The organism is Pseudogemmatithrix spongiicola (assembly GCF_030623445.1).
Classification (GTDB): domain Bacteria; phylum Gemmatimonadota; class Gemmatimonadetes; order Gemmatimonadales; family Gemmatimonadaceae; genus Pseudogemmatithrix; species Pseudogemmatithrix spongiicola.
The window spans coordinates 976,774-1,892,427 of the sequence record NZ_CP130613.1 but is presented as its reverse complement, the minus strand read 5'-3'; the positions used below and the strand labels follow the sequence as shown (position 1 = coordinate 1,892,427).

The window sequence follows — 915,654 nt, the reverse complement described above, 5'->3', positions numbered from 1 at the left end:
AACTGCTCCCATGCGGAGTACGTGATTGTCGGCACGCGCTGAAGCTAGCTGCCGCGCGCGCGCGTGCTATCGCTCGCACGAGCACCGCCCGCGCGGCGCGCACCTTCGGGCGCCAAATAACTGGTAAAAACAATGTAAGAAGGATACTAGTGCCCTGACGAGTTCCGTATCTCGGACTTGCGCCGCAAGTCGTTCATATTGCATAAGTTAAGCCTATGGGCGAGCTCAATACGCGCGAGCGGCAAGTACTCGAGGCCGTCATTCAGTCGTACGTCGAGACCGCCGAACCGGCCGGCTCCCGCACGATCAGCCGCCGCTTCGGACTCGGCGTGTCGCCCGCGACCATCCGCAACACCATGGCGGACCTGGAGGAGAAAGGCTTCCTCTACCACCCCCACACCTCCGCCGGCCGCATCCCCACCGACAAGGCATACCGCTTCTATGTAGACGGCCTGATGCACCAGGGCCAGCCGCTGCCCGCGCAGAGTCTGGCCGTCCCGGAGCGCGATCGCCTCGCGGAGCAGATCGGCGAACGCGGCTCGGCCATCGAGACGATTCTCCGCCGCGCGGCACAGTCGCTGGGCGTGCTCACGCAGGAGTTGGGCGTCGCCCTGGGGCCGCGCCTCGACCAGACCGTGCTCGCCAAGCTCGAGCTCGTGCGCATGAGCAGCGACCGCTTGATCCTCGTGCTCACGCTGCGGGGTGGGGCGGTGCGGACGATCTTCATCGAGATTGCCGGCGAGATCGCCGACAACGCCATCGCCGAGGTGCAGCAGGTGCTCAACGAGCGGCTCGGGGGACTCTCGCTCGCGGAGATCCGCACTTCTCTCGGTGAGCGGTTGCGTGATGCCGCGCCGACGGGAGGGGCGACGGAGTTGCTCAACATCTTCGTGCAGGAAGGGGAGCAGCTCTTTGACGTCGCGGTGCCCGCCGACGAGGACGCCGTCGTGCTCGGTCAGGCGTCAGTGCTCGCCGAGAAGCCGGAGTTCGCGTCGGGCAATCGGCTGAAGCAGCTGATCGCGCTCACGGAGACGCGGAGCGCACTCGCGGGCGTGCTGCGGCAGCGTACGGCGCAGCCAGGCGTGTCGATTTCCATTGGCGATGAGCATGGGACGTCGCTGCTCGGCGGGCTGACGCTGGTGACGGCCGAGTATCGGGCGGGGTCGCTGACTGGGGTGATTGGGGTGATTGGGCCGACGCGGATGCCGTATGAGAAAGTGATTTCGCTTGTTTCGCATACGTCGTCCTTGGTGACGGATTTGCTCGGTTGAGAGTGGGAGAGGGGAGACGGCGGTACGGGCGGGGATGGGGAGAGGGGAATGGGGGAGACGGGGGGGAGACGTGGGACGTCTCTCCCCCGTGTTTCCTATCCCGGCCCTTTCTCGCTATCCGTCAGCGATTTTGCGTCGGAATGGAGCTGCGTGCCTTCCGCGCTGGGACGTGATGAGTCGGAGTGTCATTCCTCTGATGCGGCTTAGGAGCTCGTGGCGGGCTTCGAGGACGGGGAGAGGGAGGATGTCTGACGCGGCTTGGTACCACGTGATGCACTCCCGCGCGGAGCCGAGTGCGTAGTCGAGCAATCGCACCCGGTCGGCCGTGCCGGAGCGGCTATACCCCTCCGCAATGTTGGCGCTCACCGAGCCCGCCGCCCGCACGAGCTGATCGGCGATTGCGTATCGCCTATTCCGTCGCAGCTCCTTCGCGTCCGCCACCGCCCCGTGCAACAGGAAGAGCGCCGCACGATACACGTGCAGCTTCCAGAGCAAGTCTCGGGTTATCGCCCCCGGCTGCCCCCTCTCCCATTCCTCCTGCGTCTGCACGAAAGGCAGTCCGCCCCGGTCCGATGTTTGCATGGACCGAAACTAGGCCACGTGATACGTCTGCCCCCCATCTTCCCCATTCCCGTATCACCATCTCCGCCCGTACCGCCCTCTCCCGTCTCCCCGCTAGATTGCAGGCAGCTATGTCCGATTACTACAAGACTTTAGGCGTCGCCAAGCAAGCCAGCGACGACGACATCAAGCAGGCCTACCGCAAGCTCGCCATGAAGTACCACCCCGACAGAAACGGGGGCTCCAAGGCAGCCGAGGAGCAGTTCAAGGCGATCACCGAAGCCTACGACGTCCTGCGCGACCCGCAGAAGCGCGCCGCCTACGATCGCTACGGCGAGGCCGGCTTGAAGGGCGGGATGGGCGGCGCGGCGGGCTTCCACCACGTCGACCTCTCCGAAGCGCTGAACATCTTCATGCGCGACTTCGGCCTCGGCGACATCTTCGGCGGCGGCGGTGGGGGCGGCCGGCAGCAGAGCGGCCCGCGCTCCGGCGCGGACGTAAAGGTGGATCTCCAGCTCACCATGCTCGAGGTCGCGACGGGCGTGACGAAGACGCTCAAGCTGAAGTTGCTCGACCCCTGCGAGCGCTGCACCGGCACGGGTGCGGAGGAAGGCACGAAGCCCACGCGCTGCACGACCTGCAACGGCCAGGGCGAGGTGCGCCGCGCGCAGCAGAGCTTCTTCGGGCAGTTCGTGTCGGTGGCGCCATGCCCGACCTGCCGCGGCGAAGGCGTGATGATCGCGTCGCCCTGCAAGAGCTGCCGCGGCGAAGGCCGCCAGCGCGGCGAGCACACGATCGAGCTCAAGGTGCCGGCCGGTGTGGCCTCGGGCCAGTACATGCACCTGCGCGGCGTGGGCAACGCAGGCGTGCGCAGCGGACCGCGCGGCGACGTGATCGTGGTGTTCGAGGTGCTCGAGGACGATCGTTTCGAGCGCGACGGCGAGGATCTCTACTGCGAAGTGTTGGTGACCTACCCGCAGGCCGTGCTCGGCGCCGACCTCGAGGTGCCAGGCGTGACGGGACCGCTTACGCTGCGAATCCCCGAGGGCACGCAGAGCGGGGAAGTGTTCGTGCTGCGCGGGCGCGGCTTGCCTCGCGTGAACGCGTCAGGCGCGGGTGACCTGCACGTGCGGGTGCAGGTATGGACGCCGCAGAAGCTGTCGAAGGAAGAGGCGAAGTTGATCGAGAAGTTGCATGAGGTGCAGGCGAAGCCGCCGGAGAAGCGGGAGAAGGGGTTCTGGGCGAAGATGAAGGAAGCGCTGGGGTGAGCTGAGGCTCTCCCAACTGCAGTTACGAGTAGTGAGTTGTGAGTTGAAAGTGTGGGCACACGGGACAAGGCAGATGCTTGAGAGAGGATCGCGAAGCCATTCGCCCCCCTCCCGTCTGCCCCCCGTCTCCCACATTCCCGTCTCTCCATCTCCGCCCCTACCGCCGTCTCCCTCCCCGTGCCCCCCGTGCCCCCTCTCTGGACCCGCTGCTCCATCACCCCCTCTCACGTCTCCAAACGTGAGCCCGTCGCCGCCGCCATGTTCGCCGCCGGCGCGGAAGGCCTGCACGAATCCGGAGACGCACTCGTCACCCATCTCCCCGAATCCGCCGACGCGCAAAGCTTCGTCAACGCCGTCCGCCGCGCAGACCCCGCACTCGACGCCACCCTCGAACCCCTCGACAACACCGACTGGTCCGAGAAGTGGAAGGAACGCATCACCGCGCATGCACTCGGCGCCCTGACCGTGTGCCCGCCATGGCTCGCCGAGGGCCGTGATCCCGCGACGACCATCGTGATCGAACCCGCGATGGCCTTCGGCACCGGCGAACACCCGACCACGCGCGGCGTCGTGCGGCTGATGCAGGGCGCGATCCGCGCCGGCGACAGCGTGGCCGACTTGGGCTCGGGTTCGGCGGTCCTCGCCATCGCGGCGGCAAAGCTCGGCGCCGCGCGTGTCTATGCCATCGAGATCGATCCCGATGCCACCGGCAACGCCGAAGAGAACATCGCGCGCAACGGCGTGGGCGATCGCGTCGCCGCGCTCGAAGGCGACGCCGCGGTGTTCCTGCCGCTCGTCGCACCGGTGCGCGTCATCCTTGCAAACATCATCTCGTCGGTGCTGGTTGATCTGCTGCCGCTGATGGCGATGACGCTCGCCGACGATGGCGTCATCATCCTGAGCGGCATCCTGCGGGACGAGCGCGAGCGGATGCTCGAGGCCTTGGTGGCAGGCGGTTGGCGCATCGACGCTGAGGACGCCGAAGACCAGTGGTGGAGCGTGAGGGCGGTTCGCGCGTGACCTCGCGCGCCGCGCGATTCGCGTCGAGATTCCCTTGGTGAGTCTCGCCGCCTTCTTCCTCGACGAACCCTTCCACGCGCCCTCGAGCGTCACGCTCGGCGAGGACGCGGCGCACCACATGCGCGTGCGGCGACTCGAGGTCGGCATGCGCGTACGCTTGCTCGACGGGCAGGGCACGCGCGGTGAGGGCGTGCTCACGTCCCTAGCCAAGCGGCACGCGACCGTCGCCGTGGAGCAGGCGGAGCTCGTCGAGCCGCCGACGCCGATTCACTTGCTGCTGCCCGTCGCTGATAAGGACCGGATGCTTTGGCTCGCCGAGAAGGCGACGGAACTCGGCGTCGCGAGTTGGCGGCCTGTGCTGTTCAAACGCTCGAAGCACGTGAACCCGCGCGGGGAGGGGCCGGTGTTCCACCAGAAGACGCGCGCGCGCATGGCGAATGCGCTCGAGCAGTGTGGAGGCGCGTGGCTGCCGGCGATCTATCCGGAAGCGACGGTCGAGCATGCGATCAGCGCGCGGCCAGAGGGCGTCGGAGTCCTACTCGATGCGGGCGCGCCGCCGATGCTCTCGCTCGTGAAGGCGGCGACGCCGGCGCTCACGATTGTCGTCGGACCGGAAGGCGGCTTCGACGCAGGGGAGCGCGAGGCCTTTGAGCAGGCGGGGTTCCTCGTCGCGTCGCTCGGCGGCAACATCCTGCGCTTCGAGACGGCCGCGGTGAGCGGCGTGGCCGTCGGGCGCGCATACCTGGAGGCACATCGATGAGCGCGAGCTGCTTGTTCTGCCGGATTATCGCCGGTGAGATTCCCGCGAAGATCATCGCCGAATCGCCGCAGGCGCTGGCGTTCCACGACATCGCGCCGCAGGCCCCGTTGCATGTGCTGGTGATTCCGCGAGCGCACTACGCGTCGCTCGCCGAGACGCCGGATGGGAGCGTGATGGCGGAGGTCAGCGAGCTGGCGAAGCGCGTGGCGCGGGAGTTCGGCGTGGAGCAATCGGGGTATCGCGTCGTCGTGAACACGGGCGACGACGGCGGCCAGACGGTGCATCACCTGCATCTGCATGTGCTGGCGGGTCGCCAGATGAAGTGGCCGCCCGGGTGAGAGTCGCGCTCGTCCATGAGTGGTTGCTGACGCACGGCGGCTCGGAGGAGATCACCGGGCAGCTGTGCGCGGTGTTCCCCGAGGCGGATCTGTTCACGCTGGTCGCCGATCCGGTGCCGTCGCTGCGGGCGCTGATCGGCGAGCGACGCATCGTGACCTCCGCGCTGCAGCGGATTCCCGGCGCGACGCGCGCGCATCGCAGGTTGCTGCCGTTGATGCCTTGGGCGATCGAGCGCCTCGACTTCACGGGCTACGATCTCGTGATCAGCGTGAGCCACGCGGTGGCGAAGGGCGTGCGGGTGCCGGCGGGCGTACCGCATCTCAACATCTGCTGTTCGCCCGTGCGCTACGCCTGGGACCTGCAGGAGCAGTACCTGGAGGAGTCGGGACTCTCGCGCGGGGTGAAGGGCGTGGCGGCGCGGGCGTTGCTCAAGTACATCCGCGACTGGGACCGGCGCACGGCGACGCGGCCGACGCAGATCTTGGCGATCTCGGAGTTCATTCGCGCGCGCATCCAGCGGGTGTGGGGGCGGGACAGCGGGGTGCTGTATCCGCCGGTGGAGACGGAGTTCTTTGCTGCGAGGAGCGAGGAGCGAGGAGCGAAGAGCGAGGGGATGAGAGGAAGGGGTGAGGGAACAGAGGCTGAGGGGGAGGCGGGCACTCGGCTGTATGTGACGGCGAGTCGCTTCGTGCCGTACAAGCGGATTCCGCTCATCGTGGAGGCGTTTCGGCTTCTGCCTGATCGCGAGCTTGTGGTGATCGGCGACGGGCCCGAGTGGGAGAAGGCGAAGGCCGTGGCGGGGCCGAATGTGCGGCTGCTCGGGCATCTGCCGCGGGCCGAACTGCGGGATTGGTTGCAGCGGGCGGACGGATTCGTGTTCGCTGCCGAAGAGGATTTCGGCATTGCGCCGGTGGAGGCGCTGGCGGCGGGCACGCCGGTTGTGGCGTACGGGAAGGGCGGGGCGCTGGAGACGGTCGGGCCGGGATGTGGGGTGTTCTTCGGCGAGCAGACGGCGACGGCGATTGCGGAGGGCGTGCGGGCGCTCGAGGCGGAGATCGCGGCGGGGAGTGTAACGGCGGCGCGGTGTGAGGAGTGGGCGGAGAAGTTTTCGGTGGAGCGGTTTCGGGAGGGCGTGCGTGCGGCGGTGCGAGCGACGGCGGGGGCAGGGGAGACGGCGGTACGGGCGGAGATGGAGAGAGGGCAATGAGGCAGACGGGGGGAAGACGGGGGCGGGTACGTGAGACGTCTGCCCCCCCATCTCTCCCATTCCCGTCTCCCTCCCCCCGCCCGTACCTCCCTCTCCCCTCTCCCAGCTTGCCTAAGCCCTTGCCATTCGGTAGCTTAAAAGGCTAACCCAATCAGGCGCCGGAAGCGCCACCAAGGGGGGAATCAGTTTTGTCGGAAATCGTCATCCACGAAGACGAGAACTTCGAACGCGCGCTCAAGCGCTTCAAGAAGAAGTGCGAAAAGGCCGGGATCCTCGCGGACCTGCGCAAGCATCGTCACTATGAGAAGCCGAGCGAGAAGCGCAAGCGGAAGCTCAACGCCGCGCAGCGGAAGACTCGTCGCCCCCGCGCGAACTGATGTCAGCATTGGCGGCGCGGCTGCAGGGCGAGCTGAACGTCGCCCGCAAGGCGCAGGACAAGGAACGCGTCCTGCTGCTGGGCACCGTGCTGGCTGACATCCGCAATCACGAGATCGCGATCAAGCGCCTCCCCACCGACGACGACGTCGTCGAGGTGATTCGCAAGGCGATCAAGCGGCGGCGGGAATCAGTGGAGATGTTCGAAAAGGGCGGTCGCGCCGAACAGGCGGCGACCGAGCGGCGGGAGGCGGAGGCCCTCGAGGCCTACCTCCCCGCCGCGCCCACGGACGATGAAGTGCGCGCGGCAGTCCGCGCGGCCATCGTCGGCGGTGCCAAGCAAATGGGCGCCGTGATGGGCAAAGTGATGCCCGCCTTCAAGGGCCGGCTCGACGGCAACGTCCTCAACCGCATCGTTCGCGAGGAGCTCGGGACGTCCCCGTGACGGTCCAGGCCCACGCACTCGACGTCCTCGAATTCGCGCGACTGCTCGATCACGTCGCGGGGCACGCGTCCACCAGTCCGGGCGCAGCGCGCATTAGCGGGCTGCGCCCGGTGCGCGTGGGGGGCACGCATCTCGACCGCGCCGAGGCGCTGGGCGCGCTGCACGCCGAACACGCGCGCGTGGCCGCGATGCGCGCGCTGATCGTCGGCGAGAATCCCTTCCGGCCGGAGGCGATCCCCGAACTGGGCAATGCCTTCCAGCGCCTGCGCGTGGATGGGGCGGCGTGGAATGGCGTCGAACTCCGTGGGGCGTGGACGCTGCTGCGCTCGTCGCGCCTCACGCAACAGTCGCTGCGCGACGAAGCGCGACACCCGGCGGCACGCGCACCACTCGCGGCGCTGGCCGATCGCTTGATTGCCATGCCGGCGCTCGAGGCACAGCTCGACCGCGTGCTCACCGAAGACGGCGAGCTCAAGGACGACGCCTCGCCGACGCTGCGGCGCATCCGCCGCGACTTGCGCGCCTCCGAAGGCGAGATCGTGCGCCTGCTCGAACGCCTGATGGCGAAGCTCGAGCCGCATCATCGCGTGGACGACGCGTCGGTCACGCTGCGCAACGGACGCTGGGTGATCCCGGTGCGCCGCGAAGGGCGCGTGGTGGTGGGCGGCATCGTGCACGACAGCTCGCAGTCGGGGCAAACGGTGTTCGTCGAGCCGCCGGCGGCGGTCGAGGCGGGGAATCGCATCCGCGAGCTCGAAGCGGAAGAACGCCAGGAATGCGAGCGCATCTTCCAGGAACTCACCGCGCTGCTGCGCCCCGAGCGCGAGGCGCTGGCCGATGCCTGGGATGCGCTGGTCGCGATCGATGCGCTCTATGGCCGCGCTCGCTACGCGCTGGCTGCCAAGTGCAGCGACGCCGAGCTCGCACCCGCGCGCGAGGGCTGGCGCATTCGCGACGGTCGGCACCCGCTGCTGCTGGCGCAGGGCATCAGTGTGGTGCCCTTCGAGCTGGCGATGGACCCAAGCGAGCGCACGCTGCTCGTCTCCGGTCCCAACACGGGCGGCAAGACGGTACTGCTCAAGGCGCTCGCGCTGATCGCCCTGATGATGCAGTGCGGGATTCCTGCGCCCGTGGGCGCGGAGAGCGTGATCCCAGTCTTCGACGACGTGTTCGCCGACATCGGCGACGAGCAATCGCTCGAAGCCTCGCTCTCGACGTTCAGCGCGCACCTGAAGCACCTGAAGGAGATCGTCGATCACGCGTCGGCCGATGCGCTGGTGCTCATCGACGAACTGGGGTCGGGGACCGATCCCCTCGAGGGAGCCGCACTCGGTGGCGCGATCCTCGAAGCGCTCACGCGCCGCGGCACGACGACGATCGCCACCACGCACCTGGGGCAGCTCAAGGAGCTGGCCAGCGAAGTGCCGGGCGTGGTGAATGCCTCGCTGCAGTTCGACGCCGAGCGCTTGGCCCCCACGTACCGCCTCATCAAGGGCATCCCGGGCCGCTCCTACGGCCTCGCCATCGCGCGGCGCCTCGCCATGAGCGACGAGGTGCTCGCGCGGGCCGAGGAGCGCGTGCCGCGCATGGAGCGCGATCTCACCGCGCTGCTCGCCGACGTCGAGGCGCGGGCCGAGGCGCTGTCGCGGCGTGAGCGCGAGGTCGCCGAGCAGCAGGCGGACCTGCAGCAGCGCGCGGGGCGCATCGCTGAGCGCGAGGCGACGGTAAAGCAGAAGGAGCGCGAGCTGGAGCGCGAGTCGCGCAAGGATGCGCGGCGCTACCTACTCGAAGCGCGCCAAGAAGTGGAGCGCACGATCCGCGAGCTCAAGGCGGCGGGCGCGGCGAGCATCGACGAGACGGCGCTGCAGGCTCGGCGGGCGATGGAGCAGCGCGCCGACCGCGAACGCGAGGCCCTCGATGCGCTCGACGCCGCGGAACGCGCCGCGCAGGACGCACTGCTCAAGGCGCGCGAGGCCGCAGAGGCGGCGGCGGGCATCGCGGGCGAGAAGCCGCGCGACAAGCGCGGCGTGATCATCGAACCCGGCGACGCGGTCGAGGTCGCCACGCTGGGCGGCAAGACGGGCAAGTTGATCGAGCGCCGCGGCGATGATGCCGTGGTCGTGGTGGGCGCGCTCAAGCTCACCGTGCCGTTCAGCGCCCTGCGGCGCGTGTCGCAGCGGCACCTGAAGGATGCCGCCGTGCCGATCGCCATCATCGACGTGCCCGAGGTGATGGCGAAGCCCGAAGTGGACCTGCGCGGCATGCGCGTGCACGAGGTGGACGATGCCATCGTGCAGGCCATCGACGCCGCGCACCGCGCGGACCTGCACGCGCTGCGCATCATCCACGGCAAGGGCACGGGGGCGCTACGCGAGCGCGTGAACCAACTGCTCAAGGGCGACAAGCGCGTGAAAGCCTACCGACTCGGCGCCTGGAACGAAGGCGGCGCCGGCGTCACTGTCGCGGAGCTCGCGTGATCCCCGACGAGGTAGTGGAGCAGGTGAGCGCGGCGGCGGACATCGTCGCCATCATCGGCGAGCACGTGAAGCTCAAGAAGACGGGCAGCGTGTGGCGCGGGCCCTGCCCGTTCCACCAGGGCACGAACGCGAACTTCTCGGTGATGCCGCGCGGCGGCTACACCTGCTTCGTCTGCGGCGAGAAGGGCAGCGTGTTCACCTTCGTGCAGAAGCGGCTGGGCATGAGCTTCGTCGAGGCGGTGAAGTACGTCGGTGCGAAGAGCGGCATCGAGGTGCAGGAGGTGCAGCGCAAGCGCGAAGGGCCCGATCCGCGCGAGCCGCTGTGGGAGCTGCACGGCACGGTGGCCGAGTACTTCCAGCGACAGCTCTGGGACACGCCGGCGGGCGCCGAGGCGCGGGCGTATCTCGCCTCGCGCGAGGTGAGCCGCGCGACGGCCGAGCGCTTCGGCTTAGGCTACGCGCCGCGCGACCTCAACGCGCTGCGCGAGCATCTGCGCGGACTCGGCGTGCCGGAAGAGCGCGCGATCGCTGCCGGCATCCTCGTGCATCGCGAGGAAGGCGACGAGATCCGTCCGCGCTTCCGCGACCGACTGATGTTCCCGATCCTCGAGCAGGGCGGCAAGGTCGTGGCCTTCGGGGGCCGCCTGCTCGGGCCCGGCGAGCCGAAGTATCTCAACTCCGCTGAGAGCGAGATCTTCAGCAAGGGCAAAGTGCTCTACAACCTCGGTGCCGCACGCAATGCGATCCGGCGCGAGGATCGCGTGGTGATCGTCGAGGGCTACTTCGACGCGCTGCGCCTTGTGGATGCCGGTGTGGAGCATGTGGTGGCCCCGATGGGCACGGCGCTGGGCGAAGGCCAAGCCGAGTTGCTCTCACGCTTCACGAAGCATGCCGTGCTGCTCTACGACTCGGACGGTCCGGGTCAGAAGGCGACGTTCCGGGCGTCGGACGTGCTGCTGGCGAAGGGCTTCGAGGTGCGCGTGGTGACGCTGCCCGAGGGCGAGGACCCGGACACCTTCGTGCGTGCCAAGGGCATCGCGGGCATCGCGCCGCTGATCGAGCAGGCCATGGACGTGTTCGATCGCAAGGTGCAACTGCTACAGCGGGCCGGCTGGTTCAACGACCTGCAGCACAAGCGGCGTGCGTTGGACCGCCTGCTGCCGACGATCCGGGCGGCAAGCGATCCGATTACGCGAGATCTCTACTTGGCGCGCGCCGCCGAGGCGGCAGGGATTGCGCGCGAGGTGTTGCTGCAGGAGCTGCACGCCGTGCGGCGCGGCACGCGCACGACTGGCCGTCCGGCGGAGGCGGCGCGCGCGAGTGTTGCGGGCCAGTATCCGCGAGGCGCGGGCAGTGGCGGCGAGTTCCGCGACCGTGACGCCGATGCGCCCCCGCCGGGCGACGAGGCTGCGCCGGCGGTTTTCCGCGGCCCGTATCGCTCGCCGGTGGAGCAGGGGAACGCCGAGCAGACGCTGCTGCGCGTATTGCTCACGCAACCGATCTGGCAGGACCTCATCGCCGAGGAGTTGGGTAAGCTCGAGATGGAGGAGCTCCCCGAAGGCGCGGGCGATGACGCATTCGCCGAGGACCAAGGCAGCGTGCTGCGCGATCCGGTGTACGCGGCGTTGTATGCCGCCGCGATGCACCACGGCGCCGACGCGGATCCGGAGCAGTTCACGAGTGGGCTCGACGCCCGCGAGATCTATGTGTACGAAACGCTGCGCGGCGAGGCGGACGCGGTGGTGGACGCCAAGCGCAGCATTGCCGATGCGATGCGACAACTCCGCGGGCGTTCTGTGGATGCACGCGTCGCGGAGCTGAAGTCGATACTTCCGTTGGCGGATGAAGCCGAGAAGGACGTAATCATCGCCAAGATCAACAAGCTGACCGAAGAGAAGCGAGCACTCGGTGTACCACGCTGGGGGGCGGTGAGAAGGTGAAAGGATGCTCTTGTGCGCCCCTCAGGCCCTCACCGACACGCACGTCTCCCATCTCCCCCCCCATCTCCCCCATTCCCGTCTCTCCATCTCCGCCCGTACTTTCGTCTCCCGTCTCCCAGCCCTTCGAATAATGTCTGATATCACTTCGCTCCTCGCCCTCCAGTCCGACGACCTCATCATCCACGAGATCGAGACCAAGCTCGACGCGCTCGCCCCTCGCATCGCCGAGCTCGACGCGCGCCGCAAGCGTCTCGCCGACTCCGTCGAGCGGCAGCAGGGGCTGGTCTCGGCCGAGGAGAAGAAGCAGGCCTTCCTGCGCGACAAGATCGCCGAGCATCGGCAGCTGATCGAGCGCAACCAAGCGCAGTTCGACGCGGTCACCAACATCCGGCAGGCGACGGCCGCGGCGGCGCAGATGGAGCAGGCGAAGAAGATCGTCGCCGGCGAGGAAAGCGACCTGCTGGCGCTGAACCGCCGGCTTGAGGAAATGCGTGGCGCGCTGAAGGCGGCCAAGGACGACCTCACCGCGCTCGAGGCGGAGCAGGCGACGGCGCGCGGCGAGGTCGCCGAGCAGCGGGCGGCGCTCGAGGGCGAGCTGGCGACGGCGGCGGCGAAGCGTGCCGAGACGGCGAAGGCCGTGCCGACGGCGCTGCGCACCCGCTACGATCGCCTGCGCAACAAGAAGCGCGTGCATGTGGTGGTCGCGCTGAGCGGCACGGCCTGCGGGGCCTGCGATACGTCGATTCCCATGCAGCGGCGTCACGCGATGCTGTCGTCGGGGGCGATCGAGCCCTGCGAAGTGTGCGGCGTGATGATGTACTACCAGGCCTGAGGGCCGGGTGAGTCGGGCGCGGCCAGCGGCGCGCTGGCGGGACGTGCCGCGCGCGGATGAGGCAGCCGTGGCGGCGCTCTACGCCGAGCTCCGCGCGGGCAACGAGCAGAAGCGCATCGCACAGGAACGGCTGGGGCGCGCGGCCCCGCCGCCGATTCCCGAGGCGGTGGCGCGGTTGCTGGTGCTGCGCGGCGTGCGGCGGATCGACGATGCGCGGCTGTTGCTGGCGCCCTCGCTCGCGCAGCTGACGCCGCCGGAGGCACTGACCGACCTCGCGCGCGCCGCCGAACGGCTCGTGACGGCGCTACGGCGGGGGGAGCGCATCCTCGTGCACGGCGACTACGACGTGGACGGCATCTGCTCGACCGCGCTGCTGACGAAGATGCTGCGCGCGATGGGCGGAGAGGTGGAGCCGTTCATTCCCGATCGCAAGACGGACGGCTACGACTTGGGAGCCGCGGGCGTGCGGCGGGCGGTCGAGGTGCGGGCGAAGCTGGTGCTCACCTGCGACTGCGGCACGACGGCGCTGGGGCCGGCGCGTGAGCTCGCGGCGCAGGGCATCGATCTGATCGTGACGGACCATCATCGCCCGATGCCTGAGTTGCCGACGGCGTTTGCGGTGGTGAATCCGCAGCGGGAGTCCGAGTTGGAGCTGCGCGGGGATCGGGCGTTGGCGGCGGTGGGTGTGGCGTGGAAGCTGATGGCCGCGGTGCTGGCGCTGCGTGGCGCCGATGTGTCGGAGGCCGAGCGCGCCTCGCTCGGCGAGTTGCTGGAGGCGCAGTTGGAACTCGTGGCCCTGGCGACGGTGGCGGACGTCGCGGCGCTGGTGGGGGACAATCGGATCTTCGTGGCCGAAGGCTTGAAGCGCATGGGGCGCACACCGGCGGCTGGTGCGCGCGACCTGCGGAATCGTGGCTTGCGCGCCCTCATTCGCTCGGCGGGGCTCGACGACAAGCGACTCACGGCGGGGCGACTCGGCTTCGTGGTCGCGCCGCGGTTGAACGCGGTGGGGCGCATCCGGCACGCGAGCATCGGCGTGGACCTGCTGCTGGCCGAGGATGACGGCAGGGCGATGGACCTCGCGGCGCAGTGCAATCGCGCGAACGACGAGCGGCAGGCGCTGGACCGCGGCATCCTCGAGCAAGCGCAGCGGAAGCTGGAGGATCTCGACGTCGCCGCCGCGCGAGGCATCGTGCTGCACGGTGAGGGCTGGGAGCCCGGCGTCATCGGCATCGTGGCATCGCGCATCGTGGAGATCACGCACCGCCCGACGTTCATGATCGCCGTCAACGCCGACGGCGGCGTGCGCGTGGGGAAGGGCTCGGGCCGGTCGGTGCCGGGCTTTGACCTGCATGCGGCGCTCACGGCCTGCGGCGACCTGCTGGAGAAGTACGGCGGCCACCGCGCGGCCGCAGGTCTGACGATCGCCGCGGACCGCATCGAGGAGTTCGCCGCGCGCTTCGACCAAGCGGCGGCTGCCGCGCTCACGGAGGACCAGCTACATCCGGAGCTGCGTCCGGACTTGGAGATGCGGATTGACGACGCCGACGTGACGCTGCTCGAGGCCCTGCGATTCCTCGAACCCTTCGGCATGGGCAATCCCGGCCCCGTGCTGCTCTCGCGCGGCGTGCAGCTCAAGGGCGGGGCACGCAGCGTCGGCAGCGACGGCCTGAAGCTCGAGCTAAAGAGCGACGGCGGCCCGCGCGAGGCGATCGGCTGGGGCATGGCCCACCGCGCCGCCGCCCTCGGCCGCGACGCGCGCGTCGACATGGTGTATCGCCTCGAGATGAACGAGTTCCGCAACGCCCGCACGCTGCAGGCCAACATCCTCGACCTGCGTCCGAGCGATGGCTGAACTCCGCATCATCGCCGGCCGATGGCGGGGCCGCCGCATCCAGGTGCCGGAGAGCGGCGTGCGCCCCACCGCCGACCGCGTGCGCGAGGCCTGGATGAGCATCCTCCAGCCCCACATCCCCGACGCGCTGGTGCTGGATCTCTGCGCCGGCAGCGGCGCCCTCGGCCTCGAGTGTCTCAGCCGCGGCGCGACGCACTGTGACTTCGTCGAGCAGGACCCAAAGGTGGCCAAGGTGCTCAAGGCGAACATCGCAACCCTGAAGGCCGAAGCCGTCAGCACCGTCCACCTCGCCGACGCTGTGCAGTTCACCTCCCAACTCCCAACTTCCAACTCCCAACGGGCAGTTGAAAGGCCGTACACCCTCTCCCTCGCCGACCCCCCGTACGCGACGGACACCGCACTCCGCCTCGCCTCCATCTGGCTCGAACACCCGTTCTCCGACATCTTTTGCCTTGAACACTCCGCCGCAGTGTCGCTTCCGGACGCCACGGCGGGCGCGACAACGGACCGCCGCCGCTACGGCGACACCGCGATCACCATCTACCGCCTCTCCGCCTGATGCCGAAGACCGCGCTGTACGCCGGCAGCTTTGACCCCATCACGAACGGCCACAGCGACCTCATCAAGCGGTCGCTGCAATTCGTGGACCGTCTCGTCGTCGGCGTGGCCGTCAACGTCGCCAAGCAGCCGCTGTTCACCGACGACGAGCGCGTGGCGCTGATCGCGGCCGCCGTGGACCACGACCCCCGCGTGACGGTGAAGGCCTTCAAGGGCCTCGTCGTCGATTTCGCCAAGGCGAACAACGCGACGGTGATCCTCCGCGGCCTGCGCTTCGTCGCCGACTTCGAGTACGAGTACCAGATGGCGCTCATGAACCGGCATCTCGCGCCGCAGCTCGAGACCATGTTCATGGTGCCGAGCATCGAGGTCAGCTACATCAGCTCGTCGTTGGTGCGCGAGGTCGCGCGCTTCGGCGGCGACATCGACAAGCTCGTGCATCCCGCCGTCGCGGCGGCGTTGCGCACCAAGTTCTGACGCTAAGTTACAGACGCGTCCCCAGCCCCCTTACCCCAGCACGAGCCGGACATGCCCCTGCACGTATCCCGCCAAGGTGAAGTGGTCATCGTCGAGATCGAGGGCCAGCTGATCGTGAGCAACCGCCAGGAGCTCAAGCAGCGGGTGCTCGACGAGGCCGAGACGGGCGCGCGGAAGATCCTCGTCGACTTCCACCGCACCGGCTACATCGATTCCGCCGGCCTCGGCGTGCTGGTCTCGCTGGCCAAGCGCCTGCGCGAACTCGGCGGCGACATCCGCCTCGCCAACCTCAACGACGACCTGCAGACGCTGTTCGAGCTCACGAAGCTCGACACGCTGTTCCAGATCTCCGATAGCCGGGAACGCGCGCTCGAGACGTTCTGAATGGCCGGGTCGCTGACGCTGGACCTGCGGATCCCGAGCGAGCTGCAGCAGATCGAGGGCGTCGTGGAGGAGGTGCTGCGCAGCTGCGCGACGCGCGCGGTCGACGTGCGCGCGCTGGGCAACAAGTTCAAGGTGGCGCTCACCGAGGCGCTGTCGAACGCCATCATCTGCGGCAACGGCGAGGACGCGCGCAAGGAAGTGCGCGTCCGCGTCGAGGTGCGCGATGATGTGGTGATCGTCGAGGTCGAGGACGAAGGGCAGGGCTTCGACCTCGAGGCCTGCACGGAGGATCCGACGACGCCGGAGAACCTCGAGCGCGACAGCGGACGCGGGTTGTTCCTGATGCGCGCGCTGGTGGAGCGCGTCGAGAACTTCCGCGTGGTGGGCGCGGCGCAGGGGAACGTCGTGCGCCTCACGGTGCGTCACCCCGGCCGCACGGGCCACGCCGCATGAGCGACATCGGCGTTGCCCTGCACGCGTTCTCCGAGGCCTATGGCTGCGGGGCGACGCTGTGGACGCAGGCGGCACCCGGTGCGACGGTCGAAGTCGCGGCGACCTCGGGCGGCGACGTCACGCCCCCCGAAGGCTTCGCCGACATCACCGGGCCGGAGCCCCGCCTGCGCGAGACGGCGCTCGGCGCGCAGCTCGTGGTGCGTGTGCCGGGGCGTACGCGCGCCTGGCTGGGCATCGGGCCGGTGCCCGATGACGACAGCGACGTGCGCCGCTGGCTGCGCGTGCTCGTGCCCGTGCTCGGCGAACTGCTGCAGGCGCGCTGGGAAGCCAGCCACGCCGCCGACGAGCTCATGGAACGCTACGAGGAGATCAATCTCCTCTACTCGATCAGCGAGATCCTCGGCCGCACGGTGACGCTCGATGATGCGGCGCGCACCATCCTGCTCGAGGTGTCCGATACGGTGGGCGCCGACTTCGGCGCGCTGCTCGTGCACGATGCGGCGGCGGGCCTGCTGCGGCCGGTGACGTCGCTGCGCAGCGTCACGGCGGGTCCCGCGGTGCCGATTCCGATTGACGACCCGATTGCCGTCTCGGCGCGCGTGTTCCGCACGCGGCATGCGCTGCTCGTGAACGCCGGGGTGCTGGAGTCGCCGCTGGAGGCGCCGTTCCGCTCGGGCGCGATGCTCTCCGTGCCGATCACGTGGACGACGCCTGAAGGCGGCATTCCGCTCGGCGTCGTGTGTCTGAGCGGGCGTCGCAGCGGCGACAACTTTACGGCCGGCGACGAGAAGCTGGTGTCGGCCGTGGGCTCGCAGATCGGGACGGCGATCCAGAACGCACGCCTCGTGCGCGCAAGTCTCGACCAGGAGCGGCTGCAGAGCGAGATGCGGCTCGCGCATGACCTGCAGATGAAGCTGCTGCCGTCGGGCGAGGTGGTCGCGCCGGAAGCGCTGTGCGCGGTGCGCGTCGAGCCCGCCGAGGGGGTGGGCGGCGACTTCTACAACCTGTTCCACCTCGGCAACGGGCGCATCGGCGTGTTGGTCGGCGATGTGTCGAGCCATGGGTATCGCGCCGCGTTGATCATGGCGCTGGTGATGAGCGCGAGCGCCATCCATGCGCAGACGACGGCCGATCCGGCCGAGACGGTGACGGCCATTTTCGCGACGCTCGACGAAGAGCTGCGCGAGACCGAGATGTTCCTCTCGCTGTGCTACTGCGTGGTGGACCGCGAGGCGCGCACGATCCGCTGGACGAACACCGGGCATCCGCACGCGTTCACGGTGGGCGCCGACGGCGTGCCGCAGCGGCTCGAGGCGACAGATCCGCCGCTCGGGCTGGGGCCGGAAGACCTGCACGTCGCCGAGCGCGCCTGGGATCCCGAGCATGATGTGCTCGCGCTATTCACGGACGGCATCACCGACGCGCGCAACGCGCGCGGCGAGGCGCTGGGCGAGCGCGCGGTGCTCGACGTGTTGCGGGCGCGGCGCAAGGAAGTGCCGTCGCGCGTGGTCGACGGCGTGTTCGCGCTGGTGGAAGGGCACATGGGCCGCGCAAAGCCGCACGACGACCAGGCCGTCGTCGTGTTGCGGCATTCGTGAGCGCCCTCCCGCGCCCCAAGAAGCGACTCGGCCAGCACTTCCTGACCGATCCGCGGCTACTCGGCCGCATCGCCGACGCGCTGGCGTGCACGCGCGAGGACACGGTCATCGAGATCGGTCCCGGCCGCGGCGCGCTCACGGAACACTTGCTGCAGCGCGCAGGGCGGGTGATTGCCATCGAGCTGGATCGTGAGCTGGCGCCCATCCTGCGTGAGCGCTGGAAGGATGAGCCGCGCTTCACGCTCATCGAGGGCGATGTGCTCGAGCAGGACCTCGGGGCACTGGCCGGCGGTCCCTATCTGTTGGCCGGCAACGTGCCGTACAACATCACCACGCCGATCCTGTTCCACGCGATGCAACGCCCGCGTCCGACGCGCGCCGTGTATCTCGTGCAGAAGGAAGTCGCGGATCGTGTGGTCGCCGCGCCGGACAGCGACGACTACGGCGCGCTCAGCGTGAACGTGCAGGCGCTGGCGCAGGCCGAGCGGTTGTTCCTGGTGGGGGCGAAGAGCTTCAATCCGCCGCCGAAGGTGGAGAGCGCCGTGCTGCGCATCGTGCCGCGCGCCGAGGCGTTGCTGGCGCCAGAGGAAGAGGAGCCGTTCCGCCTGCTGGTGCAGGGTGCGTTCGGGCTGCGGCGGAAGCAGATGCGGCGCGTGGTGCGGACGCTGTTCGACCTCGATGCCGCCGCGGCGGATGCGCTGCTCAGCGCGGCGGGGGTGGACCCAGCGGCGCGGCCGGAGACCCTCGGTGTGCTGGAGTTCCTGCGCGTGCTGCGGGCGCGTCGCTAACCGTGCGGCGCGTGCCGCGCGGCGTCAGACGCCGTGCGTGAGCGAGTAGGCGAGAATCTCGAGTTCGGTCGCCATGTTCACCGCGCGAATCGTGACGCCCTGCGGCGCATGCAGCGGCGCCGGCGCGAAGCTCAGGATGGCGTGCATGCCCGCGCTGACGACGCGGTCGACCATGGCCTGCGCCGCCTCGCCGGGAACGGCCAGCACAGCGATGCGTGGCTTGTGGAGCGCGATGTCGCGTTCGAGCTCGGTGTCGGACCGGACGGAGAGGGCGCCGAGGTTCATGCCGGTCTTGGCGGGATCGCGATCGTAGACGCCGACGACGTGGAAGCCGCGCGACGTGAAGCCGCGGTACTGCGCGAGGGCGGCGCCGATCTTGCCCGCGCCGATGATGATGACCGGCCACGGTTGTTCGAGGCCGAGGATCTCGCGGATGGAGTGGATGAGATCCTTGACGCCGTAACCGAGCCCGCGCTTGCCGAAGGAGCCGAAGAAGGAGAGGTCTTTGCGGACTTGGGCGGAGGTCGTGCCGCCGGAGCGCGCGAGTTCACCGCTGGACACAGTCGTCTGCCCGCGGGACTCGAACTCCTCCAGGAAGCGGAGGTAGAGCGAGAGCCGCCGGACGGTGGATTCGGCGATGTGTTTGGTAGGTGAGTGCATATCTTTGTGAAATCTTTCACAATGTAGTGCGACGGCGGCGCGAAGTTCAATAGCTGGACCGCATTCGGGATTGCGGTCTTTGGCGGAGGGCGGCGGGGAGTCGTGGACGGGTGACGCGCGGCCAGGGCGCTTCGGTCCGCGTTCGGTCGCGCTAGATTGCCCGCGTGGACCTACACACGCTCCCGTACGTCGTCGTCGACGTGGAAACCACCGGCGGACAGCCTTGGGGCGTCGATCGCGTGACCGAGGTGGCGGCGGTCTACGTCGAGGGCGACCGGGTCGAGGTCGCCTTTGAGTCGCTGATCAACCCCGGCCGCCCGATTCCGTGGCACATCACGCGGCTGACGGGCATCTCCGACGCCATGGTGCGCGAGGCGCCGCGCTTCGAGGACATCGCCGGCGAGTTTGCGGCGCACCTCGTGGGCCGCGTGTTCGTGGCGCACAACGCGAGCTTCGACTTCGGATTCTTGGACGCCGAGTTCTCGCGGGTCGCGCCGACGCCACTGGGGAGCCTCGTGACGGGTCAGCTCTGCACCGTGCGACTCGCGCGGCGGCTGCTGAGCCACCTGCCGCGGCGGAATCTCGATGTGGTGAGCGCGCACTACGGCGTGACGATCGCCGACCGCCACCGGGCGAGTGGAGACGCGCTGGCGACGGCGCAGGTGCTGCGCGGCTTGCTGCGCGATGCGTCGCATCGCGGGGTGCAGACGTGGGGCGATCTCGACGCGCTGCTCTCGCGCGGGACTGCTCGGCGGAAGCGCACGGCTTGGCCAGGTGCGTCGGACGGGGCTGAGGGCGCCTAGTTCGTCGCGCTCTAAGTCCCGTCGCGCTTTGGTCTCGTCGCGCTGGGTCGGAGGCGGGGCCTGCCCTGCGGGACCTGACCGCTTCGCGCACGGTCCCTTCGGGCAGGCCCCGCCTCCGCCCTGCACGCATTAGCTCGGTCTTTGGGTTCTCACGGGCCTCAGGCTCGTCCTCGCTCTCGGACGCGAGCGGTGCGCATGAGCGATGCACCGAGCGTTCGTGGCGTTTGGCAGCACAGCGCCGATCGTCGCTCCCCGCGTCGTCGCGACGCTAGTCAGGGCGGGGGCGCGAGTCGCCCGTAGGGACCGTGCGCGAAGAGGTCAGGTCCCGTAGGGCGACGCGCGCCCCCGACCGGCGCACGAATGCCAGCGTCACTCCAGAGCTCGCAGCTCGGCAATCCGCTCGTCAGCTTCGTCATCGCTGCGGCCCATCTGCATGAGCGCGTAGTGCGCGATGCCGTAGGCCATTTCCTGCTCGCCCATGACCACGCGTCCAACGTCCTGCGCCTTGAGGAACCGGCGTTCCTGCTCGGAGTGCGTTCTTACGATCGTTGGCAGGTCGGCACGGAGCTCTCGCGCCTTCTTGATGATGTGCCGTGCCTGGAATGGGTCGGGCGTGGTGACGATCAGCAAGCGCGCCGTCGCGCAGTGTGCCTGCTCGCGCACGAGCGCGCGCGTCGCGTCGCCGAAGATGGCGTGCACGCCCTCCTCGCGCAGGCGCTCGACCAGCGCGCGGTCCTGCTCGATCACCACGTACGGGATTTCGGCCTGGCTCAGTGCGTAGGCCACGACCGACCCGACGCGGCCGTGGCCGACCAGCACCACGTGGTCACGCAGCGGCGCCTCCGGATCGACGGGCAGTGCGCGCAACGGGTCGGCGTCGCCGATGCGCTCGAGCACGTCCCGCAGCCGCGGCCGGCGGTGGATGAAGTTCTCGAGGCGCCGCGTGCCCCCGACGATGAGCGGATTCACGGTGATCGAAATGATCGCGGCGGCGAGCATCAACTGCTCGGCATCACGCGGCAGCACGTTCAGCGAGACGGCGAGCGCGGCCAGGATGAACGAGAACTCACCGATCTGCGAGAGTCCTGCCGCCACCAACAGCGCACGGCGCAGGGGATGGCGCTGCCAGAGCAGGAATCCTGCGACGATCACGTAGCGCAGTCCGAGCACGACGCCGAGGACGACGGCGAGCTTCCCTGGCGTGTCGAAGACATGTTGGGGGTCGACCAGCATGCCCACCGAGAAGAAGAACAGCACCGCAAAGGCATCCTGCAGCGGCAGGGCATCGGACGCGGCTTGGTGGCTGAGGTCGGATTCGCTGATCACCACACCGGCGAAGAAGGCGCCCAGCGCGAAGGACACGCCGAAGACGGCCGCGGCACCGACGGCGAAGACGATGGCGACCGCGAGCACGGCAAGGGTGAACAGCTCGCGCGAGCCTTGCCGCGCCACATGCTCGAGGAGCCGCGGCACGGCGCGCCGCCCGACGACGACCATCAGCGCGATGAACAGTCCCACCTTGCCGAGCGTGATGAGCAGGGCGGCGCCGAGTTTCCCGTCGACGAAGTCCAACCCCAGCGGTGCATTGCCGATCGGCGCGGCGACGGCCGGCAACAAGACCAGCACGAGGACCATCGCGATGTCTTCGACAATCAGCCAGCCGATGGCGAGGCGTCCTTCGGTGGTGTCGACGGCGTTGCGCTCTTCGAGCGTGCGCAGCAGCACGACCGTCGAGGCCACCGACAGCGTGGTCCCGAACACGAGGCCCGCGAGTGGCGACCACCCCCACCATCACGCGAGCGGGAATCCGAGCAATCCGATGAGCCCCATGCGGAGCAGGGCGCCAGGCACGGCGCTGCGGCGCACGGCGATGAGTTGATCCACCGAGAAGTGGATGCCCACACCGAACATCAGCAGGATGACCCCGACCTCCGCGAGTTGCGGCGCGAGCGTGGGGTCGGGTTTCGGCCCGGGAGAATACGGACCCGCCAAGATGCCAGCGATGAGGTAGCCCACAAGCGGCGGGAGGCCGATGCGCTTGGCCGCGAGCCCAAGCACGAAGGCGGCGCCGAAGCCGATGGCGAGCGTGACGATGAGGGCCGTGTCGTGCGGCATCGGGGGCAAGGTACACCGCCGATCGCCAGCGGGGCGATAGTAGATTGTCCGATATGACCGCCCCGACTCCCCTATACGAACAGCGCCGCCTGGGCGACTGGACCATTCACGCGTTGCAGGCCGGCGGCCAGCAGCTCGACGGCGGCGCGATGTTCGGTGTGGTGCCCAAGCCGCTCTGGGAGAAGCGCATTCCGGCCGACGCGCGTAATCGCATCCCGCTGGGTATGCGGTGTCTCTTGGTCGAACATCCGACGGCCGGTCCCGTGCTCATCGACACGGGGCTCGGCAACAAGGAAGACCAGAAGTTCCTCGGCATCTATGGCATCGAGAATACGGTGCCGGGGCATCGGACGATGCTCGAGGCCGCGTTGGCCGCTGCGGGGTACGCGCCCGAGGACGTGCAGGTCGTAATCAACACGCACCTGCACTTCGACCACGCGGGCGGCAACACGGCGCGGGATGCGTCGGGCGCGATCGTCCCGAGCTTCCCGAATGCGCGCTACTTGGTGCACGCCGGCGAGATGCACTACGCGACGCACACGAACGAGCGGACGGCGGCGAGTTACTTCCCGCGGAACTGGGACGCGCTCGCGGCGTCAGGCCAGTTGGAGCTCGTGCAGCATGACGTGGAGCTGGTCCCGGGCATCCGGATGCGGCATACGCCGGGGCATACGCCCTGGCACCAGAGCATCGTGCTGGAGAGTGCGGGGGAGACGGCGGTGTTCCTGGGAGACGTGTGCCCGACGGCGGCGCATGTGCCGTTGCCGTGGATCATGGGATACGATGTGGAGCCGTTGGTGACGCTGGAGTCGAAGCGGGCGCTGTGGCGGGACGTCTCTCGTCTCTCGTCTCTCGTCATCTTTGAGCACGATGCGGTGGTGGCGTTCGGGAAGATTGGTGAGACGGAGAAGGGCTTCGCCCTTCTCCCGTGAAGTGGGAGAGGGGAGACGGAGGTACGGGCGGGGATGGAGAGACGGGAATGGGGGAGATGGGGGGAAGAGGGCAGAAGTTGGCCAACATGTGCCTCCTCCCCCACCTCTTCCGTATCCCGTATCCCGTCGGCCCCCCTCCGCCCGTACCGCCGTCTCCCGTCTTCCAGCTGGCTGGGGAGCCGTCATCACGCTGCGCGATTGACTTAAGTCGCGCGCGCCCATAGCTTTCCGGACAATCCAGCAAGCGCACCGACGGGCGTCGGTGCCACCCTCTGGCCTTTCCCGGTGCACGATTCACGGGAGAAGTGCTGCAGGAGTCCCGACAAGCCACCCCGCACGAGGGCTCTCGTGCGGCGTTGTGCATTTGACGCGGACTCCGAGTGCGGGGTCCGCGTTCTGTTTTTCCCCTTCGTCAGGAGCCGTCGTATCCAGGAAGCAGCCGCAGCAAAGCCGCGTGGCCCCCGTATCAACCGCCAGATCCGCATCTCGCCGGTGCGCGTGATCGGCGCCGATGGATCGCAGTTGGGGGTCCTGGAAGTGGATGTCGCGCTGAAGATGGCCGACGAGGCCGGACTCGACTTGGTCGAGGTCGCCCCGATGGCCCGCCCGCCGGTGGTCCGCATCATGGACTACGGCAAGTACAAGTTCGAGATGGCGAAGCAGGCGCGGCAGGCGAAGAAGAAGCAGCACGTGATCCAGCTGAAGGAAGTGAAGTACCGTCCCGGCATCGAGAAGCACGACTTCGACACGAAGACCAACGCGGCGCGTCGGTTCATCGAAGACGGCAACAAGGTGAAGGTGACGCTGATGTTCCGTGGCAGGCAGATCGCGCATCCCGAGTTGGGAATGGCGGTCGTTGAACGGGTCGCCCAGGCGCTCGTCGACGTCGCGAAGATCGAGACGGCGGCGAAGCTCGAAGGCAAGGCCCTCACCATGATCCTCACGCCGAAGTGAGAAAGGCGGATATATGCCGAAGATGAAGTCGCACAAGGGCGCCAAGAAGCGCTTCTCCGTCACGGGGAAGGGCAAGGTGCGCCGGCTCAAGGCCTACAAGAGCCACATCCTGACCAAGAAGACCTCGAAGCGGAAGCGCAACCTCCGTCGTCCGACGACCGTCGCGACGAACGGCGAGGCGAAGAACCTCAAGCGCCTGCTGCAGGCCTAAGGAGACGAGACCATGCCACGCGTCAAGTCCAACCCGGTGCGCCTGAAGCGCAAGAAGCAGATCCTGAAGCACGCGAAGGGCGCCTTCGGTGGCCGCTCCAAGCTCTGGAAGGCCGCGAAGGAAACCGTCGAGCGCGGGTGGGTCTATGCCTACCGGGACCGCAAGGCGAAGAAGCGCGATTTCCGCAAGCTGTGGATCGTCCGCATCAACGCGGCCGCCCGCCTGAACGGCATGTCCTACTCGACGTTCATCAGCGGCGTGCAGGCCGCGGGCATCGAAGTGGACCGCAAGATCATGGCCGACCTCGCCGTGCACGATGCGGCGGCGTTTACGCTGCTCGCCGACAAGGCGAAGGCTGCGCTGGCCGCGAAGTAATCGGCACCCCCACGGGTGACGGGAACGGGCGGGTGGCGCTGGTGCCACCCGCCCGTTTTTCCGTCTCGTCGCTCGGCTCTCCCCGTTAAGTTTTCTCCAATGACGCTCTCGGAATACCTCGACAAGCTGAGCGCCCTCGAAGCGCAGGCCCCCGCGCAGATCGCCGCCGCCGACTCGGCGGACGCGCTCACCGCGGCGCGCAACGCGCTCGTCGGCCGCCAGGCCGGTGCGCTCACCGCGCTCATGAACGCGCTCGGCGAGCTGCCCAAGGACGACCGTCGCGAAGCCGGCGCGCGCGCCAACAAGCTCAAGGTCGCGCTCGAGGAAGCGCTGGACCTGCGCCGCGCGCAGCTCGCCGCACAGGCCGCGTCCTCCGGTCCGTCGCTGGACCTCTCGATGCCCGCCCGCGAGCGGTGGCAGGGCACCGTGCACCCCGTGTCGCTGGTCATCGACGAGGTCGTCGAGATCTTCCGCGAGTTGGGCTTCACCATCGCCTTGGGCCCGGAAGCCGAGCAGAGCTGGTACAACTTCGGCTCGCTCAACTTCCCGCCCGACCATCCGGCGATGGACATGCACGACACGCTGTACCTGGCCCAGGACCAGTTGCTGCGCACCCACACCTCGCCGGTGCAGGTGCGCACGCTGCAGCAGTATGCGCCGCCCATCCGCATCCTCGCACCGGGCAACGTGTACCGGCGCGATTTCTTCGATCCCTCGCACGCGCCGATGTTCGCGCAGATCGAGGGTCTGGTCGTGGACGAGGGCGTGAGCTTCGCCGATCTCAAGGCGACGCTCTCGCACTTCGCCCGGCGCTACTTCGGCGCGCAGACGAAGACGCGCTTCCGGCCGAGCTTCTTCCCGTTCACGGAGCCGAGCGCCGAGATGGACGTGCAGTGCGGCGTCTGCGGCGGCTCCGGCTGCGGCGTCTGCAAGCACAGCGGTTGGGTGGAGATCCTCGGCTCGGGCATGGTGCACCCGGCCGTGCTCGAGAACTCCGGCCTCGACAGCGAGAAGTACACGGGCTGGGCCTTCGGCATGGGCCCGGCGCGCACCGCCATCTCGCGGCACGGCATCCCCGACATCCGCATCCTCTACGATTCCGACGTGCGCTTCCTCGACCAGTTCGGGAAGTGAGTGCCCTGACATGAACCTTTCCCACGCCTGGCTCTCCCGCTTCGTCCCGCACGGCAAGACGCCGGAGCAGGTCCGCGATCTCCTCACCGCGCATGTCGCGACGGTGGAGGGGCTCGAGGCGCTGCGCGCGGACCTGGCGTCTATTGTCGTAGCTCAAGTTATTCAGAGCGAGAAGGTCCCCGACACGAAGCTCAGCTTCAACAAGGTGGATGACGGCTCGGGCGAACTGCTCGAGGTCATCTGCGGCGCGAACAACGTGGTTGTCGGCAACAAGTATCCGTTCGCGCGCAGCGGCACGACGATTCCCACGGGCCTGAAGATCGAGAAGCGCAAGATCCGCGGCTTCACGTCCAACGGCATGCTGTGCTCGGCGGACGAGCTCAAGCTGGGCAGCGATCACGATGGCATCTACACGTTGGACACGGACGCGCCGCCGGGCACGCCGTTCCTCGACGTGCTGCCGCTCGGCGACGTGCGCATCCAGCTCGACGTGCTGCCGAACCGTCCCGACTTGCTCTCGCATCTCGGCGTGGCACGCGAGCTCTCGGCGCTCACGGGCGCGAAGCTCGCGGCGCCGACGGAGCTGGCCGACCTGCCGACGCCGGCGAACAACTTGGCGCAGGGTGAGCGCGAGGCCAGCGCGGGCGGCATCAGCGTGCGCGTCGAAGACAGTGGGGACTGCCCGCGCTACATGGCGGCGGTGATCACGGGCGTGACCGTGTGTCCTAGCCCCGACTGGCTGCGCGAGGCCATCGAGGCGGTGGGCGGGCGTTCGATCAACAACGTCGTGGACGCGACGAACTACATGCTGCACGGCTTCGGCCAGCCTATGCATGCGTTCGACAAGACCAAACTGGGCGGGGCCGGCATCGTCGTGCGCCGGGCCAAGGCGGGCGAGACGCTGGTCACGCTCGACGGCGTGACGCGCAAGCTCGATCCCGAGATGCTGGTGATCGCCGACACCGCGCGCGCGACGGCGCTGGCCGGCGTGATGGGCGGCAAGGACAGCGAGGTCACCGAGGGTACCACGGACATCGTGCTCGAGGTCGCGACCTTCAACGCGGCACGCGTGCGCGCCACGCGGCGCAAGGCGGGACTCTCGACGGACGCGAGCTACCGCTTCGAACGCGGCGTGGACGACGCGATGGTCCCGCAGGCGCTCGCGCTTGGCGCGGCGCTGCTCGCCCAGGTGAGCGGCGGGCATGTGGAGGCGTTGATCGACGTGGGGCGCGCGCCCGCGCCGCGGACGCCGGTCACGCTCAGCGTGGCGCGGGTAGCCCGCGTGTTGGGTGATGCCGTACCGCGCGAGGAGTGCGCGCGCATCCTCGGCAGTCTCGGCTTCGAAGTGGTCGTCGATGGTGACACGCTGCGCGCCACGCCGCCGAGTTGGCGGCACGATGTCGCGCGTGATGTGGATTTGATTGAGGAGATCGCGCGCCTGCGCGGCTTCGATCGCCTGCCGGACGAGCTCACGGGCCACCGGCCGGGCACGGTGCCGGACCATCCGCTGTGGACGGCGTACCGGCGCATTCGCGATGCGATGGTCGCCGCAGGGCTGCACGAGGTGCGTCCGCTGCCGTTCACGTCAGGCGCGGGGCAGGGCGACTCGACGTCACTCGTGCGCGTGCAGAATCCGTTGGCCGAGGACGAGCCGTACCTGCGGGCGTCGATCCTCGACACGCTGGCGCGGCGGGCCGAGTACAACCTCAACCGCATGCAGGGCAACGTGCGGCTGTTCGAGGTGGGCAACGTGTTCAGCGCGCGGGCGGGCGAACTGCCCCGCGAGGCGACGCACGCCGCGCTCCTCGTGATGGGCCAGCGCCGGCCGTCGCACTTCACGGAAGCCGCGCCGCCGGCCTTCGATGCCTGGGACGCAAAGGCGTTGGCTGAGGAGTTGGCGCGCGTGGCGTATCCGGGGGCGACGGTGTCGTTCGAGACCGGTGAAGACGCCGTGCTGTGGCGCCTGAAGGTCGGTGCGCTGCTCGTGGGCGAAGTGCGCCGCGTCGCGCTCGATGCGCCCGTATGGGCCAGCCCCGCGTTCGGCGTCGAGCTGTCGCTCGGTGAGCTTTCGAGTGCGTCCGTCGCGCCGCGGGGTGCCCACGCCCACGGCACGACGGCTGCGGCGAGCGGGATCGCCGCCCTGGTGCAGGGCACGCGCGCGCCGCAGCGCTTCGTGCCGCTGCCGACGCAGCCGGCGGCGGAGTTCGATCTCGCACTGCTCGTGCCGGACGCCGTCGCGGCGGGTGAGGTGGAGCGCAGCCTGCGCAGCACGGGCGGCGACTTGCTCGAGCGCGTCGTGCTGTTCGATGAGTTCCGCGGCAAGGGCGTGCCCGAGGGCACGCGCTCGCTGGCCTGGCGCTTGACGTTCCGGCATCCGGAGCGCACGCTCCGGGAGAAGGAACTCGAAGGCCGTCGCAGCCAGCTCCTCAAGGCATTGGAGACGCTCGGTGTCAGACCGCGTGCCTGATTCCCCCACGCAGCTCGCGTTCACGGAGCTCGAAGCGCTCGTCCGCAACCTGGGCGAGGAACTCTCGGCGTTCCGCAAGCGCGCGCATGCGGCGGAAGCGCGGCTGAAGAACCTGGGCGCGAGTGCGGCGGGTGACGCGACCGCAGAGGAACGCGTGGCGCAGTTGGAGGCCGAGAACGCCAAGTTGCGCTCGCGGCTCGAGGAGGCGGCGACCAAGACGAAGGCGATGCTCGACCGGGCGCGGTTCCTGCGCCAGCAACATGTGCTGGGAGGCGAGGGGTGAGCACGCATTCGACGCGGGTGAAGATCGTCGGCGAGGAATACACGATCCGCAGCGCCGTGCCGCCGGAGGTGACGCGGGCGATCGCCGCGCACGTGGATGCGGCGATCCGGAAGGTGCTGGAGAACCCGGCCATCACCGACCCCGGCAAGGCGGCGATCCTGGCGGCGATGAGCATCACCGACGAGCTGTTCAAGGAGCGCGAGAAGTCGGCCGAGGTGGCCGGGCGGATGCGGTCGCTCTCGGGGGAGCTGCGGCGCTGGCTGCCGCCGGCCAAGCGGGTGACGCTGACGGGGGAGCAGCCGATCGTCGGCTGAGGTCTGCCTACGGGCGCTCAGGCGGTACGGTGGGCGGGCAAAGCTCGAAAATTGCGGCCGTGAGGCTGGCAACCGAGAATGGCTTCTGCAGGAACCCCACGCCGTCGAGGCCGAGGATGCGCGGACTGAGTTCCTCGCTCGCGTAGCCGGAGCAGAGCAGCGCCGGCAGATCAGCGCGCATCTCGCGCATCGCGAGCAGGGTTTCCTGGCCGCCGAGCCCGGGCATCGTGAGGTCCAGCAGGACGACGCGCCAGCGCCCTGGGTCTTTGCGGAAGTGGTCGAGCGCCTCGAGGCCGTCGGCGCAGGCGACGACGGTGAAGCCGCTCCGCTCGAGGCTGCGGCGCGCCACGGTGCGCACGGACTCCTCGTCGTCCGCCAGCAGCACGACCCCCGAGCCGCGCAGGGCGGCGACGCTTCCCACCTGCGGCGTTGGGCTGTGGCGCACGGTGGATGCGAGCGCCGGGAGGTAGAGCCGCACCAGCGTCCCGCGACCCGCGCGGCTCTCGACGCGGATCCCACCCCGATGCGCGCGGACGATGCCCAGCGTCGCGGCCAAGCCGAGGCCGTGTCCGGTCTGCTTGGTCGTGAAGAAGGGATCGAAGATGCGCGCCAAGGTCTCGGGCGCCATGCCGGCGCCGCTGTCCTCGACCTCGAGGCACACATACCGGCCCTCGGCCAGCGGCGTGCCGCCGGCGACGCTCGCCCGCACGGCCGCGTCCGGCTCCTGCAGGCTCGTGCGCAGGGCGATGCTTCCGTCGGCATCTCCCAGCGCGTCGGAGGCGTTGGTGATGAGGTTCATCACGACTTGGCGAAGTTGCGTCGCATCCGCTTCCACGGCGGGAAGATCGGACGCTAAGTCCTGCTGCAACGTCGCCCGCTTACTCACCGCGGCACGCAACAAGCTCGCCATTTCGGTCACCAACGCGCTCACGTTCACCGGCTCGACGACGAAGCGACCCTTCCCGGCGTAGGCGAGCAGTTGGCGCGTGAGGTCGGCCGCCCGGCTGGCGGCGCGGCGCACTTCCGTGACGAGCTCGCGCGCCTCGGAGTGGGGGGGCAGCGTCTCCTCGGCGAGACTGGCGTTGCCCATCACGCCAACGAGCAGGTTGTTGAAGTCGTGCGCGATGCCACCGGCGAGCAAGCCAAGGCTCTCGAGTTTCTGCGACTCCTGGAGCTGCCGCTCGAGATGCTCTTCCATGGCCTCCGCCGCGCGCTGTTGCGTGACGTCCGTGCCCATCCCAATCACGCGCCCGTCCGCGAGGCGCACGTTCGCCCATGAGGTGGTGAGCGTGCGTCCGTCGCGCGTGCGGAGTTGCCAGTCGCGCCACTCGGCCGACCCGTCGTCGAAGGACGCGAGGACCTGCGCGCGGTACGCGGGGTCAGGGTACACCTCAGCCATCAGGTCCACCTGCAGCATCTCCTCGAAGGACCAGCCGAGCAGGCGCTCGCAATGCGCGTTCACATACTCGACCTTGCCGTCGGCGCCCACGATGTCGATGGCGATCGGGATGTTGGAGAGCACCGTGTCGAGCACTGCCTTCTGGGCGGCCAGCTTCTCCCGCTCCTGGAGGCGCGCGGAGATATCCGAGTGCGTGCCGACAATCCGCCGCGGACTGCCATTCGCGTCCCGGACGACGATCTTCGCACGGTCGTGCACCCAGACCCAGTGTCCGTCGCGATGCCGCATGCGCAGGTCCACGGCGACGCCGGACGTGCGGCCGGCGATGTGCTCGACCAACGCGGCGTCGGCCCGTTCGCGGTCCTCGGCGTGGATCAGTCCTTCCCATGTCGAGATGTGGCGGTCGAGCTCGTCCGGGTCGTAGCCCAAGATCTCTGCCCAGCGGGCGTTGAAGAAGAGCCGTCCCGTCGGGACGTCCCAGTCCCAGAGCCCGTCGTTGGACGCATCGAGCGCGTACGCGAGGCGCTCCTCGCTGGACCGGAGGGCTTCGAGCGCCGTGTGCAGGGCGGTGATGTCCTGCACTTCCGACATCAGGAGGGTCGGCCGGTCGCCGTCGCGCTCCAGCACGGCGACGGAGGTCTGCGCATAGATGAGCGCGCCATCCGCGCGACGATAGCGCTTCTCGACGGTGGCCCGGTTCACGTGCTTCTCCCGGAGCCGGTCGATGAAGCCCCGGTCCCGCTCGACATCGAGGGGGTGCGTGATCTCGAGAAAGGAGCGTCCGACAAACCATGCCTTGGGATGGCCGAAAAGCTGGGCGAAGGCCTCGTTGACGCGCAGATAGCGACCCTCGCCGTCGAGCACGGCGGTAGGGGTGACCGCGAGCTCGAAGCCGAGCTCGAGGACGCGCAGCGTCTCGGCCTCGGACGGCCGGGGCTGGCCGGGCAGTTCGGATGGCGGACCGGAGGGCAGGGGCACGGATTGTAAGGGACGGACTGACAGGGATGGGCGCAAGAGAGTATCGGCAGACCCCGCGCCGCGTTGCGATTTCCGCAGCGCGTCCGTAGCTTGCGATACGAGTGGGCGCGAAGCCCGTAGGTGCAAGTCCGTCCGGCAGTTAGCCCGTCCCGACCCGCGCCCTACGCCGGCGCCGGCCCGGCCGGTCCAACACCAGATGCGAGTTGTCTCCCGCGAGCCTGCGGCGCCCTCCCTCCGGACGCGGTCGCAGTGAGGACCGCCTTGCGCATACGAGACAACCGATGACCGTGCCGTTGTACGTGACGATCGCCCTTGGCGTGCTGTTCGCCGTCGGGACGCCGATCGCGTGGGTGATGGGAAAGAAGACGGGGCGTGCCGCAGAAGACGCCGCCCGACGCGCTGCCGGCGAAGCCGCCGACCAGGTCGCCAAGAAGATCATGGCCGACGCCGAGCGCGAGGCGGATGCCGCCCGCAAACAAGCCGTCCTCTCCGGCAAGGAAGAGGTCATGAAGGTCCGTGAGGCCTGGGAGTCCGAGGCCCGCACGCGCCGCAGCGAGATCGAGAAGGAAGAGAAGCGCGTCACCGAGCGCGAGCAGCAGGTGGACCGCAAGTTCGAGATGGTGGACGGCAAGGAGAAGGAAGTCGCCCGCCGGGCCTCCGAACTGGGCCGCCGCGAGAAGCAGCTCGAGGAGAAGCAGGCCGAGCTGGACCAGATGGTGGGCGAGGAGCGCCGCCGGCTGGAGCAACTGGCCGGCCTCTCGGCCGACGCTGCCAAGTCGGAGCTCATCCGCCGCCTGGAGGACGAGGCGCAGGCCGACGCGGCCAACAAGCTGCGCGAGATCCGCGAGAGCGCCAAGCGCAACGCCGACCGCGAGGCCAAGAAGATCGTGGCGCTGGCGGTGCAGCGCATCGCCGCCGAGCACACGGCGGAGATCACGGCCAGCGCCGTGGCGCTGCCCAAGGACGACATGAAGGGCCGCATCATCGGCCGCGAAGGGCGCAACATCCGCGCCTTCGAACTGGCCACGGGCGTGGACGTGATCATCGACGACACGCCGGATACGGTGGTCGTGAGCTGCTTCGACCCCGTGCGCCGCGAAGTCGCGCGGCTGGCGCTGGAGAAACTGGTGGCCGACGGCCGCATCCATCCGGGACGCATCGAGGAAGTCGTCGAGAAGTCCAAGAAGGAAGTGGACGCCGGCATCGTCGAGACGGGTGAGCAGGCGGCCTATGAAGTGGGCGTGCACGGCCTGCATCCGGAGCTGATCAAGCTCATCGGCCGCATGAAGTGGCGCACGAGCTACGGCCAGAACATCCTCGCGCACAGCAAGGAAGTGGCGTACTTGGCCGGCATGATGGCCGCCGAGCTGGGACTCGACGTCGCCATGGCCAAGCGCGGCGCGCTGTTGCACGACATCGGCAAGGTGCTCACGCACGAGCACGAGGGCACGCACGTGCAGCTCGGCGTGGAAGTGGCGACCAAGTACGGGGAGAACCCGATGGTCATCAACTGCATCGCCGCGCACCACGACGACGTCCCGCACGAGAGCGAAGTCTCGGTGCTGGTGCAGGCCGCGGACGCGATCTCGGGTTCGCGCCCTGGCGCGCGCCGCGAGGCCTTCGAGACCTACGTGAAGCGCCTCGAAGGGCTGGAAAAGATCGCCAGCAGCTACAAGGGCGTGGACCGCGTGTTCGCGATCCAGGCGGGCCGCGAGGTCCGCGTCATCGTGGATCCCGACAACGTGGATGACGCCCGCATGGATTCACTCACCGAGGAGATCGCACGCCGCGTCGAGTCCGAGTTGCAGTATCCGGGCCAGATCAAGGTCGTGGCGATCCGCGAAAAGAGGAGCACGAACATTGCCCGCTGAACGGATCGATGGCGTCGCGATTGCCGCGAAGGTCCGCGCCAAGGTGGCGCAGGACGCCGAGGCGCTGAAGGCGAAGGGTGTCACGCCGGGGCTCACCGTCGTGCTCGTCGGCGATGACCCGGCGAGTGCGTTCTACGTGGGCGCCAAGGAGAAGGCCTGCAAGGAAGCGGGCATGAACGGCGAGACGATTCGCTTGCCCGCCTCGACGCCAGAAGCCGAGTTGCTCGCGGTCATCGACAAGCTCAACGCCGATCCGGCGGTGCACGGCATCCTCGTGCAGATGCCGGTGCCCAAGCACATCGACGCGCAGAAGGTGATCCGCCGCATCGATCCGATGAAGGACGTGGATGGCTTCCATCCGGTGAACGCGGGCAAGGTGCTGATCGGCGATGCCGACGGCTTCGCGCCCTGCACGCCGGCCGGCGTGCAGGTGATGCTGCAGGAGGCGGGCGTCGAGACCTCGGGCAAGGAAGCGGTCATCCTCGGCCGCAGCACGATCGTCGGCAAGCCGATGGCCGCGCTGCTCATCCAGAGCGGGAAGGGCGCCGACTGCACGGTGACGATCTGTCATTCGCGCACGAAGAACCTCGCCGAGCATACGCGGCGCGCGGACATCCTGATTGCGGCCATCGGCAAGCCGGAGATGGTCACCGCCGACATGGTGAAGCCGGGCGCGGTGGTGATCGACGTGGGCATCAATCGCGTGGACGATGCCTCGCAGAAGAGGGGCTATCGCATCGTCGGCGACGTGAAGTTCGACGAAGTCGCCGCGAGGGCCTCGAAGATCACGCCGGTGCCGGGTGGCGTAGGGCCGATGACGATCGCGATGCTGCTTGCCAATACGGTGCGCGCGGCGCAGCTGTCCCTCGCGGGAACCCCTGAGGGCGCGCGCTGAGGTGACGCACCCCGGCGCCACCGCTGCGGAAGCCATCTCCGTGCTCGATCTCACGAGCGCGGCGAAGGACTTGCTCGAAGGTGGCATCCCCAAGCTGTGGATCCGCGGCGAGGTCTCGGGCTTCAAGAGCTATCCCAGCGGCCACTGGTATTTCACGATCAAGGACGCCGACGCCGCGGTGAGCGCCGTCGTGTGGAAGGGCGCGACCTTCAAGATTCCCGCGAAGCCGAAGGACGGCGACCAGGTCACGGCCTTCGGCCAGCTCACGGTGTATCCGCAGCGCGGCAACATGCAGTTCGCCGTGACGCAGATGGCCGCCGACGGCGAAGGCCTGTGGCAGCGACAGTTCGACGAGACGAAGAAGAAGCTGGAGCAGGACGGCTTGCTCGATCCGTCGCGCAAGCGGGCGTTGCCGCGTGTGCCGCGCACGGTGGCGGTGATCACGTCCAGCGAAGGCGCCGCCCTGCGCGACATCCAATCCGTGATTGCGCGTCGGCATCCGGGCGTCAATGTGCTGTTGATCCCGGCCCTGGTGCAGGGCGAGGGCGCTCCGGAGTCGCTGGTGGCGGCGCTGGATCGCTTGGGGCGCCTGCTCGACGCGGATGCGCCTGTGGACGGCATCCCGCTGCCCGAGGTGCTGATCATTGGCCGCGGCGGCGGCTCGCGCGAGGACCTCTGGGCCTTCAATCACGAATCCGTCGCGCGGGCGATCGCCGCTTGCGCGATCCCGACGATCTCAGCGGTCGGACACGAGACCGACACGACGATCGCCGACCTCGTGGCCGACCTGCGTGCCGCCACGCCGAGTGTGGCCGCCGAACATGCGGTGCCGCTGCTCGACGAGCTGCGCGACATCGTGCAGCAGCTCGCGGGCATGATGGCCGATGGCCTGCAGGATCGCATCGAGGTCGGCCGCCGCGAGTTGCAGCGCCGTGCCGAAGGCCTCTCGCAGCGCGCGCAGCTGGTGAGCGAGCGGCGCCGGGCCCGCACGGAGCGCATCGCGCAGCGCTTGGCGCAGTCGGCACCGCGCCTGGTCGAGCGCCGCAAGGCGCGCGTGGCGGCGCTGGCTGCAGGTCTCGAGGCGCGCAGTCCGCTGCAGGTCTTCCAGCGCGGCTTCTCGGTGGCCCGCGACGCCGAGGGCCGAACCTTGACGACGCTCGCGGCGTTTGTCCCGGGAGCGCAGTTTGAACTGTTGGTGAAGGATGGCCGGGTCCGGGCGACGACGGACGCGGTGCACGCCGATGCCCCCCATCTGCGGACGGACGCATGAGCGGTATGAACTTCGAACAATCCCTGGCGCGCCTCGAACAGATCGCGGGCGCGCTCGATCGCGATGACTTGCCACTCGAAGACGCGTTGAAGCTCTTCGAGGAAGGCATCACGCGCCTGCGCGAGGCCTCGGCGGCGCTTGCCGACGCCGAGGGCAAGGTGCGCACGCTGCTCGAGCAGGCGGACGGCGTGTTCGGGACCAAGGCATGACCCAAGCGGGCGTGACGCCGATCGACTTCGGGACGGATCGCGCGGCGGTGGCACGTGCGCTCGACGCGCTGCAGCTGCGCTACCTCGGCGACCAGAAGGGCGCCGTGTCCGATTCCATCCGCTACGCGCTGCAGGGCGAGGGCAAGCGCCTGCGCGCCGTGCTCGTGATGGCGGCGCATCGTGCGGCGGGTGGCAAGAAGGACGTGTCCGGGCTCGCGGCCGCCGTCGAAGTGGTGCACGCGTACTCGTTGGTGCACGACGACCTGCCCTGCATGGACGACGACGACATGCGGCGCGGGCGGCCGACCGTGCACAAGGTCTTCGGCGTGCCGGCGGCGACGGCGGCCGGCATGGCGATGGTGCCGTTGGCGGCGCGCGTCGCGCTCGATGCGGCGATGGACATCGGCCTCACGTCCAAGCAGGGCGGGGCGATCGTTCGCACGCTGATGCAGGCCTCAGGCGCGACGGGAATGATCGGCGGGCAGCTGCTCGACCTCGAAGGCGAAGGGCGCGAGTTGAATCTCGAGGAACTCGAGCGCATCCATCGCTGGAAGACCGGCGCCTTGATCGAAGCGGCGATGACGATCGGCGGCATTGCGGCCGGTGCGTCTCCGGCGCTGCTGCAGACCTTCGCGACTTACGGCGCGTCGGTCGGTTTGGCGTTCCAGATCGCCGACGACGTGCTCGACATCACGGCGACGACGGACCAACTCGGCAAGACGGCGGGGAAGGATCTCGCCTTCAAGAAGAGCACGTATCCCGCGCTGCTGGGTATTGCGGGAGCGAAGGCGCGCGCCGAAGCGTTGGTCCAAGAGGCCTGCAAGGGCCTGGCTGAGCACGAGGCGCTGACGCCGGAGCTGGAGTTCCTGGCGCGCTTCATCGTGGCCCGGCGTTCGTGAGCGGTATATCGTACGGCACCCCCATTTCCCAGTCCCACTCGTTGATATGAGCCTTCTCGACCGCGTGCAGGATCCCGCCGACCTCCGGCGAATGACGCCTGCCGAACTGGAGACCCTCGCGCAGGAGATTCGCGAGTTCTTGATCGCGACCTGCTCGGTGACCGGCGGCCACATCGGCGCCGGGCTCGGCGTCGTGGAGCTCACGATCGCGCTGCACACGGCCTTCAACACGCCGGACGACAAGCTCGTCTGGGACGTGGGGCACCAGGGCTATCCGCACAAGGTGCTGACGGGCCGCAAGGACCGCATGCACACGCTGCGCCAGGAGGGCGGCCTCTCGGGCTTCCTCAAGCGCACGGAGAGCGAGTACGACACCTTCGGCGCGGGCCACGCGGCGACGTCGATCTCCGCCGCGCTGGGCATGGCTGCGGCGCGCGACATCAAGGGCGGGAAGAACAAGGTCGTCGCCATCATCGGCGACGGCTCGCTGGGTTCGGGCCTCGCCTACGAAGCGTTGAACAACGCGGGGCATTCGGATCGCGACTTCATCGTCGTGCTCAACGACAACGAGATGTCGATCGCGCCGAACGTGGGCGCGATGCACAAGTACCTCACGCAGGTGCAGCGCAACCCGATCTACAACCGCCTGCGCAACAAGATCGGCGACCTGGCCGATCACGCGAAGGGGCCGTTCAAGGAAGCGGGCTCGCTGCTGCGCCGCTGGGAAGAATCCGTGAAGGCCTTCCTCACGCCGGGCGTGCTCTTCGAGGAACTCGGCTTCCGCTACTTCGGGCCCATCGACGGTCACGACATCCCGCAGCTGGTCGAGACGTTCAAGGCCGTGCGCGAGTTCAAGGGCCCGCGCCTGGTCCACGTGATCACCAAGAAGGGCAAGGGCTTCCCGGCCGGCGAGCACGGCGAAAAGTGGCATGCACTGCCGCCGGGCCACGATCCGCAGACGGGCAAGCAGCTGAAGGCCGCGACGGGCAATCCGAACTACACGGCGGTGTTCGGGAAGGCGCTGGCCGAGTTGATGGAGGAGTTCCCGAAGGCAATCGCCATCACGGCGGCCATGCCCAGCGGCACGGGCACGGGCACGGTGGCGAAGGCGCATCCGACGCGCTTCTTCGACGTCGGCATCGCCGAGGGCCACGGCGTGACCTTCGCGGCCGGCATGGCCGCCGAGGGCATCAAGCCCGTGGTGACGATCTATTCGACGTTCCTGCAGCGCGGCTACGACAACATCATCCACGACGTGGCGATCCAGTCGCTGCCGGTGATGTTCTGCATGGACCGCGCCGGCTTGGTCGGCGAGGACGGTGAGACGCACGCGGGGCTCTATGACATCGCGTACATGCTCGCCGTGCCGCACATGGTCGTGACCGCGCCCAAGGACGGCACGGAGTTCGTCGGCCTGCTGCGCAGCGGCCTCGCGCACACGGACGGGCCGTTCTGCGTCCGGTATCCGCGCGATCTGTCGCCGGACGTGCCGGCGCATGCGAAGGAGATTCCCGCGGTGCCGCACGGCACTTGGGAAGTACTGCGCAAGGGCGAGGGTCTCGCCATTCTCGCCGTCGGCACGATGGTGCAGGAGTCGCTCAAGGCCGCGGAGGCGCTGGCCGCCGAGGGATTGAGCGTGACCGTGGTGAACTGCCGCTATCTCAAGCCGCATGACGCGACCACGCTCACGGCGCTGCTCGCCACGCACCAGCAGCTGCTGGTGGTCGAGGAGGGCACGGTGGTGAACGGCTTCGGCGCGTACATGGCGGCGGTCGTGAACCAGATGGATCCGGGCGTGCGCGTCGTGGCGCACGGCGTGCCCGACCGCATCATCTACGCGGCGTCGCGCGCGAAGCAGCTGGCGCAGGTGGGCCTCGACGCCGCCGGCATCGCGGCCAAGGTGCGCGCGCTGCGCGAGTCCGAGGCCCTCGCGGGGTGACAACGCGGCTCGGCGTCGTCGGGCACGTCGGCTACGAGGGACTTGAGGAGATCCTCGGGTTCCTCGCCAGCGAAGCCACGGCGATGGGCTACAGCCTGGCGTACGAAGGGGAACTCGCGGCCATCGCGCCATCCGGCGCGACGCGGCTGGGCCATCCGAGCCAGATCGACACGCTCATCACCTTGGGCGGCGACGGCACGCTGATTCGGGCCGCGCGTTTCCTCGGTGGCGCCGACGTGCCGATCTTCGGCGTGAACCTCGGCAAGCTGGGCTTCCTCACCACCTGCCAAGGCGAAGAGTTTCCCGAGGCGTTCCGGCGCTTCGCCGCGGGCGGGCACAACGTGCAGGCGCGGATGGCGCTCGAAGCCCGCACGTGGACGCCGTCGGGCGCGCTGGGCATCCAAGTGCGCGCGCTCAACGACGTGGTGGTGCACAAGGGTGGCTACGCGCGCGTGCTACGCATGAAGTTGTCCGCCGGCGACGAACCGATCGCGAACCTCGCGGCCGACGGCGTCGTCGTGGCGACGCCGACCGGCTCCACGGCGTATTCGCTCTCGGCGGGCGGCCCGGTGGTCGTGCCGACGCTGCACTCGTTGATCGTCACGCCGGTGGCCGCGCACACGCTGGCCATCCGTCCGACGATCTTCCCGCCCGAGACGACGCTGCGCATCACGATGGATGACGAGCAGGACGAAGTGCTGCTCACCGCGGACGGGCAGGTGGGCATCGCGATCCCGCCGGGACACCTGCTGACGGTGCAGCGCAGCGCCCGGCCCGTGAAGCTGGTGCGTTTCGCAGACGTCACGTTCTTCACGCGGCTCCGGCACAAGCTCGGGTGGGGCGGGCCGCCGGCGCGCGACGGCTGAGTGCTCACCGAACTCCGGATCAAGAACCTCGCCATCATCGACGCCGTGACGCTGCCGCTCGCGTCCGGCTTCAACGTGCTCACGGGCGAGACCGGCGCCGGCAAGAGCATCATCGTCGGCGCGCTGGGCCTGCTGATCGGCGAGCGGGCCTCGAGCGATCTCGTGCGCACGGGCGCCGACAAGGCGACGGTCGAGGGCGTGTTCGACCTCCACGACCGTCCTGACCTGCTGAAGGCGCTCGACGAACGCGGCATCGAGTGCGAGGACGGCATCCTCGTCCTGAAGCGCGAGGTTGCGTCGGGTGGCGGCCGTGCGCGGGCCTGGGTGAACGGCTCGCCGGTGACGGCGAGCGTGCTGGCCGAGATCGGCCGCACGCTGGTGAACGTGCACGGGCAACATGAAGCGCAGGCGCTGCTCGAGCCGGAGGCACAGCGGCATATCCTCGATGCCTTCGGCGAAGCGGAGCGCGACGTGCAGGCGGTGGCCGAGGCCTGGCGCGAGGCGGAGGCCGCGCGGCAGGCGATTGCCTCGCTGCAATCCCGGCGCGACGACGCGGCGAAGCGCGCGGATTGGCTGTCGCACGTGGCGAAGGAGATCGGCGAGGCGCAGCTCAAGGAGGGCGAGGACGAGCGCCTCGACGAAGAGGCGCGGCGTCTCACGCACGCCGAGGAGCTCCAGCAGCTGGTGGGCGAGCTCACGGGCACCGTCGAAAGCGACGCCGAAGCGATGCGCGCGCTGGGGCACCTGCAGAAGCCGCTGGCGGCGCTGCAGAAGATCGACCCGAGCACGGCGAAGTTGCAGGAGCTCTACGACAACGCCTGGTACGCGCTGGAAGAACTCGCGCGCGAAGCGCAGGCGTACGCCGAGACGGTGGAGCACGATCCGGCGCGCCTCGCCGAGGTGGATGCGCGGCGTGACCTGCTGTTCCGGCTGATGAAGAAGTACGGCGGCAGCATCGAGGCCGTGATGCGCACGGGCAAGGACGCGCGCGCGGAACTGGACTTGCTGGACACGGCGTCGCTCGACATGCGCGGCCTCGAGCAGCGGGTGCAGGAGACCGATGCTGCGCTCCAGCGGGCGGCGGCGGCGCTCACCAAGAAGCGCAGGGCCGCGGCGACGGCGCTGGCGAAGGCCGTCGAAGCGCGGTTGCCGGACTTAGGCATGCCCGACGGCCGCGTGCTCGTGCACCTCGCGCCGCGAGAGACGATCGGTGCGTCAGGCGCGGAGGACGTGGAGTTCCGCGTGGCACTGAACGTGGGACACGAGGCGCGGGCGCTCGCGCGCGTCGCCTCGGGCGGTGAGCTGGCGCGCGTGATGCTCGCCCTCAAGACCATCCTCGCGCGGCTGGACAACGTGCCCACGCTGATCTTCGACGAAGTGGATGCAGGCATCGGCGGGCGCACCGGCCTCATGATCGGCGACGCCATGCGCGATGTGGCGGCGCACCATCAGGTGTTCGCCATCACGCACCTGCCGCAGATCGCGGCGCGCGCGCACCATCACATCGTGGTGCAGAAGGCGGCGAAGGGCGGCGTGACCACCTCAGACGTCGGCGTGGTCGTCGAAGCCGATCGTGTGGACGAAATCGCACGGATGCTCGGCGGCGACTCCGAGAGCGTGACGAGCCGCGAGCACGCGCGGGAGTTGCTGGCGACGGCGGCGGCTGGTGCTGCGACCGCGAGTGGCGCGGCGACGCGCGGCCGCGCCGGCGAGACTCAGCGTCCGAAGAGGCGCGTGTAGAAACGGAGTTGCACCCGGTCCTCCCAGCGGCGCGGCACGACACCGCGGCTGGAGCCCACCGACTGCTCGTGCGTGTAGAAGATCTCGAGGGGCAGTCTCGCGACGCCGCGGCGGCGGGAGTCGAGCGTGGAGTAGGAGAACGTCCACGCCCAGCGGTGCTCGTCGCTGTCGCTGGGCGCCTGCATGCCGCCGTCACCGTAGGGCACCGGCGTGGTGACCGCGGTGCCGTCGTCGATGCGCCACACGCGGTCGGCGCCGCGGACGCGATACCGCCATTCGCCGCCGATGCCGATGTAATCGTTGAGGACGTAGCGCGGGGCGAGGCGCAGGTCGAGCAGGCCTGCCGGCTCGATGCGAACCTGCGCGAGCTGCTCGGCGCCGATGAGATCCACGCCGGCGATCACCGGCACGCGGAGCGTCCGCTCGTGGGCGAACGCCTGCGCCCAGCCGAGCGTGACGGTCGCCCAGAGGCGCCGCGTGAGCACGACGTCCGTCATCGCGTGCAGGGCGATGGCGTCGTGCCCACTGCCCGTGCCGAGGTCGATGAAGTCCTCGGGCAAGTCGTAGTGCCCGCCCCCGACGCGATACGTGAGCGCGAGGCTCTGGCGGACGGCGATGCCGCGCGCCGCGGTATCCGCGGCCGATGGCACCCGGTCGAAGACGTTGAACGTGAGGCCGACATCGACATCGCCGAGGTTCTGCCGCGTGCTCTTGCCCGTGCCCTTCGCCTCGAGTCCGTCGGGGGCTGCATCGCGCAGGATGGCCGCGAGCTGGTCGGCCGTGATCGGCGTCTGCGCCGCGACGGGCAGGCCGGTGCTGGTCGAGACGTTGGTGACGCCCCACTGATTGAAGTTCGCGACGAGGCCGTTGCCGACCTGGGCGAGGGCGAGCTCGACGGCGTTGCCCTGCGTGGGGACGAACGGCTGGCCGGCGGCGAGGCCTGAGGCTCCGTAGATCGTGGCCAGCGCCGAGGCGAACTGGTTCGCGCGGGTGATGGTGGCCGCGACCTGCGGGCCCGCGGCGAGGATGCTGCCGCACTCCGGGTGGGCGCTGGCGTTGGCGGTGCAGGCATCACGGCGCGCCGTCAGCGCACTCGCGGCGGCGGTGTACGCGTCGACGACCGCGCGGTTCTGTGCGGCGACTCCGCTGCCGAGGGTGATGGGATTCGGCCCCATCGTGATCATGCCGTACATCGGACCCATTTGTGCCTCGGCGCGCACCCGCACGAACGGCGCTTGCACACGCAGCATCAGCCGGTCGCTGATGCCGTAGTCGAAGCCGAGCCTCGTGATGGCCAGGCGCTGGCGCAGGTCCGTCTGCGGGTGCCCCAGCGTCGCGATGGCGTCTGGCGCACCAAGGGACTGCAAGACGTCCTGCACCACCGCCATCTCGCGGAGCACCGTGCCGTCGAGCGGGGCGTCGAGGCCGGCGCCGAGCGGCTGCGACACGCCCTGGTTCCAGCGGCCGCGCAGGAGGATGTTTTCGCCCGTGATGGACGTGCGCAGGGTCCCGCGCTTGATGGTCGTCGCGTCCTGCGACGGCCCCAGCACGCGCTGCGCGAGCGCAGCCGGCTGCAGGGCAGCGGGCAGGACAGGCGCCAGGAGCAGCGCGACGAGGGCGAGCGAAAGTGAGCGCATGGCGGATCGGTCGGGTAATTTACCCCGCTGTCCCCGGAACCCGTCATGACGCTCCAATCTTCGCTCGATCCCGCGCTGGCCCCCCTGCCATCTGTGCCCTGGCAGGTCACCGGCAACCATTGGCTCTCGCTGCCGTGCATCCACCCGCACGACGGGGCCATCCACGCCGTCGGGCTCCTCCACCGGGGAGCGCGGTCTGCCGTGGAGTTCGCGGGTGCGGCGGGCTTTGTGCAGGGCGAGGGGCCGGCGCTGGCGCGGCCGGTGATCCGCGTGGACGGCGCGCCGGTGGAGCTCGCGCGCGCCGGCATCGCCTGGGAGCGCGCGCTGCATTGGCTGCCGACGTTCACGTCGATCGCGGGCGACCTCGTGGTGCGCGGAACCGTGTTCGCGCCTTTCGGCCAGGACGCGGACATCGCCGGCGCGGTGTACACGCTGGCGTTCGAGAACCGCGGCAAGCGCCCGGTGCAGCTCGAGGTCGGGCTCGAAGGCACGCTGGGCCATCGGCAGCTGCGTGTCCGCACGCCGCGGCCGGCCGAGGACGCCCATCGCATCCGCGAGGCCGCGGGCGGCGTGGTCATTCTCGACGGCGTGGCGGTGCCGGGCATCGCCGCGCTGGCCCTCGCCGCGGACGGCGACGCACGGGTGGCGCTCACCGAGGCGGCGACGCCCAGCTATGCCATCACGCGCACGCTCACGCTCGGCGCAGGCGAACGCACGGAGCAGGCGTTCTACATCGCCGCCGGCCCCGAGCGCGACGGTGCCGAAGCGACGGTGGGCGTGATGCGCCGCCGCGGCTGGCGCGCCCTGCTCACCATCACGCGTGACGCGCTGCGCCTGCTCGAGCAGAGCACGGGCATGGACTCGCTCGACGCGCTCATCAACCGCAATCTCTGCTTCGCGTATTTCTACGGTGTGGGCCGCGCGCTGGACGACGCGCAGTACTACCTCGTGCGCAGTCGCGCGCCGTGGTGTGCCTGGGGCGTGACGGTGCGCGACTGGGAAGCCTTGGCCTGGACGGTGCCCGCCGTGCAGCTGGCGGACGCGCCCTTGGCGCGCGAGTTGATCCTCCGCGCCTGCGAGCTCCACGGCTACGCGCCGGGGCGTGGCGTCCACTACCTCGACGGCACGCTCTTCGAGCCCGGCTTCACGCTCGAAGGCTGCGCGTCGTACGCCGTCGCCACCGAGCGCTATATCCGCGAGACCGGCGACGACCAGATCGTCGAGGAGCCCATCCTCGCCGACACGCTCTACGCCACCAGCGACGACCTCGCCGCGCGCCGCGACGAGCAGCATCCGCTGTACCACACCGAGGTCACGCTCGATCGCCGTCCGGCGGCGCAGCCGTTCACGCTGCACGGCAACGCGGTCGTCGCCTATGCACTGGACGCGCTCTCGCGCACCCTCGACGAAGAAGCGGCCGCCGACATCCAGAACGCGGCCGCCGTGCGCGCCGCCCTGCGGCGTCACTTCAGCGTGGGCAGCGAGGCCAAGGCCACACTCGCCGCCGCCACCGACCTCGGCGGCAAGCACGATCTCGACGATGATCCGGTTGGCTCAGCGCTTTGGCTCCCGATGTGGGAGGGCATCGAGCGCAGCGACTCGCTCTACCGGCGCACCGCCAAGCGCCTGCCGGAGACGGATCGCCTGGTGATGAAGATCGCCCGTCTGTTCGGTCCCGAGGCCGGCGAGACGCTCGAGTGGCTGCGCGTGGCGCCGCTGTACCAAGGACTCGCCGCCGAATCCGTGGACGAGCAGGGCGCGGCGCTCGGATACGGTGGGGACGCGGCCCTGAGCGGGTTGCTGGCCTACGCCGTGTGGTACACGGTGCACGCGTACGGGCTGAGACCGTAGCGGAGCGCTAGCGCGGGGCGGCGCGCAGCACGTCGGTCAGCGCCTCGAGACAGGGCGCGAGGTGCTCCGGCCGCAGGTCGCCCATGTGGCCGATGCGGATGGTCGAGTCCTTGAGCTGGCTGTAGCCGCGGCCGATTGTGAAGCCGCGGTCCTCCAAGGCCGCGACGACCTCGCGTGACTCCCGATCCGGCGGGAGCGCGAGGCAGCTCACGCTGAGGCTGCGTGCCCCGGCCGGCGCCTGGAACGTGATGGCGATGCCTTCGGCCTGCCGATCGCTGACCCAGCGCTCGACCATCGCCTGCATCTCGGCGTGGCGCGCCCAGCGAGCCTCGATGCCCTCGGCGGCGATGTCCTGGAGCTGCGCGTCCGCGGCGTAGAACAGCGGAATCGCGGGCGTCGATGGCGGTCCGCCGCGCAGTGCGGCCTCCTCGTGTTCGAGCGGGTCGAGGTAACGTCCGCGGCCCGGGACCACCGCCGCCTGCAGGATGTACGGTTCACTCGCGACCGCAAACGCGAGTCCCGGCGGCAGCGCCAGCGCCTTCTGCGACCCGGTCAGGACGAAGTCGAGCCCCCACGTGTCCGTCTCGACGGGGCTCGCACCCACGCTGGTCACGGCATCCGCGAGGCACATCACGCCGTAGCGATGCGCCAGCTCGGTGACCGCGCGCAGGTCGCAGAGCGTACCGGTGCTGGTTTCCGAGTGCACCACGGTCAGCGCCGCAAAGGGCTCCTCGACCAGGTGCCGCTCGATCAATCCCAGCGGGTGCACCTCGCCCCATGGCACCGACACGCGGCGCACGCGTCGGCCGCATTGCTGCGCGACGGTGGCGAACCGCTCCGAGAACGCGCCGTTCACGAGCGAGAGGATCGGTCCCTCCGGCGCGCCGCGGATCGCCATCTCCATCAGCGCCGTGGCGGAGGCCGAGACCGCGAACACCGGCCGCGTCGTCCGGAAAACCTGCTGCAGGTTGGCCACGACGCGCGCGTGGAGGGCCAGGAACGCCTCGCCGCGGTGTGACTGCATCGGCTGCGCCATCGCCTGAAGGATCTCCGGGCGCACGTCGGTGGGCCCGGGAAACAGGAAGCGGCCGAACGGGCGCACCGTCATCTCAGGCACGGGTGAGCGAGAACCCAGCCGCCGCAGCGACCACGGCGAGCCCGACGCTGAGGAGGACGTATGCGGTGGCCTTCGCCAGGGATGTGGACTGCGCCAGCACGACCGTCTCGAGCGAGAACGTGGAGAAGGTCGTGAAGCCCCCGAGCAGCCCGACTCCGAGGAACGCGCGCAGTGCCGGCGACGCGTCGGGGCGCAGCATCGAGGCGCCGGCGAGCAGGCCGAGCGCGAAGGAACCCGCGACGTTGATGCCGAGCGTGCCCCATGGCATCGCCGTCGAAGCGGTCGGCAGCAGCCGCCCTACGCCGAAGCGGAGCAGGGATCCGATCGCGCCGCCGCCGGCGACGCCGAGGAGAACGGACAGGGAGGGCACATCGGAAACATAAGCGGCGCGCCGGAGGCGGGGCATCGCATCACCCCCGTTCCCGCCGGCGCGTGGCGCTTACTCGATGTAGAGGCGATACGCGCCCGTCTCACCACCGCGGTACGACGTCGCCGCGATGTAGTAGCGCCCCGGCGGCAGCCGCACGGTCACCCAGGCGTCGCCGCTCTCGCCGCTGTCGTCGTCGGAGGTCACGAGCTCGTCCCACTCATCGAAGAGCATGAGGTAGGCATCGAACTCCGTCGACTCCAGGTACAGGTCCACCCACGTCGTCTCGTGGACGCGGAGCTCGTAGTAGTCGACGTAGCTCTCGGTGGCGTCGTCGGTGAGGCAGTCGTAGCCGGTGAGGGCCGCGTCGACGGTCGAGGGCTGATACACGCGCCGCGCCGCGCAGCGGTCTTCGACGATCACCGTGTCCGGGCCCGTGACGTCGACGCAGGCGGCGACGGGCAGGGCGAGGGCGAACACGAGGGCGAACGATCGGACGGCGCGCATGGGAGTCCTCCGCAGGGGACGAACCGCTGTTGCGCCGTCGTAACCCCGGCTCAGCGCAAAGGTGCCGTGGGTTCCGCGAGTTCCGCCCCGCGCGCCTGCGCCGGGGTCCCGCATGCCGGGGGTGGGGATCGAACCCACACGGAGGTTGCCCTCCAAGGGATTTTAAGTCCCTCGCGTATCGCCAATTTCGCCACCCCGGCCACGCCTCAACATGCCGAAAACACGACGGGAGCGCCTCGCTGAGGCGCTCCCGTCGGTCCTGCGTCGCTCCGATCAGAGCGGGAAACGGGACTCGAACCCGCGACCCCAACCTTGGCAAGGTTGTGCTCTACCAACTGAGCTATTCCCGCGTGCCCCCAAGTCTATCGTACCCGACGCGGAGCGACAAGCGGGGCCGGGCCTACAGATACCGAGCGACCGCCATCCCGAGGGCCGAGAGCGTCAGCAGTCCAACGGCGATGCTCGTGCTCACGTTCGCCCGCACCCGCAGCCGCGCGATGCTCGCCTCGGCCGCCTGGCGGGCCGGGCCGTCGAGCGTCGCCATCTGCGCCGCCAAGGCCCCCAACTGCACCGAGGCGGGACGCGAGACAACGAGCGCCACGATGAACCCGATGATGCTGGCTGCGCCGGCCGCCGCGTACGTGTGGCCTTGTGTGCTGTGGAAGTAGTCCGCACTGAATCTGCCGGAGACGATCCACAGCAGCCGCACGCCGGAGAGCATCGTCGCAAGCGCGGCGAGCGGGAGGATGGTGAACAGCTTGCGCCGCTGCAGTTCGGCGATGATCGGTCCGGCAGCCGGGCCGGAGCGGGTGATGGCCGGCACGGCGAACACGGAGGAGTAGATCCCGCCGCCCACCCAGAAGATTCCGCAGAGGATGTGGATGGCCCGGAGGGCAAGCATTTCGTAGGGCATCGGCAGGGCGAGAGGGGGGGCGGTCGCTCTGCAAGACGCTACGCCTTACGAGTAAGTTTCTCCAGCCATGAACACCCCTGTCGACGTCGTCGCGCTCGCCGCAGAACTCCTCGCCATTCCCTCCACCACGCGCGACGAAGGCGCCGCGGTGGATTCCGTCGCGCGCTGGCTCGTCGCGCGCGACTGGAACGTGACGGTGCAAGAGGTCACACCGGGCCGCGGCAACATCTGGGCCTCGCGGAAGGGCGGGGGCGTGACGCTCTCGACGCACCTCGACACCGTACCGCCGTACGTGCCGCCGCGGCGCGCCGAGGGCCGGCTCTACGGGCGCGGCGCCTGCGACGCCAAGGGCATCGCGGCCGCAATGATGGTCGCCGCCGATCGCCTCGTCCACGCCGGCGAAGAACGTGTGGATCTGCTGTTCGTCGTCGGCGAGGAGCGTGGTTCAGATGGCGCTCGTCTCGCCAACCAACTGCCCGCCACGTCCAAGTGGCTGATCAACGGCGAGCCCACGGAATCCGTGCTCGCCTCCGGCTGCAAGGGCGCGCAGCGCGTCATCGTGCGCACGAAGGGCCGCGAGGCCCATTCGGCGTACGCCCACCTCGGCGAGAGCGCGATCACTCCCATGCTCCAGCTGCTGCAGGAACTGCAGCAGCTCAAGCTCCCGGAAGATCCGATCCTTGGCCCCAGCACCGTGAACGTGGGCCTGATCCGCGGCGGCACCGAGGCCAACATCGTCCCTGGTACCTGCGAGGCGGAGATGATGTTCCGCCTGGTCGGCGACGTCGCCGAGATCAAGAAGGTCCTCAAGCCCTGGGCGCAGGGTCGCGCCGAGCTCGAGTACGGGTCGCACATCCCCGCGCAGCACTTCCACACGGTGCCGGGGTTCAAGACCGCGCCGATGGCGTACACCAGCGACATCCCCTTGCTCGGCAATTGGGGCACCCCGCTGCTCTTCGGCCCGGGATCCATTCACGTGGCACATACGCCCGACGAGTACATCGAGGAAACGGAGCTGCGCGCCAGCGTGGACAGCTACGTGACGCTCGTGAAGCACCTGCTGCACGGATGACGCCAGTGACTGACTCCCGCCTGCCGGTCGCGGTCCTCGGTGCCACGGGCGCCGTGGGCCAGACCTTCGTCCGCCTGCTCGCCGGCCACCCGTGGTTCCGGCTCGCCGAGGTCGCGGCCTCGGACCGCTCGGCAGGCAAGCGCTATGCGGATGCGACGAAATGGATCGAAGGCGTGATGCCCGACGAGGTGAGGGATCTCATCGTGACCACCTGCGATCCGACGCAGGTGTCCGCGACGATCGTGTTCTCGGCGATGGACGCTGACGCCGCGGCCACCGTGGAGCCCGCGTTCGCCATGGCCGGCCGCTTCGTGCTCAGCAACACCAAGACCTTCCGCATGACGGACGACGTGCCGCTCGTCATTCCGGAAGTGAACGCCAGCCATCTCGCGCTGCTCGACGCCCAGAAGGCCAAGGGCTGGAGCGGTGGCGTAGTGACGAACGCGAACTGCGCCGCCATTGCCGCGACGATGGCCCTCGCGCCGCTGCATGAGCGCTTTGGGCTGACCGAGCTCTTCATCGCGACGATGCAGGCGCTGAGTGGCGCGGGTTACCCGGGCGTGCCTTCGCTCGACATCCTCGGCAACGTCATTCCGTACATCGGCGGCGACGAGGAAGGGAAGATCGAGCGCGAGATGCAGAAGATGCTCGGCACCGTCGAGGGCGCGCGCATCGCGCAGGCGCCCTTCGTCGTCAGCGCCCACGCCAACCGCGTGCCCGTCGAACACGGCCACACCGTCGTGATGTCGGCCAAGTTCCGCCAGAAGCCGTCGGTGAGCGAGGCGATTGCCGTCATCCGCGCGTGGAAGGGCGAGATCGCCGACCTGAACTTGCCGAGCGCACCGCGCGAGCCGCTGGTGCTGGCCGAACAGCCGGACCGCCCGCAGCCGCGCCGCGACGTGAACGCCGGCAACGGCATGACCGTCACGGTCGGCCGCGTGCGCGAAGACGCGATCTTCCACCTCAAGCTGGTCGCGATGGGGCACAATACCATCCGCGGGGCGGCGGGCAGCGCGGTGCTCAACGCCGAGGCGCTGGTGGCGACGGGGCGGCTCGGCTGGACGCCGCCGGGGCGCGCATGATCGTCTGCAAGTTCGGTGGCACGTCGGTCGGCGACTCCGCGGCGATTGCGCGCACGGTGGGCATCGTGCGCAGCAAGCTCGAACGCGAGCCGGTGGTGGTCGTGTCCGCGCTGGCGGGCACGACGAACCGACTCATCGAGCTGGCCGAGCATGCCGCCAAGGGCGATCTCATCGTCGCGCTGGCCATCTGCGAGGAACTGCGCGCGCGGCATCTCGCGACGATCGAAGAACTGATCGGCGATCACGCCAGCCACGATGAGGTCGCCGCCGACACGGGCGCGATGTTCGACGAACTCGCGCACCTGGCCGAGGCGCTGTCGGTGCTCGCCCACCTCACGCCACGGTCGCACGACGCCGTCGCCTCGATGGGCGAGCGTCTCTCGGCGCCGATCGTCGCGGCGGCGATGTCGAAGGCAGGCTTGCCTGCCGTATATGTAGACGCCCGCCGCGTCATGGTCACCAGCGAGGACTTCGGCCGCGCCGAGCCGCTCACCGACGACATCGCCATCGCCTGCCGTGCGGCCCTCGCGCCACTCTTGCGCGACGGCAAGGTCCCGGTCCTCGGCGGCTACATCGGCTCCACGCGGTCCGGCGTGACCACCACACTCGGCCGCGGCGGCTCGGACTTCTCGGCCTCGCTCTTCGGCGCAGCCATGGACGCCGAGGCGATCGAGATCTGGACCGACGTCGACGGCATGCTCACGGCCGACCCGCGCGTGGTCTCCGGCGCGCGGCTCATCGGCCACATCCGCTTCGACGAGGCCGCCGAGCTGGCGAACTTCGGCGCCAAGGTGCTGCACCCCAGCACCATCGCGCCGGCGGTGAAGCAGGGCATCCCGGTGTTCGTGTTCAACTCGCGGAAGCCTGAGGGCACGGGCACGCGCATCACCTTCGACGCGCCGCGTACGCCCGTGCGCGCCATCGCCGGCAAGACGCGCACCGTCGTGGTGAAGATCCGCTCGCCGCGCATGCTGGCCACGCCTGGCGCGCTGCGGAAGATCTTCGAGGTGTTTGAGCAGAACCGCACGTCGGTGGACGTGGTCGCGACCTCCGAGGTCAGCGTGAGCGTGACGCTCGACGACGACCAGCACCTCGACGCCGTGGTGGCACAGCTCAGCGCCTTCGGTGACGTCTCGGTGGAGCGGCATCGCGGCATCGTCGCGCTCGTCGGCGCGGGCCTCGGGGAGCACACCGAAGCGATGGCCACGGCGCTGCAGGCGCTGGGCAACCTGCGCTTGCATATGGTCTCGCTCTCGGCGACGGGCATCAACCTCACGCTGATCGTCGACGGCGACCAGGTGAACGAGGCGATGCAGCGCCTGCACGCGGCATTCTTCGGAGCGGCCTAATGACCAAGCTCGCGATTCTCGGCGCCGGCAAGATGGGCAAGCTCCTCGCGCAGCTCGCGCCCGAGAGCGGGTTCACCCTGGTCGCGCAGCTCGACAAAGCCGAGACGGCCCGCGGCCTCACGGCACAATCACTGCACGGCGCGGACGTGGTCATTGAGTTCACGGAGCCGCAGGCTTCGGCCGCGCTGGTGCGGCAGTGCGCGGAGTTGGGCGTGCCGGTCGTCAGCGGCACCACGGGCTGGGACGCCGAGCGGGCGCTGGTCGAGACCTTCGTGCGCAACGGCAAGGGCGCGTTGCTCTGGGCGCCGAACTTCGCGTTGGGCGTGCACCTGTTCGCGAAGGTGGTGGAAGAAGCGGCGCGGCGCTTTGCGAGTGACCGCGCGGGGTTCGATGCGCACTTGATCGAGACGCATCACAGCAAGAAGCTCGATGCGCCGAGTGGCACGGCCCGCATGCTCGCGATGGTCGCCGAGCGCGCGCAGGGTAAGGCGATGCCCGTGACCAGCGTGCGCACCGGACATGTGCCCGGGACGCACGAGTTGGTGTTCGATGCCGCCTTCGAGCAGGTGCGGCTCGTGCACGAGGCCCGCGACCGTCGCGTCTTCGCCTCCGGCGCGCTGGCGGCCGCCAAGTGGCTGGCGGGGCGGCGCGGCGTGTTCACCCTTGATGACTTCCTTGGAGACGTGATCTGATGACCGCTCCCCTTCGCGGTGCGATCACCGCGCTCGTCACGCCGTTCAAGTCCGACGGCTCGGTGGACGAAGCGGCACTCGCCGCCCTGGTCGATTGGCAGATCGCCGAGGGCATCCACGGGCTGGTGCCGGTGGGCTCGACGGGCGAGGCGGTGACGCTCTCGTTGCCGGAGCGCGAGCGCGTGGTGCGCGTCGTCGCCGAGGCGGCGAAGGGCCGCGTGCCGGTAATCGCCGGCGCGGGGTCCAACGACACCGCGGCGGCCATCGAGGCGTCGAAGCTGCTCGGTAAGGCCGGTGCCACGCACCTGTTGCATGTGTCGCCGATGTACAACAAGCCGCCACAGCGCGGCATCGTGGCGCACTTCACGGCTGTCGCCGATGCGTCGCCGCTGCCGGTCGTGCTGTACAACGTGCCCGGGCGCACGGGCAGCAACATGACGGCCGAGACGACGCTGAAGTTGGCCGAGCACGCCAACATCTGCGCCGTGAAGGAAGCCAGCGGCAACACCGGGCAGATCGACGCCATTCTGCGCGGCCGTCCCGAGGGCTTCGGCGTGCTGAGCGGCGATGACGGCCTCACGCTGGCGGTGATGGCCGCCGGCGGCGACGGCGTGATCTCGGTGATCTCCAATGCCGTGCCCAAGCTCTGCGCGCAGCTCACGGACGCGCTCGCCAAGAGCGACCTCGCCACGGCGTCGCTCATCCACCATCGCCTCGCACCGCTCGTGGATGCGGCGTTCATCGAGAGCAATCCGATTCCCATCAAGGCGGGCCTCGCGATGATGGGCAAGGTCAAGAACGTGCTGCGCCTGCCGCTGGTCGCCATGGACGCCAAGCACGAGGCGCGCATGAGCGCTGCGCTGCGCATCGCGGGGGTGACGCTGTGACGCTCAAGCTCACGCCCGAACAGCTCGAGCAGCAGGTCGAGCGCCTGTTCCCGTTGGCAGTGGAGAAGCAGCCGCCGGAGACCGAGGCCGTCGTCGGCGCGCTGCTCGAGGCGCTCGAAGCCGGCGACGTGCGCTCGGCGACCAAGGACAAGAAGGGCAACTGGAAGGCTATCGCGTGGGTGAAGCGCGGCATCCTGCTCGGCTTCCGCGCCGGCAAGATCGTCGAGCTCTCAGGCAAGGACTCCCCGTTCCAATTCTTCGACAAGCACACGTATCCGCCGCAGCGCATGACGGTGGCCAAGGGCGTGCGGCTCGTGCCGGGCGGCTCGTCGGTGCGCCGCGGCGCCTTCGTGGCCAGCGGCGTCGTGTGCATGCCGCCGATGTACATCAACGTCGGCGCCTACGTGGGCAGCGGCACGATGGTGGACTCGCACGCGCTGGTCGGCAGCTGCGCGCAGATCGGCGAGCGCGTGCACTTGAGCGCCGCCGCGCAGATCGGCGGCGTGCTCGAGCCCGTGAACGCCTCGCCGGTGATCATCGAGGATGATGTGATCGTCGGCGGCAACTGCGGCGTGTACGAAGGCACCGTGGTGCGCGAGAAGGCCGTGCTCGCGGCGGGCGTGGTGCTCACGCGGGGCACGCCCGTGTTCGACCTCGTGAAGGAGAAGGTCTACCGCGGCACTGCGGATGCGCCGCTGGAGATTCCCGCTGGCGCGGTGGTCGTGCCGGGTGCCCGTGCGGTGAAGGGCGGCTTCGCGGCGGAGCAGGGGCTCTCGCTGCAGACGCCCGTCATCGTGAAGTACCGCGACGAGAAGACGGATCTCGCGACGGCGCTCGAATCCTGGTTGCGCTGAGCCGAATCTTAGGACGCCCGTGACCCGCATCCGCGTTCCCGGCGACAAGTCGATCTCCCATCGCGCGCTCATGCTCGCCGCGCTGGGGCGCGGGACGTCGCGCGTGCGGGGCATCCTGCAGAGCGCAGACATCGAGGCGACGGCGCGCGTGCTGCGTGCGCTCGGCGCAACGATTCCGCCGCTCGACGCATCGGAGCTAGTCATCGAAGGCGTGGGCCTGCGTGGGCTGCAGCCGCCGAGTGTGCCGTTGGATTGCGCGAACTCCGGTACCACGGCGCGCCTGGTCGCGGGCATCGTCGCGGGCGCGGGGTTCGACGCCGAGTTCGTGGGTGATGCGTCGCTGAGCCGGCGGCCGATGGGCCGCGTCGCCGCGCCGCTGCGCGCGATGGGCATCGAGGTCACGCGGCCCGAGCATGGCGGCCTGCCGATGCGCCTCCACCGCGGCAGTGTGCAGGGCGTCACGTGGCGTCCCGCCGTCGCCAGCGCGCAGGTGAAGAGCGCCGTGCTCTTGGCGGGACTCGTGGGCAACGTGCCCGTCGAGGTGCAGGAGCCCGTGCCGACGCGCGATCACACCGAGCGGATGTTGCAGGCCCGGGGCGTGGACCTGCGCGTCGAGGGCGATACCGTTTCGCTGTTGCCGGCCGCGCGCCTCGACGCCGCCGACGTCGACGTCCCCGGCGACCCGTCCTCGGCGGCGTTCATTGCCGGGCTCGCCGCACTGGGCGCCCTCCGCCGCGAGGTGCGCATCGAGAACGTCGACGTGAATCCTTGGCGCGTCGGCGGCTTCCGTGCGTTGCGGCGGATGGGGGCGCTCCTCCGCTACGAGGACGAGGCGTTGCAGGGCGGCGAACCCGTCGCGACCGTCGTCTGCGGTCCGGGTGCGCTTCAGGGCATTTCGATTGCGCCGGAGGAAGTGCCGAGCTTGATCGACGAACTACCGCTTCTGGCGGTGGTCGCGGCGCGCGCGGCGGGCGAAACGCGGGTCACCGGCGCCGCCGAGCTCCGCGTGAAGGAGAGCGACCGCATCGCCGCGGTCGTGAGCGGCCTGCGCGCGGTCGGCGTCTACGCCGAGGAACTGCCCGATGGATTCGTCGTGCGGGGCAGCGACCGCCCGCTCACGGGCCGCGTGGTCACGCATGGCGACCATCGCATCGCGATGGCCTTCGGCGTGCTCGGTGCCGTGCCCGGTAACGCCATCACTGTCGACGACCCATCGTGCTGCGCCGTGAGCTGGCCTAGCTTCTGGGACGATCTCCAACGCCTCACGCATGACTGACCGCCGCCGCCCCCTCGTCGTCGCCATCGATGGACCCGCCGCCTCGGGCAAGAGCTCGACCGCGAAGTGGGTCGCGCGCGAGCTCGGGCTCCGCCACGTGGACTCGGGCTCGCTGTACCGCGCGGCTACCGCCGCGGCCCTTCGCACGGAGCCGGAGAGCGCCCGCTGGACCGAGGCGAGCGTGCTCGCCGCCGCGGCGCCCATTCACCTCGTCCCCGGCGAGACGACCTTCCATCCGCACCTCGGCGACGAGGACCTCGAGTTCGTCATCCGCGGCAAGGACGTGACGTCACATGTGAGCCAGGTGGCGCAGATGCCTGCCGTGCGTGCCTGGGTGAACCGTCAGGTCCAGGCGACCGCCGAGGGCCACCCGATCGTCGTCGACGGGCGCGACATGGGCACGGCGGTGTTCCCGCAGGCGCGGGTGAAGGTCTTCTTGATCGCCGATCCTTGGGAGCGGGCGCGCCGCCGCCTGGTGCAGCGCCTGCAGCGCGCGCCGGAGGAAGCGGAGATCGCGGCCGAAGTCGATGCGCTGACGCAGCGCGACGCCAAGGACGAGGCGCAGACGCAGCAGGCCTCGGATGCGGTGCTGATCGACACTACCTACCTCACCCAAGAGGAGCAGGTCGAGCGGATCGTAGCGCTGGCACGGGCGGCCCTCGCGGGGCCGGATCGTCCCGCGGCCTAGTTGGTGCCGGGCGGCCACTCCGCCGACGATCGTCTCAAGTGCACGATTCCAAGGATCACGATGCTGGCATCGGTGCTCTCGAAGTACACCGCGTAGGGGAACCTGCGGACGAATGCGCGCCGGACGTTGTGCCGCACCGACCTGTGCGAGCCAGGCGACGATGCAATCCGGCCGACGGTTGCTGCCACCTCACTTAGCAACTTCTCCGCGGCGACAGCGTTTCTTTGCCGGTACCAACGAAAAGCCGCGCCCAGTTCGGACGCGGCTCTGGCTGTGAATCGAATGTCGGCGGTTGGCACTCTCGTCACCCGGGTGACTCGTCCGCCGCTTGGGCTCGTCGCAGCGCTTCATCTAGAGAGATCAGCGGCTCCGCCCCCTCACGGACGGCTCGCGCACGACGCTCCAGTTCATCACCGAAGGACACAGAGATTGGGGCGAGGGCTTCGATCTCCGCGACGCTGAGCGAGTCCCAGAGCTCGCCAATGAGCTGCAGCCGCTCCTCTGGACTGAGGGCGGTGAGTGTGGCCATGTCCACGGGGGCTTTCGACATGGGGTCAATGTTGCGGGCCGTGACCGCGGTGGCAATGCCTGCGATTGCGAGTCGCAGCGGCACGTTGCGCGACCGAGCCGTAAGGTGTTGCAGGTCATAGCTTTCGAGGTTGACGCCCTCCCCAAAACGGCATATGTTACTAGGCTTGCCCGAAATCCGGGCCAGTCACACTCACCCCATACCTCGTCCGCGGCGAGCCTAAACACCCCGCGTGTGGAGAAGTCATGACCGCAGTCGATACGCTGACCCCTGAGGAAATCGCGCGCCAGAAGCGCGACGCCCAGCGCGCGCAGCTCCGCCCCCTCGCCAACCGCCGCCCCGAGCTCTACGACGAGGATGAATTCTCGTCCGACGAGTTCGAAGCGATGATGGAGATGTACAACGGGACGCTCGCCTCGATCGAAGAAGGCGAGATCGTCAAGTCCCGTGTGCTCGAGATCCGCGAGAACCTCGTCGTGCTCGACATCGGCTTCAAGTCCGAGGGCACGATCCCGCTCGAAGAGTTCAAGGACATGCCGGAGCTCAAGGTCGGGGACGAAGTCGAAGTCCTCCTTGAGCACCTCGAGGATTCCGAGGGCTCCGTCGTCCTGTCGAAGAAGAAGGCCGACTTCATGCGCGTGTGGGAGCGGATCCGCGTCGCGTACGAGTCCGACCAGCCGGTCACCGGCACGCTCGTCAAGAAGATCAAGGGTGGCGTGGTCGTCGACCTCATGGGCGTCGACGCGTTCCTCCCGGGTTCGCAGATCGCGCTCCGTCGCGTCCCGAACATCGACGAGCTCCTCGGCCAGACCTACGAGTTCAAGATCATCAAGCTCAACAAGCGTCGCCGCAACATCGTCGTGTCTCGCCGCGTGATCCTCGAGACCGAGCGGGCCGGCAAGCGCGAGAAGTTGATGAAGGAGCTCAACAAGGATCAGGTGCGGAAGGGCGTGGTCAAGAACATCACGGACTTCGGCGCCTTCATCGACCTCGGCGGCGTGGACGGCCTGCTCCACATCACCGACATGTCGTGGGGCCGCATCTCGCATCCGAGCGAGATGGTCCAGATCGGCATGGAGCTCGAGGTCAAGGTCCTGGACATCGATTGGGAGCGCGAGCGCATCTCGCTCGGCCTCAAGCAGCTCCAGGCCTACCCGTGGAAGGATGTCGCCGAGAAGTTCCCGGTCGGCACCCGCGTCTCGGGCAAGGTCGTCAGCATCACGAACTACGGCGCCTTCATCGAGCTCGAGCCGGGCATCGAAGGCCTCGTGCACATCTCTGAGATGAGCTGGACGCGCAACGTCCGCCATCCCTCGAAGCTCGTCTCGATCGGCGAGGCCATCGAGGCGGTGGTGCTCAAGGTCGATTCAGCCGAAGAGAAGATCTCGCTCGGCATGAAGCAGACCGAGCAGGATCCGTGGATGGTGCTGCCGCTCAAGTACCCGGTCGGCACGCGCCTCAACGGCAAGGTCCGCAACCTGACCTCGTTCGGCGCCTTCGTCGAGATCGAGCCGGGCATCGACGGCCTCATCCACATCTCCGATATGTCTTGGACGAAGCGTGTCCAGCACCCGTCGGAAGTCGTGAAGAAGGGCGACGCGGTGGACGTGGTCATCCTCAACATCGACGCCGAGAACAAGCGCATCTCGCTCGGCCTCAAGCAGGCGTCCGAGGATCCGTGGCTGCGCATCGGTGAGACCTTCCCGGTCGGCACCGAGCTCCCGGGCAAGGTCGCCCGCCTGATGGACAAGGGCGTCGTCGTCGACATCGGCAACGACATCGAAGGCTTCGTGCCGCTCTCGCACCTCAACCTCACCGGCCAGCAGGTCAACAGCTCTGCTGACGTGGCGTGGGAAGGGATGGCGATGAATGTGCGGATCCTCGAGGTCGATCCGATCCACCGTCGCATCGTGCTCGGCGTGGTGGACATCCCGGCGGGCCAGGAGCGGCCGGCGGAGCCGTCCAAGGTGCATACGGAAGATGAGGATAACGTTCCGATTCCGGCGGACCTTGATGCCGTGGCAGACGAGGAGTAACCGCAGTTACGAGTTGGGAGTTGGGAGTTGAAAGAGGCGCCCCGGTCGAGCTTGGCTCGGCCGGGGCGCTTTGGCGCGGACAGAACGCTCAACCTCCGTGAGTCCTCGGGAAGGAATTCTCACGTTTGCCTTGACGGCACTAGCGCCAACACTTCACTTTCGCTGAAACTCGTCCCTCGAGGCGCACAATGTCCTGCCCCCCCCTCCGGAATAGGCTGGGTGCCTGGTTCGTACTTGGAATTGCACTTGTCGTTGCAGGGTGCTTGCCCGACAGTCCACTTACGCCAGCCGAGCACCGGGGTGAAGCACGCGCGGTTCGAAGCCAGGGCTCGCCAGCTTCTATCGCCCGGCTGACAATCGACGACGAGTACGCTCGGATTGCCGACGAGGTACCTGGCTTCGCTGGCATGTACTTCGACGGGAGCGGAGTCCCTGTCGTCCTGCTCAAGAACTCCCAGGCCGCTTCGGAGGCCCGCGGACGCATCTCGGAACTGCTCCTGCGGGGAGCGAACGGCAATGCGGCCCGAGTGGCACAGGTGGCTGGCCAGATGGCGAGCCTTCGGGTCGAGCACGCGCGCTTCGACTTCCGCGAGCTGTACGATTGGTACAAAGATATGGTGATGCCTGCAGCATTTGCCGTTTCAGGCGTCGTGATGACGGACATTGACGAGCGGCGCAACAGGATTGTCGTCGGCGTCCGCGATGGGGCGTCGCTGGGTCGGGCGAGGGCCAGTATGGCAGCGCTTGGTCTGCCGCGCGACGCGTACGACGTCGCTGAGTATGATGTCGCTGGGCTGGAGATGCCCGCGTCCACGCAGAACGCGGAAGACTGTGATCCGATGACAGCAATCATCGAGTGCCCGGAACCTCCGTCCGGCGCATCCGGAGACACCACGAGTCTTCGGGCGACACGAAGGCCGATCATCGGTGGTCTGCAGATTCAGTACAGCGAAGGCTTCTCCGCTTTTAACTGTTCGCTTGGCTACAACATCGTGCACCGCGATGCCGTGGGAACCCTGAGTGCGAATCGCTACTTCGTCACCAACAGTCATTGCGGCGCCATTGGACAAATGACGGGTATGTCGATGGGCCAGTCGACCGCCTTCGAGAACGTTTCCAACGAGCTCGCGGATCCGCCTTTCTTTAGTGCCGGTACCGACGCAATGTGTCCCCCTGGGCGCCTGTGCCGATACTCGGATGCTTCTCTCTTCCAGTATTACTCTCCTACGCTCGGGGCGCACGGACGCGTCGCATTCCCCAACCTCGGACAACTGAACGTCGGCTTGCAACGTGAAGTAGTTGCGGGCGGCGATCCGGTTGTGGGAATGGTCGTCCACCGGATCGGGCGCACGACTGGGCGTAGCGTCGGCACCGTGGACCAAGCCTGCGCCAATTTCGTGGTTTACGACGAGGGCTTCGATACCGGGCGGATGTTTCTCTGCCAATCGCGAGCCACTTACGCGTCGGCGTCAGGCGACAGCGGCGGACCGGTGGTGGAAGTGTTGTCCGACGGCACCTTGGTCGCTCGCGGCATTCACTGGCGTGGCAACGGTGGGTTCAGTCCAATGAACGCTGTACTAGCTGAGCTCCGAGCGGTAACTGGGGGCGGTTTGGGCCCCACCATTCATGACGCCACGCCCTAGGGGAATCGAGCGATGCCAGTACTTCGGCTCGATGCGGCGCGGCGTTGGCGTGCATGGTTCACTGCATTGGTTTGCGCGCTCGGTTCCGGCGTGCTCGTCGGGTGCACGGCGCTCTCCGGTCCGCCCAGCGAAGTAAGGTACGTTTTGGCGAGCATCGCCGGCGTTGACCTGCCGGCGACGTTCTTCGAGACTAGAGACATAGACGGCAACGTATGGACGCTCGAAATGGTGGAGAGTCACCTGACTCTTTTCTCCGATGACACGTTCATGCGCTCTTCGACCGCGCTCCGGAAACTGAACGGAGATGTGATTGAGCCGCTAAGCAGCACGACACGTGGCAGAATCGAACGGCGAGATGGGCTAATCGTTGTCCGCTACCCTTCCGGTGGCGGGTACGAGGATGTCGTTCATTACGACGTGCTGGACGGAGGGCGACAGCTTGCTGGTCCACATGCGACCGGTGCCGTGTACCGTTGGCTGCGAGCGGACTAGGTGCGTTACCTCAGTGATCGCTGTTCTTACGCATTGCGCCAAGGGGCTCCGGTCGTGATGGCGATGGTCGAGCTCACGCTCGAGTTTTGGCTCGGTCGGGGCGTTTCGCGTTCTCTCGGGACGTGACGCCTTGCGGAGGTGGTGAGGTAAACTTCTGTATGCCCTTCGATATCTCGTCTCGAAGTGGCGCCCCTAGGCGCGCCCTCCGGCTCGCAGGCGCGCTGATCGCGCCCCTCGTGGCTACTGGCTGCGGATTGATCACAGAGCCCGAGGTTGCAGGCCTGACGGTGGAACTGTCGGCGGAGTCAGTGGCACCGGGCGGCGGCATTGAGGTGACACTGCGCAACGGTTCCGATCGCAGTTGGTATTACAACGGCGTCTGCAACAGTGACCTGCAGCGGCGTGATGGGGACGATTGGGCGCCGGCGTACGAGTACTTTCCCGTCACCGGCGGACTGGCTCTCGTGGAGCCGTCGTCGGACCCGGACAGGCTGACATGGGCCCCGTTGGAGGTCCCGCCGGGCGGATCGAGAACCTTCGCGACCACAGTGCCGGAGAATCTGGTCGATGGTGAGTACAGGGTGCTTGCACCATTCTCCAGTCGCGCGGACGGCAGCGGCACGAGAGTGCGGCGGCCCTCACCGGTGTTTCAGGTCCGTAGCGCCTCGCTGGCCGCACGCGGAGAGTAGTTTCGCGGGTGTCCATGATGGGACTGCGTCGGCTCCTGCCAGAGCTTCGTGGCGCCCGCTGCACCAGCGTCGGCGCGTTGCTGGTTCTCTCCTCGCTGGGCTGCCAAGGCGGAACAGAGGCGGGCGGGTCGATTCAGGCAGTGTTGGTCGACTCGCTCATGCTTGAGGAGACCGACGCCGTATTCGTGGGTCGAACCGCCGGACTCACCGTCGATGATCGCCGACGAATCCTCGTCGCGGACGCGGTAGCGAACACGCTGCTCGAGTTCGACTCGGCCGGGCGTTTCGTCCGACGCTATGGCGCCGCGGGTCGAGGTCCGGGCGAGTTCCGCGGCATCGGTGACGCGATGCTATCTCGCTCGGACGGGGTACTCACGCTGACGGACGTCTCGCTGCGTCGGATCACCACGTTCGACCGAAACGACGGCCGATTGCTGGGGACGCGCGCCTTCGTTGGCAAGCTGGGCAGTCTCGCTGCTGCCGACGGAAGGCTGTGGTACGGAATCTTCGATCCGGCCAACGCGCGAGCCATCGCCGTGGAGCACGCCGCGGGGCTGGTCGCGACGGACACGACGCCCGTCCAGGCGAACTTGGTCGCCATTCCCGAGGCGTATCTCACGGTCGAGCCGTTGAACGGGATATTCGGCTTCGCGAGTGTGGTCGCGTGGGCAGACACCGCCTTCGTTGGCTTCGCCGCGTCGCCTTTCCTCTTGCTAGTGACGGCCGACGGCGTCATCGTGGACACGGTGCCATTGCCCGCACGAGCGAGGCGTGGCGTACCCGCGAATCTCGCGGCCATCCTGAGCGACGTCAGTCTCCCACCGACTGCGATGTACCGTGCAGCGTCCGGCCTGATGCGCTTGCATCGTCGATCCGACGGTTCCGTCGTCACGATCCATCACGACACCGAGATTGCCGGCCGACTGCTCTCGGCGCGAGTGTTCGCCGGCGTGATCTCCCCTGACCGGTCACGCGCGTGCATGGATGCCGAGATCCCGGTCTCCTCTGACGTCATCCCTTGGACGGCGATGCAGGACGACTTGCTGTTTGTGCTCGACCACGTCGTGGACGACGATGCCCTGAGGCCACGACTCATGCTGCGAGCGTACCGGCTGGATACAAGCGAGTGCTCGTGGACATCACTTCAGGGCGACGTCCCGCTGACGGGGAGCGAGAAGCCATGAGCAATGCGAGCCGGATTCCGCTGTGCGTACTTGCCTGCGTAGTGGTCGGATCGGCGCCGCTGTCGGCGCAGGATCGGCTGCCTCCGGACAGTAGCGCGATTCGGCTGGCACACTGCGTCGCCGGAAGCCTGCCCGTTGTGCAGCAAGCGGTGGACTCCGCGCGCCCTCCGCTGCTCGTCGTCGGAGAACGGCGCCTCGGGCCGGTCCGGCGGTTCCCGGCGTGCCCCGACTCTCGGGCGCTCGACGGCTCGGTTGAGATCCGGTTCATCCGTCCGTTCGCCGCTCGCGAACTCTATCGCGAGGAAGGTCGCTTTGGCGTCGTCATCCTCGACGGCTGGCCCACGCTACGTGTGAAGCCGTGATGCTCGTCGGCTCCGCCGCTGGGGACGCGGTGGGGCGGGGAGTCGACGGTCCGCGCGGATGGGCACGGAACATGAAGGGCGAGTAACTTTCGCGCATGTCCATGCGCGAAAAACTCGACCTCCTCTCGCAGCGCCGCGCCGAGTCCGAACTCGGGGGTGGCGCCGAGCGCCTGAAGGCCCAGCACGACAAGGGCAAACTGTCTGCCCGCGAGCGCCTCGAGGTGCTCCTCGACGAAGGCAGCTTCGTCGAGCTCGACCGCTTCGTGACGCATCGCTCCAGTGATTTCGGCCTGGATAAGTCCAAGCCCTATGGCGACGGCGTCGTCACCGGCTACGGCAAGATCCACGGCCGCCTCGTGTACGTGTTCTCGCAGGACTTCACCGTCTTCGGCGGCTCGCTCTCCGAGGCCCACGCGGGGAAGATCTGCAAGGTCATGGACCTCGCCGTGCAGAACGGTGCGCCAGTGATCGGGCTCAACGACTCGGGCGGCGCGCGCATCCAGGAGGGCGTGGTCTCGCTCGGCGGCTACGCCGACATTTTCCTGCGCAACACGATGGCCTCGGGCGTGGTGCCGCAGATCTCGGCCATCCTTGGGCCCTGCGCCGGCGGGGCGGTCTACTCGCCCGCCATCACAGATTTCGTGTACATGGTACGCGGCACGAGCTACATGTTCGTGACCGGCCCAAACGTGGTGAAGACCGTCACGCACGAAGACGTGACGATGGAGCAGCTCGGCGGCGCCGACACGCACGGCGGCACCAGCGGCGTCTCGCACTTCACGGCGGGCACCGAACTCGAGTGCCTCGAAGGCATCCGCACGCTGATGCGCTTCATCCCCAGCAACAACGTCGATGCCGCGCCCAAGGGCGTCGCGGTCGACCCCCGGGACCGTCGCGACGAGGCGCTGTTGGACGTCGTGCCGGACAATGCCAATAAGCCTTACGACATCCACGACGTCATCCGTCGTGTGGTGGATGACGGCGAGATCCTCGAGGTGCAGAAGGACTTCGCGGGCAATATCGTCTGCGCCTTCGCCCATTTGGGCGGCCACTCGGTGGGCATCGTGGCCAACCAGCCGGCCGTGCTGGCCGGCGTGCTCGACATCAACGCCTCCATGAAAGCGGCGCGCTTCATCCGCTTCTGCGACGCCTTCAACATCCCGATCGTGACCTTCGAAGACGTGCCGGGCTTCCTGCCGGGCGTCACGCAGGAGCATGGCGGCATCATCAAGCACGGCGCCAAGCTGCTCTACGCCTACTGCGAAGCCACGGTGCCCAAGCTCACCGTGATCACGCGCAAGGCCTACGGCGGCGCCTACGACGTGATGAGCTCCAAGCACATCCGCAGCGATGTGAACCTCGCTTGGCCCACGGCCGAGATCGCCGTGATGGGCCCCAAGGGTGCGGTGGAGATCCTGTTCAAGAAGGAGATCGCCGAGGCCAAGGACCCGCAGGCGGCGATGGACGCACGCGTAGCGGAGTACACGGACAAGTTCGCGAATCCATATGTGGCCGCCGCGCGCGGCTACGTGGACGACATCATCGACCCGCGCGATACGCGTCCGCGGCTGATTGACGCCTTGGACATGCTGCAGGGCAAGCGGCAGTCCATGCCGCGAAAGAAGCACGGGAACATCCCCCTATGACGGGCGAGACGCGCAACGCCCCGGCAGAGGGCGCAACCTCGGTGATGCCATGGACGTCCGCGTGGCGCTACGCCGTCAGTCGCGTCGCCGCGCCGCGCTCCTGGCGCTACTGGGCGGGCTCATTGGTGGGTATCACGCTGATCGAGCTCGTCGCCACCGATTGGTCGCTCCCGCGGGCGATCCTGAGCGCCGTGGTATTCGTACTCGTGATGGAGGTGCTGGAGTTCGTGCGCCGGTTCCTCTCCGGCGCGCCTGTGGGCGAGGCAGGGAAGGAGCCGTGGTGAAGGAACTGCGCAAGGTCCTCATTGCCAACCGCGGCGAGATCGCGGTCCGCATCATCCGCGCCTGCCGCGAACTGGGCATCCAGAGCGTCGCGGTGTATTCGGACGCGGACGCCGGTGCCCCGCATGTGCGCGCCGCCGACGAGGCGGTGCACATCGGCCCGGCGCCGGCCAGCCAGAGCTATCTCCGCGGCGATCACCTGATCGAGGTGGCCAAGCAGGTCGGCGCCGATGCCATCCACCCCGGTTACGGATTCCTCTCCGAGCGTGAGTGGTTCGCCAAGGCCGTCGAAGACGCGGGGCTGATCTGGATCGGCCCGCCGGCGTCGGCCATCGCCGCGATGGGTTCCAAGACGGCCGCGCGTACGCTGGCCATCAAGGCTGGCACGCCGGTGGTGCCGGGCACCACCGAGGCCTTGAAGGACGCCGCCGAGGCGAAGAAGCTCGCCCAGGAGTTCGGCCTGCCGGTGCTGCTCAAGGCCGCGGCCGGTGGCGGCGGCAAGGGCATGCGCGTCGTGCGCGATCTCAGCGAGATCGAAGGCGCGCTCGGCTCCGCCCAGCGCGAAGCTAAGAACGCCTTCGGCGACGACGCCGTGTACATCGAGAAGTACATCGAAGGCCCGCGGCACGTCGAGATTCAGGTGCTTGCGGACCAACACGGCAACTGCATCTCGCTGGGGGAGCGTGAGTGCAGCATCCAACGTCGGCACCAGAAGATGATCGAGGAAGCGCCGTCGGTGGCGGTCTCACCGGAGCTGCGCGCGAAGATGGGCGCGGCCGCCGTCGCCGCCGCGAAGGCTGCGGGCTACGTGAACGCCGGCACCTGCGAGTTCCTGCTCGACAAGCACGGGAACTTCTACTTCCTCGAGATGAACACCCGCATCCAGGTCGAGCATCCCGTCACGGAACTCGTGATGGGCATCGACCTCGTGCAATGGCAGCTGCGCATTGCGCGCGGCGAGACGCTGCCGTTCCTTGAGACGCCCAAGCCCAACGGCTGGGCCATCGAGTGCCGCATCACGTCGGAGGATCCGGCCAACGGATTCCTGCCGAGCACGGGGCGCATCACGCACCTGCAGCTGCCGGCGGGGCCGGGGGTGCGCTGGGACGGCGGCATCACCACGGGCTCCGTCGTCGGGCTCAACTACGACCCGATGCTCGCCAAGCTCATCGTGCACGCGCCGACGCGCGAGCTGGCGATCGCGCGCATGGAACGCGCGCTGCGCGAGCTGGTGATCCACGGCGTGGAGACCTCGCGCGAGTTCCATCTCCGCATGATGGCCGATGAGGACTACCGTACGAGCAACGTGACGATCCAGTGGCTGGAGGCGAAGCTGCCCGAGCTCCTCGCGCGCAAGCCTTCGGCGGACACGCTGCGCGTGGCGGTGATCGCCGGCGCGCTGTTCGCGCAGAAGGACCGTGCGGGCCGGCCGGGAACGGGTGTCGCGGGCTCGGCGCAGACGCCATCCGGGGCCGCGCCGTCGGATCCGTCGCGCGCGAGCTGGGCTGAGCAGGCCCGCCGCGAGGCGCTGCGCGGCGCGTGACGCTCACCACGCTGGACATCGCGAGCATCTCGGCGGGCGGCGACGGCGTCGCCCGTCACGACGGGCTCGTGGTGTTCACGCCGCGCACGGCGCCGGGCGACCGCGTGGTCGCCGAGGTCAGCGTGCAGGGGCGCGTCGGCCGCGGCCGGCTCGTGCGGGTCGAGCGCGAAGGCAGCGTGCGGATTCCCGCGCGCTGCGCGCACTACGAGGCCCCGGATCGCTGCGGGGGCTGTCAGTGGCAGCACGTGGACATCGCGGCGCAGCGCGATGCGAAGCGCGCGATGCTGCGCGATGCGTTCCAGCGGATCGGCAAGCGCGAGATCCCGCTCCCCGCGATGCACGCCGGCGAGCCGTGGCGGTACCGCCGCTCGTTGACGCTGGCCATGCGCAAGCGCGCGAGCGGCGAGTGGTACGCCGGACTCCGCGCCTTCGACGATCCCGAGGACGTGTTCGAGCTCGAGGACTGCCTCATCACCGCTGAGCCGGTGCTTGCCGGCTGGCGCGAAGTCATGGCTGCGGCGGTGCACTTGCCCGACGAACCGCGACTGCGTGGGACCGTGCGTGTGATCCAGGACCGGCCGCACTTCGTGCTCGAAGGCGGCAAGGAGTGGTCGGAACTCTCGGCGTTCCTCGACGCGGTGCCGACGCTCGCCGCCGTGTGGTGGCAGGCGGAGGGGAAGCGTCGTCGCCTGGTGGCGGACCGTCGCCCGGCGAACGAACCCGGCGCGAGCTTCGCACAGGTGAATCCGGAGATGGCCGAGGCGTTGCATGCGGTGGTCGTGCAGCGCGTGATGGCGCATGCGCCGCAGCGCGTGATCGACGCGTTCAGCGGCGCGGGGGATACCGCCGCGGCCATCGCGGCGCAGGGCGTGCGGGTGGTGGCCATCGAGGCTGACGAAGACGCAACAGCCTACGCGGCGACGCGCCTCGCGACGCGCCTCGCGAACGGCTCGCGCGCGATCGCCGCGCGCGTTGAAGACGTGCTCCCCGCGCACCTTCCCGCCGATGTGGTGATCCTCAATCCGCCCCGCAGCGGCGTCGATGCCAAGGTGACCGCCGCGCTGCTCAAGTCTCCGCCGAAGGCCATCATCTACGTCAGTTGCGACCCCGCCACCTTGGCGCGCGATGTCTCGCGCCTCCCCGGCTGGGCTGTGCAACACATCGAGTGCTACGACCTCTTCCCGCAGACCGCGCACGTCGAGACGCTGTGCGAACTGCGCCCGGAGTCCCCATGAAGTACATCGTCGAAATCGCCGGTGACCGTCACGAGCTGGACTTGATCGACGGGCAGGCGAGCTACGCCGGTCAGAGCGCCGCCGCGGCCCTGCTCGAAGTGCCCGGTTCGCCCGTGCACGTCGTCAACATCGGTGGCAAGCAGTACCAGGCCGTCGTGAAGCGTGAGGGACCCAAGGGCCGCTACGTCCTGTGGATCGACGGCTGGCGCTTTGAGCTGGACGCGCTGGACGAACGGGCCCGGGCCATTCGCGACCTGAGCGCGGCGGCTGCCGGGGCGCAGGGGCCGGCCCCGGTGGTGGCGCCGATGCCGGGGCTGATCGTCCGGGTGCACGTCCAGCCGGGGGACCGGGTCGAGGCCGGCCAGCCGGTGGTCGTCATGGAAGCCATGAAGATGGAGAACGAGCTTCGGGCGCAGGTGGCGGGGACGGTCAAGGCGGTGCACGCCCAGGCGGGCAAGGCGGTGGAGAAGGGGACCGTCCTAGTGGAGTTGGAGGGCTAAGCCTCAAAACTGCAGTTGCGAGTTGGGAGTTATGAGTTGGAAGGGAACTGCAGCTACTGACAACTCCCGACTTCCAACTCCCAACTGCAGTTCGGAGCCGGTCTGTCCCGCTAGGCGGCCCCCGTTGACCTAAGTCCCTCTCCCGCCCATATTTGGAGTCTGTCCCAAAAACCCTTCAATGGGTGCCGAGACCCGGGTTGCATCCCGCACCGGTGAGGCGCAGTACCTCTCTAGTTGGTTTTCACAATGCGTAGCACGTTCACGGCCACCCCCGCCGACATCGAACCCAAGTGGTTCATCGTCGACGCCGAGGGAATGGTCCTCGGTCGCCTCGCGACCGAAATCGCGCGGATCATCCGCGGTAAGCACAAGCCGATCTTCACGCCCCACATGGACACGGGCGACAACGTCATCGTCATCAACGCCTCGAAGGTGAAGGTGACGGGCCGCAAGGCGGAGCAGAAGAACTACTTCCGCCACACCGGCTACATGGGCCATGAGCTCTACACGAAGTTCTCGACGATGCTCGCGAAGCACCCGGAGCGCGTGATCGAGAAGGCCGTGTTCGGCATGCTCCCCAAGACGGCGCTCGGCCGTCAGAAGCTGCGCCTCAAGCTGCGCGTGTACGCGGATGCCCAGCACCCGCACGCCGCCCAGAAGCCCGAGTCGCTCACCTTCCCGAAGGCCGAGGCCAAGTAACCCATGTCGACGACCAACACCACGCACACCATTGGCCGCCGTAAGGAAGCCGTCTGCCGCGTGTACCTCACGCCCGGCACCGGCAAGTGGGACCTCAACGGCCGCACGCTCGGCGATTACTTCCCGCGCCCGGCGCTCGTGACGGCGATCCAGCAGCCGTTCACGGCCACCGACACGCTCGGGGCTTACGATGTGAAGGCGAACCTCACCGGCGGCGGCCAGACCGGCCAGGCCGGCGCGCTCCGCCTCGGCATCTCGCGCGCGCTCGTCAAGATCGACGAAGCGCACCGCGGCAAGCTCCGCAGCCTCGGCCTCCTGACCCGCGATGCCCGCGCGGTCGAACGTAAGAAGCCGGGCCGTCCGAAGGCGCGTAAGAAGTTCCAGTTCTCCAAGCGCTAAGCTCACCAAAGTTGGAAGTTGTGAGTTGGGAGTTGGCAGAAACCCCCTCTCAACTCACAACTCCCAACTCGTAACTGCAGTTGTAGGTCGTAGGAAGCGGTCCCATCTCTCAGCCAAGCCGAGCCAACCCTGGGTGCCGCGCCAACGTGGCGAGGTCAGCGGAAGGCAACGACGCAAGGCAACGTCTCCAAAACCACCGAGTACAGCACAATGTCTAGCCCGAGCATCAACGATCTCCTCCAGGCCGGCGTCCACTTCGGCCACCAGACCCGCCGTTGGAACCCCAAGATGCGCCGCTTCATCTTCGCGGAGCGCAATGGGATCCACATCATCGACCTCCAGAAGACGGTCTCCCAGATCGAGAAGGCCAAGGAACTGGCCCGTTCGGTCGTGATGCGCGGTGAGCAGGTCCTCTTCGTCTGCACCAAGCAGCAGCTCGCGGCGATCGTCTCGGCGGAAGCCGAGCGCTCGGGCTCGATGCACGTCACCGAGCGCTGGCTCGGCGGCCTGCTCACGAACTTCGCCACCGTCAAGAAGCAGCTCCGCAAGCTCAAGGAGCTCGAGGCGGGTTCGGTCGAGGGCGGCGCCTTCGAGAACTACACGAAGAAGGAACAGCTGATGATGACCCGCCAGCGCGACAAGCTGGCGAAGAATCTCTCCGGCATCAAGACCCTCGGTCGCCTGCCGGGCCTGCTCTTCGTCATCGATGCCAAGAAGGAGCGCATCGCCGTCGAGGAAGCGAACAAGCTGGGCATCCCGATCGTCGCCATCTGCGACACGAACGCCGATCCGGACCTCATCACGGCGCCGATCCCGGGCAACGACGACGCGATCCGCTCGGTCGAGCTGATCACGAAGGCCCTGGGCGATGCGATCGCCGAGGCCCGTCGCGAAGCCCCGGTGCGCAACGAGGTCGAGGAGTCGGGCGAAGCCACGACGTACTCGTCGGAGCGCGGCACCGAGCGCGAAGGCCGTGACCGCGGTGGCCGCGGCGGCGATCGCGGTGGCCGCGGTGGCGAGGACAAGGGCGGCCGTCCGCGCCGTCGTCGCGCCAAGCCGGAAGCCATCGCCGCGCGCCTGAAGGGCGGCGCCGAGGGTGGCGAGGCCGGGGAACCCGCCGCGGAGTAAGCGGCCGTTCCGCGGCTCGGATTGGTCCGACCCCGCGTCCAGACGTATCTTTCGGTCGCCGCCGGTCGAGTAGCAGCTCGCTCCCGGCGGCGACGTCACACCTGAGTATCCCTACCTGAGAATTCCGATGTCTGCCACGCAGATCAGTGCCAAGGATGTTGCCGAGCTCCGTGCCCGCACGGGCGCCGGCATGATGGATTGCAAGAAGGCCCTCGAGGAGGCCAACGGCGACATGAACCTCGCCGTCGACATCCTCCGCAAGAAGGGCATCGCCAAGGCCGACAAGCGCGCCGACCGTGCCGCGTCCGAGGGCCAGATTGTGATCTGGACCAACGCCGACGCCACCGTCGCCGCGATGATCGAGCTCAACTGCGAGACGGACTTCGTGGGTCGCAACGACGAGTTCGTCGCGCTCTCCAAGAAGCTCGCCGAGCACCTCGGCCAGGACGCCGCGGTGGACGGCCTCGTCGCCGTCGGCGCCGAGGGTGCGTACCTCTCCACGCCGTGGGCTTTCGACAAGGCGCAGACGGTGGGCGACATCGTGAAGGCGGCCTCGGCCAAGACGGGTGAGAAGGTCGAGCTGCGTCGCATCGCGCGCTTCGCGACCAGCGGCGTCGCCGGCTCGTACCTGCATTTCAACGGCAAGGCCGGTGTGCTCGTCGAGATCGCGGGCGGCAAGGGTGAGCAGGCCAACGAGCTCGGCAAGCATGTCGCCGAGCACGTGGCGGCGGGCGTGCCCGTCGTGGCGATCGCGGTCGACAAGGATGGCGTCAGCCAGGAGTTCCTCGCCAAGGAGCGCGAGATCTTCGTGGCGCAGGCCGTCGAGAGCGGCAAGCCGGAAGCCATCGCGCAGAAGATGGTCGAGGGCCGCATCCAGAAGCTGCTGGGCGAAGTCACGCTGCTCGGCCAGCCCTGGGTCCGCGACGACAAGCAGACGGTCGGCGACCTCGTGGCGGCGACGGCGAAGGCGGCCGGCCAACCGCTCGCCGTGAAGCGCTTCGTGCGCTTCAAGATGGGCGAGAGCTAAGCCACCCCGACCCACACTCCCGCATGGCGCTCAAGTACCCCAGAGTCCTGCTCAAGCTCTCCGGCGAAGCCCTCGCCGGAGACAAGGGCTTCGGTTTCGACTTCGATACCATTCGGGAGTTCGCCCGGCAGGTGAAGGCCATCAGCGAGATGGGCGCGCAGATCGGCATGGTGATCGGCGGCGGCAACATCGTCCGCGGGTCGCAGATCTCCAAGATGGGCATGGACCGTGTGTCCGCGGACTACATGGGCATGCTCGGCACCGTGATCAACGCCCTCGCCTTCCAGGATGTCCTGGAGCGCGAGGGCCTTGATACGCGCGTGATGACGGCGATCCGCATGGAAGAGATCGCCGAGCCCTACATCCGGCGCCGCGCCATCCGCCACCTCGAGAAGGGCCGCGCGGTGATCTTCGCGGCGGGTACGGGCAACCCGTACTTCTCGACGGACACCGCGGCCGTGCTGCGCGGCATCCAGATGAAGGCGGACGTGATCATCAAGGCGACCAGCGTGGACGGCGTGTACAACGCCGACCCCAAGAAGGACTCGTCGGCGCAGAAGTTCGATGCGATTTCATTCTCGGACGTCGTGAGCAAGGAGCTGAAGGTGATGGACCACACGGCCATCACGCTCTGCAAGGAGAACGCGCTCCCGCTCATCGTCCTCAACATCCACACCAAGGGTATCGTCGCCGCTGCATTGCGGGGCGAGCCCGTGGGGACCCTCGTCTCATGATCCAGAACATCCTGAAGGACTGCAAAGTCGCGATGGACAAGGGCGTCGAGGCCGCCAAGCGCGAGTTCTCGTCCGTGCGCTCGGGCAAGGCGAACCCGTCGATGCTCGACACCGTGAAGGTCGAGATGTACGGCCAGTGGATGGCCATGAACCAGGTGGCGAACGTCTCGGCGCCGGAGCCCCGCCTGCTACTCGTGACGCCCTTCGACAAGGGCCAGGTGAAGGCCGTCGAGAAGGCGATCCGCGAGAGCAATCTCGGGCTGGATCCGTCGGTGCAGGGCCATATCATCCGCGTGCCGCTGCCGGCGATGAATGAACAGCGCCGCAAGGAGCTCGCGAAGCTGCTGCACCAGTACGCCGAGGACGGCCGCATCGCGGTGCGACACGCGCGCACGGCGGCCCGCGATGCCCTCAAGAAGCTCACGGGCGTCTCGGAAGACGACGTGAAGCACGCCGAGAAGGACCTGCAGAAGCTCCACGACGACGAGATCGCGAAGATCGAAGCGGCGCTCAAGGCGAAGGAAGCCGAGATTATGGAGGTCTGAGCCCTCGGGCTCCGATTTCCGGTCTATGACCGCTCCCGAGCTGCTCGCGAAGATCCGCCTCAACGGCGTGGTGCCGCGGCATGTGGCCATCATCATGGATGGCAACGGCCGCTGGGCGCGGGAGCGCATGCTGCCGCGGCCGATCGGCCACCGCAACGGCATGAAGGCGGTGCGCGAGGTCGTCGAGGGCGCGCTCGAAGTCGGCCTCGAGGCGCTCTCGCTCTTTGCGTTCAGCCAGGAGAACTGGCAGCGCCCCGAGGGCGAAGTGAACGCCCTGATGTCGCTGCTCGAGGAATACATTCAGAAGGAAGCCGACGAGCTGCACCGCCAGGGCGTGAAGGTGCAGATGCTCGGTGACCTCTCGCGGCTGGCCTCGGCCGCCAAGGCGGCGGTGGACCGCGTCGTGGCGCAGACGGCGGGCAACACCAAGCTCACGCTGAACCTGTTCATCTCATACGGGTCGCGCGCCGAGCTGACGCGCGCGGCGCGGTTGATCGCCGAGGACGTGGCGGCAGGGCGCTTGGCGCCCGAGGACGTGGACGAGGCGGCGCTCAGCGCACGCCTGTACACGCAGGGCTGCCCGGACCCCGACCTGCTGATCAGGACGTCGGGCGAGCGGCGCATCAGCAACTTCCTGCTCTGGCAGGTGGCCTACGCGGAGCTGTTCATCTCGCCCGTGCTGTGGCCGGATTGGTCGCGTGCCAACCTGTACGAGGCCATCGTCGACTTCCAACAGCGCGACCGCCGGTTCGGAAAGGTCGCCGTCTGAGGCCCGCGTGAGCGAGCTCGCGAAACGCATCGCATTTGCCGTCGCCGCCATTCCGGTGGTCGCTGGCGCCGTCTACATCGGGGACGCGCCGTTGGCCGTCCTGCTCTCGATCGCGAGTGCCTTGGGCGCCTGGGAGTATGCGCGCCTCGCGGAAGCGGCGGGGGCGCGGCCGATGGGCAAGTGGACGATTGTCCTCGCGGCGCTGATTCCGCTCGCGTTGCACGCCCTGCGGCTCGGGTACGCCGTGCCCGGCATCGCATGGATCGCCATGCTCATTCCGCTGTTGCTTTCGATCGCCCTGTGGACGCGCGGGAGCGCCGGGAAGCCGATCGAATCCGTGGCCACGACGCTCTTCGGCGTGTGGTACACCGGCGGCATGCTCGCCTTCGTGTACGCGCTGCGCTACCACCGCTTCGCAATCACCGCAGTGGCGGGGTCGCTGCTGGTGGCGCTGCCGGTCGTGCTGACCTGGCTGAACGACAGTGGCGCGTTCTTCTTCGGCAAGAAACTCGGCAAGACGAAGCTCATGCCGACGGTGAGTCCCGGGAAGACGTGGGCGGGTGCGTGGGGCGCGCTCGGCACGACGATCGTCAGCACGTACCTGATTTCGCAGTTCGTGCTCAAGCCGTACGCCGGGCTCGGGCTCACCCTCGTGGGCGTGGTGATCTTCGGGGCGGTCATGAGCCTGGCCGCACAGGTGGGCGACCTCGTGGAGAGCATGCTGAAGCGCGAGGCAGGGCTGAAGGACAGCTCGAACCTGATCCCCGGCCACGGCGGCGTCCTCGACCGCACGGACTCGTTGCTGTTCACGGTGCCGATCGCCTACGTGATGCTTGAGCAGTTGCTCGTGGTGGCGCGATGATCGGCATCGCGCTGCTCGGAGCCACGGGCAGCATCGGGGAGACGGCGCAGCGCGTGGTGGCGCGCCATCCCGAGCGCTTCCGCTTCGCCGCACTGACCGCGAACGGCAATCGGGACGGCCTCGCTGAGGCCGTGGCCCGCTGGGCGCCCGCGTACGTGGGGCTCGTGGACGCCAAGGGCGCGGCGCTGCCGCAGGGTTGGGGCAGCGGCGCGCAGTGCTTGGTGGACGCCGCGCAGCATCCGGATGTGCACGTCGTCTTGAACGCCGTGGTCGGCGCCGCGGGGCTCGACGCCACGCTAGCCGCGTTGACCGCCGGCAAGCGCGTGGCGCTGGCCAACAAGGAGACCTTGGTGATTGGCGGTGCGCTGGTGCAGCGCGCGGCCCGCGCCCACGGCGGCAGCGTGATCCCGGTCGACTCCGAGCACTCGGCGCTGCTGCAGTGCCTCGCGGGACGTGTCGGGGGCAGCGGAGAGGGCTTGCTGCCCGTGCAGGGCGTGAAGCGCTTCATCATCACGGCCAGCGGCGGCCCATTCCGGACCTGGGACGCTGAGCGTGTGCAGAACGCGAGCATCGCCGAGGCGCTGAATCACCCGACGTGGGCGATGGGCAGGAAGATCACCATCGACTCGGCGTCGTTGGCCAACAAGGCGCTCGAGGTGATCGAGGCGCATGTGTTGTTCGGCGTGCCGTACGAGAAGATCGAAGTGGTGGTGCACCCGCAGAGCATCATTCACTCGATGGTCGAGTTCGAGGACGGGAGCGTCCTGGCGCAGATGGGGGTTCCTTCGATGGAGCTGCCGGTGCTGTATGCATTGACGTATCCCGAACGGCTCGAGGACGATGGGGTACCACGCTTCGACCCCGTGAAGCATCCGGCGCTGACCTTCGAGCCGGTGCGGCACGACGTGTTTCCCACGCTGTCGCTCGGCATTGCCGCGGGCAAGCAGGGCGGGGCGGCACCGGCCGTGTTCAACGCCGCGAACGAAGCGGCGGTCGCGCGGGTGCTGGATGGTTCGTTGATGTTCGCGCGGATTCCCGTCGCGATCGAACGCGCGTTGGCGCAGCTGGCCGGCGCGCGCGGAGATGATCGAGATTCCTTGCTCGCCGCGGATGCCGCGGCGCGGCGCATCGTGCAGGAGTTGGCGTAATGCTGAGTTGGCTCGCACCGTTGCTGGTCCTCGGGCTCGTGATCTTCGTGCACGAGCTCGGGCACTTCCTCGCCGCCAAGTGGGCCGGCGTGTATGCGCCGCGTTTCTCGCTGGGCTGGGGCAGCCCCATCTGGAGCTTCCGCCGCGGCGAGACGGAGTACGCGATCAGCGCGCTGCCGATCGGCGGCTACGTCCGCATGGCCTCGCAGGAAGACGAGCATGCCTCGACGCTCGAGGGCGGACCCGAGCTGCGCGGCGACGGGGCGCCCGTGGAGCGGAGCAAGCATTGGGATGAGCACTCGATGATCCCGCACGGGCCGAAGCCGATCCCGCCCGATCGCTGGTTCGAGTCGAAGCCGCTCTACAAGAAGCTCGTGATCCTCGTCGCCGGCGTGGTCATGAACGTGATTCTCGCGGTGGTCGTGAGCACGGGCGTGTTCATGTACTACGGCAGCGGCTATCTGCCGGCGGTGGTGGACAGCGTGGTGGCCGAGCGTCCGGCGGCGCGGGCGGGCATGCAGCGCGGCGACAGCATCGCGGCGATCGATGGCGTGACCATCAAGCGTTGGGATGAGGTGCTGACGCGCGTCAGCGCCGCGCCCGAGCAACCGTTGACGTTCACGGTGGTGCGTGGCGGCGAGACGCTGAGCCTGACCATCACCCCTGAGGCGCAGGAGATTCCCTCGGATTCCACGGGTGAACTGCGGCGCGTCGGCCGTATCGGCGTTGGCCCGCGCGGGACGGCGCAGCGCGAGCCCATGGCGGCTGGCGCGGCCGTGGTCGCGGGCGTCAATGCGACCGTGGACATGGGCGCCAGCGTGCTCGGTGTGCTCGGCGGCTTGTTCAAGGGCAATGTGTCGGTGAGCCAGCTCGGCGGTCCCGTGGAGATCGCGCGGGCCAGCGTGACGGCCGCTCAGTCGGGGCTCGAGAACATGTGGGCGTTGGTGGCGTTCCTGAGCATCAACCTCGCCATCCTGAACATGCTGCCGATCCCGCTGCTCGATGGCGGCCAGATCGTCCTGAACTTGGTGGAAGGCGCCATCCGCAAGCCGCTGCCGACGGTCGTGAAGGAGTGGTACGCGCGCATCGGCCTCGCGGCGATCCTGCTGCTGTTCGTGACCGTGACGTTCAACGACCTGAAGCGCTTGGTCACCGGCTGGTTCGGCGCCGGCGACTGACCCGAGCCTAGCGCGCGCGGAGTGCACGCGGCGCTCGCGCACGTTCGCGAACCAGGAAGTACAGCAGCGCGGCGACGACGAGCGCGGGCGGCACGGCGAGAAGGCCGCGCTCGCGTAGCACGTCGGGGAAGACCTGCGGCTGCCCCAGGAAGAGCGAGAGCGTGGCCAGCAGCATGGCGGTGCACATGCGCCAGAGGTGCCGTGTGGTGCGGGCGCGGCCCTGGACCCCGCCGCGCCGGATGAGCCGAACGTCTCCGGCCACGCTGAGCGCGAGGATGCTTCCGAAGGCGGAGAAGAACGGCACCGCTCCCGCCTCGGCCGGGATTCCAGCCGCACGAGCGGCGAACGAGAAGAGCAGGATGGCCGCGCCGGCACCAGCCGCCGCCATGAGCCATTCGGCCCGACCCACGCTGCCGGGGCGGCGCTCCACCGTGACCCACGCCGTGATCGTGAGGTAGAGCGCGAGCGAGCCGCCGGCGATGTTCACTCGGTCGAGCTCCGGCACCATCGAGAGGATGGTGCCCGTGCTCGCCATGAGCGTCATCGAGACGAAGAACACGTGGCCGACGCGGGCGTGCGTGCGCGAGCCCTTGCGGAGCATCATGGCCAGCGCGCCGGAGAGGAGGCCCAGCGTGCCCATGGCGATGTGCGTGTTGCGCCCGAGGGCGTGCAGCCAGTTCACGGGAGCGCCGCCGAGGTGGGGCTGCGGCGCGGCGGCCGCACGAACTCGCGCCACACGTAGCCCCAGGGGATCGCGAGCAGCACCACCGGCAAGGCGAGGAAGGCCTGCGCCATGTCGCCGGTCGGCGTGCCCCAGAGCTCACCCTCGCGCCAGAGTGGGAAGGCGACCGCGGCGAGCCAAAGCGTCTTGTAGCTGACCATGAAGAGCATCAACGGCAGCATGCGCAGCGGATGCCACAGCCCGAGGATGCCCAGCGTGGGATACGCCGCCCACACGCAGACGGCCACGGCGCGCACGGGATCCCACGGGCCCGTGTGGGTCAGGATGCCGCGCCACGCGTCCGTCGCGACGAACGCGGCCATGAGGAAGTAGAAGAGGCGGAGCGTCGCCACCTGGATGGGGCGCACGCCGTCCCAGCGCGCGTGGTCGGGGCGCAGGAAGCGGAGCAGGGGCGTGCGGAGGTCAGGCATCGTCATCCTCGCGGTCAGGGACGGTGGCGTCGTAGGCGAGCAGGTCGCCGGGTTGGCACTGGAGGGCGTCGCAGACGGCGGCGAGCGTGGAGAAGCGGACGGCGCGCGCGCGGCCCGACTTGAGCACCGAGAGGTTGGCGAGCGTGATGCCGACGCGCTGCGAGAGTTCGGTGAGCGTCATGCCGCGGTCAGCGAGGAGTTCGTCCAGCCGGACGATGATGGCCATGGGTCAGACCACGCCGTCGAGTTCGCGGCGCAAGCGCGCCCCCTCGCGGAACACCTGCGCGAGCACGAAGACCAGCAGGATCGTGAGCCAGGGCGTGACCGAGAAGTTCCAGTCCACGTCGAGGGGTTGCTGGGCGGTGGAGCCGAGCGAGGTCACGAGGCCCACGGCGAGGTGCAGCAGCTCGAGCCCGATGAGCTGGCGGCCGAGCGTCTCGAGCCGGTCGGCGTTTGCGGCCACGAAGGCGTCGCCGTCACCGATCGTGCTAACGATGGCCCGCAGGGTCTTGAGCAGCCGATGCACGAGGTAGGCCCCGGCGAGCCCGATGAGCACCAGTACGCGCATGGCGGGGAGGATGCGGCTGCGGTCGACGTCCTCGCGGACGCCGATGGCCGTCATCGTGGCGTCCGGGGCGATGAGGAGCGCGAGCCCCATGCCCAGGACGAAGAGGGCATAGACCCCGTTGCCGAGGGTCAGGAGGCCGAGGGCCCGCCAGGCGAGGCGGACGGCGTTGGAGGGGGCGGGGGCGAAGAGCTTCATGGTGGCGAGGTTGGTTATCGATAAACGGTATATCGTTTATCGATATGACGCAACCGGTCGCCGCGAAGTTTCGGCAGCGGGACCAGAGGCCGGAGGACCGCGCCCCTTTACATGCCCGGACAGCCGGCCTAAGTTTCTGTGCTACCACAGATTAGGCACTCACAGCACTGCGCAGCGCAGGCAAGGATTTCTGATGGCGTTTGTCAAGACGGCGGTGATTGAGAAGAACCGCCAGCACGAGACCGACACGGGCTCGACTCAGGTGCAGGTTGCGGTTCTCACTGAGCGTATCAACTACCTCACCGAGCACTTCCGCACCCACCACAAGGACCACCACGGTCGCCGTGGTCTCCTGAAGATGGTCGGACAGCGCAAGCGCCTGCTCAAGTATCTGCAGCGCTCTGACATTGCGGCGTACCGCAAGATCATCGCCGATCTCGGCCTGCGCTACTAAGCGCATCACTCACACGAGCGCGCGACCGCACTGACGCGGATCGCGCGCTTCGTGTGTCATCGCCCATCCCGGGCACGCGGACACCAAAAAGACTATGATGCATCGTATTGAGCGGACCTTCGCTGGCCGCCCCCTCATCATCGAGACCGGGCGCATGGCCAAGCAGGCCGCCGGCTCGGCCCTCGTCACCTATGGCGAGACCGTCCTCCTCGCGGCCGTCACGGTCAGCGACAAGAAGAGCCCCCTCCCGTTCTTCCCCCTGACGGTCGAGTACAAGGAAAAGATGTACGCCTCGGGCAAGATCCCGGGCGGCTTCATCAAGCGCGAAGGTCGTCCGCGCGATGAAGAGATCCTCTCCTGCCGTATCATCGACCGCTCCATCCGGCCGCTGTTCCCGGAAGGCTTCCAGAACGAAGTGCAGGTCGTGATCTACGTCCTCTCCGCCGACCAAGAGAACGACCACGACGTGCTCGGCCTCATCGCCACGAGCTACGCGCTGGCCTCCAGCAAGATTCCGTGGGCGGGCCCGATCGCCGGCGTCCGCGTCGGCCGCATCGAAGGCAAGTGGGTGCTCAACCCGACGTTCCAGGCGCTCGAGTTCTCGGACATCGACATGGTCGTCGCCGGCACGGATGACTCGATCATGATGGTCGAGGGCGGCGCGCTCGAAGTCTCGGAAGCCGACATCGTCGACGCGCTCAAGGTGGCCCAGAAGGGCCTCGCCGAGCTCGTCGGCATGCAGGAAGAGCTGCTCAAGAAGGCTGGCAAGGTCGAGAAGATGGAGTGGAAGGGGACGGAGATCCCCGACGACGTGCGCAAGACGGTGACGAAGGCCGCCGAGAAGCGCATCGAAGCCGCCATCAACCAGAAGGACAAGGCGACGCGCATCCAGGCCGTCGAGAAGGTGAAGGAAGAGGTCAAGGCCGAGATGGCCGAGGTCCTCGCGCCGGAGCATCACGGCCTCGTCGGCATGATCGTCGGCGACATCGAGTACAACGCGCTGCGCGACCAGGTGCTGAGCACCGGCCTGCGCGTCGACGGCCGCAAGCCGAACGTCGTGCGCGACATCTCGATCGACACGTCGGTGCTGCCGCGCGCCCACGGCTCCGCGCTATTCACGCGCGGCCAGACGCAGGCGCTCGTGGTCGCGACCCTCGGTACGGCGAATGACGTCCAGCGCATGGACAACATCGACGAGCCGAAGGAGTCGACGAAGTCCTTCATGCTGCACTACAACTTCCCGCCGTTCTCGACGGGCGAAGCCAAGCCGATGCGCGGCACGGGCCGTCGCGAGATCGGCCACGGTGCGCTCGCCGAGCGTGCGATCCAGGGCGTGCTGCCGCCGTTCGAGGAATTCCCGTACACGATCCGCATCGTGTCGGAGATCCTCGAGTCGAACGGCTCGTCCTCGATGGCGTCGATCTGCGGCGGTTCGCTGGCCTGCTTCGACGCGGGCATCCCGCTCAAGGCGCCGGTGGCCGGCGTCGCGATGGGCCTGATCAAGGAAGGCAAGAAGTACGCGATCCTCACGGACATCCTGGGCACCGAAGACCACCTCGGCGACATGGACTTCAAGGTCGCGGGCACCGAGACCGGCATCACGTCCATCCAGATGGACATCAAGATCCAGGGGCTCGACCTCAAGATCATGACCGAGGCGCTGGCGCAGGCCAAGGAAGGCCGCCTGCACATCCTCGGCGAGATGAACAAGGCGCTGCCGACCGTGCGTCCGGAGCTGTCGCCGTGGGCGCCGCGCATCGTGACGATGACGATCAACCCGGAGAAGATCGGCGATCTCATCGGCCCGAAGGGCAAGACGATCCGCGGCATCCAGGACGAGACGGGTGCGGAAGTCACCGTGGACGACTCGGGCCTGGTCACCATCGCCGCCGTCGGCGGCGAGGCGATGGAGCGCGCGAAGCAGATGGTGCAGGCGATCACCGCCGAGCCGGTGGTGGGCGAGACCTACCAGGGCACGGTGAAGTCGGTGACGGCGTTCGGCGCCTTCATCGAGATCATGCCGGGCACCGAGGCCCTGCTGCACGTCTCCGAGATGCGCCACCACCGCGTGGAGAAGCCGGAAGACATCGTGAAGAAGGGCGAGACCGTGACGGTCAAGCTCATCGACCGCGACGAGCGCGGCCGTCTGCGCCTCTCGATGAAGGCGCTGCTGCCGAAGCCGGAGGGCGCCGACTCGGCGGCCGAGGGCGAAGGCGCGTCGTCGGAAGGTGGCGAGGGCGGCGAGCGCCGCGAGCGTCGTGACCGTGGCGATCGCCCGCGTGGCGACCGCGGCGGGCGCGGAGGCCGCGGCCGCGAGTGAGCCAGCCGTCCGTGGTGACCGCCCCTCAGACGGGCGTCCAGCGGACCGTCCTGCCGAATGGACTGACCGTACTCTCGGAGCATATGCCGGGAGTGCGGTCGGTTGCTTTGGGGGCCTGGGTCCGGGCGGCTTCGCTGCATGAGACGCGCGAGCAGATGGGCATCTCGCACTTCCTCGAGCACATGGTGTTCAAGGGCAGCGAGCGGCGCAGCGCGCGCGAGATCGCGCTGTCGCTGGAGTCGTTGGGCGGATCGCTCGACGCCTACACCGCGCGGGAGCACACGAGCTACCAGGCGCGCGTGCTCGACGAGCACCTCCCGCAGGCGGCAGACGTGCTCTTCGACCTGATGTTCCGGCCGGCCCTGCGCGAGCAGGACCTGGAGTTGGAGCGCGGCGTGATCCTAGAGGAGATCGCGATGGTCGAGGATACGCCCGACGACATCGTCTTCGAAGTGCACAACACGGCGCTGTTCGGGGACCATCCGCACGGATTCCAGATCCTGGGGACCCCGGAGACGGTGGAGTCGTTCACCGTGGCCGACCTGCGCGCGCTGCACACGCGGGCGTATCGCCCGGAGAACGTGGTGGTGGCGGCGGCGGGCAACGTCACGCACGAGCAGTTGCTGTCGATACTCTCGGCGGCGGGCTGGGCCGATCTGAAGGGGCAGGGACCGCTGGCGCTGTTTGACGTGCCGGATGTGGCGCCCGTGGCGCCGTCGGAGCAGCGGGTCGAGCGTGACATCCAGCAGATGCACTTGGTGATGGGCAACGTGACGGTGCCGCACCGCGACGCGCGGCGGCACGCGTTGCTCCTGGTGAACTCGCTGTTCGGCGGCGGGATGAGCTCGCGGCTGTTCCAGAAGGTGCGCGAGGAACTCGGGTTGGCGTATAGCGTGCACAGCTTCCAGAGCTTCCACGCCACGGCGGGCAGCCAAGGGATTTATCTTGGATGTGCGCCGGAGCGGGCTGAAGAGGCGATCTCAGCGGTACGCAGCGAGCTTGCGTTGTTGCAGGTGGCGGGACTCACCGCGGACGAGCTGGCGATGGGCAAGCAGCAGCTGAAGGGGCAGATCACGCTGTCGATGGAAAGCGTGCCGGCGCGGATGTACCGGGCGGCGGCGGTGGAGCTGTTTGACGAGCCCTATCGGCCGCTGGATGAAGTGCTGGCGCGCGTGGATGCGATCACGATGCGGGAGGTCGCTGACGTCTGCGCTTCCTTCTACGGCGTGGATCAGCAGACGATCGTACGGCTAGGACCGACCTGACAACTGCAGTTACGAGTTGGGAGTTGGGAGTTGAGAGTGAACTGCCAAACTCCGCCGGGTGCTGTTGCTGTGTGCAGTGACTTACAACTCACTACTCATAACTTTCAACTGCCTTATTTATGAAGATCGGCGTTCCGAAAGAGATCAAGACCAACGAGAACCGCATCGCCCTCGTCCCGGCCGGCGCCGAGGCATTGGTGGCGGCGGGGCATACGGTGTACATCGAGCAGGGCGCGGGGTTGGGCTCGGGCTTCGATGACGCGCAGTACACGGCGGTGGGCGCGAAGATCCTGCCGACCGCGGACGAGGTGTGGGCGTCGGCCGAGATGATCATCAAGGTCAAGGAGCCGATCAAGGTCGAGTGGCCGCGGATGCGGAAGGGCCAGACGATCTTCACGTACTTCCACTTCGCCGCGGACGAGGAGCTGACGAAGGCGCACCTCGAGTCCGGCGCGACCTGCATCGCGTACGAGACGGTGGAGCTGGCGTCGCGCGAGCTGCCGCTGCTGACGCCGATGTCGGAAGTGGCGGGCCGCATGGCGGTGCAGGAAGGCGCCAAGTACCTCGAGAAGCTCTACGGCGGCCGCGGCGTGCTGCTGGGTGGCGTGCCGGGCGTGGCGCCGGCCAAGGTCGTGATCCTCGGCGGCGGCGTGGTGGGCGTGAACGCGGCCAAGATGGCGGCGGGCATGGGCGCGAAGGTGATCATCCTCGACACCTCGCTGCCGCGCCTGCGCTACCTGAACGACGTGATGCCGGCGAACGTGCAGACGGTGTTCTCGAACCGCGCGAACATCCTCGAGGCGATCGCGACGGCGGACCTCGTGGTGGGCGGCGTGCTGCTGCCGGGCGCGAAGGCCCCGAAGTTGATCCGTCGCGAGGATCTCAAGAAGATGCAGCCGGGCGCGGTGATCGTGGACGTGGCGATCGACCAGGGTGGCTGCGTCGAGACGATCAAGGCGACGACGCACGAGAACCCGGTGTACACGGTGGACGGCATCATCCACTACGGCGTGGCGAACATGCCGGGCGGCGTGCCGCGCACCTCGACGCTCGCGTTGACCAACGCGACGCTGCCGTATGCGCTCAAGCTCGCGAACAAGGGCTGGAAGCAGGCGTTGGCGGAAGATCCGGCGCTGCTCAAGGGGCTGAACGTGGTCGACGGCAAGGTGACCTACCAGGGCGTCGCGGAGGCGTTCGGGATGGAGTATCACGAGGCCTCGAAGTTTATCAAGTAACGGCAGCTGCAAGCTCTAGGCTGTAAGCTGGAAGCGCGGGGGCCTGGCGATGCTGGGTCCCCGCCTTGCCGTTGCACCGGCGCCTGCGGTGGGGTAGGGTCAAGGGTGGATTCCTTGGAGCGTGGGATGCGGAAGACGGTGCCGGGGGCGGTGGTCGTGCTGCTCGCGCTGCCGCTGCTGCTGCCGGCGGCGGCGGACGCGCAGAAGGTGTTGCGCGGGGTGGTGCGCGACTCGTTGGGGTTGGGGATTGCCGGCGTGCAGGTGAGCCTGGGGAGCGGCGGGCTGCGGGCGGAGACGGGCGCGGACGGGCGCTTTGCGTTTCCGCAGGCTCGCAGCGCCGATGAGGAGGTGCAGTTTCGCCGGCTCGGTTACCGCCCCGAGCGCCGGCTCTGGTCGCCGTCAGATGCGGCGCCGGAGCTGATGGTCGAGCTCTCTGCGCTGCCGCAGCGGCTCGCGCCGGTGATCGTCTCGGGTCGCGAGAACCTGCGCGGCAACGCCCTGGGCTTCTACCGCCGCATGGATCAGGGCCAGGGGCGCTTCGTGACGGCGGAGCAGATCGAGCGCCGCAGCATCTTCACGATGCGCGACCTCTTCCGGACGGTCCCGGGCATGCGCACCGAGACGATGCGCGGCCGGACCTACGTCCGCCTGCGCGGCTCGAGCGTGCCGCCCATGGTCTTCCTCGACGGCGTGCGCATGGCGGCCGGTGAGATCGATATCGAACTGCTGGACCCGCAGACGTTCCTGGGGGTGGAGGTCTACTCCGGCGACGCGACCATGCCCCCGGAGTTCAACCAAGTGGGCCTGAGCGGCCAGCGGGGCGGCGCCATCGTGATTTGGACCCGGGAGGGCCAGATCCGTCCGCGGCTGGAGCGACGCGGACGCAATGAACGCTCCGCGGCGTCGACCGTGAGCGCCATGGTCGAGCGCGAAGAGGTCTTCACGGAAGACCAGGTGGACACGCCGGCCCGCCCGGACCCGTCGCTGCCGATCGAGCCGATGTACCCGGACTCGCTCTTCTCCGCCGGGGTGACCGGCTTTGCGCTGGCGGAGTTCGTCGTGATGGCGGACGGCCAGGTGCAGTCGTCGACCCTGGATATCGTGACAGCCACGCATCCGCTGTTCGGGGATGCGGTGCGGCGGGCGCTGGTGACGGCGCGCTTCTTCCCGGCGACCCGGCAGGGACGTCGGGTCGCCCAGGTGGTGCAGCTGCCCATCCGGTTCACGCTCCCCGAGCGGAACAACGGGGCTCCCTAAGGGCGCGCGCCTTGTAGGGGGCGGGACCGGGGACTAACTTCCGTTCTCATAAGGAGTTGTCCTGTCCCCCTGCTTCGCCGGGAGCATTTCCCGGACGTGCGAGAGCCTGCCTTGCCTCTGAAGTGGCCGTTCTTCCAAAACGGTGGTTTCCTCCCGGCCAACGCAATCGCGGTGGACCTTGGAACGGCGAACACGTTGATCTACGTGAAGGGCGAAGGCATCGTGCTCAACGAGCCGAGCGTCGTCGCCATCGATCGCGAAACAAAGAAGATCAAGGGCGTCGGTCTCGAAGCGAAGCGCATGCTCGGGCGTACGCCGGATGGCGTGATCGCGGTGCGCCCGATGAAAGACGGCGTGATCGCCGACTTCGACGTGACCGAGAAGATGCTGCGCTTCTTCCTCGAGCTGATCATCAAGAACCACGTGTTCAAGGTGAAGCCGCGCGTGATCGTGTGCGTGCCGAGCGGCATCACCGAAGTGGAGAAGCGCGCAGTGCGCGACTCCGCGCTCGGCGCGGGTGCGAAGGAAGTGTTCATGGTCGCGGAGCCGATGGCGGCGGCGATCGGCGTGGGCCTGCCGGTGGAGACGCCGACGGGCAACATGGTGATCGACATCGGTGGCGGCACGACGGAGATCGCCGTCATCGCGCTCTCGGGCATCGTGAGCGATACGTCGATCCGCACGGGCGGCGACGAGCTCGACGCGAGCATCGTGCAGTTCATGCGCAAGAGCTACAACCTGTTGATCGGCGAGCCGACGGCGGAGCAGATCAAGATCCAGATCGGCAGCGCGGCGCCGCTCGGCGAGGAGCGCGAGATGGAAGTGAAGGGCCGCGACCTCGTCTCCGGCATCCCGAAGACGGTGCGCGTGCACTCGCAGGAGATCCGCGAGGCGGTGCAGGAACCGATCCAGCAGATCGTGAACGCCGTGCGCCGCGCGCTGGAGATCACGCCGCCCGAGCTGGCGAGTGACATCGTGGACCGCGGCATCGTGATGACGGGCGGCGGCGCGCTGATCCGCGGGCTCGATGTGCTCCTGACGCAGGAGACGGGCCTGCCGATCCACGTGGATGAGGATCCGCTGACCTGCGTGGTGCGCGGCACGGGCCGCATCCTCGATGACGAGGCGAAGTACTGGTCGGTGCTGAGCACCTGAGGCGCGGGCATCGGTGTCTCGCGCCTCCCGGGGAGATTCGCGTGCCGATACCGTCCTCGCCATCGCCTGCGCGCTGGTTGCGCTGCTGCTGCTCATCCTGCCGCCGACACCGCGCGATCGCGTGGCCGCGGCGATCCGCGGAAACCTGATCGGGCCCCTCGCCATGCTGCAGACGCGCGCGCTGCAGACGGGGCGGGCGTTGGCGGTGCAGGACTCGCTGCAACTCGTGCACGACAGCGTCGCGATTCGTGCGCAGCGGCTGGCCGCCGTGGAGGCGGAGAACACCCGGCTGCGCGAGCTGCTCGGGCTCGGTCGCGCGCTGCAGTGGGGCTTCGTGCCCGCCGAGGCGTTGGTGGACCGCGGCGCCGGCGACGAACACACGCTGCTGCTCTCGGCCGGCGCGACGCAGGGCGTGCAGCGCCTTAGCGCGGTCGTGAACGCCGAGGGCTTGGTGGGCTTGGTGCAGGCGGTCGACGCGCGCACAAGCGTCGCGATCGCCTGGCCGCATCCGGATTTTCGCGTCAGCGCGACGACGGCGGATGGGGCGGCCGTCGGCATCGTGTCGGCGCACGAGGGCGAAGGGGCGGATCGCTGGCTTCTCGAGCTGAACGGGGTGCCGTACCGCTCGTCAATCGCCCTCGGCACGCCCGTGGTCAGCTCCGGGCTCGGCGGGGTGTTCCCGCGCGGTGTGTTGATCGGAACGGTGGTGCGGGCTTTGCGCGGCGAATCGACGGGCTGGTCACGCAGCTACCTCGTGCGGCCCGCCGTACGGCCGAGTGAACTGCATAGCGTGATGGTGCTGCTGCCGGAACGTTCGGCAGAGGGCGTCGAGAGTGTGTGGCGTGCCCGCGTGGAGGCCTTGGAGCGCCGCGTGCGTGCGGCCGGGGACTCGCTGGCCGCTCGCGCGGCCGCGGATTCGTCGCGGCTCGCCGCGGACTCGGCGACGCGGCCCGATAGCGCGAGGACGCGGCCGTGAACCTGACCCAACGCCTCGTGCTCACGGTGATGCTTGCGCTGCTCGTGACACTGCACTTCACGCTGCGGCCGCTGCTCGACTGGCGGGCCGGCGTGGACTTCCTCGTGATCGGCGTGCTGCTCGTGGCGGTGCGGGTGCGTCCGGGGGTGGCGGCACTCACGGGCCTGCTCGTCGGGACGGCAATCGACTCCATGACGCCGGAAGCGCTGGGCGCGGGAGCGCTCGCGATGACGCTCGTGGGCTTCCTGGCATCGCGCCTGAAGGCGGCGTTCTTCACGGATGAGCTTGGGCTCAATGCCGTGTTCGTGTTCCTCGGGAAGGTCGCGTATGACTGGGTGTCGCTGCTCGCCGAGGGACGGCTCTCGGGGATGACGCTGGTATGGCAGCTGGTCGCGTGGACGCCGCTGTCGGCGCTGGCGACGGCGGCGGTCGGGCTCCTCGTGCTCGGCGCCGTGCGGCCCGTCATGGCGGAGCGGCGGTTCGGATGAGTTTCCATCCGAACGCCGTGCAGGGACGGGCGCGCGTCGCGTCGGCGCTGCTGTTCCTGGTGTTCCTCTTTCTCGCCGGCTCGTTCTTCCGCACGCAGGTGCTGCAGGGCGCGCGCTACGTGTTGCAGGCGGAGACGAACCGCCTGCGCGAGGTGCCGTTGCCCGCGCCGCGCGGGATAATCCTCGACCGCACGGGCAAGATCATCGCCGAGGACCTGCCGGGCTATTCGATTTCGCTGTTGGTGCGCAACGAGGATTCGCTGCGCGTGATGATGCGGCGCATCGGCGAGATCGTGTCCGTGTCGCCGGAGCAGGTCGGGGCGGCGGTGCGTCGGTTCCGTCGCGAACCCACGCGCCCGACGGTGTTGTTCCCCGACGCGTCGTTCGCGCTGGTGAGCGTGCTGGAAGAGCGCCGCGTCGAGTTCCCGGGGCTCATCATCCAGAGCGCGCCGCGCCGTCATTATCCCGACGGGCCGGCCGTCTCCGCCCTCGTGGGCTACACGGGCGAAATCAGCGAGAGCGAGCTCGAGGACACGCGGTTCGCCGACTACAAGCCCGGGCAGCAGGTGGGCAAGGACGGCCTCGAGCGGCAGTACGAGGACCGCCTGCGCGGGCGCGAGGGCGCGCGGTTCATCGAAGTGGATGCGCGCGGTCGCGTGGTGCGCGAGCAGGCGCGCCCGGATCTCGAGCCGGAACGCCCGGCGGCGCTGTACACCAACATCGATCTCGACCTGCAGCGCTTCGTGCACGAGCTCTTCGCGGATTCGCTGATTGGCGGGGTGGTCGCGATGGAGCCGCATTCCGGGGAGGTGCTGGCGCTGCACTCCGCGCCGACCTTCGATCCCAATCGCTTCATCGGCGGCATCCCGCGCGACTACTGGGACGAGCTGCAGAACGACGCGCGCCGTCCGCTCTACAACAAGGCGATCAAGGGCGCGTATCCGCCGGGTTCGATCTGGAAGCTGCACACGGCGATCATCGCGATGGAGGCGGGGCAGGTACGCATCGACGAGCGCATGCAGGTGCCGTGCCGGGGCGGCTATCAGTACGGGAATCGTTTCTTCCGCTGTTGGAAGCGCGATGGCCACGGCGACGTGACCTTGGCCGAGGCCCTCGAGCAATCCTGCGACACGTACTTCTATCAGTTGGGCCTGCGCATCGGCCTCCAGAACCTCGTGGCGGGCGGCCTGCGGCTCGGCGCGCGCGAGCGCTCGGGCATCGACTTGCCGGCGGAGACGCGCTCGGTGTTCCCGACGGATCCGGCACGGGAGTATTACGATCGGCTCTTCGGGCCGCGCGGCTGGAGCACGGCGGTCACGTTGAACCTGTCGATCGGCCAGGGTGAGAACTCGCAGACGGTCGTGAACATGGCGCGGTTCTACACGGCGCTGGCAACGGACGGCGAGGCGGCGCGGCCGGAGGTGGTGCGCGGGCAGGCCGAGCGGGCCAAGCTGTTCAACATCACGCCGCAGCAGCTCGAGCAGCTGCAGGACGCGATGGCCGGCGTGATCTCACGCGGCACCGCGGCCGCGTCGCAGTTGCAGGGCATCGCCATCGCCGGCAAGACGGGGACGGCGCAGAACGCCCAGGACCAGGTGCGAGACCACAGTTGGTTCGTCGGCTACGCGCCGGCGGATGATCCGAAGATCGTCGTGGCGTTGCTCCTGGAGTTCGGCGGCAGCGGGTCGCGCGCGGCGCGCATGGCCTCGCGGGTGTTCGAGTTCTACCTGAAGCAGCGCACCACCTTCGCGAGCACCACGGAGGGGCCGTGAGGGCGCGCACCGTGCCGACGGAATGGCCGCTGGTCGCGCTCGCGCTCGCGCTGACCGGATTCGGCACGCTGATGGTCTACTCGGCGGGCCAGACCGATGTCCCGAGCTTCGTCGAAGGGTTGTGGCGCACGCAGCTCGTGTGGGCGATGCTGGGGATCTCGGTCGCGTATGTCACCACGCGGACGTCCGTGCGCTTCCTCGAGTGGGCGTCGTTGCCGGTGTATCTCGGCGCCACGGCGCTGCTCGTGCTGCTGATCTTCATCGGCCAAGGTGCTGGCACGGCGGCGAGCACCAAGAGCTGGTTGGCCATTGGTGGCGTCCGGCTCGGACAGCCATCGGAGTTAGCGAAGGTCGCGGTGGTCCTGATGATGGCGCGCGTACTCAGCGCGCAGCGCGAGGCGGCGAAGGGTCTCTTCGATCTCTGGCGTCCGGCGCTCGTCGCCTTCGTGCCCTGGCTGCTGGTAATGGCGCAGCCCGACCTGGGCACGGGCCTCGTGTTCATCGGCATCTTCTTCGCGATGCTCTTCTGGAGCGGCGTGCAGTGGCCGTTGCTCGTGATGGCAGCGAGCCCAGGCATCTCGCTTGTGCTGGCGTTCGGGCCCGGCGTGTGGGGGGCGTGGTTCCTGTTGTTCCTCGCGTTGCTGGCGTGGAAGCGCCCGACGTGGCTCGAGAGTTCGGCGCTGGTGTTGGCCAACGTGGCGATGGGCGTCGTCGCGCCGATCCTGTGGGACAAACTCAATCCGTACCAGCAGCGTCGCCTGCTGGTGTTCCTCGACCCGTCGAGCGACCCACGCAATTCGGGTTATCACCTGATCCAGTCGCAGGTGGCAATCGGCTCGGGCGGATTCCTCGGCAAAGGGCTCACGGACGGCTCGCAGAAGCGGCTTGCATTCCTGCCGGAGCAGGAGACGGACTTCATCTTCTCGGTGGTCGGCGAAGAGCTGGGGTTCGTCGGCGTGGCGCTGGCGCTCGGGTTGTTCTGCGTGCTGCTGTTGCGCACGACGCGCATCGCCGCGCGATCGGGCAGTCCCTTCGCCTCGCTGGCGGCCTTCGGGCTGACGGCGGTCTTCTTCACGCACATCCTCGTGAATGTCGGGATGACGATCGGCCTCATGCCCATCACGGGTATCCCGCTACCGTTCTTCTCGTACGGCGGCTCGTTCATGCTCTCGTGCTGGCTGGCGATCGGTATCCTGGCACTGGTCTCGGCCGAGGGCCGAGGGAAGGCCGACGGGCTGGTGATATAGGTCACGGGGCCCCAGTTTTCAGCCATGGCCTGGTTCCGTAAGGACAAGAAGCCCCGCCCGCCGCGTCCGCAGCGCCTGGAGATTCCGCCAGACGCCTGGGACAAGTGCGAGGCCTGTGGGCATACCGATATCCGCGAGAAGTTCTCCCGCAACCACAACGTCTGCCCGAGCTGCGACCACCACCGGCGCATCCGGGCCTACGAGTATGCGTCGCTGCTGCTCGACGAAGGCTCGCTCGACGAGAAGGACGTCGAGCTCAAGAGCGTGGACCCGCTGGAGTTCCCCGAGTACAAGGGACGCCTGAAGAAGGCGTTGGAGAAGGCGGGTGAGCACGATGCCATCCTGACGCTGGGCGGGGCGATGGATGGCATGCCCGTGCATCTCGGCGTGATGGACTTCGCGTTCATGGGCGGCTCGATGGGCTCGGTCGTCGGCGAAAAGATCGCGCGGCTTGGGCAGCGCTCGCTGGAGAAGAAGTGGCCGCTGATCCTCGTCTCGGCGTCGGGCGGCGCGCGCATGCAGGAAGGCGTGCTCTCGCTGATGCAGATGGCGAAGAGCTCGGCGATGCTGGCGCAGTTGGCGGAGCGGCGCATCCCGTATGTGTCGATCCTCACCAACCCGACCACGGGCGGCGTGAGCGCAAGCTACGCGATGCTCGGCGATGCGATCATCGCGGAGCCCGGCGCGGTGATTGGCTTTGCCGGTCCGCGCGTCATCAAGCAGACGCTGGGCCAAGACCTGCCTGAGGGCTTCCAGACGGCAGAGTTCCTCCTGCAGAAGGGCATGGTGGACCGCGTGGTGCATCGGCACCAGCTCAAGCGCGTCGTGGGTTCGCTGCTGCGGCACATGAGCGGCAAACCTGCGGCGCTAGGGTGGTCGTCCACCTGAGCGACGCCGCGTATCGGGCAGCGCTCGACGCGCTGTTCGCCCGCACGACCGGACAATGGAAGCTCGGCCTGGAACGGGTGACGGGCTTCCTCGCCGAGCTCGGGGACCCGCATCGCGCCCTGCGCGTGCTGCACGTGGCCGGCACCAACGGCAAGGGCAGCGTATGCGCGATGCTCGAGGCCGCGCTGCGCGCGCGCGGGCTGCGGGTGGGGAAGTACACCTCGCCGCACTTGGTGGACTTCCGCGAGCGCTTCATCGTGGATGGGCGTCCGGTCGATGACGCGGCGATCGCTGCCTGGCTCGAGCGCTGGACGCCGGCCGTCGAGCGACGCGGCGCCACGTTCTTCGAGGCGACCACGGCGATGGGCTTCCAGCTCTTCGTGGACGCCGGTGTGGACGTGGCGGTGGTGGAGACAGGGCTCGGTGGCCGACTGGACGCGACCAATGTGGTGCAGCCGATGGTCGCGGGCGTGTCGGGCATCGGGATCGACCACACCGAGTGGCTGGGCACGACGCGCGAGGCGATTGCACCCGAGAAGGCGGGCATCTTCAAGGCCGGGCGCCCCGCCGTGATTGGGGAGCCTGACGCAGGCATCCGGGAGATCCTGGCGTCTGAGGGCCGTCGACACGGCGCATCGCCAATCCGCGTCGTGGCGGACGAGGGGCAGGCGACAGACATCCAGGTGACGGCGCAGGGGACCGCCTTCGACTGGATCCGGCCCTCCGGCACGTTACGGGTCTCGACTGCGCTGGCCGGCAGGCACCAGGCGCAGAACGCGATGACGGCCCTGACGATGCTCGACACCCTGCCGCCGGACCTGTGGCGCCCCGTCGAGGACGCCCTGCCGGCGCTCCAGGCCGTACGCCTGCCCGGACGGTTCTCGCGTCACGGCGCGTGGATCTTTGATGTCGCGCACAATCCCGATGGCTCGGCCGTGACGGCCCTGACGCTGCGGGGCATGGCCGTCGAGGGCCCGGTAGTCGCGCTGGTCAGCGTCCTTGGGGACAAGGACTGGCGGGGCATGCTCTCGGCGCTGGCCGAGGCCGTGGACCACTTTGTGTTGACCGACGCGCCGACGGCGCCGGCGAGCCGCGCCTGGAATAGCGGGGAGGTCCTCGCGTACTGCGCGAGTCGCGGCTGGCGTGCCGAGCTGGAGCGGGATTTCGACCGGGCGTTGGCCGTGGCACCGACGCGCGGCGCGACCGTCCTCGTGACGGGCAGTTTTCACACCGTCGGCGACGCGATGGCGCGGTTGCAGGTGTCTCCGCTGACCGCGTAAATTGCGGGATGGCAAGCAGTTCGACAGCACTTCCCGGGTTTCGCGACTTTTACCCCGAAGAACTGGCCCGCCGAGCGCACATCTTCCGTGCCTGGCGGGCCGTCGCGTCCAAGTACGCCTTCGTGGAATACGATGGCCCACCGCTCGAGCCCCTCGACCTCTACACGAAGAAGTCGGGGGAGGAAATCGTCGGGCAGCTGTACAATTTCACGGACAAGGGTGGCCGCGAGGTCTCGCTGCGGCCGGAAATGACGCCGACGTTCGCGCGCATGGTAGGGGCCAAGGCCAATGCGCTGCGCAAGCCGTTGCGGTGGTTCTCTATCCCGCAGCTGTTCCGCTACGAGCGCGCGCAGCGTGGGCGGCTCCGCGAGCATTTCCAGTTGAACGTGGACATCGTGGGCGAGGCCAGCGAGGTCGCGGACGCGGAGTTGCTCTGCGTGGCGGTGGACATCATGCGGGAGCTGGGGCTGACGCATGAGGACGTGCGGGCACGGGTGAGTGACCGGCGACTGCTGGCGGGCGTGCTCGAGGCGATGGGCGTGACGGCCGAGCAGCGGCCCGCGGTGTTCGCGGTCTTCGACAAGATCGCGCGGCAGCCGCGCGAGGTCAGCGCGCAGAAGCTCGCCGATGCCGGGGTCTCCGGCGCGACGATTGAGCGGGTGTTGGCCTTGGCGAGCGGCACTACGTTCGATTCGGTGCAGCGGGAGTTCGGTGAGGCGCCAGCGGCGCGCGAAGCGATCGCGCGCTTTGCGAAGTACCTGGCGCACTGCGAGGCGCTGGGCATCGGCGCGTGGGTGACGCTCGATCTCTCGATCGTGCGCGGCCTCGCGTACTACACGGGCGTCGTCTTCGAACTCTTCGACGCGAAAGGCGAGCTACGCGCCATCTGCGGCGGCGGCCGCTACGACGACCTGCTCAAGGCCATCGGCGGCACGGACCTGCCGGCGCTGGGCTTCGGCATGGGCGACGTGGTGCTCGGCGAGCTGCTGACGGAGCGCAATCTCTGGCCGGAGCCGCAGCAGGATGCGGTGGATTTCACGATCGTCGCGGGGAACGGGGCGATCGATACGCCGTACGCGAGCGTGCTCCGCCTGGCGCGCGCGCTGCGCGATGCCGGGTTCTCCGTGGCCCACGGCATGAACGAAGAGCGCTACAAGTCGCAGGCGACGCGCAATCAGGTGGATGGCGCGCGCAAGGCGGGGTCGAGCGCGGTCGTGTATTTCCGCGAGGACGGGGCCGTGGAGGCGATGAGCCTGCTCGGCAAGCTGACGGGGGCCGCGACGCACGCGGTCGATGCCGGTGCGGCGCTTTCGGGCGCCGCGCAGGCGATGCAGGCGCTGCGGCACTGGTTGCAGACGCAGCGCGCGCGCTGACCAAGACGATGGCTGACGACAAGAAGCTGACCACCCGCGCGGAGAACTTCTCCGACTGGTACAACGAACTGGTGCTGCGCGCCGAGCTGGCGGACTACTCGCCGGTGAAGGGCTCGATGGTGATCCGGCCGAACGGCTATGGCATCTGGGAGCGCATGCAGCGTGCCCTCGATGACATGTTCAAGGCGACGGGCCACGAGAACGCGTACTTCCCGCTGTTCATCCCGCAGAGCTTCCTGAGCAAGGAGGCGCAGCACGTCGAGGGCTTTGCGCCCGAGACGGCCGTGGTGACGCACGGCGGCGGCAAGGAGCTCGAGGAGCCGCTGGTCGTCCGGCCGACGTCGGAGACGATCATCTACCACATGTTCGCGAAGTGGACGCAGAGCTATCGCGACCTGCCCATCCTGATCAACCAGTGGGCGAACGTGGTGCGCTGGGAGATGCGCACGCGGTTGTTCCTGCGCACGCTGGAGTTCCTCTGGCAGGAAGGCCACACCGCGCACGCCACGCACGACGAGGCGGAGGAGGAGGCGCGCAAGATGCTCGGCGTGTACCGCTCCTTCATGGAGGGGTGGATCGCCATGCCCGTCGTGACGGGCCAGAAGACCGAGAGCGAGAAGTTCGCCGGCGCGCTGCGCACCTACTCCTGCGAAGCGATGATGCAGGATAATAAGGCGCTGCAGGCCGGCACCTCGCACAACCTCGGCCAGAACTTCGCCAAGGCCTTCGAGCTGCAGTTCCAGGACCAGAACGGCGACATGGCCTTCGCGTGGAACACCAGCTGGGGCGTGAGCACGCGCATGATCGGCGGCTTGGTGATGACGCACTCGGACGACAACGGCCTCGTGACGCCGCCCAAGCTGGCGCCGATCGAGGTCGTGATCGTGCCCGTGTACAAGAGCGACGAGGAACGTGCCCGGGTGGTCGAGGCGTCGCATCGCGTGAAGCAGGAGCTCACGGAGTGGACCGGCCGCGGCGCGACCGACCGCCTGCGCGTGCGCGTGGACGACCGTGACGGCATCAAGCCGGGCGCCAAGTACTACGAGTGGGAGATGCGCGGCGTCCCGCTGCGCCTGGAGATCGGGCCCAAGGACCTGGAGAAGCAGAGCGTGTTCTCGGCGCGTCGCGACACGCGCGCGAAGGCGGCCTTGCCGATGGCGGGCCTGCCGGAGACGGTGGCGAAGCTCCTCGAGCAGATCCAGGCCGACTTGCTCGCGGCGGCGAAGGCGCGCCGCGAGGCGAACTCGTACCGCAGCGTGAAGAGCTACGACGAGTTCAAGCAGATCATCGAGGGCCCGGGTGGCTTCATCTACGCCGGCTGGAACGGCGACCCGGCCATCGAGGCCAAGGTGAAGGAGGAGACGAAGGCGACGATCCGCTGCATTCCCGACGCGGAGTTCCGCACGCCGGGTGGGCAGGCGCGTTGCCTGATCACCGGTGAGCCGGCCAAGCACGAGGTCGTGTGGGCCAAGGCGTACTGATGGCGCAGGGTTTTGGCCGCCGCGACGGTGAGCTGTACGCGGCTGACGTGCCGCTGCGGCTGCTCGCCGAGGCGGTGGGCACGCCGGCGTACGTCTATTGCGCGGAGACAATGCGCGAGCGTGTGCGGCGTCTCGACGACGCGCTGGCGGGCATTCCGCACCGCGTGCACTACGCCGCCAAGGCCAACTCCAGCGGCGGCGTGCTGCGCACGCTCCGCGACGCGGGCGTCGGCGTGGACGTGGTGAGTGGCGGTGAGCTCTTCAAGGCGATTCGCGCGGGATTCCGGCCGCAGACGGACATCGTCTTCGGCGGCGTGGGCAAGACGCTGCGCGAGATCGGCGAGGCGATCGCCGTCGGCGTGAAGCTGCTCAACGTCGAGAGCGAAGCCGAGCTGCATCTCGCCTCGGAGATGGCGGTGGAGCTCAAGACGACCGCCGCCGTCGGCATCCGCGTGAACCCGGATGTCGAGGTCGAGACCGCGCACGAGTACATCGCGACGGGCGACAAGGAGCACAAGTTCGGCGTCCCGCTGGACGACGCGGAACGCGTGGCGCGCGTGGCGATGGCGCTGCCGGGCCTCGCGCTGCAGGGGCTGCACATGCACGTCGGCTCGCAGCTGTACTCCTACGCCGCGTATCGCGAGGGGGCGGAGAAGCTCGTGGCGCTCGCCAAGACGCTGCGAGCGGCGGGAGCGCCGATCCGGTACCTCGACCTCGGGGGCGGACTGCCCGTGCCCTACGCACCGAACGAGGGGGAGCCCGACCTCGCCGCCTATGGAGCCGTGATGCGCGAGGCGGTCGCGGCGCTGGGGGACGTGGAGTTGCTCGTCGAGCACGGCCGGTACCTCGTGGCGGCCTCGGCGGTGCTCGTCACCGAGGTGCTGTACCGCAAGCACAACGGCGGCGTGGATTTCGTGGTGTGTGATGCGGGCATGACGGAGCTGATCCGTCCATCGCACTACGACGCGTATCACCACGTGGAGCCGGTCGGCGCGGTGACGGGGCAGGTGACCGCGGACGTGGTGGGACCGGTGTGCGAGAGCGGGGACTTCCTCGCGGTGGCGCGGACGCTGCCGGATGTGCAGCCCGGCGACCTGCTCGCCATCCACACCGTGGGCGCGTATGGTTCGGCCATGGCCTCGCGCTACAACGCGCGGGGCTTCGCGGCCGAGGTACTGGTCGATGGGAATCGCTGGGCCGTCGTGACGCAGCCAGAGGACTACACGGACCTCGTGCGGCAGGACGTGGAATCCCCCCAATGGCAGGAGACCTGATGCGAATCGGCTTGATGGCGGACACGCACGACCGCGTGCCGGCGATCGATGCGCTGCTGCGCGAGATGCTGGCCCGGGATGTGCACTTCGTGCTGCATGCCGGCGATTTCTGTTCGCCGTTCTCCCTGAAGCCGTTCCAGGACCACGGCGTGGCGCTGGCCGGCGTGTTCGGCCGCAACGACGGCGATCCCGAGGGGCTGCGGGCGATGGCGGCGCAGGCGATGGGGCAGGAACTCTTCGAGTCGCCGCACGCGATGACGCTGTCGGACCAGAAGATCCTTGTGGTCCACGACATCGGGGACGTAGTGGAGCGCTCGGTGCTGGCGCATGCGCTCGTGGTGCACGGCCACACGCACCTGCAAGAGATGAAGACGCGCAACAACACCTTGATCGTGAACCCCGGCGAGGCCTGCGGCTGGCTGTACGGTTCGCCGTCGGCGGCGATCCTCGACCTCGCCTCGAAGCACGTCGAGTTCATCAAGCTGGATGGCCCGGAGTGGAAGACCTGAGATGCATGACGGTTCGCGGATCCTGATTCTCGACTGCGGCTCGCAGTTCACGCAGCTCATCGCCCGGCGCGTGCGCGAGGCGCGCGTGTACTCGGAGATCCACCCGCCGACGCGCTCGCTGGCGTGGATCAAGGAGTGGAAGCCGACAGCGATCATCCTCTCGGGCGGCCCGAGCTCCGTGACGGACGAGGGGGCGCCGAGCTTCGACCCGGCCATTCTCGATGTCGCCCCGGTGCTTGGGGTGTGCTACGGCATGCAGTGGATCGCCCACGTGAGCGGTGGCGAAGTGAAGGGCGGGGGACACCGCGAGTACGGTCGGGCCGAGATCCAGGTGAAGGAGAACCGCGGGCTATTCGCCGGTTTCGACGCGGGCGAACGCAGCATCGTATGGATGAGCCACGGCGACCACGTGGAAGTGGTGCCGAAGGGCTACGTGCTCACGGCCTCGAGCGACGGCAACCCGGTCGTGGCGTTCCGCCACGAGTCGAAACCGATCCACGCAGTGCAGTTCCACGCCGAGGTGGCGCATTCGGTGCGCGGTGCGGACATCATCCAAAACTTCCTGTTCGACATCGCCGGCGCGAAGCCCGATTGGACGCCCGGCCATTTCATCGAGCAGGAAGTCGCGAAGATCCGCGAGCTGGTCGGTGATGCGCAAGTGATCTGCGGGCTGTCGGGCGGCGTGGATTCGTCTGTGGCGGCTGCGTTGGTGCACAAGGCCATCGGCGACCAGCTCACCTGCATCTTCGTGGACACGGGATTGCTGCGCCTGCACGAGCGCGAGCAGGTGGAGCGCACGATGGGCCAGCACTTAGGCATCAAGCTGGTGACGGTGCGTGCGGAGGATCGCTTTCTGACGGCGCTCAAGGGCCTCGACGAGCCCGAAGCGAAGCGGAAGGCGATCGGCCATACGTTCATCGACGTGTTCGAGGACGCCTCGGCCAAGGAAGGCAAGGATGCGAAGTTCCTTGTGCAAGGCACGCTGTATCCCGACGTGATTGAGAGCGTGAGCGCCAAGGGCGGCCCGAGCGCGACGATCAAGACGCACCACAACGTGGGCGGCCTCAAGCCGGACATGAAGTTCCAGCTCATCGAACCGCTGCGCGAGCTGTTCAAGGACGAGGTGCGCAACGTGGGCCGCGAGTTGGGGCTGCCCGAGGAGATGGTCGGGCGGCATCCGTTCCCGGGCCCCGGCCTGGCCATCCGCGTGCTCGGCGCGGTGGATCCGGTGAACGTGGAGACGCTGCGGCGTGCCGACGCGATCTACCTCGAGGAGATCCGCGCGGCGGGGCTGTACAACGAGATCTGGCAGGCCTTCGCCGTGTTCCTTCCGGTGCGCAGCGTCGGGGTGATGGGCGATGGCCGCACCTACGAACACGTGATTGCGCTGCGCGCGGTGACGAGCACGGACGGCATGACGGCGGATTGGTACGCCTTCCCGCATGAGGTGCTGGCGCGGATCTCGAACCGCGTCATCCGCGAGGTGAAGGGCATCAACCGCGTGGTGTACGACATCTCGTCCAAGCCGCCGGCCACTATCGAGTGGGAGTAGGCGGCGAGAACCCCGTTCACCACGAAGGCACGAAGGGCGCCGCGACACCCTTATGGCCCCGCGACCCGGACGAAGCGACGCTTCTTGGGTTTGCGGGGCCGCGATTCTTCGCGGAACCCTTCGTGCCTTCGTGGTGATTGCCCTTAGCTTCCAAGCCTATGAAACTGGCCGCCCTGCGCCCCACGAAGTCGGAGCTGGTCGAGATGGCCAAGCTGGCCCTCCCGATCGTGCTCGTGAACGTCGGTATGCAGGGGCAGGGCCTCGTGGACGCGATCATGCTCGGGCGCGTATCGTCGGTGGACCTCGCGGCGGGCGGGCTCGGCAACTTCTACTTCTTCGGCGTCGCCATCATCGGGATCGGCATCCTGATGGCGCTGGACCCCGTGATCGCCCAAGGCGTCGGGGCCAAGGACGAGGCGCAGATCGCGCGCGGCGTGCAGCGCGGCGTGCTCATGACGGTCATCGTCGCGGTCGCCGTGTCACTGCTATTCCTGCTGGCGCGGCCGGTGCTGTCGCTGCTGCGGCAGCCGCCGGAAGTGGTGCCGCTCGCAGCCGCCTATGTGCTGTGGAGCATCCCGGGCATGCTGCCGTTCTTTGCGTTCAACATGCTGCGGCAGACGCTCCAGGCATTCCATCGCGTGGGCCCGGTGGTGTGGGGCGTGGTCGTCGGCAACGTCGTGAACGCCTTCCTCAACTGGGTGCTGATCTACGGCAACCTTGGCTTCGAAGCGCGGGGCGTGGTGGGGTCGTCGATCGCGACGAGCATCTCGCGCTGGGTGATGGCACTCGTGGTCTTGGTGGGCGCGTGGCCGACCTTGCGTCCCTATCTGACGCGCTGGTACCCCGAGAGCACGCTGCCGGCGCCGCTGCTGCGCATGTTCCGGTTGGGCCTTCCCGTCGGGCTGCAGTTCCTCGCCGAGGCGGGCGCGTTCGGGTTGACCACGGTGATGACCGGCTGGATGGGCACGACGGTGCTGGCGGGGCACGAGATCGCGCTGAGCCTGGCCTCGATGACGTTCATGGTGCCCATGGGCGTTGCCGCGGCAGCGGCGGTGATGGTCGGGCATGCGATCGGCCGCGGGGACGTTGCCGCGTCGCGCCGCGACGCCGTGGCTGCGCTGGTCGTGGGCGTGGGCTTCATGGCCCTCTGCGCGATCGCCTTCGCCCTCGTGCCGGAGTCGCTCGCCGGTCTCTACTCGCGCGACGCTGCCACGTTCGCGCTGGCGGCGACGCTCATCCCGGTGGCCGCGGTGTTCCAGGTGTTCGACGGCACGCAGGTGATCAGTGCGAGTATCCTGCGCGGCGCGGGTGATACGCGGGTGCCGGCCATCCTGCACGGACTGAGCTTCTGGGCCGTCGGCATTCCGCTCGGCGCGCTCATCGCCTTCCGCTTCGACCAAGGCGCGATCGGCCTGTGGTGGGGACTCACCGCGGGCCTCGCGGCGGCCGCGGTGCTGCAGCTACGGCGCGTGCGCGTGAAGCTGGGCCGTGAGGTCGAACGCCTCGTGCTGGAGCACTAACGGCGCTTTCCGCCGCCCAAGAGGCTGCCGAGCACGCCGCGCACGATGCTGCGCGAGATGGCCGTTCCCGTTGAACGCGCCGCGCTCTTGGCCATGATGTCGACCAAGCCATCACGCTTGCCGCCGCGGGGACCAACCGTGCCGAAGAGCAGACCGCCCAGCGCTCCCGCGACTCCCGCTGCGCCAGCGCCCGAGCCGCCCGCGGTCTTGGCGCTACCCGGGGATTGGGCTGCCGCACCGGCATCTCGGCCGCCCGGAGCAGGCTGCGCGGTCTCGGCGCGGGCCTTGAGCATCTCGAAAGCCGACTCGCGGTCCAAGTGCTTCTCGTACACGCCGGCGACGACGCTCTGTGCCACGATTGCCGCGCGTTCCTCGGCCGTGAGCGGACCGATGCGACTGCCCGGCGCAAACATCCACGCGCGTTCGGTAATGCCGGGCGTGCCCTTGCCGTCGAGCAATGAGACGAGCGCCTCGCCGACCGAGAGCTCGAGAATCGCCTGCTCGATGTCGAGGGCGGGGTTCGGACGCATCGTCTCGGCGGTCGCCCGCACGGCCTTCTGGTCGCGCGGCGTGAAGGCGCGCAGCGCGTGCTGGATGCGGTTGCCGAGCTGCCCGAGCACCTTCTCGGGGATGTCCATCGGGTTCTGCGTGACGAAGTACACGCCGACGCCCTTCGAGCGGATGAGGCGCACGACCAATTCGACCTTCTCGACCAGCGCCGTGGGGGCATCGGCGAAGAGCAGGTGGGCTTCGTCGAAGAAGAACACGAGCTTCGGCTTCTCGAGGTCGCCGACTTCGGGGAGGTTCTCGAAGAGTTCGCTGAGCAGCCACAGCAGGGAGCAGGCGTAGAGCCGTGGGTTCTGCATCAACGTGTCGGCGGCGAGGATGTTCACGACGCCCTTGCCGTCGACCGTCTGCATGAGGTCGTCGATGTTGAGCATCGGCTCGCCGAAGAAGGCCTCGGCGCCTTGCTGCTCGAGCTGCAGCAATCCGCGCTGGATCGCGCCGATGCTCGCGGCCGACACGTTGCCGTACTGCGTCTTGATCTGCGCCGCGTTGTCGCCGATGAACTGCAGCATGGACCGCAGGTCCTTGAGGTCGAGCAACAGCAGACCGTTGTCATCGGCGACCTGGAAGGCGATGGTGAGCACGCCTTCCTGCGTGTCGTTGAGATTCAGCAGGCGCGCGAGCAGCAGCGGGCCCATGTCAGAGATCGTCGCGCGCACGGGGTGACCGCTCTTGCCGAAGACGTCCCAGAAGGTGACGGGGCAGGGGCCGAAGGTCGGCGCGGGCAGCCCGAGCTTGTCGAGGCGCTCCTGGAGCTTGGCCGACAGTGCGCCGGACTGCGCGATGCCGCCGAGGTCGCCCTTCACATCCGCGAGGAAGACAGGGACGCCGATGCGCGAGAACTGCTCGGCGAGGACTTGCAGCGAGATGGTCTTGCCCGTGCCCGTGGCGCCGGTGATGCAGCCGTGGCGATTGGCGAGGGCGGGGAGGAGGGCGAGCTCGTCAGTCGCGTTCTTCGCGATGATCAGCGGGGTGGGCATTCTCTATTCTCGCATCGCGGCGGCGAAACCGGAACTGCTCTCACCACGAAGGCACGAAGGGGTTCGCGACAATCGATCGGGCCCGCGACTCCAAGAAAGCATGCTTCCTGGGGTCGCGGGCCCGAACGCTCGTTACGGAGCCCTTCGTGCCTTCGTGGTGAACCGCGGTTACACGCCCTTGGCGGCGAGCAGCTCCATGAACTGCTTGGGATCGCTGAGCGACATCAGCTTCTCCGGCACGTCGCCCTCCTTGGAGAACTGGGCGATCTTGCCGAGCACCGGGAGGTACTGGTTGGAGACCTCGAGCGGCGGCGCGACGATCAGGAAGAAGAAGTGCACCGGCTTGTCGTCGAGGGCCTTGAAGTCCACGCCGGCCTTCTTGCGGCCGAAGGCCACGCGGAGCTTGCTCACGACCATCGAGCGGCAGTGGGGGATCGCGATGCCGCGGCCCATCCCGGTGGACCCGAGATTCTCGCGGCGCTTGAGCATCTTGAAGAGCGTCGCCTCGTCCTTTTCCGGGAGGCGGAGGAGCCCGATGAGCTCCTTGAGAATGTCGTCCTTCGTGGTGCCGGCCAGTTCGAGCTGGATGGCGTCTTCAGAGAAGAATTCCCGGAGTTCCATCCTCCGAAGCTAACCACGGCATGGAGGGCCGTCAAACGGTTATATTGCAAGCGTTTGGCCCCATTCCTAGCTTACTCGTGATGCGCTTCCCGTACCCCACCGGCCCGTCGGCCGTCCCCGTGTTCCTCGCGCCCATGGCAGGCGTGTCGGAGTCGCCTTTCCGGCGTCTCTGCCGCGCCTGGGGCGCCGACGTGGTGGTCACGGAGTTCCTCTCGGCGGAGGGCATCCGTCGGGAGAACGAGGCGACGCTCAACAAGCTGCGCTTCACGCCGGATGAACATCCGATCGGCGTGCAGATCTTCGGCGCCGAGCCCGATGCGATGCGCGAAGCGGCCGCGGCGGTGACCGATGTGTTCCAGCCGGACTACATCGACATCAACTTCGGCTGCCCGGTGAAGAAGGTCGTGAAGCGCAACGGCGGCTCCGGTTGCCTGCGCGACCTCGACCTCGTGCAGAGCGTCATCCGCGCCGTCATCAGCGGCACGCACCTGCCGGTGACCTGCAAGATCCGCAGCGGGTGGAGCGAGGAGATGCGCGATCCGGTGAAGATCGCCCTCAAGTGCCAGGAGGCCGGCGTACGGGCCATCGCCCTGCATCCGCGCACGCGCACGCAGATGTACACGGGCCACGCGCGTTGGGAAGAGATCGCCATGGTGAAGGAAGCCGTGGAGATCCCGGTCATCGGCAATGGCGACATCAAGACGGCGGAGGACGCGCTGCGGATGCACCGCGAGACGGGCTGCGACGCCGTGATGATCGCGCGTGGTTCGTTCGGCCAGCCGTGGATCTTCAAGCAGGCGCGTGCATTGCTCGACGGGCTGCCCATGCCGGCGACCCCCGCCGTCGAGGAGCGCTTCGCCATCGCGCTCGACCATGCCCGCATGGTGCAGGCCTACGAGGCTGATCCGATCGGCGCGGCCATCGAGTTCCGCAAGCACCTTGGCTGGTACGTGAAGGGGCTGCCGAACTCGGCGGACCTCCGCAAGAAGTTGCACGCGGTGAATGACTTCGCCGAAGTCGAGGGGATCTTCGCCGAGTATCTCGCGAGCCCGTGGATGCGCGAGGCGGAGGCGGCGTGAGGCGCGATCGCGTGCAGGCGTTGTTGGAGGACGTGGCGACAGGGCGGCTTCCGGTGGACGCCGCCCTCGCGCAACTGGATGACGCGCCGGTGGACGAGCTCGGATTCGCGACGGTCGATACGCACCGCGCGCTGCGCCAAGGGTTTCCCGAGGTCGTGTTCGGGCAGGGGAAGCTGCCGGAGCAGACGGTGGCGATCGGCGAGCGCCTGGCGGCACACGGGGACGGCTTCCTGGTGACGCGTGCAGACGCGGCGACGCAGGCCGCACTGCTGGCGCGTTGGCCGACGATCGAGTTGAACGCCGTGGCGCGCACGGCATGGTTGCCGGGCGCACAGGCGGTGACGCGCGTTGGCAAGCCGGCAGCCGTGGTCACGGCGGGTACCAGCGACCTGCCCGTCGCCGAAGAGGCCGCGGAGACACTGCGTGCGTTCGGTCACGGGGTGCTTCGCGTGACGGATGTGGGCGTCGCGGGCATCCATCGCATCCTCGCGAAGCGCGAGACGCTCCACGGCGCGGGCGTGGTGATCGTGGTCGCTGGGATGGACGGCGCGTTGCCGTCGGTGGTCGGCGGGCTAGTGCGGGTGCCGGTGATCGCGGTGCCGACCAGCGTCGGCTACGGTGCGGCGTTTGCGGGCCTCGCGCCGCTGTTGACGATGCTCAACTCCTGCGCCGCCGGTGTGACGGTCTGCAACATCGACAACGGCTTCGGGGCCGCGGTCGCGGCCTCGCGCATCCTCGCGGACTGACCCATGGCGTGGATCCTCATCCTCGCGGTGGCGGTGGTGGGGGCATGGCTGTGGCTGCAGCGTCGGCCGCGGTTGCCGCGCATCGTGAGCCCCGAGTACGGGGCGCTGGCCGCCGGCGGTGCGCGGCCAATGGCCCGCAGCAGCGGCGAGCGGAGTGCGGAGGCGCAGACGCTGCTCGAGGCGTTCCGCTCCGACGAGATGCAGATCCCGGAGGACGTGGACCGCGACGATCGGGCGATGCTGGTGCGCATCCTCCAGTTGCTCGCGGAATACACGGAAGCGCGCGAGGCAGTGCTTTGGGAGCCGCACGAGACGCCGGACGGACGGCTCGTCGCCGCGGCGTGGTCGCTGGGCTCGGAGCCGCCGGCGCTCACCGAGCAGGAGCGGTTGTTCGTCGAGCTGGCGACGAGCGAACAACGGCTCGCGTACAACCCGTCGGGCCCGTACGTGCGCATGATGGCGTTGGGGCTGCCCGTGCACCTCAGCCATGGCGCGGTGTCGGTGCATTTTGCCGACGCGCCGACGCTGGGCACGGCGGAGATCGAGCAGCGCCTGCGCCGCATGGCCGTCGAGGTGTCGGCGCGCTATGAGCTGCTGCGGGCGCGGGCGAACCTGTCGGTGCGGACCAAGCGCCTGCGCCGCATGATCCGCACGGCCATCACCTTGCAGGGCACGCGCGACCCCAACGGCCAAGAGGAGATCGTCGTGCGCGATGCCTGTCTGGTGACCGGTGCCCACTGGGGCGCGCTGGTGCGCGGGACGCGGGATGACAGCACGCTGGCGCTCGTCCGGCACAGTGACGGCACGCCTGTGTCGCTCACGTCTGGGCTGACGGCGCAACAGGGATCGCTGGTCGGCGACGTGTTCCATGCGGGCAGACCGCGGCTGATCGCGGACACGCGGCCGCTGCTCGAGGGCGACGAGATGCTGTTCGATGCGACGCCCCTGCCCAGCGGGACGCGTTCGCTGATCGTCGTGCCCATCCGCCGCTCCGAGGAGGACCCGTGCATCGGTGTGCTCGTACTCGGGCGCACCTCGCGCGCGCCGTTCAACGCCGCGGACAGCGGAGCGGCGCAGGATCTCTCGACCATCGCGGCCGGTGCGCTCGAGACGGCATGGGCATGGCAGGACGCCACGCTCAGCGCGAAGACCGACCAGCTCACGGGCCTGCCGAACCGACGCGCGTTCGAAGAGGAGTTCGAGCGCATGATTGCCGAGACGGACCGCTACGGCAACACTTCGGCGCTGGTCATCGTCGACGTTGACTTCTTCAAGAAGGTGAACGACAACTACGGCCACGACGCGGGCGACCAGGTGCTGAAGGCCGTGGGCGCGACGCTGCTGGCGATGAAGCGCACGACGGACAAGGTCGCGCGCCTCGGCGGCGAAGAGTTGGCGATCCTGCTGCCGCAGACCGACCGCCAAGGTGCCTTGGAGGCGGCGGAGCGTTGCCGGAAGGCCATCGAAGCGCTTGCCGTACGGACGGGCGTCGGCACCATCCGCGTCACCGCGAGCTTCGGCGTGGCGATGTACGCGCAGCGCTCGCAGGGAGCGGGGTCGCTGTTCGACCGGGCGGACCAGGCGCTGTACGCGGCCAAGCACGGCGGCCGCAACCGGGTCGAGGTCGCGCCGGACTGAGCGCGGCATCACACCGGGTGGGGACAAATCACGGCCTTCCGGTGTATATTCCCTGAGCAATTCGGGGGCGACTGGTTTCGATTGTGTAGGTGGCTCCGTGGTTGCGCGCCGAGGTCCTCGGGCTCCTCGTAAAACACTCGGGAAAATCACAACTGCGAACAACAACTTCGCTCTCGCTGCGTAAGACCTAGTCTTACCGTAGCAGTGCCTGAGAGGTAGCCCTGCCCGGGGCGACGCTCAGGTATCGCAAATCCGGGCTGGCTGTCTGGCGCGCCCTCCGCCAGATGGCGAGATCAAGAAGGGCTCATCCGGACGACGGCGGCCACTCGGCCAGCGTACGGAAACATCAATCGAGTGGCTACGCGCGTAGACGCTGTGGAAGATCTTATGCAAGACGAGGGTTCGAATCCCTCCGCCTCCACTGAAGTCGAGTGATGGGAACATGACGGGGCGCGCATCGCGAGATGCGCGCCCCGTCGTGCATCTCCCGAGGCGTCCGGCCGCTCAGGCGTCCATGGTGCCGATGGCGTCGGCGACTGCCTTCGCGGAGCGCCCGACGCCCACCAAGGTCGCGCTGGCGAATCCCGTCCAGTCGCCGTAGCCGAGCGGGAAGAGCCCCGGATGCGCCGCGGCGCGCGGGCCGTCCATCGACAGCCGACCCTTGGCATCGGGTGTGACCAACGGGGCGAGATGTCCGAGCGCCGGGCGAAAGCCCGTGGCGAAGATCACGGCGTCGACGTCGCGCGTGCGGCCGTCGGACCACTGCACGCCGGTGGGCGTGAACCCATCGAAGAGCGGTACCGAGACGAGGAGGCCGCGCGCGCGGATCGCACGGACGCTCTCGACCATCACGATGTCGCCAAGCGAACGCGGCGCGGGCGGCGTGCGCCCTTCCTTCATGGCCTTGTATCGCGCAGTGGCCTGCTCGAAGAGCACTTGGCCGTCCACGTCGTCGGGGAGGAACACCGGTGGCGACTGCGTCACCCAGGTCACCTCGGCGTGGTCCACGAGGTCGGCGTAGATCTGGGCGCCGGAGTTTCCCGCGCCGACAACGAGCACGCGACGGCCGGCAAAGGCTGCTGGTCCGGCGTAGTGTGCCGAGTGCAAGATCTGGCCGCCGAAGCGGTCTTGTCCGGCGAAGGTGGGCATGTGGGCTGCGGTCCAGGTCCCGGTGGCCGACACGACGGCGGCAGCCGAGATCTCGCGTCCCGTGGTGGTGACGAGGCGCAACCGCGCGCCATCCGCCCAGGTTTCGTTGACGCGCACGGGCCGTTCGATGGGCAGGTCGAAGCGACGCTCGTACTCGGCGAGGTAGGCGAGCGCCTCGTCGCGCGTCGGATAGGTCTCGGCGGTGGTGGGCATCAGCCAGCCGGGCAACGAACTCCAGCGCGCTGGCGAGAAGAGCTTGAGCGATGGCCACGTGTGCCGCCAGGCGCCGCCGGGGCCGGGCTCCGCATCGAGCATCAGCAGGCGCTTCGTTCCGCGGCGCAGGTAGTAGCCGGCGGCGAGCGCCGCCTGGCCGCCTCCCACGACGATGACGTCTACATGATCCATGCGGACGCGAGCAGGCAGACGGTGAACACGGCGAGCGTCGGGCGGTGCAGCATCCGCTGCAGCGCGAAGCCGAGCGCAAGGGCTGCGAGGTCCCAGCGCGACACGAGCGCGGCAGGGAGTACGGGATCGATCAATGCCGCCGCGAGCAGCCCCACCACGGCGGCATTGATGCCCGAGACGGCACGCGCAGCCGTCGGGTGCGCCACGATGCGGCTCCACGTGGGCAAGGCCGCGCCGATGAGTAGGAAGCCCGGCGCGAAGATCGCCAACACCGCGACCGCTGCGGAGATCCACGGAGCCGCGCCCGTGGGGACCGCGGCACCGAGGAACGCCGCGAACGAGAACATCGGGCCCGGCACCAGCTGGGCGGCGCCGTAGCCGGAGAGAAAGTACTCCTGGCTCAACCAGCCGCTCGCGACCGTCCCTTCCTCGAGCAGCGGCAAGACGACATGACCGCCGCCGAAGACGAGGGCGCCAGCGCGCCACATGGTCGCGGCGAGGGCCGTGAGCGAGGCTGAGGACGGAGGCCACAGCACTGCGGCGAGCGTCCCGAGGGCGAAGACCGCGAGGAGGCGCAGGCCCCGCGAAGGCGATGCTGCGATCGGCAGCGCGGCGGTGCTCGGTGGCGGCGTCGAGCGCAGGGCGACCGCGCCGACCACTCCCGCGAGCGCGATAGCGACGAGTTGTACCCATGCGGCGCCCAGCCATGTCACCAGAACCGCCGTCACCACGGCGATTGCGATGCGGGGCGCATCGGGGGTGAGGCTCCGCGCCATGCGCGTCACGCCGTCGAGGACGACCACGGCGGCCACGAGCTTGAGGGCGTGCAGGACCACGGCGACTGCGGCGGCGCCGGAGGGCACGGGCAGCGTCGCGAGCGCGAAGAGCAGGAGGGCCGACGGCAGCGTGAAGGCCGTGAAGGCCGCAATCGCACCGGCGGTCCCGCCGCGGAGGAGGCCGATACCGAATCCCAACTGGCTTGAGGCTGGGCCGGGGAGGAACTGCGAGACGGCCAGCAGCTGCGCGAACTCCGGGTCGCTCAGCCAGCGCCGGCGCTCGACGAACTCGCGGCGAAAGTACTCGAGATGGGCGATCGGGCCGCCGAAGGAGGTGAGCCCCAGTCGGAGGAAGGCGCGGAAGATCTCGCCGGTGTGCGGCGGCATCCCGCAACGTGACGGGGGGATTCCGCCCGGTCAAGCACGAGGCGCATATTAAGCCTATGACCCCTTCCAAGCACACGTGGCGCTTCTTCCGCGCCGGCGGCTCCGACCAGGTCGCGCTCGAGACGGCGGACGACCTGCGTCACCTTCGCCAGTTGGACCCGACGCTTTGGGTGGCGCTGGCCTGTCCGGTGAAGGGCCTGGAGTTCGACGAGCGCACGCTGGCGATGATGGACACGGACAATGACGGCCGCATTCGCATCCCCGAAGTGCTCGCCGCCGTGGAGTGGGCCTGCGCGCAGCTCACGGATCCCGCCGTGCTGTTCCGGGGCGGCGACCTGGCACTGACGTCGATTTCCGACGCGACGGACGAGGGCAAGCGCCTGCGGGCCTCGGCGCAAGAGATCCTGCGCAGCCTCGGAAAGGACGAGGCGACGCACATCAGCGTCGCGGACACGATGGAGAAGGCGAAGGTGTTCGCGCAGAGCCGCTACAACGGCGACGGTGTCGTGTCGCTGGAGATCATCACGGATGCCGACGCGAAGGCGGTGGCGGAGTCGGTGATCGCTACGATGGGTGCGGCGACCGACCGCTCCGGCCGCGCGGGCGTCTCGCAAGCGACTTTGGATGCCTTCGTGGCCGAGTGCGAGGCCTACGTCGCATGGTATGACCGCTCAGCCGTCGAGGCGGCGTCGCTGCTGCCACTCGGCGAGGCCACGGTGCCGGCCTTCGCGGCGTTGCAGGCGGTGCGGGCGAAGATCGATGACTACTTCGCGCGCTGCCGCGTGGCGGCGTTCGACGCGCGGGCCACCGGCGCGCTGAATCTCGACGAGGCCGCATACACCGCCGTGGCCGCGAAGTCGCTCACCGCATCGGCTGCGGACGTCGCGTCATTCCCGCTGGCGAAGGTCGAGGCGGGCCGCGCGCTGCCGCTGGGTGCCGGGCTCAACCCGGCGTGGAGTGCGGCGATGGCGGCCTTCGTGGCGCAGGTCGTGCAGCCGGTGATCGGTGCGCGCGAGACGCTGAGCGAGGCGGAGTGGGCGACCCTCACGTCACGCTTCGCCGCGTATGCCGCCTGGGAGGCGGACAAGCACGGGGGAAAGGTCGAGTCACTGGGCATCGCGCGGGTGCGCGAGATTCTCGCCTCGAACGCGCGCGCCACGCTCAATGCGATGATCGCCGAGGATGCGGCCGTCGCGCCGGCGATGAATGCCATCGACAACGTGGAGCGGCTCGCGCGCTACCACCGCGACCTGCTGGGCCTGCTCAACAACTTCGTCGCGTTCCGCGACTTCTATGGGCGCGAGCGGCCCGCCGTGTTCCAGGTCGGAACGCTCTACCTCGACGGTCGGCGGGCGGACCTCTGCGTGCGCGTGGATGATGCGGGCAAGCACGCGGCGCTGGCGGGGTTGGCCAAGTGCTACCTCGCGTACTGCGACTGCACGCGGCCGAGCGGCGAGAAGCTCACCATCGCGGCGGCGTTCACGGGTGGCGACTCCGACAATCTGATGGTCGGACGCAACGGCGTGTTCTATGACCGCAAGGGTCGCGACTGGGACGCGACGATCACCAAGATCGTGGAGAACCCGATCAGCATCCAGCAGGCCTTCTGGGCGCCGTACAAAAAGCTGGTGCGCTTGATCGAGGAGCAGGTGGCGAAGCGTGCGGCGGCAGGGCAGGCCGCGTCGGATGCGAAGGTCGCGGCGGCGGCGACCACCACGGCGACGCTGGATCAGCAGAAGGCGCCCGCGGAGCCGCCGAAGAAGATCGATGTGGGGACCGTGGCCGCGCTCGGTGTCGCCGTCGGCGCGATCGGGGCGTTCGTCACGACCTTGATCGGGTACCTCACGGGCGTGTTCAAGCTTCCGTTCTGGCAGGTGTGCCTCGTATTCGCGGGCATTATGCTGGCCATCTCGCTGCCGTCGATGGCGATTGCGTGGCTCAAGCTGCGCCAGCGGAACCTCGGCCCGATTCTCGACGCCAACGGCTGGGCGGTGAACGGCCGGGTGAAGATGAACGTGCCGTTCGGCGCGAAGCTCACGCGCGTGGGCCACGTGCCGCTCGACGCGCAGAGCTCGTTCGCCGTGAAGTACCCGGAGCCGCCGACGGCGCTGCCGAAGCTCATCGCGACGCTGGTGGGCATTGCGTTCGTGCTGAGCCTGCTGAACCACTATGGGATCATCCACCGCCTCAGCGGTGGAGCGGTGGGGAAGCCGACGGCCGTCCGGGCGACGACTTCGCTCTAGGCGCGCCGGGCGATCAGCTCGATCTCGACGCGGGCGTTGAGCGGGAGGCCGGCGACGGCCACCGTGGTGCGGGCGGGGAACGGCGCGCTGAACCGCGTCTGGTAGGCGGCGTTCATCGCCGCGAAGTCGGCCATGTCCACCAAGTACACGTTGCACTTGATGGCATGGTCCAGCGTGAGGCCCGCCGCGACGAGCACGGCTGCGAGATTGTCGAACACGCGATGCGTTTGCGCGGTGACGTCGCCGTCGATGAGCTTGCCGGTGGCGGGGTCGATCGGCGTCTGGCCGGAGCAGAACAGCTCCTGGCCGCTCCAGATGGCCTGCGAGTAGGGACCGATGGCCTTGGGAGCGTCGGCGGCAGAGACGGGCTGGCGGTTGGTCATGGGATGAATCTATTTCCCTCCATGCCGACTCGCCTGATTCTCCTCTCGCTGCTCTGCGTGCTGCCTGTGGTGCCCGTGGCCGCGCAGGCCCCCCGTACGCGGTCCATGGACGACCTCAACTGGATGGAGTTCGCCGAGCTGGTGCCGGCGCGGCACCGTACGGTGATCCTCACGGTCGGCACGCTGGAGCCGCACGGCGTGGTGAACAACGGCGCCGACAACACCGCCCCCGTGGCCATCGCGAAGGCGATCGCCGGTGCTGCCGGCATCGACGCGCTGCTCGCGCCGCACATTCCGTATGGGGTGACGGGGTCGATGGCGCCGTATCCGGGCGCACTGCACATCCCGGAGGAGGCCTTCCGCGCCTACGTGCGCGCCGTGCTGGACGGGCTCGCCAAGAACAAGTTCCGTGACATCATCATCGTCAATGGCCACGGCGGCGGCCAGACGGCCATCCTGCAGGAGGTCGCGCGGGATGTGGCGCTGGAGCGCGGCGTGAATACCCTTGTCGTGAACTGGTGGTCGCTCACGACCGACCTCTCCGTGAGCATCCTCGGCAACCAGGGCGGGCACGCGGGTCTCAACGAGACGGCGTTCATCCAGGCGACGGACCCGTCGCTGCTGCGGCGCGAACGCTACACGGGACCCGACATGGCGACGGCGAATCCCGCCCCTGGTGCGTGGGCGGCGGTGCCGTTTCCCTCGAGCATCACGCTCTACCAGCCGGGGGAAGGCTGGCCCACCGATTTCGACGCCGCCAAGGCACAGCGTTACCAGCGCGCCGTGATCGGGCGCGTGGAAGAGCTGGTGCGGACGACGATCGCGAACTGGAAGCGCGCGGGGTTCTAGCGGCGGGCGGCGCGCTCTTGCCGCCACATCACGAGCGCGAAGACGAGCAGCGAGACGAACAGCGACGGCGCGAGCATCACGAAGGCAATCTGGACCACGGCGTCGAACAGCGGTGACCACGCGTCCTGGCCATGGCTGCCGATGCGGAACTGGCGGCCCATCGCGATCCCGCGCACGAGGGTGAGCGGCAGCCACGTGAGCGCGAAGGCGAGGGCCGCGAGGCGAATGCCGGTCCGCACGCGCCGCCGCTACGTCGCCTGCGCGGCGGCCAACCGTGCGATCGGCACCCGGAACGGCGAGCACGACACGTAGTCGAGCCCGGTCTGATGGCAGAACGCCACCGACTTCGGGTCGCCGCCGTGTTCGCCGCAGATGCCGACCTTGAGCGCGGGGCGTGACCCGCGGCCATCGGCCGTGGCCATCGAGATCAGGCGTCCCACGCCATCCACGTCGAGCACCTGGAACGGATCTTCCGGGTAGATGCCGCGCTCCACGTACAGGGGCAGGAAGCGGCCGGCATCGTCGCGCGAGAGGCCCAGCGTCGTTTGCGTGAGGTCATTGGTGCCGAAGGAGAAGAACTCGGCTTCCTTGGCGATCGCCGCCGCCGTCAGCGCGGCGCGCGGGAGCTCGATCATCGTGCCCACGAGGTATTCCACGCGCGTGCCCGTCTCGGTGCGCACGATCTCCGCCATGCGGTCCACGATCCTGCGCTGGTGGCGGAACTCCTCGACGGTGCTCACCAAGGGGATCATGATCTCCGGCTTCACGACGATGCCGCGCTGCTGGCAGGCCGTGGCCGCCTCGAAGATCGCCCGGGCCTGCATCTCCGTGATCTCGGGGTACGTCACGCCGAGGCGGCAGCCGCGGTGCCCGAGCATGGGGTTCGATTCCCGGAGCGTCTCGACGAGGCGCATCAGTTCGCGACGCGTGACACCGATGCGGCGCGCGAGCAGCTTGGCCTCCTCACCGCCGTGCGGCAGGAACTCATGCAGCGGCGGGTCGAGGAGGCGGATGGTCACGGGGAAGCCGTCCATGGCCGCGAAAATGCCCTCGAAGTCTCCGCGCTGCATCGGGAGCAGCTTGCCCAGCGCGCGACGCCGGCCGCCCTCATCGTGCGCGACGATCATCTCGCGCATGGAGTGAATGCGGTCGCCGTCGAAGAACATGTGTTCGGTGCGGCAGAGGCCGATGCCCTCGGCGCCGAAGGCGCGCGCGACCTGCGCATCGTGCGGGGTGTCGGCGTTGGCACGCACGCTGAGGCGGCGCTGCCCGTCGGCCCAGGCGAGCAGTTCGGCGAAGCCTTGGTACACGGGGGCATCCGCGGCCTTCCGAGTGCCGGCGTTCACCTGCATGACTTCGCTCGGCACGGTCGGCAGGTCGCCGAGGAAGACGTCGCCGGTGGCGCCGTCGAGCGTGATCCAGTCGCCTTCCACGACCTCCGTCTCGCCGACGGTGAAGCGGCGGTTGCCGGCGTTCACGCGAATCGCGTCGCAGCCGACGATCGCGCACTTGCCCATGCCGCGCGCCACGACGGCCGCGTGGGAGGTCATGCCGCCGCGGGCGGTGAGGATCGCGCGTGCCGCCACCATGCCGTGGAAGTCCTCAGGCGTGGTCTCGTCGCACACCAGGATGACGCTCTCGCCGCGCGCCCCGCGGGCCTCGGCGACGTCGGCGTCGAACACGACCATGCCGCTGGCCGCGCCCGGGCTGGCGGGCAGGCCCTTGGCGATGGCCTGCGGCTTCGACCGACGGTCGATGATCGGGTGCAAGAGCTGGTCGAGCTGCTTCGCCGGGACGCGCTGCAGCGCTTCGGGCTGGGTGATGAGGCCCTCGTGCACGAGCTCGCGGGCAATGCGCACGGCCGCCGCGGCCGTGCGCTTGCCCGTGCGCGTCTGGAGCAGATAGAGCTTGCCGCGTTCCACCGTGAACTCGAGGTCCTGCATGTCGCGGAAGTGCCGCTCGAGCAGGGCCTGCGTGCGCAGCAGGTCCTCATAGGCCTGCGGCAGGTGCTGGGCCATGCGCTCGATCGGCTCCGGCGTGCGGATGCCGGCGACGACGTCCTCGCCCTGCGCGTTGACGAGGAACTCACCGTAGAAGCGCTTCTCGCCCGTGCTCGGGTCTCGGGTGAACGCGACGCCGGTGCCGGAGTCGTCGCCGAGGTTGCCGAACACCATCGCGACGATGTTGACGGCCGTGCCCGGCGTCTCGGCGATGTGGTTCACGCGACGGTAGTCCACCGCCTTCTTGAGCGTCCACGAACGCCAGACCGCCTCGATGGCACCCCAGAGCTGCTCGCGCGGGTCGTGCGGGAACGGCTTGCCGGTAACGGTCTTGATCAGCGCCTGGTATTCCTGCACGAGCACCATGAGCGACTCGGCCGGTAGCTCGGCGTCGGTCTTGGCGCCCGTGGTCAGGCGCTTGGCGGCGAGCAGGTGCTCGAAATCCGCGAACGGCACGCCCAGCACGACGTCGCCGTACATCTGCAGCAAGCGGCGATACGAGTCGTAGGCGAAGCGCGGGCTGCCGCTCTGGGCGGCGAGTCCCTTCACGGTGTCGTCGTTAAGCCCGAGGTTCAGGATGGTCTCCATCATGCCCGGCATCGAGACGCGTGCGCCGGAGCGCACGGAGACCAGCAACGGGTTCGTCACGTCTCCGAAGCGACGTCCCGCAGCCTCCTCGAGGCGTGCAATGGCGTTCTCGACGTCGGCATGCAGCCCATTGGGCACCTTGCCGCTCGCGAGATAGAGGTCGCAGAGATTGCAGGCGATGGTGAACCCCGGCGGCACGGGCACGCCGAGGTTCGTCATTTCCATCAGGTTCGCGCCCTTGCCGCCGAGGAGGTCGCGATCCTCGCGACCTGCCTCGGCCTTTCCGTTGCCGAAGAAGAAGACGGCCTTGTCCACTGCACGCACTCCCGCCCGAGGGGGCGGTGGTGCCGTTACGCGCGCTTGAGCCTGACGGGCCCGACGCTTGGCGGCTGGGTGGGGTATTGTCCCGAGAAGCATGCGTGGCAGAAGCCTTCGGGCCCACCTGGAACCGCGCCGAGCATCCCGTCCAGCGAGAGATACCCGAGCGAATCCACCCCGATCAACCGCGCGATGTCCTCGACGCTATGCTTGGCCGCGATCAGCTGATCGCGGTCCGGTGTGTCGATGCCATACCAGCAGGGTCCCGTGATCGGGGGGGATGAGACCCGCATATGGACTTCCTTCGCCCCGGCGGCGCGGATGAGCGCCACCAGGCCCTTCGTGGTCGTGCCGCGGACGATCGAGTCGTCCACCATCACGACCTTCTTCCCGTCCAGGATCTCGCGGACGGGATTGTACTTCACCTTCACCTTCGCATCGCGGCCCGACTGCGTGGGCTGGATGAACGTGCGGCCTACATAGTGATTGCGGATCAGCGCCAGCTCAAGCGGCAAGCCGCTGATTTCCGAGAAGCCTAGGGCAGCCGAGTTCGATGAGTCGGGGACGGCGAAGACGAGGTCCGCCCCGGGTGCCGGATGCTCCTGTGCCAACCGACGCCCCAGCGCACGACGGGCGCGGTCGACACTCCCGCCGAACACGCTCGAGTCGGGCCGCGCGAAATACACGTACTCGAACACGCAACGGTGCAGTTTGGTTGCCGCGCCGCGTTCGAGCGAGCGCAGCGAGCCGTCGGGACCGATCGCGATGATCTCGCCGGGCTTCACCTCGCGCTCGACGGTCGCGCCGACGATGTCCAGCGCGCAGGTCTCGGAGGCGAACACGTAGGCGCCGTTCAGGCGGCCGAGCACCAAGGGGCGCCAGCCGAGCGGATCGCGCGCCGCGACCAGCGTGTCGCCAATCACCACGAGCAGCGAGTAGGCGCCTTCGATGCCCACCAACGCCTCGGCGAGCTTCTCCTCGGGCTTTTCCGCCTTGGCCTTGGCCAGGCGATGCACGATGACTTCCGAATCCGCCGACGACGAGAAGATCGAACCGTCGTCTTCCAGTTGGCCACGGATGTCGAGGGCGTTCGTAAGGTTGCCGTTGTGCGCGAGGGCGATGTGGCCGCCCTTGAAGTGCACGAGGGCCGGCTGCGCGTTCTCGATGGTCGACGAGCCGGCGGTTGAGTAGCGCGTGTGGCCGAGCGCGACGGGGCCGGCGAGCGTCCGCATGCGCTCGGCGGAGAACTGGTCGGAGACGAGCCCCATCGCACGGATGGCCTTCACGTCGCCGTCCTTGACGGCGACGATGCCCGCCGACTCCTGCCCGCGGTGCTGCAGCGAGTAGAGGCCGAGGTGCGTGAGGGCTGCCGCCTCAGGGTGTCCGCTGATGCCGAAGATGCCGCACATCTCAGTGCCCTTCCACGGTGGCGGGATCGGCCGTGACGGCCTCGGCGGCCGCACGCGCCATCGCCTTGGGCAGGGCTTCGTGATAGGCCTCGAGCATGCGGGCCGTCGAGAGCGTGACCGGCTTGGCCGCGCCACGGATCTGCAGCCCGGCGTCGGCGACGGCGACCTTGCCGATGACGCGCGCCGGCACGCCGTGGCGCTTGGCGATGGCGAGGACCGCGGCGCTGTCGGCGGTCGACACGACCACGCGGCCCTGGGCCTCGCCGAACAGCAGCGCGCGCAGGGGCAGGGCGGTCCACGCCGAGAGGTCGACCATGGCACCCATGGGGCGCGCGCGATCGGCCACGCAGCACTCGGCCAAGGCGACGGCGAGACCGCCCTCGGAGCAGTCGTGCGCGCTGCGCACCTTGCCGGCGCGAATCGACTCCAGCAGCGCGTCGATGAGCTTCTTCTCGCCTTCGAGATTCACCTGCGGCGGCGCACCGGCCACGACGCCATGGATCCACGCGAGATACTCGGAACCGCCGATCTCGTCCGTGTTCTCACCGAGAAGGACGATGTCGTCGCCGGCATGCTGGAAGCGCATCGCGGTAGCGTGCGCGGCGTCGTCGAGCACGCCCACCATGCCGATGGTCGGCGTGGGATACACCGCGCCCTGCGGATTCTCGTTGTACAGCGAGACATTGCCGCCCGTGACGGGCGTCTCCAGCGCGCGGCAGGCATCGCCCATGCCGTAGACGGCTTCACGGAACTGGAAGAAGATCTCCGGCTTCCTGGGATTGCCGAAGTTGAGGCAGTTGGTGATGGCGCGCGGCGTCGCGCCCACGCAGGCGACGTTGCGCGCCGTTTCGGCGACGGCGATGCGGCCGCCGACGCGCGGGTCGAGGAACACGTAGCGCCCGTTGCAGTCCGTCTTCACGGCCAGGGCCTTCTTGCTGCCGCGGATGCGAATGACGGCGGCGTCGCCGTGGCCGGGACCCATCACCGTGCTCGTGCGCACGGTGGAGTCGTACTGCCGATGGATCCAGTGCTTGCTTGCGATGGTCGGCGCCTGCAGCAGGCGCTCCAGCGTCCAAGCCGGATCGCTCTCGTTCGGCAGCTCGGCGATCGCGTGCACGTCGCGCGTGCGGCGGGCGATGGCCTGCTCGCTCTCCTTCGCCTCCGGATGGTACTGCGGGCAGTCCGTGACGAGGCGCGTGCCCGGGAACTCGGCGACCACGCGGTCGCCCTCCGTCACGCGGTACACCGGCTCGGCGATGACCTCGCCGATGACTTCGGCCGCGAGATCCCACTTGGTGAGGATCTTCTTCACTTCGTCCTCGTGGCCCTTCTTGGCCACCACGAGCATGCGCTCCTGCGATTCGGAGAGCAGCGTCTCGTAGGGCGTCATGCCCTCTTCGCGCACCGGCACCTTGGTGGTGTCGATGGTCACGCCCACGTCGCCGCGCTCGGCCATCTCGGCGGAGGATGACGTGAGGCCCGCGGCGCCCATGTCCTGGATGGCGACGATGTGGCCCGAGCGGATGAGCTCCAGCGACGCCTCGAGCAGCAGCTTCTCGGTGAACGGATCGCCGACCTGCACGCGCGGCCGCTTCGCCTCGTTCTCCTCGGAGAGGTCTTCGGAGGCGAAGCTGGCGCCGTGAATGCCGTCGCGGCCGGTGCGGGCGCCGACGGCGATGATCGGATTGCCGATGCCCTGCGCCTTGGCCGTGATGAGATCTTCTTCCTTCATCAGGCCGACGCACATCGCGTTGACCAGCGGGTTGCCTTCGTAGGCCGCGTCGAACATCACGTCGCCGGCCACGGTGGGGATGCCGACGCAGTTGCCGTAGTCGCCGATGCCCTTCACGACGCCGGCGACGAGATAGCGAACGCGGGGCGTCTCGAGGGAGCCGAAGCGCAGCGAGTTGAGCATCGCGATCGGCCGTGCGCCCATCGTGAAGACGTCGCGCAGGATGCCGCCCACGCCCGTCGCCGCGCCCTGGTAGGGCTCGACCGCCGACGGGTGGTTGTGCGATTCGATCTTGAAGGCGACGGCGAGGCCGTCGCCGATGGAGATCACGCCGGCGTTCTCGCCCGGGCCCTGCAGCACCCAGGGCGCCTGCGTAGGCAGGGTCTTGAGCACGGGCCGGGAATGCTTGTACGAGCAGTGCTCGCTCCAGAGCGCGGAGATGACGCCGAGCTCCGTGAGCGTGGGCGTGCGCTCAAGCATCGCGACGAGCTTCTCGTACTCGAACGGCGTGAGCCCGTGCTCGGCGACGAGCGCAGGCGTGATGACCGGATCGCCGGGGCGGGGAGTGGCGCTCACGAGCCGGGAAGTCCCTTGAGGAGGTCACGCAGGAAGCCAGCCATCGCGGATTCCTTCACCTTGCCGATGAGCTCGAGCTCGCCGGCGTCGAGCCAGAGGCCCTTGCAGTCGGGGCAGATGTCGACCTTCACCTGCTTGAGTTCCGTCTCCTTCAGGTCCGCGCCGCACTTGGGGCACTTCATGAAGTGCTTGCGGCGCTCGGCGGCCTGGCGCTCGGCGTCGAGCTTGGCGCGCTGGGCCTTGATGAGCTCCTGGTCCTGGAGGAGGAAGTACTCGTCTTCGTTGCGGCTGGGATTGAAATCAGACATTTGTGCGTTCGACTCAGGTGCAGATGTGAGATGTAAGATGTGAGACGTGAGCGAACTGCTATGCGTTGACGGCGGCGAGGAGGCTTTCGAAGAGCACGAGGCCGTCCGTAGAGCCGAGCAAGGGTTCGAGGGCGCGTTCGGGGTGGGGCATCATGCCGACCACCGTGCCCGTGGCGTTGGTGACGCCAGCGATGTTGTTCGTGGCGCCGTTGGGATTGGCATCCGCCGTGGCCTCGCCCTTGGCGTTCACGTAGCGGAAGACGATCTTGCCGTCGCCCTCCAGGCGCTTGATGGTCTCGGCGTCGGCGGTGTATCGGCCATCGCCGTGCGCGATGGGCATGGTGAGCAACTGGCCCTTGGTGGCCTTGCCGGTGAACACGGTGTCGGTGTTCTCGACGCGCAGCGTGACCGGCATGGAGCGGAACTGCAGGTTCTCGTTGCGCATCAGCGCACCGGGCAGGAGGCCGGCCTCGCAGGCGATCTGGAAGCCGTTGCAGATGCCGATGACGGGCCCGCCCTTCTTCGCGTGCGCGACGACTTCCTGCATGATGGGCGAAAAGCGCGCGATGGCACCGGCGCGCAGGTAATCGCCGTAGGAGAATCCGCCCGGGAGGATGATCACATCGGCGCCCTGCAGGTCGTGATCCTTGTGCCAGAGCATCACGGCCTTCTCATGCAGGCGCTCGACGATGGCGAGGAGCGCATCCTCGTCACAGTTCGAACCGGGGAAGGAGACGACGCCGACCTTCATGCGGGCTGCACCGCGGCGATCTCGTAGTCTTCGGTGACCGGATTGGCCAGCAGGCGGGTGCACATCTCCTTCACGGCGGCCTCGGCGGCATTGGCATCGGCCGCGGAGGTCTCGATCACGAGGTGGCGGCCGACATGGACGTCGGCGACGTTGGCGTAGCCCAAGGTATGGAGCGCACCGGCGACGGCCTTGCCCTGAGGGTCGAGCAGGCCCTTGCGGGGCACGATGTGGACGGCAACGCGGTACTTCGTCACGACGGGGATTCCTCGGCAAGGGAGTCGCCATCCGCGTCGAGCTCATCCGGCTCATCGAACGGCGACGGGAGTTCAAGCACGCCGCGCAGCACCGCCAGCACCAAGCCGGTGAGCACGTACAGCACGCCGAAGGGGAAGAAGAATTCCTTCGGCAGGAAGAACAGCGCGAAGATGCTGGACACGAAGACCACGATGGCCGCGGCGCCGTGCACCGTGCGGAACGTGAACTTGGGCCAGCCCGGGAAGGGCACGTTGGAGATCATCAGGAGCGCGAGCCCGACCATCAGGAAGCGCAGGATGGTCTCCCAGGGCCAGCCGCTGATGAAGGTCTCATTGTAGAGCGGTGTCTGGCTGAACCAATAGTAGGTCGCGAGCGTCCCGCCGGCGGCCGGCGACGGCAAGCCCTTGAAGTACGACTTTGCCTTGCCCGCGGACTCGACGTTGAAACGCGCGAGGCGCATCACCGCGCAGGCGCAGAAGAGCCAGACCAGGATCCAATCCCACCCACTGTGCTTCAGCACGGCGAAGTACATCATCAGCGCCGGTGCGAGGCCGAACGAGATGGCGTCGACGAGCGAGTCCAGCTCCTCGCCGAAGGGGCTGCCCGTGTTGGTCGCGCGGGCGATGCGGCCGTCGAGCATGTCGCAGAAGCCGCCGAACACGATGTACCAGCCGGCCTGCACGTGGTTGCCGCGCGAGGCGGCGACGATCGCGAAGATGCCGAAGAACAGGTTCGCCAGCGTGAAGCCGTTGGGCAGCATCACGAGTGACGGGCGGGGAAAGCGACGGCGTCGGGCCATGGCGCTCAGGGGAGGCGGGTGAGGTCCAGCGGAGCGCCGGTGAGTCGTTCGAACGCCTCGAGATACCGGCGGCTCGTCGCGGCGACGACGTCATCGGGGAGTGTCGGCGGCGGTGCGTCGCCGTCCCAGCGGCCGGCCGCCTTTTCGGCTGCCAGCCAGTCGCGCAACGGCTGCTTGTCGAAGCTCGGGGGCGCGCTGCCTTCCGCCCACTGGTCAGCCGGCCAGAAGCGGGAGCTGTCGGGCGTCATCACTTCGTCGATGAGCAGGATGCGTCCGTCCGCATCGCGTCCGAACTCGAACTTGGTGTCGGCGATGATGATGCCGCGCGTGGCGGCGAGGTCGCGGCCCCGCGAGTACACCAGCCGCGCGCGGCCCTCGAGTTCGACGGCGACGTCCGCGCCCAGCACCGTCGCCATCTGTGCGACGGTGATGTTCTCGTCGTGCCCCGACTCGGCTTTGGTGGCCGGCGAGAAGATCGGTGCATCGAAGCGCGAGCTCTCCTGCAGGCCACTCGGCAGGCGCTCGCCGGCGAGCGTGCCCGTTTCGCGGTACTCCTTGTACGCCGAACCCGCGAGATACCCACGCACGACACACTCGACCGGGAAGACCTCCGTCCGCACGCAGAGCATCGCCCGGCCCGCGAGTTCGTCACGGTGCAGGCTGATGCCCGGCGCGCGCACCACGATCTCGTCCACGTCGCAGGTGACCATGTGGTTCGCGACCTCGCCGGCGAACTGGCGCAGCCACCACGCCGTGAGCTGCGTGAGCACGGCGCCCTTGTAGGGCACCAGCTCGTGCATCACGATGTCGAAGGCGCTGACGCGGTCGCTGGCCACGAGCAGCACGTGCTCCTCCCCGACGGCGTAGACGTCGCGCACCTTGCCGCGGCGGATGAGCGGCAGGGGCAGCGTGGTCTGGCCGACGAGCAACGACGTCATACGCGGACCTCTTCCTTGGGCGGCGCGGCCTCGCCGGCCGCCACGAGGATCGGGTCGACGACCTCGGCGAGGAACTCGTCCACCTGCTGCGGCGCACGGCCCACGAAGCGCATCGGGTCCGTCACGGCGGCGAGGTCTTCGCTCGGCACCGGGAATGCCGGGTCCTTGGCGAGTCGTTCCAGCATGTCGTTCGGCTTGCCCTCGTCCTTCATCGCGCGGGCCGCGGCGATGCTGTGCACGCGGATCACCTCGTGCACGGCTTGGCGGTCGCCGCCGGCATTCACGGCGCGCACGATCAGCGCCTCCGTGGCCATGAACGGCAGCTCCTCGTTGATGCGGGCGCGGATGCGCGCCGGATGCACCTCGAGACCCGTCACGATGTTCTCGAGCAGGATCACGATCGCGTCCGTCGCCAGGAAGGCCTCGGGGATCGTGATGCGGCGGATGGCCGAGTCGTCGAGCGTGCGCTCGAAGTACTGTACGCTGTGCGTCTCGTTGGCCGTGCCGGCGATGCTGAGCACGAAGCGCGCGAGCGAGTTGATGCGCTCGGAACGCATCGGGTTCCGCTTGTACGCCATGGCCGAGGAGCCGATCTGCTCCTTGCCGAAGGGCTCCTCGATCTCGCCGAAACTCTGCAGCATGCGCAGGTCGCTGGCGAACTTGGCCGCGCTGGCGGCGATGCCCGCGAGCACGTCGAGCACCTGCTGGTCCAGCTTACGCGAGTAGGTCTGGCCGCTGACGGGGATCGAGCCCGGGAATCCCATGGCCTGGCAGACGCGACGGTCCAGCTCGCGCACCTTCGCGTGGTCGCCGCCGAAGAGCTCGAGGAAGCTGGCCTGCGTTCCCGTCGTGCCCTTCACGCCGCGCATCGGGATGTTGGCGAGGCGATGATCCAGGTCGGCGAGGTCGAGCACGAGGTCCTGCAGCCACAGCGTCGCGCGCTTGCCGACCGTCGTCAGCTGCGCCGGCTGCAGGTGCGTGTACCCGAGGGCCGGTTCGGCCTTCCATTGCTTGGCGAACGCCGAGAGCGCGCGGATGACCGAGACGAGACGCGCGCGCAGCAGCTCGAGCCCGCGCCGCATCTGGATGAGATCGCCGTTGTCGGTGACGAAGCAGCTGGTCGCGCCGAGGTGGATGACGCCCTTCGCCGCCGGGGCGACGTCGCCGAAGGCGTGGATGTGCGCCATCACGTCGTGCCGGAAGCGCTTCTCGTACTCCGCGACCTTGTCGAAGTCGATGTCGTCGAGGTGCGCGCGCATCTGCGTCAGCGCGTCGGCGGGGATCGCGACACCGAGGTCGCGCTCGGACTCGGCGAGGGCCAGCCACAGGCGGCGCCACAGGCCATGGCGCGTCTGCAGGCTCCACAACTCGAGCATCGCCGGCGAGGCGTAGCGGTCGGCGAGCGGGGAGCGGTACGAGGCGTGACTCATCGGATGCGGAAATCAGTGTGGTAGATGGCGCCGCCGCGCTCGAAGAACATGCGGATCGGCCCGCGGCCGATGTAGTACTCGAGCACGCGCGCCGTCTCCTGCGCGTCGGCCACCGGCGTCCGGTTGATCTGGATGATGAGGTCCCCCGTGCGGATGCCGAGGTCCTGCGACACGCGGTCGCTGACCTTGGCGACGAGGGCCCCGCGTTCGGAGCGCAGGCTGCGGTCGGCGCGGATGGCCGGCGTCAGCGAGATGAGTTCGAGCTCACGGAGCACGGCGACGCGCTCGGCGCCGACGTCCGGGAGGTCGCGGACGCGCACCACGATGCGTTGCTCGCGGGCGCCGCGGCGTACCATCAAGTCCACCGTCTCGCCGACGCGGAGTTCGAGGAGCTCCGCCTCCCAGTCGTAGGGATTGCGGATCTGCCGGTCACGCGAGCGGACGATCACGTCGCCGACTCGCAGGTTCGCGTCCTCGGCGGGCGAGCCAGGCACGACGGTCTCGATGGTCGCGCCGCTGTTCAGCGAGCCGCGGGCGGCGGTGGCCCCCGACTGCTGCACCTTCACGCCGATCCACGGGCGCCGCACCGCGCCGTGCGCCAACAGGTCTTCGGCCACGCGACGCGCGCGGTCGATGGGGATGGCGAAGCCCAGCCCGATGCTGCCACCGGTGGGCGTATAGATCGAGCTGTTGACGCCGACGACTTCGCCGCTCGCGTTGATCAGCGGACCGCCGGAGTTGCCGGGGTTGATCGACGCGTCCGTCTGGATCATGTCGACGTAGACGCCCGGACCATCGCCGCGCCCGGTGAGGTTGCGGCCGACGCCGCTCACGACGCCCGCCGTGACGCTGGGCTCGGAGTTGCCGAGCAGGAATCCGTACGGATTGCCGATCGCGACGACCCATTCGCCGATGAGCATGCCGCGCGAGGTGCCGAGTGGCGCGGTCGGGAGGTCGCTGGCTTCGATCTTGAGCACCGCGAGGTCGTTCAGTTCATCTTCGCCGACGACGCGCGCCGGATAGATCGTGCCGTCGCGCATGGCGACGCGCACGCTGCTGGCCCCGGAGACAACGTGTGCGTTGGTCACGATGACGCCGTCGTTGCGCACGATGAAGCCAGAGCCCAGGCCCGGCACCACCTGGCTGCCGGAGCGCACGCCGAAGAACGCATCGAACGGCGTCACGGCCGTGCGCTCGACGCGCTCGGTCTGCACGGTCACGACCGCGGGCGCGACCCGCGCCACCGCTTCGGTGATGGCGGTGCGCCGCGAGGTGTTGATGGCGTCGGGGCGCGGATCGGGGGCAGGCAGCAGTTGCTGCGCGGCGGGCGGCGAGCCCTGTGCGTCGGAGATGCTCGGCGACGCGCCTTCGCAGGCGACGGCGAGGCTGAGCAGCCCGAGGACTGAGACGAGGCGCATGAGGCGGATCACTTGCTGCGGCGCGGGCGCGCGCGACGGCTGACGTCCACCAAGAAGCGGTCGATGCCGCGGTCGGTGAGCGGGTGCTGGAGGAAGGAGCGCAGCGCGTCCGGATGCACGACGGCGGCATCCGCGCCGGCCGTGGCCAACTCGGCGAAGCGTGCGGCATTCGGCGGACCGGCGACGACGACGTCGCACTCGACCGCCGCGCGCGCGAACGCGTCGTGCAGGGCGCGGATGGTGAGGTCGGCGCGATCCCCGACGGCTTCGAGCGCGTCCACCGGCACGACGACCATCGAGGCGCCTGCCTTCGCGGCGAGCAGTCCTTGGGCGACGGAGTGCACCAGCGTGGCGGCCACGCGCACGCCGTCGGCAGAGAGGCGACGCATCGCCGGCAGCGCGTCCTCGACGAAGGGAATCGCGACGATGACGTGCTCGTTCAGCCGGCGCAGGTCCTTGCCGCCGCGCACGATCTCGTCAGTCTCCAGCGAGCCCACGCTCGCGAAGACGGGGCGCGTGGAGTCGTCGGCCAGTTCCTTCAGGATTTCGCGCGGGTCGGCCTGCGGGAGTTCGGCGGCCAGGACGGCAGGGGTCGCGACGATGCCGTCGAGCAGCCCGGCCGCTTCGGCCCAGGCAATCTCCTTCGGGTTCACGGTCGCGAGGTAGAGGCGCATCTACACGGTCGGCGGTTCGAGGTAGAGGTCCGGCGGGTAGTCGACCTGCTCGAGGCAGAGCCCCGCGGGAGGAGCGGGCGGAGCGACCTCGTCGTTCGCCGCGGCGGTCAGCAGGGCCGGGAAGTCTTCCTTCGGCCGCGCACCGCTCGCCACGGCGAGCATCGTCCCCACGAGGAACCGCACCATGTGGTGCAGGAAGCGGTTCGCGGCGACGTCGAACACGAGCTGCCGGACGTCGTCGTGCGTCACCGCACGCCAGCGTGCCAGCCGGACCTCGCACACGTGATCGTCGGTCTCGGGTGCCGTCCCGCGCACCGCGAAGCCGTAGAACGCGTGCCGACCCATCAGCCGCTCCGCACACCAGGCGAGCAACTCACGGTCGAGGTCCCGATCCCACGGGAGCTCCCAGCGCCGCCGAAACGGCGACGCGGCCCCCGCATCGAGTCCCACCGTGTAGCTGTACCGCCGTCCCGTCGCGCTGAAGCGGGCATGGAACTGGGGTTGCATCTCGAAAGCCGCCGCGACCCACACGTCGCCGCCGAGCTTGTCGTTGAGCACCCGTCGCATCTTCTCCGCCGTCCAGTGCGCCGGGACCGTGATCCCCGCCGCCTGGCCCCGCGCGTGCACCCCCGCATCCGTCCGGCCCGCACCCGTCACCCGCACCGGCGCCGCACAGAGCCCGCCCAGCACCCGCTCCAGCTCGCCTTGCACCGTCCGCTGCCCCGGCTGCACCTGCCAACCCGCGAAGGCCGAGCCATCGTAGTGCAGGACCAGCTGCAGGGTGCGCTCCGCCATCGGGTGAAAGCTAATCCGTCCCAGCAGGTTCCTTCAAGGAACGCGCATGCGCCCGCGCTCGCGATTGACACCTGTCGCGCCTGCGGTGATGCTTCGCAACCCGCCCCATGCTCGCCCGCACTCTCCCCGCCCTCGCCTACGCCCTCGGCGCCGCCGCCAACGCGGACGAGGCCTTCGTGCGCCTGTCCGACGCGTTGACCGAGAGTGACCGCGACACCGTGCTCGCCCTGCTGCACGTGGATCCGCGTACGGGGCTCATCCGCGAGCGCGCCCGTGCCGTGAACGGACGCATCGAGCGCGAGGGCATGGAGACGTCGGTCGAGCAGCTGCCGGTGGACATTCATCGGGTGGTGGCCGAGGGCGGGAGCTTCGCCGAAGTGGGCGAGGACCAAGCCGCGTACGCACGCCTGCTGCGGCTGCCCGAGCCCGAACCGGGCGGCCTGCTCCTGCTGCGCGGCATCCGGCACGAGCGGCAGTTGGTGGCGATCCTCGCGGCGGTCGAGCCGAAGCGCGTGTTCGGCACCCGCGTCACCGAGCGGCTCGGGCCCTTGGCGGCGCTGTTCGAGCTCGCGGTGGCGCGCTTCGTCGAGCAGGACTCGCGGGCCGAAGCGGTGCGGACGCTCGAGGCCGTGACGCAGCGCGTGCACCAGGATTACCTCGCGCGCCTGGCCGAGCTGGAGGCGCGCATCCAGCGGCAGACCAGCGAGTTCGAGGCGGAAAGCGCCTCGACGCGGCTCGCGCGGGAGCGGGACGACGCCAAGCGCACCGAGGAGGCGCGCCGCAGCGCCCGCCAGCTCACGGTCCTCGAGCAGCAGCTCACGGCGAGCATCGGGCAACTGGAGCAGGCGCATGTGGAACTGCACCGGCGCTCGGAGGCGCTGCGCCAGCGCACGCGCACGCTCTATCTGCTCGACCGCGTGCTCTCGCTGTCCGCGTCCACGGCGGCCGCGCGGCCGCTGGTCGACGGCCTGCTCACGCTGCTCGGCGACGACATGCAGGCGTTGCGCTGCTCGATCTTCCTGCGCGATCCCGCGGGCGACACGCTGTACCTCGCCGCCGCGCGCGGCTTGGCACCTCATGTGCAGGTCGGTCACCGCGTGGCGATCGGGCAGGGCATCGTCGGGCGCGTGGCGGCCTCGCGCGAGCCGATGCTCGTCGTCGACGTGCAGGAAGCGGCCACCCATCCGCTGCTGAAGGACGAATACTTGACCACTGGCTCGTTCATCTCGTTCCCGCTCGTGCGGCACGACACGCTGATCGGCGTCGTCAACCTCACCAACCGCGCGCAACGCGGCTTGTTCGTCGAGGAGGACGTCGAACGCGTGCGGCTGCTCGGGCTCGTGATCTCGCTCGTGGCCACGGAGGCGCGCCTGCCGGACCGGCTGCTCGGGAGCGCGGCGTGAGCTCGCCGGTCATCCAGGGTGTGCTGAAGCGCCTCGTCGCGGGCGAGACGCTCTCGGGCGACGAGGCGGCGCAGGCCTTCGACGCCGTGATGCGCGGCGAGGGCACGTCGGCGCAGATGGCCGCGTTGCTGATGGGCCTGCGCGTGCGCGGGGAGCGCGCCAGCGAAGTCGCGGGCGCCGCGCGTGCGCTCCGCACGGCGATGACGCGACTCGACGTCCCACGGCCGGACGAGTTGGTGGACACCTGCGGCACGGGCGGCGGGGGCGTGACGACGTTCAACATCTCCACCGCGGCGGCGGTCCTCGCGGCGGGCGCGGGTGTGCGCGTCGCGAAGCACGGCAACCGCTCGTTCACGTCGAAGTCCGGCAGCGCCGACGTGCTCGAGGCGCTGGGGGTGCCGATCGACCTGCCGGTGGCGCGCATGGGGGAGGTGCTCGACGAGGCCGGCATCGTGTTCATGTTCGCGCCGACCATGCACCCGGCCATGCGCCACGTGGGGCCCGTGCGCCGCGAGATGGGCATCCAGACGGTGATGAACCTGATTGGGCCACTGGCGAACCCGGCGATGGCCGGGCGTCAGGTGATCGGCGTCGCCGACCCGACGCGGCTCGAGCTCATCGCTGGCGCACTCGCGGAACTCGGCACGGTCCACTCGCTGGTCGTGCACGGCGCGCCGGGCATGGATGAGATCTCGCCGCTGGGCTCGACGACGGTCATCGAACTGCAGGGCGGGTCGGTGCGCCGCTACGAGTTCCATCTCGAGGAGGTCGGGCTGGCACCCTGCGTGCCGGCTGACCTCGGGGGCGGCGAGCCGGCGCAGAACGCCGAGATCGTCGAGCGCGTCCTGCTCGGCAAGGGCCGGCCGGGTGCAGAATCGGCGGTGGTGCTGAATGCGGGCGCGGCGCTCTACGTCGCCGGAAAGGCGAAGGACCTCGCGGCCGGTGTGACGTTGGCGCGCGAGGCCCTTGCGGCTGGAGCAGGGTGGGATGCGTTGGGCCGGTTGCGCCGCGCCTGCGTGACGAAGTAGCGGCGCGCGCGGACCGCGCTCAGTACCGCCGCATCACGCCGACGACCACGCCCTTCACCTGGACGTCCTCGGCGCGGGCATAGATCGGCTCCATCGTGGCGTTGGCGGGCTGGAGGCGGATGCGGCCGTCGCGCTCACGATAGAAGCGCTTCACGGTCGCGCCGTTGTCTTCCAGCATGGCGATGACCATCTCGCCGTTGTCGGCCGACGGGCGATCGTGCACCACGACGTAATCGCCGTCGCTGATCTGTTCCTCGATCATCGAGTTGCCCCGCACGCGGAGCACATAGTGCTCCCCGGCGCGGCGCACGAAGGCATCGGGGACGGCGATGGTCTCGGACGACTCGAAGGCTTCGAGCGGCAGGCCGGCGGCGACGGAGCCGCGGATCGGCAGCTCGATGGCCTTGGGGAACACCTCGCTCGGCAGGATCTCGATGGCCCGGGACTCGTTGAACGACTTCCGGATGTAGCCTTTGCGATCGAGGTTGGACAAGTGCTCGTGCACCGTCGCCAGCGAGTTATAGTTGAAAGCCTCGGCGATCTCCTCGAAGCTCGGCGCGTAGCCGTGCTCCGACGAATAGCTCTGGAGGTAGTCGAGGATCTTGCGCTGGACCTTGGTGAGCGGCATCGCGATCGCCCCTGCGTGGGTGGATGTGAGGTCGTGGGCCGGGGGCCCGACGTGGGTAGACGCCCGAACACGACCCGAAGTAACGGTATCCGAACATTGCCCGAAGCACAAGCCAGACGTTGGACCCCGCCCACCGGTCCGCTGGGGGAGCTCACCGAGCGCTCCCGGATGCGGGCGCGCGAGAGCGCGCTCGGACGGGCGGAGCTTGAGGCAATTGTCCGCGAGGCGGGGCCGGTCCCCGACTTCGCGGCGGCGCTCCGGCGTCCACAGGTGGCGGTCATCGCGGAGCTCAAGCGCAGCTCGCCGTCCAAGGGCACTCTGGATGCCTCACTCGATGCCGCCGACCGGACGCGCCGGTACGTCGCCGGCGGTGCCGCCGCGCTGTCGATTCTCACCGAACCGTCGCGCTTCGGGGGCAGTCTCGCCGACCTTCGCGATGCGCGCGCGGCCGTGCCCGTGCCGCTATTGCGCAAGGACTTCATCACGCACGAGGTCCAACTGCTCGAGGCGCGTGCCTACGGGGCCTCCGCGGTGCTGCTCATTGCGCGTGCCCTTGATCCCTCCGAGTTGGCGGAGCTAGGTGCGGCGGCCACGGCGCTCGGATTGACCCCGCTCGTCGAGATTCGCGACGAGGCGGAGCTCACCCGGGCGGTGGGCATCCCGCAGGCGGTGATTGGCGTCAACAACCGGGATCTCGAGACGCTGGTGATCGAGCCGGAGGTCGGCGCGCGGATGATTCCGCTGGTCCCCGCCGATCGCGTGGCGGTCTACGAGAGCGGCATCACGGATGCCGCCGGCGTCGCGCGCGCTGCGGCACTCGGCGCGGACGCGGTGCTCGTCGGGTCGTCCCTTTCGGTGGCCGCGGATGTCGAAGGAACGCTGCGCGCCCTGGCCGCGGTGACGCGGACCGGTCGTGGCTGAGGTCAAGTTCTGCGGGCTCACGCGCTCGGTGGATGCTGCGGAGGCGGTGCGATTGGGCGCGGCGTTCGCCGGCGTCATCTTCGCCGGCGGTCCGCGATTGCTCGATCCCACCCGGGCCAGCGAGGTGCTGTCGCCCACCGTCGGCAGCGGTACGCGGCGGGTCGGTGTGTTCGGTGCGCAGGGCGTCGACGAGGTGCTGGCGATTGCGCGCGCCGCAGCACTGGAAGTCGTGCAATTGTCCTATGGCGAATCGCGAGAGCACCGGGTAGGATTGCGGGCGGCGTTCGATGGGCGGGTCTGGGCGGTGAAGCATGTTTCGGACGTGCGCGACGTCGAAGCCGCGGCCGATTGGTACGGCGACGGCATCGACGCGATCGTGCTGGACGCGGCGGTGCCGGGGCAGTTGGGAGGGACGGGCGTCGCGCTCGATTGGACCGCCGTGGCGCCTGCGGTGGCGCGTCTGCGGCGGCGGGGGCGCGTGGTGTTGGCAGGAGGGCTCCGGCCGGAGAATGTCGCGACCGCGCTGCGAACGGTTCCCGCTGATATAGTAGATGTATCGTCGGGCGTCGAATCCGCGCCCGGGATCAAGGACCCTGAACGGATGCGCGCGTTCGCGGAGACGGTACGCGCGCACGAGGTGCAATGACGCAGGTCGCGACGGATCGGTTTGGAGCTTTCGGTGGGCGCTACGTCCCAGAGACCCTGGTGCCTGCGCTCGACCAACTCGAGGTCGCGCTCGCCGAGGCCTTGGCGGACCCCGCCTTCACCGGCGAGCTCACGCACATGCTCGAGACCTATGTCGGGCGTCCGTCCGCGCTCACCGAGGCCCCGAACCTCAGCGCACGCGTCGGCGTGCCGGTGTGGCTCAAGCGCGAAGACCTGAATCACACGGGCGCGCACAAGATCAACAACGCGCTGGCCCAAGCCTTGCTCTCCAAGCGCATGGGCAAGAGGCGCATCATCGCCGAGACGGGTGCGGGCCAGCATGGCGTCGCGACCGCCACGGTGTGCGCGCGCCTCGGCCTGCAGTGCGTGGTCTACATGGGCGAGGAGGACATGCGGCGGCAGCAGCTGAATGTCTTCCGCATGCGGCTCATGGGCGCGACGGTCGTGCCGGTGACGGCGGGTACGCGCACGCTCAAGGACGCCACGAGCGAGGCGATCCGGGACTGGGTCGCAACCTGCGAGCACTCGCACTACATCATCGGGTCTGTGGTCGGGCCCGCACCGTATCCGCGCATGGTGCGCGACTTCCAGGCGATCATCGGCCGCGAGGCGCGGGCGCAGATGCTGCAGCGGGCCGGCCGGCTGCCCAGCCACGTGGTGGCCTGTGTGGGAGGCGGGTCAAACGCGATGGGGATCTTCCATGCCTTCGTGGATGACGCTGCCGTGCGGCTGGTGGGCGTGGAAGCGGCGGGCGAAGGTCTCGACACCGGGCGGCACTCGGCGTCGCTGTCGCACGGCGTGCCCGGCGTGTTGCACGGCACGCTGAGCTACTTGCTGCAGGACGAAGACGGCCAGGTGCATCCGGCGCACTCCATCTCCGCCGGCCTCGATTATCCCGGCGTGGGACCCGAGCACTCGTACCTGCGCGACAGCGGTCGTGCCCAGTACGTGGCGGTGACCGACGGGGCGGCGCTCTGCGGGTTCGAGTTGCTGAGCCGCCTCGAGGGCATCATCCCCGCGCTCGAGACGTCGCACGCGGTGGCGTGGATCGCGGAGCAGGCGGGCCGCTTCGCCGCCGACGACTGCATCCTGCTCTGCGTCAGCGGACGCGGCGACAAGGACGTGTCCCAAGTGGCCGAGGTCTTGGCAGGCGGGGTGCGGCACGCGTGACCGACCCGGCCGCGACCGAAACCGTCGAAGCCCCGCCGTGTCCGCCGGCGGTCGTCGAGGACGCGCTGCGCGTCTTCGACAAGGCCATCAAGGCCTACCAGCTCTACCTGCCGAACAACGCCCAGCACCAGAAGGCGATGGCGGCTGCCAAGGCCGCGCTCGCGCCGCTGTGGCAGCACATGGGCAGCCTCGTGCTGCAGGTGACCGATACCGAGCTCAAGTGGTACGGGGTCGTGGTCAACTCGCATCCCGAGAAGGGCGGCGATTCGCTGCCGTGGCTGCTGTTCAAGGACGGCCTGCGCGAGATGATCTGGTTCCCGGGCTTCGAGGACGAGGAGATGGAGCGGTTCCTCGCCATCATCCCGAAGGTCCGCCACGCGCAGCCGCATGAAGACGACCTGCTCACGCTGCTCTGGGAGCAGGACTTCCAGTGCCTGAAGTACCGCTACGTCGAGATCAACGATCCCGCGGCGCCGCTGGACCCCGACGCGAACGCGGGCCGCTGGCCGGCGCCTGCGGGCGCAGCCTTCGAGCCGCCGACGCAGGCGATTGAAGAGGCGAAGCAGGCGATTGACGAGGGGCAGGAAGAGACGACGGAGGAGCAGGGCAAGGCGGGCGACGGCGCCAAGCCCCCGCGCCCGCCCGGCATCGTGTCGATGGACGACTTCGATGCGACGCTGTACTTCCTGGACCCGAATGAGATCGAGTACTTGCGGCAGGAGACGGAGCGCGAGTACGCCCTCGACCTCCGGAAGCTCGTGCTGCAGGCGCTGCTCGACATCTTCGAGCTGCAAGTCGACGCCCTCGTGCGCGAGGAAATCGTCGGCGACCTCGAGGCCTTGGTCATCCACATGCTGGCCGCCGGGCAGTTCAGCAACGTGGCGTATCTCCTCAAGGAGATCGAGGGCACGATGCAGCGTGCCCGCGAGGTGCGCCCGCAGGAGCGCGAGCGCCTCGGCAAGCTGTCGGATCGGCTCTCGCACCCGGACGCCCTGAGCCAGATGATCCAGGCGCTCGAGGAGTCGACGCGCCTACCGGCGAAGGACGACCTGATCCAGCTCTTCGCGCAGCTGAAGCCGACGGCGCTCGGCACGATCCTCGACTTCATCGACCGCAGCCAGAACACCGAGCTCAAGCCGCTGCTCGAGGCCAGCGCCGAGCGGCTCGCGCAGTCGAACACCAGCGAACTGGTCCGGCTGGTGAAGGATGCGAAGACCTCGGTGGCCCGCGAGGCGATCCGCCGCGCGGGGTCCATGCGCACGGCGGCCGCGGTGCCGTCGCTCGGGGAGGTGCTGGCCAGCGGTGCGGAGCGGCCGGTGCGCGCGGCCTGCGTCACCGCCCTCATGGATATCGGCACGCCGGGCGCGCTGAGCGCCCTCGAGGCGGCGTTGCTCGATCCGGAGCGCGACATCCGGCTCACGGTGATCCGTGCGCTGACCGCGCGGACGCACCGGCCGGCCCTGCAGAAAGTGCAGGCAATCATCACCGGCGGCGGGACGAAGGACATGGACCGCACCGAGCGCATCGCGCTCTTCGAGTACTACGGCAGCATCTGCGGCGATGCGGGCATCGCCACACTCGACCCGATCCTCACGGTGAAGGGTGGGCTCTTCGCCAAGAAGGAAGACCCTGAGTTGCGCGCCTGTGCCGCCGTGGCCCTCGGCCGCATCAACAGCGACGCCTCGCGTGCCGTGCTGCAGAAGTCGGCCAACGACAAGGACGTGATCGTCCGCAACGCCGTGACACGCGCCCTGCGCGGTCCCGCGGCGGGGAGCGCCACATGACGGGCACGCCGCCGGACGGCCGCCTCAGCGGCGTCGCGCGCAACACCCAGGCGCTCGGGGCCGTCGGCCTCGGCGAGGGCACGGTGCGCCGCATCGGCCGCACCTGGGTGACGGCGTTCTACGTCGCCCTGCGCAACCTCAAGATGTATCCCCTCGAGAATGCCGTCGTGCAGAAGGGCCTCGAGGACCTCACGAAGCTGTCCGCCGAGCTCATCGACGGCGACGGGGAGTGCGAGTTCCGGCTCGCGGGCGAGTTCCTGTTCCTGAACGCGACCCGCATGAAGCTCGACCTCGACAACTACACGAGCTTCTCGTTCCTCCTCAACCGCTGCCGCGATGCCGGCGTCGGCCAGATCCGCTTCGTGGACCGGCCGACGGTGCGCGACTGGACGGTGCTGCTCTCGTTCCTCATCAACCCGCAGGGCAAGACGGCGGGCGAACGCTTCGAGCTGCTCAACACGCGGCTCAACGAGACGAACGTCGGCGTGTTCGACCTCGCGCCGCCGCCGGAGAGCGACGACAACCCCGAGGACGAGGGCGAGGCCAAGGAACGCGCCAAGCGCACCTACCAGCAGTCGGTGACGACGACGAAGGAAGTCCTGAACTCCGTGCGCATGGGGCAGAGCCCCAACGTCAAGAAGATCAAGCGCGTGGTGCAGGGCATCGTCGACCAGATCCTCACGGACGAGACGTCGTTGGTCGGCCTCACGACCATCCGCGATTACGACGACTACACGTTCACGCACTGCGTCAACGTGTCGATCTTCTCGATCGCGCTGGGCCGGCGCCTCGGCCTGACCCGCCTCCAGCTCTACGACCTCGGCTTCACGGCGCTGTTCCACGACATCGGCAAGTCGCGAGTGCCGATCGACATCATCCAGAAGCCCGATGCGCTCGCGGAAGAGGAGTGGCGCCTCGTCATGGCGCACCCGTGGCTGGGCGTGCTCGCGCTCTTCCAGCTGCGCGAGCAGTCGGAGTTCCCGTATCGCTCGATGATGGTGGCCTACCAGCACCACATGAAGCGCGACCTCACGGGCTATCCGCGCTCGCTGCGCATCGCCGAGATGACGTTCTACAGCAAGATCGTCGCCGTGGCCGACGCCTTCGACGCCGCGACGTCGCGGCGCGTGTACACCACGGTGCCGCTCTCGCCCGCGCAGGTGCTGCAGGAAATGCGCGACAATCCGCGCCGCGGCATGGATCCGGTGGTCGTGAAGGCCTTCGTCGCGCTGCTGGGCATCTATCCGGTCGGCACGCTGGTGGTGCTCGACTCCTTCGAGCTGGCAATCGTGCATGCCGTCAATCCGATCCCCGAAATGCTCTCCCGGCCCATCGTGCGCATCATCAGCGACGACCTCGGCAACATCGAGCACCCGGGGCGCCTCTTCGACCTCGCCGAGAAGGACGAGGCGGGGACCTTCAAGAAGTCCATCATCAAGACTGCCGACCCCGAGCGCTACGGCATCAAGGTCGGCGACTACTTCGTCTGAGATCGTGCTCACTGACCGAATGCGTGCGCTGCGCGCCGAAGGGCGCCGTGCGCTCGTCTGCTATGTCACTGCGGGACACCCGACGCCGGCCGATTCCGTGCGCCTCATCCGTGAGCTGCCGGCCGCCGGCTGCGACGTGCTCGAGGTGGGGATTCCATTCTCCGATCCGCTGGCCGACGGCCCGATCATCCAGGGCAGTTCGCAGCGGGCGCTGGCACAGGGCGTCACGCTCGAACGTGCCCTGGCGATCATCGCCGAAGCGCGGCCTGCGGCACCGGTGGTGCTGTTCTCGTATCTCAATCCGCTCATGAAGGCGGGGCCCGGCGTGCTGCAGCGCGCGCATGATGCGGGCGTGAGCGGAGTGCTGGTGACCGACTTGCCGGTCGCGGCAGATCCCGAGCGTGAGGCGTGGCTCGGCGGCGGTCCACTCGAGTTCGTGCGGTTGGTCGCGCCGACCACGCCGCGCGAGCGCATGGCCGAGATCGCCAAGCACGGCAGCGGCTTCGTGTACTTGATCAGCCGCCTCGGTGTCACCGGCGTGCATCAGGGCGTGGCCGCGGATCTCGGTGAGACCATCGCCCGCCTGCGGTCCGTCTGCGACCTGCCGATCTGCGTCGGCTTCGGCATCTCGACGCCGGAGCAGGCCCGCAGCGTGGCGACGCTCGCCGACGGCGTGGTGGTGGGCTCGGCGCTCGTGCAGACGCTCGAGCAACAGGGCGTCGACGCCGCGCTCGCGCTCGTGCGCGACATCCGCGCCGCCCTGGACGCGCGATGACGAACGCGATCGTCGTCTACCGGACGACGACGCCGCCGCTCGGCACCGCGGCCGTGCTCGCCGCGTGCCTGCTCGATCCGCGCTGGTGGGAGCATCCGCTGCTCACGCTGGGCCTCATCGTCGCGGCGACGCTGGCGCGCCGCTTCCACCTGCCCGTCACCAAGTTCACGTTCGTCGGCGTCCTTGGAATGGTCGCGGTGGGCGGCACCTTGCTCGCGGGGCCCGCGGCGGCCGCGCTCGCGGTCGCCGTCGGCGTGATGCTGGCCGATGGGGTCCTGCTCGGTCGCGGCGCCCTGCCGGCCTGGATCAACGCCTCGCGCGAAGCCTTGGCGCTGCTCGCCGCCTTCGGATGGTACGCCTGGGCTCGCGGACCGATGGCCACCGGCGGCGAGGGACTGCTCGGCGAGGCGCCTGCCATCGTCGTTTTCGTCGTCGTCCACTTCGCGCTGGCGCGTACGCTGCAGTACCTGTCATTGATCGTGCGCGACAAGCTCTCGCCCGAGGAGCGGTCGCTGATCTTGCGCTACGAGGTGATCGGACTCGGCGCGAGCACGTTCGTGCTGACGGCGATGTTGGCGGCGATCCACACGCTGGAGCCGGCGGGCGTCGCGCTGGTCGCGGTGATGCTCGGCTTCGCCGGGCTGCTGCTCAAGCGCATCCTCGAGGAGAGCATTGCGGCGGAGGAGCTCAACACCGTGCTGGCGATGGAGGCGGCGGTCGCCGCCGACGCCACGGTCGGCTCGGCCATCGCGCGACTCGAGCGCATGGCGTATCGCCTGCTGGAGTGGAAGGAACTGCGCGTGCTCCGCTGGGACGGACGCGAGGCGACGGTGATCTATCGCACGGGGGACGGCTTCCTGGCCGTGCCGGAGGCGGCACCCCGAGACGGCGAGCGCCTGCGCAGCGAGGCGCTCGCGTCGCGCGAGGTGCTGCTGCTCGCCGACGCCAACCGGGATGCGCGTGTGGAGCGCTCGCGTGCGGATGCGGCGTCGCGCGCCGTCGCGCCGCTCACCTTCGGCGATCGGCTCATCGGGTTGCTGGAGCTGGATACGCCCAAGCGCGGCGCCTACGGGGCCAAGGAGGGCGTCCTCCTCAAGCGGGTGGCGCAGCAGCTGGCGACGACGCTGCACCTGATGGACCTGCGGGCGCCGTTGGTCGCGACGGTGGAGCGCCTGACCCAGGAGGTGGCGACGCTCACGGAATCGGCGCGCGCGCTGCGCGGCGGTGGCGATGGCGTCGTGCGCGCGGTCGCGGAGATCGAGCGGGGCCTGCAGGAAGAGACGGAACAGCTCACCCAAGGTTTGGGGAGCATGCGGGCGCTGGCCGAGCGCACGCGTGCCGTGGCGACGGATGCCGGCGCCGCCCACGACGGCACGCGGCAGGCCTCGTCGGTGGCGGCGGAGAACCGCGCGGCGGTGGAAGGCGCGCTGCAGCAGTTGCTCGACGCCAAGGGCTTCACGGCCGAGAGCGCCGCGCGCGTGACGACGCTTGGCGCAACGATGCGCGAGGTCACGGGATTCATCACCGTGATTCGCGAGCTGGCTGTGCAGACGAACCTCCTCGCGCTCAACGCGGCGATCGAGGCGGCGCGCGCGGGGCACGAGGGGCGGGGATTTGCCGTCGTCGCCGAAGAGGTGCGCGCCCTCGCCGACGAGAGCGGGCGGGCGGCCGACGATGCACAGCGGGCCCTCAAGGGGTTCGAGGACCAGATGCAGCAGACCGCGCAGCTGATGGCGCGCGGCGAGTCGCTGGTGGGGGACGCCGAGGCGCGGAGCGCCGGCTCGCGCGAGGCACTCGGACGCATCGTCGAGGGCACGGCAGCCGCGGCATTGAACGCGGCGCGTATCGCCGGGAGTGCCGAGGAGCAGCGCCGCGACGTGGAGCGGATGCGCGAACGCTTGACGCGTCTCGAAGCCATCGTCGCGCGCAATCGCGAGGGTTTGGCCAGCGTCAGCGCCTCGGTGGCGGGGCAGGCGGATGCGCTGCGGAGCCTCGAACGGGCCACCACCGAGTTGCGTGACGTCGTCGGCGCCCTCGGCGTCTTGACCCAGCGCGTCACGAGGACCGGATGAGCGACCCTGTACTGCCCGCGTGGGCCGAAGTCGGCGAGAAGCGCCGCGCGCACATCGCGCGTGTGACGGCGCTGCTCGACCGCTGGGCTGCGCAGCTGCGCCTCACCGCAGACGAGGCCCAGGCGTGGCACGATGCCGGGCGTTGGCACGATGCGCTGCGCGACGCCGCCCCCGAGACGCTGCGGGCGCTGGCCGACGGGCCGGATCGTCCGGTGGAGACGCTGCACGGTCCCGCCGCGGCCGCGCGGCTCGAACGCGACGGCGAGGCGCGCCGCGACGTGCTTGACGCGATTCGCTGGCACACCGTCGGCTACGCCGGCTGGTCGCGCGTGGGGCGGGCGCTCTACATGGCGGACTTCCTCGAGCCGGGGCGGCAGTTCGCCCGCGCGGATCGCGCCTTCCTCGCGGACCACTTGGCGCATGACTTCGACGGCGTGTTCCGCCAGGTCGTGCGCATGCGGATCGAGTGGACGGTGCGGGAGGGGAAGGCGTTGTTCCCTGAGACGGTGGCGCTATGGAATCTCGTCCGGTAAGGCGCATCCGCGGACGCTGGATCCTGCTGGCGCTCGGCGTGGTCGCGGCGGCCGCGCTGCTGTGGCGCTATGCGCGGCCGAATGGCGAAGCGGGCCCGGCGCGCCCGCAGGCGTCGCGCGTCGCGCGTGTGGTCCCCGACAGCCTGCGCATCCGCACCGAAGTGCTCAACGGCACGGACGTCCGCGGCCTGGCGCGACGCGGCACCTTCGCGCTGCGGGACCTCGGCTTCGACGTGGTCGGTTCGGGCAACAGCAGCGAGAAGGTGGACTCGAGCGTCGTCTACGTGCACAGCGGCCGCATGGACTGGGGCGAGCTCGCGGCACGGGCGCTGGGTGGGGCGCGCGTCGTCGCGCGCCCCGACAGTTCACGCTACCTCGACCTCACGGTCGTGCTCGGACGCGCCTGGCGGCCGCCGGCGGAGACGTTCCACCCGTAGCTGCCCGCAGGCCGCGGCGATGTCCATGCCGCGGCTCTTCCGGATCGCCACCTCGACGCCGCGGTCGCGGATGCGGCGCGCGAACTTCGCGATCTCATTCGGCGGCGTGGGCGTGAACCCCATCGAACCGCCGGGATGCAGCGGAATCAGGTTCACGAAGGCGCCGCAGTCGCGCGCCAGCTTGGCCAGCTGGTCGGCATGTTCGGGCTTGTCGTTCACGCCGCCGAGCATCACGTACTCGAAGGTGACGCGCCGGTCGAACTCCGCCGCCGCCCTGATGACGTCGGCCAGCGGATACTTGATGTTCACGGGCATGAGCTCGCCGCGCAGCTCGTCGCTCGGCGCGTGGATCGAGATCGCGAGGCGGAACTGCTCCTTGCGTTGCCCGAGCGCGATGATGCCGGGCAGCACGCCGACCGTCGAGACGGTGATGTGCCGCGCGCCGATGCCGAAGCCCTTCGGGTCGTTCAGCACGGTGAGCACGTGCTCCACCGCCTTCCAGTTCATGAGCGGCTCCCCCATGCCCATGAACACGATGTTGGTCGCACGGACGGGCGGATCGAGCAGCGCGAGTTCGCGCACCTGCCCGGCGATCTCGCTCACCGTCAGGTTCCGGGCGAAGCCCATCACACCCGTGGCGCAGAACGCACACTTGAGGGCACAGCCGACCTGCGACGAGATGCAGAACGTCATGCGATCGCCGTCGGGAATGGCGACCGTCTCGATGCTCTGGCCGTCGGCGAGCTTGAACAGGAACTTGCACGTGCCGTCCACGGACTTCTGCTCCGTCAGGAGCTCGAGGCGGGGCAGGGTGAAGTGCTGCGCCAACAAGTCCCGGAAGGCCTTGGGCAGGTCCGTCATCTGCTCGAAGCTGGCGACGGGCTTCTGCCACAGGTGCGGGACCACCTGGCTGCCGCGGAACGGCTTCTCGCCGTGGGCCACGGCGAAGTCGCGCAGGGTGCGTTCGGCGTCTGCGGGGGCCAAGTCGAGCAAATTCAGCATGTTGCAGAGTACCGGATTCTGGTACAGGAAGCAATGTGCTGTGACTTCCACCAAGTGGCTGTGGGAGTTAGATTTACGTCTTCAATGCCTGATGCGAGTCCCCCTGCCGCGGTACCCCGTGCCGCGGCCCGCTGGACCCCTCCCGTCCTCTGGTTGGCGATCGTCCTCGTCGGAACCTCTTGGCCCAAGCTCGTGCTGGGGCCGGACGGCCTCGGCCTCGACAAAGTCGCCCACTTCAGCGCCTACGCCATCCTCGCGGCGCTCTCGCTGCGCGCGACGCTGACCCCTCGCCGGCTGACAACGCTTGTCGCCGTGCTCGCGGGCGTCTCGTTGCTCGGTGCCGTGGACGAATGGCATCAAAGCTTCATCCCGGGTCGATCCATGAGCTTCGCCGACTGGGTCGCCGACACCGCCGGCGCCGGCCTCGGGGTTCTCGCCGTCCGCTTCGTCCCTTTCCTCACGCCTCGCCGCCGCCCGCTTCCGTGACCGCTGTCGATCCGCTCGCTACTACGCTTCGCTCGCACCTTGGCGGAGCCCTGCGCCTCGCGCACAACGGCCAGCGTGTCACGCTGGGTGGTTGGGTGCACAAGTCCCGCGACCTCGGGGGGCAGCTGTTCATCGACCTCCGTGACCGCGAGGGGCTGGTGCAGCTCGCGTTCAATCCGCATTGGACTGCCGCCGATGTCATCGCCAAGGCCGTGGGCATCGGACTCGAGTGCGCCGTGCTCGTCGACGGTGTGGTCGCCCCGCGCCCGGACGGCCTGAAGAACCCGGAGATGGCCACCGGCGAGATCGAGGTGCGCGTGAGCGACATCCGCGTGGTCGGGCCGGCGACGACGCCGGCGATTCCGGTCGCGCTCGACAAGGAAGCCAAGCGTCCGTCGGAAGACCTGCGCCTGCGGCATCGCGTGCTCGACCTGCGCCGTCCGGAGCTGCAGCGCAACCTCGTGCTGCGGCATCGCCTCATGCAGGTGACGCGCAACTTCCTGAGCGCGCAGGGCTATCTCGAGCTCGAGACGCCGATCCTTACGAAGCCGACGCCGGAAGGCGCGCGCGACTTCCTCGTGCCGAGCCGCATGCACGCGGGCGAGTTCTTCGCGCTGCCGCAGTCACCGCAGATCTACAAGCAGCTGTTCATGTGCGCCGGCTTCGACCGCTACTTCCAGATCGCGCGCTGCTTCCGCGACGAGGACCTTCGCGCGGACCGCCAGCTGGAGTTCACGCAGATCGACATCGAGGCCTCGTTCATCACCCGCGAGGACATCATCGCGATGGCCGAAGGCCTCATGCAGGCGCTGTGGGCCGAGGCGGGCATCGCGGTGCAGACGCCGTTCCCGCGCATGAGCTACGCGGAGGCGATGGAGCGCTACGGCTGCGATCGGCCGGACCTGCGCTACGGCCTGGAGATCCGCGACCTGACCGCGGCGTTCCGCGGCAGCGAGTCGGGCATCATCCAGTCGGCGATCGCGGCAGGTGGCCGCGTGCGCGGCATCGTGGTGCCCGGCGCGGCAACCTGGAGCCGCAAGCAGGTGGACGAACTTGAAGCCATCGCCAAGGGCGCCGGCGCGGGCGGGTTGGTGCGCCTCAAGCTGGCCGAGGGCAAGCTCGAAGGACCGCTGGCCAAGTTCCTGCCGGCCGAAGCCACAAGCTCGCTCGGGCTCGCCGAGGGCGACCTGTTGCTCGCCGTGGCGGGCGCGGATCGCATCTCGAGCCCGGCGCTGGATCGCGTGCGTCAGGAGTGCGCCGCGCGACTCAACCTCGCCGATCCGAACCGTCGCGAGTTCCTCTGGGTGCTCGACTTCCCGATGTTCGACAAGGATCCGGAGACCGGTGCGTTGGCGGCCGTGCACCATCCGTTCACCTCGCCGAACACGGACGACATGGCGTCGCGGCCGGACGCGCCCGAGACCTGGCGCGCGTTCGCGTACGACTGCGTGCTCAACGGCACCGAGCTCGGCGGCGGCTCGATCCGCACGTCGGACCCCGCCGTACAGGCCCGCATGTTCCAGCTGCTGGGCATCGGCGAGCCCGCCGAGCAGGAGCGCCGTTTCGGCTTCCTGCTCGAAGGCCTGCGCGCCGGCGCCCCCCCGCATGGCGGCATCGCCTTCGGCTTCGACCGCATCGCGATGATCCTCTCGAACGCCGAGTCCCTGCGCGATGTCATCGCGTTCCCGAAGACGACGGCGGCGCGTGCGCTGTTCGAGGGCGCTCCCTCGCAGGTGCCGGCGCAGGATCTCGACGAACTGCACATCTGCGTCCAGGAGTGAGGATGACCGACAGTACGATGGGTGGGGAGAGCATCACCACCAAGCTGCCGACCGAAGGCGCCGACCTGCTCACGCTCGCGGGCGTGGCCGACGGCAACCTCTCGGAACTGCAGCGGTTGTTTCCCGTGCGCGCGACGCTGCGCGGCGAGCAACTGACGCTGACGGGAACTCCGGACGCCGTCGAGAAGGCCGCGCAGGTGGCGCAGCGCATGATCGACCACGCGAAGCAGCGGCAGCCGCTGGACCCGGACGACGTGCTGCGTTTCTCGATGGAAGGCCCGGCCCGCGACAGCTCCACGCCGGGGAAGATCGTGCTGCCAGGCGTGCGCAAGATCATCCAGCCCAAGACGAACGGGCAGGCCGAGTACATGCAGAAGATGCTCGACAACGAGATTGTCGTCGGCATCGGACCGGCGGGAACCGGCAAGACCTACCTCGCGGTCGCCGCGGCGGTGGACGCCCTGGCCCGCAAGCGGGTGCGCCGCATCGTGCTCGCGCGACCGGCGGTCGAGGCGGGTGAGTCGCTCGGCTTCCTGCCGGGCGACATGCAGGCCAAGGTGGACCCGTACCTGCGCCCGCTCTACGACGCGCTCGACGACCTCATGCCACCGGAGCGGGTGGTGCGCGCGCTCGAGACCCGCGTCATCGAGATCGCGCCGCTGGCCTACATGCGCGGCCGCACCTTGGCCGATGCCTTCGTGATCCTCGACGAAGCGCAGAACGCCACCAACGCGCAGATGAAGATGTTCCTCACGCGCCTCGGCCTGAACTCGCGTGCGGTGATCACCGGCGACAAGACGCAGATCGACCTGCCGAAGCGCGAGGAGAGCGGCCTGCTGCAGGTGGAGCGCATCCTGCAGAACATCGAGGGCATCGCCTTCCACTACTTCACCGAGACGGACGTGGTGCGCCACCGCCTCGTGCGCGAGATCGTGAAGGCCTACGCGCAGGACGCGGGCACGTGAGCCTGCGCCGTCCGAAGGCCGCCACCGCGTTGCGTGTCGTCGTGAACCGCGAGGGGCTGCGCGTGCCCGTCGCATCGGCACGCCTGGGCGATGCCGTGGAACGCGTGCTGCGCGCCGAGAAGGTGCGGAACGCCTTGGTCAGCGTGACCCTCATGACGCCACGGCAGATGGCGGCCCTCAACCGCGAGCACCTCGGCCACAGCGGTCCCACGGACATCATCACGTTCGGGTTCCGCGATCCCGCGGGCGCCGTGATCGGCGACGTGTATATCTGCCCGGCCGTGGCGCAGGAGAACGCCAAGGCCTTCGGCGTGCCGCTGCGCGAGGAACTCCTGCGCCTTGCGGTGCACGGGGCGCTGCATGTGCTCGGCTACGAGCACCCCGAGGGTGAGGCGCGCACGCGCTCGCCCATGTGGAAGCGTCAGGAGCGTCTCCTCCGGCAGGTGCTCGCCGCGTGACGCTGCTGGCGGGATTCATCGCCCTCGCGGCGGCGACGCTCGCGGCGCTCTGTGCCTTCGCGGACGGGGCGCTGCTCGGGTTGGATGCCGACGAGCCTCCGAGTGATGCGCGCACCCGCGCCCTGCTTGACCGGCGCGAGCGTGCGCATCGGGCCTTGGCCTTCGGGCGCATCGTCGCGCAACTCGTGAGCGGCGCGGCGACGACGGTCGCGTTGCTGGCCACGGGCTGGTTTCCGGCCGCGTGGGCGACGCCGGGGATCGTCGTAGCGGGCGTGGCGCTGCTCGCGATCACCGAGGTCGGCGCGCGCGCCGCGGGTGATGCCGCCGGCTCGCGCGGGCTCGCCCGCGTCGGCGCCGTGGTGGAAGCCGTGGAATGGATCGGGGCGCCGGTGGTGACCTTCGGACGCTGGGCAGACGACGCACTGATGGCGCTGCTGCCGCCGCCGACGCCGGACGATGAGGACCACGACGATGCCGTGGAGCGGTTCCGCGAAGTGGTGGCCGCCGAGGCGGATGTGTCGCCGCAGGAGGAAGTGCTGATCCACGGCGTCTTCTCGCTCGGCGACACCAAGGTCTCGTCGATCATGGTGCCGCGCGTCGACATCGTCGGGCTCGAGAAGGATACGCCGTGGAGCGAAGTCGTCGACCGCGTGCGCAGCGCGCGCCACGCGCGCCTCGTGGTCTACGACGGGACGCTCGACGAAGTGGTCGGCATCCTGTACGCCAAGGACCTGCTGCCGGCGCTCCTCGCCGATGAAGAGCCCGCGGCGGGCTGGCAGTCGCTCGTGAAGCCGGCGCCGTTCGTGCCGGAGTCGAAGACCGTGGAAGCCCAGCTGCGCGAGTTCCGCAGCACGCATCGGCACCTGGCGATCGTCGCGGATGAGTTCGGGGGCACGGCGGGCCTCGTGACGCTCGAAGACGTGCTGGAGCTCATCATCGGCGACATCCAGGACGAAGGCGACGCCGAGCTGCCCGAGGTGGAGCGCGGTGAGAACGGCCGGCTGTGGGTGGCGGCGGAAGTGTCGTTGGAGCGTCTGTCGGAGCTCACGGACCGCGACTGGACGCGCGGCGATGTCGCAACCGTCGGTGGCCTGCTGATGGAGGTGCTCGGGCGCGTGCCCAAGCCCGGCGAGGCGATTGTCCTGGACGGCTACAAGCTGGTCGCCGAGCGTGTGGTGCGGCGGCGTGTGCATCGCGTGTATCTCGAGCCGGAGCCGGTCACGGCGCCGCCGGAGGGCGCATGAGCTCGCTGTGGCCGCTGATCCTGTTGGTTGGCGTGGTGGGGGTGCTCACCACGGCGGCGACGGCGCTGCGCACCGTGAGTCGCATCTGGCTGCGCCACTGGGCCGAGCAGCGCCTCGCGGGCGCCGGAACCGCTGCGCTGTACCTCGAGCGTCCGCAGCGGTTGCTCATCGCGGCGGGCGCGGGCATCGCCGGCACCGTGTACACGCTGGGCGCGGTGCTGGGCTTGCAGCAGGGCGATCGCGGGTTCTCGCTCGCGCAGACGCTCGTCGTCGCCGCGGCGATGCTCTTGGTGTTCGGGCAGCTGGTGCCCCGAGCGATTGCCCGCCGCTGGCCGGCGGAGTCGCTGCCCGTGGTGCTGCCGCTGCTGCGGGTGGTGGAAGGGCTCACGCAGCCGCTGGCGCGCGTCGCCATGCGGCTGGTATCCCGCTGGGCGGGCCCCAGTGCGGCCGCGCCGGAAACGCCCGGTGACGTGCTCGAGGACTTGCTGCGCGAGGGCGAGCTCGAGGGCGTGGGCGCCGCCGAGGAGCGCGAGATCATCAGCGGCGTGGTCGAGTTCGGCGATACCCGCGTGTCGGCCGTCATGACGGCGCGCGCGGACATCGTCGCCGTGGAGCGGACGGCCCGCGCCGATCATGTGGCGCAGCTCGTGGCGCAGTCCAAGTACTCGCGGCTCCCCATCTACGACGGCACCATCGACCACGTGGTCGGCATGGTGACGAGCTGGGACGTCATCGCGCGGCCCGAGGCGCCGTTGCGCGCCCCGCGGCCGGTGGCCGTCGCGACGCCCGACGAACCCTGCCACGCGCTGATGACGCGCATGCTGCGCGACAGACGGCACCTGGCCATCGTGCGTGGGGCCGCCGGCGAGACGCTGGGCCTGGTGACGCTCGAAGACCTCGTCGAGGAGTTCGTCGGCGAGATCCAGGATGAACACGACGATCCGGTGACCGACGCGTGAACGAGACGCTGCTGGCAGACCTGTTCAACGGCCGCAAGGTGGCGATGGCCCGTGCGGTCAGCATCATCGAGGACCGGCGCCGCGGCTGGGAGGCTCTGCTCGCCGCCTGCCACCCGCGGGTGGGGACGGCGCGGCGCGTGGGTATCACGGGGCCGCCGGGAGCGGGGAAGTCCACGCTCACGACCTTGCTCGCCGAGGCCTACCTGGCGCAGGGACTGCGCGTGGGCGTGGTGGCGGTGGATCCGACGTCGCCGTTCACCGGCGGTGCGCTGCTTGGCGACCGCGTGCGCATGGAGCGCGTCGCGCTGCACGAGAACGTCTTCATCCGGTCGATGGCGACGCGCGGGTCGCTCGGCGGCCTCGCATCGGCCACGCGTGAGGTCTGCGACGTGCTCGATGCCGCCGGGGTGGATCGCATCCTCGTCGAAACCGTTGGCGTGGGCCAGAGCGAACTCGATATCGCGCGGCTGGCGGATACCAGCGCGGTGGTGCTCGTCCCCGAGAGCGGCGATTCCATCCAGACGCTCAAGGCGGGCGTGATGGAGATTGCCGATCTGTTCGTCGTCAACAAGGCCGACCGCCCTGGGGCAGATCGCCTGCGCAACGACATCGAGTTGATGCTCGGCCTCCGCACGGGTGCGACGATGCGTGACGTGCCGGCACACCACGGCGTGGACTTGAAGCGCCTGAACCCGGCAAAGGTCGCGCGCGAGGCCGCCAAGGCGAACGACGAGCAATCCTGGACGCCGCCGGTGCTGCGGACGATCGGCGCCACGGGAGAAGGCGTCCCCGAGTTCATGGACGCCCTCGAACGGCACTTTGCGTATCTTGAAGCCAGTGGGACGCTCCAGCGCCGGCGCCGCGCGCGGTTGCGCGAGCGCGTGGTGGAAGCGGTGGAACAGCGGTTGCGCGCGCGGCTGTGGCGCGACGCCGCGGTGAACGAGTGGCTGGACGGCCGGATTCCCGCGCTGGAGCGCGGGGAGACGACGCCGCTCGCCGAGGCGGAGGCGCTGATCAAGCGGGCCGTCGCGGCAGGAACCCTGACCGGGACTGACTGATGACCTCGATTTCCGATCTCGACCCGACGCTGGCCCAGATGCAGGCCGAGCTCGATACGCTCCGCAAGGAACTCGCGCAGTGGCGCGCCCGCTACGACAAGGGTGAGGTGCGCGACATCGCGTACACCAACTCCGAGAAGGAAGTCGCGCCGCTCTATACGGCGATGGATCTCGAGGGCTCGGGCGGCACGGCCTTCGAGGTGCCGGGCGTGTATCCGTTCACGCGCGGCATCCATCCCACGGGCTACCGCGGCAAGCTCTGGACCATGCGCCAGTTCGCCGGCTTCGGCTCGGCCCGCGAGACCAACGAGCGCTACAAGTTCCTGCTCAAGAACGGCACGACGGGCCTCTCGGTGGCCTTCGACTTCCCGACGCTGATGGGCTACGACTCCGATCACCCGCGCTCGGAAGGCGAGGTGGGCAAGTGTGGTGTCGCCATCAGCTCGCTGGCCGACATGGAGCAGCTCTTCGAGGGCATCCCGCTGGACCAGGTGTCCACGTCGATGACGATCAACGGGCCGGCGATCATCCTGTGGTGCTTCTACATCGCGGCGGCCGAGAAGCAGGGCGTGAAGCCCGAGCAACTCCGGGGGACGATCCAGAATGACATCCTCAAGGAGTACATGGCGCAGCACGCCTGGTGCTTCCCGATCGAGCCCGCGCTGCGGTTGATCGTCGACATGTTCGAGTACGGCTCCGAGCACGTGCCGCAGTGGAACACCATTTCCATCTCGGGCTACCACATCCGCGAGGCGGGGAGCACGGCGGCGCAGGAACTGGCCTTCACGCTGGCCGACGGCTTCACGTACGTGGAGCGGGGCATCGCCCGCGGGCTGGACGTGGACGACTTCGCGCCGCGCCTCTCGTTCTTCTGGGACATCCACAACGACTTCTTCGAGGAGATCGCCAAGCTGCGCGCGGCGCGCCGCATCTGGGCGCGGCACATGAAGGAGAAGTACGGCGCCAAGAATCCGCGCTCGTGGATCATGCGCTTCCACTCGCAGACCGCCGGCGTGACGCTCACGGCGCAGCAGCCGATGAACAACATCGTGCGCGTGGCCTACCAGGCCATGGCCGCGGTGCTCGGCGGCACGCAGTCGCTGCACACCAACTCCATGGACGAGACGCTGGCGCTGCCCACCGAGCACGCCGTGGAGGTCGCGCTGCGTACCCAGCAGGTGCTGGCCTACGAGACGGGCGTGCCGAACGTGATCGATCCGCTGGGCGGCTCGTACTACGTGGAGAAGCTCACCGACGACATGGAGCGGGAGGCGGAGGCGCTGTTCGCGCAGATCGAGGAGCAGGGCGGGGTGGTGCCGGGCCTCGAGACGGGGTGGTTCCAGCGCAAGATCGCCGAGAGCGCGGCGCGGCAGCAGTGGGAGATCGAGCAGCACCGCCGCGTGATCGTCGGCGTGAACGCGTTCGAGAACGACGAGTCGGCGCTGACGATTCCCCTGCTCAAGATCGACGAGCAGGCGGCGCGCGACCAGGCCGACGCGCTGGCCCGGCTGCGCCAGACGCGCGACAACGCCGCCTGCGAGGCGAAGCTTGCGCGGCTGCGCGAGGCGGCCCGCGGGACGGAGAACGTGGTGCCGTTCATCCTCGACTGCGCGCGCAGCTACTGCACGCTGTATGAGATCCGCGCGGCCCTGGAAGACGTGTTCGGCGCGTACCGCGAGCCCGTATTCTTCTGATGGCCCGCGGCGCACGTGGCAGCGCTGGGACGACGCCACCGGGGGACTGGTGGCGTTCGTATTTCGACGCGGGCTATCTCGACGAGTACTCACCGGTCTTCGACCTCATCGAGGAGCGCCGTCAGGTCGCGCGCCTCACCGAGTTGCTCGCGCTGCCGCACGGGGCGCGCGTGCTCGACCTCGCCTGCGGGCAGGGCCGCCACGCGCATCTGTTGGCCGAGGCGGGCTTCAACGTGGACGGCCTCGACTACTCGCGTGACATGCTCAAGGCCGCCAAGGCACGCGGCACAGGCAAGACGCTGCGCTACACGCGCGGCGATATGCGCCGCTTGCCGCTGCGCTGGACCCGTCGATTCGACGGCGTGGTGAATCTCTTCACGAGCTTCGGGTTCTTTGACGATCCGGCGGACGACGCCAGGGTGCTCAAGCAGGTGGCGCGGATGCTCAAGCGAGGCGGCGTCTTCATCTGGCAGGGCGGCAATCGCGATGCGCTGACCGACCGCTTCCTGCGCGGCGACGCGTGGACCACGGCCGAGGGTACGGCGGTGCGGCAGGATCGCCACTTCGACCCGCGCAGTGGCTTCCTGACCATCGAGTCCACGTGGACTCGGCGTCGGAAGGTGGAGCGGCGGACGCACCGCATCCGGCTCTACACGGCGACGCACCTCGAGGCGCTGCTGCAAGATGCCGGGCTCACGGTGACCGGCGTGTACGACGGATTCCGCGAGGGCCCGCTGACGCGCGGCTCACACGAGATGCTCCTCGTCGCCCGGCGCGGACCGCCGCGGTGAAGCCGCGCGACGGCACGCTCGTCCGGGTCGCGCTGACCGGACTCGTTGGCGTGGTCGCGCTCGCGGCCGTGTTCACCGCGATGCTCTACCGCAGTTCCGTCGGCGCCGACGAACGCGCCGTGGCGGCGCTGGCCGAAGCCCTGGGCGGGCGCGCCGAGTCCATGATCCTCGATGCACGCACGCTGCTGCAGGGCTTCGAGCAGCTGCCGCATCGCCGCTGCGGTCCGGCGCACCTCGCCGCGCTGCAGGACGCGGCCATCGGGCGGCCGCACATCCGCGCGATCGGCTACTGGCGGGCCGCCGATCGCCTGTGCGGCGTCGGCTTCCTCGCCGGCGAGGGCCTTCGGCCGCCGAGGGCGGATCGCATTTATGATTCCGGCGTGATTGCCTGGTGGCCGAAGCCGGCCACGCGCGTGGGTGGCGTGCAGCTGTTCCTGATGCGTTTCGGCGACCACGACGTGGCGCTCGACCCGCATGCGCTGCTCGATGTCGGACCGCTCGAGGGTCGCCAGGCGGGCCTCTGGGTGGAAGGCCTGCGCCTGACGGCACGTCCCGACACGGCCGTGCTGCCGGATCCCGCCTCGCTCCCGGTCGGCCTGACGATGGATCGCGAGGGGGCGCGTGTGATTGCGCGCTTCTCGCGCCCGGGCGAGATGCCGATCGACATCGTCGCGGTGGAGCCGCTGGGCCAGTTCTGGAGCCGTTACCGCGGCGCCGTCCTCGGTGGCTCGGCGCTAGGCGTCGGACTGCTCGGACTGTGGCTCTACGTGCTGCTGCGCTATACGCGGCACCGCCTCAGCCGCACGACGCAGCTCCGCGAGGCCATCGCCAAAGATCGCATCGCCGCGGTCTACCAACCCATCGTCGACCTGGAAACGGGTCGGTGCATCGGGGCGGAAGTCCTCGCGCGCTGGACCACCGAGCGTGACGAGCGCGTGCCGCCGGATGTGTTTGTCGCGCTGGCCGAGAAGGAGGGACTGATCACCGATCTCACGCTCGCCGTGCTGCACAAGGCGTTGCGGGAGCTTGGGCCCTGGCTCGCGACGCGGCCCGAGCTGGCGCTGGCCGTGAACCTCGGGTCGCAGGACCTGCACGATCCGCGGTTCATCGATGCCTTGCCGAGGGCGCTGGAGGCCGCCGGCCTGCCGCCGACGGCAATCAAGCTCGAGATCACCGAGCGCGCGTTGGTGGATACGGAGCTCGCCCGCGCGCGGATCGCGGAGTTCCGCGCGCGCGGCCACGCCGTGGCGGTCGATGACTTCGGGACGGGCTATTCCAGCCTCGCGTACCTGGCGAGCTTCTCGTTGGATCAGCTCAAGATTGACAAGGCCTTCGTCGAGGCCATCGGCACGGGGGCAGCCACCAGCCACGTCGTAGTGCATGTTATTGAAATGGCCCGCTCGTTGAAGCTCCGGATGGTCGCCGAAGGCGTCGAGGAGGAGGCGCAGGCCTCGTGGTTGCGCCATCAGGGGGTGGAGTTCGTGCAAGGGTTCCTCTACAGTCGCCCTGTCGACGCGCGCGAGTTCCAGGCTTTCGTCGAGGGAACCTCCGCATAATGCGGATCGCGCTGCTTCCGCTCACGCTCGCGGCACTCATCGCGTCCGGCTGCGGCCGCCTCGGCCTGGCGAAGTCGCCGTCGCCCGCCCCTACGTCCGCTGCAGCGGCATCCGCGGGATCGACGCGCGGCGCGTCGCGGCCCGCCGGTCTCGTCGAAGCGTCGCAGATGGACTCCGCCGTCGCAGCGCGCCGCCTCGGCCTCGTCTCGGCGGGCCAGCGCGTGTCGACCGCCGAGGTGGGGTACTACATCGACGTGCAGGAGGCCAAGTTCCGGCAGCTGCGCATCCCCGACCTGCAGATCGAACGTGCGCGGGAAGCGATCACGATGCGCCTCGGTGCGACGGCGTCATTCGCGGTCGGCAGCGCACGGCTCGCCCCGGAGGCGCGGGCGCATCTCGCGACCATCGCCGGCGTGCTGCGCGACTATCAAGCGAGCGTCGTGACGGTCATCGGGCATACGGATGACTCAGGCGCGGCTGCCGTGAACCAGTCGCTCTCGGAGCAGCGTGCGCTGGCGGTCGTGGAGGCGCTGCGTGGCGGCGGCGTGGCGTCCGGACGCTTGCTCGCCGTCGGCATGGGCGCGCGACGGCCGATTGCCAGCAATGCGACGCCGGCGGGACGCGATGCCAACCGGCGTGTGGAGCTGCGGATCGTCGTCGTCCAGTGACGGACGGGGCCGCGCCGGGCCCGCCGGACGTCAGAAGACTACGGTTGCCGCGATCTCGCTGCAGGTCCGCAAGCGTGGATTGAACGTGATGGCGGACAGCGCGCGATTGGTGGTGAGAAACGCCCCCGCGAGGCCGCTGGGACTGGCGTCCTCGAATCGCGCGGAGTCGAGTTGGTGTACGAGCAGCGCGACGTATGCGCTCTCGGCCGCCGTCCGCGGCAGGGACTGCATGGCAGCTGCCTGCGCGGCAGTCACGGCGTCACCTGGGCCGAAGAGCAAGCGTCCCGCTGTCGCACAGGGACTCAGGCTGAGCAGGGCGAGTGCCTCGAGGCGGTACGCTCGCGTGATGGTGGGGTCCGCGACGGCGCGGATGAGGCCCGCGCGGATGGCGTCGACCGCCGCAGGCTCTTCCGCGCCGGTCGCCACGGACATCGCGCGGGAGGGCCGTCGGGCGCTCGAGTCACGCGCCTGTAGACTGTCCAGCGCAGCGATCACCGCGCCGCTGCGGGGCTGGGGCAGTGTCTCGTGCAGGCCGCGGCGCATTGAGACGGCGTTCATCGCCGTGCGGTGGCCCAGCAAGCCTTCGATGGTGTTGAGGCCTTCGCGGTGGAAGAGCATGCCGACCGCATACAGCCGGCCAATCACGGCGTCGGCGCTGTCGCGCTGGCCCGCGGCGGCGTAGAGCGCGGCGCGCATCGCGACGCCGTCGGACAGGGCGCTGACGCGCGAGATCCGCGGAATCGGCATCTCGAATTGCGCCACCTCCATGCGCAGCGGCTGCGTGAAGCTCGCGGCCGCGAGGTCCGCCGCCGCGGCATGGGCGACTCGGTCGAACACGAACCAGAGCGAGTCATCGGCGACGTTTGCCGCGTAGGCACGCTCCTCCGGCGTCAGGCGCCGCTGGACGGAACGGAAGATACGGCTGCGGTCGAATGCGGCCGTGGGCTTATCGCTCGCGCGGGCGTCCCGGAACAATGTCGGGTCCATGCTCGCCGATTCCCAGAGCATGGGCAGCGGAGCGAGCTCGCGCACGTACGGGCGCTGCTCACCGACGGCGTTGAACGGGAACAGCCGGCGCAGCAGGAGGCCGGCATCCGCCAGCTCTACGGTTGCGTCCGTCGCCGGGAGCCACGCGGCCATCGGCACGCGGCCGTCGGCGTCGAGCAGCGTGCGGTGACGCGCGTCGGGGTTCGGCGATGCCTGCAGGAACCGTCGGTGCATCCGCACGGTCGGGATGGGCGCGACGACGGCGGTGAGCACGGCCGCGACGGCCAGGGCGAGCAGCAGGCGCTTGGCGAGAGTCGGCATGTCGGTCGTACGTGAGGGAACGATCAGTCGTCGGAGGTCGGAGGGCCACCGCTGCGGGCGATCTGGTCCGCCTTGATGTTGCCGGCGTTGAATCGCCGCGCGGCGCCGAGGATCTTGTCGATGGTGCTATCGAAGTCCGGATGCTTGTCCTTCACGAAGCGCAGGTGGTTGATGCGGGCCACCACGAAGGCTTTCAGGTACGGGCTCTCGAGACCCTTCGCCTTGAGCGCCGCGACCGCCTCGTTCACGAATCCGTTGAGCTCGAGCAGCTTCGCGGCGCGCCGCCGCCGTTCCTCGAGTGCGGCCGGGAGCTTGGCCCCGAGGAACTGGTCGCAGCGCCTGAGGATCGGGTGGTACGCGCCGCCGGAGAAGCGCCCGTTCTCCATGTAGCAGAGCCCCAGCGTGATGAGCGGAGCCTCCTCGAAGACATCAGCGTACGACTTCTCCGCGGCGTCGTCCGTGGCGGCCAAAGCATCGGCGAGGCGCGCCACTTCGAGGGCGCGCTCGCGGAGGTTGTGGGCCTTCTCCGTGTTCAGCGCGAGGATGCGGTGCGCCAGCTCGGGCTCGGGCACGACCAACGCCGTGATGGCTTTCGCGCCGAGCTGCCGCATGGCGCCGAGCCGATGATTGCCGTTCGGCGTCCAGTAGCCCCCGTCGGGAGCCGGCACCGCGACGATCGGATCGAGAAAGCGGTCGAGCTTGTCGACCGCATCGGCCAGCTTGGCGACATGTGTGTCCGAGAGGTCTCGTTGGTACGGTGTGGGGGCGACCGCGTCAATCGGTAGCGCCGCCAGCAGCTGCCAGCGGCCACCCAGCGGGTCCCGATAGGTGGCCAACACGTCGCCACCATCATCGGCGATGCGCTCGGCGAGCGCGCTCACGGCGGTTGGTGCCGCCGTCGGGGCGAGTCGTCGGGCGTCGAGGCCCCGCGTCTTGGCGGCGGCGGCCTTCTTGGACTTCTTCGCGGCGCGTTTCTTCTTTGCGGTGGCCATTCGCAGAGATTGCCACGCGCCGGCGCGCTTGGCTAGGGCCGGGGCGGCCGACCGGGCCTAGGCCGCGCTACGTGCCTCGAGGGCTTCGCGGACCTTCGCCGACAGCTCGGCGAGCGTGAACGGCTTGCTCAGCAGCGTCGCGTCGCCGTCGGCGCGTCCGTGCCGCGCGACCAGATCCGCGCTGTAGCCCGACATGAACAGCACCCGAATGTCCGGTCGCTCAGCGCGGACCAGCCGCGCGAGGTCCGGTCCGCTCATGACCGGCATCATCACATCGGTGAGCAGGAGGTCAATCGTCGCCGGATGCGAGGTGAGGAGCTCCAAGGCGGCCGTGGGTCCTTCCGCGGCGAGCACCCGATAGCCCTGCGTCTCCAGGGCCCGGCGCGTGAGCTGCAGCACCGCCGCCTCATCTTCGACGATCAGGACGGTCGTACCCGTCGCCGAGGCGGGCACCCGTGCCGACGCGGTCGGAGCGACGGCGGTCGCCGCGCTTGCCGAGACGGCCGCCGATTCGAGTTCATGACGCGGAAAGTACAGGTCGAACCGTGTGCCGACGCCCGGCATGCTCTCCACGACGATGCTCCCGTGGTGCTGGCGGACGATGCCGTAGACGGTGGACAGGCCGAGTCCCGTACCACGCCCCTGCGGCTTGGTCGTGAAGAAGGGCTCGAAGATGCGGTCGAGCAGTTCGGGCGGCACGCCGCGCCCGCTGTCCGCGCAGGAGAGGAGCACGTACGGGCCCGGGCGGCCGTCCGGCAGGCGACGCGCGGCTGCCTCGTCGAGCTCGACGAGCCGCGTGCTGATCGTCAGGCTGCCCACATCGTCGATCGCGTCGCGCGCGTTGGCGCACAGGTTCGTGAGGATCTGGTCGAGTTGCGCCGGGTCCATCAAGACATGGCAGGACTCGGTCGCGGGGACCCAATCCAGCGTGACGTTCTCCCCGAGCAACGGCCGCAGCATGCGCAGCGTGTCGTGCACCGCCGTGTTGAGGTCGAGGGCGCGGGGCGCGATCGGCTGGCGTCGTGCGTAGGTGAGCAGCTGCCGCGTGAGGCTGGCCGAGTGCTGCGCGGCCCGGTGGATGGCCTGCAACTCGTCGCGCATCGCGTGATCCGCCGGTAGGTCCGCCAGCAGCATCTCGCTGTGTCCGAGGATCACCGCGAGCGTGTTGTTGAAGTCGTGCGCGATGCCGCCGGCGAGTCGGCCCACGGCCTCGAGCTTCTGCGACTCTCGCACCTGTTCCTCGAGCCGCTTGCGCGCGGAGATGTCGCGGGCCGCCGCGTAGGTGGCCGGACGTCCGTCGTGCAGGATACGCGTGGCCTGCACCTCGACTTCGAAGATGCGGCCATCGAGCGCCACGAAGCGCATCTCGACCATCGGGGCGGGGACGCCGGACGTGAGCACGGCCTTGCGACGCGCCAACGCGAGCGCATGGTCGTCGGGATGGATGTGCGCGAGGATCTCCGAGCCAATGAGCTGGGTGGCATCCTCCGCCGCGAACAGCCGGATGGCCGCTGGGTTGACGTAGACGATGCGGCCGTCGGCCACGACATACGCAGCCTCGGGGGAGAACTCCACGAGGTCGCGATACATCTGCGGGTCGTCGGGGTGCAGCGGAGGGGTTGGGCGCGGATCGGCCACGTCGGGGGGCTTGGGGGAAGAACGCAAGATAGGTCATTTGAGTATCGGAGGAATCCCCGGCTACGTGCCGGCTAAACAATCCGGGGCGCCCCCGCGTAAGAGCGACATCCCTGCGGTACTCCGACCCGATCCTTCCCGGAATGCGACTTTCCCTTGCTGGCGTCGCGCTGCTGCTCCCGATCATGGCAGCGGCGCAACCCTCCGATCCCAACAGCGCGCAGGCGCGCGCCGTACGCAGCGACGAGCCGATGCTCATCGACGGCCGCGACACCGAACGCGTCTGGGCCACCGCCCCGGAGACAGACGAGTTCTATCAGTTCACGCCCACGGAGGCGGGGCCGGCGCGATTCCGAACGAGTATCCGTGTCGCCTACGACGACCGCGTGCTCTACGTCTTCGTGAAGGCCTACGATCCGCGACCGGACTCGCTCGTCGCGCTACTCAGCCGCCGCGACATCCGTACACCGTCGGAGTGGATCAAGGTCGTCATCGACGGGTTCCGGGACCGTCGCAGCGCCCTGCAGTTCATGGTGAACCCCGCCGGGGTGAAGCGCGACGCCACCGTCTATGGTGACGTCCAGGAGGACATCGCCTGGGACGGCGTGTGGGACGCCGCGACGAGCATCGACGCGGACGGCTGGAACGCCGAGTTCGCGATTCCGTTCAGCCAACTGCGGTTTACGCCGAAGGATGAGCACGTGTTCGGCTTCGGCGTCTGGCGCGACGTCGCCCGCTATGGCGAGCGCGATGCGTGGCCGGTCTATCGCCCCTCGCGGCAGACCTTTGCCTCGCAGCTGGGCGACCTCGTGGGTATCCGTGACATCGGCCGCAACCGGCGGCTCGAAGTGATGCCCTACGCGGTCAGCAAGAACGTCACCGAGCCCACGCCCAGCGGCTGGCGGAATCCGCAGCAGCAGACCGCGGGCCTCGACCTGAAGGCGGGGCTCACGAACAACATCACGCTCGACGCGACGATCAATCCCGACTTCGGCCAAGTCGAGATGGATCCCGCGGTGCTGAATCTCAGTGCGTTCGAGATCCGCTTCGACGAGCGTCGGCCGTTCTTCCAAGAGGGCGTGAACCTCTTCCGCTGCCAGGGGCCCTGCGAAGGCATCTTCTACACGCGACGCGTGGGCCGCACGCCGCAATTGCGCGCGGCGCCCTCCGATCCGCGCTTCAGTCGCATCCAGGCCGCCGCGAAGATCACCGGCCGTCTCGAGGGCGGTGCGCAGTTCGGCGTGGTCGCCGTCTCCTCGGCCCGCGAGACCGGCAGCCTCGGCCAGACCATCGAGCCCCAGACCACCACGCTGGTGGGACGCTTGGTGCAGGACTTCCGGGGCGGTCGATCGCAGTTCGGCACCATGGTCACCGCACTGGTCCGCGACCTCGACGCCGCGACGGAACCGCTCCTCCGCCGCGAGGCGTACACGCTGCTCTTGCAGGGCTACCATCGCTTTGCCGATCGCTGGGAAGTCAGCGGCTACACCGGACGCTCCACGGCCCGTGGCAGCGCCGATGCCATCGCGCGCACGCAATTGACCAGCGTGCATTACTTCCAGCGGCCGGACCACGAGATGGACTACGACCCCACGCGGCGGTCGATGGACGGCGGGGTGAGTTCGCTCAGCCTGCGTCGGTACGCCGGCCGCGTGCGCTGGGAAACGACCACGCGGTACGCGGCGCCGGGGACCGAGCTGAATGACCTCGGGTTCGTGACGCTGGTCAACGACGTGATGCTGCGGAATCAGATGGTCCTGGCGGCGCTGCGCCCGGGACTCTGGCATCGTCGCGTCATGGCCGTCGCCTCGGCGGAGCAGCATTGGACCACCGGCGGACTGCCGACCGGCTCGCAGGCTCAGCTGCACGGATTCGCCGAGTTCACGAACTTCTGGACCAGCACGATCACGTACACGGCGTCGAATCTCGGCGCCACTCACTGCGTGTCCTGCGCGCGCGGCGGACCGGCCCTGCGGCAGTCGGCGCAACACCGCGTCGCGGTCACGTTTGACGGCGACGCCCGCCGGGCGCTGCAACCCTCGGCGTCCGTGGCCTTCGCGCGCGCGGATGAGGGACGCAGCTGGTCACGTGCGGCAGAAGTCGGCGTCGTCGCGCGCGCCGGCTCGCGCACGTCGTTCGAGCTCGGGGCGGGGTACGAAGGGCGCGTCCTCGATGCGCAGTGGGTGCAGACTTCGGCAGCGCGTTCAGCGATACCACGCACTACACCTTTGCGCGCCTCGACCAGGACCTCGTGCAGTTGACGGCGCGTGCGAATGTGACGCTGAGCCCGACGCTCTCGCTGCAGCTCTACGCCCAGCCGTTCATCGCGGTGGGCGACTTTACGGATTGGCGTGAGATCGCCGATCCGTACGCCCGCGCGTACGATGCGCGCTATGCGCCCTACGGCGGCGGGGCGGACCCGGGCGGGTTCAACAGCAAGCAGTTCAACTCCAATGTCGTGTTCCGCTGGGAGTATCGCCCCGGTTCGGTGCTCTTCGTGGTGTGGCAGCAAGGTCGGGCCGACGCGCGGAATCCGGGGACCTTCGACATGGGCCGTGACGTGCGCTCGCTTTTCGGCACGCACCCCGACAACACGGTGCTCCTCAAGCTGAGCTACTGGTTCAATCCGTAGGCGCGGAGCAGGGAAAGACCAACGGGGGGCTGGCGCGAGTGCCAGCCCCCCGTTGTGCCTGCGGTGAACCGCCCCTTACGGGGTGAAGTTCGGGTTGTTGTCGGTCTCCGCCAGCGGCAGCGGATAGCAGGTCTGGTTGCCGACCGGCGAGAAGCCCGGCTTGAAGTACGTCGAGCCCGGGACCGGCACGTCCGTCACGGCCGCCGGCACGCGGCGCCAGTCGCCGAAGCGCTGGCCTTCGAGGTAGAAGTCGAGGTGCTTCTGGCGCATGAACTCCCGCAGCACCGACGCGTTGTCGACCGCGCCGGCATACGGCGTGAGCCCCGCCGCCGCGCGGCGGGTGTTGATCAGCGCGAGCTGCGCAGCGTTGCCGTTGATCTCGGCGGCGATGTAGTCCGCCTCGAGCTTGGACGCCACGCGGATCGGGCTGGTGTAGGCCGGGTACTTACGCTGGATGACGAAGGGGCCCGAGTTCGGGTCCTGCGCCGCCAACGAGTGCTGGCCGGGGAGCTGGTACGGCACGCGCGGGTCATTCACCTGGAACGCCGGCGCCACCGTGATCGAACCGCGGTCGAACGTGAACTGCCACATGCGGTTCGAGAGGCGCGTCCGGTTGCCCGGATCGTCGAGGTGCGTGAACGAGAACGTGAAGCCCGCCGGCACCGACGTGGCATCGGCGAGAGCGTCGGCGTTCAGGCCGCGCTGGAGACGGGCACGGGCCCGGCCCACGCGCGAGATGTTCGCCAGCTGGACCGCCGCCGCGCTGCCGTTGGCGGTGCCCTTCGTGATCGCGACGCCGAAGTTGGCGATCGCCGAATCCAACATCGTGTTGGTGTCGAGCGACGGACCACCGCGCGTCGTGCCCTCACAGAACTGCTCGGCCATCAGCAGGAAGCCGTAGCCCAGCCAGGTGTGGGCCCGGACATAGTTGATGTTCGTGTCCGGGTTCGGCAGCGCGAGCTCGGCGACGAGCGCGTTCCCCGAAATCGACTGCGACAGCGGGAACCACACGTCGGCGTTGAGCGAGCCGTTCGCCGCGACGACTTCGCGGCGGCCGAACTCGTTACGTGTGGGGAACGTCTCCGCCACCAGCGTTTCGCCCTGGAACCAGCTGCCGTACATGATCAGCCAGCCGAGGGCCGACTGGTACGACTGCTGGGCGGAGTTGGCCAACGTGGTCGCGTCCTGCACCGGGTCGATTTCGTCCCGGTTGATGACGTTCGGGTTGCTGACCGTAAGGAAGTCAGCGCACGCCACGGCCGTCGAGAGAAGCAGGGCTCCTCCGAAGGCCGTCGCGGCTCGGGACAACTTGGGAATCAGTCGCATTCGTCCCTCAGAAGGTGATGTTGAGCCGCAGCACGGTCGTGCGCGGATTCGGAAGAGTCAGGAAGTCGGTGCGGTTGAACTGCGCGCCGGCGGCCGAGATTACTTCAGGATCGGGGCCCGTGAAATCCTTGTCCTTCCAGAGTGCGACGTTCTGTACCGCGAATCCGAGCGACGCGGTCGCAACGCCGGGCATGCGCGTCGCGTACTTGGCCGGGATGTCCCACGTTACACCGAGCTCACGAAAGCGGACGAAGTCACCTGGTTGCAGGTAATAATCCCGTACTTCGTTCACCGTGGTGCTGGCCCCGTTCTCCTGACGGAACGCCGGCTGGCCCGGCGTCGGATTGCCGTAGCGCTTCAGGCGCTCGCGACGCGACAGGACCGTGGTGTCCAGACGCGCGTTGCTGCGCACCAGCTGCGTCTCGCGGAAGAAGTCGGTGTTGTTGTACACAAGGTAGTCTTGCTTGGTGTCGAACTGTGCCGAGATGCGCAGCTGACGGAAGAGCGTGAACGTCGAGGTCAGCGTGCCCTCGAAGCCCGGGAACTGCGAGCCGACCACCTCGAAGGTGTCGGCGACGGTCACGACGCCGGTCGCCTCGTCGATGTTGCGGATGCGCTTCGACACGAACGCACCGAGCGGGTAGCCTTCGGTGAAGCGGTTGAGCGTGTTGAAGGCGGGAACATCGCCGAGGTCCACGAGCTCGTTGTAGAGCGTGTTGAAACCACCGCGGACGTCCCAGGTGAAGGTCGGGCTGTCATACAGCGTGGCGTTGACCGCGACTTCAATGCCGCGGTTGACGACCTCGCCGATGTTGACCTGCGGGTCCTGCGTGAAGCCGAGCGACGGCGGCAGCGGCCGCGACAGGATCAGGTCGTTCGTCGTCTTGTTGAAGTACGTGAACTCGAGGCCGAGGCGTTCGTTGAAGAAGCCGGCGTCGAAGCCGATTTCGAGTTCCTTGCCCGTTTCGGGCTTGAGGTTCGGGTTACCCGGGTTGGCCGGGACCGCGCCGGCCTCGCTCGACGTGCCGATGATGCTCGGCGCCGCGGCGAGGGTCGTCAGGGCCGCACCCGCACCCGGGGCACGACCGGTGGTGCCGTACGCCGCGCGGAGGCGCAGCGAGCTGGCGATGTTGCTCATCGGCTGGAAGAAGTCTTCTTCCGAGATGACCCACGAACCGCGGATCGTCGGGAGCACGGCCGGATCCACGTCCGAGCCGAACACCGAGAACTCATCGACGCGCGTCGCGAGCGTGAGGAAGCGACGGTTCAGGTGGCCGAGCTGGACTTGGCCGATCCAGCCGCGCTGACGCACATCCGTGAGCGAGCCAACGCCCGACGTTTGCGAGGCGGACGAGATCACGTTGTTGGAGTTCGTCACGAAGCCCGTGCCGGTAGACCCGAGGAAGTTCGTTCGGGTCGAGATCAGCTGCAGGCCCGCCGTCGTGTTCAGCTCCCAGTCGCCGCCGCCGAAGGTGTTGCGGGCGTTGGCGTTGTAGTCAACGGTGTAGCGCTCGCTGTTCGTGCGGTTCTGCGTGTTCGAGCCGGTGTTGAGCAGGCCGGCATAGGCCTGCCGCCCGTTGCGCGGGAAGTAGTTCGTGTACTCGTCGACGACAAGGTCGCCGCCCAGCGTCAGCTTGTGCGTGAACCAGGGCATCGGGACGAAGGTCACCGTCGCGCCGGCCGTCGTGCCGCGCGTGACGAGCCGCGTCTCGATGGCCGCGATTTCCTCAGGCCCGCGGTTGAAGCCGAACCAGCCGTCGTTGCCCGAGCCGTCATCCGTACGGGACAGCGGGGTGCCGAGGAAGGCGCCACCGAGGTACCCATAGATGTTGTTGTCATTCTGCGGGGCGTCGAGCTCCGACTGCTGGATGCCGATCGACGCGTTGACCGTCACCTTGCTGTTCGGCACGAAGTTGAAGTTCGTGCGGATGCCCTGGCGGCCGAAGGCGTTGTTCGGCAGCGTGCCCTGCTGGCGGTCGTTGTTCACGGCGAAGTAGTAGCCGTAACCCTGGCCACCGCCGTTGATCGAGTACGACATGTTGGTCAGCGAACCCACGCGGAACACGTCCTCGCGCACCAGCGGGTTATCCGACACCAGCGTGTTCAGCGCCTGGCCGCGGCACAGCGGGTTGAGGCTGGACGCCACGGTGTCGACGGCGCGGCAGCGGGCGTAGTTGTCGGGCGGCGTCCAGTTCTGGTCCACCGAGCCCGACTCCAGCGAGAGGCGCTGCTGGAAGCGCGGCGTGCCGGAGCGGCCGGCCTTGGTGATGATCTGGATCACGCCGGCCGAGGCGTCGGCGCCGTACAGCGTCGCGGCGGCCGGGCCCTTCACGACTTCGATGCTCTCGATGTCGTCCGGATTGATGTTGTTGAGACGGTCGGCCGACTGGCCGCCGACGCCGAGGCCGGGCTGGCCTTCGACGATACGCACGCCGTCAATGAAGATCAGCGGCTGGTTCGACAGGTTGATCGACGCCGCGCCGCGGATGTTGATGCGGCGCGAAGTGCCCGCCGTGCCGGAGGCCGAGTTCACGGACACCGACGGTACGCGCGACTGCAGCAGCTGGCTGAAGGACTGCGCCGGCGACTGCGCCGCGAGCTCCTCGGCGTTCACCGTCGCGACCGCCGCACCCTGCGCGCGACGCTCGGTGTTGCCGACCGCGCCCGTCACGACCACTTCGGAGAGCTGGACGCGCGTCTGCGCCATCGCGAGGTTCAGCGTGGCCGGCTGCGCGGACGACACCGTGACGGTGTCGGAGACCGACGAATACCCGATCTTGTAGACCGTGACCTGCGCGCGCCCGATGGGCGCCGTGTTGATGCGGTACTCACCGTTCGCGTTGGTGAACACCGCGATCGCCGTGCCGACGACGATGACACGTGCATCGCCGACAGGGTCCTGGGTACCGCGCACCGTGACGCGACCCGTGATGACGCCCGTGGCTTGCTGCGCCGCGAGCGAGGGACCGACGAGCAACGTCGCCAACATGGCAACGCCCCGAACGGCCCGGAAGAGACTACCAGGCATGTGATGCCCTCCGCAGATGGTGGGATGGCCGAAGGTCGGCCCCTGCAGTCCAGCAGTTCCTGCTGCGGGTATCGTATCCCGCGCAGTCACTCACAACAACCCCACCTGTGACCGTCCCGTCACATCCCCGTGACCGCTGGGCCCGCGCAGCCCACCCGTTCGGATGGGACTCGGTCCAGCCTTCGCGGTCAAACGGGACGGTGCGTCGCGTTGAATCGCGCTCTGGCGCGGGGTACTATTCCCCCATGTCCCGCCCTATCCGCGTACTCGTCGCCAAGCCCGGTCTCGATGGTCATGACCGCGGCGCCAAGGTCGTCGCCGCCGCGCTGCGCGACGCCGGCATGGAAGTCATCTATACCGGCCTGCACCAGACGCCGGAGATGATCGCGTCGGCCGCCATCCAGGAAGACGTCGACGTGGTCGGTCTCAGCATCCTCTCCGGTGCCCACATGACGCTGTTCCCCCGGGTGCAGCAGCTCCTGCGCGAGCAGGGGCGAGACGACGTCCTCCTCACGGGTGGCGGGATCATTCCCAAGGAAGACATGGCGGCGCTGGAAACGCAGGGCGTCGGCAAGTTGTTCGGTCCCGGGACGTCGACGGCGGACCTCGTCGAGTACATCAAGACCTGGTTCGCCGAACGACAGTCGCAGGAAGCGTGACCGCCGCCCGACCGGCCGCCCGCGGCGCGGCCTCCTCCCATAGCCGGCTGCGTGAGCTGGCCGATGCCTGCCGCGACCTCGAATCCACGCTGCGCCTCGGCGGCGGCCCCGACCGCATCGCGAAGCAGCACGCGCAGGGCAAGCTGACGGCACGCGAACGCGTCGCGGCGCTCAAGGACCTCGGCTCGGCGTTCCTCGAGTTCGGCCTGCTCGTCGCGCATGATCGCTACGACGGCGAGGCGCCGGCCGCTGGCGTCGTCACCGGCATCATCCAGGTGCACGGCCGCGAGTGCGTGGTCGTCGCCAATGATGCGACCGTCAAGGCCGGCTCGTGGTGGCCGGAGACGATCCCCAAGGTGCTGCGCGCGCAGGAATGCGCCATGCGCTGCCGCATCCCGATCATCTACCTCGTCGACTCGGCGGGCGTGAACTTGCCCTACCAGGGCGGCGTCTTTCCGGGGCAGTACGGGGCGGCGCGCATCTTCTATTACAACTCGTTGATGCGGCGCTACCTCCGCATCCCGCAGATCGCGGCCGTCATGGGCCAGTGCGTGGCGGGTGGCGCGTACCTGCCCGCGCTCAGCGATGTCATCCTCATGGTGAAGGGCAGCTCCTTCATGGGCCTCGGCGGCCCGAATCTCGTGAAGGGCGCCACGGGCCAGAGCGTGGACGGCGAGACGCTCGGCGGCGCCACGATGCACACGACGGTGAGTGGCGTCGCGCACTATGCCGCCGAGAACGACGAAGAGTGCCTGCGCATGGTGCGCGACCAAGTGGCGCGCCTCGCGCCGCCGCCGCGCGTGGCTCCGCACGACCCCACCGCGCAGCCGGCGGTCGAGTCCACTGCGCTCTATGAGATCCTGCCGAGCGACCACCGCATGTCCTATGACGTGCACGAGCTGCTCAAGGCGCTGCTCGACGACGGGACGCTCGACGAGTTCCAGCCGCAGCTCGCCCGCGAGATGCTCTGCGGCGACGCGCGCATCGAAGGCATTCCGGTCGGCGTCATCGCCAACGCCCGCGGCCTCATCAAGGGGCGGGAGGGCGAGAAGCCGCGCTTCGGCGGCATCATCTACGCCGAGAGCGCCGAGAAGGTCGCGTTCTTCATCGACCGCTGCGATCGCCAGGGGATCCCCCTGCTGTTCATCCAGGACGTCTCCGGGTTCATGGTCGGTAAGGAAGCCGAGCACGAGGGGATCATCCGCGCAGGCGCGCGCTGGGTCGAGGCGATGGCCACGGCGACCGTGCCGAAGGTGGTGCTCACGGTGAACCACGCGAGCGGCGCCGGCTACTACGCGATGGCGGGGCAGGGCTTCGACCCCGACTTCATCCTGAGCTGGCCCACCGGTCGCATGGCGGTGATGGAAGGCGAGTCGGCCGTTGCCGCGGTGCATGGCCCGGCGCTGGAGGCCGCCAAGAAGTCCGGCACGGATCCGTCTCCCGCGGTGCAGGCGGCGATCGCCGAGATGCGCGAGGACTACGAGCATCAGTTGGATGCCCGGTACGCCGGGGCGCGCGGGTATATCGACGCGATCGTCTACCCCGAGGAAACCCGCGCGACGCTCGCCATGGCGTTGCGTGCCGCCTGGCAGAACCCCGGACCGCATCTCGGGCCCTTCGTGATTCCGCCCTTTGTCGGCGCGGCTCGGTGAGCGCGTTCGTCGTCTACGGTGCGACTGGCTATACGGGGCGATTGATCGTCGAGGAGGCGGTCCGGTTGGGACTGCGCCCAGTGCTGTCCGGGCGGAACCCAGAGGCGGTGCGAAGCTTGGCCGCGCCCTTCGGCCTGGAGGCTCGACCGGCCTCGCTCGACGACCCGCGTGCGCTCGATGCGGCACTGGCCGGAGCGCATGCCGTCCTGCATTGCGCGGGGCCGTTCCATCGGATGGCGCAGCCGATGCTCGAAGCCTGCCTGCGCAACCGCGTCCACTACCTCGACATCACGGGCGAGATTGCGGTCTTCGAGCGCATGGCCGCCAGCGATGTGGCCGCCAAGGCGGCGGGCATCACGCTGCTCCCGGGCGTGGGCTTCGACGTGGTGCCCAGCGACTGCCTTGCCGCGCATCTGCACGCGCGCATGCCGGACGCGATTGCGCTCGAACTGGCGTTCACCGGCGGGACGGGCCTCTCACGCGGCACCGCCACGACCATGGTGGAAGGCATCGCGCAGGGCGGGGCGATCCGCCGCGACTGCCACATCGTGCGCGTGCCGAGCGCCTATGCGACGCGCGACATCGATTTCGGCGATCGCCGCCGCCATTGCGTGACCATCCCCTGGGGCGACGTCTCCACCGCGTTCCATTCGACGCGCATCCCCGACATCCGCGTCTATACGGCGGTGCCCCCGCAGACCGTGCGCCTGATGCGGCTCACGCGGCCGATTCTCCCGCTGCTGGGCACGGCCCCGGTGCAGCGCTTCCTGAAGGCGCGGATCGCGGCACGCACGCCGGGGCCGAGCGCCGAGCGCCGGGCGGGTGCGCGCAGCCGACTCTGGGGCGAGGTTCGTGACGCCGAGGGGCGGGTCATGCAGTCGCGTCTCGTGGCCCCCGATGGGTACTCGCTTACGGCCATGACGGCGGTCGCCGCGGCGCAGCGCGTGGCGGCTGGCGGCGTGCCGGTGGGCTTCCAAACGCCTTCGTCCGCGTTTGGTAAGGACTTCATTCTCTCGTTCCCTGACACGCAGCGCGAGGATATCGTCTAGATGCCGGTGCACACGGCCAAGGTCGTCCTCGCCCTCGCCGGCGTCGTGGTGTTCCTGAGCGGAACCCGCTTCGGGCTTCCGTGGTTGAGATGGGCAGGCATCGCGCTCGTCGCGATCGCTTGGTTGCTGCGGTTCTATCGGCCCTCGGGCCCGCGTCGGTCCGTCACTACCCCCTCGGAGGTCTCCCAATGATCGCTCGTCTCGCACTCACCGCACTGCTCGTCGGCAGCGCGTCCACGCTCGCCGCCCAGGGCAACGACCCGGATCGGCAGGTCTCGCAGGGCCGCGCGCAGGCGCCGGCCGGCTGGAACCTGCGTTTCGACCGGGCCAACGCCGATCGCAACGCCATTCGCTTCGAGACCATGGGCGCCGGCATGCATGTGACGGGCGGCCCGGCCGCCGTGTACTGGAACGCGACGAACACGGTGCAGGGCGCCTACACCGTCGAGGCATCCTTCACGCAGGTGAAGGCGCCGCAGCACGCCGAGGCCTACGGCCTCATCTGGGGCGGCCGGAACCTGAACGAGGCGAACCAGGACTACCTGTACTTCGTGATCCGGAAGGACGGGAAGTATCTCGTGAAGCACCGCGCCGGCGCCGAGACCCATAACATCGTCGAGTGGACCGAACATCCGGCCATCGTGAAGGAAGGCGCCGACGGCAAGCAGGCCAACACGCTGCGGGTGGAAGTCACGGCGACGGCGTCGCGTCTGTTCGCCAACGGCCAGCTCATCCGCGAGCTGCCGCGCCAGGGGATGGCCGCAAACACGGACGGCATCGCCGGCCTTCGCGTGAATCACAACCTCGATCTGCACATCGAAGGCTTCGCCGTCCGGCGCTAAGCGCGGCGGCAACGCAAAACGGCGGCGCGCCTCGGAGTCGAGGCGCGCCGCCGTTTCGTTGTGCCAATCGCGTCGGGTCAGCCGCGGAGGCGATATCCGTGCTTGATGTCCGAGGCGCCGGCCCGCGTCCCGAGGCCAACGGCGATGCCGAAGGCGATGGCGGTGCCGCCCGACACCAGCGGCAGCAGCCAGGCGACCGGCCAGGCGACGAGCGCGGCCCCGACGCCCGCGACCACGGCGGCGCCGCTCGAGAGGGCACCATCGACGTATCGCAGCCGATCGCGCACGAAGCGCCGGGCCGTCCCGTAGCCGAACCAGACCGCCCCGAGCGAAATGACCACCGAGAGTATTCCGAGCATTGTCGCCTCCTTGTTTCCCTATACGCCGGGGGCCGCCCAGCGGTTTCGCGCCCTCGAGCGCGGCCCTTGTTCCATCGACGCGACGAGTCAAGATTCCCCGCATGCTGCGTGGCGACAAGCGGGTCGAAGTGTTGGAGGCCGAGCTCACCCGGGTGCGGCGTGCCTTTGAGGCGGCGCTCGACGCCGTGCCCGAGGCGAAGCGGCAGCTCGCGCCGCCCGGCCGCTGGTCCGCCGCGCAAATCGTGTGGCATCTCGCCAAGGTCGAGCGCTCCGTCGCGCGGCTGATCGAGCGCAAGAACGCCGAGATCGGTCCCATGGCGACGGTCCCGCCCGGCCCATCGTCGCACGCCGTGCTCAAGGTGCTGGACCACGTTCCGTTCCTCGACCGCTCGCGGCGCCTCGAGGCGCCCGAGGGCATCCGTCCGCCGGAGCAGGTGGACCTTGTCGCCGAGCGCGGGCGCTTGGCCGACGGCCGCGTGCAGCTCCTCGCGGCGGCCTACGAGTCCGGGCCACGGCTCTCGCTGATCCAGCACCCGCACGTGTACTTCGGGGACTTCAATGGCTGGCAGTGGCTGCTGATGGTCGCGCGGCACGAGGAGCGTCACCTCCTCCAGCTGCAGGAAACGGTCGCCGCCCTCGGCTGACCGGCGCCAGGGGCGGTTAGATTCCCCTGGTGGCCAAGACTCCCGTTCCCGAACTGCTGGCACCTGCCGGTTCGCTCGACGCCGTGCGCGCCGCCGTGGCGAACGGTGCGAATGCGGTGTACTGCGGCGCGTCGAAGTTCAACGCGCGCGATGACGGGGCACAGCTCACGCTGGACGAGCTGGAGCAGGCCTGCCTGATCGCCCACGAGCGCGGGGCGCGCATCTACCTCACGCTCAACATCCTCATCAAGCCGCGGGAGATGGCCGAGGCGCTCGAGTACCTTGGCGAGTGCATCGACCGCGGCATCGATGCCGCGATCGTGCAGGACATCGGCTTGATCCGGATGATCCAGGCGGTGTACCCCGGCTTCGAAATCCACGGCAGCACGCAACTGACCGTGCATGACGCCAGCGGCGCGAAGGTGATGCAGGGCCTGGGCATCGAGCGGATCGTGCTCGCCCGCGAGAACTCGCTGGCCGATATCCGCGAGATCCGTGCGGCCGTGCCGGGGCTGGGACTCGAAACCTTCGTGCACGGCGCGCTCTGCATCAGTTACAGCGGGCAGTGCTACATGTCAGGGATGATCTCCGAGCGCAGCGCAAACCGCGGGTCCTGCGCGCAGAGCTGCCGCAAGGACTACGTGTTGCGGGACGCCGCGAGCGGGACGGAGCTCGACCGAGGCTACCTGATCTCGGCGAAGGACCTCGGTGCGTGGGAGCACCTGTCGGAGATCGCCGCGGCCGGTGTCGGCTGCCTCAAGATCGAGGGTCGCAAGAAGAAGCCCGAGTTCGTCGCGACGGTGACGAAGGGTTATCGGGAGTTCCTGCAGCGCGTCGAGCGCGGGAGCTTCGTGGAGCCGACATTCGAGGAAGTGCAGCCGCTGGTGCAGATCTTCTCCCGCGGGTTCACGGGCGGCATGTATGGTGGCCGTGAGGGGCGCGAGTACATCACGCGTACGCAGCCGGACAATCGTGGGCTCGAGCTCGGCACGGTCGTCGCGATGGACGGCGACGAGGTGATCGTCGACGTCCGCGCGCCGATCGCCGAGCGCGACGGGCTGGGCTTCGAGCCGCCAGCCGGCGGCCATCTTGAGAGCCTCGGCTTCTCGGCGGGTCCGGTACGCACCCTCTCGCAGCGCGATGGCGTGTGGCGGCAGGCGATCGGCGCGCGGCGCAGCGTGCCGGTGGGCTGGACGGTCGTGCGCAACGCGCAGGTGGCGCTGCTGGAGACGGCGCGGGCGTCGTACGCCGGGGTGGGGCAGGGCAAGCGGCGGCGCGTCGGGCTCGACGTGCGCTGTTTCGGATCCGCCGGCGGCCCACTCAAGGCCATCTTCTCCGCCGCGGGGCATGCCGTCGAGCTCCGCAGCGAGCTGCCCCTTGCCCCGGCGCAGAAGCGCGCGCTCGACGTCGCGCAGCTGCGTGAGCAGTTCGGCCGCCTCGGCGAGTCACCGTTCGTCCTGAACCAGCTCGACGCGGCGGGTGTCGCTTCCGGGCTCTTTCTGCCCGTCTCGGAGCTCAACCGGCTGCGGCAGGACGCGACCGAGCAGTTGATGCAGCAGCTGGGCTGGGACCACGACGCCGAGCTCGGGGCGCGCCGCGAGCGCATCGCGCAGTCGATCGCGCAGGTGCACGATGACTTGCCGTTGGCGCGCATGGCCGGCCACGCAGAACTGGTCGCCGAAGTGTGGCGCATCGAGGATGCGGACGCCGCGCTGGCCGCGGGGGCGGATGAGATCGTGTTCGATCCCTTCCTGCGCCATCCGTTCCCGCCGGTGTCGCAGGTGGCGGCGCTCGTCGCTCGCGTGGCCGAGGCCGGCAAGCGCTTCCGGCTGCGACTGCCGACGATCGTGCGGCCGGAAGAACGCAAGAAGCTCGACAAATGGCTGGCGCTCGGCACGCCGCTGCTCTCCGGGCACCTCGGCTTGCTCGCCGAGCTCGCCGCCGCCGGTCGCGACGTCCACGCGGATTACGCCGCGAACGTGTTCAATGTCGCGACCGCGCGCGAGCTGTTTGCGTTGGGGGCCAGCGGCATCACGCCGTCCGTGGAGCTGACGGTCGAGGAGATCGCCGACGTGACGGCTCCTTGGCAGGGCGCGGGCTTCGAGGTCTTCCTGCACGGAAGGCCGGAAGGCATGACGCTGGAGCACTGCGTCCTCAGTGCGGCCTTCGACCGCACCCCGACGCACTGCCGCGACCTCTGCACCAAGCGCCACACGGATACGCGGCTGACCGACCCGGCCGGGTACGAGTTCCCGGTCGCCACCGATTACGCCTGCCGCAACCGTCTGCTGCACTCACGTCCCGTCGAGGGCAGCGAATACCTGCCGTCGCTGTGGCAGTCGGGCATCCGGCGCTATCGGCTGGTGTTCAACGTCCCGGGCGACCGGGTGGCGGAGCGCGTCGCGGCATATCGTGAGGCCGTCGATGCCGTGGCGCGCGGCGCGGCGCCGTCGCGTCGGCCGCGCGAGGTCCTCGGCGATGCGATCACCCGCGGACATTTCGCCCGCGCGGTCTAGCGGCCGTCGATCAGCTCCCGCACGGAGAGCGCGAGGTCGTCGAGCGTGAACGGCTTTGAGAGCAAGCGGGCCCCCGCCGGCATGCCATGCTGCCAACGCAGCGCCTCCTGGCTGAAGCCCGAGATGAAGAGCACCGGCACATCGGGGCGACGCTCGCGGATGCGGGCGCAGGCCACGTCGCCGTGGATGCCCGGCATCACGATGTCGCTCACGACGATCGAGATGGGGCCGGTCCTGGCCTCCGCGAGCGCGACGCCCTCCTCTCCATCCGCGGCCGCGAGCACTTCGTAGCCGAGGCGGCGGAGCAGCTTGGCCGTCACTTCGCGCACCGGCGTCTCGTCTTCCATCAGGAGCACGACATCGCCCGCCGCGGCCTGCGGCAGCGCCGGCTTCGCCACGGGGGCCGCGGTCTCGTGCGGCGCGATCACGCGCGGGAAGAACATCGTGAACGTCGTACCACGCCCTGGTGTCGAGTCCACGCGGACCTGTCCCCCCATCTGCGTGACCGCGCCGTACACGGTCGCGAGTCCGAGTCCGGTGCCGCCGCGGTCCGCCTTTGTGGTGAAGAAGGGTTCAAAGATGCGGCCGACCAGTTCCGGCGGGATGCCGCCCCCGGTGTCCTCGACTTCGAGCTGGACCCAGTCGCCAGGCGCGAGATTCAGTGATTCCCGCCCGCCCGCTCCGACGGTGAGGTTCTGGCCGGCGACGCGGAACGTCCCACCCTGCGGCATCGCATCGCGGGAGTTCACGGCGAGGTTCACGAGGATCTGTTCGAAGGCCGTGGCGTCCGCGCGGATAGACCACAGGGTCCGCGGCACGTCGAGATCCACGAGGATTCCCTCCCCGAGCAGGCGTCGCAGCAGACGCTCGAGGTCGGCGAGTTGCGTCGGAATATGGAGGATGCGCGGCTCGATGCGCTGCTGCCGCGCGAACGCCAGCAGGCGCCGCGTCAGTTCGGCGCCACGCTGCACCGAGTGCTCGATCTCGACCAGATGCTCGCCGATGCCGGCCTGTTCGGCGGTCTTCAGCTTGAGCAGCGTGACGTTGCCGGCGACGGCGGTCAGGAGATTGTTGAAGTCGTGCGCCACGCCCCCCGCGAGTCGGCCAATCGCCTCGAGGCGCCTCGCGCCGGTGAGCTCGTCCTCAAGCCGCTGGCGTTCACGCACGTCGCGCAGCGCCACGATCAGGCGCTCGCTGCCATCGCGCTCGGTATACGGGCGCGACACGCCCTCCAGCGGAATGAAGTCACCCTGGGCGGTCCGGGCGCGGAGCGGCACGACCGTCGGGACGGTCTCGTCGCGCTCGAGGGAGCGCCGCAGGGCATCGGCGACCGTCGGCACGTCGTCGGGGTCGATGAATTCGAACCCCGACTGGCCGATCATCCGCAGATGGTCGTAGCCGAGGACCCGGTCGACGGATGGGCTCGCGTACTCGATCAGCGCGTCGGGCGTGACCTGGAAGATCATGTCGCTCGCATTCTCGATCAGCGAGCGGAACCACTCTTCCCGGCGTGCCATCTCGTGCCGAAGGCGTTCTTCCTCGGTCGAGTCGTGGGCGACCACCAAGGCCCCGATGACGCTACCGCCCTCCCGCACCGGCGTGAAGCGTACCGAGAATGCCCGGAGCTCGGCCTGCGAGGCGAAGCGGAAGCGCTTGAGGCGTACGACGGCCTCGCCGGCCAACACGCGCGGCAAGGCGTCGGTCCAGAACGCCCGCGTCGGCTCGTCCATCAGGGCCTCCAGCGACATCCCCGGCGAGAGCACCATCCCGGTGGCCTGCGAGACGAGTTCGACGAAGCGGCGATTCGCGGACGCCAGGGTCCCGTCGCGATTCACGATGAACACCGGGTCGCTGCTCGTCGCGAGGGCCGCGGCGAGCGTCGCCTCGGACTCGTTGGCCGTGCGTTCGGCCGCACTGCGCGCATCGGCCGCCTCCACCGCGCGTGCCTGCTCGACCTCCAGCAGCGTGATGAGCATGCCGGCCCCGACCCCCACGAGGAGCGGCAAGCCGCCGAACGTGAGGAATTGCGCGAGCACCGGGCTCGGCCCGAGGAAGTGCGTAGCCGGTTCGCCCACGCGCAATGCGGCATAGGCAAAGAGCGTCACCAGCAGTGCGAGGCGGCCCAGTGCCGAGGTGCCGGGCGGGCGTCGCAGCATGAGCAGGCCCGCCGCCGTGTACGCGATGCCCCACGCGAGCGCGAGCAGGCCGATGCGGATGAGGTACAGTTGCATCGCCGCATCGGAGCGCCGCTCGACAGGCACCAGCACCAGCAGTCCGGCGGCTGCGATTAGCAGCGCGACCGCGCGGAGCGGCCATGCCGAAGCAGGGCGCTCGGGGGTGCAGAGCTGCTCCATGCCGGCGAGCAGCGCGCGGATGTGCACGAAGGCCGCGAGCATGGAGCCGAGCGAGAACGCGCTGCGGAGCGGCGCGAGGCCCGGGACATTGACCGCCAGCAGCGCGAGACCGGCAAAGAGCCCGTAGGCCCCCAACGCCAGCCAGGAGCTGCGCCACGCGCGAACGTAGCTTCGTTCGTACGTGGCCCCCAGCGCCTGGAAGGTCCAGGCGAAGCCGAGCGCCAGGAGGACCAGAATGCCAGACGCGGAGACGAACAGCGGGATGCGCACGCGAAAAAGATACTGCCTGCGCAACGCGGCGATGCCGGGCGTCCGGGCCTGGCGCTATCCTTCGTCGTGCATTCCCAGACGACCTCCGGCGGCCTCGCGGCCGCCCGCCAGCTGCTTCGCGAGCGCTTCGCGTATCCCGACTTCCGTCCGGGCCAGACCGAGGCGGTCGAGAGTGTGCTCGCCGGGCGCGACACCCTGGTCATCCTGCCGACGGGCGGCGGCAAGTCGCTGTGCTATCAGGTCCCGGCGCTGGTGCTGGACGGCCTCACCGTCGTCATCTCGCCGCTGATCTCGCTGATGAAGGACCAGGTCGACGCGCTGGTCGCGCGCGGCATTCCTGCCACCTTCATCAACAGTACGCTGACCCAAGCGGAGGTCAGCAGCCGGATGGCCGCCGTCCAGCGCGGCGAGGTCAAGCTCCTCTACCTCGCGCCCGAACGCTTCGACGTCGGTCGCATGGCGGATCGTCTCCGCGAGATCGGCGTGACGCTGCTCGCCATCGACGAGGCGCACTGCATCAGCGAATGGGGCCACGACTTCCGGCCGTCCTACCTGCGCGTGAAGGACGTGCGGAAGCGCCTCGGCAATCCGCCCACGGTCGCCCTGACCGCCACGGCAACGCCCGAGGTGCGCGAAGACATCGCGCGGCAGCTCGAGCTCCGCGACCCGACGGTGGTCATCACCGGGTTCGACCGCACGAACTTGAGCTACCACGTGATCCCCGCCAAGAACGACGCCGCCAAGGACGAGACGCTCGTCGAACTGCTGCGCGAGCACCTGAGTATGCACGGGGAGGGCGTGGCCATCGTCTACGCGAGCACCCGCAAGACGGTCGAGCGGATCGCGCAGCTCCTCACCAAGGCCAAGCTGCCGGCCCTGGGCTACCATGCCGGCCTCGACGATGAGCATCGCGCGGACGTGCAGGACGCGTTCATGAGCGAGCGCGTGCGCGTCATCGTGGCCACCAACGCGTTCGGCATGGGCATCGACAAGCCGAATGTGCGCCTCGTGGTGCACTACGCGATGCCGGGGACGCTTGAGGCCTACTACCAGGAAGCCGGCCGCGCCGGCCGCGACCGCGCGCCGGCGACGGCCGTGCTCCTGCACGCGTTTCCCGATCGGTTCACGCATGAGTTCTTCATCAAGGGCGCGCTGCCCGAGCGCGAGACGGTGAGCGCGGTCTATGACGCGCTCGTGAAGCTCGCGGACCGCGCGGGCCTGGTCGAAGCCGGCGCCCCGCAGCTCGCGGCGACGGCGCGCGGGAAGGTCAGCGACCGCGAGGCGGAGTCGGCGATGCGCATCCTGCAGCGGGGCGGCGCGCTGGCCGTGGCTGACGCGTCGCGCACGATGGCGCAGGTGCGCCTGCTCGCCGCGCCCGAGCGCATCAAGGCGGAACTCAGCGAGGACGCGCACGGTCTCGAGCTCGCCTTGCTGCGTGCACTCTGGAAGCGCGCCGGCGCCGCACTCCACACTGGCATTGTCGCCAACCTCGATGCGATGCCCCCAGGCATCGGCGGTGCCATGGGCGCGGTGCCGCTGCTCGACGCCCTGCAGGCCCGGCAGATGCTCGTCTGGAAGCGACTCGGCGAGGGCCTCACGCTCACCGATCCCAAGCGACCGCTCAAGGACTGGCCCGTCGACTGGGCCGGTCTCGACCGTCGGCGGCAGGGCGAGCTGCGCAAGCTGGAGGCCGTGCAGCAGTACGCGTACACCAAGTACTGCCGCCGCGGCTTCGTGCTGCGCTACTTCGGCGATCCGGCGGCGAAGCCGCGCTGTGACAACTGCGACGTCTGCCTCGGCATCAAGCACGAGCAGCGCGTCGCGGCCGCGCCTTCCGCGCGAAGCCGCAGCGCGCGGGGCAGCAAGGCGGCAGGCAGCGCGAAGCTCGGTGCCAGCGCGGGACGCGGCGGCGCCACGGACGCGCCGCTCAGTCGCGACGACATGGCGCGCTTCGACGCGCTCAAGGCGATGCGCAGCCGCTTGGCCAAGGCGGAAGAAGTCCCCGCCTACGTGATCTTTCCGGATCGCGCGCTCCGCGGCATCGCCGTCGCGAATCCGGAATCACTGGCGCAGCTCGAGCGCGTCAGTGGAGTGGGGCCCGCGCGACTGGATCGGTACGGGCGGGAGGTGCTGGAGTGCCTTCGGGATCAGCGCACTCTTTGAGTGGAAGAGGGGAGACGGGTGTAGGGGCGGGGGCGGAGATACGGGAATGGGGGAGACGGGGGGGCGACGTCTCACGAACGTTGCACGTCTTCCCCTCGTCTCCCAGCTCCCGTCTCCCGTCGACCCAACCCCCGCCCGTACCTCCTTCTCCCGTCTCCCAGCCAGCCCTCAGTTACCGTGCCGCTGGCACTGGTCAATGACCTCGCGCTTGAACTCCCGCGGATCATCCAGCACCCGCCAGAACTCATCGAGATACCGCTTCGCCTCCTCGAGGCGCCGCGCGTCTTGCCCGGGCTCCGGCGTGGTCCAGATGCTGTCGATGGCTGCGCGGCGTGACTTGAAATGCGCGATCGTCGGCGCCCATTGCTCGGCCGTGCGGCAGGGGCCGCGATGCAAGCGCTGGCGCACCGTCCGGATGCCGAGCGTGGCGTTGGGGAACGCATAGCGCGGGTTCACCAAGCCGGTCCAGTCGAAGTCGTAGGCGACGGGCCGATACGCGCCCGAGCTGTCGCGGAACATCACGATGTTGTGCAGCCCCGACACGGACCAGTCGGTGTTGCCGATGGCGTACTCCCAGAGCGCGATGCGGTCGATGTGCGGGCCGTCGAAGACTTCCCAGAGCGCGCCTTTCTGCTCGAACACCTCGAGCGCATGCTCGTCACCCACCTCTTCGTCGGTCTCCATGAAGAACGCCGAGACGCTGATGGGGCGCACGCGGTTCAGTGAGTCGACGTACGTGATGTTCGCGAGCCGCACCCGGTGGTGGATGGAGTCGATCACGGCGTACGAGCGGTACGCCTTGTATTCCGTGAAGATGTACTGCTGGTAATCGGTGCTCGCCGGGCGGCAGGGCGTGACGATCTTGAGCCGCGGATTGCCCTGCAGCAGGCTGCCGTCGCGTGCCTCGCGCCCGGCGCGCAGGAAGAGCGGCGGGAAGGTGCAGTTGCTGGACTGCCGGCGGAAATGGCCGCGGGCGCGCACCTCGACGGGCAGTGTCACCGCGTTGCCCGCGCTGTCGGCGTACTTCAACTCGGCGCCGAACCAGCGGAGCCGCGTCGAGTCGCGCTCGCGCGTGAGGTCGCGCAGGTTGGTCGTGATCGTCACCGCCACCGGGACCTGGTCGCGAAACAACGGCTGCGCGGCGATCGGAGCGGCCGTCGCGGACGCGACGGTCAGGACGAAGAGGGCACGCAGGATCATCGCAACTCCACGCCGCGGAGCGGCGAGTCGGGGAGGCGGCCGAGGTCGTCAGACACGACGCCCGGGGTCACGGTCGGCGCCAGCGAGACGCCGTACTCGACGACGCGCACCTCGTTCTCGCGCACGCTGCCGAGGAACTTCCACTGGGAGAACAACGAGGGGAAAAGCGGCTCGCAGAGGGCGCGCGTGCGCTCGACGTCCGCCGTGCGGAGGCGCAGGAGACGCTCGTAGCGCGGTGCCTGCTCCGGGACCGAGTCCTCCTCGGCGAGGTCGGGATCGTTGCGCTTGCGGCGCCGCCAGGCCCGGTCGGCGAGCGCCTCGAGCTGCTCGGGCGACATCGCCTTCAGCACTTCGTCGTCCATCTTCGCCAGGAACGTGCCCGTGCGGTTCGCGACACTGAGCGCGCGTTCGAGCTTCTTCTCGGCGGCCTTGCCCTCCAGCGCCTGCGGACGGCCGAAGTCGGACCACCACAGGATGAGCATCAAGAGGTTGAAGCCCACCGAAATCACCCACGCCACGGACGGCGCGACGGCGGCGGCCATGCCGATGCCGATGACGACGAAGATGCCGGCCGCATCCTTGGAGTCGTCCAGCGAGGTGCGGAAGCGCACGGCGGCGACGATGCCGCCCAGCGAGAACGCCAGGGCGAGGGAGTGCTTGACGAGGACGACGATGCCGGCCGCGACGACGGGCAGGATGAGGTACGTCTGCACGACGGACTGCTGAAAGCCCTTCTTGCGGCGCGTGAGCGTGTAGATCCACGCGACGGGCAGTGACGCGGCGAAGCCGGTGAACATCGCGATGCTCGCGGCGAGTGCCGTCGGCGTCGTGGGTTCGGCGTTCCCCGTGAGGGCAGGGGCGCCGCCGACGAGATTGCCGAGCGTTTCGCTGCCCAGGGCTCCCCATGAGGGCGGCGCGTAGTTGCGGAGCGCCCAGGTGATGGCGCCGCAGAGTGCGTACCACAGGGTCGTGCGGACGTACAGGTTGCGCCAGATCAGGGACTGCGAGAAGTCAGACATGCGTGGGATGCGGGGGAGTTGTCGCGGCGACGAAAGTGTGACGCCGCGCGTCGGTTTGCAACTGCACCAGAGGCGTCGCACGGGCTAGTTTTCCCCTGTCTTCCTTCTGGAGCCCCCTCCGATGCGTCGTGCCTCCTCCGCTGCGGTGACGCTCGCCGCCCTTCTGGTTGCGCTGCCCGCGTGCGCCCAGCGCGCCCCGCAGACGCCGCCGAGCGTCAACGCGCCGATCGCAGCACCGACGCCGCAGGGCCCGCGGCCGCGTCTGGTGGTGTTTCTCACGGTCGACCAACTCCGACCGGACTACCTGACGCGGTGGGACAGCCAGTTCACGGGCGGTTTCCGGCGCCTGCTGGATGAAGGCCGCTTCTTCGTCAACGGCGTGCACGACCATGCGATTACGGAGACGGCGCCCGGCCACGCGTCGACGATGTCCGGTCGCTTTCCCTACTCAACGGGCATCGCCAGCAACTCCGCCGGCGTGAACACGCCGACGGCGCCACTGCTGGAGAGCGACGGCGTGGGGGCATCGCCGTTCCGGTTCAAGGGCACCACGCTCACGGACTGGCTGCGCGCCGCCCGACCGGATGCGCGCATCCTGTCCGTCTCGCGCAAGGACCGTGGCGCCATCCTGCCGATCGGCGCCGGCAAGTATCCGGTGTTCTGGTACGCGCAGCGCTCGGGCAAGTTCACCACGAGCAGCTACTACGGCGACAGCCTGCCGGCATGGGTGCGGGCGTTCAACGCGGAAGATCACGCGGGCACGCGCTACGCCGGGCGGGTGTGGGATCTCCTGCTGCCGGTCGAGAACTACCCGGAACCGGACTCCGTCCAGGCGGAGAGCGCGGGGCAGGAGCCGGCGTTCCCGCATGCCTTGCCGACCGACGTGGAACTCGCGCGCAACGCCATCATCGGGTATCCGTGGATGGACCAGATGACGCTCGACTTCGCGTGGCGGGCGCTGCGCGAGATGGAGCTTGGCGCGAGTGCGGATCGTACGGACCTGCTCGCCGTGTCGCTCTCGACGCTGGACGCCGTCGGCCATCGCTGGGGCCCGGATTCGCGCGAGGTGCACGACCACATGCTGCGCATCGACCGCATGCTCGGCACCTTCCTCGATTCGCTGGTTGCGGTCCGCGGCCGCGACAACGTGGTCATCGCCCTGACCGCGGACCACGGCGTCGCGCCGATTCCCGAGGTGCGTTCCACGTGGGGCGACAACTCGCGGGCCTCGCGGCTCACCTCGCGGGAGCTGGAGCCGGTGATCGCGGGCGTCGCGCCGGTCATTCGACGCCTTGAGCTCGACCCGACGGCCTTCAACCTCGATTGGGGCGTCCTCGAGGTGGACCGCAGCAAGGTGCAGGGCAAGGACGCCGCGGTGCGCACCGTCGCCCGTGAGTTCGCGCGCCTCGCACGGCGCGTGCGCGGGATCCAGCGTGTCGACGTGATCGACGACATCGTGCGTGCCGACACCGTGCGCGACAACTATGCGCGGCGCTGGCTCCACATGTTCCGCCCGGGCGGCGAGGCCATCGCCGCGATCACCATGGAGCCGTACTGGCTCTACGGCGGCTCGATCGCGACGCACGGCTCGCCGCACGACTACGACGCCAAGGTGCCTGTGTTGTTCTGGGGCGCCGCGTTCGCGCCGGGCCGGGATTCCTCGGCGGCGCGCGTCGTCGACATGGCCCCGACACTCGCGCGCCTGCTCGGCGTGCCGCCGCTCGAAAAGCTGGACGGCATCGTACTCGATGCGGCGTTCAGGCGCTGACCCCCTAACTTCACGGCATGCACGATTCCCTGTACTTTCTTGAACACCATCTCGCCACGCGCGAGATGGTGCGCGCCTTCGCCCTCGAAGAGGTCGCGCCCGTCGCGCGGCACTTCGACGACACTCAGGAATTCCCCTGGGAGAACGTCAAGAAGATGGCCGACCTCGGGATGTTGGGCATCCCGTGGAGTGCAGACCTCGGCGGCGCCGGTCTGGACACCATCTCGTTCATGATCGCGATCGAGGAACTGGCGCGCATCTGCGCGTCCCACTCGATCACGATCTCGGCGCACACCACGCTGGGCACCTCACCCATCGTCAACTTCGGCAACGCGGCGCAGATCGAGCGCTATGTCCCGCGCTTGGCGAGCGGCAAGGTCCTCGGCGGTTTCGGGCTCACGGAGCCGAACGCCGGCTCGGATGCCGGCGGCACGCAGACGCGCGCGGTCAAGAAGGGCGCCGCGTACGTGCTGAACGGCACCAAGCGCTTCATTACGCACGGCGGCGTCGGCGAGATCTTCGTCGTCACCGCCGTCACGGATCCCGCCAAGGGTACGAAGGGCATCTCGAGCTTCATCCTCACCAAGGAAACCTGCGACCTCGCGGGTGCGGCCAAGGTCGGCATGGGGCATGACCCCGAGCTCACGCCGATGCCGGGCTTCCGCGCCGGCAAGAAGGAAGACAAGCTCGGCTGGCGCGCGTCGGACACGCGCGAGCTGATCTTCGAGGATGTCGAGGTGCCCGCGGAGAACCTGCTCGGAGAGGAAGGGCGGGGCTTCATCAACTTCATGAAGACGCTCGACGCCGGTCGCATCGGCATCGCCGCGCTGTCGCTAGGCGTCGCGCAGGGCGCCTTTGACGAGGCGCTCAAGTACACGGGCGAGCGTCGGCAGTTCGGCAAGCGCATCGCCGAATTCCAGGGCGTGCACTTCCAGCTCTCGGACATGGCCACGGAGCTCGAGGCGGCGCGCCACCTCGTCTACCACGCGGCCTGGCTCAGCCAGAACGGGCAGCCCTATTCCAAGGAAGCCGCGATGGCCAAGCTGTTCTGCTCGGAGCTGGCCATGCGGAACACGATCAAGGCCATCCAGCTCCATGGCGGCTACGGGTACACCAAGGACTACCCCGTGGAGCGCTTCATGCGCGACGCCAAGATCGGTGAGATCGGGGAGGGGACGTCGGAGGTGCAGCGCATGGTCATCGCGCGGCACTTGATCGCCGGCTTAGGCCGGGAGTAGCCAGGGCCTGCACAGTTGCGCCGATGGGCGCCATCCCCCACCATTACAGGTACTTACGGGCCCCTTGTCGGGGCCCTCGCTGTATCCGGGCGAGTCCGCCCACCCCCTCGCAACTGCACGCCATGAACCTGGGTCGTACGTCGTCCCGACTTTTCCCGGCCGCGCCGGCCGCCCTCCGTGGGCGGTCGGCGATGACGCGCTGGGCGGGCACGCCGTGGTCGATCCTGTGCGCTGCGGGGATGTCCCCACTCCTTGGTACGTATGAAGCGCGAGATCCTGATTTCCGCGACGCAGCGCGAGATTCGCGTCGCAATCCTCGAGGACGAACAGCTCGTTGAACTGCAGGTCGACCGTCCGGAGAACAAGCGGATGGTCGGTGACATCTATCTCGGCAAGGTCGAAGCGGTCCAGCCCGGACTGCAGGCGGCGTTTGTCGGCATCGGCACCGAGAAAAGCGCCTTCCTCCACAACTCCGACCTCGCGTACGACGAGGACGGCGATGACGACGAGGATGACGATGACGCGGATGATGACGAGGCGGACTCGGCCGATGCCGACGCCGCCGAATCCGCCGCGGACGCCGGTGAGGGCAAGGACGCGAAGGACGGTGAGAAGCCCAAGGGCGGCCGCGGACGCGGCCGTGGGGGCCGCCGTCGGCGCAAGGAACCGCCCCAGATCCAGGACGTCCTGAAGCGCGGCCAGTCGCTCATCGTCCAGGTCAGCAAGGAGCCCATCTCCACGAAGGGCCCGCGCGTCACCGCGCAGGTCTCGCTGGCTGGCCGCTTCCTCGTGTACATGCCGTTCGCGGCCCGACGCGTGGGCGTCAGCCGCAAGATCGGCGAGCGCGCGCAGCGCCAGAAGCTCCGCGAGCTCGTGGAAGGCGTGCTGCCCAAGGACGCCGGCGGCGTCATCGTGCGCACGGTCTCCGAGGGCGTCACGCAGGAGACCTTCAAGCGTGAGCTGGATACGCTGATCGGCCAGTGGAACCGCATCGTCAAGAAGCAGAAGTTCGTGGGCAACCCGCCCAAGCTCCTGCATCGCGAGACCTCGCTCACGCGCGGCATCATCCGCGACCTCTTCTCGACGAAGGTCGACCGCCTGACGGTGGACTCCAAGCAGGTCTACAACGAGATCATCGAGTACCTGCAGGGCATCGCGCCGGAACTCATCGAGCGCGTGGCCCTGTATGAGGACAAGATCCCGCTGTTCGACAAGGAGCAGATCGAGGGCGAGATCCGCGACCTCTTCAAGCGGCGCTGCGACCTGCCGAGCGGTGGGTACCTGATCATCGAGCCCACCGAAGCGCTGGTCTCGATCGACGTGAACTCCGGCCGGTTCACCGGCAAGAAGGATCCGGAGAAGACGGTCACGAAGACCAACATGGAAGCGGCCCGCGAGATCGCGCGGCAGCTGCGCCTGCGTGACGTCGGCGGCATCATCGTCTGCGACTTCATCGACATGGAGTCGAAGTCGAACCGCGACCGAGTGCTCCAAGAGCTGCGCACGCACCTTGGCCGTGACCGGGCGCGCACGAAGGCCTACGCGGTGAGCGACCTTGGCCTGATCGAGATGACCCGCCAGCGCGTGCGGCAGAGCCACTTCCACGCCATGACGGAAGCCTGCCCGGTCTGCAACGGCACGGGGCGTGTGTTCACCGCGGAGACGATCGTCCGCCGGATGGAGCGAGCGGTACGTCGCCTCGCGTCCGAGGGCCGCCGCGAGGCCATCGTGGTGAAGCTGTACCCGGATACCGCGATCTACGTGCTCGAGAACGAGAAGGACTTGGTCGCGCGCCTGGCGAAGCAGGTCGGCTTCGGCGTGGAGATGCGGGACGATCCGCTGCTCAAGCCGGACGAGTTCAAGCTCGTGGTCAAAGGCGCCGGGCGGGATATTACGTCGCAGTACGCGGTTGCGTAATCGTCTCCCGACGTGGGAGACGAGAGAGGGCGGTACGGGCGGGGGTGGGCCGAGGGGAGACGGGAGAGGGAAGACGGGGGAGAGACGGGGCCGGGTACGTGAGACGTCTGCCCCCCATCTCCCCCATTCCCGTATCTCACCCCCCGCCCGTACCGCCGTCTAACCTCTCCCACCATAAGGACTTGACCGCGACCGCTCGAGCGGATATTGTTCTAGGCTCGCTCAATTCCATCTAGCAGAGTTCCCAATGTCGTACGCAATCTTCCGCTCCGGCGGCAAGCAGTTCCGCGCCGAAAAGGGCAGCACGCTGCGTCTTCCCACCCTCCCGGGTGAGGCGGGCGCGACCGTCGAGTTCAACGAAGTGCTCCTTGGCTCTGACGGCTCGGCCGTCAAGGTCGGCGTGCCGACGCTCAAGGGCGCCACGGTCACCGCGGAGATCGTCAAGCACGGTCTCGGCGACAAGATCATCGTGTTCAAGTTCAAGCGTCGCAAGAACTACGCGCGCAAGCAGGGCCATCGTCAGGGCTTCACCGAAGTTCGCATCCGCGACATCACCCTCGGCTGACCCGGGGAGAGAGGATACCATGGCACATAAGAAGGGCGTAGGCTCCTCCCGCAACGGCCGCGATTCGAATCCGCAGTACCGCGGCGTGAAGAAGTTCGGCGGCGAGAAGGTCATTGCCGGCAACATCATCGTCCGCCAGTGCGGCACGAAGTGGCACCCGGGCAACAACGTCGGCCTCGGCACGGACTACACGATCTACGCCCTCATCGACGGCGTGGTGAAGTTCGAGCACAAGTCCAAGACCCGCTTCAAGGTCTCGGTCTACCCGGCCGCGTAAGCGATTCCGGTACGAAATCGAAAGCCCCGGCTCACAGAGCCGGGGCTTTCTTGTTTGCACCACGAAGACACGAAGGCACGAAGGATGCTGCACCCGCGCGGCTGAACGCGTCAGGCCGAAGGCTCCGGTGCCTTGGGGGCGTTGCGATGCAGCACCTTCGCCAAGTCCTCCTCGAGCTGTTTCGCTTCGGCCTCGTACTTGGCCAACGTGCCGTGCAGATGCTCTTGCGTTTCGGCCGCGAGCTCGGTGTTGTCCCGCTTGGCCCGGTGTACGGCGTAGCCGAGTGCCTGCGCGGCCTTGTCGGCCTGCTGCCGCACACGGAAGAGTTCGATGCGGATCTTGCCCTCATCGAGGGCGCCTTTCGCGGCCGTGCCGGCCTTGTCCAGCTCTGCTTGAACCTTCTCCCAGATACTCATGATGGTATCCTCCTGCGGTCCCGTACGCCGGAGACGCCGCGCGGGTTTCCTCGCGCGTTAGGCGCCGAAGACCTGCCGGGCGAGCGCGACGTCGTCCGTGCAGATGGCATGTACGCCGAGCGCGGCGAAGCGTTCCATGACGGCGGCGTCGTTCACCGTCCACGCGACGATGCGGCAGCCGGCGGCGATCGCCGCGGCCACGAGATCGGCATCGACGAAAGGCCACTGCCGCCAGAGATCACGACCGCCGACAGCCTGCAGGGCGTGCAGCGCGTCGAGCGGATAGTTCACCTCGAGCACACCGCGAGGGATCGCAGGAGCGAGCCGTCGCGCTTCGGCGACCTGGCGATGGTCGAAGGCGTGCACGGCGGACCGGAGCTCAGGGCGAGCGCCCAGTGCAGCGACCGAGCCGGCCGCGCAGCCGGGACCTTTGAGCTCGGCGTAGGCGGTCAATCCGCGCGCGAGGTGCAGGTCCAGCACGGCGTCTAGCGTCGGCACGTCGGGCCCGGGGACGATACCGGGGCCCAGCGGGTCGTGGTGGACCCGCAGGATGCCGTCGGGATGCAGGTGCACGTCGAATTCACAGCCTTCGGCCCCGAGGTCGGCGGCGCGGGCAAAGGCCGCCAAAGTATTCTCGGGGCGCTCGCGGGAGGCGCCGCGGTGGGCGATGATCTCGGGACGTGGCACGGCAGTAGTTTAACGTCCGTGGACCAGCGCCGTCTGACCTTTCGAGGATGCCTGTGACCGCCCCCAGCCAGCCGGCGACCGACGCGGAGTTGATCGCCCGATGGCAGTCGGGGGACCAGCGGGCCGCCTCGGCGCTCGTCGAGCGCCATGCGCCGTCCGTCGCGCGGTTCGCGGCGAGCCTGGGCGTGCGCGAGGAGATCGATGAGCTGGTGCAGGACACGTTCGTGCGGGCGTTCCAAAGCCTCGAGTCCTTTCGGGCCGACAGCCAGCTTCGAACGTGGCTGTTTACCATCTGCAAGCGCCTGCTGCTGGACCGGAAGCGCGCGGAGCGACGACGACGCGACGTCGCCGAGATCGATGAACGGGACGCGGCGACGGAGTACGATGCGCTGGACGTGATGGTCGGCGACGAGCTGGCCGAGCGCCTGCGCGATGCGATGGGCGGCCTGACGGACCTGCAGCGCGAGGTCTTCAGCTTGCGGGTGAACGAGGGGATGGCCTACGCAGAGATCGCGTCGGCGGTCGGGAGCACGGAAGGCGCGTGCCGAGTGCACTATCACAACGCCTTGAAGGCGATCAAGGAGCGGTTGCGCGATGCGTGAATGCCACGAGACGACGGAGCGGGATGCCCTGCCGCTGCTGCTGCGCGGGCGGTTGTCGCCCAGCGATGCCGCGCGTGTGCGGGCGCATGTCGCGTCCTGCCCCGCCTGCGCCGAGGATCTGGCCGTGCTGGAGCGCGCCGCGAAGCTGTTCGACATGGCCACGCCGCGTGTTGACGTGTCGGCGATCGTCGCGAAGTTGCCGGCGCCGTCGCAGCGGCCGGCCCTGCGCGTGGAGCGGGGCCTGGCGCGTCGTCCGCTGGTGCCGCGCTATGCCTTGGCGGCGGCGGCGTCGCTCACGCTGGTCGCGACGCTCTCGTTCGCCGCTCTGAAGGGGCGCGTGTTCGACGGGACGACACCCGCCACGGTTTCGCCGGACACCGCGATGCCGGTGTCGGATGTCGCGTCGGCGGCGCCGGCTCCCGTCGCGCTGGTGACGGGCGCCGAACTCGGCGAGCTCGGAAGCTCGGAACTCGAAGCGCTGTTGGCCGAGCTCGACCAGTTCGAAGCCACCATTGCGGCCGAACCCGTGTCCATGCAGCGCGCCGTCGTCGACGCGCCGGAGGGCCTATGAGAATGCTGCGGCAGGTCATGCGGGCCGGCGTGCTCCTCGCGATCACGGTGACCATGGCGGGCGCGCAGGGTGAGCCGCGTCCCGACGCTCGTCGTGATTCGCTGGAGGCACGCGTGCGCGCCCGCATGACGACCATGCTGCGCGAGCAGATCGGGCTGAACGATGACCAGATCCGCCGGCTGCAACAGACGAATCGCCGGTTCGAACGCCAGCGTCGCGAGCTGTTCAACGAGGAGCGTCGGGTGCGAGGTGAGTTGCGGGCCGCGCTGGAGTCGCGCGACTCCGTGCAGGATGCCCGCGTCGCGCCGCTGCTGGACCGCACGATCCAACTGCAGCGGCAGCGGCTCGACCTCTTGGAGGCGGAGCAGAAGGAACTCGCAACCTTCCTGACGCCGACGCAGCGCGCCCGCTTGTACGGGTTGGAGGAGCAGATGCGCCGCCGGATGCAGGAGATGCGCGACTCGCGTCCGGGCGACGGTCCGCGGCGCGGCGTCCCGGGTGCGCCGGGTGTACGCCCGGGCGGACCTCCGGGCGCCGGGCCGCGACGTCCGCCGCCGCTCTGACATCACGCCGCCATCCGATTACTTTTCCCAACGCGCCCGGATGGCGGAACTGGCAGACGCAGGGGACTCAAAATCCCCCGATCGCAAGGTCTTGTGGGTTCGATTCCCACTCCGGGCATAGAGGCGGGCGTCAGGGATTCCCTGGCGCCCGCCCTTGTCGTTCTCGGACCCCGACCGCGGCACGCGGCTGACTTATCGATACATCTGAGAGCGGTACGTTCGTGCACGTGAGGTCGTTCGTTCACGCCGGAGCTCTCGTGCCAGACGCAGCCCGCCAGCAGGTATCTGAGCTCCAGCACCTCACCGAGGCGCTTCAGCGCGAACGGGAACGCCTCGTCACCGCGCAGGCCGTGGCGAAGGTCGGAAGCTGGGAAACCGATCTTCAAACGCTCTCGGTGCTGTGGTCCGACGAGACGTATCGCATCTTCGGCGTGGATCCCGGGACGTACGTGCCCACGCACGTGTCGTTCCTGTCGTTCGTGCATCCCGACGACCGCGCCAGGGTAGACGAGGCCTTCCGCGCGTCGTTCGCGACCCGGGATGTGTGCACGGTCGAGCATCGCGTCGTCGCCGGCGACGGGTCCACCAAGATCGTCGAGGAGCGCTGGCAGACGTTCGTCGATGGGCTCGGCCATCCCATACGCGCCGCTGGTACCTGCCAAGACCTCACGGAGCGGCGGCGCCTTGAGGCGCAGCACCTGCGTACGCAGCGCCTGGAGAGTCTCGGAACGCTGGCTGGGGGCATCGCCCACGATCTCAACAACGTGCTCACGCCGATTCTCGCGACGGTCGATCTCCTCCGTGAGGAAGACGATCCCGCCGAGCGCGAACATTTGCTGACGACAGTCGAGGAGAGTGCGCGCCGCGGCGCAGAGATGGTGCGTCAGGTCCTGGCGTTCGCGCGCGGCAGCGGCGGCGAGCATGTGCCGGTCGATCTGCGTCGGGTCGTCGACGACGCCAGGCGGGTCCTCGTCGAGACCCTCCCGAAGGACATCAGCGTCCGCATCGAGGAGCCGGCTGCGGTGAGTCGGGTCCTCGGAGACGCCACGATGCTGTACCAGGTGTTGATGAACCTCTGCGTGAACGCGCGGGATGCCATGGCGCACGGCGGGCAGCTGTCGATCGCGCTCGCGGACGAGACGCTCGATGAGGTGTACGCGGGCATGCACCCGCAGGCCCGTCCCGGTCGCTATGTGCGCGTGACCGTCGCGGATACAGGCACGGGCATCCCGCCCGCGGTGCAAGAACGCATGTTCGAGCCGTTCTTCACGACGAAGGAACTGGGCCAGGGCACGGGGTTAGGGCTCTCGACCGTGCATGCGATCGTCCGCGGCATGGGCGGCTTCGTGAACGTGTACAGCGAGATCGGACGCGGCGCCCGCTTCGTCGTGTACCTGCCTGCCATCACGGGCCCCGTCGACGCGCTCGACGCGACGGGCCGTGCGGCGCCGCTGCCGCGCGGGCGCGGCGAGTTGGTGCTGGTCGTGGACGACGAGCCCCTGATTCGCGAGGTCGTCACGCCCACGCTGGAGCGCAATGGCTACACGGTGCGGAGCGCGGCGAACGGCGCCGAGGGTGTGGCCGCGTTCGTCGAGGCGAGGCGGGACCTGCGGCTGGTCCTGACGGACATGGCGATGCCCGTCCTCGACGGGCCCTCGATGATCCGCGCCATCCGCGCGATGGACGCCCAGGTGCCGATCATCGGAACCAGCGGCCTGACGGGCTCGATGGTCGCGGCGTCTCGGACGACCTGCGTATCGACGGGTGGGTGCCGAAGCCGTATCTCGCCGAGGTGCTGCTTCGCACGATCCGCGACGCCATCGACGCTGCCGAATCGCCGGCGCCGCGCGGCGGCTCGGCTTAGCGGTCGCTCGCCTTGGGCGGGTCGAAGATGAGGTCCGCCGCCAGCCACACCGTCCGCGTGAACGGATAGAGGAGCAGCGGCGCAGCGACCATCGCCACGACCAGCACGACCTCGAGGCGGTCCCAGGGCACATCGGGCCACACGACCAGCACCCAGATGCCCAGCCCCGCGGCGAAGAGCAGCTCGGCGACAATCAGGTTCACGAGGTACGCCCCGACGAAGTGATCCCGGTTGCCGCGGTCGGTCTTGAGGGCGCAGCGCGGGCAGCGCGGCTGCAGCCACAGCCATCGACGGAAGAGGCCGCCGCTGCCGCACTCCGGGCACCGCAGCGCAAAGGCGCGCAGCAGGCGCGTCGTGGACGAGGGGAGGGCGGTGGGCGTGCTCACCCTTGCAAACTACATTGTTCGGGACGTCCGTGTGTGGGACGTTCGTTCACCTCCGCCCGCCGTCCGATGCCTGGTCGTCATCATCTGTTCGTTCCCGGGCCGTCCAACGTGCCCGACCGCGTCCTGCGCGCCATGCACCGCGCGCAGGAAGATCACCGCTCGAGCGCGTTTCCGGCCCTGACCGAGGGTTTGCTGCGCGACATCCGACCGGTGTTCGGCAGCACGGTGGCGCGTCCGTTCCTCTTCTCGGCGACCGGGACGGGCATGTGGGAGGTCGCCATCACGAACACGCTGTCGCCGGGCGATCACGTGCTCGCCGTGCGGCTCGGGCAGTTCTCGCATCTGTTCATCGACACGGCGGAGAAGCTGGGGCTCAAGGTCGAAGTGATGGACCTCGAATGGGGCGAGTCCTTCGACCCGCAGGCCATCGGGGATCGCTTGGCGGAAGACCGCGCGCACGCGATCAAGGCGCTGTTGGTCGTGCACAACGAGACGGCGACCGGCGTCACGACGGACATCGCGGGGCTGCGTGAGGCGATGGACGCGGCGAAGCATCCGGCGTTGCTCTTCGTGGACGGCGTCAGCTCGATCGGCTCGCTGGAGTTCCGGCAGGATGCCTGGGGTGTCGACGTCGCGATCACGGGGTCGCAGAAGGGCTTCATGATGCCCGCCGGGTTGGGCATGGTGTCGCTCTCGCCGACGGCGATGGAGCGCATCGAGACGGCGGGATTCAAGCGGCATTACTTCGACCTGCGGCCGCAGGTGCTGCATAACGACCAGGGCTACTTCCCGTACACGCCGCCGCTCGCGCACTTGTTCGGCCTGCGTGAGGCGCTGGACATGATGCAGGAGGAAGGGCTGGCGAACATCCACGCGCGCCACGCGCGCCTGGGCGAAGGCGTGCGGCGGGCCGTGGCCGCCTGGGAACTGCGCATCTGCGCCCGCGATCCGGAGCGCCGGTCGAACACGGTGACGGCGATCGTCGTGCCCGACGGCAAGGACGCGCGGCATGTGATCGACCACGCGTATCGTCGCTGGGACATGGCGCTGGGCTCGGGCCTCGGCCGCCTGAACGGCAAGGTATTCCGCATCGGCCATCTCGGGGATCTCAACGAAGGCATGCTGCTCGGGGCGCTCGGGCTCACGGAGCTGGCCCTCCACGATGCGGGCATCGCCGTACCGCTCGGGGCGGGCGTTGCTGCGGCCCAGCGCTGGTATCGCGAGTCGGAGTGAGCGCACGTCCGGTGGTGTGGGTGACGCGCCGCCTGCCGGCGGCCGTCGAGCAGGCGCTGCACGAGCACTTCGAGATCCGTCAGCGCGAGGACGACGCGCCGCTCGACGCGGACGCGCTCGCGCAGGCGTTTCGCGAGGCCGACGCCGTCCTGTGCACCGTGACCGACCGCATCTCGCCGGCGTGCCTGACGCAGCCGCAACGGCGGGCGCGGATCGTCGCGAACTTCGGCGTCGGCGTGAATCACATCGACGTGGCCTCGGCGCGCGCCGCGGGCGTGACGGTCACGAACACGCCGGACGTGCTCACCGACGACACGGCTGACCTCGCCATCCTGCTCATGTTGGCGACGCTGCGGCGTGCGGGTGAGGGCGAGCGTGAGTTGCGCGCGGGCCGCTGGGCCGGGTGGCGGCCGACGCACCTGCTCGGGACGCGACTCACGGGCAAGACGCTGGGCATCGTAGGTTTGGGGCGCATCGGCATGGCGGTCGCGCAGCGGGCGAGCGCGGGCTTTGGCATGCGCGTCCTGGCCTGGTCGCGTTCCGCGCCGCGCGGTCCCGAGCCGGGGGTGGAGCGCGTGGCGACGCTAGATGCGCTGCTGGCGCAGGTCGATGTGCTGAGCCTGCATTGTCCCGCCACCCCGGACACCAAGCACCTGATCGCAGCGCCGCAACTGGCGCTCATGGGCCGGCACGCCGTGCTGGTCAACACGGCACGCGGCGACGTCGTCGATGAAGCGGCGCTGGTCGCCGCGCTGGAGGCCGGACAGATCGCCGGCGCGGGGCTCGACGTGTTCGAACGGGAGCCCGTCGTGCATCCGGGTCTGCTGAGGCGCGACGACGTCGTCCTCCTGCCGCACCTTGGCTCGGCAACGCGTGAGACCCGCGAGGCGATGGGGATGCGGGCCCTGGCCAACCTTACGGCGTTCTTCCGCGGCGAGGCGGTGCGCGATCGCGTCGTGTCGTAGCACCGCTGGCTTGCTCGCCGTGTCGGCGGGCCCCTAGCTTTCCGCTTCCACCCCCTCCGTGAATCCAGCCAATGGCGACCTACAAGTACGCGCGCGTCCCCGCGAAGGGTGAGCGCATCGAGGCTTCGGGCGGCGACTTCCGCGTGCCCGACCAGCCGATCATCCCGTTCATCGAGGGCGACGGTACCGGCCCGGACATCTGGCGCGCGTCCGTGCGCGTGTTCGACGCTGCCGTCGAGCGCGCCTACGGCGGCAAGCGCAAGATCCACTGGATGGAGATCCTCGCCGGCGAGAAGGCGTTCAACGCGACCGGCGAGTGGATGCCGGCCGAGTCGCTCGAGGCCGTGCGCGAGTTCAAGGTGGCCATCAAGGGGCCGCTGACGACGCCCGTGGGCGGCGGCATTCGCTCGCTGAACGTCGCGCTGCGCCAGGAGCTCGACCTGTACGCCTGCGTGCGGCCCGTGCGCTACTTCCAGGGCGTCGGTGCGCCGGTGAAGGAGCCGCAGAAGGTCGACATGGTCATCTTCCGCGAGAACATCGAGGACGTGTACAGCGGCATCGAGTTCCGGGCCGGTACGGCCGAGGCCGAGAAGCTGCGGCAGTTCATCGAGAAGGAGTTCGGCAAGAAGATCCGTCCGGAGAGCGCGATCGGCATCAAGCCGATGTCGGCGTTCGGCTCCAAGCGTCTCATCGAGATGGCCATCAAGTACGCGCTCAAGACGCACCGGCCGTCGGTGACGATGATGCACAAGGGCAACATCATGAAGTTCACCGAGGGCGGCTTCCGCGACTGGGGCTATGAGCTCGCGAAGGAGAAGTTCGGGGAGCACGTGGTGGCCGAGGCGGACCTGGCGGCAGCGGGCGGCAAGGCCCGTGCCGACGCCGTGGTCCTCAAGGACCGCATCGCCGACTCGATGTTCCAGCAGATCCTGCTGCGTCCGGATGAGTACAGCGTGGTCGCGACGCCGAACCTCAACGGCGACTACATCTCCGACGCGCTCGCGGCGGAAGTCGGCGGCCTCGGCATTGCGCCGGGCGGCAATCTCGGCGACGAGGCGGCCGTCTTCGAAGCCACGCACGGCACGGCGCCCAAGTACGCGGGTCTCGACAAGATCAACCCGGGCAGCGTGATCCTCTCGGGCGTCATGATGCTCGAGCACATGGGCTGGAACGAGGCCGCGAAGCTCATCGTCACGGGCCTCGAGAAGGCGATTGCCGCGAAGACCGTCACCTACGATCTCGCGCGGCAGATGCAGGGGGCCACCGAGGTGAGCACCTCCGGCTTCGGTGACGCGATCATCAAGGGGATGGCCTGATGTCCCTGACGTTCACGACGACCAAGGGCGACGCCGCGCGGGCGGCGGTGCCGCTGCTCGCCGTCCTGCTGCCGGCCGAGCCCAAGTTGCCGCGTGCGCTCTCGGCGCTCGACAAGGCCACGAAGGGCGCGCTGTCGCTGGCCATCCGTCGCGGTGACTTCAGCGGCGGCAAGGACGAGACCCTGCTCGTCGTGAACCCGGGTGCGGGGCCGCAGCGCGTGCTCTTGGTCGGCTGCGGCGCCAACGACACGCGCGCACTTACGCGGGCGGCCACCATGGCGGGCCGCAAGGCGAATGCGCTGAACGTCGGCACGATGGCGCTGTGGGCGGACGACCTGCAGGGTGAGCGTGTCGAAGGCGTCGTGGTCGGCCTCTCGCTCGGCAGCTGGGAGTTCCGGGAGTTGATGGCGACGCCGAAGACGGGCAAGCCGCGCAAGCCGCTCGCCACGGCGCGCATCTACGTCGAGAACGTCGCCGCGACCAAGGCGTCGTTGGCCGCAGGCATCGCGGTGGCCGAGGGCCAGCGCTTGGCCCGCCGGCTCGCGATGTTGCCGGGCAACATCTGCACGCCGAGTTACCTCGCGGAGTCGGCGCAGGACATCGCCAAGCGGCACGGCATGAAGCTCACCGTGCTCGGCCGCAAGGACATGGAGAAGCTCGGCATGGGGTCGTTCCTCGCGGTCGCGCAGGGGACGACGCAGGATCCCAAGCTGATCGTCCTCGAGTACAACGGCGGCAAGCGCGGCGCGGCCCCGGTCGCGTTGGTGGGCAAGGGCCTCTGCTTCGACACCGGTGGCGTGAGCATCAAGCCGGCGGCGGGCATGGAGACGATGAAGTTCGATATGTCCGGCGCGGCGGGTGTGCTCGGCGCGATGGAGGCGATTGGCCACCTCAAGCCGAACGTCAACGTCGTCGGCCTCGTCGGCTCGACGACGAACGTCGTGGACGGCGATGCGATCCGTCCCGGTGACGTCGTGCGCGCCAGCGACGGCACGACGATCGAGATCCAGAACACGGACGCCGAGGGGCGTCTCGTGCTCGCCGACGTGCTGCACTACGCGAAGCGCTTCAAGCCCCAGGCGGTGGTGGACGCGGCGACGCTCACGGGCGCCGTGGTCATCGCCCTGGGCAACGTGACGATCGGCGTGATGGGCAACGACCAGTCCACGGTCGACGAGGTGCTGGCCGCCAGCGGGCGCGGTGGCGAGCTGGCCTGGCAACTTCCGCTGTTCGAGGAGTACAAGGAGCAGTTGAAGTCCGACGTGGCGGACCTCCGCAACATCGGTGGGCGCGGTGCGGGGACGATCACCGCGGGCCTGTTCCTGCAGCACTTCGCCGGAGAGATGAAGTGGGTGCACCTCGACGTGGCCGGCACGGCCTACTCGGAGACGGATCTCGTCGTGATGCCCAAGGGTCCCACGGGCGTGCCGGTGCGCACCTTCGTCGAGTTCGTACGGGGACGCGCGCGCTGATTCGCACCCTGTGGTTCGGCGCCCTCCTCATGGGGGCGCCGTTGGTGTCGTGCCTTGGCGCGCAGGACACGGTTCCGCTGCGCAATGACAGCACCGCTGCGCGCAGGGATAGCACACCGCCGCGCGATACCCTCAAGACGGCATTTGCCGCCGCGGAGCGTCCTCGCGGCGCGGAGCTGCGCGGGCGGCAGTACGTCTGGTCGCGCGAGACGATCTTCGTCACCGGCGCGCAGAACCTCGCGGAACTCATCGCGGAAGTCCCCGGCGCGAGCATTGTGCGCTCGGGCTACCTGATGGCGCCCATCGTCACGAGCTGGCAGGGTCAGCCGGGCCGGGTCCGCGTGTTCCTGGACGGCGTGGAGCTCGACGCGCTCGACGCGCGCATGGGCGAGCAGCTCGACCTCGCGGCGATTCCGCTCTACGGCCTCGAAGAAGTCGCCGTCGAGCGCGCGGCCACGGAGTTGCGCGTGCATCTGCGAACCTGGCGCGCCGAGCGCACGACGCCGGAGACGCGCGTGGACGTCGGCACGGGCGCCGAGAACTTCACCCTGTATCGCGGCTACTACGCGCGGCGGTTGCACAATGGCGGCGGATTCCAGATTGCGGCCCAGCAGTTCAGCGTGATCAACGGCCTCACGCGCGGCGATGGCGACTCGTTCGGCGGCGTGGCGCGGCTGGGCTGGGCGGCCGGCGACTGGAGCGTGGACGCGGTGGGCATGTCCTCCGGGCGGAAGCGGGCGGCGACGCGTCGCTACGTGCGTGGGAGCGCGCCCGTGGACGTGGCGATCCCGCGCTTCGAAGGCAGCGAGCGCCTTGGCTACCTGCGCGTCGGATTCCGGCAACCGGAGGCCGAGGGATTTTGGGCGCAGGCCATCGCCGCGACGCAGGCGTACATGGAGGACGATTCGCTCGCCTCGAGCGGGACGACGCCGGATCCGGATACCCTGCGCTCGCAGTCGCAGTACGTGCTGACGGGCGGATGGACACAGGGTGCGCTGCGGCTGAGCGCTGCGGCGCGCTACCGCGTGCGCGGGGGTGAGGCGCGGCTCGCGCCCAGCATTCGCGCGTCGTACGAGCGTGAACGGCTGGCACTCGCGGCGTTTGCGGAAGTCGATGGCCCGGATTCGACACGGCGCGTGGACGTGAGCGCGCGGTTGCTGCCGCTGCGGTGGCTGTCATTGGGACTCGCGGCCGGGCAGCAGACGCCCGCAAACGCCGCAGTCCAGGGGCCAGACCGGAGCACGGCCCGCGCAGAACTCGGGCTCGAGCTCCCGCGCCATTGGCTGCGAGTCGGGGCGGTGCAGCAGTCCGAGGCGCGCGTTGCTGGTTTGGCGATCTACGACACGCTGTTCACTGCGGCGCGGATTCCGGAATCACGCGGGTTCAGCCTCGCGTTCGGCGGCCAAGTGTGGGGGCCGTTCAGTCTCGACGTGTACGGCGTCGATTGGGGGGATGAACAGTTCTACCGCCCGCGCCATCAGGTGCGCTCCGCGCTGCAGGTGGAGACCGGCCTGCGCCGCTGGCTCAAGCGCGACACGTTCTGGCTGCGGGGGAGCTTCGTGCATGACTATCGCAGCGATCTCCTCGCGCCGGGGGCCGGCGGCACTGTGCTCAAGGCCAAGGGCACCGGCGTGCAGGCGATCCTCATCGACATCCGGCTCGGCCAGGCGCACATCTTCTTCCACAACCGGAACTTCACGGGCGAGGTCTACGAGACTGTGCCCGGCTACCTCATGCCGCGCCTCATCCAGCAGTACGGTGTGCGCTGGGAGTTCTGGAACTAGGTCGCTTGTCCAAGTGACTGCGGCTGCGTAACTTACGGGCTCTATGCTGCGATCAATGACTGGGTTTGGAACGGCCGAAGGACCGGTCGGCGGCACGCGCCTGAGTGTGGAGCTCCGCTCGGTGAACCATCGGTTCTTCAATCCCAGCCTGAAGCTGCCGAGCGCGCTGTCGCGGTTTGAAGGCGACGTACGCGAGCACCTGCGCCAGCGGATCGCCCGTGGACATGTCACGGTCTCGGCACGCGTGGTGCGTGAGCAAGAGGCCGCGACACTGGTGGACGAGGCGAAGTTCGCCGCCGCAGCGTCGGCCCTGAAGGCCCTGCAACAGCGGCACGGATTGGATGGCGCCGTGGATGTCGCGACGGTGTTGCGCATGCCGGACGTGCTGCAACTGACGCGCGACGACGCGGGCCTCGATGCCGCGACCGTCGAGGAACTACTGCCCGTCGTCGACGCGGCGGTCGTCGCCCTGCAGGCCATGCGGGCGGCGGAAGGTGCGCGCCTGGCGCAGGTGATCGCCGAGCGCCTGGCGCTGGTGGAGCAGGCGGTCGCGCGGATCGCGGCACGGGCGCCGGAGCGCGTGCTCGCCCAACGCGAGCGACTGCGCGAGAACGTCGAGAAGCTGGCGGGCGGCATCGCCGTCGATCCACAGCGACTGGCGCAGGAGATTGCCATTCTCGCCGACCGCCTCGATGTCGGCGAAGAGCTGGATCGCTTCGCGAGTCATATCGCCGCGTTCCGCGAGGCACTCGCGAGCAAGACGGGCGAAGGCGTCGGCAAGCGCCTCGGGTTCCTGCTGCAGGAGATGCTGCGCGAGGCGAACACGACCGGCAGCAAGGCCAACGACGCGCCGATGCTCCAGGACGTGGTGGCGATCAAGGAAGAGCTTGAGCGCATCCGCGAGCAGGTGGAGAACGTCGAGTGACGCGGCAGCCGTTTCCGCTCGTGCTCTCCGCGCCCTCGGGTGCGGGCAAGACGACCATCGCCCGGATGCTGCTGAAGCGGCGCAGCGACGTGGGCTACTCGGTGTCCTGCACGACCCGCGCCCCGCGGCCCGGCGAGGTGGATGGCGTCGACTACCACTTCTTGACGCCCGAGCAGTTCGACGCCGCCGTGGAGCGCGGGGAGTTCGCCGAGTGGGCGGAAGTGCACGGGCGGAAGTACGGTACGCTCGTGCGCGAGGTGAAGGCGGTGATGGACCGCGGCCAGCACGTGATGCTCGACATCGACGTGCAGGGCGCGCGGCAGGTGGTGCAGCGCTTCCTCGATGCGGTGACGGTCTTCGTCGTGCCGCCCTCCGCCGAGGCCCTGGTGGCGCGGCTGGCGGGCCGGAACACCGAAAGCACGGAGATGCTGGCGCTGCGGCTCCGGAACGCGATACAGGAACTCGAGGAGGCGGAGCGCTACCAGCATGTGGTCGTGAACGACAACCTCGAGGACGCCGTCGCGCGCGTGAGCGCGCTCATCGACGAGGAGACCCTCAAGCGCGAGCGGTTGCCGGCCCTCGGCAAGGACGTGGACCGGGTGGTGACGCGGATCCAGCAGGAGTTGATGGCCCGGATCTAGGGCCGGCCGAGGGACCAGGCGGGCCGGCGCAGCAGGGGGTCCGCCCGGTTTCGGAACGCCCGGCCGCTGGTTATCTTTCGAGGTCTAGGCAGCAGCCAATTTTCAGGAGCAGTCCGATGCAAGTCTTTACGCCGAAGGACATTACCGAGCACGCGACGAACAAGTACCTCGCGGTGCTCGTGGCGGCCAAGTATGCGCGTGTGTTGAACGAGTTCCCGCGCGACCGCTCGAAGAACGAGAAGAAGCTCTCCACCCGCGCGCTCGAGGACCTGAAGGACGGGGACATCGAGTACCGCGTGGTGCCGCGCCGTCGCGCCAAGGGCGCGTAACCCGCGCGGCGTCGGCCTCGGGCCTGCGCGCCGTGCGCCCGTTTGACGGTCGCCGCATCCTCCTCGGAGTCACCGGGGGGATCGCCAGTTACAAGTCCGCCTGGCTCGCCCGCCTGCTCACGCAGGCCGGCGCCCAGGTGGATGTCGTTTTGACCCGGTCCGCGCGCGAGTTCATCGGCAGCGTGACCTTTGAGGCGCTCACCGGGCGCCCGGTGCACACCGTCCTCATCGGCGACGGGCACGCCCTCGACCACATCCGGCTCGCCCGGGAGGCGGAGCTGATCGTCATTGCCCCGGCGACGGCTGATTTCCTCGCGCGTGCGGCGCATGGCCATGCCGATGAGCTGCTCTCGGCCACCCTGTTGGCCGCGGAGTGCCCCGTGCTGCTCGTGCCGGCGATGAATGACAAGATGTGGGCCAACGCCACGGTGCGGGCCAATTGCGCGGCGCTGGCGGCGCAGGGTAAGCACATCCTCGACCCGGGCGTGGGGCCGTTGGCGTCGCCCGATGAAGGCGCGGGGCAGGGGCGCATGCAGGAACCCGAGACCATCGTCGCGCACTCTGCGCGGTTGCTCGAGCCCCGCGGCAAGCTGGCCGGCAAGCGCATCGTCGTGACTGCGGGCCCGACACGCGAGCCGCTGGACCCGGTGCGTTACCTGACCAATCACTCCACGGGCAAGCAGGGCATCGCCTTGGCCGAGGCGGCGTGGCGTCGCGGCGCCGCGGTGGTGCTCGTGCACGGGCCGCTGAGCGCGCCTGCGCCGGTGGGCGCAGTGCTGAAGCCGGTCGAGACGACGCAGGACATGGCCGAGGCGGTTGCCAGCGAGGTCGGCGATGCCGACGTGCTCATCATGGCCGCCGCGCCTGCCGATTTCCGCCCGGCGCAGGTCGCGTCTGCAAAGATGAAGAAGACGGGCACGGCGCCGACGCTCGCGCTCGAGGAGACGCCGGACATTCTCAAGTCCACGGCCGGGCACCGCAAAGCGGGCATGATTGCCGTCGGCTTCGCCCTCGAGACGGACGACGTGGCCGAGAACGCGCAGAAGAAGCTCGCGGCCAAGCAGCTGACCATGATCGTTGCGAACAGCGCCCGCGAGGCGGGCGCCGGCTTTGGGCACGATACCAATCGCGTGACGATCTTCGCCGCGAATGGGACGGCGGAGGAGTTTCCCTTGCTCAGCAAGCGCGAGACCGCCGATGCGATCCTGGATCGCATCGAGGCCATGCTGTGAGCGAGTCGCTCGAGCGGCTGCGCCAGTATCTCGAGCAGCGCCGCGAACTCGGCGAGACTGAGTTCGTGCTCGATTCGCTGTCGATCGAGGATGCGCTCAAGGCCCTTGGCGGCAGCGCCGCACTCGCCGGCGGCACGCCGCGGAGCGCCGCGGCGGCGCCAGGGCGTGAGGCGCAGCGCATGCCCCCGCGCGGCGACTCGGATCTGCATCGCGCGGCCGAAGCGGCCGCGGCGTCGGGCGACTGGCGCGAGGCGTTGCGAGCCGTGAACGCCGAGGAAGGCGGCGCTTCTGCGAAGCCGGTTTCGAAGCCCGCGCCGAAGGCAGAGACGCGCGCTGCCGAGCCGTTGGATACCGCCTCGGCCGTTGCTCCTGCCGGCACCACGGCGCCGACGGCCGGCGCACCGGGCAGCGATGCCGATCGCTCGCCGAGCGCGTCAGGGGCGCCGTTGCAGGTGGGGGCGGGCGCCGCGCCGAGCGGGCTCGCCCATCTCGAGTCGCTCGAGGCGGTGGCCGGCGCAATCGCCGGATGCTCGCTCTGCGCGCTCTCGAGTACCGCGCTCAATCACGTGCCGGGCGAAGGCAACCCGCAGGCGCGGTTCGTGGTGGTCGGCGAAGCGCCCGGGCAGACTGAAGATGAACTCGGCCGGCCGTTCGTCGGCAAGAGTGGCGAGTTGCTGACGAAGATCCTCGAGGCGATTGGCTTCAAGCGCGAGGACGTTTTCATCTGCAACGTCCTCAAGCATCGGCCGCCCGGGAATCGCAACCCGAGCAGCGACGAGATCCACGCCTGTCGTCCGTTCTTGCTGCGGCAGCTTGAGCTGCTGGAGCCCAAGGTCATCCTCTGCGTGGGCACCTTCGCCGCGCAAACCCTGCTAGCCACCGACGCGCCAATCGGTAAGTTGAGGGGCGTCGTGCACCGGTATCACGGGATCCCGCTCGTGGCCACGTATCATCCCGCCGCGCTGCTGCGGAACCCCAACTGGAAGCGCCCCGCCTGGGAAGATGTCCAGCTCGCCCGTCGAATTTTCGATCGCCCGTAAGGGCCCGCCTGATGCGTTCGCGGACCGCCGCCCTCCTTGGTCGGAGGACGCGGAGCGTGCCGTGCTTGCCGCCATGCTGCTCTCCGGCGACGCGATCGTCACCGCGTTGGAGCTCGTCACGGAAGACATGTTCTACCGTGAGGGGCATCGCCGGCTCTTCCGGTCGATGCAGGCGATCCACAACGGCGGCGCGGTGGTCGATCCGCTCACGCTCTCGAACGAGCTCGAGCAGCGCGGCGACCTGCAGGCGGCGGGCGGCAAGGAGTACATCGGCGGGTTGCTCGATGAGATCCCGACCGCGGCGAACGTTGAGCATCACTGTCGCATCGTCCGCGACAAGGCGCTGCGGCGGCGGCTGATCGAGACGGCCACCTCGCTGGTGCGCGAGGGCCACGAGTCGCCGGCGGAGATTGCCGAGCTGCTCGACCTGGCCGAGCACAAGATTCTCGAGCTGAACGACCAGCGCGGCAGCGAAGGCTTCATCCGCATCAAGAGCCTGCTCTGGAGCGCGATGGAGCGCATCGAGGTGCTGCGCACCGCTGGCGGCAGCATCACCGGCGTACCGTCCGGCTTCGTCGACCTGGACAAGATGACGCTGGGCTTCCAGCCCTCGGACCTCGTGATCGTCGCGGCGCGTCCGTCGATGGGCAAGACGGCCTTCGTGCTCAACGTCGCGCAATACGCGGCCATCGAAGGCAATGTTCCGACGGCGATCTTCTCGCTGGAAATGAGTACTCAATCCCTCCTCTTGCGTATGCTCGCCTCGGAGGGATACGTGGATGCCCAACGCTTGCGCAGCGGTCAGTTGACCGCGCAGGACGCGTCGAACCTCGCCAAGGCCGCGGCCTTGCTGGGCCAGGCGCCGATCTGGATCGACGACACGCCGGGCCTCTCGGTGCTGGAGGTGCGCTCGCGCGCACGCCGCCTCAAGAGCCAGGCCGACATCAAGCTGATCATCGTCGACTACCTGCAGCTGCTCAGCGGTCCGCCGAATTCGGAGAGCCGTCAGCAGGAAGTCTCGGCGATCTCCCGCTCCCTCAAGGCGCTGGCCAAGGAACTCGAGGTGCCGGTCCTGGCGCTCTCGCAGCTCTCGCGTGCCTCGGAGCAGCGCGGCGGCGAGAATCGCCGGCCGCAGCTTTCCGACCTGCGCGACTCCGGCGCCATCGAGCAAGACGCCGACGTGGTGCTGTTCATCTACCGCCCCGAGATGAACGAGCGGCCCTACGACGACCAAGGCAATCCGCGCATGGTGTCGGGCACGACGGACATCCCGCTCGACGGCTACGCGGAAGTGATCGTCGGCAAGCAGCGTAACGGGCCGACGGGCCACATCCGCTTGCATTACCGGAAGTCGCACACGCGCTTCGAGAACTGGACCAGCCGCCAGCACGAGGGGTGATGCGAGGTCTCGCGCGTCCGCGACGCCGGAGCCGGCCATGGCGATGAAGGCCAAGTCCGTCTATCGCTGCACGGAGTGCGGCGCCGAGTCATTGCGTTGGCAGGGCAAGTGCGACACCTGCGGCGAGTGGAACACGCTCGTCGAGGAGCTCGTGGCGCCCAAGGTGAGCGCGAGCAAGGCCGCCGGCGCCCAGCGGCGCCTCGGGGGTGCGAACGCCTTCGGCGAGGGCGGTCAGGTGCTCGAGACCCCGCGCCTGCGCGACGTGCTGGGCGCGGAGGAGCACCGGTGGACCACGGGAATCGCCGAGTTTGACTTCGTGCTCGGTGGCGGCGTCGTGCCAGGCTCGATGGTCCTCGTCGGCGGCGAGCCGGGCATCGGCAAGAGCACGATCCTGCTGCAGGTTGCGGCGCGGCTCGAGGGCGAGGGACATAGCTGCCTCTACGTGAGCGGCGAGGAATCGCCGCTGCAGGTGAAGCTGCGCGCCGATCGGCTGGGTTCGACCGCCGGCAGCGTCGCGCTGCTCGGCGAGACAAACCTCGAGACAATTCTCGCCACCGCCGCGCAGGCGCAGCCCAAGGTGATGGTGGTCGACTCGATCCAGACGGTGTTCACGGGCGATCTGGAAGGCGCGCCCGGCAACGTGGGGCAGGTGCGCGAGTGCGCGGCGCGGCTGATGCGTTTCGCGAAGGAGAGCGGGACCGCAGTGTTCGTCGTCGGGCACGTGACGAAGGGCGGCGGCATCGCCGGGCCGAAGACGCTCGAGCACATCGTGGACACGGTGCTCTACTTCGAGGGCGAGGGCTCGGCGGATCACCGCGTGCTGCGCGCCACGAAGAACCGCTTCGGCTCGGTGGACGAGATTGGCGTGTTCCGCATGACGGTGCAGGGGCTCGAGGCGGTCGAGAATCCCAGCGCGCTCTTCCTCGGTGAGCGCAGCGAATCGCCGGCCAGTGGCTCGGCGGTGACCTGCCTCATGGAGGGCTCGCGGCCGATGCTGCTGGAGGTGCAGGGCCTCGCGGCAAAGGCGGGCTTCGGCACGCCGCAGCGGGTGAGTACGGGCTACGACGCGCGTCGGCTCGCCCTATTGCTCGCCGTGCTCGACAAGCGCGCGGGACTCTCGTTCGCGCAGCTCGACGTCTTCCTGAACGTGGTCGGCGGCGTGCGCGTGCAGGAGCCCGCCGGCGATCTCGCAGTGGCCGCAGCGCTGGCGTCGAGCTTCTACGACAAGCCGCTGCCCGGTGACGCGATCTTCCTTGGCGAGGTCGGGCTGGGCGGCGAGATCCGCGGCATCTCGCAGGCGGAGCGTCGCTTGCTCGAAGCAGAGAAGATGGGCATGCGCCGGGCATTCGTGAGCCAGCGCTCGGTGCCGAAGCGGCTGCCCAAGCAGCTCAAGGTCGAGGGCGTGCCGGATCTGGTGGCCTTGTTCCGGGCGCTGTTCCGATGAGCCGTGTCGGCGTCGTGATCGTCGCGGGCGGCAGTGGGAGCCGCGTCGGCGGCGCGGAACTCAAGCAACTGCGCTGGGTGGCCGGCAAGCCGATGCTGCTGCACTCGCTGCAGGCGTTCCAGTCGATTCCCGAAGTCGCGATGGTCGTCTGCGTGCTGCCCAAGCAGTACGCGGGCGATCCGCCACCGTGGATCTTCCAGAGCGATCCGGAGCGCATGCTCATTTCGGTGGGCGGCAAGACGCGCGCCGAGTCGGTGTCCAATGGACTCGAGGACCTGCCCGCCGAGTGCACGACGGTGTTGATCCACGACGCGGCACGCCCGCTGGTGAGCGTGCCGATGATCCGCCGCGTCATGGACGAGGCGAAGAAAGGGCACGGGGCGATCGCAGCGCTGCCGGTCGTGGACACGCTGAAGCGCGTGGATGCCGACGGCCGGATCGTCGAGACCGTGAGCCGTGAGATGCTCTGGCGCGCGCAGACGCCGCAGGGATTCCCGCGCGACGTGATCGTGCAGGCGCACGCGGAGGCGAAGCGCGCCGGCTGGCACGCCGAGGCCACCGACGATGCCGCGCTCTGCGAGCGCCTCGGCATCGCGGTGCACGTGGTGCGGGGTAGCGAACGTGCGCTCAAGGTCACCGAAGCGGCGGACTTCGCGCGCGCCGAGCTGATGGCCGGGTGGAACGAGGGCGACGATGCCTGAACCGCGCGGGCTGCCGTTCTGGTCTCAAGAGGAGATCGGGGCGGCGCTCGGTCCGGCGCTCGCCCATCTGCGCGAGGGGCGCGTGCTCGCGTACCCGACGGAGACGCTGTACGGCTTCGGCACGACGATCGACAACGAGGCCATCGAGCGCCTCGTGACGCTCAAGCGACGACCGGCGGCGAAGCCGTTCCTGCTGCTGGTATCGGACACCCCGATGCTCGCGCGGCTGGGGCTGCACCTCACGCAGCCCGCGGCGATGCTCGCGGCTCGGCATTGGCCGGGGCCGCTCACGCTGGTGCTTCCGGGCGGCGAGCGTCGCATCCCAGACCGCCTGCGCGGACCTGAAGGTGGCGTCGCCGTGCGATGGACGCCGCATCCCGGACTGCAGCGGCTCATCGCAGCGCTCGGCGACCCGATCACGAGCACCAGCGCGAATCGGCCGGGGGAACCCGCCGCCACCGCGGCGCGCGAGGTTCTCCGCGACTTCGCAGGCCCGATCGCTGCGGGGCAGGTGCTCCTGCTCGATGCCGGCCAGTTGCCAACCGACACGCCGTCCACCGTCGTGGACTGCACCGGGCGCCGGCCGCGCGTGATCCGTCCTGGCGCGATTCCCGCCGACGTGCTCCGCGCGAGTTGCCCCGACCTCGTGGGCGACCGTTAACTTCCGCGTATGCAGCTGCTCTTCGTGTGCACGGGCAACACCTGTCGTTCGCCGATGGCCGAGGCCATCGCACGGGCGGCGGTGACGGCGCGCGGCTTGACGGATTTGCAGGTCGGCAGCGCGGGCACGAGCGCCTGGGACGGCGCGCCCGCGTCTGACGGTGCGCTGCTCGTCTCGCTTGAGCACGGGCTCGCCCTCGAAGGTCATCGCGCGCGTGCGCTGTCGCGCGAGATCGTCGCCGCCGCCGACCTCGTGCTGACGATGGGCCCGCATCACGCCGAGCGCGCCGTCGCCCTCGGTGGTGCGGGAAAGACGCACTTGCTTGCGCACTTCGCCTCGCATGGCGGCGATGCGACGCCGATCGCCGATCCGTTTGGCGGGGATCTCGACGCGTATCGCGCGACGTTCGCCGAGCTCGACCGCGCGATCGGCAAGATCCTCGACCGCGTCGCGGCGGAACGCGGCAGCACCGGCCGCTGAACCGGTGTCCCAGCCACGGCGGCTGGTGCTGCTCGGCCATCCCGTGGCGCACTCGCTCTCGCCGCGCTTTCAGCAGGCGGCGCTCGATCACCTCGGGATTCCGTTGCGCTACGAGGCGCTCGACGTCGCGCCGGATACCCTGCGTGCAACGCTCGAGCGGCTTGGCGAAGAGGGCGCGGCGGGCAACATCACCGTGCCGCACAAGCAGGCGGCCATGGCGTGCTGCGACGTGCTCACGCCGCTCGCCGAACGCGTGGCCGCCGTTAATACCTTTTGGTCCGACGCCGACGGCCGGCTCCACGGGGACAACACCGATGTGGGCGGATTCGAGGCGGCACTCTCGTCGCTGCTCGAGCGCGACCTCACGGGCCTGCGCGTGCTCCTGCTTGGTGCCGGTGGTGCCGCGCTGGCCGTGCGCGAGGCCGTTCGGGGTTGGGAGGGCGCTGCACTGCGCGTGCACGCCCGTCGGCCGGAGCAGGCGCGGTCGTTCATCGCGCCGCTCGGCGCGCGGGCGCAGGCCGTCACCGACGCGGAGCTGTTGAATCGCGAGGTGTTGGACGCGGTGGACGTCGTGGTGAATGCGACGCCGCTCGGCCTACACCCGGACGACGCGTTCCCGTTTCCGCCCGAGGCGTTGCATCCGCACACGGCCGTGCTCGATCTCGTCTACGGGCGCGCAGTGCCCACACGGTGGGTATCGGCCTGCCGCGCACGCGGACTCGCGGCGGATGATGGACTGCGCATGTTGGTGGAGCAGGGCGCCCTCGCCTTCGAGCGGTGGTTCGGCCTACCCGCGCCGCGGCAAGTGATGCTGGACGCAATACGCCGCTGATACGTCGGCAGGCTGGAAGGCACATCCTCCCAGCATGTTGCGAGCGATGGCCACAGCAGCCCTGCAGCTGCTGCTCCCACGGCACTGTGCGAGGTGTGAGGCCGCCTTAGCCGAGCACGAACGCGGTGTGGTGTGCGGCGCCTGTTGGGCGCGGCTCCCGCTGCTGCCACAGCCGCAATGCCTGCGTTGCGGCCATCCCCGTGCGCCGCGTGGCGCCTGCAATGGCTGCGCCCTCCTGCCGCCGTTCGTGCGCTGCGCCCGGTCGCTCTGCTGGGTTCCGCATCCCGTCAGCTCCGGCCTGCTGGCCGCGCTCAAGTATGACGGCTGGCCCACCGTCGCCGAGGAGATGGGCGCGCGGATTGCACGCCTGCCGTGGCCGCCTGACGTGTTGCGGGAGCGCGCGGCGCTGCTTCCAGTGCCGCTGGCGGCGGCCAAGCAGCGCGCGCGAGGCTACAACCAGGCGCAGCGGCTCGCCGAGGCCGTGGGACGCCGCTGGGGGCTGCCCGTCTGGACCGACGTGCTGCAGCGCCGGCGAGCGACGCCGTCGCAAACCTCGTTGACTCGCGGGGAGCGCTTGGCGAACGTTCACGGCGCGTTCTCGTGCGCGGATTTCGCGGCGGCCCAGGTCACTGGCCGGCACCTGATCCTCGTCGATGACGTGTTGACCACCGGGGCGACGCTCAATGCCTGCGCCGAGGCGCTGTTCGAGGCGGGGGCCCGCACCCTGAGTTACCTGACGTTTGGCCGGGCCCGCACCGCTGCGGACCGCCCTTGATCCTTCACAGTCTGCCCACAGGAACCGGGCCATGTCTGCAAAGCTTCGCGTTGGCATCAACGGATTCGGCCGCATCGGCCGCCAGGTCGTCCGCGCCGCCAAGGAGCGCGGTGCCAACCTCGATATCGTCGCCATCAACGACCTCACGGACACGAAGACGCTGGCGCACCTCTTCACGTACGACTCGGTGCACGGCCGCTTCGAGGGCACCGTGTCGCACGACGACGAGTCCATCACGATCAACGGCGACAAGATCAAGGTCCTGAAGGAGAAGGATCCGGCGCTGCTGCCGTGGAAGGACCTCAAGGTCGACGTGGTGCTCGAGAGCACGGGGCGCTTCACGAAGGCCGACGACGCCAAGAAGCACATCGCCGGCGGCGCGAAGAAAGTGATCATCTCCGCGCCCGCCACCGGCGAGGACATCACGCTCGTGCTCGGCGTGAACGGCGACAAGTACGATGCCGCCAAGCACACGATCATCTCGAACGCCAGCTGCACCACGAACTGCGTCGCGCCGATGGTGAAGGTGGTGCGCGATACCTTCGGCATGAAGCACGCGTCGATGGTGACGATCCACAGCTACACCAACGACCAGAACATCCTCGACCTGCCGCACAAGGACCTGCGCCGTGCGCGTGCCGCGGCGCTCTCGATGATCCCGACCTCGACGGGCGCCGCGAAGGCGACCTCGCTGGTGATCCCGGAAGTGAAGGGCAAGATCGACGGCACGTCGATCCGCGTCCCGACGCCGGACGTGTCCATCACGGAGCTCACGGTGGAGGTCGAGAAGGGCACGACGATCGCCGAGGTGAACGCGGCGTTCAAGGCGGCCGCCGAGGGCGCGCTCAAGGGGATTGTCGGCTACTCCGAGGAAGAGCTCGTCAGCGTGGACTACATCGGCAACCCGCACTCCGTGGTGCTCGATGCCAAGTGCACGAACGTCATCGACGGGACGCTGGTGAAGGTCTCCGGCTGGTACGACAACGAGTGGGGCTATTCGTCGCGCTGCGTCGATCTGCTCGAGATGGTCGGCAAGTCGCTCTAAGGCGCGTCCCATGCACACCAAGACGATCAAGGACCTTGGGGCCGCGGAGCTCGCCGGCCGCAGGGCCCTCGTGCGCGTGGACTTCAACGTCCCGCTCAGCGACGACGGCAAGGTCGCGGACGACACGCGCATCCGTGCGGCCGTGCCGACCATCCAAACGCTGCTCAAGGCCGGCGCCCGCGTGGTGCTGTGCTCGCATCTGGGCCGCCCCAAGGGCAAGCCGGAGGCGAAGTACTCGCTCGCGCCGGTCGCGCCGCGGCTCGCGGAGTTGCTGGGCAAGCCGGTGACCTTCGTGCCGCACGTGGTGGGCGCCGAGGCCGAGGCGGCGACGAAGGCGCTCATGGATGGCGAGGTCTGCCTGCTGGAGAACACGCGCTTCGAGGCCGGCGAGGAGAAGAACGACGCGGCGCTGAGCGCCGCGTTCGCCAAGCTGGGTGACCTCTACGTGAACGACGCCTTCGGCGCGGCACATCGCGCGCACGCGAGCACTGAGGGCGTGGCGAAGTTGCTCAAGCCAGCCGTCGCGGGCCTGCTCATGCAGAAGGAGCTCGACTACCTCGGCGGGGCGCTCGAGAAGCCGAAGCGTCCGTTCATCGCGATCCTCGGCGGCAGCAAGATCTCGGGCAAGATCGACGTCATCGAGGCGTTGCTGCCCAAGGTGGACGGCATCCTCATCGGCGGCGCCATGGCCTGCACGTTCTACAAGGCCATGGGCTTCGAGACGGGCAAGTCGTTGGTCGAGCCGGACCGCGTGGACATGGCGAAGGACCTCATGGAGCGCGCGGCGTTTCGCCTGACGATTCCGCACGACGCGACGGTGGCGCCGGCGATCGCCGAGGGCGCGAAGGCGCATGCCGTGAAGCGCGACGAGATCCCGACCGACGAGGCGATGCTCGATATCGGCCCCGACTCGGCGGCCAGCTATGCCCGCGCCATTGCATCGGCGAAGACCATCATCTGGAACGGGCCCATGGGCGTGTTCGAGACGGCGCCGTTCGACAAGGGCACGAATGCGATCGCGCAGGCGATGGTCGAGGCTACGAAGAAGGGCGCGACGACAATCGTCGGCGGTGGCGACTCTGCCGCGGCCGTCGAAGCGGCCGGGCTCGCGACGGCGATGTCGCACGTCTCGACCGGCGGTGGGGCCTCGCTCGAGTTCCTCGAAGGCAAGGTGCTGCCGGGCGTTGCGGCGTTGGACGCAAAGTAGGATCGACTTCGCCACGGAGGCACAGAGGCACGGAGCCGTGCGCGACGCGTCGACGGCCTCTGTGCGTGAAGCCTTCAGGGCCGTTGTTCCGTTGTGTTGAAGTGGCAGGAACTCTCCGCGAGGCACGCACGGCTCTGTGCCTCCGTGCCCCTGTGGCAATGCAGTCCACGCAAATCCAATTGACATGAAGTCGCTCGTATTCGCCGCGAACTGGAAGATGAACCAAGCCCCCGCCGACGCGGAGGCGTTCATGCGCACGTTCACGGCGCAGTACGCCAAGCAGCAGGACCGGCGCGTGCTGTTCTTCCCGCCCGCGGTGTCGCTGCATGTGTGCATGGCCGCCGTGCGCACGCGCTCGGACCTCGAGTGCGGCGTGCAGAACATCCATTGGGAAGACAAGGGCGCCTTCACCGGCGAGACGTCGGCGTCGCTGGCCCGCGGGGCGGGGGCGCGGCACGCGCTGATCGGCCACTCGGAGCGCCGCCATGTGTTTGGCGAAACCGATGCCGAAACCAACAAGAAGGTCGCGGCCGCGGTGCGGGCAGGCATCACGCCCATGCTCTGCGTCGGCGAGAAGCTCGAGGAGCGCGAGGCGGGCAAGACGCTGGACGTCTGCCTGCGGCAGTTGCGTGCCGGCTTCGAGGGCATCGATGCAGCGCACGTGGCCTCCGCGATGGTCGCCTACGAACCCGTGTGGGCCATCGGCACCGGCAAGACGGCTACCCCGGCCGATGCCGCCGAGGTGCACGCGGCGCTCAGGGCCGAGCTCGTGAGGATGGTGGGCGAGCGGGGCGGGGCGGTGCCGATTCTCTACGGCGGCAGCGTGAACCGCAGCAACGTCGAGGCCCTGATTGCCGTCGAGGACGTGGATGGCGTGCTGGTCGGTGGAGCCAGCCTCGACGCGGAGCAGTGGTTGGCCATCGTCCGCAGTTGACCCAATGGGCTAACTCCGGTATTCTTCAAGGCTTACCTCATCTGTAGCCCCCAGGACTGCTGTGTATACGTTCCTCCTCGTCATCCTCATCATCGACGCGCTGATCCTCGGTACCGCCGTGCTGCTCCAGGCCGGCAAGGGCGGGGGCCTCGCGGCGAGCTTCGGCGGTGCCTCGTCGTCGTCCGATTCTCTCCTCGGCACGCGTCAGGCGGGCAACCTCCTGACCAAGACCAGCTGGTGGGCCGGCGGCATCTTCATCGGCCTCGCGTTCGTCCTGCAGATCATGTCGGCGCGCACGCGCGTGCCGACCTCGATTCTCGATCGGGCGATGACGCCCGCTGCGCAGACGGCGCCGTCCGCGTCGCCCGCTGCTGAGCCCTCGGCCCAGTCTGCCGTGCCGCTCGAGGCCGCGCCGACGACGCCGACCACGCCGCCGCCCCAGCCGTGACCGACATCCAGCATGACGAACCAGGGTTCCTCCTCCTCGAGGACGGGACCCTTTTTCTTGGCCGTCTCCACGCGCCGCTGAAGGCCGCCGCCACGGCGGAGGTTGTCTTCACGACCTCGATGAGTGGCTACCAGGAGACGTTCACCGACCCGTCGTACCGCGGCCAGATCGTCGTCATGACGGCGCCGATGATCGGCAACTACGGCGTCAACTCCGAAGACCCCGAGTCGGCGCAGCCGCACGTGGCTGGCGTGGTGGTGCGGGAGCTCTCGCGCACGCACTCGAACTGGCGTGCCGAGCAGGGGCTGGGTGAGTGGTTGATCGCCGCGGATGTGCCGGTGCTGTCGGAAGTTGATACGCGTCGCCTCACGCGGCACCTGCGTACGGTGGGCGTGCTGCGCGGGCTGATCGGAGCGGGCGTCGAACCGACGGCCGCGCACAAGGCGGAGCTGGCGGCCTGTCCGTCGATGAGCGGCCTCGACCTGGCCTCGCGCGTGTCGACGAAGGAGCCGTACCTCTGGGGCGACGCGAAGGCGCCGCACCACATCGTCGCCTACGACTACGGCATCAAGCGCAACATCCTGCGGATGTTCGAGGATCGCGGCTGCCGGATTACGGTCGTCCCCAGCACGACGCCCGCCGCCGAGGTGCTTGCCAAGAAGCCCGACGGCGTGTTCCTCTCGAACGGCCCCGGCGACCCGGAGGCCGTGACCTACGCGCCGGCCAACATCAAGCAGATCGTCGAGGCCGGTGTGCCGGTGTTCGGCATCTGCTTGGGGCATCAGCTGTTGGGCATCACCTTTGGCGGGCGCACGACCAAGCTGCCGTATGGCCACCGCGGCGGGAATCACCCCGTGAAGGACCTCGCGACGGGCGACGTGCTGATCACGTCCCAGAACCATGGGTTTGCGGTGCAGGGCAGCGCCGAGGGCATCCCGGGCGCCCCCGAGTTGGCGGTCACCCATCTGAACCTGAACGACGGGACCGTGGAAGGCCTGCGGCATCGTAATCGGGCCGTGTTTGGGGTGCAGTACCACCCCGAAGCCGCCCCCGGTCCGCACGATGCGGTCCCGCATTTTGACGAGTTCATTGCAGCCCTTGGCGGGGCCCAATAGGCCCCGCCGGAACGCGCGCAACCGCTTGACACACAACAGCTAACGTCCTAACCTTTGGGCACTTACGGCTATCGGGCCGTCAACCCCTCCTCGATATGTCGATGACCAAAGCGGACCTTGTGGAGCGTGTCACGGAGGCGATGTCCCAGACCTCCGGGCCGATGATTTCGAAGAAGGACTGCGCCCGCGTGGTGGACGCCTTCCTCGACGCCATCAAGGACGCCTTGAAGGAGCAGAAGAACATCGAGGTGCGTGGGTTCGGCACCTTCAAGATCCGCAATCGGAAGACCCGCATGGCTCGCAATCCGCGCACCGGCGCCCCGGTTGAGGTCTCGGCCCGTCCGGTGCCGGTGTTCAAGCCCAGCAAGGAGTTGCGGGCCCTGGTCGCCGACCTGGAGATGGTGCCCGAGGAGGGGTGACCCCCTCCGTGAAGCACCGCGTCCAGCTCTTCGCGTCCTGGAGCGACACCCTCGGCCCTGAAGTCGAGGTCGAGTTGCCCGCGGGCGCTCGTGTGGCCGACCTGCTCGAGACGCTCGAGACGCAGGCCAAGTCCAAGTCCATCACGCCGTTGCCGCGTCCGTCCGTGGCGCTGAATCAGCGTTATGCCAAGCCGGACGCCGTGCTCGCCGCCGGCGACGAGATCGCGATCATTCCGCCTGTGGCCGGGGGCTGACGTGCGCACCGCCCTCGTGGACCGCCCGCTGGACCCGACCGCCCTCTTGGCGGAAGTCGCGGCCGTGAGTTCGGGCGCAAGCACGCTCTTCGTGGGCACGGTGCGCCGCAGCAACCAAGGGCGAGCCGTGACGGGCATCGACTACTCGGCGTACGCGCCGATGGCCGAGGCGGAGATGCAGCGCATCGCCGAGGAGGCCGTGGCGCGCTTCGGCACGCCGCATGTCGTCGTCGAACATCGGCTGGGCACACTGACGCTGGGCGAGGCAAGCATTGCCATCGCGGTGAGCCACGAACGGCGCGCCGCGGCCATGGACGCGCAGCGCTACATCATCGAGGAGTTCAAGGCGCGGGTGCCCATCTGGAAGCGCGAGCACTACGTGGACGGCGACCGCGCGTGGGTGGACAACCAAGGCGGGGCGGTGGCGGTATGAGAGACCAGTTCGGGCGCAGCATCGAGTATCTGCGCATCTCGGTGACGGACCGTTGCAACTTCCGCTGCGTGTACTGCATGCCCGCCGAAGGCCTGCAATGGCTGCCGAAGGAGGAGATCCTCAGCTACGAGGAGATCACCGCCGTGGTGCGGCAGCTGGCGCCATTGGGGCTACGACGCCTGCGCATCACGGGTGGCGAGCCTACGATCCGGCCGGACATCGCCCGCTTGATCGCAATGCTGAAGGCGGTGCCCGGCATCGAGGACATCGCGCTTTCCACGAACGGGGCCAAGCTGCCGGCCATGGCCCGCGAGCTTCGTGAGGCCGGGCTCGATCGCGTCAACATCAGTGCCGATTCGCTGCGACCGGATCGCATCGTCGCGATCGCGCGGCGGGACTTGAAGTTCGAGCCCGTGAAGGCGTTCGAGGCCGCGCTCGACGCTGGCCTGGAGCCCGTCAAGGTGAACGTGGTCGTGATGCGCGGCGTGAACGATGATGAGGTCGAGGACTTCGCGCGGCTCACGCAGGCGCTGCCGATCCACGTGCGTTTCATCGAGTTGATGCCCGTGGGCGAGATGGCGCATCTCACGGACGCGCACATCGTCCCGAGCGACGAGCTGCTGCGGCGCGTGGCGACCATCGCGCCGCTGGAGGCCGCGAGCGGCCCCGCCAAGGGCAACGGGCCGGCCAAGTACTACAGGCTGCAGGGGGCGGCGGGCACGGTGGGCGTCATCACGCCGATGACGCACACCTACTGCGGCGACTGCAACCGCGTGCGCCTCACGGCCGACGGGCGCCTGCGCACCTGTCTCTATGGCGACCACGAGGTGAACCTGCGCGAGCCGCTGCGTGCCGGTCTAGGACTGGAGCCGCTGTTTGTTCAGGCGCTGGCCGAGAAGCCCAAGGAGCACAACCTGCTGCAGCTCAAGGTCGGCGGGCTCAAGGCGCTGTCGCAGGTGGGCGGCTGAACGGCAGTTCACCTAGCCCAGTGCACCCGCTAAATTCTCACTCACTTCGCAGCACCCAGACCCCCCGCTGAGACTCGATTCAATGGTCAACAAGATTACGGTCGTCGGAGCCGGCAATGTCGGCGCCACCGCGGCCCAGCGTATCGCCGAGAAGGAACTCGCCCGCACCGTGGTGATGGTGGACGTGGCTGAGGGCATCCCGCAGGGCAAGGGCCTCGACCAGTGGCAGTCGGCGCCGATCGAAGGGTTCGACTCGCGCGTCATCGGCACGAACGGCTACGACGAGACCGTGGACTCCGACATCGTCGTCATCACCGCCGGCATCGCCCGCAAGCCGGGGATGAGCCGCGACGACCTGCTCAACACCAACGCCGGCATCGTGAAGTCGGTGGGTGAGGCCATCAAGAAGACCTCGCCGAACGCGATCGTCATCGTCGTCTCCAATCCGCTCGACGTGATGTGCTGGGTGGCCAAGGAAGCCACCGGCTTCCCGAAGGAGCGCGTCATCGGAATGGCCGGCGTGCTCGACACCGCCCGCTACCGCGCCTTCCTCGCCACGGCGATGGACGTCTCGGTGCGCGACATCCAGGCGATGGTGCTCGGCGGCCACGGCGACACGATGGTGCCGCTCATCTCGTACACGACCGTCTCCGGCATCCCGATCACGCAGCTGATGGACAAGGCGACGCTCGACGCGATCGTCGACCGCACGCGCAACGGCGGAGCCGAGATCGTGAAGCACCTCAAGACCGGCTCGGCATACTACGCGCCGTCGTCGGGCGCGGTGCAGATGGTCGAAGCCATCGTCAACGACCAGAAGCGCATCCTGCCGTGCTCGGCCTGGCTCGAAGGCGAGTACGGCGAGAAGGGCATCTTCCTCGGCGTGCCGGTGAAGCTCGGCCGCAAGGGCATCGAGAAGATCATCGACGTGTCGCTCACCGCGGACGAGAAGGCGGCGCTGGCGAAGAGCGCGCAGGCCGTGCGCGAGCCGATGAGCGTAGTGAAGCTGTAACCAGCTGATTCCCGGGAGGTGCCGATTGGTACCTCCCGGTTTCGTCTCTGACCCCCGCAGAGGACTCTGATGTCGGCGTTGCTGCAATTCTGGGAATCCACCATCGGCAAGAAGTGGGTGATGGCCGTGACCGGCATCGGTCTCGTGCTGTTCGCCTTCGCCCATATGGCCGGAAACCTGCAGGTCTTCATGGGCGCGGGCGTCTTCAACGACTACGCCCACAAGCTGCAGTCGCTTGGGCCGCTGCTCTGGATCGGCCGCCTCGGACTCCTCGCGATGGCCATCCTGCACATCATCTCGGCCCTGCAGCTGACGGCGCGGGCGCGCGCCGCGCGCCCCGAGGGCTACGTGAAGATGGAGCCGCAGATCTCGACGCTGGCCTCGCGCACGATGCGCGTCGGCGGGATCATCCTCGCGGCGTTCCTGATCTTCCACATCCTGCACTTCACCACGGGGCAGCTGCACCCGGCGTTCAGCAAGGGCGGGGCCTATGGCAACGTGGTGCTGGGCTTCCGGGTGTGGTGGGTGGCGGTGTTCTACATCGTCGCCATGAGCTTCTTCGGGTTGCACCTGTACCACGGCATCTGGGCCGGCGCTCGCACGCTCGGCATCTCGAAGCCGAATCCGATGCCGATGGAGCGGAAGCTCGCGCTCGGCGCCGCCGTCATCATCTGGGCAGGATTCATCGCCGTTCCGATCGGCGTCCTGCTCGGCATCGTCGACTGAGGACACACCCCCCAATGGCACTCAAGCTCGACGCCAAGATCCCCAGCGGACCGCTGGCCGAGAAGTGGGACAAGCACCGCTTCGAGATGAAGCTCGTGAACCCCGCCAACAAGCGGAAGTTCAGCGTGATCGTCGTGGGCTCCGGCTTGGCCGGCGCCTCGGCGGCCGCCACGCTCAGCGAGCTCGGCTACAACGTCTCCTGCTTCTGCTACCAGGACTCGCCGCGCCGCGCGCACTCGATCGCCGCACAGGGCGGCATCAATGCCGCCAAGAACTACCGCAACGACGGCGATTCCGTGCAGCGGCTGTTCTACGACACGATCAAGGGCGGTGACTTCCGCGCCCGCGAGGCCAATGTGTACCGCCTCGCGCAGGTGTCGGTGGACATCATCGACCAGTGCGTGGCGCAGGGCGTGCCGTTCGCGCGGGAGTACGGCGGATTGCTCGCCAACCGCTCGTTCGGCGGCGCGCAGGTCTCGCGTACGTTCTACGCCCGCGGCCAGACGGGCCAGCAGCTCTTGCTCGGCGCCTACCAGGCGCTGGAGAAGGAGATCGCCAGGGGCGGCGTGACGATGTACGAGCGCCACGAGATGCTCGAGCTGGTCGTCGTGGACGGCAAGGCCCGCGGCATCATCGTGCGCGACATGGTCACCGGCGAGATCGAATCGCACGCGGCCGATGCCGTGCTGCTCGCGACCGGCGGCTACGGCAACGTCTTCTACCTCTCGACGAACGCCAAGGGCTGCAACGTCACGGCGACGTGGCGCGCGCACAAGAAGGGTGCGGCGTTCGCGAATCCCTGCTTCACGCAGATCCACCCGACCTGCATCCCGGTCGCCGGCGACCATCAGTCGAAGCTGACGCTGATGTCCGAGTCGCTGCGCAACGACGGGCGCGTGTGGGTGCCGAAGAAGCGCGAGGACGTGGGCAAGAATCCCTGGGACATCCCCGAGGAAGACCGCGACTACTACCTCGAGCGCAAGTATCCGTCGTTCGGCAACCTCTCGCCCCGCGACATCGCCTCGCGCGCCGCGAAGGAAGCCTGCGACGACGGGCGTGGCGTGGGCCCGGGCGGCCGCGGCGTCTACCTCGACTTCGCCGACGCCATCAAGCGCCTCGGCGCCAAGGCCATCGAGGAGCGCTATGGCAATCTCTTCGAGATGTACCAGCGCATCACGGACGAGGATCCGTACAAGCGTCCGATGCGCATCTACCCGGCCGTGCACTACACGATGGGCGGCCTCTGGGTGGACTACAACCTGATGAGCAGCATCCCCGGCCTGCACGTGCTTGGCGAAGCGAACTTCTCCGACCACGGTGCGAACCGTCTCGGCGCCTCGGCGCTGATGCAGGGCCTGGCCGACGGCTACTTCGTGATCCCGTACACCATCGGCGACTACCTCGCGAGCAACAAGCTCGACAAGGTGACGACCGACCACCCGGCATTCCGTGAGGCCAAGGAGCAGGTGGAGCAGCGCACGAAGAAGCTGCTGAGCGTGAAGGGCACGCGCACGGTGGACTCGTTCCACCGTGAGCTCGGGCAGATCATGTGGGACAAGTGCGGCATGGCGCGCGACGCCGCGGGGCTCAAGGAGGCGCTGGTGCGCATCCCGAAGCTGCGCGAGGAGTTCTGGCAGAACGTGCGCGTGCTCGGTGCGAACGAGGAGATCAACCAGTCGCTGGAGAAGGCCGGCCGCGTAGCGGACTTCCTTGAGTTCGCCGAGCTCATGTGCATCGACGCGCTGCATCGTGAAGAGAGCTGCGGCGGGCACTTCCGCACGGAGCACCAGACGGAAGACGGCGAAGCGAAGCGCAACGACGCGGAGTTCGCGTATGTGGCGGCTTGGGAGTATGCGGGGGAGGGGAAGGCCCCGATCCTGAACAAGGAGCCGCTCGAGTTCGAGAACGTCCACCTGAGCACGCGGAGCTACAAGTGAGCGGGTCCAGCACGGCCACTCTCAACCTCACGCTGCACGTCTGGCGCCAGAAGGGCCCGAACGCGCAGGGCCAGATGGTGACGTATCCGGCGCCGAACATCAGCCCGGACATGAGCTTCCTCGAGATGCTCGACGTCGTCAACGAGCGTCTGATCGAGAAGGGCGAGGAGCCCATCGCGTTCGACCACGACTGCCGCGAAGGCATCTGCGGCAGCTGCGGCATGATGATCAACGGCGCTGCGCACGGGCCGATGAAGCTCACGACGACCTGCCAGCTGCACATGCGCAGCTTCAAGGACGGCGAGCAGATCTACATCGAGCCGTGGCGGGCGAAGGCCTTTCCGGTGATGAAGGACCTGATGGTCGATCGCTCGGCGTTCGACCGCATCATCCAGGCCGGCGGCTACATCTCCGCACCGACGGGCACGCCGCAGGACGCCAACGCCCTGCCGATCCCGAAGCCGGATGCCGACCTCGCGATGGACAACGCGGCCTGCATCGGCTGCGGGGCCTGCGTCGCGGCCTGCCCGAATGCCTCGGCGTCGCTGTTCACGGCGGCGAAGATCAACCACCTCGCCGTGCTGCCGCAGGGGCAGCCGGAGCGGCGGAAGCGGGCGCTGGACATGGTGGCGCGGATGGATCTCGAGGGGTTCGGCGGGTGCTCGCTGTTCGGGGAGTGCATGGCGGCCTGTCCGAAGGGGATCTCGATCGACGCCATCCAGCAGATGAACCGCGACTATGCGGTGGCGATGGCGACGAAGAGCGAGGCGAAGGAGTGGACGGGCTCGGCTTGAGCCGAGCCCGTCGCACGTCATCCTCACTCACTGTTCACGTTTCGTCGACGTCGACCTCGCAGCACCCGCCGAAACAGCGAATCCATATGGTCTCGTCGTCTTCTCGCCAGCGCCAGCGAACGACCGGGGGAATGTAGAAGCCCGGTGGATGCGACCGGTGTTTCACGCAGAAGTACCGTGCACCTCCAGGGCGCTCGATTCTCGCGTACCACCGCCCATCCTCCGTGGGTGGGCAGGACGATTCGTTCAAGATGACCTCGTTCTTGATTGGCGCGCAGGAGCGTCCGTCGCCGAGGCACAGGGAAACGATGGCACGGGGACCGGCGACGAGCCTCTCGCTGTTTCCGACCAAGTTCAGCATGTGTTCGTACTGCCCGACCTCCGGGGCCATGTTGATTTCCGCAACGGGAATCCATTCGCCGATCGTCGGCTTGTTCGCGGCGAACGCCGCCAGCTGCGCGGTGGGGAAGATCGTACCGCGATTGCGGCCGACGACGAGCCGATCGTTGCGCCACTCCGCCAGATACTGTTCGTCGTAGTACCCCTTCACGCGCAACGCATTGAATGCGATGGCGGCGGTCGGAAGTCCATCGACATGGGAGCGGGAGCCACCAAAGCCTTCTTGGCCGATTTCGCACCATGAGTCGCCGCAGCGCACGCTCACGAACTGTGTGCTGGTAACGGGATCCCAGTCCCAGCGTACGACGTTGTAGAGGGTGTCCGGCAACGTGCGGCTCGCTGCCTGCGGCTTGGTGGCGCGGACGGCGAGTGTGAGCGACTTATCGTTCGCAGCGGTAGCCGTGTCGAGGCAATCGTGGTCCTCGCTCGCCGCACGAACCCACGCGTCATAGCCCTGACGGGTGCGCTGTACCCAGATACAGCTCAGTTCCGCGGTTAGGTGCAGGGGATCGTACTTGCCTCCGTACGGGAAATACACCAGTGCCAGCGCGCGGGGCGTGCTGAGGCTGGCGTCCGTGTACGTGCCGCCGTCTTTGTTCACAAACACCCCGGCAATGTCACCGTACGTGTAGCCATCCTGTTCATTGCCCAGGACGAGGCGCTGGCAATCGTTCAGCTCGGGCACGTGCGCACCGACGCCTGCGAAAGTCGTGACCTCCCGCTTGCTCCTCCGCCAGTCATGCGGGCATTCCGGTAGACCCGCGACCGCGATGGGCTTCGAATGGGGCGTGATGACGCGCGGTCGCTTCCTGCACGTGGCAACGGATGCGACGACCAGGAGCAGCGAAACCATCAGCAGCGTACGATTCTTGGGCATCGGGCCCTCCGAGGGTGGCGTTCCGACCTGCTGCACGGGCTGCGACCCGTGTCCTGCTACTGTTTTCCGGATGGCCAGAGCGTCAGCATGCCGCGCGCTTCTGCATCGGCATTGGCCCACAGTTCCGACACGGCGCCGGTCCAACGTCTGGCGGTCGCGCTGTCCTGCATCGCCGCAGCGATGTGTCCGCGAAGTGCCATGGCGCGCACGAACGCAACGACTCCGACAGGATCGAACTCTGGTGCTGACTGACGCTGTGCGCGGAGGGCGGCGTCGAGCCAGTCGGCGGCCATCGCGATGTGACCGCCGCGCACCAGCAACGCCACTTCCGCAATGAGCGCGTCAAGGGCGGCCGTCTCCGCCGGCGACCAGTCCGTCCGCAGTGCGATCAAGTCCTGAAGACCCGCGTGCAACGCGAGCGAGTCCCCACGTGCTTCAGCGTGAATGAGGCGAATGAGATAGTCGTCGTCGAGTCCGGTCAGGAGCTCCGGTGGTAGGTGTCGCGCGGGATACGCGAGCGCCTCCGCGCGGGAAAACGCGCTGGCTCGTGTCGCGCTCCGGACAGGCTCGGGCATCACCGTGCTGATGAGCGAGTCCACTCGCCACGCGCGGCGCGCCAGCGAGGAATCGGGAGCGCCGATTCCCGCGGCGAGGTGGAGCGCGAGGATCTCTGCATCCAGCATGAGGCGGCCCTCAGCATCCGGGCGCACCCGTGACGCGGGGACGGAATCGTGAACACGGAGGAGGTGGGCGAGACGTCCTGCCAGCACGGCGGCCGCGAGCTCGGCAGCGTCGCCATCCGCGGCGATGGCTGTGCGAAGCAGCGAGTCGGCGACCAGTCGTGCGCGACGCAAGCTCGGGAGTTCATCCGGCACGCCCAGTCGGACGCGCATCCACACTTCGGTCGCGGCCAGCTGCCGCCGCTGCAGCGGTGTCGTGGCGAGCGCCCGCGCCCGCAGCAGCGTGTCCAGCGCACCGGCGTCACCGAGCATCTGTAGTGCGAGCGCCTGTGCCTCTCGTGCCTAAGCGCTCTGCGGCGCGGCAGACGTCCATACGCTGGTGATGTCGCGGAACAGCTCCCGTTGCTGCCGGACGACCTCGCGCGCCGACCGTCGCCGGAGATGCGCGACACTCGTGTCGGCGCCGGACATCTGTGCAAAGGCGATCGGAGCCAGGACCAGCGAATCGCCGTCGATCATTGGGAATGCAATCATGCGAGCGCCGGACTCCGCGACGCGGGCAGTCCGGACGCGGTTCATCGAAAGGAATAGCAAGCCACGCACGCGCTCGTACGCTCGGTCTCGCAGCGCATGGTGCATCGTGGGCAACTGCTGGAACGCGCGGAGGTAGTACAGCTGAGCGGTGTGGAACGAGCTTCGGAAGCGCCAGCCCGTCGGCGCCGACGGATCCCGCAAGACGATGTTGTCTCGATCGCGGCAGAGCGCTGCGCTGTACCAGCCAGAGAACTCCAACGGGGCCGTCGCCGTCAACGCCTCCCACTCGACACAGGCCTTGGGGCGATTGTCCTCCGTGAGCGCGAGTAAGGCTGTCGCGTGTCGTCGGGCAACTGCATTGGTGGCACGCGCGCTATCTTGCGCGACGGCCTGAGCGGGCAGCAGCCACTTGGCGGGTGCCTCGTCCCGCCAGAAGCGCACGAGTGATAGCCACAGTGCGGCTTCGGTGAACTTCGGGTCGCGGCGCCATGCCTCGTCGAGAAGCGTCGCGGCCGTGTCGAGGGCCCAGCGGTCGAGGCTGCCCCGTCCCGCGAGATACAGCTGGGCCGCCTCCACGCTTGCGGTGCGCAACGCGGGGAGGTCGGTGTCGCCGCGTGGCGCCCCGCGGAAGAGCAGGCTCGCGACGGCGCGTGCGGCCAGTGAGTCGCGACTCACCCACGTCCCCGCCGGCAGCCGTTCCGTATACTCCGCCAACGTGATCGGTCGCCGCCCCGCCGACGAAAGCACGGCCCGCAGTTCCAATCCCGCGTCGGTCCGCACCACACTCCCGCGGATGAACCGGCCGGCCCCAAGATCGCGCGCGACGCTCCCTGCGCGGCGGGACGAGAGCGGGCGGTCGCCAATGGCATCGTCCACCTGGAACGCATCCACGAGCGCGACGCCGTCCCAGCGCGCGAATGCGCGGCGCAGCAGCTCCGTCGCCGCCTCGCGCTCCGAGGCATCACCCTCAAAGGGGAAGAGCACGACGCGCGTCGTGTCGGCAAGGCTGTCACGATGCGCCGCGAGCCGCGAAGCCGAGCTGGTAAGGGCGATGGTCCCGACCACGGCAAGCGCGACGACCGCGGCGAGCGCGATGCGTGAGCGCCGCCACGTTGGCTCCTCCGCGGGCGGCGCCTGCAGCTCCGCGAGCGCCGCATCGATGGCCGCAATCAGCTCGCGGGCGCTCTGGAACCGCTCCGCCGGCTGCTTGGCGAGCAGACGCGCGACGAGCGAATCGAGACGCGGTGGCACCTCCGCACGCAGGCTCCGTACCGCCGGCGCCGGCGTGACGGCGTGCTGCCCGAGCACGGTGGCGTACGCAGCGGCCGCGAAGGGTGGCTGGCCGACGAGCATCTCGAAGAGCACGCAGCCCAGGCTGTAGAGGTCGGACCGGTGGTCGAGCTCGGGATCGCCGGCGCTCTGCTCGGGCGACATGTAGGCGGGGGTCCCGAGGCGGAGGCCGGTGCCGGTGGTCCAGGCGCCGATGTCGGCACTGTCGAGCGCACGGGCGATGCCGAAGTCGGCGATCATCGCGTTGCCCGAGGCGAGCAGGATGTTGGCGGGCTTGATGTCGCGATGCACGATCTGGCGCTCGTGCGCGTGCGCGAGGCCCTCGCAGATCTGGCGGGTGATGCGCAACGCATCGGCGATCGGCAGCGGACCGCTCTGCGTGAGCAACTCGCGCAGCGTGCTGCCCTCGACGTAGGGCATGACGAAGTAGAGGGCGCCGTCGACTTCGCCCGATTCGATGACCGGGATGATGTGCGGGTGCACGAGGCGCGCTTCGAAGTCGATTTCCCGACGGAAGCGCTCGCGGGCGTCGGGATCGGCCGAGTCGACGCGCAGCACCTTGAGGGCAACGGTGCGCGGCAGGCGGAGGTCGCGGGCGCGATAGACGACGCCCCAGCCGCCGCGTCCGATCTCGTGCTCGACGCGGTAGCGGCTAGCGAGATCCTCGACGAGTCGCTCGATCCCGGTGTGCAGTGCTGCCTCGTTGAAGCGAGCGCCCTAGCATACGGCGGGCCTGCGAGGCGTGCAAGCGCGCCCAGGGCACCAGCGGGCGCTCACGGCGGGCGCTTACGGCGCGCCGCGCGTGACGTCGAGGCGGGTGCTGGTGCCGCTGGGGGCTCGGACCTCGATCCACGCGACGCGGGCCGCCGAGAGGTCGCTCAGCGGGATGGCGACCGCGATCGGGCGCTCGCTGTCGCTGTGGTCGAGGCGGCCGAGGGCAAAGCGCCGCTGTGCGAGCACCTCGCCCGATGCATCGCGCGCGATGGCGACCCAGTCGCCGGCGTCCGGGGCATCCGCATACGTGGCCGGGAGAAGCACCGCATGGCGCAGGGACACCTGCCCGGTCGCCTGCACGGCGCCGTGGACGACGACGGCGCGGGTCGGCGGCGTCGCCTGGCGCGCGGCCAGCGTGGCGCTGCCGCGGAACGTCAGCATCGCTGCATAGCTGTAGGTCGAGATCCACACTGGCGTGCAGTAGCCCATGGTGTCCCCGTGGTTGGACGAGATGCTGAACGCCCGCTCGGCGACCCCGCGTTGGAAGGAGTGTGTGTCATGGCCACCCTCGCCGACGCGGCCGCCGGGGTCCGGGAAGTTCACGTCGGTCCCGGTGGCGCCACCGCAGGGCGCGTGATTGCGACCGAGGTTATGCCCCAGCTCGTGCATCACGAGCTCACGCGTCTGCGACTCGCGGAAGAACCAGTTCGTGTTGATGACGCCGAAGGTGCGCGTGCCCGGCCCGAACGAGGCGCCGTTGCTCGGGATGAACCCGAAGCCCCCGAAGGTCGCGAAGGTGAAGCCCGCTGGGGGTTGCACCACGCCGACCCAGTGCGCGTCTGCGTACTCGGCGCTGGCCACACGCTCCACGTCCAGCTGCTGCAGCAGCGCAATCCAAAAGGCACTGCCGGCGCCGTTGGGCGGCGCGCCGAACGAGGTGCTGGTGGCAAACGGCGGCGCGATGCTGAACTCGATCGCGCCAACGGGTGCGATCTGCCGGATGACGCGCAGGTACTCCTCGGCGTTCGCCGCCGACACCACGCCGGTGGTGTTGTTGTGCGCCGTGAGCGTCACGGGCACGAAGCGCAGCTTGAGCGTCGGCGGCTGCACGACCGCGAGTCCGGCGCGGCCGATGCGTGGGTACCGGTCGGTGGCGGCGTCGGCGTCGCTGAACTCCCCATCGGGGTTCCAGCGCAGCTCCCACTGCAGGCCAGGGGCAAGCTCGGCCGCCGGAACGAGGAACTGCAGCGTCGGGTTCGCGGCTGTCGTCGCGCCCGCCGGAATAGTGGCGCTGCGACGTGCCGACCATCGCGTGGCGCCGTTCGCGTCGGTGAGACGCAGTTCAAACACGCTCGGCGCCGCCATCGCCGATGGCGCGGAGGTCATGACGTTCACGACGGCTGCACGGCCGCCCGTGAGCATCGGGATCGTGCCCTCGGCGTTCTGCGACGCCTGCGTCCACGAGGCGTCGGTGATGGCGACGTCGAAGCCGGCTGGCAGGCCGTTCTCCACCGTCACCGTGACGAGCACGGAGTCGCTTCCCCGGTCGCCGGTCGCGAGGACGTACGTGCTCCCGGCCCCGACGGCCGTCACGAGGCCGCTCGCGTTCACCGAGGCGACCGCAGCATCGCGACTCAGCCAGTTGAGGGTGCGGTCGGGAAGGGCGGTGCCGACGGAATCGTAGGCGACCGCCGCGACCTGTTGCGCGGCCACGGCGAGCGGTGTGCGCGTGAGCGCGATGCCGGGGCTCGTGATGTCGATGGTCGCGACCGGGACGGGCGCAACCGTAATCGCGAATGCTCCGGTCCGTTCCTCCGATCTCGCGCGCACGACCGCCGTGCCAGGCAGGCGTGCCGTCACGAGCCCGTTGTCGTCGACGAATGCAAATCCCCAAGGGTCCACCGACCACTCGATGCGCCGGCCCGTGAGGACGTCACCGGATGCCGAGCGCAACGTCGCCGTCATCTGGACCGTCTGGCCGCCTCCTGGACCAACGAGCAGCGTGGCGGACGGGGCCGTCACCTCAATGGAGAAGACGGCCACCGCCGGCCCGCTGTCCGCGCAGGCTGCGAGTGCGAGCGCGGACAGCACACACAGGCTCCGGCGCAGCACCCTGCGCGACATGCGCTACGGCACCACCCGCGGCACCTCTGCCTTGGCGTCAGTCAGCGACCGCCGCGCCTTGAGATGCGACTCCATCTGCAGCCGCGGCACACCATCCGTGAGCCACTGCGGCGCGGGCTGGTCGCGGAGGAACGTGTCGAACCACTCCGTCATGCGCAGCGCGTAGTCCTTCTGGTTCGCGGGGCGGGCAAGCCCGTGATTCTCGCCCACATACTCCAGCAGCACGACTTCCTTGTTCAGGTGCCGCAGGTGGTTGTAGTAGGTGATGCCTTGGTTGAAGTCCACCGCGCCGTCCCGATCGTTGTGCAGGATCATGAACGGGATGTTCAGGTTCTGCGCGAAGGCCTGCGGCGAGTTGCGCCGGTACGCCTCGGGCACCTCGTTCGGGCTGCCGGTGAAGCGGCCCTGGCTCGAGATGAAGATCGACGCGTCGGTGCTGCCGGTGTTCCAGTAGATGCTGCCGAACATCGAGACCATGTCCGTGAGCGGCGCGCCGGCGACGGCGGTCTTGAAGATGTCGGTCTGCGTCGTGATGAACGTCGTTTGGTAGCCGCCCCAGCTGTGGCCCTGCAGGCCCACACGCTCGGCGTCGATAAGCCCCGTGGCGATCGCCGCCTTCACGGCCGGCACGACGCACCAGACCGCGCTGCGGCCCGGATCGTCGAGATGATACGTGATGTCCGGCATGAGGTACGCATAGCCGCGCGACGTGTAGACGCCGACGTTGGCGTAGCGCGTGGCATTCGGGGCGGGGTAGACGTTGTAGCTCTGCGACAGCAGCTCGTAGATGTACGTGAGCATCGGGTACGTCTTGCCCTGCTCGTAGCCGGCGGGCAGGTACAGCACCGCCTGCCGACGCGCATCGCTGTTCTCGCACTTGTACTCGATCAAGCGCGCGCCGGGCGTCCACGCAACCTCCGCTTGCTGCGGGTTCGCGGTGGTGAGCCGCCGCGGATTCGCGAGGCCGGCATCGGCCACATGCCAGTCGGGGAACTGCGTCGCCGTCTGCCGCGTGAAGGCCCAGACGTTGGCATCACGCGCCCGGCGATAGTCGACCTTGGCGTCTTCGTCGGAGATCACACGCACGCCGCCACGCGCGACGTCCACCTGCACGAGGCCCTCGCGCTTGGTGTACTCGCCGTAGGTCTCGACGAACATCGGCGCGGCCGGGTCGATGCCGCGGCGATCGCGGTTGTCCCACGTGACTCGCGAGAGATACCGCGTGTGGCTGCTGCGGCCGTTGCCGGTGAGGTTCCGCGCGCCGCCGGCGATCGGCAGGCGCCAGATGTCCCAGTTGTCGCGCACGAGGATGCTGGCGTTGTCGCGCGTCCAGCCGAGCAACGCGCCTCCGATCGGCGGCTTCACTTGGTTGTGGTCGTCCTCGTCATCCCAGAAGGCGTTGTTGACGCCCTGTGTCACGACCGTCGTGCGGCCGCTGGTGAAGTCGTAGACCTTCCAGTCGCCCGAGTCGTAGTACGCATACTTGCTGTTGTCCGGCGAGAAGGCCGGCGTGACCCCGCCGAAGCCACCGCCCGGACCGCCCGGCACCTTGGCCTGCACGAGCTTGCGCTCGCCGGTCTGCAGGTTCACGGCGTAGATGTCGCGGAACTGATAGCCGCGGATGCTCGCCTCGCGCTCGTAGGGCGCGACGTCACTGGCGATGCCCCAGGTATCGCGGGGGCCACGCTGCAGGTTCCGCACCGAGTCGTTGCTCAGCGGGACGAGCGTCTTGCTCGCGAACTGATACGACGCCACGTGCACGAAGTTGCGGTCCTGGTTCTCCTGGACCTGCTGCGTGGACTGCGTGCGCGTGTCCTTCCAGTGCCAGAGGACCAATGACGGGACGTCGGCATCGGTTTGCGGCGCGGCGGCGAGTCGGCCGCCCGCGCCGGCACCAGGGGCAGGCGCGCTGGACGCGCTGGCTCCGGGCCCGCTTGTGCGCGGGCGCGGCGGACGCGGGGCGCGCAGGCCGACGTAAAGCGCGTTGGCCGTGGCGCTGAACGCGATCGCATAGTCCGCGCTGAGCACCTGGCCGGCGGGCAGGCCGCTGGTCTTGCCGTCGACAATCAACACCTCAGCGGGCGTCGCGACGCGCGGCCACACCAGCGCGGTCACGAGCTCGTCCACGCTGTTGCTGGTGTCGGAGTCCACGCGCAGTGCCGCGAGCGCAGTGCTGGAGTCCGCCCAGGTGATGCGGCGATAGCTGGCCTTCTCGGTGTCGAGCACGCGCGTCTCGCCGGTGGAGAGACGGCGCAATTGCAGCGAGTTGCCGAGTTCGTCGGGCGTGGCGATGGCGTAGGCGATCCACTGCGCCGCATCGTCGAACGCGAACTCCGAGACGTTGGCGATCGGAATGGGCGGCGCTGACGGCGCTGCAAGATTGATGAGATGCAGCACCGTACCGCTCGGCGAGGCGCTGCCGCCCGCCGCAGCGCCGGCGTTACCGCCCGAGGGCGCGGCGAAATGGATTGCGAGCCAGCTCGAGGTATCGCCGGCGAAACGGAAGCTGCGCACGTTCTCGAACTCGCGCCGCGTGCCGTCGGACATCGTCACGACCATCAGCTTCGGCTGGGCGGCCTGCCCGTTTGCTCCACTCGCACCACCCGCACCACCCGCACCGCCAGCACCACCGCTGCGCCCTCGCGAGCGGGCAGACTCGGCACTCGGACGCACATAGAACGCAGCCCAACGGCTGTTGCCGCTGACCGTAAGCGAGGTGCCTGCGGGACCGGCACCGCCGGCTCCGGGTGCCGGCGCGGAGCCGACGGGAATCCGGGTCTCCGCTGCGCCGGCGGCCGTGCCGCGGATGACCACCTCGGCGTCGCCTTCGTTCGGCGCCAGTTCGTAGGCGAACCAGCGTCCGTCATGCGAGAGCTGGGGGTTGCGGATGTTCTTCCAGCCGAGGAGGTCGGCCAGCGTGAGCTGGCGGCCGACCGACGCAGGAGGCGTCCAGCGCGAGACCGGCGCGGCGCTGGCGGCGCCGTAGGGCAGGCTGAGCTGGGGGTTGGCCGCCGTCTCCTGGGCCGCGTTACGGGCGGGCGCCTCAGCGCGCTGCTGCGCGAGGGTGGGGCCGGCGACGAGAGCCAGCAGGCCAAGGGCGAATGCCGAGCGGGTCACGAGCGGAAGTCGCATGGTAGCTAACGGGGTTCTGGGTGGTCGATGCATGATGCTACGTGCGTGAAGGGCGAAGCGCTATCTTGCGGGGCCTCCTACCACAGCACCCCGTGATTCCCTCCAAAGCCACGCCCAAGCGCCTGTCCCTGTTCCGCGAGCTGCCTGCCGAGCGCCGCGTCGCCCTCCTGACCAAACTCATCGCGGCCAATCGCGACACACGCGCCCTGTTCATCCAGCGCATGGTGGCGCGCGGCGGCGGGTTCCGCGCGGTGACGCTGCAGTCCTGGGCGCCGGCCAAGCTCGCGGCGGAAGTCGTACGGATGAACGCGCAGACGGCCGAGGACGAGCTCGATCTGCTGCATGCGCTCTACGTCAGCGTCGAGCCGCAGATCCAGGAGACGTTCCTGCAGGCGGCCGGCGTGAAGGCGGAAGGCGCCGTGATCGACGAATCGCTCACGGCGCCCTTTGCGGACGAGGATGGGGTGCGGCGCGGCGCCGCGGCGGTGCTCCAGCGCTTCGGCGAGGATGGCAAGCACTATCTGCGGACGATCGCGCACTACAATGCCGCGGCGTGGCCGGGCATCACGGCCCTCGTCGCGGACTAGATCTTCGGCAGCGTGACGCCGACCTGTCCCTGATACTTGCCCTTCTTGTCCTTGTAGCTCACGAGCGGCCCTTCATCGCCCTCGAAGAACAGCACCTGCGCGATCCCTTCGTTCGAGTAGATCTTGGCGGGCAGCGGCGTCGTGTTGGAGATCTCGAGCGTGACGTAGCCTTCCCACTCCGGCTCGAAGGGCGTCACGTTCGTGATGATGCCGCAGCGGGCATACGTCGACTTGCCGACCGTGATGGTCATGACGTTGCGCGGGATGCGGAAGTACTCGATCGAGCGCGCGAGGGCGAAGGAGTTGGGCGGCACGATGCACACATCGCCCTCGTATTCGACGAAGCTCTTGGGGTCGAAGTGCTTCGGATCGACGATGCTGTTCAGCACGTTCGTGAAGATCCGATACTCCGGCGCGACGCGCATGTCGTAGCCGTAGGCGGAAACGCCGTAGGAGACGACGCCCTCGCGCATCTGGGAGCTCTCGAAGGGCTCGATCATCCCCTTCTTGGCCTGCTCGATGATCCAGCGATCGTTCTTGATGGACACAGTGTGATCGGTGAGGGTGGGGCCAGTGCCGCTCGCGGGAAATCTGCCCCGGGTTCCCGCCCGCCGAAACCCCGGCTTATACTTCCGTGATGCGACGCGTCCTCCCGGCAGTCCTCGCGCTGCTCCTCGCCGCCTCCGCAGTCCCGGCCGTTGCCCAAGCGCCGGTGGCCGACCCGCGTGACGTCAACTCGATCGACGCGATCATGGCGGCCGTCTATGACGTGATCTCCGGCCCTGCGGGCCAGCCCCGGAACTGGGACCGCTTCCGTTCCCTCATGTCACCGCACGCGCGGTTGATCCCGACCGGCATCAGCCGTTCGACGGGCCAGCCGGTCCACCGACCCATGACCGCCGAAGCGTACATCGCGGAGATCGGCCCCCTGCTGGAGCGCGACGGCTTCTTCGAGCGCGAGTTGGGCCGTAAGGTGGAGCGGTACGGCAACATCGTGCACCTGATGAGCGCCTACGACTCCAAGCGCACGCTGCAGGACGCCGAACCGTTCGCGCGCGGCGTCAACAGCTTCCAGCTCTGGTTCGACGGGACGCGCTGGTGGGTCGTGACGATCTTCTGGGAGCAGGAGTCGCCGGCGAATCCCATTCCCGCCGAGCTGCTGCGAGGCAGTCCGTGATGCGCCGCTGGCCTGCCGTCGCCATCGCGGCGTTCGTCGCGGGTTGCGAGCCAGTGCGGACGACGGGCGGCGCGAACATCTTCCTCGACGGCAGCGACGTCGGCGAGCTGCGCGGCGCCAACCTGCGGGAGGCTTCCGGCCTCGTCGCGTCGGTGACGTATCCGGGTCACTACTGGCTCCACAACGACTCAGGCAACGACGCGGAGTTGTTCCTGATCGATTCCACGGGCGCGGCACAGCTGCGCGTGCGCGTCGAGGGCGTCGCGAACCGCGACTGGGAAGACATCGCCCGACGCGGGGACACGCTGCTCATCGCCGAGACGGGCGACAATGATGCCCGCTGGGATACCGTGTTCGTGCATGCCGTGATGGAGCCGAAGTCTCGCGCCGACAGCACGGCGAGCGTGCTCGCGACGTTCCCGTTCCGGTACCCCGACGGGCCTCGCGATGCCGAGACCCTGCTGGTCGATCCGCTCACTGGTGACTGGTTCATCGTCAGCAAGCGCGAGGAGCGCTCGCGGCTCTATCGCTACCCCGCGCCGCAGCGCCCAGGTGTCCTGGTAACACTCGAGCGGGTTCCGGGCGAGCTGCCGTTTCGGCTCGCCGTCGGCGGCGACGTCTCCGCCGACGGCCGCGAGGTGCTCGTGAAGACCTACGATGCGGTCTACTACTGGGAGCGGCGAGCGGGCGAGTCGCTCGCCGAGACCCTCGGGCGTACCCCGATGCCGCAGCCGTACACCGCCGAGCGCCAAGGCGAGGCGATCGCCTTCACGCTTGGCGGGACGGCCTACATGACGACCTCGGAAGTCGAGCTCGACGTTCCGCAGTTGCTGCTACGCTATCAGCGACGCCTGCCGTAGTTCAACGAAAGCCCGATCCCGAACAGGGGCTCGTCGAAGGACGCGTTGAGCGGCAGTTGCACGCTGGGTCGCAGGCTCAGGGATTCGCTCATCACGAAGCCGAGTGCCACACCGAGCAATCCGTAGGTGTCATTGACGTCGTCCGGCGCGAAGCCGCCGCGCACCGTGAATGCATCGCGCTGCACGCTGGCCTGCACCGACGGGACCAGCGCGAAGCGCGGCCGCTGCAGCAGCGTGCCACCGAGTGCGAGGCCGAACCCGTACGACCGCGTGGTGAGTTCGCCGCCGGTCCCGTTGTAGTCATCGGTGGCGAGACCGTAGCTGGCGCGAAGCAGGGGACAGGCCTGCACGCGGCTGCTGCTGGTGATCGGTACCTGGTAGCCGAGGGTGCCGGCGAGGCGCAGGTTGGGATCACCGCCCCGGTACGAATAGCTGTTCGCGCCGAGGCCGGCGAACACGGTGTTGCTACCGCTGACGAAGCTCGCGCCGAGCTGGTCGAAGTCCGACGAGAACGTGTAGTCGCCCGCCAGTTGGAGATGATTGGTGGCGAACGATGGGTTGCCGAGGCAGGCCTGTGCGGCCGCGGTGGCCGGCACGAGAGCGGTGAAGGCGAGGGCGGGAAGGACCGTGCGAATCGAGTGGCGCATGCAGGCCTCAGAAAGGGGAGTCGAACGAGTGCGCCAGTCGTACCCGATTGCCCGGAATCGGTTCGTTGCATCGGCCGTGGCAATGCAGATGAACTGATTCGGGATTGGACGCCCAAGTCCAATGCGCACTACGAGTTGCGGCGACGAAGCGGTTGCAATGCGCGTGTCGTCGGGATAGCTTCCCACCCGAAAGTATGAAGCTCGTGAAATAATTCACGAATCGCGCTCCGACCCCCATCTCCCCCCGAATGGAACGGACGTACCTCCCCGTTCTCCTGCTGCTCGGATTCGTGGCCGTCAACGCGGTCTTGATCCTGGGCCTGTCGCACTATTTGACCCGTCACCGCCCGACGCCGGTCAAGCAGGAGCCGTACGAGTCCGGCATGCCGGTCCTCGGCGATGCCCGCGAACGCTTCTCCGTGAAGTTCTACATGGTCGCGATGCTGTTCATCGTCTTCGACGTGGAGACGGTGCTGCTCGTGCCGTGGGCGGCGTACTTCCAGCAACTGTCCTGCAAGGTGCCCCTCGTGAACGGGGTGTGCGCGCCCGACCAGGTGACCTTCTACGGCTTCGGCACGATGCTGGTCTTCATGACCGTGCTCGTGGCGGGCTTCATCTACGAGTGGAAGAAGGGAGCGATGCAATGGGATTGATCACGCAGCCGGATCCGGCGACGGCGGTCTCGTACAACCCGCAGTCGCAGGAAGGGTGGATCACCACCCGCCTCGACTTCCTCGTGAACTGGGGCCGCGCGAACTCGCTGTGGCCGATGCCCTTCGGCACCGCGTGCTGCGCGATCGAGTTCATGGCCACCGCGGCCTCGAAGTTCGACCTCGCGCGCTTCGGCATGGAACGCATGAGCTTCTCGCCGCGCCAGAGCGACGTGCTCATCTGCGCCGGCCGCGTGCCGTTCAAGCTCGCGCCGGTGCTGCGCCGCATCTACCAGCAGATGCACCAGCCCAAGTGGGTGATCTCGATGGGCGCCTGCGCCTCGTCGGGCGGCATGTTCGACTCCTACGCGGTGGCGCAGGGCATCGACACGATCATCCCGGTGGACGTCTACGTCCCGGGCTGCCCGCCGCGTCCGGAAGGCCTCATCTACGGCATCATGATGCTGCAGAAGAAGGTGATGCAGGAGCGGATGTCGAACGAGTCGCTGCGCGATGAGTTCATGGCCGACCCGACCTCGCAGCTCTACATCCCGCCGTCGCGCATCGACGAGCTCTCCGAGCCGTTCGGCAACTCGGTCCATCAGACGCGGTCGGCGCCGTGAGCAAGCACAGCACTCCCTCCTTCACGGTCGTGCGCCCCGGGAACCCGGGCGAGCAGCCGACCACGCCGACGGGCATCGCCCACCGCGGTGGCGCCATGAACCCCAGCGTCGAGGCGCTGCGCGCGCGCTTCGGCTCGGCCATCGGCCGCGCCGAGGTCGTCTGGGGCGACAGCACTGTATACGTGGACCGCGCGAAGGTCGCCGAGATCGCCGCTTGGCTGCAGGGCGACCCGGACCAGTCATACGAGATGCTCGTCGACGTGACCGCCGTCGAGTACCGCGACGCGATGCGGGCCATCGAAGTCGTCTGGCACATCCGCTCGCTCAAGTTCCGCCGCTTCCTGCGTCTCAAGGCGGAGTTGCCGAAGGACGGCAAGACGCCGCTCGCCGTGCCCAGCGTGTGGGGCGTGTGGAAGGCCGCGGATTGGATGGAGCGGGAGTGCTACGACATGTTCGGCATCGAGTTCACGGGCCATCCCGACCTGCGCCGCATCCTCATGTGGGAGCAGTACAAGGAAGGCTATCCCCTCCGGAAGGACTTCCCGATGCGCGGGCGCTTCTCGCGCTCGGAGCAGCTCCGCCAGGCGCTCGCCGCGAATCCCGAGGCACGCTACTCCAAGGAAGAGCTCTCGATCGCCGATGCCTTCGAAGACCTGCCCCTCGACATGCGTCGTCGCCTCGGTGGCGGCGCGCAGACGGGAGAGTGAGCGCGAATGCCAACGATGACTGACAAGCGCACCATCGAGGTCGCGCTCTCGACCACCGGCCTCGGGCCCGACGGCAAGCCGCAGCGCATCCCGCTCGGCGCCGAGGGCTTGATGAGCCCGCATGCGCCCGCCGAGCCGGAGTTCGAAGGCGAGCACATGCTGATCAACATCGGCCCGCAGCACCCGGCCACGCACGGCGTGTTGCGCCTCGTGCTCGAGCTCGACGGTGAGACCGTCGTGCGCTGCATCCCGCACGTGGGCTACCTGCACTGCGGCTTCGAGAAGATCGGCGAGTACCGCCAGTACAACCAGATCATCCCGTGGACGGACCGCGAGGACTATCTCAACTCGCTGGGCAACAACATTGCCTATGCGTTGGGCGCCGAGCGGCTGTTCGGGATCGAGATCACCGAGCGCTGCAAGGTGCTCCGCGTGATTGGCATGGAGCTCTCGCGCATCATCTCGCACCTGGTGTGGCTGGGCACGACCTGCATCGACATCGGCGCGTTCACGCCCTTCCTGTGGAGCTTCCAGGAGCGCGAGAACGTGTACAACCTGCTCGAGCGCTGGACGGGTGCCCGCCTGACGACGAGCGGGGCGCGCGTGGGCGGCATGATCGCCGACGTGCCGGAAGGCTGGACCGACCAGCTGCGGCACTTCATCGACACCTTCCCGAAGACGCTGGATCAGGTTGAGCGCATGCTCAACAAGAACGCGATCTGGGTCGGTCGTACGGTGGGCTTGGGCGTGATGACGCCGCAGGAGGCGCTCAACTACGGCCTCACGGGTCCGATGCTGCGCGCGAGCGGCGTGGCGTACGATGTGCGCAAGGATTTCCCGTATCTCGATTACGAGACCTACGACTTCGACGTCCCGGTCGGCACGAACGGCGACGTGTATGACCGCTTCCTCGTGCGGCAGGAAGAGCTGCGCCAGTCGGTGCGCATCCTCGACCAGGCGCTGAAGCGCTTGCCCGACGGGCCGGTGAACGTGGATGACCCGCGCATCATCCTGCCGCCGAAGTCCAAGGCGACGAGCGAGATGGAATCGATGATCCATCACTTCAAGCTGGTGATGGAAGGCCCGCGGCCGCCGATCGGCGAGGTGTACGTGCCGATCGAGAGCCCCAAGGGTGAGAAGGGCTACTACTTCGTGTCCGACGGCACGGCCAAGCCGGCGCGCTGGCGCATCCGCCCGCCCAGCTTCGTGAACCTGTCGGCGATCCCGAAGATGGTGGAGGGCCACCTGCTCTCCGACGTCATCGCGATCAACGCCTCCATCGACATCGTGATGGGAGAGATCGACCGGTGAGCCACGGACCTTCGGCGCCTAGCGCCGCCCCCCACGGTCAGAGCCACGACCACGAGCCGTACCAGCCGGTCTTCACGCCGGGCTCCGCGCGCAAGCAGGAGCTCGACGACCTGAAGACCCGCTATCCCGACAAGCGCGCCTGCTTGCTGCCGGGTCTCTGGATGATCCAGCAGGACCGCGGGTGGATCTCCGAAGACGCGATGCGCGAGATCGGCGAGCAGCTCGGCGTCACGGCCGCCTACGTGAAGGGCGTCGTGACCTTCTACACCATGTACCACCAGCATCCGGTGGGGCAGCACTTCATCCAGGTCTGCACGACGTCGCCCTGCCTCTGCGCCGGTGCCGACAAGGTCGTGGAGGCCTTCCTCGAGCACACGGGCTGCAAGGAGCTCGGCCTCACGAGCCCTGACGGCAAGTACACGGTGATCGAGGTCGAGTGCCTCGGCGCCTGCGGTTTCGCCACGCCGGTGCAGATCAACGAGGACTACGTCGAGAACGTGACGCCCGAGAAGGTGCCCGAGATTCTGCGAGGCCTGCAGTGACCTTCAATCTCACGTCTTACATCTCAGGTCTGCAGTAATGGGATACCCGCATAAGTCGCATCCGCGCGAGACGCCGGTGCTCTCCAAGCACTTCGGCAATCCTGAGGCGCGCAAGCTCGAGACCTGGAAGTCACTCGGCGGCTACAAGGCGCTGCAGCAGGCCCTCACGATGGATCCGGTGGCGATCCAGAACGTCGTGAAGGAGTCCGGCCTGCGCGGTCGTGGTGGCGCCGGCTTCCCGACCGGCCTCAAGTGGTCGTTCATGAAGCTGAACGACGGCAAGCCGCACTACCTCGCCTGCAACGCCGACGAATCCGAGCCGGGCACGTTCAAGGACCGCGAGATCATGCGCTGGACGCCGCATGCGCTCATCGAGGGCTGCGCCATCGGCGCGTATGCCATCGGCGCGGAGACGGCCTACATCTACGTGCGCGGTGAGTTCACGGAGCCCATCGCGCGCCTCGAGGAGGCGCTGAAGGAAGCGCGCGCCGCCGGCATCATCGGCAACAACGCGATGGGCAGCGGCAAGAAGATCGATGTGTGGGTGCATCGCGGCGCCGGCGCGTACATCTGCGGCGAAGAAACCGCCCTGATGAACTCGCTCGAGGGCAAGCGTGGCAATCCGCGCATCAAGCCGCCGTTCCCGGCGGTGAGCGGGCTGTTCGGCCAGCCGACGACGATCAACAACGTCGAGACGCTGACCGCCGTACCGCACATCCTCAACAACGGCGCCGAGTGGTACAAGGCGATGTGCCTGTCGTCGCCGAAGAGCACGGGCAGCAAGCTCTTCTCGGTCTGCGGCAACGTGGCCAAGCCGGGCAACTACGAAGTCGTGATGGGCTTCTCCTTCAAGGAGTTCCTGTACGACCTCTGCGGCGGACCGCTGCCGGGCCGCAAGTTCAAGGCGCTGATCCCGGGCGGTTCGTCCGTGCCGGTGATCACGATCGACGAAGCCGAATCCGTGAAGATGGACTACGAGGGCTTCCTCGAAGTCGGCACCATGCTCGGCTCCGGCGGCGTGATCATCTTCGACGACGCGCAGTCCATGCCGCGCCAGCTCGCACGCCTCTCGCGCTTCTATGCGCATGAGAGCTGCGCCCAGTGCACGCAGTGCCGCGAAGGCACCGCGTGGATGACCAAGATCCTCGAGCGTATCGTCGCCGGTCAGGGCACGTTCGAGGACCTCGATACCATTTTCGACTTGGCCGAGAACATGACGGGCAAGACGATCTGCGTGCTGTCGGACTCCTGCGCGGCGCCGGTGACCTCCGGCATCAACAAGTTCCGCGGCGAGTTCGAGGCGCTGATCAAGGGCAAGCGCTCGTCCACGGTGGCGATGGGGGCGGGCGTATGAGCCAGCAGGTCAATCTCACGATCGAAGGCCGGCAGGTGTCGGTGCCCGCGGGCACCAGCATTCTCGAGGCGGCCAAGCAGGCGGGCGTGCTCGTCCCGCACTACTGCTACCACCCGGGGCTCCCCGTGGCCGGCGTCTGCCGCATGTGCCTCGTGGAAGTCGAGAAGATGCCGAAGCTGGCGCCGTCCTGTGCGACGGCGGTGGCCGAAGGGCAGGTGGTGCACGTCTACTCCGAGAAGGCGCTCGAGGCCCGCAAGGGCGTGCTCGAGCTGCTGCTCATCAACCATCCGCTCGACTGCCCGATCTGCGACCAGGCCGGCGAGTGCGAGCTGCAGGACTACACCTTCCAGGAAGGGCGCGCCGACTCGCGCTACCGCGAGCCCAAGCGCTTCAACCCGGTCGAGGACTTCGGCGGCGACGTCCTCTACGTCACCAACCGCTGCATCCTCTGCACGCGCTGCGTCCGCTTCATGGACGACGTGCATCAGGCGCCGGTGCTCAACGTCTCCGAGCGCGACGATCGCGCGACCATCGGCAAGGCGGGCGACGCCGACCTCACGCAGCCGTGGGCGGCGAACGTCATCGATCTCTGCCCGGTCGGCGCCCTCGTCTCCAAGGACTTCCTGAACAAGGCGCGCGCCTGGGAGCTCGATCGCACGGCCTCGGTGTGCACCGGCTGCACGCAGGGCTGCAACACGATCCTCGAGACGCGCGACAACGTCGTCGTGCGCCAGAAGCCGCGCTCCAACGACCAGGTCAACCAGTTCTACCTCTGCGACCAGGGCCGGCTCGACTATCGCTGGATGAATCGCCCCGACCGCAACGAGGCGCCGAAGATCCAGCTGGCCGGCGTGCTCTCGCCGGTCGATTGGGAGATCGCCTACAACGAGGCGTCCAAGCTCCTCAGCGGTAAGCGGGCGTTCGTGCTCGCGAGCCCGAAGCTCTCGAACGAGGCGCTGTTCCTGCTCAAGCAGCTGATTGCCAAGACGGGCGGGCAGGGGAGCTTCCGCTGCGAAACGGGCCCCGAGGCGCCGCTGCCGGGCGTGGCGGACCTCTCGCTGCGCGCCGATCGCGCCCCGAACGTGGTGGGCGCCGAGCTGCTCGGCTTCGTGCGCAACGATGCCGACCCGCTCGCCGGCCTCAAGGACGGTGACGTGCTCGTGCTCGCGGACGAGGAACTCACGGGTCTCGACCTCGGCAAGGTGTCGCGCGCCAGCGCGATCATCGTCGTCGGCACGACGCTGCCGCACGGCGTCGTGACGCCGCACGTGGTGCTGCCCATCGCGAACGTGGCCGAGGAGGAAGGCACGTTCACGAACCTGCGCGGCCGCGTGCAGCGCTTCCTGCAGGCCAAGGCGGCGCCGGGATTGGCCCGGCCGAGCTGGTTCGCCCTGGCCGACCTCAACAACGCCATCGGCGTGAAGAGCGACTATTTCCTGCCCAGCGCGGTGTTCGCGGCGCTCGCGCAGAGCGAGCGCGCGTTCGCGGGGCTGAGCTATGAGACGCTCGGTCTCTACGGTGCCTCCGTGAGCGACGCGAAGGCGGGGGCCGCGTAATGGATCAGACGCAACTCGAGCTGGGCTTCTGGCCCTTCGTGATCTTCACGGTCATCAAGATGCTGGCCATCTTCACGCTCTACATGGTCGGCGTGGCCTACACGACGCTGGCCGAGCGGAAGATCTCGGGCTGGATCCAGGACCGGCACGGCCCCAACCGCGTGGGCCCCTGGGGCTTGTTCCAGGTGCTGGCTGACGGCGTGAAGAACATCATGAAGGAAGAGTCGATGCCCGGCGGCGTGAACAAGCCGCTGTTCATCCTCGCGCCGGCCATCGCGTTCATCCCGGCGCTCATCGCCTGGGCGGTGATTCCCTTTGCCGCACCCATGCCGACGGCCTGGGGCCGCGTGGACATGGTCGTCGCCGACCTGCCGATCGGCTTCCTGTATACGATCGGCATCGCCTCGCTCGGCGTCTACGGCATCGTGATCGCCGGCTGGAGCTCGAACAACAAGTACGCCCTGCTCGGCGGCCTCCGCGCCTCGGCGCAGATGGTCAGCTATGAGATCACGATGGGCATGGCGCTGCTCTGCGTGCTGCTCGTGAGCGGCAACGTGTCGCTGACGGAGATCATTGCGCAGCAGCAGGGCTCGACCTGGAACGCGATCATCCTCTCGGTCGCGGGCTTCCTGTTCCTCGTGTCGGCGTTCGCCGAGACGAACCGCGTGCCCTTCGACATGCCGGAAGCGGAATCGGAGCTCATCGCCGGCTACCACAGCGAATACAGCGCGATGAAGTTCTCGATGTTCCCCATCTCCGAGTACGCGAACATGGTCACGACGAGCGCGATGTTCGTGACGCTGTTCCTCGGCGGCTGGGACATCCCGTTTACGGACTGGGATTCGACCGGTCCGTACAGCGTGGCCAAGGCGGCCGCGACCTTCGGCATGTTCGCGTTCAAGACGATCTTCTTCGTCTTCTTCTACATCTGGGTGCGCTGGACGCTCCCGCGCTTCCGCTACGACCAGTTGATGTCGCTGGGCTGGCAGGTGATGCTGCCGATCGCGCTGGTGTACCTGGTGCTCATCTCGGGCGCGATCGTGGTGATGGACATGGCCGGACTCGGCCGCGGCGCGACCTTCGGGTACGCCATGGGCGGGCTCAACCTGGTCTGCGTGCTGCTGCTCTTCCTGGTGCTCGACCGCGGCCGCTTGGTGAGCCCGGCGTCGACGCGCCTGAGCCCCGAGGAAATCGAACGCCTGCGCGGCCGCGCCCCGATGCGCGCGACGCTGGCCCCCGAGGAGATCCGCTGATATGGCGATCAACGTGAAGGTCATGGAGCGGCCGGTCGGCGAGGTGAGCTACGTGCGCGCCACGCTGTCGGGCCTTGGGCTCACACTCAAGCATCTCGTGAACCCGCATAAGGTCACGGTGCAGTATCCCGACGAGCGCTGGGACATTTCCCCGCGCTGGCGCGGCACGCACCGCATGCTCACCACCGAGGACGGCAAGGCGAAGTGCGTGGCCTGCGGCCTCTGCCCGACGGTGTGCCCGGCCAACTGCATCAAGCTCGTGCCCGGCGAGGACGAGGCGGGGAACCGCTACCCGCTGGTGTTCGAGATCGATGAGTTCCGCTGCATCTTCTGCGGCTACTGCCAGGAAGTCTGCCCGGAAGAGGCGATCCACATGGGCCGCCACTACGAGAACGCCGAGTACTCGCGCGACAAGTTCGTGTACGACCTCGAGCGCCTCACGGCCCAGACGCACCCGGTGAGCGAGCTGTGGGACCCCGCCGACCCGCGGGGGGAGTGACGGATGAACAACGAGTTCTTCCCGCTCTTCTTCTCGTTCCACTTCTATCTCTTCGCGGTGATCGCGCTGGTCTCGGCGATCCTGTTCGTGACGCGCAAGAGCCCGGTGGCGGCCGCGCTGTGGTTGGTGAACGTGATGTTCTGCCTGGCGGCGCTCTATGTGATGCTGGATGCGCAGTTCATCGGCGCCATCCAGATCTTGGTGTACGCCGGCGCCATCATGGTCGTGTTCCTGTTCGTCGTCATGCTGCTCAACCTCGGCAAGCCCGAGGACGTGAGCGACATCCGCGGCAACCTGCCGCGCGTGACGGCGGGCTTCGTCGGCGCGGCGCTGCTGGCCGAGGTGATGGTGCTGGCGCGGGCCAAGTGGAGCGCGCAGCTCACGCTGCCGGTGGCGAGCGGCGAGGCGATGCGCAACGAGCCGGGCGGCATCATCGCCCCGATCGCCGAGGTGCTGCTCAGGGACCAACTGCTGGCCTTCGAGCTGGCCTCGATCCTGCTGCTCGTGGCGATCGTCGGCGCGGTCACCCTCGGCCGCAAGAGGAGCTGACCCATGCTGGCTGAATCCCTCGCGCTCTCCGCGGCGCTCTTCGCCATCGGCGTGATCGGCGTGCTCACGCGCCGCAACGCGATCATCCTCTTCATGTGCATCGAGCTGATGCTCAACGCCGTGAATCTCTCGCTGGTGGCGCTGAGCAAGGTGTACGGCGCGTCCGGCGAGGTCTTCGTGCTCTTCGTCATCACGGTGGCCGCCGCCGAAGCGGCCGTCGGGCTCGCGATCGTGATCTCGATCTTCCGTCACCGCCAGTCGGTGAACCTCGATGACATCAACCTGCTGAAAGGCTGATGATCCAGACTCCTCCCCCCGAGATGGGCCATCCGCTGGCCGACACGGTCGCGCGCTTCGCGTGGCTGCTGCCGGTGCTGCCGCTGCTCGGCTTCGCGCTCAACGGGTTCCTCTCGTTGAAGCACGCCGCGCACGCGGGTCCCGCGGACCCGACGGCCGCCTCTGAACATGCGCACGGCGACCACGGCCATGCGGCGCATGGCCACGATGACCACGGGCACGACGACCATCACGCGGCGCGCCATCCTGCGGCCAAGCTGGTCTCGCTGATCGGCCCCGGCGTCCTACTGCTGAGCTTCGGCCTCGCCGTCGCGATCTTCGGCGCCATGCGCGCCGCGCACATCGAGGATCCCTACATCCTCACGCTGTTCCAGTGGATGCCCACCGGCGATCTCAGCATCGACGTGGCCTTCCAGCTCGACCAGCTTTCGATGGTCATGGTGCTGATCATCACGGGCATCGGCTCGCTGATCCACCTGTTCTCCGTCGGCTACATGCAGGACGACCCGGGGTATCCGCGCTACTTCGCGTACCTCAACCTGTTCGTCTTCTTCATGCTCCTGCTGGTGCTCGGCTCGAGCTACCCGCTGATGTTCGTGGGCTGGGAAGGCGTGGGACTCTGCTCGTACCTGCTCATCGGCTTCTGGTTCTCGGAGAAGGCCAACGCCGACGCCGGCAAGAAGGCCTTCATCGTGAACCGCATCGGCGACTTCGGCATGCTGGTCGCGATGTTCCTGATGTTCGCGAACTTCGGCACCCTGAGCTTCACGGGCCTCGAGGGCGCGCTGGGCGACGTCGAGGTCGGGGCGCTGGTGCCGACGGCGATCGCGCTGTTCCTGTTCCTCGGCGCCACGGGCAAGTCGGCGCAGATCCCGCTGTACGTGTGGCTGCCGGACGCCATGGCGGGCCCGACGCCGGTCTCGGCGCTCATCCACGCCGCCACGATGGTGACGGCGGGTGTGTACCTGATCGCCCGCTCGGGCCTGCTCTTCGCGCTGGCGCCCACGGCGCAGCTCACGGTGGCCCTGGTCGGTGCGCTCACGGCCGTGTTCGCCGCGACGATCGGCCTCAAGCAGTGGGACATCAAGAAGGTGCTCGCGTACTCCACCGTCTCGCAGCTCGGCTACATGTTCGTCGGCGTTGGCGTGGGCGCGTACACGGCAGGCGTGTTCCACCTGATGACGCACGCCTTCTTCAAGGCGCTGCTGTTCCTTGGCTCGGGCTCCGTGATCTACGCCATGCACCAGGCGTACCACGCGACGCACAAGCACGAGGACGCGCAGGACATGCGCAACATGGGCGGCCTCAAGGCGCACATGCCCGTGACGTTCTACCTGATGTGGATCGCGACGCTGGCGATCGCCGGCATCCCGTTCTTCTCGGGCTTCTTCTCCAAGGACGAGATCCTCGCGAGCGTGTTCGCGCGCACGCATGGCTCGACGCTGGCCGAGGGCGCGCTGCTGGGCGTGCCGGGCAGCGTGGTGCTGTACGTGGTCTACGCGCTGGGCCTCGCGGCCGCGCTGATGACGGCGATCTACATGACGCGCATGATGCTGTACACCTTCCATGGACCGAACCGCACGGGCGACGCCGAGCGGCCGCACCTGAAGGAAGCGCCGTGGATCATGACCGGGCCGCTGGTGGTGCTCGGCGTCCTGTCTCTGGCGGGCGGCTGGTTCAACATCCCGCCGATCCTCGGGTTCCTCGGCGCCGACGGCGTGCTGCATCACTGGTTGGAGCCGGTCACCGGCGCCGCCGAGCTGATGGTCACGCACGGCGAGGCCGCGCATCTCTCGCACAGCACCGAGTATGTGCTGATCGGCACGGCCATCGCGATCGCCGTCGCCGGCATCGCCTTCGCCTTCGCGAAGCTGAAGCCGGAGGCGCTCAAGCCGGCCAAGGAGTCGCCGGCGGAGCAGGGGCTGGCCAAGACGCTGTACAACAAGTGGTACGTGGACGAGGGCTACGACAAGGCCATCGTCCAGCCGACGGTCGCGGTGTCGCGCACGGTGCTCTGGAAGGGCATCGACGTGGGCCTGATCGACGGACTTCTCGTGAATGGCAGCGCCGTCTTCACCAAGGCCTTGGCCTGGGCGGGCGCGCAGCTGCACACCGGGCGCGTCGGGACCTACGCCTGGATCTTCGTGCTTGGCGCGGTGATGGTGCTCGGCGCCTTCACCTTCTTCTGATCCGACCGTGACCGCGTTCCTCGACTCCATCGGCTATAACGGCTGGATCCTGCCGGTCCTGCTCGGGCTTCCCGTGCTGGGCGCGCTCGTGCTCTTCGGCCGCGCGCTCTCCGGCACCGGCGACGCGCAGGCCCGCATGGCCGCCGACCGCCAGCTGGCCCTCGGCATCTTCGTGCTCGAAGCGCTGCTCTCCCTCGGCCTCTGGTGGTCGGTGGATCCGGCGGCGCTGGCCTGGCAGGCCGAAGTGCAGCTGCCGTGGATCCCGCAGTGGGGCGTCAGCTTCCACGTGGGCCTCGACGGCATCGCCCTGATGCTGGTGCTGCTGACGACCATCATCATGCCGCTCGCCGTCCTGGGCGGCTGGACGAGCATCCGCGAGAAGACGGGCTGGTACTACGGCCTGCTGCTGCTGCTCACCACCGGCATGATCGGCGTGTTCGTCTCGCTGGACCTCGTGCTGTTCTACGTGATGTGGGAAGTGATGCTCGTGCCGATGTACCTGATCATCGGCGTGTGGGGCGGCCAGCGCCGGCTCTACGCGAGCCTCAAGTTCTTCCTCTACACGATGCTCGGCTCGCTGCTCATGCTCGTGGCCGTGATCTGGCTGGGCATCGCCGCGGCGCAGGGCAGCGTGCCGAACTTCAGCTACGACGCCATCCTTGCGCTGTCGCGCACGAGCGAGTGGAGCGGTTCGCTCTGGCTCTTCGGCGCCTTCGCGATCGCCTTCGCCGTGAAGGTGCCGATGTGGCCGTTCCACACCTGGCTGCCCGATGCGCACGTCGAGGCCCCGACGGCGGGCTCGGTGATCCTGGCGGCCATCATGCTCAAGATGGGCACGTTCGGCTTCGTGCGGTTCGCGCTGCCGCTGTTCCCCGAGGCGGCCATGCATCCGGGCGTGCGTTCGCTGATGCTCGCCCTCGCGGTGATCGGCATCGTCTACGGCGCGCTGGTCGCCTTGGTCCAGCCGGACTTCAAGAAGCTGGTCGCGTACTCGTCGGTCTCGCACCTCGGCTTCGTGATGCTGGGCATCTTCGCCGCCACGGTGGAGTCGATGCAGGGCGCGCTGGTCGTCACCATCAGCCACGGCCTGTCGACGGGCGCGCTGTTCCTGCTCATCGGCATGATCTACGAGCGGCGCCACACGCGCCTCGTCGACGACTTCGGCGGCATCGCCAAGGTGATGCCGGTGTTCGCCGTGTTCCTCACGATCGTGGCGCTCTCGAGCATCGGCGTGCCGGGGACCAACGGCTTCATCGGCGAGTTCCTCGTGCTCATCGGCTCGTTCAAGACGGCGCCGTTCCATGCGGTGATCGCCGCGACGAGCGTCATCTTCGCCGCCGCGTACCTCCTCTGGGCGGTGCAGCGCATCATCTACAATCCGCTCGTGAAGCCTGAGAACCAGGCGCTCAAGGGCATGGACCTCAACTGGCGCGAGATCGGCCTGCTGGTGCCGCTCGTGGCCGGCATCCTCTGGATCGGCGTGTATCCCAAGCCCGTGCTCGAGAAGACCGAAGCCGCCGCCGCGCGCCTGGTGCGCATGGTGGAGCCGGCGCAGGTGACTGCCGCGGAGGCCGCACGATGACCTACGATCTTGCGTTCCCGATGCAGCTGGCCACGGCGTTGCTGCCCGACATCCTGCTGCTCACCGGCGCCACGATCCTCATGCTGGTGGCCGCGTGGAAGCCGGAATCGCTTGCCCATCAGCGTACGGTGGGCGTCGGCTCCTTGGTCGTGTTGGCCGTGACCCTCGCCGCGACCATCAAGTACGCGCTTGCCGGTGCGTCGGCGGCCCCGGGCGTCATTGCCGCGGATTCGCTGCGCTGGACGGTCGACATCGTCGTGCTGCTCGCCGCCATGGGCACGGTGGCGCTGGCCATCGAGTACAACGAGCGCCACGGCATCGCCCACGGCGAGATGCACGTGCTCGTGCTCTTCGCGACCGCCGGCATGATGGTCCTCGCCGCCGCGCGCGACTTGATGACGTTCTTCATCGGCCTCGAGATCATGTCGGTGGCCGTGTACGTGCTCGCCGGCATGAATCGGCGCTCGGGCAAGGCCGCGGAGGCCTCGCTGAAGTATTTCCTGCTCGGCGCCTTCGCCACGGGCTTCCTGCTGTACGGCATGGCGCTCATCTACGGTGCGACCGGCCAGACGCAACTCACCGAGATTTCGCGCATCGTGCTGCGGTACACGCTGGGTGACCACCCGATGCTGCTGGTCGGCGTGGGCCTGCTCTCCATCGGCCTGTTCTTCAAGGTCGCGGCGGTGCCGTTCCACACCTGGGCGCCCGACGTGTACGAAGGCGCCCCGACGCCGATCACGGCCTTCATGGCCGCCGCGGTCAAGGCGGCGGTATTCGCCGGCTTCGCGCGCATCTGGTACGAGTCGCTGTACCTCGTGAAGGTGTGGCCGACCGTCTTTGCATGGGTGGCGATCGCGAGCATGATCGTCGGTAACGTGATGGCCCTGCGCCAACAGAGCGTGAAGCGCATGCTCGCGTACTCGAGCGTGGCGCACACGGGCTACCTCCTCGTCACGCTCCTCGCGCTCTCCAGCGCGGGGTCGGCGGCCCTCGTGTTCTACCTGTTTGCCTACACGCTGGCCACGTTCGGCGCCTTCGCCGTCGTGACCATCCTGCAGGACGGGAGCGAGCGCGCCGTCACGACGGCGGACTTCGCCGGCTTGTGGCAGACGCGGCCGGTGTTGGCGGTCGGCATGACCGTGTACCTGCTCTCGCTGCTCGGCTTCCCGGTCTTCGGCGGCCTGGGCTTCTTCGCCAAGTGGTACCTCCTTGGCGCCGCCCTCGCGTCGAACGTCGGCTTGCAGGTCGTCGTGGTCATCTTGGTCCTCACCTCGCTGGTGTCCGCCGGCTATTACCTGCAGATTGTCCGCGCGATGTTCATGCAGGAGCGCGGCGAGCAGGCGCTGGCGCCCCAGTCGGCTGGCGTCCTCACGCGCGTGGTGCTGGCCGGGGCTGCCGCGGCCATCCTCGCCCTCGGTATCTTCCCCGGTCCGGTCGCCAAGTGGGCGACGGGTAACGCCGGGGTCAAGCCGCTGGAGGCGGATGTGCTGTCCGACGTGAACGCGCAGGGGCAGCCGCGGTGATCGCGGCGGGGATCTTTCGACAGTACGACATCCGCGGCATCGTCGGCCACGACCTCACGGTCGAGGCCGCGCTGGCCATCGGGCGCGCCTACGCCGTGCTGCTGCACGAGCGTGGCATCAGCGGGGCGGTCGCCGTGGGGCGGGACAACCGCCCCAGCGGCTCCGCCCTGCGGGATGCCTTGGTGCGGGGGCTGACGGAGAGCGGCCTCGACGTCATCGACGTGGGCGTCGTGCCGACGCCGCTGCTCTATTGGTCCTTGCATCACCTCCCGGTGGTCGCGGGCATCCAGATCACCGGGTCGCATAACCCGCCCGAGTACAACGGCTTCAAGTGCTGCGTCGGCACGGGCTCGCTGCATGGCGCCGGCATCCAGCGCCTGCGCGAGATCATCGAGGCCGGCACGTTCCGCAGCGGTACGGGCGGTGTCCGCAGCGAGGAGATCGTCGACCGCTATGTCGCCGACATCGCGCAGAAGATCGGCCCGCTGCCGTCCACCATGAAGGTCGTCGTGGACTGCGGCAACGGCGTGGGCGCGGTCGTGGCGCCGAAGCTCTTCGCCGCACTCGGGCTCACGCCCACCTGGCTGTTCGCCGAGAGCGACGGCACGTTCCCGAACCACCATCCCGATCCGACGGTCGTCGAGAACCTGCAGGACCTGATCCGCAGCGTGCGCGAGACCGGCAGCGAGATCGGCATCGGCTTCGACGGCGACGCCGACCGCATCGGCATCGTGGACGGCGACGGCACGATCATCTGGGGCGACTACCTGCTGCTGTTGTACGCCCGCGACGTGCTCGCGCGCACCGGGGCGGGGCAGCCGATCATCTTCGACGTGAAGTGCTCGCAGGCGCTGCCCGACGGCATCCGCAAGGCGGGCGGCGAGCCGGTGATGTGGAAGACCGGCCACTCGCTGATCAAGGACAAGATGAAGGCGCTCAAGGCGCCGATTGCCGGCGAGATGTCGGGCCACATGTTCTTCACCGAAGGCTTCTACGGCCACGACGACGCGCTCTACGCGGCGGCCCGCGTGCTGCGCATCGTGGCCGATGCCAAGCGATCGGTGAAGGCACTGCTCTCGGACGTGCCGCGCTTCGTCTCCACGCCAGAGCTCCGCGTGGACTGCCCCGACGACCGCAAGGAAGCGATCGTCGCCGAGGCGCTGGCGCACTTCCGCGCCAAGTACGACGTCAGCGACGTCGATGGCGTGCGCATCCTGTTCGGCGACGGCTGGGGCCTGATCCGCAGCTCGAACACGCAGCCCATCCTCGTGCTGCGCTTCGAGGCGTCGAGCGAGGCGCGGTTGGCTGCGTTGCGCGCGGAGGTCGAGGGCTGGCTGGCCTCGCGCGGCGTGCGCGTCGGGGCCTCGGCGCACTGAGCTGACCATGCGCGGACGGCGCGGACTCTACGGATTCCTCGCCGCAGGCGCGCTGGCCCTCCTGGCCGGCCGCTGGTTGGCCGGCCAGTATGCGGACTGGGCGCTGCATCAGTCCTTGGGCTTCGACGATCTGTGGCGCACGAAGGCCAGCACCCTGGTCGTGCTGCGGGCCGGCGCGTTCACGATTGCCGTCGCGTACGCCTTCGCGCACTTCGTCGCCGTGAGGCAGTCGATCGTCTCGCTCGTGCTGCCGTCGCGCCTTGGCGGACTCGAGATTCCTGAAGAGATCCCGGCCGGCCGCCTGACCTGGCTGGCCTTCGTGCTGGCCGTGCTCGTCGCCTTGGGCTTCGCCGCACTCCCGCAGGATTGGACGCAGGCGGCACTCGCCTGGGATGGCGTGCGCTTCGGCGAAGTCGATCCGTACCTCCAGCGCGACCTCGGGTTCTATGTCGCGTGGTTGCCGTGGGAACGTGCGCTGCAGACGCGCGCCATGTTGCTCACGCTCGTGCTCGGTGCGCTGGTCACGACGCTGTACGCCCTGACGCCGAGCCTGCGGTGGACGGCGAACGGCCTGTACGTGTCGACCTGGGTGCGTCGTCATCTCGCCGTGCTGGCCGGCACGCTGGTCGCCCTCATCGGCTGGGGCTGGCGCATCGATCGCTTCGAACGGATGACGCCCGGGAGCGGGGTCTGGCTGGACGCGACCACGGAGGCGGTGTTCAGCGCCTTCGACCATCGCATCGCGCTGCCGTACCGCGCGCTGGCGGCGTTCGCGACGCTGCCCATCGCGACGGTGCTCGTCTACGCGGGGTGGCGCGGATACGTGCGGACGGCGTTGGTAATGCTCAGCACGCTGGTGCTGATCGGCCCGGTCGCCAGCGCGCTGCTGCCCGTGATCGCCAAGCGGCCGCTGGCACCGTACTCGGCGCAGGGACGCGCGGCGGCGCGCCCGTATCGCAACACGGCGGCGCTCTACACGCGGCGCGCCTTCGGCGTCGATGCCATCGCCCGTGACAGCGTGGCGGTGGTGCCCGCCGACCAATTGAGCCGCCGCGTGAGTGCGTGGGATCCCGCCGCGCTCGTCGAGCTCGCCGAGGGTGGCCGGCGGCGCGACACGACGGTCACGCTCGGGTGGGCGTCCACCGCGACCGGGCTTGAGGCCATCGCCGTGCACCGCAGCCGCGACGTCGAGGCCGATGCGTGGGGTACGCATCGCTTCGTTGCGGCCGGCGCCGATGACAGCGGTCGTCCCTTCTACGCGCCGTCGCTGGGCGATGGTCGCCTCCCGGCCGTCCTGGTGCATCCGGACGCCAAGGGCTCGCGCCTCGTCCCGGACCGCCGCGGTGATGTCGCCGCGTCCGCATTCGAGACGACCACGCAGCGGATCGCGCTGGCCTGGGCCGAGCAGGATCCGCGCCTGCTGCTGCGTGAACTGCCGTCGCCGCGCCCGCGGCTCATGACCGCGCGCGACGTGCGGTCGCGCATCGGACGTCTGCTGCCGTTCTTGACGCTTGGTCCGACGATCACCCCGCATGTGCGCGGCGATTCCCTGTACTGGTTCGTCGAAGGCTTCATCACGGCGCGGCGCTACCCATTGAGCGAGGCGGTGCTGCTCGACGGGAGACCGTACCACTACATCCAACATGCGGCCACGGTGGTGGTACAGGCCCAGACTGGGCAGCTGACCGTCATCCCGACGGACACGCCCGAGGCGATCATGCGTGCCTGGCAGGGCATGGCCAGCGGGACGTTCACGCCGCTCGCGGCGGCCCCGGAGTGGATCCGCCGCGAGCGACCGCCGGCGGTCGATTGGATGACGGTGCAGGGCAGCGGGCTCGCGCACGTGGGGTTCCCCGCGGACTCGTTCGGCATCCGGCGGCTCGCCCGCCCGGACGATGCGGACGCTGACGTCTCGGCTGGCGGCCCGACACTCTTCGCCTACGACTCCGCGGGGACCTTGGGCTGGGCGCTCCCTGTCGACTTGCCGTTTGCCGGACGCACGCTCGGCATCCTCGTGGCGCGTGGCGGCGCGCAGCGCCGGACGGAGTATCTCGCCTACGAGACGGCCCGCTGGACGACGATCCTCGAGTCGCTGCAGAATGCCGCAGACCAAGCGGGCTTCGGTCGCTCGTTGCCGGATGCACGTCGCGGACGCGTGCAGGCGATTCCCACGGCCGGTGGCCCGGTGTGGGTGCAGAGCTACTACGAATGGCCCCAGGACGGCGAACCCCGACTCGCTGGCGTCGTGGTCAGTCAAGGCGGCAAGGTGATGGCCGCGCGGACGCTGGCCGAGGCCTTCGGAGAGCGCCGCTCTGCGGAGAGCCCCGTGGGCGACGCCTTCCGCGAGCGCGTCGCGCGGCTCTACGACGCCATGCAGGCCGCCCAGCACTCCGGTGATTGGCGGGCCTACGGCGAGGCCTGGACGGCGCTCGGCCGCCTGCTGCAGCGCCCCTGATTCTCCTGCGGGCAGCGGTGCCATTGGCGCGGCCTTCCGGCTATTTTTAGGGGCTTCCCCCCACTCGAATCCAACACGGAGACCGTGTGAATATCCACGAGTACCAAGCGAAGGAAATCCTCCGCGGCTATGGCGTACCGATCCCGCCCGGCGAGATCGCGACGACGCCCGCCGAGGCTGAGGCGATCGCCACCAAGTACGGCACGGCCGTCATGGTGAAGGCGCAGGTGCACGCCGGCGGCCGCGGCAAGGCTGGCGGCGTGAAGTTCTGCAAGACGCCCGCCGACGCGAAGGAGAAGGCGACGGCCATCCTCGGCATGAAGATCAAGGACCTCACGGTCGAGAAGGTGCTCGTCACGATCGCCGCTGACATCGGCAGCGAAGCGTACGTCGGCATCATCGTCGACCGCGCGACCAAGAAGCCGGTGTTCATGGTGTCCGCCGCCGGCGGCATCGACATCGAAGAGGTCGCCGCGAAGACGCCGGAGAAGATCCTCTACGTGCCGGTGGACGTGCGCTACGGCCTGCCGACCTATGACGCGATGCGCATGGGCTTTTTCCTCTACGAGGACGTGAAGCTCGCCCGCGCCGCCGCGAAGATCATGCAGCAGCTCTACGCCGCGTTCATGGCCGCCGGCTGCTCGCTGGCCGAGATCAATCCGTTGGTCGTCACGCCGACGGGCGAGCTGATCGCCGTCGACGGCAAGATGGTCATCGACGACAACGAACTCGACCGCAAGCCGGAGATCGCCGCGCTGCGCGACGAGTCGAGCGAAGAGCCGTCCGAGGTGGACGCGCGCAATGCGAACCTCACGTTCATCAAGCTCGACGGCAACGTCGGCTGCGTGGTGAACGGCGCCGGCCTCGCGATGGCGACGATGGACCTGGTGAAGTACTACGGCGGTGAGCCGGCGAACTTCCTCGACATCGGCGGCTCGTCGAATCCCGAGAAGGTCGTCAATGCGCTGCGCATCATCACGGCCGACCCGAACGTGAAGGCCATCCTGTTCAACATCTTCGGCGGCATCACGCGCACCGACGACGTGGCCAACGGCATCGTGACGGCCACGAAGGCGAATCCGCTGAAGGTGCCGATCGTCATCCGCCTCACGGGCACCAACGAAGAGATCGCCATGAAGATCCTCACGGAGAACGGATTCTCCGCCTCCAGCGACATGGACACGGCCGTGAAGAGCGCGGTCGAGCTGGCCAAGGGAGGCAAGTAAGATGAGCGTCTTCATCGACAAGAACACCAAGCTCGTCATCCAGGGCATCACGGGCCGCGACGGCTCGTTCCATGCCAAGCAGATGATGGAATACGGCACGCAGGTCGTCGCCGGTGTGACGCCAGGCAAGGGCGGCCAGAAGTTCGAGGGCACGGTGCCGATCTTCAACACCGTGGCTGACGCCGTGAAGGCGACTGGTGCCAACACCAGCGTGATCTACGTGCCGCCGCCGTTCGCGGCCGACGCGATCATGGAAGCGGCCGCCTCGGGCGTCTCGCTCGTGGTCTGCATCACGGAAGGCGTGCCGGTGCTCGACATGACGAAGGTCTATCCCTTCGTGAAGGAGCGCGGCGTCCGCCTCATCGGCCCCAACTGCCCGGGCCTCATCACGCCGGGCGAGTCCAAGGTCGGCATCATCCCGGGCCGCATCTGCACGCCGGGCCCGGTGGGCGTGGTCTCGCGCTCGGGCACGCTGACGTATGAAGTCGTGTACCAGCTCACCCGCGCCGGCATCGGCCAGACCACCTGCGTCGGCATCGGGGGCGACCCGATCAACGGCACGAACTTCATCGACTGCCTCGAGGCCTTCGAGAAGGATCCGAAGACCAAGGCCATCGCGATGATGGGCGAGATCGGCGGCACCGACGAGCAGGAAGCGGCGGAGTTCGTGAAGAAGCACATGAAGAAGCCGGTGGTGGGCTTCATCGCCGGCCAGACGGCCCCGCCGGGCCGCCGCATGGGTCACGCGGGCGCGATCATCTCGGGCTCGGCCGGCACGGCCGCCGAGAAGATCGAGGCCTTCAAGGCCGCCGGCATGGGCGTCGCCGCGCGTCCGATCGACTTCGTCGAGCTGATCAAGGCGCGTCTGAAGTAGGGTGAACAACCTTGCCACAGAGGCACAGAGACACAGAGGGCTGCGACGTAATCCTCGGTCGCGTCGCGCAATCCTCCGTGCCGCTGTGCCTCCGTGGCAAATCAGTGGCAGTTCCTAACCTCTTGCACATCTGAGCCATCAATGGCCCTCAACTACACGTTCTCCATCATCAAGCCGGACGCCTTCAACACGGGCAAGGCCGGCAAGATCATCGCCCACCTCGAGTCCCAGGGCTTCACGCTCAAGGCTGCCCGCGTGGTGCATATGTCCAAGAAGCAGGCCGAGGAGTTCTACGCGGTGCACCGCGGCCGCCCGTTCTTCGGCGAGCTCGTCGACTTCATGAGCTCGGCCCCCTGCATGCCGTTCGTCCTCGTGAAGGACAACGCTGTGCACGCGCTGCGTGACGCCATCGGCGCCACGGACCCGGCGGAGGCCGCGGCGGGCACCGTGCGCAAGCTCTATGCAGAGTCCAAGGGCAAGAACGCGATCCACGCCTCGGACTCCGACGAGAATGCGGTGCGGGAGAGCCGCTTCTTCTTTGCCGAAGCGGACACCATCTAAGGTCCGGCGGGGCGAGACGGGAGCCTCAGGGGCGCAGCGAGTCCCGAGGCTCCCGTTGTCCGTTCAAGTCCTTTTCCCACGCCAAGTTACCCGCTTGACCTAGCCGTCGGCGGGCGATTAGTTTACTTGGCTATGCTTTCGTTCCCCATCCGCACCATTTCGCAGGGGGCCGTGCAGGTCGAAGGTGACCTCGCCGCCGACGATCCGGTGTGGATGGAGGGCGACGTCCGTCCGTTGGGTGCGGTCCGGGTCACCGGCCGTCTCAGCGGGGCGGGAGCGGGACGGTTCTATTTCTCCGGCGGGTTCCACGGAACCGCGGCTGGCGAATGCCGTCGCTGCCTGACGCCGGTGGAGTCGGTGGTGCAGAACGAAGCCCACCTGATCTTCGCCGACGCGGACGACGAGAACGCGGACGAACCCGATGTCTACCCGCTCGCTGAGGGCGGGATGGCGTTGGACCTCCGGCCCGCGATCCGCGAGCAGTGGTTGCTCGACGCCTCCGGCCTGCCGCTGTGCCGTCCCGACTGCAAGGGACTCTGCGCATCGTGCGGGGCGGACCTCAATGCTGGACCCTGCGCCTGCTCACCGGCAGTCACGCAGGGCTGATTCCCGAACTACCGTTTCACTCACTCCGTAGACCGAGACTCCGATGGCCGTCCCGAAGCGCCGTACCTCCAAGCGCAAGAAGCGCGCGCGCAACACCCACAAGGTGGCGCCGAAGATCAACATCCAGGCCTGCCCGAAGTGCGGCGCCATGAAGCGCCCGCACCATGTGTGCGAGGAGTGCGGGTTCTACGCGGGTGAACAGCGGGTTGCGGCGCGCGACGCCTAACTATGGCTCGCATCGCGCTGGACGCGATGGGGGGCGATCACGCGCCCCATGCCCCGATTGCGGCGGCCCTGCTGGCCGCAACCGAACTGGGCCCTGACCACACGCTGCAGCTCGTTGGGCAGCAGGCGGTCATCCGTGAGGAACTCGCGAAGCAGCTTGCTGCCGCCGGGCCTGAGGCCCAGGCGGCCGCCGCGCATTTCGAGATCATCGACGCGCCGGACGTCATCCTCATGACGGACAAGCCCTCCGTGGCCATCCGCGGCAAGCCGAACTCCTCGATGGGCGTCGGCCTCAAGCTGCAGGCCGAGGGCAAGTCCGATGCGTTCGTGTCCGCCGGCAACACCGGCGCGCAGATGGCCGCGTCGGTGTTCGTGCTGCGCCTGCACGAGGGGCTGCAGCGGCCGGCCATCGGCACCGTGTTCCCCACGGCGACGCAGCCGGTGGTCGTGCTCGACTCCGGCGCCAACGTGGACTGCTCCGCCCAGGAGCTCGTGAACTTCGCGCAGCTCGGCCACGTCTACGCCAAGGACATCCTCGGCCGGCCGAATCCGGCCATCGGCCTGCTGTCGGTCGGTGAGGAAGCCGAGAAGGGCAATGCCGCGGTGAAGGAGGCGCATCAGCTGCTGCTCAAGAGCGGCCTGAACTTCATCGGCAACGTCGAGGGACGTGACGTGGCGATGGGCGCCTGCGATCGCGGCCCCATCGACGTCGTGGTCTGCGACGGCTTCACCGGCAACGTGCTGCTCAAGTTCTACGAGGCCGTCCCCAAGCTCTTCGGCGGCCTGATGCTGAAGGCGGGGGTCTCGAAGGAGACCCTCGGCCAGGCGCTGAGCGGCCTCGATTACGCCAAGTACGGCGGCGCCCCGCTGCTCGGCGTGAAGGGCGTGAGCATCATCTGCCACGGCAAGTCCAGCCCTGAGGCCATCAAGAACGGCATCAAGGCCGGCCTGCGCGCCGTCGAGAGCGGCATGAGCCGCCACATCGGCGAGAAGGTGCACGCATGAAGCGGCCGTTCGCGATGCTCACCGCCACGGCACACGCGGTGCCGAAGCGCGTCTTCACGAACCACGACTTCGCGTCGATCGGCATCGACACGTCGGACGAGTGGATCCGCGAGCGCACGGGCATCGGGCAGCGCTACATCGCGGGCGAGGGTGAGAACCTCACATCACTGTGCACCCAGGCCGCCCGGGACGCGATGGCCGCCGCGGGGGTCACCGCCGCCGAACTCGACGCGATCATCCTCGGCACCGCCTCGCCGGACCGGCTGCTGCCCAGCACCGCCGTGGAAGTGCAGGCCGCCCTCGGCGCGACCCGCGCCGTGGCCTTCGACATCGACGCCGCCTGCTCCGGCTGGCTCTACGGCTCGCAGATCGCCGAGGGGCTGATCGCGACCGGCAGCTACGAGACGATCCTCGTGATCGGCGGCGAAGTCCTGAGCCGCATCGTGAACTGGAAGGACCGCAACACCTGCGTGCTGTTCGGCGACGGCGCCGGCGCGACGGTCGTGAAGAAGGCCACGAAGCAGCGGGGCATCCTCTCGGCCTACATGCGCTCGGACGGCACGCTGGCCGACCTGCTGCATCGCCCCAAGGGCGCGGGCAACGCACCCGTGACGCCGGAGATCATCCTCGAGGGCTCGCATTACATCCAGATGGCCGGGCGCGAGGTGTTCAAGAACGCCGTGCGGTCGATGGCCGACGCGGCGGACCGCGCGCTCGATGGCGCGAAGCTCTCGGCCGCCGACATCGACGTGCTGATTCCGCACCAGGCGAACATCCGCATCATCGAGGCCACGGCCAAGCACGCCGGCATCCCGATGGAGAAGGTGTTCGTGAACGTCGAGAAGTACGGCAACACCTCGGCGGCATCGATTCCGATCGCGCTCAGCGAGGCGCAGAAGGCCGGCATCGTGAAGGAGGGCACGACCGTGATGTTCGTGGCCTTCGGCGCCGGCTTCACCTGGGGCTCGATGGTGGTGCGGTTCTGATGATCCTCCTCTTCCCGGGGCAGGGTTCGCAGAAGCCGGGCATGGCGAAGGACCTCGCGGAGGCCTTCCCGGCGGCGCGGGACGTGTTCGCCCGCGCCGATGCCGCCTTGGGCGCTCCGCTGAGCACGCTGTGCTTCGAGGGGCCGGCAGAGGAGCTCACGCTCACGCACAACGCCCAGCCGGCGCTGCTCGCGCACGGTGCGGCGGTGTGGGCCGTGGTCAAGGACCACGTCGCGGCGAAGGTGCAGGGAGCCGCCGGCCACTCGCTTGGCGAGTTCTCGGCGTATCACACCGCAGGCGCGCTGTCGCTCGAGGACGCACTCAAGCTGGTGCGACGCCGGGGCGAGCTGATGTACGAAACGGGAGTCCAGGTCCCGGGCGCGATGGCCGCCATCCTTGGCGAGATGTCGCGGACCATCGAAGAGATCTGCAGCGAGGCCTCGGCGCGGGGCGTCGTGGTGCCGGCGAACTACAACGCCACCGAACAGATCGTGATTTCCGGTGAGGTCGCCGCGGTGGAGCAGGCGATGGAGCTCGCCAAGGCCGCGGGCGCGAAGCGCGCGCTGCGCCTTCCGGTGAGCGGCGCCTTCCACTCCCCGCTGATGCAGCCGGCCGCCGCGGGGCTCCAGCAGGCGCTCGACGCCGCGCGCTGGCGCGATCCCTCGTGGCCCATCTGGAGCAACGTCACCGCCGAGGCGGTGGGCGATGCGGCGACGGCGAAGTCGCTGTTGCACCAGCAGCTGACCAGCCCGGTGCGCTGGGTGGAAGTGGTGCGGAATCTCGCCGCGCGGTTCCCGGGCACCGCGTTCGTCGAGATGGGACCCGGCGCCGTGCTCAGCGGCCTCGTGAAGCGCCTCGCGCCGGGCTGCACGACGATGACCTGCGGTACCGTGGCCGAAGTCGAAGCGCTGCTCAAGCTGTAGCGCGCGTCTCACGTCTCCAGCCCCTCGTCACATGCGCATCGATCTCACGGGCAAGGTCGCCCTCGTCACGGGTTCCACGCGCGGCATCGGCCGTGCGATTGCCGGCCGGCTCGCCGAGTGCGGCGCGACGGTCGCCATCGTGGGGCGGGACCAGGCCAAGGCGGATGCCGTTGCCGCGGAGATCGGCGGCGGCGCCAAGGGCTTCGCCTGCGACATCGGCGATCCGGCGCAGGTGACGGCGTTGGTCGAGGCGGTGGAGAAGGCGCTCGGGGGCTGCGACATCCTCGTCAACAACGCCGGCATCACGAAGGACAACCTGATGCTGCGGATGAAGGACGAGGACTGGAACGCGGTGCTCGAGACCAACCTGCGCTCGGCCTTCATCGCGATCCGCGCGGCGCAGCGCGGGATGATGAAGAAGCGCTGGGGCCGCATCATCAACATCGCCAGTGTGGTGGGATTGATCGGCAACGCCGGGCAGGCCAACTACGCGGCGAGCAAGGCCGGCTTGATCGGCCTCAGCAAGAGCGTCGCCAAGGAGCTCGCGAGCCGCAACGTGCTCTGCAACGTCGTGGCGCCGGGCTTCATCAAGACCGACATGACCGACGCGATGACGCCGGACGCGATCGCCAAGCTGTCCGCGCAGATTCCGCTCGATCGTTTCGGCTCGCCGGAGGACATCGCGGGCGCGGTGGCCTTCCTGGCGTCCGACCACGCCGCCTACATCACGGGGCAGGTCCTGACCGTGGATGGCGGGATGGTGATGTAAGCGCGGGAACGTCCCGCTATATTTCCCGATAGTTCACACAGCCCACCCCTCTGGAGCTAGACCCCCAATGGCCGACCATTCCGCGAAGGTCAAGGACATCATCGAGAAGGAGCTCGGCGTCGAGCGCGAGAAGCTCACCGACGGCGCGAGCTTCATCGAAGATCTCGGTGCCGACTCGCTCGACATCGTCGAGCTCGTCATGGAGTTCGAGAAGGAGTTCAACATCGACATCCCCGACGAGGACGCCGAGAAGCTCCGCACCGTCGGTGACGCGATCACGTACCTGAACGGGAAGCTCGGCTAAGCATGGCGGGCGGCAAGCGCCGGGTCGTCATCACGGGGGCGGGTGTCGTCACCTCCGTGGGCAACGACCTGAAGACCACGTGGGAGAGCCTGCTGGCCGGCAAGTCCGGCGGTGCGCCGATCACGCGGTTCGACACGACGGACTTCAAGGTGAAGTTCGCCTGTGAGACCAAGGGCTTCGACCCGGCGCTGTACATGGACCGCAAGGAAGTGAAGCGGTCCGACCTCTACACGCAGTATGCGATGGCGGCGTCCGTGCAGGCCATGACGGATGCAGGTCTCGCCTCCGGTGGCTTCGATCCCTACCGCACGGGTGTCGTGATCGGCTCCGGCATCGGCGGCATCGCCACCTTCGAGGACCAGCTCAAGGTGTACCTGACGCACGGTCCGAACCGCATCTCGCCGTTCTTCGTCCCGATGTTCATCGGCGACATCGCGGCGGGCGTGGTGTCCATGCGCTTCCAGGCCAAGGGGCCCAACTACGCCGTGCAGTCGGCCTGCGCCACCAGCGCACACGCCATCGGCGACGCGTTCCGCATGATCGCCTACGGCGACGCTGACGTGATGATCGCCGGCGGGTCCGAGGCGGCGGTCACGCCGATGTCGATCGGCGGCTTCGGCAACATGCAGGCGCACTCCACCCGCAACGACTCGCCGGCGACGGCGTCGCGCCCCTTCGATGCGACCCGCGACGGCTTCGTGCTCGGCGAGGGCGCGGGCATCGTCGTGCTCGAGGAGCTCTCGCATGCGCAAAAGCGCGGCGCGCGCATCCTCGCCGAGATCGTCGGCTACGGCGCGACGGGCGACGCCTACCACCTCACCGGCCAGCCGGACGACCACGAGGGCCTGCAGCGGGCGATGACGCGCGCCCTCGAGGATGGCGGCCTGCATCCCGAGGACGTGCAGTACATCAACGCCCACGGCACGTCGACGCCGCTCAACGACCCGAACGAGATCCGCGCCATCAAGAAGGTCTTCGGCGCGCACGCGACGGCCCTGAACGTGTCGTCCACGAAGTCCTCGACGGGCCACATGCTGGGCGCGGCCGGTTCGGTGGAGGCCATCTTCACGACGATGGCGATGGTGCACGGCATCATCCCACCGACCATCAACTACCAGACGCCCGATCCCGAGTGCGACCTGGACATCACGCCGAACACGCCGGTGGCGCGCGAGGTACACGCCGCGCTGAGCAACTCGTCGGGCTTCGGCGGCCACAACGTCTCAATCGCTCTCAAGCGATACACGGAGTAAGCGACCCATGCCTGGTGCGCTGACGATTCCGATCGAGCGCATCACCGATCCGGTGGTGCGCCGGATTGCGGAGAAGGTAGGGAAGGGCGAGCGGCTCACGCAGGCCGACGGCGTCGCGATGTTCGAATCGCGCGACCTCACGGGCATCGGCGCGCTCGCCGACGCGGTGAACCGCGCCAAGCATGGCGACGTGGTCACCTTCGCGTCGAACCAGCACATCAATCCGACGAACATCTGCACGCTGCGCACCACTTGTGTGTTCTGCGGCTATGCGCGCCTGCCGAAGGAAGATGGCGCGTACCGCTATACGCTCGACCAGATCATGGCCGAAGCGCGGCAGGCCAAGGACTCGATGACCCGCGAGTTCCACATCGTGGGCGGCTTGGACATGCAGGCCGGGCTCGAGTACTACACGAACATGTTCCGGGCCATCAAGGCCGAGCTGCCCCACGTGCACATCAAGGCGCTCACGGCCGTCGAGATCGCGCACATCGCGCGCATCGAGAAGAAGTCCTGGGAGGAAGTGCTCACCGCCCTGCGCGAGGCCGGCCTCGATACGATGCCCGGCGGCGGCGCCGAGACCTTCTCGGCTGCCGTCCGCGAAGAGATCGCCCGCAAGAAGCTCGGCGCCGGCGACTACGTGGGCGTGCATCGCACCGCGCACAAGCTCGGCATCCGCACCAACACGACCATGCTGTACGGGCACGTCGAGACGTATGCGGACCGCATGGAGCACCTGCAGATGCTGCGCGACCTGCAGGACGAGACGGGCGGCTTCCTGGCCTACATCCCGCTCGCCTACCACCCGGACGACAACGAACTCGGCAAGAAGCTTGGCCGCACGGGTATCGCGACCAGCGGCACCGACGACCTCAAGAACCTCGCCATCGGCCGGCTCTTCCTCGACAACGTCGAGCACATCAAGAGCCACTGGATCATGGTGTCGCCGTTCCTGAGCCAGATCGCGCTGCACTACGGCGTGAACGACCTCGAGGGCACGGTGGTGCGCGAGAAGATCTATCACGCGGTGGGCGCGCAGACGCCGCAGGGCATGACGCTCGAGGCGCTGCTGAAGCTGATCCGCGGGGCGGGCAAGATCCCGAAGGAGCGGGACAGCTTCTACAAGGTCGTGCGCGAGTTCGACGAGACGCCGACCACGGGCGACAAGGCCGCCTGATGCGTGTCGGCCGCATCCCGTACATCAACTGCTATCCGGTCTACGGTGGCGTCGACCGCGGCCTCGTGCCGCTCGACGCCACGCTCATCGATGGGGTGCCGACGACGCTCAACCGCATGATGGCTCAGGGCGCGCTCGACGTGAGCGTGGTCTCGGCCGTCGAATATGCCCGCGACAGCGAACGCTACCTGCTCCTGCCCGAACTGGCCATTTCCTGCGACGGCCCGGTGCGCAGCGTGATGCTGTTCTCGAACGTGCCGGCCGAGGAGCTCGGGGGGCAGCGCGTGCTGGTGAGCCGGTCGTCGATGACCTCGGTGCACCTGCTGGAGCTGCTGTTCGAGCATGTGTGGAAGGCCGCGCCGGAGTTCGTGCCGGGCAACGCGGAGGCCGATGCCGTGGCGGCGCAGGCCAGCGACGACATCGCCGCGCGGCTCGTGATCGGCGACGCCGCCCTTATGCTCCAGAGTGCCGACCACCCCGTCGCGCAGGGGCATGGACGCAGCTACCCCTACGTGTACGACCTCGGCGCCGAATGGAAGCGCTGGACGGGGCTGCCGTTCGTGTTTGCCGTGTGGGTAGCGCAGCGCAACACGCCGGTGGAAGACTCCCTCAAGGTTCACGCGGCGCTCATCCGCTCCCGCGACTGGGGCTTGCAGCACTTGGACGAGCTTTCAGCGCAGGCCAGCCGCAACACCGGCGTGAGCCTCCGGGAGTGCCGGGAGTACTTCGCGGGTCTCGACTGGCGGCTGACGATGCCTGACCTCGAAGGGCTGACGGAGTTCCTGCGACGCCTGGAACTCGCCGGACGCGTTCCGAAGGGAAAGTTGGCGTTCCTGCCGTCGGCGCAGGCGGGGCGGTAGGCCCGCGCGAACCGCGCGCCCGTCCTTGGGATTCGCTTAGATTGAAGCTATGTCTGAACTCACGGACCTCCTCGAGTACTACGAAAAGACGCCGCTCCTCGAGCTCGGCGCCGCCGCCAACGCCATGCGGATGAAGCTCCATCCGGAGCCCATCGTCACGTACATCGTCGACCGCAACATCAACTACACGAACGTCTGCGTGGCCGACTGCGGCTTCTGCGCGTTCTACCGGCGCCCGAAGGACGGCGAGGGCTGGACGCTCAGCTACGAGCAGATCGGCGCGAAGATCGACGAGGTGAAGGCCCTCGGCGGCGTGCAGATCCTCATCCAGGGCGGGCACAACCCGTACATCCCGTTCGAGTGGTATCTCGAGCTGCTCAAGTACATCAAGCGGAATCACCCGATCCACGTGCACGGCTTCTCGCCCTCCGAAGTGGACTTCTGGGCGACGCTGTACCGCATGGACGCGCGGACGATCATCCAGGAGCTGGTGAAGGCCGGCCTCGATTCGATCCCCGGCGGCGGCGGCGAGATCCTCGTGCAGCGCGTGCGCGACAACGTCGCCAAGAAGAAGGCCGGCGCCGACCGCTGGCTCGAGGTCATGGAGATCGCGCACCAGGAGGGCCTCAAGACCTCCTGCACGATGATGTACGGCATCGGCGAGACCAAGGCCGAGCGCGTGGAGCACCTGCTGCGCCTCAAGGAGGTGCAGAAGCGCACGAACGGCTTCACGGCGTTCATCTGCTGGCCGCTGCAGCCGGAGAACACGCCGGAGATGAGCCACATGCCGAAGACCGACGCGGTGGAGTACCTCCGCACGACGGCCTTCGCGCGCACCGTGCTCGACAACATCCCGAACATCCAGGCCAGCTGGGTGACGATGGGCATGAAGGTCGGCCAGACGGCGCTGCACTACGGCTGCAACGACTTCGGCTCGCTGATGCTCGAGGAGAACGTCGTCTCGGCGGCGAACACCACGCATCGGACGAGCATCGAGGAGATGGAGCTGCTCATCCGCGAGGCCGGCTTCACGCCGAAGAAGCGCAAGCAGGACTACTCGCTGCTCGAACCGGAACTGGTGGGCGCGTGAGCGCAGCGGTCACGCCCGTCCGCGTCGGTATCGGCTACGACTCGCATCGCTTCGTCGAGGGGCATGGCGTCATCCTCGGCGGCGTGCTGATTCCGGCCACCGTGCGCTGCACGGGTCATTCCGATGCGGACGCGGTGTGCCATGCGCTGACGGACGCGATCCTCGGCGGCGCGGGCCTTGGCGACATCGGCGAGATGTTCCCCGATACCCAGGCCGAGAACGCCGGGCGCGACAGCATCGAGATGCTGCAGCTCGCGCTCGCACGCGTGCGGAAGGCCGGCTGGCGCTGCGCGCAGGCCGACATCACCGTGATCGCGGAGTTCCCCAAGATCGGGCCGCACCGTGCGGCGATTCGTGAGAAGCTGGCCAACGCCATCGATCTGTCCCCCGCAGACGTGATGGTGAAGGGCAAGACCAACGAGAGCATGGGTTGGATCGGCCGGGGGGAGGGCATCGCGACGATCGCGGTGGCCACGTTGGTGCGTGCCGACTGAACTGGGCTTCCTCGAGACGTTCCTCACCTGGATCGAAGGTCTCGGCGCGGGGTCCCTGTACGCCCTCATGGGGCTGCTGGCGTTCTGCGAGGGCATGCTGCCCCCCATTCCGGGCGACGTCGCGGCCGCGTTCCTGGCGTTCATCTCGGCGCGGAACGGCGGGCTGATGCTTCCGACCGCGCTGGTGATCACGACCGGCAGCGTCGGCGGGTCCTCGGTGGTGTGGTGGGTCGGCCGGCGATTCGGCGCGGAGTGGATCACGCACCAGTTGGGGCGCATCGGCATGGCCAAGAGCGAACTCAAGGCCGAGCGCGCGGAGCACCGGATCGAGCGCGCGTACCGGCAGTACGGGTGGGTCGCGCTGTTCCTAAGCCGATTCATTCCCGGCGTGCGCGCGATGGTGCCGCTTGCCGCGGGGGCGATGCGCGTCCCGCTGTGGGAGACGCTGGGCATCATGTGGCTGTCGTCCTTCATGTGGTACAGCGTCATCGTGTGGATCGCGATGCGCGTCGGGCGCGACTGGGAGAGCGTCAAGGCAGGGATGACGCGGTTTGCGCAGGGGGCGGGGCTGGGGGCGCTGGGGCTCGCGCTCGTCCTTGGCATCGTTGGCTGGCTGGTCTGGCGTCGCCGTAGATTGCGGGCGTGAGCCGCGCCGGCGCCCCGCCCATCTCCGACGAGCTGTCCCGCCGCTTCCTGCTCGAGCGCTTCAGCGAGTACCTCGAGCTGGAACTCGGCTCGAGTCCCCGCACGCGCGAGGCATACCTGCGGGACCTCTCCCTGCTCGCCACCTGGGCCAGCACGCGGCATCGCGTGAGCGGAGCGGCCGCCCTCGAGGCCGCGCACCTGCGCGAGTGGGTCTACGAGCAGAAGGACCAGGGCCGCGCGGCGACGACCATCAAGCGTCGCATCTCCGCGCTGCGGACCTGGTATCGGTTCCTGCTGGCCGAGGGCGTGGTGAAGGCGGATCCCAGCGAGAAGCTGGAGAGCCCGCGCGGCTGGCGGCGCCTGCCCGACGTGCTGACGGTGCGCGAAGTCGAGCAGTTGATCGACGCGATCCCGCTGGAGGATGCGATGGCCTTCCGTGACCGCGCATTGCTGGAGCTGGCGTATGGAGCCGGGCTGCGCGTGAGCGAGTGGTGCACGCTGGAGGTGAAAGACGTGCTGCTGGACGAGCTCGTGGTCCGCGTCTTCGGCAAGGGCGGCAAGGAGCGGTTGGTGCCGATCGGGCGCAAGGCGGCGGGGGCGGTTGGGATGTACCTCCGCGAGCTCAGGCCGCGCTTGGAGAAGGGCAAGGGCGAGGGTCGACTCTTTCTCAACAGCCGCGGCCGGCCGCTGCAGCGCATGACGGCGTGGACCATCCTCAAGAAGATCATCGAACGTTCTGGCGTGACGAAGCCGGTGACTCCGCATACGTTGCGGCATTCATTCGCGACGCATTTGCTGGAGGGCGGGGCGGACCTGCGCGCCGTGCAGGAGATGTTGGGGCACGCGGATATTGCGACGACGCAGTTGTATACGCACGTGAATCGCGAGCATTTGCGGCAGGTGCACAAGCAGTTTCATCCGCGCACCTAGAACGTGTAATGCAGTGCATTAGACGCAAGGCGGCTTGGGCCTCGGAGCAGAGCGATGCTCTGGTTGAGAGCTAAGGGCGGATTACTCGACCATTGAATTGTGCTAGGCCACTTGCGACAAGTCTGTATCCGCCCTTGCGCGAAAGCAGCTCGCAATAGCACGTTCCGCATGAGTAACGCACACGCGACTTCCAAGTGGCGGTGGCGCGCGCATCCCGCTCACGCTTGGCCGCCGCTGTCAAGGGCTTGGAGGAATCTTGCGCCCGCAGTTCCATTCGACCAATCGGGTTGCAACTCGTTCTGCGGCGGCACGCAGGGGAGAATGTGACGAGTTGATTCGAGCACTGGGCGTAGTGGTGTTCACCTTATTGTTCGTCGGCTGCAACCGAGCCTCGCAAGATTCTAACGACGCCGTGCTCGTCCTAGAGGAATTCGCCTCAGACTCCGTGCCGAGCTCCTACCCGGTCTCGGGTGCGGTCCGCGGCGCGAGGTACTTGGCGGTGTGGTCCAGCGTGACGGATACCATGTTGCTTAAGGCGCACAATGGAACCGAGTGGGAGAAGCTTCGCCTGCCGACTGGCCGTGTCCTCGGAGTCGCATTTGAGTCCGACGAACTGCTATCAGTCATTGACTCTGCGTCGATCTTCCGAGTGGCTTCAAATGGTCGCGTGCTCTCGCAACTGCGAATGTCACTACCTTTCGCGCCGTTCGCCGCGGTTCGAGCTCGTGACAAGTGGATCGTCGCCGGCAGGCTTTCAGGCGGCGATGTTGGCTTGCTGGCGCTGAGTAGCGCAGACGGATCTTTCTCAGACGTCGGAGTCGTTTCGGCGCGCAGCGTCGCGGCTCCCCGTGGGGACACGAGCTTCTTCGCCAATGCGTGGCTGACTTGGTACCGCGGTGAACTCGTTGTCTCATCGTCTCAGAATCCGTTCCGCGTTTTCCTCATCGACGAAGCTGGCGATCAAAGCAGAACGCTAGAACCACCATATGCAGCAGTAGATGTTCAGCGCGACACAGAGTCCGCGGAATGGGTTGGCCTGCACACGCATTCGCTTGGCTGTGGTTATATACAAGTTCTAGCAGACTTACGAAGCGACATGCGACGCCTGATTGTGTACGACGAAGACGGCAGCTTCCTTCGCGAGAGTTTGGTGACGGTGTCCCTCGGCATCCTCGAGTCGGATCCGGTTCGCAAGGAATTGATCGCGCTGCGGAGATTCGCACACGATGAGATTGTCCTGTACAGGTGGGGGTGGCTGGGCAGGGATTCAACCAAAGGAGGAAGGGTATGCGACGAAACTGGACGATAGCATGGATGGCAGCGGCTTGGTTGGCGATTGGCGGGTTGTCTCCTAGCCGGGCCAACGCACAGTGCATGTGGCCGCGTCAGGAACCAGGCAACAACTGCTGCGCGTGTGTTTTTGGAAACGGTTACTGGAACTGTCAACCCTCGTGTGCGGGGTACTGCGTGGTGTTCTCCTCGTGCAACCAGGTCAAGTCCGACATTAGGGTTGGGCCGGACGGAACCGTGTATCGAGAGACACCCTCGGTGGTAGCGTCCGCTGCGTTTGTGGCAGAAGAGGCCTCAGCGGCGGATCTGCTCGCAATCTCCGGACACTGGGAGGGTCTAACTAGACACGTTAGAAGGGATTGCCGGGGATACGTGGTAACTCGCGCGTACTCACGGGACGCCGTACGGGCCGCGAAGCGAGAGGTCGCTCGAATCGAGATCTAGGATGTGGTGCGCGCGACCCAGCCACCCGACCGCGCGCTGATATCTTCCTCGGAAGCGGAGCGCTTCGTGAAACCGATTCAATCTGCTGCCGCGCTACTTGCCTTGTTCGTTGGACATTTGGTTCCAGCGGGAGTGGCTGCGCAAAGTAGACGTCTGGTCGAAGATTTTCGTATTCTCCCGGCGGAGAGCGACAGCCTAGCTTTCTCAGCCATCGCCGACATCGAAAGTGGGCGTGGCGGTCGTGTGTACGTTCTTCAGCCTGACTTGCGAGTTGTCCAGGTCTTCGATAGCAGCGGCAAGCGCGTGCGGGTGATCGGTCGGCGTGGCAGCGGCCCGGGTGAGTTTCAGTTTCCACTGCGTCTGGGGCTGAAGCAGGACAGTCTTTGGGTATGGGATCCAACGTCAGCGCGCATTAGCGTCTTCGATGAAGGCGGTCGACTGCAGCGGACCATTTCTCTTGGCACAGTCGGTTCTGCCCGACTATTGGCCAGCGGTGAAGTAGCAATCAAGCGGTATGATGAGGACGCGGTTCGCGATGGAGGAGTTGCCCGCCTGAGGGCCCCGCTCCTCCGCTACAGTGCTGGAGGAGCAATCGTCGACACACTGCTTCACTTGGACGCTGACAGCGTAGGTCCACTGCGGATTCCAGTCGCAGCTGGCATGGCGCAAGGTCAGCAGCCTTTCACGACGACGCCCCTCTGGGCAGTGAGTCCGAGTGGCACGTCGCTGGTCTTGGTCGAGCGGAATCTTGCCTCAAGGCCCGGCGACGCCATTTACCGAATCCGCCGAGTTTCAACTGCTGGGCGGGTCATTTTCGTTCGCGAAGTGAAGTATACCGCCCGACGGCTTGAAGATGCCGACCTCGAAGCGGTTGTCGACGCGTGGGTTGCTCGACTGACCTCTTCGGAGCGCGGCCGCCCCAGCTCCGGAACAGTGCGACGTGACCAGGTAAGGCGCGCCATTTATCGCCCCGCAACTCTGCCACCGGTGGGCGACATACTGATTGGAAGCGATGATTCCATTTGGCTTAGGCGGGTGGATAGCCGGTCCGGGAACACGGCCTCGTGGATCCGGTTCGATGCGACCGGGAGGTCAATTGGGGAAGTCGAGGCACCCGTGGAGGCCCAACTGATGCGCGCTTCTGCGACGCACGTGTGGGCTGTTGTTCGAGACACCGATGGGGTACCGGCGGTGGTTCGCTATCGCGTTCAGTGACGCTGCCTCGCTAACCGACCGATCCGTGCGCGCTACCTCGAATCGGGCGCCGAAGCCGATCTCGCACTTGGGAACCGTGGCCCGCTCCACTGACCCGATGTCACACTCCTAGGGAACTGTGCTTCTCGTCCTCGACAACTACGACTCCTTCACGTACAACCTCGTCCAGTACCTCGGCGAGCTTGGCGCCGAGCTGCGCGTGGTGCGGAACGACCAGCTGTCGGTGGATGACGTCGGCGCCATGCAGCCGCAGGCCATCATCTTGGGTCCCGGACCGGGGACGCCAGCAGAGGCGGGCATCACGATCCCCGTTATTCAGCGCTTCGGGGCGACGATCCCGATGCTCGGCGTCTGCCTCGGACACCAGGCGATCGGCGAGGCCTACGGCGGCGACGTGATCCGCGCGCCGCGCGGCGTGATGCACGGCAAGACCTCGCGGGTGCTGCACGACGGTACGGGTCTCTTCGCCGGCATTGCGTCGCCGGCGGAAGTGATGCGCTATCACTCGCTGGTCGTGAAGCACGAGACGCTTCCCGCCGCGTTGGAAGTCACCGCGACGGCGATGGATGACCGGACAGAGATCCACGCGCTGCGGCACCGCGAGCATCCGGTGTACGGCGTGCAGTTCCATCCCGAATCGATCGGCACCGCAGATGGCAAGCGGATGCTCGGCAACTTCCTCAGCCTCGCAGGAGTGCTCGCATGATGCCCCGTCGCTTCGATCATGTCGTCGCCACCGCTGCCCTCGGGACCGCCCTCCTCGCGGCCTGCGCGGGAGACCGAGGCGCCGAGGCGGACGCACGGCCCTGGCGTACGGTCGCCGACTCGACGGGCGACACAATCGTCGTGCGCACACTCGGTGCGGTTCCAGACTCGCTCGCCCACACACTCGTTCCTGTGCTGCAGGTCGGCGCGTTGGATGGCGCGGAGGAACTCACCTTCGGCTATGTCGGCGACGTGCTCGGGCTGCCCGGTGGCGGCCTGCTGGTGCATGACTCGGAGGCGGAGATCATCCGCCTGTACGACTCTACCGGCGCGTACGTGCGCAACCTCGGTGGCAAGGGCGGGGGACCGGGCGAGTACACGCAGGTGAACGGCATCGCGCGGCACCCGAGCGGCGACCTCTACGTGTGGGACGCGGGCGGCGGTCGCGTGAACCGCTATCGCGCGGACGGCAGCTACGTGACGACCTGGCGCAGTCCGTTCACGGGGTGGTTCACGCAGAATCAGCTGTTCGCCGACGCGGCGGGCCGCCTTCTCATGTGGCTGCCGATCATGACGAACCCGGACAACTCGCTGGAGCGGCAAGACAGTTACGTCCGCCTCGATACGGCCGGGAAGACGCTCGATACGCTGCGCATCCCGCTCTGGCCCAACGAGTCCGAGCCGCTGCAAGCGGCGACCCCCAATGGCCGCTCGCGGACCATGACCGTCCGGCCCTGGTCCGCAAACTCGGCGGCAAGCGTCCACCCAGCGGGAGGCATCGTCGCGGGGTTGGGCCAGCGCTACGTGTTCTATCGGCTGCTAGCCGACGGCAAGCCAAACCGGATCGAACGCGAGTTCACGCCGGTGCCCGTGTCAGACACAGAGCGGCGGGAACGGCAGGCGCAGATCGAGCAGAACATGCGCCGCCTCGACCCGAGCTGGAATTGGACGGGCGCACCGATTCCCTCCGAGAAGCCCGCGTACGACCGCTTCCTCGTGGGTGAAGACGGTCGCATCTGGGTGCGGGTCTACACCGCGGGGGAACCGATTCCCGCGGAAGAGCTGCCAACGCCACGCCCGAGTCCCAACGGGCCGCCACCCGTGGTGCTCACCACGCGCGAACCCGTGGTCTTCGACGTCTTCGCGAGCGACGGGCGCTTCCTCGGGCGGGTGAAGCTGCCGCCGCGCACGCGGGTGCTGCGCGCCCGCGGCAACGACGTCTGGGGCACGACGCGCGATGCCGACGACGTCGACTATGCGGCACGGTTCCGCATTGAGCCTGGGCTGAAGCCCTAGGCGTTCCGCGCTGCGTCGCACATTCCCCTTGTGGGCGGGTATCTTTTCGCCATGACACGCTCCCTGCGACTTGCGGTGCTCCTCGCCAGTCTCGTGGCGACGGGGTGTCTGCCGTACACCATTGGCAACACGGCGCAAACCACGCCGAAGGGCGAGATCTCGAAGACCACCACCGCCGGGTTCGCGATCGGCGTCGGCGGCCGATTCGCCGACTCGAACACGGTGAGCCCGCAAGCCAACCTGCTGCTCTCCGACCAGGAGATCCGCTTCGGCATCGACGACGGGGCGGACATCGGCCTGCGGATTACGAGCGCCAGCGGGCTGGTCGGCAACCTGAAGCGCCGGCACAGCGGGGCGAACCACGTGGACTCGGCTGCGTTCGCGACCTCAATTGGCGTCGGCATCGTGAACTTCGCCAGCCACGCGCTATTCGAGGGAGCGCTGCATTTCTCTGGCGGCCGTCGCCCGACGGGTATCCCGTACGGCGCAGTGAAGGTCATGCACACCGTGCCGATTTCGCGGGGCGCGCTTCGCGATGACCCCTCGGCAGGCGCCGCCTTCGGCTGGCGGTTCGGGGATGCCGACGTGTCGATCGCCCCGGAGATTGCCGTGTGGTACGACCGCCCGGTCAGCGGCATCCGGACCGGAAACGTGGTGGTCGTCCCGAGCATCACTCTGAAGGGTCTGTCGTTCCTGCCGCGCATCTTCCGGTAGGACGGGCTCCCCGGCGCTTTCGCCGGCCGTGGAAATGCTGCTGCCGGAACGATTTGTGATGCCCTCTTGTCGCCCCCACGCCAGCCCATAGATTTCGCTGGCGTGGATTTTGCATCGGCGACCGCCTGCCGGACGGTGCTGATATGAGCACCCTGGCCGTTATCCCCGCTCGACTCGGGGCCACTCGGCTCCCCCGCAAACCCCTGCGACTTCTTGGCGGCGCCCCGCTCGTGGTGCGCGTCCTGGAGCGCGTCCAGTCCCTCGGGCTCGCGGACCGCGTCGTCGTCGCGACGGAGACCGAGGAGGTCGCGGAGGTCGTCGCGCAGGCCGGTGGCGAGGCGCTGATCACCTCTGCGGCGCATCCCAGCGGCACCGACCGCGTCGCAGAAGTCGCCCGGCACCCGGATTTCCTGCGGCATGACATCATCGTGAACGTGCAGGGCGACGAGCCCTTCATGCGCGGCGATGCGATGGCCGGGGCCATCGCCATGGTCCGGGATCACGGATTCGATCTCGGCACGGCCGCGGGCAAGCGCACGGCAGCGATCATGGACGACCCGAACTGCGTGAAGGTCGTGCGCGATGACTCGGGCCGCGCGATGTACTTCTCGCGGGCGCCGATTCCGTTCCTGCGCGATGCCGCTGACGCCGCGACCCGGGATGCGCTCGTGTTTCAGCACATGGGCATCTACGCGGCGCGGCGCGAGGCCCTGATGAAGTGGGTGTCGCTGCCACCGCATCCGTTGGAGCTCGTCGAGAAGCTCGAACAACTGCGCGCCCTCGCCGCCGGCTTGGCGATGGGCGTCGCGATCGTAGACGCCCCCTCGTGGGGCGAAGTGAATACCGAAGACGACCTGGTGCGCGCCAACGCACACTGGGACTCACTGCAGACCACCGGGACCGCCCGATGACGCCGAACTCCGCCCACTCCTCCCCGAAGTACATCTTCGTCACCGGCGGCGTCGTGTCGTCGCTCGGCAAAGGCATCGCGGCTGCCTCGCTCGGCCGCTTGCTCGTCGAGCGCGGCCTGCGCGTGACGATGATGAAGCTCGATCCGTACCTGAACGTGGATCCCGGCACGATGTCGCCGTTCCAGCACGGCGAAGTCTTCGTCACGGACGACGGCGCCGAGACGGACCTGGACCTCGGGCACTACGAGCGCTTCCTCGACCGCTCGCTGACGCAGGCCAACAACATCACGACGGGCCGCATCTACTCGAACGTGATCACCAAGGAGCGCCGCGGCGAGTACTTGGGCTCCACGGTGCAGGTGATCCCGCACATCACGGACGAGATCAAGAGCGCGGTGCGCCGCGTGGCCCCGGAGAACGACGTGGTGTTGGTGGAAGTCGGCGGCACGGTGGGCGACATCGAGTCGCTGCCGTTCCTCGAGGCCATCCGCCAGTTCCGCCATGACGTGGGCCGCGAGAACACGCTGTTCGTGCACCTCACGCTGGTGCCGTACATCGCGGCCGCGGGCGAGGTGAAGACCAAGCCGACGCAGCACAGCGTGCGCGACCTCATGGAGATCGGTATCCAGCCCGACGTGCTGATCTGCCGCACGGAACGTCCGCTGGCCGAGGACGTGAAGCGCAAGATCGCGCTGTTCTGCAACGTGGAGTTCGGTGCGGTGGTCGAAAGCCGCGACGTGAAGACGATCTACCAGATCCCGCTCTCGTTCCGCGAGCAGGGCTTGGACGACCTCATTTGCCGCAAGCTCGGCATCGAGACGCCCGCACCGGACATGGCCAAGTGGACGGCGATGGTGCAGCGCGTGGTCGCCCCGGCGCGCCGCGTACGCATCGGCGTGGTCGGCAAGTACACGGACTACGTCGACTCGTACAAGAGCGTGCAGGAGGCGCTGATCCACGGCGGCATCGCCAATGATGTCGGCGTGGATATCGCCTGGACGTCGAGCGACCTCTTCACCGACGCCGCGCGGGCGAAGGAGATCGTGCAGGGCTTCGACGGCTTGTTGGTGCCGGGCGGCTTCGGCGTGCGCGGCGTGGAAGGCATGGTCGAGGCCATCAAGGCCGCGCGCGAAACGAACACGCCGTTCTTCGGCATCTGCCTCGGCATGCAGGTGGCGATCATCGAGTTCGCGCGCAATGTCTGCGGCCTCGACGACTCCAACTCCAGCGAGTTCGCGCCGGAGTGCTCGCACCCGGTGATCTCGCTGCTCGAGAGCCAGCAGAACGTGAAGGACATGGGCGGCACGATGCGCCTCGGCTCGTACGCCTGCCGCCTCAAGCCTGGCTCCCGCGCCGCGGAGATCTACGGCCAGCCGGAGATCAGCGAACGGCATCGCCACCGCTACGAAGTCAGCAACCAGTACCGCGAGCAGTTCCAGCAGGCGGGCATGCGGCTCTCGGGGCTCTCGCCGGATGGCTCGCTGGTGGAGATGATCGAGCTTGTCGAGCATCCGCACTTCGTCGCCTGCCAGTTCCACCCGGAGCTCAAGTCGCGCCCGACCCGGCCGCACCCGCTGTTCTCGGCATTCGTCGCCGCCGCGGCCACCCACGCGACGGTGTCGCCCGTGCGCGTCGCCGCGCGGCGTGCGCTCGTCGAGGCCAACTGACATGGAACACCGGGCGACCTTCCCGCGCGACCGGCTGTTCCTGATCGCCGGTCCCTGCGTCATCGAGAACGACGACATCCTGTTCCGGGTCGCCGACCATCTGGCCAAGCTCGCGCACCATGTGCCGGGCGGCGTGATCTTCAAAGCCAGCTTCGACAAGGCGAACCGCTCCAACGCCGGCGCCTTCCGCGGGCCGGGCATGGACGAAGGGCTGCGGGCCTTGCAGCGCGTGCGCGAGCGGACGGGATTGCCCGTGCTCACCGACGTGCACCTGCCCGAGCACTGTGCCGCGGCGGCGCAGGCGGTGGACGTGCTGCAGATCCCGGCATTTCTCTGCCGGCAGACCGATCTGCTCGAGGCCGCCGGCGCCACGGGGCTCGCCGTGAACGTCAAGAAGGGGCAGTTCCTGCACCCCGAAGGCATGGCCGGGGCGGTGAAGAAGGTCCTCGGCGCGAATCCTCCCGGGCTCGTGCGGCGCGAGGGGCTTTGCGACGTGGCGGTGACGGAGCGCGGGTCGTTCTTCGGGTACGGCGACCTCGTCGTCGACATGCGGAACTTCGCGCGGATGCGCGCCGCGACCGGTGTGCCCGTAATCTTCGACGGCACGCACTCGGTGCAGCAGCCGGGGCGGGGCGAGGGCGGGGCCAGCGGCGGGCTGCGGGAGCACATCCCAGCGCTCACGTATGCGGCCTGCGCCGCCGGGGCCGATGGTCTCTTCCTCGAGACGCATCCGGATCCCGACCACGCGCCCAGCGACGGCCCGAACATGCTGCCGTTGGCGCAGCTCGACGCGGTGATTCGCAAGGCGGTGGCGTTCTGGGAGCTGGCCCGCCAATGATCCTCGGGCTCGGGGGGACTCTCGCAGCACAGTCCGGGCCGCCGCTGGATCCCACGCTGGCGGCCCGGATCCGTCTCGTCTGTTTCGACGTCGACGGGGTACTCACGGACGGCGGCATCATCCTCGGGGACGCCGGTGGCACGCGCATCGAGCTGAAGCGCTACGACATCCAGGATGGGCTGGCCATCAAGATGCTGCAGCAGGCGGGGATCCTCACGGCCATCATCACGGGCCGCGAGTCGGAGTCCGTGGCGTTGCGGGCGAAGGAACTCGCGGTCGATGAAGTCGTGCAGGACATCCAGGCGCGCAAGGTACCGGCCCTGCGCCGCATCCTCGAGCGCCGCGGGCTGGACTGGAGCGAAGTGGCGTTCGTGGGCGACGACCTGCCCGACATCGGCGTCCTGCGCTTGGTGGGGCTGCCGGTCGCGGTGGGCAATGCCTCGTTCGACGCCGTGCAGGCCGCGAAGCTCCGGCTCCAGAAGACGGGCGGGGCCGGGGCGGTGCGCGAGTTCGTCGAGCTGTTGCTGCGCGCCCGCGGGGATTGGGACACGCAGGTGGAACGGTACGTAGCCAGCCGCTCGGAGGAGCGATGAGCGAGACGGCGCGCATTGTCGCGCGGGGCAAGCGGGTGCTGGAACTAGAACGCGATGCCGTCGCCGAGGCGGCGGCGCGGCTCGACGACGCGTTCGCCGCGGCCGTGCAGCTGATCAAGCAGGCCAAGGGCCGCGTGATCGTCGCGGGCATCGGCAAGAGCGGCCTCATCGCGCGCAAGATCGCCGCGACCATGACCTCCACGGGCACGCCTGCGTACTTCCTGCACCCGACGGAGAGCGTCCACGGCGACTTAGGCATCGTCACCGACGACGACGTCGCCCTGCTGCTCTCGAAGAGCGGCGAGACACAGGAGCTGCTGCCGCTGCTCGAGCAGCTCACGCGTCTCGGGGTGCCCTGCATCTCGATCACGAGCAACCGCGAGAGCACGCTGGCCCGCAACAGCCGCGTCGCGCTCGATGGCTATGTGCGCGAGGAAGCCTGCCCGCACGACTTGGCGCCGACCACCAGCACGACGCTCGCGCTGGCCATCGGCGACGCATTGGCGGTGGCCCTGCTCGAGGAGAAGGGATTCCGCCGCGAAGACTTCGCCAAGTTCCATCCCGGCGGCTCGCTGGGGCGCAAGCTGCTGCTGCGCGTGCGCGACGTCATGATCGCCGATCCGCTGCCGACCCTGGGCTCCGACGCGACGATGCGCGAGGCGATCGTGGTGCTCGCCAAGCAGCGCGGATTGGGCATCGTGCTCGACGGTGCCGGCCGCCTCGCGGGCGTGCTCACGACGGGCGATCTCACGCGCCTCATGCAGCGCGACGGCGACGTGATGGCCATCCGTGTCGGCGACGTGATGACGCGGAGCCCGAAGACGGTGGACGCCGAGGCTTTGGCGTCGGCGGCGGTGCACACGATGGAGCAGTTCGGCGTGATCGCCTTGCCCGCGCTCGCGCCTGACGGCCGCGTCGCGGGCGTCGTGCATCTCCACGACCTGATGCGCGCGGGGGCGGCATGATGCCGCGCGTGCTCGTTGCCTTGGGCGTGACAGCCCTCCTCGGCGCGGCCTGCTCGAACGCCGAGGAGCAGCGCAACGTGGTGTCAGAGGCGTCGGCGCTCGACAGCGCGGACCAAGTGGCATTCGGCTCGCGCACGGTGCTCACGGATGCCGGCCTGCTGCGCGCCGAGATCTTCGCCGACACGACGCTCTTCCTGAGCCAGAACACCCGCGTCGCGATGCGTGGGGTGCACGGCGTCTTCTTCAACGCGCAGGGCTCCCGCGACGCCACCGTAACGGCGGACCGCGCGGCGTACGACTCGAAGGCACAGATCCTCGAGGCCTATGGCAACGTGGTCGTCACCTCCGTGGACGGCCGTGTGCTCAAGTCCCCGATGCTGCGCTTCGAGAGCGCCCAGAACCAGATCCTCTCGGACTCGGCGTTCACCATGACCGAGCCGGACGGCAAGGAGATGCGTGGCGTCGGCTTCCGCGCCGATCCCAACCTGCAGGTCGTCACCGTGCTGCGCGTCGAACGCGGGCGCGGGGGCGCCGTACGGTTGTCACCGTGATGCGCGCGCTGGCGCTGGCGCTGCTGGGCCTGCTGGCGGCGATGCCGTCGGCCGAGGCGCAGCGCGCCGAGCGTCCCTGCGTCCTGCTGATTACCGGTCCGTCGAGCGGACCGCGCACCATGCGCATGCGCTCGGAAGTCATCGACAGCTCCGGGCTGCGCAACACCTTCGTGGGCGGCTCGGTCGACGCCACCTGCGAAGGGCAGGGCAACCGCCTGCTCGCCGACAGCGCCGAGCACTTCGCGGCGCAGGGCGTGCTGATCCTGTACCACAACGTGCGGTACAGCGAAGAGCGCGTGACGATGTCGTCGGACCGCATGGTGTACTACACGCGCGAGGAACGACTGGTCGCCGAAGGCAACGTGAAGGGACGGACGGCGTCCGGCACGCGGTTCACGGGCCCGTTCATGGAGTACTTCCGCGCGAGCCCGGGACTGCGCACCGAGAACAGCTGGGTCGCCACCGGGCGGCCGTTCGTGCGCATGAGTCCGACGGAAACCGGCGCCGAGCCGGGCAGCGACGCGGATTCCACCGACATGACGGCCAACGTGATCCGTTCGCGGAACGACTCGCTGCTGTACGCCAGCGGGCGCGTGGTGCTCGAACGCCACGATATGCGCGCCACGTCGGACTCGGCGTTCGTCGACAATGGCGAGGAGCACGCGCAGTTCCTCCGCGAACCGCGCATCGAAGGCCGCGGCGCGCGGGCGTTCACGTTGGTCGGCACGATCATCGACGCGTGGTCGAAGCAGCGGAAGCTGGAGCGCGTGGTGGCGCGGCACGAGGCCGTGGCCACCAGCGACTCGCTGACGCTGCGCAGCGACACCATCGACATCCGGTTCGCCGAGCAGGAGATCGCGCGCATCTTCGCGTGGGGCACGCGGGCGCGCGCCGATGCCGGCGCACAGGTCATCGAGGCCGACTCGCTCGACGTGGAGATGCCGGGCCAGGAACTGCGGCGCCTGCATGCGCTCGGGTCCGCCGTGGCGCTCTCGTCGCCCGACAGCACGCGGATCGTCAGCAACGAGCGGGATTGGATCCTGGGCGACACGCTTCTCGCGCAGTTCGAGCAAGTCACCGACAGCACAGGCACGCGTACCGCGCTCCGGGAAGTCATCGCGACAGGAGGGGCTCGGGCGCTGTACCAACTGCCGCCGCCCGGCGGCGAACGCGGCATCCCGGGCCTGAGCTACAACCGCGGGCGGCAGATCACGGTCCAGTTCGACAAGGGAGAGATGGCACAGGTGCGCGTCAGCGATCAGGCCTCGGGCCTTTATCTCGAGCCGGCGCAACTTGCCCCGGCGGATTCCTCCGCGCGTCCGGCGCGCGGGAGGCGTCCATGAGCCACGCGGACGTGGTCCAGCGCCTGACTGCGGGCGACCGCTCCGACGCGCTCTGCCTGCTCGCCGTGGCGCAACGCGCCGACGAGACGGGCCGTGCCGACCTGCACGACGTCGTCGTCACCTACCGCAGCGACTACCTGCAGGCACTCGAAGCCGAAGGGCGCGACGTCTCGGCCGAGGCCGGGCGCCTGAGCGTTGATGAAGTGCGGGCGCACTTGGTCGCGGTCGTGCTGCCGCGACTCGTGGCGACGGGCGCGGTGGCGACCGACGCCACCGGAGCCGGGAGCGTGGCGCTCCTCGGCGAGGCCCTCGCCGCCTTCCACGCGGATCGCAGCAGTTGGCTGGCCGCCCTGCAGCAGACGGGCGAGCATCCAAGCGCGCGGCAGCGGCGCCACACCGGCCCCGTCGAAGGTGGCAGCGTGCTGGCGGCCGCAGGGCTCGTGAAGACCTACAAGAAGCGGAACGTCGTGTACGACGTGTCGTTGGAGCTGCGCCAAGGCGAGATCGTCGGCCTGCTCGGCCCCAACGGGGCGGGCAAGACCACCACGTTCTACATGGTCGCCGGGCTGATTCCGCCTGCCGCGGGCAAGATCCTGCTCGATGGCGAGGACATCACCCGCATGCCGATGTTCAAGCGCGCGCGACGCGGCATCGGGTACCTGTCGCAGGAACCGTCGATCTTCCGCAAGCTCTCCGTCGAGGAGAACATCCTCGCGATCCTCGAGACGCTGCCGATCTCGAAGGACGAGCGCGAGCACCGGCTGGAGACGCTGCTCGACGAGCTGAAGATCAAGCACCTGCGCCTCAGCAAGGCCTACGCACTCTCGGGCGGCGAGCGCCGGCGCCTGGAGATCACGCGGGCCCTGGTGACGCAGCCGAAGTTCATCATGCTGGACGAGCCCTTCGCCGGCGTGGACCCGATCGCCGTGAACGACATCCAGGGCATCGTGGCCTCGCTGCGCGACCGCGGCATCGGCGTGCTCATCTCCGACCATAACGTCGAGCAGACGCTCGACATCGTGGACCGCGCCTACATCATGTTCGAGGGGCAGGTGAAGGTGGCCGGCCCCGTGCGCGACCTGATCTTCGACGACGAGGTCTCGCGCGTGTACTTCGGACCGACGCTCACGGCGCGCCTGCGGGCACGCATGGAGACCGTCGCGTGAAGGGCGGCATGCAGCAGTCCGCCAGGCTTGGCCAGGAGCTTCGGGCCAATCCGCGCCTGTACCAGGCGATGGACATGCTGTACATGCCGTTGCTCGACCTGCAGCAGCACCTCAAGCAGGAGCTGCTGCAGAATCCCTTCCTCGAGTTGGTCGAAGAGGACGAAGAGGAGATCGTCGAGAGCGCGAGCGTCGAGCTCGCCGAGTCCCAGAGCGTCGAACCGGAGCCCGAGCAGGGCCTGCCCGCCGAGGAGCGCGAAGACGATTCGCGCTGGGAGGAGATCCTCCTCGACGGCATGGAGAGCGGCGGCATGCCGGAGCCGCGCGATGACCGTGAGCCCTACGAACCGGTCACGGTCGAGTCCCGCGGCCTCGACGATCACCTGCGTGACCAGGTTGCCCTCCTCGACCTCAGCGAGCGCGACCGCCTGCTGGCCGAGGAGTTCATCGGCAACATCAACGAGGACGGGTACCTCGCGGCCTCGCTCGACGACATCCTGCACGGCATCAACGAGGTGCTGCTGCGTGCCGCCGAGGCGGAGGACGAGGAGCGCGAAGTCCCGTTGTTCACGGCGGCAGACGCGCAGCGCATGCTCACCGTGATGCAGACGCTGGATCCACCCGGCATCGCGGCGCGCGACCTCAAGGAGTGCCTCGCGCTGCAGCTGACGGCCGCCAATCTCACGGGCACGCTCGCGGAGCGGCTCGTGGTCGAGGCGTTTCCGGAACTCGTCGCGCACAAGTGGGCCGAGGCCGCGCGCAAGCTCGGCTGCACGCCCGCCGAGGCGCAGAGCGCCGCCGATGCCTTGGCCCGCCTCAATCCGAAGCCCGGCCGTGCCTTCAGCGAGGGCGACGGCAACTACGTGGTGCCGGACCTCATCGTCGAGAAGATCGACGGGCAGTACCTGGTCTTCACCAACGACCACAACCTCCCGCGCCTGCGCCTCTCGCGCAGCTACCAGGAGATCGCCCGCGACAAGAAGCGCTTCGATGCCGAGCACAAGGAGTTCATCACCTCGCGGCTGAGCGCCGCGCAGTGGCTGATCCAAGCCATCGAGCAGCGCCGCCAGACGATGCTCAAGGTGATGCACTTCATCGTGGACCGGCAGCGCGACTTCTTCGAGAAGGGCGTGCAGGGCCTCAAGCCGCTCACGCTGCGCGAGGTGGCGGATGCCATCGGCATGCACGAGAGCACCATCTCGCGCGTCACGAACGAGAAGTTCGCGCAGACGCCCCGCGGCGTCCTCCCGCTGAAGTTCTTCTTCTCGTCGGGCCTCAAGAGCGCCGACGGCGAAGACGTGTCCGCCCGCGGCATCAAGGCCACCATCGAGAAGCTCGTGGCGGACGAGGACCCCAAGCGACCGCTCACCGACGACGCCATCGTGAAGCTGCTGGCCAAGGACGGTCTCTCGATCGCCCGCCGCACCGTCGCGAAGTACCGCGACGAACTCGGCATCCTCAAGGCGCAGATGCGCAAGCGCCTCTGACCCCCCCACGATGATCACTGCCGCCATGCCCCAGGTCTCCGTGCTCGTGCCCGCCAAGGACGAAGCCGAGAACCTGCCGATGTTCCTCGAGCTCTGCGACGCGATGATCCGCGCCGCGGCCGTCCCCTACGAGGTCATCGTCGTCGACGATGGCTCCCGCGACGGCACGCCGGCGCTGCTCGAGCAGCTCAAGGCCAAGTACGGCTGGCTGCGCAGCGAGCGCCATCGCGCGCAGCGCGGCATCGCCGACGCGCTGCGCACGGGCTACCTCGCGGCCCGCGGCGGCATCCTCGTGTTCTATCCCGCCGACCTCCAGTTCAAGCCGGAGGACATCCCGCGGCTCGTCCAGCCGATCCTCGACGGCCAGTCCGACATGGTCACGGGCTTCAAGCAGGGGCACTACGAGAAGGCCTTCGTCAGCAAGATCTATAACGGGCTGTCGCGCTCGCTGTTCGACGTGCCCGTGCGCGACCTCAACAACGTGAAGGCCTACCGCCGCGAGATCATGGCCGACCAGCCCGCGCGCCCGGACTGGCACCGCTACATGATCGTGCTCGCCCACGCGCAGGGCTACACGGTGAGCGAGATCCCCGTCCCGCTGTACCCGCGCCACGCGGGCCGCTCCAAGTTCGGGCTCAGCCGCATCCCCATCGGCGTGCTCGACATGCTCGCCGTATGGTTCGAGCTGCGCTTCGGGCAGAAGCCGCTGCTCGCCTTCGGCATGCTCGGGGCCGCGCTCTTCGCGCTCGGCGTGCTCGCAGGCCTCGTCGCCCTCGGGGTGTTGCTCGTGCAGGGCATTGGCCTGCGCTGGATCTGGACGCTGATCCAGACCTGCCTGCTCCTCGGCTCCATCTTCTTCGCCACCGGCCTCCTCGGCGAACAGGTCGCCGTCACACGCGCCGAGCAGCGCGAGCTGCGTCGCCGGCTCGACGCGCTGCGTCCCGATGCGTATCCCGAACGGGAGCGATGAGCGCGCGCCGCATCCTGTTCGTCACGCACGCCTATCCCCGCCACGCCGGTGATGGGGCGGGGTCGTTCCTGCATCGCCTTGCCCTCGGGCTGCAGGCCGGCGGGCTGACGGTCCGCGTCTTGGCGCCGAGCGGTCCCAAGCTGCCGCCGGCCGAGTCGCTTGATGGCGTCGAGATCCGCCGCTTCCGCTACGCACCCGCGGGGATGGAGTCGTTGGCGTACACCGGCACGATGGCCGAGCAGGTGCTCGGCTCCCTCAGCGGCAAGGGCGCGCTGCTTGGCATGCTCACGGCCGGCACGATGGCCGTGCGCCGGATGATCGACGAGTTCGCACCGGACGTGGTGCACGCGCACTGGTGGTTCCCGGGCGGCTTGCTGGCGCTGGGCGCTGACCGTGACGTGCCGTTGGTGACGACGATGCACGGCTCCGACGTGCGCCTCGCCCGCAAGGTGAAGCTCGTGCACCCGCTGTTCCGGCGCGTGATGGCCCGGTCGGCCGCGGTCACGGCGGTGTCGTCGTGGTTGGCGGGCGAGGCGCGGGCCATGGCGCCGAAGACGGCGATCACCGTCGCGCCGATGCCGGTGGACACGCAGTTGTTCTCCGCAGAGGCCACGCCGCGCATTCCCGGGCGATTCCTGTTCGTCGGACGCCTCAATGCGCAGAAGGGCGTGCGCGACTTGCTCGAGGCGCTGAGTTGGGCGCCGGCTGACATCACGCTCGACATCGTCGGCGAGGGCGAGGACGAGGTCGCCTTGAAGGCACGGGCGCGCGAGCTCGGACTCGACGCGCGCATCACCTGGCACGGCGCCGTCGCGCGCGATGCGTTGCCGGCGATGTACCGACGGAGCCAATCGGTGGTCATGCCCTCGCAGCACGAAGGGCTGGGTCTCGTCGCCGTCGAGGCGCAGCTCTCGCGCACGCCGGTCATTGCGTATCGCTCCGGCGGCTTGCCGGACGTCGTAGATCCGCAGTGGGGCGGGCGGCTCGTGCCTGCGGGCGACGTGCGGGCGCTGGCCGATGCGATGGCGGCGATGCACGCGTCGGCCGGGGCCGTCGGCGGCTGGGGAGCAAGCGCACGCAGCGTGATGCTCGACCGTTTCGCCCCCGGCGTCGTCGCGCAAGGATACCGCGCGCTCTACGACCGCGCCGTGGCGGCTCGTGACTGACCCGCGCCCGAAGGCCGCGGGGATGCGCGGCGGCTCGACGGCCCAGCTCATGGGCTCGACGGCGCTCGGGCAACTGCTCGGACTCGCCATTGCGCCGATCCTCGGCCGCTGGCTCGGCCCCGCGGCGTTCGGTGCGTTCGGCGTGTACCTCGCCGTGTTGGGTTCGCTCGGCGGTGCGGCGTCGTGGCGCCTCGGTCTCGCCGTGCCCGTGCCCATGCGCGAGGAGGACGCGAGCGCCGTCCTCGCCGCCGGGGTCCTCGCGACGCTGCTCTCGACCGTCGTCATCACGATTGCCGTGGCCCTCGTGGGCTCGCACGCCGCCAACGCGTGGCTCGACGCCCCCGATGCCGCGCCGCTGCTCTGGTTGATTCCTGCGAGCATCCTTGGCGTGGGCCTCACGGACGTGCTCAGTGGTTGGTGCCTCCGACATAGGGAGTTTCCGGCGTTGGTGCGGCAGCGCGTCGTACGCGCGGTGGGCACCAGCGGCTGGCAGTTCGTGCATGCATTGGTCCTGCGCAGCGGCGCGTGGCCGTTGGTGTGGGGCGAGGTCATCGGTCGCCTGGCGAGCGTCACGGCGATGGCCCGCCTCATCTGGCGTCGCGAGGGCCAGCGCCTGCGCGCGCTGCGCTGGGCAGAGATTCGCGCGGCATTCGCCTCGCAGCGGGAGTTCGTGGCCGTGGCCACGCCGGCCCACCTCCTGAATCAGTTGGGACAGTGGGTGCCGGTGTTCTTGCTCGCCTCCTGGTGGGGCCCGGCTGCCGCCGGCCTGTACGTGGTCGGCCAACGCGTCATCGGCATCCCGATCGGCCTCATCGGCGACTCGGCGGGGCAGGTGTACATCGCCGATCTCGCCGAGCGCGCGCGGGTGGCGCCGGCGCGCATGCGACCGCTCTTCCGCGAGACCGTACTCTCGCTGGGACGACTCGCTGCGCTCACGGCCGTCGTGCTTATCCTCCTCGGCCCCATCGGCTTCGCGCTGGGATTCGGCGCGGAATGGCGAGACGCCGGGCGCATGGTGCGGTGGCAAGGTATCGCGCTCGCAGCGCAGTTGGTGGCGATCCCGATGGCGCACACACTCGTGGTCCTGCGCTTTCAACGGCGCCAGCTGGTGTGGGACATCCTGCGACTCATCGCGACGGTCGCGGGATTCACGTGGGCACGAGTGGCGGGCTGGGATGCCGTCGGCGCGGTCGCGGTGCATGGTGTGCTTGGCGCCGTGCTGTACGGGGGACTCACCTATGCGAGCTGGCGCGCCGTCCGCGCGCGCGCTGATGCCAGTGCCTGAAAGTCCGCTTACCTTTCCCTGCAATGACTGAAACGACGTCCCGCTTCCAGCGCCTCCTGCCCGGCCTGCTCTTCGCCGCGGGATGGGCCCTGTTCCTCGGCATCCTGTTCGCGCCGCTCTGGAGCGGTGGCGTCATCGTCAATCCGATGAGTGACGGCAAGGACGGCTACGTCACGCGTCACTTCGCGGCGAATGTCATCGCGCAGTGGGGCGAAGTGCCGCGTTGGAACCCGTACATCTTCGGCGGCATGCCGTTCCTGGGCGCTATGCACGGCGACCAGGTGTATCCGATTTCCGTCGCGCTGCGTGCGATCTTCCCGCCGGCGCTGGGCATCGGGCTCGGCATGGTCCTGCACGCCTGGCTGGGCGCCGTCGGCTTGCTCGCCTTCCTGCGCAAGCAGTCGCTCTCGTGGAGCGCCGCAATCGTCGGCGCTACCGCGTACGGCGCGAGCGGTCCGCTGCTCTCGCTGTTCTATCCCGGGCATGACGGCAAGATCTACGTCCTCGGCCTGACACCGTGGGCGCTGCTCGCCATCGGCGAAGCCTGCCGTACCCGCCGGCCGCAATGGTTCGCACTTTGGGGCCTGCTGGTCGGCCTGATGCTGCTCTCGCCGCATTTCCAGATGACGTACTACTCGTCACTGCTGATGCTGGCGTTCATCCTGTTCACGCTGTTCACGGAGACGGAGAAGTCGAAGCGGCTGCTCGTGCTGGCCGGCTTTGCCGGTGTCAGCGTCTTGGCGCTCGCCACGGCGGCGGCCCAGCTGATGCCCTTCGCCGAGTACCTGCCGTTCAGCCCGCGCAGCGCGAGCGGGTCGTCGTCCACCGGCTGGGAGTACGGCACGAGCTGGGCGATGCCCGCGCTCGAGCTCATCGGCACGCTGTGGGGCGGATTCAACGGCTGGCTCGGCACCTACTGGGGCACGAACGCCTTCAAGCTGCACTCCGACTACCTCGGCTTGCTGGCGGGCCTGCTCGCGCTGACCGCGCTCATCCGCACGCCGGCCGGACCGGAGCGCAAGCGCGTGTGGTTCTGGCTGGGCTGCGTGATCTTCGGCACGCTGTGGGTGCTCGGCGGGCAGACGCCGTTCTATCGGATTCCGTACCACCTGTTCCCGATGATCAGCAAGACGCGCGCGCCGTCGATGATGTGGGGCCACGTCGCGCTCTGCGTCGGCGTGCTCGTCGCGCTCGGACTGCAGCAGTGGCAAGCGATGGCGGCCGACGTCCGCGAGCGCTGGGCCAAGCGGGTCGCCATCGGCTTGGGAGTGGCGGCGGTGATCCTCGCCGCGGCCAGTGAAGGCCTGATCACCTCGCTTGCACCGGCCATGCGCGCCGACGCCGCGTTTGCGGCCGTGGCTGATGCGCGGGTGGGACTGCTCCTTGGCGTCGCGTCGGCCGTCGCCTTCGCACTGGTCGCGTGGAAGGCGCCGAAGTATCTCGCCGCTGCCGCCGTCGCGCTGCTGCTCGCCGATCTCGGCACGCAGATCCGGCGCTTCATCGTGATTGACGAACGTGGCGCCGATGTGTTCGCGGCCGATGAGACCGTGCAGGCCGTGCTCAAGGACGCCGCGGGCGCGACGCAACCGTGGCGCGTGCTGCCGTTGGGCCGCGTGTACATGGACGACTACCTGATGGAGCACCGGGTGCGCTCGGTGCTCGGGTACCACGGCAACGAGCTGCACACCTACGACGAGACGCTGGGCGGCAAGAACCAGTGGACGAACCTCTCAAACCCGCAGTCGTGGCGCCTGCTGGCGGTGCGCTATCTGCTGCTCGACGAGACGCCGACGCAGCTCCCGCCGGGGTTCACGGTCGTCGGGGAAGGCTTGCGCACCTGGCTCGGTGAGCGCGCCACGGTGCTGCGCGTGCCGGAGCCCGCAGCGTGGGCGGTGGTCGCGCCGCTGTCGTTCAAGGTGGCGAGCGAGCAGCAGACGGTTGCGACGGTGATGAATCCACAGTTCGATCCGGCACGCATCGTGCTGCTCGACACCGCAGCGGCCTTCGGCTCCACGGAGCAACCGCAGCGCCTGCCGGACCCGATCCTGCCAGCGCCGACGATTGCCGTCGAGGAGCGTCAGCCGGGCGTGTATGCCCTGAAGATCGACGGACTCTCGCAGGACGGCTTCTTGGTCGTCAGCGAAAACTACCTGCCGGGCTGGACGGCGACGGTGGACGGCGCGGCCGCGCCGGTGGGCCGTGCGAACGGCACGTTCATCTCCGTACCGCTGCGCGCTGGCGCGAAGGAAGTCGTGCTGACGCTCGAGTCGGCGGCGGACAAGCGTGGCCTGATGACCTCGTACGCGGGTGCGGGCGGCCTGGCGCTGCTGGCATTGCTCGGGCTCGTGCTGCGCCGGCGCGAGGGGTCGGCGTGAGCGGTACCGCGGGAAGTGACGTCCGCGTCGTGCCCTTCACGCCCGCCCACACCGAGGCGGTGCTCGAACTCATGCGGCGCTGGAGCCCGGACCATCCGGAACTCGCCGAACGCTCGTTGATCGACTGGCAGCGCTGTGCGCGCTACGTGGCACTGGCCGGCGATCGCGTGGTCGGGCAGATCTGCCAGGTGTCGCATGAGTTCCGCTATGCGGATGCTCGTCCCAGCGTCCAAGTCGGGTGGGGCATCACGCTGGTGCTCGACATGTCTGACGACGCCACGCGAAAGGCCGCCGGCCGCCAGCTGCTCGCGACCTGCGAGAATGCCGAGGGACTGAAGTACGGCGCCGTCGGCGTCGTGCCGACGATCGAGCCGGCGTATCTGCGCCGCGGCCATCGCCTCACGCGCGACTCGTCGGCGTACTACGCGCGATTTTTCCGGCCGGAGAAGGCGCTCGCGTACTGGCAGAAGCCGACTTGGTTGGCGCCGGCGGTGCAGGTGGGGAATCTCGTCTCGTGGCCGCGTGCCGTCGAACCGCCCGGGACACTCGAGCGCATCACGCGCTTCGACCCCGCGTGGGACGCGACCTGGGACCGCATGCTGCGCGCGCGATATGAGTTTGCCGGCACGCGCACGGCAGACTACCTGAACTACAAGCTCGCGCAGCCGCGCCGCGAGTATCACGTCTATGTGCACCGCGGCGCGGACGGCGCGCCCGACGGCTACGTCGTGTTCCGGCGCGCCAGGCATCTCACCCGCGATCTCGACGTCGTGAAGCTCTGTGACTTCGTGGGCAGCGGCGCGGTGCTCGACGCGTTGCTGGGCATCGCGGTGCGGTTCGCACGCGACGAGCAGTCCCGCGGGACCTATGGGATCGTGGGCCTGAGCTCGATGGTTGACGCCGACGCGATGCGCCGCGCGGGACTCTGGGTGAAGCGCCCGTACCCGGTGGTGCTCGCTGGCGGCGTCGAGGGACAAGTGCGCGTGTCGTTCTTCGATTCCGACCTCGACGATCTCTGGTAAGGTGAGCACGGCGCTGCAGGTCCCGATCGTCATCGGCTGTGACACCGACCCGGACCGCGAGTCGTTCGTGGGGCCGTTGCCGAGCGAACGGCTGGTGTGGCGCGGCATGCTGGAAGGGATTCCGGCGCTCAAGCGCGCCGTGGCCGACCTTCGCGACGATGCCGGAGCGCCACCGCGCTTCACGTGGTTGGTGCGCGCCGACGAGCAGGTGCGGGACCTGCATGGCGACTACGCCTGGTGCCTCCAGGCGCACGGCGACTTCCTGCGCGGGCTCGCGGCCGAGGGAGACGCGCTGGGTTGGCATCCGCACTTCTGGCGACTCGACCGGCAGACGCACCGCTGGTACCAAGAGGTCGAGGACGAGGCCTGGCAACTCAAGGTGCTGCGCGAGGCGCACGCCGCCCTCGCGCGAGCCGGCCTCACGCCGGCCAGCGTCCGCATGGGCTGGACCTATCACACGAGCGCCACGTTCAACACGCTCGACCAGTTGGGGATTCGCCTCGAGTTTTCGCCGTTCCCGGGACTGCGCAGTTACTCAGGCCGGCCGGCGACACGCGACGAGAACCAGTTCGATTGGTCGTCCACACCGACGCAGAGCTTTCACGCGAGCCAGCGCGACTGCCGCGTGCCGGCGAGGGCAGGGGAGCCCGCCTGCCGCATGTTGACCCTCCCGTGCTGGGTGGCCACACATCCGTTCTGGGGATTGGCGGCCGGCGCGCAGATGGCGCGCAAGACCGGCGACCTCGGCCTGCTCTGGGCCGCGCTCCGCCGCCCAAGCTACGTGATCAACGTGACGGCGAAGCCTTCGCTGTTCGCCCCGATGATTCGCGGCGTGGGCCGCGCGATTGCGGCGGCGCGGGCGGGGCATCGTCCCGCGCCCGCTTTTGCGACATATTTCCATCCTGACGAACTGATCCCGAACCGCAGCACGATGTACGCGCTGGCGCACGTCCGGGAGAATCTTGTCGCGCTGCTGGATTGCATCCGTAGGGCGGGGGCTTCCCCCCAGTTCGCCACCGCCGACCACTACGCCGACCACTGGGGCGCGGAAGTCCGCGTCACCGCTTGATATAGAATGGCCGCTACGACGTCGCGGGGACTTGTCATTGTCCCCACCTATAATGAGAGCGAGAACATCCGTACGCTGCTGCGTGCGGTGCTCGACGCCGATGCCCGGTTGGACGTCCTCGTCGTGGACGACAACTCGCCCGACAAGACGGGCGACATCGTCGCGGGCATCAGCGTCGACGAGCCGCGCGTGCACCTGCTGCGCCGGCCGGGCAAGATGGGCCTGGGCACGGCCTACCGGGATGGGTTCCGCTGGGCGCTGGCCCGCGATTACGAGCTGATCTTCGAGATGGACGCGGACTTCAGCCACAGCCCGAGCCACCTCACGGAGTTTCTCACCGCCTCGGAATCGGCGGACTTCGTGTTGGGCTCGAGGTACCTCAACGGAAAGGTCACGGTGGTGAACTGGCCCATCAGCCGCCTCCTGTTGAGCTACGGCGCGAACATCTACGCGCGCATCGTCACGGGCATGAAGCTCTGGGACGCCACCGGCGGCTTCAAGTGCTTTCACCGGCGCGTGCTGGAGGCCATCGACCTGAACGACGTGCGCTCGAACGGCTACGCGTTCCAGATCGAGATGTCGTTCCGCGCCATGCGGAAGGGCTTCCGGCCCATCGAGATCCCGATCGTCTTCACGGACCGCACCGAAGGCGAGAGCAAGATGTCGGGGCACATCGTACGCGAGGCCATCTTCATGGTCTGGCGCCTCCGGTGGTGGGCGATCACGGGGCGGGTATGAAGTTCTGGAAGATGTCCGGGTCAGGGAACGACTTTGTCTTCGTGGACGGCATCGGGCATCCGGCGGACGTGGCCGTGGCGACGGACTCGGACTTCGTGCGGACCGTCTGCGCGCTGCACACCGGCGTCGGGGCGGACGGCGTGGCCGTGTTCCGGCCCAGCTACGCGGCAGACTTCGCGCTCACGTACTTCAATAGGGACGGCAGCGAGGGCGAGCTCTGTGGCAACGCGTCCTTGTGCGCGGTGCGGCTGTCCACCGACCTGGGCATCGCTCGGCAGTCGGGCCTGCGGTTCGAGACGATGGCCGGCTTGATCCACGGGCGCATCCGCGACGGTCGGCCGGAGGTAGACCTCCAGCCGGTGCAGGGCCTTAGGACCGACGCCGGCATCACCCGGCAGGACGGCGAGGCCGCCATGGGCTATGCCAACACCGGGGTGCCGCACCTCGTCATCCGGACCGGGGCGCTTGGCGAGGTCCCACTGGAGAGCCGCGGACCGGAGCTCCGGCAGCATCGGAGCCTGGCGGCCGGCGCCAATGTGAACTGGGTCGCGCGGCGTCCGGGTGGCTGGTCCATGCGGACGTACGAGCGCGGCGTGGAGGCCGAGACTTTGGCCTGCGGGACCGGGGCGGTGGCCTGCGCGGCGCTGCTCAGGGCCTGGGGCGAAGCCGGTACCGCCGCAGCGCTCGAGACGCGCTCGGGCCAGGTGCTGGAGGTTCGGTTCCGGGACGACGGGGACGTTTGGTACCCAACGCTGGCGGGCGAGGGTCGCGTCGTCTTCGAGGGCACGCTCCGGGAGATCTAGGTCCTGAGTGGAAATCCTCCGGTTATCCCCAGCCGTACAATACATAATACATATTATAAGTATTACACGCTGATTATCAGCCGCGGTCGCGACGTCGAGCTTTCGAGCCAGCATCAGCGCATCCGCACCTGCCCTTCGCGGCACAAAAAAGCGCGGGTCCGACGATCGTCGGACCCGCGTTGCTTGATACAGTACTTTAGAAGACTAGGCCTTAGCCTTTATTTCACTTAGCCTTAGCCGCGCTTCACCGGCGTACTGGCTGTCCTCACGCGTGGCAATCTCACCATAGATGCGCTCCGCGGCCGCGGTGTCCCCGCTGGCGACGTACGCCCGTGCCGCCGACATCCGGTAGCCATCGCGCTCGCTGGCGATATTCGTCGCCGCTGCGGCCGCCTCGAGGTCCTTCGCGGCACCCGCATGGTCACCCTTCATGGACTTGCCAGCTGCCTGCATGGCCAGCAGCCCGGCCCGCTGAAAGGTCGGCGCCTTGTCGATCGCCGCCGCAACCGACGCGAGGCCGGAGTCGGCCTGGCCGGCCTCGTAGTACCACTGGGCGGACAGCAGCGCCGCTTGGGTCCCGGCCGCCGTGCCGGCATATCGGGTGTACACCTTCTGCAACTCGGCCTGGGCCCCCGCGGCCCCGCCCGCCTGATACGCGGCCTCAGCTGTCAGCAGCGCCTCGGTCCCGCGGGCTTCCTTGATCTGCGCCGAACGCGCGGCCAGCCACCAGCCGCCGCCGGCCACCGCCGCGGCAATCACGCCGATCATGATCGGCTTCTGGTAGCGCTGGACAAGTTCCACCGGTGAGGCGGATTCGAGGTCGTCGAGGGGCGGCCGAGCGGCGTCGCCAGTCTTGGTCATCGGAGGAAATGGTTGATGGTCCAGCATTGGGCGGTGGCCGAACCCCACCGCGCCGTCTTCCGGGTGAAACCTAATGAACAGGTCCCTCCCAACGAATGCCCCCGGGCAGATTCGAACTGCCGACCTGCGGTTTAGGAAACCGTCGCTCTATCCACCTGAGCTACGGGGGCGTCGCCGAAAAAGATAATGCGCTGTTCTGCTAACGCTTACGCCCATTCGTGCGTTATCCAAGTGTCCGTTTGCACCCCGGCGTCACTTAGCGATCCCAGGCGAATGCGCCTCTCTTATATGAAGCTCTCCTCCGCGACCATCCTGGCCGCGATCCTCACCATCGGGCTGGCGGCCTGCGGGACCGACACGGCGTCCTCGGCGACGCCGAATAGCGCTGGCGGGCCGGGCGGTGGCCCCGGCGGCGGCCCCGGCGGCAATCGCGGCGGCGGCCCCCAGATCCAGCCCGTCGAGATCGCGACCGTCGAGCGCGCAACGCTCGCCCGTACCTCCTTGGTGACGGGCCAGCTGTCCCCACTCCGCGTCGTGGGCGTGAACTCGCAGGTGGGCGGCGCGCTGACGAAGGTGAACGTGGAGGAAGGCTCGCGCGTGTCGGCAGGCATGGTGCTCGCTGAACTCGACGCCCGCGAGCTCGAGGCGCAACTCCGGGCGGCGCGCGCGAATCTCACGGTGGCCCGCACCACCGCCCAGCGCTCCGAACAGCTGCGCCAGTCGCAGGTCGTGACGGCCGCCGAGTACGAGCGCGACCAGGCCTCGCTCGCCGCGGCCGAGGCGACGGTGTCGCAGCTCGAGACGCGGCTGAGCTTCACGACGATTCGCTCGCCGATCGACGGCGTCGTCACGCAGCGCTTTGCCCAGGCCGGCGACATCGTCGGCGGCTCCGCACGGCTGTTCACCGTCGCCGATCTCAATACTCTCGTCACGCAGCTGCCGGTGTCTGAACTCGAGGTGCCGCTGCTGCGTGAAGGCGCCAACGTCTCGGTGCGCGTCGACGCGCTCGGCCGCGACGTGCCGGGCCGCATCCGTCGCATCTTTCCGGCGGTCGATTCCGTCAGCCGCCTGGTGCCCGTCGAAGTGGCGATCTCGGGTGCCCAGCAGGCCGGCCTCCGTCCGGGCTACAGCGTGCGCGTCACGCTCAAGCTCGACGAGCGCGACAACGCCTTGGTGATTCCCACCCGCGCCGTGGTGGGCGCGGCCGGCAGCCAGAGCGTGTACGTGATTCGCGAGGGGCGCGCCGAGCGCCGCCGCGTGCGCGTCGGCATGGACCTCGACGGCAAGATGGAAGTCCTCGAGGGGCTCGCCGTCGGCGACACCATCATCACCACCGGCAATGCCCTGCTCCGCGATGGCGCCCAAGTGCGCATCGTCGAGCCGCTCGCCCCCGAGGCGCCGCGCGCCGGCGTACCAATTCCTGCCCCGCAGCCGGGAGCCCGTCCATGAGCAAGCAGCGTCGCGGGATCGCCAGCTGGGCCATCTCGCATCCCATCGGCACCTTGATGCTCACGAGCACGCTGCTCGTGCTCGGCTCGGTGTACATCGGCCGGCTGCCCGTGGACCTGCTCCCGCGCATCGTGTATCCGCAGGTGCGCGTGAACGTGAACAATCCGGGCGTCGAGCCCGTGGTCATGGAAGAGACCGTCGCCAAGCCGCTGGAGTCGGCGCTCGCGACGGTCGAGGGCCTTGAGCGCCTGCAGACGAACGTCAATGAAGGCAGCGTCAGCGTCGAGCTGAACTTCTCCTACGGCACCAACGTCGACATCGCGCTGCAGAACGCCGCGACAGCGGTCGAGCGCGTGCGCTCGCGCCTCCCGGAGGAGGCCTCGGCGCCGACGGTGAGCAAGTCCGATCCGTCGCAGATGCAGATCTTCCAGGTCGCGTTCTCGTCCAGCGAACGCGACCTGGTGTCGCTGCGCCAGTGGATCGACCAGCGCCTGCGCCCGCAGCTGCTGGGCGTCGAGGGCGTGGCCAGCGTAGACCTCTCGGGCGGCTTGGTGCGCGAGATCCAGGTGGAGCTCGATCCCGAGCGCTTGCGCGCCCACGGCCTCGCGGTCAACGACGTGCTGAGCTCGCTCGCCGGCGAGAACCAGAACATCGCCGGCGGCCGCGTCATCGCACCAGACCGCGAGATCGTCAGCCGCACCACCGGCCGCTTCACGTCCGTGGATCAGATCCGCAGCGTGCTCCTCACCGGTGCCGGCGGCACCCGCGTGCCGCTCAGCGAAGTCGCCATCGTGCGCGACACCGCGCAGGACCAGCGGTTCTGGGCGCGTCTCAATGGGCAGCCGGCGGTGCGCATCGGCATCCAGAAGCAACCGGAGGCCAACACGGTCGCCGTGGTCGACGCCGTCCGCGCGCAGATGGCGCGCCTCGAGTCCTCGCTGTTCATCCCGCGCGACATCAAGTACCAGGTCACCTTCGACCAGTCCGGCTTCATCCGCGACGCGCTCAACTCGGTCACGAACTCCGCGCTCACGGGGGCGTTCCTCGCGGCGATCGTCGTGCTGATCTTCCTGCGGTCCATCCGCAAGACGTTCATCATCGCGGTGTCGATCCCGCTGGCCATCATGGCCACGTTCGTGATGATGGGTGCCGGCGGCCTCACGCTGAACATCATGTCGCTGGGCGGCCTCGCGCTGGGTACGGGCCTGCTGCTCGACAACGCGATCGTGATGCTCGAGAACATCTACAGGCGACGCGAGCAGGAAGGGCTCGACCCCGAGGAAGGCGCGCACGTCGGCGCGGCCGAAGTCACAAGCGCGGTCATCGCCTCCACGACGACCAACATCGCGTCCGTGGCGCCGTTCCTGCTGATCGTCGGCCTCGCCGCGCTGATCTTCCGCGAGCTCATCCTCACGATCTCGTTCGCCATCATCGCCTCCCTGCCCCTCGCGCTCACGCTGGTGCCGATGCTCGCCGCGCAGCTGGGCAAGGTGAAGTTCAAGAGCGGGCTCGAGAAGAACCGGGCGCTGCTCGCCTTCGACCGCTGGTTCACCCGCATGGGCGAGAAGTACGAGACCGCCGCCACCTGGGTCGTGGGCCACAAGGCGATCGTCCTCGGAACCGTGCTGCTGGTGGCGGGCGGCCTCTTCTACCGCGCCCGGTCCATCCCGACGGAGTTCCTCCCGCAGGTCGACGACGGCTCGGTCGGTGCCTTCGTGCGCCTCGCGCCGGGCGCGACGCCCGCGCAGACGGACCGCATCACCCGCGAGGTGGAAGGCATCGTCGCGAAGATGCCGCACGTCGAGGCGGTCTTCGCCACGGCCGGCGGCTTCCTCTTCGGCGGCTCCTCGTCGGCCAACGCGGGCCGCGGCTCGCTCGACATCCTGCTGACGCCCGTGTCGAAGCGTCCGATGTCCGCCGACCAGTGGGTGCGCACGCTGCAGGATTCGATCAACGCCCGCGGCTTCGCCGGTGCCCGCATCGGCGTTCGGCCGCCGCGCATCCGCGGCCTGCGGACCTCGTCGTCGGGAGAAGCCGTGTCCGTCGCCGTCCTCGGCGACGAGGTGAACACGCTCAATGAGATCGCGCTGGCCATCACGCGCCGTGTGCAGGGCATCCCGGGACTGGAGAACTTCCAGAACCCGCAGGACGAAGGCTCGCCCCTGCTCTCGATTGAACTCGACCGCGAGCGGGCCCGCGCGCGCGGGCTGAACGTGCAGCAGGTGGGCGCCACGGTCCGCACCGCGCTCGACGGCACCGTGGCCACGCGCTACGCCGAAGGCAACTTCGAGTACGACGTGCGGGTGTTCTTCCCGCGTGGCCGCTTCCAGAGCACCGCAGATCTCCAGGACGTGCCGCTTGTCGCGTCGCGCGGCGCCGCCCCCATCCGCCTCGGCGACGTCGCCAACGTGCGCACCGTGCTCGGCCCCAACGGCATCACGCGCGTCAACCAGAGCCGCCAGGTCCAGATCAACGGCGACGTGATCACGGAAGTCGCGACCGTCGGCGCCGTGACGGACTCGATCCGCGCGCGTCTCGCCGACCTCGAGCTGCCCGACGGCTACGGCATCATCATCGGCGGCGAGCAGGAAGCCATCGACGAGAGCAACCGCCAGCTCGCGCTGGTCATCGCGCTCGCGATCTTCCTCGTGTTCGTCGTGCTCGCCGTGCAGTACGAGAGCTTCACGAACCCTCTCGTGATCCTCGCGGCGGTGCCGCTGGCCATGATGGGCGTGATCGTCATCATGCTCGTGACGGGCACGCCGTTCAGCGCGCCCGCCTACCTGGGCATGATCATGCTCGCTGGCATCGTCGTCAACAATTCGATCCTGCTCGTGGAGTTCGCCGAGGGCTTCTTCCAAGAGGGCGGCCACTCGCGCATCGAATCGATCGTGAAGGCGGGCTCGGCGCGCCTGCGCCCGATCATGATGACGACGTTTACGTCGTTGGTCGGCACCCTGCCCCTCGCGCTTGGCCTCGGCGAGGGCGGTGAGCTGATGCGCCCGCTGGCCATCGCCGTGGTCGGCGGCCTGCTCATGTCGACCTTCCTGACGTTGTTCGTCGTGCCCTGCGCCTACCTGATCCTCCACGGCATCGGCGATCGCGTGAAGGCGCTGCTGCTCGGTACCCCGGCGGCAGAAACGCCGGAGCGCCCGTTGGTGGACGCTCCGGCGGAACCGGTCGGTCGGTAACTCCACGCGCGGCGCACGGCCGCGGCGCGCGACGTGCTAGTTGGGCCTGCGGGGCTGGGCGGTGCGCCCAGTCCCGCTGCTGCTTTCCGTCGCGGTTCGCCCACCGCCGCTGCTGCTGCCGCCCGACGAGGAACTTCCGCCGCTCTGCACGTTGGCGTTGCTCGGCTCTCGGACCGGCTGCGCGGTGCCGCGTGGTACTGCACCGCCACCGCTCGTCGCGGTGCCAGTGCGGGTGTAGCCACGTCCCTTCTCCACGTTGCCGAGCGGGATGCTACGGGCCAGGCTGCCACCTGTCACGGGCACGAAGTATCCGCCACCGCGCACCACCGGTGCACGCCACCACGGGCCGAACCCGCCGAGGATGCGATCGCCGTAGAACCATGACCACGGCGACCAACCCGACCAGGCAATCGCGCCCAAGCCGAACGGGTTGTGGAAGAGATACGGCAGACAGTGGTTGGAGAACAGCCAAGGATTCACGAACGCCGGGTACCCCCACGCCGCCCAGTACGCCATGCTCGCGGTCGGCATCATCGCCTGCTCGAACTCGCAGCCACGGCCGGCGCCACCCAAGCCCCCGCCGAACCCGTCGCGGAAGGCAGGGCGCAGCGGCGCCTCGTTCGTGGCCGCGTGCACGTCGAAGTAGCCTGGATTGCCGAGCATCACCGCCATGTCGATGACGCCAGTGGTCGCGCCCGCCGCGACCAGGCGCTCCAGCGCACGCCGCGGCGCACGGAAGCCCGGCACGTCACGTGTCGCTTCCACCATCCACGCCTCCACCACGACCGGATCCGTCTCCTGCAGCATCGCCTCGATCTGCTCGACGTCGAGCAGGCGCAGCATGGCCACGCGGGCGCCGCGGGCCCGCAGCTGCGATGCCTCCAGCGACGGGCGCACGGTGGGCGAGACTGCACTCAGGGCGACCGGCGCATAGCGTTCCGTGACCAACGTCTTCTGCTCGCCCACCCGCACCGCGAGCACGCGGACAAGCTCGCCTTGGGTTGTTAGTCCCAGCAGCGCCGACGTCGTCTGCCGGACGGCACCGCACTGGACCTCGCCCTCAGTATAGATGCGCGCCCCGTCCGCGGACGGACGCATGATCTCGAATCCTTCGCAGCCTTCCGCGACAATGGGCTGGCGCGCGTCACTGACGCGCAACTGGCCTCGGCTCAGGACCGAATCGCCCCGCAGCACGACGCGCTCGGTCGCCGCCGGCGCGCCGGCCACCGACAGATAGCAGACCTGGAGGCCGGCATCCGAGGATTCCGTGTTGACCCAACACCCGAGGAAGCCGTCCCACGGTACAGCAGAGGATTGCTGCGCGCCGGAGACCGCCGGCAGGACCGCCAGCGCGGCCGCCAAGACGAGAGAGCGATGCATGGCGTTCCTCCTCAGAAGACGCGAAGCGTGAGCCCGACGTTCGCGCTCAATCCGGACAGATCGAGGCGGTCGAAGCCCGAGAACGACGGGTTGCCATCCGCGCTGGCAAAGAGATAGCGCGCCTCACCGGTCAGCGCCAGCGAGGGAAGCAGCGTCCAGGCCCCGCCCGCACTGAGCTGGGCGTAGGCCGCGCGGCCCGCTGCACGATAGCGGTCCGTGAACACATCGAGCGTTGCCTCGTCCACGAACTCGCCCTGCTGGTCAAAACTGTAGACCATGCGGCCGAATCCGAGCCCCACGAAGGGCACGAAGCGGTTTGGTACCCAGGCCCGCGTGCCGAGCATCCGGCCGCGGTCCCACATGTGATATCGCAGGGACGCGCCAAACGGCCGACGGATCAGCCGGGACGTCTGGCGGATGGGGAACCCATCGGTACCCACCCAGTCACGAGACTCAGACCGCCGACTCACGTCATTGACGGAGTACGCGACCACGAAGTCGACGCGCGGAGAGATGCGGAACGCGATGTCGCCGCCCCACTCCTCCGCACCGAAGTCACGGCGACCAAGCGTGAGCTCGTCGAAGGTGAAGGCCCAGAGGTCGCCGGTGGCCACCGGCTGTGCAAAGCCGCCGTACACGGAGAGCGCCACGGGTGGCTCGCGGAACAGGTAGCCGCGAGACGCCTCGCTCTGGGCGCCGAGCGGGCTGGCGACTGCCGCCGCGAACATGAGTCCTACCGTGAGCCGTGCCGTCCCGTGCATGGGCCCTCCCGGATTGCGCCCTAATACTGCTCATACCTCCGGCGCGATGCGGAGGTTCCCTGCCCGTTCCCTCCTAAAAGCTCACCAACGTCTCGACGTGCACGCCAGCCAAGGCCTTCCGCCACGGCAGGAACGACAGGTCCATGACGACGCCGATGCCCGCCACCCCGGCTCCGAGGCGGTGCGCCAGCCGCCGCGTGGCCGCCGCAGTCCCGCCGGTGGCCAGCACATCGTCCACGATAAGGACGAGCGAGCGGGCGTCAATGGCATCGGTGTGAACCTCGACCGCGTCCTCCCCGTATTCCAGCGCGTAGTGCTCGGTCAGGTGGGCACTGGGCAGCTTGCCCGGCTTCCGCACCGGGACCAGCGAGGCCCCGAGGTGTTGGGCCACCGGCGCGCCGAACAGGAAGCCGCGGCTCTCGATGGCCAGCACATGCGTGATGCCCTTGCCCTTCCACGGTGCGGCCAGCGCCGCCGTCACGTCGGCAAACAGCACCGGATCGTGCAGTACTGGCGTGATGTCCTTGAAGACGATGCCCGGCTTCGGGAAGTCCGGCACGTCGCGGATCGCGGTTTTGAGACGATCAGACAGAGTGGTCATGAGGCAAATCCATGGTGGCCGATCAGGGGGACGAAGCGCATCGCGTCGAGCGGCGTCCGTTCGAAGCCCTCGGGCCCGCGACGGATGCGGACGAGCTGCTGCGTGTCGCGGTCGCCGACCGGAATGAGCAGCTGGCCTCCCGCGGCCAGCTGGTCGAGCAGCGGCTGCGGGACGTCCGGTGACGCGGCGCCGACGAGAATCGCGTCGTAGGGGCCGTGCTCGGGCCAGCCGAGCGTGCCGTCGCCCACCCGCTGGATCACATGGTCGATCCCGCAGCGACGCAGCGCCTCGCGGGCCTGTTCGGCGAGCGGCGCCAGGCGTTCAATGCTGAAGACATGCCGGGCCAGCTTGGTCAACAATGCAGTCTGGAAGCCGGAACCGGTCCCGATCTCGAGCACGCGCTCCGTGCCCTTGAGGTCAAGCAACTCCAAGTACTTCGCGTGCACCCACGGCTGGGAAATTGTCTGCCCGTACCCGATCGGCAGCGGCGCATCCTCGTAGGCCCGATGCCGCAGGCCCGTCGGGACGAACTCGTGCCGTGGCACGTCGTCGAACGCCTTGAGCACCGTCAGGCTGCGAATGCCCTTGCGCTGCAGCTCCTCGATCAGCCGACGGCGCGCGCCGCCGTACTGCGGCGTCAGAGCGGCTGCCACCAGCGCTCCGCGTCGTCCAGCCGGTCCTTCGCGGTCAGATCCAGATGCAGCGGCGTCACGGAGATGTAGCCCTCCTTCACCGCGCGGAAGTCCGAGTCGTCGCTGCCGCTCCACGCCACGGAGCCGCCACCGATCCAGAAGATGTCGCGCCCCCAGGGATCCTTCATCGGCGTGAGCGAGTCGCTGAACACGCGTCGCCCGAGGCGCGTGAGCCGCACGCCCTTCAGTTCCTTCGCCGGAATCGCCGGGATGTTCACGTTCAGCAGCGTGTCCGCGGGAAACTGCGGCAGCGCGGTGAGGTGCTTGAGCAGGCGCGACAGCGCGTCCACGTGGTCCTCGAGCAGCGTATCGTCGGAGCGCAGCACGCGGCCGGCGAAACTCACGGCAATCGACGGCACGCCGAGGGCGAGGCCCTCCATCGCCGCGGCGACGGTCCCCGAATACAGCACGTCCTCACCCATGTTGGGCCCATGGTTGATGCCGCTGAGCACGAAGTCCGGCCGCTCGGGCAGCAGCGCCTCGATGGCCAGCATCACGCAGTCAGTCGGCGTGCCGTCCACCTGCCAGCGCTGCGCGCCCAGCTGCACGGGCCGTAGCGGGTGATGCAGCGTCAGCGAGTGCGAGGTTGCGCTCTGCTCGCGGTCCGGCGCCACGACCCACACGTCGCCGAGCGGCCGTGCCGCCTTCTCCAGCGTCTCGAGCCCGCGCGCGAGGATCCCATCGTCATTGCTCAGCAACAGCCGCATCAGTCCTTCCGCTCCAGGATATCGAGGATCTCGCGTAAGTCCTTCTCGAGCAGCACCACCGTCTCGGTGTCGAGCCCCTGCCGCGCGGCCGGCTTCACGCCGCCGCTCTTGCGCTGCTCGTCCACCTTCTGCTTCGCCCCTTCGATCGTGTACTTCTCGGTGTAGAGCAGGTGCTTCACCAGCATCACCAGCTCCACCTCGCGCCGCGTGTACACGCGGTTGCCCGAGCGGTTCTTCGAGGGCGAGAGGAACCGGAACTGGCTCTCCCAGTAGCGCAGCACGTGCGGCTTGAGGTCCGTCAGCTCGCACACGTCGCCGATGGAGAAGAACTCCCGCACCGGTTCGGCGCCGGAAGCCATCAGGCGTTCTCCGCCTTGAGGTCGCGGGTCATCAGCGCCACGAGGGCCCAGCGCGCCGGCTGCCGCTCGAAGAGCACCTTGTGCACCGCGTTCACGATCGGCATCTCGACGCCATGCTGCTCGGCGAGGCGCTTGGCCGTCTCCGTGGTCGTCACACCCTCAGCCACCGTCTCGCGGCCCTGCAGCACTTCGTTCAGCGCCGCGCCGCGGCCGATCTCCAGGCCCACGCTGCGGTTGCGCGAGAGCGATCCCGTGCAAGTGAGCACGAGGTCGCCCATGCCAGCCAACCCCGCAAAGGTCTGCGGGTCGGCCCCGAGCTTCACACCCAGGCGCGTCATCTCGGCCAGCCCGCGCGTAATCAGCGCCGCGCGCGCGTTGAAGCCCAGCTGCAACCCGTCGGCGATACCCGTTGCCACGGCCATGACGTTCTTGAGCGCACCGCCCAGTTCAACACCGATTACATCCGACTGCGTGTACACGCGGAACGCCGAGGTGCTGAGCGCGCGCTGGGTGAGCTGCGCCGCGTCGGGGTCGGCTGACGCCGCGACGATGGCCGTCGGCAGGTGGTTGGCGACCTCGAGGGCGAAGCTCGGGCCGCTGAGGGCGACGATCGGATGCTCCGGGATCTCCTCCGCGACGACATCCGTCATCAGCGAGAGGCGCTCCCGGTCGATGCCCTTCGTCGCCACGACAAGCGGGATGCCGGCGGGCACGTGCTTGGCGCAGCCGGCCGCCACCTGCCGCAGCACATGCGACGGCGCGACGAAGAACGCCAGCTCGGCCCCGGCCAGCACCTGTTCCTCGAGCCCCGAGGCGCGGAGATCCGGATGGAGCGGCACGCCGGAGAGGAAGCGCCGGTTCTCGGCGTGCGTATTGATCGACTCGACGACGTCGGGCTCGTAGGCCCAGAGCATCACCTCGTGGTCGTTCTCGCTGAGCAGGTTCGCCAGCGCCGTACCCCAGGCGCCCGCGCCGATGACTGCGATCTTCATACGACCTCCTTCTTCTTGCCGAAGGTCTTGGGTTCCGTGCCCGCACGGAGCCGCTGGATGTTCTTGCCGTGCATCGCCACGACCGCCACGCCAACCACGGCGGCGGTCACGATGAGCGGCACGTTGCCCGCTGCGAACATCGGCGTGGCGATCGCCAGCGTCAACGCGGCCACGATGCTCGCCAGCGACACGTAGCCGCTGCCGGCCGCGACGACGATGAACGCGATGAGCGCGACGCCGAGCGCCGCCGGCACCAGTGCGCCGAACACACCCGCGGCGGTCGCCACGCCCTTCCCGCCTCCCTTCCACAGCAGGAAGATCGGTTTCAGATGGCCGAAGATCGCGGCCACGCCGAAGGCGATCGCCCACAGCGTGTATTCCTGGCGCTCAAAGGCCCAGACGCCCGCCACGCGGTGCGGCAGCAGCAAGACCGGCAGATAGCCTTTGGCGGCGTCGATCAGCAGCACGATCACGGCTGGTACGGCGCCGAGGTTGCGATACACATTGGTCGCCCCGAGGTTGCCCGAGCCGACCGTGCGCAGGTCCACGCCCTTGAGCAGCCGGCCCGCGAGGTACGCCGTCGGGATCGAGCCGCTCAGGTAGGCAATGAGCAGCGCGACCCATCCGGGCATGCCGTGCGGACCGAACTCACTCATTGCGCCCGCCCTTCTGGCGCATGAGCACACGCAACGGATTGCCGGTGAAGCCCCAGCGCTCGCGGAAGCCGTTGTGCAGGTAGCGGATGTAGTGCTCCTGCACCAGCGCCGGGTGGTTGCCCAGCACGACGATCGCCGGCGGCGCCGTCTCCACCTGCGTCGCGAAGTTGAGCTTGACCTCGTGGCCGGCGGCCTGCGGCGGCTGACGACGCGCCAGCAGCTCCTGCAGGGCGTCGTTCACCTCGCTGGTCGTGATGCGCTTGTTGCGCTCGGCTTCCACCTCGAGGAGCAGGTCCAGCACCTTCGTCACGCGCTGGCCGGTGATGGCGCTCGTGAAGAGGAACGGCACCCACTTCAGGTACGGCGCCTTCTCGACGCACTCCTTCTCGAACTTCGCCGCCGTCTTGTCGTCCTTCTCCTTCAGGTCCCATTTGTTGACGACGATGATCATGCCGCGGCCCGAATCCCAGGCCATCGTCGCGATCTTGAGGTCCTGGTTATGCAGCCCCTCGACGGCATCGATCATCAGGATGCAGATGTCCGAGCGCTCGATGGCGCGGCGCGTGCGCAGCGAGGAGTAGAACTCGACGCCGTCGTCGATCTTGCTCTGGCGGCGGAGACCCGCCGTATCGACGAAGATGAACGGCCGCTGGTGGTACGTGAACGGCGTGTCGATGGAATCGCGCGTCGTCCCGGCCACGTCGCTGACGACGAGGCGGTCTTCGCCCAGCAGGCGATTGATGAACGAGCTCTTGCCCACGTTCGGGCGGCCGATCACCGCGACGCGCAGCACCTCGGGCCCCGGCTCCTCGGCGTGCTCCGGCAGCTTCTCGATGATCTGGTCGAGCAGGTCGCCGGAGTTCTTGCCGTTGGCCGCGCTGACCGGCACCACATCGCCGGCGCCGAGGTTGAAGAACTCGAAGTAGTCGGTGGACTTCGGGTCGTCCACCTTGTTCGCGACGATCAGCCACGGCTTCCGCGAGTTGCGGAGCATGTCGACGATGCGCGCGTCGCTGGGATGCAACCCCGCCTTGGCGTCCAGCGTGAGCAGCATCAGGTCGGCCTCGGCGATCGCCTGCTGCACCTGCCGCTTGATGGCCACGTCCATGGGCAGGTCGGAATCCTCGACCAGACCGCCGGTGTCGACGAGCCAGAAGGCGCGCCCCTGCCACTCGCAGCGGGCGAAGTGCCGGTCGCGCGTGGTGCCCGCCTCCTCGCTGACGATCGCGGTGTCGTCGCCGATGAGGCGGTTGAACAGGGCGGACTTGCCGACGTTGGGGCGGCCCACCAGGGCCACGACTGGGATGCTGCTGATACTGCTCATCGCACACTCACCGTCGATGCGCCTTCGTGCTCGAGCACATCGATGAAATCGTAGGAGGGGTACACCGGCATCGGGAGCGATTCGCGCACGGCGACGAAGGATTCGTCGTCGAGGAAGATGCCGTCTTGATTGATCGTCTCGGCCGGGATCAGCGCGAGGTCGAGGTCCGCGCGGCCGTCGAGCGCGCGGCGGATGTCTGCGCCCACCAGGAGGCCGGCGGTCGTGACCGTGGGGCCGAACAGCGAGTTCTCGGTCTCGATCATCTCGAAGCTCGCGCCCGTCGCCTCGGTCAGCTGCGCCAGCAGCTCCGGCATGATCGCCGGCGCCATGGCTTTGCCCGTCACGACGCCGATCCGCCGGCCGTCGAGGCGCGGCAGCCGCGCGAGCCCATCGCGCACGCGGTCGCGCAGCGAGGTGATGGCGCCGACGCCGTTCTCGATCTGCGAGAAGTCGCCGTAGTGCGCCGCCGACGGCAGCTCGCGGCCCGCCAGGAGGTAGAGCTCGTCGGAGCCGTACACCCACGGCTCGCCGCGCTCCGCCATCGCCTTGGCCGCCCAGCGCTCAGCCGTCTCGAGGATGCGCGTCGCGTTCTCGCGGTCCATCGACTTGCCGGTGTAGATGTGCGAGAACTGCGTCAGCCCCACGGGCACCAGCGCGACCGAGAGGCAGGCATCGCCGAAGGCGTAGAGATCGCGCAGCGACTGCTCCAGCACCTCGCCGTCGTTCAGGCCCGGCACCACGACCATCTGGCCGTGGAACTGGATGCCACCTTCGGTGAGCCGCGTGAGCTGCTCGACGATGTTCGGCACCCGCGGGTTGTTCAGGAGAACCTTTCGGGCCTCCCAAGGGGTAGCATGCACGGACACGTACAGCGGCGACAGCCGGTACTCGAGGATGCGCTGGATGTCGCGCTCCTTTAGGTTCGACAGCGTCGCGAAGTTGCCGTAGGCAAAGCTCAGCCGGTAATCGTCGTCGCGGATGTACAGCGGCTTGCGCAGCCCCTTGGGGAGCCCCTCGATGAAGCAGAACTCGCAGCGGTTGGCGCAGCGCCTGACGTTCGGCGGCTCCAACTCCAGACCCATCGGCTCGCCGCCCTCGCGCTCGATCTCGAAGACCACGTGCTCGCCGTCCGGGAGCTTGGCCTCGAGTTCGAAGGCGTCGTCCGCCGTCAGGAACTCCCAATCGAGGAAGTCATCCAGCGCGCGGCCGTCGACAGCCAGCAGCTCCGTCCCCGGGGTGATCCCGAGTTCGGCGGCGATGCTTTCGGGCTGGACTTTGCTGACGCGAACCATGGGGCCGACGGGCGAGACGAGGACAAAAAAAGCCGCGCGTGGCGGCTTAGAAAATGTATTAGCCGAGCGCGGTGAACACAATGACTGACAGGGACTTGCGCGGCTGCGTCCTGCTCGCGCTCATCGCGGTGGCGACCTTGGCGACGCCCCTCGGCGCGCAGGCCACCCTCTCGGGCGTCGTCTTCGACTCGCTCATCACCAAGGCCCCGATGGCCGAAGCCCAGGTGGTCCTCCAAGGCTACGAGGGCTCGAGCACGACCGACCGCCGGGGCCGGTTTTCGTTCCGCGGCCTTGAGCCGGGCAGCTACCAACTGACCTTCTTTCATCCACGCCTCGATTCGCTCTCCATGAGCGCTCCGGTGTTCACCGTCGAGGTGGGTGCGGCCGACGTCTCGGGCGTCCAGCTCTCGACGCCGTCGTTTGCCACCACGGCGCGCGCGCTTTGCGGCGTCGAGCTCGACGCCAATTCGAGCATCCTGCTCGCGCGCGTCCGCGACGCCGAGCGCGGGGAGCCGGTCCCCGATGCTCTAGCCGAGATCTCATGGTGGGAGCTCGCCATCGGGAACGGCGCCGCGCCTGAGCGCCAGAACCGGAAGCTGCTGGCCCGTGCGGATTCCACGGGGGCACTCACGCTTTGCGGCGTCCCCAACGACATCGAGCTGTCCATCGCAGCCCGCCTTGGCGAACAGGCCACGGGCGAGGTCGTGCTCGCGCGGGGCATGGCGCCGATCGAGTTGCAGGAACTGCGCATTAGCCTCTCGGACACGGCGGCCCGCGCCGCGCCAGACTCGGTGGCGGGGGCGGACACCTTGCCTCGCCAGCGCGGCGGCAGTGCGAGATTGCGCGTCGTGGTCCGCAATGCGCGCGGCGCCCCAGTTCCGGGTGCGACGGTTTCGATCCGCAGCCAGGCCGTCGGAGGCGTCACGGATCGCGAGGGCCGCCTCGTGCTCACCGGTGTCCCCGCAGGTTCGCAGACGGTAGACGTGCGAGCAATTGGCCGCGCACCGGAGCGGCGGGTGCTCGCACTCGCCCCGGATGCCGAGACCAGCCTGGACCTTCAGCTCGGCGAGCTCGCCGAGGTACTGCCCGAGTACCTCGTCCGCGGCACGAGCCTCTCGGCGGAGAGGGAAGCCTACGAACGCCGGCGCCGCGCGGGGCTGGGGCGCTTTCTCGATGCGGAAGAGCTCGACAAGCTCGGCCGCAGCGCCAGTGGCTTGGCAAACCTTCCGGGCGTGCGCGTGCCGTTCACCACCGTCGCGCCGGGAGGCGCGTACGGCTTCAACAGCACCACGCAGCCGATGCTCTATCTCCGCGGGGCGGACGGCGAGCTCTGCACGCCGACGGTGTTCGTCGACGGCATCCCGCGCGTCGGCTTCGAGGGCTTCGAACTGCACGCGCTGCTCCAGATGGCGCAACGCGTCGAGCTCTACACCCGCTCGTTGACGGTGCCGCCGGAATTCGCGAATGCGTTCAGCCGCTGCGGCGTGCTCGTAATTTGGACGACATAGCCCGTGACTCTCCGGCCGGAGAATCGAAGCGTGCGCACCTCACGCTTGGGAGATCGTCTGCTCCGACGGGTCGCTGCGCTCGGGTTGCTGCTGCTGGCAGCCAGCACGCGGACGGCGGCCCAAGGCGCGGTCTCGGGCGTGGTCTTCGACTCGTTGGTCTCCGGTGCCCCGCTCGCCGGCGCACGCGTGGTGCTGCAGGGCGTCGAGACCATGAGCACGACCGACCGGCGGGGGCGTTTCAGCTTCGCGCGCGTCGAGCCCGGCCGCTACCAGGTGACGTTCTTCCACCCGCTGCTCGACTCCCTCTCCCTCAGCGCGCCGATCTACGCCATCGATGTCGGACGCTCCGGACTCTCTGGCCTGCGGCTCGCTACGCCCTCCTACGCGACCACGGCGCGGGCATTGTGCGGCGCCGCGCTCGACGCCAGCACGAGTATCGTGCTCGCGCGCGTCCGAGACGCCGAGACGGGCGCGCCGCTCCCCGACGCGCACGGTAGTATCGAGTGGTGGGAGATGGCCTTCGGCGACGGCTTCCGCCCCGAGCGCATACCCAAACGACTCGCCGCGATCTCGGACTCGGCCGGGAGCATCACGTTCTGCGGCGTGCCGACCGACATCGAAGTCGCGGTCGTCGCGCGGCGTGGCGCGCAGACCACGGGCGACGTGGTGCTGCCGCGCCGCCTCGCGGCCATCGCGACGCAGGAGCTGCGGATCAGCCTGACGGACAGCGCTGCCCGCCAGCTCGATAGCGCCGCAACCGTCGACACGATGCCACGTCCGCGTGGGGGCAGCGCGCGTCTCCGCGTGGAGATCCGCAACCAGCGAGGCGCGGCGGTCTCGGGTGCGGTCGTCTCGGTGCGGGGGCAGTCCGTCAGTGCCGTATCGAATGACGCCGGCGTCGCGCTCTTGCTGGGCGTGCCGGCGGGATCGCAAACGGTAGATGTGCGAGCCATCGGGCGCGCGCCGGAGTGGAAGACCGTTGCCCTTGCGCCGTCCCAGGAGTCGCTTGTCGCGTTTCGACTGGGCGACGTCGCCACGTCGCTACCAGAGTACGTCGTGCGCGGCATCCGGCCAGACGTCATGCTCGAAGCCTACGAGCGGCGCCGCCGCGGAGGCGTCGGGCACTTTCTGAACTCGGACGACCTCGACAAGCTTGGGCGTCGGGCGACCGCGCTCGCGACGGTGCCGGGGCTTCACGTCCCGATGACGACGCGACCCGTCGGCGGCGGCATGGGGCCCGTCAGCTACATCTACCCCATGATCTACGTGCGGTCCGCAGGGTTCCTGTGCTTGCCGACCATCTACGTCGACGGTATTCCCCGCCAGCGCTTCGATGGCTTCGACCTCCACGAGATCCTGCAGCTCGCGAAGCGCGTTGAAGTTTACAGCCGCCCGCTGCTGGTTCCCGTCGAGTTCGCAAGCGCGGCGGGTGAGTGCGGAGTGGTCGTCATCTGGACGACGTAAGCCGCCACTCCGCGAGCGCTGCCTCCGCCACCTCACGCGCGGCCCTGCCGAGCGCGGCGGCCACCCGCTGCACATCGTCCGACTCCGGCTTCGCCGTCCGCCGTCCGTCGGGACGCATCACCACCTTGAGCGCGACCTCCTGCCCCTCCACGCGCACGACCACGCGTTCCCGCGGCAGCACCCGGCGGCTCGCGGCGTAGCGGCGCACGCCGATCGTCGTGGACTCCGTGAGCAGCAGCGACTCGAGTGCGTCCACGTCAGTCGACGCGGCCAACACCTCGATCCGCACTCCAGGCCGCCCCTTCTTCATCAGCACCTGTAACAGGACGACATCCAACGCACCCGCCGCGCGCAACCGCTCCGCCAGCACCGCGAGAGCTTCACCGGTCATGTCGTCCACGTCCGCCGCGAGGACGGACACGCCCTCGCCACCGGCGTCACGCACCTGCTCACCAGACGCATCGGCAATCCAGATGCGCAGCGCATTCGCGCGATCCTTGAAATCCTTGGTGCCTGCGCCGAATCCGCTCCGCGTCACCACGAACTCCGCCGGCGGCGGCCCTTCGCTTAGCACGCGAACGAGCGCCGCGCCTGTGGGCGTCGTGAGCTCGCCGCTGCCCTCCGGCCCGGGTCGCACGGGAAGCCCTTCGAGCAAGCGCAGCGTCGCCGCCGTCGGTACCGCCATACGCCCGTGCTGCGTGTCGACGAAGCCATCGCCGAGCGGGATGGTGCCGCAGTAGACGTGCTGCACGCCCAACTGCTCAAGGCCCCAGATCGTCCCGACGATATCGAGGATCGCATCCACGCTGCCGACTTCGTGCAGGTGTACGCGTTCGACGGTCGTGCCGTGAATCGCGGCCTCGCACTCCGTGATCAGCGTGAAGCAGCGGTTCGCCTTCTCCTTCACGCTCGCCGGCGCCGGCGTCGCGTCGACGATGGCCTTGATGTGCTTGAGATGCCGCCCATGCGGTTGCGGCGGAATCGTGAAGTCCACCTTCGTGCAGGCGATCTGCCCGCGGCTGACCCGCGTGATGTTCACCCCGATATCGGCGATGCCAAGCGTCTGCGGCAGGTCGCGCACGAACGATTCCGGCAGCCCGCAATCGAGCAAGGCGCCGAGGCACATGTCGCCGGCAATGCCGGACATTGGATCGAGAATGGCGATGCGCGTCATATGCGTGGCAAATCTACTCGGCTCTCGCGTTAGCTTATAGGTGTGACGACTCCCCCGGCTCCCCTCCCCTACGAGCTCATCGGCGGCGAAGCCGGCGTGCAGGCGCTGGTTGACCGCTTCTACGACCTCATGGATACCGCACCGGAGGCGGCGGAGGTCCGCGCATTGCACGCCAAGAGCCTCAAGGTCTCGCGTGAGAAGCTCTTTCAGTTCCTCACGGGGTGGCTCGGCGGACCCCAGCTCTACGTCGAACGCTACGGCCACCCGATGCTGCGCGCACGGCACTTGCCGTTTGCCATCGCCGAACGCGAGCGCGACCAGTGGCTCTGGTGCATGGAGCGCGCGATCGCCGAGCATCCGATGCCTGACGACCTCAAGACGTTCCTTCGCCAGCGCCTCACGCCCTTGGCCGACCACATGAGGAACCGGTGATGGGCGCGGGACGCGCCGTCGCGGTCATCGCGCTGCTCGCCGCAACTGCGGCCGCGGCGGATGCCCAACGCCTCGTCGGGACACTTCGCCTTCCATCGGGCGCACCGGCGGCCGGTGTCGTCCTCACCGCGCTCGGTGCGGCCAACGTTCCTGTTGGCCGCACCGTCACTCGTGACGACGGCAGCTACGCGCTCTACCTCGCAAACGGCGGAAACGTCCAGTTGGTCGCAAAGCGCGTGGGCCACGACCCGGAGACGGTCGGACGCGCCGAGATCGACGGCAGCGAGATCGAAACGCTCAATGGACAGTTGCAGCAACGGCCCTACGAGTTGCCGCAGATCCCCCGCGGCGCGGCAACCTGCGGCAACGGCCGCGGCAAGCGCGTCGCCGACGGGCTGTACGCGGAGATCCTCACCGCGGCGACCGCGGCGCAGTACCGCATCGGACGGCAGGACCTGCAGGCCCGCTACGTCACGACGCAGTACCGCATCGCGAAAACGTCGGACGATACGCTCCGCGCAGCGCTCCGTCGCGTGAACGGCAGCCTGCCCGCGCCCTTCCCGCCCGCGGACACCGCGCGCCTTGAGGAATCGGGATTCTTCGCCACCATCGGCGGCAACCGCACGTTCTTCGCGCCCGACCTCGAGATCCTCGCCAGCGAGTGGTTCCTGCGCACCCACTGCGTCCGCGTGCGCCGGGCGGACGATGACTCGCTCGTGCTCGCGCTGACGTCCCTGCGCCAGCGCCGCGGCTTGGTGGACGTTGAAGGCGAGTTCGTGCTCGACTGGCCCACGATGGCGCTGCGGGAGTTCCGCTTCCGCTACGTGGACCTGCCGGAGACTGAGCGCCTTTCCGGCGCCGGGGGCATGCTGCGCTTCGGGCGCACCCCGGCCGGCGGTTGGCTCGTGACCGAGTGGAGGCAACGCACGCCGTTCCTCAACTACTTCGCTGGCGAAGGCAACACGACGCTCATCCGCACGCAGATGATGCAGGTCGATGTCGTGGCACACTTCGTCGCTGGCGGGCAGGTGCTTGCCCTCGCGGATGGCACCCAGTTGGTCTACCAGCGCAATCCCCACGGCGTGCGCGTCGCCGGCACGCCGTTCGCACCCTTGTGCCCCGAGCGCACGACCATCCAGCCGACGGCGGCGATTCGAGGCCAGTTGCGCAGCGACTCGTCCGACGCGCCGCTCGCCAACACCGTGGTCCGTGCGTCGTGGACGCTGCCCGTGATCGTGAACCGCACCGATGTGCAGGAGCGCGAGGAAGTGCGCGAGGCCATCACGGACGCCGACGGCAAGTGGTTTCTCTGCGACATCCCGCTGGAGCGCGAGGTGATCGTGCGCTGGGAATCCGGCTACGCCGAGCGTCGCATCCCCGTGCGCGCCACGCAGGCCTTCAGCGTCGTCGAGGTCGTACAGCCGCGCTGACCGCGCGGCGCACGACCCACGACGCGGCGCGCACTACCAGCGATAGCTCGCGCCGCTACCCGTGTTGAACACCACAACCTCCGCGTCTCGCGAGAGCCGGCCTGCCGCCACCAACTGGCGCGCCGCCTCGAGCGCAGCCCCTCCCTCGGGCGCGGCGTCGATGCCGCTCTTGCTCGCGAGCAGGAAGGTGCCGCTGCGGATGGCGTCCTCGCTCACGGCTTCGGCCTCGCCGCCGCTCTCGCGCAATGTGCGCAGCGTGAGTCGGTCGCCGAGCGGGCCGGGCACGCGGAGTCCGCTGGCGTGCGTCGTCGGATCTTCCCACGGCGTGGCCTTCTCCTCGCCCGCGCGGAACGCCCGCACCAACGGCGAGCAGCCCGCCGCCTGGGCAATGATCATCCGCGGACGGGGCGTCTCGCGCGGCAGCCAGCCCCAGTCGAGCATCTCACCGATCGCCTTCCAGATGCCGATCGTGCCTTCGCCACCGCCCGTCGGATACACGATCGCATCGGGAAGCCGCCAGCCCAACTGCTCGGCCACCTCATAGCCCATCGTCTTCATGCCTTCCACGCGGTACGGTTCACGCACCGTCGCCACGTTGAAGAAGCCGCTCTCGCGCGCGAACGTGAGCGTGGCCTTTCCCGCATCGCCGATGTGGCCCGGCAGCAATTGCAGGTCTGCACCGAATGCGCGGATGGACCCGAGGATCGGAGGCGGCGTCGTCTCCGGCGCGTAGATGCGGCACGGCAGTCCCGCAGCCGCTGCGTAGGCCGCCAGCGCGATGCCCGCGTTGCCTGCCGTCGGGACGCACACACCCGACAAGCCCAGCGCCTTGGCGCGCGTCACGGCCATCATCAGGCCGCGGGCCTTGAAGCTCGCCGTCGGGTTGATGCCCTCGTCCTTCACCCACAACCGGCGCACGCCGATCTCCGCCGCGAGATGCGGCAGCTCGATCAGCGGGGTCATGCCCTCACCCAGCGTGACCGCCCGTTCGCCGGCCAGCAACGGCAGCGCCGCACCGTAGCGCCAGAGGCTCGCGTCGCCCGTAATCGCCGACTTCGGCACCGGCGCCGCGTAGCGCACGAGCAGCGGCTGACTGCAGTCCGGACACAGGGAGGCGAGCTTCGTGCCGTCGGGCTGACTGTACGTGCAGACGGAACAATGCAGAGACCACATGGGAATCGGATTAGGATGAAGTCGTGGTGTCCGGCGCATCGGCGCCAGCATCCGGCGCCGGGTCGGGAGCCGACGTGACGCCGAGCGCCGCCAGCAGCTTGCGCGCACTGGCCTCGCTGAACCCTTCTAACGCAGCGATCTGCTCCACCGTTGCGTCCTTCACGCCCTGCAGCGAGCCGAAGGCACTCAACAGCGCGCTGCGCTTCTTGGGGCCGACGCCGGGAATGCGCAGCAACTCGCTCGTCACGGTACGCATCGTGCGGCGCTTCCGGTTGTACGTCACGGCCGTGCGATGCGCCTCGTCGCGCACCTGTTGGAGCAGGCGCAGCGCCGGCGAGCGCCGCGGCAGGCGCAGCGGATCGCGGCGCCCGCGCACGAAGACCTCTTCCTCGCGCTTCGCGAGGCCGATCAGCGGCAGGTGGCCGAGTCCGAGCTCCTGCAGGGCCTCGTCGGCGGCGCCGAGCTGGCCCTTGCCGCCGTCGACCATCACCAGGTCAGGCAACGAGCGCTGTTCCTCCACGCGGCGACGGAAGTAGCGCCCCACGACCTCGCGCATCGACTGGAAGTCATCCGGGCCCAGCGCCTCATCGACAGTCTTCACCTTCATCGTGCGGTATTCGGCGCGGCGCGGGCGGCCGTTCTCGAACCACACGATGCCCCCGACGCTGTCCTTGCCCTGCGCCGTCGAGTTGTCGAAGCACACGATGCTCCGCGGGAGCTTCTCGAGCCCCAATGCCTGCCCGAGCTCGTACACGGGATCCGCGGCGCGTTCGTCCGTCTCCTGCTCGGCGAGCTTGAACTCCTCCAACAGATGCCGCGCATTCTGCTCGGCGAGGTCCAGCAACTCCCGCTTCGGTCCGCGCTGCGGCACAAGGATGCGGGCGGCGCCCTGCAGCGCCTCCTCGAACAGCGGACGATCCTCGAAGTCGAATGGGAGCAGCAACTCGCGCGCCCGCGCCGGCGCCTTGAGGTACGCGCTGACCAGGTACGTGCTGAGCACCTGGCCGTCGGGTTCACCCTCGACCCCCTCCAGGAAGCGATGCTCGCGCGCCACCAGCTTGCCGTTGCGGATGCGCAACAAGGTGGCCGCGGCATCATCGCCGTCGCGGGCGTAGCCGATCACATCGCGGTCCCCACCTTCCACCTCGGCGACCAGCGACGGCTCCTCCATGCGCTGCAGCTTGCCGATGGCGTCGCGCAGCTCCGCCGCGCGTTCGAAGTCCATCGCCTCGGCCGCCTGCTCCATCAGGGCTCGCACACGCTGCACCACGTCGTCGGTCTTGCCGTCGAGGAAGGTCAGCACCTCGTCGATCATCGCGGCATACTCGGCGCGCGACTGCAGCCCGATGCACGGCGCCTTGCAGCGGCCGATGTGGTAGTCGAGGCAGGCCCGCTCCGGCATCTCGCGCGGCATGTCGTAGCGGCAGGAGCGCACCGTGAAGATGCGCTTCACCACGTCCAATGCGCGGCGCATCGCCGCGACATCCGTGTACGGGCCGAAATAGCGGGCGCCGTCATCGTGCAGCCGCCGCGTCACGAAGACCCGCGGATACGGCTCCTGCACCGTCACCTTGATGTACGGGTACGTCTTGTCGTCCCGCAGCATCACGTTGTACTTGGGCCGGTGCTCCTTGATCAGGTTGTTCTCGAGGATCAGCGCATGCGCCTCGTCGGGCACGACGATGGTCTCGAGGTCGGCGATGCGCTCCACCAAGCGCCGCGTCTTGGGGTTGTCCCAATGCTCGCTGGCGAAGTAGCTGCGGACGCGCGGCCGGAGGCGCTTCGCCTTGCCGACGTAGAGCACCTCACCCTCGGCGCTCTTCCAGAGGTAGACGCCGGGCGTCTCGGGCAGGTGCGCGAGCTTCTGCGCGACCCGTTCAGGCGCGTCGGGCACCGTCGACTCCGGCAACGCGCGTCATCGCGAGATAGCTGCCTCCATAGGCGCCGAGGATGGCCACGGCCTCGAGCACGGGATGCCACGTCGGCAACACCGCGGCCACGCCGAGTCCGACGGCCGCCGCGAGTGCGGCACAGGCCCAGAGCGTCACCGGCACCCGCCCCATCGGCGGCAGCGCGCCGAGCTGTCGCTCGATGTGCACGCGCAACAGCCGGTACTCCAGCCAAGCCGCGATCCCCGAGGCCGCGGTGAGCAGGCCCACGCCCAGCTGTGGCGCCCAGCCGAAGCGCTCGGGCAGCGTCATCGCGAGCGTGAGGCCGAGGATCGCCGCGAGACCGACCCGCAGCGCGGCGAAGCGCATCGGCGTCGCCGTGTCGCGCAACGCGAAGCTCGCCGACGAGAACAGTCGCCCCATCGTGCCGGCCAACATGCCGACCCCGGAGCCGGCCAGCGCGGCCCACACCCAGGCGGCATCGTCGCGCGTGAACGCGCCCCCTTCATACAGTGCCGACGCCATCACGCGACCGAAGGCGATCAACCCGACAACCGACGGAATCACGAAGAAGGCAATGCGGGCCCGCCCACTCTCGAGCCGCGCGCGGAGGGCCGCGGCGATCTCCTCGCGGCTCCCCGTCGCCCCAGACATCGCCGGCAGTTCACTCGCGGCGATCGACATGCCGAACAGCGACACCGGGAGCATCGAGATGGCCTGCGCGTAGGTCAGCGTCGCGAGCGCACCCGCCCCGAGCAACGAGGCGATGAGCGTGTCCGCGTACGCGCTCAGCTGCACCACGCCACGCGTGGCGACGGCGGGACCGAAGTTCCGCAGCACCGTGCGCACTTCGTCGCGCGCCGCTCCCGCGCCGACGCGCAACGCGCGGTCCAAGCGGACAACGCTCGGCACCTGCACCGCCAACTGCAGCGCGCTGCCCACCACGCTGCCGAACGCCACGGCGACCGCCAGCTCCGCGCTCTCCGCGCCCTGCCAGCCGCCGCGCCACACCAGCGCCGCGATGATCGCCGCGTTCCACAGCACCGGCGATGCATACGAGAGGAAGAATCGGCGATGCGCGTTCAGCACGCCGAGGCACCACGCGGACAGCACCAAGAGCCCGAGGCCCGGCAGGATGATGCGGATCAACCCGGCGGCGAGCGCCTGTGTCTCCTGCCCCAGTCCCGGCGCGAGCAGCCACACGAGCTGCGGCGCGAACAGGATGCCCAGTAACACGAGCACCGACACGAACAGCGCAAGCAACGCGAGAATCGTCCCCGCGACGCGCCCCGCGTCCTCGCGGCGCCCCTCGGCGAGCAGCTTCGCGTAGACGGGAATGAACGACGCCGAGAGCGAACCTTCGCCGAACAGGTTCTGCAGCAGGTTCGGGATGCGAAACGCCGCCGCGAGGGCATCCGCCACCGGGCCCGCGCCGAGATACTGCGCAGTGACGCGTTGGCGGACGAGGCCAAAGAGGCGGCTGAGGAGGATTCCGGCCGCGACGAGCCGCGCCCCTCCCGCGCGCATCACCCGCCGACCAGCGTCCCGGCGTGCATCGCGGCGCCGGCCTTCAGCTGCGCCAACAGCAAGTCGCCGTGCCGCGCCAGCATCGGCACCGGATTGAGGCGCCGTTCCTGCCGCTGGTTCTCCGGCATCAGCGCGGCACGCACCGTCGCGAGATCCATCACGGCTTCAGTGGCACGCGACCGCGACGCGGCGCGCAAGCGGCGCTCGAGCCGATCGACGCGATGCAGCATCTGGTGCCGCGCCCCCTCCACGACCCGATCCGGGATGAGATGGTCGAGCCCCTGCACCACGCTGCCGAGCGTGTCGAGCCGCGAGGCCAGGTCGTGGCGCAAACCATCCAGCGCGTCGCGCACCGCCGCCGGCATCGCCCGATCGCCGACGCGGCGCTCCGCCTCATGCGGCACCTTGAGATCGTCAAGCACCATGCCGAGACGCCCGAGACGGCGATCGATGCTGGGTTCGACGATCGTCGTGGACCAGCGCGGCACCGCCAGCGGTGGCGCGATACCCAAGGCGTCTGCCACCGCGCTCACCTGCGTGAAGTAGGCGATCTCGCCCGGTCCGGCGACGTACGCCACCGTCGGCAGGATGCGGCGCTCGACGACCGGGCGCAGCAACACGTTCGCGGAGAGAATGCTGTCGGCGCGGTGCGCCACCTCGGACGCCTGCGCGATCGGGATGCGCTCCTTCACGCCGGCCAGCGCGCGGAACACCAGCGAGAGGCGCGGCACGCGCGCCACCTGCGGCCGGAAGCCCGCACGCTCGATCGCCACCATGCGCAGCGCCAGCGCCTCGTCCACGCTCGCCGCACGACGCAGTGCCTCGACCAGCGTCGGGCGGGCCGCTGCGCGCGTCGCCGGATGCCAGGCATCGAGCACCGCAATGCCGTGTGGTTCGAGCAGGCTGCGCAGGAAGCGCACGTAGGAGCCGCCAACGGTCGCGTCGGGATGGTACGCCGCCTTCAAGGCGTCGAGGATCGCACCGTGCGGCGCCGACCCTGCCGCCGCCACGAGCTGTTCGAACTGCTCGCCGGTATCGCCGAGCGGCATCTCGGCCATCACCGCGCCATCGGGCCCGCGGCGCGGGATGCTCAGGCGATGCACCTGCCCTTCGCCCGCGACGGCCGTCCACGCGGCCTCGGCGAAGTCGCCGTCGTCGGTCGCCGCCCAGAACACCGGCGCGCAGGGGATCCCCGTCTCACGCTCGATGCGATCCGCCAGCGCCAGCGCGGACAGCGCCTTGAGCAAGGTGTAGAGCGGCCCGCCAAACAAGCCCGGCTGCTGGCCCGTCGTGACGATGATGCCGTTCGCCTCAGCCACGCGCTCCAGGCGCTCGGCTGCCGGACCCGACGGATCCAGCGCCGGACGCAGGCCGGCCAGCCAACGGGAGCCCGCGAACTCCTGGCGCACGGACTCCGCCCGGGCGCGCCACGCGGCGGCGCCGGAGGGGCGTGCCGGGAACCAGTCCGCCGGCACCTGCCCGTCCTGCGCGGCCCGCGAGAGCGGCGAGCCGCCGAGGGTCTCCGTGACGAGGCGTGGTGCGCTCATGCCGCCCTACAGACCGGCCGAGCCGGACATCGCGCTGCGTGTGCTGCCTGCGTGTGTGCTGCCTGCATGCGTCGCTACTTGTGGTAGGGTTCGCCGCGCACGATGGTGCCCGCGCGATAGATCTGTTCCATCAACACCAACCGCGCCAGTTCGTGCGGCAAAGTCCATGGGGCCAAACTCAGGACGCGATGCGGTCGTTCCGCGAGCGACGGCCCGAGCCCGTACGCACCGCCGATCACAAACGCGAGGTCCTGCGCCCGCTCCCGATGCTCCTGCAGCAAGCCGGCGAAGGCCTCGGACGTATACGTGCGCCCCCCGCTCGGCGCACACAGCATCAGCGTTCCCGACGCCGGCAGGCGCTCGGCCAATCGCGCCGCCTCCCGCTGCATCACCTGCGCCGGCGCCAGGCTGCGCGCCGGTTCTTCCTTCACGTCCACGCACTCGAGCGGCCAGTAATGCGCCGCCCGCTCCTCATACTGGCGAATGGCCGCCGCCAGCGCCGCATCACGCGGCTTGCCGACGGCGGCCACCACGAGCTTCATCGCCGCCCCGGCAACGCCGAGGCGCGCGCCCTACGCATAGATGCCGCGCAGCCGGTGCACCGTCGCCACGCGGCTGATCGCCACCATGTACGCCGCGGTGCGCATGTTCACCTTGTGCTGCTGCGAGATCTTCAGCACCGAGGCGAAGCTCTCCACCATGATCTTGCGCAGGCGGTCGTTCACGGTCTCTTCGTCCCAGTAGTAGCCGCCGCGGTTCTGCACCCACTCGAAGTAGCTGACCGTCACGCCGCCGGCGTTCGCGAGGATGTCCGGCACCACGAAGATGCCCTTCTCGTCGAGGATCGTGTCGGCGGCCGCGGTCGTCGGGCCGTTCGCGCCCTCGCAGATGATCTTCGCCTTGATGTTCTTCGCGTTCTTCGTCGTGATGACGTTCTCCAGCGCCGCGGGCACGAGCACGTCCACCGGCAGCTCAAGCAGCTGCTCGTTCGTGATCACGTCGCCCTTGCCGTAGCCGTCGAGCGTCTTGTTCTTGCGGACGTAGGCGATGGCGTCGGCGACGTCGATGCCCTTCGGGTTGTGCCAGCCGCCGGTGCGGTCGCTGATCGCGACCACCTTGCAGCCCTGCTCGGCGAGCAGCTGGGCGCCGATCGAGCCCACGTTGCCGAAGCCCTGCACGGCCACCGTGGCGCCCTTCACATCCATCTTGAGGTGCTCGAGCGCCTGCGTCGCGGTGAACATCACGCCGCGCCCCGTCGCCTCGCGACGACCCAGCGAGCCGCCCATCTCCACCGGCTTGCCGGTGGTGACGGCGTTCACCGTGTGGCCCACGTGCATCGAGTAGGTGTCCATGAGCCACGCCATCACGCGCTCATTCGTGTTCACGTCCGGTGCCGGCACGTCGGAATCCGGCCCCAGCGTCGAGATGATGCCCGAGGTGTAGCGGCGCGTCACGCGCTCGAGCTCACCGACCGACATCTTGAGCGGATCGCAGATCACGCCGCCCTTCGCGCCGCCGAACGGGATGTTCACCACCGCGCACTTCCAGGTCATCCACGCGGCGAGCGCCTTCACTTCGTCGAGCGAGACGTTCATGTCGAAACGGATGCCGCCCTTGGCGGGACCGCGCGACGTGTTGTGCAGCACGCGGATCCCCGTGAACACCTCGACTTCGCCGTTGTCCATCAGGACGGGAATCGAAACGGTGATTTCCTTCTCGGGGCTGCGCAGGACCTTGTAGATCCCGGGTTCGAGGTCGAGGAGCTCGGCCGCGCGGTCGAAGCGCGACATCATCGCCTCGAACGGGTTCTCTTCGTTGAGGAACCGGTCTTTGTCGGGGCGGACGATCGGATTGGTCGGCAGGCGGAGATCAGCCATGGCGGATTGGGGGGTACCACGCCGGACAGGAGCCGGCAGCTAAGGGTCGGAATTCAGGGCCGTACACCGGGGACGAGCCGGTCCAGCGCCTCGTGAAGCGGCGCCGCACCGCGTTCGACCACGACAGCCTGTGAAAGATACCACAGCGGCGAAGCCACGCGAGGCCACAGCGGGCCGAGCTTCACCGCGTCTTTGAGGGTGCAGACGGCGAAATCCACCGACGCGGCGCGTGCCGACAACGCGGCCGCGTCCCGCGCATCGAAGGCATGGTGGTCCGGAAAAGCGGCCTGGGTCACGACTGCTCCCAGGGCGCCGAGCTGTGCAGCGAACGCCGACGGCGCGCCCACCGCCGAAATCGCGAGCACCGTCTTCCCGGCCAGCGCCTCCGGCGGCAGCGTGGCCGCCGCAGGGTCGCGCACGTCATGCAACGGGCCCGGCGTGAGCGCCACCACAGAGGCGGTGGGGGCCCCGGCAAATCCCGTCCAGCGGGCCGCCACGGCCTCGGCATCCGCCAGCGAGGCCGACTTCCGCGTCACGATCACCAACGACGCACGGCGCAGCGCTCGCCGGCCCTCGCGCAGCGGCCCCGCCGGCAACAGACGCGAGGCGTGGCCCTGCTCCGCAGCGACCAGCACCACGTCCACGTCTCGCCGCGCACGGCGATGCTGGAAGGCATCGTCGAGCACGACCACCGTCGCGCCCCGCTGCGCGGCCTCGCGCGCACCGGCCACTCGATCGGCATTCAGGATCACCGGCACGTCGGGGTTCAAACGCTCGTGGACCAGCGGCTCATCGCCACCGTAGCCACGCATGACGATCGCCGGCTTGGCCCCGCGCGCGACCAACTCACGCGCGATCCACGCGGCCAGCGGCGTCTTGCCCGTCCCGCCCACGCTCAGGTTGCCCACGCTCACGGCCGGAATCGGCAACCGCTCGCTGCGGAGGATCCCCAGGTCATACAGCGCGTTGCGAACGCCCGTACCGGCGGCAAAGAGCCATGACAGCGGCGTCAGCGCGCGCGCAGCCAACCCGTCCGCGGCCCAGACGCGCTCGATGGCGTGACTCACGCGCCGCTCCCAAGCACGCCGGCCTCTGGTGGGCCGAGCCGGCGCTGCAACTCCGCCACCGACGCCTCGCTGGCATCCGGCGCCACCCACGGATCCGAGTACGTCAGGCGCAACCGCGCGAACGGCTTCGGGATCGCGAAGCGATCCCAGCTGCCCATCCGCCACGCGCGCGAGATCTCGGTGCGGATCCCGATGATCGGGGCCCCGCTACGCATCGAGGCGACGAGCAATCCCGGCTTCGGCACGCCTCGTGGACCGCGTGGACCGTCGGGAGTGAAAGCGAACGTCGCGCCCTGCTTCAGGCCGTCTACGATCTGCACCAGCGCCTCGCGCCCGCCCTGGGAACTCGAGCCGCGCACGAACCGGTAGCCCCAGCGCTGCATCATTCGCGCGATGATCTCGGCGTCGCCATGCGTACTCGCCAGCGCCGAGATGCCGCGAAAGCGGTTCGCCCACACCGCCCCGAGCAGTTGGCCGTGCCACACCGCCAGGACGCACGGGTTGCCCTCCGCTTGCAGGCGCTGCCACGCCTCCACGTTCCGCTCTTCGATGCGCCACGTCGCGCCGAGCAGCGTCACCAGCGGCCGCCCGAGGGTGACGCTCCACCAGAGCTTGCGCGCCTTGGCCCGTGCCTTCGCCTCAGTCGACACGCAGCATCCCGGCCGCCATCACGGCCACGCGCTCCGACGCGCCCGGCTCCCCGAGCTTGGCGCGCACCTCGGCGAGGCCGGCCACCATGCGCGCACGGGCCTCGCCGTCGCGGTCGAACAACGGCTCGAGCGCATCCGCGACCGGTCGCGGCTGGAACGCGTCCTGCACGAACTCCGGCGCCACCGTGCGACCCGCCACGATGTTCAGGAGGCCGATGTGGCCGATCTTCACTAGACGCTTGGCGATGGCGTACGAAATCGGGCTCGTGCGATACACAATCGCGCAGGGCGTGCCCGCCACGGCCGCTTCGAGCGTCGTCGTGCCGCTCTTGCACAGCGCGACGTCTGCCGCGCGCAGCACGTCGAAACTCGCCGAGCGGATGAGCGGCACCGGCAGCTCGTTGTCCCGGAGGTCGATGGTCGGCGCGACGCTCAGCACCACCTGCAGCGCCGGCCGCCGCCGGCGCAATTCGTCCGCGACGGCGAGAAAATCGCGCAGATGCCGGCGAATCTCCTCGGCGCGACTGCCCGGGAACAACGCGAGGATCTCGGCGTCGGCGGGCAATCCCAGCCGCGCACGCGCCTCGGCCTGCGTGGGAAGGGATTGCGCCCGGTCGAGCAGCGGATGCCCGACGAAGGTCGCGTCGATGCCCGCCCCGCGGAGCATCGCTTCCTCGAAGGGCAGGATGACCGCGGCCTTGCTGATGATCTTCGCCATCGTCTTGAGGCGCCCGGCACGCCACGCCCAGACCTGCGGCGTGATGTAATAGAGCACGGGCACACCCGCCTTCGCCGCCGCCGCCGCGACGCGCATGTTGAAGCCGGGATAGTCGATGCAGATCACCAGGCCCACGCGTCCGCTCGCCAGGCGCGCCGTAAGGCGCTTCAGCAGGCGATAGTGCGACGGGATGTGCCGGAGCACCTCCACGAAGCCGACGACGCCTTCGTGCTCCTCGAGCATCTCCACGCCGGCCGTGCGCATGCGCACGCCACCAGTCCCGGTGATGGGCAATCCCGGGCGCAACGCCTTCAGCCGTTCCGCGAGGATGGCCCCGTGCAGGTCGCCCGAGGCCTCCCCCGCGAGAATCAGGATCTCACGCACTGCGTCCCACCGGCAGCTGGCCGCGCAGCGCCGGCAGCGCCTGCTCGATGTCGCCGATGATGCGCAGCGCGACGGCCAACGCATCGCGACCCGCGCGACCGGTGACGGCGACGGGTTGCTCGCCCTTGATCGCCGCCACGAAGCTCTCGAGCTCCAGCCGCAGCGGCTCGCCCTCCGGCGCATCGATGACCACGCGCTCGACGAAGGCATCGATCGGCTGCGCCTGCTTGGCCAACGTCGCCAGGTCCACATCCTTGCGCAGGCGGTACATCTCCCCCGTGCCCGACGCCAGGTCCAGCGAGAGATAGCCGTTCTTCTGGAAGATGCGCAACTTGCGCGTCCGCTCCTTCGAGACGCGGCTGGCCGTGATCGTCGCGACCGCGCCGGTCGCGAACGTGATGCGCGCGTTCGCGATGTCGATGCTCGGCGTGAGCACCGGCAGCCCCGCCGCCGACACGTCCTTCACCGGCGCGCCGATGAGCGTCAGCACCAGGTCGATGTCGTGGATCATGAGGTCCAGCACCACCGCGACGTCGGACCCGCGCGGATTGAACGGCGCGAGACGGTCGCTGTCGATGAACAGCGGCGTGTCGACGTGCGGCAGCGCCGCGCGGATCGCGCGGTTGAAGCGCTCGATATGCCCGATCTGGATCAGCTTGCCCACGCGATCGGCGATCGCCAGCAACTCGTCGGCCTCCTCGAGCGTCACCGTGATCGGCTTCTCGATGAGGAGATGCTTGCCGGCCTCGAGGGCCTGCTTCGCCACCGCATGGTGGAACGGCGTCGGCACGACGATGCTCACCGCATCCACGTCGGCGAGCAACGCCTCGAGCGTCGGGTACGCGCGGATCCCGAGCTCCCGCGCCACCGTGCCCGCGCGATCGGCGTTCGCCTCGTAGAAGCCCTTGAACACGATGCCCGGCAAGTCGCGCAGGATGCGCGCATGATGGTAGCCGAGGCTGCCCGTCCCGATCACGCCGACCCGCAATGGCTGGCTCACGTCACGACTCCCCGGCCCGAGGCCTCCACGAAGTCCACGAAGGCCTGGACCTCCGGGAACGGCTTGAGCTCGCCGGCCTTCTCCAGCGCCTGCGAGATGTTCATGTCGGAGCGGAAGAACAGGCGGTACGCCTTCTTCAGCTCGCTCACGACCTCCTCCTTGAACCCGCTGCGCTGCAGGCCCACGGAGTTCAGGCCGTAGAGCTGCACCGGATTGCCCACCGCCTTCACGAACGGCGGGATGTCCTTCGAGATGCGCGACGCCCCGCCGATGAAGGCATGGCGGCCGATCTTCGCGAACTGGTGCACGGCGCAGAGCCCTGAGATGATCGCGCGGTCATGCACCGTCACGTGGCCGGCGAGCTGCGTGCCGTTCGAGATGATCACGCCGTCGCCCACGTGGCAGTCGTGCGCGAGATGCACGTACGACATCAGGAAGCAGTGCTTGCCCACCGTGGTCTTGAACGACTCGCTGGTGCCGCGGTTGATCGTGAGGTACTCGCGCAGCGTCGTCCCCTCGCCGATCTCCACCGTCGTGACCTCACCCTTGAACTTGAGGTCCTGCGGCTTGCCGCCGAGCACCGTGCCGATGCCCACCGTCACCTTGGGGCCGAGGATGACGTGCTCCTCGAGCGTCGCCCGCATGTGGATCACGCTGCCGTCCCCGACGATGCAGTGGGGGCCGATGTACGCCCAGGGCCCGACCTCGACGTCGGCGCCCAGCTCGGCCTTCGCGTCGACGATGGCCGTCGGATGGATCTTGGCGCTCATCGGTCGCGTACCATCGCGGCCATCTCCGCCTCGCACACCACCGCGCCGTCCACCTTCGCGACGCCGGCGATGCGCGCGACCTTGCCGCGCAGCTGGACCAACTCCACCTCGAACCGCAATTGGTCGCCCGGCTTCACCGGCTTGCGGAACTTGATGTTGTCGATGCTCATGAAGTACACGACCTTGCTCTCCGGGTCCTCGACGGCTCCCATCAGCAGCACGCCGCCGGCCTGCGCCATCGCCTCGACGATCAGCACGCCCGGCATGATCGGGTGCCCCGGGAAGTGCCCCTGGAAGAACGGCTCGTTGATCGTGACGTTCTTGATGGCCACCACGCGCTTCTGCGGCTCCAGCTCGATCACGCGATCGACGAGCAGGAACGGATAGCGGTGCGGCAGGATCTTCATCAGGTCTTCGATGTCCAACACGCGAGTCTCCTCTGGATTCGCCGCCGCGGCCGGACCGGCAGGCACCGCGTGCGCCAACATCTCGCGCAGCAGCGTCACCGTCCCGCGGTGGCTTGGCTTCGTCGCCGTGATCTTCGCCCGCACCCGCTGTCCCGCCAACGCGAGGTCGCCGACCACGTCCATCGCCTTGTGACGCACGAACTCATCGGTCCAGCGCAGCGTGGTGTCCACCACGCCCGTCTCGTCCAGCACGATCGTGTTCTCCGTCGAGGCGCCCTGGATGAGGCCCTTCGCCCGCAGCCCCTCGACCCAGCTCAACATCCCGAAGGTACGTGCCGGCGCCAGCTCGCGCGCGAACGTCTCCTCAGTGACCGTCCACCGCCCGTCCTGCGCCCCGATCAGCGGATGCGGGAAGTCGATCTTCACCTCGAGCTCGAGCGTCTCCGCCGGATGCGCCACGTACACGGACTCGCCGTCCACGATGCGCACGGCCTCCCGCAAGCGCAGCACGTCGGGGCTGCCCTCCTGCTCCCGCAGCCCGGCCTCCACCAACGCCAACCGGAAGGGCTCCGCCGAGCCATCCATGATCGGCGGCTCGGCGCTGTCCATCTCGATGAGCAAGTCGTCGATGCATAGGCCCGCGACCGCCGCGAGGACGTGCTCGACCGTGTGCAGCGCGGCATCGCCCTCGCCCAACTGCGTCCGTCGCTCCGCGGCCACCGCGACGCGGTGATGCGCGGGCGTCTCCGGATGCCCAGCAAGGTCCGTCCGCCGGAAGCGAATGCCGGCACCGCTGGCCGCCGGGAGGAACCGCAACGTGCACACGCGGCCCAGGTGCAGGCCAATGCCCTGCACCGTCACATCGCGCGCGATCGTCCGGCGGCTCACGGCGTCTCGTCCTCGCGTGACGGCGATGCATCGCGCAGCGCCCGCTCCACCCGCTTCATCCAGTCCGGCAGCTTCGCAAGCGCGGCGAAGCTCCGCATCTGCTCGCGGTGCGGCCGCGCGGGGTACCCGCCCCAGGTCTCGCCCGCCGGAATGTCCGAAATCACGGCCGTGCGCGCCGTCAGCGTGACCTTGTCCCCGACCGTCACGTGGCCGGAGATACCCGACTGGCCAGCCATCACGACGCCATCGCCCAGGCGGGCGCTGCCCGCGATGCCAGCCTGCGCCGTCAGCAAGCACAACCGCCCGATCCGCACGTTGTGCGCGATGTGGACGAGATTGTCGATCTTCGTGCCGTCGCCGATCACCGTGTCGTCGATGCTGCCGCGGTCGATCGCGCAGTTCGCGCCGATCTCCACGTCGCGGCCGATCACGCAGCCGCCCACATGCGGGATCTTCTGGTGCGCACCGTCGCGAAACACGTAGCCAAAGCCATCGCTGCCGATGCGCGAACCGCTGTGGATCGCCGTCCGGTCGCCGAGCACGACACGGGGGTACAGCGTCACCTGCGGATGGAGCCGCACATCGGCGCCGAGTTGCGCCCCATCGCCGATCACGCACTGCGCGCCGATCCACGCGCCGCGCCCGATGCGCGCCCCCGCCCCGACGACGCAGAACGCCTCGATGCACACGTCGGCGTCGATGGTCGCCGACGGATCCACGACGGCCGTCGGGTGCACGCCCACGAAGGGCCGTACGGGCTGCCGATACATCAGGGGCAGCAACGCGAGGATCGCCTCCTGCGGCTTCGCGACGACGATCCGATGCGCACAGCGCCCCGGTGCGTCCTTGAACTCCGGGCTGACCAGCACGGCCTCCGCCTGCGAGTCCGCCAGCAGCGGCACGTACTTGGGCAGCGCCAGGAACGACAACTGCCCCGCACCGGCACGATCGAGGGGCGCGATGCTCGAGACGCGGCGTTCGCCGTCGCCCTGCACCGTGCCCCCGACCGCGGCCGCGATGTCCGCGAGCCGCAGGGACGCTCCCTGGGAATCGGTCATCGCCTGGTGGGGAGGCGTGCCGCCGACGCCCTTACGGGCGCCGGACTCCCGTCGGCTGCGACACCGGCCCCTGCGGCGCGGGCCGCTGGGCCGGCGGCGTCGCGGCCGGCGTCTGGCCCGGCGGACGCTGGGTTGGAGCGGCTCCCGGACGCGCCGGCGCCGCAGTCGCCCGGATGCGCGTGAGCACGCGGTCCGAGATGTCGAGGTTGCGGTCAAACGCGACGACCGGGCTGCCCTCGCGCGAGAGATCGAGGATCATCGTGTAGTTGTCCGCCGCCCGGATATCGTCGAGCGCCACGCGGATCTGGTCGAACAGCGGCTGCATCGCCGCCGCCTGCGCCTGCTGGCTCTCCGTCTCGAGGACTTCGAGCGTGTCGCGGTAGCGGGCGTCGTACGCCTGCAGCGCCGTGAAGCGCGCGACCTTGTCCTGCTGCGACAGACCGGCCGAGTCGCGCTCGAACGCGGCAATGAACCCGTTGAGCGAGTCCACCATCACCTGCTGGCGGGCCTGGAGGCTCTCGAGCGCCGTGCGCATCTGCGCCTCGGCCTGCGCGCGCGCCGGCATCTCCTGCAGGATGCGCTGCGAGTTCACGAAGGCCACCTTCTGGGCGGCGAGCGGCGACGCCGCGAGCGAGAGGAAGGCGGCCACGAGCAGGGCGCCGCGGGTACGGATCGACATGTGCATCAACTCCGAGGTTAGAAGAACTGGCCCAGCCGGAAGTGCAGCTGCCACTTCGGGTCGGGATTGCCCAGGGCATCGAGACGGTCGAAGCCATAGGCGAGGTCAATGCCCAGCGGACCGAGCGGGCTGACGGTGGAGGCGCCGAAGCCGGCGCCGCGGAAGAGGCGTGTCGGGTCGAAATCCCGCGGACGCGCCCAGATGTTGCCGGCGTCGTAGAACGCCGAGAGATACAGCGACGAATTGAAGCGCAGGCCGATCTCGGCCGTCGACGTGAAGAACGCGCTGCCGAAGGACTCGCGTTGCGCGTTGAACGTGCCGGCGTTCGTCGTGAAGCCGTTCGGCGTGATCGAGAACTCCGGGTAGCCGCGCAGCGGCTCACCGAACTGCACGCCGCCGAGAGAGAACTGCTGCGACCAGAAGAAGTCGCGCGTGTTGCCGAACACCGCGCCACCTCGCGCGCTCAGGCCCATCGTGAGCCGCAGCGGCTGCGAGCCGGGTGCCCGCCCACCGATGCGCGCGAGCAGCGTGTAGTTGCGCAGTTCCGTCGTGTACCGCTGGAACGTCGCACGGCCGCCCAGCAGGCCGCCGTTGAACTGGGCGCTGATGGTCTGCAGGCGGCCGTCCGTCGCGAACGGCATGTCCACGCGCGTGTCGCGCGTCACGTCGAAGCCCAACGTGCTGCGCAAGCAGCCGTCGCAGCCGTCGGAGGCTTCCTGCCCGAGCAGGCCGCCCGTGCCGAACCGCACCGACTCGATGCCGTACGACGTGAACACGCGCGTGAAGCGCGACCCGGGGAACGGATAGCCCACGCGCACGTTCGTGCCGATGCGCGTCGTCTGGCCGAAGTCGGCGATGCGGAACCGCGCCTGCGAGTGGTAGCCCGTCAGCTGCGCCGAGACCAGCGAGCCGCGGATGTTCGGGTCCGTGTACGAGGCGTTGAAGTCGTTGATGAATCGGCCGTACTGCCAGTTGATCGCGCCGCGCTTGCACTTGCCGAAGAGGTTCGGCTGGTCGAGGCCGATGAAGCCGCCGATGCCCGTGCCTTGGCCCGCGGACGCGCCGAAGTTCACGTTGCCGGTGCGCTTCTCCTTCACGCGGAAGATGATGTCGATGTCACCCTCCTCGTTGGCCGGCCGCGTGTCGGGGAACGGCAGCGGCGTCTCGAAGAACCCGAGGTTGCCGATGCCCTGCCAGCTCCGGATCAACCGGTCCTGGTTGAACACGTCGCCCGGGATGATGAACAGCTGGTCGCGGATGCAGTTCTCGACCGTGAAGTCGTTGCCGATGATGTCGACGCGGTTGATGATCGCCGGCGTGCCTTCGCGGATGTCCCAGCGGACGCGCACGACGGCCGAGTCACCCGGCTCGCGTTCCACCACCGGATTGATCTGCGCGTAGATGTACCCGTCGTTGCTGTACAGCGTGCGCACCTGCTGCGTCGCGGCGTCCCAGCGCGTGCGGTCGAAGACGTCGCTGGCCACCGGCTGCCGCTTGATCAATGCGCGCGCCCGTTCGGTCAGTGTGGGCGTCCGGTCGCGGAACGGGAAATACGCCGCGAGGCGCTCCGTGTCGAAGTGCCGGTTGCCGACGATTTCCAGGCCGCCCACGCGGTACTGCGGCCCCTCGCGCACCTGCAGTTCCACCAGCGCCTTCCCGCGCGACGGATCGACGATCATCGTGTCGCGCTCGAGCTGGAAGTCCACGTACCCGCGCTGCGCGAAGAACGTCGGGATCTTCTCGCCGAGGTCCGTCGCGTAGACGTCCTCGTCGAACTCGCCCTTGCGGAACCACCAGAAGCCCTCGGGCTTCGTCTCCATCGCCTTCACGACGTCGCGCGAATCCACGCCCTGGGTGCCCAGCACCCGCAGGCCGGAGATTGCCAGGCGCCGTCCCTCGTTCACGCGGAACGTGATGCCCACGCGGTCGCCCAGCGACGTCGTCTCGGGCTGGATGCGGGCGAGATAGTAGCCACGCGCCTTGTACAGCGAATCGATGCGGCGCATCGACACCGCGATCTGCGCGGGATCCACCGGACGTCCCACCAGCAGCGACACCTTGTCCTCCACGGTGCCCTGCGTGATCGCCTCGGTGCCTTCCACCGAGACGCGGCCGACGATGGGCCGCTCGCTGACGGCGATGACGAGGACCGCACCGCGGGTGGTGGCCGCCGGCAGTCCGCACTCGATGGCGACGTGGTCGAAGTCCCCCGTGCCGTACAGGTCGCGGATCGCGCGCTGGATGACCGGGAAGCTCAGCGAGTCGCCCTCGCGCAGGCCGCTATTGGCCACGATGGTCGCCCGCCCGACGCGCACATTGCCCCGGACGCCGATCGAATCGGGTACGAGACAGCGTCCAGGCTGGTCCTGCGCCAGCACCGGCGTCGCGAGGCCCAAGGCCAGCAACGCCAAGAAGATACGGAACATGGAGGGAATATACACAGGGCGGGACCGGACAGGTTCCAAAGGTCCGGTCCCGCCGGGCGTGCTGGAAAGGGGAATCAGGCCTTCGGACTCGCCGCTGGCGTGCGGAACTCGAGCTTGCTGCCGTCTGCAGCCACGTCCACCACGATCTCGTCGCCGCGCCCGAACTCGGCCATCAGGATGCGCTCCGAGAGCGGGTCCTCGATCCAGCGCTGGATCGCGCGCTTCAGCGGGCGCGCCCCGTAGCTCTGGTCGTACCCGTGCTTCACGAGGAAGTCGGTCGCGCCGTCCGTCAGGCGCAGCGACAGCTCCTCCTCGCCCAACCGCTTCTGCACGTCCTTGAGCAGGATCGAGACGATGCTGCCGATGTGCTCCTTCGTCAGCGGATGGAAGACGATCACGTCGTCCAGGCGGTTCAGGAACTCCGGATTGAAGGCGTGCTGCAACTCCTCCTTCACCTTGTCCGCCATGCGGTCGAAGTTCTGGCTCGCCTCCGCGGCGCCGAAGCCCAGCGTGCGGTTCTTCATGATGTCCTTCGCACCCACGTTCGACGTCATGATGACGACCGTGTTCTTGAAGTCGATCACGCGACCGTAGTTGTCCGTCAGGTGCCCCTCATCCAGCACCTGCAGCAGGATGTTGAACACGTCCGGATGCGCCTTCTCGATCTCGTCGAGCAGGATCACGGAGTACGGCTTGCGGCGCACGGCCTTGGTGAGCGTGCCCGAGTCCTCGTAGCCCACGTAGCCCGGCGGCGCACCGATCAAGCGCGACACGGAGAACTTCTCCATGTACTCGCTCATGTCCACGCGGATCAGCGCCGAGGTGTCGGCGAAGAGGAATTTCGCCAGCGCACGCGCCAGCTCCGTCTTGCCCACGCCCGTCGGGCCGCAGAAGATGAACGAGCCGATCGGACGCCGCGGATCCTTGAGGCCTGCGCGGCTGCGGCGGATGCTCCGCGCAATCGCCTTGATCGCGTCCTCCTGCGCCACCACGGACCCGTGTAGCTCCTCTTCCATGCGCAGCAGGCGCGTGGTCTCGGCTTCCTGCAGGCGCGTCACCGGAATGCCCGTCCAACGGCCGACGATGAACGCGATCTCTTCCTCGCCCAGCACCGGGCGCAGCGACTGGCGCTTCTGCTCCCAATCTTCCTGCCGCGCACGGATGTCGGCTTGCAGCTGACGCTCCGTGTCGCGCAGGGCCGCCGCGCGCTCGAAGTTCTGGTCGCGCACCGCCGCGTCCTTCTCGGCGTTGACCTCCTCGAGCTTCGTCTTGAGGTCGGCGACTTCCGGAGGCGGCACCTGCGCCGCAAGCCGCGCGCGCGCCCCTGCCTCGTCGATCACGTCGATCGCCTTGTCCGGCAGGAAGCGATCCGTGATGTAGCGCTCCGACAGTTTCGCCGCGATCGCCAACGTCTCGTCGGGGATCGTGACGCGGTGATGGTCCTCGTACTTGGCCCGCAAGCCCTTGAGGATCTCGACGGTCTCGTCGATCGACGGCGGATCCACCACGACCGTCTGGAAGCGGCGCTCCAGCGCGCCGTCCTTCTCGATGTACTTGCGGTACTCGTTCAGCGTGGACGCACCGACGCACTGCAGCTCGCCGCGCGCCAGCGCCGGCTTGAGCATGTTGCTCGCGTCGATCGCGCCTTCGGCCGCGCCCGCGCCCACGAGCGTGTGCAGCTCGTCGATGAACAGGATGATCTGCGTGTTCTGCGCGATCTCGTTCATCACGGCCTTGAGGCGCTCCTCGAACTGGCCGCGATACTTGGTGCCCGCGATCACCGCGGCCATGTCCAGCGAGAGCACGCGATGGTCGCGCAGCGAGTCCGGGCAGGTGTTGTTGGCGATCATCTGGGCCAGGCCCTCGACGATCGCCGTCTTGCCCACGCCGGGCTCGCCGATCAGCACCGGATTGTTCTTCTTGCGGCGCGAGAGCACTTCCATCACGCGCTCGATCTCCTTCGCGCGGCCGATGGTCGGGTCCAGCTGCCCTTCGGCGGCCAGCGTCGTGAGGTCGCGGCAGAAGTGGTCGAGCGCCGGCGTCTTGGACTTCTTCTCGCCCTTGCCGGCGGCCGGCGTCGGCGGCGTGCCGGGCGTGCCGCCCTGCTGCCCCTGCGGCATCTCCGTGCCGAGCAGGCGCAGCGTCTCGGCGCGCGCCGCCTCGAGGTGCACGCCCGCGTCGGTCAGCACCTGCGCCGCGATGCCCTTCTCCTCGCGCAGCAGGCCGAGCAGCAGGTGCTCGGTGCCGACATACGAGTGGTTGAGCTCGCGGGCTTCGCCCATGGCGAGCTCGAGCACCTTCTTCGCGCGCGACGTGTACGGGAGGTCCGGGCCGGTGGCCTGCGCGGCTTTCCCCTTCTTCACCGTGTCCTCGATCTTCTGCTGGATCTCCTCGAGATCCACGCTGAGATTCTGCAGGACCGCCGCGGCGACGCCCTCGCCCTCGCGGATCAGCCCGAGCAAGATGTGCTCGGTGCCCACGTATTCGTGGTGCAGGCGGGCCGCCTCTTCGCGCGCCATCGCCAGGACCTTCCGCACCCGTTCCGTGAAGTTGTAACCGTTCATCCGTTGCCTCGACCGCTGCGCTTCCCGAGGGTCATTCGGGAAGGCGTGCCTCGTTGGCGAGTATCTGACGCACGTAGCGGGCCCGCGCCAGGTTCGCCTCGCCCTCGGTCAACACCCGCCCCGCGCTGTGCGAGAGGTGCGCCGACTGGCTGAAGATCAGGAGCTTGTTGAGCGTATAAACACTGAGCCCGGTCACCAGGTTCAGTCCTGCGGCCAGCCGCAACCCACTCAGCAGGTTCATCGCTTCATCTGCCGGCAGGTTCCGCGCGTGCCGCAGGGTGCCGTACGCGCGCCACAGCTTGTCCTCGATAATATAACCCGCGTCCCGCGCCAGAATCGCGCGCGCTTCCTCCTCGCGCTCGATCACCCGCCGCACGACGCGCTCCAACTGCTCCGTCAGATCCTCCTCGCTGCGTCCAAGCGTCGTCTGGTTCGAAATCTGGAACAGGTTCCCGAGGACGTCGCTCCCTTCGCCGTACAGGCCTCGATACGTCAGGCCCATGTGCTGCAGACCCTGCAGCACCTTCCCGATCTCCTGCGTGAGCACCAAGCCCGGCAGGTGGATCAAGACGCTCGCCCGCAGCCCCGTCCCCGTGTTCGTCGGGCACGCCGTCAGGTAGCCGAACTCCGTGTGCGCGGCAAACGGCAGCGCCGCCCCCAACTCGGCATCCAGCGCCTCCGCCTGCCGCAACGCGCCCTGCACGTCAAAGCCGGACCTGAACACTTGGACCCGCAAATGGTCCTCTTCGTTTACCATCACCCCGGCGTCGCCGGTGACCAGCACGGCCGACCCGGTCGGCCCGACGCTGCCACGGTCGAGTCCCGCCAGCTCGCGGCTCACCAAGTGCCGCTCGTGCAGCACCTGCCGCTCCACCGGGCTGCACTCGTCCACCCGCACGAAGGCGGCGCCCTCGAGGCCCTTCAGGCGCGCGGCCACCGCCCGCACCTGGTGCATCACGCGCAGGCGCTCGCCCTCACGGGCACGCACCGGGAACGCGAATCCCGCGATGTTGCGCGCCAAGCGGATCCGCGACGAGAGCACGATGCCCGCGTGCTGGCCGTCACCGATCAGCCAGTGCAGGCCGCCGTCCGGGAGCAGCGACAGGTCCAGCGTCATTCGAGCCCCCGGATCTGGTCCCGCAATGCGGCCGCTTCCTCGAAGGCCTCGCCCTCGACGGCCTTCGCGAGGCGCTGGCGGAGCGCCTCGATCGCCGTCTCGCGCGCCATGTCCGCCGGATTCTCGGAGAGGTGCTGCCATCCGACGTGCCGCGTGCCGCCATGGACCCGCCGCAGCAGCTCGCGCAGGCTCTGCTCGAAGGCCCCGTAGCACTGCGCGCAGCCCAGCCGCCCGCTCGCGCGGAAATCCCGCAGCGAGGTCCCGCAGAAGGCACAGCGGGCCATATCGCCCGGCATCTGCGCGGCCTGCTGTTGCACGGCCTGCAGGAAATCGCCCAACGGATGCGACGGCGGGGCCGTCACCGTCGTCTCGATGCCCCGCGCCGCGGCGCACTGCTCGCACAGATGCACCTGCGACACCGCCGCCTCGACGATCTGTGTCAGGTGCACCACGGCATCGCGCTCGCGGCAGTTGTCGCAAACCATCAGACGCCTCCCGCCGACGCGGGCGCCGGATGCAGGCGTCCGTCCTCGAGATGCAGCGTCCGCTGCGCCCGCTCGGCCAGCGAGCGGTTGTGCGTCACGACCACGAGGCCGAGCCCGCCGTCTTGGGCGAGCTCCGCGAACAGGTCGTGCAGACGCTCCGCGTTCTGGTGGTCCAGGTTGCCCGACGGCTCGTCCGCGAGCAGCACCGGCGGGCGCAGCGCCAAGGCCCGGGCCACCGCGGCGCGCTGCTGCTCGCCACCGGAGAGCTCCGCGGGCCGATGATGCAGGCGCGCGCCCAGCCCCACGCGCTCAAGCAACTCCGTCGCGCGCGCGCGGCACTCGGCCTCGGAGCGCTCGGCGATCCGCATCGGCATCATCACGTTCTCCAACGCCGAGAACTCCTTGAGCAGGTGGTGGAACTGAAAGACGAATCCCACCTGCCGATTCCGGAGTTCCGCGAGCGACTCATCGCTCGCCCCGCTCGTCGGCTGGCCGCCGAGCCGCACCACGCCAGCATCGGGACGCTCGAGCGCCCCCAGCACGTGCAGGAACGTGCTCTTGCCGGAACCGCTGGCGCCGACGACCGCGACCATCTCCCCCGGCGCGACCTGCAGGTCCACGCCATCCAGCACGCGGATCGCCGAGCCGTCGCCCCCGCGATATGCCTTCACCACGCCGATGGCTTCCAGCACCGGCGGCCGTCCCACGGCGGGCGTCTCCCCAGGCATCGTCATTCGCTGCGGATGGCCTCGATCGGGTAGAGCTTGGCCGCCGTCGCCGCCGGATGCAGCGTTGCCAGCACGGCCACGCCGACGCTGAGCAGCACGATCAGCGTCACATCGAACAGCTCCAGGCGCACCGGCAGGTGGTCGATGAAATACACCGAGGGGTCCAGCGCGATCAGCTTCCAGCGCTCGAGCGCGAGACCTGTGCCGAGTCCGAGCACGAGGCCCATGCCCGTGCCCGCGGCGCCGATGAACGCGCCCTGCAGCAGGAAGATCCGGCGGATCGCGTCGGCGCGCATACCCATCGCCTTCAGGATGCCGATCTCGCGCGTCTTGTCGCGCACGACCATCGTCAGCGTGCTCACGATGTTGAACGCGGCCACCATGATGATCAACGCGAGGATGACGCTCATGCCCAGCTTCTCGAGCTTGAGCGCGCGGAACAGCGAGCTGTTCTGCTGCTGCCAATCCTCGGCGCGGTACGGCCAGCCCAGCAGCTCGACGATCGTCCCCGCCACTTCTGGCGCCACCCAGCGACCCGTCGTCTTCACCTCGAGGCCGGTCACCGCGCTGTCGAGCCCCGCGAGACGCTGCGCGTACGGCAGCGCGACGTACGCGTAGTTGTTGTCGTACTCGTACATCAGCGTCTCGAAGGTGCCCGTCACCTCGAACTGCTGCACGCGCGGCAGCATGCCCGCGGAGAGGCCCGCCAGCGGCCCCACCCCGATGACGGCCCCGGCGCTCTCGGCGTCGTTGTTGCCGGCCGTGTACACCGTGATGCGCATGCCCGGATACGCGCCCAGCCGGTCCGCCAGCAGGCGGCCGAGCACGACGCCGTTGTCCCGGCCGTCCGTGGTCTTGAAGAGGAACGCGCCCGGCGCCGCGTGGTCGCGGATCGTCGTCACCTGCGTCGAGCCCGAATCACCCGGGAGCAGGCCACCGATCGTCACCGCCTCGATGTGGCCCTTGCCGGCCGTGGCCAGCGCCTGCGTGATCACGAACGGCGCGACGTCCACCACGTTGGCCACGCCGCGCACCTTCTCCTGCGCCTCGGGCCAGCGCTCGAGCCGCAGGGCTTCGCCGTAGGTCAGCACGCGGATGTCGGGACTGCCGACCAGGATCTTCTCGCGAAGGTCCGTCTGCAGGCCGTTCATGACGCCCATGATCACGATGAGCGCACTCACGCCCACCGCCACCCCGGCCACCGCGATCACGGAGATGAACGACAGCAGCCGCGACCCGCGGCGGCTCCGCAGGTAGCGCCAGGCGATCGACAGCTCGAGGCGGGACGTGGCCACTATGCCGTCACTCCGGACGCATGAGCGGGAACAGGATCACGTCGCGGATGTGCGGCGTATCCGTCAGATACATGAACAGGCGGTCGAGCCCGATGCCCACGCCGCCCATCGGCGGCATGCCGTACTCCATCGCGCGGAGGTAGTCCTCGTCCACGCCGCTCGCTTCCTCGTCGCCCGCCGCCTTGAGCCGCGCCTGCGCCTCGAAGCGCGCGCGCTGGTCCAGCGGGTCGTTGAGCTCTGAGAAGGCATTCGCCAGCTCCTTGCCCTTCGCGAAGAGCTCGAAGCGCTCCGTGAGCCCCGGCTTGGTCCGGTGCGGCTTGGCCAGCGGCGAGAGCTCCATCGGATAGTCGAGCACGAAGGTCGGCGTGTCGATCTTGCTCTCCACGTGGTGCTGGAACAGCTCGTCCATCAGCTTGGGCCGCGAGAGCTTCGGGATGTCGTGCACGCCCGCCTGCTCCGCGGCCGTCGCCAGTTCGGCGTCCGAGAGCTTCGTCACATCCGGTACGCCCAGGGCCTTCGAGAGCGCCGGCACCCACTCGATGCGCGGGAACGGCGTCACGAACGTCGGCACCGGGCCCGCGGCCTCGCCGTCCGGACGCGTGCGCGGCGCGTCGCCGAGCGTCTCGCGCACGGCCGTGGCGGCGGTGATGAGCAGCTGCTCGACGCGGCCCATCATGACGTGGTAGTCCGCATACGCCTCGTAGAACTCCAGCATCGTGAACTCCGGATTGTGCGTCCGGTCGATGCCTTCGTTGCGGAAATCGTGGCCGATCTCGTATACGCGGTCGAAACCGCCCACCACGAGGCGCTTGAGATACAGTTCGTCGGCGATGCGCAGATACAGCGGCATGTCCAGCGCGTTGTGGTGCGTCGTGAACGGCCGCGCCGCCGCGCCGCCGTAGAGCGGCTGCAGCACCGGCGTCTCGACTTCGAGGTAGTTGAGCTCGTCCAGCGCCCGGCGGATCGCCGTCGTCATGCGCGACCGCGCCGCGAAATGGCGCCGCACCTCGGAATGCACCGCGAGGTCCGCGTAGCGCTGGCGCGAACGCTGCTCGCCATCGGCGAACCCGGAGTGGCGGACCACCTTGCCGTCCACCTGCTCTTCCTTGCCGAAGGGCAGCGGCCGCAGCGACTTCGCCAGCAACGTCGCCTGCGTCACGTGCACCGTGACTTCACCGGTGCGCGTGCGGAACAGGTAGCCCTCGACGCCCACCACGTCGCCCAGGTCGAAGAGCTCCACCAGCGCGAAGGCCTCGCCCAGCACGTCCTTCTTGAAGTACAGCTGGATGCGGCCCGTGTCGTCGGCCACGTGCGCGAAGATCGTCTTCCCGTGGCCGCGCAGCGCGACGAGTCGGCCCGCCACGCGCACCGTCGGGCCCTGCTCCGCCTCGCCCAGCAGCGGCACCGCGGCGCCGCAGCCGTGCGTTCGGTCGTAGGAGTAGGCGAACGGCGCGACGCCCAAGGCCGCCAGGGCCTCGAGCTTTTCGCGCCGCGCGCGCATCACGTGATTGAGTTCGTCGCTCATCGGTCGTCGGTCATCGGAGTTCGCGCGCCGCCCGGCGGCTTACGCGGCGGCGCCCGAGGCGCCCTGCTTGAGGAAGGCCTCGATGAACGGATCGATCGCCCCGTCCATCACCTTGTGTACGTCCGTCACCTTCAATTCGGTCCGATGGTCGTTCACCATCGTGTACGGCTGGAACACGTAGCTGCGGATCTGCGAGCCGAACGACACGTCCATCTTGTTCGCGTCCATCGCCGCCTTCACCGCCGCCTGCTTCTCGATCTCGCGCTGGTACAGCTTGTTCTTCAGCTGCTTCATGCACGTCGCCTTGTTCTTGAACTGCGAGCGCTCGGACTGCGAGGCGACGACGATGCCCGTCGGGAGGTGCGTGATGCGCACCGCCGAGCTCGTCTTGTTGACGTGCTGGCCGCCCGCACCCGAGGCACGGTACACGTCGATCCGCAGGTCCTCCTCGCGGATGTCGATGTTGATCTCCTCGTTCACCACCGGATAGATGAACACCGACGCGAAGCTCGTATGCCGCCGCGCCTGCGAGTCGAACGGCGAGATGCGCACCAGGCGATGCACGCCGCTCTCCGGCCGCAGGAAGCCGTAGGCGTACTCACCCTTGATCTCCAGCACCGCGCCCTTGATGCCCGCCTCTTCGCCCTCGGAGAGGTCGATGATGTCCACGCTGAAGCCTTTGCGCTCCGCCCAGCGCGTGTACATGCGCATGAGCATCTGCGCCCAATCCTGCGCCTCGGTGCCGCCGGCGCCGGCGCTGATTTCCACTTGGGCATCGCGGAAATCATCCTTGCCTTGCAGCAGCGTGCGCAGCTCCAGCGCGTCCATCGCCTCACGCACGGCCGCCACCTCGGCGGCCACGTCGGCCTCCATGGATTCGTCCGGCTCCATGGCCAGGAGCTCCAGCAGCTCCTTCGCGGACGCCACACGCGCCTGGAGCTTATCCCACGGCTCGATCCAGTTCTTGAGGACCTTCACTTCCTGCACCACCTCGCGCGCCCGCTCCTGGGCATTCCAGAAGCTCGCGTCGCTCATGTCCGCCTCGAGGGCGCTCAGGCGTTCGCGCTTGCGATCGAGGTCAAAGGTACCTCCGCAGCTCGACGAGTCGTGCTTCGTCGTGCGCGAGGGACTGGGCAATGGAAGAATCGGCCATCGGGGGCTCGGAGGGTGGAACGGCGCGAGCCGTGTGCAGCGAAGGGCACACGGCTCGCGGCGACTGCAGGAAAGATAGTCGGCGGGACCGCAGGCTCGTAGCCCTCGCAACCCCGCCAACCGCTTGTCCTAGAACATCTTCTGTCCGCCCGCCAGGAGGTCGTTGAGGGCTTCCTGGAAGTGCGTGGTGGAATCGGCGAAGTCCTTGCCCACTTGGTCCACGTACTCCTCGTAGCTCTTCTTGATCTCCTCCTTGAAGAGCGCCTTCAGCGTGCCGTCGCGCAGACCCTGCTCCCGCTTATCGGGCAAGTACGCGATCATGTCCGAGACCAGCGCGCGGGCGAGGCGTCGCGCCTTGAGGTTCGGGTCGTTCGAGAGGAAGGGATTGATCGGCTTTCGCGCCGCGCCGCCGGCTGCGGGTGTCGGCGTGGCTCCGGAGGCACGCACGGGCTGCGACATCCGCGGCGTCGACAACGGCGAGGGCGTCAGCTTCGGGCCGCTCGGCGCTGCCGGCGGGGCAGCCGCCGCCGGTGGTACCGCCGGGGCCGCAGGTGCCGCGGGAGCCGCAGGCTTCGGCATCGCCGGCGCCGCCGGAGTGACCGGCGTCAACGGCTTGAGCGGCGTGCCGCCCAGCACCGGACGCGAGAGCGGCGTCGACGGCCGTGCGGGCGGAGCCGGCGCAGCGGCGGGAGGCGCGGGAGGCGCGGGAGGCGCCGCCGGACGCACGGGCGGTGCCATCGCCGGGCGCGGCGGGAGGGGCGCCGGCGCCGCGGCCGCAACAGGCGGCGCAACTGGCGGCGCAGCCGGTGGCGCTGCCGGTGGCTGCGGCACGGCGAGTGGCGGACGCGCCTGCGTCACGCGCGGAGGCCCCGCCTGGCCCGGTGGCGTCGGAATCGCCGCGCCCGGAATCGGTGGCGTGAGCTTGGCGATCGACGGCCGCGGCGGCGTTACGGGGGCTGCAGCGGCGGGCGGTGCTGGCCTTGGAGCCGGCGGCGCTGGGGGCGCTGGCGGCGTTGGAGGCTTCGGTGGCGCGGGAGGCGCCGGAGGCGCGACGGCCGGCCGGACCGGTGCCGCCATGGCTGCGGGTGTGAACGGCGGTGTGACCGCGCGCGGCGGCATCACCGGCGTCGCCGGCGCGACCGGCGTCGGCGGCACGGGCGTTGGTGGAACAGGCGCTGGCGGCTCAAACGCCTCGGGCGCCGCCTCCGCCTCGGACTCGTAGACCGCACGGTCGTGCGCGGCCCACGCCGGCGCAGACGTCGTCGCCGCGCCCGCCATCACCGGACTCCCGATCGGCGCCGAGGGCGCAGATGGCGCGCCGATGCGAATCACCGCACCGCAGACCGAGCAGCGCGCCCGCACACCGGCCGCCGGCACCTTCGCCGGATCCACCCGGAACACCGACTGGCACTCCCCACACGTCACGTTCACTGCGTGTCCCCCGAAGTGGCCGACCGCTGGTTGCCGCCCGGCAGCTCCCCCGCGGGACCATCGCCGCGGCGATCCACCGAGAAGACCGAGCCATGTTGCGTCTTGGCGTAACTCTTCATTTCCGTCGCGAGCTCGCTCACCTGCCCCGCGTGCGTGAACACGCGGCGCTCGTTCGTCACGACACCGATCGACAGCGTCATCAACGGCACCTTGTGCAGCTGGCCCCGGCGGTCCTTGCCGAAATAATAACCGGCGCGTCGATCCTGTTCGGAATACTGGTACGGAATCAGCGTGTCGAAGACCTCGACGATCGTCCCGCAGGTCGCGTTCACCTGCTCCAGCGGGATGATGAACAGGAAGTCGTCGCCGCCGATATGCCCCACGAATCCGGCCTCGCCGCAGAGCCCCTTCACGTTGTCGTGCAGGATGCGCGAGAGGATGCGGATCACCCGATCGCCGTCGTAGTAGCTGTAGCGATCGTTGTATTCCTTGAAGTGGTCGAGGTCCGCGTAGCAGACGGCGAAGGGCACGCCCCGCTCGATCCGCCGCGTCATCTCGAGCTCGATCTCGATCGTACCGGGCAGCCGCGTCGACGGATGCACGAAGGTGTCGCGGTCCGAGCGGCGCAGCATGGCATCGAGTCGCAGCGTGACCTCGTGCGCACCGATGCCCTCGCGCAGCACCTCGTCCGCGCCGGCGTCGAATGCCGCGGCGAACGACGCGTCGTCGTCGCGGGTGGCCAGCATGACGGGCACGATCCCCGTGAACGAATCCTGCTTCAGCCGGCGGCACATCTTGAGCGCCGCCACCGGGTGTTGCCGCGCATCCACCAGCACCAACCGCGGTCGCCCGCGCAGCGCCACCTGCATCACCTCGTCGGCGTCCGAGAAGCGGCGCGTCGGCACGCGCCGGCTCTCCAGCCACGCCCGGACCGAATCCGGGAGCGACTGACCATCGGGGGTGAACAGCAGCGCGACGCTCTGGGACACGCGGTCAGGATCGGGGTGAACGTGAAAACCTAGGACGGCCCGGAATCACTGTCAAACTACGCAGTGACAAGCAGTTGCGCTCACGGCGTGACGGCTAGGCCTCGGCCTGCGTGCGCGGCTGCGCCCGCTCGGCGAGCAGCACCGGGATGCCCTCTTCCACGGGATACACCAACGCGCAGGCGTCGCACGTCAGCGTCTCACCGCCACCCACGCGGGAATCGCGCAGCACGCCACCGCATCGCGGGCAGGCCAGCAGGTCCCGGATGTCCGCGGGAATCTCCGTCACGTCGACTGATCCTCCGGCAGGCGGTAGCCGAGCCGCGCGAGCGCGTGCACGTCCTTCCGCCAGTTCTTGAGTTCCTTCACCCGCAGATCCAGAAACACCCTCCGGCCGACCAACGGCTCGATGCGGGCTCGCGCCGCCTGGCCAATCGCCTTGATGCGGCTTCCTCCTGCGCCCACCACGATACCCTTCTGGCTCTCGCGCTCGACGTAGAGGAATGCCCGAATGTACACCGGATCCTCGGCCTCACGGAACTCCTCGATGCCGACGGCGATGCCGTACGGCACCTCATCGTCGAGCTGCTCGAGGACCGTCTCGCGCAGGAACTCCGCGACGAAGAACCGCATCTGCTGCGTCGAGACGTCGTCGGCGTCATAGAAGAACGGATGCGCCGGCAGGCGCTCCCGCACGCGGGCCAGAAGGGCCTCGCAGCCCTCGCCCGTGGCGGCCGAGATCCACGAGGCGTCGGGGGCCAGCGCCTCGAGCTCGGCGCGCCGCGCCGCACTCACCTCATCGAGCTTGTTGTACACGACGATCACGGGCGCACTCGGCGCCGCCGGCAGCGACCCGAGGACCACCAGGTCTTCCGGCTTGTCGCGCGTCGCGTCCACGAGGTACAGGATGACGTCCGCATCGGCGATGGCCTGGTGCGCGCTGTGCAGCATGGCCTTGTGGAGCGCGTAGCGCGGCTCGAGCAGACCGGGCGTGTCGAGGAAGATGAGCTGCGAGGAGGCGTCGGAGAGGATGCCGACTACGCGCTCACGTGTGGATTGCGGCTTCGCGGAGACGATGGCGAGGCGCTCGCCGACGAGCCGGTTGAGCAGCGTGCTCTTGCCGGCGTTTGGGCGTCCGACGAGGGTGACGAAACCGGCTTTGGTATCCATCAGGGGGAGGACGAGTGGACGCGTGGAGAAGGCACGGGGCGGGCGGCGGGAAAACACGAAGGCCCCAGCCGAGTGAACGACTGGGGCCTTCAATGAGGTGCCGGCGACGGCCTACTCTCCCGCGACCTCTCGGTCGGAGTACCATCGGCGCTGTAGGGCTTAACGATCGTGTTCGGGATGGGAACGAGTGTGGCCCCTACGCTCTAGTCGCCAGCGAAGTGGAGACAACGGAGGAGATGGTAGTGTTCGTGTATTGGCGAATCGCTACGATTGTTGATCGTGCGAAGCTCTGCGGTTGTATTCCTGCCCAGTTTCGAAAAACTGGGGAGTAGTCAAGCCGCACGGGCGATTAGGATGGGTTTGCTCGGAGGTCATTGCTGACGTTCCACACCCCACCTATCGACGTGGTGGTCTCCCACGGCCCTTCAGGGGACTCAAGGTCCCAGGGAGAGTTCATCTTGGGGACAGCTTCCCACTTAGATGCTTTCAGCGGTTATCTGTGCCGATCATCGCTACCCGGCGGTGCCACTGGCGTGACAGCCGGGACACGAGCGGATCGTCCGACTCGGTCCTCTCGTACTAGAGTCCGCGCCCCTCAACTCTCCAACGCCCACAGCGGATACAGACCGAACTGTCTCACGACGTTCTGAACCCAGCTCATGTACCACTTTAACCGGCGAACAGCCGGACCCTTGGGACCTTCTCCAGCCCCAGGATGTGATAAGCCGACATCGAGGTGCCAAACCGCGCCGTCGATGTGAACTCTCGGGCGCGATAAGCCTGTTATCCCCAGCGTACCTTTTATCCGTTGCGCGATAGCCGATCCACACCGGGCTACCGGATCACTACGGCCCACTTTCGTGGCGGCTCGACCCGTCGGTCTCGCCGTCAGGCTCCCTTGTGCCGTTACACTCTAAAGCGCGAATATCGTCCGCGCTGAGGGAACCATGCGCGCGCCTCCGTTACTCTTTCGGAGGCGACCGCCCCAGTCAAACTGCCCACCTGCCACGGTCCCAGCCTAGGTTTGCTAGAGCGTGGTGAGGACGTTACATGAGCCAGGCTGGTATTTCACTGTTGCCTCCGCCCGAGCTAGCGCCCGGGCCTCAATGGCTCCCAGCTATGCTACACAGTCTAATGCGACGTCCAATGACAAGCTGCAGTAAAGGTGCATGGGGTCTTTTTGTCCTGCTGCGGGGACTCGGAATCCTCACCGAGACTGCTATTTCGCCGAGCACCGGGTCGAGACAGTGCCCAAGTCGTTACGCCATTCGTGCAGGTCGGAACTTACCCGACAAGGAATTTCGCTACCTTAGGACCGTTATAGTTACGGCCGCCGTTTACCGGGGCTTCGGCTCAATGCTTCGCCTTGCGGCTAACATCTCCCCTTAACCTTCCGGCACCGGGCAGGCGTCAGTGAGTATACGGCGCCTTGTGCGGCTTGGCACTCACCTGTGTTTTTGCTAAACAGTCGCTTGGGCCGATTATCTGCGACCAAAGAGTGCGACCATCGCGAGGATGGCTACACGCTTCGGCATCCCTTCTTCCGAAGTTACGGGATCATTATGCCGAGTTCCTTGACCCGGTTTCACTCGTTCACCTTAGGCTACTCGCCTTGCCCACCTGTGTCGGTTTGCGGTACGGTCATCTGCAGCATTCCCCACCAGAGCTTTTCTTGCCAGTCGACTCTACATCACTTGCGCTTGGGTTGCCCCGCGCACTCGCATTCAGGTCTCGGTTTCCCTACACCCTTAGACGGTCGATCCACATGACCGCTGACGCTTCGTTACTGGGTCCCTCTGGGGTTGTTAACACGCTACAGACGGGGCCGGAATTTTAACCGGCTATCCATCGGCTACGCCTCTGGGGCCTCGCCTTAGGGTCCGCCTCACCCTGCGCTGATTGCCATGGCGCAGGAATCCTTGGGCTTACGGTGTGCGGGGTTCTCACCCGCATTTGCGCGTACTCAATCCGGCATCCTCACTTCTGTACACTCCACGGCACGTTTCCACGGCCGCTTCAAGGCGTACAGAACGCTCTCCTACCCCTCATACATACGTATGAAGGCCAAGCTTCGGCGGGCCGCTTAATCCCGACCATTCTCGGCGCATCCCCACTGGACTGGTGAGCTATTACGCACTCTTTAAAGGAGTGGCTGCTTCTAAGCCAACCTCCCAGTTGTCAGTGTAGGGACACATCCTTCGCTATACTCAGCGGCCACTTTGGGGCCTTAGCTGTGGCTCTGGGTTCTTTCCCTCTCGCCGCTGGACATTATCGCTCAGCGACTGCCTCCCGAGGTCCATGTTGACGGTATTCGGAGTTTGGTTGGGGTTGGTACCGGCTACGCCAGCCCGCGCCCATCCAGTCGCTCTACCCCCGCAACACACGCCTCGAGGCTCTACCTCAATAGATTTCGGAGAGAACCAGCTATCTCCAGGCTTGATTGGCCTTTCACCCCTACCCACAAGTCATCCGAACGGTTTTCAACCCATACCGGTTCGGGCCTCCACTGCGTGTTACCGCAGCTTCACCCTGCTCATGGGTAGATCGCCCTGGCTTCGGGTCGTACCCCCAGGAACTTCGCGCCCTCGTTACAGGACTCGCTTTCGCTGTGGCTCCGCGGCTGAACCGCTTAGCCTCGCTCCTGAGGAGTAACTCGCCGGATCATAATGCAAAAGGCACGCAGTCAGTCGTGACAGAGCCGAAGCCCTGCCCAACCTCCTACCGCTTGTATGCATGTCGTTTCAGGATCTCTTTCACTCCCCGCACTGGGGTGCTTTTCACCTTTCCCTCACGGTACTCGTTCACTATCGGTCACACGAGAGTCTTTAGGCTTGGAGGGTGGTCCCCCCGGTTTCACGCCCGATTACTCGGGTCGGGCGTTACTCAGGAACTCCACTACGCACGGTTCATAGTCTTCGCTTACCGGGCTGTCACCGTCTTTGGCGCCCCGTTCCAAGGGACTTCAACTGACGTCGCCGTACGCGTGTGTGGGTCCTACAACCCCGAAGTCACAAGGACCTCGGTTTGGCCTCTACCCCGTTCGCTCGCCGCTACTGAGGGCATCTCGGTTGATTTCTCTTTCCACCAGGTACTTAGATGTTTCAGTTCCCTGGGTTCGCTCGGCTTTCGCCGTAACCGCCATTCCTGACGGCTGGGTTGCCCCATTCGGAGATCTTGGGATCAAAGCGTGTGTGCCGCTCCCCCAAGCTTATCGCAGCTTACCGCGTCCTTCATCGCCTTCGTGTGCCAAGGCATCCTCGACATGCATTCGCTCGCTTGACCACATAAATGTGTTCTAGCAGAGCACGCGCGATCTACAACGAGTGTACAGATATCGGTGTGGCTCTTGCGAGCCATACGTCGAAATATGTCACTAGTGTGATTCGTTATCCCACGAACACTACCATCTTCCGTTGTCAAACAGCGAGGTCCTACGCAGCCCCCAGGTTGCCCGTGGCGGCTGCCAGACTGCTATGAAATGAGATCGAGAGAGATCGCGCAGCGTACGAGACGTGCGACTATCCGGTAGCGCTTTCGTACTTACGCCGTGTTGCCACGACCAAGCCTACTCGCTGCTCCGTTAAGGAGGTGATCCAGCCGCAGGTTCCCCTACGGCTACCTTGTTACGACTTCGCCCCAGTCATTGCGCTCGCCTTAGGCGGCTTGGTCCCTTGCGGGTTCCGACACCGACTTCGGGCGCTCACAACTTCCATGGCGTGACGGGCGGTGTGTACAAGGCCCGGGAACGTATTCACCGTAGCGTAGCTGATCTACGATTACTAGCGATTCCAGCTTCATGTAGTCGAGTTGCAGACTACAATCCGAACTGAGGACCGGTTTGGGGATTGGCGCACTCTCGCGAGTTGGCGACCCTCTGTCCGGCCCATTGTAGCACGTGTGTAGCCCTAGACGTAAGAGCCATGATGACTTGACGTCATCCCCACCTTCCTCCGGTTTGGCACCGGCAGTCCCCCTAGAGTCCCCGGCTTTACCCGCTGGTAACTAAGGGTGAGGGTTGCGCTCGTTGCGGGACTTAACCCAACATCTCACGACACGAGCTGACGACAGCCATGCAGCATCTGTGCTGGAACTCCGAAGAGGGGCTCACGTTTCCGCAAGCTTTCTCCAGCATGTCAAGCCTAGGTAAGGTTCTTCGCGTTGCGTCGAATTAAACCACATGCTCCACCGCTTGTGCGGGCCCCCGTCAATTCCTTTGAGTTTCAGCCTTGCGGCCGTACTCCCCAGGCGGGGTACTTCATGCGTTAGCGCCGGCACCCAGGGGGTCGCTCCCCCAGACACCTAGTACCCATCGTTTACGGCGTGGACTACCAGGGTATCTAATCCTGTTTGCTCCCCACGCTGTCGCGCCTCAGTGTCAGCTATTGCCCAGCAGGCCGCCTTCGCCACTGGTGTTCTTCCGGATCTCTACGCATTCCACCGCTACACCCGGAATTCCACCTGCCTCTACAATGCTCAAGCTCAGCAGTTCGCACGGCAGATCCGGGGTTGAGCCCCGGACTTTCACCACACGCTTACCAAGCCACCTACGCGCCCTTTACGCCCAGTGATTCCGGACAACGCTCGCACCCTCTGTATTACCGCGGCTGCTGGCACAGAGTTAGCCGGTGCTTCCTCACCCGGTACCGTCAATCTCCTCGAAAGGAGGGTTTCGTCCCGGGCAACAGTGGTTTACACCCCGAAGAGCTTCATCCCACACGCGGCGTCGCTGCGTCAGACTTTCGTCCATTGCGCAATATTCCCCACTGCTGCCTCCCGTAGGAGTCTGGGCCGTGTCGCAGTCCCAATGTGGCTGGCCATCCTCTCAGACCAGCTACCCGTCATCGCCTTGGTGGGCCGTTACCCCGCCAACTAGCTGATAGGCCGCGAGCGTCTCGATTTCCCCCGGAGGTTTCCTCACCAGACGATGCCGTCCAGTGAACGTATGCGGTATTACCCGGCCGTTGGGCCGGCTATCCCCCAGAAATCGGTAACTTGCTCACGTGTTACGCACCCGTTCGCCGGTTGCCCTTGCGGGCCCCCGTGACTTGCATGTGTTAAGCACGCCGCCAGCGTTCGTCCTGAGCCAGGATCAAACTCTCCAATAGAGAATCCAATAGGCTCTTCCGAATCGCTGTCACGCTGTCGCATGACAGCGTTATTTCGGAATCACAAAAGTTTTCAGGTCATGAACTCTCGGTGAGCGCCTGATCGCTCTCACGTCATCGAGTTCGCCTCGCACACTTTGCGATTTCTCTCGTCTCAGTTTTCAATCAGCTTTCGGTTGCTCGCCCCGTTTCCGGGGCAGCCTCTAAGCATACTCAGTCACAATCCGTTCGTCAAGGCCTTCGCAAAACTTTTTTGCCTCGACTCACATCGGCGTTGCCGCCCCGTGACTGACTGCTCACCAATCCGCGACGAATCGCGAAAAGGACGTTGAAGATAAACGCGTTTCCTTGCTCCCGCAAGCCCCGCATTCCACTTCAACTCGCATCTCCACCACCGATGCGAAAGGCCCCGGTTTCCGGCCCCGAGGCCCGACCAACATTCCCGTCATGCGCCGTGTAGGAATCGAACCTACAACCTAGTGATTAAGAGTCACTTGCTCTGCCAATTGAGCTAACGGCGCAGGGTTGCCCTGCTCGTCCTGCTTCCCGTCTTGCGAAGCGCGCCAGGAGGGAATCGAACCCCCGACCCACAGCTTAGAAGGCTGTTGCTCTATCCACCTGAGCTACTGGCGCTTCACCGGCATTGTCGGAACGATCTCTCCGCGAGTCCCTACCCTCGCGCACTCCATCGGGGCGGCCGGATTCGAACCGGCGACCTCCTGCTCCCAAAGCAGGCGCGATACCGGGCTACGCTACGCCCCGCAAGACAGACACCAACGATAATCGAGCTTCCAAGCAAGGTCAACTCCGCACGCTGTGCTCGAGGAGCCCGCGCACCGCCCGCGCACGATGGCTCACCTCCGCCTTCGCCGCCGGCGACGCCTCCGCGAACGTGCAGCCCAACTCGACGCTCTCGAAGTACGGATCGTAGCCGAACCCATTCACGCCGCGCGGAGCCTGCGTGATCCTGCCCTCGACGCGCCCCGCGTGCACCCACTCTGCATCACCGTGCACGAGCACGGCCACGCACTCGTAGCGCGCACGCCGATCCTCCACGCCCGCGAGCGCGCGCTGCAGCGCCGCATTGTTCTCGGCATCCAGTGCCGCACCTGTTGCCGTACTGCCCGTCCAGCGCTTGCTGCGCACGCCAGGCGCGCCACCGAGCGCATCGACGACGAGCCCCGAGTCCTCGGCCAGTACCCATCGCCCGGGGAGCATCGCCGCGAAATACCGCGCCTTCGCGCGCGCATTCGCCTCGAAGGTCTCGAACACCTCGAGCGCATCCTCCGCCGGTGACTCGGCGATGCCGAGCTCCTCGAGCGTCACGACGGCGATGCCGCGCTCCGCACACAATGCCCGCAACTCGCGGATCTTGCCCGCGCTCCGCGTCGCGAGCACCAGCGGCGGCGTCGGCGCCGGCCCGCCGTCGCTCACGCGCCGAGGACGCGCGCCTGCGCGGCGTCGAGCGCGCGGATGCCCGCGTGCGCGAGATCCAGCAACGCGTCGAGCTCGGCGCGTGCGAACGTGCCGTTCTCGCCCGTGCCCTGCACTTCCACGAAGCGATCGGCGCTCGCCATCACGACGTTGGCGTCCACCTCGGCGCGCACGTCCTCGCTGTACTCGAGGTCGAGGCGCGCGTGGCCGTCCACCACGCCGACGCTCACGGCCGCGACGCGGCGCTTCACGGGCGAAGCCTTGATGCGCCCCGTCTGCACCATCCAGGCGAAGGCATCGACCACGGCCACCGAGGCGCCGGTGATGGCCGCCGTGCGCGTGCCGCCGTCGGCCTGCAGCACATCGCAGTCGACCTTGAGCGTGAACTCGCCCCAGGCGAAATCGTCGAGCATGGCCCGCACGCTGCGGCCGATGAGCCGCTGGATTTCCTGCGTGCGTCCGCCGACCTGCCCGCGCTCGCGCGGCGAGCGCGTGTGCGTGGCGCGCGGCAGCATGGCGTACTCCGCCGTGAGCCAGCCTTCGCCCTTGCCCTTCTTCCAGCCGGGCACGCCGTCCTCGACGGACACGGCGCACAGCACGCGCGTATTGCCGAAGCTCACGAGACAGGAGCCTTCCGCGTAGGGCGCCGTGTTGCGCTCGAGCGTGATGGGGCGCAGCGCATCCAGCGCGCGCCCACCGGGACGGAGATCAGCCATGGGATTTGAGCTTCTGCACGGTGGCAGTGGTGGAGTGACCGGGCGTGAGCGGGATGATGACGACGCGGCCGCCGCGGGCGCGCACCGTCTCGCCGCCGGCGACGTCTTCGGGGCGGTAATCCCCGCCCTTGACGATGACGTCGGGTTGCAGCGCCGCGACGAGTTCCGCGGGGGTGTCTTCGTCGAACACCACGACGCAATCGACGCAGGCCAGCGCCGCCAGGACGTAGGCGCGCTCCCGCTCGCTGCGAATGGGGCGCTCGGGGCCCTTGTTGAGCCGGCGCACCGAGGCGTCGCTGTTCACCCCGACGATGAGCTGCGCGCCCTCGCGGCGCGCGCCTTCGAGGACATCCACGTGTCCGGGATGCAGGAGGTCGAAGACGCCGTTGGTGAAGGCCACGGGGCCGGCGCAGGCCTCACGCCACCGTCGGGCCTCGTCGCGGCTGCGGACCTTCGACGCGGCGGTCGCCGGCGCGCTCAATACGTCCCCACGGCGCGCGGCTGGAAATGCTGCTCGCGCACGAAGAGCGGGAACTCGATGTTGACGTAGTAGTCGGCCCAGATCTCGATCGTGCCCGCGCGCCGACGGACGTGGACCTTCTGCGCGGTCTCCGGCAGCCCCAGGGAGTCGGCATAGGTCCGCAGGCGCGCCTTGATCGTCTCGTTGCTGCGGTTCGCGGCGAAGCGCGCTTCCTGCGTCATGCGGTCCTGGAACTTGTAGTTGTGCCAGAACGGGCGCCCGGCGTTGATGCCGAAGTACGCGATGGCGATCACGAGGAAGATCGAGAAGAGGCATCCCAGCGTGCTCGCCCCGCGCCGAGCCTGCATACGGTTCACCATTGCGATTGCGCTCCCTCGATGACGTCGTTCACGATGCGGTCGATGGCCTGACGGCGACCGGCCACTTCGTTGCGCTCGGCGTACTCGCCCTCGGCGGTCATGCCGCTCCGGGACCAGAGCACGCGGCCGGTCACCTGATCGACGATTTCGATGTTCACTTGGACACGGAGCCGACGCCGGGCCGAGGTGGCCTGGGTGGGGTCGGCGCTGAACGCGACGGGGATGTCGAACTCGTAGCGCGTGATGCGCCCGCGGACGATGGCGCTGGCGCGCTCCTCGCTGGCGTCGCGGAGTCCGAGGCGGCTCTGCATCCCGTCGCGCAATGCGTCCTGCAGCTCGCGGGGAAGTTCGGGGCTGCCCGACTCGTTGTCGAAGGGGAGCACGGCCACCGTGCGCACGTGCGCGGGCAGGCCGCCACCGGCAAAGCTGTAGCAGCCCGTTGCGATGAGCAGTGCGACGAGGAGCAGGACGCGCTTCATGCGGGTTCCGCCGAGACAGCCGCCTCGAGCATGGCGCGGATGTCCGCCGGCAACGCGACGGGGCGCCCATCACGGTCGAGCGAGACGAGGGTGGTCGTGGCGCTGGCCAGCCGTTCGCCGTCGGCGCCGGACGCGTCGACGCGCCGGAGGTCATAGGCGAAGGTCACCATGCGGGAGCGTACTCCCGTGAGGCGGGTGACGATCCGGACGAGGTCATCGTAGCGGGCGCTGGCGTGGTAGCGCAGGTGCGCGTCGGCCACGGCGAGCATGACACCGCGGCGCTCCATGTCGGCATAGCTCATGCCGAGCTGCCGGATGAGGTCGGTACGGCCCACCTCGCACCAGATGAGGTAGTTGGCGTGGTAGGCCACACCCATCTGGTCGGTTTCGGCGTAGCGGACCCGGATCTCGGAGCGACTCTCCATCGCGGCGAGTCTACCGGGACACGCGGCCCTTTGTAAAGGGCGCCGGCGCGGACTAGCATTCTGCGATGCTTCCCGGCCCCGTCTACCTGCTCTCGGATGCGCACCTCGGCGTCGCGCCGGAGGACGCGGAGCGCGCGCTCGTCAGCCTCCTGCGGGCGATGCCCGGTGAGGCGGGTGCGCTGGTCATCAACGGGGACCTCTACGACTTTTGGTTCGAGTGGCAGCACGTCATGCCGCGCAGCGGCCTGCGGGTGCTGGGCGAGCTCGCGCGACTGGTGGATGGTGGACTCCCGGTCGTGTGGATCGCCGGCAATCACGATTGCTGGGGTGGCGACATCCTGCGCCGCGACATCGGCGTCACCTACCACGAGGGCCCGTGGCGCGGCGAGCTCGGCGGCTGGTCGACCGTGATCGAGCACGGCGACGGCCTGCGTGAGAAGGAGGACGCGCCGTACCGCCGCCTGCGCAGCGTCCTGCGGCACCCCTGGGCCATCCGCGCGTACCGCTGGCTGCACCCCGACTTCGCCACGCGCGTGGCACTCCGCAGCTCGCACACGAGCCGCAACATGCGGCCGCGCGACGGCGGCGAGGGGCTGCGCAAGGTGGCGCACGAGCGCCTGCACGGCGCAGACGCGCCGCAGCTGCTGGTGTTCGGGCACTCGCACGTGCCCACGCTGGAACGCATCGGCCGCGGCGTCTTCGCGAACCCGGGTGCCTGGCTCGATGCACCCCGCCTCCTGCGCATCACGCCAGACGAGGTTGCGCTCGCGCGCTGGGACGGTCACGCGCTCGTGCACGAGCAGTCCCTCTCGCGGGCGTAGCGGCGCTCCGGCAGCGCGGTCAGCGACGGCGCGCCCGGCCGAAGCGCAGGGTCGCCGCGATGGCGGGGCCGAACGGTGTCTGCTGCAAGCCGATCATCTCGGGCAGGTCCCAGAGCTGGGCCGCGACGTACGCGTCGGCACCCGAGAACAGGTGGTTGAAGAACAGCACGGCCAGCCAGTCTTCCACCTGCAGGCGACGACTGCGCACCACGCCCGCCCCGTAGCGCGAGGTCTGCCACGTCTCGACCAGCGCCACGCCGAGCGAATCGCGCCGGACCATCCCGGTGACGGGGTCGACCTGGTAGGTGCGCGGCATCGAATCCCGCGCGAAGCGCCGGGCGAGGTGCAGGTCCTCGCCGGCGCGGTGCAGCATCGTGAGACTCAGCGCTTCCACGAGCAGGAACACGCCGCCGGCATACGGGCGGTCGAGCGCCGCCTGCCCGGACCCCGGCATCACCAACGAGGAGAAGAACGCGCGGCCGGGCGTGATCGGCGCTCGTGGCACGTCACGTGCCGACACCGTGTCGACACGCACCGGCGCGGGACGCTCGACGCCGACGCGCGTCCGGCCCGTCTCCTGCGCCGCGAGCGGCCCGGCGACGAGCATCCACAGACCGGCGACGAGCCTCCCACGCATGGATCAGCCCGGCAGCTTGGCGACGAGTTCGATCTCGACGTTCACGCCGCGCGGGAGCGCGCTCACCTGCACCGTCGAGCGCGCGGGGCGCGCGGCGCCGAGCGTCGCCGCGTAGACCTCGTTGACGCGCGGGAAATCCGCCATGTCGGTGAGGAACACGGTGGTCTTCACGACGTCGCCCCAGCCGCAGCCTGCGGCCTTGAGGACGGCCGCGAGGTTGGCCAGCACCTGCGTCGCCTGCGCGACGACGTCGCCCGCCACGATGTCCCCCGACGTGGGGTCGAGGGGAATCTGTCCGGCGGTGAAGAGGAAGCCGCCGGCGATCGTGGCCTGCGAGTACGGACCGATCGCGGCCGGGGCCTCGGTCGTGGACACCAGCTTGATGGAAGGCGTCATCGGTTTAGAAGAGTCCGGTGATGGAGCCGTCCTTGAGCACGCGCATCTTCTCGGCGGCAGGCACCTTGGGAAGGCCAGGCATGGTCATGATCTCGCCGCACTGCGCCACGATGAAGCCGGCGCCTGCAACGGGATACACGTCGTTCACGGTCACCTTGAAGCCCGTCGGGCGCCCGAGCTTGGTGGCGTCGTCGGACAGCGAGTACTGCGTCTTGGCCATGCAGACCGGCGTCTCGCCGAGGCCGATGCTCTCGAGGTATGCGATGGCACGCTCAGCCTTCGCCGAGTACTCGGCGCCGTCGCCGCCATACACCTTCTTCACGATGGTGTCGATCTTCTGCTTGATCGGCAGCTTGGCGTCGTAGATGGGCGCGAACTTGCTGCCGCCCTTGGCGAGGATGTCGAGCACCTCGTTCGCGACGGCGATGCCGCCTTCCCCGCCCTTCGCGAAGACTTCGCTGAGGGCCATGCGGGCGCCGGCCTTCTTCGCGGCCTCGGTGACCATCGCGATCTCCGCGTCGGTGTCGGTGTGGAAGCGATTGAGCGCGACCACCAACTCCATGCCGAACTGCCGCACGTTCGCGATGTGGTGCTCGAGGTTCACGACGCCCTTCTTGAGCGCGTCGAGGTCTTCCTTGGCGAGCTCGGTCTTCTTGGCGCCGCCGTTCATCTTGAGCGCGCGGATCGTCGCGACGAGCACCGCGGCATCGGGCTTGAGCCCGCCGAAGCGGCACTTGATGTCGAAGAACTTCTCGGCGCCGAGGTCGGAGCCGAAGCCGGCTTCCGTGACGACGATGTCGCCGACGGCGAGGCCGGCGCGCGTGGCGAGGATGGAGTTGCAGCCGTGCGCGATGTTGCCGAAGGGGCCGGCGTGCACGAACGCCGGGCCGCCCTCGAGCGTCTGCACGAGGTTCGGGCGGATCGCGTCCTTGAGGAGCATCGCCATCGCGCCCTGCGCGTTGAGGTCGCGGGCGTAGATCGGCTTGCGGTCGGCACCATACGTGGAGCCGACGATGATGTTGCCGAGGCGCTGTTCGAGATCGTCGAAGCTGGTCGCCAAGGCGAGGATCGCCATCACTTCGGAGGCGGGGATGATGACGAAGCGCTCCTCGCGCACCACGCCTTCGGCGGGGCCGCCGAGGCCGATGACGACCTTGCGGAGCGCGCGGTCGTTCATGTCGATCGTGCGCGGCCAGGTGATGCGGCGCGGATCGATGTTGAGCGCGTTGCCCTGCTGCAGGTGATTGTCGAGCATCGCCGCCAGCAGCGCGTGGGCGGAGCTGATGGCGTGGAAGTCTCCCGTGAAGTGCAGGTTGATGTCGTCCATCGGCAGCACCTGCGAGTAGCCGCCGCCGGCGGCGCCGCCCTTCACGCCGAACACCGGGCCCAACGAGGGCTCGCGGATGCAGAGCACGGCGTTCTTGCCGAGCTTGCGGAAGGCTTGGGCGAGGCCCACTGAGGTGGTCGTCTTGCCCTCGCCGGCCGCGGTCGGGTTGATCGCGGTGACGAGCACGAGCTTGCCCTTGGCGGGGCGCTCGGCGAGCTCGAGGGAGACCTTGGCCTTGTACTTGCCGTAGAGGTCGAGGTCGTCGGGCCCGAGGCCGATCTCCTTGGCCACGTCGGTGATGGGCCGGAGCTTGGCTGCCTGGGCGATCTCGATGTCGGAGGGGACGCTCATCGGGGGTCGTACACCTCAGTTGGGGGGTTGGAACCGCGAAAGCTACTTAGGCGAGCGCGAAGAGGCGTCGGGTGTTCGCCACGAGTTGCGTGGCGAGTTCACTGACAGGCTCCGCGCGGGCATCGGCGAGCCGCTGCAACGTGTACGCACACCAGGCCGGCTCGTTGCGCTTGCCGCGATACGGCACGGGCGCGAGGTAGGGGCTGTCGCTCTCGATGACGAGGCGATCGCGCGGGATACGGCGCAGCAGCGCGTCGCCGTCCCACTTCTTGAACGTGATGACACCGGCGTAGGAGACGTACCAGCCGGCCTCGAGGCCGGCGTCGGCGAGGGCCGGCGAGCCGGTGAAGCAATGCAGGACGCCGCGGATGCCGGCGCTGCCGGCCTCCCGCAGCATGGCGATGTTGTCGTCCTCGGCCTCGCGGGTGTGCAGCACCACCGGCTTGCCGTACTGTGCCGCCAGGGCGAGCTGGGCGGCGAAGGCACGGCGCTGCAGGGCGCGCGGCGAGTGGTCGTAGTGGTAGTCGAGGCCGCACTCCCCCACTGCCACCGCGCCGGCGCTCAGCGCCTCGCTGAGGGCCTCGGCGTCGCGGATGGGGTCAAAGCCTGCCGCATCGTGCGGATGGACGCCAGCGGTCCACCAGACGAATCCTGGATGCTGTGCCGCGATGGCCCGCGCGCGCTGCGCAGCCTCCAGCGACTCGCCGATGCACACGGCACCCACCCCGCCGGCGTCGCGGAGTCGCTGCAGCACGTCCGGCAGGTCGTCCGCGAACTGGTCGCTGCCGAGGTGGACGTGCGCGTCGATGAACGGCGGCGGAACGGACGGGGCCCCGCCAGGCACGGATGCCGGACGGGGCCCTTGGTCGTGCACGGCGGCGCTCAGGCGCGGGTAGCCGGCACGCGCGAGTGCGGCGTGGCGTCGGTCTCGCGCGGATACTTCCTCTCGATCCACAGCACCAGCGGCGCGGCGACCCAGATGGAGCTGAAGGTGCCGACGACGATGCCGAAGGTGAGGATCAGCGCGAACGGCCGGATGACCTCGCCGCCGAGGAAGATCATGGCGATGAGGGCGCCGAGCGTCGTCGTACCGGTCATGATGGTACGCGGCAGGGTCTCGTTCACCGAGGCGTTGATCGTGTCGCGCAGCGGCTTCTTGCGGTTGAGGCGCAGGTTCTCGCGGATGCGGTCGAACACGACGACCGTGTCGTTCATCGAGTAGCCGATGACGGTGAGGATGCCACCGACGACGAACAGCGAGATCTCGATGTTCAGGTACTTGATGAACACCATCGTCGCGAGCGTGTCGTGGAGCGTGCCGAGGATGGCCGCCACCGCGAAACGCCACTCGAAGCGCCACGAGATGTAGATCAGCGTCAGGCCGAAGGCGATCAGCGTGGCGATGATGGCGTTGCGGCGCAGCTCCTCACCGACGCGCGGGCCGATGGCCTCCGAGCCGAGGCGGGTGAAGCCCTCGGCGCCGTAGCGGGCGCGCAGCGCCGTCTCGATCTGGTCGGCCACGTTGGTGGCGCCGCTGGCCTGCTGCTCCACCTGCGCCTTGTCCTGGGCGCGGATGCGGATCTCGTTCGGCGACCCGAAGGTGGTGATCTCCGCCTCGCCGAGGCCGGCGTCGGCGATCGACGCGCGCACGTCGGCGACGTCAGGCGCCTGCGGGAAGAGCAGGCGCAGCTCGGTGCCGCCCGTGAACTCGATGCTGTAGTTGAAGCCGGAGATCGGGATGAGCACGATGGCCGGCACGACGAAGACCACGACCGTGATCAGCGCGAGGCGCCACTGGCGGACGAAGTCGAAGCTGGTGTTGTGGAGGATGCGAAACATCAGATGCTCAGGGTCGTGGGCGCCTGCTTCTTCTGCGAGAGCCAGACGTAGTAGAGCGTGCGCACGAAGAAGATCGCGGACGCGAGCGAGGCGATGATACCGGCGAGCAGCGTGACGGCGAAGCCGCGGACGGGGCCGTCACCGAACTGGTAGAGGATCGCCGCGGTGAGCGCCGTCGTCACGTGCGTGTCGACGATCGCGCTCCAGGCGTGGTCGAAGCCTTCGTCGATGGCCATGCGGATCGACTTCCCGCCGTCGAGCTCCTCTCGGATGCGCTCGAAGACGAGGAAGTTCGCGTCCACGGCCATGCCGATCGAGAGCACGAAGCCGGCGATGCCGGGCAGCGTGAGCGTGGCGTCGAAGGTCGCGAGGATGGCCAGCGTGATCATCGTGTAGAAGAACAGGCCGACGACCGCGAGGAAGCCCGAGAAGCGGTAGTAGCCGACCATGATCACGATGACGATGAGCACCGCGGCGATGCCGGAGTAGATGCCGGCCTGGATCGCGTCGGCGCCGAGCGAGGCGCCGATCGTGCGCGTCTCGACGACCGTGAGCGGCACGGGCAGCGCGCCGGCACGCAGCACCAGCGCGAGGTCCTGCGCCGGCTGGATGTCGCGGCCGCCCATGGTGATCTGGCCGCGCGTGCCGATGGCGCCCTGGATGACCGGCGCGCTCATGACCTTGTCGTCGAGGACGATGGCCATGTTGTTGCCGATGTTGCGGCCCGTCTCGTTGCGGAAGCGGCGGCCGCCTTCGTTGTTGAGCTGGAAGGTCACCTTGGCGCCTTCCATCGGATCCTGCTCCGGCTTCGCGTCGACGAGGTACTCGCCCGTGATGATGTCGCGGTTGTCGAGCACGTAGAGCGGACGGTACCACTGCGTCGAGATGCTCACCGAGTCGGCGCCCCAGCGGACGACCTTGCCCGGCGGCAGCGCGTTGCGGATCGCACTGTCGGCGAGCAGGCGCTCGATGCGCCGCACGTCGGCCTGCGCCACGTAGTATTGGCCTGGCAGGCTGCCCGGCGCGATGTAGCGACGGAACGGCCCGTCGCTCGGCGCGGTGGCGCTGTCACCGGCGGCGCTGTCGGTCGGCGTCTGGAAGATGCCGCCGAGCGTGGACGACTGCGCGCTGTCGCCGGTCGACGTGCCCGTCGCGACGTCTAGGCCGCGGGCCTTGGCGATCTGGTCGAGCCGCGGCGCGACGCGCTCCAGCGCCTGCGTGCGATCGGTGATCTGGAAGCGCAGGTAGGCCGAGCGCTGGACGACGGCGATCGCGCGCTCGCGGTCGTCGATGCCCGGGAGCTCGACCTCGATGCGGCGGTCGCCGACGCGCTGCACGATCGGTTCGGCGACGCCGAACTCGTCGATGCGCGAGCGGATGACGCGCAGCGCGCGCTCCAGCGCGTCGTTGACGTCGGCCACCTGCTGCTGCGACTCATCGATCTCGAGCGCGAGGTGCATACCGCCGCGCAGGTCGAGCCCGTACTTGAGGGGGATGCGCGTGTAGGTGGTGTCCACCATGACGCCATCGCGCTGGAAGCGGTCCTCGACGGTCCGCGGGAAGAGCGCCCAGGCCGACGCGATCACCATCGCGGCGATCACGAGCAGGCGTGCCTTCAGGCTGTTCATCTGGAGCAGGTAAGGAAGTGAAACCCGGGGGAAACCAGAACCTTGAAGAGTACCCGCCGGGAGAGGGCAAGTCAATCAGAAACAACGGCTTGCGGCATCGTCAGGGCAGCCCCGTTTCGCCTGCGGCGGCGAGCACCGTGCGAGCCGCCGCCTCGTCCTTCGCCAACTGCGCGCGCAAGGCGTCCGACCCGCTGAACTTCTGCGTCTCGCGCAGGCGCGCGAGCAGGTCCACGCGGACGCGCACGCCATACAGCTCGCCCGTCAACTCAAAGCAGTGCACTTCGAGCGCCGTGGCCGCGTCGCCGAAGGTCGGACGCGGTCCGAGGTTCATCATCCCGCCGAACGTGCCACGCGGCGTCTGCACGCGCACCGCGTAGACGCCCTCGGGCGGCAGCAGCTTGCGCGGCGACGGCGCGCCGAGGTTGAGCGTCGGGAACCCGAGCGTGCGGCCGCGACGGTCGCCCGGCCGCACGATGCCGCCGATGCTGTACGCACGCCCGAGACCGTCCGCCGCGCGCGTCAGGTCGCCGCCGGCGATCGCCCGGCGGATCGACGTACTCGAGATGGGTCGCCCATCGCTCCCCTGCACCGCCTCAACCACCGAAACGTCAAAGCCTCGCGACGCGCCGAGGCCGCGCAGGACGTCGGCGTCGCCGGAACGGCCGCGCCCGAACCCGTGATCGTAGCCGATGAGCAGCTCGCGCACGCCGAGGCGCGCGATCAAGACGTGGTCCACGAAGTCCGGCGCCTCGTAGCGCGCCAGCGTCGGCGTGAACGGCAGCACCACGACGTAGTCGAGCGGGCTCTCGGCGAGCACTTCGCTCTTCTCGTCGCCGAGCGTGAGCAAGGGCGGCGCGGCAGCGGGATTCACCACCTCGAGCGGGTGCGGCTCGAAGGTGACGAGCACGGCGGGGAGCCCATGGCTGCGCGCCCGTTCGGCGAGGCGCTGCAGCACGAGCTGATGCCCGCGATGCACGCCATCGAAGGTGCCGATGGTGCACACGGTGCCGCGCACCTCGGGCGGCAAGCCGAAGGCCGGATCAGGCCTCACGCATCACCACCCGCGGCTGCCAGCGCTCGCCCTCTGAGGAGCCCGCGCCGTGACGCCGTTCGGCCAGCGCGACGAGGATGTCGTCGTCCGCACGCACCAGGGCGCCCCAGGGACCGGGCACCGTCGCGGCGACATCGATGCCGCGGACGATCTTCGCGAGTTCGTCGTCGCTGAGGCGCTGCACCGGAAAGCCGGGGAGCGCGGCGAGCGCCGGTCGCAGCGCCGCGCGGCGCTCGCGCAGGTCCTCGAGCGTGACGGCGTCGGCGACGTCGAAGGGCCCGGTGCGGACGCGACGCAGCGCCGCGAGGTGCGCCGCGCTGTCGACCGCACGGGCGAGGTCGCGGGCGAGCGATCGCACGTAGGTGCCGCCGCCACACGTGATGCGCGCGTCGACGCTGCGCACGCGGCCCTCGGCATCCTCGTCCACGGCGAGGAGCTCCCAGCGGTGCACGGTGATGGGCACGGGCTTGAGCTCGACCGCGGCGCCGGCGCGGGCCAGCGCGTAGGCGCGCTGGCCGTCGATGCGCTTGGCTGAATACGCGGGCGGCACCTGGTCGATGCGCCCGACGAATCGCGGCAGGACCGCGAGGAGCGCGGCACGTGTGGGCAGCGCGGCCTCGCGCACGGGCTGTCCGAGCAGGTCTTCAGTGTCGGTTTCGACCCCGAAGGCGATGCGCGCCTCGTAGACCTTGGGTTCGTCGGGCAGATGCGGCAACAGGCGCGTGGCGCGGCCAACGAGTAGCACGAGCAGGCCGGTGGCGAAGGGGTCGAGCGTCCCGGCGTGGCCGATGCGGCGCTCGCCGATGGCACGCCGTGCGGCGTTCACGACATCGTGCGAGGACACGCCCGCCGGCTTGTCCACGAGCAGCAGGCCGTCAGGCGTCGCCGTCGGGCGCGGGCTCGTCACGCTTGATCTGGGCAAGCAGGGTCTCGATGCGTGCGGCGCGCTGCACCGACTCGTCGAGACGGAACGTGAGTTCGGGCGCGAACTGCAGGCGCAGCGCGCGGCCGACGCGACCGCGGAGATGCGGCGCCATGCCGGCGAGCGCCTCGACGGTGCTGGCCTTGGCGGCCTCGTCCCCCATGACGCTCACGTACACGGTCGCGTGCCGGAGGTCGCGGGCCATCTCGACCGCCGTCACCGTGACGAGCCCCGTGAGGCGCGGGTCCTTGGCATCCCGCGCCAAGAACGCCGCGACTTCCTCACGCACCGCTTCGCCGACGCGGTCAGCGCGGCGCGGATCCCGTGGTGGCATCGTCCCTCCGCTGCGGCTCGCCGCTCAGCCGGCCGAAGCCGGCTGCAGCGTGCGCGCGACTTCTTCGGTGCGGTAGACCTCGATGACGTCGCCGACCTTGAGGTCGTTGAAGTTCTCGATGCCGATGCCGCACTCGTACCCTTCCTTCACTTCCTTCACGTCGTCCTTGAAGCGACGCAGCGAGCCGATCGTGCCGTCGTAGACCTCGATGCCGTCGCGGATGACGCGGGCGCGGCCCTGGCGGTTGATGACGCCCGAGCGCACCGAGCAGCCGGCGATGACGCCGATCTTCGGCACCTTGAACGTCTCGCGCACCTCGGCCTCGCCGAAGACGACTTCCTTCTCCTCCGGCCGCAGCAGGCCCTCGAGGGCGGCCTTCACGTCGGCCACCGCCTCGTAGATGATGCGGTAGAGCTTGATCTCCACGCCCTCGCGGTCGGCCGCGGCGCGCGCCTTGGTATCCGGACGCACGTGGAAGCCGATGATGATCGCGCCCGACGCCTTGGCGAGGAGGATGTCGCTCTCGGTGACGGCGCCGACCGCACGCGCGACCACCTCGACCTGCACTTCCTCGTTGCTGAGCTGCTGCAGCGCGTCGGCGAGCGCTTCCGCCGGACCGCCCTGGTCGGCCTTGATGAGGAGCTTGAGCTGGCGCTTCTCGCCGCTGGCCGCACTCGCCATGAAGTCCTCGAGCGACACGGCCCCCTTCGCCGTGCGACGGCTCTTGGCCTCGCGATCGAGCCGCTCGCGACGCTGTGCGATCTCGCGCGCTTCCTGCGCGTCGGCGACGACGATGAACTGGTCGCCGGCCATCGGGACGCCCGTGAGGCCGAGCACCTGCACCGGCACGGCCGGCCCGGCTTCCTTCACCTGCTTACCGCGCTCGTCGAGCAGGGCGCGGACGCGGCCCGAGTGCAGGCCGCAGATGAAGTCGTCGCCGACCTTGAGCGTGCCGTTCTGCACGAGGATCGTGGCGACGGCGCCCTTGCCTTGGTCGAGCTGTGCTTCCACCACCGAGCCCGTCGCGCGACGGTCCGGGTTGGCCTTGAGGTCGAGGATTTCCGCCTGCAGCAGGATCTGCTCCAGCAGTTCCTTGACGCCCGTGCCCTTCTTGGCGCTGATCTCCGACGCCAGCGTGGTCCCGCCGAAGTCTTCGAGCACCACACCGTGTTGCAGCAGGTCCTGGCGGACCTTCATGGCGTTGGCGGTCGGAAGGTCGATCTTGTTGATGGCGACGATGATCGGCACGCCGGCGTTCTTGGCATGCGAGATCGCTTCGATCGTCTGCGGCATGACGGCGTCGTCCGCGGCGACGACGAGCACGACGATGTCCGTCACCTGCGCGCCGCGGGCGCGCATGGCGGTGAAGGCCTCGTGGCCCGGCGTGTCGAGGAACGTGATCTGCCGTCCGTCCGGCAGCGAGACGTGATACGCACCGATGTGCTGCGTGATGCCGCCCGCTTCGCCCGCGACGACCGTCGCCTTGCGGATGTAGTCCAGCAACGACGTCTTGCCGTGGTCGACGTGACCCATGATCGTGACGACCGGCGGCCGCGGCTTGAGGTCTTCCGCGGCATCCTTCACCTCGTCTTCCTCGGCCGACGCCGCGTAGTCCTCTTCGCGCACGGCGATGTAGCCGAACTCGCTGGCGATCAGCTCGATCTGGTCGAAGTCCATGCGCTGGTTGATGGTGACCATCAACCCGAGGTGCTTGAACGCGAACGCGACGATCTGCGTCGCCGGCACCTTGAGGCTCTCGGCGAGTTCGCTGACCGTGATGAACTCATTGACGCGGATGGTGACCTTCTCGCGCGCGGCGATCTCGGCGCGCATGGCGGCGAGCTCTTCGCGGGCGGCCGAGTCGTCACGGACGCCGCGGCGCTTGCCGGTGGCGCCGCCCATCTGGCGCATGGTGCGCGAGATGTTCGCCGTCACCTGCTCCTGGTCGACGCGCTTGCCCTTCTTGCCGCGACGCGGGCCGGAGGACGGCGTCGCGTTGGGCCCGAAGTTGCTGCCGGCCGGCGCGCCAGGGCGCCCACCGCTTCCGCCACGCTCATCGCGGCGGCCACCACCCATGCCACCGCCCGGCGTGGCCGAGGCCACCGGACGCGGCGGCAGATTGAGCCCGCTGACCGGCCGCGGACGCGGCGGGGCCGGCGGGACGGGGCGCGGACGCGGGGCATCCGGCGCGGCCGGACGGGCCGCAGGCGCGGCGGCCTTCGGCGGCTCGGCGGCCGGCGTCGACGGCGCGGGTTGCGCGGCCTCGCGCGCGGCCGCGAGCTCCGCCTGACGCAGCCGTTCGGCCTCGTCGGCGCGGGCACGCGCCGCCGCCTGCTCTTCGGCGAGCTTGGCGGCCTTCGCGGCCTCTTCTGCCTCGCGTGCCGCCTTCTCGGCGCGCTCCGCTTCCGCCGCCGCAGCGGCGGCCTCGGCAGCGGCCTGCGCAGCCGCGGCCTCTTCCTCGGCCTTCTGCACATCGGCGGCACGACGGCGCCGCGTGGTCTTCACGGGTTCGTCGGCGCCGGCGTCCGGCGCGGGCTCCGGCTCGGCGGCTGCGGCCTTCTTCGCCGCCACCTTCTTCTTGGCGGCCGGCTTGGCCTCGGTGGTCTCAGCGGCCTTCTTCGCGACGGCCTTCTTCTTCGCGGGCGCCTTCTCCGCGACGACCGGCTCCGTGCGATTGCGCTTCTCGCGCTCCCACCGGACGCGCGCGCGCGCCACCTGGTCGTCCGTCAGGACGGACGCAGGATTGCGCGCGGTGATGTCCATCGTGCGCAGGAGGCCCAGCACCTCATCGGCGCCGATCCCGAACTCCGCTGCCAGCTCACTCACCCGAACCTTGGTCAAACCCGCCTCCGTTAGGCCTCTCGTCCTGCGTCCGCCGTTGCGGCGATCGCCAGGAGTCCCGCTGCCAACTTGCCATCCACGACGCCGACGATCGCCGCGCTCTGCTTGCCGGCGATGCGACCGAGTTCCTCGGCCGAATCCACCTCAAGCGTCGGGACGCGGCGTCCCGCCAGCAAGCCATCCACCTTCTGTCGCGCATTGGCCGAGGCATCCTTCGCCACGACCGCCACGCGCACCTTCCCGCCCTTCACCGCCTCGCGGACCCTGTCTACTCCGACCACCGCGAGCCGTCCGCGCATCCCGAGGCCCAGGAGCCCGAGCACCTTCCGCTGCTGGGCCTCGTCCACGCGCGCCTCTCCTTACTCCGCCGTCGACTCGCCACCCACTTCGGTGAGCTCGTCGAGGATGGCGATGATGCGATCGGCCTCTTCCGGCGCGATGCCGGGGAGCTTGAGGAAGTCCTCGCGCTCGAGGTCGATGATGTCGTTGAGCGTGCGGTAGCCGCCCGCCTCGAGCACCGCGACCGTCGCCGTGGCGAGGCCTTCGATGTCGGAGAGCGGCACGTCCGCGGCGTCCTCGTCGGGCAGCGGTGCGAAGAGCGGGATGTCGCCCCCGCGCTCCAGCCACTCGCGGCTCGAGTACAGGTCAATCTTCCAGCCCGTGAGCTCCGAGGCGAGGCGCACGTTCTGGCCGTTGCGGCCGATGGCCAGCGAGAGCTGGTCCTCGTCGACGACGGCTTGGATGGTCTTGGTGGTCGGATCCGAGAACACGCGCGCGACCTTGGCCGGCGCGAGCGCGAGCTTGGCGAAGCGCTCGGGGTCGTTGGACCACGGCACGATGTCGATGCGCTCGCCGCCGAGTTCCTGCACGACGGCCTGCACGCGTGCACCCTTGAGGCCCACGCAGGCGCCCACCGGATCGATGGCGTCGTCCTTGGAGACGACGGCGATCTTGGTGCGGCTGCCGACCTCGCGCGAGGCCGCGCGGATCTCGACGATGCCCGACTGGATCTCCGGCACCTCGAGGCGGAACAGCGCCTGCACGAACAGCGCGTCGGCGCGCGAGAGGATGAGGCGCGGGCCCTTCGGCGTCTCCTCGATGCGCTTGAGCACGGCGCGCACCGGCTCGCCCTGCGTGTACGTCTCGCGGTGGTTCTGCTCGCGGTACGGGATGATCGCTTCCGCCTCGCGGAACTTGTTGAGCATCACGACGATCTTGCCGCGCTCGATCTGCTGGATCTCGCCCGAGAGCAGGTCGCCGACGCGACCCGCGAACTCGTCGCGGATCTTCGTGCGCTCGCCCTCGCGGACGCGCTGCACGATGCGCTGCTTGGCGGCCTGCACGGCGGAACGCCCGAACTCCTCGAAGGAGACCGGGATCTCCATGAGGTCGCCCGGCTGGTAGTCGGGATCCTCGTAGCGCGCTTCCTCGAGGTCGATCTCGGTCACCTGGTCGGCGACGTCCTCGACGACTTTCTTGAGGATGACGATGCGGATGTCGCCCTTGGCGTCATCGATCTCCACCTCGGCCTGCACGGTCGGGCCGTGCTTCTTGGCCAAGGCGGCGAGGATGCCGTCCTTGAGCAAATCGTGCAGCTCCCCGCGCTGGATCTGCTTGCTGTCCGCCAGCTCGCGCAGCGCCATCAGGATTTCCGCTGAACCCGCCATCCAACACTCCGTTCGAAAAAAGGATCTATGGCTTCCAGTGGAACGCGAGGCGGGCGTCCGTGACGTCCGCGAGCGCGACCACGTGCTCGTTGCCCTTCGCATCCCGCAGGCGCAGCGAGACGTCTGGCGCCTCACCCTCGACCGCGACGATGTCCACGTCCTGCCGCCCATGCAGCTTGAGGCTGTTCACGGTCGCGCGGCGCCCGACGAACCGCCGCCACTCCCGCTCGTGGCGCAACGGCCGCTCCATCCCCGGCGACGACACCTCGAGCACGTAGCGCGACGTGATGAGGTCCGGCTGTGCATCCAGCCGCGCCTCGATCGCCCGCGAGGCACGCTCGCAGTCGCCGACCTGCACCTTCTGGAGGTCCAACCGGTCCACCCGCACGTCCAGCACCGGGCGCCCCTTGGACCCGCCGACCTTGAGCTCGACAAGCTCGAGGCCTAACGGCGCAAGTTCTTCATTGACAAGGGTTTCCAGCGCTTCCTTCACGGTCCTGACGGCCTCATAGAGAACAAAAAAAGTGCGGGGAGACCTTCCCCCACACTCCGCTCACACTTCCGGAATGTCTCCCGACTCCCTGAGGATACCCGCCGGAGGCTACTCCGTCAAGCCGCGCCGCTATAGATGCAGGCCACCTGGCGCCCCGCATCACCCGCGCGATGCGAGAACAAGTCCCCGTTGTCGCACTTGGTGCACTCGCCGCTCGCGCTCCACCGGGCGACGCCGAGCTGACTCGCCTGCTCCGCCAGCAGCGCCCGCAGGTCCACGTGGCGCGGGCGCTTGGTCTCCCAGCCCGTGAGCTGCTCGTACACGTCCGTGCCGACCTCATAGCAGCGCCCGCAGATGCTGGGCCCGAGGTGGACGTGGCACTCGTCGACGGGGAACCCGAGCTGGGAGAACAGGCGCAGTGCCTGCGGGAGGATGCCGCCGGCGACGCCTCGCCAGCCAGCGTGCACGATGCCGACGGTGCCGCTCGGGTGCGCGACGAAAGCCGGCACGCAGTCCGCGATGGTGACGGCCGCGGCGCCCGCGCCGATCACGATATGGCCATCGGCGCCCTCGATGCGGACCCAGCCGTCGAAGGGCGCATCGTGCACCAACACCTTCGTGCCATGCACCTGGAGGGCCGAGGCCAAGCGCGGCGCGCCGACCCCGACCAGCGCCTGATGCAGGGCGATCCAGCGCTCACGGGCCTGCGCGCGGATTGCCTCGTCCGCCGCGCTCAAGTTGAAGTCGCCCGCGGCGCGCGTCGTGGTGAAGGCGCGCACGCCCCATCGCTCGAAGACGGGGATGTCGAGCCGCGGCGGGAGCATCAGCCGTTGGCGACGCGCTGGATGCGGGCGCCGAGCGCGTTGAGCCGCTCGTCGATGCGCTCGTAGCCGCGCTCGATCTGGCCGATGTTGTTGATCACGCTCGTGCCCTGCGCGCAGAGCGCCGCGATGAGCATGGCCATGCCGGCGCGGATGTCCGGGCTCTCGACCTGCGCCCCACGCAGCTGCGTCGGACCGCTCACCAAGGCGCGATGCGGATCGCAGAGCACGATGCGCGCGCCCATGCCCACGAGCTTGTCGACGAAGAACATCCGCGACTCGAACATCTTCTCATGGATCAAGATGATGCCCTCGCACTGCGTCGCCGTGACGATCGCGATGGACATCACGTCCGCCGGAAACGCCGGCCACGGCTGGTCCTCGAGCTTCGGGACGGCACCGCCAAGGTCGCTGCGGATGCGCATCTCCTGCTCGGCGGGCACGATCAAGTCCGCCCCGCTGATCTCGGTCGTGACGCCGAGCCGGTCGAAGCCCATGCGGATCGAGCGCAGGTGCTGCACGCCGGCATCCTCGATGACGAGCCGCGAGCGCGTCACCGCGGCGAGGCCGATGAACGAACCGACTTCGATGTGATCGGGTCCGATGCGGAACGTGCCGCCGTGCAGCGGGCGCCCGCCGTGGATGGTCAGCACGTTGGAGCCGATGCCCTCGATCTGCGCGCCGAGCGCGACGAGCATCTCGCAGAGGTCCTGCACGTGCGGCTCGGAGGCCGCGTTGTGGAGGATCGTCGTGCCCTTGGCGGCGACGGCCGCCATGATGGCGTTCTCGGTGCCCGTGACCGACGGCTCGTCGAGGAAGATGTCGGCGCCCGTGAGCGCCTTGGCGCGGAAGACGATGCGCTCGCCGAACTCATGCGTGGCGCCGAGAGCTTCGAGGGCCAGCACGTGCGTGTCGAGCCGGCGGCGGCCGATGACGTCGCCGCCCGGCGGGGCCAGTGTGACCTCGCCGCAGCGGGCGAGCAGCGGGCCGGCCAGCAGGATGCTTGCGCGGATGCGTGCGCAGAGATCGGGGGGGAGCGTGTCGCCACGGACCGTCTTGGCGTGAATCACCAGCGTGTTCGCGGCCGTCCACTCGGCGCTGGCGCCCGCCGCGCGCACGAGGCTGAGCAGCGACTCGATGTCCCGGATGCGCGGGACGTTCTCCAGCGTGACCGGCTGGTCCGTGAGCAGCGCCGCGCAGACGATGGGCAGGGCGGCGTTCTTGTTGCCGGTGGGCCGGATGCTGCCGGCGAGGGGTCGGCCGCCCTCGACGATGAACTGAGGCTGGGACATAGCCGCACAATATATGCTTGACGCCACGCGGCCGTCTGGAGAGTGTTCCGTATGCCCGTCCCCTTCGCCGTCCTGCAAGTTGCCGCCGCCGCGGACACGATGATCGTCCGTCAGGTCCCGCCCGTGCGCACGGCGTTCGAGCAACTGGTCTTCGTGGCCTCGGGCCTGACGTCGATCCTCACGCTGCTTGTCGTGCTCGTCATCCTCGTGATGCTGCTGGGCATGCGGCAGGCCGCGCTGGCCCTGCAGGCGAAGCTCGACGAAGTCCTGACGGAGCTGCGGCCGCTGACGCAGAACGCCAATGCCGCCTCGCAGGACCTGCGGGAGGCGACGGCGATGGCGAAGGCGATGGTCGCCGAGTCGCGCGAGACGGTGTCGCTCGCGAACACGCGGGTGCGCGAGACGGTGGACGACCTTTCGGACCGCATCTCGGAGCTGTCGGAGATCATCGGCAAGGTGACGCGGCTCGCGACGCGGATCGCGTCCGTGACGGCGACGGCGATCGGCGGCCTCAAGGCCGGCGCGAAGATCTTCGGCCTCGGCCGCAAGAAGCCGAAGGCCGGTCCCGTGGTGCGGGAACGCGACGAGAAGCCGCGCCTGCGGCGTCGCCGCTGAGCGTCCGATGCCGCGGGCGCGTCCAGGCGTGATGCGGCGCGGGCCCCTCGGGCTCGTTCTCGCGGCGCTGCTGCTGCTGGCGCTCACCCCGACGGATGCGCTGGCGTGGACGCCGGGCACGCACGTGATGCTGGGCGAGGCCCTGCTCCGCTCCGCCGACCTGCTGTTGCCCGCCGCGCTCGCGCAGCTGCTGAAGGCGCATCCCTTCGAGTTCCTCTATGGCTCGATCGCCGCGGACACGAGCTTCGCCAAGCGCTACGCCAAGGTGGGGCGCCACTGCCACTACTGGCATGTCGGCGACGAGATCCTCGACCGCGCGCGCGATGACGCGCTGCGCGCCTTTGGCTACGGCTACCTGGCGCACCTCGCGGCGGACGTCGTCGCGCACAATCACTTCGTGCCGCACCAACTGGCCATCTCCAGCGCGACCAGCGGTGCCGGACATGCATACTGGGAAGCGCGCTTCGAGTCGGCGCTCGGCGAGCAGTGGTCGCGACGCGCCCGCGAGGTGATCCTGCTGGAGCACGACCAGGCGGACGAGCATCTCGACCGCATCCTGTCGCCGACGATCTTCAGCACGCCGACGAACCGCCGCATCTTCCGCGGGATGGTGCATGCCTCCGACGTCGGTGCATACCAGCGGGTGCTCGGCCTGATGGCGGCCAACAGCCGCTGGCCGCTCCGCGAGAACGCCGTGGGCGCGCACGTGGACCGCGCGTTCGATCACATCGTCGACCTCTTCGTGCGTGGCGAGCAGGCCGTCGCGCGCCGCAGCGACCCCAGCGGCGAGGATGCGCTGCGCGAGGCGAAGCTCATCCGGAAGGGCGCGCTCGAGCGGGGCGGCGAGCGCGCGGCCCGCAAGGATGCCGCGGACCGCTTCGCGCTCCCCGCGGCCGACCTGCCGTTCGTGGCGAAGCTGCCGCGCCCGCTCTACGAACCTATTCGAACGCCCGCGTAAGGCCGGCGAAGGCGATCACGAGCCGCTTGCGGCCGATTGCTTCGTCATCGAAGTCCACGGTGACCTTGGCGTCCTTGCCGCCGCCGCTCACCTCGGCGATGGTGCCCGAGCCGAACTTCACGTGCGACACGCGCTCGCCCTTGGTGAAGCTCGGGAGGTCCTGCGAGGCTTCTTCGTCGGCGACGAAGCTGGGGACGCGGCCCTCGCGCGGGGACCAAGCCGGCGCGGACCGCGGGCGCGCGAAGTCCGCACTGTCGTCCGCCGTCGGCCGGCGGCGATACCCGTACTCCCGCGGCGGCGCGGCCAGTCGCGTCGTACTGCGCAGCCGCACCGTGCGCTGCGCATCGAACTGTCGGTCGTCGAGGCCGCGCAGGAAGCTCGTGCGAATGCTCGGCAGCAGCTCACCGTTGCGACGGCGCTGGTGCGCCCAGCTGAGGATGAGCCGCTCACCGGCCCGCGTGATCGCGACGTAGAGCAGCCGGCGCTCCTCCTCGAGCGTGTCCGGATCGTCGAAGGCGCGCGCGAGCGGGAACAGTCCGTCCTCGAGGCCCGTCACGGCGACGAAGCCGTACTCGAGGCCCTTCGCGGTATGCACCGTCATCATCGTGACCGCATCGGCATCGGGCCCGAGTTGGTCGAGCGCAGTGACCAGCGTCGCGCGCTGCAGGAAGTGATCGAGCGGGCGGAGGCCGACCTCCCCGCCGTCGTCGATGATGGTCTCGGCCGCCGACGTCACCAGTTCCCGCACGTTCTCGAGGCGCTCGAGGCCTTCCGGCCCTTCGGCGCGCAGCGCCACCTCGTAGCCCGACTTCTCGACGATCTCGACGAGCAGGCGATCGACCGACGTGTCGCTGGCCGCCTCGCGCAGGCGATCGACGAGCGTCGTGAAGATGTCGAGCGACTCACGCTTCGCGGGCGGAAGGCCGGCGACCTGCCCCCGCGCCGCACGACGGGCGATCTCGAGCAGCGGTACGCCGGCCTGCGCGGCCTCGACGGCCAGGAGCTCGACCGAGGTGTCGCCGATCCCGCGCTTGGGGGCCTGGATCGCGCGGCGGAACGCTTCGTCGTCCTGCGGGTTGGCGACGAGGCGCAGCCACGCGAGGAGGTCGCGGACCTCGCGGCGGTCGTAGAAGCGCGTCGCCCCGACGAGGCGATACGGGATCGCCTGCTTGCGCATCGCCTCTTCGAAGCCGCGGCTCTGCGCGTTGGTGCGATACAGCACCGCCGCGTCGGAGTAGCGATGTCCGCGGCGCCGCCAGTCCTGGATGGCGTCGGCGATCGCCTCCGCCTCGTCGCGGTCGTCGGCGGCTTCGAGCAGCGCGACCTTGTCGCCGCCACTGCGCGTGGGCCGCAGCGTCTTGCCGCGCCGACCAACGTTCTCGGCGATGACGTTGTTCGCGAGTTCGAGGATGGCCGCGGTCGACCGGTAGTTCTCCTCGAGCCGCACGACCGTGGCGCTCGGGAAATCGCGCTCGAAATCGAGGATGTTGCGGATATCGGCGCCGCGCCAGCCGTAGATGGCCTGGTCGTCGTCACCGACGACCGCGACGTTGCGATGCTCACCCGCGACCAGCCGCACGAACTCGTACTGGGCGCGGTTCGTATCCTGGTACTCGTCGACGAGCACATGCCGGAAGCGCCGCGCGAGGCGCGTCCGCACGTCCTCGTGCTCACGAAGGATGCGCACCGGCAGCACGAGCAGGTCGTCGAAGCTCACGGCGTTGGCCGCGCGCATCGTCGGCTCGAGGTCGCAATACACCTTGGCCGCCGCCTTCGCCAACGGCGTGCGGGCCAGCTCCTCGTACTCGGCGACGTCGACGAGCGCATTCTTGGCGGAACTGATCTCGCCATTGATGGCCTTCGGCGCGAACTCCTTGGTGGAGACGCGATGCTTCTCCATCAGGCGCTTGATCACGCCAAGGGTGTCGTCCTCGTCGTAGATCGTGTACTCGGCCGTGCGCCCGACGCGCTCGGCGTTGGCCCGCAGCAGGCGGGCGCCGATGCCGTGGAAGGTGCCGATCCACATGCCCTTCGGGTCTTCGCCGAGTGCGCGCCCGACGCGCTCGCGCATCTCGCCCGCCGCCTTGTTCGTGAACGTGACGGCGAGGATCTCCTGCGGCAGCACGCCGCGCTCGGCGATGAGGCGCGCGATGCGGGCCGTGAGCACGCGGGTCTTGCCGGAGCCGGCGCCCGCGACGACGAGCAGCGGACCGTCTCCATGTTCGACGGCGGCGCGCTGGGCAGGGTTGAGCGTGGGGAACGGCGTGCCGCCGCTCACCCGAGACGATCCCTGCCGAAGACGGCGGCGAGCGCGGCCGGCAGGTGCACGCTGCCATCCGCCTGCTGGAAGTGCTCGAGCAACGCGGCGATCACCCTGGGGAATGCGACGCCCGACGCGTTCAGCGTGTACACGAAGCGCGGCTTCTCGCCAGGCGCGGGGCGGAAGCGGATGTTGGCGCGGCGCCCCTGGAAGTCCGTGAACAGCGAGCAGCTCGAGACTTCGAGCCACTTCCCCACCCCAGGCGCGAAGACCTCGAGGTCGTAGGTCTTGGCGCTGGCGAAGCCGGTGTCGCCCGCGGCGAGCAGCACGACGCGATACGGCAGACCCAGACGCTGCAAGACGGCTTCGGCGTGCGAGAGCAGCAGCTCGAGCTGCGCCTCGCCGTCCTCCGGCGCGCAGTAGCGGACGAGCTCGACCTTGTCGAACTCATGCACGCGCAGCAGGCCGCGCGTGTCCTTGCCGGCCGAGCCCGCCTCGCGACGGAAGCAGGGCGAGTAGGCGCACAACGCCTTCGGCAGCTCGTCCGCGGCGAGGATCTCGTCGCGGAACAGGTTGGTCACCGGGACTTCCGCCGTCGGGATGAGGAAGAGATCCTCGTCCTTGAGGGCGTACATGTCGTCCTCGAACTTCGGGAGCTGTCCCGTGCCGGTCATGGTGGCACGGTTGACCACCACGGGCACCCAGGTCTCGTCGTACCCGAACTCCGTGGTGTGCAGGTCGAGCATGAGGTTCATCAGCGAGCGCACGAGACGCGCGCCGGCGCCGCGATACACGATGAAGCCCGAGCCCGAGACCTTCGCGCCGCGCGGCAGGTCGAAGAGCCCGAGGGACTCCCCGACTTCCCAGTGCGGCTTCACGCTCTCGGCCGCGCGCGGCTCGCCCCAGCTGCGGACGACGACGTTGTGCGTCTCGTCTCCGGCCGGCACGTCAGCCAGCGTGAGGTTGGGAAGCCCGAGCAGCAGCTCGTCGAAGCGCTGCTGCGTGACCTCCAACTGCGCCTCGAGGGCGGCAATCTCCTCGCCGATGACCCGGGCATTCGCCTGCAACTCGCTGGCGTCCTCGCCGGCCTTCTTGCGCTTGCCGACTTCCTGCGTGACGCGGTTGCGTTCGGCCTTCCGCTCCTCTACACGCGCGATGGACGTGCGCCGCGTGCGGTCGAGCGCCTCGAGTTCGTCGATCAGCGGTCCATAGAGGTCGAGCTTCGCGCGGCGGCGCATGGCGTCACGCAGCGCCGCCGCGTCCTCGCGGACGAGTCGGGGATCGAGCACGTCAGAACCTCGGGATGCCGTCGGCGAACGAGCGGAACCCGCAGTTCGGATTGATGCGCCCGAGGAGGAAGGCGCGTCGACCGACCACGTCAATCGTGTCGGCGACGAACTTGCCGTAGATCACCGGCGTCTGACTGAACCCGCAGAGCTGCGTGGGCACCTGGACGACGAACGACTCGCCGACGTCGACTTCGATGATCGAATCGGTGGCGTAGCGCCCGCGCGGCGCCGACTCGATGTCCTCGTACGGCGTGCCGGGCACCAGGACGCCGATCGAGCGGGCGCCGCCGATTGGCGAGACGACGGCGCTGACCGGCAGCACGCGCAGCTTGCCGGCTGGTGTGATATCGAACGCAAGATCAAACGAGCCCGAGGGCTCGAGACGCACGGTGACGTTGTTCTGCACCGAGTACCCGGTGGGGTACGGCGTCGGCGACCCAGAGATGGCCCAGACCGTGAAGATGGTGCGCACCACGGCGGTGCTGGCCCGCGGGGCAAAGGGATCGGGGCCGCAGCCGAGCGCGAAACCGGCCGAGGCGAGTAACAGGGCCGCGAACGCAGCGCGCGCGGCACGACGGAACTTGAGCGGGATATTCACACCGTAAACTACCCCGCCGCAGGCACTTCCATCAAGCGAGTTCCGCTTGACTTGCCGATGGGCGGACGTACACTTCCACGACCCCTTCCCGGAGTGCCGTGTGGCCACCATCCGCGACCTTGTTGCGACCCTCCGCCGTTTCGACGGCGTGACCGCCGCCGCCGTGCTGGGCCGGGACGGACTGCTCATCGATCATGACGCGAACGCCGGCCTCGATGCCGAACAGGTGGCGGCGCACGTGCCGTCGATCCTGCAGTTCGCGGACGAGCTTGGGGGGGCGGCTTCCGCCGGCCGCCTGCAGACGGCCGTGCTGGAGCATGAGGAGGCGACGGTCGTGCTTGCGGCCATGTCGGCCGACGTGGTGCTGCTGGTCCTGGTCCGCCCGGACGCGAACCTCGGAGCGCTTGTCTACGACATCCGCCGCCACCGCGCGGGCCTCGCGGCGCTCGTCTGACGGCGGCTGCCGTGACTTCGCCGGTCCCTGCCCCGCGCCGTCGCATCCTCGTCGCTGACGACGAGCCGCACATCGGACGCATCATCAAGACGAAGCTCGAGCAGGGGCCGTTCACCGTGGAACTCGTGTACGACGGCGCCGAAGCGCTCGATGCGCTGGACCGAGATCCCGATGCGGGACTTCTCATCCTCGACCTGATGATGCCGCGCGTCACGGGGCTCGAAGTCCTGGAACGCGTGCGGGCCGACGCACGCTTTGCGCGCCTGCCCTGCCTGATCCTCACGGCCGCAGGCCAAGACCACCAAGAACAGGACGCGCGCCGTCGCGGCGCCGATGAGTTCATGACCAAGCCGTTCAGCCCCAAGCGTCTGCTCGCTCGCGTCACCGAACTCGTCGAGGCGGGGCGATGAGCGCGCCTTTGTTCGCCGTGGTGCTCGCCGGCGGCGTGGGCTCGCGCTTCTGGCCGTTGTCGACGCCGGCACGGCCGAAGCAGTTGCTGCCGTTGGTCGGCAGCCAGACGATGCTCGAGGACACGGTCGCCCGCCTCGACGGCCTCGTGCCGCGCGACCGCGTGCTGATCCTCACCAGCACGCAGCTCGCGCCGGCGATCCGCGCCACGCTGCCGTGGCTCGCGGCCGACCAGGTGCTCGAGGAGCCGCGCGCCGCGGGGACCGCCGCCGCGCTGGCGTGGGCGGCGGTCGAGGTCCGCCGGCGCGGCGGCGCCGACGCGGCCATGCTGTCGGTGCACGCGGATGCCGCCATCGGCGACGACGCCGCGTTCCGGCGCGTGCTCGCGGCGGCGGCGAGCGCCGCCGTCACGCACGACGCGCTCGTCACCGTCGGCATCATCCCGACCGAGCCCAACCCCGGCCTCGGCTACATCGAGCCCGGCGCGGCGCTGGATGCGCAGTGTGCCCGCGTAGCGCGCTTCCTCGAGAAGCCGGATCGCGCGAAGGCCGAGCAGTTGGTCGGCGCGGGCTGCCTGTGGAATTCGGGCATCTTCGCGTGGAAGGCCGCGACCTTCCTCGCCGAAGTCACGGCCCATGCGCCGGAGCTCGCCGCCGCGATGGGAGCGGCGGCGACGGGACGCGAAGCGTTCTTCGCCGCCGTGCATGACACCGTGAGCGTGGACGTCGGGGTGCTCGAACGCAGCGCGAAGGTCGCCGTCGTCCGCGGCGGCTTCGGCTGGGACGACGTCGGGACCTGGGGCGCGCTGCGCCGCGTGCGTCCGCGCGACGCATTCGGCAATGCGGTGCACGGCGCCGCGCATCTCGTGCAGGCGCGCGACAACGTCGTGCACGCCGAGCATGGGCGCGTGGTGCTCTACGGCGTGCAGGATCTCGTCGTCGTGGTGCGGGACGGCCTCACGATGGTGACGACCATCGCCCACGCCGACCAATTGAAGCAGATGCTCGACGCACTTCCGGCGGAGGTCCGCGACCAGCGATGACGGGATTCGTGCTGTACGACGACGCGACGGCCCGCGACTTCGCGCCGTTCGCGCTCACCCGCCCCGCGGGCGAACTGCGCGCCGGCGCTGCGCTCACGCGCGAACGGTGGACGCGGATCTTCGGCGCTGCCGCGACGGGCTTCGTCGGCGCTCCGCACCTGCGGCAGTTCGCCGAGTTCGACGCGCCTCCCGCCGTGGAGTCGCGCCTCGCGGCCGGGACCTGGCTGGTGAACGCCCGCTGCGTGCCGCGGCTCGACGTGCTCGCGCTCGCCGCGCCGGAGGCGCACGAGATCGCCACGTTGCGCTGCGGAGGCCGCGTCGCCGCCGTGCGCCTCACGCGCGAGCTTGCCGCGCACGATCTCGCCGACGGTCGCCTCGCCCTCGAGGCGCTGGCGCAGGGCCCGGCGCGCGACATCGACGGCTGGTGGCTGGACCACGTGTGGGACCTCGTGGCGCTGCTGCCGAACATGCTCGCCGCCGATGCGACGGCCCTGTTGCCGGCGCAGCCGGATGCGCGTGGCATCCATGTGATCGGCGCGCACGCGGTGCACGTCGCGGCCGATGCGACCATTGAGCCCTACGTCGTCGCCGACACGAGCGCCGGCCCGATCGTCATCGAGCGCGGCGCACACGTGCTCGCGTTCACGCGCTTGGTCGGGCCCTGCGTGATCGGTGCCGGCAGCAGCGTGATGGGCGGGCGCCTCGCCTGCTGCAGCATCGGCCCCGCCGTGAAGGTCAGCGGCGAGATGTCGCTCACGATCATGATTGGCCACGCGAACAAGGGACACGACGGCTTCGTCGGCCACAGCGTGATCGGTCGATGGGCGAACCTCGGCGCGGGGACGATCACGAGCAACCTCAAGAACTCGTACGGCGAGGTGACGCTGTGGACGCCAAGCGGCGTGCAGCGCACGGGCCAGCAGTTCCTCGGCAGCCTGATCGGCGACCATGCGAAGACCGGCATCGGCACGCGACTGAGCACCGGCAGCGTGATCGGCGCGGCGGCGAACGTGTTCGGCACCCGGATGCCGCCCAAGGTCGTCGCGCCCTTCGCGTGGGGCGACGGAGAGCCATGGGAGACCTTCGCCCTGGACCGCTTCCTCGTGGTCGCGGCACGCGTGATGGGACGCCGTGGCGTCACGCCGGCCGCGGACGCCGGCGCGCATTGGGCGCGCGTCTTCGCCGCGCGCGACGGCGCGTGAGGATCTGGTCACTCGGCTCCGGGAGTCGCGGCAACGCACTGGTCGTCGGGAGCGGCGATCGTCTCGTACTCGTCGACTGCGGATTCGGCCCACGCGCGTTGGTGACGCGACTCAAGGCGGTGGGCCTCGTGCCGGAGATGATCGAGGCGCTGCTGCTCACGCACGAGCACCAGGATCACGCCGATGGTGCGGCCAAGGCGCAGCACAAGTGGCGCTGGCCCGTGTACGCGAGCGCCGGAACGCACGCCGCGCTGCGCGACATTCCCGCCAAGCATCGCGTCGTGCTGCAGGCGGGAGCCGCACAGACGGTCGGCGCCTTCACCGTGGAGGCGACGCCGGTGCCGCATGACGCCCGCGAGCCGATGGCGTTCGCGCTCACCGCGACGGCGAGCGGGGCGCGTGTCGGCATCGCCCACGACCTCGGCGCGGTGCCTCCGGCACTGGAGCGGCTGTTCGCGCGCTGCGATGCGCTGTGCCTCGAGGCCAACCATGACGGTGAGATGCTGCGCCACGGCCCCTATCCGCGGGCGCTGCAAGATCGGATTCGGGGCGGCCGCGGCCACATCGACAACGCCGAATCGGGCGCGCTGGCACGGCGGTTGTCGCACCCGGGCCTCAAGGCCCTGGCATTGTTGCACCTCAGCGAAACGAACAATACGCCATCGCTGGCTGCACGCAGCGTGAACGCCGTGCTGGGGTCGTCTCGCGTGCAGGCGCATCCGGCGGCAGGGCGGAGCGCCGAGCTGCTCTTCGCCCTCGAGGCCGCGACGCGCACCACGCAGTTTTCGCTCGCGTTGTAGCCGTTGTCGCAGCTGCATATAAATAGGATAGGCAGCGCGACCGGCCCTTGAACGCACGGTTGCGTACGCACGTAGATTGTCGGAGCACCTCCCCCTGAGTCCTCTCCGACCTATGCAGCGAACGATTTCCTGGCGGCACGACGTGCCGGCCTCCATCGTGGTGTTCCTCGTGGCGGTGCCGCTGTGCTTGGGCATCGCGCTCGCCTCCGGCGCCCCGCTGTTCTCCGGCATCATCGCCGGCATCGTCGGCGGACTCGTCGTCGGGTTGATTTCCGACTCGCAGTTGATGGTGAGCGGCCCGGCGGCCGGGCTGACGGCCATCGTGCTCGCCGCGATCACGGACCTCGGCGGATTCGAGATCTTCCTCGCGGCGGTCGTGCTGGCGGGCGCGATGCAGGTCGCGTTCGGCCTGCTGCGGGCCGGCGTCATTGGCTACTACTTCCCGACCGCCGTCATCAAGGGCATGCTCTCGGCGATCGGGCTGATCCTGATCATGAAGCAGATCCCGCACGCGATCGGCTATGACGCCGATGCGATGGCGGATGACACCTACATGCAGGGCACGGCCGAGACCGCGTTCACGGGTGTGGCGGAGGCCTTCCGGCATATCCAGTGGGGCGCGGCGATCATCGCCTTGATCGCCCTGCCGCTGCTCTTCGCGTGGGGCAAGGGGCCGCTGAAGCGGCTGAAGGACATCCCCGCCCCGCTGTTCATCGTGCTGTTCGGCATCGGCATGAACGCCGCGTTCACGGCGTTCGCCCCGTCGCTGGCGATCGGCCCGACGCATCTGGTGAGCGTGCCGGTCCCGGATTCGCTCGGGTCGTTCTTCGGGCAGTTCATGTTCCCCGATTGGAGCGCAATGCTGCAGCCGGCCGTGTGGCAGGTGGCATTGACGCTCGCCGTCGTGGCCTCGTTGGAATCGTTGCTGTCGCTGCAGGCGACGGACGAGATGGATCCCTGGCATCGCGAGGCGAACACGGATCGCGAGTTGCTCGCGCAGGGCATCGGCAACTTCACGTCGGGCCTCATCGGCGGTCTCCCGGTGACGGGCGTCATCGTCCGATCGGCCACGAACATCAGCGCCGGCGCCCGCACACGGTGGTCGGGCGTGCTGCACGGCCTCTGGCTGCTCGTGGCGGCGCTGGCCATTCCCGGCCTCTTGAACACCATTCCGCTGGCGGCGCTGGCCGCGGTGCTGATCCACGTCGGCTACAAGCTGGCGAACCCGGTGCTCTTCAAGGCGGCGCTGCAGCGCGGTCGCACCTACGCCTTCTCGTTCTTCTTCACCGTCGGCGTGATCCTCGTGACCGACCTGCTGCGGGGCATCCTCGTCGGCCTGGCCGTCGGTGTCGTCGCCATCCTGCGTGACCACGTGCAGAGCCCGCCGTACACCGAGGTGAGCGCCCCGGGCGCCGTGCTCAAGCGCCTGCAGTTGCATGACAACGTGAACTTCCTGCACAAGGCGGCGCTGGCGACGATGCTCGAGGCGCTACCCGAGGGTTCGCGCATCGAACTCGATGCGCGGCGCACGCGCCGGCTCGACGCCGACGTGCTCGAGGTGATCGGCAACTTCCAGCGGCTCGCGCCGCAGCGCAACATCGACCTGCGGCTCGTGGGCTTCCCGCCCGTGGCCCCGTAACCCCCCGCGAGGACCCCGTGGAATCGTTCAAGACCCTCATTGCCAACAATCGCGCCTGGGCGAGCGAGATGCTCGCGCAGGACCCCGAGTTCTTCAAGCGCACGGAGTCGGGCCAGGCCCCGCACTTCCTCATGATCGGCTGCTCCGACAGCCGCGTCCCGCTGGAGCGCATGACTGGCGCGCTGCCGGGCGACATGTTCGTGCACCGCAACATCGGCAACCAGGTCTGGAGCACCGACGTCAACGTGCTCTCGGTGCTGCACTACGCCATCAACGTGCTCGACGTGCCGCACGTGATCGTCTGCGGCCACGACAACTGCGGCGCGCTCAAGGCCGCGATGGGCCCCGCGTCGAACGGCGTCGTGGACCACTGGCTCTCGGACATCCGCAACACGCTGCGTTGGCACAAGGACCAGCTGGACGCGGTATCCGACCCGAAGGAGAAGCTCGCGAAGCTGGCCGAGCTGAACGTGCTGCAGCAGCTCGGCATCCTCTCGCGTACGCCGGTCATCCGTGATGCGTGGGAGCGCGGCAAGCGACCGATGCTGCATGGCTGGGTGTACGACATCGCGTCGGGGCTCATCCGGATCGTGGCGGATCAGATCGATTCGTCGGAGAAGGCGGCGGAACTGCTGCCGAACAACTGAACCGCTGGAAGACGGGAGACGGCGGTACGGGCGGAGGTGGGACGACGGGATGGGAGAGACGGCAGAGGGGGGAGAGACGTCGGACGTCTCTCCCCCCTCTTGCATCTGCCCTATCCCCTCGGCCCACCCCCGCCCGTAAAAACATCTCCCCTCTCCCAGCCACTCGCGCGGCCGAAAGAGGGGAGACGGGACCAGCGGGCTGAGCGCTTCGCGCTCAGTACATGCCACCCATTCCGCCGCCCGGCGCGGCCGGTGCGGCGGGCTCCTTCTCCTTCTTCTCGACGATGAGCGCTTCCGTCGTGAGGAGGAGCGAGGCGATCGACGCGGCGTTCTGCAGCGCCGTGCGGGTCACCTTCGTCGGGTCGATGACGCCGGCGAGGACGAGGTCCTCGTAGGTGTCGCTGAAGGCGTTGTAGCCGAAGTTCTTGTCCTTCGAGGCGCGCACCTTCTCGACGACGATCGAGCCTTCGCCGCCCGCGTTCTGCACGATCATGCGGATCGGCTCCTCGATGGCGCGACGGATGATGTCGACGCCGATCTGCTCGTCGGCCTCGAGCTTGATGCCCTTGAGCGCGGACTGCGCGCGCACGAGCGCGACGCCGCCGCCCGGGACGATGCCTTCCTCGACGGCCGCGCGCGTGGCGTGCAGCGCGTCCTCGACGCGGGCCTTCTTCTCCTTCATCTCGCTCTCGGTGGCGGCACCGACGTTGATCACGGCCACACCGCCCGCGAGCTTCGCCTTGCGCTCCTGGAGCTTCTCCTTGTCGTAGTCGCTGGTCGACTTCTCGATGGCGACTTCGATCTCCTTGATGCGGGCCTTGATCTTGTCGGCCTCGCCGTAGCCGTCGATGACGGTCGTGTTGTCCTTGTCGATGACGATGCGCTTCGCGCGGCCGAGGTCCGTGAGGACCGCGTTCTCGAGCTTGAAGCCGATCTCCTCGGAGATCACGTTGCCCTTCGTGAGGGTCGCGATGTCCTCGAGCATCGCCTTGCGGCGATCACCGAAGCCCGGGGCCTTCACGGCGGCGACGCGCAGCGTGCCGCGGAGCTTGTTCACGACGAGCGTGGCCAGCGCCTCGCCCTCGATGTCCTCGGCGATGATGAGCAGCGGCTTGCCCGTCTGCGCGACCTTCTCCAGCACCGGGAGCAGGTCCTTCATCGAGGAAATCTTCTTGTCGTGGATGAGGATGTGGGCGTCCTCGAGGACGGCCTCCATCTTGTCCGGATCGGTGATGAAGTACGGCGAGAGGTAGCCGCGGTCGAACTGCATGCCGTCGACCGTCTCCAGCGTCGTCTCGAGGCCCTTGGCCTCTTCGACGGTGATGACGCCGTCCTTGCCGACCTTCTCCATCGCCTCGGCGATCAGGTCACCGATCTCCTTGTCGTTGTTCGCGGAGATGGTGCCGACCTGCGCGATCTCCTTCTTGCCGGAGGTCGGGACGGAGAGCTTCTTGAGCTCCTCGACGATGGCCGTGACGGCCTTGTCGATGCCGCGCTTGATGGCCATCGGGTTCGCCCCGGCCGTCACGTTCTTGAGGCCTTCGCGGAAGATCGCCTGGGCGAGGACCGTGGCGGTCGTCGTGCCGTCACCGGCGAGGTCCGACGTCTTGGTCGCGACTTCCTTCACCATCTGCGCGCCCATGTTCTCGATCGGATCGGCGAGCTCGATCTCCTTCGCGACGGACACGCCGTCCTTGGTGACCGTCGGGGCGCCGAACTTCTTGTCGATCACGACGTTGCGGCCCTTGGGGCCGAGCGTGACCTTCACCGCCTCGGCAAGCTGGTCCACGCCACGCTTGAGCGCGGCACGAGCCTCAACATTGAAATGCAGTTCCTTCGCAGCCATATGGTCTCAGGTCCTGTGGTTAGTTGTTGACGATCGCGAGGATGTCGCTCTCGCGGAGGATCAGGAGCTGTTCGCCGTCGATGCTCACTTCGGTGCCGGAGTACTTGCCGTAGAGCACCTTGTCGCCGGCCTTCACTTCCATCGCGACCCGCTTGCCGTCCTCGGTGCGGCCGGGGCCGACCGCGATCACTTCGCCCTGCTGGGGCTTTTCCTTGGCGGTATCCGGGATGTAGAGCCCGCCACGCATCGTCTCGGTCTCTTCGAGCGCCTTGACGACCACGCGATCGGCGAGGGGCGCGACCTTCTGGGCGGCCGCAGTCTTCGCTGCCATAGGTATCCGTCCTCCTGCTGGGTGTGAATAGGTGATGGTACTTGTCTGGCACTCACTTAGCACGAGTGCTAACAACACCGTAAGCTACTCGCAAACCGCATGCCAGTCAAATGGGGGCACCAAACCGCGGCGCCCCCATAAGAGTATGTCCAGTAACGGGTTACAACGATGTTGCCCTGCCAGATTGACAAATCCCGCGCGGTAGTTTTGGCGAGACCAAAACGTCGGATTGGCAGGCGAACCTCAGCCCCGGCGCAAGACTCCCCACGCGAACTCGCGGGTCCCCACCACGCCGGTCGACCCGATCCAGAGCAGCGCCGCCGGCTCCAGCACCCTTGCCCGCGCCAGTGGACCGAGTACCAGCGGCCGAACCCGATGGCCGCGGCCAGATCGGCGACGACGCGCGTCGCGGCGGCATCGTCGCCGCAGAGCCAGAGCACCGCCGGCCGACCCTGGAACGTGGCGTTGGCCATCACCTCACGCCCAATGGTGTTGAAGGCCTTCACCACGCGGGCACCGGGAGCCCACCGGGCCACCTGCTCCGCCCCGGAGTCGTCGCGCCCGTGCGTGAGCACGCCGCCGGCGCCGATCGGATTGGTGGCGTCGACGAGGATCTTGCCGGCCAGCGACCCTGCGCCGACGATGGCGGCCTCGGCGGCCGACCATGGCGTGGCGAGCAGTACGAGCTCAGCGTCGCGGACGGCGTCGGCGACGGGACGCGCCGCCGCGCCGAGCACCGCGTACTTCGGGTCGGCAGGGTTCCGCACGGCATAGCGGACATCGTGGCCGACCTCGCGGAATCGGGCGCCGAGGGTCTGGCCGACTTTGCCGGCGCCGAGGATTGCGATGTGCATCGGAGCGTTCGGGTGAGAGTTGGAGCGCGCCGTCCCGTCCCGGGGGCGTGCGGCGCTGCCCGGAGACGCGTGATAGCTTGCCAGTGATGCGATGCGATAGTCAACACATGACGCATACACGACGTGCCCTGCGTGAGATTCGCCTCGCCGCAGTCTCCGCGCTCGGCGCCCTGTTCCTGCTCGGCGCGCGCGGTGCATCGCCGGTGCAGGCGCAGGTGGTCAGCGGAAGCGTGGTGGACAGCGCCAGTCGCCAACCGATTCCGGGCGCGGTCATCCAGTTGCTGGGCGCCAACGGCGAAGAGCACGGGCGTGGGCTCAGCGACGCCCGCGGGGCCTTCGTAGTGCGGGTGCGCGGTGATGTCCGACGCGTGCGCATCGTGCGCATCGGGTTCTCGCCGCGCCTCCTCGACGTCAGCATCGCCGCGGCGGAGCCCGCGACCCGCGCCCTCGGTGACATCGCCATGCGGCGCATTCCGGCCTTTCTCGATCCGGTCCGCGTCGTGGCGGCGCAGTGCCGCGGACGCTCGAATCGCGGACGCTCCCCGATCGCGTTGATCGAGCAGGCACGCGCCGGGCTGCTGACCTCGGTGGTGACGCGCGACCAGAATCCGGCGACGATGCGCCGTCTCACGTATGAGCGACTCTTTGAGGGCGACAGCCGACGCCCCACGGAGCAGATCGTGCGCAGCGATTCCTCGACCCAGCAAACGCGCAGCTTCCGTGCGGCGCAGGACGCCGGCAGCTTCGTCGAGTCAGGATTCGTCCAGCCGTTGGGCGACGAGCAGATCTTCTTCGCCCCGGACGCCGACGTGCTGCTCGACGATCGCTTCGCGGCGGGGTATTGCTTCCGCGTGATGCCGCGCGACCGCGACCGCCCGCGTGAGATCGGGCTGGGCTTCGAGCCGGCGACGCGGCGCGCCGGACGCGTCGATGTGGAAGGCGCCCTGTGGATCGACACCGTCGCGCGCGAGCTGCGCGAGCTCTCGTTCCGCTACGTGGGTTTGAATCGACGCATCGAGGCGCTCGGCCCGGGCGGGAGCGTCTCGTTCCAGACGCTGCCCAACGGCCTCGTCATCGTGGACCGCTGGTCCATGTACCTGATTGGTGAAGTGCCGGACACGCTCGCGTCCTCCCGACCGGGGACGGTTCGCCTCAGCGCCCGGCTGGTCGAGGTGCGCAACGGCGGCGAACTCGCCGCGGCGCGGTGGAGTGACGGCACCGAATGGCGCGCGGCGCTGGGCACGGTGACGGGATCGGCCCGCTGGCGCGATGGCCGGCCCGCCAGCGGCGCGACGCTCGCCCTCGGCGATACGCCATTCCGCACGGTGGTCACGGACGCCGGGCAGTACACCTTCGAGGGACTCCTGCCCGGCTCGTACACGGTATTCGTCGACGATTCCGCATTGCTGAGCATCGGCCTCGACATGCCGACGTCGCAGCGCGTCACGACGGACCGCGATTCAACGCGCTTGGAACTCATCCTGCCGACGCGCGCCGACGTGGCGGGTCGCCACTGCCCCGCGAGCGGACCCTTCGATCCCAACAACCGCACGCTGTTCCTCGGACGCGCCCTGCGGACGGACCGCGCGCCGATCGAGGATGCCATCTGGGGCGTGCGCCTCAACACGCCCGAGGGCTGGGTCGAGGTCGCCAAAGACGGACGCACCGGCAGCAACGGCCTGATGCCCTACTGCACCGGCTTGCGGCGCGGTGCTGAGCTCGAGGTCACGGTGCGAACCCCGGAGGGGCTGGTCGACGTGCAGCGACGGCGGCTCACCGAGCCGGCGACCATCGTGCCGTTCGTGTTCCCGATGCCCTGATGGGTGTCGGCGCGCGCTTAGCGCGCGCCGCTGAGGATCTCGTGGGCCATGCGCAGGCCGTGCAGCGTGAGATCCGGATCGACGAGTTCGATGATCGGGCAGTGCGGCTGGATGACCACCGCCAGCCCACCCGTCGCCACGACCTTGGGCCGCCCGGCATTCGGCCAGCTCGCGATGATGCGGTTCACGATCCCCGTCACGCTGTCGGCGGCGCCGAACACGACGCCCGCCCGGATGCACTCCTCGGTGCGCGTGCCGATCACCTTCGCGGGCGCCTGCAACTCCGTCGCCGCAAGTTTGGCGGTGCGCCGGAACAGCGTCTCCGCCGAGGTCTTCACGCCGGGCTGGATGACGCCTCCGAGGAACACCCCATCCTTGGTGATGCAATCGTAGGTCGTGGCGGTGCCCAGATCGACGACGATGCAATCGCTCCGGTACATGCGGCTCGCGGCGAGCGTGTTGATGATGCGATCGGCGCCGACGGTCATCGGTTCGTCGACGGCGAGCGTGATGCCCAGCGGCGAGCGCGCATCGACGACGACGGCGGGCGTCTCGCTCATGCGCGACGCGGCTTCGGCCAGCGCCATCGTCACGCCGGGCACGACGGAGCCGATGGCGGCGCCGCGCAGCTTGCTGCCCGCGCGCCCGGAGGCCTGCAGCAAGCTGTGCAGCAGGAGGAAGACCTCGTCGGGCGTGCGGTTCGCCTCGGTCGTCACGCGCCAGTGCGCGACGATGCGTTCGCCTTCGGCGAGACCCAGCGTGGTTTCGGTGTTGCCGACGTCGGCGACGAGGAGCATCGAGATATCCTCAGGGGGAGAACACGAGGGAGCCGGCGCGGACAGGCGTCAGCGTCCCATTGGATTCTATCAGCAAGGCGCCGTCCGTGGTGATGCCGCGGGCCGTGCCGGCCATGGGTTCCCGCAGGGGACGACCCAGCGCGAGGTCACGCGCGGCGAACTCCGCGCACTCGGCATCACTCAGCGGGCCGCTCGCGAACGCCGCCGCCCGGAGTGCCGGGACGAGCTCGCCGAGCACCTCGTGCGGCGCCGCCTCGCGCAGCGCCGCGGCCTCGAGCTGATCCGGCGGGAGCTCGAGATTGATGCCCACGCCGATGGCGACCCAGTCGGGGCGCTGGTCGCGCCAGCGTGCTTCGATGAGGACGCCCGCGAGCTTGCGGCTGCCGACGAACAAGTCGTTGGGCCACTTGAGCCGGATCGGCGCGTCCGTCCAGCGCTCCAGCACACGCGCCATGCGCAATCCGACGCGCAGCGAGAGCACTTCGATGGCGCGGGGGTCGTGCGGCCGCTCGATGAGGGTGAGCCAGAGGCCGGCACGAGGCGCCGACGTCCATCGCTTGCCTCCGCGGCCGCGCCCGGCGTCCTGGCGTTCGGCGACGACGAGGGTCCCCGCCGGTGCGCCGCTGCCGGCAAGGCGATGCGCCTCGTCCATGGTGGAGCCGACCGTCTCGAGGGCCGCCACCTGCGGCAGCGCAAGCGCGCGGGCCAGTCCGTCAGCACTCGCGCCGAACCACGCCATGCCTACCAGCCGCCTCGCGTCGCGATGAGGCCGAGGATCACGGCGCCGAGCGCGAACCGATATACCGCGAACACCGCATAGCTGCGGCTGCGCACGAAGCGCAGCAGCACGGCGATGGCCAGCCAGCTCGACACCGCGGCCGCCGCCACACCGACGAGCAGCGGCGCGCTGATGCCGCTCTCGCGCAAGGCGTCTGGCACCTTGAAGATCGCTGCCGCGAGGATGATCGGCAGCGACATGAGGAACGAGAACACGGCGGCGGACGACCGGTCGAAGCCGAGCGCACGGCCGGCCGTGATCGTACTGCCCGAGCGCGAGACGCCCGGCACGAGCGCCAGGCACTGCGCGAGACCGACGAGCAGCGCATCGCGCCAGGTCATCTGCTCGCGGCTGCGCGCCAGCGGCAGCTTGGCATCCACGACCCACAGCAGCGCGCCCATCACGATGAGCGCGATGGCCGTCACGATGGGCGCACGGAACGCCGTCTCGGCGAGATCCTCGAGCAACAGGCCGGCAATACCGGCCGGCACGGTCGCGATGCCGATGAAGAGCGCCATGCGTGAGTCTGCGTCGACGGCGCGGCGCTGCGTGAGCAGCGTGACCGAACCGCGGGCGACGCGCGCCCATTCGGCGCGGAAGTACCACACGAGCGCGATGAGCGTCCCCACATGCAGCGACACGTCGAAGCCGAGTCCGGCGGGCGGCCAGCCCATCACCCATGGCGTGAGCGAGAGGTGCGCCGAGCTCGACACGGGCAGGAACTCCGTGAGGCCCTGCAGCGTGCCGAGGACGAGTGCTTGCCAGATGGTCGGTTCGTGCATCGTCGAAAACTAGCGGGGCGCGCGGGGCCCGTGCGTCCCGCGTCGCCCTAACGGACCGCCGCGAGCGCTTCCGCGTACAGCTGCTCGTAGCGCGCCACGATCTGGCCCGTGCTGAAGCGACTCCGCGCGTCCGCCACGGCGGCCGCGCTCGCGGCGGCCCAACGGGCGGGCTCGAGCAGTGCCACGGCCGCGGCGGCCATCCCGTCCACGTCCCCGAGCGGGCGCAGCGCACCGGTGACGCCGTCCTTCACGACTTCCGGCACGCCGCCGACGGCCGAGGCGACGACGGGGACACCGGACGCCAGGGCCTCGAGCGCGCTCAAGCCGAAAGATTCCGTCTGCGAGGGGAAGATGTAGAGGTCCGCGGCGGCGAGCAGCGGCGCGACGTCGTCGATGCGGCCGAGGAAGCGCACGTCCTCGTAGACGCCCTGCGTGCGGGCCTCGTCCTCGGCGGCGCCGCGATCGGGGCCGTCCCCGACCATCACCAGCGTCGCGGCGCGCTGCGCGCGGACCTTGGCGAAGACGCGGACCACGTCGCGCACGCGCTTCACGGGGCGGAAGTTGGAGATGTGCATCAGCACCGGATTCCCGCGCCCGAGCTCCTGCCGCAGCGCGTCGCCGTGCTTCGCGCGATCGAACTCCACCGGGTCGACGAAGTTCGGAATCACGTCCACGCGGCAGTTCTCGCAGCCGAAGGCCTTGATGGTCTCGTCCTTGAGCCATTGCGAGACGCTGGTGATGCGGTCCGAGCGCTCGATGCTGAAGCGCGTGATGGCCTGGTACGAGTGGTCCTGGCCGACGATGGTGATGTCGGTGCCGTGCAGCGTGGTCACCACGGGCAGCTTGCGGCCCTGGGTGGCCAGCATCTCCTTGGCGATCCACGCGCTGGTCGCGTGCGGGATGGCGTAGTGCACGTGCAGCAGGTCGAGCCCCTGGGAGAGCACGACGTCGTGCATGCGCACGGCGAGTGCGAGGTCGTACGGCGGATACTCGAACAGCGGGTAGTTGCCGATGTTCACTTCGTGGAAGTGCACGCGCGGCAGGAAGTGCGGCAGGCGGAACGGGTGCTCGTACGTGATGAAGTGCACCTCGTGCCCGCGCGCGGCGAGCGCGATGCCGAGTTCCGTGGCGACGGCGCCGGAGCCGCCGTACGTGGGATAACAGGTGATGCCAACCTTCACGGCGACTCCTCGGAGAACCAGCGTTCGGCCACGGCCAGCGCGTCGGGTGCCGTGGGATCGAGCCGTGTCACGGGCCCGACGTCATCGAGTTGATTACGGAACCAAGTGCGCTGGCGTTTGGCGTACTGCCGCGTGCTGATGCGGACGGCCTCGAGCGCGTCGGCCTGGGACCGCGCGCCCTCGACGTGTTCACGAATCTCCCGGTAGCCGCAGGCGTTCCAAGCGGGAGCCTCCGGCGGCACGCGGTCCATGAGGCGCCGCACTTCCTCCACCCAGCCCTCGGCGAGCATCTGCTCGCGGCGCCGATCAAGCCGTTCGGCCAGCGATGGTCCCGGATCGACCACCAGCCAGCGTGCGGCGCGTGCCGGACGCGTACTGCCCTTGGCGTGCCAGTCGCTTAAGCGCTCGCCGGTCACCATCGCCACCTCGGCAGCCCGCAGCAGCTGCGCGCGGCCCAAGTGCGCGCGCGGCGGATCGAGACGGTCCACCATGCTGCGCAGCGCGTCGGTGGGCATGCCCTTGAGGAACTCCTGCGTCGCGGCGCGCCGCACCGGATCCATCGGTGGTTCGTCGGCGAGCGGCCGCACCAGGGCCTGCAGCCACAGTCCGGTGCCGCCGACGATGATCGATGGACGTTGCCGCTCGGCATCCTCCGCCAGCCAGATGGCCGCCTCGAGGGCCCAGCGCGCGGCGTTCCAGCGCTCGGTCGGATCCGCGACATCGAGACCCGCGTGCGGCACACGGCGCTGGTCGTCACGGGATGGCTTCGCCGTGCCGATGTCGAACCCCCGATAGATCTGCCGCGAGTCGGCGCTGATGATGCGCGCGCCGTGCCTGAGCGCCAGGGTCATCGCGAACGCCGACTTCCCCGCCCCGGTCGGCCCGGCGATGATCCGCAGCGGCGGCGACTCAGGCACGGCCGAAGCGCCGGTCGATCTCGCCCCAGCCAAGCTGCAGGATCGTCGCCCGCCCATGCACGTCGTGCGCGGGCAGCGTCGTGCGCGCGAGCGCGAGGTAGAGCGCGCGCATCTCGTCCGGGGCGAGCAAGTCGCCCGACTTCACGGCCGCCTTGCAGGCCACCGTGGCAATGAGCCGCGTGTGCCGTGCATGCGCGCTGGCGTCGCGGTCACCGGTGAGCGTGGCGAGCGTGTCGCGCAGGCAGCGTTCCGCGTCGAAGCGGGGATGCGGCGCCGGCACGGCCTGTACGAGCACGGAGCTGCCACCGAAGAGCTCGCCCTCGAAGCCCAGCTTGCCAAGGGCCTCCCGTTCCGCCTCGAACACCTCCGCCTCGGCCGGCGAGAGATGCAAGGTGAGCGGGAACAGCAGGCGCTGGCTCGGCATCGCCCCGCCTTCGAAGGCATGCAGGAAACGCTCGTAGAGCACGCGCTCGTGCGCCGCATGCTGGTCGATGAGCACCAGCGCCTCCGGTCGCTCGAAGGCGATGTACGTCCGGTGGAACTGGAACAATGGCGGGACGATAATGTCGTCGTCGGCGTCGACCGCCGCGTCCACGTCGACGGGCGCGGCGGCCGTGTCGCTTGCGTATTCGAAGAGCGGCGCCGACGCGGCCGGCATCGGCTGGCGCAGGGATTCGACGCCGAGCGGCCGACCCAGCACCGGCGCCTCGGGCACGCCGCGCACGATCCCGACGGCGGCGATCGCGTCCTCCGTGCCGAGGGCGCGGCGCACCGCGCGTTCGACGGCACGCTCCACGGTCCAACGATCGCGGAAGCGCACCTCGGCCTTGGCCGGATGCACGTTCACATCCACGTCCGCGCCGGGGATGTCGAGTTCGAGGAGCAGCGACGGGCGCACGCCGGAAGGAATCGTCGAGCGATACGCCGCCTCGGCGGCGCGGATCACCCCGGCATCGCGCACGGCGCGGCCGTTCACCGTCACGAGCGTGCGGCGGGTGCCGAGTCCCACGTCGCTGGGACGTTCGGCGAGGCCGCTCACGCGGATGCTGCCTTGAATGTCGTTAACGGGCAACAGGCGATCGGCGGCGTCCGCGCCCCACACGGCGTGCACGCGTTCGGCGAGCGAGGCCGCCGGCGCGAGTGCCAGCTGTTCCTTGTCGTCGTGCGTGACGCGGAGGCGGATGTCGCGGCGCACGAGCGCGACGACGTGCAGGAGCTCGAGGATGGCACGCCACTCGGAGCGCGCACCGCGCAAGAACTTCTGCCGCGCGGGAGTATTGAAGAACAACTGTTCGACGCTGACCGTGGTCCCGCGACGCCGCGCGGCGGGACGCACGCCGTCGAGCGCACCGCCGCGCACCTCGATGCGCGTCCCTGCCCCGTCCTCCGTGGCGGTCTCGATGCTCAGCATCGCCACCGAACCGATGGCCGGCAGCGCCTCGCCGCGGAACCCGAAGCTGCGCACGCCCACGAGATCCTCGGCGTCGCGGATCTTGCTCGTCGCGTGACGGGCGATGGCCAGCTGGACTTCGTCACGCGTCATGCCGCTGCCGTCATCACTGACGCGGATGAGCGCGCGGCCACCCTCGCGGATCTCGAGGTCGAGGCTGCGGGCGCCGGCATCGAGCGCGTTCTCGACAAGCTCCTTCACGACGGACGCCGGACGCTCGACGACTTCACCGGCCGCGATGCGGTCGGCGACGTCCGGCGGCAGGATGGCGATGCGCGAAGCCGTCATCCCTGCAATCTCCGGGAGCGCGGAGCGGGAATCAATCGCGCGCCAAGCTGCGCGTGCGCTCTGCGGGGAACCAGCCACTGCGGCCGCCGTCGAGTTCGAGGCGCAGCCACACGCCGCGGCGCTCGACGACGCGGGCGATCTCCCCGGTCATCGGCACGGCGCCGGGGTCGGCGCCAAGGGCTGGCAGCGAGCGCAACGGCGAACGCTCGGCGATGACGACCGCATCGGCACCCGCCAAGCTGCGATCGATGTACGCGGCTGCGAAGATGCAAAGGGCCGACGGCAGGAGCACCAAGGCCGGCCAGCGCGAACGCCGCTGCCGTCGCGCGAGCCCGGCGAGCCACGCCCAGCCGCCGAGCCAACCCAGCAGGCCGAGCGCCAGCAGCGGCAGCGGTGGCAGCGGCCACACCCGCGCCGCACGCTGGTGCTGCGGGGCCGACACGCGCGCGAGACGGGACCGGAGTTCCGTCGAAGTGGGATCAAGCCGCAGGGCGCGCTGCCAGCCGACGACGGCCGTGACGGTGTCGCGCGCCTGCCACGCGGCGGTGCCTAGGTTGGCCCATGCGGCCGGATCACGCGGCGCCCGCGCGCTGGCGAGGGCGAATGCCTCGCGAGCCGCAGAGTACTCTCCGCGCATGTATGCCTGGGCGCCCGTCTGGAAGGCGTCCACCGCGTCGCGCGCGAACGGTTGCGACGCGCAGCCCGCGAACGCGGTGGCCACGATCAGCAGGAGCGTTGCCCGCCGCCGCGCCTCGGCGTCCACCTTGGCGAGCATGGCGCTCGCACGCGCCTGCAGCTCGCGCAGCCCGGCGGGTGTCACGGGGGCGGCAAACGTGGCGCGGTCGCAGTCGTCACGCAGCGACTCCACCGCGGACGCCGTCTCCGGCGTGACACCCTCCAGTCGCAGCGCTTCGGTCAGCGCGCCTGGCGACGTGAAGCTGGCGAGCTGCAGCCCGGTGCGCTCGCGGAGCGTGCGGTCGAGCAGCGCGCGCGGCGATGGATCGACGGCGGCAGGGCCCGCCGCGCGCCGTCGCCGCCCACGGGCGAAACGCCACCACGTCCACGGCAGCGGCGCGAGTAGCGCCAGCCAGGTCAGCAGCGTCCCGAAGGGCAGTCGCAGGGGCGTCGCGCCCCGGAGTGACGGCTCGATCGTCATGGCCGCGTCTTCCGCGGCCGCTGCACCCGGACGCGTCGGCAGCGTGGCCAGCGTCCCGGGACGGACCGTGACGGACACGGGCGTCGTCATGACGCGCATGTAGCCACCGCGCGCGGGATCGAACGTCGGGTACCCCATCGCCGCGACCGTCTGTTGCCCGGCCTCGCGCGGCGTGACCAGCCAGCGGAACTCCTTGGTGCCGCCGAAGAGCGCCGGCGTCGAATCGAGCAGCACCCGCTCGTCCTGGGCGACCACGTCGGCCCATGGAATCGAGAGCGCCGGTCGCGGCAGCAGCGTCGCATTGCCCGTGCCCTCCAGACGCAGCACGAGCACGAAGGGATCGCCGACGCGCGACTCGGCAGGTTCGGCACGGAGCGTCGCCTGCCACTGTCCGACCGCGCCGGCCCAATCGGCGGGACGCCCGCGCAGCGGGGGCTCGACGGCGACGAAGCTCACGCCGTCGGCGCGCAGCGTGCGGTCGTCTTCGCGGCTGAAGAAGCTGTTGCTCTGGGGCAGCGCGTAGCTGAGCCGCGCTTGGCTCAACGCGTACCGACCCGGCGTGAGGGCAAACAGCGCGCGGCGGAACGTGTGCGTCTCGTACTCATCGCCGGGCTCACCGGCGCGCGCGAGCGGAAGGTCGTAGGCCAGCATGGCGCGCGGCTCCGGCGGCACGAACTCCGGATTCCGGCGCAGGCGCTGGCGGACGGCGGTCGGAATCCGCACGGAGAGCGTGTAGGTAATCTGCTGGCCGACGAACACCGTGTCCGCCGAGAGCGAGGCGCGGAGCGAGACGCCGTCGGCGTTCGCCTGCTGCGCACGGAGCGCGGCCGCGGGTACGGCGAGCATCGCGCAGGCCGCGAGTGCCGTGAATCGAAGACCGCGTCGGAAGGCGCTCACCAATCCTTCTGCCCCGCCGAGCGCAGCGGCGTATTGCCCCGCTGGCGGCGCGCCTGCGTGTCGCGTTCGTCGCGAGCGGCCGCATCGAGCAAAGCCTCGGCTTGCTGCTTCGACATCGGACCCTGCGACTGCTGCTGCGGTGGCGCAGCGTCTCCACGCGGCTGCGGCTGGTTGGCGCCACCGCCCCCACCGCCGCCGCCCGTCGGGGCTCGCAGCGCGAGTTCGTAGTTCCATTGCGCGTCCGGATCGCCCGGCGATTCCAGCAACACCGTCCGGAAGGCGCGGCGCGCGTTCGTCAGTGCCGCACTCCGCGCGTCTCCGTCGAGCCGCAGCCCGCGCCGGAGGTACGCCAGTCCCAGGTTGTACCGAGCCTTGGTGCGCAACGCCGGATCCGCCGTGAACAGCGCACGCTCGAGTGCATCGACCGCGCCGTCGAGCGAGTCCGTCTCCAGCAGCGCGGTGCCGAGGTTGTACAGCACGACCGGACGACGGTCGCCAGCCGTGACGAGTGCGCGGTAGAGGCGAATGGCGTCGTTGTGACGTCCATCGCGCTGCGCCGCCACCGCGTCGCGGAATGACGGCGCCTGCGCGCTCAGTGTCCGCGGCGCCAGCGCTATGGCGGCCGCGATGAGCAGCACGCTGACGGACACGGATCGCGTGGCGCCCGGTCGACGCAGCTTCAGCCATGACGGCCAGCGGCCGCCGTCGGCGAAGATCGCGTCGCAGAGCAGCAGCAGCAGCGCCACCGCGGCGAACCACTGGAAGCGGAGCGGGCGGCTCAAGCGGAGCGCTTCCTCACGCGTGGAGGCCTCGAGGCCCGAGAGCACGCCACGAATGCGATTGCCCTTGTCGGTGGCCTCCGCGGGGATGAACTCCCCGCCGGCGGCCTGCGCGACGGCGCCGAGCAGCGTCGCGTCGTACTGGGTGATGACGATCTCGCCGTTCTCGTCGCGCTTGGTGGTCGGCCCGGTGGGACCGGGAATCGGGATGGCGCTGCCGCCCGGCGTACCGAAGCCGACGGCGATGACGTGGATGCCGGCTTCGCGGGCCTCCGCCGCGAGGGCGAGGGCGTCGCCGTGATCGTCGAACGCCTCGCCGTCACTCATGACGACGAGGGCGCGGTCGGCATCGCCGCGGCTGGCGAGCAAGAGGTCGATGCCCTGTCGCAGCGGCGGCGCGAGCGCCGAGCCGGCCTGGCCGACGATGCTGGGGCTGAGGTTGTCGAGGAAGAGATCGATCGCGCCGTCGTCCGACGTGAGCGGCGAGAGGATGTAGCTGCGGCCGGCGAAGCCGATCAGCGCGAAGCGATCGCCGGGGGAGCTGGCGCGCAGGCGGCGCACCTCCTGCTTCATGCGCTCGAGCCGCGACGGACGTTCGTCGTCGGCGAGCATCGACAGCGAGAGGTCCATCGCGATGGCGACGTCGACGCCTTCGACCTGCAGCGTCTGTTCGCTGCGCCCCCAGCGCGGGCCGGCGACGGCGAGACCGAGGCAGAGCGTGGCGATGCCGATCCGCCAGGTGCGCGCACGGGGGGGCGCGGCGGCATCTGTCGGGGCGAGCCGGGCGATCGCGCTGCTCGTGCCGTAGCGCGCTAATCGCGCGCGTCGGCGCACCGAGCCCGCCCAGAGCAGCACGGCCGCCGCGGCGGCGAGCACCAGCGCGCCCGGCACCATCCACGCGGTGTCGAAGACGCGCATCATGGCAGCGGCCCCCGGCGCCACACGAGGCCGAGTTCCAGCATGAGCGCGAACAGTGCCGCCGCGAGCGGCCACATGTACCAGTCGCGATAGCGCACGAGGCGGGCCTCGCGCATCGGCGCGCGCTCCAAGGCGTCGATCTGCTGGTAGGTGCGTCGCAACGCCTCGGCGTCGCGGGCGCGCTGGTAGCGGCCGCCCGTGGTGCGCGCGATGTCCTCGAGCAGCACCTCATCGATGCGCACGGGGCGATTCTCATAGCGCAGGCCGAACACGCCGCGGCCCACCGGCACCGGCGCGACCCCCTCGCTGCCGATGCCCACCGTGTGGACGCGCACGCCCGTGGCCGCCGCGGCCTGCGCGGCGGTGCGCGGATCGATGGCGCCGCGGTTGCTCTCGCCGTCGGTGAGGAGGATGACCACGCGCGACCGCCCGTCGGCGTCGCGCAGGCGATTGGTCGCGGTGACGAGCGCCGTGCCGATTGCCGTGCCATCCTCGAGCTGGCCGGGCTGCAGGTTGTCGATCGCCGCCAACAGCACGGGATAATCCAACGTGAGCGGCACCTGCGTCAGCGCCTCGCCGGCGAACGCGACGATGCCCACCTGATCGGCCTCGCGCGCCGCGATGAACTCCTTCGCCGTCTCCTTGGCCACCGCGAGCCGATTGTCCGGCTGGAAATCCTCGGCCAGCATCGAGCTCGAGATGTCCATGGCGATGACGATGCTGATGCCGTCGCCGCGCAGCGTCTCGGTGCGCGCGCCGGTGCGTGGCCGCGCCATCGCGATGACGATGCCGACCAGCGCGAACACACGCAGGACGATCAGGACCCGCGCCGTCCAGCGCCCACGCGCCGGTCCCTCGGCGAGCAGCCCGGCGCGCGCATGCAGCAAGGCCGGCGGGCGCCGGCGACGGCGCCACAGCAGCCAGCCGAGCAGCGGCAGCAGCAGGAGCAGCGCCCACGGCGCGGCGAAGGTCACGCCACCGAGCATCATCGCAACCGCTTCCGTTTGACGCGTGACGACTCGTGCTCGCGTAGCTGGCGCGCCACCCAGGCCTGCTCCAAGTCCTCCACCACGGCTGTGGCTTCGAGCGCAAGCCGTTCGGCCGCCCCGGACGGCAGGTCGGCGGCCGCGTACGCCACCGGCTCACCGGCGGCCGCGAGTGCGACCACACGTTCCGGCAAGACGGGGAACTCGGTGCCTCGGAGGCGTTCCTCGAGCTCTCGCGCCGTGAGCGCCGGCGGCAACGCGGGCCACCGCTCGCCCATGTAACGGCGCAGGACCTGCAGGTGCGCCAGCGCATGCCGGCCCGGTTCGCCCGCAGAGGAGAGGTCCATCGCGCGGAGATGTGCGAACGCGGCGCGCGCCCGGACGAAGGGCCCGGGATCCATCGACGCCAGCGCCTCCCGCGCGCGCCGGAAGCGCCGCCAGCCCCAGAACGACAGCAGGGCCACGACCGCTGCCGCGACGAACCAGCGCCAGGGCATGGTCGGCGCATCCACAGCGCCCCGGGCGGGCTTCGGCTTCCGCGCCGCGGTGTCCGCCGGCAGCAGGCTGCGGATGCGCAGGGCCCCCACCGGCACCGGGTAGCGCGTGACGCGTCCGTCGCGCTCGAGCGTCACGTCACCGAAGGCCGGCGCGACACTGCCCGTGTCCCAGGCGATCAGGCGATACGTCGCGACCTGCTCGAGATCGCCGCTCCCAGGGTCGCCCTCAGCGGCCGCAATGCTCCGCGGATCCAGCGGTTCGATGCGCGAGCCTGTGTCGGGCAGCACCGGGAAGCGCACGAGCGTGCCGCGCGGCGCGCGCACGCGCAGTTCGACCGTGATCGGCTCGCCCACCGCGGGCCGCTCCGGCGTCACGCGCACGCGCACCGTCGGGGCGCGCTCCGGCCCCGCCCCGCCCTGCAGCAACAGCGCCAACCCGAGCGCGGCGATCACCGGCGCCTCGCGCGCGTCTCCCGCGTGCGGAAGAAGCGCAGCATGGCTTCGACATAGCCGGCCTCGAGCGGCACGACGACTTCGTCCACGCCGAGGCGTCGCAGCATCGCCTGCCGCGCCTCACGCTCGGCGCGGAGGCGCGCCGCGTACCGCGCACGCACCGCCGGCGACGCCGTATCCACCTCGGCGAGCGCACCGGTTTCGGGATCGATGAGGCGCGCCACGCCCACGTTCGGCAGCTCGCGCTCCCCGGGATCGTCGAGCACGACGGCGACCACGTCGTGACGTCGCGACAGCCGCGTCAGGGGCCGCTCGAAGTCCGGGGCGACGAAATCCGAGACGACGAAGACGATGCTGCGATGCGGCAGCAGCCGGGCCGCGTAGTCGCAGGCCGCCCCGAGATCCGTGCCGCGCTGCTGCGCGCGGGCCGCCAGCACGTCGCGCACGAGTCGCAACGCGTGCCGGCGTCCCTTCTTGGGCGGCACCACGTGCTCGACGCGATCGGAGTGCAGCAGGAGCCCGACACGGTCGTTGTTACGCGTGGCAGTGAGCGCGAGCACCGCCGCGAGCTCGGCCGCCATGCCCTGCTTGTCCTGGTCCACCGCCCCGCCACGGCTCGAGCCGGAGGTATCGACCAGCAGCAGCACCGTGAGTTCGCGCTCCTCGACGAAGCGCTTCACGAAGAGCTTCCGCATCCGCGCGCTGACGTTCCAGTCGATGGTGCGCACTTCGTCGCCGGGTTGGTACTCGCGCACCTCGGCGAACTCCATCCCCATGCCCTTGAACACGGAGTGGTACTCGCCGGTGAAGCGCGAGTTGACGAGGCCGCGCGTGCGCAGCTCGATGCGCCGCACCTGCCGGAGGACGTCCGGCGGAACGGCCGCGCCGCGGCCGTGGTCGGCCGCCGCGCGCGTCACGGGGCGGCGATGCGCTCGAGGATGCGCGTGATCACGGCGTCGCTGGTCACGTTCTCGGCCTCGGCCTCGAAGGTCATCAGCACGCGGTGGCGGAGGACGTCGGGCGCGATGGCCTTCACGTCGTCCGGCGACACGAAGCTGCGGCCGCGCAGCCACGCATGCGCCCGACCGGCCTGCGCGAGCGCGATGGTCGCACGCGGGCTCGCCCCGTACTCCACCAAGGGCGCGATGTCGGCCAAGCCGGCCTCGGCCGGCGCGCGCGTCGCGTGGACGAGGTTCACGATGTAATCGACGAGGCGCTCATCGAGGTGCAGCGCCGCGATCTCCTTTCGCGCGGCCAGCAGGTGTTCGGGCTCGGCCACCGGCGCGATCGGGATGTCGGCGCCCGTGGACATGCGCCGCATGATCTCGCGCTCTTCCTCGCGCGTGGGGTAGCCCACCCGCAGCTTGAGCATGAAACGGTCGACCTGCGCCTCGGGCAGCGGATACGTGCCTTCCTGCTCGATCGGGTTCTGCGTGGCGAGCACGAGGAAGGGCTCCTCGAGCACGAAGCTCGTCCCGCCGATCGTCACCTGCTTCTCCTGCATGGCCTCGAGCAGCGCGGCCTGCACCTTGGCCGGTGCACGGTTGATCTCGTCGGCGAGCACGATGTTCGCGAAGATCGGTCCGGCCTTCACCGAGAACTGACCCGTGGTCTGGTCGAACACCTGCGTGCCGATCACGTCGGCGGGCAGCAGGTCGGGCGTGAACTGGATGCGGCTGAAGCTCGTGCGCACGGTCTCCGCCAGCGTACGCACGGTGAGCGTCTTGGCGAGGCCGGGGACGCCTTCGAGCAGCACGTGCCCGCCCGTGAGCAAGGCAATGAGCAGCCGCTCGACCATGTGCTGCTGGCCGACGACGCGCTGCGAGACCTGTCCGAGAATTGCCTGCGGAAGCTGCGAAGAAACTGCCATCGATGGGCGATCAGGAGTGAACGAGCGCGTCGAGCAGCGTGCGCTCCTTGGTCGTCAGGGCACGGGTCATACCCGGCTCGAGGGCGCCGAGTTGCACGGGGCCGAAGGACGTACGCACGAGGCGCAGCACCTCGAGCCCGACCTCTTCGCAGAGGCGACGCACCTCGCGGGTGCGCCCTTCGCGGATGGTCAGCGTGAGGTCCCAGGTGCGGGGACGCTCACCGGGCTCGACGCTCACGGCTTCGGGCGTGACGAGGCCGTCCTCGAGCTCGACGCCGGCGCGGATCTGCGCGGCGGCCGCCTTCACGGAGCCGCGGACGGTCGCGACATAGGTGCGTGGCACCTGCGAACTCGGATGCGTCAGCAAATGCGCCGCGTCACCATCGGTGGTGAGCAGCAGGACGCCCTCGGTCATGTAGTCGAGGCGGCCGACATACGTGAGTCCGGGCTCCTTGGGCACGAGCTCGAACACGGTCTTGCGACCCTGCGGATCGCTGGCCGTGGTGAGCACACCGGCGGGCTTGTGCAGCACGTACCACTTCGCGGCGGGCGGCAACTCCACGGCCTTGCCGTCGACGGTGATCTTGTCGACACCGGGCTCCACGCTCTGACCGGTGCGCGCGACTTCGCCATTCACCCGCACGCGGCCGGCCGCCACCAACTCCTCCGCCTTCCGCCGCGACGCGACGCCCGCGCGCGCCAGGGCGCGCTGGATACGCATCGCGGTGTCGCTCACGCGGTGGCCGCCCCCTCAGGGGCCGTCGCAATGTCAGCCGCAGCGTCCACCGCAACGGCGGCTGCCGCTTCGGCGTCGGCCGCCTCCAGCACATCCGCGGCGAGCACCGGCGGCTGTCCGTCCTTGCGCAGGGCGATGGAGAGCTCGTCGACGCGCGGCAGCTCCGCCAGGTGGCGCAGGCCGAACTGCTCGAGGAACATCGTCGTCGTGCCGTAGAGCAACGGACGGCCGAGGCCTTCCGCGCGCCCGACGACATCGATGAGCCCGCGCTCGTGCAGCGACTTGATCACCGCGCCGACATCCACGCCGCGGATCTCCGCGACTTCGGCGCGGCCGATCGGCTGGCGATACGCGATGATGGCAAGCGTCTCGAGTGCGGCCGGCGAGAGCTTGGTTGGCCGCACGGCCATCTGGGCGCGCTCGATGGCCTCGGTGTACTCGGGACGCGTCAGGACCTGCCAGCCACCGCCGACCTCGACGAGGGCGACGCCGTGACCATCCACGTCATAGTGCTCGCGCAACTCGTCGAGCGCGCTCTGCAGCGCGGCCGGCGAGGCCTCGGGGTCGAGGGCGGCGAGTTCGTCGGTCGCGATCGGGCGCGGGCTCGCGAAGAGCGCGGCTTCAAGCAGCTTCGCCAGCGGATTCACGGCGGATCTCCACGTCTGCAAACGGTCGGGGTTGGGTCAGGTGCACTTCGTTGCGCTTGCCGAGTTCGAGCAGGCCGAGCAGCGCGCTCAGCACTTCCCAGGGCTCGGCGCCATCGCGGATCAGCTCGCGGAAACGCATGCGCGCCCGCAACTGGAGGATGGCGCGCACGGTCTGCATGGCGCCGTCGACGTCGAGGGCGCGCGGGATGACTTCATGGATCGTCGGGCGCCTGGCCGCACGCAACACGCGATCCACGGCGATGAGCAGGTCGCCCAGCGAGAGGGCGAGCGGCGCCGGTGGCGGCGCGGCCGGCTGGCCCATGTAGGTGCGGGCGAAGCGCGAGCGACGGTCGTCCCCGAGGTGTTCGAGGACATCGACGACTTCGCGCATCTGTTGGTACTCGAGCAATCGGCGCACGAGTTCCGCGCGCGGGTCCTCCCAGTCGTCGCTGCCTTCCTTGCGCGGCAGCAGCATCTGGGCCTTGATGCGGATCAGCCGCGCGGCCATCTCGAGATACTCCGCGGCCTCGTTGAGCTGCAGCTCATGCATCTTCGCGAGGAACTGATCGCAGATGCGCGCGACGGGGATGTCGTAGATGTCGAGCTGCTCGTCGCGGATGAGCGACATGAGCAGGTCGAGGGGGCCATTGAAGCCCGTCAGGTCAACGAGGAAGGGAGTGGCGCCCTGACCGTCGTTGGCGGGGGAAGTGAGCAAGAGCGATGCGGCTGGAGTGAGGCCCGTCACGGGCAGTCGGGCGGAAAGCTACACCGCGGAGGCCGCGAGACCAAGCGTCGACTCGCTTGACGTAACCATCGGTGGCGACTACACTTCTGGGGCTATGGGAGGGCGCGTCCGCTCTCCTGCTTTCACACCTGCAGAGAGTCCGTTCAGTGCCGAGAATCGCGTCCGCGAAGAAGAATATGCGCAAGGCCAAGGCGGCGACGGCGCGCAACCGTGCCCAGCGGTCTGCGCTCCGGACCGCGCTCAAGACGGCCAAGGCCGCCGCGTCGTCTGCCGACGAGAAGTTGAAGGCGACGCAGCTGCTCGACCGCGCCGCCCGCAAGGGGCTGATCCACAAGAACGCCGCTGCGCGTCAGAAGTCATCGCTGGCGAAGGCGAAGTAAGGTTTCGCTCAGAAAGTGACGCCGCGCCCCACACGGGGCGCGGCGTTTTTTCGTGCTCCCGCTTCCCGTCGCTCGAGAGGTGGGAGACGGGAGACGGATGTACGGGCGGAGATGGAGAGACGGGAATGTGAGAGACGGGGGGAAGACGAGGCACGTTGGCCGTCTTCCCCCCGTCTTTCGCATTTCCGTATCACTCTCCCCGCCCCTACCGCCGTCTCACGTCTCGCAGCCGGTCACAGCGCCGCCAACTCTCCGCCGCATCGTTCACAGTACCACTCGGTCGGGTAGTTCATCGATCCGCACTCGGCGCACTTGAGGGTCTTTACCTGCTGCGAGGTCCGCGGTGTCGGGCGGCCGAGCGGGCTTGGCGTGGACGGCTCTTCGTCATCCTCGGCCTCTGCCTGGGGCGCGGGTTCTTCGGCTGCATCGGGCGCAGGTGCTGGCGTCGGCGTTTCCAGGTTGAGCGAAGGCTGCACGCTCGCGGCCGGGGGGACGGACGGGGTTGCGGGCGGCGTTGGAGTGGCCGGCGCCGGGAGGGGCTGGATCGGCGGGGGCGGTGGCGCGGGAGAGGGCGGCACCGAGGCCGGAATCGACGCGGCGGGAGCCACTGGCTCGGCGTCCTTCGACTCCTTGGCGTCCTTCGCTTCCGGCGGCTGCACGATCGGCTTGGACTCGCGCGGTGCCGGTGCCGACGGGGTGCTGGCCCGCCCGACGACGGAGTTGAGGAAGGCAAGCTCGTCGAAGTTCGGGCCGCCGGTCATCGCAGCGGTCGTCGGACGCATCGGTGGCGCAGCGGCTGCAGCGGCCGGGGGAACGGCGGTCTGCGGCGCGGCGGGCGTCCCGCCACGCGCTTCGGCCAGCAGCGCCCGCGTCCGCTCGGCGACGGCGCGTCGCGCATCGCGCTCCTTCTCCGCCATCGAGATCGCGGCGGTCATGGCCGTGAGCTTCTTCTGCGTCTCCTTGGCGTCCCACTCCTCGACATCGGCGCGGAGCTGGACCTCGAGACGCTCCTCTTCGAGCGCCGCGAGCCGTCCTTCGACCTCCTGCAGCGCGGCATCGTCGTCCTCGAGCCCGCCCGACAGCGACTCCGCCTCGGCGGCCGCCTTCACCTGGGCGTCCGTGAGCTTCGTGAGGTACTCGTCGTAGAGGCGCTTGAAGACATGCTCCGGCGTGCCCGCACGACGCTCCTCGAGCTTGGCGAGGAACGTCTCCTGGCGGCGCTTCTCGGCGATCAGCGCCTCGAGCGTCTCCAACCGTGAGGAATCGGCCTTCTTCATCGGATCAGGGTTCGGGGTCACGACACCTGATGGACGATCTTCCCGCCCACGATGGTACAGATCGCCTGCCCGGTGAGCGTGTGGCCGCCGTAGGGCGTGTTGCGGCCCTTCGACTTGAACTGCTTCGGGTCCACGACCCAGCGCTTCTTGGGATCGAACACGGTGACGTCGCCGAGACTGCCCTTGGCGAGCGTGCCACCCGGCAGGTGCCAGATCTTCGCGGCCAGGCAGCTCATGCGGTTCACCATCTCGTTCAGCGTGAGGATGCCCGTCTCGACGAGATACGTGATGTTCACGCCGAGGGCCGTCTCGAGTCCGACGATGCCATTCGGGGCGTCGGCGAACTCGCGCTCCTTCTCGTCATAGTGGTGCGGCGCATGGTCGGTCACCAGCAGGTCGATGGTGCCGTCCTTCAAGCCCTGCTGCAGCGCCTCGACGTCCGCCGCGGTGCGCAGCGGCGGATTCATCTTCGCGTTGGTGTTGTATCCCTCGACCGCCTCTTCCGTGAGGGAGATGTGGTGCGAGCAGACCTCCGACGTGACGTTGATGCCCTGCGCCTTGCCCCAGCGCACGAGATCCACCGAGCCCTTGGTGCTCAGGTGACAGAGGTGCACGTGCCCACCGGTACGCTTGGCGAGCAGGATGCAGCGTGCGACGTCGATCTCCTCGGCTTCGGCCGGGATGCCCTTGAGTCCTAGGCGCGCCGAGACGATGCCTTCGTTCATCGAGCCGCCATGCGCCAGCGACATCACTTCGCAGTGCTCGACGATCGGCACGTTGAAGGTGAGGGCGTACTCCATGGCGGTCCGCATGAGCTGCGTGTTCTCGACGGGCTTGCCGTCGTCGGAGAACGCCACCGCACCGGCGGCGACCATCTCGCCGAACTCGGCCAGCGTCTCCCCCTGCTGTCCGACCGAGATGGCTCCGATCGGGTACACACGGGCGAAGCCGGCGGCTTCGCCCTGGCGCTTCACGAACCCCACGGTCGCCTGGTTATCGGTGACCGGCTTGGTGTTGGGCATGGCGCAGACGGCGGTGAAGCCACCGGCCACGGCCGCATGCGCACCGGTCGCCACGGTCTCGACGTCTTCGCGGCCCGGCTCGCGCAGGTGCACGTGCACGTCGATGAGCCCCGGCGTGACGACGAGGCCGGTGGCGTCGTAGACCTGCGCGCCGGCTGGCGCGGCAATCGTGCCGCCGCACTGCGCGACAATGCCGTCCACGAGCAGCACGTCGCCCACGGCGTCGAGGTTCTGCGAGGGATCGACGATCCGCCCGCCCTTCACGAGGAGCGCGCTCACGCGGCACCTCCCTTAGCGACGTCGGCGAGCGAGGCCTTCTGGCCGGCGAGGAGATAGAGCACGGCCATGCGCACAGCCACGCCGTTGGTCACTTGGTCGAGGATCACGGAGTGCGGGCCATCGGCGACGTCGGAATCGATCTCGACGCCGCGATTCATCGGCCCAGGGTGGAGGATGAGGATGTCGCGCGGCGCCCTCTCGAGCCGTGCGCGGGTGACGCCGAAGACGCGGTTGTACTCGCGCAGCGAGGGGATGTAGCCGGCCTGCATGCGCTCGAGCTGCAGTCGCAGCACGTTGAGCGCGTCGGCCCACTCGATGGCCTGCTCGATGCGGCTGAACACCTGAACGCCCATCTCGCCGATGGCGTTGGGCAGCAAGGAGCGCGGGCCGCAGACGGCCACGTCGGCGCCCAAGGACTTGAGGCCCCAGATGTTGCTGCGGGCGACGCGCGAGTGCAGCACGTCGCCGCAGATGCAGATGCGCTTGCCCTCGAGCGTGCCGAAGCGCTGGCGCAGCGTGAGCAGGTCGAGCAAGCCCTGCGTGGGATGCTCGTGCGTGCCGTCGCCGGCGTTGATGACGTTGCTCTCGATGCGCTCCGCGAGGAAGCGCGCGGCGCCCGACGACGCGTGGCGGATGACGACCATGTCGATCCGCATCGCCTCGAGGTTGCGCGCGGTGTCGACGAGGGTCTCGCCCTTCGACACGCTCGAGCCCGAGGCGGCGACGTTCACGGTGTCGGCACTCATGCGCTTCTCGGCGAACTCGAACGAGATGCGCGTGCGGGTGGAGGCCTCAAAAAAGAGGTTCACGACCGTCATGCCGCGGAGGGTCGGAACCTTCTTGATGGCTCGCTCGGAGACCTCGCGGAGAGGTTCGGCGACGTCGAGGATGGTGGTGATCTGCTCGCGGCTGAGGCCGGCGAGCCCGACCAGGTCCTTGCCGAGGAGGCTCACGTGCCTCCCCCGACCATCGTGACCTCGTCCTTGCCGTCGAGCTCGGGGACGAAGACGTCGACGCGGCCGCCGGGCGGCACCGTGACGGTCTGGCCGACGACGTCGGCGTGGATGGGCAGCTCACGGCCGCCGCGGTCGACCAGCACCGCGAGCATGATGCGCGAGGGGCGGCCGAAATCGGCGAGCTCATCCAGTGCGGCGCGGATCGTGCGCCCCGTGAAGAGCACGTCGTCGACGATGACCACGACCTGGCCGTCTATGGCCTTCGGGAGGTGCGTCTGGCCGACGACGGGCCGCGGACCGACGGTCTGCAGGTCGTCGCGATAGAGCGTGATGTCGAGGGCGCCGAGCGGGATGTCCGCGCCCTCGCGCTCCTGGATGACGGCGGCGATGCGCTGGGCGATCTGCACGCCGCGGCGCTGGATACCGACGAGGATGAGGCGTTCGGTGCCGTCGTTGCGCTCGAGGATCTCGTCGGCCATACGCGAGATCGTCCGCGCGACGGCGCGCGCATTCAACAGCGTGACGGGGGCGGATGGCATCGCCCCGAAATATGCGCTGGTGCGCGCAGTGGCGGGAGCCGCGGGGATGCGGCGGCGCGCCCGGTGGCGCCGAGGGTTGTTTACGCCGCTTGGTTGCGGCTCGACCGGTCGGCGCGCGGCGCGGGACGGCGCGCGAGGTACACCTTCTCGCGGCCGGGGCCGAGGGCTTCGCGGTCCACTGGACGGGAGATCGTCCCGATCAAGTGGCCGTCGGCGTCGTAGACGTCGATACGGGAGTCGGAAATGCGGGCCATGGGTTTGGTCATTGGGGTCCTCCGGTGTTCACTCCAGTAGACACTGGGTGCCCCCAAAAGGTTTGCGCGGCCGTTCTCGGAATGAGGACGGCCGCGCAACAGGTCGGTCACGACGGACAGGGCGGGATTCGAACCCGCGATACGCTATTAACGTATACACGCTTTCCAGGCGTGCGCCTTAAACCACTCGGCCACCTGTCCCGGGCGGGCGCGCGGGAAGCCCCGCAGACCCCTGCAAACGACGACGCGCCGGGGTCGCCAGCGCGTCGGGTGGAACACGGACAGGGAGAGATTCGAACTCTCGATACCGTTGCCGGTATGCCGGTTTTCGAGACCGGTGCCTTCAGCCACTCGGCCACCTGTCCAACAGACCGCGAAAGTTAGCGGGCCTCACGGCGGGGTTCAACGGGGGCGCGGAAACTAGTTGTGGGTCTCGCGCGCTCATCGCGTGTGCTCACGATCCTGACCCTCACCATGCTTGTCCGCTGGCTGACGAAGAAACGCGCCGCGGCCGTGCTGGCGCTGGTCGCGGCGGCGGCCGACGCATCGGCGCAGCAGCGACTGCCGGCGGACAGCTTCCCGGCCCCTGCGCGGCCGGTCTCCAGCATCGTGGCGCCGCGGTGGATCGCCGAGGATCGGCGCGACGCGTTCGGCGAGGCGGACGCCGTCATCCGCGCGATGGGTATCCGGCGGGGGCAGGTCGTGGCCGACATCGGCGCGGGCGATGGGTACTACGTGGCCAAGCTGGCCCCCCTGCTCGGCGATTCCGGGCGCGTGCTCGCCAACGACATCGAGCCGCGGTACCTCGCGCTGCTGCGTCGCCGCGTGGCACAGGCGGGCTGGCGAAACGTGCAGGTCATCGAAGGCCTCCCCCACGATCCGCTGCTGCCGACCGGACGCGTGGACGCCGCGATCATGATCCACATGTACCATGAGATCGAACAGCCGTTTGGGCTGCTGTACCACCTCGCATTCGCGATGAAGCCCAATGGCCTCGTCGGCGTCCTCGACGTCGACGGCCCCACCGACCGCCACGGGACGCCGCCGCGTCTGTTGCGTTGCGAACTCCAGGCGGTCGGCTATCGCTACGTGCGGCAACAGGTGCTGCCGGACGGCGCGTACCTCGCGTTGTTCCGGGCGCCCGCGGAGGCGCAGCGCCTCACGACGGCGGCGGCACTGCGGCGTCAGGTGCAGCAGGCCAACTGCCGCTAGGCCGTCAGCCGCGCTTCCCCTGGAAGAACGCCGTCAGCAGCGCGCCACACTCCTGCTCGCGCACTCCGCCCTGCACCTCGGGCCGGTGATTCAGCTTCGGATGGCGCAGCAAGTCATGCACACTGCCGACCATGCCGGCCTTGTCGTCCCAGGCGCCGAATACCACGCGCCCGATGCGCGTGTGGAGGATGGCGCCCGCGCACATCGCGCAGGGCTCGAGGGTCACGTACAGCGTGGCCGTCGGCAGGCGGGAGTCACCGATCGCGTAGGCGCCCGCCTTGAGCACGCGCATCTCGGCGTGCTGTGTCGCGTCCTTGCTGCCGACCATGGCGTTGCCGGCGCGCGCCATCACCTGCCCATTGTGGACGAGTACGGCACCCACCGGCACCTCACCCGCCTTCGCGGCCTTCTGCGCCTCCACGAGCGCGAGGCCCATCCAGTAGGCGTCTTCCTCGGCGCGCGAGGCAAAGGTCACGGGACCGCTCATGCGGGCGGCGTCCAGCCGTAGTAGTCCTCGAGCATGCCGAGCAGCGCCGTCACGAGAGCCTCGGCGAAGGCGGTGCGATTGGCGGCGGTATCGCGCACCCCGATGTTGTGGCACTCGATCTGGATGGCATCGACGGCACCGCCCGACGCCGAGCCGTGGCGCTGCGTGTTGTAGCCCCCGCTGAAGTAGTCCTCGCCCGCCAGCGGCGCGGGCGTGACATCCGACGGCACCGACGGGAGGCCGAGGGCCGCCAAGCGAGATCCGAGCGCGCGCGGGCCCCGCACGAGGGCCGCCCCGGAGTCTCCCATCGGCTTCAGTTGGTGCAAGCGCGTGATGCTCGTGCCGGGCAGCAGTGGCAGCAGTTGGGCGTCGGACAGGCGTAGCTGCGATGCACTGAGCATGTAGCCCAGTTCGAGACGGGGAATCGCGTGGGCGTGCCCGTGCAGGTCGATCAGGATGGCGCGCGCGTGCGTACGCGCCGCGCGGGCGCGGGCCGAGTCGATGTTGGCCTGCCAGTACTCCCACATGCCGGTCAGCTGCGCGAACCCACCCGTCGCCTCCGTGAGCTCGCGATTGCCGTCGAACTTGCGACGATGCAGCCGATTGATGACCACGAACGGCCGGCGACCGATGCGCCGCTGGAAGGCCGCCGCGATTTCCTCCGCCAGCGCCTGCGTGTTGGCGTCATTGAGCGTCACGCAGCCTGCGCAATTGCGGTCGGGGAGTTCGCTGGGTGAGAGGTCCCCACCGTGCGGCGCGACAATGACCACGGGAATCGTCCCGTCACTCGCCGAGACCCAGCCGGTGGGATCGAGGCTGGGCGCCGGAGCGGGCGTGGGCGTCGGCGTCGCGGGATCCCGCCCTGGCGCCGTGGTCCCGCTCGCGCCGCCGCCGCAGGCCGCGGCGACGGTGCAGGCGACGAGCAGCGCCGAGCGGCGCCAGCGCCCCGTCACGCGACGCGCTCGAACGTGAGCGCGTCGCCCCGCACGGTCGCGCGAATGTGGTCGCCGTCGTGGAACTTGCCCTCGAGCAGCTCCAAGGCGAGCGGATTCTGCACGAGCCGCTGGATGGCTCGCTTCAGCGGCCGCGCGCCGAATGCCGGTTCGTAGCCCTCATGCGCGACGAAGGCCTTGGCCTCCGGCGTAAGCTCGAGCGTGATCTTGCGGTCGGCCAACAGCTTGGCCGTGCGCGCCAACTGCAGATCCACGATGTGGCCGATCTGCGCCTCACCGAGTGGACGGAAGATGACGATGTCGTCCACGCGATTGAGGAACTCCGGCTTGAACTGCTGGCGCAGCGCCGCCGTCACCTGCGTCTCGACCACGGCCCAGTCGCCGCCGGCGTTCTCGAGGATCCAGCTCGAGCCGACGTTGCTCGTCATGATGATCACGACGTTCCGGAAGTCCACCGTGCGACCCTGCGAATCGGTGAGCCGTCCGTCATCGAGGATCTGCAGGAGGATATTGAACACGTCGGGATGCGCCTTCTCGATCTCATCGAAGAGCACGACGCTGTACGGCCGGCGGCGTACCGCCTCGGTGAGCTGGCCGCCCTCGTCGTAGCCGACGTACCCCGGCGGGGCGCCGATCAACCGCGACACGGCGTGCTTCTCCATGTACTCCGACATGTCGATGCGCACCATCGCGTGCTCGTCGTCGAAGAGGAACTCCGCCAGCGCGCGTGCGGTCTCCGTCTTGCCAACGCCTGTGGGGCCGAGGAAGATGAACGAGCCGATCGGGCGGTTCGGATCCTGCAATCCGGCACGCGAGCGGCGCACGGCATTCGCCACCGCCTGCACCGCCTCGTCCTGGCCGATGACGCGCTTCGCGAGCTCGCGGTCGAGCTTGGCTAGGCGTTCTCGTTCGCCCTCGAGCATGCGGGTGACCGGGATGCCCGTCCACCGGGCCACGATCTCGGCGATGTCGTCCGCGGTGACCTCCTCCTTCAAGTAGCGCGCCTTCCCGGCCTGCTCGGCGAGCCGCGCCTCGACGGCCTTCAGCTCGGACTCGAGCTTCGGGATCTGCCCGTACTGGATCTCGGCGGCCTTCTGGAGATCGCCGCTGCGCGTGGCCTGCTCGACCTGCGTACGCGACTCGTCGATCTTGGTCTTGATCCGACCGACCTCGCCGAGCGCGTCCTTCTCGAGCTGCCACTGCGCCTTCATGCCGGCGCTCTGCTCCTTGAGCTGCGCGAGCTGCTGTTCGATGGTCGTGCGCCGCTCGACGCTGGCGGCGTCCTTTTCCTTCGCCAGGGCCTGCCGCTCGATCTCGAGCTGCACGATCTTGCGTTCGACTTCGTCGATCTCCTGCGGCAGCGAGTCGATCTCGATGCGCATGCGCGACGCGGCCTCGTCCATGAGGTCGATGGCCTTGTCCGGCAGGAAGCGATCGCCGATGTAGCGGTTGGAGAGCGTGGCCGCGGCGACGACCGCGCCATCCGTGATGCGCACGCCGTGATGCGACTCGTAGCGCTCCTTGAGGCCGCGCAGGATGGCGATGGTGCTCTCCACGGTGGGCTCGCCGACAAACACGGGCTGGAAGCGCCGCTCGAGCGCCGGGTCCTTCTCGACGTGCTTCCGGTACTCATCCAGCGTGGTCGCGCCGACGACGCGCAGCTCGCCGCGGGCGAGCATGGGCTTGAGCATGTTGCCGGCGTCCATCGCGCCCTCGGCCTTGCCGGCGCCGACCAGCGTATGCAATTCGTCGATGAACACCACGAACTTGCCTTCGCTGGCGGTGATCTCCTTGAGCACGGCCTTCAGGCGTTCCTCGAACTCGCCGCGAAACTTGGCGCCGGCGATCAAGGCCCCGAGGTCCAGCGAGATCAACCGCTTGTTGCGCAACGACTCGGGGACGTCCCCGTTCACGATGCGCTGGGCCAAGCCCTCGGCGATGGCCGTCTTGCCCACGCCGGGTTCGCCGATCAGCACCGGGTTGTTCTTGGTGCGGCGCGAGAGCACCTGCATCACGCGGCGCACCTCTTCGTCGCGACCGATGACCGGATCCAGCTTGCCCTTGCGCGCGTCCTCCGTGAGGTCGCGCGTGAACTTCTGCAGCGCCTGGTACTGGTTCTCCGGGGTCTGGTCGGTCACGCGATGCGCGCCGCGCACCTGTTCGAGGGCGTCTTCGAGCCCGTCCTTGGTAACGCGCTGCGCCTTGAGGAGATTTGCGCTCTCCGAGCCCTTCGCGATGGCGAGGCCGAGCAGTAGGTGCTCGGTGGAGATGTACTCGTCGCCGAGCTTCTTGGCTTCGGCTTCCGCCGCATCGAGCACGGCGTTGACTTCGCGCGCCAGCGACGGCTGCGCGTCGCTCTGCTTGGGGTAGCGTGCGATCTCCCGCTCGACCGCCTGCGTGAGCGCTGGAATCGCCACGCCAAGCTTCTGGAGAATCGGAACGACGATGCCCTCGTCCTGCTGGAGCAGGGCGAGGAGCAGGTGCGTGTCGTGCACCAGCGGGTTGCCGGCCTGGCGCGCGAGCGCGAGCGCGTCGGTGATAGCTTCGCTGGACTTTACGGTGAGGCGATCGGGTTTCAGCATGGGCTCGAATCGGCGGAGAGTACGCAAGGAGGCGGTTTCACTTCGACGCTCTCGCAACTCCTACGCCTGAGAAGTTACGCCGTTTCGGCAGGGGCGTGCTCAGGAACCCAGCCGCTCCCAGGCCTGGAATGCCGGGAAGGCACGGCCATCGCCGAGGTGCTCTTCGAGGAATTCACGCAGCAAGCGCTGGTGCGCCTTGGCCGTCTGCGCGTCGTGTAGGGGAATCTCCCGGTTGTCCATCCACGCGACCAGTGTGGCGCGCGCCGCGGCGGGGAGGTTGCGCGCGCCGGGGACGAGCGTGCGACAGGTCGAGCACACCGCGCCGCCGCTGCGATGGGAGAAGCGCACATCTTCGTCGACGGTTAAGTCGCGCTGACAGAGCGCGCAGCTCTCGAGCGAGGGCGCGAAGCCAAGCTCCCCAACGATCCGCCACGCAGCGGCAATCGTGGCGGCCGCGACCTCGGCGTCCGCACTGATGGCGACGCGGTCGAAGCCTGCCGCGAGCGCGTCATGCACGCCCGCGGTGGCTTCGGTGCCGAAGCGCAGGCAGATCTCGGCCAGCGCCGCGGCGGCGCCGAAGCGCGCGAGGGACCCGGCCAACGCTGGCCTCGCACGGGAGGCGTCGAAGCCGGCAAGCGTGTGCAGATCCCGGCTGGGATGCAGCACGAGCAGCGCCGTGCCGCTGGTGAAAAGGTCGAGCCCTTGCCCGAACCGGCTCTTGGGGCGCCGCGAGCCCTTGGCAATCGCCGAGACCACGCCGGACTCCCGCGTGGCGAGCCGTACGATCCGGCTCGTCTCGCGGTAGTCGAAGGCGTGGAGGACGATGGCCGCGGTCTCGATCACCGCTCCAATCTAAGTCCCGCGTAGAGGATGCGACCCGGACTCCGGAAGCCCTGGATCTGCGTGAACTGCACGTCGGTGACATTATCCGCGCGGAGCACGAGGCGGCCGGTCTCGCCGAGGCGGCCCGGCAACCGCAGGTCGGCGGCAAGGTCAACGGTGGTGAAGCCGCCGAGCACGACGACACCAGCCGGGAACGACGCGAAGTCGCGGTCCTCGCGTTCACCGGTGCGGACGATCACGGCCGACACGTTGCCCTGCGTGCCCAGCGCCCGGCGCAGTTGCAGCGTGGTCACGTTGGCCGGCCGACGGAGCAGCTTGCCGCCCCGCACGAAGGTCGCGCTCGCGGTGGTGTCGAAGCCGGACTGCGCGACGCGCGTGCTGGTCCACGTGTGTCCGATCTGCGTCTCGACGCCGCCGACGCTCGGCAAGGTCACCTCGGCCTCGACGCCGCCGGCGTTCGCCGCCACGATGTTCTCGTAGTTGGGCGAGCCGAAGGGCACGGCGCCGTTGTACTGGATCATGTTCTTGAAGCGCTGCGCGAAGCCGGTGATCGAGAGGCGCACGCCCGTCGCCAGCGTCGCGTCGATCCCGAGGTCCGCCGAGCGCGACTCCTCCGGACGCAGGTCGGGATTCCCGACCGTGAAGCCGCCCGCGAAGTTCTCGAAGAAGTTGGGCGCCTTGAACGCCGTCCCCGCGGAGCTGCGCACGCGCAGCCCGTCCGCGATGCGCCAGCCCGCCCCGAGTCGCGCGGTGCGGAAGCTGCCGAATGCCGAGTTCTCGTCGAGTCGCGCGCCAACCGTGTAGCTGAGGCGTCCCCGCTCGCCGAGCGCTTGCGCGTAGAGGGCCCTGTTCTCGCGCGCGGCGCGGAGCGTGTCCGGGAAATCGCCGAACTGCGACTGACTCACCGAGGTGCTGCGCTCCTGGTCACGAGCCCACTCGGCGCCCAGCGTGAGGAACTGCGCATCGCCCACGCGCAGCGTGGTGCGCGCGTCGGCCATGCGACGCTTCACCGCCCCGCGCGCGAAGAAGCCATAGAAGCCGAGCGTGTCGCCCGGGGTGTCCGGCCCGTCGTTCGTGCGCGGCAGGAGGTCCATCCACGTGTACTGCGCCCGCGTTTCGACGCGGTCGGTCCACCGGCGCCCCACGTCGAGCCCCGCGAGCACGCGATTCTCCGTGCGCTCGGCGTTGCGATCGACGAGCGTCCCGGCCGAACCGGTGGGGTATTGGTACATCGAGTTGTTGAAGCGTCCGGTGAGACGGATGTCCGTCTTCGCGTCGGCCGCGAGGTCGAGCGCGCCCGAGATGCCGTCATTGCGATACGCGTTGTTGAAATCGAGGACGCCATCCATGGCGTGGCGGTCACCCTGCAGCGTCCATCCGAGACGACCGAGGGCCCCGCTGGCGCCGAGCGATCCGCGCACGGTGCCGAAGGAGCCGCCGCCGAACTCGCTGCGGAGGCGAGCGGCCCCCGCGCCGCGGCGCGTGATGATCTGGATGACGCCCGTCACGGCCTCCGAGCCATAGAGCACACTGGCCGGGCCGCGCACCACCTCGATGCGTTCGACGTCATCGAGCGTGAGGCGTCCGAGATCGAGGGTGCCGCCGGGTTCGTTGATGGCCACGCCGTCCACGAGCACGCGCACGTAGTTGCCCTGGCCGCCACGCATGAAGACGGTGTGCTGCGAGCCGATGCCGGAGCTGCGGGCCATCGCGATGCCTGGCACACGCCGCAGCGCGTCGCCCACGTGCGTGACGCCCTCCGCGCGGAGCAGTTGCGCATCGAGCACCGTGACGGCGGCCGTCTGGGCATTGATCGGCGTGGGCAGCCGCGTGGCGGTGATGACCGTCGCGGGCAGCGAGTCCTGCGCGGTGAGGAGACCGGGTAGTGCGGCGAGGAGAAGGAAGGCGTGCTTCACAGGAAGAGTGCCGGAAGTTGGGGAAACGGAGACGAGGCGGAGAGGTCGCGGACTGGTTAGCGAGTGCCCCGGCCGCGCAACGGTACGAGCACCGGTGCGCCGACGGCGGGATCGCGCGAGACCACGAGTGGCCACTCGTAGACGCGTTCGAGCACTTCGCCGCGCATCACCTCGGCCGGCGTCCCGGCGGCGGCGATGCGCCCATGGTGCAGCAACACGATGTGGTCCGCGAAGCGGGCCACGAGATTGAGCTGATGGCTGACGAGCAGGATGCCCTGCCCTTCGCGCGCGAGCGCGTCGAGCAGTTCGAACACCGCCATCTCGTGCGCGATATCGAGGAACGTGGTGGGCTCATCGAGCACGAGGCTGCGCCCACCCTGCGCGAGCGCCCGGGCGATGCGCACGCGCTGCCACTCGCCGCCCGAGAGCTGGTCGGTGCTGCGATCGGCGAAGGCCGCGACGTCGGCGCGCTGCACGGCGCGCGCAATCGCCGCCCGGTCCTCGGGGCTGCGTCCCGAGAACGGTCCACCGTGCGGATGCCGCCCCAGCGCGATGTACTCGGGAACCGGCAGCGGGAAGACCGGCTCCTCGCGCTGCGCGACGACTGCCATCTGCGTGGCGACATCGCGACGGGGCATCGTCATGAGGTCACGGCCATCGAGTGCAATGGCGCCGCGCTCGAGCGGCAACCGTCCAAGCAAGGCACGCACCAAGGTGCTCTTGCCGCTGCCGTTCGGGCCGACGACCGCCGTGATGCGACCGGGCGGCACGTCGAAACTCACGCCATCGACGGCGGGCGCCGCCGCGTGCGGATAGCGCATCACCACGTCCGTGAAGCGGATCATCGCATCCTCCGCAGGCGCCAGAGGAAGAACGGCACGCCGATGAGGGCAGTCACGGCGCCGAGCGGGAGTTCCGCGGGGCGCAGCAGCGTGCGGGCGGCGAGATCGGCGAGCACGACCAGTGCCGCGCCGACGAGTGCGGCGGCGAGCAGACTCTCGCGCGTGTTGCGGGCTCCGAGCGCGCGGCCGATCGCGGGTACGATCAAGCCGACGAAGCCGATGAGTCCGGCGCCCGCCACGGTGGCTGCGGCGAGCAGCGAGGCCGCGAAGTAGACGCGGCGCGTCACGCGCTCGACGGGGAGGCCCAACGAGGCCGCCGCGTCTTCGCCCAGGGCGAGCACGTCGATGTCGCGCGCCCACAGGACGAGCAGTCCGATGCCGACCGCCACGTAGAGCGCGACCCAGCGTACGCCACGCCACTGCGCGTCACCGAGGGAGCCCATCATCCACCACAGCGCACCGCGCACGGTGTTCTCCGGCGCCGTGGCGAGGGCGACCATGATGAGCGCGGTGCAGAACGCGCCGACCACGACGCCAGCCATGAGCAGCACGCGCGGGTCGGCGTGGCCGGCCACGGCGCGCGCCACCAGCAACACGACGACGACCGCGGCGACTGCGCCGGCGAATGCGGCCAGCGGCAGCACCGCGGCGGACGCGATGCCGAGCGTGACCGCCGTGACGGCGCCCGCCGCGGCCCCGCCGGAGACGCCGAGCAGGTACGGCTCCGCGAGCGGATTACGCAGCGTGGTCTGCAGCGCGGCACCGCTCACCGCCAAGCCCGCGCCGACGGTGATGCCGAGCGCAATGCGCGGGAGCCGGAGGTCCTGCACGATGGCGACTTGCGTGGCGTCTCCCTGCCCGACGAGCGCGCGCAGCACATCGAGGGCCGCGATCGGCACGGCACCGCCGGCCACCGCCACCACCGCGGCGACGATGACAATGCCCACCAGCAGCAGCCAAAGGCGCAGGCTCACGGCAGGCCCGAGCCGATGTTCGCGAACGAATCCACCAGCGCGCGACGCAGGAAGCGCGCGGCCTCGCCCATGCGCACGCCGGGGCGCCCGACCACCGTGGTGTCGATCACGAGAATGCGACCGGCGCGCACCGCCGGCACGGCCTGCCAGAGCGGATTCGCCCGCAACTTGCGCGCGTTGTTGGGCCCCGCGAGGATCACGTCGGGATTGCGCCGCGCAATCTCCTCCAGCGACACGGCCGGTGACGGCTGCTCGGCGTCGGCAAAGACGTTCACCGCCCCGGCGATCTCCAACAGCTCAGACATGTAGCTGCCGCCGCCGATCGTCATGATCGGCGCATCCCAGATGTGCCAGAACGCGCGCACGGGTTCCGCCGGGCGCGGCATCGCGCGCACCGCCTCGACGGAGGCGCGCACCGAGTCGGCGACGAGGCGGCCGAGCGAATCCACGCCCAGTGCCGCGGCAATCACGGGCAACACGCGCTGCAGGTCGGCGACCTTGTCGGTGCGATGCGTGAGCGTCGCGATGCCGGCGGCGCGCAGCTGCTGCACCGCGGCGCGGTTGGACTCGCTGGCGTAGAGCAGCACCAGGTCCGGCCGCTGGCCCATCACGGCCTCGACGTTGGGCCCCATGCCGGGGCCGAGGTCGGGCACGGCCTTCGCGGCCTCGGGGAACAGGTCCCAGGTCGTGCGCCCGACGGCGCGATCCCCGACACCGAGGGCGAACAGCAACTCGGTCGTCACGGGGTTCAGCGAGACGACGCGCTGTGCCGGCCGCGCGAAGCGCGACGTGTCGCCGAAGTCGTCGATCACCGTGTGCGAGAACGCGGGCCCGCCCGTCGCGGCGCGCTCCTGGCCCGTGCAAGCAGCGAGCAGCAGCGCGAGTGTGGCGATCCGACGAACCGGGTCCGAGAACACGAAAGGCTCCTTCCGCAATGGGAAGGAGCCCGGATGCACGTCAGCTCGGCCCGTCGATGATCAGCGGACCTACGCGAACGCCACGGACCCTCCCCCGAGGGTGACGATGTGGCGCGAACGTGGGTCGTCTCCTGGCTCCGGGCCGTCTCACTCACCTTCCCGCGACCCGCAAGTCGCAGTGGCTGTGCTCGAGTGGACGAATGCTGATGCCCGATACAGTGGCGGGGCCGCGCCGGCATTGCACCGGCTTCCGTGTCCCGCGTTCGCCTTCAGTTGTTGGACGGAATCCTACGCGAGCCCGTCCCGCTTGGCAAGCACGGCACTCAACCGCCCCTTCAACTGCGCGCGCTTGAGGTAGTGCTCGGCTTTCTGCTCTTCGGTCGGTGCGGCAAGCTGGTCGTATGCCGCGTCGAGGGCCGCGATCTCGGCCGCCAGCGCCTCCGGCGTCGGCTCGCGGCGACGCGCAAACGCATCCGGGCCGCGCCGCATGATGGCCATGCCAAAGCCGAGCAACATGGCCGCACCGACGGCGGTGACGATGAGCAACAGGCGGGTCCTCGACCCGGAGTCCTGCGTGCCGGGCGCGGAGATCGTCACGGTGGCCGGCGCCTTCAGGTCTTGGGCCAGGAAACGCTTGAACGGGCGACCGTCGACCTGCACCGGGTCCACCTCGGTCAATCCGGCACCGAGGGCCGATCCGCGCGGGTCCTCGACGAGCACCTCCATCACCGGGACGTCCTGCTCCAGGGCGATCGACAGCTCCGTCTGGCTCAACGGCAGCACATACGAGAACGAGAACTGCTTGAGTCCCGGCGAGATCGGGGCCCAGACGCGCACGCGGCCTTCGTCGGCGCGCACGGCGTCCGGCGAGATGTCGCCCTGACCGCCGATCACCTCGGTGACGCCGGCGGGCAGCGGCGCCTCGAAGGTCGCGACCTGTCCGGCCCCGGGCACGCGCGTCAGCGAGCTGTCGTTCGAGAGTTCGTACACTTCGATGACGGTACGCACGGGCTGCGCCGTGTCCGGCGCGGTCACGATGACGTGCCGTCCGCGCACGGTGATCGGCACCGGTCCACTCGTCGTGTCGAACACTTGCAGGTCGGCCATGCCGCCGCGCACGCGTGCTTCGCGCGTCGGCGGCGTGAAGTAGGCGATGCCGCCGCGCGATGCGCTCACGAAGTACACGGCGTTCGTGTCGCCGGTCGCGCGGTACTCGAAGGCATACGTTCCGTCGCCGCGCGTGCGCATGGAGTCGATGGGATTCGCCGCGTCCACGCCGACGCGGTGCAGCACGACCCAGACACCCGGCACCGGAAGCTGCCGATTGCCCGCCCCCGGCCGCGTCACCGTCCCGGCCAGCGCGCGCGGCGTTCCCTGGGCGGCGAGCGGCATCGCCACGAGCGCGGCGAGCGAGAGTAGGAGCGCGAAGCGACGGCGTGCGGTCATGGCGTAAAGCGTCCGAAGTCCTCGGGCCGCAGGTGGCTCAGGTGCCGCTGCAGCTCCTCGACTGAAAGATGGTCACCGTCGGCCGGCGCGTCGGCGTCCGCATCGTCGTCCCCGTCGAACAGCGCCTCGGCGACGAAGATCGGCGCCCCCGCACGCAAGGCGATGGCGATCGCGTCCGACGGACGCGCGTCCACGACGATGTTGCTGCCGTGGCGATTGAGATGGAGCTCGGCATGGAACGTTCCCTGCACCACGCGCGTGATCTGCACGCGGCGCAGGAGCCCGCCGAGGCCGGTGATGAGCGAGGCCGCGAGGTCATGCGTCATCGGCCGCTCGCGCTTCACGTCATTCAGGTGCGCCGCGATCGCCTCCGCCTCCGGCCGCCCGATCCAAATGGGAAGCGCGCGGTCACCCGCGCGCTCCTCGAGGATCACGACGAAGGCCTGCGACTGCGCGTCGAGGCCGATCCGCTGGACGTTGACTTCAATCACGACGATGGGCCGGGCCTCAGCCCGCGCGCACCGCGCGCTTGAGCTCGGCCACCTTGTTGGTCCGCTCCCACGTGAAGAGCGTGACCTTCTGGCCAAGACGCACGGTCTTCTCGGGCTCCCGGCCGAAGTGGCCGTAGGCCGCGGTGGGGCCGTAGATCGGCTTGCGCAGCTCGAGCGCGTCGATGATGCCCTTGGGCGTGAGGTCGAAGACCTCGCTCACCGCCTTCATGATCGAGCGCTCGTCGACGGTGTTCGTGCCGAAGGTGTCGACCATCACGGACACCGGCTTGGCGACACCGATCGCGTAGGCGACCTGCACCTCGCACTTCGAGGCGAGCTTGGCGGCGACGATGTTCTTGGCCACCCAGCGCGCGGCATAGGCCGCCGAGCGATCGACCTTGGACGGATCCTTGCCCGAGAAGGCGCCACCGCCGTGGCGGCCCATGCCGCCGTAGGTGTCGACGATGATCTTGCGGCCCGTGAGGCCTGCGTCGCCGTGCGGGCCGCCGATGACGAAGCGCCCCGTCGGGTTGATGTGCAGCTTCATCTTCTTGCTGCGCAGCTCCTCGGGGATGATCTCGTTGATGATGTCGCGCTTCACGGCCTCGTGGATGGTCTTGTTCTTGACCGTGTCCGCGTGCTGCGTGGAGATGACCACCGTGTCCACTTCCACCGGGCGGCCGTCCTCGTAGACCACCGAGACCTGCGACTTGGAGTCGGGACGCAGCCAAGGCAGCGTGCCGTCCTTGCGGCGGTCGGCGAGCTGCTTCACGAGCTTGTGCGCCAGCGTGATCGGCAGCGGCATGAGCTCCGGCGTCTCATCGCAGGCGAAGCCGAACATCATGCCCTGGTCGCCCGCGCCGCCGGTGTCCACGCCCATCGCGATGTCGTTCGACTGCTGGCCGAGTGCGTTGAGCACGCCGCAGCTGTCGGCATCGAAGCCGATGCCCGACTCCGTGTACCCGATCTGCTTGATCGTGTCGCGCACGACCTGGCGCAGGTCCACCCAGGCGTTCGTCGTGACTTCGCCGAAGATCGTCGCGAGGCCGGTCGTGACCATGGTCTCGCAGGCCACGCGCGAGCGCGCGTCCTGGGCGAGGAGCTGATCGAGGACCGCGTCGGAGATCTGGTCGGCGATCTTGTCCGGATGACCTTCGGAGACGGACTCCGAGGTGAACAGATGGCGGTGCAGCATCGGGAGAAAAGGGCTGGGCTGTAGTAAGGAAACGGCCGGCACTGCGGCCGGCCGATATCGAGCGCTATCTCGATACGGGAAGGTTAACGCGCCTAGCCGAGACCGAGCAAGCCATCGAGCAGCTCGTCGCCAAGCTCTGCACGCAGGGCATGGCGGAGGATATCGGCCGCCTCGCGCGCCGTCGCCGCGGCCAACGCGGCCTGCGCCGCCGCGGCGGCCCGTTCGGTGCTGACGCCGCGCACGATGCGCTTCACGGCCGAGATGCCGACCGCCGCCACGGAGAGCTGCCGCACCCCGAGTCCGATGAGCGCGTACGCCATCAACGGCTGCGAGGCCATCTCGCCGCAGACGCTCACGGAAAGTCCCGCCGCGTGGCCGACCTCCACGGTGCGGGCGATCAGCCGCAGCACCGCAGGATGCAGCGGCGTGAACCGCGTGACCAGCGAGGCATTGCCGCGGTCCACGGCCAAGGTGTACTGCACGAGGTCGTTGGTGCCGATGCTCAGGAAGCTCACGTCCTTCACGAACGAATCGACGCTGACCGCCGCCGCGGGCGTCTCGACCATCACGCCCAGCGGTACGTCGGCGCGGTGCTCGACACCCTTCGCGCGCAGCTCGGCCGCGGCGTCCTCGAGCAGGTAGCGCGCCTGCCGTACCTCTTCGACGGACACGACGAGTGGCAGCATGATCTGCAGGTCGCCGTGGACGGCCGCGCGCATCAGCGCCTTGAGCTGCACCTTGAAGAGCTCGGGCTCGTCGAGGCACATGCGGATGGCGCGCCAGCCGAGGAAGGGATTGGGCTCGTGCGGGAATCCACCGACCGGCAGCTTGTCGCCGCCGACGTCGTAGGTGCGGATCACGACCGGTTGGTCCTTGAATGCCTCGACGACCTTCCGATAGGCCCGGTACTGCTCGTCCTCGGTCGGCATGGCCGTGCGGCCGACGACGAGGAACTCCGTGCGCATGAGGCCGACGCCCTCGGCGCCGTGGCTGGCGGCCGCACCCGCCTCCTCCGGGAGGTCCACGTTGGCGCGCAGCGTGATGTGGACGCCATCGCTGGTGAGCGCCTCCTTACCGACGAGTCCTGCCAGCTCCTTTTGCGCTTCCGCCTCGCGCCGCGCGCGATCGGCGAACTGCGCGAGCTCGGCGGCGGTCGGCTTCACGATGAGGCGACCGTTGGTCCCGTCGAGAATCACCCGCTCGCCGGACGTGATGCGCGACGTCGCGTTGATGAGGCCGACGACAGCCGGCAGGCCGAGCGAGCGCGCGAGGATGGCCACGTGCGAGGTGCGCGTGCCCGCGTCGGTCGCGATGCCGGCGATCGCGCGGCGGTCGAGCTGGATGGTCAGCGACGGTGTGAGGTCGTGCGTGACGACGATGGCGTTCGAGCCGGGCGCGAGGTCCACCGGATCGTGATCGGGCAAGTCGAGCAGCACTGTGAGCAACCGGATGTGCACGTCCACCAGGTCGCCGATGCGTTCGCGCATCATCGGGTTGGTGCTGCGGCCGAAGTGGTCGCGCCAATCGAGCATCACGATGTCGAAGGCCTTCTCCGGCGCGAGGTTCTGCTGCACGAGGCCTTCGACCTGCTCGCGCAGCGACGCGTCCTCGAGGATGGAGATCTGCACGTCGAAGATCGCTGACTCGGCCTCGCCGGCCTTCTCCGCCGCGCGAGCCTTCACGCCGCGCAGGCGCTCGATGGCCTTGGCCGCCGCGGCCCGAAAGCGGGCGATCTCGCCGTCGATCTCCTCGTCGAGCAGCACGCGCGCGTCGACGTCGGGCACTTCCCAGCGCAGCAAGTGCGCCGGACCGACGACGATGCCCGGCGATGCCGGAACGCCCGTGAGCTCCGCCTGCACCGATCAGTGCTCCCCGAACCGCGACGCGATGAGCTCGGCGAGCGCGTCGAGCGCGGCCGCCGCATCGTCCCCGTCGGCCTTGATGGTGACCGTCGCGCCGCACTCGGCGGCGAGCATCATCACGCCCATGATGCTCTTGCCGTTCACCTGCATGCCGTCGCGCTCAAGCGTGATGTGCGCGCGGTACTTCCCTGCGCACTTCACGATCTCCGCCGCGGGGCGCGCGTGGATCCCGTTGGCGTTCATGACCTCGACGTCTCGTTGCAGCATCAGCGCACCACGGAGTAGAGAAGGAAGGCAGCGAGCACGTAGATGGCGAGGCGCCACCCCTCAAATCTGCCTTGAAGTCGGCTCACGAGGAGAGCCCCGAGCGCGACGGCGGCCAAGACCCCGCCCAGCCACACCCGCCCCTCCCCGAGGAGCTTCTGTGCCGCCACCGGCAACGCGATCCCCGCCACCAAGGCCAGCGCGCGGGCCACATGCGGCGGCCCGTTGCGCAGCACTGGGTTGCCCAGCGCTTGGGCCACCCGCAGGCCATGGGCCCACCCCGCATGCAGGCCCCAGATGCGCAGGCCGAGGTGTCCCAGATTGTACAGCCCGAGGAACAGCGCCACCACGCCCCACGGCGACGCGCCTAGGCCGAAGGCGACGAGGGCCACTGCCGAGCACAGCGGGAGCCAGCCGGCCCACACGAGGCGATCGCCCACGGACCCGAGGGGACCGGGCGCAGCAACGCGAAAGCGCTCGATGTGCGCCGCGGGGGTTCCATCGAGCTCGGCCCGCGCCAAGGCACCTACTGCGACCGAGGCGAGGTACGGGTGCGCATTGAAGTAGCCGCTGTGCCGCGCGATCGCCTGGCGGTACGCTTCCCCGCCCCGTCCGCCGGGCAACCGACGCAGCGCGGGCTCCATGGCGAAGGCGATGCCGTTCCCCAGCATCGTCTCGTAGTTCCACGCGCCCTGGATCCCGAGCAGCCGCAGCAGGATCTCGGCGCGTACGAGCAGGGGCAGCGGCGGCGGTGTGGTCATCCCAGCCCTCCCGCCAGCGCGAAGCCGATGATCAGGCCGACCAGCAACCACCAGCGCGCGCCGTGCGTCGTCGCGGTCACCTTCCAGATGGCCGCGAGCCCGACGGCCGAGGCGACGGAAACGACGACGGCTCGCGAGAGCGTGTTCGGAAACGTGAACGTCGCGAGGATCGCCACGCGCAACGGCGAGAACGCGGCGAGGGCGAGCAACGTGAGCGCGCCGCCGCGCAGGAAATCGGCGCCGATGCCGGCCATCTGCAGGGTCAGCACCGCGCGGCCGTCCCCATGGGCGAGTGCCGCCTGCCGCCGGCGCGCGAGGCGCGCGTTCCATTGCCGCAGGGCCACCATCGACAGGCCACCAACCTGCGCCGCCGCCAGCGCGGCCAGTGCCGCCAGCGTCATGCCCGCCGGCGTGTTGTCCGGCGTCATCGCGAAGAGTGCACCGCCGACCACCGCCGCCGACCCCCACTCCGGATAGCGCGACGCGCCGAACGGCATCGACTCCAGCGCAAAGAACTCCAACGCGGCGCCGATCCACAGGCCGCGCAACGGTTCGCCGAGCATGGCACCGGCGAGCGTGCTCGCGACGATCGGCCGCGAAAGCATCGCCTGCGGGAAGCTGACGACGTCGAGCCCCAGTACCGCACCGAGCGCGGCCAGCGGCAGCAGCTGCAGCCAGTCGACGGCGAGCTCCGGCAGCATCAGCCGGTTCCGTCCCCAGCGAGCACGTCGGGAAGCGGAATCGGCGCGGCCGTCGGAAGGTCCTGCGCGACGACGGTTACGCCACGGTCGGCGAGGGCGCGCAACTCCTGCTCCTCGGTCGGCGTGAGGAAGACATAGCGCAGCCGTGGCACGCGGCCTTCCTTGTGGTGGATGCCACCGATCGTTACGGTGCGGATGTCGGGCACGCGCGCCTGCAGTGCGGCGATGGTCGCGATGTCACCGACCAGCAGCATGCCGGCGCGCGCATCGGCGCGATAGTCGGCAATGCGCCGCGCCGCGCTCTCGACGGAGTCGAAGTAGAGGTCCATCTCGGGCGGCACGCCCATCCGGTACAGCTCCTGCTCCCACTCGGAATCGACCACCGCGTCGTCCACGAGGACGAGGAAGCCGAGCTCGCAGGGCTGCCCCCAGCCGACGACCACCTGCCCGTGGATCAGGCGGTCGTCGATGCGGAAGTAGTCAAGCGCCACGCGGCGGCTCCACGCGGCCGAGGGCTTCGTGACCCTTGGCGACGGCATCCTCCACGCTCGCGCCCATCACGAAGGCGAGCAGCGTCGGCAGCGTCACCCCGGTCACGAGCGTGACATCCGGCGCTCCCTTGAGCAGCCGACGCACGCAGGCGGTGCAGCTGCCGGCCGGAAGGTCCGTGAACACCACACGCGCGCCGGTGGCGACGAGCGCGTCGCGGATCGCCGCATCGATGGCCGCCGGCGCGAGCCCCGTGTTGCTCACCGGCGTCAGCAGGTGCCCGAGGCCGGTGATCTGCTGGACCGCGGAGACCAAGCCGACGGCGAACTCGCCGTGGCCGGCGACGACGGCGCGCGGGGCGTCACTCATCGTCATCGAGCAGATAGCGCTGCACGTCGGCCTTCTCGCGCATGTGCCCCTTCAGGCGTTCGTTGAACGTGTGGGCCGGATCCTCGCCGCTGTACCGCAGCAAGTGGTTCATCGCGATAACCTCGGCCACCACCGTGATGTTCTTGCCGGGATTCAGCGGCACCGAGATCCGCGGCACCTCTACGTCGAGGATCGTCGTGGTCTGCGTGTCGAGCCCGGTGCGCTCCACCGTCATGCCCTGCTTCCACTCCACCAGGTTCACGATCACCTCGATGCGCTTCTGCTGCCGCACGGCGCGGATGCCGAAGATGGCGCGCACGTCGATGAGCCCGACGCCGCGGATCTCCATGAAGTGGCGCTGCAGCGGATGTCCGGAGCCGAGGATGACGTCGGCGCCCTTGCGGCGCGCAATGACGACGTCGTCGGCGACGAGGCGGTGCCCGCGCTCGACGAGGTCGAGCACGCATTCCGACTTTCCGATGCCGCTCTGGCCGGTGAACAGCAGGCCGACGCCGTACACATCGGCGAGCGAGCCGTGCAGGGTGGTAGTCGGGGCGAACGCGTCCTCGAGGAACGGCCCGAGCCTCGCGTAGAACTCCTGCGTCTTGAGCCGCGAGCGGAGGATGGCGATGCCGGCTTTGGTCGCGAGCTCCTCGAACCCCTCCGGCAACGTCTGCCCCTTGGTGATCATCACGCAGGGGATGTCGTAGCTGAAGTAAGCCGTGAGGTTGCGATGCCGCTCCTCGGCGGTGAGCGACTTGAGGTAGGTGACCTCGGTCTCGCCCATCACCTGCAGGCGCTCATGCACGAAGCGCCCGGTGTACCCCGCGAGCACGAGGCCCGGCCCCGACGCATCGTCGCAGGGCACGGGCCGATTCAACCCGTCGGGACTCCCCAGCAGCTCGAGCTGCAGCGAATCCTTGAGCCGCTCATAGAGCTGGCCGACGGTCAGCGTGAGCATGGCTCAGTCGCGCAGGCGAGCGGGCCGCTTGCCACCCTGGCGCCCGTGCGAGCGCTTCTCGCGGCTGGCCTGGGCGTTCACCTTGGCGATTGCGGCGTTCAGCGCAGGCCCGAAGAACTTGCCCTCGCCCTTGCCGACGAGGTCGTGGTGCTTGGGTGCACGCAGCGTGACGGTGACGCGACGGGCCGCCCCATCCTGCTCGAAGCGGATGATGCCTTCCACGATGCGCGGCACGCGCTTGGCGGCGCGTTCCACCGCGCGCGAGGCGCGCACGCGCATGTACTCCGAGATGTCCGCGTGATGCTCGTGAATGACGATTTCCACTAGGTCCGTCCTCCGGGTGTGATCACCGAGCGCAAGTGGGCGTCCGTCTCGCGGGCGCAGCGCTCCCAGGTGAAGGATTCCGCGAAGGCCCGTGCCTTCGCGCCCATCGATGCCACCAGTGCCGGATCGCCGGCGAGCCGATCGTACGCCGCGGCCATGGCGGCGATGTCGCCGTGCGGGACCAAGTAGCCCGTGTCGCCGTCACGCACGGACTCGCGGATGCCGGGCGAATTGGACGCGACGACCGGCGTCCCACACGCCTCCGCTTCCACGTTCGTGAGGCCCCAGCCCTCCTTGGGCGAGGCCAACGACACGACCCAGGCGCGACGCAGGAGCGCCAGCTTTTCCGCTTCGGTCACAAAGCCAAGAAAACGCACGCGCTCGCGCAGGGCAAGCGAGTCGACCAGCCGCTCCAAGGCGGGCCGGTAGTCCCCCGCCCCGGCGATCTCGAGCACGGTCTCGGAGTGCCGCATCTGGGCCAGCGCCCGGATGACGAGATCCACGCCTTTGTACTTCTTGAGCCGCCCGAGATAGGCGATCGTCGGCGTCGCGGCGCGACCCGCCGCGTCCGGCGTGTAGTGGTCGAAGCTGACGCCCGGCGGGATGACCTTCACGAGCTCGCGACGGATGCCACGCGCCACGAGGTCGTCCGCGGTGCTCTCGCTGATCGCCTGGAACGGCACGCCACGGTACAACCAGGGAATCGGGCGCTCGGACAGCCACACGGCCGCGGCGAGGACGGGATTCAGCTCCTGGAATGCCGCGCCGCCGAAGAGGTGCGGCACCACGACGACCACGCGCTGCGGCCCGCTCCACCGCGTGGTGAACAGCGGCATCTTGTTGATGTCCTCGTACAGCACATCGAAGCCGCGATCGGCGAGTTCACGCTCCCAGTACCCGCGGGCGAGCAGCGCGAAGGTCTGCCGCGTGCCCACGCGATGGATCTCGACGCCGTGGCGCGTGGCGCGCGGCGGACAGCCGGGCCAGCCGCCGCAGAGCAACACGACCTCATGGCCGTAGGACGCCAGACGCTCGAGGATCTCATGCAGGTGCGTTTCGGCGCCCCCACCCAGCGGATTCTCGAGGTCCTGCCAGTTGACCGCGCAGATCTTCAAGACAGCCGGCCCATCCTGCGGGCCAAGGCATCGAGCACGCCGTTCACGAAGCGCGCGCTCTGGCCCGACCCGAAGCGCTCGGCGAGCCGCACGCATTCTTGGATCACGACGCGCGGCGGCGTCCCGCCCTGCGTCAACTCGGCGGCGCCAAGGCGCAGCACGCAGCGTTCGATGTGGCCCAAGCGCTCGAGCCGCCAGTTGGTCGTGACCTCGGAGAGCTCGGCGTCCATGTTCGCGCGATCGGCGTCGATGAGCTGAATGAGCGCATGCGCAAAGGCGCGCTCCTCCGGCGCCGTGCCGAGGTCGTCCCACACCAGTTGCGCAACCCTCGGCAACGGCACGTCGTCCTTGCGGACGTCCCAGGCGTAGAGCGCCTGCAGGGCGCGGGCGCGGCCGCGCGTCTCGATGCGCGCCATCAGCCCTCCGCGTCGTTCATGAGGTCGAGGCGACCGAACAGATCGGCCATCTCGAGCGCCGCCAGCGCCGCGTCCCAGCCCTTGTTGCCATGCACACCGCCGGCCCGGTCCTCCGCCTGCTGCATGGTGTCGGTGGTGAGCAGACCGAGGCCGATGGGCACGCCGAACTCGCCCTGCAGCAGCGCGAGCCCGCGGTTCGCTTCCCCGGCGACGAAGTCGAAGTGCGGCGTTTCGCCGCGCACGACGGCGCCGACGGCGACGACGCAATCATAGCGCTCCGTCTGCAGCGCCTTCATGACCGCCGGCGGCAGTTCCCAGGCGCCGGGCACCCAGATCTGGTCGACGTCCTCGAGCCGGCCCCCGTGCTTGAGGCAGCAATCCAGCGCGCCGTCGGCGAGCTTCTGCGTGATGTGCTCGTTGAAGCGGCTGGCGACGATGACGACGCGCCGGCCCTCGGCGCTCGGCACTCCGATGAACTCGGCCATCAGACCGCCCGCAGGTGACCGAGCTTCGTGCGCTTGGTCTCGAGATATTCGGCGTTCTCGCCGTTCGTCGGCGAGATGATCGGCACGCGTTCGCCGAGGGCGAGGCCATAGCCTTCGAGCCCGACGAGCTTCTTGGGATTGTTCGTGATCGGACGGATCGACTTGAGCCCGAGGTCGAGCAGGATCTGCGCGCCGATGCCGTAGTTGCGCAGGTCCGGCGCGAAGCCCAGCCGCTCGTTCGCCTCGACGGTGTCCGCGCCTTCGTCCTGCAGCTGATAGGCCTTGAGCTTGTTGAGCAGCCCGATGCCGCGGCCTTCCTGGTCGAGGTACACGATGACGCCCTTGCCCGCTTCGACGACGAGGCGCATGGCCTCGTGCAGCTGCCAATGGCAATCGCAGCGCAGCGAGTGGAAGGTGTCGCCGGTGAGGCACTTCGAGTGCATGCGCACGAGGACGTTCTCGCCGGCGTCGACGTCGCCGTAGACCAGCGCCACATGCTCACGCGCGTCGACGTCGTTGCGGTAGCCGACCAGCCGGAACTCGCCGAACTCGGTCGGCAGGCGGGCCTCGGCTTCGCGATGCACGAGGCGCTCATGCTGCAGCCGGTACGCGACGAGCTGCGCGACGGTGATGAACGTCAGCCCGTGTTCCTTGGCGAAGGCCTCGAGGTCCGGACGCTTCGCGGTGGAGCCATCCGCCTTGAGGATCTCGCAGATGACGCCGGCGGGCTGCAGGCCGGCCAGGCGCATGAGGTCCACGGCGGCCTCGGTGTGGCCGACGCGCTGGAGCACGCCGCCTTCGCGCGCCCGGAGCGGATGCACGTGGCCGGGCCGGCGCAGGTCGCTCGGCGCGCTCGCCGGATCGGCCAGCAGGCGGATGGTCGTGGCTTGGTCGCTGGCACTGATGCCCGTCGTGACGCCGTGGCGCGCCGCCGCATCCACGGTCACCGTGTACGCCGTGCGCAGCGCGTCGGTGTTCTCCGAGCCCATCATCTCGAGGTTCAGGGCCTCGACGCGCGCGGGACTCAGCGCGACGCAGATCATGCCCTTGGCCTGCATGAGGAAATTGACCATCGCCGGCGTGATGTGCTCCGCCGCGCCGATGAGGTCGCCTTCGTTCTCGCGATCCTCGTCGTCTGCGACGACGACGAACTTGCCGTCCTGCAGATCGGCGATGGCCTGTTCGATCGTCCCGAACATATGCTCAACTCTTGAGTAAGGGCGCCGCGAGGCGCTTGAGGTGCTTGGCAAGGATGTCGCCTTCCAGATGAACCCGGTGGCCCGCGCGCAGGCTCCCGAGGGTGGTGTGGCGCATCGTGTGTTCGATGATGCTGAGCCGCATGAGATTCGGCGCCGGCAGTTCGACGACGGTGAGGCTCACGCCATCCACGGCGATCGAGCCGCGCGGCACGAGCAGTTCGTCGATGTCGTCGGGCACGCGCACATCGACGATCCACGCATCGTCCCGCCGCTCGGCGCGCTCCACCACGCCGACGCCGTCCACATGCCCCTGGACGATGTGGCCGCCGAGGCGATCGCCGAGGGCCATCGCACGCTCGAGGTTCAGCTTGGTCCCCACACGCCACGCACCGATGTGCGTGCGGTCGAGCGTGGTCACCACGGCGCCCACCGTGAACTGCCCGGCTGCGAAGTCGCGCACCGTGAGGCACACCCCGCTGCACGCGATGCTCTCGCCCAGCGTGAGCCCCTCGTACCGCGCGGCAATCACGAGTTCGCGGCCGGCCTCCGTCTGGGAGACCGCCGTGACTTCGCCAACCGCTGTGATGAGACCAGTGAACATCGGCGCCGCGAGGGTGGAATCAGCGAGGCGCGTCGTTCCGGTAGATGGTCATGCGGTCCGCGCCGAGATCCTGTTCGGCGAGCACCGACCACCCCGCGCCCCCCTCGACCGGCGGCAGGACCTTCCCGACCGCGGCGAGGGTGTCAGGCCCCAGCGGGACCGACGTCCGAAAGATAATCAGGCGGTCCACGAATCCGCCCTCCAGCAGGGCCGTGGCCACACGGTCGCCGGGCTCGGCGAGGATGTGCTGGACGCCCCGGCTGCGGAGGGCCCGCAGGTGTCCCCCGAGATCGGGCGCGACGCTCACCTCCACCCCCGCCGCCGTGAGTGCCGCCATCGTCGACGGGTCCGGGCGCTCAGCCAGTACGCCCACCGCCACCTCCCGCGCCGTCTTCACGAGCTGGCTCGTCAGAGGCAAGCGAGCGCGCCGGTCGAGGACCAAGCGCCACGGCGCGACGCGCGGTTCCGGCCACTCGCGCACGGTGAGCGCGGGATCGTCGGCCAACACCGTGCCAATGCCGACCAGGATGGCATCCGCCCCGGCGCGCAGGCGGTGCACCTCCCGCTTGGCCTGGGGGCCCGTGAGCCACTGCTGGCGGCCGTCCGCCCGCGCGATCGCTCCCTCTGCCGAGAGCGCGAGCTTGAGCGTGATGAAGGGACGGTCGCGGCGCCTCGCCGCGCGGAGAAACGGCGCGTTGAGCTCCTCGGCGGCCTGTTGCTCGATGCCCACATCGACCTCGATACCGGCGCTTCGCAGCTTCACGATGCCGCCCGCCGCCACCGGATTCGGATCCGTGCAGGCGATGACGACGCGGCGCACCTTCGCCTTGATCAGGGCGTCGGCACAGGGCGGCGTCTTGCCGTGATGCGCGCACGGTTCGAGCGTGACGTACACGACGGCGTCGCGCGCACCCTTCTTCGGCAGCGCCGCAAGCGCGGCGGCCTCGGCGTGCGGCCCCCCAAAGCGCGCGTGAAAGCCTTCCGCGATGACTTCGCCGTCGCGAACGACAACGGCGCCGACCATGGGGTTCGGCGCCGTCTGGCCCCAGCCGCGCCGCGCCAGGTCGAGCGCGCGGCGCATGAAGGCCGCGTCCTGCGCGGCGTCCGCTGGAGTCATGGAAGCCGTCGAGCTCAGAAGCTGATGCGGAGGCCGACGTTGGCGTAGAGGCGCTTCTCGTCCGCGGGCGTGTCGAAGGTGTTCTGCGTGGCGATGCTGCCGCCCGACACCTGGCCGCCTTCGATCACGACCTTGACGAGGAACAGGTTGAGGCCGAGCGAGCCGTACATCGTCGTGCGGCTCATCGAGGCCTTGTCCGAGAAGCTGCCGGTCGCGGAGAGCGGACCGTCCACGACGTTCACCGTCGCCGCCGTCGAGAAGTCATAGGTGTCGCCACCGATGCCGGCGCCGAGCTGGAACAGGAGCAGGTTCTTCTGGGCCGAGAGGCGCCATGACGACGTCTTGATCGAGAAGTCGTTGAGATCGAAGGTGCTGCCGTCGTCCGCACTGGAGGTGAGATCCACCGTCGGCAGGTCACGCTTCATGTACGAGAACGCGACGCCCGGAATCAGCGCCGACTGCTGCAAGAGGCCGACGCGGGCACCGAGGCCGACCGAGACGTTCGACTGCGGCGTGAGCGTGAAGTTGTCCTCTTCGAGCGTCGGGACGTAGGTGACGCCACCGATCAGGTCGATGCCGCCGATGCGGGTGACGCCGACGTTGAAGCCCTTGGTGAGGCCCAGCGCGAAGTCCGCCGTGACCATCGCGGCGCCGCCGTCTTCGACCGCGAAGTTGCGCGGGTTGGCCGCACCGAGCTGCACGTTGTCGATCGTCGGGAAGTTGCCGAGGACCGCGTTCGCGCGCAGCGCGACGGCGAAGTGCGGGAAGCCCCCGAGGTTGGTGCCGATGCCAAGGGTGTGGCTACCGCCGGCGATGGCCGTGCCGAACTGCGGCGCCATGTAGCGGAAGAAGTCGCTGGCGACCGCGCAGGCATCCCCGATCTGCGAGGGATTCGAGCAGGTCTGGGCGGAGGCCCGCGACGGGGTGAAGGCGACGGTCAGCGCGACAGCCGAAACGACCATGAGACGACGCATACCGAGAACGCTCCAGGCGTTAAACGAGGTGAACCCGCCCCGTGCCGGGACGGATGTGGCCGATGGTCCAGTTGGCGACCCCGGCCTGCGACGCAAGGTCGCGTATATAGGACGCGCCAGCTGTGTCGGTAATCACAATCATGCCGACGCCCATGTTGAAGGCGCGGTACATCTCGGCACGATCCACCTGGCCCGCCTCTTCGAGTACCCGGAACAAGGCTGGAATCTCCCAGCTCGTCGTGTCGACGACTGCATCACAATGTGACGGCAGCGCCCGATCGAGATTGCCGGGGATTCCCCCACCGGTGATGTGTGCCATCGCGTGGATGCGTCCGAGCGCGCCGCCGAGGATCGGCAGGTACGAGCGGTGCACGGCGAGCATCACGTCGGCGACCGACTTGCCGCCGTGCTCCGGGAACACGTCGTGCGGCCCGAGCTTGAGTCGCTCGGCGACGATGCGGCGCGCCAACGAGTAGCCATTCGTGTGCAGGCCTGTGCTGCCGAGCCCCACCAGCACATCGCCGTCCTTCACGCCGGCGCTGGTGATCACCTGGTCCTCTTCCACCCAGCCCACGATGAAGCCCGCGAGGTCATAGTCGGGCGGCGTGTACACGCCCGGCATCTCGGCCGTCTCACCGCCGATGAGCGACGCGCCGTTCTCCCGGCATCCCGCGCTCACGCCGGCCACGACGCCCTCGACGACGCTGGGAATCAGCTTGCCGAAGGCGACATAGTCGAGGAAGAACAGCGGCTTCGCCCCCTGCACCAGGATGTCGTTGACGCAGTGGTTGACGAGGCAGTGCCCGATGGTGTCGTGGCGATCGGCCTCGATGGCGGTCTTGATCTTCGTGCCCACGCCGTCGGCGCTGGCGACGAGCAGCGGCTTCTTGGCGCCCTCGGGCACGCGGAACATGCCGCCGAAGCCGCCAAACGCGCCGCGTGCGCCCGCCGTGAAGGTGCTCTCGACGAGCTTCTTGATGCGGTGTTTGGAGTCGTCCGCGGCGTCGATGTCGACGCCGGCGCTCGCGTAGGTCAGCTTCTCGTCGGCGCTCACGCGTTCAGGGCCTGGTCGAAGGTCACCAGCTGGTGGAAATCGGCGACGCGCTTCTCGATGTCCTCGCGCGAGATCTCGAGCAGCCGCTTGAGCGAGAAGCCTTCGACGACGAAGGAGCCCATGGCCGAACCGACGATGACGGCCCGGCGCATGTTCGCCTCGCTCAGGTCGCCCGTGCGGGCGAGCCAGCCCATGAAGCCGCCGGCGAACGAGTCGCCCGCGCCCGTGGGGTCGAACACGCTCTCGAGCGGATACGCCGGCGCGAAGAAGACGCTCGACTGCGTGAACATGAAGGCGCCGTGCTCACCCTTCTTGATGAGCACCGTCTTCGGGCCGCGGTCGAGGATCCACTTGGCCGCGTGCACGAGGTTGGCCTTCTCGGTGAGCTGGCGCGCCTCGCCGTCGTTGAGCGTGATCAGGTCGACCTTGCCGATGAGCTCGAGCAAGTCGGCGCGGCGCGACTCGATCCAGAAGTTCATGGTATCGCAGGCGACGAGCTTGGGGCGCTCGACCTGGCCGAGGACTTCGAGCTGGAGGCGCGGGTCGATGTTCGCCAGGAACACGAAGTCGGCGCTGCGGAACTGCGCGGGGATCTTCGGGCGGAAGTGCGAGAACACCCCGAGGCGCGTCTCGAGCGTCTCGGCGGAGTTGAGGTCGTGGCGATACCGCCCGCGCCAGCGGAAGGACTCGCCCTGCGCAGTCTCGAGTCCGGCGAAGTCGATGCCGCGCGCCTTCAGCGGCTCGAGCTTCTCCATCGGGTAGTCGCTGCCGACGACGCCGACGAGCTGCACGGGCGTCTGATGCGACGCCGAGGCGGCGAAGTAGTTGGCGGAGCCGCCGAGGACTTCATCGGCCTTGCCGAATGGAGTCTCGACGGAATCGAGGGCGACGGAACCGACGACAAGCACGCTCATCTAGATCTCGAGTGTGGGATGGCACGGGCAACTGCTTTCACCACGAAGGCACGAAGACACGAAGGGTACTGTCTCGGTGCGCTGGAACAGCAACAAACAGCTTCTCTGAAAAACACACAACGGAAGCGGGACGGCGCGACGGTCGCCATTCCTTCGTGTCTTCGTGCCTTCGTGGTGATTTCCGTTCAAGAATACGACTAGTTACTACATCCGCTTACTACATCCGCTCGGGCGCGGCGATGCCGAGCAGGCCGAGCCCGTTGGCGAGGGTGATGCGCACGGCCTTGGCGAGGGCGAGCCGGGCCTGCATGACCTCCGGCGCCTCTCCGAGGACGTGGTGCTTGTGGTACCAGGTGTGCACGAGCCGCGCCGTTTCGAGCAGCCAATTCGCGATGCGGTGCGGCTCGAGGTTCTCGGCGGCGCCCGCCACGAAGGCCGGCCAGTCGAGGATCGCCTTCACGAGTTCGCGCTCTTCGGGCGTATCGATCACGGCCCAGTTGACGCCCTCGCCCGTGATGCGGTCCTGCTGGATCTCGCCGACGCGGAAGATGCCGCAGACGCGCGCGTGGGCCATCTGGATGTAGTAGACCGGGTTCTCCTCGCTCTGCGAGCGCGCGAGATCCACGTCGAACACCAGCTGGCTGTCGCCCTTCCGCATGAGGAAGAAGTAGCGCACCGCGTCGCGACCGACTTCGTCGATGAGGTCGCGCACCGTCACGTAGCTGCCGGCACGCTTGGAGATCTTCACCTCCTCGCCGCTGCGCATCACCGTGACCATCTGGTGCAGCACGTACTCCGGATACCCCTGCGGGATGCCCATCTCCAGCGCCTGCAGCCCCGCGCGGACGCGGGCCGTGGTGCCGTGATGGTCGGCGCCCTGCACGTTGATGGCCCGCGTGAAGCCGCGCTGGAACTTCGTCACGTGATACGCGACGTCGGGCACGAAGTACGTGTACGTGCCATCCGACTTCCGCATCACGCGGTCCTTGTCGTCGCCGAACTCGGTGCTGCGCAGCCAAAGTGCCCCACCCTCTTCGAAGGTGTGGCCGCTGGCCTGCAACTGCGCGACCGTCTTCTCGACCAACCCGTCCGTGTACAGCGAGCTCTCGAGGTAGTAGACATCGAACTGCACGCCGAAGGCGCGGAGGTCGAGGTCCTGCTCCTTCCGCAACTCGCGGACCGCGACCTGGCGCACCTGCTCGAGATCGTGCCCGCGACGGTCGTCGGGAAACTCCGTCGCGTAGCGCGACGCGATCTCGCGGATGTACTCGCCGTGATAGCCGCCCTCGGGAATCACCACGGAGTCGCCGGCGAACTCCTGCAGGCGCGCCTGCACGGAGCGCGCGAGGTTCGCGATCTGCACGCCGGCGTCGTTGTAGTAGAACTCGCGCTGCACCTTCCAGCCCTGCGAGGCGAGCAGCGCCGCGATGGCATCGCCGAGCGCGGCTTGGCGGCCGTGGCCCACATGCAGGGGGCCCGTCGGATTCGCCGAGACGAACTCGACGACGACGGGCTTCCCTGCCCCCGCCGTGCCGCGTCCCCAGGTCTCGCCGGCCGCGAGGATCTTCGCGACGCCCGCTGCGAGATCCGCGGTGTCCAGACGGATGTTGATGAAACCCGGACCCGCAACCGAGATGTCGGAGACGCCCGCCGCCTTGCGGTCGAGCGTGGCGACCAGCGCGTCGGCGATGTCGCGCGGCTTCTTGCCGAGCGGCTTCGCCAGCGTCATCGCGAGGTTCGTGGCCCAATCCCCGTGCGCGGGATCGCGCGGGCGCTCGAGGTGGACCTTGGTATCTGCTGGCGCGCCGAGGGCGACGGCGGCGCGCACGAGCGCGTCGCGGAGCGGTTCGAGTGCGGTCACGAGGCCGAGCTCGTGCCGCTGCTGCCGCTGCTCGGGGTCGATGCCGAAGGCGCCGCTGCCGGCGCAGCGCCGGCCGACGCTGGGGCCGCAGCCCCCGCGCTGTCTGCCGGCTTCGCGGCCGCCTTCTGCTGCTTCTCGCGCAGGTCCTTCTTGCCGTCCTTGCCGTAGTCCGTGATGTAGAAGCCCGAGCCCTTGAAGAGCAGCCCCGAGCCCGCGCTCATGCGGCGCGAGGCCACGGCGCCGCAGGTGGCGCAGGGGATCTCAGGCTTGGCATCGCTGATCTTGAGGACGAAGTCCTCGGACTCGTGCCCTTCGGGGCAGCGGTACTCGTAGGTCGGCATGGGGCGGAACAGGCGTAAGGTGTGTAGCCTGTTAAACTTAGCGGTCCTTGAGGAGGCGTTCAAGGCGCAGCGCCACGCGTGTCGGAAGCGTCAGTCCGTCGGCGATGGCCGCAATCTCTTCGGCCTCACGCCAGACGGCTTCGAGCGCTGCCAGTTCGCCTTCGAGCGCTCGGCGCTCCGTCTCCTCGTGCGCGGCCATCTCGAGGGCGAGGCGCAGATGCGCGTCGGTCTCGCCAAGCTCCCACGAACGGCCGGGCTGCTTGGAGAGGCTCGACGGCTTGAGTCCATCGAGGAACATGCGCTCCGGGCCGCCGATCGCTTCCAACGCCTTCACGGCCTCGGCCACGGTCGCGCTGCGACCGCCGTTCCGATTGACCTCCGGGAGGATGGCGCGCATCGCCTGGAGTGCGGCGGGCCCATCGATGATGCGCGGTGCGTCACGGGCCCCATCCTTGCCCAGCAAGGTGCGCGAGGGTCCAAGCCCGCGGGCATCGGGTACGCCGGGCCGCCCCTGCACCTCGATGCTCCAGCCGAGCGCGGACGACGCGTCGCGCACGATGCGGGTGGCCCGCACCTGCGAGCGCGTCACCATGAACGGCCCGGTGTCGTCCTCGTGTCGCACGACGACCTTCCGGTCATCGTAGGCGCCCTTGATGGTCGTATACGCATTGAGGGGCAGCGTCGAGATGCTGCCGAACGCGATGCCAAGGGCAGGACCCGCGAGCAGCCAGCCCCCCGCGACCGCGACGCCACCGACACCGATCATCCACGCCTTGCGGTAGCGTCGCGTGAAGCGCTCGCCGTACCGCCACGCGGCGAATTCCGGGCGCAGCGGCTCGCCGATGCGAATGAGCTCCGTGCCGTCGCGCAGCTTGGCGAGGCCGATATGATCGGTCGCGACACGCAGCTTGGTGTCGCGATAGAGCCGCTCGCCTTCCTCGATCGCCTCCCATCGCGTCTCGAGGGGCGAGAGGTTCCACTGCCGGCAGTTGGGACACACCGCCCAGAGGCGACCGCGGGCTTGGTCGAAGGCCACGCGGCCGCCCACGGGAAAGTGCTCCAGCGCTTCGTTGCGACCGAGGGGTGCGTGGCAGAAGGTACAGGTCGAGTACATCAGGATTCCCGGAGTCGATCAAGCGTACGGAAGACCCTTTCAGACAGGGTCAGCGAGTCTGCGATTGCCGCGATCTCCTCGGCCTCTCGCCAGCGGGCCTCCAGCGACTGCAGTTCGCCCTCGAGGGCTCGTCGTTCGGATTCCTCATGGAGGCCCATTTCGAGTGCGAGTCGAAGCGGCGCCGGCGCCCTCACGAGAAAACTCTCTCGGTCGCCCGCAATCGTGGTCGCGGCCCGCTCGCGCAGCAGCGTCTCGACCGGCGTCCCCGCCTCAAGCAAGGTCGTCGCCTCGCGCACGATGCTATCGGCCGCGCCCTCGCGATTCACTTCCGGCATCGCCAGCCGTGCCACGGCGAGCGCCGACGCACCCACGAGATCGGATGCCCCGTCCCACCAGCCCGTGAATGGCCCCCACTTGCCGAGCGCGAGTGCGCCGCGGTGGCGGTAGACCCTGAGGGCCCATCCCTGAGGCGCATCCGGTGCGTGCACGACTTTTGCGCTGGCCAGGTGCGAGCGCGTCAACGAGAGCGGCCCTTGGTCGTCCGCCGCGTGCAGCACGATCTGCCGCGCTCGACGGGCGTTGCCGTACATGGTGTAGAAGTGGTACGGCAATAGCGCGGCTGACGCGAGACCGATGCCGAGCGCGGGGCCCGCCGCGGCAACGCCTCCGAGGACGGTCACCGTGGCGAAGCCCGCCAGCGTGCGCAGCCGCCGCGAGCGGAAGCGCGTACCGTACCGCCACGCGGCGAACTCTGGGCGCAGCGGTTCGCCGATGCGAATGAGCTCCGTGCCGTCGCGCAACTTGGCGAGGCCGATCTGCTCCGTCGCCACGCGCAGCTTGGAATCGCGGTACAGCTTCTCGCCTTCCTCGATCGCCTCCCAGCGCGTCTCGAGGGGCGACAGGTTCCACTGGCGGCAGCTGGGGCACACCGCCCACAAGCGGCCGCGCGCCTGATCCACGGCCACGCGCTTCCCGACGGGAAAGTGCTCGAGGACCTCGTTGCGGCCCAGCGGCGCGTGGCAGAAGGTGCAGGTGGAGTACACGCCAGCAAACTCGGGGCGCGCACCTGCGCGGTCAACGGCTTACGACGGCCGGTACTCGCCCCACACGTCGCGCAGCAAGTTGGAAATCTCGCCCACGGTCGCACGGGCCTTCACGGCATCGATGATCAGCGGCATCAGCGGCCCGCGACTGGCGGCCGCCTGCGCGTACGCAGGCGCCGCCGCGCGAATGGCGTCGAGCGCCTTCGCGACCGCCGCCGCATCGCGCCCGGCCCTCACTGCCGCGAGCCGCTCGCGCTGGCCCTTCTCCAACTCGGCGTAGTTCGGCGCCGGGATGATCGGCGGCTCCTCGCCATCGGCGAACTTGTTTACGCCGACGAGCACCGTGCTGCCGTTCTCAACCGCGAGCTGGAACTCGTAGGCCGAGCGGCCGATCTCCTCCTGGAAGAATCGCGCGTCGATGGCGGCCGAGCTGCCACCCAGCGCCTCGACCTTGCCGAGCAACTCGACCGCGCGGCGTTCCACCTCGTCCGTCAGCGACTCGACGTAATAGCTGCCGGCCAGCGGATCCACCGTCTGCGCCACGCCGCTCTCGTACGCGACGATCTGCTGCGTGCGCAGCGCCAGCGTGGCGGCCTCGGCCGTGGGCAGCGCCAGCGCTTCATCGTATCCGTTGGTGTGCAGCGACTGCGTGCCGCCGAGCGTGGCGGCCAGCGTCTGCACCGCGACTCGCACCACGTTGTTCAGCGGCTGCTGCGCCATGAGCGTCACCCCACCCGTCTGCGTGTGGAAGCGCAGCTTGCATGAGGCATCGTTCGCGCCGAAGCGCTCGCGCATGAGCCGCGCCCAGATGCGGCGTGCAGCGCGGAACTTGGCGACTTCCTCGAAGAGGTCGTTGTGGCAGGCGAAGAAGAAGCTGAGCCGCGGCGCGAAGTCGTCCACCCTGAGCCCGGCGTCCACGGCGCGCTGCACGTAGGCCAACGCGTTCGCAAAGGTGAACGCCAGCTCCTGCACCGCCGTCGCCCCCGCTTCGCGGATGTGATAGCCCGAGATCGAGATGGGATTCCAGCTCGGCACCTCCGTGGCGCAGAACCGGAAGGTCTCGGCGATCAAGGCCAACGACGGCTCCGGCGGGAACACGTAGGTGCCGCGCGCGATGTACTCCTTGAGGATGTCGTTCTGGATGGTGCCGCTGAGTTTCCCGCGCGGGATGCCCCGCTCCTCCGCGACGACCACGTACATCGCGAGCAGCACGCTGGCCGTCGCGTTGATCGTCATCGAGGTCGAGACCTTGTCGAGGGGCAGGTCGGCAAGCAGCGCGTGCATGTCCTCGACGCTGTCGATGGCGACACCGACCCGACCGACCTCGCCGAGGGCGCGCGGCGAATCGGAGTCGAGCCCCATCTGCGTCGGCAGGTCGAAGGCCGTCGAGATGCCGGTCTGCCCCGCCTCCAGCAGCAGCTTGAACCGCGCGTTCGTCTCCTGCGCCGTGCCGAAGCCGGCGTACTGGCGCATCGTCCAGAGCCGGCCGCGATACATCGTCGGCTGCACGCCACGCGTGAACGGGAACTGCCCCGGTTCACCGAGCTGCTCGGCGTAGCGGGCATCCGCGTCCGCCGGACGGTACACCGGTGCGATGGGAATCCCGCTCGGCGAGAACGCCTCAGCCGGAGCGGCCTTCGCGCCGCCCTTCTTCGCCTCGCTCACGTCGCTCACCCCTTCGCCAACATCTCGGCGGCGATCGCCACGTCGGCCTTGGAGCCGACGTAGTACGGCGTGCGCTGGTGCAGCGACGTGGGCTGCACGTCGAGGATGCGCTGCGTGCCGTCGATGGCCGCGCCGCCCGCCTGCTCGCAGATGAAGGCGAGTGGATTGCACTCGTACAGCAGCCGCAGCTTGCCCTCGGGGCTCTTCTGGTTCGCCGGATACGCGAACAGGCCGCCGCCGAGCAGGTTGCGATGGAAGTCCGCCACCAGCGAGCCGACGTAGCGCACGTTCATTGCCTTGCGCTGGCCATCCAGGCCGCGATAGCGCCGCATCAACGCGCGCACGTTCTCGGGCCAGATCTGTTCGTAGGCGTCATTCACCGATAGGTAGCGCCCATGCTCGGGAATCTTCATGTCCGGGTGCGACAGCAGGAACTCGCCGATCGAGGGATCGAGCGTGAAGCCGTGCACGCCGTGGCCCGTGCTGTACACGAGCATCGTGCTCGAGCCGTAGATCACATAGCCGGCCGCCACCTGCTTCACGCCCGGCTGCAACGCGTCGGCCATCGTGCCGTCTTCGCCGGGCGTGACCTTCTTGAGCACCGAGAAGATCGTGCCCACCGGTACGTTGACATCGATGTTCGACGAGCCGTCGAGCGGATCGAAGAGCAGCAGGTACTTGCCGCGCTTGAACTGCGTCGGGATGGGGATGAGCTGTTCCTGCTCCTCCGACGCCATGGCGCAAAGGCGACCACCGTGGTCGAGCGCCTTGATGATGATGTTGTCGGCGATGACGTCCAGCTTCTGCTGCACCTCGCCCTGCACGTTCTCGGTGCCCTCGGCGCCGAGGATGTCCACGAGACCGGCCAAGCGCACCTTGTTGGCGATCATCTTGGAGGCCAACGCGAGGTCGTAGAGGATGCCAGAGAGCTCACCCGTGGCGTCCGGGTAGTTGCGCTCCTGCTCGATGATGTAGCGATCGATGGTGACGACGCTGGTATCGGTGTGTTTGACCATTCGCGAAAGCTCTCGCTTCCGTGCAGCTAGGGCAATGGCGCGGGCTCGTCGCGGAGTGGCCAGCGCTGCCCTGCCACCTCGGCCTCCCAGACCTGTCCGTCGGTGCGGAGGACGAGCGTGCCCAGCTGGTCGGTGCGCAGCACGGTCGCACCGGCGTCGAGGAGCCGGCGCATGACGTCGGGGCTGGGATGGCCGTAGCTGTTGTCGCGGCCGACGGAGACGAGGCCGAGTCGAGGAGACACCGCATCCAGGAAGGCCGGCGTGGAGCTGGTGCTCGAGCCATGATGGGCGACCTTCAGCAGGTCGACGTCGAGTTGCTCGATTGCGTGCCCAAGCAGCCATTGCTCCAGCCCCGCCTCCGCGTCGCCGGTGAGGAGCAGGCTGCGGGCGCCATACTCGACACGCAGGATCGTGCTGGCTTCGTTGGGGTCGTCGAGGCCGGCGGTCCATGCGGAATCCGGCGCGAGGAACGTGAGCGCGACGCCATCCAACGACACTCGCTCCCCTGGCACGACACGCGACCATTGCCCGCCGCGCCGTCGCGCGCTGGCGAGCATGGCGGCGTAGGCGGGACTTGCCGCGACGAAGGCCGCGTCGCGGACAAGTGCGGGCCTCAGGGCCTCGATGACGCTGGCGGCGCCGCCCACATGGTCTGCATGCGGATGCGTGAGCACGAACAGCGCGAGGACGCCGCCGCGGCGACGCAGGTAGGGAATGATCGTGGTGCGTCCGGCGTCGCCGGAGCTCCAGCTGCGGCCCGCGTCCACCAGCACCCAGCGCCCAGCCGGCGTGCGCAGTGCGATCGCATCGCCCTGCCCCACGTCGAGCACATGCACTTCGAGACGCCCCGTACTCCGCGTCGGCACATCCGGCGCCCAGGCCATCACGGCGATGCCCGCGCCGGCCGCGATCGCCCACGGTCCCCAGTGCCGTGCGACGGCCGCGACGATCACGAGTGCGGCGGTGCATGACGCGACCGTGACCATCGCGAGCGTCGGGGCGACGTCCACCGCGCCGCCCGGCACGGCGGCCGCGAGTGCGGCGACGGCATCCAGCGCACGCAGCATCGGTCGGGCGGCGTCGGCGACGAAACGCCCGAGCGCGTCGCCCGGGGCAAGCATGGCGAGGAACAACGTCGGCTGCAGCACGGCGACCACCGGGCCGGCGCCGAGATTCGAGACGATCGCGACCAGGCTGAGCCGCCCGAAGTGCCAGGCCACCAGGGGCGCCGTGGCTGCGGTAGTGAGCGCTCCGGCCATGAGCTCGCGCAGCAGGGCGCCGCGCCAGCCCGTCCAGCGCGATCGCCGCGCGAGTCGCCCTGCGGCGATGAGTCCGGCGTAGCCACTGACGCTCAACTGCCAGCCGAGGTCGAGCGCCGTGCGCGGCTGCGCGAGCGGTACCAGCGCCGCGATTGCGTACGTCGCCCAGGGAGAGGTGGGTCGCTGCAGCAGCCGGGTGGCGGTCACCGCGGTGAACAGCGCCGCGCTGCGCACGGCCGCCGCGGGCGCGCCGATGGCGAGCACGTAGATGCCCACGACCAGCACCGCGCCGATGCGCCCTGCCGTCGCCGGAAGTCGTGCGGCTTCGACGAACAACAACAGCGCCGCGCCAATGATCCCGACGTGCAGCCCGGAGATCGAGAGGATGTGCACCAAGCCCGCGTCGGCGTAGCGATCGCGCAGGTCCGGCGTGAGCCCGTCGGTGTCGGCAATCAGCAGGGCCTTCGCTAACCCAGCATCCGCACCGAAGCGGCGGTCAATCGCGGCCGAGACGCGGTTGCGCCAGCGATGCAGCGCGCTGGGCGGACTCGCCGGCTCGAGCACCGCGTCGCGCAGGAGGAGGCCGCGCTCGCCGACACTGGCCTCGGCGCGGGTCACGCGCACCACGCTGCCGGCCACCGCGTTGCCCACGCGCACCGCAATCGCGACCCGCACGTGGCAGCCGGCGTCAGCAATGAGGCCGGTGGCGAAGCCGCCGGGCACCGCCTCGCGCCGCAGCTGCACGCGCCACGACCGCGCGGTGCGAGCCGTCGCCTCGCAGTGCGCATCCCGGCGCGCGAGATCGGCTCCGACGCCGAGCGCGACCGCGAAGAGCAGTGCGAGCCCGGCAGTCCCTTCGAGACGCTCCATGCGATCGCCGGGCAGCGCGATGACGCGCCAGACGAGCCAGACGCCGAGGAGCAGTGCCGCGCCGAACACCACGCCGGCCTGCACACGGCTCAACCCGAGGGCGGTGCCCGCCGCCCACGCCAACGCCGCCTGAAGCACGAGAGGCATCGGGGCAGCATGCTGCCGCGATGCCTCATGGCCGCACCGCGATCGCGCGGCGCGTTACCGAATCGTTCAGCTCGCCATCGGCAGCGGCGCGCGCTCCTGCACCGGCGTCCCGGTGAATGTGGCGCCGGTGGTCCCCGTGAGCTCCACCGTCAGGTAGCGCCCGATGAGCTCCGGCCCACCGGGGACGAGCACGGTCTTGAAGTCCCGCGAGCGGGCCTGCATCAGCTCGCCGCCCTTGCGGGCCTCCTTCTCGACCATGACCTCCATGCGCTCGCCGAGCCGGCCCAGGTTCTTCTCGCGCGAGATACTGCGGATGGTGTTGAGCAGCTCCGTGTAGCGCGCGTCCACCACCGCCTCGGGAATCGTCCACTCCGCCGGCATGCGCGTCGCCGGCGTACCTTCGCGCGGCGAGAACTTGAACGTGAAGGCGTCGTCGAAGCGCACCTCGCGGCAGAGCGAGAGCGTGTCAGCGAATTCTTCGTCGGTTTCGCCGGGGAATCCGACGATGATGTCGGTGGTCAGGCCGAGGCCCGGCATCGCCGCGCGCAGGCGCGCGACGCAGTCGAGGTACTCCTCGCGCGAGTAGCGGCGCAGCATGCGCTTCAGCATCGACGTCGAGCCCGACTGCATCGGCAGGTGCACGTGCTCGCAGACCGTCGGCGTCTCGGCCATCGCGGCGATCACGCGGTCCGAGAAGTCGTTCGGATGCGGGCTGGTGTAGCGCACGCGACGGATGCCGTCCACGCGGCCCACCGCGCGCAGCAAGTCGGCGAAGTCGTGCGAGCCGTCGTGGTACGAGTTCACCGTCTGGCCCAGCAACACCACCTCGGTGATGCCGCGCTGCGCCACCTCGGCGGTCTCGCGTACCACATCGGCGAGCTTGCGCGAGCGCTCGGGGCCGCGGGTCGTCGGCACGATGCAATAGGTGCAGCGATAATCGCAGCCACGCTGCACGGGAATCCACGCCTTCACGCCATCGAAGCGGCGGGCGGTGAAGTCCTCGTAATGCTCTTCGAGATCGAAGTCCGTGGCGCTGAAGCGTTCGCCGTGGCGCGCGCCATCGATGAGCGACGGCAGCGAGCGGTAGCCATCCGGCCCGACCACGAGCTGCACGCGGGTATCGGTCTCCAGCAGGCGGGGCCCGAGGCGCTGGGCCATGCAACCCGTCACGCCGAGGACCGCACCGGCCTTGAGGTCGCGCCGCAACTCGCCGAGGCGCCCCAGCACGCGCTGCTCGGCGTTGTCGCGGATCGCGCAGGTATTGACGAGTACGACGTCCGCGCCGATCGGCGAATCCACCGACACGTAGCCTTCGGCCTCGAGCCGCCCGTACATCAGCTCGGAATCGCTGACGTTCATCTGGCAGCCGTAGGTCTCGATATAGACGGTCGGGGCGGACTTATGCATGGCGGAAATCTACACGGACGAGGACGCCCGTCAGGCCTTGCCGACCGTGGGCGGCTCTACCGGCAGCCAGATGGAGAACGTGCTGCCCTGCCCCTCGACGCTCGCGACGGCGATGCGGCCGCCGTGGTCCTCCACCGCCACGCGGCAGAAGGCGAGCCCGAGTCCGCTCGAAAACACGCGGGGCGCGTTGGGCACGCTGAGCTGCGTGAACGCCGCGAAAATCGTCTCCTGGTACTCCTCGGGGATGCCGGGACCGTCATCGGCAACGGTGAACACGATGCCGGTACCGTCGCGGCGCGCGGCGAGGTCGAGGGTCACCGGCATCGGCGAATGCGTGATGGCGTTCTGGATGAGGTTCGAGAACACGCGCTTGAGAATGGCCTTGTCCGCCTGGAAGACCGGCGCGTCGTCAGCCACCTCGACGCGCGCCGTGGTCTGCTCCTGGCGGAAGCGCAGCGCCCAGTCGTACTCGAGTTCGGAGAGGAACGCCAAGGGCGCGATGGGCTCCATCGCCAGCGCCAGCGGCTTCTCTGCGGCGCGCGTCACGTCGAGCAGGTTGTGAATCAGGCCGAGCAGGTCCTCGGCCTTGCCCTCGACGTCGCTGAGTGCGCGCGCCGGCCCCTCGGGCACCGCGCCGAAGTCGCCGTCGCGCAGCATCTCGAGCGTGGCGAGCATGGAGGTGAGCGGCGTCTTGAGATCGTGGACGACCATGCGCGTGAGGTCGTCGCGGGCCTTCTGCACCTCGCGCAGGCGACGCAGCGATTCCTCGAGCGCGTCCGTGGCGCCCTTGAGCTTGAGCAGCGAGCGGACGCGCGCACCGAGCACGTGGCGGTTGTGCGGCTTGATGAGGAAGTCGTCGCCGCCGCTCTCGATGGCCTTGAGGCGGTCGCTGGCGTCGTTGAGCGCCGACACGAAGATCACCGGGATGCGGGCGGTGCGCGGGTCGCGCTTGAGCCGCCGGCACACCTCGAAGCCCGCCTCGCGGTCGGGCACACCGAGTCCGCCTGCGGGCATCGAGGCGTCGAGGATGCAGAGGTCCGGCCGGATCTCCATGGCCTGCGCGAGCGCCGACGGGGCGTCCATGGCGCGGACGATGCGCAGCCCCAGCGGCGCGAGCTGGTCCGTCAACAGCTCGATGTTGGCCTCGACGTCATCGGCCACCAGGACGCAGGCCGCGGTCTCCATGCCTCAGGGCCGGATGCCGAACCCGAGCGAGAGGAACCAGCTGTTCTCCTGCGCGCCCGGCGAGCTGCGCCGCAGGCGCTGCGCGCCGAGGTCGATCTGCGTGCGCCCGCGCGCCAGCGGCAGTCCGAGGCCGAAGGCAAATCCGTTCTCGCGCACCTGCTCCCCGTTCACGCCGAACGGCAGCGTGCGGTCCCGCAGGCCGGCGCGCAGCAGCATGTTGGCGCCGAAGAGCGTCGGTCCAAGCGCCTCGAGGCCTGCCGCGAGTTCGGTGCCATCGAACACCGCCGAAGCGCTGCCGCTCAAGCCTTCGAGGTCCGTCCAGCGCACTTGGTCGGCGCGCACATGCGCCGTGATGCCGCGGATCCCGAAATAGGCGAGGCCGACGCCCGTGCGCGACGGCACTTTCGCGGTGGTGAGCTCGCTGCCCTCAAGCTCCATCGTGAGGTCGCCGCCGAACTTCGTAGACGCCGAGAGCACGAGGTCCGTCAACACTTCCGCGACCACGCCGACCGAGTACGCGCTCCCGGCGAACCCGAACGAGTTCGTCTGCGAGATCCCCTGCACGCCCGACGTGTCGGGAAACACGCGCTGGAAGAACGTGCGGTTCTCGCCGACCACCGCATGGACCGCAGCCCCCACCTGCACCCGCGGCGAGATCACGTACCCGAGGGCGACCCGCGCGTCGTTCATCGCGCCATCGCTGCTCACCTGCAACTGCGATTCCGTCGGGACGCCACTCACCACCAGCGTGTCGGAGATCTGGTTCCGCCAGGTGCGGTCGAGCATCGGCGAGATGCCGATCGCGCCCACCCAGCGCCCGTACCCGCCGGTCGCCTGGAAGCCCGGAAAGCGCACGAGATTGGCGTAGGCGCGCTGCGACCCGACGGTCGTCTCGCGCATCTCGGGCTCGAAGCGCAGCATGATCGAGAACCGGTTCGCGCGCGTGATGGCCGCCGGATTCACCGACGAGTTCGGGTCGAGCTCCGCATTGGCCCCGCCGAGCGCGGCCGCCGCGCCCGAGAGCCCGCCGACGGGATAGCCCAAGCCCTGCGCCCCGATGCTGCCCTGGGCGCCGGCGCGGCTGGCCGCACCCACGAGCGCGCTGAGCGCGAGGATCTGCACGAGACGCGTCATCACGGTTGCCCCAGGACGGAACCCGGCGTGTAGGTGAGCAGGAGCTTCGGCCGCAGCCCTGGATCCGTCGCGGCGGTCGAGTGGAAGCGCAACGCCGCCGCCGTGCCGCCCTCGAGGTTCGAGCGCAGGATGAGCGCGGTGGGCTCTGCGCGCGCCGGGTTCGCCGTATTCCACTGGCGGAGCAGGTTGTTCACGTTGAGCCGCACGGTGTCCGAGCGCGAGGGCGTGATCCACTTGCTGGCGAGAAACACGCCCGCGGGGCTCAGCAGCGTCGCCGCACGGTGCAGCGAGAGGACGCCGCTGTTCGCGACGACCAGGTGTCCGTCGAGGCGGACCGAATCGTCCGCGGCCACGCCAGAAACCGGATCCTGTACGAGCTGCAACTGCGCACGCAGCACGCCGACGGAGTCCGTCACCCACGCGGGGAGGGCGAAGCGGAGGTAGACGCGCGAGCCCGGGAGACCACCTACCGTCATGGTGTTGGGCGCAAGCTTGCTCGGGGCCTGCACCACGATGTGGTAGTCGGTGAGGTCGGCGGCCAGCGCGGGCGGCACGGCCGGGGTGAGCGAGTTGCCGGGATTGCTGAACCGCGTGCGGACGATGGTATCAGGCTCGGGGACGGTGTCCACCGCCGCGGCCACGTAGGCGAGCGTCGGGCCGCTGCCGAGGTCGGTCGGCGCCACGCGCAACTGCACGCGCTGCGCGGCCCGCACCTGGAAGCCCAGGCGCACGCGCCGATCGGGCGTGGCCAGCACCTGGCGCAGGTATGTGGTGTCGATCGGGATCCGGATGCGCAGCGTGTCGGTGAACGCCGTGTCACCTTGGTAGGTCCCGACCAAGCGCGACGGCGTGAACAGCGGAATCGACTGCAGCGGCAGCGTATCCACGACCGTGGGCTCGAACACGTCGTAGACGTCGATGAACCACTGCGGTGGCGTCGCGATCTCGGTGGCCGAGAGCCGCAGCGTCACGTACGCCGAGTCGAGCTTGAGGATCTCCGACGGCGCGTCGCCGTTCACCTGCTGGAACTGGCGGGTCAGCGAGTCGAATCGCGCGACGACCCGGATGTCCAGCGTATCAGTCCACGCCGCGAGCACCAGCGGATCCTCGCTCCCCTGGAAGGGGAACCCGACGAGGTTGGTGTCGAGGACGATGATGCCCTCGAGGACCGTGTCGCGGATGACGATGTCCTGCCCCGGGCAGAGCACCGGGCAGGTCCCACCCGTCTGCAGGTCCTCGGTACAGGCGCCGAGGGCCGCGACGAGCGGAAAGGCGAGCAAAGCGATCCAGCGGGAAGTACGCGACATCAGGGATGGAGCGAAGCGGGCGTGAAGGGATTCGGCAGCAGGCCGTCGAGCGACCAGCGCGTGACGCGGCCGGAGGCGTCGATCGCCACCACCGCGATGCCGGGCGCAAACTCCGCAAGCGCCTGCCGGCAGATCCCACAGGGAGGCGTCGCCTCCGGGGCGTCGGTCGCGATGGCGACCGCCGTGAATTCCCGGTGTCCGGCGACGACGGCCGCACCGAGCGCCACGCGTTCCGCACAGGTCCCGGCGGGATACGAGGCATTCTCGACGTTGCAGCCGTCAATGATCGAACCGTCGGCGCAGAGCAGTGCCGCACCGACGTGGAACTTGGAATAGGGGGCGTACGCGCGGGCCTTGGCGGCACGCGCGCGGTCCGTGAGGACGTGTTCCTGCGCCGCCGAGAGACTCATCCGACCAGCGACGTGCAGAACGAGGTCCCGCGCCCGCGGAAGCTCACGCCCAGCCACTCGGCCACCGTGGCGCCTAGGTCGGAGAACGTCGACCGAGCGCCCAAGGCCTGCGGGCGCACGCGCCGCCCGAGCGCCAGCAGCGGGACGTTCTCCCGGCTGTGGTCCGTGGACGGCGTGGTCGGGTCGTTGCCGTGGTCGGCGGTGATGAAGAGCAGGTCGTCCTCGCGGAGGGCGGCGATGAGGTCAGGCAGCGCGGCATCGAAGTCGCGCAGTGCCTGATGGAACCCCGGAACGTCGTTCCGGTGCCCGTAGGCCTGGTCGAAATCTACAAGGTTGGCGAACAACAACCCATTGGGCCCGTGCGCGAGCCACTCGCGGATCTTCGCGATGCCCTCGGCGTTCCCCGAGGTGTGGCCACCCTCGAGCCCGCGGCGGGCGAACAGGTCATCGACCTTCCCGACGCCCGTGCGCGGGATGCCCGCCGCCATCAGCGCGTCGAGCAACGTGTCTTCCGGCGGGGCGATGGAGTAATCCGCGCGGTTCTTGGTGCGCTGCCACGCGCCCGGCGTTCCGACGAACGGACGTGCGATCACGCGGCTCGGATTGTGCGGGGCCACCAACATGGCGCGCGCGGTCTCGCAGGCGGCATAGAGCTCCGCGAGCGGAATCGTCTCCTCGTGCGCCGCGACCTGAAACACCGAGTCCGCGCTCGTGTACACGATCCACTTCCCCGTCGCCTGGTGCTCGGCGCCGAAGTCCTCCAGCACTTTCGTACCGCTGCCGACCACGTTGCCGATGACGCCGCGCCCGGTGCGCCGCGCGAACTCCTCGAGGACCTCCGGCGGGAATCCCTGCGGGTACGTGGGAAACGGCTGCGCGAGATGCACACCGGCAATCTCCCAGTGGCCGGTCGTGCTGTCCTTTCCCGCGGACCGCGGCTCCATCAGCCCCCACGCGCCATGCGGCGCGGGACTCGGCGGCAGACCCTCGAGCGGCGCGATGTTGCCGAGGCCGGCCGCGCCGAGGTTCGGCAGGCGCAGCCCGCCGACGGCGCGGGCGAGGTTGCCGAGCGTGTCGGAGCCTTCGTCGCCGTACGCCGCGACATCGTGCGCGGCCCCGATGCCCACGCCGTCCAACACGAGGATCACTGCCCGTCGTGCCATCACTCCGCTCCGGTGTAGACCCGTTGGAGCCGCTGGCGCAGCCCCGCAATCAACTCATACGAAAAGACCTGTCCCCATGACGCCAGTTGCTCGACCCCGATCACGGCCTCGCCGTCCCGGCCGAGCAGCGTCAGCACGTCGCCGGCCCGCACGTCGAGCCCGGTGACGTCGCACATCGTCATGTCCATGGTGACGATCCCGACCACCGGGACCTCGCGGCCGCGGAACAGCGCCCGCCCGACGTTGCTCAGGTGCCGCCGATATCCGTCACCGTACCCCACGGCGACGGTTGCGATGCGCCGCGGCCCCGGCGCCGTCCACGTCTGGTGGTAGCTCACGCCCTCGCCCGCTGCGATGTCGCGCAGCTCCATGACCTTCGCGCGCAGGTGCACGACGGGCTCCGGGTGCCGAGCTGCCGTGGCCCCGCTGCCGATGCCGTACAGGAAGGCGCCCGGCCGCACGCAGGGCCACGGCGAGGGCGAGCGACGGACCACCGCCGCGGAGTTGTCGCAATGCAGCAACGGCGGCACCGTCGGCATGGCCGCCAACGCCGCACGGAACCGCCCCTCCTGCACCGCGACGGAGCCATCATCCGCCTCGGCCGAGTGGAAATGCGTGAATGCGCCCGACGGCGGACACCCGCGCATGGCCTCCGCCAGCTCGCCGACGCGGTGCCACGCGATTCCGGCGCGATGCATGCCCGTCTCGACGGCGAGATGCCAGTCGCCGCCGCCCAAGGCCTGCCATGCTTGGATGCCCTGCACCGATGCCAGCGTAGGCGTGAGCCCGGCGGCACGCAGTCGCGCCAAGTCGTCCGGCAGCGTCGGCGTGAAGACGATGATCGGGCGCGCGATGCCGGCACCGCGAAGTTCCTCGCCCTCGATGATCGAGCTGACGCCGTACGCGTAGGGCGCAACCTGCTCCAGCGCCCCGACGACGGGCACGGCCCCGAGGCCGTAGGCGTCCGCCTTGATCATGGGGATGAGCTGCGCGCGCGCGTGCGCGGCGAGGGCCCTCGCATTGCGGACAAGTGCCGCGAGGTCCACCTCGACCCAAGCGCGTGGCATCGCGTCCAGACTAGATTGCGTGGGCATCGGAAGCCTCAAGATTACGGGACCCCAAAACGCGATGCAAGACAAAGCCACGCTTGAAGATGCGCTCGCGATCATGCGCGACCTGCGGGCCCGGGATGCCTGGGACCGCGCGCAGACGCACGACTCGCTGCGCCCTTACCTCAATGAGGAGATGCACGAGCTCGACGACGCCCTCCGCGAGGGGGACGACGCGGCCATGTGCGGCGAGTTGGGCGACGTGCTGCTCCAGGTGCTGTTCCACGCGGTGATCGCCGAGGAGCGCGGGGCGTTCGGGCCGGAGCATGTGGCGGGATCGCTCGTCCGGAAGATGACCGTGCGGCACCCGTGGCTGTACGGCACGGACAAGGAGCGGACGCCGTGGGAGCAGATGAAGGCGAAGTCGCGAAAGTCCCTCGCCGAGGGGCTGCCGACAGGCCTCCCCGCCCTGCATCGTGCGCATCGCTTGCAAGAGCGGGCGGCCGGCGTGGGCTTTGACTGGCCCGATGTCGCGGGCCCAATCGCGAAGGTTGCCGAGGAACTCGAGGAAGTGAAGCAGCAGATGGCCACGGACGGCGCCGTGTTCGACACGCACGGCGTGCCCAGCGGCGATGCGCGCCACGCGCGGCTGGAAGAGGAACTCGGCGACCTGCTCTTCGCGGTGGTGAACCTCTGCCGGAAGGCGGGGACGCATCCGGCGCTCGCGCTCGACCGCGCGAACGCGAAGTTCCAGCGGCGGTTCGAGGCCATCGAACAACTCGCGGCCGTGCGCGGCATCGACGTGCGCACCGCGGGCCTCGAGGCGCTGGACACGCTATGGGATGAGGTGAAGGCGGGAGAGTCCAAGGCGTGAGCGCTGATTCGCTGCCGACGCCTCCCGACGTCGCACTCGGGCAGTTCGGCTTCCACACCAGCGACGAACAGGGCGCCGCGCGCCGCGGTTGGTTCAACACGCCGCACGGCGTGGTGGAGACGCCGGCGTTCATGCCCGTGGGTACGAACGCCACAGTGAAGGGCCTCAGCGTGCACGAGCTCGAGGAGACGGGCGCGCAGATGGTGCTTTCGAACGCCTACCATCTCTACCTCCGGCCGGGCGACAAAGCCGTGCGCGCCCTCGGCGGCCTCCACGCGTTCGCCCGGTGGAAAGGCCCGATGCTCACCGACTCCGGCGGCTTCCAAGTCTTCTCGCTCGCGCAGATGCGCAAGGTGCGCGAGGAAGGCATCGAGTTCCAATCGCATCTCGACGGCAGCAAGCACAATTACACGCCGGAGGCCGTGATGCGCATCGAGCGCAACATCGGCGCCGACGTGATCATGCAGCTCGATGAACTCATCGAGGGCAAGTCGGAGTTCGGGCCCAGCCGCGAGGCGATGGAGCGCTCGCTGCGCTGGTTGGAGCGCTGCCGCATCGAGTTCGACCGACTGGAGCGTGACGGACGCGAGGCCCTCGCGCCGATCGACCTCCCCCCGGGCGCCCCCGCACTGCACGACGACCTCGAGACGGAACGTGTGGCGCCGCCGCAGGCACTCTTCCCCATCGTGCAGGGTGGCATCCACCCCGAACTGCGCCGCGCCAGCGTGCGCGGCATCCTGCAGACGGGGGATTGGCATGGCGTGGCCATCGGCGGCTTGAGTGTCGGCGAAGCCAAGCCCGACATGTATGCCACCATCGCCGTCTGCGACCCGGAGCTGCCGCGCGACAAACCGCGCTACTTGATGGGCGTCGGCTTCCCCGACGATCTGGTCGAAAGCGTGCGCCGTGGTGTCGATCTCTTCGATTGCGTGGTGCCCACGCGGATGGGACGCCACGGCACGGCGTTCACGCCCGATGGCACGGTACAGATTCGCCGGGCCGAGCATCGCTTCGACAAGCGCCCGCTCGTCGAGGGCTGCGACTGCCACACGTGCACGCACTACGATCGCGCGTACCTGCGGCACCTGTTCGCCGCCGAGGAGATGCTCGGGCTGCGACTGCTCTCGCTGCACAACGTGCACTATCTCGTGGGGCTGATGCGGCAGGCGCGCGTGGAGTTGGCCGCGGGACGCTACGAGAGCTGGGCGACCGCGTATCTCGAACGGTATCGGGCGCGGGCCGGGCGCAAGTAGGCCGCGATCCGTCGGAACGTGTCCAGCGAGCACACCCACCGACGCAATGCCTCGCAACCTCGGGCTGGCGCTGAGGGTACACGAAGCTCAGGTTGGAATCGTCTCTCCTGTGTCTGGAGTCTTCCGTATGCTCTCCCATTTCGCGGATGCGGGTGTTCTCCGCCGTCTGGCCGTGCTCGGCATGCTGGCGTTGGCGGCGTGCGAGTCACCGCTCAGCCCCTCCGACGTGGCCGGCACGTATGTGTTTGCTCCACCGGGTGGCCTGCGATTCCAGTTTGCCGTCGCGGGCACGCCGCAGCAGTACACGCTGGCCGTCCACGACACGCTCACCCTGCGCGCCGATGGCAGCGGCGTGTTATCTGGCGTGTCGTCGTGGATCACGCCGCCGCCGGATGCGCCGACGGTCGGGCCGCGCACGATCGAGCTGACCTACCGCATCGACGACCGCACGTTGCGGGCTGAAGTCGTCACGGCCGGCGTCTGCCTGAATCCGTATGTGCTCTGCTTGCAGACGTATCGCGTCGCCGGCGACGCAATCGTCCGCGAGAACGGTGCGCCAACCGAGTACCGCGAGGTCTTCACACGCGTGGGGCCGCCGTTGCGGTAACGCTTGGGGGAGCGCAGCTTGCCCAGATGCCCCTGCCCCGCTCCCGCTCCGTCATCCCGGCCCTCGCGCTCACCGCGCTGCTGCCGCTCGCGTCCGCCGCGCAGCCGACGTCGACCGCCGCGTCGACATCGCTGACCCAAGGCCGCCGCTTCACCGTCGAGTCCGCGCGCGACCTGCTGCCGTGGTCCGCACAGCTCGCCGTCCGCGAGCAGTGGCTCGCGAAGCGGCACGCGTTGCTGCTCCCGATGATGCGCCGCCACGATGTCGCGATGTGGATCGTCGTCAACGAGGAGTTCCACGACAATCCCGTGGTGCCGCAGATCGCCCCGCCGCGGCCCTACACCGGCAACCGTGACATCTTCGTCTTCGTCGACGCCGGTGACGAGGGCCTCAAGAATTTCGCCATCACGGGCTACACCGAGGAGAACCTCGCGCGGTTCTTCGACGCGCCGAGCGACGAGCCCCTGCCGCCGGCGGCGACGCTCCGGAACCTCTGGACGCGCTATCAGCCCAAGACCATCGCGCTGGGCATTGGCGGCGGTCGCGGCCAGACGCGTACGCTTGGCTACGAGGCGTACCAACTCATCGCCGAGGCGATGGGGCCTGAGGCCGTCGCGCGTTTCGTGAGTGCGGCGCCGTTGACGACGGAACTGCTCGACACGCGACTCCCCGAGGAGCTGGAGCACTACCGCAGCGCCGTGCGCGTCACCGAGGAGATCGTGCGCCGCGCGCTCTCGCCGGAAGTCATCACCCCAGGCGTGACGACGGTGGGCGACGTACGGCGCGCGCTGTATGACCTCCTGTGGAGCGCGGGCGTGCGCACCTGGTTCCAGCCCGACTTGCGTGTCCAGCGCGCCGAGGGCGAGAACGCGACCTCGCGCGGGTTCCTCGCCGTGGCGCTCGAGAACGTCGTCATCCAACCCGGCGACCTCGTACACATCGACTTCGGCATCAGCTACATGGGCTTCGACACCGACTGGCAGAAGATGGCCTACGTGCTGAAGCCGGGCGAAACCGACGCCCCGGCAGGCCTGAAGCAGGCGCTGCGCAATACGAACACCCTGCAGGACGCCCTGATGCAGCGGCATGCGCGGCCGGGCCGTACGGGGGGCGAGGTGTTCAACGCGACGATGGCCGAGATGCGCGAGCGCGGCATCGAAGCCATGATCTACTCGCATCCCCTCGGCGCCCAAGGCCACGCGCTCGGCGCGTCCATCGATTTCCGGTCCTCGCTGCGCACGGACCGCAACGATGCGGCGCTGCAGCTGCGCGACGGTTCGTACATCTCGATCGAGCTCAACACCGCCACGGCGGTGCCCGAGTGGGGCGGCAAGAAGGTGTTTGTCATGATGGAGGACTGTGCCTACCTCACGCCGGAAGGCTATCGGTTCTTCCGGCCGCGACAGGAGGCATTTTACCTGATTCCTTCGCGGAGGTAGTCCGCATGCCGAAGAAAGGCGGGTCTGGATTGCTCGACACCCTCGCACAGCGATTCGCGGCGCATCCCGAGCGGCATCGTGGAGTGGAGTGGGAGACGGTGCGCGCGCGCCTCGACGCAAACGCCGGTGCGCTCAAGGTCCTGCAGGCCATGGAAGACACGGGCGGCGAGCCCGACGTGACCGCCGTGGACAGGAAGAGCGGACGCATCACCTTCACCGACTGCGCGGCGGAGAGCCCGAGCGGCCGACGCAGCCTCTGCTACGACCGCGCCGCGCTCGACGCACGCAAGGAAGCCAAGCCCAAGAGCTCGGCCCTGGAGGTCGCCGCGAAGATCGGCATCCGCGTGCTGACGGAGACCGAGTACCGCGCGCTGCAGACGCTCGGTGCGTTCGACCTCAAGACCTCGAGCTGGATCCTCACGCCGCCGGAGATTCGCCGGCTCGGCGGCGCCCTGTTCTGTGACCGCCGCTACGACCAGGTGTTCACGTATCACAACGGCGCGCAGTCCTACTATGGGGCGCGCGGATTCCGCGGTGCCCTCGACGTGTGAGGTCGCGCCGCCGCGTGAGCGGCGCTGCCCCGGCCCCAACGGCGCGGCGCCGCCCTGCGTTCTGATACAGATTCCCTCGATGCCCATGCGACGTCTCCTGCCCCTGTTCGCTCTCGCCGCGCTCACGGCCTGCCCCGCCCCGTCGACGGTGCCGGCTGCGCCCGAGCCATCGCCCGCCGCCGAAGCGGACGAGCACGCGGGCCACGATATGGAGGCCGACGAGCACGCCGGCCACGTGATGCATGACCTGCCGCCGGTGAGTTTGCCGCAGGGCTCGCTGGTCACCGAAGCCGACGTGCGCTTCATGCAGATGATGATCGGCCATCACGCGCAGGCCGTGTACATGACGCGCATGGCCGAGGCCGCGGGCGCCAGTGACCGCGTGCTCAAGCTCGCGCACAAGATCGACCTCTCGCAGGCCGGCGAGATCGCCCTCATGCAGGGCTGGCTCGTGGACTACGGCCAGCACGCGCCGGACACCGAGTCGTGGCGCCGCATGTCGATGCCTGGCATGCTCACGGCCGCCCAGCTCGAGCAGCTCGGCGCCGCGCGAGGCCGCGACTTCGACCGGTTGTTCCTGCAGCTGATGATCAAGCACCACGAAGGTGCGATCCAGATGGTGACCGAGCTGCTGCGGAGCCCGGGCGCCGGCCAGGAAGTCGATATCAACGTGCTCGCGAACGAGATTGAGGCCGCGCAACAAGCCGAGATCGAACTGATGTGGCAGATGCTGGCGGAGCTGCGATGACCCCTACCCCGGAGTATCCCTCGATGCGTGTGCTTGCCCTTGCGTCCCTGACCGCGCTGACGGTCGCGGCTGCGCCCCTTGGCTCTTCGCTGGCGGCGCAGACCTACCCCAGCGCGACGGATCCGCGCAACAACCTGAAGCCGGGCCTGCATGACGCCGGCATCGCGATCCAGGGGATGCGGCTCATTGCCACCGCACCGAAGCCGGCGGCGCTGGATTCCATCCGCGGCCTCACGTTCGTGAACTCCGACCTCGCCTTCCGCGGCAACTTGGTCTACCAAGGCAACTTCGCGGGCTTCGTCATCTATGATGTGTCGAACCCGGCGCGGCCGCAGGTTCTGAGCACGGTCGAGTGCATCACGTCGCAGGGCGACCCGAGCGTCGTCGGCAACCTGCTCTTCGTCTCCGCCGAGGGCGCGGGCAACCGCAACGACTGCGCGAAGGGCGGCGTGCAGAACCCGCAGGACCACATGGCGGGCGTGCGCATCTATGACGTGAGCAATCCCCGGGCGCCGCGCTTCATCAAGAACGTGCAGACCTGCAAGGGCTCGCACACGCACACGGTGATTCCGCACCCGACGGACCGCGGCGTCGTGTACATCTACGTCTCGGGCAACCAGGGCGCGCGTCCGGCCAGCGAGCTCGCGGGCTGCCGCAACGGCTCCGATCCGGCGGACGAGTCCAACTCGCTGTATCGCCTGGACGTGATCAAGGTGCCGCTGGCCCGTCCGCAGGACGCTGAAGTGGTGACCGGCGCGCGCATCTTCACCGGCTTGGGCCCTGCCCCGGCCCGCGGCGGCCGTGCGCGTGCTGCCCGTGCCGTGACCGGCGCTGACAGCGCGGAGATGGCGCAGATGGCGATGAACGGCCCGCGCAACTGCCACGACGTGACCGCGTATCCGGCGATGAACCTGCTCGCCGGCGCCTGCGCGAGCTACGGCCTGCTGGTCGACATCAGCAACCCCGAGCGCCCCGTGCGCCTCGACGCCGTCGCGGACACGAACTTTTCGCTGTGGCACACGGCCGTGTTCAGCAACGACGGCAAGAAGATCGTGTTCACCGACGAGTGGGGCGGCGGCACCTCGCCCAACTGCCAGGCCATGCATCCGCTGGAGATGGGTGGCAACACCACGCTCGTGATCGGTGCGGACCGCAAGCTTACGCAGCACGCGTACTTCAAGATCCCGACGGCGCAGGGCGCGCAGGAGAACTGCGTGTCGCACAACGGCGGCCTGATTCCCGTGCCGGGCCGTGACATCATGGTGCAGGGGTGGTACCAGGGCGGCGTGAACATCATCGACTTCACGGACCCGGACAAGCCGGTCGAGATCGCGTACTTCGACCGCGGCCCGGTGGACGACGCGCCGGTCGAGGGTCAGGCGCGTGGCCGCGGCACGATCGCGGGCTCCTGGGGCGCGTACTGGTACAACGGCCTCATCTACTCGGCCGAGATGGCGCGTGGCCTCGACATCCTCGAGGTGCTGCCCAGCGAGCACCTGACCGCCAACGAACTCGCGGCGGCGAAGCTGGTGACGATGGAGGAGTACAATCCGCAGAGCCAGCCGAAGCTGGTGTGGCCGGCGGCGTTCCCGGTGGTGCGCAGCTATGTCGACCAGCTGGCGCGCGGGAACGCGCTGCCGGCGCAGCTCCTCGGTGAGATCCGCAACGGCATCGACGGCGCCGAGCGCGCCAGCGGCGCGCAGCGGCGGCAGCAGCTGGTGATGGTGGCGAACATGGTGCAGCCGTTGGTGCAGCGGTCGCGCGATCCGGAGCGTCTGCGGTTGCTGAACCAGGCGCTGCGCGATCTCGCGGGGGCGACGCGCTAACCGCGACGGCGTTCACCACGAAGGCACGAAGGGGCTCGTGAAGCACTTTCGGCCCCGCAATCCCAAGAAGCATTGCTGCTTCCAGGGTTGCGGGGCCGAACGACTGTCGCGGCTCCCTTCGTGCCTTCGTGGTGAGAGCGGTTACTCCCCGTACGGAATCCAGATGTTCTTCACCTGCGTCGCTTCGCGCAGGAACTCGCGGCCTTCGCCTTCGGCCACGTTCGACCATTCGATCGCGTCGGCGTGGCACCAGGTGCGCTTCATGTTGTGCGCGCTGGCCAGCTCGACGGCCTTCACGCCCTCGCGCGTGCCCCAGTACCAGATGCCCTCGACGTCGTCGTGCTCGGCCAAGGTCTTGGCCAGCACATCCTTGGCGCCGGTGACGATGTTGATGACGCCGGCCGGCAGGTCGGAGCTCTCGAGCACCGTGTAGAGGTCGGTCGCCGAGAGCGGATGCGGCTCGCTGGGCACGGCGACGACGGCATTGCCGGTCGCCACAGGCGGCGCGACGGCCGACACAAAGCCGAGCAGCGGTGCCTCGCTGGGCGCCGCGACGGCAACCACGCCGATCGGCTCGTTCATCTGCAGCGCCACGCCGCGGATCGGCACGTTGTGCACCGCCCCGTCCCACTTGTCGGCCCAGGCGGCGTAGCTGAACAGCCGCGCGACGGAGGCCTCGACTTCCGCCTTGGCTTGCGCCGCGGTCGCACCGGTCTGCGCGCGGAGCCGCGCCGCGAACTCGTCACCGCGGGCGGCGAGGTTCTCGCCGATGTAGTACAGAATCTGCGCGCGCAGGTGGCCCGTGGACTTGCTCCACCCCTTCGCCGCCGCCTGCGCGGCCTCGACGGCGTTGCGGATATCCTTGCGGTTGCCCTCGCCCACCTCGCCGATGCGCTGGCCCTTCGGGTTCACGACGATGCGCGAATAGCCGCTGTCGGGGCGAGCCTGCTTGCCGCCGATGAACAACTTTGGGGTGCGATCGACGGACGGCAGTTGTGAGTTGGGAGTTGTGAGTTGAGAGGGAACTGCCCGCGTACGCGCGGCAGTTGCCGTACGCTTCCCACTGCCAACTCCCGACTTCCTACTGCAGTACTCGTACATCCCTTCACGCCCGCCCTCGCGCCCGAACCCGGATTCCCGGTACCCGCCGAAGCCCGCCGCGGCGTCGAAGAGGTTGGTCGCATTGATCCACACCACGCCCGCCTTGAGCTTCGGCGCGATGTCCAAGGCGAGATTGATGTTCTCGCTCCACACGCTGGCCGCGAGGCCGTAGGGTGTGTTGTTGGCCAACGCGACCGACTCCTCGGGCGTGCGGAAGGTCATGGCGACCAGGACGGGCCCGAAGATCTCCACCTGCGCGATCGTGCTCGCGGGTTCGACGTTCGTGAACAGCGTCGGCGGATAGAAGCAGCCCTTCTTCGGCACGCTCCAGCTCGGCTGCCACATGGTGGCCCCTTCATCCGCGCCCTGCTTCACCAGCGCCGTGATGCGCTCGAGCTGCTCCGGCGCGACGATTGCCCCCATATCCACTGCCTTGTCGAGCGGCTTGCCGACACGGAGCTTCTCCATGCGCGCGCGAATCTTCTCGATGAGGCGGTCGTGGATGCCTTCCTGCACCAACAGGCGGGAGCCCGCACAGCAGACCTGCCCCTGGTTGAACCAGATGGCGTCGACCACGCCCTCGACCACGGCGTCGAGGTCGGCGTCCTCGTACACGATGAACGGCGACTTCCCGCCCAGCTCGAGCGAGAGCTTCTTGCCGCTGCCGGCAGTGGCGCGACGGATGATCTTGCCGACTTCCGTCGAGCCCGTGAACGCGATCTTGTCGACGTCCTTGTGCTCGACCAACGCCGCGCCGGTCTTGCCGTCGCCGGTGATGATGTTGAGCACACCCGGCGGCAGTCCGGCCTCGTGCGCCAACTCGGCGAACAGCAATGCGCTCAGCGGCGTGAACTCCGCCGGCTTCAGCACGACCGTGTTCCCCGCGGCCAGCGCCGGCGCGACCTTCCACGCCAGCATGAGCAACGGGAAGTTCCACGGGATGATCTGCCCGACCACGCCCACCGGACCGTAGCCTGCGAACTCCTGCTCGAAGAGCTGCGCCCAGCCGGCGTGATGGTAGAAGTGCCGCGCCACGAGCGGGATGTCGAGATCGCGGGTCTCGCGGATGCTCTTGCCGTTGTCCATCGACTCGACGACGGCAAAGAGGCGTGAGTGCTTCTGCACCATGCGCGCCAGCGCGTACAGGTGCTTCGCGCGCTGATGCCCGCTGAGCTTGCCCCAGCTGCGCTGCGCCTTGCGTGCGGCGGCGACGGCGGCGTCTACGTCCTTCGTGCTGCCCTGCGTGACCTTGGCGAGCAGGTCGGTCGTGCTGGGGTCGATGACGTCGAACGTCGCGCCCGGCTTGGTCCACGCGCCATTCACGAAATGCCCGAACTTGGCGCCATGCTTGGCCAGCCACGCGCGCGCCTCGGCGTCGCTCTCCGGCGCCGGGCCGTAGTCCATGGTCTTGAAGATCTCGGCAACGCTGGTCATGGCATCGGATGGCGATGGGCCGCCGCATAACGGCCCGTGACGTGGTGCTCGAGCTGGCGCTCGATATCGGTGAGCAACGAACTCGCGCCGAAGCGGAAGAGATCGGGCTGGAGCCAGCGATCGCCCAGCTCTTCCTTCATCAACATCAGGTACTCGAGTGCCTGCTTGGCCGTGCGAATGCCGCCGGCGGGCTTGTACCCGACCTTGTAGCCCGTCGCACGCTCATACTCGCGGATCTGCCGCGTCATGACCAGCGAGAACGGCAGCGTGGCGTTCGTGCCTTCCTTGCCGGTGCTGGTCTTGATGAAGTCGGCGCCCGCCTGCATGGCCACCCAGCTCGCGCGCGCGACGTTCGTCAGCGTCGCGAGTTCACCTGTGGCGAGGATCGCCTTGAGATGCGCCTCCCCGCAGGCCTCACGGAAGGCCTTCACCTCGTCGTACAGCGCCTGCCAGTCGCCGGTAAGCACATGACGGCGCGTGATGACGATGTCGATCTCCTTCGCACCCGCCTTCACGCTCTCGTGGATCTCCTCCACGCGCTGCTTGAACGGCGACAGGCCGGCTGGAAAGCCCGTGCTCACCGCCGCGACGGGAATGCCCGAGCCCTCGAGCGCCTCGACGGCCGTGGCCACCCACTGGTGGTACACGCAGACGGCGCCGACCGTGATGTTGAGCTCGGCCACACCCAAAGCGTCGATGAGATCATCGCGCAGCGGACGCCGCGCCTTGGCGCAGAGCCGCCTCACGTTGCTCGCCGTATCGTCACCCGAGAGCGTAGTGAGGTCCATCAGCGTGATGGCCTTGAGCAGCCAGGCGGCCTGCCACTGCTTCTTGACCGTCCGGCGCGTGGGAATCGTCGCCGACCGACGTTCGGCAGCGCTCTTGTTGACGCGGATGGCCCGCACGACGTCGAGGTCGAGCGGACCGCCCGGATTGCGCGGGAGCTCTGAGGCGCTCACGGGTGCAGACGCGTCATCAGACGCGGGAACGGGATGCACTCGCGGATGTGCGGCGTGCCGCAGATCCACGCGATGGTGCGCTCGAGCCCGAGCCCGAAGCCCGAGTGCACGAACGTGCCGTACTTCCGCAGGTCGAGGTACCACGAATACGCCTCGAGCGGCAGGTGCTCTTCCTTGATGCGGTGGAGCAGCTTGTCGTAATCGTCTTCGCGCTGCGAACCGCCGATGATCTCGCCGTAGCCCTCCGGCGCGAGCATGTCGTCGCAGAGCACGGTCCGCGGATCGGCCGGATTCTCCTTCATATAGAAGGCCTTGGCTTCCTTCGGGTAGTTGCAGATGAAGATCGGCGTCTCGTAGTCCTCGACGAGCAGCGCTTCATCCTCGGCGCCCAGGTCCTCACCCCACTGCACCGCGCTGCCCTTCTTCTGGAGGGTCGCGACGGCGTCGGTGTAGTCGATGCGCGGGAACGGCGCCTTCACCTTCTCCAGCTTGCTGACGTCGCGCTCCAGTTCCTTGAGCGCCGGCATCTGCCGCTCGAGCACGCGCTGCACGAGGAAGGACACGAAGTCCTCCTGCAGGTCCATGTTCGCATGCGTGTCGTTGAAGGCCACCTCGGGTTCGATCATCCAGAACTCGGTGAGGTGGCGGCGCGTCTTGCTCTTCTCGGCGCGGAACGTAGGCCCGAAGGTGTAGATCTTGCCGAAGGCCGCAGCGAGCGCCTCGCCGTAGAGCTGCCCCGTCTGCGCGAGGTAGGCGTTGCCTTCGTCGAAGTACTCCGTGGCGAACAGTCCCGAACGCTCGCCGATCGCCGCCGTGAGGATCGGCGTGTCGGTGCGCAGGAAACCGCGCTCGTAGAAGAAGTCGTGAATCGCCTGCTCGATCTCGTTGCGGATGCGCATGATCGCCACCTGGCGCGGCGTGCGCAGCCAGAAGTGGCGATTGTCGAGCAGGAAGTCGACGCCGTGCTCCTTGGGCTGGATCGGATAATCCAGTGCGCTCGGTCCGATGAGTCGGAGCTCCGTGACGCCAAGCTCCACACCGCCCGGCGCACGCGCATCGGCCTTGACCTCACCGCTCACGCTGAACGAGCACTCCAGCGTGAGTTGCTGGAAGGCCTCCCAGGTCTCGGCGCTCACCTGCGGCTTCACGACCACGCATTGGAGAATGCCCGTGCCGTCGCGCATCGTGACGAAAGCGACCTTGCCGGAACTGCGGGTATGCGTGACCCAGCCGCTGACGGTGGCCTGCTGTCCCACGAGGCCCGGGAGGCTGGAAATTCGAGTCGGTTCGGTGGTGCGAGTCATCCCTGTAAGCTACGGAGCGCCAACGGGATGGGAAAGGCGGGCGCGGTCAGTCCTCGAGCGTGAACCCGCGCGGGAAACGCATGCTCAGTCCGAGTCCGAAGCTCCAGTGCGGGACGCGCAGGTCGCGCAAGGAGGTTTCCTGGCGCTGCACGTCGAGTCGCAGGCCGACGCGCTGCTCGGCACCAAGGTACGAGCGGAAGCCGGCGGCCAGCACCCAGGTGGGGGCTATCTCTTCCACGTTATAGAAGCCTTCGCGCGCCTCTTCGTCCCAGAGGGCGATACCGTAGCCCGCGCGTACGTACGGCCAGAGCTTCGGGTGCAGCTCGAACGGCACCACGGCGCTGGCCACACCCGCGCAGAGACTGACGAACTGCTGCGGGACACCGGGCAGACGGCGCTCTTGGCCGCGCGAACAGTTGCCATCCAGCTGCAGCGCCGCCCACCGGTGCACCTGGCGCTCGCCGAAGACCACGAAGCGCGTGCCGCGCTCCTTGAAGACCCCGGGAATGAAGTTCGCGAATCCGATGTCCAGCCCGAAGTGCCACTCGCCCACGGCGGGCCGGCGATCGTTGCGCACCGGCGCGTCCTCGGGCACCGGCAGCCATTCGACTTGAGCGGCCGCCGGCATCGCGACGGCCATCAACAACACGAGAAGCAGGCGCATCCGTGGATGATAACGAGGGGGAGTGGCGAAACAACGCGTGGCCCATCAGCTTCCAGCCCGTGTCCGCCACGCCGATTCGCGCGACTGAGCACACGTCGCCCTCGCAGTACCCCGCTGGAACCCTGTTGGTAACATCCTGTGCGGCGGTCGGCGTCTTGGTCGAACCGACCCAGCGACGCTTGGTGGCGACCGCGCCGATCGCCGCCGGCAGCGTGATCTTCACCTTGGTTGGGCGCGAGACGCGGGTCGCCACCCGGTACTCGATCCAAGTCGGCCCGGAGATGCACCTGGACTCCGACGACCTCCCGACCGACGACGCGCGCGTCCGCGAACGCTATTGGATGTACCTCAACCACTCCTGTGACCCCAGCGCGTGGGTGCGGGGCTTGGCCGTGGTCGCCCTCCGCGACATCGCCGTTGGCGACGGCGTGACGTTCGACTACAACGCCACCGAGCAGGCGATGGCGGAACCCTTCGATTGCCATTGCGGGGCGGCGAGCTGCGTCGGACGCGTGTCGGGCTACGCCGCGCTCAGTCCGGAACGGCGCGAGCGCATCAAGCCGTACGTGTCGGCGTACCTGCTGGCGGACTGACCCGCCGTCCCTGCGCGTCCAGCGCGGGCAGGAAGATCCAGAACGCCGTCCCCCGCCCGACCTCGCTCTCGACGAGCGCGTGCCCACCCGCGGCACGCACGACGCCCATCACCACGGCGAGCCCGAGACCCGTGCCGCGGGATTCTTCCTTGGTCGTGAAGTAGGGTTCGAACACCCGCTGCATGACCTCCGGCGACATGCCGCGGCCGCTGTCCCGGACCTGCAGCAGCACCCACTCCCCGGTCGGCGCGCGCGCAGGACGATCCTCCGACGACTGGATACGCCGCAACCGAATCGCGATGTCTCCACGTCCCTGGATCGCGTCCCGGGCGTTCACGACGAGGTTCAGCACCACCTGCGTGAACTGCGACGGGTCGATCCACACACCCGGCGTTCCCGCCGCCACCTGCACATCCAGCGTGATGCGCTGCCCCAGGAGGCGGCGCAGCAACGGTTCCATTTCGTGGAGGGTGGTGCCGAGGTCTGCCGCGCGTGGTTCGGAGGCGGCCCCGCGGCTGAACGCGAGCAGTTGGGCCGTGAGCCCCTTGGCCCGCGAGGACACCTTCAACGCCTCCTCCAGATCGTCGCGGACCATGGCGAGGCTTGAATTCGGTTCTGGGCTGCCGAGTCCATCGCGCGCCAGCTCGACGAACGAGGTCATCGCCGTCAGCAGGTTGTTGAAGTCGTGCGCCACCCCGCCCGCCATGGTGCCGATCGTCTCCACGCGTTCCATGTGGCGTGCCCGCGCCTCGATGGCACGGCGGTCGGAGGCGTCGGAAATGATGCCGTGCGCCCGCACCGCCTGCCCCTGCGAGCCGCGCTCGATCTCACCGATGACCAGCACCCAGCGCTCCGATCCGTCGGGCAGCAGGACACGATGCTCAAGCGTGTACTCGGGCCGATCCGACTTGAGGATCTCGAGAAATACGCGTGCCACGAACGCGGCGTCCTCGGGGTGAATCATGTGGAAGAACTTCTCGAGCGGACCGTCCACCTCGGCCAACGGTCGCCCGACGATCGCGGCCCCGTTCTCGTCGAACGTCATGCGGTCGGCGAGGACGTCGAGCTCCCAGGTGCCCATGCGGCCGGCGCGCAAGGCGACGCCCAGCCGTGCGGTCCGCGACGTGATGGCGTCCTGCATGCGCGCTTGTCGCAGCCCGAACAATGCGCCGAGCAGCGCCAGCGCAATCACGACGGCGGCGCCCGCCGCCCGGGCAGCCAGGCGCTGCGGCGCCGAATAGGCCGCCCACCCGGCCACCGGGGCGCCGCGCAGGGTCCAGTCGCCATCGGGAACCGGGATGCGTATGGACTCGGGCGTCGCGTCGGCCGACAGCGTATCGCCACCGAACCAGTGGCCGGCGCGGTCGCGCACCTCGAGGTGCAGGCCGCTGGCCGCGTTCGGGATGCCCGCCTCGAGGACGATGGACGGCACATCGAGAATCACGGCCACGAGGTCGGGGAAGCCCGGCCGTGGCGTGAGCCGCCGGCGCACGAGCAGTCCCTCCCCACCCTGCACGAGCGCGATGGGCCCGGTGATGACGATCGAGTCGGTGGCCATCGCGCGCCGGACGCCGTCGGGAACCTCCGGTCGCGAGTCGCGCAGCAGGTTGTAGCCCAGCGCCCGTTCGTTGCCGGCCAACGGCCAGGTCGCGACGATGACGCCGTCCTCCACGAGCTGCAGCGTGCGCACGCCCTGGGTACTGGACGCAACCCCGCCCGCGAACGTCTGGAACGTCGCGTCGAGCCGCGCACGGCTGGGCTGCGATTCGACGAACGAGTGCAATCCGTTGAGTTGGGCCACGCGATGGGCGACCGCCGTGCGCAGCGCCGCCGCGGTCGGCCCCATGGCGCGCTGGACGGCGACGCGCGCTTCCATTTCGAGGTGGCGCCCGTACCACGCATCGAAGGCCAGGGCCGCCGCCAGCCCGACAGCCATGGCGACGCCGCCCCAACGCCACGGCGCCCGGCGCGTCAGTGGCGTGCGCGCGGAAGGCGACTCGGCCGTGGCGGACATACCTGAGTGTGCCCCGAGGACCGCGGCGGCGCCAGTAGGCCTCAGCCCACCCGGAACAGTTCGAGCGCGCGCCCGTACTGGCGGCGCAGCACCAACTGCATGCCCTGATGCTGCGGTGCCTTCAGCTCGGGATCCTGCGCGAGCAGCGCGGCGGCCCCGCCCCGCGCCAGCTCGCCCAGCTCCTCGTCGCGCAGCGGGTCGGCCACCTTGAACATCGGCACGCCGCTCTGCCGCTCGCCAAACAGGTCGCCCATGCCGCGCTGCTCCAAGTCGGCCCGCGCAATCGCGAAGCCATCCTCCGTCTCGAGGAACGGCCGCAGCCGCTCGGCGACTTCCTCGCCCACGTCCCCGAGCAGGATGCAGAAGCTCTCGGCGGCCCCGCGGCCCACGCGCCCGCGCAATTGGTGCAGCTGCGACAGGCCGAAGCGCTCTGGGTGCTCGACGACCATCACCGTCGCATTCGGCACGTCGATGCCGACTTCGATCACCGTCGTCGCGACGAGCACATCGAGCTGGCCATCCCGGAAGGCGCGCATCACCTGGTCCTTCTCCTCGGGCTTCATGCGGCCGTGCAGCAGCGCGAGCCGGCGCCCGGCGAAGGGGCCGGCGACGAGTTCCTCGAAGGCCTTCGTCGCCGCTTTCAGCGCCACCTTCTCCGACTCCTCGATGAGCGGATAGACCAAGTAGGCCTGCCGCCCCTCGTCGAGCTGCCGATTGATGAACGCCAACACGCGAGCGCGCCCGTTCTCCGGCCGCAGCGCGGTGGTGACCGGCTGGCGGCCCGGCGGCCGCTCGTCGAGGATGCTCACGTCGAGGTCACCGTACATCGTCAGCGCCAGCGATCGCGGGATCGGCGTGGCACTCATCAAGAGCACATCGGGCTTCTCCCCCTTCCGCCCGCGCTCCACCAGCGCGCGCCGGTGCTCCACGCCGAAGCGATGCTGTTCGTCGATGACTGCCAAGCCCAGCTTGGCGAAGGTCGTGCCCTCGACCTGCAGCGCATGCGTGCCGATGGCGATCAGCGGCTCCCCGCTCTCGAGGCGCGTCGCCGCGAGCTTCCGCTCCTTGGCACTGCGGCTGCCGGTGATGAGCGCGGGGACGATGCCGAGCGGGGCCAGCAGGCGGTCGAAGGTACGCGCGTGCTGTTCGGCGAGCAGTTCCGTCGGCGCCATGACGGCCACTTGGTAGCCGTTCTCCAGCGCGAGCAGCGCGGCGAACACGGCGACCACGGTCTTGCCCGATCCGACATCGCCTTGCAGCAGGCGGTGCATACGCGCCGGCGCGCACATATCGGCCACGATCTCGCGCACGGCGCGTACCTGCGCCTTCGTCAGTTCGAAGGGCAGCACCTCGCGGAAGCGCGAGGTGAGGTCCTTCTTGTTCACGAAGCGGATGCCATCGCGCGCTTGCTTGGCGAGGTCGTGCGCGCGCCGCTGCAAGAGGTGCACGAACAACAGCTCCTCGTAGGCCAATCGCCCGCGCGCGCGCAGCGCGTCCGCCACGGACGTGGGCCGGTGCAGCGCGCGCAGGGCCTCCGGGAGTGCCGGCACGCCGGCCTCGGCGAGCAGCGCCGTGGGAAGATATTCCTGCACCTGCGGCAGCAGCGCGTCGAGATGCTTCTCGATGAGCTGGCGGATGAGCTTGAAGCTCAGCCCTTCCGTGGCGCGGTACACGGCGAGCACACGCCCCGCGGAGGTTGCGTCGCCGTCGGGCCCGAGGTTGACGAACTCACGCGGGGCGAACTGGCGGCCGTGGTAAAAGCGCACCGGACCGGTGAGCAGCAGCTGATCGCCCTTGTTGATGGCGCGGTCCAGCCACGGTTGCCCCGGCCAGCTCACCTCAATCATGCCCGAGGCATCCTGCACGACCGCTTGGAAGATCCGCAGTCCTTTCCGCGTCGGCAGGATGCCCTTCGACACCACCGTGCCGATGACGGACGCGTCGTCGCCCACGCGCAGCCGGGCAATCGGCGTGACGGTGCTCGCATCCTCGTAGCGGAACGGGATGTGAAAGAGCAGGTCCCGCGCGGTGAAGATGTTGAGTCGGCGCAGCGCCTCGGCGCGGCGGGGGCCCACGCCGGTGAGGAACTCCACCGGCGTCTCGAGCGTGCGCCGCGGGCCTGCGGCGGCGGGGGTCATCCCGCGAGCAGCTCCGCAGCGAACGTCGTCGCGTCGAAGGGTTCGAGATCCGTCGCTTGCTCGCCCAAACCGAGGAACTTCACCGGCACGTTGACCGCCTCGTGCACGGCGACCACCACGCCGCCGCGTGCGGTGCCATCGAGCTTCGTCACGATCAGCCCCGTCAGTGGCACCGCCTCGGAGAACTGCTTGGCCTGCTGCACCGCGTTCTGCCCCACCGTGCCGTCGAGCACCAGCAGCGCCTCGTGCGGCGCGCCGTCGAGCCGCTTGGCGACGACGCGTTGCACCTTCTTGAGCTCGTCCATCAGCGCGTGGCTGGTATGCAGGCGGCCGGCGGTATCGATGATGATGACGTCCACGCCCCGCGCGATGCCGGCGTCGATGCTCTGGAACGCCACCGCCGCCGGGTCAGCACCCGGCTGTGCACCCACGAACTCCGCACCGGTGCGTTCCGCCCACACCTTGAGCTGGTCAATGGCGCCCGCGCGGAAGGTGTCGCCGGCGCCGAGCAGCACCGACTTGCCCTCGCGGCGCAGGCGCGCGGCGAGCTTGCCGATGCTGGTGGTCTTCCCCGCTCCGTTCACGCCGAGCACGAGGATCACGGTCGGCTTCGCCGGCGCGAATCGCAGCGATGCGTCCGCATTGCCGACGCGTAGGGCGTCCCCGATCAACTCGACGAGGGCCGCTCGGAAGTCGTCCGGAGACTTGAGCTTGCCCTTGGCGGCGCGACCGCGGATCTCCTCGACGAGGCGCATGGTGACGGGCACGCCCAAGTCCGCCTCGAGCAGCGTCTGCTCCAGGCGTTCGAGCGTCAGGCCATCCACGCCGCCGCGCGCGAGCACGCCGACGTCGGTGAGCGCGATGTCCTTGATGCGCTGCCACAGGGAGCGCTTGCCGAGCAGGTTGAGAGCCATTCAGGACGAAAGGATAGGCGCGGTCGACGGCGTCAGCGCCAGCCGATCCTTCGGCGCAGGATCCATTCCGCGCTGAAGGCGAGAAGGGCGAGCGCCGCGAGCCACCAGGCCTCACGGGCGCGCGGCGAGAGGTCACGCGCGGGCGCGCTGCCGACCGCTCCGGCAGGGACGAGCGGACGCGGCATGATCTCTCGGCTGAGCGCCGTGGACGACGCCTCGCTACGCCGCGGGGCCGTCGTCGCCGCCACCCAGTCGAATATACTGCCCCACATGGCGTCGAAAGACTGCGCCGCGCGCCCGCCGCGCGTGCGCCAGCGCCAGAATCCGCCGGCAGTGACCGTCACGGTGCGCGGCGTTCCCTCGCGCAGGGTGACGACGGCGCGTTCATCGCTGCGCCGCGCCCGGCGGACGAGCAGCGCTGGCAAGCCGCCGCGGGCCGAGGGACCCACGCGCAACGGCGGCAGTTCCTCGAACGGGAGGTCGGTTAGCGCCGCCCGCAGCGGCGAGTCGCCGGCCCCCGTCGCGTAGTACTCCTCGCTGCTGCCCACGCTCGGCATGAGCACCAGCGCGCCGCGGGCCCGGCTCCGTGCCGGCCCGAAGTACGTCGTGTCGCCGTGCAGCATCACGAGCGAGGCGGTGCCCAGCGCGCGCCGCACGACGTCTTCGCCCACGGGCCGCAGGGCGTCCCCTTCACGCCACTGTCCGGGCGCGACGCGCCAGTAGCCGCGCACGGCCCCGCGCTGCGTCTGGCGCAGCAAGGCCAGGGCAAAGCGCGCGTCTTGGTCTGGCGCCGTGGAAATCAACGCGACCGACGCCGCGCCGGAGATGCTCAGCGTGCTGCGGATCGAATCGTTGTCCGCGCGCGCGTCGGCCCCGTCGAGGGCCAGCAGCAAGGGCTGCTCGCCTTCGAGGGCCGGCACGACGAACCGCAGCCGCAGCTCGCGCTCGCCACCGGCGTCGGGCGCGTCGACGGCTTGACGCAGCAGCTCCCGGCCGCCGAGGCGCAGCGTCAGTGTCCGCTCGCGCACATCGCCCGCGAGGGCATTGGCGCGCAGCAGCACGGGCAGTTCGACCGTGTCGCCGATCAATGCGCCGGCGGGTGGCTCGAGTGGCGCCAGCCCGACATCCGCTGAAGTCTCGGGTGCCGGTCGCAACACGGCGGAGCCCTGCGGGAGCTCGGTCAGGCGCTCGGCGTCGTCGAGGGCGCCATCGGTGACCACGATGACGGGCCGACCCTGCGCACGCGCCAATTCGACGAGGTCGCCGATCCGCGAGGCCGGGTCGGTGGGCCGCTCCGGCAGCAGCGCGGCCGAGCGAACGGCGTTGCCGAAAAGCAGCAGCGAGTCCGCCCCCGCGGACAGCACCGAGTCCGCCGTCGCCCGCGCTCGGCTCCAGCGGGCGGTATCAGTCCCCCAGGACGCCGAGGCATCGAGGGCCACCCACGGCGCCAAGGGCCGTGGCGGGGCCAGGGGCGCGTTCAGGAGCAGCGCGGCCACCAGCGTGGCGCCCAGCGCACGCAGCGCCAGGAGGCCCCGAGGCATCGGCCGCGTTCCGATGTAGCCCAGCGCCGCCACCGCGGCGCCGAGGGCAATGGCAATGGCCCAAGTCAGCACGCTGGAAGTCTAGTCGGCTTGTCGACGATGCAGGAGCCGCACGCCCTGCGCCGCGCGAACGCGGCCGGCGTCAGTTGCCGAGTGCGCGGACGATGCCGGCCGGCTGCTCGAGCGCGAAGCTCACACCGTCGCGCACGGCCTCGAACTGCGCGAACGCGCTGCCGGTGAGCGCGGGACCGGCCTCGGCCGTGGCGAGGGCTCGCCGCGGGTCGCGATGCACGCCGCCGATCAGCACCTCGAAATGCAGGTGCGGCGCCGTCGAGAGGCCCGTGGAGCCCACGTAGGCGATTTCCTCGCCGATCGACACGCGTGCGCCGCGCCGGATGCCCTTGGCGAATCCACGCAGATGCGCGTAGCGCGTCACCATGCCGTTGATGTGACGCAGCTCGACCACGTTGCCGTAGCCGCCGCGGGTGCCGGCGAAGATCACCGTGCCGTCACCGATCGCGCGCACCGGCGTGCCCGCGTTGGCGGCGTAGTCCATGCCCTGGTGGGCGCGCATGGTCCCGAGGATCGGGTGCCGACGGCGGCCGAAGTTGCTGGAGATGCGGCGGAACTGCAGCGGCGCGCGCAGGAAGGTCGCGGCCAGCGAGCGGCCGCGCTCGTCGTAGTAGCGGACGCGCCCGTCGGGCTGGACCATGCGATACGCCTGGATCTCCGTGCCCGCGCGCTGCAGGCCGGCGGCGATCACCGTGCCGATCTTCATCGTGCCGTCCGGCGCGATGTGGCGTTCGAACAGCGCGCGCACCTGGTCGCCCTGCTGCAGCTCGCGCGACATGTCGATCTTGTACTCGTAGATGTCGGCGATCGCCCAGGCGAGTTCGTCGCGGGCGCGGCCCGCGAGCAGCGAATCCGAGCCTTCGCCGATGGCCTGATAGAGGTGCTCACGCACGGTGCCACGCAGCAGCACCGTATCCACCGTCCAGGGGAGCACTTCTTCGGTGGCCGCCCAGCTGTCGCCGCTGCGGGCGACGCGCATGATGCGGTCCACGGCGAGGCGGAAGCGGATTTCCTGCGGACGGCTGTCGGTGGTGTCGCCGCGCAGCTCGACGGGCATGCCCGCCGGGATGCGGCGCGGATTCAGCGGCGTCGCGCGGACGACATTCGACGCCTCGGTGTTCGAGAGCCCACGGCGGGCGAGCAGCCCCGTGAGGGTCTCCCCGCGCCCCAGCGTGTCGTGCTGCGTCCACGGCTGCAGGTCGGGCGCGGCCATGTCGCCGAAGAGCACGCGCGGGTCGCCGAACTTCGGGGTGGGCAGGCGCAACGCGGCGATCGCGAGCCCCGCGACCACCGCGCCGAAGAGGAGCCGCGTCGCGCGCGGGCTCAATCCATCTGTCTCCGAATGAACGTCGGGATCTCGAGGTCGCTGAGATCCTCCAACGGGCGCGCCGACGACGGACGGGGCCGCGCGGCGGGAACGGCGTTGCCGCCGGCGGCAGGCGACGCGGGCGAGCCCGGCGCGACCGGGCGCGGCGCACGCGCCGCGGGGTCGAGCGGAATCACCGGCGTGCCGCTCGACGACGCGCGGCTGCCGATGACCGGCGGCTGCGAGGCGGCGCGCTTGCTGAAGCCCGTCGCGATGACCGTGACGCGGACCTCGCCCTGCATGGCCGGTTCCGGCACGGCGCCGAAGATGATCTCGGCCTCCTCGCCCACGGCTTCCTTGACCACGTTGGCGATCGCCGTGACTTCATCGAGCGTCGCGTCGAGGCCCGACGTGATGTTGATGAGTACGCCACGCGCCCCGCCGATCGACACGTTGTCGAGCAGCGGGCTCTCGATCGCCATGCGCGCCGCGTCCACGGCGCGATTCTCGCCGCGACCGATGCCGGTGCCCATGATCGCCGAGCCGCCGTCCTTCATGACCGTGCGCACGTCGGCGAAGTCCACGTTCACCAAGCCGGCCTTCGTGATGATGCCCGAGATGCCGCCCGTGGCCTGCAGCAGCACTTCATCGGCCTTCTTGAGCGCGTCCTGGAACGGGATGCCCTTGCCGACCACGGCGAGCAGGCGCTCGTTGGGCACGACGATCATCGTGTCCACGTGCTTGGCCATCTCGGCGATGCCCTCGTCGGCCTGGCGCATGCGCTTGCGGCCTTCGAAGAGGAAGGGCTTGGTGACGATGCCGACGGTGAGGGAGCCCTGCTCGCGGGCGAGTTCGCAGACGATGGGAGCGGCCCCGGTGCCCGTACCGCCGCCCATGCCGCAGGTCACGAAGACGAGGTCGGCGCCGGCGATGGCGCGGGACACTTCGTCGCGGTTCTCCTCGATCGCCTGACGCCCGATTTCCGGGCGGGCGCCGGCGCCGAGGCCGCGCGTGAGCTTCTTGCCGATCTGGATCTTCACATCCGACTTCGAGTTGAGCAGCGCCTGCGCGTCGGTGTTCACGGAGATGAACTCCACGCCGTCGAGCTGCTCCTCGATCATGCGGTTCACCGCATTGCCACCGCCGCCGCCGACGCCGACGACCTTCATGCGGGCGTGCTGGGCGTTGGGTTCTTCGAATTCGAAGAGGCTCATATGCTGGGCGGAAGGCTGGAGACGGATGGTGACCGAGCGACCGGACTCAGGGGCGGAAATATATCGCGCCTGAGGCCTCGCTTACAGGCGAATGACGAGTCAGCGGGGCGGCAGGATACGGGGCGGCGCATCGAGGCCGAATCCACCGCCGGGCCATGGCGGACATATTTGTGATGCAGCGAGGAACGGCCTTCACCACGAAGGCACGAAGACACAAGGGAACTCACTTCGGGACATTCGAGCATGACTTTGGGGGTCCGCACCGAAATCTCGGCGCGGACCCCCAAGCAATTTATGCGGCGCGTCCGACAGTTTCCTTCGTGTCTTCGTGCCTTCGTGGTAAACGGCCGCCCTAGAACCAGTCCTGCAACCAGGTCTTGAACCGCTGCGCCATCGAGTCCATGCTCGGGCCCGCATTGCCGAGGGTGAGGCGCCGCCCCTTCCCCTGGCTGCCGCCGATCGCCACGCGGTGCGCCCCGTACTGCACGAGGCCCGTCACCACGCTGAAGCGCGGGCTCTGGATGCTGTCGGCCAAGCCGCCCAGCAGCTCGCCCGGCGCACCGATGCGCGCGCCGAGGCCGAACACATCCGCCGCGAGCAAGTCGGTGCCCGGCTGCGCCGCCGCGCCGCCCGTCACCACCACACCCGCCGCCAGCTTGCTCACGAGGTGATGCTCCTCGAGGTCCCGCAGGACCATCTCGAAGATCTCCTGCGTCCGCTGATGGATGATGTGCGCCAGGAGTTCGCGCGGGATCTCGCGATCGCCCTGCGCACCCGTGCTCGGCAGCTTGATGGTCTCGCCCGTGTTCTTCACGATCGGCTCGTAGGCTGCGCCGTACTGCTCCTTCAGGCGCTCGGCGTCGAGCGCCGTCACGCCGAGGCCGTGCACGATGTCGCTGGTGACGTTCAGGCCACCGAAGCCGATCGTACCCAAGTGGCGAATCTTGCCTTCGTGGAACACCGCGAGGTCCGTGGTGCCCGCGCCGATCTCCACCAGCGCCACACCGAGCTCCTTCTCCTCGTCGGTGAGCACGCTGAGCGCCGAGGCCAGGGGCTCGAGCACGAGTTCGCCCACCTTGTAGCCGGCGCGCTCGACGGCCTTGCGCAGGTTCATCGCCGGCGAGGAGCCGATCGTGACGAGGTACATCTCCGTCTCGAGGCGCGTCCCGATCATGCCGACCGGATCGCGCACGCCCTGGTTCTTGTCGACCGTGTATTCCTGCGGGATCGCGTGGATGAGCTCGCGGTCCTGCGGGATGGGCTGCGCCCGGGCGACGGCATTCGCGCGGTCCACGTCGGCGCGCGTGATCTCGTGGCCCGTCACCGACGCGATGCCCTTGGAGGTCATCGCCTGCACGTGCTCGCCGGCGATACCCGCGTACACCGTCTCGACGCGCGCGCCCGCCATCCGCTCGGCGTCCTGCATCGCCTTGGTGATGCTGCGCTGCGTTTCTTCGATGTCGGCGACGACGCCTTTGCGCAGGCCCGTGGTGCGGGCCTGGCCGACGCCGAGGATGTTCACGGACGGATGCTTCGGCAGGTCCCCCACGACCTCTGCGATCACCGCAGTGGTCTTGGCGGATCCGATGTCGAGGCCGGCGACGAGACGGTCGAGGTTCATGGGCTCTGGAGGCGGACGATCACCTGATCACGGAAACGCAGGTCGAGTTCGCGCGGGCGCCAGTTGCGGCGCGTCGCGTCGAGCTCCACCGGGAGCACCTCGCCCAAGCGCGCGGCACGGACCGCGCTATCGGCGAGGATGCGGAACTCGGGAAGCTCGAAGACGATCTCCCCGCGCCCAGCCCGGCGCACCTCGCTCACCCGAGCGAACAGCGCCGGCTCCTCGGCCTGCGTCTCCGCCAGGAGGCGAAGCAACAGGGAATCCTTGCGCGCGAGCACCGGCAGGTCCACGTCGATGCGCGTGGGATCCACCGGCAGCGAGTCCCCGTCGGCATCGACGACAATCAGCCCCCGCGGCGTGTTCACCAGCGCCACCGGCGGATTCTCCGTCACGATCACGACGAGGGTCCCGGGAAGCTTGCGCTTGATGCGCACTGCGCGCACCTGGGCATGCTCCGCGACCCGCGCTTCGAGCGGCGATACGTCGTCCCAGACGGACGCGAGCGTATCGACCCTCAACCGCGAAACGATTTCGTCGGGGGTGGCGTAACGCAGGCCTTCGATCTCGACGCGGCGCACGCGGAAGAAATCCATCGAGCGCAGCAACGCGCGTCCCCAGAATGGGGAAGACACGACCGCAAGCAGAATTGTGATGCGCGTGATCCGCCGCAGGACCCGCCGCCACTTGGGCAGCTCCGGCGCATGCACCGGACCGACGGGGCCGCGGGCGTCGTCCACGCTATCCCTTGAGCGCGCGCATGAGTTCCGGGCCCGTCTTCGTGATGTCCCCCGCCCCGATCGTGAGCACGATGTCGCCGTCCTGCGCTTCCGCCCGGAGCGCCGCCGCCAAGGCATCGCGCGGCCCCATCCAGCGCGGCGGCAACCCGCGGCGCTGCATCGCGTCGGCAATCAACTGGCTCGTCACGCCCTCGATCGGCTTCTCCCGCGCCGGATAGATGTCGGCGAGGAACACGAGGTCCGCCGAAGCCAGCGCGTCCCCGAAGTCTCCCGCGAAGTCGCGCGTGCGGGAATACAGGTGCGGCTGGAAGGCGGCGAGGATGCGGCGATTCGGAAACGCCTCGCGCGCCGCCGTCAGCGTGGCGCGCAGCTCCGTCGGGTGGTGCGCGTAATCATCCACCACCTCGATGCCCTGCACGAGCCCCAAGCGCTCGAAGCGGCGCTCCGCGCCGACGAACGCCGCCAAGCCCGGCGCCATCTGCTCGACGCTCAGCGCCCAGGGGCCGATTCCGCAGGCCAGCGCCGCGAGCGCGTTGCGCACGTTGTGCTGCCCCGGCACGCGCAGGCGCACTTCGCCCACCGGCTTGCCGTCGTACTTCACCTGGAACACCGAGCCGCCGTGTTCGATGCGGATGTCGTGCGCGACGAGCCGCGCGTCGGGGCTGGTGATGCCGTAGCGAATCACTTCCGCCGTCGCCGGACTCGGCAGCGCATTCGCGCCCGGATCGTCGGCGCAGAGCACCACGTAGCGCGCACGCCGCACGTACTCGCTGAAGGTGGCGGTGATGTCGGCGAGGTCGGCGTAGATGTCGAGGTGATCCGCCTCGACGTTCGTCACCACCGCGACGGTCGGCCAGAGGGCCAGGAACGACCGATCGTACTCGTCCGCTTCCACCACGAACACGTCGTGCCCGCCGCGCGAGAGGTTGCCGCCCCAACTGCGGACGCGCGCGCCGACCACGCCCGTCGGCGCCTTGCCCGCCGCGGCCAGCGCCTCGGTGGTCATCACCGTCGTCGTGCTCTTGCCGTGCGTGCCGGCGATGCCGATCAGCATGCCGCCGGCGGTGGCCTCGGCCAGCGCCTCCGCGCGACGGATGACCGGGATGCCGAGCTGCTTGGCGGCCAGCAGTTCCGGATGATCCTTCGGCACCGCACTCGTCACCACCAACGCGCGGCAGCCGGCGAGGTGCGCCGCGTCGTGGCCTTGCACCACCGGAATGCCCAGCGCTGCGAGATCGGCGGCTCCGGCGGGATTCTGGTCGCAGCCCGTGACCACCGCGCCCCGGCGCTGCGCGAGTTCAGCCAACGCGGACATCCCCGCACCGGCGATTCCCATGAAGTGCACGGGCCGCGCGTCAGCGGCGTCGAGAAGCGGCATGCCTCAAAGATATGCGGCGACGTGCCGCGCGATCTCGGCGGCCGCCTGCGGCCGACCGCGACCCTTCGCGGCGGCGGCCATCGCCGAGCGGCGCGCCGGGTCGCCGAGCAACGCGACGACCTCGCGTTCCAACCGCGCCACGCTGAGCTCAGCCTGCGGCAGGCAGACCGCCGCCCCCGCCGCCTCCAGCACGCGCGCGTTCGCCGTCTGGTGATCGTTCGCCGCGCTCGGCAACGGCACGATCACGCTCGGGATGCCCCAGGCGCAGAGCTCACTCGTGCCCATCATCCCACCGCGCACCAGCGCCACATCCGCCGTGGCGTACGCCTCGGCGATGGGGTTCAGGTAGGGCAGCACGCGCACGTCGGCGCGGTCGAGCTGCTTGAACCCGTCGTACTGCCCTTTGCCGGTGGCCCACAGGATGCAGAGCCCCGCGGGAATGCCCTGCTCCACCCACGCCGCCACGGCTTGGTTGATGGCGCGTGCGCCCTGCGAGCCGCCGAAGACGAGGAGCACCGTCGCGTGGGCGGGGAATCCCCAGCGCGCCCGCGCCTCCGCGCGCGCCGGGACGATGTCCGCCGGCGGTTCGATCGGATTGCCGGTGTGCCGGTACACGCCGCGCCCGCGCGGGAGGTAGCGCTCGGCCTCCGGGAAGCCGAGGTAGCTCTCGCGCGTGAAGCGCGCGCCCCAGCGGGCGGTGATGCCGGGGATCGCGTCGCCGATGTGCTGCACGGCGGGAATGCCGCGGCGCCAGGCCCACAGCAGCGCGAGGCCGGCCGCGTAGCCGCCGGTCCCGACGACGAGCTTCGGCGGTCGTGCACGCGCCGCTGCATCCAGCTTGGCCCAGCTGGCCATCGCGCCGCGCAGCGTGCGCCAGTTCTTCCACACCTGGGGCCGATACAGCGGGTGCAGGTCCAGCAGCAGGTGCGGGAACTCCGTCGTCGGCAACACGTCGCGCTCGATGCCGCGCAGAGCGCCCACGAAGAAGGGCTGCACCTCGCGGCGGTCGCGCAGCAAGGCGCGCGCGATGGCGAGGCCGGGATACAGATGCCCGCCCGTGCCGCCGCCGGAGAACCAAACGTGCGTCACCGCCGCGTCATCGGATCGGTCGCCGCGTCACCGTGCACGCGCTCCGCCTGACTGCCGATGTTCAGCAGGATGCCGGTCGTGAGCAGCGAGAGCAGGATGTTCGAGCGGCCGTAGGAGATGAACGGCAGCGTGAGCCCCGTCGTCGGCAGCAGGCCGATGACGACGCCGATGTGCAGGTACGCCGTGATCACCGTGGTGACGGTGATGCCCAGGGCGACCAACTGCGTGAATGGCGAGCGCGCCTGCTTCGCGATGCGAAACCCGAGCCAGCCCCAGAGCGCAAAGAGCAGCGTGACGCCGCACAGGCCCACGAACCCCCACTCCTCGCCGATGTTGCTGCCGATGAAGTCGTTGTACGGCAGCGGCAGGAATCCGTACTGCTGGCGTCCCTGTCCGAAGCCCACGCCGAAGAGCCCGCCCGAGCCGACGGCAATCAGCGACTGCGTGAGCTGGTAGTTCACCTCGGCCTCGGCGCCGGCGGCGCCCGTGAATCCGAGGAGCCGGCGCATGATGTACTCGAGGCGGTTGATCTCGCTCCACACGACCGGCATCGCGAGCGCGCCAAGGAACACGAAATGCCCGATGCGTGCCCCGGCGGCGAAGAGCATCGTGCCCATCACCAGCGCGTAGAACAGGATGACCGAGAAGTCCGGCTGCAGCGCCGCGAAGAGGCTGAGCACGCCGAGGATGATCCCGAACGGCATCAGCCCCTTGGTGAGGCGCTTGAGGCCGTCTTCGCCGCCCTTCTTCACGATGAGCATGGCCGTCCAGATCACGACGGCCAACTTCGCGAACTCCGAGGGCTGGATCGACCCGCCCATGAGGAAGCGGCGCGAGCCATTGATGCGCGGCGCAATCCGCTCGAGACCGGGCATCACCGTCAGCAGCATCGTGAAGATGGCCAGGCCCATGATCGGCCACGCGTAGTCGCGCCAGCGATCGGCGTCCCACTTGGCGAGCACCGCGAGTGCCACGACGCCCACAGCCACGCCCGTGAGCTGCCGGTAGAGGAAGAACCAGCTGTCGCGTCCATCCTGCACCGCCACGATGGAGCTGGCGGAGTACAAGGTGGCGAGGCCGAACACCAAGATGGTCGCCGTGAGCACGACGAGGATGCGGGCCTCGAGCGTCATCCGCCAGCGCACGCGTTCCCGGCTGACGCTGCGCGTGCCGCGGGCCGGCGTGCCCGCGGTGCCCGACGGCGCGAAGACGTCGCCGACGACGGTCATCGCGACGCCATCGCGCGGAAGGTCGCGCCGCGCTCTTCGTAGTTGTTGAACATGTCGTAGCTCGAACAGGCGGGAGACAGCAGGATCGCGTCACCCGGCGCGGCGAGCGCACGGGCCTTCGCGAGGACCGTATCGAAAGACGATCCGCCCCGCTCCACGGGCACGTGGCCGGTGAGATCCGCGACGACGAGGTCTTCAGCTTCCCCATACGCGACCACGGCCTTCACGCGGCCGCGCATCACGTCCAGCAGGTTGGAATAGGGTTCGCCCTTGTGACGTCCGCCGAGGAGCAACACGGTCGGCCGCTCCATGCCGGCGATCGCCACGCGAGAGGCGCCGACGTTTGTCGCCTTGGAATCATTGATCCACAGTACGCCATCGAACTCGCCCACCTTCTCCAGCCGATGCGGTGGCGCGACGAAGCTGCGCAGGCCGGACGCCAGCCGGGCGCGGCCGTCCGCGCTGCGCGCCTCGGGCAGCGCGCTGTGCACCGCCAGCGCGGCGGTGAGCGCATTGGCGACGTTGTGCAGCCCGAGCAGCGGGAATTCGTCTCGCGCAAGCAGGCGCTCACCGGCCAGCATGAGCCAGCGTGCGTCCGCGTCGTACCAGGCGTCGGTATCGCGCCGCTCGACGCTGAAGGTCTTCGCGTCGCCCCGAACCGTCGCGGTGCGTCGCATGACCTCGGCGTCGTCGCGGTTCACCACGCGGACGCTGAGCCCATCGAGGTTCCGGAACAGGCGGTCCTTGTCGCGATAGTAGCTCTCGAGGTCCGGATAGCGATCCAGATGGTCGGGCGCGAGGTTGGTCAGCACCGCGACGGCCGGCTTCACGCTGGGGGTATCGGCGAGCTGGAACGAACTCAGTTCCAGCGAGATCCATGCCGGGAGCGCCTCGCGCAGCGCGATCTCGCTGAGTGGCGTGCCGATGTTGCCGGCCTCTTCGGCGTTTACGCCGACCGCCGACAGCAGCTGCGCGACCATCGCCGTGACGGTGGTCTTGCCGTTGGTCCCGGTGATGCCGATGTAGCGTACGCTCGCCGGCAGGTGGTGCAACGCCAGCTCGACCTCGCTGATGATTGGCACGCCGGCCTCGCGGGCCGCGCGCAGGGGCGGAACATCGGGTGGTACGCCCGGGCTCACGACCACGACTCCAGCCTTCGCGATGCGCGCCAGGTCGTGCCCGCCCAGCTGCACGTCGATGCCCTCGGTGCGCAGCGCATCGGCGAGCGGCGTGAGCTTGGCGCCGGCGCCCGCGTCCGACGCGTAGACGGCGACGCCCGCCGCGCGCAGCAAGCGCGCCGCCGCGGCCCCGCTCCGTCCCACGCCGACGACTGCGGCTTCCCGCCCCGCCGCCGCGAGCGCGGCCACCGGACCCGACGCCTGCAGCACGCGCGGCATCAGCGGATCTTGAGCGTCGAGAGCGCCACGAAGGCGCAGAGGATCCCGATGATCCAGAACCGCACCACCACCTGGGTCTCCGGCCAGCCCTTGAGCTCGAAATGGTGGTGGATCGGCGCGCGCAAGAATACGCGGTTCTTCTGCGCGAACTCTAGGCCGAAGCGCCGCTTCCGCCACTTGAACGCCGAGCGCTGGATCACCACCGAGAACGTCTCGGCCACGAACACGCCGCCGACGATCACGAGCAGGAACTCGCTCTTGAGCAGGATCGCCACCGCGCCCAGCGATCCGCCCAGCGCGAGCGAACCCGTGTCGCCCATGAAGACTTCCGCGGGATGCGCGTTGTACCAGAGGAAGCCCACCGCCGCGCCGAAGACCGCCGAGCAGAACACCGTCAGTTCGCCGGCGCCGCGCAGGTAGATGAGACCCAGGTACTCCGAGGCGTCGAAGCGTCCCATGACGTAGGCGAACATCGCCATCGTGAGCATGGCGATGGCCATCAACCCGGCGGCGAGCCCATCGAGGCCGTCGGTGAGGTTCACGGCGTTGCTGAAGCCCGTCATCACGAACGTCACGAAGGGCACGTACAGCCACGCGACGGTGAAGTTCATGAGCACGTACTTGTAGAACGGCAGCGTGGTGCTGGCGCCGGGCAGGTTGTTGATCGGGTGCTGCCAGAGGTAGAAGCCCAGCGCGAGGCCGATGGTGACCTGCCCCGCCAGCTTGTAGCGCTCCACCAGTCCGCGGTTCTCCTTGCCTTCCCGCTTCTGCTTGAGCTTCAGGTAGTCATCGAGGAAGCCGATGGCGCCCATGAGCACGGTCACGCCGAGGGCGAGCCACACATACTTGGAGCGCAGTTGCATCCAGAGCAGCGTCGAGGTGACGACCGCGGCGAGGATGATCAGCCCGCCCATCGTCGGCGTCTTCCCCTTGCCGGCATGCGTGTCCGGCGTGCCCGCGCGCACCACCTGGTGCACCTGCATGCCGCGCAGCCGCGCGAGGATCCACGGCCCGACCACGAAACAGACGAGCAGCGAGGTGATCGCCGCCCCCGCCGCGCGGAACGAGATGTAGCGGAAGATGTTGAAGCCGCTCTCGTACTGCGTCAGCGGGAGAAGGAACTCGTACAGCATTCAGGTCGTCGCCCAGGTCGTCAGGAAAGGCAGGAGTCGTTCGAGCTTCACGCCGCGCGAAGCCTTGAGCAGGATGGCCGCGTCGGGCGCGAGGCGCGGCTGCAGCTGTGGCCAGAGATCGTCCACATCCGTGACCGTGAGCACACGGGTCGGCTCACCGAGCGCCTGCAGCGGCGCGGCGAACTCCCCGATGCCCACGATCAACTCCGCCCCGCTCGCCAACGCCGCTTCCGCCACCTCGCGATGCGCCCGTTCGGCGGCAACGCCGAGTTCACGCATCGTGCCCAGCACCGCCACCCGTTGACGCCCCGCGCCCACGTCTCGCAACAGCGCCAGCGCCGCGCGCGCCGAACCCGGGTTGCTGTTGTAGCAGTCATTCACCAAGAGCGCGCGTCCGAGCGGCCCGACCGCCGACCGCATCGGCGGCTGCGGCATCGCCGCGATGCCTGCTGCCGCCTGCGCGAGCGGCACGCCGAACTCGCGCGCCACGGCCAGGGCAAGCATCGCGTTGCGGAGGTTGTGCGCGCCAGGCAGCGGCACCGTCACGCGAACGCCCTCGACCTCACACCAGCCCGTGCCATCGGCCTGCAGCCCGTAGGCCGTCGCGCGGTAGTCTCCAGCGTCCAGTCCGGCCGTCACCACGCGGCCGGCGCGTGCCGTCGCCTCGCGCACGACCTCGGGCTCATCCGCCGGCACCACCACCAGCGGCACCCCGTCGCAGAAACTCATCTCCTCGGCCATCACGCCCGCGAGGTCGCCGAAGCCTTCGAGGTGTTCCTCCTGCACCGTCGTCACCACCACGACGTCGGGCCGGATGATGCCGCGGAGGATGGCCATCTCGCCGGGCTCGTTGGTGCCGGCCTCGATCACGGCGACATCGGCCGCCTCTGCGAGCGCCAGGAGCGTCTGCGGTACGCCGATCTGGTTGTTCAGGTTGCCGCTCGTCGCGTGCACCTCGTATACACTGCCCAGCGCGGCCTTGAGCAACTCCTTGCTGCTCGTCTTGCCGTTGCTGCCGCCCACCGCGATCGCCGGCTTCGCCCAGGCGTCCCGCCAGTAGCGGGCAAGCTGGCCGAGGGCGCTGCGCGTATCTGGCACCTCGAGCACGGGCACGCCGGACCGTGGCGCACGGCGGGCATCGGAGACGACCAGCACCGACGCCCCCGCCGCGATCGCCGCGTCGAGATGGTCGTGCCCGTCGAAGCGCTCGCCGCTCAGCGCCAGGAAGCAGGCGCCAGCGCCGAGCGTGCGGGTATCGGTGGAAATGGCGGCAATCGGGAGGTCGTCGTATTGACCGGCGACGCCCACGGCGCGCGCGATACGCGCGAGGGTCCAGAACGGCATCAGGGAGGGGTCCGGCGGAGCGTGGGGAGCAACTCCCGCACGATAGCGGCTTCGTCAAACGGATACGAGGTGGTCCCGCGGATCTGATAGGTCTCGTGGCCCTTGCCCGCGAGCAGCACGACGTCGCGCGCGGGGTCGGCGAGCTGCATCGCATGGGCGATGGCGGCGCGACGGTCTTCGATGCGGTCGTAGGTCCCGGCGGCCAGCGGCGCGCAGACGTCGTCCAAGATGCGCTCGGGATCCTCGGTGCGTGGATTGTCGCTCGTCACCACCACGTGGTCCGCGCCGTCGCGCGCCGCGAGGGCCATCAGCGGACGCTTGCCGCGGTCGCGATCGCCGCCGCAGCCGAACACGCAGATCAGGCGACCCGGCGTGAACGGCCGCAACGCCGCCAGGGCGCGCTGCAGGGCATCGGGCGTGTGCGCGTAGTCGCGCAGGACGGTCGGGCCTTCGGCGAGCAGCTCCAGGCGTCCGGGCACCTGCGGCGCCGTCGTGAGCTTCATGGCGATCGTCTCGAAGGGCACGCCGACGGCGAGCGCCGCCGCGGCCGCCGCCAAGGCATTCGCGACGTTGAAATCCCCGATCAACGGCAGCACCACGGGGCGCGACGCTTGGCCGTGCCGCAGCAACCACGCCGAGCCTCGCGGCGTGTAGCGCACATCCTCGGCGCGGACGTCGGCGCCGCTGGCGAGGCCAAAGCGTACGACACGACGCGTGGCGGGCAGCCCATCCCACCAGCGATCATCGGCGTTGCTGACAATGGCCCCGTCCGCCGCCACGAGATCCACCAACTTCGCCTTCGCCGCGAAGTAGGCCTCCATCGTGCCGTGATAATCCAAGTGATCGCGCGTGAGGTTGGTGAACACGGCGGCCGCGAAGCTGAGTCCGCCGACACGCTGCTGGTCCAGCGCATGCGAGCTAACTTCCATGGCGATCCGCCGCACGCCGGCGTCCACGAGCGCGCGCAGCAGGCGCTGCAGCTCGATCGGGCCCGGCGTGGTGAGGCCAGAGCCGCCGGGAAACGGGGTGCCGTCGCCGAGCAGTACGCCGAGCGTGCCGATGCTCGCCGCAGGCGCGTCCGGCGCATCGAGGAGGTGGCGCAGCAGGTTGACCGTCGTCGTCTTGCCGTTCGTGCCCGTGACGCCGACCAACTGCAGCGCCAGCGCCGGCTCACCGTAGAATGCCGCCGCAGCCGCCGCTGCAGCAGCGCGTGTGTCGCGCACGGCCAGCGCCGGCAGCGCGGTGCGCGCGTCCGCGGCGACGATCGCCATCGCCGCTCCCGCGGACTGCACCTGCGGCAGATAGTCGTGCCCGTCGCGCTGCGCGCCGCGCACGGCCACGAAGCAAGCGCCGGGCTCCGCACGACGGCTGTCGTCCGTGATGGCCGTGACGGATTCGGGCAGCGTCCCCCGCACTTCGACCAGCAGGCCCGCGCGCGTCAGTGCGTCGCGAAGCGTGTCGGTCGCGACCACCGTCATCGCTCGTTCCCCAGGCGCACCACGGAGCCCGAGCGGAGGAGCGTGCCCGGCGCGGGCTGCACGCCGCCGCCCTGCACCAGCTGCACACGGAATCCGGCGCGGTGCAGTTCACGCACCGCGCGGCGCGTGGGCAGCCCGCGCACATCGGGCACGGCGCGAGTCGTGACCACCGCTTCGGCGGGTTCGGCCTCCTTGCCCAGCTCCACCACGTAGGCCGGCGCGGCGCGCTCCGCCTCCGCGTCGGCCGCCGCGACGGCCCGCAGGCTGTCGGCGCGGCGCCCCGAATCCGGCGTGCGGCGCTTCGGTGCCTCGGCCAACTGCGTGCGGTTCAAGGCGGCATCGCGTGCGGCGATGGCCGCCTCGAGCACCACCTTACTCACCGGCGCCGCCACCCGACCGCCGTAGTACGCGCCGGCGGTTGGGTTGTCGATCTTCACGAGGATCACGTATTGCGGGTCATCCGCGGGAAACAACCCCACGAAGCTCGCCGTGTACGCCCCCGCGGCGTAGCCGCGGCCATCCGCGGAGGTGCGCCGCGCCGTACCCGACTTGCCCGCTACCTCGAAGGTGTTGAGGTCCGCGCCTGTGGCCGTGCCGCCGGCGACCACGTCGCGCAGCAGGTCGCGCATGCCGCGCGCCGTCTGCTCGCTCATCATGCGTCGCACCACGCGCCGCTCGGCCTTCCAGACGGCGCGGCCATCGGGGTCGCGGATCTCGCGCACCAACTGCGGCTCGATGAGCACGCCGCCGTTCGCGAAGGCCGCATATGCAGCGGCCAACTGCACCGGCGTCACCGAGAGTTCGTAGCCCATCGCCAGCGAGGCGCGTGACGTGCCCGACCACTGCGTCACGGGATACAAGCGTCCCGGCGACTCGCTGGGATACGGCAATCCCGTCGTGGTGCCGAAGCCCGCGTCGCGCAGCGCCTCGTATTGCTCGCGCGCGCTCAGGCGCTCGTTGAACTGCACGATCCCGATATTCGACGACTGCTGGATCACCTCGGCGAAGCTCATCGCGCGCGCCTTGTGCACGTCGCGGATGGTGCGGCCGTTGTTGCGCCACTCGCCATTGTACGTCGGCACGGAATCCTGCAGGCGCACACGACCGCGCTCGAGCAGTGCCGCCGCGATGAACGGCTTCACCGTGGAGCCCGGTTCATAGGGCTCCGTGAGCGCCGTCGCTCCCGTCGTGGCGGCGCCGGCACGCCGGCTGGCCAGCGCGCGGATCTCGCCAGTATGCGGATCGAGGATGACGATGTCGCCGCCGCTCGCATCCATCTGCGAGACCGCCTGCGCCAGCGCCCGCTCGGCGATGTCTTGCAAGCCTTGGTTGAGCGTAAGTACCACGCTGTGCCCGTTCACCGGCGCGCTGCCCTGCTCCTCCGGCGACTCCATGCGCCGGCCGCGACCGTCGCGCAGCAGCGCCCGGCTTCCCGGGCGGCCGCGCAGCAGCGAGTCGAGGGCCGCTTCCACGCCGCCGACGGCGTTGCCGCGCGCATCGAGCGTGCCGAGCAGGCGGCGCAGGCCGTCCGTCGGCGGCGCCACGCGCTCGATCGATTCCGTCGGGTGCACGCCGCGCATCGCCATCGCATCGGCGACGTCGGTGCTCAGGTACTGCCCCGGCAGCTCCACCCATTTGCGCTTTGGGTCGAGCACACGTTGCACGAAGGATTCGGGCACGCGCTCGCGGCGCAGGATCTGCGCCAGCTCCTGCGGCTTGCGCAGTTCGTTGGGCGCCACGGCCAGGCGCACCACGGCGCGACTCTGCACCAGCACCTGCCCGGAGGCATCGAGGATCGCGCCGCGCACCGCCGGCACCTCGGCGCTCGCGACTTGCTGGCCGCGCGCGCGGTCGCGCCAGCGGTCCGCCTGCCCGAGCTGCACCCATGCGGCACGCCCGACCAGCGCCACCGCGAAGCACACGAAGGCGCCGTGCACGACGCCGACGCGGCTGATCTTGATCACGGACGCGGCGTCGCCCGGTCGGGGCGCGGGATGATGATCACGAGGCTCTCTGGTGGAATGCGCATGCCCAGCTGCTGTTCGGCGATCGGCGCGAGCTTCGCCCGGCTCGAAGCGTCTCGGATGGCGCCCTCGAGGGCCGCTTCCTGTGCTTCGAGAGCCATACGCTGCTCGTCGAGTTCGCGGAGTTCCTTGGCTTGGGCGATGCCCAGGCTCCGCCTCCATATGACGCCCGTCGCCACCACAAAGAAACCGAGCAGGGCCAGCGCAATCACGGTCCGTCCGCGCATGCTCAGCGACCTCCGTGTGCGGGGGGAGCCGCCGCCGCGCGCCGCCACACGCGCAGGTGCGCGCTGCGCGCCCGCGGATTCGCCGCCACCTCAGCGTCGCCCGCCAGGATCGGCTTCCGCGTCACTTGGTCCCCCAGTGCCACGCCGCCACAGGTGCAGATCGGCTGCCGCGGCGGGCAAGTGCAGGCCGTGCTCCAGTCGCGGAACAGATGCTTGACGACCCGATCCTCACCCGAGTGATACGCAATCACCGCCATCACACCGCCCGGACGCAGGCGCTCGCGCAGCGTCACGAGGCCGCGCGACAAGCCGCCGAGTTCGTCGTTGACCGCGATGCGGACGGCTTGGAAAAGCCGCGCGAAGTCCGCCGGCCCGGAGCGCGGGCCGAGCACCGCGCGGATGGCGCCCACCAAGTCATCGCTCGTCGCGAACGGCCGCCGTGCGCGCCGATGCACGATCTCCTTGGCGAGACGTCGCGCCTTCGGCTCGTCGCCCGCCTCCTTGAACACCTGCGCGAGTTCGGCCTCGTCGCTCTCGTTGAGCCAGTCGGCCGCGGTCATCGGCGCATCGGCATCCATGCGCATGTCGAGCGTCACGCCCTCGCGGAACGAGAAGCCGCGCGCGTCGTCGTCGAGCTGGCGCGAGCTCACGCCGAGATCGAGCAGGATGCCATCGAAGCGTTCGCCCGCCAGCGCCGCCACGTCGTCGATGGCATCGTGATTGCCCTGCACCGGCATGAACGTCCCCTGCCGCTCGAACGCCGCGAGCCGAGCCCGCGCGATCGCCAGCGCCGAGGCATCGCGATCGAGCCCCGTCACGCGATGCCCGCGCTGCAGCAGGGCTTCGCTGTGCCCACCGCCACCCAAGGTGCCGTCGAGCACGTGCGGACACTCCGCCAGCGCGGCGCAGACCTCGGCCACCAGCACGGGCGCGTGCCAGTCGCTGTCGTGGGCGCCGAGGGGCGGCGTGCGGGAAGTCGTCACGCGTGAAAGATGTCACCGCGCAGCGTGGCGCCGAAGGGCCGGTGTGACGACAACGCCCGGAACGACGAAGCCCGCCGTCGCATCGCGACGGCGGGCTTCGTGCACCGGCGAGGCCGGACTACGGCTTGCAGAGCTGCGGGGTAATCTGCGTGACGTAGGCCTGCATCTCCGGGATCGACTGGAGCAGCTGGACCGCCGTCTGCTGGTTGAACGCGGCACCCTGTGGGAGCGCAATCATCGCGTTGACGAAGGCCGCGTCGGCTTCCTTGGCCATGTCGCAGCTGCGCTCCGGACCGGCGTTCTGCGCCAGCACGAAGCCCAGCTGCACGTTCGTGACGCCGACCAGGAACTTCACGCGCGCCTTGGTCTCGGGCGCGGCCGGTGCACGCGGGCGACGGGCATCCGCCGGTCCGACTTCGTCGGCCAACATCGCCACGCTGTCCGCGCGGTTCATGAGGGCTTGGGCCTGCCGCAGGAGGTCGATGCTCATCGGCACGTCCGACGCCTTCAGCGAGTCGCCCCGCACACGCAGGCTGTTGCCGATGCTCGAGATGAGCGTGGCGATCGGGTCCGCGCCGTCACCGGCCACCGTCGACTGGTGCAACGCCACCAGCGCACTGTCGTTCTGCTGCAGGCCCATGTACGCCTGCGCCACCTGCAGCCAGCCGTTCGGCTGGAAGGGGTTGATCTCGAGGGCGCGCTTGGCCGAGTTGATCGAGGCCGGCACGTCACCCGTGTTGCGCTCCGCCTGGGCGCGGATCTGCCAGAGCTGGGCGTCGCGCGGGAACTTGGTGGTGCCGCGCGTCGCCGCGCTCAGCGCACCCGCCGTGTTCGAGTCCGAGATGTACAGCGCCGAGAGGCGCGTCCAGAACTGGATGTCGCCCGCGGCCGTGTCGAGCTGCACGAGCTCTTCACCCGACGCGATAGCCGGCTTGAAATCGCCCGAGGCCGCGAGGATCAGGAAGCGCAGGCGCAGCAGCCCGAGGTCGCCCGGGTTGTTCTGCACGGCCTGCTCCACGATGCGCTTGGCCACGTCGTACTGGCCGCTGGCCGCGAGGGCGTCCACCACGCGCTGGGCCAGCGAGGCGTTGTTCGGCTCGGCGGCCAGGAGACGCACGAGGTACTCGTTCGCCTTCTCGGTGTTGCTCTCGGCCTGGTAGGCGTCGGCCGCGACGGCCAGCGCGTTCCGCGAGTTCGGATCGATCGCGAGGATCTCCTCGGCGATGGCGATCTTGTCCGCGTTCGAGGCGTTCTGCTGCACCAGCACGCCCATCTTGCAGTAGCGGACCAGCGTCGCGCGCGGGTAGTCGGCGATGGCCTTGTCCACCTCGGCCAGCGCCTGCGGATAGCGCTGGTTCATCGCGTGGTCGCGGCAGCGCTTCTCGAACGGCAGCTGGTCGCGCGCCGCGTTCAGCGACCGCAGGAGCGCGCGGGCCGCGCGGTCCGGACGGTTGCCGCGGGCCGGCTCGAGCGGCTGCACGAGGGTCAGGTCACGGGTGAGCACGAGCTCCGCATCCACCCGCCACTGGCCGTCGGCCTCCTGCGTCACGGCGCCGCGGATGTACTCGTCGGCGCGCTGGAACTTGGCGAGCGCGTTCTCATCAGAACGGGCGAGCTGCTCGTTGGACGGGTAGCCCGACTGCTCCAGGAGCTCGATCAGGCGCTCCTTCTCGATCACCCACAGCACCGGGCCCGGGTAGGTCCGGATGAGCTCGTCGCGCAGCGCGTCCGAGGCCTGGGGCCCGGCCAGCTTGTCGGCCGAGCGGAAGACCTGCACGGTCAGGAAGGGCGTGTCTGGCCGCGGCGGGCGGCGATTCGCCTGGGCGTCAGCCGAGGCGGTCGCAACCGCAAGAAGCGCCGCCGCAGCGGCAAGGGGACGGAGATGGAGCCGAACCGTCACAGTCGAATCCTCACAAGGCGTTGGATTTCCTATCCCACGGGTCGGCCCACGGTTCCGTGGGTTCCCGACCATCTACTGCTGCACAAAAAAAGTGGGCGAAGAGGGACTCGAACCCCCGACACCCTGCGTGTAAGGCAGGTGCTCTAACCAACTGAGCTATTCGCCCGGCGCTTCGGTTCCCGACGCGCCAGCGCGCGTCACTTCAGGATGGCAATGGGAATCAAGACGCAGTACCCGAGCACCAATAGAATCGGTGCCACGGTCTCGCCGCCTCGCCAAAGGTCGGCGTAGCCCACCGCCAGGCTGGCAGCAGACAATCCCCACCACAAGACCGGCTTGGACCATGGTCCGCCGGCAACCTTCACACGTTCCGACATAGGGGGGGGAGTCTAGGGGCGCCTAGAATGAGTGTCAACCAAGCATCGGACTTGTTCATTAACCCTTAATCCGGCCGTCATTTTCCCCCTCGGACTCCCCCAAGAGGGCCGCGAGGGCGCTGGCCCGCTCCGCTTCGTCCCGGCGCCGGTCGTCCTCGCGCATCTGTTCGAGCCGCCGCCGCAGTTTCTGGCGCCGCTGCCACCACATGGGCCCCAGCAAGACCGTCAGGACGAGGGTCAGGACGGTGAGGTCCGCCGCGAGCGCGAGCACGCCGAACTGTCGCCGAACGCGACGCTTCCAATACTGCTCGAAATCGGCGGAACTCATGCCGTGCGCCCGCCGCAGCGCGCGCTCGAACGTGCCCGCGCGTTCCCAGTGTCCGAACAGCAGCCCCAGCCCCCGGGCGGGATCCAAGGCCGCCAGTTCCGCGACAGCCCGGTGGGCCAGCGCGTACGATCGCTGGGCACGCTCCGCCCCTTCGTAGAATCCGGAATCCAGACCGGCCAGGGTCGGAATCCCGCGCCAGACTAGGCCGAAACTCGTGACCAACACTTCGTCCCGCCCCCACTCTCCCGCGGCGTACGAGGCGTACCCCTCGTCGAACCACCGCGGTGGCGACGGGCCTAGGGCTTCGTGCAGGGCGAGGTGGGCCAGTTCGTGCCGCAGGGTCACGAGCGGATCGCCATCCGCAGCGGCGCCGTAGCGGCCCTGCATCACGATGCGCTGCAACGCCGGAAACGCGATGGCGGCCCCCCACTCCGGTGCGCCGGACCCGACCCAGGCCCGGAACGTCTCGGCGTCGGGCGCCACGAGGATCACCACCGGCGCGGTCGGACGGGGCAGGCCTGGGAACGTATCGCGGCTCCGGGCGGCGTCGAGGTAACTCTGCGCCAGCCTCGCGTCCCGCGCGAAGTGCACCACGCTGAAGCGGCCCGATACGAGCACGGCCGCGTCGGCTGGCAGTGTGTCCTGCGCCGCCCCGCCGAGCAGCGCCGCGGCGAGGAACGCGGCGATCATCACCCGCGCGTCAGCTCGCCGCCGCTATCGACCAGCGCGAGCGTCTCCGCGCACTTCTTGCCCCAGGGATTGAACTTGTTCGTCGCGTGACCCTTCGCCCAGGTCGCGCGGGCCTCCTCGCGCTCTTCATTGAACCAGAACGCGCGCCCGAGCTCGTAATACGCCTCGATCAGGTTCGGCCCGAGGTTCAGCGTCTTCTGGAAGAACGTCTGGGCGTCCTCGTACATCTCGCGCTCGAGGTACACGAGCCCGAGGTAGAAGTGCGCGTAGAGCGTCGCCTTGCGGTCGTTATCGAGGCGGATCGCCTTCGAGAGATGCTCGATCGCCTCGCCGAAGATCTGCTTCTTGAGGCAGATGTAGCCGACGTTGATGCGCGCCAGCGCGTTCGCCGGCTCGCGCATGAGCACCTTCTGGAAGTTCATCAGCGCGTCGTCGTACTTCTCCTGCAGCATCTGCGCCCAGCCGAGCAGCGCCTCGCTCTGCGGATCGCCCGGCGAGAGCTCGATGGCCTTGAGCAGCGCCTTCTCCGCGCCTTCGTAGTCCCCGAGCGAGAGGCGGCTCCAGCCCTTCTCGATGAAGGTGCTCGCGCCGATGTGGTCGGCGTGCACGACCGGCTTCTCGCCTTGGAACTCCGGCGCCTGCACACCAGTTGCGGCCTGCTGCGCCTTCCACTTGTCCACGAGGAGCTTGATGTCGTCCTTGAGCTGCGACAGCTCGGCGATCTGCGCCTCGAGCGTCTTGAAGAGGCCGACGATCTCGGCCTTCACCTGCGCGCGGTCGGCGCCGGCGACGCCGGCGTCGAGCTTGGCATCGATCGTGGCGTACTGCGCGCGGAAGGACGCCGGCGTCTCATCGGCCATGCTGCAGTTCCTCCACGGCGGCGCCCAGCGCCAGCCGCTCCTGTGATGTCACGAGGTGGTCCGCGTCGAGCACGAGATAGAGCCGCTCATCGCGCCGCAGGATGCCCTGCACGAAGGCCCGGGCCAGTCCGCGGTACACCGGCGGCGCCGCTTCGATCATCGCGGGATCGACCGCCACGACGTCGTCGACCGCGTCGACGACGAAGCCGATGCGCCCGCCCGACAACGCCAGCACCACGATGCGGCTGCCCTCATGCGCAGCCGCCGCCGACAGCCCCAGCCGCTCCCGCAGGTCGAGCACGGTCACCAGCTGCTCGCCCACCGCAATCACGCCGCGCATCCACGCGGCGGTGTTTGGCAGGGTCCGCGGCACGGTGTAGCGCAGCACGCGCTCCACGCTGCCCACGTCGAGCGCGAGCAGCTCGCCGGCAGCGCGGCAGGTGACCAGCGATCGACGGGGGGCGGCGGATGAAGTCATACGGGGGATTCTGCCCGTAAAGTAGCGACCGCCACGCGTGAGAGCGCGGTCTCATCCACCAACGCGGCGAGCTCGATGCCCAAGTGCAGCAGCGCGCCGATCGTCCCCTGTCGGTCTGCGCCCGCCGGCACCGGTCGGCGGCTGCGGTCGCCGGGCTCGAGCACGTCGATGACGTCGTCCACCGCCACGGCGTACCCCTCCTCGGCCATCACCAGCACCACACAGGATGTGCTGGGCGCGGCGGTCGCCGGCGGGATCTCCAGCAACGCGTCCAGCGCAAGCACGGGGATGTGCTGCCCACGCAAGGCGAGCTGCCCCCGCACCGCTGCCGGCGCCATCGGCACGGGCAGCAGCGTCGGGGCATCCACCAACTCGCGTACGGCGCCCAGCGGCAGCGCCACGCGCTCCGCCCCGACGCGCACGAGCAAGACGCGGCCGAGCGCCGTCACGCGCGGGTCCCCCGTATCTCATGCACCAGGCGGCCGATCGCCGCCGCCATGGCGCCCAACGGCAGCTCGGCGTCCGCGGGCACCGTCGCCTTCGCCTGCGCCGGCATGCCGTAGACCGCGCTCGTGGCCCGATCCTGCACGAGCCCGCGCCCGCCCGCCCGGACGATCGCTTGCAGGCCCTCGCTGCCGTCGCGCCCCATGCCCGTGAGCACCACGCCGAGTGCGCGCGGACCGAACACGGCCGCCGCCGAGCGGAACAACGGATCCGCGGCCGGTCGCACGCCGTGTTCGGCTGGCTCGTCGCGCAACGACAGCCGCGCGCCGCCCTCCTCGCGCTCCAGCACCAAGTGCCGTCCGCCCGGCGCGACGTACACCGTGCCCGCCAACAGCGGCTCGCCCGACTGCGCTTCCCGCACCGGCAGCGGCGAAAGTTGATCGAGTCGGCGGGCCAGCCCCGCGGTGAAGCCCGCCGGCATGTGCTGCGCGATCACCACCGCCGCGTCGAGCGCGGGATCCAGCCCCGGCACCAACTCCGCAAGCGCACGCGGCCCGCCGGTGCTCGCCGCGATCACCACGACTTCCGTCGCCGCGTGCAAGCGACGCGGCGCCTTCACCCCGGGCACGCGCGGGCGCACCAGGAGCGGCAATCCCATGTTCGCGCTCGACGCGGCGCGCAGGGCATCGCGCAGCCGCGGCGCCACGCTCACCCAGCCGTCGTGGGAGCGCTCGTCGGGCTTGCGCACGAACTCCACCGCGCCGAGCTCGAAGGCGCGAATCGTCAGGTCCACGGCTCCGCGGCGCGTCGCACCGCTCACCATCACGACCGGCCGCGGGCATTCGCTCATGATGTAGCCCAGCGCATGCAGGCCATCCACGCCCGGCATCTCGATGTCCAGCGTCACGATGTCGGGATCCAGCGCGTGCACCAGTCGCAGCGCTTCCACGCCGTCGCGCGCCGTGCCGACCACCTTGAAGCCACCGAATCCCTCGATGAGCCCCGCGACCACCGCGCCGAGCAGGGCCGAGTCATCGACCACCAGCACGCGACGGTCAGAGGACACGGCTGCCTCCGCGCACGCTGCGCACCTCGAGCGCACCCGTCGCCACCTCGAACTCCGCCGTGCGCCCGCTCGCGCCGCCCGTCTCGCTCGCCGCGATCGGAATGCCCAGCGCCACCAGCGCCCGCCGCGCCGCCGCGATGTTGCGCTCACCCATCTGCTGCCCGCCGCTGCCGAGCAGCGATCCGAAGAGCGCGGCGCCGCCCACCAGCTTGGCCTCGAACGGTCCGCGCGCGCCGGCCGCCACCACGGCGTCGCGCAGCAGCGGTACCGCCGTCGTCGCGAAGCGCGCGGGATTCGAGCCATCGCGCGCGAGCTGCGGATCCGGCAACAGGATGTGCGCCATGCCGCCGATGCGCCGCGCGCGATCGTACAGCGTGACGACCACACACGAGCCCAGCCCGACCGCGACGAGGCGTCCCTGCCCCGTCGCCACCGCGAGGTGCGCGATGCGCACGTGCTGGACGCTCACGCCACCTTCCGGAAGATGCGCTGCCGCGGATGCACCGGCGCGAAGAGCGAACGCGCCGGCCCCAGCATCGTCTCGACCTTGCCCAGGACCAGGATGCCGTGCGGCGCCAACGCCGCGTGGAAACGCCGGAAGATCCGCTCCTGTCCCTCGCGGTCGATGTAGATCAGCATGTTGCGGCAGGCAATCAAGTCGAACACCATCGGGGGCGGCGGATCCATCAAGAGGTCGCGCCGCTCGACGCGCACCAGCGCCTGCAGTTCCGCGACCGCCGTCCGCGTCCCCGTGCCCACGAAGTATCGGTCGCGCAGCGCGGCCGGCATCTCCTTGAAGGCCGCCTCGGCAAACCGGCCGGTACGCGCCGCCTGCAGCGAGGCGGCGTCGATGTCACTGCCCAGCACCTGCGTGTCGCGCAGGCGCGGCAGCGTGGCCGTGCGCTCGGCGTGCCGATGCAACAACGCCGCCAGCGTGAAGAGCTCTTCGCCCGACGCACAGCCGGCGCTCCACACGCCGAGGCCCTCCGGGTTCGCCTGCCAAAGCGCGGGCAGCACGGCATCCGCCACGGCGTCCCAGACATCCGCATCGCGGTAGAGCCGCGTCACGTTGATGGTCAACGTGTCCATCAGCCGTTCGTACTCGTCGGGCTCGCGCCGCAGCAAGGCCGCGTACGCGGCAAAGCTTTCACTGCCGCGCGCCCGCATGCGCACCGCGACCCGGCGCCGCAGACAGCCGTCCTTGTAGTTGGCGCAGGCGAACCCGCGTTCGCGCGCCACTTGCTCCAGCAACGCCTTGAAGGCGGCCTCGTCCTCGCCGGCCGCCATGCTCATCCCCCGGCCAGCGCGTGCAACTGCGTCCGGGCGGTCTCGTGCTGGGGATCCAGCACCAAGGCCTGCTCGAGCGCCGTGCGCGCTCCGTCGGCGTCGCCCGCCTCGGCGCGCAAGGCGCCGAGCCGCGCCCACACCTCCGGCCCCAGCGTCTCGTGGTGCCGCACCGCCAACGCATAGGCGTCCATCGCGGCGCGACGATCGCCCTGCGCGAGCTGCAAGTCGCCGAGATTGCGGTGCAGCGGCGCGAGGCCGGGATCCTCCTGCAAGCCCCGCTGCACGGCGCGCAACGCGTCGTCGGAACGCCCGAGCGCCATCAATGCGACCGCGAGGTTGTTGTGCAGGGCCGCGGCATGCGGATGCGCCTCGGTGCCTTCCTGCAGCAGCGCGACCGTCTTCTCCAGCTGGCCGGCGAGCGCGGCGGCCAGGGAGCTGCTGTGGAACCACACCGCCGCCGGCGGACGGTTGCCGTACAGCGGCCGCGCGCGCATGAAGTGCGCATCCGCCTCCGCAAAGTCGCCGCGCCGCAGCGCGAGCACGCCAAGCGAGAGGTGCACGCGGGGCTCGGATTCCCCGCCCCGTTCCAGCGCGCTCTCCAGCGCCGCCACCGCGTCGTCCTCGCGCCCCAGGCGCTCGAGCGCCAGCGCCAGGTTGTGGAACACCGAGGCCTTGGCACCACGCTGCCGCGCCGCCGCCTCGAGGTGCGTCATCGCCTCGGCCCACTTGCCGAGCCGCAGGTGCGCCACGCCCAGCTGGAAGCGCGCGCCCACATCCTCCGGGCGCAGCTCCGTCACGCGGCGGAACTCGCGCACCGCTTCGTCCAGCATGCCCGCGCGGAAGAACGCGACGCCGAGGTTGCGATGCTCCTCGACCTTCACGTCGATCGCCACGTCGTCCGGCGCCTTCGAGCGACCCACGCGGTGGAGGAAGCCCGCCGTGGCGAGGCCGAACAGCGCCTTGCCCACCTCGAACTCCACCAGACCGCTCGCGTCCACCAGACCCGCCACATCGGTCCGCCCGTCGATCAACGGCAGCAGCACCTGCTGCTCGTGCGTCAGCTGCGGCTGGCTCTCCGCGAGGCGCCGACGGTCGGCCTCGAACACGACGTCGAACGACGGGATCTTCTTCTCGATCAGCGACCACTCGTCCACGCGCCGCGCGCCCTCGAGCAGCAACGACTCGGGATTGATCGAGACGAGGAAGTCCTGCTCGTCGGGCCGGATCTCGGCCTCGAAGTTGAACGTCCCCTCCGCCCACGTGAAGAGGAAGTACACCGCCTCCTCGATCTGGATGCGGATCTGCGCGTGCAGCTGCTCGCGCGTGATCATCCCATGGCTGACCAGCAGGTCGCCGAGGCGCTGGCCGCGCGCCTTCGCCTGCAACCCGATCGCCTCGTCGAGATGCTCCTGCGAGAGCACGCCGCCCTTCACGAGGATGTCCCCCAGGCGGTCGCGACGGTTCACGATGCTCGCGTAGCTGATCTTGCCCTTGTCGAAGTAGATCGACCCGAAGTTCGAGCGATGCGTCACCGAGAGGCAGCCCGTCTTCTTGCCCATCGCCAGCAGCTGCAGCACGTCCGGCAGCGACGCTTCCTTGAGGGAGCCCTTGATGGCCATTTAGCGCAGCTCCTCGATGACGCGACCACTCAAGTCCGCCCATTCCCAGACCACGCGCTCGCGGTCGAGGAAGGTGCGGTCGCCGGCACTGGCCGCGGCGGCTGGCGGCGCGATCGTCGCACTCGCCGCCGCACCGAGCCCGAGCTCCTGCCGCGCCAGCACGGCGTCGAGCGGCTGGCCCAAGGCATCCGCCGCGGCCGCCAACCGGTTCACCACGCCGATCAACTCGCGCACGCTGCGCACCGTCGGGTCGCAGATCACGTCCAGCAGGTCCGGCGGGGCGGCGCGGCCCAAGCCGGCGAGGAAGCGCGCCGCCAGCTTCTCGCGCAGCGGACGGTCCGGCGGCTGGATCTCGGCGATCAACCCGCCTTCGAAGCGCGAACGCAGCCGCGCCGCGAGGTCGGGGATCTCGCCCGGCGCCCGGTCGCTCGAGAGGATGATCTGCTTGCCCTCCTCGATGAGCGCGTTGAAGACGAAGAAGAACTCGTCCTGCGTGCGCTCCTTGCCGGCGAGGAATTGGATGTCGTCGATCACCAGCGCCCCGGCGGCGCGGTAGCGCGAACGCCAGCGCTCCACCGTGCCCTGCTGGATGGCGGCGATGAGTTCGTCCACCAACGCCTGCGCATGCACGCAGGCCACGGCGACCCTGCCCTCGCTGCGCGCGGCAATTGCGTTGCCGATCGCATGCACCAGGTGCGTCTTGCCCACGCCGCTCGGCCCCGTGATCAGCAGCGGGTTGTAGCGCGTGCCCGGCGTGGCGATGACCGCATCGGCCGCGTGCACCGCCAGCTGGTTCGCCGCCCCCACGTCGAAGCCCTCGCGCGTGAACGCGGGGTTCGGGCCCCCCGGCGGCATCTCGCCGGCGAGCGCCTTCTCGACGAACTCCTCGGCTTCGGCGAGGCGTTCCGGATCGCGGAACAACTCGTGCCCGCCGAGCGCTCCGTCCACCGCCGTCGCCTCGCGCTCCAGCGAGCGCAGGTGGTCCACCGCCTGCACATACACCGCGATCAAGCCCTGCACGTCCGGTTCCGTGGGCAGCGTGAGGGCGCGCTCGAGCACCGCGGTGCGATAGCCCTCGCCCTTCCAGTACGCGATCGTCTCGCGCAGGCGCACCTGCCAGGTCTCCACCTGCTCCTGCACCACCGCGGCCACGTCCGACAGGAACGAGAGGAACTCGCCGCTCGGCCGCAGCGCATCTACGTTGCCGGGCATGGGCGTCGGCATGCGTTTCCCGCCCATCGCCTCCTGCGCGATCCACTGGTTGAGCAGTCCCTGCAACTCGCGCACGCTGCTGATGCCGCGCTCCGCGAGCCGCGTGATCGCCGCATCCGGCACCGCGAGCTCACGCTCGGCGATCGCCGCGCGCAGGATCGCCACGCGCGCCTCGAACTCCGGCAAGCCGACGTCCACCACCAGCCCGCCGGCCAGACGCGAGATCAACCGCTCGTCCACATCGGCGATCTCCGACGGCGGACGGTCGCAGGCGCAGACGATCTGCCGGTTGCCGTCCTGCATCACGGTGAACAGGCGCAGGAGCTCGGCTTGCATCTCGCGGCGGCCCGTCACGAACTGCAGGTCGTCCAGCAGCAGCAGGTCCACGTGCGCCAACCGATGCCCGAAGGCCGACGTCTCGCCCGCGCTGACCGCGGCGTGGTACTGCTCGCTGAACTCGTCGAGCGTCAACGCCAGCACCTCGGCCCGCGGCTGCAGCTGCTGCAGCAGATGGGCCGTCGCGGTCAGGAGGTGCGTCTTGCCGAGCCCCGAGCCACCGTAGATGAACAGCGGGTTGTACGTCGTCCCCGGCGCCTCGGCGACGGCGCGCGCCGCCGCCGCCGCGAGGCGATTCGCCGCGCCGACGACCAGGCGATCGAAGGTGAACCGGGGATCGAGCCGCATGCTAGCCGCTCCGCCCCGCGCTCAGCTTGCGCAGCACCTGCTCCGAGATGCCGCGCAGCGTCTCGAACACGCCCGGGCCGTGCAGCGCATCGGCCGTGAAGGACGGGATGTTGCGGAAGTTGATCTGCTCTTCGAGTTCCGGCACCGGCGTGCGCAGCTCGTCGGGCAGGTCGATCTTGTTGTACTGGATCACCATCGGCATCGTGCGCGCGTCCACGCCCTGCTCCGCGAGGTTCTCGTGCAGGTCCTGGAAGCTCTCGATGTTCTCCTGCAGCTGGCGCGCCTGCGAGTCGGCGACGAACACCACGCCGTCGGCGCCCTGCAGGACGAGCTTGCGCGTCGTCTGGTAGTACACCTGGCCCGGCACCGTGTAGAGCTGGAAGCGCGTCGTGAACCCGGAGATCGTCCCGAGGTCGATCGGCAGGAAATCGAAGAACAGCGTGCGGTCCGTCTGCGTGGCCAGCGACACCATCTGGCCCTTCCGGTCCGTCGGCACCTGTCCGTGGATGTAATGCAGGTTCGTCGTCTTCCCGGACCGACCCGGGCCGTAGTAGACGATCTTGCAGGTGATCTCGCGCGTGGCGTAGTTGACGAGGCTCAACGTGACATCCCGCGGTGGAAGATGGACGCGCGCATCAGCCCCTCCCGAAGAGCTGCGCGAGGTTGCGGTTGAGGTCCGCCTCGAAGTTCTCGGCCAGCGCCGGCGACAGGTCCTCCGCGACCGGCACCGCCGCCGCGACGTTCGCGTAGAACTCCTTCAGGTAGAGCTGCACGATGCCCAGCGAGCTCTCCGAATCGAACACGGCGAGCACCAGCAGGCGGCCGTCCTTCGTCGGCACCTGCCCGAGATAAATCTGCCGCGCCTTGCCGGCATAGTGGAGGCCGGTGAACGGTTTGCCGTCCACCATCCCGCCGAGATGCTCGGCCGAGGCGTTGATGGCCGCCGACAGCGCACAGGCCGTCTGCACGTCGATGCTGCGCTGGAACCCCACCTGCGCCAAGACCTGCCCGCTGGTATGCATCAGCACGGCGAGCTCGAGGCGCGCATCGTCCACGAAGCGCTTGAGCGGCGCGTCGGCCCAACCGATGGTCACGGAATGGCGGATCACAGCGCCCCCGCGGCCTTGAGCATCTCGACGCGCAGCAAGCCGAGGTTCGCCCGCGACTCGGCCACCGCGACCAGCACGATGCCGTCGCGGCCGGCCGCCAGCACGCGCCCGCGCTCCGCTTCCAGCTCGCAGAACCCGGTCGCGCCGAACCCCGCGCTCGACGCGGCCCGCGCCGCCTTGCGGTACAGCGAGGCCGTCAGCGCCGCGAAGGCCGCCGTGTCCACGCCCACCTGCGCGGTGCCGTCGATCACGATCCCGTCCTCTTCGGCGACGACGAGACAGGCCATCACGCCGCGATGGCGCGTGACCGCCGCGAGGGCCGCTGCGAAGGCGCTCATGCGCCGAGCCCCAGCCACTGCCGCGCCAATGCCGCGCACTGGTCGAGTGTGCGGCGCACCAATCCCAGCGGCACCTCACGCGGCGCGGCGACCAGCGTGACGCCATCGCCGGTCGGCGCCATCACGACCGTCGCGGCCTCGGTCTCGAGCGCGATGCGCGTCCACGCGCCGAGCCCGAAGTGCCGCATGGCGCGCGTGGCTTCGTCGCCGACGCCGCTCAGGTGCGCGCCGATCAGTGCCCCGAGGTCCTCGCCCTCCGCCGTCAGGTACTGCCCCGCCACGACCAAGCCGTCGCGATCGAGCAGCAGCGAGACTTGGCCGCTCTCGCCCAGCACCGCGTCGAAGATCTGCCCCGGCGCGTGGGCGTGCAGCGCCGCGGCCGGCGGCGTCGACTCCGCCTCGGCGCGTGCCGCGTGCAGCGCCTCCCAGGCCGCCTCGAGCGCCGGATCGCCCGGCGTCGCCGCCCGCGCCGTCGCGAGGTGCGTCTCCGCCTCGCTCCAGCGTCCCTGCCGGTAGCAGAGGAAACCCAAGCCGCGATGCGCGGCCCCGAACTCCGGCGCGATCGCCAACGACTGCCGCCACGCGCGCTCCGCCGTCGTCTCGTCGCCCTGCGCCAGCGCGATCCGCGCGACGAGATCGTGCACGTCGGCGCGATGCGCATGCCGCTCGGCGCCCTTCCGCGCCACGCGCGAGGCATGCGCCATGTCGCCGCGCGCCAACAGCTGCTCGGCCAGCGGCAGGAAGATCAGGCTCGACGGATCCGCCGCCAGCTGCTCGCTCATCGCCCGGATGTCAGCGCTCACGCGGCACCTCCCGCTCGAGCACTTCCACCAACTTCGTGGCGCCGACCACAGCCTCGCGCAGCGCCGACGCCGCCGGATACTTCGGCGTGCTCTCGACGAATGCGCTCCACGTCGCGATGCCGTCCTCGAGCCTGCCCGCACGGAAGAACTCCGCCCCGCGCCGCAGCGCGCTCGGCGGCGTCCCCATCGGCGTCTGGTGCACCGACTTCCGCGGCTCGCTGGGCAATGCGACCGGCACCGACGCGCGCGTCGGCTGCCGCAGCAGCACGACGCCGGTGCTCACCATGCCGTAGACGATGCGCGCCACGTCGAACTCGCTCATCGACAGCGTGGCCGCGATGCTGCGCAGGTCCGTCTGGCCGTCGATCATCGCCAGCACCTTCCACTCCTGCGGCAGCAGGTCGAGCAGCGCCGGGTGATCCGCGTCGCCGGGCGCGAGGTCCGGGATCACCGACAGGTTCGGAACGCGGTCCGCGATACGCGACCACTCGTCGATGCGGCGCGCGCCCTCCATCAGCAGCGACTCCGTCCCGAGCGGCGCCGAGGCATCGCGCAGCGCGTCCTCGCTCATGCCTTCGGTGAAGCGGAAGTGCCCCTCCGACCACGACATCAGCTCGAACACCACGGCCTCGATCTGCAGCCGCATCTGCCGCTCCATCTCGCGCGACGTCACCAGCCCGAGCCCCACGAGGATCTCCCCGAAGCGCCGCCGGTCGCCCTTGGCCTGCGCCTCGCGCACCATCGCGAGGTCCGCGTCCGTGAGACGCCCGGACCGCACCAGCAGGTCGCCGATGCGATGCGGATTCGACTTGATGCTCGCCGAGATCACCTTGCCGTTCTCGAACAGCACCACGCCCTCGTTGTCGCGCAGCTGCGAGGTCACGGTGAGCGTGCCGGTCTTCCGGCTCAGGTCGAGGAGCTGGAAGACGTCGTGGATGCCGAGTTCGCGGAGCGGGCCTTCGATTGCCATCAGGCGTCCTCCCCGTCGAGCCGCTGCGAGATGGCCCGCGCCTCGCGGAACGCGCGCCGCGCGAACTCGCCTTGCGGGTCGAGCTCGGCCACGCGCCGGAAGCAGGCCAGCGCCTCGCGATACCGTTCCTGCCACGAGAGCAGCACGCCCTGATGGAACACCGCGCCCACATGCGCGGGGTCGAAGCGCAGCACGCGCTGGAACGCGAACGCGGCGTCGTCGGGCCGCTCCATCTCGAGCAACAGCTCACCCAGCGCGACCAAGCCGTCGAAGCTGTACGGATCCTGCTCGAGGAACTCCACCAACAGCGCCAGCGCCTTCGCGGGCACGCCGCGCTGCCGGTGCAGGTCGGCCAGCGCCAGCGTCGCGTCGGCATACGTCGGCACCGCCTCGAGCGCGGCGAGCAGTTCGCCTTCCGCTTCCAGGAAGTCGCCGCGCCCGATCAGCAGCTGCGCCAAGTCATAGCGCACCGCCGCGAAGTCGCCGTCGATCGCCAAGGCGTGCCGGTAGGCCGCGATCGCCGCGTCCACGTTGCCCATCGCACGCAGCACGTTGCCGATGCCCCGCTGCACCTCGGCGCGCTTGGGGTCGGCGCGGCGTGCCTGATCCAGGACCTCCAGCGCCCCTTCGGGATCGCCGCTTTCGAAGCGGGCGGTCGCGATCAGCAAGAGCGCGTCCACGTCATCCGGCAGCAGCCGCAGCAACGCCGCCGCCGGCTCCGCGGCATCGGCCCCGCGCCCGAGCATGAGCAAGGACTGCGTCTCGCCGCGCAGCGCTTCGGCGTAATCCGCCCGCGCATGCCGCGCCGCCTCAAAGCGCTCGAGCGCATCGCCCCAGGCGCCCTGCCGCCCGAAGGCCTCGCCCAGCAAGACGTTGCCACGCGCGCCGTCGGCCCCGCGCTGCATCGCGCGGCGGATCTCCGCCATCGCGCGGTCCACGAGGCCCTTCGAGAGGTAATCCTCGGCCAGGGCGAAGGGATCGCCGTCCGGCGCCGCCGCCTCGGCGGCTGCCTCGGCCGTCGCCGGCTCCAACTGCTTGAAGATCGCGTCGAGGATGCCCGTGTCGAACGTGAACGTCTCGACGCCGCCGCTGAGTCGCCTCTCGCCGCCGAGGTCCGGCACGACGGTGAGGTCGGCCTCCTCGAACTCGAGGTCGATGGCCAGCTGGAAGGTCTGCGGCGTGTAGTACGGGTCGATCTCCAGCGCGCGCTTGGTCTCACGCAGCGCCCCGGCGTAATCGCCGAGGTTCGTCAGCGAGAAGCTCAGGTTGTAGTGCGCTTCGGCGTAGTCGGGCTTCGCCTGGATCGCGCGTGCGTAGGCCGTGCGTGCCTCTTCGAAGCGCCGCAGCTCCGCGAGCACCAAGCCCACGCCGTTCCACGCCACCGCCGCCTCGGCGTCGTGCTCGAGCACCTGGCGGTAGGCTTCGAGCGCGAGCTGGTAGCGCTTGGCCCGCACCAGGAGCAACGTGAGGTTGAGCCGCGCCTTGGTGAACGTCGGTGCCGCCCGCAGCGCCTCGCGGAACTCGTCGACGGCGTCCTCGGGCTCACCCGCGTGGAACAGCGACACCGCGAGGTTGTTGCGCGCGATCGCGTACTGCGCATCCAGCTGCAGCGCCCGACGGTAGCTCTCCGCCGCACCGGCGTGGTCGCCCGTCTGATGCAGCGCGATGCCGCGCTCGTTCCACAGCTTCGGCGAATCCGGCCGCAGCGCGAGCAGCTCGTCGAACAATGGAATCGCCGCCGTCGGATCCTTGCGGATCAGGTGCAGTTCGGCGGTCGCCTGCAGCACGAGCGCGCGGTCCTCGCCGATCTCCAGCGCCAGTTGGTACTCGCGCATCGCCTCGGTGAGCAAGCCCTGCTGTCGGAACGCATTGCCCAGCGTGTAGTGCGCCAGCGGCTCGCCTTCGGCGATGCGCATCTGCTGCTCGGACTTCCGCGCCTGACGCCCCGGGACGAGCTGCTCGTACTTCTTCGGGTCGTACTCGTCGAGCGAGAGGTTCGCCTGCGCGCGCGACAGCGCCGGATTCAACTGCACCGCGCGCTTCGAGGCCTTCTGCGCTTCGTCGTGGCGACCCATGTCGCCCAGCACGAACGAGAGCAGGAAGTGCGCATCCGGATGATCGGGGTTGAGCTGGATGGCCCGCTGCAGCGACCCCAGGGCTTCGTCGAAGGCGCCTTGGTTGTACAGCACCTCGCCGACGTAGAAGTGCAGCAGCCCGCTCTGCGGATCGCGCGCCAGTGCCGTGCGGAACCAGCTCAGCGCCACGCCGAGGCGGCCCGCGGCCTTCTCGGCGAGCCCGAGCTGGATCATCGCGCCGACATCGCCCGGCCGCACGGCAAGCAATGCCTGGAACTCCGGAATCGCATCCTCGGGTTGGCCCAGCAACGCGAACGCGCGGCCCAGCTCCCACCGCGCATCGCGATCGTCGGGCTTGTGCCGCAGGCGCTCCCGCAGCTCCGCGACACGACGGTCGTAGTAGCCGGTGTTGAAGTACGCGATCTCCAGGTTGCGCTGCGCGACCTGCATCTTCGGGTCGATGTCCAGCGCCTTGGTGAAGGCGTCGACGGCCTCCTCGAACAATCCCTTGGTGTAGTACAGCACGCCAAGGTTGTTATGCGCCCCCGCGTCCGCCGCGTCGATCCGGCGCGCGAAGCCGCGCAGGACCTCGCGGTCCCGCTCCGACGTCGAGGCGGTGGACAGCCGGTTCACGCGACCCGGATCGCGGTGAGCATCGCCCGCAGCGACGCCGGATCGGGCAGCAGCAGGAAGAACCCGCGCAGCGGCGCGGCGTCGTTCTGCAGCTGGAACTCGCTCTCCACGCAGAACACATGCGAGGCGCCCGCCGACGTCTCGACGAACGTCGTCGAGAGCACCGCATCGCTCATATCCACGGCGAGCTGCGGCGGCGAGTTCAGGATCCGCATGCCGAGGAACTCCGCCAGCGCGTTGAGGTACGCCGCGGAGAGGATGTTGCCGGCCTCCTTGAGGGCGCTCTCCTCGATGGCGCCCATCTGCGTCACCGGGCGGCCGCCCATCATCAACGACGCGATGCGCTGCGCGATCGGCTGTGGGAACACCAGCAGCGTGAGGCCGGTGAGGTCCCCCTCGACGCGGATGGCCACCGCCGCGACGGGTTCCTCGGCGTCGCCGATCTGGTTCGGCACGTCCTCGATCGGCGCCACCGAGATCTGCGGCACCGAGATCATGATACGCTGGCCGGTGATCTCCGACAGCGCCGTGGCCGCATGCCCCGCGCCGATGTTCGCCACTTCGCGCAGCGCATCCAAGGCCGCCCGCGAGAGGTTCCGTACGTCGTCCACTGAGTCCGTCACAGGAGGCTCCCCACGTCCACGATGAGCGCCGGGGCCCCATCCGCGAGGATCGTCGCGCCGCTGAACAGCGCCAATCCGTCCCGCGCCCCGTCGAAGGCCTTCACCACGATGTCTTCCTGCGCCGTGAGTTCGTCCACCACCAGCGCGGCACGCCGCTCGCCGCGCTCGATCACCACGATCTCACCATCCAGCTCCGCCGCCTGGCCCGGCAACTGCACCACCTCGCGCAGCCGCAGCAGCGGCAGCACCTCGTCGCGCAGCAGCAGCATGTCGCGTCCCTGCACCGGCTGCACCACGGCCGTGCGACGCTCCAGCGTCTCGCGCACATGCGTGAGCGGCAGCGCGTAGCGCTCGGCCCCCACGCGGGCCAGCAGCGCGCGCACGATCGCCAGCGTCACCGGCAGCCGCAACGCGAGCGTCGTGCCCTCGCCTTCGCTGCTGCGCAGCTCCACCGAGCCGCCCAAGGCCCGCACGCGGCTGATCACCGCATCCACGCCCACGCCGCGTCCGCTCACCGCCGTCACGCGATCGCTGGTCGTGAAGCCGGGATGCGCGATGCACTTGAGCAGGCCGTCGTCATCGAGCCGCTCCGTGCCCACCGGCACCAAGCCGAGCTGCAGCGCGCGGGCCAGCACGCGGCGGCGGTCGATGCCGCGCCCGTCGTCGCGCACGGTGATCACCACGGCGTTGCGATCGCGGTGGGCCGCCAGCACCAGGCGACCGGCGCGCGGCTTGCCCGCCGCCTCACGCTGCGCCGGCGCCTCGAGCCCGTGGTCCACCGCGTTGCGCAGCAGGTGCACCACCGGCTCGCCGATCTCGTCGAGCACCGAGCGGTCGAGCTCGATCTCCTTGCCCTCGATCGTGAACAGCACGTCCTTGCCGAGCGCGCGCGCCACGTCGCGCACCAGGCGCGGGAAGCGGTCGAAGACCTGTCCCACCGGCACGAGCCGGCTCGTCATGATCTCGCTCTGCAGGTCGGCGATCAATCGCGTCGCGTCGTCCATCGCCTCGCGCAGCGCCGCGTCGCCCTGCCGCGCCACGAGCGACTGCAGGCGCCCGCGCACGATCACCAACTCGCCGGCCAAGTCGAGCAGCGAGTCCAGGCGCGCAAGTTCGATGCGCACGTGCCGCGCCCGCGGCGCGGCGCCGCGCTCGGCGGGCCCCAGCGCATCGGTGGCCTCGAGGATGTCGCTCACGCGCCGCATCGGGTGCAGCGTCACCGAGGGAGACTCCACGGTCACCGACGGCGCCTCCACGATCGGCCGCGCAGCGGCCGCGCGCTCCTCGACGCGCACGCTCAGCACATCCCCCGCGCCGCGCACCGCGTGCTCGAGCTCGGCCGCGCCGGCGGCCGTCTGCATCCGCACGCTGAACGCCTGCGGCGTCGTCGCCGCCTGCAACGCATCCGCCGACGGCACGCAGGCCAGCACCTCGCCCAGCGCCCGCAGCCGCTGCACGGCCATGAAGGCACGCACGCCCGGCAGCACCGCCGTCGGCTCCTGCACCACGTGCACCAGCGTACCCTCGCCATCGAGCGGATCCAGCGCCTCGGCCGGCAGCTTCACCACGCCGCTCGCGCGCATCACGCGGAACTCCGCCGTCGAGCGGCCTCCCGCGATGTCGTGCAAGCGCTCGAGTGCCGACTGCATGGCTGGCGTCAGCGCGGTGCCCTCACGCGCATGCTCGATGCCGTCTTCCAAGGCATCGGCCGCCGCGAACAGCGCGTCCATCAGCTCCGCGCTCACCGACTGCTCGCCGTCGCGCACCTTGGCCAGCAGCGACTCCAACTCGTGCGAAAACTCGGCAACCGCCGAGTATCCCATGGTCGCGCTCATGCCCTTGATCGTGTGCACGCCGCGGAAGATCGCCGCCACCGGCTCGGCGGGGTCATCCCCCTGCTCGATGGCCAGCAACGCGCGGTTCAGCGCCGAGAGCTGTTCGCGACTCTCGGTGCGGAAGAGGTCCGCGTAGCGTGACGGATCCATCGGCGGCTCGGGCCTGGCGCGACGCGCGGCCGGGCGGTTAGCCCAGGACCCGCTGCACCGCCTCCAGCACGCGGCTCGGCTGGAAGGGCTTCACCACGAAGTCCTTCGCGCCCGCCTGGATCGCCTCGACGACCAGCGACTGCTGCCCCATCGCGCTGCACATCAGCACCTTCGCGTTGGGATCGAACTTCGTGATCTCGCGCACCGCGTCGATGCCGCCCATGTCGGGCATCACGATGTCCATCGTCACGAGGTCGGGCCGCAGCGCCTTGTAGCGCTCCACCGCCTGCGTGCCCGTCTCGGCCTCGCCGACGATCTCGAAGCCCGCCTGCGTCAGGATGTCACCCACCATCGTGCGCATGAAGATCGCATCGTCGCAGATCAGCACCGTCGGAGCCACGCGTCCTCCTCCCCGTTCCGCTTGAGTCGTGCCGGCCCTGCGCTCACGCGTCGGCGATCGCCGCGCGTTGCAGGGCCTCCAAGTCGAGCACCATCGCCGGCCCGTCACCTGCCGTCACGAGCCCGCACACTGCGCCACCCGCCGACCGCGCCTCGTCCACCGCCTCGAGACCCGCGTCGGCACGCACCACGCCGTCCACCCGGTCCACGCGCAGCCCGAACTTCCGCTCGGCGACTTCCACCATCACCACCGGACCCGTGGACGCCGCACCGCCCAGCCGCTGGCCGGTGTCCACCACCGTCAGCACCGTGCCGCGCACGTTCACCAGCCCGGCTATCCAAGACGGCGCACCGGGCAGTCTGGTCACGGCTTTCACGGTCAAGATTTCGCGACTCTGCAGCAGGGGCAGCGCCACCCGCTGCCCGGCGGCTTCAGCGACCAGAAAACGGTCCGCATCCCGGGGGTCGTCCTCCGCCCCCGGACCGGGCTCCGCCGACGTCAGGTCACTGAGATTCACTATAGAAGCCAAAGTACTCCAGTGCGTCAGGCCGGGCAAACAACCCCGGATCGCCGGCCGCCCGGGCCAGCGACTTCCGCAGGTCCTCCGGCAGCGGCGCGCGCAGGTCCATCGGCGCTCCCGTCACCGGATGCGTGAACGCCAGCCACGCGGCATGCAGGAAGTGCCGCTTGGGCGGCAGGTCGAGCAACTTGCGTCCCCCGCCCCCGCCGTAGGTGTCGTCGCCCGCCACCGGATGGCCAATGCTCGCCAGGTGCACGCGGATCTGGTGCGTGCGGCCCGTATGCAGCTCGGCGCGCAGCAGGTCCACGCTGTCGAATCGCGCCAGGCGCACGAAGTCCGTGCGCGCCGTGCGCCCTTCCGGCCGCACCGTCATGCGCGTGCGGTCGTTCGGATCGCGCGCCAGCGGCTTGTCCACGCGCACGCGCTCCGTGTCGAGATGGCCCCAGGCCAAGCACGCGTAGCGCCGCTTCACCGTGCGGGCGGCGATCTGCCCCGACAGCGACTTGTGCGCGCGATCGCTCTTCGCCACCACAAGCAGGCCGCTCGTCTCCTTGTCGAGGCGATGCACCAGCCCCGCGCGCTCCTTCCCGCCACCGTCGGCCAGCGCCTGCCCGCGCCCGAGCAGCGCGTTCACCAGCGTACCGCTCCAGTTGCCCGGGGCCGGATGCACCACCATGCCCGCGGCCTTGTCCACGACCACGAGGTCTTCGTCCTCATAGACCACGCGCAGCGGAATCTGCTCCGGCGTCACGTCGCGGCCCGGCGGCACGGGGATTTCCACGACCACCGTCTCGCCGCCTTCGGCGCGGAAGCTCGCCCGCGCGTTTGCGCCGTTCACCGTCACGCGGCCGGTGGCGATATGCGTCGCCGCCTGTGTCCGCGATTGTCCCGTGCGCCGCGCGACGATGAGATCGAGCCGGTCGCCCACATCCTCGGCGTCCAGCGTGAACGTGTGCCGCCCCGGCCCCAGCGGCTCCGTCATCTCAGGACGCGCCGTGCGCGTCCGGCGCGGCGGTCGCCTCGTCGGTCGCGTCAGCGGACGCCTCGGCCTTCGCCAGCCGTTCCGCTTCCACGTCCTCGCGCCACAGCACGATCGCCAGGGCGATCGCCCCGCAACTCACCGCGATGTCCGCGATGTTGAACGTCGGCCAGCGCCAGTCGCCGACGCCGACGTCGATGAAGTCCACGACGCCCCGCGAGGAGCGCACGCGGTCCACGAGGTTGCCGATCGCGCCGCCGGCGATCGTCGCCAGGGCGATCACCTTCAGCCGCGCCTCCGGCACGCTCTGGCGGTACATCGACCAGAGCACGCCCAGCGCGACGAACGTGAGCACGATGAAGATCCACCGTGACCACGGCCCGAGGTGCAGGCCGAACGCCGCACCGGGATTGTAGACCAGCGTCCAGCGCAGCACGTCGCCGAGCACCGGATGCGGCGTATGGATCGGCGCGAGGCGGTCCACGGCGAGCAGCTTCGTGAACGCATCCGCGAGCACGATGCCCCCCGTGATGGACAGCACGCCGACGGGGCCGAGGCCCCCGGGCTCACTTCTTGCCATCTTCCTCACGCTGCTTGCAGTCGATGCAGTACCGCGCATGCGGCAGCGCGTCGAGGCGGTCGAAGCCCACTTCGCCGCCGCAGTTGTGGCACTTCCCGAACTCCTCGGGCGTGCGGTACAGCCGGCGCAGCGCCTGGTCCACATGCCACAGGAAGCGCCCCTCCTTGGACGCGAACAGGAACGCCTTCTCGCGCTCCATCGCGTCCGTGCCCTGGTCGGCCATGTGGAACGAGTAGGCCGACAGGTCGCCGTCGGCGCCCTGCGGCGTGTTGCCAAAGGTCTCGTCATAGTGGCCGAGCTCCTTCAGCACGCGCCTACGCTCTTCCAGGAGGCGCTTCTCGAAGTACTGGACCTGCTTCTTCGGGAAAGGCTTGAACTTCTTCTCGCCGCCGGGGGTTGGGGTCGCCATGTCAGCTGTCCTTGGTAAGGGCAATGCGCGCCACTGCGCCGTCGAGGTCCACCTCGGCGGTCGCCGGCCACGCGGGGGACGGGAGCGCGTCGGCGACGACGCACTCCCGGGCCAACGTCTCCTGCGCAATCCAGCCCGCGTGCGGGCGGAGAGCGTCCTGCACGGCAGCGTCCGCCGCGACGACCAACCGGATCCGGTCGCTCACCGCGAGCCCGCTGTCCTTCCGCAGCCGCTGCACGCGGCTCACCACTTCGCGCGCCATGCCTTCGGCGCGCAGTTCGGGCGTCACCGTCGGATCCAACGCCACCGACAGGCCGTCGCCCTGCTGCACCACCAGCGACGTCGACGCCCTCGCCGTGATCGTCACGCGCGTCGCGTCGAGATCGAGGGCGCCGTAGCCCGGCACCTCGACCGTCACCTGACCACCCGCCTCGATCGTACGCAGCTGCGCCTGGTCGAGATTCTCGACGATCGGCTTCGTCGCCTTCATCGCGCCACCGACGATCTTGCCCAGCACCGGGAAGTTCGCCTTGCCTTCGAGGCGCACCCAGTCGGCGGCGGAGTCGGCGAACGTCACCTGCTTGAGATTCAACTCGGCGGCCACGAGGCCGGCGATCATTGAATGCCAAGACGGGTCGACACGCGGGGCCACGCACGTCATCGCGCCAAGGGGCTGACGCACCTTGACGCCAGCCACTTCGCGCGCCGCACGACCGAGTGTTGCGAGCGTCCGCGCGGCCTCCATCGCAAGCTCAAGCTCCGTGTCGACCACGGCGGCAGAGACCGCGAGCTGCGTTGCGCCATCGAGCGTGGTGGCATCCGCCGCACCAGGCCGACGGAAATCCGCCAGATGCACCGACTCGCCCGTCAGCTCGTGATGGATCCAATCCGCGATGAATGGCGCGAACGGCGCCAGCAACCGCGACGTCACCACAAGCACCTCGTGCAACGTCGCGAACGCCGCGCGGTTGTCGTCGCCATCCACTTCATAGAAACGGGCGCGCGACAAGCGCACGTACCAATTCGCGACGTCTTCCGTCACGAAATCCATGAGGAGACGCGCCGCCGCAGTGGCGTCGAAGCGCTGCAGCGCCGCGTCCACCTCGGCTTCCACCGCCGTGAGCCGCGAGAGCACCCAGCGGTCGAGCACGGGGCGATCCGCCACGCGCGGATCCGCCGCCGACGGCTCCCAGCCGAAGTTCGCGTACTGGGCAAAGATGCCCGAGTACACGTTGCGCAGCGTCACGAGGAAGCGCCCCGCCGTCTCGCGGATCACGGCTTCGTCAAAGCGCCGCGGCACCCACACCTGCGAGCTCGCCATGAGAAAGAGCCGCACCGCATCCGCACCGTGCTTCTCCATCACGCCGCGCGGATTCACCGTGTTGCCGCGCGACTTCGACATCTTCTGGCCGTTCGCATCGAGCACGAGGTCGTTCACGACCACTGCGCGGTACGGCGCGGCGCGTGACGCCGCGCTCCCCTGTGCCGCCGTCGCGTCGCCGCCGTTGTTCGGCAGCGCATCGCCGAGCCCCGTCGCGATCGCCAGCAGCGAGTAGAACCAGCCGCGCGTCTGGTCCACGCCTTCCGCGATGAAGTCCGCCGGGAAGTAGCGCGCCACCTGCTCCGCGCTGCCCGCCTGGTGCGGATAGCCCCACTGCGCGAACGGCATCGAGCCCGAGTCGAACCAGGTGTCGATCACCTCGGGGACGCGCCGCATCGTGCCCGTCCCGCTGGGGGCCGGCCACGTGTATTGATCGACATGCGGCTTGTGCGGATCGAAGTCCGCCGGCAGCGGCTTGCCGATCTTCGCCGCCAACTCCGCGTACGAGCCGATCACTTCCATCTCGGCCGGGTCCGTGTCATTCACCCATACCGGCAGCGGCGTGCCCCAGTAGCGGTCGCGCGAGATCGCCCAGTCGATGTTGTTCTCGAGCCACGACCCGAAGCGCCCCGCCCCGACTTCCGGCGGATTCCAGTTCACGGCCGCGTTGCGCGCCATCATCTGGTCCTTGTACGCCGTCGTGCGCACGAACCAGCTGCTGCGCGCGTAGTACAGCAGCGGCGTGCCGCAGCGCCAGCAGTGCGGATACGCGTGCACGAACTTCTGCGCCTTCCAGAGCTGGTCGCGCTTCTCGAGCTCCTCGATGATCAGCGGGTCCGCCGTCTTCACGAACTTCCCGCCCACCACCGGCATCTCCGCCGGGAACTCGCCGCGGGCATTCACCGGATTCACGAACGCGAGCCCATGCCGCTGCCCCGCCGCATAGTCATCCGCACCGAACGCCGGCGCCATGTGCACCACGCCCGAGCCATCGTCGGCCGAGACGAACTCCTCGCCCACGATGACCTGCGTCTTCCCCTCGTCCGGATACTCCACCCAGTCGAGCGGCCGCTGGTACGACAGCCCCACCAGGGACGCGCCCTTGAACAAGCCGATTTCGTCCCAGCGCTCGCGGTAATCCGCCCCGAGCACCGCCCCCGCGCGCGCCTCGGCGAGAATGATCGTCCAATCGGACACATTCTTCTTCCGCAGCTCCACGTAGTGCAGCTCCGGATGCACCGCCAACGCGACATTCGAAACGAGTGTCCACGGCGTCGTGGTCCACACGACAATGCGACGCCGAACGGCAGCTGGAAGAGACGTCAGCCCAGTGGCAGTGCCTCCCAACTCCCCACTCCCAACTCCCAACTGCAGGTCCAACGCCACATAAACGGAAGGATCCTCAACATCCTCGTACCCCTGCGCCAACTCATGCGACGACAACGCCGTCCCACACCGCGCACAGTACGGCAGGATCTTATGCCCCTGATACAGCAGCCCCCGCGTGTGCAACGTCTTCAACGCCCACCACACGCTCTCCACGTACTCGTTCTCATACGTGACATAGGGATGGTCGTAATCCAACCAATACCCCATGCGCGACGAGACCTCCTCCCAGTCCCCCTTGTACGTCCACACCGACTCCCGGCAGCGACGGTTGAACTCCGCCACGCCGATCCGCTCGATATCCTGCTTGCCGCTGATGCCGAGCTGCTTCTCGACCTCGATCTCCACCGGCAGCCCGTGCGTATCCCACCCCGCCTTGCGCGGCACGTGATGCCCGAGCATCGCGCGATGCCGGCAGAACAGGTCCTTTACCGTGCGGGCGAACACGTGGTGGATGCCCGGCTTGCCGTTCGCCGTCGGCGGGCCCTCGTAGAACACCCAGGCCGGCGCATCGGCGCGCTGCGCCTGCGCCGCGGCGAACACGCCGTCGCGCGTCCAGCGCTGCTGCACTTCCTGTTCCAGCGCGTCGGCGGTCAGCTCCGGCGCAATCGTGCGAAATCGCATGGCAGTCCCAGTATTCGTCACAGCCGCTCCACCACGCCGCGCACCAGCGCGGTCAGCTTGGGCTCGGCCACCGCCGCCACCGCGAGGATCTTCTCCAGTGAGGCTTCTTCCAAGGTCTCCGGCACACAGGCGTCCGTGATGATCGAGATGCCCAGCACGCGCATGCCCTGCTGCCGCGCCACGATCACTTCCGGCACCGTGCTCATCCCCACCACGTCCGCGCCCATCGTGCGCAGCATCACGTACTCAGCGCGCGTCTCCAGGTTCGGTCCCATCACCGCCGCGTAGACGCCGCTGCGCAGCGTCGTGCCCTGCCCCGCGGCGACGTCCGCCGCCAGCGCACGCAGCTCGGCGTCGTACGGGGCCGACATATCGGGAAAGCGCGCGCCCCACTCCGCGTGGTGCGGCCCCACCAACGGATTGTCACCGAGCAGGTTGATGTGATCGGCGATCGCCATCAGGTCGCCCGGCGCCCAGTCGGCGCGGATGCCGCCGCAGGCATTGCTCACCACCAGCGTGCGGGCGCCCAACGCGTGCATCACCCGCACCGGCAATGTCACCTGCTGCAGCGAATAGCCCTCGTAGCGATGGAAGCGGCCCTGCATCGCCACCACGCGCTTGCCGCCGAGCGTGCCGAACAGCAGGCGACCGCTGTGCGACTCCACCGTCGACGTCGGGAATCCCGCAATCGCCTCGTACGCGATCGCCGTCTCGACCTCGATGGCCTGCGCGAGCCCACCGAGGCCCGTGCCGAGGATGATTGCGATGTCGGGCACGACGGCGCTGCGCTGGCGGATCGAGTCCACCGCGCGCGTCACGTCGGCCGGCGACATCCACGTCATCGTCAGCCCTGGGGATGCTGCAGCAACGCGTCCGCCTCGGCGATGTGCCGCTCGGCAATCGCCCGCAGTTGCGCCAGGTACGCACGCCGCACGCGATCGAGCTGCTCGATCTCGCCCTGCAGCTGCGCAACCTGCCGCTGCGCGTCGTCCTTGATCTGCTGCGCGGCCGACTCCGCCTCGCGACGCATCAAGTCGGCCTCGCGCGCCGCCTGCTCCTTCACCTCTTCGCGCAGCTGCTGCGCCGACACCAAGGCCTCGTTGATCGCCTTGTCGCGCTCGCGATAGTGCTTGAGCTGCTCGTGGAAGTTGCGGACCTTCGCCTCGAGCTCACCGTTCGCACGCGTCAGGCGCTCGAGTTCCTCGGCGAGCTGTTCGCGGAACTGGTCCACGCGCTGGCGGTCGTAGCCGCGCATCGCCGAACCGAAGTCGTATCGGCGCACATCCACCGGCGTGAGGTGGAAGATGTCGTCGCCGCCTTCGAGTTGCTCGCTCATCCGCCCCTCGCCCCGAACAGGACCGTGCCGAGGCGGACCATCGTGGCCCCTTCCTCGACGGCGATCAGATAGTCCCCGCTCATGCCCATCGACAACTCGTGCGCATCGTGCCCCGCCGCGCGCAGCAGTTCACGCGCCTCGCGCGCCCCACGGAACACCTGCCGCAACACCGCCTCCGGCGCATCGAACGGCGCCATCGTCATCACGCCCCGCACCCGCAGCGAGGGCATCCCGTGCAACCGTTCCGCCTCGGCCGGCACCTCCGACAACGCATGCCCGCCCTTCGTCTCCTCACCCACGATGTTCACCTGCAGCAACACATCCAGCGTGATGCCTCGCTTGGCCGCCATCGCTGCGGCCTCATCGGCCAGCTTCGCGCGGTCCATTGCGTGGAACAGCCCGAACGACGGCAACGCCTTCACCTTGTTCGTCTGCAGATGCCCGATCAGGTGCCAGGTCAGGCCGTGGGGCATCGTCCCCGCCGCCGTCAGCGCCTCCTGCTTGGACAGCGCCTCCTGCACCTTGTTCTCCCCGACGTCAGTGATGCCAGCTGCCGCAGCGGCCAAGACCGCCTCGGGCCCGTGCGTCTTCGTCACCGCAATCAGGCGCACCGCTTGCCCATGCCCGCCACGCGCCACCGCATCCGCGATTTCGCCGCGAACCTGCGCCACCCGCTGCTTGAGTCCCAAAAACTCCATAACCTATTGAAAATACTGGTGCTTAGGGCGGCGTGGTAGTAGCGAGGAGCGAAGAGCGAGGGAAAGAATCGAGGGATGAGGGAACGAAGAGGATGGGCACAAAGGGAGAGGGGCGAGTGGGATTTCCACTCGCCCCTTCGTTCCCTCTACTTCGGTCCCTCACCCCTCGCTCTTTCCCCTCGCTCTTCGCTCCTGCCGTTACTCACGCCGGCGAAGGCTCCGGCCCACCGATCACCGGCGGAACGCGCCGAGCTTCCGGAGCCGGCACAATCGTCGGAGCGGGCACCGCCGGCGTGCTCGGCGGCTCCTGCCGCGGCGGCAACGCCTCGCCCTTCTCGAGAATCGCGATGTCCTCGCGCGTCAGCGTTTCGCGCTCAAGCAGCGCGGTGGCGATCGCATCGAGCAGCGGACGGTGCTGCGTCAGCGTGTCCACGGCTCGGTTGTACGCCTCGTTGATCACGCGCGACACTTCGTCATCCACCTGCTGCGCCGTGCGCTCCGACACCTGGCGACGGCTCGTGAGCTCGCGGCCGAGGAAGACTTCCTGCTCGTTGTCGCCCACGAGGATCGGACCGATGGCATCCGAGAGGCCCCACTGCGAGACGTAGCGCCGGGCGATGCCCGTCGCCTGCTGGATGTCGCTCGCCGCACCCGTCGTCACGCGATCGCGCCCGAACACGAGCTCTTCCGCCACGCGACCGCCGTAGGACATCACGAGGCGCGCCTCCAGCTGCTCGCGCGTCACCGACACGCGGTCGTCTTCCGGCAGCGTGAACGCCAGCCCCAGCGCGCGGCCACGCGGCACGATCGTCACCTTGTGCAGCGGGTCGTTGCCCTTCACGCGGATCGCGCAGACCGCATGCCCTGCCTCGTGGAAGGCCGTCAGGCGGCGCTCTTCCTCGCGCATCACCAACGACTTCCGCTCGGCGCCGAGCATGACGCGGTCCTTCGCGTCCTCGAAGTCCACCATGTAGATCTTGTCGTGATTGCGACGCGCGGCCAGCAGCGCAGCCTCGTTCACGAGATTCGCGAGGTCGGCGCCCGCCATGCCCGGCGTGCCGCGCGCGAGACGCTCGATCTCCACGTCCGCCGCGAGCGGCTTGTTGCGCACGTGCACCTTGAGGATGCCGATGCGGCCCTTGAGGTCCGGCGCATCCACGACGATCTGTCGGTCGAAGCGGCCCGGGCGCAGCAGCGCCGGGTCGAGCACGTCCGGACGATTCGTCGCGGCAATGAGGATCACGCCATCGTTCGACTCGAAGCCGTCCATCTCCACGAGGAGCTGGTTCAGCGTCTGCTCGCGCTCGTCATGCCCGCCGCCCAAGCCGGCGCCGCGATGGCGACCGACCGCGTCGATCTCGTCGATGAAGATGATGCAGGGCGCGTTCGCCTTGCCCTGCTCGAAGAGGTCGCGCACGCGGCTCGCGCCGACGCCCACGAACATCTCCACGAAGTCAGAGCCCGACATCGAGAAGAACGGACGTCCCGCTTCGCCGGCCACCGCCTTGGCGAGCAGCGTCTTGCCCGTGCCCGGCGGGCCCACGAGCAGCGCGCCCTTCGGCAGGCGACCGCCGAGCTTCGTGAACTTGGCCGGATCCTTGAGGAACTCGATGATTTCGCGCAGCTCGACCTTGGCCTCGTCCGCACCGGCGACGTCGGCGAAGGTCACCTTCGGCGTGTCACCCGAGAGCAGCTTGGCCTTCGACTTGCCGAACGAGAACGCCTTGTTGCCGCCCGCCTGCATCTGGCGCAGCAGGAAGACCCAGATGCCGATGATGATGATCCACGGCAGCATCTGCAGGAGGATCGTGCCCATCGACACGCGCGGCGGTTCCGCCTTGATCGCCACCTGCTTGGCGCGCAGGCGCTCCAACTCGGCGTCGCTGTTCGGCACCGGAAGCAGCACGGAGAAGCGCCGCACCTCGCGGCCTTCGACGAGGACGCGGTTCTTGAACTCGCCGTTGATCTTCGTGCCGCCGACGATCGTCACGCGCGAGATGTTGTCCGCGCCGAGTTGCGTGTCGTAGACGGAATAGTCCACCAGCGGCGACTGCTCGTTCCGACCCGTCGTCATCTGGAAGAAGACGAAGGGCACGAGGAACGCCAGCACCCAGAGCGACAGGGTGCGGGACGCTTTGCTGAAACCACCGGGCTTCTGCTGCTGCGGGGCGTTGGCCATCAGTTACTCCAGACTCGCGACGTACGGGACGTGGCGGAAATCCTCCGCATGGTCCAGTCCGTAGCCGACAAGGAATTCGTGCGGAGCGTCGAACCCGACGAACTTCACCGGGTGCGAGAGATGCTCCGCGATATGCTTATGCAGGAGGGCGCAGATCTCGAGCGAGGCGGGCTTCCGTTCGCGCAGCAGGTCCATGAGCACCTGCAGCGTGCGGCCGGAATCCACGATGTCCTCGACCAAGAGGATGTGCTTCCCTGCCAGTTCCGTCTTCGGGTCATACACCAGTTGGACGTTCCCGGATGACACGGTGCCGGCGCCGTAGGACGACGCCACCAGGAAGTCCACGTGCAGCGGGCGCTTGATCTCACGCACCAGGTCCGCGAGGAACACGAAGCTCCCCTTCAGGAGCCCCAGGACCAGCAACTCGCCGTCTGGGTAGGAAGCGGTGATCTGGTCGCCCAGTTCCCGGACGCGGGTGGCGATGGCCTGCTCGTCGAAGGCCACGCGCTTGACGGCGCGGCCGCGCAGCCGCGGGTCGCCGGAAGTCGAAAGAGGCGTCATCTACATCAATATAGACGCCGAAGGACGAATGTGCTGGCCGTGCAGAGCACCTCGCCACCCGACAACTGGACCCGACCGCCCGCCTTGGCCCCTGCCGCCCAGGCCGTCACGCGCGCGATCCCTCGCCGATCCATCACGAGTCCCACGCGCGCGGCGAGCTCCGGCCAGATCACGGCTCCACCCGCAGGGTCGAGCGTTCGCAGCGGCCCCGCGCGTGCCGCCACGCGCTCCGCGTCCACGAGCACGGGACTGAGCGTCGCGTCCACCCACGCGGCGACCTGCGCGCGCCACGCCGCTGCGCGGCCGGACAGCTCCCAGCACCAGCGCGCGAATCCGGGCGAGGCGCGCTCGAGCGCGGGTAGGAGCTCATGTCGCACACGGTTGCGCGCGAACGCCATCGAGCGGTTGGAGGGATCCTCCACCCAGGTGAGTCCGCGCGCGCTGGCGAACGCCGCAACCGTCTCGCGCGGGAGTGCCAGGAACGGCCGCAGCACGTCACTCGCCACGCGCATGCCCGCGAGACCGCGCGGGCCGCTGTCGCGCAGCAGCCGCAGCACTACGGTTTCGACTTGGTCGTCCCAAGTATGCGCCGTCACCACCGTCGCCCGCAGTTCCGCCGCCCAGCCGCGCAGGAAACGCCAGCGGGCCTCGCGCCAGGATGCCTCGTCGCCCGCGCCCGCTGCGCCGAGGGCACCCGTCATCACCGGGAGCTGCAGCGCCATCGCCGTCCGCTCCACCAGCTGCACGGCGCGCGTCGCCGCGCGTCCGGTCCCGTGGTCGAAGCTCGCCACGCCCGCCACCTCGTGCCCGCGGGCCGTCGCGAAGGCGTCGAGCAGCGCCATGGAATCCCGCCCGCCGCTCACCGCCAGCAGCCAGCGCCCCCGGGGCAGTTCGGCGAGGGAACGATGGACGGATTCCAGCGCTTCACTTTGCGTCGGCATCTGGCTAACATACTCGCCGACGCGCGCTCGCCGTGACGGCAGGCGCCCATCGACTTCACCCCGGACATTTCGGAGCGAATCCCGTGGAACAGGCGTTTGGCGGTCCTCTTGGTACCCTCTGGGCCGGACTCGGCATGGGCGCGTACTACGTGGGCCTCACCTGGATCAACATCCTGCTCGGCTTCTTCCTCACGCCGCTGTTCATCATCCCGGCCACCTGGGTGATGGACGCCATGGCCAAGAAGAAGGCCGCGCAGGCCGGCAACTAAGCCGGCGGACGCGCCACGGTTCGCGCTGACACCCGCGCGACAGGATTTCGTAAAGACGGGGGGCGATGCCAAGCGGCGTCGCCCCCCGTACCTTTTCGGTGGACCCCCTTCCGGAGACCGCTGTGCTCATCCTCGGCATTGTCGCCGTCGTCGTCGTGTTCTGGTTGATCTCGGCCTACAACGGCCTGATCGCCCTCCGCAACCAGACCGCCAACGCGCTCAAGCAGATCGACGTGCAGCTCAAGCGCCGCCACGACCTGATCCCCAACCTGATCAGTTCGGTCCAAGCGGCCATGGATTTCGAAAAGGACACCCTCCAGGCCGTCATCAGCGCGCGCAACAGCGCCATCCAGGCGTCGGCGGGCTTTGATCCCCAGCATGTGAAGCAGGTCGCTGCCGCCGAGACCCAGCTCACCGGTGCGTTGGGCCGCTTCATGGCCGTCGTCGAGGCGTATCCCGACCTCAAGGCCACCAGCAACATGAAGTCGCTGCAAGAGGAGCTCGCCTCGACCGAGAACAAGGTCGGCTTTGCGCGCCAGCTCTACAACGACACCGCCACGCAGTACAACACCAAGCAGCAGCAGTTCCCCACGAACCTCGTGGCGGGCATGGCGAATGCTACGCCGGCGGAACTGTGGGAGATCGAGGACGCGGCCGAGCGGGCGGTGCCCAAGGTCGAGTTCCGTCGCGGCGCATAAGCCGAGCGCGGTGACCATTCGTGGCTGAGCCCACGACCCTCAATCTGTTCGAGCAGCAGGCCGCCAACCGCCGGAAGTCCCGGTGGTTGGTGGCCGGCTTCCTGCTCTTTTTCCTGTGGCTTGGGCTAGGCGGCGACCTCGCCCTGTTCCTGTACGCGCAGGACTTCACCGACGAGGCCGGCCGGACGGTCTACCAGCACCGGTTCCCCTGGATCGGCACCGTACTCGGCGTGCTCGCCCTCGGCCTCACGCTTGATGTGCTCCGGAACGGCGGCAAGCGGGTCGTGAAGCAGGTCGGCGCCCAGCCCCTGGTGCACCCGACCAGCGACCAAGAGCGGCAGTTGATGAATGTGGTCGAGGAGATGTCTGTCGCCTCCGGCCTGCCCATGCCGTCGGTTTACATCGTTCCCGACCCCGATCCCAACGCGTTCGTGTCCGGGACCAAGCCCGGCGAGGCCCACCTCGCCGTGACCTCGGGTTTGCTCGAGCTCCTCAACCGCGACGAGCTGCAGGCCGTCGTGGCGCACGAGATGGGGCATGTGAAGAACGAGGACACCAAGCTGATGACCCTCATTGCCGGGCTCGGCGGGGCCATCCTGTTGATCCGGGACATGATGCTCCGGACCACGTTCCGGAGCGGCCGCGGGGGCGGCGGCGGGTCCCGGCGGGAGGGTAAGGGCGGAAATCCCTTAGCCCTGATTGTGCTCGTTGTCTGGCTTCTGTCCTGGATTTTGGCGCCGATCATCGTGCGCCTGATGGCCATGGCGGTGAGCCGGAGTCGCGAGTATTTCGCGGATGCGATGGCGGCGCAGTTCACGCGGAACCCGGCAAGTCTTGCCGAGGCGCTGGCGAAGATCGAGTCGCATCATGCGCCGACGACGACGATCTCGACCGGGGTGGCGCACCTGTGCATTGTGGATCCGACGGGGCGGCGGGCGAACCGGAAGGAGGGGTGGTTCGCGGATTTGTTTGCGACGCACCCGCCGATGGCGATTCGGGTGGCGCGGTTGAAGGCGATGGCGTTTCAGGGCACGGGTCGCGAGAAGACCGCGAGCTGAACCTCGAGGCTGCGCAGGCACAGTTTCGGCCGTCCTCGCAAGAGCACAACTGCCGCATGGTAGATCGGCCGTGAGCAACCGAATCGCCGCTTCAACACGCCGTCACATCGTGCAACTTTGTGATTATCGCAAAGCACACAGAGCCAACATGCTTGATATGCGCGCGCCTTTGCATGGCTATGCGCAACAATTCGATCAACAAACGAGATGAATGCGAGGCTGTAAAATAGCCTGAAATATCAACTTATGGACATCACTTACAGTGACACTGGTCGCATTCGGGCGTTGAGCGCGACATATCCACATCCCGCGAAGATTTGGCGAGATCGTGCAGCAACATGAGGCCGATAATACACCGCATTCATTTTGGGCGGCGGCCGTGACCGCGGTGGAACGCAGGTGTTCAGCGGTCGCCGCGAGGCGCAACGGCGAGCGTGGTCATGGCGACGTTACGGTCACTTCCAACGGCAGCGAGTATGTCCCTGCCGTCTCCAGCGTCCAGGCCAGTGCGGCCCGCAGATAGACCGTGACGCTTGAACCGGCGGTGGCCGTACCGCTCGAGACCGCCGCAAAACTGGTCGTCATGTTCGTGAAGCCCGACACCGCAGACAGGGACCACTGGAGATCACCTGCCGGCTTCGTCTGCCGCGCGGAAAGCGGAGCAGCCGTCCAGGTCGTGGCGGTGGATCGAATCGACACCTGCCAGGGCGTGTTCGCGCGAACAATGAAGCTAAAGCTTCCGTTGCCCGTCACACTCGCGTCGAACTGTGCGATGTCCGGAGTAGGAATCGTGACGGTGGAGGTCGACAGGATCAATCGCGCGACGTACCCCACGCCGACCGTCACGGAGCGAGTTGCGTTACCGGTGACCGTACAATTGGCCACGTTCGTCGCGGTACAGGTCTGGGCGGCCAGTGGACGGAGGGCGGCGACCAGCAGCAGCGCGACGACACCGCGGATTCTCATCGAACCCGCTCCGCACGAAACTCGCCGGACGCGCTTGCGGGAGCCCCGGCCCAGACGCCAACGAGGGTATCGGCGCGGACCTCCGCCACGAAACGCCGCTCCCCGTCCGGCAAGGTCACCGCGAAGTCTACATCGGTAAGCCCGACCACCGTCCCCGTGGTCGGACCACCGCGAGTCACGACGATGCCGAGCCGATCGGTTTCCTGCCACGACAGCGAGCCGACAACCTGCTCAGCGTCCTGCCCCGAAAAGACCAGCGTCCCGCTCAGCTGCAACACCGGAGCGGACTGCGAGCCCGCAAACGTCCAGGTTCCTCGGAGATCCGCGAACGGACCTTCCGGCTCGCCGGCCAACGCGCACCCCGCAGCGCTCATCGCGACGAGCAGCCCCGCCATACTGACGCCATGCGCCGGTGACCTCACGGAATCACCCTTCGGGAGCGCTGATCTGGGCCGCTTCGGGAGCCGGAGCCACCGCGGGGCCCGACACCACCTCGCCCTCCCTGTCGCGGCGGCGTGATGATGCGCACCGCGCGTCCGCGAACCGGTACGTCAATCGTCAGATCGTCCCCTGCGCGCAACAACAACGTAGACTCTTCGATGCGCACCGGCTCCGAGAGCCGGGCCGTGCTGGTCCGCATCACGTATCGCCCGCTCGGGAGGTCCGTGAAGAGGAACTTGCCTCCCCCAACGTTCATGCCCACCCACTCGAAGCCCTCGGCGTCTCGCAGCCAGACATCGGCGTTCGCCAGGTCGACGTTCGGAACGCGCCCCTGATCATCCTGCTCAAGTCGTAGCTGCAGGGTTGCGCGCGAAGTGGCCACGAGCGGAATCTCCACGCGCTCCACCGTGTCGGCCGCGTATCGCGGATGGAGCAAAAGACCCGTCGGGATGGAGGAGAGGTCCGCGCGCAGCCGGCCGCGCATCGACCGCGGCACTTTGAAAGTGCCGGACCGCGACGAGACGAATCGATAGTTGGCGAAATGAAAGACGACGCCACCTACCCCGCGCTCGCCAGGGTCGCGCCGCCCGTCACCGTTCTCGTCGACAAAGACGACGCGCTCCGTCGTGCGCAGCACACCCTCGAATGCGGTCGCAGACACGCCAACGCGCACCGCTGCGATCACGCCGACACGGCCGGAGCGATCCAGGAGGAAAGGGTTCCGCTCGACGGACCCCCCGATATCGACGCCGCTCCGCAACGTCGTCGAAACATCGCCGCGGAGGATGACACCGGTGGGAGAGAGCGAGTTGCTGATGGTCTCGATCTCCGAGCCGAAGCGCACGAAGGCGTTCCCCACACTCACCGTGAGATCGGACCAGCGTAGTGACTGGTTCAGTTGCCACGGGGCCGCGCCGCCGCCTCGGCCGGTCTCGACCAGCGTGTTGGAGTAGTCGAGCCGCCCCAGCCGCTGGAAGTCGCGCGACACCCCGATGCCCGTCTGCCGCTGCTGGGCCGAGCTGCGGTTCGTCGCGCCACTGACGAGCGTGGCAAACCGCGAAATCGCGCTGAGCCGCAGATTCGCGGAGAACTGCCAAGCGCCGCGCATCGTGGAGAGGTCGGTTCCGATCGACAGCTGCTCGTTCCCGAAACTCCCACCCGAGCCTGCGCCCGCCGACAACTCCGACTCCGCGCTGTTGAGCCGCAGATTCCAGGTCGTCTGTGGCGTGAGCGCGTACTGCGCCCCGACGCCAACCGTCCGCGCCGCGAAACTGCGGACGATTGCGTTACCATCACGCGTCTGCTGCGCATTCGCCGAAAGCGCGAGCCGCCGGGAGTACTCGTGTCGGGCATCGAGCATCCACATGCTTTCCGACGCCGCAAAACCGTTGGCTCCACCCGGCGTCTGCACTACGCTAGCGCTCCAGCGCGTTTGAAGGCCATTCTGCGCGACGCCCACCCGGTAGCCAAGGGCACGACCACCGGCCACGTCGCGCAGCGCAAGGCCGGCGCTCGACGACACCGCGCCGAAATGCACGTCGCCGATCTCAACCGCCAACGCGTCGAGCGCGCGGCCCGCACCGGGCAGGAAGCCGCTGCGCTCACGCAGCGACGTGATGCCAACCGCCATTTGGCCAACGGGGACATCAAACGTCGCGCGCACGCCGGTGAAATGGCCGCGCGACTGGAGGCCGGCGTGGGGTCGCGCGGCAAGCGCCTCGACGCGCGATCCGAAGACCGGCGCGTGCACCACCACACCCTCGCCGTTCGGCGCCATACCAGAAAGGGCGCCAAAGTCGGCGGCCGCGATGCCGGCTGAGGCGCGCCACGATGCGCTGCCCAGCGTTGCCTGGAACGGTTGCCGCACCACACCGAGCGTGCTTAAGCCCAGCACCCCAAGCCCCTGCCCCTGCGGGGGCAGCGCGAGGTCAAGCGAGAAATCGATCGAATCGCTGACCGGTCCGGCGATGCGGAACCCGCCGGCGGAGGCCGTGCCGTCCCGCGACGCCGCGACGCCGTAGAACGGATTCATCGTCACGCCAGGCAAGCGGGTCGGCGTGCTGGCCACTTGGAGGATGGTCCGCGCGGCGGCGATGCTGTCGCCGACGAAGCCGTCCTCGCGTACGAGCGACAGCGCCACCGGAAACTGCGCGCCGTTCGCCGGCGGGACGCGCAGCGCGACCGTCACGGTCGCTTCGCCGTACGGCGCAAGCGACACCTGCGGTCCATCCAGGCTGCGGGCGGCGAGGGCGGGATTCGCGGCGATTTCGACACGCAGGCGTTCAACAGCATTGCCGAGATTCCGCACGCGGTATACCAGTTCCACGCGGTCACCCGACTCGAGGTCGCGGACTTCGCGAAGCCCGCTGACGATGACAGAGCGAACGGCAGGAACGCGAAGGATGATCGGCACCGCGACGCTGCGTCCGTCCTCGACCGCGAACACGACGTCGGCGACGTCGAGCAGCCCGATCAAGGCCGTGGACGGCACGCGAAGCGTGAGCAGGAGCGGCTGCACGCCGCCACGCTCGCTCCGCAAAAGATCGCCGGTGAGGCGGCCCATGACCGCGACCGCCCCGCTCAACACCACCTCGAACTGCACCCGCTCCGCATCTGCCAGGTCCTGCGGAACGGGTACGACGAGCGTAACCAAGCTTCGCGGAGCGCCCGACACCGACACCGGAAGCGCGCGGCGCCGGGGCTCGCCTGACGCCTCCGCGCGTGCAGGAAGCACGAGCAGCAAGGCCAAGAGCGCCATGAGGCCTTTTCGCCAGTCAATCACGGCGCCGTCACCACGAGCTGGAAGTCAATGCGAAACTGGGTCGCAGCGGTTGGCGGCGTTCCCGTCCAGCTCAACAAGTAGCGCCAGAAGATCGAATTCGACCATGGATCGTTGGTGCCATTGAACGTCGCGGTGCGCGTCTCGACCAGCGCGAAGCCCGTGGTCAGGGTGTTCCACGTTCCAAGGTCGGACCGGCGCCACTGCAGCGCCGATACGGGCAACGTGCCGGAGTTCGGACAGGCTGTCTGGCAGCGCACGTTGACCGTCGTCACGCGCACGGGGAAACCACCGCCGACGTTTGTGGTGAGGTCCACGCTGAAAGTCGAGGAGCCGAGCGAGACCGACCCAGCCTCGAAGTCGGTTGCGGTCGGGTTGGTCACGGACAGCGGGAGGCCACTGACCGTCAGCACCGTACGTCGGTTCTGTGCTCCGATGCGTCCCGAAAGGACGACGAGCAAGAGGAGGGCGACGGCCGTGCGAGAGGCGAGGCGCCACGAGAGCGCGCTCACGGAACCTCGAAATCCAACTGCGCGGCAGTGATCTCGTCGCCGCCATAGTCGAGCAGGATCACCACGACGTAGCGACCCGGCGCCAAATCGCGGGGCAGCGGCACCAGGATGTCACGGAATGCCATCGGGGTGATGTACGCAAGCGGGCCGTCGAATGCCTTCAGCAACTCGGTGCGCTCGTTGCGCACCTCGACCTTGGTGACGACGCGCAGGTGCGCAGTACCGGTGTTGGCGAGCCGGACCGCCGCCTGCGCCGACTGCACGGAGTCACCGGTTTCCGTTACGCGCCACACGTCTTCGACGTCTGCCGACACGACCTCAGCGGCGATGACGGCATCTGGAGCGTGGACGTAGAGCTTCACACCGATGACCATCGAGATGTTGACGCCCATGCGGCCGCCGCCGTCGCTCGGCGGGCTGACGCTCCGCGCCTGGACGACCGCCCAACAGCCCGTCTCGGGCGCCTCGGTGCGGGGGCGGTACGTCACCCGCACGAACTCGACCGCGCCCGGCCGCAACTGCAGGGTCTGCGGGAACACGTCGACGCGGTCTCCGCAGGTCCCGGCCTGCTCACCCAGCGGTACGAACCGATTCACGCCGGCGGAGTCGCGCTCCCAATCACTCAACACGAATTGCAACTGCTGGACAGTGTCCGCCGTGCTCCGCACGGAAAACGCTTGGACGATTGCACTGGGACCGTTCGGCGTGACGTGTAGCTCTAGCTCGTCGACATTGAACTGAGCCGCCGCACTGCGGCCCATCGCCGCGAACGCGACCACCGCTGCCATCAAGACACATGTCCGGATTCGCATGGTGGTCGCGCTCACGTGAGGGATCACAGAGGAAAACAGAGAAGTCAGCGAGTCGAGTCGCCAATCACGGCGAGGTGATGGTGACTTCCAAGGTCAGCGTCCTGACACCGGAGGCGAAGCGCGCGTCCGCCAGGTTACCGATCGGATAGTTCAGGCGAAGGCAGAGCAGCCGATCCGTATCGGCCGTCGCAGTTCCGCCAGCGACAATGTCGTTGGAGGCGGCGAGTGGAGTCGTGGCATCACCGACGAGGCAGGCACCCGGCGCCGCGATCACTCCCCACTGCACATCCGAGTTCGACCAGCCGCCGCCGAAGCTCACGTAGTTGAGCGTGACGTCGTGGGTTGCATTCGTGCGAACCGTGAACGGCGCCTGCGTCACCACCGAGGCCGCCGCAGGCGTACCCGTGAGGTACGCAGCCCAGCCGGCCGGCGGGTCCGGGAAATCCGACGGCTCGGTAACCGTCAGGCGCGCGAGCGTCGGCACCTGGAACTGCGGCGTGATCATGACGGGCGTGCCGCAAGACCACGGCGGCGCGGAAGTCGTGTTCACCGAGCAGCTACCACCCTGCGCCTGCGACACGGCCGGAATCGCCGCAATGAGCACGGCACCGGCCACCAAACGAAGAACCGAACGAGACATCTCTAACTCCCCTGTGAGTGTTGAACCTGACTGAAACCAAAAAAGACAACGCCGCAAACGCGAACAGCTCTATCACTTTGTATCGGCAACCATTCGGGCAAACTTGCCAATTCGATCCAGCAAGCCCCTCAATAGTTGCGTCGACCCTAAAGACGAAACCAAAACGTCCTAGTCACATGACACCTGACTCAGGCCGCAATATCACCGAGTCGCAACCAGTATGCCAGTGTATCCACTTACACACAATGACTTAGCTCACATTCGCCGCATCGTTTCTTGACAGCCGTTGCAAATACTGACACTGCTTACACTTACGACACTACACCGCGCTGTATCGTCACAAATCATTGTATCACTTACGCTTATACACTATCACAGCGTGACAAAGCGCACAGCTTCACTCCGAATGCTTTACGCGGCCTCTCCCAGAACGCCCCGGCAATCCGCAACGCCTCTCGCATCTTGGGCGCGGTGCTACCCCCTACACGGGCACCCACATTCCCTGATGTGCGTTGACTCCACTCCCGTGGTAACGTTCTGGACCATTTCCTAGGTCCCGCACGGCCATCCCACCAAGAGCCTCTCCGTGATCCTCGGTATCCCGAAGGAATCCGCCGCGGGCGAACATCGCGTTGCACTCATCCCCGAAAGCGTCGCACGCCTGGTGAAGGCGGGCGTCAGCGTGCGGGTCGAGCGCGGCGCGGGACTCGCCGCAGGATTCCCTGACTCCGCCTACGAAGCCGCCGGCGCTACGCTCGGCGACGCCGCCGCGGCCCTCTCAGCAGACCTCGTCTGCAAGGTGCAGAAGCCCTCTCCCGCCGAAGCCGCGCGGATGACGAAAGGCGCGCACCTCATTTCCCTGCTCGCGCCGTCGACCAGTACGGAATCCATCGCCGCCCTCGACGCCCAAGGCGTGACGGCATTCGCCCTCGAGCTGGTCCCGCGCATCACGCGCGCCCAGTCGATGGACGTGCTCTCGTCGCAGGCCACCGTGGCCGGCTACAAGGCGGTACTCATCGGCGCCTCAGCCTCGCCGAAGTTCCTGCCGATGCTCACCACCGCAGCCGGCACGATCGCGCCCTCCAAGGTCTGCGTGCTCGGCGCGGGCGTCGCCGGCCTGCAAGCGATCGCGACGGCACGCCGCTTGGGTGCGGTCGTCAGCGGCTTCGACATCCGCGCCGCGGCGGCCGAGCAGATCCGCTCGCTCGGCGCTACGGTCGTGGCGCAGGATCTCATCGCGGCCGACAGCGAGACCGCGGGCGGCTATGCGAAAGAGCAGACCAAGGAACAGCAGGACGCCATCCAGCAGGCGCTGCGCGATCACCTGAAGGGCATGGACATGGTGATCACGACGGCGCAGATCCCTGGTCGCGCGGCGCCGCGCCTCATCTCCACCGACACGGTGAAGACGATGGCGCCGGGCGCGGTGATCGTGGACCTCGCCGCGGAATCGGGCGGCAACTGCGAGGCAACCAAGGCGGGCGAGACGGTGGACGTGCACGGCGTGCACGTGATCGGACCGGTGAACCTGCCGGCGACGATGCCCTTCCACGCCTCGCAGATGCTCTCGCGCAACATCCTCACGTTCATCCAGCACATGCTCCAGAAGGACGGCACGCTCAAGGTGGACCGCACGGACGAAATCACCGGCGCGATGATCGTCACGGGGAGGGCCGCCTAATGGATCTCATCGGTTTCATCGTCATCTTCATCCTGGCGACCTACCTCGGCGCGTCGCTCATCGGGCGCGTGCCGCCGACGCTGCACACGCCACTGATGAGCGGCGCCAACGCCGTCTCCGGCATCACGGTCGTGGGCGCGATGGCCATCGCCGGCCACTCGGACTACGGCACGATGGGCAAGGTGCTGGGCTTCCTCGCGATCGTGTTCGCGATGATGAACGTGGTCGGCGGCTACGCCGTCACCGACCGCATGCTCGAGATGTTCAAGAAGTCGCCGACGGAGGGGAGCAAGTGATCTCCATCGCGGTGGAACGCCTGCTGTACCTCGTGGCGTCAGTGCTCTTCATCATCGGCCTCAAGCGCCTCGGCAGCCCTGAGACCGCCCGCAAGGGCAACCAGCTCTCATCGCTGGGCATGCTCATTGCCGTCATCGTCACGCTGCTCTCGACCAAGACGATCGAATACGGCACGATCGCCGCCGGCCTGCTCGTGGGCGGCGCACTTGGCCTCTGGATGGCCCGCACGGTCGCGATGACGTCGATGCCGCAGATGGTCGCGCTGCTCAACGGCCTCGGCGGCGGCGCATCGTTGCTCGTGGCGAGCGCCGAGTACCTGCACGGCGTGCAGGTGGGGGCGACCTCGACCTTCGACGTGGCGATCTCGACGCACCTCGGCGTGCTCATCGGCGCGGTGACGCTCACGGGCTCGGCGATTGCGTGGGCGAAGCTGCAGGAAGTGATGTCGGGCAAGCCGATCGTGTTCGGCGGGCAGAAGGTGGTGAACAGCCTGCTCTTCGCCGTGATCCTCGGCTTCATCACGTGGCTCGTGGCGAGCCCGGCGACGGTGCCGATGTGGGCGTTCTATACGCTCGTCGCGCTCGCGCTCCTCATTGGCGTGCTGCTGGTGATCCCGATTGGCGGCGCGGACATGCCGGTGGTGATCTCGCTGCTCAACTCGTATTCCGGCATCGCCGCGGCGATGACGGGCTTCGTCATCAAGAGCGAAGTGCTGGTGATCTCCGGCGCGCTGGTCGGCAGCTCGGGCATCATCCTCTCGCAGATCATGTGCAAGGCGATGAACCGCTCGCTCACGAACGTGCTCTTCGGCGCCTTCGGCGCGACGACGGCGGCGAGCGGCAAGAGCGCGGCCGGCCTGACGGTGAAGGAAACGAACATCGAAGAAGCCGCGCTGCAGCTGGCCTATGCGCAGAGCGTCATCGTCGTCCCGGGCTACGGCCTCGCGGTGGCGCAGGCGCAGCACCAGGTGCGCGAGCTCATGGAACTGATCGAGAAGCGCGGCGGCACGGTGAAGTTCGCCATCCACCCGGTGGCCGGGCGCATGCCGGGCCACATGAACGTGCTGCTCGCGGAATCGAACGTGCCTTACGACAAGCTCGTGGACATGGACGAGATCAACGGCGAGTTCGAGCGCACGGACGTGTGCCTGGTGATCGGCGCGAACGACGTCGTGAACCCGGCGGCGCGTACCGATACCTCCTCGCCCATCTATGGCATGCCGATCCTCAATGCCGACTACGCCAAGCGCTGCATCGTCATGAAGCGCGGCATGAGCGCGGGCTTCGCCGGCATCGAGAATGAGCTGTTCTATGGCGAGAAGACGCAGATGCTGTTCGGCAATGCCAAGGATACGCTGGTTAAGCTGGTTGCCGAAGTGAAGCAGGTCTAACGGCGGTCACCACGAAGGCACGAAGGGAGCCGCGACAATCGATCGGGCCCGCAACGCCAAGAATGCAGTGCTTCTCGGAGTCGCGGGCCCGAAAGTCTATCGCGGAGCCCTTCGTGCCTTCGTGGTGAACAGTGGTTCAGGTCGCCGGCGCGGAGCTGTAGCTGCGCGTGCGCCAGCGCTTGGGCCTGCGCAGCGTGCTGATCACAAGCCGCAGCGCGGCCAACGGATCCGCGAGCGGCGACAGCCACCACGTGATGCCCCGTCGCGCGTAGCTCGGCGCGATGCCGAGCATCAACAGCCAGCGCACGCCCACGAGTACGCCCGTGCTCACGGCGAGCAGCGCGCGCCACAGCGACGGCTCGAGCGAGGGCCACGCCCACCACAGCGCGACGGCCGCCGGCAGCCACAGCCCCTGCGCGAGCACCACGAACAGCGTGTCGAGGGCCTGTTGCAGCTTGGATGTCGCGTCCTTGAGATCCAGCGAGCGCCCCCACTCGCGCCACATCTGCGCCACACTGGCGTACGAGCGCACGCGATAGAGCCGCGACCCATCGAGGAAGCCCACCGGCACGCCGCGCTTCGCCAGGTGCCGCACGAGACTCACATCCTCGGCGAAGGAGTCCTTCACCGGCGCGTAGCCGCCCTGTGCCAGGATGGTCTCGCGCTTCGCGAGAAAGCACTGCCCGTTCGCAATCACACGCTCGGGCTTCACGCGCGGGTCGCCCACGGCGCCACTGCGGTACACCAACGTCACGAGCAACGCCGGCTGCAGCCAGCGCTCGGCGGCCGTCTGGCCATCGAAGCGCGGCGCGAAGCTCACGACGTCGAACCCTTCGCGCTGCGCCGCGGCGAGCACGGCGGCCGCGCAGCCGGGCTCGGCTTCGGTGTCGGCGTCCATGCCGAGCACCCAGGGCTCTGAGGCCTGCTCCGTGCCGTGTTGCAGCGCCCAGGCCTTGCCGATCCAGCCCGAGGGTAACGGCGGGTCGGTCAGCAACCTGATGCGCGGATCCTCGGCGGCCGCGGCCTGCACCAGCTCGCGCGTGCCATCCGTGGAGCCTGAGTCGACGATCAAGATCTCCCGCACGGGGGCGCCTTGGGCGCGCAGCCCGCGCAGGCAGGGGCCGATGCGGTGCGCTTCGTTGAGGGCCGCGACGACAATCGTCAGGCCCTGCCCTCCGCCAGGCCCCCCGGGTTGCGGCATCGGCTCCTCGGGCGGCCGCCGCGAGCGCCCGCCGCTCAAGCGGCGCAGCAGGGTCAGGGCGAGCGTAGCCTGCAGGAGAGCCAACGCGGCGAGCATGGGGAGCAATCTAGGAGGGAGCGCCCCGCGGCACGGCGCCGGCGGACATCGCTTCAAACCGAACGGGCCGAGCGCCTGTCTGAGTTCCTGACCGTAGATTGCCCCCATTCCGCTCATTCCGGCGAGACCCCGATGCCCCGACTCCACGCCATCGTTCCCCTGCTCTTGCTCGCCACCGTCGCGAGTGCCCAGTCGCCCGAGCGGCATGTGCTCAGCGGCGAGCGCGTCGCCATCTGGAACCTCGCCGGCCGCGCCGAAGTGGTGGCGGGCACGGGGCGCGACGTGGTGGTCGAACTCACGCGTGGCGGCAGTGACGGCGCCCGCCTGACGGTCGAGGCCGCCAACGGGCGATTGGTGGTGAAGTATCCCTCGCGCGACATCGTGTACACGGGTCGCGAGGACTCGCACAGCTACAACACCACGTTGCAGGTCAGCGACGACGGTACGTTCAGCGGCGGCTGGGACGATGACCGCAGCGGCCGGCGCGTGCGGATCAGCAGCCGCGGCAGTGGCACGGAAGCCCATGCCGACCTGCGCATCAGCGTCCCCCAGGGCCAGCGCATCGCCATCACGCTGGGCGTCGGCGCGATCGAAGTCGGCAACGTGAACGGTGAGCTCGAGCTGCGGACGATGGCCTCGCCGATTCGCGCACGCGGCAGCAAGGGCCGCCTCGCGGCGCGCACGGGCTCGGGCCGCGTGGAGCTGGAGGATGTGGAGGGTGAGCGCGTCCAGGCGTCAACCGGCTCCGGCTCAGTGGAGCTGCGCGGCGTGCGCAGCGCCGAGCTGCGGGCGAGCACGGGGTCGGGGTCGATTGAAGGCCGCGATGTGCGCGGGGACCGACTCGACCTGAGCACGGGCTCGGGCAGCATCCGGTTGGAATCGCTGACGAGCCGCGACGTGCGCGCCTCGACGGGTTCGGGCTCCGTGGAACTGCGCTTCACCGCGGCGCCGCGCGACCTCACGGCCCGCACAGGCTCCGGCGGCGTGACGCTGGGCCTGCCCCGCGAGCCGAACGTGGAGCTGGATATCCGCACGGGTTCGGGCGGCATCTCGACGGATTTCCCGGTCACGATGGACCAGGTGCGCCGCAACGAACTGCGCGGCCGCATCGGGACGGGCGCGGACGGCACGATCCGCGTCTCGACGGGCTCGGGCGGCGTGCGGTTGCGGCGCGACTAAGGATTCCGTTCGGCGATTGCGGTTCGGCGGGTGCGGGGCGAATCTCAAGGCACACCATTCGCCCCCACCTTGCATGCGCACGTTGCCTGTCTCGGGCCTCGCGGCCCTCCTCGTCGTTGCCCTCTCGTCGGCATCTGTAGACGCCCAAGGCCGCGGTCGCGCGGCGACCACCGCTCCCGCGGCTCCTGCGGCGGACTCCTCGCTCGCCGACTATGCGGCGATGGCGTGGCGCAACATCGGCCCCTCGCGCGGCGGCCGGTCGGTGGCCGTGAGCGGCGTCCCGGGCATGCCGCTGACGTACTTCGCAGGCTACACGGGCGGCGGGCTCTGGCGCACGGACGACGCCGGCATCAACTGGCGCAACATCTCCGACGGTTTCTTCCGCACCGGCACGATCGGCGCCATCGCCGTCGCCGCCTCGGACCATAACGTGATCTACGTGGGCTCCGGCGAGCACGCGATCCGCGGGCAGTCCTCGACCTACGGTGACGGCGTCTACAAGAGCACGGACTTCGGCCGAACGTGGACGCACATCGGCCTTGAGGCGACGCGGCAGATCTCCGCCGTGCGCGTGCATCCGCAGGATCCGAACGTGGTGTACGTCGCGGCGCAGGGTGACCGCTGGCAAGGCTCGACGGACCGCGGCATCTACCGCTCGCGTGACGGCGGCGCGACCTGGCAACTGGTGCTGCGCGGGCAGAACCCGACCAGCGGCGCCAGCGACCTCTCGATGGACCCGAGCAACCCGCGCATCCTCTATGCGGCGTTCTGGGATCACCAGCGCCAACCGTGGTATGTGCGCTCGGGCGGCGCCGGCTCCGGCATCTGGAAGTCCACCGACGGCGGCGACACCTGGACGCGCCTCACGAACGGCCTGCCCGCCCTCATGGGCAAGATCGGCGTGAGTGTCTCGCCGGCGAATCCGGACCGCGTGTTCGCGATCGTCGAAGCGGAGAACGGCGGGCTGTATCGCTCGGACGACGCGGGCCGCAACTGGCGCCGGCTCTCGGGCGACCGCCTGATCCAGACGCGCTCGTGGTACTACATGAAGACGATCGCCGACCCAAAGAACGAGAACGTGGTCTGGGTGCTGAACGCGCCGGTACTGCGCTCGATCGACGGCGGCGCGACCTTCGCCGTGGTGCCGGCCACGCACGGCGACAACCACGCGCTGTGGATCGACCCCAGCGACCCGTCGCGCATGATCAACGGCAACGACGGCGGCGCCAGCATCTCGCTCGACGGCGGCAAGAGCTGGAGCTCGCAGGAGAACCAACCGACGGCGCAGTTCTATCACGTCTCGGTGGACCAGCAGTTCCCGTATCGCCTCTACTCGGGCCAGCAGGACAACTCCTCGGTGTCCATCGCCAGCCGCACGGACGGCGGCAGCATCGGCCTGCGGGATTGGGAAGAGAGCGCTGGCTGCGAGAGCGCCAACATCGGCGTGGGCAAGAGCGGGCGCTACGCCTACGGCGGCTGCTACCAGGGCCTCATCAACGAACTCGACACCGAGACGGGCCTGACGCGCGCCATCATGGTGTATCCGGCGATGAACCTCACCGAGCGCACCGACAGCACGAAGTACCGCTTCAACTGGACGGCGCCGATCGTCGTCTCGCAGCACGACGAGCGCACCATCTATTACGGCGGCAACCGCCTCTTCCGCACGACGGACCGCGGCACGACCTGGGCGGAGATCTCACCAGACCTCACGAAGAACGACCGCGCGCGCCAGGGCTGGGGCGGCGGGCCGATCACCAACGAAGGCGCGGGTGGCGAGGTCTACGCGACGATCATCGTGGTAGCCGAGTCGCCGCATGACAAGAACGTGCTGTACGTGGGCACGGACGACGGCCTGATCCAGCGCACGGCCGACGGCGGCGCGACGTGGACGAACATCACGCCGGCCGCCGCCGGCGACGGCCTCGTGAACGAGATCGAAGTCTCGCCGCACGACGCGAACACGGTGTACATCGCCTTCCGCAAGGACCGCGTGGGGGACCCGACGCCGCACATCTTCCGCTCTACCGATGCCGGCCGCACGTGGACGCGGCTCGTCGACGGCCTGCGCGCCGGTGAGCCGGTGCGCGTCGTGCGCGAAGATGCCACCCGCCGCGGCCTGCTCTACGCCGGCACGGAGACGGGCGTGTACTTCTCGCTCGACAACGGCGCGCGCTGGCAGGCGTTCTCGCGCTTCCCGAAGGTGCCGGTGACGGACCTCGATGTGAGCACCGGCGACCTCGTGGTCGCGACGGAAGGCCGTGCGTTCTGGATCCTCGACAACCTCGGGCCGCTGCAGCAGCGCACGGCCGAAGTCGCGGCTACGCCGATGCATCTCTTCCGCCCGCGGCCCACGCATCTCACGCCGGGCGGCGGTGGGTTCGGCGGCGGTGGCGCGAGCACGCGCGTCGGCGCCAACGCGCCCTTCGGCGCGGTCCTCGACTTCACCGTCACGCGCAGCGACAGCACGCAGAAGGTGACGCTCGAGATTCTCGACGAGAAGGGCACGCTGGTCCGTCGCTACGCGTCTGACGCCACCGGCCGCGCGCGACTCGCCGTGCGCAATGGTCTCAATCGCCATGCCTGGGACCTGCGCCACGAAGGGCCGACGCAGTTGCCGAACGTCGTGCTGTTCGGGGCCCCGCCGGGCGGCGCGGGTCCGCGCGTGATGCCCGGGCGCTACACCGCCCGACTCACGATGGGCGACCGCGTACTCACGCAGCCCGTGGACGTCATGCGCGACCCGCGCCTCGGCCCTCCCGCTGACGCCCGCGCCGTCGTCGTGCGCGACTCCGTCGCGCGCACGCTCAACGCGCGCATCGGCGAGATCCATGACTACGTGCTCCGCCTGCGCGACATCCGCACGCAGGCGCAGGGCATCGTGCAGCGCAGCGCCACGCACGCTCAAGCAGACTCCGTGAAGCTGCTCGGCGGTCGCGTCACGGGCGGCACGGACCGCTTCGAGCCGCGCCTCACGACCAAGGCCGCCAACGGCCAGGACATCATCAACTACGCCAACGGCATCAACGGGCAGTTCGGGTTCCTGCTTGGCGAAGTCGAGGACCATCCCGAGATCACCGCATCGGCGCGCCAGCGCATGAGCGATGTCGAGGTAATGTGGCGTGCCCTGCGCGCGGAGCTGGAGCGCTTTGAGACGACGGAGCTCGCCGCCTTCAACGCGTTCCTGAGCCGCAACGGACTGCCGACGATCCTGTTGCCGGCGCCGAAGCAGCCCTCGCCGATCATGTGATGCGGCGCGTATTGCTGCTGGCCATCCTCGCGGGCCTCGCCTGCGCCCGCGAGGCTCCGCCGGATGCCATCCTCCACAATGGCAAGGTGTGGACGGGCGACTCACTGCGCCCGAGCGCGACGGCGATCGCGATCCGCGGCGAGCGCATCGTCGCCGTGGGCAGCGACGCGGAGATCCTCGCGCTGGCGGGCGACAGCACCGCCGTCGAGGACTTGCAGGGTCGCCGGGTGATCCCCGGGCTGCACGATGCGCACTGGCACTTCCGGACGCGGCGCACGGCGGACTTGGGCGACGCCAAGGACGCCGCGGAGTTGGTGGCGCGCCTGCAGGCCTTCGCCGCAGAGATGCCGGCGGACGCATGGATCACGGGACGTGGCTGGACCCCGGACATGTTCCCGCGCAACACCGCGCACCGACGCTTCCTCGATGCGGCGTTCCCCGACCGACCGGTGCTCATCACCGATCGCGACGGACACCAGGCGATTGCCAACGCGACGGCGCTGCGACTTGCCGCCGTCAGCGCCGAGACGCGCGACCCGACGGATGGCGTGATCGTGCGCGAACCGGACGGGACACCGACCGGCTTGCTGCAGGAATCGGCGATGGGGCTCGTGCGCCGGCTGCTCCCCGCCCCGAGCGAGCTCGAGGTGCGCCGCTCGCTCAACGAACTGATGGCGCACGCCGCGTCGGTCGGCCTCACCGCCGTGCAGGTGGCCAACGCGACCACGGCCACGGAGGACTCGGCGATCGCGCGGGCCATCGCAGCCGATTCGATCCGCCTGCGCTTCCGCATCGCCGTGCCGTTCACGGAGGCGGCGACGGACTCGGTCCTCGACGCGTACGCCGCGCGCGCGCGGCGCGAGACGGGCCCGTACCTGCGCTTCGGGATCGCCAAGGGCATGCTCGACGGCACGGTGGACGCCGGCACCGCGGCGATGCTGGAGCCGTACACGGGCACCGAGAGCCGTGGTCTGCCGATGTGGGAGCTGACGCCCTTGCTCAACACGCTGGCGCGCTACGACCGCGCCGGCCTGCAGGTGGAACTCCACGCGATCGGCGACCGCGCGATCCGCCTCGCCTTGGATGCCTTCGACTCGCTCGCGACGCGCAACGGCCCGCGCGACCGCCGCGGCCGCGTCGAGCACCTCGAGGTGCCTCACCCGGAGGACATCCCGCGCTTCAAGCGGCTCGGCGTCATCGCGAGCACGCAGGCGATCTTCGCCATGCCCGGCCCCACGTCGATGCAGAACTACGTGCCGCTGCTCGGCCCGGTGCGCGAGCGGCGTGCGATGCCGTTCAAGGCGCTGGATGACGCAGGGGCGATCCAGGCCTTCGGCTCGGACTATCCGGTGTTCCCGATGGACCCGCTGCTCGGCATCTACACGGCGGTGACGCGACAACTCGCCGACGGCACCCCGCGCGGCGGCTGGGTGCCCGAGCAGCGCATCAGCGTGGAGCGTGCGCTGCACTTCTACACGTGGGGGTCGGCTTACGCGGCGTACCGCGAGCACGAGCTCGGCGTCCTGGCGCCGGGGTACTATGCCGACCTGGTCGTGTTGAGCGAGGACATCCTCGTACCCGATCCGCAGGCGCTGCTGCGGGCGAAGCCCGTGCTCACGATGCTCGGCGGCCGCGCGGTGCATCGTGCGCGTTAGGGACTACTGGCCACAGAGGCAGGAGACACAGAGGATTGCGCTTGGTCGACGACAGCAAACACCTTGGGGGTCCGAGCCGAGAATTCGGCGCGGACCCCCAAGGTATTGAGTTCGAACCGGCCATCCTCTCCGAGCGGCAAGCAAGGCTCCGTGTCTCTGTGCCTCTGTGGCTAAGTAGTTAGTCCCAACTGATCGAGCATGAACGCATACCGGAACGCCGCCTCACGGTACTGCTCGTAGCGCCCCGACCCGCCGCCGTGGCCAGCGGTCATCTGCATGCGCAGCAGCAGCACGTTCGTGTCGGTCTTGAGCGCGCGGAGCTTGGCCACCCACTTCGTCGGTTCCCAATAGGCCACGCGCGGGTCGTAGAGCCCGCTGATCACGAGCATGGCGGGATACGCCTGCGCCTGCACGTTGTCGTACGGCGAGTACTGCCGGATGTAGCGGTACTCCGCCTCCACCTGCGGGTTGCCCCACTGCAGCCACTCCTGCGCCGTGAGCGGAATGCTCGCGTCGAGCATCGTGTTGATCACGTCCACGAACGGCACATCCGCGACGATCGCGCGGAAGAGGTCGGGCCGCAGGTTCGCCACCACACCCATCAACAGGCCACCGGCGCTGCCCCCGTGCGCCACGATCCGATCGGGCGCCGTGTAGCGCTCGCGGACCAAGTGCTCGGCCACGTCGATGAAGTCGGTGAACGTATTCATCTTCTTCAGCATCTTGCCGTCGTCGTACCACTGGCGCCCCATCTCCTGCCCGCCGCGGATGTGCGCGATGGCATAGATGACGCCGCGGTCGATCAACGACACGCGCGCCGAGCTGAACGTGGGCTCCAGCGTGTAGCCATAGGACCCGTAGGCATAGAGCAGCAGCGGGCGCGAGCCGTCGCGCACGAGGTCCTTGCGGTACACCATCGACACCGGGATGCGCGTGCCGTCGCGGGCCGTGGCCATCGTGCGCTCAACCGCGTAGCGCGAGGGTTCGTAGCCGCCGAGCACTTCGTCACGCTTCTTGAGCTCGCGGCTTCTTGAGTCCATCCGGTAGTCGAACACCGAGTTCGGCGTCACCGGTGAGCTGTACATGAAACGCAGCGTGTCGGTGTCGAACTCCGGGTTGCTCGTCGGGAACACGCCGTAGGCCGACTCGGGGAACTCGACGTCGTGCGCCGCGCCCGTGGCCAGCGCATGCACGACCAGCCGCCGCAGGCCCTCGCGGCGCTCGGTGACGACGACATGCCGCTTGAAGGCCATCACGTCCTCGACGAACGCGTCGGCCCGAGGCGTGAGCCAGGGCTCCCACGCGCCGGGCGCACCGAACGGCGCGCGCATCACCTGGAAGTTGCGTGCCTCGCGGTTGGTGAGGATGTAGAACCAGCCATCGCCGGGGATGACATCGTACTCGAGGTCGGGTTGCCGCGGCGCCACCATCCGTGGCGGCGTCGAGGGATCGTCCGCCGACAGCACGGACCACTCCGACGACGTGAACGACGAGCTGCCGAGCACGATCCACTCGCCGCTGCGCGCACGGGCCACGCTGGCGTTGAACGTGACGTCCGGCTCGTGCAGCACCCGCACATCCTGCTCACGCGGCGTCCCGACGACGTGGCGCCAGACGGAATCACCGCGCTTGGCGGCGTCGAAGGTCACATAGAAGAGCGTGCGGTTGTCATTGGCCCAGGCGAGGCCCCAGCTCACCTTCTCGATGCGATCGGCCAGCCACGCGCCCGTGCGCAGGTCGCGGATGCGCAGCGTGAAGTCCTCGTAGCCGGTGCTGTCCTCGAGCACGGCGAGCCAGTTGCCGTCCGGCGAGACCGCCATGCCGCCGAGCTCGTAGTACGCGAGCCCCTCGGCCTCCGCGTTCTCATCGAGCACCGTCTCCTCCGGCGCGTCAAGCGAGCCGCGCCGGCGCAGGTGCACGGGATACTGCTTGCCCTTGAAGGTGCGCGACTGGTAGAACCACCCGCCGTCCTTCACGGGCACGGAGTCGTCGTCCTCCTTGATGCGCGCGACGATCTCAGCGTAGAGCGCGTCCTCGAGCGGCTTGGTGTGCGCGGTCATCGCGTCGGTGTACGCGTTCTCGCGCTCGAGGTACGGAATGGTCTCCGGGTGCTCGCGGTCCCGGAAGTAGGCGTAGTCGTCGACGCGACGCTCCCCGTGAAGCGTGAGCTCCACGGGGAGGCGAGGCGCGACCGGCGGAACCGGCGGCGTGGGTGACGTCAACGTCAGCGCAGGAGCGGCCGCACGCGGCCTTGGGCGTCGACGGTTTGGGTCGGCAGCACCGGCGCCGGCAACTGCAAGCCGAGGCGCAGGTTCTGCGGGTTCAGAATGCCGCGCTCGCGCAAGGTCGGCGTCGGCATCACGTAGTGCTCGGCTTGTTCGATATCCACGGTGTAGCCGAGGTCACCGAGCGCCGCCATGGACATGCGCGAGAACGGCGGACGCGGCGGGTCGATGTAGCCCGTCATTAGCTCGTGGTCGAACGTCAGCTCGCGCCAGTGGCCGTACTGCGTGCCGGCGCCGCAGCCTGGGATACCGACGCAGTTCTCCACCGGCACCTGCACGGCGCAGGTGAGCGTCCCACCGTGCTCCTCGCGGCAGGCGCGCGTCGCGCGCTCGCCGAGGAAGCCCGGATCGCCCGTGTCGCCCGTGTAGATGTTCGGGATGAGCGGATCGCGCCACGTCGAGCCGAGGCCGATCACGTGCAGCATCTCGTGCAGGATGACGGGCAGCAACGTGCCGTTGGTCACGAGGTTGTTGAGGTCGGCGTCGTCGAACTCCATGAGGCCGATGACGGCGAGGCGGCTCGTGGACCGGATCGAGCACGGACCGGCGCGGCCGAGGACGGCACCGACGCCGTCGATCGGCGCCACGCGCATCAGGATGATGACGCCGCCCGTGGACGTTCCCGCATCGATGGTCTGGCTGAAGCAACTCGCGGGTGTCGTGGTCGCCGTGGAGAAGGTGACGATCGAGATCGGCGCGCGGATCACCGATTGGATGCGCGCCCGGGCGCAGTCGAAGGCTTCCTGCACCGCCGGGCTCAGGCCCGGTCCCACGTTGCGCAACTCAATTGGATACGTGCCGGCCGGCCCGGCGCCGCAGTTGTCGACCGTCAACGTCACGGTGTCTGCCGCGGCGCCGTAGGTCGCGATGATCTGCGAGGTGCCGGTGGTGTTGGTGCTGGCGGTGACGAGGCCTGCGTCCGTGGTGGTGACCACGGCACCGTTGCTCGAGGTGTACGTCGCCGGCAGGCCCGTGATGCGCGAACCCGCGGCCGTCGTCGCCACGACGCGCAGGCGCTTGGTGTAGCCGAGGCGCAGGTAGGGCTGCTGCGGCTGGATCTCCAGCGAGGCCAACGCGGAGGGCGCGACGCTGACCAGGACCGAGTCGCGCACCGACCCGAGCGTGGCGACCACGCGCGCCGAGCGGTTGCTGGTCCCGATGAACGCCACCGGGGTGAGCTGGCCATTGGCGCTCACCTGCACCACGTTCGTGTCGCGCGACTCCCAGAATGGCTGGCGACCGGAGAGCAGGCCGCCGCCGGCATCGCGCGCCTGGAACGTCAGCGTCGGCGTCTGCCCTTCGGCAATCGGCCCGGCGAGCGCCGCCAGCGTGATCGTCGCGGCCGCAACCGGCTGCACGAGCAGTTCCGCATCGTCCGACACGCCGCCGATGGTGGCCGTCACGCGCACCGACGCGCTGGTGTTGGTGCGGTTGTTCTTGGCCGTCGCCAGGCCCGAGGACGTGACGGTGACGAGGCTGGTATCGGCGGACGTCCAGGTCACGGGACGGTTTGTCACCGGGTTGCTGTTGACGTCCGTGACGACGACGCCGAGCTGCAGCGAGGCGCCGCTCTCGATGAGTGCCGTGCCCGGCCCCACCACCACCGAGGCAATCGCCGGCGGCGGTTTCGTGGGGGACTCACACGCCGACGCGCCCAGCACTGCCGTCGCCGCCACCAGCGCCCATCGCCTGCCGCCCGTCACCCGCATTCGCGCTCCGCCGTGTAAGGGGATTCCTGCCCGTGATATACCCGTGACGCTACCGCCATCGCACCTCGCCTCACAAGGGGGACAGCGTCCGGCCTGCCGTCGCTTCCCTTCCCCCCGGCGCCCGGCGAGCTTTTCCCGATGGCCTCCTCTCCCGGCACCCGCCTGCTGTCCCTTTGGCGCCGCCTCTCCGCGCTCCCTGGCGGCGAGTGGCTCTTCGCCAAGATCTTCGCCCGGACCGTGCCCTACTCCGGCTCCGTGCGGCCCCGCATCAAGGTTCTCGAACCCGGCCATGCGGAGGTCGAAATCCCCGACATCCGGGCCAACCGCCAGCACTTGGGCAGCGTCCACGCCATCGCCCTTATGAACGTAGCCGAGATGGCCTCGGGCCTCGCCATGATGGCCGGCCTGCCGGAGAACATCCGCGGCATCGTGACGACGCTGTCGATGACCTACCATAAGAAGGCGCGCGGCACCATCCGCGCCGTGAGCCGCGTCACCGTCCCCACGGTCACGGCGGACCAGGACTTCGAGGTCATCGCCGAGTGCTTCGATCCGTCGGGCACGAAGGTCGCCACGGGCAAGGTGCTGTGGCGCCTCGGGCCGGCGCGATGATGGAGACGCCGTTCACGCGCCACGCCGGCGTGCAGGTGCCGCTGGTCTGCGGCCCCATGTACCCCTGCTCCAATCCCGAACTCGTCGCGGCCGTCAGCGAAGCGGGCGGACTCGGCATCGTCCAGCCGATCTCGCTCACCTACGTGCACGGCTACGAGTTTCGCGCCGGGCTGCGGCACATCCGCTCGCTGACCAGCAAGCCTATCGGCTTCAACGCGCTCATCGAGGGCAACAACAAGCTCTACCGCGAGCGTATGTCGCAGTGGATCGACATCGCGCTCGAGGAGGGCGTGCGCTTCTTTCTGACCTCACTCGGCAACCCGAAGTGGGTCTGCGAGCGCGTGCATGCGGCGGGCGGCGTGGTCTACCACGACGTTACCGAGCGCAAATGGGCGCAGAAGGGCGTGGACGGCGGCGTCGACGGGCTCGTGGCGGTGAACAAGCTCGCCGGTGGGCACGCGGGCCGGCTCTCGCCCGAAGCACTGTTCGATGAACTGGCGCCCTTTGGGCTGCCCATCGTCTCCGCCGGCGGCGTCGGCGACGCGCAGGAGTTCACGCGACAGCTGCGCATCGGCTACGCGGCGGTGCAACTCGGCACGCGCTTCATCGCCACGCCGGAGTGCAAGGCCAGCGATGCCTACAAGCAGGCGATCATCGACGCGGAGGCCGATGACATCGTGATGACGGAGCGTCTCACCGGCGTCCCGGTGGCTGTCATTAGGAATCCGTTCATAGATCGGCTCGGGACCTCGGCGGGGTGGTTCGCGCGTTGGATGCTCAAGGGTCGCAAGACCAAGCATTGGATGCGAACCTTCTACGCGCTCAACTCCGTACGTCGCCTCAAGAAATCGCTGCACTCCTCCGACGTGAGCAGCGATTACTGGCAAGCCGGTCGTTCGGTGGCCGGCATCCACGAGGTGAAGCCCGCCGGCGACATCGTGCGGGAGTTCGCCGCCGCCCTCGACTGACCGCTCACCGGCATCCGTCCATGCGTCACACGGCTCTTCGTGCGCTCGCCGCGCTCATCCTCGCCTGCGCCTCCAACGTACCGCTCGCCGCCCAAGTCGAAGTCCCGTCGCTCAAGTACCGGACCTTCGAGACCCCGCACTTCCGCATCCATTACGAGCCCGAGCTCGAAGCCTGGGCGCGCCAAGTCGCCGAGCGCATGGAGAGCGTGCGCACGGCGGTCGCCGACCGCGTGGGCTACGCGTATCCGCACAAGATCGACCTCGTCGTCGAGGATCCGTTCAACCAACCCAACGGTTCCGCGTGGCCATCGCTGACCACGCCGGCCATGCGCTTCTGGGCCACGCCGCCCTCGCCCACCAGCAACATCGGCAACTCGCGCGGCTGGGGCGAGATCCTCGCGGTCCACGAATACGCGCACCTCGCGCACCTGCTGCGCCCGTCGCGCAAGCCACTCTCGTTGCCGCTGGGCATCTTCAGCATCGTGCCGCTCGGCCCCATCACCCGCGTGCCCGCATGGGTTACCGAAGGCTACGCGACGGTGATCGAGGGCGAACTCACCGGCAGCGGGCGCCCGAACTCTGCGCTGCGCCCGGCGATCATCCGTACGCTGGCGCTGGAAGGCTACCTGCCCGCCTACGGGCAGCTCGATGCCACCGGCCGCTTCAACGGCGGCGCCATGCGCTACTTGATCGGGTCGGCCTATCTCGAATGGCTGCAGGTGCAGTACGGCGACACCGTACTCCCGCGGCTGTGGCGCGGCACCACGGCGCGCGCCGGGCGTAACTTCCCCGCCGCCTTCAATGCCACCTTCGGTGACGCGCCCGACGTGCTGTATGGTCGATTCAGCGCACAAGTCACCGAACAGGCCGCCGCCGTGCGCGACCAGATCCGTCGCAACGGCTTGGCGCAGGGCTCTCTGGTACAGAAATGGTCGTGGGCGGTGGGCTCGCCCGACGTCGCGCCCGACGGGGAACGCATCGCCGTGCGCCGCGCGACGAACACGGATCCCGGCGGCATCGTCGTGCTCTCGCTCAAGCCCGACACCGCGGCGCAGCGTCGCGATTCCACGGCACTCGCCAAGCGGTTGGCGAAGGACCCGGAAGACATCGTCTTCGCTCAACCGTATCCGCGTGCACTCAAGCGCAGCGCGATCCTCCGCCCCGTCAACGGCAGCCCGTACGACGCACCGCGCTGGATGCCCGACGGCGAGCGCATCCTCGTCACCCGCAGCGTGCCGCTGGGCGACGGCCGCGCGCGCAGCGACTTGTTCGAGTGGCAGGTGAAGTCCGGCCGCGTACGGCGCATCACGAAGGGCGCAGGCATCCAGCTCGCCGACCCCACGCCCGACGGACAGCGTGCCGTCGCGCAGCAGTGCGGCGCGGGCGTCTGCTCGTTGCTCATCGTCGAGCTCGCCAGCGGCGCACGGCGCGTACTCAAGCAAGGCGGCCTCGACGCCAGCTACGCGGGTGCGCGCGTCTCGCCGGATGGCCGCCGCGTCGCGTCTGCGCGGCAGCAGAACGGTCGTTGGGTGCCCGTGGTGATCGACCTCGCCACCGGCGAGGAGCGCGTGCTCGGCCCCGCCGATGCGGCGTCGCGGTTCAGCCCCACGTGGGAGAACGACTCGACGCTGCTCGTGGCCAGCGAAGCCAGCGGCGCCATCGAGATCGAACGCATCCCGCTCAGCGGCGGCACGATCACCGTCGCGGTGCGTACGCTCGGCGCCGCCGCCTCGCCGGAAGTCGGTCCCGACGGCCGCATCTGGTGGCTGGACCTGCACGGACGCGGCTGGGACCTGCGCGTGAACGACGCGGGCAGCAGCGTGGCCGTTGCCCCGCCGCTCGATGAGGCGCAGTTCCCCGCCGTGAAGCGCGTCGATACGCGCCGCGCGCAGCAGTTCGAGGTCACGCCGCTCAATGAGCCGCGCCGCTACGGCGCCGGGCCCTTCGGCGTGACGTTCCTCATGGTCGGCACCGATGGTCAGGACGGCAGCGTCTTCGCCGCGGGCGCGACCTTCGGCGATCCCGTCGGTCGTGGCACCGGCGTGCTCTACGCCGGCGGCGGCTTGGATGGCGCGTGGAACGGCGCGCGCCTGGGCTACACGTGGCGCGGATTCCGCCCAGCCATCACCCTCGAAGGATTCGTCACCGACTACCTGCCGTCGCGGCACCCGGGAAAGGTCGGGTTCGGCTGGGAGGTTTTCGACCGCCGCTACACCGGCGCATTGCTGGCCGCTGAACTCTCACGCACCGGCGCGCGCACGCGCCTCAGCACGCGGCTCGGCGGCAGCCTCGGCAACAGCGACAACCCGTCTCTCATCCTTACCAAGCGCGAGCGCACGCTGTACTTCGCGGAACTGGGTGGCGGCCTCACGCTCGACACGCGGCCGCGCCAGAGCCTGGCGTTCGACTGGAAGGCCAACTACACCGGCGGCACCGCCGAGGATTCCGACTTCACCCGCACGACGGTAGACGCGCGCATCGCCATGCGCATGCCGCAGGGCGGCTTCGCCGTGCGGGCGCGCGGCGGTGAAGTGAACGACGGCGCGCCGATCAGCGAGATGTTCTTCGTCGGCGGCACGGCCTCGCCGTTCGTCGACCCCGCGGCGCTCGGCAATCGCATCGAGCACCTCGGCCTGCCCTTCGGCATCGCCAGCGGGCGTCGCTTCGGCATGCTCACGGCGGAGACCACCGGTCCCCTCCGCTTCTATCACGATTGGATCGTCGGCGGCGACGAGGAGTTCGGGGAGACGCTGCGCGTGGTCGGGGGCGAGTTCACCTTCGACGTGCCGCGCATCTCGGTGATGCGGATCCCGTCGGCCAACTTCCGCATCGGCCTCACGCACTCGCTGAACGGCCCGGTGCGCAACGAGACGCAGGTGTACTCGTCGTTCAGCGTGCGGCCATAGTCGGGCCGATCCCACCCCGGGGCCACGCGCGGTGCGTCAGCACCGCGACGCCCCCGGGGCGCACGGTCACCGTGCCGAGCGGGTGCACCACGCCGCCCTGCAACACTTCGATCGGGTGCTCGCCCACCGGCAACCGCACCCGCGCGATCGTCAGGCGGTGCGGCAGCAGCTGCCAGGCGCGCAGGTCCGGCTGGTCAATGACCGTTGAGCTCACCGAGAACGCGCCGAGCAGGAGGCCGAAGAGCATGCGGGGAATGCGCTGCGAGCGCGTGTCCTCTTTGTCCTCGTCGTCTTCGTCGCCGTTGATGGCGCGGTCGATCTGGCCCTCGGCCGCCCGCATGGCCGCGTAGCGCACCGCCGCGCGCGCGATGCCGCGCGCGAGCTTCGCGGGCACCTCACGCTCGAAGTCGCCGCCCACCGAGCCGGTCACGTCGGCCTGCAGCAGCGGGAACGTCCGGGGATTCGTGCGCACCTCGATGGGATGCGGCCCCGGCGTCGGGTCGCCGAAGGTGGCCCAGTTCACTTCGTACGTGAGCCAGCCCAGGCTGGCGTCGTGATTGAACGGGTCGTAGCGCCGGTTCGCCACGCGATTCGCGATGATGATGCGATTCGCATCCGAGCCGGTGGTCAACCCCACCAGCTCGTCGCTGTTGGTGTAGATGCCCAGCGTCTGCGGCTGCGGACGGCCGACGAAGCCGTCTTCGACGATGACCACGACGTCGCCGCTATCCGCACCGGCCCGCAGCGTGTCGCCGGGCAGCGTGCCGAGCAGCGCCGTGGCGTTCCGATAGGCGACGCGCGCATCCTCGTACTCGCCGGCCGCCTCGAACATCACGCCCGTGAAGTAGCGTAGCGCGCCTTCAAGCTCCCGTGCCGGCTTGCGGCCCTCGGCCTGCAGCAGCATCGCGAGGCGCCGCGCCTCCACGGCGGTCTCGTCGAGGTTGCCCTGCGCCAGCCAGTTCAGCGCGCCGTAGTACGGCACGAAGTAGTGCTCCGTGGCGAGCGGATAATACGGCAGCGCCGCGTCCGAGGTCATGAGCGACATCGCGCCCGCCGACAGGCGCTTGGTGTAGCGATCCTCGACGATCTGCCAGGCGCGGTCCATCGACTTGGCACCGGCCGCGTACTCGTGCGCGTGCAAGGCGATGACACCCCGATACATGTGGCGCAGCAGCGCGTCGCGCGGGGCGACCTTCTTGTCGCCCATGGCGATCCACGCCTGGTCGGCGCGGCCGTACATCAGGTGATCGCGAATCGTCCACTCCGCCGCGATGCCCATCGGCCCGGCGCGCCACGCCGCATTGGCCGTCGCGCAGCCGCTCGTGCCGAGCACGAGCGGGAGCGCGAGGGCCAGCCAGCCGCGGGTGGGACGCAAGGCGTTAGCGCGGCACTTCGCCGCGCAGGACGATCACGCGTTGCTGCGCGAGGGCAATCGCCTCGGCGAGCCGTGCATTGGCCTCGCCCTGGGCGCGGATGCGCTCGAGCTCCATCGAGAGCAGGAAGCGCTGGTAGCGCATGAGCGCCTCCTGCGGCCGCAGTTGCAGGTCGAGCAGGCGCGCAGCCTTGTACTCGATCTCCGGCTGGTCCGGATCGAGCACGCTGGCGCGGTCGTAGCGATTCAGCGCGCCCGCCATGTCATTTGCGGCCACGAGATCATCGCCTTCGCGCACCAGCGCCTCGGCCTGCGCACGCGCGCGGGCCTGCGTCGTCTGGTCCTGCGGCGTGCTCGCCACCATGATGCCCTGCGGCCCACGGCGGCTGACGACAGCCGCGCGACCCTGATCGAGCTGCACGACCATCACTTGCCCGACGCGATCGTACGGCGTGGCCGACTGCGAGGCCGGCACCATCGTGCCGAAGCCATCGAAGCGGCGGACCACCCAAGCCTGCGGGCCGGTCTTCGCCGCGGCCATCACTTGGTCGGGCGACATGCCGAGCACGATCTCGCCGCGGCCGATCGCATCGCAGATGCCCGGCTGGCAGCCACGGATGGCGAGGGCGTAGACGGAATCCGCCGAGTAGCGCAGCTGCGCGTACTCCGCCTGCTGCGCGGCCGCGGCGTCGGCCCCTTCGAGTTGTGGGATGTTGGCGTTGTTGGGGATCGTCACCGGTTGGTTCACGCGCTGCGGATACGGCGCGCAGGCGGCGGCAACGACGAGAAGCAAGGCGCTACGCATGTTCAGCTCCGGAATGCGGCGTGGTTACGGCGTGATCCGACGGCTCTGGATGTACTTCTTGATCTTGTGCTGCCCCACCCACGTGCGGACGTTCGTCTCGAGGTCCGTCAGGGTGAGGTCCACCTGGTAGAAGACCACGCGCTCGCGGCCTTCCTGGTCTTCGATCGCCTGCACCTCGCCTTGCAGCATGTAGCGGGCGCCCAGCTCGCGGGCCATGCGCGCGCGCGTCTCCGCCGAGGCATTGGTCTGCTGGTCGGCGCGTTCGCCGCGCAGTTCCTCGCGCTCCTCGGCGCTCGCCACCAGGCGCACCGCGCCGCTCTGCACGAAGGCGCGTTCCATGTCGCGGATGAACGTGCTCACCGGGATGTGTTCCATGGTGCGGTTGCGCACCTGGCCGACGATCAGCGCTGGCGGCGTGCCGCCGTTGGCCGCGGCGTAATCACGCGCCCACGACGACTCCAGCGACTGGGCAATCATCGCATTGGCCACGAGGCGCGAGTCCGCGTCGTTCCAGCGGCCCGAGAGGTCGGTGACGGAGTTGGGATCGATGCGCTCGACGCGCTTGATCGAACAGCCGCTGAGCGCGAGCACGGTGACGGCGAGAGCCGCGAGGGCGAATCGGGGGCGGAGCATAGGGACTCCAAGCGTGGGATGGGACGGCTGCGGTACTTCTATTGAATATGGGAGCAAGCCCCGTTCCAGCCGTCGGGGAAAATCCAAGTGCATGTAGGACAATGGGATGCGCTGGAATGCCCTACGCCAGATGTCCGCAATTTGTGACAGGCCACAGATGCGGAAATTGGACAGAGTGCTAAGTTCGGGGGCGCCGTTCACCCTCTCCCTGCACCAGTCTGCCCCATGCCATCTCCTGCAAAGTGGTTCAAGCCGGCCAGCATCGTCATCGTCCTCTGGATGGCGCTGGGCGTCGTCATGCTGACGCTCGATCTCATGACCACAGCCGAGCAGGCGGCTGCGCTTCCCGAGGCGCAACGATTGCTGCGCGAGGAGCGGCCGATGTGGTTGATGATCGTGTTTGGGCTCGCGACGACTCTCGGACTGCTCGGCGGCGTGGCGCTGGTCGCCCGCAAGGCGGCGGCGCAGACGCTGCTCCTGCTGAGCCTGGTCTTCGTCACCATCCAGTTCGGGTACACGGTCTTCGGCATGCAGGCGATCGCTCGCGTCGGGGCCGGACATGCGCTGGGGGTGCCCGGCTTCATCTTCGCGATGGGCGCGTTCTCGCTGTGGGTGGCGATCAAGGCACGGAACGACGGCTGGGTGGAGTAGCCTCATCTCCCTTTAGATTCTTCACATGCGTCTCTTCACCACCATCCTGAGCGCGGTCGCACTGGCGGCTGCGCTGTTCGTTGGCTTGCGCCCCATCGGGCCTGTGCCTCCGCTGGGCCAACTCATCAGCCCCACCACCGGCATCTGGTCCGTGGTTCGCAGCGCCGAGCTGCCCGCCGAACAATCATTGGAGCTCGCGGGACTCTCCACTTCCGTGGACGTGCGCTACGACGACCGCGGCGTGCCGCACGTGTTCGCGCAAACGGAAGCGGACGCCGCGCGCGCGCTGGGCTGGATCCATGCGCGCGATCGCCTGTTCCAGATGGAGATGATCCAGCGCGCGGTGGCCGGCACGCTCACCGAACTCGTCGGCGCACGCGCCCTGCCTCTCGACCGCTCGGCGCGGCGGCTCGCGCTGGCCGAGGGCGCGCTGGCCAAGTGGAATGCCGTGCCCGACACGGCCGTCGTGAAGCGCGACGTAACGGCGTACATGAACGGCGTGAACGCGTACATCGATGCCATGCGTCCGCAGGACCTGCCCCTGGAGTATCGCCTGCTTGGCCGGCGGCCGCGGCGCTTCGATCCGCAGGATACCTACTTCCTGTTGATCCGCATGTCGCAGACGCTTTCGTTCCAGCAGGGCGAACTCGCGCATCACGCGGTGTCGCAGTTGGTGGGTGAGGCCGCGGCTGATGCCCTGTTCGGCGTGACCGCGCCGATCCAGGAGCCGATCGAGCCCGTCGCGGGACGTCGGGCAGCGCAGATCGACGCGCGCTGGCGCTTGCCTGCGCCCGTGAAGCCCGACAGCGCGCGCGTCGCGATGGCGCAGGCGATCGGCCAGCTCGCGCAGTCCCTCACGCGCGGCGAGGCCGTGATCGGCTCCAACAACTGGGCCGTCGCTCCGCAGCGCTCGGCCACCGGCCATGCCCTGCTCGCCGGCGATCCGCATCTCGAGCTCACGTTGCCGAGCATCTGGTACGAGGCGCACTTGGTGGTGCCAGGCCAACTGGACGCCTACGGCGTCGGCTTCCCGCTCGCGCCGATCATCCCGATCGGGTTCAACCGCGACATGGCGTGGACCATGACCAACACCGGCAACGACGTCGTCGATTTCTATAAGGAAGTGGTCGATGACTCCACGTCGCCGCGCCGCTACATGCTCGATGGCGCGTGGACCGACGTGCGCACGCGCGTGGAGACGTATCGTGATCCGAACGGCGGCACCGTCGCGGTGGATACGTTCTACGCCACGCATCGCGGTCCCCTGTTCCGCTCCGCGCTCGGCTGGGTCTCGCAGCGCTGGACCGCGCGCGAGCCGAGCAACGAGGGCGACAACTTCCGCAGCGGCATGCGCGCGACCGGCGTGCGCGACTTCTATGCGCGGATGGAGAGCTACCACACGCCGGCGCAGAACATGCTCACCGCCGACCGCGCGGGGAACATCGGGATTCGCAGCACCGGGCGATATCCCATCCGTCCCGGCAACGGTCGCGGCGACGTCGCGTTCGACGGCAGCACGCGCGCCAACGATTGGACCGGCGACCAGCCCGTGAGCTGGTATCCGCAGAGCATCAATCCCGCCCAGGGGTATCTCGCGAGCGCGAACCAGCAGCCGATGGATCCCAGTGTGCGCCCCGGGTACCAGGGTGCCGATTGGCCCTCGCCGTGGCGGGCAATGCGCATCAACGCCCTGCTCCGCGGCGATTCGTCGGTGACCGTGGATGACATGCGGCGCTTCCATACGGATCCGCGCAGCGAGCTCACGCCGTTCGTGATGCGCGCCGTCGGAGAGGCGCGCGCAGCGGCGCAGGCGGCAGGTACCTGGACCAACGACGACGAGGCTGCGTTCACGCATCTCAGCACGGGAGAATCCGAGTTCACGCCCACGAGTGCGTGGGCCGTGCTGTTCAACGCCGTCGTCACATCGCTCACGCGGCATACCTGGGACGAGCTCATCATCCCCGGCGAGGACCGTCGCATCGCGACGCCCGGGCAGATGCTGCTCGTCATGTTGCTCCGCGACCCCGGCAATGCATGGTGGGATGACCGTCGCACCGGTGATGCGACCGAAACGCGCGATGCGATCGTATTGCGCGCGCTGCGCGAGGCGTGGACCGAGACGCGCGCGTCGCAGGGCAATGATCCCAGCCAGTGGCGTTGGGGGAATGTACGGCAGGTGAACGTGCATCACCTGCTCCGGCTGCCCGGCTTCGGGCGCACGGGCCTCGAAGTCACGTCCGGTCCCGGCACGCTGTCGCCGTCGGAGAGTAACGGCACGCACGGTGCCTCGTGGCGATTCGTCGTCGAGCTCGGGCCCGAGGTGAAGGGCTGGGGCACATACCCCGGCGGACAGAGCGGGAATCCCGTGAGCTCGCGTTATGCGGACCGCATGGAGCTATGGCGGCGCGGCGAGTTGGCCGAGCTGCGTTTCCCGCGCAGCGCGGATGCCCTGCCCGCCGAGCAGGTCTCGGCGAAGCTCACGTTCACGCCGGCTGGAGGGAGCCGCTGATGCGGAAGCCAGGACTCGGGATTTGGTTCGGGGCGCTGCTGCTCGCGCTCGTGCTCGGCACGTATGCGTTCGATTGGCTCGCGGTGCCCGTGATTGCGGCGGCGTTCGCGTGGATCCGGCGGGATGATGCGTCAGTGCCGTTGTTGGCGTCGGTGGCCGGTGCGGCGTCGTGGATGGCGTTGCTGGTTTGGCAGTCGATGACCGGGTCGGTGACGGAAGTCGCGCGCGTCGTGGGCGAAGCAATGCAGGTTGGCGGCGGGCCACTGCTGGGGCTGACGATCGCGTTCCCTGCCCTGCTGGCCGGGGCTGCGGCGGGTCTCGTGCGCGGGGTGCGGCAGGGGTAAGGACTGGGGCGCCGGATACTGCTGCGGGTTCGCAAGGATATGCGGTCGCATAATCCTGTGGAATATCCAGGCGGTGCGTGCTAGGTGTCGGTTCTAAGGACGTTGTTCACGCTGCATGAGGAAGTGGAGCAGCGGGGGGACGCGGCCGAGCGACCGGTGCGGCCGTTCGACGTTGTAGCAATCTAGGAAGTCGGGTAGCGCCGCGTTGCGGTGGCGGGAGCTGCGGTAGGGCTTCTTGTAGGCCCAGCGGCGGAGCGCGGTCTGGATGAAGCGCTCCGCCTTGCCGTTCGTCTGCGGGCGGTAGGGCTTGGTGCGCAGGTGCCGGATCCCGTGCGCGGCGAGCATCGCCTGCACAGCGTGGCTGGTGTAGGCCTTCGCGTTGTCGGTCATCACGCCGTGGACCGGTATGCCCAACTGTGCAAACCAGCGGTGCGCCGCGTCGAGGAAGCGCGCGCACGCCGCCGCGTCCTGCGTCGGCAGCAGCGCCGCGTACGCGAGGCGCGTCGCGTCGTCGACCGCGACGTGCAGGTGGTCCTGGCCGAGCCCCCGACGGCGGCCGACCTTCGAGCGGTTGCCGTGCGCGCGGTGGCCCGCCGCGACGAAGCGGTCGAGCGCCTTCGTGTCGACGTGCAGGAGCTCGCCCGGCGTCTCGCGCTCGTAGCGCGGCCCGCCGGTTGCGCCGGGCCCCTTCAGCCGGCCTTGGCCCGCGCGCGTCAGGATCCGGCCGACCGTCGAGACCGCGAGCCCGAGTCGCTCCGCGATCTCGGGACCCGTCAGGCGCTTCGCCCGGAGCCGGAGGATTCGCTCGATCTGCGCGGGCTGCGTCGCGCGCGGCGAGCGCCGCGGCCGCGACGAGCGATCGGCCAGCGCAGCCCAGCCGCCGGCCGCGAAGCGCCGCAGCCACTTGTACGCCGTGCTCGTGCTGATGTGGAGGGCGGCGGCGACGGCGCGCACCGGTTCGCCGTCGAGGACCACCCGGCGAACGAGCTCGGCTCGCCCCCAGGCGGTCAATCGCGCATTGTTGTGGATGTTCACTGAGGCCTCTGGCTGAAGGTTGGGTGGCTCGCACCTCCAGCTTCCTCAGTTATGCCTCAGTGAACAACCTCCTTAGAACCGACAGCTAGGGCGGTGCTTGCGAAGGGGTTAGCGCTGCGGGATACTGTTTTATTGCTGCGAAGAAGGCCTGAGTATCCCTGCGGATATACGCGAGGGCTGGGCGGTTTTCGCACATAATCCACGTTATGTGGACACAGGCTACCTTGGGTGATACGCATCCTTTGCGCCCGATTCACCTTCCCGTCCGGAACCCTTGATGAGCGAGCCAGCAGACGCGGAGTATAGCGAAGACGACGAAAAGTCTCTGTATGTCGACGAAGCTCTAACTGACGATACGGTCGTTCCTGACGACTACCAGATCGCTAGCTACGGTGCCGACTACGACGTTGAGGGACTGGTACGCCGCATTCAGCGCGGCGACATCTTCGTTCCGAGCTTTCAAAGACAGTACATGTGGAACCAGCAGGAAGCCTCTCGCTTTGTTGAGAGTCTTCTCCTCGGACTGCCTGTGCCAGGCATTTTTTTGGCAACGGAGCCGTCGACCGGGAAGATGCTAGTCATTGATGGCCAGCAACGTCTGAAGACGCTTCAGTTCTTTTACGAGGGCTCATTCAATCCGAAGCCCGACGCAAAGACGCATCGGCTCTTCAAGCTGGTGAAGGTTCAGAAGCCCTTCGACGGACTATCGTACAAGGAGCTTGATCAGCGAGATCGGATGAAGTTGGACAACGCCATTATCCACGCGACCGTCATCAAGCAGGAAGCACCCAAAGATGGCGATACAAGCATCTACCACATCTTCGAGCGCCTCAACAACGGCGGCAGGCGTCTCGCTGGCCAGGAGATTCGCTCGGCTCTATATCACGGCGCATTGATCGAACTTCTGGACTCGCTTGCAGAGCTCCCATCGTGGCGCCGCCTTTTTGGAGCCCGAAGCAAGCGAGAGAAGGATGAGGAGCTCTTGCTTCGCTTCTTTGCTTTGCACTTTGCTAGCAGTGCATACGAGAAGCCAATGACCGAGTTCCTGAATCAGTTTGCGGCGAAGAACCGCAATCCATCCCCCGAGACGCTGGATGCATGGCGGCAGTTGGTGGTGGACACTCTGGATCTCATTGAGAAGTCCTTGGGCTTGACCGCCTTCCGTATCGGCAAACCGCTCAACGCCGCACTTTGCGATGCCATCATGGTCGGAGTAGCCGCTAGGCTGCAACACTCGCCCGCCCCGCGGGAAGACGCACTCCGCAAGGCCTATCAGGAACTGATGGCCAGTGACGCGTTTATGCAGGCTGTCACTCGCGCCACATCTGACGAGCAAAGCGTCTCCACGAGGCTGGAACTAGCCCGGAAGGCCTTCGCGGCCACCTGATGAAGAACCGGGAGATTACCCGTCAGGTCCAGCGAATCAAGGCTCTCCTCAAGAAAGTAGACGAGGCGAGTGCGGGGAACGTTGAGCTTCAGTCTCACTGGGCTCGCTACGCCTGCGTTCTGATGGCTGGCCTTATCGAGAACGCCTATGCGGAGGTTTATTCCGCGTTCGTGAAGGGCAATGCTCAGGCTCCGGTAGCATCCTATGCAACTCACATGCTTAGCTCTGTTCAGAACCCAAAGACTAAGCGCTTCCTCGAGACGTCCGAACGCTTTAAGCCGAGCTGGCGGTCAGAACTTGAGGCATTTGTCGACCAGGATGGGCGCAAGGACGCGATTGACTCAATTATGGCCAACCGGCATTTGATCGCTCACGGTAGCGATTCTGGCATTACGATGGCCCGGGTTCGGACGTATCTCGATAAGGCGCTCGAGGTGATGGAGTTCATCGAGAACCAGTTGAGCAGGTGACCTGCGCGCTGCCACATAACGAAGCTTGCTGCCGACAAGCGCGGATGTGGTAGCGGTTGTGGGGCCTCGCCTTCATCTTCTGTATGGTTTGGCGAGGCCCCACAACCGCATTCTATGGAAAGCGCTTGCAGCAGAAGCAAACGTTAGCGTGACCTAGACAAATGACGGAGGGTAGCTAGCAATGACATCTTTTCGAAGCGCACTGTGTCTCTTCGCGCTCGCGACTCCCCTCCTGTCCGAAGCCCAAAGCGCACCCAGCACTCCGCAGACGCTCTCGACAGCCGAGGTGGCGCGCCGTGCCTCTCCTGCTTCTGTCGTGGTTCTCGCACTTAGCGCGAACGGCGACACCCTCGGCCAAGGCTCTGGCTTCATCTTGCGTGCCGACGGCGTCATCGTGACGAACCATCACGTGCTAGCTGGCTCTTCGCGTGCAGCAGTCATTCTGCCGAACGGCGAGACCTACACCCGGGTGCGCGTACTGGACGCAGACAGCAGTCTTGATCTCGCACTGCTCAAGATCCCTGGGGCAGGCCTCCCCTTCCTTCCTCCACGCACCACAACGCCTCGTGCAGGTGAGAGGGCGGTTGTTCTTGGTAGTCCTCTCGGACTCGCCAATACCGTGTCCGAAGGCATTGTAAGCGCAGCACGTGTCGTTGAAGGCCGGGAGCTAATTCAGATTACGGCACCGATTTCTCCCGGATCAAGCGGAGGTCCGGTACTGGATGGGACTGGTCGTGTGTTCGCGGTAGCGACAGCGTATCTGGCCGAAGGCCAGCAGCTCAACTTCGCGGTGCCCGTTCGCTACGCAGTTGGCTTACTGGAGGACGGTCCAACCGAGCGCTCCGTCGCCGAGGTTTTCGCGGGCTCGCCAGCGACGCAGAGTACACAGTCACGTGCCGCGACGACTATGCGTCGCGCGTCGCAGCCGCGAACCGAGTTTGGCGGTACCTACTCACTCACAGAACAGATCCGTGATTCGGATGGTGCGGTACGCATGAACCGCGTTGGCTTCCTTGTGGCTAACAGGGAAGTGGGGCTGCTCTCGATGGCAGAAGGAACCTGGGACAAGGTTGTCGGTGAGACATTTGTTTCTGGCGTGACGCGATGGTCGTCGAACTCTGCTGGTGATCTACTCCTTGCCGCAGGCGGCATCACTTGGGATGGATTCCAGGCTGAGGGCGGCGGCTTCTTTGCGGAAGGTCGATTCACATTTGAGAAGCGCGAGTTCGTTTCCGTCATCAGTGCAGAGCCTTACCGCCTTCCGCTTTCGAGCGAGGATGGTCTCTATCGCGCCACAGTTCGCACTAGGTATCGTGCGCGCGGCCGCGAAGGCTCAGACTACCTGGAATGGACGGGAGATCTCGCAGTCGCGTTCGCCAACGACAGCATTTACGTTGACCTTGCGCTATACAACGCCTCAGGTGGGAGTACCGCATTCTTTGCAACCGGTCGGCTCATAGCGGGCGAGCGCTTTGACCTTTCAGACAGCAGTGGCAGCAGGCTCACTGGCTCCGTGCGTGACGGGCTGTTGACGGCAGATTGGACTGATCAGCGCGAGAATGGCGCCGCTTTCGTTGGGCGACTCCGCGCAGACAGGCGCTAACACTGGTGCGCGCACGCTAACGACGCTTGCTGCCGACGAGGGCAGCTAGTGTGGCGGTTGTGGGGCCTCGCCTTCATCTTTTGCACGGTTCTGCGAGGCCCCACAACCGCATTTTTCTGTGAAGCGGCGGCCCGCGTCAAGCCCCAGATGTGCTGACGCTGTTGCAACTCTCGATTGTGCCCGCGCGGCTCGAGGTGCTGCTCATCCTTCTGTTCGCGCTCACTCGTGAGGCCCGCGGCCTCGGCGCATTGGGGTCTGCGAAGGAGTGGTGGCGCCAACTATGGGTCGGCTCTCACCAGCGGCCATAAAATGCGTCGCGCTCACCACGCCCGATTCAGTCATCTCGATCCTACGCAGGTCCTGCATGCCCGCGGTGCTTACGCGGCGTGCACCGGCTCGCTCGGCGGCATCCGCAGCTGGCCCGCGTCATACGCCCGCTGATCCCGCCACATCGCATACAGGATGCCCGCGAGCCGCCGCGCCAGCGCGACCGCCGCGATCTTCTTGCCCCGCCGATGCAGGATGCGCTGCGCCCACGCGCGCAGCACCGCGGTGTCGGCCGCCTTCGAGCGGAGGATGCGCCACGCCGCCTCGACCAGGAGATAGCGCGCGCGGCGGTTGCCCGCCTTCGTGATGTGCCCGACCCGGCGCTTCTCGCCTGAGCTCCGCTCCCCGGGCACCAGCCCGAGGAAGGCCTCGAACTGGTGCGCCGACGGGAACCGGCCGACGTCATCCGCAATCGCGACGAGGCCGCTCGAGGTCACCGGCCCGATGGAGGGGGCCGTCTGCAGCAGCGCCACGATCGGGTCCGTGCGCCCCAGTGCCGCGATGCGCGCGTCCGCGGCCTCGATCTGGACGTTCAGCGGGCCGAGGACCGCGATCAACGGCGCGAGCTCGGCCGCCAGCGTCGACCCGAGGGGGAGCGCCGTGAGTCGCTCGACGAAGTTCGCGGCCGTGCTGCTCGGCACGCGCAGGCCGTCGCGGCGCACGAGCGCCTTGGCGAGCGCGATGCACCGCGTGCGCGTGCGGACCAGCGCCTCGCGCACCGCCAGCTCGGCGCGCACGTGGCGGCGCGCGGCCGACACGCGGTGCGCTGGCCGATAGGCGCCGAGCCGGAGCGCGTCGGCGAGGGTGCGCGCATCGCGCCTGTCCGTCTTCACGCGCCGACTCCGCGTGGCGTACATCGGCGCGAAGTTCGGGTCGGCGACAATCACCGCGTGGCCGAGCGCCTCCAGGTGACACGCGACCCATTCGCTCTCGGTCGACGCCTCGACGAGGATCCGCGCGGGCGGACGCGACCCCAGCACCGCCGTGAAGCGGTCACGGCTCGTGACGATGCGCCGCTCCGTCGCGTGCCCCTCCGCGTCGAGGATGCAGAGTTGGCTCTCGCGCTTGTGGAGATCAATCCCTATCATATCCATGGCGGCTGGCCTCCGCAGTGTGCCCCGTCGCGAGACGGTGAGCACGGTAGATGGTATGGGGCAGAACCTTGCACCCCGCGATGGGCGGAGGTCCAGCCGCCGCTTCATACCAACTATTGGAGCCCTCGCAGCAGAAGCACACGTTATGCCGATTCGACGGGCATCCGCGTATTGCAGGCAACCGTCTGACAGGCGCCGTGGTACGAACAGGGGATGAGGTTCCGCGCGCTCCGTCCCCACCGGCGCCCCCGCCTGCCCTCGCTTGTCGCCGGAGCCGTCGCGCTCCTCGTGCAGGCGACGTTGGCTGTCCTCGTCCTCTGGCAACCGGCACCTGCGCCAGTCGAGCCCGCACGCAGCCCTCGCGCGGCGGAGCCCACTCCACGACTCATCTACATCCCCACCGTGCGCCCTCGCGACTCAGGACCTGGCGACCCAACGACTCCTGGCGGCGCGCGAGGCGGGACCGTTGGTGCATCCACGGTTGATTCGAGCACGACGGGCGTACTCGACGCCGATGCCGCGTCCTCCGGAGCCGCGACTGCAGCGCCGTCGCCCGCAGCCGAGCGGCCCTACGGCCTGTTCGACAACCCGTTCATGCCGTCGCGCGATGCCCGGCTCGCGGTGCCGCCGCTCAGCGAATCGGACTCGCTACAGCCCCTGCGTGATCACCTCGACCGCGCGTTCATCAAGGCCCTCGCGCGGGAGCGCGCTGCGAATGCCGCGAGTGATTGGACCATCGGAAGCGGCGACGCCCGCTTCGGCCTTACGCCGGGGCGACTCCACCTCGGCCACTTCACCATCCCGCTTCCGGTGACGGTCCGCTCGCTGCGCGACGTCGATCCCCGCATCCGCCAGCAGCAGGCGATGTTGCGCGAGGTGCGCGAACAAGCCGAGCGGCGTGACCGCGAGGCGCGGGCACAGCGCCCGTGAGGTCGCGCGCGCACGGCATAACGACGCTTGCTGCCGATGAACGCGGTGCGGACTGGGTTTGGCGGGGCCGCCGTGATGCCCTAGGCTGGTTGCGGCGGCCCCGCCAAACCCTTCTTATTGGAGCGTTCACAGCAGAAGCATACGTTATGCCGACCCTACGCCGCTTACGCAGGAGCACGACTGACGACCAGTACCTGCTTCCGACCTTCATCACAAATGACGCCGACTCCGATGTCGACCGTCGCATGACGCTCCCGAGCCCGCGTCCACGAGCGCACGCGCCATTCCTCGCCCTGTTGGTCGTCTTGTCGACCCTCGGTGCGCGCAATTCAAGCACCTATGTTGCCGATCTCACGAGCAACGACCAGCGTCCGATTGCGGGCACGCTACGCGATGACAACTACTCGCTAGCGCTGGAGCTCCGGCGATTGACTTGGCGCCCCAATGCACCGAGCGCGCTCGATGTTGACGTCGCGGCCTTTGCAGAAGTGGGAGAATCAGCGACAGTGCCTGGCCCTCTGATCCGCGTCCCCGCCGGCACACACCTCCGCATCACGATTCGGAATACACTCGCTGAGCGCGCTACCGTGCACGGTCTGCACGACCACGACGGACCGCGAGATTCCGTGTCGCTTACCCCGGGCGAGACGCGGGAGCTGCGATTCGTCGCTCAGCGTGTCGGGACCTTCGCATATTTCGCGCGCACGACCGCCACGCCGACGTTGCTGGGGCGTCGCGACGACTCACAGCTTGTCGCCGCATTCATCGTGGACCCGGCGGGCACCGACCCAGGCGTCGCGAACGCGCGCGAGCGACTGCTAATCATCACCGCGTGGGATGACTCGCTCGCGAATCCTGCATCGCCCTACGGCCCGCGACAGGTCTACGCAATCAACGGTCAATCGTGGCCGTTCACAGAACGCCTCACGTACAATCAAGGCGATTCGATTCGTTGGCGCGTGCTCAACCTCAGCCAACACGTCCATCCGATGCACCTGCACGGCACCTACTTTCGGGTGCAGTCGCGCGGCACACCATTCACTGACACCGCACTTGGTGACACATCGCGTCTGGTGGTGACAGAATATCTGGGCGCGGGTGGAACGATGATGGTTGATTGGAAGGCCGAACGCGCCGGAAATTGGCTCTTCCACTGCCACACCATCAACCACATCGACGAAGCGCTTCGGCTCGGCGAGGTTGCGAGGGCGAACGCGCACGCGAACCACGGTACGGTCACCGATGTGATGGCGGGGCTCGTCACGGCAATTAGCGTGCGCCCGTCTTCGGTGGCGGAGGAACCTGAGGTGACACCCCGGCGTCGCTTGCGGCTCTTCGTCACCGAGCGCCCAGCGCCGGTCCGCGGGAGTCCATCACTGGCGTATGTGCTGCAGCGCGACGAGCGCGAGCCCGCACGTGATTCCGTAGAGCTTCCCGGGTCCACACTCGAACTGCAGCAGGATGAGCCGACGGTCATCACTGTTGTGAATCGAAGCCGGCAGCCCACCGCAGTCCACTGGCACGGGATGGAGCTTGAGAGTTTCTACGATGGCGTCGCGGGCTGGAGCGGAGGCGGGACTCGCGTTGCCCCAATCATTGCCCCCGACGACTCGTTCGTCGTGCATATGACGCCGCCGCGGGCCGGCACGTTCATCTACCACACTCACGCTGGTGAGCTCGCACAGCTGACGGGCGGGCTCTACGGCGCGATGATTGTGCGCGCGCGCGACCACCGGCCCGATGCAAACGAGCGCGTAGTCGTTCTCGCAGACTCAACCGCCGACTCAATCCGCGCACCCGTTGGGTCGATGATTAACGGTCGCAGGAACCCAGTTCCGATTGACCTCACGGCGGGCAGAACGCATCGCATCCGCTTCATCAGCATCGGCGCGGTCGCACTCAAACGCGTGAGACTCCTCGAGGGCGATGCGATCCTGCAGTGGATCCCTGTCGCGAAGGACGGCGCCGAGTACACGTCGGCACAGCGGGTGAGGCGGAGTGCAGAGCAGGTGCTCGCGCCTGGTGAAACGATGGACGTGCTCGTGACCCCCACACGCGCCGGAACGCTCGTGCTCGAAGTGACCTCAGCGTATGGGCCTCCCGTGACCACACGCGTGGAGGTACGGGTGGAGGAGCCGCGTTAGTTGCGCCTGAAGGAGTCAATAGGGTCCGCCTGAGAGCGTGGCAGCATAACGACGCTTGCTGCCGATGGCCGCGGCTAAGGATGCAGTTGCGGGGCGGCCGCCTGTTGGAAATGGGACGGCCTAGCGGCCGCCCCACAACTGCTTCTTATTGAAGCGTCCACAGCAGAAGCAAACGTTATGCCGACTGGATTCAGAGGGTCGATGCAACACCTTCCATAGTTCCTTCTATATGGAGGTAGTTGCGATGTTCATCCCCAGCCCGCACGGCTACACCTGGCAGCAGCGCACCGAGCTCTGGCGCCGCTACCGCGCCGGCGACTCGATCCGTGAGATCGCCGCCGACCTCGCTAAGAATCCCGGCGCCGTCCACGGCGTGATCCGTCTCGAAGGCGGCATCTCGCCGCGCCTCCGCGCCCGCTCGGAGCGCGCGCTGTCCTTCGAGGAGCGCGAACTCATCTCCCGTGCGCTGGCCGCGGGCGAGTCCTACCGCGCCATCGGCCGTCGCCTCGGCCGCGCCGCCTCGACCATCAGCCGCGAGGTCGCCCGGCACGGCGGCCGCACCACGTATCGCGCCATCCGCGCCGACAGCCGCGCGTGGGAGCTGGCGCGCCGCCCCAAGGCCTGCCGCCTCGCGTCCCGGCCGCGCCTGCGCTATCTCATTGCGACGAAGCTCAAGCAACGCTGGTCGCCCGAACAGATCAGCGGCTGGTTGCGCCTCGCCTTCCCCGACGAGCCGGAGCTGCACGTGTCGCACGAGACCATCTATCGCTCGCTCTACGTCCAGACGCGCGGCGTGCTGAAGAAGGAGCTGCTGAAGCATCTGCGCACCGGACGCGTGGTCCGGCGCTCACGCGCCTCGACGCGCAAGGGCCAGGGCCGCGGGCAGATCGTCGACGCCATCCCGATCAGCGCGCGGCCCGCCGAGGTCGAGGACCGCGCCGTGCCCGGCCACTGGGAAGGCGACCTCCTCGCCGGCGGCGGCAACACGCACATCGCCACGCTCGTGGAGCGCACGTCGCGCTTCACGATCCTCGTGAAGGTCGAGAGCAAGGAGCCGGGCCGCGTCGTGCCCGCGCTCATCCGCCAGATCCGGCGGCTGCCGGCGCACGTCGCGCGCTCGCTCACCTGGGACCGCGGCAAGGAGCTCGCGCACCACCAACGCTTCACGGTCGCCACCGGCGTGCAGGTCTACTTTTGCGATCCGTACAGCCCGTGGCAGCGAGGCACCAACGAGAACACCAACGGCCTGCTCCGGCAGTACTTCCGCACTGGCGCGAATCTCGCCACCGTTACGCAGCGGCAGCTCGACGCCGTCGCCGACCAGCTTAACGGCCGGCCGCGCAAGACCCTACACTTCCGCACGCCCGCGGAGGTGTTCGACGAAGCTGTTGCATTGATTGCCTGAATTCATCCGAGCTGTGCAATCCGAAGCACGCACTCATACACATGTTTATTCCCGCTCTGTTTGCGAATGAAGCGCATCAGCCTACGCCGCTCAGCTGCAGTAGATCCAGAGGTAGGCAAACCTCATTCCGTGTTGCTCGGCGCTCAGTGTGTCGCCGAGCTCGAGAGGCCTTCCGTGTTGCGACGCTCTTCCACACGCTCGCGTACCACGACAGAGGCTGAGTCGCGACTTCCGAGATCAGCCTCTCGTTCTAAGCCTTTCCCGAAGCCGGTGGCTGTTCCCCAGGCTTAGCGACCGATCTTCTCACTGCGGCACCTGCGTTAGAGCTCGAGCTCTTTGCAGCCCTGCTTCTGATTCTGACGGTCCGGACGTGATTCCCGCTTCCTTCCACAGCGAGTACACCGCCGGAATCACGAGCAAGGTCAGCACCGTGCTCGACACCATCCCTCCATCATCGGCGCCGCGATGCGCCGCATGACCGTACCGCCGGCTCCCGTCCCCCAAAGGAGTGGCAGTAGGCCGCCCATAATCGCCGTGACCGTCATCATCTTTGGGCGCACGCGCTCTACCGCTCCCTCGATGACGGCGCTGTACAGCTCCTCGAGGGTCGCGCGTCTCCCGTCCGCCGTGCGTGCCTGCCACGCGTGATCGAGATAGATAAGCATCACCACGCCCGTCTCTGCGGCCACGCCAGCTAGGGCGATGAACCCGATTGCCACTGCCACGGACCAGTTGTAGCCCAGTGCCCAGAGGAACCAGAGCCCACCCACGAGCGCGAATGGCAGCGAGAGCATCACAATCAACGACTCGCCGACGTTGCCGAAGTTCAGGTACAGCAACAGGAAGATCAGCGCGAGCGTTGCCGGAATGACGAGCTTCATCCGCTCCTTCGCGCGCTGCATATACTCGTACTGTCCGCTCCATACGACGGAGTAGCCTGTGGGGAGAGTGACCTGTTCGGACACTGCACGCTGCGCCTCCGCGACATAGCTACCGATGTCGCGGTCCACGACGTCCACGTACACCCACGCCGTGGGCATCGCGCCTTCGGTGCGGACCACCATTGGACCCGCGACGGGCGTAATGCGCGCCAGCTGGCCCAGCGGCACCTGCGCAGGCTTCTTGCCGCCTCCGCCGTTCTCTGCTCCCATCCCGCCCATTCCTCCACTCGCAGCGGCGCTGGATCCGCCAGCTCCGTGCGCCACCGGCACGAGCACCGACGCCAAGCGCTCTGGCGAGTCCCGCAGTTCCTGCGGATACCGCACCCGCACGCCGAACCGGCGCCTTCCCTCGACCGTCTGCGTGATTGTCATGCCGCCAATCGCGGTCGCGATGACCGCTTGCACGTCGCCGACATTGAGTCCGTGCCGCGCAGCCGCCTGCCGATCAATGTCTATGTCGAGGTAATAGCCGCTCACGGCGCGCTCAGCGAACGCACTGCGGGTGCCGGGCACCATCCGCACCGCCTGCTCAATCTCGCGACCGAGCCGCTCCAGTTCCGCGAGATCAGGACCAAACACCTTAATGCCCACTGGTGTGCGGATGCCGGTAGCGAGCATATCGTTGCGGCCTTGGATCGGCATCGTCCACGCATTCGTCACGCCAGGGACGCGCAGCGCAGAATCCATCTGAGCAACGAGCCGGTCGTAGGTCATCCCCGCGCGCCATTCCTCTTGAGGGCGCAGCGTAATGGTTGTCTCGATCATATCGAGCCCGGCGGGATCAGTGGCCGTGTTCGCCCGACCCGCCTTCCCCCACACGTGTGCCACTTCGGGAAACGTCCGAATGATATCGGCTTGCATGCCGAGCAGCTCACGCGCACGCGCCACGCTCACGCCGGGCAAGGTCGTCGGCATGTAGAGCACCGTACCCTCTTCCAATCTCGGCATGAACTCACTGCCAATCCGCGACCACGGTATCCACGTCAGAATCACTGCCGCTACCGAAGCGATCACCACCGGCCAGCGATGCCGCAGCACGAACGTGATGAGCGGGTGATACGCACGCATCAGCCATCGATTGACGGGATTGGCCGATTCCCGGTAGATGCGTCCACGTACAAACAGGCCCATCGCCACGGGTACCAGCGTCACAGACAGTAAACTGGACGCCGCCATTGCGAACGTCTTAGTGTATGCGAGCGGCGAGAACAGCCGGCCTTCTTGCCCCTCCAGCGCAAAGACGGGCAGGAACGAGACGGTAATGATGAGCAACGAGAAGAAGAGCGCGGGCCCCACTTCCTGCGCCGACTCGACCACCGCCTGCCAACGCTCGGCGCGCGTGAGCGTGCCCGTGTCGAGCCAGCGCGATTCCACCGCGCCCGGTTGCTCGCGCGCAACGATGGCACGCTCCAGATGCTTGTGCAGATTCTCGATCATCACGATCGCGGCGTCAATCATCGCGCCAATGGCAATCGCGATGCCGCCGAGCGACATAATGTCGGCACCAACGCCGACGTAGCGCATCGCGATGAACGCGATGAGAATGCCCACCGGAAGCGTGATGATCGCCACGAGCGCCGAGCGCGCGTGCAGCAAGAAGACGATGCACACCAGCGCGACCACGAGACTCTCTTCCAGCAGCTTGAATCGCAAGTTCGCAATGGCGCGCTCGATGAGATCACTGCGGTCATACACGGGCCGCAGGACGACGCCGGGCGGCAACGCCGGCGCCACCTGCGCAATGCGCTCCTTGACGCGTGCAATCGTTGCGAGTGCGTTCTCGCCAAAGCGCATCACGACGATGGCGCCGACCGCGTCTCCACGACCGTCGAGCTCGGCGACGCCGCGACGCACGGCCGGCCCGACCGACACGCGGCCCACCTCGGCCACGCGGATCGGCGTCCCGCGATCCGTCGCCCCGACGACGATGTTCTCGATATCACGCAGCGACTTGAGGTACCCCAAGCCCCGCACCATATACTCGCGCTCGGATAGCTCGACGACCATCGCGCCGATGTCGGCGTTCGATGTCTGGATGGCCTGCATCACCCGAGTGACGGGAATGCCATACGCGAGAAGCTTCGCGGGGTCGAGATCCACTTGGTACTGCTTTTCGTAGCCCCCGACGGTAGCGACCTCCGAGACGCCGGGCACGGCGGTGAGCTCATAGCGGAGATACCAATCCTGCAGTGCTCGCAACTCAGATAGGTCGAGGCGGCCGGTGGTGTCCTCGAGCGCGTACTGATACACCCAGCCGAGTCCGGTGGCGTCTGGACCTAGCGTCGGCGACACGGACGCCGGGAGACGACCCTTGAGACCATTCAGGTACTCGAGCACACGACTACGGGCCCAGTAGAGGTCGGTGTCGTCGTCAAAGATGATGTACACGAACGAGACGCCGAAGAACGAGTACCCGCGCACCACCTCCGCCCCCGGCACCTTCAGCATCTCGGCCGCAATCGGGTAGGTGATCTGGTCCTCGACAATCTGCGGCGCCTGCTCGCTGTATTCGGTCTGGATGATGACCTGTACGTCGCTCAAGTCGGGCAGGGCCTCGAGCGGCGTGCGCTGCAGCGCGATGACACCGCCCCCGATGGCAGCCACCGTCGCAAGCGTCACGAGGAAGATGTTCCGGACCGACCACTCGATGATTCGTTTGAGCATCGCGCGGCGCCTCAGTGATCGTGAGCGGACGGAGGCGGCGGCACCGACTTGCTCGGTGTCGGCGCTTCCATTCCCGGCATGCCCGCCATCGCGCCGAGCGCCGCGCCCAGATTCGACTCCGCGTCCACAAGGAACGTCGCGGACGACACGACGGTCTCGCCCACTGCAAGGCCCGACCGAATCTCCACGCGATCGTCGGAGGCAATGCCGAGCACCACCTGCCGCGGTTCGAGCATTCCGTCGTCCATCCGCACGAATACGATGTCACGGCGTCCAGTGGAAAGCACGGCGGAACGGGGCACGTGCACCACAGCCCCGGAACCCGTCGCCCGCACGCGGATGGTCGCGTACATCCCAGGGCGTAGCTGGCCGTCGGCGTTATCGAGCTCCACGCGCACGCGCAGCGTTCGCGTCTCCGGATCCACCGTGGGTTGCAGGAAGACGATCGGTCCGGAGCGCGGGCGGCCCGCGAACGCGTCGAGCTCCACCGTCACGCGCTGCCCGAGGCGTACGAGTGCGACATCCTGCTCAAACACTTCTGCCTCCACCCACACCCGACGCAGCTCTGCAATGCGCAGCAGTGGATCGCCCGCCATCACGCGCTGGCCTTCGTTCACGAGTTTCTCGATGACCACGCCGTCGTAGGGCGCCCGAATCTCCAACGTGCGGCGGCTCTCGCCCGACTCCTCCGCGCGTGCGATTTCCTCGGCGGGTACGTCCCAATTGCGCAGTCTTTCCCGCGCGCCGATCAGCATCCGCTCGGCGCCGCGTCGCGTGGCACTGTCGGCGCCCTGCACATCGCGCAGCAACTGGTGCGCCAACACCAGTTCCTCCTCCGCGCTGGCCAGCATCGGCGCGTAGGTGACGAGCAGCGGTTCGCCGGCACGCACCGCGCGGCCGGTGAAGTCCACATAGAGCCGCTCCACCCAGCCATCGAATTTGAGACTCACGGTTCGGACGCGCGTCTCGTCGAACGCCACCTGCCCTACACTCCGCACCTCCCGCACGATCGGACTGCGCTGCGCGACCGCGAACGTCACGCCTATCCGCGCGGCCTGCGCGGAGTCGAGCATCACCGGGCCGCCCACCCCGACTGGTGCGCCTGCGCCGTGCGCGTGACCGCCGGACTCCGCCGTGTCCGTTGAACCGCGCGTGGCAAACCACGCCACTCCGGCGGTGGCAGCGAGCACGGCGGCGGCCGCAATGAAGCCCCGCCACGACATACCTGTGGTTGACTCCGTCATTCTTGCTCCCTCGGTGAGTCGGCACGACGATTTGCGTCGAAGAGTTCACGCCCCATCAGCATCTCAAGCTCCGCAAGTGCCATGCCTTCCATCGCTTCGAGGGCCGCCAGTTCCTGCTCGTAGCGATTCACAGTCGCTTGGTTGTCGAGCAGCGTCATCAGGTTCACGCCACCGACTCGATACGACGCCAGCGCGGCCTCTACCGACGCGCGGGCTTGGGGGAGCACGGTGCTGCGGTACAGCCGTTGGAGGTTGCGCGCACGCTGCCATTCGGCGTATGCCGCCCCAAGCAGGGCGCGGGTCTCGGCGCGCATCGCACGCAGATCGGCGGCGGCCATCTCTCGCATTGCATCCGCCTCGGCGCGCATTGGGAGCTGGCGCTGGCGCGCGAAGATGGGTACTGAGGTGCCCAACATCAGACTCCCCATCCGTTCCGGCCCCATCGCCCCGGCTCGTTGTCCGTATTGCAGCCCGATTTCGACATCGGGGAACAGCTCGCGGTACGCGAGCGTGCGGCTGGCGTCTGCCGCTGCGAGCTCCGCATCACCGGCGAGCAACATCGGGCGACTCACGAGCGCCGCCGCCTCTAGGTCAGTGTGCGGGGGGAGCTCAGCCGGGAACAAGGGCAGGGCTGCTGGCGGGGTCGCATCGTCGAAGGACTGATCGAGCAGTCCGCCGAGGCGTGCGAGGGCCACCTGGCGCATCGCCTCCATCACCACGATCTCCTCCGTCATTCGGGCCACTTCAACACGCGCCCGGAGCACGTCGGCCTGTGGCGCCTCGCCCACCCGATACATCGCGTCGGCCACCGCAGCGACGTTTTCCATCAACTGGCGCGTCTCGCGGGCAATCGCCACGGCACGCTCCACGCGATACAGCTCATAGAACGCCGCCGCGACCGCGGCCCGGACCTCCCACGCGACGTCGCGTGCGCGGAATTCTGCGCCGGATGCCCGCGTGCGCGCGGCGCGCGCGGCCAGTCCGAGCTTGCCGGCCGTGGGCAGCATCTGCATCACTTGCAGCTGCGTCATTCCGAGAGGATTCATCGGTCCGAGTCCCGGCAGTTCGCGGTTCATCCACCCGAGCTGCAGGCGAGGATCGGGGGGACGCGTGGTCGTCACGGCTTGCGCCTCGAGCGCGCGCGCCCGTGCGTCGGCTGCCCGGAGTCTGGGGTTGGCGGAGTCTGCGGCGGCGTACAGGCGGCCGAGAATGAGGTCCTCGCGCGTGGCGCCGGGTGCGAGAACCCTAATCTGGCCCGGTCCCTGCTGGGCGTCGAGCGGGACGACCGCCAGCAACGTCACGAGTAGTCCGCCAGCAATCTGGCGACACCGCCCTCGCGTCCTGAACCACGTATACGCTCTCGTCATCTTCTGCCGCTGCGCGTGTCGGGGAGCGAACCTGAGAAGGGCTGTGACGGCTGTCATGCGGGGGAGTATGGCATACCGGGCGCACCCCGCCTGTTATGCGGTCCCTGTTTTTACGTAAGGTAAAACATGACGCCCCGCCGGCTCCGTAGCAAGGGGAACGGCCGGTCAAGTCAGGCCTCCTCTCGCGGCCCCGACCGCGACAACTCACACGGTCACCACACGGCGCCGACGTTTGTTGACGGCGACCCGAGGGCTGACGCCGCGATGCACGGTGCGCGCAGGCGCGACAAGCGCGTTCCTCGACATCCGCTCGGGACAGACGTCCTCGAGAGCGCGCGGGCGTTGGTCCATGTGACTCGTCTTCCGCCAGGGCATCGGAGCGACTGGCGAAACGAGGGCGGTCGAGGCGGCGCACGTGGGGTGTTACCCATGTTATCGGACGCCGTGGTTGCCATGGTTCCCTCTGCGCACCCGCGGAAGCGGTTGTGACGATTCGAGAACTCGCGGCACGCGGAAGCGTCGCGAAGCGGCAGATGTTGCGGTGTTGGCCGACGACCTCGGCCAACTGCCGTTCGCGATTGGCCAGCGCTGTCAGTGGCGCGCGCTGATTCGTCAGCATATCAATGAGCCTGTCACTCGGCGCGCTCGCAGTGCGTGCCGCTGCGACGACAACCGGGGATGATTCCCATTGGGCCGAAACTGGTTGTGCAGTCGGGAAGTTCACACGTGGGCGTCGGAGAACGTTGCGGTCGCCTGCGGACGTGTCTTTGACGCCTCTTCCGGCAAGTGCGCCTTCCCGCTCTCCCGTCTCGGCCCTCTCACCTTGGCAGGCGGCCGGATTCGCCATGGGCACCGGAGCGCCCGATGTGTCCACGGTATCGCAATGGGACTTCTAGGCTGCGGGTGATGCGTGCGCGACGCCGAGCCTGCGACACAATGTCGCGTGACAGTGCGCGACCTCAGCCACGACCGCCGCCGGGTCGTCGGTGACCGTAAGGGCCTCGACGTCCTCCAGCGAGAGCGTCCCAGCGTGGACGGCGGTCTCACGCAGCCAGTCCACAAGGCCACGCCAGTACGCGGTTCCCACGAGAATGATTGGAAACGACTCGAGACGGTTCGTGCGTCGGAGGTTCAGCGCCTCGAAGAGCTCGTCGAGCGTCCCGAACCCACCCGGAAGGATCACAAACGCGCAGCTGTACCGAACGAGCGCGAGCTTGCGGAGGAAAAAGTAGTGGAACGGTACGCGAAGCGTGAGGAAGGGGTTGGGCGGCTCGTCGAGCGGTAACTCGATCGTGAGACCGACAGACTGCGCACCGCTCTCCGATGCGCCTTGGTTTGCGGAGGCCATCAGACCCGGGCCACCACCCGTAATCACAGTGAATCCGGCGGCCGCAAGTGCGGCGGACACTTCGCGCGCGACGACGCCCCAGCGTGCCTCTGGCGCGGCCCGAGCGGAACCGAAGACCGTGACGCCATTGCGGACTCCGGCCAGTGCCTCGAAGGCATGACTCGCCTCAGCCGCAATGCGATGCACCCGATCCTGATCATCGGGACGGTTCGCGGCCACGAGCGCGGCAAGGCGAAGGTCTGCTAGGGCGTGAGCGGCGCTATGTGTGGTCATTCAGAGCTCTGCGCGGCGTAGAAGCTGCGCGTTGATCGCAACGACAATCGTGCTCACCGACATCAGCACCGCGCCCATCGCAGGCGTCAGCAGGATGCCCCACGCCGAGAGCGCACCGGCCGCGAGCGGGATCGCGACGATGTTGTACCCGGCGGCCCACCACAAATTCTGGATCATCTTCCTATACGTCGCGCGCGACAGCGCCACGAGCCTCGGGATGTCTCGCGGATCCGAACGCACCAGAACGATGTGTCCGGCCTCGACCGCGACGTCGGTGCCGGCGCCGATTGCGATGCCGATGTCCGCCGTGGCGAGGGCCGGCGCGTCGTTCACGCCATCGCCGACCATGGCGACCTTCTTGCCCTGCGCCTGGAGGGCGCGGACGCGTGATGCCTTGTCTTCCGGGAGGACGCGGGCGAATACGGTGTCAATCCCGAGGTCGGCAGCTACCGCCATCGCGACGGGCTCGGCGTCCCCGGTGAGCATCGCCACTTCGATGCCCGCCGCGTGTAGCGCGGCGATGGCTGCGCGGCTCTCCTCGCGGATCGCGTCGGCCACCACGAAAACGGCAATCGCCGCGCTGCCGGACAGCAAGTAGATCGCTGCTTGCCCGCGCGCGGATGCCTTCTCGGCCGCGGTCCGAAGCACGTCCGGCACGTCGGCGCCGAGCTGCTCGAGCAAGGCTGGCCCGCCGATCCGATACGGCGTGCCGTGCACGGTCGCCTCGACGCCGCGTCCCGGGATGGCGTTGAACCCCTCGACGGTCGGGAGCACCAGCGAGCGGTCGGCGGCCGTCTTCACAATTCCACGGGCAATTGGATGCTCGGACTCGGATTCGATCGCAGCTGCGATGGTGAGCGCTTCGTCCGGCACAATCCCGTCGCGGACCCCGAGGTCCACGACGCGGAACTCACCGAGCGTCAGCGTTCCCGTCTTGTCGAAGATGACGGTATCGAGAAGCCGAGCTTCCTCGAGTCCGCGACGGTCACGCACCAGTAACCCGCCGTGCACGCCCAGCGTCGTAGATATCGCCACGACCAGTGGCACCGCGAGGCCCAGCGCGTGCGGACAGGAAATCACCAGCACCGTCACCACGCGCGTGAGTGCAAAGTCAATCGGCGCGCCGAGATACTGCCAGACGGCGAACGTCACGGCCCCCGCCACAATCGCAACGACCGTCAGGATCTGCGCGGCCCGGTCCGCTAGGTGCTGGACCCGAGACTTCGAGCGCTGCGCGTCCGAGACGAGACGCATGATTCCGGAGAGCTTCGTCTTGTCGCCCGTCCCCGTGACCTCGATGCGCAATGATCCGGTGCCGTTGATCGTGCCCGCAATCACCTCAACACCCTCATCCTTCGTCACCGGTCGCGACTCGCCAGTAATCATGGCCTCGTTCACATCGCTGCGTCCCTTCCGGACGATGCCGTCCGCGGGGATGCTCTCGCCCGGCCGCACCACGAGGGTGTCGCCGGCGCGCAACTGGCCCACGGTGACGTCCTCCTCGCCGCCTTCGACGACTCGGTGCGCCATATCCGGGATCAGCTTCGCCAGTTCCTGCAACGCGCCGCTGGCCTCGGAGATTGAGCGCATCTCGATCCAGTGCCCCAGCAGCATGATCGTGATGAGCGTCGACGACTCCCACCACAGCGCCTCGGCCTCGATGAAGCCGAGTTCCACGACGGCGGAAAAGACGAACGCGACGGTGATGGCCAAGGAGATGAGGGTCATCATCCCGGGCAATCGACTGCGGATCTCGGTCCACGCACCGCGGAGGAAGATCAGCCCGCCATAGAAGAAGATGACCGTCCCGAGCAACGCTGGCAGTCGATCCGATCCCGGAAACGACGGCGCGGTGTAGCCGAGGAGATCCTGGATATGCTCCGCCCAGACGACCACCGGGATCGTGAGGATGAGCGAGAGCCAGAATTTCTGGCGGAACATCGCGGGGCTGTGTCCGGCGTGGCGATCGTGATCGGTGTGGGGCTGCAGGTTGGCGTGTCCCTCCGGTCCCGCGTGACTCGCGTGACTCGCGTGACTCGCGTGACTCGCGTGACTCGCGTGACTCGGAGTGGACGCGTGGTTGTGATCATGGTGCTCGGTCATCGGGCGGCCTCGTTGGGTTGAGCGAAACGGACAGACACACCGGCAACGCACGTCATCGAGCCGCTCCGGCCAGTGACGCTCGACGCGCCTTTTCCTCCAGCAGCAACCATCCCAGCGCCTCATCTTTGGTGCCGCCGGCCTTCATTACGTTCCAGTCTCTCGCAATCTGCCGCCGAAGATAGTCGAATACGTGCGGAAGGGCCACGCAGTGTGACGGTCCGCCGGCCGCCGACGCTGACGGCACCACCGAGCCGAACGCTACCAGCCTGGCGCGATGGCCGTGGCGAAGCTCGACACTGCCAACGTGCAGAAGTTCTCGCGCCGCGCGCGCGGCCTCTCCCGCACTGCAGCAGCCGAAGCGCGCCAGTGCCGCGCGCAAGACCGCGGGATCCCGGGCCGCGGCGTTGAGCTCAGCGACGCCCTCTTTGACCTCGCCGATGATCATGTCCCCAACGTCGGCAGAAACACCGAGCGCTTCATCGAGCACTCCGGCTTCACGGTCGTCGGCTGTCGCGGTCCCGGCTGCCGGCACGAGGTGCTGAGCCCGCGGAAACCGGAAGGCCAGGATGTCGAGATCGGTCCGCGTTCGAAGCTCTGTGTGGCCCTGCGGTCCAGGAACACGCGCGACAATCGGGAACTCGGCCACAGTGAAGTAGCCGTTCATTCGAAGATATGTTTCTACGAGCGCCACGCTGGTGTCCATTCGACCGGCCCCGAGGACGAAGTTCCGAGAGATGAGTCTTGCGCCAATAATCGCGTCCGTCAGCCAGATGCGTAGTCGCGAAACTCCCGATTTTACATAGGGTAAAGCCTGACGTGGCGAATCGCAGCCGCGGCCGCATCTCGCTGCAAGGCAATACCCGAGCACGGCTGGTCAAATCCCCGATGGTGTCCGCGTCCGGTACGCCCGAAATTGCGAACACGGGCGAAGGTCTGCCGACAGCCGTTCCGTGGTGGTCTCGAGCAGCGCCCTCCCGCCGTCGGCCCAAACACACCTTAACCGGAGTCTGATATGCCATCCGAAAGTTCATCACTCAACGTTCGCGCATTCGGCCTCGCTGCGGGCATTGTCGCGGCGACGCTCTCGGCAATCTGCGGCGTCGCGCTACTGCTCGCACCGGACTCCACCTGGACGCTTGCGGGCTACCTCCTGCACGCGGATCTCTCGATGGTAGCACCCGTGGTCAGCTGGGTCGGCCTCGTGGTCAGCGTGCTCGGATGGGGGCTCATCGCCAGCGGCGCCTTCGCGGCGGCGGCGGCGCTCTACAACCGATACGTCGCGCCAGAGCGCTGATTCGCACGGGTGGTTCGTCGGGTACCAACTAGGCGTCGCGTCGGCCCTCGAGAAGCCGGCGGATTGCCGGCGTCTCCGCGCGCACGACGCGAATGCCCGCCGCCACGCACTCCCGGCGAGCGGAGAACTCGAGCGTGTCGATGAACCGCACGAATCGCGGCCGCAGCGTGAGGTCAGCCGAAGCGAAGCGAAGGTGCGCGTGCTGACGATGGCAGATCTCGGTGGCTCGCAGGAGCGCTTGATACCCATTACGAATCCCGTCGGCACGCTCGAGCGCCCCGGCATCCACGGCGACCACCGCCGGGAGACCGAACTCGCGTGCCACATCGACCGGCGCGAGGTCGGAATACGCGCCGTCCGCAAGGAGCCAGTCGTCCATGGCTAGGGGAGGCAAGACGCCCGCGAGTGCAGCGCTCGCGTACACGGCGTCATCGGCGCGTCCCGTTTTCAGCACCACGCGCGTCCCGCTCCTTAGGTCGGTTGCCGAGACGGCCACGGGGATGCGCGCGTCCTCGAGTCGCCGGTGCCCGAGGAGCGCACGCAGTTCGGCCCGCCCGGCCTCGCGCACATGACTACCTAGGCCCCAATCCCAAGCCATAGAGGCCGCCATGCGCAACGTCCGGATCGCGGAGCGAAGAGGCCCGCCCGATTCCGCGGCCCTGCCGTGCGCACCCGCAAGATCCGGTAGCTTCACGCGGCTCACCGCCGCATACCAGTCCTGGCGGAGGGCATATGCCACACCGACAATCGCGCCCATCGAGACGCCAACAATCGCCTGGGGACGGTAGCCGAGGTGCTCCAGACCTCGGAGCACACCGAGGTGGGCGAATCCTCGCGCGCCCCCTCCACCCAGCACGAGGGCGAAGGGCAGATGGGGGCGCGGATTGCCGGGCACGGGAATGGCCTCAGTGCATCACGAGGAACACCAGCGTCACCCAGTGCGTGTCCCAATCCGCGCCGCTCCCGGCCGGCGCGTCGGCCACGTGCAGGCCGCGCAGGTTCCAGAGGCCGCCGCGATCGATCGGAATGTGCAGCACCCCTTGGCCATCGGTGATGAACGTGCCGTGCCGCTCCTGTCCCGCCAGCGCGTTCAGGTTCGCGTCCGCAGGCCGACTGACCACACCGGCCTCAAGGCGGACGCCGCTGAGCGGTTGCCCGCCGAACAGCACACGCACGCGCAGGGTATCTCCAGGGTGCAACACGGACGGATCAGTCAGCGGCAGGAGTTCCAGCGGTTGGCCCACAATTCGGGACCACGCGCGAGGCCCACCCTCACCCACCTCGACGAACGTCTTGGCGTACTTGGCGTAGCGTCGCGTCACGCTGTCGCGAGGCACGCGTCCTTCCCGCTCCAGACGCGCCAGCACGGCGCCCGCTCCCTCGAGCTCGAGGTAGCGCCGGAATCCCGCCGCCGATTCGCGCACGGATCTCGGGACCGTCGACACCACAACCATCCGCTGGCCCGTCCCCGTCGGGCGGTGACGCAATCGCAGCGAATTCCCGCTGGCTTCGAAATCCACGATGCGTGTCTCGCCGGCCGCGTCCAGCACGCGTGCGTCCGCGACGCGCTCCCTGGACAGTGCCGACTCGCTCGCCGGGAAGGCGCTGCTGGTCTGGCCGAGGACGACCAGCTCGTCGCCGGGGGCGAGCCGGAAGCCGATCGGAACGAGCCAGAAGTCGTGCGCGAAGGCCGGAAGGACGCCGATGCCGAGGATCAGCACGGCGAGAACGACGGATCTGTACCGGAACGACCGCGACCATCGCTTGGCGCTCACACACTCCTCCGTTTTCTAGGTTTGGACCGCACCCGCATCTGGGCGTTGGCTCTTCGCGGCCTCCAACTCCTCCAACTCGCGCGGGTGCTCGTGTTCCATTTGGTCGCGCGAGAGCCGACCCGTGCACATTACCTTCGAGAGTGGGAACACATCCGGCCGTAGCATCACAAAGTAGAAGTGCCACACGACAATTGCGAGTGTCGCGAGAATGGCCTCGTACAAATGTACGACGGATGCGACCTGGAACGCCCAGAATGGAAACCGATTGAGGAACGGCACCTCGAGCCAGAGCACGAGTCCCGTCGCGGCCATCACCACCGTGCCCCAGACCAAGGCGAAGTACTCCATCTTCTCGGCGTACGAGAACCGTCCGACTCGGGGACGTACATCGGTGACGCCGATGTTATACCGAAGCGTCTGGATCAGTTCCTTCCAGTCCGGCACGCTCGGCGGGCCCAGCCGGAGGCAGCATCCGGCCAGGCACAGCGCATCGCGAACGCGTCGCAGCCGCGGAAGCAGCGCGCCGATGAGCGCGCGCCCGCGGACCGTGAGCGCGAGATAGCCGAGGTGATACAGCCCACCCGCGAGCAATGCGAGGGCCGCGGTCCGGTGCGCCCACGCTCTCAGCAACGCACCCATGGACGGCCCCAAGACGGGGAGGGTCCAACCGAATCGCAGCGCAAACCCGCTCAGCACGAGTACCACGAAACTCGCTACGAGCCACCAGTGTTGGAGGCGCTCGTTGCGGGTGAAGCGCAGATAGTCGGCGGCGTGGGGCATTGCAGCGGGCTCCGCAGCTACACGTCGGCGCCGGTCGCGCCACGCCCGCTGCCAATCGGCGACGTTATGCAAAGCCATCAGCGTGAGGAGCGCGGCAATCAGCACGACGTACATCGCGCGCACCGACTCCACGAGCCTGTGCCCGGCCGTTGTTGGCGTATGGTGAATGCCACCAGCGGCGAACGTCGCCGTGGCGCCCACATGGCAGGATCCGCAGGTCGCACCGACGTTCGCTGGATGCGTGCGCGCGCCCGAGTCGGCAGCGCTGCGAATGTCGTGGTTGCCGTGGCAACTGGCGCAGTTCGCGACACGCCGGTCGCCGATCGCGGCGGCCAGTCCGTGGAAGCTACCGCGATAATCCGAGACCACCGCCGCGGTGAAGCCGTGGTCACCCGCGAGACGGATGTCGCCGTGGCAACTGGCGCAGTCCTGCGCGGAGCGCCGCAGGGCCGCGGCCGTGGCTTCCGACCCCCTCACCGCCTCCGTGTCGTGCCCGCCGTGGCACGACACGCACGTCGCGGCGTGCGGATTGCCGAGCTGTACGGCCGACGCGTGCACGCTCTTGGCGTACGCGGCCTGCGACTCCTCGTGGCAGCGGGCACAGGTTGTCGCGACGCGGTACCGTCCCACCGCCGACATCCCCACATCTCCGCCCCGCGCATCGTGCGCCGCGTGACAGTCCGTACACGTGGCGGCGGGCGCGCCATTTGTGGCGAGTGTCCTCGTTGCGTGGACGCCACCGAGATATTCGCGAACGGCTCGCACGTGACAGCTGCTGCACTGTCCGGCGACGTTCGCGCGGTGCGTCAGTGCCCTCGGATCCGTCACCGAGCGGACGCTGTGGCTACCGTGGCACGACACGCAGGTGGGTGCCGCGACGCGTCCGGCCGCCCGCGCGGCCGCGTGTGCGTCGCGCAGGGAAGTCGAGGCCTGAATGGCGTGGCACGAGGCGCAACTGGCCACGGAATCCGGCACGGCGCCCCGCTCGGCGGACTCGCCGACGTGACAGCTCCGACAGCTCAGCCCGACGTGCACACTCGCGGCGACGGCACTGGCCTGGCCAGACGCGGTCTCATGCCCGCGCATCGACTGAGCGACGGCGGGTCGGGCTGTCGCCAGCCACAGCAGGAGGACGCCGCAGGCCAGCGCTCCCGTTCGCGTCCGCACGTGGCGTTTCAATGGTGCTTGTACCATCCGACCCCCACGATCTCGTTCCACGACGTGGTGTGATGGCAGGCGGCACACTGCGTCACGGACGCATCTGGCCGCCGCGCCACACGCTGGGACACCATGGAAAAATGCTCCATCAGGTGGCTGGGTGGTGCGTTGTGGCAGTCCGCGCAGCGCGTCGAACGCGACGACGGGTGCTGAAACGGCGGGACCTCCCACGAGTCCGTGACGTGACACGCCTGACAGGCTCGGCCGAAATTCTCACGGTGGGGATCCACGGTTGCGTGGCAGCTCGCGCAGTCGAGCTGCGTACCTGGTCGCGTGAGCAGCACCTCATGATCCATTGAGATCGGGCGCGTCGCAACGCCTCGATGCTCGACGTGGCAGCTCGCGCAGGTCGCGACGGTGGTGTGAAACCGTGTCGGCTGTCGATCGAGGAGCGCTGGGCTCGACGCGTGGCACGAAACGCAGTTCGCGCGAACCACTCCCTCGCCGGGGGAGTGGCAGCCGGTGCAATCCCGCGCGAGGGGCGCGTGCGCCGCCGAAAGTGGACCAGGGCTGACGAGACTGAGGACGGCGGAGCGTTGCGTGGAACTCGCTCCGAGCCATCCGGCGCCCGCGACGGCGAGCACACCAAGGAACACGGCGCCTACGGTTGCGAGCCCGCTTCGAGTCACCACCATCGCAGCCCCAGATAGATCGCGGCCGCGACGTGCAGCACGAAGACCGCCAGGAACGCGAGGGACACGACTAAGTGCACGCGGAGCCACGTCGCCGCGCGCCCGGAGAGATGGTCGTGAACTGTAACCGTGTACTCGAGATCTACGATGGCCTCGGCCAGCGCTCGCTGGATAGAGTCGTCGACACTCGACTCGGGCACGGCTGCGAAGGAACTGAACAGCGCCCGCGCACGAACCAAGTCGGCCGTCTTCTGCCGGAGGTCGGATGCGACCAGGCCGAGGAAGTACCGCCCGACATACCCAGTCGTCACGGCGACAAGAAGGAGTCCGGTGAGCACAATCCCGACCGGACTCTCGAAGCGGTGTGCGCTGTGGAGGATGGCCAGAATTGCGCCGAGGAGGCCGAGGCGCACATGCCACTTGAGGAGTTCTCGCATCGGCAGTCGCCGCGGCAACGCCTGGCGAATTCGCACGCTTCGTTTCGCCAGCGAATACCACAACGTCGGCACCCACATCAGCGTGGCCGCGGCGATGCCCACGACACCTCCAACGACGCTGCCGGGGAACTGCGGTGACGCGTGCACGACGAACCCACTCCACAGTAGAAGCAGCAACATCACCAGTGCGCTCGCGAGCGCCACATCCTCGCCGCGGCTCACGTCTCTGCTCGCGCCGAGGTAGTACCGGAGGCCGCCGCCGACGGCGCTGCCAGCAAGGCCTCGATCGCTCGCATCCGCCGGTAGTGAATGACGACCATCGAGGCGAAGAACAGCAGCAGGATGGTCATCAGCGCAAGATGGAAAGAGGACAGCGGAGGCGACGCTTGCGCGCTGACAGGGACGGGAAGGCCCAGCTCCGACCGTAGCCACGCGTCCGCGACCTCCGCTGGTGCCACGCTGGTATCGAGCGCAGCCCGTGCGGAGATGGCCGACTCGATGATCCCGAGGCCATGGCGCGCCTCCTGGAGCGCGATCGACATCGCCGCGTTCTCGCCCCGCTCCTCCGCCGCCGCAAGTCCGGCGACGCCTCGCGCGAGCCGCGTTGTGCCCTCCAGCATCCGCTCGCCAGCAAGACGCGCCAAGTCCGCCCGCGCCGAGTCCGTACCGACCGAGAGGCGCATCAGGCGCGGAACCATCTCGGTCGATGGCTCGAGCGCGCCCTGCATCATAGACATGACCGCCGGCGCGGTGGCTGGAGCGCGCGACGCCGTCGCGGGCGGCGTCCGCATCTTCGCCGCCGGCGACGCTGAATCCTGCGCTGGGTGATGCGCCGCGTGCTCGGCCGCCGTCTGCGCCGCGCTGGTCGACGGCGGGAGCGCGATGCACGATACAGCGACGGCGAGCGCGGCAGCCCACCGATTGCCGCTACATATGTCCCATCCGACCGCCCGGCGCGGGCGCTCTCGCGCCGGCAGGCGCGGACGTCGAGTCCACTGGAACGACGGGCGCCACCACGATGCGATCGATGACATCCGTCACTCCCGAGGTCGCGGTTACGATGGCCACCGCCCGGCGCCGATAGGCCACGTCTGGCACGGTACCCGATACTGTCATTCGTCCACCGTCTGCGTCAAGACCAAAGCGATAGTTGCCGACGGAATCGTCCGCCGCAAGGGCGGCGTCGACGCGCTCGCGCAACTTCTCCTCGCCTGACTCGCATCCCAGCAACAATGCCAGCGCCGACAGCGAGAGTCCGGCGGCCACGAGGCGACCGAGTCGAATCGCCCCGTAGCCTGCGTCCATCCGCCGGATGCTCACGGCGCGGTCCCGAGTAGCGTGCGACGCTGCGCGGCCGTCAGCACGTTTGTCGCCTCCCGAACCGCCGCGATGAAATCGAGTCGCGCGCCGGCTCGGAGTCGCTCGACCTCTCGGACCTTTGCCTCCACCGCGGTTGCGTCGGGCTGTGCAGATCCGGTGAGCGCCCACAGCTCTTCCTCGGCCTTTTGCACCTGCCGCTCCGACTCGGCACGTGCGAGGAGCGCCCGGGACTTGATGCCGTTCAGCGTCGTCTGCTGTGACGCCGAGAGTTGCAACTGCGGTTGATCGAGGAAGAATCCCGTCGCCCCGATGTGGTTGAGATGAGAGGACCCGGCGTTGCCGGGAATCTGCGAGACCGACGCAGGGGCGCTGGAGCCAGCCGCACTCGGCATCCCAGGCATTGCCGCCATTCCGGTAGCTGCTGAGTCGGTCGGCGGCTTCGCGGCACCACCCATCCCGCCCATTCCGCCCATTCCGCCCATTCCGCCCATTCCGCCCATTCCGCCCATTCCGCCCATTCCGCCCGCCGCGGCGCCGCCGGAGGCGCCCATCGGCATCCGCATGCCGGCGGGCGGCATTCCCATCTCGCCCTTATCCATATTCATCATTCCCATCATCCCCGACATGCCCGACATGCCCGACATGCCCGACATGCCCGACATCCCACTCGCTGCTGGGGCAGCCGCTGCGCCTCCTGTCGGGCCGACAGCCGACGCGGACGCCGATGGGCGCGCGACTGCGGCCTGAAGGCGGGCAATCTCCGCCCGGAGCTCCGCGATCTGTCGCTGGAGTTCGGCGGTGGTTGGGGCTGTGGTGGTCGCTCGACCACCGCTCGGTGTCTGCGCGATACCCCCGCGCGGGGCGAGAAGCAGAGCAGAGGCCGCTGCCGCGACCAGTGTCGCGACGCAACGAACGCGCCGGTGAAAATCCATTCGAGACAGCCGTATCATTGACCGCATCCTCCGAGAGATTGGCGCCGCAAATCTGGCGAGGAGACGCCGGACCCACCGCACCCTGAACGAACCGCGCGATGGGACGGCGGCGGCATTCACCGTGCGCCCATCGCTCTCAGAATATTTTACGCAGCGTAATGTCACGGACAATCGGCGTTTCCCCTATACCTGGTAGGGACGTCCCCTCGGCGCGATGCTCATCGCTGGACAGCCACACCGCGTCGGCGCCCGCCCTAGGATTCCGGCTCCGTCTGGCGACCGGCCGTGTGCAGCACGGCTTCGCGTGCGTCCAGTTCTCGCGAAGTGTTTCCCGTGCGCACGAAGTATCGCGCTGTCGATCCATCCATCACATACACCGGACCGCGGCCGCGTTGCACGACGACGCGGCAGAGTTCCTTTCCTTCCAGCCGACTGAACGCGACGTGCACGTGTCGGAGGACCGCCGCACCCAAGGAATGCGCGAGCAGGCCCACGAGGTACGCTTCGAACCCGTCGCGATCGCGACGGCGCAGCGTCGCCAGATCCTCCTCGATTCCGACAATCTCTCCGTTGTCTGACACGCCAATCAACAGCGAGCCGCCACGATGGTTCATCAAGGCGGCGACCGTGCGCACGATCGCCGCCTCGACGGCGCGGCTAACCTTCCCGGTGTTCCGGTCCCAGCGTGCCGAAGACTTGAACTCGAGGATTTCGCTCTCGCCAGCAGCAATCAGGTCTGGGATGCCGCGATTCAGTTCAAGCTCCAGAGACCGAATGCGATCTCCCCTCACCGTGAATGCGCGGGTCAACACGACGGCCGGAAGCCCCAGGAGCACACCGAGCGCGGCGAAGATGCCCGTCATACCTACCATCCGTCGCTGGAATACCCCAACCATCCGTTCAAGGACGAAGTTGGCGACCGTGCCGGATGCGGCGTGCGCCGGGTGGAACTCGAACCAATAGATTACCATCGTCAGCGGGTGCAGCAACAGCACTCCGGCGATGGCGCAGGCCGACACAATGCCGACCCAAGCCTGCGGCGACAGGCTGGCTCCGTCGATCCTCACCACCACCCCCCCGATGACACGAGCATCATCGTTGCCATCACGCCAACGACCAGCCACCCTGCAGTGCGAACGGCGTGTGTACCGGACGAGTGCACGGGAGGCGGCCCCGGTCCGAACTCCGCGACCGTCACGGCCGGATCGAGTGTTGCATCGCCAGCGCGGAGCAACTGTACCTGCCAGCGATGCGCCGTGACCTCTACTGCACTCAGCGTGAATCGCACCGTCCCGTCGGGCCGCCGAGTGCCGCTCAATCGGCGCGGCACCTGACTCGGCGCGCGATCCGCGCCGTGCAGCGAGTCGGCTACCTCGTCGCCCGCGAGCACGACATTGACTTCCACGTCCGTTGCGACCGAGTCAGAGATTCGGTCGCGGACGTCGACGAACAGATCAACCGACCGACCGTCTCGTGCGGGAACGGTTCGCGACACCACGCGTACCGTTCCCACAACGCCTGAGACCGACAGCGCCGTCGGCCTCGCCGACGGTGAGCGATGCATGCCCCCCATGCTCGGGAACATCATCGGCGCGTAGCAGCCGACCGACAAGCTCACGATTACAGCGACGAGAGAGCGCCTCAGACGCCGCCTGATGTCCATCGCACATTCAGCGCGGGCGCGCTAGACTGCGCGCGTATGTCGCTACCGTCCGCATCTCATCCGCCGAGAGCTTATCGGTGAAGGCACGCATATCGCGCCCGATGCCCCTCTGCAGCACGACGACGACGGAGTCTACGGAGCGATTCTCCCAGAACGCCGGATCGGAGAGATTCGGGATACTCGGGTACCTTCCCACGGCAAGGCGTGGCGGGACGCCAACCGCACCGTGGCAAGAGCGACAGTTGGTTTGGTATAACTGCCGTCCCGCTGGGTCCTGACCTTGGTACGGAGCCGGACCCTCGACTGGCAGGGTTTCCGCCCGGCTGCTCCGCGAGCTGCCCACCGAAGCGGCCACCGCAACAATCGCCATCGTCCATATCGCGATCCTCCTCACATCCCCCTCCGTCGACCGATAGTCGATTCACGATGCTCCGACGCCATCAGAATGCCACCATGAGTCGCGTGACAAGCCCCGACCGCGCGGGAGTGTCGGCCGAATACGAGTCACGGAACAACTCGAGGCTCCAACGGAAGTACTCGGGTACGTTGAGCGGGACGACGACGCCGACCGTCGAGCGCGACAGCGTCTCCGCCGACCGGCCGACATCCGGGTCCAAGCGCTCTTGGCGCCCGAATACCGTATATGCGTTGTCGGTCCACGAGTATTGCGCCTGGACCCAGTACGAGGACCCACGAGGAGATCGAATCTCTGGCGCACCAGGGTCGCCGGTCGGCACATCGCGATCCCGGCCGAGCACGTAGCCGCCGGACAGCTCTGCACCATTATAGATCTTGTTCGCCGTCGCGACGATGCGGTAGAAGCGCCGCCCCTGATTCGGAGATTGCTCGATTACGCCTAAGGCGTCGCCCAGGTACGCGGCCAGACCGATGCCGCTGCCCGCGTCGTCCCACATCAGCTGATTCGTGAACACGAGGTCGCGTCGGCTAACCGCCGCGCCCTCTTCGTCGGCGCCCAGTACGATGCCATTGATTGCCATGAGGGACGTCCGCATCCGACCGCCCAGTACAACAAATGCCTCGACTCCGACTTGGTCACCGGCGAGACGCGCGGGTATCACTTCAGTCACGGATTCGTCCAGAGCCAGTGGCGTCGAGAGGCCGGTCGCGCGGTCGAAGCCTGCCACTCCGCCGCCAGCCGCCAGCAGGTGGCCCTGCCCAACCCGGACGCCGGCGTATCGATTCTCTGAGCCCCACACTCCGGTGACCGTGCCCACCAGGTCAATCGTGCCCTCCGGCTCACGATCGAACTCCACGTACGCACCAGCGTGGCCGCCGACGGCCCCTGCGGCAAAGAGACTGGCTGAGGGGAAGGAGAAGCCACTCGCCTCCGCGTCACCCGAGGCCGGGCGAACGCTTCCGAACTCGGCCTCCAAGCGCGCCGCAAGATAGTTCTCAATTCGACTCATGTCCGCGGCCTCTCCGATGGCGTCGGGCATGCGATAGCCGGCCCACTTGAAGGCAATGCCAACGGCATTCAAGCGAGGCACCGCCGGGCTATGGCACCCTGAGCAATTCATGTTGTAGCGCCGAGCCCACGCCGGAATCGCCTGTGCGACGGTCGGCACGAGCGTGATGGCAAGAAGCGATGCGACCATAAGTCGGGGTAACACACGGTGGTACATTGGGTACGTGCCTCCATGAAATGAATCGTGATTGTCTACCACCGTCTCGGTCAGCTTCAGCGCACCGGCGTCGACGGTTCTGGGAACGTATCAGCGATAGCCATCGGGAGTGTTTGCCCGCGCGGCCCACGAAGTGTGGTGAGATACCGCGCGACCTCCTCGATCTCTTGGTGCGAGAGCGTTGGGGGCCCAAAGGAACTCATCTCCGATTCGGGATGGAAACGCTGCGGGTTTTCGATGAAGCTGTGAAGCCAGGCCGACCCGTGGCGCGTTCCGATGTCTGTCAGTTCCGGCCCTTCCTCCCCGCCTTCGTCGCCCACGACGTGGCAGCCGGCGCATTGTCGTTGGAACGTCGCGCGTCCCGCGCGTTCGACGGACGAAAGCGCGACGCCCGACGGCGATTCCGACGGCGGGGCAATCTCTCCAAGGGCAGCGCCGAGAAGCAACGCGGAGCCCCCGAGTACGGCAACGAGGCCCGCCAGTGCGAGTGGTCTGCCGCGCAAGTGTCGGCGGCTGCTACGGTCAAAGAACGGTAACCCCAGCAACGTCAAGGCCAGAAACGCCGGAATGCCGACGGCGACCGTGGACTCCATCGATCCGGGGACAAGCTTGAGCAACTGATAGAAGGGCAAGAAGTACCATTCCGGCAGCGGCACGTAGCTGGTATCCGTCGGGTCCGCCGGCGCCTCGAGCGGAGCCCCCTCCACCATCGCGAGACCGACGATGACCGCCACCGTGAGGAGGGACACCACGGCGTCCTTCGCGATGATGTCGGGCCAGAACCTGGGCCCGCCGCGCTTCGCCCGCCCCACGGTCTTGTCATAGTGCGCCGCATAGTCATCCGCATCCGTGCGTGCCGGCGCCGCTTCCTCGAGCACGCGCGGTGGCGCAGCGATGCCCTGCCGCACAATCATCACGAGATGCAGCCCGATCAACCCGATGATCGCCGCCGGAAGCCACAGCACGTGCAGGGCGTAAAATCGGGTCAGTGTTTCCGCTCCGAGTTGCGTTCCGCCGCGGAGCAGGACGGCGACCGCCCCCCCGACGCCGGGCACCGTTCCGGCAATGCTGGTACCCACCTGTGTGGCCCAATACGCGCGTTGGTCCCACGGCAATAGGTATCCCGTGAAGCCGAACGCCATCACCAAGCCGAGAAGGCCGACACCCACGACCCAGTTGGCCTCGCGGGGGTACTTGTACGCGCCGAACGAAAACACGCGCACCATGTGGAGCAGGGCGAGCACGACCATCGCACTGGCACCCCAATTATGCACGCCTCGCAGGACGCGCCCCAAGTGGACCTGCCCCTCGAGGTAACGGATGCTCTCGTAAGCGTGGTCAGGCGACGGGGCGTAGTACATCGCGAGCACCGCGCCCGTGACCGCCTGCAGCAGGAACACCGTCAACGTCGCGCTGCCGAGTGTGTGCCACCACGTCAGTCCGCTGGGCATCTCGCGATCAAGCATGGAGCGCCGGAGCGACGCGATGTCGAGGCGACGCTGCCACCACCCAGACCCTGGACGAGGCGCCGAGGTCACAACGGCTCCCGACGCTCGGTCCCAACTCGGAACGTCACGTACTGGACGAATACCTCGTCGTTCTCGACCTTCACCGGCAACGGATCAAGCCCGCGCGGAGGCGGACCGCCGAGCACCTCACCAGATTGCTTGTCGAAGAGCCCGTGATGACACGGGCAGTGGAAGCGGTCCTTCTCCGTGTCGAATGAGACGCTGCAACCCAGATGCGTGCACACGCCGCTCCAGGCCTTGAACTCAACGGCATCCTCGGTGGAGAGCCAGACGCTGCGTAGCGCGCGCGACTCGATCCAACCATCCTGCACCTCGTCGATGAAATCGACCTTGAATGGGACGCCGATGTCGACGGAGTTCACGTCAGGAACCACGCGTACCCAACGGGCGGCCCGCGGTCGTCGGAACGCCGGAGAGAGCGCCGCCGCCACTGGGGTGAAGCCGGCAATCAGCCCGGTAAGCACCGCGCTCGCGATGCTCACAAGGGATAGGAAACGGCGCCGTCCGGATTCGCCGCCTAGCTCCCGCTCTGAATCGCCATCCCGCTGGCCCTGGCGCTGTCCTGCGAGTTCCACGTCTTCACTCGATTCTCGCACGACTCGACTCTCCTAGAGGCTCATGTGTGAGCCACTATTTTATCCGTCGTAAAGTAGAGCGCAGTAGGGCAAACCCTGATATCGGGTCAGAATTCCACTCGAGTCTTCGTCGAGCGCGGCTCCCAGGCGCAGCCGAGAGGTCGGTCACGCAGACGACCCGGAGGCGCGCCCGTGTAAGCGCCTTGCGCCACCATCGACAGCGGTGGAGCTTCCGTCATTGCGAAAGCTCCGGCCACTAATCTCAGCTCGGATGGGGGAACCCAATGGATATGCTATCGACGCTACTTTCGCGGTGGCACGATGACCCTGGGGGATCCTACCGCCGCTGGTTTCTCTGGGAGGAGCGCCTCAAGAACTTCCGCGGCATCAGAAAAGGCATCGCAGTGGTCGTCGATGCCATCCGGGCGGACCGGCTTGGACGGCAGTATCGCGATTCCGCCCTCGAGACGGTCGTGAGGTCAGTGGCGGAGCAGCGACCGGTCTTCAGGGGCGCAGACCATGCGTTCCTCTGGAAGCCAAAGTTGCGGATACCTGACATCTACGAAAATCGCGCGAATCAGCTCGCGTTCGCGGACTTTCTCGACGCGTGCAGCTGCTGTGACACCGAGCCGGAGGTTTTGCGCGCCATACATCAGCTCGACGCGCGGCGCATAAAGGGACTGGGTCCCGCCGCGGCGAATCTGCTGTACTTCCTGCACCCTACTATCGCTCCGCCCTTCAACACCGCGATTGCTAAGGGGTACGCGCGACTGACCGGCGTCCGCGTTCCACTCGGCCGTTGGCCCGCCTATCTCGCGATGCGCCGCGGTATGCTCGACCTCACGGCGCGCTACCGGAGCTGGTTGTCGAACGATCTTGGCGCGGTCGCGAGCTTTCTGTTCGACGTGGGGAGCGACCGCTACCCCGCACCGCCGCTCGATGACGAGGCGGGTGCCAATGCGCAGCTGGTTTGGCGGCAAGCCCTCGAGACGGCGCTGCTCGCCTCTACCGAGGCGGCGGTAGCCGATCGCGACGACGATCTCACGCACACGGAGGTACAAGGTTGGCTTCGGGATTTGGGACACGCCCTCGGCTTCTCGGTCTGGATCGCGAGCAATGACCAGGGGCGTCCAGTTTCAGGTGGTCGGCTCGGCGACGGCTGTCTCACGGAACTCCCGTCAGGGCTTCGCGAGGGGGCCGGAGCCGACGCCATTCGACTAATCGACGTGCTCTGGCTGGACGCCACAACCCAACAAGTGAGTGCCGCATTCGAAGTCGAGCACACCACGTCAATCTACAGTGGGATCGTGCGATTGCTTGACTTGGCGCTGGGCGCCGGCGCGGGCACGGCCCACGGTCTGTACCTTGTGGCGCCGGATGATCGCGAGGCCGACGTACGCACCCAGTTGGCACGCCCGGCGTTCTCGCAGATCGGGGAACTTGCCGTCAGGTTCATCTCGTACGGGGCCCTCGCCAAGCATCGAGAGAACATGGCTCGATTCGGCAGCGGTTCCAAGGCCATCGAGGCGATCGCGAAGTCACTATAGCGCCTCTTGGCGGACGCCGGCTTGGACTTGCGCGCTGATGTTGCCCCGAAGCGCCCCGAACTCGCGCGCGTGATTGCCCTGCGGAGAGGCCCGTGAAAGAACCGCGCCAGGCGGCGCGCGGGCCTCGGGCGGGTGAGATGCCGTCGCATGCGATCACCCGTTTGCCTCGATCGGCAACGGGATCAGAAACCGCTGTAGCCGCTGCTGAGCAACCGGGCGGTCACTGACTGTAACCGACCGCTCTCTCCGCTAATGTCGGTGCAACTCGGTCGGCGTCTGACCCTCTAGCACCGCACGGTCATTCATCGCGTTCCGCGCGAGGAGCGCACCGCCCCACGCGATCACGACCGCCACGAGCGCCGTGCCGACCGTCAGGGCGAGGCGGTCTCCCGCGCTGAACTCCCGGCGTGGCCGGCGGGAGCGCTCTCGCTGCGTGGTCCCTTCGCGCTCCGCTGCTTCGCTGGCCTTGGTGTCCACGTTGTCAGGCTCCGCCCGCAGGCCGACTGCGCAGGAAGACGGTCAGTCCAGTGGCAATCATGCCGAGCACAAGGAGTTGGAAGGCCGCAAGCAGCACCACGTCCACGGACTTGTTTCCCGTGACCTCGATCATGTGTACCGCGAGCAAGGGTCCGAACCAGCGCCAGATCCGCGGACGGCGCTGGATGATCTGTCCCGTGTTCGTGGCAACGTAGACATCGGTTTTTCCGGGATCATCGAACCGGAATCGGTACGTCGGTACGGGGCGATTGAGATCCATGTATAACTGCGGCTCCGACCCGACGAAGACGAAGGACGGGTTCCCGATCACTTCCCGCCGCGCGATCTCACCCGCCTCGGCTGGATCGAGGCTCTCGATCGGCGCGCCGTCGGAATCGAAAACGCGAGGCGCCTCGTCGAGTCGCGGAGTCACCACCCACACATCATTCTCTCCCAGCACTCGCCATTCGATTGCCTGCACCGGTCGCGAACTGTTGGGAAGCACGTTGGACAGGCGGGCCAGCACTTCAGCGGCCGTGGCAAGCGGCCGACCGGTCGAGAACCCGCCATTCCAATCAGCGTGGAAGCTGGACTTGCCGCGGAACGGGTCTTCCAGTGGGCCGAGGTTGAGCCAGAGGTATGCGCCCACCAGCACTTGAATGGTCAGAATGCCACCCGCCACGGCACCGAGCCGACGATGCAGAATTCGAACCGACCACCTTGCCGTCTCCTGCTGCGGATCGCTCGCTCGCACTGCGCCGCGAGGCCGACGCCACCAGAACAGCAGATACCCGAGGGCGGCGAGGACCATCACGCCCGCCGCGCAGAGGTAAAGCAGGGTCGTCCACGGCCACAGATGCGTCGTCAGCTGGTTCACGTGGAACGTGCGGTACCACCATTCGAACCGCTCCGAATCCGCGTTCAAGCGCCGTAGCGTGCGGCCCTCGTCGCGCGAGAGGATGAGTTGCGCCGACTGCGCGCCGGCCAGCTTGGCTCGGACGGCCTCCAGGCGTGGTGCCGCGTAGTAACGGTTGTACTCCGATGCGGGGGTCAAGCTGGAGACGTGGCTGCCCACCAGCGCCTCCCCGGCGACCACGGTGAGCAGCTCGTCGGACAGCGGATCGAGTCGCTGGCCCGTCCGCGCGTCGAACACCATCGCGAGCGCGTACGGAGTCGGCTTGACGACATACCAGAGATGCGCGCCGCGTGACTGCAATCGCAGCCAGTACACGCGCTCAATCGAGTGCTCCGCCGCGAGCTTCGCGAGCATCGCGTTCGGACTGACGCTGGCCTCGCTGAGAGGCACGTCGATCGAATTGTGGGGGTTCAGCTCGTAGCTCCCCGCGAGCCCGTTTTGCGCGTTCATCGTGACCAGCATCATCACGGCGGCGGATACCACCCACCCGAGCAGCGGCAGCGTGAGGCCCAAACCCAGCCAGCGATGCCACGCGGCCACATTGCGCTTCGTCCGTGAGCCGATCAATGAACGCTCCTCGTTACTCAACGTCGTAAGACAGACCCGTCAGGCGCGTCGAGCACGCGAGGGCACGGAACCACCGCCGGGGCGGTGGCATCGATCGGAACCGATGCCACCGCACCACGCGGCTACCAGTTTAACCGAATCCCCGCCACGTAGTTCACGCCGGGCAACGGGTTGAAGAACCGTCCGGCGCCCGCGTTGATTTGTGGCTGCGAGGAGTACTTCTCGGAGAACAGGTTGTTCACCGCCACAAACGGCGCGACGTCCGTCCGCCCGACCCGGCGCGTCCACGCGGCACGCAGGTTCACGAGACGATACGCGGGATTCTCCGCGGTGTTGGCATCATTGAGGAAGAACTTCCCGACTGACTGAACCTCGATGCCCCCGGAGAGGCCTCGCGCGCCCTGATAGCGCAGTTCGAGAAATCCGTTGTGCTTCGGAATTCCGGGCAGCTCATTGCCACCGAAGTTGTTAGCCCCGGCCACGTAACGAGCGTAGGTGAAGTCCGAGTAGGTATACGTGCCGGCGAGGGTGAGCGAGCCCGTCAGCTCATACTTCGCGCCGGCCTCGATGCCCTGCTGCTTGACTTCTGCCGCATTCACCAGCGCGCCGAACTGACCCGTGGCGGGTGCCGGTCGAACAAAATTCACGTTGACGGCTTGGTCACTCACCCGCTGGCTAAACACCGCGAGCTCGAAGGAACCGCGCCCAGCGACTCCGCGCGTTCCCACCTCGAATGTCCGAATCGACAACGGCTTGACGACCTGATTCGTCACGAACTCTCCGTCTGTCCGCGGTGAATTGCGCAGCTGGCCAATGACCGGTGATTCGAAGGACTCGCTGAAGTTCGCGTACGCCGAGAGCGTCTGGCTGATGCGATAGGTCAATCCTAGCTTCGGGGTTACCCGCGTGAACGTGCGTGGCTCCGTCTGGGCCGCCCGCATCTTGTTCTGCTGCTTGAAGCGAATGTTGTCGTAGCGTGCACCCGCGGTGAGCGTCACCGCAGGGCCCAGTTCGAGCTCCTCCAGCACATAGACGCCGACACTTGTCGCCTGCTCGTCAAAGGCGGAAATCGCAGTGCCCGCAGCGGCGGTCCCCGGACGCCCCGTCGTCGTCGTCTGGATCGGTGTGTCGTGGAGGTCTACGCCGGTGGTGAAGCGGCTCCCCATCGAGCCAAGCCGTCGCGTGGACAGCAAACGCATGGTGATGCCTCGATTCAAAAAGCTCTGCTGAAGGAACTGAGTCAACGCGGGGGCTTCGTGGATGGCGCGCGGCACGTAAAAAATCTGCGTCTCAATCTGTTCCGTTTCGCTGAGCGAGCGTGCCACGTTGAGCCCGAACCGGAATTCATCGAAGCGCCCGAAGTTGTTGAGACGCACACCGCCCACGCGGGTAAACGACGTCGAGTCTGCAATCCGCGGGGTCGCACGCATCTCATCGATCGTGAGCCCTCCAGGGACATCCTGCCCGAGGTTGTCGTACGACATCACACCAGTCACCGTACTTTTCGCGTCGGGTCGGTACACAAACTTTGACGAGAATCCCGTCTGGTCGAAGTTGGAGTTGTCGCGGTAGCCGTCCTGCTGCGTGCGCCAGGCGCTCACGAGATAGCTCACGTTCCCGTCGAACGCCTCGCCCGTGGCCTTGGCGTGCACCCTGGCGAAGCCGAAGCTCCCAGCGAGCACTTGCAGCTGACGACGGTCCGGCCCACCGGTCTCGCTGGTCATCGAGACGACGCCACCCGCTTGGTTGCCGTACAGCGTGGACGCCGGACCACGCAGTACCTCGATACCTGAAATCGACGACATGTCGAGGTTCGCGAGATCCTGTCCCGAGCCGCCGGCGTTGTTCTTCGGAATGCCGTCAATCATCAACCGGATGCTGCGGACACCGAACGAGTTCGATGAACCGGCGCCTCGGATGGCGATGGTGGCGCGAGAAGCGCCACCCAGTTGGTCACGGACGACAAGGCCTGGCACCGTGCGCAACGCCTCCTCAATGCTCGTGTTGCGTCGGCCAACGCCCTGAATGACTTCCTGCGAGACCAGGCTGACGGACGCCGGGACTTTCGCCAGTTCCTGACCGGTGCGGTTGGCAGAGATGACCATCTGCGCGAGCGTCGAGGGTACTGCCGTAAGCACGAAGTTCACGGAGGGGTCTGTGCCGTTCACGACGTCAACGGTCATTACGCTCGGGAGATATCCGATCGACGTTGCCCGAAGCTGGATGCGGCCGGCCGCCGCGAGGGGAAGGCTGTATCGACCATCGTCGTCAGCGCGTACCGATCGCTCCGCCCGCCCCCCCGCGTTGAGCAACTCCACGGTCGCGCGCGGCACTGGGGCACCCGTGGCGGACCGTACCTGACCTCGCACGGTGGCGGCGACCGGCGACTGCTGCGCTGAGAGAGATGTAGCCGACGTGCCGGCGAAACAGGCGATTGCTACGAGCGTACGCAACAAGCTCGAACCGGGACGTCTGACGAGAGAGCGCATGCGAAATGGGGTTGTTGAAGGGTGGCAACATTGGCGGACGCGCCGCCGATTTTACAGCGCGTAGTTTGCACGACAACAGATAAAACGCTACCACGTGCCTTACGCAGTCGCAAGGCGTCTCCGACACCGCGTGCCCGGGTGCGCAGCTTCCTTCAGAACTGAAGCTGGTAGATCAGACTCACGTTCCGACCCGGATTGGCCGCAAAGCGCTTGATCCGACTCGCCGCGTCGAAGTAGCGCGCGTCCGCAAGATTGTCGACGCGCAGCGTCATCCGATGTAGGACGTTGCCGACGAGCCACTGCTGTCCGGCGCTCACGTTCACCAGCGTATACGCCGCGGTCGCAGCGTCCACGCCGCCCGTCACGCGATCCTGCTTGAATCCGTGCCGGATGTCCGTGGCCACGAACCGACGGGCGAGCTCCCAGCGCAGGCCGCCGCCGATCCGGGCAGGCGGCAGGAAAGGGAGTGGCCCGCCCCCGTCGGCCAATGCCCCTCGCACCAAGTCACCCGAAAGACTCGCGACCCACGCCTCGCCTACCCGCGTTTCGATGCTGCCCTCCACGCCGCGCAACGACGCGTTGGCCTGCACGAAGCGCGCGAGCGGCATCGGCGTGCCATCCACAATCGTGTCCGACAGAAAGTCCGTTGTGACGTAATTGCTGATTGCGTTGCTGTACGCGGCGACCTGCGCGCTCACGCGCCCGCTCCTCAGGCGCGCAATGAGTTCCGCACCCAGACTTCGCTCGGCACGCAGCGATGGGTTGCCCACGTCGTAGCTCCCATTCGCGGCGTGCACCCCGTTGGAGTGCAACTCCTCAACAGTCGGCGCGCGAAACGCGCTGGCAAGGGAGCCGCTGAGACTGAATGCGTCAGAGAGCCGAACACTGGCACCGAGCGAACCGGAGAAGTTATTGAAAGCGCTCGTCTGCGCCGGACCGCATTTTGCGTTCCCCGCGTCAGATGAAATTGCGTACCGGTCCCATCGCGCCCCAATCTGCAACTGCGTGCCCGAGTCGTGATCCCGCAGGCGGGACAGGGCAATCTCTTGGAACAAGAAGATCCCGAGACCGACTGAGTTGGCGCCGGGGGTAAGAGCCTCCTCTCCGCTCGCCGCGTACTGCTTAAAGAGCCCTTGTACTCCGAGCGCGCCCTTTACCCGCCCGAACCCGGTCGTCGCCTGCGCGTTCAGCGTCTGAGTCTTAAGGGAGAAGCTGGTCCCCACCTCGCCGCCGGGCTCAATCTCATCCTGCGCGAAGTCTTGGACCGTCCCCTCCACACGAAGGTACGAAATACGGCGTGAGCGTAGCTGCACGCCCCCCTTGCCGCTCAGGCCGACGCGCCGACCATTGAGCCGCACCCCGGCCCGCGGGTCTCCCGGCGCAGACGGGATCCCGTATTCGAAGTCGTAGACGCGCAGCGCGAGTCCCGCGTTCGCCCGCTCGCCGATCAGCCCGTATCCGACCGTAGCGTTGAGCGCGCGCGAGTCGGTGCCTGAGAGCGTGGTGCCACCCCCGGTGCGCAGGCCTCCAAGCTCTCGCAATCCGGCGCGCACCGAGACTGCGCTGCGGTCGCCGACGGCCATCGTGCCTCCGGCGCTGAACGCGCCTCCGGGCGTGACTGTCTCGCCCTGAGTCGCGACATATCCTTCGAAGTGCCCGGGCACCGCAGTCGGAATGTCATTCGATACCACATTTACGACCCCGCCCAGCGCGCTGTTGCCGTATAGCAGTGTGGCCGGTCCGCGCACCACCTCCAACCGCTGCGCCGCGAGCGGGTCTACAGAGATGCCGTGGTCCGCAGCCGAAGACGCGAGGTCGCCCGCTCGCTCACCATCCTGAAGAATGAGGATCCGGTCGCCAGTGAGTCCGCGAATGACCGGCATCGTCGCTACTGGTCCTGAATAGCGCTGACTCACACCGGGTTCTCCGGCCAGGGACGCGGCCACCGAGGAGCCGAGCGCACGCGACAGCGAACGCCCCGAGAGTTCCAGCGCCGCCTGCGTGAGACGGTCCGACTCGGTCCCGGTGGGTGATGCCGCTACGACCATCGCCGTGAGCCGCAGGGGGGTGGCGGTGAGGCGAATCGTCGCGAGCACCTCAGAATCCTCGGCCGGCACGCGCACCACCAGATGTCCCGGCGCGTATCCGAGGAGCATGACACTCAGATGATAATCGCCGACCGGGACTCCACGAATGGTGAACTTCCCTTCAGCATCGGTCGTCGTAGCGCGGCCGAGCTCAGCGACGATCACCGTAGCATTGGGAAGCGCGACGCCAGCGGAATCGGTGACAATCCCGTGGACCTTGCCCGCCAGCGTGGCGGCCGAGCCAGTCGTTGCGGCGATTGGAGCGAGGAGGACGGTGGCGAACAACAGGAGTGCGCGTCGCATGAGACGACGCAATGAGTACGAAATCATTGGATGGACTGAGTCTGAGGGAAATGACGCGGCCAAGCGCCCGGAGTGGGCGCGGCGCAGACTCAGGTGACGGGAGGAGCTCTGGTCGGGGGGCGAAGGAAGGAGAAGGCTCGCAGGGGAGGCGGACACAGATCCAGCGTCGGCTCAGTCGCTCCAGCGTACGAGGGTGGAAGCAGCGGACCGCTGAGGGCCACCCACCCAGCCTGCCCCATCTGCTGACAGACTTGGCACACCGCGGGGTCGTGTAGCGACGGACAGTTGGTCTCGCTCGCGTCCTGCCAGTGAGCTACGATGCGCTCTGCGTGATCGGTCTGGGCATCGAGCACAGGAATCGCGACCTGGATGGCCGCATACGCGAGCATCAGCAGGGTCGCCGCAAACCGCTTCATCGCCGAGCGCCCGGTGTTGGTGGACGCAGTGGCTCGCGCAAACATGGCAATGGTGAGCTTCATCAGCGCCAAGGAAGAAGAAGCGTGACTGCGATGTTCAGACAACCCTGACGGCGATTGACGAGTTCCGTCTGATGGCGCAATCCGGCTTCATCGAGGGCGCCGTCGCCGAACCCGGCGCTACTCGGGCCGCCGAGCTCTGTAGAGCGCGATTGTCCCCAACGACGTGTCCACGTGTCCCTCTTGAACGACCTGCTCGAATCCAGCCGCCACGAACAGCTCCGGCAACCGACCCGCGACGTTGTCGCGCGTGGTCGCCACACCATCCAGCGCCTGGACGATGAGAAACAGTGCACGCATCGTGGGACCGCTCGGGCGCCCCCAGTCGGCCACGTGCAACTCGCCCCCGGGGCGCAACACGCGGTACGCTTCCGCCGCTGCCTGCTGCTTGCTCTGCCAGGTGAGATGGTGGAAGAATAAGCTCGAGACAACCCGATCGAACGACGCACCTGCATACGGCAGCTCGTGTGCGAGTGCGCAGTCGAACGCGAGCAAGACCTCGGCCGCGGCGGCTTTGCGCGTGGCGATCCGGAGGACCTCGGGATCGCCATCCACGCCGACGATGCGAGTGCTCGGCTCCCTTCGCTTGATTCCAATCGTCAACGAGCCCGTGCCGCAGCCGAGATCAAGGATGTCCAGCTCCGGTCGCGTCACGGCCTGCGCAATCAGCGCGCCGCGGAAGCGGCGCTCGCGCGTCGTCAATGCGACAGCACGGTCGTACAGCGGCGTCAGGACCCGCAGGCCCAGCGCCGGAACATACGTCGAACCCTCGCGCTTTCCTCCTTCCGTTCCCGTCGAGATCAAAATGGCCTCACGTTGGGAGTTCCGACTCGGCCTGGCGTCGAGTCCGCCGAATGGCCGCTTCACCAAGATCCATCATCGCCGCAACGACACGCGGATCGAACTGTGTCCCTGCACCCGCTCGAATCGTCGAGACCGCCTCTGCGTGCGACACGGCACCACGGTACGGACGGACCGACGTCAGGGCATCGTACGCATCGACCACGGCGAAGATCCGCGCGCCGACAGGAATCGCGTCGCCGCTGAGCCCCTGCGGATAGCCGCGACCGTCGTATCGTTCGTGGTGCGTTAGGACGCACTCGGCCGCCTCCGCCGGGATGCCGACGCGACACAAGATGCGATACCCCGCGGCCGGATGCTCCCGCATGACGGCCTGCTCAGCGGACGTCAGGGGTCCGCTCTTGAGCAGGATCCCGTCCGGCACGGCAATCTTCCCCACGTCGTGCAGCAGCGCACCGAGTCCAACGGCCTCGCGCCGCGCGGCGTCGAGCCCGAGCCGACGGGACAAGAGCAGCGTGTACGCGCGGACGCGCAGCGAGTGCGTCCCGGTGTCGTGCTCGCGCAAGTCGAGCGCCGCCACCAGCCCCGTGACCGCCGCCGCATGCGCCTTCGCGATCTCGTCAAGGAGCCCGCGCTCGCGGTCGAAGAGGAGGCCCACCACGGCTCCGACGATCCACAACGTCACGAACTCGGCGAGCTGGTTGGCGCGCTCCATGGTGTCGGACGGCCAGCGTAGCAGGGCGTGCAGCGCCAGCATCGTGCTCATCACGGCGGTCGCGCGGATCGAGCCCCGGAGGCCAAACCAGGCCGCTGCGACCCCCACCGGCAAGAAGTAGAGCTTGCGCGCCGCGATATGCAGCTGGTGCTGCGCGTGTGTTGCCGTCGGGATGGCGTAGTGCAACGTCGTGATCGCCAGCATCAGTCCGACCAACAGGACGATACGCCGCCGGTGCGACGGCGAGTCATCCCCTCCGTCCTCCGGCGTCGGCAACCAGGCTCTACGCTCAGGCGAAGACGTGCGTCGCGCCCTCAGTCGTGAACGCGATCACGTCGAAGGGCTCGGCCGGAGCGCTTTCCATTCCCGGTGATCCGCCCGGCATTCCAGGCACCGCGAGCCCCTTGACCGATGGACGCTCGGTCAGCAAGCGGACGAGCGCCGACGCTGGCACGTGCCCCTCGACCACATATCCCTCGACGAGCGCGGTGTGGCACGACTGCAGCGCCGTCGGAACGCCGAACTCGCGCTTGACGGCACCGATGTCCTGCGCGAAGGTCGTCTCGATGCGAAACCCCGCCTCCTCCATCCGGCGAGCCCAGAGATGGCAGCACTGGCAGGCACTCGACGCGTGGAGGGCCACCAGCACCGGCGTTGTGACGGACTCCTCGCCGGACCGCCGAGACCACCACGCCGTGGCGGCCAGCGAAGCGCCGCCTAGCTGTCGGTTCTAAAGAGGTTGTTCACTGAGGCATAACTGAGGAAGCTGGAGGTGCGAGCCACCCAACCTTCAGCCAGAGGCCTCAGTGAACATCCACAACAATGCGCGATTGACCGCCTGGGGGCGAGCCGAGCTCGTCCGCCGGGTGGTCCTCGACGGCGAGCCGGTGCGCGCCGTCGCCGCGGCCCTCCACATCAGCCCGAGCACGGCTTACAAGTGGCTGCGCCGCTTCGCGGCCGGGGGCTGGGCGGCGCTGGCCGACCGCTCCTCGCGCCCGCATCGCTCGCCGACCGCCACGCGGCCGGCGCTCATCGAGCGGATTCTCCGCCTGCGCGCGACGCGGCTCACCGGGCCGGAGATCGCGGAGCGGCTCGGGCTCGCGGTCTCGACCGTGGGCCGGGTCCTCACGCGCGCGGGCCAGGGCCGGCTGAAGGGCCCGGGGGCGACGGGCGGGCCGCGCTACCAGCGCGAGACGCCCGGCGAGCTCGTGCATGTCGACACGAAGGCCCTCGATCGCTTCGTCACGGCGGGCCATCGCGCGCACGGCAACCGCTCGAAGGTCGGCCGCCGTCGGGGGCTCGGGCAGGACCATCTCCACGTCGCGGTCGACGACGCGACGCGGCTCGCGTACGCGGCGCTGCTGCCGACACAGGACGCGGCGGCGTGCACCCGCTTCCTCGAGGCGGCGCGCCGCTGGTTTGCGCAGCTGGGCATCGCCGTCACCGGTGTGATGACCGACAACGCCAAGGCGTACACGAGCCACGCGGTGCAGGCCGCGCTGGCCGCGCACGGGATCCGGCACCTGCGCACCAAGCCCTACCGCCCGCAGACGAACGGCAAGGCGGAGCGCTTCATCCAGACCGCGCTCCGCCGCTGGGCCTACAAGAAGCCATACCGGACCTCGGCGCACCGCAACGCGGCGCTGCCCGACTTCCTAGATTGCTACAACGTCGAACGGCCGCACCGGTCGCTCGGCCGCGTCCCGCCGCTGCTCCACTTCCTCATGCAGCGTGAACAACGTCCTTAGAACCGACACCTAGCGCCGCCGCCAGCCACGTGCGCCGAGCGAATCGGCGTCCCGGGGACTGCTTCCTCTGACTGACCTGATCCGCGGATCTCCGCTGGCCTTCGTTCGAACTCAACACGTTACCTCCTTTGAATAGGTGCCGCCGGGCGGCGTCTACTGTTCGCCGCACACAGCCTGATGAATGCACAAACCGAGACAACCCTTCGCTTCTCCTGCGTGCCCGGCGCCACGCGAGCCGCGGCCCGTCCCGTCAGGTGTCGCGAAAACACGTCACTCCCAGGTCCGCCCTACCTCCACAACCGCAGCCCCGCGACGATCAGCGTCTCGCTGGCCGATTCACCAGCAAGCCGCGCCAACTCCGCGCTCCGCCCATAGCCACGCTCCCAGACCACGCCGAGATACGGCGCGAACTCACGCCGAATCTCGAACCGTGTACGCAACCCGAACGAAGTACTGCTCAACCCTCGCCCGACGCCGAACGCGTCGTCGTCCTTGAGTGACAGGGTGGACTCCAGGCGCGGCTGCAGCACGAGCCGTTGCGTCAGGAAGAGGTCGTACGAGGCGGTCAGATCGAAGGAGAGATTGCCGTCCGTCGTGACGAACAGCGACGGCTCGAGCTCGAACCAGCCCGGCGCCAATCCCTGCAGACCGACCAAGGCGCCCGCTCGCGACGCGCTCGCGCCCGGTGCCGTGCGCACGTCGGCGCGGGCGCCCAACTGCACGTCCCACCACGGCGTGAGCATCCGGCCATAGAGCACTTGGTACTCGCCGTGCGTCGCGCGCCCACTGGTCGCGGCGCTGCCGTCGGCCTTGAACCACAGGCGGCGGCTCGCTCCGCCGGTCCACGCGAGCACATCGAAAAGCAGGGGACGTGCAGCACCGGCCGCGTCGTACTCCAGCACTTCCGTCAGCACGAAGGTCTCTCGCCCCCACCTCATTCCGTGGGAGGCATCGTGCGGTACGCTATCGCGCCCTTGTGCGTGGACGCGGCCAGCCGACGAAAAGAGCACCGTGCTCGCGCTGAGAAGTCCCGCCAGCAGCAGCGACGTCCGCCGGCCTCGACGTTCACTCGGCATCGCCATGCCCCTCGTGGCCGGTCGGCGCACTCACGCGCACTTCACGAAACATCCCGACCTCCATATGGTAGAGCACATGGCAATGAAACGCCCATCGCCCAGGGGCGTCCGCCGTGACCAACAGCGACACGCGCTCCGCCGGCTTCACGTTGATGGTGTGGATCCGCGGGCTACGGTCGCCCTGTCCGTTCTCCAACTCCATCCACATCCCGTGCAAGTGCATCGGGTGGTTCATCATCGTGTCGTTCACCATCGTCAAGCGAATCCGCTCGCCGTAGGTGAACTCGATGGGCTCCGCTTCATCATAGGGCACACCGTCGATGGCCCACGTGAAGCGCTCCATATTGCCCGTGAGATGAATCTCGATTTCGCGCGTCGGCGCGCGAAACTCCGCGTAGGGAGCCGCGGATCGCAGCTGCGAGTACAGCAACACGCGACGGCCATCCTCGCCCAGGCCCGCACCCGGCTCGGCGAGTCGACTCTTCGTGCTCATCGGGACCATCGCGTTGCCGTTGCCGTGCGTGTCGGTGCCGTGCGGCGTCTCCGGTGGTAGCGTCCCAGGTGCTCGCAACGCTGCGGCATCGCCCATCTCCGACATCTCGTGCCCCGCGTGCTCGTCATCGGCTGCGGCTGTCGCCGGAGCGCTGGGCGGCATGTCGTGTCCCATCTCGGCGTGGTCCATCCCGTCCATCCCACCCATCGCGGAGTGATCCATCCCCATATCGGCCATCGTGAGCAGCGGACGGCGCCGACGCGACGGAAGGTCGGCGAGCACTCCGGCGCGAGGCGCCAACGTCGCTGCGGTGAAGCCGCTGCGATCCATCGCCTCGGCGTACACGGCGTAGGCCCGGTCGTCGGGGAGCTGCACAATCACGTCATACGTTTCTGCAATCGCGATGCGGAACTCCTCAGTCTCCACGGGCTCCACTGGCTGCCCGCTCACTTGCACGACGGTCATCGGTAGGCCCGGTACGCGTACATCGAAGTACGAACCCGCCGCCGCGTTGATCACGCGAAGCAGAACGCGTTCTCCCGGCGCGAACTGCGCCGTCCAAGGCTCCTCGGCGGTGCGGCCGTTCAGCAGGTAGCTGTACGTCGCGCCAGTGACGTCCGCGATGTCCGTCGGATTCATCCGCATTCCGGCCCACATCCAGCGATCACTGATGGTGGCCGAGAATCCGTCGCGCGCGACGTCTCGGAAGAAGTCGGCCACCGTCCGGCGCTGATAGTTGTACGCGTCCGGCTGCTTCTTGAGCCGCGAGAGGACGCGGTACGGGTTCTCGAAGGTCCAGTCGGACAGCACCAGCGCGTGCTCGCGGTCATAAGCGGGGCCGCTGCGCTCGGCCGGCTCGATGATCAATGCGCCGTAGTGGCCGAGCTGCTCCTGCAACCCCGAGTGGCTGTGATACCAATAAGTGCCAGCCTGCTTCACCGCGAATCGGTACTCAAAGGTCTCGCCGGGTCGAATGCCCGGGAAGCTTAAGCCCGGCACGCCATCCATCTCGGGCGGCAAAATGATGCCGTGCCAGTGGATGGAAGTGTCTTCCGACAGCGTGTTCCGCACCCTGATGACGGCTTCTTCGCCCTCGCGGAATCGCAGCACAGGCCCGGGCACGGTCCCATTGATCGTCGTCGCGCGGGCGTTCCGCCCATCGAGTCGCACAATGGTTTCGGCGATAGTGAGGTCGTACTCGCGCACGCCGCCGGGCGCAGGAGCAAGCGCGGGTAGACCGGGGTTCAGAGAAGGTGCTGTGGCAACGCCCGCGCGGAGCGGTTCGGGTAGCGCAGCCGCAGCGCCGAGGAGTGCACCAGCCTCGAGGAAGCTCCGGCGCGAGACGTGGAAGTTTTGACGCGGTTGAGTCACGGTAATAGTTCGCTTGACACGAGAAGAATGGGCCATCGGGCTAAGAACGGCGCCTAACCGAAAGCTAGGCCCGTGTTTTACGTTCTGTAAAGCCCCTCTTCTCCACCCTGCATCCTTTGGCACTTGCCGACTGCAGTTCACACAGAGTAGACTCTATTGACAGGTTCGTCGTTCCTTCCCCTTTTCTCCAACCTCCTCGCCCTAATGTCTGGTATCTCTCGCCGCCTCGCCGTTGCCGTCGCGATGACCGTTGCACTCGCAGGCCGCGCCAACGCGCAGGACCACGCACACGCTGGCCACCAAGCGACGCCGAGCGCTGAGGTCGCGTCCGTGATTCAGGCGATCCAGGCGCTCTTCGCTGCCGCGGAGCGCGGCGACCTCGCGGCCCTCGATTCGATCTACGCCGGTGACAGCCTCCTGGTCATTGAGGGCTCCGGCATCAATCGCGGGTGGACGGACTATCGCGACAATCACCTCGCGCCGGAACTCAAGGAGTTCAGCAACTTCCGGTATCGGCCCTTCGAAATTGAAGCGCGCGTGTCCGGCAATCTTGCGTGGGCCACGTTTCGCTACGCGCTGAGCGCGGACCTGCCCAACGGCAAGGCTGACGTGGTTGGGCGCGGCACAGCGATTCTTGAGCGCCGTGGCGCGCGATGGGTCGTGCGCCTGACGCACACGGCTAGCCGTGCCCGCCGGCCCAGTGATCCGCCGATGCCCTGAGTCATCGCGGTTGCCGCACCGACCCTCTCGCCCCTAGAGTCAGAGTATGTCACCTCGCAAGCGTCGTATCCTTTCTCCCAAGTCACCCCGGCTCCCGGAGACGATGAATCTCTCAGGGAGCGGGGTTGGCACCGTCTTAGGTGAGCTCGAATCCCGACTGATGCGACTGTGCTGGGACGCCGCGCGGCCACTGAGTGCGCGAGAGATTCACGACCGTCTGCGGGCTGAGCATCCTGTTTCACCCCTGACGAGTACGACGGTGCTCAATCGCCTCGTGCGCAAGGGGTTTCTGTCGCGCGGGCGCGTGGATGGGTTGCTGCATTTCACGGCGCGCGTGGACGAGCCGGAGTTTGTCTCGCAAGCTTCGCGGCGGGCGGTGGAGGGTATCCTCTCGCTCGGTGCCGAAGCGGTGACGGCGTCGATCGTCGACGTGCTCGCCGAACGCGATCCCGAGCAGCTAGCCGAACTCGCACGCCTGATTCGTCGCAAGCTTCGCGAGCAGGACGGTTAACGCGATGGCGTCGGCGAGCGCCGGCGTCCGCCCCCCTGTCATACGCCGGGAGGAGCGACGCCGGCGCCTCTTGCTCTTCGCAATTGTCGCCCTGCTGCTCCTCGGCGTCACGCCAGTCGTCGGACATCACGTGCTCGGCGCGGTACCGTGGCTCTCGGCCGAGCAACATCATCTCGCGATGCTGTGCTTGGTCGCGTTGCACCAATTTCTTGAGCCCGTGCACGACATTGCGCATTGGCTGCTCTACGCGGGCGTCGTGTTCGTTGTATTGGAGCGGGGGCGGGTGCTGTGGCGACACGGACGCGTCATGCGCGACCTTCCACAAGCGCGCGTGAGCCCAGACTCTGCGATGGGACGTGCCGCGCTCGCGGCAGGACTTCGCATCGAGCAAGTGTGGGCCGTGCGTGGACTACCGATGCCTGCCTTTACGACGGGTTGGGTTCGGCCACGGGTCGTCGTTGCGACCGACCTCAGCGAGCGACTTACACCTGACGAGCTCACCGCCGTGCTCGCGCACGAAGCCGTGCACCTGCGGCGACGCGATCCGCTGCGTCTGTTCGCACTTCGCTCGCTGGCCTCGTTGCTGTTTTGGCTTCCCGTCCTTCGCCGAGTCGCCGCTGACTTGGAGGACGAGGTGGAGATCACGGCTGACGATGAAGTGGCGCTGTGCCTCGCGTTGCCGCTCGCCTCAGCTGTGCTCAAGCTCGGCGGGGGGGCATCGACTCCCGTTGCCGCGACAGTGGGATTTCAGCGCGCCGATTTGTTGCCGCGCCGCATTCGGCGTCTTGCCGGCGAGGATGCACTGGTGGTATCACACACGTCCACGCGTTCGCTCATTGCGGCATCGGTGGCATTGCTCCTTGCTTGGAGTTCCGGCGTGATGGTGTTGCATCCACTCAGCGACCCGGGCCAGCACGCAGCCCACGGGCCAGCGCATTGCGACCATCCGGAGGCGAACCCACTCACGCATCTCTTCTGCCGCGGCTGGTCGTTTGGGGGCGATGGATGCCCGCACGAGGCCGCGCGTCGCTCAGCGCCGTAATGCCTGCACCGGAAGGCGACGAAGGGCTGTGCCCCTTGCGGCGCGGCCAGCCGACAGTAATATTTTACACAGAGTAAAGCGCCTTCACCCACTCCTGCTCCCCTATGCGCAATTCCCTTCGTTCGCTTGCCTTCATCGCTGTACTTGCCCTCGCCATCCCGCTGAGCGCCGCGAGCGCCCATCCTCGCCTGCTCAAGTCGACGCCAGCCGCCGACAGTCGCTCCGCAGAAGCGCCACGCGAAGTTGCGCTCACGTTTAATGAATCACTTGATCTCTCGCTCACCCGCGTAACGTTGCACCACGGCGAGATGGCCATCCGCTTGGATCCGCTTCAGTTCGCCCAGGACGATGACAAGACCGTGATCGCGAACATTGTGGGAGCTCTCGCGCCAGGTCGTTACACGGTGCGGTGGCAAGTCACGGGTGATGACGGCCATCCAGTGCGTGGCACGTTCACGTTCGAGGTCCTCGCGGCACGCTCCGCAGCGCCGCCATCCTCGCATCGTGAGCTGACCGCTCGATGATGGAGAGCGTCTTCGGGGTCGAGTCTCCGGCCTTCGTGGCAATTCGGGCGGTACTGTCCGCCTGCACGGTTCTGCTACTGGGCACGCTCGCATTGCGATTCGTGGTATTGCGTCGTTATGCAGGGCCGGATGCTCGGGAGTTGCGGGATGCCATCGACTCCACGCTTCCGCGGTGGATCGACGCACTCGGGTTGGTGGCACTGCTCGCAACGTTGGCGAGACTCGGCGCGCAGCACGCTGCGGTGTTCGGTGGTGACGTTGCACCGTCGGGCGAGTCGCTCTCCGCACTCCTGTTTCGCGCGGGTTGGGGACGCACGTGGTGGGTGGCGCTAGTCAGTGCCCTCACAGTGACTTGGATCGCACCTCGACTACGAGGGAACACCATTGCCAGTTGGGCGGCACTCGCTGGCGCAGTGTTCGCATTCACTGTGGCGCAACCGTGGTCTGGCCATCCAGCAGCTGCGGCGCAGCCGATGCTGGCGATTGCGACGCAGTTTGTCCATGTGGTCGGCGCCGGTGGATGGCTCGGGAGCCTGGCGCTGCTGACGTTCGTAGCGGTCCCTGCTGCGGGTCGAGTGAGCACAGAGCACGCAAGCAGCGCAGATGCGCGAGTCGCCGCACTTGTGCGTGCGTTCAGTCCCACGGCTCTCATCTTTGCCTCGCTGCTTGCGGTCACGGGTCTCGCGACTGCATGGGTCAACCTCGGTAGTGCGGCCGCGCTTTGGCAAAGCGTGTACGGGCGCACGCTTCTGCTTAAGCTTGCGCTTCTCGTCGTTGTTGCTGGGACGGGCGCATACAATTGGCGGCGTGTGCTTCCGTCGCTGGGGCAGTCATCAGGTAGTACGGCGCTTCGACGCTCTTCACTCGTGGAGCTCGCGGCGGGAGTGCTCGTGCTGGTGGTAACCGCGGTGCTGGTGGCTACTCCGATGCCTGGCGAATAGCGCGCGGGACAGGGCCGGCATAACGAAGCTTGCTGGCTGACAGCCACGCTATTGTAGCGCCCGCTTCGCGGTCGCATTTTATGGAGTGTCTGCAGCAGAAGCACACGTTATGCAGACTGGATTCAGAGGGTCGATGCAACACCTTCCATAGTTCCTTCTATATGGAGGTAGTTGCGATGTTCATCCCCAGCCCGCACGGCTACACGTGGCAGCAGCGCGCTGAACTCTGGGCGCGCTATCGCGCCGGCGACTCGGTCCGCGAGATCGCCCGTGACCTCGCCAAGGATCCCGGCGCCCTCCACGGCGTGATTCGCAAGCAAGGGGGCATCTCGCCACGCCTGCGTGCGCGCTCCGCGTTGGCGCTCTCGCTCGACGAACGAGAGCGCATCTCGCGCGGGCTCGCCGCCGGCGAATCCTACCGAGCGATCGGCCGCGCCTTGGGCCGTGCGGCATCGACCATCAGTCGTGAGGTCGCACGTCATGGGGGCCCGACGAAGTATCGGGCCGTCCGGGCCGACGCGGTCGCGTGGAAGTCCGCGCGCCGGCCGAAGGCCTGCCGCCTCGCGTCCCGGCCGCGACTGCGCTATCTCATTGCAGCGAAGCTCAAGCGGCGCTGGTCACCGGAACAGATCAGCGCGTGGCTCCGCAACACCTACCCGCACGAGCCGGAGCTGCACGTGTCGCACGAGACGATCTACCGCTCGCTGTACGTCCAGGCGCGCGGCGTGCTGAAGAAGGAACTGCTGAAGCACCTGCGCACGGGACGCGTCGTGCGGCGCTCGCGCGCGTCCACGCGCAAGGGCCAAGGCCGCGGGCAGATCGTCGACGCCATCTCCATCAGTGCGCGCCCGGCCGAGGTGGAGGACCGCGCGGTCCCCGGCCACTGGGAGGGCGACCTCCTCGCCGGCGGCGACAACACGCACATCGCCACGCTCGTCGAGCGCACGTCGCGCTTCGCCATCCTGGTGAAGGTCGCCAGCAAGGAGCCGAGCCGCGTGGTGCCCGCGCTCATCCGCCAGATGCGGCGCCTGCCGCTGCACGTCACGCGCTCGCTCACGTGGGATCGCGGCAAGGAACTCGCGCACCACCAGCGCTTCACCGTCGCCACCGGCGTGCAGGTCTACTTCTGCGATCCGTACAGTCCGTGGCAGCGCGGCACCAACGAGAACACGAACGGCCTCTTACGGCAGTACTTCCCCACGGGCGCGAGTCTCGCCAACGTTACGCAGCGGCAGCTCGATGCCGTCGCCGCTCAGCTCAATGGGCGGCCTCGCAAGACGCTCGACTTCCGCACTCCCGCGGAAGTCTTCGACGAAGCTGTTGCATTGATTGCTTGAATTCATCAGACGCTACTGGCGTCGTCTTGCGCAACCACAAGAACGGAACTTGCGATGCCGTGGTCGATTTACATCGCGCACTTCTTCGGCGCAGCGTTCGTCGCGAACGCGCTGCCTCATCTCACGGCCGGCATTGCTGGCAAGCCATTGCAGAGCCCTTTCGCGTCTCCGCCGTTTCGAGGGATGTCGTCGCCGCGCGTGAACGTTGCGTGGGCGCTGGCCAACCTCGCGTTTGCCTATCTCTTGCTCGTCCGCGTCGGTCCGCTTGATCTGTATCACTGGCACGATGCAGCGTCGGCCTTTGTAGGGTTCAGCAGTATGGCGTTCATCTGTTCGCGCTCCTTCGTCCGTTTGCGCCGAGAGGGCGTCGGCTGAGTTCGTGTCCTGCGCTGTGTAGAGTCAACTTTGAAGTGCACCGGTGAGGGTTAGGCCGCATAGACTTCCGCCGGCGTTCTGAAGCCGAGTCGCTTGCGTGGTCGACGGTTGAGCTTGTCCGCAATGCGCTGGCAGTCGCGCTGCGTGAGCCCCCTCATCGAACGTCGCTTCGGCAGGTACTGCCGGATCAATCCGTTGGCATTCTCGTTGCTGCCACGCTCCCACGAGTGATGCGGCGTGGCGAAGTAGCACTTGGCGTCGACGACCGCCTCGAGCTTCTCGTAGGAGTGGAACTCGGTCCCGTTGTCGAGCGTGATGGTCCGCACCGGCCGCGGTTGCGCCAGGATGAGCTGACGGAGGCGGGCGTTCGTCTCCGGCGCCTGGCGCGAGTCGAGCTGCCCGATCGCGATGAAGCCGGACTTCCGCTCGACGAGCGTCAGGATGCATGCGGTGTCCGTCGTGCTTCCCATCACCGTGTCGCCCTCCCAGTGTCCGAAGCGCGAGCGATGCTCCGCGCCCGGCGGCCGCGTCGAGATGTGCCGCTTCCCCGCGAGGCGTCCGCGGCTGTCGTAGGTGCCGTAGCGCTTCCGCAGGTTCTTCGTCATCACGCGCAGGTGGGTGTACAACGTCCCGCCGCGCTCGCGATCGGCGTGGATGTACCGATAGATCGACTCGTGGCTCGGCGTGCGGATGCCGAAGCGCGCGTGGAAGCCCACGATCTGCTCCGGGCTCCAGTCCTGGCGGATCCAGTATTCGACGAAGGCCCATTCGTCCGCCGTGAACTGCGTATTCCGGCGCGACGTGCGCCGGCGCTCGTTCGTATAGGACTGCGCGCGGTCGACCCAGTACGTGCGGCCAAGCGTGCGCCACGCATTGCGACGCACCTCGCGACTGATGGTGCTCGGGGCGCGTCCGAGCTCGCGCGCAATCGCCGCGCTGGAGTACCCCAGCTTCCGCAGCGCGGAAATGGCGTACCTTTCTTCGTGGGTGATCTGGGTGTAGGTCATGGCGTCCTTTCTCTTGGAGGAGAACTGAAGCCTAGCCTGCCCCAGGTCACCTCACCCACATCTGGGCGTGCGATAAGCTGTGCACTTAGTATGTGAATGCGCGCAGCATAACGACGCTTGCCGCCGATGAATGCGGTGCGGATACAGTTGTGGGGCATCCTCGTAGCGCAGGCAACCGTCTGCCGGGCGCCGCGGTACGAATAGGGGATGAGGTTCCGCGCGCTCCGTCCCCACCGGCGCCACCGCCTGCCCTCGCTCGTCGCCGGAGCCGTCGCGCTCCTCGTACAGGCGACGTTGGCTGTCCTCGTCCTCTGGCAGCCATCGCCCGCTCCAATCCAGCCCGTACGCAGCCCTCGCGCGGCGGAGACCACTCGACGACTTATCTACATCCCCATCGAGCGCCCTCGCGACTCAGGACTTGGCGACCCAACGACTGCTGGCGATGCGCGAGGCGGGACCGCTCGTGCGCCCGCGGTTGATTCGAGCACGACGGGCGTACTCGACGCCGATGCCGCGCCCTCCGGAACCGCGACCGCTGCGCCCGCGCCCGCTGCTGAGCGGCCCTACAGCCTATTCGACAACCCCTTCATGCCGTCGCGCGATGCTCGGCTCGGGGTGCCTCCGATCAGCGAATCGGATTCGCTCCAGCCTCTGCGTGATCACCTCGCCCGCGCGTTCACCGAAGCCCTCGCGCGTGAGCGCGCCGCGGATGGCGCCAGTGATTGGACCATCGGGAGCGGAGACGCGCGCTTCGGCCTCACGCCGGGACGCCTCCACCTAGGCCGCTTCACCATCCCGCTTCCGGTCACGGTCCAATCGCTGCGCGACGCCGACCCCCGCACCCGCCAGCACCAAGCCATGCTCCGTGAGGTGCGCGAGAGAGCTGAGCGGCGCGAGCGCGAGGCGCGGAGGCAGCGCCCGTGAGATCGCGCGCGCACGGCATAACGCCGCTTGCTGCCAATAAGCGCGGAGCGGTAGCGGGGGTGGGGCGCTCGCCCTAGGGCGAGCGGGGACGGCGCGGTCTGGCGACCGCCCCACCCCAAGGTTCTATTGAAGCGTTCAAAGCAGCAGCACACGTTTTGCCGCACCGGAGATTCCACCCCCACGATGAGGCCTCATATGCGCTTCGCGCGTCTCGGACCACTGGCTTTCGCAGCTGGGCTTGCAAGTCTGGTTGCCGCACCGATGGCACAAGCCCAGGCCACGCCGAGCGTTGACGGCAGAGCAGACCGCTCCATCGTGACCGAGATGGGGTCGAGCTTGTTGATCGGCGTTGGCCTTCGTGTCGGCACCCGAACGGACTTGATCCTTGACGGTGGTGGGCGACTGTCCGACATCGACGGAACGGGCACTCGCATGTTCGTCATGCGGCCCGCGATCAAGCGATACCTGGGCGCCACCGATGGCAGCGTTGCCCCGTATCTGCTGGTCGGCATGAAGGCGGAATGGACGAAGAGTGACTTTGGGGGATCGTCACTCGCCACTCAGCGGATTGGCGCCACTGCCGGCCTCGGCTTGGAGTGGTTTCCCACCCAACGAGTAAGCGTTGGCGGGAACATCGGCGTGGAACTGCTGGCGCTGCGGCGTGAGAGTTCAGCCCCGCTGGGTGGCCCCGATCCGGTGGCCACGGGTTCCGAGATCGGCACTGCTGCCTCCGGTATCCGACTCCGTCTGTTCTTCTGAGCATGGGCAGCGTCGGTGGCCCCGAGCGCTCCACCACCAACACCTCGCGCCCAAGCCGCGTGCAGCTGAGCGCGAGGACATGGTACGTGACACAGCTGCAGCGAGCGCTTCGAGTCCTGTGCGTCTGCGGCATCGTGGGTTGCGCGGCCGAAGTCCCCGTGATCGAGCGTACACCGCACTCGCTGATCGCGGACACGCTCGCATCCGCCGATGATGGCGCCTTCTTCCGTCCCGCGGACATCGTGCTGCTACCGTCCGGTGAGCTTGCGGTCTTGGAGTACACGCCGTCCGCCATCGTCGTCATTGACTCCTCGTCAGGAGCCAGAGTGCGGCGCATTGGCGGACCCGGCAAAGGTCCAGGCGAGCTCGAGCAGCCGCTGGGCCTGCGGCTGAGCGGCGACACGCTCGTGACGCTCAACGCCGGCAACGGTCGCGTCGAGCGCTTCCTTGTGGATGGCACCGTGTTGGAGTCGCGGCCCGCCCCCATCGGCGCGCATCTCGGGCGCTTCGCCTTCAATCCGGACGGCGGGATGCTGCTGCCGACCGCCGGCGCCGACAGCACGCTCCTCCGCGTGCTCGCCCCCAACGGGACGCTGTCCCATCGCACCGGCCGACCGCGCGTGCCCTTCACGCGCCAGTACAATCTCGACGCGTTCCGCGCGCAGGCGGAACGGCTTGAGGTTCCCGACTACTACGGCAATGACGTGCTTGCCGCGATGTCTCCGGACTCCGTCTTCTGGCTCGCGTTCGGCGCGATTCCGGAAGTGGCCGCGTACCACCGGGATGGCAGCGTCGTCGCGACCTTCCGCCTGCCCGATTCCCTCTCAACGCCGATTCTCGAGGACTACCGGACTCGCAATCGGGAGGCTGCAGGCACCCTGCGCTTCCATCAGCTGTCGTTCTTCGCGGACATCCGGTTCGACGACGCACTTGTCTGGGTATTGCTGCGCAATCCGCCGGATCTCGACGCACGGGTACTCGTCCTGGACCAGCTTGGCGCGCTGAAGGGCAACTATGTCATCGCTGGTGCAAAGGATGTTTGGCGCATCGCCCCCGCGCGGCGCGCGGGCTGGCTGTATCTTAGCTCTGCAACCACTTCCGAAGTCTATCGCGTGGCGCTGCCCGACTCGCTTCGCCGATAGATGCGATTTCACGACGCTTGCTGCCCATGAGCGCGGTGATGCATTCTCACAACAGACACATGTCGAACGGAGATCTTCGAGTCCTCGCGGCGGCGCGGCGGGGGGCGGCCAGGCCTCTTCGATGCCGCGTTACTGATGCGGCCATACCGAAACGAGTACACGATGCTCGACGTTCCGCCGCTGGTGCAGCGATTCGTGTTCCCGCTGGTGGTTGGGCTCGGCATGCTACTGGGGAAGTACAGGAAGTACCGTGAGGCGCCCGCACCGCACCGGGATTGACGGGCGGCGTGCGAGCGTCGGCTTGCCACCGATGGCCGAGTACGTGCGGATGCTCTCCGAGCAGACGAAGCTCCCGGTGGTTTGGCCGCCGCGCCGCTAAGGCATTCGACGTCGCCGGCTGCCGTGGGCCGCTGTGCAGCTTAGCTTGGACGTGAGGCCGACATGAACCTCGAGTCGTACAACGCAATCGCCGAGCAGTGGGCGCGACACCGGGTGGCACTCTCGCCGGGTGAGGCCGCGGTGTTGCCTATGCTCGTCGAAGATCTTCCGCCCGGTTCCACGGTGCTCGACCTCGGGTGCGGCACGGGCCAGCCCATTGCCGCCTACTTCGCGGACGCAGGATTCCGGATTGTTGGCGTCGATCAGTCGCCTGCGATGCTGGCCCGCGCACGGCAGGCCCTCCCGGCACACCGGTGGCTACTCGGCACCCTAGAGGACTTCCCGGCCATCAGCCACGTCGCCGCGGTCGTCGCGTGGGACTCCCTCTTTCACGTCCCCCGCGAGCAGCACGCACACATCATTCGGCGGGTGCGCGCGACGCTACCCCTCGGCGGGCGCTTCGCCCTCACCGTCGGCGGGTCCGAGCATCCCGCATTTACCGATGTGATGTTCGGGCACACATTCTTCTACGATTCGTTGCCGCCGGCGCAGGTGACCGCACTGCTCACGTCGTCCGGATTTCGGGTCGTGCACGAGTCCTTCCTCAATCATCCGGACGGCGCGCGGGACAAGGGGCGCGTGGCACTGGTGGCCGCGGCGGCCTGACGACGCGTGCCGCCGAGTGCCGCAGGTCGTAGGTGAGCTTCGCGGGGCGTCCGTGATGGCCTAGGGTTGGTTGCGAACGCACCGCCCAACCCTTCTTACCTGGGAAGGCTGCAGCAGAAGCACACATTCACCTGAGCAACACAAATCGCCGCTTCCTCCTACGATGACACCCAGACGCGTGCTCTCCCTCCTTGTCGCCGTTACGACGCTCACGGTGTCCGCGTGCACGACGGCAAAGGCCCCAAACCCCGTCGTCGTGCAGGCTAACGAGTATGCCTTCACTGCGCCCGACAGTCTCCCGGCTGGAGCCACCGCCTTCGGCCTCGCGAACGGTGGCAAGGTCGCGCACGAAGTCATCGTCGTGCGCCTGCGGCCGAATGCCGATATTCAGGAAATCCTCCGCCTCGATCGCGCTGACAGTTCCTGGAGTGCGCTCCGCGACCAGCCCAGCGGAATCCTCACGGCCGAACCCGGCGTCACTACGCCCGGCCAGCTCCTCATCAACTTGCAGGCCGGCGAGCGGTATCTGCTCGTGTGCAACTTCCGTGACGCCGAGGCGGCGCCCGCGCACATGCATCTCGGCATGTTCAAGCTCATCACCGTCCGCGAGTCCTCCGAGTAACCTCGACCGCGGCAGGCGCCAGGCGAACGACGATCGCTGCCGATCAACACGGTGTGGGTGCAGTGGTGGGACGTCCACAGCAGATGGCGCCTTATGGTTCCCGGTCCCGGGCATGTACGGTGGCTTCAAGTACCGACTCGCGAAGCGTGGCCACGAGCTCTAGCTGATTGCGGACTCTTGGTGCTGGGTCGTTCTCACGTGACGACGGCGCATACCGCGAAGGTATTGTTGCGCATGCGATCCAGCCGGACAGTCACCGTTCTTGCTCGGCGCCTCATCGCTTGCTCGATGGCGTTGCTCATCGCCAGCTGCAGCGACCCCGTCTCTCCGGACGACGAGTATCGCATGGCGCTGGCCGCCGTCGAGGACTGGACAGCTGCCAACCCGCTCTCCTGGAGCGTGGTGACGTCGGGGACCCAAGCGCCGCGGCGCACGAGCTGGTCACAGCCCTGTTCGGCCAATCCACCGTCAGGATTCGTGGCGCTGAACGTGCAAACTGCGAATACGCGGGTGACTGTCTTCTTTCGCTGCCCCATCGCCTCGGCCAGCACCGCGGCGGAACTGGCCGACGCCTTCAGCCATATCGTCCTCGAAGAGCTGCCGCACCGCCTTGCCGTGCCGAACTGGAGGTTCGAAGTGCTGACGCCGGCCTCATCGCTGTTCAGTGGCGTCTCGTTCTTCGACCAGGCTGGGGGGCGTCTCCGCATCCAAGTCGAAGCGCCCCTATACGCCCTCTACGGCCACAGCACGCGCCGCACCTGCATACCGCCGGCCGACGGCGAATCCGCGCCGAGCTGTTTCGTCTTTCGACAGCATGCCATACCGCTCAGCTTGAGCATCACGGTTCCGTTTGACGGCTCCGCGTTGCAGTGAGTCGCGCGCAATGACGTCCACACACCGACAGATTCCCTACCTGCGCAAGGCGAGTTCCCTGCTCTGGATCGACTGCTTGGGCGGCTTGGCGGTCGGCGTCCTGGTCCTCGCGCTCTCCCCGTGGCTCAGCAGGCTCTACGCGATGCCGGAGAGCTTCGTCATCGCGCTGGGCGCCGCGAATCTCGCGTATGGTGCGTTCTCGCTGTCGCTCGCCCGACGCGCCGTCCGCCCCCGAGCGCTCCTGCAGCTCCTCATCGGCGCCAACCTGGCCTGGGCGGTGTTCTGCGTCATCGCCAGCGCCGTCCTCGCCGCGCAGGCCTCTGCGTACGGTCTCGGCCTCCTGCTCCTCGAGGGCGCGTATGTCGGAGGCCTCGGCCTCCTCGAGTGGCGCTTTCTCGATGCCCTGCTGACCGACGCCTGAGCCGTCCTGCAGCCCGCCGTCCGGCTGAAACCCAACAGGCCGCGCATACGTCTGCCCCATATGCCGACGCCCCCCGCCGCGCTGCTGCAGTCGCTCGGCAGCGACATGCGGTTCGCCCTACGCTATCTCTCGCGCCACAAGGCCACGACCGCGATCACGCTTGCGGTCATCGCCCTCGCCACCGGCGCCAATACCCTGATCTTCTCGTTCTTTCAGGCCATGTTCCTGCGGCCGGCGCCGCAGGTCCCGCAGGACCCCGCACACGCCCTCGTCTGGATCCAGGAACGGCCCACAAGGACCGCCGCGTGGAAGCTGACGGATCTCACGGGGACGCAGCTCGACCAACTCTCCGCGCGCCGCGAGGTGTTTGCCTCCGTCACGGCGTGGATCGAGGACGACGCGATCGTCGCCGCCGGAGACAGCGCCGGCGCGCAGAACGTCCCCATCACCTTCGTCGCCCCGAACTTCTTCACGACGCTGGGCGTCCCCCTCATCGGTGGGCGTGACCTGTTCCAGCGCGACGACGGCAGCGCCGACCTGAGCGCCGTGATGGCCGCGATCCACGCGGAACGGATGTTCGGATCGCCCGAGGCGGCGCTGGGACGGCGGCTGCTCGTCAATAAGGTGCCCGTGGAGATCGTCGGCATCGCGCCGCGCCGCTTTCGCGGTGCGATGCGCGACGACGTGGAGCCGATGCTCTTCATCCCGCTCAGCGCGCGCAGCACCCTCACCGCGGCGCCGGCCCGCTGGTTCGACGACGACCCTGCCCTGCGCGTGCTGGCGCGACTCGCACCGGGCGCGAGCTTCGCGCAGGCCGCTGCCGTGGCCGAGCAGGTCGCGACGATCACGCTCCCCGACTCGGCGGACCGGGTCGGCATGGCGCGGAGGGCGGACGTGCGACACCTCGGCGCCGTGCCACCATGGGACGAAGGCGAGGAGCTGCTGCTCGTCATCTCGCTGCTCGCGGCCCTTGGCCTGCTCATCCTGCTGGTCGGCTGGATGAACGTCAGCGCGCTCATGGTCGCGGCTGCGGTCTCGCGACGCCAAGAGATTGCCGTGCGCCTCGCCCTTGGCGCCACGCGCCAGCGCATCATCCGACAACTCGCCACCGAGTCGACGATCGCCTCGCTGGTGGGCGCGGCGGCCGGCGCAATCGGGGCGTTCTGGCTCCTCTCGTTCGTCAGCGCGCGCGTGGTGATCGGGGCAGACCTCTCCCCCGACCTGCAGACCTTCGCGTTCGTCTTTGTGCTCGCGATGGCGACGGGCATCCTATTCGGCCTCTCGCCCGCGCTGCACGCGACGCGCGGGCTGGCGGGTGCGCTCCGCGACTCTGGGCACGGCGCCACGCGACGCTCGCGACTCCAGCGGGCCCTGGTCGTCGCACAAATCGCGCTCTCGCAGCCGCTGCTGGTGGGCCTGCTCGTCATGCTGCACACCGTGCGCGCCAACCATCGCCCGATGGCCGTCGAGACGAGCCGCGAGGTCATCGAGGCGACGTTCAACCCTAGCGGCGATCCAGCGCTGGTCGAACTCGGTCCCCTCCAGGTGACGCAGCTCATCCCGCGGATCGCCGCGCGTCCGGAGGTCCGCGCGGTCGTGCCGGCCGCACAGGAGTTCGAGGTCCGCGGGAACATGCATCTCACGGGCGCCGCACCGGGGTGGTTCGACCTGCTCGATGTGCCGATCGTGCTCGGGCGTGACGTCTTGCTGGCCGACAGCAACTCGACCGACCTTCCCGTCGTGATCGGCGTCGATCTCGCACAGGCGCTGTACGGCGACGCCAATCCGATCGGGCAGCGCACTGCGCTGCCACCGGCCAGCGGCGCGAGTGAAGAGCAGCTCTTGATGACCGTCGTCGGGGTGTACGATTCCCGCGTGACCGTGCCGGACATGCCGCCGGCGGGCAGCCAGGTGGCGGGGAAAGGACCGTTCCGGATCTACACGGCGCACGGCATGGCGTGGTCCACGAACCAAGTGCTGGTCCGCACGCGCGGGCCGGCGGAGGCGTACCTCCCGGCGCTTCAGCGCTTCGTGATGGCTGAAGCGCCGCAGTTGCCGATCTCTGCCATCCGGACCCTTGAGCAGCGCGATGCAGACGAGCGCCAGTTCACGCAGCGGCTCTCGCTCGGAGCAGCCCTCGGCGCCGTGCTTGCGCTGCTGCTCGCATCACTCGGGCTCTACGGCGTGATCGCGCTGTCGGTGCGGCAGCGCACCCGCGAGATCGGGGTGCGGATCGCGGTAGGCGCCGAGCCCCTGCAGGTCGCGCGCATGTTCCTCGCGTCTGGCATGAAGTCGGCGATGATCGCGTTGGCGATCGGGCTTCCCATCACGCTGGCCGCGCTGCAGGTGCTGATCGCGCAGGGCGAGATGCGCATGTCGGCGACGCTGCCGCTGGCGGTCGGCGCTGTGGTCGCGGCACTGCTGCTGACCGTCGCGGCGCTGGCGACTTGGATTCCATCTCGCCGCGCGGCGGAGGTCGACCCCGGCTTGACGCTGCGCGCCGAGTAGGACGTCAGCGCGTCCGCACCGTCCGCTCGATCCACACGTAGTCGGTCTTCCGGTCCACCCCGATATCGACCAGGGTCGTCGTGTTCGGATACAACAGCGTCGGCGCCCCGGCCGTGGCCTTCGGATTGGAGTACGCCAGCGCCACCGCCTGCAACTGCTCGTTCGCGTAGCGGATGCCTCCATCCACCGGCGGCACGTAGACCCGCATGGTCAGCGCCACATCCTCGCCGATGTCCGTCGACGCGTCGGCGATCAGCCGCTGCACCGCGGCAGGATTGACGAGGAAGCGTCGATACGCCGCATCGCTGCGGTTGGCGTGCGCTTCGCGTACCATCTCCTCCTGTACGCGCGCGCCGTACGTGCGCTCCTTCGCCGTCTCCCCCGACCCGCTGCGCCAGCCGGCTCCCTGCAGCCGCGAGACCTTCGCGAGGCCGAAGGCAAGCGTGAAGTCGCGCACCGGCACGTCGTGATCGTCCCGCACGCGCACGAGGAACTGCTGGTACTGCGGGTACCCCGTCGCGCGATACGTGTCCGCCGTGACCTGGGCGACCTCGGCCTTGAGCGCCGCGAACTCCCGCGCGGACTTGGTCTGCAAGGCCTTGAGCACGAGTCCGCTGACCAGTGACGTCTGCTTGCCCGTCGCATCGAACGACGAGACGATCGACCCGTGGTCCAGTCCGGGGAGCACCCCGAACGCGAAGTCGTGCGTCGACGTGTGGCCGCTCCATCGGTACGGCGGCGTCGAGGGGTCATCGCCCGCGTATCGTGTGGGCGTGACGCGGAGCAAGATGGAATTCAGCGGCGCGCCGGCGATCACGATGGTCCCGTCGGTACCCGGCTTGGAGACCATGCGCCGAAGGTCGCCGTAGGGCTCGACGCCCGTGAGGATCGTCAGCTGGATGCCCGTCGGCGTGAAGTGGCTGCCCTGCCCCAGCGTGTCGCGCTCGGCGAGCCGCCACTGATATGGACTCGCGAGTTCGAGCCCGTCGAGCAGCGTGCGACCGGTCTCGAGGAAGTTGCCGAGTTCCTTGCGGCCCTTGGCGAGCGCACCGAAGAACGACTTGCCGCGATGCGCCAAGGGCGAGCCGAAGTTGGCGGGGGCCAGCATGACGAGCCGCTTCACGGGGCAGTCGCCGATGCGCGCGTCGCGGAGATAGTAGCGCCAGATCCAGTGCCGCAGCACCAGGCCGCCCGTGGAGTGCACGACGACGTTGACGGACTGCTTGGCCCGGCCATCGGCACCGATGAACCCGCGCTCCATCATGCGCTCGTGAAAGCCGTCCACGATGTCGTCGAAGGTGAGCGCGTCTTCGCGAGACTCGTACTCGCCGAAATAAATGTCCTCGACGTCCGCGATGCCGCGCTTCGACAGGAAGGCCTTCATGGCCTTGAACGAGCGGCCGGTGTCGCTCCAGCCGTGCACGAGGATGGTCGTCGTCACTGCGCGCTCCGGGAAGCGGTTGCGTACGCCCGACGCCAACTTATAGCATTCGAGGACCACTCGCACCGGAGTCCACATGCGACTGCTGCGTTGGACCGCCTTCACCATGTTGCTGGCCTGCGCACCCACGGAGCCCGTGGACACCACGCGCTGCGTGCAGGCGACGTCCGGGTTCGGCAACTTCGGCTGCACGGTCATCATCGGGCGCGTGCTCGGGAGCGATGGAGCGCCGCTGGTCAACGTGAGCGTCGGTCCGCGGCCAAGCCTTGACGGTTCGCAGTTCAACACGCCCTACGACCGCACGGGCGCCGACGGCCGCTTTGCGCTGCGTCTCACCCGGTACAGCCGGGGCGAGAGCGATAGCGTGTCGCTGTGGATCCGCGCGAATCAGGTCCCGCTCGCGCCGGGTGAGCCGAGTGTGGGGGACAGCGTGTTCGTGCGCGCTCGCGTGGCGCCGCCCAACAGCGTGCCGGATACCGTGGCGGTCGAGATTACTCTTCCGGTGTCCTGAGCAGCGAAGCAAGGAACGACACCCCATCCATCCGCGCCGCCACATCCGCCGGCACCGCGACACCCATGAACTGCAGGATCGACGGCGCAATGTCCACCACCGCCGCCGCTCCGCTCGTGAACCGCTCCGTCAGCTCCGGCTGATTCGTCACGATCCACGTTCGGCGCTCGCGCTCGCTCTGCCCCCCATGCCCCTTGCCCGTCGCGGCGTCGCGGCCGTGGTCGGTCGTCACGACGATCATCCACTGTTCGCCGAGCGCCTGCCGCCGCTGCACCGCGGCCCAGATGCGCCCTACATGCGCGTCCGCCTCGCGCACCGCCGCGTCCGATGCCTCGCGGTCGCCGTTCGCATGCGCGGCGTCGTCTGTGTACTGCAGGTAGACCCACGAGAGATCCGGCCCCACACCGGCGATGTGCGCGGCCGTCTCGTCGGTCACGCGCGCATCGATGGCGCGGATGTACTGTGACCGGCGGTCATGCGGATACGCGATGGTGTCCAACTCGTAACCGTCCGCCACGTGATCGAGTTGGAAGGCGCCCGCCTGTGGCTTGCCGATGCCGATGAGCACCGTGCGATTGTCCGTCCATGTCGAGAATAGCGCCGTCCGACGCGCGGGCTCGACGGTCTCGACGATGCGAAACAGGTTCCAGTAGGCATAGTTTGGATTCTGCCGACTGTTGTTCCACACGTTGTGCTTGTTGGCCCAGGTGCCGGTGATGAGGCTCATGTACCCGGGGGCCGAGATCGTCGGCGTCTGCGTGGGGCCACCGAGTTCGCCGCCGACCCAGGCGCGCGCGTAGCCGCCCGCGGCGGCGATGGCGTCGAGCGCCGGAGTCTCCACGCGCTCGATCACGTCGGCTGGGATGCCGTCGAGGATGATGAAGACGGCCTTGCGCGCGCCGCTGCGCTGCGCAGCGGCCGGCAGAGCGACGACGCTGAGGAGCAGCGCCACCAAGAGCGCGCGCATGCTACGGCGCCGGTTGGCGGGACCCGCCTTCCGCGTCGATTAGCGCCCGCACCTGTTGGTAGAACGCTTCACGCGCCGGCGCCTGCGGCCCGATCGTCGCCCGCGGCCAGTTGGCGTTCATGGCGATGACCAAGCGCCGCGCGGGGTCGATGAAGATGCCCTGCCCGAAGATGCCGCGCGCGGCGACGGCACCGTCGTCGTACGTCCACCACTGGTAGCCGTACCCGCGGCCTGGCTCCCCGATCTCCATCCGCTTGGTGGTCGCCTCGGCGAACCACGTCTCCGGCACGAGTTGCCGGTCACCCACCCTGCCGTTGGCGAGCACGAGCAGTCCCATGCGCGCGAAGTCGCGCGTCGCGGCCTGGATGCAGCAGCCGGCGATCTCGTGCCCCGAACCGCCGAGCAGCCAAGTGGCCTCGGCTTCCATGCCGGCGGGATGCCAGATCTTCTCTTGCAGGTACTCGCTCAACGACTTGCCGGTGGCCGACGACACGAGCACGCCGATGAGATTCGTCTCGCCGGTATTGTACTGCCACACCGTGCCCGCCGGATGCGCGCGCGGCAAGCGGCGCATGTAGCTCACCGTGGCGTCCATGCCGCCCTCGGGCTTCTCCTTGTTGAACTGCGCGACGTCGGCGTTGGGATCCTCGTAGTCCTCGTTCCACCGCACGCCCGAGCTCATGGTGAGCAGTTGGCGGATGGTGACGGCGTCGTAGGCCGAGCCGCGAAGGTCGGGGATGTAACGGCTCACGGTATCGTCGAGGCTCGTGATGAAGCCGTCCTGGATGGCCGCGCCGACGAGCGTGGACGTGAAGCTCTTCGCGACCGAGAAGCTGGTCCAGCGGCCCTCGGCGTCGAAGTCGAGGCCGTAGCGCTCGAAGCGGACCTTGCCGTCCTGCAGGATGACGATGCCGGCGCTGCGCTGGTCGGCCATGAACGCATCGATGCCGGGAATCTCCAGCGGCTCACCCATCGGCAGCGCGAGCGGTGTCGGCGAGGGCGAGATGTGCGCGGCCTTGGCGAGGATCGGCAGGCGATCCATCGCGCGGAAGGCGGCAGTGCGCTGGTCCTGCTTCCAGAGCAGCACGTCGCGGTCCGTGGGGAGCGACGCCAGGAGGCCGCGGGTTTCCTTGTCGAGGCTGGCGAACAGGAGACCGCCGCCCAGGGTGAGGGTGCCGGCGGCGGCGAGGGCGAGGATGCGGATGCGCATGGCAGGAACTTAGCCAGGGTCGCCGCCCTAGGCACTCTTGCGCGATACGCCCGCAAATCGTATCGACGACACATATGCGCTCCCGCCGCTTTCTCGCGCTGAACCTCCTGCTGCTCGTTGCGAGCGGCTGCGCGGACGCGTTGCTGGAGGTGTCGCCGCCGACCGGGGACGATACCCTCGTCTTCATGCCGGCACACGCGGGCGTCATCCCCGGCGGGACGCAGACCCTCATGAACGGCAACCCCGCCGCCTACGTCTGGTCCGTGAACGGCGTGGTCGGCGGCAACGACGTCGTCGGCCGCATTACCGCGCCCGGACGGTACACCGCGCCTGCCGCACCGTCGGGCGACTCGGTCGTCGTCACGGCGTCATTGATCGCGCGGCCGGACAGCGTGCGGCGCAGCGTGGTGTTCTTCCTGCCAGATGGACTTCCCGACAGCTACCAGATGGCCCTGCCGCGGGCGGTCGAGATCGCCGTCCCGCGACCCCTGCGCATCATCGTCCGGCGGCCCGCGAACGTGCAGCGCATGGACTACGTCACGCGCCTCAACGAAGTACGTCCGATGTACCCGCTGGGCTTCGGCGCCTTCACCATCGCCGTGCCGCACGCCGAGCTGATCGCGGGGTATCGCCCCCGCAGCCTGCGTTCGTTCATTGGATTCTTCGACGAATTTGACGCGGGGGGCCTGCGGCTGCGCCGCGTCAACTTCACGGTCAACTTCCGCGAAGCGGCGCATCCGGACGTGAGCATCACGGCGCTCGGGGCCGATGCCCAGCGCTCGGCGCACCTCCTGAACCTGCGCCACGACGAAGTCTCCGTGAACGCCACGCCGAACGTCGTGGCGCGAGCCATCGCGCGCCTCGGGTCCTCCGACTTCGACTTCATCGCGGTCATCGCCAACGTCTCGACGGCGAACAACCGCAACTACCAGTCGATCCGCAACGACATCACCGGCCTCGGGCACTCGGTCTTCGACTTCTCGTCGACCTGGGGCACGGGTCCGCGCGTCCTCGGGGCGATCTCGTATCCGATCGACTCGTACTTCGACGCCGCCGAGAAGGCGACGCTGCACGAGATCGGCCATCGCTGGATCAACTTCGGCACGCATCCCGCGCTCGCGTCCGGGCGCCCGCACTGGCCGATGTCCACGATGGCCGGCGGCCTCATGGGGTTCTCCATGGCCGGCGGGGTCGGCGGCGACTTTCCCATTCAACTGACGGACCTCGGCAACGGCACCGCGCGCGTCACGCAGTTGCCGCTGCCGGCGCCTGCGTACTTCGACCCCTTCGATCTCTACGCGATGGGCCTGCTGCCGCCCGACTCGGTGCCGCCCGGCATGATTCTCCCGACAACTACTGCATTCTCGGCGCTGACGACGGGGGCGGTGTTCCCGGTGACGCCGTTCACGATCAGTGATTACGTGACGGCGCACGGCCCGCGCGTGCCATCACACGCCACGGCTCCGCGCGAGTTCCGGGTGGTCACGGTCATCCTCTCGCCGTTCCGGTTGCTGAGCCCGGCGGAGATGGCGTTCTTCGATGCGGCGGCGGCGCGTGGTGAAACGGAAGTCCCGCTGCCGGCGCAGATCGGATTCTCCAACGCCGACGCGCCCGGCTTCTTCACCGCGACGGGTGGCCGGGCGCGCCTTCGCATGGCGCTGCCGTGATGCGCGTCTAGAACTTGCCGAAGCGGAAGACCAGCGAGCCGCTGGCGCCGCTCAAGTTGTCGTTCACCAGCCGCGCATCCTCGGCGCCGAACACGAAGCGATAGCCGCCCGTCACGCCGATGCGCATCCAGCGGATGACATTCATCTCGAGACCGATCTGCGGTTCCGCCACGCCGAAGGTCTCGGTCTCATCCGAGACATTGCGCGGGCGCCGGTCATCGGGCCACACCGACACGCCACCGCCGCCCAGCATCACGCCGTAGGTCGCGTGCACCAGCTTGGACGGCCGCGTGATGACCTCAAGCGTCAGGCCACCGTAGCCGAAATCCATCTCGCCGCGCACGGGCAGCCCGCCGATGATCGCATCCACGTTCGTGGTGCCCCCGACACCCATGCCGCCGATGGCGAAGCGGCGGTTGACGAGGAACGCGCCACCGCCACCGCCCAGGGACATGGTCTCGCCAGCCACGCCGGTCACGCGGTAGAGCGGGCCGCCGAAGCCACCGAAGTCGCGGGGGCCGCCGCCGAGGAGGTACTCGTCCTGTTGTGCCTGCGCAGCAAGCGGGAGAGCGGCAGCGATGGCGAGCGTGGCAAGCGACTGGCGTACGGCAGAGAAGCGCATCCGGGATCCTCAGGGAGGGTGTGTGCCCCCTGATACGCCGGAGACCCCCAACAGGTTTCCCGGTGGGCGGCGGGCGCTAGCCCGCGGACGAACAGAGCACGCGTGCGGCCTCATCGACGGCTGAACGCAGCCCCGCGTGCGCCTCGTGCAGTTCGGTCGCCGCGCTGCCCTGCCCGACCCCGCGCTCCAAGAACCGGCTGGCCAGCGCGAGATCGGAATCCGCGACGCGAATCGGATCGCACTGACGACCAGACGCGCCCACCACGAGGTGCGCCCGCGCCTGCTGCAGCGTGGCCGCGACCAAGAGGCTGCGCGAGTCCTCGCCGGAATCGACGCTGTCGGCCAAGGCGAGGAAGGCCACGGCATGCGTGTAGGTGTCCGGCACGCTGTCCACCGCGCTGCGCAACGCCTCGAGGCCGCGTCCGACGAGGTAGGTGCGCAGCATCATCGTGCCCTCGCCGCTGCGCGGTGCCTGCGCCAAGACGACCAGCGCGCTGTCGGGCCGCCCCTCCTGGTACCAGAGCTCCGCGAGCCGCAGATACGCGGGGCCGAGCGTGGCGTCGGCGACCAGCGCCTGCGAGAGTGCACTGCGCTCCGCGCCGGCGTCGCCGCGCGCGCGGGCGCGCTGCGCCGCCACGACGCGGAGCGGGGCCAGCGACGGGAAGCGCGCCAGGCCGCGGGTGAGCGCCGCGGCGTTCTCGCCCGAGATCAACTCGACGTACTGGACGTAGAGTCGCCCGTCCTCCGGATGCTCGGTGACGGAGCGCGCGCTCTTGGCCACGGCGCGGATGGTATCCCCGCGCATGGCCAGCGCTTCTATATACCGGAGCGCGTAGTTGGGATCTCCGGCGAACCCCACATCCACGCGCTCGAGCGAGTCGCCGAGCGCCGCGGCCTCCGGCCAGCGCGCCAAGGTGTGCAGCGCGCGGAAGCGCAGGCGGGGATACCGAATCTCCGACGGGTTCAGATGGTCCACGCTATCCAGCGCGGCCAGCGCATCGCGTGGGCGCGAGAGCGTGAGGAACGACTCGACAGCCTCGGCGCCCAGATCCGCGGAATCGGGCCGCAGCGCGAGCACGCGACCCCACGCCGCGACGGCGCGGCTGCGTGCGGCGGCGGCATCCCCGCGAGCGGCGCGTGCGATGGCCGTGATGGCCTGCGCCCGCAGAGTGGTCGCGATGATGCTCACCGAGTCCCGCGCCATGATCCACTCGGCCAGCCGGATCACGGAATCCGCCGGCACCGACTGCGTCGCGGCGACGCGCATGAGGCAGGTGCGGGCGAGCACCGCATTGGGGGAGCGCGCGATGGCCTGCGTCGCCGCGCGCGCGGCGGCATCGAACCGCCCTTCGCGCGCATGGTTCTCGCAGCTGCGCAGCAGGTCCATCTGGGCGCGGGCCTGCACGACCGCGCGGGCGAGGGCTGTCGCCGTGGCTTCGCGACCCACCCCGCGGACCGTGGGCAGTGGTTCGCGCATGCGCGGATCGCGCACGAGGCTGAGTTCCGCGCGCACGACCAACGTGTCACCCCGGGAGCGGACGTAAGCTCGGAGTACTTCGTCAGCACGGGAGATGCGCGTCACCCATCCGACTTCCTGGGCGCGCGCGAGCTCCGGACGCTGCAGGCCCCCCACCGCGAGGATGCGCACCGCGGAGTCGGAGTCCACCACATTGAGCTGCCGTCGGTCCGCCAAGCGCAGCAGGGCGCCGCGCATTTCGCCAGCAAGGCGCAAGCCTTCGCGGCGGTCCGTCTCGTGGTAGAAGGGCATCACCTGCAGCGTCTGACGCACGAACGACTCGGCCCCTGGCGACTGGGCGCCGAGGGCTGGGGCGATGAACGCCAGGGTCAGGAGGAGCCGAGCGATGCGCATCCTTCCCAATATGTCACGGTCTGGGCCAGCAAACGACCTAGGGCTCGTAGCGAGCGGCCTATTGCGGATTCGTCCGCGGCGCCGAGGATTTCCCCCTGTGCCCCACGTGCCCATCCATGCCAGTCATCCCTCCCGAGCACGCAGGTCAGCGCGCGTCGTCCTCCGACGCATGTGCATGCATGGATTGTCAGTCGCCGCTGTCGTGCTGTTGCCCGGTTGTGCGACGCTCACTAGCGGTACCACGCAGGGCATCGTGGTCACCAGCAACCCCACGGGCGCGACGGTCGTGGTGGACAACGATTCGATCGGCGTCACCCCAATCACCACGAAGCTCGCGCGTAAGTCGCCCCACGTCCTGACGGTCACGCGTCCGGGCATGGCCGCCGAGACGCTCGCCGTGTATCCGACGGAGACCGCGGCGGCGTTCTATTGGAACCTGATCTTCGGCCCGTACGCGCTGATCTCCATGCCGCTCGACGTCATGACCGGCGCGAGCCGTGCGTTCCCAGAGCCGGTGCTTCACTTTGACCTTGCTCGGTCTGCCGACGGTTCGGCGGCTGCGTCGTTGCCGCGCGACGCAAGCCGCGACGCAAGCCGCGACGCAAGCCGTGACGCAAGCCGTGACGCAAGCCGCGACAGCACCACGGAGGGCGGCAGCATCGCCGCGACGGCGCGAACGGATACGATGGACGCGGCGCCATGGCTGGACATTCCCTGGGGCGCCCGGGTGCGCGTGCGTACGGGCGGTGGAGGGCAGCCGGAAGTCGTCGGACGCTTCATGGGTCGCCTCGGCGACACGCTCGTAGTCGAGACCAATCGGAATCGCCCGGCGGCGCGGCGGCTGCGCTCGGACATTCGCAGCGTGGACCTCAGTACCGGCGCAAACCGCCTCAGGGGTGCGGGACGTGGCGCTGGTTTTGGCGCCGTGATGGGATTCGGCGCGTTCGCGCTGCTCGGCGCGGCTGATGGCGCCGGCATGGCCTTCTTCATCGGAATACTCGGCGCGGGCTATGGTACCATAGCGGGCGCAGTCTTCGGGTTCCTCGCGCTGCCCAGCGACGACTGGATGCGCGTGTACGAGTGGGCGCCGTAGGCCAGCCCGCCAAGCGCTTCCCATCGGCCGTCCCCGGGGCATATCATGCGGCGTCCCCCCAACGCTCCCATGATGCCCCGCACACTCGTCTCCGTCCTCCTCAGCGCCCTGCTCCTCGCCGGCTGCGCCGACGACCCCCTCGATCCGCTGCGCAGCATCCGCATCGAGGTCCCCAGCACGGTCACCTTCGTTGAACCGGGCCCGACCGACGTCGCCTTCGTGGTGCGCAATACCGGCCGCCGTGCCGTCGCGCTGCAGCACTGCGGCGAGAGCCTTGTCGTGTACGTGGACCTCTGGGGCGGCGAGGAATGGATGCAGCTCACGGAAGTCCTCTGTCCCGAGGCGTTGGCGTTCACGGACTTCGCGGCGGGCGCGGAGCGAGAAGGCTTCTTCCGGCTGAACTTCGCGGGCCCGGCCCGGTACCGGTTGCGCATCGAGTCCGAGGACGGCGACATCACCTCGCACGCGATCGACCTGCGGTAGGCCAACGGGCTGGGCACCGCCGGACGGGCTCCGGCGTTGAGAGCGGCTGTGGGTCCCACCTTCGCAGTCCTCCACAGCCTTCGCCACCGATGCTCGCCACCCTTCGCCGCGCCCGCCTGGCCGCGGCCGTCGTGTTGCCCGTCAGTCTCGCCGCCCAAGCCCCGACCCGCCCGATGGGCCCGCCGCCCGGCGCCGGCCGGCGTCCTGCTGCCGGACCGGACTCGTCCACCCTGCAGTCCCAGGCCATCCGCGTCTTCTTGGACTGTCAAGGACGCGCCCGCGGCTGCGACCGCGCCTTCCTCACCGAAGAGATCAACTTCGTGAACTGGATGCGCGACCGCTTCGACGCCGATGTGCTGGTGCTCGCGCAGGCGCTCACGAACGGCGGCGGCGGCATCGAATACACCATCACGTTCATCGGCCGCAACCGCTTCCAGGGCATGAGCGACACGCTCACGCTGAACACGCTGCCGAACGACGCGGACGACCGCATGCGCCGCGAACTGGCGCGGGTGCTCAAGCTCGGCCTCACGCGCTATGTGGCGCGGTCGCCCATCGCCGCGCGGGTGCAGGTGGCCTACGCCGCGCCGGCCAACGGCCAGCGGGGCCAAAGCCCGAGTGCCGCCAGCCTGCGCGATCCGTGGAACCTCTGGACGTACAGCACGAACTTCAACGGAAACGTCAACGCGGAAGACCGGCAGCAGCGCGTCATCGGATCCCTCTCGCTCTCCGCCAATCGCAGCACCGCCGACTGGAAGCTCAACTTCTCGGTGAGCGGCAACATTAACGAGCAGAAGTTCAAGATTCCCGCCACCACCACGCGTCCCGCGTTCACGGTCACCAACGAGCAGCGCACGTACAACCTGAACTCGCTGATCGTGAAGTCGCTGTCCAGCCACTGGTCGGCCGGCATGAAGGTCGGCGCCGGCTATTCGGACTTCCTCAACCAGGACGCGGCGATCCGCCTCCAGCCCGCCATCGAGTACAACTACTTCCCGTGGACGGAGCAGACGCGTCGCCAGCTGACCCTCCTCTACAACGTGGGCCCCAACTACTACGACTATCAGCGCGAGACGGTCTTCGACGAAACCTCCGAGCTGCGCTACTCGCAGCAACTGACGGCCTCGGTGGTCTCGCGGCAGCAGTGGGGCACGCTGAACATGTCGCTGGACTGGCTGAACTACCTGCACGACTTCAACCGCCACGCGCTGACCTTCACGACGAACGCCGACCTGCGCCTCGGCCGCGGCTTCTCGCTGAACGTCAACGGCGAAGCCGCCCGCGTGCGCGACCAGATCTACCTTCCGGCGGCCGGCAACACCGAGGAGGAGATCCTCCTCCAGCGCCAAGCGCTGCAGACGGGCTTCCGCATCCGCGCGAACATCGGCGTGCGCTATACCTTTGGGTCTATCTACAACACCATCGTGAACCAGCGCTTCAGCTCGCTCGGGTCGAGCGGCGGGCGCTTCGCGTTCTTCTTCTAATCCCCAGGAGCCAGGGCGATGCTGCCGTACGCGTTCTACAAGCTCGTGCATGTGCTTGGCATCGCCCTCACCCTCACGGCGCTGGGCGGCATGACCGTGCACGCGCTCAACGGCGGCATGAAGGCGGAGAACGCCGCCCGCAAGCTGTTGATCGGCATGCACGGCTTCGGCGTGTTCCTCATCCTGCTCGGCGGTTTCGGGCTGCTGGCGCGCATCGGCTTTGCGCATGGCAGCGGGTTCCCGCTGTGGCTGTGGGTGAAGCTTGGGCTGTGGACGGTGTTCGCGGTCGCCGCCGCACTTCCCTATCGCATGCGCGCGGCGACGCGTCCGCTGCTGCTCATGCTGCCGCTGCTGGCGATGGCGGCAGCGGGCATGGCCGTGTACAAGCCGACCTGATGCCCGCGCGTCGCGAAGCGACGCTAGGCCGCGATGTGTGCGCGGATCGCCGCGAGGAACGAGGCCTCGTTGTGCTCGCCCTTCTCCAGCACGCGCTGCACACCCCCGGCGAGTAGCCGCCGGTCCTCGGCGGTCAGCACCTTGGCCGTCATGACCACGACCTCGATGTTGGCGTTGGCGGCGTCGGCGCGCAGCGCCTCGAGGAACTGGAACCCGTCCATCTCGGGCATCATGAGATCGAGAAGCACGAGGGACGGGCGCATGGCGTGGACCTGCTCAAGCCCGACGCGGCCGTTCGACGCCTCCGCGATGGACCATCCGTCCTTCTCCAGCGAGCGCCGCACCATGGCGCGCGTGTCGGCATCGTCCTCCACGACCAGTACCCGCGCACCCGACGTCTTGCGGTAGCGCGCCAGCACGGCGGTGAGCTTGTCGCGCTCGAGCGGCTTGGTCAGGTACTCGGACGCGCCAAGCGCGAAGCCCAGGTTGCGATCATCGGTGATGGTCAGCATCACGACGGGAATGCCCGCGATCTCGGGATCTTCCTTGAGCGCGGACAGCAGCTCCCAGCCGTCGAGCCCCGGCATGACGACATCGAGCGTGATCACGTCTGGCCGGTGGCTGCGGGCGAGGGCAAGTCCGGTGCTGCCATCCGCGGCTTGCAGCACGCGGTACCCTTCGCGGGCGAGCGTGCGCACGAGCAAGTCGCGGGTCGCGGCGTCGTCGTCGACCACGAGGACGGTGCCCGCGTCGCCCGTGCCCTCGTGCGCCACCACCGGGACCGGCGCCGCGGCCGGATCTTCCACCATCGCCGGCAAACGGACATGGAACGTGGTCCCGACCCCTGCGGTGCTCTCGACGTGGATGGTGCCGCCCATCATCTCGCAGAACATGCGGCTGATGACCAAGCCGAGCCCGGTGCCGCCGTACTTCTTGGCCGTCGAGGACTCCGCCTGCGCGAAGGCGTTGAAGAGGCGCCCGAGCTGCTCGGGCGTCATCCCGATCCCGGTATCGCGCACCTGCAGCTCGATCCAGTCGCGCCCCGCGACGTTCTGGCGTGCGCCGGAGAGCGTGATGGTGCCGCGCTCGGTGAACTTGCTGGCGTTCGACAGCAAGTTGAACAGCACTTGGCGTACGCGGGTGACATCGGCGTGCATCTCGCCGAGGGTCGGAGCGAGGTCGAGCACCAGGCGATTGCCGTTCTTCTCCACCAGCGGCCCGACCGTGGACGCGACGGCGTCGATGGCCGGCCGGAGGTCGAAGGTCTCGAGGTGCAGCTCCATCTTGCCGGCCTCGATCTTCGAGAGATCCAGCACGTCATTGATGAGCGCCAGCAGGTGGTGGCCGGCAGCGTGGATGCGGCGCAGGTCCGTGACGGCGTCGGCGGCGCCGCGGTCGACGGCGTCCTCTTCCAGCATCTCGCTGTAGCCGATGATCGCATTCAACGGCGTGCGCAGCTCGTGGCTCATGTTCGCCAGGAAGTCGCTCTTGGCCGAGTTGGCGGCTTCGGCGTCGCGCCGCGCCTTCAGCAGCGCAGTGACGTCATGGTAGAGCGCCATAAGCCCCACCAGCTCCCCGTCCACGACGACCGGCACCCCCAGCACCTCGACGTCGACGAGGCTGCCGTCCTTGCGCGTACGCCGGGCGATCGCCCGCACCGGCCGGCTCGCCAAGGCCTCGTCGGTGTACTTGATGGCTTCGGCGCGGTCCTGCTCGGACGTGATGAGTTCATCGAGCTGACGCCCGATGACTTCCGCCTCGCTGTAGCCGTAGAGCTCCACGAAGGCGGGATTGCAGCTGACCACGTTGTGCGCGCGATCCAGCGTCACGATCGCCACGGGGCTGTTGGCGACGAGATCGCTGAAGTACTGCTGTTGATGCTGGGCTTGCGTGAAGAGGCGCGCATTCTCGATCGCGATGGCCGCCTGCGGTGCGAACAGCTCGAGGAGGCGTAGGTCGGGCTCGCCGATGTTGCGACCGGGATCCGAATGCACGCTGGCGATCACGCCGAGGAGTCGGTTCCCGATGAGCAGCGGCGCGGCGATCACGGATTGTACGGTCGTCTGCCCATACTGCGCGGACCGTCCCTCCCACTCCTGGTAGCGCGGGATGATGAGGGGCTCGCGGGTCTGCGCCACCCGGCCCATCGCGCCCTCGCCCAGGGCAATGCGAGTCCCGACGGCGTTCGCCCCCATGTTGTGGCTGGCGACGATCACGAGGTCGCCGGTCGCGTCATCAAAGGTGGCGAGCTCGCCACCGGTGACGTGGAGCAAGCCTACAGCGCGGTCGAGCACGCGCTGCAGCACGCGCGAGAGCTCGAGTTGCCCGGCGAGGTCCTGCATGGTGTCGAGCAGTGCCTGCTGTTCCTCCGCCCGCCGCCGCTCCGCGGAGAAGAGGCGGGCATTCTCGATCGCCACCGCCGCCTGAGGGGCGAAGAGGTCGAGCAGGCGGAGATCGTCGGCGCCGAAGCGGCGCGCGGCGTCCTGGTCCATGAACGCGATGGCGCCGACCAACTGCCGCCCCATCAGCAGCGGCGCGACCATCACGCCGTGGAAGTCCGCCTGCGCATACTGCTCCGAGCGCGAGACCCACGCCTGGTAATCCGGGATGATGTACGGTTCGCGCGTGAGCGCGACGTGCCCCATCGCGCCTTCGCCGACCTTCATGCGTGTGCCCGTGGTGTCGCGCCGCCCGGGATGGTAACTCGCGACGATCTCGAGCTCATCGCGATCGCGGTCAAAGATCGCCAGTTCGCCGTGGCTGACCTTCAGCAGTTGGATCGCGCGTTCCAGCACGGCCTGCAGCAGGTCGGCGAGCTCGAGCCGCGCCGAGAGGTCGGCAATGGTCGCCCGCAGGGCCTCCTGCTCGTCGGCGCGGCGGCGCTCGTCACGCAGCAGGCGTTCGCGGCCGATGGCGATGCCCGTCTGGTGCGCGGCGGCCCGCAATACTTCGAAGTCGTCGGTCCCGAAGGCGTGGTGCCGGTTGCTCTCCACGACCAGCACGCCGACCAACTGTTTGTTCACGAGCAGGGGCACGTCCACTTCCGACCCCTCGTTGCGCGTCGGCAGGTAGCGCGTGTCCGTGGTGACCTGCGGGGTGTAGTGCAGGCGCCCATCAAGCAGCGGCAGCTCGCTCAGGCCGGAGCCCGGTGGGACGCGCAATCCGACCGGCGTGTCCGAGGACCCCCGCGAGGCAGCCACCACGCGGTCGCCCGTTGCGCGATCGACCAGCAGCACGGCGACGAAGTCGAATCCGAGCGCGGCATCGTGCAGGCCGTCCACGACGGCCCGGCAAATCGCCGCCTCGGAGTCCGCCGCCGCGATTCCCGTCGACAGGCGCAGGAGCGCCCCCTCACGCTGTCGATCGGACGAGCCAGCAGCGACGGATGAGGCGGGCATCAGGGGCGGAGGAGGGGCGACGGCTGGCGACGACCGACGCGAATATGCGGGGCGCCCCGAGGACCCGCTAGGGTGCCCCGCCCTCGCGTGCCCGCGGCGGCAACAAGAACTCCCGCGGTGATGCCCGGAACCGCTCGTACACGCGCCGCGTCAGGCCGGCCGTTCCCTCGGCACCGATCCCGCGCGACTTGAGCGCGACCCGCAGCGCGAGGATGAAGCTCACCACGAGGTTCACGAGCGCGATCAGCAACACGCCGGCCGCACTCACGACGATCACCTGCCAGCCCACCTGGAAGTCGAGCGCCGTGAGCGCGTACGCGAGGTTCGCCGACGAGAACGACACGTGGCGGATGTCGACGGGCAAGCCGAAGAACGCCCCCACCGTCCCGGTGGCGCCAAGCATGCAGCCGAAGAGGAAGTTGCCGGCCAGCGCGCCAAGGTTGTACTCGACGTAGCGCGCGATCTTGTCCACGCGCTTCGCACCCAAGAGGCGCTTCATCCACTTCACCCGGCGGATGCGCTCCGGCACGCGGTGGAAGAGCGACTGGTTGTCGTAGTAGCCGCTGATCAGGCCGCTCATGAACAGATACACGCCGGCGATTCCCGCGTGGAACAGGGCGAGGCTCCGCCACGGATGCAGCTCGTGCAGCAGGTGCTCGGCCTTCGCCTGTCCGATCGGATTCCAGTCGAGGAACTCCGCGCCGACCATCGCGATGGCCAGTGAGGTGAGGAAGCCGATGGCCACGTTGCCGGCGATGCTCACCCACTGCGTGCGGCTGACCTGCGCCGCCAGCCCGGCGATGCGGTCCAACCGTGCGTCCTTGTCCGGCGTCCCGTCCAGCGCGGCAGCAATCGTCGCCGCGGTCATGGCCGGCTGCTTGGTGGCGATCGTGAGGTGCAGCACGTGCACGAGCACGAAGCCCAATCCATAGATGAGCGAGAACGCCACGGCCTGCCAGAAGCCGGGCAGCCCGAGCTTGGACGTGAGGATCTTGGTCAGCGCCATCACCGCGACGATGAGCCCTGCGCCCGCCGCCGCGCGGAACATCTCCTTGTACTCGGCGCGCGTCTCGGTGACGTAGTGCTCGCCGGACTTGCTGGCGTGTTCCGTCACGCGGCGCGCGAGGAGCTGCGTGGTGCCGTCGAAGATCTCCCCGAAGCGATTGCGCCGGTTCTCGGCGCGGATCAGCGTGGCCATGAACTGGACGGCCCGCGTCCGCGTCCCCGTCGCCGTCTCCTTGGCGTCGGGCACGGCGAGGAGTCGGAGCAGGCGCATGCGCGCCACCAGCTGTTCGATGCGCGCGAGCACGAACACCAGCGTGACGCCCACGCCCGTCTCGTGCGACTTGCGGCGGATCTGCGCCACGAAGTCGGTGCAGTGGCCGAGGAGTACCTCGAGGTGCCCGTCGTACGCCGGCGCGGTGGCGGGATTCGCCTGCAGCGCGATGAGGTCCTTCACTTCATCGCTCTGCGCGAGGAACGGCGACTCGTGCCGCGCGAGCGCCGGCGCGTAGCGCACCAAGGCGGGATCCATGCCGAGTGCCGCCAGCCGGTGGCCGACGAGACGCATGGCCTCCAACAACTCCTGCCGGATATGGCGACGCACCGGGGCAAAGGCCTCGCCGAAACAGCCCAAGCGCTCGAGGAGATGGTCCCAGGTCTCGTACGGCACCTGCGCGATCCACTCGCCGTCGTGCGGCTCGTCGAACACCTCGGCGACCAAGTCCCGCAGGAAGTCGTGGTCCACGGCCGGGGGCAGCAGACGGCCCAGCAGCCGCTGCCAGAAGCCCGTGAGGAAGCCCGTGCTCGTGAGGATGCCCGACTCGGCATACAAGGTGCGGTGCATGCGCGAGAGCAGCACCTGGCGCAGGTGCGCCGACAGGGCCTCGGCCATCGCGGGGCGCTCGTCGAGCAGCGCGATGAAGCCTTCGAATGGCGCGGCCGCCTCCGCCGCGCCCTGCACGCGGCCGGGCCGCAGCAAGGCCACCAGGCGACCCAGGTAGTCGCCCGAGACCTCCTGCGGGGCGCGCGCGATCTCCCCGAGCAGGGCTTCGATTTCCGGGAGGTTGGCGGGCGGGGTGCGCAGGCTCATGCGGGCAATCTGGGCCGTGGACCCGCTAGGTTCCACCCATGCGCATCGTCGGCGGCAAGTTCGCGAATCGTGACCTCACGTCCCCTGCAGACTTCCGGGTGCGGCCGACGGCGGAGCACGTGCGGGCGGGGCTGATGGAGCATCTGGCGGGCGAGCTCGAGGGCAAGTCCTGCCTCGACCTCTTTGCGGGCACGGGCGCCCTCGGTCTCGAGGCGATCTCGCGCGGGGCGCGGCGCTGCGATTTCGTCGAGACGCGTCCGACATCCCTAAGCGCGCTCAAGTCGAACATCATCAAGCTCAAGCTCCGCGAGCGCACGCGCGTCTTCAAGAAGGACGCCCTGCCCTTCGCCGCGGTGCTGGACGAAGGCGCGTATGACGTCGTTTTCGTGGATCCGCCCTATGGCTCGCGCATGCTCGACCGCGTGATCGAGTCCTGGCAGGCGAAGCGCTTCGCGCCGATCCTGGTCTGTGAGCACGAGCGGGGGCACTCGTTGCCGCCTGGGGCGAAGCGGCTGGATTTCGGGGAGACCGTGGTGTCGGTGTATCGGCTGCCTTGACACGCCGGGCGGGACGCTGCACTTTGTAGTACAAAGTGCTTGACGGACTCCCCGCCCCCGCGTGCCGATGCCCTCGATCCCGTTCCGCAAACGACTCCGCGCCGCCGCCCAGAACGCCGTCCTCTGGGGCGCCGGCTTCTTCACGGCGAGCCTCGCCTTGATGACCGCCCGCCTCTTCCTCGGCTTCTCGCCCGAGGGCATCGGATTCCTCGATGGCGTGGGCATGGCCATCCGCATCGGCGTCTGGGGCGGCATCTGCGGGACCGCGTTCTCCATCGCCGTGGGCCTCCGCTTCACCGGCCGCCGACTCGCCGAGATCCGGCGCCTGCCCTTCACGCTGGGCTCGGCGGTCGGCATCGGCCTCTTCGTGCCGCTGGCCCTGCAGACCCTGCGACTCCTCGGCGGCGAGGGGCTGCTCCCGTGGAGCGACATCACCGACGACGCGATCTTCACCGGACTCTTCGGCGGCATCGCCGGCGGCCTCACGCTGACGCTGGCACAAATCGCCGACCGCGTGCTGCCCCCAGGCGTGCGCAGCGAGGAAGAGCTCCTGCTCCGCAACGCCGACGCCGCCATCGCGGCCGCCGAGCTTGAGCGCGCCCGGACAAGCACGCGGGAGGCCGCGCGATGAGCCAGCCCCCCGCCCTTCACGACAAGGCGCTGCAGGACCTCTCGTTCATCCGCCGGACCATGGAAGGCGCGGCGTCGTTCACCGACGTGCCCGGCTGGGGTCTGGTGGTCGCGGGCGTGATTGCCTTCGCGACCGCCTTCCTCGCCGACCGACAGCCGACACCCGAGCGCTGGTTGGCGATGTGGCTCGCCGCAGCCGCGGCGGCCGCCTCGCTGAGCGGCGCCCTGATGTGGCGGAAGATGCGTCGCCGCGTGGTCGACGCCGGCGACGAACGCCGCGCGCTGCTCAACGTGCCGGCGCGGAAGTTCCTGCTCAGCCTGCTGCCGGCGCTCTTGGTGGGCGCGGTGCTCACGCTCGCGCTGGCGGACGTCTCGGTGCCCGGCATCGACCCGCGCATCGCCGAGCGCGTGCTGCCCGGGATGTGGCTCTTGCTCTACGGCCTCGGCATCACGACCGCCGGGGCGTTTTCCATTCGCGCCGTGCCCATCATGGGGCTCGGCTTCATCATCCTCGGCGCCGTTGCGCTCTTCATCCCCGCCCTCGACGGCGACCTGATGATGGCGCTCGGCTTCGGAGGACTGCAGGTCGGTTTCGGCCTGCTGATCGCACGGAGGCACGGTGGCTAAGCGTGACGGCAGTGCGGTACGGGCGCGGGCCAAGGCGCCGCGCGAGGAGGGTACGACGTTGACCGCCGTGGACGGTGATTCCTCGATTCCCATCGCGCTCGACAAGGTCATTCACGAGCGCCTACGCCTGGCGATCGTGAGCGCCCTCGCCGTGCACGAGTCGCTGACCTTCAACGACCTCAAGGCCATGCTCGACGCCTCGGACGGCAATGTCTCGGTGCACGCGCGCAAGCTCGAGGAAGCGGGCTACATCGCCTGCAAGAAGGGCTTCGATGGCCGCATCCCGCGCACCGAGTACCGCCTGACGGCCGCGGGCCGCAAGGCACTCGAGCGCTATCTCGGGCACATGGAAGCGCTGATCAAGCGCGTGGGAGGCGCATGAGCAAGGCACGCAAGGTTCCCGGCCATCTCGCCATCATCATGGACGGCAATGGCCGCTGGGCGTCGCGCCTCGGCCGCCCACGCTGGATGGGGCATGTCCGCGGCGCGCATACGGTGAAGGAAGTCGTCGCGCACTGCGTCCGCGCCGGCGTGCAGCATCTCACGCTCTACGCGTTCTCCAGCGACAACTGGAAGCGCCCGCGCGAGGAAGTCGGCTTTCTCTTCGACCTCTTCGCCTCGCATCTGGATCGCCAGGTCGACGCGCTGGTGCGCAACGGCATCCGCCTCACGATCTTCGGCCGTCGCGATCGCCTGCCGGCGGAGCTCGTCGCCGCCTTCGAGATGGCGGAAGCGCGCACCGCCCACGGCACGCGCATGCATCTGCGCGTCGCGGTGGACTACTCGAGCCGCGCCGCCATCGAGCGCGGCGACGAACGCCTGCCCGATGTCGACCTCCTGCTCCGCACCGGCGGCGAGCGGCGGCTCAGCGATTTCCTGCTCTGGGAGAGCGCGTACGCCGAGCTCGCCTTCCTCGACGTGAACTTCCCCGACCTGACCAGCGAGCATCTCGACCTCGTGTTCGCCGACTTCGCCTCACGCGACCGCCGCTTCGGCGGCGTCAAGGAGCCACAGCGCGTATGACCCCCGCACTCGCCCGCCTCATCCTGCCGACCGCGCTCGCGCTCGGCTTGCTCGCGGACTATCTCTTCCGCGCGCACCAACCGCGCGCCGGTTTCGCCGTGTGGTGCCTCGTGGCGCTGGGCGCCGCGCTTCTATTGCAGCGCGAGCGTGAGCGGACACTCATCATCGGCGCCGCGGCCGCACTGGTTCTCCTGCTCGTGCTGCGCGAGGCGCCCATACTCTATGCCCTGAATGGATTCGCGCTGTTCATCACGCTGCTGCTGGTGGCCTGGCGTGCGCTGGGCCGCTCCGTCGCGCAGCTCGAACCGCGCGATGCGCTGATCGGTGGCGTGGCGGCCGTGGCCAGCCTGGCCGGCGGCACGCCGACGCTGCTGATGCGCGACGCCAACGCCAGCGCGCTCGGCGAGCAGGTGAAGGGCAACTACAAGACCTTTGGCATCGGCGCGATCGTCGCACTGCCCGTGCTGCTCATGGTCACCGGCCTGTTGGCCTCGGCAGATCCGCTGTTCGCCGGCTTCCTCGACGAAGCCGGCGCGCTGCTCGATACCACGCTGGCCGAGCACATCGGCGTGACGCTGGCCACGGCGTGGATCTCGGCCGGCGCACTGCGTGGCTCCCTCGTGCCGCTGGCGATTGACGGCACTCGCTTCCGGAAGACGTGGGAACTTCCGCTCTCGACCTTCCTCCCCGCGCTCGGCGGTCTCACGCTGCTACTCAGCGCGTGGATCGGCCTGCAGGTGCGTGCGATGTTCGGCGGCGCGGCCTACGTCGCCGCGACCTCTGGCGTGACGGTCGCGGAGTATGCGCGCAACGGATTCTTCGAGTTGATCGTGATCGCCGGCATGGTCTTGGCCGTGCTCTTGGTGACCGACGATTTGCTCGTGCGCGGCGCGGAGTCAGCGCGCCGCAGCTTCCGCACGCTGGGCGGCATTCTGATTGCACTCGTCGCCGCGGTGCTCGTCTCGGCCCTCATGCGCCTGTCGCTGTACTTGGGCTTCTACGGACTCACGGAAGACCGCGTGATGGCGCTGGCCGTGCTCGTGTGGGTCGCGGCCGTGCTCGGCTGGTTCGCGTTCACGGTGCTGCGCGGTGAGCGGCTGCGCTTTGCGCGTGGCGTGCTGGCGATCTCGGCCGTCTGGCTGGGCCTGCTGAACCTCGCGAACCCCGAGCGCTGGGTCGTGGAGACCAATGTGCGCCGCGCCGAACGCGGATTGGACTTCGACATCGCGTATCACGCCACGCTGTCCGCCGATGCGCTCCCGGCGCTTGAGCGCGCCGCCGAGCGACTTGGCGAGCCGCGGGCGACGGAGCTGCGCACGGCGGTTGCCGCGCGCTGGACGGAGCGGAACGCCCGCCGCGCCAACGACTGGCGTGAGTGGACCCTTCCCTACCTGCTCCACGGACGTACACAATAGGGGATGCGCAAGCATCCACTATTGCTCCTCCTCGGGCTCGGCGTCGCCGAACTCTCCACCGCGCGGCTGAGCGCGGCGCAGTCCCAGACGTCCCTCCCGGGCGGCGCGATGAGTTCCATCGCGCCGCCTGCGCGCTTTGCGGACCCTGCGCGGCGCGAAAAGCTGCGCACGGCGATCCCGCGCATCGACTCGCTCATGCGGCGCTTCGCCGAGCAGCAGCGCGTGCCGGGCTGGGCCTATGGCATCGTGATTGATGGCCGCCTCGAACACGTGGTCGCCGGTGGGCTTCGCAACGTGGAGCAGCGTGCCGCGACGGACACGGCGACGGTGTTCCGCATTGCCTCGATGAGCAAGAGCTTCGCGGCCGTGGCCATCCTGCAGCTGCGCGATGCCGGCAAGCTCTCGCTGGATGACCCCGCCGAGCGCTACGTGCCCGAGCTGGGAAGCCTGCGCTACGCGAGCGGCGATGCACCGAAGATCACGATCCGGCACTTGCTCACGCATTCCGCGGGCTTCCCCGAGGACAATCCTTGGGGTGACCAGCAGCTGGATGCCAGCGAGGAGGCCTTCAGCGCCATGATGCGCAGCGGGATTCCCTTCTCGACGACGCCTGGCACGGCCTACGAGTACTCGAACTACGGCTTCGCGATCCTCGGGCGCGTCGTGCGCAACGTGGCTGGCATGCCGTACGCGCAGTACCTGCGTGAGCGCATCCTGCTGCCGTTGGGCATGCGGCACACGTATTTGGAATCCGCCGATGTGCCGGCAGAGCGGCTGGCGTATGGATATCGCCTGGAGGACGGCAGCTGGAAGCTTGAGCCGCCGCTGCCCGACGGGGCATTTGGCGTGATGGGCGGTATGCTGACGACGCCGGCGGATCTCTCGCGCTGGGTGGCGTTCATGCTGGACGCTTGGCCCTCGCGTGATGGCGCTGATGCCGGACCGCTGTCACGCAGTTCGAGGCGCGAGATGCAGCAGATCCAGCGCTACAGCGGGCTCTCGACCTTCGTGAACGCCGGGTCCATCGCGTCGAATGCGGGCGGCTATGGTTATGGTCTCCGCGTGAGCGAGAACTGCGATATCCGCGTGAATGTGTCGCACACCGGTGGCCTGCCGGGCTACGGCTCCATCATGCGCTGGTTGCCGGAGGAAGGCGTGGGCATCATCGCCTTGGGCAGCCTGACCTACACGCCGTGGACGCCGATCGTGGAGCAGGCCATTACGATGCTGCGTGAGACGGGTGGCCTAGTGCGGCGCGAGCTGCAGCCGGCGCCGGTGCTCGAGACGCGCCGCGCGCAGGTCACGCGCCTGGTGCAGCAGTGGTCCACGCCCCTAGCCGACTCGTTGGCGGCGATGAACCTGTTCCGCGATGAATCGGCGGAGCGGCGGCAGGCGCTGATCGCGACGCGCGTGCGTGAGGCGGGCGGTGAGTGCCGTAACGAGGGGCCCTTCGTGGTGGAGAACGCGCTGCGCGGCCGCTGGCGGATGCGTTGCGCGCGTGGCGATCTGCTGGTGGGTATCACGCTCGCACCCACCGAACCGGCGACCGTGCAGTTGCTCAACGTGCAGGCGATCCGACCCGAGTCGGAGCTACGGCCGGCTGCGACCTGCCGACGCCAGAACTAGACGCTCATCCATGCATCTCGAGGACTCCCGAATGACCGCCAGCCGCCACGCCAGCACGATGATCTACGCCGGCATCGTCGCCTCACTCCTGACGATGGCCTTTCATCCGACGGGATCGTCGGTACTCGCCGACGCCGAGGCAGGCGGGGGCAACGTGATTGCCTGCGGCACACACCTGCTGGCGCTTCTCGCGCAGCCGCTGCTGTTGACCGCGATGGGCATCCTGAGCTGGCGCCTCCGCGACCGCCCCGCGCTGGCGGGACTCGGCTTCGCGTCCTACGCACTGTCGGCGTTCGCGATCATCATCGCGGCGGCGATGAGCGGGCTCGTCGCGCCGCGCCTCGCGGAGATCCTCGTCGAGGTCGCAGCGGCCGACAAGCCGGGCGTGATGCAGCAGTGGTACCTCTCGCACACCTACAACCAGGTGTTCGCGCAGATCTCCGTGATCTTCACCGGCGTCGCGATCCTGAGCTGGTCGGCGGCGATGCGCACGGCGGGCGCCTTTCCGCGGGGGCTCGCCACGTTTGGACTCGTCATCGGCGCCATCGGCACGTTCGGCGCGCTGTTCAACCTGCTGCCGCTCGACATCCATCGTTACGGGCTCATCGTGCTGGTGCAGTCGATCTGGATGGTCGGTGTGGCCGTGACCCTACGAAAAGACGGCGCCTGACGCGGTTCCGGATGGCGAATCCCACAGACGCGCGCCTGCGTAGGACCCGCATGCGCGCGTTTGTCGTGACCAAGTACGGCTCGCCAGATGTCCTGGCTCTGCGTGAGCTGCCCTACCCCGTACCGAAGCCCGGCAGCCTGCTCGTGCGTGTGCGCGCCTGCACGGTGACCTCGGCAGACTGCCGTATCCGTGGCCTCAATGTGCCCCGCGGCTTCAGACAGGTGATGCGCCTTGCCCTCGGAGGCCAGGCACCGCGTCAGCCGGTGCTGGGCTCCGAATTCGCCGGCGAGGTGATTGGCGTCGGGGCGGGCGTGACGCGATTCGCGCTGGGCGACGAAGTGTTCGGCATGAGCGCGAACCTTGGGGCGCACGCCGAGCTGCTCGTGGTCCGCGAGACGGCAGCGCTCGCGCTGAAGCCGGCGAGCTTGAGCTTCGCAGAGGCGGCGTCGCTTCCCTTCGGCGCGACGACCATGCTCGACTTCTACCGACGCGGGCGCCTGGCGCCGGGCGAGCAGGTGCTGGTGAACGGCGCGTCTGGTGCGGTCGGTGTCGCCGCCATCCAGCTCGCGGTCGCTGAGGGCGCAGCGGTCACGGCGGTGTGCAGTGGCGCCAACGCGGAGCTCGTGCGATCGCTCGGCGCGCGGCACGTGATCGACTACTCGCGCGAAGACTTCACGCTGGGCGGGCCACGCTATGACATCATCGTCGATGCAGTCGGCACCGCGCCCTTCGCCCGCAGTCGCCTGGCGCTGCGTCCGGGCGGTCGCCTGCTCGCGGTGCTCGCCGACCTCCCGGCAATCCTCTCCGCGCCCTGGCAGTCGCTCGGCAACTATAGCGTGATTGCCGGGCCCGTCAGCGAGCGCGCCAGCGATGTGCAGCGGATCGCAGAGCTCGCGGCAAGCGGCACACTCCGCCCCGTCATTGACCGGTGGTTCGCGTTCGAGGAGCTGCCGGCGGCGCACCGGTATGTAGACACCGGGCGCAAGCGTGGCTCGGTGGTCATCGATGTGGCGGGAGAGGGTCGCTAAGGTCGGCCCGCGGATTCCGCGCTCCGAGAGCTGAACGGCATCCCAGAACGTGACGAGGGCCGCCCCCGCATCACGGAGGCGGCCCTCGTCACGTTCCCCGCTTCGCTTACTTCGCGAGATCGAAGCGATCGGCGTCCATCACCTTTGTCCACGCGGCCACAAAGGTCTTGGCGAAGCGCTCCTGCGCATCCGACTCCGCAAAGGCTTCGGCCAGCGCACGCAGCTGCGAGTGCGAGCCGAACACGAGGTCGTTGCGCGTCCCCGTCCACTTCACGGCGCCCGTCTTGCGATCGCGGGCCTCGAACAGCTCCTGCGCCTCAGACACGGACTTCCACTCCACGCCCATGTCGAGGAGGTTCACGAAGAAATCATTCGTGAGCGTCTCGGGACGCGTGGTGAGCACGCCGTGCTTGCTGCCGCCGTGGTTGGCACCGAGCACGCGGAGACCACCGACCAACGCCGTCATCTCCGGCGCGGTGAGCGTGAGCAGCTGCGCCTTGTCGAGCAGCATCTCCTCGGCGCTGACGCTGAAGCGCGTCTTCTGCCAGTTGCGGAAGCCGTCGGCCTGCGGCTCCAGCCAGGCGAAGCTCTCGACGTCCGTCTGCTCCTGCGTGGCATCGCTGCGGCCCGGCGTGAACGGCACGGTGATGTTGAGACCGCCCTTGCGCGCCGCTTCCTCGATGGCGGCGACGCCGCCCAGCACGATCAGGTCGGCCAGGGACACCTTCTTGCCGCCCTTCTGCGCGGCGTTGAACTCGGCCTGGATCTTCTCGAGCACGGCGAGCACGCGCGTCAGCTGGCGCGGCTCGTTGACTTCCCAATCCTTCTGCGGCGCGAGGCGGATGCGGGCGCCGTTGGCACCGCCGCGCTTGTCGCTGCCACGGAACGTCGACGCCGAGGCCCATGCGGTGCTCACCAGCTCGCTGATGCTCAGGCCGCTCTTGAGCAGCGTGGCCTTGAGGGCCGCGATGTCCTTGGCGTCCACGAGCGGGTGATCCACGGCGGGCACCGGATCCTGCCAGCTCAGCACTTCGCTCGGCACCAGCTTGCCGAGGTAGCGCGCGCGCGGACCCATGTCGCGGTGCGTGAGCTTGAACCAGGCGCGCGCGAAGGCGTCGGCCAGTTGCTCGGGGTGCTTATGGAAGCGCTCGGAGATCTTGCGATACGCCGGATCCTCACGCATCGCCATGTCGGCCGTGGACATCGCCGGCAGCACGAACTTGCCCTTCACGTGCGCGTCGGGCACGGTGCGGGCGGCCTCCTTGTCCTTCGGCTCCCAGATCCAAGCGCCAGCCGGCGACTTCACCAGCTCCCACTCCCACTTGAACAGCGTCTCGAAGTAGCTGTTGTCCCACTGCGTCGGCGTCGGCGTCCATGCGCCCTCGAGGCCCGAGGTCGTGGTGAACTCGCCCTTGCCCGTGCCGAGGGCGTTCTTCCAGCCGAGTCCCTGCTCTTCCATCGACGCGCCTTCCGGCTCCTTGCCCACGAGCGCCGGATCGCCCGCGCCGTGCATCTTGCCAAAGGTGTGGCCGCCGGCGGTGAGCGCGACGGTCTCTTCGTCGTTCATCGCCATGCGGCGGAAGGTCTCACGGATGTCGCGCGCCGAGGCCAGCGGATCCGGCTTGCCGTTCGGGCCTTCGGGATTCACGTAGATGAGACCCATCTGCACCGCGGCGAGCGGGTTCTCGAGCTCACGGTCCCCGGAGTAGCGCTTGTCGCCCAGCATGTCCGCCTCTGGGCCCCAATAGATGTCCTGCTCGGGCTCCCACACGTCCGCACGACCGCCGGCGAAGCCGAAGGTCTTGAAGCCCATCGACTCCAGCGCGACGTTGCCGGCGAGGATCATGAGATCCGCCCAGGAGAGCTTCTTGCCGTACTTCTGCTTAATCGGCCACAGCAGGCGGCGGGCCTTGTCGAGGTTGCCGTTGTCCGGCCACGAGTTGAGCGGCGCAAAGCGCTGCGTGCCGTTGCCCGCGCCACCGCGGCCGTCGGCCGTGCGGTAGGTGCCCGCCGAATGCCAGGCCATGCGGATCATCAGCGGGCCGTAGTGGCCGTAGTCGGCCGGCCACCAGTCCTGCGAGTCCGTCATCAGCGCCTTGAGATCGGCGACCACGGCGTCGAGGTCGAGCGTCGCAAACTCCTTGGCGTAGTCGAACGCCGCGCCCATCGGATCGCCGGCGGGCGGGTTCTGGTGCAGGATCCCGATGTTGAGCTGGTTGGGCCACCAGTCGCGGTTCGAGCGCCCACCGGCCTTCACGGCGCTGGGGCTGCCATGCATCACGGGGCACTTGCCCCCGGACTTCGCGCTATCGGACATCACGGTCTCCAAAGATCGGGATTGCAGTGAAAAGCCTGCGTGTTGAGCAACGTAGGACGAACCCGCGAGACCGCGTTCAGGTTTCCGGCTTCCACCCGAATTCCGCACACAAAGCGACCGCAATTCCGAGTGCGGTTGCAGGGATTCCGCGACAAGGGAGACGCCGCGAACAACCAGCGAATCACTGACATGAACTCCAGCATTGCCTGAATGCGATGCGGCGGCGGCGTGCCCAACCTTCGGTCACCCTTACCTCCCGATGGAGGTCCGTATGCGACGCGTGCTGATGCTGCTTGCCGCAGTGGGATTCGCGGCAGGCACGCTCGGGGCCCAAGACAAGCCCGGCCCCGACAAGCCCCAACCCTCGACGGATGCCTCGGGTTCGGCATTCTTCCTCGGCTATAACCTGTACCTCACGCCGCAGGTGTGGCCGGACATCGGGGCGGACGACGATCCCAAGTTCGGCGTCGGTTTCGGCGGGATGCTGGGGCTCGGCTGGCGCTGGGACGAGCTCGTGCTGCTCGTCGGGCCGCACATCAGCTACCAGATGTGGACGGCGGACTACTCGCAGAAGCCGAACAGCGCGACGCGGAGCGTCACCATCGGCATGGCGGATGTCGGCGTCGAAGCCGTCTTCCATTTCGACAAGTCGATGGGCTTCTGGATGGGCGCCGGGAGTTCGACGATGGACGCGTCGATGCTGCTCGACAACGGCGACACGTTCTACTATCCCGGACTCGACGGCGAGCAGTTCGGCTATCTCTCGGCCGGCGTCACGTTCCGACTCGGGCGCTTGGCGCGCCTTGGCCTCGGCGTCACGCAGTATCAGGAAGACGCCGCGCGCGATGCGAATCGCGTCGAGTTCCGGCTCGGGCTCGGCTACTGAGTGCTGTCTCGGGGCGCGGCGTGCGCGTCGAGCCACGCCACGAGGCTCGCGTAGTCCGGGATCTCGTCGCGGAGGAGCGCGGATGCGAGTTCGTGCACGACGATGCCATCCAGGGCGCGCGCATACGACAGGCCGCCGCGCGCGCCCGCCAGCTTCACGATGAACGGCACGCGCGTGTCTTCCGGCTCTTCGATCCAGCGCGGCCGATACTGCGCCACGTGGTCGGACGTCACGATGACGGCGGTGCTGTCCCACTGCCCCGCGCGCTCCATCGCCTCCCGGATCTCGCCGAGCATGACGTCGGCGAGCTCCAGATTGAAGAACATGCCGTCGGGACTGAACTCGGTGAGCGTGTAGTCCTGCTCCTCATGGTCCCAGATCCACGGCGTGTGCGGTGCGATCACGTGCAGGAACACGAAGCCGCGCTCGCCGAGCACCGCGGCCTGGGCGAGGTCTTCGCGCTGCGTCTCGACGATCTCGACCTGGCGCAGCCATAGGCTCAGGTACGGCACCAGCGCCAACTGCTGCTCGGCGACCGCGCGCCAGAATCCCGTGTCGCGGGCCCGCGAGCCCACCGTGCGAGCCGGATACGTCTCGCAGGCGTCGGAGTGCTCGAAGATGCGGCAATACGGGTGATACCAGCCGGCGATCACGCCCACGCCACCAAGCGACTGCGCCTCGTCGATCAGGTTGTCCGTCTCGCTCCACGGCACGGTACGGCCGTCCTCGAGCGTCAGGATCAACTCGTCCGCACCCTCCGGCTCCGATGCCTCCACCTCCAGGCCGCTCAGCATGCCCGGCACGGAGATCTTCGTCTGCCGCCCGATCTGCGTCACCTGCGTGGCATCGAGCCCCTCGGCGCGCAGGCGGTCCAAGGCCGGCATCTCGATGGAATCCGGCCGTGCGTCGATGGCGTGCCGCCGTCCCATCGCGTCCATGACCACCAGCACGACGCGCGGTCCCGCGCGCCGCGGCACGTCTGCATCGACCGATGGAGCCTTCGACGCCAACGCCTCGCTGGGATTGACCTGCAGCAGGATCAGCGCGGCGCGACCGAAGGTCACTGCGACGAACGGCGAAAGCACCAGCACGAAGCCCACCGCGAGGCGCAGGGCGCGCTGCGGCCAGCGCACGCAGGCGGTCACCAGAGTCACCACCACGACGAGCGGCAGGATGACGTCGAGGTGCTTGCCGCTCTTCCAGAGGTCCACTAGCGAGAGCACCCCGGGGTTCAGCTCCGGTCCGAGATGGTTGAGCTGCGCAAGCAGCACGACGGTGAATCCCGTCACCATCACACGGCGGCCGATGGCGCCGCGCCGGCGCAGCCACGTCGCGCCGAACGCGAGCGCGCCCCCGAGCAGCGCCACGTTCAGCATCAACGCGTAGATGTCCGCGTTGTGGATGCTGCTGAAGTACGCATCGGGCCCCGCCACGGCGAGGACCTCGCCCCAGAGCCGGATGAACCAGAGGTTGGCCAGCGAGAGGCCGATCAGCAGGTCACGCCCGCGCGGCAGGGGCAGGCGTGGCGTGTTCACGCGGCGAACCGGAAGAGCGTGCGCCCCGACGTCCCCACCGCCACTCGCTGGCGCGGGTGCAGGCCCACCGCGGCGAACGCGGCGACGAGGCCTTCCTCCGTATAGCCGTCGAAAATGTCCTCGCGCGCCGAGAGCAGCCGTTGCACTTGCGGGTCCGGCTTCGGCACCCACTCGATGATCACCTGCGTGCCAAGGTGTGCCAACAACTGCGCCACGCCACCGAGCGGTACGTTGTTGCCGATCGCCAGGTGATGCACGAGCGCCAAGGCGAGCACCGCGTCGAACGGTCCGCGCTCCGCCAGCGCGGGCCACTCCGCGTGATCCCAGCCTTGCGCAGGGGCGGGATTCGTCAGGTCGACCAGCAACGGATGCACGCCGGACTCGCCGGCCTCGCGCAGGCGACGGAACCCGCGCTCCACGGCCATCGGGTCGCCGTCGGCCGCCACCACCAGCGTCGCGCCGGCATCGCGGGCCACGCGGGAATACTCGCCGGCGTTGGCGCCGAGGTCGATCACGCGCTGGGCGTTGGCCGCACGCACGAAGTCGGCGACGAGCCCCTGCTTCGACGCCCGACCGGCCGCGTCATAGTTGTGCGTCTCCTCGTACGCGCCCCATTCGGTCCCCGCCTGCCACCTGAGGCTCGAGACGGCGCCCTTCAGCGACGCGAGCAGCCCCTCCAACCCGATCTTGCTGACGCGCGCCGTCGCGGGAGCTGCGCCCGGGCGGGTGCCGGAGCGCGCGCCCTCCGTGGCCGCGTGCTTGGCGATGCTCTGGGCATGGAGATGAATGTGCATGAGCACCGCCGGGCTCATCCAGCTGCGCCGCGGGAGCAGCGTCGAGGCCAGGTCGAGCGGGATGCCGTCGAGGTACTGCCGCAGCAGAGCGCCGAGCCGCACGTCGAGCCGGGCCTGCAGGACCAGCGGCGCGAGGAAGTGCTGGCAAAACTGTCGGTACGCCACCCACGGCCTGCCCTCGTCGTAGCGCTCGAACGAGAGGGTATCAATGAGCACGGGCTGCACGCCGCGGAACTGCACGTTGAAGGCGCTGGCATCCTTGAGCGTCATGCCGTGCGCGAGTGCCATCTCCTGCACGCGCAGCGTGAGCAGTGCCGCCGCTTGCCGCTGCGCAAAGCACCATTCATAAGGCAGCGAGATGAACGGCAGCAGTTCCGGCTGCAGGACGAAGGCGGCCCCCGGGGCCGCCGCCTCGCGCAGGGGCCGCTCCTCGTGCGGCACGAGCAGCCCCTCCGCCGTGAGGGCGGCATAGAGACCGCTGGACTTCAGTTGCTCGTAGTGGGGGCGATACCGCTCCTGCACCTGGCGCAGGAGCACCCCATCGCGGCGAAAGAGAAAGCCGCTCGGATCCCGGAACGAACTGCCGATCCGCGAGGGATCGTGCGTCATCCCTTGATGCGCTTCCAGGCCCGGGAAAAGGCGTCGCGCACGGTCAGGCCGGCACGCTTCATCGTCACGATGCCGCCCAATACGCCGGCGATGACGGCTTGCAGGATCAGCGACCCGGACATCGGGTCGAGATATGCCAGGACGAGCTCCGGATGCTCCATCAGACTGCCTCGTGGGGTGAGGATTTGCGAATATGCGCCTCTTTACCCGACTGGGGCAATACCGTGTCACGAATCCGACGGTACCGTCACGTACCTGAGGAGTAGGACCGGCGGGTCCGATGTGACCCGGCGCACCGTCGCGGGTGACGATGCCTCCCTACGCAATGCCCCGATGGCGGCTCCGGACAGCCGCCACACCAGCTTCGCGGCTCACCCCATCCGGAGGTTTGCCATGCGTCGCTTCATGCTCCCCGTCCTCACCGGCCTGCTCCTGCTCACCGCCGCCCCACGCAGCGCAGCGGCCGAGGACGGTTGGAAGGAGTTCGTCGACTGCGTCAAGTTCACCACGATCTGGTGCGACCTCGCGCGCGATGATGTGAACAACTTCTTCGAGTACATGGGTGTCGAGTTCCTCTGCGCCCTCAAGTACCTCGCGTGCGCGTTCGAAGCCTGAGCACTCGCCGGCCGATGACGCTGCGATGACGCCACGGGCAAGGATTCGATGATGCTCCGGCGCCCGTGCTCCGTAGGTTCGCGGCTCACCCCAACTCGGGAGGCAGCATGCGAAAGACAACGTTGATCGCGCTCGGCGCTCTCACCCTCTCCCTCTCCACGGCATCCCCGGCGATGGCCGACTCCGTGGGAGACTGCGTCGACCGCGTCACGCGGGACTGTGACCGGGCACTCGCCGACTCCAACTGGCTCGAGAAAGTGGCCGTCGGCATCGTCTGCACGGGGATGTACCTCGCCTGCGGCGGGGTGAACGTCACCGTCCGGGTGTTCTAGTGCGAGGCGCCGTCCATCGCATCCTTCCCGCGCTGGGCGGCCTGCTGCTGGTCGGGTGGGGCGCGTCGTACCTGACGCGTCCCGCCCCGGCAGCGGACGCCACCATGAGAGGGCGACTCGCCCCCTTCGATGCCTCGCTCGCCACCGAATGGGAGCCTGTCGCAACGCTCGACGGCGACGCGCTCGAGGGCGGGCGCATCCTCGCGCTCGACGCCCGCGGCGACACGCTGGTGCTCGCCCATCCCCACGCCGTGTCGGTGCTCGTCGCTGGCCGGCTGGTCCATCGCTTCGGCAGCGACGTCGTGGGGGCGCCCGAGTTCATCGCCCGCGGCGCCGGCATCGGCATGACCGACCACGGCATCGCCGTCCTCGATCCGCCCCAGCACCGCGTGGATTTCTGGCGGCCCGACGGCACGCGGATCGCCCGCGTCGTGCTGCCGTCGTCGCGACAGGGCGCGCAATACGCAGCCGTCACGGCCCTGGACCGTGCCGTGCTGGTCACGGCATTCCTGCACAGCGACGATGGTCCCGGCTGGTGGATCTGGCGCGTCGCGCCGACGGCGATCGACACGCTGCTGGCCCGCCACGCGGCGGGCGAGGCCGGCGCGGCGTTTCGCATTCCCATGGTCGCCGCTCTCCGCGACACGCTCCGCCTGCTCGACGCGCTGCGCGGCACGGTGTTCACGCTCGGCAAGGACGGGCATCGCCTCGACTCCACCGCCCGTCCGGACCATCCCAGGTATCGCGTGCCCGAACGCAGCCGCCGGCGACTGCGCGAGATGTCGGCCACGATGCCGGAGGCGCTGCGTCGGGCCCTCGATGTCGGCGATTACGGTCCCTCGGCCCGCGCCCTCAGCGCCAGCGAGGACGGCCGCCTGCTCGTGCTCACCGGGGACCTCGACGATGCGATGCACGTCGAACTGCTCGACCGTGACGCACGCCCCATCGGCCGACTGTGGGACGCCGCCGAGTCGGCACAGCTCTTCCTGGTGCGCGGACGTGTGTACCGGCTGCGCGAAGACGACGCGCGCTACGTCATCGACCGCATGACGCCGCGGCCATCGCAGCCCGTGGAGTCGACGCCGCCATGATTCATGACCAACTCGTGTGCCAGGATCTGCATGTCGTGTTCGCCGACGGCACCGCCGCGCTCCGTGGCGTCGATCTCGCGCTGGGCGATGGCATCGTCGGTCTCGTCGGGGCCAACGGGGCCGGCAAGACCACGCTGCTGCGCGTGATGGCCGGCATGCTCGCCCCGAGTTCCGGCAGCGTGCTCGTGGGCGGCCGGAGTGCCATCGCGCATCGCGTCGCGGTCGGCGTCGGAAGCATTCCCGACGGCGCGCGATTGCCGCAGTATCTCCGGGTCGACGCATTTCTCGACGGGCTGCGCCGCGCAGCCGGGTCCCCGGCCGAGACCGCCAGCGAAGGCGAGATCCGGCGCGCACTCTGCATCTCGGACCTCGGCGAGCGCCCGCTCGCCGCGCTCTCGCTCGGCCAACGCCGCCGCGTCGAACTCGCCGCCGCGCTCATCGGAGATCCCGACCTGCTCCTGCTCGACGAGCCCACGAACGGCCTCGACCCGCTCGCCATGACCGCGCTTCGCAGCGGCTTGCTCGCCGCCCGGCGCCCCGGACGGCTCATCGTCGTGAGCTCGCACCATCTGGACGAACTCCAGCGCATCGCCGAGTGGATCGTGGTGATGCACGAGGGACGTGTGGTCGCCAGCGAATCGGCAAGCACGCTGCTCGCCATCGGGAGTTCGCTCGAGGCGGTGTTCCTCGCGACGGCAGGCCATGCGCATGCCTAAGCCTCGGGGCACGGTGCCCCTGCAGTGGCACGTCGCGCGCTGGCGCATCGAGGCACCGGGCCGCGGCGGACTGCTGGCTCTCGCGGCGCTCACGCTGTTCCTGTGCGTGCCGCTCGAGCGACTCGGCGCGGACATGGCGTGGAGCACGCAGGCGAACGTCCTCGTGAACCTCGGCGTCACGCTCGCGGCCGTGATGTTCGGGCGCGACGCCGGCCGCAGCGATGACGCCGAGCCGTGGCTGGCGCTTCAAGGAGGCTCGGGTGCTGACTGGGCGCTGGCCCGCTGGGCGGCCAACACGCTGCCATTGTTCGCACTCGCCGGCACATGGGCGTTCGTGATCAGCGTCGTCAGTCGTATCCTGCAGGGACCGGGTGTGCCGTGGCACGGCACGCTTGGGCTCGCCGCGCACCTCGCACTCACCGCGATCGTGCTGACGCTGCTGCTCCTCGCCTTCGGCGCGCTGGGGATCCAGCAGACGGCCGAGGCGATGCTGCTGGTGCTGATTCTCACGTTCTCGGTGCCGCTGCTCGGGGAGCGCCTGCCGACGATCGTTCGCGGTGCGCTGGGGCTCATTCTGCCGCCAATGACGGCGATCGCCGCGGTTCGCGACGGCGTCGTCGATGGCGACTGGGGGGACGCGCTGCGCGCGCTCCTCCGGCTCGTGACCTGGTGCGGAATCCTTCTCACGATCGCGCTCGGCGCCGCCGACCGGCGTGTCCCCGCGCGGCCCTCGCGGAAACCTCGCACCGCGACGTAGGTTGGGGCGCAGTCGGACTTCCCTTCAACAGGAGCTCGTCATGCGTCTCGCCATGTTGCGCCGCCGTGTTGTGCTCGCCACCGTTGCCGCCGGGCTCGTTGCGTCGACGGGGTGCTTCGGCCCCTTCCGGCTCACGCAGAAGCTGTACACCGTGAATAAAGGGGTGTCGAGTCAGCGATTCGTACCAGAGATCATCTTCTATCTCCTGATACCTGTCTACGGAGGTGCGTTGGTCGTCGACGGGATTTTCGCGAACACCATCGAGTTCTGGACGGGATCGAACCCGTTCTCGAGCTCGCGCGTCGTGCGCGCTGACGGAACGACGCTCATCCAGCGCGGCGTCACGACGTCCGATGGCAAGACGCTGACGATCGATGAAGTGAAGGGCGGCGAGACGGTGGCAACGACCACGATTCACGTCCCGCACGACTGGAACACCGCGCGGCTCGCGACGCGCTACAAGGACGGGCGCGTCGTGACGAAGACCTACGTGCTCGGCGCCGACGGGAACATCACCCTCCAGGAATAGGCACGCGCAACCCGCCGAGCCCCCCGGCGAGCCCACCCTCCGGGAACCGGGCATCGCCGAACACGACCGCCGCGGGCACGCCCGCGGCGGTCGTGTCGATTCGGACCCACGCGTACCGCGCCCACACGAGGTAGTCGCGCACGTCGGGGTCCTGCATGGCGCCGCGCACCCGCGGATCGTCCCACGGCCCGCGCGCGATGGCGGTGTCGCCGAAGACTGCGCGCAACGGGCCGGTCCACGTGAAGTGCCCGACGTGATACGCCTCCGGAGTGACCGCAATCAGCTCCGCGGCCAGCGGACGCGCGGGCTGCGGTTGGTAGACGATGTCCGTCACATCGGTGATGCCCTGCACCACCGCCTCGGCCCGTGCGATGCGGTGCCCGGCGGCGCTCAGCGCCACGAGCAGCGCGGGATACGCGAACGCGACCGCGGCGGCAAACCGCACCGTCGGCAGCGGCCGGCCGCGCTTGGCCAACCATAGCGTCGTCCCCAGCAACGCCCACCAGTACGGATCGATGATGAACACCGAGTCGCCCGCGAACCACGTGCCGCTGAATGGCATCAGGAAGCGGATGCCATAGGTGTTGAGCCAGTCGAGCAGCGGGTGGGACAGCGTCCCAAGCAGCGCCAGTGCGAAGAGCCATCCTGGGCGTACCGGTGCGAGCGACGGGTCGCGACGGCGGCGCACCGCGCGATCCCAGAACAGGAGCAGCCCCGTGATGACCACCGGCAGCAGCGCGAGGAAGATCGGGCCGTGGGTCCATCCGCGGCGGAACGCGATGCTCCCGAAACTGGACTCTGTCCAGACCGTGTAGATGTCGATATCCGGCGCGTTGGCGCCGAGGATGAGTGCGGCCGTCGCCAGCGGCGTGTAGCGATCGCCCCCGGCGCGGGCGAGCACCGCGCCGGTCATCGTGTGCGTGATGGGATCCATGGCCGGAAGCTCGCGGCTGGCGCGGCGCGAGGCAATCCAGCGGGGTAGTATCTAGGCATGCGTGCCCGCCTGTCCGCGCCCTGCGTGCTCCTCGCGCTCTTGCTCACGTCGCCCGAGGCGCGAGCCCAGAGCGGGGCGCGCGCCATCGTCCCTGTCGCGCCCATCCTGTTCGAGCCTGCGGAGGGCGAGCGCCTCGACTGCCGGCGTCAGCGGGCGGACGAGCAGCGCGACGTGAGTTATCCGGGGCGCGAACTGTTTCCGTTCGCGCGCGAGGGCAGCCTGCGCATTCGCTGGCGCGTCGTGCTGATCGAATCGCAGCGCACCATCACGATCGCCCTGGAGCGCAACTACGTGCCGCGGGATGTCGTGGTGGACGCCGGGCGCGGCGCGGGCACGACCGGCGCCCACGAAAGCGTGCGCGTCCGCTTCCTGCCCGGCGGTGAGGCTCAGGACGGATTTCGCGCGGTCACGGCCGACCGTCGCACACCGCCGGTCACGTCCCCGTTGGACAGCGCGGACGCCGGCCGCATCTACGCACTTGCCCGCGAGATCGCCTTCCGCTGCGACCGCGGGCTCTGGGACGCGATGCCAATCGGCAGCGTCCAGGGACAGATTCCGCCGGGCTGAACGACGGCGCGCCTAGCGCCGCTTGGCCCCCGCTAGCACCGCGCGCGCCGCTTCCACGTCCTCGTCCAGCCGGTCGCACATCAGCGCGCAGAGTTGCAGCACGCCATCGTCGGCAAGCGCGTACTGGACGAACAACCCATCGCGTCGCCGCGTCACGAAGCCTGCGGCGTACAGTTGCTGCAGGTGCTTGCTCAGGTTGCCCTGCGCCAACCCCGTGAGCTCCACGAGTTCGCTCACCGTGCGCTCGCCGTCCTCCAGGGCGTGGAGGACGGCGAGCCGCGCCGGCTCTGCGAGGGCGCGGAAGCGACCGGCCACGCGCTCGAGCAGTTCAGGCGTGGCCTGCCGCACCGCGGCGCGCTTTGCGGTCACGCGCGCTTGACCTGCGTCGGCAGCAGCTTCACGACGACGAGGAAGATCGTCCCGATCACCAGCGCCGCGGCGATCGCCGGCACGTGCAGCACGTCCTGCACGGTGATCTTGCCGAAGTCCATCAGCGCGACGAGCGGCGCGATCAGCGATTCGTAGACCAGCGTGAACACCAGCGCGCCGACGATACCGCCGGCGAGCGCGAACCAGGCGTCGCGGCGGCCTTCGCCAATGCCCACCACGCAGGTACCGGGGCAATAGCCGCCGAGCCCGAAGCCGACGCCGAAGATCAGGCCACCGACGAGCACGCCGACGAGGTATGTCGGCTTGATGTCGAAGTGCAGCAGGTCCGGGATGAACAGGTTGAGCGTGTACACCGTGATCATGCCCACGGCGATGGTCGTCGCCATGAACTTGATGATGCCGAGGTTCTCCAGGCGCAGGTTCTGCAGGATGACGACCGGGCTGGAGGCGCGGACGCGCTGGATCAGGAAGCCCATCGCGATGCCGACGAGGAGGCCGAAGAGGTTCTCCATGGTCAGTTCCCTCCCATGCGGATGGCCTGCATGAACTTCGCCGTGCCGATGCCGGTCGCGAACACGCCGGCCGCGAAGACGAAGCCGGCGATGCTCAACTGCGTCATGCCGGAGATGATCAGCCCGCTGGTGCAGCCGCCGGCCAAGCGCGCGCCGAAGAGAATCAGGAAGCCCGCAAGGAAGGCCTCCGTGTAGCGCTTCGCGTTGGTCTCATGCCCCGGATGCGGCAACTCGACCTTCGGCGCCGGCACGCGGTCACGCCGCGCGCCGAGGAAGCCGCCGATGACGAGCCCGAGCACCAGGAACGTCTCAGCGCGGAACAGCGACCCCATCTTCACGAGATAGGGATTCGACGCGGCGTACGCGGGATCCACGGCGCGCGCCGCTTCGCCGATCAGGCGCGGATACGTGCCCGAGACACCGATCGGGCCGAAGAGCAGGATGCTCGCGGCGCCGACCAGACCGAAGATGATGCCCAGCGATGCCCACGCGGGCATGCCGCTGCGCGTGGCGGGAACGGGAGATGTCATGTCAGGGCCTCGAAGGAGAACGGTCATCGGGAACGAACTTGTCGCGCGCCGGCATCTGCACCGCGCGCAGCGCCGCGGCGTCGAGCGTCGCGGTATCGGGAATCACGCGGTTGGCAGCGAGCAGGTACGCCACCACCGCATAGGTCTCGTCGGAGCTCAAGGATCCCGGCGTGTACAGCGGCATCGCGCGCCGGATGTAGTCGTAGAGCGTGGTCGCATGCGCCCAGTAGTTGCCGATGCTGCGCGGGATCTTGGGGTCGGAGGCGAAGTCGAACCCCTCACCGCGCGGGTCGCGGCTGATGAGCAACGGGTACAGCGGCTCCAGCCCCTGCCCTTCCGCGCCGTGACAGGCCGCGCACTGCTGCGCGTAGATGCGCGCCCCGTCGCGGGCGTTGCCGCGACCGTCGGGCAGTTCGGCGCCCTCGGGACCGATGTCGGTATTCCACGCCGCGAGCTGCGCGGTCGTCGCGGCGCTGCCGACCCCGAACTGCCCGGCACGATACTCACGCACGGGGGGAGACGACTCCGCCGACGGCGCAGCCGCCGGCACAGCGGACTCGCCGCCGCACGCGGCCAGCGCGATGACCCACACGAGACGCTTCATGTGAGTCCATGGAAGGTCACCGCGCCATCGCGCGCGACCTTCCACCCCACGATCTGGTTGAAGTGGTAGTCCGTCCCCAGCCCGCGCGCCTCCAGCAGCGCCGCGCGCGTCGGCTGCACGTAACCCGCCTCGTCCGTGGCGCGCGAAAGGAGCACGTGCTCCCCGCCTTTCCACTCGAACATCCACTGGAAGCGCACGGCCGCCTTCGGCAGCGAGAGTCCCATGAGCTCAGCATCCTGCCAGCTGCGCCCGCCGTCCGCACTCACCTCGACGCGTGTCACGCGGCCGCGGCCGCTCCACGCCAGGCCCTGCACTGAGTGCCACCCGCGCGCCGCGATCCGCGCCGGATGAGACGGCGTCGTGATGATCGACTTCACATCGTTCTCGAACGTGAACTCGCGTGCCTTGCCGCCGGGCATCGGATCCGTGTACTTGGCCGTTTCCCAGCGCGTGCGCCACGGGCGCGTGCCGAGCTCGAGGCGGCGCAGCCACTTCACGTTGATGTTGCCTTCCCAGCCGGGCAGCACCAGGCGCAGCGGATAGCCCTGCGCCGGCCGCAGCGGCTCGCCGTTCTGCGCCCACACGACGAGCGCGTCGTCCCAGGCCTTCGCCATCGGCACCGAGCGCGTCATCAGGCAGGCGTCGCCGCCTTCGGCGAGGAACCATGTCGCCTCGGGCTTCGCCCCCACCTCGCGGAACAACGTGGACAGCGGGACGCCGGTCCATTCCGAGGTCGAGATCATCCCGGCGACCTTTTGCGCCGTCATGTCCGGCTTCGGATCGCGGAAGGCGTTCCGGCCATTCCCCGAGCACTCGATGAAATACGTGCGCGTGACCTGCGGCAGGCGCTTGAACTCGTCCAATGTGAGGACGACCTCGCGCTCGACGAGGCCGTGGATCATCAAGCGATGCTTGGCCGGGTCGATCACCGGGATGCCCGCGTGATGACGCTCGAAGTGCAGGTCGGCCGGGGTGATCGGGCCGGTGAGGTCCTGCAGCGGCGTGAGCGAGCTTCCGACGGTCATGCCCGTCTGCGGCCCGCGCACCGGCTTCACGAACGGCGAGCGCGCGCCGAGTGGCGAGGTCGGCAAGCCCTGCAACTTGGTGGGATCCGCCGGCACGGTGACGGCGGCGTCCTGTGCGGCGGCCGTCGACGCGGCGTCGGCTCCGGCGGCACCAAGCGCCGTCGCCCCGAGCGCCGAGGCCCCGAGCGCGGTCGCCGTGCCGGCCAGCATCTCGCGACGGCTGAGTTTCCGTGTCATGCGTGGCACCTGGTGATGGGGGTGTGCGACGAATGCACGGCTCAGCGCGTGCCGCGGATGCTGGCCGCACGCGGCGGCACGGGGACGACGGCACGTTCCGGCGTGGCGCGCGGAAGCAGCGGCGGCGGACGATACGCCTTGTGCCCCGAGCGCGTGTCGTAGGGCACATCCGCCGGCACACCGCCCAAGGGCCAGTCGAGCTCCTTCGAGGGCGAGTCCGGACGCGGCTTGCTGTTGATGAAGGCCGCGAGATCGAAGGCCTCCTGGTGCGTCAGCGATCCGGGCGCCGTCTGCGGCATGTTGTGGTAGATGAAGCTCGCCGCGCGCTCGATGCGCGACATCGACGCGCCGATCGAATACGACCTCGCCCCCCAGAGCGGCGGCAGCACGCCCATCCCCGCCCCGTCCGCACCGTGGCAGGCCACGCAGGTCTTCTCGGTGTAGAGCGCCTGGCCGCGCGCCACGTCGCCCTCCAGCGTATCGGGCATCGAGATCAGGCCGTCATGGCCGGCAAGCTTGTACCCAGTGGGCACGTCCTGCGAGATGAACTGCATGTACGCGAGCAGGTCCGTCATCTCGCGGCTGTCCACCGGCAACACGTTGCCAGCCAGCGAGCGCGTGAAGCAGTAGTTGACGCGATCGGCCAGCGTGATCGTCGTCCCCGTGCGCGGCATGTACTTGGGGAAGCGCGCATGCGAGCCGGTCAGCGGCGCGGCCTCGAGCTTCAAGCCGTCGTTCTGGTGGCAGGAGGTGCAACGCAGCCCCGAGGTGGCGTACTGGGGCAGCGACTCCGGCGTGAAGCGCAGCAGGTAGAGCCCGCGGCGAACGGACGCGCCCATCGAGTCGTTGGGGATATCGGCTTCCGTCTTCGGCTTCCAGTTGGCTTCCGTGAACTGGACCGCGGATCCGCCGGCGGCGGTCGCAGCGGGAGCCGGCGCCTCACCGCCGCAGGCGGCGAGGGACGCAACGAGCGTGACGGCGGCAAGCGCGCGCCCACGCGGTGAACGGACGGCGGGGAGGGACCGCGACATTCCGAATCCTCGGGCTGGGGGATGGACGCCTCAAGAGCGTACTCCGATACGGTAATATCCTCCAACCTCGCCGCGCAAGCACCACGGCGGAGAATCCCCTACAGCACGTCCTGCCCCTGCCCGATGTCCGCGCGGCGGTCCCCGCCGCACCTTGAGACACAGGCCCTCAGGAGGAACGATGCTCAAGGTCAAGGATCTCATGACGCGCGAGCTGCTCACGCTCGCGCCCAACACCAGCATCCGCGAGGCGGCGGAAATCCTCGCCACCGAACACGTGAGCGGCGCGCCGGTCGTCCATGCCGGGAAGCCCCTGGGCATGGTCAGTGCGCGTGACCTGCTCGAGTTCATCGCGGCGCTCCCCGCCGACCCAGAGGCCGTGAGTGGGGGGATGGAGCACGGGATCCTCGATGATCACACCGTCGAGGAAGCGATGACGCGCGGTCCGCTGACGACCGTGTCGCCGGAGACGCCAGCCAGCCGTGCGGCGGAGCTGATGCAGGCGGAGCGCATCCACCGCCTGCCGGTCGTCGAGGATGGCCGACTCGTCGGCATCATCACGACGACGGACATCGTGAAGGCCGTCGCCGACCGCAAGCTCAGCTATCGCACCTTCGTGTTTCCGTAGCGGCGCGCGCGGCCGTCAGCCGAACATCGAGCGCACGACGAAGCCCACGTTCGCCGGCCGCTCCGCGAGCCGGCGCATGTACCAGCGGTACCAGGCCTCGCCGTAGGAGATGAGCGTCGCGATCGTCTCGCCTTCGGCGCGGAGCCGCTGCTGTTCGCCGTCGCGGATGCCGTAGAGCATGTGGATCTCGTACTGCCTCGGCTGCACGCCGAGCGCGCGGGCTTTCGCGATGATGCGGCGCAGCAACGGGACATCGTGCGTGCCGAAGATCGGCAGGCAGGCACCGCGCGCGGCGGCCTCGAGCATCTGCCCGGCGATCGCCTCGTAGGCGCGGTCGGTGTCGGCCTTCTTCGGGAAGGCGACACTGGCCGGCTCTGCGTACGCGCCCTTCACCAACCGGAGCGTCGGCGTCACGGCGATCAGCGCCTCGACGTCCTTCGGCGTGCGGTAGAGATACGCCTGCACGGCGAGGCCCGCGCGCCGATGCACGCTGCGGATCGCCCGATACAGCTCGATCGTGCGGTCCACCGTCGTCGAGTCTTCCATATCCAGCCACAGCGCCGAGCCGGTCTCCTCCGCCTTTCGGGCGAGCACGAGGCAGTGCTCGCGGCACTTCTCCAACGACTGGTCGAAGCCCAGCTGCGTGGGCTTCACGCTGACCTCGGCATCGAGCCCGCGCGCCTTGATGGCGTCGAACAAGCCGAGGTAGTGATCGCGCACCGCATCCGCCTCGCGGATGTCCGTGAGCGCCTCGCCGAGGCGCGTATAGAGCAACCGGCGGCCAGTCGCCGCAATGCGCGCGCCCGCCGCGAGGCCGTCGTCCATCGACTCCCCCGGCATGAAGGCGCGCGTCGCACGGCGCACGGCGGCGCTGCGCGTGGCAAAGCGGTTCAGCGCATCGCTCCGCGCCGCGGCGAGGAGCATGGAACGTCCGAGACCCATCCTAGCGAAGCCCTCTCAATTGCACTGGTTGTATTCGCGGCCGTTGGCCGTGATGATCGGATAGCCGTTGCTGTTGCGCGTGATCTGCAGCGGCGTGCCGCCGTACTGCCGACCGTCCTCGGACAGCATCAGGTTGCCGTTCTCGACGCGCCAGTATCCCTGTTGGCCGCCGGAGCTGCGACCGTAGTACGAGCCGTACTGGTTGTTCGACGCCGCCTCGCGGCCGGTTCCCTGCGAGACGCGGCCGTCGCGCCCGAAGACGACGCGCTCGGTCGTCGTGGCGCCCGAGATCTGCGAGTATTGCATCCAGCACCACGGGCTCGACACGAGCAGCTGCGCGATCTGCTGGTCCTGCGGCGTCGCGGCGAGCGAGGTGGACCCGCCAACCGCACCCGCGTTGCCGCCACCTGCGTTGCCTGACCCTGCGGCGCCAGCACCCGCTGACGGCGCGGCCGCTGCCGCCCCCGCCGCTCCCGCGGCCCCCGCGGCCCCCGCGGCCCCCGCGGCCCCCGCGCGCGACATACGCAGCTCCTGCGCCGTCCGCATGTCCGGCACCCCCGCCGCCGTCATCTCGGCTAGCGCGAGTCCGAGCTGCGCCCCGTCCACTTCTCCGCCGATGAACAGCGTTCCGTCGCGGCCGCGCGCCGTTCCATAGAACCCGCCGTCGTCGCCGAGCTGCGCCTCGACTTCGAACTGCAGGCCGTTGCCGCTCAAGGTGCCCGTCACGCGCTGCCCCTGCTGCGTCAGCACGAGGGTGACCGTCCCGCCAGCCGGCGTCGCCATCTCCCACGTGCCGCTGACGCCCGATGCCGCCGCGGCTGCCGGGGGCTGTCGTCGCGCCTGGGCGTCCAGCGCCGGCGCCGCCATCGCGCCCATCACACCCGCCACCAGTATCGCTCGCGCCCACAGCATGACGACCTCCCCGTTGGAGACGACGGACTGCGCTCTAACTAGCCGATGCCGGGAATCCGCGTCAACTCGCGCAGCCGGGCCTCGAGCGCCGCCTTCTGCGCCTCCAGCCGCGCCCGCTCTGCGTCGAGCCGCGCCATCACCTGAGCACGCGCCTCGTCGGCTTTCGCACGCGCCTCGGCCACCTGACGGTCCACCAGCTCGTCCACGCGTGCCCGCACCTGCTGCTCGGCGCGCCGGACTTCTTCATTCAGCTGGGCCTTGAGGGCGTTCGACACCGCTTCGGCGATGTTGGTGCGCACCGCGAGGGTCGGGGCACGTAGCGTGCCGCGAATCTGTGCATCGATTTCCACGGAGTCGATGCGCGCGAGCGCACGCCACAACGCATCCTCGACCATCGCGGCGCGCGCGTCGGTCGGCCGCGCCCGGGTCGAGTCGCGCTGCCAAGTAACCTTCGGCGCACGCCACAGCCAGCGGCCGCGCAGCTCCTCGCCGTTGCGTTCGAGGGCCAGCTGCGAGATACCCGTGCCCAAGATCACCTGACCGCCGAGCCCGCCCAACGGGAAATCCGGCAACGTGATGCCGGCGAAGCGCGCGGCCAGCGTGTCGCGCACGGGCGCACGGCGATGATCGAAGAACCCGTCGATGCGGATATCCGACGGCCCCCGCTGCCCCTCCGTCCGCGACACGGCGAAGGTCGTGGGTGCGCCATACACCGCCGGCTGCGAGGTGAGCCCGACGATCTTCGCGGCGTAGTTGCCCGCACTCGCGCCCTCGCCGCCCAGCGTGAGCGAGAGCTGCGCGAGCCGCATCAGGAACTGCGGATACACATTCTCCTTGGGGAACAACACGTCCGTGCCAGACGCGCGCACGCGCGGTGGCCCCGGTTGCGTGCGCCGCTGCAGGCCTGGCGGGATGTACGCCTCGGCGCGGTCCACCCAGTACAGCACGCCGCCCATCTGCTCGGCGATGAGATCGCTGAACAACTGTGGCCCGATGCTCGGCACCTCGAAGCTCGGCAGCTTGAGCAACGAGCGGGCGTAGGCGTAGTCGGCCGTCTTCGCCGCGGGAATCGCCGCGAGCTTGTCCTGCAGGCCGGCGGCGTTGCCGCGCGTCTCGGCTTCGAAGGCCTTCAGGCGATCGTCGATCTGCCCGAGTTCGCGCAGCGTGCGCCGCACGTCGGTGACGGCCTGCCGCGCGCCGGCGAGCCCCAGCGTCCGCAGGTTCGCGGACTGCAGGCGCCGCGCGAGCGCCTCGGCGGAGTCGAGCGTCGGCCTCGGATCCGCCGCCTGAAGGTCGGCGAGCAGCTTGTCGCGCGCCGTGTCTGCATAGGCCACGACGTAGCGTGCCGCGCGCAATGTGGCCAGGGAGTCGGCACTGATCGCGCCGACATCCACCGACTTGGTGAGCGTCGAGAGCTCTAGCGGCGGCACCTTGATCTGGCTCTTGAAGCGCTCGATCACCTGCGACGACGACTCCGGCTCATCCTCGCCCGCAGCCTTCGGCGGCAGGGCGCCCGACACCTGCCGCGGCGTGTTGAAGCGGATGCCGCGCGCCGCCACGGTGTCGACCACTACCTTCTTTTCCAACGCCGGCAGGATGCCGACGTCGAAGACCAAGCCCTCGACCTCGACCAAGTTGGTCATCGGCGCGTTGGGGTTCGTGACCTGCAGGCCTTCGAGCGTGACGTGGCCGTCGAGAATGCCGAGCTTGGCATCGGCGAGTTCCACCTTGGCCCCGACGGCCGCCGTGCCGCCCGCCTCGACGAGCTTCTTCAACGTCCAATCGGCGAAGAACACACCCCAGACGACGATCAGCCCGAGCAGCACGCTCAAGGGCAGCAGGGCCTTCCAGCGAATGTACCTCATGCGGACGGCCACAGCGTGCGGTACAGGTCCCAGAGCTTCGAGCCCTGGATTGCCTGCACGATCTTGAACTTCTGCACGTAGGCCAGCACGTGCGCGCGATAGCGATCCACCAACACGCGGAACAGGAAGAAGCTCGGCAGCAACACCACCATCCAGCTGACGAGGCTGCCGAGGACGATGGTGTTGTTGAGACGCGACAGCGCGACGACCGGCGTGTTCACCACCCAGGTGAAGAACGGCGCGAGACTCTCCTGCGAGAGCAGCGCCATGCCGATGCGGTCGAAGAGCGGATCGAGCGCGAATCCCAGCGGCGTCGCGAGCGCCCACCCGAGGAACACGCCGGGAAAGGACACGGTCGTGAGCATCGCCACGGCGAGCACGAGCAGGTTGTGCAGGGAGACCAGCGGCGTGAGCCCGAAGCAGAGCCCGATCGCCATGCCCATGCCGACCTGGCCGGGCGTGCCGTCCGAGTTCAGCGCCTTGAACATGGTTTGGAGAAACTTGAGCAGCAGCATAGGAAGGAATTCTACCGACCGGGGGTTTCCGCGGCCACGCGGGAGGCGTAGCATCAGCGCATGCGACTCCCGCCGCTCGCGACCGCGCTCGTTCCCGCCCTGGCCCTGCTCACGGCTCCGGCCCTCCTCGACGCCCAGGCACCGACGCCGGCACTGAGTCGGGCGGACTCCTTGCTGCTCTACGAAATACTCAGCGCGGAAGACCGCCGCGATTCGACGGCCATCGCGCTCTCCCGCGGAGAAGCGCACCCGGACGCCCGCATCGCCCACATCGCCCGTCGCGCCCGCGCCCGCCTTCGGGACTCGACCTTCGCCGCTCGGAGCACGCTCGGGCAGCCGGATGCCGCGCGTCCCTTCCCGACCTGGGCGGAACCGGAGTGGGCCGGCCGCTATCGCGCCCTCGGCGGTCGCGACGGCGCCTGCGATCCGCTACTGGCCGCGCTCGCGGACTCCGCCGCGCAGGTGCGCCAGCGGGCCATCGTGCTCGGCGGCATGCGCGCAAGCTGTGTCGGACACGACGCGCTCCGGACGCGACTCGTCGCCATCGCGCGTGAGGGCTCGACGAATGTGGCCAACCGCCGTCCGCCGGCGCCGTCGTGGCAGCTCGCCGCGGATGCGGTCGTGACGTTGTCGCGCGTCGCCCCGGAGGAGGCGCGGCCGATCGCGGAGAGATTCTCCCGGCACGCACAGCCAGGACTCCGGCGTGCCGCCGCGCGAGCGGCGACGGTGTTGCGCGACTCGAGCCTCCTGACCTCGCTCGCCGGCGACCGCGACGGCAACGTGAGGGAGGCGGCCATCCGCGGCCTCTCGTCCGTCGTCGGGCATGCGGCCGATCAGCGCTACCTGCGGTTCCTCGGCTTCAGCACCCCGCAGGTCGCACTCGCCGCCGCGGAAGCACTGAAGGGCACCACGGACACGGCGGCCACGCACGCGGCGTCCGTCGAGCTCGCGCGCCGCGTGGAGCGGAACTGGGCCTCCGAGCGCGACATCCGCAACGCGCTGCGTGCCGTCCTCGGGCAGCCCCCACGCGAAGCCTGGCAACCCGGTCGGCCCGACTCCCTACCCTGGGATGTCGTTGCACTCGCGCTCGGCGACCGTCGACTGGTCGAAGTGACGATGTCGCGGTTGCATGGGGGCAACGGCTTCACCGTCGAGCTGCGCGGCGACCTCGCGCCGATTCAGGCGGCCCGCGTGCTCGCCCACGTGCGCGCCGGCCGCTACAACGGCACGGCCTGGCATCGCGTGGAGCCCAACTTCGTCATCCAGGGCGGTAGCCCGCACGACAACGAGTACTCCGGCAGCGGCCGCTTCATCGTCGACGAACTCGGCACCGTGGCACATCCGCGTGGCACGGTGGGCATGAGCACCCGCGGCCACTCCACCGGCGACCTGCAGTGGTTCGTCAACCTGCGCGACAATGCGCGCCTGGTCGGTGCCTACACGGTGTTCGGCGTGGTCGTCGAGGGTATGGATGCCGTCGACGCCGTGATGGAAGGCGACGAGATCTACGTAATGCGCGAGGTCAGCGCGTCTCGTCCAGCCCGGCCCTGACGTCCGACAGCAGCGCGATCAGCGCCTGCTGATCGCGTTCCGCGGGAAGACCGGCGCTGATCAACCGCGCCGTCTCCTTCACGAGCGTGTCCATCGCCGTGAGCAGGCGCAGGCCCTGCTCCGTGATGACGCAATGCACGACGCGCCGATCGCCTGGGGCGCGACGCCGCGCGACGTGTCCTGCTTCTTCGAGTTTGTCCATCACGCGGGTGATGCCCGGCGCTTCCTCGATGAGACGGTCGCGCACCGCCAGCGTCGGCAAGCCCGTGTCCCCCGCCCCGCGCAGGATGCGCAGCACGTTGTACTGCGCGAGCGAGATCCCATAGGGTTCGACGCGCCGCGCGATGGCCCGGCGGACGAGGGCCGCGGTGCGCATGAGCGCCACCACGGCCTCGTCCGCAGGCGTATCAAAGGGCTTGGACTGCTTGAGTTCCTGTTGCAGGCTGCGTCGCGTCATGCTGCAAACCTAGAAGCGCAGGGACACCGTCGCCATCACCGTCCGCGCCGCGACCGGGAAGAAGTAGCGGACGCTGCCGTCCGTGTAACCAGCGGCGTACGCGGTGGCATCGAACAGGTTCTGCACCTGCAGGCGCAGCGTGGTGCCGCGCAGCGTATATGCGGCGCCGAGGTCGGCGAGCGTGAACGCCGGGGTCACGAGCGCCGCGTTGCCGTCGTTGGCAAGCTGCGATTCCGCCACGTGCCTGGCACTGAGCGAGAGCTCTAGGTCGCGGCGCGGCGTCCACGCGGCCTGCGCGTTGGCGATCAGCGCCGGCGTGAGCACCGGCGGCACGTCACGGAACGTCGTACCCGAGGCCTCGTCCGTATACTCGGCGATGCGCGCCCGCATCCACGTCGCGTTGCCCGTGAGCAACAGGGTTTCGTGCGCCTGCCAGCCCAGTTCCGCCTCGACGCCGACGCGTGAGGAGCGCGGCACGTTCTTCCGGATCTGGCTGCCTGTCACGGCGACCTGGCCGATGGCGGCGATCTCGTTGCGGAACTGCATCGCGAAGGCGTTGACGCTGGCCTGGAGGCGCCCGCGGCGCGCCCGGGCACCGAGCTCGAGATCGGTGAGGCGTTCCGGCTTCACGCGCGTTAGCGGCAGGAGTTCGGCGGCCGCGGCATCGTCGAGGTCGTCCGCACCGGCGAACATGTCGCTGCGCGTCGGCTCGCGGCTCGCCTGCCCCAGCGAGGCGAAGAGTTCAACCGACGGCTGCAGCCGCCACGTGACGCCGATCTTGGGATTCACGAACAGCCAGTCCACACTGGGCTCGCCGAACGTTGTGCCGGCGCTGGCGGCATAGCGGAAGGCTGCGCGACGCAGCTGCAGGTCGGCATGCCAATCCACGCGCCCGCGCGTGATGCTGCCCTTCACGAACGCGCTCTGCTCCTGCTTGTGGCCCGTGTTGTCGTAGACCCTGCTGCGGTAGTCGGGCGTCACGTTGAGGAAGTGATCGCGCGCGTAGTCGCTGACGTGCGCGCCCGCCGTGAGCGTGCTGCGTTCGCCCGCCCACTGCAGCGTGGACAGCGCACCGTACCACACGTGATCGAGATTGAAGCGCCAGAGCGTCGGATCGCCGACATTCACGTCGTACCAGCCGCCGGCGCTGTTGCGGTAGCCCGTGGTGGTGAGCGTGAGCCCCGGACGCAGCACCCGCGTGTACTGCAGGCTCAGCATCTCCTGACGGAAGTTGTCGCGTTCGTCCTCGCCCATCGGGTTCGCGCGCGGATTCACCGCCAGCTCGGCTTCGCTGGGCGCGTAGTACGCGAGCTGCATGCGCGAGCGGCCGGCGAAGCCCGTGAACTTGAGCGCATCGCGATCGCCGAACCAGCCGAGCGAGACGAAGCCCGACGCGGCGCGGTTGCCGGAGTGCTCGCGGAATCCGTCGGTCTCCTGCGCGGAGAGCCGCGCGTACGCCGCCAGGCGCCCTGCCGCACCGACCGGCCCCGACGCGGCCTCGAGGCTCGTGCGACGCGTCCCCCACGAACCGCCGGTCACCTGCAGCTCCCGGAACTTCGGCGTGGCCAGCAGCGGCAGCGACTCGAAATCCAGCGAGCCGGCGAAGGCCGCGGTGCCGAACGCACTCGACCCCACGCCGCGCTGCACGCGCACCGAGTGCATCGAGTTCATGAAGTCCGGCACGTTCGAGAAGTAGAGGACCTGGTCCTCCGGATCGTTCAGCGGCACGCCGTCGACCGAGATGCTGAGCCGCGTCTGGTCCACGCCGCGCAGGCGGATCGAGCTGTAGCCGGAGAAGGTGCCCGCGTCCGACGCCGCGGTGATGCCGGTGGCGCCAAGCAACGCGAGCGGCGCGTCCTGACCCACGTAACTGCGTTCGATGGTCTTGCGGTCGAGCAGCGTTTGCGAAGTCGCCGCGGCACCGCCGGCGCGGACGGCGCGGACGACGAAAGTCTCGAGCGTATCGCGTGCCGCGCTGCTATCGCGGCCTGGCGTCTGCTGCGCGCCGAGCGGCAGCGCGGCGAGCAGGAAGGTGACAGCGGGAACAACGGCGGAACGGAACATCAGCGGAGTCCTCGGAGTGAAAAAGAGAACGCCGAAGTGCTGGGCCTCACCGGGGCATGGGGCGTCGCGGAAACACGACGGCCACGCCACCGATGAGCGGGTGGCATGGCCGGGAATCGGTCACGACACTCGCCGCACTCCCTACGCCGGTCTAAACCGGGTCAGGTTCCAAGAGTGTTTCTCAACTTCGCGGACGCGAAGTACCCCTGGCGGCTGTGCCGAAGGAATAATCGCGCCTGGCGCCGCGCGCTAGGCCGCGTTGCGCGGCGCTTGCGGGGCCTGTGGCGGCGTCGGATGCTCGACCGTCATGCCCGCATCCCCTTCCGGCAATCGCCCGGCGAGGAGTTCGCTCATCGGGCGCGTCGTCTCGAACTGCGCGAGGATGATGCGCAGGATCGCCGTGAGCGGCGCCGCGAGCAGCATGCCGACCACGCCCCAGATCAGGCCCCAGAAGACGAGGGCCGCGAGGATCGTCACCGGGCTCAGGTTGAGGTTCTGGCCCATGAGCAGCGGATCGATGCCGTTGCCGATGATGAGCTGCACGAGCGTCATCAAGACGACGAGCGCGATGACCGGTCCCAGGGTCTCGTACTGGACCAGCGCCACGGGGATCGGCAGCAGCGTCGCCACGATGCTCCCGATGCTCGGGATGAAGTTCAGCACGAAGGTCACGACGCCGAACACCAGCGCCAGTTCGATGCCGAAGGACGTGAGGATCACCCAGAACATCACGCCGGTCGCCAGCGAGATGAGCGTCTTCAAGACGAGATACCGACGGATGTCGCGGTCGATCTGCCGGAACACCGGATGCTTGATGAGCTGCCGCGTGCGCCCGAGCAGCAGGAAGATCACGAAGAGCAGCACCAATGTGCCGTTCTGCACCAGGCTCACGGCCAGCCCGGCCCCCGCCTGCATCGCCCGTTGCGTCGGCAGCTCGCTGACCGCCGTCACGATCGCGTCGCGGCTCAGCGTGAGGCCACGCGCATCGAGCCACTCGGTCACCGTCGTCACCACATCGAGCAGCTTCACCTGGTACACGTCCGCCGAGCCCAGCAATCCGCGCGCCGAGGTCAGGAACAGCAGCCCGAGCAGCGAGAGCACCGCCCCGACGAGCAGCATCACCACCAGCGTCGAGAGCCAGCGCGTGAAGCGCAGCTTGAGTTCGAGGAAGTCGGCGACCGGCGAGACGAGATAGTAGACGATCAGCGCCACGACCAACGGCACCAGCACCGGCCGCGTGAAGGCGAGCGCCGCCACGATCGCGACGGCCGCCAGCACCACCAGCGAGATGGTGGCTAGGTTGGCTTGTTCGTCGTGGAGCGGGTTGCGGAGGATCGCCATGCTGTAAGCTGGAGGAGGAACCCGGCGGCCGGAAGGACGAACAGGGCTTCGAGCGGCAGGCGGAAGCGCGCCGACATGATCACGAGCACGTACACCGCCGAGAGTCCGGCGACGGCGGCCCACCACATCACATACCCCGGACGCCATGACCGGCGCCACCGCAACAGCCCGCCCAGGGCAATGGCGAGCAGCAGCACGTAGGGCACGCGGTACGCGGCCACGAAGGCCCGCGGATTCGTCTCGTCAAACCACAGCAGCATCCGCGCCCGCGTCGCCGAGACCCGGAGGTACGCCATCGGATCCGCCGCGAGGTCTGCGCGCAGGCGCTGGCTGAACCACTGCATCCGCGCCCGCTCATCGGGGAGTGCGCGCACGGCCGCGCTGTCCGCCGCGGTCATGTCGGCATCCACCGTCACCGCTTGCGCGCGCGCGGCGGCGAGCTGCGCCTCCAGGTCGGGGCCCCCGATGCGCCACGCAAGCGCTCGCGCCGTCGAATCCGCCACCGGTCGCTTGTCCGTACCGGAGGCGCCGATGTGATTGCCCTGCCACGCGACATACGCGAACGAACTCTTCGGTCCGAACTGCCCGAGCACGCGCTGGTTCCGCAGCGACCACGGCAGGACCACCACCCAGAAGCCCACGGCAACCATCACCGCCAGGGGCAGGCGATCGCGGCGCATCCACACCAGCGCGAGCCAGCACAGCCCGAACGGTGCCGCCAGCGTCGGCTCGCCGAGCGCGCCAAGTCCGGCGGCGACACCGGTGCCCAGCGCCACCCCCGCACCGCCACGCCGCTCCGACATCGCCACGAATCCAGCCAGCAACAGCAACAGGAATGCGACGGTCCAGTTCACCGTCTGCACGCGCGTCGGCATGTACGCGAACGCCGGGTACAGCAGGAAGGCACCCATCGCCAGCTGCATGCCGCGCAGCCCCCACCACTGCCACGCGATCCGGCCCAGCGCCATCGCGCCCGCGGTGACGAGGAGCGCCAGCACCACCTGCGCCATCGCGATGCCCGCGGGTGCCCCCGCGCCGAACGTCCAGTATCCGAGCGCCAGCAGGAACGGCAGCGCCGGCGCCTGGTGGCCGGAGGGGTGCGGAACGTCCGCGAAGAACCGGAACGTGAACCCGCGGCCCTCGACGAGCCCGCGCGCGATCTCATCGTGCTCGTATGTGCCCGCATCCCCGAGGTACGTGCGCAGCACGAGGATCGCCGCGACCCGCGTGACCAGCACGGCGAGCGTCAGGCCCCAGAACCAGCGGCGCATCGATGCGCCGCCGTCAGTCATCGGTCGCGGTGCGACGCACGCCGTCGCGGTAGAACGAGTTGTTGATCAACGACATCGTGTAGTGCTGCACGTACGCCAGCAGCCGCCGCGACGCCTCGGCCTGGCGATCGCTCGCAACGCCGGCGCCCTCCTCGCCCGTGCGCTCGCGCCGGTAGGCCAGCATCCGCTCACTTCCATCCGGCCGCCGCTCGAGCACGCCGTCGCGCCTCACGAGCCAGTACACCTCGTCCGTCGTCAGCACCGCCTCGCCCTCCTGCGCCGCGAACAGCGAGTGGCCGAAGCGCGGCACGCGCTCCGGATGCACGCCGGCGTAGTCGAGGATGGTCGGGAAGAGATCGACGTGCTGCACCACGCGCGCCGTGTCCAGCGGCGGCAGCGTGCCGCCCGGATGGTACAGCAGCGTGGGCACCATGTAGCGGCCGAGCGGCGTGTCGTAGCGCGCCGAGCGTGACGGCGGCGTGTGGTCGCCCGTGATCACGAACAGCGTGTTCTCGAACCACGGCTGCGTGCGCGCCACCTCGAAGAAGCGGCGCACCGCCAAGTCGGTGTACGCCACGCTGGCGTGGATCTCCCGCGACCCCTTCGGCAGCGAGTCCGCGTACTTGGGCGGCAGGCGGTACGGGTGGTGCGTGCTGATCGTGAACATCGTCGCGAACCAGGGCTCACGGAACGTGCCCACGTGCCGGACCGCGAACTGCAGCGCTTCCTCGTCGAAGAGCCCCCAGTGGCCGTCGAAGGCCTCCTGCTGCACCTCCTCGGGGAAACGCTCGAGCGGATAGAAATCCTCGATGCCCGACAGCGCGGCGATCGCGTCGAAGTACATCGTGCCCTTCACCGCCCCGTGGAAGAAGGCCGTGTGGTAGCCCGCCTCCCCGAGGAAATGGCCGAGCCCGACCCACTGATTGCTCTGGTAGCGACTCACCGCGATGCTCTGCCCGCGGTACAGCGGCATCCCCAACAAGATGCTTGGCAACGCGTCCATCGAGCGCCGCCCGTTGGCGAAGCTCTCGGTGTAGAACGTCCCGTGCTGCTTGAGGGAGTCGAGGAACGGCGTCAGCTCCGGATGCTCGCGGTCGCTGCCGCCCCAGAACTCCGTGGCGTAGCTCTCGAGGATCAGCAGCACGATGTTCTGCTTCCGCGGCGCTGCAGCGGCGTCGGTCAGGCCGTAGGCCAGCGGGAGCAGCGAGTCCACCGCTGCGGCGCTCTCGAAGTACGCCACGGGCTCGAGCGCGCGGTCGCGGGGAGATTGCAGCAGCGTGAACGCCGAGTTGAGCGTGAGCACGCCGATCTCGTGGCTGCCGCCTTCGAAGGCATGAATCGGGTTCAGCGGCTTCTTCTGGAATCCACCGCGCGCGGCAACCACCGTAGCGAAGATCACCGCGAACGACGTGGCGATGCGTCGCCAGCGCGGCACGGGTGCCGGTGCCTCAACCGCCGGGCGCGGATAGAACACCAGCAGGGCCGCGAGCAATCCCACGCCGATCAGCGTGAGTCCTGCGAAGTTCACGAACAACTGGTCCGCCTGCGCCGTCGCTTCCCCGGTCAGTGCGAAGACATCCATCGTGACGCGCGTGCCGGTGAACGGATAGTAGCCCACGTCGCCCACCATGACGATCGTCGCCGCACCGTTCGCCACCACGAACAAGCCGCGCAGCATCCACTGGTACCAGCGCCGCGCGAGCCACGCGGCGGGCGCCAGCGACAGCAGGATGAACGGGATGTTCGTGTACGCAATCGCCGAGAGATCGAAGCGCAGGCCGTGCAGGAAGGCCCCGGCGACATCCCCCGCCGACGCCTGCGCGAAGACGCCGCGGTGGTCGAGGAAGAACGTGAGGCGGATCGCGGTGTACACGGCGACGGCGAGGCCGAGGCGTCCCAGGAGGACGCCGACGGGGTCTCGCCAGAAGCGGCGGGCAGTGGCGTGGTTGCTCGGGTCGGTCACGGACAGGAGTACGGGGCGTACGGAGGACAACCCCGGAAAGGTAAGCGCAACGCGCCGCTGACATCGCCGTGAACGTCGCAGAGGAATCCGGGTTCACGGCGAGAAGCAGAGTCCCCCGGCAGCCGATACGGCCACCGGGGGACTCTGTGATAGCTGGGGCGGGACTCGAACCCGCGACCCCGGCATTATGAGTGCCGTGCTCTAACCAGCTGAGCTACCCAGCCATGTTCCGAAGCTTTGCAAGATAACAGCCTCCGACCCCTCGTTCCAAGAGCCAGAAACAGCGAGGCACCCTCCAGGGAGGGTGCCTCGGATCCTGCCATAGCGGGGGCGGGATTTGAACCCGCGACCTTCGGGTTATGAGCCCGACGAGCTACCAGGCTGCTCCACCCCGCGGTAGTGAAGGAAGAGTAGTCGGCAACGGGCCGGATTTCAAGGTGCGTCCCATTCTGAACGCCCTACCGACCGCTACTGCGGCTCGGCGAACCGGTAGAGCACCTCGCCCGGCTTCACCATGCCGAACTCCTCGCGCGCGATTCGCTCCTGGGTCGCCGGGTCCGTCTCGACGAGTCGCTTGTACGCGCGCAGCGAATCCACACGCCGCTGCAACGAATCCACCTCGGCCCGCGCGCTGGCGAGGCGCTGCTTCTGGTCCAGCAGGTCCAGCGTGCCGTACTCCCCGCCCTGCACCGCGAAGCTGATGACCCCGAGCGCCAACGCGCCGAGCCCGACGCGGATGGCGATCCATCCGGGCGTGCGCGGCGCGGGCGAACCACCGGCTGCGGTACTGGCGCGTTTGCGAGCGGCCATGGGCGCGTCGCGTCCGCTTACTCGATCCCGTAGATCCCGCCGCCGGGATACTCGGCGTGCAGCCCGAGCTCCTGCTCGATGCGCAGCAGCTGGTTGTACTTCGCCACGCGATCCGTCCGGCTCGCCGAACCCGTCTTGATCTGACCGGCATTCGTCGCCACCGCCAGGTCGGCGATGAAGGTGTCCTCCGTCTCGCCCGAGCGGTGCGAGATGATCGAGCGGTAGCCATTGCGGTCGGCCATCTCGATGGTCTCCAGCGTCTCGGTCAGCGTCCCGATCTGGTTGACCTTGACGAGAATCGCGTTCGCCACGTCCTCCTCGATGCCGCGCGCCAGGAACTCGACGTTCGTGACGAACAGGTCGTCACCGACCAGCTGCACGCGGTCGCCGAGCGCCTCGGTGAGGCGACCCCAGCCCTCCCAATCGCCTTCGGCCAGGCCATCCTCGATCGAGACGATCGGATACTTCCGCAGCCACTTGGCGTAGAGCTCGACCATCTCGTCGGCGGTCTTCGTGCCGGCGCCGCTCTTCTTGAACGTGTACTTGCCCTTGGTGTAGAGCTCGCTCGCCGCGCAGTCCAGCGCCAGCGCGATCTGCGTGCCCGGCTGGTAGCCGGCGGCCTCGATGGCTTCCATCACCACGTCAAGCGCGGCTTCGTCGCTCTTCAGGTCCGGCGCGAATCCACCCTCGTCGCCCACCCCCGTCGAGAGCTTCCGCTTCACCAGCACCTTCTTGAGCGAGTGGAACACCTCCGTGCCCATGCGCAGCGCCTCGCTGAACGAGGTCGCGCCGACCGGCACGATCATGTACTCCTGGAAGTCCACCGTGTTGGTGGCGTGCGCCCCGCCGTTCAGGATGTTCATGAGCGGCACCGGCATCGTGCGGGCCAGCGGCCCGCCGAGGTAGCGATGCAACGGCAGGTCCACGCTCGCCGCCGCCGCACGCGCCGCCGCCATCGAGACCGCGAGCATCGCGTTGGCCCCGAGCTTCGCCTTGTTCTTCGTGCCGTCGAGCGCGAGCATCGCGCGGTCGATGCCCATCTGGTCGACGACGTCCATGCCGATCAGTTCGGGCTCGATGAACTTGCCGACGTTCTGCACGGCCTTGCGCACGCCCTTGCCCAGGTAGCGCTTGGCGTCGCCGTCCCGGAGCTCGTTGGCCTCGTGCTCGCCCGTCGACGCGCCACTCGGCGCCGCCGCACGGCCGTAGGTACCGTCCTCGAGGACGACCTCGGCTTCGACGGTGGGATTGCCGCGCGAGTCGAGGATTTCGCGGGCCTGGACGGCGATGATCGTAGACATATGTCGGGAGTGTGGAGACGTGAGGTCGGGGCTACGGCGGCGGGACCGTGGTCCGCCATGCGGCCACGGGTAATCTAGTGAACCTGGTACTCCTGCCGCAGACACGCCGCCATCGCGGCATGGGTCTGGTCCGCGAGGCGATCGCGGTCGTCGTAGGTCATGCCGGTGGTGTCGATCGGCGGCAGGAAGTGCACATGGATGGTCCCCGGCCGCACGTGGAACTTCCCCTTCGGGTTCACCGCGAGCTGCCCGTACACGACCACGGGGACGATCGGGGCCTGCGACTGGATCGCCAGCACGAACGGCCCCTTCTTGAACGGCCGCAGCGGATACGCGTTGCCGCGCGTGCCCTCGGGATACACGGCCACGGAGGCACCGGCCTGGATGCGCTTCGTGGCCAGCGAGTAGGAGCCGAACGCCGCCTTCCGGTTCGCGCGCTCGATGGGGATCATGCCGGCCGCGAGCATCGCCTTGCCGAAGAGCGGAATCTTGAACAGCTCCACCTTCGCCACGAACTTGATCCAGCGCAGCGTGGCGGCGACGGCGAGCACGTCGTAGTTGGCGACGTGGTTGACGACGAAGATGTGCCGCTCGCCCGTCTTGTGCTCCGTGCCGTGCTGCACCAGCTGCACGCCGCTCATCCAGAGGATGCAGCGCGCCCACAGCCGCGGCGCCAGGTCGTAAGGCGAGCCCACGCGATCACGCACCCGGAACAGGGCCGACAGCAGCACCCAACCACCGAAGACCAGCGTGGCCAGCACGGTCCCGATGAGGACGACGAAGGCGCGGATCATGCGGGAGAACCCGGCGCGCTCATCGCGCGAAGTGGTCGTGGGCGCGCGGCAGCGCGACCGGCGCGCCGCCGCGTTCGGCGCGGACCGCGCCCGCCGCGCCGACGGGCGAGAGCGCCTCGACACGACCGACGGCCGTCAGCCGCAGCCCTGCATGCGCGGCCGCGAAGGCCGCGGCGTCCATGGCGGGCGCTGCGACCAGCAACTCATACTCCTCCCCACTCTGCAGCGCCGCGTCCACGCGTACGCCGGCGAGACACGGGACGGCATCGAGCTCCAGCACACAGGCCACGCCGCTCGCCGCGGCGAGGTGCGCCACATCGCCGGCCAGCCCGTCCGAGAGATCCAGTGCGGCGGTCGCACCGTGCGCAGCGAGCCACTGACCGGCCGCGATACGCGCCTCCGGTCGCGCGAATCGCGCGCGCGCGACATCTCCCGGCTCACGGCCCGCCATCCACGCGTCGAGCGCAGCCCCCGGGCCACCGAGCACACCGGTCACATACAGCACATCGCCCGGTCGCGCTCCCGCCCGTGAGAGCGGGCGTCGCGCATGCCCGAGCACCGTGATGGCCAGCGCGAGTCGGTCGCCGTCCGTCACGTCGCCGCCGACGATGGGCGCGCCCGCGGCGCCCGTCGCCGCGCCGATGCCTGCCGCCAGTTCGGGGAGCGCCGCACGCCAATCCCGCGGCACCGTCAACGCGAGCAGCACGCCGAGCGGCGCCGCCCCCATCGCCGCGAGATCGCTCAGCGCGGCCTGCGTCGCGCGCCAACCGATCTCCTCGGCACTGAGCCAGGCACGGCGAAAATGCACCTCCTCCACCGTCGAGTCCGTGCTGACGACCAGCTTCTCGCCGACGGGCACATCGAGCACGGCGGCATCGTCGCCGACCCCGCGCGCCGCGGGGCCCCACTGCGCGAGCAGCGCGCGCACCGCATCGAACTCGCGGCCCGGACCCATCGCGAGATGGTCGTTCATCGCACCGAGCCGACGGCCGGCAAGGTCGTGAGCACGGCCGCGTGATGCGCGGGCTCGTCCAGCCGCCACGCACGCCGCAGCGCCTCGACGATGTCCTCCAGCGAGGTGCCGCGCACCGAGCCTTCCGACACGGCAATCTCGCCGGCACGCCCATGCACCCACGCGGCGGAGCACGCGGAGGCGAACGGATCGCCCGTTTGCGCCAGCAACGTTGCGACGATGCCCGCGAGCACATCGCCACTGCCCGCGGTACCCAGCGCCGGGCTGCCGCTCGCGCTCACCGCAACGCGACCATCGGGCGCGCTGATCACCGTCGGCACACCCTTGAGGATGACCGTCGCCCCGAGCTGCTTCGCGAGTTCGGCGCCGACGGCGAACCGCTCCGCGCTCACGCTCGCACCGTCGCGCCGCAACAGGCGCGCCGCCTCGACCGGGTGCGGCGTGACGATCGCCGGCCGCGCCCCCAGCAAGCTCCCGAGCATGCGCGGCTCGCCCTCGAACACGTTGAGTGCATCCGCGTCGAGCACCACAGGGCCCTTCCACTCCACGAGCAGGCGTTCGACCAGCGCGCGCGTCATCGCCGTCCGGCCGAGTCCAGGGCCGAGCAGCAGGCAATGCGTCCAGTGCAGGACGCGATCCTGGTCCTCGGCGGTGACCGGCCAGCGCCCCGCCATCGTCTCGGGGAGCGCGGCCTGCACGACGGGCACGTTGCTGGGCGCCACCAAGAGCTGCACCATGCCGACGCCCGAGCGCATCGCACCGCGGGCGGCGAGCATCGGCGCGCCCGCCATGCCCTCGCCGCCGCCGACGATGCCGAGTCGGCGTCGCACACCCTTGTGCGCATCGGCGGGAATGGGCGGCACTGCGTCGCGCACGTACGCGGCATCCACGAGCGTCGGCGCCCCATCATCAAGGGCGGCGTGCGGTCCGAGGCCGATGTCGAGGCAGACAATCGCGCCGCACTCGTCGCGCCGGAGCAGATGGCCGCGCTTGAGGGTGCCGAAGGCCAGCGTGATGTCGGCGCGCACGCAGCGTCCACCCGCACCGGTCGTCGCGTCGATACCACTCGGCAGATCCAGCGCGACCACGGTCGCACCCGCCGCGCGCGTCGCCGCGATCGCGTCGACGTGCGGCAGCAGTGCGTCGCGGAGCGCGCCGGTCGCACCCGTGCCGAGCAACGCGTCGACGACCACCGCCGGGTGCCGCGGCTCGGCATGCCCCGCCAGGGCCGGGAGCGCCTCGGCCTTGGCGCGCGTCGCGTCGTCCGTCGACGGCGCCGCCACCTCGACCACGCTCACCGGACAGCCCGCGCGCGCGAGTTCCCCGGCGACCACCCACCCGTCCCCACCGTTGTTGCCGCCCCCGCAGAAGACCACGGCACCGGCGCTACGGACCTCGGCGACGTGCGCGAGAATCGCGTGCGCGGCGCTCGTGCCCGCGCGGTGCATCAGGGAGTAGCTCGGCGTTCCGGCGGCGATGGCCGCCGCATCGCGTGCCGCCGCCTGCGCAGCCGTCGTCACGCGTACCGGCATCACGGCGGTGCTCACGCGGCTCGGCTCAGGCGTCGGCCGGGGTCGTCCACGGATAGGCGCGATCGAACGCCTCGTGGAAGTCGAACACGTCGGCGAACTCGTCCTTGGTGTCCTGCGGCTGGCTCATCAGCAGGCCGGTGTCCACGAGCGCGAACACGACTTCCCCGATGTCCGCCGTCGTCCGCATGCCCCAGTGCTCCAGCACCGTGCGCGCCAACACGCCGTAGCGCATCAACGCCAACTCGCGGCAGCCGTGCGCCAGCTCGCGCCCCGTCAGGTGCCGACGCTCGGGCAGCTTCTGCTGCACGAGCTCGAGCGCCGCGAGCACGAACAGATACGCGCGCTCGTCGTACCGCGACTCGCGGAGGCGAATCCGGTCGAAGACCCCGTCACGGAACGCGAGTTCGGGCATCGGCACTCAGAGATACAGCGGGAACTCGGCCGTCATCGCATGCACCTCGCGCTTCACGGCCTCGAGCACGGCGCCGTCTTCCGGCGCCGAGAGCACGCGGTCGATCAACCCCGCGATGCGCACCATCTCCGGCTCGCGCATGCCGCGGGTCGTCACCGCCGGCGTGCCGATGCGGATGCCGCTGGTCACGAACGGCGACTGCGTCTCCTTCGGCACGGTGTTCTTGTTCACCGTGATGCCAGCCTTGTCGAGCGCGTTCTCCGCCAGCTTGCCCGTGAGCGTCGCGCCCTTCGTGCGCAGGTCGCACAGCATCAGATGATTGTCCGTGCCGCCCGACACTACGTGCACGCCATGCAGCACCAGCTGCGCCGCCATTGCCTGCGCGTTCTTGACCACCTGCACGCAGTAATCCTTGAACTCCGGACGCAGCGCCTCGAGGAAAGCGACGGCCTTCGCCGCAATCACATGCTCCAGCGGTCCGCCCTGCGTGCCGGGGAACATCGCCTTGTCGACGGCCTTCGCGTGCTCGGCCTTGCAGAGGATGAGGCCGCCACGCGGCCCGCGCAGCGTCTTGTGCGTCGTGGTCGTGACGACGTCGGCGAATGGTACGGGGTTCGGATACACCCCCGCCGCCGCGAGGCCGGCGAAGTGGGCCATGTCCACCATGAAGATCGCGCCCACTTCCTTCGCGGCATCGGCGAACTGCTGGTAATCCAGCACACGCGAATACGCGGAGTAGCCGGCGATGATCAGCTTCGGCTTCTCCTTGCGCGCGATCTCGCGCATGCGCGCGTAGTCGATGAGCCCGTTGTCATCCACGCCATAGTGCACGGCGCGGTAGTTGAGGCCCGAGAAGTTCACCGGCGAGCCGTGCGTGAGGTGCCCGCCCTGCGAGAGGTCGAGGCCCAGCACCGTATCGCCGGGCTTGAGGAACGCGAGATACACCGCCGCGTTCGCCGTCGCACCGGAGTGCGGCTGCACGTTGGCGTGGTCGGCGCCGAACAGCTGCTTGGCGCGATCGATCGCCAGCTGCTCCACCTTGTCCACCACTTCGCAGCCACCGTAGTACCGCTTGCCCGGCAGGCCTTCGGCGTACTTGTTCGTCAGCGAAGACCCCATCGCCTCAAGCACCGCCGGCGACACGAAGTTCTCGCTGGCAATCAGCTCCAGGTGATTGCTCTGCCGCTTGGTCTCCTCGGCGATGAGCGCGGCGATCTCCGGGTCGGTGCCGAGCAACTGCTGCCCCGGCAGGCGACGGTCCCAGGTATTCCAGCCCGGCTTCACTTGTCCCCCGAGTGTTCGTGGCCCGAGGCCTCGATCTTGTCCACGCGCTTCTGGTGGCGTCCGCCCTCGAACGGCGTCTCCAACCAAGTCTTCAGGATCTGCACCCCATCCTCCTCGCTCACGAAGCGCGCGGGCAGGACGAGGACATTCGCATCGTTGTGCTGCCGCGCGAGCGCGGCGATCTCCGGCGCCCAGGCCACCGCGGCGCGCACGCCGGGGTGGCGGTTCGCCGCGTAGCTCATCCCGAGCCCCGTGCCGCAGAGCAGCACGCCGCGCTTCACTTCGCCGCTCTCCACCTTCTCGGCGAGCGGGTGCGCGTAGTCCGGGTAATCCGTGGAGGCCGGCGAGTTCGTGCCGAGGTCCTCCACCTCATACCCGAGCTCCCGCAACGCACGGCTCAGGTGCTGCTTGAGCTCGTACCCTGCGTGGTCCGAGGCGATCGGGATGCGCTCAGCCATGCCTCAGCTCTTCCGCGGCCACTGCGGCCAGGTGCGCATCATGCCGTGCACGGCCGCGATGCGCTGCTCGGCGAGCTTGTCCGCCGCGAGATACGTCAGCATGCCGTGGTCCTTGGCGATCTTGTAGACGCCGAGCACCGTGTCGTAGATCTCGTCGGCCTTGCGCAGCGCGCGCTCGCGCGACCAACCGGCCACTTCGCCGTACACGTTGATCACGCCACCGGCGTTCGCCACGAAGTCCGGCGTGTAGAAGATGCCGCGCTTCTCCAGCGCCTCGCCGTGCTTCTCCGGCTCGAGCAGCTGGTTGTTCGCGCCGCCGCAGACGATCTCGACCTTGAGCTTCGGCACCGTCTCATCGTTGATGATCGCGCCGAGCGCGCAGGGCGCGAAGATGTCGGCCTTCTCGGCGTAGATGGCATCGCCCTCCACGGCCTTGGCGCCGAACTCCTCGACGATCTTCTTCACGCGCTCCGGACGGATATCCGTCACGATGAGCTTCGCGCCCACCGCATGCAGCTCACGGCACAGGTACGTGCCGACGTTGCCGAGGCCCTGCACCAGCACCGTCTTGCCCTCGAGCGAGGACGAGCCCCAGCGCTGCTTGGCCGAGGCCTCGATGGACCGGAACACGCCGCGCGCCGTCACCGGCGACGGGTCGCCCGACTTGTTGGCGAGGCCGGCGACATACTCCGTCTCCATGTGCACGAAATCCATGTCGCTGGTGCTCGTGCCCACGTCCTCGGCCGTCACGTAGCGGCCGCCGAGCGACTCCACGAAGCGCCCGTGGGCGCGGAAGATCATCTCGCGGTTCGTCGTGCGGTTGTCGCCGATGATGACCGACTTGCCGCCGCCGAGGTTGAGGCCGGCGACCGCGTTCTTGTAGGTCATGCCGCGCGCGAGGCGCAACGCGTCGATGATCGCCTCCTCGTCGGACGCGTAGTTCCAGAAGCGCGTGCCGCCGAGCGCGGGGCCGAGGGTGGTGTCGTGGATGGCGATGATGCCGCGGTAGCCGGCGGATTCTTCGGCGCACAGCACCAGTTGCTCATGGCCGAGCTTCGCGATCGTATCGAAAATCTTCATAAATGCAGATGTAAGATGTGAGATATGAGATGTAAGACTGCTGCCACTGCAAACGGCAAAGGCGAGATAAGAGCTGAGAGTCGGTCACCCACTTACATCTCACATCTTACATCTCACATCTGCTGTTGCGTCGTTCACGCCCCCGCTGACACCGCCCTGCCAATCACGATCCGCTGCACTTCCGACGTCCCCTCATATATCTCCGTGACCTTCGCATCCCGGAAATACTTCTCCACCGGATACTCCTTCACGTATCCATAGCCCCCGAAGATCTGGATGGCCTGCGTGGTCACCCACATCGCCGTCTCGGAGGCGAACAGCTTGCACATCGAGGCCTGCGCGTCGACCTCCGCCCCCGCGTCCTTCGCCGTCGCGGTCTCGTGCAACATCGCGCGCGCCGCGGTGATCCGCGTCGCCATGTCGGCGAGCTTGAACTGCACGCCCTGGAACTCCGCGATGGGCGTGCCGAACTGCTTGCGCTCGTTGGCGTAGGCCACGGCGGCCTCGAAGGCCGCGCGCGCGATGCCGATCGCCTGCGCGGCGATGCCGAGCCTCCCGTGCACCAACGACTGCATCGCGTAGATGAAGCCCATGCCCTCGGCGCCCAGCATGCGGTCGGCGGGCACGCGCATGTTGTCGAAGGTCAACGTCACCGTCGGCGACGCCCGCATGCCCATCTTGTCTTCCTTCTTGCCCACGTGGAAGCCGGGCAGGTCCGGGGTCAGGATGAACGCCGAGATGCCCTTGGACTTCCGCCGCGCTTCCGGAGTATCGGTGCGGATCATCGCGATGATGACGCCGGCATGCGTGCCGCTGGTGATCCAGGCCTTTGAGCCGTTCACGATCCAGTCATTGCCATCGCGCACGGCCTGGCAGCGGATCGCCGAAGCGTCGGACCCGGCGTCGGCCTCGGACAGCGCAAACGCGCCCAGCAGCTCGCCCTTGGCCAGCGGCGTGAGGAAGCGCCGCTTCTGCTCGGGCGTGCCGTGCGTGTTCAACATCTGTGTCGGCAGCGAGTTGTGCACCGACATCATCACCGCCACGCTCGCGTCAGCCGCGGCGATCTCCTCGAGCGCGAGCAGGTAGCTCTTCGCGTCGAGGCCGAGCCCGCCGAACTCCTCGGGGAGCAGCATGCCGAGGAAGCCGAGCTCCCCGAGCTTGCCGACCAGCGACGGTTCGAAGTGCGCATCGCGGTCCCACTGCGCGGCGAAAGGCCGCACGTGCTCGGCGGCAAAGGCCTTCGCCGTCTCGACGATCGCCTGCTGTTCCTCAGTCATCGCCACGATGCCCTGGTAGCTCAGCGGCGTTCCGGTCCACGTCGTCATGCGTCAGCTCGCGTAGGTGTAGAAGCCACGGCCGCTCTTGCGACCATACCAGCCGGCCGCGACGTACTTCTTGAGCAGCGGGCAGGGCCGGTACTTCGGGTCGCCGAGGCCCTCGTGCAACACCTCGAGGATCGCCACGCAGGTGTCGAGGCCGATGAAGTCGGCGAGCGTCAGCGGACCCATCGGATGGTTCATGCCGAGCTTCATCACCTGATCCACCGCCTCCGGCGTGCCGACGCCTTCCATCACGGCGTAGCAGGCTTCGTTGATCATCGGCATGAGGATGCGGTTCGCAATGAAGCCCGGGAAGTCGTTGGCCTCGACGGGAATCTTGCCCAACGCCTTCGAGAGCTCGATGGTCTTCGTGTTGGTCGCGTCGGAGGTCGCGAGACCGCGAATCACCTCGACGAGTTGCATCACCGGCACCGGGTTCATGAAGTGCATGCCGATGACCAGCTCCGGGCGCTTCGTCACCGCGGCGATCTCCGTGATGGAGATCGAGCTGGTGTTCGTCGCGAGGATCGCAGCGGCGGGCGCGAGGTGATCCAGGTCGCGGAAGATCTGGAACTTGAGGTCCTTCCGCTCGGTGGCCGCTTCGACGCAGATCGTCGCGTCCTTCACCGCGTCGAGCGACGTGCTGGTCTGGATCCGCGCCATCGCCGCCCTGGCCGCCTCGGCGTCGAGCGCGCCCTTCTTCACTTGGCGGTCCAAGTTCTTCTCGATCGTCGCCTTGCCCTTCGCGAGCGCGTCGGCCGAGACATCGATCAGCACCACGTCAAAGCCGCTGGTCGCGCAGACGTGGGCGATGCCGTTGCCCATCTGGCCCGCGCCGATGACGGCGAACTTCTCCGCAGCCGTCGCCATCTCAGACCTTCTCCACCGAGAGCGCGACGGCGTTGCCGCCGCCCAAGCACAGCGTCGCCATGCCCGTCCGCTTGCCCTGCGCCTCGAGCGCATGCAGCAGCGTCACGAGCACCCGCGCGCCGCTCGCGCCGATCGGATGGCCCAGCGCAATCGCACCGCCGTTGACGTTCACGCGGTTCCAGTCCCAGCCGAGCCCATCGCCGTCCGCCAGCGACTGCGACGCAAAGGCCTCGTTCGCCTCGATGAGGTCGTAGTCGGAGATCTTCGCGCCCGTCTTCGCCATCAGGTTCTGCACCGCGACAATCGGCGCGAAGAACAGATCCTGCGGATCGCCGCCGCCCGACGCGTAGCCCGTGATGCGCGCGAGGATCGGCAGCCCGTGTGCCTTCGCGTACGCCTCGCTGGCCACCACCACCGCGGCCGCGCCGTCGTTCAGGCCCGGCGCGTTGCCGGCCGTGACGGTGAGCTCCTCCGGCTTCATGTCCTTCGGCGCGTCCTTCGGGAACGCCGGCTTCAGCTTAGCCAGCGCGTCGAGCGAGGTGTCCTTGCGCGGCGACTCGTCCGTATCAATCACCACCGGCTTCTTGCCGGCGATCTCCACCGGCACGATCTCCGCCTTGAACCGGCCCGCCTCGATGGCCGCCACGGCCTTCTGGTGCGACTCCAGCGCGAACTGGTCCTGCCGCGCCCGCGTGATGCCGGCCTTCTTCGCCGTGTACTCGGCGTGGCCGCCCATGTGGCGATCGTAGAACGAGCACCAGAGCCCGTCGGTGATGAGCAGGTCCTGCATGGTCTGGGCGCCGAACTTCACGCCGTTGCGCATGCCGCGCACGAGGTGCGGCGCGTTGCTCATCGATTCCATGCCGCCCGCGACCAAGAGCTGCTCGTCGCCGGCGCGGATGGCCTGCGCCGCCTGCATCACCGCCTGCAGGCCGGAGCCGCAGACCTTGTTGATCGTCACCGCCGGCACCGTGCCGGGAATCCCCGCCTTGATCATGGCCTGCCGCGCGGGGGCTTGCCCCACCCCGCCCTGCAGCACGTTGCCCATGATGACCTCGCCGATTCGCGAGGCGTCGATGCCGGCGCGCTTCACGGCTTCGCGAATGGCGAGGGCCCCGAGTTCCGGCGCGGTGAGGGGCGCGAGGCCGCCCAGGAAGCGGCCGATCGGCGTACGCGCGGCGCCGACGATGACGGGGGTGCGGTCAGGAGAAGTCATCCCGGAAATCTAACCGGGATGGGGCCCCATGCAGCGACTACTTGTAGCGCCGTGAGGAGTTGAAGCCCACCGTCGCGCCGATGCTCGGCAGCAACGCGATCACGTTGGCGGTCGCCCAGCGCGCCGCCGTGCTCATGCCCTCGCGCGGACGCTCGGACGGTCCGAGCAGCGCCCTGGACAAGGCCCAACCAGCGGCAAACCCGACGCCGGTGCCGAGATAGGTGGCGCTGAAGTCGCCGGTCTGGTCCCCGATGTTGCCGATGCCGTACACGGACCCGGCGGTCGCCAGTCCCGCGACCGCGACCCCGCTCGTGAGCCCCACGGCGCGCATCGTCGCGTCGCGTTCGGCGCCGAGGATGTCGGCCATCCGTTCACCGACAAAGCGGCCGACGAGGAAGCCGCCGATGCCGGCGTACGTTCCGACGGCCAACTCGCCGGCCACGCGCCCCGCATTCAGCGGCGGGCGCGCACGCTGGGCCTCGAGCGACGAGGCCGTCGCGACCAGCAGGGCCAGCGCGAGTGCGCGCATCAGGCCTCGCCCGCGCTCGACGGCGTGAGCGCGCGCGTGCGGATCTCGTCGAGCAGTCGCGCCTGGAAGTCGGCGACGCTGACGATCTCCTGCTTCTTGCCGGCGCCGCGCACGCGGATGGCCACCTGCCCCGCCTCCGCCTCGCGCTTGCCGCAGACCGCCATGTACGGAACCTTCATGAGCTCGCCGTCCCGGATCCGATAGTTGAGCGTGTCGCTGCGGGTGTCGCAGACAGCACGGATGCCGGCGGCCTTGAGTTTCGCCGTCACCTCTTCTGCATACCCCGCGACCTCGTCGGAGATCGGCAGCACGCGCACCTGCTCGGGCGCGAGCCACACCGGGAAGGCACCGGCGAAGTGCTCGATGAGAATGGCGATGAAGCGCTCGAAGCTGCCGCAGACCGCGCGGTGGATGACCACCGGTCGGTGGGCCGCATTGTCCTCGCCCGTGTACGACAGGTCGAACCGCTCCGGCGCGTTGTAGTCGAGCTGGATGGTGCCCAACTGCCAGGCGCGGCCAATCGAATCCGTGACGTCGAAGTCGATCTTGGGGCCATAGAAGGCACCGTCGCCTTCCTTGAGCTCATACGGACGCCCGGAGTTCTCCAGCGCGGCCTTCAAGCCCGCCTCGGCGCGGTCCCACAGGTCGTCCGATCCGATGCGCTGCTCCGGCCGCGTCGCGAACTTGAGCGTGGCCGTGAGCCCGAAGGTCTCGTAGTGCCCGAGGATGAAGTCGAGCAGGAACTGCACCTCGCTCGCGATCTGGTCCTCGCGCAGGTACACGTGGCAGTCGTCCTGCGAGAACTGCCGCACGCGGGTGAGGCCCGAGAGCGCGCCCGACAGCTCGTTGCGGTGCAGCACGTCGAAGGTCACGTAGCGCTTGGGGAGCTCGCGGTACGAATGCTTGCTCGCGCCGAAGTACAGGTGGTGCGACGGGCAGTTCATCGGCTTCAGCGACATCGACAGCGCTTCGTCGGGCGTCGCACCCGCCTCGGCGGCTTCCTTGTCGTGCACGAGGAACATGTTCTCGCGGTACTTGCCCCAGTGCCCCGACTGCTCCCAGAGCTTCTTGGTGTAGAGCAGCGGCGTCTTGACCTCGAGGAAGTCCTCGCGCTGGCGCTCCCGCACAAAGGCCTCGAGCGTGTTGTAGAGCGTCGTGCCCTTGGGCGTCCAGAACGCGGCGCCCGGCGCCTGCGGGAAGAACTGGAAGAGGTCGAGCTGGCGGCCGAGGACGCGGTGGTCGCGTTTCTTGGCCTCCTCGAGGTTGTGCAGGTGCTTCTCGAGCTCGTCCTTCTTGAAGAACGCCGTCGCGTAGATGCGCTGGAGCATCTGCCGCTTCTCGTCGCCGCGCCAATAGGCACCGGCCGCGCTCAGCAGCTTGAAGTGCTTGAGGTACGAGGTGTCCGGGACGTGCGGACCGCGGCACAGGTCCGTGAACGGCCCGTCCGTGTACGTCGAGATGACTTCCGAGGGGTCGGTGAAGTCGTCGAGGCGCTCGAGCTTGAGGGGATCGTCCGCGAAGACCTTCCGGGCCTCGTCCTGCGTCACCTCGGCGCGCACGAAGGCGTACTTCTCGGCGATCACCTTGTGCATCTCGGCCTCGAAGGCCGCGAGGTCGTCGGGCGTGAACGGCTTCGCGACCTCGAAGTCGTAGTAGAAGCCGTCGTCGATGGCGGGACCGAAGCCGATCTTGGCCTCGGGGCGCAGACGACGCACCGCGGTCGCGAGGATGTGCGCGCCGGAGTGCCGCAGCACGTCGAGGGCGCGCGGATCCTTCTCGGTGATGACGACGAACGCACCGCCCTTGCGGATGGGCGTCATCAGGTCCTGCACCTCGCCGTCGATGGCGATGGCGATCGCCGCCTTCAGCAGGCCGGGCCCGATGCTCGCGACGACCTCGCGGCCCAGCGTCCCCGGCGCGACCTCGCGGGTCTTGCCGTCCGGCAGCGTGAGGACGAGCATCTCCCCCACGGCACTCATCGCAGGCCCCCATCGATCAGCGCCGGCACGCCGCCGCCGAACCGCACCGCCAAGACCAACCCCGTCACCAACGTCGCGGCGAAGGCCAGCCAAAGGAGAATCGCGCGCCAAGACAGCGCCGGCGCCCGGGAGACGGCGGGAGTGGACGGTGGTGTGTGCATGAGTGCAACTTAGCCGGGGCATAGAACCATCGCCACGCATTCACTCTCCGGTGTTCCGCCATGCGCGTGATCGAAGTCGAAGCCGAATCCAAGGGCGATCGTTGGCTGCTCTGGCTGCTGGCCGGTGCGGCCATCGGCGTCACCGCCGGCGTGCTCGTGTCCGAGAAGTACAGCGGGCGCAGACCCTCCCTCCGCGGCTTGGGCCGCCGCCTGCGCGGCCTCGCGTCCTTCGCCGGCAAGCAGTGGGGCCCCGTGGTGGACCTCGCGCTCGAACTCAAGGACCAGTGGGACGAGCGGCGGGCCGCGCGACCCGTGCCGGCCGACGCGGCGCACGATGATTACGAGGACGCCGACGAGTACGCCGAGGCCGAGGATCCGCTCGACGAGGATTTCGGCGACGACTTCCCCGACGACGAGCTCGACGAGGGCGACGAGGACCGGATCGGCGAGCGCGTGCTCGAGGCGTTCAGCAACGACCCGATCCTGGCCGAGCGGGCCATCGAGATCGAGGCGGACGACGACGGCGACGTAATCCTGTACGGCCGCGTCCGGGCGGCGCGCGAAGTCGCGCACGCGGTCACCCTGGCCCGCGGCGTCCCCGGGGTCACGCGGGTGCGGCAGCAGCTGCAGGTTCGCCCGCGGCGCTGATTGGCGCGCCGTTGGGCGCCGTTCGGGCTCGGACTATCTTTTATAGATGCCCGAGACGCCCGACCAGTCTGCCGAGTTCCCGACCCACTTCGATTTCGCCGCCACCGAACCTGCGCTGAGCCGCGCCTGGGACGAGGCCGGCCTGTTCCGCGCCGACGCCGGCCGCACCACGCGCCTGGGCGGCGACCGCGATCCGTTCACCGTGCTCATCCCGCCGCCCAACGTGACGGCGGTGCTGCACGTGGGCCACGGGCTCAACAACACCGTGCAGGACGTGCTCATCCGCTGGCGCCGCATGGCCGGCGACGAGGCGCTCTGGCTCCCCGGCACCGACCACGCCGGCATCGCTACGCAGAACGTCGTGGAGAAGCTGCTCGCCAAGGACGGCAAGACGCGCTTCGACCTGGGACGCGACGCCTTCGTGAAGCGCACCGAGCAGTTCGTGGAGGAGACGGGCGGCATCATCCTGAAGCAGCTGCGCAACATCGGCGCCTCCGCCGACTTCTCGCGCACGGCGTACACGTTCGACCCCGACCGCTCGCGGGCCGTGCGCGAAGCCTTCGTGCGGCTGTACGAGCAGGGCCTGGTCTACCGCGGCCATCGCGTCATCCACTGGTGCCCGCGCTGCCTCACCTCCCTCTCCGATGAGGAAGCGGAGTTCCACGACTCCGAAGGCGCGCTGCACCACGTGCGCTACGCCTTCGCCGACGATCCGTCCAACGGCATCACGATCGCGACCACGCGGCCCGAGACCATACTCGCCGACGTGGCTATCGCCGTGCACCCCGACGACGAGCGCTACGCCGCCTTCGTGGGCAAGGATGTGCTCCTGCCCGTGACGGGCATCCGCATGCCGGTCATCGCCGACAGCTACGTCGAGAAGGACTTCGGCACCGGCGCGCTCAAGATCACGCCCGCCCACGACGCCAACGACTTCGAGGTCGGCAAGCGCCACGGGCTCGGCATGCCGGTGGTCATCGACATGCACGGCAAGATGGGCGAAGTCGCCGAGGCCCAGGGCCGCGTGCCGGCAGCGTACGCGGGCTTGGATCGCTTCGCCGCGCGCAAGGAGATCGTGAAGGCGCTGGAAGCCAGCGGGCATCTCGTGAAGATCGAAAAGCATGCCAACTCGATCCGCAAGTGCTACCGCTGCGAGACGGTCGTCGAGCCGCGGCTGAGCGATCAGTGGTTCGTGAAGATGGCCCCGCTCGCCGCACCCGCGCTGCAGGCGGTGAAGGATGGCACCATCCGCTTGCTCCCCGAGAAGTGGGAGAAGGTCTACATCAACTGGCTCGAGGGCATCCGCGACTGGAACATCTCGCGGCAGCTCTGGTGGGGGCACCGCGTGCCGGTGTTCACCTGCGCCAACGGCCACGCCGACGCGTACCGCGAGGACCCCACCGCGTGCCGCCAGTGCGGCGCCGCGATCGTCGCGCAGGACGAAGACGTGTTCGACACGTGGTTCTCGTCCTGGCTGTGGCCCATCAGCACGATGGGCTGGCCGAATGAGAACGCGAAGGACCTCAAGGCCTTCTTCCCCAGCGACGTGCTCGTCACCGCGCCGGAGATCCTGTTCTTCTGGGTCGCGCGCATGATCATGAGCGGCTACGCCTTCCAGGGAAAGCCGCCGTTCCACACCGTGTACCTGCACGGCACCGTGCGCGACATGCAGCATCGCAAGATGAGCAAGTCGCTGGGCAACGGCATCGATCCGCTCGACGTCGTGGACCGCTACGGCGCCGACGCGCTGCGCTGGACGCTCATCCAAGGCATGGGCCTTGGCGTGGACGTCATGCTCGACCCGAATGACCTCGACAAGTCCTTCGCGCCCGGCCGCAACTTCGCCACCAAGCTCTGGAACATCGGGCGCTTCCTGCTGCTGCAGGTGGGGGATGAACCCATCGGCCGCTTCGAGGACATCGACGCCTCGACCCTACGCCTCGAAGACCGCTGGATCCTCGGCCGCCTCGACGCCGCCATCGCCGAGGGCGACGCGGCGCTGGGCCCGGCGCGTCCCGCCGCGGACCACTGGCCGGAGCAGCAGCGCCAGCAGGGCATGCGCTTGGACGCCTACGCCGAGGCGGCGCGCCGCTTCGTGTGGAACGAGCTCGCCGACTGGTACGTGGAAGCCGTGAAGCCGCGGCTCGCCCAGCCCGGCGCGGACCGCGAGACCGCGCGCCGGGTACTGGTGCATGTGTTCGACCAAGGCCTGCGCCTCCTGCACCCGATCATGCCCTTCGTGACGGAAGCGCTCTGGCAGCGCCTGCCGTCGCGCACGCCGGGCGCGTTCATCGCCGTGGCGGCGTGGCCGAGCATGCGTGGCGCCGGTGCCGACGCCGGCGTGGCCTTCGACGCCGTGCGCGAAGCCATCGATGCCATCCGCGGCCTGCGCAGCGAGTACGGCGTGCAGCCGGGCGCGCCGATCAAGGCCTTCGTCGCGCGCGGCGGCGCGAGCGCCGAAGCCTTCGCGGCGCTCACGGACAGCGCCGTGCTGCTGCAGCGCCTCGCGCGCTGCGAGGTCTCCGCCGATGCCCCGCCCACCGGCGCCGCGGCACACGCCGTGCTCGCCAGCAAGCTTGAACTCACGTTGCCGCTCGCCGGCATGGTGGACCTCGGCAAGGAGCGTGCGCGCCTCAGCGGCGAGATCGAGAACCTCAGCAAGCAGTTGGAGGCACTCCGCGGCCGCCTGAGCAACGAGAAGTTCACGGCCAAGGCGCCGCCGGCGGTGGTCGAGGCTGAACGCGCAAAGGAGCGCGAGTGGGCGGATCGCGTCGCCCAGATGACGCAGAAGCTCGCGGAGCTGGGCGCCTGATGCGGCGTCGGCTGGCGCTGCTGGTCGCCGCCACCGTTGCCGCCGGCATCGGGGGCTGCGCCTCGCAGGGCATGCCGCCGGGCGGTCCGCCGGACGCTGAGCTGCCGGTGCTGCAGCGCATCCTGCCGGACTCGAATGCGGTGCGTGTGCGGGTACCGGCCGTCGTGCTGCAGTTCGACGAGGTCGTGAGCGAACGCAGCGCGCCGACCGCCGCGCCCGGAGGCGCGGCGGCAGGGGGGGCGGCTGGCGGCCTGGCTGGATTGCTCGTGCTGTCGCCTAGCGACGGCCGCGACGAAGTCGTGTGGCGCCGCGAGGCCCTCGAGCTGCGCCCGCGCGGCGGCTTCCGGCCCAACACGGCCTACCGCGTGACGCTCTTGCCGGGCCTCGCCGACCTGCGCGGCAACCGCATTACCGAACCGTTCAGCTTCGTGTTCTCCACCGGCGCGGCAATCCCGACCGGTGAAGTGTCCGGCGTACTCTTCGACTGGACCACGGGCCGACCGGCGGCGAACGCGCGCGTCGATCTCTTCCGGCAGGCCGATACGCTGTTCCGCTGGAGCGCGCGCACGGATTCATTGGGCCGCTTTCGCGTGCGCGAGCTGACGTCGGGGCTCTACGAGGTGCGCGCGTGGGTGGACGCCAACAACGACCGCAGGATCTCCTTCCGCGAGATCTCCGACGTCGCGCGCGTCGCGCTCTCGGATACGGCGACACTGGAACTGTATGCCTACGGCCGCGACACGCTCCCGCCGCGCCTCGAACAGGTGGAGTGGATCGACTCGACCGCCATCCGCATCCGGCTCGACCGCGGCATCGTCGCGGACTGGGATGGCCGGAGCGCCGAGCTCGTGGGCGCTGATTCCGCGGTGATCCCGCTTGGCGGCCCCTTCGTGCCCAGCGCGGTCTACGACTCACTCGCACGCATGCGCTCGGCCGCGCGCGACTCCACCGCGCGAGACTCCGTGGCCCGCGCCGCCGATTCCACCGCTGCCGCCGCCGACAGCGCGCCGACGCGCGGCGAGATCGCGGTGCCTGCGCCGCGCCCGCCCGACACCGTGCGCGTCGAGAACACCCGGCCCGAGCCGCGGGATACCGTCACGCGCGACTCCGTCGCCGCCGATTCGGTCGCCGCGGACAGCATCGTCCGCCCCGTCTTCAAGCGCGTCGTGCCGGTCACGCAGTGGACGGCTCCGCTGGCCGCACCGCTGGCGCCGGGCCTGTACCGCTTCCGCATTCGCGACGCCCGTGGCCTGAACGGCCGCAGCGTGAACACGGAGCGGGAGTTGCGCGTGCAGCCTCCGCCGCCGCCGCGTCCGAGCCCCGCGCGCGATCGCGCCCCCGCCGACAGCACCGCCCGCGACACCACCGCCCGCGGCGCGCCGCCGCGCCGCCCGTGACCGCGCTGCGCCCCGCCGCGTTCCTCGACCGCGACGGCACCTTGATCCACGATGCGCACTACCTGCGCGATCCGGCGCTCGTGCGGCTGCTGCCCAACATTGCGGCACCGCTCGCACGCCTGCGGCGTGCCGGCTATGCGTTGGTCGTGATCACGAACCAGTCGGGCATCGCGCGCGGCTTGCTGACGGAGCAGGACTACGCGGCCGTGCGCGACCGCCTCGATGCGCTGCTCGCGGAGGAAGGGGTCACGCTCGACGGCAGCTATCACTGCCCGCACGAACCCGCGCGCAGCGGCCCCTGTGAGTGCCGCAAGCCCGGCACCCTGCTGCATCGCCGCGCCGCGAGCGACCTCGCCCTCGACGTCAACCGCTCGCTGTTCATCGGCGATCGCTTTCGCGACGTCGCGCCAGCCCTCGCGCTCGGCGGCCGCGGCATTCTCGTGCCGGGCGTGGATACGCCGTCCGACGAGATCTCGCGTGCGGAGCGCGAGGCGACCGTCGCCCGATCACTGCACGACGCCGTCGCGCTCGTCCTCGACGCCGAGGCGAGCTAAGTTGCGCCCGTGACGACCCCACGCGCCCGCCTCGCCGTCCTTGCCTCGGGCAGCGGCAGCAACCTGCAGGCCATCCGCGACGACCTCGTCGCACGTGGCGCAGCGGCGAGCGCCGACCTGGCACTCGTGGTGTCCGACCGCCGCGCCGCGGGCGCGCTCGAGCGCGCCCGCGGGTGGACGATCCCGGCGGTCCACCTACCCAAGGACGAAGGCGCCACCCTCGATAGGCTACTGCGCGAGCACGCGATCACGCACATCGCGCTCGCCGGCTATCTCCAGCTCATCCCGCCCGACGTCGTACGCCGCTTCCACGGCCGCATGCTCAACGTGCACCCGGCGTTGCTGCCGGCGTTCGGCGGCCCCGGCATGTACGGCGCGCGCGTGCACGCGGCGGTGCTCGCCGCGGGCGCGCGCGTCAGCGGCCCGACCGTGCACTTCGTCTCTGAGCACTATGACGAAGGGGCCATCGTCGCGCAGTGGCCCGTGCCCGTGCGCAGCACCGACACGCCGGAGTCACTCGGCGCCCGCGTGCTCGCCGCCGAGCACAAGCTGTATCCCTGGAGCATCCATCTCTTGACCAGCGGATCCCTCACGCTTGGGCCCGACGGCCGCGTGCATGGCGTCCCGGATATCGACTTCGACCGCGAGTTGCCGTAATGCCTGTTGCCCTGCTTTCCGTCTCCGACAAGACTGGCCTCGTCGACTTCGCCCGTGGCCTCGTCGAGGGCGGCTATGCGCTGGTCTCCACCGGTGGCACCGCGAAGGCGCTGCGGGCCGCGCAGCTGCCCGTGCGCGACATCAGCGAGATCACGCACTTCCCCGAGATGCTCGATGGGCGCGTGAAGACGCTGCACCCCGTGGTGCACGGCGGACTGCTCGCGCGCCGCGACCTGCCGGAGCACATGGCGGCGATCGCCGAGCATGGGATCGCCCCGATCGACCTCGTCTGCGTGAATCTGTATCCGTTCCGCGAGACGGCGGCCAAGCCGGGCCTGGCGCCGGAGGAGGTGATCGAGCAGATCGACATCGGCGGCCCATCGATGCTGCGCTCGGCGGCGAAGAACTTCGCCAGCGTGACGGTCGTCGTGGATCCCGCCGACTACACGCGAGTCCTCGCGGCCATCGCGAACGGTGGCGACGCGCTGGAGCTGCGCCGCGACCTGGCCGAGAAGGTGTACGCGCATACGGCGAGCTACGACGCCGCGATCAGTGGCTGGTTCGCCTCGCAGCGCGGGGAGCGCTTCCCCGAGCGGCTCGCCTTGGGCTACGAGCGCGTGCAGACGCTGCGCTATGGCGAGAATCCGGGACAGGCCGCCGCGTTCTATTCGGAGGAGCGAGGCCGCGGCCTCGCGGCCCTCAAGCAGCACGGCGGCAAGGAGCTGAGCTTCAACAACCTGCTCGACCTCGAAGGCGCCATGCTCGCCATCGACCCGTTCGGCGAGGAAGTCGCCTGCGCCATCATCAAGCACACCACGCCCTGCGGGCTCGCGACGGGCAAGACGGCGCTCGAGGCCTACCAGAAGGCCTTGGCCTGCGATCCCGTCTCGGCCTTCGGGAGCGTCATCGCGTTCAGCGTTCCGGTGGATGAAGCGGCCGCGCAAGCGATTGCCTCGCTCTTCGTTGAGTGCCTGATCGCTCCGGCGTTCTCTGCGGAGGCGTTGCAGATCCTCGGGGCCAAGAAGAACCTGCGCGTGCTCGAGGGCGCCGCCCGCAGCACGGGCACCGCGCTCGACGTGAAGGGCGTGCGCGGCGGCATCCTCGTGCAGGAGCGGGCGCCGTCGGTGCTCGACGACCACAACTGGCGCCTCGTGACCAAGCGCGCGCCGACCAGCGCCGAGTCCAAGGACCTGCTGTTCGCCTGGCGGGCCGTCGCGAGCGTGAAGTCGAACGCCATCGTGCTCGCGCGCGACGGCGCGACCATCGGCATCGGCGCGGGTCAGATGAGCCGCGTGGACGCGGCGTTCCTCGCCGTGCACAAGGCCCGGGCCGCCAACCATGATCCCAACGGCGCCGCCCTCGGCAGCGATGCGTTCTTCCCCTTCCGCGACGGCGTGGACCAAGCGGCGCAGGCCGGGGTACGCGCCATCGTGCAGCCTGGGGGATCGGTGCGGGACGATGAGGTCATCGCCGCCGCCGATGAGCACGGCATCGCGATGGTGTTCACCGGGCAGCGAACGTTCCGGCACTAGATCGGTGACCAATGGCCAAGGGCGGCGGCCGCGAGGCTTCCGCCCTACGGCTCCAGCGCCCAGCTTTCGTTTTCCCCCAAGCCCGTCCCATGAGCTCCGACCTCGACTACCGCCCCAGCTACTTCGCCGCCGCCATCGCAGCGGGGCTGACGTTCCTGCTCTATCTCGTCACGCTCGCCCCCGAGACGGCGATGTGGGACACGAGCGAGTACATCGCGGCCGCGTACACGATGGGGCTGCCGCACCCGCCGGGGAATCCGTTCTTCGTCCTGATTGGCCGCGTGTTCAGCATCCTGCCGATCGCGCCGAACGTGGCGATGCGCATCAACCTGCTCGCGGCGCTCTCCTCGGCGGTCTCGGCAGGGATGTGGTTCCTCATCACCGAGCGCGTGCTCGTGGGCTGGTTCGAGAAGCGCTGGCAGCGCATCGCCGGCGGCGCGCTGGCCGTGCTGATCGGCGCGACGGCGTTCACGGTGTGGAGCAACTCGGTGGTCAACGAGAAGGTGTACACCGTCTCGCTGGTCGGCATGGCCATCAGTGCGTGGTTGATCGTGCGCTGGTGCGACGAGCCCGATGCCCCGGGGGCGAACAAGCTGCTCATCATGGTCGCGTACCTCTGCGGTCTGGGCTACGCGAACCACATGGCCGGCATGCTCGTGCTGCCGGCCGCCGGCATCGCGGTGCTGCTGCGCAAGCCGTCGATCATCACGAACTGGAAGCTGCTGGTGACCTGCGTCGCCGTCGGCATCCTCGGCGCGACGCCCTTCGCCACGCAGCCGATCCGCGCGGCGCATAATCCGCCGATCAACGAGGGCGACCCGACCGCCTGCCGCGACGGCCTCCGCCTCGACTGCACGCTCTCGAAGGGCACCTACGAAGCCTTCATGTACAACTTCAACCGCGGGCAGTACGCCAAGCCCCCGGTCACGGAGCGCATGGCGCCGTTCACGGCGCAGGTCGGCATGTGGTGGCTGTATTTCAAGTGGCAGTGGATCCGCGATGCGCAGGGTGAGCGTCCGGGCCTCCAGGGCAGCTTGGCCGCGATTTTCCTGCTGCTCGGCATCCTCGGCGGCTGGGTGCACTACCGGCGCGACCCTCGAAGCTTCGCGTTCTTCGGGCCGCTGATGCTCACGCTGACGATCGGCCTCATCTACTACCTGAACTTCAAGTACGGCGCCTCGCAGGCGCCGGAGCTTGGCGACATGGTCGATCGCGAAGTGCGCGACCGAGACTACTTCTATCTCTGGAGCTTCTCGGCGTGGTCCGTGTGGGCCGCGCTGGGCCTCGTGTACGTGTGGGAGAGCATTGCCGTCGTCATCGGCCGCGAGCGCGTGACGGTCGGCAAGGAGAGCTATGATCTCCCGACCTCGAAGGGTTGGGCGCTCGGGGCGCCGATCCTGCTCATCGCGTTCATTCCGCTCGTCGCCAACTGGACCAGTGCCTCCCGCGCCGGCCAGACGGACACCGCCGACGTCGCGATCGACATGCTGAACTCGGTGGAGCCCTACGGCATCCTCGTGACGGTCGGCGACAACGACACGTTCCCGCTCTGGTACGCGCAGGAAGTGCTCGGCATCCGCAAGGATGTGACGGTGGCCAACACGTCGCTGCTCAACACGGAGTGGTATACGCGCCAGATGATCCGGCGCGAGGTGTTCGACTACGACGCCGAGTCGGGCCCGGAGGCCTTCCGCGGCCAGCAGTGGACGAAGCCTGACGGTCCTGCGCTCAAGATGACGTACCAGGAGGCGGATGGCCTGCCGCTGTACCAAGAGATCCGCACCCCGCAGCGCTTCCAGAAGGGCGAGATCGTCGCCGACATCCAGCCGCAGGTGCTGCAGCGCGCGGACATCCTCGTGCTGCGCATGATCCTCGACAACGACACGCGCGCGATCCACTTCAGCCGCACGGCGGGCAACCTGCCGCAGCAGCTGGGCTTGGGCGACTACGTCGTCATGCAGGGCCACACGCGCAAGCTGCGGCCGCGTCGCATCCAGCCGACGGACGGCTTCGTGCAGGTCCCGGGCGAAGGCTGGGTGGACGTCCAGCGCTCGGTCGCGTTGTGGCGCGAGTTCAAGGCGCCGGCCTCACTGGCCAACCGCACGCCGTGGACCGACATGCCGTCGATCGGCATTCCAGGCCTCGTCGTAAACACCGGCATCATCACGGGTGAGGCGCTGCAGCGCAGCGGCAACGTCGTCGCGGCGGATTCGATCTTCCGCAGCGTGCGCGCGGTCGCCGAGACGATGGGCTTCCGCGAGTTGCTGGCGAGCCTGCCGGGGCCTGACACGCCGCGTCCGGGCAACGATGCCCAGCAGGCGATCCCGCTCCCGCCGACCGCGCCGCGGAACCCGTAAGGGCTCAGCCGGCCGCGAGCGCGTCCACCCAGGGACGCGCCGCGGCCAACTCGTCGTGCAGGGCGTCGAGTGAGGCGCTGACGCGGCCGCGGTCCTGCGCCAGCGCCGCGGCTTCCAAGCGCTCGCAGGCTTCGACGGCTTCGAGCACGCCGACCTGCCGCGCGCTGATGCGCAGCACGCGGGCACCCTCATGCAGTCCGTCGAAGGCGTCTGCGGCGGCGAGGCGATCCAGCCACGCGACCTGCGCCGCCGCGAAGTCGCTGAACGTGCCGTAGAGCTCGCGCACCAACTCGTCGCCGCCGGTGGCCCGGATGGCGTCCAGGGTCGGCTGGGAGGTGCGAGGCGGCGGTTGGGTGTCCATGGGGACCCGTGCGGTGGTTGGAAGCTGTTTGAGACCTATGCTACGGATTCCCGTTCGGTTCCGCTGTAACGGTTGGCGGCAGTATCTTCCGGCGCCCCCCGGAGGGTTGGCAGAATGGCTATTGCAGCGGTCTTGAGACTCTGCAGCGCCAGCCACGCCACCGCGCACCGATGCCGTAACTCCATGCGGCATCACGCCGAGTCCGGCGATGGTCAATGCCGCATCGCCCCGAATCGACGCCGAACCCTGCAGCATCGTCCCCGGATTCGTCCCCGGCGTAGTCCCCGGGGTCCCCAGTGGTGTTGCTCGTGGTCGCATCACGCCCCCCTCGCTTGCTGGAGTACACGCCCCACCGCGGCGCTCGCCGCGTGGGCATCCTTCTGCTTCGTGTAGCGCGCGGTCATGCGCGGGTCGCTGTGCCGCAGCAGCTGGCCGATCGCCCGGTCGCTCTCGCCCGCATCGCTGGCCCACTGCCCCGCGCAATGGCGGAGGTCGTGGATCCGCGAAGCTGCTCGCCCCGCACATCGGCACCGCGGTGAAGGGGATCCGCGCGCCGGCGATCCCGGACACGCCGGCGGACCGCGAGACGCTCGTGGACCGGAGCGACGACGGATGACCGCGCCAGCTGCCGCACGTGCCGCGGTCGCGGCGCCGCGCGTCTGGCGGCCGATTCCAGCCGACCGCTCGCTGACGCGGCTCGCGCCGGCCATGGCAGCCGCGATCGTGGCCGCGGAAGCCGCGTGCCGCGAGTCCGGGTTGCTGGTTTTGCGCTTCGAGACCTCCCGCTCGCGCGCGCGCCAGGAATGGTTGTACGCGCAGGGCCGCGAGGTGCGCCCGCCCGAACGCATCGTCACGAAGGCCTCGAGCGCCTTGCGCAGCTGGCACGGCTACGGCCTCGCCGTGGACTTCATCCACCCAAAGCTACATTGGGGGGCGCCCGAGCAGTGGTGGCAGGATGTCGCGGCGATCGTCACGCCCCACGGCCTCGCCTGGGGTGGCGACTGGCCGACGCTGCCGGACGTGCCGCACTACCAGTGGGCGCGCTGTTCGATCGCGCCGCGGGTGGCGGACCGCACGGACTACGCGCGCGGAGACCTCGCGGCCGTCTGGGCACGGTACGGCGCGGACATCGCGCCGGGAACGCAGGTGGCCGCATGAGCTGGCGGACGTGGGTCGGCCCGCTGCTCCAGGTCGCGGCCTCCGCGCTTGTTATCGTTTCGGTTATCGCCGGCGCGCGCTGGATCGTGCGCGCGACGGATCCGGACGACCGGGCCCGGCTGCAGGTCCTGAACGACTCGCTGCGCGTTGAGCTCGCGGAGAAGGATGCCCGGCTCGACTCGATGCGGCGTGCGGCCGCGGAAGCTGCGCCGCGCGATCGCGGAGGCACGGGCGGCGGTGCGGCGGGACAGCCTGGCGATGGCAGTCGCGCTCGAGGAGCTCGCGCGGCGCGCGGAGGAGCAGCTCCGGCTCGCGGCGATCGAGCGGCAGACGGCGGCGGCGCGGATCCGCGGGCTCGATCTCACGGTGACCTACGCGCCGGTGGTCCTCGGCACGGCGCGCGCGCTCGTCGACGTGCAGGACACGCAGCTCGCGCGCGGGCGCCGATGCTGGTGGCGCGTCGCGCTCACCGGCGTGTGCTACGCGGGTCCCGTCGCCAGAGGCGCGGCCGCCGGAGCGGTTGCGGCGGGACCCGCGGGGGCGGCCGCAGTTGCCGTCTTGGGAATGGTCGCAGGAGCAACGGCCTGCAGTTGAGAATCCTCGTCAGTGAAGGATGCTCAGCGCCGATCGCGCGTCGCTGTTTGAATTCTGCGGCGCAGTAGCGTTGCCCCCGGACAGTCCCGAGATCACGAGCTGAAACACGAGAGACTGCAGCTCTTCAACCGGCCATCCAAGCAGTCGGGCGACGTCAGCGCGTGTGCTGCCTTCCTTTCGCATCTCATCGAATATCTGAGGCCAGATCAGCGAGTGCTCACGAACAATGCCATTCGGCTCGTTGTCCCGATATCCGAGGCCTTGGAGCTGCATAAACGTTTCCCGATAGACCCAGTTGTTAATGATCTTGACGTCGTGGAGGCGCTTCACGAGAGCAGCGAGCGAAACTCCCCACCACTGCTTCACCTGCAGAAGCTCTGTGATGGAGACGGGTCCGGTTACGTGAGAACGTACGCTCGAGCTTGGCATGAGAAAAGACGACGCAAACTCCATCGCCTCGCGCTCCGCGTTCGGTCCGACGCCGCCGCCGTGGCGATGCAGCACTAGATGGCCGAGTTCGTGGGCCGCGTCGAATCGACACCTCTCCGCGGACTTGAGCGTGTTCAGGAAAATGAACGGCTCGCCGGCGCGCCAGAATGAGAATCCGTCGAGGGCGCGGTCATGCTCTACCAGCGAGAACACGCGCACGCCATGCGCCTCTAGCAGCTTGATGAGATTCGGGATCGGTCTGTCTCCCATACCCCAAGCAGCCCTCAAGGCGAGCGCAGCCGTCTCTGGATCCTTCTCAAGGCGCAAGTCGGGAACGTTAGGAGCAGGTAGGTCAAATCTCGACTTCGCCCACTCGAGCAGTTCCGACGCTAGCTCGCCTGCGGCGAGCGCCTTCTCTCTCTGGGGCGCAGTCATCTTGGATAGGGCGCGGAATGCCACACCATCTTCGCGGAGCTGAGGAATCGCGCCTCGGAAGAAGAACTCTCTCGGAAATCCGAGAGCGTTCTGAAGGCGAGCAAGAGCATCGTCAGACGGCTCGCGCTCACTCAGTTCGTATGCAGCCAACGTTCGGGGCTTTAGGCCCGCCAATACTGCGAGCTGGCTGCGCTTGAGGCCTCTCCGGCGCCTTGCAAGCAGCAGGCGTGCTGGTTCGAACGCCCGACTCTCAACCTGCACGGCGCTTTACCTGAACCTGGATGTCGGGAGCAGGCGTCGGTGCCGTCAGCTTCGAGAGAGCGCTGCCGCTACGGTACGTAGGCAGGATGATCCGACACTTCCAGCCGGTGATTCGACTGTCGGAGTCGGCCACCGTGGGAAGCGAAATCTCGTGGTAGACGAAGCCGCCGTGCTGGTGGATGAGATGGACCCAAAGGAGCGGTCCTTCACCCACCAAGCGCGGGCGCATCGCGAATGCGCTGAAGAGATCGCCTTGAAGCAGTTGAGAGTTGTCTCTCACCATCTGCATCGTACGTGGGCCTTTCTGGCTCTTCGTGCGAGGCCGGCGCCCAGGCACCACCTTTCCCGTCTCCTCGTCTCCAGTCTCGACAACAATCGCCATCTTCCCGTCTGGAGTTATGCAGGTCGGAAAGTTGTCCGTGGAGTCGCAGGTCCAGCGGCGCTCGGAGAGTTGAGTGCGTTCAGCACGCACCGTGTGGCCCCACAATAGGGACCCGGGGAACGATGGGGCGTCGAACTCAGATCGGTTCGCCCATTGCAGCCAGCCGCTTGCGACTGCGTTTAGGAACGGCTGGGAGTCAACCCCAAAGATCCGGAGCAACTGTTCGTCTGCGTCTTCTTCGCGATAAAGTTGTGCGATCTCCTGCATCTCATCCTCTCATGCGTCGCATGCCCGGAAGTGAACTCGTGTGGGCATAATTTTACCGCACGTGCGGTAAAAAATCAACTACACAACTATCGCCAAGAGATATTCGTAAGTCTAAGTCGTGAATTTGCTATGAGTTGTGCCTTCGGCATTTGTTTGGTTAAAGGCTGTTCCGGGTTTGTCAAAGCACAGGCCTCGAGAACTCGTAGCCGCAGTCTGGACATGAATTCTTTGGTTTGACTGAAACCGGGTGATTGCCAGCACCCTGCTCAACCCATCCGCAGTTGGGACAGACTCGAGGAACGACGCTCAGCCAGTTCCTTTTCTGCGACAGCGCGGCCGCCGAACGGGCGTTGCTCACGTGCCACGGCACCTGAACGTTGAACTCGATTGCTCGCGCTCTACTGGCAGCGTCGAGAGCTGCCTCACGCTCCTCGAGTTGCTTACGCCGTTGCTCAATCTGCCGCTGTCGGTCTTCGAGCTCTGTCCGCTGTGCAGCTTGGCTGCTGCTGGTCTCTTCGAGTCGCTTCGTGACCGTTGCCGCCTCCGCCTTGAGGCTGTCGAGCGCGGTGGCAACCGAAAGCCGCGCATCCTCCGACGCCTGCTCGACCATATTCCGGTACTCAGCGACCATCGCCTCGGCACGAGCGTGGAAGTCCTTGGTCTGTCGATACAACGCAAAGGCGGTGATAATCGCGAGTACCGCAAAGAGCACGCCCAGAAGGCCGACGACGACACCCGTCCAACTCGCTGACAAGCCAGCTGATAACACGCTGCGTTCTAACAGCACGATCTGCAGCGAGTCTCCAAGGCGCTGGAGCGCAACTGCGGTCGAATCTGTCACCGCACCTTCCGCGAGTAGCCCTTCTTCACGTACAGGTTGATGAAGCGATTGAGCCCATCGCCGCTCTGGGCCAGTCGCTTCATCGTCGCCAGCTGCGCCACGCCGGCGCTGACGTCCGTGTACTCGTACACGGAGCCATCCTTGAACTGCACGTGGATCCAGTGGGGCCCGAGCTCGTAGGCGAGAATCCCCGAGTCCCCGTCTCGATCGATGTAGCGGACCATCGCCATCAGCACCCTCGCTGTGAGGACCGTCGGTAGCCCGCGGCCTGGGCTTCCTCCTCGGTCCTGAAGTAGATCCGGTTCTGGGCGGCGAGTGAGTTCCCGCCGCTGCAGCCATTCCGGTAGTAGGTGGAGCCGCGCCGCGAGGCGACCCACGGGCCACTCGTCGCTGGCACCGACGCCCTGGCCTCGCCCTCAGTGCTCGCCGGCGGTGCCGCCGGCGCAGGACGTGAGGTCGACGGTGGCGTCGGGTTCGCCGGGGGCGTCCCGACCCTGCAGGTCCTGTTCTGCGCGATGCACGTGTTGCCGCAGGGCTTGCCCTTCACGCAGCGGCGCTGGGCCTCTAAGTCGCGCGCGGCGACGACGGAGAGGCCAAGGAGTAGGGCGACGCCGAGCGTGCGAGGAAACGCGAGAAGCATTGCTTAGCCTCGGGTAATCCGTCGCACCACAATGCGGCTACCCACGCACGCGCGCAAGCGAGTGGCCTAGGTGTCGGTTCTAAGGAGGTTGTTCACTGAGGCATAACTGAGGAAGCTGGAGGTGCGAGCCACCCAACCTTCAGCCAGAGGCCTCAGTGAACATCCACAACAATGCGCGATTGACCGCCTGGGGGCGAGCCGAGCTCGTTCGCCGGGTGGTCCTCGACGGCGAACCGGTGCGCGCCGTCGCCGCCGCCCTCCACATCAGCACGAGCACGGCGTACAAGTGGCTGCGGCGCTTCGCGGCCGGCGGCTGGGCTGCGCTGGCCGATCGCTCGTCGCGGCCGCGGCGCTCGCCGCGCGCGACGCAGCCCGCGCAGATCGAGCGAATCCTCCGGCTCCGGGCGAAGCGCCTGACGGGTCCCGAGATCGCGGAGCGACTCGGGCTCGCGGTCTCGACGGTCGGCCGGATCCTGACGCGCGCGGGCCAAGGCCGGCTGAAGGGGCCCGGCGCAACCGGCGGGCCGCGCTACGAGCGCGAGACGCCGGGCGAGCTCCTGCACGTCGACACGAAGGCGCTCGACCGCTTCGTCGCGGCGGGCCACCGCGCGCACGGCAACCGCTCGAAGGTCGGCCGCCGTCGGGGGCTCGGCCAGGACCACCTGCACGTCGCGGTCGACGACGCGACGCGCCTCGCGTACGCGGCGCTGCTGCCGACGCAGGACGCGGCGGCGTGCGCGCGCTTCCTCGACGCGGCGCACCGCTGGTTTGCACAGTTGGGCATACCGGTCCACGGCGTGATGACCGACAACGCGAAGGCCTACACCAGCCACGCTGTGCAGGCGATGCTCGCCGCGCACGGGATCCGGCACCTGCGCACCAAGCCCTACCGCCCGCAGACGAACGGCAAGGCGGAGCGCTTCATCCAGACCGCGCTCCGCCGCTGGGCCTACAAGAAGCCCTACCGCAGCTCCCGCCACCGCAACGCGGCGCTACCCGACTTCCTAGATTGCTACAACGTCGAACGGCCGCACCGGTCGCTCGGCCGCGTCCCCCCGCTGCTCCACTTCCTCATGCAGCGTGAACAACGTCCTTAGAACCGACACCTAGGCCGCCCGGTGACGCTCCGATGACGGTTGTCTGCGGTATTGACCTAGCACGATTTGACAGGTGCGGTTCCGCGTCCAATCGTGTCGCGTCGGCGGAGATTCGCTCGCGCCGACGAGAGTTTCATCTTCTCAGGAGGGTTACATGAAGAAGTCGCTCTACATGCTGTTCGCAGTCAGCCTGTTCTTGCCAGCGCCGGCGAGCAAGGCAGAGGCGCAGATCCCGTTGCCGCCTCCGAACGCCCTGCAGGTGATTCCGGGCGACTTTTGTGAGGGTTGCATTCTGAACGTCTGCAACTGCGTCATCAACTCACCCATCATCATCCAGATGTAGGCCGTGCCGCGACGAGGGTCGCCTAAGACCCTCGTCGCAAACGGCGCCCCTTATCCGTTATATGCAAGTGTTGTCCTTGTTCCCGACTCAGGTCACGCGGCTACTCCGCGCACTCGGTCCGCTTGGCTGTACCTGCGCCGTCGTTCTCGTTGCCGGATGCAGCAAAGGGTCGGACCTCCCCGCGTTCGCCGATCTCCACTTGCCTGAACCGGCGCCGCCGTCGCTGGTTGTTGTTGTCCTTGAACCGGGCACGTGCTTCGGTTGCGGGGCACCGCCGCCGCAGTTCGATGAACTCCGCGCTTGCGCCCCGGCAGCTATGGCATTCCGATGGAGACGGTTGCCGTCCGTCCGCGAGGAACGCGCGGCGGCTCCTATGCGCCTGCCAATCGACGGCGTGCTTCCGCGCCCATGGCCGCGCGAGACGCCGAGCGGCGTGCGGCTGCTGCTCTACGAGAACGGGGTCATTGCAGCATCGGACTCAGCCGCAGACCCTATCAGCACGTACTCCCTCATCAAGCGAGCCTATGAGAATGTCCGCTTCCGCTGTGTGGATTCCCTTGCGAGCCGCGACGCAATGTCTGCTGGCCGTCCTGTCAGCAGCGGCCTGTAGCCAGACAGACGTTGACCCCGAAACTGCGCGGCCGGTTGCGCGGGTCGCCGCGGTGGACACGCTGCTTGAGTCCGACACGATCTACGTTGCTCGAGTCTCACGAGCGTATATGGCACCGGATGGGCGGACGTTTGTTACCGACCAAGTGCAGCGTCGCGTGCTGGAGTTCGCATCTGACGGCGCGCTCCTTCGCGTGTTCGGGCGCAGCGGCGACGGTCCCGGCGAGTTCCGCGGGCCAACTGCAATGAGCGTGTGGGGCCGTGACTCGCTCGTGGTCACGGACCTGACGAACCGGCGCGTTTCGGTGTTCCGGCAATCTGACGGCCAGTTCCTCTGGCACGCGAACGGCCTCGGGTCTGTCTCGTCTCTGGGGCCGGTCGGGTCGAGGCTCATCGTGGCCTCGCTATCCCCCGATTCCTTCACCACGGTCGGCATTCTTGAGCCCGGCTCGCGCACACTACGGCCCGCGTTGCCGCTTCCGGATTCATTGCTTCGGCACCAGCTCGGCATCGCGTCCTTCCCTCGATCGGTCGTCGGCGTCTCCGCGACCCATGTCGTGACCGCAGTGCTGTGGAGTGACGTTGTCTCCGTGTTTGACTCGGCGCTTGCACCGCAATTCTCTTTCGTGGTGCCTCGTCGTACGCGCCGAGCCATCCCCGTGGATCTCGACGCGGCCCTGCGACCCGTGGCCAATACCTCTGGGCGCTCGACGCTGATGCCGGCGCTCATCTCCATCGAAGTGCTACGGAACGGTTGGCTAGCGTTCGTGCACAAGGAGTGGATCGCACCGCCTGGAGGGATTTCCGATCCGACGCGCGTTGCGATTGAGGCAACGATGCACGCCTACGTTACCGTGGTAGACCTTTCTGCGCGCCGTGCCTGCGCGGACATCGAGCTGCCAACTGACTGGAGCGAGAACCCGCAGTTCATCAGCGTCGGCGAAACCATCGCCGGCGTCGGCCACGTGGTCGGCGCATCCGCACGGCCGACGCTCGAGGTCCGCAAGTTCGAGCTGCAACTCGACGAATGCGACTGGGCGCCGCTACCAGTATCTGCGTCGTAGGGGGCGCCGGGAGTGCTATAGCTCGCCATCACGCGCACCTTGGGCGCCTTGCTGTGATGGCCTAGGTAACTTGTCGCCGGTGGGAGCGAGCAGCTGGTCGAGCGAGAGCGCCATCCCTTCGAAGCCCGGTAACTGGAGGATCGTATTCGCTGCGCGCTGTTGGCCGTGGTCGTTCGTCACGAGCAGCGCGTACTGCGACATGCCGAGATAGCACAGCTGCAGCAAGTCGGTGCGCTCGGTCGGCTTGCCGGCGTCGTATGCAATTGCATGCTCGAAGAGTCCGACGCCCTGGGCCGCGAGCTCGATGCGCAGCGGCGGCAGGCGCTGCTCCAGCGCGTCGGGTGCATCGCCGGCGAAACCGAGGAGCGTCCAGAGGTGCTGCCGCAGCTCGCCGTAGTTGCGCATCGATGGCCAGTCCGCGTTGAAGGCGGGGAGCAGGTCGATCGTCGGCCGCACGCCCCGCGCTCTCAGTCCCTGACGGATGCTTGCCTGGTGTTGCCGCAGGTGATCCCGGTAGGCGGCGTCGGCGCGCGCCGTCCACGCCTTGGCGCGCCGGGCTTCGGCTTCGAAGTCTTCGATAGCGTCTGCGCGCCGGAGCTCGAACAGCTCAGCCGACAGCGAGATCGTCGCCGATGTCACCTGCGTGATGGCGTCGCGCAGGAATGCGTCTGGTGCAGGCAGGACCCACTGGCTCCGCGCGACGCCGGTGAGGATCTCCAACAGCTCGCGACCGCGCACCGGGCCAGCGGCCAAGGCCTGCAGGACGTTGAGTTCGGTCAGCATCAACGTCATGCCGCGGTACTCGAGGCGCTCCCAGAGGCGGTCACGAATCTCCGCGCGCCGCAGCTGCCACAGCGCGCTGTTGTCGAGGAACGCGTAGCCGAGGGCGGGGCGCCGCGGCGCGCGGAGGTCCTCCTTCGAGTCAGCCTTCATCACTTCCTCCATCCGTGCTCATCCTCGCAACGTCGCAGCATGCTCGGCCGGGATCCGGTGGAGCGGCCGAACGCCATCCCAGCGTAGGCGGGTCGTGCCGACGGCGTCGCGCACAAGCGAATAGAGTGCGACGTCCCGCGGCCGCGACGTCAGCGGATAATGGAACCGGCGGACGCTCACCGGCGCCGTCTCGTGTTTCAACTCCTGGGGTGGGACCGGCGTCGGCATCCTCGTTCTCCTGCCTGGGTCCCCCAGCATGCTGCCGAGCGGTTCCGCCGCTGCAATCAATCTGTTGCCATGGCAACGAAGCCTCGCACTTAGGTTTCCGCGCACTTGGGGGGGGCCGCAAACCAGTGCATGAACATTGGTCGGTTATCCAAACCCTCAAGTCGTTGTATTACAACAGCTTATACGACTTGGGGTCGCCGACCCGTGGTTGCGCGCAGGAAGATCTGGCCCGCCGGCGCGGGGAGTCGTTACTCAGCACGACCAGAAACGCCGACGGGCCCCGCTATTGGCGGGGCCCGTCGGCAGCGCAGGGCGCCTTAGAATCCGATCGTCTTGATAGGTACCTCGTTGTGGAGAGGGCGAGCGACCTCTGGTGATTATGCGCGCCAGCCGGCTATTTCGTTCCGATTGGGTCCGGCAGCGTTGCGAGCTTCTTGGCCCGTTCGAGCTGGGCGAGGAGCGTGGCCTGCGTCTTCGGCGCGTACCAACTCTCAAACAAGTTTACGAGGTGCGATACGGGCCGATAGTCGGGCTGAGGTGTCGGTGATACAGGGTGCAGGGGTACAGCGAGACGACCATCTGGCAATAGGCGGGGGCGCACGGCGTCTCAGATACCTTCGCGTCCGCCAGGCCGTGCGTGAAGCACATCGCCCAGCATTCAAGCGTGTTCATTAGGGCGGTCGCCTCATGCTTCAGTTCCGGTGGCAACGCGCCCACCCACGCGGTCGCGTCCTTCAACTTCGACTTCGACTCCGTCTCATCGAACGTGACGTGCGTAGCGTCCTTGATGAAGAGCTCGATGTTCGCGACGCGGAGCCGCGCAAGCCACACGCCGTGCATCGGGAAGAGCACTTCGCGCATCTCACGTCACAGATCGATTGCGCGCGACTTGGTTTCACGCTCCGCCCGGAGCGAATGTCTTGCTTCGCCACCGCGATAGCCTTGAGGCCGAAGCCCGTGACCACCAGCACCGCGAGCGTGAGAACGGCCCCGGCCATCTCCCAGAACTCGGCCGGATTGGTCGGGCGCATCAGCGCGCCCCAGCTGAGGAGAGTGTCGGCCGCTACGTGAAAATTCTGCATCATCGACGGGATTGGAACATCGGCGGAATGCGACGGTGTCGCACGCGACTATGGAACGCGGCGGACCGACACTGAGTCGACCGAGAACTTGAACGTGTATTCATTCGCCACGCCCTCGATCTGCAGCGGCAAGAGCAGGCTGATGCTCTTGCCAACCGACCCGGTCCGGACCTCGTCCGTCACGCGAGCGACGGTCGAGTCGTACGCCTTGCGTGCTCCGACAGGGAACAGCGGTGCTTCGTTCCAAGACGAGTAGGCGCAGGGCCCGCCGGCACGTCGGTGATGCGACTTGGTCGGCCGCGATCGGCGGTGCGTCCGCGAGGACACCCGCCGTCACCGCCGCCAGCGCGCGCGCGATACCGCGGCCCTGCGCGCCGTTGAGGATCCGCACCGCAGCGCGCCCCGTCACGCCGCCCCCCGCGTGCGCCCGGCGCACGCGTCCCGATCGGCGCAGCGCACGCGCGGCCGTCCCCGTCCGTGCTGCCGCGGCAGCGCCGTGCCGCAGCGATCGCAATGCCGTGCGGCCGCGGCGGGTCGCGACACACCGGGCGCGAACACCGGCAGCGCGGTCAGCACGAGCCGCTGCAGCTGCTGTCGGCTCGGCGCCAACTTCGCCAACGCGGGCGTCGGCGTCGCGACGCGTTCGACCGTGCCCGCGTCGATCGGCGTCGTCACCGTGCCATGGCACGTCGGGCACCGATGCCGCGGGCGGTTGAGCGCATCGAAGGTGATCACGAGCGCCGTGCCGCAGAGCACGCACGCCCGCTCCGTCTGGACGATGGGGCGCGGGATCCCGGTCATGCGCGGCGCTCCGCGCGTGCCGCATCCTGCACCGCCTGCTGACGCTGCCGTTCGAGGATGTCGCGCCCCACGCGGCGCAGATACTTCGCTTCCGAGTCCGTCCGCGGATTGAGCGAGTCGAGCAGGGCCTGCGCGAGGACCTGGCCGTGCGCAACCGCGATGACCGCGGCGATCGCGGCGACGAGCGCCAGTGGCCCCTCGACGTGCACGACCCCGACCACGCACGCAAGGGCGACGAGCAACCCGGCGATCCTCCAGCCGTGTGCGCGCATCAATGGATCCTACGCCGCGGCGCACCCACGGTCGCGCGGAACGCCATCGACTCGAGCTGCACCATCACGCCGTAGGCGAGCAGCACGAACATGCCCACCATCGCGCACACGATCATCCCGAGCGCATAGCCGCTCCACCGGACGACGGCGCGGCGGTGGTTCATCGCCGGCACCTGGGTGAACGCCGCGAGCAGCCCGGCGATGAGGTTGAGCACCAGCAGCAGCGTCCACCACGGCACGCGGCCGAGCTCCTGCAGGAGCGTCGTCAGCATGCGCCCTCCTGCGCCGAGGCCTGTCGCGCCCGCGCGCGCGCCATCCCGGCCTGCGCGGCGCGTGCCCGCTTCGCCGCTTTCGACAGGCGCTTCAAGCGCGCCCGCTCGAGCGCCGCGGTATCCGCGCTATCATTGCCGACCCGACGCACGCCGTTCCGCTTGAGCGCGCGCAACGCCTGGCGCTCGTGGCGCGCGAGCGGGCGCAGCTGTTCCGTCGTCTCGAGCTGTTCCCGGACCCGGGTCGCCTTCGCAAGGCCGCGGATCTCCACCGGGATCAGGAGCCCATGCGGACCCGGCAGCAGCGGACCAATGGCGCACACCGGCCAGCGGCGCCGTTCAAGGTTGTATCGCGCCTGCGCGATCTCCAGGATCCGCGTGCGCTGCGCCTCGCGCTCCGGCGTCCCGAGACACTGATGCAACGTCCGCAGCTGGTCGTGCGAGACGTACCCGAGCGACTCCGCCTCCACCAGCGTGAGCGCCGACTGCGGGTCGCGGTCGCCATCGAGTTCAGGATCGTCGATGATGGTCGCGGCGTTCATGGCAGCACCCCGCCGAGGGTAGCCGCCGGGCACACACCCATATAGGATGAAGCCAGTGCGAGCGGGCCCCGGATCGCCACGGCGTTCCGCCCCCGGATTTGTCCCCGGTGACCCGCGCGCACGACACTCGCGATTACGCGGTAAAGTGTTGCTTCGTAATCGCTTGGAGGGTTGGCAGAATGGCTATTGCAGCGGTCTTGAAAACCGCCGTCCGCAAGGACTTACAGGTTCGAATCCTGTACCCTCCGCTCCCGTTCGGCCCCCCGCCCCAGACCGTCAGGATCGCGTGACCCGCATCGAGCTCCGGGCCCCCCGCTGGGTCCACGTCCCCTTCCTGGTCGGCGACGTCATCCTGCTGGCCGTGTTCTACCAGGTCTTGGTCGGCGGTGGCTTCGACACTGGCGGCGACGCTTTCTCGACGCCCGTCGAGACGCCGCTCGGCATGAAGCTGGCCTTTGGCTTCTTCGCGGCCATCGGCGTGTTCATGTTCTTCGTGCTGCTGTACCGGATCATCAAGAATCCGGTGATCTTCGCGATGGACGGCGAGGGCCTGTACCTCAACCCCGCCGGCGTCGAACTCGGGCGCTTCAAGTGGTCGGAGATCGCCGAGATCCGCGAGACCACCGTCATCGGATCGCCCACAGGCCGCGGCGGGCCGCGTCAGATGCCGGCCGTGGCGCTCGTGCTGAGGGATCCGGACGCGTATATCGCGCGCTTCCCGCGCGTGATGTCGCCGCTCTTCAAGTTCCGCGAGGCAGAGGCGGGCACGCCGCTCTTGCTCGAGCCGGCGATGTTCGGCGCGCGTTATGCGGAGATCGTCGCGGCGATGCGCGAGCAGGTGAGCCGGCACGGTGCGCGCGCCTAAGCAGCTGGAGCCGCCCGCACCGCGCCCTCCGGGCCCACGGCAGTTCCGCTAGCCGCGCGAATCCACCCGCGCCTGCGCTTGATTCACCCTCGTCAGCGGGCGAGATTACGTGACTTCGGGACATCCCGAAAGGAGACGTGGCCGAGAGGCTGAAGGCGGCGGTTTGCTAAACCGTTATACGGGGTTAAACCCGTATCGAGGGTTCGAATCCCTCCGTCTCCGTGAGCGCGGCCCGTTCGGAGAGGCATTTCCGGGCGGGCCGGCTTCGTTTTCGCCGGATGCCCGTTCACCCAGCCCGCCTCGCCCTTGTCTGCGCCCCGCCTCCGCTTCGCCCCCAGCCCCACCGGCTATCTGCATGTCGGCGGCGCCCGCACCGCGCTCTTCAATTGGCTCCTCGCCCGCAAGCTCGGCGGCCAGTTCTTGCTGCGCGTCGAGGATACGGACAAGGCCCGCTCCACCGACGACTCCACGCGCGCCATCTTCGAGGGCATGCGCTGGCTGGGCCTCGACTGGGACGAAGAGGTCGTCTTCCAAGGCGCAAACCTCGAACGGCATCGCGCGGACGCGCAGAAGCTGCTCGACGCGGGCAAGGTCTATCGCTGCTTCTGCACCACCGAAGAGATCGCCCAGCGCCGCGCCGCTGCCGAGGCGGCGGGCGGTGCCTTCGCCTACGACCGCCGCTGCGACAAGCTCCCGCAGGACGAAATCGCGCGCCGCGTCGCCGCCGGCACGCCCTTCGTGCTGCGCTTCCGCGTGCCTGACGGCGACACTGCTTGGGAAGATCTCGTCCACGGCCGCATCAGCTTCCCGAACAAGGACATCGACGACTTCGTCATCCTCCGCTCGGACGCCACGCCGATCTACAACCACGCCGTGGTCTCCGACGACATCGCGATGCGCATCACGCTCGTGATGCGCGGCGACGACCACATCTCGAACACGCCGAAGCAGATCCTGCTCTACCAGGCCCTCGGCGCGCCGCTGCCGCAGTTCGCGCACCTGCCGATGATCCACGGCACGGACGGCAAGAAGCTCTCCAAGCGCCACGGCGCCACCGCCGTCGGCGACTACCAGCACAAGGGCATCCTGCCGCAGGCAATGGTCAACTTCCTCGCGCTGCTCGGCTGGTCGCCCGGCGGCGACTTCGACGAAGTGATGACGCTCGAGCAGCTCATCGAGGGCTTCAGCGCCGATGGCCTGCTCAAGAAAGCCGCGGTGTTCGACCCGGCCAAGCTCGAGTGGATGAACGGCCAGCACCTCGCGAAGATGCCGATCGCCGAGGCGGCGGCGCTGCTGCGCGGCCCGCTCGTGGCGGCCGGCCTCACGACGGACGCGTGGCTCGACGCCAACACCGCCTGGTATCACAAGCTGCTCGAGTTGCTGCGCGTGCGCGCGCGTCTGACGGACGAACTCGTCGCCCAGTCTACGCCCTACTTCACCGACGATTTCGCCTACGAGGCGGACGCCGTCGCCAAGCAGTGGAAGGACCCCGCCGCCGCACAGGCGCTGCTCGAGGCCTGCGGCGAGACGCTGCGTTCATTGGAGCCGTTCGACGAAGCCACGATGGAGCCGGCGATGCGCCAGCTCGCCGAGGCCAAGGGCGTCGGCGCCGGCAAGCTGCTGCAGCCACTGCGCGTCGCGCTCGTGGGCTCGGCGGCATCGCCCGGCATCTTCGAAGTGATGGCGCTGCTCGGGCGCGAGCGCACGCTCGCCCGCGTCACCCGTGCCGTGACCCACCTGCAGGGGATGCGCACGGGCGCCTGAGCGCCCGTCGCGCGCAGACGTCACGATGGACCGGCCTCGCGCGCCCCTCACGCCGGTCGAACGGCAGGTCTGGCACTTCCTGATCGATCACGTCGCGACGCACACGTTCCAGCCGAGCGTGCGCGAGATCGCGCGGCACTTCCGCATTCCCTCCACGCGCACGGTCACGACGCTGCTCGACGCACTCGCCGCGAAAGGCTACGTGCGGCGTGTCCCGGGCCGCTCGCGCGGTGTGGTGCTCGAAGGCTTCGCCGGCGGCGTCGGCACGCAGCCCGTGCCGCTCGTGCAATACGGCGGCGACGGACGCCCGGTCACCGAACAGCATTTCACGCTCGACCGTCAGCTGCTGCCCAGTGACGATGCGTTCTTCGTGCGCACCAACGCCGAGGACGCGCCACGCCATGCGATTCGCGAGGGTGACCTGGTCCTCGTGGCACCCACCGCACGCGCCGGCGACGACGCGCCCGTGGTCGTGCGCCGCGGGACGCGCATACTCGTGCGCCTGATGATCCGCCGCGGCAGCACGCTGGTGTTGCTGGCCCCCGCGCCCGGCGTCCCCGACCTCGAGCTGCACGACGGCGAGGATTTCACGGTCCTCGGCCCCGCCGGTCTCGTCCTGCGCAGCATCGCGTCGCGCGAAGACGACGCCGACCGCGACGACGCGCGCTAGGGCCGCGCGGGGTCTGCGGGCTGCGGCGGCGCGTTCCGCTGCGCGTCCTGCGCGGCGCGCATCGCCTGCCGCTCCTTCTCACGACGCTCGCGCAGCGCCTTCACCGCGAGGTCGAACTCATCGTCGCGCATCTGCCGCGCCGCCTGCTGCACGATCTCGCTGCGCATCGCGTCGAGGCGCCGCGCGCGCTCGGCGGCGATGGGATTTGCCTGCACGTTGTTGAGCGGCAGCAACGCCAGCACCGGCGTGGGCAGCGAGAAGTTGCCGAGGCGGATCATGCCTTGGTCCACGCCCCACTTCTTGCCGCCGAGGTTGAACGTCCAATCACCCGGACGGCGCCCTTGATCGTCATCGCCCATGGCATCGACATAGGCCTCGATGCCCCGCTCCAGCATCAGGCGGAGCGTGTCGGCGCGATTCAGCGGCACGATCGGCGCGGCGACCACGGAGCCAGGCGTCACCCAGAGCCGCTGGTCGGTGTAGGTCGGCCGGAGGCCGCGAATCGGACCGCCGTCGCCGATGATGTCGCCATAGCCGCCCCCGCTGCGCGGCGCCGCATCCGCGGGAGCAGACGGCACGCCGCTCGGCACCCCAGACGGTGCGACCAGCGGCGGGATCACGGCCGGCTCCGGCGGCTGCGTCTCATCCACCGCCCGGCCATCGCCGCCGTCGCGCGGCGCCTCGCGGTTCGGCTCGCCGCCCGTCGGCAGCACCACCTCGAACCGAATCTGCTCCGGCACGATCGCGCGGCCCGAGTCGTCACGCAGCCAGTCGTAGGCCACCGGCACCAGGAACGACGGCACGACGATGGCGAGCAAGACCACCTGCAGCACCAGCGCAGTCGCCGACACCCGGGCATCGCCCGAGCGCCGCGTCGGCAGCAGCTGGATGCCGCGGCGCTTCGTCACGCCTCGTCCACCACCGGATTCGACACCTTGCTCCACCCCAGCACTTCCACCTCGACCACATCGCCGGCCTTGAGCGCCTTCACGCCAGCCGGCGTGCCCGTCGCCACCACGTCGCCGGGCTCGAGCGTCATGCGCTGCGAGATGTAGCTCAACAGCTCATCGATCGGGAACACCATTTCGCTGGCGCCCCCGCGCTGGCACTCCTCGCCATTCACGCGCGTCACGACGGTGAGGTCGTGCAGGTTCACCGTTCCCTGCCGCTCCGGTCCGATCGGGCAGAACGTGTCGGACCCCTTCGCCCGCCACCACTGGCCATCGCCCTTCTGCCAGTCGCGCGCCGAGACGTCGTTCACCGCGACGATGCCGCGCACCGCGGCGGCGGCCTGCTCGCGCGTCGCGCGCGAGAGCCGCGTGCCGATCACCACGCCGATCTCGCCCTCGAAGTCCACGCGCCCGGCGTCCTTGGGCAGCACGATGGCCGCACCGCCGTCGATGACGCTCGACGCCGGCTTGAGGAAGATGAGCGGGGCCGTCGGGACCTCGTTGCCGAGTTCCTTGGCATGCTCGCGGTAGTTGCGTCCGGCGCAGACGATCTTGGAGGGTCGGGTCATCATCGCAATCTACCCCGCTAGGTGGGGGAATGTGTCTCGTAGAAGGCGTTCAACTCATCGCGCAGCACCGCCCAGGGGCCCTGCAGCCGCGTGGCCGGGGGCAGCCCTTCCGTGAGACGCCGACCGTAGCCTTTCGTGACGACCCGCGGATCGCAGATGATCACCGCCCCGCGGTCGGATGCCGTCCGGATGAGCCGCCCGAAGCCTTGCTTGAGCCGCAGGGCCGCGTGCGGGATCATGTACTCGGCGAAAGCATCGCCGCCCGCCGCCTCGATCGCCTCGCACTGCGCGGCGGTCATCGGCTCGGTCGGCACGCGGAACGGGATCTTCGCGATGATCATCCCGCGCAGCGCGCGGCCCGGCACGTCCACGCCTTCCCAGAAGCTCGCCGTCCCCAGCAACACCGCGTCGCCGTGCTCACGGAAGCGCCGCAGCAACTCATCGCGCGGGGCCTCCCCGTGCACGAGCAGCGGGTATCGTCCTTCGACACCCGCGGCGCGCAGGACGGTTGCCGCCTCACGCACGTCGCGGTGGCTGGTGAAGAGCACGAACACCCCGCCCTTCGCCGCGGTGATGAGATCCTGCGCGGCGCCCATCGTGCGCTTGAAGTGGTTCGCGCCGTCGGTGTTCGGCGGCGGGAAGTCGCTGGGAATGAGCAGCATCGACTGCCGCGGGTAGTCGAACGGCGAGGCCAACGACGCCGTCACCGGCTCGAGTTCCTCGTCATCAAGCCCGAGCCGCCGCGTGATGAAGTCGAAGCCGTCCCCGACGGCGAGCGTCGCACTCGTCACGATCGCCGTCTCCACGCGGCGGAACAGGTCCTCACGCAGGATCGGCGCGAGGTCCAGCGGCACCGCCGTCGCACCCACGTTGCGTTCCCCGCCCCGCAGTTCGAGCCAGCGCACGCGTGGCTGCCCCTCGCGTCCAGGCCGCAGCGCCGCGCGCAAGGCATCGCCCGCCGTCTGTAGGCGCCGCGTCACGCCGCGCACTTCGTTCAGCAGCGGCGCGAGTTCCTCGGCTTTCGCCTCGTCCGACTCCAAGCGCTCGCGCACCATGCGCAGGCCATCGCCGAGCAACTCGACTTCGGCCAGCAGGTCATCGAGCGCGACGGTGAGCCCCGCCTGCCAGACCGACTCCTCTTCGAACTGGTCGGTAAGCCGCACCATGCTCTCGTTGCGGCCCTTCAACCACTCGGTGAGCAGGTCGCAGAGCAGTGCGCTCTTCTCGCGCGCCGTTTGCAGCGACGGCACGAGCCGCGCCCGCAACAGGTCCAGGCTCGCAATCGAGTACAGGTCCTTGCCCGACGCGAGCTTCTTCTCGAGCGCCGGCAGCAATCCCTTGCCGCGGCGCTCGAGCCGCGAGAACAGGCGCTCCAAGCCGCGTCGCGACACCTGCTGCCCCAAGTGCGCGGCCGCCGCGTCCTCGAGGTGATGGCCCTCGTCGATCACCAGGCGCTTGTAGGCCGGCAGCACCGCGGCTTCGTCCCAGCGTCCGCTCGCGCGGCGCACGGCGATGTCCGCCATCAGCAGGTGATGGTTCACCACCACCACGTCCGCCTGCGCGGCGGCGCGACGTGCCTTGAACACGAAGCATTGTTCGAAATGCGGGCACTTGAGCCGCGTGCACAGATCGCCCTCAGCCGCGACTTCGTCCCACACCTCGTGGCGCGGTTCCACGGGAAGGTCGGCCAGCGAGCCGTCCTGTGTCTTCTGTGCCCAGTCCTCGAGCATGCCGAGCTCGGCGGAGGCGTCGTCCTCGAACAGCACCTGCGCCTGCCCGCGCGCCTGCTCTAGCCGCAGCAGGCAGAGGTAGTTCTTCCAACCCTTGAGCAGCGCGAAGCGCACCTGCTGATCCTTCAGCGCGCCCTTCAGGAACGGCAGGTCCTTGCCGAAGAGCTGCTCCTGCAGCGTGATGGTGTTGGTGCTCACGACCGTGCGCTCGCCGCTCGCAGCGGCCCAGCGCAGCGCCGGCACGAGATACCCCAGCGACTTGCCGACGCCCGTGCCCGCCTCGATGAGCCCCACGCCGCCGCGCTGGAAGAGCTGTGCGATCAACCGCGCCATCTCGCGCTGGCTGGGGCGGTCTTCGTAGCGCCCGAGCTTAGCGGCGATCGGTCCCTCGGGCCCGAGCGCGCCCGCCACGTCGCCGGGTTCGAGATGCGCGGGCTCCTTGGGGCGCGGCACCTCGACCACCACGTAGAGCCGCGCGGCGTCATTGTCGACGATCGCGAAGCCGATGCCGTCGTCGTGCATCTTGGCCGCGACCACGAGATCCGCGTCGCTGGGCTCCAGCAGGCCGCTGGGGTGGTTGTGCACCAGCAGCTCGCCGCGATTCGCGAAGCCCGGCAGCGCGAGCACGCTGGAGACGTCACCGCGGGCCGCCACGCGCGCCGTCTGCACGACGCCCGCGTCGTTGATCGTGCAGACGAAGCAGACTTCGCGCCCGCCCGCGAGCCGGATGGCAGAACGAATCGCCGCGGCAGCACCGGGCGCGAGACGCCCGGGCTCGCCGCTCACGTCTTGAGTGGCCGCTTCCGCGCAGCCGGGAACAACACGTTGTTGAGGATCAGCCGATAGCCCGGCGAATTGGGATGCAGCGCGAGGTCCGTGGGCGGCGCCCCGATCGCGTGCTGCGGATCCTCGGGATCATGCCCGCCCAGATACGTGAACGAGCCGCGCCCGTAGCCGCCGTGGATGTACTTCACCCATGGTGCGCCCTCCTCGTGCGCGAGCACCGTAACGCTGGACTTGAGCGTGCGCCGCGTGAACGAGGTCGTAACGCCGTAGTAGTCGCGCAGCACGTTGCGGTGGTTCTGCACCAGCATCGTCGCCACGGGATCGAACTTGGCCGAGAAGCCGAAGAGCGTGAACGTCCCCAGCGGCTGCCGCCGCGACGGCACGTTCACCTGGTGCCCGTCGATGTCACTCATCGCATTCACGCCCGCGCCGAACTCCAGCCGCGCGTTCTCCGTCGCGAAGGTGCGGTCCCAGGCCATCTTGCTGTCGGCGTCGGCGTCCATCGGCGTGCCGTCGGTGCTGCCCCCCGCGATGTCCACGTTCAGCGCGGCGATCGCCAGCTCGATGGTCTCCGTCGCGCCGCACATGGCGAAGAGGAAGCCGCCGCGGTCCACGAAGCCGCGCAGGCGGTCGGCGACGGTCTTCTTGAGCGTCGGCACGTCCGGCAGGTTGTGCTTACGCGCCATCTGCAGGTCGCGGTCCCGGGCCTGCTGGAACCACGGCGCATCGCGGAAGCCGAGGTAGAGCTTGTGCTGCTGCCCCGTGAAGTCCTCGTGATGCAGGTGGATCCAGTCGAACTGCGACAGGTCCGTGCTCAGCACGTCGTCGTCGAAGATGTTGGTGTACGGGATGCCTGCGTAGGTGAGCGCCAGCGTGACGGCGTCGTCCCAGGGCATGGACTGCGGCGGCGTGTACACGGCGATGCGCGGTGCCTTGTCGAGCGGCACGGCGTCCATGTTGCCATCGGCGATCTGCCGGCGGATGTCCACGAGGCGCGCATCGTCGATGGGCTCCGTGGCCACGCCAGCGAGCAACGCCGCGCGCCGCAGGCCCGGGAGGTCCGGCAGCAGGAAGCTCCCGCCGCGGAAGTTGAGCAGCCACTCGCTGCGCACGCCGTCGGTGAGCGCGCCGAAGGTGAGCCCATAGGCCTTCAGGTGGTTCGACTGCGCGTCGTCCATCGGCACGAGCAGATGCTGTGCGCGCAACGGCAGCGCGAGGCAAAGGGCCAACCCGAGCAGTCGATTCAGCACGCCGACTCCTCCGCCCGCGTCGGCGGCAACGCGTCTAACTCACGCCGCGCCTGCGGTACCAGCGCGGACCCCGGATAATCGATGATCATCGTCTCGAATTGTTCGCGCGCCGCCCGCACGTCGCCGCGGCGCTTGAGCGCCCGCCCCCACTCCAGACGCGCCTCTGCCGCTTCCGGCGACTGCGCGTACGCCGTCACCACGCGGGTCCACAGCGGGATCGCCCGCGCGTCGGCGCCGCGCGCCATCTCCACGCGCGCCGCCATCGTCACCAGCAACGGCGCCGCGTCACTCAGCTCCTCCGCCGCACGCAGCATCGCCGCCACGGCCGCCGTCGAGTCCTGCCGGGCCAACGCCAAGAAGGCCGCCCCCACCGTCGGCGAGCGCTCCGCGCGCGTGCGCGAGAGCAACGACAGTGCTGCCACGGCATCGGTGGCCGCGACATCGCCGTAGCGCAGCGCGCGTCGTGCGGTCACCAAGTCGCCGTCGTACAGCGCGAGCCAGCCACTCACCGCGTCGTCGGCATCCAGCGGGCCGTCGGCGAGCACCGCACGCGCCCGCGCGACGTCACCGGCGCGAATCCACGCCCACGCGATGCTCCGCGCGAACCCGCGCGCCTGGCCGCCGAGTTGCGGGGCGGCATCGGCGAGCACCCGCTCGGCCTCCGCCGCACGCCCGAGACGCGCCAAGGCTTCGAGTTCGATGCCGATCAGCTCGGCGCGTGGCGCCTCCGTCGGCACACGGGCGGCGCGGGCCAGGCGAATCGCCGTCTCGGCATCATTCGCCTTGAGCGCTGCCGTCGCGCCGCGTTCGGCTACCGCGCGGTCCTGCAGCCCGCGACTGCGCCGCGCCGCGTGCACCGCCACCAGCGCATCGCGCGCCGCCGACCACGCCTGCACGCGCTCCGCCTCTTCGGCAAACTGATTCCACACGTACACGACCGTATCGGACACCGGCAGGTCCTTGATCACCTGCCAGCCGGCGAGCGGCGCGCCCCAGCCGAGCTCGAGTTGGCTCAGCGTCTGGTACGCGCCCATCGGCGGCGACTCGGCGCGCAGGCCGGCGCGCACCGCGTCCCGCGCGTCCAGCGGCGCCTGCGAGAGCGAGAATACCGCGCCCGCTTCATAGTACGCCTGATCGCGCATGGTCTCGCGCCACGCCACGGCGGCTTCATCCCATCGCCCGAGTGCGGCGCGCAGCTGGGCGACTTCGAGCAAGAGCTCCCGCGTACCGCTGAGCACGCTGGCCGCTTCGGCCAGCACCGAGTCCGCCGACTGCGGGCGGCTGTTGTAGAGCAGGATGCGCGCGTAGTCGCGGTATGGCGTCACCTCGCGGGGACGCAGGTCGCGCCACTGCTGGAACGCCACGGCCGCCGCGGAGTCGCGGCCAGTCACCACCAGCACGCGCAACTGCGCGCCGCGCAGCTGCGCGTCCGCGGGCGTGAGCGGCACCAACGAATCGAGCAGCGGCAGGAGCAAGTCCTCATCGCTGGTCATCGTGTACACGCGCTCGAGGCCGAGCACCGCGGGAATCGCCGCGCCGGCACGCAGCACCTCGAGCCACGCGTCGCGCGCCTGGTCGTAGCGGCCGCCATTCTCGTGGTCGATCGCGCGTGCGATCAACGGTGCGGTCGGGTTCCCCAGCGGGCGCGACTGCGCCGCGACCGGCAGCGCCGCCATCGCGAGCACAGCACCGATCGTCACGCACGGCTGCACGAGATCCAGCACGCGTCGCATCACGGCCGCGGCTCCGCATTCAGGCGCCGGAAGTACTCGATGACGATGCGCCGGTCCTCCGGACTCAGCCCGCGCAGTTCATCCCACGACGGCACGCGGTAGCGCTCCGCCGCCGCACCGCTGCTCGGGCCCTCGGCGCGCACGCGTTCCGTGGTCCGCGCCGCACGCGCCTCGCGCCGCGACGATTCATCCCGCTGGTCATTCTCCAGCGAGCGTCCCGCGTCGAGCATGCGCCGCAGCAACTGCTCCTGCCGCGTCCTGGTCGAGGGATCGAAGGCGCCTTGGTCCAGCGCGGCGGCGAGCACTCGCGCCTCGCGCGCGAGCTCCTGCGCCTTGCCGGTCGGGTCGGCGTCGCTGATCTCGTCGAGCTGCCGCGCCACCTCGCGCTGCGCCCGCGCCATCTGCCGCGCCTGCGCCCGTGCCGCCTCCGCCTGCCCCTGCTGCCCGGACTGCTGCTGCATCGACGGCATGATGCTCTGCATCTGCGCGTTCAAGCCGCCCTGCTGCCGCGCGAGCTCCTGCATCTGCCGCAGCATCTCGGCCACGCCCGTCGCCGACGCGCTGCTGCCTGCGCGCTCGCGGTCACGCGTGAGCTGTGCCGCCGCCTGCCGCAGCGCGTCGGCCGCCTCGCGCATCGCCTGCTCCGTCTGGCCGCCGCGCCCCGCCGCCGCTTCGCGCGCCGCCGCGGCCGCCCGCTGCTCCGCGCGCTGCATGAGCTCCTGCGACCGCTGCGAGACCAGCGCCGACTTCTTCGACTCTTCCGCCAGGCGCTCCTGCGCCGTCTGCACACCTTGCTGCAGCGCCGACTGCTGGCCGCGCAGCCCCGGCGCGGCGTTGTTCTCGCGCGCCTGCTGGGCCAACTGATCCTGCTCGCGCGCCAGCTGCATCATCTCCTGCACGGAGCGGTCCAGCGCGTTCGTGAGCTCGGCCTTCCACTCGCCGACCTGCTGCTCGCGGGCCTGCGAGAGATCCCGCGCGGCGCCTTGCATGGCATCGGCGGCGCGTTCCGCCGCCTCCTGCGCGGCGCGCTGACCCTGCTGCCCTTGCTGTCCCTGTTGCTGCTGCGCCGCGTCCTGCATGGCGTTCGCCGCCTGCTGCGCCTGATCCGCCGCCCGCTGCATGCGCTCCGCACCCGCCTCGGCCTGCGCCTGCTGCAAGCGCTCGGCGAGCTGCTGCGCCTGCCGCGCGAGGTCCTGCGATTGCTGCTGCATCTGCTGCGCCTGGTCGCGCGAGGGCGGCCGCGCAGCGGCGCTGTCGGCCATGGCCCGCTGCTGTTGCGCGAGCTCGTTGCCGCGGTCGGCCAGCGTCTGCATCTGCCCCTCGAGCGCCGCACGCCGCAGCATCTCGGCGCTGCGCTCCAACTGCTCGCGCATGCGCTGCTGTTGCTGCGCCAGCTGCTGCAGCGACTGCCGCGTCCGTGCGCCGTCGAGCTGCTGCGTCGCGCTCTCGAGTTGCTGCATCGCCGCCTGCATCTCGGGCGTCATCGCCTCGCGCATCATGCGCTGCGCCTCGGCGAGCTGCCGCTGGAGGTTCGTATCCAAGGCGCCGGCCTGGCGCAGGCGGTCCTCGAGATTGCGCGCGGCATCTTCGAGGCGCTGCACCTGCTCGCGCAGGGCCTGCTGTTCCTGCGCGATCTCGCGCGCCCGCTCCGCGCCCTCGTAGCCGAGCGCTTCGCGCGGCGCGTTCGGATCGCTCGCCGGGTTGGGCGCCTGCCCCTGGGCTTGCCCCGGCTGCTGCTGCGCCGCGCGCGGGTCGTTCACCGAGCTCTCGGCGCCACGGTCCCCGCGTTGGCGCGCCGCGAGCGCCGTGCGCTCGGCGAGCTCGGCCTGCGCCTTCGCGGCGGCATCCGCGGCGGCCACTGCAGCGTCCGCCGCGGCATCGGCCGCCGCGCGCGCTTCGTTGGCCGTCGGCACGCGCAGACGCAGCGGCGTGCTGATCGCCAAGCGATTCCCCGGCGCTGCGTCACGCGCGGCGAGCGTCACTTCCAGGGTCTGACCGGGCTCGAGGCCTGCGGGCGCGAGCCGCAACGTGTACACCCCGCTCCAGATCGCGTCCTCGGCGGCATCGAGCGCGACGGTCGCGAACGGTGCATCCTCGCCCACGCGTTGCAGGCGCAGCGCCACGTCGCGCAGCCCGTAGTCGTCCTGCGCGAGCAGCTCCAGCGCCAGCACGTCCTGCGCGTCCACCATGCGCTCGCCCGTCGGGGTGAGGATCTCCACGCGCGGCAGTGAGTCCGCGACGACCTCGATATCGAGCGCCGGGGGAAGATCCTCGATGCGCTGGGTCGCGCCCTCGACCCGCCACGCGTACTGCGCCGAGCGCTGCGGTACGAAGCTTCCCGTGACCCGCTGGCCGTCCACGCGGAGGGCGACATCGACGGCGTCGACCGATAGCGATGCCGTGGCGACCGGGGTCGACGCGCGCGCCGCGAGTTCGAGCCGCGTTCCGGCAGGCACGCGGATTGGCGCGTCCGCGCCGAGGCGCTCGTCGCCCCGCCGCAGGTAGCCTGGGTAACGCGCCAGCACCTCGACGTCACCCACGAACGGACGGTCCACAACCGCGATGAGCGCGGAATCACGTCCGGCGCGCCCGTCGGATACCACCACCGCGAGCTCGGCGCTCACGTCAGCGAGCGTTGCCACGGCCCGGCCCGTGGCATCCACCGGCAACGTTTCCTCGCGCCAGCCCTCGCCGCGGCTGCGCCAGCGGAACTGCACGTCACGACGGCCAGGCGCCGCGATCTCCAGCGCGAGATTCTCGCCGCGCTGCACGCGCGTCGGCATGTCGGCAAAGCGCAGCGGCTCCACCAACGCGCCGCGCCAGGCATCCAGCGGGTTGAGCAACGCGCGCCAACCGTCCGGCCGCGTCGCATACGAGCTCGTCGCGAGCACGAACACCTGAGCAAAGGCGATACCCGCCAACAAGGCGGCGCGCTGCAGCCGTTGGCGCAGCTTCGGCGCCGGCCGCGTGGCCTCGGACGCCAAGCGCGCATCGGACTGCGCGATGGCATAGTCCGCGAACACGCCACTGCCTTCGACCTCGAGCACGCCGACCAGCGAGCCGCGGCGCAGCCCCTGCTCCACCTCGATAGCCGACGCCACCGCCATCGGCGCGCTGCGCGCCGTCAACCGGCGCTGCAGGTAGCGCCCCAACGCGACCGCCGCGGCGAAGGCCACCAGCCACGCGAACAGCGGGAGCACCCGTGGCAGGCTCAGCCACGCGCCGTCCGAGAGCAGGCGCGCGAACGTCGTGAGCGCGCCGACGAACACTGCCACCGGCAACAAGGCGCCCGCCACCGCCGCACGCAGGCGCAGCCGGCGCACTTCGTCGTGCACGACCCGCAGCGCGCTCATCGCCCCACCCCGCTCGTGACGGCGTACACGTATAGGTTCACGCCCATACGCAGCGCTTGCTCATGCAGCTCCGGCGGATCCTCAGGGTACGTGCCGACGTCCTCCCAGCCGTTCCCGAGGTCGGCTTCATGCGTGTAGTACACCGCGAGCCTATCGCCGATGAAGATGCCGTAGCCGCGCGGCGGCTTGCCGTCGTGCTCGTGGATCTTCGGCACGCCCTGCGGAAACGCATAGACGATGCGATAGATCGGATGGTCCAGCGGCACGTCCACGAGCTCGCGGTCGGGAAACACCCGCGCGATCTCGCGACGGAACGCGGCATCGAGGCCGTAGTTGTCGTCGGCATGCAGAAAGCCACCCTGCAGCAAGTACTGCCGCAGCCGCGCCACCTCGGCGTCGGTAAACCGTACCTGCCCGTGCCCGGTGAGGTACAGGAACGGATGATCCCAGATGCGCTCATCGCTCAGCGTGAGGCGCACTTCCTGCGGCTCCACGTCGAGTGTGGTCCGCGCGCGCAGCGCCTTGATCAGGTTCGGCAATGCCGACGGATTGGCATACCAGTCGTCGCCGTCGTACTGCAGCCGTGCGACGCTCAGGCGCGTCGTCGCGGCACTCGGCGATGACGCCACCGCCGGCGTCGCGGCGAGCAGCGCGACGCCGAGCAGCGCCATCCCGAACCGCCGCGTCCTGCGCATCAGGCCTCGTGCGCCAAACGGTACGCCACGTTGCGCGAGGCGCCCGCCGCCAGCAGCGCCTGTTGGATCTCGCGCGCGCCCTTGCCCTCGGCGCGCAGCGCAGCCGCGCGCGCCTCCAAGGCAGCCTCTGGTAGCACATCGTCGGGCGCACCGGCCAGCACGAGCACGATCTCCCCTCGCGGTTCGTGGTCGTGATAGTACGCAGCGAGCTCCGCGACCGTTCCGCGCCGGAACTCCTCGTACTGCTTGGTCAGTTCCCGCGCGACGACCGTTGCCCGCTCCCCCGCGCCCGCCGCCACCAAGTCGGCCAGCGTCTGGGCCAGGCGGTTGGGCGCCTCGTAGAGCACGGCGGTGTGCCGCAGCGCCAGCAGCTCGCCCAGCGTGCGGGTGCGGTCGCCGCCCTTCCGCGGCAGGAAGCCGAAGAACGTGAAGCGGTCCGTCGGCAGTCCGGCCCCGGCCAACGCGGCCAGCACCGCCGAAGGGCCCGGCACCGGCACGACCGGCACGCCCGCCTCGATCGCCGCCCGCACGAGGCGGGTGCCAGGGTCCGAGACCAACGGCGTCCCCGCGTCGCTGACCAGCGCGAACGACGCGCCGTCGGTCATCCGCCGCACCAACCCCGGCGTCGCCTGCGCTTCGTTGTGGTCGTGGTACGCCACCAGCGGCGTGCGGATCTCGAAGCGCTCGCAGAGCGCGCGCGTGTGCCGCGTATCCTCGGCGAGGATGGCATCCACGCTCCGCAGCACCTCCGCTGCCCGCGGGGCGAAGTCGCCGAGGTTCCCGATCGGGGTGGAGACGATGTACAGGGTGCCCGGCGTGGTCGCGCCTGCGGCGCTCACCACTTCACCTTCCACGGCAGGGCATCGAACAGCCCCGCCGCCTGGAACACGTGCCGTCGCGACACCGTGAGGTCGTGCAGCAACTGCTCCGGCGTCGTGTCGTCCGGGCAGGCCGCCCAGAGGATGTCCGCCGTCCACGACGCGATCGCCTTGGTGAGCGTCTGCGCGTCCGTCACCGGATCCTTGGTCGTCGGCAGGCTCGGCGAAAACCGCTCGAGCGTCGGATGCTTGAGCACCAGCGCGCGGCGCGCGCCCTCGGTGATCTCCGCGGCCGACGTCTTGCCCGCCTCGCGGAGGCGTGCCGTCAGCGCGCCGATCAACTCGCGGTACGCCTGGATGAGCGCCGGAGAGGCTTGGTGCGGCAGTGCCGCGGGCTTGCCCCAGAGGCGCACCGTCGGGGGCGCGGCGAGGATACGCCCTTCGAGCAGCGTGCGGAGGTGGGCGCCGACATCGCCAGGTCGCGGATCCACGAAGTAGCCGCGCGTCGGGCGGCCGCCGTCGAGCGCCACGTAGTTCACCGCCCCGTCGGCGATCACCTCGAGCGCGCCGTCGTGCATCGTCCCGTCGAGGTACGCCAGCAGGGCCGAGGCATCGCCCGGCACCAGTTCGCGCGGCAGCGCGAGCGGCTGCCCGGTCTGCGTCGCGTACATGTAATCCACCTGCTCGTCACTGGCCTCGTGGAAGCAGATGCTGCCGTACTCGGCGGCGGTGGGCACGCGCCCGATCGCTTCGCTGATGGCGATCGGTGCGAAGCGCTGCCCATCCGCGCTCGACGTCGCCGTCACCACCTCGCCCTCTTCGAGGTAGAGCACCAGCAGCTCTTCCGGCATCCACACCGCCACGTACCCCGACACACGCGCCGACCGGTCACGCTTGGCGTCGGTCAGGAGGTTGCGTAGATGCACGTACGCCAAGCGAGTCCGTTGCAGCAGGACCCGCTTGGCGGGATATCGTATGGCGTCGCGGACCGGGGGCATCCGGACGGGATGCCGTTACGCGGCGTGCTGCTCGAACTTCGCCGCCAAGGCCGGCTTCGGCACCGCGCCGATCACCTGGTCCACCAGCTTGCCGTCCTTGAAGAACAGCAGCGTGGGGATCGACCGCACCTGGAAGCGCATCGCCGTCTTCTGGTTCGCGTCCACGTCGAGCTTCGTCACCTTCACGCGGCCGTCGAACTCCACGCTGAGCTGCTCGAGGATCGGCGCGATCATGCGGCAGGGGCCGCACCACGTCGCCCAGAAGTCCACCACCGCCAGGCCCTTATGCTGCTCGACTTCGTTCGCGAACGAATCGTCGGTCACATTCACCGTCTTCGACATCGGATCTCCCCTAGGGTCCCGCATCCGCTGACACCTGCGCGGATGCCTGAGTAATGTTAGCGGCAATCGCCCGAAAGTGCGCCCCCTCCGGACCCGCCTTCGTAAATGACCAACCCCACGCCGCGCGGCACACGCATCGCCCATCTCGGCATCGCCGTCGAATCGCTCGACGCCATCCTGCCGTTCTACCGCGATATCCTCGGCATGCCCGAGACGCCGCTCGATGACGCCGACGGCGCGCGCATCAAGGCCGTCGCCGCCGGCGAGTCGCTCGTGGAGCTGCTCCAGCCAGAGAAATCCGACTCCCCCATCGGGAAGTTCCTCGCCAAGCGGGGGCCCGGCATCCATCACATTTGTTTCGCCGTGGACGACCTCGATGGCATGCTCGCGCGCTGCAAGGCGCACGGCATCCAGCTCATCGACGAGACGCCCCGCATCGGGGCGGAAGGCAAGCGCATCGCCTTCCTGCACCCCAAGTCCACGGCCGGGGTGCTGGTCGAACTCTCGGAGTACTAGGGGACCGCGGGCGCGGCTACGGACGCGCCTGCGGGCGCGACACCGGCTCGGCGTTGCAGATCTCGCGCGCGGGGCGCAGGTCGAGGTCCTCCACGTACCACTTGCCGTTGCGCCGGTTCTTCACGGTCGTGAACGGCAGCGTCGCCGTCCGGGGGCCGCGCGTCAGCTGCACGCTGAACACCGTGCGCCCAGCCTCTCCCTGTTGCGGCGGTCCGATGCGAGATTCATCGTGGCGCAGGTGGCAGGCCATGATCATCAGCCGGCGCTCGAGTTCCTGACGCTCCACGCGGTCCCGGGTCGGCGAGTCCTCGTTGCCCCAGTACGCCGAGATGCCCTGCAGATCCTGGGCGCGCGCGGCATTCAGGAACTCGACGACTGCCATCTGCGCCGAGTCGGCGCCACCGGAGCCCGAGCCCACGGCCTTCGCGCGGCAGCCGGCCGCCGTCAGTACCAGCAGCATTGCGATTCCCAGACGTCTCACGATTCGCACTCCCGATTCTCGTAAAGGTTCAACCCGGCCCATGTACCAGCGCCTCTACATCAACATCGACCACGTGGCCACGCTGCGGCAGGCGCGCCGGGCCTCCTACCCCGATCCCGTCGCGGCGGCCCGCATCTGCGAGGACGCCGGCGCGGACGGCATCACGGTGCACCTGCGCGAAGACCGGCGGCATATCCAAGACGCAGACGTGGAGGCCCTCGCAACGTCCCTGCGCACGCCGATGAACCTCGAGATGGCCGCGACGCCCGAGATGACGCTCATCGCGCTGCGCATCAAGCCGAAGCAGGTCACGCTCGTGCCGGAGCGCCGTGCCGAGATCACCACCGAAGGCGGCCTCGACCTCTTCGCCGATCCGACGCGCCTGATGACCTGCCTCGAGAACCTGCACGCGGCCGGCATCCGCACCTCGCTGTTCATCGACCCCGACCTGCGCCAGATCGCCCGCGCGGCCGACCTCAAGGTGCCGGCCATCGAACTGCACACCGGCCGCTACTGCCACCACCCCGAGGTGCCCGCGCATCTCGCCGCCCTGCGGCAGGCGGCGGTCGAAGCCAAGGGCCTCGGCCTCGCCGTCCACGCCGGCCACGGCCTCACGCTCGAGAACGTCGGCCCCGTCGCGGCGATCCCCGAGTGCGAAGAGCTCAACATCGGCCACGCCATCGTCAGCCATGCGGTGTTCGTCGGCCTCGACGCCGCGGTGCGCGCGATGCGCGCCGCGATGGACGCGGCGCGGCCCCGTTGACCCGCCCCCCGACGCCATCGCACTTTACCCGCCATCAATAAGGAGCTGCGATGACCGGCGGGTTGCTCGACTTCTTCACCCTCGAAGCCAGCGAGTACGTCGAACAGCTCGACGGCCTCGCGTCGCGCGCGTCCGCCGCCCCTCCGGACGCCGACGCCTTTGCCCGCGCCCTGCGGGGGCTGCGCGGCGCCGCCACGATGGCGAAGGTCACCGGCATCGCCGCGCTCGCCGCCGGCCTCGAACGCCTCGCCAAGCAGGTCAAGGACGGCTCCCTCGGCTGGGACGCCGGCACACGTGGCGTCGCCATCAGCGCGATCGACGACGCCAAGATCCTGATTCGCGGCGTCCGCACCTGGGGCGCCGCCGAGGACGCGCGGGTCGCCGCACGCGTGGCGGAACTCGAGCGCGTCGCACCGCAGCGCGAAGGCGCCTCGGCCCGCCGCTCGCCCAGCGAGTTCCTCGCCGGTGCCACGGCCGATGCCGCCGCCGCCCTCCTCGAGTACGCCGAGAATCCCGGCGGCGCCGAGCACTTCACGCGCGTGATGGACAAGCTGCGCGCCCTGCGCGGCGTGGCAGCCCTCAAGGACCTCCCGCCGCTCGGCGAAGTCGTCGACACCGTGGACGCCGTCGCGAAACCCATCGAACTCGGCCACGAAGACGCCACGGCCGAGCGCCGACGCGTCTTCCGCACCGCGGCGCGCGTGCTGCTCGAAGGCGGCGACGCCGTGCGCCTCGGCAATCGCCCGCCCGCCGACTCGCCGGCGCTACAGGAGTTCACGCTCGCGGCCGGCGCGCTGGCCGGCGGCAACGCCGACGGCGACGATGTCGTGCCGATCGCGTCGCTGCTCATGGACGGCGAGGCCGTCCAGCCGGCCAACAATCCGCCGACCACGGCGGCGCATCGATTCCGCCTTGAGGTCGTGAGCCAGGCGGAACACCTGCGTCGCCTCGTGCACGAGGGCAACCACGCGCAGGACGCCGCCACGCGCGATCGCCTCGGGCGCGAGCTGCGCGGCGCGGTGCGCGCCCTCGCCCGCGCGGCGCAGAGCTTTGCCGCGGTCGAGATCGCGAACCTGTTCTTGGCCGCCGAGCGCGGCGCCGCGGCGCTGGAGCAGCCGGCGCTCGACGTGCTCGACCGCGCCGCCATGCTGCTCTCCGCCGCGGATGCGGCGCCGGAGGCCATGGCACCGCAGTTCGTGTCCCTCAGCGAACTGCTGAGCCGCGGCGTGACGCCCCTCGCAGCGCAGAAGCCGGCGACGCCCGTCGCCGCGACGCCCGCTGCGCCCGTCGCTCCGCGTTTCGTCACCCCCGCGGCCGCACCGAGTGCGGCGCCGACCCTCGGCACGGGCAGCGCCCCCTCCGGTGCCGCCCTCAAGTCCCTGCTGTCCCAAGGCCTCTCCGGCCTCGCGGGCCTCGGGAGCAGCACCTTCGCCGAGCCGCTCGTCGGTGCGGAAGACGACGTGATCCCGATCGAGGATCTCCTCTTCCGCGGCAAGGATGCGCTGCAGCGCGCGCTCACGCTGGGCGAGTCGCTCAAGCGCGCCGGCGCGGTGCCCGACGCCGACACGCTGGCGGAGCTCTACGACCTGCTGCAGCTCGCGGCGGCGGAGTAGGCCGCGTGAAGCTCGATTGGCGCGCCCTGCTCGGGATTGCGCTCAGCATACTGCTGCTCTGGTACACGCTCGGCGACGTGGACTTCCACGAAGTCTGGGGCGTGCTCTCGTCGTCGAGCGTGACGTTGTGGATCGCCTGCACGGTGACCGCCACCGCGATCTTCCCGCTGCGCGCGCGCCGCTGGCAGGCGTTGCTCGCCCCCAGCGTGGGGCGACTGCCGCTGGGCCCGCTGTGGCGCGCGACCGCGATCGGCATGATGGTCAACAACGTGGTGCCCGCCCGCGCCGGTGAGCTCGCACGCGCCTTCGCGCTCACGCGCGAGCGGTCCGAGGTCCGGTTCTCCGGTGCGTTCGCCTCACTCGCCGTGGATCGGCTGTTCGATGGCGTCGTCGTCCTCGCGATGATGGTCGCCGCGACCTTCGATCCGCGCTTTCCCGTCGACGGCAGGATCTTCGGCGCCACGGCCTGGAGCATCGCAGCGACGATGTCGCTCGCACTCGGCGCGGTCTTCGTCGCGCTGGCCCTGCTCGCGTATGCGCCCGCCTGGTGCTTCGGCGTCTCGGACCGCCTCGTCGGTGCCCTCGCCCCGAAGCTCGCCCCGAAGGTCCGCGGCCTGCTCGAGGGCTTCGCGGCCGGCGTCGGCGTGCTGCGGCAGCCGCGACTCGCGCTCGAAGTGCTCTGGTGGGCCATCCTCCACTGGGTGTGCAATGCGCTCGCCTTCTACCTCGGCTTTCTCGCGCTCGGGCTCGAGGCACCGCTCTCCGCCGCGTTCTTCGTGCAGGGACTCATCGCCATCGGCGTGGCGATTCCCTCGTCGCCGGGGTTCTTCGGGCCGTTCGAGCTGGCAGGCAAGGCCGGGCTCGCGCTGTACGCCGTGAGCGATGCGAGTGCCGTGAGCTGGGCGATCGGATTCCATCTCCTCTCCTTCGTGCCCATCACGGTGATCGGCGCCTGGTACTTCGCCCGGCTCGACCTCCACTTCCGCGATCTCCGCGGGGCATCCGGGGAGACCTCCGCATGAGTGCGACCGCCGCCAGCGTCGACGCGCAAGCGAAGGTGAACCTGCGCCTCTGCGTGCTCGCCCGCGAAGCCAGCGGCTATCACCAGCTCGAGTCGCTGTTCCTGCGCATCGACCTCGCCGACACCGTGCGCGTCGCCACCGACACCACGCAGCGCGAACTGCACTGCCCCGGCTTGGCGTTGCCGCAGGACCAGAACCTCGCGTACCGCGCGGCGGTCGCGTTCACCGAAGCGGCGGGTTGGCCGACCGGCTTTCACATCAGCATCGACAAGCGGATTCCCGCCGGCGGTGGCCTGGGCGGTGGCAGTGCCGACGCAGGCGCCGTGCTGCGCGCGTTGAACGCCCTCGCCCCCAAGCCGCTGGCCGCCGACGTGCTGAACACGGTCGCGCTCCGCCTCGGCGCCGACGTGCCGTTTCTCACGATGGACGCGCCCTTCGCGCTCGGCTTCGGCCGCGGCGAGCGACTCCTCGCGCTGCGCCCGCTGCCCGCCCGCGAGATCCTGCTGGCGCTCCCGCCCTTCGGCGTCGAAACAAAGGCCGCGTTCAGCTGGTACGCCGATGCAACGGCAGGGCAACCGCTGCGCGCGCCGGCACCGATCACGCTGGATGACCTCGACCGCTGGGATCGGCTCGTGCCGCTCGCCGTCAACGACCTCGAAGCCGTCGTCGTCGCGCGGCACGCAGCGATCGGGCAGTGCGTGGACGCGTTCCGCACCGCCGGCGCGAGGATCGCACGCATGAGCGGGTCGGGATCCACCGCGTTCGGTGTGTTCGACCGCCGCCTCGCGCAGGAACCGGCACTGCCCGCCGACACGCGACTCGTCCACACCCGCAGCCTCACCAGCGTCGCGCCGGTCAAACTGCTCGATTAACTTTCGCGCTCCTGCTGCCCCTTCGTCCAATGGCAGGACATCGGTCTTTGGATCCGAGAATGGTGGTTCGAATCCACCAGGGGCAATGCGAGCGGCAGCTCAGGCCGTGAACACCGTTCCGTGCGGCCCCGCGCGCCATTCGGCCAGCGTCGGGGCCGCGCGGTCTTTGTCGGAGAGTTCCGCCGCCGGAATCGGCCACGGGATGCCCAGCGCCGGATCGTCCCAGCGGATGCCCCCCTCGGCCTTCGGGTTGTACGGCGCCGTGCAGAGGTACTCCACTTCGGTCACGTCTTCCAGCGCCTGGAAGCCACGCGCGAATCCCGCGGGGGCGCACACCCACAACGGTTCGCCGGCGCTGCACTCGCGCCACCACGCGCGCCCGAACGTCGGCGCGCCCGCCCGCACATCCACCGCCACGATGAACGCGCGGCCGCGCACCACGCGCATCGCCTTGGCCTGCGCCGGCTCCCATTGGAAATGCAGCCCGCGCACCACGCCGCGCGACGAGATGCTGCCATTGATCTGCGCAATCGTCGTCGGCAGCCCGGCGGCCGCGAAATGCTCCGCACGGAACAGTTCGCGGAAGGCGCCGCGCGGGTCCGGGAACTCGCGCAGGTGCGCGAGCACCAAGTCGGGGATCCCCGTTGTCTCCACGCGTACGTTCACGCCGCGCTCCGCCGCTTGAGGTCAGCCAGGAACTCATCCAACGCCGGCTCCCAGGCGCGCCGCGGCGCGCCGAGCAAACTCTCGAGCCGCGTGCCATCGAGCACCGAGTACCGCGGACGCGGCGCCGGCACCAGATACTCCTCGCTCGTCACGCGCGTCACCAAGCCCGGCTTCCCCGCGGCCGCGTACACCCGCTCCGCCACATCCGCCCACGTGCACTGCCCGGCATTGCTCGCGTGGACCACGCCGCGCGCATCACGCGCCACCAGCGCCCAGCACCACTGCGCCAGATCGCGCGCATTAGTCGGGGCCCCGTGCTGGTCGGCCACGACGCGTGAGGCCAGCCCTTGGGTCGCCCGCTCCCACATCGTGCGCGGGAAGCTCTTGCCCGTCTCGCCGTAGAGCCACGCCGTCCGGACGATGACGGCCTCGGCACCGCTGGCCTGCAAGCGACGCTCGCCCTCGAGCTTCGTGCGTCCGTACACCGAGAGCGGCGCCACCGGATCATCCTCCCGCCACGGCCGCGTCCCCACACCGCCGAACACGTAGTCCGTGCTCACGTGCAGCACGCGCGCGCCGTGCCGCCGCGCCGCCGCGCCGATGTGCGCCGGCGCGTCCGCGTTCAGGCGCATGGCGTCCGCCTCATGCGACTCCGCCGCGTCCACCGCGGTGTACGCGGCCGCATTGAGGATCCACGTCGGTCGCGATGCGGCGACCGCAGCCTCGACGGCTGACGCGTCGGTGACATCGAGCCCCGCATGCCCCGGCGCCGTCACGGTCACACCCTGCGGACTCGTCGCACGCATCGCCGTCCCGAGGATACCCGTACCGCCAATCAGCAAGACCGTCATCGCGCGCCCTTCAGGTACAGTGCCTCGGCGGCCTTCTGCGACTCGGGCAGCACCGCCTTCCACCAAGCCGCGTTCTCGCGATACCAGCGGATGGTCGCCTCGAGCCCGTGCTGGAACGGCACCCGCGCTTCCCAGCCGGTCGCCTCGCGCAACGCGGTCGCATCCATGGCGTAGCGCCGATCATGCGCCGGGCGATCCTGCACGTGCTGGATCAGCGACTCCGGACGGTCGAGCGCGTGCAGGATGCCGCGCACGACGTCGAGGTTGGCGCGCTCGCCATGCGCCCCGATGTTGAACACGCGCCCGCCCGCGACGCCGCTGCGCGTCACCGTCCACAGCGCCGACACATGATCCTCGACGTAGAGCCAGTCGCGCACCTGCTGCCCGTCGCCGTACACCGGCAGCGGCTGCTGCGCCATCGCGCGTACGATCATCAGCGGGATCAACTTCTCGGGAAACTGGAACGGCCCGTAGTTGTTGCTGCAGCGCGTGATGACCGCATCGAGGCCGTACGTGCGGGCCCAGGCTTGCACCAGCAGGTCCGACGCCGCCTTGCTCGCCGCATACGGCGAACTCGGCAGGAGCGGATGCGCTTCGGTGAACGCGGCATCACCCGGCCCGAGCGAGCCGTACACCTCGTCCGTGGAGATGTGCACGAGCCGCACCGCCCGACCGGCATCGCGGGCGCTGCGCACCGCATCCAGCACGCGCTGCGTGCCGATGACGTTGGTATCGACGAACACGCCGGGCCCGAGGATCGAGCGATCCACGTGCGATTCCGCCGCCAGGTGCCACACCGTGTCGGCGGCGGGAATCGGGCGCCCCTGTGCATCGCGCGCCGCGCCGTCGAGCACCGTCGCGAACACGTCCCCGTCGCGCACGTCGCCGCGCACGAAGAAGAACCGCGCCGCCGCACCCCGCGACGCCATCGCCAGGCTCTGCGGGTGCGCCGCGTAGGTCATCGCGTCGTAGGCCACGACCTGCACGTCCGGGTGCTCGCGCAGCAGCCAGGCGACGGCGTTCGCCCCGATGAAGCCCGCCGCGCCCGTCACGAGAATCACCTTCGGCGTGTAGCGCCCCGGCTCATGGCCGGCCAGCTGATCGACGCCGCTCACGGCGCCTCGGCGGCCACGCGCCGCAGGTACGCGCCATACTCACTCGTGGCCAGCGGCTCTGCCAGCCGCTGCAGCTGCGCCGCGTCGATGAAGCCCATCCGGTACGCGACCTCCTCCGGGCAGCCGATCTTCATCCCCTGCCGGCTCTCGATCGCCTCCACGAAGCGCGCCGCGTCCTGCAGCGCCGCCACGGTGCCCGTGTCCAGCCACGCCATGCCGCGCTGCAGCGTCTCGAGGTGCAGCGCACCGAGGGCGAGGTAGGCCGCATTCACGTCGGTGATCTCGTACTCGCCGCGCGCTGACTTCTTGAGGTCGCGCGCGATGTCGAGCACGCGGTTGTCGTAGCAGTACAGGCCCGTCACCGCGAGCGACGACTTGGGCCGCGCCGGCTTCTCCTCGATCGAGCGCACGCGCCCGTCGGGGCCGACCTCCGCCACCCCGTAGCGCTCCGGGTCGCGGACGCGATACCCGAAGATCGTCGCGCCGCCCGATGTCGCCACGCGCGCCGCCACCTGGCGCAGTTGCCCGCCGAAGCCGGCCCCGAAGAACAGGTTGTCGCCCAGCGCCAACGTGACCGCATCGCGGCCCACGAAGTCCCGCCCGAGCACGAACGCCTGGGCCAAGCCCTCCGGCTTGGCCTGCGCCACGTAGTCAAGCCGCAGCCCCCAGCCCGAGCCGTCGCCGAGCAGGGCCTGGAACAGCGGTAGGTCGCGCGGCGTCGCGATGACGAGGATCTCGCGGATGCCCGCGAGCATGAGGGTGCTCAGCGGGTAGTAGACCAGCGGCTTGTCGTAGAGCGGCAGGAGCTGCTTGGAGACCACCTGCGTCATCGGCGCGAGGCGAGTCCCGGAGCCCCCGGCGAGGAGGATGCCTTTCATCGTGCGGAAGCATAACTCCCTGCCCCGCCCCCCTGCCATTCGCCCCCCGGTCGGGCTAGCTTTCGAGGCTGTCCGGCCAGTCTCGGCGGCGCTCGTATCTCCTGTCCCTTCCGCCTCTTACACCTCTCCGCCGATGGACGGACTCGCAGTCCCAGTGCACGGCTTTCGCATCCTGACGGGCAATGCCAATCGCCCGTTGGCGGAAAGCATTGCGAAGTCGCTGGATGTTGAGCTCTGCAAGGCGACCGTCTCGCGCTTCGCGGACGGCGAGGTGTTCGTGCGGCTCGACGAAAATGTCCGCGGCGCGGACGTGTTCATCGTCCAGCCGACCAATACGCCGGCGGAGAACATCATGGAGCTGCTGCTCCTGATCGACGCCGCCCGCCGCGCCTCCGCCGCCCGCATCACCTGCGTCATGCCCTACTACGGCTACGCGCGGCAGGACCGCAAGGACCAGCCCCGCGTGGCCATCGGCGCCAAGCTCATGGCGAACATGATCGCCCGTGCCGGCGCTGACCGCATCCTTGGACTGGATTTCCACTTCCACCAGCTCCAGGGATTTTTTGATATCCCGGTCGACCACCTCTACGCGGCGCCCGTCTTCACGGCGCACTATCGCAAGAAAGGCCTCGTCGACCCCGTCGTCGTCGCGCCGGACGTGGGCTCTGCCAAGATGGCCCGCGGTTTCGCCAAGCGCCTCAACGCCTCGCTGGCCATCATCGACAAGCGTCGCCCCACGGCCAACGTGGCCGAAGTCGTCAACGTCGTCGGTGAAGTCGAAGGCAAGGACTGCTTGCTCGCCGACGACATGATCGACACCGCCGGCACCGTCTCCGAGGCCGCGAAGGCCCTCAAGGACCTCGGCGCCCGCAACATCTACGTCTGCGCCTCGCACGCGCTGCTCTCCGGCCCTGCCGTGGAGCGCCTCAGCAAGGCGCCAATCGAAGAGGTCGCCGTCACCGATTCCATCCAGCTGCCGGAATCGAAGCGCTTCGACAAGCTCGCCGTGCTCGGCATCGGCGAGCTGATGGCCAAGGCGATTCGCTTCACCCACTCGGACCAGAGCGTCTCCTCGCTGTTCGAGTAAGCCCCCGACTGCAGTACCCCGTTGGTCGCCGCCGGGCCGGACTTCGCCGGGAACCCACGTAGCGACCAGGACCCTCAGCAGGACATCACCACCATGGCAACCGCTTCATTCTCCGCTACCACCCGCTCCGCCACCGGCAAGGGCGTCGCCCGCAAGCTGCGCGCCGCCGGCAAGGTCCCCGCGGTCATCTACGGCCACGCGCGTGAGCCGCAGGCCCTCGAGCTCGACGCGCACCAGTTCCAGCTCCTCCTCGAGAAGGTGCCGTACACCAGCACCGTCATCGAGCTCGAGATCGCGGGCGGCAAGATGGCCCGCACGCTGATCCGCGAGATCCAGCGCCATCCGTTCAAGAAGCAGATCATCCACGTCGACTTCCAGGAACTCGTGGCGGGCGAGAAGGTCACCGTGAAGGTGCCCGTGCACCTCGTCGGCACGCCGGAAGGCGTGCGCGTCGGCGGCGGCCTGCTCGACCACATCCTCCACGAGATCGAGATCTCGGTGGATCCGTCGAACATCCCGGCGCACTACAACGTGGACGTCAGCAGCCTCACGATCGGCCACTCGATCCACGTCAGCGACATCGCGCTCGGCGAGGGTGTCGAGCTCCTCACCGACGCCGGCGCGACGATCTGCGTCTGCGCCGCGCCGAAGGTCGAAGCCGAGGCCGCCCCGGCGGCCGACGCCCCGGCCGAGCCGGAGCTCATCCGCAAGGCGAAGGCCGACGAGGCCGAGGCCGAGAAGAAGTAATCGGGAATCAGGCCTGCCCGTGGTCACGGCCCTGCGATGAAAGTCATCCTCGGGCTCGGGAACCCCGGGCAGGAGTACGCCGAGACACGCCACAACGTCGGCTGGTGGGTGGTCGACCACCTCGCCGACGCGTGGCGGCTGGACGGATGGCGCAAGGACGGCGAGGCGATGACCGCCTCGGGCTCCGTCGGGAACGTGAAGGTCCGGCTCGTGAGGCCGCTCACTTTCATGAACCTCTCGGGGCAGGTCCTCAAGCCGTACCTGCGGCGCCCCTTCTGGGCCGCAGCCACCGACCTGCTCGTCATCTCGGACGAAGTGCAGTTGGCCACCGGGACCTATCGGTTCCGCGCCCGCGGCTCGGCGGGTGGCCATAACGGGCTCAAGAGCGTCGAGCAGCATCTCAAGAGCCAGGAGTACGCGCGGCTGCGGGTTGGCGTGGGTCCCACGGACCCGCAGCGGCGTGTCGGCGATCTCGCCGACTATGTGCTGGACAAGTTCGGGAAGGCCGAGGCCGCGGAGACCCGCGCGCTGCTGCCGACCTTCGAGGAGGCCCTGCGCCTCTGGACCACCGATGGCATCGAACGCGTGATGAACGCGTTCAACCGTTAGGCGTCACTTCACCCTCACTCTCCCCACAATGATCGAGAATCTGACGACGTACGCGCTGGCGATCGGGATCGTCGGGCTCATCGCCTGCTTCCTGACCTACCAGGGCATCGTCCGCCAGTCCGCGGGCTCGCAGGTGATGCGCGATCTCGCCGAGCAGATCCAGCTCGGCGCGATGGCCTTCCTCAAGCGCGAGTACACGGTCCTCCTGCCCTTCCTCGCCCTCGTGGCGGTGCTGCTCGGCTTCGCGGTCGGTGCCAGCACGGGCATCGCCTACGTGATCGGCGGCCTCTGCTCCATCGCCGCCGGCTGGGCGGGCATGAGCTCCGCCACCAAGGCGAACGTCCGCACCTCCGAGGCCGCACGCGCCTCGGGCCAGGCGGCCGCGCTGCGCGTCGCCTTCGGCGGCGGCGCCGTCATGGGCCTCGCCGTCGCGGCCCTCGGCCTCCTCGGCATCACCGCCATCTTCATCTGGAAGAAGCAGCTGCTGTTCGGCGACGCGGGCTTCAAGGAGTTCGGCGAGATCATCTCCGGCTTCGCCATGGGCGCCTCGTCGATCGCGCTCTTCGCGCGCGTCGGCGGCGGCATCTATACGAAGGCCGCCGACGTCGGCGCCGACCTCGTGGGCAAGGTCGAGGCCGGCATCCCCGAGGACGACCCGCGCAACCCGGCCACCATCGCCGACAACGTGGGTGACAACGTCGGTGACGTCGCCGGCCTCGGCGCCGACATCTTCGAGTCGTACGTCGGTGCCATCATCGCGACGATCGCGCTGGCCGCGACCTCGCTGCGCATTCCGGACGAGTCACGCCTCGCGGCGGTGCTCCTGCCGGTCGCCTACACGGCCGCCGGCCTCGTCGCCTCGCTGATCGGCATCTTCCTCATGCGCATCCTCGCCAAGGGCAACCCGGCGAACGCGCTGCGCGCGGTGACCTTCATCGCCGCCGGCCTGTTCCTCGTGTTCGCGTACGTGCTCACGGGCATGATGCCCCTTGGTATGTTCGAGCCGTCCACGATGGCCGCGCTGCCCGCGATGGGGCCGTTTTACGCCGTCGTCGCCGGCACCGTCTCCGGCGTCGCGATCGGCCTCGTGACCGAGTACTACACGGCGGCCGGCCCCGTGCTGCGCATCGCCGAGTCGTCGAAGACCGGCCCCGCGACCAACATCATCGCCGGTCTCGCCGTCGGCATGGAGTCGACCATCGTCCCGGTGCTGCTCATCTGCGGCGCCATGTACGTCTCCGTCGTCTCGGCCGGCCTCTACGGCGTCGCCATCGCCGCCGTCGGCATGCTCGCCACGGTCGGCGTCACGATGTCGGTGGACGCGTACGGTCCGATCGCCGACAACGCCGGTGGCATCAGCGAGATGAGCCACCTCGGGCCGGAAGTCCGCAAGATCACCGACGGCCTCGATGCGCTCGGCAACACGACGGCCGCCATCGGCAAGGGCTTCGCCATCGGCTCCGCCGCGCTCACCGCGCTGGCGATGTTCTCGGCGTACGCCTCCGCCGTCGGCCTCAACCAGGAAGGCCTGAACCTCGTCGACCCGATGGTCGTCATCGGCCTCTTCATCGGCGGCGTGATGCCCTTCTTCGTCGGTGCGCAGACCATGACCGCCGTCGGCCGCGCCGCGCAGGGTATGGTGGAGGAAGTCCGCCGCCAGTTCCGCGAGATCCCCGGCCTGCTCGAAGGCAAGGAAGGCGTGAAGCCGGATTCGGCGCGCTGCGTCGACATCTCCACGGCTGCCGCGCTGAAGGAGATGGTGATCCCCGGCGTCGCGTCCGTGCTGCTCCCGGTGATCGTCGGCAAGTTCTTCGGCGTGAAGGCCCTCGGCGGCCTGCTCGCCGGCGCGACCGTGACGGGCGTGATGATGGCGCTGTTCATGGCCAACGCCGGCGGCGCGTGGGACAACGCCAAGAAGGCCATCGAAGGCGGACTGCATGGCGGGAAGGGGTCCGACGTGCACAAGGCGGCCGTGGTGGGCGACACGGTCGGCGATCCGTTCAAGGATACGTCAGGCCCGGCGATGAATATTCTCATCAAGCTTATGTCTGTCGTGTCGCTGGTTCTCGCTCCTTGGTTTATTGCTTAACCGCAGATGTAAGATGTGAGATGTAAGATGTGAGAACGGGGGGAGGCCTTTGGCCTCCCCCCTTCTTACTGCGCACACCGAACTCCGCGCTCACGTCTTCTGTGACTTGCGCGCAGAACGTTTTGCGGCGTCGGCCCTCTCGAGAACACGCTTGCGGAGGCCGAGCAGCATGGCGCGTACCTCCGAGAGGCGGGCCTCGAGCTGCGCGTATTCTTTTGCCGAGATGAGCTCGAGATCCTTCGCGAGCAGGAGTTGGTAGTCCGCCTCGCTGGCGGAGGCGAGTGAGATCTCCAGGAAGCGATTGAACTGCGCCTGGGAAGAATGTCCCGTCCCCTCGGCGATGTTCGTCGGAATCGCCGCGACCGATCGACGCAACTGGGAGCTCAACCCCGGCGACCGATGCATCGCGGTCCCCTCGGTCGCCCGATGCACACGCACGGTCAGCTCGTGCGCCTTCTCCCACACCGCAAGCTTTCGGAAAGGATGCATGACGGGAGTGTAAGATCGGCAGACCACCCGCCCACGACCGAATCCCCGCAATCCGTTACCTTACATCTCACATCTTACATCTCACATCTGCAGTTAATAGCCTGAAATGCTCAGCCTCGGTATCGTCGGCCTCCCCAACGTCGGCAAATCCAGCCTCTTCAACGCGCTCACCGCCGCCAAGGCCGAAGCCGCGAACTATCCCTTCTGCACCATCGACCCCAACGTCGGCGTCGTGAACGTTCCCGATCCCCGGCTCGAGAAGCTCGCCGAGATCGTGAACCCCGAGCGCACCGTCCCCGCCGCCGTGCAGTTCGTGGACATCGCCGGCCTCGTGAAGGGTGCGAGTACGGGTGAAGGCCGCGGCAATGCCTTCCTCTCGAACATCCGCGAGACCGACGCGATCGTGCACGTCGTGCGCTGCTTCGATGACGACGACGTGATTCACGTCGACGGCTCGGTGGATCCCGTGCGCGACCGCGCGACAATCGAGTTCGAACTCGCCCTCGCCGACCTGAGCGTGGTCGAGAAGCGCCTCGACAAGGCGAAGCGCGCCGCGAAGACGGGCGACAAGGACGCAGCCGCCGAGGTGAGCTCGCTCGAGAAGGCCCACAAGCCGCTCTCCGACGGCCAGGCGCTGTGGCACGTGTCGCTCACGGCGGAAGACCGCGAGCGACTCAAGGGCCTGCAGCTGCTGACGCTGAAGCCGATTCTCTACGCGGCCAACGTCACCGACAGCGAACTCACCGGCGCCGAGGGCAAGCACGTCACGGCGCTCCGCGCGGCGATCGCCGCTGACCACGAGCCCGCGGAGGTCGTCACCTTCTCGGCGAAGATCGAGATGGAGCTCGCCGAGCTCCCGCCCGAGGACCGCAAGGAGTTCTTGGCCTCGTTGGGCATCGAGAGCGCCGGCTTGGATCGACTGATCCGCGGCGGCTACAGCCTCCTCGGCCTGCAGACCTACTTCACGGCGGGCGAGAAGGAAGTCCGCGCCTGGACCATCCACAAGGGCGATACCGCGCCGAAGGCGGCGGGGGTGATCCACTCGGACTTCGAGAAGGGCTTCATCCGTGCGGAGACGGTCTCGTATGCTGACTTCGTCGCGCACAACGGCTGGAAGGGGGCGCGCGAGAAGGGATTGGCGCGGGCGGAAGGGAAGGAGTATGTGATGGTGGATGGGGATGTGGTGCTGTTCAGGTTCAACGTCTGAGGACTGCAGATGTAAGTTGTGAGATGTAAGATGTAAGGGTGGAACCACACGGGCCTATCCGGAATTCTGTGTGTGAGGCCATACTCACCCTGAAGGAGGGGCGATGGCCAAGCCGAAAGAGGAGTTCCCCACGTTTGACCCGGCGGCGCTGGACGCGCTGATCGGGGACGCGCGTTCGCCGGCGGATTTCACCGCCGTGATGCGCGCGCTGCAGAAGCGGCTCGCGGAGCGGATGCTGGCCGGCGAGCTGACGGCGCACCTGGGCTATGGGCCCGGCGAGGAGAAGCCCGCGGGGCAGACGAATCACCGCAACGGCGCGACGCCGAAGACGGTCTTGACCGAGACCGGCGCCGTGCCGCTCGAGATCCCACGCGACCGCGAGGGCAGCTTCCGGCCGCAGCTGGTGCCCACGGGCGTGCGGCGCCTGCCGCAGTTCGATGCGACTGTGCTCTCGCTCTACGCGCGGGGCGTCAGCGTGCGCGAGATCCAGGCGCATCTGGAGCAGCTCTACCAAGTGGAGATCGCGCCGAGCGTCATCAGCGTGATCACCGACGAGGTGGTGGCCGAGGTGCAGGCCTGGCAGCAGCGCCCGCTCGAGCGGATGTATCCGGTGGTCATCTTCGATGCGCTGCGCGTGAAGATCCGCGACGAGGGCACCGTGCGGAACAAGGCCGTGTATCTCGCGCTCGGCGTGGACCGCGAGGGGCACAAGGAGGTGCTGGGCCTCTGGATCGAGCAGACGGAAGGCGCGGGCTTCTGGCTGCGCGTGATGAGCGAGCTGAAGGCGCGCGGCGTCGACGACATCCTGGTGGCGCTCGTCGACGGGCTCGTCGGCTTCCCGGACGCGATCACGACGGTCTTCCCGCAGGCGCAGGTGCATCACTGCGTGGTGCATCTCGTGCGGCAGAGCCTGGCGTACGCGAACTGGAAGGACCGCAAGGCGGTCAGCGGGACGCTGCGCGCCATCTACCGCGCGCCGACCGAAGCCGCGGCGGTGCAGGCGCTCGACGCCTTCGCGGCGGGCCCCTGGGGCACCAAGTACCCGGCCATCACCGCGCTGTGGCGCCGGCACTGGCCGCACGTCGTACCCGTCTTCGCGTACCCGCCCGAGATCCGGCGGCTGCTCTACACGACGAACGCGATCGAGAGCCTGCATATGCAGCTCCGGAAGATCGTGAAGACCCGCGGCCACTTCCCGACCGACGAAGCCGCGGCCAAGTTGCTCTATCTCGCGCTGCGCAACATCCAAGCGAAGTGGAAGCGCGGGAATCACGCGTGGAAGGCCGCCATGCCGTATCTCGGGATGCTGTTTGGGACGCGCTTCAGCGATCACGCATGATCACCACGAGGCCTCACACACAGAAATCCGTATAGGCCCAACCACACCGACGGTGTGATTGCCCTTCTCTTACAGCTTACAGCTTACATCTCACATCTGCGGTTAACGGAGCCTCCGTACGTGCGCCTGCTTCCGCTAGTCATCATCGGTCTCGTCGCAAGCGCCGCGGAGGCGCAGACCACCGTCTCCCCCGGCTCCCTGCCTTCCGCCCGCACCGCCGCCGAGCAGAACCCAACCAGCCTCGAAGCCGTCATCTGGCACGCCAGATTCGTCGGCTACACCGACTTTGCCGCCGCCGTCGCGATGTATAGCGCGGCCTTGCAGCGCTGGCCAGATGAACCCTGGCTCCTCCGCCACCGTGGCCATCGCTACATCTCCCTGCGGCAGTTCGACGCCGCGAAGGCCGACCTCTCGCGCGGCTTCGAGCTGACCCGCGGCAAGCCCGACCTCGTCGAGCAGGACGGCCAGCCCAACCCCAGCGGCATCCCGACCAGCACGCTGCAGTCGAACATCCGCTATCACCTCGCGCTGGCGCAGTTCCTGACGGGCGATTTCGCGCCGGCGGCGGAGATCTGGGCGGAGGACGCGCGGGTGGCCAAGAACCTCGATCAGCGCGCGGCGGCGACGTACTGGTGGGTGCTCTCCCTCGCCCGCGGCGGCGACCTGGGCGCGGCGCGGCGGGTGCTCGGCACGGTGCGGGCCGACTGGACGATCATCGAGAACGGCAGCTACCACCGCCTGCTGCTCTGGATGAAGGGCGAGCTCCCCGAGGCCGAGCTGCGGGCCTCGATGACCACCCCGCTCGAGCGCCAGACCATCGGTAACGGCCTCGCCCAATGGAAGTTCGCCACCGGCGACCGCGCCGGCGCCACTGCCGCCCGCGCGGAGGTCCTGGCCACGGGCCCCAGCGCCGCCTTCGGCTTCATCGCCGCCGAGCAGCTCAGGCCCTGAGCCCGCACCCTTGCCGTAACTCTATTTCGTATCTACTTTTAGAGGCTGTCCAAAAACTTCACCTCGGCCGACGCCGGCAACCCGTCAGCCGCGATTAGACCAAAGGAGGATTGCCGCATTGTCTCGTGAATACGAGGCGGTGTACATCTTCGATTCCGCCCTCGAAGACGCCGCCATTGCCGACAAGATCGAGAAGCATCATGGCTTGCTCGGTCTCGCTGAGCCCGCGACCCTCGACCACTGGGGCCGCCGCCAGCTCGCCTACAAGATCAAGAACAAGGAAGCCGGCTACTACGTCGTCGCCCGCTTCAAGGCGGAGGGCAAGGCCCTCCCCGAGTTCGAGCGCGCCCTCAAGCTCGACGAAGGCGTGATCCGCTACCTCATCTCGGTGCACGAGCACGAGCTCGGCGCCCCGCCGATGACCGAAGAGCAGCTGGCCGCGCGTCGTGCGCGCGACGGCGATGACGACGACGACGAGGAATAGCCCATGCGCCGCAACAAGAAGGTCTGCCCGGTCACCGAGGCCGGCATCCGCTTTGTCGATTACAAGGACGAGCGTTTCCTCTCCCGCTTCATCACGGACACGGGCAAGGTGCTGCCGTCCCGGCTGAGCGGCGTGGACGCCCGTCACCAGCGTCAGCTGGCGAAGGCGATCAAGAAGGCGCGCTACCTGGCGCTCCTTCCCTACGTCCGCACGTCGTCGGCGCAGTAAGCCGACGGTTCGGACGTGACGCAGGAGGAGGGCGCGGCACCGCCGCGTGAGCAGGGCTGGTGGGGTCCGCTTCTCGCCACGCTCGCGCTCCTGATCTTCCCGGCAACACCGCCCTTCGCGTTGTTGCTCCCGGTGGACCAGACCATCCTCCTGCTCGCCCCGGCGCTGGCCTTGATGGCCATCGCGGGGTGGCGCAGCGGGGGGCGTTTCACCCTCGCCGCCACATGGACGGCGTTCGCGGTCTACGTGGTGTGGGTGTCGGGTGAGCCGACCCCGTTCGCGCTGCTCTCGCGCGGCTGGGGGGTGATCCTGGCGGCGTGCTTCGCCGGTACGTTGCTCCTCGGGGGCGAGGTTCGCTTCCTCCCGCGGGCGCTGCTGGCGATCCTCGCCGCGCTGCTGCTGGGCACGCTAACGGTCGCGGTGACCGAGGGTGGGTTCGGGGCGGCGGTGGGAGTGCTGTCCGAAGAGTTCACGCGACGCGCCGCGGAAATCCAACGCGCGTGGCAGGAGTTCACGGCACAGCCGCAGTGGCAGGAGTTGGCGCGCGACAATGCCGGCGCCGACGCACTCGCAGCCCAGGTGGAAGCGCAGTTCACGGCGCTGCCCACCGCGGCCAAGGTGCTCATGCCGGCGATGCTCGCGTTGGAATCGTTGGCCGTGCTCGCGCTCGCGTGGGCGCTGTACCATCGGTTCGGACGGGTGCGGCTGGGACCGCCGCTCGCCGCCCTGCGCGACCTGCGGTTCCACGATGGCCTCGTCTGGGGGCTGATTGCCGGACTGCTGGTGCTGGTGGTCCCGATGCCGAACGCCTTCGCGGCGTTCGGGATCAACTGCTTGGTGTTCTTCGGCGCCCTGTACGTGATGCGCGGGTTGGGCGTCTTCGTGTGGTTCTTGAGGCCAGGAAAGTGGATGGCGGTGCTCTGGTCCATCGTCCTGGTGATGTTTTGGTCCGTAATCGCAGCGGTTGCCCTCGTCATTGGCGTCGGCGACACCTGGCTCGACTGGCGCAACCGGCCGCGGCCGCAATCCCAACGTTCGGAGTAGATATGGAAGTCATTCTTCGCCAGGCCGTGGACAACCTCGGCCACCCGGGTGACATCGTCGAGGTCTCGGCCGGCTACGCCCGCAACTTCCTGCTGCCGCGCGGCATCGCCTACGAGGCGACGGCCGGCAACAAGAAGCGCATCGCGCAGGAAAAGGAGCGGCTCGAGGCCGCCGAGAACGCCCGCCGCGAGGCCGCGCAGGCCGTCGCGAAGCGGCTCGAGGAAGTCTCCCTCACCTTCTCCGCCAAGGTCGGCGAGGAAGGCAAGCTCTTCGGCTCGGTCACCTCGGGTGATATCCATCACCAGCTCGAGGCCCAGGGCTTCAAGGAAGTCGAGAAGCGCATGATCGACCTGCACGAGCCCATCAAGGCGCTCGGCGTCTACAAGGTCGCCATCCGCCTGCATGCGGACGTGAAGCCTGAGATCAAGGTTTGGGTGATCAAGGGGTAAGCTGGCACTTGTGAGCTCGACAGACCGGGGCGGCCCTTTGGGGCTGCCCCGGTTTCTCGTTCGCCCGGCTTTTGGCGCTTGGATCGAGTGGGAGAGGGGAGACGGCGGTACGGGCGGGGATGGAGAGAGGGGAATGGGGGAGATGGGGGGTAGACGTCTCACGAAGGGCCTATCCGGAATTCTGTGTGTGAGGCCATACTCACCCTGAAGGAGGGGCGATGGCCAAGCCGAAAGAGGAGTTCCCCACGTTTGACCCGGCGGCGCTGGACGCGCTGATCGGGGACGCGCGTTCGCCGGCGGATTTCACCGCCGTGATGCGCGCGCTGCAGAAGCGGCTCGCGGAGCGGATGCTGGCCGGCGAGCTGACGGCGCACCTGGGCTATGGGCCCGGCGAGGAGAAGCCCGCGGGGCAGACGAATCACCGCAACGGCGCGACGCCGAAGACGGTCTTGACCGAGACCGGCGCCGTGCCGCTCGAGATCCCACGCGACCGCGAGGGCAGCTTCCGGCCGCAGCTGGTGCCCACGGGCGTGCGGCGCCTGCCGCAGTTCGATGCGACTGTGCTCTCGCTCTACGCGCGGGGCGTCAGCGTGCGCGAGATCCAGGCGCATCTGGAGCAGCTCTACCAAGTGGAGATCGCGCCGAGCGTCATCAGCGTGATCACCGACGAGGTGGTGGCCGAGGTGCAGGCCTGGCAGCAGCGCCCGCTCGAGCGGATGTATCCGGTGGTCATCTTCGATGCGCTGCGCGTGAAGATCCGCGACGAGGGCACCGTGCGGAACAAGGCCGTGTATCTCGCGCTCGGCGTGGACCGCGAGGGGCACAAGGAGGTGCTGGGCCTCTGGATCGAGCAGACGGAAGGCGCGGGCTTCTGGCTGCGCGTGATGAGCGAGCTGAAGGCGCGCGGCGTCGACGACATCCTGGTGGCGCTCGTCGACGGGCTCGTCGGCTTCCCGGACGCGATCACGACGGTCTTCCCGCAGGCGCAGGTGCATCACTGCGTGGTGCATCTCGTGCGGCAGAGCCTGGCGTACGCGAACTGGAAGGACCGCAAGGCGGTCAGCGGGACGCTGCGCGCCATCTACCGCGCGCCGACCGAAGCCGCGGCGGTGCAGGCGCTCGACGCCTTCGCGGCGGGCCCCTGGGGCACCAAGTACCCGGCCATCACCGCGCTGTGGCGCCGGCACTGGCCGCACGTCGTACCCGTCTTCGCGTACCCGCCCGAGATCCGGCGGCTGCTCTACACGACGAACGCGATCGAGAGCCTGCATATGCAGCTCCGGAAGATCGTGAAGACCCGCGGCCACTTCCCGACCGACGAAGCCGCGGCCAAGTTGCTCTATCTCGCGCTGCGCAACATCCAAGCGAAGTGGAAGCGCGGGAATCACGCGTGGAAGGCCGCCATGCCGTATCTCGGGATGCTGTTTGGGACGCGCTTCAGCGATCACGCATGATCACCACGAGGCCTCACACACAGAAATCCGTATAGGCCCCGTATCACGAACCTGCCACCCCTCCCCCCCGTCTCCCTTCTCCCGTATCGCGTCGGCCCACCTCCGCCCGTACCTCCGTCTCCCGTGTCCCCGCAGTCATCCCACGGAACCTTTCGCCAGCCACCGGGTTCGGTTCCTTACTACTTTCCACCATGCCCCCAGCCGCGCCGACTTCGATGTCCTCCGCCCGCCGCGCCGCCCAGGTCTTGCTCGACAACAAGGCCAACGACGTCGTGATGCTCGACCTCCGCCCCGTCACCGACATGGCGGACTTCTTCATCGTCGCCAGCGGCACCTCCGACACCCATGTCCGCGCCACCGCGGGCCATGTGGTCGAGACGCTCAAGAAGGAAGGCATCCGCGTCCACTCCGTCGAAGGCATGGAGCAGGGGCGCTGGGTACTGCTCGACTACGTCGACTTCGTGGTGCACGTGTTCCACCCGACCCTGCGCAGCTTCTACCAGCTCGAGCGGCTCTGGGGTGACGCCCCGGCCGTGGCCATCTCCGCCTGAGGGCCCCGATGCGTCGTTGGATACTCGCCGCCGCTCTGCTCCTCGTCGCCACCCCCGCGCTCCATGCGCAGATGGGGCCGTACTTCGGCCAGAACCAGGTCCAGTACCGCAAGTTCCGCTGGCAGATCCTCCGCACGCCGCACTTCGACGTGCACTATTACCCGGAGCTCGAGGAGGTCGCGCGCTACACGGGCCAGATGGCCGAGCGCTCCTACGAGCGCCTGCGCCGCGTGTTCGGGCACGAGTTCCGCGAGCGCAAGCCGATCATCATCTGGGGCTCGCGCAACGAGTTCGCGCAGAACAACGTCATCGGCGACGCCGGCGAAGGCACGCTGGGCGTCACCGACGCCCTGCGCCAGCGTAACATGTTCTTCTTCGCCGGCGACATGCGGCAGAGCGAGCACACACTGACGCACGAAATGGTGCACGTGTTCCAGTACGACGTGTTCGCCCGCGGCCGCGCCGGCGCGGGCCTCCAGACGCTGCAGCAGGTGCAGCCGCCGCTGTGGTTCATGGAAGGCATGGCGGAGTACCTGACCAACGGCCCCGGCCACAACGCCACCGAGGCCGTGATGCGCGACGCCGCGCTCAACGGCAACATCCCCAGCGTCGAGCAGATGACGCGGCGGCCGGACCTCTTCTTCCCCTACCGCTTCGGCGAGTCCTTCTGGCAGTACGTGGCCGGCCGCTGGGGCGACGAGGTCGTCGGCGAGGTCATGAACGCCTCCGTGTCGCTCGGCATCGAGCGCGCCTTCCGCCGCTACACCGGCACCGACCTCGAGGACCTCGGCGAAGAGTGGAAGGAGCACGTCCAGAACACCTTCCTGCCCGGCATCGCGCAGTTGGAGCGCCCGCGCCGCGTCGCGCAGCCGATGCTCACGCAGCGCCGCACGGGCGGCCTCGTGAACGTGTACGTCGCGCCCGCCCTCTCGCCGGACGGCCGCAACATCGCCTTCATCTCGCTGGGCTCGCTGCTGCGCGCCGAGGTGTTCCTCGATCTCTACCTCGCCGATGCCAACACCGGCGAGCGCAAGGCGCGGCTCACCAAGAGCACGCTGAACCCCGAGTACGAGGAGCTGCGCTACGGCTACTCGCAGGGCGCGTTCTCGCCGGACGGCCGCTTCTTCGCCTTCACGGCGCAGCGCAAGGGCAAGGACATCCTCTACATCCACGACGTGCGGCGCAATCGCACGCACCGGCGGCTGGAGACGGACCTGGTCGCGATGATCGGGCCCACGTGGTCGCCGGACGGCCGGCGGATCGTCTTCTCCGGCCTTGCGAACGGCATGACGGACCTGTACATGATCGACGCGGACGGGCGGAACCTGCGCCAGCTCACCGACGACGTGTACGGCGACCTCCAGCCGAGCTGGTCACCCGACGGCCGCTACATCGCCTTCGCGTCCGAGCGCGGGCCGCAGTCGGATCTCGAGACGCTCAAGTTCGGCGAGTGGCAGATCTCCGTGCTCGACCTCGAGACCAACGCCGTGCGCGTGCTGCCGCAGCAGGCGGGCAAGAACCTCAACCCGCAGTGGGCGCCGGATGCCAAGTCCGTCGCGTTCATCTCGGACCGCACCGGCATCGCCCAGCTGTTCCTGTTCGACATGGACAGCGACCAGCACTACCAGCTGACGCGCTTTGTCGGCGGCATCACGTCGCTCACCGAGCACAGCCCGGCCATCACCTGGGCCGCGCAGGCCGACAAGCTCGCCTTCGTGTACCAGGACAACGGCGACTACCAAGTGTGGTCGATCGCCAACCCGCGCGCCCTCAAGAAGGATCCCTTCGTGATCGGGCCGACGGTCATCGCCCAGGCCGACAGCGGGACCCGCGCCCGCGTGACCTCGGATTCGATCGTGGCCGCAGCCCGCGCCGACGCGGACAGCGCCGCCGCGCGGGCCACCCGGTCGACGGCCCCACGCCGACGGCAGTCGGTGTACCTCAGTGCCTCCGGCTGGCGCCCCGGCGATGCCGTGATCTCCGGCCCGACCGGTGGCGGCGTGTCGATCGCCGCGCTCAATGACAGCGCATCGCTCGCCCTGCCCGACGCCGCGACGTTCCGGCCGGCGCCGTACCGCAGCAAGCTCAGCCCCGAGTACGTCGCCCGGCCGCAGATCGGCTACGCCCAGGACAACTTCGGGCGCGGCGTCTTCGGCCAGACGGCGATCGTGCTCGCCGACATGGTCGGCAACCGGCGCATGATGATCGCCGGCGGCGTCAACGGCCGCCTCTCGGAAGCGCAGCTCTTCGCGATGTACACGGACAACAGCGGCCGCACGCCGTGGGCCGTGGGCGTGCAGCAGTTCCCCTTCTTCTTCCTGACCGGCTACAACCAGGCGAACCTCGGCGGCGGCAACATCCTCGAGCAGCAGGTCATCACGCGCTTCATCTCGCGCTCGGCGATGGGCAGCGCCTCGTATCCGCTCAATCGCTTCGCGCGCTTCGAGTACGGGGCCACGCTCAACAACATCGACCGCGCGCTGATGTACATCACGCAGCAGTACAACTTCAACTCGGGCTTCCAGACCGGCTTCTTCGTCGACTCGATCGTCAACACCTCGTCGCTGAACTACGCCGCGCCATACGTGGCCTTCGTGCACGACAACTCGCTGATGGGCGCCACCGGCGGCATCTACGGCCGTCGCTCGCGCTTCCAGATCGACCACACCGCGGGCACGGTGTCGTGGACCACCTACACGGTGGACTACCGCCGCTACGACGCGCTGGTCTTCAGCTTCCTCACGCTGGCCACGCGCTTCTCGGCGAGCATCAGCGCGGGCCCCGACGAGAACGAGTTCCCCAAGTACATCGGCCGGCCGGACTTCATCCGCGGCTACGATCGCGAGACCTACGCCGGCGGCATCTGCGAAACCTCACTCTCCGATCCGCAGGCCTGCTCCGCCGTGCAGCTGCTCGGCAGCCGCGTGGCGTTCGCGAACGTCGAACTGCGCTTCCCCCTCGTGCGCCAGTTCACGCTGGGCCTGCTGCCGATCTCGCTGCCGCCCGTCGACGGCCTGTTCTTCTACGACGTGGGTGCCGCCTGGTCCAAGGACCAGCGCCTCATGCCCTCGCGGCCGGCCAACTACGACTTCGCCTTCGAGCGCTACCCGCTCAAGAGCTACGGCTTCGGCGTGCGGCTCAACCTGTTCAACATCGCGCTCATCCGCTGGGACTACTCGATCCCGCTCGACGGCGTGAACCGCAAGGGCTACTGGTTCTGGACCTTGGGCCAGTCGTTCTAGCGGCCGAATCACCACGTCGCCTGCGACGGCAGCACGATTGTTCACCACGAAGGCACGAAGACACGAAGGGCGTTGAATCTGCCAGACGACCCATCCATGCCGGCCTCCGGACGAGCCATGGGTAGCGGCAGCAACTGCCCGATTTGCTTCGTGTCTTCGTGTCTTCGTGGTGCATGCGGTTCCACGACTCCGGCACAAGCGACTATTTTTCGCAGGTGAATCTCCCCCGGCGCCACCTCCTGATCGCCCTCGCGGCCGCGGCCGCCACGCTGGCTTGCGGCGAAGGCCGCGTTTCGTCGGGCGGGAGCATCGTCGCGAGCGGCCCCGATGCCGTGCTGCTCCGCGTGGCCGCGGGCGGCGGAACCGCCCGCGCGCACCGCGTCGGCTCCGACAGCCTGCTCTGGAGTTCGCGCGACCGCGCCCCCGCCGTCGACCGCCTGCTCGGCTTCGATGACTTCCTCGGCCTGCTCATGCTGCGCGAGCCCAGCGGCCACGTGAGCTCGGTCGACCTCCGCCTCGGCACGGTCTCGCGGCTCGCCGAGGAACGGATTCCGACGACGTTGGTCAGCGAGGGTTCCTCGGTGTTCAGCATCGACAGCAGCGGCCGCGTGCTCCGCCTCACGCCGTCCGGCACGATGAGCTGGACCATGCCCGGCACCAGCGGCGTCGTACCGACGCCCGATGGCTCGTTGCTCGTGCTCACCACCGCCGAGGGCCGCAGCCACATCCGCCGCGTCGTCCCGCCGGAGACGCGCACGCTCGACAGCGCGACCATCGCCACCGTGCGGCTCACGTCGCGCACGCTGGCCGGCGACCGCCTCTGGGCCGTCACCGACGCGGGCCTCGTGTCGCTGCGCACCCGCGACCTCTCGCAGGCCTTCGACCTGCGCATCCGCGATTCGATCGTCGCCTTCGCGCTCACGCCGAGCGGCGACCGCGTGTTCGTCGCCACAGACGAGGACGAACTGCGCATCGTGGATCGCTACGCCGAGGCCGAGCGCGGAAACGTGGACCTCCCGGGCCGCGTCAGCGACCTGCGCATGGATCCCGACGGCCACTACCTGCTCGCCAAGGCCGCCGACACCGACTCCGTCTACGTGATCTCGATCGGCACGGCACGGGTCGTCAGCACGCTGGGCAGCGCGTGGCGCGCCGACTTGCCCTTGGTCACGCCTGACGGTCGCGTGCTCGTCGCCGTCGGGGATGACGCCGTGCTGCTCGACGCCGAATCCTCGCGGGAGCGCATGCGCTACCGCGGCGGCGCGGCGGACCGCTGGCTGCTCATCCGCTGGAACGGCTTCCGCCCGCGCGCCGCGGGCCTCGACCGGCCCGTGGAGTTCGAGGAGTACGCGCAGGACTCCGCCGCCGCCGACAGCGCGCTCACGGCCATGATCTACGGCCGCTACGGCGATCTCACGGGCGTGGGGCGTGCCTCGGCGACCGATGCGCCGGCGCCGCCGCCCGGCAACGCCGAGGGCCGCGGCACATGGACCGTGTCCTTCGCCACGATGATGACCGAGGAGCGTGCCGCCGCGATGGCCGACAGCATCGTCGTCGAGGGCCGTCGCGCGCGCGTCGTGCCGGGGAACCGCGATGGCGTCGCGGTATGGCGCGTGCTGCTCGGGCCCTTCGACTCGCGGCAGGCCGCCGAGCGGGCCGGCATGGCCTCGCGCATGAGCTACTGGGTGTTCGAGGGCGCGCCGTGACGCCAGACCTCGTGCCGCCCGAGGTCTGGGCGGACGAAGGGCGCCGCATCGCTGCACAGCTCGCCGACATCGCGGCGGCCGTCATCGTCGGCCGCGATGCCGACGCGGCCGCAGCGGTCGCGCTGGGCCTCGCCCGGGCCTGCTCCGCAGAGCGCCGGGTGGCCGTCGCAGACCTCATCGGTGGCGTGGCGGCGCTCACGCCGCTCGACGACCAGCCCGGCCTGCTCGAGTGCCTGCGCGACGGCACGGCCGTCTCGGACATCGGGCAGCCGCTGGCCGATGCGCCCGAGGTCTACGTGCTGCCCGCCGGCCGCGGACCGATCGCCGAGCGCTGGGTCTTTGAGAGTGCGCGCTGGGAGCGCCTCGTGGGTGGATTCCGCGAGGTCGATGCCCTGCTGCTGCTCGTGGCGCATGCCGGGGCGCCCGGGCTGGACCGGTTGATTGAGCGTGTGGACGGCGTGGTGGCGGTGGATCTGCCCCCCGCCCAGCTGCGCACGCTTCCGCTCATCGCCACGGTGGATCACCCGGAGCCCGAGCTGCCGCCGATCCCGCGCACGCCGCCGGTGGCTGGCCTCGCCGTCCCCGCGGCCCGCGCGCCGCGCAAGCGCGGGCGCTGGATCCTCCTCGCACTCGCCGCCGTCGCGGCGAGCGTGGGCCTCGGCCTGCGCTATCTCCCCCAGCGCCAGGCCCCAGTCGCCAACGCCACCAGCGCGGCGGATTCCGCGCCACTTGCTGCGCCGATTCCCGCACCCGACACCGGCGCGGTCGCCGACTTCACCCTCGGCCCCATTGTCAACCCCGAAGACTCCGCCGCCGCCCTGCGATTCAGCGTCGAACTCGTAGCGGCAAACAGCCTCTCGGGTGCAAATTCAGGGCTTACGTCGCGCGGGGATCCGTTCCCGATTCCCACCGTGGCGCCGGTATTGCTTGGGGCTGCCCCATCGGTGTGGTATCGCGCGATGGTCGGGGCGTGGGCCACCAAGGCCGAGGCCGAGGCCTGGCTCGAGCGGGAACGGGCCCTCGGGCTCGTGCGCGGCACCGCCGGGCGCGTGGTCGAAGCACCGTTTGCATTGCAGCTGTTCGAAGGCCCCCGCGAGGAGGCCCTCAGCCAGTCCCTGCGACTGGACCGCGAGGACGTGCGGGTCTACGCCCTCGAGACATCCGATGGCCGCGTCCGCCTGCTGGCGGGCGCATTCGAATCGGCGAGCCAGGCCCTCTGGTTCGCAGCGCAGTTGAATGGGCGCGGGCTCTCCCCGCAGCTCGCGTACAGAACCGGGAGAACGTACTAAGTGCGGTTGACCAAGCTCGAGTTGCACGGCTTCAAGTCGTTTGCCGATCCGGTGTTCCTGACTTTCGAGCCGGGAGCAACGGCCATCGTGGGCCCGAACGGCTGCGGCAAGTCGAACGTCTCCGACGCCGTGCGCTGGGTGCTCGGTGAACAGCGCGCCCGCCTGCTGCGCGGCGGCAAGATGGAAGACGTCATCTTCCAGGGCAGCTCGGCGCGCCGCGCCACCAACGTGGCCGAAGTCTCGCTGCACTTCGAGAACTCCGACGGCATGCTGCCCGTGCCGTTCCAGGAAGTCGTCATCACGCGCCGCCTCTCGCGCTCGGGTGAGAGCGAGTACTTCCTGAACCGCGCCCCCTGCCGCCTGCGCGACATCCACGATCTCGTGCGTGGCACCGGCCTCGGTGCCGACTCCGGCGTCGTCATCGAGAGCAAGATGATCGACGCGCTGCTCTCCGACCGCCCCGACGACCGTCGGGAGCTGTTCGAGGAAGCGGCCGGCGTCGGCCTCTATCGCGATCGCCGTCGCACCACGGAACGCCAGCTCGAGGCGACCTCGGGCGACCTCGTCCGCATCGACGACCTCACCAGCGAAGTGCAGACGCAGGTGCGTTCGCTGCTCCGCCAGCGCAACAAGGCGGAGAAGGCCGCCGGCCTCACCACGCGTCGCTTCGCCGTCGAGCTCACGCTCGCCTCGCGCGAGATGGCCTCGTGGCAGCAGGAGCTGGCCGACCTCGACGAGCGCCTCGGCGGGCTTCGCGACGCGCTGCCGCTCAAGCACGAAGCCGTGCGCGCCGCCGAAGTCGCGCGCGACCTCGCACAGGCCGCCCGCGCCGCCGCCGAGACGGCGCGGCAGGAGCGCGCCATCGTGGCCGCGCAGGCGCGCCAGAGCGTGCTCGAGCTGCAGCAGGAACTCGCCGTCGCCGAAGAGCGCCACCGCAATGCGCTCACGCGCCGCGAGCGCGCGCAGCAGGAGCGCCAGGAAGGCGCCGCCTTCGGCGATCGCCTGCAGGGCGAGATGGACGCCGCGCAGGCCGAAGAGACGCTGTGCGCCGAGCAGTTGCACGAGGCACTGGAAGTGCTGCGCACAAAGGTCGCCGCGGAGGAAGAAGCGCGCGGCACCGTTTCCGCCGCACGTCAGAGCGCCGATGCCGCCGATCGCGTCGTGCGCGAGCTGCGCGACACCGCGCGCCGCCTCGAGCTGGAGCGCGAGAACGCGGAGCGCGAGCTGGCCGACGTCGCGCAGCGCACCGCTGCGCTCGTCGCCGAACACGAGGCGCTCACGGCGCGCCTGCAGTTGGCCGAGCGTGAGCTCAGCAGCGCCGACGAACAGTTGGTCATGGCCCGCGAGGCTGCTGCACAGGCCGAGGCCGCGCTGGAGCAGTCGCGCGCTGCAGCCCGCGAAGCGCGCGACCGTGAAGCCGCCGCCCGCGCCGACGTGCGCCGGGTGGAAGAGGAGCACACCGCCGTGCAGGGCCGCCTCGCCGCCCTCGAGGGCCTTGAGCGCGAGCGTGTGGGCCTCGCGCCGGCCGCCGCCAAGTTGCTGCGCGAGCGTGAGCGCTTTGGCAGTGATGCCGTGCTCGGTCCGCTCTCGGACTTCATCGGTGCCGACGCCGCAGTGGCCGCGCAGATCGAGCGCTTCCTCGGCGCCACCGTGCACGCCGTGGTGGTGCGGGACCGCGCCGCCGCCGACGCCGTGCGCCAGTGGCACAGCGAGACCAACCCTGGTGCCCTGCTGCTCCTGCCGCTCGATGCGCTGCACGATGGCAACGGCAGCTTCGACGCCGACGAACTCGCCGCGCGCGTGCGCGCCGAGGGCGCCGGTGGCGGCTGGGTACGGGCGCTGCTCGGGAAGGTGAAGGCGACAACGGACGGTACGGGCTTCATCGACGCCCGCGGTGCGATGTGGCTGCCCGCCAAGGATGCCGGCTCCGCTGGCCCGCTCACGCGCCGCGCCGAGCTCGAGGAGCTGCGCGCGACGCTGGCCAACGTCGATGTGCGTCGCGCTGAGGTCCAGTCGCGCGCGCAGGCCGTGCATGCGGAGGTCGTGCAGGCCGAAGCGGCCGCTGCCACCGCCGCCGACAACGCGGCCGCCGCGCAGCAGTCGCTGGCGCAGGCCTCGCAGGTGCGCTCGGAGCGCGACCGCGTGCGTGAGCGTGCGGCGCGCGAGCTCGCCGACGCCGTCGCGCTGCAGGAGCGCCTGGCCGGCCGCCACACCGAACTCGGCGACCGCGTGAATGCGTCGCTGGTGCGGCAGGAAGAGACCGCCCAGAAGCTGCTCGAGGCGGATGAGTCGTCCACCGCCGCACGCGGCCTGCTCGGCACCGCCGAGCGCGCGCAGGACGAGGCCCGCGAAGCCCGCGCCGCGCAGCAGGTGGCGCATGCGCAGGCCGAAGCGCGTCGTCAGGTGGCCACGGAGCGTCGCGAGCGCCTGGCGCGCGAGCGCGCCGCCGCGGCCGATCGCTTGGTGGCGCTGGAGCGCGAGATGCAGGCGCTGGCCGAGCAGGATGGGCAGCTCGAACAGCAGATGGGTGTGTGGCAGCAGGAGCTCGAGGCACGTCGGGCGTCGCAGGCCGAGGCCGACCAGGCCCTCGCTGGCGCCGAGCAGGCGGTGCGCGAGACGGAATCGGAGCTCCAAGCGGCGGTGGCCGCACTCGACGCCGCGCGCGTGGACGCCAACGCCAGCAGCGAGACGCTGCACGTGGCCGAACTGCGGCACACGGAGCTCTCGGGCAAGCGCACCGCCATCCGCGAGCGCTTGGAGACCGAGTGGCGTCGTCCGCTGGACGAGCTGTTTGCGAACTACGAGCCTGTGGACGCCGAGGACGAGGCGCTGCGCATCGAAGCCGACGACCTGCGCAAGCAGCTCGAGGCGCTCGGCCCGGTGAACCCGCTGGCCATCGAGGAGCACGAGGAGGAGACCAAGCGTCTCGAGTTCCTCACGACGCAGCGCGCAGACCTGGTGGAAGCGCAGGCCAAGCTGCAGCAGGCCATCAAGGAGATCGACGTCACGGCGCGCGACTTGTTCCTCGCGACCTTCGCGCAGGTGCGGGCGCACTTCCGCGAGATCTTCATGACGCTGTTCGGCGGCGGCGAGTGCGACCTGCGCCTCGAAGACCCGGAGCGGCCGCTGGACTGCGACATTGAGATCCACGCCAGCCCGCGCGGCAAGCGCACGCAGCGCATCCACCTGCTCTCGAGCGGGGAACGCGCCTTGGTCGCCCTGTCTTTGTTATTTGGCATCTTCTTGACCAAGCCCAGCCCGTTCTGCCTGCTGGACGAAGTCGATGCCCCGCTCGACGACCAGAACATCGGCCGCTTCGTGCGGATGCTCAACGAGTTCAAGAAGAAGACGCAGTTCATCGTGATCACGCACAATCCGCGCACGACCACCGAGGCGGCCGATGCCGTCTACGGCGTGACGATGCAGGAGCCCGGGGTGTCGTCGCTCGTATCCGTGCGCATGCGCGGGCCGGCGGTGGACGCGACCGAGGCGGAACCGGCGGGCGCCGCAGGCCCCGCGTAAGGAAGACTCAGCGATGCTGGTAGTGATGAAGCAGGGCGCCACGGCGGCGCAGATCGACGCCGTGTGCCAGTGGATCCGAGACAAGGGCTACACCGCACAGCCGATGCCCGGCGCGCAGCGCACGGCCGTCGGCCTCGTCGGCAACGACGGCCGTGTGGATGGCTCGCCGCTCGAGGATTTCCCCGGCGTCGCCGAGGTCATCTACGTCTCGAATCCGTACAAGCAGGTCTCGCGCGAGTGGAAGCAGGAGACCACCATCGTCGAGATCGCGCCCGGCGTGCGCTTCGGCGGCAGCGAGGTGCCGATCATAGCCGGCCCCTGCTCCGTGGAGAACGAGCAGCAAATCGTCACGGCGGCGCGGCAGGTGAAGGCGGCCGGTGCGGTCGCATTGCGCGGCGGTGCGTTCAAGCCGCGGTCGTCGCCGTACTCGTTCCAGGGCATGGGACTCGAAGGCCTCAAGCTGCTCAAGCTCGCCAAGCAGGAAACGGGCCTGCCCATCGTGACCGAAGCGATGGACGAGGCGGGTGCCGAGCTGGTGGCCGAGTACGCTGACATGATCCAGATCGGCGCGCGCAACATGCAGAACTACTCGCTGCTCAAGACGGCGGGCAAGCTGAAGAAGCCCGTGCTCCTGAAGCGCGGCATGGCGGCGACGATCCAGGACCTGCTGCTCAGCGCCGAGTACTTGTTGGCCGAGGGCAATCCGAACGTCGTGCTCTGCGAGCGCGGGCTGCGGTCGTTCGACACCGCCTCGCGCAACCTGTTCGACCTCACGGCGATTCCCGTGGTGCAGCAGCTGTCGCACCTGCCGATCGTCGCGGACCCGTCGCATGGCACGGGGCGGCGCGACAAGGTGTTGCCGATGTCGCGTGCGGCAATCGCCGCCGGCGCGGATGGCATCTTGATCGAAGTGCATCCGCAGCCGGAGAAGGCGATGAGCGACGGTGCGCAGTCGCAGACGCCGGCGCAGTTTGCCGAGACCGTGGTGCAGCTGAAGCGTGTGGCCGAGGCGATCGGGCGGCGGATCGCAGGCTAACTGCTAACGGCATTCACCACGAAGGCACGAAGACACGAAGGCGCTGCAGGTAGTCGAAGGGTTTGCGTTCAGGTCTCTTTGGGACTAGCTGTTGTTAGTGAGGACGTTGTTCACAGGGCCGCAGCGAGATGCAGCATGGGGGGGAGGTAGTTGAGGGCTGAGTGTCCGCGCGCCTCATTGTACGTCCGCAGGTAGCGCGCGAGCCACTCCGTGCGCACCCGCGAGGAGGGGTAGGGGCGCGCGTACGCCCATTCCCGCAGGAGCGTCTGGATCAGCCGCTCGACCTTGCCGTTCGTGCGCGGCGTGTAGGGCATGGTGCGCTTGTGCGTGATGCCGTCGCAGCGGAGGAGCGTGCGCACCGCGTGGCTGCGATAGCAGCTCCCGTTGTCGGTGAGCACGGCGCGCACCCGCACGCCGAGCGCCGCGTACCACGCGATCGCCCGTGCGAGGAAGGCCGCCGTGGTCGCCGCGCGCTCATCGGGCAGGACCTCGGCGTAGGCCACGCGCGAGTAGGCGTCCACCGCGACGTGCACCGCCTCCCAGCCGATCCCGCGCACGCGGGTCCGGCGGTCGCCGTGGATGCGGTGCCCCACGCGGCCGATGCGCCCGAGCTTCTTCGTGTCGACGTGCAGCAGCTCGCCCGGTGCCCGCATCTCGTAGCGGCGCACCGCGCGCGGCGGCTCGAGCCGAGGGAGCCGCTGCAGGCCGTGGCGGCGCAGGAAGTGGATCACCGTTGAGAGCGGGATGCCCGTCTCCTGGGCGATGCGCGTCGAGCTCCAGCGCCGCCGGGTGCGGCCCCGAAGGATCGCGCGGCGCTGCGGCCGCGGGAGCTGGGTGAGGCGATGCGGGCGCGACGAGCGGTCCGCGAGCGCCGCCGCGCCGCCGGTGCGGAAGCGGGCGACCCACTTCCAGACGGTGCGGACGGAACAGGCCGCGCCCCGGGCGACGGCGGCGGGATCCTGCCCGCCCAGAACGGCGGTCGCGACGGCGAGTCGCCCCGCGACGGTCAGACGTGCATTCTTGTGGATGTTCACAGGAGCCTCTGGCGGGGTGCCGGTTGAGCGTCTCAGCAACCCCAGCTTGCATCCGCTACGCTCCTGTGAACAACCTCCTCACCAACAACAACTAGCGCGGACCCTTCGGCGCGTTCGATGGCCTTCGTGTCTTCGTGCCTTCGTGGTGAAGCAGTTTCGCTCCTGCGCGCGGGATTTTCGTGGACTCGGCGCTCGCCGAGCGGTAAATTGCGGGCATGACCGAGCGCAAAGAGTTCTGGTCCGCGCGATACGTCCTGGGGGACCCGCGAGCTGATGAGCCGCCGCGCGGCCGCAATCACGATGAGCGGTTGCGGATGGTGCGCGAGCTCAGCGCGATGGGGTACCGTTGCGACCTCACGTCGGACTTCCGCGATATGGTCGCCGCCTTCCTCGATGAAGACGTGCAGTTCCTCATTGTGGGTGCACACGCGCTGGCCATTCACGGGGTGCCGCGGGCCACGGGGGACCTCGATCTCTGGGTTGCGGCAAATCCTGAGAACGCCGCTCGCGTCTGGAGGGCATTGCTGCGCTTCGGAGCACCTGTTCACGACCTGAAGTTCCGGCAAGTCGACTTCGAGGAAGCCCGCGAGGTATTTCAGCTGGGGCAGCCGCCGAACCGCATTGACATCATGACGCTGGTGAGCGGCGTGAGCTTTGCGGATGCGTGGAAAGCCCGCGTGATCGGCAAGTTCGAAGGCCGCGACGTCGGCTTCCTCTCGCGCGAACACCTGATCCAGAACAAGTCGTCCACCGGCCGCGGCAAGGACCGGGTCGACCTCGAGATGCTGGGGCCGCCGCTCGAGGACTGAGCGGCGAGCTACTCCGCGACGAACACGTCCTGCGGCGCACGCGCCTTGCGCAGCACACTCGCCGCGCGCTGCACCACGGCATCGCCGCGCACCTGGCGTCGCTGCGCATAGGCGGCGCCCCAGCCCTGCCGCGCGATCTCGTCGCCCAAGCGGCGGTCCACGAAGGCGCTCGCCTCGTTGAAGGTCGTGACGCTCACGTTGAGCCCCATCGCCCGCATGCGCGCCAGCACGCGACTGCGCCACGCCGGACTCGTGGTAAACAGCGAGTCGCGCACGGCGCGCTCCTGCACCAAGGAGCGGGCCACCGCGCCCAACGCCTCGCGCCAGCGCGGCACATCGGCGCCGAGCTCGGCGAGCAGTCGCCGTTCGGCTGGATCGACGGCGCTGTCGCCCGCGACGATGTCGGGCACGATCCCACCGCCACCGTAGACGCGGCGCCCGCTGGCCGTGCGGAAGACCGGGCGCGCGGTGTCGGCGTCGGCCAAGCGCTCCTCGTCGGGCGGTGCGACTTCGATCGAGCGCCCCAGCGGCGTGAACCAGCGCGCCTCGGTGAGCGAGATCGCCGCGCCGTTCTCCAGCGGATACACCGTCTGCGCGCTGCCCTTGCCGTAGCTCACGTGGCCAAGGACCAGCGCACGATCGTGGTCCTGCAGCGCACCGGCGACGATCTCGGCGGCGCTGGCTGTCAACGAGTTGACCACGACGGCGATCGGCATTCCCGCCCAGCGCTCGGCGGTGGAGTCCACGTAGGTCATCGTCGCCGACGCCGCACGGCCGCGCGTCGTGACGATCTGCTTGTCGGCGCTGAGGAAGAGATCCGCCACGCCCACGCCCTGTTCGAGCAGGCCGCCGGGATTCCCGCGCAGGTCGAGCACCAGCGACGTCGCCCCCACACGACGCAGGGAGTCGACCATCGAGATCAACTCGGCTTCCGTGGAATCGGAGAACGTCGTGACCGCCACATAGCCCACCCCACCATCGAGCACGACGGCGCGCGTTACCGCGCGGTTGCGGATGTCGGCGCGCTCCAGCGTGACCGTGATGCGAGTCCCCTGCCCGCGTTCGACGACGAGGCGCACGGTGCTGCCCAGCGGGCCGCGGAGGTTCTCACGCGCTTCGTTGACCGTCCAGCCTTCCATGGACTTGCCGTCGAGCTCCACGAGCCGGTCGCCCGTCTGCAGGCCTGCGCGCTCGGCGGGCGACCCTGCGCGAGGCTGGATGACAGTGATCCATCCGTCGATGACGTCCACGCTCAGGCCCACGCCGCGATACGCGTTGGATGCCGCGAGATTGAGGCGCTCCAGGCGGTCCGGCGTGATGTAGGCGGTGTTGGGGTCGCCGAGTTCGTCGAGCATGCCGGCGATCGCGTTCTGCCAGAGCTGCTCGTCGTCGACCGGTTCGACGTAGGCCGTGCGCACGCGCTCCATCACCGAGTCGAGCAGGCGCGCGCCCTCTTCGGAGCGGCGTTCGTCGCGGTCCAAGGCGCGGCCGAGCAGCCAGGCGCCGGAGAGCAGCGCAATGGCGATCAGGGCGGCCGGGGGCAACAGGCGGAATCGGTTCATGCGCGGGTCCCGGCGCGCGTCAGCAACGCGGGACAGTGCGCGGCGATCGCGTCGTGCACACGCTGTTCTACCACGTCGAGCGAACCCGAGGCATCGACCGCGACAATCTTGCCGCACTCCGGATGCGCCTGCTGCCACGCGGGCTCGGCGAACTGGTCGAAGGCTGCGGCGACGCGGTCGTGGAACTCGCGGGCGGCGCTTTCAAAGCGGTCCGCTGCCCCGCGCTTGCCCGCGCGCTCCAATCCTTCCGTGACGGGCAGTCGCAGGAGGATGGTCAGGTCCGGCACCAGGCCGGCCGTTGCGAGCTCGTTCGCCGCGCGAAGCTCTCGCGCGGGCAATCCGCGGCCATGGATCTGATACGCGTAGGTGGAGAGCAGGAAGCGATCGAGCAGGATGTGCTGCCCCGCCGCGAGCGCCGGCTTCACCACCGTGTGCACCAACTGCGCCCGTGAGGCCACGAAGAGCGTGGCTTCGGCGGCCGGCGCCAGCGGCATGTCGGAGTGCAGGAGAATGTCGCGGATGCGGTCGCCGACGGGCGTGCCGCCCGGCTCACGGTAGACCGCATGCTCGACGCCGGCGGCGCCAAGACGCGCCGAGAGGCGCTGGAGCTGGGTGGACTTCCCCGCTCCCTCGCCTCCCTCGAAGACGACCAACTGGCCGCGCAAGTGCGGGCTCAGCCCAGCGTGATGATCGGGCTCGCGGCGCCCTTCTTGATGCCCTCGAGCATCCACTGGTTCACCTGCTGCATCACCTTGTCGAAGTTCTCGTTGGCGGCGATGAAGCGCTGGTAGAGCGCGTTGGACTGCACGGTGCCCAAGAGCTGCTCGAGCTGCTCCTCCATCTTCGGCGTGGGCGAGGAGCCCGCCTGGATGAGGGCTTCCGCGTCGCGGCGCAGCGTCTCCATCTGCTGGAGCGCTTCGACGAGCTGCTTGTCTTCGTTGAGGGCCTCGTTGGCGCGCTTGACGGCCTGGTACTCCGCGCTCTGGCCGATGAGGCGGCCCAGTTCCACTGCCTTGTCGCTCAGCATCCGATCTACCGCTCCTTTCGTCGGGCCACCACGAAGCGCGGGCGGCCGGTCAGGTCGAGTCTGGGTTCGACGTCCGTGAATCGGGCGTCGGCTTGGACGGCCTGGACCGCGAGGTCGCAGCGTCGGCTGTCCACTTCCATTGCGAGTAATCCGCCGGGCTGGAGGATGTCTCCCGCCTGGCCGATGAGCCGCTCGATGACAGCCATCCCGTTGTTGTCGGCGAAGAGGGCCGAGTGGGGCTCCCAGTCGCGGACGTTGGGGGGCAGTTCGGGCAGTTCAACTGGAGAAATATACGGGGGATTGGAGACGATAGCTTCGACGATTTGGCCCTTGAGGGGGGCCAGGAGGTCGCCGTGGCGGAAGTCGAGTCTTGGCCGGCGGTCTTCGGGGATGGCCTGCAGGTTCGCCTTGGCGACTTCGAGGGCTTTTTCGGAGATGTCGGTGGCGATGACGTGCTCGAAGGCGCTCTCGGCGGCTAGGGCGAGGGCGATGGCGCCGGATCCTGTCCCTACGTCCACGACCGTGCCTTTGCCGCCTCGCTGGGCGGCGATGACTAGCTCGACCAAGAGCTCGGTTTCGGGCCTTGGGATCAGGGTGTCAGGGGTGACGCGGAGCGTGAGGTGGCGGAAGGGGGCTTTGCCGACGGCGTACTGCAGGGGCATGCCCTGCTTCAGCTTTTCCGCGGCTTCTTGGATGGCTTGGACCTCGGCCGGCGTGAGCTCGTGGTCGGGGTTGGCGGAGGGCCAGAAGCGGGGCTTGTCGAGGACCCAGGCGATGAGGTCGCGGGCTTGGGCGCGGGCGGGGGGGATCCCCGGTCGCACCAGCAATAAGGAGATGTCGTCGAGGACGTCGCCGAGCGTTACCATGGCCACAATCTAGCCGCGCGCCGTCGGCTTGCGAATGTACGGATAACTCATAGCTTCTGTACGTACACTTGACTGGAGCGCGTATGGCCAGCACGAAGCGCCCCGCGGGACGGCGCGGGAAGGTCCGCAAGGAGTTCTGGCTCGACCCCAAGGCACTGCGTCGGGCCCAGGCGCTGCTCGGCGCCGAGACCGAGCGGGAGACCGTCGAGCGCGCCCTTGATCTCGTGGCCTTCGGCGCCGAGGTACGGGCAGGCGTCGCGGCCCTGGCTGGGCTGCGGCTCGATCCGCGCGCCTAGCGTGCGGAAGTACGTTCTTGATACGAACTGCTACATCGACGCCAGCCGCGATGCCCAGGCGCATCAGGCGCTGGAGACCTTCGTGTCGTGGGCGGCGCCCGCTCTCTATGTGAGCAGCGTCGTTGCGGCCGAGTTGCGTGCGGGCGCCAGGTCCGCCCGCGACCGCCGTACCGTCGAGGACCGGTTGCTCGGCCCGTTCGCGCGGCATGAGCGCGTGCTCACGCCCAGCGCGGCGGCGTGGGATGCGCTCGGACGGACGCTCGCGTCGCTCCGGGAGAGCGACGGGCTCCAGCTGGCCCAGGCGAGCCGTGGGTTCGCGTTCGATGTGCTTCTCGCTTACACGTGCCGGGAACACGGCGCCACGTTGGTGTCGGCGAATGTGAAGGACATGGCGCGCATCCGGCGCGTGTTTGCGTTTGAGACGGTTGCGCCGTATCCGCGTGTGCCGACGTAGGTGGGTTTGGGACAGAGTGCGCCTGCATTGGCGACGCGGACGGATTGCGGAAAGTCGGACTCATGAGACTGGTGTGCGGCCGTTTCGAGAGTGAAGTTCAACCGTCGTAGCGGCCCGGCGACTTGGGCTTTCATCAGCTGCCCGATTCACACCACGACAAGGGACTGAGCGAGTGGCCATTCCGACCTACGAACAGATGCTCCGCCCGATCCTCGCGATGGCACGCGAACGCGACATCTCGCGCCGCACTATCGTCGAGCCAGTCGCCGACTACTTCAGCCTCACGGAGGCCGAGCGCGCACTCACGATTCCCAGCGGCGCAAGGACCGTCGGGAACCGCAGCGGTTGGGCCATGACATTCCTCACCAAGGCGGGGCTGATCGAGAAGGTCGCCCGCGGCCAGTATCGCATCACGCCAGATGGACGCCGCTACCTCGACGAGTATCCGGATGAGATTCTCGTCAAGGACCTTCGGAGGCAGCCCGGCTGGAAGTCTGCGTGGGGCCGTGATTCGAGCGACGATGAGAGTGGCGAGGACACGCGGATTCTTGACGAGAACTCCGCCATCGCACCCAACGAACTTGTCGAGCAAGGCGCCGCGGCGCTCCGCAAGGAGCTTTCACAGAGGCTTTTGAACGAGGTGCTGAGCCAGACGCCCGCCTTCTTCGAACAGCTCGTGCTTGATGTGCTGCTCGCGATGGGCTACGGCGGCACGCGTGAGAATGCGTCGGCGCACCTCGGCAGGTCCGGCGACGAAGGCATCGATGGCGTGGTGAACCAAGACGCCCTCGGCCTCGATCAGATCATGGTGCAGGCCAAGCGCTATGCCCCCGATCGACCGGTTGGCCGCCAAGCCGTCCAGGCGTTCATTGGCTCCTTGGCCGGCCAAGGCGTGACCAAAGGCGTGTTCATCACCACCAGCTACTTCAACGAGAACGCCGCCGAGTTCGTGCTGCGCGGCTCAAACACCAAAGTCGTGCTCGTGGATGGCCAGCGCCTGATCGACCTGATGATGCAGCACCACATCGGCGTGCGCATCAAGCAAACCATCGAGCTGCTCGAGCTCGACCAGAACTACTTCGACGAAGAGTAGAACGACTTGGCAGACACGAATCTCTCCGCCTTGCTCTGGTCCGTCGCGGATCTCCTCCGCGGCGACTACAAGCAGTCCGAATACGGTAAAGTCATCCTCCCCTTCACCGTCCTCCGCCGCCTCGACTGCGTGCTGGAGCCGTCGAAGGCGGCAGTGCTGAAAGAGTACGCCAAGCGCAAGGCCGCCGGCCTCGACCCCGACGCCTTCTGCAAGAAGGTCGCGGGCCTCGATTTCTATAACGCGTCTCCGCTGGACCTCAAGAAGCTCGTCGGCGACCAAGACAACATTGGCCCAAACCTAGTCGCGTACATCCAAGGCTTCTCCCCCGCCGTACGCGACATCTTCGAACAGTTCGAGTTCCACACGCAAGTCGACCGGCTCGCCAAGTCCAAGATCCTGTACTTGGTGACTGAGAAGTTCGCCTCAGCTCCGTTGCATCCGGACCAGGTGAGTAACGCCGACATGGGCCTCGTCTTCGAGGAACTCATCCGGCGCTTCGCCGAGCTCTCCAACGAGACGGCCGGTGAGCACTTCACGCCGCGCGAGGTGATCCGGCTGATGGTGAACCTCATCTTCACCGAGGACGGCGACGTCCTCGCGAAGCCTGGTGTGGTGCGCCAGCTGTACGACCCGACAGCCGGGACGGGCGGGATGCTCAGCGTTGCCGAGGAGTACCTGAAGGTGATGAACCCGAAGGCCCGGCTCGTGATGCACGGACAGGAGCTCAACCCCGAGTCCTACGCCATCTGCAAGGCGGACATGCTTATCAAGGGGCAGGACATCGGGAACATCATCCTCGGCAACACGCTCTCCGAGGACGGGCACCGCGGCCAGCGCTTCGACTATATGCTCTCCAACCCGCCCTTCGGCGTGGAGTGGAAAAAGGTCGAGAAGGAGGTGCGCCGCGAGCACGAGCAGCAGGGCTTCGACGGGCGCTTCGGGCCGGGGCTGCCGCGCGTGAGCGATGGGTCGATGCTCTTCCTCCTGCACCTGCTCTCGAAGATGCGGCCGGCGAAGGACGGCGGCAGCCGCTTCGCGATCGTCCTCAACGGCTCTCCGCTCTTCACGGGCGGCGCGGGATCGGGCGAGAGCGAGATCCGGCGCTACGTGCTCGAGAACGACCTGCTCGAGGCCATAGTCGGACTGCCCACGGATATGTTCTACAACACCGGAATCGCCACCTACATTTGGGTGGTGAGCAACCGCAAACCCGCGGAGCGAAAGGGGAAGGTCCAGCTCATCGATGCCAGCGCGATGTGGCAGAAGATGCGCAAGTCGCTGGGCTCGAAGCGCCGCGAGATGTCGGAAGCGCAGATCGATGATGTCGCGAAGATCTTCGGCAACGCCGAGGAGGTGACGCGCGATGGCGTGCCGATCAGCCGCATCTTCCGGAACGAGGAGTTCGGGTACCGCACCATCACCGTCGAGCGGCCGCAGCGGGACGAAGCCGGGAACGTCGTGCTTGGCGCCAAGGGAAAGCTCAAGGGGAAGCTGGTCGCGAACGCCGACCTACGCGACACCGAGAACGTGCCGCTCACCGAAGAGGTGGAGGCGTACTTCGCGCGCGAGGTGAAGCCGCACGCGCCGGATGCGTGGATCGATGAGGAGAAGACCAAGGTCGGGTACGAGATCCCGTTCAACCGGCACTTCTATGTGTTCAAGCCGCCGCGGTCGTTGGAGGAGATTGACGCGGAGCTTAAGGAAGTCTCGGGGCGTATTGTGGCGATGCTGGGGGCGCTGCACCAATGAGCGGCGACCTCACGCCGCCTGCCCCTGGGGAGTTCCTCCTTTACCAGACCGAGGACGGGCAGAGCCGGATGGAGATCCGGTTCGACGGGGAGACCCTGTGGCTGACGCAGGCCCAGATGGCGGAGCTCTTCCAGACCACGGTGGCGAACATCGCCACCCACCTCCGGGCGCTGACTACCGAGGGGGAAATCGACCCGAATCGAACTATTAAGCAATACTTAATAGTTCGAAGTGAAGGCGGGAGAACGACTTCCAGAGCAATCAACCACTACTCGCTCCCCGCGATTCTCGCAGTCGGAATGCGGGTGCGAAGCCCCCGAGGCACCCAGTTCCGGCTCTGGGCCATCACTCGTCTCGACGAGTATCTCCGCAAGGGCTTCGTGATGGACGACGAGCGCTTGCGGAACCCGTCTGGCGCCGGCGTCCCCGACTATTTCGATGAGCTTCTCGAGCGCATCAGGGACATCCGCGCCAGCGAGCGGCGAATGTATCTGCGCGTACGCGACATCCTCGCGCTAGCTGTTGTTGGTGAGGAGGTTGTTCACAGGAGCGTAGCGGATGCAAGCTGGGGTTGCTGAGACGCTCAACCGGCACCCCGCCAGAGGCTCCTGTGAACATCCACAAGAATGCACGTCTGACCGTCGCGGGGCGACTCGCCGTCGCGACCGCCGTTCTGGGCGGGCAGGATCCCGCCGCCGTCGCCCGGGGCGCGGCCTGTTCCGTCCGCACCGTCTGGAAGTGGGTCGCCCGCTTCCGCACCGGCGGCGCGGCGGCGCTCGCGGACCGCTCGTCGCGCCCGCATCGCCTCACCCAGCTCCCGCGGCCGCAGCGCCGCGCGATCCTTCGGGGCCGCACCCGGCGGCGCTGGAGCTCGACGCGCATCGCCCAGGAGACGGGCATCCCGCTCTCAACGGTGATCCACTTCCTGCGCCGCCACGGCCTGCAGCGGCTCCCTCGGCTCGAGCCGCCGCGCGCGGTGCGCCGCTACGAGATGCGGGCACCGGGCGAGCTGCTGCACGTCGACACGAAGAAGCTCGGGCGCATCGGCCGCGTGGGGCACCGCATCCACGGCGACCGCCGGACCCGCGTGCGCGGGATCGGCTGGGAGGCGGTGCACGTCGCGGTGGACGCCTACTCGCGCGTGGCCTACGCCGAGGTCCTGCCCGATGAGCGCGCGGCGACCACGGCGGCCTTCCTCGCACGGGCGATCGCGTGGTACGCGGCGCTCGGCGTGCGGGTGCGCGCCGTGCTCACCGACAACGGGAGCTGCTATCGCAGCCACGCGGTGCGCACGCTCCTCCGCTGCGACGGCATCACGCACAAGCGCACCATGCCCTACACGCCGCGCACGAACGGCAAGGTCGAGCGGCTGATCCAGACGCTCCTGCGGGAATGGGCGTACGCGCGCCCCTACCCCTCCTCGCGGGTGCGCACGGAGTGGCTCGCGCGCTACCTGCGGACGTACAATGAGGCGCGCGGACACTCAGCCCTCAACTACCTCCCCCCCATGCTGCATCTCGCTGCGGCCCTGTGAACAACGTCCTCACTAACAACAGCTAGCGGCCGACTATGCGCCCAAGGCCGAGGAGACCCAGCGTGTGTTCCGTGTAGTGCAGAACAAACTGCACTTTGCGGCGACAGGGCTGACGGCGCCCGAGATCATTGCGCGGCGTGCCGATGCCGCCGCGCCGAATATGGGTCTCACCGCGTGGAAGGGCGACCGGGTTGCGCGCACCGACGTCACCGTGGCAAAGAACTACCTGCTCGAACCGGAGATCGCCGAGTTGAACCGAATCGTGACGATGTTCCTCGACTTTGCGGAGGATCAAGCGTCGCGGCGGAAGCAGATCTTCCTGCAGGATTGGGAGCAGCGACTCGATGATTTCTTGAGGTTTAACGATCGCAAAGTGCTGGCTGATGGAGGCAGTATCTCGCGAGGTGATGCGGACAAGCGGGCGCAGACCGCGTACGAAGCGTTCGCGCAGCGCCGGAGGGAGGAGCTGGAGGCAGTCGGAGAGCGTGATGGTATCGCAGCACTTGAAAGCGCCGAGAAGGCGATTGTGAAGCGCATCGGTGGTCGGCGTAAGCAGAAGGACTCATGAGCTTTCCTAAGTATCCGTCCACTCGCCGCTGGGGCTCCGACGGCATTGCGGAGGTGCCCGAGCACTGGGTCGAGCGCCGCCTACGTGATGTCGCGCGAGTCGTAAACGGATTCCCTTTTGACTCCAGCCTCTTCACTCCCGATAAGGGGCTGCCGTTGGTCCGTATCCGCGACCTTGGTCGAGATACCACCGAGATGCGGTACGCGGGAGACATCGTCACCGCGGCGCTTATTGACGCAACCGATGTCCTCATCGGTATGGACGGGGACTTTACGGTAGGGCGTTGGCTCGGCTCTGGACAGGCGTTGCTCAATCAACGAGTCTGCTGCGTGCGGGGCCGTAGCCCAATGATAACGCGCTTCGTGGAATACCACCTGCCTCGACCATTGCAGGCGATCAATGATGTCACTTACTCAACCACGGTAAAGCACCTGTCGTCCGGTCAAGTCGAGGCCATTCGCATCGTGATGCCGCCGCTCGACGCGGAGGTTGCGAGCGTGGTCCATTTCCTCGACCGCGAGACGGCCAAGATCGACGCCCTCATCGCCGAGCAGGAGCGGCTGATTGCGCTGCTGCAGGAGAAGCGGCAGGCCGTCATTTCGCGCGCGGTGACCAAGGGGCTGGACCCGAACGCGCCGATGAAGGACTCCGGGGTGCAATGGATCGGATGCGTACCTACTCACTGGAGCATCGTCCGCATCGGTCGAGCATTTCGGAGCATTGGAAGCGGATCAACTCCGCCATCCGACAATGCCAGCTACTACGACGACAACGGCGTGGAGTGGATAAACACAGGCGACCTTCCGGATGGCCCCATCAGCTCTGTGGCACGTAGAGTTAGCAGCGAGGCGATTTCTAAGTTCACAACGCTCAGGGAGTATCCTGCGGGTGCCGTCGTAATTGCCATGTACGGCGCGACCATTGGCAAACTGGGCATTCTCACTCGGCCCGCGGCGGTGAATCAAGCTTGCTGCGTGCTCAGTGACGGAGATGGAGTAGCAGAGACATTTCTGTTCTATGTCATGCTTGCGGCTCGCGAAGCTATCATCCAGCTCGCAACGGGTGGAACCCAGCCGAATATCTCCCAAGCGACTGTGCGCGCATTTTCGATACCTGTTCCCCCAATTCAGGAACAGGTCAGTCTAGTCGCACAGCTCGAGGCAGCACTCTCAAAGTTTGACGCCCTTGCCACTGACGCGGAATCGATGATTGCACTGCTTCGCGAACGCCGCACCGCCCTCATCACCGCCGCCGTGACGGGCCAGGTCGACGTCCGCGGCCTTGTCGGGACCGCCACCTGATGGCCCTCCACAACGAGATCCGCTTCGAAGACGACATCTGTGAGGCGCTGGCCGCCGCCGGCTGGCTCTACCAGAAGGCCGACGCTGCGCTCTACGACCGCGCACGCGCCCTCTTCGCCCCGGACCTCGTCGCCTGGGTGCGCGAGACGCAACCGAAGGTCTGGGAGGCCCTCGAGAAGAACCACGGCCCCAAGGCCACGGACACCCTGCTCGACCGCGTTCGCTCCCAACTCGATCAGCGTGGCACCCTCGACGTCCTCCGCCACGGCATCGACCTGCTCGGCGCCAAGGGGACTGTCACGCTGGCCCAGTTCAAGCCAGCCATCGGCCTCAACCCCAGCATCCTCGCACGCTACGCCGCCAACCGCCTCCGCGTCGTCCGCCAGCTCAAGTACTCGCTGCACAACGAGAACTGCATCGACCTGGTGCTCTTCCTCAACGGCATCCCCGTCGCCACGGTCGAGCTCAAGACGGACTTCACGCAGAGCATCGACGACGCGGTGGACCAGTACCGCTTTGACCGCGACCCGCGCCCCAAGGGCCAGGCTCCGGAGCCGCTGCTCAGCTTCCCCTCCGGCGCCCTCGTGCACTTCGCCGTGAGCACACGCGAAGTGCGGATGACCACCAAGCTCGAAGGCGCCACGACGCGCTTCCTGCCCTTCAACCAAGGCGACCACGGCGGCAAGGGGAATCCCGTCGCCGCCGACGGCGGCTACCGCACGGGCTATCTCTGGAATGAAGTCTGGGCCCGCGACAGCTGGCTCGAGATCCTCGGCCGCTATTGCATCGCCCAGCGCGACGAGAAGAAGCAGATCAAGACTGTCATCTTCCCGCGCTACCACCAGCTCGACGTCACCCGCAAGCTGCAGGCGGCCGTCCGTGCACACGGCCCGGGCGCCAAGTACCTCGTCCAGCATTCGGCGGGCTCGGGCAAGACCAACTCGATCGCCTGGACGGCACACTTCTTCAGCGAGCTGCACGACGCCAAGGACCACAAGCTGTTCGACACCGTCCTCGTGGTGTCGGACCGCAACGTCATCGACAAGCAGCTGCAGGAGGCCATCTTCGACGCCCAACGCACCAAGGGCGTGGTTGAGACCATCACGGATTCCGATGGCAGCAAGAGCGGTCAGCTCGCGACTGCGCTCAAGGCAGGCAAGAAGATCATCGTCTGCACCATCCAGACCTTCCCCTTTGCTCTCAAGGCCGTCCGCGAGCTCGCCGCGACGGAGAAGAAGCGCTTCGCGGTGCTCGCCGATGAGGCGCACAGCTCGCAGACTGGCGAGGCCGCGGCCAAACTTAAGGCCGTTCTGAGCTCGGAGGAGATCGCGGCCCTTCAGGCGATCGCGCCAGCCGAGGACGGCGGCGAGGTCAGCACCGAAGACCTCCTCGCCGCGCAGATGGCCACGCGCGCAGCCGACAGCGGCATCACCTTCGTGGCCTTCACCGCCACGCCCAAGAACAAGACCCTCGAGCTCTTCGGCACCAAGGCGCCGGGTGACACCGTCCCGCGGCCCTTCCACGTGTATTCGATGCGCCAGGCCATCGAGGAGGGGTTCATCCTCGACGTGCTGCGCAACTACACGCCCTTCGACCTGGCCTTCAAGCTCTCGCAGGCCGGCGAGGAGTTCGATGACCGCGAGGTCGAGCGTTCCAAGGCGATGCGCGGGATCATGGGCTGGGTGAAGCTCCACCCGCACAACATCGCGCAGAAGGTGCAGGTGGTCGTCGAGCACTACCGCCAGCACGTCGCCCCCCTGCTCGACGGCCGCGCCAAGGCGATGGTCGTCGTCGGCAGTCGTAAGGAGGCGGTGCGCTGGAAGCTCGCCATCGACGCCTACATCAAGGAGAAGGGCTACCCACTCGGCACGCTAGTTGTCGGTTCTAAGGACGTTGTTCACGCTGCATGAGGAAGTGGAGCAGCGGCGGGACGCGGCCGAGCGACCGGTGCGGCCGTTCGACGTTGTAGCAATCTAGGAAGTCGGGCAGCGCCGCGTTGCGGTGCGCCGAGGTCCGGTATGGCTTCTTGTAGGCCCAGCGGCGGAGCGCGGTCTGGATGAAGCGCTCCGCCTTGCCGTTCGTCTGCGGGCGGTAGGGCTTGGTGCGCAGGTGCCGGATCCCGTGCGCGGCCAGCGCGGCCTGCACCGCGTGGCTCGTGTACGCCTTGGCGTTGTCGGTCATCACACCGGTGACGGCGATGCCCAGCTGCGCAAACCAGCGGCGCGCCGCCTCGAGGAAGCGGGTGCACGCCGCCGCGTCCTGTGTCGGCAGCAGCGCCGCGTACGCGAGCCGCGTCGCGTCGTCGACCGCGACGTGGAGATGGTCCTGCCCGAGCCCCCGACGGCGGCCGACCTTCGAGCGGTTGCCGTGCGCGCGATGGCCCGCCGTGACGAAGCGATCGAGGGCCTTCGTGTCGACATGCACGAGCTCGCCGGGCGTCTCGCGCTGGTAGCGCGGCCCGCCCGTCGCCCCCGGGGCCCTTCAGCCGGCCCTGGCCCGCGCGCGTGAGGACCCGGCCCACGGTCGAGACCGCGAGCCCGAGCCGCTCCGCGATCTCCGGCCCGGTGAGCCGCGTCGCGCGCAGGCGGAGAATCCGCTCGATGAGCGCCGGCCGCGTGGCGGTCGGCGAGCGATGCGGGCGCGAGGAGCGGTCGGCCAGCGCCGCCCAGCCCCCGGCCGCGAAGCGGCGCAGCCACTTGTAAGCCGTGCTCGGGCTGATGTGGAGGGCCGCGGCGACGGCGCGCACCGGCTCGCCGTCGAGGACCACCCGGCGGACGAGCTCGGCTCGCCCCCAGGCGGTCAATCGCGCATTGTTGTGGATGTTCACTGAGGCCTCTGGCTGAAGGTTGGGTGGCTCGCACCTCCAGCTTCCTCAGTTATGCCTCAGTGAACAACCTCTTTAGAACCGACAGCTAGTCGCCTTCTCCGGTGAAGTCGTGGACGAGGAGTCCGGCGCCGACCCGTTCACCGAGACGTCGAAGGAGCTCAACCCTGGCCTCAAGGGCCGAGACATCCGCGAAGCCTTCAACACGTCGGCGTACCAGATCCTCCTCGTCGCTAACAAGTTCCAGACCGGCTTCGACCAGCCGCTGCTCTGCGGGATGTACGTGGACAAGCGCCTCGCTGGCATCCAGGCCGTACAGACGCTCTCTCGCCTCAACCGAGCGTATCCCGGCAAGAACACCACGTACGTGGTGGACTTCGCGAACAACGCCGAGGATGTGCTCACGGCGTTCAAGACGTACTACGAGACCGCCGAGCTCGCCGCGACGACGGACCCCAACCTCGTGTACGACCTGCGGGCCAAGCTCGACGCCGCGGGGCACTACGACGACCACGAGATCGAGCGCGTGGTCGAATTGCTGCTGAATCCCAAAGCCAAGCAGGAACAGTTGGCCAAGGCGCTTGAGCCGGTCGCCGACCGCATCCTCAAGCGCTACGCGGCCGCGCGTACGGACTTCGAAGGCGCCACTCTCAAGAAGAACGGCGACGCTGCGGAGAAGGCCAAGCAGACGATGGACGCCTTGTTGCTTTTCAAGGGCGACATGGAGGCGTTCATCCGTCTGTACACCTTCCTCTCACAGATCTTCGACTACGGCAACACCGCCATCGAGAAGCGCGGGATGTTCTACAAGCACCTCGTACGTCTGCTGGACTTCGGGCGCGAGCGGTCGGGGGTGGATCTCTCGAAGGTGGTGCTTACACACTACCACCTGAAGGCGGGCGACAAGGCGCCGCTGGCGTGGAAGGAAGGCCCGACCATCCCGCTTGATCCGCTCAGCGAGGCGGGAAGCGGGCAGGTGCAAGACAAGGAGAAGGCGCTGCTCTCAGAGATCATCGAGAAGGTGAATGACCTCTTCTCGGGGGACCTGACCGACGAGGATCGCATTCGCTTCGTCCATCACGTGCGAGACCGGTTGCTCGAGTCGACGGACCTTCAGTCGCAGGCAGCGAACAACAGCAAGGCGCAGTTCAGTGCGTCCCCAGACCTGACGGTGGCGCTCGACCATGCGGTGATGGGAGCGCTGGATTCCTACTCGGCGATGAGCGCGCAGGCGCTGAACAATCCTCAGACCAAGCAGGGGCTGAAGAAGGTGCTGCTCGACTTGGCGGGGCTGTATGAGAAGCTGCGGGAGAAGGGGACGGCGGCGTAAGCCACGCGTCGTCAGTCGCCGTCGTAACCCCACTCGACAGACTTCGGGTCCGACCACTCGTCGGCATCGAAGCTCGCAAACACGGCGGCGTCGAACAGGCACGGCGCCACGTTGGCCGCCTTGCAGAGCGCCTGCACCCCGTCCGAGACGAACTGGTAGTAGTACCTATCTGCGAGCGCCGTGGCGTTCAGCTTGACCGGAAAGCCGAAGTCATTCAGCCACTTGGCGAGCCGACTGTCGAGCGGAATCTCGTAGCGGGTGAGTCCGATTCCCTGCAGGAGGTTCCGGCTTTGCTTGGGGCCGATGCCGAGTAGCTGGTCGGCGAGAAAGTTTGCCACGTCTCGCTCATACTCCGCGCTGACGTGTGTCGTGAGCCGAGCAAGCATCGGGTCGATCTCATCCCAAAGGCCGCCGCTGAGGCTGCGGTAGTTGGTCGCCAGCTCACGCCCGATGACCGTCGATCGGCGAATGCCGCCGAACTCCTTCAGCGTTCGGGTAACGAAGGGCGCGACGTTTCGTTCGGCCTCAACACGACGGATCGACAGTGGGAACGGCCGCGTCGCCAGCAATCGCGTGACAGCGCTGTTCGGTCCAGCTTTCTGCTGCGTGGTGAGCAATGCGCCGCACAGGCCGTGCCAGAATCCCGCCAGACTGATTCGCGGTCGCTGCGTCGCGAGGTTCCGACGCCGGCGCGCCTCGATGATTGGCAGCCCGTTGGCAGCGGCCATCAGGGTCTTGATGCGCCGAACATCGGTCGCCGTCACGTGCCAAGCCAGACGCATCGTCTGCGGTCCTCGCGATATGCGAAATGGGAAGTCAATCGACTGCGAGCACGTACATAGAAAATCGCAGATTCTATACAGAAGTTGCCGACATGCATAGCAAACAGCGGAAATCGGCGAACATGGACTCTCCCGTCCACATTGAACCGAACAGAGAATCGTATTGACTCGGATCATAAAATGAGTATTTTTACTCAATACACTGAGTATTTTTACTCACTTTTAGGCACCAGATGAACTTCCAGCGCCACCACCAAACCACACTGCTCAACCGGCTCCGCCAGCCCCGCCGCTTCATCCAAGCGGTCACGGGGCCGCGCCAGGTCGGCAAGTCCACGCTCGTCCAACAGGCGGTGGCCGCCCTCGATGTCCCCGTCCGCTACGTCAGCGCCGACGAACCCACGCTGCGCGGACCCGAGTGGATCGCCCAACAGTGGGACGCCACTCGCCTCGCCAGCACGGGCGAGCAAGGCGCAGTGCTGGTCATCGACGAGATCCAGAAGCTGCCGCAGTGGTCCGAAACCGTGAAGCGCCTCTGGGATGAAGACAGCCGCCGCGGCGTCCCGCTCAAGGTCGTGCTTCTCGGGTCTTCGCCAATCCTCATCGCCGAAGGGCTCAGCGAAAGCCTCGCCGGCCGCTTCGAATCCATCACGGCGGGCCACTGGAGCTTCGCCGAGATGCGCGACGCCTTTGGCTGGTCGCTGGAGCAATACCTGTTCTACGGGGGCTACCCCGGCGCAGCTCCGCTCATCGCGGGAGCCCACGCGCTGGCAACGTTACCTGCTCGATAGCCTGATCGAGACGAGCATCACGCGCGACGTGCTGATGATGACGCGCATCCACAAGCCGGCGCTGATGCGACGGCTGTTCGAGCTCGCCTGCCGCTATTCGGGACAGGAACTCTCATACACGAAGATGCTGGGACAACTGCAGGACGCGGGCAACACCGTCACACTCGCGCACTACCTCGACCTCCTCGGCGGCGCCGGGATGGTTCGCGGGCTGCCGAAGTACGCGGGTGACGTCGCGCGCCGCCGTGCCTCGAGCCCCAAGCTCCAGGTGCTCAACACCGCCCTGATGACGGCCCAGAGCGGCCTCACCCTCGACGAGGCCAAGCGCGATCGCGAGTTCTGGGGCCGCCTCGTGGAATCCGCAGTCGGCGCGCACCTGGCGAACGCGGCCCTCAGTGGCAGCTGCGAACTCCACTATTGGCGCGACGGCAATCACGAAGTGGCCTTCGTCGTCACCGCTGGACGCTCGCTCACCGCGATCGAGGTGAAGAGCGGTCGCTCACGCGGTGTGCACGCCGGTATCGCCGAGTTCACCAAGGCGTTCGCGCCCACACGCTCACTGCTCGTCGGTGGAGACGGCATTGCCGTCGCAGAGTTTCTCGCGGAGCCGGCGGAGCATTGGATTGCGACTCCAGCGGCTAGCCACTCCCCCGCCTGATCGAGCGCGGGCTCACCGCAGCCTGACCGCCTGCGTCACCCCCACCCGGAACATCGACCCCTGCGCCTCCCCATCGTGTGACGTCCTTCCCGTTCGATACGACAGATCCACCATCGTCCGAAACAGCGGGAACGAGAGCTCCGCCTTGTACCCTTCGCCGACCAACGTGCTGTACACACGCAGCTGGTCGCGGCCGGTCTTGAAGCCAATCCCAAACTGCGTCATCTCCCCCGTGGTCGGGAAAAAGCCGCTATTCGCGATACCGGCGCCGACGAAGGATCGCTCGCTCACCGGGATATTCACTTCCGCCGTCGCCACCACCCGATTCAGCTCGTGCCCTTCGCGTACGACCGCGCCTGACAAGAGGTCCGCGCGCCACATCGCGCGGCGTCCCTCCCACATGATGGCGAGGCCGCCCGCCGCGATGTCATTACGAGGCGCGGGTATCGCCGTCACGGGTCCCGGCTGGATACGTTGCAGGCGATCGGCACCCGCAGCGTAGCGCCCCTCGAGCGTGAGCCGCTCGCCGCTCGCGGTTTGGCGCCGGATGCCGGCGCGGCCTGCCACCACGCGGCTCTCGCGCTTGGCGAGAGTCGGCGGGCCATCGACGCATCCGTCGCCTGGTTCGTGCCCTACGATCTGCTCATACAATCCCGACGCATAGCCGCCGCCGATCAGCAGTTCGGTGCGTGCGCCGGAGCCGGCATTGCTGCTGTCCTGCTGCATCACCAGCAGCGCCCCGGCGCGCGGCGCGAACGCGAGCGGCGCGAACGGGACGAGTCGCCACACGCGGCGCGGCAGGACTGCGGCGGCCCACATCACGACGCACGCCAGTACGAGCGAGAGGAGTGCCAGGCGCTCGATCGGGACGAACCACGCGTGCGCGATGACGAACAGCGCTGCGAGGATGGCCGCGAGCACGAGCAGCGGCACCGCTCCCTGCGTGTGCTGAGGCGCAGGGACGGCAACGGCCGGCCGCAGTGCGGGCACTGGCTTCCGCGCCCGCACGCGACGCGCGACGAGCACGCCGACAAGCGGAATCGCAATCACGAGCAACGTCCACTGCACCACATTGAGCGGCCCAATCGCCGTGCGTCCGTCCCGCACACTCTCGACCGCAATCCGCAACCCCATGTAGGCCACGGTCGCAATCAAGAATCGGTCGCCATCGGCCCGCACGCCCGGCACACGCCGCAGCAGCGTGATGAGCAGGAGATCGCCCGCCATCTCATACAGCGGTGCCGGATGCACATGCACGTCGCTGTTTCGCGCGGCCACCGCCCACGGCACCTCCGTCGGCGTCCCGGCGCAGCAACCCGCGAGAAAGCACCCTACGCGGCCGATCGCCATCGCACTGAGCGTGGGGATGGCCATCGCATCGAGCGCCCGCCACGCCCCGATACCCACGGCGCGCGCCACGAGCAGTGTCGAGGTGATGCCGACGATGAGCCCACCGAGAATGGTCTTCTCGCCGTACTCGACGGGTTGGAAGTCGAGGAAGACCAGCTTCGAGCCCACGATGCCGGCAGCCAGCGCCGTGCCAAGCACTGTCATCCACGCGAGGCGCGGGAACTGTCGTGTGCGGCCGACCCGCAGCGCGAGCGCGATTCCAATACACGCGGCCAGCGCGAATGCGGTGCCGTACGGTCCGAGCCCAAGACCCTGCGTGGCGGGCATGCAGCGCTCCGAGGTGTGGGGTGATGCGCGCCACACCATACGGTCGCTCGTCCACCTGTGCAATCGCCTAGGGCAGAAACGCCCTAGTCGTCACGGCATCACTGTCCCACCATCCACTTCGCACTCCGCCCCACTGAACCGCGCGCATCGGACCGGCGTCTCGGAACAAATCGTAGCGCGATGATCTCGTTGCGGAAGTCAGGTGACGATCGGTCACACAGCTCCCGCCGATACTCTTGACAACCCCGCAAGAAATTCGCACCCTGTCAGGGAACCCCCTAGGTCTCCGCGTACTCCCCACGTGCTCGCTGGCACCTAGGATCTCGGAAAATGCAACAAACGAACCTGCATGGCCTCGCCGAGGCAGTCGTAGCCACGGTGCGAACCCCCCTTCTGGTGCTCGACCGCTCGCTCGCGGTCGTCGAGGCCAACGAGGCCTTCTACCGAACCTTTCATCGCGATCGGTCCGAGACCCTTGGTCGTCCCCTGCACCGGCTCGGCGACGGCGAGTGGGACATCCCCGAGCTGCGAACGCTCTTGGAGCGGGTGCTGCCAGCGCATTCGCACGTCGACGACTACAGTCTTGACCTCGAGTTTCCCGCGGTCGGCCGGCGGCACATCCTGCTCAATGCCCGCGAGGTTGCAGCGCACGGCAACGAGCCGTTGATTCTGCTGGCCCTCGAGGATGTCACCGAACGCCAGCGTGTGACGGCAGAGCTCCAGCGATCGAACCAAGAGCTGGAGCGCTTCGCATCCATTGCCTCGCACGACCTGCAGGAGCCCGTTCGCAAGATCTTGGCCTTCGGCAGCCGACTGCAGTCCGAAGCCACAGGTCTCACGCCAGGCGCGCAGGATCATCTCAAACGGATGCTGGCGGCCTCGGCGCGCCTGCAGCGCCTCGTCAACGACTTGCTGCAGTACGCCCGCGTGACGTCGCGCGGTGGCGCATTCACGCAGGTGGACCTCGCGCAGGTCGTGCACGACGCCATCGAAGACCTCGGGCAGCAACTCGAGCGCAGCGAAGGGCGCGTCGAAGTCGGCGCGTTGCCGACCATCGAGGCCGATGCGACACAGATGCGACAGCTCTTCCAGAACCTCATTGGGAACGCCCTCAAGTTCCGGCGCCGTGACGCGTCCCCCGTGGTCATCATTGCGAGCGACGAGACCGTCGGCGGCACCGTGCGCATCACCATCCGCGACAACGGGATCGGCTTCGAGCGGCAGTACGCCGAGCAGATCTTCGAAGTGTTCCGCCGCCTGCACGGACGCGACGAATTCGAAGGCACCGGCATTGGACTCCCGCTGTGCCGGCGCATCGTCCAGCGGCACGGCGGCAGCATCCGCGCAGAGGCCGAGCCCGACAGCGGCGCCCTCTTCACCGTGGAGTTGCCGCGCCGACAACCCGGCCCCGGAGAGACGCACGCATGACCACCCGCAACGCCGTGACCATCCTCATCGCCGATGACGATGCCGAGGACATCCTGCTCGCGCGCGATGCCCTCGCCGAAGCACGCCTTGCCAATGACCTTCGTGTGGTCAGCGACGGCCAAGAACTGCTCGACTACCTGCGCCGCGAGGGGCGTTTCTCCGACCCGGCGACCGCTCCACGGCCTGGCCTGATTCTGCTCGATCTCAATATGCCGAAGATGGATGGGCGTACCGCGCTGCGTGAGATCAAGGGCGACGCGAGCCTGCGCCAGATTCCCGTGGTCATCCTGACGACATCGCAGGCGGATGAGGACATCGTCGCCAGCTATGACCTCGGCGTGAACTCCTACATCCGCAAGCCCGTGTCGTTCGCCGGGCTTGTCGAGGTGATGCAGTCGCTGAAGCGCTACTGGTTCGAGATCGTGGAGCTTCCACATGCCGACGGACGACACGGTTAGGCCGCCGAGGCATCCCGACGTCGATGGACGGCGCGCAGCGACTCGCGTGCTCGTCGTTGACGATGATTGGGAGGACTACCTCCTCATTCGCTCGGCGTTGGAGGACTTGGGGCGCGGTCGATTCGCGTGCGACTACGTCGCCGACTACGCCGCCGGACTCGAAGCGCTGCGGACGGCGGCACACGATGTCTGCCTGTTGGACTACCGGCTGGGCGCCCGCTCGGGACTTGAGCTGTTGCGGGACGCGATTGCTGCCGGCTGCCACGTCCCCGTCGTGATGGTCACCGGCGAGGGCGACGACCAAGTGGATGCGGCGGCCATGGAGCTCGGGGCCGCCGATTTCCTCACGAAGCAGGAAATCACGGGACCGCTGCTCGCCCGCGTGATTCGGCACGCGATCACCCGGGCCGACGACTCCGCGGAACTACGTCGACGCGACGAGCGGCATCGGGCGCTGCTCGAACACCTCTCCGACAGCGTGCTCGTCCTGGATGCGGACGCACGCGTGACGTACGCGAGCCCGGCGGCCGCGCCAATGTTGGGCTGGACGCCGGACGAGCTCGCCGGCCAGGACATGTTTACGCTGCTACACCCGGAGGACGTCCCATACGCCCGTGAGCGCTTCGCCGCCTGTCTCTCCGAGCCTGGCCTGCCCCTGCAGGTTGAGTGCCGCGTCCGACACAGGCGCGCTGACTACCGGACCATCGAAGTGATTGCCGTCAATCGGCTGAACGCGCCGTCCGTCCGCGGCGTGGTGGCGTCGTTCCGCGACGTCACGGAGCGGAAGCAAGCACAGGCGGCGCTGCGCGAGGCGCGCGATACGCTCCAAACCCTGATCGACTCGGCCCCATTGGCGATCATCTCGCTCGATCTCACTGGGCGGGTGCTGACCTGGAACCGCACCGCGGAAGGGATGTTCGGCTGGCTCGCGTCGGAGGTCAGCGGGCGGACACCGCCGTTTCTCAATGACGATCAGTTGTCGGAGTTTCAAGGGCTCATCGGGCGGGTCACGTCCGGCGAGACCCTGAAGGACGTGGAAGTGTCGCGCCATCGTCGCGACGGCACCCCGATCGAGATTGCGCTCTTTGCGACCCCTGTGCGCGGCCCTGACGGGCGTGTGCAGCGAGTGCTCTCGATGTTGATGGACAACACCGAGCGCAAGTCCCTGCAGTCGCAGCTCGCCGTCGCGCAGAAGGTCGAGGCCGTCGGGGGCCTCGCCGGCGGTATCGCGCACGACTTCAACAACCTGCTCACCGCGATCCTCGCGCCAGCGGAGCTGCTGATCGAAACGTTGTCAGGCGACCCGGAGAGCGTGCGGGACGTCACCGAGATCCGCGACGCGGCGCGACGCGCCGCGGACCTCACGCGTCAGCTGCTCGCCTTCAGCAGACGACAGGTACTGCAGCCACGCCCCCTCAACCTGAACGAGGTGGTCACGGGAATGACGGGGATGCTGCGACGCCTGATCTCCGAAGACATCGACCTCCACACCTCCTGCGCCGGCGAGCTCGGGACCGTGCGCGCCGATCCAAGCCAACTCGAGCAGGTGCTCGTCAATCTCGTCGTAAACGCCCGCGACGCGATGCCGAACGGTGGTCGCTTGACGATCGAGACCGCCAACGTCGAGATCGACAAGACCCATGCCAGCACCCAGTTGCTCGTCACGCCCGGTTCCTACGTGATGCTCAGCGTTCACGACACGGGCGCTGGCATGTCCCCCGAGACGCAGGCACGGCTGTGGGAGCCCTTCTTCACCACAAAGCCCAAGGGCAAAGGGACTGGCCTCGGCCTCTCGACCGCGTACGGCATCGTCAAACAGAGCGGCGGCTATATCTGGGCGGAGAGCGAACCGGGGCAAGGCGCGACCTTCAAGATCCTCTTGCCCCGCGTCGAGGTCGCGGCGGACTCATTGGCGACAGCTCCACTAGACGCACCACCGCGCGGAACGGAACGACTGCTCGTGGTCGAAGACGACGATATGGTGCGTCGGGTGACGCAGCGCACGTTGACGGCAAATGGCTACGACGCCTTGGTCGCCTCGAGCGGCGGTGAGGCATTGCTATTGGCCGAAGCGAACGCGTACAAGTTCGACATGCTGGTGACCGACGTCATCATGCCCGGAATGAGCGGCGGCGAGCTCGCCGAGCGCATGCGCGCGATGCGCCCAACCCTCAAGGTGCTCTTCGTGTCGGGCTACACGGATGACGTCGTTGTCCGGCACGGCGTGCTGGAAGGTGACGTCGCGTTCCTTCAGAAGCCGTTCACGTCAGACTCGCTGCTGCGCAAAGTGAAAGACGTGTTGACGGTGGGTTGAACGCCCCCCCCCTACTGTCCCACCACCCACTTCACACTCCGCCCCACCGTCAGCACCTCATCCACCCGCACCTGATTGAGCAGCGCCAACTGCTCCGCACTCAACGGGCTCGTCCGCGCTGCGCGCAACTGCTGCATCGTCATCGCCCGGTCCACGCGCACGATCTGCAGCCGCCGCGGCTGCACCTCCAGCGCCGCGCGGTCCGTCAGCACCGCAAACGTCCCAAGCGCTCGCTCGGCTACCACCTGATGCGAGGCCCATCCCGTCGACGGTCCATACGCGAGCAGCTGCAACACCAACCCCCCGTGCTCGAGGAAAAGGACGCGCCCGCGCAGGGTATCGGCCTCGATCACGGCCGCAAACGGCAGCGCCACCGACGACGCAAACGCCGTGAGTGCCGGCCGGACGATGGCACCGGCCTGCACGCCCTGCTGCGCCGCGAACGCGCGCGCCGCTGAGTCCGCGCTCGGAGCGCGACTGAGCGTCAACTGGATGATCGCGTCCTTGCTGGCGCTCATCGCCGTCACGGCCTGCGTCGCATTCTGCGTTGCCCAGCCCTCGGGGAACGTGAGCGTAAACCGCAGGTCCGGATGATTGAATCGCTGCCCCACGAAGTAGCCCTGGCGCGGGTTGTTGCCGTACACCAAGCCGTTGAGGCGCTGCAGGTAGCTCTCGCGCTCGATGAGGCTGCCGAGGCTATCCTGCGGCATCGCGGCGATGGCGCGCTGGATGCGCGCCTGCCGGTCCTCCGGCGCAGGGTGCGTGGACAGCCAATCCGGCGTGGCGCGTCCACCGGCACCGCCGCTCAGCGTGGCAAGCATGGCGTACACGCCAGGCATCTCGCGCACGTCGTGATTGCTCTGCCGCATGTAGCGCAGCCCCAACGCATCAGCCTGCGTCTCGTCGTCACGGCCGTACTTGAGGAACAGCACGCCAAGTCCGGCGCCGCCGATGTTCGCCACCTGCGCGAAGCGCTCGCTGGCAATGCTGCCGAGGGCGAGTCCGGCCTGCGCGAGTTGCTGCCGACTCATCTGCGCCGCGGAGTGGCGGGCCGTGACATGGCCGATCTCGTGCCCGAGCACGGCGACGAGCTGCGCTTCGGAATTGAAGTGCGCGAGGATGCCGCGCGTGATGTAGATGAAGCCGCCCGGCACGGCGAAGGCGTTCACGATGGGGTCGTCCACCACGCGGAAGGTCCACGGGAGGTTCGGCCGTTCGCTCTTCGCGGCCATCGGCATGCCCAGCGCGGCGACGTAGCGCTGCAAGGCAGAGTCGGGCACGAGGCCCATCTCGGCGACGATCTGCGGATCGTACTCGCGCCCCATCGCGATCTCCTGGCTCTCGGAGATCATCATCAGTTCGCGCCGGCCGGTGGCCGGGTTGATGGCGCAGCCGCTGAGTGCGGCCATGAGCAGGGCGAGGGTCAGGGAACGGCGGTGCATCGAGGCTCCGTGAAGGCGATTCGTCTCCTGACAATCTACCGACGGGACACCCCGCGCACGATAAATTGGTCGCATGCCCCCCGTCGTCGTCGATCCTGCCCGCATCAAGCCCTTCCGCGACGCCGCCGCCTTCGAGCGCTGGCTCACCGCAAATCACGCCAAGGCGGAGGAGCTCTGGATCCGCATCTACAAGAAGAACTCCGGCGTGGTGAGCATCACCTACGCCGAGGCCCTCGACGTGGTGCTCTGCTGGGGCTGGATCGACGGCATCGTCAAGCGCTACGATGAACTGTCGTACCTGCAACGCTTCACACCGCGCCGCGCGAAGAGCCTGTGGAGCCAGGTGAACCGCGAGCACGTCGCACGCTTGATCAAGGCGAAGCGCATGACGCCGCACGGACTCCGTCACGTCGAGGCCGCGAAGCGGGACGGGCGCTGGGATGCCGCCTACGCACCGATCCGCAGCGTCTCCGCGGAGAGCATCCCCGATGACTTGCGCGCCGCCATCCGCGCAAACGCCAAGGCCGAGCGCACGTTTCAATCGCTCAACAAGATGAACCTCTTCGCCCTCGCCTTCCGCACGAACGCAATGCGCACGCCGGCGGGACGGGCGAAGAAGATCGCCGCGCTGGTCGCCATGCTCGCGAAGGGCGAGACGATCACGCCATTGCCGAAGCCGGCCAAGAAGAAGTAGCGTCCAGCATGAAGCTCGAACGCGTCTTCGCCATGAAGTTCTCCGCGGTGTATCCGCTCTACGTCGCCAAGGCCGAGCGGAAGCAGCGCACGAAAGCCGAGGTGGACCAGGTGATCCGCTGGCTCACGGGCTACACCGCGGCGGGGCTGGCCAAGCAGCTCAAGCGCGAGGTGGACTTGCGCACGTTCTTCGCGGAGGCGCCCACGCCCAACCCGAACGTGGCGCTGATCACCGGCGTGGTCTGCGGCGTGCGGGTCGAGCAGGTGGAGGATCCGCTTATGCAGAAGATCCGCTATCTCGACAAGCTTGTCGATGAATTAGCGAAGGGCTGGCCGATGGAGAAGGTCTTGCGCAAGGCGCCAGTCAGCGCTCGCTGACGCGCTTGGGAAGCTTCGCGACCGGTTGCCCGATGAGCGCCGCGAGTCGTTCGCGATCGTGGATCGTGCCCAGCAAGTCGATGTAGATACTCGACGTGCCCCGCACGCGCAGCCACACACTGGGCGAGTACACCGCCCCGGCGGATGATGTCGCCGTCCGGCTGTAGCGGCTGCCGTCGAGCGCGCTGATGGGGATGAGACGCGTGGTGCCGGCCAGCGTGCGCACCTGCAGGTGCTCGGCACCGTCCACGTGGACGAGCGAGATCACCGTCGCCACTCGTCGGAAGAAGTAAGGCACGGGGCCCCACAGCGCGACGCTCGCCGCCACCGCCCAATACTCTCGCGACAACGCCCCCCACAGGCCGAGCAGCACACCGCCGGCGAACAGGGGAGCGGCGAGCAGGCGCCACACCCAGGCCATCCCGCCGTACTCGTACAGCGGCTGCGACGCCCCCTGCTCCGCCATGCGGCGCCTACTGCCCAGGCCTCAGCTTCCGCTCCAAATACTCGGCGATCGCCGCATTCACGCGCCGCTGGTTGGCGTGCAGCATGAAGTGGTGCGTGTCGTCCACGATGGTAATCTCCTCGAGCTCCACGCCCTTGGCGCGCAGCCGCTGCAGCAGGTCCACCGTCTGGCTGAAGCGGACATTGCGGTCGTCGTCGGCATGGATGAACAAAGCCGGCGACTTCCACGTGTCGATGGCGGAAACCGGCGAGCTCTCCCACGCGAGTCGCGCGAGACGCTCGACTTCGCCGGCCGGACGTTCGTAGCGCCACGTGTTGGCGCCGATGCGCCCGCCGCCGTCGCTGGTGAAGTCATGCACGCCGTGGATGTCCACACCGGCGGCGAAGAGATCGCTGTCGCGGCCGAGGGCCAACGCGGTGAGATAGCCGCCATAGCTGCCCCCGTAGATGCCGATGCGCGAGCCATCCACGTTCGGCTGCGTGCGGAGCCACTCACCGGCGGCCTTCACGTCGAGATACTCGCTCGCGCCGGCGATGCCGGCCTTCGGCGGACGCTGGAAGTCGTGCCCATAGCCGATGCCCAAGCGATAGTTGATGCTCAGCACGATGAACCCGCGGCTCGCGAGATACTGGTTCATCGCGTAGGCGTTCCAGTAGTAGTCGCCGTAGTGCCAGCCGAGCAGCATCTGCCGCGGCGGACCGCCATGGACGTACACCACCGCCGGGCGCTTGGCGGCGGTACGGCCGCCAGCGCTCGCCCCCGCGTTCGCGGCTGGCTCGAAGAGCTGCGCGTGCACGCGGACGCCGTCGCTTGAGGTGTAGATGACCTGTCGCGGCGTGACGAGACGTGCTGCCGGGAACTCTGCGGGCACGCGGTCCGCGCCGAGCCAGCGGCGCGGCGCATCCGCGCGCGCATCCGCGCGCGCGGGCCCGCCACTCGCCATCTCGAGCACGAAGGGAACCGGCGGACGCTGCGCCGTAGCACCGATCGCGGCGATGCGACCATTCGCCATGCTTACCGGCGTCCACTCGAGTCCAGTGCCGGGGGTGAGCACGTCGAGCTGCTGGCGGTCCACCGCCGCGCGCACGACATGCCGGCGATCGATGTCGCCCGGCGTGTTGCCGGTGTTCCCGGAGTAAAGCACATAACGCCCATCCGCCGACATCGTCACGTGCTCGGCCATGTGCTCGCCCGGCGTGAGCAGCAGCGGCGCCTCGCGTCCACGCGCGGTCATCGAGTAGAGATGCGACCAGTTGTCGGCCATATGCATGAACACCAGGCGATCACCGGCCGCCCAGTGCAGGTTAACGCCACCGTGTGTGGTGGGCACGCTGCCGCGCAGCGTGCGCGCACTGGCCCAGCGCTCGCGCGCCTCACCCGTGCGTACATCCGCCACCCAGATGGCGAAGGGATTCGGCTGCGGCTCCAGCGAGTTCACCACCGCACCGCCCGCGCCCGGACGGCGCACGAAGGCGATCTGCGTGCCGTCCGGCGACCAGCGCGGCGAGCCGTCACGGTTCGTCGTCGGCACGAGGTAGCGCAGCGGCGTGGCCGCATCCTTATAGATGGCGATGTAGCTGTGGTCGCCGCGGCCGCTCACGAACGCGATCTGCGAACCATCCGGCGAGAACTGCGCATCACTCGCGCTGCCGCGCTGCTCGAAGAGCCGCCGTGCAGGCGAGGAACCGTCGATCGGCACGGACCAGAGCTGCCGCGCGCGCTCGAACACCACCACATCGCTCTTCGGCGAGATCACCGGGTTCAGGCCATCGCCCAGCGACACGGGCGTTCCACCGGCGAAGGGCACGGCCCACATCTCGACCTTCACGGGCTGCGTCGCACCGAGCGGGTTCACGGGCAACGCGTCGTCCCAGTTGGAGCCGAAATCGCCGCCGCGCACGTACACGACCCAGCGGCCGTCGGCCGAGATGCTCACCGAGGTGAGTTCCTGGCCGTCGTCCGTCTCGTAGTTGGTGAGACGCCGCGCGGCGAAGGCGGGACCCTCGGCCACCCAGATGTTGCGGAGGCCGCGCTCGTTGAGCGTCCAGGCGAGACGCTCCCCGGTGGCCGCGGCGGTGAGGCCTGTGGGATACGGCGCGCTCATCACTTGGTCGAGCGTGAACGGGGCCTGCGCCGCCAGCGGCTGCGCAAGCACGCTGAGCGCGAGGGAGGCCAGTGGGAGGAGTCGGGTCGTCACGGAGTCACCGGTGGGAGTTTGCCGTCGCGCCCGAGGATGCCCTCGAGGCGCAAGTGGGTGATGGCGGGTCCATCCTGCGTCATCGTCACCAACGTGAGGTGATCGAAGGCCATCGGGTCACGCGGGTTCTGACTGCCGCCCGTCGTGCCGAGCGTGTAGTACTCGCGGCCGAGGCGTTCCCGCAGCGCCAACGAGTGCAAGTGGCCGCTGAAGACCGTATACGGACGGCCAGCGAGCGCGCGTTCGATTGCCTTGAAGTCGTCGTCGGCAGGGTTGCCCCAGACGGGCTTATGCAGGAAGAGGAACGTCCAGCGCACGCCCGCCTGCTCGGCGATCGCGCGTTGCATGTAGGCGGCCTGCTCCGCGCCGATGTCACCCGTGGCGCGCTCCTGCATGCGGTAGTAGGACAGCGTGTCCTGCCCGCCCTGGTTCTCCGCGGCCGCCTGCACGGCCTTCGTGCGCGCGACGAAGATCTCCCGCGCCCGTTCGGGCGCGAGATCCTCGGTGTCGAGGACCAGGAACAGCGCCTGCTTGTACACGAAGGCGTAGTACGTGGGCCCGTAGCGCGAGCGCCAGACGTCCTTCAATTCGTCACCGGTGAGGTCGTGGTTGCCGCCGACGCGGAAGAACGGCGCCGGCATCGCGCGGGCGCGGGCGTCGAAGTCGTCCCACTCCCGCGTGAGGGAATCGGCGTTCGCGGTCGGCCCGTCGATCAGGTCGCCAACGCTCATCACGAGTTCGGGGCGCAGCGACGCGAGCTGGCGCACCGCCAGCGCGAACACATCGCGGCGTTCGCCGCCATTCAGGTCAGAGACGATGGCGAAGGTGAAACGTCCGCCCGTGGTGTCGAAGGTGGCGTGCGTCCACGGCAGCGCGGGGCCCGGCAGGGCGTGCTCGAACGCGGGACGGGGACCGCTGGCGCAGGCGGTGAGGGCCAGCATGCCAGCGGCGAATCGGCGAAGCGTCATGCCTAAAGGTTCCGCACAACCGTCGCCGCCGCCAGCCACGCCCCTCTAGTGGCGCCTGCGCACAAGTCGTATGCTTGTCGGCAATGTGAGCGAATCCCGCCCCGGCATCCCCGCCAAACTCTCCGAGCGCTACGATATCCGCGAGGAGATCGGCGCGGGCGGTATGGCCGTCGTCTTCGACGCTTGGGATCGGCGCCACGAGCGCGCCGTCGCGGTCAAGCTCATCCGGCCCGAACTCACCAGCAAGGCGATGGTCGAGCGCTTCGAGCGCGAGATCGCCGTCGCCGCGCGCCTCGTCCATCCGCACGTCGTGCCCGTCTTCGACTCCGGCGTCGAAGGCGAAACGATGTACTTCGTGATGCCGCGCCTCACCGGCGGCACGCTGCGCGATCGCCTCAAGGCCGGGGGCGGGCTGCCGCTCGCGGAAGTGCGACGGCTGGCCGAGCAGATCGGCGGGGCCCTCGACTACGCGCACGGCTTCGGGCTCATCCACCGCGACGTCAAGCCGGAGAACATCCTCTACGCCTCCGGCAGCTTCCTGTTGGCCGATTTCGGAGTCGCCCGCGGCGGCAGCGCGCCGGGACTCGCGAGCGGCAGCGCCAGCACCACGGGGGCCTTTCTCGGTACGCCGTCCTACGCGAGTCCGGAGCAGCTCTACGCCGACCGCGAACTCACGACCGCCAGCGACCAGTACTCCTTCGCTTGTGTGCTGTTCGAGGCGCTGACCGGCCAGAAGCCGTTCCCGACGCAAAACGTCGTCGAGATCGTCGTCGCGCACACCACGGAGCCGCCGCCCGAGGTGAGCACCTTCCGCGCCGACGTGCCGCCGGTGATGGAGGCTGCGCTCAAGCGGGCGCTGGCCAAGCAGCCAGACGATCGCTTCCCGTCAGTGGCCGCCTTCCTCGAGGTGTTCCTTGCCAACCTCGAGACCACCGCCGCGCTGCGTCAGGTCTGGACGCCGCGTACGCGCGCCGCCGCCGTGCTGCTGTTGGTCGGCAGCCTTGGCGCCGGCCTCTTCGTCGGCGGCAGGCTCAAGGACGGCGACCCTGCGGACCGTGCACGCAGCATCGCCGTGCTGCCCTGCCGCAATCTCAGCGGCGATCCCGCGCAGGACTACTTCAGCGACGGCGTCACCGAGCAGATCATCGCACAGCTCTCCGCCCTCCCCGACCTGCACGTCATCAACATGCTCTCCGTGATGCGCTTCCGCGGGACGACCAAGGAGGCCCGCGAGATCGGACGCGAGCTCGATGCCGACCTGCTCGTGCTCTGCACCGCGAACCGCCAGCCCGAGGGCGTCCGCATCGGCGCGCAGGTCGTGGATGCCGCATCGGGCAACGTGCTGATGACCCGCGACTACACCGACAGCACGTCGGGCATCCTCAAGCCGCAGCTCGACGCGTCGATGCACATCGTGCAGGCGCTGAGCGTGACGATGCGCGGCACCCAGCGGCCAGGCCCGACCACGACAATCACGCAGGACAGCGCCTACTCGCTCTACATGCGCGGGCGGCATGCCTGGCACCGGTCGACGCTCGACGGCCTCGAGAGCGCCGGGCAATTGCTCAGGCAGGCGGTGCAGCAGGATCCGAACTTCGCGCTGGCCTGGGCCGGCGTCGCCGACGTACACCTCTCGTTCGTCGGGCGCTGGATGGCGCCGCCGACGCCGCAGTACACCGCCGCCGAGGCTGCCGTCGCGTCGGCACTGCGAGCGCAACCGAGCCTCGGCGAGGCACTGGCGGCGCGAGCGCGTCTGCGGCATCGCCGGGACTGGAACTTCGAGGGCGCCGCGCAGGATCTTCGCGCCGCACGGCGCGCCACGCCGAGCGCTTGGCAGCCGTATCTCGACTATGCGAAGCTCATGTCCGTCCAGGCGCGCCACGAGGATGCCATCACGCTGGCGAGCACGGGCTTGCGCCTCGATCCGCTCAACGCCCTGAACGTCCTCGGCCTCGCCGAGATCCTCTACCATGCGCGGCGATTCGACGACGCCTTGGTGCAGGTCGATCGCGCAATCGAGCTCGAACCGGAGTTCGCGTTCAATCAACTCTGGCGCGCGATGATCCTCATCAGCCTCGCGCGCCCCGAGGACGCGGCGCGCGCCGCGCTACGGGCCACGCAACTGGCCGGGCGGCATCCGGGGATGCTGGCGATCCTCGCCCGCGCCGAGGCCGACGCCGGCCGTCCCGAGATGGCGCGCGAACTCCTGCGCGAGATGCGCCGCGCGTCGGCCGTCGCCTATGTGCCGCCCACGCTCGAAGCCGTGGTGCACATCGGACTCGGTGACCGCGACGCCGCGGTCGATGCCCTGACGCGCGCGGTGGGCGAGCGCGACTGGTTCATCTCCGAGCTCGCCGTGCATCCGTTGGCGGACGGCGTGCGGGATGACCCGCGCGTGCGAGCGCTGCTGACGCAGATGGGATTGGAGCGGGTCCCAACGCCCGGGCCGGCCGTTCCCGCGGCCGCCTCCGGCCGCCGGAGCGCCATCGAGTGACGCCTCCCGCCGCCTCGTCCAGCGGAGGCGCAGCGCTACTCAGCCTGCGCAACGTCGAAGTGGTCTACAGCGACGTGGTGCTCGTGCTGCGCGGCGTGAGCCTCGACGTCCCCGCAGGTCAGATCGTCGCCCTGCTCGGTGCAAACGGCGCCGGCAAGACGACCGTACTCCGCGCCATCACCGGCTTGCTCCCGCTGCATCGCGGCCGCGTGACGAAGGGCAGCATCACGCTCGACGGCACTGCCATCGACGACGCGCCGGCGCCGAGCATCGTGCGACGGGGCCTTGCCCAAGTCATGGAAGGACGCCGCATCTTTGCGGACCTCACGGTCGAGGAGAACCTGCGCGCCGGCGGCTTCACCTGCCGCACGCGCGCCGCGCTCGCGGAGGGCCTCGAGCGCGCCTACGCACTCTTCCCGGCCCTCAAGGACCGCCGCAGCCAGATGGCGGGATACCTCTCGGGCGGCGAGCAGCAAATGGTGGCGATCGGCCGTGCGCTGATGTCGCAGCCGCGCATCCTGTTGCTCGATGAGCCATCGCTGGGCTTGGCCCCGAAGATCGTCGGCGAGATCCGGGATCTCATCGTGAAGATCCACGAGTCGGGCACCGCCGTGCTGCTCGTGGAGCAGAACGCGGCGATGGCCTTGGGCATCGCACATGCGGGATACATCCTCGAGCACGGCAAGGTCGTGCGTGATGGCTCCGCCGCCGAACTCGCCAAGGACAAGGACGTGCAGGAGTTCTACCTGGGCGGCGGCGACGCCGCCGGACGCAGTTACCGCGACGTGAAGACCTACCGGCGCCGCAAGCGGTGGAGCGCGTGACCGCCGAGGCTCTGCGGGATGCCGCCCACACGCCCCTGCTCACGGTGGAGGGCGTCACGCTGCGCTTCGGCGGCGTCACCGCGCTCAACGGCGTGTCCTTCGACGTGCGGCGCGGCGAACTCTTCGCCATCATCGGCCCCAACGGCGCGGGCAAGTCGTCGATCTTCAACTGCCTGAACGGCGTCTACCGACCGCAGGAAGGGAGCATCACCTTCGACGGCCACGTGATCTCCGGCCGTCGCCCGGTCGCCATCGCGCGGCTCGGGATGGCGCGCACGTTCCAGAACCTCGGGCTCTTCAGCACGCTCACGGTGCTCGAGAACGTGATGCTCGGTCGGCATCACCTCATGCACACCGGGTTCTTCGCGGGTGCGCTGTGGTTCGGCAAGGCGAGGCAGGAGGAGCTCGCGCACCGGCCGCGCTGCGAGGAGATCATCGAACTGCTCGAGCTCGAGCCGTATCGCTTCCAGCACGTGGCCCTGCTGCCCTATGGCGTGCGGAAGCGGGTCGAGGTGGCGCGGGCACTGGCCATGGAGCCGTCGCTGCTGCTGCTCGACGAGCCCGCCGCCGGCATGAACCTCGAGGAAAGCGAGGACATGGCCCGCTACATCCGCGAGATCAACGAGGAATGGAAGATCGCGGTGCTGCTCGTGGAACATGACCTGCGCATGGTGATGGATCTCGCGCAGCGCGTGCTGGCGATGGACTTCGGCAAGGTGCTGGCCGTGGGGGCGCCGGCCGACGTGCGCGCGAACGAGGACGTCGTGCGCGCGTACGTGGGGACCGGCGAATGACGACGATGGCCGCGCCCGTCTCCGCCGCCCTGCGCACGCTGCCGGCCCGCGTACTGCACTGGGCGCGCGTCAAGCCGGGACGCCTGGCCCTCCGCCACCGCGAGCTCGGGCTCTGGCGCGAGTACTCGTGGCGCGAATACGCCGAGCGCGTTGCACAGACGGGATTGGGGCTGCGCGCGCTGGGCGTCGGCGCCGGCGACCGCGTGGCCATCATCGGTGACAATCGCCCCGAATGGCTCTTTGCAGACCTCGGCGTGCAAGGCATCGGCGCGGTGGTGGTAGGCGTGTATGCCACGTCGCCGGCCGAGGAGGTGCACTACGTGCTCGAGCATTCGGGCAGTGCCGTGGTCATCGTCGAGGACGAAGAGCAGCTCGACAAGGTGCTCGCCGTGCGGGACCGGCTGCCGGCCCTGCGCGACGTGATCCTCATCGAGCCGCGCGGCGCCGCGCACCATCTCGCGGACGGCCGTGCGATGACCTTCGAGGCGCTGCTCGCACGCGGCGCCGCGGCGCCGGTGACCGAGTTCGAGGCCTCGGTGGCGTCGCTGGACCCGAGCGACGCCGCGGTGCTCATCTATACGTCGGGCACCACCGGCGCGCCGAAAGGCGCGATACTCTCGCACGCGAACCTCGACTTCACGGCGCGCACCATCGCCGACGCCTTCGACGCAGACGAGGACGACGAGACGCTCTCGTACCTGCCGCTGTGCCACATCGCCGAGCAGATCTTCTCGCTGTTGGCGCCGCTGGAGAAGGGATCCGTCGTGAGCTTCGGCGGCGGCGTGGACGAGCTGGTGGCGGACCTCCGCGAGATCCAGCCGACGATCTTCTTCGGCGTGCCGCGGGTGTGGGAAAAGATGCTCGCCGGCATCGAGATCCGGATGAACGACGCCAGTTGGCTCAAGAAGCGCAATTTCCACCTGTGGATGGGCGTCGGCCGTCGGCTGGCACGCAAGCGGATCGACCGCGTACCGCTGACGCCGCTGGACCGCGCGCTCGAATGGCTCGGCTGGCTACTGCTCTATCGCCCGCTGCGTGAGCGGCTCGGCATGGCGCGCGTGCGATACGCCAGCAGTGCCGCGGCCCCGGTGGCGCCGCAGGTGATCGAAGCCTTCTGGTCGCTCGGGGTGCGCATCCGGGAAGCGTACGGGCAAACCGAAGGCTGCGGACTGGCGACCTTCACGCCGGAGCACGACGTGCGGCCCGGGCTCGTGGGCACCGCTTTCCCCGGCGTGGAGCTGCGCATCGCCGAGGACGGGGAGATCCTGGTGCGCGGCGCCTGCGTGTTCGCCGGCTACTATCGCAACGAAGCCGCGACGCGCGAGACGGTGGATGCCGATGGCTGGCTGCACACGGGTGACGTCGGCGAGCTCTCGCCCGACGGGTTCCTGCGCATCACGGACCGCAAGAAGGACCTCATCATCACCTCCGGCGGCAAGAACATCGCGCCGTCATGGATCGAGAACAAACTCAAGGTCTCGCCCTTCGTGCGCGAGGCCATCGTGATCGGTGACCGACGCAAGTACTGCACGGCGCTGATCGGCATCGAGATGGACACGGTGGCGGACTGGGCGACGCGGCGGCGCATCTCGTATACCACGTACGAGGACTTGAGCGCACAGCCAGAGGTGAAGGAGCTGATCGCGGCGTGGATCGAACAGGTGAACGCCGACCTCGCGCCCGTGGAGCAGATCAAGCGCTTTGCGATGATTCCCAAGCCGCTGGACCACGAGGAGGGCGAACTCACCGCCACGCAGAAGGTGAAGCGCCGCGCCATCGAGAAGGCCTTCTCGGACCTCATCGCCGGGATGTACGCATGAGCGATCTCGTCCAGTTCCTGCTCGCGGGCTTGGCGCTGGGCTCGGTCTACGCACTCATCTGCCTCGGCTTCGTCGTGATCTACCGCGCGACGGGCGTCATCAACTTCGCCCAGGGCGGCCTCGTGGTGCTCGGCGCCTTCCTCACGCACGAGTTCGCGGTGCGGCAGGGCCTGCCGTTCAGCCTCGCGGTGGTGCTGGCGGTGGCCGCCGTGGCGGGCATCGGCATGGCGCTGGAGCGCGTGGTGTTCCGTCCGATGGTCGGCCAGCCGACGTTCGCGATGATCCTCATCACGCTGGGCGTGCTGTTCGTGCTGGAACAGGCGAGCGCCGCGCGCTGGGGCTACGACGTGCTGCTGATCGGCGATCCGTGGGGCGTACAGACCGTGCAGATCGGTGGCGCCACGGTGAAGGTGGCCGACCTCTGGACGCTCGGCGCCGCCGGTGCGGCCTTGGCGGCGCTGTTCGCGCTCTTCCGCTTCTCCACGCTCGGCATCGCGATGCGCGCTGGCGCGGCCGATCCCGAAGCCGCGCTCGCGCACGGCATCAGCCCGCAGGCCATTCACGGCCTGTCGTGGGCCATCGCGGGCGCCGTGGCCACGCTGGCCGGCGTGTTCTTGAGCGCGGGGCCCAAGGGCGTGGATCTCTCGCTGAGCCTTGTCGCATTTCGTGCCTTTCCGGCGATGATCCTCGGTGGGCTCGATTCGCCCGAGGGCGCGGTGACCGGCGGCGTGCTCATTGGACTGATCGAGGTCCTCACCGCGGCGTATCTCGTGACCGCCGTGCCCGGCGTCGGCGCCAACTTCCACGTGGTGATGCCCTACCTCGTGATGGTCGTGATCCTCATCGTGCGTCCGTATGGCCTGTTCGGGCGCGAAGAGGTGCGACGCGCATGAGGCTCAAGCTGCGCAACACCCGCATCTCGACCACGTATGCGCACGACCTCGTGCTCTGGCGCTCGTGGTGGGCGCGCAGCGGCATCGCGCTGGTGGTGGCCGGCTTCGCCGCCGCGCCGTTCGTGCTGAGCAACTATTGGACGACGGTGCTGGTGTACGCGGGCATTGCGGCCGTGGGCACGCTGGGGCTCAACCTGCTCACGGGCTTCGCCGGCCAGGCGTCGCTGGGACACGCGTTCTTCTTCGGGGTCGGGGCGTACGCCACGGTGGTCCTCACCGGCAGCGCGCATTGGCCGTTCCCGCTCTGGCTCATCGGGGCGGCGGCGATCGGCGGATTCATCGGCGGCTGCGTGGGTCCGGCGGCCTTGCGGTTGCGCGGCAACTACCTCGTGATCGTCTCGCTCGGCCTCGTCATCGTCGGGCAGCACGTGTTCGAACACTGGACCAGTGTGACCGGTGGGCTCACGGGCACGCCCGTGCGTGCGGCGGTCGCCGTCGGCGGCCTGGACCTCACCACGATGTCGCTGTTCGGGCGACCGCTCGCCCGCAATCAGGGCTACTTCTACTTCACGTGGATCGTCGTCGCGGTAATCGCCTTCGCCACGCGCAACCTGCTGCGCTCGCGGCCCGGCAGGGCGCTGCAGGCCATCCGCGACCGTGACTTGGCCGCCGAGGTGATCGGGGTCAGCCTCGTGCAGTACAAGGTGGGCGCGTTCGTGGTGTCGAGCGCCTACGCCGCCTGCGCGGGCGCGATGTACGCATCGTACGCGCGCTACGTGAGCCCGCTGGACTTCACGCTGTTCCTGTCCATCCAGTACATCGCGATGATGGTCGTGGGGGGCGTCGGCAGCGTGGCGGGGTCGATCCTCGGGGCCGTGTTCCTCACGGCACTCCCGCGCGTCATCGAGTCGCTCAGTGCCTCGCTGCCGTTCATCTCAAGCACCGGCGGCGGGGGTGGCATCACGGTGTTCTCGCTCAACCAGGCGATGTTCGGGCTGCTCATCATCGTGTTCCTGCTGGCGGAGCCGCGGGGGCTAATCGAGATTTGGCGGCGGGTCAAACGGTATTTCCTGGCGTGGCCGTTCTCTTACTGAATGCCTTGGAGGTGCGCATGCGGATGCGGATCAGGTGGTTCCTTTCGAGTGTCTCCGTCGCCGGCATCGGCCTGCTCTCCGCCTGCGGCGAAGCGGCCAAGCCGACGCCCGGCGTCAGCGGCGACACCATCACCATCGGCGTCATCGCGCCGCTCAGCGACGCCGTCGCCGTCATCGGCACGCCGATCACCGCCGGCATGCAGGTCTACTTCGAGGCCCTCAATGCGCGCGGCGGCATCGGCGGGCGCTACAAGGTGAACGTGCTCGTCGAAGACCAGACGTATGCGAACCCCTCCACGAGCGCCCAGAAATACCAGAAGATCAAGGACCAGGTGGCGCTCTTCGGCCTCGTCCTCGGCACCGACCACATCAACACGCTGCTGCCGCTGTTGGCCGAGGACAGCGTCCTCGTCGGGCCGGCGACGTTCGATAGCGAGTGGGTGCGCGAGCCGTTCCTGATTCCGTGGGGCTCCACGTACCAGCTCTGGGCCTACAACGCGCTGGCGTACTACCGCGAGACCGCCGGCGCCGACAAGCGCATCTGCGCGATGGCCCTCGCCACCGGCTACGGCGACGCCGGGCTCGGCGGCGTGACGATGGCCGCCGAGAAGCTCGGCTTCGAGGTGGCGGCCACGGTGCGCTTCAAGCAGGACGACCAGGATTTCGTCGCGCCGATCACGCAGCTGCGCAACGCGCGCTGCGATGCCGTGCTGCTCGTCTCGTTGCCCGCCAACACCGGCCGTGTGCTTGGCACCGCGGCGCAGGCGCGCTTCGCGCCGCAATGGATCACGCTCTCCCCCGGCTGGCACCCGGCCATGCTCGAATCGCCGCTCCGCGACTACATGCGCGCGCGACTGTGGGTGAGCTTCGACGGTGCAGAGTGGGGCGATACCACCGCGCCGCGAATGGCGGCGGCGATGGCGGACCTGCAGACGTACCGCCCGCAGCAGAAACCCGACCTCTACTTCACCGCCGGCTACACGATGGCCATCGCGACCGAAGCCGTGCTCGCCAAGGCTGTCGAGCTGGGCGACCTCTCGCGCGGCGGCATCGTGCGCGCGTCAGAGGCGCTGGGGGCCGTGTCGTTCGGCGGCTTGATCGGCGACTATGTGTACGGCCCCGCCGACCGGCGCGAGCCGCCACGCGCGACGACGATCTTCCGGCCGGATCCGGCGAACGCCACGGGACTCAGCACCATCCGCAAGGACTACAGTCATCCCGGCGCCGCCGAGGTGACGTTCACGCGCGCGCCGCGCTGACGACGCGGCAGGGCGTTCCGACACCGGGCTGACGCGGCTAGAGCGCGTCGGCCCGGTGTACGGCGTTCATGAGGACGTTGACGCCATTCGCGACGTCCCCAGGCTTGGTGAATTCCCGCGGCGAGTGGCTGATGCCGCCGACGCTGGGCACGAAGATCATGCCCATCGGGCAGATCAACGCCAACTCCTGAGCATCGTGCCCCGCCCCGCTGGGCATGCGCTGGTGCGTGAGGCCGAGGGCGTCCGCGCTCGCATCAATGACGTCCATGATGCGCGACTCGGCGAGCGCCGCCTTGCTGGTCACGAGCTCGCGGAACGCGAAGGTCGTGCTTGTGGAACGACCGATCTCGGCGCCGATCTCGCGGAAGCGCGCGGCGAAGCGCGCGACCTTGGCGTCATCGAGATCGCGCAGGTCCACCGTGAGCACCACGCTGCCGGCGACGACATTCGTCGTGTTGGGGGTCGCGTTGATGCGCCCCACCGTCGCGACCTGACGCCCGGGCTCGGCGCGCACGGCCTCGTTCACGGCGACGGTGAAACGCGCCGCCGCAAGCATCGCGTCCTGCCGCTGGTCCATCGGCGTCGCGCCGGCGTGGTTGGCGAAGCCCGTGATCGTCACCTCGAGCCAGGTAAGCCCGACGATGCCCTGCACCGTGCCGATGCTGCGTCCCGTGCGCTCCAGCGAGGCCGACTGCTCGATATGCAACTCGAGATAGCAGTGCGCGCTGCCCTTCGGCTTGGCCATCGCCGGGACGCGCGCCACATCGCCGCCGAGCCGCGCGATTCCTTCGCGTTGCGTGAAGCCCGAGCGCGCGGTGCCGTCGAACGCGATGCTCTCCGTGGCGCCGATGTAGCACTTGCTGCCGATCGTGCCGCCTTCCTCGTTGGCCCACACCACCACGTCCAGGGGATGCCGCAGCCGGATGCCCTGCTCACGCAGCGAGCGCGCCACTTCGATGGCGGCGAAGGATCCCACCGGGCCGTCGTAGTTGCCGCCGTCGGTCACCGAGTCCACGTGCGAGCCGATGATGATCGGCGGCAGCGCCTCGCGGCCCTCCACGCGGGCGATGATGTTGCCGGCCGCATCGAGCTGCGGCGTGAGGCCCGCCTCTCGGAAAAGCGCGAGCGTGAAGGCGCGTCCCGCGAGATCCGCGTCGGAGTAGGCCACGCGATTGATGCCGCCCGGCGTGCGGCCGATGGCGTCGAAGCGCGCGAGCTGCGCGTTGACGCGGGCACCGTTGGCGCGCAGCGTGCGCTGCCCCTGGGCAGCGCGGAGCGCGGGGCCCGCGAGGGGCGAGGCGACGGCGATTGCCGCGGCGCTTTTGAGCCAGTCACGACGATGCACGAGGTCTCCTCAGTCCGTGGCCATTCGATTCAATCCATACCGCATGATCGCGGCGTGGCGCCCGCCCTTCTCGCGCTCCAACGAGTACACGTCGCCCGTCGGCCCCGGCGCATCGCCCAGCGCGCCGGCCAAAGTTGCACGCTCGGCGTCGCTCAGCGCGAGCGTCAGGGCCGCCAGGGTACCGGGCAGGTGCTTGGCATCCCGCGAGCCCACGATCGCCGCCCCGACCGCGGGCTGATCGAGCACCCACCGGATTGCTACAGCCCCGATGCTCGTCGCGTGGGCCTGCGCCACCTGCTGCAGCGCGCGAAGCAGCGTCTGGAACGGCTCCCACCCGCCCCACTCGTCGATGATCAGCTTGTACTTCACCAGCGAGCGGTTCTCCAGCGGTTCTTCGGGCGCCGGCGCCCCCAGCCAGCGCTCATGCAGGAAGCCGCCGGCGAGCGCGCCGTACGCCAGCAACGAAATGCCATGTCGCTCGCAGAGGGCACGCATCGGCCCCAACGCACGCCGATCCAGCAGCGAACATTGCACCTGATGCGCGACGATCGGCACGCCGGCGTCGAGAATCGCCTGGAGGTGCGGCACGTCGGTGTTCGTCACGCCCAGCGCGGCGATCTTCCCTTCGCGTCGCATGGCATCGAGATGCACCGCCGCCTGCACGGGGTCGCCGAGCGCATAGTCCCACCAGTGGAACTGCACGAGGTCGAGTCGCTCGACGCCGAGTCGGCGCAGCGAGCGGTCGATCGTGCGCTCGAGATCCGCGCGCCGCAGGGACGGCAGGAGATCGAGATCCGGCACGCACTTGGTGTTGACGCGGATCTGCGGGGCTTGGGCCCCGTGATGCGCGCGCCACTGCGCGAGGAACCTGCCGATCATCGCCTCGACGCCCGTATAAATGTCCGCGCAGTCGAAGGTCGTGATGCCCGCTTCGGCATAGGCGAACATGTCGGCAATCGCCGCGGCTTCCTCGACGCTGCCGTGGCCGCCGGCGAGTTGCCAACCGCCCTTGATGAGCCGTGACGTCACGGCGTCGGCGGCAGCGGCACGCGCGTGACCTCGCCGTGGCGCCAGGTGCTGGTTCCCGTGCGCGTAATGCGGAAGCGGCCGCCGCAGTACGGGTCCGGGCAGGCGATCTCGGCGTCGGTGGTCATCCAATCGTTGGGATGCGTCACACGCTGCTTGGCCGGCAGCAGGGGAAGAATCGCCGCCAGCGGATACAGCGGAAACGACTGCCCCGGCGGGAAGCGCAGGTTCTCGCCGACCAGCTCGAACCAATCGCCCGCTCGATGGTTGCAGACCATCGGCCGATCGGTGGCGACGACTTCCACGCGCAAGTCGTACAGGGTGAAGCTGTCGTCGGGAGCGCTCATGTCGCGAAGGATAGCGCGCCCTGCGTATCTTCGTCCACTTATGCTGACCTTTCGCGGCGGAATCCTCGGCGCCCTGACGCCCTTCGCGGTGTTTCTCGCCGGCGTGACCGCGCTCGCGCTGGCCGGCGCACCAGACGAGAAGGGCTTCTGGCCCGTGCTGCTGCTTGCGCTCATCGTCGGCCTGCTGCTGGCGCATGACCGGGCGCGTTACGCCGAAGCCATGCTCGACGGCATGAGCCAACGCATCGTGATGATCATGGTGTGCGCTTGGCTCTTCGCCGGCGTCCTCGGCAGCCTGCTCGCCGCGTCGGGATTTGTCAGCGCACTGGCCTGGGCGGCGCAGTCCCTCGGGCTGACGGGTGGCGCGTACGTGGGCGCGGCCTTCGTGGCCTGCGCGCTGGTGTCGACCGCCACCGGCACCAGCTTCGGGACGATTCTCGTCGCGGGGCCGCTGCTCTATCCGGCAGGAGGCGCGTCCGGCGCGGCACCGGCTGCACTGATGGGTGCGATCCTCGCCGGCGCCACCTGGGGCGACTCGATGTCGCCGGTGTCGGACACGACGATCGCCTCGAGCGGCACCCAAGGCGCGGACATCGGCGGCACGGTGCGGGCGCGGCTGCGCTATGCGTTACCCGCGGGATTGGTCGCATTGCTGGTCTCAGTCTTGGTCGGCGCCGGCGACGGCGGAGCTCCGGTCACCTTCATCGGCAGGTCAGCGCTGCCACTCGTGATGCTCGTCGTCCCCGTGGTGGTGCTCGCGATGCTTTTCGCGAAGCGCCATCTCATCGAAGCGTTGCTCGTCGGTATCCTGGCGGCGACGGTACTCGCGCTCGCGTTCGGACTGGTCTCCACGCAAGACCTCATGCGCGTCGAGGACGGATCGTTCAGCGCCAGCGGGGCGATCCTCGACGGCTTCAACCGCGCGATCGGCGTGAGCGTGTTCACGCTGCTGCTGATGGCCCTCGTCGGGACGATCCAAGCCACCGACCTGCTCCCGCGACTCATCCGCAGCGTCGAGCGCCGCGCCACCGGCGCGCGCGCCGCCGAAGCGTGGATCGTCGGCACCGTGTCGGCCGCCGTGCTGCTCACCACGCACTCGGTGGTCGCCGTGCTGATGACCGGCCCCTTCGCCAAGGCGACGGGGGAACAGCACGGGATCTCCGCGTACCGACGCGCGAACCTGCTCGACCTCACGGTCTGCACCTGGCCCTTCCTGCTGCCGTGGTTCCTGCCGACCATCCTCGCCTCCGGCGCCACGCGCGACGCGGTCCCGCTCGGCATGCCGGCGTTGAGTCCGTTCACGGTCGGCTTGTACAACACCTATGCATGGGCGCTCGTACTCACGGTAGCGCTGGCCGTCATCACGGGGTACGGACGGGAGCAGCGCGGGCTCGCAGCGGAGGACGTCGCCACATGAAGCGCGAGGTGGACATCCGGACGTTCTTCGCCGAAGCGCCGCGCATGACGCCGCACTCGGCGCTGATCACGGGTGTGGTCTGCGGCGTGCGCGTGGAGAATGTCGAGGACCCGCTGATGCAGCAGATCCGCTGGCTCGACAAGTTGGTGGACGCACTCGCCAAGGGGTGGCCGATGGACAAGATCCGGCGCGGCACCTGATGCGCCTGCCGTTCGTGGTGGGCGCGTGCCTCGCCCTCGCCGCCATTCCGGCGCGTGCCCTCATCTCGCAGGAAGGCGCTGTGCCGTTCCGAGAGGTCGCGGACTCGGCCCGCCGCGCCCCCGCCGCGGATCATCGCATCGTCTATGGCGCGGCCGCTTCACAGTTCGCGGAACTGCGCGTCCCGCGCGGCAGCGGACCGCACCCCGTGGTGTTTCTGCTGCACGGCGGCTGCTGGCTGGATGCCTACGGCGTGGATCACGTGGCGGGCATCGCCGAGTCGCTGCGGCGGAATGGCTTCGCGGTGTTTGCCGCGGAGTACCGCCGCGTGGGCGAGGAAGGCGCTGGCGCGCCCGGGACCTTCGACGACGTGCGCGTGGCGTTCGATTCGTTGCGGGCGATCGCGCCGCGCTACGCGATGGACACGAGTCGCGTGATGGCAATCGGACACTCGGCAGGCGGGCAGCTGGCGCTGTGGTTGGCGAGCGAACCTGGCGTCAGGCTTCGCGCCGTGGTCGCGCTCGCCGCGGTCACGGATCTCGCCGCCTTCGCCGCGCCCTCGGGCTGCGGCTCGGCCGTGCCGCGCTTGATGGGTGGCGCGCCTGACGCTCCCGACGCCGAGATCGTCGCACGCTATGCCCCGTACTCTCCGGCACTTCGCAGCGGGGCGTCCGCGCACACCTCGGTCCTGCTGGTGACGGCGGACGACGATCGCGTCGTGCCGCGCGCGCAGGCGGAGGCGTATCTCGCTCGCTTCAGCGCCGCGCGAGAGCTGCGCGTGCCGGGCGGGCACTTTGATCTTGTGGCGCCGTGGACGGAGGCGTGGGCGCAGATCTTCGCGATGCTCAGGGCAATCTCGCGCTAGGCGCGGCTGGCGAGGCCCCTCGTCGCCTTGCCCTTCCCTGCCCCGGCCACCAAACTGATTGGTCGCCTGTCACGCTGGCTGCGCCCCCACCCTTCCTCTCCGCACAATGGCTGACACGCCCACCCCCGCCGACGCCCAGATCCTCGCGTCGGTCCAGGCCGCGCTCGGTGCTGGCTTCACGGTGGAGCGCGAACTTGGCGGCGGCGGGATGTCCCGCGTGTACGTCGCGCTGGAGACGGCACTCGCCCGCCGCGTCGCGGTGAAGGTGTTGTCGCCAGATCTCTTCGAGGGCGTGAGCGCCGAGCGCTTCTCGCGAGAAGTCGCGCTGGCAGCCAAGCTGCAGGACCCGCACATCGTGCCGGTGCTGACCACGGGCCAAACGGCGGACGGCCTTCCCTGGTACACTATGCCGTTCATCGAGGGGGAATCGCTGCGCGCCCGTCTGGAGCGCGGGAGCGTCCCGCTAGACGAAGCCCTGCGGATCCTGCGCGACGTGGCGGAAGCGCTCGAGTACGCCCACGCGCGCGGCATCGTACATCGCGACATCAAGCCGGAGAACGTGCTGCTCACCGGCCGCAGCGCAATGGTGACGGACTTCGGCATCGCCAAGGCCGTGAGTGCGGCGCGCGACTCGGCGTCGAAGGGTACGCTGACTTCCGTGGGACTCTCGCTCGGCACGCCGGCCTATATGGCGCCCGAGCAGGTGGCGGCGGACGCCATCGATTACCGTACCGACCTCTACGCCTGGGGAATGGTCGCCTACGAGGTGCTGACAGGCGCGCATCCATTCGCGTCACGCACGCAGGCGCAACTGATGGCGGCGCAGCTCAGCGAGATGCCGCCGGCACTCGCCGGCGTCAGGCCCACGCTGCCGCCGGCGCTGGCCGATCTTGTGATGCAGTGCCTGGCCAAGGAGCCGCAGAACCGGCCGACCGATGCCACGACGCTCTTGAGCGTGCTGGCAGGCGTCAGCGGCGACTCCGGCGCGATGGCGGCGGCGCGAATGCCCGCAGCGGCGGTCTCGTCGGGACGCGGCGCGCGGCGTGGCTGGCTGGCGGCGATCGCCGTGCTGTTGCTGGCCGCCGCGGCGTGGCTGGGCACGAGCGGTGCGCTCGCGCGCTTCGGCCTCGGCGGCGCGCCCGAGCAGCCGTCGCTGGCCGTGTTGCCGTTCGAACACCAAGGCGATTCGGCAGACATCTATTTGACCGAGGGAATCACGGACGAGATCCGCACCAAGCTGGCCGGCGTGCGCGATCTGATCGTGATTGCACGCGCGAGCTCCAATGCGTTCCGCGATAGCGACAAGACGCCGCAGGAGATCGCGAAGGACCTGGGCGTGCGCTGGCTGCTCACCGGGACGGTGCGCGTGACCGGCAGCGGCAGCGAGCGCCGCGTGATCGTGCGCCCGGAGCTCGTCGAGGTCACGTCGGATGGCCAGCCGCAGAGCCGCTGGGGCCAGCCCTTCGATGCCGCGGGCAACGACGTCCTGCGCCTGCAGGGTGATGTCGCGACGCGCGTCGTCTCGGCGATGGAAGTGCCCGGCATCGCCGGCGCGGACCAGGCACGCCTCCGCACGTTGGCGACGCGTGATCCCATCGCGCACGATCTCTACCTGCGCTCGAGAGCGGCCATCGATTACGGCGCGAACAGCTCGCCCACGGCGATGAAGGCGGCCGAGCGACTGCTCGAGCAAGCCGTGGAGCGGGACAGTCTCTACGTCGAGGCGTGGGCCACCCTCGCGATCGCTCGCGCGAATCTCTTCGTGCACCAGCCCTCGGAGGCCCTCGGGGAGCAGGTGCGTTCCGCCGCGCAGCGCGCGCTTGACCTGGACCCCACCGGCGCCAGCGGTCCAAGGGCGATGGGGGTGTACTACAGAAATGTGAAGGGTGATATGGCGAGCGGGATTGCGCAGATGGAGCGGGCGCTTCGCGTCGACTCCAACTACGTCTCGGTCGTCACCAATCTTGCACTCATATATCTCGACGTCGGCCGCATTGACGAGGCCTCGGCGCTCCTCGACCGCGCGGCACGCCTGGACCCGCAGAGCTACGGCGTGGTCAGCCATCGCACGCAGTTACGGATGCTCACCGATCGCGCTGACGAGGCCCAACCACTGGTGGACCGTTTGCAGGCGCTGGCCCCGCGATCGATTGGGACCTACCAACGCCGTTTCACGTATGCCACTTGGATGGGCGATACGGTTCGGGCCCGCAGGGTGGTGGCCGAGGCCCTGAACGCCGTCCCGAAGGACGTGTTCCTCCAGTTGCTCAGTAACTCCGGGTACCTGTGGCTCGCCGATCCCGCGGTCATCGAGGAGTTTTTGCGGCGTGATTACGACGCATTCCCGGGAGAAGCGCGCCACCGCGTGATGCTCTGGCGGGCCGACTGGGCCCTGCTCAACGGCGATACCGCACGCGAGCGCCTGTGGGGTGACTCGGCCCGACGGATGCTGGCGCGCGAAGTCGCCGCACTCCCGGAGAACGGCCCGCTGCGGTATGAGTACGCGCAGGCACTGAATCACGCCGGTCGCGGTGCCGAAGCGATGCGCGAGGTCCAGGAAATGATCCGGCTCGCGCTTCGCGAGGGGATGCACAAGCAGAGTATGCGGTACGTCAGCACACTCGAGGCGGCTGCCGGTATGGCCGTCGCGGCCGGTGAGGTCGACACCGCGCTCGGTTGGCTCGAGGAGTCACGCACGCTGCCGTTGCGACTTCCGCCAGGTTTCTTCCGCACGAGCCCCTACTACGCCCCGCTGCGTGGCAACCCGCGTTTCGAGAAACTGTTCGCCGACGATTGAGCGTAGCCACACCCGCGTCTCCATACGCACGAAACGGCCGCCAATCCTCGCGGCCGTTTGCGTTTCGCTCAGGCGTCGCCCGCCAAGCGCTCCTCGATGTCCGCGAGATGCAGCGCGTCCATCAGCTCATCGAGCTTCCCGTCCATCACGCCCGTGAGGTCGTGCGTCGTGTAGCCGATGCGATGATCGGTCACGCGCGACTGCGGATAGTTGTAGGTGCGGATCTTCGCCGACCGGTCGCCGGTCGATACCTGCGATTTGCGCATCCGCGACCGCTCGGCTTCCGCCTCCGCCACCTTGAGGTCAAGCAAGCGCGAGCGCAGCACTTCCATGGCCTTGAGCTTGTTCTGCAGCTGGCTCTTCTGATCCTGCTGCGAGACCACCAAGCCCGAGGGCAGGTGCGTGATGCGCACTGCGGAGTCGGTGGTATTCACCGACTGGCCGCCGGGCCCCGAGGAACGGAACACGTCGATGCGGAGATCCTTGTCCTCGATCTTGAGATCGATCTCCTCGGCCTCCGGCAGTACGGCGACGGTCGCGGCGCTGGTGTGGATGCGGCCGGCGGCTTCGGTGGCCGGCACACGCTGCACGCGATGCACGCCGGATTCGAAGCGCAGCGCGCCGAAGGCCTGCGGACCGCTCACCTTGAAGATGGCTTCCTTGATGCCGCCCAGGGTGCCGTCGGCGAGCGAGATCATCTCGATACGCCAGCCGCCGTGGCGCTCGATGTAGCGCGTGTACATGCGGTACAGGTCGGCCGCGAAGAGCGCGGCCTCGTCGCCGCCGGTGCCCGCGCGGATCTCGACGATGGCATTGCGGTCGTGCAGCGGGTCGGGCGGCACGAGCAGGGGGCGGAGCTCCAGCTCCGCACGTTCGATGGCCGCCGTCAAACGCTCGACCTCGCGCTTCGCCTCGGCGGCCATCTCGGGGTCATCAAACGACAAAAGCTCGCGCGCCTGCGCGAGCTCGTCGTCCATCTTCTCGAGGGCCTTGGCGCGCTCGACGACCTGTCCGAGGCGCTGGTGCTCCCGACCCAGCGACGCCATCAACTTGGCGTCGCGGACGGTCTTGGGATCGAGAAGGTCGCGCTCGACCGCTTCGGCGCGCAGCAGCGCGTCGGCGAGCCGGTCGCGGATACTCAGGCGGTCGCCTTCCCGTACTTCTGGCGGAAGCGCTCAACACGGCCAGCCGTGTCGATGAGCTTCTGCTTGCCCGTGAAGAACGGATGGCAAGCGGCGCAGATGTCGGTATGGATCTCCGCGATGGTCGAGCGCGTCTGGAACGTGTTGCCGCAGGCGCAGCTCACCGTGGCGGTGGCGTAGGTCGGGTGGATTTCGGGCTTCATGAGAGACCTCAGGAACTGGTTTGGAGCGAGCCAAGAAGAATATCCGAAGTCGGGGTAAGACGCAAGGTGACAACGATTTGTGGTTTGACAGCCCCCCACAGACGGCGGTACCTTCGCGGCATGAACACCGCCGATTTCCTCGCTTCGGTCCCCCTCTTCCGTAGCCTGGGGCCTGAAGTGGCCAGCTTCGCCCAGATGGCCCGCGAGAAGAGCTATCCCAAGGGCAGCGTCATCCTCTTCGAGGACGATCCCGGCGACTCGCTGTTCGTCGTGCGGGAGGGCCGCGTGAAGGTCGTCCTCGTCGCCGACGACGGCCGCGAGGTCATCCTCGGGATCCTCGGTGTCGGCGAGCACTTCGGCGAACTCTCCCTCATCGACGACCAGCCGCGCTCGGCCCACGTCGTCGCGATGGAGGATTCCACGCTCCTCGTGCTGCGCCGCGACGACTTCCGCCGCCGCGTTGAGCAGAACCCTGCCGTGGCATGGGCGCTGCTCGTCGAGCTCTCGCGCCGCCTCCGCCGCGCCGACGAGAAGATCGGCTCCCTGGTGCTGCTCGACGTGCCGGGCCGCATCGCGCGCGTCATCCTCGACGCCGCGGACGAGGCCGGCAAGGACGTCATCGAGAAGCCTCTGACGCACCAGACCATCGCCCACGTCATCGGCGCGAGCCGCGAGACGGTGAGCCGCGCGATGCGCGACTTCGTCGAAAGTGGCTGGATCTCCACCGAGGGCCGCCGCATCCGCATCACGGATCGGCCGGCGCTCGAGACGCGCTCCCAGCAGCGCCTGTGACGCGCCGCGACCACGCCCGGCGGGCCGCCTGTGACATTCGTCACCCCGAGGCCGTGATGGCCTTCCTTCACTTCAGACCGCACCGTGCCGCACATTACGGTGTGACTTCGGGGGCGCGATGAGCTTGCGGGTCCGATTCTGGGGCACCCGCGGGTCCATCCCGACGCCGGGCGCGCAGACGGTGCGATACGGGGGCAACACCCCCTGCGTGGAGGTCCGGACGGACGAGGGCTGGCTGATCATCCTCGACGCCGGGACGGGCATCCGCGAGCTGGGGCGGGACTTGCTGGGGCGGTCCAACGGGGCGCCGATCGTGGGGGATCTCTTCCTCACGCACGCGCACTGGGACCACATCCAGGGCATCCCCTTCTTCGCGCCGATCTTCGGGCGGGGGAATCACTTCACGATCTGGGGCTCCGAGTCGCTGGAACGGAGCTTTGCGAAAGTGTTGCGGGACCAGATGTCGCCCGTCGTGTTTCCGGTGAGCTTCGAGGAGCTCGACGCGACGATCGACTTCAAGGGATTGCCGGAAGGCACGCCGACGGCCGGGCGGGGGTACGAAGTCACGGCCTTCGCGGTGCAGCATCCCGGCGGGGCGTTGGGGTATCGCTTCACGGCGACCGACGGACGTGGCGGGGCCTTGGTGTATGTGTCGGACAGTGAGCTCGCGCCGCACGCGCGGTACGACTCGCCGGCCGACTGGCGGCAGCGGATGGTGGCGTTCGCGCGTGGGGCGGCGGTGTTGATCCATGACACGACCTACACCACCGAGGAATACGACCACCATCGCGGTTGGGGGCATTCGACCTTCGCCCAGGCCGTGGAGTTGGCGATCGAGGCGGAGGTGCAGCAGCTCGTCCTGTTCCATCACGAGCCGCGCCGTACCGATGACCAGTTGGACCAGCAGGTGGCGGCGTGCCGCCAGATGGTGAAGGACCGCGGGGCCAAGGTGCAGGTCGTGGCCGCCGCGGAAGGCTTGACCCTGACTCTCTAACCTCCCCGGAGGCTGTGATGTTGAAGCAGATCGTGCGTGCCACCGCGACCCTGGCGATTGCGGCCCTGCCGCTGGTCGCGCAGGACGACACCCGCCCGACGGTCGCCGTGCTGCCGTTCGTGAACAGCGCGATCGGCGCCGCGAACGCGGAACTCGCGCCGCTCTCCAAGGGGATTGCCGACCTCCTGATCATCGAACTCGCGCAGAACACCGGCATCCGCGTGGTCGAGCGCGAGAACATCGAGGCCATCCTGCGCGAGCAGAACCTGGCCCGCGACGGCCGCGTCGACGACGCCACCGCCGCGCGCATCGGCCGCATCCTCGGCGCCAAGCACATGATCACGGGCTCGTTCGTCACGGACCGCTCGGGCACCATGGTGCTCACGCTCAAGACGATCGACGTCGAGACCACGCGCATCTCGTGGACGCACATGGACCGCGACCGCACGGACAACTTCCTCGCCCTGGTCAGCAAGGTCGGGCAGGCGGCGAACCGCGGCCTCAACCTGCCGGCGCTCACGCCGCAGGCCCGCCAGACCAGCGAGGCCCGCACGCAGGCGCAGGCCCGCGTGCCGTTCCGCGCCGTCGTCATGTACTCGCGCGCGATCAGCGCGCAGGACGAGGGCAACCGCCAGGAGGCGCTGACGCTGTTCAACCAGGTCGTCAACGAGTTCCCGGAGTTCGAGGACGCGAAGAAGGCGCGCGAGCGCCTGCAGGGCTCGGGCGGCTGACGCCCTGAGGGGCGCCGTGCAGCCACTCGTCTTCGCGCCGGAAGGTCGAGCGCTGGCCGCTCTCCCGCAGTTGGGGGCGGACGCAGCGCTCGACCTTCGTCGCGTCCGCGCGCTGCCGCACGCCACTGCGCTGCCCGAGGATCACCCCATCGTCATCCTCGTGGACGCGGCGCTGGCCCACGGCAGTGCGGCGCATCTCGCCCCGCTGGCCGAGCACGCGGCGCTGGTCGGCATCGGCGAGGCCGGCGAAGCGGGCCCCAGCGGCGCGCTCGCCGACGCCGCCTTGATCGGCTGGCTCCCCGCCGACGCCCACCCCGCGCTCGGACGCACCGTCCTCCAAGGGGCGCTGCGCCACGCCGCCAGCTTGGTCGCCGCCACGCGCGCCAGGCGTCTCCAGCAGTCCTCGGCGTCCGACCTGCGCGAGCTCTCGCGCGTCGGCGCCGCGCTCGCCACCGAGCGCGACCTCGACACGCTGCTGGCGATGATCCTCACGCAGGCGCGCCGGCTCTCCAACGCCGATGCCGGCTCGCTGTACCTGGTGGACCTCGACGACGACGGGAACCCCGCCGCCCTGCGCTTCAAGCTCTCGCAGAACACGACGCTGCCCGAGTTGCCGTTCAGCGAGTTCACGATCCCCATCGACCACAGCTCCCTCTCCGGCTATGTCGCGGCGACGGGCGAGCGGCTCATGGTCGGCGACGTGTACCTCCTGCCCGAGCACGTGACCTACCGGCAGAACCGCAGCTTCGACGAGAAGTTCGGCTACCGCACCAAGTCCATGCTCGTGCTGCCGATGTTCACCTTGAAGGACGAGGTGATCGGCGTGCTGCAGCTCATCAACCGCAAGCGCGACTTCGACACGCGGCTCAGTTCCGCGGAGGCGGTGGCGCAGCAGGTCGTGCCCTTCGACGACTATGTCGCGGAAGTGGTGGCGGCGCTCGCCGCGCAGGCGGCGGTCGCCATCGAGAACTCGCGCCTCTACGAGGACATCGAACGCCTGTTCGAGGGCTTCGTCACCGCGGCGGTCACCGCCATCGAGTCCCGCGACCCGACGACCAGCGGTCATTCGTTCCGCGTCGCGACGCTGACGACCGGCCTCGCCGAGAGCGTGGATCGCGCGGGCGAAGGCCCGTACCGCGGGCTCCAGTTCAGCAAGGACCAACTGCGCGAGCTGCGCTACGCCGGCCTCCTGCACGACTTCGGCAAGGTCGGTGTGCGCGAGCAGGTGCTCGTGAAGCAGAAGAAGCTTTACGGGCCCGACCTCACGCTGCTGCGGAACCGCTTCCAGTTCCTCATGCAGCAGGCGGACCTGGAGTACGAGCGCGAACGCGCGGAGTTCCTCGCCGAGCATGGGCCGCGCGACTATGCGGAGGCCGCGGCGCGCTTGGACGAGTACCGTCGCGAGCGCCGCGACCAGCTCGTGCGCTGGCTCGACGCCATCACGCGGGCCAACGAACCGACGATCCTGCCCGAGGGCACCTTCCACGAACTGGAAGAGATCCACCAGCAGACCTACGTGGACTTCGACGGCGTCGTGCGCCCGCTGCTCAGCGACGACGAGCTGCGCTTCCTGATGATCAACAAGGGCAACCTCGATCCGCGCGAGCGCCGCGAGATCGAGAGCCACGTGACGCACACGTATCGCTTCCTGCAGCAGATCCCGTGGACGAAGGAGCTCAAGGGCATCCCGCAGATCGCCTACGGGCACCACGAGAAGCTCAACGGCATGGGCTACCCGCGCGGCGTGAAGGACGCCGAGATCCCCGTGCAGACGCGCATGATGACGATTGCCGACATCTACGACGCGTTGACGGCCACCGACCGTCCCTACAAGCGCGCGGTGCCGGCGGAGCGGGCGCTGGACATCCTGCGCGCGGAGGCCAAGGAAGGGCTGGTGGATCCGCATCTCCTGACGACGTTCACGGCGGCGCAGGTGTGGAGGCGCGTGACGCCGTCGGAGGGCACTCGGCGGAGATCGGGGCAGACTGGGCAGTTTCCCGTTCCGTGACGCGGCGGGAGAAGGGAGACGGACCGTACGGGCGGAGATGGAGAGAGGGGAATGGGGCAGACGGGGGGCAGACGGGCGACGTAGGCCGTCTTCCCCCCGTCTCTCACATTCCCGTGCGACGCCCCCCGCCCCTACCGCCCTCTCCCGTCTTCCAGCGGTTCACCCCATCCGCCTCCACCGGGCGTACGGATCTCGAGTACATCGCCGGCCTTGAGATCGCGCCGGCATTTCGCGGGGAGACGCTCGCCATTCAACAGGTTCTCCCCGACGGCGCCAGCTGCCCCGCCCTGCGCGCCTTTCGGCGCGCGCGCGCGGCGCTCCGTGAGCAGCGTGACGGTGCAAGGCTCCAGCACCCGATACCGCCGCACGATGCCGTCGCCACCGCGGTGGCGGCCGGCGCCGCCGCTGCCGTCGCGTAACGCGTAGCGCTCGATGACGATCGGGTACGCGTGCTCCAACGCTTCGATCGGCGTGTTGCGCGTGTTGCTCATGCCCACGTGCACGCCGCTCGGTCCGGGGCCCTTGGCGCTGGCACCTTGGCCGCCACCCAACGTCTCGTAGAACGTCCAGCCGCGGCCGCCGAACGTGACGTTGTTCATGGTGCCCTGCCCTTGGGCCGGCACCTCGACGCCCGCCCCGGCGAGCGCCGCGAACAACAGGTCGGTGATGCGCTGGCTCATCTCCACATTGCCCGCGGCCACCGCTGCCGGCGCCTTCGCGGCCACGCAGCAGTCGTCGGGCGTGGTGATCGCGATCGCGCGCGCGATGCCCTCGTTCGTCGGCACGTCATCATCCAGGAGCGCCCGCAACACGAACAGCGCAGCCGCGCGCGTGACCTGGATCGGGCAGTTCACGTTGCCCGCGACCATCGGGCTCGTGCCCGCGAAATCGAGGTGCAGCCGGCCCTCCGCCACGCGCAACGCCACGCGCAGCGGCACCTCGCGGTCGCTCACGCCGTCGCCCTCGAGGAAATCCTCGGCGACACCGCTCGCACCGTCCAGCGGCGCAAGGCGCGCCACGGCGCGCCGCTCCGCGTACTCGAGCAACGACGCGCCGGCCTGTTCGACGACCGCCCGGCCATGCCGCGCGATGAGCGCGCGCCAGCCGGCCGCACCCGCGGCACAACTCGCACGCTGTGCCGCAAGGTCGCCGCGCCGCTCCTCGGGCGTACGCACGTTGGCCAACACCAGGGCGAACAGTTCCTCGTCCATCACACCGCCGCGCACGAGCCGCACCGGCGGCAGCACCAGCCCTTCCTGCACCAACTCCGTCGCGCCCTGCGGCATCGAGCCCGGGCTCATGCCGCCCACGTCGGCGTGGTGCGCGCGGACCACGGTATAGCCGACAATCACGCCGTCGAGCGCGATTGCCTCGACCATCGTCAGGTCCGGCAAGTGCGAGCCGCCCGCCCACGGGCTGTTGAGCAGGAACACATCGCCGGGCTGCGGCGCCCGCGCGCGCACGGCGCGCACGGCTTCAGGCAGCGCGCCCAAGTGCACGGGGATGTGCGCCGCCTGCGCGATCATGCGGCCCTCGGCGTCGAAGAGCGCGCAACTCGCGTCGCGGCGCTCGCGGATGTTCGGCGACAGCGCACCGCGGATCAGCACGCTGCCCATCTCCTCGGCGATCATCGCGAAGGCGCTGGACCACACGGCGAGGTCGAGGGCACTCGTCATGCGACTCGCTCCAGCAGCCAGCCGCCGATGTCGAGTGGCAGCGCCGCCCAGCCCTCGGCGACGAACAACGTCGCGTCGCTGAGCGCGAGCGTGGCGGGGCCGGTGACGGTGTCGGCCGCCTGCTCACGCTGGAACCGCACGCTCCGCGCGGGCTCGCCCGCTTCGTGGCGCAGGGCCACCACCTCGGCGTCCGATGGCAGCGTGAAGCCATAGCGCGCGGCGTGGGCCTCGGCGAATCGCGCCGCGAGCACTGAGCCGTCATCGCCACCGGCCCCCGCATGCACCGGAATCTCCAGCTCGTGCCCCTGCCCCCGATACCGCATGCGCGCGAAGCTGCGCCGCTCCGAACCCTCGAGCATTTCGGACAACCGGTGGTCCATGCTGGCCAAGTGTGCTGCCGTCAGCTGCGAGGCCGGCAGGAGCAGGCTCATCGCCGCCTCGCGCCGCTCCGGCGCGAGCGCGAGGCCAACCGCGCTCAGCACGCCGGCGAACGGCGGCACCACGATGCGCGGCATCGCCAGCGCATCGGCGAGGGCACAGGCATGAAGCGGTCCCCCGCCGCCAAACGCCACCAGCGCACAGCGCCGCGGATCCACCCCGCGCTCCACACTCACGCGGCGCAACGCCCGCGCCATCTCGGCGTCGGCGATCGCGAGGATGGCGCGCGCCGTGCGCTCGACGTCGCTGCCGAGCGTGGCCGCGAGCGCGCCGATGGCGGCCCGCGCCGCGTCCGCGTCGAGCGCGACACCGCCGCTCATCCCGCGCGCGACGATACGCCCGAGCACCAGCTGCGCATCGGTGACGGTCGGCTCGGTGCCGCCGCGTCCGAAGGCCACGGGACCGGGGCGCGCACCCGCGCTGCGCGGCCCGACGCGCAGTGCGCCACCGTCATCGATCCACGCGATGCTGCCGCCGCCGGCGCTTACGGTGTCCACGAGCACGCGCGGCAGAGCGATGGGCACGCCGGCCACCTCGCCGCCGGCCTCGACCAACGGCTCGCCGGAAAGAATCAGCCCCGCATCGGCGCTGGTGCCCCCGATGTCGATCGTGAGCGCGTCCTCGAACGCCGAAGCGGACGCTGACGGCTGCGGCGCAGACGCGCGCAGCGCCCGCAGCACTGCGGCAGCGCCGACGACTCCGCCTGCCGGTCCTGAGAGCGCCAAAGCCGCCGCATGGCGCGCCGCCGTCGCAGCCGGCTGCATGCCGCCGCCACTGGTCATCACCGACGGCGCGGGTTGCCCCGCGGCGTGCAGGCGCTCCGTCAGCCGCTCGAGATACCGCAGCACGGCCGGCCGCGCGTAGGCCTCGGCGCTGGCCGTCGCCAAGCGCTCGTACTCCCGGATCTCCGGCAGCACCTCGGCGCTCGTGACGACCTCCAAGCCCGGTCGCGCCTGGCGCAGCGCCGCGGCCACCGCCTGCTCGTGCCGGGCATCGGCGTAGCTGTGCAGCAGCGCGACCAGCACGATCTCGGGGTCCCGTGCGAGCGTGGCGTCAACGACGCGCCTCAGCTCGGTCGCCTCGAGGGCTCGCTCCGCGATCGGCGTGGCGGCAAGGGCGCCGTTCGCCTCTCGGTCGCGCACCACTAACCGCTCCGCGACCGCGATGACGTCCTCCCGCGCGACGAGCGGCGCGGGATGCTGGCGACTCAAGTCATAGAGCGATGCACGGTCTTGCCGCCGCAGGAACAGCACATCTTCGGCGCCGGCCGTGGTGACCAGCACAACACGCGCGCCGCGACGCTCCAACAGGAGGTTCGTGACGACCGTCGTGCCGTGGACGATGGCATCGGCGCGCGCGGCGAGGCCGTCGAGTGACGCGACGACGCCCTCGCCTTGGTCGCCGGGCGTCGACAGCACCTTGTGCGCGACGACGCGGCCGTCGGACGTGAGCGCCGCACGGTCGGTGAAGGTGCCACCGACATCGACGCCGACGCGCCAGTGGGTGCTCAGGAGGCTGCGGCCGACGGCGCCTGCGTGTGGCGCCAGATGACGAGGGCGAGGCCGAGATGCCCGGGCAGCAAGAGCATCAGGGGGCCGCCGAGGCGTTGCGGGACGAAGGGCGTGAGCAGTAGCGCGAGCGCCGCGGGGATGACCACCGCGGCCAGCACCATCGTCGCGAGCACGTCGCGCTCCCCGCGCCACACCGCGCGCGCGCCGAGGATCGCGGCCGCGAGCGCCAGCGGCGAGCAGAGCAGCAGCGTGAGGTTCCAGTACCAGAACGTGTGCGCCGAGAACAACCACATGCCGAGCAACACGCAGCCGACGAGTCCCGTGAGCCCGTAGAACAGCGCGGCCATCACGGCAGCGGGGATGCGGCGCTTGCGCCGCGCCTCGAGCGACGTCGGCACGAGCATCAGCATCCAGGCGCCGAGCACGGGACCCAGGGCGCCCAGCGTGAGGCCGCGACGCTCGGCAGGTTCGGGGGCCCGCGCCGTCGGCGTGTGCAGGACGCGCTCCTGCGCCACCAGCGGCCGCGTGCCGCCACCCGGCGCGGGCACCGTCACCTCACGCAGGTAATCGCGCAGCCGCATCGGCACGAACATCGCTTCCCAAGCCGTCAGCGGCTGGTCGGCCGAGGGCCCGAGCGCGAGCTCGATGCCGAGCTGGGAGTAATACGTGGGGCCCGTGAGTCGGATCGACTCGTCCCGGTAGCTCCAAGTGGTCGTGATGGGCACGAAACGCCGCTGCAGCGCGCCGCCCATCACGCGGTCCAAGGCATCACGGATCCGCGTGGAGCAGTTGTCGAGAAAGTACTGATACCGATAGTACTTGTTCTCCTCGCGGACGTTCGCCTCGACGAAGGCCTTGAGCTCCGCCTTCTCGGCGTCCGTCAGGTCGAGCACCTGCTCGACGGCATCGCGGTCGAACTTGGCGTAGAAGGCGATCAGCGGCTCGCTGGGGAAGGCCTCGACCCAGTACTGGGTGTCACCGGAGAGGAATCGCCCGAGGAAGTTCGGCTGGTCGAAGCTGAACATGCCCCAGTTGTACGCGAGGTCGCTACCCGTGGCGGGATCGACGATGCGCAGGGCGTTGTGCCCGAAGCGTTCGAAGACGAGGTCGCCGGGGCCGAAGGTCAGCACCGAGACGCGCAGGGCGCTCGCCGCCGTCGGCCCCTGTGCCGCCGCCGGCACGGACCCGAGGACGGCGAGCATCATGGCCAGCACCGCAACCCGCATCGGCGCGAATGGCACGATTACTTCTCGAGCCGGATCTCTTTCGCCTCGTCCGCCGCCTTGTAGATCACGTCGAGCAGCTTGTAGACGCGCACCTGGTCCTTGTGCGCATCATACGACGTCTCGCCACGAAGGACGGCGAGGAAGTGGGCGAGTTCGCTGCGGTAGCTCTGCATCGTCGCGCTGTCGCGCTGCGAGGCGCCGCTCGGCGACACGTCCACCGGGCTCCCGTGGATCTCCTTCGTGATGCGCAGCGGTGAGAGCCGGGCCGAACCCTGCGTGCCGATGACCTCGAACCACCAGCGATCCTCGTCGCCCATGTAGTTCCAGCGCGTGTCGATCGTGACGGTGAATCCGCCGTCGCATTCGATCATCGCCAGCATGGCATCCTCGACGGCATTGGCGCCACGGGCGCGCTCCATCGTCGCGCTGACCCGCTTCACGCGCGGGAAGTCCGTGAGCCACCCGGCGAGGTCGAGGAGCGGCAGGCCGAGTTCGAGGAAGGCCCCGCCACCGGCTTCCTGCCGCCGCTGCCGCCACGGCGCCGAGGGACCCCGACGGCGGTACGCGCCGGCCCGCACCGCGACCAGCTTGCCCAGCTCCCCACCGCGCAGGAAGCTATCGAGCGTCTGCGCATCGAGCCGGAAGCGATGGTTGTTGGCGACCATCAACAGGCGATCCGCCTTCTCCGCCGCCGCCACGAGCCGTTCCACGCCCTTCGAACTCAGCGCGACGGGACGCTCCACCAGCACGTGCTTGCCCGCCTTCAGCGCGGAGAGCGTGTGCACCTCGTGCGCATGGTTGGGCGAGCAGATCACGATGGCGTCGAGATCGGGCACCTCGAGCAGGTCATCGATGTCGGTGCACCAGTTCTTCACGCTGAAGCGCTGGGCGATGCCGCGGGCCTTGGCCGCGTCGTTGTCGCAGAGCGCGGCGATCTCCGCGCCGCGCATCTTCGCGAGCGCCGGCAGGTGGGCCGTCTGGGCGATGGCGCCGAGGCCGAGCACGCCGAAGCGCACGGGACCGGTCTTGAGCGAAGAGAGCGTGGGCACGGTGGGGTGGGCTACGGGGAGCTACGAGGAAGGTAGCGGTCCGACGGAAGTGCCAGGGAAGTAAGTGCGGAGGATCTGCCGGGCGCTCTGCCCAGCCCGGGCCCGACCGATGGCGCCCCACTGGCAGAGCCCGACGCCGTGGCCGTAGCCGTTGCCGCGCAGGATGACGCGGGCGATGCCCGCGTCGCCGCCCTCGGTGGACACCGAAAAATAGGAGCTGGGCAACGGCTCGCCACTGGGCGTGCGGAGGATCGCGCGGGCATCGTTGCCGCCGACGTCGAACGTCCCCCGCGCCGTGCGCAGCTCCAGCACTTTCACCCGTCCACCCCGGAAACGCTCGGCCACCCGCAGGCCGCGGACCTCCCCCGGGCCCTGCGGCGGCACGTCGGTGATCGTGCGGAGGTAGCGGCCCACGGCCGCGTCCAGCTCGCCGCCCGCGATGGTCCGCTCCCAGTAGAAACGCGGCGCGATGTCGCAGTAGTAGCGCTCCGAGCGCCCGATGCGGTCGCTCACGCGACGCAGGTACGCCACCGGCTGGCCGTTCCAGGCCTCCTCGGCCGCCGCCGTTTCGCCGCCGCAGGCGCTCGAATACGGCGCGGTGATCACGCGCCCGCCGTACAGCAGCACCTGCCCGCGCGTGGCGTCCACCGCCGCGCTGGCGTTCGGCCGCTCGGCATCCACGCCGCCGTAGACTTGGTCGGCGGTGGACGGCACCAGATCGAAGTGCTCGCTGCGCCCCCGGCCGCCACGCGCCGCCGCGAGCCGCGACACCGTGTACGAGCGCGCGGCGATGGCCTGCGCCTCGAGTGCCGCGCGCTCGGCCGCCGGCCGTTCGCCGAGCTCGAGCGGCACCACGCCCTTGAGATAGTCTTCGAGTGGCAGGACGTTCACCACGAGCATGCCGCTGTCGGTCGAGACGGTGCGCAGCAGGCCGCGGTAGCGCTTGCCCTTGAAGCGGACGGGGTCGCTGCCGCGCGGGGCGAGCTGCGCGGGCACCTCGTCGCCGCGGGCCACGCCGAGGGCGACACGCACGGCGGGATTGCGTGTGCTCCCTCCGCGCGGACCGCGCGGCGCGCACGACACCAACAGCAGCGCCGCGAGTAGCAGCGCTGCGCGACTCAACGCCCGAAGCTCCCGATCGACGCGAGCATCGGCAGCGCCCGCCCGCGCGTCGCGGTGGCCGCATCCGGGCTCGGCGCCGCGAGCAGTGTTCGCCGGTAGGTCGCCGTGAAGTCGTAGTCGTCGACGACTTCGTCGACCTCGACTTCCACGATGCTGCCCGCCGCCGCGTCGGTGTCGATCCACGTCACGCCGTCGATGTCATCCGCCTGCCAGGGCAGCCGCGCGCGCGCCGGACTGTCCGGTGTCGCCGCGGCCTCAATCAAGGCCGGCGCCACCGTGCCGACGCGGGACTCGTAGCGCTCCGCCGTGATGTGCCGCTGCAGCTCCTGCACGATCTCCAGACGGCGGAGCTTCTCGCCCTCAGGCACGTCGTCGTCCAGCAGCGCTCCGCGGGTGCCTTCCTGCGGCGAGTACGTGAACACACCCACGCGCTCGAACTGGATCTCCCGCAGGAAGTCCACAAGCTGCTGGAAATCGTCCTCGGTCTCGCCGGAGAAGCCGACGATGCAGGTCGTGCGGATGGCCACGCCCGGCACGGCCTCGCGGAAGCGCGCGACCTTCTCGCGGATGGTCTTCTTCCGCTCGGGCCGGCGCATGCGCTCGAGCACGGCATCGCTGGCGTGCTGGATCGGCATGTCGAGATATGGCACGATGCGCGGATTGCTCGCGATGACCTCCAGCAGCCGCGGCGAGATGCCGGAGGAGTAGAGGTACATGTTGCGGATCCACGGGATCGACGTCTCGCGGACCAGTGCTTCGAGCAGCTCCGGCAGCCGCACGGACTGGTCGCGCAGGTCGCGGCCGTAGTGCGCGAGGTCCTGCGCCACGAGGTTCACCTCGCGCGCGCCCTGGAGCTCCAGCAGCTGCGCTTCCTTCACCACGTCGTCGGGCAGGAAGCTGCGGTGCTTGCCGCGCATGAGCGGGATCGCGCAGAACGCGCAGCCGTGGTCGCAGCCCTCGCTGACCTTCAGATAGCGCACGAACGGCGTGTCGCCGGCGTGCACGCGCACGCCAGGATGCTGCACGACCGGATCGCCGATCAAGCCGCGCTCGCGCAGCTTCGGGAGCAGCTGTTCCGTCTCCGACGCCCCGAGGAAGAAGTCCACTTCCGGCAGCGCCTCGACGAGCTCGTCCTTGTGCCGCTCCACCATGCAGCCCACCGCGACCACCGCCTGCGCCGCGCCGCTCCCCTTCAAGCGCCCGGCCGCGACGATGGCATCGATGCTCTCGGCCTTCGCCGCATCGATGAAGCCACAGGTGTTGACGATGATCAGCTCCGCCGACTCCGCGTCCTCCACCGGCTCGGCCCCGTGGTCGAGCAGCTGCGCGAGGTAGCGTTCGGAGTCGACAGTGTTCTTGTCGCAGCCGAGGGTGACGAGTTTGACTCTCACCGGTAGTTGCCGAACGAAAGCGCCACGCCGAAGTCCTCGCCGCGGCAGAAGGCGATCACCGCCTGCAGCTCATCGCGATCAGGCGCCGAGACGCGCACGGTGTCGCCTTGGATCGACGCCTGCACCTTCTTGAACTTCTGCGCCTTGATCGCCGCGACGACCTTCTTGCAGGTCTCGCCGTCCAGGGCCTGCTTCAACTTGATGTCGCGGTGCCAGGTATCACCGCCGCCCGGCGTGGGCTCGCCGGCGTCGAGGTTCTGCACCGGCACGCCACGCTTGATGAGCTTCGACTGCAGGATGTCCCACATCGCGCGCAACCGCATGTCGGTGTCGCTCGAGAGCTTCACGAGGCCCTCGGTGCGCTTGAACTCCACGGTCGCCAGCTTGGCGTCCTTGAAGTCGTAGCGCTGCGCGATCTCCTTGGACGCCTGGTTGACGGCGTTGTCGACTTCCTGGAGGTCGACGGAGGTGGTGATGTCGAAGCTTGCGTCTTTGGCCATGGCTCGGGGGCTGAACTGCAGATGTAAGATGTAAGATATGAGATGTAAGGGGGAAACGCTCGCGGGTTCGGTGCAGGGCGCCCAGTTCCGCCCCCACACCAAACCCGTAGTTGCCCCAGTCTCACATCTTACATCTTACATCTCACATCTGCAGTTGCGTTACTCCCCGAGATACGACTCGAGTGCGCGGGCCCTAGACACGTGACGAAGACGTGAGAGCGCCTTCTCCTTGATCTGCCTCACCCTCTCCCTCGTGATATTCAGCACCGCCCCGATCTGCTCCAGCGTCATCGGCTCGCTGCCGTCCAACCCGAAGTAGAGCCGCAGGATCTTCGCCTCGCGCTCCTTGAGCCCCGCCAACGCCTCCTGCACCGAATCCGTGAGGGCCTTGTCGAAGGTCTCGTCGTCGGGCGACGCGCTCTCGGTGTCCGGGATGTAATCCATCAACCGGTTGTCCTCGCCCGGCGCCATCGGGGCGTCGAGCGAGATGTGCGTCTGCGAGATCGCCATCGTCTTGGCGACCTCCTCCTCCGTGATCTCCATCCCCTCGGCGATCTCGGCGTGCGTGGCCTCGCGACCGAGCTCCTGCAGCAGCGCCGTGGCGCGCTTGCCGATCTTGTGTAGCGTGCCCGCACGGTTCAGCGGCACGCGCACGATGCGGCTCTGCTCGGCCAGCGCCTGCAGGATCGCCTGGCGGATCCACCACACGGCGTACGAGATGAACTTGATGCCCTTCGTCTCGTCAAACTTGTGGGCGGCGCGGATCAAGCCGAGGTTGCCCTCGTTGATCAGGTCCGAGAGGTTGACGCCCTGGTTCTGATACTTCTTGGCCACGGAGACGACGAAGCGGAGGTTCGACCGCACCAGCGTGTCGAGGGCCTCCTGGTCGTTCTGGCGGATGCGCTGCGCGAGGCGGACCTCCTCCTCGCGCGAGATCAGCGGATAGATGCTGATGTCCCGCAGGTACTGGTCGAGCGAACCTTCGTCAAAGCGCTGCTTGCGTGGCGGACCGCCAGCCATCCGTCTCTCCGGGGGAATCCGTGGTGCTGACGTGAATGTGCAGGCCGGACGCGTCGGGCGGTAGCTCCCCTCCCGCCGCCGTCAGTGGATCAGGTCACCGAGTCGCTTCCACCGCACCCGCGTGAGCCAGTCGAACGTCCGGCCGCTATCGGGCGAGTAGCTGTAGTACACGAAGATCGGCGAGCCCCGCATCAACGAGTCCGGCACGAAGCCCCAGTAGCGGCTGTCGAGGGAGTTGTCGCGGTTGTCGCCGAGGACGAAGTAGTGCGCGGGCGGCACGACGAGCGGTCCCCAATCGTTGCGCGTGGGATGGAATCCCCGCCCGCCGGGGCCGTCGGTGAGGTAATCGCGCTGCCAGCGGAACTCGTCGCCGCCCGGCTCGCGCAGGGCGACGCTGCGCTGCACGTAGGGCTCGTCCTGCGCTGCGCCATTGCGCACGAGGAGGCCCGCCCGCATCTCGAGCGTGTCGCCCGGCAGTCCGACCAGGCGCTTCACGAAGTGCTTCTCGGTGTCCTCGGGCCACTGGAAGACGACCACGTCGCCCAGCGCGGGCTCGCGCACGGCCGGCAGCCGCTTCTCGAGAAGCGGGACCTCTGCGCCGTACACGAGCTTGTTCACCAGGAGAAAATCCCCGACGAGCAGCGTGCCTTCCATGGACCCGCTGGGGATCTTGAACGCCTCCACGAGGAAGGCGCGCACCAGCAGGAAGAGCAGGATGGCCACTTGGACCGACTTGGCCCACTCCCAGAGCCCGCGCACCACGCGGAACCTCGGCGGCCGCGGCGGCGGAGCGGCGGCGGGAGCGCCGAGCGCGGGGTCAGACGCAGCGCCGTCGCTGACGTCCGGTCCCTCTGAGGCCGCTGGGCGCTCCTGCTCGCTCATACTTGGGAGATACACCGGAGCGGCGCGTTCGGGCAAGGCCGGGGAGACATCGGCAGTCACCACGAAGCAACCGTGTCTCGAAGGTGAGGAGTTATGCCGTGGCGGGCCTCGGGGCCTGCCACGGCTGCTTCGTTTTGAGGATCGTGTTGCAGACGACGATGAGCTTGCGGCTGCAGGCGGTGAGCGCCTGCTTCGCCGTCTTGCCGCGCGCGCGCAGCCGCGCGTAGAAGGCCTTGAGCGCGGGATTGTGGTGCGCCGCCGTGAGCGCGGCCATGTAGAGCACGCGGCGGACGTCGGCGCGACCGCCGCGGATGTGCCGCCGGCCGTGCCAGGCGCCACTGTCCTGCGCGAGCGGCGCGACGCCGACCAGGGCGGCGATCTCGCGGCGCGAGAGCGTCCCGAGCTCGGGCAGGAACGCGAGCAGCGTCGCGACCGTCACGGGGCCGATCCCGGGGACGCTGCGCAGCAGCGCGGCCGTCTCGCGCCACTGCGGGTGCGCGGCGATGTGGGCCTGGAGCTGCCGGTCGAGGTCGCGCCCCTTCGCCTCGAGGAACGCGATCGTCTCCTCGATGTCGGCGACGACGGGCGAGTCGGGGAAGAGCCGCTGCTGGTCGAGGCGCAGCCGCTCGGCGACGAGCATCTCGTCGAGCTGGCGCCGGCGGGCGACGAGCTGCATCAGGGTGCGGTGCGCGGCGTCGGGGAGCGTGACGGCCTGCACGGGCCGCTCGGCCGCGAAGCGCGCGAGCATCCGCGCGTCGAGCACGTCGGTCTTCGCGAACTGCCCGTGCGAGCGCGCGTACTCGCGCACGCGCGCCGGCGCGACGAGGCTCACCGGCAGGGCCTGCGCGCCGAGGGCCATCAGCACGGGGAGCTCGTAGCCGCCGGTGGGCTCGAGCACGACGTGCGCAGGCCGCAGCGCCGCGAGGCGCCGCGCGAGCGCGCGCAACTCCTTGGCGCTCGTGCCCGTCGTCCACGTCTCGCCGCTCGGATGGAGCGCGACCACGACGGTCGCCTTCGCCACATCGATGCCGACAAACATCCGGACCTCCGCGTGGGGATCGCCGCCGGCACCGGCCTTCCGCATGCGGGCTCCACGTCGGGCGTGGGCACCACCCAACCGTCCGGGCTCTCGGCAATCGTGATGGGTGGGCGCGGCCCCTGCTCCGTGGCGGTCTTCACGAACCGAGGCACGACCGGGCTCGCCCCGCACCCTTGTCCCACGAACATACCGTCGAATCGACATAGAAGGCACGAAGGGCTCCCTGCAGACTTTCGGGCCCGCGACCCCAAGAAGCATCGCTTCATTGGCGTCGCGGGCCCTACCGATTGCTGCGGCTCCCTTCGTGCCTTCGTGGTGAACCGCGGTCAGTAGTTGTCGATCTGCGCCCGCTGCAGCGACCCGGAGTAATCGACGTACCCGACCTTCGTCTCCGAGTAGAACTCGTACACTTCCCAGCCACCCTCGCGATGGCCGTTGCCCGTGGCCTTCACCCCACCGAACGGCAGGTGCGCCTCGGCGCCGATCGTCGGCGCGTTGATGTACGTGATGCCGTTGTCGAGTTCGTTGATGGCGCGGAACGCGAGGTTCACGTCCTGCGTGTACAGCGAGCTCGAGAGGCCGTACTTCACGCCGTTGTTGATGCGGAAGGCCTCGTCGGCGTCCTTCACGCGGATCACGCTGAGCACGGGCCCGAAGATCTCTTCCTGCTCCAGGCGCGATCCCGACCTCACCGCCGCGAAAATGGTCGGCTCGAAGAAGAACCCCTTGTCCAGCCCCGCGCCCGTGGCGCGTCGGCCGCCGAGCACCAGCTCGGCCTTCTCCTCGAGGCCGATCTCCACGTAGCGCTCGATCTTGCTGATGGACTCCGCGTGGATCACCGGCCCCACATCCGTGCCCGCCTTGCGGCCGTCGCCGAGCTTGAGCTTCTTGGCGCGGTCCACGAGCATGGCGAGGAACTTGTCGTGGATGCCGTCCTGCAGGATGAGGCGGCTCGTGGCCGTGCAGCGCTGGCCCGTCGTGCCGAAGGCGCCCCAGAGCACGCCGTCGAGCGCGAGGTCGAGCTTCGCGTCGTCGAGGACGATCTGCGCGTTCTTGCCGCCCATCTCCAGCGACAGCCGCTTGTGCAGGCGGCCGCAGGTCTCGCCCACCTTGCTGCCCGTCTCCGTGCTGCCGGTGAAGCTCACCAGCGCGACGCCCGGATGCTCGACGATGGCCTTCCCCACCTCGCCGTCGCCGTGGACGAGCTGGATCACCTCGGGCGGCAGGCCGGCCTCGAGGAGGATCTCGACGAACACATGCCCCGTGTGCGGCACGTCCTCGGCGGGCTTGAACACGACCGCGTTGCCGCAGACCAGCGCCGGGAAGATCTTCCAGGTCGGGATGGCCAGCGGGAAGTTGAACGGCGTGATGATGCCGGCCACGCCGATCGGGCGGCGCATCGACATCGCCCACTTGTTGCGCAGCTCGCTGGGGACCGTGTGGCCGAACAGCCGGCGGCCCTCCGTGGCGGCGTAGAAGGCCGTGTCGATGCCCTCCTGCACGTCGCCGCGGGTCTCGGCCAGCGGCTTGCCCATCTCGCGGGTCATGAGGTCCGCGAGCTCCTCCTTGCGGGCGATCATGATCTCGCCGACGCGGCGCAGGACGTCGCCGCGAGCCGGAGCCGGCGTGCGCTTCCAGAGCTCGAAGCCGCGCGCGGCCGACTCCACGGCGCGCTGCACGTCCGCCGCGCCCGAGAGGGGGAACTTGCCGATGTGGTCCGTGGTATCGGCAGGGTTCACATTGTCTTGGTACTTGCCCGTGGACGGCTCGACCCACGCCCCGGCGATGTAGTTGTGGAAGGTCTTCATCCTGTGCAATCTAGCCGCCTATGGTCACGCTCCGCCCCGCCACCCCGGCCGACCAGCCCTTGCTCGAGCGTTGGGACGAGGATCCCGACGTCGTCGACTCAGATCCGAACGACGACTGGCACTGGGCCGAGGAGCTCGCCAAGACGCCGCCCTGGCGCGAACAGCTGATCATCGAGGCCGACGGCGAACCGGTGGGCTTCGTGCAGATCATCGACCCGCAGCTCGAGGACAGCCATTACTGGGGCGACTGCGGCCCCGGCCTGCGCGCGATCGACATCTGGATCGGTGAGGCACGGCATCGCGGCCGCGGCGTCGGGGGCGCGGCGATGCGGGAGGCGATCCGTCGCTGCTTCGCGCCGCCGGCGGTCACGGCAATCCTCATCGACCCGCTCGCGTCGAACACCGACGCGATTCGCTTCTACGAGCGGCTGGGATTTCGCTTCGTCGAGCGCCGCATGTTCGGCGCGGACGATTGCCATGTCATGCGGCTGGATCGCGCGGAGTGGGTGGCGCGATGACTCACTCGCAGGCCCAAGCCGCCGGGTGCTCGACCGTCGGCTTCGCATAGCCGATCCGCGGCAGGACGTCGAGCGACGCAAGGATCAGGCCCCACAGCACCAGCAGCAGCGACAGCACATGCGCGCGCCCCGCGCGGTGCCGGAACGTCCACACGGCGCTCCACGCGCCGCTCACCACCACCGCCGACACGGCGCCCAGATAGCCCGCGAGACCCAGTCCGCAGCGGTTGGCGTAGGGCCAGAAGATGATTCCCACGCCGATCGCGACCGCGAGCGTAAGCCGGGCGTACACACCGAAGCTCGAGGTGGCCGGGGCCGCAGGGGCGCCGAAGCCGGGCATTCCACCGGCCACACCAGCGCTTGCCCCACCCCCACTCGGCGCGCTCGGAGCGGCCGGTGCGCGCGACGGCGCGGGCGCCGGCCGACTCGCCTGCTTCGCCATCTCCGCGTCGATCTTCTTCAGCTCGGCGTCCCAATCGCGATCGGTCATCCCTGCTCCCGCGCCAATCCGTGGCGCTCCAGCTTCTTGTAGAGATTGCTGCGCGGCATGTCGATCGCCCGCGCCGTCTCGGCCACGTTCCAGTCGTGCGCCTTGAGCTTGGCCTCGAGGAACGCGCGCTCCGCCGCGAGCTTGAACTCCTCGTACGTGGCGAAATGCTCGAAGGTGCCAAGCCCCGTCTCGGACGACGCATCGCCCGCCCGCGCCCCGACCAAACGGTCCACGTCGCTGCGCTGGATGCGCGGGCCGGCCGCGAGGATCAACAGCCGCTCGACGGTGTTGCGCAGTTCGCGCACGTTGCCCGGCCAGTCCAGCGCCGAAAGCCGGTCCATGGCCGCATCGTCCACCTGACGCGGCGGGAGGCCGGACTCCTGCGCGAGGCGCTGCAGGAAGTGCTCGACCAGCATCGGAATGTCCTCGCGACGCTCCCGCAGCGGCGGCACGACCATGGGCACCACGTTGAGGCGGTAATAGAGGTCCTCGCGGAAGCGCCCGGCGGCGATCTCGCCCTCCAGCCGCTTGTTCGTCGCGGCCAGCACGCGCACATCCACCTTGCGCACCTTGTTGCCGCCGATGCGCGTGACCTCACCCTCCTGCAGCACGCGCAGCACCTTGGCCTGCGCCGACGGCGACATGTCGCCGATCTCGTCGAGGAACAGCGTGCCGCCATCGGCCTGCTCGAACTTGCCCGCGCGGTCCTGCACGGCGCCGGTGAACGAGCCCTTCATGTGGCCGAAGAGCTCGCTCTCGATCAGCTCGGAGGGAATCGCCGCGCAGTTCACCTCGACGAACGGCTGCTTGGCCCGCGGCGACTGCCGATGCAGCGCGCGCGCCACGAGTTCCTTGCCGGTGCCGTTCTCACCGGTGATCAACACCCGCGCCGGCGTCGGCGCCACCCGCGCGATCTGTTCCACCAGCGCGCGGATGCCCGCGCTCGCCCCGACGATCTCGCCGTGTCGCTCGACGCGCTGCCGCAACCGCGCGTTCTCCTCGCGCAGGTCGAGGTGGCCGATCGCGTTGCGCAGCGTGACGAGGATGCGGTCCGTGTCGAGCGGCTTCTCGAGGATGTCGTAGGCGCCGAGCTGCGTGGCGGCGACGGCATCCTTCACCGTGGCGTGGCCCGAGATCATCACCACCACCGCTGCCGGATCGAGGCTGCGCAGCCGCTTGAGCGTCTCGAGCCCGTCAATGCCTTCCATCTTCACGTCGAGGAAGGTCAGCTGCGGTCGCCACGCCTCGTACGTCGCGAGTCCTTCGTGCCCGCTCGCCACCGCCTTCACGTCGTAGCCTTCGAACTCCAGCAGCTGCGCCAACGCGGCGCGGATGCCGGGTTCGTCGTCGACGATCAGGACCCGACGGCTCACAGCCACTCCTGGATGATCGGCGGGAGGTGCGGCTTCACCTTCGGGATCCAGAGGTCCTTCGTGGCGAAGCCCACCGCACCCGCCACGAGCAAGATGATCGCGCATCCGATGCGCCCGATGAGCCCGAAGAACATTCAGTCCCCTCCCGTGACGCCGGCCAGCACATTGAGGGCTCCCGAGCGGAACCCGCGCGGATCGATCTCCACCGTCGTGAAGCCCGCCTCGCGCACGGCGCGCTCCACGGCCTCGCGCCGCGGCGACACCGACCACTCGGCCAGCACCTCGCGCGCGAGCTCCACACGCGCCGTCTCGCCGAAGTAGCGCACGCGCAGGTCACCCGTGACGCCGAGGGCGCGCAGCCCCGCTTCCGCCAGCTCCACCATGCGCAAACGCTCGGGCGTCACCGCCGTCCCGTACGGCAACCGCGAGGACAGGCACGGCGACGACGGCTGCGCCCAGGTGGGAATGCCGCGGGCGCGGCTGAGGGCACGGATGTCCGCCTTGGTGAAGCCCAGCTCCGCGAGGGGCGACCGCACCCCGCGCTCCGCCGCGGCCTGCTTGCCCGGCCGATAGTCACCCAAGTCATCGGCGTTGGTGCCGTCGACCACCACCGCCAGGCCGCGCGCTTCGGCGATCGGCTGCAGGCGGCTCCACAACTCGCTCTTGCAGAAGTAGCAGCGGTTGGTGGGGTTCGCCGCGTACCGCGGATCGTTCATCTCGTCCGTGTCCACCTCGAGCACGGACACGCCGAAGCCCGCCGCCACGCGCCGCGCCGTTTCCCACTGCACGGCCGGGTACGACGCGCTGCGGCCGATCACCGCCAGCGCACGGGCGGGACCCAAGGCCTCATGCGCGACGATGGCGAGATACGCGGAGTCCACGCCGCCCGAGAACCCGACCAACGCCGAGCCCTGCGCCGCGAACCACGTCAGCAGCGCGGATTCCTTCGCGCGCTGCGCGTCGGTGACGTCGGAGGAATCGGAGTCATGCGCAATCATGCAGCGAAACCTAGCGCCCGACGCTCTGCCCCGGCGTGACGTTGCCCACGCCGGCTGCCGCGCCGAGCGCCGTGGACGCGCCCGGCGCGTACGCCGGACCACGCACCGCGCGACCGGGCTTCGCGCCGGTGTGCTGGCCATTCTGCCAGACCAGCGTCCCGTTCACGTACGTGCGGAGCACGCCGACCGACACCTGATGCGGCCGCTCGAACGTCGCGCGATCGCCAACGGTCGCAGGATCGAACACCACCACGTCGGCGAAGAAGCCCGGCGCGAGCAGCCCGCGCTCCTGGATGCCCAAGCGCCGCGCATTCGCCCACGTCATCTTCCGCACGGCATCCTCGAGTGGAATCACCTGCTGCTCGCGCACGTACGGCCCGAGCACGCGGGTGAACGTGCCGTAGGACCGCGGATGCACCAGCCCAGACGCGGCGCGGGGGTTGGGCCCGCCGGCATCAGAGCCGAACTTCATCCACGGGCGCCGCATGTTCTCGACCACGTTCGACTCGTCCATCAGGAAGTAGATCGTCTCGACGCGGTTGCGCTCGGTGCGGATGAGCCGGAACGCCGCCTCGATCCAATCCACGCCCATGTCGTCGGCGATCTGCGAGAGTCGCTGACCCGAGTACTTCCGCAGCGCCGGCGTGGACAGCCGCGAGATCAGCACGTTCTCCGGCGTCGCGAGTGCGCAGAGATTCTCCCAAAAGCCCGTCGGCCGTTCGATCTCGCGACGGATCACGCGACGCTGCGCCGAGTCGGCGAGGCGCGTGTACAACTGCGCCCCCTGCGCGCTCGGCGGCAGGCAGGACGTCAGGCCCGTCGCCGCGGCGACGTACGGATACATGTTGGCCTCGATGTCGAGCCCCGTCGCGCGCGCATCCTCGATCCGCGCCAGCGACTCCGCGCCCTTGTTCCAGTTGAGGCGCCCTGCCGCCTTGAGATGCCAGATCTCCACGCGGACGCCCGCTTCGCGCCCGATCCGGATGGCCTCGTCCAGCCCGTCGAGCAGGCCGTCGCCCTCGGAGCGGAGGTGCGTGGCGTAGATGCCGTCGAGCTCGGCCATCGCCTTCGACACCTCGATCAGTTCATCCGGGCCGGCGAAGGTCCCCGGTGCGTAGATCAGCGCCGTGCCGATCCCAAACGCGCCATCGCGCATCGCGCGCACCAGCGCGCCCTGCATTTCGCGCACGGCCTCCGGGGTCGCCGGCCCCGTGCGGGTATTCATGCCGTACTGCCGCAGCGTATGCCCGCCGACGAACGCCCCGACGTTCACCGAGCTGCCGCGCTTCTCCATCGCCTCAAGGAACTGGCCGAAGCCGTCGGACCGCGCGAACCGCCGTGCCAGCGAATCGGGCCGCGCGCCGATGAACCGCGGGTTCCGCGGCGCGTACGTCGTGCCCTCGCCGATGATCTCGGTGGTCACACCCTGCGAGACCTTGGCGATCAACCGCGTGTCGCCATAGAGGAAGTACCAGCCGCTCTGGCCGAGGATGTCGATGAAGCCCGGCGCAACCACGAGGCCCGTGGCGTCCACCGTGTCCTTCGCTTCGCGCCCGACGAGAAAGCCAGACGGGCCGACGATCGCGATGCGGTCGCCGCGGATCGCCAAGTCGCCGTAGAACGAGGGGCCGCCGCTGCCGTCCACGATGCGCCCGTTCAGGATGAGCACGTCGTACGGCGCGGCCGCCTCTTGGGCACGCGCGCCGCCCGCGACGCAGGTGACGAGGGCGAGCAGCAGCGAGAGGCGTTGGCGGCCGAAACAGGACACGTGGCAGGTCGGGGAAAGGAAAGCCTGAAAGCTATCCGCCTCCCCCGGGCGGCTGGGAGTCTCCTGCACGAAAGACCAGCGCCTCGGCGATCGCGCCCGTCCCCACGCGCTCGTCGCCGTCGAGGTCCGCCACGGTGCGCGCCACGCGCAGCGCGCGGTGGTACGCGCGTGCCGAGAGTCGCAGCCGGTCGGCGGCCTCGCCGAGCAGCGACCTCGCTTCGCTCGTCAGCAGACCGTGCTGCTGCAACCAGCGGCCCGGCGCCTCGGCGTTCAGCCGCACGCCGGGCAGCACGCGGTAGCGCGCCGTCTGCCGCGCGCGTGCAGCTACGACCCGCGCCGCCACAGCGCTGCTCGGTTCGTCCGTCGCCAGTTCGCCCAAGGTCGCCAGCTTCACGGCGCCGATGCGCACGTGGAGGTCGATGCGGTCGGCCAACGGACCACTGAGCCGCGCGCGGTACCGCTGGATCTCCGCCGCCGAGCAGCGACAGCGCTGCGAGGGCTCCCCGTCCTGCCCGCAGGGGCAGGGATTCGCCGCACCGACCAAGAGGAAGCGCGCTGGGAACGCGACGGCCTGCGCGGCACGCACGATCGTCACACGCGCGTCTTCCATCGGCTGCCGCATCGCATCGAGCACGTAGCGCGGCAACTCGAGCAACTCGTCGAGGAACAGCACGCCACGGTGCGCCAGCGAGACCTCACCGGGACGCGGGCCCGGGCCGCCGCCAATCAACCCGGGGAGCGAAATCGTGTGATGCGGGGCGCGGAACGGCGGTGTGCGCGTCGGGGCGCGGTCCGTCGGGAGGATCCCGCCCACGCTGTGCACCGCGACGACCTCCAGCAGCGCCTCGTCGTCGAGCGCCGGCAGGATACTCGGCAACCGACGCGCCAACATGGTCTTGCCGGCGCCCGGTGGCCCAACGAGCAACAGGTTGTGCCCGCCGGCTGCGGCGATCTCGAGGGCGCGCTTCGCGACCGGTTGCCCCACCACATCGCTCAGGCAGGCCGCATCGACGCGCTCGGCGCTCACGGTCGGCTCCGGCGCGGGCGGCAGCGTCCCCGCGCGCAGATGCGCCATCAGTTCCGGCAACGAGGCGCAGGGCGCCAGCCGCACGTCGCGCAGCAGGGCGGCCTCGGCGGCATTCGCGGCCGGCAGCACGAGGGCGCGAGCACCGCTCGCGCGTGCGGCGCGGGCGAGCGGCAGTGCTCCGCGCACCGGGCGAATCGACCCGTCGAGTCCGAGCTCGCCCACGCAGAGCAGCCCCTCGACCGCTGCGGCCGCGAGCTGACCGCTCGCGACGAGCGCGGCGAGGGCGATCGGCAGATCGAAGGCCGTCCCGTCCTTGCGCACGTCGGCGGGCGAGAGATTCACGGTCCACCGACGCGGGGGCAGTTGCAGCCCCGCGTTGGCCAGCGCCGCGCCGACCCGCTCGCGGGCCTCCTTCACGCTGCCACTGGGCAGACCCACCATGGTCCACCCTGGGAGTCCCGGGGCGGCGTCGACTTCCACGGTCACCGTGAAGGCATCGATGCCGAGCACGGCGGCGGATTGGAGGGCGGCGAGCATGCGCCGAACCTGCGAGCGCCCCGCGCCGCCGCGGCATCGTAGGATTGCGAGCGGGAGCATCGTCATCCCCGGGCGCGCTCGCGCAGCGTGCCGCGGACGGAATACCTTTCGCGCATGCCGCTGCGTCTCCTGCTGCTCGCGTTCGCGTTGCTCGCCGCGCCCCTGCGCGCGCAGGTGCCGGCGCTGCGCGCCGGCACCTTCGTCGCCGAACGCATCGACCGGGACCCCTTGCCGCAGACCGATCGCGTCGTGGACGAGGATGGGACCACGTACCTGATCGTGTTCGACCGCCTCGTGCTCTCGTTGCGCGACGATGGGCGGTTCCGGGCCTCGGTGCGATACCGCCGCACGCTGTACGCCAACGATCCGCGCGGCCGCGACCGCCGCATCCCGCTGCAGACGATGGCGGTCACGGGGCGCTATGAGATCGTCGGCAGCGAAGTGAGGTTCACGCCTGATCCCTCCGAGGAGACGCGTGGACTCCGCATGCTCTCCGGCACGGTGGTGAACGGCCGTGAGATCACCGTGCCCTTCCAGTACCGCAACGGCACCCGCGAGCGCGACCGGCGCCTCGTGATGCGCCGCAACGACAACATCCTGTAAGGCTCCCATGCAGCGCCCTCCCACATCCGCCCTTCGCCGCGTTCTCGTCGTCACCGTCGCCGTCGTGCTGGCCGCCTGCGCGCCGCAGGCGGCCAGCGTCGCACCCGCGCCCGACGTCCCGCCGTTCACGCCAGGCGTCGTGCCGGACTCCTTCGTCGCGCGCCTCACGACCACGAAGGGCGAGGTAGACATCATCGTCCGCCGCGATTGGGCCCCGAATGGCGCCGCGCAGTTCTACGAAGCGGTAGCCACTGGCTACTACGACGGCGCGCGCTTCTTCCGCACCATCCGCGGCTTCGTCTCGCAGTTCGGCCTCGCCGCGGACACTGCCGTCACCGCGCGCTGGCGCACGCGCACGATCCCCGACGATCCGGTGACGCAGACCAACCGCCGCGGTACGCTCGTCTTCGCCAGCGGTGGCCCGAACACGCGCACCACCCAGATGTTCGTCAACCTGCGCGACAATCCGCGTCTCGATGGCCTCGGCTTTCCGCCCATCGGCGAAGTGATCAGCGGACTCGACGCGGTCGACTCGCTCTACACGGGCTACGGCGACGGCGCCAACGCGCCCAGCCAGGAGCGCATCACCCGGGAAGGCGAAGCCTACCTCGCCGCGAACTTCCCGCTACTCGATCGGATTGTACGGGCAACCGTCATCAAAGCCTGGTTTCCGTGACCGACCTCGCCTTCACGCACCGCTGGGAGCCCCGCGAGGGCAGCGCCCGCACCCTGCTGCTCCTCCACGGCACCGGCGGTGACGAAAACGACCTCATTCCCCTCGGCGACCTCATCGACCGCGAGGCGAATCTCCTGTCGCCGCGCGGGCAGGTGCTCGAGCACGGCATGCCGCGCTTCTTCCGCCGGCTCGCCGAGGGCGTCTTCGACATCCCCGATCTCAAGGCCCGCACCGCGCAGCTCGGCGACTTCGTCGTAGCCGCCAGCGCCGAATACGGCTTCGCCACCGACGGCGTGACGGCGGTGGGCTTCAGCAACGGGGCGAACATCGCGGCGGCGCTGCTCCTGCTGCGGCCGGGCCTCGTGCGCGAGGCGATCCTCTACCGCGCGATGGTGCCGTTCGAGCCCGAGACGCTGCCCGACCTGCGCGGCACGCGCGTGTTCATCGCCGCCGGCGAGCACGACCCCATCATCACGCCGAGCAACAGCGAACGCCTCGCGACGATGCTGCGCGAGGCCGGCGCCGACGTGACGCTGCGTTGGGCACCGGTCGGCCACCAACTCACGCGCGACGACGTGGACGCGTCGCGCGCGTGGCGTACGGCTACTTCTTCGTAGCGGCCCTGCGCTTCCGGGCGGCGCGCTGCGCCGCCTCCTTGCGCTTGCGGGCCTTGAAGACGCTCACCGGTTCCATGATCGAGCCGCGGCACTTGGCCGTGCCGCAGAGGCACTTGTAGCGCTTCTCGTCTTCCTCGGTCTCGTCGCCGCTGCGCTCGTACGCGTAGTCGTAGTGCAGTTCCTCGCCGACCGGGATGTCGCGGATGGCCGAGATGAACACGCGGCCCTTGTCGATCTCCGCCTCGCAGTTCGGATCGCAGGAATGATTGATGTAGCGCGACTCGTTGCCGTCGTTGGTCGCGTCGATCACCATGCGCGACGAGATCGTGAACAGGAACGTGTGGTGCTCGTCCATCGACTCGTCGTCGTAGCGCGCATCGGCCTCGGCGTGCGTGATGCGCTCGCCCACGTATTCGATGAGTTGCTCGCCCTTCTGAATGGGACGGATGGCAAACGCGCCCTTGCCGGCGATGCCGGAGTCGCGGATTTCGAAGGCTAAGGGGTTCGGTTGTGGCATCCGCGCAAACTAATCACGCGTGCAACGGCGCTGGCCGCGGCGTCGGCGCTCAGCGCAGCAGCGGCGCGGCGAGCTCCACGCCCACATACCAGTTGCGACCCGGCGCGCCCTCGAGCACGCGCCCGAAGGCACCATTCAGTGTCACGGCCCCCACGTAGCGCTCGTCGAGCGCGTTCTGCACGCTGGCGAAGGGCTCCACGCGCCAGCCGCGCAGCTCGGCCGTGTGCGCGACGCGCAGGTTGAGCTGCCCACGCCCCCAGCTGCCCACCGGCACGAGATTCCGATCGTCGCCGAACATCGCGCCCTGCGTGCTGTGGTCCACATCGACGGTCGTCGCGCGCCAGCGGGCCCGCGCACCGAGCCGCAGCGCGCGCTCGGGCACCCCGGCGAGGCGATTGCCGTCCAGCGTGTCGGCCGTCGTGCTCGTGAGCGGCAGGATGTACTCGTCGAAGCGATAGTCCGCCAGCGTATACGCCGCCTGCAGCTCCAACCAGGTCGTCGCGCGCAGCCCGAGCCCCAGCTCCGCGCCGCGGCTCCGTGTCTGCCCCGCGTTGCGGAAGAACGCGCGACCAGAGGTCTCCAAGTACTGCACGATCGCGTCCTCGGCGTCGACCTGGAACAGCGCCAGCTCGTAGGTCAGCCGCGCGCCCCAACGTCCGCGCGCACCGACCTCGAGCGTGCGCAGTCGTTGCGGGCCGAGCTCGGGATTGAATCCCCCCTGCCCGTCCGGCCGCACTTGCAGCTCCGTCGTCGTCGGCGTCTCGAAGGCCGTGGCCACGTTCGCGTACGGCGCGATCCACTCCCGCAGCCGCCACACCGCGCCAAGGTGCCCGGTCGTCGCGGTGAGCAGACGGCTGCCCGTGTTGTCGCGCCCGTCGGTCAGGAAGTTGTCGTCGACCCGGAACTCCAGGCGATCCCAGCGTGCGCCAGTGCTGACCGTGAGCGTGGGCGTGGGCTCCCACTGCACCTGCGCGAACGGCCCGACGCTGACGACGATCTCGTTCTGGTCGAGCAGCAACGTGTCTGTGGGCGTCGTCGGCCGTCCCCCCGTCGCCGCCTGGTTGCGCCGCACGTCGAAGCTGCGCTGCAGGTCGAAGCCCGTCGTGAGTCGCCACGCCTCCGCCAGCTGCCGCTGGACATCGACGCGCGCGCCCGTCACGCGGCGGTCGAGCGTACTGAACGTGCCGCGCGGCGAGGTCGCGGCCGTCGGCGCACCCGGAGGCGGAACGGCGAGGGCGTTGTCCACGAAGCGGCGCTGCCCGTACAGCGCCGCGCTCCACTCGCCTCGCGCCATGCTGCCCCGCAGCCGCGCCGAGAGATACCGCTGCGTGACCTCGCGGCTCGCGCCGCGATTCACGTTGGCCAGGGCGGCGCTGTCGGGATTCGCGTCGTACTCCGCCTGCGTCTGCGCCCCCGGATTCAAGGCCTTCGGCACTTCCGCCGTGCCGGCGCGCAGCTGCAGCGTCATGTTGGCGCCGATGGCGCGGTCGAGCGCCGCCAGCAGTTGCGAGGTCTCCGCCGCGCTGTACTGGCGGAAGCCATCCACGCGCGTGCGGGACACGCTGAGCATGCCCAGCGTGCGCTCCCCGCGGCCGGCGAGCCGCAGTTGCGACTTCTCGAGCCCGAACGAGCCGCTCGTGTGCCGCAGCGTGACACCCAGCGGCGTCGGCGAGCTGAGATCCGTGGTGAATGCGATCACGCCGCCCGACCCGTTGCCGTACAGCGATGACGCCGAGCCGCGCAGCACCTCGACCGACCCGATCGCCGCCAGGTCCACGTTGGTGAGCTGCGACTGTCCGTCCGGCAGCGACTGCGGCACGCCGTCGAGCAACACCTTCACGCCGCGCAGGCCGAAGTTGGCCCGACTCCCCGCGCCGCGGATCGACACCCGCTGGTCCAGCGCGTAGTTGTAGCGATTCGCGACCACGACGCCCGGGATGTTCGCGAGCGCCTCATCGATGCCGACCGTCGCCTGGCCGCGCCGCACTTGCTCGACGCGCTGCGTGCCCACGGCCCAGGGCACGCGGTCCAGCGCGGCGTCGCCCCGGGCAACGGTCACGCGCTGGGTCGCGAGCCGCTGGGCGGAATCCGCTCGGACGCTGTCCGGCGATGGGCGGCCCTGCGCCGCGAGGGGCAGGGCGAGGAGGCAGACGGGGAGGATGGCGAGGACTCGCATGATGGAGGAACTTATGCGACGGCGGTGGAGATGCGGATGAGTTGACGAACGATGGTCCACTCCACACAATGCCCAGAACCCTGTCCGTGTGCCCCGCATGCCGCAGCAGGCTCCTGACACTTCAAAGGATGTGCTGACCCAGGCACTCGACCGCTGGCGTCGGCTCGCGACGGCCGCCGTGGTGGTCATCGCCATCCTGTGCACCGGCGCCTTCCTGATCGAGCGCTCCACGAGCCGCGTCGTGCTGCAGACGGGCAACGTGCTCTGGATGGCCACGAGCGCGCAGGAGGCGGTGTGGACGTCCGAGGCCGCGGTGCGCGCCCTCTATCTCAATCCCCAGGTCGACACCGTCGCCGCGCGCCGCCGCGCCGCCCGCACCGACTCGGCGCGCGTGTTGCTTCGGGCCCTGCGCGTCGCCCTCGCCGACGATCCGCTGCAGCGCACGCGCGTCGACAGCATCCTCTCCGGCCTCGACGACTGGGAACGCGTCTTCGTGCGCCCGGTCCTCGCCGGCGAGACGATGACGCGCGGCCTCGCCTTCGAGGGCACGCAGGCCTTCGACCGCATGGCGCACCCCTTCGAGAACCTCGTGGGCGACGCGAGCCAGTTGCGGGCCGAACTCTGGCGGCGACAGGCCGCGCTGCTGTGGAGCGCCTTCGTCCTCATCCTCGCCGCCCTCGCCACCGCCTTCGTCGCCGTCCGCCGCCTCACCGACGGCCTGGTCCACAAGGCCGAGGAAGCCGCGGAACGCCAGCGGGTCGTCGAAGAACAGGCCGTCGAACTCGAGCACCAGACGCAGGTGCTCGAAGAGCAGGCCGGCCAACTCGAGGAGCAGACCGCCGCCCTCGAGGAGAAAGTGGCGGAACGCGACTCCACGCTCGCGCTGCTCGAGGAAACCTCGCGCTTCCTCGACTCCGCCATCGACAGCTCGCCCTACGGCATCGCCTTCTACGACCGACGGATGCGCTTCCTGCGCATCAACAAGGCGCTCGCGCTGATCAACGGCGCGCCGACGGAGGCGCATATCGGCAAGACCATCGACCAGATGATCCCGGCGCTCGCGCCGACCATCCGCCCCATCCTCGAGCAGGTGCTGCAGACCGGCAGCAGCGCGAGCAACGTCGCGATCGAAGGCCGGACGCCCGCGCAGCCCAATGCGACACGGCGCTGGGTCGTCACCTACTACCCGATCCCCGGACCGCAGCAGTCAGTCGTCGGCGTCGGCTGCATCGTGCAGGACGTCACCGAGCAGCACCAGACGGAGCAGCAGCTGCGGCAGGCGCAGAAGCTGGAAGCCGTGGGCCGCCTCGCCGGCGGCATCGCGCACGACTTCAACAACGTGCTCACGGTCATCCAGAGCTACGCCGAGGTCCTGAGCTTCGAGCTCGAGGAACGCGGCGAAGGCCGCGAGGAAGTCGAGGCGATCCGCGCGGCCGCCGATCGCGCCGCCGGCCTCGCCCGTCAACTCCTGGCCTTTGCGCGACGCGACGTCATCATCCCGCGCGACGTCAACGTCCGCGAGGTGATCCTCGGCATGCAGCTTATCCTGCGGCGCCTCGTGCCGCCGTCGGTGGACCTCGCCCTCGAGCTCGACGAGGAGCCGCTCGTGGTCCGCATTGATGCCGGGCAGCTCGAGCAGGTCGTGATGAACCTCGCCATCAACGCCGTCGACGCCATGCCGGACGGCGGCCGCCTCGTCGTCAAGACGTCGGCCGGCCCCGCCGGCGACGACGGACGCCCGACGATGACGCTCGAGGTCGCGGACTCCGGCACGGGCATGTCCGACGAGGTGCGCGAGCGGCTGTTCGAGCCCTTCTTCACGACCAAGCCCGCCGGACGCGGCACCGGCCTCGGCCTCGCGACGTCCTACGCCATCGTGCGCGAGGCCGGCGGCCGCATCGACGTGCACTCGGTGCCCGGCGACGGCTCCATCTTCCGCGTGGTGCTCCCCCAGGCCGAGCCGAGCAGCGACGTCAAGCAGCGTCGCTCGACGCCGGTACGCGGCATCGACGTCGCGGGCGGCACCGAACGCATCCTCCTCGCCGAGGACGAACCGGCCATCCGCTCCGCCCTGTCGCGCATCCTGCGGGCCGCGGGCTACGACGTGCTCGAGGCCTCCAACGGCGGCGAGGCCCTGCGCCTCGCCGATGCCGACTCGAGGCCCATCCACCTCCTGCTCTCCGACGTGATGATGCCGGGCATCGGCGGCAAGGAGTTGGTGCAGCGCCTCGCCGAGTCGCGCCCGGATACACGCGTGGTCTTGATGTCCGGCTACACCGACGACGCCGCGCTGCGGGCGGATCTCGGCGCGGCACGCTACGCCTTCCTGCAGAAGCCGTTCACCGCGCGGGAAGTCCTCCTCGCCCTGCGCACCGCGCTCGACGCGAGCTGACGCGAGCTGACGCGCGCCGCGCGCGGCGCGCCGCGCGGGTGCTGATGCGCGTAGCGCGCGCTAGCTGTTGTTAGTGAGGACGTTGTTCACAGGGCCGCAGCGAGATGCAGCATGGGGGGGAGGTAGTTGAGGGCTGAGTGTCCGCGCGCCTCATTGTACGTCCGCAGGTAGCGCGCGAGCCACTCCGTGCGCACCCGCGAGGAGGGGTAGGGGCGCGCGTACGCCCATTCCCGCAGGAGCGTCTGGATCAGCCGCTCGACCTTGCCGTTCGTGCGCGGCGTGTAGGGCATGGTGCGCTTGTGCGTGATGCCGTCGCAGCGGAGGAGCGTGCGCACCGCGTGGCTGCGATAGCAGCTCCCGTTGTCGGTGAGCACGGCGCGCACCCGCACGCCGAGCGCCGCGTACCACGCGATCGCCCGTGCGAGGAAGGCCGCCGTGGTCGCCGCGCGCTCATCGGGCAGGACCTCGGCGTAGGCCACGCGCGAGTAGGCGTCCACCGCGACGTGCACCGCCTCCCAGCCGATCCCGCGCACGCGGGTCCGGCGGTCGCCGTGGATGCGGTGCCCCACGCGGCCGATGCGCCCGAGCTTCTTCGTGTCGACGTGCAGCAGCTCGCCCGGTGCCCGCATCTCGTAGCGGCGCACCGCGCGCGGCGGCTCGAGCCGAGGGAGCCGCTGCAGGCCGTGGCGGCGCAGGAAGTGGATCACCGTTGAGAGCGGGATGCCCGTCTCCTGGGCGATGCGCGTCGAGCTCCAGCGCCGCCGGGTGCGGCCCCGAAGGATCGCGCGGCGCTGCGGCCGCGGGAGCTGGGTGAGGCGATGCGGGCGCGACGAGCGGTCCGCGAGCGCCGCCGCGCCGCCGGTGCGGAAGCGGGCGACCCACTTCCAGACGGTGCGGACGGAACAGGCCGCGCCCCGGGCGACGGCGGCGGGATCCTGCCCGCCCAGAACGGCGGTCGCGACGGCGAGTCGCCCCGCGACGGTCAGACGTGCATTCTTGTGGATGTTCACAGGAGCCTCTGGCGGGGTGCCGGTTGAGCGTCTCAGCAACCCCAGCTTGCATCCGCTACGCTCCTGTGAACAACCTCCTCACCAACAACAGCTAGCGCGCCCGCGGTCGGTCTCGGAAGGCGGCGCCCAGCTGCCGCAGCAGGCGCCCGAAGGCCGAGTTCGCCCGCCGCTCCTCGCGCGTCACGCGCCGCACGACGTCGCGCCACGCCGCCCGCATGGTTTCCGCATCCGGGAAGCGCTTGGCGGGATCCGGATTCAGCGCCCGCTGCAGCCAATCCGCGAGGTCATCGGGGAACTCCGAGAGGTCGACGCGCCCGGCCAGCTGCGCGGCAAGGATCGCACGGCCGTCGCCGCCTTCGAAGGGCACCTTGCCCGTCAACGCGAAGATCACGATGCCGGCGACGGCGAAGAGATCCGTCGACACCCCCTGCTCTTCGCCCAACAGCTGCTCCGGTGCCGCGAAGTTCGGCGTCCCCGACGCACCGGCCTTCTCCACGCCAAGGGCGTTCGCGATGCCGAAGTCGCCGATGCGCCAGCGCCGATACCGGTCAATCAGGATGTTCTCCGGCTTCAGGTCGCGGTGGATGATGCCCGCGTGGTGCGCGACCGCGAGGCCGTCGAGCACGGCGTCCACCTGAGGCGCAATCTCGGCGAACGGGCGCGGCCCACTGCGCGCGACGAGGTCCGCCACGGAGCCTTCCTCCTCCAGCTCCATGATGTACCAGTTCACGTCGCCCTTGTTGTCCCACGCGAAGATCGGCACGATCGCCGGGTGCTGCAGCTGCGCCGCCAACTGCGCCTCGCGGCGGAACCGGCCCACGGCCGTGGCGTTCCGTGCGACGGTGGGGTGCAACATCTTGAGCGCCACTTCGCGCTCGAGCGAGAGATCGCGGACGCGCCACACCGAGCCGTAGGTGCCCTGCCCCAGCGGCGCGAGGACTTCGTAGTCATCGCCGGTCGCCCAGCGCAGGCGATCCTCTTCGCTGAGTGCGGGGTGCTCGCCACTGGCCTGGTCCGTGCCGGGGAATGCCAGCGACGAGGTGCCGGAGATGCGTTCGATGCGCCGCAGCATGCCGGCAATCGACGAGAAGCGGTGCTCCGGCTTGTCGGCCAGCATCTGGTCCACGAGATCTGCCACGGTCGTGGGCGTGTCGGGCCGCGCGAGCCGGATCGGCGGCGTGCCCGCGCCCATGGGCACCTCGCCGGTCAGCAACGCGAATGCCAACGCCCCCAACTGCCATTGGTCCGCCGCCGGGCTGGGCCGCCACTCCGTGCCCCACTCGGGCACGTACGGACACCACGCACGGTCCGGCGCGATGCCCACCGGCCGCTCCTCCGCCGGCACCGCCCACTGCCAGCCGAGCAGCCACACGCGGCCGGTCGGCGTGAAGTACACGGAGCCCGGCGCGATCGCGCCGTGGACGCCGCCCGAGTCATGCAGGTAGGCGAGCGTCGACCCGATCGCGCGCAGCATACGCAGCGTGAACGGCACGGTCTCGCGCTCCGCCGTGCGACGCAGCCGCTCGAGGACCGTCTCGCCCGTGATCCAGCGGCGCAGGTACCCGGGCCCGCGACGGCTGCCCGGATGCTGCTGCCAGAAGTGATACGTGGTGGGAATGCTGGGATGGTTCCGCAGCGCGAGATGCCGCGCCTCGCTGAACAACCACGCGTGGTGCGTCGGATCCGGCGCGGTCACCAGCGCCAGCGAGCGCCCGAGGGCATCGATGACCTCGTGCGCATACCGATGCGGCGTGTACACGCCACCCGCGCCCCAACGCCAATCCGGCGGCAGCTGCCAATCCGCGAGATGGGGCGGAATGCCGGTCACATGGCGGTTGGGGAGCGTGGGCTCGCTGGTCTGCATCGCGACTGCAAGATACTCACCCCACTGGCGGGGGAGCTAACCGCACCGTCAGGACGGCCCCGCCTTCCGAACCGTGCGCCGCCGCGATGCTGCCGCCCCAGCCATCGATCAACCGCCGACTGATGGCGAGGCCTAGGCCGCTGCCGCTGGTGCGCGTCGAGAAATGCGGATCGAAGATGCGCGTGAGCAGCGCGTCGGGGATGCCGCTGCCGTTGTCCCGAACCTCGAGGCGTGCGCCGCCGTCGTCCGGCAGCACGCGCAGGGTGACCCGCGTCGCGCCCGCCAACCGCGCGTTCTCCAGCAGGTTGAGCAGCACTTCCCGCAACTCGCGGGCCCGCGCCGCCGCCAGCACCGGCGCGTCCGGCACCTCGGCCACCCACGCGATCTCCGCCTGGCCCATGCGCTCCAGCTCCAGCACATCCCGCGCGACCGACGCGACATCCACCGACTCCGGCGGGAGATCCCGCTCGGGCGCCGTTCCGTAGCGGCTGAACGCGCGCGCGATCTCATCGAGGCGGTCGATCTCCGCCAGGATGCGCGTCGTGTTCTCCTCCAGCACCCGATCGAAGTCCACGCGCGCATCGTGCCGCGCGCGCCGCAGGTGCTGCATGCCGAGGCGCATCGGCGTCAGGGGGTTCTTGATCTCATGCGCGACCTGCCGCGCCATCTCACCCCACGCGAGCACGCGCTCGGCGCGCGTCACGTCGGTGACGTCCTCGAGCGTGACCACGGCGCGGCGCGAGGTCGGCGAGATCCGCGTCAGCCGGGTGCTGAGCCGGCGCCCGCGATACTCCGTCTCGAACGCCGCATCGTCCGTCGCGCCCGCGCGCAGCTCGGCGAGGCGGTCACCCACCAACGCACGCGCCTCCGCGGGCAGCGGCCGGCCGACCGGTAGCGCCACGCCGAGCAACTGCTCGGCCATCGGGTTCGCGAACGTCAGCCGATCGGCTTCGTCGACCGCGAGCACGCCCGACGCGACGCTGCGCAACGTCGCCGCCAGGCGGCGTTCCGCGGTCTCCAGCGCCTCGCGGCTCTCGGCGAGGTCGCTCGTCATGCGCCGGAACGCGCGGAACACCGGGTCGAACTCTTCGGGCGGATCGTCGCGCAGCGGCGGCGTCTCACTGCCGCGCGCCAGCGCCAGGGCGGCGTCACGCAGTTCGCGGATCGGGCGCGAGAGCTGTCGCGACGCCGCGCCGCTGGCCCAGAGCGCGGCCAGCGCGCCCAGCGCCAATGCGAAGAGCAGGAAGACGGCGAGGTCGTTGCGGCGGCGGTCGAGCAGCCGGTCATCGAGCCGCGCCGGCGCGGCGAGCACGTATTGCACGCCGGACGAATCCGTCGCGCTGCGATACCCCAGTCGCACCGACGCCGTCCCGACGACTTCGGCGCGACCTGCCGTCGTCTCCTCGCGGTCGGCGAAGGCCAGCACGATCTCCGGAGGCAGCAGCAGGCCCACCGGCGCCAGCGCCTCGAGCAACGGATCGCTGGTGCCGATCAGCGTACCGCGCGCGTACAGCAGCAGCGGCGTCTCGAATCGCGCCGCCGCCTCCACCAAGTCCACCGACTCCGTCGACGCGCCGACGGCGCGCAGCGTCTCACGCACGAGCAAGTCACGCGCCTGTACGTCATCGGCTTGGATGCGCCGCCACGACCAGAGGCCGAACAGCAGCGACGGCACCAGGAAGCACGCGAACAGCGCCGCCGAAAGGCGCACGCGGTAGCTGCCCAGCAGTTCGCGCCGCCGTTGCCGCCACCAGCGCTGCAACACGCCTTCCGCCATCACGATGAGCAGCCAGATGGCCCCGAGCACCGCGAGGTCGACGAGCACGAGCAGGACGCCACGCGTCACGAGCGCACCGACGCCGCGCAGCTCGACGACGGCGTGCAGGCGCCGCGGCATGTCGCCCGCCGAGGGCAGCTGCCAGTCGCCGTGCAGTTCGTTGCCGAACCGCGCCCACGCGCCGCGCGTGCCCATGGGCGCGCCCACGTCCGCGGCCGAGCCCTCGCCGATGCGCAGCACGTACGGCGGCTCGGGCGTCGGCGGCGGCGAGAATCCGAGGAATGCACCGAACGGATCCTGCGCCACGAGCCGCGAGCGCGGGGCCACGACCACCGTCGTCGCCGACCCGTCGGCGTGCGGCAACGCGAGGATCAGGTGCAGCCCGGGATTTCCCTGCACCTCCGATAGGATGGGCGTCTGGCGCTGCTGCGCTTCCGCGGCGACGAGATTCACGCCCGGCGTCACGCCCGCCGCGCGACCCACGGTCAGTTCGGCCAACAGGTTGCCGTCGCGGCCCCAGGTCGCGATCTCCGTCGGATACTCGGCGCGGGCCAGCTCCGTCGCCGCCAACTGTGCCAGCAGCTCGACGCGCGTTCGCGCGGCGCGCATCGGATCGAGCGCCTCGGTGAAGCGATCGAGCAGCACGGCCCGATCGGTATCCGGACGGTCCAAGCCTTGCACGTCGCGCACCGCCAGCGACACGCGCTCGCGCACCGCCGAGAACCACGTGAGCGTCGTGGCGCCCGACGCGGCGACGAGCGCCACGGAAATCACGATGGCACGCCCGCGTCGGGTCACGGCCAAGGCCACGATGGCCGCTGCCCACAGCGCCGTGTAGGCCTGCGGGAATCGGCCGGGGGCCTCCAGCAGCAATGGCGCCAGCACCGACGCGACCACCGCCAGCGCCGGCGCGCTCCACAGCGGCAGCCCGCGATCGCGCCCCAGCGCGCTCTGGCCGGCGCTCACGCCGAGCAGCAGCACCGTCACCGACGCGAGGAACACCGTGATCTGCCAGCTCAACCACAGCCCTACCGACGCACCGACCACCGGCATCTGCACGCCGCTCGCGAGCTCCCGCAGCAGGAAGGGGCCGAGGCCCGCCACGACGATGACCGCGAGGATGCCTTGCCCGCGCGTCATGAGCCGCCCCCGCGCGCGACGCAGCGTCAGGAGCGCGAGCAGCAGCAGCGCTGCCGTGAGCGCCAGCGCGGCGGCGTTCGCCGTGTAGGGGCCGCCGGAGCGCACGAGGTAGAACGTCGGATCGAACCAAGTGCTGAGGTTCGAGAACACGCTGAGCGGCAACAGCGTCGGCACCGCAAGCGCGGCGGCCAGCGCGAAGAACCGCGGGCGCAAGCCGAGATCTCGCCGCCACGCCATTGCCAAAAGGCAAAGCAGCATCGCCGCGAGCGAGGCGCCGACCCAAGGAAGCGCGCGTTCCCAGCGCGCCGCCTGCAGTGCCTCGACCGACGGCATCACCGCACGCACCGCCAGCAGCGGCAACGAGTCGACGCGCAGCAGGGCCGCGTCGGCCACTCGACCGGCGGCCTCCGGCGCCGCGTAGACGAAGCCCGCGGCCTTGGCATCCGCCGCGATTCGCTCCGCCAAGGCGTCGACTAGCGCGTCCGCCGGCGGCTCCGCGTGGATGACGCTCGTCGCGACCGCCGTGCGCGCGCCGCGCTCCTGCACCGCGTACGCCACCAAATAGAAGGGCGTTGCGATCAGCCCTTTGCGCGCCGGCAGCGAGTCGAGGTTGAGCAGCAGGCGACCGCTCCACGCCACCGGCACGCCGTTGCGCGCCAGCACGAGCGCGCGCCCCCCAGCGCTCGGGACCAGACCCGACAGGGCGAGGAACGCGGCCTGCGAGTTCTCCGGCACGTCCAGCGCCGCGTCCGCCAGCCGATCCAACTGCGCGCCTTCCGCGCGCACGGCGGCCGCCAGCGCTTCGGCGGCCGCCTGGCCAGCCACCGCGCGTACCGCTTCGCCGTTGCGACGCAGGGTCGCCTGCTGCCACTCCTCCCATCCGGCAGCCACAACGAAGCTCAGCGCCGCGAGCGCGAACGCCAGGCGACGGCCCACCGCAACGCGGCGCCCCCGCAGCAGCAGCACCGCGAGGCCCACGACCGCCGCCGTGAGCCCGAGCAGCAGTTCAGGCGACGGCGAGCGGATCCACCACGCCGCGCCGATCGTCACCACGCAGGCGCCCAGCAGCCACAGCTCGCCCGCCGCGCGGGCGCGCGGCCGCAGCGCCCCCAGCGAAGCGGCAGTCATGACGGTCACGCGGGGATTATACCCGCCCGCCGGGCCGTGGTCAGCCTGCCGCTAGATTTCCCGGGATGTTCCGCATTGCCGTCGCGCTTCTCGTGCTCGCTGCCGCCCGCTCGGCGTCCGCGCAGGTCCTGATCCTCGACGAGGGCACGTTTACCCATAGTGTGAGCGGCACGCGCGTCGGCCGCGAAGACTTCAGCGTGCGCACGGTGCGCGGCGGCGGTGCGGTCTACATCGCGCAAGCCAACGTGCTCGCCGGCGAGAACCGGCGCACGATCGCCCTCACCGCGGATTCGGCAGGTGCCCCGCTCCGCTTCCAGCTCGAGGCCCGCGAGGCCACGACCATCGTCAGCACGGTCGTCGGGGAGCGGGAGCGCTCCACGTGGCTGGGCCGCGTGGTGGCCGGTGCCCGCGAAAGCGGCCGCGAGTTCCGACTCGCCGACCGCACGTTCATCGCCGAGCCCTCGGTGGCCCACCACCTGTGGTTCGTCCTGCGATTCGGCCAGGGGCGACCGGTCGTGCTGCTCACGCCGAGCGCGAACGCCCAGGACACGGTCCAACTCGTCGAGGGGGCCGCGGACACCGTCACCGTCGGCGCCCGCCGCATCGCCGCCCGTCGATGGGAACTTCGCGACGCCCAAGATGGCTCACTTCTCTGGGAGTTCTGGGCCGATGCGGCCGGGCGGCTCCTGCGCGCCCGGGACCCGCGGAGCGGCCTCGACGCGATGCGCGACGATCCGCCCGGCGAAACCCCGGGGCGTTAAGTCACGTACTGGTGACGATTCCCCGTCCTTCCTTCCCCATCCGGATCGCCGTGATGCGCCTGCTCCTGTCCTTCCTGCTCGCCGCGTCGGTCAGCGCGGCCGCCCACGCCCAAGTGGCGGCCGGCGGCACCCTGACGCTCGAACAGGCTCTCGACATCGCCTCCAGGAACAACCCTGCCTATCAGCAAGCGGTGCTGGGGCGGACCCGCGCCCAGGCGCAGGTCCGTTCGGCGTACGGCAACTTCCTGCCGAGTGCCGACGGGTCGTTCAGCCTCGGATTCCGCGAGGGCCGCCCGCAGAACTTCGGCGGCATCAACATCGGCGCCACCTCGGACATCCTCTCGTCCTCGTGGAACCTGTCGGCCCGCAGCGGGCTGTCGTGGAATACGTTCAACCAGATCAAGCGGGCCAACGCCGGCCTCGACGCGGCAGACGCCGACGTGGCCGCCGCGCGCTTCAATCTCCGCGCCCAGGTGACGCAGCAGTTCCTGCTTGCGCTGCAGACGCAGGCGCGTGCCGCGTTCCAGGACACGCTCGTATCGCAGCAGCGGCTCCAGCTGGAGCTGGCGCAGGCGCGCGCCGGCGTCGGTACCCTCACGTCCCTCGACGTCAAGCGCGCCGAAGTCGGCCTCGGCCAGCAGGAAGTGGCGGCGCTCCGCGCCCGCAACACCGCGGAGGTCGCGAAGCTCCAGTTGTTCCAGCAGCTCGGCGTGGCCATGCCGGCCGGCCTGACGCTGCTCGCGGACCTGCCGATGTCGGCCCCGACCTTCACGGCCGAGGACCTCATGACGCAGGCGCGTGCCGCCAACCCGACGCTCAAGGCCGTCCAGGCCCGCGAGCGCGTGGCGGTCGCGGGACTGCGCAGTGCCCGCGGCGAGTACACGCCGACCCTCAACTTCAGTGCCAACGTCTCGGCGTTCACGCAGAAGGTCGTGGACCTGCCGCCGACGGCGACGCCCGGCCAGATCGCCGAGAACCGCCGCTATCCGTTCGACTTCACGCGGAACCCGTACAGCCTCTCGATGGGGCTGTCGCTGCCGATCTTCGACGGGCTCGGCCGCGAGTCGCGCCTGCAGGAGGCCAACGCCGCGCGCGAAGAGGCCGTCTACAGCGTGCGCCGGCAGGAGCTGCAGCTAACGGCGGACGTGACCTCGGCGTTTGTCTCGCTACAGGCGGCCTTCCAGGCCGCCGAGCTCCAGGCGCGCAATGCGACCACGGCGCGCGAAGCGCTGCAGTTGGCCGAGGAGCGGTATCGGGTCGGGGCCAGCACCTTCGTGGACCTGACGACGGCGCGCGCCGAGTACGAGCGCGCGGAGACGGATCGCATCGACGCAGTCTATGAATACCACCGGGCGTACGCGGCGTTGGAAAACGCCGTCGGCCGCACCCTTCGCTGAGCTGAGGACGCAATGACCAAGAAGACCAAGATCGGAATCGCCATCGGCGTCGTCGTGCTCGTGGGCGCGGTCGTCGGATCCGCCATCGCCAAGGGCAGCGACAAGGGCACGCTGGTGCGCATCGAGGCCGTGGAAGCCCGCGACCTCGTGTCGTCCGTGACGGCCTCGGGCCAGGTGCTGCCGACCCGCAAGGCCGACCTCTCGGCCGACATCACGGGTCGCATCACCCGCATCGCCGTGAAGGAAGGCGACAACGTCCGCGAGGGCCAGTTCCTGCTGCAGATCGACCCGCAGCAGTTCGAGGCGCAGGTGCTGCGCGCCGAGGCGGCGCTCGCGAACGCGCGCGCGGGGCTCGCGCAGGCGCGCGCCAACGAGCTGCAGGCGCGCCGCAACTACGAGCGCCAGGCGGAAATCCGCAAGACGAACCCGCAGCTGGTGTCGGAGGCCGAGCTCGAGCAGCTGCAGACCCAGCACGAGGTGAACGAAGCGCTCGTCGTGGCCGCGCAGGAGAACGTGAAGCAGGCCGAGGCCTCGCTCACCGATTCGCGCTGGCAGCTCTCGCGCACCATGATCTACGCCCCGATGACCGGCAAGGTGACCCGCCTCAACGTCGAAGTCGGTGAAACGGCCATCATGGGCACGCTCAACCGCGACGCGGCGATCCTCATGACGATCTCCGACATGTCCATGCTCGAGACCAAGGTGAAGGTCGACGAGACCGACGTGTCGCGCATCCACGTCGGGGACTCCGCCGTGGTGCAGATCGACGCCTTCCCCGACACGACCTTCATCGGCCGCGTCGTGGAGATCTCCAACAGCTCCGTCCGCGGCGCCACCGGTGCGGCGGCGACCGACCAGGCCATCGACTACGAAGTGACGGTGCGCATCCTGAATGCGCCGTCCGAGACGCGCCCCGACTTCTCGTCCACGGCGAAGATCGTCACGGACGCGCGCAGCCAGGTGCTGTCGATCCCGATCATCGCGCTGACGGTCCGCGAGAACGAGCAGCTGAACACGAACGACGGCCCGCCCAACGCGGCGCAGTCCACCACGCCGCAGGTGGGCAAGCGCGACGTCGAGGGCGTGTTCGTCGTCGGCGCCGACAACAAAGTCACGTTCAAGCCCGTAAGAGTCGGGATCGCCGGCGAGAAGCATTTCGAGGTGCTCGAGGGCCTCGAGGCCGGGACGCGCATCGTCGCCGGGACGTACCAGGCGATCCGCGAACTGAAGGACGGCCAGCTCATCCGTGAGCAGCCGGCCGCCCCCACCGAAACCAAGACGCCGTAAGGAGCAGCCGTGACCACCGAGCACGACGAGATCCCCCTCAGCACGACGGCCGAACGCCAGGCCGTCGTCGCCACCGCCGGCAACGCCCCGGGCAAGGAATGGGTGATCGTCACCCGCGGCCTGAAGCGCGAGTACGACATGGGCGGCGAGATCGTCCGCGCCCTGCGCGGCGTCGACCTCGCCGTGAAGCGCAACGAGTACGTCGCCATCATGGGGCCGTCGGGCTCGGGCAAGTCGACGTTCATGAACATCGTGGGCTGCCTCGACACGCCGAACGCCGGCGAGTACTGGCTCAACGGCCAGCTCGTCTCGACGATGAAGGACGACGAACTCGCCCGCGTGCGCAACAAGGAGATCGGCTTCGTCTTCCAGACGTTCAACCTCCTGCCCCGCGCCTCGGCCCTGCACAACGTCGAGCTGCCGCTGGTGTACGCCGGCGTGTCGGCCAGCGAGCGCAAGGAGCGCGCGATGGAAGCCCTCGAGAAGGTGCAGCTGGGCCAGCGTGTGCATCACCGGCCGAACGAGCTCTCCGGCGGCCAGCGTCAGCGCGTGGCCATCGCCCGTGCGCTGGTGAACCGTCCGTCCATCCTGCTCGCCGACGAACCGACCGGTAACCTCGACTCGACCACGTCGGAAGAGATCATGCGCGTGTTCGAGAACCTCGCGGACACCGGCCAGACCGTGATCATGGTGACGCACGAGCCCGACATCGCCGCGCATGCGCGTCGCGTCGTGGTGCTGCGCGACGGCACGATCGCCAGCGACGAGCGTCGCGCGCAGTTCACGGAAAAGCTCGGCATCTCCCTCTAAGCCGGCCGCCCCGTGCCCATCTTCGAGGCCGTCCGCCTCGCCCTCTCGACGATCCGCGTGCAGAAGCTCAAGAGCTTCTTCACGCTGGCCGGCGTGTGCATCGGCGTGATGTTTCTCATCACGGTGGTGAGCATCATCGAGGGCATGGGTCGGTACATGAAGGAGGACCTCGTCGGCAAGCTCATCGCCGTGAACTCCTTCGAGCTGCGCCGGGCACCGAATATCAACATGGGCGAGACGTCGCCGGCGACCTGGGACGAGTACCGTCGGCGGCCCCGCCTCTACATCTCGGACCTCCTGCCCGTCGTCGAGGCGCTGCCCGAAGGCACGCGCTGGGCGCAGGAATCGGAAGCCAACGTCCAGTTGGTCAGCCGCTATGCCGGCCGGCCGCGCAACACCACCGCCATCGGCATCGACGGCGACTGGTTCGCCATCAAGAACCTCGCGCTGAAGGACGGCCGCGAGTTCACGCAGCAGGAGCTCTCGCAGGGCGAGAACGTGCTCATCATCGGGCCGGACGTAGTCGAGCGCGCCTTCCCCGGCGTCGACCCCATCGGCCGCGAGGTCCGCATCGGCACCACGCCGTACCGCGTCATCGGCGTGACCGAATCGCGTGGCTCCGCGTTCGGCGTGTCGTTCGACAACTTCGTCATCGCGCCCTGGCGCTCGCCCATCCGCAAGCTGCTGAACCCCTCGCCGCAGATGATCGACGCGGTGATCGTGCAGGCCGAGAACCAAGCGGTGATGATGGAAGCGCAGGAGCGCGTGCGCAGCGTCATGCGCACCACGCGCAAGCTGCGGCCGAACCAGAAGGACAACTTCGCGATGCAGACCTCGGACTCGGCGCTCGAGTTCTGGAACAAGATCGAGGGCTACCTGGTGATCGCCGGCGTGGCGCTGCCGGCCATTGGCCTCGTCGTCGGCGCGATCGTCATCATGAACATCATGCTGGTGGCCGTGGCCGAGCGCACGCGCGAGATCGGCATCCGCAAGGCGCTGGGCGCCAAGCGGCGCGACATCCTCGCGCAGTTCCTCGTGGAGTCGGCCACGCTGAGCACCGTCGGTGCGATGCTGGGCATCGCGCTGGGCATCGGGCTGGCGCAGGCCATCTCCGCCGTGACGCCGCTGCCGGCCAGCGTCGCCCCGTGGAGCATCGTCGTCGGCGTCGCGGTCGGCATGGGCGTCGGCATCATCTCGGGCGTGTATCCGGCCAGCCGCGCCTCGCGGCTCGACCCGGTGGTCGCGCTGCGCCAGGAGTGATGCCGTGAGCCTGTCGTCCAAGCTCTACAACCTGCAGGAAGGCGTGCGCATCGCCGTCGAGAGCATCGTCGGCAACAAGGTGCGCGCCGGCCTCACGATCCTCGGCGTCGCCGTGGGCGTCTTCGTCGTCGTCGTCATCTCGGCGGCCGTTCACGGCATCAACACCAGCGTCGCCAAGGACTTCGAGTCCACGGGGCCGACGACATTCTTCGTGTCGCGCTACCCCATCAGCTTCGAGGCCTGCGACGGCACGGGCGACACCTGCACCTGGCTGCGCAACCCGCCGATCACCTGGGGCGAGGTCGAGCGGCTGTCGCAGCTCGAGGACGCCGCGGCCGTGGGCGTGCGGATGGACTGGAGCGGTGCCTTCAAGTACCGCGACCAGCTGCTGCCGGCGGCTCCCATCGAGGCCTACACGGCGAACTGGGCGCAGTTCGGCGCGCCCGACATGCTGCCCGGCGGCCGCATCTTCACCGAGCAGGAGTTCCGCTCGGCGGCCCGCGTGATCGTCCTCAACACGACGATGGCCGAGCGGCTGTTCGGCGACAGCGACCCACTCGACAAGGTCATCACGGTGAACGGCAACCAGTTCACGGTGATCGGCGTGTACAAGGAGACGGCGAGCTTCCTCGCCGGCGGCGACCGCGCCAAGGGCGTGATGCCGGTGACGACGCTGCAGCGGGCGCTCAACGTGCGGCGCAGCGACATGGGCTTGGTCGTCAAGCCGCGCACGGGCGTGGAGCGCGACGTGATGGTGGACCAGGTGACGGCGACGCTGCGCGGCATGCGCGGCCTGCGGCCGAGCGAGGAGTCCAACTTCGCCATCCTTACGCAGGACAAGCTGCTGGAGACCTACGACAGCATCTTCGGGATGTTCTTCCTCGTGATGATCGCGCTGTCCGCGGTGGGGTTGATCGTCGGCGGCGTGGGCGTGGTGGCGATCATGATGATTTCCGTCACGGAGCGCACGCGCGAGATCGGCGTACGCAAGGCGCTGGGCGCGACCCGCCTGACCATCCTCTGGCAGTTCCTCATCGAAGCCGTGACGCTCACGGGCATCGGCGCAGTCGCTGGCCTCGTCATGGGCTGGCTGGTGGCGTTCCTGATCCGCAGCGGGACGAGCATCGAAGCCAGCATCCCGCCGGGGGCCGTGATCGCGGCGCTGGTCGCGAGCGCCGTCACCGGCATCATGTTCGGCATGATCCCCGCGGCGCGCGCCGCCAAGCTCGATCCCGTCGAGGCGCTGCGGCACGAATAGACCGGCGCCGACGTTCCTCTCGGGGGTCCGCACGACGGACCGCCTTCCCCGCTCTCCTTCCCCGATGCCGCTCTTCGAAGCCGTCCGTCTCGCCCTCCAACAGATCCGCGTGCAGAAGCTCAAGAGCTTCTTCACGCTCATCGGCGTGATGATCGGCGTGATGTTCCTCATCGCCGTCGTCAGCATCGTCGAGGGCATGAGCGACTACGTCGAGAACGACTTCGCGGCGAAGATCATCGGCGTCAACACCTTCGACCTGCGGCGCTGGCCGAACTTCACGCCGAACGAGTCGGACGACGAGTGGCGCGCCTATCTCCGGCGGCCGCGCGTGTACCAGCCGGACGCCGACATCCTCGCCGAGGCCTTGGGGTCGCAGTTCCGCGTCGCGCGCGTGAACGAGACGTTCATGAACGCGTTCGCGCCAGGCACGCGGCCCCAGTCCGTGCAGGCGATCGCCACGGACGAGAGCTACTTCGAGATCAAGAAGTTCGGCATCACCGCCGGCCGCGCGTTCAACGCCCAGGACATGGCCACCGGCAACAAGGTGGTCGTGATCGGCGACGAGATCGCGCAGTACTACTGGCCGAACCTCGATCCGGTCGGGCGCGAGCTGCGCTTGGGCGGCCAGGTGTACCAGGTGATCGGCGTGATCGAGCCGCAGGGCTCGGTGTTCGGCTTCTCGATGGACCGCATGGTGATCGCGCCCTATTCATCGCCGCTGTCGCGCACCATCCGGCCGCGCGGCGACATCGGCCGCGTCACGGTGCAGGCCCCGACGCGCGAGATCCTCGACGACGGCATGGAGGTTGCGCACGAGGCCCTGCGCAGCTTCCGTCGCCTGGGCCCGGGCGAGACGGACAACTTCGCGCTCGAGACGTCGGACGCCGCGCTCAGCTTCTTCGACCAGCTGAAGGGCAAGCTGATCCTGTTCGGCACGGCCCTGCCCGCCATCGGGCTCGTGGTCGGCGCGATGGTCATCATGAACATCATGCTCGTGGCGGTGGCGGAGCGCACCCGCGAGATCGGCGTGCGCAAGGCCCTCGGCGCCCGCCGCAAGGACATCATCGCGCAGTTCCTCGTGGAGGCCGCGACGCTGTCGGTGATCGGCGCGGCGATCGGCGCGGCGCTGGGCATCGCCATTGCACAGTTGATCGCGGCGGTGACGCCCCTGCCCGCCTCGGTGGCGCCGTGGTCGTTGGTCGCCGCGCTCGTGGTCGGCGCCGGCGTCGGCATCGTCGCGGGCATCTATCCGGCCAGCCGCGCGTCGCGGCTGGATCCCATCGCCGCCCTGCGCCAGGAATAATCCATGCGATTCATTGACCGCTTGGCGATGACCTTCGAGGGCGTGAAGATGGCCCTCGAGTCGCTGAAGGCCAACAAGGTCCGCGCCGCGCTGACGATCTCCGGCGTGGCCGTCGGCGTCTTCGTGGTCGTCGCGATGGGCGCCACCGTCAACGGCATCCAGCAGTCGTTCCAGTCCGACATGGACGAGTTCGGCACGGCGACCTTCCAGATCCGTCGCCGCAACCCGGGCTTCAACAACTGCAACCCCACCGTCGACTGCCCGGACCGCCGCAATCCCGGCGTGTCGTTGGCGGAGTGGCGGGCGGTGCAGCAGTTGCCGGAAGTCGAGAGCGCGATGGCGTGGCTGTTCGGCCAGGGCACGGTCACCTACCGCGACCGCATCGTGAAGAACGTCGGCTACGACGCGCAGAGCACCGAGTGGATCCGCACGGACCAGGCGGACATCTTCCCCGGCCGCACCTTCACGCAGAGCGAGCACGACGGTGCGGCGCTGGTCACGCTGGTCAATGCAAAGCTCGCGACGGAACTGTTCGGCGACTCCGATCCGATCGGCAAGGAGATCGACCTCGACGGAACGCGCTTCCAGGTGATCGGCGTGTACCACACGAAGGCGGGCTTCCTCAAGTCCCTGGACGGCCGAGGCCCCGACACGCCGCGCATGGTGCTGCCGATGATGACCGCGTGGCGCCGCCTGGACGTCTGGCGCCGCGGCATGCTCGTGATGGTGAAGCCGCAGGCCTCGGTCTCGCGCGACGACGCGATGGACGCGGTGACCGCCACGCTACGCGGCATGCGCGGCCTGCGCCCGAGCCAACCGAACTCCTTCTACTTGGTCGGGCAGGACAAGATGATGGAGACCTTCAACCAGCTCTTCGGCGCGATCTTCATGGTCGGCCTCGGTCTCTCGGCCGTGGGCCTGCTGGTCGGCGGCGTGGGCGTGGTCGCCATCATGATGATCTCCGTCACCGAGCGCACGCGCGAGATCGGCGTGCGCAAGGCGCTGGGGGCGACGCGGGGCATCATCCTCTGGCAGTTCCTCGTCGAAGCCGCCACGCTCACCACGTTGGGTGCGTCGATCGGCTTGGTGCTCGGCGGCATGCTGGCCTGGGTAATCCGCGCCAACTCGACCATCCCGGCGTCGATTCCGCTTGGGGCGATCGTCGCCTCACTGCTCGGCGCGGCGCTGACGGGCGTCGCGTTCGGCATGTTGCCGGCGACGCGCGCGTCCAAGCTCGACCCGGTCGAGGCCCTGCGGCACGAGTAAGGCGGTCCCCCGCCCCTCACGGGGCGGCGCGCAGCGGTGCATTGTTCAGCCATGCGGGTCTCGCGCGCGGTTCTCGCTTTCTTTGCCCTCGGAACCATCGGAAGCCTCGCGGCCTGCGCGCGCGGGCCCGAGGCGCCCGCCATCGGCTTCACGTACAACTGGGGCGACGACGTCCTCGAGACGTTCGTCCAGCAGCAGGTCGATGCAGAGGCGGGCGCCGGCCGAACGCCGCGGATCCGCGTCCTCGCGTCGCGCGACGGCGGCTGGCAGGCGTTCGGTGCCTCGCCGATGGCGGCCGAAGTGCGCCGCGCACAGGTGCTCTCGGACAATCCCGACGTGCTGGTCGTCGTGGGGCCGGGCGGCAGCCGTGAGGTGCTGCAGGTCGCGCCGATCTACGCCGAGGCGGGGATGCCCGTGGTGATCCCGACGGCGACGAGCCAGTTGCTCGACTACTCCGGGGACCATCTGTTCCGGATGGCGGCGAACGACTCCGTGCAGGGGGCGTTCATCGCCACGTTCGCGGACTCGGCGCTCGGGGCTCGATCGATTGCCGTCTACCACGTGCCCGACGAGTACGGCATTGGCCTCGCGGCGGGCATCGTGGCTGCAGCGACGCGACGCGGTCTCGCGCTGCTTGAACGGACGCCGGTGCGCCTGCTGCAATCCTGTGGCGATGCGGCGGGCCGGGCGTACTACGACGACTTGGTCGCCGGCCTGGCGCGCAGCGGCAAGCCGGATGCCGTGGCGCTGGCCCAACGCACGGAAGAGGCGGCCTGCTTCACGCGCGCCTTGCGCAGCCGTTGGCCAGACCTCGTGATCATCGCCGGCGACGGCGTGTATCTCGACCGTGCGTTCCGCGCGATCGCCGGCGACGCCGCGAACGGCACGTATCTCGTGGCGTTCTGGCACCCGTCGCTGCCGGGCCGTGCATCGCAGGACTTCGTGACGGCCTTCCGCGCCACCACCGGCCGCCTGCCGCGGCACGGCGATGCCGTGTTCGTCGACGCAGCGCGGATCGCCGCGGCAGCGATCCGGAGTGGCGCGCGCACCCGTACGGAGGTGATGGCCTACGTGCGGGACATCGGATCGGGGCGGCCGGCGTTCGAGGGCATCATCGGGCCGGTGAGCTTCGCGGCGGGGGCGGCGCGCCCGCTGTACATGACGCGGGTCACCGCCGACGGCTCGACGCTGCTGCGCGGGCCATGACGCCGACGCCGCGCCGCGCGCTCTCCCTGCGCAGCCTCCTGCTCGTCGCGGCCACGTTGAGCCTGGCGTATGTCGCGGTACTCGCCGTACAGGTGATCGGGGTGCTGGTGCCGGCGGCCGTGGACGTCCGCGGCCGCGCCCGCGACGTGCTGGCCGACCACGACCGCATTCACGACAATCTCGCGCGCCTCCAGGGCGCGCGACGCGACCTCTCGCGACTGGCGCCGCCGTTCGTGCCTGGCGCACCGAGGCCGGACCCCGCGGAGGTGCGGGACACGGTGCTGGCCTTGCTCGATCGCGGCGCCGTGATCCGGGCGGCGGTCGAACGCTCGGATGTGCCGATCGAGATGCGGCTCCTGCTCGCCGATGCCGCCGAGTTGGAGTCGGCCATCGCCGTGCAGTTGCTCGACGCCGAACGCGCCATCGCCATCGGCGAGACGCAGCGCGCCATCGAATCGCTGCGGCGCTCCGGCGTCATCTCCGACTCGGCCACGCGCGTGCTGTCGCTCGCCCAACGCGAGGCCGTGGCCGGGGTGCTCGCCCAACAAGAGCGGCTCCTCACCCAAGTCGAGCGCCTGCAGCGCTGGACGATCGCCTGGGGTGCGGTGGGCTTGCTGCTGTTCGGCATCGGCGCGTGGCTGACGCGTCGACGCCTCTACCTGCCGGTGCGCGAGATGGAACAGGCCGTCCAGCGCGTTGCGGGGGGTGACCTCGATACCGAGGTTGCGGTGCGGTACTCCGACGAGCTCGGGCGTCTGGCGCGCCACCTGAACGCGATGACCGTGGTGCTGCGCGAGCGCGCCGCCGAGGAATCACGCCGGCGCGAAAGCCTGACGGAGCGCTTTGGCCGCATCCTCGACGAATCGGCCAACGAGATCTTCGTGTTCGACGCGCGCTCGCGCAGGCTCTTGCAGGCGAACCGTGGCGCGCGTGAGGGGCTGGGGTATGATGCATCGTCCATCCGCGACCTGGCGCTCGACGCGTTGCTCACGGGCATTCCGCCGGAGCGCCTCGACGCGTTGGTCGCCGAACTCCGCTCGCACAGCACGCCGCGGGTGCACCTGTCGGCGTGGCTGCGGCGGCGCGACGGCACCTTGCGCGCGACCGAGCTCACGCTGCAGTCGGCGACGGATGCCGACGCCGAGGTGATCATCCTGGTGGCCGAGGATGCGCGCCTGCGCCAGCAGGTCCGCGCCCTCGATGCGCGGTTGCGCAGCTTCCTGCAGACCGAGGCCAGTCAGGTCGCGAACGGCGATGTCGTCCGCGCCTTCAAACCGCTGGTGCGCATGACGGCGGAGGCGCTCGAGGCCGACTTCTGCGGCGTCTGGCGAGGGACCGGCGAGCGCGCGGCGACCATCGCGGCCTTCGACGCGGGCAGCGGCTCGCTCCCGCATCCGATCGCGCTCGACGAGGTGCTCGCGGATCCCGCCGCCTACAGCACGACGCTGCGCGCGAACCCGCGCGAGGCGGCGGTGCTCGTCATCGTCCGGCGCGAGAGCGGCTACACGGCTGAGGAGCTCACGTTCATCGCCGCCGTCGCGGACGTGGCGACGCGCGCCTTCGAGGCCGAGGAGCGGCGGCGCCTCGAGCGAGCGCTCGAGCGGGCGCAGCGCATCGACTCGCTCGGGCAGCTCGCGGGTGGCGTGGCCCACGACTTCAACAACCTGCTCACGGCCATCCTCGGCAACCTGGAGGCGACGCGCGCGGATCTCGAGAAAGGATCGCCGATGGACGTCGCGCTGGCGGAGGCGGAGCACGCGGCGCTGCGCGCCGCCGACCTCACGCGACAGCTGCTCACGTTCGCCCGTCGGCAGATGCTCGAGACGCGCGCGGTGCACGTCGCGCCGCGCATCGCCGAGTCGGAGGCCATGTTGCGCCGACTCGTCGGGGCGGAGCGGACGCTGGTGCTCGAGGTCCAGCCGGACCTCGGCACGGTGCGCCTCGGCGCCGGCCAGCTCGAACAGCTGCTCGTGAACCTCGTAGTGAACGCCCGCGACGCCACGGCGCCGGGTGGCACGGTGACGCTGCGGGCGCGACGCCTCGAGGCCGGCGACCCGTCGGCCGGGGAGCCGACGCCGACAGAGCCGAGCGTCGAGCTGGTGGTCCAGGACTCGGGGGTCGGCATGGACCGCGAGACGCTCGAGCGGGTGTTCGAGCCGTTCTTCACCACCAAGAGTGTCGGACAAGGCACGGGTCTGGGGCTCGCGGTGTGTCATGGCATCGTTGAGAACGCCGGCGGCACGATCCGCGTAGTCAGCGCGCCGGGCGAGGGCACCACGTTCACGATTCGCCTGCCCGCCGGGAGCGAGCGAAGCTCGCCGTCGCGTGGCAGCGGGGCGGTGACGGGCCTCGGGAGCGTCGTGCTGGTGGCGGAAGACGAACCGTCGATCCGGGCTCTCGTCAGCCGCATGCTCGCCGCGCGCGGATTCCGCGTCCTTGCCGGTGAAGACGGCGTCGCCGCGCTCTCGGCGATGGACGCCAGCGACGACCCGCCCGTCCTCCTCGTGACGGACGTCGTCATGCCGCGGCTCGGCGGCGTCGAGCTGGCCCGCGAGATGCGGCGCCGCGTGCCGGGCATCCCGGTGCTGTTCATGTCCGGCTACACCTCCTCGGCAGTGCTGCCCGACGGCGATCTCCGGGACGCGGCGTTCATCGCCAAGCCATTCAGCACCGACGACCTCATGCGTCGCGTGGCGGAACTGCTGGAAACGCCGACACCGCCGGGCCGCGGTCCCCGCTAGGTTTCCGGTCGTGCAGTACCGCGACGTCATCGGCATCGCCTTCGCGCAGATCCGCGGCAATCCCCTGCGGACATTCTTCACGCTGCTCGGCATCATCGTATCCGTGGCGTTCCTGATCGCCGTGGTCGCGATCATCCAAGGCATGAACGCCTACGTGAAGGAGAACATCGCCGACGCGATGGTCGGCACGAACGCGTTCCAGGTGCGCCGTACGCCGATCCAAGTCGGCTTGATCGACGACGAGTTGATGTCGCGCATCCGCAAGCGCCCGCGCGTGTCGCCGCAGGACGCCGAGGTCGTGCGCGCGGCGCTGCCCGATGCCATCGCGGTGTCACGCCAGTCCGGCTGGCCGACGCCGATCACCGAAGTGCTCTGGCGGGGCCGCAGCGTGGGCGGGATCTTCGTGTTCGGCATCACGTCAGAGTACCAGGTCGTGCAGGACTACTCGGTCCAGAAGGGCCGACCCATCTCCGACGTCGACGTGTCGCAGCGCATGGCCGTGACGGTGCTCGGCACGGAACTGGCGGAGAAGCTGTTCGAGACGGTGGATCCGATCGGCCAGGAGGTGCGCATCGCTGGCCAGCGCTACACGGTGGTCGGCGTGAACGCGCCGAAGGGCCGCGTGCTCGGCCAGAGCTTCGATGCCTATGTCCTGCTGCCGATCACGCGCTTCGAGATGCAGTACGGGCGGCGGCTGACGACGACGATCTCCGTCAAGGTGTCGGACACCGCGGACGTGGGCGCGATGATGGCGCGCGCCGAGGAGGCGATGCGGCTCGCGCACCGCCTGCGGCCCGGCGAGGAGAACGACTTCTCGATCGAGACGTCAGACGCGTTGGTGAGTTTCTGGAAGAATCTCACGCGCATCCTGTTCGCGGTGATCCCGGCGGTCGTGGCGATCGGCATCGTCGTCGGCGGCATCGTGATCATGAACATCATGCTGATGGCCGTGAACGAGCGGACGCGGGAGATCGGCATCCGCAAGGCGGTGGGCGCGCGGGCGCGGGATATCGAACGGCAGTTCTTGGTCGAGACGGTCATGCTCTCGGCGCTGGGAGGCGTGATCGGCGTGCTGGCGGGCTGGACCTTCGCGTTCTTGGTCTCCGCCGTGTCGCCGTTGCCGGCGCGCATCACGTGGTGGTCGGTGGCGGTGGCGCTCGGTCTCGGTGCAGGCATCGGGGTGATCTTCGGCGTGTATCCGGCGCGGCGCGCGGCGCGGCTCGATCCCGTCACCGCGATGCGGGCGGAATGATGTTCCGCCGGCTCTGGATGCTGCTCGAGCAGTACAAGGAGAACCTCGCGATCGCGATGGACACCCTCCGCGTGGCCAAGCTGCGCTCGGCCCTCACGATCCTCGGCGTGGTGATCGGCGTGGCGACGGTGATGACGATGGCGTCGCTGGTGGAAGGCCTGCGCAGCCAGATCATCCGTACGGTGGAGATCGCCGGCCCGACGACGTTCTACGTGCTCAAGGTGTACTCGAGCACGCCGATCAATCCGCAGAACCCGCCGGCGTACGTGCGCATCCGCCCGGATCTCGCGCTCGAGGAGGCGACCGTCATCGCGCGATTGCCGGAGGTGGCCTATGCGTCGCTGTGGGGCCAGACGCTGCAGCGGCTGTCGGTGGGCAGCGAGCGCACGCAGCCGACGGCGATCTTCGGCGCCGACGCGGGCTATACGATGATCCAGGGTGGCGAGCTCACGGCCGGGCGCTGGTTCACGCGCGCCGAAGTGACGGGCGGCGCGAGCGTCGTCGTGGTGGATGACGCCAAAGCGCGGCAACTGTTCGGCCGCGTCAATCCGATCGGCAAGACGATTCGCGCCGGCAGCCGCCCGATGGAGGTGATCGGGCTCTACCAACCGCCAGAGAACATCTTCGCGCCGCAGGGGTCGGAGACCGGGGCGATCATCCCCTTCCGCCTGCTCGACGCGCAATTCGAGATCGACCGCACCAACGCGCTCTGGATTCCGGTGAAGCCGCGTGCCGGCGTGACGGTGGCCGACGCGCAGGAGGCCGTGACGATCGCGCTGCGTGAGCTCCGGCGGCTGCGGCCGGCGCAACGGAACTCGTTCGACCTCGTGACGCAGGACCAAATCCTGGAGATCTTCAACCAACTCACGGGCGTGTTCTTCGTGGTGATGCTCGTGCTGGCGAGCGTGGCGCTGCTCGTGGGTGGCATCGGCGTCATGGCGATCATGATGGTGTCCGTCACCGACCGCACGCGGGAGATCGGCATCCGCAAGGCGCTGGGCGCGACGCGCGGCGACATCGCGGTGCAGTTCCTCATCGAGGCCGCGACCCTCACGGGCATCGGTGGCATCGTGGGCATCGCGGTGGGTCTCGGTGCCGGGCAGCTGGTGACGAAGCTGCTCGGCATCGATGCGTCGCCGCCGTTCGCGTATACGCTGGTCGCAGTGCTCGTCTCGGTGGCAATCGGGATCGTGTTCGGCGTGCTCCCCGCGCGGCGTGCGGCGCGGTTGGATCCGATCGAGGCGCTGCGCTACGAGTGAGCTCCGTGGCAAGGTCATTGGGGTTATCTTTCTGACTCACAAATGCACGTTTCTCTTTTCGCTGGCTGGACTGTTTGAGCTCGTTTGAATCGCTACATCTCGCGCCGGCGCTCGTCCGCGCGACCGCTGACCTCGGCTGGATCAAGCCGACCCCCATCCAACTCGACGCCATCCCTCCCGCCCGCGACGGCCGGGACGTGCTGGCCTGCGCGCAGACCGGCTCCGGCAAGACCGGCGGCTTCCTGCTGCCGCTGATGCATCGGTTGCTGGCCTCGCACAAGAAAGCCACGCGGGCGCTGATCCTCACCCCCACGCGTGAACTCGCCGCGCAGGTGCACGCGGACTTCACCGAGCTCGCCAAGCACACCACGCTCCGTGGCGCCGCCATCTTCGGCGGTGTCGGCATGGGCCCGCAGGAATCGGCGTTCCGCCACAAGGTCGACGTCATCATCGCCACGCCCGGCCGCTTGCTCGACCATCTCGGGCAGCCCGGCAAGTACGTGGACTTCTCGGCGCTCGAGATCCTCGTCCTCGACGAGGCCGATCGCATGCTCGACATGGGCTTCCTGCCCGCGATCAAGCAGGTGCTGCGGCAGATCCCGTCGCAGCGGCAGACGCTGTTCTTCAGCGCCACGCTACCGGCTCCGATCGTCGAGCTCTCCAAGCAGATGCTGAAGGATCCGGCGCGCCTCAACGTCGAGCGCGTGGCCAAGCCCGCCGCCGGCATCGAGCAGGCCGTGTGGCCCGTGAAGGAGGCGCTCAAGCCCGATCTCTTCCTCGCGCTGCTCAAGGCGAACGTCATCGGCAACGTGATCTGCTTCACGCGCACCAAGCACCGCACCAACCGCTTGGCCGAGATCCTGACCAAGGCCGGCGTGCCGAACGCGCGCATCCACGGCAACCGCTCGCAGGCGCAGCGCACCGAGGCCCTGGCGAACTTCAAGGACGGCAAGATCCGCGTGCTCGTGGCGACCGACATCGTCGCGCGCGGCATCGACGTCGAGGCGCTCGAGCACGTGCTGAACTTCGACGTGCCGCACATGCCGGAGGATTACATCCACCGCGTGGGCCGCACGGCGCGTGCCGAGGCGACGGGTGAGGCGTTCACGCTCGTCTCGCCGGAAGAGGAAGCGGACCTCAAGCAGATCGAGAAGGCCATCCACAAGAAGTTGCCGCGGCGCACGCTGGAAGGCTTCGACTACGGTCACGTGCCGGTCGAGCGCTTCGAGGTGCCGCTGGCCGAGCGCATCGCGGCGATCCGCGCGCGCAAGAAGGAAGAGCGCGAGCGGGCCAAGGCGAAGCTCGAGCGCAAGGCGCAGGCGGGGCAGCCGCGCGGCGACTCCGGCCGCAGCGGTGGGGACGGTCGGTCGTCTACATCCGCCGCGGGCAGTGCGCGCAGCGGGTCCGGCAAGCGCCGGCGGCGGCGCGGCGGATCGGGCCGCGGCCCGGGCGGCGGCTCACCGGGCGGCGGCTCACCGGGCGGCGGTCCCTACCGCGACTAACGCATCACTGCTTGCACGCGGCGTTCGGATCCGGCTTCGGCCCATCCAGCTTCGGGCGTTCCGCACGGTTGCCGAGTTCCAGCGTGACGTCGTGGATGAGCGTCGCGATGCGCGCCATCTTTTCGTAGTCGATGTACTGCGGCTCGTCCGTGACTTGGTGATAGTCGTGGTGCAGGCCGGTGTGGAAGAACGTCACGGGAACGCCGTAGCGCGCGTACATCGCGTGGTCCGAGCGGCAGTAGATGCGCTCCGGATGGCCGTCGGCGTCGAAGCCGTAGTCGAACGTGAACGGCTGCGGCTGCCGGCGGTTGACCTCCTCGACGAGGTCACCGAGTTCGCGGGACAGGCGGCGTGACCCGACGAGCTGCAGGTACCCGGGCCCGCCGCCGGCGATGTCATCCACGCCACCGCGGCCGACCATGTCCATGTTGAGCTGCGCGACGACGGAGTCGAGCGGCACCGTCGGATGCTCGGTGAAATAGTCCGCGCCGAGCAGGCCGATCTCCTCGGCGACGTGGAACACGAAGAGCAGCGAGCGCCGCGGCTTCTGCGGCGCGGTGGCGAAGGCCTCCGCGAGTTCGAGCAGCGTCACCGTGCCCGAGCCGTCGTCATCGGCGCCGTTCTTGATGGAATCGGTGCGCGCCGGTCGCCCGCCCCGCGCCGCCACGACGTCCACGCGGATGTTCGCGAGCTGCTGCGGCGTGGCGCGCCGCTCCCCGAGCTCCCGCAGCATGCGCTCGCGCGCGAGGTTGAACGCGCGCAGGGAGTCGTGGTCGACGCCGTACGGCACGAGCGGGTCGTGGTCGGTGTGCGCGCCAAGCGCGACGTACTGGCCGCGGAGCGCGGGGTCGCGCCCGGAAAGCACGGCGATGACGTTGCGTCCAGGAGCTGGCGTGACCTCGAAGCGCAGGGCGAGCGTCGCGGACTGTCCTGCGGCGCCCATCAGTGCCTGCGCCATCTCCGGCGAGGCCAACAGCGTGGGCGGCACCTCGGCCCCCATCCGCGCGCCGCCGCCCATCACGAGCGAGGGCTGCGCGAGCTGGCGACGTGCCGGCGCGGCGAGCTGCGGCAAGACGGGCAATACGACGGCGGCGGCATCGGCGAAGCGCGAGCCGGGGCCGAACGCCATGAAGCGCTGGTCGAGCTGCAGGCGCCGCGGATTCGGACGCATCACGACGAGCTTTCCGCGCGCGGCCTCGGCGGAGATCCACGTCGTGGAATCCCCGTGGGTACCACCGATCACGATGTCGGCCGCAGTGCTGGCGCGCGCGCGTCCGCCGCGCGCAAGGATCGGCACGAAGTCATCGCCAATCTGGAAGCTGCGACTGCCGACGCTCACCGCGGACGTCGCGGAGAACCCGCGGCGCTCCATGCCGATGTCCTGGAAGTACGTGCCGTTGTCACCCGCCGGGCGGAGGCCCAAGCGGCGGAGTTCGTCGGCGATGTACTGCGTGACCTTCACGTGCCCTTCCGAGCCCGTGGGGCGGCCACCCATGGAGTCGTCGGCGACGCGATAGAGCCGCGTCATCAGGTCGGCGACCGTGATGGGCCCCGTCGTGGGGCGCGGCGCGAGCTTCATGGGAAGGGCGCCGTTCTGGGCGGACAGCAGGGCAGGCACGGCAACGAGCGCCGCGCCGATGAGGCGCGGCACGCGGGTGAATCGGGACATCGGGATCTCCGGGTGGGGTCGGGTCCGGCTCTCCAAAGCTAACGCGGGCCGGCGTCCGTACGTTTATACCCCGGGCGAGAGAATCGACCCCAACACTCATGCGGAGGCACTGATGTTCGCGTTGCGGAAGGCCCTGGTCGTGGCGGCGCTGGTCGTGGCGGCTCCCTTGTCGGCGCAGCAGGGCGCGCCGGGCGGTCCGCCGGGAGGCGCGCCGGGCGGGATGGGTCAGGGACGCGGCGATCCGGCCGCGATGCAGGCACGGCAGAACGAGATGCTGTTCCAGGGCATCACGTTGTCGGCCACGCAGAAGGCGCGGGTTGATTCCATCCAGGCGGCGGCGCGCACCCGTCAGCAGGAGATGATGCAGGGCGGCGGCATGCGCAACCCCGAGACGCGCCAAGCCATGATGCAGCAGCGGCAGGCGACGATGGCCGCGATCCGGAACGTCCTGACCGCCGACCAGCAGACCAAGTTCGACGAGAACCTCGCGTCGATGCCCGCCGCGCAGGCTGGTGGCCGTCCGCCGCAGGGTAGTCGTCCGCCGCGCTAAGCCGAACGCCGACGGACCCGCGCTCAGGGGCGCGGGTCTGTCGCGAGGATCGCGTATCGCTCGTTGTCCCGAGGGACGCCGTCGCGCCACACCATGGCGCGCACGCGTCCCTCGTGTTGCATGCCGAGCTTGCGCATCACGGCACCCGACGCCGGGTTCTCCGGATAGTGATACGCCTCAATGCGGTGGCATCCCATCGCGGTGAACCCGTGCGCGATGACGGCGCGCGCGGCCTCCGTCGCGATCCCCTGCCCCCAGCGCGGCTGGCTGACCCAGTAGCCCAACTCGGCCCGACGATGCGCAGGCACGAGCTGCAGGCCCACGGCGCCCGCCGGCTCGTCGCCGTCACGGAGGACAATCGCCCAGGTCACGCCCTTGCCGGCCTCCCAGCGCTCCGCCTGACGTGCGATGAATTGCTCGGCGTCTTCGGCGCGGTATGGGTGCGGAACGGTCAGCGTCTGCATCGCGACTTCGCGCACGCCGAGGAGCGGGACCAGCCACGAGACGTCGGCGGGCACAAACGGGCGGAGCTGCAGCCGCGCCGTGAGCAGCGAGGGTTGCGGGAGCATTCATATAGTATGCACCCGGCGGTGACGGCCAAGGCGTGGTTGGCCTTTCGCCCCTCATCGGGCGGGGGCAGATTGCACGTATGAGCGCCCCCGTCGACATCCTCGCGATCGCCGCGCACCGCGACGATGTGGAACTCACCTGCGGGGGCGTGCTCGTGAAGCATGCGTGGCGCGGGCAACGCACGGGCATCATCGACCTGACCGCTGGCGAGATGGGCACGCGTGGCTCGGCTGAACTGCGTGGGCAGGAGGCCGCCGCGGCCGCCGAGGTGCTTGGGGTTGCCGTGCGCGAAAACCTTGGGTTGCCCGACGCCGGCATCACGAACACGCCGGAGACTCGCCGCGCATTGGCGATCCGCATCCGCGAGCTGCAGCCGCGGGTGGTGATCGCACCGGCGCCGCGGGGCCGGCACCCCGACCATCGCGTCGCCGCGCAGTTGATTCGCGACGCGTGCTTCCTGGCGGGTCTCACCAAGCTCGACTCCGCCACGGCGCCGCATCGCCCGAAGAAGGTGCTGCACGCGATCACGTACCGCGAAGATCACGTGAAGCCGACCTTCGTGGTGGACATCACGAAGGAGTTCGAGACCAAGCTCGAGGCCATCAAGTGTTACGCCTCGCAGTTCGACGGCACGACTTGGGCGGGTGAGGTCTACCCGAACGGCGAGCCGCTGTACGACATCGTGCGGCACCAGGCCGCGCACTATGGCTCGCTGATCCGCACACAGTACGGCGAGCCGTTCTTCACCTACGAGACGATGCGCGCGGACGACCTCCTCGCGCTCGACGTGAGCACATTTTGAGCGACCGCGAGATTTCGTACCCGACGTACCTCGAGCTCGAGTCCCTGCTTGCGCTGCAGAAACCGCAGAGCCAGCCGGAGCATCCCGACGAGCTGATCTTCATCGTGGTGCACCAAGCCAGCGAGCTCTGGTTCAAGGTCATCCTGCACGAGTTCGATCAGTTGATTGCGCGGCTCGAGGCCTTCGATGCGGTCGGCGCGCTGACGTCGATGCAGCGCGTGAACGTGTTGGTCGAACTCGTCTCGACCGAGCTCAGCGCGCTGGACACGCTGCCCCCGCAGCGCTTCGCGCAGTTCCGCGGCTACCTGGGCAGCTCCAGCGGCTCGCAGAGCGCGCAGTTCCGCGCGATCGAAGCCACGAGTGGCCTCCGCGAGGCGCATTTCATGGCGGCGCTCAAGGAGCACGGCGAGATTCCGGCGGTGGTGCAGCGCGCCTTGGCGCGGCCGACGCTGCAGGAGCTGTACCTCAAGCTGCTGGAGCGCGAGGGCGTCACGTTGGACCAGGTGTACAACGAGCCGCAGCACGCGCTGCTGCACATGCTGGCCGAGTCCTTCCTGGCGTACGAGCAGGGCTTCGGACGTTGGCGCTTCCTGCATGTGCAGATGGTGGAGCGCATCATCGGGCCGGACACGGGCGGCACGGGTGGCACGCTGGGGTCCAAGTATTTGATGAAGACGGTCGGCCAGCGGTTCTTCCCGGAGTTGTGGGCGGTGCGGGCGCGGCTGTACAAGCGCGGCTGATCGCGATGGACGCGCGGGAGCTGATCGACATCTCCGTCGCGTTCGATGCGCGCACCCCGCCCTGGCCCGGGGACACGCCGTTTTCCTGCGGCTGGGCCTGGGCGATGGCGGACGGAGCGAGCGTGAACGTCTCGAAGTGGGAGACCAGCCCGCACGTCGGCACGCACGCCGATGCGCCGCTGCATGTGCTGCGCGGCGGAGTCGGCGCCGACGCCCTGCCGCTCGCGCCATTCATTGGGCCTGTGCGGGTGGCCGATGTGCGGCACCTGACGGGTGCGATCACGCTCGCACAGCTCAAGGAGGGCGGCTGGAAGGCCGGCACCACTCGCCTGCTGCTGCGCACCGGGAGAAGCACGGCCGTTGGGCGCTTCCCTGCGCAGTGGCCGGCGCTGGCCCCCGAGACAGCCGCCGCGCTCGTCGCCGATGGCCTGCAACTGCTGGGTGTGGACTGCCCCAGCGTGGACGATCGCGAGAGCAAGACCCTCGACGTGCACCATGTGCTGTTCAGTGGGCACTGCTACGTGCTCGAGAATCTCGATCTCGAGGCCGTGCACGCCGGCGAGTACCGGCTGTTCGCCCCACCGCTCAAGGTGGGCGCCTGCGATGCGGCGCCGGTGCGGGCATTCCTCGCCCCAGCGCTCACCGGCGAGCGCGCGTAGACACTTGGTTGGCGGCAGTCCTGCCTCTCCACCCGACCCCATCACACCGATGAGCCCCTACACTGCCTTGCGTCGCGCAACGCTTGCGATGCTCGCGCTTCCAGCACTCGCCGTTGCGCAGGACCGCGACCCGTGGACCATCCTCCGCGCCGAGACCTGGCAGCGCCCCGCTGCGAACATCGAGCGCATGGTGCTCGCGCCGCGCACCGACATCAGCTTCGACGCCCTGAGCCCCGACGGCCGCCATGCCGTGCGCCTCACCGGCCCCGGCCGCGGCGCCATCGCGCAGTACGGCGCGCCGCATCTGTGGATCGGCGGCCTGCAGGTGGACCACCAGGCCAACCGCAACCGTTCCCTACAGACGGCGCAGCACACGGGCCTCACGCTAGCCGACCCGCGAACGGGCGAGACCCGCGCGCTGCAGGTGCCGGCGGACGTGAAGGTCAGCGAGCCCGTGTGGTCGCCCGACGGCAGCAAGCTGGCGTACTTGGGCCACACGGCGACCGCGACGCATGTGTACGTCGCCGATGTGCGCACGGGCCGCTCGACGCGCGTGACGCGCACGGCGCTCCTCGCGACGCTGGTCACGAGCGCGGCGTGGACCGCGGACGGACGCTCGCTGCTCGTCGTGCAGCTTCCCGCCAATCGCGGCGCGGCGCCGGTGCGCGGCCACAACGGCGTGGCCGATGGCCCGCAGGTGCGCTTCACGGAATCGGCCAAGAAGCCGCAGCGCGTGCACTTCTCGCTCATGGAAGATCCGCACGACAAGGCGCTCTACAAGTACTACACGACGGGCCAGCTCGCCCTCGTGGACGCGGCCACCGGCAACACGCGCACGATCGGCACGCCGGGCATGATCCGCAGCGCGGATGCCTCGCCTGACGCGCGCTACTTCCGGGTGACGCGCGTCGTCGAACCGTTCTCGTATATCGTCCCGCACAACCAGTTCGGCACCGTGACGGAACTGTGGGACGCCAGCGGCCGTGTGCTCGACACGCTGGCCTCGCAGCCGCTGCGCGAGGGTGAGATCGACGACGACGCCCCGCGCGGACCGCAGCCGCCGGACACCACGCGTCGCAACTTCGCGTGGCATCCCGATGGCGGCCTCACCTACTTCCGCACCACGGTCGCCGACAACCGCGCGAATGGCGTGCGCTGGATGCACTGGAAGGCGCCCTTCGGCGCCAGTGATACGGCGCTGGTCTTCGCGGGCTCGGCGCGGTTCTCCAACGCCGCCTTCGGCACGCAGCCGAATACGATCTTCGTGAATGACAGCGCTGCAGTCGCCGCGGTGCGCTTGGCGGACATCACCAAGAAGTACCCGCTGGGCCGCGGCGTCACGCTGCCCGGCGGCGGCGGTGGCTTCGGTGGCGGTGGCGGCTTCGGCGGCGGCGCGCAGATGGACACCGTCGGGACGGGCGGCGCGCTCGAGACGCTGCGCACGGCGGACGGCGGTTTGCGCGTGAAGATGAGCCGCGACGGCAACGCCGTGTTCGTCTCCGGCACGCGCCGCTACGGCAACGACTGGCACACACGCGCGCCACGTCCGTGGCTCGACCGCACCACCATCGCCGACGCCGCGCGCACGCGACTGCTCGACTCGCCGGCGGACGTGTATGAGACCTTCGTCGCCGCACTCGACGCGGACTACACGCAGCTCATCACCACGCGGCAGTCGCGCACGCAGATCGAGAACGCCTTCTTCCGCGACGGCAGCAGTGCCCCGCGGCAGCTCACGCAGGCCGTGGACGTGGGCCCGGAAGTCACGGGCGCCATCCGCAAGCGCGTGCAGGTCACGCGCCCGCGCGACGGCATCAAGATCTGGGTGGACGTCGTGCTCCCGCGCGACTGGCGCCCGGGCACGCGCCAGGCCGGCGTCGTCTGGTTCTACCCGCGCGAGTACGCTACCGAGACCGCCTACCAGCGCTCGAAGTGGAACGTCAACATCAATCAGTTCCCCGCCGTGCCGCAGCTGCGGCCGGCGAGCTCGACGGAACTCTGGGTCGCCGCGGGCTACGCGCTGATCACGCCGGACATCCCGATCTTCGGCGACAGCGGCCGCATGAACGACAACTACGTCCGCGACCTCACCGAGGGCCTGCACGCCGTCGTCAATGCGATGGTCGACTCCGGGTTCGTCGCGCGCGACCTCGTGGGCCTCGGCGGCCACAGCTACGGGGCGTTCAGCACCGTCAACGCGATGACGCGCATGGACATCTTCAAGGCGGGCATCGCCGGCGACGGCATGTACAACCGCACGCTGACGCCCTTCGGCTTCCAGAGCGAGCGCCGCAACTTCTGGGAAGAGCAGGAGATGTACCTCGACCTCTCGGCATTGCTCCGCGCCGACCAGCTCTCGGGGGCGCTGCTCCTCTACCACGCCACCGAGGACCAGAACGCCGGCACGCATCCGATGTCGTCCATCAAGATGCAGCAGGCGCTCCAGGGCCACGGCAAGACCTCGGCGCTCTACATGTACCCGTACGAGGACCACAGCGTCGCGACGTTCGAGAGCGATCTCGACTTGTGGGCGCGCTGGACAGCGTGGTTTGACGTGTACGTGAAGGGCATGGGCGCGCGCCGCTAGTCGGCGCCGCCCCGCAGTCCTTCAAGGAAGAACGCCGCGAGTTCCGCGCGGCCCGCAAGTCCAGATTTCTGGTACACCGCCACTGCATGTTGGCGTACCGTGCGTTCGCTGCGATTCGTGGCGAACGCAATCTGTTTGTGGCCCAGCCCCTGCAGGATCAGCATCGCGACTTCCTGCTCGACCGGCGTGAGCCCCCAGCGGCCGAACTGCTCCTGGATGGCCGCGCGGAAGCCGTGCAGGGCCGACTCCGCCTTGGCGCGCCACTCCGCCGCCTCGGCGCGTTCGGCGCGCAGCTCGCGGCGGCTCTGGGCCAGCGAGTCGGCCGCGCGGCCCCAGCCGGCAGCGAGGGCAATCGCGCCGCCTGCGCTGACGGCGATCAGCGAGAGCTCGAGCAGCACGTGCATCGACTTCCACGTCGTCGGGGCGTCAGAGATGAGGTCGAGCGTTCCCAGCACGGCGACCGCGCTGAGAATGGGAATCACTATCAGGCGCACGCGCCTCAGGTCGTCACCCGACTCCTCATCCAGGTCCACCAGACCTCCGAAACTCTCCGACAAGTGTCGCAGCAGCATCACATCCGACACTTGTCGGATGGTGCGCGCCGCGCGAATCCGCGACTCTGCCTCCACGCGATGGCACCGGGCCGTCGCACCACCCGGAGGTCCAGATGTCGTTCCTGCCTACCCCGCTGCACCCCGCTGTCGTCCACTTCCCGATCGTGTTCGCGGTGCTGGCTCCAATCTTCGCGATTGGCGCGCTGATTGCCATCAGGCGCGGCAGCCGGCCCTTGGTGGCGTGGGGCATGACCACCGTGCTCGTCGCAGGCCTCGCGGGCAGTTCGTGGTTGGCCTTGGAGACCGGCGAGCAGCAGGAAGATCGCGTTGAGGCGGTGGTGCCCGAGCCCGCGTTCGAAGCGCACGAGGAGTCCGCCGAGGCCTTCTTGGCGGCGTCGATCGCCCTACTGGCCATCACGCTGGTCGGGTTCGCGCCGCGCGGCGTGGGCACCGCTGGCCGCGCGCTGACGGTCGTGGGCGCCGTGGTCCTGATGGGGATGGGGTATCGCGTCGGGCACAGCGGCGGCGCGTTGGTCTACGAACACAATGCGGGTGCGGCCTATGCCGCGCCGGGCGGCGACGTCAGTGTCGTCCGCCCGTCCAGACCGCGATGATCCCGCAGCTGCCGCGGCCGCCCATGGCGCGGGCCTGAAGCTCGGACGGTGCGTTCGCGGCACTCGGGTAGACCTCGATGGCCGCGACGGCCGAGCCGTTCACCAGCTCCTCGACGCTGGGGCGACTTCCTCCGCGGCGGGTACCGCCAGGGTTGATGGACGTCAGGCCCGGCAGGTCGTCTTGCAGCGACTCGACGCGGAATCCATCGACGAGCACGGTGAAACCACAGTCGGCCCGCCCGAGGAACACCACGTTGGAGGGATTCGGCCCGCCCATCCGCGCCACGCGCACATAGCGCGACTCCACGAGCGCACGGCTGAGCGTCATCGGACTCAGCCGGTCCAAGTCTTCCGGCGTGATGAACTCGCCGACAATGGCTCCACGCTGCACGCGATCCATGCGGTCGTAGAACCCGCGCTGCGCGAGGAGGGTGTTCTGCCGCTCAGTGACGTTCACCGCCTCCAGGGCGCGGGGCAGTGGCGTGAGCCGCACGGTCGCGGGGGTATCCGTGCGCAGCCACCCGGAGCTGACCGCGAATCCGATGCGGCGTACGTGCACCAACACGGAGTCGTGGGATGGCCGGGGAAACATGGCGATCCCCTCGGCGTCGGCGACGCGGCGACCGCCCGGGCTGGCCTCGACGATTGCGTACGGAACCGTGAAGCCCGCCGTGTCGCTGACGACGACGCGCCATGCGGACGACGCAGCCTGCGCCGACGCGATCGCAGGCGCACCACCGAGCACCAGTGCGAGCATGAGTCGCTGCATCTACACACTCCCCGAACGCAGGATACGGCGCTCGCCGAGACCGAACGGATAGGCCCCACGCTTCCCGCCGAGCCGGCAACCCGTGAGATTGTACCCTCAATGCGCACATCCCGCCTCTTCTCGAGCCGCCTTGCCCTAGGCTTCCTCGTTCTCCTGACGAGCGTAGCCTGCGGCGCCGACGTCTCCAGCGCCGAGCTACCCGGCGAGCGCGTCCGTCGCCTCGAAGCGGGCGACTCGCTGCCCAGCCTCACGCGCCCCGCCGGCTTCGCCGGCACCCTGCCCTGCGCAGACTGCGCGGGCATCGAGACCTGGCTCGTGCTGCACCCCGACGGCTCGTACCGCCTGCGCGAGCGTTATCTCGAGGGCAACGCCACGGCGAGCGTCCGCGTGGGCCGCTGGTCGCTCTCGCGAGACTCAGTGCCCGTGGTCGCGCTCTACGGAACGGACAGCGTGCCCCGCCGCTTCGCCATGACCGGCGCGCTCACGCTGCGTACGCTGGCCCGCGACGGCTCGCCGATCGAGAGCGAGCAACCGCTCGAGCTCGTGCGCGTTTCGATGCCGTCCGATCTCCAAGCCCCGGCGCGCATCCGCGGCGAGTTCCGCTACATGGCGGACGCCGCGACCCTGGTCTCCTGCGAGGGCGGCATCCAGTTCCCCGTCGCCGGGGACTCGGCCTTCATCCGCCTGCAGCGCGCGCATCGCGAGCAGAACCTCGGCACGGGCGCCGCGATCCTCGTGGATGCGGTGGGACGGCTCCAGGTCCGCGCCGGCGCCGAGGAAGGCACGCAGGTCGAGACCTTCGTGGTGGATTCCTTCGCCGTCGTGAACCGCCGCGAGGCCTGTGAGGCGACGACCGTCACGGCGTACATCGCGATTGGCGACTGGCAGCTCGGCGCACTCGACGGCGTCCGCATCGGCGACCTCGCGCGCGAGCAGCAACCGACCCTGCGCTTCGTGCTCAGCGAGCCGACGATGTTCGGCCACGCGGGCTGCAATCGCTGGACCGGCCGCGCGGTGCTCCGCGGGCTCACGCTGGCGCCGCAGCCGGCAGCGCTCACCATGAAGATGTGCGCCGACTCGACCGTGATGGCCCGCGAGAAGCGCTACGCCGAGGTGATGGGCGGCGGAGGTTGGTGGCGGTTGGAGGGCGGCGAACTGGTGCTCTCGCGCGGCGGCCTCGAATTGGCGAGGTTCTGGCGCAGGTAGCCAACCGGAGCGCAGCATGCAGAGCAAGGCGAAGAAGGTCGCGCAGTATCTCCAGGAACTCCCGGCCGATCGTCGCGCGACGATCCAAGCGGTCGCGGACGTGATCCGCGCAAACGTGGACGCGCGCGTCGAGGAAGGCATGCAGTACGGCATGATCGGCTGGTACGTGCCGCACCGCGTCTTCCCGCTCGGCTACCACTGCGACCCGAAGCAACCCCTGCCCTACATCTGCCTCGCGTCGCAGAAGAACCACTGCTCGCTGTACCTCATGACCGCGTACGCGGAAGGCAGCGCCGGCGAGGCCTGGATCAAGAAGGCCTGGCCCAAGGGCAAGAAGCTCGACATGGGCAAGAGCTGCATTCGCTTCAAGTCCACGGACGACCTCGCGCTGGATGTCGTGGCCGAGGCGATCCGGCGCGTGCCCTTGGATGCGCACCTCGCCTGGTACTCGGCGTTGGATCCGCGGCAACGCGCGAAGCCCACGGCCAAGACCGCTGCGAAGAAGGCCGCCACCAGAGCGGCGAAGCCCGCCGCGAAACGCGCCGCCCCGCGCGCCGCGAAGAAGAAGTAGCGCGACCGGGGCCTAGACCCCGATCTGCTCCAGCTCCGGCACGCAGGGCTGCGACTTCCCGACGATCTTCGGCGGGGCGAGCAGCTTGGCGTGATGCCGCGTGTGCGCGTTGAGGATGCGCAACGTCTGATACGGCGTGAGCGCGCCGAAGTAGGCATGCGTCACGCGCGCTCGGGCGCCCGACGCGAGCACCTCGCGCAGCGTACCGAGCGCTTGGGTGGCGGCGGCCTGCACGCGCGTCGTGAGCTCGAGCCGCGGGATGGCGTGCGCGGTGGCCGCGTCAGGGCGTACTTCGCGCGGCGCCGGGGCGTTGCGCGGGAATCGGCCGGTAAGCGTCATCAGCGGCAGCATGACATTGCGCCCGAACCACGCGATGAGGCTCGGCGCCAGCACCCGCATGCCCGGCCCGCCACGCAGCGCCGCGTCGCCGAGCCGATAGCTCTGCTCGATGTGCAGCAGCACCTGTGCGGGCGACCAGCGGCCGGGGCCGAGCGGCTCAGTCCACTTGTGGTCTGGAACCAGCGACGCCGCGACGAGCAGCGCGGCCACCGCCTCGGCGTGGCCGCGTTCGGCGGACTGCCAGCGGGATGATTCTCGATGCATACGGGGACCTACGGGACGGTGCGCGGGATCTCGAAGCGGAACAGTTGTTCAGCGAGCTGGCGCACCGGTTTGTTCCCGACCTTGGCGGGACGGAAGCGCATGAGCGGAAGCGCGTCGCGGACGGCACGGTCAAAGGCCGCGTGCGTGGCCTCGACGGTGAGGATCGTGCGCATGTCGACGACCCCGGTCGAATCCACCACGAAGCGGATGATGACGTGGCCTTCGATGCCGCGGGTCTCGAGGTCCGGCGGATACAATGGCGCCGCGCTCGATGGATCGCGCGTGGCGGCCGAGTCGACTTCGAGTAGCTGATAGGAGGTCGCGAGCATCGCGCTCATCGCGGCCGCCTCGCTCGCCGCGTCGAGCGTCGGGACCGGTGCGTCGACGCCCGCGTTGGCCGGCGCCGCTCGGGCACCGGCGCGGCGCTGTCCGTCGTCGCGCTCCACGGTCGCTGTCGAGGTGCCACCGTCACCCGCCCCAGGCGCGTAGTTCAGGGCGGGTTCCATCGTGGGAGGGGCCTTGGGCGGCGGCACGAGAAAGCGCAGGCCCTCGGGCAGCTCGTCCCAGGAGTCGAGGACCGCCTTGCCGGCGATCGGCCCCCCCACGATCGCGACGCCAACCAGCACATGCGTGAGGGCGCTCACGAGCGCCCCGACCGGACTGCCGGACGGTGGAGCGATCAGGGGGCGGATGAGGGGACGGCGCATTGCTGGACTCCCTACGCACAATGGCGCTTCCGGTGTCGAATATCTAGCCTCCACCCATGCGGACGTCCCTCCTGCTCGCCCTGGTCGCCGTTCTCGCCGCCGGCCTGGCGGTGTTGCTGACCCTGCAGGTCCGCCGCTGGTGGAAGGCGCGTTTGCTCCACACGCGGATGGGTATCGCGTCCGAGGGAGAGGAGGATGCCGAGCGCTGGTTGGCGGCCCGCGGCTACGTCATCGTGGAGCGCCAAGCGCAGCGCCGCTGCACCATGCATATCAACGGCCGCGTCGCGGAGTTCGACGTGCGGGCCGACCTGCTCGTGCGGCGGGACGATGAGCTCTTGCTGGTGGAGGTAAAGACTGGCGAGGCCGCCGACCCCCGATTCCCGCCCACGCGTCGGCAGTTGCGGGAGTACTGCGCAATCTTCGGTGTGGACCGCATTTTCCTATTCGACGCGACCAGTATGCGGCTGCACGAAGTCCAGTTCTTGGAATGAGAGGTAGTGAGTTGGAAGCCGGGAGTTGTGAGTCAACGGCTTCCAACTCCCCACTCCCAACTCCCAACTGCAGTTGCCCTAGGACCGGTCTATATTTCCGGAATGGCCCCCCAGCCCATCTACCTCGACCACGCCGCCACCACCCCGGTCCGACCGGAGGTGTTGGAGGCGATGACGCCGTTCTATGGCCCTCGCTTCGGGAACCCCTCGTCCACGCATCGCTGGGGCCGCGAGGCCCGCGCCGCGCTCGATGAAGCCCGCGAGCGCGTCGCCCGATGCCTGGGCGCCGCCGCTGACGAGATCTGCTTCACCTCCGGCGGGACGGAGGGCGACAACCTCGCCGTGCTGGGCGGCTGGCGCATCCTCAAGGCGCAGGGCAAGAAGGCCGTCGTCTCGAGCCCGATCGAACACAAGGCGGTCCTGCAGGCCGTGCATCAGGCGGCGAAGGAAGGGGCCGAGGAGCGCCTGCTGAACGTCCAGGCGGACGGCACGGTGGACCTCGCCGATGCGGCGCGCAAGATCACCGCGGGCGACACCGCCCTCGTCTCGGTGATGTGGATCAACAACGAGACCGGCGTGATCCAGCCGATCGCCGAGCTGGCGCAGCAGGCGAAGGCCGCGGGTGCGGTGTTCCACACGGATGCCGTGCAAGCCTTCGGCAAGGTGGACGTGAACGCCAAGACGATTCCCTTCGATTTCGTGTGCGTGAGCGGCCACAAGCTCGGCGCCCCGAAGGGCATCGGTGCGTTCTTCATCCGTCGCGGCACGCCGCTGGAGCCGCTGTTCTTCGGTGGGTCGCAGGATCGCGGGCGCCGCCCTGGCACCGAGAACGTGGCCGCCGCCGTCGGCCTCGCGCGGGCGATGGAGCTCGCGCTCGAGGAGCGCGAGGCGCATTGGAAGGCGAACGCGGAGATGCGCGACCGCCTGGAAGCGCGCTTGCTGGAGCGCATCCCGGACGCGCTGGTGCACGGCCGCGGGGCACCGCGGGCGCCGCATATCTTGAGCATCTCGGTACCCGGCACGGACTCCGAATCGCTGCTCATGGCGCTGGACCTGCAGGGCGTGGCCTGTTCCAGCGGCTCCGCCTGCCAGAGCGGGAGCATCACGCCGTCGCACGTGTTGAGCGCGATGGGCGTGCGCGCCGACCTCGCCAACGCGGCGATCCGCATCTCGTTCGGCGCGTTGAACACGGCGGCCGACGTGGAGCGGGTGGCCGAGCTGTTCCCGGCGCTGATTGCGAAGGCGCGAGGCTTGAGCGGAGTCGCGTGAACCCGCTGGTTCGCCGTTACCTGAAGACGGCGATCGCCTTCCTCCTCGTGGGGCTGGCGCTGGGATTCTGGATGCTGCTCGGCCGCGAGTTCGGGATCCCGACGGCCTGGCGCCTGCGCAGCGCCCACACGCACGCGCTGCTGGTGGGCTTCGTGTTGATGATGATTGCCGGCGTGGCGCTGTGGATGTTCCCGCGCGCGCGCAGTGGCGATGCCCGCTACAAGCCTGTGCTCGCGGAGATCGCGTGGTGGGGCATCGCGGGCGGCACGGCGACGCGCGTCGTGCTGGAATCGTGGCTCGGTGACACGACGGGCAGCGCCTGGCGCGCCGCGATCGTTGGCGCGGCGGCGCTGCAAGTCCTCGGGCTCGCGGTGTTCTTCCTCGGGATGTGGCCGCGCATCCGGAGCTCGGGCGCCAACCCCGACGGTCGCTGAATGGCGGACGGCCGCCCGCGCGACCGGCGGCGCGCGATCGTGCTGGCGGCGCTGCTCGGCACGATCGCGCTGGGATTCTGGCTGCGGTGGTTCCTCGCCGGCGTCGGTTTCGCCCTCCCTGCGGCGCTCACATTTCCGAACCTCCGCCATGCGCACTCGCACCTCGGCTACTACGCCGTGTTGGTGCCGCTGGCGTGGCTCGCATGGGAATCGTCGAGTAAGACGGCTCCGCTCCGTGGCTGGGAACGCGTGCTGTATGCGATCGCGACCGTCATCGCGACGCTTGGGTTCATCCAGCGTGGCTACGGGCTGCTCGGAATCGTAGGATCGACGATCGTCGGCGGGCTGTGGATCGTCGCCGCGTGGCGCATCGCGCGTGCGGCGCGGCAGCACGACGATCCCATGGTCGCCGTACTGCCGGGGACGCTGCTGGCGCTGGCCTGCATTCCGTTGATCGCGCGGACGCTGCGCAGCGATCCTGCGTTCGCAGCGGCTGCCGTGCAGAGCTTTCTCACGGCGTTGCTCTTTCTGGTGGTCGCACCGGGCGCCGTCACGGCGTTCGGCCTCCGGCAGCGGCTGGCGTGGGGCAGCCTCCTCACCGGTACGCTCTCGGCGCTGGCCCTCGGACTCTGGCCGACCGCCGTCGCGCGTGTGGGGCTCGCGCTGCACTCGCTCTACTGGCTCGCCGTCGCGCGTCGCGTCGACCGCCCGGTCTTTGCACTGCCCTGGTACGCGGCGGCGGGCGGTCTCGTCGTGGTCGCGACGGGCATCGTGCCGCTCACGCACGACGTCGCAATGGGCGCAATTCACTTCTTGATTCTCGGTCCGTTCCTCAGCGCCTTGGCGCAGCGGCAGCTGCTCGCCGCGGTTCCATCAGCGGCGTGGTGGCTGCATCACGCCGCGGCGGCCACGATGTCCGGAGCGCTGATCGCTCGAGGTGCGGGCGTCGAATGGCCGTTGCTCGACAGCCGCGGACTTGGCATCGCGGCAGCCGTCGGGGGCAGCGGAGTCGTGCTGTGGTGGGCGGTGGTGTTAGCGCTTCCAGAACGCCCAGCGCGGTCGGTAGTCGCGCAGTGATGCACGCACTACGGGCGACAGCACGACGGCGAGCAGGGCGCAGCCGGTCGCCGCGACGAGCCACTGCCACGGGGCCAACGCGCTCGCGTCCATCGCCAAGCGCTGGGCGGAAGCCCAAGCGATGCCGAGCAGCATCAGGCTGACGAACGTCGCGAGCACGCTGAGGCGCCCCACCGCACGCGGCGGCTCCGGCGGCAGCGGCTCGTCCACCTCGCGAAAGAACGTCGCACGGCTCAGCTGCTCCCACATTTCCATCACCGATTGATGCCGGTCGTCGGGTGACTTCCGCAGCGCACGTTCGACGGCATCGGCAATCTCGAAGGGCACCGAGGGATTGATGCGCCGGATGGGAACGGGATCGTTCGACATGTGCTGCACGACGATCGCCATCGGGGTGTCGCCGCTGAAGGGCGGCCGGCCCGTCAGCAAGTGGTAGCCCACGACGCCGAGCGAATAGATGTCCGATCGCTGGTCGACGACGTGTCCGCCGCCCGCGTGTTCGGGCGACATGTACGTCGGTGTGCCGAGGACCTGACCGCTCTCGGTGTCGTAGCCGGCCCCGGTCACCTGCGCGACACCGAAGTCCATGAGCAACACCTTCTCCAGTGCGCCCTCGAGGATCACGTTCGATGGCTTGATGTCGCGGTGCAGGATGCCGGCGCGATGCGTGGCGGCAACGGCATCGCAGAGCTCCATGAGCACGCGTTGTGCGACCTTCGGCGGCAGTGCGCCGCGCCGCTCGAGCTTGGCCGCCAGCGTCGGTCCGTCGATGTACGGCATCGTGTAGAAGATCAGCGCGCCCGCTTCCTTGATGTCGTAGATGGGCACGATGGACGGATGCCGCAGACGCGCCATTGCCACGCCTTCCTGCCGGAAGCGCTTCACGAAGGCCGACGCGCCCGCGAGGTCGGGGCGGATCACCTTCACCGCCAGCCGCCGCCCGAGCCGGAGGTCCTTCGCTTCGTACACGCAGCCGAAGCCTCCCTGCCCCACCATCGGCCCCAGCTCATAATCTGGTCCCAGCGCCTCGGCCAGCATCGCGCGGTGGCCGGGATCGTCGACGAGCCGCCGTTCAGTTGATGGCCGCATAGTTCTTCAGCACGTCGTCGCGGATCGACTCCGCGATCGCGCCCTCGTTGACCAACGCATCGAGCGAGGCCTGCATCGTCACCATGCCGGCGGCGCTTCCGGACATGAGCGCCGAGCGCAACTGCGTCTCGGAGCCACCGCGCAGCAGGTTGCGGATGGCGCGCGTGCCGACCATCACCTCGGCCGCGACGCGCTTGCCGCCGTCGAGCGTGGGCAGCAGCTCCTGATGCACGACGAGGTGCAGGACTTCGGAAGTCATCGAGCGCACGAGGTTCTCGCGCCCCGGCGGCGCGTAGGCGACCAGGCGGTCCATCATGCGCTCGATGGACACGATGTGCAGGGTGGAGATGACGAGCATGCCGGAGGCGGCGGCGCGGAGCGCGATCTCGATGGTCTCGAAGTCCCGCAGCTCGCCGATGAGTAGGACGTCGGGGTCTTGGCGCAGCGCGGCACGGAGGCCGGTGGCGAAGGACTGCGTGTCGCGGCCGACTTCGCGCTGGCGCACGAGGGATTGGCCGGGCGGATGCACGTACTCCACCGGATCCTCGATCGTGACGATATGCCGGCGGTCGCGCCTGTTGATGGCGTCGATCATGCTCGCCATCGTGGTAGTCTTCCCCTGGCTGGTGCTGCCGGTGATGAGGACCAAGCCTTTGCCACGCTGCGTCGCGATCTCGACGGCCAGCGGCAGCTTGAGGTCGGCGAGCGGCATTGGCGCCAGCGGCAGCAGGCGGATGACGGCGCCGACCGCACCGTTCGCGTGCGCGATGTTCACGCGGTAGCGCTGCTGTTGGTCGTCGATGCACATGAGATCGACGTCGAGGTCGTCCTGCAGCGAGGCGCGTTGGCGTTCGCTGAGCGGCGCCGTGGCCAAGTGCCGAGCCGTCGAGAGCGTCAGCGGCTGGTCGGTGATCGCCTGCAGCTTGCCGTCGATGCGCGCGAACACCGGGAAGCCCGGTGCGATGTGCACGTCACTCGCCCGGAGGGCTCGGGCGCGGTCGAGCAGCTCGGTGAGGGACGCATCGGCGCCCGATCCGAGCCAGATATCCCCGGCGTGACGGCTGCTGCTGGCGCGGCGCATGCAAGAGGGCCTTGGAGGAGTCTGCGATAATGTGCCACGCCCGTGGGAGCGCCGTTAGGGGACGCGCGGGCGCGCGACCGCCGTTGCCTTGCGATCCGCTCCGGAACCCGCTCCCCGACCCGGGTATATTCCTAGTCTATGTCCGCGTCATCGCCCCGCCCCCGCGTCCTCGCCGCCATGAGCGGCGGCGTCGACTCCTCCGTCGCCGCCGCGCTGCTCGTGCGCCAGGGCTACGACGTCGTGGGCGTGACGATGAAGCTGTTCAACGACGGCGGCGACCTCCCCGACCGCCCCTGCTGCTCGCTCGACAGCGTGAACGATGCGCGTCGTGTCTGCGAATCGCTGGGCATCCCGCACTACGTGCTCAACCTGCAGGACGCCTTCGGCCGCGACGTCGTGAGCGACTTCGTGGCCGAGTACGCCGCCGGCCGCACGCCGATTCCCTGCGTGCGCTGCAACACGTTCACCAAGTTCCGCGACCTACTCGCCAAGGCCGACGCGATCGAGGCGCCGTTCATCGCGACGGGGCACTACGCCCGCATCATCGACGGGCAGCTTGCCCGCGGCGTGGACGACAACAAGGACCAGACGTACTTCCTGTGGGGCATCGAGCGCGAGGTCGTGGCGCGGATGCTGCTCCCCGTGGGGCACCTCACCAAGCCCGAGACGCGTGCGATCGCGCGCGAGCTGGGCCTGCTCACGGCCGAAAAGCCGGAGAGCCACGAAATCTGCTTCGTGCCCGACGGTGATTACGTGAAGGTCCTCGAGCGCGAATTGCCCGCCGACGCCCCGTCACTCACGCCGGGCCCGATCCTGACACTGGACGGACGCGTCGTCGGCGAGCACAAGGGCTTTGCGCGATACACCATCGGGCAGCGGCGCGGATTGCCGGGCGGCTCAAGCGAGCCGCTGTTCGTCGTGGCGCTGCGGCCGGAGGATCGCGCCGTGGTCGTCGGCCCACGCGAGGCCTTGCTCGGTCGCGGGCTGAGCGCCACCGATGTCAACTGGCTCGCAGCGCGCGTACCCGCAGACGGCAGCGAGGTGCTCGTGCGCATCCGGCACCGTGCGACACCGGTGCCCGCCACACTTGTCGTGGCCACACGCGATCGCTTCGAGGTGTTGCTGCACGAACCCGCGTATGCGATTTCCCCGGGGCAGAGCGTCGTGCTCTACGATGCCGCCGGCCTCGTGCTCGGCGGCGGGATCATCGCGGCCAGCAAGCGCGTGCTGCCCATTCAGGCGGCGTAGCGCGTAGCGCCTGCCGCCGAGGCGCGTCAGCCGCCAAGCGCGATGCCCGCAGCTACGCCCCCTATCGCGGAGCTGAGCAGGAGGTACATCAGGCCGAGGCTTCCGAACAGCACGACAGTATTCGCTTTATCGAACTGCGGGCCCGAGATGACGAGGTACGACCCTTCCCGCGTCCCGATCGTCGCGTAGAGCACGGACGCGTTCGTGGCTGCGCTATTCCTCGCGCCCGCGAGAAGGGGACGCAAGCGACGGCCCAGGCCGTATCTTTCTGCATCCCCGCAGTCCCCAGCACCCCCAGCGGAGCAAGTCCAATGATCACGCGCAAGGCACACGCCAAGTGGGAAGGCGAACTCAAGGTCGGCACCGGGCACCTCCGCCTCGGCAGCGGCGCCTACGAAGGCAAGTACTCCTTCGGCACGCGCTTCGAGGGCGCACCCGGCACCAATCCGGAAGAGCTCCTCGGCGCCGCGCACGCCGGCTGCTTCTCGATGGCACTCAATCTCGGCATCTCGCAGGCGGGATTCGCCGCCGCGTATGTCGACACGACCGCCGAAGTGCAGATGGACAAGGTCGACGGCGGCATGGCCATCGTGCACATCAAGCTCACGACGAAGGCCAAGGTGCCGGGATTGAGCAGCGCGAAGTTCCACGAGCTCGCCGAGGCGACCAAGGTCAACTGCATCATCTCCAAGGCGCTGCGCGTACCGATGTCGGTGGACGCGACGCTCGAGACGTAGGCGACAGCGCGGCGGGCGCGAGGCGTTGGCAGAGGACGCCTGTACATCCGCTCCCGCTGCCCGAGGACGGGGCGTACTCCCACTCGGCGTTGGCGATGGTCACCGCCACCACCCCGACGACCGCCACCACCAGCATCGTCCGCAGCGGACTGAACTGGCGCGTGGCGAGTGCGGGCGTGGCGCCGTCGGCGCCGTACACCGCGCCGCTGATCCGGAACCGGCAGAGACTGGGTGACTCCCCCGCGGGCGTCACGAGGTAGGCATCGCGCAGGAGAATCGTGTCGCCGCGCTGACCGACGAACCGGCCAACAACACTCGAGCCGTGACAGGTCACCGCTTGACTGCGGTCGCTGTGCGGCTGCCCGCGCAGTGTCACGAAGCCGCCGGGGACCGAGAGCTGCACCTTGTCCGCGGGGGACGGCGCGTCGACCGCGAGCTGGAAACTGCTGCACGCCATGCATGCGACGTGAAGAATCGCCAGCTTCGATGCCGCAGCGGCGCGCAGCGCCCCACGCGTAGACGTCGCATTTGCGGAATGTGCGACGGACCTCCGGGCCGCGCCAGCAGCTGCGGCATGAGGAGCTCCCTGACGCACAATCCCGCACCGCGATAGGGGGAAACATCCGATAGCATGCGCGCGCCGGCGCCGCAGATTGGCGAGTAGCCCTTCTGACAGGAGCACACGATGTCGGCCTGGCCAAGTCTGGCGCAGTTCCTCGCCGCGAACCGTCACGCGCCCACGCTCAGCGTCTATCTCGAGGCGGCGCCCGCCGACCCGGCGGAAGGCCGCGCGGTGGCGCTCCGGTTGCGGGAGGCCATCGAGCGGCTCCGCGAGCCATCGACCGAGCGGCCGGTCGCGGAACGCGAGGCCCTCGAAGGCTGTTTGGCGGAGCTGATCGAAGCGATGCCGTCGGCGGAGCACCGCTCGCGGCGTCAGGGTTGGGCGTTCTTCCGGACGGCCGCCGGCGCACAACTGGTCATCGAGACACCACCGCGCGTGGAGACATCGGCCGCATGGGACATCGGGCCGCGCGTGGTGCCCTTCCTGCGGGCGGCGGAGCCGGAGTCGGCGTTGCTCGTGCAAATCGATCGCGCGCGCGCGCGGCTCGGCTTGTACCACGACGGCGTGGTCGACGCGATCGTGGAGCTGGAGGCGGACCGCGTGAGTGACGTGGGGCCGCACATGAGCGCGGGCCCGGCGCCAGGATTCCACCGCGGCACGCATGGTCGTGCGGGTGCGGACGAGGCGGAACGCCAGCGGCGCGACGCCAGCGAGCGACTCCTGGTGACCACCGTACGCCGCGTGACGGCACTCGCCGAGGACGCGCTGCCCGTCGTGGTGGGCGGCGCCGTCGAGACCGTGAAACGCTTCGTGGCGGCGCTGCCACGCGCCCTCGCCGACCGCACGGCGGTCGTCGCGACCTTGCGCATGGGCCCAGCGGACGCCGCGATCCCGGAGATCGGCGAGGCACTGCGGGCGATGCGCCAGCGCGAGCAGGCGGCGCATCTCGCCGACCTGCGCGACGCCGCGGCCGCGCGCGGGCGGGCAGCACTGGGATTCGAACGGGCGCAGCGCGCGGCGGAGGTCGGGGCGATCGCCGAGCTGATCTTCTCGGATACGGCCTGGCGCGCGCACCCGGCCGAGATCGAGGCACTGGTGCACCGCGCGCTCACGAGCGGCGCCTCGGTAGAGTGGACGCCGCTCGACGACGGCGATGCACCGCAGGCCGACGGCGTCGTGGCCGGCCTGCGCTTCTCGCTGTAGCAGCAGGCGCGGCAGGCCGCGCGGGAGCGGGGGCGGTTGACAGTCCCCGCTCCCGCTCCGAACGTAGGCGGCGATGGCCTTCCTCCGCTGGCTCTACGACATGCTGGCCGTGCTCGGCACGGTCGTGCTGATCTTCATCGCGCTCGCCGTCGGCGGCAACTACGCGACGGGCGTGTATCGGTCGTGGACTCAACCAGACCCCGGGCGCAGGCCGAGTGCTGCCGCGACACCGAACGCCGGCACCGACCATGTGCGGCCCACGACGCTGCCGACAGCCCCGCGCACGCGCCCGCTCGGCCGTGACGCCGCGCGAGAACGCGGCATCGCCATGCCGGAGTCCCGACGACTGTTCGTTGACGTCGCGGGTTCGCCGGTGCTCCGCACGCGCAATGCCTGGGTCGAACACCACGGACGCCGCGACTACCTGCTCGTCACGCGCGATGCCTTCTTCGTCGCACGCCTCCGGCCGCCACAGCAGCGCGTCCTGCAGTTGGGCAACGGACGCGTCGTGCCGTTCGAATACCACGACCTCGCGGATGGCCAGCGCGTCGCCTTTGCACGCTTCTGCGAGATGCCGCCCGACAGCTTGGTGTCGCTCGTCGTGAGGACCGACAGTACCCCGCCCCTGTGGAGCGACCCGTGCGTGTAGCCAAAGCCTTTGCGGCGCTCGTCGGCTTGCTGACCATCCTCGCGCTCATCATCGACCCCTATCCGCCCGCGCCGAGAAGTAAGGTCTACTACGCCACCATGCGGGCGGACCTGCGCAATCTCGTCGCGGCACAGGAGACGTTCTTCGCGGACAGCCAGCGCTTCGCTGCGGCCTTCGACCGCACGGAGTACGCGACGTCGTCAGGAGTGAGCGTCAGCATCGCGCTGCATGGCGACAGCGCCTGGAGTGCGGTTGCGACGCACGCGTCCGTCACCGCCAGCTGCCGCATCTCCGTCAGCCTCGACGGCGCCGCCTTCGCGGGCGGCAGGGGCGATGGCGAGCCCGTGTGCGAACCGCCGCCACCGACACGAGGCTGGCGCTTCCGGTGGGAGTACTGACGAGCGCCCGGCCGACCGCTCAGTACTCGAGGCCCGCGGCCTTCGCGAATTGCTCCATCAACTTGCGCTGTTCCGCCGTAAGCGACTCCGGCACGGCGAGCTGGATCTCGACGAGCAAGTCACCGCGCTGCCCGTCCTTCTCGATGCCCTGCCCGCGCACGCGGAAGCGCTTCCCGCTCGGCGTGCCGGCTGGCAGCGTGATGGTGATCGTCTTGTCGTCGAGCGTGAGCACGCTGACCTTCGAGCCCAGCGTCGCCTGCGCGAGGTTGATGCGCTGGCGCAGGATCACGTCGAGCCCATCGCGCTCGTAGTCGGGATCCGGCTTCACCTGGAAGGTGATGAGGATGTCGCCGTTGGGGCCGCCGCGCACGCCGCGGCCGCCCTGCCCCTTCAGCCGGATCTTCGAGCCGCTCTCGGTGCCGCCCGGGACATTGATGAGCACCTTCTTCGTGGTGCGGTTCGCGCCCGCGCCCTGGCAGGCCGCGCACTTCTCGCTGGGGATGCGACCCTTGCCGAGGCAGGCGGGGCACGGCCGGTTCACGGCAAAGCCGCCCTGACCGAACGAGATCTGGCCGCGCCCGCCGCACTCGGTGCAGACGCTCAGCGACGCGCCCTTCGCCGCGCCGCTGCCGTTGCAGGTGCCGCACTCCTCGTTGAGATCGAGCGTGATGGGCACCTTGCCACCCAGCGCCGCCACCTTGAACGGCACCTCGAGCGTGGTCTCGACGCTCTGTCCCTGCTCCGGCCCGCTGGGCCGCTGTTGGCGACCGCCCCCGAAGATCGAGCCGAACAGATCGCCCAATCCGCCGAGCCCGCCGATGTCGAACTCCTCCATCCGCGGACCGCTCTGGCTGTAGGCGCCGCCAGCCGCGCCGCCGGCAGCGCCGCCTGCGCGCGCGCCACCAGGCCGCGGGCCGCGCGATGCGAACGGATCGAAGGCCCCCAGCCGGCGCATCTCGTCGTACTGCTTCCGTTTCTCGGCGTCCCCCAAGACGTTGTACGCCTCCGAGATCTCCTTGAAGCGTTCGGCCGCCTTCGCATCACCCTTGTTGGTGTCCGGGTGATACTGCTTGGCGAGCCGGCGATACTGCTTCTTGATCTCGTCGGCGGTGGCGCTGCTGGAGACGCCGATGACGGCGTAGAAGTCTTTCTGCGCCATCACCCGTTCCACTGCCGCACGACGACGCGCGCCGGACGCAGCAGGGTGCCGTTGAGGACGTAGCCCACCTGGTAGACGACGGCGACCGTGTGGTCTTCGTCGGCACTCGCCGCGGGAGCGGTCGTGATGGCCTCGTGCAGCGCGGGATCGAACGGCGCATTCAGGGGATCCACGACCTCGAGCCCGTGCCCGGCCAGCGACTTGAGCAGCTTCTTCTCGACCATCGCGATGCCCTCGAGCACGCTCTTGGCATCCGCGCCCTCCGGCGTCATGTGCGCCACGCGGCCAAGGTCGTCGAGCGTCTCGAGCAGGCCCTTCATGACCGCGCCCATGCCCATCTTCTCGGCGTCCTGACGGTCGCGGACGGCGCGCTTGCGGAAGTTGTCGTACTCCGCGTAGAGCCGCAGATACTTGTCCTTCTGCTCCGCCAGGACGCGCTCGGCTTCGGCGAGCGGATCGCTCGTCGGGGCGTCGGAAGCTGCAGTGGCCTCTGCCGTCGCTTCACCTGGCGCCGCTGCATCAGGCGCGGGCGCCGACTGCTCGAAATCGGAAGTGCTGTGGTCAGTCATGGGAGGAAAGTTCGCCGTTTGCCCGACATGGGGGCAACCGCCGTGCCAGCAAATGCTTGCCGCATCGGCAGATACCGGCGGCGCATGGCCTCCCTACGGCAGGCGCGGACGGACGTTTCGGCGGGCCCCCGAGCGTACGGGCGCCGTCACTCCGGGCGCCGCGCCCCCTCGAACTCACTGAGCTTGAAATCGAAGCCCAGCCGCATCCTCACCCGCACCGGTGTGCGACCGACGCGCGCCGGCAAGAACTCCAGCGTGGGAATCGCGTCTTTCACTTCCTGCGTGAAATCGGCATGCGTGCTCGAGAGTACCACGAAGGACTCCGGCTCAATGCGCCCACGCGCGTTGACGATGAACTCGGCCTCGACGCGCCCGATCAGCCCTTGGATGCGTAGCTCCGGCGGGTACCGCAAGGCATTCTGCCCAAAGCGCGCCTCCGCCTGCCGCGTGACCTCCGCGACGGTGTAGACACGGTTCGCCTCCACAGCGGGGCTTGCGGCACTCCCGGCCGATGCGCGACCGGACGAGGCGCAGGCGGCCGGTGCGACGCACAGCGCCAGCACCAGCAACATGCGCCGCACGAGATTGAGCGCCGCCTGCGTGGAGCGCTGCCGCACCTCATGGCGGTCCCCGACCATCGTGGTGCGCGCAGAACGCAGCTGCCCGCCGACATCCGCCGCGATGCACACCGTGCCCACCGGCTTGTCCGGCGTGCCTCCGCCCGGCCCGGCGACCCCGGTGATGCCCACCCCGACCTCCACGCCGAAGCGCGTGCGAACGCCGCTGGCCATCTCGCGCGCCGTCTCTTCGCTCACCGCACCGTGTGCCTGCAAGGTCGCCTCCCGGACTCCGAGCTCGCGGACCTTCACGTGGTTCGCATACGCAATCGTGCCGCCGTCCACAACGTCGCTGGACCCCGGCACCGCCGTCAACCGCATGCCGAGCATACCGCCCGTGCAGCTCTCGGCGACGGCAATCCGGTGCGAGCGCTCGCGCAGCAGCTGCAGGACCAGCGCCGCGAGGTCGTCGTCATCCACGCCGTAGATCCAGGTGCCGACCTTTGCACGGATCGCGCGTTCGGCGTCGTCCAACAACTGCGCCGCTCGGTCGGCGGGCTCGTTCCAGACGCTCACGCGCAGGTCCACGCCTTCCCAGCCGGGCAGGTACGCGAGCCGCGTGCCCAGCGGATCCTTGGCGAGCTCGCCCATCTCGTCGGCGAGCTTGCTCTCGGCGATGCCGGTGGTGCGCAGGGTTCGCGAGCGCACCACGAGCCCGACGGCACCGCCGCGCCGCGCCACGAGGCGCGGAATCAGCTGCTCACGGGCCATGCCGCGGAACTCGCGCGGCACGCCGGGCAACATCGCGCACCAACGCCCCTGCTCATCCTCGAGCCAGATGCCCGGGGCCGAGCCGTGATCGTTGCGGATGATCTCGGCGCCGGCGGGAATCAGCGCCTGATTGCGGTTGGCGGCCGGCAACTCCCCCGGCCAGCCGCGCTTCGCCCAGCGTTGCTTGAGGTCCTCGAGGATCGATTCGTCGAGCGTCATGCCACGCCCGAAGAGCTCGGCGATGCTCGGCTTCGTGAGGTCGTCGGCCGTGGGCCCGAGCCCCCCGCTGGTGATCACGGCGCCAGTGCGCGCGAGCGCATCGCGGACGGCTGCGGCAATCTCCTCCGGTCCATCGCCGACCGTGGCGCGGTGCACGACGCGAATGCCTTGCGCGGCGGCCTCACGCGCGAAGAACGCGCTGTTGGTGTCGATGGTGTAGCCGAGGAGCAGCTCGGTGCCGATGCTGACGAGTTCGACGTCCATCGAGCGCTCAGGCGCGCGTCGTGAAGACGCGGCGGTGGCGGACGAGATAGTCGGCGAGCGAGATCAGCGTGAGCAGCAGCGCGACGATCATGGTGACCGCGCCGATCGTACCCAGCACGCGCGCGCCGATGTCGGCCGCCGGCAGGCCCCACCACCCCTTGCGCTCATAGAGCAGGCGCAGGGCGAACCACGCGAACGCCGCACCCATCCACGTGTACTGGAACCCCGCCTTCCACTTGCCCAGCGACTGCGCCGCGATGACGATACCGCGGGCCTGCGCGAATCCGCGGAACCACGTCATGAACGCTTCGCGGCCGACGATCGGGACCAGGACCCACCAAGGGAAGTACACGGGGCCGAGTCCGAAGGTCACGAAGAAGTGTTCCGAACCCTCGGCGGTGTCGGGCAAGAGCAGGCGCAGGGGGTCGTTGGCCGGCGCCTGCAGCAGGAACATCGGGACGAAGCAGCCGAGGAGCAGCAGCTTGTCGGCGAGCGGATCGAGGATCTTGCCGAGATCGGTGATGAGCCCGCGGGCCCGGGCGATCTTGCCGTCGATGTGGTCGCTGATCGCGGTGATCAGGTACAGCGCGAAGGCGAAGAAGCGCACGCCGACGGAGTCGACGAACGGCAGCGCCGCGATGAACGGCGCGGCGACGATGCGCCCCGCAGAGATGAGGTTCGGGAGGTTCACCGCGGCCCTCGCTTACGCGAGCGTCTTCAGGACGAGCTTGGACACCGCCTTGAGCGTGTCGAACACGCCATCACCCGTGACCGCGACGGCCTCGAAGAAGTGCGCGCGTTCCACCCAGACGCCCTCGGCGTTCTGCTCGATGATGTTCTCGCCGGGCCGGAACTGGTTGGGCGTCACCTTCTGCCGCTCCGGCTCCTGCACTTCCCAGCCCGGGTTCAGCGTCGCCTGCAGCTCCTCGAGCGGCGCCGCGTTGGGCAGGTCGCGCTTGTTGTACTGGATCACGAACGGCATCTTCGTGAGGTCATAGCCGTACTCGGCCATGTTGTCGTAGAGGTTCTGCATGGCCTCGAGATTCGCTTCCATGCGCTCGACCTGCGAGTCGGCGACGAACACGATGCCGTCGACGCCCTTGAGGATGAGCTTGCGCGAGGCGTTGTAGTAGACCTGGCCCGGCACCGTGTAGAGGTGGAAGCGGGTCTTGAAGCCGCGGATCGTCCCGAGGTCGACGGGCAGGAAGTCGAAGAACAGCGTGCGCTCGGTCTCCGTGGCCAGCGAGATGAGCTTGCCGCGCGTGTCCGGCTTCACCTTGCCGTAGACATGCTCGAGGTTCGTCGTCTTGCCGCCGAGACCCGGACCGTAGTAGACGATCTTGCAGTTGATCTCGCGCGAGGCGTAGTTGATCATCGACATGGCTGTTCTCCTTATCCGAACAGCTGGTCGATTTCGTCGTCGGCGCCGGCGAGGAGCCCGGGCTGCTGCGTGGCCGACTTGCCGCGCTGGAAGACTTCGTGGAACAGCTTGGTCAGTTCGCTCACCGTGTCCTTGATCTTGAGGCGCACGAGGCCAAGCGTCGTGCGGTTGTCGAAGAGCGCCACGAGGATGACGCGGCGGGCCACGTCGGCGAGGTACATCGATTCCTTCTCGCCCTGGTGGAACAGCGAATTGAAGTCCGTCTCGCCGATCAGCTGGGCGAGCTGGTCGTTGGCGGAGAAGTCGGCGGCCGTGAGCGTCGCGAAGGCCGTCGGGTCGAAGGTCGGCTGTTCGCCCACCGTGGCCACGAGCTGGCCCGAGCGGTCCACGAGCAGCGCGCAGCGGGCGTTGGTCTCGCCCAGGAACTTCTGCAGCGCGCGCGTGATGGCGCCGAAGTCTTCTTCCGTGAAGGACCAGCTAGCGGAGCCTACGGCCATCGTCCCGTCCTATGCGAGGGCGTGTTCGAAGCGTGCGAGGAGGCGCCGGGCGCGGCGCTGCAATACCGGATTTTGCTCCCACTCAAGGTACTCACGCAACAGCAGCACTGCATCTGCGGATCCGGCCTGGCCGCTGAGCCAGCCGAGCGCGGCGAGCCGCCGCAGGGGCGTGCGGTGATAGAGGGCCTGGCGATGGCGCGCCTGTTCGCGCGTCCACCAGACGTAGCCCCCGACGGCGCCGAGCGCGAGGCCGAGCGCGAAGGCGTGCCGCGCCCTCACATGGCCCGCCGCGCCGCGAGGGCCTGCACGATGGTCACGCCATCGGCGTACTCGAGGTCCCCGCCGATCGGCAGCCCGCGGGCCAAGCGGCTCACGGTGACACCGGCGTCCCGCAGCTGCTCCTGCACATAGAGCGCGGTGGCCTCGCCCTCGAGCTTGGGGTTCGTCGCGAGGATGACCTCGCGAACGCCGCCGGCCGTCACGCGGCGCACCAACTGCGCCACCGCGAGATCCTCGGGCCCGACGCCGTCCAGCGGCGCGAGACGCCCGCCGAGCACGTGATAGAGCCCGCGGTACTCGCCCGTACGCTCGATGGCCGGGATGTCCGAGGCCTCCTCGACCACGCAGATGATGCTGCGATCCCGCCGCGGGTCCGCACAGAGCGCGCAGGGGCTGGCCTCCGTGAGGTTCCCGCATTCCGCGCAGGGCTTCACCTTCTCGACGATGGCGATCAGCGCGGCGGCGAGGCGGCGGCTCTGCTCGCCAGGCTGGCGCAGCAGGTGGTACGTCAGGCGCAGCGCCGACTTGCGCCCGATGGTCGGCAGGCGCGAGAGCTCCGAGACGAGATCGTCGATGGCCGACACGCGTCGCTCAGAACGGGAGCTTGAAGGGCAGTCCGCCAAGTCCGGGCAACCCGAGGCCGCCCGCGACGGCTTTCATCTCTTCCTCACCGAGTTCGCGTGCCTTGCGCTGCGCTTCCTGCAGCGCGACGGCCAGCAGGTCCTCGAGCATCTCGACATCGGCGGGATTCACGACGGACGGATCGATGGACACGCGCTTCACCATGCCCTTTCCGTCGGCCTCGACCTTCACCATGCCGCCGCCGGCGCTGCCCGTGACCGTGGCCTTGGCGAGCTTGTCCTGCACCTCTTGCAGCTTGCCCGTCATCTGCTGGGCCTGCTGCAGCATCTTCATGAAGTCGGTCATCGGTCAGTCCAGCAGTTCGAGGTCGAGCGCATCGACGGCGGCGTCGAGCAGCGGGCTCTGCTTGCGCAGCATGGCCATGCGGTCGGCCTTCACGGCCCGCTCATTGAGCCGGCGCGGCGCGGCATCGGCGGCCGCGGCCTGCACGTTGAGCCGCGTCACGGGATCGAAGCGCTTGCGCAGCGCGGCGAGGATGGCCGCCTCTTGCTGCACGATGAGGTCGGCTTGCGCCTCGGCGTCGACCATGAGCGTGACGACGCCCGCCGCCGTGACGGCGGTCGGCGTCGCATGTCCGAGCGCCGCACCCAGCAGCGCGCGACCGTCGCGGACGATGCCGTCGACGATCGCGTCCCAGTGCTCGACCACGCGATTGATCTCGAGTGCCGTCGGCGCCGCAACCTGCGTGGCGACGTCGGCGACGTCGGCGACGGTCGGGGCCGCGGCGACGGGGCGTTCGCGCAGCGCGGCCGGGCGCGGCGGCGGCGCGGCCACGCTCGCAGGTTCCGCGCGGCTCGGCGCGGCAGCGTCGCGCGCGACGGGCGGCGCGGCACGCATCGGGGCACGGGCCGTGGCGGCGCCCGCCGACGCGCCCGCCGATGGGCCCGATGCGCTGCGCGGCGATCCGCCGGAGGGCGCGCCTCCTGCCCCGCCGCCGCGCAGCAGTTCTTCGATCTGCACCGTGCGGTCGAGCAGTGCGCAGCGCACCAACAGGGTCTCGAAGAGCAGCTGCTGCTGCCCCGAGCGCTTGAGTTGCGGCTCCGTCTCGACGAGCAGGGAGAGCATGCGCAGCAGGTCGCCCGCGGCGAAGTGCGTCGCGCGCTTCGGCAGTTCCTCGGCCAGCCGCTCCGAGACATCGGGCAGCTGCCCCCCGAGCACCACCGCCAGCTGGGCGCGCAGGATCTCGGCGAACTCGCTCAACAGCACGGGAAAATCGACACCGTGGTCGGCGAGGCGCTGCACGGCGGCGAACACGTCGCCGGCGCGTCGCTCGATGACCAGGTCGAGCAGGGCGAGGTGCTCGTCCTCGGGCACAAGGCCGAGGGCATCGCGCACGCGGGGCGCGGTGACGGCGCCTTCGCCAAGCGACAGGACCTGGTCGGTGAGCGAGAGCGCATCGCGCATCGAGCCGTCGGCGGCGCGGGCGAGCATGCCCAGGGCATCGTCGTCCGCCGCGATGCCTTCCTGCGTGAGCACGGTGGCCAGGCGCAGCTTGACATCGGCGGGCCCGATGCGGCGCAGGTCAAAGCGCTGCACGCGCGACAGCACGGGCGCCGCGGCCTGCTGGATCTTCTGCGGCTCGGTCGTGGCGAACACGAACACGACGCGCGGCGGCGGCTCCTCGAGGATCTTGAGGAGGGCGTTCCACGCCTCGCGCGTGAGCATGTGCGCCTCGTCGATGATGTAGACCTTGTAGCGGTCTTCCCCCGACGGCGCATACATCGCGCGTTCGCGGAGGTCCCGGGCGTCATCGACGCCGCGGTTCGAGGCGGCGTCGATCTCGACGACGTCGAGCGAGGCCCCGCCGCCCCACACGCGCTGGCAGGACGGGCAGTCCCCGCAGGGTTCGCGATCCTCCCGGCGCCGCTCGCAGTTGAGGGCCATGGCGAGCACGCGGGCCAACGTGGTCTTGCCCGTGCCGCGCGGGCCACAGAACAGGTACGCGTGGGCCACACGGTCGGTCAGGATCGCGTTGCGCAGCGTGTTTGCCACGTGCGACTGCACGGCCACGTCGGCGAACTTCCGGGGGCGATACTTCCGCGCGAGGGCGAGCGACATGAGCGGGAATTTACCCCGCGTGGCGCGGTTCCGCAGGTTGCGATGCGAACTGCGTTCACCACGAAGCAACCGTGTCTCGAAGGTGAGGAGTTATGCCGTGGCGGGCCTCGGGGCCTGCCACGGCTGCTTCGTTTTGAGGATCGTGTTGCAGACGACGATGAGCTTGCGGCTGCAGGCGGTGAGCGCCTGCTTCGCCGTCTTGCCGCGCGCGCGCAGCCGCGCGTAGAAGGCCTTGAGCGCGGGATTGTGGTGCGCCGCCGTGAGCGCGGCCATGTAGAGCACGCGGCGGACGTCGGCGCGACCGCCGCGGATGTGCCGCCGGCCGTGCCAGGCGCCACTGTCCTGCGCGAGCGGCGCGACGCCGACCAGGGCGGCGATCTCGCGGCGCGAGAGCGTCCCGAGCTCGGGCAGGAACGCGAGCAGCGTCGCGACCGTCACGGGGCCGATCCCGGGGACGCTGCGCAGCAGCGCGGCCGTCTCGCGCCACTGCGGGTGCGCGGCGATGTGGGCCTGGAGCTGCCGGTCGAGGTCGCGCCCCTTCGCCTCGAGGAACGCGATCGTCTCCTCGATGTCGGCGACGACGGGCGAGTCGGGGAAGAGCCGCTGCTGGTCGAGGCGCAGCCGCTCGGCGACGAGCATCTCGTCGAGCTGGCGCCGGCGGGCGACGAGCTGCATCAGGGTGCGGTGCGCGGCGTCGGGGAGCGTGACGGCCTGCACGGGCCGCTCGGCCGCGAAGCGCGCGAGCATCCGCGCGTCGAGCACGTCGGTCTTCGCGAACTGCCCGTGCGAGCGCGCGTACTCGCGCACGCGCGCCGGCGCGACGAGGCTCACCGGCAGGGCCTGCGCGCCGAGGGCCATCAGCACGGGGAGCTCGTAGCCGCCGGTGGGCTCGAGCACGACGTGCGCAGGCCGCAGCGCCGCGAGGCGCCGCGCGAGCGCGCGCAACTCCTTGGCGCTCGTGCCCGTCGTCCACGTCTCGCCGCTCGGATGGAGCGCGACCACGACGGTCGCCTTCGCCACATCGATGCCGACAAACATCCGGACCTCCGCGTGGGGATCGCCGCCGGCACCGGCCTTCCGCATGCGGGCTCCACGTCGGGCGTGGGCACCACCCAACCGTCCGGGCTCTCGGCAATCGTGATGGGTGGGCGCGGCCCCTGCTCCGTGGCGGTCTTCACGAACCGAGGCACGACCGGGCTCGCCCCGCACCCTTGTCCCACGAACATACCGTCGAATCGACATAGAAGGCACGAAGACACGAAGGCCCTCGACGGCACCGAAGGATTCGACCCCAAGCCCGGTGAGACGTGGAAGCGCCGCCTTCGAAGACCGACCGTTCCTTCGTGCCTTCGTGTCTTCGTGGTGAAAAGAAATCGCGCGAGGAACACACCGGGTACCGGCAGTTCACTCGCGCGAGTGTTCCAGGTCTGACGAGGCGACGACGACGTCACGTACCGTTGCTGCCTTTCGGCCCTGGCGGGGTTGGCGGGCCGAAGCCCCCCGGGACCTGGAACACGTGAAATATACGCCTGCGCACCGCCCCCGACAACGCATCGGAAGCCGTCCGGCGAAACCACCCGCTCGGGTAGTGCCCGCCACCCACTCCCCCCCGCCCCTACAGGCGTTCTCGCCGATGGCGCAGACCGAGAGATTCTCCGCATCCGTGACGGCGATGGTTCGCCGGATCCGGCACGGCTGCGCGGCGGCGGACGCGGGGGGCGTCCGTCCGCCCGCGCCCCACCCTCGGGGGATCCCACCCAGTGACGAGCCGCTCCCCACGCCCAACGCTCTGCGCCATCATCGGCGACCACGGCAGCGGTAAGCGCCGCCTCGCGCAGTCGATCGTCGCGCAGCTCGGCGCGGCGCACTGCGCCGCCCTCGCCCTCGACGACTACGCCGTGCCGCGCGGGCCCGATGCCCCGCCGCCCGCCCGGGCGGCGCGCACGCCGCATGATGCCAGCCTCGCGCTCATGGCGCAGCACCTGCGCCTCCTGCGCCAAGGCGAGACGGTCTTCAAGCCCGTGGTCGACCGCACCAGCGGCGACTTCTCGGCGCCGGAGTTCGTGCATCCGACCGCGCTGATCGTGGCGCACGGCCTGCACGGCCTCGCCTCGCCGGAACTGCGTGCGCTCTGGGACGTCTCGGTGTTTCTCGACAGCGGGACGGCCGACGCCGAGGCGCAGCGTTTCATTCTCCCCCAGCGCGACCGCGCCGACCTCGTCGTGCTGCGCCGCGCCGTGCCGGGACGGGCCGTGCGCTATGAGCTCCGTGTCGCGCGCCCCGTGCCGATGCCGAACCTCGACGCGCTGCGCGCCGACGCCGACGCTACCGTCCTCCAGGTCAGCAGCGGTGCCGCCGGTCCCGACGTCATCGCCGTGGATGGCGACGAGCAGCAGGGGCGCGCCGTCGTCGAACGCTTGGTCGCCGAGTACGTCGTACGGCGCGCGGCGCCGCGCACAGCCGCTATCCCCGCGGAGGTCCGCTCCGCCCGCCCGGCCCCTGGTGCCTGAGCGCGGCCTCGGTCCGGTTCTTCACGCCCAGCTTCTGGTACAGATGCTGGACGTGGAACTTCACGGTGTTCTCGGACAACGAGAGCCGCGCCGCGATCTGCACGTTGGTGAGCCCTTCGGCGAGCAGCGCCCAGACCTCACGCTCGCGCGCCGTCAGATCCATGATGCCGCCGCGCGTGCCACGCGCTTCTAGCCAGCGCCGCGCCGCCTGCGGAAACACCAGCTGGCCGTCGACCACCTGACGGATCGCGCTCAGCGTCTGCTGCGGCGACGCCGTCTTGAGCGCGAGCCCCTCGGCGCCCGATTCCAGCACCGAGCGAATCGTCTCGCCGTCGTGGTAGGCCGTGAGCACGAGCACGCGCGGCGCATCGGGCATCGCCCGAAGATCGCCGATGATGTCTGTCGCGCGCATGCCGCCCAACTCGTAGTCGAGGACGACGACCTCCGGCGTGTGCTTGCGCACCAGCGGCAGCACCTGCGCGCCATCCGTCGTCGCGGCGATGACTTCCATGTCGCCCTCGCTGTCGAGCAGGGCGCGCAGCCCCTCCAGCACGATGCCATGGTCGTCCGCGAGGACGATGCGGATCTTCCGGTCGTTGGTCACGCGTCCGCCGGGACTGTGATGGTGAGCACGGTGCCGGCGCCGGGCGCCGAATCGATCGCGAAGCGCCCGCCAAGCATCGCGACGCGGTCCTGGATGCCCCGCAGTCCGAAGTGTCCGCCCTCGACGCCGACGTCGGCCTCGCGCGCGAGCACCTTGGGAGAATCGAAGCCGCGGCCGTTGTCGGTGACGACCATGCGCAGCTCGCCGTCGCGGCGCTCGACCGAGACGGTCTGGCGCGTCGCGCCGGCATGGCGATGGCCATTGGCCAGCGCCTCCTGCAGGATGCGGTAGAGCGCGATCTTCACCGGCAGCGAACAGTCGCCGAGCGACTCGTCGAGTGAGCACTCGACGGGCTGGTCCGTCATCGCCTCGTGCTGCACGGTGAGGCCCTCGAGGATGGCCCCGAGGTCGCGGCGCTCGAAGCCCGGCGGACGGAACACGCCAATGAGCGTGCGGATCTCGCCGAGCGCGCGCTCGAGCAGCGCGGCCGCCTGCCCCGCGCGGCGCGCCGCCTCCGGCTCGTACGTGAGGTCGCGCTGCAGCAGCTGCAGGTGCGACACGGCGGCGAAGATGTCCTGCACCGGACCATCATGCATGTCGAGCACGATGCGCTGCAGCTCGCGCTCGCCCGCCGCGAGCAGGCGCCGTGAGGCTTCCCCGGCCGCCTGCGTCTGCTCGGTCATCGCAGCACCTCTTGGAGGCGCGCCGTGGCGTCGGCCGCCGCCCGGTCATCGATGTCGCCGTGCAGCACCACGCGGATCCGGGACGCGTTCCAGGCACTGATGGCCACGCCGGCCGCCTTGGCGCGCGCGACGACGTCCGCCGCGCGATGGCGCTCGGGCAGGTCGACCATCACGATGTTCGTGTCCGGCGGCACCACCCGGAGGTCGGCGATCGTCGCCAGCACGGCGGCCAGCGCCGCCGCCCGGCGGTGATCCTCGTGCAAGCGCGGCAGGTTGTGCTCCAGGCCATGGAGCGCCGCGGCCGCGAGGATGCCCGACTGCCGCATGCCCCCACCGAAGCGCTTGCGCGTCTCCCAGGCCTTGGCCATCACCGTCGCGCTGCCGACGAGCACGGCGCCGACGGGCGCCCCGAGGCCCTTGCTGAAGCTGACCATCACGGTCTCCGCGCAGGCGGCGAAGGCGGCCAGCGACGTGCCGGTCGCCACGGCGGCGTTCCAAAGGCGCGCGCCGTCGAGATGCAGCGGCAAGCCCGCCGCGTCGGCGACCGCGCGAATGGCCTGCAGCTTCGCCAGCGGCGTCACCATGCCGCCCGCCCCGTTGTGCGTGTTCTCGGCGCACACCAGTGAGGCGCGCGGCGCATGCGGCGATGCGGGGCGCAGCTTCTCCCGCAGGGCCTCCGGCTCGAGCACCGGCGCGCCACCCACCAACCGCGGCTGCAAGCCGATCAGGCCCGCCGTGCCGGCGATCTCCCAGTTCACGATGTGGGAGTCTTCGTGGCAGTACACTTCCGTGCCGCGCTCGCCGAGCAGCCACAGCGCGGCTTGGTTGGCCATCGTGCCGGTCGGGAAGAACAGGCCGCGCTCCTTCCCGAGCAGCTCCGCGACGCGCCGTTCCAGCCGCAGCACCGTCGGATCGCCGTCGAGGACGTCATCGCCCACCTCGGCATTGGCCATGGCTTGGCGCATGGCGGCCGAGGGCTTGGTGACGGTATCGGAGCGGAGGTCGATCATGTGACTACAGACGTGAGATGTGAGACATGAGACGGGAGCGCGGCTATTCGAGGGCCGTCGGGTCGGTGCCGAGTTCTTCGTGCACCGCGCATGCGACTTCGGCGCCGAGCACGAACACCAGCGCGGCGTAGTAGGTCCAGAACACTACCACGACGAGCGCGCCGAGCGTGCCGGAGTAGATCGAGGCCGGCGGGAAGTTGCTGACGACGAGGCCGAAGAGCCAGCGCGCGAACTCGAAGAGCAGCGCGGCGGTGATGCCGCCGGCAATCGTGGGGACCCACGGGGTCTTCCGCTTCGGGAGCCAGCGGTAGAGCATGCCGAACAGCGCCGCAACGACCGCCACGGCGAGGAGCCGCGCGAGCAACACCTCGACGCCGCCGAGCACATCCTCGCGCACGCCGAGCTCGATGAGCGCCGACCCGACGCGGCCCGTGGAGATGGCGAGGAACGACGTGAGCGCGATCCAGGTGCAGAGCAGCGCGAGCGTCAGCACGGAGAGCGCCAGATCCCACGCGATGCCGCGCAGCACCGGGCGGTCGCGCCCGTGCTCGAAGACCGTCGTGATGACGTTGCGCAGCGAGCCGAAGAGGCGCGTCGAGAACCACAGGAAACCGACGGCGCCGGAGATGCCGAACACGGCGCGCGTGCGCGTCACGTCGGCGAGGACGGGATCGAGCATCGACCCGCTGACGCCGGCCTGCGCCGGGAGCACGCGCAGCAGCACCCCCTCGACGATGTGCGCCGCGCCGTCCGGCGATTCGCCAAGCAGGTAGCCGAGTCCGGCCGCCAGCATGAGCAGGAACGGCACGCCGGCGAGGAGGATGTTGAAGGCCACCCCGCCGGCGAGGAAACTCACGTTGTCGTGCAGGACGTCACGCCAGACCCGGCGGACGACGCCAACGGCGAGCCCGATCAGACGCCGTCGTCCTCTCCGTCGACCGCCTCGCGGTGGCGGGCGAGCCGTTCCTCGAGCGCCGAGCGGGCATCACGCGCCGCCGACTTGCCCTGCCGCTGCAAGTCATCGACGAGGTCGCGGCCCGAGTCGGCGAGGTCACGCGCCTTGCGCTTCAGGCGCCGCGCCCCGCGCCGGATCTGCGCGCGGGTCTCGTCGCCGGACTGGGGCGCCCAGAGGAGCGCCAAGCCGGCGCCGACCGCCGCCCCGAGGAGGAAGAGGGCGATGCCGCTGCCGGCACCGCCGCCACGCCGTTCGATTACCACTGCGGGTTCATCACGTTCGGCCATCGTTCCTCCCCGGACGGGGGTTTGACTCAGCTCTCGACCAGCACCAAGAAGCGCGACGTGCGCCAGAAGGCGGTCGGGTCGGCAATGCGAATCGTCCCCTTGAACTTGCCATCGGCGGGCGCCGCTTCCAAGCCCGCGAGGTCATTCGGGGACACGATGCGATAGGTCTTGGCAGGATCGGGAAGCGTCAGCTCCCGCAACTCCCGCCGGTCGGCGGAGGTGAAGTCCTCGGCGTCGAGCGTGCGCGAGATGACCGTCGTGCGGCCGATGCCGAGCATGCCGCCCCGGCGCTCGATGATGCCGCGCGACAACAAGTCCGCCTGCGTGCCGGCCACCCAGTACACCGTGTTCTGCTCGACCACGAGGGCGTCGCGATCGGAGCGCAGCGAGGCGCCTTCGGCCGCGAGCTGCGTGTTCTGCTCGCGGAGCTGGGCGTTCTGCGCGGTCAACGCCGTCACCTGCTCGACGAGGCCGGCGATCTCCTGCTTCTGCTGGTCGACCAGCGTCTGGAACGCCGCGACGGTCGAATCGAAGCGACGCGTCAGGTCCTCGTTGCCGGCGGTCAGCGCCGCGATGCGGCGCCGGCTCTGCGCCATGCGCTCCTCCGCCTGGCGCACGCGGTTGGTCAGCTCCTGCACGCGGCCGACGAGCTGCGCGCGCGCCTCGGTCGGCGAGAGGGTTTCCATCTCGCCTTCACGCGACTGCACCGGCTGCCCGCTGCGCACCTTATCGATCTCGCCGTTCACCTCGGAGATGAACGAGGACGTCGCAACGACCTCGGAGAGCAGCGAGTCCTTCTCAGCCGACAACGCGGCCGCCTGGGCCAGCTGGCGGTCGTATTCCTTCTTGGAGACACAGCCCGTGGCCAACAACGCCACGGCGGACAGCAGGAGAATCTTGCGCATGGGAATCACCTCAGTGGGGGAACTGCCGCGGGCGCGGACTATTCGCCCGCGTCCGGATCGTCCGGCGCCGCTTCCACGGCGGGGCCTGCCCCGGGGGCAGGCCGCTCGATGGCCGGTCCATTCACGTACCGTCGCACCCCCTCCGCTGTTCCGCCCACGGCGAGGTTCTCGAACAGGAAGGTGAACTTTTCATCGTACGCTAATGCAAGCTTCGCCTTCACGTCGGCCGGCAGGTCCCACAGCTGCCGCTTGAACGGCCCGAGGGCCTTCTTGCGGGTCTTGTAGAAGAACTGCTCGTCCGTGTCGCCCGCCTTGCGCTCCTCGGCGGCGTTGGTGCGCAGCCACGCGTAGATCTCCTCACGCAGCGCCGGCGGCAGGTGATCGTACAGCATGTTCTGGAAGCCGGTGGCGAGGTGGATCTCAGCCGTTTCGGTCCGCGGGAAGTGATAGAACGCGCTATCCGGCAGCGTCGAGGCGCCATGCTGCACCGCGCCCGAGAGTCCGTACTTCTTGCGCGACACGCGCGAGAGATCCTCGAGCGTCTTGAAGTCCAGCGCGACGTCGGCGATCGAGCCGTCGGCCAGCACCACGCCGCCGTGCGACGTGCCCGACTGCACCGAGATCTTGCTCAGGCCCACCATGCCCTTGGCCTGCGCCTCGAGCGTGCGGTTGTAGCCATCCATGAACGCCTCGAGCTCCGGCACCGTCGAGTTCTCGGTGCCCACTTCGCCGATCTCGCCGCCGAGCGAGATGGTCACGCCCTTCGGCTCCAGCGAGCGCACGTAGCGCGTGAGCTCGACGGCCGTCTCGAAGTTGAGGCGCTGCTGCGCGTCCAGCGTGGGGTGCGCGAGGTCCACGAGCGTCGACGTGTCGATGTCGATGTTGTAGAACCCGGCCGTGATGGCTTCGAGCGCGAGCTGTTTGACCGCGCCGACCTCGGCCGTGGCGTCGACCTTGTACTTCTTGGCGTTCACCTGGAAGTGGTCGCCCTGGATGAACACCGGCCCGCGATGGCCCTCGCGCAGCGCCGCGGCGAGCATCACCGCGACGTACTCCGACGGCCGCTGCTCGGTGTAGGCAATCTCCGAACGGGCGATCTCGAGGATGAACGCGCCACCCTTGAGCTTCCGGGCGGTGCGGAAGATGGCTCGCGCCGTGTCGTACGAGGCGCCGCGCACGTTGATGGCCGGCACCGTCACCGGCGGGACGTCCCCGCGGCCGCGGGCCATGTAGAAATCGTGGATCGACGCCGAGAAGGTGCCGACGGCGCGGCCGCACTCCCAGATGGCCCAGCGGGCCCAGTCCTGTTCCTCCGCCTGGCCGAACACGGCGAGGCGCACGAGGGCATCCATCATCGGGCCGGCGAGGGCGGCCTCGTCCTTGAGGGTCAGCTTGCCGTTGGCGATAGACGCGGCGGCGCCGAGGGTCTGGGCGACGGTGGCGGGTACCTGGGACATCGGAATCGGAGTCAGGATGTGGAGGCGCGGCAGTCGATCGCGCGCGACGCGGGCAGGAATGGCAACCCAGCCCTCAAATCTGGCCCGATTCCGGGGTTCAGGCAACGCGGCTAGGTCGCGTCCGCCGCCTTACAGCACCCAGTGCGGATCCGATGCCGGCAACGACTCCCAGATCTCGCGCATCCCCTGCCACTGCGGATGCCCGAACTGATAGTACGTGAGCTGCTTCCCGAGCTCGACACCGGGCTGGTCGAGGGGATCGATACCGTAGAGCCCGGCGGCGTAGATGGTCGCGAGCTCGAAGAACATGAACAGCCCGCCCAGGTGCCAGGCATCGACCTGCGACACGCGCAGCGTCATGGTGGGCCGTCCCCCGCGTGCGAGGGCGCCAGCCGTCGCGCGGCACTCGGTGCGGAGCAGCTCGCCGAAGGTGTGGCCGCGCAGGTACGCGAGGTCGGCGGGCGCCCCGTCGCCGTGCGGGATGCCGAGGTCGTCCGGGTGCGATTCCACGTCCACGAAGGTCACCGTCTTGTCGCGGGGACCCTCCATGAAGAGCTGGACCTGCGCGTGCTGATCGGTGGCGCCGACCGCGGCGATCGGCGTCGGGCCGACATGGCGACCGTCGGCGGTGCGCTTGCCGAGCGACTCGGCCCAGAGCTGCACGAACCACGGCCCGAGGTCGCGCAGCGCGTCGCTGTACGGCATCAGGACGTGCGCCCCCTGCCCGGCCGTCTCATGCGCGTGCCATTGCAGCGCGGCGAAGGCCAAGGCGGGATTCTCGCGCAGCTGCGCCGACGTACAGCGGTCGCGCATCGCAATGGCCCCGTCGATCAGCGCCTGCACGTCGAGCCCGAACAGGGCGGCCGGCACGGTGCCGACCGGGCTGAGCACGCTGAACCGCCCGCCGACGTTCGGCGGCACTTCGAACGCGGGAATACCCTCCGCCGCCGCGACCTTGCGCAGGGCCCCCTTGTCCGGATCGGTGATGAACGCGAGGTGCTCGCGCGCGCTCAGGCCCTGCGCGGCCAGCCGATCGCGCAGCAAGAGGTACTGCGCCATCGTCTCGGCGGTGCTGCCGGACTTGGAGACGACCAGCACGCGCGTGCGCGCGAGGTCGAGCAGTTCGAGCAAGCCAGCCACGCTCCGTGGGTCGACGTTGTCGAGCACATGCAGCCGCGGGCGGCCGTCGCGCTGGTCGGCGCTGCGCGCGTTCCAATCGCGCGGCAGCAGCGCCGTGCGCAGGCAGACGGCGCCGAGCGCCGAGCCGCCGATGCCGAGCACGACGACGTCGTCGAGTCCACGCCTCGCGGTGGCGGCCCAGTCGAGCACGCGGGCACGCTCGCCCGCCTGGGCCTCGAGGTCCCGGAATCCGAGCACGCCCTCCCGCACGCGCGCCTCGAAGGCCTGCACCGCCGCGGCGAGCCTCGGCCCGAGCGCATCGAGCGCCGCCGCATCGGGACCCGTGGGCACGGCGCGGCGCAGCATGCCGCTGACATCAAGGCGAATGGCCATCGACTAGAACTCCACCGAGAGCCCGTCGTAGGCCGGCCGGATGTCCGCAGGCAGCGCGGACTCGAGCGCGGCGTGCGCGGTCTCGTGCGTGAGATGCGTGAGATAGGTCTGCCGCGCGCCGACGCGACGCGCGGCGTCGACGGCCTCGCCGATTGAGAGGTGCGTCGGGTGCGACGTGCGGAAGAGGGCGTTGAGCACCAGCACGTCGGCGCCACGCAGCACGGCCAGCGCCCCCTCCGGGAGCTCCTTGGCGTCCGTCACGTAGGCGAGCGGACCGATCCGGTACCCGAAGACGCGGATCCGCCCATGCGGCAACGCGACAGGCGTGACGTCGAGGTGTCCGATGCGCACGGTCTCACCCGGCTCGAGCGCGTGGGCGAAGCCTTCGGGCTTGCTCGTGCCGGGCAGCGGCTTCATGGCCGCGTCGAAGATGTACGGAAAGCGCTGGGCCAGGCTGCGCAGGGTCTCGTCGGGGCCGTACATCGGCAGCGCGCCGTCGCGGCGCACGGAGATGGCGCGGATGTCGTCGATGCCGTGCGTGTGGTCGGCGTGCTCATGCGTGAACAGCACCGCATCGACGCGATCGACCTGCGCGGCGATGAGCTGCAGGCGCAGCTCGGGCGGCGTGTCGAGCAGCAGGCGCAGGCCGGCGTCCTCGACGATGGCACCGACGCGGGTGCGGCGGTCGCGCGGGTCCTCGGAACGGCAGACGGCGCAGCCGCAGCCAATCTGCGGCACGCCGAAGCTCGTGCCGGTCCCGAGGAAGGTCAGCTTCACACCGTCTCCACCTTCAGCTGGTTCGTGGTGCCCGGCACGTCGAACGGCACGCCCGCCGTGATGACGATGCGCTCGCCGGCCGCGGCGATGCCGTGCTGCAGCAACAACTCGCGGGCCAGCGCCGACATCTGCTCGTACGTCTCGCAGTGCGGCACGAGGAACGGCGTGACGCCCCAGGTGAGCGCGAGCTGCCGGTACGTCCGCACGTTGTCGGTCAGCACGACGATGCGCACCTTCGGCCGCCGTGCCGCGACGATGCGGGCGCTGAAGCCGCTCTTGGTGAACACCACGATGGTGTGCGCCCCGAGCAGGCGCACCGCCGTGACGCTGGCCGACGCGATGGTCTCCTCGACCGTCGCCTGGCCCGGCTGCAGGCGGTCGATGCCCTGCCCGCGGGCCACGGGCGCCTGCTCGGCGGCGGTGGCGATGCGGCGCATCGCCTCGACGGCGCGCACCGGATGGAGGCCGGCGGCCGTCTCGGCGCTGAGCATCACGGCGTCCGTACCGTCGAGGATCGCGTTTGCGACGTCGCTGGCCTCGGCGCGCGTGGGGCGCGGGTTCTGGATCATCGACTCCAGCATCTGCGTGGCCGTGATGACGGGCCGCCCGTAGCGATTGGCGAGGCCGATGATGCGCTTCTGCTGCAGCGGGACTTCCTCGAACGGCAACTCCACGCCGAGGTCGCCGCGGGCGACCATCACCGCGTCGGTTTCCTTGAGGATGGCCTCGATGCGCTCGAGCGCGGAGTCCTTCTCGATCTTCGCCACGACCAGCATGCCTTTGGGCAGCATGCCCTTGAGCAGCGTGATGTCCTCGGCGCGGCGCACGAAGCTGAGGGCGAGGTAGTCGAGGTCCTGGTCGATGGCGAACTGGATGTCCTCGCGGTCCTTCTCGGTGATGGAGGGCGCGGACACATCGATGCCGGGCAGGTTCATGCCCTTGTTGCTCTTGAGCAGGCCGCCGAACCTCACGCGGGCCTCGACCTTCGGCGCCGCGACCTTCGTCACCTCGAGGGCGAGCAGGCCGTCGTCGACGAGAATCGTCCCGCCGACGCGCACGTCGGAGGCGAGTTCGTCGTAGGTGACGGGAATCTCGCCGTGGGCGTGATGGTCCTCGGGCACGAGGGTGACCAGCTCGCCTTCGGTGAGCTGGATGGCCTGCGGGAGGGTGCCGATGCGGATGCGCGGCCCCTGCAGGTCCCCGAGGATGGCGATGGGCCGCCGCATGTCCTCGGCGATGCCGCGGATGTTGGCGACGGTCCGCGCGTGCTGCTCGTGCGTCCCGTGCGAGAAGTTGAGCCGTGCGACGTTCATGCCGGCGCGAATGAGCGCCCGGATGACGTCGGGCGAGGTCGAGGCCGGCCCGATGGTGGCGACGATCTTCGTGACGTCGCCGTCGTGCGATTGGGTGGGGGGCGTCGTCACGGCGTCAGCGCGCGGCGAGGGCGGCGGTCTTCTGCTCGATGCCGGCGATCAACGTGTCGAACGACTTCTGGAACGACGCCAGCCCTTCGGCGAGCAGCGTGTCGGTGACGGCGTCCAGCCGGATCCCGACGGTCTCGAGCTCCGCGAGCAGCGCATCCGCGGCGGCGAGGTCGACATCGACCGTGCGGCGCGTGACGCCGTGGTCGCGGAAAGCCTCGAGGGTGTTCGGCGGCATGGTGTTGACCGTATCCGGGCCGATGAGCTCCTCGACGTAGATCGTGTCGCGGTACGCCGGATTCTTCGTGCTCGTGCTGGCCCAGAGCGGGCGCTGCAGCTGCGCGCCCTTGGCGGCAAGGGCGGCCCAGCGCGGTCCGCTGAACTTCTCGCGGAACAAGCGGTAGGCACGCTTGGCGTTGGCGATGGCGGCCTTGCCCTGCAGCGCGCCGGCGCGGTCCGCGCCGAGCGTCCCGGCCTTCACCTGCGCCGCGAGGGCGGCGTCGATGGCCGAGTCCACGCGGCTCACGAAGAACGAGGCGACGCTGGCGACGTGGTCCAGCGGGCGGCGGGCGGCGGCGCGGCGCTCGAGGCCCTTGAGGTAGGCTTCGATGACTCGGGCATGTGCCTCGACGGCGAACAGCAGCGTCACGTTCACGTTCAGCCCGTCGGCAATCAGCTGCTCCAGCGCGATGCAGCCCTCGGGCGTGCCGGGCACCTTGATCATGACGTTCGGGCGATCGACCGTCGCCCAGAGGCGATGCGCTTCGGCGACGGTGGCCTTGGCATCGTGCGCGGCGCCCGGCGACACCTCGATGGAGACGTAGCCGTCGCGTTTGCCCGACGCGTCGTACACGGGGCGGAAGATGTCGCAGGCCGTCCGGACGTCGTCCGTCTCCACGAGCTCGAACAGCTCCCAGGCCGACTTGCCCGGGGCGGCGGCCTTCAGCTGCGCGTCGTACGCGGTGCCTGCGGCCAGCGCCTTCTCGAAGATCGTCGGATTCGACGTCATGCCGGTGAGCGCGTCGTCGCGGATGCGACGGGCGAGCGCATCGCCCTGCAGCAGCGTGCGGTCGATGAAGTCGAGCCAGATGGACTGGCCGGCGGCGTGCAGGGCGTGGAGCGGCGTGGAGGCAGACATCGGTCGGGAGCCAGGGTGACGGGAGAACGGCAATTTACCATTGCGGTGGCGCGCGCGGGGCCGCGTGCGCAGCTTTCGCGCGAGCTATGACCGAGGCGCCCATTCCCGACGAGACGCCGGAGCCCCCCACGGGCGCCGCGAAGCTGCAGGCTGCTTGGTGGTGGCGCCGCCTCCCCCTCACCTCCCAGCTGGCCGCGATCGGCGTGCTGGTGGCGTTTGCGTGGTTCCTCACGGCGCGGCTCGCGGCGGATGTGTCGCAGGCCGAGGCGCGGGCGCGGGCCGAACGCATGGATCGCCTCCACCTCGCCGAGGTCGCGGCCGTCCGCATGCTGGCGTCGCTGAGCACGATGGCGGCCTCGCACCGCGGATTCATCATCAACGCGGACGAGTCCGAGGCGATGCGGTACGAGGCGGCGCGTCGGGCCTTCGACAGCGACGCCACCATCATCGCCGAGCAGCTCGACGCGGACCTCACCATCACCCGCCGCCTGCAGCGCCTGCGCGTCTCGGTGGCACTCTACGACGACGAGGTGGCCCGCGTGAACTTCGCGGTGCGCCGGCGCGACGGCTACGCAGCCTTCGCGCCGGGCACTGCGGGGAGTCGCCGCGTGGACCGGGGCATCGATTTCATCGACTCGATGCGCACCGACCACGCCCGGGTGCTGCGTGAGGTCCGCGAGCGATTGACGCAGCTGGAGGCCGAAATCGAGACGGAGGCGGCCCGCTACGAGTGGGAGGGTTTCCTCATTCGCGCGGCCGCGGTGGCCATCTTCATGCTGGCGCTGACGCTGATCATGCGCCTGCTCTCGCGCTCGCTCACGCAGGTGGTGCGCGCGGCGGAAGCCCTCGACGCCGGCCGGTACGATGCGGCACGGCTGCCGAACTACCACAAGGCGCCGAACCTCGAGATGGCGCGCCTCGGCCTTACGTTCGATCGCCTCGCCCAGAGCATCGCGACGCGCGAGCGTCAGCTCCAGGACGACATCGAGAAGCTCAAGGAGTTGGAGCGGCTCAAGGCGGACTTCGTCTCGACGGTGAGCCACGAGCTGCGCACGCCGCTGACGTCGATGCGCGGCGCGCTCGGCCTGCTCCTCGGCGGCGCCGGCGGCGAGCTCAGCCCCAAGGGCCGCGAGCTGCTGCGCATCGCGCTCACCAACACCGACCGCCTCATCCGGCTGATCAACGACATCCTCGACATCGAGAAGATGGATGCGGGGCATGTGCAGATCCGTCACGACCGCGTCGCGCTGCGCCCCCTCCTTGAAACGACGCTGAACGGCCTTGACGGCTTCAGCCGCGATGCCGGCGTGCACCTCCGCCTCGAGCAGATCCCGGACCTCGAGCTGATCGGCGACAGCGACCGCCTCATCCAGGTCTTCACGAACCTCGTCTCGAACGCCGTGAAGTTCACGCCGAGGGACGAGGCCGTGGAGGTGAGCGCACAGGTCGAGGGCGAGAGTGTGCGCGTCTGCGTCCGTGACCACGGCCCCGGCATCCCCAAGGAGTTCGCGTCCCGCATCTTCGGTCGCTTCCAACAGGCCGGCGGCGCCGAGTCGCGGCGGTCAGGCGGCACGGGCCTCGGCCTGAGCATCGCCAAGGGCATCACGGAACTGCATGGCGGGCGCATTGGCTTCGAGGCGCCGGCGGAGGGCAGCGGCAGCGTGTTCTACGTCGTGCTTCCGCTGGCGCCGGCCGCGGCGACCAGCGAGGACGAGCGGCCGCGCGTGCTGATCGTCGAGGACGACGAATCGATGCGCACCGTCATGTGTGCGCTGGTCGAGCCGTACGCGCACGCCGTCGCCGTGCCCGACGCGCTGACGGCGACGCGCATGCTCGGCCGCCATCCGTACCGCCTCATCATCGTCGACCACGGACTGCCCGGCATGGACGGCATCGCGTTCGCCCGCCGCCTCCGCGTCGATCCGCGCTTCAAGGCCATCCCGATCCTGCTCTACTCCGCGACGGAGTTCACGCAGGCGACGCTGAAGGATGCCGGCATCCGCATCGGCGATGCCTTCGTGAAGACGCGCGACTCCGAACAGTCGCTGCTCGAGCGCATCCGGCGCGAGCTGCAGGGCGGCTGAGCGCGCGCCTCAGGGCTTGAGGGCCGGCGGCTTGGTCCCGAACCCCTGCCGCGTCATCGTGCCCCAGCTCTCCACGCCGCGCAGGTGCTTCCAGAACGACTGCAGGCGATAGAACACGGTCATCTGCCGGTACCCCAGGCCCTCGATGAGCGCGAAGCCGATGAGCTTCCAGAAATCGACGCGGCGCCGGTAGCGCTTGAAGCTGGTCTCCTCCAGCACGACGGCCCACAGCGACAGGAAGGTGCCGTACCCGATGGCCACCGCGAAGAACAGCGCGGCGAAGCCGGCGTCCACCGCCCCGAGGGCGAGCCCGAGGAAGAGCGCGAGCCAGCCGACAAGTTCGACCACCGGCGCCAGCATCTCGCCGAAGAGGTAGAACGGCACCGCCAGCATCCCGATGCTGCCATAGCGCGGATTGAACAGCATGGCCCGGTGCGTCCACAACGTGCCGATGAGTCCGCGATGCCAACGCTCCCGCTGGCGCGAGAGCACCTGCGTCGAGGTCGGGACCTCGGTCCACGCCACGGGGTCGGGAATGAAGGGCAGCGTCGCCGCGATGCCGTTCTCGCGGAGATAACGGTGCAGGCGCACGACGAGGTCCATGTCCTCGGTCACGTTGCCCGTCTTGTACCCGCCGATGGCGAGCAGGTACTCCTTGCGGAACAGCCCGAAGGCGCCGGAGATGATGAGGTTGCCGCCGAGGGAGTTCCAGCCGAGGCGCCCGAAGAGGAACGCGCGCAGGTACTCGACGACCTGGCAGCCGACGATCCACTGGTTGCTCACGCGCGCGTCCGTCACGCGGCCGAGCTCGACGGTGCAGTCATTGGCGACGCGGATGGTCCCGCCCACGGCCGCCACGTTCGCGCCGAGGAGGAAGGGCCGCGCGAGCCGCATGAGCGCGTCGGGTTCGATGAGCGTATCGGCGTCCACCGCCACGACGAAGGGATGCCGCGCCGCGTTCATCGCGGCGTTGAGCGAGTCGGCCTTGCCGCCGTTCTCCTTGTCGATGACCAGCAGGCGGGCAAAGCGGCGTGAGCGATAATAGCCGCGCACGGGCTTCGTGCGGATGGTCACGGGAAAGGCCGGCGGCACCTCGTAGAGGTCGAACTCGCGCACGAGGGCCTGCATCGTGGCGTCCTTGGAGCCGTCATTGACGACCACGACCTCGAGCTGCGGATACTCCAGCGTGAGGAACGAGAGCAAGCTCGCACCGATGGTGACTTCTTCGTTGTAGGCCGGCACGAGCAGCGTGAGCGGCGGCAGCGCGTCGGAGGCCAGCAGGCGCTGTAGGTGCTCGTCGGCGGCGAGACGCCAGTGCCGCCACAGCTCCGGGATGGACAGCAGCAGCAGCACCGCGTAGCCGGTCGAGAGCAGCAACAGGTAGACGAGGGCCGCCCAGTCGGTCCAGAACAGGATGGCCCGCGCGATGCCGACCCAGGCCGGGTCCATCAACCCTGCCCCATCTCGAGGATGGCGCCGTCGCTGAGGCCGCTGACCATCGTCGCCATGTCGCGCGCGAAACGGTCCCCGCCCTCGCGCGCGGCGCGCAGCGCGGCGCGCCCGCGCTCACCCAGTTGGGCGAGCGAGAGCGCCGCGTGCAGGCGCACTTGCCACACGGGATCGCTGACCAGCGGGGCCAGCAGCGGCACCGCACCGGTAGCGCCGAGTTCCCCGAGCGAGCGGGCCGCGGCGGCCCGCACCGTCGCGTCGCTGTCGCCGACTAGGTCGGCGAGCACGCGCGCGGCATCGGGGCCGGCGAAGCGGCCCAGCGCGCGCGCCACCGTCCGGCGCACGAACGCGGAGGGATGCGCGGCATGCTTCAACGCCGCCTCGATGGCGCGCGGGTCGTCGAGCGACGCCGCGAGGGCAATCCACGCGGCGAGTTCCGAGGCCCCCTCGCCCGTGCGGATGCGATGCGCCAGCGGCACCGCGGCCGCCGCGGCCCTCTGGCGCAGGATGCCCGTGAGATACGTGCGGGTCACCTTGGGCAGCGCGAACAGCTCATCCATGACCTGCCCGAACAGCGCCTCGTCGGCGACGCGCGGCAGCGCCGTCGCCGCGGCGATCTGCACCGCGGGATGCTCATCGCGGAGGAGCTCGAGCACGGCGTCGCGATCCTTCACGGTGCCGACGATGCCGAGCGCGCGCGCCGACTCGAGCCGCCGCCACCAATAGCGCGAGCGGCGACGCTGCACGGCCGCCATCACCCACGGCTCGTTGCGCAGCGCCATGGCCAGTTCGTTGCGCTGCGCCTCGGGAATGGTCTGCCGGGCGAGCAGCGAGACGTACCCGACCGCCGTGCCGCGGGGCAAGGCCCGCAGCGCGCGCACCACCGGTTCCGGATGCGCGCCCGCCACGATCCAGTCGCGCAGCGGCGCCGCAAGCGCCTCCCGGCCCGCCACGAACGCGGCCCGCCGCTCCCGGTCGTAGCGCCGCCGCACGAGGACGAAGGTGAGCAGCAGCGCCAGGAAGGCCACCTGCACGATGCCGACGACGCCGAGGACGAACGCCGCGTTCACGCGGCCGCGCCCCGCATCCGCCAACTCGCGATCTTGGCCATCAAGACCCGCAGGCTGACGGGCTTCGCGAGGTAGTCCAGCGCGCCGGCGCGAATCGCCCGCAGCTGGTCGGCCTCCGTCGCATGCACCGACACGAACACGGTGCGGAACACGCCGGGTCGCTCCACGCGCAGGCGCTCGTGCAGCGAGAAGCCGTCGAGGCCGGGCAGGTCGACGTCCAGCAGGACGATGGGCGAGCGGCCACGCACGCGCATGCCGCGCATGCCGTCGAGCGCCGCCGGTCCAGTGTTGTAGCGCACCCAGGTCAGGCCGCGGGCGGCGAGCGCGAAGGTCACGAGGTCCGCCAGCGCGGCATCGTCCTCGACGACGATGACATCGGGCGCGATGCCCGTGTCGGTCGGATCCCAGCGCCGCACGTACTCGCCATTGTCGCGCGCCGCGAGCCAGGCTTCCTCGGCGAGACCGGCCAACGCGGACGCCGACGGGTCGGCACCGGGCAGCAAGTCCACTACGCCGGCGCTCCACGGCACGAGGTCCGCCCGCGAGGCCTCGGCGTACGGCTCGAGGCGCGCCAGGGCCACCGCCGCACGCATCGGGAATACCAACAGCGCCGCGGTCTCGTCGCGGAACCCCATCAGCACGCCGTCCGTCCCGAGCGCCGCGGACAGCAGGCGCAGCTCGCGGTGCCACAGCGCCGAACGCTGCACGCCATCCGGCGGGTCAAGCGGCCGCACCACCGCCACGGACATCGCCTCGGCGCGCGCCGCGGCGGCCATGAGGGCTTCGTCGAACGCCCGCAATGTCCGCTGTGCCAGCGGCAGGCCCGTCGCCGGATGGATGCCCTGCTGGAGCTGCCGCTGCCGCGCGTTCTCGAGGATGCGCTCGATGCGCCGCAGGAGTTCCTCGGCGACCACCGGCTTCGACTGGAAGTCGTCCGCGCCGGCGACGAACGCCGCCGTGCGGGTGTCCACGTCCGTGCTGCCCGACACCAGCACGATGGGCAGCTCCCGATGCTGCGGGCTGTCCTTCAACTGCCGCGTGACCACGAGACCGTTGATGCCCGGCAGGTTGATGTCGAGCAGCAGCAGCGAGGGGCGCACCTCGTCGATCGTGCGGGCGAGCTCGCGCGCATCGGGGCGCGATTCGACGAACATGCCCTGCCGTTCGCAGAGCGATCGCAGCAGCGCCACCATCGCCTCGTCGTCGTCCACGACGAGGATGGTCACGCCCACCAAGCCCGTGCGCGTGGCCATGGACTCGGCGATCATGAGGATCTCGCGCGGGTCGGTGGCGGCCTCGAGCACGCGCGCCGCCGCGGCGCGCGGCGCGACGGCGCCCCCGGGCGTGCGCAGCAGGAGCAGCGGCACGCCTTCCGGCACCGTCAGCGCAACCGACGCGCCGGCGATGACGATCGTCGGCTGCGTCGCCTCGAACACGGCCGAGACGCCCGTCGCCTGCACCTGCTCGACGGCGTACCCACGGTGCATCGCCTCGGCGACGATGCCCGGTGCGGCTTCCGGCGGGACTTCGACGAGCAGCACGCGGTGCGTCAAGGCATCGGCCGTCGACGCCGCGTCGGCCTGATCCTGCTGCAGCGACCCGGCGAGCGCGCGGATGAACTGCCGCACGATGCCCGCGCGGCGCTCGCGATCCAGCTGTGGATCGGACGCCCACTTCACCGCGACGGGCTCGAGCGCCCCGGCCAACCGGCTGGCTTCGTGGAAGCCGTAACTGCCGGCCGTGCCGTGCACGCGATGCAGCTCGCGACGCAGTGCCTCCACCACTTCCGGCGTCGTCGGGTCGCGCTGCAGTTGCTCGGCGAGCTGCGTGAACGCCGCCAGCGTGTTGCCGCTGGACGCGAGATACTTCTCGCGCAGCTGCGCCAGGACTGCGTTGAGGTCTGCCGAACCGGCCATCGCGTCGCGCGGAGAAGGAAGGAAGCGGTGTGTTGCGCTGCGGGAATTATCGCCTTCCGCCTGCGCGGCGGACAGGTCGGCGCGCGGCCAGTTGCGAGCGCACGGCCCGCGACGGCAGCTTTCGCCCATGCGACTGCTCTGTGCCGACGACGAACCCGATATCCGTACGATCCTCGAGCTTGCCCTTGGGCTCGAACCGACGATCGAGGCCGAGGTCCTCCCCTCGGGGGTTGCCTTGCTGGCGCGCGTGAAGGACGCGAAGCCCGACGCCATCCTGCTCGATGCCATGATGCCCGAACTCGATGGCTACGAGACCTGCCGCCGCTTGAAGGCCGATCCCGAAACTGCGGCGATCCCCGTGGTGTTCCTCACGGCGCGGGCGCAGCGCGGCGAGCGCGACACGGCGCTCGAGGTGGGGGCCGTCGCCTGCTTGACCAAGCCGTTCGATCCGCTCACATTGGCCGGCGAACTGCTCGTCGCGCTCGGGCGGTGAGCGCCGGTGCTCGGCGTGCGCTGCTCGCGCTGCTGACGAGTGTCGCGACGCCGACCCTCGGCGCCCAGGCGAACCCCAGTTGCGCACCGACCGCCGCCGCGGACATCGACGCCGGCTGGCAGCGGTGGCGCGCGAATGACATCGCCGGCGCCGATTCGCTGTTCCGCCGCGGGGTGCGCGCGTGTCCGCGCGCCGGCGATGGCTGGACCGGACTCGGCTACGTCGCGTTGCGACAGGACCGCGTGCCGCTGGCCATCGCGCGTTTCGACTCCGCGCTCACCGTGCTGCCGCGGCCGAGCATCGATGCGGCACTCGGGCTCGGCATCGCATCGTTCCGCGCCGGTGTGCTGACGCGCGCGCATCGCGCCTTCGCCCTCGCCGACTCGCTCGAACCGGGCAACGCGACGGCGCGCGAGTACCTCGCCCGCATCCCAGCGCCCGTCGACAGCACGGCGCTGCCACCGAAGCAGCGGCCCGCCGCTCCGATCGTTGCGGCGCGCGTCGGCGACCGCATCTTCGAGGTGCCCGACGGCCGCGGCGGCTGGCGGCCCTTTTGGATCAAGGCCGTGAACCTCGGCGCGGCGCTCCCGGGCAAGCATCCGGCGCAGTTTCCGCCCGACGACGGCACCTACGAGGCGTGGATCCGCGATCTCGCCGAGCTGGGCGCCAATGCCGTGCGCGTGTACACGATCCATCCGCCGCATTTCTACCGCGCGCTGCGCGCGTGGAATCTCGCGCATCCGGCGCAGGCCATCTGGCTGATCCACGGCGTGTGGACCGAACTGCCACCGGGGTCACAGGAAGAGCGCTACGACGACGCGGCGTGGAACGCCGCGTTCCGCGCCGAGATGCACCGGGTGGTCGATCTGCTGCACGGGCGCGCCGCGATCCCGCACCGTCCCGGGCACGCGAGCGGCATGTACCTCGCGGATGTCTCTCCGTGGACGCTGGGCTACATCATCGGCCGCGAATGGGAGCCGTATTCGGTGCAGGCTTACGCGCGGCGGTTTCCGCGGCGCACGGCCTTCAGCGGGCGCTACGTGCAGGTTGCCGGCGGCAACGCGGTGGACGTGTGGCTGGCGAGCGTCGCCGACGCGATGATCGCCTACGAGATGCGCGAATGGAACACACAGCGGCCGCTCGCCTACACCAACTGGCCGACGCTCGATCCCCTGGTGCACCCCACCGAGACGTCACGCGCCGAGGAAGCGGCGTGGCTCCGCCGGCGGCGCGAGCGGCCGCCCGAGGCCTCGAAGGAGTACGACAACGACGTCATCGCGCTCGATGCGACGAAGATGTCGGCCACGCGCGAGTACGGCGCCGGGTTGTTCGCGAGCTTCCACGCGTATCCGTACTACCCCGACTTCATGGTGCTCGACAGCGCCTACGCGCAGGCGCGCAGTCCCGACGGCCCGAGCCATTACTTCGGCTACCTCCGGGCGCTCGTCGACTACCATGGACGCATCCCGGTGGTAATCTCGGAGTACGGCGTGCCGAGTTCGCGGGGGAACGCGCACCTGCAGCCGCAGGGCTGGCACCATGGCGGCCACGACGAAGTCGCGCAGGCGGCGATCAATGCGCGCCTCACGCGAGACATCGCCGCGAGCGGGGCGGCTGGCGTCGGCGTCTTCGCGCTCATCGACGAGTGGTTCAAGAAGAACTGGCTGGTGATCGACTTCGAGCAGCCGGCCGAGCGTAACCGCCTGTGGCTGAACGTGCTCGATGCGGAGCAGCACTATGGGCTGATCGCGATGCGGGCCGGCGCGAAGGACTCCGCGTTCGTGATCGACGGCGGGCGCGCCGACTGGGCGGGCCGACGGCCGCTGCTCCAGCGCGGCGCCGACGCCGAGGCGGTGCCGGCGGCGCAGCGCGTTGACGCCCTCTGGGTCGCGCACGACGAGGCCTACGTGTACTTGCGACTCGACGTGGGCGCCGTGGACTGGACCCGCACGCGCATCCTCGTGGGCATCGACACGCACGACGCGTCGGCGGGTGATCACCGCCTGCCGTTCGGTGCGGGTGGCAGCCCGGTCGGCCTCGAGTTCGTGCTCGACCTGGCCGGCCCAGAGCACGCGCGTCTCCTCGTGGACACGCCGTACAACCTGTACCGCTTCGCGCCGATCGTCGGCAGCCGCCCGCCCGTGCAGCAGTCCGTGTACAACCGGCCGTTCCGCTCCCTGCGCAACGAGGACGGCCGCTACGACACCGTCTGGGCCACGCCCAACCGGCGGACCTTCGGGCGCGACGGGCGCGTGTACGAGGCCCAGCGCTACGAACGCAACCTCCTGCGGCACGCGCGGCAATCCGAGACGACGCTCGCCGATTGGTACGCTGACAGCGCCAGCGGCACGATCGAGGTCCGTTTGCCGTGGGGGTTGCTGCACGTGACCGATCCGTCGTCGCGGCAGGTGCTGAGCGGCGTACGCGGCACGGATCCGGCGCACGTGACGACTGACGGGTTCCGCTTCGTCGTCCGGACACTCGACGTGAGCGGTGCCACGCCGGTGCTGCGCGACGCGCTCCCTGCGAACCCCGCGTCCCTCGCTCCGACGTGGACCTGGCCCACGTGGGAAGCGCCGCGCTGGTACGCCGAGCGCAAGCCGGCGTTCGCCGCGATGCGCGAGGTGTTCCGCGCGATTCCCGACGCGGGCCCGAAGCGCTAGAAAGTCCAGCGCCCGCCGAGCGTGGCGGCGCCATAGCGGTAATCGCTGGCCGTGATCGCACCGGCGCCGGCGACGTTCGCGTACACGAGGCCGAAGATCACCTCGCGTCCGGGCGCCGCCCGATATCCGACGCGCATCGTCGCGCGCGGCACGATGGCGTGATCGAGCGGCGACGACTCGAAGCCGACGAGCTGGCTCGCGAGCCCGAGGTCGCCGGCGAGCACGAGGCCGAGCTCCGCCGTGCGCTCCGAGGAGAGCGCCAGCTCCGTCGTGGCCCACCGCTGGGGCGAGAAGAACACGCCGAACTGCGGCTCGTCCCACGAGGCCTCGCGATGCGTCAGCGCCAGCTGGGTGCCGCGGCGCGGCGTGAAGCGCAGCGCCCCAAGGACCGTCGTGCGGGACGCATCGAGATCGACGCCGTACCCCAGCGCGAGACCGCTGCTGCCGGCCAGGCCGAGTTGCAGGCGAGGCGTGACCGCGTACGCCGCGTCGAGATCGAACACGGAGAACATCAAGCCGCGCCGGGCCGTCGAGAGCACTTCATCGAACGGCTCATGGGAGAAACCGCCCGAGAGCCGGAGACCGCGCCGCGGAGACCCGCTCACCCGCAAGGCCCCGCGCAGCCGCGTCGCCGCGGGGCTCAGCCCGTCGGGGTACTGCACGACGCCGAGTTCCGCGCGCGTCGTCACCGCCCGGCCGGCTGGCCGCCCGACGATGTACGCCAGCGCACCCGGCATGACCGCGGCATCGACGTTGGTCACGCTCGCCTCGCGCAGCCGCGCCGTCACGCCGATGCGGCTGTTGCCGAACCCCGCGGCCTCGACGCCCAGCTCGCGGTGCCACAACGTGTTGTCCTCGGAGTCCTTGGCGCCGACGAGCGACCAGGTGACCGTCGGCCGACGCTCCACGCGCACCCACGACATTTGCTCGCGCGCGGCGGCATCGTCGGGCCGGAGCGCGAGCGCCCGATCGAGCGCCGACTCCGCGGCGCGGGCATCGCCCCGCCAGCGGCGGAACTGCCCGAGCAGCGTCCATGCCTCCACATCATCGGCGCGACGCTCCAGCCAACGCTCCAGCCGCGCTTCGGCCTCCGGCAGGCGATCGCTCCACGCGAGCGTCTGCGCCTTGCCGACGACGGCATCGCGATAGGACGCATCGCGCGCGAGCACGCTGTCGTACTGCGCGAGCGAGGTCGCGTAGCGGGACGCCCAGGCGTAGGTGCGCGCGAGCGCGACACGCCCCTCGAGGTCGGCGGGCTCGAGGCGGACGTAGAGCCGGAGTGCGGCGAGCGCCGGCTCGAACCGATTGTCCCAGGCCTGCAGCAGCCCGAGTCGGAAGACGGCGCGGCTCGAGAAGCTCGAGTCGGCACGCACCACGGCATCGTAGGCGGCTCGGGCGGCCGGATGGTCCTCGCGCGCCCACGCAGAGTCCCCGCGCGCGACGCGCGCCGCCAGCGAGTCGCGGGCCGCGCGCGAGGGGTCCTGCTGCGCCGCGGCGCGCCCCGTCACCAGAGCGATGGCGAGGAGCGCCGCGGCGACTCGTGTCACTTGGCGGACCAATCCGCCGTCAGCTCGAGGCGACCCCACGAGATCGAGAGCACGCCGCGCGCCGACTGGTTGTCGGCCGGCACCATCACGATCTGCAGCGACTCCTGCACCTCACTGCGCTGCCGCATGCGGAGCGGGACGCGCACGAGGTCCTTGGTGGCGTCGTACTCGGTGCCCCACTGGCCGGTGTTGTTGTTGATGATGAGGAAGTACTGGCCGTTCTGGCGGATCGTGTAGAGCGAGTAGTTACCGGCCGGCACGTCGGCGCCGCCGATGACCAGCGCCGTCTCGGTGCGCAGCGTGGTGGAGCTGTTGGCGCCGGTCCGCCACACGGTGCCGTCGGCGTTGAGCTCGGTGGGGACGGCGCGGCCGCGCGCGTGCGGCTGGCCGTACTCGATGCTCACGTTCTTGGGCGTGGGCGCCGGCTGACCCTGCACGCGCGGCGGCGCGAGCGGCATCGAGAAGACGACCCGCGTGCTGAGCGGCGCACGGAGGGCGCCCGGCTGGGCGGCGCCGCCCTGGGCGGACAGCGGCGCGGCGGCAAGGAGGGCGAGGGCAATCAAGGCAACAGGACGCATGGCTCTCAACGGAAAAGGGGAAACGTGACGCCAGGCCCGTGCGGGCCCGATGCGGGTTAAGATACCCCGCCACCCCCTGAATCCTCCACCAGCCGAGATCCCGCCATGCATGCTCAGTCGCCGGACCACCACGACGCCGAACTCGTGCTCCGCCTCTATGAACTGCGCCGCGAGCCGGTCATGCGTGAGTCCCGCGACGCCATCAATGGGCAGTTCCTGCCGCGCAGTTTCGCCGACGTGGCCGCCATTTCCAAGATGGACCACCCGCTCAACCGGGCGTATCGCCAGGTCAACACCTATTGGGAGATGGCGTACGGCCTGATCAAGCATGGTACGCTCAACGCCGACCTCGCCATGGAGAGCAACGGCGAGGGCATGCTGCTCCTCGCGAAGGTCTGGCCGTGGCGCGAACAGATCCGCGCCGAGCTCAACCCGCGGGCGTACCGGAATGCCGAGTGGGTCGCCACGCAGACGGAGGCCGGTCGGTACGTGTTCGGCATCTTCCAAGCGCGCATCGAGAAACAGCGCGGCGGCTGACCCCGGGGTCAGGGCAGCGGCGGGCCGCGCGGGCGCGGCCTCGGACTAGTCGCAGCAAGGGAACTGAGGTCTGGATGTCCAGCCGATGGAACTTTCTGTTCGGGTCTGGATACATCATTCGCTAGACAGCAGCGAGTGTTCGACTCCTATTTCCTTGACAGACTTGAAATCTGTCCATAGAATACAGCCATGCCCGCTTCGCCCGGCTTGCATCCTGTTCGAATAGTTTCGCAGCGCACTGGCCTGACGCCCGACGTGCTACGCGCATGGGAGCGCCGCTACAAGGCGGTCTCACCCGTGCGCTCGCCCGGTGGCCAGCGGCATTACACGGACGCCGACATCGAGCGCCTCTCCCTGCTCTCGCGCGCCTCGCGCGCCGGACGGCAGATCGGACAGCTGGTGCCGCTAGCCAACCCCGACTTGCAGAAGCTCATCGAGGACGACGAGCGGCAGTCCCGCCAGCGGGTCGGGGTGGGGCCAGATCAGCCGGCAATCGAGTCGTATCTCTCCAGCGCGCTGATTGCCGTCGAGGAGTTCGATGCACAGCGCCTCGAGCAGACGCTGCGCTCCGCCGTGCTGCGCATGCCCAGTGACGAGGTGCTCGACCAAGTCATCGGGCCGCTGCTCTTCACCATCGGCTCGCTCTGGCACCAGGGGCTGCTGCGTCCGGCCAACGAGCACCTCGCGACGACGACAATCCGCCGCGTGCTCGTCTGGATGTCGGACCTCGCCGTCGCGGACGCGCATGCGCCGCTGCTGGTCGTCGGCACGCCGGCGCGCCAGATGCACGAACTCGGCGCGATGCTCGCCGCGACCACGGCCGCGTCCAGCGGATGGCGCGTGGCCTACCTCGGCCCGAACCTCCCCGCGGACGAACTCGCGCGGGCGGTCAAGTTCGCGAAGGCCAGCGCGCTGGCGCTCTCGGTGGTGTATCCCACCGACGACGACGAACTCCCGGACGAACTCCGCGCGCTACGCGCGGCGCTCCCGGCGGACATCGGCCTCGTGATCGGCGGCAGCGGCGCCCAGCACTACAGCGACGTCATCCGCGAGATCGGCGCGCAGCAGTTCTCGTCGCTGGTCGGCATGCGGCAGTGGCTGCGCGTCCGCGCGGCTACGGCGTTCGCCGGTCGAGCTGCTCGATAGTCGCCGTCGACGGCGCGCGCTCCCGCTGGAGCCGCGCCGCGACGCGCTCGGCCTGCGCCATCGCGCGCAGGACGTTCTCGCCCGCCAGCTTGCGGAGCTCCGCCTCGGTCCAGCCACGGCGTGAGAGCTCGGCGAACAGCGCCGGGTACGTCGAGACGTCCTCGAGCCCGCGCACCACGTCGTCGATGCCATCGAAGTCGCCGCCGATGCCCACGTGGTCGGCGCCGGCCACGCGCTTGATGTGGTCGAGGTGGTCCGCCACCTGCGCCAGGGTCGCGCCGGGCGCCGGACCGCGACGCTCCGCTGCCGGCGTGCGATTCCAGTCCACCTGCGCCTGACTCACGAAGCCCGGCACGAAGGTCACCATCACCACGCCGCCATTCCGCGGCAGCCGCCGCAGGATGGAATCCGGCACGTTGCGCGTGTGGTTCGCCACGGCGAACGCGTTCGAGTGGGACCACATCACCGGCGCCTCGCTCACGTCCAAGGCATCGCTCATCGTCGCCGGCGAGGTGTGCGAGAGGTCGACGAGCATGCCCAGCCGGTTCATCTCGCGCACGACTTCCTTGCCGAAGGCGGTGAGGCCGCCGTGGCGGGGATTCGGCACGTGCGCGTCGGCCCAATCGAGATGCACGTTGTGCGTGAGCGTCATGTAGCGGGCGCCCATCGCGTGGTACGCGCGCAATGCCCCGAGCGAGTTCTCGATGGCGTGGCCGCCCTCCATCCCCATCACCGAACCGATGCGCCCGCGGGCGAAGGCGTCGCGGAACCCTTGTGCGGTGGTGATCGGCTCGAGCACGTCGGGGTACTTCGCGAACACGCGCAGCGCGATGTCGATCTGCTCCAGCTGCACGCGCGCGTACCCCATCGCCTTCGTGGCGTCCTCGCCGGGGATGTACACGGACCAGAACTGTCCGCCGACGCGGCCGGCGCGTAGGCGCGCGATGTCGGTGTGCCCGGCCGTGCGCGTGCGGAGGTCATAGCGCTCCACGTCGCGCGGCGCATCCTTGGACTCGCGGATGGCCCACGGCAGGTCGTTGTGCCCGTCGATGAGTGGCGTCCCGCGCAGCACGCGCTCGGCGACGGCCGCGTGCGGATCGGTGGACGACGAGGGCTGCGCGACGCGGGCGCCGGCTTGGGCGCAGGCGAGCGTCGGCAGCGCGACGAGGGCGGAGAGCAGCAGGACGTGTGGGCGCATGCCCACAACTTAGCCGCTTACTGCTTTGCCGTCTTCACGCCGCAGGTATTGATGCCGAGCAGCGAGTACAGCGGGCACCAGCCCATCAATGACGTGCTCAGCGGCACGAGACCGAGCCAGCCCCAGGGCGTTTGCGGACCCACGAACACCAAGGAGATGAGCCCGACGCCGA

840 protein-coding genes, 15 tRNA genes, 3 rRNA genes, 2 other RNA genes, 10 pseudogenes and 2 riboswitches (2 of these 872 cut by a window edge) are annotated in these 915,654 nt (G+C 69.0%); of the genes and pseudogenes, 427 read left to right on the top strand and 443 right to left on the bottom strand.

Translation table 11 applies throughout. The features are described 5' to 3' along the window. A protein-coding gene (locus tag Strain318_RS08685; RefSeq protein WP_367885313.1) for a class I SAM-dependent methyltransferase crosses the window boundary here: on the bottom strand, window positions 1-35 show its 5' end (the start). Its footprint begins 691 nt before the window's first position; the window shows 35 of its 726 coding nt (coding positions 1-35); the start codon lies at window positions 33-35; its stop codon lies beyond the left edge, outside the window. 180 nt (window positions 36-215) lie between these two features. Here Strain318_RS08685 and hrcA point away from each other — a divergent pair, with 180 nt between their 5' ends. After that, window positions 216-1,271, top strand: coding sequence for a heat-inducible transcriptional repressor HrcA (hrcA, locus tag Strain318_RS08680; RefSeq protein ID WP_367885312.1), 1,056 nt, complete (start codon window positions 216-218; stop codon window positions 1,269-1,271). A 114-nt stretch (window positions 1,272-1,385) separates the two neighbouring features. Here the strand turns inward: hrcA and Strain318_RS08675 are convergent, their stop codons facing one another. Further along, window positions 1,386-1,853 (bottom strand): four helix bundle protein, encoded by a 468-nt coding sequence (locus Strain318_RS08675; RefSeq protein WP_367885311.1) that lies wholly within the window; start codon window positions 1,851-1,853, stop codon window positions 1,386-1,388. A gap of 110 nt (window positions 1,854-1,963) precedes the next feature. On the opposite strand from Strain318_RS08675, the gene dnaJ (Strain318_RS08670) reads away from it, so the two are divergent. The 17 genes from dnaJ (Strain318_RS08670) (at window position 1,964) to rsmA (ending at window position 18,608) form a co-directional block, all read left to right on the top strand. Beyond that, window positions 1,964-3,100 carry a molecular chaperone DnaJ gene (gene dnaJ, locus Strain318_RS08670; RefSeq protein ID WP_367885310.1) on the top strand — a complete coding sequence of 379 codons (1,137 nt, stop codon included), beginning with the start codon at window positions 1,964-1,966 and terminating at the stop codon, window positions 3,098-3,100. A 258-nt stretch (window positions 3,101-3,358) separates the two neighbouring features. Further along, the gene (locus tag Strain318_RS08665; protein WP_367885309.1) at window positions 3,359-4,120 is read left to right on the top strand and encodes a 50S ribosomal protein L11 methyltransferase; all 762 of its coding nucleotides are present in this window, start codon (window positions 3,359-3,361) and stop codon (window positions 4,118-4,120) included. A 37-nt stretch (window positions 4,121-4,157) separates the two neighbouring features. Further along, window positions 4,158-4,880, top strand: a complete 723-nt coding sequence (locus Strain318_RS08660) for an RsmE family RNA methyltransferase (protein WP_367885308.1) — start codon at window positions 4,158-4,160, stop codon at window positions 4,878-4,880. After that, window positions 4,877-5,218, top strand: coding sequence for a histidine triad nucleotide-binding protein (locus Strain318_RS08655; protein WP_367885307.1), 342 nt, complete (start codon window positions 4,877-4,879; stop codon window positions 5,216-5,218). The genes Strain318_RS08660 and Strain318_RS08655 overlap by 4 nt, the downstream gene beginning before the upstream one ends. Continuing rightward, complete coding sequence (locus Strain318_RS08650; RefSeq protein WP_367885306.1) at window positions 5,215-6,426, top strand: glycosyltransferase; 1,212 nt, start codon at window positions 5,215-5,217, stop codon at window positions 6,424-6,426. Before Strain318_RS08655 ends, Strain318_RS08650 begins: the two co-directional genes overlap by 4 nt. A gap of 188 nt (window positions 6,427-6,614) precedes the next feature. Beyond that, on the top strand, window positions 6,615-6,803 hold the full coding sequence (gene rpsU / locus Strain318_RS08645) for a 30S ribosomal protein S21 (protein WP_367885305.1): 189 nt from the start codon (window positions 6,615-6,617) through the stop codon (window positions 6,801-6,803). Further along, window positions 6,803-7,246, top strand: coding sequence for a GatB/YqeY domain-containing protein (locus Strain318_RS08640; protein ID WP_367885304.1), 444 nt, complete (start codon window positions 6,803-6,805; stop codon window positions 7,244-7,246). Before rpsU ends, Strain318_RS08640 begins: the two co-directional genes overlap by 1 nt. Continuing rightward, window positions 7,243-9,723 (top strand): endonuclease MutS2, encoded by a 2,481-nt coding sequence (locus Strain318_RS08635; protein WP_367885303.1) that lies wholly within the window; start codon window positions 7,243-7,245, stop codon window positions 9,721-9,723. The genes Strain318_RS08640 and Strain318_RS08635 overlap by 4 nt, the downstream gene beginning before the upstream one ends. After that, on the top strand, window positions 9,720-11,663 hold the full coding sequence (gene dnaG, locus Strain318_RS08630) for a DNA primase (RefSeq protein ID WP_367885302.1): 1,944 nt from the start codon (window positions 9,720-9,722) through the stop codon (window positions 11,661-11,663). Before Strain318_RS08635 ends, dnaG begins: the two co-directional genes overlap by 4 nt. Before the next feature lie 130 nt (window positions 11,664-11,793). Beyond that, on the top strand, window positions 11,794-12,495 hold the full coding sequence (locus Strain318_RS08625) for a zinc ribbon domain-containing protein (protein ID WP_367885301.1): 702 nt from the start codon (window positions 11,794-11,796) through the stop codon (window positions 12,493-12,495). A 7-nt stretch (window positions 12,496-12,502) separates the two neighbouring features. Beyond that, window positions 12,503-14,350: a single-stranded-DNA-specific exonuclease RecJ gene (gene recJ / locus Strain318_RS08620; RefSeq protein WP_367885300.1), complete on the top strand. Its 1,848-nt coding sequence runs from the start codon at window positions 12,503-12,505 to the stop codon at window positions 14,348-14,350. Beyond that, a complete protein-coding gene (gene rsmD / locus Strain318_RS08615; protein ID WP_367885299.1) occupies window positions 14,343-14,909 on the top strand; it encodes a 16S rRNA (guanine(966)-N(2))-methyltransferase RsmD in 567 nt (188 codons plus the stop codon). The genes recJ and rsmD overlap by 8 nt, the downstream gene beginning before the upstream one ends. Further along, complete coding sequence (gene coaD / locus Strain318_RS08610; RefSeq protein WP_367885298.1) at window positions 14,909-15,385, top strand: pantetheine-phosphate adenylyltransferase; 477 nt, start codon at window positions 14,909-14,911, stop codon at window positions 15,383-15,385. Before rsmD ends, coaD begins: the two co-directional genes overlap by 1 nt. 51 nt (window positions 15,386-15,436) lie before the next feature. Then, window positions 15,437-15,769, top strand: coding sequence for an STAS domain-containing protein (locus tag Strain318_RS08605; protein ID WP_367885297.1), 333 nt, complete (start codon window positions 15,437-15,439; stop codon window positions 15,767-15,769). Beyond that, the gene (locus tag Strain318_RS08600) at window positions 15,770-16,222 is read left to right on the top strand and encodes an ATP-binding protein (protein ID WP_367885296.1); all 453 of its coding nucleotides are present in this window, start codon (window positions 15,770-15,772) and stop codon (window positions 16,220-16,222) included. After that, a complete protein-coding gene (locus Strain318_RS08595; protein WP_367885295.1) occupies window positions 16,219-17,820 on the top strand; it encodes a PP2C family protein-serine/threonine phosphatase in 1,602 nt (533 codons plus the stop codon). The genes Strain318_RS08600 and Strain318_RS08595 overlap by 4 nt, the downstream gene beginning before the upstream one ends. After that, on the top strand, window positions 17,817-18,608 hold the full coding sequence (rsmA, locus tag Strain318_RS08590; RefSeq protein ID WP_367885294.1) for a 16S rRNA (adenine(1518)-N(6)/adenine(1519)-N(6))-dimethyltransferase RsmA: 792 nt from the start codon (window positions 17,817-17,819) through the stop codon (window positions 18,606-18,608). Before Strain318_RS08595 ends, rsmA begins: the two co-directional genes overlap by 4 nt. Before the next feature lie 24 nt (window positions 18,609-18,632). On the opposite strand, the gene Strain318_RS08585 is transcribed toward rsmA, so the two are convergent. Further along, window positions 18,633-19,268 carry a redox-sensing transcriptional repressor Rex gene (locus Strain318_RS08585; RefSeq protein ID WP_367885293.1) on the bottom strand — a complete coding sequence of 212 codons (636 nt, stop codon included), beginning with the start codon at window positions 19,266-19,268 and terminating at the stop codon, window positions 18,633-18,635. Window positions 19,269-19,432: 164 nt separating this feature from the next. On the opposite strand from Strain318_RS08585, the gene Strain318_RS08580 reads away from it, so the two are divergent. Continuing rightward, window positions 19,433-20,071: a 3'-5' exonuclease gene (locus Strain318_RS08580; RefSeq protein WP_367885292.1), complete on the top strand. Its 639-nt coding sequence runs from the start codon at window positions 19,433-19,435 to the stop codon at window positions 20,069-20,071. Window positions 20,072-20,440: 369 nt separating this feature from the next. Here the strand turns inward: Strain318_RS08580 and Strain318_RS08575 are convergent, their stop codons facing one another. Both Strain318_RS08575 and Strain318_RS08570 read right to left on the bottom strand, forming a co-directional pair. Further along, window positions 20,441-20,890, bottom strand: a complete 450-nt coding sequence (locus tag Strain318_RS08575) for an NAD-binding protein (RefSeq protein WP_367887901.1) — start codon at window positions 20,888-20,890, stop codon at window positions 20,441-20,443. A gap of 144 nt (window positions 20,891-21,034) precedes the next feature. Beyond that, a pseudogene (locus tag Strain318_RS08570) lies at window positions 21,035-22,186 on the bottom strand (cation:proton antiporter); the annotation flags it as partial. A 53-nt stretch (window positions 22,187-22,239) separates the two neighbouring features. On the opposite strand from Strain318_RS08570, the gene Strain318_RS08565 reads away from it, so the two are divergent. The 8 genes from Strain318_RS08565 to Strain318_RS08530 all read left to right on the top strand — a co-directional run bounded on the left by Strain318_RS08565 (window position 22,240) and on the right by Strain318_RS08530 (window position 28,856). Beyond that, window positions 22,240-23,118: an MBL fold metallo-hydrolase gene (locus Strain318_RS08565; protein ID WP_367885291.1), complete on the top strand. Its 879-nt coding sequence runs from the start codon at window positions 22,240-22,242 to the stop codon at window positions 23,116-23,118. 396 nt (window positions 23,119-23,514) lie between these two features. Next, window positions 23,515-24,072 carry a translation initiation factor IF-3 gene (gene infC / locus Strain318_RS08560; RefSeq protein ID WP_367887900.1) on the top strand — a complete coding sequence of 186 codons (558 nt, stop codon included), beginning with the start codon at window positions 23,515-23,517 and terminating at the stop codon, window positions 24,070-24,072. Between the two features lie 13 nt (window positions 24,073-24,085). Then, the gene (rpmI, locus tag Strain318_RS08555; RefSeq protein WP_367885290.1) at window positions 24,086-24,283 is read left to right on the top strand and encodes a 50S ribosomal protein L35; all 198 of its coding nucleotides are present in this window, start codon (window positions 24,086-24,088) and stop codon (window positions 24,281-24,283) included. Window positions 24,284-24,295: 12 nt separating this feature from the next. Next, window positions 24,296-24,658 (top strand): 50S ribosomal protein L20, encoded by a 363-nt coding sequence (gene rplT / locus Strain318_RS08550; RefSeq protein ID WP_367885289.1) that lies wholly within the window; start codon window positions 24,296-24,298, stop codon window positions 24,656-24,658. A 99-nt stretch (window positions 24,659-24,757) separates the two neighbouring features. After that, on the top strand, window positions 24,758-25,792 hold the full coding sequence (gene pheS / locus Strain318_RS08545) for a phenylalanine--tRNA ligase subunit alpha (RefSeq protein WP_367885288.1): 1,035 nt from the start codon (window positions 24,758-24,760) through the stop codon (window positions 25,790-25,792). 10 nt (window positions 25,793-25,802) lie between these two features. Then, window positions 25,803-28,259: a phenylalanine--tRNA ligase subunit beta gene (gene pheT / locus Strain318_RS08540; protein WP_367885287.1), complete on the top strand. Its 2,457-nt coding sequence runs from the start codon at window positions 25,803-25,805 to the stop codon at window positions 28,257-28,259. After that, window positions 28,252-28,542 carry a hypothetical protein gene (locus Strain318_RS08535; protein WP_367885286.1) on the top strand — a complete coding sequence of 97 codons (291 nt, stop codon included), beginning with the start codon at window positions 28,252-28,254 and terminating at the stop codon, window positions 28,540-28,542. The genes pheT and Strain318_RS08535 overlap by 8 nt, the downstream gene beginning before the upstream one ends. After that, window positions 28,539-28,856 carry a cell division protein ZapA gene (locus tag Strain318_RS08530; RefSeq protein WP_367885285.1) on the top strand — a complete coding sequence of 106 codons (318 nt, stop codon included), beginning with the start codon at window positions 28,539-28,541 and terminating at the stop codon, window positions 28,854-28,856. Before Strain318_RS08535 ends, Strain318_RS08530 begins: the two co-directional genes overlap by 4 nt. A 7-nt stretch (window positions 28,857-28,863) precedes the next feature. Here the strand turns inward: Strain318_RS08530 and Strain318_RS08525 are convergent, their stop codons facing one another. Further along, entirely contained in the window at window positions 28,864-31,233 is a 2,370-nt protein-coding gene (locus Strain318_RS08525; protein WP_367885284.1) for a PAS domain-containing hybrid sensor histidine kinase/response regulator, read from the bottom strand. A 281-nt stretch (window positions 31,234-31,514) separates the two neighbouring features. Between Strain318_RS08525 and rny the strand changes: the two genes are divergently transcribed. Genes rny through recN form a run of 8 tightly spaced genes read left to right on the top strand, consistent with a single transcriptional unit; the run spans window position 31,515 to window position 40,922 of the window. Beyond that, the gene (gene rny, locus Strain318_RS08520) at window positions 31,515-33,104 is read left to right on the top strand and encodes a ribonuclease Y (protein ID WP_367885283.1); all 1,590 of its coding nucleotides are present in this window, start codon (window positions 31,515-31,517) and stop codon (window positions 33,102-33,104) included. Continuing rightward, window positions 33,094-33,999 carry a bifunctional methylenetetrahydrofolate dehydrogenase/methenyltetrahydrofolate cyclohydrolase FolD gene (gene folD / locus Strain318_RS08515; RefSeq protein ID WP_367885282.1) on the top strand — a complete coding sequence of 302 codons (906 nt, stop codon included), beginning with the start codon at window positions 33,094-33,096 and terminating at the stop codon, window positions 33,997-33,999. The genes rny and folD overlap by 11 nt, the downstream gene beginning before the upstream one ends. 1 nt (window position 34,000) lies before the next feature. Continuing rightward, window positions 34,001-35,269, top strand: a complete 1,269-nt coding sequence (gene xseA / locus Strain318_RS08510; RefSeq protein ID WP_367885281.1) for an exodeoxyribonuclease VII large subunit — start codon at window positions 34,001-34,003, stop codon at window positions 35,267-35,269. Further along, window positions 35,266-35,478 carry an exodeoxyribonuclease VII small subunit gene (xseB, locus tag Strain318_RS08505; RefSeq protein ID WP_367885280.1) on the top strand — a complete coding sequence of 71 codons (213 nt, stop codon included), beginning with the start codon at window positions 35,266-35,268 and terminating at the stop codon, window positions 35,476-35,478. Before xseA ends, xseB begins: the two co-directional genes overlap by 4 nt. Then, window positions 35,475-36,377 carry a polyprenyl synthetase family protein gene (locus Strain318_RS08500; protein ID WP_367885279.1) on the top strand — a complete coding sequence of 301 codons (903 nt, stop codon included), beginning with the start codon at window positions 35,475-35,477 and terminating at the stop codon, window positions 36,375-36,377. The genes xseB and Strain318_RS08500 overlap by 4 nt, the downstream gene beginning before the upstream one ends. A 46-nt stretch (window positions 36,378-36,423) precedes the next feature. Continuing rightward, window positions 36,424-38,316 (top strand): 1-deoxy-D-xylulose-5-phosphate synthase, encoded by a 1,893-nt coding sequence (dxs, locus tag Strain318_RS08495; protein WP_367885278.1) that lies wholly within the window; start codon window positions 36,424-36,426, stop codon window positions 38,314-38,316. Continuing rightward, a complete protein-coding gene (locus Strain318_RS08490) occupies window positions 38,313-39,182 on the top strand; it encodes an NAD(+)/NADH kinase (RefSeq protein ID WP_367885277.1) in 870 nt (289 codons plus the stop codon). Before dxs ends, Strain318_RS08490 begins: the two co-directional genes overlap by 4 nt. Beyond that, window positions 39,183-40,922: a DNA repair protein RecN gene (recN, locus tag Strain318_RS08485; protein WP_367885276.1), complete on the top strand. Its 1,740-nt coding sequence runs from the start codon at window positions 39,183-39,185 to the stop codon at window positions 40,920-40,922. On the opposite strand, the gene Strain318_RS08480 is transcribed toward recN, so the two are convergent. Then, window positions 40,898-42,559 carry a hypothetical protein gene (locus Strain318_RS08480; RefSeq protein ID WP_367885275.1) on the bottom strand — a complete coding sequence of 554 codons (1,662 nt, stop codon included), beginning with the start codon at window positions 42,557-42,559 and terminating at the stop codon, window positions 40,898-40,900. The two genes, recN and Strain318_RS08480, sit on opposite strands and share 25 nt — an antisense overlap. 45 nt (window positions 42,560-42,604) lie before the next feature. Between Strain318_RS08480 and Strain318_RS08475 the strand changes: the two genes are divergently transcribed. Then, window positions 42,605-44,410, top strand: coding sequence for a hypothetical protein (locus Strain318_RS08475; RefSeq protein ID WP_367885274.1), 1,806 nt, complete (start codon window positions 42,605-42,607; stop codon window positions 44,408-44,410). A 7-nt stretch (window positions 44,411-44,417) separates the two neighbouring features. Here Strain318_RS08475 and Strain318_RS08470 read toward each other — a convergent pair whose 3' ends face one another. The 6 genes from Strain318_RS08470 to Strain318_RS08445 all read right to left on the bottom strand — a co-directional run bounded on the left by Strain318_RS08470 (window position 44,418) and on the right by Strain318_RS08445 (window position 47,314). Next, the gene (locus tag Strain318_RS08470; protein WP_367887899.1) at window positions 44,418-45,518 is read right to left on the bottom strand and encodes a pyridoxal-phosphate-dependent aminotransferase family protein; all 1,101 of its coding nucleotides are present in this window, start codon (window positions 45,516-45,518) and stop codon (window positions 44,418-44,420) included. 1 nt (window position 45,519) lies between these two features. Then, the gene (crcB, locus tag Strain318_RS08465) at window positions 45,520-45,897 is read right to left on the bottom strand and encodes a fluoride efflux transporter CrcB (protein WP_367885273.1); all 378 of its coding nucleotides are present in this window, start codon (window positions 45,895-45,897) and stop codon (window positions 45,520-45,522) included. A gap of 69 nt (window positions 45,898-45,966) precedes the next feature. Continuing rightward, entirely contained in the window at window positions 45,967-46,401 is a 435-nt protein-coding gene (locus tag Strain318_RS08460) for a hypothetical protein (RefSeq protein WP_367885272.1), read from the bottom strand. 113 nt (window positions 46,402-46,514) lie between these two features. Next, window positions 46,515-46,601: transfer RNA gene (locus tag Strain318_RS08455), tRNA-Leu, on the bottom strand. 77 nt (window positions 46,602-46,678) lie between these two features. Continuing rightward, window positions 46,679-46,751: transfer RNA gene (locus Strain318_RS08450), tRNA-Gly, on the bottom strand. A gap of 50 nt (window positions 46,752-46,801) precedes the next feature. Next, window positions 46,802-47,314 (bottom strand): hypothetical protein, encoded by a 513-nt coding sequence (locus Strain318_RS08445; RefSeq protein ID WP_367885271.1) that lies wholly within the window; start codon window positions 47,312-47,314, stop codon window positions 46,802-46,804. Window positions 47,315-47,381: 67 nt separating this feature from the next. On the opposite strand from Strain318_RS08445, the gene Strain318_RS08440 reads away from it, so the two are divergent. From Strain318_RS08440 to cmk, 8 genes are read left to right on the top strand one after another with little or no spacing between them, the layout of a single operon-like run. Further along, a complete protein-coding gene (locus tag Strain318_RS08440; protein ID WP_367885270.1) occupies window positions 47,382-48,386 on the top strand; it encodes a M20/M25/M40 family metallo-hydrolase in 1,005 nt (334 codons plus the stop codon). A gap of 5 nt (window positions 48,387-48,391) precedes the next feature. Continuing rightward, the gene (gene asd / locus Strain318_RS08435; RefSeq protein WP_367885269.1) at window positions 48,392-49,468 is read left to right on the top strand and encodes an aspartate-semialdehyde dehydrogenase; all 1,077 of its coding nucleotides are present in this window, start codon (window positions 48,392-48,394) and stop codon (window positions 49,466-49,468) included. Continuing rightward, the gene (gene lysC / locus Strain318_RS08430; RefSeq protein WP_367885268.1) at window positions 49,465-50,817 is read left to right on the top strand and encodes a lysine-sensitive aspartokinase 3; all 1,353 of its coding nucleotides are present in this window, start codon (window positions 49,465-49,467) and stop codon (window positions 50,815-50,817) included. The genes asd and lysC overlap by 4 nt, the downstream gene beginning before the upstream one ends. After that, window positions 50,817-51,509 carry a 4-hydroxy-tetrahydrodipicolinate reductase gene (locus Strain318_RS08425; protein ID WP_367885267.1) on the top strand — a complete coding sequence of 231 codons (693 nt, stop codon included), beginning with the start codon at window positions 50,817-50,819 and terminating at the stop codon, window positions 51,507-51,509. Before lysC ends, Strain318_RS08425 begins: the two co-directional genes overlap by 1 nt. After that, complete coding sequence (gene dapA / locus Strain318_RS08420) at window positions 51,509-52,396, top strand: 4-hydroxy-tetrahydrodipicolinate synthase (RefSeq protein ID WP_367885266.1); 888 nt, start codon at window positions 51,509-51,511, stop codon at window positions 52,394-52,396. The genes Strain318_RS08425 and dapA overlap by 1 nt, the downstream gene beginning before the upstream one ends. Next, window positions 52,393-53,250, top strand: a complete 858-nt coding sequence (locus tag Strain318_RS08415; RefSeq protein WP_367885265.1) for a 2,3,4,5-tetrahydropyridine-2,6-dicarboxylate N-succinyltransferase — start codon at window positions 52,393-52,395, stop codon at window positions 53,248-53,250. The genes dapA and Strain318_RS08415 overlap by 4 nt, the downstream gene beginning before the upstream one ends. Before the next feature lie 19 nt (window positions 53,251-53,269). Continuing rightward, window positions 53,270-54,526 (top strand): 3-phosphoshikimate 1-carboxyvinyltransferase, encoded by a 1,257-nt coding sequence (gene aroA, locus Strain318_RS08410; protein ID WP_367885264.1) that lies wholly within the window; start codon window positions 53,270-53,272, stop codon window positions 54,524-54,526. After that, on the top strand, window positions 54,519-55,214 hold the full coding sequence (gene cmk / locus Strain318_RS08405) for a (d)CMP kinase (protein ID WP_367885263.1): 696 nt from the start codon (window positions 54,519-54,521) through the stop codon (window positions 55,212-55,214). The genes aroA and cmk overlap by 8 nt, the downstream gene beginning before the upstream one ends. On the opposite strand, the gene Strain318_RS08400 is transcribed toward cmk, so the two are convergent. Further along, window positions 55,211-55,513 (bottom strand): type II toxin-antitoxin system RelE/ParE family toxin, encoded by a 303-nt coding sequence (locus Strain318_RS08400; protein ID WP_367885262.1) that lies wholly within the window; start codon window positions 55,511-55,513, stop codon window positions 55,211-55,213. The genes cmk and Strain318_RS08400 overlap by 4 nt on opposite strands. Window positions 55,514-55,518: 5 nt before the next feature. Then, window positions 55,519-55,764 (bottom strand): addiction module protein, encoded by a 246-nt coding sequence (locus Strain318_RS08395; protein ID WP_367885261.1) that lies wholly within the window; start codon window positions 55,762-55,764, stop codon window positions 55,519-55,521. A 224-nt stretch (window positions 55,765-55,988) separates the two neighbouring features. Here Strain318_RS08395 and Strain318_RS08390 point away from each other — a divergent pair, with 224 nt between their 5' ends. The 19 genes from Strain318_RS08390 to rseP all read left to right on the top strand — a co-directional run bounded on the left by Strain318_RS08390 (window position 55,989) and on the right by rseP (window position 75,844). Further along, entirely contained in the window at window positions 55,989-57,779 is a 1,791-nt protein-coding gene (locus Strain318_RS08390) for a 30S ribosomal protein S1 (RefSeq protein WP_367885260.1), read from the top strand. A gap of 407 nt (window positions 57,780-58,186) precedes the next feature. Beyond that, window positions 58,187-59,422 carry a chymotrypsin family serine protease gene (locus Strain318_RS08385; protein ID WP_367885259.1) on the top strand — a complete coding sequence of 412 codons (1,236 nt, stop codon included), beginning with the start codon at window positions 58,187-58,189 and terminating at the stop codon, window positions 59,420-59,422. Between the two features lie 1,324 nt (window positions 59,423-60,746). Further along, window positions 60,747-61,787 (top strand): 6-bladed beta-propeller, encoded by a 1,041-nt coding sequence (locus Strain318_RS08380; RefSeq protein WP_367885258.1) that lies wholly within the window; start codon window positions 60,747-60,749, stop codon window positions 61,785-61,787. After that, window positions 61,784-62,149 carry a hypothetical protein gene (locus tag Strain318_RS08375; RefSeq protein WP_367885257.1) on the top strand — a complete coding sequence of 122 codons (366 nt, stop codon included), beginning with the start codon at window positions 61,784-61,786 and terminating at the stop codon, window positions 62,147-62,149. Before Strain318_RS08380 ends, Strain318_RS08375 begins: the two co-directional genes overlap by 4 nt. A 95-nt stretch (window positions 62,150-62,244) precedes the next feature. Further along, window positions 62,245-63,795: an acyl-CoA carboxylase subunit beta gene (locus tag Strain318_RS08370; RefSeq protein ID WP_367885256.1), complete on the top strand. Its 1,551-nt coding sequence runs from the start codon at window positions 62,245-62,247 to the stop codon at window positions 63,793-63,795. Next, entirely contained in the window at window positions 63,792-64,079 is a 288-nt protein-coding gene (locus tag Strain318_RS08365) for a hypothetical protein (protein WP_367885255.1), read from the top strand. The genes Strain318_RS08370 and Strain318_RS08365 overlap by 4 nt, the downstream gene beginning before the upstream one ends. After that, window positions 64,076-65,620 (top strand): acetyl-CoA carboxylase biotin carboxylase subunit, encoded by a 1,545-nt coding sequence (locus Strain318_RS08360; RefSeq protein WP_367885254.1) that lies wholly within the window; start codon window positions 64,076-64,078, stop codon window positions 65,618-65,620. Before Strain318_RS08365 ends, Strain318_RS08360 begins: the two co-directional genes overlap by 4 nt. Beyond that, the gene (locus tag Strain318_RS08355) at window positions 65,617-66,855 is read left to right on the top strand and encodes a class I SAM-dependent RNA methyltransferase (RefSeq protein WP_367885253.1); all 1,239 of its coding nucleotides are present in this window, start codon (window positions 65,617-65,619) and stop codon (window positions 66,853-66,855) included. Before Strain318_RS08360 ends, Strain318_RS08355 begins: the two co-directional genes overlap by 4 nt. Next, window positions 66,852-67,355: an acyl-CoA carboxylase biotin carboxyl carrier protein subunit gene (locus Strain318_RS08350; RefSeq protein WP_367885252.1), complete on the top strand. Its 504-nt coding sequence runs from the start codon at window positions 66,852-66,854 to the stop codon at window positions 67,353-67,355. Before Strain318_RS08355 ends, Strain318_RS08350 begins: the two co-directional genes overlap by 4 nt. A gap of 246 nt (window positions 67,356-67,601) precedes the next feature. After that, window positions 67,602-68,054, top strand: coding sequence for a 50S ribosomal protein L13 (rplM, locus tag Strain318_RS08345; RefSeq protein WP_367885251.1), 453 nt, complete (start codon window positions 67,602-67,604; stop codon window positions 68,052-68,054). 3 nt (window positions 68,055-68,057) lie between these two features. Continuing rightward, entirely contained in the window at window positions 68,058-68,453 is a 396-nt protein-coding gene (rpsI, locus tag Strain318_RS08340) for a 30S ribosomal protein S9 (RefSeq protein ID WP_367885250.1), read from the top strand. A 210-nt stretch (window positions 68,454-68,663) separates the two neighbouring features. After that, window positions 68,664-69,581, top strand: a complete 918-nt coding sequence (rpsB, locus tag Strain318_RS08335; protein WP_367885249.1) for a 30S ribosomal protein S2 — start codon at window positions 68,664-68,666, stop codon at window positions 69,579-69,581. A 127-nt stretch (window positions 69,582-69,708) separates the two neighbouring features. Then, the gene (tsf, locus tag Strain318_RS08330) at window positions 69,709-70,608 is read left to right on the top strand and encodes a translation elongation factor Ts (RefSeq protein ID WP_367885248.1); all 900 of its coding nucleotides are present in this window, start codon (window positions 69,709-69,711) and stop codon (window positions 70,606-70,608) included. A 23-nt stretch (window positions 70,609-70,631) separates the two neighbouring features. After that, on the top strand, window positions 70,632-71,342 hold the full coding sequence (pyrH, locus tag Strain318_RS08325) for a UMP kinase (protein ID WP_367885247.1): 711 nt from the start codon (window positions 70,632-70,634) through the stop codon (window positions 71,340-71,342). Then, window positions 71,339-71,887, top strand: a complete 549-nt coding sequence (gene frr / locus Strain318_RS08320) for a ribosome recycling factor (RefSeq protein ID WP_367885246.1) — start codon at window positions 71,339-71,341, stop codon at window positions 71,885-71,887. The genes pyrH and frr overlap by 4 nt, the downstream gene beginning before the upstream one ends. 25 nt (window positions 71,888-71,912) lie before the next feature. Further along, the gene (locus Strain318_RS08315) at window positions 71,913-72,656 is read left to right on the top strand and encodes an isoprenyl transferase (RefSeq protein ID WP_367885245.1); all 744 of its coding nucleotides are present in this window, start codon (window positions 71,913-71,915) and stop codon (window positions 72,654-72,656) included. 7 nt (window positions 72,657-72,663) lie between these two features. Beyond that, window positions 72,664-73,518, top strand: coding sequence for a phosphatidate cytidylyltransferase (locus Strain318_RS08310; RefSeq protein WP_367885244.1), 855 nt, complete (start codon window positions 72,664-72,666; stop codon window positions 73,516-73,518). Further along, window positions 73,515-74,666 (top strand): 1-deoxy-D-xylulose-5-phosphate reductoisomerase, encoded by a 1,152-nt coding sequence (gene dxr, locus Strain318_RS08305; RefSeq protein WP_367885243.1) that lies wholly within the window; start codon window positions 73,515-73,517, stop codon window positions 74,664-74,666. The genes Strain318_RS08310 and dxr overlap by 4 nt, the downstream gene beginning before the upstream one ends. Next, complete coding sequence (gene rseP / locus Strain318_RS08300; RefSeq protein ID WP_367885242.1) at window positions 74,666-75,844, top strand: RIP metalloprotease RseP; 1,179 nt, start codon at window positions 74,666-74,668, stop codon at window positions 75,842-75,844. The genes dxr and rseP overlap by 1 nt, the downstream gene beginning before the upstream one ends. A 7-nt stretch (window positions 75,845-75,851) precedes the next feature. Here the strand turns inward: rseP and Strain318_RS08295 are convergent, their stop codons facing one another. From Strain318_RS08295 to Strain318_RS08280, 4 genes are read right to left on the bottom strand one after another with little or no spacing between them, the layout of a single operon-like run. Beyond that, window positions 75,852-76,526, bottom strand: a complete 675-nt coding sequence (locus Strain318_RS08295; RefSeq protein ID WP_367885241.1) for a hypothetical protein — start codon at window positions 76,524-76,526, stop codon at window positions 75,852-75,854. Then, window positions 76,523-76,996, bottom strand: coding sequence for a hypothetical protein (locus Strain318_RS08290; protein WP_367885240.1), 474 nt, complete (start codon window positions 76,994-76,996; stop codon window positions 76,523-76,525). Before Strain318_RS08290 ends, Strain318_RS08295 begins: the two co-directional genes overlap by 4 nt. Next, the gene (locus tag Strain318_RS08285) at window positions 76,989-77,222 is read right to left on the bottom strand and encodes a helix-turn-helix domain-containing protein (RefSeq protein ID WP_367885239.1); all 234 of its coding nucleotides are present in this window, start codon (window positions 77,220-77,222) and stop codon (window positions 76,989-76,991) included. The genes Strain318_RS08290 and Strain318_RS08285 overlap by 8 nt, the downstream gene beginning before the upstream one ends. A 3-nt stretch (window positions 77,223-77,225) precedes the next feature. Next, window positions 77,226-77,759, bottom strand: coding sequence for a DUF2975 domain-containing protein (locus tag Strain318_RS08280; protein WP_367885238.1), 534 nt, complete (start codon window positions 77,757-77,759; stop codon window positions 77,226-77,228). A gap of 193 nt (window positions 77,760-77,952) precedes the next feature. Here Strain318_RS08280 and rpsO point away from each other — a divergent pair, with 193 nt between their 5' ends. From rpsO to Strain318_RS08190, 18 genes are all read left to right on the top strand, one after another. Next, window positions 77,953-78,213, top strand: a complete 261-nt coding sequence (gene rpsO / locus Strain318_RS08275; protein ID WP_367885237.1) for a 30S ribosomal protein S15 — start codon at window positions 77,953-77,955, stop codon at window positions 78,211-78,213. 94 nt (window positions 78,214-78,307) lie between these two features. Next, window positions 78,308-80,533, top strand: coding sequence for a polyribonucleotide nucleotidyltransferase (locus Strain318_RS08270; protein WP_367885236.1), 2,226 nt, complete (start codon window positions 78,308-78,310; stop codon window positions 80,531-80,533). Beyond that, a complete protein-coding gene (locus Strain318_RS08265; RefSeq protein ID WP_367887943.1) occupies window positions 80,530-81,798 on the top strand; it encodes a M16 family metallopeptidase in 1,269 nt (422 codons plus the stop codon). Before Strain318_RS08270 ends, Strain318_RS08265 begins: the two co-directional genes overlap by 4 nt. Before the next feature lie 119 nt (window positions 81,799-81,917). Beyond that, window positions 81,918-83,033 carry an alanine dehydrogenase gene (gene ald, locus Strain318_RS08260; RefSeq protein ID WP_367885234.1) on the top strand — a complete coding sequence of 372 codons (1,116 nt, stop codon included), beginning with the start codon at window positions 81,918-81,920 and terminating at the stop codon, window positions 83,031-83,033. Between the two features lie 126 nt (window positions 83,034-83,159). Further along, a complete protein-coding gene (locus tag Strain318_RS08255; protein ID WP_367885233.1) occupies window positions 83,160-84,290 on the top strand; it encodes a TonB family protein in 1,131 nt (376 codons plus the stop codon). Between the two features lie 111 nt (window positions 84,291-84,401). Beyond that, window positions 84,402-85,445 (top strand): rod shape-determining protein, encoded by a 1,044-nt coding sequence (locus tag Strain318_RS08250; protein WP_437436297.1) that lies wholly within the window; start codon window positions 84,402-84,404, stop codon window positions 85,443-85,445. 13 nt (window positions 85,446-85,458) lie between these two features. After that, window positions 85,459-86,421 (top strand): rod shape-determining protein MreC, encoded by a 963-nt coding sequence (gene mreC, locus Strain318_RS08245; RefSeq protein ID WP_367885232.1) that lies wholly within the window; start codon window positions 85,459-85,461, stop codon window positions 86,419-86,421. Next, window positions 86,418-86,909: a rod shape-determining protein MreD gene (mreD, locus tag Strain318_RS08240; RefSeq protein ID WP_367885231.1), complete on the top strand. Its 492-nt coding sequence runs from the start codon at window positions 86,418-86,420 to the stop codon at window positions 86,907-86,909. Before mreC ends, mreD begins: the two co-directional genes overlap by 4 nt. Continuing rightward, window positions 86,906-88,681 (top strand): penicillin-binding protein 2, encoded by a 1,776-nt coding sequence (mrdA, locus tag Strain318_RS08235; RefSeq protein WP_367885230.1) that lies wholly within the window; start codon window positions 86,906-86,908, stop codon window positions 88,679-88,681. The genes mreD and mrdA overlap by 4 nt, the downstream gene beginning before the upstream one ends. Continuing rightward, window positions 88,678-89,928, top strand: coding sequence for a rod shape-determining protein RodA (gene rodA / locus Strain318_RS08230; protein WP_367885229.1), 1,251 nt, complete (start codon window positions 88,678-88,680; stop codon window positions 89,926-89,928). Before mrdA ends, rodA begins: the two co-directional genes overlap by 4 nt. Before the next feature lie 24 nt (window positions 89,929-89,952). Then, window positions 89,953-90,816 (top strand): acetyl-CoA carboxylase, carboxyltransferase subunit beta, encoded by an 864-nt coding sequence (gene accD / locus Strain318_RS08225; RefSeq protein ID WP_367885228.1) that lies wholly within the window; start codon window positions 89,953-89,955, stop codon window positions 90,814-90,816. Continuing rightward, window positions 90,801-92,096: a bifunctional folylpolyglutamate synthase/dihydrofolate synthase gene (locus Strain318_RS08220; RefSeq protein ID WP_367885227.1), complete on the top strand. Its 1,296-nt coding sequence runs from the start codon at window positions 90,801-90,803 to the stop codon at window positions 92,094-92,096. Before accD ends, Strain318_RS08220 begins: the two co-directional genes overlap by 16 nt. Before the next feature lie 8 nt (window positions 92,097-92,104). Beyond that, window positions 92,105-93,469, top strand: coding sequence for a histidine--tRNA ligase (gene hisS, locus Strain318_RS08215; RefSeq protein ID WP_367885226.1), 1,365 nt, complete (start codon window positions 92,105-92,107; stop codon window positions 93,467-93,469). An 8-nt stretch (window positions 93,470-93,477) separates the two neighbouring features. Continuing rightward, the gene (gene proS, locus Strain318_RS08210) at window positions 93,478-94,950 is read left to right on the top strand and encodes a proline--tRNA ligase (protein WP_367885225.1); all 1,473 of its coding nucleotides are present in this window, start codon (window positions 93,478-93,480) and stop codon (window positions 94,948-94,950) included. Continuing rightward, entirely contained in the window at window positions 94,932-96,224 is a 1,293-nt protein-coding gene (gene lysA, locus Strain318_RS08205; RefSeq protein ID WP_367885224.1) for a diaminopimelate decarboxylase, read from the top strand. Before proS ends, lysA begins: the two co-directional genes overlap by 19 nt. After that, window positions 96,224-96,733 carry a metallophosphoesterase gene (locus Strain318_RS08200; RefSeq protein ID WP_367885223.1) on the top strand — a complete coding sequence of 170 codons (510 nt, stop codon included), beginning with the start codon at window positions 96,224-96,226 and terminating at the stop codon, window positions 96,731-96,733. The genes lysA and Strain318_RS08200 overlap by 1 nt, the downstream gene beginning before the upstream one ends. A 1-nt stretch (window position 96,734) precedes the next feature. Next, window positions 96,735-98,285: a glutamine-hydrolyzing GMP synthase gene (gene guaA / locus Strain318_RS08195; RefSeq protein WP_367885222.1), complete on the top strand. Its 1,551-nt coding sequence runs from the start codon at window positions 96,735-96,737 to the stop codon at window positions 98,283-98,285. A gap of 158 nt (window positions 98,286-98,443) precedes the next feature. Next, window positions 98,444-99,805, top strand: a complete 1,362-nt coding sequence (locus tag Strain318_RS08190) for an MATE family efflux transporter (RefSeq protein ID WP_367885221.1) — start codon at window positions 98,444-98,446, stop codon at window positions 99,803-99,805. Here Strain318_RS08190 and Strain318_RS08185 read toward each other — a convergent pair. Next, a complete protein-coding gene (locus Strain318_RS08185; RefSeq protein ID WP_367885220.1) occupies window positions 99,802-101,352 on the bottom strand; it encodes a helicase HerA-like domain-containing protein in 1,551 nt (516 codons plus the stop codon). The genes Strain318_RS08190 and Strain318_RS08185 overlap by 4 nt on opposite strands. A 168-nt stretch (window positions 101,353-101,520) precedes the next feature. Next, window positions 101,521-101,973 carry a PTS sugar transporter subunit IIA gene (locus Strain318_RS08180; RefSeq protein ID WP_367885219.1) on the bottom strand — a complete coding sequence of 151 codons (453 nt, stop codon included), beginning with the start codon at window positions 101,971-101,973 and terminating at the stop codon, window positions 101,521-101,523. A gap of 80 nt (window positions 101,974-102,053) precedes the next feature. Here Strain318_RS08180 and dusB point away from each other — a divergent pair, with 80 nt between their 5' ends. From dusB to ssrA, 4 genes are all read left to right on the top strand, one after another. Further along, window positions 102,054-103,052 (top strand): tRNA dihydrouridine synthase DusB, encoded by a 999-nt coding sequence (gene dusB, locus Strain318_RS08175; RefSeq protein WP_367885218.1) that lies wholly within the window; start codon window positions 102,054-102,056, stop codon window positions 103,050-103,052. Further along, window positions 103,049-103,798: a nickel pincer cofactor biosynthesis protein LarB gene (gene larB / locus Strain318_RS08170; RefSeq protein ID WP_367885217.1), complete on the top strand. Its 750-nt coding sequence runs from the start codon at window positions 103,049-103,051 to the stop codon at window positions 103,796-103,798. The genes dusB and larB overlap by 4 nt, the downstream gene beginning before the upstream one ends. A 3-nt stretch (window positions 103,799-103,801) precedes the next feature. After that, complete coding sequence (locus tag Strain318_RS08165) at window positions 103,802-105,436, top strand: GGDEF domain-containing protein (RefSeq protein ID WP_367885216.1); 1,635 nt, start codon at window positions 103,802-103,804, stop codon at window positions 105,434-105,436. 63 nt (window positions 105,437-105,499) lie between these two features. Continuing rightward, window positions 105,500-105,860: a transfer-messenger RNA gene (ssrA, locus tag Strain318_RS08160) on the top strand. An 80-nt stretch (window positions 105,861-105,940) separates the two neighbouring features. Here the strand turns inward: ssrA and Strain318_RS08155 are convergent. Together Strain318_RS08155 and chrA are read right to left on the bottom strand one after the other, a co-directional pair. Continuing rightward, entirely contained in the window at window positions 105,941-106,990 is a 1,050-nt protein-coding gene (locus Strain318_RS08155; protein ID WP_367885215.1) for an ArsO family NAD(P)H-dependent flavin-containing monooxygenase, read from the bottom strand. Next, the gene (chrA, locus tag Strain318_RS08150) at window positions 106,978-108,153 is read right to left on the bottom strand and encodes a chromate efflux transporter (RefSeq protein WP_367885214.1); all 1,176 of its coding nucleotides are present in this window, start codon (window positions 108,151-108,153) and stop codon (window positions 106,978-106,980) included. Before chrA ends, Strain318_RS08155 begins: the two co-directional genes overlap by 13 nt. A 56-nt stretch (window positions 108,154-108,209) precedes the next feature. Here chrA and Strain318_RS08145 point away from each other — a divergent pair, with 56 nt between their 5' ends. Continuing rightward, window positions 108,210-110,396: a hypothetical protein gene (locus Strain318_RS08145; RefSeq protein ID WP_367885213.1), complete on the top strand. Its 2,187-nt coding sequence runs from the start codon at window positions 108,210-108,212 to the stop codon at window positions 110,394-110,396. On the opposite strand, the gene Strain318_RS08140 is transcribed toward Strain318_RS08145, so the two are convergent. Continuing rightward, window positions 110,393-110,779 carry a Rid family detoxifying hydrolase gene (locus tag Strain318_RS08140; protein ID WP_367885212.1) on the bottom strand — a complete coding sequence of 129 codons (387 nt, stop codon included), beginning with the start codon at window positions 110,777-110,779 and terminating at the stop codon, window positions 110,393-110,395. The two genes, Strain318_RS08145 and Strain318_RS08140, sit on opposite strands and share 4 nt — an antisense overlap. Window positions 110,780-110,800: 21 nt before the next feature. On the opposite strand from Strain318_RS08140, the gene Strain318_RS08135 reads away from it, so the two are divergent. Beyond that, entirely contained in the window at window positions 110,801-111,628 is an 828-nt protein-coding gene (locus Strain318_RS08135) for a creatininase family protein (protein ID WP_367885211.1), read from the top strand. Here the strand turns inward: Strain318_RS08135 and Strain318_RS08130 are convergent. Genes Strain318_RS08130 through truA form a run of 13 tightly spaced genes read right to left on the bottom strand, consistent with a single transcriptional unit; the run spans window position 111,625 to window position 125,619 of the window. Beyond that, window positions 111,625-111,867 (bottom strand): hypothetical protein, encoded by a 243-nt coding sequence (locus tag Strain318_RS08130; protein ID WP_367885210.1) that lies wholly within the window; start codon window positions 111,865-111,867, stop codon window positions 111,625-111,627. The two genes, Strain318_RS08135 and Strain318_RS08130, sit on opposite strands and share 4 nt — an antisense overlap. A 9-nt stretch (window positions 111,868-111,876) precedes the next feature. Continuing rightward, a complete protein-coding gene (gene ppdK, locus Strain318_RS08125; RefSeq protein ID WP_367885209.1) occupies window positions 111,877-114,531 on the bottom strand; it encodes a pyruvate, phosphate dikinase in 2,655 nt (884 codons plus the stop codon). Between the two features lie 35 nt (window positions 114,532-114,566). Then, window positions 114,567-115,943: an amidophosphoribosyltransferase gene (purF, locus tag Strain318_RS08120; RefSeq protein WP_367885208.1), complete on the bottom strand. Its 1,377-nt coding sequence runs from the start codon at window positions 115,941-115,943 to the stop codon at window positions 114,567-114,569. Between the two features lies 1 nt (window position 115,944). Then, window positions 115,945-118,251 carry a phosphoribosylformylglycinamidine synthase subunit PurL gene (purL, locus tag Strain318_RS08115; RefSeq protein ID WP_367885207.1) on the bottom strand — a complete coding sequence of 769 codons (2,307 nt, stop codon included), beginning with the start codon at window positions 118,249-118,251 and terminating at the stop codon, window positions 115,945-115,947. Further along, entirely contained in the window at window positions 118,248-118,559 is a 312-nt protein-coding gene (locus Strain318_RS08110) for a TFIIB-type zinc ribbon-containing protein (RefSeq protein ID WP_367885206.1), read from the bottom strand. Before Strain318_RS08110 ends, purL begins: the two co-directional genes overlap by 4 nt. 58 nt (window positions 118,560-118,617) lie before the next feature. Further along, window positions 118,618-119,310 (bottom strand): phosphoribosylformylglycinamidine synthase subunit PurQ, encoded by a 693-nt coding sequence (gene purQ, locus Strain318_RS08105; protein WP_367885205.1) that lies wholly within the window; start codon window positions 119,308-119,310, stop codon window positions 118,618-118,620. Continuing rightward, complete coding sequence (gene purS / locus Strain318_RS08100) at window positions 119,307-119,564, bottom strand: phosphoribosylformylglycinamidine synthase subunit PurS (protein ID WP_367885204.1); 258 nt, start codon at window positions 119,562-119,564, stop codon at window positions 119,307-119,309. The genes purQ and purS overlap by 4 nt, the downstream gene beginning before the upstream one ends. Continuing rightward, entirely contained in the window at window positions 119,561-120,364 is an 804-nt protein-coding gene (gene pssA / locus Strain318_RS08095; RefSeq protein WP_367885203.1) for a CDP-diacylglycerol--serine O-phosphatidyltransferase, read from the bottom strand. The genes purS and pssA overlap by 4 nt, the downstream gene beginning before the upstream one ends. A 5-nt stretch (window positions 120,365-120,369) precedes the next feature. After that, window positions 120,370-121,302, bottom strand: a complete 933-nt coding sequence (locus Strain318_RS08090; RefSeq protein WP_367885202.1) for a phosphoribosylaminoimidazolesuccinocarboxamide synthase — start codon at window positions 121,300-121,302, stop codon at window positions 120,370-120,372. Beyond that, window positions 121,299-122,732: an adenylosuccinate lyase gene (gene purB, locus Strain318_RS08085; RefSeq protein ID WP_367885201.1), complete on the bottom strand. Its 1,434-nt coding sequence runs from the start codon at window positions 122,730-122,732 to the stop codon at window positions 121,299-121,301. The genes Strain318_RS08090 and purB overlap by 4 nt, the downstream gene beginning before the upstream one ends. Beyond that, window positions 122,729-124,150: a trypsin-like peptidase domain-containing protein gene (locus tag Strain318_RS08080; protein ID WP_367885200.1), complete on the bottom strand. Its 1,422-nt coding sequence runs from the start codon at window positions 124,148-124,150 to the stop codon at window positions 122,729-122,731. The genes purB and Strain318_RS08080 overlap by 4 nt, the downstream gene beginning before the upstream one ends. Window positions 124,151-124,158: 8 nt before the next feature. Then, entirely contained in the window at window positions 124,159-124,824 is a 666-nt protein-coding gene (locus Strain318_RS08075; protein WP_367885199.1) for a transaldolase family protein, read from the bottom strand. Then, a complete protein-coding gene (gene truA / locus Strain318_RS08070) occupies window positions 124,825-125,619 on the bottom strand; it encodes a tRNA pseudouridine(38-40) synthase TruA (protein WP_367885198.1) in 795 nt (264 codons plus the stop codon). A 107-nt stretch (window positions 125,620-125,726) separates the two neighbouring features. Between truA and Strain318_RS08065 the strand changes: the two genes are divergently transcribed. Together Strain318_RS08065 and trpD are read left to right on the top strand one after the other, a co-directional pair. Beyond that, window positions 125,727-127,022, top strand: a complete 1,296-nt coding sequence (locus tag Strain318_RS08065; protein WP_367885197.1) for a GAF domain-containing protein — start codon at window positions 125,727-125,729, stop codon at window positions 127,020-127,022. Further along, window positions 127,019-128,050 carry an anthranilate phosphoribosyltransferase gene (gene trpD, locus Strain318_RS08060; protein ID WP_367885196.1) on the top strand — a complete coding sequence of 344 codons (1,032 nt, stop codon included), beginning with the start codon at window positions 127,019-127,021 and terminating at the stop codon, window positions 128,048-128,050. The genes Strain318_RS08065 and trpD overlap by 4 nt, the downstream gene beginning before the upstream one ends. A 19-nt stretch (window positions 128,051-128,069) precedes the next feature. On the opposite strand, the gene lexA is transcribed toward trpD, so the two are convergent. Next, window positions 128,070-128,678: a transcriptional repressor LexA gene (gene lexA / locus Strain318_RS08055; RefSeq protein ID WP_367885195.1), complete on the bottom strand. Its 609-nt coding sequence runs from the start codon at window positions 128,676-128,678 to the stop codon at window positions 128,070-128,072. Window positions 128,679-128,846: 168 nt separating this feature from the next. Here lexA and Strain318_RS08050 point away from each other — a divergent pair, with 168 nt between their 5' ends. The 9 genes from Strain318_RS08050 to Strain318_RS08010 are packed head-to-tail and all read left to right on the top strand — an operon-like array spanning window position 128,847 to window position 138,526. Further along, on the top strand, window positions 128,847-129,599 hold the full coding sequence (locus tag Strain318_RS08050) for an indole-3-glycerol phosphate synthase TrpC (protein ID WP_367885194.1): 753 nt from the start codon (window positions 128,847-128,849) through the stop codon (window positions 129,597-129,599). Then, window positions 129,592-130,245, top strand: a complete 654-nt coding sequence (locus tag Strain318_RS08045; protein ID WP_367885193.1) for a phosphoribosylanthranilate isomerase — start codon at window positions 129,592-129,594, stop codon at window positions 130,243-130,245. The genes Strain318_RS08050 and Strain318_RS08045 overlap by 8 nt, the downstream gene beginning before the upstream one ends. Beyond that, complete coding sequence (gene trpB, locus Strain318_RS08040) at window positions 130,242-131,435, top strand: tryptophan synthase subunit beta (protein ID WP_367885192.1); 1,194 nt, start codon at window positions 130,242-130,244, stop codon at window positions 131,433-131,435. Before Strain318_RS08045 ends, trpB begins: the two co-directional genes overlap by 4 nt. After that, entirely contained in the window at window positions 131,432-133,219 is a 1,788-nt protein-coding gene (locus Strain318_RS08035; RefSeq protein ID WP_367885191.1) for a HEAT repeat domain-containing protein, read from the top strand. Before trpB ends, Strain318_RS08035 begins: the two co-directional genes overlap by 4 nt. Continuing rightward, window positions 133,216-134,709, top strand: coding sequence for an HD-GYP domain-containing protein (locus Strain318_RS08030; protein WP_367885190.1), 1,494 nt, complete (start codon window positions 133,216-133,218; stop codon window positions 134,707-134,709). Before Strain318_RS08035 ends, Strain318_RS08030 begins: the two co-directional genes overlap by 4 nt. 4 nt (window positions 134,710-134,713) lie before the next feature. Next, a complete protein-coding gene (trpA, locus tag Strain318_RS08025; RefSeq protein ID WP_367885189.1) occupies window positions 134,714-135,484 on the top strand; it encodes a tryptophan synthase subunit alpha in 771 nt (256 codons plus the stop codon). Continuing rightward, window positions 135,481-137,556 (top strand): methyl-accepting chemotaxis protein, encoded by a 2,076-nt coding sequence (locus Strain318_RS08020; protein WP_367885188.1) that lies wholly within the window; start codon window positions 135,481-135,483, stop codon window positions 137,554-137,556. The genes trpA and Strain318_RS08020 overlap by 4 nt, the downstream gene beginning before the upstream one ends. Continuing rightward, the gene (locus Strain318_RS08015; protein ID WP_367885187.1) at window positions 137,553-138,089 is read left to right on the top strand and encodes a hypothetical protein; all 537 of its coding nucleotides are present in this window, start codon (window positions 137,553-137,555) and stop codon (window positions 138,087-138,089) included. The genes Strain318_RS08020 and Strain318_RS08015 overlap by 4 nt, the downstream gene beginning before the upstream one ends. Next, complete coding sequence (locus Strain318_RS08010; protein WP_367885186.1) at window positions 138,071-138,526, top strand: LytR C-terminal domain-containing protein; 456 nt, start codon at window positions 138,071-138,073, stop codon at window positions 138,524-138,526. The genes Strain318_RS08015 and Strain318_RS08010 overlap by 19 nt, the downstream gene beginning before the upstream one ends. On the opposite strand, the gene rlmN is transcribed toward Strain318_RS08010, so the two are convergent. Further along, the gene (gene rlmN, locus Strain318_RS08005) at window positions 138,455-139,528 is read right to left on the bottom strand and encodes a dual-specificity RNA methyltransferase RlmN (RefSeq protein WP_367885185.1); all 1,074 of its coding nucleotides are present in this window, start codon (window positions 139,526-139,528) and stop codon (window positions 138,455-138,457) included. The genes Strain318_RS08010 and rlmN overlap by 72 nt on opposite strands. Before the next feature lie 84 nt (window positions 139,529-139,612). Between rlmN and Strain318_RS08000 the strand changes: the two genes are divergently transcribed. The 11 genes from Strain318_RS08000 to Strain318_RS07950 are packed head-to-tail and all read left to right on the top strand — an operon-like array spanning window position 139,613 to window position 151,188. After that, window positions 139,613-140,014 carry a VanZ family protein gene (locus Strain318_RS08000; protein WP_367885184.1) on the top strand — a complete coding sequence of 134 codons (402 nt, stop codon included), beginning with the start codon at window positions 139,613-139,615 and terminating at the stop codon, window positions 140,012-140,014. After that, the gene (aspS, locus tag Strain318_RS07995; protein ID WP_367885183.1) at window positions 140,011-141,795 is read left to right on the top strand and encodes an aspartate--tRNA ligase; all 1,785 of its coding nucleotides are present in this window, start codon (window positions 140,011-140,013) and stop codon (window positions 141,793-141,795) included. The genes Strain318_RS08000 and aspS overlap by 4 nt, the downstream gene beginning before the upstream one ends. Window positions 141,796-141,797: 2 nt before the next feature. After that, window positions 141,798-142,760, top strand: a complete 963-nt coding sequence (locus tag Strain318_RS07990) for a PhoH family protein (RefSeq protein WP_367885182.1) — start codon at window positions 141,798-141,800, stop codon at window positions 142,758-142,760. Further along, a complete protein-coding gene (gene ybeY, locus Strain318_RS07985) occupies window positions 142,757-143,218 on the top strand; it encodes an rRNA maturation RNase YbeY (protein ID WP_367885181.1) in 462 nt (153 codons plus the stop codon). Before Strain318_RS07990 ends, ybeY begins: the two co-directional genes overlap by 4 nt. Next, on the top strand, window positions 143,215-144,462 hold the full coding sequence (locus Strain318_RS07980; protein ID WP_367885180.1) for a hemolysin family protein: 1,248 nt from the start codon (window positions 143,215-143,217) through the stop codon (window positions 144,460-144,462). Before ybeY ends, Strain318_RS07980 begins: the two co-directional genes overlap by 4 nt. After that, window positions 144,459-145,421 carry a CNNM domain-containing protein gene (locus Strain318_RS07975; RefSeq protein ID WP_367885179.1) on the top strand — a complete coding sequence of 321 codons (963 nt, stop codon included), beginning with the start codon at window positions 144,459-144,461 and terminating at the stop codon, window positions 145,419-145,421. The genes Strain318_RS07980 and Strain318_RS07975 overlap by 4 nt, the downstream gene beginning before the upstream one ends. Further along, complete coding sequence (gene meaB / locus Strain318_RS07970; RefSeq protein WP_367885178.1) at window positions 145,418-146,479, top strand: methylmalonyl Co-A mutase-associated GTPase MeaB; 1,062 nt, start codon at window positions 145,418-145,420, stop codon at window positions 146,477-146,479. Before Strain318_RS07975 ends, meaB begins: the two co-directional genes overlap by 4 nt. Next, window positions 146,479-148,173, top strand: a complete 1,695-nt coding sequence (locus Strain318_RS07965; RefSeq protein ID WP_367885177.1) for an acyl-CoA mutase large subunit family protein — start codon at window positions 146,479-146,481, stop codon at window positions 148,171-148,173. The genes meaB and Strain318_RS07965 overlap by 1 nt, the downstream gene beginning before the upstream one ends. Next, window positions 148,173-148,964 (top strand): class I SAM-dependent methyltransferase, encoded by a 792-nt coding sequence (locus Strain318_RS07960; RefSeq protein ID WP_367885176.1) that lies wholly within the window; start codon window positions 148,173-148,175, stop codon window positions 148,962-148,964. The genes Strain318_RS07965 and Strain318_RS07960 overlap by 1 nt, the downstream gene beginning before the upstream one ends. Continuing rightward, a complete protein-coding gene (locus Strain318_RS07955) occupies window positions 148,961-150,520 on the top strand; it encodes an EAL domain-containing protein (RefSeq protein ID WP_367885175.1) in 1,560 nt (519 codons plus the stop codon). Before Strain318_RS07960 ends, Strain318_RS07955 begins: the two co-directional genes overlap by 4 nt. Continuing rightward, window positions 150,520-151,188, top strand: coding sequence for an OmpA family protein (locus tag Strain318_RS07950; protein WP_367885174.1), 669 nt, complete (start codon window positions 150,520-150,522; stop codon window positions 151,186-151,188). The genes Strain318_RS07955 and Strain318_RS07950 overlap by 1 nt, the downstream gene beginning before the upstream one ends. Window positions 151,189-151,218: 30 nt before the next feature. Here Strain318_RS07950 and Strain318_RS07945 read toward each other — a convergent pair whose 3' ends face one another. The 3 genes from Strain318_RS07945 to Strain318_RS07935 are packed head-to-tail and all read right to left on the bottom strand — an operon-like array spanning window position 151,219 to window position 155,126. Next, the gene (locus Strain318_RS07945; protein ID WP_367885173.1) at window positions 151,219-152,496 is read right to left on the bottom strand and encodes a hypothetical protein; all 1,278 of its coding nucleotides are present in this window, start codon (window positions 152,494-152,496) and stop codon (window positions 151,219-151,221) included. A 23-nt stretch (window positions 152,497-152,519) separates the two neighbouring features. After that, complete coding sequence (locus Strain318_RS07940; RefSeq protein ID WP_367885172.1) at window positions 152,520-153,488, bottom strand: ParB N-terminal domain-containing protein; 969 nt, start codon at window positions 153,486-153,488, stop codon at window positions 152,520-152,522. A gap of 57 nt (window positions 153,489-153,545) precedes the next feature. Continuing rightward, window positions 153,546-155,126, bottom strand: a complete 1,581-nt coding sequence (locus Strain318_RS07935) for a hybrid sensor histidine kinase/response regulator (RefSeq protein WP_367885171.1) — start codon at window positions 155,124-155,126, stop codon at window positions 153,546-153,548. Between the two features lie 140 nt (window positions 155,127-155,266). Here Strain318_RS07935 and Strain318_RS07930 point away from each other — a divergent pair, with 140 nt between their 5' ends. Continuing rightward, window positions 155,267-157,384, top strand: coding sequence for a DUF5916 domain-containing protein (locus Strain318_RS07930; RefSeq protein WP_367885170.1), 2,118 nt, complete (start codon window positions 155,267-155,269; stop codon window positions 157,382-157,384). Then, window positions 157,303-157,755 carry a DUF5916 domain-containing protein gene (locus tag Strain318_RS07925; RefSeq protein ID WP_367885169.1) on the top strand — a complete coding sequence of 151 codons (453 nt, stop codon included), beginning with the start codon at window positions 157,303-157,305 and terminating at the stop codon, window positions 157,753-157,755. The genes Strain318_RS07930 and Strain318_RS07925 overlap by 82 nt, the downstream gene beginning before the upstream one ends. 75 nt (window positions 157,756-157,830) lie before the next feature. Here Strain318_RS07925 and Strain318_RS07920 read toward each other — a convergent pair whose 3' ends face one another. Continuing rightward, on the bottom strand, window positions 157,831-159,081 hold the full coding sequence (locus Strain318_RS07920) for a RagB/SusD family nutrient uptake outer membrane protein (RefSeq protein ID WP_367885168.1): 1,251 nt from the start codon (window positions 159,079-159,081) through the stop codon (window positions 157,831-157,833). A gap of 7 nt (window positions 159,082-159,088) precedes the next feature. Then, the gene (locus Strain318_RS07915) at window positions 159,089-162,109 is read right to left on the bottom strand and encodes a SusC/RagA family TonB-linked outer membrane protein (RefSeq protein WP_367887942.1); all 3,021 of its coding nucleotides are present in this window, start codon (window positions 162,107-162,109) and stop codon (window positions 159,089-159,091) included. A gap of 245 nt (window positions 162,110-162,354) precedes the next feature. Here Strain318_RS07915 and Strain318_RS07910 point away from each other — a divergent pair, with 245 nt between their 5' ends. Genes Strain318_RS07910 through Strain318_RS07890 form a run of 5 tightly spaced genes read left to right on the top strand, consistent with a single transcriptional unit; the run spans window position 162,355 to window position 166,311 of the window. Next, the gene (locus Strain318_RS07910) at window positions 162,355-162,768 is read left to right on the top strand and encodes a cobalamin B12-binding domain-containing protein (protein ID WP_367885165.1); all 414 of its coding nucleotides are present in this window, start codon (window positions 162,355-162,357) and stop codon (window positions 162,766-162,768) included. After that, a complete protein-coding gene (locus tag Strain318_RS07905) occupies window positions 162,765-164,420 on the top strand; it encodes an acyl-CoA carboxylase subunit beta (protein ID WP_367885164.1) in 1,656 nt (551 codons plus the stop codon). The genes Strain318_RS07910 and Strain318_RS07905 overlap by 4 nt, the downstream gene beginning before the upstream one ends. After that, a complete protein-coding gene (locus tag Strain318_RS07900) occupies window positions 164,417-165,469 on the top strand; it encodes a saccharopine dehydrogenase family protein (protein WP_367885163.1) in 1,053 nt (350 codons plus the stop codon). The genes Strain318_RS07905 and Strain318_RS07900 overlap by 4 nt, the downstream gene beginning before the upstream one ends. After that, window positions 165,470-165,661: a hypothetical protein gene (locus Strain318_RS07895; RefSeq protein ID WP_367885162.1), complete on the top strand. Its 192-nt coding sequence runs from the start codon at window positions 165,470-165,472 to the stop codon at window positions 165,659-165,661. Beyond that, the gene (locus Strain318_RS07890) at window positions 165,658-166,311 is read left to right on the top strand and encodes a hypothetical protein (RefSeq protein ID WP_367885161.1); all 654 of its coding nucleotides are present in this window, start codon (window positions 165,658-165,660) and stop codon (window positions 166,309-166,311) included. Before Strain318_RS07895 ends, Strain318_RS07890 begins: the two co-directional genes overlap by 4 nt. Window positions 166,312-166,388: 77 nt before the next feature. Here the strand turns inward: Strain318_RS07890 and Strain318_RS07885 are convergent, their stop codons facing one another. Further along, on the bottom strand, window positions 166,389-166,670 hold the full coding sequence (locus Strain318_RS07885) for a hypothetical protein (RefSeq protein WP_367885160.1): 282 nt from the start codon (window positions 166,668-166,670) through the stop codon (window positions 166,389-166,391). A gap of 101 nt (window positions 166,671-166,771) precedes the next feature. Here Strain318_RS07885 and Strain318_RS07880 point away from each other — a divergent pair, with 101 nt between their 5' ends. Both Strain318_RS07880 and Strain318_RS07875 read left to right on the top strand, forming a co-directional pair. Next, window positions 166,772-167,314 (top strand): DinB family protein, encoded by a 543-nt coding sequence (locus Strain318_RS07880; RefSeq protein WP_367885159.1) that lies wholly within the window; start codon window positions 166,772-166,774, stop codon window positions 167,312-167,314. Window positions 167,315-167,343: 29 nt separating this feature from the next. Then, on the top strand, window positions 167,344-169,830 hold the full coding sequence (locus tag Strain318_RS07875) for a U32 family peptidase (protein ID WP_367885158.1): 2,487 nt from the start codon (window positions 167,344-167,346) through the stop codon (window positions 169,828-169,830). On the opposite strand, the gene Strain318_RS07870 is transcribed toward Strain318_RS07875, so the two are convergent. Next, window positions 169,827-172,454, bottom strand: a complete 2,628-nt coding sequence (locus tag Strain318_RS07870) for a PAS domain-containing hybrid sensor histidine kinase/response regulator (protein ID WP_367885157.1) — start codon at window positions 172,452-172,454, stop codon at window positions 169,827-169,829. The genes Strain318_RS07875 and Strain318_RS07870 overlap by 4 nt on opposite strands. A gap of 66 nt (window positions 172,455-172,520) precedes the next feature. Here Strain318_RS07870 and Strain318_RS07865 point away from each other — a divergent pair, with 66 nt between their 5' ends. Further along, window positions 172,521-174,617, top strand: coding sequence for a RecQ family ATP-dependent DNA helicase (locus Strain318_RS07865; RefSeq protein WP_367885156.1), 2,097 nt, complete (start codon window positions 172,521-172,523; stop codon window positions 174,615-174,617). Window positions 174,618-174,785: 168 nt separating this feature from the next. Here the strand turns inward: Strain318_RS07865 and Strain318_RS07860 are convergent, their stop codons facing one another. Both Strain318_RS07860 and Strain318_RS07855 read right to left on the bottom strand, forming a co-directional pair. Continuing rightward, window positions 174,786-175,817 (bottom strand): hypothetical protein, encoded by a 1,032-nt coding sequence (locus tag Strain318_RS07860; protein WP_367885155.1) that lies wholly within the window; start codon window positions 175,815-175,817, stop codon window positions 174,786-174,788. Continuing rightward, on the bottom strand, window positions 175,814-176,836 hold the full coding sequence (locus Strain318_RS07855; protein ID WP_367885154.1) for a DUF4956 domain-containing protein: 1,023 nt from the start codon (window positions 176,834-176,836) through the stop codon (window positions 175,814-175,816). The genes Strain318_RS07860 and Strain318_RS07855 overlap by 4 nt, the downstream gene beginning before the upstream one ends. A 121-nt stretch (window positions 176,837-176,957) precedes the next feature. Here Strain318_RS07855 and Strain318_RS07850 point away from each other — a divergent pair, with 121 nt between their 5' ends. From Strain318_RS07850 to rpmA, 5 genes are all read left to right on the top strand, one after another. Beyond that, the gene (locus tag Strain318_RS07850; protein WP_367885153.1) at window positions 176,958-178,604 is read left to right on the top strand and encodes an alkaline phosphatase family protein; all 1,647 of its coding nucleotides are present in this window, start codon (window positions 176,958-176,960) and stop codon (window positions 178,602-178,604) included. Window positions 178,605-178,621: 17 nt separating this feature from the next. Further along, window positions 178,622-179,842: an acyl-CoA dehydrogenase gene (locus Strain318_RS07845; protein ID WP_367885152.1), complete on the top strand. Its 1,221-nt coding sequence runs from the start codon at window positions 178,622-178,624 to the stop codon at window positions 179,840-179,842. A gap of 261 nt (window positions 179,843-180,103) precedes the next feature. Then, complete coding sequence (locus tag Strain318_RS07840; RefSeq protein WP_367885151.1) at window positions 180,104-181,759, top strand: Rne/Rng family ribonuclease; 1,656 nt, start codon at window positions 180,104-180,106, stop codon at window positions 181,757-181,759. A gap of 247 nt (window positions 181,760-182,006) precedes the next feature. Beyond that, complete coding sequence (rplU, locus tag Strain318_RS07835; RefSeq protein WP_367885150.1) at window positions 182,007-182,324, top strand: 50S ribosomal protein L21; 318 nt, start codon at window positions 182,007-182,009, stop codon at window positions 182,322-182,324. Window positions 182,325-182,343: 19 nt separating this feature from the next. Further along, on the top strand, window positions 182,344-182,601 hold the full coding sequence (rpmA, locus tag Strain318_RS07830) for a 50S ribosomal protein L27 (RefSeq protein ID WP_367885149.1): 258 nt from the start codon (window positions 182,344-182,346) through the stop codon (window positions 182,599-182,601). Window positions 182,602-182,711: 110 nt separating this feature from the next. Here rpmA and Strain318_RS07825 read toward each other — a convergent pair whose 3' ends face one another. Both Strain318_RS07825 and Strain318_RS07820 read right to left on the bottom strand, forming a co-directional pair. Then, window positions 182,712-183,017 carry a hypothetical protein gene (locus Strain318_RS07825; protein ID WP_367885148.1) on the bottom strand — a complete coding sequence of 102 codons (306 nt, stop codon included), beginning with the start codon at window positions 183,015-183,017 and terminating at the stop codon, window positions 182,712-182,714. A 57-nt stretch (window positions 183,018-183,074) separates the two neighbouring features. After that, the gene (locus Strain318_RS07820) at window positions 183,075-183,704 is read right to left on the bottom strand and encodes a glycerophosphodiester phosphodiesterase (protein WP_367885147.1); all 630 of its coding nucleotides are present in this window, start codon (window positions 183,702-183,704) and stop codon (window positions 183,075-183,077) included. A 47-nt stretch (window positions 183,705-183,751) separates the two neighbouring features. Between Strain318_RS07820 and Strain318_RS07815 the strand changes: the two genes are divergently transcribed. The 5 genes from Strain318_RS07815 (at window position 183,752) to Strain318_RS07795 (ending at window position 187,335) form a co-directional block, all read left to right on the top strand. Then, a complete protein-coding gene (locus tag Strain318_RS07815; protein WP_367885146.1) occupies window positions 183,752-184,306 on the top strand; it encodes an RNA polymerase sigma factor in 555 nt (184 codons plus the stop codon). Beyond that, window positions 184,299-184,877 (top strand): zf-HC2 domain-containing protein, encoded by a 579-nt coding sequence (locus Strain318_RS07810; protein ID WP_367885145.1) that lies wholly within the window; start codon window positions 184,299-184,301, stop codon window positions 184,875-184,877. Before Strain318_RS07815 ends, Strain318_RS07810 begins: the two co-directional genes overlap by 8 nt. Beyond that, window positions 184,874-185,440 (top strand): hypothetical protein, encoded by a 567-nt coding sequence (locus tag Strain318_RS07805; RefSeq protein ID WP_367885144.1) that lies wholly within the window; start codon window positions 184,874-184,876, stop codon window positions 185,438-185,440. Before Strain318_RS07810 ends, Strain318_RS07805 begins: the two co-directional genes overlap by 4 nt. Window positions 185,441-185,474: 34 nt before the next feature. After that, window positions 185,475-185,558, top strand: a tRNA-Leu gene (locus Strain318_RS07800). A 139-nt stretch (window positions 185,559-185,697) separates the two neighbouring features. Beyond that, complete coding sequence (locus Strain318_RS07795; RefSeq protein WP_367885143.1) at window positions 185,698-187,335, top strand: hybrid sensor histidine kinase/response regulator; 1,638 nt, start codon at window positions 185,698-185,700, stop codon at window positions 187,333-187,335. Here the strand turns inward: Strain318_RS07795 and Strain318_RS07790 are convergent. Then, complete coding sequence (locus Strain318_RS07790) at window positions 187,301-187,690, bottom strand: DUF983 domain-containing protein (protein WP_367885142.1); 390 nt, start codon at window positions 187,688-187,690, stop codon at window positions 187,301-187,303. The two genes, Strain318_RS07795 and Strain318_RS07790, sit on opposite strands and share 35 nt — an antisense overlap. A gap of 66 nt (window positions 187,691-187,756) precedes the next feature. Here Strain318_RS07790 and Strain318_RS07785 point away from each other — a divergent pair, with 66 nt between their 5' ends. The 31 genes and pseudogenes from Strain318_RS07785 (at window position 187,757) to Strain318_RS07635 (ending at window position 216,211) form a co-directional block, all read left to right on the top strand. Further along, complete coding sequence (locus tag Strain318_RS07785; RefSeq protein ID WP_367885141.1) at window positions 187,757-188,923, top strand: aminotransferase class V-fold PLP-dependent enzyme; 1,167 nt, start codon at window positions 187,757-187,759, stop codon at window positions 188,921-188,923. Beyond that, window positions 188,920-189,888 (top strand): 2-hydroxyacid dehydrogenase, encoded by a 969-nt coding sequence (locus tag Strain318_RS07780; protein WP_367885140.1) that lies wholly within the window; start codon window positions 188,920-188,922, stop codon window positions 189,886-189,888. The genes Strain318_RS07785 and Strain318_RS07780 overlap by 4 nt, the downstream gene beginning before the upstream one ends. Window positions 189,889-189,959: 71 nt before the next feature. Then, window positions 189,960-191,204, top strand: coding sequence for an NADP-dependent isocitrate dehydrogenase (gene icd / locus Strain318_RS07775; RefSeq protein ID WP_367885139.1), 1,245 nt, complete (start codon window positions 189,960-189,962; stop codon window positions 191,202-191,204). Next, complete coding sequence (locus Strain318_RS07770) at window positions 191,204-192,676, top strand: leucyl aminopeptidase (protein WP_367885138.1); 1,473 nt, start codon at window positions 191,204-191,206, stop codon at window positions 192,674-192,676. The genes icd and Strain318_RS07770 overlap by 1 nt, the downstream gene beginning before the upstream one ends. A 44-nt stretch (window positions 192,677-192,720) precedes the next feature. Beyond that, entirely contained in the window at window positions 192,721-194,460 is a 1,740-nt protein-coding gene (locus tag Strain318_RS07765) for a TonB-dependent receptor plug domain-containing protein (protein ID WP_367885137.1), read from the top strand. A 55-nt stretch (window positions 194,461-194,515) separates the two neighbouring features. Next, window positions 194,516-195,385, top strand: coding sequence for a YicC/YloC family endoribonuclease (locus Strain318_RS07760; RefSeq protein WP_367885136.1), 870 nt, complete (start codon window positions 194,516-194,518; stop codon window positions 195,383-195,385). Beyond that, window positions 195,382-196,026 (top strand): guanylate kinase, encoded by a 645-nt coding sequence (gene gmk, locus Strain318_RS07755; protein ID WP_367885135.1) that lies wholly within the window; start codon window positions 195,382-195,384, stop codon window positions 196,024-196,026. Before Strain318_RS07760 ends, gmk begins: the two co-directional genes overlap by 4 nt. Before the next feature lie 116 nt (window positions 196,027-196,142). Then, on the top strand, window positions 196,143-196,355 hold the full coding sequence (locus Strain318_RS07750; protein WP_367885134.1) for a DNA-directed RNA polymerase subunit omega: 213 nt from the start codon (window positions 196,143-196,145) through the stop codon (window positions 196,353-196,355). Window positions 196,356-196,387: 32 nt separating this feature from the next. After that, window positions 196,388-197,587, top strand: coding sequence for a bifunctional phosphopantothenoylcysteine decarboxylase/phosphopantothenate--cysteine ligase CoaBC (gene coaBC / locus Strain318_RS07745; protein WP_367885133.1), 1,200 nt, complete (start codon window positions 196,388-196,390; stop codon window positions 197,585-197,587). Further along, window positions 197,584-198,627 carry a uracil-DNA glycosylase gene (locus Strain318_RS07740; RefSeq protein WP_367885132.1) on the top strand — a complete coding sequence of 348 codons (1,044 nt, stop codon included), beginning with the start codon at window positions 197,584-197,586 and terminating at the stop codon, window positions 198,625-198,627. The genes coaBC and Strain318_RS07740 overlap by 4 nt, the downstream gene beginning before the upstream one ends. Further along, on the top strand, window positions 198,590-200,026 hold the full coding sequence (dnaB, locus tag Strain318_RS07735; protein ID WP_367885131.1) for a replicative DNA helicase: 1,437 nt from the start codon (window positions 198,590-198,592) through the stop codon (window positions 200,024-200,026). Before Strain318_RS07740 ends, dnaB begins: the two co-directional genes overlap by 38 nt. A gap of 37 nt (window positions 200,027-200,063) precedes the next feature. After that, window positions 200,064-201,470, top strand: a complete 1,407-nt coding sequence (radA, locus tag Strain318_RS07730) for a DNA repair protein RadA (RefSeq protein ID WP_367885130.1) — start codon at window positions 200,064-200,066, stop codon at window positions 201,468-201,470. Beyond that, window positions 201,467-202,171 (top strand): 2-C-methyl-D-erythritol 4-phosphate cytidylyltransferase, encoded by a 705-nt coding sequence (gene ispD, locus Strain318_RS07725; RefSeq protein ID WP_367885129.1) that lies wholly within the window; start codon window positions 201,467-201,469, stop codon window positions 202,169-202,171. The genes radA and ispD overlap by 4 nt, the downstream gene beginning before the upstream one ends. Then, window positions 202,164-202,832, top strand: a complete 669-nt coding sequence (locus tag Strain318_RS07720) for an L-threonylcarbamoyladenylate synthase (RefSeq protein WP_367885128.1) — start codon at window positions 202,164-202,166, stop codon at window positions 202,830-202,832. Before ispD ends, Strain318_RS07720 begins: the two co-directional genes overlap by 8 nt. 9 nt (window positions 202,833-202,841) lie before the next feature. Next, a complete protein-coding gene (locus Strain318_RS07715; RefSeq protein WP_367885127.1) occupies window positions 202,842-203,312 on the top strand; it encodes a low molecular weight protein arginine phosphatase in 471 nt (156 codons plus the stop codon). Window positions 203,313-203,316: 4 nt separating this feature from the next. Further along, a complete protein-coding gene (locus tag Strain318_RS07710; protein WP_367885126.1) occupies window positions 203,317-204,144 on the top strand; it encodes a shikimate dehydrogenase family protein in 828 nt (275 codons plus the stop codon). A gap of 34 nt (window positions 204,145-204,178) precedes the next feature. Further along, window positions 204,179-204,361: pseudogene (locus tag Strain318_RS07705) on the top strand (double zinc ribbon domain-containing protein); the annotation flags it as partial. Window positions 204,362-204,391: 30 nt separating this feature from the next. Beyond that, window positions 204,392-204,919 carry a ComF family protein gene (locus Strain318_RS07700; protein ID WP_367887897.1) on the top strand — a complete coding sequence of 176 codons (528 nt, stop codon included), beginning with the start codon at window positions 204,392-204,394 and terminating at the stop codon, window positions 204,917-204,919. 31 nt (window positions 204,920-204,950) lie between these two features. After that, a complete protein-coding gene (gene gap, locus Strain318_RS07695) occupies window positions 204,951-205,964 on the top strand; it encodes a type I glyceraldehyde-3-phosphate dehydrogenase (RefSeq protein WP_367885125.1) in 1,014 nt (337 codons plus the stop codon). A 10-nt stretch (window positions 205,965-205,974) separates the two neighbouring features. Continuing rightward, window positions 205,975-207,171: a phosphoglycerate kinase gene (locus tag Strain318_RS07690; RefSeq protein ID WP_367885124.1), complete on the top strand. Its 1,197-nt coding sequence runs from the start codon at window positions 205,975-205,977 to the stop codon at window positions 207,169-207,171. Window positions 207,172-207,355: 184 nt separating this feature from the next. Then, complete coding sequence (gene tpiA / locus Strain318_RS07685; RefSeq protein ID WP_367885123.1) at window positions 207,356-208,105, top strand: triose-phosphate isomerase; 750 nt, start codon at window positions 207,356-207,358, stop codon at window positions 208,103-208,105. Between the two features lie 61 nt (window positions 208,106-208,166). Continuing rightward, window positions 208,167-208,553: a preprotein translocase subunit SecG gene (gene secG / locus Strain318_RS07680; RefSeq protein ID WP_367885122.1), complete on the top strand. Its 387-nt coding sequence runs from the start codon at window positions 208,167-208,169 to the stop codon at window positions 208,551-208,553. Beyond that, a complete protein-coding gene (carA, locus tag Strain318_RS07675) occupies window positions 208,550-209,668 on the top strand; it encodes a glutamine-hydrolyzing carbamoyl-phosphate synthase small subunit (protein ID WP_367885121.1) in 1,119 nt (372 codons plus the stop codon). The genes secG and carA overlap by 4 nt, the downstream gene beginning before the upstream one ends. 95 nt (window positions 209,669-209,763) lie before the next feature. Next, a complete protein-coding gene (locus Strain318_RS07670) occupies window positions 209,764-210,087 on the top strand; it encodes an HU family DNA-binding protein (RefSeq protein WP_367885120.1) in 324 nt (107 codons plus the stop codon). Then, the gene (locus tag Strain318_RS07665; protein ID WP_367887941.1) at window positions 210,084-210,341 is read left to right on the top strand and encodes a MoaD/ThiS family protein; all 258 of its coding nucleotides are present in this window, start codon (window positions 210,084-210,086) and stop codon (window positions 210,339-210,341) included. Before Strain318_RS07670 ends, Strain318_RS07665 begins: the two co-directional genes overlap by 4 nt. 1 nt (window position 210,342) lies before the next feature. Next, the gene (locus Strain318_RS07660; protein WP_367885118.1) at window positions 210,343-210,774 is read left to right on the top strand and encodes a molybdenum cofactor biosynthesis protein MoaE; all 432 of its coding nucleotides are present in this window, start codon (window positions 210,343-210,345) and stop codon (window positions 210,772-210,774) included. After that, a complete protein-coding gene (gene moaA / locus Strain318_RS07655; RefSeq protein ID WP_367885117.1) occupies window positions 210,771-211,742 on the top strand; it encodes a GTP 3',8-cyclase MoaA in 972 nt (323 codons plus the stop codon). The genes Strain318_RS07660 and moaA overlap by 4 nt, the downstream gene beginning before the upstream one ends. Before the next feature lie 82 nt (window positions 211,743-211,824). Then, window positions 211,825-212,754 (top strand): malate dehydrogenase, encoded by a 930-nt coding sequence (gene mdh / locus Strain318_RS07650; protein ID WP_367885116.1) that lies wholly within the window; start codon window positions 211,825-211,827, stop codon window positions 212,752-212,754. A 69-nt stretch (window positions 212,755-212,823) separates the two neighbouring features. After that, window positions 212,824-213,480, top strand: a complete 657-nt coding sequence (locus Strain318_RS07645; RefSeq protein ID WP_367885115.1) for a succinate dehydrogenase cytochrome b subunit — start codon at window positions 212,824-212,826, stop codon at window positions 213,478-213,480. A gap of 14 nt (window positions 213,481-213,494) precedes the next feature. Then, complete coding sequence (locus Strain318_RS07640; RefSeq protein WP_367885114.1) at window positions 213,495-215,417, top strand: fumarate reductase/succinate dehydrogenase flavoprotein subunit; 1,923 nt, start codon at window positions 213,495-213,497, stop codon at window positions 215,415-215,417. Beyond that, window positions 215,414-216,211, top strand: a complete 798-nt coding sequence (locus Strain318_RS07635) for a succinate dehydrogenase/fumarate reductase iron-sulfur subunit (RefSeq protein ID WP_367885113.1) — start codon at window positions 215,414-215,416, stop codon at window positions 216,209-216,211. The genes Strain318_RS07640 and Strain318_RS07635 overlap by 4 nt, the downstream gene beginning before the upstream one ends. A gap of 34 nt (window positions 216,212-216,245) precedes the next feature. On the opposite strand, the gene Strain318_RS07630 is transcribed toward Strain318_RS07635, so the two are convergent. From Strain318_RS07630 to Strain318_RS07610, 5 genes are all read right to left on the bottom strand, one after another. Then, complete coding sequence (locus tag Strain318_RS07630; protein WP_367885112.1) at window positions 216,246-217,487, bottom strand: hypothetical protein; 1,242 nt, start codon at window positions 217,485-217,487, stop codon at window positions 216,246-216,248. A 56-nt stretch (window positions 217,488-217,543) separates the two neighbouring features. Then, window positions 217,544-218,479 carry a hypothetical protein gene (locus Strain318_RS07625; RefSeq protein ID WP_367885111.1) on the bottom strand — a complete coding sequence of 312 codons (936 nt, stop codon included), beginning with the start codon at window positions 218,477-218,479 and terminating at the stop codon, window positions 217,544-217,546. Between the two features lie 30 nt (window positions 218,480-218,509). Then, window positions 218,510-220,672, bottom strand: a complete 2,163-nt coding sequence (locus tag Strain318_RS07620) for a serine/threonine-protein kinase (RefSeq protein WP_367887896.1) — start codon at window positions 220,670-220,672, stop codon at window positions 218,510-218,512. Between the two features lie 105 nt (window positions 220,673-220,777). After that, entirely contained in the window at window positions 220,778-222,796 is a 2,019-nt protein-coding gene (locus tag Strain318_RS07615) for an Ig-like domain-containing protein (RefSeq protein WP_367885110.1), read from the bottom strand. A 36-nt stretch (window positions 222,797-222,832) separates the two neighbouring features. After that, on the bottom strand, window positions 222,833-225,961 hold the full coding sequence (locus Strain318_RS07610) for a S9 family peptidase (protein WP_367885109.1): 3,129 nt from the start codon (window positions 225,959-225,961) through the stop codon (window positions 222,833-222,835). A gap of 92 nt (window positions 225,962-226,053) precedes the next feature. Between Strain318_RS07610 and Strain318_RS07605 the strand changes: the two genes are divergently transcribed. After that, a complete protein-coding gene (locus Strain318_RS07605; protein ID WP_367885108.1) occupies window positions 226,054-226,548 on the top strand; it encodes a hypothetical protein in 495 nt (164 codons plus the stop codon). Here Strain318_RS07605 and dcd read toward each other — a convergent pair. Continuing rightward, on the bottom strand, window positions 226,545-227,096 hold the full coding sequence (gene dcd, locus Strain318_RS07600) for a dCTP deaminase (protein WP_367885107.1): 552 nt from the start codon (window positions 227,094-227,096) through the stop codon (window positions 226,545-226,547). The two genes, Strain318_RS07605 and dcd, sit on opposite strands and share 4 nt — an antisense overlap. An 89-nt stretch (window positions 227,097-227,185) precedes the next feature. Between dcd and Strain318_RS07595 the strand changes: the two genes are divergently transcribed. Further along, the gene (locus Strain318_RS07595) at window positions 227,186-227,725 is read left to right on the top strand and encodes a hypothetical protein (RefSeq protein WP_367885106.1); all 540 of its coding nucleotides are present in this window, start codon (window positions 227,186-227,188) and stop codon (window positions 227,723-227,725) included. Next, the gene (locus tag Strain318_RS07590; RefSeq protein WP_367885105.1) at window positions 227,725-228,585 is read left to right on the top strand and encodes a hypothetical protein; all 861 of its coding nucleotides are present in this window, start codon (window positions 227,725-227,727) and stop codon (window positions 228,583-228,585) included. The genes Strain318_RS07595 and Strain318_RS07590 overlap by 1 nt, the downstream gene beginning before the upstream one ends. On the opposite strand, the gene Strain318_RS07585 is transcribed toward Strain318_RS07590, so the two are convergent. After that, window positions 228,567-229,232 carry a hypothetical protein gene (locus Strain318_RS07585; RefSeq protein ID WP_367885104.1) on the bottom strand — a complete coding sequence of 222 codons (666 nt, stop codon included), beginning with the start codon at window positions 229,230-229,232 and terminating at the stop codon, window positions 228,567-228,569. The genes Strain318_RS07590 and Strain318_RS07585 overlap by 19 nt on opposite strands. 248 nt (window positions 229,233-229,480) lie before the next feature. Between Strain318_RS07585 and Strain318_RS07580 the strand changes: the two genes are divergently transcribed. From Strain318_RS07580 to dapF, 55 genes and pseudogenes are all read left to right on the top strand, one after another. Continuing rightward, entirely contained in the window at window positions 229,481-229,885 is a 405-nt protein-coding gene (locus Strain318_RS07580; protein WP_367885103.1) for an NADH-quinone oxidoreductase subunit A, read from the top strand. Beyond that, a complete protein-coding gene (locus Strain318_RS07575) occupies window positions 229,876-230,505 on the top strand; it encodes an NADH-quinone oxidoreductase subunit B (protein ID WP_367885102.1) in 630 nt (209 codons plus the stop codon). Before Strain318_RS07580 ends, Strain318_RS07575 begins: the two co-directional genes overlap by 10 nt. Next, the gene (locus Strain318_RS07570) at window positions 230,502-231,212 is read left to right on the top strand and encodes an NADH-quinone oxidoreductase subunit C (RefSeq protein WP_367885101.1); all 711 of its coding nucleotides are present in this window, start codon (window positions 230,502-230,504) and stop codon (window positions 231,210-231,212) included. The genes Strain318_RS07575 and Strain318_RS07570 overlap by 4 nt, the downstream gene beginning before the upstream one ends. A 111-nt stretch (window positions 231,213-231,323) precedes the next feature. Continuing rightward, the gene (gene nuoD / locus Strain318_RS07565; RefSeq protein ID WP_367887895.1) at window positions 231,324-232,523 is read left to right on the top strand and encodes an NADH dehydrogenase (quinone) subunit D; all 1,200 of its coding nucleotides are present in this window, start codon (window positions 231,324-231,326) and stop codon (window positions 232,521-232,523) included. After that, on the top strand, window positions 232,520-233,065 hold the full coding sequence (locus tag Strain318_RS07560; protein ID WP_367885100.1) for an NADH-quinone oxidoreductase subunit NuoE family protein: 546 nt from the start codon (window positions 232,520-232,522) through the stop codon (window positions 233,063-233,065). Before nuoD ends, Strain318_RS07560 begins: the two co-directional genes overlap by 4 nt. A 37-nt stretch (window positions 233,066-233,102) precedes the next feature. Beyond that, the gene (gene nuoF, locus Strain318_RS07555) at window positions 233,103-234,419 is read left to right on the top strand and encodes an NADH-quinone oxidoreductase subunit NuoF (RefSeq protein WP_367885099.1); all 1,317 of its coding nucleotides are present in this window, start codon (window positions 233,103-233,105) and stop codon (window positions 234,417-234,419) included. Continuing rightward, window positions 234,416-235,975 carry an NADH-quinone oxidoreductase subunit G gene (locus tag Strain318_RS07550; protein ID WP_367885098.1) on the top strand — a complete coding sequence of 520 codons (1,560 nt, stop codon included), beginning with the start codon at window positions 234,416-234,418 and terminating at the stop codon, window positions 235,973-235,975. Before nuoF ends, Strain318_RS07550 begins: the two co-directional genes overlap by 4 nt. Further along, window positions 235,975-237,006 (top strand): annotated as a pseudogene (nuoH, locus tag Strain318_RS07545) (NADH-quinone oxidoreductase subunit NuoH); the annotation flags it as partial. The gene Strain318_RS07550 and the pseudogene nuoH, both read left to right, overlap by 1 nt. Before the next feature lie 244 nt (window positions 237,007-237,250). After that, the gene (locus Strain318_RS07540) at window positions 237,251-237,727 is read left to right on the top strand and encodes a NuoI/complex I 23 kDa subunit family protein (RefSeq protein ID WP_367887894.1); all 477 of its coding nucleotides are present in this window, start codon (window positions 237,251-237,253) and stop codon (window positions 237,725-237,727) included. 3 nt (window positions 237,728-237,730) lie between these two features. Beyond that, entirely contained in the window at window positions 237,731-238,276 is a 546-nt protein-coding gene (locus tag Strain318_RS07535; RefSeq protein WP_367885097.1) for an NADH-quinone oxidoreductase subunit J family protein, read from the top strand. A gap of 3 nt (window positions 238,277-238,279) precedes the next feature. Beyond that, window positions 238,280-238,573, top strand: a complete 294-nt coding sequence (gene nuoK, locus Strain318_RS07530; RefSeq protein ID WP_367887940.1) for an NADH-quinone oxidoreductase subunit NuoK — start codon at window positions 238,280-238,282, stop codon at window positions 238,571-238,573. Then, complete coding sequence (gene nuoL / locus Strain318_RS07525) at window positions 238,573-240,762, top strand: NADH-quinone oxidoreductase subunit L (protein WP_367885095.1); 2,190 nt, start codon at window positions 238,573-238,575, stop codon at window positions 240,760-240,762. Before nuoK ends, nuoL begins: the two co-directional genes overlap by 1 nt. A gap of 7 nt (window positions 240,763-240,769) precedes the next feature. Beyond that, complete coding sequence (locus tag Strain318_RS07520; protein WP_367885094.1) at window positions 240,770-242,344, top strand: complex I subunit 4 family protein; 1,575 nt, start codon at window positions 240,770-240,772, stop codon at window positions 242,342-242,344. Next, window positions 242,341-243,867 (top strand): NADH-quinone oxidoreductase subunit N, encoded by a 1,527-nt coding sequence (locus Strain318_RS07515; RefSeq protein WP_367885093.1) that lies wholly within the window; start codon window positions 242,341-242,343, stop codon window positions 243,865-243,867. Before Strain318_RS07520 ends, Strain318_RS07515 begins: the two co-directional genes overlap by 4 nt. Then, window positions 243,864-245,243 carry a phosphomannomutase/phosphoglucomutase gene (locus Strain318_RS07510; RefSeq protein WP_367885092.1) on the top strand — a complete coding sequence of 460 codons (1,380 nt, stop codon included), beginning with the start codon at window positions 243,864-243,866 and terminating at the stop codon, window positions 245,241-245,243. Before Strain318_RS07515 ends, Strain318_RS07510 begins: the two co-directional genes overlap by 4 nt. Window positions 245,244-245,250: 7 nt before the next feature. Next, window positions 245,251-247,698 (top strand): UPF0182 family protein, encoded by a 2,448-nt coding sequence (locus tag Strain318_RS07505; protein WP_367885091.1) that lies wholly within the window; start codon window positions 245,251-245,253, stop codon window positions 247,696-247,698. Between the two features lie 86 nt (window positions 247,699-247,784). Beyond that, window positions 247,785-248,924: an ADP-forming succinate--CoA ligase subunit beta gene (gene sucC, locus Strain318_RS07500; RefSeq protein WP_367885090.1), complete on the top strand. Its 1,140-nt coding sequence runs from the start codon at window positions 247,785-247,787 to the stop codon at window positions 248,922-248,924. 1 nt (window position 248,925) lies between these two features. Beyond that, window positions 248,926-249,798 carry a succinate--CoA ligase subunit alpha gene (gene sucD, locus Strain318_RS07495; protein ID WP_367885089.1) on the top strand — a complete coding sequence of 291 codons (873 nt, stop codon included), beginning with the start codon at window positions 248,926-248,928 and terminating at the stop codon, window positions 249,796-249,798. 141 nt (window positions 249,799-249,939) lie between these two features. Next, entirely contained in the window at window positions 249,940-250,359 is a 420-nt protein-coding gene (gene ndk, locus Strain318_RS07490; protein ID WP_367885088.1) for a nucleoside-diphosphate kinase, read from the top strand. A 132-nt stretch (window positions 250,360-250,491) separates the two neighbouring features. Next, complete coding sequence (locus Strain318_RS07485) at window positions 250,492-250,965, top strand: YceD family protein (protein ID WP_367885087.1); 474 nt, start codon at window positions 250,492-250,494, stop codon at window positions 250,963-250,965. 43 nt (window positions 250,966-251,008) lie between these two features. Continuing rightward, window positions 251,009-251,191: a 50S ribosomal protein L32 gene (gene rpmF, locus Strain318_RS07480; RefSeq protein WP_367885086.1), complete on the top strand. Its 183-nt coding sequence runs from the start codon at window positions 251,009-251,011 to the stop codon at window positions 251,189-251,191. 2 nt (window positions 251,192-251,193) lie between these two features. Continuing rightward, window positions 251,194-252,195, top strand: a complete 1,002-nt coding sequence (gene plsX / locus Strain318_RS07475; RefSeq protein ID WP_367885085.1) for a phosphate acyltransferase PlsX — start codon at window positions 251,194-251,196, stop codon at window positions 252,193-252,195. After that, a complete protein-coding gene (locus Strain318_RS07470; protein WP_367885084.1) occupies window positions 252,192-253,181 on the top strand; it encodes a beta-ketoacyl-ACP synthase III in 990 nt (329 codons plus the stop codon). The genes plsX and Strain318_RS07470 overlap by 4 nt, the downstream gene beginning before the upstream one ends. Then, a complete protein-coding gene (gene fabD / locus Strain318_RS07465) occupies window positions 253,181-254,104 on the top strand; it encodes an ACP S-malonyltransferase (RefSeq protein ID WP_367885083.1) in 924 nt (307 codons plus the stop codon). Before Strain318_RS07470 ends, fabD begins: the two co-directional genes overlap by 1 nt. A 31-nt stretch (window positions 254,105-254,135) precedes the next feature. After that, entirely contained in the window at window positions 254,136-254,873 is a 738-nt protein-coding gene (fabG, locus tag Strain318_RS07460; protein WP_367885082.1) for a 3-oxoacyl-[acyl-carrier-protein] reductase, read from the top strand. A gap of 67 nt (window positions 254,874-254,940) precedes the next feature. After that, window positions 254,941-255,177, top strand: coding sequence for an acyl carrier protein (locus tag Strain318_RS07455; RefSeq protein ID WP_367885081.1), 237 nt, complete (start codon window positions 254,941-254,943; stop codon window positions 255,175-255,177). A 2-nt stretch (window positions 255,178-255,179) separates the two neighbouring features. Continuing rightward, window positions 255,180-256,430: a beta-ketoacyl-ACP synthase II gene (fabF, locus tag Strain318_RS07450; protein ID WP_367885080.1), complete on the top strand. Its 1,251-nt coding sequence runs from the start codon at window positions 255,180-255,182 to the stop codon at window positions 256,428-256,430. A gap of 7 nt (window positions 256,431-256,437) precedes the next feature. Then, a complete protein-coding gene (gene mqnE, locus Strain318_RS07445) occupies window positions 256,438-257,607 on the top strand; it encodes an aminofutalosine synthase MqnE (protein ID WP_367885079.1) in 1,170 nt (389 codons plus the stop codon). Continuing rightward, a complete protein-coding gene (locus Strain318_RS07440) occupies window positions 257,607-258,467 on the top strand; it encodes a menaquinone biosynthetic enzyme MqnA/MqnD family protein (protein ID WP_367885078.1) in 861 nt (286 codons plus the stop codon). The genes mqnE and Strain318_RS07440 overlap by 1 nt, the downstream gene beginning before the upstream one ends. 49 nt (window positions 258,468-258,516) lie before the next feature. Then, on the top strand, window positions 258,517-259,557 hold the full coding sequence (mqnC, locus tag Strain318_RS07435) for a cyclic dehypoxanthinyl futalosine synthase (protein WP_367885077.1): 1,041 nt from the start codon (window positions 258,517-258,519) through the stop codon (window positions 259,555-259,557). Continuing rightward, on the top strand, window positions 259,554-260,051 hold the full coding sequence (gene ispF / locus Strain318_RS07430; RefSeq protein WP_367885076.1) for a 2-C-methyl-D-erythritol 2,4-cyclodiphosphate synthase: 498 nt from the start codon (window positions 259,554-259,556) through the stop codon (window positions 260,049-260,051). The genes mqnC and ispF overlap by 4 nt, the downstream gene beginning before the upstream one ends. After that, window positions 260,041-260,697: a DedA family protein gene (locus tag Strain318_RS07425; protein ID WP_367885075.1), complete on the top strand. Its 657-nt coding sequence runs from the start codon at window positions 260,041-260,043 to the stop codon at window positions 260,695-260,697. Before ispF ends, Strain318_RS07425 begins: the two co-directional genes overlap by 11 nt. Beyond that, window positions 260,694-261,626: a site-specific tyrosine recombinase XerD gene (gene xerD, locus Strain318_RS07420; protein WP_367885074.1), complete on the top strand. Its 933-nt coding sequence runs from the start codon at window positions 260,694-260,696 to the stop codon at window positions 261,624-261,626. The genes Strain318_RS07425 and xerD overlap by 4 nt, the downstream gene beginning before the upstream one ends. Before the next feature lie 256 nt (window positions 261,627-261,882). Beyond that, a complete protein-coding gene (locus Strain318_RS07415) occupies window positions 261,883-262,935 on the top strand; it encodes a hypothetical protein (RefSeq protein WP_367887865.1) in 1,053 nt (350 codons plus the stop codon). Between the two features lie 428 nt (window positions 262,936-263,363). After that, the gene (locus Strain318_RS07410) at window positions 263,364-264,575 is read left to right on the top strand and encodes a 6-bladed beta-propeller (protein WP_367887864.1); all 1,212 of its coding nucleotides are present in this window, start codon (window positions 263,364-263,366) and stop codon (window positions 264,573-264,575) included. Between the two features lie 118 nt (window positions 264,576-264,693). Next, entirely contained in the window at window positions 264,694-265,281 is a 588-nt protein-coding gene (locus Strain318_RS07405) for an anthranilate synthase component II (RefSeq protein WP_367887863.1), read from the top strand. After that, window positions 265,278-266,576 carry a 6-bladed beta-propeller gene (locus tag Strain318_RS07400; protein ID WP_367887862.1) on the top strand — a complete coding sequence of 433 codons (1,299 nt, stop codon included), beginning with the start codon at window positions 265,278-265,280 and terminating at the stop codon, window positions 266,574-266,576. The genes Strain318_RS07405 and Strain318_RS07400 overlap by 4 nt, the downstream gene beginning before the upstream one ends. Before the next feature lie 51 nt (window positions 266,577-266,627). After that, complete coding sequence (locus tag Strain318_RS07395; protein ID WP_367887861.1) at window positions 266,628-267,290, top strand: hypothetical protein; 663 nt, start codon at window positions 266,628-266,630, stop codon at window positions 267,288-267,290. Between the two features lie 143 nt (window positions 267,291-267,433). Then, window positions 267,434-268,201 carry a 3-deoxy-manno-octulosonate cytidylyltransferase gene (gene kdsB / locus Strain318_RS07390; RefSeq protein WP_367887860.1) on the top strand — a complete coding sequence of 256 codons (768 nt, stop codon included), beginning with the start codon at window positions 267,434-267,436 and terminating at the stop codon, window positions 268,199-268,201. After that, a complete protein-coding gene (locus tag Strain318_RS07385) occupies window positions 268,198-269,868 on the top strand; it encodes a CTP synthase (protein WP_367887859.1) in 1,671 nt (556 codons plus the stop codon). Before kdsB ends, Strain318_RS07385 begins: the two co-directional genes overlap by 4 nt. 1 nt (window position 269,869) lies before the next feature. After that, window positions 269,870-270,706 carry a 3-deoxy-8-phosphooctulonate synthase gene (kdsA, locus tag Strain318_RS07380; RefSeq protein WP_367887858.1) on the top strand — a complete coding sequence of 279 codons (837 nt, stop codon included), beginning with the start codon at window positions 269,870-269,872 and terminating at the stop codon, window positions 270,704-270,706. Further along, a complete protein-coding gene (locus Strain318_RS07375) occupies window positions 270,703-271,299 on the top strand; it encodes a KdsC family phosphatase (protein WP_367887857.1) in 597 nt (198 codons plus the stop codon). The genes kdsA and Strain318_RS07375 overlap by 4 nt, the downstream gene beginning before the upstream one ends. Beyond that, the gene (locus Strain318_RS07370; protein WP_367887856.1) at window positions 271,296-272,264 is read left to right on the top strand and encodes a KpsF/GutQ family sugar-phosphate isomerase; all 969 of its coding nucleotides are present in this window, start codon (window positions 271,296-271,298) and stop codon (window positions 272,262-272,264) included. Before Strain318_RS07375 ends, Strain318_RS07370 begins: the two co-directional genes overlap by 4 nt. Continuing rightward, window positions 272,261-272,815 (top strand): LPS export ABC transporter periplasmic protein LptC, encoded by a 555-nt coding sequence (lptC, locus tag Strain318_RS07365; protein WP_367887855.1) that lies wholly within the window; start codon window positions 272,261-272,263, stop codon window positions 272,813-272,815. The genes Strain318_RS07370 and lptC overlap by 4 nt, the downstream gene beginning before the upstream one ends. Next, window positions 272,812-274,158 carry a hypothetical protein gene (locus Strain318_RS07360; protein ID WP_367887854.1) on the top strand — a complete coding sequence of 449 codons (1,347 nt, stop codon included), beginning with the start codon at window positions 272,812-272,814 and terminating at the stop codon, window positions 274,156-274,158. The genes lptC and Strain318_RS07360 overlap by 4 nt, the downstream gene beginning before the upstream one ends. Continuing rightward, complete coding sequence (gene lptB, locus Strain318_RS14945) at window positions 274,155-275,324, top strand: LPS export ABC transporter ATP-binding protein (protein ID WP_437436318.1); 1,170 nt, start codon at window positions 274,155-274,157, stop codon at window positions 275,322-275,324. The genes Strain318_RS07360 and lptB overlap by 4 nt, the downstream gene beginning before the upstream one ends. Next, on the top strand, window positions 275,321-276,808 hold the full coding sequence (gene rpoN, locus Strain318_RS07350) for an RNA polymerase factor sigma-54 (protein ID WP_367887853.1): 1,488 nt from the start codon (window positions 275,321-275,323) through the stop codon (window positions 276,806-276,808). Before lptB ends, rpoN begins: the two co-directional genes overlap by 4 nt. 10 nt (window positions 276,809-276,818) lie before the next feature. Further along, window positions 276,819-277,778, top strand: coding sequence for a glycosyltransferase family 2 protein (locus Strain318_RS07345; RefSeq protein ID WP_367887852.1), 960 nt, complete (start codon window positions 276,819-276,821; stop codon window positions 277,776-277,778). Further along, complete coding sequence (locus Strain318_RS07340; protein WP_367887851.1) at window positions 277,775-278,944, top strand: glycosyltransferase; 1,170 nt, start codon at window positions 277,775-277,777, stop codon at window positions 278,942-278,944. The genes Strain318_RS07345 and Strain318_RS07340 overlap by 4 nt, the downstream gene beginning before the upstream one ends. Next, complete coding sequence (locus tag Strain318_RS07335) at window positions 278,937-280,229, top strand: lipopolysaccharide biosynthesis protein (RefSeq protein WP_367887850.1); 1,293 nt, start codon at window positions 278,937-278,939, stop codon at window positions 280,227-280,229. Before Strain318_RS07340 ends, Strain318_RS07335 begins: the two co-directional genes overlap by 8 nt. A gap of 23 nt (window positions 280,230-280,252) precedes the next feature. Next, window positions 280,253-282,604 (top strand): glycosyltransferase family protein, encoded by a 2,352-nt coding sequence (locus tag Strain318_RS07330; RefSeq protein WP_367887849.1) that lies wholly within the window; start codon window positions 280,253-280,255, stop codon window positions 282,602-282,604. Then, window positions 282,601-283,626: a hypothetical protein gene (locus Strain318_RS07325; RefSeq protein ID WP_367887848.1), complete on the top strand. Its 1,026-nt coding sequence runs from the start codon at window positions 282,601-282,603 to the stop codon at window positions 283,624-283,626. The genes Strain318_RS07330 and Strain318_RS07325 overlap by 4 nt, the downstream gene beginning before the upstream one ends. Before the next feature lies 1 nt (window position 283,627). Then, complete coding sequence (locus tag Strain318_RS07320; protein WP_367887847.1) at window positions 283,628-284,695, top strand: hypothetical protein; 1,068 nt, start codon at window positions 283,628-283,630, stop codon at window positions 284,693-284,695. Window positions 284,696-284,701: 6 nt separating this feature from the next. Continuing rightward, window positions 284,702-285,433 (top strand): polyprenol monophosphomannose synthase, encoded by a 732-nt coding sequence (locus Strain318_RS07315; RefSeq protein ID WP_367887846.1) that lies wholly within the window; start codon window positions 284,702-284,704, stop codon window positions 285,431-285,433. Window positions 285,434-285,444: 11 nt separating this feature from the next. Further along, window positions 285,445-286,236, top strand: coding sequence for a diaminopimelate epimerase (dapF, locus tag Strain318_RS07310; RefSeq protein WP_367887845.1), 792 nt, complete (start codon window positions 285,445-285,447; stop codon window positions 286,234-286,236). Between the two features lie 204 nt (window positions 286,237-286,440). Here dapF and Strain318_RS07305 read toward each other — a convergent pair whose 3' ends face one another. Both Strain318_RS07305 and Strain318_RS07300 read right to left on the bottom strand, forming a co-directional pair. After that, complete coding sequence (locus tag Strain318_RS07305; protein WP_367887844.1) at window positions 286,441-287,097, bottom strand: hypothetical protein; 657 nt, start codon at window positions 287,095-287,097, stop codon at window positions 286,441-286,443. 96 nt (window positions 287,098-287,193) lie between these two features. Then, window positions 287,194-287,267, bottom strand: a tRNA-Arg gene (locus tag Strain318_RS07300). A gap of 118 nt (window positions 287,268-287,385) precedes the next feature. Here Strain318_RS07300 and Strain318_RS07295 point away from each other — a divergent pair. Both Strain318_RS07295 and Strain318_RS07290 read left to right on the top strand, forming a co-directional pair. Further along, complete coding sequence (locus Strain318_RS07295; protein ID WP_367887843.1) at window positions 287,386-288,546, top strand: efflux RND transporter periplasmic adaptor subunit; 1,161 nt, start codon at window positions 287,386-287,388, stop codon at window positions 288,544-288,546. Continuing rightward, a complete protein-coding gene (locus Strain318_RS07290) occupies window positions 288,543-291,737 on the top strand; it encodes an efflux RND transporter permease subunit (protein WP_367887842.1) in 3,195 nt (1,064 codons plus the stop codon). Before Strain318_RS07295 ends, Strain318_RS07290 begins: the two co-directional genes overlap by 4 nt. A gap of 36 nt (window positions 291,738-291,773) precedes the next feature. Here Strain318_RS07290 and Strain318_RS07285 read toward each other — a convergent pair whose 3' ends face one another. The 10 genes from Strain318_RS07285 to Strain318_RS07240 all read right to left on the bottom strand — a co-directional run bounded on the left by Strain318_RS07285 (window position 291,774) and on the right by Strain318_RS07240 (window position 300,501). Beyond that, on the bottom strand, window positions 291,774-293,117 hold the full coding sequence (locus tag Strain318_RS07285; RefSeq protein ID WP_367887841.1) for a hypothetical protein: 1,344 nt from the start codon (window positions 293,115-293,117) through the stop codon (window positions 291,774-291,776). 11 nt (window positions 293,118-293,128) lie between these two features. After that, window positions 293,129-293,878 carry a hypothetical protein gene (locus Strain318_RS07280; RefSeq protein WP_367887840.1) on the bottom strand — a complete coding sequence of 250 codons (750 nt, stop codon included), beginning with the start codon at window positions 293,876-293,878 and terminating at the stop codon, window positions 293,129-293,131. A 73-nt stretch (window positions 293,879-293,951) separates the two neighbouring features. Next, window positions 293,952-294,470 (bottom strand): adenine phosphoribosyltransferase, encoded by a 519-nt coding sequence (locus Strain318_RS07275; protein WP_367887892.1) that lies wholly within the window; start codon window positions 294,468-294,470, stop codon window positions 293,952-293,954. 5 nt (window positions 294,471-294,475) lie between these two features. Further along, on the bottom strand, window positions 294,476-295,132 hold the full coding sequence (locus Strain318_RS07270) for a protein-L-isoaspartate(D-aspartate) O-methyltransferase (RefSeq protein WP_367887839.1): 657 nt from the start codon (window positions 295,130-295,132) through the stop codon (window positions 294,476-294,478). Then, window positions 295,117-295,878, bottom strand: coding sequence for a 5'/3'-nucleotidase SurE (surE, locus tag Strain318_RS07265; RefSeq protein WP_367887838.1), 762 nt, complete (start codon window positions 295,876-295,878; stop codon window positions 295,117-295,119). The genes Strain318_RS07270 and surE overlap by 16 nt, the downstream gene beginning before the upstream one ends. Then, window positions 295,878-296,237, bottom strand: a complete 360-nt coding sequence (locus Strain318_RS07260; protein WP_367887837.1) for a MerR family transcriptional regulator — start codon at window positions 296,235-296,237, stop codon at window positions 295,878-295,880. The genes surE and Strain318_RS07260 overlap by 1 nt, the downstream gene beginning before the upstream one ends. Continuing rightward, window positions 296,237-297,229 carry an NAD(P)H-dependent glycerol-3-phosphate dehydrogenase gene (locus tag Strain318_RS07255; RefSeq protein WP_367887836.1) on the bottom strand — a complete coding sequence of 331 codons (993 nt, stop codon included), beginning with the start codon at window positions 297,227-297,229 and terminating at the stop codon, window positions 296,237-296,239. Before Strain318_RS07255 ends, Strain318_RS07260 begins: the two co-directional genes overlap by 1 nt. Beyond that, a complete protein-coding gene (gene plsY, locus Strain318_RS07250) occupies window positions 297,226-297,885 on the bottom strand; it encodes a glycerol-3-phosphate 1-O-acyltransferase PlsY (protein WP_367887835.1) in 660 nt (219 codons plus the stop codon). The genes Strain318_RS07255 and plsY overlap by 4 nt, the downstream gene beginning before the upstream one ends. Next, window positions 297,878-299,209, bottom strand: a complete 1,332-nt coding sequence (der, locus tag Strain318_RS07245; protein ID WP_367887834.1) for a ribosome biogenesis GTPase Der — start codon at window positions 299,207-299,209, stop codon at window positions 297,878-297,880. Before der ends, plsY begins: the two co-directional genes overlap by 8 nt. Next, window positions 299,206-300,501: a DUF512 domain-containing protein gene (locus Strain318_RS07240; RefSeq protein ID WP_367887833.1), complete on the bottom strand. Its 1,296-nt coding sequence runs from the start codon at window positions 300,499-300,501 to the stop codon at window positions 299,206-299,208. Before Strain318_RS07240 ends, der begins: the two co-directional genes overlap by 4 nt. Window positions 300,502-300,581: 80 nt before the next feature. Here Strain318_RS07240 and Strain318_RS07235 point away from each other — a divergent pair, with 80 nt between their 5' ends. Both Strain318_RS07235 and Strain318_RS07230 read left to right on the top strand, forming a co-directional pair. Continuing rightward, window positions 300,582-302,009: a carboxypeptidase-like regulatory domain-containing protein gene (locus Strain318_RS07235; RefSeq protein ID WP_367887832.1), complete on the top strand. Its 1,428-nt coding sequence runs from the start codon at window positions 300,582-300,584 to the stop codon at window positions 302,007-302,009. Window positions 302,010-302,039: 30 nt separating this feature from the next. Continuing rightward, a complete protein-coding gene (locus Strain318_RS07230; protein ID WP_367887831.1) occupies window positions 302,040-303,473 on the top strand; it encodes a carboxypeptidase-like regulatory domain-containing protein in 1,434 nt (477 codons plus the stop codon). Here the strand turns inward: Strain318_RS07230 and larC are convergent. Beyond that, the gene (larC, locus tag Strain318_RS07225) at window positions 303,457-304,647 is read right to left on the bottom strand and encodes a nickel pincer cofactor biosynthesis protein LarC (protein WP_367887830.1); all 1,191 of its coding nucleotides are present in this window, start codon (window positions 304,645-304,647) and stop codon (window positions 303,457-303,459) included. The two genes, Strain318_RS07230 and larC, sit on opposite strands and share 17 nt — an antisense overlap. 42 nt (window positions 304,648-304,689) lie before the next feature. On the opposite strand from larC, the gene Strain318_RS07220 reads away from it, so the two are divergent. Both Strain318_RS07220 and Strain318_RS07215 read left to right on the top strand, forming a co-directional pair. Next, window positions 304,690-305,079 carry a group II truncated hemoglobin gene (locus tag Strain318_RS07220; protein ID WP_367887829.1) on the top strand — a complete coding sequence of 130 codons (390 nt, stop codon included), beginning with the start codon at window positions 304,690-304,692 and terminating at the stop codon, window positions 305,077-305,079. After that, window positions 305,079-306,509: a carboxypeptidase-like regulatory domain-containing protein gene (locus Strain318_RS07215; protein ID WP_367887828.1), complete on the top strand. Its 1,431-nt coding sequence runs from the start codon at window positions 305,079-305,081 to the stop codon at window positions 306,507-306,509. Before Strain318_RS07220 ends, Strain318_RS07215 begins: the two co-directional genes overlap by 1 nt. Before the next feature lie 33 nt (window positions 306,510-306,542). On the opposite strand, the gene Strain318_RS07210 is transcribed toward Strain318_RS07215, so the two are convergent. From Strain318_RS07210 to Strain318_RS07100, 23 genes are all read right to left on the bottom strand, one after another. Beyond that, window positions 306,543-307,682, bottom strand: coding sequence for a threonine synthase (locus Strain318_RS07210; RefSeq protein ID WP_367887827.1), 1,140 nt, complete (start codon window positions 307,680-307,682; stop codon window positions 306,543-306,545). Between the two features lie 10 nt (window positions 307,683-307,692). Then, the gene (gene uvrC, locus Strain318_RS07205) at window positions 307,693-309,576 is read right to left on the bottom strand and encodes an excinuclease ABC subunit UvrC (RefSeq protein ID WP_367887826.1); all 1,884 of its coding nucleotides are present in this window, start codon (window positions 309,574-309,576) and stop codon (window positions 307,693-307,695) included. After that, on the bottom strand, window positions 309,560-311,098 hold the full coding sequence (gene murJ / locus Strain318_RS07200; protein ID WP_367887825.1) for a murein biosynthesis integral membrane protein MurJ: 1,539 nt from the start codon (window positions 311,096-311,098) through the stop codon (window positions 309,560-309,562). The genes uvrC and murJ overlap by 17 nt, the downstream gene beginning before the upstream one ends. Beyond that, complete coding sequence (bshC, locus tag Strain318_RS07195) at window positions 311,098-312,645, bottom strand: bacillithiol biosynthesis cysteine-adding enzyme BshC (protein ID WP_367887824.1); 1,548 nt, start codon at window positions 312,643-312,645, stop codon at window positions 311,098-311,100. Before bshC ends, murJ begins: the two co-directional genes overlap by 1 nt. A gap of 74 nt (window positions 312,646-312,719) precedes the next feature. After that, window positions 312,720-313,187, bottom strand: coding sequence for a 23S rRNA (pseudouridine(1915)-N(3))-methyltransferase RlmH (locus tag Strain318_RS07190; protein ID WP_367887823.1), 468 nt, complete (start codon window positions 313,185-313,187; stop codon window positions 312,720-312,722). A 30-nt stretch (window positions 313,188-313,217) separates the two neighbouring features. Further along, window positions 313,218-314,522, bottom strand: coding sequence for a Glu/Leu/Phe/Val family dehydrogenase (locus Strain318_RS07185; protein WP_367887822.1), 1,305 nt, complete (start codon window positions 314,520-314,522; stop codon window positions 313,218-313,220). 53 nt (window positions 314,523-314,575) lie between these two features. Then, a complete protein-coding gene (lpxK, locus tag Strain318_RS07180) occupies window positions 314,576-315,589 on the bottom strand; it encodes a tetraacyldisaccharide 4'-kinase (RefSeq protein ID WP_367887821.1) in 1,014 nt (337 codons plus the stop codon). Beyond that, window positions 315,586-316,239 (bottom strand): lysophospholipid acyltransferase family protein, encoded by a 654-nt coding sequence (locus tag Strain318_RS07175; protein WP_367887820.1) that lies wholly within the window; start codon window positions 316,237-316,239, stop codon window positions 315,586-315,588. Before Strain318_RS07175 ends, lpxK begins: the two co-directional genes overlap by 4 nt. Next, window positions 316,229-317,341, bottom strand: coding sequence for a lipid-A-disaccharide synthase (lpxB, locus tag Strain318_RS07170; protein ID WP_367887819.1), 1,113 nt, complete (start codon window positions 317,339-317,341; stop codon window positions 316,229-316,231). Before lpxB ends, Strain318_RS07175 begins: the two co-directional genes overlap by 11 nt. Next, complete coding sequence (locus tag Strain318_RS07165) at window positions 317,334-318,341, bottom strand: Gfo/Idh/MocA family protein (RefSeq protein WP_367887818.1); 1,008 nt, start codon at window positions 318,339-318,341, stop codon at window positions 317,334-317,336. The genes lpxB and Strain318_RS07165 overlap by 8 nt, the downstream gene beginning before the upstream one ends. After that, on the bottom strand, window positions 318,338-319,111 hold the full coding sequence (gene lpxA / locus Strain318_RS07160; protein ID WP_367887817.1) for an acyl-ACP--UDP-N-acetylglucosamine O-acyltransferase: 774 nt from the start codon (window positions 319,109-319,111) through the stop codon (window positions 318,338-318,340). Before lpxA ends, Strain318_RS07165 begins: the two co-directional genes overlap by 4 nt. Continuing rightward, complete coding sequence (locus Strain318_RS07155; protein WP_367887816.1) at window positions 319,108-320,406, bottom strand: bifunctional UDP-3-O-[3-hydroxymyristoyl] N-acetylglucosamine deacetylase/3-hydroxyacyl-ACP dehydratase; 1,299 nt, start codon at window positions 320,404-320,406, stop codon at window positions 319,108-319,110. The genes lpxA and Strain318_RS07155 overlap by 4 nt, the downstream gene beginning before the upstream one ends. Then, on the bottom strand, window positions 320,403-321,464 hold the full coding sequence (gene lpxD / locus Strain318_RS07150; protein ID WP_367887815.1) for a UDP-3-O-(3-hydroxymyristoyl)glucosamine N-acyltransferase: 1,062 nt from the start codon (window positions 321,462-321,464) through the stop codon (window positions 320,403-320,405). The genes Strain318_RS07155 and lpxD overlap by 4 nt, the downstream gene beginning before the upstream one ends. 31 nt (window positions 321,465-321,495) lie before the next feature. Then, window positions 321,496-322,143, bottom strand: a complete 648-nt coding sequence (locus tag Strain318_RS07145) for an OmpH/Skp family outer membrane protein (protein ID WP_367887814.1) — start codon at window positions 322,141-322,143, stop codon at window positions 321,496-321,498. A 17-nt stretch (window positions 322,144-322,160) separates the two neighbouring features. Beyond that, window positions 322,161-324,569, bottom strand: a complete 2,409-nt coding sequence (bamA, locus tag Strain318_RS07140; RefSeq protein ID WP_367887813.1) for an outer membrane protein assembly factor BamA — start codon at window positions 324,567-324,569, stop codon at window positions 322,161-322,163. Window positions 324,570-324,643: 74 nt separating this feature from the next. Next, window positions 324,644-327,133 carry an ATP-dependent Clp protease ATP-binding subunit gene (locus Strain318_RS07135; RefSeq protein ID WP_367887812.1) on the bottom strand — a complete coding sequence of 830 codons (2,490 nt, stop codon included), beginning with the start codon at window positions 327,131-327,133 and terminating at the stop codon, window positions 324,644-324,646. 31 nt (window positions 327,134-327,164) lie between these two features. After that, window positions 327,165-328,088 carry an ATP--guanido phosphotransferase gene (locus Strain318_RS07130; protein ID WP_437436325.1) on the bottom strand — a complete coding sequence of 308 codons (924 nt, stop codon included), beginning with the start codon at window positions 328,086-328,088 and terminating at the stop codon, window positions 327,165-327,167. Window positions 328,089-328,246: 158 nt separating this feature from the next. Then, window positions 328,247-328,735, bottom strand: coding sequence for a UvrB/UvrC motif-containing protein (locus tag Strain318_RS07125; RefSeq protein ID WP_367887810.1), 489 nt, complete (start codon window positions 328,733-328,735; stop codon window positions 328,247-328,249). Further along, on the bottom strand, window positions 328,735-329,469 hold the full coding sequence (locus Strain318_RS07120) for an ABC transporter ATP-binding protein (protein WP_367887809.1): 735 nt from the start codon (window positions 329,467-329,469) through the stop codon (window positions 328,735-328,737). The genes Strain318_RS07125 and Strain318_RS07120 overlap by 1 nt, the downstream gene beginning before the upstream one ends. After that, on the bottom strand, window positions 329,466-330,758 hold the full coding sequence (locus Strain318_RS07115) for an FtsX-like permease family protein (protein ID WP_367887808.1): 1,293 nt from the start codon (window positions 330,756-330,758) through the stop codon (window positions 329,466-329,468). The genes Strain318_RS07120 and Strain318_RS07115 overlap by 4 nt, the downstream gene beginning before the upstream one ends. A 7-nt stretch (window positions 330,759-330,765) precedes the next feature. Continuing rightward, window positions 330,766-332,283: a lysine--tRNA ligase gene (lysS, locus tag Strain318_RS07110; protein ID WP_367887807.1), complete on the bottom strand. Its 1,518-nt coding sequence runs from the start codon at window positions 332,281-332,283 to the stop codon at window positions 330,766-330,768. A 39-nt stretch (window positions 332,284-332,322) separates the two neighbouring features. Continuing rightward, window positions 332,323-333,436 (bottom strand): peptide chain release factor 2 gene (gene prfB, locus Strain318_RS07105; protein WP_367887806.1). Its coding sequence is split into 2 segments (ribosomal slippage): window positions 332,323-333,363 and window positions 333,365-333,436, totalling 1,113 coding nucleotides; the frame shifts between segments, so codons are not numbered across the junction. Window positions 333,437-333,564: 128 nt separating this feature from the next. Continuing rightward, window positions 333,565-333,882 (bottom strand): hypothetical protein, encoded by a 318-nt coding sequence (locus tag Strain318_RS07100; protein ID WP_367887939.1) that lies wholly within the window; start codon window positions 333,880-333,882, stop codon window positions 333,565-333,567. Between Strain318_RS07100 and Strain318_RS07095 the strand changes: the two genes are divergently transcribed. After that, window positions 333,863-334,657, top strand: a complete 795-nt coding sequence (locus Strain318_RS07095; RefSeq protein WP_367887938.1) for a hypothetical protein — start codon at window positions 333,863-333,865, stop codon at window positions 334,655-334,657. The two genes, Strain318_RS07100 and Strain318_RS07095, sit on opposite strands and share 20 nt — an antisense overlap. 113 nt (window positions 334,658-334,770) lie before the next feature. Here the strand turns inward: Strain318_RS07095 and Strain318_RS07090 are convergent. The 16 genes and pseudogenes from Strain318_RS07090 to Strain318_RS07015 all read right to left on the bottom strand — a co-directional run. Then, window positions 334,771-334,860, bottom strand: a pseudogene (locus Strain318_RS07090) (zinc-ribbon domain-containing protein); the annotation flags it as partial. Between the two features lie 2 nt (window positions 334,861-334,862). Continuing rightward, a complete protein-coding gene (locus Strain318_RS07085; RefSeq protein ID WP_367887805.1) occupies window positions 334,863-335,855 on the bottom strand; it encodes a diguanylate cyclase in 993 nt (330 codons plus the stop codon). Between the two features lie 94 nt (window positions 335,856-335,949). Then, window positions 335,950-336,141, bottom strand: coding sequence for a Trm112 family protein (locus tag Strain318_RS07080; protein ID WP_367887804.1), 192 nt, complete (start codon window positions 336,139-336,141; stop codon window positions 335,950-335,952). Further along, the gene (era, locus tag Strain318_RS07075; RefSeq protein ID WP_367887803.1) at window positions 336,138-337,022 is read right to left on the bottom strand and encodes a GTPase Era; all 885 of its coding nucleotides are present in this window, start codon (window positions 337,020-337,022) and stop codon (window positions 336,138-336,140) included. The genes Strain318_RS07080 and era overlap by 4 nt, the downstream gene beginning before the upstream one ends. 98 nt (window positions 337,023-337,120) lie before the next feature. After that, a 5S ribosomal RNA gene (gene rrf / locus Strain318_RS07070) occupies window positions 337,121-337,237 on the bottom strand. 113 nt (window positions 337,238-337,350) lie between these two features. Next, window positions 337,351-340,304, bottom strand: a 23S ribosomal RNA gene (locus tag Strain318_RS07065). A gap of 299 nt (window positions 340,305-340,603) precedes the next feature. After that, a 16S ribosomal RNA gene (locus Strain318_RS07060) occupies window positions 340,604-342,127 on the bottom strand. Together the 16S, 23S and 5S rRNA genes with 3 tRNA genes alongside form the textbook arrangement of a ribosomal RNA operon. Window positions 342,128-342,575: 448 nt before the next feature. Further along, window positions 342,576-342,648 (bottom strand) — tRNA-Lys (locus Strain318_RS07055). Window positions 342,649-342,686: 38 nt separating this feature from the next. Then, window positions 342,687-342,760 (bottom strand) — tRNA-Arg (locus Strain318_RS07050). Window positions 342,761-342,815: 55 nt separating this feature from the next. Then, window positions 342,816-342,889: transfer RNA gene (locus tag Strain318_RS07045), tRNA-Pro, on the bottom strand. Between the two features lie 39 nt (window positions 342,890-342,928). Beyond that, window positions 342,929-343,561 carry a non-canonical purine NTP pyrophosphatase gene (locus Strain318_RS07040; protein WP_367887802.1) on the bottom strand — a complete coding sequence of 211 codons (633 nt, stop codon included), beginning with the start codon at window positions 343,559-343,561 and terminating at the stop codon, window positions 342,929-342,931. Beyond that, on the bottom strand, window positions 343,558-344,277 hold the full coding sequence (rph, locus tag Strain318_RS07035) for a ribonuclease PH (RefSeq protein ID WP_367887801.1): 720 nt from the start codon (window positions 344,275-344,277) through the stop codon (window positions 343,558-343,560). The genes Strain318_RS07040 and rph overlap by 4 nt, the downstream gene beginning before the upstream one ends. Further along, window positions 344,270-344,758: a D-glycero-beta-D-manno-heptose 1-phosphate adenylyltransferase gene (rfaE2, locus tag Strain318_RS07030; RefSeq protein ID WP_367887800.1), complete on the bottom strand. Its 489-nt coding sequence runs from the start codon at window positions 344,756-344,758 to the stop codon at window positions 344,270-344,272. The genes rph and rfaE2 overlap by 8 nt, the downstream gene beginning before the upstream one ends. After that, on the bottom strand, window positions 344,755-345,105 hold the full coding sequence (locus Strain318_RS07025; RefSeq protein ID WP_367887799.1) for a hypothetical protein: 351 nt from the start codon (window positions 345,103-345,105) through the stop codon (window positions 344,755-344,757). Before Strain318_RS07025 ends, rfaE2 begins: the two co-directional genes overlap by 4 nt. Window positions 345,106-345,110: 5 nt before the next feature. Continuing rightward, entirely contained in the window at window positions 345,111-345,596 is a 486-nt protein-coding gene (gene lptE / locus Strain318_RS07020; RefSeq protein ID WP_367887798.1) for an LPS assembly lipoprotein LptE, read from the bottom strand. Beyond that, entirely contained in the window at window positions 345,593-346,021 is a 429-nt protein-coding gene (locus Strain318_RS07015; RefSeq protein ID WP_367887797.1) for an acyl-CoA thioesterase, read from the bottom strand. Before Strain318_RS07015 ends, lptE begins: the two co-directional genes overlap by 4 nt. 65 nt (window positions 346,022-346,086) lie before the next feature. Here Strain318_RS07015 and Strain318_RS07010 point away from each other — a divergent pair, with 65 nt between their 5' ends. Beyond that, complete coding sequence (locus Strain318_RS07010) at window positions 346,087-346,842, top strand: UDP-2,3-diacylglucosamine diphosphatase (RefSeq protein WP_367887796.1); 756 nt, start codon at window positions 346,087-346,089, stop codon at window positions 346,840-346,842. Window positions 346,843-346,861: 19 nt separating this feature from the next. On the opposite strand, the gene Strain318_RS07005 is transcribed toward Strain318_RS07010, so the two are convergent. From Strain318_RS07005 to murA, 15 genes are all read right to left on the bottom strand, one after another. Next, complete coding sequence (locus tag Strain318_RS07005; RefSeq protein WP_367887795.1) at window positions 346,862-347,479, bottom strand: hypothetical protein; 618 nt, start codon at window positions 347,477-347,479, stop codon at window positions 346,862-346,864. A gap of 3 nt (window positions 347,480-347,482) precedes the next feature. Continuing rightward, entirely contained in the window at window positions 347,483-347,875 is a 393-nt protein-coding gene (locus Strain318_RS07000; RefSeq protein WP_367887794.1) for a RidA family protein, read from the bottom strand. 4 nt (window positions 347,876-347,879) lie between these two features. Continuing rightward, the gene (locus Strain318_RS06995; RefSeq protein ID WP_367887793.1) at window positions 347,880-349,553 is read right to left on the bottom strand and encodes a formate--tetrahydrofolate ligase; all 1,674 of its coding nucleotides are present in this window, start codon (window positions 349,551-349,553) and stop codon (window positions 347,880-347,882) included. 46 nt (window positions 349,554-349,599) lie between these two features. Further along, a complete protein-coding gene (locus Strain318_RS06990; protein WP_367887792.1) occupies window positions 349,600-350,397 on the bottom strand; it encodes a TatD family hydrolase in 798 nt (265 codons plus the stop codon). A 38-nt stretch (window positions 350,398-350,435) separates the two neighbouring features. Then, the gene (gene secF / locus Strain318_RS06985) at window positions 350,436-351,392 is read right to left on the bottom strand and encodes a protein translocase subunit SecF (RefSeq protein WP_367887791.1); all 957 of its coding nucleotides are present in this window, start codon (window positions 351,390-351,392) and stop codon (window positions 350,436-350,438) included. Then, a complete protein-coding gene (gene secD / locus Strain318_RS06980) occupies window positions 351,392-353,020 on the bottom strand; it encodes a protein translocase subunit SecD (RefSeq protein ID WP_367887790.1) in 1,629 nt (542 codons plus the stop codon). The genes secF and secD overlap by 1 nt, the downstream gene beginning before the upstream one ends. Before the next feature lie 100 nt (window positions 353,021-353,120). Next, window positions 353,121-354,071 (bottom strand): bifunctional riboflavin kinase/FAD synthetase, encoded by a 951-nt coding sequence (locus tag Strain318_RS06975; RefSeq protein WP_367887789.1) that lies wholly within the window; start codon window positions 354,069-354,071, stop codon window positions 353,121-353,123. Then, on the bottom strand, window positions 354,061-354,978 hold the full coding sequence (gene truB, locus Strain318_RS06970) for a tRNA pseudouridine(55) synthase TruB (protein ID WP_367887788.1): 918 nt from the start codon (window positions 354,976-354,978) through the stop codon (window positions 354,061-354,063). The genes Strain318_RS06975 and truB overlap by 11 nt, the downstream gene beginning before the upstream one ends. Continuing rightward, the gene (gene rbfA / locus Strain318_RS06965) at window positions 354,947-355,327 is read right to left on the bottom strand and encodes a 30S ribosome-binding factor RbfA (protein WP_367887787.1); all 381 of its coding nucleotides are present in this window, start codon (window positions 355,325-355,327) and stop codon (window positions 354,947-354,949) included. Before rbfA ends, truB begins: the two co-directional genes overlap by 32 nt. Before the next feature lie 24 nt (window positions 355,328-355,351). Continuing rightward, entirely contained in the window at window positions 355,352-358,168 is a 2,817-nt protein-coding gene (gene infB / locus Strain318_RS06960; RefSeq protein WP_367887786.1) for a translation initiation factor IF-2, read from the bottom strand. Window positions 358,169-358,179: 11 nt separating this feature from the next. Continuing rightward, a complete protein-coding gene (locus Strain318_RS06955) occupies window positions 358,180-358,515 on the bottom strand; it encodes a ribosomal L7Ae/L30e/S12e/Gadd45 family protein (RefSeq protein ID WP_367887785.1) in 336 nt (111 codons plus the stop codon). Window positions 358,516-358,527: 12 nt separating this feature from the next. Next, entirely contained in the window at window positions 358,528-359,835 is a 1,308-nt protein-coding gene (nusA, locus tag Strain318_RS06950; RefSeq protein ID WP_367887784.1) for a transcription termination factor NusA, read from the bottom strand. Between the two features lie 25 nt (window positions 359,836-359,860). Beyond that, entirely contained in the window at window positions 359,861-360,328 is a 468-nt protein-coding gene (locus Strain318_RS06945; RefSeq protein WP_367887783.1) for a ribosome maturation factor RimP, read from the bottom strand. A 116-nt stretch (window positions 360,329-360,444) separates the two neighbouring features. Beyond that, complete coding sequence (locus Strain318_RS06940; RefSeq protein ID WP_367887782.1) at window positions 360,445-361,152, bottom strand: purine nucleoside phosphorylase YfiH/LACC1 family protein; 708 nt, start codon at window positions 361,150-361,152, stop codon at window positions 360,445-360,447. Then, a complete protein-coding gene (gene murA, locus Strain318_RS06935; RefSeq protein WP_367887781.1) occupies window positions 361,152-362,441 on the bottom strand; it encodes a UDP-N-acetylglucosamine 1-carboxyvinyltransferase in 1,290 nt (429 codons plus the stop codon). Before murA ends, Strain318_RS06940 begins: the two co-directional genes overlap by 1 nt. 51 nt (window positions 362,442-362,492) lie before the next feature. Between murA and Strain318_RS06930 the strand changes: the two genes are divergently transcribed. Together Strain318_RS06930 and Strain318_RS06925 are read left to right on the top strand one after the other, a co-directional pair. Continuing rightward, a complete protein-coding gene (locus tag Strain318_RS06930) occupies window positions 362,493-363,056 on the top strand; it encodes a hypothetical protein (RefSeq protein ID WP_367887780.1) in 564 nt (187 codons plus the stop codon). A gap of 7 nt (window positions 363,057-363,063) precedes the next feature. Next, window positions 363,064-364,014 (top strand): zinc dependent phospholipase C family protein, encoded by a 951-nt coding sequence (locus Strain318_RS06925; RefSeq protein ID WP_367887779.1) that lies wholly within the window; start codon window positions 363,064-363,066, stop codon window positions 364,012-364,014. Here Strain318_RS06925 and Strain318_RS06920 read toward each other — a convergent pair. Genes Strain318_RS06920 through Strain318_RS06910 form a run of 3 tightly spaced genes read right to left on the bottom strand, consistent with a single transcriptional unit; the run spans window position 363,995 to window position 368,161 of the window. Continuing rightward, complete coding sequence (locus Strain318_RS06920) at window positions 363,995-366,292, bottom strand: ATP-dependent helicase (RefSeq protein ID WP_367887778.1); 2,298 nt, start codon at window positions 366,290-366,292, stop codon at window positions 363,995-363,997. The genes Strain318_RS06925 and Strain318_RS06920 overlap by 20 nt on opposite strands. Beyond that, window positions 366,289-367,563, bottom strand: a complete 1,275-nt coding sequence (gene serS, locus Strain318_RS06915) for a serine--tRNA ligase (protein ID WP_367887777.1) — start codon at window positions 367,561-367,563, stop codon at window positions 366,289-366,291. Before serS ends, Strain318_RS06920 begins: the two co-directional genes overlap by 4 nt. Window position 367,564: 1 nt before the next feature. Further along, the gene (locus tag Strain318_RS06910; RefSeq protein WP_367887776.1) at window positions 367,565-368,161 is read right to left on the bottom strand and encodes a hypothetical protein; all 597 of its coding nucleotides are present in this window, start codon (window positions 368,159-368,161) and stop codon (window positions 367,565-367,567) included. A 100-nt stretch (window positions 368,162-368,261) separates the two neighbouring features. On the opposite strand from Strain318_RS06910, the gene Strain318_RS06905 reads away from it, so the two are divergent. The 7 genes from Strain318_RS06905 (at window position 368,262) to Strain318_RS06875 (ending at window position 374,353) form a co-directional block, all read left to right on the top strand. Beyond that, window positions 368,262-368,615 (top strand): roadblock/LC7 domain-containing protein, encoded by a 354-nt coding sequence (locus tag Strain318_RS06905; protein ID WP_367887775.1) that lies wholly within the window; start codon window positions 368,262-368,264, stop codon window positions 368,613-368,615. An 11-nt stretch (window positions 368,616-368,626) separates the two neighbouring features. Continuing rightward, complete coding sequence (locus tag Strain318_RS06900) at window positions 368,627-369,025, top strand: response regulator (protein ID WP_367887774.1); 399 nt, start codon at window positions 368,627-368,629, stop codon at window positions 369,023-369,025. After that, window positions 369,022-370,065: a mannose-1-phosphate guanylyltransferase gene (locus tag Strain318_RS06895; protein WP_367887773.1), complete on the top strand. Its 1,044-nt coding sequence runs from the start codon at window positions 369,022-369,024 to the stop codon at window positions 370,063-370,065. The genes Strain318_RS06900 and Strain318_RS06895 overlap by 4 nt, the downstream gene beginning before the upstream one ends. After that, window positions 370,062-371,267 (top strand): putative sugar nucleotidyl transferase, encoded by a 1,206-nt coding sequence (locus Strain318_RS06890; protein ID WP_367887772.1) that lies wholly within the window; start codon window positions 370,062-370,064, stop codon window positions 371,265-371,267. The genes Strain318_RS06895 and Strain318_RS06890 overlap by 4 nt, the downstream gene beginning before the upstream one ends. Then, the gene (locus Strain318_RS06885; RefSeq protein WP_367887771.1) at window positions 371,264-372,067 is read left to right on the top strand and encodes an MBL fold metallo-hydrolase; all 804 of its coding nucleotides are present in this window, start codon (window positions 371,264-371,266) and stop codon (window positions 372,065-372,067) included. The genes Strain318_RS06890 and Strain318_RS06885 overlap by 4 nt, the downstream gene beginning before the upstream one ends. Window positions 372,068-372,179: 112 nt before the next feature. After that, window positions 372,180-373,706, top strand: coding sequence for a SulP family inorganic anion transporter (locus Strain318_RS06880; RefSeq protein ID WP_367887770.1), 1,527 nt, complete (start codon window positions 372,180-372,182; stop codon window positions 373,704-373,706). Window positions 373,707-373,723: 17 nt separating this feature from the next. Next, a complete protein-coding gene (locus Strain318_RS06875; protein WP_367887769.1) occupies window positions 373,724-374,353 on the top strand; it encodes a carbonic anhydrase in 630 nt (209 codons plus the stop codon). Between the two features lie 214 nt (window positions 374,354-374,567). On the opposite strand, the gene groL is transcribed toward Strain318_RS06875, so the two are convergent. The 3 genes from groL to Strain318_RS06860 form a co-directional block, all read right to left on the bottom strand. Beyond that, window positions 374,568-376,199 (bottom strand): chaperonin GroEL, encoded by a 1,632-nt coding sequence (groL, locus tag Strain318_RS06870; protein ID WP_367887768.1) that lies wholly within the window; start codon window positions 376,197-376,199, stop codon window positions 374,568-374,570. A gap of 19 nt (window positions 376,200-376,218) precedes the next feature. Beyond that, window positions 376,219-376,530: a co-chaperone GroES gene (gene groES / locus Strain318_RS06865; RefSeq protein ID WP_367887767.1), complete on the bottom strand. Its 312-nt coding sequence runs from the start codon at window positions 376,528-376,530 to the stop codon at window positions 376,219-376,221. A 68-nt stretch (window positions 376,531-376,598) separates the two neighbouring features. Then, window positions 376,599-377,384 carry an NADPH-dependent F420 reductase gene (locus tag Strain318_RS06860; protein ID WP_367887766.1) on the bottom strand — a complete coding sequence of 262 codons (786 nt, stop codon included), beginning with the start codon at window positions 377,382-377,384 and terminating at the stop codon, window positions 376,599-376,601. 107 nt (window positions 377,385-377,491) lie between these two features. On the opposite strand from Strain318_RS06860, the gene Strain318_RS06855 reads away from it, so the two are divergent. Further along, complete coding sequence (locus Strain318_RS06855) at window positions 377,492-379,204, top strand: carboxypeptidase-like regulatory domain-containing protein (RefSeq protein WP_367887765.1); 1,713 nt, start codon at window positions 377,492-377,494, stop codon at window positions 379,202-379,204. A gap of 17 nt (window positions 379,205-379,221) precedes the next feature. Here Strain318_RS06855 and Strain318_RS06850 read toward each other — a convergent pair whose 3' ends face one another. The 15 genes from Strain318_RS06850 to Strain318_RS06780 are packed head-to-tail and all read right to left on the bottom strand — an operon-like array spanning window position 379,222 to window position 395,051. Further along, window positions 379,222-380,001, bottom strand: coding sequence for a type III pantothenate kinase (locus Strain318_RS06850; protein ID WP_367887764.1), 780 nt, complete (start codon window positions 379,999-380,001; stop codon window positions 379,222-379,224). Between the two features lie 10 nt (window positions 380,002-380,011). After that, window positions 380,012-380,740: a biotin--[acetyl-CoA-carboxylase] ligase gene (locus tag Strain318_RS06845; protein ID WP_367887763.1), complete on the bottom strand. Its 729-nt coding sequence runs from the start codon at window positions 380,738-380,740 to the stop codon at window positions 380,012-380,014. A 2-nt stretch (window positions 380,741-380,742) separates the two neighbouring features. Then, entirely contained in the window at window positions 380,743-381,561 is an 819-nt protein-coding gene (gene uppP, locus Strain318_RS06840; RefSeq protein WP_367887762.1) for an undecaprenyl-diphosphatase UppP, read from the bottom strand. A 47-nt stretch (window positions 381,562-381,608) separates the two neighbouring features. Beyond that, window positions 381,609-382,742: an N-acetyl-alpha-D-glucosaminyl L-malate synthase BshA gene (bshA, locus tag Strain318_RS06835; protein WP_367887761.1), complete on the bottom strand. Its 1,134-nt coding sequence runs from the start codon at window positions 382,740-382,742 to the stop codon at window positions 381,609-381,611. Next, the gene (gene miaA / locus Strain318_RS06830; RefSeq protein ID WP_367887760.1) at window positions 382,739-383,659 is read right to left on the bottom strand and encodes a tRNA (adenosine(37)-N6)-dimethylallyltransferase MiaA; all 921 of its coding nucleotides are present in this window, start codon (window positions 383,657-383,659) and stop codon (window positions 382,739-382,741) included. Before miaA ends, bshA begins: the two co-directional genes overlap by 4 nt. Further along, on the bottom strand, window positions 383,652-385,397 hold the full coding sequence (mutL, locus tag Strain318_RS06825; RefSeq protein ID WP_367887759.1) for a DNA mismatch repair endonuclease MutL: 1,746 nt from the start codon (window positions 385,395-385,397) through the stop codon (window positions 383,652-383,654). The genes miaA and mutL overlap by 8 nt, the downstream gene beginning before the upstream one ends. A 31-nt stretch (window positions 385,398-385,428) precedes the next feature. Then, complete coding sequence (locus Strain318_RS06820; protein WP_367887758.1) at window positions 385,429-387,450, bottom strand: hypothetical protein; 2,022 nt, start codon at window positions 387,448-387,450, stop codon at window positions 385,429-385,431. Beyond that, window positions 387,447-389,150 (bottom strand): VWA domain-containing protein, encoded by a 1,704-nt coding sequence (locus Strain318_RS06815; RefSeq protein ID WP_367887757.1) that lies wholly within the window; start codon window positions 389,148-389,150, stop codon window positions 387,447-387,449. Before Strain318_RS06815 ends, Strain318_RS06820 begins: the two co-directional genes overlap by 4 nt. Further along, complete coding sequence (locus tag Strain318_RS06810) at window positions 389,147-390,136, bottom strand: VWA domain-containing protein (protein WP_367887756.1); 990 nt, start codon at window positions 390,134-390,136, stop codon at window positions 389,147-389,149. The genes Strain318_RS06815 and Strain318_RS06810 overlap by 4 nt, the downstream gene beginning before the upstream one ends. Continuing rightward, the gene (locus tag Strain318_RS06805; protein WP_367887755.1) at window positions 390,133-391,083 is read right to left on the bottom strand and encodes a hypothetical protein; all 951 of its coding nucleotides are present in this window, start codon (window positions 391,081-391,083) and stop codon (window positions 390,133-390,135) included. Before Strain318_RS06805 ends, Strain318_RS06810 begins: the two co-directional genes overlap by 4 nt. Continuing rightward, complete coding sequence (locus Strain318_RS06800) at window positions 391,080-392,000, bottom strand: DUF58 domain-containing protein (RefSeq protein ID WP_367887754.1); 921 nt, start codon at window positions 391,998-392,000, stop codon at window positions 391,080-391,082. The genes Strain318_RS06805 and Strain318_RS06800 overlap by 4 nt, the downstream gene beginning before the upstream one ends. Next, window positions 391,997-392,953 (bottom strand): AAA family ATPase, encoded by a 957-nt coding sequence (locus Strain318_RS06795; RefSeq protein ID WP_367887753.1) that lies wholly within the window; start codon window positions 392,951-392,953, stop codon window positions 391,997-391,999. Before Strain318_RS06795 ends, Strain318_RS06800 begins: the two co-directional genes overlap by 4 nt. A gap of 10 nt (window positions 392,954-392,963) precedes the next feature. Beyond that, window positions 392,964-393,689, bottom strand: a complete 726-nt coding sequence (locus Strain318_RS06790; RefSeq protein ID WP_367887752.1) for a pseudouridine synthase — start codon at window positions 393,687-393,689, stop codon at window positions 392,964-392,966. Continuing rightward, window positions 393,686-394,336: an SMC-Scp complex subunit ScpB gene (gene scpB, locus Strain318_RS06785; RefSeq protein ID WP_367887751.1), complete on the bottom strand. Its 651-nt coding sequence runs from the start codon at window positions 394,334-394,336 to the stop codon at window positions 393,686-393,688. Before scpB ends, Strain318_RS06790 begins: the two co-directional genes overlap by 4 nt. After that, complete coding sequence (locus Strain318_RS06780; RefSeq protein ID WP_367887750.1) at window positions 394,311-395,051, bottom strand: segregation and condensation protein A; 741 nt, start codon at window positions 395,049-395,051, stop codon at window positions 394,311-394,313. The genes scpB and Strain318_RS06780 overlap by 26 nt, the downstream gene beginning before the upstream one ends. A 176-nt stretch (window positions 395,052-395,227) precedes the next feature. On the opposite strand from Strain318_RS06780, the gene rpsT reads away from it, so the two are divergent. Beyond that, the gene (rpsT, locus tag Strain318_RS06775; RefSeq protein ID WP_367887749.1) at window positions 395,228-395,461 is read left to right on the top strand and encodes a 30S ribosomal protein S20; all 234 of its coding nucleotides are present in this window, start codon (window positions 395,228-395,230) and stop codon (window positions 395,459-395,461) included. 233 nt (window positions 395,462-395,694) lie between these two features. Here rpsT and Strain318_RS06770 read toward each other — a convergent pair whose 3' ends face one another. From Strain318_RS06770 to Strain318_RS06740, 7 genes are all read right to left on the bottom strand, one after another. Beyond that, window positions 395,695-396,738, bottom strand: a complete 1,044-nt coding sequence (locus tag Strain318_RS06770; RefSeq protein ID WP_367887748.1) for a hypothetical protein — start codon at window positions 396,736-396,738, stop codon at window positions 395,695-395,697. 17 nt (window positions 396,739-396,755) lie between these two features. Beyond that, window positions 396,756-398,039 carry a dihydroorotase gene (locus Strain318_RS06765; RefSeq protein ID WP_367887747.1) on the bottom strand — a complete coding sequence of 428 codons (1,284 nt, stop codon included), beginning with the start codon at window positions 398,037-398,039 and terminating at the stop codon, window positions 396,756-396,758. Continuing rightward, window positions 398,036-398,992, bottom strand: a complete 957-nt coding sequence (locus Strain318_RS06760; RefSeq protein WP_367887746.1) for an aspartate carbamoyltransferase catalytic subunit — start codon at window positions 398,990-398,992, stop codon at window positions 398,036-398,038. Before Strain318_RS06760 ends, Strain318_RS06765 begins: the two co-directional genes overlap by 4 nt. Beyond that, window positions 398,989-399,534, bottom strand: coding sequence for a bifunctional pyr operon transcriptional regulator/uracil phosphoribosyltransferase PyrR (gene pyrR, locus Strain318_RS06755; protein WP_295468240.1), 546 nt, complete (start codon window positions 399,532-399,534; stop codon window positions 398,989-398,991). The genes Strain318_RS06760 and pyrR overlap by 4 nt, the downstream gene beginning before the upstream one ends. Before the next feature lie 80 nt (window positions 399,535-399,614). Further along, the gene (locus Strain318_RS06750) at window positions 399,615-399,800 is read right to left on the bottom strand and encodes a hypothetical protein (RefSeq protein ID WP_295468242.1); all 186 of its coding nucleotides are present in this window, start codon (window positions 399,798-399,800) and stop codon (window positions 399,615-399,617) included. A 101-nt stretch (window positions 399,801-399,901) separates the two neighbouring features. Then, window positions 399,902-399,989: transfer RNA gene (locus tag Strain318_RS06745), tRNA-Ser, on the bottom strand. Between the two features lie 77 nt (window positions 399,990-400,066). Next, a tRNA-Ser gene (locus Strain318_RS06740) sits at window positions 400,067-400,153 on the bottom strand. An 85-nt stretch (window positions 400,154-400,238) separates the two neighbouring features. On the opposite strand from Strain318_RS06740, the gene Strain318_RS06735 reads away from it, so the two are divergent. Next, complete coding sequence (locus Strain318_RS06735; RefSeq protein WP_367887745.1) at window positions 400,239-401,000, top strand: class I SAM-dependent methyltransferase; 762 nt, start codon at window positions 400,239-400,241, stop codon at window positions 400,998-401,000. A gap of 4 nt (window positions 401,001-401,004) precedes the next feature. Here the strand turns inward: Strain318_RS06735 and tadA are convergent, their stop codons facing one another. From tadA to alr, 42 genes are all read right to left on the bottom strand, one after another. After that, on the bottom strand, window positions 401,005-401,487 hold the full coding sequence (tadA, locus tag Strain318_RS06730) for a tRNA adenosine(34) deaminase TadA (RefSeq protein WP_367887744.1): 483 nt from the start codon (window positions 401,485-401,487) through the stop codon (window positions 401,005-401,007). Next, on the bottom strand, window positions 401,484-402,440 hold the full coding sequence (locus Strain318_RS06725) for a hypothetical protein (protein ID WP_367887743.1): 957 nt from the start codon (window positions 402,438-402,440) through the stop codon (window positions 401,484-401,486). Before Strain318_RS06725 ends, tadA begins: the two co-directional genes overlap by 4 nt. Next, window positions 402,437-405,022, bottom strand: a complete 2,586-nt coding sequence (gene clpB, locus Strain318_RS06720; protein WP_367887742.1) for an ATP-dependent chaperone ClpB — start codon at window positions 405,020-405,022, stop codon at window positions 402,437-402,439. The genes Strain318_RS06725 and clpB overlap by 4 nt, the downstream gene beginning before the upstream one ends. Window positions 405,023-405,121: 99 nt before the next feature. Next, entirely contained in the window at window positions 405,122-405,865 is a 744-nt protein-coding gene (recO, locus tag Strain318_RS06715) for a DNA repair protein RecO (RefSeq protein WP_367887741.1), read from the bottom strand. Then, window positions 405,862-407,781 (bottom strand): TonB-dependent receptor plug domain-containing protein, encoded by a 1,920-nt coding sequence (locus Strain318_RS06710; RefSeq protein WP_367887740.1) that lies wholly within the window; start codon window positions 407,779-407,781, stop codon window positions 405,862-405,864. Before Strain318_RS06710 ends, recO begins: the two co-directional genes overlap by 4 nt. A gap of 56 nt (window positions 407,782-407,837) precedes the next feature. Next, window positions 407,838-408,626, bottom strand: coding sequence for an ABC transporter ATP-binding protein (locus Strain318_RS06705; protein ID WP_367887739.1), 789 nt, complete (start codon window positions 408,624-408,626; stop codon window positions 407,838-407,840). Then, on the bottom strand, window positions 408,623-409,597 hold the full coding sequence (locus Strain318_RS06700; protein WP_367887738.1) for a FecCD family ABC transporter permease: 975 nt from the start codon (window positions 409,595-409,597) through the stop codon (window positions 408,623-408,625). Before Strain318_RS06700 ends, Strain318_RS06705 begins: the two co-directional genes overlap by 4 nt. Next, the gene (locus Strain318_RS06695) at window positions 409,594-410,514 is read right to left on the bottom strand and encodes an ABC transporter substrate-binding protein (protein WP_367887737.1); all 921 of its coding nucleotides are present in this window, start codon (window positions 410,512-410,514) and stop codon (window positions 409,594-409,596) included. The genes Strain318_RS06700 and Strain318_RS06695 overlap by 4 nt, the downstream gene beginning before the upstream one ends. Window positions 410,515-410,618: 104 nt before the next feature. Next, window positions 410,619-410,791: riboswitch (cobalamin riboswitch) on the bottom strand. A gap of 11 nt (window positions 410,792-410,802) precedes the next feature. Then, on the bottom strand, window positions 410,803-411,960 hold the full coding sequence (locus Strain318_RS06690) for a hypothetical protein (RefSeq protein ID WP_367887736.1): 1,158 nt from the start codon (window positions 411,958-411,960) through the stop codon (window positions 410,803-410,805). Continuing rightward, complete coding sequence (locus Strain318_RS06685; protein WP_367887735.1) at window positions 411,957-412,451, bottom strand: bifunctional nuclease family protein; 495 nt, start codon at window positions 412,449-412,451, stop codon at window positions 411,957-411,959. The genes Strain318_RS06690 and Strain318_RS06685 overlap by 4 nt, the downstream gene beginning before the upstream one ends. A 16-nt stretch (window positions 412,452-412,467) precedes the next feature. Beyond that, window positions 412,468-413,646: a methionine adenosyltransferase gene (gene metK / locus Strain318_RS06680; RefSeq protein ID WP_367887734.1), complete on the bottom strand. Its 1,179-nt coding sequence runs from the start codon at window positions 413,644-413,646 to the stop codon at window positions 412,468-412,470. Window positions 413,647-413,738: 92 nt separating this feature from the next. After that, window positions 413,739-415,505 (bottom strand): phosphoenolpyruvate--protein phosphotransferase, encoded by a 1,767-nt coding sequence (ptsP, locus tag Strain318_RS06675; protein WP_367887733.1) that lies wholly within the window; start codon window positions 415,503-415,505, stop codon window positions 413,739-413,741. Window positions 415,506-415,508: 3 nt separating this feature from the next. Next, window positions 415,509-415,775, bottom strand: coding sequence for an HPr family phosphocarrier protein (locus tag Strain318_RS06670; protein ID WP_367887732.1), 267 nt, complete (start codon window positions 415,773-415,775; stop codon window positions 415,509-415,511). After that, window positions 415,775-416,533, bottom strand: a complete 759-nt coding sequence (locus tag Strain318_RS06665) for a PTS system mannose/fructose/sorbose family transporter subunit IID (protein ID WP_367887731.1) — start codon at window positions 416,531-416,533, stop codon at window positions 415,775-415,777. The genes Strain318_RS06670 and Strain318_RS06665 overlap by 1 nt, the downstream gene beginning before the upstream one ends. Beyond that, window positions 416,530-417,234, bottom strand: coding sequence for a PTS sugar transporter subunit IIC (locus tag Strain318_RS06660; protein ID WP_367887730.1), 705 nt, complete (start codon window positions 417,232-417,234; stop codon window positions 416,530-416,532). Before Strain318_RS06660 ends, Strain318_RS06665 begins: the two co-directional genes overlap by 4 nt. Next, window positions 417,234-417,725, bottom strand: coding sequence for a PTS system mannose/fructose/N-acetylgalactosamine-transporter subunit IIB (locus tag Strain318_RS06655; protein ID WP_367887729.1), 492 nt, complete (start codon window positions 417,723-417,725; stop codon window positions 417,234-417,236). Before Strain318_RS06655 ends, Strain318_RS06660 begins: the two co-directional genes overlap by 1 nt. Beyond that, window positions 417,715-418,092: a PTS sugar transporter subunit IIA domain-containing protein gene (locus Strain318_RS06650; protein ID WP_367887728.1), complete on the bottom strand. Its 378-nt coding sequence runs from the start codon at window positions 418,090-418,092 to the stop codon at window positions 417,715-417,717. Before Strain318_RS06650 ends, Strain318_RS06655 begins: the two co-directional genes overlap by 11 nt. Continuing rightward, complete coding sequence (hprK, locus tag Strain318_RS06645) at window positions 418,085-419,053, bottom strand: HPr(Ser) kinase/phosphatase (RefSeq protein ID WP_367887727.1); 969 nt, start codon at window positions 419,051-419,053, stop codon at window positions 418,085-418,087. Before hprK ends, Strain318_RS06650 begins: the two co-directional genes overlap by 8 nt. Window positions 419,054-419,056: 3 nt before the next feature. Beyond that, on the bottom strand, window positions 419,057-419,377 hold the full coding sequence (locus Strain318_RS06640) for an HPF/RaiA family ribosome-associated protein (RefSeq protein ID WP_367887726.1): 321 nt from the start codon (window positions 419,375-419,377) through the stop codon (window positions 419,057-419,059). Next, window positions 419,377-420,492 (bottom strand): glycosyltransferase family 4 protein, encoded by a 1,116-nt coding sequence (locus Strain318_RS06635; protein WP_367887725.1) that lies wholly within the window; start codon window positions 420,490-420,492, stop codon window positions 419,377-419,379. The genes Strain318_RS06640 and Strain318_RS06635 overlap by 1 nt, the downstream gene beginning before the upstream one ends. Continuing rightward, on the bottom strand, window positions 420,489-420,908 hold the full coding sequence (nusB, locus tag Strain318_RS06630) for a transcription antitermination factor NusB (RefSeq protein WP_367887724.1): 420 nt from the start codon (window positions 420,906-420,908) through the stop codon (window positions 420,489-420,491). The genes Strain318_RS06635 and nusB overlap by 4 nt, the downstream gene beginning before the upstream one ends. Next, window positions 420,908-421,393 carry a 6,7-dimethyl-8-ribityllumazine synthase gene (gene ribH / locus Strain318_RS06625; RefSeq protein WP_367887723.1) on the bottom strand — a complete coding sequence of 162 codons (486 nt, stop codon included), beginning with the start codon at window positions 421,391-421,393 and terminating at the stop codon, window positions 420,908-420,910. The genes nusB and ribH overlap by 1 nt, the downstream gene beginning before the upstream one ends. Next, the gene (locus Strain318_RS06620) at window positions 421,393-422,592 is read right to left on the bottom strand and encodes a bifunctional 3,4-dihydroxy-2-butanone-4-phosphate synthase/GTP cyclohydrolase II (RefSeq protein WP_367887722.1); all 1,200 of its coding nucleotides are present in this window, start codon (window positions 422,590-422,592) and stop codon (window positions 421,393-421,395) included. The genes ribH and Strain318_RS06620 overlap by 1 nt, the downstream gene beginning before the upstream one ends. Before the next feature lie 4 nt (window positions 422,593-422,596). Next, on the bottom strand, window positions 422,597-423,193 hold the full coding sequence (locus Strain318_RS06615; RefSeq protein WP_367887721.1) for a riboflavin synthase: 597 nt from the start codon (window positions 423,191-423,193) through the stop codon (window positions 422,597-422,599). Window positions 423,194-423,212: 19 nt separating this feature from the next. Further along, a complete protein-coding gene (gene ribD, locus Strain318_RS06610; RefSeq protein WP_367887720.1) occupies window positions 423,213-424,310 on the bottom strand; it encodes a bifunctional diaminohydroxyphosphoribosylaminopyrimidine deaminase/5-amino-6-(5-phosphoribosylamino)uracil reductase RibD in 1,098 nt (365 codons plus the stop codon). A 14-nt stretch (window positions 424,311-424,324) separates the two neighbouring features. Next, window positions 424,325-425,284 (bottom strand): hypothetical protein, encoded by a 960-nt coding sequence (locus Strain318_RS06605; protein WP_367887719.1) that lies wholly within the window; start codon window positions 425,282-425,284, stop codon window positions 424,325-424,327. 19 nt (window positions 425,285-425,303) lie between these two features. Then, window positions 425,304-426,338: a phosphoribosylformylglycinamidine cyclo-ligase gene (gene purM, locus Strain318_RS06600; RefSeq protein WP_367887718.1), complete on the bottom strand. Its 1,035-nt coding sequence runs from the start codon at window positions 426,336-426,338 to the stop codon at window positions 425,304-425,306. After that, complete coding sequence (locus Strain318_RS06595; RefSeq protein WP_367887717.1) at window positions 426,335-427,252, bottom strand: PfkB family carbohydrate kinase; 918 nt, start codon at window positions 427,250-427,252, stop codon at window positions 426,335-426,337. Before Strain318_RS06595 ends, purM begins: the two co-directional genes overlap by 4 nt. Window positions 427,253-427,469: 217 nt before the next feature. Continuing rightward, window positions 427,470-429,113 carry an arginine--tRNA ligase gene (argS, locus tag Strain318_RS06590; protein WP_367887716.1) on the bottom strand — a complete coding sequence of 548 codons (1,644 nt, stop codon included), beginning with the start codon at window positions 429,111-429,113 and terminating at the stop codon, window positions 427,470-427,472. Continuing rightward, window positions 429,110-429,454, bottom strand: a complete 345-nt coding sequence (locus Strain318_RS06585) for an FmdB family zinc ribbon protein (protein ID WP_367887715.1) — start codon at window positions 429,452-429,454, stop codon at window positions 429,110-429,112. The genes argS and Strain318_RS06585 overlap by 4 nt, the downstream gene beginning before the upstream one ends. A gap of 37 nt (window positions 429,455-429,491) precedes the next feature. Beyond that, entirely contained in the window at window positions 429,492-430,568 is a 1,077-nt protein-coding gene (locus Strain318_RS06580; protein ID WP_367887714.1) for a hypothetical protein, read from the bottom strand. Beyond that, window positions 430,568-431,611, bottom strand: a complete 1,044-nt coding sequence (locus tag Strain318_RS06575; protein WP_367887713.1) for a hypothetical protein — start codon at window positions 431,609-431,611, stop codon at window positions 430,568-430,570. The genes Strain318_RS06580 and Strain318_RS06575 overlap by 1 nt, the downstream gene beginning before the upstream one ends. Window positions 431,612-431,650: 39 nt before the next feature. Beyond that, on the bottom strand, window positions 431,651-433,276 hold the full coding sequence (locus Strain318_RS06570; protein ID WP_437436324.1) for an acyl-CoA mutase large subunit family protein: 1,626 nt from the start codon (window positions 433,274-433,276) through the stop codon (window positions 431,651-431,653). A gap of 5 nt (window positions 433,277-433,281) precedes the next feature. After that, window positions 433,282-434,292, bottom strand: coding sequence for a class 1 fructose-bisphosphatase (gene fbp / locus Strain318_RS06565; protein ID WP_367887712.1), 1,011 nt, complete (start codon window positions 434,290-434,292; stop codon window positions 433,282-433,284). A gap of 26 nt (window positions 434,293-434,318) precedes the next feature. Continuing rightward, window positions 434,319-436,568 (bottom strand): DNA internalization-related competence protein ComEC/Rec2, encoded by a 2,250-nt coding sequence (locus Strain318_RS06560; RefSeq protein ID WP_367887711.1) that lies wholly within the window; start codon window positions 436,566-436,568, stop codon window positions 434,319-434,321. A 66-nt stretch (window positions 436,569-436,634) separates the two neighbouring features. After that, window positions 436,635-437,975 (bottom strand): tRNA (N6-isopentenyl adenosine(37)-C2)-methylthiotransferase MiaB, encoded by a 1,341-nt coding sequence (miaB, locus tag Strain318_RS06555; protein WP_367887710.1) that lies wholly within the window; start codon window positions 437,973-437,975, stop codon window positions 436,635-436,637. 30 nt (window positions 437,976-438,005) lie between these two features. Continuing rightward, window positions 438,006-439,160 (bottom strand): ATP-binding response regulator, encoded by a 1,155-nt coding sequence (locus Strain318_RS06550; RefSeq protein WP_367887709.1) that lies wholly within the window; start codon window positions 439,158-439,160, stop codon window positions 438,006-438,008. Window positions 439,161-439,163: 3 nt separating this feature from the next. After that, window positions 439,164-440,297 carry a hypothetical protein gene (locus tag Strain318_RS06545; protein WP_367887708.1) on the bottom strand — a complete coding sequence of 378 codons (1,134 nt, stop codon included), beginning with the start codon at window positions 440,295-440,297 and terminating at the stop codon, window positions 439,164-439,166. Further along, the gene (locus tag Strain318_RS06540; RefSeq protein ID WP_367887707.1) at window positions 440,294-441,601 is read right to left on the bottom strand and encodes a hypothetical protein; all 1,308 of its coding nucleotides are present in this window, start codon (window positions 441,599-441,601) and stop codon (window positions 440,294-440,296) included. Before Strain318_RS06540 ends, Strain318_RS06545 begins: the two co-directional genes overlap by 4 nt. Beyond that, window positions 441,601-442,011, bottom strand: coding sequence for a cytidine deaminase (gene cdd / locus Strain318_RS06535; protein WP_367887706.1), 411 nt, complete (start codon window positions 442,009-442,011; stop codon window positions 441,601-441,603). Before cdd ends, Strain318_RS06540 begins: the two co-directional genes overlap by 1 nt. Further along, window positions 442,008-443,174, bottom strand: coding sequence for a phosphopentomutase (locus Strain318_RS06530; RefSeq protein WP_367887705.1), 1,167 nt, complete (start codon window positions 443,172-443,174; stop codon window positions 442,008-442,010). Before Strain318_RS06530 ends, cdd begins: the two co-directional genes overlap by 4 nt. Beyond that, window positions 443,174-444,241, bottom strand: a complete 1,068-nt coding sequence (gene alr, locus Strain318_RS06525) for an alanine racemase (RefSeq protein WP_367887984.1) — start codon at window positions 444,239-444,241, stop codon at window positions 443,174-443,176. Before alr ends, Strain318_RS06530 begins: the two co-directional genes overlap by 1 nt. A gap of 61 nt (window positions 444,242-444,302) precedes the next feature. On the opposite strand from alr, the gene mazG reads away from it, so the two are divergent. The 7 genes from mazG to Strain318_RS06490 all read left to right on the top strand — a co-directional run bounded on the left by mazG (window position 444,303) and on the right by Strain318_RS06490 (window position 451,521). Continuing rightward, entirely contained in the window at window positions 444,303-445,097 is a 795-nt protein-coding gene (gene mazG / locus Strain318_RS06520) for a nucleoside triphosphate pyrophosphohydrolase (protein ID WP_367887703.1), read from the top strand. Beyond that, the gene (locus Strain318_RS06515; RefSeq protein WP_367887702.1) at window positions 445,094-446,350 is read left to right on the top strand and encodes a tRNA guanosine(34) transglycosylase Tgt; all 1,257 of its coding nucleotides are present in this window, start codon (window positions 445,094-445,096) and stop codon (window positions 446,348-446,350) included. Before mazG ends, Strain318_RS06515 begins: the two co-directional genes overlap by 4 nt. Window positions 446,351-446,477: 127 nt before the next feature. Continuing rightward, window positions 446,478-446,957: a hypothetical protein gene (locus Strain318_RS06510; protein ID WP_367887701.1), complete on the top strand. Its 480-nt coding sequence runs from the start codon at window positions 446,478-446,480 to the stop codon at window positions 446,955-446,957. Window positions 446,958-446,983: 26 nt separating this feature from the next. Beyond that, window positions 446,984-448,396, top strand: coding sequence for a M24 family metallopeptidase (locus Strain318_RS06505; RefSeq protein ID WP_367887700.1), 1,413 nt, complete (start codon window positions 446,984-446,986; stop codon window positions 448,394-448,396). Between the two features lie 5 nt (window positions 448,397-448,401). Further along, window positions 448,402-448,947 (top strand): DUF4256 domain-containing protein, encoded by a 546-nt coding sequence (locus tag Strain318_RS06500; RefSeq protein WP_367887699.1) that lies wholly within the window; start codon window positions 448,402-448,404, stop codon window positions 448,945-448,947. A gap of 85 nt (window positions 448,948-449,032) precedes the next feature. After that, window positions 449,033-449,695 (top strand): DUF305 domain-containing protein, encoded by a 663-nt coding sequence (locus Strain318_RS06495; RefSeq protein ID WP_367887698.1) that lies wholly within the window; start codon window positions 449,033-449,035, stop codon window positions 449,693-449,695. Beyond that, window positions 449,692-451,521 (top strand): LVIVD repeat-containing protein, encoded by a 1,830-nt coding sequence (locus Strain318_RS06490; protein WP_367887697.1) that lies wholly within the window; start codon window positions 449,692-449,694, stop codon window positions 451,519-451,521. Before Strain318_RS06495 ends, Strain318_RS06490 begins: the two co-directional genes overlap by 4 nt. Window positions 451,522-451,662: 141 nt before the next feature. Here the strand turns inward: Strain318_RS06490 and Strain318_RS06485 are convergent, their stop codons facing one another. Genes Strain318_RS06485 through Strain318_RS06470 form a run of 4 tightly spaced genes read right to left on the bottom strand, consistent with a single transcriptional unit; the run spans window position 451,663 to window position 456,983 of the window. Continuing rightward, window positions 451,663-454,056 carry an aldehyde dehydrogenase family protein gene (locus tag Strain318_RS06485; protein ID WP_367887696.1) on the bottom strand — a complete coding sequence of 798 codons (2,394 nt, stop codon included), beginning with the start codon at window positions 454,054-454,056 and terminating at the stop codon, window positions 451,663-451,665. Further along, window positions 454,053-455,015 carry a deoxyribose-phosphate aldolase gene (gene deoC, locus Strain318_RS06480; RefSeq protein WP_367887695.1) on the bottom strand — a complete coding sequence of 321 codons (963 nt, stop codon included), beginning with the start codon at window positions 455,013-455,015 and terminating at the stop codon, window positions 454,053-454,055. The genes Strain318_RS06485 and deoC overlap by 4 nt, the downstream gene beginning before the upstream one ends. Next, entirely contained in the window at window positions 455,012-456,319 is a 1,308-nt protein-coding gene (asnS, locus tag Strain318_RS06475; RefSeq protein ID WP_367887694.1) for an asparagine--tRNA ligase, read from the bottom strand. Before asnS ends, deoC begins: the two co-directional genes overlap by 4 nt. Window positions 456,320-456,365: 46 nt before the next feature. Next, window positions 456,366-456,983, bottom strand: coding sequence for a hypothetical protein (locus Strain318_RS06470; protein WP_367887693.1), 618 nt, complete (start codon window positions 456,981-456,983; stop codon window positions 456,366-456,368). A gap of 59 nt (window positions 456,984-457,042) precedes the next feature. Between Strain318_RS06470 and Strain318_RS06465 the strand changes: the two genes are divergently transcribed. Continuing rightward, complete coding sequence (locus Strain318_RS06465; protein ID WP_367887692.1) at window positions 457,043-457,576, top strand: SET domain-containing protein-lysine N-methyltransferase; 534 nt, start codon at window positions 457,043-457,045, stop codon at window positions 457,574-457,576. Here the strand turns inward: Strain318_RS06465 and Strain318_RS06460 are convergent. The 49 genes from Strain318_RS06460 to tilS all read right to left on the bottom strand — a co-directional run bounded on the left by Strain318_RS06460 (window position 457,539) and on the right by tilS (window position 512,830). Further along, entirely contained in the window at window positions 457,539-459,590 is a 2,052-nt protein-coding gene (locus Strain318_RS06460) for an ATP-binding protein (protein WP_367887691.1), read from the bottom strand. The genes Strain318_RS06465 and Strain318_RS06460 overlap by 38 nt on opposite strands. Before the next feature lie 41 nt (window positions 459,591-459,631). Continuing rightward, entirely contained in the window at window positions 459,632-461,728 is a 2,097-nt protein-coding gene (recG, locus tag Strain318_RS06455; protein WP_367887690.1) for an ATP-dependent DNA helicase RecG, read from the bottom strand. Continuing rightward, complete coding sequence (gene ftsY / locus Strain318_RS06450) at window positions 461,725-462,642, bottom strand: signal recognition particle-docking protein FtsY (protein ID WP_367887689.1); 918 nt, start codon at window positions 462,640-462,642, stop codon at window positions 461,725-461,727. The genes recG and ftsY overlap by 4 nt, the downstream gene beginning before the upstream one ends. Window positions 462,643-462,674: 32 nt before the next feature. Beyond that, the gene (locus Strain318_RS06445; protein ID WP_367887688.1) at window positions 462,675-464,255 is read right to left on the bottom strand and encodes a hypothetical protein; all 1,581 of its coding nucleotides are present in this window, start codon (window positions 464,253-464,255) and stop codon (window positions 462,675-462,677) included. Between the two features lie 70 nt (window positions 464,256-464,325). Beyond that, window positions 464,326-465,582 carry a M23 family metallopeptidase gene (locus tag Strain318_RS06440; RefSeq protein WP_367887687.1) on the bottom strand — a complete coding sequence of 419 codons (1,257 nt, stop codon included), beginning with the start codon at window positions 465,580-465,582 and terminating at the stop codon, window positions 464,326-464,328. Continuing rightward, window positions 465,579-466,775 (bottom strand): cell division protein FtsZ, encoded by a 1,197-nt coding sequence (gene ftsZ / locus Strain318_RS06435; protein ID WP_367887686.1) that lies wholly within the window; start codon window positions 466,773-466,775, stop codon window positions 465,579-465,581. Before ftsZ ends, Strain318_RS06440 begins: the two co-directional genes overlap by 4 nt. 352 nt (window positions 466,776-467,127) lie before the next feature. After that, a complete protein-coding gene (gene ftsA, locus Strain318_RS06430; RefSeq protein ID WP_367887685.1) occupies window positions 467,128-468,396 on the bottom strand; it encodes a cell division protein FtsA in 1,269 nt (422 codons plus the stop codon). After that, the gene (locus Strain318_RS06425; RefSeq protein ID WP_367887684.1) at window positions 468,393-469,028 is read right to left on the bottom strand and encodes a cell division protein FtsQ/DivIB; all 636 of its coding nucleotides are present in this window, start codon (window positions 469,026-469,028) and stop codon (window positions 468,393-468,395) included. The genes ftsA and Strain318_RS06425 overlap by 4 nt, the downstream gene beginning before the upstream one ends. Before the next feature lie 106 nt (window positions 469,029-469,134). Continuing rightward, a complete protein-coding gene (gene murC / locus Strain318_RS06420) occupies window positions 469,135-470,511 on the bottom strand; it encodes a UDP-N-acetylmuramate--L-alanine ligase (protein WP_367887683.1) in 1,377 nt (458 codons plus the stop codon). Window positions 470,512-470,514: 3 nt separating this feature from the next. Further along, entirely contained in the window at window positions 470,515-471,600 is a 1,086-nt protein-coding gene (locus Strain318_RS06415; RefSeq protein WP_367887682.1) for a UDP-N-acetylglucosamine--N-acetylmuramyl-(pentapeptide) pyrophosphoryl-undecaprenol N-acetylglucosamine transferase, read from the bottom strand. Next, complete coding sequence (locus Strain318_RS06410) at window positions 471,597-472,829, bottom strand: FtsW/RodA/SpoVE family cell cycle protein (RefSeq protein WP_367887681.1); 1,233 nt, start codon at window positions 472,827-472,829, stop codon at window positions 471,597-471,599. The genes Strain318_RS06415 and Strain318_RS06410 overlap by 4 nt, the downstream gene beginning before the upstream one ends. Next, window positions 472,826-474,226, bottom strand: coding sequence for a UDP-N-acetylmuramoyl-L-alanine--D-glutamate ligase (gene murD / locus Strain318_RS06405; protein ID WP_367887680.1), 1,401 nt, complete (start codon window positions 474,224-474,226; stop codon window positions 472,826-472,828). The genes Strain318_RS06410 and murD overlap by 4 nt, the downstream gene beginning before the upstream one ends. Then, window positions 474,226-475,359, bottom strand: coding sequence for a phospho-N-acetylmuramoyl-pentapeptide-transferase (gene mraY / locus Strain318_RS06400; RefSeq protein ID WP_367887679.1), 1,134 nt, complete (start codon window positions 475,357-475,359; stop codon window positions 474,226-474,228). Before mraY ends, murD begins: the two co-directional genes overlap by 1 nt. Continuing rightward, the gene (locus Strain318_RS06395) at window positions 475,360-476,703 is read right to left on the bottom strand and encodes a UDP-N-acetylmuramoyl-tripeptide--D-alanyl-D-alanine ligase (RefSeq protein WP_367887678.1); all 1,344 of its coding nucleotides are present in this window, start codon (window positions 476,701-476,703) and stop codon (window positions 475,360-475,362) included. After that, the gene (locus Strain318_RS06390; protein ID WP_367887677.1) at window positions 476,703-478,181 is read right to left on the bottom strand and encodes a UDP-N-acetylmuramoyl-L-alanyl-D-glutamate--2,6-diaminopimelate ligase; all 1,479 of its coding nucleotides are present in this window, start codon (window positions 478,179-478,181) and stop codon (window positions 476,703-476,705) included. The genes Strain318_RS06395 and Strain318_RS06390 overlap by 1 nt, the downstream gene beginning before the upstream one ends. Beyond that, window positions 478,178-480,145: a penicillin-binding transpeptidase domain-containing protein gene (locus Strain318_RS06385; protein WP_367887676.1), complete on the bottom strand. Its 1,968-nt coding sequence runs from the start codon at window positions 480,143-480,145 to the stop codon at window positions 478,178-478,180. Before Strain318_RS06385 ends, Strain318_RS06390 begins: the two co-directional genes overlap by 4 nt. Further along, the gene (locus Strain318_RS06380; protein WP_367887675.1) at window positions 480,142-480,432 is read right to left on the bottom strand and encodes an FtsB/FtsL family cell division protein; all 291 of its coding nucleotides are present in this window, start codon (window positions 480,430-480,432) and stop codon (window positions 480,142-480,144) included. Before Strain318_RS06380 ends, Strain318_RS06385 begins: the two co-directional genes overlap by 4 nt. A gap of 2 nt (window positions 480,433-480,434) precedes the next feature. Next, the gene (rsmH, locus tag Strain318_RS06375; protein WP_367887674.1) at window positions 480,435-481,415 is read right to left on the bottom strand and encodes a 16S rRNA (cytosine(1402)-N(4))-methyltransferase RsmH; all 981 of its coding nucleotides are present in this window, start codon (window positions 481,413-481,415) and stop codon (window positions 480,435-480,437) included. Window positions 481,416-481,533: 118 nt separating this feature from the next. Then, window positions 481,534-483,315, bottom strand: coding sequence for a tetratricopeptide repeat protein (locus tag Strain318_RS06370; protein ID WP_367887673.1), 1,782 nt, complete (start codon window positions 483,313-483,315; stop codon window positions 481,534-481,536). 92 nt (window positions 483,316-483,407) lie between these two features. Next, a tRNA-Val gene (locus tag Strain318_RS06365) sits at window positions 483,408-483,481 on the bottom strand. 269 nt (window positions 483,482-483,750) lie between these two features. Then, window positions 483,751-484,710 carry a peptidase MA family metallohydrolase gene (locus tag Strain318_RS06360; RefSeq protein WP_367887672.1) on the bottom strand — a complete coding sequence of 320 codons (960 nt, stop codon included), beginning with the start codon at window positions 484,708-484,710 and terminating at the stop codon, window positions 483,751-483,753. Continuing rightward, on the bottom strand, window positions 484,710-485,570 hold the full coding sequence (locus Strain318_RS06355) for a tetratricopeptide repeat protein (RefSeq protein ID WP_367887983.1): 861 nt from the start codon (window positions 485,568-485,570) through the stop codon (window positions 484,710-484,712). Before Strain318_RS06355 ends, Strain318_RS06360 begins: the two co-directional genes overlap by 1 nt. Beyond that, window positions 485,560-486,048: a chemotaxis protein CheW gene (locus Strain318_RS06350; protein ID WP_367887670.1), complete on the bottom strand. Its 489-nt coding sequence runs from the start codon at window positions 486,046-486,048 to the stop codon at window positions 485,560-485,562. The genes Strain318_RS06355 and Strain318_RS06350 overlap by 11 nt, the downstream gene beginning before the upstream one ends. After that, a complete protein-coding gene (locus tag Strain318_RS06345) occupies window positions 486,045-486,497 on the bottom strand; it encodes a chemotaxis protein CheW (RefSeq protein ID WP_367887669.1) in 453 nt (150 codons plus the stop codon). Before Strain318_RS06345 ends, Strain318_RS06350 begins: the two co-directional genes overlap by 4 nt. Further along, window positions 486,494-487,558 (bottom strand): chemotaxis-specific protein-glutamate methyltransferase CheB, encoded by a 1,065-nt coding sequence (gene cheB / locus Strain318_RS06340; protein WP_367887668.1) that lies wholly within the window; start codon window positions 487,556-487,558, stop codon window positions 486,494-486,496. The genes Strain318_RS06345 and cheB overlap by 4 nt, the downstream gene beginning before the upstream one ends. After that, window positions 487,548-488,027 (bottom strand): chemotaxis protein CheD, encoded by a 480-nt coding sequence (locus Strain318_RS06335; RefSeq protein ID WP_367887667.1) that lies wholly within the window; start codon window positions 488,025-488,027, stop codon window positions 487,548-487,550. Before Strain318_RS06335 ends, cheB begins: the two co-directional genes overlap by 11 nt. Then, the gene (locus tag Strain318_RS06330) at window positions 488,024-488,851 is read right to left on the bottom strand and encodes a CheR family methyltransferase (RefSeq protein WP_367887666.1); all 828 of its coding nucleotides are present in this window, start codon (window positions 488,849-488,851) and stop codon (window positions 488,024-488,026) included. The genes Strain318_RS06335 and Strain318_RS06330 overlap by 4 nt, the downstream gene beginning before the upstream one ends. After that, entirely contained in the window at window positions 488,848-490,464 is a 1,617-nt protein-coding gene (locus tag Strain318_RS06325; protein WP_367887665.1) for a DUF4388 domain-containing protein, read from the bottom strand. Before Strain318_RS06325 ends, Strain318_RS06330 begins: the two co-directional genes overlap by 4 nt. Continuing rightward, window positions 490,465-492,360, bottom strand: a complete 1,896-nt coding sequence (locus tag Strain318_RS06320; protein WP_367887664.1) for a DnaA/Hda family protein — start codon at window positions 492,358-492,360, stop codon at window positions 490,465-490,467. 1 nt (window position 492,361) lies between these two features. Beyond that, window positions 492,362-492,961: a GTP-binding protein gene (locus tag Strain318_RS06315; RefSeq protein ID WP_367887663.1), complete on the bottom strand. Its 600-nt coding sequence runs from the start codon at window positions 492,959-492,961 to the stop codon at window positions 492,362-492,364. 34 nt (window positions 492,962-492,995) lie between these two features. After that, a complete protein-coding gene (locus tag Strain318_RS06310; protein ID WP_367887662.1) occupies window positions 492,996-493,454 on the bottom strand; it encodes a hypothetical protein in 459 nt (152 codons plus the stop codon). Window positions 493,455-493,465: 11 nt separating this feature from the next. Beyond that, complete coding sequence (locus Strain318_RS06305) at window positions 493,466-493,807, bottom strand: roadblock/LC7 domain-containing protein (RefSeq protein WP_367887661.1); 342 nt, start codon at window positions 493,805-493,807, stop codon at window positions 493,466-493,468. Next, window positions 493,804-494,610 (bottom strand): tetratricopeptide repeat protein, encoded by an 807-nt coding sequence (locus Strain318_RS06300; protein ID WP_367887660.1) that lies wholly within the window; start codon window positions 494,608-494,610, stop codon window positions 493,804-493,806. Before Strain318_RS06300 ends, Strain318_RS06305 begins: the two co-directional genes overlap by 4 nt. Then, entirely contained in the window at window positions 494,600-495,580 is a 981-nt protein-coding gene (locus Strain318_RS06295; RefSeq protein ID WP_367887659.1) for a DUF4388 domain-containing protein, read from the bottom strand. The genes Strain318_RS06300 and Strain318_RS06295 overlap by 11 nt, the downstream gene beginning before the upstream one ends. Continuing rightward, on the bottom strand, window positions 495,580-498,288 hold the full coding sequence (locus tag Strain318_RS06290; RefSeq protein WP_367887658.1) for a tetratricopeptide repeat protein: 2,709 nt from the start codon (window positions 498,286-498,288) through the stop codon (window positions 495,580-495,582). The genes Strain318_RS06295 and Strain318_RS06290 overlap by 1 nt, the downstream gene beginning before the upstream one ends. Then, window positions 498,285-498,911, bottom strand: coding sequence for a chemotaxis protein CheC (locus Strain318_RS06285; protein WP_367887657.1), 627 nt, complete (start codon window positions 498,909-498,911; stop codon window positions 498,285-498,287). The genes Strain318_RS06290 and Strain318_RS06285 overlap by 4 nt, the downstream gene beginning before the upstream one ends. Continuing rightward, complete coding sequence (locus Strain318_RS06280; RefSeq protein ID WP_367887656.1) at window positions 498,908-500,896, bottom strand: chemotaxis protein CheA; 1,989 nt, start codon at window positions 500,894-500,896, stop codon at window positions 498,908-498,910. The genes Strain318_RS06285 and Strain318_RS06280 overlap by 4 nt, the downstream gene beginning before the upstream one ends. 37 nt (window positions 500,897-500,933) lie before the next feature. Continuing rightward, complete coding sequence (locus Strain318_RS06275; RefSeq protein ID WP_367887655.1) at window positions 500,934-501,296, bottom strand: response regulator; 363 nt, start codon at window positions 501,294-501,296, stop codon at window positions 500,934-500,936. A gap of 43 nt (window positions 501,297-501,339) precedes the next feature. Further along, entirely contained in the window at window positions 501,340-501,813 is a 474-nt protein-coding gene (locus Strain318_RS06270) for a chemotaxis protein CheW (protein WP_367887654.1), read from the bottom strand. Further along, entirely contained in the window at window positions 501,800-502,798 is a 999-nt protein-coding gene (locus Strain318_RS06265) for an RluA family pseudouridine synthase (protein WP_367887653.1), read from the bottom strand. Before Strain318_RS06265 ends, Strain318_RS06270 begins: the two co-directional genes overlap by 14 nt. A 1-nt stretch (window position 502,799) precedes the next feature. Further along, window positions 502,800-503,375: a signal peptidase II gene (lspA, locus tag Strain318_RS06260; protein WP_367887652.1), complete on the bottom strand. Its 576-nt coding sequence runs from the start codon at window positions 503,373-503,375 to the stop codon at window positions 502,800-502,802. Beyond that, window positions 503,362-503,784: a TraR/DksA family transcriptional regulator gene (locus tag Strain318_RS06255; protein WP_367887651.1), complete on the bottom strand. Its 423-nt coding sequence runs from the start codon at window positions 503,782-503,784 to the stop codon at window positions 503,362-503,364. The genes lspA and Strain318_RS06255 overlap by 14 nt, the downstream gene beginning before the upstream one ends. 1 nt (window position 503,785) lies before the next feature. After that, window positions 503,786-507,115, bottom strand: coding sequence for an isoleucine--tRNA ligase (gene ileS / locus Strain318_RS06250; RefSeq protein WP_367887650.1), 3,330 nt, complete (start codon window positions 507,113-507,115; stop codon window positions 503,786-503,788). A gap of 17 nt (window positions 507,116-507,132) precedes the next feature. Beyond that, complete coding sequence (locus Strain318_RS06245; RefSeq protein WP_367887890.1) at window positions 507,133-507,948, bottom strand: purine-nucleoside phosphorylase; 816 nt, start codon at window positions 507,946-507,948, stop codon at window positions 507,133-507,135. A gap of 11 nt (window positions 507,949-507,959) precedes the next feature. Next, window positions 507,960-508,451, bottom strand: coding sequence for a DivIVA domain-containing protein (locus Strain318_RS06240; protein ID WP_367887649.1), 492 nt, complete (start codon window positions 508,449-508,451; stop codon window positions 507,960-507,962). After that, window positions 508,448-509,149, bottom strand: coding sequence for a YggS family pyridoxal phosphate-dependent enzyme (locus Strain318_RS06235; protein WP_367887648.1), 702 nt, complete (start codon window positions 509,147-509,149; stop codon window positions 508,448-508,450). Before Strain318_RS06235 ends, Strain318_RS06240 begins: the two co-directional genes overlap by 4 nt. A gap of 202 nt (window positions 509,150-509,351) precedes the next feature. After that, entirely contained in the window at window positions 509,352-511,328 is a 1,977-nt protein-coding gene (gene ftsH / locus Strain318_RS06230; protein ID WP_367887647.1) for an ATP-dependent zinc metalloprotease FtsH, read from the bottom strand. A gap of 3 nt (window positions 511,329-511,331) precedes the next feature. After that, window positions 511,332-511,889, bottom strand: coding sequence for a hypoxanthine phosphoribosyltransferase (gene hpt, locus Strain318_RS06225; RefSeq protein ID WP_367887646.1), 558 nt, complete (start codon window positions 511,887-511,889; stop codon window positions 511,332-511,334). A gap of 5 nt (window positions 511,890-511,894) precedes the next feature. Continuing rightward, the gene (gene tilS, locus Strain318_RS06220) at window positions 511,895-512,830 is read right to left on the bottom strand and encodes a tRNA lysidine(34) synthetase TilS (protein WP_367887645.1); all 936 of its coding nucleotides are present in this window, start codon (window positions 512,828-512,830) and stop codon (window positions 511,895-511,897) included. 83 nt (window positions 512,831-512,913) lie between these two features. Between tilS and Strain318_RS06215 the strand changes: the two genes are divergently transcribed. From Strain318_RS06215 to Strain318_RS06205, 3 genes are all read left to right on the top strand, one after another. Then, on the top strand, window positions 512,914-513,099 hold the full coding sequence (locus Strain318_RS06215) for a hypothetical protein (protein ID WP_367887644.1): 186 nt from the start codon (window positions 512,914-512,916) through the stop codon (window positions 513,097-513,099). A 122-nt stretch (window positions 513,100-513,221) separates the two neighbouring features. Continuing rightward, complete coding sequence (locus Strain318_RS06210; RefSeq protein ID WP_367887982.1) at window positions 513,222-513,797, top strand: LemA family protein; 576 nt, start codon at window positions 513,222-513,224, stop codon at window positions 513,795-513,797. Between the two features lie 20 nt (window positions 513,798-513,817). Next, complete coding sequence (locus tag Strain318_RS06205; RefSeq protein WP_367887642.1) at window positions 513,818-514,855, top strand: M48 family metallopeptidase; 1,038 nt, start codon at window positions 513,818-513,820, stop codon at window positions 514,853-514,855. Window positions 514,856-515,293: 438 nt separating this feature from the next. Here Strain318_RS06205 and Strain318_RS06200 read toward each other — a convergent pair whose 3' ends face one another. The 6 genes from Strain318_RS06200 to Strain318_RS06175 all read right to left on the bottom strand — a co-directional run bounded on the left by Strain318_RS06200 (window position 515,294) and on the right by Strain318_RS06175 (window position 521,005). Continuing rightward, window positions 515,294-515,821, bottom strand: a complete 528-nt coding sequence (locus tag Strain318_RS06200; RefSeq protein ID WP_367887641.1) for a hypothetical protein — start codon at window positions 515,819-515,821, stop codon at window positions 515,294-515,296. Continuing rightward, window positions 515,818-516,216 (bottom strand): hypothetical protein, encoded by a 399-nt coding sequence (locus tag Strain318_RS06195; RefSeq protein ID WP_367887640.1) that lies wholly within the window; start codon window positions 516,214-516,216, stop codon window positions 515,818-515,820. Before Strain318_RS06195 ends, Strain318_RS06200 begins: the two co-directional genes overlap by 4 nt. Before the next feature lie 23 nt (window positions 516,217-516,239). After that, window positions 516,240-519,044 carry a COG1470 family protein gene (locus Strain318_RS06190; protein WP_367887639.1) on the bottom strand — a complete coding sequence of 935 codons (2,805 nt, stop codon included), beginning with the start codon at window positions 519,042-519,044 and terminating at the stop codon, window positions 516,240-516,242. Beyond that, window positions 519,041-519,553 (bottom strand): hypothetical protein, encoded by a 513-nt coding sequence (locus tag Strain318_RS06185; protein WP_367887638.1) that lies wholly within the window; start codon window positions 519,551-519,553, stop codon window positions 519,041-519,043. The genes Strain318_RS06190 and Strain318_RS06185 overlap by 4 nt, the downstream gene beginning before the upstream one ends. Beyond that, window positions 519,550-520,341, bottom strand: a complete 792-nt coding sequence (locus tag Strain318_RS06180; protein ID WP_367887637.1) for a hypothetical protein — start codon at window positions 520,339-520,341, stop codon at window positions 519,550-519,552. Before Strain318_RS06180 ends, Strain318_RS06185 begins: the two co-directional genes overlap by 4 nt. Window positions 520,342-520,429: 88 nt before the next feature. After that, window positions 520,430-521,005: a hypothetical protein gene (locus Strain318_RS06175; RefSeq protein ID WP_367887636.1), complete on the bottom strand. Its 576-nt coding sequence runs from the start codon at window positions 521,003-521,005 to the stop codon at window positions 520,430-520,432. A 586-nt stretch (window positions 521,006-521,591) separates the two neighbouring features. On the opposite strand from Strain318_RS06175, the gene Strain318_RS06170 reads away from it, so the two are divergent. From Strain318_RS06170 to Strain318_RS06160, 3 genes are read left to right on the top strand one after another with little or no spacing between them, the layout of a single operon-like run. Continuing rightward, on the top strand, window positions 521,592-522,686 hold the full coding sequence (locus Strain318_RS06170; protein WP_367887635.1) for an NAD(P) transhydrogenase subunit alpha: 1,095 nt from the start codon (window positions 521,592-521,594) through the stop codon (window positions 522,684-522,686). Then, window positions 522,686-522,982 (top strand): NAD(P) transhydrogenase subunit alpha part 2, encoded by a 297-nt coding sequence (locus tag Strain318_RS06165; RefSeq protein WP_367887634.1) that lies wholly within the window; start codon window positions 522,686-522,688, stop codon window positions 522,980-522,982. The genes Strain318_RS06170 and Strain318_RS06165 overlap by 1 nt, the downstream gene beginning before the upstream one ends. Then, complete coding sequence (locus Strain318_RS06160) at window positions 522,979-524,373, top strand: NAD(P)(+) transhydrogenase (Re/Si-specific) subunit beta (protein ID WP_367887633.1); 1,395 nt, start codon at window positions 522,979-522,981, stop codon at window positions 524,371-524,373. The genes Strain318_RS06165 and Strain318_RS06160 overlap by 4 nt, the downstream gene beginning before the upstream one ends. Before the next feature lie 136 nt (window positions 524,374-524,509). On the opposite strand, the gene Strain318_RS06155 is transcribed toward Strain318_RS06160, so the two are convergent. Next, complete coding sequence (locus tag Strain318_RS06155) at window positions 524,510-525,670, bottom strand: glycosyltransferase family 2 protein (RefSeq protein ID WP_367887632.1); 1,161 nt, start codon at window positions 525,668-525,670, stop codon at window positions 524,510-524,512. Window positions 525,671-525,802: 132 nt separating this feature from the next. On the opposite strand from Strain318_RS06155, the gene Strain318_RS06150 reads away from it, so the two are divergent. From Strain318_RS06150 to Strain318_RS06140, 3 genes are all read left to right on the top strand, one after another. Then, on the top strand, window positions 525,803-526,849 hold the full coding sequence (locus Strain318_RS06150) for a DUF4097 family beta strand repeat-containing protein (protein WP_367887631.1): 1,047 nt from the start codon (window positions 525,803-525,805) through the stop codon (window positions 526,847-526,849). A gap of 73 nt (window positions 526,850-526,922) precedes the next feature. After that, on the top strand, window positions 526,923-530,099 hold the full coding sequence (locus Strain318_RS06145) for a WD40/YVTN/BNR-like repeat-containing protein (RefSeq protein ID WP_367887630.1): 3,177 nt from the start codon (window positions 526,923-526,925) through the stop codon (window positions 530,097-530,099). After that, window positions 530,099-531,754, top strand: coding sequence for an amidohydrolase (locus Strain318_RS06140; RefSeq protein ID WP_367887629.1), 1,656 nt, complete (start codon window positions 530,099-530,101; stop codon window positions 531,752-531,754). Before Strain318_RS06145 ends, Strain318_RS06140 begins: the two co-directional genes overlap by 1 nt. A 170-nt stretch (window positions 531,755-531,924) precedes the next feature. Here Strain318_RS06140 and Strain318_RS06135 read toward each other — a convergent pair whose 3' ends face one another. Together Strain318_RS06135 and Strain318_RS06130 are read right to left on the bottom strand one after the other, a co-directional pair. Continuing rightward, window positions 531,925-533,928: a S9 family peptidase gene (locus tag Strain318_RS06135; protein ID WP_367887628.1), complete on the bottom strand. Its 2,004-nt coding sequence runs from the start codon at window positions 533,926-533,928 to the stop codon at window positions 531,925-531,927. A 50-nt stretch (window positions 533,929-533,978) separates the two neighbouring features. Further along, on the bottom strand, window positions 533,979-535,748 hold the full coding sequence (locus tag Strain318_RS06130) for an Ig-like domain-containing protein (RefSeq protein WP_367887627.1): 1,770 nt from the start codon (window positions 535,746-535,748) through the stop codon (window positions 533,979-533,981). 138 nt (window positions 535,749-535,886) lie between these two features. Here Strain318_RS06130 and Strain318_RS06125 point away from each other — a divergent pair, with 138 nt between their 5' ends. From Strain318_RS06125 to Strain318_RS06115, 3 genes are read left to right on the top strand one after another with little or no spacing between them, the layout of a single operon-like run. After that, window positions 535,887-536,360 carry a DUF4442 domain-containing protein gene (locus tag Strain318_RS06125; RefSeq protein ID WP_367887626.1) on the top strand — a complete coding sequence of 158 codons (474 nt, stop codon included), beginning with the start codon at window positions 535,887-535,889 and terminating at the stop codon, window positions 536,358-536,360. After that, on the top strand, window positions 536,336-537,328 hold the full coding sequence (locus Strain318_RS06120) for an NAD(P)H-dependent flavin oxidoreductase (protein ID WP_367887625.1): 993 nt from the start codon (window positions 536,336-536,338) through the stop codon (window positions 537,326-537,328). The genes Strain318_RS06125 and Strain318_RS06120 overlap by 25 nt, the downstream gene beginning before the upstream one ends. Before the next feature lie 20 nt (window positions 537,329-537,348). Beyond that, window positions 537,349-540,234 carry a hypothetical protein gene (locus tag Strain318_RS06115; protein WP_367887624.1) on the top strand — a complete coding sequence of 962 codons (2,886 nt, stop codon included), beginning with the start codon at window positions 537,349-537,351 and terminating at the stop codon, window positions 540,232-540,234. Here Strain318_RS06115 and Strain318_RS06110 read toward each other — a convergent pair. Genes Strain318_RS06110 through Strain318_RS06100 form a run of 3 tightly spaced genes read right to left on the bottom strand, consistent with a single transcriptional unit; the run spans window position 540,218 to window position 543,044 of the window. Beyond that, window positions 540,218-541,609: a COG3014 family protein gene (locus Strain318_RS06110; protein WP_367887623.1), complete on the bottom strand. Its 1,392-nt coding sequence runs from the start codon at window positions 541,607-541,609 to the stop codon at window positions 540,218-540,220. The two genes, Strain318_RS06115 and Strain318_RS06110, sit on opposite strands and share 17 nt — an antisense overlap. Before the next feature lie 4 nt (window positions 541,610-541,613). Next, window positions 541,614-542,411 (bottom strand): tetratricopeptide repeat protein, encoded by a 798-nt coding sequence (locus tag Strain318_RS06105; RefSeq protein WP_367887622.1) that lies wholly within the window; start codon window positions 542,409-542,411, stop codon window positions 541,614-541,616. Window positions 542,412-542,435: 24 nt separating this feature from the next. Then, window positions 542,436-543,044 carry a penicillin-binding protein activator LpoB gene (locus Strain318_RS06100; RefSeq protein ID WP_367887621.1) on the bottom strand — a complete coding sequence of 203 codons (609 nt, stop codon included), beginning with the start codon at window positions 543,042-543,044 and terminating at the stop codon, window positions 542,436-542,438. Between the two features lie 225 nt (window positions 543,045-543,269). Between Strain318_RS06100 and Strain318_RS06095 the strand changes: the two genes are divergently transcribed. Genes Strain318_RS06095 through Strain318_RS06085 form a run of 3 tightly spaced genes read left to right on the top strand, consistent with a single transcriptional unit; the run spans window position 543,270 to window position 546,548 of the window. After that, window positions 543,270-543,695 (top strand): hypothetical protein, encoded by a 426-nt coding sequence (locus Strain318_RS06095; RefSeq protein ID WP_367887620.1) that lies wholly within the window; start codon window positions 543,270-543,272, stop codon window positions 543,693-543,695. Between the two features lie 25 nt (window positions 543,696-543,720). Beyond that, window positions 543,721-546,204 carry a penicillin acylase family protein gene (locus Strain318_RS06090; protein WP_367887619.1) on the top strand — a complete coding sequence of 828 codons (2,484 nt, stop codon included), beginning with the start codon at window positions 543,721-543,723 and terminating at the stop codon, window positions 546,202-546,204. Beyond that, entirely contained in the window at window positions 546,204-546,548 is a 345-nt protein-coding gene (locus tag Strain318_RS06085) for a hypothetical protein (protein WP_367887618.1), read from the top strand. Before Strain318_RS06090 ends, Strain318_RS06085 begins: the two co-directional genes overlap by 1 nt. Window positions 546,549-546,641: 93 nt before the next feature. On the opposite strand, the gene Strain318_RS06080 is transcribed toward Strain318_RS06085, so the two are convergent. Next, a complete protein-coding gene (locus Strain318_RS06080; protein ID WP_367885876.1) occupies window positions 546,642-547,583 on the bottom strand; it encodes an IS481 family transposase in 942 nt (313 codons plus the stop codon). Window positions 547,584-547,860: 277 nt separating this feature from the next. Between Strain318_RS06080 and Strain318_RS06075 the strand changes: the two genes are divergently transcribed. From Strain318_RS06075 to Strain318_RS06065, 3 genes are all read left to right on the top strand, one after another. After that, the gene (locus tag Strain318_RS06075; protein ID WP_367887617.1) at window positions 547,861-548,970 is read left to right on the top strand and encodes a DUF262 domain-containing protein; all 1,110 of its coding nucleotides are present in this window, start codon (window positions 547,861-547,863) and stop codon (window positions 548,968-548,970) included. After that, entirely contained in the window at window positions 548,970-549,440 is a 471-nt protein-coding gene (locus tag Strain318_RS06070) for a HEPN domain-containing protein (RefSeq protein WP_367887616.1), read from the top strand. The genes Strain318_RS06075 and Strain318_RS06070 overlap by 1 nt, the downstream gene beginning before the upstream one ends. Before the next feature lie 316 nt (window positions 549,441-549,756). Continuing rightward, the gene (locus Strain318_RS06065) at window positions 549,757-551,043 is read left to right on the top strand and encodes a S1C family serine protease (protein WP_367887615.1); all 1,287 of its coding nucleotides are present in this window, start codon (window positions 549,757-549,759) and stop codon (window positions 551,041-551,043) included. A gap of 377 nt (window positions 551,044-551,420) precedes the next feature. On the opposite strand, the gene Strain318_RS06060 is transcribed toward Strain318_RS06065, so the two are convergent. Beyond that, complete coding sequence (locus Strain318_RS06060; RefSeq protein ID WP_367885697.1) at window positions 551,421-552,458, bottom strand: IS110 family RNA-guided transposase; 1,038 nt, start codon at window positions 552,456-552,458, stop codon at window positions 551,421-551,423. 408 nt (window positions 552,459-552,866) lie between these two features. Here Strain318_RS06060 and Strain318_RS06055 point away from each other — a divergent pair, with 408 nt between their 5' ends. From Strain318_RS06055 to Strain318_RS06045, 3 genes are all read left to right on the top strand, one after another. Continuing rightward, a complete protein-coding gene (locus Strain318_RS06055; protein WP_367887614.1) occupies window positions 552,867-553,394 on the top strand; it encodes a hypothetical protein in 528 nt (175 codons plus the stop codon). Between the two features lie 305 nt (window positions 553,395-553,699). Beyond that, window positions 553,700-555,538 carry a multicopper oxidase domain-containing protein gene (locus Strain318_RS06050; RefSeq protein WP_367887981.1) on the top strand — a complete coding sequence of 613 codons (1,839 nt, stop codon included), beginning with the start codon at window positions 553,700-553,702 and terminating at the stop codon, window positions 555,536-555,538. 244 nt (window positions 555,539-555,782) lie between these two features. Beyond that, entirely contained in the window at window positions 555,783-556,943 is a 1,161-nt protein-coding gene (locus tag Strain318_RS06045) for an IS30 family transposase (protein ID WP_437436317.1), read from the top strand. Window positions 556,944-557,246: 303 nt separating this feature from the next. Here the strand turns inward: Strain318_RS06045 and Strain318_RS06040 are convergent. The 6 genes and pseudogenes from Strain318_RS06040 to Strain318_RS06015 all read right to left on the bottom strand — a co-directional run bounded on the left by Strain318_RS06040 (window position 557,247) and on the right by Strain318_RS06015 (window position 567,547). Next, window positions 557,247-560,548 (bottom strand): annotated as a pseudogene (locus Strain318_RS06040) (efflux RND transporter permease subunit). An 11-nt stretch (window positions 560,549-560,559) separates the two neighbouring features. Beyond that, a complete protein-coding gene (locus Strain318_RS06035) occupies window positions 560,560-561,792 on the bottom strand; it encodes an efflux RND transporter periplasmic adaptor subunit (protein ID WP_367887610.1) in 1,233 nt (410 codons plus the stop codon). Further along, on the bottom strand, window positions 561,789-563,093 hold the full coding sequence (locus Strain318_RS06030; RefSeq protein ID WP_367887609.1) for a TolC family protein: 1,305 nt from the start codon (window positions 563,091-563,093) through the stop codon (window positions 561,789-561,791). The genes Strain318_RS06035 and Strain318_RS06030 overlap by 4 nt, the downstream gene beginning before the upstream one ends. Window positions 563,094-564,051: 958 nt before the next feature. Next, window positions 564,052-564,693, bottom strand: a complete 642-nt coding sequence (locus Strain318_RS06025; RefSeq protein WP_367887889.1) for an LOG family protein — start codon at window positions 564,691-564,693, stop codon at window positions 564,052-564,054. 87 nt (window positions 564,694-564,780) lie between these two features. After that, window positions 564,781-566,721, bottom strand: coding sequence for a copper-translocating P-type ATPase (locus Strain318_RS06020; RefSeq protein ID WP_291158196.1), 1,941 nt, complete (start codon window positions 566,719-566,721; stop codon window positions 564,781-564,783). Between the two features lie 214 nt (window positions 566,722-566,935). Then, entirely contained in the window at window positions 566,936-567,547 is a 612-nt protein-coding gene (locus Strain318_RS06015) for a hypothetical protein (RefSeq protein WP_367887608.1), read from the bottom strand. A 348-nt stretch (window positions 567,548-567,895) separates the two neighbouring features. On the opposite strand from Strain318_RS06015, the gene Strain318_RS06010 reads away from it, so the two are divergent. Beyond that, window positions 567,896-568,177: a DUF5676 family membrane protein gene (locus Strain318_RS06010; protein WP_291158201.1), complete on the top strand. Its 282-nt coding sequence runs from the start codon at window positions 567,896-567,898 to the stop codon at window positions 568,175-568,177. Between the two features lie 28 nt (window positions 568,178-568,205). Here the strand turns inward: Strain318_RS06010 and Strain318_RS06005 are convergent, their stop codons facing one another. From Strain318_RS06005 to Strain318_RS05945, 13 genes are all read right to left on the bottom strand, one after another. Continuing rightward, on the bottom strand, window positions 568,206-569,033 hold the full coding sequence (locus Strain318_RS06005; RefSeq protein ID WP_367887888.1) for a patatin-like phospholipase family protein: 828 nt from the start codon (window positions 569,031-569,033) through the stop codon (window positions 568,206-568,208). Window positions 569,034-569,082: 49 nt separating this feature from the next. Beyond that, the gene (locus Strain318_RS06000; RefSeq protein ID WP_367887607.1) at window positions 569,083-569,952 is read right to left on the bottom strand and encodes a DUF4198 domain-containing protein; all 870 of its coding nucleotides are present in this window, start codon (window positions 569,950-569,952) and stop codon (window positions 569,083-569,085) included. A 15-nt stretch (window positions 569,953-569,967) separates the two neighbouring features. After that, a complete protein-coding gene (locus tag Strain318_RS05995; protein ID WP_367887606.1) occupies window positions 569,968-571,371 on the bottom strand; it encodes a cytochrome b/b6 domain-containing protein in 1,404 nt (467 codons plus the stop codon). 1,204 nt (window positions 571,372-572,575) lie between these two features. After that, window positions 572,576-573,241 carry a hypothetical protein gene (locus tag Strain318_RS05990; RefSeq protein WP_367887605.1) on the bottom strand — a complete coding sequence of 222 codons (666 nt, stop codon included), beginning with the start codon at window positions 573,239-573,241 and terminating at the stop codon, window positions 572,576-572,578. After that, window positions 573,238-573,750: a hypothetical protein gene (locus tag Strain318_RS05985; RefSeq protein WP_367887604.1), complete on the bottom strand. Its 513-nt coding sequence runs from the start codon at window positions 573,748-573,750 to the stop codon at window positions 573,238-573,240. Before Strain318_RS05985 ends, Strain318_RS05990 begins: the two co-directional genes overlap by 4 nt. Window positions 573,751-573,946: 196 nt before the next feature. Continuing rightward, the gene (locus Strain318_RS05980) at window positions 573,947-574,339 is read right to left on the bottom strand and encodes a BON domain-containing protein (protein ID WP_367887603.1); all 393 of its coding nucleotides are present in this window, start codon (window positions 574,337-574,339) and stop codon (window positions 573,947-573,949) included. After that, the gene (locus tag Strain318_RS05975) at window positions 574,336-574,992 is read right to left on the bottom strand and encodes a periplasmic heavy metal sensor (protein ID WP_367887602.1); all 657 of its coding nucleotides are present in this window, start codon (window positions 574,990-574,992) and stop codon (window positions 574,336-574,338) included. Before Strain318_RS05975 ends, Strain318_RS05980 begins: the two co-directional genes overlap by 4 nt. 533 nt (window positions 574,993-575,525) lie before the next feature. Beyond that, window positions 575,526-576,338 carry an AlbA family DNA-binding domain-containing protein gene (locus tag Strain318_RS05970; protein WP_367887601.1) on the bottom strand — a complete coding sequence of 271 codons (813 nt, stop codon included), beginning with the start codon at window positions 576,336-576,338 and terminating at the stop codon, window positions 575,526-575,528. Next, the gene (locus Strain318_RS05965) at window positions 576,335-576,676 is read right to left on the bottom strand and encodes a hypothetical protein (protein ID WP_367887600.1); all 342 of its coding nucleotides are present in this window, start codon (window positions 576,674-576,676) and stop codon (window positions 576,335-576,337) included. The genes Strain318_RS05970 and Strain318_RS05965 overlap by 4 nt, the downstream gene beginning before the upstream one ends. Window positions 576,677-576,941: 265 nt before the next feature. Continuing rightward, the gene (locus tag Strain318_RS05960) at window positions 576,942-577,304 is read right to left on the bottom strand and encodes a c-type cytochrome (RefSeq protein ID WP_367887887.1); all 363 of its coding nucleotides are present in this window, start codon (window positions 577,302-577,304) and stop codon (window positions 576,942-576,944) included. A 70-nt stretch (window positions 577,305-577,374) separates the two neighbouring features. Continuing rightward, window positions 577,375-578,391 (bottom strand): hypothetical protein, encoded by a 1,017-nt coding sequence (locus tag Strain318_RS05955; protein WP_367887599.1) that lies wholly within the window; start codon window positions 578,389-578,391, stop codon window positions 577,375-577,377. Between the two features lie 242 nt (window positions 578,392-578,633). Next, complete coding sequence (locus Strain318_RS05950; protein WP_367887598.1) at window positions 578,634-580,043, bottom strand: cytochrome b N-terminal domain-containing protein; 1,410 nt, start codon at window positions 580,041-580,043, stop codon at window positions 578,634-578,636. A gap of 68 nt (window positions 580,044-580,111) precedes the next feature. Further along, complete coding sequence (locus Strain318_RS05945; RefSeq protein ID WP_367887597.1) at window positions 580,112-580,588, bottom strand: QcrA and Rieske domain-containing protein; 477 nt, start codon at window positions 580,586-580,588, stop codon at window positions 580,112-580,114. 377 nt (window positions 580,589-580,965) lie between these two features. Between Strain318_RS05945 and Strain318_RS05940 the strand changes: the two genes are divergently transcribed. After that, window positions 580,966-582,228, top strand: a complete 1,263-nt coding sequence (locus Strain318_RS05940) for a type II restriction endonuclease (protein WP_367887596.1) — start codon at window positions 580,966-580,968, stop codon at window positions 582,226-582,228. A 249-nt stretch (window positions 582,229-582,477) separates the two neighbouring features. On the opposite strand, the gene Strain318_RS05935 is transcribed toward Strain318_RS05940, so the two are convergent. The 4 genes from Strain318_RS05935 to Strain318_RS05920 all read right to left on the bottom strand — a co-directional run bounded on the left by Strain318_RS05935 (window position 582,478) and on the right by Strain318_RS05920 (window position 589,067). Further along, window positions 582,478-582,705 (bottom strand): hypothetical protein, encoded by a 228-nt coding sequence (locus Strain318_RS05935; RefSeq protein WP_367887595.1) that lies wholly within the window; start codon window positions 582,703-582,705, stop codon window positions 582,478-582,480. Between the two features lie 4 nt (window positions 582,706-582,709). Further along, window positions 582,710-584,188, bottom strand: coding sequence for a PepSY domain-containing protein (locus Strain318_RS05930; RefSeq protein ID WP_367887980.1), 1,479 nt, complete (start codon window positions 584,186-584,188; stop codon window positions 582,710-582,712). Between the two features lie 122 nt (window positions 584,189-584,310). Then, on the bottom strand, window positions 584,311-586,677 hold the full coding sequence (locus tag Strain318_RS05925) for a TonB-dependent receptor (RefSeq protein ID WP_367887593.1): 2,367 nt from the start codon (window positions 586,675-586,677) through the stop codon (window positions 584,311-584,313). A gap of 152 nt (window positions 586,678-586,829) precedes the next feature. Next, entirely contained in the window at window positions 586,830-589,067 is a 2,238-nt protein-coding gene (locus Strain318_RS05920; RefSeq protein WP_367887979.1) for a TonB-dependent receptor, read from the bottom strand. A gap of 369 nt (window positions 589,068-589,436) precedes the next feature. Here Strain318_RS05920 and Strain318_RS05915 point away from each other — a divergent pair, with 369 nt between their 5' ends. Continuing rightward, entirely contained in the window at window positions 589,437-589,571 is a 135-nt protein-coding gene (locus Strain318_RS05915) for a hypothetical protein (RefSeq protein WP_291158531.1), read from the top strand. 92 nt (window positions 589,572-589,663) lie between these two features. Here Strain318_RS05915 and Strain318_RS05910 read toward each other — a convergent pair whose 3' ends face one another. From Strain318_RS05910 to Strain318_RS05900, 3 genes are read right to left on the bottom strand one after another with little or no spacing between them, the layout of a single operon-like run. Continuing rightward, window positions 589,664-590,347 carry a class I SAM-dependent methyltransferase gene (locus tag Strain318_RS05910; RefSeq protein ID WP_367887591.1) on the bottom strand — a complete coding sequence of 228 codons (684 nt, stop codon included), beginning with the start codon at window positions 590,345-590,347 and terminating at the stop codon, window positions 589,664-589,666. Window positions 590,348-590,354: 7 nt separating this feature from the next. Then, window positions 590,355-591,335, bottom strand: a complete 981-nt coding sequence (locus Strain318_RS05905; RefSeq protein WP_367887590.1) for an HD-GYP domain-containing protein — start codon at window positions 591,333-591,335, stop codon at window positions 590,355-590,357. Window positions 591,336-591,348: 13 nt separating this feature from the next. Beyond that, window positions 591,349-591,708, bottom strand: coding sequence for a DUF411 domain-containing protein (locus Strain318_RS05900; RefSeq protein WP_291158537.1), 360 nt, complete (start codon window positions 591,706-591,708; stop codon window positions 591,349-591,351). A gap of 157 nt (window positions 591,709-591,865) precedes the next feature. Between Strain318_RS05900 and Strain318_RS05895 the strand changes: the two genes are divergently transcribed. Continuing rightward, a complete protein-coding gene (locus Strain318_RS05895) occupies window positions 591,866-592,807 on the top strand; it encodes an IS481 family transposase (RefSeq protein ID WP_367886306.1) in 942 nt (313 codons plus the stop codon). Between the two features lie 287 nt (window positions 592,808-593,094). Here the strand turns inward: Strain318_RS05895 and Strain318_RS05890 are convergent, their stop codons facing one another. Beyond that, the gene (locus Strain318_RS05890) at window positions 593,095-593,721 is read right to left on the bottom strand and encodes a copper resistance protein B (protein ID WP_291158539.1); all 627 of its coding nucleotides are present in this window, start codon (window positions 593,719-593,721) and stop codon (window positions 593,095-593,097) included. 151 nt (window positions 593,722-593,872) lie between these two features. Continuing rightward, window positions 593,873-595,783: a copper resistance system multicopper oxidase gene (locus Strain318_RS05885; RefSeq protein WP_367887589.1), complete on the bottom strand. Its 1,911-nt coding sequence runs from the start codon at window positions 595,781-595,783 to the stop codon at window positions 593,873-593,875. A 168-nt stretch (window positions 595,784-595,951) separates the two neighbouring features. On the opposite strand from Strain318_RS05885, the gene Strain318_RS05880 reads away from it, so the two are divergent. From Strain318_RS05880 to Strain318_RS05850, 7 genes are all read left to right on the top strand, one after another. Continuing rightward, window positions 595,952-596,467 (top strand): YybH family protein, encoded by a 516-nt coding sequence (locus tag Strain318_RS05880; protein WP_367887588.1) that lies wholly within the window; start codon window positions 595,952-595,954, stop codon window positions 596,465-596,467. A gap of 46 nt (window positions 596,468-596,513) precedes the next feature. After that, complete coding sequence (locus tag Strain318_RS05875) at window positions 596,514-596,978, top strand: BlaI/MecI/CopY family transcriptional regulator (protein WP_367887587.1); 465 nt, start codon at window positions 596,514-596,516, stop codon at window positions 596,976-596,978. 70 nt (window positions 596,979-597,048) lie between these two features. After that, a complete protein-coding gene (locus Strain318_RS05870; protein ID WP_367887586.1) occupies window positions 597,049-598,020 on the top strand; it encodes a M56 family metallopeptidase in 972 nt (323 codons plus the stop codon). 104 nt (window positions 598,021-598,124) lie between these two features. Then, on the top strand, window positions 598,125-598,544 hold the full coding sequence (locus tag Strain318_RS05865; RefSeq protein ID WP_367887585.1) for a copper resistance CopC family protein: 420 nt from the start codon (window positions 598,125-598,127) through the stop codon (window positions 598,542-598,544). After that, window positions 598,541-599,485 carry a CopD family protein gene (locus Strain318_RS05860; protein WP_367887584.1) on the top strand — a complete coding sequence of 315 codons (945 nt, stop codon included), beginning with the start codon at window positions 598,541-598,543 and terminating at the stop codon, window positions 599,483-599,485. Before Strain318_RS05865 ends, Strain318_RS05860 begins: the two co-directional genes overlap by 4 nt. Before the next feature lie 176 nt (window positions 599,486-599,661). Next, complete coding sequence (locus tag Strain318_RS05855) at window positions 599,662-600,822, top strand: IS30 family transposase (protein WP_437436316.1); 1,161 nt, start codon at window positions 599,662-599,664, stop codon at window positions 600,820-600,822. Between the two features lie 54 nt (window positions 600,823-600,876). After that, window positions 600,877-601,197 carry a hypothetical protein gene (locus tag Strain318_RS05850; protein ID WP_367887582.1) on the top strand — a complete coding sequence of 107 codons (321 nt, stop codon included), beginning with the start codon at window positions 600,877-600,879 and terminating at the stop codon, window positions 601,195-601,197. A gap of 50 nt (window positions 601,198-601,247) precedes the next feature. Here Strain318_RS05850 and Strain318_RS05845 read toward each other — a convergent pair whose 3' ends face one another. After that, window positions 601,248-602,204, bottom strand: a complete 957-nt coding sequence (locus Strain318_RS05845; RefSeq protein WP_367887581.1) for an IS30 family transposase — start codon at window positions 602,202-602,204, stop codon at window positions 601,248-601,250. 588 nt (window positions 602,205-602,792) lie between these two features. Between Strain318_RS05845 and Strain318_RS05840 the strand changes: the two genes are divergently transcribed. From Strain318_RS05840 to Strain318_RS05800, 9 genes are all read left to right on the top strand, one after another. Then, on the top strand, window positions 602,793-603,128 hold the full coding sequence (locus Strain318_RS05840) for a hypothetical protein (RefSeq protein ID WP_367887580.1): 336 nt from the start codon (window positions 602,793-602,795) through the stop codon (window positions 603,126-603,128). Window positions 603,129-603,323: 195 nt separating this feature from the next. Beyond that, window positions 603,324-603,887, top strand: coding sequence for a hypothetical protein (locus Strain318_RS05835; protein ID WP_367887579.1), 564 nt, complete (start codon window positions 603,324-603,326; stop codon window positions 603,885-603,887). 2 nt (window positions 603,888-603,889) lie between these two features. Beyond that, a complete protein-coding gene (locus Strain318_RS05830) occupies window positions 603,890-605,029 on the top strand; it encodes an NHL repeat-containing protein (protein ID WP_367887578.1) in 1,140 nt (379 codons plus the stop codon). 135 nt (window positions 605,030-605,164) lie between these two features. Then, window positions 605,165-605,308 (top strand): hypothetical protein, encoded by a 144-nt coding sequence (locus Strain318_RS05825; protein ID WP_367887577.1) that lies wholly within the window; start codon window positions 605,165-605,167, stop codon window positions 605,306-605,308. A gap of 162 nt (window positions 605,309-605,470) precedes the next feature. Next, the gene (locus tag Strain318_RS05820; RefSeq protein ID WP_367887576.1) at window positions 605,471-606,073 is read left to right on the top strand and encodes a class I SAM-dependent methyltransferase; all 603 of its coding nucleotides are present in this window, start codon (window positions 605,471-605,473) and stop codon (window positions 606,071-606,073) included. A 178-nt stretch (window positions 606,074-606,251) separates the two neighbouring features. Continuing rightward, entirely contained in the window at window positions 606,252-606,695 is a 444-nt protein-coding gene (locus Strain318_RS05815; protein ID WP_367887575.1) for a hypothetical protein, read from the top strand. 288 nt (window positions 606,696-606,983) lie between these two features. Then, complete coding sequence (locus Strain318_RS05810) at window positions 606,984-607,568, top strand: hypothetical protein (RefSeq protein ID WP_367887574.1); 585 nt, start codon at window positions 606,984-606,986, stop codon at window positions 607,566-607,568. Between the two features lie 10 nt (window positions 607,569-607,578). After that, a complete protein-coding gene (locus tag Strain318_RS05805) occupies window positions 607,579-607,989 on the top strand; it encodes a hypothetical protein (RefSeq protein WP_367887573.1) in 411 nt (136 codons plus the stop codon). A 60-nt stretch (window positions 607,990-608,049) separates the two neighbouring features. Then, window positions 608,050-610,497, top strand: a complete 2,448-nt coding sequence (locus Strain318_RS05800; protein ID WP_367887572.1) for an ABC transporter permease — start codon at window positions 608,050-608,052, stop codon at window positions 610,495-610,497. A 4-nt stretch (window positions 610,498-610,501) separates the two neighbouring features. On the opposite strand, the gene Strain318_RS05795 is transcribed toward Strain318_RS05800, so the two are convergent. Next, entirely contained in the window at window positions 610,502-611,938 is a 1,437-nt protein-coding gene (locus Strain318_RS05795) for an esterase/lipase family protein (protein ID WP_367887571.1), read from the bottom strand. Window positions 611,939-612,014: 76 nt separating this feature from the next. On the opposite strand from Strain318_RS05795, the gene Strain318_RS05790 reads away from it, so the two are divergent. Further along, on the top strand, window positions 612,015-612,449 hold the full coding sequence (locus Strain318_RS05790; protein ID WP_367887570.1) for a hypothetical protein: 435 nt from the start codon (window positions 612,015-612,017) through the stop codon (window positions 612,447-612,449). On the opposite strand, the gene Strain318_RS05785 is transcribed toward Strain318_RS05790, so the two are convergent. Together Strain318_RS05785 and Strain318_RS05780 are read right to left on the bottom strand one after the other, a co-directional pair. Beyond that, a complete protein-coding gene (locus Strain318_RS05785) occupies window positions 612,430-613,416 on the bottom strand; it encodes an alkaline phosphatase family protein (RefSeq protein WP_367887569.1) in 987 nt (328 codons plus the stop codon). The two genes, Strain318_RS05790 and Strain318_RS05785, sit on opposite strands and share 20 nt — an antisense overlap. Window position 613,417: 1 nt before the next feature. After that, window positions 613,418-614,626 carry a serine hydrolase domain-containing protein gene (locus Strain318_RS05780; protein ID WP_367887568.1) on the bottom strand — a complete coding sequence of 403 codons (1,209 nt, stop codon included), beginning with the start codon at window positions 614,624-614,626 and terminating at the stop codon, window positions 613,418-613,420. 74 nt (window positions 614,627-614,700) lie between these two features. On the opposite strand from Strain318_RS05780, the gene Strain318_RS05775 reads away from it, so the two are divergent. After that, window positions 614,701-616,293 carry a hypothetical protein gene (locus Strain318_RS05775; protein ID WP_367887567.1) on the top strand — a complete coding sequence of 531 codons (1,593 nt, stop codon included), beginning with the start codon at window positions 614,701-614,703 and terminating at the stop codon, window positions 616,291-616,293. A gap of 7 nt (window positions 616,294-616,300) precedes the next feature. Here Strain318_RS05775 and Strain318_RS05770 read toward each other — a convergent pair whose 3' ends face one another. Together Strain318_RS05770 and Strain318_RS05765 are read right to left on the bottom strand one after the other, a co-directional pair. Next, window positions 616,301-616,915, bottom strand: coding sequence for a hypothetical protein (locus tag Strain318_RS05770; RefSeq protein ID WP_367887566.1), 615 nt, complete (start codon window positions 616,913-616,915; stop codon window positions 616,301-616,303). Window positions 616,916-616,991: 76 nt separating this feature from the next. Further along, the gene (locus Strain318_RS05765; protein ID WP_367887565.1) at window positions 616,992-618,785 is read right to left on the bottom strand and encodes a tetratricopeptide repeat protein; all 1,794 of its coding nucleotides are present in this window, start codon (window positions 618,783-618,785) and stop codon (window positions 616,992-616,994) included. 175 nt (window positions 618,786-618,960) lie between these two features. Between Strain318_RS05765 and Strain318_RS05760 the strand changes: the two genes are divergently transcribed. The 4 genes from Strain318_RS05760 (at window position 618,961) to Strain318_RS05745 (ending at window position 622,241) form a co-directional block, all read left to right on the top strand. Next, the gene (locus Strain318_RS05760; protein WP_367887564.1) at window positions 618,961-619,878 is read left to right on the top strand and encodes a PEGA domain-containing protein; all 918 of its coding nucleotides are present in this window, start codon (window positions 618,961-618,963) and stop codon (window positions 619,876-619,878) included. A 69-nt stretch (window positions 619,879-619,947) separates the two neighbouring features. Then, the gene (locus tag Strain318_RS05755) at window positions 619,948-620,361 is read left to right on the top strand and encodes a hypothetical protein (protein ID WP_367887563.1); all 414 of its coding nucleotides are present in this window, start codon (window positions 619,948-619,950) and stop codon (window positions 620,359-620,361) included. Window positions 620,362-620,450: 89 nt separating this feature from the next. Continuing rightward, a complete protein-coding gene (locus tag Strain318_RS05750; protein ID WP_367887562.1) occupies window positions 620,451-621,845 on the top strand; it encodes a hypothetical protein in 1,395 nt (464 codons plus the stop codon). A gap of 18 nt (window positions 621,846-621,863) precedes the next feature. Then, on the top strand, window positions 621,864-622,241 hold the full coding sequence (locus tag Strain318_RS05745; protein WP_367887561.1) for a hypothetical protein: 378 nt from the start codon (window positions 621,864-621,866) through the stop codon (window positions 622,239-622,241). Between the two features lie 23 nt (window positions 622,242-622,264). Here the strand turns inward: Strain318_RS05745 and Strain318_RS05740 are convergent, their stop codons facing one another. Both Strain318_RS05740 and Strain318_RS05735 read right to left on the bottom strand, forming a co-directional pair. Then, window positions 622,265-625,639 (bottom strand): GAF domain-containing protein, encoded by a 3,375-nt coding sequence (locus tag Strain318_RS05740; RefSeq protein ID WP_367887560.1) that lies wholly within the window; start codon window positions 625,637-625,639, stop codon window positions 622,265-622,267. 67 nt (window positions 625,640-625,706) lie between these two features. After that, window positions 625,707-627,731 (bottom strand): site-specific recombinase, encoded by a 2,025-nt coding sequence (locus Strain318_RS05735; protein WP_367887559.1) that lies wholly within the window; start codon window positions 627,729-627,731, stop codon window positions 625,707-625,709. A gap of 38 nt (window positions 627,732-627,769) precedes the next feature. On the opposite strand from Strain318_RS05735, the gene Strain318_RS05730 reads away from it, so the two are divergent. The 9 genes from Strain318_RS05730 to Strain318_RS05690 all read left to right on the top strand — a co-directional run bounded on the left by Strain318_RS05730 (window position 627,770) and on the right by Strain318_RS05690 (window position 635,307). Next, window positions 627,770-628,288 carry an RsmD family RNA methyltransferase gene (locus Strain318_RS05730; RefSeq protein WP_367887558.1) on the top strand — a complete coding sequence of 173 codons (519 nt, stop codon included), beginning with the start codon at window positions 627,770-627,772 and terminating at the stop codon, window positions 628,286-628,288. Window positions 628,289-628,349: 61 nt separating this feature from the next. Further along, window positions 628,350-628,919 carry a hypothetical protein gene (locus Strain318_RS05725; RefSeq protein WP_367887557.1) on the top strand — a complete coding sequence of 190 codons (570 nt, stop codon included), beginning with the start codon at window positions 628,350-628,352 and terminating at the stop codon, window positions 628,917-628,919. Next, the gene (locus tag Strain318_RS05720; RefSeq protein ID WP_367887556.1) at window positions 628,916-629,545 is read left to right on the top strand and encodes a hypothetical protein; all 630 of its coding nucleotides are present in this window, start codon (window positions 628,916-628,918) and stop codon (window positions 629,543-629,545) included. Before Strain318_RS05725 ends, Strain318_RS05720 begins: the two co-directional genes overlap by 4 nt. After that, window positions 629,538-629,927: a winged helix-turn-helix domain-containing protein gene (locus tag Strain318_RS05715; protein ID WP_437436315.1), complete on the top strand. Its 390-nt coding sequence runs from the start codon at window positions 629,538-629,540 to the stop codon at window positions 629,925-629,927. Before Strain318_RS05720 ends, Strain318_RS05715 begins: the two co-directional genes overlap by 8 nt. Further along, window positions 629,924-630,568 (top strand): polyprenyl diphosphate synthase, encoded by a 645-nt coding sequence (gene uppS, locus Strain318_RS05710; RefSeq protein WP_367887555.1) that lies wholly within the window; start codon window positions 629,924-629,926, stop codon window positions 630,566-630,568. Before Strain318_RS05715 ends, uppS begins: the two co-directional genes overlap by 4 nt. After that, on the top strand, window positions 630,565-631,983 hold the full coding sequence (locus Strain318_RS05705) for a DUF4153 domain-containing protein (protein ID WP_367887554.1): 1,419 nt from the start codon (window positions 630,565-630,567) through the stop codon (window positions 631,981-631,983). The genes uppS and Strain318_RS05705 overlap by 4 nt, the downstream gene beginning before the upstream one ends. Before the next feature lie 3 nt (window positions 631,984-631,986). Next, window positions 631,987-633,609, top strand: a complete 1,623-nt coding sequence (locus Strain318_RS05700; protein ID WP_367887553.1) for a serine hydrolase domain-containing protein — start codon at window positions 631,987-631,989, stop codon at window positions 633,607-633,609. A 31-nt stretch (window positions 633,610-633,640) separates the two neighbouring features. Then, window positions 633,641-634,279, top strand: a complete 639-nt coding sequence (locus tag Strain318_RS05695) for a hypothetical protein (protein WP_367887552.1) — start codon at window positions 633,641-633,643, stop codon at window positions 634,277-634,279. Between the two features lie 50 nt (window positions 634,280-634,329). Then, the gene (locus Strain318_RS05690) at window positions 634,330-635,307 is read left to right on the top strand and encodes an NAD(P)-dependent alcohol dehydrogenase (RefSeq protein WP_367887551.1); all 978 of its coding nucleotides are present in this window, start codon (window positions 634,330-634,332) and stop codon (window positions 635,305-635,307) included. A 106-nt stretch (window positions 635,308-635,413) separates the two neighbouring features. Here the strand turns inward: Strain318_RS05690 and katG are convergent, their stop codons facing one another. Beyond that, window positions 635,414-637,624 carry a catalase/peroxidase HPI gene (katG, locus tag Strain318_RS05685; RefSeq protein WP_367887550.1) on the bottom strand — a complete coding sequence of 737 codons (2,211 nt, stop codon included), beginning with the start codon at window positions 637,622-637,624 and terminating at the stop codon, window positions 635,414-635,416. 271 nt (window positions 637,625-637,895) lie between these two features. Between katG and Strain318_RS05680 the strand changes: the two genes are divergently transcribed. Then, on the top strand, window positions 637,896-638,510 hold the full coding sequence (locus tag Strain318_RS05680) for a hypothetical protein (protein ID WP_367887549.1): 615 nt from the start codon (window positions 637,896-637,898) through the stop codon (window positions 638,508-638,510). Here the strand turns inward: Strain318_RS05680 and Strain318_RS05675 are convergent. Genes Strain318_RS05675 through Strain318_RS05665 form a run of 3 tightly spaced genes read right to left on the bottom strand, consistent with a single transcriptional unit; the run spans window position 638,504 to window position 641,609 of the window. Then, window positions 638,504-640,045, bottom strand: a complete 1,542-nt coding sequence (locus Strain318_RS05675) for a sulfatase-like hydrolase/transferase (protein WP_367887548.1) — start codon at window positions 640,043-640,045, stop codon at window positions 638,504-638,506. The genes Strain318_RS05680 and Strain318_RS05675 overlap by 7 nt on opposite strands. Beyond that, complete coding sequence (locus Strain318_RS05670) at window positions 640,042-641,448, bottom strand: class I SAM-dependent methyltransferase (protein WP_367887547.1); 1,407 nt, start codon at window positions 641,446-641,448, stop codon at window positions 640,042-640,044. The genes Strain318_RS05675 and Strain318_RS05670 overlap by 4 nt, the downstream gene beginning before the upstream one ends. Next, window positions 641,445-641,609 carry a hypothetical protein gene (locus Strain318_RS05665; RefSeq protein WP_367887546.1) on the bottom strand — a complete coding sequence of 55 codons (165 nt, stop codon included), beginning with the start codon at window positions 641,607-641,609 and terminating at the stop codon, window positions 641,445-641,447. Before Strain318_RS05665 ends, Strain318_RS05670 begins: the two co-directional genes overlap by 4 nt. Window positions 641,610-641,841: 232 nt before the next feature. On the opposite strand from Strain318_RS05665, the gene Strain318_RS05660 reads away from it, so the two are divergent. From Strain318_RS05660 to Strain318_RS05635, 6 genes are all read left to right on the top strand, one after another. Continuing rightward, entirely contained in the window at window positions 641,842-642,063 is a 222-nt protein-coding gene (locus tag Strain318_RS05660; protein WP_367887545.1) for a hypothetical protein, read from the top strand. A gap of 107 nt (window positions 642,064-642,170) precedes the next feature. Next, on the top strand, window positions 642,171-642,395 hold the full coding sequence (locus Strain318_RS05655; protein ID WP_367887544.1) for a hypothetical protein: 225 nt from the start codon (window positions 642,171-642,173) through the stop codon (window positions 642,393-642,395). Beyond that, a complete protein-coding gene (locus tag Strain318_RS05650; protein WP_367887543.1) occupies window positions 642,395-643,486 on the top strand; it encodes a hypothetical protein in 1,092 nt (363 codons plus the stop codon). The genes Strain318_RS05655 and Strain318_RS05650 overlap by 1 nt, the downstream gene beginning before the upstream one ends. Next, window positions 643,483-644,202, top strand: coding sequence for an ABC transporter ATP-binding protein (locus Strain318_RS05645; RefSeq protein ID WP_367887542.1), 720 nt, complete (start codon window positions 643,483-643,485; stop codon window positions 644,200-644,202). The genes Strain318_RS05650 and Strain318_RS05645 overlap by 4 nt, the downstream gene beginning before the upstream one ends. Continuing rightward, on the top strand, window positions 644,195-644,959 hold the full coding sequence (locus Strain318_RS05640; RefSeq protein ID WP_367887541.1) for a hypothetical protein: 765 nt from the start codon (window positions 644,195-644,197) through the stop codon (window positions 644,957-644,959). Before Strain318_RS05645 ends, Strain318_RS05640 begins: the two co-directional genes overlap by 8 nt. A 40-nt stretch (window positions 644,960-644,999) precedes the next feature. After that, on the top strand, window positions 645,000-645,488 hold the full coding sequence (locus tag Strain318_RS05635) for a DUF3332 family protein (RefSeq protein ID WP_367887540.1): 489 nt from the start codon (window positions 645,000-645,002) through the stop codon (window positions 645,486-645,488). Here Strain318_RS05635 and Strain318_RS05630 read toward each other — a convergent pair. Continuing rightward, window positions 645,472-646,422 (bottom strand): metal-dependent hydrolase, encoded by a 951-nt coding sequence (locus tag Strain318_RS05630; protein ID WP_367887539.1) that lies wholly within the window; start codon window positions 646,420-646,422, stop codon window positions 645,472-645,474. The genes Strain318_RS05635 and Strain318_RS05630 overlap by 17 nt on opposite strands. Window positions 646,423-646,479: 57 nt before the next feature. Between Strain318_RS05630 and Strain318_RS05625 the strand changes: the two genes are divergently transcribed. Next, a complete protein-coding gene (locus Strain318_RS05625) occupies window positions 646,480-647,049 on the top strand; it encodes a hypothetical protein (protein WP_367887538.1) in 570 nt (189 codons plus the stop codon). Between the two features lie 12 nt (window positions 647,050-647,061). Here Strain318_RS05625 and Strain318_RS05620 read toward each other — a convergent pair whose 3' ends face one another. Genes Strain318_RS05620 through Strain318_RS05595 form a run of 6 tightly spaced genes read right to left on the bottom strand, consistent with a single transcriptional unit; the run spans window position 647,062 to window position 651,378 of the window. Continuing rightward, complete coding sequence (locus tag Strain318_RS05620; RefSeq protein WP_367887537.1) at window positions 647,062-647,418, bottom strand: ArsR/SmtB family transcription factor; 357 nt, start codon at window positions 647,416-647,418, stop codon at window positions 647,062-647,064. Then, window positions 647,415-647,951 carry a YeeE/YedE thiosulfate transporter family protein gene (locus Strain318_RS05615; RefSeq protein ID WP_367887536.1) on the bottom strand — a complete coding sequence of 179 codons (537 nt, stop codon included), beginning with the start codon at window positions 647,949-647,951 and terminating at the stop codon, window positions 647,415-647,417. The genes Strain318_RS05620 and Strain318_RS05615 overlap by 4 nt, the downstream gene beginning before the upstream one ends. A gap of 2 nt (window positions 647,952-647,953) precedes the next feature. Beyond that, window positions 647,954-648,481: a YeeE/YedE thiosulfate transporter family protein gene (locus Strain318_RS05610; protein ID WP_367887535.1), complete on the bottom strand. Its 528-nt coding sequence runs from the start codon at window positions 648,479-648,481 to the stop codon at window positions 647,954-647,956. Between the two features lies 1 nt (window position 648,482). Next, the gene (locus Strain318_RS05605; RefSeq protein ID WP_367887534.1) at window positions 648,483-649,085 is read right to left on the bottom strand and encodes a c-type cytochrome; all 603 of its coding nucleotides are present in this window, start codon (window positions 649,083-649,085) and stop codon (window positions 648,483-648,485) included. Beyond that, window positions 649,082-650,347 (bottom strand): sulfite dehydrogenase, encoded by a 1,266-nt coding sequence (gene soxC, locus Strain318_RS05600; RefSeq protein ID WP_367887533.1) that lies wholly within the window; start codon window positions 650,345-650,347, stop codon window positions 649,082-649,084. Before soxC ends, Strain318_RS05605 begins: the two co-directional genes overlap by 4 nt. A gap of 41 nt (window positions 650,348-650,388) precedes the next feature. Further along, window positions 650,389-651,378: a c-type cytochrome gene (locus tag Strain318_RS05595; protein ID WP_367887532.1), complete on the bottom strand. Its 990-nt coding sequence runs from the start codon at window positions 651,376-651,378 to the stop codon at window positions 650,389-650,391. A gap of 178 nt (window positions 651,379-651,556) precedes the next feature. Between Strain318_RS05595 and Strain318_RS05590 the strand changes: the two genes are divergently transcribed. Next, on the top strand, window positions 651,557-652,003 hold the full coding sequence (locus Strain318_RS05590; RefSeq protein WP_367887531.1) for a CBS domain-containing protein: 447 nt from the start codon (window positions 651,557-651,559) through the stop codon (window positions 652,001-652,003). 15 nt (window positions 652,004-652,018) lie between these two features. Here the strand turns inward: Strain318_RS05590 and Strain318_RS05585 are convergent, their stop codons facing one another. From Strain318_RS05585 to Strain318_RS05570, 4 genes are read right to left on the bottom strand one after another with little or no spacing between them, the layout of a single operon-like run. Then, the gene (locus tag Strain318_RS05585) at window positions 652,019-652,927 is read right to left on the bottom strand and encodes a proline dehydrogenase family protein (protein WP_367887530.1); all 909 of its coding nucleotides are present in this window, start codon (window positions 652,925-652,927) and stop codon (window positions 652,019-652,021) included. A 33-nt stretch (window positions 652,928-652,960) separates the two neighbouring features. Continuing rightward, on the bottom strand, window positions 652,961-653,857 hold the full coding sequence (locus Strain318_RS05580; protein WP_367887529.1) for a hypothetical protein: 897 nt from the start codon (window positions 653,855-653,857) through the stop codon (window positions 652,961-652,963). Window positions 653,858-653,895: 38 nt separating this feature from the next. Further along, entirely contained in the window at window positions 653,896-655,722 is a 1,827-nt protein-coding gene (locus Strain318_RS05575; protein WP_367887528.1) for a TIGR03545 family protein, read from the bottom strand. Beyond that, on the bottom strand, window positions 655,719-656,237 hold the full coding sequence (locus tag Strain318_RS05570) for a TIGR03546 family protein (protein ID WP_367887527.1): 519 nt from the start codon (window positions 656,235-656,237) through the stop codon (window positions 655,719-655,721). The genes Strain318_RS05575 and Strain318_RS05570 overlap by 4 nt, the downstream gene beginning before the upstream one ends. 60 nt (window positions 656,238-656,297) lie before the next feature. Between Strain318_RS05570 and Strain318_RS05565 the strand changes: the two genes are divergently transcribed. After that, window positions 656,298-657,788, top strand: coding sequence for a peptidylprolyl isomerase (locus Strain318_RS05565; protein ID WP_367887526.1), 1,491 nt, complete (start codon window positions 656,298-656,300; stop codon window positions 657,786-657,788). Here Strain318_RS05565 and Strain318_RS05560 read toward each other — a convergent pair. The 22 genes from Strain318_RS05560 to Strain318_RS05455 form a co-directional block, all read right to left on the bottom strand. After that, on the bottom strand, window positions 657,760-658,245 hold the full coding sequence (locus Strain318_RS05560) for a MarR family winged helix-turn-helix transcriptional regulator (protein WP_367887525.1): 486 nt from the start codon (window positions 658,243-658,245) through the stop codon (window positions 657,760-657,762). The two genes, Strain318_RS05565 and Strain318_RS05560, sit on opposite strands and share 29 nt — an antisense overlap. Window positions 658,246-658,254: 9 nt before the next feature. Beyond that, window positions 658,255-660,309 (bottom strand): TonB-dependent receptor, encoded by a 2,055-nt coding sequence (locus Strain318_RS05555; protein ID WP_367887524.1) that lies wholly within the window; start codon window positions 660,307-660,309, stop codon window positions 658,255-658,257. A gap of 120 nt (window positions 660,310-660,429) precedes the next feature. After that, window positions 660,430-660,527: riboswitch (TPP riboswitch) on the bottom strand. A 31-nt stretch (window positions 660,528-660,558) separates the two neighbouring features. Continuing rightward, window positions 660,559-661,650, bottom strand: coding sequence for an AI-2E family transporter (locus Strain318_RS05550; RefSeq protein ID WP_367887523.1), 1,092 nt, complete (start codon window positions 661,648-661,650; stop codon window positions 660,559-660,561). After that, window positions 661,605-662,942: a hypothetical protein gene (locus Strain318_RS05545; RefSeq protein WP_367887522.1), complete on the bottom strand. Its 1,338-nt coding sequence runs from the start codon at window positions 662,940-662,942 to the stop codon at window positions 661,605-661,607. The genes Strain318_RS05550 and Strain318_RS05545 overlap by 46 nt, the downstream gene beginning before the upstream one ends. After that, window positions 662,935-664,914: an LTA synthase family protein gene (locus Strain318_RS05540; protein WP_367887521.1), complete on the bottom strand. Its 1,980-nt coding sequence runs from the start codon at window positions 664,912-664,914 to the stop codon at window positions 662,935-662,937. The genes Strain318_RS05545 and Strain318_RS05540 overlap by 8 nt, the downstream gene beginning before the upstream one ends. A 120-nt stretch (window positions 664,915-665,034) precedes the next feature. After that, a tRNA-Met gene (locus Strain318_RS05535) sits at window positions 665,035-665,108 on the bottom strand. Window positions 665,109-665,206: 98 nt separating this feature from the next. Beyond that, window positions 665,207-665,280: transfer RNA gene (locus Strain318_RS05530), tRNA-Met, on the bottom strand. A gap of 72 nt (window positions 665,281-665,352) precedes the next feature. Beyond that, complete coding sequence (locus tag Strain318_RS05525; protein ID WP_367887520.1) at window positions 665,353-665,694, bottom strand: FtsB family cell division protein; 342 nt, start codon at window positions 665,692-665,694, stop codon at window positions 665,353-665,355. A gap of 17 nt (window positions 665,695-665,711) precedes the next feature. Further along, window positions 665,712-666,995, bottom strand: a complete 1,284-nt coding sequence (gene eno, locus Strain318_RS05520) for a phosphopyruvate hydratase (RefSeq protein WP_367887519.1) — start codon at window positions 666,993-666,995, stop codon at window positions 665,712-665,714. Between the two features lie 74 nt (window positions 666,996-667,069). After that, window positions 667,070-667,789 carry a lysophospholipid acyltransferase family protein gene (locus Strain318_RS05515; RefSeq protein WP_367887518.1) on the bottom strand — a complete coding sequence of 240 codons (720 nt, stop codon included), beginning with the start codon at window positions 667,787-667,789 and terminating at the stop codon, window positions 667,070-667,072. A gap of 19 nt (window positions 667,790-667,808) precedes the next feature. After that, the gene (gene thiL, locus Strain318_RS05510; protein ID WP_367887517.1) at window positions 667,809-668,762 is read right to left on the bottom strand and encodes a thiamine-phosphate kinase; all 954 of its coding nucleotides are present in this window, start codon (window positions 668,760-668,762) and stop codon (window positions 667,809-667,811) included. Continuing rightward, window positions 668,759-670,309, bottom strand: coding sequence for an NAD(P)H-hydrate dehydratase (locus tag Strain318_RS05505; protein ID WP_367887516.1), 1,551 nt, complete (start codon window positions 670,307-670,309; stop codon window positions 668,759-668,761). Before Strain318_RS05505 ends, thiL begins: the two co-directional genes overlap by 4 nt. Before the next feature lie 10 nt (window positions 670,310-670,319). Beyond that, window positions 670,320-670,706, bottom strand: a complete 387-nt coding sequence (locus Strain318_RS05500) for a Minf_1886 family protein (RefSeq protein ID WP_367887515.1) — start codon at window positions 670,704-670,706, stop codon at window positions 670,320-670,322. 6 nt (window positions 670,707-670,712) lie between these two features. Continuing rightward, window positions 670,713-671,957 (bottom strand): serine hydroxymethyltransferase, encoded by a 1,245-nt coding sequence (locus tag Strain318_RS05495; RefSeq protein WP_367887885.1) that lies wholly within the window; start codon window positions 671,955-671,957, stop codon window positions 670,713-670,715. A 29-nt stretch (window positions 671,958-671,986) separates the two neighbouring features. Then, a complete protein-coding gene (gene rpiB / locus Strain318_RS05490; protein ID WP_367887514.1) occupies window positions 671,987-672,448 on the bottom strand; it encodes a ribose 5-phosphate isomerase B in 462 nt (153 codons plus the stop codon). A 3-nt stretch (window positions 672,449-672,451) separates the two neighbouring features. Continuing rightward, window positions 672,452-673,528: a Glu/Leu/Phe/Val family dehydrogenase gene (locus Strain318_RS05485; RefSeq protein WP_367887513.1), complete on the bottom strand. Its 1,077-nt coding sequence runs from the start codon at window positions 673,526-673,528 to the stop codon at window positions 672,452-672,454. Between the two features lie 134 nt (window positions 673,529-673,662). After that, entirely contained in the window at window positions 673,663-674,853 is a 1,191-nt protein-coding gene (locus tag Strain318_RS05480) for an acyl-CoA dehydrogenase family protein (protein WP_367887512.1), read from the bottom strand. A gap of 3 nt (window positions 674,854-674,856) precedes the next feature. Further along, window positions 674,857-675,717: a 3-hydroxybutyryl-CoA dehydrogenase gene (locus Strain318_RS05475; RefSeq protein WP_367887511.1), complete on the bottom strand. Its 861-nt coding sequence runs from the start codon at window positions 675,715-675,717 to the stop codon at window positions 674,857-674,859. 1 nt (window position 675,718) lies between these two features. Next, complete coding sequence (locus tag Strain318_RS05470) at window positions 675,719-676,933, bottom strand: thiolase family protein (protein ID WP_367887510.1); 1,215 nt, start codon at window positions 676,931-676,933, stop codon at window positions 675,719-675,721. Window positions 676,934-676,970: 37 nt separating this feature from the next. Beyond that, window positions 676,971-677,462, bottom strand: coding sequence for a hypothetical protein (locus Strain318_RS05465; RefSeq protein ID WP_367887509.1), 492 nt, complete (start codon window positions 677,460-677,462; stop codon window positions 676,971-676,973). Beyond that, on the bottom strand, window positions 677,462-679,432 hold the full coding sequence (gene thrS / locus Strain318_RS05460; protein WP_437436323.1) for a threonine--tRNA ligase: 1,971 nt from the start codon (window positions 679,430-679,432) through the stop codon (window positions 677,462-677,464). The genes Strain318_RS05465 and thrS overlap by 1 nt, the downstream gene beginning before the upstream one ends. Before the next feature lie 5 nt (window positions 679,433-679,437). Continuing rightward, window positions 679,438-679,602, bottom strand: coding sequence for a hypothetical protein (locus Strain318_RS05455; RefSeq protein ID WP_367887507.1), 165 nt, complete (start codon window positions 679,600-679,602; stop codon window positions 679,438-679,440). Between the two features lie 60 nt (window positions 679,603-679,662). Here Strain318_RS05455 and Strain318_RS05450 point away from each other — a divergent pair, with 60 nt between their 5' ends. From Strain318_RS05450 to Strain318_RS05420, 7 genes are all read left to right on the top strand, one after another. Beyond that, window positions 679,663-680,250: a BON domain-containing protein gene (locus Strain318_RS05450; RefSeq protein ID WP_367887506.1), complete on the top strand. Its 588-nt coding sequence runs from the start codon at window positions 679,663-679,665 to the stop codon at window positions 680,248-680,250. A 46-nt stretch (window positions 680,251-680,296) separates the two neighbouring features. Then, complete coding sequence (locus tag Strain318_RS05445; RefSeq protein WP_367887505.1) at window positions 680,297-683,062, top strand: valine--tRNA ligase; 2,766 nt, start codon at window positions 680,297-680,299, stop codon at window positions 683,060-683,062. Then, window positions 683,062-684,459 (top strand): Ig-like domain-containing protein, encoded by a 1,398-nt coding sequence (locus Strain318_RS05440; protein WP_367887504.1) that lies wholly within the window; start codon window positions 683,062-683,064, stop codon window positions 684,457-684,459. The genes Strain318_RS05445 and Strain318_RS05440 overlap by 1 nt, the downstream gene beginning before the upstream one ends. After that, window positions 684,456-685,013: a D-glycero-alpha-D-manno-heptose-1,7-bisphosphate 7-phosphatase gene (locus Strain318_RS05435; protein WP_367887503.1), complete on the top strand. Its 558-nt coding sequence runs from the start codon at window positions 684,456-684,458 to the stop codon at window positions 685,011-685,013. The genes Strain318_RS05440 and Strain318_RS05435 overlap by 4 nt, the downstream gene beginning before the upstream one ends. Before the next feature lie 9 nt (window positions 685,014-685,022). Beyond that, a complete protein-coding gene (gene purN, locus Strain318_RS05430) occupies window positions 685,023-685,670 on the top strand; it encodes a phosphoribosylglycinamide formyltransferase (RefSeq protein ID WP_367887502.1) in 648 nt (215 codons plus the stop codon). Further along, entirely contained in the window at window positions 685,670-687,202 is a 1,533-nt protein-coding gene (gene purH, locus Strain318_RS05425; RefSeq protein WP_367887501.1) for a bifunctional phosphoribosylaminoimidazolecarboxamide formyltransferase/IMP cyclohydrolase, read from the top strand. The genes purN and purH overlap by 1 nt, the downstream gene beginning before the upstream one ends. Before the next feature lie 89 nt (window positions 687,203-687,291). After that, the gene (locus Strain318_RS05420) at window positions 687,292-689,559 is read left to right on the top strand and encodes a glycosyltransferase family 117 protein (RefSeq protein ID WP_367887500.1); all 2,268 of its coding nucleotides are present in this window, start codon (window positions 687,292-687,294) and stop codon (window positions 689,557-689,559) included. A 4-nt stretch (window positions 689,560-689,563) separates the two neighbouring features. Here Strain318_RS05420 and Strain318_RS05415 read toward each other — a convergent pair whose 3' ends face one another. After that, complete coding sequence (locus Strain318_RS05415) at window positions 689,564-689,920, bottom strand: Hpt domain-containing protein (RefSeq protein ID WP_367887499.1); 357 nt, start codon at window positions 689,918-689,920, stop codon at window positions 689,564-689,566. 612 nt (window positions 689,921-690,532) lie between these two features. Here Strain318_RS05415 and Strain318_RS05410 point away from each other — a divergent pair. Both Strain318_RS05410 and Strain318_RS05405 read left to right on the top strand, forming a co-directional pair. Next, a complete protein-coding gene (locus Strain318_RS05410) occupies window positions 690,533-691,078 on the top strand; it encodes a M15 family metallopeptidase (protein WP_367887498.1) in 546 nt (181 codons plus the stop codon). Between the two features lie 189 nt (window positions 691,079-691,267). Next, complete coding sequence (locus Strain318_RS05405) at window positions 691,268-691,672, top strand: hypothetical protein (RefSeq protein WP_367887497.1); 405 nt, start codon at window positions 691,268-691,270, stop codon at window positions 691,670-691,672. A 9-nt stretch (window positions 691,673-691,681) separates the two neighbouring features. Here Strain318_RS05405 and Strain318_RS05400 read toward each other — a convergent pair whose 3' ends face one another. From Strain318_RS05400 to Strain318_RS05385, 4 genes are all read right to left on the bottom strand, one after another. After that, window positions 691,682-692,797 carry an XRE family transcriptional regulator gene (locus Strain318_RS05400; protein ID WP_367887496.1) on the bottom strand — a complete coding sequence of 372 codons (1,116 nt, stop codon included), beginning with the start codon at window positions 692,795-692,797 and terminating at the stop codon, window positions 691,682-691,684. Next, window positions 692,787-693,446, bottom strand: a complete 660-nt coding sequence (locus Strain318_RS05395; protein WP_367887495.1) for a hypothetical protein — start codon at window positions 693,444-693,446, stop codon at window positions 692,787-692,789. The genes Strain318_RS05400 and Strain318_RS05395 overlap by 11 nt, the downstream gene beginning before the upstream one ends. Before the next feature lie 178 nt (window positions 693,447-693,624). Next, the gene (locus tag Strain318_RS05390) at window positions 693,625-694,287 is read right to left on the bottom strand and encodes a hypothetical protein (RefSeq protein ID WP_367887494.1); all 663 of its coding nucleotides are present in this window, start codon (window positions 694,285-694,287) and stop codon (window positions 693,625-693,627) included. Beyond that, a complete protein-coding gene (locus tag Strain318_RS05385; RefSeq protein WP_367887493.1) occupies window positions 694,284-694,517 on the bottom strand; it encodes a hypothetical protein in 234 nt (77 codons plus the stop codon). Before Strain318_RS05385 ends, Strain318_RS05390 begins: the two co-directional genes overlap by 4 nt. A 565-nt stretch (window positions 694,518-695,082) precedes the next feature. On the opposite strand from Strain318_RS05385, the gene Strain318_RS05380 reads away from it, so the two are divergent. The 3 genes from Strain318_RS05380 (at window position 695,083) to Strain318_RS05370 (ending at window position 698,040) form a co-directional block, all read left to right on the top strand. Next, window positions 695,083-696,024: an IS481 family transposase gene (locus Strain318_RS05380; RefSeq protein WP_367885876.1), complete on the top strand. Its 942-nt coding sequence runs from the start codon at window positions 695,083-695,085 to the stop codon at window positions 696,022-696,024. Window positions 696,025-696,178: 154 nt separating this feature from the next. Continuing rightward, the gene (locus Strain318_RS05375) at window positions 696,179-696,367 is read left to right on the top strand and encodes a hypothetical protein (RefSeq protein ID WP_367887492.1); all 189 of its coding nucleotides are present in this window, start codon (window positions 696,179-696,181) and stop codon (window positions 696,365-696,367) included. A gap of 530 nt (window positions 696,368-696,897) precedes the next feature. Continuing rightward, on the top strand, window positions 696,898-698,040 hold the full coding sequence (locus Strain318_RS05370; protein ID WP_367887491.1) for an NHL repeat-containing protein: 1,143 nt from the start codon (window positions 696,898-696,900) through the stop codon (window positions 698,038-698,040). 15 nt (window positions 698,041-698,055) lie between these two features. Here the strand turns inward: Strain318_RS05370 and Strain318_RS05365 are convergent, their stop codons facing one another. The 7 genes from Strain318_RS05365 to Strain318_RS05335 all read right to left on the bottom strand — a co-directional run bounded on the left by Strain318_RS05365 (window position 698,056) and on the right by Strain318_RS05335 (window position 702,167). Next, the gene (locus Strain318_RS05365) at window positions 698,056-698,973 is read right to left on the bottom strand and encodes a hypothetical protein (protein ID WP_367887490.1); all 918 of its coding nucleotides are present in this window, start codon (window positions 698,971-698,973) and stop codon (window positions 698,056-698,058) included. Between the two features lie 729 nt (window positions 698,974-699,702). Next, window positions 699,703-700,062, bottom strand: coding sequence for a hypothetical protein (locus tag Strain318_RS05360; RefSeq protein WP_367887489.1), 360 nt, complete (start codon window positions 700,060-700,062; stop codon window positions 699,703-699,705). Between the two features lie 269 nt (window positions 700,063-700,331). After that, a complete protein-coding gene (locus Strain318_RS05355) occupies window positions 700,332-700,466 on the bottom strand; it encodes a hypothetical protein (protein ID WP_367887488.1) in 135 nt (44 codons plus the stop codon). A gap of 222 nt (window positions 700,467-700,688) precedes the next feature. Beyond that, window positions 700,689-701,084 carry a hypothetical protein gene (locus Strain318_RS05350; RefSeq protein ID WP_367887487.1) on the bottom strand — a complete coding sequence of 132 codons (396 nt, stop codon included), beginning with the start codon at window positions 701,082-701,084 and terminating at the stop codon, window positions 700,689-700,691. Then, complete coding sequence (locus tag Strain318_RS05345; protein ID WP_367887486.1) at window positions 701,081-701,356, bottom strand: hypothetical protein; 276 nt, start codon at window positions 701,354-701,356, stop codon at window positions 701,081-701,083. Before Strain318_RS05345 ends, Strain318_RS05350 begins: the two co-directional genes overlap by 4 nt. Beyond that, a complete protein-coding gene (locus tag Strain318_RS05340; RefSeq protein WP_367887485.1) occupies window positions 701,356-701,628 on the bottom strand; it encodes a hypothetical protein in 273 nt (90 codons plus the stop codon). The genes Strain318_RS05345 and Strain318_RS05340 overlap by 1 nt, the downstream gene beginning before the upstream one ends. Next, window positions 701,622-702,167 (bottom strand): hypothetical protein, encoded by a 546-nt coding sequence (locus Strain318_RS05335; RefSeq protein ID WP_367887484.1) that lies wholly within the window; start codon window positions 702,165-702,167, stop codon window positions 701,622-701,624. The genes Strain318_RS05340 and Strain318_RS05335 overlap by 7 nt, the downstream gene beginning before the upstream one ends. 165 nt (window positions 702,168-702,332) lie before the next feature. On the opposite strand from Strain318_RS05335, the gene Strain318_RS05330 reads away from it, so the two are divergent. From Strain318_RS05330 to Strain318_RS05310, 5 genes are all read left to right on the top strand, one after another. Beyond that, window positions 702,333-702,415: transfer RNA gene (locus Strain318_RS05330), tRNA-Ser, on the top strand. 38 nt (window positions 702,416-702,453) lie between these two features. Beyond that, window positions 702,454-703,032 (top strand): hypothetical protein, encoded by a 579-nt coding sequence (locus Strain318_RS05325; protein WP_367887483.1) that lies wholly within the window; start codon window positions 702,454-702,456, stop codon window positions 703,030-703,032. Window positions 703,033-703,163: 131 nt separating this feature from the next. Then, window positions 703,164-703,254: transfer RNA gene (locus tag Strain318_RS05320), tRNA-Ser, on the top strand. Between the two features lie 84 nt (window positions 703,255-703,338). Beyond that, on the top strand, window positions 703,339-704,796 hold the full coding sequence (gene gltX / locus Strain318_RS05315) for a glutamate--tRNA ligase (protein ID WP_367887482.1): 1,458 nt from the start codon (window positions 703,339-703,341) through the stop codon (window positions 704,794-704,796). A gap of 25 nt (window positions 704,797-704,821) precedes the next feature. After that, window positions 704,822-705,466: a LexA family protein gene (locus Strain318_RS05310; protein WP_367887481.1), complete on the top strand. Its 645-nt coding sequence runs from the start codon at window positions 704,822-704,824 to the stop codon at window positions 705,464-705,466. Here Strain318_RS05310 and Strain318_RS05305 read toward each other — a convergent pair. The 10 genes from Strain318_RS05305 to trxA all read right to left on the bottom strand — a co-directional run bounded on the left by Strain318_RS05305 (window position 705,463) and on the right by trxA (window position 718,690). Continuing rightward, window positions 705,463-706,374 (bottom strand): hypothetical protein, encoded by a 912-nt coding sequence (locus tag Strain318_RS05305; RefSeq protein WP_367887480.1) that lies wholly within the window; start codon window positions 706,372-706,374, stop codon window positions 705,463-705,465. The genes Strain318_RS05310 and Strain318_RS05305 overlap by 4 nt on opposite strands. Next, window positions 706,371-706,988: a fumarylacetoacetate hydrolase family protein gene (locus Strain318_RS05300; protein ID WP_367887479.1), complete on the bottom strand. Its 618-nt coding sequence runs from the start codon at window positions 706,986-706,988 to the stop codon at window positions 706,371-706,373. The genes Strain318_RS05305 and Strain318_RS05300 overlap by 4 nt, the downstream gene beginning before the upstream one ends. Before the next feature lie 14 nt (window positions 706,989-707,002). Then, window positions 707,003-709,501, bottom strand: coding sequence for a helicase C-terminal domain-containing protein (locus Strain318_RS05295; RefSeq protein ID WP_367887478.1), 2,499 nt, complete (start codon window positions 709,499-709,501; stop codon window positions 707,003-707,005). Next, window positions 709,498-710,751 (bottom strand): asparagine synthetase B, encoded by a 1,254-nt coding sequence (locus Strain318_RS05290; RefSeq protein WP_367887477.1) that lies wholly within the window; start codon window positions 710,749-710,751, stop codon window positions 709,498-709,500. The genes Strain318_RS05295 and Strain318_RS05290 overlap by 4 nt, the downstream gene beginning before the upstream one ends. Then, complete coding sequence (locus Strain318_RS05285) at window positions 710,745-712,484, bottom strand: hypothetical protein (RefSeq protein WP_367887476.1); 1,740 nt, start codon at window positions 712,482-712,484, stop codon at window positions 710,745-710,747. The genes Strain318_RS05290 and Strain318_RS05285 overlap by 7 nt, the downstream gene beginning before the upstream one ends. Next, on the bottom strand, window positions 712,484-715,837 hold the full coding sequence (locus Strain318_RS05280) for a hypothetical protein (RefSeq protein ID WP_367887475.1): 3,354 nt from the start codon (window positions 715,835-715,837) through the stop codon (window positions 712,484-712,486). Before Strain318_RS05280 ends, Strain318_RS05285 begins: the two co-directional genes overlap by 1 nt. Next, on the bottom strand, window positions 715,834-716,532 hold the full coding sequence (locus Strain318_RS05275) for a DUF4159 domain-containing protein (protein WP_367887474.1): 699 nt from the start codon (window positions 716,530-716,532) through the stop codon (window positions 715,834-715,836). Before Strain318_RS05275 ends, Strain318_RS05280 begins: the two co-directional genes overlap by 4 nt. Next, complete coding sequence (rsmI, locus tag Strain318_RS05270) at window positions 716,532-717,371, bottom strand: 16S rRNA (cytidine(1402)-2'-O)-methyltransferase (RefSeq protein WP_367887473.1); 840 nt, start codon at window positions 717,369-717,371, stop codon at window positions 716,532-716,534. The genes Strain318_RS05275 and rsmI overlap by 1 nt, the downstream gene beginning before the upstream one ends. Further along, window positions 717,368-718,276: a hypothetical protein gene (locus Strain318_RS05265; protein ID WP_367887472.1), complete on the bottom strand. Its 909-nt coding sequence runs from the start codon at window positions 718,274-718,276 to the stop codon at window positions 717,368-717,370. Before Strain318_RS05265 ends, rsmI begins: the two co-directional genes overlap by 4 nt. 87 nt (window positions 718,277-718,363) lie before the next feature. Beyond that, window positions 718,364-718,690, bottom strand: a complete 327-nt coding sequence (gene trxA, locus Strain318_RS05260; protein WP_367887471.1) for a thioredoxin — start codon at window positions 718,688-718,690, stop codon at window positions 718,364-718,366. A 105-nt stretch (window positions 718,691-718,795) separates the two neighbouring features. Between trxA and mce the strand changes: the two genes are divergently transcribed. Further along, a complete protein-coding gene (mce, locus tag Strain318_RS05255; RefSeq protein WP_367887470.1) occupies window positions 718,796-719,206 on the top strand; it encodes a methylmalonyl-CoA epimerase in 411 nt (136 codons plus the stop codon). Window positions 719,207-719,222: 16 nt separating this feature from the next. Here mce and Strain318_RS05250 read toward each other — a convergent pair whose 3' ends face one another. After that, window positions 719,223-719,666, bottom strand: a complete 444-nt coding sequence (locus Strain318_RS05250) for a hypothetical protein (RefSeq protein ID WP_367887469.1) — start codon at window positions 719,664-719,666, stop codon at window positions 719,223-719,225. A 61-nt stretch (window positions 719,667-719,727) separates the two neighbouring features. On the opposite strand from Strain318_RS05250, the gene Strain318_RS05245 reads away from it, so the two are divergent. From Strain318_RS05245 to Strain318_RS05225, 5 genes are all read left to right on the top strand, one after another. Further along, on the top strand, window positions 719,728-720,450 hold the full coding sequence (locus tag Strain318_RS05245) for a pyridoxine 5'-phosphate synthase (protein WP_367887468.1): 723 nt from the start codon (window positions 719,728-719,730) through the stop codon (window positions 720,448-720,450). Window positions 720,451-720,500: 50 nt separating this feature from the next. After that, window positions 720,501-722,063: a hypothetical protein gene (locus Strain318_RS05240; protein ID WP_367887467.1), complete on the top strand. Its 1,563-nt coding sequence runs from the start codon at window positions 720,501-720,503 to the stop codon at window positions 722,061-722,063. Window positions 722,064-722,068: 5 nt separating this feature from the next. Continuing rightward, a complete protein-coding gene (locus Strain318_RS05235; RefSeq protein ID WP_367887466.1) occupies window positions 722,069-723,085 on the top strand; it encodes a lysylphosphatidylglycerol synthase transmembrane domain-containing protein in 1,017 nt (338 codons plus the stop codon). After that, window positions 723,082-723,957 (top strand): 4-(cytidine 5'-diphospho)-2-C-methyl-D-erythritol kinase, encoded by an 876-nt coding sequence (ispE, locus tag Strain318_RS05230; protein WP_367887465.1) that lies wholly within the window; start codon window positions 723,082-723,084, stop codon window positions 723,955-723,957. The genes Strain318_RS05235 and ispE overlap by 4 nt, the downstream gene beginning before the upstream one ends. A 15-nt stretch (window positions 723,958-723,972) precedes the next feature. Continuing rightward, window positions 723,973-724,043, top strand: a tRNA-Gln gene (locus tag Strain318_RS05225). A gap of 13 nt (window positions 724,044-724,056) precedes the next feature. On the opposite strand, the gene rfbC is transcribed toward Strain318_RS05225, so the two are convergent. Genes rfbC through rfbA form a run of 4 tightly spaced genes read right to left on the bottom strand, consistent with a single transcriptional unit; the run spans window position 724,057 to window position 727,467 of the window. Further along, window positions 724,057-724,623 (bottom strand): dTDP-4-dehydrorhamnose 3,5-epimerase, encoded by a 567-nt coding sequence (rfbC, locus tag Strain318_RS05220; protein WP_367887464.1) that lies wholly within the window; start codon window positions 724,621-724,623, stop codon window positions 724,057-724,059. Then, window positions 724,620-725,474 (bottom strand): dTDP-4-dehydrorhamnose reductase, encoded by an 855-nt coding sequence (rfbD, locus tag Strain318_RS05215; RefSeq protein WP_367887463.1) that lies wholly within the window; start codon window positions 725,472-725,474, stop codon window positions 724,620-724,622. The genes rfbC and rfbD overlap by 4 nt, the downstream gene beginning before the upstream one ends. Further along, a complete protein-coding gene (gene rfbB / locus Strain318_RS05210; RefSeq protein WP_367887462.1) occupies window positions 725,471-726,589 on the bottom strand; it encodes a dTDP-glucose 4,6-dehydratase in 1,119 nt (372 codons plus the stop codon). The genes rfbD and rfbB overlap by 4 nt, the downstream gene beginning before the upstream one ends. Further along, entirely contained in the window at window positions 726,586-727,467 is an 882-nt protein-coding gene (gene rfbA / locus Strain318_RS05205; protein WP_367887461.1) for a glucose-1-phosphate thymidylyltransferase RfbA, read from the bottom strand. The genes rfbB and rfbA overlap by 4 nt, the downstream gene beginning before the upstream one ends. A gap of 133 nt (window positions 727,468-727,600) precedes the next feature. On the opposite strand from rfbA, the gene Strain318_RS05200 reads away from it, so the two are divergent. The 4 genes from Strain318_RS05200 (at window position 727,601) to Strain318_RS05185 (ending at window position 731,999) form a co-directional block, all read left to right on the top strand. Further along, on the top strand, window positions 727,601-728,554 hold the full coding sequence (locus tag Strain318_RS05200) for a ribose-phosphate diphosphokinase (protein WP_367887460.1): 954 nt from the start codon (window positions 727,601-727,603) through the stop codon (window positions 728,552-728,554). Window positions 728,555-728,647: 93 nt separating this feature from the next. Further along, window positions 728,648-729,301, top strand: a complete 654-nt coding sequence (locus tag Strain318_RS05195; RefSeq protein ID WP_367887459.1) for a 50S ribosomal protein L25/general stress protein Ctc — start codon at window positions 728,648-728,650, stop codon at window positions 729,299-729,301. A 36-nt stretch (window positions 729,302-729,337) separates the two neighbouring features. After that, the gene (pth, locus tag Strain318_RS05190; protein ID WP_367887458.1) at window positions 729,338-729,910 is read left to right on the top strand and encodes an aminoacyl-tRNA hydrolase; all 573 of its coding nucleotides are present in this window, start codon (window positions 729,338-729,340) and stop codon (window positions 729,908-729,910) included. A gap of 28 nt (window positions 729,911-729,938) precedes the next feature. Further along, window positions 729,939-731,999 carry a sodium-translocating pyrophosphatase gene (locus Strain318_RS05185; RefSeq protein ID WP_367887457.1) on the top strand — a complete coding sequence of 687 codons (2,061 nt, stop codon included), beginning with the start codon at window positions 729,939-729,941 and terminating at the stop codon, window positions 731,997-731,999. A 90-nt stretch (window positions 732,000-732,089) separates the two neighbouring features. Here Strain318_RS05185 and Strain318_RS05180 read toward each other — a convergent pair whose 3' ends face one another. After that, the gene (locus tag Strain318_RS05180; protein ID WP_367887456.1) at window positions 732,090-732,488 is read right to left on the bottom strand and encodes a four helix bundle protein; all 399 of its coding nucleotides are present in this window, start codon (window positions 732,486-732,488) and stop codon (window positions 732,090-732,092) included. A 106-nt stretch (window positions 732,489-732,594) separates the two neighbouring features. Here Strain318_RS05180 and ychF point away from each other — a divergent pair, with 106 nt between their 5' ends. The 14 genes from ychF to aroF all read left to right on the top strand — a co-directional run bounded on the left by ychF (window position 732,595) and on the right by aroF (window position 750,990). Beyond that, window positions 732,595-733,695, top strand: a complete 1,101-nt coding sequence (gene ychF / locus Strain318_RS05175; protein ID WP_367887455.1) for a redox-regulated ATPase YchF — start codon at window positions 732,595-732,597, stop codon at window positions 733,693-733,695. A gap of 103 nt (window positions 733,696-733,798) precedes the next feature. After that, a complete protein-coding gene (locus Strain318_RS05170; RefSeq protein ID WP_367886992.1) occupies window positions 733,799-735,034 on the top strand; it encodes an IS256 family transposase in 1,236 nt (411 codons plus the stop codon). A 120-nt stretch (window positions 735,035-735,154) separates the two neighbouring features. After that, window positions 735,155-735,985, top strand: a complete 831-nt coding sequence (locus tag Strain318_RS05165) for a tetratricopeptide repeat protein (protein WP_367887454.1) — start codon at window positions 735,155-735,157, stop codon at window positions 735,983-735,985. A 118-nt stretch (window positions 735,986-736,103) separates the two neighbouring features. Further along, a complete protein-coding gene (gene rpsF, locus Strain318_RS05160; RefSeq protein ID WP_367887453.1) occupies window positions 736,104-736,469 on the top strand; it encodes a 30S ribosomal protein S6 in 366 nt (121 codons plus the stop codon). A 3-nt stretch (window positions 736,470-736,472) separates the two neighbouring features. After that, window positions 736,473-736,697, top strand: coding sequence for a 30S ribosomal protein S18 (rpsR, locus tag Strain318_RS05155; RefSeq protein ID WP_367887452.1), 225 nt, complete (start codon window positions 736,473-736,475; stop codon window positions 736,695-736,697). A 15-nt stretch (window positions 736,698-736,712) separates the two neighbouring features. Then, window positions 736,713-737,741 (top strand): DUF2232 domain-containing protein, encoded by a 1,029-nt coding sequence (locus Strain318_RS05150; protein WP_367887451.1) that lies wholly within the window; start codon window positions 736,713-736,715, stop codon window positions 737,739-737,741. 2 nt (window positions 737,742-737,743) lie between these two features. Further along, window positions 737,744-738,190, top strand: a complete 447-nt coding sequence (gene rplI, locus Strain318_RS05145) for a 50S ribosomal protein L9 (RefSeq protein ID WP_367887450.1) — start codon at window positions 737,744-737,746, stop codon at window positions 738,188-738,190. 218 nt (window positions 738,191-738,408) lie between these two features. After that, window positions 738,409-739,644: an IS256 family transposase gene (locus tag Strain318_RS05140; RefSeq protein ID WP_367886992.1), complete on the top strand. Its 1,236-nt coding sequence runs from the start codon at window positions 738,409-738,411 to the stop codon at window positions 739,642-739,644. A gap of 215 nt (window positions 739,645-739,859) precedes the next feature. Continuing rightward, on the top strand, window positions 739,860-740,195 hold the full coding sequence (rsfS, locus tag Strain318_RS05135) for a ribosome silencing factor (protein ID WP_367887449.1): 336 nt from the start codon (window positions 739,860-739,862) through the stop codon (window positions 740,193-740,195). Window positions 740,196-740,203: 8 nt separating this feature from the next. Beyond that, window positions 740,204-743,437 carry a hypothetical protein gene (locus Strain318_RS05130; protein ID WP_367887448.1) on the top strand — a complete coding sequence of 1,078 codons (3,234 nt, stop codon included), beginning with the start codon at window positions 740,204-740,206 and terminating at the stop codon, window positions 743,435-743,437. A gap of 215 nt (window positions 743,438-743,652) precedes the next feature. Next, window positions 743,653-745,143 (top strand): SPOR domain-containing protein, encoded by a 1,491-nt coding sequence (locus Strain318_RS05125; protein ID WP_367887447.1) that lies wholly within the window; start codon window positions 743,653-743,655, stop codon window positions 745,141-745,143. Further along, window positions 745,140-746,432, top strand: coding sequence for a hypothetical protein (locus Strain318_RS05120; RefSeq protein ID WP_367887446.1), 1,293 nt, complete (start codon window positions 745,140-745,142; stop codon window positions 746,430-746,432). Before Strain318_RS05125 ends, Strain318_RS05120 begins: the two co-directional genes overlap by 4 nt. Then, the gene (smc, locus tag Strain318_RS05115) at window positions 746,433-749,954 is read left to right on the top strand and encodes a chromosome segregation protein SMC (RefSeq protein ID WP_367887445.1); all 3,522 of its coding nucleotides are present in this window, start codon (window positions 746,433-746,435) and stop codon (window positions 749,952-749,954) included. A 13-nt stretch (window positions 749,955-749,967) separates the two neighbouring features. Continuing rightward, window positions 749,968-750,990: a 3-deoxy-7-phosphoheptulonate synthase gene (gene aroF / locus Strain318_RS05110; RefSeq protein WP_367887444.1), complete on the top strand. Its 1,023-nt coding sequence runs from the start codon at window positions 749,968-749,970 to the stop codon at window positions 750,988-750,990. Window positions 750,991-751,100: 110 nt separating this feature from the next. Here the strand turns inward: aroF and Strain318_RS05105 are convergent, their stop codons facing one another. Continuing rightward, window positions 751,101-752,024, bottom strand: coding sequence for an IS481 family transposase (locus tag Strain318_RS05105; protein WP_367886378.1), 924 nt, complete (start codon window positions 752,022-752,024; stop codon window positions 751,101-751,103). Between the two features lie 215 nt (window positions 752,025-752,239). Here Strain318_RS05105 and Strain318_RS05100 point away from each other — a divergent pair, with 215 nt between their 5' ends. After that, complete coding sequence (locus Strain318_RS05100; protein ID WP_367887443.1) at window positions 752,240-752,833, top strand: hypothetical protein; 594 nt, start codon at window positions 752,240-752,242, stop codon at window positions 752,831-752,833. 8 nt (window positions 752,834-752,841) lie between these two features. Here the strand turns inward: Strain318_RS05100 and Strain318_RS05095 are convergent, their stop codons facing one another. The 4 genes from Strain318_RS05095 to prmC are packed head-to-tail and all read right to left on the bottom strand — an operon-like array spanning window position 752,842 to window position 756,288. Then, a complete protein-coding gene (locus Strain318_RS05095; protein ID WP_367887442.1) occupies window positions 752,842-754,395 on the bottom strand; it encodes a S41 family peptidase in 1,554 nt (517 codons plus the stop codon). Beyond that, complete coding sequence (gene tmk, locus Strain318_RS05090; protein ID WP_367887441.1) at window positions 754,392-755,060, bottom strand: dTMP kinase; 669 nt, start codon at window positions 755,058-755,060, stop codon at window positions 754,392-754,394. The genes Strain318_RS05095 and tmk overlap by 4 nt, the downstream gene beginning before the upstream one ends. A gap of 8 nt (window positions 755,061-755,068) precedes the next feature. Further along, window positions 755,069-755,422 carry a YlbF/YmcA family competence regulator gene (locus Strain318_RS05085; RefSeq protein WP_367887440.1) on the bottom strand — a complete coding sequence of 118 codons (354 nt, stop codon included), beginning with the start codon at window positions 755,420-755,422 and terminating at the stop codon, window positions 755,069-755,071. A 5-nt stretch (window positions 755,423-755,427) separates the two neighbouring features. Further along, a complete protein-coding gene (gene prmC / locus Strain318_RS05080; RefSeq protein WP_367887439.1) occupies window positions 755,428-756,288 on the bottom strand; it encodes a peptide chain release factor N(5)-glutamine methyltransferase in 861 nt (286 codons plus the stop codon). Between the two features lie 83 nt (window positions 756,289-756,371). Between prmC and Strain318_RS05075 the strand changes: the two genes are divergently transcribed. The 9 genes and pseudogenes from Strain318_RS05075 to Strain318_RS05035 all read left to right on the top strand — a co-directional run bounded on the left by Strain318_RS05075 (window position 756,372) and on the right by Strain318_RS05035 (window position 765,193). After that, complete coding sequence (locus Strain318_RS05075) at window positions 756,372-756,584, top strand: hypothetical protein (protein WP_367887438.1); 213 nt, start codon at window positions 756,372-756,374, stop codon at window positions 756,582-756,584. Between the two features lies 1 nt (window position 756,585). Next, window positions 756,586-757,038, top strand: coding sequence for a PIN domain-containing protein (locus Strain318_RS05070; RefSeq protein WP_367887437.1), 453 nt, complete (start codon window positions 756,586-756,588; stop codon window positions 757,036-757,038). 172 nt (window positions 757,039-757,210) lie between these two features. Then, the gene (locus tag Strain318_RS05065; protein WP_367887436.1) at window positions 757,211-758,131 is read left to right on the top strand and encodes a restriction endonuclease; all 921 of its coding nucleotides are present in this window, start codon (window positions 757,211-757,213) and stop codon (window positions 758,129-758,131) included. A gap of 6 nt (window positions 758,132-758,137) precedes the next feature. Continuing rightward, entirely contained in the window at window positions 758,138-759,880 is a 1,743-nt protein-coding gene (locus tag Strain318_RS05060; RefSeq protein ID WP_367887435.1) for a type I restriction-modification system subunit M, read from the top strand. Then, a pseudogene (locus Strain318_RS05055) lies at window positions 759,877-760,401 on the top strand (virulence RhuM family protein); the annotation flags it as partial. The gene Strain318_RS05060 and the pseudogene Strain318_RS05055, both read left to right, overlap by 4 nt. Window positions 760,402-760,490: 89 nt before the next feature. Continuing rightward, entirely contained in the window at window positions 760,491-761,414 is a 924-nt protein-coding gene (locus tag Strain318_RS05050) for an IS481 family transposase (protein ID WP_367886378.1), read from the top strand. A 22-nt stretch (window positions 761,415-761,436) separates the two neighbouring features. Further along, window positions 761,437-761,982 (top strand): annotated as a pseudogene (rhuM, locus tag Strain318_RS05045) (RhuM family protein); the annotation flags it as partial. Then, window positions 761,979-763,283, top strand: a complete 1,305-nt coding sequence (locus Strain318_RS05040) for a restriction endonuclease subunit S (RefSeq protein ID WP_367887434.1) — start codon at window positions 761,979-761,981, stop codon at window positions 763,281-763,283. The pseudogene rhuM and the gene Strain318_RS05040, both read left to right, overlap by 4 nt. After that, complete coding sequence (locus tag Strain318_RS05035; RefSeq protein WP_437436314.1) at window positions 763,283-765,193, top strand: type I restriction endonuclease subunit R; 1,911 nt, start codon at window positions 763,283-763,285, stop codon at window positions 765,191-765,193. The genes Strain318_RS05040 and Strain318_RS05035 overlap by 1 nt, the downstream gene beginning before the upstream one ends. Here Strain318_RS05035 and Strain318_RS05030 read toward each other — a convergent pair. Further along, on the bottom strand, window positions 765,168-765,707 hold the full coding sequence (locus Strain318_RS05030; protein WP_367886156.1) for an integrase core domain-containing protein: 540 nt from the start codon (window positions 765,705-765,707) through the stop codon (window positions 765,168-765,170). The two genes, Strain318_RS05035 and Strain318_RS05030, sit on opposite strands and share 26 nt — an antisense overlap. A 94-nt stretch (window positions 765,708-765,801) precedes the next feature. Further along, a pseudogene (locus Strain318_RS05025) lies at window positions 765,802-766,110 on the bottom strand (leucine zipper domain-containing protein); the annotation flags it as partial. 85 nt (window positions 766,111-766,195) lie between these two features. On the opposite strand from Strain318_RS05025, the pseudogene Strain318_RS05020 reads away from it, so the two are divergent. Further along, a pseudogene (locus tag Strain318_RS05020) lies at window positions 766,196-767,437 on the top strand (type I restriction enzyme subunit R domain-containing protein); the annotation flags it as partial. An 11-nt stretch (window positions 767,438-767,448) separates the two neighbouring features. Here Strain318_RS05020 and Strain318_RS05015 read toward each other — a convergent pair. After that, entirely contained in the window at window positions 767,449-768,219 is a 771-nt protein-coding gene (locus Strain318_RS05015; protein ID WP_367887433.1) for a hypothetical protein, read from the bottom strand. 233 nt (window positions 768,220-768,452) lie between these two features. On the opposite strand from Strain318_RS05015, the gene Strain318_RS05010 reads away from it, so the two are divergent. Both Strain318_RS05010 and Strain318_RS05005 read left to right on the top strand, forming a co-directional pair. Further along, window positions 768,453-769,010: an ATP-binding protein gene (locus Strain318_RS05010; RefSeq protein WP_367887432.1), complete on the top strand. Its 558-nt coding sequence runs from the start codon at window positions 768,453-768,455 to the stop codon at window positions 769,008-769,010. Between the two features lie 34 nt (window positions 769,011-769,044). Then, on the top strand, window positions 769,045-769,668 hold the full coding sequence (locus Strain318_RS05005; protein ID WP_367887431.1) for an ATP-binding protein: 624 nt from the start codon (window positions 769,045-769,047) through the stop codon (window positions 769,666-769,668). A gap of 12 nt (window positions 769,669-769,680) precedes the next feature. On the opposite strand, the gene Strain318_RS05000 is transcribed toward Strain318_RS05005, so the two are convergent. Continuing rightward, the gene (locus tag Strain318_RS05000) at window positions 769,681-771,345 is read right to left on the bottom strand and encodes a prolipoprotein diacylglyceryl transferase family protein (protein WP_367887430.1); all 1,665 of its coding nucleotides are present in this window, start codon (window positions 771,343-771,345) and stop codon (window positions 769,681-769,683) included. A 330-nt stretch (window positions 771,346-771,675) separates the two neighbouring features. Here Strain318_RS05000 and Strain318_RS04995 point away from each other — a divergent pair, with 330 nt between their 5' ends. Genes Strain318_RS04995 through Strain318_RS04985 form a run of 3 tightly spaced genes read left to right on the top strand, consistent with a single transcriptional unit; the run spans window position 771,676 to window position 775,545 of the window. After that, window positions 771,676-772,773: a sensor histidine kinase gene (locus tag Strain318_RS04995; RefSeq protein WP_367887429.1), complete on the top strand. Its 1,098-nt coding sequence runs from the start codon at window positions 771,676-771,678 to the stop codon at window positions 772,771-772,773. Continuing rightward, window positions 772,770-773,231, top strand: a complete 462-nt coding sequence (locus Strain318_RS04990; RefSeq protein WP_367887428.1) for a response regulator — start codon at window positions 772,770-772,772, stop codon at window positions 773,229-773,231. Before Strain318_RS04995 ends, Strain318_RS04990 begins: the two co-directional genes overlap by 4 nt. 46 nt (window positions 773,232-773,277) lie before the next feature. After that, window positions 773,278-775,545, top strand: a complete 2,268-nt coding sequence (locus Strain318_RS04985; protein WP_367887427.1) for a hybrid sensor histidine kinase/response regulator — start codon at window positions 773,278-773,280, stop codon at window positions 775,543-775,545. An 11-nt stretch (window positions 775,546-775,556) separates the two neighbouring features. On the opposite strand, the gene Strain318_RS04980 is transcribed toward Strain318_RS04985, so the two are convergent. Then, window positions 775,557-776,987, bottom strand: coding sequence for a M48 family metalloprotease (locus Strain318_RS04980; RefSeq protein ID WP_367887426.1), 1,431 nt, complete (start codon window positions 776,985-776,987; stop codon window positions 775,557-775,559). 73 nt (window positions 776,988-777,060) lie between these two features. Between Strain318_RS04980 and Strain318_RS04975 the strand changes: the two genes are divergently transcribed. Together Strain318_RS04975 and Strain318_RS04970 are read left to right on the top strand one after the other, a co-directional pair. Further along, window positions 777,061-777,681 (top strand): YdeI/OmpD-associated family protein, encoded by a 621-nt coding sequence (locus Strain318_RS04975; protein WP_367887425.1) that lies wholly within the window; start codon window positions 777,061-777,063, stop codon window positions 777,679-777,681. Between the two features lie 8 nt (window positions 777,682-777,689). Beyond that, window positions 777,690-778,058 carry a DUF2200 domain-containing protein gene (locus tag Strain318_RS04970; protein WP_367887424.1) on the top strand — a complete coding sequence of 123 codons (369 nt, stop codon included), beginning with the start codon at window positions 777,690-777,692 and terminating at the stop codon, window positions 778,056-778,058. On the opposite strand, the gene Strain318_RS04965 is transcribed toward Strain318_RS04970, so the two are convergent. From Strain318_RS04965 to Strain318_RS04955, 3 genes are read right to left on the bottom strand one after another with little or no spacing between them, the layout of a single operon-like run. After that, a complete protein-coding gene (locus tag Strain318_RS04965; protein ID WP_367887423.1) occupies window positions 778,045-778,524 on the bottom strand; it encodes a hypothetical protein in 480 nt (159 codons plus the stop codon). The two genes, Strain318_RS04970 and Strain318_RS04965, sit on opposite strands and share 14 nt — an antisense overlap. Window positions 778,525-778,531: 7 nt before the next feature. Beyond that, window positions 778,532-780,721, bottom strand: a complete 2,190-nt coding sequence (locus Strain318_RS04960; RefSeq protein WP_367887422.1) for a S9 family peptidase — start codon at window positions 780,719-780,721, stop codon at window positions 778,532-778,534. Continuing rightward, the gene (locus Strain318_RS04955) at window positions 780,718-781,689 is read right to left on the bottom strand and encodes a metallophosphoesterase family protein (RefSeq protein WP_367887421.1); all 972 of its coding nucleotides are present in this window, start codon (window positions 781,687-781,689) and stop codon (window positions 780,718-780,720) included. The genes Strain318_RS04960 and Strain318_RS04955 overlap by 4 nt, the downstream gene beginning before the upstream one ends. A gap of 85 nt (window positions 781,690-781,774) precedes the next feature. Between Strain318_RS04955 and Strain318_RS04950 the strand changes: the two genes are divergently transcribed. The 7 genes from Strain318_RS04950 to Strain318_RS04920 are packed head-to-tail and all read left to right on the top strand — an operon-like array spanning window position 781,775 to window position 790,867. Further along, window positions 781,775-784,183, top strand: a complete 2,409-nt coding sequence (locus Strain318_RS04950) for a serine/threonine-protein kinase (protein WP_367887420.1) — start codon at window positions 781,775-781,777, stop codon at window positions 784,181-784,183. After that, window positions 784,180-785,007, top strand: coding sequence for an ABC transporter ATP-binding protein (locus tag Strain318_RS04945; RefSeq protein WP_367887419.1), 828 nt, complete (start codon window positions 784,180-784,182; stop codon window positions 785,005-785,007). Before Strain318_RS04950 ends, Strain318_RS04945 begins: the two co-directional genes overlap by 4 nt. Then, window positions 784,995-785,801 carry an ABC transporter ATP-binding protein gene (locus Strain318_RS04940; RefSeq protein ID WP_437436313.1) on the top strand — a complete coding sequence of 269 codons (807 nt, stop codon included), beginning with the start codon at window positions 784,995-784,997 and terminating at the stop codon, window positions 785,799-785,801. The genes Strain318_RS04945 and Strain318_RS04940 overlap by 13 nt, the downstream gene beginning before the upstream one ends. Continuing rightward, window positions 785,798-787,621, top strand: coding sequence for an AMP-dependent synthetase/ligase (locus Strain318_RS04935; RefSeq protein ID WP_367887417.1), 1,824 nt, complete (start codon window positions 785,798-785,800; stop codon window positions 787,619-787,621). Before Strain318_RS04940 ends, Strain318_RS04935 begins: the two co-directional genes overlap by 4 nt. After that, window positions 787,618-788,514 carry a branched-chain amino acid ABC transporter permease gene (locus Strain318_RS04930; RefSeq protein WP_367887416.1) on the top strand — a complete coding sequence of 299 codons (897 nt, stop codon included), beginning with the start codon at window positions 787,618-787,620 and terminating at the stop codon, window positions 788,512-788,514. Before Strain318_RS04935 ends, Strain318_RS04930 begins: the two co-directional genes overlap by 4 nt. Then, entirely contained in the window at window positions 788,511-789,608 is a 1,098-nt protein-coding gene (locus Strain318_RS04925) for a branched-chain amino acid ABC transporter permease (protein WP_367887415.1), read from the top strand. The genes Strain318_RS04930 and Strain318_RS04925 overlap by 4 nt, the downstream gene beginning before the upstream one ends. Window positions 789,609-789,625: 17 nt before the next feature. Beyond that, on the top strand, window positions 789,626-790,867 hold the full coding sequence (locus tag Strain318_RS04920; RefSeq protein WP_367887414.1) for an ABC transporter substrate-binding protein: 1,242 nt from the start codon (window positions 789,626-789,628) through the stop codon (window positions 790,865-790,867). A gap of 37 nt (window positions 790,868-790,904) precedes the next feature. On the opposite strand, the gene Strain318_RS04915 is transcribed toward Strain318_RS04920, so the two are convergent. From Strain318_RS04915 to Strain318_RS04905, 3 genes are read right to left on the bottom strand one after another with little or no spacing between them, the layout of a single operon-like run. Beyond that, on the bottom strand, window positions 790,905-792,212 hold the full coding sequence (locus Strain318_RS04915; protein WP_367887413.1) for a Zn-dependent hydrolase: 1,308 nt from the start codon (window positions 792,210-792,212) through the stop codon (window positions 790,905-790,907). 9 nt (window positions 792,213-792,221) lie between these two features. Continuing rightward, window positions 792,222-793,241, bottom strand: coding sequence for an aldo/keto reductase (locus Strain318_RS04910; RefSeq protein ID WP_367887412.1), 1,020 nt, complete (start codon window positions 793,239-793,241; stop codon window positions 792,222-792,224). Then, the gene (locus tag Strain318_RS04905) at window positions 793,238-793,585 is read right to left on the bottom strand and encodes a TIGR04076 family protein (RefSeq protein WP_367887411.1); all 348 of its coding nucleotides are present in this window, start codon (window positions 793,583-793,585) and stop codon (window positions 793,238-793,240) included. Before Strain318_RS04905 ends, Strain318_RS04910 begins: the two co-directional genes overlap by 4 nt. 40 nt (window positions 793,586-793,625) lie before the next feature. Here Strain318_RS04905 and Strain318_RS04900 point away from each other — a divergent pair, with 40 nt between their 5' ends. The 4 genes and pseudogenes from Strain318_RS04900 (at window position 793,626) to Strain318_RS04885 (ending at window position 798,862) form a co-directional block, all read left to right on the top strand. Further along, window positions 793,626-795,002: a Na+/H+ antiporter NhaC family protein gene (locus tag Strain318_RS04900; protein WP_437436312.1), complete on the top strand. Its 1,377-nt coding sequence runs from the start codon at window positions 793,626-793,628 to the stop codon at window positions 795,000-795,002. An 8-nt stretch (window positions 795,003-795,010) separates the two neighbouring features. Further along, window positions 795,011-795,202, top strand: a pseudogene (locus tag Strain318_RS04895) (DUF2200 family protein); the annotation flags it as partial. Next, entirely contained in the window at window positions 795,202-796,065 is an 864-nt protein-coding gene (locus Strain318_RS04890) for an alpha/beta hydrolase family protein (protein WP_367887409.1), read from the top strand. The pseudogene Strain318_RS04895 and the gene Strain318_RS04890, both read left to right, overlap by 1 nt. 106 nt (window positions 796,066-796,171) lie before the next feature. Further along, window positions 796,172-798,862 carry a serine/threonine-protein kinase gene (locus tag Strain318_RS04885; protein ID WP_367887408.1) on the top strand — a complete coding sequence of 897 codons (2,691 nt, stop codon included), beginning with the start codon at window positions 796,172-796,174 and terminating at the stop codon, window positions 798,860-798,862. A gap of 68 nt (window positions 798,863-798,930) precedes the next feature. On the opposite strand, the gene prfA is transcribed toward Strain318_RS04885, so the two are convergent. Continuing rightward, window positions 798,931-799,998, bottom strand: a complete 1,068-nt coding sequence (gene prfA, locus Strain318_RS04880; RefSeq protein ID WP_367887884.1) for a peptide chain release factor 1 — start codon at window positions 799,996-799,998, stop codon at window positions 798,931-798,933. A 2-nt stretch (window positions 799,999-800,000) separates the two neighbouring features. Then, window positions 800,001-800,207: a 50S ribosomal protein L31 gene (rpmE, locus tag Strain318_RS04875; RefSeq protein WP_367887407.1), complete on the bottom strand. Its 207-nt coding sequence runs from the start codon at window positions 800,205-800,207 to the stop codon at window positions 800,001-800,003. 120 nt (window positions 800,208-800,327) lie between these two features. On the opposite strand from rpmE, the gene Strain318_RS04870 reads away from it, so the two are divergent. From Strain318_RS04870 to Strain318_RS04855, 4 genes are all read left to right on the top strand, one after another. Further along, window positions 800,328-800,999, top strand: a complete 672-nt coding sequence (locus Strain318_RS04870; RefSeq protein ID WP_367887406.1) for a Crp/Fnr family transcriptional regulator — start codon at window positions 800,328-800,330, stop codon at window positions 800,997-800,999. A gap of 118 nt (window positions 801,000-801,117) precedes the next feature. Beyond that, a complete protein-coding gene (locus Strain318_RS04865) occupies window positions 801,118-801,993 on the top strand; it encodes an MBL fold metallo-hydrolase (protein ID WP_367887405.1) in 876 nt (291 codons plus the stop codon). Window positions 801,994-802,010: 17 nt separating this feature from the next. Beyond that, a complete protein-coding gene (locus tag Strain318_RS04860; protein WP_367887404.1) occupies window positions 802,011-802,724 on the top strand; it encodes a CsgG/HfaB family protein in 714 nt (237 codons plus the stop codon). 16 nt (window positions 802,725-802,740) lie between these two features. Further along, window positions 802,741-804,732 (top strand): HD domain-containing phosphohydrolase, encoded by a 1,992-nt coding sequence (locus Strain318_RS04855; RefSeq protein ID WP_367887403.1) that lies wholly within the window; start codon window positions 802,741-802,743, stop codon window positions 804,730-804,732. A 131-nt stretch (window positions 804,733-804,863) separates the two neighbouring features. On the opposite strand, the gene Strain318_RS04850 is transcribed toward Strain318_RS04855, so the two are convergent. The 11 genes from Strain318_RS04850 to Strain318_RS04800 form a co-directional block, all read right to left on the bottom strand. Beyond that, window positions 804,864-806,408: a hydantoinase B/oxoprolinase family protein gene (locus tag Strain318_RS04850; protein WP_367887402.1), complete on the bottom strand. Its 1,545-nt coding sequence runs from the start codon at window positions 806,406-806,408 to the stop codon at window positions 804,864-804,866. Further along, window positions 806,405-808,357, bottom strand: a complete 1,953-nt coding sequence (locus Strain318_RS04845; protein WP_367887883.1) for a hydantoinase/oxoprolinase family protein — start codon at window positions 808,355-808,357, stop codon at window positions 806,405-806,407. Before Strain318_RS04845 ends, Strain318_RS04850 begins: the two co-directional genes overlap by 4 nt. After that, on the bottom strand, window positions 808,354-809,598 hold the full coding sequence (locus tag Strain318_RS04840; RefSeq protein ID WP_367887401.1) for a lipoprotein N-acyltransferase Lnb domain-containing protein: 1,245 nt from the start codon (window positions 809,596-809,598) through the stop codon (window positions 808,354-808,356). The genes Strain318_RS04845 and Strain318_RS04840 overlap by 4 nt, the downstream gene beginning before the upstream one ends. Before the next feature lie 2 nt (window positions 809,599-809,600). Further along, window positions 809,601-810,632 (bottom strand): Gfo/Idh/MocA family protein, encoded by a 1,032-nt coding sequence (locus tag Strain318_RS04835; protein WP_367887400.1) that lies wholly within the window; start codon window positions 810,630-810,632, stop codon window positions 809,601-809,603. 21 nt (window positions 810,633-810,653) lie between these two features. Next, entirely contained in the window at window positions 810,654-811,754 is a 1,101-nt protein-coding gene (locus tag Strain318_RS04830; RefSeq protein WP_367887399.1) for a SpoIID/LytB domain-containing protein, read from the bottom strand. Beyond that, entirely contained in the window at window positions 811,751-813,145 is a 1,395-nt protein-coding gene (rimO, locus tag Strain318_RS04825) for a 30S ribosomal protein S12 methylthiotransferase RimO (RefSeq protein ID WP_367887398.1), read from the bottom strand. The genes Strain318_RS04830 and rimO overlap by 4 nt, the downstream gene beginning before the upstream one ends. Further along, window positions 813,142-813,645: a YajQ family cyclic di-GMP-binding protein gene (locus Strain318_RS04820; protein ID WP_367887397.1), complete on the bottom strand. Its 504-nt coding sequence runs from the start codon at window positions 813,643-813,645 to the stop codon at window positions 813,142-813,144. Before Strain318_RS04820 ends, rimO begins: the two co-directional genes overlap by 4 nt. Window positions 813,646-813,804: 159 nt before the next feature. Further along, window positions 813,805-814,665: a sigma-70 family RNA polymerase sigma factor gene (locus Strain318_RS04815; protein ID WP_367887396.1), complete on the bottom strand. Its 861-nt coding sequence runs from the start codon at window positions 814,663-814,665 to the stop codon at window positions 813,805-813,807. Between the two features lie 81 nt (window positions 814,666-814,746). Continuing rightward, window positions 814,747-815,547 (bottom strand): signal peptidase I, encoded by an 801-nt coding sequence (gene lepB, locus Strain318_RS04810; RefSeq protein ID WP_367887395.1) that lies wholly within the window; start codon window positions 815,545-815,547, stop codon window positions 814,747-814,749. Window positions 815,548-815,638: 91 nt separating this feature from the next. Continuing rightward, window positions 815,639-816,586, bottom strand: a complete 948-nt coding sequence (locus Strain318_RS04805; RefSeq protein ID WP_367887880.1) for an IS110 family RNA-guided transposase — start codon at window positions 816,584-816,586, stop codon at window positions 815,639-815,641. A gap of 326 nt (window positions 816,587-816,912) precedes the next feature. Beyond that, window positions 816,913-818,394: an aldehyde dehydrogenase family protein gene (locus Strain318_RS04800; protein ID WP_367887394.1), complete on the bottom strand. Its 1,482-nt coding sequence runs from the start codon at window positions 818,392-818,394 to the stop codon at window positions 816,913-816,915. Window positions 818,395-818,414: 20 nt separating this feature from the next. Between Strain318_RS04800 and Strain318_RS04795 the strand changes: the two genes are divergently transcribed. Beyond that, window positions 818,415-818,912 carry a GNAT family N-acetyltransferase gene (locus Strain318_RS04795; RefSeq protein ID WP_367887393.1) on the top strand — a complete coding sequence of 166 codons (498 nt, stop codon included), beginning with the start codon at window positions 818,415-818,417 and terminating at the stop codon, window positions 818,910-818,912. A gap of 1 nt (window position 818,913) precedes the next feature. Here Strain318_RS04795 and Strain318_RS04790 read toward each other — a convergent pair whose 3' ends face one another. The 6 genes from Strain318_RS04790 to Strain318_RS04765 are packed head-to-tail and all read right to left on the bottom strand — an operon-like array spanning window position 818,914 to window position 825,105. Then, window positions 818,914-819,402 carry a hypothetical protein gene (locus Strain318_RS04790; protein ID WP_367887392.1) on the bottom strand — a complete coding sequence of 163 codons (489 nt, stop codon included), beginning with the start codon at window positions 819,400-819,402 and terminating at the stop codon, window positions 818,914-818,916. Then, window positions 819,399-820,775 (bottom strand): sigma-54-dependent transcriptional regulator, encoded by a 1,377-nt coding sequence (locus Strain318_RS04785; RefSeq protein ID WP_367887391.1) that lies wholly within the window; start codon window positions 820,773-820,775, stop codon window positions 819,399-819,401. Before Strain318_RS04785 ends, Strain318_RS04790 begins: the two co-directional genes overlap by 4 nt. Then, window positions 820,772-820,909: a hypothetical protein gene (locus tag Strain318_RS04780; protein WP_367887390.1), complete on the bottom strand. Its 138-nt coding sequence runs from the start codon at window positions 820,907-820,909 to the stop codon at window positions 820,772-820,774. Before Strain318_RS04780 ends, Strain318_RS04785 begins: the two co-directional genes overlap by 4 nt. Beyond that, window positions 820,910-821,773: an ATP-dependent sacrificial sulfur transferase LarE gene (larE, locus tag Strain318_RS04775; RefSeq protein WP_367887389.1), complete on the bottom strand. Its 864-nt coding sequence runs from the start codon at window positions 821,771-821,773 to the stop codon at window positions 820,910-820,912. 10 nt (window positions 821,774-821,783) lie between these two features. Continuing rightward, window positions 821,784-823,541, bottom strand: coding sequence for an N-acyl-D-amino-acid deacylase family protein (locus Strain318_RS04770; protein ID WP_367887388.1), 1,758 nt, complete (start codon window positions 823,539-823,541; stop codon window positions 821,784-821,786). Between the two features lie 31 nt (window positions 823,542-823,572). Beyond that, a complete protein-coding gene (locus Strain318_RS04765; RefSeq protein ID WP_367887387.1) occupies window positions 823,573-825,105 on the bottom strand; it encodes a YifB family Mg chelatase-like AAA ATPase in 1,533 nt (510 codons plus the stop codon). A 114-nt stretch (window positions 825,106-825,219) separates the two neighbouring features. Here Strain318_RS04765 and Strain318_RS04760 point away from each other — a divergent pair, with 114 nt between their 5' ends. Genes Strain318_RS04760 through Strain318_RS04750 form a run of 3 tightly spaced genes read left to right on the top strand, consistent with a single transcriptional unit; the run spans window position 825,220 to window position 827,001 of the window. After that, complete coding sequence (locus tag Strain318_RS04760) at window positions 825,220-825,708, top strand: hypothetical protein (protein ID WP_367887386.1); 489 nt, start codon at window positions 825,220-825,222, stop codon at window positions 825,706-825,708. 7 nt (window positions 825,709-825,715) lie between these two features. Continuing rightward, a complete protein-coding gene (locus Strain318_RS04755; protein WP_367887385.1) occupies window positions 825,716-826,384 on the top strand; it encodes a peptidylprolyl isomerase in 669 nt (222 codons plus the stop codon). Further along, window positions 826,381-827,001, top strand: coding sequence for an alpha/beta hydrolase (locus Strain318_RS04750; RefSeq protein ID WP_367887384.1), 621 nt, complete (start codon window positions 826,381-826,383; stop codon window positions 826,999-827,001). Before Strain318_RS04755 ends, Strain318_RS04750 begins: the two co-directional genes overlap by 4 nt. Here the strand turns inward: Strain318_RS04750 and Strain318_RS04745 are convergent. Both Strain318_RS04745 and Strain318_RS04740 read right to left on the bottom strand, forming a co-directional pair. Continuing rightward, on the bottom strand, window positions 826,988-827,518 hold the full coding sequence (locus tag Strain318_RS04745; protein WP_367887383.1) for an SET domain-containing protein: 531 nt from the start codon (window positions 827,516-827,518) through the stop codon (window positions 826,988-826,990). The genes Strain318_RS04750 and Strain318_RS04745 overlap by 14 nt on opposite strands. Before the next feature lie 49 nt (window positions 827,519-827,567). Then, window positions 827,568-829,694, bottom strand: a complete 2,127-nt coding sequence (locus tag Strain318_RS04740; RefSeq protein WP_367887382.1) for a TonB-dependent receptor family protein — start codon at window positions 829,692-829,694, stop codon at window positions 827,568-827,570. A 130-nt stretch (window positions 829,695-829,824) separates the two neighbouring features. On the opposite strand from Strain318_RS04740, the gene Strain318_RS04735 reads away from it, so the two are divergent. Then, window positions 829,825-832,086 carry a hybrid sensor histidine kinase/response regulator gene (locus Strain318_RS04735; protein WP_367887381.1) on the top strand — a complete coding sequence of 754 codons (2,262 nt, stop codon included), beginning with the start codon at window positions 829,825-829,827 and terminating at the stop codon, window positions 832,084-832,086. A gap of 86 nt (window positions 832,087-832,172) precedes the next feature. Here Strain318_RS04735 and Strain318_RS04730 read toward each other — a convergent pair whose 3' ends face one another. From Strain318_RS04730 to Strain318_RS04720, 3 genes are all read right to left on the bottom strand, one after another. Further along, complete coding sequence (locus tag Strain318_RS04730; RefSeq protein WP_367886378.1) at window positions 832,173-833,096, bottom strand: IS481 family transposase; 924 nt, start codon at window positions 833,094-833,096, stop codon at window positions 832,173-832,175. 91 nt (window positions 833,097-833,187) lie between these two features. Continuing rightward, window positions 833,188-834,960 (bottom strand): protein kinase domain-containing protein, encoded by a 1,773-nt coding sequence (locus Strain318_RS04725; RefSeq protein ID WP_367887978.1) that lies wholly within the window; start codon window positions 834,958-834,960, stop codon window positions 833,188-833,190. A gap of 16 nt (window positions 834,961-834,976) precedes the next feature. Next, complete coding sequence (locus Strain318_RS04720) at window positions 834,977-839,005, bottom strand: ATP-binding protein (protein WP_367887882.1); 4,029 nt, start codon at window positions 839,003-839,005, stop codon at window positions 834,977-834,979. Window positions 839,006-839,070: 65 nt separating this feature from the next. Here Strain318_RS04720 and Strain318_RS04715 point away from each other — a divergent pair, with 65 nt between their 5' ends. The 13 genes from Strain318_RS04715 (at window position 839,071) to Strain318_RS04655 (ending at window position 856,307) form a co-directional block, all read left to right on the top strand. Next, on the top strand, window positions 839,071-839,766 hold the full coding sequence (locus Strain318_RS04715) for a hypothetical protein (RefSeq protein ID WP_367887379.1): 696 nt from the start codon (window positions 839,071-839,073) through the stop codon (window positions 839,764-839,766). Window positions 839,767-839,819: 53 nt separating this feature from the next. Then, window positions 839,820-841,163 (top strand): TolC family protein, encoded by a 1,344-nt coding sequence (locus tag Strain318_RS04710; protein WP_367887378.1) that lies wholly within the window; start codon window positions 839,820-839,822, stop codon window positions 841,161-841,163. Between the two features lie 12 nt (window positions 841,164-841,175). Further along, window positions 841,176-842,450: an efflux RND transporter periplasmic adaptor subunit gene (locus tag Strain318_RS04705; RefSeq protein WP_367887377.1), complete on the top strand. Its 1,275-nt coding sequence runs from the start codon at window positions 841,176-841,178 to the stop codon at window positions 842,448-842,450. 138 nt (window positions 842,451-842,588) lie between these two features. Beyond that, window positions 842,589-843,260, top strand: a complete 672-nt coding sequence (locus Strain318_RS04700; RefSeq protein WP_367887881.1) for an ABC transporter ATP-binding protein — start codon at window positions 842,589-842,591, stop codon at window positions 843,258-843,260. 12 nt (window positions 843,261-843,272) lie between these two features. After that, window positions 843,273-844,520 (top strand): ABC transporter permease, encoded by a 1,248-nt coding sequence (locus Strain318_RS04695; RefSeq protein ID WP_367887376.1) that lies wholly within the window; start codon window positions 843,273-843,275, stop codon window positions 844,518-844,520. 4 nt (window positions 844,521-844,524) lie between these two features. Beyond that, window positions 844,525-845,778 (top strand): ABC transporter permease, encoded by a 1,254-nt coding sequence (locus Strain318_RS04690; protein WP_367887375.1) that lies wholly within the window; start codon window positions 844,525-844,527, stop codon window positions 845,776-845,778. A gap of 64 nt (window positions 845,779-845,842) precedes the next feature. Further along, a complete protein-coding gene (locus tag Strain318_RS04685; protein WP_367887374.1) occupies window positions 845,843-847,081 on the top strand; it encodes an ABC transporter permease in 1,239 nt (412 codons plus the stop codon). A gap of 3 nt (window positions 847,082-847,084) precedes the next feature. Next, window positions 847,085-848,347, top strand: a complete 1,263-nt coding sequence (locus Strain318_RS04680) for an ABC transporter permease (RefSeq protein WP_367887373.1) — start codon at window positions 847,085-847,087, stop codon at window positions 848,345-848,347. A gap of 51 nt (window positions 848,348-848,398) precedes the next feature. Continuing rightward, the gene (locus Strain318_RS04675; RefSeq protein WP_367887372.1) at window positions 848,399-849,553 is read left to right on the top strand and encodes an ABC transporter substrate-binding protein; all 1,155 of its coding nucleotides are present in this window, start codon (window positions 848,399-848,401) and stop codon (window positions 849,551-849,553) included. Continuing rightward, a complete protein-coding gene (locus Strain318_RS04670; RefSeq protein WP_367887371.1) occupies window positions 849,550-852,294 on the top strand; it encodes an ATP-binding protein in 2,745 nt (914 codons plus the stop codon). Before Strain318_RS04675 ends, Strain318_RS04670 begins: the two co-directional genes overlap by 4 nt. Before the next feature lie 10 nt (window positions 852,295-852,304). Beyond that, window positions 852,305-853,546 carry an ABC transporter permease gene (locus Strain318_RS04665; protein WP_367887370.1) on the top strand — a complete coding sequence of 414 codons (1,242 nt, stop codon included), beginning with the start codon at window positions 852,305-852,307 and terminating at the stop codon, window positions 853,544-853,546. Continuing rightward, the gene (locus tag Strain318_RS04660) at window positions 853,543-854,805 is read left to right on the top strand and encodes an ABC transporter permease (protein WP_367887369.1); all 1,263 of its coding nucleotides are present in this window, start codon (window positions 853,543-853,545) and stop codon (window positions 854,803-854,805) included. Before Strain318_RS04665 ends, Strain318_RS04660 begins: the two co-directional genes overlap by 4 nt. 74 nt (window positions 854,806-854,879) lie before the next feature. Then, the gene (locus tag Strain318_RS04655) at window positions 854,880-856,307 is read left to right on the top strand and encodes a DEAD/DEAH box helicase (protein ID WP_367887368.1); all 1,428 of its coding nucleotides are present in this window, start codon (window positions 854,880-854,882) and stop codon (window positions 856,305-856,307) included. 4 nt (window positions 856,308-856,311) lie between these two features. Here the strand turns inward: Strain318_RS04655 and Strain318_RS04650 are convergent, their stop codons facing one another. Next, on the bottom strand, window positions 856,312-857,976 hold the full coding sequence (locus Strain318_RS04650) for a M20/M25/M40 family metallo-hydrolase (protein ID WP_367887367.1): 1,665 nt from the start codon (window positions 857,974-857,976) through the stop codon (window positions 856,312-856,314). 112 nt (window positions 857,977-858,088) lie between these two features. Here Strain318_RS04650 and Strain318_RS04645 point away from each other — a divergent pair, with 112 nt between their 5' ends. Next, on the top strand, window positions 858,089-858,526 hold the full coding sequence (locus tag Strain318_RS04645; protein WP_367887366.1) for a hypothetical protein: 438 nt from the start codon (window positions 858,089-858,091) through the stop codon (window positions 858,524-858,526). A gap of 23 nt (window positions 858,527-858,549) precedes the next feature. On the opposite strand, the gene Strain318_RS04640 is transcribed toward Strain318_RS04645, so the two are convergent. Then, window positions 858,550-859,095: a GNAT family N-acetyltransferase gene (locus tag Strain318_RS04640; protein ID WP_367887365.1), complete on the bottom strand. Its 546-nt coding sequence runs from the start codon at window positions 859,093-859,095 to the stop codon at window positions 858,550-858,552. A gap of 80 nt (window positions 859,096-859,175) precedes the next feature. On the opposite strand from Strain318_RS04640, the gene bshB1 reads away from it, so the two are divergent. The 4 genes from bshB1 (at window position 859,176) to Strain318_RS04620 (ending at window position 863,884) form a co-directional block, all read left to right on the top strand. Further along, window positions 859,176-859,898: a bacillithiol biosynthesis deacetylase BshB1 gene (gene bshB1, locus Strain318_RS04635; protein ID WP_367887364.1), complete on the top strand. Its 723-nt coding sequence runs from the start codon at window positions 859,176-859,178 to the stop codon at window positions 859,896-859,898. Beyond that, the gene (locus Strain318_RS04630; RefSeq protein ID WP_367887363.1) at window positions 859,895-860,638 is read left to right on the top strand and encodes a tryptophan 2,3-dioxygenase family protein; all 744 of its coding nucleotides are present in this window, start codon (window positions 859,895-859,897) and stop codon (window positions 860,636-860,638) included. The genes bshB1 and Strain318_RS04630 overlap by 4 nt, the downstream gene beginning before the upstream one ends. A 5-nt stretch (window positions 860,639-860,643) precedes the next feature. Then, entirely contained in the window at window positions 860,644-861,297 is a 654-nt protein-coding gene (locus Strain318_RS04625; RefSeq protein ID WP_367887362.1) for a cyclase family protein, read from the top strand. An 88-nt stretch (window positions 861,298-861,385) separates the two neighbouring features. Continuing rightward, window positions 861,386-863,884 (top strand): prolyl oligopeptidase family serine peptidase, encoded by a 2,499-nt coding sequence (locus Strain318_RS04620; RefSeq protein WP_367887361.1) that lies wholly within the window; start codon window positions 861,386-861,388, stop codon window positions 863,882-863,884. On the opposite strand, the gene Strain318_RS04615 is transcribed toward Strain318_RS04620, so the two are convergent. Continuing rightward, the gene (locus Strain318_RS04615) at window positions 863,881-864,366 is read right to left on the bottom strand and encodes a helix-turn-helix transcriptional regulator (protein ID WP_367887360.1); all 486 of its coding nucleotides are present in this window, start codon (window positions 864,364-864,366) and stop codon (window positions 863,881-863,883) included. The genes Strain318_RS04620 and Strain318_RS04615 overlap by 4 nt on opposite strands. 185 nt (window positions 864,367-864,551) lie before the next feature. Here Strain318_RS04615 and Strain318_RS04610 point away from each other — a divergent pair, with 185 nt between their 5' ends. Further along, window positions 864,552-865,052 (top strand): DUF2231 domain-containing protein, encoded by a 501-nt coding sequence (locus Strain318_RS04610; RefSeq protein ID WP_367887359.1) that lies wholly within the window; start codon window positions 864,552-864,554, stop codon window positions 865,050-865,052. Here the strand turns inward: Strain318_RS04610 and Strain318_RS04605 are convergent. After that, entirely contained in the window at window positions 865,021-865,821 is an 801-nt protein-coding gene (locus Strain318_RS04605) for a hypothetical protein (RefSeq protein WP_367887358.1), read from the bottom strand. The two genes, Strain318_RS04610 and Strain318_RS04605, sit on opposite strands and share 32 nt — an antisense overlap. Window positions 865,822-865,920: 99 nt before the next feature. Between Strain318_RS04605 and Strain318_RS04600 the strand changes: the two genes are divergently transcribed. Together Strain318_RS04600 and Strain318_RS04595 are read left to right on the top strand one after the other, a co-directional pair. Then, window positions 865,921-867,027, top strand: a complete 1,107-nt coding sequence (locus tag Strain318_RS04600; RefSeq protein WP_367887357.1) for a copper resistance protein NlpE N-terminal domain-containing protein — start codon at window positions 865,921-865,923, stop codon at window positions 867,025-867,027. 16 nt (window positions 867,028-867,043) lie between these two features. Continuing rightward, complete coding sequence (locus Strain318_RS04595) at window positions 867,044-867,598, top strand: DUF1801 domain-containing protein (RefSeq protein WP_367887356.1); 555 nt, start codon at window positions 867,044-867,046, stop codon at window positions 867,596-867,598. A gap of 12 nt (window positions 867,599-867,610) precedes the next feature. Here Strain318_RS04595 and Strain318_RS04590 read toward each other — a convergent pair whose 3' ends face one another. Both Strain318_RS04590 and Strain318_RS04585 read right to left on the bottom strand, forming a co-directional pair. Beyond that, window positions 867,611-868,201, bottom strand: coding sequence for a DinB family protein (locus tag Strain318_RS04590; protein WP_367887355.1), 591 nt, complete (start codon window positions 868,199-868,201; stop codon window positions 867,611-867,613). Window positions 868,202-868,209: 8 nt separating this feature from the next. Then, complete coding sequence (locus tag Strain318_RS04585; protein WP_367887354.1) at window positions 868,210-868,908, bottom strand: energy transducer TonB; 699 nt, start codon at window positions 868,906-868,908, stop codon at window positions 868,210-868,212. 56 nt (window positions 868,909-868,964) lie between these two features. Here Strain318_RS04585 and Strain318_RS04580 point away from each other — a divergent pair, with 56 nt between their 5' ends. The 4 genes from Strain318_RS04580 (at window position 868,965) to Strain318_RS04565 (ending at window position 872,179) form a co-directional block, all read left to right on the top strand. Further along, window positions 868,965-869,399, top strand: coding sequence for a YraN family protein (locus Strain318_RS04580; RefSeq protein ID WP_367887353.1), 435 nt, complete (start codon window positions 868,965-868,967; stop codon window positions 869,397-869,399). A gap of 102 nt (window positions 869,400-869,501) precedes the next feature. Then, the gene (locus tag Strain318_RS04575; protein ID WP_367887352.1) at window positions 869,502-870,668 is read left to right on the top strand and encodes a cysteine desulfurase family protein; all 1,167 of its coding nucleotides are present in this window, start codon (window positions 869,502-869,504) and stop codon (window positions 870,666-870,668) included. Next, window positions 870,665-871,102, top strand: a complete 438-nt coding sequence (locus tag Strain318_RS04570) for a heme-copper oxidase family protein (protein WP_367887351.1) — start codon at window positions 870,665-870,667, stop codon at window positions 871,100-871,102. Before Strain318_RS04575 ends, Strain318_RS04570 begins: the two co-directional genes overlap by 4 nt. Further along, window positions 871,103-872,179 (top strand): hypothetical protein, encoded by a 1,077-nt coding sequence (locus Strain318_RS04565; protein ID WP_367887350.1) that lies wholly within the window; start codon window positions 871,103-871,105, stop codon window positions 872,177-872,179. It begins immediately after the preceding gene. Here the strand turns inward: Strain318_RS04565 and Strain318_RS04560 are convergent. Further along, window positions 872,135-873,268, bottom strand: coding sequence for a serine/threonine-protein kinase (locus Strain318_RS04560; RefSeq protein ID WP_367887349.1), 1,134 nt, complete (start codon window positions 873,266-873,268; stop codon window positions 872,135-872,137). The two genes, Strain318_RS04565 and Strain318_RS04560, sit on opposite strands and share 45 nt — an antisense overlap. Beyond that, window positions 873,252-874,349 carry a type IV pilus twitching motility protein PilT gene (locus Strain318_RS04555; RefSeq protein ID WP_367887348.1) on the bottom strand — a complete coding sequence of 366 codons (1,098 nt, stop codon included), beginning with the start codon at window positions 874,347-874,349 and terminating at the stop codon, window positions 873,252-873,254. Before Strain318_RS04555 ends, Strain318_RS04560 begins: the two co-directional genes overlap by 17 nt. A gap of 138 nt (window positions 874,350-874,487) precedes the next feature. Here Strain318_RS04555 and mnmA point away from each other — a divergent pair, with 138 nt between their 5' ends. Further along, complete coding sequence (gene mnmA, locus Strain318_RS04550; RefSeq protein WP_367887347.1) at window positions 874,488-875,597, top strand: tRNA 2-thiouridine(34) synthase MnmA; 1,110 nt, start codon at window positions 874,488-874,490, stop codon at window positions 875,595-875,597. A 26-nt stretch (window positions 875,598-875,623) separates the two neighbouring features. Here mnmA and Strain318_RS04545 read toward each other — a convergent pair whose 3' ends face one another. After that, window positions 875,624-875,791, bottom strand: coding sequence for a hypothetical protein (locus Strain318_RS04545; protein ID WP_367887346.1), 168 nt, complete (start codon window positions 875,789-875,791; stop codon window positions 875,624-875,626). A gap of 117 nt (window positions 875,792-875,908) precedes the next feature. Here Strain318_RS04545 and Strain318_RS04540 point away from each other — a divergent pair, with 117 nt between their 5' ends. Continuing rightward, entirely contained in the window at window positions 875,909-876,334 is a 426-nt protein-coding gene (locus Strain318_RS04540; protein ID WP_367887345.1) for an OsmC family protein, read from the top strand. Here the strand turns inward: Strain318_RS04540 and Strain318_RS04535 are convergent. Then, window positions 876,279-876,791, bottom strand: a complete 513-nt coding sequence (locus Strain318_RS04535; RefSeq protein WP_367887344.1) for a hypothetical protein — start codon at window positions 876,789-876,791, stop codon at window positions 876,279-876,281. The two genes, Strain318_RS04540 and Strain318_RS04535, sit on opposite strands and share 56 nt — an antisense overlap. A 228-nt stretch (window positions 876,792-877,019) precedes the next feature. Between Strain318_RS04535 and Strain318_RS04530 the strand changes: the two genes are divergently transcribed. The 3 genes from Strain318_RS04530 (at window position 877,020) to Strain318_RS04520 (ending at window position 879,146) form a co-directional block, all read left to right on the top strand. Then, window positions 877,020-878,099, top strand: coding sequence for a hypothetical protein (locus tag Strain318_RS04530; protein WP_367887343.1), 1,080 nt, complete (start codon window positions 877,020-877,022; stop codon window positions 878,097-878,099). Between the two features lie 73 nt (window positions 878,100-878,172). After that, a complete protein-coding gene (locus tag Strain318_RS04525; RefSeq protein ID WP_367887342.1) occupies window positions 878,173-878,748 on the top strand; it encodes a hypothetical protein in 576 nt (191 codons plus the stop codon). Continuing rightward, window positions 878,739-879,146 (top strand): hypothetical protein, encoded by a 408-nt coding sequence (locus Strain318_RS04520; RefSeq protein ID WP_367887341.1) that lies wholly within the window; start codon window positions 878,739-878,741, stop codon window positions 879,144-879,146. Before Strain318_RS04525 ends, Strain318_RS04520 begins: the two co-directional genes overlap by 10 nt. A gap of 19 nt (window positions 879,147-879,165) precedes the next feature. Here Strain318_RS04520 and dnaJ (Strain318_RS04515) read toward each other — a convergent pair whose 3' ends face one another. The 12 genes from dnaJ (Strain318_RS04515) to ffs all read right to left on the bottom strand — a co-directional run bounded on the left by dnaJ (Strain318_RS04515) (window position 879,166) and on the right by ffs (window position 889,054). Further along, window positions 879,166-880,305, bottom strand: coding sequence for a molecular chaperone DnaJ (dnaJ, locus tag Strain318_RS04515; RefSeq protein ID WP_367887340.1), 1,140 nt, complete (start codon window positions 880,303-880,305; stop codon window positions 879,166-879,168). Next, entirely contained in the window at window positions 880,305-880,874 is a 570-nt protein-coding gene (locus Strain318_RS04510; RefSeq protein ID WP_367887339.1) for a nucleotide exchange factor GrpE, read from the bottom strand. The genes dnaJ (Strain318_RS04515) and Strain318_RS04510 overlap by 1 nt, the downstream gene beginning before the upstream one ends. A 146-nt stretch (window positions 880,875-881,020) precedes the next feature. Next, a complete protein-coding gene (locus tag Strain318_RS04505) occupies window positions 881,021-882,685 on the bottom strand; it encodes a competence/damage-inducible protein A (RefSeq protein ID WP_367887338.1) in 1,665 nt (554 codons plus the stop codon). A gap of 7 nt (window positions 882,686-882,692) precedes the next feature. After that, on the bottom strand, window positions 882,693-883,376 hold the full coding sequence (locus Strain318_RS04500) for a CDP-alcohol phosphatidyltransferase family protein (protein WP_367887337.1): 684 nt from the start codon (window positions 883,374-883,376) through the stop codon (window positions 882,693-882,695). A 12-nt stretch (window positions 883,377-883,388) separates the two neighbouring features. Continuing rightward, complete coding sequence (locus Strain318_RS04495) at window positions 883,389-884,066, bottom strand: GTP-binding protein (RefSeq protein WP_367887336.1); 678 nt, start codon at window positions 884,064-884,066, stop codon at window positions 883,389-883,391. Between the two features lie 11 nt (window positions 884,067-884,077). Beyond that, window positions 884,078-884,563, bottom strand: a complete 486-nt coding sequence (locus Strain318_RS04490) for a roadblock/LC7 domain-containing protein (protein WP_367887335.1) — start codon at window positions 884,561-884,563, stop codon at window positions 884,078-884,080. Between the two features lie 9 nt (window positions 884,564-884,572). Further along, a complete protein-coding gene (locus Strain318_RS04485; protein ID WP_367887334.1) occupies window positions 884,573-884,842 on the bottom strand; it encodes a hypothetical protein in 270 nt (89 codons plus the stop codon). Continuing rightward, entirely contained in the window at window positions 884,839-885,426 is a 588-nt protein-coding gene (recR, locus tag Strain318_RS04480; protein WP_367887333.1) for a recombination mediator RecR, read from the bottom strand. Before recR ends, Strain318_RS04485 begins: the two co-directional genes overlap by 4 nt. A 7-nt stretch (window positions 885,427-885,433) precedes the next feature. After that, the gene (locus tag Strain318_RS04475) at window positions 885,434-885,769 is read right to left on the bottom strand and encodes a YbaB/EbfC family nucleoid-associated protein (protein WP_367887332.1); all 336 of its coding nucleotides are present in this window, start codon (window positions 885,767-885,769) and stop codon (window positions 885,434-885,436) included. Window positions 885,770-885,772: 3 nt separating this feature from the next. Next, window positions 885,773-887,542: a DNA polymerase III subunit gamma/tau gene (gene dnaX, locus Strain318_RS04470; protein WP_367887331.1), complete on the bottom strand. Its 1,770-nt coding sequence runs from the start codon at window positions 887,540-887,542 to the stop codon at window positions 885,773-885,775. Window positions 887,543-887,632: 90 nt separating this feature from the next. Continuing rightward, window positions 887,633-888,580 carry an IS110 family RNA-guided transposase gene (locus tag Strain318_RS04465; RefSeq protein ID WP_367887880.1) on the bottom strand — a complete coding sequence of 316 codons (948 nt, stop codon included), beginning with the start codon at window positions 888,578-888,580 and terminating at the stop codon, window positions 887,633-887,635. A gap of 379 nt (window positions 888,581-888,959) precedes the next feature. Further along, window positions 888,960-889,054, bottom strand: an RNA gene (gene ffs, locus Strain318_RS04460) — signal recognition particle sRNA small type. A 248-nt stretch (window positions 889,055-889,302) separates the two neighbouring features. Between ffs and Strain318_RS04455 the strand changes: the two genes are divergently transcribed. Beyond that, the gene (locus Strain318_RS04455) at window positions 889,303-890,052 is read left to right on the top strand and encodes a uridine kinase family protein (RefSeq protein ID WP_367887330.1); all 750 of its coding nucleotides are present in this window, start codon (window positions 889,303-889,305) and stop codon (window positions 890,050-890,052) included. Here Strain318_RS04455 and Strain318_RS04450 read toward each other — a convergent pair. The 11 genes from Strain318_RS04450 to tal all read right to left on the bottom strand — a co-directional run bounded on the left by Strain318_RS04450 (window position 890,006) and on the right by tal (window position 900,801). Continuing rightward, window positions 890,006-890,656 (bottom strand): LuxR C-terminal-related transcriptional regulator, encoded by a 651-nt coding sequence (locus tag Strain318_RS04450; RefSeq protein ID WP_367887329.1) that lies wholly within the window; start codon window positions 890,654-890,656, stop codon window positions 890,006-890,008. The genes Strain318_RS04455 and Strain318_RS04450 overlap by 47 nt on opposite strands. Further along, a complete protein-coding gene (locus Strain318_RS04445) occupies window positions 890,653-891,339 on the bottom strand; it encodes a sensor histidine kinase (RefSeq protein ID WP_367887328.1) in 687 nt (228 codons plus the stop codon). The genes Strain318_RS04450 and Strain318_RS04445 overlap by 4 nt, the downstream gene beginning before the upstream one ends. Further along, entirely contained in the window at window positions 891,336-892,349 is a 1,014-nt protein-coding gene (locus tag Strain318_RS04440; protein ID WP_367887327.1) for a threonine aldolase family protein, read from the bottom strand. Before Strain318_RS04440 ends, Strain318_RS04445 begins: the two co-directional genes overlap by 4 nt. A 43-nt stretch (window positions 892,350-892,392) precedes the next feature. Then, entirely contained in the window at window positions 892,393-893,205 is an 813-nt protein-coding gene (locus Strain318_RS04435; RefSeq protein WP_367887326.1) for a YihY/virulence factor BrkB family protein, read from the bottom strand. Window positions 893,206-893,261: 56 nt separating this feature from the next. Continuing rightward, window positions 893,262-893,591, bottom strand: coding sequence for a YtxH domain-containing protein (locus Strain318_RS04430; RefSeq protein ID WP_367887325.1), 330 nt, complete (start codon window positions 893,589-893,591; stop codon window positions 893,262-893,264). Between the two features lie 26 nt (window positions 893,592-893,617). Further along, on the bottom strand, window positions 893,618-894,496 hold the full coding sequence (locus Strain318_RS04425) for a Cbp1 family collagen-binding glycoprotein adhesin (RefSeq protein WP_367887324.1): 879 nt from the start codon (window positions 894,494-894,496) through the stop codon (window positions 893,618-893,620). A 38-nt stretch (window positions 894,497-894,534) separates the two neighbouring features. Next, window positions 894,535-895,953 carry a class II fructose-bisphosphate aldolase gene (locus Strain318_RS04420; protein ID WP_367887323.1) on the bottom strand — a complete coding sequence of 473 codons (1,419 nt, stop codon included), beginning with the start codon at window positions 895,951-895,953 and terminating at the stop codon, window positions 894,535-894,537. Window positions 895,954-896,082: 129 nt separating this feature from the next. Beyond that, entirely contained in the window at window positions 896,083-897,465 is a 1,383-nt protein-coding gene (locus tag Strain318_RS04415; protein ID WP_367887322.1) for a glucose-6-phosphate isomerase, read from the bottom strand. Window positions 897,466-897,468: 3 nt separating this feature from the next. Further along, on the bottom strand, window positions 897,469-898,242 hold the full coding sequence (locus Strain318_RS04410; protein WP_367887321.1) for an MBL fold metallo-hydrolase: 774 nt from the start codon (window positions 898,240-898,242) through the stop codon (window positions 897,469-897,471). Further along, a complete protein-coding gene (pyk, locus tag Strain318_RS04405) occupies window positions 898,239-899,666 on the bottom strand; it encodes a pyruvate kinase (protein ID WP_367887320.1) in 1,428 nt (475 codons plus the stop codon). The genes Strain318_RS04410 and pyk overlap by 4 nt, the downstream gene beginning before the upstream one ends. Before the next feature lie 4 nt (window positions 899,667-899,670). Continuing rightward, the gene (gene tal / locus Strain318_RS04400) at window positions 899,671-900,801 is read right to left on the bottom strand and encodes a transaldolase (RefSeq protein ID WP_367887319.1); all 1,131 of its coding nucleotides are present in this window, start codon (window positions 900,799-900,801) and stop codon (window positions 899,671-899,673) included. An 86-nt stretch (window positions 900,802-900,887) separates the two neighbouring features. Here tal and Strain318_RS04395 point away from each other — a divergent pair, with 86 nt between their 5' ends. Continuing rightward, the gene (locus tag Strain318_RS04395) at window positions 900,888-902,885 is read left to right on the top strand and encodes an ATP-binding protein (protein WP_367887318.1); all 1,998 of its coding nucleotides are present in this window, start codon (window positions 900,888-900,890) and stop codon (window positions 902,883-902,885) included. Between the two features lie 9 nt (window positions 902,886-902,894). Here Strain318_RS04395 and Strain318_RS04390 read toward each other — a convergent pair whose 3' ends face one another. From Strain318_RS04390 to Strain318_RS04380, 3 genes are read right to left on the bottom strand one after another with little or no spacing between them, the layout of a single operon-like run. Further along, window positions 902,895-904,334, bottom strand: a complete 1,440-nt coding sequence (locus Strain318_RS04390; protein ID WP_367887317.1) for a glycosyltransferase family 2 protein — start codon at window positions 904,332-904,334, stop codon at window positions 902,895-902,897. Beyond that, window positions 904,334-905,404 carry a HEAT repeat domain-containing protein gene (locus Strain318_RS04385; RefSeq protein WP_367887316.1) on the bottom strand — a complete coding sequence of 357 codons (1,071 nt, stop codon included), beginning with the start codon at window positions 905,402-905,404 and terminating at the stop codon, window positions 904,334-904,336. Before Strain318_RS04385 ends, Strain318_RS04390 begins: the two co-directional genes overlap by 1 nt. Continuing rightward, window positions 905,401-907,320, bottom strand: a complete 1,920-nt coding sequence (locus Strain318_RS04380) for a response regulator (protein ID WP_367887315.1) — start codon at window positions 907,318-907,320, stop codon at window positions 905,401-905,403. The genes Strain318_RS04385 and Strain318_RS04380 overlap by 4 nt, the downstream gene beginning before the upstream one ends. Window positions 907,321-907,447: 127 nt before the next feature. Here Strain318_RS04380 and Strain318_RS04375 point away from each other — a divergent pair, with 127 nt between their 5' ends. Then, window positions 907,448-907,813, top strand: a complete 366-nt coding sequence (locus Strain318_RS04375) for a response regulator (protein WP_367887314.1) — start codon at window positions 907,448-907,450, stop codon at window positions 907,811-907,813. Continuing rightward, window positions 907,810-910,476: a tetratricopeptide repeat protein gene (locus Strain318_RS04370; protein WP_367887313.1), complete on the top strand. Its 2,667-nt coding sequence runs from the start codon at window positions 907,810-907,812 to the stop codon at window positions 910,474-910,476. Before Strain318_RS04375 ends, Strain318_RS04370 begins: the two co-directional genes overlap by 4 nt. Here the strand turns inward: Strain318_RS04370 and Strain318_RS04365 are convergent. Together Strain318_RS04365 and Strain318_RS04360 are read right to left on the bottom strand one after the other, a co-directional pair. Continuing rightward, complete coding sequence (locus Strain318_RS04365) at window positions 910,473-912,023, bottom strand: tetratricopeptide repeat protein (RefSeq protein WP_367887312.1); 1,551 nt, start codon at window positions 912,021-912,023, stop codon at window positions 910,473-910,475. The genes Strain318_RS04370 and Strain318_RS04365 overlap by 4 nt on opposite strands. Next, the gene (locus Strain318_RS04360) at window positions 912,020-912,601 is read right to left on the bottom strand and encodes a DUF2911 domain-containing protein (protein WP_367887311.1); all 582 of its coding nucleotides are present in this window, start codon (window positions 912,599-912,601) and stop codon (window positions 912,020-912,022) included. Before Strain318_RS04360 ends, Strain318_RS04365 begins: the two co-directional genes overlap by 4 nt. Before the next feature lie 105 nt (window positions 912,602-912,706). Here Strain318_RS04360 and Strain318_RS04355 point away from each other — a divergent pair, with 105 nt between their 5' ends. Continuing rightward, window positions 912,707-913,138: a DUF4760 domain-containing protein gene (locus Strain318_RS04355; protein WP_367887310.1), complete on the top strand. Its 432-nt coding sequence runs from the start codon at window positions 912,707-912,709 to the stop codon at window positions 913,136-913,138. Window positions 913,139-913,327: 189 nt separating this feature from the next. Beyond that, on the top strand, window positions 913,328-914,284 hold the full coding sequence (locus tag Strain318_RS04350; protein ID WP_367887309.1) for a MerR family transcriptional regulator: 957 nt from the start codon (window positions 913,328-913,330) through the stop codon (window positions 914,282-914,284). Here the strand turns inward: Strain318_RS04350 and Strain318_RS04345 are convergent. After that, entirely contained in the window at window positions 914,253-915,482 is a 1,230-nt protein-coding gene (locus Strain318_RS04345) for a dipeptidase (RefSeq protein ID WP_367887308.1), read from the bottom strand. The two genes, Strain318_RS04350 and Strain318_RS04345, sit on opposite strands and share 32 nt — an antisense overlap. 17 nt (window positions 915,483-915,499) lie before the next feature. After that, on the bottom strand, window positions 915,500-915,654 hold the 3' portion of the coding sequence (locus tag Strain318_RS04340; RefSeq protein WP_367887307.1) for a YgaP family membrane protein. It continues 49 nt past the right edge of the window; only the last 155 of its 204 coding nucleotides appear in the window; its start codon lies beyond the right edge, outside the window; it ends in the stop codon at window positions 915,500-915,502.

What these genes read in the sequence shown, in the direction of transcription:
- hrcA (WP_367885312.1), top strand. Translation starts at nt 216, where the DNA reads ATGGGCGAGCTCAATACGCGCGAGCGGCAAGTACTCGAGGCCGTCATT.
- Strain318_RS08675 (WP_367885311.1), bottom strand. Translation starts at nt 1,853, where the DNA reads ATGCAAACATCGGACCGGGGCGGACTGCCTTTCGTGCAGACGCAGGAG.
- dnaJ (WP_367885310.1), top strand. Translation starts at nt 1,964, where the DNA reads ATGTCCGATTACTACAAGACTTTAGGCGTCGCCAAGCAAGCCAGCGAC.
- Strain318_RS08665 (WP_367885309.1), top strand. Translation starts at nt 3,359, where the DNA reads ATGTTCGCCGCCGGCGCGGAAGGCCTGCACGAATCCGGAGACGCACTC.
- Strain318_RS08655 (WP_367885307.1), top strand. Translation starts at nt 4,877, where the DNA reads ATGAGCGCGAGCTGCTTGTTCTGCCGGATTATCGCCGGTGAGATTCCC.
- Strain318_RS08640 (WP_367885304.1), top strand. Translation starts at nt 6,803, where the DNA reads ATGTCAGCATTGGCGGCGCGGCTGCAGGGCGAGCTGAACGTCGCCCGC.
- Strain318_RS08625 (WP_367885301.1), top strand. Translation starts at nt 11,794, where the DNA reads ATGTCTGATATCACTTCGCTCCTCGCCCTCCAGTCCGACGACCTCATC.
- rsmD (WP_367885299.1), top strand. Translation starts at nt 14,343, where the DNA reads ATGGCTGAACTCCGCATCATCGCCGGCCGATGGCGGGGCCGCCGCATC.
- coaD (WP_367885298.1), top strand. Translation starts at nt 14,909, where the DNA reads ATGCCGAAGACCGCGCTGTACGCCGGCAGCTTTGACCCCATCACGAAC.
- Strain318_RS08605 (WP_367885297.1), top strand. Translation starts at nt 15,437, where the DNA reads ATGCCCCTGCACGTATCCCGCCAAGGTGAAGTGGTCATCGTCGAGATC.
- Strain318_RS08600 (WP_367885296.1), top strand. Translation starts at nt 15,770, where the DNA reads ATGGCCGGGTCGCTGACGCTGGACCTGCGGATCCCGAGCGAGCTGCAG.
- Strain318_RS08595 (WP_367885295.1), top strand. Translation starts at nt 16,219, where the DNA reads ATGAGCGACATCGGCGTTGCCCTGCACGCGTTCTCCGAGGCCTATGGC.
- Strain318_RS08585 (WP_367885293.1), bottom strand. Translation starts at nt 19,268, where the DNA reads ATGCACTCACCTACCAAACACATCGCCGAATCCACCGTCCGGCGGCTC.
- Strain318_RS08565 (WP_367885291.1), top strand. Translation starts at nt 22,240, where the DNA reads ATGACCGCCCCGACTCCCCTATACGAACAGCGCCGCCTGGGCGACTGG.
- rpmI (WP_367885290.1), top strand. Translation starts at nt 24,086, where the DNA reads ATGCCGAAGATGAAGTCGCACAAGGGCGCCAAGAAGCGCTTCTCCGTC.
- rplT (WP_367885289.1), top strand. Translation starts at nt 24,296, where the DNA reads ATGCCACGCGTCAAGTCCAACCCGGTGCGCCTGAAGCGCAAGAAGCAG.
- pheS (WP_367885288.1), top strand. Translation starts at nt 24,758, where the DNA reads ATGACGCTCTCGGAATACCTCGACAAGCTGAGCGCCCTCGAAGCGCAG.
- pheT (WP_367885287.1), top strand. Translation starts at nt 25,803, where the DNA reads ATGAACCTTTCCCACGCCTGGCTCTCCCGCTTCGTCCCGCACGGCAAG.
- rny (WP_367885283.1), top strand. Translation starts at nt 31,515, where the DNA reads ATGACCGTGCCGTTGTACGTGACGATCGCCCTTGGCGTGCTGTTCGCC.
- xseB (WP_367885280.1), top strand. Translation starts at nt 35,266, where the DNA reads ATGAGCGGTATGAACTTCGAACAATCCCTGGCGCGCCTCGAACAGATC.
- Strain318_RS08500 (WP_367885279.1), top strand. Translation starts at nt 35,475, where the DNA reads ATGACCCAAGCGGGCGTGACGCCGATCGACTTCGGGACGGATCGCGCG.
- dxs (WP_367885278.1), top strand. Translation starts at nt 36,424, where the DNA reads ATGAGCCTTCTCGACCGCGTGCAGGATCCCGCCGACCTCCGGCGAATG.
- Strain318_RS08480 (WP_367885275.1), bottom strand. Translation starts at nt 42,559, where the DNA reads ATGCGCTCACTTTCGCTCGCCCTCGTCGCGCTGCTCCTGGCGCCTGTC.
- Strain318_RS08475 (WP_367885274.1), top strand. Translation starts at nt 42,605, where the DNA reads ATGACGCTCCAATCTTCGCTCGATCCCGCGCTGGCCCCCCTGCCATCT.
- Strain318_RS08470 (WP_367887899.1), bottom strand. Translation starts at nt 45,518, where the DNA reads ATGACGGTGCGCCCGTTCGGCCGCTTCCTGTTTCCCGGGCCCACCGAC.
- Strain318_RS08460 (WP_367885272.1), bottom strand. Translation starts at nt 46,401, where the DNA reads ATGCGCGCCGTCCGATCGTTCGCCCTCGTGTTCGCCCTCGCCCTGCCC.
- Strain318_RS08445 (WP_367885271.1), bottom strand. Translation starts at nt 47,314, where the DNA reads ATGCCCTACGAAATGCTTGCCCTCCGGGCCATCCACATCCTCTGCGGA.
- Strain318_RS08440 (WP_367885270.1), top strand. Translation starts at nt 47,382, where the DNA reads ATGAACACCCCTGTCGACGTCGTCGCGCTCGCCGCAGAACTCCTCGCC.
- lysC (WP_367885268.1), top strand. Translation starts at nt 49,465, where the DNA reads ATGATCGTCTGCAAGTTCGGTGGCACGTCGGTCGGCGACTCCGCGGCG.
- Strain318_RS08425 (WP_367885267.1), top strand. Translation starts at nt 50,817, where the DNA reads ATGACCAAGCTCGCGATTCTCGGCGCCGGCAAGATGGGCAAGCTCCTC.
- dapA (WP_367885266.1), top strand. Translation starts at nt 51,509, where the DNA reads ATGACCGCTCCCCTTCGCGGTGCGATCACCGCGCTCGTCACGCCGTTC.
- cmk (WP_367885263.1), top strand. Translation starts at nt 54,519, where the DNA reads ATGACTGACCGCCGCCGCCCCCTCGTCGTCGCCATCGATGGACCCGCC.
- Strain318_RS08395 (WP_367885261.1), bottom strand. Translation starts at nt 55,764, where the DNA reads ATGTCGAAAGCCCCCGTGGACATGGCCACACTCACCGCCCTCAGTCCA.
- Strain318_RS08390 (WP_367885260.1), top strand. Translation starts at nt 55,989, where the DNA reads ATGACCGCAGTCGATACGCTGACCCCTGAGGAAATCGCGCGCCAGAAG.
- Strain318_RS08385 (WP_367885259.1), top strand. Translation starts at nt 58,187, where the DNA reads ATGTACTTCGACGGGAGCGGAGTCCCTGTCGTCCTGCTCAAGAACTCC.
- Strain318_RS08375 (WP_367885257.1), top strand. Translation starts at nt 61,784, where the DNA reads ATGAGCAATGCGAGCCGGATTCCGCTGTGCGTACTTGCCTGCGTAGTG.
- Strain318_RS08370 (WP_367885256.1), top strand. Translation starts at nt 62,245, where the DNA reads ATGTCCATGCGCGAAAAACTCGACCTCCTCTCGCAGCGCCGCGCCGAG.
- Strain318_RS08365 (WP_367885255.1), top strand. Translation starts at nt 63,792, where the DNA reads ATGACGGGCGAGACGCGCAACGCCCCGGCAGAGGGCGCAACCTCGGTG.
- Strain318_RS08350 (WP_367885252.1), top strand. Translation starts at nt 66,852, where the DNA reads ATGAAGTACATCGTCGAAATCGCCGGTGACCGTCACGAGCTGGACTTG.
- rplM (WP_367885251.1), top strand. Translation starts at nt 67,602, where the DNA reads ATGCGTAGCACGTTCACGGCCACCCCCGCCGACATCGAACCCAAGTGG.
- rpsI (WP_367885250.1), top strand. Translation starts at nt 68,058, where the DNA reads ATGTCGACGACCAACACCACGCACACCATTGGCCGCCGTAAGGAAGCC.
- rpsB (WP_367885249.1), top strand. Translation starts at nt 68,664, where the DNA reads ATGTCTAGCCCGAGCATCAACGATCTCCTCCAGGCCGGCGTCCACTTC.
- tsf (WP_367885248.1), top strand. Translation starts at nt 69,709, where the DNA reads ATGTCTGCCACGCAGATCAGTGCCAAGGATGTTGCCGAGCTCCGTGCC.
- pyrH (WP_367885247.1), top strand. Translation starts at nt 70,632, where the DNA reads ATGGCGCTCAAGTACCCCAGAGTCCTGCTCAAGCTCTCCGGCGAAGCC.
- frr (WP_367885246.1), top strand. Translation starts at nt 71,339, where the DNA reads ATGATCCAGAACATCCTGAAGGACTGCAAAGTCGCGATGGACAAGGGC.
- Strain318_RS08315 (WP_367885245.1), top strand. Translation starts at nt 71,913, where the DNA reads ATGACCGCTCCCGAGCTGCTCGCGAAGATCCGCCTCAACGGCGTGGTG.
- dxr (WP_367885243.1), top strand. Translation starts at nt 73,515, where the DNA reads ATGATCGGCATCGCGCTGCTCGGAGCCACGGGCAGCATCGGGGAGACG.
- rseP (WP_367885242.1), top strand. Translation starts at nt 74,666, where the DNA reads ATGCTGAGTTGGCTCGCACCGTTGCTGGTCCTCGGGCTCGTGATCTTC.
- Strain318_RS08290 (WP_367885240.1), bottom strand. Translation starts at nt 76,996, where the DNA reads ATGCCTGACCTCCGCACGCCCCTGCTCCGCTTCCTGCGCCCCGACCAC.
- Strain318_RS08285 (WP_367885239.1), bottom strand. Translation starts at nt 77,222, where the DNA reads ATGGCCATCATCGTCCGGCTGGACGAACTCCTCGCTGACCGCGGCATG.
- Strain318_RS08280 (WP_367885238.1), bottom strand. Translation starts at nt 77,759, where the DNA reads ATGAAGCTCTTCGCCCCCGCCCCCTCCAACGCCGTCCGCCTCGCCTGG.
- rpsO (WP_367885237.1), top strand. Translation starts at nt 77,953, where the DNA reads ATGGCGTTTGTCAAGACGGCGGTGATTGAGAAGAACCGCCAGCACGAG.
- Strain318_RS08270 (WP_367885236.1), top strand. Translation starts at nt 78,308, where the DNA reads ATGATGCATCGTATTGAGCGGACCTTCGCTGGCCGCCCCCTCATCATC.
- ald (WP_367885234.1), top strand. Translation starts at nt 81,918, where the DNA reads ATGAAGATCGGCGTTCCGAAAGAGATCAAGACCAACGAGAACCGCATC.
- Strain318_RS08255 (WP_367885233.1), top strand. Translation starts at nt 83,160, where the DNA reads ATGCGGAAGACGGTGCCGGGGGCGGTGGTCGTGCTGCTCGCGCTGCCG.
- mrdA (WP_367885230.1), top strand. Translation starts at nt 86,906, where the DNA reads ATGAGTTTCCATCCGAACGCCGTGCAGGGACGGGCGCGCGTCGCGTCG.
- accD (WP_367885228.1), top strand. Translation starts at nt 89,953, where the DNA reads ATGGCCTGGTTCCGTAAGGACAAGAAGCCCCGCCCGCCGCGTCCGCAG.
- hisS (WP_367885226.1), top strand. Translation starts at nt 92,105, where the DNA reads ATGGCAAGCAGTTCGACAGCACTTCCCGGGTTTCGCGACTTTTACCCC.
- proS (WP_367885225.1), top strand. Translation starts at nt 93,478, where the DNA reads ATGGCTGACGACAAGAAGCTGACCACCCGCGCGGAGAACTTCTCCGAC.
- Strain318_RS08200 (WP_367885223.1), top strand. Translation starts at nt 96,224, where the DNA reads ATGCGAATCGGCTTGATGGCGGACACGCACGACCGCGTGCCGGCGATC.
- guaA (WP_367885222.1), top strand. Translation starts at nt 96,735, where the DNA reads ATGCATGACGGTTCGCGGATCCTGATTCTCGACTGCGGCTCGCAGTTC.
- Strain318_RS08190 (WP_367885221.1), top strand. Translation starts at nt 98,444, where the DNA reads ATGAAACTGGCCGCCCTGCGCCCCACGAAGTCGGAGCTGGTCGAGATG.
- Strain318_RS08185 (WP_367885220.1), bottom strand. Translation starts at nt 101,352, where the DNA reads ATGCCCACCCCGCTGATCATCGCGAAGAACGCGACTGACGAGCTCGCC.
- Strain318_RS08180 (WP_367885219.1), bottom strand. Translation starts at nt 101,973, where the DNA reads ATGGAACTCCGGGAATTCTTCTCTGAAGACGCCATCCAGCTCGAACTG.
- dusB (WP_367885218.1), top strand. Translation starts at nt 102,054, where the DNA reads ATGCGCTTCCCGTACCCCACCGGCCCGTCGGCCGTCCCCGTGTTCCTC.
- Strain318_RS08165 (WP_367885216.1), top strand. Translation starts at nt 103,802, where the DNA reads ATGGCGTGGATCCTCATCCTCGCGGTGGCGGTGGTGGGGGCATGGCTG.
- Strain318_RS08155 (WP_367885215.1), bottom strand. Translation starts at nt 106,990, where the DNA reads ATGGATCATGTAGACGTCATCGTCGTGGGAGGCGGCCAGGCGGCGCTC.
- chrA (WP_367885214.1), bottom strand. Translation starts at nt 108,153, where the DNA reads ATGCCGCCGCACACCGGCGAGATCTTCCGCGCCTTCCTCCGACTGGGG.
- Strain318_RS08145 (WP_367885213.1), top strand. Translation starts at nt 108,210, where the DNA reads ATGACCCCTTCCAAGCACACGTGGCGCTTCTTCCGCGCCGGCGGCTCC.
- Strain318_RS08140 (WP_367885212.1), bottom strand. Translation starts at nt 110,779, where the DNA reads ATGACCAACCGCCAGCCCGTCTCTGCCGCCGACGCTCCCAAGGCCATC.
- Strain318_RS08135 (WP_367885211.1), top strand. Translation starts at nt 110,801, where the DNA reads ATGCCGACTCGCCTGATTCTCCTCTCGCTGCTCTGCGTGCTGCCTGTG.
- purF (WP_367885208.1), bottom strand. Translation starts at nt 115,943, where the DNA reads ATGTGCGGCATCTTCGGCATCAGCGGACACCCTGAGGCGGCAGCCCTC.
- Strain318_RS08110 (WP_367885206.1), bottom strand. Translation starts at nt 118,559, where the DNA reads ATGTCTGATTTCAATCCCAGCCGCAACGAAGACGAGTACTTCCTCCTC.
- purQ (WP_367885205.1), bottom strand. Translation starts at nt 119,310, where the DNA reads ATGAAGGTCGGCGTCGTCTCCTTCCCCGGTTCGAACTGTGACGAGGAT.
- pssA (WP_367885203.1), bottom strand. Translation starts at nt 120,364, where the DNA reads ATGGCCCGACGCCGTCGCTTTCCCCGCCCGTCACTCGTGATGCTGCCC.
- Strain318_RS08090 (WP_367885202.1), bottom strand. Translation starts at nt 121,302, where the DNA reads ATGACGTCGTTGCTCGTCGGCCAGACCACGCTGCCCCTGCCGCTCATC.
- purB (WP_367885201.1), bottom strand. Translation starts at nt 122,732, where the DNA reads ATGAGTCACGCCTCGTACCGCTCCCCGCTCGCCGACCGCTACGCCTCG.
- Strain318_RS08080 (WP_367885200.1), bottom strand. Translation starts at nt 124,150, where the DNA reads ATGCGCCTCGTCTCAGTCCTCGGGCTGCTCAGCCTCGCCGTCGCCTGC.
- Strain318_RS08075 (WP_367885199.1), bottom strand. Translation starts at nt 124,824, where the DNA reads ATGCGCCTCTACCTCGCGACCGTGAACCCGAAGGAGATTGCCTGGGCC.
- truA (WP_367885198.1), bottom strand. Translation starts at nt 125,619, where the DNA reads ATGGCGGAGCGCACCCTGCAGCTGGTCCTGCACTACGATGGCTCGGCC.
- Strain318_RS08065 (WP_367885197.1), top strand. Translation starts at nt 125,727, where the DNA reads ATGCTCGCCCGCACTCTCCCCGCCCTCGCCTACGCCCTCGGCGCCGCC.
- lexA (WP_367885195.1), bottom strand. Translation starts at nt 128,678, where the DNA reads ATGCCGCTCACCAAGGTCCAGCGCAAGATCCTCGACTACCTCCAGAGC.
- Strain318_RS08050 (WP_367885194.1), top strand. Translation starts at nt 128,847, where the DNA reads ATGCGGGCGCGCGAGAGCGCGCTCGGACGGGCGGAGCTTGAGGCAATT.
- trpB (WP_367885192.1), top strand. Translation starts at nt 130,242, where the DNA reads ATGACGCAGGTCGCGACGGATCGGTTTGGAGCTTTCGGTGGGCGCTAC.
- Strain318_RS08030 (WP_367885190.1), top strand. Translation starts at nt 133,216, where the DNA reads ATGACGGGCACGCCGCCGGACGGCCGCCTCAGCGGCGTCGCGCGCAAC.
- Strain318_RS08020 (WP_367885188.1), top strand. Translation starts at nt 135,481, where the DNA reads ATGACGAACGCGATCGTCGTCTACCGGACGACGACGCCGCCGCTCGGC.
- Strain318_RS08015 (WP_367885187.1), top strand. Translation starts at nt 137,553, where the DNA reads ATGAGCGACCCTGTACTGCCCGCGTGGGCCGAAGTCGGCGAGAAGCGC.
- Strain318_RS08010 (WP_367885186.1), top strand. Translation starts at nt 138,071, where the DNA reads ATGGAATCTCGTCCGGTAAGGCGCATCCGCGGACGCTGGATCCTGCTG.
- rlmN (WP_367885185.1), bottom strand. Translation starts at nt 139,528, where the DNA reads ATGCTGAATTTGCTCGACTTGGCCCCCGCAGACGCCGAACGCACCCTG.
- Strain318_RS08000 (WP_367885184.1), top strand. Translation starts at nt 139,613, where the DNA reads ATGCCTGATGCGAGTCCCCCTGCCGCGGTACCCCGTGCCGCGGCCCGC.
- Strain318_RS07990 (WP_367885182.1), top strand. Translation starts at nt 141,798, where the DNA reads ATGACCGACAGTACGATGGGTGGGGAGAGCATCACCACCAAGCTGCCG.
- Strain318_RS07975 (WP_367885179.1), top strand. Translation starts at nt 144,459, where the DNA reads ATGAGCTCGCTGTGGCCGCTGATCCTGTTGGTTGGCGTGGTGGGGGTG.
- Strain318_RS07965 (WP_367885177.1), top strand. Translation starts at nt 146,479, where the DNA reads ATGACCTCGATTTCCGATCTCGACCCGACGCTGGCCCAGATGCAGGCC.
- Strain318_RS07960 (WP_367885176.1), top strand. Translation starts at nt 148,173, where the DNA reads ATGGCCCGCGGCGCACGTGGCAGCGCTGGGACGACGCCACCGGGGGAC.
- Strain318_RS07950 (WP_367885174.1), top strand. Translation starts at nt 150,520, where the DNA reads ATGCGGATCGCGCTGCTTCCGCTCACGCTCGCGGCACTCATCGCGTCC.
- Strain318_RS07945 (WP_367885173.1), bottom strand. Translation starts at nt 152,496, where the DNA reads ATGCCGACTCTCGCCAAGCGCCTGCTGCTCGCCCTGGCCGTCGCGGCC.
- Strain318_RS07940 (WP_367885172.1), bottom strand. Translation starts at nt 153,488, where the DNA reads ATGGCCACCGCAAAGAAGAAACGCGCCGCGAAGAAGTCCAAGAAGGCC.
- Strain318_RS07930 (WP_367885170.1), top strand. Translation starts at nt 155,267, where the DNA reads ATGCGACTTTCCCTTGCTGGCGTCGCGCTGCTGCTCCCGATCATGGCA.
- Strain318_RS07920 (WP_367885168.1), bottom strand. Translation starts at nt 159,081, where the DNA reads ATGCGACTGATTCCCAAGTTGTCCCGAGCCGCGACGGCCTTCGGAGGA.
- Strain318_RS07915 (WP_367887942.1), bottom strand. Translation starts at nt 162,109, where the DNA reads ATGCCTGGTAGTCTCTTCCGGGCCGTTCGGGGCGTTGCCATGTTGGCG.
- Strain318_RS07910 (WP_367885165.1), top strand. Translation starts at nt 162,355, where the DNA reads ATGTCCCGCCCTATCCGCGTACTCGTCGCCAAGCCCGGTCTCGATGGT.
- Strain318_RS07895 (WP_367885162.1), top strand. Translation starts at nt 165,470, where the DNA reads ATGCCGGTGCACACGGCCAAGGTCGTCCTCGCCCTCGCCGGCGTCGTG.
- Strain318_RS07890 (WP_367885161.1), top strand. Translation starts at nt 165,658, where the DNA reads ATGATCGCTCGTCTCGCACTCACCGCACTGCTCGTCGGCAGCGCGTCC.
- Strain318_RS07885 (WP_367885160.1), bottom strand. Translation starts at nt 166,670, where the DNA reads ATGCTCGGAATACTCTCGGTGGTCATTTCGCTCGGGGCGGTCTGGTTC.
- Strain318_RS07880 (WP_367885159.1), top strand. Translation starts at nt 166,772, where the DNA reads ATGCTGCGTGGCGACAAGCGGGTCGAAGTGTTGGAGGCCGAGCTCACC.
- Strain318_RS07860 (WP_367885155.1), bottom strand. Translation starts at nt 175,817, where the DNA reads ATGATCCTGCGTGCCCTCTTCGTCCTGACCGTCGCGTCCGCGACGGCC.
- Strain318_RS07855 (WP_367885154.1), bottom strand. Translation starts at nt 176,836, where the DNA reads ATGTCTGACTTCTCGCAGTCCCTGATCTGGCGCAACCTGTACGTCCGC.
- Strain318_RS07850 (WP_367885153.1), top strand. Translation starts at nt 176,958, where the DNA reads ATGCGTCGTGCCTCCTCCGCTGCGGTGACGCTCGCCGCCCTTCTGGTT.
- Strain318_RS07845 (WP_367885152.1), top strand. Translation starts at nt 178,622, where the DNA reads ATGCACGATTCCCTGTACTTTCTTGAACACCATCTCGCCACGCGCGAG.
- Strain318_RS07840 (WP_367885151.1), top strand. Translation starts at nt 180,104, where the DNA reads ATGAAGCGCGAGATCCTGATTTCCGCGACGCAGCGCGAGATTCGCGTC.
- rplU (WP_367885150.1), top strand. Translation starts at nt 182,007, where the DNA reads ATGTCGTACGCAATCTTCCGCTCCGGCGGCAAGCAGTTCCGCGCCGAA.
- rpmA (WP_367885149.1), top strand. Translation starts at nt 182,344, where the DNA reads ATGGCACATAAGAAGGGCGTAGGCTCCTCCCGCAACGGCCGCGATTCG.
- Strain318_RS07825 (WP_367885148.1), bottom strand. Translation starts at nt 183,017, where the DNA reads ATGAGTATCTGGGAGAAGGTTCAAGCAGAGCTGGACAAGGCCGGCACG.
- Strain318_RS07815 (WP_367885146.1), top strand. Translation starts at nt 183,752, where the DNA reads ATGCCTGTGACCGCCCCCAGCCAGCCGGCGACCGACGCGGAGTTGATC.
- Strain318_RS07810 (WP_367885145.1), top strand. Translation starts at nt 184,299, where the DNA reads ATGCGTGAATGCCACGAGACGACGGAGCGGGATGCCCTGCCGCTGCTG.
- Strain318_RS07805 (WP_367885144.1), top strand. Translation starts at nt 184,874, where the DNA reads ATGAGAATGCTGCGGCAGGTCATGCGGGCCGGCGTGCTCCTCGCGATC.
- Strain318_RS07785 (WP_367885141.1), top strand. Translation starts at nt 187,757, where the DNA reads ATGCCTGGTCGTCATCATCTGTTCGTTCCCGGGCCGTCCAACGTGCCC.
- icd (WP_367885139.1), top strand. Translation starts at nt 189,960, where the DNA reads ATGGCGACCTACAAGTACGCGCGCGTCCCCGCGAAGGGTGAGCGCATC.
- Strain318_RS07770 (WP_367885138.1), top strand. Translation starts at nt 191,204, where the DNA reads ATGTCCCTGACGTTCACGACGACCAAGGGCGACGCCGCGCGGGCGGCG.
- Strain318_RS07760 (WP_367885136.1), top strand. Translation starts at nt 194,516, where the DNA reads ATGACTGGGTTTGGAACGGCCGAAGGACCGGTCGGCGGCACGCGCCTG.
- Strain318_RS07750 (WP_367885134.1), top strand. Translation starts at nt 196,143, where the DNA reads ATGCAAGTCTTTACGCCGAAGGACATTACCGAGCACGCGACGAACAAG.
- dnaB (WP_367885131.1), top strand. Translation starts at nt 198,590, where the DNA reads ATGTCCAGCTCGCCCGTCGAATTTTCGATCGCCCGTAAGGGCCCGCCT.
- radA (WP_367885130.1), top strand. Translation starts at nt 200,064, where the DNA reads ATGGCGATGAAGGCCAAGTCCGTCTATCGCTGCACGGAGTGCGGCGCC.
- ispD (WP_367885129.1), top strand. Translation starts at nt 201,467, where the DNA reads ATGAGCCGTGTCGGCGTCGTGATCGTCGCGGGCGGCAGTGGGAGCCGC.
- Strain318_RS07720 (WP_367885128.1), top strand. Translation starts at nt 202,164, where the DNA reads ATGCCTGAACCGCGCGGGCTGCCGTTCTGGTCTCAAGAGGAGATCGGG.
- Strain318_RS07715 (WP_367885127.1), top strand. Translation starts at nt 202,842, where the DNA reads ATGCAGCTGCTCTTCGTGTGCACGGGCAACACCTGTCGTTCGCCGATG.
- gap (WP_367885125.1), top strand. Translation starts at nt 204,951, where the DNA reads ATGTCTGCAAAGCTTCGCGTTGGCATCAACGGATTCGGCCGCATCGGC.
- Strain318_RS07690 (WP_367885124.1), top strand. Translation starts at nt 205,975, where the DNA reads ATGCACACCAAGACGATCAAGGACCTTGGGGCCGCGGAGCTCGCCGGC.
- tpiA (WP_367885123.1), top strand. Translation starts at nt 207,356, where the DNA reads ATGAAGTCGCTCGTATTCGCCGCGAACTGGAAGATGAACCAAGCCCCC.
- Strain318_RS07670 (WP_367885120.1), top strand. Translation starts at nt 209,764, where the DNA reads ATGTCGATGACCAAAGCGGACCTTGTGGAGCGTGTCACGGAGGCGATG.
- moaA (WP_367885117.1), top strand. Translation starts at nt 210,771, where the DNA reads ATGAGAGACCAGTTCGGGCGCAGCATCGAGTATCTGCGCATCTCGGTG.
- mdh (WP_367885116.1), top strand. Translation starts at nt 211,825, where the DNA reads ATGGTCAACAAGATTACGGTCGTCGGAGCCGGCAATGTCGGCGCCACC.
- Strain318_RS07645 (WP_367885115.1), top strand. Translation starts at nt 212,824, where the DNA reads ATGTCGGCGTTGCTGCAATTCTGGGAATCCACCATCGGCAAGAAGTGG.
- Strain318_RS07640 (WP_367885114.1), top strand. Translation starts at nt 213,495, where the DNA reads ATGGCACTCAAGCTCGACGCCAAGATCCCCAGCGGACCGCTGGCCGAG.
- Strain318_RS07630 (WP_367885112.1), bottom strand. Translation starts at nt 217,487, where the DNA reads ATGCCCAAGAATCGTACGCTGCTGATGGTTTCGCTGCTCCTGGTCGTC.
- Strain318_RS07625 (WP_367885111.1), bottom strand. Translation starts at nt 218,479, where the DNA reads ATGCTCGGTGACGCCGGTGCGCTGGACACGCTGCTGCGGGCGCGGGCG.
- Strain318_RS07610 (WP_367885109.1), bottom strand. Translation starts at nt 225,961, where the DNA reads ATGCGACTTCCGCTCGTGACCCGCTCGGCATTCGCCCTTGGCCTGCTG.
- Strain318_RS07595 (WP_367885106.1), top strand. Translation starts at nt 227,186, where the DNA reads ATGCGACGCGTCCTCCCGGCAGTCCTCGCGCTGCTCCTCGCCGCCTCC.
- Strain318_RS07590 (WP_367885105.1), top strand. Translation starts at nt 227,725, where the DNA reads ATGCGCCGCTGGCCTGCCGTCGCCATCGCGGCGTTCGTCGCGGGTTGC.
- Strain318_RS07585 (WP_367885104.1), bottom strand. Translation starts at nt 229,232, where the DNA reads ATGCGCCACTCGATTCGCACGGTCCTTCCCGCCCTCGCCTTCACCGCT.
- Strain318_RS07580 (WP_367885103.1), top strand. Translation starts at nt 229,481, where the DNA reads ATGGAACGGACGTACCTCCCCGTTCTCCTGCTGCTCGGATTCGTGGCC.
- Strain318_RS07575 (WP_367885102.1), top strand. Translation starts at nt 229,876, where the DNA reads ATGGGATTGATCACGCAGCCGGATCCGGCGACGGCGGTCTCGTACAAC.
- nuoD (WP_367887895.1), top strand. Translation starts at nt 231,324, where the DNA reads ATGAGCCCGCATGCGCCCGCCGAGCCGGAGTTCGAAGGCGAGCACATG.
- nuoF (WP_367885099.1), top strand. Translation starts at nt 233,103, where the DNA reads ATGGGATACCCGCATAAGTCGCATCCGCGCGAGACGCCGGTGCTCTCC.
- Strain318_RS07550 (WP_367885098.1), top strand. Translation starts at nt 234,416, where the DNA reads ATGAGCCAGCAGGTCAATCTCACGATCGAAGGCCGGCAGGTGTCGGTG.
- Strain318_RS07540 (WP_367887894.1), top strand. Translation starts at nt 237,251, where the DNA reads ATGGAGCGGCCGGTCGGCGAGGTGAGCTACGTGCGCGCCACGCTGTCG.
- Strain318_RS07535 (WP_367885097.1), top strand. Translation starts at nt 237,731, where the DNA reads ATGAACAACGAGTTCTTCCCGCTCTTCTTCTCGTTCCACTTCTATCTC.
- nuoK (WP_367887940.1), top strand. Translation starts at nt 238,280, where the DNA reads ATGCTGGCTGAATCCCTCGCGCTCTCCGCGGCGCTCTTCGCCATCGGC.
- nuoL (WP_367885095.1), top strand. Translation starts at nt 238,573, where the DNA reads ATGATCCAGACTCCTCCCCCCGAGATGGGCCATCCGCTGGCCGACACG.
- Strain318_RS07515 (WP_367885093.1), top strand. Translation starts at nt 242,341, where the DNA reads ATGACCTACGATCTTGCGTTCCCGATGCAGCTGGCCACGGCGTTGCTG.
- Strain318_RS07505 (WP_367885091.1), top strand. Translation starts at nt 245,251, where the DNA reads ATGCGCGGACGGCGCGGACTCTACGGATTCCTCGCCGCAGGCGCGCTG.
- sucD (WP_367885089.1), top strand. Translation starts at nt 248,926, where the DNA reads ATGAGCGTCTTCATCGACAAGAACACCAAGCTCGTCATCCAGGGCATC.
- ndk (WP_367885088.1), top strand. Translation starts at nt 249,940, where the DNA reads ATGGCCCTCAACTACACGTTCTCCATCATCAAGCCGGACGCCTTCAAC.
- Strain318_RS07485 (WP_367885087.1), top strand. Translation starts at nt 250,492, where the DNA reads ATGCTTTCGTTCCCCATCCGCACCATTTCGCAGGGGGCCGTGCAGGTC.
- rpmF (WP_367885086.1), top strand. Translation starts at nt 251,009, where the DNA reads ATGGCCGTCCCGAAGCGCCGTACCTCCAAGCGCAAGAAGCGCGCGCGC.
- plsX (WP_367885085.1), top strand. Translation starts at nt 251,194, where the DNA reads ATGGCTCGCATCGCGCTGGACGCGATGGGGGGCGATCACGCGCCCCAT.
- Strain318_RS07470 (WP_367885084.1), top strand. Translation starts at nt 252,192, where the DNA reads ATGAAGCGGCCGTTCGCGATGCTCACCGCCACGGCACACGCGGTGCCG.
- fabD (WP_367885083.1), top strand. Translation starts at nt 253,181, where the DNA reads ATGATCCTCCTCTTCCCGGGGCAGGGTTCGCAGAAGCCGGGCATGGCG.
- fabG (WP_367885082.1), top strand. Translation starts at nt 254,136, where the DNA reads ATGCGCATCGATCTCACGGGCAAGGTCGCCCTCGTCACGGGTTCCACG.
- Strain318_RS07455 (WP_367885081.1), top strand. Translation starts at nt 254,941, where the DNA reads ATGGCCGACCATTCCGCGAAGGTCAAGGACATCATCGAGAAGGAGCTC.
- fabF (WP_367885080.1), top strand. Translation starts at nt 255,180, where the DNA reads ATGGCGGGCGGCAAGCGCCGGGTCGTCATCACGGGGGCGGGTGTCGTC.
- mqnE (WP_367885079.1), top strand. Translation starts at nt 256,438, where the DNA reads ATGCCTGGTGCGCTGACGATTCCGATCGAGCGCATCACCGATCCGGTG.
- Strain318_RS07440 (WP_367885078.1), top strand. Translation starts at nt 257,607, where the DNA reads ATGCGTGTCGGCCGCATCCCGTACATCAACTGCTATCCGGTCTACGGT.
- mqnC (WP_367885077.1), top strand. Translation starts at nt 258,517, where the DNA reads ATGTCTGAACTCACGGACCTCCTCGAGTACTACGAAAAGACGCCGCTC.
- Strain318_RS07400 (WP_367887862.1), top strand. Translation starts at nt 265,278, where the DNA reads ATGATGCCCCGTCGCTTCGATCATGTCGTCGCCACCGCTGCCCTCGGG.
- Strain318_RS07395 (WP_367887861.1), top strand. Translation starts at nt 266,628, where the DNA reads ATGACACGCTCCCTGCGACTTGCGGTGCTCCTCGCCAGTCTCGTGGCG.
- kdsB (WP_367887860.1), top strand. Translation starts at nt 267,434, where the DNA reads ATGAGCACCCTGGCCGTTATCCCCGCTCGACTCGGGGCCACTCGGCTC.
- Strain318_RS07385 (WP_367887859.1), top strand. Translation starts at nt 268,198, where the DNA reads ATGACGCCGAACTCCGCCCACTCCTCCCCGAAGTACATCTTCGTCACC.
- kdsA (WP_367887858.1), top strand. Translation starts at nt 269,870, where the DNA reads ATGGAACACCGGGCGACCTTCCCGCGCGACCGGCTGTTCCTGATCGCC.
- Strain318_RS07375 (WP_367887857.1), top strand. Translation starts at nt 270,703, where the DNA reads ATGATCCTCGGGCTCGGGGGGACTCTCGCAGCACAGTCCGGGCCGCCG.
- Strain318_RS07370 (WP_367887856.1), top strand. Translation starts at nt 271,296, where the DNA reads ATGAGCGAGACGGCGCGCATTGTCGCGCGGGGCAAGCGGGTGCTGGAA.
- lptC (WP_367887855.1), top strand. Translation starts at nt 272,261, where the DNA reads ATGATGCCGCGCGTGCTCGTTGCCTTGGGCGTGACAGCCCTCCTCGGC.
- lptB (WP_437436318.1), top strand. Translation starts at nt 274,155, where the DNA reads ATGAGCCACGCGGACGTGGTCCAGCGCCTGACTGCGGGCGACCGCTCC.
- Strain318_RS07345 (WP_367887852.1), top strand. Translation starts at nt 276,819, where the DNA reads ATGATCACTGCCGCCATGCCCCAGGTCTCCGTGCTCGTGCCCGCCAAG.
- Strain318_RS07340 (WP_367887851.1), top strand. Translation starts at nt 277,775, where the DNA reads ATGAGCGCGCGCCGCATCCTGTTCGTCACGCACGCCTATCCCCGCCAC.
- Strain318_RS07330 (WP_367887849.1), top strand. Translation starts at nt 280,253, where the DNA reads ATGACTGAAACGACGTCCCGCTTCCAGCGCCTCCTGCCCGGCCTGCTC.
- Strain318_RS07315 (WP_367887846.1), top strand. Translation starts at nt 284,702, where the DNA reads ATGGCCGCTACGACGTCGCGGGGACTTGTCATTGTCCCCACCTATAAT.
- dapF (WP_367887845.1), top strand. Translation starts at nt 285,445, where the DNA reads ATGTCCGGGTCAGGGAACGACTTTGTCTTCGTGGACGGCATCGGGCAT.
- Strain318_RS07305 (WP_367887844.1), bottom strand. Translation starts at nt 287,097, where the DNA reads ATGACCAAGACTGGCGACGCCGCTCGGCCGCCCCTCGACGACCTCGAA.
- Strain318_RS07295 (WP_367887843.1), top strand. Translation starts at nt 287,386, where the DNA reads ATGAAGCTCTCCTCCGCGACCATCCTGGCCGCGATCCTCACCATCGGG.
- Strain318_RS07290 (WP_367887842.1), top strand. Translation starts at nt 288,543, where the DNA reads ATGAGCAAGCAGCGTCGCGGGATCGCCAGCTGGGCCATCTCGCATCCC.
- Strain318_RS07285 (WP_367887841.1), bottom strand. Translation starts at nt 293,117, where the DNA reads ATGCATCGCTCTCTCGTCTTGGCGGCCGCGCTGGCGGTCCTGCCGGCG.
- Strain318_RS07280 (WP_367887840.1), bottom strand. Translation starts at nt 293,878, where the DNA reads ATGCACGGGACGGCACGGCTCACGGTAGGACTCATGTTCGCGGCGGCA.
- surE (WP_367887838.1), bottom strand. Translation starts at nt 295,878, where the DNA reads ATGCGGCTGTTGCTGAGCAATGACGATGGGATCCTCGCGCGCGGGCTC.
- Strain318_RS07260 (WP_367887837.1), bottom strand. Translation starts at nt 296,237, where the DNA reads ATGGCTTCCGGCGCCGAACCGGTGCGGGAGTTCTTCTCCATCGGCGAC.
- Strain318_RS07255 (WP_367887836.1), bottom strand. Translation starts at nt 297,229, where the DNA reads ATGAAGATCGCAGTCATCGGCGCGGGCGCCTGGGGTACGGCGCTGGCG.
- plsY (WP_367887835.1), bottom strand. Translation starts at nt 297,885, where the DNA reads ATGAGTGAGTTCGGTCCGCACGGCATGCCCGGATGGGTCGCGCTGCTC.
- der (WP_367887834.1), bottom strand. Translation starts at nt 299,209, where the DNA reads ATGAGCAGTATCAGCAGCATCCCAGTCGTGGCCCTGGTGGGCCGCCCC.
- Strain318_RS07240 (WP_367887833.1), bottom strand. Translation starts at nt 300,501, where the DNA reads ATGGTTCGCGTCAGCAAAGTCCAGCCCGAAAGCATCGCCGCCGAACTC.
- Strain318_RS07235 (WP_367887832.1), top strand. Translation starts at nt 300,582, where the DNA reads ATGACTGACAGGGACTTGCGCGGCTGCGTCCTGCTCGCGCTCATCGCG.
- larC (WP_367887830.1), bottom strand. Translation starts at nt 304,647, where the DNA reads ATGACGCGCATCGCCATTCTCGATCCAATGTCCGGCATTGCCGGCGAC.
- Strain318_RS07215 (WP_367887828.1), top strand. Translation starts at nt 305,079, where the DNA reads ATGGGCGCGGGACGCGCCGTCGCGGTCATCGCGCTGCTCGCCGCAACT.
- Strain318_RS07210 (WP_367887827.1), bottom strand. Translation starts at nt 307,682, where the DNA reads ATGTGGTCTCTGCATTGTTCCGTCTGCACGTACAGTCAGCCCGACGGC.
- murJ (WP_367887825.1), bottom strand. Translation starts at nt 311,098, where the DNA reads ATGCGCGCGGGAGGGGCGCGGCTCGTCGCGGCCGGAATCCTCCTCAGC.
- bshC (WP_367887824.1), bottom strand. Translation starts at nt 312,645, where the DNA reads ATGAGCGCACCACGCCTCGTCACGGAGACCCTCGGCGGCTCGCCGCTC.
- Strain318_RS07190 (WP_367887823.1), bottom strand. Translation starts at nt 313,187, where the DNA reads ATGAAGCTCGTGGTGGCCGCCGTCGGCAAGCCGCGTGATGCGGCGCTG.
- Strain318_RS07185 (WP_367887822.1), bottom strand. Translation starts at nt 314,522, where the DNA reads ATGGCTGATCTCCGCCTGCCGACCAATCCGATCGTCCGCCCCGACAAA.
- lpxA (WP_367887817.1), bottom strand. Translation starts at nt 319,111, where the DNA reads ATGAGCGCCAAGATCCATCCGACGGCCATCGTCGACGCGAAGGCCGAG.
- lpxD (WP_367887815.1), bottom strand. Translation starts at nt 321,464, where the DNA reads ATGACCGATTCCCAGGGAGCGTCCCTGCGGCTCGCGGACATCGCGGCC.
- Strain318_RS07145 (WP_367887814.1), bottom strand. Translation starts at nt 322,143, where the DNA reads ATGTCGATCCGTACCCGCGGCGCCCTGCTCGTGGCCGCCTTCCTCTCG.
- bamA (WP_367887813.1), bottom strand. Translation starts at nt 324,569, where the DNA reads ATGTTCCGTATCTTCTTGGCGTTGCTGGCCTTGGGCCTCGCGACGCCG.
- Strain318_RS07135 (WP_367887812.1), bottom strand. Translation starts at nt 327,133, where the DNA reads ATGAACGGTTACAACTTCACGGAACGGGTGCGGAAGGTCCTGGCGATG.
- Strain318_RS07130 (WP_437436325.1), bottom strand. Translation starts at nt 328,088, where the DNA reads ATGCACCAGGTGCGGGCGGTGGCCGCGCGCCTGAAGGGCCTCGAGGGC.
- Strain318_RS07125 (WP_367887810.1), bottom strand. Translation starts at nt 328,735, where the DNA reads ATGGTTTGCGACAACTGCCGCGAGCGCGATGCCGTGGTGCACCTGACA.
- Strain318_RS07120 (WP_367887809.1), bottom strand. Translation starts at nt 329,469, where the DNA reads ATGACGATGCCTGGGGAGACGCCCGCCGTGGGACGGCCGCCGGTGCTG.
- lysS (WP_367887807.1), bottom strand. Translation starts at nt 332,283, where the DNA reads ATGAGCGACGAACTCAATCACGTGATGCGCGCGCGGCGCGAAAAGCTC.
- era (WP_367887803.1), bottom strand. Translation starts at nt 337,022, where the DNA reads ATGGATACCAAAGCCGGTTTCGTCACCCTCGTCGGACGCCCAAACGCC.
- rph (WP_367887801.1), bottom strand. Translation starts at nt 344,277, where the DNA reads ATGGCTGATCTCCGTCCCGGTGGGCGCGCGCTGGATGCGCTGCGCCCC.
- Strain318_RS07025 (WP_367887799.1), bottom strand. Translation starts at nt 345,105, where the DNA reads ATGCAGGCTCGGCGCGGGGCGAGCACGCTGGGATGCCTCTTCTCGATC.
- lptE (WP_367887798.1), bottom strand. Translation starts at nt 345,596, where the DNA reads ATGAAGCGCGTCCTGCTCCTCGTCGCACTGCTCATCGCAACGGGCTGC.
- Strain318_RS07015 (WP_367887797.1), bottom strand. Translation starts at nt 346,021, where the DNA reads ATGGAGAGTCGCTCCGAGATCCGGGTCCGCTACGCCGAAACCGACCAG.
- Strain318_RS07010 (WP_367887796.1), top strand. Translation starts at nt 346,087, where the DNA reads ATGCTTCCCGGCCCCGTCTACCTGCTCTCGGATGCGCACCTCGGCGTC.
- Strain318_RS07005 (WP_367887795.1), bottom strand. Translation starts at nt 347,479, where the DNA reads ATGCGTGGGAGGCTCGTCGCCGGTCTGTGGATGCTCGTCGCCGGGCCG.
- Strain318_RS07000 (WP_367887794.1), bottom strand. Translation starts at nt 347,875, where the DNA reads ATGACGCCTTCCATCAAGCTGGTGTCCACGACCGAGGCCCCGGCCGCG.
- Strain318_RS06995 (WP_367887793.1), bottom strand. Translation starts at nt 349,553, where the DNA reads ATGAGCGTCCCCTCCGACATCGAGATCGCCCAGGCAGCCAAGCTCCGG.
- secF (WP_367887791.1), bottom strand. Translation starts at nt 351,392, where the DNA reads ATGTTTCGCATCCTCCACAACACCAGCTTCGACTTCGTCCGCCAGTGG.
- secD (WP_367887790.1), bottom strand. Translation starts at nt 353,020, where the DNA reads ATGAACAGCCTGAAGGCACGCCTGCTCGTGATCGCCGCGATGGTGATC.
- rbfA (WP_367887787.1), bottom strand. Translation starts at nt 355,327, where the DNA reads ATGCCACCACGGGATCCGCGCCGCGCTGACCGCGTCGGCGAAGCGGTG.
- nusA (WP_367887784.1), bottom strand. Translation starts at nt 359,835, where the DNA reads ATGGCGGGTTCAGCGGAAATCCTGATGGCGCTGCGCGAGCTGGCGGAC.
- Strain318_RS06940 (WP_367887782.1), bottom strand. Translation starts at nt 361,152, where the DNA reads ATGCTCCCGCCGCGGCTCGACATCCCCGTCTTCGAGCGATGGGGCGTG.
- murA (WP_367887781.1), bottom strand. Translation starts at nt 362,441, where the DNA reads ATGTCCCAGCCTCAGTTCATCGTCGAGGGCGGCCGACCCCTCGCCGGC.
- Strain318_RS06930 (WP_367887780.1), top strand. Translation starts at nt 362,493, where the DNA reads ATGCCCGTCCCCTTCGCCGTCCTGCAAGTTGCCGCCGCCGCGGACACG.
- Strain318_RS06925 (WP_367887779.1), top strand. Translation starts at nt 363,064, where the DNA reads ATGCCGCGGGCGCGTCCAGGCGTGATGCGGCGCGGGCCCCTCGGGCTC.
- Strain318_RS06895 (WP_367887773.1), top strand. Translation starts at nt 369,022, where the DNA reads ATGAGCGCGCCTTTGTTCGCCGTGGTGCTCGCCGGCGGCGTGGGCTCG.
- Strain318_RS06890 (WP_367887772.1), top strand. Translation starts at nt 370,062, where the DNA reads ATGACGGGATTCGTGCTGTACGACGACGCGACGGCCCGCGACTTCGCG.
- Strain318_RS06880 (WP_367887770.1), top strand. Translation starts at nt 372,180, where the DNA reads ATGCAGCGAACGATTTCCTGGCGGCACGACGTGCCGGCCTCCATCGTG.
- groL (WP_367887768.1), bottom strand. Translation starts at nt 376,199, where the DNA reads ATGGCTGCGAAGGAACTGCATTTCAATGTTGAGGCTCGTGCCGCGCTC.
- groES (WP_367887767.1), bottom strand. Translation starts at nt 376,530, where the DNA reads ATGGCAGCGAAGACTGCGGCCGCCCAGAAGGTCGCGCCCCTCGCCGAT.
- Strain318_RS06860 (WP_367887766.1), bottom strand. Translation starts at nt 377,384, where the DNA reads ATGCACATCGCAATCCTCGGCGCCGGCAAAGTCGGCCAGACCCTCGGC.
- Strain318_RS06855 (WP_367887765.1), top strand. Translation starts at nt 377,492, where the DNA reads ATGACGCATACACGACGTGCCCTGCGTGAGATTCGCCTCGCCGCAGTC.
- Strain318_RS06850 (WP_367887764.1), bottom strand. Translation starts at nt 380,001, where the DNA reads ATGCTCCTCGTCGCCGACGTCGGCAACACCGAAACCACGCTGGGTCTC.
- Strain318_RS06845 (WP_367887763.1), bottom strand. Translation starts at nt 380,740, where the DNA reads ATGGCGTGGTTCGGCGCGAGTGCTGACGGACTGGCCCGCGCGCTTGCG.
- uppP (WP_367887762.1), bottom strand. Translation starts at nt 381,561, where the DNA reads ATGCACGAACCGACCATCTGGCAAGCACTCGTCCTCGGCACGCTGCAG.
- mutL (WP_367887759.1), bottom strand. Translation starts at nt 385,397, where the DNA reads ATGACGGCTTCGCGCATCGCCATCCTGCCGCCGGACGTCGCCGACCGC.
- Strain318_RS06815 (WP_367887757.1), bottom strand. Translation starts at nt 389,150, where the DNA reads ATGATGCGCGTCTTCGACACCGCGTGGATGGTGCCGGGCGCGCTGGTG.
- Strain318_RS06810 (WP_367887756.1), bottom strand. Translation starts at nt 390,136, where the DNA reads ATGATGCTCGGTGGCGTGACCTTCGCCGCGCCGTGGGCGCTGCTCCTG.
- Strain318_RS06795 (WP_367887753.1), bottom strand. Translation starts at nt 392,953, where the DNA reads ATGGCAGTTTCTTCGCAGCTTCCGCAGGCAATTCTCGGACAGGTCTCG.
- Strain318_RS06770 (WP_367887748.1), bottom strand. Translation starts at nt 396,738, where the DNA reads ATGAAGAAGGCCGATTCCTCACGGTTGGAGACGCTCGAGGCGCTGATC.
- pyrR (WP_295468240.1), bottom strand. Translation starts at nt 399,534, where the DNA reads ATGCCATCCGCCCCCGTCACGCTGTTGAATGCGCGCGCCGTCGCGCGG.
- Strain318_RS06750 (WP_295468242.1), bottom strand. Translation starts at nt 399,800, where the DNA reads ATGACCAAACCCATGGCCCGCATTTCCGACTCCCGTATCGACGTCTAC.
- tadA (WP_367887744.1), bottom strand. Translation starts at nt 401,487, where the DNA reads ATGAGCGGTCCCGTGACCTTTGCCTCGCGCGCCGAGGAAGACGCCTAC.
- clpB (WP_367887742.1), bottom strand. Translation starts at nt 405,022, where the DNA reads ATGCTGAAACCCGATCGCCTCACCGTAAAGTCCAGCGAAGCTATCACC.
- Strain318_RS06705 (WP_367887739.1), bottom strand. Translation starts at nt 408,626, where the DNA reads ATGATCCGCTTCACGGACGTGGTGATGCGCTATCCGCACGCGGCGGCG.
- Strain318_RS06690 (WP_367887736.1), bottom strand. Translation starts at nt 411,960, where the DNA reads ATGACCGCACGCCGTCGCTTCGCGCTCCTACTCTCGCTCGCCGCGCTC.
- metK (WP_367887734.1), bottom strand. Translation starts at nt 413,646, where the DNA reads ATGCTGCACCGCCATCTGTTCACCTCGGAGTCCGTCTCCGAAGGTCAT.
- Strain318_RS06670 (WP_367887732.1), bottom strand. Translation starts at nt 415,775, where the DNA reads ATGCTGCAACGAGACGTCGAGGTCATGAACGCCAACGGGATCCACGCG.
- Strain318_RS06665 (WP_367887731.1), bottom strand. Translation starts at nt 416,533, where the DNA reads ATGACCACACCGCCGCCGCTGCCCCTGCTCGTACGCGCCGAGATCCTG.
- Strain318_RS06660 (WP_367887730.1), bottom strand. Translation starts at nt 417,234, where the DNA reads ATGCTGCCGGAGCTCGCCGTCGACTGGCTGCAGCTGCTGCCGCTGGCC.
- Strain318_RS06650 (WP_367887728.1), bottom strand. Translation starts at nt 418,092, where the DNA reads ATGAGTGACGCCCCGCGCGCCGTCGTCGCCGGCCACGGCGAGTTCGCC.
- hprK (WP_367887727.1), bottom strand. Translation starts at nt 419,053, where the DNA reads ATGCTCACGCTGACCGTCGGCCAGCTCTATGAGCGGCTCAAGGATTCG.
- nusB (WP_367887724.1), bottom strand. Translation starts at nt 420,908, where the DNA reads ATGGCGCGCATCGAGACGCGCGGCCGCGCCCGCGCCCTGCAGGCGCTC.
- ribH (WP_367887723.1), bottom strand. Translation starts at nt 421,393, where the DNA reads ATGGCCGAGTTCATCGGAGTGCCGAGCGCCGAGGGCCGGCGCGTCGTC.
- Strain318_RS06620 (WP_367887722.1), bottom strand. Translation starts at nt 422,592, where the DNA reads ATGTTCGGGACGATCGAACAGGCCATCGCCGATCTGCAGGACGGCAAG.
- Strain318_RS06615 (WP_367887721.1), bottom strand. Translation starts at nt 423,193, where the DNA reads ATGTTCACTGGTCTCATCACAGCGGTTGGCGAAGTCACGGCGGTCTCC.
- ribD (WP_367887720.1), bottom strand. Translation starts at nt 424,310, where the DNA reads ATGACTCCAGCGGACGCCGCGCAGGACGCGGCCTTCATGCGCCGCGCG.
- Strain318_RS06605 (WP_367887719.1), bottom strand. Translation starts at nt 425,284, where the DNA reads ATGCGTCGTCTCATGGTCGTTTCGGCTGTCGCGCTGACCGTCGCCTTC.
- Strain318_RS06595 (WP_367887717.1), bottom strand. Translation starts at nt 427,252, where the DNA reads ATGAGCGTGCTTGTCGTCGGTTCCGTCGCCCTCGATTCCGTCGAGACT.
- Strain318_RS06585 (WP_367887715.1), bottom strand. Translation starts at nt 429,454, where the DNA reads ATGCCGACCTACGAGTACCGCTGCCCCGAAGGGCACGAGTCCGAGGAC.
- Strain318_RS06580 (WP_367887714.1), bottom strand. Translation starts at nt 430,568, where the DNA reads ATGTACTCGACCTGTACCTTCTGCCACGCACCCCTCGGTCGCAACGAA.
- fbp (WP_367887712.1), bottom strand. Translation starts at nt 434,292, where the DNA reads ATGGTCAAACACACCGATACCAGCGTCGTCACCATCGATCGCTACATC.
- Strain318_RS06560 (WP_367887711.1), bottom strand. Translation starts at nt 436,568, where the DNA reads ATGCCTCTCGTGCTTCAGGCGGCGTTGGCGTGGGCGGCGGGCACCGCC.
- miaB (WP_367887710.1), bottom strand. Translation starts at nt 437,975, where the DNA reads ATGCATAAGTCCGCCCCGACCGTCTATATCGAGACCTACGGCTGCCAG.
- Strain318_RS06550 (WP_367887709.1), bottom strand. Translation starts at nt 439,160, where the DNA reads ATGGAGACCGCGGCCTGCGTCCTGGTGGCCGATGACGTCGAGGCCAAC.
- Strain318_RS06540 (WP_367887707.1), bottom strand. Translation starts at nt 441,601, where the DNA reads ATGTCGCGTACTTCCCGCTGGATCGCTTTGCTCGCCTTTCCGCTCGTC.
- cdd (WP_367887706.1), bottom strand. Translation starts at nt 442,011, where the DNA reads ATGAGTCTCTCGGCGGCGCAGGAACACGTCCTCACGGACCGCGCGCGT.
- Strain318_RS06530 (WP_367887705.1), bottom strand. Translation starts at nt 443,174, where the DNA reads ATGGCACGACGGGCAGTGATCCTCGTGTTGGACGGCGTGGGCATCGGG.
- alr (WP_367887984.1), bottom strand. Translation starts at nt 444,241, where the DNA reads ATGCCACGCGCTTGGGTCGAGGTGGACCTCGCGGCACTTGTCCGCAAT.
- mazG (WP_367887703.1), top strand. Translation starts at nt 444,303, where the DNA reads ATGCAAGACAAAGCCACGCTTGAAGATGCGCTCGCGATCATGCGCGAC.
- Strain318_RS06510 (WP_367887701.1), top strand. Translation starts at nt 446,478, where the DNA reads ATGCTCTCCCATTTCGCGGATGCGGGTGTTCTCCGCCGTCTGGCCGTG.
- Strain318_RS06505 (WP_367887700.1), top strand. Translation starts at nt 446,984, where the DNA reads ATGCCCCTGCCCCGCTCCCGCTCCGTCATCCCGGCCCTCGCGCTCACC.
- Strain318_RS06500 (WP_367887699.1), top strand. Translation starts at nt 448,402, where the DNA reads ATGCCGAAGAAAGGCGGGTCTGGATTGCTCGACACCCTCGCACAGCGA.
- Strain318_RS06495 (WP_367887698.1), top strand. Translation starts at nt 449,033, where the DNA reads ATGCGACGTCTCCTGCCCCTGTTCGCTCTCGCCGCGCTCACGGCCTGC.
- Strain318_RS06490 (WP_367887697.1), top strand. Translation starts at nt 449,692, where the DNA reads ATGACCCCTACCCCGGAGTATCCCTCGATGCGTGTGCTTGCCCTTGCG.
- Strain318_RS06485 (WP_367887696.1), bottom strand. Translation starts at nt 454,056, where the DNA reads ATGACCAGCGTTGCCGAGATCTTCAAGACCATGGACTACGGCCCGGCG.
- asnS (WP_367887694.1), bottom strand. Translation starts at nt 456,319, where the DNA reads ATGACTCGCACCACCGAACCGACTCGAATTTCCAGCCTCCCGGGCCTC.
- Strain318_RS06470 (WP_367887693.1), bottom strand. Translation starts at nt 456,983, where the DNA reads ATGCGCCTGCTTCTCGTGTTGTTGATGGCCGTCGCGATGCCGGCGGCC.
- Strain318_RS06460 (WP_367887691.1), bottom strand. Translation starts at nt 459,590, where the DNA reads ATGTCCGCCACGGCCGAGTCGCCTTCCGCGCGCACGCCACTGACGCGC.
- recG (WP_367887690.1), bottom strand. Translation starts at nt 461,728, where the DNA reads ATGACCCCCGCCGCCGCAGGCCCGCGGCGCACGCTCGAGACGCCGGTG.
- ftsY (WP_367887689.1), bottom strand. Translation starts at nt 462,642, where the DNA reads ATGGCTCTCAACCTGCTCGGCAAGCGCTCCCTGTGGCAGCGCATCAAG.
- ftsZ (WP_367887686.1), bottom strand. Translation starts at nt 466,775, where the DNA reads ATGAGCCTCTTCGAATTCGAAGAACCCAACGCCCAGCACGCCCGCATG.
- ftsA (WP_367887685.1), bottom strand. Translation starts at nt 468,396, where the DNA reads ATGAACCTCGACCGTCTCGTCGCCGGCCTCGACATCGGATCCGCCAAG.
- murC (WP_367887683.1), bottom strand. Translation starts at nt 470,511, where the DNA reads ATGCCGCTTCTCGACGCCGCTGACGCGCGGCCCGTGCACTTCATGGGA.
- Strain318_RS06410 (WP_367887681.1), bottom strand. Translation starts at nt 472,829, where the DNA reads ATGACCGTCGTCGGCGACGTCTTCGCGCCGTCGGGCACCGCGGGCACG.
- murD (WP_367887680.1), bottom strand. Translation starts at nt 474,226, where the DNA reads ATGCCGCGCGTGCTGCAGGCGTCGGGTCCGGTGGCCGCGCTCGCGGCG.
- mraY (WP_367887679.1), bottom strand. Translation starts at nt 475,359, where the DNA reads ATGCTGTACGAGTTCCTTCTCCCGCTGACGCAGTACGAGAGCGGCTTC.
- Strain318_RS06395 (WP_367887678.1), bottom strand. Translation starts at nt 476,703, where the DNA reads ATGCCGTTCTGGACCCTCGCGCGTATCGCGCGCGCCGTGGGCGTCGCC.
- Strain318_RS06390 (WP_367887677.1), bottom strand. Translation starts at nt 478,181, where the DNA reads ATGACGGTGGTCGCGACCGACACGCTTCGCGACGCACTGACGCGCGCG.
- Strain318_RS06380 (WP_367887675.1), bottom strand. Translation starts at nt 480,432, where the DNA reads ATGCGCGGACGGACCGTGATTGCGCTGGCCCTGCTCGGTTTCTTTGTG.
- Strain318_RS06360 (WP_367887672.1), bottom strand. Translation starts at nt 484,710, where the DNA reads ATGATCGCCGCGTTCCTCGCCGCGGCGCTGCTCGGCGGGGCGGCGCAG.
- Strain318_RS06355 (WP_367887983.1), bottom strand. Translation starts at nt 485,570, where the DNA reads ATGGCCGATGAGACGCCGGCGTCCTTCCGCGCGCAGTACGCCACGATC.
- Strain318_RS06350 (WP_367887670.1), bottom strand. Translation starts at nt 486,048, where the DNA reads ATGACTTCATCCGCCGCCCCCCGTCGATCGCTGGTCACCTGCCGCGCT.
- Strain318_RS06330 (WP_367887666.1), bottom strand. Translation starts at nt 488,851, where the DNA reads ATGAGCATGGCGGCCGGCGAGGACGAGGCCGCCTTCAAGGCGTTGCTG.
- Strain318_RS06325 (WP_367887665.1), bottom strand. Translation starts at nt 490,464, where the DNA reads ATGGCCATCAAGGGCTCCCTCAAGGAAGCGTCGCTGCCGGACGTGCTG.
- Strain318_RS06320 (WP_367887664.1), bottom strand. Translation starts at nt 492,360, where the DNA reads ATGCGGCTCGATCCCCGGTTCACCTTCGATCGCCTGGTCGTCGGCGCG.
- Strain318_RS06305 (WP_367887661.1), bottom strand. Translation starts at nt 493,807, where the DNA reads ATGAGCGCCTTCGCAGCGGCCCTCGCGGCGGTCACGCGCCATCGCGGC.
- Strain318_RS06295 (WP_367887659.1), bottom strand. Translation starts at nt 495,580, where the DNA reads ATGGCAATCGAAGGCCCGCTCCGCGAACTCGGCATCCACGACGTCTTC.
- Strain318_RS06280 (WP_367887656.1), bottom strand. Translation starts at nt 500,896, where the DNA reads ATGGATCCGTCACGCTACGCGGACCTCTTCCGCACCGAGAGTCGCGAA.
- Strain318_RS06265 (WP_367887653.1), bottom strand. Translation starts at nt 502,798, where the DNA reads ATGACGGAGCCGCTGGGGCCGGGGCGGCACACGTTCACGCTGGACGCC.
- lspA (WP_367887652.1), bottom strand. Translation starts at nt 503,375, where the DNA reads ATGGCAAGAAGTGAGCCCGGGGGCCTCGGCCCCGTCGGCGTGCTGTCC.
- Strain318_RS06255 (WP_367887651.1), bottom strand. Translation starts at nt 503,784, where the DNA reads ATGGCGACCCCAACCCCCGGCGGCGAGAAGAAGTTCAAGCCTTTCCCG.
- ileS (WP_367887650.1), bottom strand. Translation starts at nt 507,115, where the DNA reads ATGCGATTTCGCACGATTGCGCCGGAGCTGACCGCCGACGCGCTGGAA.
- Strain318_RS06245 (WP_367887890.1), bottom strand. Translation starts at nt 507,948, where the DNA reads ATGTCGCCGGCCGACGTGACGCGCGCGGTGGACTCGATCCGCCAGCGC.
- Strain318_RS06240 (WP_367887649.1), bottom strand. Translation starts at nt 508,451, where the DNA reads ATGAGCGAGCAACTCGAAGGCGGCGACGACATCTTCCACCTCACGCCG.
- Strain318_RS06235 (WP_367887648.1), bottom strand. Translation starts at nt 509,149, where the DNA reads ATGGAGTTTTTGGGACTCAAGCAGCGGGTGGCGCAGGTTCGCGGCGAA.
- ftsH (WP_367887647.1), bottom strand. Translation starts at nt 511,328, where the DNA reads ATGGCCAACGCCCCGCAGCAGCAGAAGCCCGGTGGTTTCAGCAAAGCG.
- hpt (WP_367887646.1), bottom strand. Translation starts at nt 511,889, where the DNA reads ATGACGCCTCTTTCGACTTCCGGCGACCCGCGGCTGCGCGGCCGCGCC.
- tilS (WP_367887645.1), bottom strand. Translation starts at nt 512,830, where the DNA reads ATGCCGACGCAAAGTGAAGCGCTGGAATCCGTCCATCGTTCCCTCGCC.
- Strain318_RS06200 (WP_367887641.1), bottom strand. Translation starts at nt 515,821, where the DNA reads ATGAGAATCCGCGGTGTCGTCGCGCTGCTGCTGGTCGCCGCCCTCCGT.
- Strain318_RS06195 (WP_367887640.1), bottom strand. Translation starts at nt 516,216, where the DNA reads ATGGCGGGGCTGCTCGTCGCGATGAGCGCTGCGGGGTGCGCGTTGGCC.
- Strain318_RS06180 (WP_367887637.1), bottom strand. Translation starts at nt 520,341, where the DNA reads ATGGCAGCGGTGGTCGCGTTCGCGGCGATGGGCCGCAGTGCGGCGGCT.
- Strain318_RS06175 (WP_367887636.1), bottom strand. Translation starts at nt 521,005, where the DNA reads ATGTCTCGTTCGGTTCTTCGTTTGGTGGCCGGTGCCGTGCTCATTGCG.
- Strain318_RS06165 (WP_367887634.1), top strand. Translation starts at nt 522,686, where the DNA reads ATGGATCTCATCGGTTTCATCGTCATCTTCATCCTGGCGACCTACCTC.
- Strain318_RS06155 (WP_367887632.1), bottom strand. Translation starts at nt 525,670, where the DNA reads ATGCTCGCCGCGTTGGCTCTCCTGCAGGCTACGCTCGCCCTGACCCTG.
- Strain318_RS06150 (WP_367887631.1), top strand. Translation starts at nt 525,803, where the DNA reads ATGCCCCGACTCCACGCCATCGTTCCCCTGCTCTTGCTCGCCACCGTC.
- Strain318_RS06145 (WP_367887630.1), top strand. Translation starts at nt 526,923, where the DNA reads ATGCGCACGTTGCCTGTCTCGGGCCTCGCGGCCCTCCTCGTCGTTGCC.
- Strain318_RS06140 (WP_367887629.1), top strand. Translation starts at nt 530,099, where the DNA reads ATGCGGCGCGTATTGCTGCTGGCCATCCTCGCGGGCCTCGCCTGCGCC.
- Strain318_RS06130 (WP_367887627.1), bottom strand. Translation starts at nt 535,748, where the DNA reads ATGCGGGTGACGGGCGGCAGGCGATGGGCGCTGGTGGCGGCGACGGCA.
- Strain318_RS06125 (WP_367887626.1), top strand. Translation starts at nt 535,887, where the DNA reads ATGGCCTCCTCTCCCGGCACCCGCCTGCTGTCCCTTTGGCGCCGCCTC.
- Strain318_RS06115 (WP_367887624.1), top strand. Translation starts at nt 537,349, where the DNA reads ATGCGTCACACGGCTCTTCGTGCGCTCGCCGCGCTCATCCTCGCCTGC.
- Strain318_RS06105 (WP_367887622.1), bottom strand. Translation starts at nt 542,411, where the DNA reads ATGCGTAGCGCCTTGCTTCTCGTCGTTGCCGCCGCCTGCGCGCCGTAT.
- Strain318_RS06100 (WP_367887621.1), bottom strand. Translation starts at nt 543,044, where the DNA reads ATGCTCCGCCCCCGATTCGCCCTCGCGGCTCTCGCCGTCACCGTGCTC.
- Strain318_RS06095 (WP_367887620.1), top strand. Translation starts at nt 543,270, where the DNA reads ATGCCATCTCCTGCAAAGTGGTTCAAGCCGGCCAGCATCGTCATCGTC.
- Strain318_RS06090 (WP_367887619.1), top strand. Translation starts at nt 543,721, where the DNA reads ATGCGTCTCTTCACCACCATCCTGAGCGCGGTCGCACTGGCGGCTGCG.
- Strain318_RS06085 (WP_367887618.1), top strand. Translation starts at nt 546,204, where the DNA reads ATGCGGAAGCCAGGACTCGGGATTTGGTTCGGGGCGCTGCTGCTCGCG.
- Strain318_RS06075 (WP_367887617.1), top strand. Translation starts at nt 547,861, where the DNA reads ATGAGCGAGCCAGCAGACGCGGAGTATAGCGAAGACGACGAAAAGTCT.
- Strain318_RS06070 (WP_367887616.1), top strand. Translation starts at nt 548,970, where the DNA reads ATGAAGAACCGGGAGATTACCCGTCAGGTCCAGCGAATCAAGGCTCTC.
- Strain318_RS06060 (WP_367885697.1), bottom strand. Translation starts at nt 552,458, where the DNA reads ATGATAGGGATTGATCTCCACAAGCGCGAGAGCCAACTCTGCATCCTC.
- Strain318_RS06045 (WP_437436317.1), top strand. Translation starts at nt 555,783, where the DNA reads ATGTTCATCCCCAGCCCGCACGGCTACACCTGGCAGCAGCGCACCGAG.
- Strain318_RS06035 (WP_367887610.1), bottom strand. Translation starts at nt 561,792, where the DNA reads ATGACGGAGTCAACCACAGGTATGTCGTGGCGGGGCTTCATTGCGGCC.
- Strain318_RS06020 (WP_291158196.1), bottom strand. Translation starts at nt 566,721, where the DNA reads ATGTTCCGCCAGAAATTCTGGCTCTCGCTCATCCTCACGATCCCGGTG.
- Strain318_RS06015 (WP_367887608.1), bottom strand. Translation starts at nt 567,547, where the DNA reads ATGAACGGCTACTTCACTGTGGCCGAGTTCCCGATTGTCGCGCGTGTT.
- Strain318_RS06010 (WP_291158201.1), top strand. Translation starts at nt 567,896, where the DNA reads ATGCCATCCGAAAGTTCATCACTCAACGTTCGCGCATTCGGCCTCGCT.
- Strain318_RS05995 (WP_367887606.1), bottom strand. Translation starts at nt 571,371, where the DNA reads ATGTCGGCGGTGGGACGGTACCGCGTCGCGACAACCTGTGCCCGCTGC.
- Strain318_RS05985 (WP_367887604.1), bottom strand. Translation starts at nt 573,750, where the DNA reads ATGATGCAGGGCGCGCTCGAGCCATCGACCGAGATGGTTCCGCGCCTG.
- Strain318_RS05975 (WP_367887602.1), bottom strand. Translation starts at nt 574,992, where the DNA reads ATGTCGGGCATGTCGGGCATGTCGGGCATGTCGGGGATGATGGGAATG.
- Strain318_RS05960 (WP_367887887.1), bottom strand. Translation starts at nt 577,304, where the DNA reads ATGGCGATTGTTGCGGTGGCCGCTTCGGTGGGCAGCTCGCGGAGCAGC.
- Strain318_RS05955 (WP_367887599.1), bottom strand. Translation starts at nt 578,391, where the DNA reads ATGCCCGACGCCATCGGAGAGGCCGCGGACATGAGTCGAATTGAGAAC.
- Strain318_RS05950 (WP_367887598.1), bottom strand. Translation starts at nt 580,043, where the DNA reads ATGCTTGATCGCGAGATGCCCAGCGGACTGACGTGGTGGCACACACTC.
- Strain318_RS05940 (WP_367887596.1), top strand. Translation starts at nt 580,966, where the DNA reads ATGGATATGCTATCGACGCTACTTTCGCGGTGGCACGATGACCCTGGG.
- Strain318_RS05925 (WP_367887593.1), bottom strand. Translation starts at nt 586,677, where the DNA reads ATGCGCTCTCTCGTCAGACGTCCCGGTTCGAGCTTGTTGCGTACGCTC.
- Strain318_RS05920 (WP_367887979.1), bottom strand. Translation starts at nt 589,067, where the DNA reads ATGCGACGCGCACTCCTGTTGTTCGCCACCGTCCTCCTCGCTCCAATC.
- Strain318_RS05915 (WP_291158531.1), top strand. Translation starts at nt 589,437, where the DNA reads ATGGCCGCATACGCGAGCATCAGCAGGGTCGCCGCAAACCGCTTCATC.
- Strain318_RS05885 (WP_367887589.1), bottom strand. Translation starts at nt 595,783, where the DNA reads ATGGCCCATTCTTCTCGTGTCAAGCGAACTATTACCGTGACTCAACCG.
- Strain318_RS05880 (WP_367887588.1), top strand. Translation starts at nt 595,952, where the DNA reads ATGTCTGGTATCTCTCGCCGCCTCGCCGTTGCCGTCGCGATGACCGTT.
- Strain318_RS05875 (WP_367887587.1), top strand. Translation starts at nt 596,514, where the DNA reads ATGTCACCTCGCAAGCGTCGTATCCTTTCTCCCAAGTCACCCCGGCTC.
- Strain318_RS05865 (WP_367887585.1), top strand. Translation starts at nt 598,125, where the DNA reads ATGCGCAATTCCCTTCGTTCGCTTGCCTTCATCGCTGTACTTGCCCTC.
- Strain318_RS05860 (WP_367887584.1), top strand. Translation starts at nt 598,541, where the DNA reads ATGATGGAGAGCGTCTTCGGGGTCGAGTCTCCGGCCTTCGTGGCAATT.
- Strain318_RS05855 (WP_437436316.1), top strand. Translation starts at nt 599,662, where the DNA reads ATGTTCATCCCCAGCCCGCACGGCTACACGTGGCAGCAGCGCGCTGAA.
- Strain318_RS05850 (WP_367887582.1), top strand. Translation starts at nt 600,877, where the DNA reads ATGCCGTGGTCGATTTACATCGCGCACTTCTTCGGCGCAGCGTTCGTC.
- Strain318_RS05845 (WP_367887581.1), bottom strand. Translation starts at nt 602,204, where the DNA reads ATGACCTACACCCAGATCACCCACGAAGAAAGGTACGCCATTTCCGCG.
- Strain318_RS05840 (WP_367887580.1), top strand. Translation starts at nt 602,793, where the DNA reads ATGCCGTCGCGCGATGCTCGGCTCGGGGTGCCTCCGATCAGCGAATCG.
- Strain318_RS05835 (WP_367887579.1), top strand. Translation starts at nt 603,324, where the DNA reads ATGCGCTTCGCGCGTCTCGGACCACTGGCTTTCGCAGCTGGGCTTGCA.
- Strain318_RS05830 (WP_367887578.1), top strand. Translation starts at nt 603,890, where the DNA reads ATGGGCAGCGTCGGTGGCCCCGAGCGCTCCACCACCAACACCTCGCGC.
- Strain318_RS05825 (WP_367887577.1), top strand. Translation starts at nt 605,165, where the DNA reads ATGCGGCCATACCGAAACGAGTACACGATGCTCGACGTTCCGCCGCTG.
- Strain318_RS05820 (WP_367887576.1), top strand. Translation starts at nt 605,471, where the DNA reads ATGAACCTCGAGTCGTACAACGCAATCGCCGAGCAGTGGGCGCGACAC.
- Strain318_RS05810 (WP_367887574.1), top strand. Translation starts at nt 606,984, where the DNA reads ATGGCGTTGCTCATCGCCAGCTGCAGCGACCCCGTCTCTCCGGACGAC.
- Strain318_RS05805 (WP_367887573.1), top strand. Translation starts at nt 607,579, where the DNA reads ATGACGTCCACACACCGACAGATTCCCTACCTGCGCAAGGCGAGTTCC.
- Strain318_RS05800 (WP_367887572.1), top strand. Translation starts at nt 608,050, where the DNA reads ATGCCGACGCCCCCCGCCGCGCTGCTGCAGTCGCTCGGCAGCGACATG.
- Strain318_RS05790 (WP_367887570.1), top strand. Translation starts at nt 612,015, where the DNA reads ATGCGACTGCTGCGTTGGACCGCCTTCACCATGTTGCTGGCCTGCGCA.
- Strain318_RS05785 (WP_367887569.1), bottom strand. Translation starts at nt 613,416, where the DNA reads ATGCGCGCGCTCTTGGTGGCGCTGCTCCTCAGCGTCGTCGCTCTGCCG.
- Strain318_RS05780 (WP_367887568.1), bottom strand. Translation starts at nt 614,626, where the DNA reads ATGCGCATCCGCATCCTCGCCCTCGCCGCCGCCGGCACCCTCACCCTG.
- Strain318_RS05775 (WP_367887567.1), top strand. Translation starts at nt 614,701, where the DNA reads ATGCGCTCCCGCCGCTTTCTCGCGCTGAACCTCCTGCTGCTCGTTGCG.
- Strain318_RS05770 (WP_367887566.1), bottom strand. Translation starts at nt 616,915, where the DNA reads ATGCGCTTCTCTGCCGTACGCCAGTCGCTTGCCACGCTCGCCATCGCT.
- Strain318_RS05765 (WP_367887565.1), bottom strand. Translation starts at nt 618,785, where the DNA reads ATGCGCATCGCTCGGCTCCTCCTGACCCTGGCGTTCATCGCCCCAGCC.
- Strain318_RS05760 (WP_367887564.1), top strand. Translation starts at nt 618,961, where the DNA reads ATGCATGGATTGTCAGTCGCCGCTGTCGTGCTGTTGCCCGGTTGTGCG.
- Strain318_RS05755 (WP_367887563.1), top strand. Translation starts at nt 619,948, where the DNA reads ATGATGCCCCGCACACTCGTCTCCGTCCTCCTCAGCGCCCTGCTCCTC.
- Strain318_RS05750 (WP_367887562.1), top strand. Translation starts at nt 620,451, where the DNA reads ATGCTCGCCACCCTTCGCCGCGCCCGCCTGGCCGCGGCCGTCGTGTTG.
- Strain318_RS05745 (WP_367887561.1), top strand. Translation starts at nt 621,864, where the DNA reads ATGCTGCCGTACGCGTTCTACAAGCTCGTGCATGTGCTTGGCATCGCC.
- Strain318_RS05740 (WP_367887560.1), bottom strand. Translation starts at nt 625,639, where the DNA reads ATGCCCGCCTCATCCGTCGCTGCTGGCTCGTCCGATCGACAGCGTGAG.
- Strain318_RS05735 (WP_367887559.1), bottom strand. Translation starts at nt 627,731, where the DNA reads ATGAGCCTGCGCACCCCGCCCGCCAACCTCCCGGAAATCGAAGCCCTG.
- Strain318_RS05730 (WP_367887558.1), top strand. Translation starts at nt 627,770, where the DNA reads ATGCGCATCGTCGGCGGCAAGTTCGCGAATCGTGACCTCACGTCCCCT.
- Strain318_RS05720 (WP_367887556.1), top strand. Translation starts at nt 628,916, where the DNA reads ATGAGCCAGCCCCCCGCCCTTCACGACAAGGCGCTGCAGGACCTCTCG.
- uppS (WP_367887555.1), top strand. Translation starts at nt 629,924, where the DNA reads ATGAGCAAGGCACGCAAGGTTCCCGGCCATCTCGCCATCATCATGGAC.
- Strain318_RS05705 (WP_367887554.1), top strand. Translation starts at nt 630,565, where the DNA reads ATGACCCCCGCACTCGCCCGCCTCATCCTGCCGACCGCGCTCGCGCTC.
- Strain318_RS05700 (WP_367887553.1), top strand. Translation starts at nt 631,987, where the DNA reads ATGCGCAAGCATCCACTATTGCTCCTCCTCGGGCTCGGCGTCGCCGAA.
- Strain318_RS05695 (WP_367887552.1), top strand. Translation starts at nt 633,641, where the DNA reads ATGACCGCCAGCCGCCACGCCAGCACGATGATCTACGCCGGCATCGTC.
- Strain318_RS05690 (WP_367887551.1), top strand. Translation starts at nt 634,330, where the DNA reads ATGCGCGCGTTTGTCGTGACCAAGTACGGCTCGCCAGATGTCCTGGCT.
- katG (WP_367887550.1), bottom strand. Translation starts at nt 637,624, where the DNA reads ATGTCCGATAGCGCGAAGTCCGGGGGCAAGTGCCCCGTGATGCATGGC.
- Strain318_RS05680 (WP_367887549.1), top strand. Translation starts at nt 637,896, where the DNA reads ATGCGACGCGTGCTGATGCTGCTTGCCGCAGTGGGATTCGCGGCAGGC.
- Strain318_RS05670 (WP_367887547.1), bottom strand. Translation starts at nt 641,448, where the DNA reads ATGACGCACGATCCCTCGCGGATCGGCAGTTCGTTCCGGGATCCGAGC.
- Strain318_RS05665 (WP_367887546.1), bottom strand. Translation starts at nt 641,609, where the DNA reads ATGGAGCATCCGGAGCTCGTCCTGGCATATCTCGACCCGATGTCCGGG.
- Strain318_RS05660 (WP_367887545.1), top strand. Translation starts at nt 641,842, where the DNA reads ATGCGTCGCTTCATGCTCCCCGTCCTCACCGGCCTGCTCCTGCTCACC.
- Strain318_RS05655 (WP_367887544.1), top strand. Translation starts at nt 642,171, where the DNA reads ATGCGAAAGACAACGTTGATCGCGCTCGGCGCTCTCACCCTCTCCCTC.
- Strain318_RS05645 (WP_367887542.1), top strand. Translation starts at nt 643,483, where the DNA reads ATGATTCATGACCAACTCGTGTGCCAGGATCTGCATGTCGTGTTCGCC.
- Strain318_RS05640 (WP_367887541.1), top strand. Translation starts at nt 644,195, where the DNA reads ATGCCTAAGCCTCGGGGCACGGTGCCCCTGCAGTGGCACGTCGCGCGC.
- Strain318_RS05635 (WP_367887540.1), top strand. Translation starts at nt 645,000, where the DNA reads ATGCGTCTCGCCATGTTGCGCCGCCGTGTTGTGCTCGCCACCGTTGCC.
- Strain318_RS05630 (WP_367887539.1), bottom strand. Translation starts at nt 646,422, where the DNA reads ATGGATCCCATCACGCACACGATGACCGGCGCGGTGCTCGCCCGCGCC.
- Strain318_RS05625 (WP_367887538.1), top strand. Translation starts at nt 646,480, where the DNA reads ATGCGTGCCCGCCTGTCCGCGCCCTGCGTGCTCCTCGCGCTCTTGCTC.
- Strain318_RS05615 (WP_367887536.1), bottom strand. Translation starts at nt 647,951, where the DNA reads ATGGAGAACCTCTTCGGCCTCCTCGTCGGCATCGCGATGGGCTTCCTG.
- Strain318_RS05610 (WP_367887535.1), bottom strand. Translation starts at nt 648,481, where the DNA reads ATGACATCTCCCGTTCCCGCCACGCGCAGCGGCATGCCCGCGTGGGCA.
- Strain318_RS05605 (WP_367887534.1), bottom strand. Translation starts at nt 649,085, where the DNA reads ATGAAGCGTCTCGTGTGGGTCATCGCGCTGGCCGCGTGCGGCGGCGAG.
- soxC (WP_367887533.1), bottom strand. Translation starts at nt 650,347, where the DNA reads ATGACACGGAAACTCAGCCGTCGCGAGATGCTGGCCGGCACGGCGACC.
- Strain318_RS05595 (WP_367887532.1), bottom strand. Translation starts at nt 651,378, where the DNA reads ATGTCGCGGTCCCTCCCCGCCGTCCGTTCACCGCGTGGGCGCGCGCTT.
- Strain318_RS05590 (WP_367887531.1), top strand. Translation starts at nt 651,557, where the DNA reads ATGCTCAAGGTCAAGGATCTCATGACGCGCGAGCTGCTCACGCTCGCG.
- Strain318_RS05585 (WP_367887530.1), bottom strand. Translation starts at nt 652,927, where the DNA reads ATGCTCCTCGCCGCGGCGCGGAGCGATGCGCTGAACCGCTTTGCCACG.
- Strain318_RS05580 (WP_367887529.1), bottom strand. Translation starts at nt 653,857, where the DNA reads ATGCTGTGGGCGCGAGCGATACTGGTGGCGGGTGTGATGGGCGCGATG.
- Strain318_RS05575 (WP_367887528.1), bottom strand. Translation starts at nt 655,722, where the DNA reads ATGAGGTACATTCGCTGGAAGGCCCTGCTGCCCTTGAGCGTGCTGCTC.
- Strain318_RS05570 (WP_367887527.1), bottom strand. Translation starts at nt 656,237, where the DNA reads ATGCTGCTGCTCAAGTTTCTCCAAACCATGTTCAAGGCGCTGAACTCG.
- Strain318_RS05565 (WP_367887526.1), top strand. Translation starts at nt 656,298, where the DNA reads ATGCGACTCCCGCCGCTCGCGACCGCGCTCGTTCCCGCCCTGGCCCTG.
- Strain318_RS05560 (WP_367887525.1), bottom strand. Translation starts at nt 658,245, where the DNA reads ATGACGCGACGCAGCCTGCAACAGGAACTCAAGCAGTCCAAGCCCTTT.
- Strain318_RS05555 (WP_367887524.1), bottom strand. Translation starts at nt 660,309, where the DNA reads ATGTTCCGTTCCGCCGTTGTTCCCGCTGTCACCTTCCTGCTCGCCGCG.
- Strain318_RS05550 (WP_367887523.1), bottom strand. Translation starts at nt 661,650, where the DNA reads ATGGCGATCCTCCGCAACCCGCTCCACGACGAACAAGCCAACCTAGCC.
- Strain318_RS05545 (WP_367887522.1), bottom strand. Translation starts at nt 662,942, where the DNA reads ATGACTGACGGCGGCGCATCGATGCGCCGCTGGTTCTGGGGCCTGACG.
- Strain318_RS05525 (WP_367887520.1), bottom strand. Translation starts at nt 665,694, where the DNA reads ATGGCCGCTCGCAAACGCGCCAGTACCGCAGCCGGTGGTTCGCCCGCG.
- eno (WP_367887519.1), bottom strand. Translation starts at nt 666,995, where the DNA reads ATGTCTACGATCATCGCCGTCCAGGCCCGCGAAATCCTCGACTCGCGC.
- Strain318_RS05515 (WP_367887518.1), bottom strand. Translation starts at nt 667,789, where the DNA reads ATGATCCGCGCCTTCGTCGTCCTCATCGGGACCGTGCTGGCCACGCTG.
- thiL (WP_367887517.1), bottom strand. Translation starts at nt 668,762, where the DNA reads ATGAACGACCATCTCGCGATGGGTCCGGGCCGCGAGTTCGATGCGGTG.
- Strain318_RS05500 (WP_367887515.1), bottom strand. Translation starts at nt 670,706, where the DNA reads ATGCCCGAACTCGCGTTCCGTGACGGGGTCTTCGACCGGATTCGCCTC.
- rpiB (WP_367887514.1), bottom strand. Translation starts at nt 672,448, where the DNA reads ATGGCTGAGCGCATCCCGATCGCCTCGGACCACGCAGGGTACGAGCTC.
- Strain318_RS05485 (WP_367887513.1), bottom strand. Translation starts at nt 673,528, where the DNA reads ATGAAGATTTTCGATACGATCGCGAAGCTCGGCCATGAGCAACTGGTG.
- Strain318_RS05480 (WP_367887512.1), bottom strand. Translation starts at nt 674,853, where the DNA reads ATGACGACGTGGACCGGAACGCCGCTGAGCTACCAGGGCATCGTGGCG.
- Strain318_RS05475 (WP_367887511.1), bottom strand. Translation starts at nt 675,717, where the DNA reads ATGGCGACGGCTGCGGAGAAGTTCGCCGTCATCGGCGCGGGCCAGATG.
- Strain318_RS05470 (WP_367887510.1), bottom strand. Translation starts at nt 676,933, where the DNA reads ATGACTTCTCCTGACCGCACCCCCGTCATCGTCGGCGCCGCGCGTACG.
- Strain318_RS05465 (WP_367887509.1), bottom strand. Translation starts at nt 677,462, where the DNA reads ATGCGCGCACTCGCGCTGGCCCTGCTGGTCGCGACGGCCTCGTCGCTC.
- Strain318_RS05455 (WP_367887507.1), bottom strand. Translation starts at nt 679,602, where the DNA reads ATGCACACACCACCGTCCACTCCCGCCGTCTCCCGGGCGCCGGCGCTG.
- Strain318_RS05450 (WP_367887506.1), top strand. Translation starts at nt 679,663, where the DNA reads ATGCGCGTGATCGAAGTCGAAGCCGAATCCAAGGGCGATCGTTGGCTG.
- Strain318_RS05445 (WP_367887505.1), top strand. Translation starts at nt 680,297, where the DNA reads ATGCCCGAGACGCCCGACCAGTCTGCCGAGTTCCCGACCCACTTCGAT.
- Strain318_RS05440 (WP_367887504.1), top strand. Translation starts at nt 683,062, where the DNA reads ATGCGGCGTCGGCTGGCGCTGCTGGTCGCCGCCACCGTTGCCGCCGGC.
- purH (WP_367887501.1), top strand. Translation starts at nt 685,670, where the DNA reads ATGCCTGTTGCCCTGCTTTCCGTCTCCGACAAGACTGGCCTCGTCGAC.
- Strain318_RS05420 (WP_367887500.1), top strand. Translation starts at nt 687,292, where the DNA reads ATGAGCTCCGACCTCGACTACCGCCCCAGCTACTTCGCCGCCGCCATC.
- Strain318_RS05415 (WP_367887499.1), bottom strand. Translation starts at nt 689,920, where the DNA reads ATGGACACCCAACCGCCGCCTCGCACCTCCCAGCCGACCCTGGACGCC.
- Strain318_RS05410 (WP_367887498.1), top strand. Translation starts at nt 690,533, where the DNA reads ATGACCGCGCCAGCTGCCGCACGTGCCGCGGTCGCGGCGCCGCGCGTC.
- Strain318_RS05395 (WP_367887495.1), bottom strand. Translation starts at nt 693,446, where the DNA reads ATGCAGGAGATCGCACAACTTTATCGCGAAGAAGACGCAGACGAACAG.
- Strain318_RS05385 (WP_367887493.1), bottom strand. Translation starts at nt 694,517, where the DNA reads ATGGCGATGGTCCGCTACATCGATCGAGACGGGGACTCGGGGATTCTC.
- Strain318_RS05375 (WP_367887492.1), top strand. Translation starts at nt 696,179, where the DNA reads ATGAAGAAGTCGCTCTACATGCTGTTCGCAGTCAGCCTGTTCTTGCCA.
- Strain318_RS05370 (WP_367887491.1), top strand. Translation starts at nt 696,898, where the DNA reads ATGTCCGCTTCCGCTGTGTGGATTCCCTTGCGAGCCGCGACGCAATGT.
- Strain318_RS05365 (WP_367887490.1), bottom strand. Translation starts at nt 698,973, where the DNA reads ATGAAGGCTGACTCGAAGGAGGACCTCCGCGCGCCGCGGCGCCCCGCC.
- Strain318_RS05360 (WP_367887489.1), bottom strand. Translation starts at nt 700,062, where the DNA reads ATGCGCGAAGTGCTCTTCCCGATGCACGGCGTGTGGCTTGCGCGGCTC.
- Strain318_RS05350 (WP_367887487.1), bottom strand. Translation starts at nt 701,084, where the DNA reads ATGACCGGGATCCCGCGCCCCATCGTCCAGACGGAGCGGGCGTGCGTG.
- Strain318_RS05345 (WP_367887486.1), bottom strand. Translation starts at nt 701,356, where the DNA reads ATGCGCGCACACGGCTGGAGGATCGCCGGGTTGCTCGTCGCCCTTGCG.
- Strain318_RS05340 (WP_367887485.1), bottom strand. Translation starts at nt 701,628, where the DNA reads ATGCTGACGACGCTCCTGCAGGAGCTCGGCCGCGTGCCGTGGTGGACG.
- Strain318_RS05335 (WP_367887484.1), bottom strand. Translation starts at nt 702,167, where the DNA reads ATGAACGCCGCGACCATCATCGACGATCCTGAACTCGATGGCGACCGC.
- Strain318_RS05310 (WP_367887481.1), top strand. Translation starts at nt 704,822, where the DNA reads ATGGACCGGCCTCGCGCGCCCCTCACGCCGGTCGAACGGCAGGTCTGG.
- Strain318_RS05300 (WP_367887479.1), bottom strand. Translation starts at nt 706,988, where the DNA reads ATGATGACCCGACCCTCCAAGATCGTCTGCGCCGGACGCAACTACCGC.
- Strain318_RS05285 (WP_367887476.1), bottom strand. Translation starts at nt 712,484, where the DNA reads ATGCGACGCGTGCTGGATCTCGTGCAGCCGTGCGTGACGATCGGTGCT.
- Strain318_RS05280 (WP_367887475.1), bottom strand. Translation starts at nt 715,837, where the DNA reads ATGAGCGCGCTGCGGGTCGTGCACGACGAAGTGCGCCGGCTGCGCCTG.
- Strain318_RS05275 (WP_367887474.1), bottom strand. Translation starts at nt 716,532, where the DNA reads ATGCGCAGGACGCGGCGGTTCGGGATGGCGCTGCTCGGCGTCGCGCTG.
- trxA (WP_367887471.1), bottom strand. Translation starts at nt 718,690, where the DNA reads ATGTCGAAGACGGTGAATGTGACCGACGATTCGTTCGCGAACGAAGTC.
- mce (WP_367887470.1), top strand. Translation starts at nt 718,796, where the DNA reads ATGACCAACCCCACGCCGCGCGGCACACGCATCGCCCATCTCGGCATC.
- Strain318_RS05250 (WP_367887469.1), bottom strand. Translation starts at nt 719,666, where the DNA reads ATGCTGCTGGTACTGACGGCGGCCGGCTGCCGCGCGAAGGCCGTGGGC.
- Strain318_RS05245 (WP_367887468.1), top strand. Translation starts at nt 719,728, where the DNA reads ATGTACCAGCGCCTCTACATCAACATCGACCACGTGGCCACGCTGCGG.
- Strain318_RS05240 (WP_367887467.1), top strand. Translation starts at nt 720,501, where the DNA reads ATGACCGGCGGGTTGCTCGACTTCTTCACCCTCGAAGCCAGCGAGTAC.
- ispE (WP_367887465.1), top strand. Translation starts at nt 723,082, where the DNA reads ATGAGTGCGACCGCCGCCAGCGTCGACGCGCAAGCGAAGGTGAACCTG.
- rfbD (WP_367887463.1), bottom strand. Translation starts at nt 725,474, where the DNA reads ATGACGGTCTTGCTGATTGGCGGTACGGGTATCCTCGGGACGGCGATG.
- rfbA (WP_367887461.1), bottom strand. Translation starts at nt 727,467, where the DNA reads ATGAAAGGCATCCTCCTCGCCGGGGGCTCCGGGACTCGCCTCGCGCCG.
- Strain318_RS05200 (WP_367887460.1), top strand. Translation starts at nt 727,601, where the DNA reads ATGGACGGACTCGCAGTCCCAGTGCACGGCTTTCGCATCCTGACGGGC.
- Strain318_RS05195 (WP_367887459.1), top strand. Translation starts at nt 728,648, where the DNA reads ATGGCAACCGCTTCATTCTCCGCTACCACCCGCTCCGCCACCGGCAAG.
- pth (WP_367887458.1), top strand. Translation starts at nt 729,338, where the DNA reads ATGAAAGTCATCCTCGGGCTCGGGAACCCCGGGCAGGAGTACGCCGAG.
- Strain318_RS05185 (WP_367887457.1), top strand. Translation starts at nt 729,939, where the DNA reads ATGATCGAGAATCTGACGACGTACGCGCTGGCGATCGGGATCGTCGGG.
- Strain318_RS05180 (WP_367887456.1), bottom strand. Translation starts at nt 732,488, where the DNA reads ATGCATCCTTTCCGAAAGCTTGCGGTGTGGGAGAAGGCGCACGAGCTG.
- ychF (WP_367887455.1), top strand. Translation starts at nt 732,595, where the DNA reads ATGCTCAGCCTCGGTATCGTCGGCCTCCCCAACGTCGGCAAATCCAGC.
- Strain318_RS05170 (WP_367886992.1), top strand. Translation starts at nt 733,799, where the DNA reads ATGGCCAAGCCGAAAGAGGAGTTCCCCACGTTTGACCCGGCGGCGCTG.
- rpsR (WP_367887452.1), top strand. Translation starts at nt 736,473, where the DNA reads ATGCGCCGCAACAAGAAGGTCTGCCCGGTCACCGAGGCCGGCATCCGC.
- rplI (WP_367887450.1), top strand. Translation starts at nt 737,744, where the DNA reads ATGGAAGTCATTCTTCGCCAGGCCGTGGACAACCTCGGCCACCCGGGT.
- Strain318_RS05140 (WP_367886992.1), top strand. Translation starts at nt 738,409, where the DNA reads ATGGCCAAGCCGAAAGAGGAGTTCCCCACGTTTGACCCGGCGGCGCTG.
- rsfS (WP_367887449.1), top strand. Translation starts at nt 739,860, where the DNA reads ATGTCCTCCGCCCGCCGCGCCGCCCAGGTCTTGCTCGACAACAAGGCC.
- Strain318_RS05130 (WP_367887448.1), top strand. Translation starts at nt 740,204, where the DNA reads ATGCGTCGTTGGATACTCGCCGCCGCTCTGCTCCTCGTCGCCACCCCC.
- aroF (WP_367887444.1), top strand. Translation starts at nt 749,968, where the DNA reads ATGCTGGTAGTGATGAAGCAGGGCGCCACGGCGGCGCAGATCGACGCC.
- Strain318_RS05100 (WP_367887443.1), top strand. Translation starts at nt 752,240, where the DNA reads ATGACCGAGCGCAAAGAGTTCTGGTCCGCGCGATACGTCCTGGGGGAC.
- Strain318_RS05095 (WP_367887442.1), bottom strand. Translation starts at nt 754,395, where the DNA reads ATGAACCGATTCCGCCTGTTGCCCCCGGCCGCCCTGATCGCCATTGCG.
- Strain318_RS05085 (WP_367887440.1), bottom strand. Translation starts at nt 755,422, where the DNA reads ATGCTGAGCGACAAGGCAGTGGAACTGGGCCGCCTCATCGGCCAGAGC.
- prmC (WP_367887439.1), bottom strand. Translation starts at nt 756,288, where the DNA reads ATGGTAACGCTCGGCGACGTCCTCGACGACATCTCCTTATTGCTGGTG.
- Strain318_RS05075 (WP_367887438.1), top strand. Translation starts at nt 756,372, where the DNA reads ATGGCCAGCACGAAGCGCCCCGCGGGACGGCGCGGGAAGGTCCGCAAG.
- Strain318_RS05040 (WP_367887434.1), top strand. Translation starts at nt 761,979, where the DNA reads ATGAGCTTTCCTAAGTATCCGTCCACTCGCCGCTGGGGCTCCGACGGC.
- Strain318_RS05035 (WP_437436314.1), top strand. Translation starts at nt 763,283, where the DNA reads ATGGCCCTCCACAACGAGATCCGCTTCGAAGACGACATCTGTGAGGCG.
- Strain318_RS05015 (WP_367887433.1), bottom strand. Translation starts at nt 768,219, where the DNA reads ATGCGTCTGGCTTGGCACGTGACGGCGACCGATGTTCGGCGCATCAAG.
- Strain318_RS05010 (WP_367887432.1), top strand. Translation starts at nt 768,453, where the DNA reads ATGAACTTCCAGCGCCACCACCAAACCACACTGCTCAACCGGCTCCGC.
- Strain318_RS05005 (WP_367887431.1), top strand. Translation starts at nt 769,045, where the DNA reads ATGATGACGCGCATCCACAAGCCGGCGCTGATGCGACGGCTGTTCGAG.
- Strain318_RS05000 (WP_367887430.1), bottom strand. Translation starts at nt 771,345, where the DNA reads ATGCCCGCCACGCAGGGTCTTGGGCTCGGACCGTACGGCACCGCATTC.
- Strain318_RS04995 (WP_367887429.1), top strand. Translation starts at nt 771,676, where the DNA reads ATGCAACAAACGAACCTGCATGGCCTCGCCGAGGCAGTCGTAGCCACG.
- Strain318_RS04990 (WP_367887428.1), top strand. Translation starts at nt 772,770, where the DNA reads ATGACCACCCGCAACGCCGTGACCATCCTCATCGCCGATGACGATGCC.
- Strain318_RS04980 (WP_367887426.1), bottom strand. Translation starts at nt 776,987, where the DNA reads ATGCACCGCCGTTCCCTGACCCTCGCCCTGCTCATGGCCGCACTCAGC.
- Strain318_RS04975 (WP_367887425.1), top strand. Translation starts at nt 777,061, where the DNA reads ATGCCCCCCGTCGTCGTCGATCCTGCCCGCATCAAGCCCTTCCGCGAC.
- Strain318_RS04970 (WP_367887424.1), top strand. Translation starts at nt 777,690, where the DNA reads ATGAAGCTCGAACGCGTCTTCGCCATGAAGTTCTCCGCGGTGTATCCG.
- Strain318_RS04965 (WP_367887423.1), bottom strand. Translation starts at nt 778,524, where the DNA reads ATGGCGGAGCAGGGGGCGTCGCAGCCGCTGTACGAGTACGGCGGGATG.
- Strain318_RS04955 (WP_367887421.1), bottom strand. Translation starts at nt 781,689, where the DNA reads ATGACGCTTCGCCGATTCGCCGCTGGCATGCTGGCCCTCACCGCCTGC.
- Strain318_RS04935 (WP_367887417.1), top strand. Translation starts at nt 785,798, where the DNA reads ATGACGACGATGGCCGCGCCCGTCTCCGCCGCCCTGCGCACGCTGCCG.
- Strain318_RS04930 (WP_367887416.1), top strand. Translation starts at nt 787,618, where the DNA reads ATGAGCGATCTCGTCCAGTTCCTGCTCGCGGGCTTGGCGCTGGGCTCG.
- Strain318_RS04925 (WP_367887415.1), top strand. Translation starts at nt 788,511, where the DNA reads ATGAGGCTCAAGCTGCGCAACACCCGCATCTCGACCACGTATGCGCAC.
- Strain318_RS04920 (WP_367887414.1), top strand. Translation starts at nt 789,626, where the DNA reads ATGCGGATGCGGATCAGGTGGTTCCTTTCGAGTGTCTCCGTCGCCGGC.
- Strain318_RS04905 (WP_367887411.1), bottom strand. Translation starts at nt 793,585, where the DNA reads ATGAGCGCTCCCGACGACAGCTTCACCCTGTACGACTTGCGCGTGGAA.
- Strain318_RS04900 (WP_437436312.1), top strand. Translation starts at nt 793,626, where the DNA reads ATGCTGACCTTTCGCGGCGGAATCCTCGGCGCCCTGACGCCCTTCGCG.
- Strain318_RS04890 (WP_367887409.1), top strand. Translation starts at nt 795,202, where the DNA reads ATGCGCCTGCCGTTCGTGGTGGGCGCGTGCCTCGCCCTCGCCGCCATT.
- Strain318_RS04885 (WP_367887408.1), top strand. Translation starts at nt 796,172, where the DNA reads ATGGCTGACACGCCCACCCCCGCCGACGCCCAGATCCTCGCGTCGGTC.
- rpmE (WP_367887407.1), bottom strand. Translation starts at nt 800,207, where the DNA reads ATGAAGCCCGAAATCCACCCGACCTACGCCACCGCCACGGTGAGCTGC.
- Strain318_RS04870 (WP_367887406.1), top strand. Translation starts at nt 800,328, where the DNA reads ATGAACACCGCCGATTTCCTCGCTTCGGTCCCCCTCTTCCGTAGCCTG.
- Strain318_RS04865 (WP_367887405.1), top strand. Translation starts at nt 801,118, where the DNA reads ATGAGCTTGCGGGTCCGATTCTGGGGCACCCGCGGGTCCATCCCGACG.
- Strain318_RS04860 (WP_367887404.1), top strand. Translation starts at nt 802,011, where the DNA reads ATGTTGAAGCAGATCGTGCGTGCCACCGCGACCCTGGCGATTGCGGCC.
- Strain318_RS04850 (WP_367887402.1), bottom strand. Translation starts at nt 806,408, where the DNA reads ATGACGAGTGCCCTCGACCTCGCCGTGTGGTCCAGCGCCTTCGCGATG.
- Strain318_RS04820 (WP_367887397.1), bottom strand. Translation starts at nt 813,645, where the DNA reads ATGGCCAAAGACGCAAGCTTCGACATCACCACCTCCGTCGACCTCCAG.
- Strain318_RS04815 (WP_367887396.1), bottom strand. Translation starts at nt 814,665, where the DNA reads ATGGCTGGCGGTCCGCCACGCAAGCAGCGCTTTGACGAAGGTTCGCTC.
- lepB (WP_367887395.1), bottom strand. Translation starts at nt 815,547, where the DNA reads ATGAGCGAGCAGGAGCGCCCAGCGGCCTCAGAGGGACCGGACGTCAGC.
- Strain318_RS04805 (WP_367887880.1), bottom strand. Translation starts at nt 816,586, where the DNA reads ATGTTTGTCGGCATCGATGTGGCGAAGGCGACCGTCGTGGTCGCGCTC.
- Strain318_RS04800 (WP_367887394.1), bottom strand. Translation starts at nt 818,394, where the DNA reads ATGAAGACCTTCCACAACTACATCGCCGGGGCGTGGGTCGAGCCGTCC.
- Strain318_RS04795 (WP_367887393.1), top strand. Translation starts at nt 818,415, where the DNA reads ATGGTCACGCTCCGCCCCGCCACCCCGGCCGACCAGCCCTTGCTCGAG.
- Strain318_RS04790 (WP_367887392.1), bottom strand. Translation starts at nt 819,402, where the DNA reads ATGACCGATCGCGATTGGGACGCCGAGCTGAAGAAGATCGACGCGGAG.
- Strain318_RS04780 (WP_367887390.1), bottom strand. Translation starts at nt 820,909, where the DNA reads ATGTTCTTCGGGCTCATCGGGCGCATCGGATGCGCGATCATCTTGCTC.
- larE (WP_367887389.1), bottom strand. Translation starts at nt 821,773, where the DNA reads ATGATTGCGCATGACTCCGATTCCTCCGACGTCACCGACGCGCAGCGC.
- Strain318_RS04765 (WP_367887387.1), bottom strand. Translation starts at nt 825,105, where the DNA reads ATGCTCGCCGCCCTCCAATCCGCCGCCGTGCTCGGCATCGATGCCTTC.
- Strain318_RS04760 (WP_367887386.1), top strand. Translation starts at nt 825,220, where the DNA reads ATGCCGCTGCGTCTCCTGCTGCTCGCGTTCGCGTTGCTCGCCGCGCCC.
- Strain318_RS04755 (WP_367887385.1), top strand. Translation starts at nt 825,716, where the DNA reads ATGCAGCGCCCTCCCACATCCGCCCTTCGCCGCGTTCTCGTCGTCACC.
- Strain318_RS04745 (WP_367887383.1), bottom strand. Translation starts at nt 827,518, where the DNA reads ATGCCACAACCGAACCCCTTAGCCTTCGAAATCCGCGACTCCGGCATC.
- Strain318_RS04740 (WP_367887382.1), bottom strand. Translation starts at nt 829,694, where the DNA reads ATGCGAGTCCTCGCCATCCTCCCCGTCTGCCTCCTCGCCCTGCCCCTC.
- Strain318_RS04725 (WP_367887978.1), bottom strand. Translation starts at nt 834,960, where the DNA reads ATGCAGACCAGCGAGCCCACGCTCCCCAACCGCCATGTGACCGGCATT.
- Strain318_RS04720 (WP_367887882.1), bottom strand. Translation starts at nt 839,005, where the DNA reads ATGACTGCCGCTTCGCTGGGGGCGCTGCGGCCGCGCGCCCGCGCGGCG.
- Strain318_RS04715 (WP_367887379.1), top strand. Translation starts at nt 839,071, where the DNA reads ATGTTCCGCATTGCCGTCGCGCTTCTCGTGCTCGCTGCCGCCCGCTCG.
- Strain318_RS04710 (WP_367887378.1), top strand. Translation starts at nt 839,820, where the DNA reads ATGCGCCTGCTCCTGTCCTTCCTGCTCGCCGCGTCGGTCAGCGCGGCC.
- Strain318_RS04705 (WP_367887377.1), top strand. Translation starts at nt 841,176, where the DNA reads ATGACCAAGAAGACCAAGATCGGAATCGCCATCGGCGTCGTCGTGCTC.
- Strain318_RS04700 (WP_367887881.1), top strand. Translation starts at nt 842,589, where the DNA reads ATGGGCGGCGAGATCGTCCGCGCCCTGCGCGGCGTCGACCTCGCCGTG.
- Strain318_RS04685 (WP_367887374.1), top strand. Translation starts at nt 845,843, where the DNA reads ATGCCGCTCTTCGAAGCCGTCCGTCTCGCCCTCCAACAGATCCGCGTG.
- Strain318_RS04680 (WP_367887373.1), top strand. Translation starts at nt 847,085, where the DNA reads ATGCGATTCATTGACCGCTTGGCGATGACCTTCGAGGGCGTGAAGATG.
- Strain318_RS04675 (WP_367887372.1), top strand. Translation starts at nt 848,399, where the DNA reads ATGCGGGTCTCGCGCGCGGTTCTCGCTTTCTTTGCCCTCGGAACCATC.
- Strain318_RS04670 (WP_367887371.1), top strand. Translation starts at nt 849,550, where the DNA reads ATGACGCCGACGCCGCGCCGCGCGCTCTCCCTGCGCAGCCTCCTGCTC.
- Strain318_RS04660 (WP_367887369.1), top strand. Translation starts at nt 853,543, where the DNA reads ATGATGTTCCGCCGGCTCTGGATGCTGCTCGAGCAGTACAAGGAGAAC.
- Strain318_RS04650 (WP_367887367.1), bottom strand. Translation starts at nt 857,976, where the DNA reads ATGTCCCGATTCACCCGCGTGCCGCGCCTCATCGGCGCGGCGCTCGTT.
- Strain318_RS04645 (WP_367887366.1), top strand. Translation starts at nt 858,089, where the DNA reads ATGTTCGCGTTGCGGAAGGCCCTGGTCGTGGCGGCGCTGGTCGTGGCG.
- Strain318_RS04640 (WP_367887365.1), bottom strand. Translation starts at nt 859,095, where the DNA reads ATGCTCCCGCAACCCTCGCTGCTCACGGCGCGGCTGCAGCTCCGCCCG.
- bshB1 (WP_367887364.1), top strand. Translation starts at nt 859,176, where the DNA reads ATGAGCGCCCCCGTCGACATCCTCGCGATCGCCGCGCACCGCGACGAT.
- Strain318_RS04625 (WP_367887362.1), top strand. Translation starts at nt 860,644, where the DNA reads ATGGACGCGCGGGAGCTGATCGACATCTCCGTCGCGTTCGATGCGCGC.
- Strain318_RS04620 (WP_367887361.1), top strand. Translation starts at nt 861,386, where the DNA reads ATGCTCGCGCTTCCAGCACTCGCCGTTGCGCAGGACCGCGACCCGTGG.
- Strain318_RS04610 (WP_367887359.1), top strand. Translation starts at nt 864,552, where the DNA reads ATGTCGTTCCTGCCTACCCCGCTGCACCCCGCTGTCGTCCACTTCCCG.
- Strain318_RS04605 (WP_367887358.1), bottom strand. Translation starts at nt 865,821, where the DNA reads ATGCAGCGACTCATGCTCGCACTGGTGCTCGGTGGTGCGCCTGCGATC.
- Strain318_RS04600 (WP_367887357.1), top strand. Translation starts at nt 865,921, where the DNA reads ATGCGCACATCCCGCCTCTTCTCGAGCCGCCTTGCCCTAGGCTTCCTC.
- Strain318_RS04595 (WP_367887356.1), top strand. Translation starts at nt 867,044, where the DNA reads ATGCAGAGCAAGGCGAAGAAGGTCGCGCAGTATCTCCAGGAACTCCCG.
- Strain318_RS04590 (WP_367887355.1), bottom strand. Translation starts at nt 868,201, where the DNA reads ATGCATCGAGAATCATCCCGCTGGCAGTCCGCCGAACGCGGCCACGCC.
- Strain318_RS04585 (WP_367887354.1), bottom strand. Translation starts at nt 868,908, where the DNA reads ATGCGCCGTCCCCTCATCCGCCCCCTGATCGCTCCACCGTCCGGCAGT.
- Strain318_RS04580 (WP_367887353.1), top strand. Translation starts at nt 868,965, where the DNA reads ATGCGGACGTCCCTCCTGCTCGCCCTGGTCGCCGTTCTCGCCGCCGGC.
- Strain318_RS04575 (WP_367887352.1), top strand. Translation starts at nt 869,502, where the DNA reads ATGGCCCCCCAGCCCATCTACCTCGACCACGCCGCCACCACCCCGGTC.
- Strain318_RS04565 (WP_367887350.1), top strand. Translation starts at nt 871,103, where the DNA reads ATGGCGGACGGCCGCCCGCGCGACCGGCGGCGCGCGATCGTGCTGGCG.
- Strain318_RS04560 (WP_367887349.1), bottom strand. Translation starts at nt 873,268, where the DNA reads ATGCGGCCATCAACTGAACGGCGGCTCGTCGACGATCCCGGCCACCGC.
- Strain318_RS04555 (WP_367887348.1), bottom strand. Translation starts at nt 874,349, where the DNA reads ATGCGCCGCGCCAGCAGCAGCCGTCACGCCGGGGATATCTGGCTCGGA.
- mnmA (WP_367887347.1), top strand. Translation starts at nt 874,488, where the DNA reads ATGTCCGCGTCATCGCCCCGCCCCCGCGTCCTCGCCGCCATGAGCGGC.
- Strain318_RS04540 (WP_367887345.1), top strand. Translation starts at nt 875,909, where the DNA reads ATGATCACGCGCAAGGCACACGCCAAGTGGGAAGGCGAACTCAAGGTC.
- Strain318_RS04535 (WP_367887344.1), bottom strand. Translation starts at nt 876,791, where the DNA reads ATGGCGTGCAGCAGTTTCCAGCTCGCGGTCGACGCGCCGTCCCCCGCG.
- Strain318_RS04530 (WP_367887343.1), top strand. Translation starts at nt 877,020, where the DNA reads ATGTCGGCCTGGCCAAGTCTGGCGCAGTTCCTCGCCGCGAACCGTCAC.
- Strain318_RS04525 (WP_367887342.1), top strand. Translation starts at nt 878,173, where the DNA reads ATGGCCTTCCTCCGCTGGCTCTACGACATGCTGGCCGTGCTCGGCACG.
- dnaJ (WP_367887340.1), bottom strand. Translation starts at nt 880,305, where the DNA reads ATGGCGCAGAAAGACTTCTACGCCGTCATCGGCGTCTCCAGCAGCGCC.
- Strain318_RS04510 (WP_367887339.1), bottom strand. Translation starts at nt 880,874, where the DNA reads ATGACTGACCACAGCACTTCCGATTTCGAGCAGTCGGCGCCCGCGCCT.
- Strain318_RS04505 (WP_367887338.1), bottom strand. Translation starts at nt 882,685, where the DNA reads ATGGACGTCGAACTCGTCAGCATCGGCACCGAGCTGCTCCTCGGCTAC.
- Strain318_RS04495 (WP_367887336.1), bottom strand. Translation starts at nt 884,066, where the DNA reads ATGTCGATGATCAACTACGCCTCGCGCGAGATCAACTGCAAGATCGTC.
- Strain318_RS04490 (WP_367887335.1), bottom strand. Translation starts at nt 884,563, where the DNA reads ATGGCCGTAGGCTCCGCTAGCTGGTCCTTCACGGAAGAAGACTTCGGC.
- Strain318_RS04475 (WP_367887332.1), bottom strand. Translation starts at nt 885,769, where the DNA reads ATGACCGACTTCATGAAGATGCTGCAGCAGGCCCAGCAGATGACGGGC.
- dnaX (WP_367887331.1), bottom strand. Translation starts at nt 887,542, where the DNA reads ATGTCGCTCGCCCTCGCGCGGAAGTATCGCCCCCGGAAGTTCGCCGAC.
- Strain318_RS04465 (WP_367887880.1), bottom strand. Translation starts at nt 888,580, where the DNA reads ATGTTTGTCGGCATCGATGTGGCGAAGGCGACCGTCGTGGTCGCGCTC.
- Strain318_RS04445 (WP_367887328.1), bottom strand. Translation starts at nt 891,339, where the DNA reads ATGACCGAGCAGACGCAGGCGGCCGGGGAAGCCTCACGGCGCCTGCTC.
- Strain318_RS04440 (WP_367887327.1), bottom strand. Translation starts at nt 892,349, where the DNA reads ATGATCGACCTCCGCTCCGATACCGTCACCAAGCCCTCGGCCGCCATG.
- Strain318_RS04430 (WP_367887325.1), bottom strand. Translation starts at nt 893,591, where the DNA reads ATGGCCGAACGTGATGAACCCGCAGTGGTAATCGAACGGCGTGGCGGC.
- Strain318_RS04425 (WP_367887324.1), bottom strand. Translation starts at nt 894,496, where the DNA reads ATGCGCAAGATTCTCCTGCTGTCCGCCGTGGCGTTGTTGGCCACGGGC.
- Strain318_RS04420 (WP_367887323.1), bottom strand. Translation starts at nt 895,953, where the DNA reads ATGTCCCAGGTACCCGCCACCGTCGCCCAGACCCTCGGCGCCGCCGCG.
- Strain318_RS04415 (WP_367887322.1), bottom strand. Translation starts at nt 897,465, where the DNA reads ATGGCCATTCGCCTTGATGTCAGCGGCATGCTGCGCCGCGCCGTGCCC.
- tal (WP_367887319.1), bottom strand. Translation starts at nt 900,801, where the DNA reads ATGTCTGCCTCCACGCCGCTCCACGCCCTGCACGCCGCCGGCCAGTCC.
- Strain318_RS04395 (WP_367887318.1), top strand. Translation starts at nt 900,888, where the DNA reads ATGACCGAGGCGCCCATTCCCGACGAGACGCCGGAGCCCCCCACGGGC.
- Strain318_RS04390 (WP_367887317.1), bottom strand. Translation starts at nt 904,334, where the DNA reads ATGGACCCGGCCTGGGTCGGCATCGCGCGGGCCATCCTGTTCTGGACC.
- Strain318_RS04380 (WP_367887315.1), bottom strand. Translation starts at nt 907,320, where the DNA reads ATGGCCGGTTCGGCAGACCTCAACGCAGTCCTGGCGCAGCTGCGCGAG.
- Strain318_RS04375 (WP_367887314.1), top strand. Translation starts at nt 907,448, where the DNA reads ATGCGACTGCTCTGTGCCGACGACGAACCCGATATCCGTACGATCCTC.
- Strain318_RS04360 (WP_367887311.1), bottom strand. Translation starts at nt 912,601, where the DNA reads ATGCGTCCTGTTGCCTTGATTGCCCTCGCCCTCCTTGCCGCCGCGCCG.
- Strain318_RS04355 (WP_367887310.1), top strand. Translation starts at nt 912,707, where the DNA reads ATGCATGCTCAGTCGCCGGACCACCACGACGCCGAACTCGTGCTCCGC.
- Strain318_RS04350 (WP_367887309.1), top strand. Translation starts at nt 913,328, where the DNA reads ATGCCCGCTTCGCCCGGCTTGCATCCTGTTCGAATAGTTTCGCAGCGC.
- Strain318_RS04345 (WP_367887308.1), bottom strand. Translation starts at nt 915,482, where the DNA reads ATGCGCCCACACGTCCTGCTGCTCTCCGCCCTCGTCGCGCTGCCGACG.